This window comes from Paenibacillus sp. FSL W7-1332, assembly GCF_037969785.1.
GTDB lineage: Bacteria > Bacillota > Bacilli > Paenibacillales > Paenibacillaceae > Paenibacillus_AQ.
Genome location: NZ_CP150209.1, coordinates 4,525,962 through 5,448,707 on the forward strand (window position 1 = coordinate 4,525,962; position 922,746 = coordinate 5,448,707).

Genomic DNA, 922,746 nt, shown 5'->3' on the forward strand with positions numbered 1-922,746 from the left:
ATTCCGGGGAGTATACTGCAAAAGGCCACAGAATCGTTCGTACGGGCAGTTCTTCGGTAAACGCCAATATGGCTACCGGCGGCTTGGTTGTTGCCTGAGTCAGATTCCGTATTTCCCCGCTTGCATCCGACGGCCCTTCGATGAGCACGGCCGTGGGATTGATCTCATCCAGAAAGTCCAGTACATGCTTCGCACCGGCGGGCGACAAATGCCGAACTCCAAAAACATGTATGCCGGCAGCATTCACTGGTTGATCTCCTTGCATGCGTTATATAAGCCCCGCCACTCCGCTCCGCGTTTTTTCATAATGTTATCAAGATATTCCTTCCATACGAGCCGGTCTTTATCATCGTCCTTCACAATCGCCCCTTGAAGTCCCGCTGCCAAGTCCTCGTCCGTCAGCTCACCGCTGCCAAAGCTCGCTGCCAGCGCCATGCTGTTCGTCAGGAGCGATATCGCTTCAGCCGTCGAGATCACTCCGGCCGGGGACTTCACCTTTTCCTTTTTATCCAGCGTCATGCCGCTGCGCAGCTCACGAAAGATCGTCACGACCTTAAGCAGTGCTTCATCTGCGGGAGCAGCAGCCTGCAGATCATAAGAGGAGGCAATCTCCGACACCCGTTTCTTTACGATTTCAATTTCGGTATTCAGATCCGCTGGAGCGGGAAGAACGATAATATTGAAACGGCGCTTGAGCGCAGTGGACATCTCATTGACCCCGCGGTCTCTTGTATTTGCAGTGGCGATAATAGAGAATCCTTTCCGCGCGTTCATTTCTTTACCGAGCTCAGGCACCGATATCGTCTTTTCCGACAAAATGGAGATCAGTGCATCCTGTACCTCGGAGGCGCAGCGGGAAATCTCTTCGAAGCGGGCTATCCCTCCCGCTTCCATCGCCCGCATGATCGGACTCTGCACCAACGCTTCGGGAGTCGGGCCTTGAGCGAGCAGCATGGCATAGTTCCAGGAATAACGGACATGCTCTTCACTCGTTCCTGCCGTTCCCTGAACGACCAGACCGGAATTCCCGTAGATCGCTGCGGCCAGATTTTCGGACAGCCAGGATTTGGCTGTACCTGGTTCCCCGATCAATAATAGAGCACGGTCGGTGACCAAGGTAGCGACCGCCATCTCGATCAGCCGCTTGTTCCCGATATATTTAGGCGTGATTTCCGTTTTGCCTGCCTTGCCGCCAACAATGAATTTGAGTACGGATTGAGGCGACATCTGCCATCCGGCTGGAATGTTTCCCGAATCCTCCTTACGCAATGCTTCCAGCTCGTGACGGAACAGTAATTCCGCGGGCTGCCGCATGATATCTTGTAATTGCTCTTGTCCAGCTGCCATGGGCTATTCACTCCTTTAATTTTCTTGCTCCTTCATCATCCGGAGGATGTAACGAAGCTGATCCTCGGCGTTGTCCCGAAAGTTGCCTTGCACCGCAAGAACGCGATCATAATACATTGCCGGTAATCGGCAAAGCTGCTTGAATATAAAAGGTTCAATCATGTAGCAGTCCTGATTGCGCTTATCCTCCAGTGCGACCACGATCGCTTCAAATAACGCCTCATCCTTCATGCCGGAGCGAACAAGCCCCATAATGATCAAGTTGGCAAAACGGTTGCGGAATTCCGGCGAGTTCTTCAGTTTCGCCAGTAAATACGACTCGGCTTCGTGATGTCCCCGGCGGGCGAACGCGCTTACCAGCGCAAGCTCATCCTGCTCGATAAACAGCTCAAGCCATCTGTCATCCCAGCTTGCTTGCAGCTGCTCCTGCGGAAGCATTTCCACGTAATACGTGTAACTTTCCTTCCCCGTAAACGGCATAACTTCCTCATACGGTTTATACTGCCTATGGATAACCATATCTGACAGGGTGTCCAGAAGCCTTTTTCGTTCCTTGGCCGCGTTGCCAAGCGACGAAGAGCCGAAGCCTTGCAGCAGAACGTCCTTGTATTGTTCAAATACGCAGTCCGGCGGCAGCACGCGCGCGGCTTTTTGGAATACCTCGCGGACATATGAGCTGCTATGTCTGTATTGCTCCAAATCGTTCTCCGCGTTTTGGCGAAGCAGTTCCCTGGCTTCCTCGGAATCTACACGATTCATGTAAATGACCGCTTCATTCATAAGGTATGCCCAGCCCAAAGACTTGATATATAAGGAATACTGCTGAAGCACGTTCCGGTACAGCTCTTCGAGAGCAGAACTTTGTTTATCGTGCAGTGCCCACAAGCAGCGCTTCACCTTGCTCCAGCTCTCCTCCCGCTTTGACTTGTCATCCGGAAATTCGGAAACCGCTTGAAGCTCGGCGGACATGTCTCGTACAAGCCAATCCGTCAACAAGGCGGAGCGGCATTTGCCAAGGGCAGGGTTAACCAGCTCTTGGTCTTTTCCTTGAGCGGCTTCATACAATCGCTCCACAGCCTGCTCCGAACCGTTCTCTGCAAGCGCGTCGTATGCGGCTTCGCGGATGACTTTCTTCTTACTCTTACTCCATTCCATTAGATCAGCTTCATACTCTTCGTAGCGGGCAAGCAATTTGATCGCCATGCACCTCACCTCGTCGCTGCCGATCTCGGCTGCTTGTCGGATCAGCTCCGCTATTTCCCTGCCGCCAGTTTGGGCCATCACCTTCAGCTTGCGCGACTCCGACTTTCCGCCCGCGGGATTAAAGCTTTCCATCAGAAATGGAATGATTTCAGATCCATACGACGGCAAGATCTCATTGGCCGCTAGCTCGCCAATCTCCACATAAGGGTCATTCAACGCTTCAATCGAAAGGTATACCAGCCGGAAATCACGGAACAAGCCCTCCTTCCATGCTTCTTCTATGATCTCGTAACGGCCGCCGCCCGTTGTAGTCAGCGCTGTCTGTACAGCGGAAAGCTTGCGGAAGGATAAATTAGATGACAGTGAAACCGAATGATGGTCTACCGGATGGAGCTCTCCTTCAGGGGCTGTTGTTCCTTGTGTATGCAGCACGGAGCTCAGCAGCTGGTTCAAATCCTGAAGCAGCTGAGCCGATGAAGTCTCCTTCCCGGATTCCGGTTCGATTAAAGCGCTGATCCCTTCACCCAATCTCTTGAACACGGGAGCGCGCTCTCCCAGCTGCTGAAACTGCGGCAGCAGCCTCTTGAGGCGAAAGTCGCCGGCTGCGAGTTCGCTGCCGGCAATATATAAACGCCTAACCTCCTGGTTAAGCTCCTGCAGTAATGCCGTACTCATGGTCGTTCCTCCTTCGTTATCCCTGCTCAGTACAACAGCCGGATGATTTCGTTATTCGTAACAAGGGTCAGCGGCTGCGCCAAGAGTCGGCCCGTCGTCAGGCTGTGCTCAAACATAACCAGCATGGAGACGCCGCTCAGCTTCTCCTCCGGCAAATACCGCAGCATCGGGACCGTCGACTGTAAAAATACGTCGCCAAGGGCAATCGACTGTCCGGCTTCATCCGTGATGGCATACTGACCTTCGTCGTTCCGGCTGATCCGGGAAACATGTAACAGCATCACGGGATGGCTGTCAGCCAGCGGATTTTTCAGCTGGTTCTTCACCTTTTTAACTGCGTCAGCATAAGAGTTCGCCGCATATTCGTGAATCCAAACGAAATCCTCCGCTGTCAACGGAATTGAAGCCATCTCTTCAAAGCGGACTCGTCGGTTCATATCCCCCGGATAACGATAAAGCACTGGGACTCGGGCTTTTTCGAAAAAGCTGTCTTCCTCACGCATCAGCTTGGCGGCCTTATAGGGACGGTACTGAATCGTTCGGTGAATTTCGCCGCTGTCCTTCTGAATCCAGTATCCGATATCCACATGCTCCAGCCGTGCATCGTCGGCATAACTCAGAAAGGAAAGCTGTATCAACTCCGCCTTTTCACTTACGAGTCCGAAGCTGTGCAGCTCCGTCAGCTGCCAGGCGTGCCCCAGCCATTCCTCAATCGTCGACTCATGGTCCAGCGCCATATCCGGATCCTCAAGTTTTGAAGTCAGGTATTGTCTGCCTTTTTTAATGATTGCGTTCATAACAGCAAGCTGCCCCACCGCATATGTATAAGCTTTCTCCAGGTCTTTGTCTGACAGCACCAACGCCAGGCGGCGAAGTTCCGACTGAGCACCCGATAAATAATAGTTGCCCATCTGCTTTACATGTTCCTGGATCCGCTTTTGTTCCTTTTTATCCAATGTTCCTAATCCGTTCCGGATCAACGAGTGGATCAGCCTCTCTAATACGTCCAGGCCTTCCAGCTGCGCATTGATTTTCTTTTTTAATGCCGATTTGTTGACCTTCTTCGGTTTGGGCGATGCCCCTTCGGTTGTTTCTTTGAGCTTACGCTCTTCCCGCTTCTCCGCTTTCTCCCGTTTGGCGGCCAAATCCCCCGGCACCTCGGCGGGTGTAAACGATGCTCCGCCTGCATACGCATAGAGCAGACCAAGCACATGCTTGCACGGAAACTGCCGACTCGGGCAAGTACACCGCATAACCGGCTTCTCCGGTACCGCAAAATCGGCGGACGGCTGGTAATCGGAACTTCCGCTGCCAGCACATGTGCCAAAAAGTACGGCATGATCCACCGTATGATGGAGCTGCAGAAACCGTCCTTTTTTGACAAGACCCTGCCCATTCTTTATGGCCGCGCTATTCGGTGCTTGCGAATCGATCCATGACTCTGTAATCTCAACCAAACTCATACCCTCCTAAATCAAGTCGCTGCCGGTCATGCACAGCAAAATTATCCACTACTTTTAATCATATCGAATCTGGGCCTGACTCCCTACCCTTCTTAAGACCTATTTAAGAACACTCATTCCTATTTATTCAATCATCCTCATCCTTTATTGGATGATAAAGGAAACTGCATTAAGCGGAAGTTTTTCTTGCGAGATAAGGATGCTACGCCTTGGAAGTTTATACTTTCTTATCTCTAAAAAAAGAGCCGGCATAACCGGCTCTTCAGAAATCGATATCGTCATTAATCTTTTCTTACTTGATACCGCCCTGTTCTAACCTCGAGAATATATTCTTCAGGGAAAGGCATGCCGGATTCCAGGGCATCCTGTACGGCTTGTTCAATAGGGTAAGGCACGCGAATAAATTGAATGTTGAGAGGAGCCGGATCTTCGCTGTCATAGATTCCATCCAAAATGACATAGGAGGCCTCAGGCATTTCAAGGGGATTGCCAACGCTGCCGGTATTAAATAGCGTTCTCCCGTCCAGATGCTGGTGATATGCATTATGAATATCCCCGTAACCAGCAACGTCCGCGATTCTCGGATCCCCGCCCAGCGGGGAACTGTGAAACAAGGTTTCAAGCTTCTCCTGGCCATCCCATGGTTGTATTCGCTCGTACACGCTGCGGGGCGATGCATGAAACAACCGGATCCATTTACCGCTCATCATGAACTCAAGGATATACGGAAGATCGGCAAGATATTGAAGCCTCTCGCGTCCGAGTCTATGCTGATGCCATAGGAGGACCGGATCATCGGTTTCCTTACCTATAAAGTCGTCCCAATTCCCCTTGATGACATGCTGGCAATGGGTTCTCACCATATCAACCGCGATATCTCCGTGCGGGCCCTTGCCAATCAAGTCGCCCAGGCAGTAGATGGTTTCGATTCTGCGCTGTCTGATATCCTTCAGAACGGCTTCCAGCGCAGGGATGTTTCCGTGAATGTCGGAGATCAATGCAATTTGCGTCAATGAACCCGCCTCCAAGCTTCGTTTATTTCGAATTGCTGTGGTTATGGCTTAGTGAATCCCTTAATTCATCATATGCGTCTCGAAGCCAGGGATGGACTACCTTCAGCAATTCACGTCGATTCCATAAGTATTGAATATATTCGAATGCCGCATGATCCAGCGAGATTTGCAGCTGGTCCGTAACCTCCTCTGAATACGGGGGGATTCCCGTTTGATCCCATTCCAATTTGTCAGCGACGAACAGTACCTTGTCTAGCAAAGAAGCCTTGGATCTCAACGTCGTATGGCAACCAACAGCGTTCAATATTTCCGGTTCTGTAATCTTGAACAAATCCTCAGCCATATATGCCGATATTTTCTGATGGACGATCATGGGAAATAACTCTTCTTCGGGCAATACTTCCAAACCGATCTCACGGGATACTTGAATGCGGACATGATTCGGAAAAACGGCACTAATATCATGCAGATACCCGGCATATTCAGCAGCGTTCGGATCGGCACCATAGAGAATTGCAATTCTGCGGGCTTCCTCCCCCACTTTAAGCACATGCTCTGCTGTTTTTGGGCATTGGTGTTTCTGCAGAAAGCGGACCACGTCATTTCTAAGATTTCCGGTGAGATCGTGTCCCCCAAGCTCACGGTAGAAGCTGATCATCAAGCGATGCTTACGCGGGTCATTCACTCTTTTCACCTCACCCAATTCCTTGAATTTACCAATCTAGCACTTCATTTTCCATACAATATTAACTTATACTGAGAATAGTTTGAAGCTATTATACAAGAAAGTCAAAGAAAGGAGGTCATCCGATTCTACGCATTATCGACCAAACCCATTCGGTCAGATGATGCGGGATATCAACGTTGAGTAAGACATAACGAACCTATTGGAAGGAGGAAGCAATGATATATTAGGAAAGAATTGATCGATCCGTGATATGGCCCCCGGTTTGTCCATTTATTATTCCTTAATATGGAATGTTTCGATTTTTAGTCTAATGTTTATTAACGTAATCATATATTTTACTCACGCGAGCTTGGTAACTGAATAAGATTTAAGCATCACCGACTTCACCACGTTAGGAGGCTGACGATAGTGAATACACGCAGGATGGTTAGCTTGGGGTTACTGATTCTTGTTATGATCATCAGTGGTTGCACGGGAAATGCTTCCACTGAAAAAACGAAAACGCTTACACTCTGGTACTGGAACCGAAGCCTGGACGATGAGCTGATTAAGTCTGTTGAAAAGGAATTCCCGGGGATTCGAATCGATGCGCAAAAAATCGGTGGCGACTTCAAATCGAAGCTAAAGACAACGCTGGCGGCCGGTTCCGGTGGACCGGACATCGTCGCTTTTAACGACTGGGTGGCAGAGCTGTTTACGAGCTCGGACCGTTTCTACGATCTGTATGAGCTGGGCGCCAAGGATATTGAGCCGGATTTCCTGGATTGGAAATGGAAGCTTGGCGTTACCCCGGAAGGCACCATGATTGCCCTTCCGATCGATACGGGGCCAACGGCCCTATATTACAGGGCCGATTTGTTCGGGGAAGCCGGGCTGCCAACCGAACCGGAAGAGGTACACGCGCAGCTTGGCACGTGGGATCAATACTTCGAAGCCGGGCAGAAGCTGCAGGAGCATTTTGATCAAAAAGTGAAAATGCTCGACAACATCACCAACATTTACACGCAAATGAATGCTCAGTCTGAACGCATATATTTTGCCGAGGACAATACGTTTATCGGCGAAACTCCCGAGTCCTCCATGAAAACGGCGTGGGATACGGCGGTGAAGGCTTCCCAGATGAAGCTAAGCGCCAACGCCAATACGTCTTCCTCCGAATGGAATGCCGCCATGAACAATGGACGGGTCGCTTCCTTTGTCGGTGCGGTGTGGATGAAGGAAATATTGATGCAGGCGGCGCCGGATACCAGCGGCAAGTGGAGAGTAGCACGCGCCCCTGGCGGGGACGGCAACAATGGCGGCTCCTTCCTGGCCATTATGAAGACGAGTAAATATCCGCAAGAAGCATTTGAAGTGATGAAATATATTCAGAGTCCGGAAAATCAGGTTCAATCCTTTAAGAAGATCAACCTCTTCCCTTCCGCCAAAGACGCGCTGGATGCCCCCGTGATGAAGGAGCCCGAGGAATTTTTCGGGAATCAGGCAACTGGCGAGGTGTTCTCGGAATCTGCGCGTAACGTCAAACCTGCTTATTTCGGTGGTAAATTCGCTAATGTAAACGGCATTGTCAATCGAGAGCTGTCATCCGTTGCGCTCCAGGGCAAAAATCCTGATAAAGCCTGGGCAGACGCGCTGGCCAGAGTCAAAAAAGAACTGCTGCGCTGACCAAGGTTCTTGTTTTGCGAGGTATGGCTTTCCGATTGTTAGGAGTACTTAAATACCAACCGCTACAGGAGGTACAGTACGATGGATAATCCAATGCTGAATCGCACGCCCGTGGAACAGAAGCCTGTTCCTAAACATCCGAAATCTCAAGACCGACTGTCTGCACAGATATGGAAACACCGCAAAGAATATTTGGCGATCTCCCCATTTTACATTCTATTTGCCATATTCGGCCTTTTCCCGATTGCCTTCTCGATGTTCCTGTCCTTTCAGAAATGGGACGGCATCGGGGAGATGACCTATAACGGGCTGGGCAACTACCAATTCATGCTCACCGATCCGGAATTCTGGAGAGCCGTCGGCAACACGCTGCTCATCTGGATTTACTCCACGATACCGATGCTGTTTATCGCGCTGGTCGTTGCCTTCCTGCTTAATGCATCATTTGTCCGGTTCCGCACGTTCTTCCGGATCGGCTATTTCCTGCCGAACGTCACCTCACTCGTGGCGGTTGCCATCGTGTTCGGCACCGTATTCTCGAACAATTACGGCCTTCTCAACTATATGCTGTCCCTGCTCGGCCTGAACTCCATCGAGTGGTTGAATAAGACATGGGGCATACAGCTCGCCATTTCGGTCATGGTCATATGGAGATGGGCAGGGTATAACGCCATTATCTATCTTGCCGGGCTTCAGAGCATCCCGACCGTCCTGTACGAAGCAGCCAAGATCGACGGAGCCTCCGGCATTCAATCCTTTTTCAAAATCACCATTCCCAATCTTAGGCCCATCATTCTCTTCACGGTCATTACCTCGACCATCGGCGGCATGCAGATCTTCACCGAACCGCAGGTGCTTGTTGGCAATGATGGTGGCGTCAGCGGCGGCGGTATGACCATCGTCCTCTACCTGTACCGTGAAGCCTTCGTGAATAACTATTTCGGATATGGCGCTGCCGTCGGCTGGGGAATGTTCCTGCTCATAGCGATCTTTTCCATCGTGAACTGGAAAATGGTGCAGGGCAGTCCGTCCAATGACTGAAATGGGGGTGAATCGTATGTTCAAATGGAAATCCATATTCCTTCACATCGGGTTAATCGCCGGACTGCTGCTGTCGATTTTCCCCTTCTATTGGCTGCTTGTCATGGCAACCCGAACCACTTCGGATATTTACAGCTTTCCTCCGAAACTATGGTTCGGTCCTCACTTGCTTGATAACGTGTCGAGGGTGCTGAGCAGCATTGATTTCTTCGGCGCCTTCTGGAATACTCTGTTCGTGGCTTCCGCTTGTACGCTGTTAGTCTTATTCTTTGATTCCCTGGCCGGATTCACGTTCGCCAAATTCCATTTCCCGGGCAAAAAATGGCTGTTTGTGCTGCTGCTGGCTACCATGATGGCGCCGGCCCAGCTGTCCCTGGTACCCTCCTTTGTCATTATGGCAGAGTTCGGATGGGTAGGAACTTATAAGGCGCTGATCATTCCCGGAATGGTAAACGCCTTCGGGATCTTCTGGATCAGGCAATATGCACAGGAGTCGGTGCCCTCGGAGCTGCTGGATGCTGGCAAAATCGACGGCTGCGGATTCTTCCGCCTCTACTGGAATATATCGCTGCCGATTCTGCGTCCCGCCCTATCGTTCCTGGCTGCCTTCACGTTCATCGGCGTATGGAATGACTACCTGTGGCCGCTAATTATTCTAAATGATGAGAACAAATTCACCCTGCAGGTTGCGCTTTCCTCATTGAACGGAATATACACGACCGACTATTCGATGGTCATTGCCGGTACGCTGCTCGCCGTCATTCCGCTGATCGTTTTGTTCCTGTTCATCAGCAAGCAATTCATTTCCGACATTGCAGCAGGTGCCATTAAGAGTTAACGGCAAAAGGGTATCCCAAAAGATCTTAGATCTATTGGGATACCCTCTTATTTGTTAAAAGCAGCCTTTTATTTTACCCCAGATCATACCGCCATACCGAAACCATTACGGCACCATCGCCAGCTTCTCATGGTCCGGAGTTTCACTCTCCTCTTCTGAACCAACGACCGTCTCCCGCTTTAACTCCGCTGTTTCATCCAACTTTTTGCGCCCCATTACCGTTGCTGCCGCAAGCGCTAACGCTGCAGGAACGATAGCCCAAGCAAACGTAGCCGTAATGGAGGAAGCAAGTGAGTCCGAGATCGGCTTGAGCAGCTCGGCCGGAATCAGCGACCTCGTCTCCGGCGCCAATAAGATGTGAGGGTCCTTGAGATCGAATCCTTCAGGCAGCGACTCGGTGTTCATCACGCTCGATCCCGAGGATAAGGAACCGGCAAAGGATCGGCTCTGTATCAACCCGAACACCGTAATCCCAATCGTCATCCCAAGCGACCGCGTAAAGTTAAAGGTAGAACTCGCCATTCCACGCTGCTTATAGGATAAACCATGCATCACGGCAGTACTCAGCACGGAGAACGAGCCGCCGATGCCAAGCCCGATCAGCACCATGTACAGGGTTACGATGAACCTGCTGGATTCCGCCGTTAGTGTCGAAGCAAGCACCATCCCTCCCGTGAACAGGACAAGCGTCGGGATCATGATGTTACGATACGATATTTTACTCATCAGAAAACCGCTCACCGTAGCCGTGATGACCGAACCCACCATCATTGGCAGCAGGACGAGCCCCGAGTTCGTTGCGCTTCCGCCAAGGACGCCTTGAATGAAGATTGGAATATACACGGAAGCCACGATGAAGGATCCTCCGCTGAATAAGCCGCACAGCACACTGGAGGTATAGAGTTTATTCTTGAACAAACGAAACGAAATGATCGGTTCTTCCGCCCTTCTCTCCGCAAGCACGAAGAGGACCAGCATGACAAACGCCGCAGCAAACAACGTCAGGATAATCCAGGAATTCCACGCCAACTGCTTGCCGCCAAGCTCTAAAGCAAACATGAAACAGATCACGCCTGTCAGGAGCGTAGTGGCGCCCATCCAATCAATCGGCTGTTTGGAGCGTTCATGCGATTCTTTATAGAACAGCGTTACCATCATGAAAGCCACGATGCCGATTGGCAAATTAATATAGAATATCCACTGCCATGTAATCTGATCGGTAATATACGCACCTGCGAGCGGTCCGAATATGCTGGATAATCCGAACACGGCTCCGAATAACCCGGTAAGCTTACCCCGCTTTTCGAGGGGAACCGTATCGAACATAATCGCGAATGCAATCGGGATGAGCGCACCGCCACCAATACCTTGCACGGCACGATATAGCGCCAGTTCCGTAATGGAGTTCGCCGTACCGCACATCACGGAACCCAGCATAAATACAATCATCCCGAATACAAAAAACTTTTTGCGCCCATACATGTCGGACAGCTTGCCGAAGATCGGCATTCCCGCAAGCTCAGCGACCATATAAGCGGAGGTCACCCATACAAAATGATCAAGTCCTCCTAGCTCCCCGACGATATTCCCCATAGCGGTCGCTACGATCGTATTGTCCATGGAGGCCATTAATATGCCGAGCAGCAGGCCGGCAAGCACGATGGGTAATTTGTTGGTTGATTGTGTCTTCAAGTTCTCATACACTCCTTCTAAGTAGGTTTCCTTCTTCTTTACTGTCGTCATTGTAATTCAGAAAGTATGACAGGTGACTGTCACACTTTTATCCCCGATTCCTCTTTTTTTCAAAATACATATAAATACAGCCCAGAGACTTTATGCACTCATCCCTGGTAGCGTATAATCGGGATATCCAACTCATGAAGGAGGTTCATGTGGAATGAAGATCAGTGAATTATCGCAAATCAGTCAGGTCAGTGCACGCTCCATCCGGCATTATGAACAAAAAGGCCTGCTTGAAGCCCACAGGCTTGAGAACGATTACCGTCATTTCGACAGATCTGCCATCGAGCGGGTTAAAATGATTCAATTGTATTTGAAGCTGGGATTAACGACGGATCAAATCAGAGCTTTATTCAAAGGGGAAATCTCTTCTCCAGATGATTACGAGTACTGCGAGGAAATGCTGTCCATTTACCAAGAGAAGTTAAGTCATGTGGATGGTCAGATCGCTGCTCTCCATGAGTTGAAAAGGCTGCTTGAGCGGCAAATTTCCCTTACGATGAAGAAAAAGAACCAGGTCCCCGTCTAACGACATACGCGGCCCCGAGCGTCATGATGCTCGGGGCCGTTCTTTTCGATGATGAGATCCGTTATCTGCATACCTCCTTAACGTGTTAAAATAAAGGTGTACATCTGAAATGGAGGAAATCTACATATGGACAATTTCGAGAAAAATTTGGAGAAATACGCGGAGCTGGTCGTTAAGGTAGGCGTAAACATTCAGCCAGGCCAAGTGCTGATCGTCAATGCTCCAATCGAAACCGTAGAGTTGACACGCCGCATCGTGGCCAAGGCATACGATGCAGGTGCCAAATATGTGCAAGTCGACTGGGAAGATGAGAGAATCACCCGCATTCGCTACGAGAAAGCACCCGCTGACTCCTTCGGTTATTATCCGCAGTGGCAGGCCGACGCCATGCAGCAGCTAGCCGAAGGCGGAGGAGCCATTCTGCGCATTAAAGTCCCGGATCCGGAGCTGTTCCGCGGCATTGATTCGACCAAAGTATCTACAGCCGTAAAAGCCGCTGCCGTAGCCAACGAGAAATACCAGGTTTACGTGCGCAACAATAAAATCAGCTGGTCGCTCATTAAAGCCCCTACCCGTGCCTGGGCCGATAAGGTATTCGCGGATCTTCCCGAAGAGGATCGGATTCAAGCCATGTGGGATGCGGTATTCCAGATGAACCGGGTGGGCAGCGAAGATCCGGTTGCCGCTTGGCGGGATCATATAGCTCAGCTGAAACTGCGCCAGAACCACATGAATGCCAAACGCTATAAAGGCTTCCACTATCGTGCGCCTGGAACGGATCTGCGCGTGGACATGCCGGAAGGGTATCTCTGGCTCGGCGGCGGCGACGAGAATGAAGCCGGCGTATATTTCGTGGCGAACATGCCGACCGAAGAAATCTACACGATGCCTCACCGTACAGGCGTGAACGGAACCGTAACGAGTACGCTGCCGCTTAATCTAAACGGCCGCCTGGTGGAGGGCATGAAGCTCACGTTCAAGGACGGCAAGGTTGTCGAGTATGAAGCCGAATCCGGGCGGGAGCATCTCACAACACTGCTGGAAACGGACGAAGGCGCGTCTTATCTGGGAGAAATGGCACTCGTACCGCATGATTCGCCAATTTCCCAGCTGAACCGTGTCTTCTATAACACCGGTATCGATGAGAATGCATCGTGCCATTTTGCGCTGGGCAGCGCCTACCCTGTCAATATCGAGGGCGGTACCAAAATGAGCAAGGAAGAACTTATAGCTCGCGGAGCCAATGTCAGTCTGACGCATGTTGATTTCATGATCGGATCGGCCGAGCTGGACATTGATGGCGTGCTGGCTGACGGCACGATTGAACCTGTATTTCGCGGTGGACGATGGGTTTAACTACACTCTAGATCCGTGTTCAGATTCACAGCTGTATACTTGAAACAAAGCCCTGCGGGAATTCGCGGGGCTTTACTAATATCCGTAACTCTTTGTGCTGATTTAAAAAGAAATAAACGAAGTCGATTTTTTTTACTTTACTTATATTGGAAGCGCTTTTATAATTTAATATAACATAAAACATTTCACATAATTATGAATTAATATCGCAAGATGTTGGAGGTGATCCGGGAAAAGATAGGCGCTGCACGGATTAGCAATGCCCATTTCACAATGAAGGGAAGAGAACAATGATGAAACAAAAAGGGAAATGGCTTATCTCGCTTTTGCTTGCCATCAGTTTATGCACAGCAGGCACGCAGTCCGCTTTTGGTGCATTCTGGAACCTGAGCGGCGATATTGTTGTACATGACCCAACCATCATCAAGGAAGGAAACACATGGTACACTTTCTCTACCGGTCAGGGCATCCAACTGCTGAAATCGACCAACGGCACGAACTGGTCCAGATCGAACCAGGTATTTGCTTCCCCGCTGTCCTGGTGGAAAACCTATGTACCAAACCAAAGCACCAACGATCTATGGGCGCCCGATATTGAATATTTCAACGGCCGCTACTGGCTCTATTATTCGATCTCCTCCTTCGGCTCCAACACATCCGCTATCGGCCTGGCTTCCACGACCAGCATCTCCTCCGGCAATTGGCGAGATGACGGTCTCGTCACGCGTACGACCTCCTCCAATAATTACAATGCGATTGATCCGACGCTGACAATCGATAAGGACGGCAATCCGTGGCTGGCCTACGGCTCATTCTGGAGCGGACTCAAGCTGACCAGGCTTGATGCAAATACAATGAAACCGACCGGAAACCTGTATTCCATTGCCTCACGCCCGAACAACGGAGGTGCCGTTGAAGCGCCTACCATCGTATATAGAAACGGTTACTATTATCTGTTCGCCTCCTTCGATTCCTGCTGCCAAGGGGTCAACAGCACCTACAAAATCGCTTACGGCCGTTCCACCAGCATAACAGGTCCATACGTGGACAAGAACGGTACCAGCATGTTGAATGGCGGCGGCACGATTATGGACAGCGGGAATGCAGTGTGGAAAGGTCCCGGACATCAGGATGTCTATAATAACCTCATTATTAGACATGCGTATGACGCAACCGATAACGGCACGCCGAAGCTGCTCATCAATGATTTGAACTGGGATTCCCAGGGCTGGCCCACTTATTGACTGCTCCATACCCATAATATGAATCTTCCTTAGACATCCACCCGAAAAAGGCTGACACTAAAGCTCCAGCTCTAGTGTCAGCCTCTCTTCCGTTCTTATTTCTTACTTCTTCTCCATGATATCCAGCATACGAAGAATCATCATGACGGCTTCCGCCCGGGTCGCGGATTCCCGTGGGGCGAACCGGTTACCTAAGCGCCCATTCACGATGCCAGCCGCGGTGGCGGCAGCGATTTCCTTCTCTGCCCAAGCCGGAATGGCTTTCTGATCAAGGAATTCCGTTTCTGCTTCTGGTAAGGAAAGGCCCAAATAACGTGTGATCAGGACCGCCATTTCAGAACGGTTGACAGGTTGATTCGGTCTGAATGTGCCATCTTGATATCCCTTCACAATACCTTCGGATAAAGCCCATTGAATCGCTTTAAGCGCCCAGGTTCCGATGAGGGAACTGTCTTTGAAATTCAGCTTCCCAGCATCCCCTTGTCCATTCAATGCTTTGAACATCATCACCATAAATTCAGCGCGTGTTACTTGCCGGTCCGGCTTAAAGGTATGATCCGGATAGCCGTCAACGATACCGAGCTGAACGGCTTCCTCTATCGCCGACGAAGCCCAATGTCCCGCGATGTCGGTTAACATCACTGGCTTTGGCTCCGGCTTCGGTTCTTCGGTCCCCGGCTTCGCCTTACGATGAATGGTTAACTGGTAAGTTCGGGTCGTTCCGTTCTCAGCCCGAATCACCAGCTTCAACAGGTTATCCCCTTCCTTCAGCTCGATAACCTGATCCTTCTTCAGGGATTCTTCACCCAGAAGGACTGTTGCCTTGTTATGCGCCGCATCCACACGGAGCTGCACGGATTCGGCTTCCGTCTCAAGTCGGTACTCTGTCGTATTCTCATTAAATGCAGGGGTGAGTTCCGCTTCTTTGCCGCCGATGATCACTTCGAGTCCTTTTAAACGGTTGTCTCCAGATAATACGTGGCCTCCAGAGGATCCCGATCCCGACTCTGATCCCGATGATGGCGGGTTCTCCGTTGAAGGTACCACCGAAGCGTTATAGGTACGGATCGCGGCTTGCAGAGCGCTGATCGCAGCTTGTACTTCCTTGGCTGTTGCCTGATCCTGCTGCGCTATGGCGCTGGCTCTTTCAATGGCAGCACGGAGTGCAGACCTTGCTTCTGCCGGATACTGCCCCGGCGATGTGCCTTCCTTTGTTTCGTCAAGCCTTTGCTGTGCCGATGCGATTAATCCGATTAACTCGCTCTTGTCTACTGCTGCTGCCGGCGTTGTAACCGACTTATGAAGTCCGGCGCTCTCTCCCGCAGCGTTATAGGCTTTCACGGTAAAATGATATCGGGTGTCAGGAACCAAACCGGAAGCGGTATGCGAATACACATCATTTGTCACGGTAACAACCGGTTCACTCTGCCCTTTCAGATATACACGATATCCATCCACGCCATCATCTGCGGTCGCTTCCGGCCAGCTCATGGATACAGCGTCTGATGTGATGTTCGAAAATTCAAGCTCCCCGGCTGTCCACACTGGCGCTCCCGGAATGTCTACGGCTTGAGTGACGACCGTTAATATCTCACTCGGAGCCGATTCCGTGCCTTGCTTGTCCACGGCGGTTACTTTGAATTCATACAGCGTGTCCGGGGTCAGCCCCGTCGCTTCATATACGCTATCCGTGACCGTTGCTACGCGCTCTCCGTCCTGATATACATTATAATTCATCGCTTGTTGGTCTGGACTGCTCACGGGATCCCAACCGATTTGAACCGTTGACGATGTCACATTCAGTGCTTTCAGGTTGGTCGGAGCGCCTGGATTCCCTCCATCTGTCGTGAATGTCCACACATCCGAAAGGGTTCTCCCCCCGAATTTGTCTTGTGCGACGACATACCACGAATAAGTTCCATCGGATTGCAGTCCTGCCCATTGCTGAACAACCTCAGTGCCGCTAGCTACGTTCTGCGGCGTACCGATGGACTCTCCTCTCAGATGATTCACTTGGATCGAATCCGTTGCTACCCGCTTTAATTTCGGTTCAAGATCCAGATTCATCTTGAACTCATCCGAGCCATTCGTATAATAATTGTACTTGTCCAGATAAGGAGAGTACGTATTCACGTAAATCTGATTGCTATCCTTATCAAAATGCAGCAGTCTCAAGTAACCACTCCCGCCATCGGCATGTCCTTGATAGTCTGCCAGCATCTGATATACGGTTCTGTCCGCAGTACCGTCACCATTATCATCCAATTCATTTTTAAGCAGACTGGCTCCCGTGTAATGGCCGCTTAGAACGGCAACCACGTTGGGATTCGGTACGACAACTTCCTTGTACAATTTGTTGCCTATACCGGAACGAGTTCCGTTCGCGAGCATGTAATCGTGGAAATTCAGAAATGCGATACGGTCCGGATATTCTGCGAGAACCTCGTTCATCCACTTTATGTCCTCGTCTTCAACGCCCCATCCCATATACATCATGATAAAGTCGTTGCCTTCAACGGATACAAGGTCATAATGTCCGCGATTGTCCTTGTAGGAACCTCCGTAATATGGCTGATTCTTGTAACGGTTCTCCCCGAAATATTGACTGTAGGTCGTGTAGTCCCAATCGTAGCTTCCCACATCATGATTTCCGGCGAGCACGCCATGCGGCAGATTTGCATCCTCCAGCATCTTCATGTAATCATCGGCACGTTTCCATTGATACTCAGCTGTCGGGTCGTTCACGATATCACCGGTATGGAACAAATATTTGATGTTCATATCATCGATGGAATCGACAATCCATTTGAATTGCTCCTGCTGAATATGCGGGTACAGCTCCGTTAAGAACTGGGTATCCGATACCCATACAAAAGTGTAATCATAATCCCCACGGGATGGAATTTCATCCTGTACAATGACATCCACTTTGCTGTTTTGTACGTAGTCTGCTGCCGACAGTTCGCCTCGAAGGGTAAAATCATCTTCAGACTGGGCAATATGTTTGGTGATCTCCGTCCACTTGTTCAGGTTGTGGTTCCACGCATACATCGTGACCTTGCGGCCCGACACCGTATGTCCTTCCCAAGTAACTTCAACGCGGTCACCCGACTCCACGGCATGCTCCAGCTCTACCTCAAACCGGATATAAGGGAACTGGGACGTGGAATCCACCGTGACATATTGATCGTTGGATTCAGCTACCAGCTTCAATTCCTCTTCGGTCAGCGCGGTTTCGCCAGCCGGGAACCTATCCTTAGGAGGCTCTTCATCCGAGGCGTTCTTGGATAACTTTACCCGATCGCCACTTAATGCATGATACGGATATGCCTGGTGGAAGGAGACCTCAAGCTCGTCATCCGATGGATCGCTGACTTGAACCTTAAGCTCCGGCGATAACCCGGTTCCGCTCTCCATATCTGCTGGTGAGACCAATTCGGGTGCATTCGGATGCTCCGGTGCGGTGTTAAACGTTACCGTACGTTCCGAGATGTTGCCAATCTTGTCCACTGCCCGAATGTCCAGCTTATGGACGCCTGGTTCAAGCTCGGACGATGAAGTATCGTATGGCACCTGGATGGCTCGACCATCTAGCAGTACCTCCACCTGTTCAACGCCGGATACGCTATCCTGTGAAGTCACATCAATGGGAATGCTTCCCTTATAGCTCTTGCCCTCTTCAACAGTCACGTTAATTTCGGGTCCATTGTTATCTACCTGAATGTTGGCCATTGCTTCAGACTTACCCTTTACATGCAAATCAACCTTGTGCTGCCCGTCTGTAACCGTCGTGGTATCCCATGCGTAAGAGAGGGCTTTTACCTTATCGGCAGAAATATCAAATTGAAACGTTACAAATGGCAGAAACCGTCCATCGTCCCCTAGGTCATGAATAAGCGCAGGATCGCTAAATTGCGGATCCCGGATTTCTGTTCCGTCTCCTAACAACAGCCGTACGTTGCGGACATTAAAATCATCCATATTCCCCGTCGGCTTGTCATCCTCGAAATAGGTCTTCTCATTATCGCCGGCCCGCAGGGTAATTTCGTTTGTGCCGCTTGTCAGCCATTGCGGTTCGACGGGGACAACGATGGTTTGATAACCGTCAATATTCGGCTCGGTCTTGAACAGAACGTTCTTGCCTACGGTCACCGTGTTGATCCCATCGTCAATACCATCGCCTTCAAAAACAAAATAAGCGGAATGCTCCATAACAGCTGAACCTTGAACCGGCTGCCCGTCGATATGAAGCTCGAGATCCGCAGGCTCTGCCCCGTCTGCCGCACCCCGAATATACGTTATCCCGGTGACGGTCTGTTGATCGTCAACATTCAGGCTGGCGCTGGCCCCGTTCCCCGTGAGGTCGACTTCATATTTAGGACTCTCTACTTTCTTAAAGGTATTGGATACCGTGAAAAAGTACTCCAGCTTGTTGTGTCCCAGCAGCTCCAGATAAGAAATCGTATGACGAAGGCCTTGCTTCCCTTCCTGAAGCTGTACAACCTTGTAATCGTTCTGTCCATCGACACGATAAGATAGCGCAAGTGAAGTAACCATACGATCATCGTGCGCTTCTGCCGTAATCTCCAGATTTTCGCCCGGCTCCACATTGGTCGTTGTCGTCCGGTTGGTGACCGCCGGTTCCTTGGTCACATCAATATGTACCGGCTCCGCAGGCACCTCGGAATGCTGCAGCGAACCCGGCGTAGCCTTATGCTCCAGCTGGGAGATCCGCTGCATCTTCAGGCTGCCATCTTCGGGATACTTATAGAAAATCCCCTGATCGGCTTTGTTATGAACCTCCCCGTCATTGTAAAATGCGGACACGATCGGACGGCCGGTATTTGTTACAACCACGAGCTCCCGCATGCGTGAATTGGACATGCCGCCTGAGAATATTTTGACAACATCGGTGTTTTCAATCAGGTTGGTGCCGTAGTTTTTATTAAAATCAGCAATCGTGGATTTGCTGTTCTGAGCATTAATGATCCAGAACACCAGCGTGCCTCTGGATGGAATCTTCACCTCATCGGGTACATGAGCCCAAAGGGTATCACTCTCCAAGTAACGATAACGAATTTTGTAATGGCTGAAATCGATGTCTTGATCGGTATTGTTATATACTTCAATAAATTCATATCCGTCGGCGGTTCCTACATTCGTGGAATCAGGAACAAGCTCGGTGATCAGGAGTTCAGGCACGTTGGTAGACGCGGTGGATGACTGGGCTGAAGCCTGTCCTGCGAAACCGGTAAACGAGGCCGTCAACACGATACAGAGGATCAAGAAGCAGGATATACATCGATTCAGGACGATCTTAGACAATGGAAAACCTCCTAGAAATGATTTTTTGAACAATCAATTCAGTTTCCCAATTCTCCAGGTCTCCATGGGATCTCCAAATTTTAATTAAAGCGCTTTCAATATCAAATCCCTCACTCTATCAGATTTAGGCTATTCCCTTGAGAGATCCATTTAGCACGTCACCTCCTAAGATCAATAATTGCATATTCCCTTCGTTTTTTAAACCACTTTATGTAAAATCTGATAAATGATACGCAAGTCCCGGAAATCAGCTAGCCTTCTAGTAAAATAGGATAATATCCGAACAGACCTTCATCACTATATCTTAAGTAAGCATCCATATCTCAAGATCCACAAACGAAACCGGCATGGCGTTTAAAGATCATTACTTCCGATCTATTCATTTCTTATCCGTTTCATCTTTGAGCAAGCATTGTTCATCATCCTTTCTCATAGGATGCAGTTTGTGCTTATTCTGCACAAAAAAAAGACCCCGCGAATGATATCGCAGGATCCTTATCAGTGGGAAGCGAATTTGTTATTCATTATGCAGCAATTTTCCAATTGCTAGGGTGCCTTACCAGAAAAGAATCGAAGAAACTTCGCTCTCCTTCTCCTTTTACGAGTGTTCATGGCGAATCAACTGCCTTTCGGAATGACATGATGTTCTTCCGTCCGTCGATTGACAATACCACTTCCCACTTGTTCTATATTTACCCGGTTCTCGGGAAGTGAAACACTTTTGACCCGAACTTTCTTTGAATATGGAGATCAGCTATGTACCCCTTTATTTGTTTAAATGATTGCGGCTGCTCACACACTCTTCATCGTCTGGGACAGTTGTACCAGCTTGTTCATCGTTTTCCAATTCCGCATCGTCATCGGCACGCCGAGCTTCGACAACTGAACCGCCAGCTTGGAATTCCGAACGCTTTCCTTGAACAGCAAGTAAACCTCTTCACCGATCACCTCGAAGATTTCCATTTCGTTCACATAAAGCTTTAATTTCTCCACATCTTCAGCAGCAGGCGCTTCCGTCAGCATGGCAACATAAAGACTCTCAAACTCCGTTGCTGCCTCCGCTTGACGCAGCGTTTCTTCCGAAAATGGACAGTTCCGAACGATCCCCTCGATTTCCTCGGAGGTTCTAAGGATCACCGATATCGGGAAGCCGAACGTTTCAAATATGCCCTGCTCGATTTGAACGCGCAGCGTTTCCTTGGATTCCCCGGATTCAAAGAGCACGTTTCCGCTCTGGATGTAGGTCTGCACGCGTGTTAGTCCCCTAGATTCAAGCATCTTTCTTAAATCGGCCATCTTGATTTTATTGTGTCCGCCTACGTTGATCCCTCTAAGCAACGCAATATAGATTGTCATTAGGGCATCCTTTCCAGAATCAGACCTGCCGTCTTCTCCCCGTTCGCAATGCAATCCGGTATCCCCACTCCATAATAGGAGCATCCCGCCAGCATAACGTTAGGATACAGGTCATCCATTTTCTGTTCTAATGACTCCACGACTTGCCGGTGCTTCAAATGATAATTCGGCATATTGTCATGCCATTTGGTGACTTCACAAGAGATCGGCTCAGCCTTAATGCCAAGGCTTTGGCTGATATCCCCCATCCCGATCTGTTTCAATTCTTGATCGGATAACTGGATCAGCTCCTCATAATGCGGATTGGAGCTCTTGTAGAATAATCGCATCAATAACCGCTTGTTCTCGGAGGTATGCTCCCATTTCCGGCTCGTCCAGGTGCAAGCATCACACTTCAATCGGGTTCCCTTGGCCGTAATGAATCCCGTTCCATCATAGGGAAGCTCTTCGTCTTGAATATCATAGGCAAGATACACGCTGATGAGCGATTTGGTATACATCTGGTCAAAGTCCTCATTAAGCAGCGGATCTTGCAGCAAATCCTTCGCGGCGGATCCCAGCGTGCTTAAAACAACAAAATCAGCTTCAAGCTTTTCGCCATTTGCCAACGTCACCCCGTAGCCGCTGGCTGCTTTCTCCAGCTTCTCTGCGGCAACGCCTTTGTATATCTTCGCGCCTGCTTGGATCACGGTCCGTTCCAATGCATCAATCAATACGGAGACTCCGTCTTTGAAGGAAAGAAATTTCTTATTGCCTGAGCCAAGGAATTTCTGTTTATTCTCGGCCAAACCGCCCATGATGCTGCCGTACGTATTTTTGTACTCCAGCAAATAGGGAAACGTTGACGCAATTGTCAGGTCATGAAGCTCCCCGGAATAGACGCCCGATATGACCGGAGCGATCTGATTCTGAACGATTTCCTTGCCAAGGAAGGCTTCAAGGAACTCCCCCAAAGAATCGTCCTTGGTATACGTTTCATTCGGCGTGTAATAGTCCTTGAGCGCCTCCACTTTCCCCTCGGCAGACACAAGCTCGCTTTCGGCCAAGGATTTCAGGCTAAGCGGTATGCCGAATACGCTCTCATCCGGGATTCTTTTCAAACCTGCAGTCGTATATATGAAAGAAGTCCCCGTGGCATTATACACAACCTGGTCTGTTAACTGAAGCTCCTCCAGAAGTGGTGCCACATTCGTTTTCCGGGATACGATCGAATCCGCTCCGGTTTCCATAATAAATTCACCGTTCTGAACGGTGCGGATTTTGCCTCCGAGCGTTTCACTTGCCTCGATAAGCACCAGTTCCATATTCTGTTGAAGGTGCTTCAACTCTTTTTGCAGATAGTATAAGGTCGAAAGTCCGGTAATGCCGCCGCCGATAACTACGGTAGTTGTCACTGTACATACACCTCTATTATGTAGGTTCATAACATCTTAATCATGATTGTTACCATTGTATCCAATTTCTAAGTATATCATAGAGCCCGTGCTTCCGAGGGACGCCATTCCCTCAATATTGTGAACAGAACCGTTCACTACTACGACTTCCCGCCCGCCCCGCGAGAAAACCCACCATTAGTACAGGCGTATTGCTCCTTAGTGCACGTACGGGGTCCAAGAGCATGCTTGGAGGGTTGTTGACAGCAAAAAACCCCGCGAGATCACTCGCAGAGTTTTTTTCGTGGGAAGCGGTCTTTTCTATTCTAACGCAATCGTTCCATTGCTTAAGGTGTACTTTGGAATCATTCAGATTGTGTCGTCCTTATTCCTCGTCATGTTGTACATGGGTATCAAATCCTTTCGGTAATTCCGACTTAACGTCTTGTTATCCGTCTGGTGTTGATGTGTGTTTCCACTTCCCACTTAGGATATATATACCCGGTGCATGGATGGTGAAACAGTTTTATCATCTTTTTCGCTTCGCCAGGAACTTTATTTGTCCTCGGTCAATACTTCAAGCAAGCCCGCCGGAAGCTCATACTTGCGGTTGTTGATCTGAATGCTCTTCAGTTCCTCCAGCAGCGAATCATCGCTTTCCGAGTCCTTAATGGCCTGCACCTCGTGGTGCAATTGCTCCATCTGACGGTCCAGCGCGTTAGCCGTATCCGCAGCCTTCTTAAGCTCTTCCAGCAGATGCTGAGGAACGGACTTATTATATTTGTAGAAAATTTTATGCTCCAAACTCGCCCAGAAATCCATGGCAATGGTTCGAATTTGGACTTCAACGCATACCTTCTCCACCCGATCGGAGAAAAAAACAGGCACTTCCACTAACAGATGCAGGCTTTGGTATCCGTTCGGCTTCGGATTCTTGATATAATCCTTGACGTTTAACACCGTTAAATCGCTCTGCTTCTGCAGCATGTCGCTAATTTTGTAAATGTCGGTTATGAATGAGCAGGTGATTCTTAGACCCGCAATGTCTTTGATATTATCTTCTATGGAGCTAAGAGAGATGTTTCCGCCTTTTCGGAGCAGCTTCTTCATGATGCTCTCCGGCGATTTCAGGCGGGATTTTGTATGTTCGATCGGACTATAATCATGAAGAGCCTGGAACTCCTCTTTTAATATCTCCATTTTGGTTTCAATCTCATCTAAGGCGAATTTGTATTTCATCATGAATCGGGTAATTTCATTCCGAATGATTTTGAGCTGTTCGATTTGCAAAGAATTCATGGGATACTTCCTTTCGATTGTGTGATTCAGAGCCGTGATGACTCAAGTAGTAAATAAAAACAAAACACGCTGCTAACATTCCAGAAGTTCTGTTCCCTCTTTAAATAGTAGTTGATATTGAGGTGCAACTGCAACTTTAGTGTTGTAACGTCAAAAAGACGCTGCAACCGGAAGGTCGCAACGTCTTTTATCTTATGCCAACATCGTGCTGCTTGATATCGCTGTGCCACCTATCTTTGTACCGCTGGCACCCCGCCCCGCTTCTGAGCCGCTATCTGCGGATACGCTATGCCCAGCAGGATCACGATAACCCCGATCCATTGAAGCGCAGTCACCTGCTCGCTCAGCACCAGCACCGATGCAATAACGGCAACGGGCAGCTCTCCGGCACCAAGGATGGTTGCCAATCCCGTACTGATTTTGGGCGCACCGAGTGCGAATAGCAGTACTGGAAGAACAACGCCGAATACGCCTAAGATTAAGCCGAACAGCCATAACCCGTTGTCAAACAGGGATATCTCCGTGTACGCTTTCGGCGTGAACAGGATCGTCAGCAGAATAAGCCCACCCGTTGAGGTATAAAAGCTCCGGGTAATGGGTGACATCTGCGTCTCGACCCGGCCGCTGAAGAAGACAAACAAAGCCATCATCAATGCCGCGGTCAGTCCCAATATTGCCCCTTTCCAATTCAATTGAATCTCGCCTGCACCCAACATCCCCCCAGCCATCATCGTCCCGACGAACAGGATGATAACGGAGATGACGGTGGATTTATCCGGCCATTGCCGTTTTACAACAGCTTCGATAATGACACCGATCCAGGTGAATTGAAATAGAAGCACGACGGCGATCGATGCCGGAATGCTCTGAAGGGCAAGGTAATACGTGACGCCTGTAAGGCATGTACATAACCCAACCCCGGCTAGCCTTAGGAATTGCTTGCCCGTGACCTTATGTCGTCCAAAAAACAGCATCAGCAACAACAGAATGAGCCAGCCTGTCCCGAATTGGCTGATCATCACCTCCTGAAATAGGAACCCTTCCTGGTAAGCAAGCTTTACAACCGTTGACAGAATTCCGAAACAGCAGGCTCCCAAAAATACGAAGAATGAATTTTTCAACAAATGCAACAACGTGAAACTCCCCCTTACGCAACAAAAAACCCCACTTTCACTGTTTTGGAATCCAGAAAACAGTAAAAAGTGGGGTTGGCTCTGTTTGATATTGAATTATGGTCTTATCTTAAGACAAAACCTCAACATTGTAAATACCAACCACTAATTAAGAAGACAACTTTGCAAAGATCTCTTTCAATTTAGCAACGGCTTCGATCTCCAGAGCTTTAATTTCCTCTACCAGCGTTATTGCCGTCATAGCTTGATCCTCCGAATTAGGCTCTCCGCCTACCGGAAATGGGAACATTTGATGCAGGACACTGAATTTCTCGCACATTCCCGTATATAACACGCTGGCTTCTTTAAACTGCTGCGTGAGCTCCGGTCCTTCGGTATTCGCATCCGGCCATGCTGCTATCAGTTCCTTGAAGAACTCAGCAGCGTAATACCGGGCATCTCTTAATACCTCGATGTTGTATGCATGGCCGTTCGGTTCGATCTTCCGCCCCTGCAGCGATTCGATCCAAGCATCGTATGCCGCAATCCCCTTCACTGCCGTCGGAACCACGCTTTCTTTCCCCTCATATTGTTCGATGGCAGTTTCAAGCGCAAGTCGAAGCTGCTGCTGAAGCGTTAAATCGACCGATCCCTCAATGGCCAGAACGAACAGCTCTTCCATTACACTCCTTCCGAGATTCTCATAAGGGAGCGTATCCGCTTTTCCGCATACTTCCCCATAGAGGGTTCTGGTCTCATCGTCATAGCCATACAGCGTACCAAATTCAGGGAAGAAAATATCCCATGCCAGCACAGGGTATCCGCGGTCCAGCGAGCTATGAATCAAATCAAGTGCCCTTGGCAGCTCCTGATGAATGCTGCGCTTGCCCATGGCACTCTTCTCCAAGGCAGATGGATCCAGCAGATTGGCATTGGTACCGATGCCGCCCGACATGCCGTCGATGAATTTGGAATGGAAGCCGATATTATGAAGACCCCGGGATAATACTTCACCAAAAAAATACGCGGTCGGACCTGCAATGTGAACCTGATCCGGAATGATGTTAATTCGGAATGCATGACCTGTCAGCCCCATAACCATCGGCAGGGATAGCTTCCGATCTGTAAATTGCAGCATTTTATACGTGGCATCCGCAGCAGTTGTCCAAGTTTTGATTTCTTTCAACGATCCTTCGTACTGTAGAATCTTCTTATTCATAATTCCCAAGTCCCTTCTCGTCTTAATATAAGAGTCAACGGTTACGCGAATTTTCTCTTGGATCACTTTCTTCCGCGATCTCGAAATAATCTGATACACATTGGCTGAAGAGAGCTGAAACAAGTCAGCAATTTCTTGCGGGGACAGCTGATCGAAAAAATGAGATTCGAAAATAAGCCGTTCGCGTGGCTTCAGGCGTTGAATGATGTTCGTTAAAACACGCAGCGTCTCTTGCTGGACGATTCGTTCCTCCGGTACGTTGAATCCTGCGGCCGCTTCGGCTGAAGAATGATGGAGCCTTCCCAGAATGCTGTCCAGACTATTCCACTGATCTGCACTCCCGGCACTATCATACCTTCCCCTGCCTTCAAGCTCGGTGAATGTCTGCTCTTTCATCGCGGAGCTTCCCTTAAGCCGGGTATAGGCCTGATTCCGTACGATCCGCTGCACCCAGGGCAGGAAACGCCGGGTATCGACCAGTTTGCCCAAGTGCAAAAATGCCCGGACCAATGCATCCTGTACAACGTCCTCTGCCAGGTAGGACTCCCGGGTTATAGCTCTGGCATAGCCATAAACCTTGGACCGATGGCGCCGAACAAGCTCCCCGAAAGCTTCCCTCTCCCCTGACTGCGCATGTTTCACCAACTCCTGATCTTCCATCTCATCCCACTGGACCGTTCTGTCTGCTGTCGTATCCAATTGCTCAAACCCTCTTTCGTATCGTTGACTACTTATATGACCAGAGAAGTTCGTTATTTCTGACAACGTAATTGAAAAATATTATACCTTTTTTTGATTAAGCCTGGCGCCATGTTGTGAATAACCCCGACATCATTGCACGGCCAAGTCCTGCCTCTTTTTTTCATTCCGCGATTAAGTCATAAATGTCAGAATATAGTCCTTACAGGCAATGGACAAAAGACGCCCAATAATGCGACAATATACTCTGCATGTCATATCTTATATCGTAAGAATAACAAAATTTGTATCACTACACTAAAAGAAGCAACATTGCACTTATAGGAAGGGAACGAAAGCATGGCTCAATTATTTTTTAAGTACGGCTCCATGAACAGTGGTAAATCCATCGAAATTTTGAAAGTCGCCCATAACTACGAAGAACAGAACAAACCGGTGCTCCTTTTTACATCCGCTATCGATGACCGGGATGCCGTTGGGTATGTGTCCTCACGAATCGGCCTGCGACGCGAAGCGATACCTATAACCGATACGACCGATATCTATGGGATTGTGAAGGAGCATCAGCCTAAGCCATACTGCGTTCTCGTTGACGAATGCCAGTTCCTCTCCAAGGACAGCATCCTGCAGCTCGTTCGGATCGTAGATGAGCTTAACGTGCCTGTCATGGGCTTCGGCTTGAAGAATGATTTCCGGAACGAGCTGTTTGAAGGCAGCCGCTGGATGCTGATTTACGCCGATAAAATCGAGGAAATGAAAACGATCTGCTGGTTCTGCGAGCGTAAAGCGATCATGAACCTTCGCGTCATTGACGGTAAGCCCGTATATGCCGGCGAGCAGATCCTGATCGGAGGGAATGATACCTACTTCCCTGTTTGCCGCAAATGTCATACCAATCCCCCTTTATCATAGGATTTTTACGAACAATCCACCATTCAAAACGTAAGGAGTAGGATGACCCATGCCGATAGTCAGACCGCTATTAACCGACCAGGACTTTCAGGAAGTTATGGAAAAGCAGACCCGTATACGCATCTTCAAGGATAATCATCTGATTGACTCCGGCAGTATCGTCATCCGATTCACCGACGAAACCGTCATTACGCAATCCAGCGTCAGCTCGCTCGGCTATCATAAGCGGGATGAATGCGAATTTTTTGAAGTACGGAAATGACATATGGATGGCCTGAGCGCTTTTAGATTGACGGCTTTCATGGAGCTTCGATCAGACACTCAGGCAATCCCCTCTCTTCGATCAGTGCTTTTTCAGTATTCAGTCCGCATATAGCCGAAGTTACTTGCGAGATAAGGATGGTAAGACTTTAATGGTTTACTTGTTTTTATCTCCTAAATAAACAGGCGGCCTTCTGCAGAAGAGGATCTGCAAAAAACCGCCGTTCGTTAATCAACCTATTACATCAATAGCCTATACGTGCACCTAGTGAATATCTGACTTCGCCATACTCCCACCCAGCACATCCGCGACATTTTGAATCGAAATAAATGCGTTCTTATCTATCTCCTGCACAACCGTCTTCAGCTTCGCAATCTCCAGCCGGGTGATGACGCAATAAATCATCTGCGTATCCTCTTTCGAATATCCACCCTTGGCATAAATCATCGTTGTGCTGCGGCCCAGACGCTGCATGATGGCACTTGAGATTTCTTCATATTCATTGGATATAATCGTAACGGATTTGGACTCGTCCAAGCCCTCTACCACAATATCCATCACTTTTGCCGCTATGTAGTATGAAAAAATCGAATACATGGCCGAATCTGCACCGAATACAAACCCTGCCGTAATAAAAATAAACACGTTGATAATCATGATGATCTGCCCGACCGGCATGCGCAGCTTTTTGGACAGCAGGATAGCAACAATCTCCGTACCATCAAGAGCTCCGCCGTAACGGATAACAAGACCTACCCCCAGACCAAGGACCAAACCACCAAACAGCACCGCCAAAATTTTCTCGTTCGTAAACGGGTCTACATGATGCAGGAAGGTTGTCGCCACCGACAATACCACGATCCCGTACAGTGTGGAAAATGCGAACGTTTTGCCGATCTGCTTATAACCGATGAACAGAAACGGCAAGTTGATAATGAAGAGGAACACACCCAGTTTGATGGGCGTAATCGATGATAATACGATGGAAATACCGGTAATACCCCCGTCGATAATTTCGTTGGGCACCAGGAATATTTCTAGCGCCACGGCCATCAGAACTGCACCGATGGTAATAAAGATGAACCGTTTCAGAATTTCGCCAACTGTCAGATTTTTGTGTTTTTTGACCATGCCATTCTCCTTTTGTATCTTTTTTCACACGAAGTGCCTGTCGAAGAACCATTGTATTAAAAAAAGGAATGGCATGTCAATGTTGACACGCTAAGTGACATGGGTCTTTTAGTCCATTGCCTTGTCATCCAGACATAAGGAACGCAGATGCTGCTCGAGAATCCTTTCGATCTTTTCTTTGGCAAGTTGCTGTGGCCTCATGATATGATGAATCGCTAATCCATCCACCAATGCGTATATGCGCTCCTTCTCATAATCAAGATCCAGCTCCGGTTTAGCCAGCTTATGTGCGACCAGGGTATCCACCGCATAATGGCACGCCTTGGTTAATCCATCATACATATGATCGGTCATTATTCTTAACTCGGGATAGACAAGTGCTTTGGCAACAAACGACATCCACACCTCCATTTCCATCGTCCTATCCTCATCCATCGGCAGAAATTGCATCAATACTTGTTTTACATCCTCAAACACGGGTCCCTTCAAGGACAAAGTCAAAAAGCGTTCTTCAATCCTCTCGATCATCAGGTTCATACAAAAAGCCAACAACTCAGCTTGGCTGGTAAAATAGTGTCTCAGCGAACCTACGGATAACTCCGCCTCTTCGGCGATATTGCGTACCGTCGCTTTTTCGAGTCCACCCCTCTGAATCACCCGCAGGGCAGCCTCAGCGACCCGTTGTCTTTGTTTATCATGATCTACGATTTTCGGCATAATCCCATTATACACTTCCGGTTTTTTTTAATACAACGTACCATAAACAACATTTCAGCATCTTTATTTGCTTCTTTAATGCCTACCTTCGTAAAAATAGGTTCTTTCTATGGAACACCTTGATAGAAGCAATACTATATATATTAATGTCAAAAAGAATAGGAACACGGGCAGCGTGTTCTTAAGAGAGGGGCGAGTTCATCATTCGCACATTAACTGAATCGAAGGCTAAACACGGTGTTTCTCGGGCATTCCGTGATCGGGAGAGCCGTTTAAACCTGTTCTGGCGTGTCGTCCTTGGGTGGCTGGCTTTTGTTACAGGGCTCGGACTAGCAGTTGTGATAGCCACGGTAGCGGGTTCATACCAGATCCCTACCCTCGGGCTCCAAATCCTCCTTGCCGTCGTAACAACAAGCATATCCGTGCCGCTGATTTATCTGCTTAGGCGTTATGTCGACCAGCGGCCCTGGAGCGGACTTGGTCTTAGCTCTGTTCCTTCCGGTTTTCGTTATTTCCTTCTCGGCATCGGTTTCCTTGCCCTGGTCACGGCAGCAGCCTTGCTGATCGGCAGCGCCGCCGGATGGCTCCGGATCGTGGATTTCCACTTCCCAATCGTTACGATGCTCGTTATCCTCATCAACGTCCCGATTGCATTTTTTTATGAAGCCTTTCCAGAAGAGATCACCTTCCGCGGTTATGTGTACCGGAACTTAAACACCCGTTTTCCGCGCTGGCTTGCTTTGGTCCTTCAGGTCGTAATGTTCGTGCTTGCGCCTATCGCTGTAACGGCATTCATGGTGGCCATAGGAATAGGGACATGGGATTTGATTACGGTGGAGTATATCATCAATTTAGTTGCTTTTGGTACGGTATTGCAGCTGTCCCGCATCGTATCCCACAATCTGTGGATGAGCATCGGCTTTCACCTGGCCTGGCTGGAGATGGTCCGGTACGCCGTGGTACCCTCCCAATATGCATTCATCGAGATTGAATACCTTTCGGTTTGGGGCAATTATATGGTAACGATCGGTTCGGTCATTATTGGGATCATCCTATTGATCGTCTGGTCGCTGCGGAGCAAGAACCGAATCGATTGGAACGGGATCGAGCCGGATCTCCCGCCGGATTCAAATCCTGAAACCAAGGAAGCGCTGCCCGCCCAATCTGTATAAGAACCGATAAAGGATATAGCTCAAACTCACCATGGCTTTAGGGGAGTTTGAGCTTTTCCCGTATCCCTCCTCCCGGTTCAATACTTGCAATTTATAATATTGATTCTGGTTATGCTATAATATATTTCATCCGTGATCGACCGGAAAATACATAATTTTACCCTAGGCAGGGAGAGGATTTACTCATCATGTTGGAATGGCTTCAGAACTTGTGGACCCATATGAAAGAAATTGACATGGATCAAGTGCAGGAATGGCTTCAGCAGTACTCGCAGCTGGGTCCCATCCCGGGTATTTTGCTTCCATTTATAGAGGCGTTCCTTCCCTTTCTGCCCCTTATCGTACTCGTGATGGGGAACTCCGCGGCCTATGGATTATGGTGGGGATTCCTGCTGTCGTGGATCGGCGTTTGCCTTGGATCCGTTACGGTGTTCTGGATTGTTCGTAAGCTGGGAGGCAAGCTTGGATTGCTTATCCAAAAAAGAATGCCGGGATCCCAGCGCTTCTTCCATTGGATCGAAGAAAAGGGCTTTACGCCGATCTTCATCCTGTACTGCTTCCCCTTCACGCCTTCCTCACTGATCAATATCGCATCCGGCATCAGCACGATATCGGCAACGACGTTCACGATAGCCGTTATGGCAGGTAAATCCGTGATGATTTTTATGGTGGCATTCATTGGACATGACTGGCAAGCCTTTGTCCAGCAGCCTTGGCGCATTCTTATCGCGGCCATCGTCCTCTGGCTGCTGTGGCTTGCCGGCAAAAAGATGGAAAACCGTTACCATCATGAAGATCAGCCGGGAAGTGTCGTGATCAGCAGCAAAAAGACGAAGCGTTAGATGCATAACAAGACAACAAGACCCGCCGGTCCCGGTTGCTGGGATGGGCGGGTCTTGTTATGCATGGACGGGTCGTGATGGAAACCATTATGTTCACTCCAATACGTAAGCCGCCAGTTTATGCACCGTCTCAAAGCCCGCACGATGATACAGCTCGAGCGCCCCTGCATTGTCTTGGTCCACGCATAACGAGATTTCTTCCAGCTGCAGGACTTGGAATAAATAATGAAGAGCTTGATCAAGCAGGAGCCCGCCATAGCCTTTGCGCCGGAATTGTTCGGATACCGCGATGTATTCAATATTTCCTTCCTGGAAATCGGGGTCTCCCTCCACATAAACATACCCGACGAAACGGCCTTCTTCCGTAAATATGAAGAGCCGGTGATACTCATCCAGCTTCTGCAAAATAGACTCCGAGCTGAGATAGGTATTCGGGAAGGCGGTGCCATGCAGATTCTCGAACTCATCCCAATATTCGGGCGTGATATCCTGCAATCCAGGCGCGGTATTCGCTAACAAGGTGGATTTTTGGATTTTCAGCACATGATGCACACCTGTCTTTCTTCCCCCTTTGTCCTCCATAAACCTCGCAGCGGACGGATGAGCTACATTATAAAATCCGAAATAGCGTGTTACGCTGCCATTCAGCTTCATTGTTCCATCAACCCATAGCTCCTTCGCCAATCGATGCCAAAGCTCGCCTTCCGCATCGATAAAAGGTCCCCATATTTCAGCAGTTCCCTCTTCTTCGTCCACATCGAATCCCAATGCGCCCACCATCTGATCTTGATCATAGATCACGGTAAATCGCTGGCTGCTCAGCCGGCCATTTTCCGAAAAATCTTCCAGCAGCGTGCTGTAGACCTCCCCTTCCTGTTCGCCGCAATATCCGACATGATGATGACGATCCCCATTCATTCGGGCAAGAAAGGAAGACAGCTCTCTTAATTTCGTTTGATCTGTATCCAATACCATCTGTACACATTCTCCTTGTTCAGGATCAGCTTTCCCAGCGTGATTTCCGAGGGCTCCTCGAACCTGTTTTGGTCAATTTTACCACGAGATGATACCCGTGAGCCAAACATGAAACAAGAAATGGGCTTCCCATATGCTTGGAAAGCCCATCTCATCTTCTCGATCATTCAATCGGGACCTTGTTTACGGTTGACGGTCATCCCTTCTCGGAATGCTCCCCTTTCCGGGAAGCTCGCATCCGCTCACGTTCGCGCTTCAGCTCAGGCTTGAGGTCATCGTGAACGCTGTTCTCCCACATGGACACGCCTGATCGATACGCCGCTCTCCCGTTCAAGTGACCGGCTACCGGCCCCGTAATAAATACGAATACGATTCCCAGCAGCAGTTTGGCACTGACATGCTCCAGGTAGAAGGTGAAATACAGAAATGCGCCGGCAAGGATCAAGAGGACGCCCAGCGTGGCACTTTTCGTAGCTGCATGGGACCTCATGTAAACATCCGGCAGACGAATAAGGCCGAATGCACTCAATGCACCCAGCAAAGCGCCGAGCAGCACCATCAGCGCGATCAGAAACTCACCGATCTGACTCATCGTTTGTGCGTTCAATGACATCACCCCTCTCAATATATCTGGCAAGCGCGGTTGTTCCGATGAACGTAAGAATTCCGATCAGCAGAATGATATCAAAATACACGGATGTCCGGAACAGCATGCACAGGACAGCGATCATGGACAACAGGATAATTCCGATCGTATCCAGCGACATGATCCGGTCGTTCATGGAAGGTCCCTTGATTAATCGGTACAGGCAGCCCAGAATAGCAAGCGACAAAATCACCAATGAGGCTATCAGCATGCCATGGATCATGTGCGGGTCACCTCCTTGATCGCGCGTTCAAAGGTACCGCGGATCTGATTCGACAGCTCTTCGACATCTTCGATATCCATCGCATGGATATACAGCGTCTGACCATCGCGAGAGACTTCCAGGGTAAGCGTTCCTGGCGTCAAGCAGATCAGGCACGATAAGACCGTAATCTCCCAGTCGGACTTAAGCTCCGTATCGTAGGCGAAGATTCCGGGGCGGACATTCAGCTTCGGTCTTATAATCTGACCGATGACGGTGATACTTGATTTAAACAGCTCTCTTAGAAACAAAAGCAGCAGCATCAGAATAGACCACAGCTTACGCAAATAGAAATCGTTTGGCCAAAAGCGGCGCAACAGATAAATCAGCAACATACCGATCAGATAGCCGACTATCAAGTGCTGGGGGGACCAGTTATTGTTCAGGAACATCCAGACAACGGCAATGATGATATTTAACAGGATTTGATGGCCCATATCCACTACTCCTTTAGTACAGCGTTAATGTATAGTGATGGATCGGATAATACGGCGCCTGCTTGAGAGGTGTAGGAATAAATCCACTCCGAACCCACCCCAAGGACAATCACCATAACCGTTAGTCCAATAGCTGCCACATAAGCTGTCCGATGGATTCTGACTGGCTGCGATTCCGTATGCCCGGGTGATTCGCCCCAGAATGCCCCCATAAATACCTTGATCAGGGAATACAATACCGCCAGGCTTGATGCCAGTGCCAGTCCCGTCAACCAATAATGCCCTTCGCTCAAACCACCGCGGATGATAAGAACCTTGCCAAGGAATCCGCTAAGGGGCGGGATGCCGACCAGAGCCAATGCAACGATAAAGAACATCCATCCCACCAAGGGATGGCGCTTCATCAAGCCGCCCATATCACTCAGCTTGTTAGCACCCGCACTGGCAATGATGATTCCGCCGAGAATAAAGAGCAGCGCCTTTGCAATCATGTCATGCATCAAGTAGAATACAGCACCGTTCAAGGAATCTGAAGATGCCGACGCTATGCCGAAGGCGATAAAGCCGACGCTGATAATAATGTTATAATTCAGGATTCGTCCAAGATCCTTATACGCAACCGCGCCCAAACTTCCCAAAATCATCGTTGCCGCGGCCATCCAGCCAATGACGGCGTGGATGCCGCCGGTATCGTGATGGAAGATCAGCGTAAAGGTACGGATAATCGCATATAATCCAACCTTCGTAAGCAGCGCCCCGAACAAAGCTGAAACTGCCGCCGGAGGTGCACTGTAGGAACCGGGCAGCCAGAAGAACAGGAACAAGCCCGCCTTCAGAGCGAATACAATCAGGAACAACAGGCCGATGACCGACAAGATTCCGTCCTGCTGTACTTCTGCCACGCGCAGGGACAGGTGCGCCATATTCAGCGTGCCGACCGTGCCGTACAAATAAGCAACGGCTGCAACAAACAAGGTGGATGAAATAATATTAATCAGCATGTACTTCAGGGTTTCTCTCAGCTGCCGCTTGGTGCCCCCCAGCACAATCAGCGCATAGGAAGCGATCAGCATGACCTCAAAGCAGACAAACAGGTTAAACAGATCCCCTGTCAGGAACGATCCGATCACACCGGCCAGCAAAAATTGAAAAAAGGCATAGAAGTAATGCTTCTCTCTCTCTTCCCCGATGCTCCGAAAGGAATAGAACAGACAGGCAGCTGCCACAATCAACGTCGTGAGCACCAGCAGTGCCGCGAGCATATCGGCTACAAACACGATCCCATAAGGCGGCAGCCATCCGCCCATATGAAGCGTTTGGATGCCTTCGTTGTTTACCTGATTCACGATGAACAACGCCACAAGCAGGTTCAGTATGACACTGACCACACTGATCCAGCGCTGAACACGAACGTATTTGGAGCAAAAAATAAGAATTACGGCAGTAACTAACGGAATAAGGAGAGGCAGAACAATTACATTATTCATCATCCATCCCCCTTAGCTCCTCCATGTTGTCCGTGCCCAAGCGTTGATACGCTTTGTACGCCAATACGAAGAAGAACGATGTGACGCCAAAACTGATAACAATGGATGTCAGGATCAATGCTTGCGGAACGGGGTCAACATAGGATGAAGCCTTCTCGCCAAGCAGCGGAGCAGCACCGGTCTTCAGCCTAGACATGGTGAGCAGCAGCAGATGGACACCATGGGTTAACAGTGATGTACCGAGAATGATCCGCAGCAAGCTTTTGGATAGGATCTGGTAAATCCCAACCGCGAATATAATTCCGATGGCAAGTGACATATATAGTTCCATGGTCAGTTATCCCTCCCAATCGAATTGATGATGGTCATCGTCACGCCAACGACGGCTAAATAGACGCCGAGGTCGAAGAGAACCGCTGTAGCCAGCTCGGTTTCTCCGAGCAATGGCAGGGTGAAATAATCGAAGGAATGACTTAAGAACGGTGCGTCAAAGGCAAAGGAACCGATCCCTGTAAGCAGGGCGATGGCGAGTCCTGCAGCCGTAACCTTTCGGAATTCGAAAGGCACGATTTTGCGGGTCATGTCCATGCCAAAAGCCATTGATAACAGAACCAGTGCGGCTGAAGTCATCAGCCCCCCGATAAATCCTCCACCCGGCTCATGGTGACCCGAGTTGAACAGGAACCACGAGAACGTTACGACGATAAAGACGACCACCTTGGATATGGTTCGCAGGATAACATCATTGCTATTAGGCAAATACGCACCTTCATAACGATCCCGTTCACCGATAACCCCTTCACCCAAATCAACTTTTATCAAGGCATAGATTCCGAGGGACGCAATGCCGAGAACCATAATTTCCAGCAAGGTATCAAATCCGCGGAAGTCCACCAGTATGACATTGACGATATTTTTACCGCCAGCCGAGTTGTAGCTCTCTTTAATGAAGTAATCCGCAATGGAGTCGAAGGTTCTGCCGCTGCTTGCGGCCAGCGCGATCAAGGTTACGACAGCACCGACGCCTATAGATATCAGCAGATTTTTCCACTTCAGACTCATTGACACCTTCTCCCGCTTCAGCTTCGGCAGATGATAGAAACAGAGCAGGAACAGCATGACGGAAACGGTCTCGACAACCATCTGGGTCAACGCCAAATCCGGAGCCCGGAACAGGACGAAGAACAAGGTCACCATATAACCCGCAGCCCCGGTTAATATGATCGCCATCAATCGTGTCCGTACGAACGGAAGCACAATGACCGGAATGACCAGGCCGAGTATGGCAACGGCCTCATAGAAGGACATCGGTGCGTAGTCCGTCATATCGAATCCGATATGATCGACCAGCAGGAGACCTCCGCCAAGAACGGCTATGAAAAACACAAAGATATAAATCACATAGTGACGCAGCGAACCTGTCATGTAGGTTGAGGTCAGCGATTTGGCGCCTTTTTCGAGAACGCGCAATCCCCCGTCATACAGATTGTTCAGTGTAAATCGCTTGATAAGCGTTGTGTTCAAGATACGCGCTCTGCCATGAAGCTTGTACAGAATGGTACCGAGAACAATGATTCCGATGGTCATGTAAATTTCCATTGTCCAGCCGTGCCACATCTCGATATGCACGTGGAACCGATCCTCTGCCACGAGCAGCCCCGGATGAATGGCGGCCAGCGCCGGTTCAATCAGTGCATGAGACAGCAGGTTCGGAAACAGTCCGAACACGATGGCCAGCGATGCCAGAATAACCGGGGGTATCAGCATCCCCAGCGGTGCTTCGTGCGGCTTCTTCTCCAGCTTTTCAGGCTGGTAGCGGCCGGTGAAGGTTTTGAAAACCAGGATCATGCTGTACAGGAACGTAAATACGCTGGCGATCCAGGCAACGACCGGTATCAGCACACCCCAGGTCTCGGCATTCCAGAAGTTCATCTGAGACGCTTGAAGGACCGCCGTAAAGAACATCTCTTTACTCAGGAATCCATTAAACGGAGGCAGACCGGCCATGGAAAATGCGCCTATGACGGCCACGGTGAATGTGATCGGCATGAGCGACATTAAACCTCCGAGTTTCCGCAGGTCGCGGGTGCCCGTCTCATGATCCACGATGCCGACGACCATAAACAAAGCGCCCTTAAATATCGCATGATTCATCAGATGAAAGATGGCCGCTGTCGTTGCTTTCGTATAGAGCAGCGTATCCACGCCGCCCCCATAATAAGCTGCGGCAGAGCCAAGACCGAGCAAGCTCATAATCAGCCCCAGTTGGCTGATCGTGGAGAATGCCAGCAGCGCTTTCAGGTCCGTCTGCTTGATCGCTCGGATCGAAGCATAGATCAGCGTGGTCAAGCCCGTAATCGCAATGATCCAGAACCAGAAGGCTTGACCGGCAAACACCGGGCTAAAACGTGCCACAAGATAAATACCGGCCTTAACCATGGTAGCGGAGTGCAGATAAGCACTAACCGGAGTCGGTGCCTCCATCGCATCCGGCAGCCAAATATGGAACGGGAACTGAGCGGATTTGGTGAATGCCCCCAGCAGAATCAGAATCATGGCCGGAATGAACAGCGCGTCTCCCGCAATGCTTCCCACATTAGCTACGATCTCCCGCACGCTAAAGGAGCCTGTCATGATATATAGGAGAATAAATCCTGCAAACATGGCAAGTCCGCCGAATACGGTGATCAGCATGGATTTTAAAGCTCCGTATCTGGAGCGGTCGCGATGATGCCAGAATGCAATCAGCAGGAATGACGAGATGCTTGTCAGTTCCCAGAAACCGTACAGCACCATCAGGTTATCGGAGAGTACGACACCAAGCATGGCTCCCATGAACAGAAGCAGATAAATGTAAAATTTGTGGACTGCTTCCTTGTTCTTATCCATATAGAAGATGGAGTACAGTACAACAAGTGAACCAATACCGGATATTAAAAGTGCAAAAATCAAACTTAATCCATCCAAATAAACGGTAAAGTTTATTCCCACGCTTGGAATCCATTCCAGGACCGCTTGAAGCTGTTCACCTCCCTGAATGGTTGGGATAAGTCCTAAAAAATAGGCGAACAGGACAACCGGTACCGGCAAAATGACCCATCCGGTGTGGACACGGCCAATGAGCTTGTAGGTCAACATAACCACAAGCGCTACAATAAAAGGTGCCATGACGGCGATGTGCAGCAAAGACAAAGTCTACTCCTCCTATAGTCCGATTTTTCCTTCATTAGTAGTATTTCCCCATTATTTAGGTATAACTCCAAAAAAACACAAAAAGAGCCCGTTGATGGCAGGCTCCTCCAGGTAAAACCATATGGTATTTTTTCGAATCACACTGAAAATCAGTATATCTTGAGATCAAAGCTTTGTCAAAGGTATCTTGGAATGAAAAGAGGACCTTTGGGAAATCACTGTATGTAAAGGAGTGATTCCCATGATGATCAAAAAAGCGGCTGTTTGCGCTTTCATCTTTCTTGCAATTTTGGCAGCCGCCATCTTAACGAATATACGTACGCATCCCGGCTATCAACAAGACAACTCGTCAACCAGAGTTTATCAAATTCAAGAAACCCCATGGTTCTTACCCCGAGAATACGTAAAAATCATTCGAACGTCACCCGAGCCCCTGCCGGAAAAGCCCTAATGAAACAGGCATACGGCATTTATCCGTGAAACTGAATTTCTTTATTCCCCTTGCTTCGTTTATTTCTTCGAATTACCCATGAAATGATCAGAATGATGGCCAGCACCGCGACAATTCCCGCCGCATAATACCCGTACCGGTCAATCAGGACTCCAATATGATCGACGACCTGATCTCCGACAAACATGCCCAAAGAGAAATAACCGATGGTCCATACAAAGGACGCGGAATACGAATACACCGCAAATCTGCGATACGGCATCCCCTTCATGCCAACCGCATAAGGAGTGACGTTGCGCAGAATGGGCAAAAAAGCGCTGATGCATATGGCGTAATTGCCATATTGACGGGTCAACCGTTCGGATACATCGAGAAACTGGCGTATCTTCGACTTTTCCTGGGCGCGGTTTAACAGCTTGCTCGCGGTAAAGCGGCTAAGCATGTAACCTACCGTCGATCCCGAACACACGCCAAGAAAGGTCATGATAAAAGACGGAACCGGCGTTAAAATCTCGGATGCCGCTAACGCTCCGCCCGTCATTGCCACAACTTCATTAGGCACAGGAAGACCGACCAATCCAAGGCACAATACGAGGAATAATGCATAGTGCCCGATCTGTTCAATAAAATCTAATAGCGTATCCACTCCTGTCCCCCTAATCCGTCCCTAGAATATAGTATCAGCTTATATGACAACGTGGCTTTCGCAAACGTGCTGTAGGCGAGGAGATGAACTGGACCTGAGACCAGTTTTATTTATGGATCATGCCATTAGAGATTTTTAAATGCCGATATGAAAGAACCTGGATCATCCTTTACCGTGTACGAATACACGCCTTGCTGGGTGTGCAAATATAAGAAACCACCGCCGTCTCCCAAAGGCCGATACGACAGATCAAAGACCTGCTTGATCGGGAACTCCCGGTATTTCGTTACGATTCGATCCTCATACAGGAACATCTCCCGCCCCTGCTCTTCCGTCCGTTGTTCGATACCATCCACCACTCGGTTGATTTTGTAGTACGGCTGTACAGCTACCCAATTCACAAGCTCCCTCCTTGCTGTCTGTGCATTTTTATTTGGAAGATCGCACTTCCCCCTTCTTCTTTCTGCGGCTCTTGATTCGTTCCAGCAGCTCCAGCGCCCCTATAAATAGTACGAATACAACGAAAAGCGCTATCGCCCGGCCGGGCTCGATCAGACCGGTAACAGACGCAACGATACCGGTAATGCCTACAACAAGAATACCTAATACGGATAGTTTCCAACCTGTTAACATATGTATGCTCCTAAAGTAAACGTAATTGCCATCCTTCGAGATCATGGCTCCATGATCAAACACTCGCTTGACACACACGGAATGTATCATAAAGAAGCCCCTAAATTCAAGTTATGATCTTCTCCAATTTCAATTGCCAACACGCATCACATTTGCCATAATTTACTCAGGAGAGAAATCATAAGCCGACCTCCGAACACTATAAAGACAGGAGGAACATGTAATGAACTCAACAACCTGGATACTGATTATTTTATTTGTTGCGGTGGATGTATGGATTATTTCTTATTTCGTGAAACGCTCGTTACGCAAACACAGCAGTCAGCAGCTCGCCAAAGGGAATAAGCTCCGACGCGGGAAAATACCCGAGTTGCCGCCGATCGTCAAGGCAGGAAGCCCGGCGAGTGAGCTTGTCGGCAGACTCGAGGCTGCGCTGCCCTACACCTATCAGAACATGCTGAAGCAACGAGTGATGAGTGAGCATCCGAATCTGTCCGAACAGGAGTATGAATGGAGATGGCATGAGCTTAAACGGTTCTTTATCATGTGCGCCGTGCTGGATCGTGTCCCGATGTTCAGCAAAGATGTGGATGAAGTATGGCATGAAATGCTGATGTATACATACGAGTACCAACAATTCTCGGAACGCTTTCTTGGCAAAATGCTTCACCACGCTCCAAACACCGGAAGCGAGCATGTGCCTATTCCGGATGAACGTGCGTGGTTTGATACGGTATATGTACAATTATTCGGCTGGCATGAATACAGCGCCAAGCTATGGGGGGCTTTCTTCCGCGTCCCGCTGCCGCGCGAAGAACTGGAGGCCGTCACTTCCCGCCACTTCACCGTGAATCATGGCCAGAAGCGCTTTAATGCCTGGACCTATGAGAAGATTCCTGCAGCCCGCACGGCGATTGATGCGATCATCCAGGATCTGCAGGATCGGGTTCGAACCGCCCAAGAGAAGCCGGCGCGACAAGAGAAGTCGGTCAATTTCCAAAATAGCGATATGCTCCTGGCAGCGGCCGTCTTTTTTGCCTGGAACACACCGGAACAATTTGGTGACCACATGATCCCTGATGAGCGTGAGCTTCATAAAAATAACAGCAGCTCCTCATGCACCTACGCCTCGGCATGCGGGTCCGGCGGATCCGATTCGGGTGATGGATCCTCAGGCGACGGATCTGGATCCTCTTGCAGCAGCGGTTCATCCTGCAGCAGCGGATCCTCTTGCGGGAGTGGCTGTGGCGGCGGCTGCAGCAGCTAAGTTACAAACTTTACGAGAACGCCTGCTGATTAATGAATCAAACAACAGTATGGACCTGAGAATTCAGGCCCATGCTTTTTGTTTTATCCAGCATTCAAACAGGATCTTAACATGGGTTAAAATTTTCAGTTCCTATAGGTACAAATGCCCGGCCCCCCTTTCCTCTACAACTACAACAAAAAAGCACCTGAACCCATTCTTCAAGGTTCAGATGCTTCTATTCATAATATAATTTAGGCTAACTAGTGGTTTGATGTGAGTACCAACCCGGAACGGGTTTGCGGTCCTACCTTACGCACGGAAATCTGGTTCTGCTCGGCCCAACGCGTAAGACTCCGAATCCCTTCACAATTCTTCTCTTCAAATTTAAAGCAGCAATACATCGGATTCACGTTCTTGTTCTTAAGGTTTATCTGGAATGCGGCTTTATGGCATCCGGAAACTTTGATCTCACGAATCTGATCAGCATGAATCTCCACGCCATTGATGGTAATCGTATCCGAATTCTCCTGTATATTCACTTCCCGTTTCACCAATCGGGCATACCCTTCAATTGCTAGTGCCGCAACAACAACGACATTCACCGCCATCTGCATATAGAATAGGACAGGATAGGAATATTGGGTCAAGGTAGCTACCTGAAACAGGATAATGCTAATGACAAAGGAAAATAAAATAACGTCTTTCATTCTCGTAGAGTAGTGGATTGCGTATTTCATCATAATCAGCTCCGTTCATTCTGTAAGGGTTTTCATTTAACTCTTACCTTATTATAACACCATTGTACATAATTTTGACACATATCATTCACATTTTTGTCAAAAAAATTATTTGCTTCGTTCCTTATCCTATGCTTATCCAACAAACGCGTGTCGTTCCTGGAACGATTCGTATACGGATTGTCTCCTAATATCAAAAAAAAGAGCCTCCCGCCAGATCCAAGATCTTTTGGGACACCCTCTACTTCAACACTTATGTCTTTATTTGGTTAACGCTGTATTTCCTTCCTTCCGCCGAAACCTCTTCATCAGAACGGACACGGTATCAATAAGGGTAATGATCACGATGACGTAAATAAGACCATCTCTGGATCGATCCCAAATTGATTTTACAATGTCGTACGATTCACTTCCCGGTGTTACGAAACCCGTCTGTGCTAGTTGCTCCATGAAAGTCGGATTCCAAATCGCCATATCGGAGAACAGAATCACCGCAACGATAACGGAAGCAACGTTAAATATGACATGCATGACGGCAATCTGCGGCGTCCACTTTCTTGTGATTAATTTCCTTGCTTCATTGAATATGCTGAAGGCGGTAAGAAGCCATATCAGCGGCAAATACTTGGCAAAGGCAGCCTGTTCAAACACCGGAATGGCGATCGAGTTTTCATCAAATCGATGAACACCGATCAGATTAAGGGAAAACGTGAACAGGACGAAGAACAGCACGGAAAATAGAATGCCCAGCACCGGCTCGATCGGTTTAATCCGAACAGCTGGTTCAGGAATTACAGGCAAATCCGATGGTTTCCAAGCATCCTTAGATACTTGCCGAGCACCGCGATATTCGATATAGGCAAAAATAACGGTAACCCATGCGAACCCGTGAATAGCGACACTCAGCAAGGAGACAAAGTACTCCAGAAGCTTCTCGGCGTTAGGGTCCGAGCTTGTAAAGAAATCAACCATATACGCGATGCCAAGAGCGACGACGACCGAGTACAATACAATCCGCAGGACAGACCAATAACTGTCAATTAAACCGGGTCCAATGAGATACCGTTCTCTTCCTCTATATCTAGCTGCCATGTCCCCGGGTGGCCCGAGCTCGAGCAGCACCTGTTCCACATCTTCAGTGCTTGCAATCCCGACGCCTGCTCCCCTGTCTTCCAGCATATCTTCGATGAGTCCGTGCAGTTCCTTTTCAATATCGGCTCTTTGTGATTCGGGCAGCTTCTGCGTCACTGCATAAATATACCTGCTAATCAGATCCATTACTATACGTCCCCCTTGTCATCAACAAGCCCTTCAAGACTTGTCATCATAGACTTCCATTCATGGTAAAGCTGGCGATATATTTCTTTCCCTGTCTGACTTATGATGTAATATTTCCTCGGACGAGCTTCATTTGTATCCCACTCGCTATCCAGCAAGCCTTGTTTTTCCAACCGCCGCAGCAAGGGATACAGGGTACCCGCTTCCACGCTGACCCCCTTCTCCTGCAATATGGTCACCAATGAGTATCCATACTGAGGTTCCGACAATTGGCTGAGGACACCAAGTATGATGGTTCCTCGTCGAAGCTCCTGCACCAAACTGTTCAAAATATCTTGATCCTCTGACATATCATCAACTCCTGTAATGATTATACTGTATTACACACACTAATGTATATAGACAATTAATAATTATTCACAATTATTTTTTGATTATACTTGCTGTAAGTCTGCCAACCCAGGAAGCAAGCCGCGTGAAGACCTGCACTTCCATCTAAAAAAGGTTATCCTACGGCCGGGATTGTCCCAGGTCATAAGATAACCTTCTTAAATGCTCTCATCTCACAGCGATGTTGTTCCTTTGTTCCATCGTTAAAACTGCGCTTCTCGAAATGCACTTCAAACCGAAAACATGTCAGTCCTTATCGTCCCTCAGGAACGGAGACTGACACGCTCATGACTTTTTATCGTAAAATAACTACACGATTTCCTGCGGTTCCTTACCCAGTAGACCCAACAGACGGAGGCCGTACTGTATACCGTCTTGATCAACATCCCTGGTTATATGCCTGGCCGCCTTCTTGACGATTTCCGGCGCATTGCCCATCGCCACACCGTGGCCCACGTACGACAGCATCTCCAGATCATTCAGATAATCGCCAAAAGCAATAGTATCTTCCAGATCGATGTGCAGCAGCTGAATCAATTGTTTGATCCCTTCGGCTTTGGATCCCCCGGACGGCAACACATCGATTCCATAAGGACCCCATCGAACGAAATCGAACCGGCCTGCGAAATTGTTCACGTAAGCCGCTTCCTCATCCTCCGTGCAGAATACAATGGCCTGATAAATATCTCTGCCCAAGTAATATTCCGGATCATATTCAGGGATCGTGAGTTTCAGTTCCCCCCAGCTGGAATCGATATGAACATGCTCGGTTACGTTCATCTTCATGGCTTCACTGCCGGCATATATGATCGGATGATCAAACTCAACGGCCTGCTCCGTCAGCTTCTGCAAGGCATCTTGCGCCAATGGATAACCATAGATCGGTTTGCCTTCATGAACCACATACTGACCGTTCATACAAACATAGGAATTGATACCGAGCTCCTCCCGCAGCTCTTCAAAATGATAGGGAGCGCGCCCTGTCGCTATAGCGACGATGTGCCCGGCATCCTTTAACTCCCGAATGGACTCCTTCGTTGTAGCCGGAACTTTCTTGTCATGATTCAGCAGCGTCCCGTCAATATCAAAAAATATGATTTTCTTATTCAATGAAACTCGCCCCTCTTCCGTATATTCTAGCCAGTAACCATATTGTAAATGATGAAAAGCATTTCAGAGCAAGCCATAATTTCAGCAAGGTCGCTTCGGATACTTCCCGATCATACATAAACAACCGCGCTGGAGCACGGTTTCTACGGAAATTTATATCGATGAAATCAAGATAACCATCTACATGAACATAAGCGCAATTTGCCGTCATTTTTTTATCTAACGACAACAAAAGAGTCCGCCTTGTGCAGACGGACTTCTTCTGAAGGCTTATTTCGCTTCCGATCGAACCTCATCGAGCATTTTATCATTGAATCCGAACAGCCAAGTCAGCACAAAAGTTAGAGCCATCGCGGTCAGATTGCACAAAATGTAAAGAGGAAGCTGGCTGTTCAAGTATAACAGCGTACCTGGGATCACCGTAATCGCCATGCCCGTTGCCTCCAGTTGGAAGAGGGAAGCCATGAAACCGCCCACGCCACCGCCGATCAAGGCGATCACGAACGGTCTGACGTACCGGAGGTTGACCCCGAAGATCGCCGGCTCCGAAATTCCCAGCATGGCCGAGAATGCGGACGGCAGCGATAAAGCCTTTAGTTTTTTGTTTCTCGTCTTGAGTCCGACAGCCAGACAAGCTGCCCCTTGCGCTGCCATGGCGCTAGTCACGATCGCATTAAACGGATTGCTTCCCGTCTTCTCAAGAAGCTGAATTTCAAGGAAATTGAAAATATGATGCACGCCTGTGACCACAATAATCTGATTGAAGAAGCCGATCACAAGACCTGCAATGCCAAACGGCAGCTCCAGCAAGAAAGTCGTCGCGTTCAGAACCACCTCTTCCAGGGAGTGGAACACGGGGCCGATGGCGAACAGCCCGAGCGTAATCATTACAAGCAAGGTTAGAAACGGCGTAACGATCAAATCAATCGCTTCAGGAATGCGTTTTCGCAAAAATCTCTCGAATTTCGCGCCCAGCAGTCCAATGAAGAATGCCGGCAGAACCGAGCCCTGATACCCTACGACCGGAATGAAATCAAAAATCATGAGTGCCTCAGCCGAGCCGTTCGCCACGCTGTACGCGTTGGGAAGAGCCGGGTTCACCAGCATCAGACCAAGGACGATACCGAGCACCGGGCTGCCCCCGAACACTCTAAATGCGGACCAGGCCACCAAGGCCGGCAAGAAAGCGAAAGCCGTATCCGTCAATACCTGGGTGAAGAGCAGAAAATTAGGCGAGATATCATCCGGTGTCGCACCAAACCAGGCAAGCACGGTGTCCTGGGTCAGAAGTCCCCGTAATCCCATGAACAAGCCAGTGGCGACCAGTACCGGGATAATCGGCACAAACACATCACCGAACGTACGAATCGCCCGCTGAAACGGATTCCCCGACTTTTTAGCCTGAGATTTCAGTTCTTCCTTGCTTGTGCTCTCCATTCCCAGGGATTCGACCGCTTCAAAAATCTGATTGACGGTTCCTGTTCCGAAAATGACCTGATATTGGCCGGAGTTGAAAAAAGCGCCTTTGACCTTATCAATATTTTCGACCTTCTTCTGGTCAATCTTCTTCTGATCGTGAACCATAATTCGCAGTCTCGTAGCACAGTGAGCAAAGGAAGCGATGTTCTCCCTGCCGCCGATGGCTTCCACTACCTGCCTTGCAATTTTCCGATTATCCGCTGCCATGTTCATTCATCCCCTTCTATATCTTTTACGGCTTGGGCAAGATCCCACTTCTTGACCTTCAAGCCGGCGCTGCCGTTTGTTGCGAAAAATCGTATATGACGGCTGTCCCGTTTTGGAAATATCCGACTCGTAAATACCTCTTCGCCATCATTAACGAACACCTCTGCCGAAGAAATATCCACAAAAAGATGAAATTTGATCGAGTTTGCTTTGGCATGCAGCATGCAGGTTCGTGTCGTACCGTAATCACTTACAATCGTTGCACCCGATGATGAGCGATCCAGTGTAACCTTTTGCCTGAGAGCGTCATACCAGATGACCGTCCGCTCCGTTTCGCTTGCTCGAAATTCAATGCCAACGGCGTCCGCTTCGATCGCATGGAACTCGCATATCATCTCGAATACGGTCCCCTCAACTCCTGCATAACTCTTCACTTCGCTGTAAAGTGTATCCGCTGCTTCCATGGCCTTATCGCGGAGCACTTCCAACTCGGGGACCGGCTGCTGAATCAGCTTGCCCTCACGGAACGAGAGCGAACGCGGAAGAGTCAAACAATGCGCCCAGCCATGCGAGTCGGTTGGATAGACGACCTCCGGCATACCCATCCAGCCTACCATGATGCGCCGGTCTTGCTCGTCCAGCATGGTCTGCGGTGCGTAAAAATCAAAACCTCTGTCCAGTTCGTAAAAGGAGCCGTGTTCAAACTCCAGCGTGCCCCGATCCAGCGGCTTGCCCGAGATGTAGCCGGATTGGTAAATGTTCCGGTATTCGTCGTCTTGCGGACTCAGCCCCTGCGGCGAAAACAGCAGCACGCCCCGTCCTTCCAGTTCAAAATAATCGGGGCACTCCCACATATAGCCGAAATGTTCAAGACGGGTTTGGATTTCCCCTTTGCAGGTCCAATCCAGCAAATCCGGTGATTCATATACGACAGCCGTTCCTGTCTTATCGCCCCTTTGGGCGCCGATAACGAACCGGTACATGTCTTCGTCTTTCCATACCTTCGGATCCCGAAAATGCTCGGTATATCCGTCCGGCACATGGTCGATCAGCGGCTTATCGAGCTTCGTGACCGATCCACCGCGGTTCATCACGGCCATGCATTGATAAGATTGCCTGTTCCATTCCTCATCCCGGGCATTTCCGGTATACATCAGATACAGTTTGTCGTCTTTCACGATTCCGCTGCCCGAGTAAGCGCCATAAGCATCCTGCGGGTGGCCAGGTTCAATGGCGATGCCTTGGTTTTGCCAATGCACGAGGTCTTTCGAGGATGTATGGTACCAGTATTTCAAGCCGTGATACGTACCCAGCGGAAACCATTGATAAAATAAGTGATATTCCCCGTTATAATAAGAAAACCCGTTAGGGTCATTCAGCAAGCCCATGATGGGCTGTATGTGAAACCTCTGCCTCCATTCGCTTAATTTCACTTTCTCCTTTAAGGAGGAAAGCTCTTCGGGAGAAGCCTGATCCAGGCGTCGGTATTTCAGTTCTCTGTCCATATCTCTTCTCCTTATAAATGGGCTAACTAAAAAAACAATCTGATCATGCTATGCGTGAACATCAGCCTAACTCACCTGTAGTGGAACCGGTTCCAATCAGGAGTAAAAATAATGAACTCAGCTCCAATACCAGGCAAAAGCAGTATTGGAACCGGTTCCGTTTTTTTCAGTATAAAATACCTATTTTAGATTGTCAACGCTTTCGCGATGAATCATATCGCAGCTCATAACCGTCAGGAAATCCACAGGCTCGTCGTTGACCAGCTTCATTATATGCTGTGCGGCGAGATGGCCCGCTTGGGAATATCCATATTTAACCGTTGTCAATCCAGGATGAATCACCTCGGTTACGTCGTATCCGCCAAATCCGGTAACGGAGAGTTCGTTCGGAATTTGAATGCCCTTCATATGAGCCGCTTTCATAACGCCTAACGCGATATTGTCAGTAGCGCAAACCACGGCAGTTGGCAGCGTTCGGTTCGACTCAAAAATGGACCATGCGGTCTTTACACCATCCGACATCTTAAATCCACTCTCATAGAGATCCGCTTTTGCCTCACTATCCTCGCTTACCGCTTTCAGAAACCCTTCCTTCCGCTGAACTCCGACAGCAACGTCTTGTTCCGTCACCCCGATATAGGCAATATGGCGATGTCCCTTGGACAGCACATACCGGCCCATGTCATAACCCGCGGCATAGTCGTTATAAATCATGCTGTGAACATCCTTATGCTGCTGTCCTAACAGGATGACAGGGATGCCGATCTCTTGAATCGCGGCAAGATGGGTATCCGTCACTTGAGTCGCAAATAAAATAATGCCAGATATTTTTTGCCTGGCGAGATCATACAGCGCTTCAATCTCCCTGGTTAAGTCCTGGCTTGCATTGATAATAAGAAGCTGATAACCGTGTTTCCTTAATTCTTCGTCCATGCCGGCAACGGTCTGCGATGCTGAGAATGAATCCAGACGCGGTACAATGGTGCCGATCATGCTGGTTTTCTTCGCTTTCAAGCTCTGTGCAAACGAATTCGGAATATAACCGGTTTCCTGAATGACCAGCTCAATTTTTTGGCGTGTTGCATTGCTGACGGAACCTCCGTTCAAGAAACGGGAGACCGTGCTTTTGGCAACCCCGGCTTTTTTGGCAATATCTGCAATCGTGTTTTTCATTCGGTGCTCCCGGGAGCCGCTTGCGGCGCTGCAACGAACAGTTGTTCCTCCACAGCTCCTAGTTGGGCAGCACAATGGATCATGTTTCGTTTGTGCATGAATCTCTCCCCTTCGTTTTCGCTTTTTCCTAACTATACCATGACGTCCAGGCATCCGTGAAATGGAGACTCCAAGCCTATTATGGCAGGAGCCATATCTTTTCCAAGCTCCAGACTCTTACTAGGAATGAACCGATTCGAAGGGGATTTATTCATGGGCGCATCTTAATTCATATGCAAATTGTCTGTGGTTTTCCTTCAGGCTTGCACGGTTCGCTCGGCCGATTCGACGGTATGCTTCAGCAATGTAGCAATCGTAACGGGGCCGACACCTGCCGGTACCGGTGTAATCGCAGATGCCACCTTCGCGCAGGCTTCATAATCGCAGTCGCCGATATTCCCTTTATTGTAGCCGGCATCCAATACAACGGCACCCGGCTTAATCCAGCTCCCTTGAATGAAATTAGGTTTGCCTACGGCCGCAACCACGATATCCGCCTGGGACACAAGCTCCCCGAGGTTCCTCGTTCTCGAGTGGCAGATCGTAACGGTAGCATTGCGATTGAGCAGCATCATCGATACCGGCTTACCCAGAATCGGACTGCGTCCGACCACCACGGCATGCTTCCCTTCGATCGGCAGATCATAATAATCCATAATCGCAATAATCGCGGCAGGCGTACAAGACGGATAATCGGCAAAACCAAACGCATTTTGCGAGAAACCGAGCGTGGTTACTCCATCCACGTCTTTTTCAATGGCTATGGCATCAAAAGCCGCCCGTTCATCGATATGATGCGGTACCGGATGCTGCAGCAGAATACCGTGGACATTCGGATCCTCGTTCAGCTCTTGTATCGCGGCGATCAGCTCCTCAGTCGAGGTCGAGGTCTCCAGCACCACTTTCTTGGATATGATGCCAAGCCGCTCGCAAGCATTTCCCTTCATCCGTACATAGGTCGCCGAAGCAGGATCATCGCCAACCAGAATCGTTGCCAGACAAGGCGTTATCCCGTGCTGCTTCAATTCCTGTACCTTCACCGCCAGCTTTGCCTTAATATCATCGGATACCTTTTTTCCATCCAAAATTACGGGTTCCTTACTCATGCTAATCCGCTCCTTCGCCATTGTATTAAAAACATAAAGAGGCAAGGCGACTAATCGTCTCCTTACCTCTTGCCCAGGCGTACGGCATATGATCCTATGTGCTCCCTCTTGGTACCCCAAGCTACGCCAGTAACACACAGATAACTTTTTTTAAATATACCACGACTTTGGACTTCGCGCTACCGGTCATGAAGTTCACCTATTAAATCGTAATCTTTTTGATTAATTTGCAAGAATCGAGTATGTTGCCGATGGTACAAGCATAGAATGTCCTAAGAACAATTCGCTCCAGGAGGCCTTGAATGAAATATCCGGTAATCTTCAAAATGCTGCCCTTCATGATTCCGCTTGTCTTCGTGATACCGGTCTTGACGATATGGCTGCAGAACGATTCAAGTCTAATATCAAGCCGTGACATACAGCAGGTAAAAACGGTTTTTACGGGCATTTTCCTTGAGGCGCTTCCTTTTGTGCTGCTTGGAGTGCTGCTGTCGTCCCTTCTTCAGCTGTTCGTTAAAGAACAGTGGGTGCGTCGGATCACGCCCAAAAACCCGGTCATCGGCGTCCTGTTCGCTTCCATGCTGGGGATCGTGTTTCCCATCTGTGAATGCGGGATGATCCCGGTCGTCCGAAGGCTGATGCTTAAGGGGATGCCTGCCTACATCGCTGTAACCTTTATTCTCAGCGGACCTATCCTGAACCCCATTGTGTTCGCTGCGACGTTCATGGCCTTCCGCTCGCATCCCGAAGTGACGATCGGCCGGATGGGACTGGCTTTTGCAGTCGCGATAACGGTAGGTTTGCTTGTCTATGTTTTTTCAAGGAACAACCCGCTCAAGCGTTCCTTACAAGAGTTTTCCGAACAAGATTCCGCCGTTGGTGAACGCAAGCTGCACGAGCATCCCAAAACCTGGAGAAGCCTGTTTGTCCACGCCGGAGACGAATTGATCGAAATGGGCAAATACCTGGTTCTTGGCGCATTCCTGACAGCCTGCATCCAATCCTTCATTCCTAGAGAAGAGCTGCTGGCATTGGGGAACGGTCCCACCGCTTCTTACCTGTTCATGATGGGGTTTGCTTTCATCCTGTCCCTCTGCTCGACTTCGGATGCCTTTGTAGCATCGGCGTTCACGCACACCTTTACCGTAGGTCCGCTCGTATCCTTCCTCGTGCTCGGCCCGATGCTGGATTTCAAAAGCTTGCTCATGCTGTCGACTACCTTCAAGACTAAATTCGTGATCGGTTTAAGCCTGCTGGTAATGACACTTGTCTTTATCGGCTCTGTAGCCGTCAACGCTCTTTTGGGTGGATAGCTGCCTAAGGATGAAAGATTGACGAAAAACCAAACGAGATTACCGGGACCGTTTAGGATCATCAGGTATCCGCTTGAGATTGGAGGTGATTGGGAGGATGAAGTCCAGTTTGAGGATACGGATTCACTATACGCTCCGGTCGCTGCTTGTTGCGGCTCTCGCCGCTTATATCATGCATCTGAATGCTTCAGATGCGCTCGAATTTTACCTAGCGCCTCATATGCAGACCCTGCTGCTTCTCTGCCCGGTTCCGTTGTTGTTCATTGCATTCGGGATGATGTGGCATTCCCTTGCGGGCGATTCCGGAGAGGTATGTGATTGCGAGCATCCCCTGCCTGCCGGCCTTGTCAAAAACGTAACGGTATACGGGTTATTCACGGTGCCGCTGCTGTTTGGCCTGCTCCTGCCGGACCAAGCCCTGGGCAGCGATATGGCAGCCAAAAAAGGAATGATCTACACCTATCCGAATCCCGATGTACGGCGTAAGACCGATGACCGCAACACCGCCGCCTTTTCAGGCACGGATAAGCGATTACCCGGCATGGATCAAGAAGCAGAAGAAAATATTGCATTGAACGAACGATTCGTTGCCAAGGACATCTATAGTGTGGAGTTTGCAGAGCTTGCCAAGCGCTTATATACGCTGCCCGTCATTAAGGTGGAACCGGACATTTTCTCGGAAACCGTCGGGGCCATGGATATGTACAAAGAGCATTTTCAAGGAAAAACCATCTCGGTGCAAGGGTTCGTCTTCCGCGACGGAAAGATGAATGAGGATACCTTTGCCGTTAGCCGATTCCTCGTGATGTGCTGCACGGCAGACGCCGTACCGTTCGGGGTTCTTGTGCGCGGCACGAATGCTGCGTCGTTCGCTGATGATACGTGGGTCCAGATTGATGGCACGATCCAGGTCGCCACCTTGAATGGTAAAGAGACGCTGCAAATTCAAGCGAAGCGGATTCAGCCGATCGAGCAGCCGGCGTCCCCGTACATTTTCACGAATCCGGACTCCGTCGCGGAGTTTGACGAGCTGTATTCGAATGATAACGAGACCAAGGAGGAAATCAATTAATGAACAAGATACCCGTTGTATTGATTAGCGGATTTTTGGGAAGCGGCAAAACCACGCTGCTGCTCAGACTGCTGGAATATGCCGCCAAGCGCCAGTGGAGAACCGCCGTGCTTATGAATGAGATGGGCGAACAAGATGTGGATGGCGATACGGTCTCCGGCGAAATCCCCGATCTTCCGATTGAGAAGCTGCTCGACGGATGCATCTGCTGCACCAGACGAGACGAGCTGGGTCAAGCATTACAAACCCTGTTAGATCAGAAGCCGGATCTCATATTCATCGAAACGACCGGCGTGGCGAATCCTGAACAGATTCTTGAGGATCTGCAGGATCCGTCCCTGGCTGACCGAATCTCAATTCAGCGCAAAATTGCCTTGGCCGACTGCAGGAAATTTCTCGAGTACAACAGCTTCTTTGCATCCAGTCGTGAACTGGTGCGTACCCTGCGGGGACAAATCAGCTTCGCGGATATGATCATCCTTAACAAGGCGGGGGACTGCGACGATAAACAGATCAACAAAGTCACGACCTCCATTAGAAAAATAAACACGACGGCAAGTCTGTCCGTAACCGACTACAGCCGTTTGGATGATGAAAATGAAGTGTTTTCGACGCTTCAGCTTCAGCCTCAGCTTGAGCCCTCTAATGACCCGAGCCATTCGTTTCCAACTTCGCAATGGAAGCCAGGAGATCTTGCGGATCTTACGCAAGACCAACCGTTGACTAATGATCACAGCAAGCATGCGCACCACCAGCCAGAGAGATCCGCCAATGACCATTCTAGCCATCTGCACGGAGAAGAGTCCGGACACAGCAGCACATCCTTCACGGGCATGGATACCTTGACCTTATCTGCTCCATCCCCCTTCCCGCTTCAGTTGAGCGCGATCGAGACGTTTCTCGCTGCACTTGGCTCCAGCCTGATTCGGGCCAAAGGTTACATCCATCTCTCGACGGGGCCCTCTCTAGTTCAGTGGGCGGGTTCAGAGCTTGAATGTAAGCCAAGCACGCTGCAGCTGCAACGCGGATATCTTACGCTGATTGGCCATCGTCTGGATAAAAAACGCATGGTTCAAGAGTGGGAAGGCTTGCTCAGTGGCGTGGTGCAATGACAGCTGGATGGTTTGACAGACAGAGATATAGAAAAGGAGATCCTCGCAGGATCTCCTTGTTCGTTATCATTCTGATTAGTCCCTGGGATAATTCACTTCCATAATGTCCATAAAGGGAACCTTCGTAATGACGCCATTCTCTTTCATGTGCACCTTCCCTGTGCGGGAGTCCATTTGATCGATTTGTCCGCGGACTGCCTCTTCCCATCCCCAGACCGTCAGTACGATCACCGATTCTTCCTGGTAAGCTTCCGTAAGCTGATTTCCGAGCTCTTCCAGTACAAACTCATCTCTCGTGGGTCTCTTTGGAACTTTTGCTTTTGCCATAACCTTGTCCTCCTGATTTATGTTGTTCATGCATTAGCATTACATTCTCCATGAAAACAAATCTTTCCTCAAACCTATGAATTAGGAATCTACTTCCTATTATACATGAAATCCGATTCAGTTTTTTATGCAAAAGACTTGATTTTCAGAAAACAAAGGTATATGATTGACCCATCAAACATTGACGAGTCAATGAATTGAAGGGGGTCTTTATAATCGCTACGTGCCATACGGAAGACCTGCTGTACTTGCTGATGCATTTAAACAAGCATATTTCGACCCGGTTTGAACGCTGTGCTGGAGTTAGTCCCAATCGGCTCGAACTCCTATGCAAACTGACGGGGGGCCAAATTAGCCAATCGGATTTGCAGAAGGCCGTGTCTATTGATCCAGCTGCGGTGACCCGTCATGTTCAGCAGTTGGAAGCGGAAGGAATACTTCTCCGAACCAGATGTGAGAATGACAACCGGATTACGTTGGTTCAGCTAACTGAAGTGGGCAAAAGTAAAGTAGCAGCGTTTAAGGCGGAGAAAGATCGCTTTATGGAGGAACTGCAGGCAGACCTCACGGAATCAGAACGACTTGCGTTTGTTCAAACTCTACAGAAGCTGAACAGCCAGATTCAACTAATGAAAGAACCAAGTAAGACCAATTAACTTATAGAGATTAAAGGAGAGAATATCATGACTGTAACTTCCCTAAACAATAATTATAAAGAAATTATTACTTCCCGTCGCTCTGTGCGGGTATACGACCCATCGGTCAAAATCAGCCGTGAAGAAATGACTGAAATTTTGGAAGAAGCGACTTTGGCTCCGTCATCCGTTAACCTTCAGCCTTGGAGATTTCTTGTCGTTGATAGCCCCGAAGGTAAAGCGACGCTTGAAGAGCTTGCACCAGGGAACAAAACGCAAGTTTCAACTTCCTCCGCTGTCATTGCTGTATTTGGAGATATGAACGCATTCGACAATGCAGATGAAATTATGGGTAGCGCCGTGGAACGCGGTTATCTGCCACAAGAGATTAAAGATCAGATGATGGCAAACTATACCGATCTCTTCGCACGTATTCCGGCACAGTCTTTCCGTGAAATGATCCTTATAGATAGCGGCTTGGTTTCCATGCAGCTTATGCTTTCTGCTCGTGCCCGTGGATATGACACGAACCCCATTGGCGGATACGACAAATCCCGAATTGCAGAGGCATTTGGTATGGAGAAAGAACGTTATGTGCCGGTAATGCTCATCTCTGTAGGTAAAGCTGCCAAAGAAGCGCGTTTGACGACCCGTCTTCCTATTGATCGTATTGCAGAGTGGAAGTGAGGTCATAGCGATGATTATTATTCATGCAGAAATGAAAGTAAACCGTGAACTAGAGGCAGAATTTCTGGAATCCGTAAAAGAACTTATTGAGGCATCCCGCGCGGAACAAGGAAATGAATCGTATAAGCTGCTTAAAGATACGGAGCAGGATAACACGTATCTCATGGTTGAGCAGTGGAAAGACCAGGAAGCTGTGGGGCTCCACAATGCAAGCAGCCATTTTCAGGCATTTGTAGCTAAAGCTCCAAAATACCTGACAGCTCCGCTAAATGTCCAAGCATATGCTGGCCAACCGATAAACAAATAATGAACAGACTGCAGTCACGTTTAAAAAGCCAACTCGTTCAGACGAGTTTGGCTTTTTTTATTAAATGGATATATCCCTATTTTCCTCGGATTCAATCTTATAAACTCTCCCATAAAAAAGTCCCCTTTAAGTAAACTGTATCGTCTGTAGCGTCTTCTTCTGCACAGTCTACTCAAAGGAGAACATATCCTAAACCTTACAGCGATAGCTCTTCGATAGCCATCCATGGCAGCGGATTGTTAAAGGTCGACCAATCCAGCTGCATTTCCTGATCAGTCAACAAACATTCGTCCAGCTCCCGCTCGATTCGTGACTGCTCCATCTGTATCCCGATCATCACAAGCTCGGTCGTCCGATCTCCCCAGACGCCATCCCATTTTCGCTGCACATCCGGCTCACTCTGAAGCAGCTCCTGCTGCTCCTGCTCGGTTAAAGCAGCCACCCAATAACCTGCAGGCCCAAACTGAATGGAAGGTCCCGCCTGACTTAGACTTGCCGCAACATCCTCACGCACAGCCAGCCAAGCGATCCCTTTCGCGCGTACGACCTCTTCCGGCCAATCACTCATGAAATCAGCCAGCCGCTCCGGATGGAACGGTCTTCTTCTCCGATAAACAAAAGAGCTGATGCCGTATTCATCCGTTTCCGGCACATGCTCTTCCTTCTGAAGCTCCTGAATCCAGCCGGGGGACTGACTGGCTTTTTCAAAATCGAATAAACCGGTATTCAGAATTTCCGCAGGGGCGACTTGTCCCTTCACAGTACGTATGATTTTTGCGCTGGGCTGAAGCTTACGAAGTATGCCTTCCACCTTGGCCAATTCGTCTTCGCTTACCAAATCGCATTTGTTCAATAGGAGTACATCACACATTTCGATCTGGTCAATCAACAGATCCACGACTTCCCGTGTATCCTCTTCGCCCAGCGCTTCCTTCCGATCTAGCAGGCTTTGACCCGAAGAGAAATCTTTCCAGAAACGGTTCGCATCCACAACCGTCACCATACAATCCAGCCGGGCTAGGTCGGACAACTGGACGCCGGACACCTCATCCGGATAGACAAAGGTCTGCGCAACGGGCACGGGCTCGCTAATCCCCGTCGATTCAATGAGAATATAATCAAACCGGTTCTCCTGTACCAGCTTCTGAACTTCCTGTACCAGATCTTCCCGGAGCGTGCAGCAGATGCAGCCGTTAGACATTTCAACCAGCTTCTCATCCGTTCGGGACAGGCTTCCTTCCCCTCGAACCAAATCCGCATCAATATTCACTTCGCTCATGTCATTTACAATGACCGCAACCTTCAATCCATCACGATTATGAAGCACATGATTTAGGACCGTCGTCTTGCCTGATCCGAGGTACCCGCTGAGCACTGTGACAGGAATCCTATTGTTACTATTCATCTATTGAACTTCCTCCATTCCTTAATCGTAATCATTACGATTTATACGGTATGATATTATCTCTCCTCACTTAAATTGTCAATGCTTCCATTCAAAAATATCTGATAAACATAATAATCCCCTAGCATTCATTCACCGGAGTTTCTCTTATGATCTAAGATCACAGCGAATGCATTCTACAGGTGCAGCATGGGATTAAGCCTCAATTTACCTTGTTATACGCAGTTTCGAATGCCGCTTTCATGAAATCATCTCATAAATATCCCTTTACAGGAATATTCCCATGGTGGTATATTGTAATCAATCGTTGGTTAATCTTTACAAATAAGGAGGGATACGATATGAGCCAAGAAGTAATTTCGTTCATCGAAAACCTTAGTCTGCCTTGGCAAGTAGAAGTCAGCAAAAAGCTTCGACTTATGGTCCTTGAAGCCATTCCGGAGGTAGAAGAACGGATTCAGTACAAAAAACCGCATTTTCTAAAAAACGGACATTATGCGGCCGTGATTTCGCCATCCAAAGATGCAATTGCCTTTATGATCATGAACACAACTAATCTAGACGTCCCGAAACATTTCGAAGGTCCGCCCGAACGGAAATGGCTTAAAATTCGAAAAGATGATACTCCGGACTTTGAACTGCTAGCCGATCTATTAGTTCAAGCATCAAGTTCGTTGTAGTAACAAGATCGGGGGTAAGGTCATATGAAACAGACAACGTTGAACGCACTAGCCGAGCCTAACCGATTACAGATTGTCGAACTGTTACGAGAAGGTCCTTTAACCGTTAATCAGATTGCTGAACGTCTTCATATCCGGCAACCTCAGACTTCCAAACATTTAAAAATATTGCATGAAGCAGGACTGGTCGAAGTTCTGGCGGAGGCTAATCGACGAATCTATAGACTACGATCTGAACCGCTTCAAGAAATGGACGAATGGTTGGATACGTTCCGCGGTATTTGGGAAAAGCGCTTTGATCAGCTTGAGGATTATTTGGAAAAATTACAAAAGAAAAGGTAGCAGCCGCTACCCTTCTTTTTAGGAGGAATTCAAATGACCGAGCAAAGCAAACAAGGTTTACTTCTGTCACGTGTTTTCAATGCCCCCAGGGAACTGGTTTTTAAAGTTTGGACCGACCCTGAACACTTCGGCAAATGGTGGGGACCTCAAGGATACTCCTTAGAAGTTATCACAATGGATGTACGTCCTGGTGGCATGTTCTTAGGTTGTCAGAAGTCTCCGGATGGAAACCAAGCCATGTGGGGAAAATTTGTATATCAGGAAGTTATCGTTCCTGAGAAACTGGTATTCATTCAATCATTCTCTGATGAGGAAGGCAACACTATACGTGCACCTTTTAACGCAAACTGGCCGCTTGAAATTATGAATATCATCACACTTGAAGAAATCGATGGAAAAACCACGCTTACCATGCAGGGAGGCCCTGTCAACGCAACTGCAGAAGAACAAGCAGCATTTGATGAAATGGCTCCGATGGTGAAACAAGGATTTGGCGGAACTTTTGATCAACTCGCGCAATACCTTGAAAGCCAGCAATAATAACATGGATCAAGGAAGCGCAAACCAGCGGCGGCGAACCTATTGGCTCGCCGTTTTTTTAATGCTTCAGAACTCAGCAGCATCTTACTCGAAAAACCCCCTGCCCGATCGCCTCGCTAATGCATTCGCATGCATGTTCGAGAAATTACAGCTTCTGTGCGACTGGTTGCTCCGCTGCCTGTCCATCGTCTTTATGCTCAGGCAGCTCGCCGTCTTTCCAGACGACCTGTTCGCCGTAATCTTTTCCCCAATCGTACATCAGCTTCAAGATCGGCATTAGGCTCTCCCCGTAAGGCGTGAGCGAATATTCGACTCGAGGCGGAACCTCGGGGTAAACCACACGATGAACGAGCTGATCCTCCTCCAATTCCCGGAGCTGGTTGGTCAGCATTTTTTGCGTGATATGAGGAATCATTCGATTCAGCTCACCGAAGCGCTTTACGCCCTCTAAACCAAGATGCCATAGGATGATCAGCTTCCATTTGCCGCCGATGACCGCCAGGGTTAACTCCTTATGGCAGTTTATTTCCTTCAGATTGATTCGCTGCTTGACTTCACTTGCCATAATGCATCACCCCTTCTTCCCTACAGTATACAACGGTCGCGGTTATATCATCAAAGCGGCAACTTTACCCACACCTTGACCTCTTATTCCAAATTGGCGTGCAGCCCAAACATATTTTCCGAGTGAAGTTCCTTCATCTCCATCAATCTCAAGATAACGGCATCCAATACGATCAGCATCGTTTGCTCAAATAAAGAGGCCATCGGTTGAACGGTGACAAGAGATCCTTGATTCTGCTCCTTCGTTGTGCCCGGTAGCCGAACGATCGCATCCGAAAGCTTACCGATACGTGATTCGGGATTCACGGTGACCACCGCTACGGCAGAGCCTATACCCTTGGCCTTCTGAGCCATAGACACCAAGCTCTGCGTTTCGCCGGAGCCTGAACCGATAAGTAGCATATCCCGCGCGCCGATGGCCGGAGTTACCGTATCGCCCACGACATGAACCTTATACCCCATCTGCATTAATCGCATGGCAAAAGCTCGGATCATTAGACCGGATCTGCCGCCCCCCGCTAAGAAAATGGCATCGGATTGCACGATCCGTGCAATCAATTCCTCAATCTGATCAGCATTGATCTGCTGCACGGATGCTGATATCTCCTTGGCAATGTCCGCTGCATGTTGAAATATCTTTTGACTCATACTAACTTAGACCTGCTTAACAAGCTGGTTCATCTGGGCCGCAACCGCTTTTTTATCGGATTGACCTGTGATTCCCCCTCCGACAATCACGAGATCAGGATTCGCTTGGATCACCTCAGGGAGCGTCTCCATTTTGATTCCTCCCGCAACCGCCGTCTTGGCGTGCTTCACGACACGTTTGATCGCAGCCAATTCCTCGAATGAATTCTTGCCTTCCGCTTGGTGGTCGTAGCCGGAATGAACGCAAATGTAATCCACGCCCAAAGCGTCAATCTCCACTGCTCTACTCTCAATGTCCTTCACATTGATCATATCGACCATCACTTGCTTACCTTGCTTAAGGGCTTCCGCTACCGCGCCTTTGATCGTAGCATCGTCGGATACACCTAACACCGTAATAATGTCCGCGCCGGCTTCGGATGCCTTCGCCACTTCATAACCGCCCGCATCCATAATTTTCAGATCGGCCAGCACACGCAGCTGCGGGAAAGCCTCTTTAATTGCTTTTACGGCATGAAGTCCTTCGTTAATGACAACCGGTGTTCCGATCTCCACGATGTCGATAAACTCGGCTACCTCAGCCACCACTTGTTTTGCTTCAGGAATATTTACTAAATCCAATGCCAATTGAAGTTCCATATTGTTATTCTCTCCTTATGAACGTATTGGTTAATGACTACGCCCATTGTAGAGCAGATAGTTTACTTTCCGGAAGTACGTACTTAGAAGTGAGATACTTACGTGGAAGTAAGTAATACGGCGGGACAAGGGTTTATGGGCTCCGTTTAATTAGCAATGCATACTGCTCCAAGACGCTGGTAAAAAACAATTAAGCCCATTTATTCACTTTTCGGCTCGCATTCGGCTGTGGTTTAATATAGTTGTCAGGCCGGACAAAATGATCGGAAAGGAGGCTGAACGAATTGATTCAGAATATGGAGGTGGCATCCGCATAAGCGGGTGTCACGTTTAGGGGAGCCCGTTATAGGGCTCCCTTTCATTTACAATCCGATAGCATTGGAGAAATGATTATGTCACATACATCTGAACCAGCCGTTATTATTGTCACTGGTGTCATGGCTTCCGGTAAATCGACGGTAGCCCAGCTGCTGGCCGAGAAATTTGAACGCGGAGTCCACTTGAGGGGAGACGCGTTTCGGAGAATGATTATCAAGGGCAGGGAAGAAATGCTTCCGGATGCTTCAGACGAAGCAAAACGGCAGCTTGCCCTGCGCTACAGATTATCGGCCTCCACTGCCAGAACCTATGCTGAAGCGGGTTTTCATGTCGTCCTCCAGGACGTCATTCTCGGCCCCGCGCTGCTGCAAATAACCGAAATGCTAAACGGCCTTCCCGTTTACGTCGTTGTGCTGAACCCATCTGAGAATGCCATCAGCGCACGCGAGCAGATTCGTAACAAAAAAGGCTACGGGGTATGGACCATCCATGAGCTGAACCGGCGTTTGAACGACGAAACGCCGAGAATCGGCATGTGGCTGGATACCTCCGATTTATCTCCGGAAGAGACCGCCCAAGAGATTTGGAAGCGGATATGGAACGAGGGGCAGATCCGTTAACATAAACCCGGTATCATTCATGACAAGAATTCCTGGTAAAAAACAATTATGCCTGTTTATTCACTTTAGTCCTGCAGTCGGCCGTGGTTTAATATAGATGTCCGGCTGGACCAAATGATCGGAAAGGAGGCTGAACGAATTGATTCAGAATATGGAGGTGACATCTGCGTAAGCGGATGTCACGTTAAGGGGAGCCCTCTATAGGGCTCCCCTTCATTTCATTTTACTCATAGATCACAGCTTTGATCTCGTCGCTATCGATATTATTTTTGTCATACCAGTAAAATCCCGTATCGATCTGCGGTTCAACCTTCTCCCCTTTGATGGCCGCCACGGCGGCTTTTACCGTCTCATATCCGATGCCGACCGGATTCTGCGTGATGGCTCCCGCCATCGTTCCATTCTTGATTGCGTCAATCTGCGCTTTTCCGGAATCGAACCCGACCACGATAATCTGACCTTCCTTCTTCATCTCCGTTACCGCATTAATGACCCCGACGGCCGAACCCTCATTCGCCCCGAATATCCCTTTCAAATCCGGATGCGCCTGCATCATCGCTTTGGCCAAGTCCGTCGACTTCAAGTGATCCCCGCCTCCGTACTGGATGTCAACGATTTCGATATTCGGGTACTTCTCTTCGATCTGCTTCTTGAAGCCGTCACGGCGGCTAACCCCGGTCACGCTGGTCTGGTCATGGACCACCATGGCGATTTTGCCTTCATTCCCGATGAGCTCAGCCATTTTATCCGCCGCAAGCGCGGATGCAGCCATATTGTCCGTTGATGCCGTCGTTACCGGAATGTCGCTTTCCACGCCCGAATCGAAGGCGATGATCGGAATGTTGTTTTCCTGGGCTTTTTTCAGATAAGGAATGGAGGCCTGGCTATCCAGTGCAGCAAAACCGATCGCGCTTGGTTTCTTATCGAGTGCTGCCTGCAGCATTTCGATCTGCTTATCCACCTGGGATTCCGTCTCTGGTCCTTCAAAGGTAATCTTTACGCCAAGCTCTTCCCCTGCCTGCTCGGCACCGGTTTTTACCGCCTGCCAGAACTGATGCTGAAAGCCTTTGGAAATGATCGGAATATAGATTTCCCCTTCGGCAGCCGAACCGGAGCCTGAGCCGGATCCGCCCTCGCTTGGACTGTCGGTTCCTGAAGCGCTCTTGCCCGATGAACCGCAAGCCGCCAGCAGGCTTGCAGTCAGCATGAGAATCAGAGCCAATACGGAAAGCTTTTTCATAATCTCCATCTCCCCTTGTTTATCAAAATAGTACATCTATAGAACTTCCATCCAAGGAAGCTTCTATCCAGATTAAGCTAGCACACGGCTAACCGAGCGCGGATCGCAGTTCTAGCAGAGGACTTACGCTTTGCGTCTGCGCAAAATATCCGCATACACCGCGAGTATAATGACAAATCCTACGACAACGGTTTGCCACTCCTGCGGCACGGACAGAATACGTAATCCATTCGTCAGCACGCTCATGATCAATGCGCCGATGACCGTGCCGATGATGGTACCCTTCCCGCCGCTGAGCGAAGTCCCCCCGATTACGACCGCCGCGATGGCTTCCAGCTCATAACCGGCCCCCAGCGCCGGGTTCGCCGAGTTCAGCCTCGATGCCATCATGACACCCGCCAAACCGGTAAAGGCGCCGGTTAAGGTGTAAATGACGATTTTCCAGAATCCCACATTAACACCCGACAATCGGGTCGCCTCTTCGTTGCTGCCTAGCGCAAAGTTATACCGGCCGATGATGGTCTTCGATAAGATGAGGTAGCCCACAACCGCCGCGATGAAGAAAATAACGACCGCATTCGGAATATCGAGGCCCGGTATCAGCCAGCCCAGCACGCTGCCTTGGGACACCTCGGCAAAGCTTTCGGCGTCGTTGAAATAGACCGGCTTGGCTCCGGATATAATCAGTGCCAGTCCTTTAGCGATCATCATCATCGCCAGCGTTGCGATGAAAGGCGGGATCTTCATCTTCGCCACCGCCGTACCGGATAGAAGCCCGCATAGCGCGCCCGTCAATATCCCCCCAAGAATGCCGACCGGAACCGGCAATCCCCAGAAGGTGATGCAGACGCCGGTCATAACGCCGCTTAGTGTCATGACCGTTCCGACAGACAGATCAATGCCGCCGGTAATGATGACAAAGGTAGATCCTAAGGCAAGAACGCCGATCACCGCGGTCGAGAGAAGAATGCCCACGATATTGGAGAATTGAAAGAAATTGCTGGATGAGAATGTAAAGAATAGTATGAGAACAACCAAGCTGGCTAAGGCCAGCACTTGCTGAAGTGCGCCCGATTTGATTTGAATGTTCATCTGTTTACTCCTCCTAACGTGTATGGATTACGGCTTACATCCTTGCTGTAGCCAGATGCATAATGCTTTCTTGGGTCGCCTCTGCTTGATCCAGCTCGCCCGTAATCCGGCCTTCACACATCACGAGAACCCGATGACTCATCCGTAAAATTTCAGGCAGCTCTGAGGAGATCATGATGACCGATTTACCCTGTGCCGTAAGATCGTTCAGCAGGCGATAGATTTCGCTCTTGGCCCCTACATCGATCCCGCGCGTCGGTTCATCGAAGATCAGAATGTCGCAATCGCGGGTCAGCCATTTGCCGATAACGACTTTCTGCTGATTACCGCCGGAGAGGAATTTGACCTCTTGGTCCACATGCGGTGTTTTGACCTTCAATCGTTCGACCATATCCTCCGCTTGCTTGCGAATCCTGGTCGTATTCATCCAGCCGGCTGGGCCCAGGAAGTTACGGTATGAGGCGATAGCCACATTGCTCTTCACATCCAGATCGACGACACATCCATAGCGCTTGCGATCCTCGGATAAATAACCGATCCCTTGGCGCACCGCATCATGGGGGCCCTTGATCGTTATCTTGCGGCCATGAACATGGATCTCGCCGGATTGAATGCGGTCGGCACCGAAGATCGCTCGGGCAAGCTCGGTCCGCCCCGCACCAACCAGGCCTGCAATGCCAAGGATTTCTCCCTTTTTCAGAGTGAAGTTAATGTCCTTCAAAGTTCGGCCTTGATTCAGTCCTTTAACCTCCAATACCGTCTCACGTTCACCTGCGCTCTTCTCCGGTTTCGAGGTCTCGTAGATCTGACGGCCAACCATTTTGGAAATAATGTCCTGTGTGGTGACTTCATCCGTTGAAACCGTATCGATATACTGTCCGTCACGCATCACCGTAATGCGATCCGTAATTCGCTTGATCTCATCCATCCGATGGGAAATGTAAACGATTCCAACTCCGCCTTCTCGAAGCTGACGAATGATGCGGAACAAATCCTCAATCTCGGTTTCGCTTAAAGCTGCAGTAGGCTCATCCATGACCAGCACGTCGGCGTTATAAGACAATGCCTTGGCAATCTCCACCATCTGCTGCTTGGCAACCGTTAGTTCCGAAACCTTGAGAGATGGATCCATGTCCAGCCCCATCCGCTCGAACAGTTCCTTCACCTGCCGATTTAGCGCCTGATTGTCCAGAAACAACTTGAGCTTTCTGCGCGGCTCTCGCCCGATGAATATGTTCTGAGCAACCGTCAGATCAGGCGCCAAGTTCAGTTCCTGATGGATCATGCTGATCCCGGCGTCTTGAGCCGCTTTCGGATTCGTTAACTCTACGGGCTGCCCTTTGTACCTGATCGTACCTTCGTCCTTCTGGTATACGCCGGTCAATATTTTCATCATCGTTGACTTGCCGGCGCCGTTCTCACCCATTAGCGCATGGACTTCACCGCGCAGCAGCTCGAATCGGCAATGATTTAATGCAAGCACGCCCGGAAATTCCTTCGTGATTCCTTCCATTTGTATCAATACTTCGCTCAAAGACCCTCACCTCTCTAGCTGGCACCATTTATGAATCATTGTACAAATCGGTCTCCGATGGAGGAATGGAATATTCTCTGATCCATGTTGAATAATCTATGATCTGTTAACAGGCTCCCCCCATAAAGGAAGAAGCTACTCTTCCACAAAGGGAAAGAGCAGCTTCTGGTTCTCCTCGGTATACATATTGTCTTTGTTGATGACAACGGAATCGGTGTACACGTTGCGTAACACCTTGTCTCCTTCGATGATGGATATGGCTGTTTTGATGCCCAAATAGCCGATGTTGAAGGGCTTCTGAACAATGGTGGATTGAAGAACCCCCTCTTCGAGCAGCTTGACTTCCTTCACCGAGCTGTCGAATCCGACCAGCTTAACCTTGCCCGCCAGCCCCAGTTCTCGGATCGCTCTTCCTGCCCCGACTGTAGAAGGCTCATTCAGCCCCACGATTCCATTCAGGTCAGGCCTTTCCAACAGCAGTTTCTTCGTGATGTCATAGGCACGCTCCTCCTTGCCCTCGCTGTAGTAAGTGCCCACGATTTCCGTGCCGCTGCGCTGCTCCAGAATGCTTCGAACCCCTTGTTCCCTTTCGATCTGCGTCGAGGCCCCCCGTACGAAACTGATAATGGCGACCTCCGCATTTGCGGAGAGCAACGAAGAAAGCTCCTTGCCTGCCTTCTGTCCGGCATTCACATTGTCGGTCGCGATCAAGCTCTGCGCGTAATCGCCGTTCACCGCGGAATCAATCATGATAAGCGGAATGTCAGCCTTGCGAATGGACTCCGCTACAGGAACTAGGCGGTTATAATCACCTGCTGCCATAACAATCGCATCCGGCTTCTGCTTGATGGCTTCCTCCAGCAATTGAATCTGCAAGTCTACTTCGATTTCCTGAGTCGGTCCTACCACCGAGACATCCACACCGAATTCACGAGAAGCCGTGTTCACCCCTTCAATCAGTACACGCCAGAATTCAATCTCATCCAGCGCTTTAACACCCACGATGATCCTCTTGGGTCCGGGTTCTTCCTTGGACCACTGAAGGGCGATATAACCCAGGATGAATACCGGAATCAGCAGCAGTAAAACATATCGCAGTCTCATGTACGACTTCATGGCACATCCCCCTCCATGCTCCGCCATTCATCCGGATGAACGGCCGGAATAAGCACCGTGACGTTTGTCCCCGCTCCGGGCTCGCTCGTATAGCTAAGACCATATTCCGCTCCAAAATATAACTGAATCCGCTGATGGACATTCGCTATCCCAACGCTGTTTCTCGAATGTTGGCTCCCTGTAGAGATTAATAATGTCTCAACCTTGGACCGATCCATGCCGATGCCGTCATCCATGACTTGAAACCGAATCCGATCATCCTGAAGTCTCCCCGTAATCGTGATCGTGCCCGGCCCTTCCTTGTTCTTGATGCCATGATAAATGGCATTCTCCACCAGAGGCTGCAGCAGCACCTTCAACGTCAGATAAGGATAAAGCTCGCGGTCCATATCCAGAGTAAACCGGATTTTATCCTGGTATCGCATTTGTTGTATTTTTAAATAATTCGTTATATGTTCCACCTCGGTAGCAATCGGGATCATTTCCCTCCCTTTGCTGAGCGAAGCTCGAAACAGCCTTGCTAGAGCCGATGTCATCAGAATCACCTCATCATGCTTTTTGCTCTCGGCCATCCATATAATGGAATCCAGCGTATTGTAGAGGAAATGGGGATTGATTTGGGCTTGCAGGGCATTCAATTCGCTTTTCCTCTTAATTTCCTGTTCTATCACGATCTGGTCCATCAATTCCTTGACCTTCAGCACCATCACATTGAAGCTGCGGGCCAAGCCGGAGATTTCCCTGGAATGCCCCACAGGAACCCGGATATCGAAATTTCCCTTCTCCACTTCCATCATCTTTTCCTGGAGCTTCTTGATGGGACGCGTGAGGTTGCGGGAGATAACGACGGAGAACAGCACGCCGACGCCAAGACATAACAACCCCGCTATAGCAAAAGAAAGCTGCATCTGCTTCTTATTGTCCACCAGCTCATTCTCGTAAAAAACGCCGACGATTTTCCAGCCGAAATCCGTGTCCTTGATGCTGTAAATCCGGCTTGCTCCGCCCTCCTTCACGACAAAACCTCCTTGCTTGTCCTGAAGCACCTGCTCTAATCTCTCCGTCTTCAAATTGCTGTAGAGCAGCTGCTGCTGCGGGTGATACACAATCCGGCCTTGACGGTCAATCACGAACACGTAACCCCGGTTCCCCAGATCGAGCTTGCTGAGCATATCGTTAATCACCTTGAAGTTGAGATCGATCAACAGGATGCCGAGCCCGTTAGAAGAGTTCACGCCGCTAAGCTCGCGGCTTAGTGATACAACCCAGCGGTACTCTCCCTTGATAACCGGCTGTACATGCGACGAGGAGATCACTGTCTGTCCCTTGTTTTCCTTCGCCTGCCGATACCAGGGCTGCTCCGATAACACAATATAAGGATTCAGTTCGGCGTCCGCACGATCGGAGATAAAGGTACCGCCTGCTCCAAAAATGTTAATCGACGCAATATCTTTGCGCGAAACCCGAATCGAGTGGAAATATTCCGATATCTTCGCTTTCAACATAGCCAGTTCCGCAGGCTGCAGTTCATCTGCCGAGGCGAGGTATTCCCTCACGTTCGGGTTGTTCATCGTCGCCAGCGAGATGTCCTTCATCCCGGTGATGTAAGTTTGGATATTCGCATTCACTTGATTGATCAGCTCGGAGGTATAACTCTCCGCCGTTTCGCGAACAGCCGATTCGGACAGCCGGTAGGAGATGAAGATCAACAGCAGCGCCGTAAACAATACAAGCATCACGAATGAGCTGGCAATGCGGGACTGAATGCTTTTGATCCGCTGCGGAGGCATCATGGCCTTACCTCGCCTGACGTCATTTTATTCCGGTACTCCGTCGGGGTATCTCCGGTATGTTTTTTAAACAGCACGCTAAAATATTGAGGATCCTGATAACCGGTTTTCGCCGCTATTTCATAAGTTTTCAACAAGGAATGCTTCAGAAGTTCCTTCGCTTTCTCCATGCGGACTTCCGTTACGTATTCAACGAAGGTCTTCCCGGTATGCGACTTGAACAAGGCGCTGAAATAACTCGTGCTCATGAAGATCCGGCTGCATACGGTCTTAATCGATAACTCGGCATCCTCATAATGCTGCTGGATGAAATCGACCGCCTCCAGCATCTGGGTGCGGGTAATATCCTTTCTCGCCTTGGCAACGTCCCTTAACGCCTGCTCGCACACCTCGTTTAACCAGCGTTCGATCTCCTCCAAGGACCGAAAAGAATACAGATCGGACAGCAGCCTCTTCTCCTTGCCGATCAGCTCGTTTCCATTGCTGCCGATTTCCATCAAAGTTTGAAGCACGGCAAGCATGACCCGAAGAACCCGCACGTAACAGAGCTCGATTGAAATTGAAGCGCTTCCAAGTTCACTGATCAGCCGCCGGATGCACGCCCTTACCTCTAAGTCCGTACCGGCCCGAATTGCGGAGATTAGCGCTGACTCGGTTTCAATCCCATCCTGGAGAGGAGCGTCCCCCCGCTTTTCAAGATCCGTGATATGAACCACCTGATCGCGGCCGATCAGGAGCCGGTATTCCAGTGCAGCTTCCGAAGCCCTGCAGGAATAACGGATATCCTGAAGCTCGCGGCAAATCGTTCCGATGCCGAGCGTGACCGTGAATTTCATGAACTGCTTTGTAGATCCGCGAATGTCCTCCGCCAGCTCCTGCGCCCGAGCGTGCAGCTCCTCCTCGCCGGAGCCCGACAGGATGGTCATAACTTTGTTCTCCTTGTACCTAAAAATAGCTGTACCGGGCTCACCTGCCAAAATCTCCTGCATGATATTGTATAAAGCAAATGCATACAGCTCATTATCGACTTGCTGTTCATCCGTACGAAGCTCATCCATATCCGCTGCCATCGCGATATAAAGCGGCCCCGGAAGCCGGATATCAAAATATGCAAGCTTGCTCTCGATCTCGGATCGCTTCATCGGTGACGACGCCAGACGTTCAAGAAATCGTTCCTTAAGCAGAACCAAACTCTCATTCAACTGTTGCTTGAGCCTTTTCAGGTGCTCCGTATGTCCGCGCTCCTCATCCATTTCCAGCTTGAGTTTACCAAGCATCTCCCTTAACTCCGCTGACGTAACCGGTTTCAAAATAAAATCCGTGACTTGCAGCTTCACCGCCTGCTGGGCATATTCGAAATCGTCAAACCCGGTAAGGATGATGATCTTTGTCTTGGGAAAACGTTCCGTAATATGGCGTGACAACTCCAGGCCATCCATGTACGGCATGTTGATATCCGTTAACACCACATCGGGTTGATGGCGGGTTACAGCCTCCAGTGCATCCCTGCCGTTCTCACAATCCCCGATGCACTCAAAGCCATGATCTGCCCACTGAATCCGGTTTCGGATTCCTTCTCTTACAATCGGTTCGTCGTCCACAATAAGAATCGTATACAATCAAAGCCTCCCCCGTTCAAAAGCAATTCCCATTTGCTTAGGTTATATCGTGTTACGAGGTCAATATACAGGAAAAGCCCTTTGGCAGGCAACTGCCAAAGGGCTCCATGAGTTTATATTTAATTACGGGTGTTCATCCACGTAATGAAATTGTTCACCACGATATCAAGAAAACCGATTGTCGGCTCATGAATCAGCTTGCCGGACTCATCCAGCTTCTCATGTACCGCCCCGATGTATACCTCATTGTTAGGGAGCAGCGGCGAAGTAATACCGACAGAAAACAGAATATCCCGGAGATGCTCCTGAGCTCTCACCGTTCCAAGCTGTCCCATCGACGCCCCCATGATCCATGAAGGCTTCCCGTTCATAACCTTATCAACGCGCGATAACCAATCAAGCGCGTTCTTGAGCACGCCCGGTATAGAGTAATTATACTCCGGCGTGATCCACAACACCGCATCAGCGGCAGCAATCCGCTCCTTGAAATCCTTGACGGCCGCAGGAGGGTCCAGCTCAATGTCTTGATCGTAAAACGGAAGATCGCGCAGCCCCAAAATTTCAAACGTGATCTGATCCGAGTAGCGCTGCTTCAAATATTCCGCCAGTTTCATATTGTACGACTCTTTTCTAATGCTTCCTACTACGATTGCAACGTTCATAATACCCTCCAGTTCTATGCTTTCTGCGCACATTTCATTCCATTTTTTACAACTAATATACAGCCTAGCACCATATTTTACCAATGTCAAAATATCGTTTGTTCTACTTCATCAACGAGAGCAGTTTACACACATTGCGCTCCATGTCTTCTCTCTGTTCAGGCGGTACATATTGGAGCAGAGCCAGTGCGGCATAAGGCACTTTGATGGCATGCGGATCTTCATACCGTTTGCTCCAATAGGCTGAACCCGTAATCGACGCACCTTCGGCAGCTTCAACTCCCTGAGTCGAAAGCGCTTGTGGCTTTAAACGGTTGAGTTTCATTTGCAGCCGGTGATTGCTTTGACCAAGCTTGGCAAGTTGAGCGTATCCGAGCCGCTCCAGCTCAATAAGCGCGTGTGCGTGGGTAACGCCATGCTCAAGCTCACCGGCAAAAAAATAATATTTGCCATCAACGTGCTGATCCGGCAGCACGAGCTCCAGCTCGGAAAGTGCACGACGTGCCAAATCGGATGCATTCCGGTACGGCGGTATTTGCGAAAGTGAGATTTCCTCGAGATCCAGCTGCGTATAATCCTCAATGCCATAATACCTAGCAAGCTTGTGTTCTACTGCTGCATCTTCCATCAGCTTAAGAATGCCTCGCACGATAGACGGCGTCAGTAAGTCCGGACGGTCCCGTAATGCTTTCAGTCCCAAGACGGCCAGGGTTACCCCGTGTCCGGAGGTACTCAGATTCGTCAGGTTAGGCAGCAGTCCTTCAATGAGTTGATTCATTAATTCAGGCTGCGCAGGCTCGGGAGGGTAGGGTTCAAACCAATCTTCATGCTGACTACGCAAATGCAGGCAATTGGCGGCCAGGCCCTGCAGTACATCTTGCGGCAAATCAAACTCCTTCTGCATGTAATAAGCCGCCAAATACGCACCGCCAACATGTCCTTCAAACCAGCCAACCTCGCCGCCGCGGCTCAAGGCCGTAAGACCATCCTCCAAATACCGGTCACTAATGACCGAATTCACCTCCTTCCCTTCGATTGCACTCGGCAGATTCAGCCTGGCTGCAATGTCTTTGGGCAAGCTTGTTATTTTCATTCGGATGCTGTAACCATACATTCTAAAATGCAAACCATCCTCGTTATCCGAAACCATCATCCGCCGATCCAGAGTGGAGCGAACCCGGTCCAGAAACCGTTCGTCCGTTACTCCGTAAGTGATCTCCAAGGATGGTGCCAGCGCATTCATGGCGATCGGAATCCATTTGCGCTTTGTTGATACAACAACGGCATGAGCCGTTCCTCCAATGGCAAAAGCGAATTGCTCCGACTCCTTGGCGATCGTTAATCCGAGCGTCCGCTTCATCCATAATCTTGCGGCTACCGGATCCTCCACAGGCAATCCCACCTCCCGCAAGTACAGGATGCCATAGGTGCCGTTCGGCGCAAGCACCCCTTCCTTCAGATCTTCATGCGCGATAAACTCAAGCAAATTCCCATCGCCATCCTTGAAGTATACGTTCATGCCGGAATCAAAGCGCTCAACCACTTCACCGTCAGGCCATTTCAACAAAGGTAGCTGCTCTGCAAGCTTCTGGACCATGGATTCAAACTGCGAATAAGGCACTTCAAACGCGATATGAGCAGGAGCTATAGGTTCATACGCTTCTTCAAAAGCGAGCGTGAAATCCGGTGTAGGCTGAAATACGATCTCCACCTCGCTTTCACTGGCTACCGGGAAATGAAGTAACCCGTGGTAGAATTGTTTCACACCCTGAATGGATACCGTCTTTAATTTCAGACCGGTAAAATGAGTGATCATGAGATCTCAACCTCCTCTTTACCGCTGATCTTCTTGACCAGTTCCATAAAGATGGACAGCGCCTCTTTAGCCCGATAATCCAGTACAATCGTGCCTTTTGCCGCTTCGGATTCGTATATGGTTCGCTGAGAACCTCCAATGGATATCCATTCCGGACTATTGATCCCGTGCAAATTACGGATGGTTGCCTGCATTTGCTGTAGTGAACTCACGCCGACCGCTCCTCCCGCAGAGCTTACCGAAAGAACCGGTTTACCTGAGAAATGCATCTGTCCCAAATGATCCAATGCGTTCTTCAAGACTCCGCTCATCCCTCCGTGGTACTCTGGTGTCGTCAAAATAATGCCATCCGCCTCCATCAACAGACGCTGCAGCTCGCGCACGCCATCATGGCGGTTGAATATCTCGTCTGGTGAATAGAACGGAAGCGGTGTTTCATACAGATTAAACAGCTTCACTTCCACGAACAACGTATTCATTTGCGCTTCCAGGGCTTTGGCCAGAACGGTACTTGTGGCTTCCTTGCGATTGCTGCCAGCTATAATCACGATTTTCATAGTACTTCCTCCCTTATGGGTATCTAAGGTTTTGTTAAGTACATTGTAGAGGAGGCAAGCAATGGAAATCGTCAACATTTAGAGTGATTTTACAAGCAAAAGCTCTCATGCCTTCGGCTGAGAGCTTCTACAACTATAGTCTTAGATATGATCATTATGTACGGCAAATACAGCAATCCTTATACGATGCCATGCTTGAGCGCATAAATGGCCGCCTGAGTCCGGTCCGCAACCCCCAGCTTATCGAGCAGATGGCTGACATGGGTTTTAACTGTCTTCTCGGTAATATAAAGCGCTTCACTGATTTCCCTGTTGTTCATGCCCGATGCAATCAGCTGTAATACTTCCTGCTCCCGGCGGGTAAGTTTATCCACCTGCGCAGTCTCTTCCTGATGGCCGGACCCGCCGGTCTCATCCGTCCCCGCCGGTGAAGTAACATGCGTCATGAGCAGGCCTGCCGCATCCGGATGCAGTTCAACTTGGCCTTCATACACGCGTCTGATCGCAGCCACCAGATCCTCAGGCTCAATATCCTTAAGGAGATAGCCGCGTGCGCCCGCCCGAATGGCTGGCAGCACATGGTCATAATCGATAAACGAGGTCAGCACGATGACTTTAATATGAGGCTGTTCTTTTTTTAACCGTGCGGTCGTATCGATTCCATTGAGAATCGGCATATTCAGATCCATTAACACGACATCGGGATTCAGCTGATTGGCCTTCTCTAACGTTTCCTCGCCATTCGCGGCTTCGCCAACCATCTCGATATCCGGCTGCGTAGCCAGAAAAACCTGCAATCCCCGTCGTACCATGGCATGATCGTCAGCGATCAACAATCGGATCATCGGTGATCCCCCCATTCTCTATTGATCTCACCCTTAAGGGCAGCGAAACCTCAATAATGGTTCCCTCTCTGTACACACTGTATAGACGGAATTGTCCTCCGAGCGATTCCGCCCGTTCCCGCATGCTGGACAACCCAATCGAATGTCTTGTCAGCTCGTTCAATCGTTGCTTGGAAATCCCGCGGCCATGATCTTCGATCCTGAGTTCAACTTCATTTTCCCGCGGGGTTAATACGACCGTTACTTCCTTCGTATCCGCATGCTTGCTTACATTATTCAGCGCCTCTTGACCGATCCTCCACAATGTTTCTTCCACGATCCGGGGCAGGTCCCGTATCCCGTTGATATGTGAGCTTACATGAAGTTTCAATCGTTCGCCGTATTGTTTCAGGCCTGTCATAAGCCCTTCTTCAAGTCCGGGTGGGCGAAGCTGCATGATCAGCTCCCGCATTTCCTTAAGCGCGCTTTGCGACAGGACCTGTATATCATGGATGGTGTCCTGCAGCATACTTGTCTGCTCATGCGGCTCTGCGGCAAGCATTCCCCGCACTCCCTTGGACATCATGACCAGCGAGAACAGGGTTTGGCTTACCGAGTCGTGCAGGTCACGGGCGAGACGATTTCGTTCATCCATTCTTGCGAGCTCCCGCCGGTTTTCCTCCAGACGGATGCGTTGAAGGGTCATGCCGATATGTTCAGCCAGTGCCTCGATCACCTCGATATCTGCCCGGTACGAATCGCCGTAATGATCGAACCCTACTAAAAGCAGTCCAAATGAGGTGTCCCCGGCAGCCGCCAGCGGAACCGCAACCGCTCGGGAGATGGAGGATATCCATCCCTGTTCAACCAAAAGATCTGCAAGCCGCTGTGCGTCTTCTGCACTGACCGGGCTCGGATTGACCTCTCCCTTGCCAGAACGGGTTCGTGCGGCTTCAGCCAGCGGAAATTTGGCATGGGGCAGCGTCGTCTGCCCTCTGCTGTAGAGGGCACGCAGCGTCACTTCGCTGCCGATAGGCTCCAGCAATGCGGCAACCGGCCAGTCAAAGTAACGGCCCATTAAACTCATGACTTGCTTCGTTAATTCAGCCCGGTTAACCGCTTGGGAAGCATAAGCACCGAGTGCGCTGCTATATTCCCCAAGCCGGGCAAACAAATCCGCTCGGCGCTGCTCGGCTGCGTATAGCCGCATGCGCTCAATGGCGCTGCCGATTTGGTAGGCAACCGATTCCAGCAGCGCCAGTTCCTCTTTGGTGAAATGCAGTTTCCCGGGTGCAGCCACATTTAGTACGCCGAACCTGCGGCTGCCGGATCGCAGCGGAACGGTTGCATGGTGGGTTATGCCTTCCGTATCCCCCCACTGGTAACGAACGGCGTTATCCAGACGTTTGCAATTCAATATGTTCACGGCATTTTTCAGACGTCCGTCATCGTAACGCTCCAGGCACCAGCAGCTGCCGCATCTCATAGGTTCGTTGTCGTTCCGGCTCAGGGCAGGCGGCAAATTCCGGCTGGCTACGAATTCATGCGTTCCCCGATCTTCCACCAGGAACAGCCAACCGGTCGTAAGTCCGGTCAGCTCCAGCAGCTTGGTAATAACAACGTCCAGCATGGGGCCAAGCTCATTGGACTCGTTCAATGTTTCTGCGATCGTCTTCAGCGTAATTAACTCCTGAATATGCGGATCGTGATTGGACATACACGAAAGCTCCTTCTTTTTTTGCATTCTGAAGTAACTATATTATATAATCCTGTCACGTACCATCAAAATGCCTATGGAACCCTTCGGACGTTTCTCAATTCATTCACCCCATGAATTTTGGTAAAAAACAATTAATATTGTTTTATCTCTTGCAAATTCCCACCTACATATGGCTTAATATAGAAGTCGGGGCCGACGAAATGAGCTGAAAGGAGGCTGATTGCAATGATTCAGATCCGTGAGGTGGTATTCGCGTAAAGCGAATATCCGTTAAAATAGGAGCCCGCTGCGGGCTCCCTATATCTATTTTTAAATCCAACAACTCAAAAAATCCAAAAAAAACCAATATCACGAAAGGAGGAGGGCAAGCATGATCAATACAATTGTTTTGAAACTCAGCGATAGCTTAAATATGTATACAGAAAGAGGAGGGCGTCGATGGGCCATTACAAAAACGGAAGAGAAGTGCTTCCCCCCGAGCTGCTGCAGCAAATTCAACAGTATATAGATGGAGAATTACTCTACATACCGAAACAGAGCGAGCAAAGAGCCGGCTGGGGAGAGTTAAGCGGTTCCAAACAACGCATCGAAAGTCGAAATAAAGAAATGTATCGCGCTTATTGCAAAGGACGGTCCATTGAGGAATTGGAACGGACCTACTTCCTGTCTGGAGAAAGCGTGCGCAAGATCATAAGTAAACTTACCCGCGTAGGGACCTGAATCGATGAGATTTAACGGTCTGCTCACGGATTAACATAGGACTGTTCCCTTGGGGCGCAGTCCTTTCCATTTTATATGAACGATACTGCATAACAGAAAATGCCCGACTGCAGGCGAATCTACAGTCGGGCATTTGTTATACCCTAACGATTTTCCGGCTTCTCCCCTGCGACATCCCAACGATGTCGAAATTTCTCCAATCGCGGGTGCAGATACGGCGGCTCCGACAAGAGGATTAGCCTCAGCTTCACAATCCATTCTTCGAAGGAGGAAAAGGAGGCAAACGCATTTGCCATCTCAGGTGTCAGAACAAGAAAATGGGGACTTCCGTATTTCTCTGCCAGATGACGAAGCGCGGTATCGATCGGCGTGTATTTTTTTCGTTTCGACTCGAAGGGTTCAATCACAACCGATGCTCCTGCATGATCTTCGATCCATTCCTGAAGCTGTTTCTCCCGTTTGTAATAAGGGCTGACCGGTTCCTTGAACATCCGCTTCGCTGTCTCTTCATGCAGCGGATACAACACCAATTTTACAAATGACCGTTCTTCTAAAATGGCAGCGGCCTGCTCCAAATCCTCCTGAACCTGCTCGAAGAGGTCGTAGAATATTAAGGTTCCTTTGGTTGTCGGCTTTGGGGGCTCGTAACCGTAAGGAACATACTCCAAATTGCGCGGCATGATGGAACTTCACCTCTCTTTTACTCTGATGACGGGGATGAAAGTCTCGGTGGTACGCGATGCTGGGTAGCCTGCTCAAAGCCGTAGGCTAATTGGATCAGGACGGGCTCGCTATATGCCGTCCCGATGAACGTAATGCCCTGTGGCCCCTTCGTAATATATCCTCCCGGCGCAATGACGCCATTCTCGGCATAGCCGCCGGGAACGGTTACCGATGGATACCCTGCCCGGGCAGCCAAATCCGGTCCATATTCATTACCCAGAAACAGCAGGGCGTCCAGCTGATACGCCTGCAAAACATGGTCAATCCCTCTCGCTCCCGCCATTTCTTTATTCTTCTGCTTGCTCTTAAGATACTCTGTTTCGGTCAGCGTGCCGCTCGTTTCCTCGGCCCAGATCAATGTGCCCTGTCCATATTTCAAGGCAATCTCAGCGTGTGCCTCATTATAAGCGATAACCTCGGCCAACGAATGAACAGGCAGAGACGCATCTACGTTCGCCAAATAATCATTGACATATTTTTTGAACTCATAGCGAAGGACATTGGCGTCCCACTTGGTATCCTGGCAAGGCAGCTCCACTGGATCAATTATGGTAGCTCCTTGATTCCGCAGCACTTCAATGGCGGATTCTACAATATCTAGTCTATCCCGATCCAAGTGCTTATAGTAGTATCGGGGAATCCCGATTCGTGCTTTCTTCAAATACCTCGAATCCAGATACTCCGTGTAGTCCTCCACCCTTTTTTGAGGATCGATCTGGGTCACTTCGTCCAGATCATCAGCTCCCGCGATCGCGCTAAGCAGAATCGCTGCATCTTCCACCGTTCTGGTCATTGGACCTGCCGTATCCTGTGTGTGAGTGATAGGGATGATACCTGAACGGCTTACCAGTCCAATCGTCGGCTTAATGCCAACCAGGCTGTTCTGGCTGGAAGGACTGATAATCGAACCTGATGTTTCCGTCCCGATGGCCGCTGCGGCCAAATTCGCCGCCACCGCAGCACCGGAGCCTGAGCTTGAACCTCCAACAAACATTTCCCCTGGACCGTATGGGTTTAATGTAAGTCCGTTTCTTGATGAATATCCTGCCCACATGGTCGGGGACATAAAGTTCGCCCATTCGGTCATGTTGCTCTTGCCCAAAATAACAGCACCCGCCTTACGCAGCTTCGCAGCAACAAAGGAATCTTTGGTGGCAAACGAATCCGCAAGGGTGATGGAGCCGGCACTCGTATGCAGCCGATCCCCGGTGGCGATATTGTCCTTAAGCAGGATGGGAATCCCATGAAGCAATCCTCTTGCACCCTGGTCCTTGCGCTCCAGGTCCAGCTCCTCGGCAATTTGCAGCGCTTCAGGATTTACCTCAAGAACCGAGCGGAGAATTCCATCGTATAACCCGATCCGCTCCAAATATAATTGAACCAGGTCTACTGAAGTCATCCAACCCTCAGTCATCGCATGCTGCATATCCGAAATGGTTGCTTCCACAATCCATGCTTTTTTATCCATGATCATATATAGTCCCCCAGACTTATCTTTCTGAACTTGCGGTAGATGGTGGGGATTAATGTTTCATATTTTAGCCTCCAAACGTTTCAGGTTCCTATATGTAATTCGGGATATAGGAACAAAATCCCTCTTATTGGCATAAACCCGCTCGGCACCTGAATGGCTCATTTCGCCTGATTCTGTTTGCACTCATCTAATCGCAAACAAAAACGCAAAAGCAGATCAAGAATGACCTCTTGATCCGCTCTTTAAATGAAAAAGATTGCCCTAATCTTATTGATCAGGGCAACCCCTTTCCTTAACTGATGATCGTAATGACCGGAGCCGATATTGTCGGCTGTGTCGTGATCGCAGAAGCTGTGTTCGTAAAACTAGCGATTTCTAGTAAAACAGGTATCCCCGCCGGAACATCCGTCGTATCGAGTACCAAGCTGGCGGTTGTTAATGTCGACAAGGCAAGTTGTTGAAGCATGCCGTTTATATACACATTAAAGTATTCTGAACCTGTCAACGCGGGGAATGCTGTCACGGCTGCTTCGGCATCATCGACAAAACTCGTTGCCGGCATGGTAATGGAGTCTGCTCCGATCATAGCTTCGGTAATCAGCGCAAAGTAACGGGTTACCGTTGGCGTTACCGTTGTGGTGATCGTTCCCCCGGTTGCAACGGGGGGCGTTGCGACAGCAGTAATAATAGGTTTGATAACTGGCATGTAATCACTCCTCTCTGCAGCAAGATAACAAAAAGTATGGCTGAGCCATAATATCATTAAATGATAGATTTCTAGTTTTGACCCTGGCATCCTCCCAATTATAGTAAAAACTTAACAGAAAACTACCAGCGTACCGGTCAATATATCATTGAAGAAAGGACAAATGTCCACTCCACTCCCCTTCCGATGACATAATCTAAATACATACATTCATCCGGGGCGGTGATAAGACTGAAAACTCCCGTGATTAAACGGAAGCGGTATCCAATAATAAAATCCCCTAGGCATCACAGACGCAGAAACCTCAAGAAGCGCAAATGTAAACGTGTCGTATCACCTATCAATAGAAAAAGGATCCGACCGCGCAAGACCAGATCCGATTATCCGGCCATCATCCCATCTGAATGGTCGGAAACACAACTGATAAGGAGCTCTAAGGGATTACCTGAATTACCTGGATTGCCTGGTCAGCCAGGCAATCCAGGTCTCCAAGGTGATCAAGGCATTCAAGGGCCTCCAGGCGTGCCAGGTCTTCCGGGCTCCGACGGAGCATCCGGCATTCCGGGTCAGACGGGCGTCCAAGGGCTGCCAGGTATTCAAGGCATTCCCGGTGAGCAAGGCATCCCAGGCCCTCAAGGTCCTCCGGGCCTTCCCGGGCCCCCTGGTCCACAGGGCATCCAAGGATTACCGGGAAGCGTGATAGTGCCGGAGATCATTGTACTGCCAACCACGCTTCGTTATTTTTATGTATTGTTGTCCGAGGTTAATCTGGATGCTCCCTTCGCCATATCTGCCCAGCAATTTACGGATGATGACGGAAATCCATTTCAGAGCATCGAGGTCGGTCCGAACACCACCTCAACGGTTTATATCAACGGCATGATTCAGGAAGGCCGAATATATACCCTCACGCCGGACGCTCTAACCCTGTATTCCCCCGGCGATGTGCTCCTGGCCGGCACCCCGATCTTGCTGGAGGTTTTATATCTCACCGTTCAGGTGGTGCCTTGAACGGTGAGCAAAGAACCTTGCTATTCGCTGCGGCGGGTAGCAAGGTTCACGAAAAAGACATCTGCCGCAAGGGAGATGTCTCTTTCTCAGCATCTTAATCTTCGGACCGGCTCATGCCAAGCATCTTAATGTCTGCACTTCAACAAGCAACAGATTCTGCGGTGATTTAATGAAGTGTTTGAGTAATCAAAACCACCCGTATAACGGGTGGTTTACTCTGCGGCTGAAAGCCTTTGTTGCTGGCCAGCCCTAAAAGGGCATTGAATGGTTCGCTAACTGCACTACTTTTTCGGCTACCCCTAAGGGGTCTATTTCTTCTTTCGATTAAGCATCGGAACAGCGATACGAGCTGATCGACGGCGTCGTGTACAACTTGGCCTCCCCTTCGTACAAGCACCAGCATGCGGTACATGAACTGATTGGCACATTTTACAACTGGTTTAAGGGGAAATCCTGCATACCGCTAACTTCTCCATTCGATATTACTTTGAAGAAGGAGGAGGACAATATCTGTGTTGTGCAGCCGGATCTGGTTGTCATTTGTGATAAAGATCAAATCGATGAGAAGGGGAAATACAAGGGTACACCAGACCTGGCCATCGAGGTGCTGTCCCCGTCCTCGCGAAGCAAGGATATGATCCCAAAGCTTGATCTATACCGGCAATGCGGCGTGAAAGAGTATTGGATCGTCGATCCGATGAAAGCTCAAGTCACGGTGTATTCCTTCTTGGACGGCGAGATCGCCGATGTAAGCTATTACGCTCAAGGCCGTGACCCGTTTGCAGAATCCCCACTGTACCCGGGTTTGCAAGTTTCAACGCAAGACCTGTTCGTGTGAGAGTAGACCCTGCGAACAGCCGCCCCTCACGAGGAGCTGGCGTACTGGGCAGTTATCTGGCGCATGTGCTGGTGCGGGGCGGCAATGACGTCACCGCGCTGGCACGAGGCAGGCGGACCGAGGAGCTGGAGAGAGACGGAATCGTCATCCGTCATCATATACAGCGAAAAACAACGGTGGATCGAACGCATGTGATTGAATCGCTGGCGGAGAATGATACCTATGATCTCATTTTTGTAGTGATGAAATATACCGATTTCCCGGCAATCCTGCCGATTTTGGCAAAGAACCGCAGCCGCAATATCCTACTGGTGGGCAAAAATACGGATGCAGATCAGATGGAATAATACCTTCAAGCGCATAACGACACGCCCAAGCATATCGCCTTCGGATTCCAAGTAAGTGCCGGACAACGTTAGGAAGACCGAATGGTTGCTGTACGCTTGGCTAAAGAACCATATCATCCCGATAGTAGGGCTCAATATGGCCACCCGCATTCATGGTGGACAGATGAATAAGGTCGCTCGCGACACCAAGCGAACATTCCCACTCCCTGCTTCAGCAGTTGCTAAAGGACAAATCGGGGACGATGTAAGCACTACAAAAGGAGGCTGTTCCATAAGGACAGCCTCCCGGGCTGTTCTGCGGTGGGCAGAATGCAGCGGAGGTGGAGAGCAGCTTGTTGCCGGAAGAATGAAACCGAAGTGCAGTTGATGGACGGATGCAGCAGATCAATTCATAATCGTAAACTTCCTAAAGCTAAGCATTCGCGATTGTAGGGTTGCCTTCTTTGCGCTGCTTCGCTCGCTCTTCTGTCGCTGTAAACAGTACATCTGAGGAAGAGTTGAGCGCCGTCTCGCAAGAATCCTGCAACACACCGATGATAAAGCCCACGCCCACGACCTGCATGGCAATATCATTGGAGATGCCGAACAGGCTGCACGCCAGAGGGATAATGAGAAGCGACCCGCCGGCCACGCCTGAGGCGCCTACGGCCGACACAGCGGATACTACGCTGAGAATAAGCGCCGTTCCGAAATCCACCTGAACCCCAAGCGTATGCACAGCCGCCAGCGTCAAGACCGAGATGGTCACTGCCGCTCCCGACATATTGATGGTAGCCCCGAGCGGAATGGATACGGAGTACGTATCCGGGTTGAGCTTTAACTTTTCACATAAGCGCATATTAATCGGAATGTTGGCAGCCGAGCTGCGGGTGAAGAACGCCGTAATACCGCTTTCTCTCAAGCAGGTAAACACCAGCGGATACGGATTCTCGCGCAGCCTTGCATAGACGATGAGCGGGTTAACGACAAGCGCTACCAACAGCATGCATCCGATCAGCACGAGCAGCAGCCTTCCGTAATCCAGCAGGCTTTCAAGCCCGTTGGTTGTAATGGAATCAAACACCAGGCCCATGATCCCGAACGGCGCAAACTGGATCACCCATTTTACGATTTGGGATATAGCATCCGCACCGCTTGTGAGCAGGCTTTTGGTGCCCTCCTTGGCATTACGCAAAGCGATGCCCAGCAGGATCGCCCAAGCGAGAATACCGATATAGTTGGCGTTCATCAATGCATTGACCGGATTATCCACCACATTAAACAACAGGGTCTTGAGAACTTCAACAATGCCCTCCGGCGGAGTCAGGTCTGTTGAGCTTGTGACCAGTGACAGGCTTGCCGGGAATATGAAGCTGGCGATAACCGCCACCAACCCTGCGAGAAATGTGCTTATGGCATACAGGACAAGAATGGACTTCATATTCGTCTTGCGGCCTTTTTGATGGTTAGAGATGGCCGACATGACCAGCAATAGTACCAGTACGGGTGCAACCGCTTTTAATGCGGATACGAATAAAGAGCCGAACAGGCTGATCCCCGTCGCACCGGGAACGATCAGCGCCAGAATAACCCCCACGATAATCCCGGCTAATATCCGCTTTACCAGGCTCACTCGGTTCCACTTGAGCATCAATTCTTTCATATTATTCCTCCGAATCTATAAAATTTCACTAAGCACCGCCTCGACGCTGTAATGAACTATAGCGTTAGTTTATCACGTAAAGGGTCTGTTGTGTTAGACTGGAAATATATGTGTACCTGACAATAAATTCTACTACAACTCATCGGAATCCGTCTATCCGTGCAACCAATCTCTCCGTGTCGCGTAATAAGAGGGAACACACACCGGAAAAGGCTGAGCCGACATTCTTCCTGAAGCCATGCCCATGCTATCCCAATCATAGGGCGCCCTTCACTTAGCGGTCAATGGACTGGTACCGTCCTCCGACATGGTCGTTCCCTTAACTCGGACTTTTTTATTCGGAATGTGGTTACACTTGAATCAAGATCATAAAAATTATATGAAAGAAGGAAAATGGTATGATAATTACAACTACATCCATCATTGAAGGCTACCCGGTTAAAAGATACATCGGCGTTGTGACCGGCGAAGTGATTATGGGCGCTAACGTAGTTAGGGACTTTCTGGCTTCCATTACCGATATTGTCGGCGGACGCTCGGGTGCCTATGAGAACAAGCTGCAGGAAGCAAGGGACGCGGCGTTTGTCGAGATGGAGGATAAGGCCTCGCGTATGGGGGCCAACGCGATTATAGCGGTAGATATTGATTATGAAGTTATCCGTGAAGGAATGCTGATGGTAGCCGTCAGCGGAACAGCAGTCGTCGTATAACATAGGACCTACAGCGTATTCATAAACAAACATCGTCATGCACCAGCCAGCTCTGCCCGATCAACAAATTCCGGGTTGAGCTGGCTTTTTCATCGGTATCAAAAATGTCCATTCGAACGCGCTCGCAGGTTCCCAGCTTTTACCCGGCGCCACCGGATTGGGGAAACAGCCGTTGCCCGCTCCGTTATTGACCGGAGCGGTTTTAATTATAAATTTATTAATTCATCCGCTGGGCCTCATACCACTTCAGGAAAGCTTCAGCCACCGCTGCTCCCGCCAGACCGTTCGGATGCGGATCATCGGAATTGCTCATATACTTCGGCTGAATCCGATGCTCCTCCGGAGCCGGACAGGACAGAACCGCCGCGATATCAAATACGGCATCCACACCTTCAGGAGGACGGGTTCGAATCGCTTCATTAACGGTGCGCCATACCTCTTCTCTGTCTCCGGTAAAATTGAATGGAGGCACGGTGAAGAGAAGGATCCGCGCTCCCGTTCCGTCCTCCCTCTGCTTTAGCCGCCTTACTATGGTGGATAAATCATTGAGCAGCTCCCTGGAGCTTCTTGCCCCGATATCGATGTCGTTAACACCGAGCACAAGCGCAACAACATCCCCTTCGGCCGCCTTTGCGAGCCAAGGGCCGTCTGCCGAGGCGTCATAGGCTCTCGCCCAGCCGGAACCGATATTCCATACACTGTAGTCTGTTCCGAGGCCATCCGCTATGCGAGATACCCAGTATTCATACTCGTCTTGGGCCGTTCTTACACCTTGAGTAATCGAGTCTCCCAGGAAGACCATCCGCTGCTGAACCGTTCGGGCATACCCTATAAATGCAGGCATGACCAAGCGGCTCACTGCCGGCACGAACGCTGCTCCCAACTCGTCATCCGCCTTATTCCCTTCAGCTTCATAAGCCGTTACAAGCAGCCCCTCCGTATTGTATGGCACCGTTTTCCCTGAAGAAAGCGTCGTTATGGTCCACGTGAACGCCAGTTCATGTCCATCGGGCAGTTCGACCAGTACCGGATCGCTCCAGAACGTCTCGCCGGGAGCCACCGCCTTACCGGATTTCCCGTCAAACGTAATCTGCACGCTCGTTCCAGGTACAACCTGCCCATCCCGTCCCGTGCCCCCATCGGCAGCATAAGCCGCTTCAATACGCCACGCTCCCCCCGGCATGCTCCCTTTTGCCACCGAGCCGACATCCCAAGTAGAATCGACCGAGTTGCTATGCCAAAATCTCAGCTTTAGCTGCCCGGACTCTCTCGGTTTGATATAGGTACGATAGGTACAGGTAATTACATTGTCTTGCTCCATAACATAATTGGTTGCCGTTGATACAACCGATAGAGATACGTATTTTCCTCTCACAATGTCTCACCTTCATTTTTATGATGTTATGTACTTGCCAGAATCATCTTGGCGTCTTTCTTTCTCGCTCTGCTCCAGCGTTGCCCGTTCTCCTCCAAATTCGACTTGATCATCCAAAAGGCCGACATTCTTCCGCCAGCTACTGTTATCTGGGCTAATGCTCATTGTAGATCAATCCGGCAGAGTTGTGTTCATTTTTTACGCATGATGATGATAATCACTTGGACAATTATTTGCTTTAGCTTTTGGTTGGATTAGTAGAAAAAAAGACCGCCGCAGCGATCTCTTCTTTAACATTGCACCAGTTAGTCTAAACGACTACACCCTTTTTAAGGATAATATTTGCGTACAGCGCTTTTTCGCCGGTCGACACGACGACATAAGCATTCTTCGCCCGCTCATAGAACGAGAATCGCTCTACCTCATCAAATTGGACGGGAACGGCATGAAACTGCTTTACGATCTCACGGTATTCATTCCAGATCGGAGTTGCTACGGTATCCCCCGGCGTCACAGCCATCAGCGCTACCGGGGACTCAACATACGTATCGAGCGGAAATAACTGCAATATCGCGTTTAATAATGCAGGAATTCCGTGTCCGTCTGCCCGGACCAACCGCTGGGCATGACTGGCTGCCGGAAAATTGGCATCGCCGAGCACAATTTCATCCGCGTGCCCCATCTCCATCAGAATCTTCAACAGCTCAGGCGAGAGCACATGTGATATGCCTTTTAGCATGATATGACATCCTTCTCTATCGAATTTAGATGTAAGGCTTGGAATATTAGGAGACCGCCATTCGCTATGAATCCCTTAAACTTACTGTTGTACCTGCTGTTGTTCGACAATGGACTTATAATGCTGGAATGCTGCCTCCCAATCCTCGTTGGACTCAGGCCCGTACCAGGCAAGCGGAAAAGACCGCTTGACGAGTTCCACTCCCTCTTCCCGATTGCGCAATGTGCCATTCGCCACAAATTGAACCAGCATGTTCCCGATGGCACTTGCCTCAATCGGTCCGGCCCACACTGTTCGGCCCATGGCATTGGCCGTATAACGGCACAACAACTCGTTTTGAATGCCGCCGCCAACCATATGAAGCCCATCGTAGTGGTGCCCTGTCAGAACCTCCATTCGCTCAAGCACTTCCCGGTATCTCATAGCCAAGCTCTGCAGTATGCACTGGACATACTCTCCGGTGCTATGAGGAATGGGCTGCCCTGTCTCCCGGCAATAATCCCGGATTTCAGCCGGCATATCCGCCGGATTCATGAAGCGCAGGTCATCCGGGTTTATGAAGCTGCGGAACGATTCCGCGTCCTGAGCAAGTTCGACCAGCTCTGCAAATGAATACGTCAATCCTTGATTCTCCCATTGACGCTTGCACTCCTGAAGAATCCAAAGGCCCATGATATTCTTCAGTAATTGAAAGGTTTGATAGGCTCCACCCTCATTGGAGAAGTCTTCCTCCAGCACGTCCGTATGGACAAGCGGCTCCGGAAGCTCGGTTCCTAGAAGCGACCAGGTACCGCATACTAGATAGGCAAATCGGGAGGTGTTCGCAGGAACGGCTACCACGGCGGATTCCGTATCATGCGATGCCACGGCAATCGCTTTAATCGCCGGAACGCCCAGCTCTTGCGCCACGGCATCCTGCAGCCTTCCAATCACGGTTCCCGGCTGTACGGGTTCAATGAACAGGGATGCGGAAAGCCCCAACTCCTCCATTAATGGTTCATTCCACTTGCCTTCTGTAACATGATAGAGCTGAGTCGTGGTGGCCATAGTGAACTCGCACGCCTGGACCCCCGTCAGATAATAGTTCAGTAGATCCGGAGTGAGTAGGAACTTATCTGCAATATCAAGCATCGGAGATTTTGACTTTAGCATCGCATTTAACTGGAAAATCGTGTTAAACGGCATGAATTGCAGACCGCTTTCTTGAAACAGTCGTTCTCTCCCGACCTGCTCGCAGGTTTCCTCCACCATGCCTTCCGTCCGCAGATCCCGGTAATGATAAGGAACTCCGATGAGCTCCCCGTTACGGTCAATCAGTCCATAATCGACACCCCATGAATCGATGCCATAGCTGACCGGTTGATAGCCGGCTTGGAACGCTTTGCGGATGCCATGCTTAACCTCCTGCAGCAGCATCGGGAAATTCCAGTGCAAATGCTGTCCCATCTGGACGGGTATATTGGCAAAGCGGTGAATCTCGGTAATCTTCAGCATGCCGGGCGATTCATGATCAGAAGAGGTGATCTCGCCCAGCAGCGCCCGGCCGCTGCTGGCCCCCAAGTCAAACGCAAGCACCGCGGATGAATTGCTCATAAGCCGCATCCTTTCTCACCTTAGTACTTTACCGATCCGAGTTTGAACAACCGGATCTGACCCACAATCTTTTATTTCATCTTCTGCAGGAGCTGAATACGATAATCTTCGCTCTCCAGCGCAGCGATATCATCCACTTCCTGATCTGTCAGTGGCACCGGTGTGCCGGCAGCCTTGGCGCTCAGATAAATTTTGGCGCTCTCTTCAACTACCTGGGTTCGGTAATACGCTTCACGCAGATTCCGGCCGGTTGTAACCAGTCCATGGTTACCGAGCAGGATGGAACTGGCCGTCGTTACTTTCTCCGCGACGGCATCTGCCAGCAAATCTGTCGTAGGAATGATGTAAGGGATGTATGCCGTACGTCCAACCAATGCCGCCTGGTCCGGAAACATCACCGGCAGCTCCCTCTCAACCAACGTAAAGGCAATGCAGTGGAATGGATGTGTATGCACCATCGCCCCGATATCGGGGTTGCTCCGGTATCCATACAGGTGCATCAGCACTTCGGACGAAGGCCGTAATCCTATATCGGTAATATCGCCGGTCGGGATATCGACTTCGATCCATTGCTCCGGTTCAATCTCCTCCAGCGCAAAACCGCTCGGGGACAAATACATTTTGTCCCCGGCTCTCGCGCTGATGTTTCCTCCCGGTCCTACAACGAGTCCGCTGTCGACGATTTTTTTGGCATACTTGCAGAGCTCATTTCTCGTTTCCATGTTCAGCATGTTCTCCTACTCCTCTCGTTAACCTTATTTATATAGAGGACCGAAGTTCTGACAAGCGCGGAAGTCTGCGCTCTCCGGATCGGTCGTTCCGAACATTCCCCATGCACGTGGGCGGAACACCTCTTCGGCTGGCACATTATGCATGTTGACCGGAATACGCAGGACCGAGGCCAGGGTAATGAGATCCGCTCCGATATGTCCGTAACTGATTACGCCATGGTTAGCGCCCCACTGGTTCATGACCTCATAAACGCTTGAGAACGCACCCTGTCCCGTAAGGTTCGGCACAAACCAGGTTGTTGGCCATGTCGGGTCTGTACGCTTATCGAGCGTGTCGTGTACCTCCGCCGGCAGATCCACAGAATAGCCTTCGGCAATTTGCAGCACGGGACCAAGACCTTTTACCAGGTTAAGACGGAACATCGTCATCGGCATGCCGCCGCGCGTCAGGTAGTCGGTCGAGTAACCGCCGCCCCGGAAATACTCCAAGTTAGCCGGTCTCCACTGCGTGGCCTTCAGCGTGCGTTCAACCTCTTCCTCCGTGATCTCCCAGAACGGCTTCATAGCCGGTTTGCCGTCTATCTCCTGCTCGCCCGTTCCATCCAGTGCAGCCGAGCCGGAATTGATCAGATGCAGGATGCCATTCTCTGCTTTTCCTTCAAGCTTATAGCCGGTAACCCGTTCTACCGAAGCCGGACTCCAGTAAGTACGCACATCCGCGAAAATCTGTGCCGTATTGGTTAACAGGTATCCGAACAGCATGCCGACTCCGTTCAGGCTGTCATTCTCGGTTGCCACGATATACGGCGAACGCCTGCCGTTCCAATCGAAGGAGGAGTTGAGGATGGTCTCCAGGAAATCACCGTTAGGGGAATGATCCGTCCACTGCCGCTGACCTTGGAATCCGGAAGCGATAGCGCTGTGACCCTGAGCCTCCTCTTCAAAGCCAAGCTCCTTCAGGCGCGGATTACCGATCATCAAATCGCGGGTGATCAGCGTCATTTTGACGACGGTTTCCCACTCCAGATCCTTGCGCTCCCGACTGTTCTGGAGATGATCCGGATTGTTATCCGGTCCTTCCGTACAATTCTCCTTCACCCAAGCAAGCGCCTGTTCATATTCTTCAGGATCATAGATGCCTTCTTCCAAGCGGCGCGTAAACTCGCTCATATCTACATATTCGTTCCGCATGCCCAGATACTCCTGGAAGAAGCTGTCGTCCACGATCGAGCCGGCGATGCCCATCGACACCGAGCCCATGGACAAATACGATTGTCCGCGCATGTACGCTGCAGCCAAGCCGCTCCGTGCAAAACGCAGAAGCTTCTCTTGAACGTCGTCCGGAATACGGGTATCCCCTTCATCCTGAACGTCTTCGCCATAGATGCCGAATGCAGGAAGCCCCTTCTGGGCATGGGCCGACAGTACCGCGGCCAGGTAAACCGCGCCTGGACGTCCTGTTCCGTTAAAGCCCCATACCGCCTTCGGTCGCGAAGGATCGACATCCATCGTCTCGGTGCCGTAACACCAGCAAGGCGTAACGGTTATGGTTAGGCCGACTTCGGCATTTTTGAATTTTTTGGCGGCTGCAGTTGCTTCAGCCACTCCGCCAATGCACGTATCCGCAATGACGCATTCAACTGGCTCGCCGTTCGGATATTTGAGCTCCTTCGTCAACATCTCGGCGACGGCCTTGGCCAGATTCATGGTCTGTTCCTCGAGTGATTCGCGAACTCCTCTCCGTCTTCCATCTATCGTAGGGCGAATCCCGATTCTCGGAAAACCGTCCCGCCATCTGTAATCGTTTTCAATTGTCATGTATGTCACGCCTCCCTATAAGGATTATGACATCATTGTAAGATGATTCGGTGCAAGAGATAACCCACTATTTTGTTATATCGGCTCCTAATTTCAGCAAGACAGTGAACCATCCCGATTAGCAGATGTAAACGATTTCCGCACTGAAAGGGCGTTTTGCATTATAATAGGTAGAGGATGTTGCTTTCCAGGAGGGACAAGACCGTGCCAAAGATCGAAATCTCGCATAGCAAAAGCGATCACTTCCGCTTCATCAAAAATCCGCAGCTGCTCTTTGCCGGGCAGGTCGTGGACGAGGACTTCTTTTATGGACCGCCACAAATTCATGATTTCTGCGAGATCATCTATGTTGTAGAAGGACGCGGAGAATTCACGATTGCAGGAAAAATATACGAACTCCACAAGGGCGATGTCGCGATTTATAACCCCGGCATTCCTCACGAGGAGAGATCCATCACGGACGGACCCTTCAAGGTGATCTACTGCGGCGTGGATTCGCTTCACATTGAAGGGGTTCCCCAGGGGATGCTGCTCCCGGCCTATGTGGAGCCAGTCATATCCTGTGAGAAATACGCCTATAAAGTGGAAAGCTATCTTTCCGAGATCCTCCGTGAATGCGATTCGCAGGTGCTGGGGTATGAAACGTTGAGCACCAACTTGCTGATGTCATTGATTACCGTCATCTATCGCATTGTGGACGTTAAACACCAATTCCAGTCCTTGAAGGGCAAGAACGAAATCGCACTGCGGACCAAACACTTTATCGACACTAACTATACCCAGAGCATCAGTCTCAAGGACATTGCCGATACGATGTATGTTAGTCAGCATTATTTATCCCATCTGTTCAAAAAAGAAGTCGGCGATTCCCCCTTCAATTACTTGATATCCCGCCGAATTGAAGAGGCCAAGCGCCTGCTGGCGGATTCCGAAATGCCGGTACATGAGGTTGCTTCCCAAGTCGGTTACGGCAATGATAAGTACTTCTCGATGTTATTCAAAAAAATTACCGGTCAAACGCCGAGCTCGTTCCGGGAACAGAGCAAAATGGGGATTGAGTAAAGGATTTGCAGTATTATCTTTCCAGCAAAGCAGGCAGCCGTTGTGGTACGGCTGCCTGCTTTTTAAATATGAACGGCAATCTGCCTTCAATGTCTTCAAAAGTATGGGGCATGCTTGATTTTGATGGGACCGACCGCTTCGATCTTGCTCTGGCATCCCAGTCGATAGCCTTCTTCGATTTCTTCTGGATCGAGGCGCCGCTCTTCGGCCAAATTGGGCTCGGACAAATACTCGATTCCCTCCACCACCATGCAGCGGCAGCGCGCACAAGTTCCTCTTTTGCAAAAAGAGTTCCAGTCCACCTCATTCCGCTCGGCCAGATCAAGCACCGTCATGCCAAGAACAGGCGCCACGCTGCGGCGAACCTCGCGGCCTGCAAGCTCAATGATCGGATCCGGTACGGCTTCCATTATCTCTTCTGCTGGAGGGATCGAGGCTTTGTCTCCGCTATCCCCGCCCTTTTTCTTCTTCCAGAATTTAAACACCCGTATTATCCCCCTATGCATGTCATCATCAGGTTATGTATCAAATCCTTCATTTATTATACTGGAAAGTTTAAAAAATCAATATGCTTACTCATATCTATTCTATGACATTGACATCATGGAATTGGAACTCTATGAAAATTTTGCTATACTAGCGTATGCTAGACCCAATTCCATATTCTATGAAATCATTCTATTATTTTAATGGATCGGAGGAAATACATAAGCATGCTGCACAAACAAATAGGAAAAACAGCTGTTGCTGCCGTTCTTGCCTTATCCCTGCTCGGCACCACCCCCCATGTTAGCCAGGTACATGCAGAGCCTGCCATATCGGTAAAGCTGGATGACGTTACGCTAACCTTCGATGCGGCTCCGCGGGTTGACAAAGGGGTCACCTACGTTCCATTCCGGACGGTTGGAGAAGCACTGGGCATTCAAATCACATGGAACAGCAAGACGCAAACCGTGAGGGCCATTGGCAGCGTGAAAGGCCAATCGACTGAAGTATTACTTCAAGTGGGGAGCACGAACGCAACCGTCAATGGAAAAAAAGTGAAGCTTGCAGCTCCGCCGGTGGAGCGGGAAGGCCGTGTGATGATCCCGCTCAGCTCGTTCAGCAGCCAATTCGGCGTTGATGTCGGCTGGAACCAGGCGACTCGTACAGTCTCCCTCGTATCGCCACAGCGCGACATGCATTTGAGAGCTTTCTATGCATTACAATCTTTCCAAGAACGGGATCTTGTGGGATCCATGAATTCAGTTGCCTTTGGCTGGAGCCGCATCGATCGCGAGGGTCAGTTCACGCTTCAAGGGGATGAGTACCGCCTCCCCGCTGCGGCTGGCGACGTTACGCCGCAATCGATTGTAGCAGATGCTGCAAATCAGAATATTAAACCATATCTCATGGTTTATGCCTTGGATGGGAACGGCGAGTTAACCAAGGTCCTAAGCGATAGCAACCTGCGCCAAAAGTCTATTGAAGGCATTACATCCGCGGTAGCGGAGAACGGATTCGGCGGTGTTGTGCTTGACTTTGAAGGGCTCGGATTTAAACTGGATGCCGTGAAGCAGCAGAAGCTGCTCAATGATTACGTCAAGCAATTGAAAGCCGCATTGCCGAATGACGTTGCCCTGTCTTTAGCCGTGCCGCCATTGAACAGCGCCTATAAAGGTTATGATTACAAGACACTGGCCTCTATCGCTGATGACCTGATTGTTATGGCCTATCAGTATAATCCGGTTGGAACCAAATCTCAGGTTCCCGAACCGAACAGTCTGGTGGACCAAGCGATCCAACTGGCACTCCAAGCAGGCGTCCCGAAGCAGAAGCTCCTGCTTGGCATCAGTTTAAGCAGCGAAACCGCCACTTCCGTGGACGATAAACTCGGCTTGGCCAAACGTTATGACCTGAAGGGAGCCGCCTTCTGGCGTCTGGGCTTGTTCCGTCTCTATAATAATGGAATGGAAGCTGCCGTGAATGCCTCTGTTGTTAAGGAGTAACCGAACACCCCCTTGTGGGATGATAGACTTATAGTAACAAAAACGTCTATCGACGTACTTTCACAGATGACAGACAGTTAGTAGAAGTTTTTCTTGCGATATCAGGAAGTCACAAGCTTCGAAGTTTATACTCTCTCATATCTAAAAAAAGAAAGCCTGACAAGGTCATCCCTTTGTCAGGCTTTCTGATTATGTATCGTACTCTAAATGGCTGCGTAATCCAACTAGCTTGCGCTTCCTACCAGCTTTGCATAGTTTTCTTGACTCAAAACACGACGTGCCGTGACATAACGCGGCTCGTAATAGGAATCGCTAAGCTTGCTGATTCTGACTCCCTTGCTGCTGGAAGCATGTGCAAATTGTCCGTCACCAATGTAAACGCCTGCATGAGAAATTCCGCTACCGCTCGTATTGAAGAATACCAAATCTCCAACCCGCAGATCTTGGCGATCCACATGTTCACCGGCTTGAGCCTGGCTTTGGGAAGTGCGCGGAAGATCAATATCGAAATTTCTAAACATGTACAGTATAAATCCGGAGCAATCAAACCCGCTGGTAGTCGTTCCGCCCCATTTGTATGGAGTTCCTACCAATTGCTTCACTTGATACTGAAAATTCGGTTGTTGATCAGCAAATGCTGAAACGGCACCAGAAGAAAAAATAATTGCAGACCCTAGCAAAGTGATGACAAACTTCTTCAAAATATGTTCTCTCCTTCGATGCCTACGGAGTTAGCTAAGGGTTCGGTTGAAGGTTCCCTATACTCTCTATACAAGAGTAATTCACCCAAGACGGTTCCCCCGTTTTCACAAACGAAATTCGGCAAAATTCATTAACGTTTTGTAACCTTCTCTTAATATAGTATACAAGCAAGGATGCTGTCAATGATATCCTAAAAATCTATCGTTTTATGTTTGGAGCTGTCGTAAAGATGAAGAATTTCGGCAGGAGATTGGTTAACCGTCTCACTCAGTCATGACAATTATGTAACTCTGTTCTCCTTTCCGCGCTGCTTTTTTAATTAATCTAGCAACTATTTACAAATCTATGCGTTTACATATCAGAAATGAAATTAAAGAGGTGATCCATCACTTATGAGTCAAATAACGATGGCAGAAGCACTAGCTGTTCGGGCAGCAATTAACCGTCTCATCAATCAGTTGATGTCGGAACGCTTGAACAACAGCAGCACGATTATTGAAGAAGGGGAGACGGCGGAATACCCTACGCGCAGCGTAGATGCCATTACGGAAGAAATCGAAGCGGCCGCGGCGGATTATAGGAAGCTGGATTTGCTGATGGCAATCTCCAATACCACGCAGACTATTCCCTGGAACGGCTCCGACATTACGATCATGGAAGCGATCGAGCTGGCCAAACAAATACGCAGCGATATCGGACAGCTTGCCCATCTCGGTTCCCGCAAGAAGCTGGAGCGCCAGAGCAGCCGTGGCAGCGGAGACGGTGCCATAACGCTGTTCAACGTCGCCTTATATGATCCAGAGGCTTATCAGGCGCTAGCCCGCAAGAAGGAACGCGAGGTAACCAAGCTCTCTTCGCTGATTGAGCATGCCAATCATACGTCTTTGATTACGTTTGACGCATCCAAGTACATGGAATAGCGACAGCCGCCGGCTCCAAGCCTGCAGGTCACCCCACGTGCGGGTTTGGAGCCGGCGGTTTCCGCCGGCGGGCGGGAAAGTGCGAGCAACCGTTTATTGTTTGTCGGATACAAACAAACCTAACCAGAAACCAAAAAAATCGACTCCAGCGCAAACGGATGACGGTTTACGGTTCACGCCTATCACTTGTTACTTGTTACGGACTTATGACGCAAATAAATGATCGCTCCGTTTCCCGCTCTCTCTATGAATAATTGGAAAGCCGCCCTTCTGAGGGCGGCTTTTGTTGATTTCTCTTTAGCTAGGTAACTGGATACTACGTCGTCATTCCGAGCGCTCTTTCTGGTATCTATTTATCATTGATCCTATTCGTATCATTCTCTTCAGGCCTATGCTACTGGAACAAAGCCGCAGCTCCAACCAGACCAACATCGTCCCGAAGTCCTGCAGGAACGATCTCGTACGTCCCTAAATAGGACGGCATGACCAGCTTATCCGTCATTTCCCGCAGCTGCGGGAACAACAGCTCACCTGCTCTGCTCACACCCCCGCCAATGACGATGCGATCGGGGTTAAAGCTGTGAATGACGTTAACCAGTCCAAGCGCCATGTAATAGATGGCACGATCAATGACCTCCATTGCAACGGGGTCTTGAAGACGTTTGGCCTCGAATACATGCTTGGCGTTCACTCCCGCATCAGCTGCCGCCAGTTCTGATATGACACTTGGCTGGGTAAGCATTCGCTGGGATGCTGCGAGTCCGATGGCTGTTCCAGAAGCAAATACCTCCCAACAGCCGTGGCTGCCGCAATTGCACTGCGGACCGCTGGGATCAATGATATGGTGTCCCAGTTCCCCAGCAAAGGAACTGCTGCCCAGGAACAGCTTCCCATCCAGCACGATGCCTGAGCCGATACCGGTGCTCAGCGTCACGTACACCATGTTCGTCGCCCCTCTTCCGGCACCTCTTACATACTCTCCCCATGCGGCTGCATTAGCATCATTCAGCACCTGAACCTCCGTATGCAGCTCACGTTCCATCCATGCTTTGAGGGGAACATTCGTCCATTGCGGCAGATTCGTCCCATGGATGACAATGCCCTCCCGGCTGTTAACCGTTCCCGGCGAAGCCATGCCAACCCCTCGGAGCGATTGGCCGCCCGAGACGCTGCGAATCATATTCGTAATTCTCGTAACCACTTCTTCGGCAGTACGCGCGCCTGCCGTCTCCATTTGCTCCCGGTTCAGCAGCTGTCCTTCGGAATCAAAGAGCGCTGCCGCGATCTTCGTACCCCCAAGGTCAACGCCAACCACAAATTCTTGCTGTTTATTCAATACGGTTTGCAATTTTTGTTCACCTGTTTCCGATAGGTTTGCTACTTCTAATGATGTAAGCTGTCAGCCAATGATCGCAGCTCAACCGGATCAATGGGCTTCAGCCCTGATCGGCCATACCGGACAGCGGAGCCGAAATGCACCTCGCTCACGCCGGTCTGGTCGATAAAATCATGTATGATTTCCCACTTCAGGCCATTGCCTGCCAATATTTTAAGCTCGCTTCCTGCCGTATGTTCTACCAGCTCCCGAATTCTCGGGATGGCTTGCGGTGCAGGCTGCGGCCCGCCAGACGTTAAGACGCGGGTAACCGACCGGTATTTCTGCAATGTACGAAGCCCTTCGAACTGATCCTCCAATTCATCAAAAGCCCGGTGGAACGTGACCTGCATATCCCCTGTCCATTCCAGCATTTTGACTAAGGAGACCTCGTCAATCTTTCCTTCCGGAGTCAGCATGCCGATTACTACGCCAGCTGCGCCTGCCTTGCGGATCGCCTTCACCTCCGCAATCATGGTAGCTATATCATGTTCGTTGTACACAAAGGATCTGCTATGAGGTCTGACCATGACATGAACAGGAATCTGAACGGCTTTCACAACCTCTTCTACAAGCCCGATTCCCGGCGTAAGCCCGCCTTCGGTGATCGCCGTGATCAATTCCAGGCGGTCCGCGCCATTCTGCTCTGCTGTGATGGCATCATCCACGCATGTTGCGATTATTTCAAGCAGCATCATCATCACTCCTTATTGAAGTTGATTCTTTATGCATGGGAAAACTGCTTCTCCACATAATCCGCGAGCAATCTCGCGCCATATCCGGTAGCCCCCGCTGCAGAATGAGGGAAATCCCGTTTATACTGGACCGTGCCCGCCATATCGATGTGAACCCATTCCATGGAATCCGCCACAAAATGACGGATAAACAGCGCAGCCGTTATAGCGCCAGCCAAAGTGGACGTACCGACATTTTTCAGATCGGCATAATCGCTTCTAAGCTCTGATTCGTACTCGTCCATCAGCGGCATAGGCCATACGCGCTCACCGTTACGCTCACCGAGCTCAACCAAATCGGCAGTAATCTGTGGGTCGCCCCAGATACCCGCAATCTCCAAGCCCAATGCCGCTCCGACATTACCGGTGAGGGTTGCGATATCAATCACTTTATCTGCGCCAAGATTCGCTGCATGCAGCAGCGCATCGGCAATGATCAATCTGCCCTCCCCATCCGTATTGGCGATCTGAACGCTTAAACCATTCGGATAATGAACGACGGAAGATGGTAGCATCGCATCCGGTCCCGATAAATTATCCGCAACGGCGATCAGCGCCGTTACGCGTACCGGAGCTTTTTGCGATACCAGAATATCCATGGCACCCACGACCGCTGCAGCGCCTCCCATATCCATACGAGCATCGCTGATGTCCCGGCCGATTTTAACGTTCATGCCGCCCATATCAAAGGTTACGCCTTTGCCGATGAGTACAATATGAGGGCTCTCCTTATCGGAACCCACCCCATTATAGGCAATCTCAATCATGGCAGGCTCATATTTGCTGCCGGCTCCCACGGCGATCAGACCGTTCATCTGCCGATCATGGAGCTCTTCTCCGCGATACACATGTAGCTGAACGGGTGCCTTCTTGAAACGGTCCTTAACAACCGCTACGAACGCTTCCGGATTTAACGTTTCCGGAGACTCATTCACCAGGTCTCGGGTGAACTGCGTCCCTTCGATCCGGATTTTTGCCGTCTGTATAATGGCTTCCAGATCTTCACGGGAAAGCCCCTCCCAGTCTTCTAGTCGAAGATGAAGAGACAGGGATTGCAGATTGGCCGTGACCCCGCGATGCTTATTGAATTGATATAGTCCATACATCCAGCCTTCAACCCACGCCTGAAGTTCTTCCTCTATCGAAATCCGGGAAGATGCCCCGACGCCGCGGACTGAGGGGCGAATCAGCGCTGCGCTTGTTTTATTCTCCTTGAGCAATGCTCTCGCGGCTGATGCGCCTGTTCTGCGCACTTGCTCCAACGTCAGGTTTGAACGCTGCCCCATGCCGACAACGAGATCATCCGCTTCTTGATCGGAGCGGCCATAGAACCACGTCAGCGTCATGCGCTGCTTTCGAGATTCCGTTAAACGAAAATGAGACTCCGCCCCCTCATAAACCACATAAATCGAAGTATCTGCCAGGTGAGCTTCATCTATTGTGATGTTCATCGAGCCTTCCCTCCTCTATAAGAGAATCATCGCTGTTAAGCGTTTGTTAAGCGTTTTTCATGATTTCTTCGTCATATAAATGGCATGCCACCTGATGGCCCGGCTCAACCTCACGATATACCGGCGTAATCTGTTTGCACACTTCCATGCAGGAAGGACAGCGTGTATGGAAGCGGCAGCCTGTCGGAGGATTCACCGGACTAGGCAGATCACCCTTCAGAATGATCCGTTCCTTCTTCTGCTTCGGATCCGGAACGGGTACCGAGGATAGCAGCGCTTGAGTGTAAGGATGCAGCGGGCGATCATACAGCGTATCTTTGTTGGCGGTCTCCACGAGCGCTCCCAAATACATGACGCCGATCCGGTCGCTGATATGCTCAACCACGCTGAGATCATGGGAGATGAACAGATAAGTCAGGCCGTATTCCTCTTGAAGATCCTGAAGCAGGTTCAGCACCTGCGATTGGATGGAAACATCCAGCGCGGACACAGGCTCGTCGGCAACAATTAGATTTGGACGCACGGACAGCGCTCTGGCAATGCCGATCCGCTGCCGCTGACCGCCGCTGAACTCATGAGCAAAGCGTTCGGCATGAAAGCTGTTCAATCCGACCGTTTCCAGAAGCTCGCAGGCCAGTTTGTCCCGCTCTTTGGTGCTCAGCTTGGTATGAATCAGCAAGGGCTCCGCGACCAGCTCTTTGACCTTCATCCTTGGATTCAGAGAGGCGTATGGATCCTGAAATACCATCTGCATGTCTTTGCGCAGAGGGCGCATCTGATTCTCGTTGTATCCGCTAATATCCGTTCCGTTAAACAGCACCTCGCCGCTATTCGGCGTCAGCAGTCGGGTCACCAGGCGGCCTGTCGTCGATTTGCCGCAGCCGCTTTCGCCTACCAGACTGAAGGTCTCGCCCTTATGGATCGCGAAGGAGATTCCATCCACGGCACGAAGCTGCTTGGATGTGCCGAAGAATCCTTTTTTCACCGTGAATGATTTCTGCAAATTCTTCACTTCTAATAGAGGTGTTTCTTTCATGCGGTTTCTCCTCCCTTCGTGTGACCTTCCTGTGTCAGCCAGCAGCGGCTCTTACGATTTTCTTCATGTGCGACAGGGAGAAGCTCCGGCTCCTGGGAGAGGCACTGCTCCATTACGAACGGGCATCGCGGAGCAAACTTGCAGCCTTTCGGCATGTTCCGCAGATCCGGCACATTCCCTGGAATGGATTCCAAACGGCGTACCTTTTGTCTAAGCTTGGGCACTGAATGAATGAGCCCTTTGGTGTATGGATGCTGAGGATTCTCGAACAGTTCTTCAACCGTTGCCTCTTCCACGACTCTGCCTGCATACATGACAACCACCCGGTCGCACATTTCGGCCACGACGCCAAGGTCATGGGTAATGAGCAGCATGCCCATTTCCTGCTCGGTCTTGAGTCGGTTCATCAGATCCAGGATCTGAGCTTGAATCGTGACGTCAAGAGCCGTGGTCGGCTCATCGGCAATCAACAGCTTCGGATTGCAGGACATCGCCATCGCAATCATGACCCGCTGCCGCATGCCGCCGGACAATTGGTGTGGATAGTCATCCACGACCTCGTCCGCCCGCGGAATGCCGACAAGTTTGAGCGAGTCGATGGCATGCTGCCGCGCTTTCTTGCGGCTATAACCCAGGTGCAGCATGATGGATTCCTCCAGCTGTTTCCCGATACGAAGGACGGGATTCAGGGATGTCATTGGTTCCTGGAAGATCATGGCCAGCTCGTTACCCCGATAGCGGCGCATTTCTTTTTCCGACATTTGTACGAGATCCTTGCCCTCAAAACTTACCGAGCCCCCGGATATTCGGCCGGGCGTATCCTTAAGAAGTCTCATGATGGACAGGGAGGTCACGCTTTTGCCGCATCCGGATTCACCCACGAGTCCAAGCACTTCGCCTTTATTGATGTGAAAATCGACCCCTGCTACGGCAAGCACCGATGAGCCATCGCGTTTGAATTCGGTTTTGAGCCCCTTTACTTCAAGCAATGTTTGCGTCACGATCTATCCCCCCCTATTAGTTTTTGGTCTTCGGATCAAGGGCATCATTCAGTCCGTCACCGATCAGATTGAATGCAAGCACAGTCAGGAATATCAGAAGTCCCGGGTAGTACACGATATGCGGTGCAATGCTTAAGTAATCGCGTCCCATACTGAGCATAGCGCCCCAGTCCGGTTCTGTCGGTTTGGCCCCGAGTCCGAGGAAGCTTAACGAAGAAGCTGCCAGAATGGCGCCGCCGATTCGCATCGACACGTTGACGATGATGCTGGGAACCGTCTCGGGAAAAATATGCTTCCATATAATCCGGTTATGCTTGGCCCCCATCGATCTTGCCGCCTCTACATATAAAGACTCCTTCGCGGAGAGTGTTACACTTCGGATGATTCTGGCAAACGACGGTGTGCCAAAGACCGCCACCGCGATCACCACATTCGATAATCCCGGCCCCAAAATCGCTACGATTCCAATGGCAAGCAGCAGGTCAGGAAAGGAGAACATGACGTCACTGCCCCGCATAATGAGACGGTCGATCCAGCCGCCATAGTAGCCGCTGATCAAGCCGAGAATCGTACCGAGAACTGCGGATATAAATACCGCGCTTAAGCTGACCGCCATGGTTAACCGTGTTCCGTCAATCAAGCGGCTCAGGATATCGCGGCCATACTCATCCGTACCCGCCCAGTGGGCAGCCGACGGGCCTTGCATCATTGCATCGTAGTTGGGCTCATTCGGAGGATACGGAACGATATGCGGACCGATCACCGCGAGCACAAGGAGTAACAAGATAAATCCGCTTGATATTACGGCAAGCTTTTGCTTCATGAATTTAGATGTAAACGCTCTGAATTTGCCAGTTGCCTGGCTCTTTGCAAGCATATCCTCCGGCGCGGAGGAATGGACCGTCACTGTTGAATTGTTGCTCATGAGTTCCCCCTCCTATTTCGATGCATACCGGATTTTTGGATTCAGTACACCGTACAATAAATCGACAATCAGGTTAATCAGGATAAATTCGGCTGCAAACAGCAGTAAAAGCGCTTGAATGACGGTATAATCCCGGAATGCGATCGAGTCGACCAAGAGACGTCCCATGCCCGGAATACTGAATACGGTCTCAACCATAACCGAACCGCCCAGCAAAAATCCGAACTGCAGCCCTGCAACGGTTACGACCTGAATCAAGGAATTGCGCAGCGCATGCCTTCCGACAACGACGAATTCCCGCAGACCCTTCGCGCGTCCGGTCCGCACATAATCCTCGCGCATCGTTTCGAGCATCGACGTACGTGAGTATCTTGCCAGCATGGACATAATCCCGGCCCCTAGCGTAAAAGAAGGCAGAATATAGGATTGCCAGCTGTCGACACCGCCTGTTGGGAACCAACCAAGCTCAACAGAGAAAATTTGAATCAGTACAAGACCAAGCCAGAATCCTGGCAAGGAAATACCGGATATTGCAGTCAACATTCCGATATAGTCCGGCCATTTTCCGCGATTAACGGCAGATATGATACCAATGATCAGACCAATAACCAATGCCCAGCCAAGGCTGGTAAAGGTCAGGACAATGGTCGGGAAAAACCGGCTCTCCAACATGTCCGTTACCGGCAGATTGGAAGTAACAGATACACCCAAGTCACCCTTCAACAGATCACTCATGTAGTTCACATACTGCTGCCATAGCGGCAAGTTTAAGCCTAGCTGCTCTCGAATCCCGTTGATCTCCTCAAGGGTGGCATCCTTACCTGCAACAAGTCGTGCCGGATCTCCAGGAATAAGGTGAATGAACATAAATACAAGAATGGATACAACGAACAACAGCGGGATAACACCCAGCAGCCTCTGAATTGCATATCTTCCCAAAGGATGTGCCTCCTTTCAACATGCCTGCTTTTAAAATACGATGGGCCGCTTCCTTATTGATTCAAGAGGCGGCCCACCACAAGGTATACGTTTAGCAAGCTCTTCGCTGCCTGATTATTTGACTTCTGCGTTGATCACACTGATCGATCCGTCCGGAAGGGCTTTAACGCCTTCAAGATAAGCTCTCTTGCCGGTAATGACCTGATCGACCCCGAGGAATGCCCACGGAGCATCTTCCCAGATTTGCTTTTGGATGTTGGCATAGATTTCTTTTGCATCCTCAGCTTTGACGGATGCGTTGGCATCCTTGATCCATTGGTCTACATTGTCGTTCTTATAGTAAGCGGTATTGGAACCAGCCGGCGGGAAGAACTCGCTGCTGAACAGACCTTTGGTTGCGCCGTCAGCATCACCGGACGATGGTGACCAGCTTACATACCACATTTGAATTTTTGCGTTTTCCGGCGTAGCCGAGTTAATCTGATCGGACAGGGTTGCACCCTCCATCGATTTCACATCGACTTTGATTCCGACAAGAGCCAGCTGCTGCTGAATGAACTGCATGCCTTTCATCGTTTCGGAATCATTCTCTCCCCAGAGCTCTGCTTCGAATCCGTCCGGATAGCCTGCTTCCGCCAAAAGGGATTTTGCTTTCTCCAGATCGTAATCATATCCGGATTGCTCGGAATAGTGCTGTGTCATGGAAGACATGGAAGACTTCAACTTCGAGCCCAGTCCGGATTTAACTACTTTAATGTAAGCATCTTTATCAATGGCATAGTTGATGGCTTGACGAACCTTCAGATCGTCATAAGGCTTCTTCATGGTGTTGAGCGTAATATAACGAACGATCGTGGAATCGATCTTGTCAATGACGATATTGGAATCGCCTTCTACTTCGGACACCTGCTCAGTCGGCATAGGATAAATGAAGTCCGCTTCGCCCGTTTTCAGCATCGCGATCCGGGAACCGTTCTCCGGTACCGGTTTGAACGTAATGCTGTCGACCTTCGGAAGACCTTCTTGCCAGTAATCCTCATTCTTTACAACAACAAGGCGGTCACCTTGAATCCATTCCTTGAACTTGTATGCTGCCGTACCTACAGGATTCTTCGTGATGTCAGCACTTTCTTTGAGCGCTTTCGGGCTGATCATCAGCGCCATCGCAGTCTTGTTCAAGAAAGCATTGTACGGCTGGCTAAGGGTGATGACAACCGTGTGGTCATCCGGAGTTTGAACATCGGCGACGGCAGTGAAGCTTTTACGCATTCTAAGGTTGTTCTTTTCATCCATAATGCGATCCAGGTTGGCTTTTACGGCTTCTGCGTTGAAATCCGTTCCATCATGGAACTTCACGTTCTGGCGCAAATTGAATGTGTACGTCAGGCCGTCTTCACTGATCTTGTAGTCTTCAGCCAGTACAGGAACGAGTTCCATCTTCTCGTTGAAGCCCATCAAACCTTCGTACATCGTGCGTGCACCGGAAATGGAGTGCGTGTCTCCAGCATTGTGAGGGTCAAGCGTAATGAAGTTGGCGTTAATCGCAATGACAACATCTTTGTTATCTTTTGTCACCGGCTTGGTCTCGCCGCCGCCTTCACTTGCCCCTTTGCCGCTTCCGCTGTTTCCGCCGCAGCCTGCCGCAACAATCGTAAATGCGAGCAGCAGCATGAGCAGTGACCATGTTCTACCTTTGAATCTCATTGTTTTACTCCCCCTTTGATGTAGTGAATATCTATAGATTCACTCGCCGCTTCAGCATAGAACATCCTGCCGATCGCCTTGAGTTCCTCACAGCTTAAACATTCCATTCGTACACCGCGCGTCGTTTCCCAACCAGCGTGCCGCCATCATTGAAAATCTCATTCGGAACCAGCGCATACAAGCGGTCGATCGTAGACTGATCGCTGTAACCCAGGCGCTCCAGAATAGAAGCGATGATGCATGGCCAGACTTGCTCGGAGCCATCGGACACTTTAAGCGAGATCGCCAAGCGTTCTTTCCGAAGACCGATGCCGTACACGCCCTTGGCGCCGCCCTTGGCAGTCAGATTGTGGTCCCGGAGCAAGGCAGAGCACACAAACTTGGTGTCTGCAATGATATCCGGATACTCATTCATCCGTTTTGCCATTCTGGCAGCTGCTTCCGCCGTCTCTGCGTCCTCGATCAAATCCGGGCAAGCCAGCTTAAGGAAGCTGTATCCGATACGGTCCAGCGGAAGCGCGAAGATGGGAAGGCCACAGCCGTCAATGCCTTGCGGGATCGAGGAAACTGGAACCTCGGCAAAATAAGCCAGCGTCTCAATGATTTCTTGTTGAACCGGATGCTCCGGCTTGTAATACGTGCTCTCATCCCAGCCCATATGCTTACATAGGGCAATCAAGCCGCTGTGCTTGCCCGAGCAGTTATGGAAGATCCGACGCTTGTCCTCATGATCCCGATGGCGCTGCGCCTTGGCATCCTCGTTCAGTGGATAAGTTGCGCAGCAGTGAAGCGCTTCTTCCTGAATCCCGGTTTTCTTCAAAATAGATTCCAGTGCATCAATGTGGAAGCTTTCACCACGGTGGGAAGCGGCAAACAACGCCGTTTCTTCCCCTGTTAGTCCGTACACTTCGTCAATCCGGCGTTTCATCACAGGTATGGCTTGGAACGGCTTAGCCGCCGATCTCAGAAAAGTCATATGATGCGGATCCCCCGCTGCGTAAACCACATTACCGTTCTCGTCTACAACACTGATCGCTCCGTAGTGGATGTTCTCCAGTACATTCCCGCGATATTCCTCTACTAATGGCACAAATCCCATGATGTTGCTCCCCCGATCTCCAGATGAATTAATTCAGTTGAAAATAACGATCCTGCGCGACAAGTCCCGATCCGATGATGACCCCATGCTCGTGAAGCTCGGAGCGGACAATCGTAAAGGAATCCTGAAGCGGTTCCCAGATATACTGTGAGTAGCACAGATCGGTGATCTCTTCGTAAACTTCAGGGAACTTGTCCAGGATCTCGCCGCTCAATATGACGCTGTCCGGATTATACATGCTGACGACGTTATTAATCGTAATCGCCATATACGCAAGGGCTCTATCGATTAAATAGGTCGCCCATCGTGTTCCAGCCCGTCTTTCCGCGAACAGTTCCTCAATCGTACGAACGGGTTTAATCTTGCTGGCTTCCGACAACAAGGACGGTATATTGATATAGGTTTGGAGGCAACCGGCTTTTCCGCAGTCGCACATCATACCTTCAGGGTCCACCGTCGTGTGTCCGATTTCCCCTGCGCTGTTGGTCACCCCGCGGTAAATCTCCCCTTCCAGGATCAGTGCTGAGCCTACGCCATTACCGAACCCAAGGAGGACCGTCCGGTTGGAGCCGTATGCCGATCCCTTAAGCTGCTCCGCCAATGCCTTTACCTTCAGCTCATTGTCTACGACCGATTGAAGCCCGGTTAATTCCTTGAGCCTCTCGGCAAGCCTCACATTCTTCCAACCAAGCTGTACCGAGAAATTGACCACGCCGGCATCAACATCGATGATGCCCGGCAGTCCCACGCCAATCCCTACCACCCGTCTGCGATCGATATCGCATTCCGAGATGAGTTCTTCAATGGTGTCCGCAATTCGGGCTACCGTGGCTTCTGCCGTATCCTCCGGCGATCTCGGAAAACTGCCGCTGCACAATACACTTCCCTGAACATCGATGAATCCAATATTGGCTTGATGGCGATCAAGCTCAACGCCTATCGAGATGACCGCCGTATCCAGCAGTTTGATTAAGGAGGACTTTCTTCCGCGCCCGGCCGAGGCTTGTTCTTCTGTTTCGTGAACGTACCCTTCTTCCGTCAGCTCCGATACGATCCGGCTGACCGTTGTCGGACTCATTCCCGTCTGTTTGGCAATAGCTGCTCTTGAAATCGGCTGTTCGTTCTTGATGATTTGGAATACTGTGAGTCTGTTCTGCCGCTTCATAAAGTCTTGATCATGCTTTTTCATGAAGACATCCCCTATTTAATTTCACCAGTAGATTAATAAGATCATTTTTTTAAATAAAACGATCCGAAATCATCAAAAAACCGTGATTATTATCAAATTTATTATTTTTATTCTCCAGTGATATTAATAATAAAACGTGTTTTGTAAATGTGTCAATATATATGACACATTTAAATTATTATTTTTTTGTTTCTGGAAATGTAAGTGTTTCACTATTTTGCGAAAGAAATTCAATCTCGTGTATACATACAAATGGCCACGCTGCGCGCACAATATGACATCAACTTGACGCAGAATCTTCTAAAATGTAGATAACACCGCCCTTTCAACTCATGAATAAAGCCACCCAAGAAAAGAATGATTGGAACATTCCCCATCCCGGATAGCTTCAATAGAGGAAATGTGTCATATTTCCGGTAGGGTTCTAGGTTTCGGGTGCTTCCTTGGCATGATCCGCCCATAACGAATTAAACCACCCGAGAAATTAATTCGAGGGGGCCTCGAATATCCCGGATGGCTTATGTATGGAGAACACGTATTTTGATTAACGCATGAGCGCAGCTTAAACATCGCTCTATTTTCCAACTATTAATGGTAGCCGCTTTTAATTGATCGCATCACATATAGATTTAATTGCTCGTAAGCCTTGCTCTTCTATTTTAGTCATTTAATCTCTTATCTTTAGTCTTTTGATCTTTCTTCTTGTTCTTTCCCACCAGCGGAGGTTTGAGGATAGCCGATCCTTTGGGAGTCCGTTTCTACCTCGCCTATTTCCATTCCCGAAACGGGCGGACAACAGAGCGGATAGACTCAAACCGGAGCGTCTGGATAGACTCAAACCGGAGCGTCTGGATAGACTCAAACCGGAGCGTCTGGATAGACTCAAACCGGAGCGTCTGGATAGACTCAAACCGGAGCGTCCGATCACCCTACTTGTTCTTGTAATATTCAACCGCTTTATCGAAATAATGCTTCTGGTCTTCCGGCAGATCCTCAAAATAGAAAATGGCCGCCACCGGACAAGCCGCTTCGCAAGCCCCGCAGGAGATACAAATATCGGTATCGATGTAGAACTGGTCATCTCCTTCTTCTATACAATCCACAGGGCAAACGTCAACGCATTCTCCCGCTTTCTCTTCGATACAAGCTGACCCAATAACATACATCCGTCATTCCACCTTCCCGAGTGTAATAATTAATTCTTTCAATCTTTCGACTGGCTATCATTGCAAAGTCTCGATCTTCATCCATTCCTTGTTTTCTATACTTTTTATACTAAAATATATCGTAATTATGTGGTTAATCATGCCAATTGTCAATAAACCGCGTGATGATCGCCTCAAAAACTGCCATTCCGGTTGACTTATAGAAGGTAAAGACATAAGATGAGACATATTGCTTTTTAACCTTTTTAGTTGAAAAAGAAAGCATTCATCGAGAAACAAGGCGGTGATTATAGTGGATCAAGAAGTCGCATACAGTACCCGCGAGTATATCATGCAAATGTTAAAAATAAATGGTGAACTCAGCACAAAATCCATAACCGAGGCACTGGGAATAACAGGCATGGCCGTCCGGCGCCATCTGGAAAGCTTGAAGAGTGAGGGTTACATCACCTATCGAACCGTGAAACAGCCGATGGGAAGACCCGTCTCCTTATACAGCCTTACGGAATCCGCAGAGGATTTTTTCCCTAAGAACTATCATGCGCTTGCACTCGATCTGCTGAACGAGCTGCAGGATGAGGCCGGTGACGAAATGATTTCACGGCTGTTCGACAAGCGTAAGGATACATTGCTGAACAAGTATACGCCTACGGTGAAAGCCGATGCTCTAGAAGATCGGGTTGCTGCCCTTGCTCAGATTCAGAATGACAACGGATATATGGTGGATTACAAAAAAGTCACCGAGGAAGAATATCTCCTCGAGGAATTGAATTGCCCTATATCCCAGGTAGCCAACCGGTTCCAACACGCATGCCGCTGTGAACTTGACCTGTTTCAATCCTTGCTGGAAGCGGATGTGGAACGCACCGAGTGCCTTGCCAAGGGCGACAAAAAGTGTGTATACCGTATTCGAAAACAAACCGAAGCCAAGCAAACATAATATCTGTTATTGCCACATCAGGCTCCTTCCATACGGGAAGGGGCCTTTTTTGTTAAGAGATGAGAAAGTATAGACTTCGGAGGCTTACCCACCTTATCTCGCAAGAAAAACTTCCGCTATATGCGGTCTGTCTTCTGAGAAAGTACGTCGATAGACGTTTTTCTTAGTGTACTTGTCCTATATCTATTCTCTTAAATCGCAAGACATGTACAATTCTTTGAATTATTTCAGCACCAGCAGTCGATCATCCTGATCGGAAGGCACACCCCGGCCATCCGTATTGTTGGTAATGACATAGGTTTTGCCGTCATGGACTTTGACGTCCCTTAATCTGCCTTCACCTTCCAATACGACCTCAAGCGAGGCGTTCTCCGGCCGAAATTGGTACAACATCTGGCCGCGAAGAGTCGCCACGTACAAACGGTCCTGCTCATCAAAAGCGATGCCGGAAGGTGCGATTGCCGTTTCCCCGCTATGGTAAATCGGGAGCTTCATGCCTTCTAACCTATCATCGCCATAGATCTCGGGCCAGCCGTAATTGCTGCCAGCCGTGATCTCATTAATCTCATCGTGTCCGCCAGGCGTACCTGACGGTCCATGCTCTGAGCTGTACAATTCACCTTCCGAATTCCAGGCCAAGCCCTGCGAATTCCGATGACCTAGCGTATAGACATAAGAGCCTGCAGTCGGATTATCCGGCGGGACCTTGCCATCCAGCGTCAATCGCAAGATTTTGCCTGCTAGACTTTCCTGGTTTTGCGCAAGCTCTCCCTCTCCCGAATCTCCAGTCGTTACGTAGAGCATATCGTCGGGTCCAATTGCAATTCTGCCTCCGTTATGCACATTAGAGCCGGGAATACGCTCCAGGAAGACTTGCGACTCTGTCCATTGATTCCCGTCCTGCTTCAAAAGGACCAACCGGTTCATAACCTTTCCATCCTGATCATAGGTGTGGTAGGCATAGGCCTTGCCGGAATCCTGAAAATCCGGGGCTAACGCAAAGCCCAGGAATCCGCCTTCTCCTTGATGGGCAACCGGCTTCTCCGTTTGTACCGACTGCCTGGTTAATGTGCCATCCTTGATCTGAGCGATGTTTCCTTCCCGCTCGCTGACATATATCGTATCGCCGTCAAAATCGATCGACCAAGGTGTCCTCAACTGCTCTGCAAGCACATGGTACGAGGAATCGATTTTCTCTTCCCGGTGGTCTTCCTGCCTCCCTTCTTCCTTAGCAGGCGGAGACTGTGTACAAGCAGCGAGAAGCAGTATAATCGCGGTTAACGCAGCGCCAAGTCCCTTTCGTTTCATAATCCAGCACCTCCCGGGTAATTTTATAGCTCCGGTGTCATCATCTGGATGCCGTGCTCCATGTCCTGTAATGAACGCATCACAATATCCTCATCGCTAAACGATTCGATCTGGCTGCCTGCTACATAACGGGTCTCATGGCCTCGTCCGGTAATAATGATCCTGTCCTCGTCACCAGCCAATTCCACAGCTCGTTGAATGGCTTCTTTACGGTTCAGGATAACCTCCCAATTCCCTGCCTCATGCGAGGTTAGGCCTCCCAGCATCTCAGCCATAATCTGCTCAGGATCCTCCGAGAACGGATTGTCCGTCGTGAACAACACATAATCCGCATATGAAGCTGCAATGTCCGCCATGATCGGACGTTTTAACCGATCTCTTTCGCCCCGGCAGCCCATCACGCATATCATTTTGCCTGGCGTAATTTCCTTGGCCGATTGCAAAGTTGCCTTAAGTCCATCCGGATTATGCGCATAATCTACAACCACGCGAAATCTTCGTCCCGTTTCTATTTCTTGAAATCGTCCATGAACCCCTGCAAATTGTTGTAGACTTCTGCAGATTTCTTCAAGCGGTATCCCTTCCAGCAAGCAAGTGGTCATGGCGGCAAGCGCGTTATACACGTTGTGAACTCCATGCACCTTCAGACTGAAGTCGCCGTGTCCCCATGGCGTTTCTACATGAAACTTGCAGCCGTCCGGCATATTTTGAATATGCGTTGCCCGAACATCAGCCTCGTTACGAATGCCATAGGTTACGATCTGTGCGGATGTACGTTTTGCATAATAGGATGATGCTTCATCGTCCGCATTCAGGATCGCCTTCTTCAGCATGTCACGATTACTGTTGCCCAGCTGGGTGAACAACAGCTCCTTCGTATTGCGATAGCTCTCCATATTCTGATGAAAGTCCAGATGATCATGCGACAAATTCGTAAAAACCACGGTTTGAAAATCGCATCCGCGCACTCTCCCCATATCCAATCCGTGCGAGGACACCTCCAATACGGCATAGGTTCCGCCATGGGTGACCATCGTGTGAAAATAACGCTGCAGCTGGATCGTATCCGGCGTGGTATTCAGCGTTTTCTCCATATGATCTCCGATCTTCATATACAGTGTGCCAATGATGCCCGTTTTGCGGTGAGCGTCGTTCAGTATCTTTTCTACCATGTGGGTTGTCGTTGTCTTGCCGTTTGTCCCGGTAATTCCGATCAGTTTCAATTGCTGCGTGGGATCTCCGAAAAAGGCGTTTGCGAGAATCGGCAGAATTCTTCTGGTATCCGGTACCGTTATATGTGTAATATTTCCTGGTAGTCCCGGCAGCTCCCGTTCAGCCACAATGGCAACAGCGCCGTTACGTATCGCCTGACGGGCATAGTCATGACCGTCCACGTGAAAGCCTGGAACACAGACGAACAGGCCGCCAGGCCGAATCTCTCTTGAATCTGTATCCAGGTTCGTGATATCCACAGAAGTACTGCCCGTTATCGTCTTAAGAATCAGCCGCTCCGTCAGTGATTTCAGAATCATGTCAGGTTCCTCATCTCGTGATGTAATCAAAATCCCAGGGTCAGGTGGCAGTGTGATATATAAGATGTAGAATTGACGACTATGTATCGTTTTAACCAGCATTTCTTATTAACCTAACCAAGCAAGGGCATTCTGAAACAAGAATGTGATGACTGGAAGTGTTAACCATGTTACGCTGGAAGTAAGCGGTTGCAATTTTTAGAATGGTTGATGCAGCCTGCTGAATATAGGACGCGGGACGAGAACCCGCTCCGTTATTCCATATCTGCTTGAAAGGAGAACCATCGATGGGACCGTTCACGGACGATTTGCTTCAAAATAAAGTTGTATTGATCACGGGAGGCGCCACGGGCCTTGGTCGGGCCATGGGAGAGAAGTTCGCGCAGCTTGGCGCTAAACTGGCCATATGCGGACGCCGGGAGGAAGTTCTTCAGCAGACCGCAGAAGAATTAAAACAGCTAGGCTGCGAAGTATGGTACAAAAGCTGCGACGTTCGAGACCCTGCGCAGATATCGGCTCTTGTTGATGCGGCAGAGCAGCATTATGGAGGTATTGACGTACTTGTCAACAACGCAGCCGGGAACTTCATCAGCCCCACCGAGCGCCTCTCTCCTCGGGCTGTAGATGCCGTGCTGAACATCGTGCTGCACGGCACCTTCTACGCAACACTTGAAGTCGGTAAACGCTGGATTGAGCAGGGCAAAAGCGGAACGATGCTCAACATCGTCACAACATATGCTTCAACAGGCTCTGGCTATGTGGTCCCTTCTGCAGCCGCAAAAGCGGGCGTGCTTGCGCTGACTCGTTCACTCGCAGTGGAATGGGCCCCTTACGGGATCCGACAAGTTGCGATCGCCCCGGGTCCATTCCCGACTGAAGGCGCATGGTCAAGATTATCGCCCACGCCGGACCTGGAGCAAAAGATGATCGACCGCATCCCCCTAAAGCGCGTAGGGGATGCAGAGGAATTAGCTAATCTCGCCGCGTATCTCATTTCCGATTATGCCGGTTATATTAATGGTGACGTGATCACCATCGATGGCGGCGAATGGCTTCAAGGTGCGGGACAATTCAACGACTTGGCGGAAGTGACCCATGAGCAATGGGACCGGCTGGCCGAACTGACACGCAGGGGCAAATAACCCCATACTTAAGAAAACCATCTATCGACGTGCTTCCACAGTTGACAGATTGCATTCAGAGGAAACTTAAAGATTATCAGTTTAACTGCAAACTTATACATTCCCTCATCTTAAATTAGCCCCAAGCCAGTGAGCATGCCGTAACTGCTCTTGCTTGGGGCTAATCCTGTAACCTGTGTTATTCGTTAATTCTCATAGGAATCGACCAGCAGGGCGTACACGATGCCTGGCCCGTGAACGCCAATCGTAAGATCGTTCTCGATATCGGCGGAACGGCTCGGGCCCGAGATGAAATGGATTCCCGCTGGCAGCTGCTCGCGTCCGGCCTGATCAAACTGAACCAGAATCTCGCCTAGTCGGGTAACCATTCGCTCTATTGGAATGATGGCTATCAACACGGTCGGCAGCAGGCTGACCGAACGTCCTTTATGCGGGGCTGATTTCACCGTAATCGAACCGGTGTAAGCCGCAGCATAATCCGCCATGACGACACCAAAATCAGCTCTGGCAGCGACTGCCCTCCAGTTCGTGTCCGCTGCCTCATTCCAGGAGAGAACAAGCGCCTCCGGCAAGCTCTCTTCCAGCCCCAGACGGTCCAGCGCGTCTTCCTGCTGACGAAGAATCGTAGCCGCACTCATCTCCATCGCTTTGTCCCTAATAAACCGGCTGACCTCTTCGCGGTGGCTCAGCCTTACCACATGGCCTCCTGCCGCTTCAAAGTTGGCGGTAAACTGCGTAATCCTCTCCTCAAGCGGCCACTCAAACTCATTCCAGAAATCGGGGGCACCGCGGAAAGGATGCTCCGGAGCGGTGCGAACCCGGTTTCTGCCCAGCTTCGCGGCAATTCCATCCATGAACTGCTCCTGCTTCTTGCGAGACTGTTCTTCAAGACGGTCCAGCCAGCTGCGATCGTTTTCGTTAGTCATGGGCCTTCTCCCCCTTTCCGAACTTCTGCTGCTGAAGCCGCTCCTTCAATCGGTTGGCGATTTCAGGGTCCATTCTCCCGGAGGTTCCGCGAATATCCTGCTCCATCTCCGGCCATCGGTCACGGAAGGATTGCTTGGGGAGACTTGGGGTTACCCTGTATGAATTCCACCCCTTCAAAGGTCCGATCCGCGTTCGAATCTCCCCGCCTCGAACCACCAATTTCTGGCCCCACTTTCCGAGGGATACCACGCTGCGATAACGCTTGGCATTCCCCATAATCGCCGAGAAGCCCTTCATTCCCATCGCTTCCAGCTTGTCGCCGCGCCCGGCTTCAATCTTCCGGCGGCGCAGGGATACCAGCATATCATGCAGCGGAATCTTCACGGGACATGCTTCATAACAGGCGCCGCACAGGCTGGATGCATTCGCAATATCGTCCCATTCCGCGACGTTCTTGTTCAAGGCAGGCGTTAATACGGCACCGATTGGGCCGCTATACGTGCCCCCATAAGCGTGCCCGCCAATATGGCGATATACGGGACAAGCATTCAGGCAGGCGCCGCAGCGTATACAGTTAAGCAGCTCCTGGAATTCGGGGTCCCCGAGCTGAAGAGAACGGCCGTTATCAATGATGATAATATGCATCTCGTCCGGTCCATCGGCATCCAGTTCTCTCTTCGGACCACTGATACCGGACATGTATACTGTCAGCTTCTGACCGGTCGCTGAACGCGGCAGCAAGGTAGCCATGACTTCGAGATCCGCCCATGATGGAATAATCCGCTCCATGCCCATCAGGGTAATCTGTGTCTTTGGCACCGTCGTCACCATGCGGGCATTGCCTTCATTCTCGAACAAAACCATCGAGCCCGTCTCGGCGATCGCAAAATTACACCCCGTCATGCCAATGTCCGCTTCAAGGAATTTCTCTCGCAGCTTCATGCGGACAAAACCTGCCATAATCGCCGTATCGGGCGGCAGTGTTTCGCCTGCCTCTGCGGACAACAGCTCCGCAATTTGGTAACGGTTCTTATGAATGGCCGGAATGATGATATGAGAAGGCGTTTCATCCGCCAGCTGAATAATATACTCCCCGAGATCCGTTTCGACGGCCTCCACTCCGATCGAGTCGAGCGCCTTGTTCAGATGCAGCTCCTCGGACACCATTGATTTTGATTTCACGACGGACTTGGCCGACTTATGCTCTGCGATTTGCAGAGAGATCGCGACCGCCTCTTCCGCCGTCTCCGCAAAATGGACATGGGCTCCGTTCGCCCTGGCCTGCTCAGCAAATTCATTCAAGTAATAATCCAGGTGAGCGATAGTATGGAGCCGGATTTGGCGTCCCCGTTCCCTCCACGCATCCCAGTTGCCATGCTCCTCCGACGCAAGCTTTTTGCCGAGCCGCAGCCGCTCTGTCGTAAACTTCACCGCATTGCGCAGAAAATCATTATTGAGAGCGTAACCTGCACGTTCCTTAACCGTTTGCGTTTTCGATTCAGCTGTGCTCATGTACGCTCACCCCCTCATACAACAGTTCGGCCAAATGCTTGACCTGAACCTTCTCGCCCCGGTGTCGTAGATTACCGGCAATATTCATAAGGCAGGCCATATCGAGACCGACAAGCACGGACGCCTCGGTCTCCAGCACATGATCGCTTTTCTCTGTGACCATCGCCCCCGAAATGTCCGCCATTTTTACGGCAAACGTTCCGCCGAACCCGCAGCAATCCTCGGCGAATGGCAAGGGAACCAGTTCCAGTCCCTTGACTTGGCTAAGCAGTTTCATTGGCTGCTCCTTCACCCCGAGAAGGCGGCTTCCGTGGCAGGATGGATGATAGGTTACCTTGTGCGGATAGACGGCGCCAACATCGGACACGCCCAGCACGTCAACGAGGAATTGCGTAAACTCATAGCATTTGGATTGAAGCGCTTTCGCTTTATCCAAGTATAAGGGATCGTCCTTGAACAAATCCGGATAATGATGAATCATATACGTGCAGGAGCCGGAAGGAGACACAACAAAGTCGCTATCGTCAAAAGCGTCCAGAATCGTCTTGGCACTGATGCGAGCATCATCCCAATAACCACTATTGTAGGCCGGTTGGCCGCAGCAGGTCTGGATTTCCGGAAATTCCAGCTGCACGCCGTACCTTGCCAGCAATCTTGCCATCGATTCAGCTACCCGCGGGAACAAGGCATCGCTGAGACAAGTGACAAATAATGAAATCTTCAACATCTTCACCCCGCTAATCATCAGGATATGGACCGAAGAATCGGCCTCTAGCAAGAACCCCCCGAACGGGGGGATTCCATGTTGATATGTTATAGAAACTTGCTCTATACAGATTCGATCTTGATGCCCAATGCTCGATAAGGTGCCGCTTCCTCTTCCGTCAATCTCCGATCGGTAATGATCAGATTCACTTGGGATAGATCGGCAACCTGCGCAAAAGCCTGCGTGCCGAATTTGCTGGCATCGGCGAGCAGAATGGTCTCATCTGTCATTCCGATCATTTTATGCTTGATTCGCGCCTGAAGCTCATTGGATTCGCTAAGGCCCCGCTCGATATGCACACCCTTGCAGGATAGAAAGGCTTTATCCACGTAGTAAGCATCCAGCGAGCGTTCCGCAAGCGGACCTACAAAGGACAGGGAACGATGAGCCAGAATGCCGCCTGTGGAGATCACCTGAACCCTCTCCTTGGTGCTCAGCTCCGCAGCCACCTTAATCGAATTCGTCAGCACGGTAATCGGAATATCCGGTATGATTTTTGCCATGTACCAAGCCGTAGAGCTTGCATCCAGCAGGATGCGATCATTCGGATGGATTCGCTTGACCGCTTCCTCCGCGATCCGCTGCTTCTCCAGCGCATGCATGATTTCCCGCTCAGCATACGGTATTTCCGGCTGCGACCGCTGAATTTCCGGTTGATCCTTCACGCTAACCGCCCCGCCATGGGAACGGCGCAGGCGCCCTGCTTGCTCCAGCCTGTCAAGATCGCGGCGAATCGTTTCTTCCGTTACACCGCAGAGCTGACTCAGCTCGGAGACTCGGATGCTCCCTCTTTCGTTGACCAACTGTACTATTTTCTCATATCGTTCTGCAACCAGCATCATACCGCCCATCCTTACTGTTCGTATATTCTATCTCTTCCCGGTCCGCTGAACGAACACCCCGTAAGCCTCCTCCCATAAGGAAGTTTCCTTCGGCTCGTAGGTCTTGACCGGGAAGGACTCTCTAATGACTGCGCGTGCTTCCCATATATCGGACAGCTCGCCTTGCGCGATCCACTGCACGGCCATATTGCCGATGGCACTGCCCTCCGCAGGTCCAGCCCATACGGGTTTCCCTATCGCATTCGCAGTCCACTGGCATAATGTTTCATTATGAATGCCACCGCCCACCATATGCAAGCCCTGAAATTTTTGCCCCGACAATTCCTCGGTCAACTCCAGCACATAACGGTACTGCATGGCCAGGCTCTCCATAATGCAGCGTACAAGAGCGCCTGCATCCTGCGGAACGCTCTGGTTTGTGCGCGCCGCATATTCCACTACACGCTTCGGCATGTCTCCGGCTGGGAGGAATACGGGATCATCGGGATCAATAAAACAAGCAAATGCCGGCGCCGCATCCGCCATCTTAACCAATTCGGGATAGGAGTACGTTAACCCTTCTCGTCCCCAGGTCCGCTGACATTCCTGCAGAATCCAAAGTCCCATAATATTCTTGAGCAGTCGGTACGTGCCGTAGGCTCCTCCCTCATTCGTGAAGTTCAGCTCTCTGGCCCGTTCATGAATGACAGGCTGATCGACTTCAGTTCCCATCAGCGACCAGGTACCGCAGCTCAAATAAGCAAACGAACGCTCTATAGCCGGAACCGCGACCACGGCGGAAGCCGTATCATGCTCTGCAACCGTATAGAGCGGAATCGGCGGGATCCCCAGCTCCTCCGTGACGGATGATCTCAAAGCCCCAACATGCGTACCGGGTTGAGCCACAGGATAAAATAACTTATGAGGAATATCCAATGATTTCAAGAGATGATCATCCCAGCTTGCCGAAAGCGGGTTATACAGCTGCGTTGTAGTAGCGTTCGTAAATTCATTCGCCATCTCGCCGGTCAAGAAGTAGCGCAGCAAATCGGGAATCATAAGAAAACGCTCGGCTTCTTGAAGCAAGTAGGGCTTCTGACGCTGCAAGGAAGCCAGCTGATAGATCGTGTTGAATGAGAGGAACTGAATCCCCGTCCGATCAAATATCTCGGCAGGCGGCACATCCCGGAAGACCTGTTCCATCACGCCATCCGTGTGCGTGTCCCGATAATGATACGGATTCATGAGCAGCTCCCCGCTCCGATCCAGAAGTCCGAAATCCACCGCCCAGGAATCAATACCGATGCTCGTCGGCAGGCTATGCTGTCCCTTCAATCGGAGCAAGCCCTGTTTCATCTCGTGGTAGATCCGCAATATATCCCATTGGAAACGGTCGCCGATTCGAACCGGATCGTTCGGGAACCGGTGAATTTCCGTTACGTCGATGGTTCGGCCGTTCCATTGGCCCAGCATGGCCCTGCCACTGCTTGCGCCCAAATCAAATGCAAGAACGCTCAACGCTCCCCAGCCTCCTTGTCAGATCATAATCAACGATTCAGGCACGAGCCCGAGTGATACCCCGTCTCTTCTCATGCTTGCGTACGTTTCAGCAATACATCCCGTTCATACTGTTTCACTTCGGACAGCCACTCTTCTCTTACAGGTACGCCCATACGTTCGCAGTAATAATCCCACACCGCTCCAAACGGATAGGATTTAAACTCTTCCGTTAACGCCAGGCGGGTCGTGTAATCGCCTTCAAGTTCGGCCTGCTTCAGCCGATCGACAGGTTCCAGCTTGGCACGCAGCAGCGCCTTTATTGTATTTCGGGTACCGATAACCCACGCGGCGATGCGGTTAATGCTGGCATCAAAGAAGTCCAGTCCAATATGGGTAACATCCAGCAGGTTATTGCGCACCAGCTCGCGTCCAATCTCGGTCAGTTCATCATCCATGATGACGACATGGTCGCTGTCCCAGCGCATCGGCCGGCTGACATGAAGGAGAAGTCCATCGGCGAAAAGGGCAAGCGATGACAGTTTGCCGGCAATGCTCTCGGTTGGATGGAAGTGACCCGCATCCAGGCAGATCAGCTTGTTGTTCTGTATGCCGTATCCCATGTAGAACTCGTGCGAACCCACAACGTAAGCCTCTGAGCCCAGTCCGAACAGTTTACTCTCGACGGCATCGAGGTTCCATTGCGGATTAATATCTTCAGCAAAAATCTCATCCAGCGCTTCCTTCAGCCGCTGCCTCGGCGCCATTCGGTCTACCGGCATATCCTTATAACCGTCCGGAACCCAGATATTCGTCACGCAGGTTTGACCCAGCTGTTCGCCGAAGTAAGCCCCGATTCTTCGTGATGCCTTGCAATGCTCAATCCAGAATTGACGGATTGCCGGATCGGGATGACTCAGCGTAAACCCATCCTTCGATTTGTCATGGGAGAAGCAGGTCGGATTAAAATCGAGTCCGATTCCTTGCTCTTTGGCCCAATCCACCCAAGATTGGAAGTGCCTCGGCTCCAGCTGATCCAGATCAACGGTCTCATAGGTATCCGCGTAGATCGCGTGGAGGTTCACTTTGTGGGATCCCGGAATGAGCGACATCGCTTTTTCCAGATCGGCCCGCAGCTGTTCCGGCGTTCCTGCAGCGCCTGGATATTCCCCGGTCACGGAGATGCCCCCGGACAGCTCCTGGTCGCGGAACAGGAATCCCCGGACATCGTCTCCTTGCCAGCAGTGAATGGAGATTTTGATGCGTTCAAGTTCCGTCAAAATTTCGTCCACGTTGATGCCATGCTGCCCATAGAGCTTTTTCGCTTCTTCAAAGTTCCTTGCAACATCCTGCCTCATCCCATAACCTCCCGTATGATATGGATAGCTAGGTCATCTCTGACCCAGCTTCCCATCTTAATAAGAAATCTTGATTTCTTGCGGTAGATGCGTCATATCTTCATTCGATTAACGAGTAAACGCAGCAGGCACTCCGCCGTCAATTGTCAGCATGCAGCCCGTTGTCTTCGAAGATCTTGATGATGCAAAGTAAGCGATGCCTTCGGCAATATCCTGCGGATAGATGTTGACAAGAAGCGTCGTGCGTTTACGATAGTGCTCTTCAAGCTGATCCGGCTCAATCCCGTAAGCTGCTGCCCGCTCGTTTCTCCAGTTTGAATTCCAGATCGCGGAGCCTTGCAGAATGGCATCCGGAAGAATGGTATTGACTCGAATGCCGTATTCTCCGCCTTCCGCAGCAATGCAGCGAGCCAGGTGAGCCTCCAGTGCTTTTGCGGAGCTGTATGCAGTCACGTTCTTGCCGGCATAGACCGAATTTTTCGATCCCACAAACACCATGCTTCCGCCAACGCCCTGTGTCTTCATCAACGAGAAGGCTTCCCGCGCAACCAGGAAATAACCTGTGCCCAGCACGTTCATGTTCAGATTCCATTCCTTCAGCGATGTCTCGTCAAACGGGCTGGATGTCGCAAGGCCCGCATTGTTGACGATAATGTCAACACCGCCATAAGTGATGGAGGTTTCTCGATAGGCGCCTTTCACGGCCTCTTCGTCGGTTACATCCATTTTAACAGCAAATGCCCGATTCTCCCCGTATTTTGCATTGATCTCCTCGGCTACCTGCTGCGCGCCTTCCAGGTTCAAATCCGCCAAAACGACATGTGCGCCTTCAGCTACCAGCCTGCGGGCCGTGGCACTTCCGATACCGCCTGCTCCTCCGGTGATAAAAGCGATCTGGCGCGAAAACTCCGCTTCTGCCGGTGCGAGGCTCAATTTATACAGCTCCAGCGGCCAATACTCGACGTTGTAGGATTCATTTTCACTCAGGGATACAAAATCGCCCAAGGCCGTCGCGCCGCGCATGACCGCAATCGCCCGATGATACAGGGCGCCGCTGACTTGCGACATCGCCCAGCTCTTGCCCGTGTTGATCATGCCGATGCCCGGAATAAGAATGACGCGCGGAGCCGCCTCGAACATGATGTCGCCTTCATGATGGTTGCGTTCAAAATAAGCTTGATACTGCTCTTTGTATGCTGCAATGCCTTCGATCAGCTTTGCCTTAAGGCCTTCGACATCTTCAGCATCAGGTGTCCAGTCGATGAAGAGAGGAACTACCTTGGTATGAACCAGATGATCGGGGCAAGCTGCGCCTACTTGGGAAAGCTTCGGCGAATCGATACCGCCGACAAAGTCCAGCACATCCTCTTGATCGTCGAAGGACAGGATCATCTTCTTCACATCGCTGACGGCACCGCGGACCGCGGGCATCACTTCGGCGGCAATGCTGCGGCGCACTTCCGAGGCCAGTGGCGCGAACTTCCGGCCACCGAACAGCTTGTCGTTATTCACTCGCGCTTCGATGTAGGCTTCCGCTTCACTAATGATTCGAATCGTTTGTGCGTAACAGGCTTCCGATGTATCGCCCCAAGTGACAAGCCCGTGCTTCTCCATAAGCACAAGCTCGGCTTTCGGATTAGCCAACACCCCTTCGGCAATCATCTTAGACAGCATAAATCCAGGGCGAACGTATGGTACCCACACAAATCGGTCGCCAAAGATCTCCCGGGCTAATTCTTTGCCGTTATGGGCGCAGCATAAGCTGATAATGGCATCCGGATGTGTATGGTCCACATGCCGAAACGGCAAGAACGCGTGCAGCAGCGTTTCAATGGATGCGCGCGGGTGCTTCGAATCGACCATACAGTGACCCAGGTAAGCCACCATCTCTTCATCCGACATCGAATCCCTTTCGAACAATGGCCGGATGTCCTCCATCCGCAAGCCTGTGAAATTGCCCGCTTTCATGGTAGCCAGATCCGATCCGCTGCCTTTTACGTACATAACCTCTATGTCCTTGCCGCGAAAATCCTGAATCGTTGTTTTGCTGGATGTATTGCCGCCGCCCCAGTTGCACACACGCCGGTCGGACCCGATTAAATTTGAACGGTAGACCAGCTCATCCAATGTATTTTGTGCCTGCTGCGCCTTTGACTGTTCCCATAAGCTTTGAACCATGAAGTTTCCCCTCCGATTGACCATATGAATTTGCTTTCATTTGTTTCTCATAATATCACGCCCGTTTATCTTTGAATAGTATATTTTCAAAAATAAACACAGATTTAAATATGTTTATTTAGGATTACGCACTGTGAATCTGTTGCAAACAAAAAAGCAGCCCTGCCAGAGTTGCCTCTGAACAGAGCTGCTATGCTGCTATGCTGCTGTGCTGCTATATGATGAAACTATGATTTGTCCGAGCCTGCGGCTGCCATTTGATCCGCCTTCGCAATTCCTTCGATCAATGCATCACGAAACGCAATTTCGTCCTCATTGACGTAACCCATAAATACAATTTCCGAAATGTCTTTATGGTTGAAAAAGATATTGGAATCCGCGGTCAGATTCCCGTGAGGGTAGAAGCAGGCCACGTAATCCCAACGCTTAAACGTCTTGGAGTCGTTCTGCATCCGACCATAGATCATCAGCGTCTGGTCCCATTCCTTGAACTTGACTACGGATCCGATTGGCAGCAGTTTCTGTTCCGTTTGCTCATGCTGTTCCATGTTGATCAACCCTTCAATATTTTTTTACTGATCCAATATACAATCGACACAACGAGCGGTACTCCAATGAGAAAGGATAGGCAAATGACTGCTTTTTCCGCAGCTGCGTAACTTGTGTCAAGCAGATTGGGAATCACGGTACCCAGTACACCGACAACAGCAATGATCACCATTATGTATTTGAACCGTTTTTGTTTATCGCTCATCGGCGGTGCTCCCCCTTCTATTTTACCGTAATCGCTCCTCCGAGCCCGACAAGGCTTGCTCCAGGTCCTAACGGCACGTGGAACTTTAAACCGCTTTTCCCCACCTCAGCGGATGCGCCGAGTACGCCGAGTGAAGCGGAACCTCCAATATGCAGCTCCTTATCCGTCCATGGAAGCGGAATATTCACGCCGCCTTCATACTTGTTTAATGTAGCTTCAGCCCCGACACTGAGCGTGCCATCCTTAACGGCCGCCTCAACCTCGGCCTTAACCAGGCTAACCGAACCTTCGACATGATCATTAGCATAGCCTGCTTCTACAACTGCGCCGCTGGCATGCGCTCCTTCAGTAAGGCTGGCACCTGCGCTGCCTGTAATGGCTTTGGCAAATAACCCATTCTCTTCATGCTTGATTACGCTGCCTTCCACATTTACACCTTTAAGTGCTGCATCCAGCGGGTTACTTGAAGATTTAGCAGAAACACCGGAAGCCATAGTTGCAGAGCCTGCTGCAGCTGCCGTAGGAATTCCGGCTCCGGAGGCTGCTCCAGACAGAATACCTGCACCGGCAACTGCTCCTCCAGCGGCAACTGCTCCACCAGCGGAAGCACCGTTCACCATCTCATCCGTGGAACGGAATTTGACGGAAATTTGCTTCAGTTCGGTGGATATCGATTGTAAGCACTCTACGAATTTGATCATGGTTGCCCTGGCTTGCTGGTAATCCCCGAAAAACCGCTCACGGGTCATCCCCTGCCACTGGCCTTCCATTTCATGAATGCTTCGCTGGAGCCGCTCCACCATATCGCTGCTAAGTTGCCCTGACTGCGCAAATTGCGTGGATACCTGCTCCAACTGCTCGGGTGTAACTAAAATTCGATTGGACATAAATACGGACGCCCCTTCTGTCTTTTTTGCCTCTGCTCTTCAGGCAGTCTAAATGCAAATTTCAATTCCATAAACCTATTAACCGGTCGATCACGTGAATAACCACATTTTTCAATTTTAGTAGGTATACAGGAAAGGAGCAATCAAGCGAGAGGTTCATTTCTTAATGCCTAATCTAGTAAAAAAGAACTGGCTCCGTTTCTCTTCCGTCCTGATTAACACTCGCTTCATCCCCGGCTTTAGTCCAGCCTTGAAATCATTCCGGCGTACAGGGTCCCCTTACATCCCCAGCCCGTTAAAGTCACCCCCATTCTCCTGTAAATTATAAACAATTCATCATTACGGAGAGGGTGTCATTTCATATGAATCAACTTGCACGTGAAGCGACGAACCGGGCGATCAAGCTGTATAAGCAGGAGACTTGGCTCTTGCTGACGGGGCTGCTCGGGTTTTTGTTAGCCGGAATATGCGGGATATGGGTATTGCTGAATGGAGGACCTGTCTCGCCTGATGGAGATATCTCCAAAGCATTTTCCTTCAACGCGGCCCTGGGGATATTCATCATATCAACCGCCATCATTTTACCGGTTTCCGGTATGAGGCCTCGAAGCAAATCGATCTACCGCTGGTGTTATATTCCGCTCGTTCTGTTCTCCTACTTCGCCGAAACCGTTCAAAACTTCCGCGGTGTCGATCCGCGATTCGTCCAGAACGGCTCGACCTTTGATCATGTCATCTCGGTTATTTTTCCTGCTGTTGCGATTCTGCTTATCATATTCTACCTGATCCTTGGCGCCCAGTACTTCCGCAAGCGTGTAATGCAAGCCCATCCGGAACTCGGACTCGGCATTCGTTATGCCATGATTGCGGTGCTGCTATCTTTTGCAGCCGGCATATGGATCTCCATCAACGCGGGACGCTATACCGGGATCGACGGCAATATCATCTGGCTGCACGGACTAGGGTTCCATGCTCTGCAAGCGATCCCTTTTATGGCGTGGCTGTCCATCAGAAAATCCGTCAATCCTGCGGTTAAACCGATACTGATCCATATTAGCGGCTTGGCGTATTTGCTCGGATTAATCGCCATCGGATGGCAGACGTTTCTTGGATACTCCATCGCCGAATGGTCCTTGCTTCCGATTCTGGCGGGCAGCTGTTTTCTTGTCTCATTCACGCCGGTTATATGGCTGCTCAGTCAATCGAATACATCCGTTGAACCCATCCACAATGCCCACTCCACTCGTAATGTATGAGGCTAGCATAAGAAAAACGTCTATCGACGAACTTTCTCAGAAGACAGACCGCGCTTATAGGATGTTTTTCTTGCGATATCAGGAAGGCCCATGCTTCGAAGTTTATACTTTCTGATATCTAAAAAAAAGAGACAGTACCGGGGAATTCCCCGCCTGTCTCTTCTATAAAAACACTGCGCCCGTAATCTAAAGCCTGTGACCGCTTAGATAAACAAAAACGGAATGAGAAACAACAGCGCTATGGCTTCCCAAGCTAGCACATTGGCTCCCCAGCCGTATCCGCCGTAACCGTAAGGTCCGAATGCGGACGTGTGCGCACCGCCTTTAGTAGACTTCGAAGATTTTTTGCCCTTCTTGCCTTTTGTGGACAATATATATGCGGATGGGTTCGCAAATTCGAGTTCAAGGCCTCGATCATGTACACCGCGTATGGTCCCCACGACTTCCGTTCCATCACGCATGACAGCGCAAACGGTTTTGCCGACGTAACCTCTGCATCCTTCTGCCGAAATTGGTATTGGCTGCACTCTATCTCCCCCTCCCCAGCGTTTGTGTATTATATTCCCCCTGGGGAGAAGGCGGCAGAGATAGATGTCCACGTCACCAAAAATCCGCAATTGAACCTGACTTAATCACTAGCCTTTCGGTAGGCCCTAACCATTAAATCCTCGTCGATTGCGCCTTGAAACCGCTCTGATATCACACCATCCGGCTTAATGACGTAGGTGGTCGGATAGGCCACCACCTCATATTGTCTCGTGCTTGCTCCGCTCTGGTCGTATAGGACAGGGAAGGTTAAGCCATTTTTCTCGACGAAAGATTGCACCTCACTCATGCTATTTTCCAAATGCGTCATATTGACAGCCAGAATGATTACATTCTCATCCTGATATTTGTCGTAAAAATCCTGCATATAGGGCATTTCTACCTTGCATGGCGGGCACCAGGAGGCCCAGAAGTTCAGAAGAACGGTTTTCCCCCGATAATCGGACAGTTTGACCTCCTGCCCTTCCCGATTCATCAGCGAAAAATCCGGTGCGCGAAGTCCGGGCTTTAACCCTTCAGCAATGGTATCCGAATTGCTTTCCACATTCGGAGATACGTTCGCTTCTCGCTCGCTGCCCGCGGTCAAAGCAAAGTCATAGATTACCCACACGAAGAGAGCCCCCATGATGAGCAGCACCGCTCCATTTCTGCCTAATCCCAGGGTAAGAAAGCGGGACAGCGGAGAATGGAAGTGAAGCCAGCTCATCGTCAGCAGTATGCCGAATATTAGCATATAGAATAATGAAGAGTTTACACCGGCCCCGTCCGCCCACAACCACTGAAATACATACCCGGCCCATCCGCCTGCAAATGCCGACAACAGTGCGGACTTCAGCAGCAGACCTGAATTCTCCCTTTTTTTGTTCCAGCGCAGAGCTGCGTAGACCAGGGCTAGAACGGCCCCAAGCCATATCCCCTTCGTTCCGCCGGTCATGTAAATAAGCGAGGTGGGATGCTGAACGGTGCGGATCGGATCGAACACCAGCATCCCGAATTTCCATGAAATAAAACCGATGATAAGTACAGATAAATAAGTGTCCAGGATCCATTCCCGCTGCGGCGTCTGACGCAAACGAATTCGAAGCGCAGCAAATCCGGCTGCCGCACAGATCAGAAAAATCACGATGTCGGCCCTCATCATAAAAGGTCCTATCGGAATTATGCTCAAATGCAAACCTCCTCAGGTCGGCAGAACAATTACCCGCCGGGGTATATCATCATCATAGTAGATTCCCTCTCTAATGTAAACTCAAGCGGGGCATTTTTCAGGAGAAGGATCCAATCCGGTCAATGGAACTCCATAGCAGAGCCACTTCCGTATGCGTTTTTCCGCCGATTACAATTTCTTTTCGTCTCCGTTCCTGGCCGCCCATATGTTTATAAAAATGCTCAGCCGAATTACCTTCCAGCACCCAGACCAGTAAAGAACGATACCCTTTCTTTTGCAGAAACTCCTTCAGCCTCGCAAAAAGCTCCCGTCCCCAGCCCATCCCTTGAATCTCTTTCAGGAGATAGATCGCGTAGAGTTCTCCTTCATCAGAAATCTTCTGCTCTCGCTCCGTGCCGTAAGACATGAACCCGTATACCTTGCCATCTTCATCGGCAATGACCAGAAGTTGTTCGTCCTCCGGCATATTGGCAAGCTTACGGCGCCAGCCTTCAATCCGATCCGCAGCAGACAATTTTTCTAAAAAGCGATCATCCACGATCCCCTTATACGTCGTTTTCCAGCTGTTCACATGGACGTTAGCAATGCCTGCTGCATCCTGTTCATTTGCGTGCCTAATCTGCATGAACTTCCTCTTCCTCCTGCCCATATCTTAATCCCTATGTATTCGCGGACACGCTCCGCGATCCTCTTTTTTCTTCGTGAACGCTTCATCCCCGATGACGAAATGCCCATTCCCGGCATAAATATATCGGGATATCGCGATCTCGAAAACAACTGGCATTGGAAGGAGCCATCTTGATTGGGTAAGGCATTGATACGGCTTGAAGATATCGGTCCGGGCGGCTGGTATGAGACGGAAGAACAACAGGCGAAGCTGCTGGTAATCGCACAGTTGCTGCATCAGCTGCAGATTCCCTTTCATCTGGCCGTCATTCCGCGATATGTAGATCCGGCACAGCATGTGGATCGGTCGATAGATGATCAGCATGATGGAGCTTCCGTTCGATTTGTCCGGCTGCTACAAACGATGGTAGACCTTGGCGCCTCGATTGGTATTCATGGATATACGCATCAGTACGGGGGATCGGTAAGCGGCGACGGATTTGAATTTGCTTATTCCGAATGCAGCGCCGACTGTCCTCCAGATGATCCGCCCGAAACGGTCCATTCGCTCCGTCAGCTGCAGCAATCTTATGCTTATCAGCGGGTACAGCAGGCTCATAAGATGTTTCAAAGAGCTGGTCTTTCGGCGGTTTGGTATGAAACTCCTCATTATACCGCTTCATCTGTCCAGCGACACATTATCGAGATCTGTAACGGCATCCTCTATGAATCACCGCCTTTCAGCCCGGTTGCAAGGACAGCAGCACTACAGCACATCCCGGACGATCCGTTAACGAACGGGACGATCTACGTTCCCACTCCGCTTTATTATGTGGCAGGTGATAAGATCGAGGAAGAAGTCACTCGGATAGAACGGACATTGCAGGATTTCACAGGAGCACGGGAACTGGCTTCATTCTTTTACCACCCCTATCTCGAATTTCCCTATATCCGCTTCCTTGCTGACGGCAATGTGCATTATGACGAGCATTCACCGCTCAGAAGAATCATTCAAGCCTTCAAGAGGGAGCTTAAATCGTTTGTGTCCATAACCTCGAGCATGCCCTTTATCCCGGATTTCAGGGAAACCCGATTGCTGGACAGGATGACCATGAAACACCCTAAGTTTCTGCACGCCAAGAGACAAGCGCTGCCGGATCGATGGATCGTCCGGGACGAGACCAACAACCAATGGTACGACGCTGCTCTTGAGGTCGGGTTCCCCATGAAAATCCATAATGGCATACGATATATACGCCCCATGTTGGCAGATTGGCCACTATACCCGGGTGGGACTGCGATGGCTGGCGATTACGATGGGGATGGCAGCATCGATGCGGCTGTATGGAATGCGGAGCTTGGGATATGTGAGGTTGCCTTGGGCTCAGGCAGCCGTTTAGTACCTTCGGGTCATTGGCTCTGTGAATCTGGAGCCGTGGACTGGAAAGCTCTTACGGGAGATTTTGACGGAGACGGCAGACATGATTTATTTTTATGGGACCCTGTCACAGGGAAAGCCGCCATTGCTTTTAGCTCCGGGCGTGATTTTTATTCTCCCCTAATTCAGCATGAGGTTTCCGTACGGGGTGAAGGCATGATACCCTCCATAGGAGATGTGAATGGCGATGGGCTGGATGACCTGGTTGTGTGGAATTCCGACTCAGGCACATGCCAGGTCTGGTTAAGCACCGGGAAACAGCTCGTGGATGCGGGAGATTGGTATTCCGCCAAGAGTCCAATGGGTTCTTTCATATCCATGATGCTTGGCGACGTGGATGGCGATGGGCTGGAAGATTTGATTCTTGTTGAACATACCGCAGGGAACTGGTTCGTTCTATATGGCTCGGGGACCGCCTTCGGGCGGCAGGAAGAACGGTTTGGGCCCTGGGTTGCCGGAGAACGCATGACACCTTTCATTGCCGACCTGACGGGCAATGGCCGTGTCAGTCTGCTGGCATGGTCTCCGAATCGGCTTGGCGGCACCTTAGACGCCGCCATCAATTCCAGAGACCGGACAATCGGATAAGGACATGATATACTTCTATACAACGAAACCGGGTCATTTCAAAACTCCCGCTATACGCGGTCTGTCATCGGAGAAAGAACGTCGATAGATCTATAGGATCATCTCTATACTTATTTCTATATTTGGAGGAGAATTCATGTCATCCAATAGCAAGAGCAATTCTAACAACAATACAGCCGGTCCATCATCCCCAGTCAAAATCGTGAAACCCAAGCTCCCTAAGCAGCTTGAGCCTATGATTCTATCCGATACTGGCGTTGACGATGAATCCTCATTTATTCAATCCACTTGTCTGGACGAGACCCTGTCTTATATTTCAGCCGACAAGGTTCAATTCGATCAAATGATATTCCATAATGTTACGTTCCAGCACGTCACGCTCCACCATGCCGAACTAACGGATCTTGTGTTTAACCACTGCGATTTGTCCAACGTCGACCTCAGTGAGGCCATTATGTACCGCGTACAATTCAATCATTGCAAAATTCTGGGGCTCGACTTGACGGCAGCCACCATCCGAAATGTCGTATTCGATCATTGTACGGGCGACTACGCTACGTTCCGTTTTGCTAACATGAAGCAAGTGTCCTTCCAATCCACCTCGCTCGTAAAATCGGATTTTTATCATTCCGAATTAAGTAAGGTGGAATTTGTGGATTGCCAGATCGACCAGTCGCAGTTCTCCGGCACGAAGCTTGCGGGAATCGACTTAAGCCGAACGGACTTTCATAACATCGGCGTGACCCTGGAAGATCTTCAAGGATGCATCATATCGCCGCATCAAGCCATCCCGTTAACCAAAATATTCGGTCTTGTCGTAAAAGATTGAGCGTGAGCTTAGGCTTGGCCCATATAATCAAAATCGTTTGTTTACAGGGGAACGTATACACGTGCACAGCATAAAGCGGCTTACTCCGTGGTCCGCTTGGACCTTTCGGGTTAAGCCGCTTTCTTAAATCATCCTATTATTGATCAAGGGTGTATTTCTGCAAATCAAGCGGGAGCGGGGCCGGGATGTCACAGGTGCTGACCATCTCATAGCGCTTGCCTTCATCGGAAGCATCATGGAAGCCCCACATGGCTTCAAGCACATGATAGGCAAGCTCGCCGCTCGCACGATGAGCTCTTCCGCTGCGGATGGCGTAGGCCATATCCGCCGGGCCGATCCCTCTTGTATTCTCGTTATACCCGGGAAGCAGCGGCTCTTCCGTCCACTCGGTTTCTCCGGTCAATCGATATTGTACGGAGCCGCCAAAGCCGTTGGGATCCGGGACGAGCATCGTGCCCTTGGTGCCGTAGATTTCAATATTAGGCAGCGTGCTGCCTCCAAATACATCAAAACTCGTAATCAGCGTGCCAATCGCACCGTTATGAAACTCCATAAGTCCAGCCACATGAGTAGGAATGTCCACTTGAATTTTTTGACCCTGTTTTTTCTCACTGGTAATCGTCCGCTCCGCAAGGGCCGTCCCGGTCATGCCGCTAATACGGCGGATCGGTCCCAGCAGCTGAACCAGCGCCGTCAGGTAGTAAGGCCCCATATCGAACATCGGACCTCCGCCGGCGGCATAATAAAATTCCGGATCGGGATGCCAATGCTCATGACCGCGGCTCATCATAAATGCGGTCGCTGCTATCGGCTTGCCGATGCGCCCGTCTTCAATCAGCTTCAGTGCCGTTTGGATTCCTGCTCCAAGAAATGTCTCAGGAGCACATCCAACGAGCAGACCTTTGGACGCAGCCATATCCAGCACCGCCTTACCCTCTTCACGGGTTACGCCAAGGGGCTTTTCCACATACACGTGCTTGCCGGCTTGCAGCGCATCCAGCATAATTTGCGCGTGTAATGCAGGTATCGTCAGATTAATGACCAGCTCAATCTCCGGATCTGCAAGCAGCTCCTCGGTAGTGTATACATTCGGAATTTGATACTTGGCAGCCTGTTCCTCGGCACGGGCACGATCGATATCCGCACACGCCGTCAGCTCCAGGATATCGAACTTATGACAGTTTTCCATATAGATGCCGCTGATTTTTCCGCAGCCAATGATGCCAACCTTTACTTTCTTCATGATCCAAGTCTCCTTCTGCCTTATTGGCTGTCTCCCATGCCTGTGTAGCCTTGACCTTCCGTAAACACACTCATGTCCGAACCCGAATATAATGCTTTTCCTTCAGCAGCCCAGAGCAGTCCCCTGCGCATCATTTCCTTCACCTGCGGCATATCGACGATATCGGCATGATGGCCGAGGGAATTGTAATAGACCCGTCCATATCCCCAGCGCTTCGTCCATACTACCGGCATATCAACCGCTTGGTTCAGCAGATGCGGTCCGGCCACAACCGGAAAGCGAGTGGTTGCCAGCACTTCAACGGCCGGATCGACATGCAGATAATACTGCTCGGAGACCACCGTAAAATCCTGCATCCCTTCCACCAGCGGGCTGGAGCTCGATTTAATCTCTACCTGGTACTTCACGCCATCGTTGCCCGGATGCGCAACCCATTGACCTCCGGTCATGAACTGCCAATCCACATTGTTGCGAAACGAATCGCACATCCCGCCGTGACAGCCCGCCAAGCCGGTTCCCTTCTGCACGGCAAGCGATACGTTGCTCACCTGCTCCTTCGATATTTCTCCCATCGTCCATACCGGCACGATCAGATCCAGGGCCTGAAGTTTCTCTGCATCATTAAAAGCATCCAGCGTGTCGGACACCTCAACCTCATATTGCTCAGCCCGAAGCAATTCCGCGAAAATGCCGGCAACCTGCTCAGGTTCATGTCCGTCCCAGCCGCCCCATACGATCAAAGCCTTTTTCATGCGTAGCACTCCTTTTTTTATGTGTCCGGCCAGGATTGGCCGAAGTGACTTGATTACATTTCCGACAACCGGACCCAGCGGCGTTCTTCAATGGATTTATCCACGGCTTCCAGCACAGCCTGACATTTCACGCCATCCTCGAAATTCGGCACAGGCTGCCTTCCCTCGGAAATAGCGGTCGATAGCTCCAGGATTTCATGCGTAAAGGTGTGCTCGAAACCAATCGTATGTCCCGGCGGCCACCATGCCTCCATATAATCGTGAACGGGATCGGTTGCCAGTACGCGGCGGAAGCCCTGAACATCCTCATCGTCGGACGTAAAGTAAACCTCCAGCTCATTCATTCGTTCAAAATCGAATTTGACGCTGCCCAAGCTGCCGTTGATCTCAAAGGAATTGGTGCTGCGGTGCCCTGCGGCAAAGCGCGTTGCCTCAAAGCTGCCCAGCGCCCCGTTCTCGAAGCGGGTCATGAACAACGTGGCGTCATCTACCGTCACTTTCCCCATGGGACCGCCTGTGCTTCCTTTTGCACTTAACCCGGTCATCTCGCTGGCAATGGGACGCTCCTTGATAAAGGTCTCGCTCATTCCGATCACTTCCTGCATATCACCGACCAGATAATGCGCGAGATCGATCAGGTGGGCACCAAGATCCCCATGCGATCCGGATCCGGCCACTTCCTTCTGCAATCTCCATACCAGCGGGAATTGCGGGTCCATGATCCAATCCTGCAAAAACCAAGCGCGGAAATGATAAATCTGACCCAATCTTCCACTCTCAACCAGCTTCTTGGCCAGTCTTACAGCTGGCGAAAATCTATAATTAAACCCAACCATATGGGTAACTCCCGCTTCTTCCGCCGCCTGCAGCATCTCTCTGGCATCCGCCAAGGTCAAGGCAAGCGGCTTCTCGCAAAATATATGCTTCCCCGCCTTCGCCGCGGCAATGGCAATCTCCTTATGGGCATCGCTTGGCGCGTTGATATCGATCAGATCGATATCTTCCCGATTGACAAGCTCCTTCCAATCGGTAACGCTTTCACTCCAGCCCAATTGATCCGCAGCTGCTTGCACGGCCGACACATTGCGGCCGCAGATCGCCACCATTTCAGGCTTCAACGCCTCCGGGAAAAACATCGGCAGGCTCCGGTAAGCATTGCTGTGGGCTTTCCCCATAAATTTATAACCAATCATGCCTACACGTAATTGTTTCATCCTTCATTCCTCCTTAAATAAGAGTTATTCATTTCGATGAAGCGAAGATGCACGGATTACCAGGCGAGTTGGCAGCTGGCGATGGAGCACTGCGTTCGTTTCGCTGCCTTCTGGCAGATCGGAGGCGTCCAGCATACGAAGCACATGATCCGCTGCAAGGCATCCCAGTTCATAGAACGGAACCCTCACGCTGGTAAGCGGCGGCGTGCACAGCTCGGCGGCTTCCGAATCGTCATACCCGACAAAAGCAGGCATTCGCTCCTCTGAAATGCCTAGCGCACGCAGCCCCTGCTGAAGTCCAATCGCCATGCGGTCATTGGCTGCAAATACGGCTTCAATCCGGTCCAGCTTCCCGGCGACTTTCTCGGCAGCAGCATAACCGCTTTTACGGCTGAAGTTACCTTCGAACAGCAAAGTTTCATCCAGTACGATTCCCGCTTCATTCAGTGCCCGGCTGTACCCCTTCAACCGATCGCGACTGTTGGAATACTGAGGCGGCCCATTAAGAAAAGCAATGTTCCGAAATCCCTGCTGCGTCAAGTGATGAACGGCTTGATAGCTGCCATCCACATGATCGGCATCCATAACGTGAAAGGCCTCGCCGTCAAAGTATTGATTAATCAGGCAATAAGGGTGATCCGCTTCGCTCAGCTGTTTGATGGCCGCACGTTCGCCTTCATCATCCCGGGCACCAAGAATAATGCAAGCGTCTACCTTCTGGGTGCGGAACAGATTCAAGTAATCCATTGAACCGCCGGGCTCACGGAACAGCATCAATAGGTCATACTGGCTTTCCAGCGCCTTACTGCCAATACCGCTTAATATTTCGGAAAAATAATAAGCGGAGAAGATGCGGGCTTTCGGCAGGTAGGGCATGACAACGCCCAGGTTACCGCTTCTTCGGCGGGCAAAACTTCGGGCAAGCGCACTTGGGGTATACCCAAGCCGATCCGCCGCTTCCAGCACCCGCTGCTTGGTCTCTTCCTTGATAGGTCCGACCCCGTTCAGTACACGGGATACCGTCGCTTCCGAAACGCCGGCAAGCTGTGCTACCTCTTTACGACTAGCGATATTCATCAAGCCTCCTGCAATTTATGTACGCGCGTACATTTTCTCATGGAGCCTCGCTGTTGTCAACCGTCTTAACCTGCAAAATTGTTCTTGCACCCTTATTTCAGATGTGCAATAATCTTCTCCAGATACTTATTAAACCTGTTTAAAAAGAAAGGGGGGTGGTGATGGATACGCGCAAAGAACCTTTACCCACACCGCAATCCATGAAATACGCCGTACGGCGCGCGCTCCGCGCTTCCCTGCTGGAGCTCGGTAGCGGAACCAAAGCGGAGCTGAGTGACAGGCTCGGCATCAGCTTTCCAACGGTGAGCAAAGTGCTGGAACAGATGGCGCAGGAGGGCGAAGTTACCCTGCTCGGACTGGATGAGTCCAGCGGCGGGAGACGTGCAAACCGCTACGCTTTTAACCCGGACTATATGCTGGGTCTCGCCGTTTATTATGAGAAGGAGCGGAGCGTATACACCATTTTTAACTGGAACGGCGATCTGGTCGAACGACAAACTGAAGACGGCATACTCCAGCTTGGACCGGAAGCGCTGGCTTCCCAGCTAAGAAGCTGGATCCACAGTTATCCGAAAATCCGCTCGATTGCGGTCGGCATGCCGGCTGCGGTTCGTGATGGCGTCGTTTTTCACGTGCCGTTGTACGGGACATTCCAGGATTACGACCTCAAATCTTACCTGGAGAACCTGTTCTCCATTCCTGTCATCGTGGAGAATGACATGAATGCGGCCGTGCTTGGCTATCAGAATCTGAGCCGTACGGAGGAGGCTTCTCTTGTATACGTGTATTTCGGACACAATGGACCGGGGGCGGGGCTGCTGATCAATGGAAACGTCGTTCGGGGCAAGTCGTTCTTTACGGGTGAGATCGGTTATGTACCGATGAGCAAAGACAACAATTTTCAAGATGTATTGGAGCGTAAAAGTGCCGTCATGAGCAGTCTCATCGAGCCGGATGAGGAGCAAATCGATGCGTTAAGCCGATTAAGCGCCGCCTTCACCGCGATTCTCAATCCGGATGCCATTCTGTGGTGTGAGCATAACCTCCTGCCCTCCACCCTGCTCTCCATTAAAGACCGGGCTTCCGCCTACGTACCGGAGCGCCATCTGCCCGAAATGCTGCTTCGCGAGTGGGAGCATGACTATATAGCCGGCCTGCAGCGGCTTGCTCTGGATATGATGATATCCGATACAAGTGCAATGTAAAATTCAACGATGACGATTGGGGAATAACCGTGAATACAGACCTTCAAACGAAAGCAAAACCTAAATTCAGCAAAGACTACACCCTTCATCTGGCAACCATCTTTCTGGGCTTTATCATATTTGGAATATCGGAAAACATTAAGGGACCCGCCATTCCAAGGATTCAATTCGATTTCCACCTGGATGAAATGCAGATCGGCACCTTGCTATCCCTGAACGCGCTCGGGTACTTGATTGCCTGCTCATTCACTGCGTTGTTAACGCGGAAGATCGGGATCAAGTGGGTCAGTATGGCCGCCTTCGGTTCGATGGCTATCTCTGGTGTGTTGATCTTCCTGTCGCACAACTACCCGATGTTTACCGCATCCTATTTCTTTATGTACATTGGAAACGGTATGCTGGAGATCGGTCTTGCCATATTAGCTGCCCGGATCTTTGTGCGAAACACAGGCACGATGATGAACCTGTCCCATTTCTTCTACGGAATCAGCTCAACCGTGGCACCGATGATTGCATCCGGACTTATGACCGTAACCGTGTTTAACTACACGCTGGACTGGCGGGGCATGTATCTGGCCATGCTGATGTTATCCGTGCTGCCAATGATCCCGGCACTCATGAGCAAGTTTCCCGGGGACGATCTATCCGAAACGGAACGAACCCCGCTTAAGTTGTTAGTTAAAGATCCTGCACTGTGGCTGGTCGTCATGATTCTATCCTTCGGTGTCGTATCGGAGATGGCAGTTGGCGGTTGGCTCGTAAACTTTCTTGAAAAATCGTACAAATGGGAACCTACGGCTGCTGCCGGGATGCTGTCCGCCTTCTTCCTCTGCTTCTCGGCAGCACGCCTGCTGCTCGGCCCGATAACGGACCGGATCGGCTTCACGCTGTCCATCATCATCCTGTCCGCGTTGACCGGAGTATGCACGTTTATTGCAATCTTTGGCGGAGAATCCTATGCGTTCCTGTTCGCGGCAGCAGGCATTGGAATTGCTCCGATTTATCCGACGGTCATGGCGCTCATTGCCAAAAGATATCCGAAAGAGAGCGACACCGCGATTACGTTCATCGTCACCATGATGGGAATCGGCAGCGTTATCGGCAATTACGCGATCGGGGCGATCACAAACGGCTTCAAGCAAATGTACGGCAGCGGAACAGAGCTCGGGCTGCTGCGCGGGCTTCAGGCGGGCTATGGCTTCATCGGATTGTGTGCCATCCTATGCTCGCTCTTTGGCATCCTTCTGTACCGTTATTTAAAAGTCCGTAAGCAATTGGTCTAATCCTATGATTCCTTGAACACTAAGGGAGCCCTCTTATAAGTACAAGAGGGCTCCCTTTTATTGATGATGATCGTTTGCCTACCCACACCCTAATTAACCCAAGTCGGGTTGATCAACAAGTTCGATGCTTGCTGTTTCGGTATGGTGCAGCTCAAACACCAAAATTTCATTGCGGCCCTGCTTCAGCAGGGGTCCAGGCAGGTAAAGCGCTGCTTGCGGTCCTTGTTCCCAGTAACGCCCCAGGTTGAAGCCATTGACCCATACAACCCCTTTTCCCCATCCGTCCAAGCGGATAAACGTATCTCCAATGTCATCCACCGAGAATTCACCTCGATAAAAGGTAGGGCGGTCCTGCTGTTCAAACGGACCCGTAAGCGGTTGAAACGATGCCGCATTCGGATTCTCAAGCGGCACAGGATAGATGCTCCAGTCATACAGGAACTGGTTGTTCATCCGGACTCCCTCAGTGATTCCTTTATAGTCCTTCAGCTTCGGGCCGTAATTGATACGCCCCATATTCTCGACAACGATCTCCAGCTTGGCGCCGGCTGCCGGAACATCGAGCTGGAGGGCTTGGGTATTCCAGCGTTCAACCGTCCCCTGATACTTACCGTCCAGGAATACCTGTGCCCGGTCATGCACCTCTTGCAGATGCAACGATTCTCCCTGGCGAGGTCCGGTAATTTCCGTTGCATAAACGATGAAGCCATAGCTTTGACCCAGCAGTTCCATCGGTACAGGTGTTGTGCGTTTCACCGCCTCGGATAGCGTCGGCAGATGCTCCAGCAAGTCGGCATAATGCGTCATGCGAACCGTGCCATAGCTTTTTTTCTTGACGGGCTGAGGCAAACTTGGAAAATCAGAGAGCTCTTTTCCCTGATGCTTCGCAATCATGCTGCGAATAGCCTCGTACTTAGCTGTTACATCCCCGCACTCCGAGAGTGGGGCATCATAATCATAGCTGGTGATCGTCGGCTCATACTTCTCGTGAAAATTCGCCCCGTTATAAAATCCGAAATTTGTTCCCCCATGAAACATGTAGAAATTCACGGATGCATTCAAGTCCAGCATCTCTTTGAATACGGCGGCAGCATCTTCCGCGTCCCGGGTATGATGCGGTTTCAGCCAATGATCAAACCATCCGTTCCAGTATTCCATGCACATGAGAGGGTCTTCCGCTCGATATTCCCGCAGTTTGGCAAAAGCCTCTTCCGTTCTCGAACCAAAGTTGACGGTGGCAAGCACGCCTGGAACGGTTCCCCCTTGCAGCATTCCGTCGGTGGGACCATCCGAAGTGAACAGCAATACATCTACGCCCCGCTTGATCAAGCCATCCTTCAAGTATTCCAGATATGCCGTATCATTTCCGTAGCTCCCGTACTCGTTCTCGATTTGCATTGCAATCACCGGGCCTCCATTGGAGGTTAATAACGGAACCAGCCGCGGAATCAGTTCATCATAATAATGGTCAACCTTCTCCAGATACAACGGATCCATGCATCGCAGTTGGATATCCGGATACTGCAGCAGCCAGGACGGCAGCCCGCCAAATTCCCATTCTGCGCATATGTAAGGGCTTGGCCGAAGGATCACATGCAGCCCGAGGTCACCGGCGATTTGGACGAATCTCTCCAAGTCGGCGATGCCTTCAAACGTAAATTGTCCTTCCTTGGGTTCATGCAAATTCCAGGGAATATAGGTTTCCACGGTGTTTAATCCACAGCTTTGCAGCTTCATTAGTCTGTCTTCCCAATACTCCGGCACGATCCGAAAATAATGTACGGCACCCGACAAAATCTGGATCGGCTCATCGCCGAGCACGAACTGTTGATTAACCGCTTTCAATTGAGCTTTCATTTTCTGTTTCCTCCCTGCTCGTATCATTTTGCTTGCTATTGTCATCATCTATCAAAAGCTCGTGCTGCTCAATCTCCAAATGGAGCATTCTTTATACCTTTTGTGCCGAATATTCAGAATCGAGAAGAACCTATTATGATACAATATATGGCATAATCACTGGAATTTTCGAAGCTAAAGGAGCATGGCCATTATGCATATCGCTTTTCGCTTTCCCAATATGATTCACACGCTTCAAGTAACGGGATGCCATTTTGATTCCCAGCAGCCCGGCTGGAGTTATCCGAGGCATCATCATCACCTGTTTGAGCTGCTGTACTGTCTGGAAGGCGAGGTTCTCCAGGAAATTCATCGGGAGTCTTTTACGCTGCGGCAAGGAGAATGGCTTCTGATCAAATCCGGAGTCCCCCATCAAACCACGAATCTGGCCAATGGGCCATATGGATACTTTAATGTTCATTTTGATCTCGATGATCAGGAAATTCGAAGCTCATTATCGGCTGCCCCTTACCGTCACATTCGCCAGCAGGAAAGTGCGCACAGCAATCTGAAGGCATACGTTCAAGAGCTGGAGGGAATCGTTCGACGCAGTCAGCCGGCAGCCCATTCGCTTCAACCGGAGAACCCGAGGGCTGAATACAATCTCACTTTTGAAGACAGACTGCTGCTCCAATCCTATACATTGCTCATCATCCACGATGTGCTCTCCCTCCTGAAGGTGCAGGATGAGGTCCATCTGTCTTCGTCGACACAGGCAGTATCAGGCTCCCATAAGCCGTCTTCCTTGCTTGCAGCCGATGCGGCGCATGCCATTGAAGAGAAGCTGTCATCAGGGCTTACAGAAGAGATCTCTGTCACAGCCGTATCCAAAGAGCTGAATTTAAGCCGCAGCCAATGCAGCAAGTTGTTTCGCCAAGTTTACGGAATATCGCCAAGACAATATATCAGCCGACAAAAGCTCACCCTGGCCAAAGAGCTGCTGGTCACGACCCATCTGCCAATGACGGCGATTGCCGACAAACTCGGCTTTCGCTCAGCCAGCCATTTTTCAAGGCAATTCCGCCGCTGGACCGGGCAGTCGCCGACTGAATACCGTCCCAGACACTAAGTCGTGAAACCTGATTATTTTTAGTAAGTTACTTGACAATCAATAGCATAATTGAGTATGATACAATCTATAGTTTCAGCTATACAAAAGTTAGTTGATAACCACTTAAAAATAAGGAGCTGTTACCATTCATGCGTAGCTATTCTTCTATGGGTACTTTCATTATTCGGGTTATTCTGGGCGTTATCTTTTTGGCTCACGGTTTGGATAAATTCCAGAGCGGCATCGGCAACATCGAGGGCTTTTTCGCCAGTTTGGGAATCCCCGCATTCATGGCGACCGTTGTGGCCATTATCGAAATTGTGGGTGGTATTGCATTGATTATCGGTTTGGGAACGAGAATTGCCTCCCTTGTTCTTGGCGTTGTGCTTGTCGTAGCTATTTTTCAGGCCAAGCTCGGCATGGGCTTCCTGGGTGGCTATGAATTGGATATTGTCTTGCTGGCCATGGCCGTTCATCTTGCCCTTAGCGGCAGCAGCCTGCTCTCGGTCGATTCGTTGTTTGGCAAGAAAAACAAAGCCTAAGCGACGACCTTATGTAAGAAAAACGTCCATCGACGTACTCTCGAAGAAGACAGACCGCGTTTAATGGTAGTTTTTCTTGCGATATCAGGCAGCACATCCTCCGAAGTTTATACTTTCTGATATCTTAGAACATAGAAAGAGAGCCGCACCTGACGATCAGTCTCCCAAGATCCTGATCCAGTGGTACGGCTCTTTTTTTACATGTTATGAAAAGCTGCTGCCGCCCTTTTCGGCCGCTATAGCCGATTTCCTCTGCAGTCTCAGAAGCGCGAACGATAACCCTGCGGATATCGCAATACAGATGGAGCCTGCAATGTACACCATGCGAATGCCGAGTGTATCCGCAATCAGACCCATGACCGCAATCGATAAACTCGTTACCGTGGACAGCAAGATATCACGCGAAGCGTAGATTTTCGGCAGCAGCTCTTGATCCACGCTGGATTGGAGCGCGGTTTGCTGCGCCACATCCCGCAGCTGATAGGCCGGTCCCATTGCAATACATAGGATTAATGCCATGATCGGGATACTGTTTAGGCCATACCACAGGGTAAGCAAACTGAACACCGCTGATCCTACGGCCATGCATGGAATCAGATTTTTCTGGATAAAGGAAGACAGGAGCAGCATCAGCAGCCCACCCGCAATGGCGCCTATATAATAACTGGCATTAATGAATCCCCACCAAGCTTCGCCTTGATGCAGCACTTCCTTGACATACACCAGCGTGATCGCTCCCACCCAGATGGTTCCCGCGATCCCTTCAATCATATCCATCATCGTCACGATTCTTAATGTCGGATTTCTCCACAGGTAGAACCAGCCTTCACGAATCACTTCCCAGCCTGTTTTCGCTCCTCCCGCCGCAGCCGGTTCCTTCTCCTTCATAGAGCGTGCTGCGATCCAAAGGCACAACACGGATACCCAGATGAGTACGCAGCTCATGATTAACGTCGGCATATGTCCAAACCGTACAACGAGAAAGCCCGTGAAGGTATATCCTGCAATCTGCAAGGATTGACTAGTCACGGACAGAGAGCTGTTAGCCTTAACCAGCCGGTCAGGTGCAACTACTCTCGGAACCATGGACTGAATGAGCGGGTTTCCCCATCCTTCGGTAAAAGCAATGAACAAGATAAACATACACAGCACGGAAACCTGAGATGATATGTAGGGAAATGCGATAACCAATGCGGTTAACAACAGGGCTTTCATGACTTGAAGCCTCACCAGAAGCTTGGAGAAGCCGAATTTCTCCATCACAAGCGGAGCCGTAAGGCCGGCGACTAACCGTGCGACTGCGTTAAACAGCGGGAATAACGCGGCAATAAAGGCCGATCCGGATTCTTGATACATAAAGGTAGTCAATACCATGATGTAGACAACGCCTGCAAGCGAAATGCTTGAATGCGCGGTCCAGTAGTATAGAAAGCCTCCTCGTTTCATGTCCACACCCTGTTCTGCTGATCTTTTTTCTAATAGTCATAACATAGGTTGAAAGTTTCTGTAAAGATAACGGAAGTTCCCCCATACTAAAAAAAGCCTGCTCCCATGATCCATCCATGAGAGCAGACTTACTATAACTCGGCTATGAAGCGCTATGGGCAACCGACCAACGGTCCTGCCCCGGATAAGGACATCGCTTGTCTTTAAGCTTTGCGGTGATCTGTACGATGCAGCCGCACAGCGTGCATGTCGTGTTCCCTTGCAGCTTTGGACAAGAGAAGCACGCACGCAGACGGGCATCATACTCACCATCCGGCACGCAACGGTCAGACGTAAACATTGGAGATGATAGGACGCGCGTAATTTGTTCCTCGTTAACCCGGTAATCGTCATGACAACCTTTACACCGATTATCCGCCATCCTCTTCGTTTATCCTGCCGTGATCTCGAGAACGGTAACGGACATCGGTGCCAGCTTGGCACGCAGAACGTCGCCTTCCTGTTCAAAAGCATGGAATGCAGCCGGCTTCAGAGTCTCCGGCGATTCAAAGGTGTTGTGAGCGTCCAGCGAATCGGAGGCTAGCTGCTGGCCTACGATCTTGGACACCGCTCCGCTTAATCCCCGAAGCTGAATCGTCACGTCACTTTGCTCCGCATGACTCACATTACACAGACTCACATGGATTTTGCCGGCTTGATCCTTCGAGGCCGTTACGGATACTTGCGGAATCTTCTCGCCGTCCATCTCATAATCAGCGCCGCTGTAGTTGGTAGCCAAACGCTCTGCATCCTGATGCACTTTATACATATCAAACACATGATAAGTCGGAGTAAGAATCATCTTCTCGCCTTCGGTTAAAATGACGGACTGCAGCACATTGACAATCTGCGCAATGTTCGCCATGACCACCCGATCATTATGCTCGTGGAAGATATTCAGCGTTAAACCCGCCACCAGAGCATCACGGATCGTATTCTGCTGATACAGGAAGCCCGGATTGGTGCCAGGCTCTACGTCAAACCAGGTTCCCCACTCGTCTACAATGAGGCCGATCCGCTTGTTAGGATCATACTGGTCCATGATTGCCGAATGTCTCGTAATCAATTCATCCATATGAAGCGCCTTCTTCATCGTGGTGAACCATTCCTGTTCGCTGAATCCGGTAGCAGCGCCTTTGCCTGTCCAGAATTCGCCAGGAATCGTGTAATAGTGAAGACTGATGGCATCCATGAACGGATGCGCTTCTCTCATCACGGTTTCCATCCAGCGGTAATCATCCACGTTCGGGCCGCAGGCAATCTTGTAGATCTTGTTATCGCCATAGTTGCGAACATAAGTCTGATAGCGTCTGTACAGATCCGCATAATACTCCGGCCGCATATTGCCGCCGCAGCCCCAGTTCTCGTTCCCGACGCCAAAATATTTAACATTCCATGGCTTCTCGCGGCCATTCTCCTGGCGCCATGCGGCCATCGGCGACACGCCATCAAAGGTCATGTATTCAACCCATTCCGACATTTCCTGCACGGTGCCGCTGCCGACATTGCCCGATATGTATGGTTCACAACCCAGAAGCTCGCAAAGACGGAGGAATTCGTGGGTGCCAAAATGGTTGTTCTCCACAACGCCGCCCCAGTGCGTATTGACCATTTGCTTCCGATTCTCTCGTGGACCGACGCCGTCCTTCCAGTGGTACTCGTCGGCAAAACAACCGCCTGGCCAGCGCAGCACCGGTATGTTAAGCTGTTTCAGCGCCTCCAGTACATCATTGCGGATCCCCTCCGTATTCGGAATCGGTGAATCCTCACCCACCCATATGCCCTCATAAATGCAGCGACCCAGATGTTCGGAAAAATGACCATAAATATTGCGGTTGATCTTGCCTTTGGATAAATCCGAATGAATGGTAATAACATGACTCATGACTTATTCCGCTCCTCACCGTTGTTTTATAGATGTTTATATGAAACAGTTTAACAATCTTTAAAACAATGATATCGACCAAACCGGATTCCGTCAACCCGTAATTTAAACGCTTTCACGAAATAGCCTTATTTTTCACTAAAAAAAGACCGGCCCAAGCCGATCTTCCGATCGGGCTCTGAGCCAGTCTCTCTTCAACGCGTCGCCCGGATTAAAAATTCCCGGGTCCGCTCTGCCTTCGGTTGATTAAATATTTGATCCGGCGTGCCCGATTCGACGACCTGTCCGTTATCCATGAAGATCATTCGGTCCGCCACTTCTTTGGCAAAACTCATCTCATGCGTGACGATCACCATCGTCATATGCTCCTCGGCCAGCTGCTTGATAACCGCCAGCACCTCACCGGTCAGCTCGGGGTCCAGCGCCGATGTCGGTTCGTCAAACAGCATGATGTCCGGATTCATCATCAGTGCTCTCGCAATGGCCACACGCTGTTTCTGTCCGCCCGACAGATTCCCGGGGTATACGTCTGCTTTATCAGATAAACCGACCTTCTTCAGCAGAGCGGCGCTGTTTAACCTGACTTCTTCCTTTGATTGTTTCTTCACATGTTTAGGTGCCAGTCCCAGATTCTCCTGTACCGTGAGATGAGGAAACAGGTTGAAATGCTGGAATACCATGCCCATCCGGGATGTGATCGCTTTGATCCCCGGCGGGCTGGCATATACGCCATCCTTCACGAGATATTGATCCTGCAGCTTGATCGATCCGCCATTAATCTCCTCCAGATGCACCAGGCTCCGGAGCATGGTGCTCTTCCCCGATCCGGAAGGTCCGATGACGGCAATCACTTCATTCTTCTGAATCTCAAAGCTGACGTCCTTCAGCACGTCCAGCTGGCCGAAGGATTTTTTTACATGGGTTACTTCGATAATTGCCATTACACGACAGTCCTTCTATTCATATTTAAATCGGCGTTCCAGAAACTTAAACAACACGGTTAACACGAGCGTCATTAGCAGGTATATGACGCCTGCAATGAAAAACGGCATAATCGTAACATCGCGATTGACCGCCGTATAGGCGAAGTGCAGTAACTCCGGAACCGCTACGGCATACAGAAGCGCCGTATCTTTTACCAGTGTAATGGATTCATTGGATACCGCCGGCAGGGCTACGCGAAACATTTGGGGCAGAATCACTTTCGTGGTCGTTTGCCAGCGGTTCAGGCCCAGCACCTTGGACGCTTCATATTGACCCTTGTCAATCGCCAAGAGGCCTCCCCGAAAGATCTCCGCAAAATAAGCGGCATAGTTTAGCACAAATGCCAAACATGCGGCTACAAAACGGTCCAGAACGAGATACTCTCCGATCACGGGCAGCACTGGCAGCCCAAAACAAAAGAACAACAGCTGCAGCAGCAGCGGGGTACCACGAAACACATAAATATAGGCATTGGCCAACCAAGCCAGCGGCTTGATTGCGCTTCGAACCATTAACGTGAACACAAACCCGAGCGGGATGGAAACCAGGATAGCAATTAAAAACAACAGTATCGTTGTCTGTGCGCCCTCCAGCATCGGTTTGCCGATTTGAACAATGTAATCCATACTCATATACGCTTAACTCCTAATGGAAAAACTTCTTGAGATGCTTGAAGTTCTTCAAAAATATCGTAGACCCATGGAAGGAACACAAAACCGGAGCCTTTGGTCAAAGTCCGGTTTTTTGGAATACCTATGGAAGGATGAATAACCATCCTTGTGGAACGTCTTACTTCAACACTTTGTTTTCGCCAAACCATTTCTCGGAAATCTTGGCTGCCGTACCATCGGCATTCATTTCGTCCAGTGCTTTTTGCAGGCTTTGAAGCAGCTCCTCGTTGCCCTTTTTAACCCCGATCCCGTACTGCTCCGGTGCCAGAGATTCCTCGAGAATCTTGTATATTCCCTCTTCCTTGGACATGAAGTATTTCATCACCACTTCGTCTATGACCACAGCCTCTACGCGTCCATTCTTCAAATCGCTCAGAGCCAGCATATTGTCAGGGAATTCGTTGATCTTCTTCACTTGCGTGTGAATCTCGTTGGCGCTTAACGCGTCAGCTGCCGAGGACAGCGACTGCAAACCGATCTCTTTGCCTGCCAAATCGCTGATCGAAGTTATATCCGAATCAGCCAGCACGGCGACGACCTGACTGTTCTCCAGATAAGGCTTGGTGAACAACACTTTCTCCTTGCGCTCATCGGTGATGGTATAGCCGTTCCATATCAAGTCAATGCGGCCGCTGCTAAGTTCGGACTCCTTCGATTTCCAGTCAATCGGCTGGAACTTGACTTCCTTGCCCATCTTCTCAGCGGCTGCACGGGCATAATCGATATCAAAGCCGACAATTTCATTGCTCTCGTCGCGAAAGCCCATGGGCGCAAACTTGTCGTCGATCCCGACAACCAGCTCATTGCCGCCGCTTGCGGAGCTTGAACAGCCGACTACGGTTAATAACAGCATGAAGCCTGCTAATACTGATGCTATCTTTTTCACCAAAAAATCCCCCTCGTAGACATTAAACGCAGCTATATTCTGGATGCATAGGAATTCGCATCAGATGCAAAGACTGCTTTTTCGCTTTAGTACGTTATCAAGACTCCATGATACCATATTAGCAGAGAAGAGTCGATAGTTTCATAGAATGGTCAATTTTCACCGCCTGATATGAAATTTATGTATTTTCATCCTATTTTAAGGTTATTTTAAGGATGAATTCAGTTTAGCGGGAAAGAATGATGGACTGTAAGACCAACATCAAGAAAGGCGGTAAACAACAATGACAACCCACTTGAAGTCAATGAAGCGGCTGGTGCTTGTCGCCATCGCTGTAGTCATGGGCCTCGCTTATCTTCCCGTCTCGGTCTCGGCGGAACCGGTCGGACAGCAAACAGAATCACCGGCTGTTCCTTCTTCCCAAGACGAACGCGGGCAACATAAACCCGGTCATATGTTCAAGGCCATCTCCGAATTTCTGAAGCTGGAACCGCAAGTTCTTCGAGATAAACTCAAAACCTCGACACTCGCGGAAATAGCCAAGGAACAAGGTGTATCCAGAGAGGCCGTAAAAGCCAAGATCGTTGAGCTGTTGAAGGATAAAATCTCCTCGCATCCGAAGCAGTTGGGCAAATCCATCGATTACTCCGCTGCCGCGGACAAGCTGCTTGACGCCAAAGGCGGGTGGCAGAAGCAGCGGATGCATCAGCGCCATGGCCGGTTGATCTCGGATAGCGACGAGCTGGCCAAACTTCTGAAGACGACGCCGGAAGCACTCAAACAGTCGCTCCAATCTGGAAAATCGCTGGCACAGATCGCGAAGGAGCAAGACGTGCCCGTCCAGTCCGTCATTGATCAACAAGTCCAGGCACTCACGAAGCGCCTGGATCAGAAGTTGACCGAAGGCAAACTGACGAAGGAAGAATACGAGGAGCGCAAATCCAGAATTGCTCCGTTCGTGAGCGATGTGGTGAATGGTAAACTCAAACCGATGAAACATAGCCGGTAATGTACCCGCTTAACGCATAACCTTTTGTCATTGAATAAGAAAAACGTCTATCGACGTACTTTCCCAAATAGACAGACCGCATTTAGCGGAAGTTTTTGTTGCGAGATAAGGATGCTAAGCCTCGGATGTTTATACTTTCTTATCTCTTAACACAAGAGCCGCTCCATCGGTTAGGAATAACCCATGAAGCGGCTCTTTATCGTCCGTTTATTCTATTTAACATCCATTTAAGGCACATATTGCTGGATCATCTTCACTACGACGCCATCTTCGACGGTGATATGAAATGGAAACCATTTCATGTCTACGATATCATCCTTTTCGTAGATATTCGTGAATTTGTCCAGGCTCACCATCTGGTTCCAGGAAATCTGAGCATCCTCATACCGTCCGGTATGATCGTACAACTGAAGCAGCACTTCGGCATCATCAGCCACAGGAAGTTCAATCTGTTCTTCCGTATCATTTACGATATAATAACCATCCGGTGCTTCCGTCATCTCAGGGTCCTGCTCCCGTTCGCGGAATACCTGATTCGCTTCCTCGCCCTCGTACCATTCAATCGGATCTACTTGCAGATAGACCTTGCCGTCTCTAATCTCAAGCCCGTTAATATAGACAGCTTCCTGATTCGAAGCTTTCGGAACCGGCTCATAATTGTTGCCTGAGGCTACACCAACGGTTGTCATCATGATCAGTACCAGCAGCATCATTGCTCCCAATTTCCAAGCCGACTTCTTCATCTTCTCATCGCTCCCTCTTCATCTTCTATTAAATGGATTCAACTCGTGAACCCTACCCGACTTATCACGCATTAAATATTAGTAACCCAATTCCTGGATATTTGAAACGTATATGTATTTTATCATTCATAACTTTATTATAAGGACCCACTTGGTAAAATGGATGTCAATTTGATGTAAATTCATTACAATATTTCAATCTTCGGAAGCGCTTAAATACGGGACGATGAAGGATCGTCCGCTATGTCGAACCGGGAAACATCCCAAATAAAAAAACAAGCCTTCCCCGCTGATTCCTCAGTCGATGGTCAGGCTTGTTTAGGTTCACACAAATATTATTGATTGAATGCTTCGGTCAGGACAGGAACAATCTGCGATTTGCGGGAAACCACGCCTTTAAGAAGAGCCTTGTTCTCCGACAGGGACACATTGTAGGCTTTCTCAACGGCCTTGGACTCTTTACCGAGTGCAAGAGCGATCGAATCGTTGTTCAGAATATCTGTCACTACGAAGACGAACAGATCCAGGTTTTTGTCGGCAATAATCGCTTGAATCGCATCTTCGAGTTCGGCTTGACGGGACAATACATCATTGGTATCCACCGCGTTAACCTGTGCGATTTCCACTTTGGCTCCGCCCATTTGGAATTCCTTGGCGTCCAGGGAGATCAATTGCGCGATGGTTTTGTCGCTCAGATCGGCGCCTGCCTTGAGCATCTCCAACCCATAGCTGTCTGCATCCACGCCAGCGATCTCAGCCAGCTCGCGAGCTGCTGCGATATCTTCGTCTGTGCAGGTTGGGGATTTGAACAACAGGGAGTCCGAGATGATGGCGGACAGCATCAGGCCAGCAATTTCTTTGCGAACGGCTATACCTTTTTCCTTGTAGATCTTGTTCAGAATGGTAGCTGTGCAGCCGACAGGCTCCGCACGGTAGTATAATGGGTGGCTTGTCTCAAAATTCGCGATGCGGTGATGATCGATAACCTCAATCACGCGAACCTGATCAATGTCGCTTGCGCTTTGCTGACGCTCGTTATGGTCCACGAGGATAACGTCTTGGGCTTCGTTTGCAACCGTCTCAACGAAACGAGGAGCTTCGACCTTAAAGTAATCGAGCGCATATTGCGTTTCACCGTTAACGTCTCCAAGACGCACGGGCTCGGCAGAAAGGCCGAGCTGGTTCTTCAAATCAGCATAAGCAATAGCAGAGCAGATTGTGTCCGTATCCGGATTTTTGTGTCCAAAAATTAATGTTTTTGCCATATATAATGCCCCTCTCGCAACATAAATTTCATCGTTTATATCAATAAACAGATGATCACCTATCTGATTATATCGTTAAATTCTACTTATTCCAATTCCTTTACAGAGATTATTTTCAGACCGTGTTTATACCAATACAATTTCCGGCTCCGGAACGAATCCAAAATGGTTGTTAATCGATTCCGAGATCAGATTCATCAAGTAGAGGATATCGGTTGCCTTCGCATGCTTCTGGTTCAGAATCATGTTGCCGTGATGCGGAGAGATGATCGCGCCGCCATATTCGGTTCCCTTCATATTCAGCTGATCCACGAGCGAGCCGACGGCTACTCCATAATCATAATTATTTTTGAATACGGAACCGCAGGACGGGTAGTCGAAATGGCGTTTACTCGTCCGGTACTTGATGATGTCAAGCATCGACTGCGGCGTCTCTATTCCCTTTCCTGCCAGCGCGTGCACTTCACCCAGAAAGAATGAGAAAAACGATGGCAATGAGGATGGATGGCTGCCGCGAGTCTTCCACTCTGTGAGAACTTCAGATGTCATGCTGATCTGTTCCTCCGAGCTGACCGGAATATTAAGATCGGCCCCTACTATGATCCACGGATGCTGCTGGAAGATGGATTGCTTGTATGCAAATAAACAGTCCGCTACGGGAATGGACCGTACCTTTAAGCTCGGATCCGTCGTATCGATATAATAGACCGTGTCCAGAATATCGCAGATTTGACGAGCATTATATTTAGCGTTCATATAGATGCCGGCCCCTACGCAGCCAGGCAGCAAAAAAGTAAAATCAAGCAAATCCGTCCCACCCATTAACCCCATCAAGGACAATAACGACATCGGCGCGCCGGATGAAACGTACCATTTATCGCCCGACACCCGCAGCTCCACCAGGTTTTTGAGCGATATAAACACCAGGTCATGTTTCGGTTCATCCGGAAACAGAATGTTCGAGCCCATTCCAAAGATGTACCATGGTATCCCGCGTTTCCTGCAGTCCTGCAGGAGATCCGCCAGGTCATTTGCCGTTTCAGGCATGGCCAGATAATTGGCTGAACCGCCGATCCCATACGTCGAAAAAGCAGACAGCTCCACATTGCGCTTGCACAATCGGTCGATAGCAGATGTATGTAAAGTCATCGTAGACATGTCACTCCCTATTCTTCACATTAGGCACATTCCTTACTAAATGTGGGGATGTTACATCATTATGATCCAACTGCTTAGGTGGTGTCAATCTGGAGTGGAATCCTGGCGAAATAGCAAAAAACCCCTGGATTACAGCCCGTAGACCGTAACCAAGGATTCATTCATCATCTCTTTATTTGTCCCCCAGGATTTATTCAAGGAAATCCTTGAGTCGTTTGCTGCGGCTCGGATGACGCAATTTACGAAGCGCCTTCGCCTCGATCTGCCGAATGCGTTCACGCGTAACGCCGAATACCTGGCCTACTTCCTCCAGGGTGCGGGTCCGTCCATCCTCAAGTCCAAAGCGCAGTCGGAGCACATTCTCTTCACGCTCGGTGAGCGTATCCAGCACTTCCTCCAGCTGTTCCTTCAGCAGCTCAAACGCTGCGGCATCTGCCGGCGCCAATGCGTCCTGATCCTCAATGAAATCGCCCAGGTTGGAGTCGCTTTCCTCCCCGACCGGTGTTTCCAGAGACACAGGTTCTTGGGATACCTTCTGGATCTCACGTACTTTTTCCGGCGAGATATCCATCTCTTTACCGATTTCTTCCGGTGTCGGTTCGCGTCCCAGCTCCTGAAGGAGCTGCCTGGAGACACGTACGAGCTTATTAATCGTCTCTACCATATGCACCGGAATCCGGATAGTTCTTGCTTGGTCAGCAATCGAGCGGGTAATCGCCTGGCGAATCCACCAAGTGGCATACGTACTAAACTTAAAGCCCTTGGAGTAGTCGAACTTCTCCACCGCTTTGATCAGGCCCATGTTGCCTTCCTGTATCAGATCCAGGAACTGCATTCCCCGGCCAGCATAGCGTCTTGCTATACTTACAACGAGACGAAGATTCGCTTCAGCCAAACGGCGTTTCGCTTCTTCATCTCCCTCCTCTATTCGTTTGGACAGTTCCACTTCTTCATCGGCTGTAAGGAGGGGAACACGACCGATTTCTTTCAGGTACATGCGAACCGGATCGCTAATCTTGATGCCTGGTGGAAGTGAGAGATCGTCATGAACCGAAAAATCCTCTGTCGGAGAATTAGCCGCTTTCTCTGTTTCCGTAACCTCTCGTTCCAATGCAAAATCCGCACTTTGACGGTTCTCCATTCTATGCCCCCCTGTTGACAATCCCATATTTTCATGCTAATCTAGCATTAGGTTATTATGACATTAAACCAATAGTTATTTATCCTTCATTCTAGCATATTTTTCACACTATATCAACTTCTAATATATTCTAGTTCTGTTCACCCGATCTCAGGCTGAGATCGGGTTTTTATATGCTTCATCTTCTTACACTACATATGCTACGTTTACTTAAGCTGATCTAGTACCGCTTTCGTTTCTTGATTCAACGATTTCACATCGGGAGCCTTCACGGGCTCATCGCTCAGCTGATATTTGTGCTTTAGTTCAAGCGTTGCCCTCACCCGGTCGTTCAGCATCTCCTCCGGGATCACGCCGCTATGGGCAGCCTCGGTTAATGCCTGAATGACGGCTTCTTCCAATGCATATTCATGTCCGATCAGAATCATGTTGCTCCCTGCGACGACGGACTTCACGGAAGCCTCTCCTACGTCTGTGCTGCCGGAAATCGCCCCCATGGTCATATCATCCGTTATAACGACACCCTTAAACCCCATTTCTTCCCTTAACAAATCGTTGATAACGGGTTTCGAATAGGAGGATGGCGTATCCGGATCGATGCTCTTCATCAGTAGATGCGCAACCATGACCACATCGGCTCCTTCATCAATCGCTTGTTGAAACGGTACCAGCTCCAATTCATGCAGACGCTTCAGATCATGGTCAACAACGGGCAGCCCGAGATGGGAATCGACCGAAGTATCGCCATGCCCAGGGAAATGCTTCACTACAGGTACGACACCATTCTCCTGTATCCCCTTCATCGAGGCGATTCCCTGCGTGCTTACGGTTTCTGCCGTTGTGCCAAAGGATCGATCGCCGATGACCGGATTGTTCGGGTTGCTATCAATGTCCAGCACCGGGGCAAAAACCATATTGATTCCGACTCCCGACACCTTCTGCGCGATAAGTCCACCAACTTGCTTGGTCAGCGTAAGATCATCGCTCCTCCCAATTTTACCGCTTGACGGCAGCTTCACGTATTCATCAGGAAAACGGGTAACCCGTCCGCCCTCCTCATCAATGCTCAGCCAGAGCGGTACCGGATTCGCAGCATTTGCTTTTTTCAGCTCATTCAGCAGGTCTGCCGACTGCCTGGCGTTCTCGATATTATCCTTAAAAAGGATAATACCGCCTACATGGTAATCCTCCAGCAATCTGCGCGTCGTATCATCCATCGTAGTCCCTTCGATTCCAACCAGCACCAGCTGACCGATCTTCTCCTTGACGGTCATGCTATTCAGAAGCTCCGTTACCGCATCCTCAGTCCCGTTCTCGGGCAGATTCCCTTCCTCGCCATTGTTGTCCGAGCTGCCAGATGGACCCGGGGTCCCGTCTTCATCAGCTTGAGACGGGGTCTGCGGCTCCTGTATTTCCTCCGACGGCGAAGCTCCTTGTCCGTTGTTCCCGGGGTTGCCCGGTTCGGCTCCGCCCCGACAACCTGCCGCAGCCAATAGCAAGATGACAACCAGCATTGTTAAGCACATCCATTTTGTCTTACGCCTCAACATTGTCACCTTCCTTCAAATTCACACTACTATATTCGTCCTCTGTTCCACAGAGTCCTTCCATCATAACATGATTTCCATACAGTCCAAACCAGTTGAAGCTGCCCGCTAGAAGTAGAAAAGAGCCGCGTCAACAGCGACCCTTCTTCGCCTATTTAAGCAGGCCGAGCTTACGGGCCTGCTCCTCTGTTAATATAAACTGCTCTGTGTCCCACACTTCATCCTCATCCGTTCTTCCGAACATCAGCATAATATCATCCCATATATTCTTTTGCATCGCTTCAGCTTGCGTGATAATCACCTTCATGTTCACGTCATTCCTTTCCTTGGAATCATCTCCTACTACATATACAACCATCAAAGGTCATATAGAATCGAATCACAAGCAAAAGCCTGCAGATAGTATCTGCAGGCAGGATCTGTACTATAACTAGGAATATGCAGGATGATATTTAATCCACGACATGGCAATGGTGCCTTCGCCGGCATGGATGCCCGCAACGGGAATAAAGGTCATAATTTCGGTTTTCAACGCCGGATGGGCTCCGCTGATTTCCTTCTGGATCTCCTCGGCCTCTTCTACGTTGTTTGCGTGCATGATGCAGACCTTTTTAATTTTCTGCAAATCCATTTTCATAAGCTCCAGCATTCGTGACTTGGCCTTCTTGAACGTCCGGATCTTCTCTTCCACAATGACCTTGCCTTCATCAAAACGGAGCAGCAGATGAATGCGGAGCAGGTTGCTGAGAAGAAGCTGGGTGCCGGATACCCGGCCGCTGCTATGAAGCCGGTGCAGGCTTGCCGGAATAAGGTAGAATGACATGTTTTGCACCATGGACTGAATTTTCTCTTTAATCACCTGCACGGTATCCCCCTGGCTATGCCAGTGAATCCCGGACATGATCATTTCGCGTACCGGGAACGCTCCCGCTTGGGAATCGATGCCAACCACGGGTACCTCGGCAATCTCTGCCGCCTGCATAGATGAATTCAAGGTTCCGCTAAGCTCGGATGAACAGTGAATGGCGATGATATCATCATACTTCTCTTTCAAGGATTCATATAATTCGATGAATTCACCGATTGGAGGCTGTGAACTGCTTACTTTCGGTTCATCTTTCATTCTTTCATAAAAGACTTCAGCCGAAATATCAATTCCTTCCCTGTACTCCTCCTGTCCAAGTATCAACCTCAAAGGTACAATATAAATATGATTTTCCTTGGCGAAGTCAGGATCGATCGTACTCGTGCTGTCGGTTACCCATGCTATGGATCTCATTATCGTATTCACGTCTCGCTTTCGTGTAGTAAGAAGTAGGAAAGGAAGCGATTAAAGCCGCTAAATTCATCATATCTTACCCTTACAGCGTATTGCAAACGAAAGGAATGTGATTTCTTGGCTGCACATTGGTTCGCCACAGAAAAGCCTTATTTTCGCTCTGCGTTATACCCCTTTTCTCCAAAAGGTTCCAGCTGTTCAATCCAATATGCCTCCCGTTTGCTGACCGCGCCCTTCAGATCAAAGAACGGATCCTCCTTCGGTTCTATGGTTTCCAGAATCTCGAAGACAAAAGCATCCTCGCCATACTCATTCCATTCCCGCTGAAGCGTCTTATTGTAGCTCGTTCCCATCTGCAGCTCGAATCGTTTGCCGTTCATGGTCTTCAAGTTATTCGTTCCGGCCACAAACACTTTGCCGTTCTTTGTGTTCCGAATTTGATACACGCCTGCTTCGATCTTGATTTCCTTATACATTTGATTTAGTTCCTGTCTGCGATTCATCGCGTTAAACCCTCCTAATCTTAGCGTTTACGTCGTTAACCAGTACTCGCTTCCATCATCCTTGCGATCCAAAAAACCATATTCAATCAAATACCGGCGAATCGTCACATAATCGGGATGGTCCCTCCCGATCGTATCGTTGATTTCTTGCTCCGTATATTTGACGTCCGGTTGAAAACGAGCTGCGATTTCTCGCAACACGACGTACTTCTGCTTCTCTTTGAGCTTAAATGTCTTCAGCGGACCATCGGTCCCTTCAGGAAACACCTTGGCCAGGATCGCTTGCCGCTCTTCTTCGGTGACATTGTAGCGCTCATCCACCATCTTGGCGCGCTTGGGAATCTCCACGAATGCCGGTGCATGGTCATCCTTTTCCTTCAGCAGCTCCATTAAAGTCAGCAGTACCTTGGACTGTCTTTCCTTCTCCTTCAAGGCAAACCGGTGATTGCGAATCGTCGAAGCACTGCCTATGCCGAGCTCCTGTTGCACCTCTTTATCGTTCATGCCTTGATAGAAGAGCTGCAGCAATCGATTCTGATGCTCGGTTAATCCAGTCAGCTTCTTATCGAGCCCTGACAAATACTGAAATACGGAGCCATGCTCCCGGCGGATATGAATGGTCATGTATCGTTCTGACTCATATAACACATCCTGGTCCGGATAGATGATCCCTTTCTCGATCGTCTTGCCGCACAAGAGACATACCCATACGGGACCTTCGTCGATATAGCCTTGCTTAAGTTCATCTATAGAAGCATTCCAGAAACGCTCGTTCGGATCCAATGCAAACACCACTTTTCAAATTGTAATTTATATAGACATTTTATATTTTTGTCTATAACATGTCAATCACACTTCATTTCGATATAATATTTCTTCCTCCCTTCTGTGGAACCTGCTAGAATAGAGGTTGCTGCTGTAAAATTTAGGGGGTATCATCATGAGTTTCATCCAACAGTCGGCAAAAGAAATGCGTTCTTGGCCGCGCAACATCAAGCTGTTTTTTCTAGCCAACGTGCTGTATCAGATCGGTACAGGCATGTTTAGCGTGCTCTACAATTTGTACATACAAGGTCTTGGGTATAATGACTCCATGAATGGAACAGTGGTCAGTATTCAATCCCTGGCAACGGCATTGATGTTCATTCCGATTGGCCTGATCGGAGACCGCGGCAGCCGTAAGCGAATCCTCGTCCTGGGGGCATTGTTAAGCGGTGCGGGTCTGATCGCGCGCTCTTTTCTGGAGAGCGAGTTCAGCTTGCTTGGTCTTGCGGTATATACCGGTCTGTTCGCATCCTTTTTTCAGGTGCTGGCTATCCCCTTTCTAGCGGAAAACACGGCGAAATCGGCTCGCATGCGGATCTTTAGCATTCACGCCTCGCTTGTCCTTGCTTCTCAAGTGCTCGGCAGCATGGGAGGCGGATTCTTGGCGGATGCCCTGCAGGCCGTTGGTATGAACAAGGTCGGCAGCTTGAAAACCGCGCTATTCATAGGCGGACTGGCTACCTTGGCGGCATTCATCCCGCTCTTGTTCACAGCCGATCAGAAGGCCGAAGACATACAGGCATTGGATGCACCGCTTCCTGATCATCAACCGGCTCAGGCAGGAAGAGCAGTAAACGCCTCCGGTTTGGGGGATTACAAAGTCATCGGGCAGTTCGCGCTTGCCCAATTGTTAATCGGCCTGGGCTCGGGACTTGTCGTGCCTTATTTGAATTTGTACTTTACCAACCGCTTCTCGGTATCTTTATCGGCCGTCGGCATTCTGATATCACTTGGACAAGTCATGACCATTGTATCGATGCTGATCGGACCTACGCTGGTGAATCGGGTGGGAGCCGTTAAGGCCGTGGTGCTCTTTCAAGTTCTATCCTTGCCCTTCCTGCTGTTAACCGGATTCACGAACGTACTTCTCATTGCATCGGTCGGCTTCCTGTTCCGCCAAGCCCTGATGAATGCCGCCAATCCGATACAATCCTCGATTCTGATCGACCGTGTACCGGATCACCGAAGAGGAATCGCCAATTCGGTTACGCAAACGGCCTTCATGCTGGGCTGGGCCACCATGGGACCCGTACAATCCAAGCTCGTCACCACTTACGGCAGCTATTGGGGATATGCGATCACATTTTGCATTACCGGAACGCTATATGTCGTATCTTCGTTTCTATACTACCGAATGTTCCGTGAGCGCAAGAGCAGCAGCCTCTCCTCCTCCAATACCGCCGCTACTCTCTAGCCTCAACTCGCAGAGGTTTTACATGTTTCGGAACGGCTCCATCGGCCACAGCAATGGTCCGGGCCTGGAAGCTTCCCTTGTACCGGAAGACAGGCCCCAATATCGGATTGCGCACCTCAACGGATATCCGGTATCGTTGACTCCCGTCATCATACCATTCGTTTACATCGGCTGTTCCGGTGAACCACCGGGGAAATCGAAACTGCAAAAGCCCCTCATAAAATCTCTGCTCCCCCGATTGAATGCAAATGCCGCCGCTCTCCCCCGCGGCTATCCGGAGATCGACCGCCAAGTGCTGTTTATTCCCTAAATAATCCACGATACGGCGGCGCTGTGCGCTATAGATCATTGTGGCATCAAACCGCCTTTGGACACCCGGAAAATCAAAGCTGCGACACCACGTCACCGTTTCTCTTCCCCATTCGTCACGATAAGCATAATTCTCAATCCGAAACGGGATCCCTTTCCCTCGATTCGGAAACATAATATGCCGCATCGTGCCTATATAGAGAGGCAGTGCAGCCCAAGGCGCGTACCAGATCTCTTCCATGACGCCTTCGCCAATCGAAGCGATGTGATCCTTGCTGTCAAACCCGAAGCGCTCCCGAATTTTGGGATGGAGCATTTGAAATTGCGAGCCTAGCGCTTGTTCATAGATCGAGGTCACGACTCACCCCTCCTTTGCGGGATTTATCCCCGGGGATGGGTTTTCGTGCCGGGCGGTAGGCGCTTGGTAAATCTGCAGCGGACAGTGAAGCCATCAAGCAAAACCCCATCATGGATCCACTAAGCGTTAACGGATTGAACGGGGCCTTCATTAACTGAGGGTCTGTTATCCATGCTCCAAGCATCAAGATCGCAAGCAAGCTCATCAGCAGCCTGTACCACAACCGACTCTTGTGAAAGAGCAGCGTCAATAAGCCGACGCCGATCTCGGCAATGCCGAGTAAGGTTAACACCACCCCCTCCTGCTCTCCAGCCAAGCCCGACTGCCTCAACAGATCAAGCTCCCCGGCTTCCGGGAACAACAGCTTCGGTACCAGCCCCTCATAACACCATAGAACGACCAGCATCATCACGCTCAAGGCATGGATGAATGCCTTCCGGATCGTTGCCAAGGGCGGAATATCCTTCTCTGCCCACAATCGCAGCACATCAAAGCTCCAAGCCGTCGCCAGGCCGAATAAAGGCCGGAACAACAAACGGTCAAACCAGGCGCCCGCCAGGCCGAACCGCGTTTTGTAATCGTATTGGGTAGAGAAACGTATGCCCCCGCTCCCCTTGTCCTGATACTTCCAATAGCCGCTTCCCTCCCGAATGAGGGAGCTGCGCTGATCCGAGCCGAATCGCAGCACCGAGATTCGTTTCCCCGTCTTCGGGTGAACAGCCGTTTTCGTGGCTCCCGACCCTGTCACTTCCAGTCCAAACCCAATGCGGGTTTTATATAAAAACCGCTGGATATCCGAATCAGCCTCCGGTACATAATGAATCTCGGAAAATCGCAGATCCCACTGTTGATGCAGCTCAGGCTTTTGCGTCAACGTCCACAGCTTATCCATATCCGACTGGATATCGAGTTCAACATAGATCGGATTTCTCTTCATGCGCTTTAGCTCCCCTCGGGATGTCCTCTAGTTTCTTAAGCCGGACACCTCTCTATCTACAAGTCATTTTACAGCCGCCGGGGACTCGCCGTTAGACCTCACTTTTGTAGAACATACCAAGAAGAGGTACTACGTTTCGTAGTACCTCTTCCGATCCTTCGATATGATCCAGTCTTAATCCGCACCGATGCTAGTTGTCGTTCTCTTTTACAATCCCTTTCCGGCGGACCTTCTCCACGGCTTCCTTGCTGCTTCTTACCCCGAGCTTTTTTAATATTTTATTGATCTGGTTCTTGAGCGTGCTCTCGGTTTTGAACAGTTTCTGCTCCATCTGGGAATGGGTGTACCCTTCATCCAACAGATCAAACACCTCACGCTCCGCAGGCGTTAAGCCGCGAAGCTGCTCTTCGCGCTTGAGGCGGGCAAATTCCTTGAGCAGCACCTCCATCGATCCCGAATGAAGCACGGCGCTTCGGATCGCTGCCGGAAGCTCCTTAAACCTCGGCTTCTCAATATAATTGACGGCTCCAGCCGTAAAGGATTGCATGATCACCAGCTCGTCACCCAGCGAGGTCAGCATGATGACCTTGGCCTGCGGTTTACGCTCAAGAATTTCGGCGGCCGTGTATATCCCGTCAAGTCGACCTGCAGTGAGCTGAATATCCATAAGCACGATGTCAAAGGAGAGGATATGCGCCATCGCCATCGCTTGTTCGGGCGACTCGGCCGTGCCGACAACGATCATGTCTTCCTGCGCATTCAGAAAAACGGTCATCGATTTAACCCAATCCGGATCATCCTCTACCAAGAAGATCTGTATGCGGTTCAAGCTTCTTCCCTCCCGGATAAACGAATGATTTTACTGCGCGGAAAATATAACGAAATCTCCGTACCAACCGATTCGCGGCTCTCCAGACTAACGGAACCACCGCTTTTCTTCATCACGTTATAAACATACGACAAACCAAGCCCGAAGTTATCTTTCTTGTGGCCCTTGGTACTGTAAAAAGGTTCAAACACAAGCTCCTGCTGCGCGCTTGGAATGCCGGTCCCGTTATCTTTAACGGTAATCGCCGCTCCTTTGCGGTCAGCCGTTATCGTTATCGTAATCAGCCCACCCTCAGGCATCGCCTCCACGCTGTTTCGAATGAGATTGCTGATCGCTTCCTTCAAATGGACGGTATCCGCGAGCAGCCACGGTCGCTGCCTGCAGATTACGTTCATTTCGACCTCATGCCTGCGCAGCAGATCCTGTTCGCGGAGCTGCAGTTCAGCAAGCAGCTGATCCATGCGGACTGGCTGTTCCACCAGCTTAAACGCCTTCATCTGCTGCTGCATGCGTCCCGCCATGGCAAGCAGATGCTCCGATGAATTCGCTATGACCTCAAGCTGTTCGATGGCAACGCCGTTGTCTTGTGGCAGCAGCCGCTTTACGTTTTCCGCGCTCATCGCAATCTTCCCGATCTCGTTCTTAATGCTATGATTCAGCATCGATGTCCCCGAGCTGACGGCTTGCATCGTGCGATCCAGCGGATCGCGCTCAAACTTCAGGCGTACACCCAGGACGCCGTACACAAAGGTACAGATGACGGCAACGCCCAGCGAATACAGAATGAACAGGGACACGTACCGGAATGAATCATAACCGGGCGAGATCAGATTTCCCACATTAATCAGCAGCATCACGCCGAGCAAGGTAGGCACCATAATCCAGGTGGTGATCCACATGCCTTTGCGTTTTTGCGGATTCATCTCATGCGACAACGCGCGAATAAGCAAGGCGCATGCGGCCACATAATACGGAACCGTCCACACGAATAACCAGCCATAATGAATTCGGTAAGCTTCCGTCAAAAGCACCTGGGCCAGCATCGCGAGCACCGGCAGAAACAAGCCTATTTTGAAATCGCGCATTCTCTTATGATTCTCGGGCTTGCGGGTATACACCATGCAAAATATTAACACGCCGTACGGTGTCAACGTATGGTTGAGATATTGAATCCACGGCTCGTACCGCGCCGCGATAAAACCCGCAGGCACAAGCAAATCTGTCAAGCCGCCGATTCCTGCGCTCCACAGAAAAAAAGCCGCCCAGCGGTTCACCTCGCTCCGAGGCTGATTGAACAGCAGCACAGCCGCCGCGCTCCAAAGCGCTACAACATAATAGATCATGACGCATCGTCCATTCTCTTCGCGAATATAGTATCATCCTACCACAATTGTTACAGCAGCGGGACCTCTTAGCTAGCCTCCACGAACAATTCGGATCCATTGAATCATGAATTTTGTCCTGCTTCGATCCTTCGATTTTTACATAGCGAAAACATTCAGTTTACATTCAGCCGCAATTAAGAAAGATATCAGGAACGATTGATAGGATAAATTTCGTAAGCAATCAAGCACACGAATGCTAGAGAGAAACGAGGTGGAATCATGACAACCCAATTGAAATACCGGAACGAGCTTAAATTTTTTGTGAATGTTCACCAGTACCGAATCATCCGTCAACGATTAAAAAATCTGGTGACCTACGATCAGCATGCAGGCCCCGGCGGGGAATATCACATTCGAAGCTTGTACTTTGACGATATCAACAACAAAGCCTTATACGAGAAGCTGGCTGGGGTTCGGGACCGGGTGAAATACCGCATCCGTATCTACAACGTAACCGACAACACCATTCATTTTGAGAAAAAAATCAAATTCCGGGATTACATTGCCAAGCTGAAGGAGCCGCTCACAAGGGAGATGGCCGATCAGATCATGGCCGGTCAATACGAATGCCTCTATCAGCCGGACAAGCCATTGATGATGGAGCTGTATCACGAGATGAAGCATAAGCTGCTGCGCCCCAAGGTCATTGTCGATTATGTCCGCGAGCCGTATGTGTGCGCCAACGGAAATGTCCGAATTACGTTTGACAAGGAGCTTCGAACCGGCCTGCACTCCACGGATCTGTTCAATCGAAATCTGCTGCCCATCCGGGCGATCGATGAGAATCTGATTATACTCGAGGTCAAATATGACGAATACATCCCGGATTACATCAAAATCGCGCTGCAGCTGGAAGGACTAGGCCGTCAATCGGCCTCCAAATACGTGATGTGCCGTAAATTTCTGAAATATAACACATGGGAGGATCAATAAATTCATGAACACCACATCGACTTCAAGCAATACGAGCACCACCAATTTTTCGGATATCGTCAAAAAATCCGTGATGGAAAACTTCGTATCCGATATCAGTTTCGCTAAAATTCTGATTACGCTGGCCGTTGCCTTTGTGATCGGGTTATTCATTTATCTGCTCTATAAAAGAGTCTTCAGCGGCGTGCTGTATTCCAAAAGCTTTAACGTGTCTCTGATCGGGATGACCATGATCACGGCCGTTGTCATCATAGCCATTAACTCCAATCTCGTGCTCTCGCTCGGTATGGTCGGCGCACTCTCCATCGTCCGTTTCCGTACGCCCATCAAGGACCCAACCGATCTGATTTTCCTGTTCTGGGCCGCGGTTGCCGGGATCGTAACCGGGGCCGGGTTCTACACGCTGGCTGCCATCGGCTCCATCGTAGTCGGTCTGATCCTGTTCTTCTTCATTAAAAAAGCAACGGTGGATACGCCTTATCTGCTCGTGATTCATTGCGAGAATGAACAGAGCGAGCAAGCCGTAAAAGAACAAATGGGTCAAGCCGTGAAGCGTTATAATCTGAAGCAAAAAACCGTGACCCCAGGCAGCATTGAGCTGACACTGGAAGTAAGGCTGCGCGACGCCGAAGGCCAGTTCGTGAACAAGCTGTCCCAGCTGCCAGGTGTTCATAACGCGGTTCTGATCAGTTACAGTGGCGACTATGTATCCTAAGTCAGGCGGTGGCCAGAGATGATAAAAAAAAGAATGACGGTCCAACTGTTCCTCGTGATGGCCATAGTCCTCCTAATGTCAGGCTGCCAATGGACACCCACGGCTGCCGGGACGGTAAGCAGCACGAAGAGCGATGCTCAGCAGGAGCAAATGGATTCGACGGTTTTTCCGAAAGATAAGGTTGTTGATGTAAAAATCACGATGGACGAAGCAGATTTTCAGGATATGCTGAACAACGCCAGCGCTGAAGAATATAAAGAAGCATCCGTCAATTACAACGGCATGCAATTTGATCATGTCGGCATTCGCACCAAAGGCAATTTAAGCCTGCGCAGCGTGGTCAATTCGGACTCCGACCGCTACAGCTTCAAAATATCCTTTGACGAATACCTTAATCAAACCTTGAATGGGATCAGTAAAATTAATCTGAACAACAACTACAGCGACGCCTCGTATATGCGGGAATTCCTGACCTACGAGCTGGCAGAATCCGTAGGATTGCCGACGCCCGGCTTCTCCTATGTCAATGTATATGTAAACGATGAATTATGGGGGTTCTACCTCGCGATCGAACAGATTGGCGATTCCTATCTGGAGCGTCATTTCGATCATTCCTACGGCGCATTGTACAAGGCCGAGATGAACGGCGTGGGCAGCGATCTGACGTGGCTTGGCAATGATCCCGATTCCTACACCGGGCTTGTCATGAAATCCAAATCGTCTAATGATGATGTATTGATCGACATGCTGGATGAGCTTAATAACGGCATCGATTATGAGAAGGTGCTGGATGTCGATAATGTACTCAAGTACGTTGCTTTGAACGTGGTTGCCTCCAATATGGACAGTTATCTGGGATCGAACAAACAGAACTATTATTTGTATGAGAACAACGGCATTTTCTCCGTCCTGCCTTGGGATTATAATATGGCATTCGGGGGACTTGGGGGCTCCAGCATCCTCATTGACGAGCCAACCCAGGGAGCTTTGGCGGAAAGGCCCCTGATTGCCAAGCTGCTCGCGATTGACGAATATAAGGAACGCTATCACGCCATCCTCTCGGAGTTGCTGGAGGGCTACATGCAGCAGGAAACATTCAATGAGCGAGTTGCGCAATTGCAAGACTTAATTTCCGAGCACGTAAAGCAAGACCCAAGACCTTTCTATTCCTATGAGATGTATGAGCAATCCATCCCGACGCTCACCTCATACGTTCAAGAATCAATGGATTCCATCCAGCAACAGCTGGATGGAACGCTCCCCTCCGCTGGCGATGGAAGCGGCAGCGGAGGCGGTATGGGTCCCGGCGGTGGTCGTGGCATGCGACCTGGCGGCGAGACGAATGGAGCCGGATCGTTTCCCCCTAACGATGCCCCGGCCGGAGGCATCTCTGGCGGGAACAGGCCTGCCAACAACGACAGTGCTGCTCCTGATTCTTCTGACGATGCTTCGGGAAGCAGCGCCGACGTTAACTCCGGCAAAGCTGAGGGAGATCGTGACACCGCGCTTGAAGGGGACGAACCTTCCTTGTCCGTCGTATCGTCTGTCGGATCGAGCACAAGCAGTTCCAACGAAAAAACAACGGTTGATGCTGCTCCAGCCGTAACTACGGAACCATCACCAAATGCAGCGGAGCTCCCTGAAGATCAAACCCAATCGTCGGAGCAGCCCCCTTCCGATGACAATCAACCAACCATGCCTCAGACTCCCGGCCAGAGTGGGCAAAGCCAGATGCAGGATTTCCCTCAGGGGCAGATGGGGAACGGATTCGGCGGCGAGTTTGGCGGTCAAATGCAGGGAGGCCGGGGAATGGGCAGGCCGGGCGACGGGTCAAACGGGGCTGCCGAGGAACAAGGAAGTGCCAAGGAAGCCTTGTACGCCGGCGTATCAATCGTCCTTCTGCTTCTCTCGTGTCTCCTCGTAACATTGTATAAACGAAAAAGACTGTAATTATCAAACAAGGGCAGTTCCAAAGGTCGATACACCTTTGAAACTGCCCCTTTATATCCGAACGTTTTAACCTATGACCAATGGATTAACCTATTTCAATGAACCACGTGATCATTATGGGCGCTCCGATAAGGACCATGCCCAGCGCCATGACAATCCTTGTCGTATTTCTAGACAGCTTGTGCTGGGTCGCGGCTGAACGATACCAGCCGCTGAACTGCAGGCGATTCCGGTAGAGTACAAGAAACCACAATACATTCCCTGCGAACAGGAACAGCCAATATAGTCCATTCCAGGGTATCCAGCTCTTCAGCATTTGATGTTCTATGTTGCCCAGAACCATGACAAAGATCATCATAATGATCATCATTCGAATCATTTCCAGAATCGATGAGGCCAATTTGGTCATAACGCTTGCTCCTTTTCAATCATGCTATTCAACTGGACTCAAGCTCTGCTTGTTGATCGTGTACCGATTGTTTTCTTATAAAGTATGAATCCAGCTTCCGGCTGACCCATAAGGACAGTACGATAAAGGCAAGGACTCCGAACAATTTAAAAGGTTCCGCAATAAAATCGGACAGGTTGGCACCGATGTAAGAGACACAGAACACCATAATGCCCTTGCCCAAGGTGACAGCCATCAGATAGGACATCAGGTTCATTCTGGCCAGCCCGGCGGCCACATTGACCGCGACAAACGGCCCAACGGGAAGTATGCCAAGCAGGAAAACGTAACTGAAACCGTTGCGCTGAATCCAGCGCATACCACGCTGAACTTTAGGCTTTTTTGCCCAGCGTTCGATCAGGGGTGTACCGGATATTTTGCGCACGATGAGAAAGGTCGTTAAACATCCTGCCACCATACCGATCCAGGAGTAAAGAAACCCTGCCCAAAGCCCATACACCGCCGCATTCACACCCACGATCACGATCGTGGGCATCGGTGGAATGAAGGACTTTAGGAACGTCAGAAGGATGCCCGGCAGCGGGCCTAATGCTCTAAATTGGTCCAATAACCACTCCAGGTTGCTCTCTGTAAAGTAAGACATGATGTCCAAGTAGCCAATCAATGACTTCACCCATTTCTGCTAAGTATTGCCGACTAGCCGACTTGAAGCACCTGATTCAGCTGAGCCAGATGGTGGTTGTCGTGCCAGATGAAATCCCGCATAAATTGCGCCACCTCAAAAAGGTGCCCGTCCGCGTCCGTGTACCGCAACTCATATGCCGTTTCAGGCAAGGCTTCGATCGCCCGGATCAGTTTCTCCCTAGCGCTTATCGTCTGATCCACCAGCGTTTCCGTTGATAACGTCGTGGCATATTGCCTCGACTCTTCATTGAAAGTGTCATAATCTATATGACGGACAGTCAAAACATCCCCTGTGGAAATTTTGGAAATGGCTTCATTGTAAAAATACTCATCCCACCGCATGATATGGCACACCACATCACGTACGGTCCATTTCCCCTCTGCCATCGGGGTGTTCCAGAATCCCTCTTCCTGTACCGCGAACCCTCTCACTTTGCCGATCCACGCGGAATACTCATTCAGCAGCTGCTGTTTGTCACTCATATCCATTCTCCTTGTCCATATAAGATTTAATATAGGCGTCAAGTCGATCCTCCGGCCAATGATATATCTGGAGCAGCTCCTCATAAGGATCGCCCGTGATACGCAACAGCTTCGCAAAGGCAGGCTCCGTCTTATAACCCGACCTCTTCAGCTCGATAATCCCTTGTCTTGCAGTTTCACCGAGCCGCTTCAAAAGCTTGTATTCGACAATCATATGACGGTAACCATTCTGACTCGTTGAAGGTAATGGCTGTGCAAAAACCTCGAATTCCCATCCTTTGTACCGAAATCGCGCTACCGATCGATCCACGTTGTTGACGGTACGGGATGAGCACGTGAAATTCGCAACATCTTCGCTATAACGCGTCTTGAGCTCTCGTTCAAAGCAGGCAAAATCCGTCACATGGCATATGATATCGAGATCGCTTGATTCGATGTCAATCCCGATAGGAATCGTGCCCACCAATATCGGGTTATAGGGTTTCAGATGATCCCATAGTCTAAGCTCGTCTATAACCATGGCTGCTTGCTTCTGTTTATCGGAGCCCAGACGTAAGTATTCCAAGTTAAGAAAATCCATGTTTTCTTGCATGGCTGCTCCACCTGCCTTACTCCTCTGAACTTACAGGTCAGCGTTCGGTCCACGTCGTCCGAACATAGCCCAGCTTCATGCCGACCGATTCCATGTTGCGATGGCTCTGTGATAAGAAGGCACATTGCCCGACAACCAGACTGCAACCTTCAAGCTTCGCGTCCCGTATTCTCCTGCGAAGCAGCTCCAGCTGCAAGCCTTGTCTGCGGTACTCCGGGAGTGTCGCCGCAAATGTTAGTGACGCTGTCGATTGATTTACGTACATAACGCCAGCTGCGGCCGGCTCATCTTCTACATAAGCCATATAGAATTTCCATCCCGGCCGTGAATACAATACACGGTTATTCGAGGCTACAGATGGAATTCCTTGATCAGGCAATCCTGTTCCACGGCAATGAACTTTAGCATAATCCTCAAATTCATCTTTGTCTATTGCTCTGATCACAATTCCATTACCTTGCACCCCCTCCAGCTCCTGCGGGTTCATATACATGGAATTATGAAAAGCAGATTGATAGAATCCGCGTTCGGCAAGCGCAGCCAGGAATTCCTGATTTACCAAGCCGGGCACGATTTCGAACTGGAATTTGCGCTCCCTCGATTGATAAAAGTCGATGATTTCGTCCACGTTATTCAGATCCTCTGAACGCAGTCCTTTCACCGTGTTAAAAGAAAGCCAAGGCATCGTCTTGCTGTACAAGCACAGCGCATGGCCGAAGCGTTTCATTTCGACCCCTTCGGGATTTCCGGTCCGACCTTCGATTGCTTTCATTCGATCCAACATATAATCGTTTTCTGAATCTTGAATTCGTTGGATAAGTTCCTCAGATGGAAGATGCCGCATATTGCCTCCTATGTATTATAACTAGTGATTCTAACTGGATAAATAGAGCCCGAAGATCGCTTGTTGATGCTTCGGGCTCTTACTTGCTGTGTATGTTTTATTTCGCGCTGCCCGGCAGATCGCAAGATCCGTCGGCGCACATGCCGTCGCTGCTGTCGGAATCATTCACCATCACTAGCGGATTCGCTTCACGATAAGCCTTATCCAAAGCGTCCGTGAACACTTCCAGTGACTGCGCACCGGACACGGCGTATTTGACTCCCAGCACGAAGAACGGCACTCCCCGAATTCCCAAATTTGCTGCAGCTGCTTCGTCTGCCCTTACTTCGGACTGGAAATCGTCACTCTCGAGCGCGGCCGCAGCCAAATCGCGGTCCAGGCCGACTTGAGCCGCCAGATCGGCCAATCGATTCTTATCGCCAAGATTCTCGCCGTCTGTAAAGTGTGCACGGAACAACCGCTCCGTCATTTCTTTCATTTTACCATGCCCGGATGCAAAATGAACCAGGCGGTGAGCATCAAATGAATTGGCCGGGATGACGCGATCCATGTGATACGTAAGCCCGACGCTTGCCGCTTGCTGGGTCACGTTGGCGTTCGCAGCCTTGGCCTGTTCGATACTCATGCCGTATTTGGATGCCAATATCTCGTCCATGGAAACCCCGGCTTGATACGATGCACCGGGATCAAGCTCAAAGCTGCGGTAAACCACTTCAACTTGATCTTTATTAGGGAATTGCTCCAAAGCCGATTCGAAACGGCGTTTACCAATATAACAGAACGGACACATAAAATCCGACCATATTTCCACTTTCATTCTTTTCGCCTCCTAGCGAGCATTAATACTAACTTACTTATTGTAACCCGCTTTCAGCATGACATCAACACCTCACATGAATATGGAAAGGTCTTGCAAGAATGCTCAGGATACCGAGTACAAATACGCCGGTTATCTAAGCGGGGTTGTTCTCCTCTAATCTGGCAAGAACCCAATCCGTCACAACCTTGAAGCCTTGATTTCCCTTCAGGGAACTATTGATCACCAGATCCGCATGCCAGCGGGTAGGCTCAACATATTCATCGTGCCTGTATCTTACAAGCTGCAAATATTCCTGAAGCACACTTTCCTCGCTATGCCCCTTTTCTATAAACCACCGGTTTCTGCGAAGCATTCTTTCATCCGCGGGGCAATCTACGAACAGCTTCAAATGAAGCGAGTTCCGAAGGGATTCGAATTGATACAATAGAAATCCTTCAATGACAATTATGTCGTATTTGCCATTATGGACGGCGTGATCATAATCCGCGGTCAGACGCTCGATATCGACGGCATCCGGATGGTTAAAATCCTCAAACATTTGATTGGTGAAGGGCGCTTTGGCCAAGGGTCTAATGGACTTATAATATTTATCCATATGGAAGATCGCCACCCGGTACTCGCTTAACCTCTCCTTGAGCTTAAGACTTAGCGTTGTCTTGCCGCTCCCCGAACCTCCGCCAATCCCGATCATTAAAGTCTGCCTATGCTCCATATCCTTTCATCTTCCTCCATATGTATGTCCAAGGTATAGGTTCCATTATTATACAACCGATCCAAGTAAGTTGAAAGATCCTCGTTACAAGAAAACATCTCCCGGTCCCGGTGTACGATCACAGAAGACAGACCGTTTTTAAAGGAAGTTTTTCTTCCGATATCAGGAAGGCTCACGCTTCGACGTTTACTGTCTGATATCAAAAATAAAAAACAGACAGCATAACGCTGCCTGTCACTTATATTTTTTCCAATCCATTTCGCTATGTTCCAGTAAATATTCAAAATCATTGTCGCGCCGCTTCTGTTCTGCCTTGCGAACAGCTTCCCGTTCCTGCCTTTCCTTCTCAAGCCGCTCGGCTTCATTGGCTTTCAAGGATTCGGTTGTTGCCTTCAACTTCGCCAGAACTTGAGGGTCCAGCATATCCTTTAACGTCGCGGGTTTATCGGCAGCCTCGGTTCGCGGCAAAGGGGACTTTTGTTTCTTTTTTGCCATGTTCATTCACCTCGATTTCCACATTATTATATCATCTTATGAAGGACCTGGCATCTATATCTGCTTGGTTATAACCACGAAAAAAGAGAGCCTCTCGGCTCTCCTTCTCCTTATGTATACTTACTTTGAGGGCGATCGATGGGACTTGAACCCACGAATGCCGGAGCCACAATCCGGTGCGTTAACCCCTTCGCCACGACCGCCATGATATTGGGCATTTCATATGCCCGAGATAATAATTTATCAGATATTTAGCTATTTGGCAAATTGTAATTTCTTACATCCCATTCTTGATTTCAACGGAAAGAACATACTATACTTACTTGATTCCAACTATCAGATAATAGCGCCCTTATTCGATACAACATGATGATATAAGGCACGGGAGGAAGCACAGCGATGATCTATCATATTGACTATGTCTCGGAGGGATTGCATATCAAGGGGTATCTTGGTCTGCCGCCGCAACTGCCCCGTTCGGTCGCCCATGAGATGTCCAAAGCGTTCAACGCAATTCACGGCGTTACAATAACCGGCACGCTGGCATGCTCCTTAAACTTGGATCCTGTTTCACACGAACCACCTAAGCCAGTGACTGAGCCTAAGCTTCCTTTGGTCCTGTATTGCCGCGGCGGCATTGGACGGGTTGGCGCTGTAAGGTTGAAGTGGGTTGAAGAATTCGCTGCGCAAGGATATGCCGTGTTTGCTCCGGCCTATCGCGGAAATGAAGGCAGCGAGGGCAGGGATGAATTCGGCGGTGCCGATACGATGGATGTGATCTCCGCAATTGAATGGCTATCGAGCATTTCCTGGATAGATAACCGTCGTATTCATCTGTTGGGCTTTTCCCGCGGTGCGATCAATGCTGCCGTGGCAGCCGCTCTGTCACCACATGTATCCAAAATGATTCTCTGGAGCGGCGTCTCCGATCTGGCACAAACCTACGAAGAACGGATAGATCTGCGCAGAATGATGAAACGCGTCATTGGCGGAACGCCTGCCAAAGTACCTGAGCAGTATCTTCTTCGATCGCCGATCCATTATGCAGACCGTATCCGATGTCCCGTCCTGCTTGTCCATGGGACGCGGGACGAGCAAGTCCTGGTGGAGCATAGTTACCGGATGCTGGACAAGCTTCAAGAACAGGGGCACCAGCCGGAAGCGCATCTGTACGAAGGGCTTGGACATCATTTCCCGCCACCGCAGCATGCAGCGTCGATCAACCGAATGTTCGACTGGTTGAAGAAATAAGAAGAAGTTGAGGAGCGCTCCTCAACTTCTTCTTGTCTCTCTCCAAGCACATGATTTGTTTGGCATTTCTTCCTCCTAGTTGTGCCCAGCAGCCGTCTCAATCCAGTATTTACACGTCCCGTTCGTAATGGAACTTAACTCACCGTGATTCGATTCAATGATGCAGCGGGAAGCCAGATTGGATTCATCGCAGGTCAGAAGGACCCGGCTTATGTTCTTCTCATTGGCCTTCTTGACCAATTCCGCCAACAGCCGCTTGCCATATCCTTTCCTACGCTCCGACGGCCGGATGACATACCCGATATGTCCCCCTAGCTCTTGCAGATTGTCATTCAAGCGATGTCTCAGCTTACCATATCCTATGGGCTTGTCGTTATCGTATAACCAATATATCGTCTGGGGAACATACTGCTCCGGCAGATCGATGCCTCTCGCCATTTCGTAATTGCGCTGCACCTTGGAAGCGAACTCTTCCATGCTCCCGCTTTTTAGACCATTAACGAATCCGTTCCCGCCCTGGCCGATTTCCTGGACCATGAACAGCAGACTTTCATCCTCCAGCACCTGCAGCTCCCTTAATACGAGTCCCATGCCTATTCCTCCACTTGAAAGATCGAATCTACAATGACGGGCAGCTGATCCCGTAAGGATACGGCTCCGAATACGGATCTGGCGTGAATTCCTTGATCCCCGAACACCTCAAGCATCAAGTCCGAGAATCCATTCAACACCTTATGATGCTCCTCATAGTCGGTTGTTGCGTTAACGAAGCCTTGCACCTTGACCACGCGCTTCACTTTATCAAGTGATCCCAGCCCTTCCCTTAATACGGCCAGAACTTCAATCCCGGTCAGACGGGCATATTCATACCCCTGCTCTGTTGTGTAATGCTCTCCGAGCTTCCCTCTCGGCTGTCCTGAGGGACCCTTGCCTGAAACATACATCAACCCGTTAACGATGACATAGTTGGCATACTTGGCTGCTGGCGAGCCTGCTTTAGGCAGGCTGATACCCAGCTGCTCCAGACGTTCCTCGGCATGAACGGTCATGTGATCACTCCTACAGGAAAAATATTCTATCTAAATTTCAACTATTGTATCACGGAATGGCCCATTTACAAGTAAAAAAAGACCAACCACACGCATCGAGGCTGGTCTTGAATTCAACAACATGTCTGATGTTTAGATCCGGAACGAATAAGATGCATAACGCTCCGCGTTATGAATGGCCTGCCATACGTCCGTCGTCTCGGCGCCCGGATACCAGTAGGCATAACCGGCAATCTGATATTTGGCGGCCATGAGATGTTTCATCGATAAAGAACGGGATTCCTCGGTCCATATGCGATGCGGAATGCCGCCGCTGTTATAAGCTGCTTCATACTGCGCCACGCTCTTATTCCATGTGAATGAAGCTTTGTTCAGGCGTATGCGATGTCCCTGCTCAGCCAATGTAATGTCTTGCGAGGACACCGAGGAAGCGATCTTCCAATCCCTCGTGTACAGCGGATACGCGATGATGCTCTTCTTCGCCGGAACTTGGGTCAGCAGCTTGCTCAGTCCAGATTCGCTCCAAGGGAGCGAGGAAACGGAGCCCGCTTTGGGTGAACCGCCCCAGTGCTGGTCATAACTCATGAGTACCATATAGTCCACTTGTGTGCCAAGAGCTGCGTAATCGAATGCAGCCGTCCAATCCGTATTCAGATCAGGTGAAACATCGATGGATAGCTTGGCTCCGAGCCGCCTCATCTCTATGGATAATTGCGTGATAAAGGCCGTCAGATTCTGGCGATCCTGCGGCATGACGTTCTCAAAATCAATATTGATCCCGTCCAATCGATACCGGGATACATTCGCTGCAATACGGTCAACGACAGACTTCCGGGACTGAGCGCTGCTCAGTACTTGGTGAGTTCCTTCCGCATTCCCGCGGTTTCCCACCATAGCCCACACCTGCCGACTGTTGTTGTGAGCCCAATTCAACAGCTCCTTGTCGGTATGGTCCGTCACCTTGCCGTTTGCCTCCATGTAGTACCAGCGCGGTACCAGAACATTCAAGCCGGCCCGTTTGGCATAGGTGATGTATTGCTGGGTCGTACCATTATACAACCAGCCCATATGAACATTTGCAGGAGTTTGAAGGTTAATCTGGGTCAGCACATTTCCTGACTGCAAGACCCGGTCCAGCAGCATTGCCGTCTCTTCCCGGGTGATTGCGTCCTGGGGTCTGAACTGTCCCTTGCTTCCCTGCAGCCAGCCTGTATCCGTCGCTTTACCCACCGCATTCCAAGCCCATTCCGCGATGGAAGCAGAATCCGTATAGTAGTTGGTCGTATTTCCGTTATAGTATCCATTTTCTTTCATAGCACGAATCACCATCACGGCAGCCTCTTGCCTTGTTATGGAAGCATTCGGGTAGAACCGGTAACCATTCCCCTCAACAATGGATAAATTAAGTCCCGCGTGAACCCAGCCATAATACCATGCGGATTTGGAAACATCCCGAAACGCGGACAAATCGTTTGGAACAGGCTCCAGCTTGAGCATTCTGGCAATCATGGCAATGAATTCGGCCCGGGTAACCGGATTTCGCGGCAAAAAAGCTCCTGTGCCATCCCCGCTTACGATACCTCTCTTGGCCAGACGCTGGATCGCGTCTTTGGCAAAGCTTGCCGAGATATCGTGAAAACCGGTCGGACTAGGAGCTTGAGCCGCGGATGCCTGTAGATGGCCAAAAAGCGATGAAAATGACAGCAGCAAACAAAGTGACAGGAAATATTTTTTCAAAGGGACGCCTCGATTCTATTCTATCATCTGATACCATCAGCATATCAGATGATCATAGAATCAGGCATTATTCATTTCTTGGTAATATTCGCTGCCGGTATAGATTTAACAGGATAAGATAACCGCACCGATCCCTTCTACAACAAGGGAATCCCGGGTTAAACGCGTAATATGCTCTTCGCCAAGCAGAATCTTCCATTCGCCCAGCTCAGGCAAAGCAAGGGAGGACTCTTTCCGTCCGGCATAATAGAGCACATAGATATGTTTCTCTGGATCGCCGCCCGCATGATCACGAAGCGTGAAAGCGACAGCATGCTCAGGACATGGTTCAAACCGAAGATGCTTACGAATCGACGCGGCATCCCTCAATCTGAATGCCGGATGATTCTTCCGGAGCTGAACGAGCCGTTGAATGTATTTCACTCCATCCTGGTGCTCCGATGCCATACCCCAGTCCAGCCGATTCACTTCATCACTAGCGTTATAACTGTTCTCCACTCCGTTCTTGGAGCGGTAATACTCTTGGCCGGCGTGCAGGAAAGGGATTCCTTGACTGGTTAGGATCATGGCCGATGACAGCCGGTGCATATCGCGACGTGTCGCATCATTTTCCCCTTTGGTCGACAGCATAATTTTGTCCCATAGGGTATGGTTATCATGACATTCCACGTAATTTACGCACTGATCCGGTTCAGTAGCAAACGCCTTAATATCTTTGGAATACGGAATGCCGCCCACGATGCCTTGCTTCACTTTATGAAGTATTCCACTGCCGCCGCTCACAAAGCCCTTATATTCAAAATGAAAAATATCTCCTTTAACGGCATCGCGGAATCCGTCGTTAAAGTGAGCGATACGCGGCATCACGGCTGCTTGCTGCTGATTCGCTCGCTTCTTCTCTTCCAGCTCGGTATTCATGACCCAGCCTTCGCCGATCGTGATGATCGACGGATCAATCTCGTCCAGGCGCGTCCGGATTTCATTCATCGTCTCCACATCCAGCAATCCCATCAGGTCAAAACGGAAACCGTCAACCCGGTACTCCTCCACCCAATGCAGAACGGATTCCACAATGAATTTCCGCATCATCGGACGCTCGGATGCCGTATCGTTACCGCACCCGGATCCGTTGGAAAATTTGCCGTCCTTCGTATAACGCAGGTAATATCCGGGGACCAGCTTCGTGAAATTGATTAGATACCCGTCATATACATGGTTATACACCACATCCATGATGACCCGTAGGCCTTGATCGTGGAATGTCTGAATCAACTCCTTCAATTCACGAATCCGAACCTCCGGCACATACGGATCCGTAGAATACGAGCCCTCGGGAGCATTGTAGTTCTTCGGGTCGTATCCCCAATTGTACTGCGGCTCATGAAGCCTGGTTTCATCTACGCTTTCCGTCGCAAAATCGTAGATCGGGAGCAGCTCTACATGCGTAGCCCCAAGCTCAACAATATGATCAAGCCCTGTACGAATCCCTCCGGGACCTCGGGTACCTGTCTCCGCCAGACCTTTAAACTTGCCTTTATGTTTCACTCCGCTGCCTTGATGAATGGTGTAATCACGAACATGCAGCTCATAGATCACGGCATCTAGAGGACTATGAAGCGGCGGTTTGTCTTCTGTCCAGTGCTTAGGATCGGTCGAGGCCATGTCCAAGATGTAAGCACGATCCCCGTTGACGCCTACGGCGCCAGCATAAGGGTCGACAGCTTCGTTCCATTGATCCCCGATAAGGACCTGGTAGGTGTAGAACATGCCTTGAAGATTCTCTCCTACTTTCAGCAGCCAAGTTCCCTTCACATCACGCGTCATCGCGAAACGCCGGGCTTCTGCTGCCTGCCAATCCGGATACAGCAGGACGTATGCCTCGCTAGCCGTCGGTGCCCACAGTCGAAACGTGGACTCTTCAGGTTGGTAGGTTAAACCTAGATCCGTTCCATCATAATAAAATAGCTTGTCAAATTCCTTATCAAAGACGGAGACTCCCCCGGTGACCGCGGGATCTCCGTAGTGAATAACAGCGTTGCTTTCTTTTTGTACCGACAAGATGTTCACTCCTCATGTATGCTTCCTATCCAATTGTATCCGTTCAACTTCTTCCTCCGTAATGGTACGGGTACCATATCGGGCTTCCTCGTAAAGCTCAATCAAGGATTGTGGAATACGATCCTTCCTTCCATTCCATTCCTTAAGATCGCTTTCGGTTTCCCGCGGCGTTAGCGATGCTTTCCAATTATAGCCTTCCCTGATACTTCGGGAAAGTATCATCCGATACATTCGGCGAATTTTCTCGTTCAAATGCTCCGATCCTTCTCCCGCCCGAAACTTTCCGCCGATACGAATACCGGACAACATCCGTTTTAGTCGTTTGGATGCGGGGTCATGTTCAATATTCTCCACTTCATCCTCATAACCTAACGAGGGCTGAACGTTCTGTCTGTTCATCATCCTGTTCATCCATGCAGAGAATCTTCTATATAGTTTAGGCAGGACTTTGCCAAACCTGAACAGAACATACATCATCCCGATCCCTATAACGGTGAACACGCCATAGATCAGCACTTGCTCCAATACTTTCATCCATGGGCTCGGCGGCTTGGTTTCTTCATCAAGAAACGACATTTCGGGAGGAGGCTCCGACGACGAAGGCGGTTCCGGAGTCTGCTCCGCACCGGAGCTGAACCATCCGGAGATCCATGCAGCGATCCCTCTCGCCATATCAGAGACCCATTGCTGCAGCTGCGGCAAGAAGGCGACCACCGCAACCAGAAGCAGCAATACGAGGATAAACCAGCGATTGTAACGCAGAACCCGACGTTCCAACACGGGCTGATCATTGCCTGGCAGTGTTTCATCCAACACCAACTGCCGATTGACAAGCAACAGGGTTAATCCTAACGCCGCTGCCCCCATCCAGGTCAGAGAGGATATACCACCCTGGAATGAATCCATAAAACTTAATATAAAACTGCTGACCCCGAACAAAATCAATCCTATTAAGAAATACGTCCCCGGAAACATCAGATTCCAGCTTGCCTGCTCCATTCGGCTGCCGCGATAACTGGCAATAAATATAAGGGGGATGAAATAAGCAAGGGTGATATCTACGCCTACAAAGGCGATGGCTGCCGTAATGGAAACCAGGCACGCCCATAAGGTTGCCTTAAACTGTCGATCCAGCTTGAACCATCGCGCACCTGTGTAGCCAAGTAAGTACCCGCCTAATACTAGGGCAGGCCATACCCATCGGTGCGATTCAGGCAGCAGATAGAACGCCGGAATAAAGAGTACCGGAAAATAGAGCACGCATTCCACGAATCCCTGCAAGAACGTTTTTATAAATCCAGTGTCTCGAGAGGTCATGCAGACACCTCCTTCGCAGGAGACGGCGCTTCACCGAGAGGAAATACCTGAATCGTGTGCCCATGGTCCCGAAAACGCTGAAACATCTCTTCCAGCCTGGGACTGACGTAAGTGCTTAGAATGAGGATATCTCTAGCCTCTTCATGCCGGGACAGTTCAGAGGCCAGATAATCATGAAAAGAAGCCTTTCGGGTCAGCTCCAGTCTCGCCAGCATTTCAAATATCAGATGCTGCTGTGTCATGCCGCCTGCAACCGGGACGAATGCTTCATCGGTTGAATCCTCGCCAAGCGTTCCGTTTGTTCCCATTCCGATCTCCATGCCCTGCGGTAATAAATGAGCTGTAATGCCCGCTGCCAGTCGGATGCCATACTCGATCGGCTCGGGCCGCGTCGCTTTGCTCCACATCTGCTCATGATCCTCTATATTCAGATAGATCAAGAGTCGGCTGTCCGCTGTGGTATCCCGCCTGTGAACCTGCAAGATGCCCGTCCGTGCGGTCGCTTTCCATTGAATATCCTTCAGCGGATCGCCGTCCCGATATTCGCGTACGCCTGATATCAGGAAAGGATCCTCCAAGATCCATCTTCGCACCAGCATTTCGCCCATCCAGGTCTGGACCGGGAGGGCCATGTCCGTCACATCCATCGGCATCGGGTACACGATAATGCCACCGGACAACGTCTTGCTCTGGACAATCGACTCCATTCCGACCAGATCCCCCGTCGTCATCGATACCGTACCCAGCTTGTACAGACCTCTGCGCTTAGCGGTAATCCGATGTCTGCGAAGGATCTTGGTCCATGGCAGAAGACTGAAGAAGCTCTTGTGGTTCTGATTGAATTGCCCCTCACTGATATCCAGGTTCAATTGATTATCAAATGCCAGCCCCGAGCGGAATTGGGATTCTACTCTTAACCAGGGCACAGGCAGCGCTTTGCGGTTCTCAATGATTTCGATCAATTCCACGGAATCTCCCTCATAGCAGGTCGACACCTTGAAGGAACGGCTGTAGTTCAGCTTTTTGAGTGCCGTCCGTTTGAAAACCTTGCCCTGCACAACGATGACCACAGCGGCGATTAACAATATCCAATAGGCTCCCATCGCCATCCGCCCCCTACGACGAAATGCCTTCTTCTGTCGGTACGGGAACCTGCTGCAGCAGCCGTTCGATCACTTCTTCCGCCGCGGCCGCACCGCCGCGGCTGTGAAGCGTCCCTCGAAGCTTCAGCCGATGCGCCCATGTCGGCACAGCCAATTCCTTCACATCATCAGGGGTAACAAACTCCCTGCCCTTCAGGACGGCTTGTACTTGCACCGCCTTCAATAAGGCTTGGCAGCCCCTTGGGCTTACGCCCGAGGCAACCGCCTCATCCCGTCTTGAATGCTCGGAAAGCGCAACGATATAGGATAACATCACATCACTGACATGTACTTTGCTGACGATATGTCTGGCTTGTACGATCCGCTCAGACGTTGCAATCGCCATTAGGGACTCCAAGGGTTGATCATCTTTAAATCGCTTCAGAATATTCACGCTTTCCTCTGAGGTAGGGTATCCCATATTCAGTTTGAACAGAAAGCGGTCCAGCTGTGCCTCCGGCAGCGGAAACGTTCCTTGCTGTTCCAGCGGATTTTGCGTCGCGATCACCAAAAACGGCTCTTTCAGCTGATGGGTTACACCGTCAATGCTGATCTGGCGTTCCTCCATGCACTCCAATAAACTGGACTGCGTACGAGGTGTCGCCCGGTTGATTTCATCGGCTAGAAGGATATTCGTGAACAGAGGACCCGGACGGAATTCAAACGTCGCGGATTGTTGATTATAGAAGTAGATGCCGCTCAGATCCGACGGCAGCAAATCCGGCGTGAACTGTACTCTCTTAAACGTGCAATCAATCGATTTCGAGATGGATTTGGCCAGCAATGTCTTGCCTGTACCCGGCACATCCTCCAACAGAACATGACCAGAAGTGACCATAGCAATGAATAGTCTGTCAATCAGCTGCTCTTTACCTACCATAACTTTGGAAACGTTTGCTCGAATGTCGTCGGCAAGACGGCGAACGCCATGATAATCTATAGTAATTGTAACCACTCCTTATGTAGTTTAACTTTACAACAAAGTTCGTCATCACAACCCATAATTCCTGTTACTCGGGGCAAAATAAGAGCGATTGCCGGATATTCGGCTCCCCCGTCCTTTCAAATGCGGCAAGAAGCTGTCCAAGGACAGCTTCCGAAAGTGCACCCTATGGACGGATCATCCGATATTTAAAAATCTGATTATTCTGCCGTCCTTTCTTCCTGTGAAGAAGTCGAATCCGTCCTGCTTTCTGGAATCAATAGTTTGGTCAGCTCCGCTTCAGCCTGCTCGCGACGATCGATCCGGATATCGATATAATGCTTAACCTCAGGCGGCCGGGCATAAAACGGCTCCAGGGACGCATTCCACAGCTTATAGTCCGGATGCCCGCGGAAGCCGATCAGGTGATCCTTAATGCCGCTCCAGCGGACAAGGAATATATATTCATCCCGGTTCTCCACGCACTTGTTAAGCTCATGGCTTACATATCCCTTTTTCGTTAACAGAACGGCGGAAGCTTCCCGAAAGGCACTTTCAAACTCGCTTGCCAGCCCCGGTTTGATATAAAGTATCGCTGATTCCAGTATCATATCGTATCCCCCTCTTCGATATCCATCCGATCAACGGTAAAATGTAACGCTTGTATATAGCAGCGTCATCCTAGGAAAACAAACAAGTAGGTGCAGTCAAGTATATGCTGATATAATGAGAAGCATGAATACACTTATAAGGATGAGACAAACATGGCATTCGGCATCTCGAGACAGGAATTGCAGCAATGGAAGCAGAAGGTTGCACAAGGAGACATCGCTTTTTTGACCCATTATTGGTTCGACAAACGGTTTCCGGAGTTTAATACCGTAACCAAAGTAGGATGCTCGAACATCCAGCGCCTGGAAGACTGGTGTGTATCCAACGGACTTAATCCGGAATATATCCATTACCGTCTGCCTTACCCGCATTTTGATCTGATCGGTCCCAAGCAAACCGAATTACTGCAAAAGTATAACCTCGAAGATCATATCACCCGCTTCGGTCTGTAAACGCGGATCGGTTTATTTTCTCAGAAGACAACAAAACCCGCCTTGATCCACGGCCATTCTCACTACTTGCCGTAATTGAACAGGCGGGTTTTTTAATATTACTGCATCGACTGGTTCGTACCGAGATTTTCGGATTGTTCTGATCTATTTCTATAACATCCTCATGTAACGGCTCCGCTAGTCATCTTCTTCAGAGTCTTGTTAATCCAGATCGCAGCCATTGCGCCTTCCCCCATCGCCACGGTGGTTAATTCGGAATGGACGCCCAGGTCACCCGCGGCCCAAAGTGACTCGACACTCGTCATTTTGGACCTTGGATCGGTCTTGACATGACGGTTGTGCTCCAGCTCTGCCCCCAACTGCTCGGCCAATTCGGAATGGATCATATTCCCGCCAAAAGATAGGAACCCCCGTTCCGCAGGCACGATGCTCCCATCCTCCAACACAACGGCCGATAGGATGCCGCCTTCCTCATGAATTTCCGACACCTTTTTCTCTATATACGGAATCCCGAGCTCCGCCAATTGGGACATATGCTCGGAAGAAGCCGGCTCCCCCTCATGATTGATGTAGATGATATCCTGGGTTCGCTCCGATAGCAGCACAGCCATACTGGCACCGGGATCACCTGATCCCATTACGACGGTCTTGCGATCCTGAATTTCATAACCATCGCAATCAGGACATACAAAGACGGATGTGCCCAGCGTGGGCATCAGGCCTGGCAGCTGGGGAAAACGGTCCATCACGCCTGTTGCGAGCAGCAAGGTTTTGGCCCTGTAATGAACCCCATCTTTACCAGTTAACACAAAATACTCCGATTCATCCCGTTCCGCCTTCCGGATATCATCGGCTGCAAACGTAACGCCGACAGATTCCGCCTGCAGGCGCCCCCGCCCCCTGAGCTCTTCACCAGAGACCCCATCTGGCCATCCAAGGATATTGCGGTAACTCTTGCAGATGGTGGACCGCCCCGTTCCCCGGTCGATCACCAGGACATCATAGGCAGAATACCGCCCCAGCTGTATAGCCGCCTGCAGACCTGCAATTCCGCCGCCAATGATAATGCAATCCTTCACTTCGGTATCCAACATGTAGGTTTATCCACTCATTTCTATATCGAATTAAGCGCAAGAACTCTTTGCTTCAAGATATACTTCAAGAAGAGAGGTACACCCTAAATATTTAACCAATCTGCCGTGATTTACTCCTGAAAAATCAAATAGACCCCGGCACACAGCGCCGAGGTCCAAATCAATGAATTACAGGAGAAGCTGTCCGGCTAATGCACCGGCAATCACAACAAGCCACGGAGGGCTCTTCCAGAACATCAGCATCCCGAACAGCCCCGCGCCGATCACAAATTCAAGCGGACTGTGGATGGAGGATGTCCATATGGGATGGTATAGAGCAGCCAATAGAATCCCGACCACTGCCGCATTCATGCCCGTCAGCAAGCCTTGCAGCTTAGGGTTTCTGCGGATGCTGTTCCAGAAAGGCATGGCCCCTACGATAAGCAGAAATCCAGGCAAAAAGATAGCCAGTGTAGCAACGATACCTCCAGGAATCCCCTGAATCAAGACCCCGAGGTAAGCGGCAAAAGTAAATAACGGACCGGGTACTGCCTGTGTTGCTCCGTAACCCGTCAGGAAATCCTCTTTAGACATCCAGCCGTTCAGCACCGTCTCATTCTCCAGCAGCGGGAGAACGACGTGCCCTCCGCCGAATACTAGCGATCCGGCTCGGTAGAAGCTGTCCACCATGGCTACCCAACCGTTATCGGTCAACCCTTTAAGGAGCGGCAGACCCACTAATAACACAACAAACAGGCCCAAGCAAAAGAGTCCGGCTCTCCGTCCGATCGGCATCTTTATCTCGGGTGCTGCTTCTTCGTTCGCTTGACGCTTGAACAACCACAGTCCCGATAGGCCGGCAAGAGCGATGACCGTCACTTGAGAAATGGGACTCTGCCACAGCAGAACGACTGCCATGGCTATTAACGCTATAGCCGCCCTTACAGGGCCTGAGGCCAGCTTTCCTGCCATACCCAGAACCGCCTGCGCAACGATGGCCACTGCGACAATTTTAAGTCCTTGAATCCAGCCTGCCGAGCCGGGATCGAAGGTTTGCATCAAATAGGCGAAGATCATAAGCATGAGCACGGACGGTAATGTGAAGCCAAGCCAGGCGACGATGCCGCCCCAGATGCCCGCTCGCATCATCCCAACACCAATACCCACCTGGCTGCTGGCGGGTCCGGGAAGAAATTGGGCCAGGGCCACCAGATCCGCATAGCTTTTTTCGTCCAACCATTGCTTGCGGCGCACATAAGTCTGGTGGAAGTATCCAAGATGTGCGATCGGTCCGCCAAACGATGTGAGCCCCAGCTGCAGAGCGGTCCACCAGGTTTCGCCGAGGGCACGCCACCTGCCAGAGGGCTGCCTATTGCCAACTTGAGCTTGAACTTGTTCTTTGTCTGTCTCCGGATTCAATATTCATCGCTCCCCATATGCTTGGTGTCTTGTAATAGAAATCGTAAACCCGTTAACCGTTAAGTATACAGGTCATCTTTATCAAATTTCAGAGTATACCAAACTCTCATGATCAATCTACCCATTTATGTAAACGCTATGAAAATCTAAAGAATTTTGAGTGATATCGTGTGAAATTCCACTATATGTACTAAAAAAAGAACGACCCAGCTGAACTTATGTCCATGGATCGCTCTTCTGTTCCTATTCAATGTATGCGCCACTATTATGTGACTTGTATAACGTTAAGCCTCCGGCTTCGTTTCGTTCGGCACGGACAGATACCCTGGTTTCGCAGCGCCAAAACCAAAAATGAACAATACAACGACAATGGCGGATAATACCGCCAGAGGCACCTTCCATCCGCCTGTCGCATCATGCAGGAAACCGATGAGCAGCGGACCTACAGCAGCCAATAAATAACCTAGCGACTGGGCCATACCGGATAAAGCGGCAGCTTCTTGAGCCGATTTCGTACGAAGGGTAAAGAACATCAGGGATAAACTGAAATTGGCCCCGCCTGAAATACCTACCAGCATCACCCATAGCAGATTTAATGAAGTCAGGCCAGAAAACAAGCCTGCATATCCGGTCAGCATAGACAAGGCAGAGATCGTCACCAGCATGCGCTGATTGGGATTCCTCCCAGCCAGAACAGGAATAATAAAGGAGAATGGCAGGCTGACAAATTGGAGAATCGAGAGCATCCAGCCCGCGGCACTATAATCCATGCCTTGGCTTCTTAGAATCTCGGGCAGCCATGAGATGTTCACGTAGAACGTAAACGATTGAAGACCCATGAATAAAGTAATGTACCAAGCAAGCGGTGACCTCAGCACACTCTGATGTTTGGTAGCAGCCGAACTGACCTCAGCGGTTCTTCCGGAGCTCCGGCGCTGGATGATCCATACGATGAGAGCCAAGACGGATAACGAACCCCAAATTAATAGGGACCCTTGCCAACCAAGACCTGCTTGGGTAGCCAGCGGCACGCTGATCCCGGATGCGATCGCGGCGAGCAGGTTCATCGAAGCAGAGTACGTCCCCGTCATCAACCCGATATGCCGCGGGAAATCCCGCTTGACCAGACTTGGAAGCAGCACGTTCCCAACGGCTATAGCCATTCCGAGAAATGCGGTACCGATTAACAGCGTATAAGGGGATGATATCGAGCGGATGCCGATGCCGAATGTCAGCACCACCATACTTAGTAAAAGAGTAGTCTCCAGCCCCCATTTTTTAGCCATGGCCGGTGCCATTGGCGACAATAAAGCAAAGGCTAATAGCGGCAGTGTAGTGAGCATACCCGCCAACGTGTTCGAGATTCCCGTATCGTCGCGGATGATCCCGATCAGCGGGCCAACCGATGTAATCGCCGCTCTCAGGTTAATGGCAATCAGGATAATACCTGCAAACATCATCCATGTGCGCCCGGCGGAAGTTGTGTTTTGATCTATTGATGTTCTTGATGTCATGACATGAACTCCTTACTTTCAAGCGATATGTAAAAATAAACTTATCCGAGTTTATCACAAACCCGGATATTAGGCTATAGCCTCGGGAAGCTTCATGGCAGCTTATAGGGCCAGTCTGTCGCCTATTCAGCGTTGTACATTAACCTGTAGACGCACGTATAGAGCCCTACACAAGCGGGCTCCAAGCATACACGGATAACTTTTGGACATCACGAATGAATTCATTATACCGTTTCTGTATTTCCTCGGATGCGTACTGACGGAACTGCTCGAAGATCCCCATGCACCGCAGCATCCCGTTATCACTTTTGGTTCTGATCGAATACTCGAGGCTGTCCAGGATATAGGATAACCCCCGATCATACTGTTTAGCATTTAAATAGTATATCCCTAACTCGGCGAGGAGGCGGGTGTACCGGTTTAATGTGACCCGATTGCTAACCTTTCCAAGTTGATTTTGCTGCGATCTATAATGCAGATGCTCTTTAAAGCGTTCCAAAATTGGATCAACCTGAAGTTGATAACGATTAGCTGCGACCATGATATTGCATAGAGCTAGAAAAATCTCATCATTTCTTGATTCAACATAATCTACATACTGATTCAGAGAACCTGGCTGCCCACTCATTAAACCATACATATATCGATTAGCCTCAGCCCATTCGCTGAACTGCTCCAAAATCAGAGATTCCTCTTGGCTCGGATTTATTACCCAATCTGGTTTATCATACAATGATACATAGTGGAGAGCATGATCGTAATCACCTCGTTCTTGATACACAAATGCCTGAATTAGGTACGAATATAGTAAATAAAAAAGAAGAGGTCTCTTTGGAAATTCAAGCGATTCAAACGTATCTCTATTTTGCTGATAATGAATTCTGGCTTGATGTTCCATTCTTTTGGCTAGAGCTTCGATTTTATCCATTCGCTGCAAAGATATATTTAAATTAATAAGCTTAACTAACGCATCCAATTGATAGATTTCATCTAACCTATCAATATAAGGCTCAAAGTATACAGCAGCTTGTAAATTTTCCTCTTGGTTCTCACCTAACCTGATTAAGAATAGTCGATACTGGCAAAGAGCTAACCGTTCGGAATACTGAAATTTTTCGCACTCGGCAACGCACTCGTATAACAAAGCTGCGGCTTCACGCTTCTCCTCGTTGAATAAGGTCTCCGCCATATCAAAAAGCATCGGTGCGTAGTTAATGTTTTCCATCGTCATTCGTGCAGCTCTATGCAAACAATCCAATTTATCCAGTTCTGCACATCGCTCAAGAAAAGGTCCAAGCCTTCGCCAATCCGGAGTCGTATGAAAAATGCTTTCCGTTATGTAAAGTTCGTAGAAATGCCCCTCTTCCAGACCCATCCCTTCGGTTATCCGGTCTAACTGGTGCATGGACATAGGACGATTCCCATTCAGGATATTACTAAGTGTCCCGCTGTTAATACCCGATATCCTGGCAAATTGGTTGATTGTCATATGATGATTCTGCAAATATCTAACTATTTCTCCGCGAATCGTGGCTGTCGTCTCCAAGTAACAACACCCCCAGATGGAAAACCAAGTATTAGTATAGTAAATAATAACATGCTATTATTTTACATTCGTTTGGTCAATAGTGATAATGAATTGCTCTTTTTTTATAATTCGAAAAATACATTAATAAAAAGAAGATAGTCCCTCGTTTTTCAGGAACTATCTTCTTTAAGATATCTTTAGTACCAGTATTATCACTGTATCCTAACTTATTAGCTTCCGACACCATGATCATGTGATAATGTTGCCCGATGTGTCGGATCTAACAGATCCGCATTGTTTGAAATAACGGGTAATGTTATTAGCATTACAATACTAAATGTAGCTAGTAGACAAGCCAATTTTCTTTTCATTTAAATCCTGCACCTCACTTACTAAAGTTTTATAGCGTTTCTGACATTCATACGAAGAAAAATCGCGAAACTGTTCAAATAATCCCATACATCTTAGCATACCCCTGTTACTATTTATTGTAATAGATCTGTCTAAACTTTCCAATATAAATTGTAAACCTTTGTCGTAATTTTTTGAATTCAAATAATATATTCCTAATTCAGACAAAAGTCGGGTATATCTTTCAGTATTAACTTGTCGATTAATGGTGCCTATATTACTTGATTGATCTTTAAGTATTAAATACACCTCAAAACGTTCCAATATTTGTTCTACGTTCAAGTCAAAACGATTGGCAGCGATCATAATATTACACAGTGCAGTGAAAATTTCATTCTCTCTAGTCGAAATGTATTCTACGTAATCAGTTAAAACCTCAACTTGTCCAACCATAAGCTGGTAGAGATATTTATTAGCCTCTCCCCAGTCCTTAAACTGATTGATAACCCGAAGTTCATCTATAGAAGGCTCAGTAACCCAGTCAGGATTCATATATAATGATACATAGTATAATCCTTGCTCATAATTTCCTCTTTCTCGACAAACATTTGCTTGAATTAATTGAGCGTACAAAATATAGAATATTAAAGGTTTCACCTCTCCTGCCTCTAGATCATACATTTTCACATCATTCTGATACTGAATCTTTGCTTTACTACCCATTTTTTTAGCTAATTCTTCAACTTTATCCCATCGATTTAGCGATACATTTATATTGATCAATTGTCTTAATGCATCCAACTGATACATTTCATCTAAACGATCCACAAACGGCTCAAAATAAACGGCAGCCTGCAAGTTTGCATCCTGATCATCTGTGAGTTCTAATACAAACAACCGATACTGACAAAGGGCCAACCGCTCCGAATGCTGAAATCGTTCACTCTCCGCCACACTTTTATACAGCAGTACAGCCGCCTCATGTTTTCCCTCTTTGAAAAAAAGCTCTGCCGTTTCAAAGAGTAAGGGGGAATAAGAGATATTATCCATCGTCATCCGGACAGCCTTGTCCAAACAATTCAGCTTCCCCAGCTCCGCGCATCGGTGAAGAAACGGACCCAGCCGACGCCAATCCGGCGTAGCATGAAAGATGCATTCATCTATATACAACTCGTAAAAATAACCCTCTTCCAGACCCATACCTAACGTAATCCGGTCCAACTGCTGCATGGAAATCGGACGGTTCCCATTCAGAATGTTGCTGAGTGTGCCGCTATTGACCCCCGATATCTCAGCAAATCGATTAATCGTCATTTCGTGCTTATGTAGAAACTCTTCCATTTGTTCGCGAATCGTGGCTGTCCTTTCCAAGCTAACACCACCCTCTAGGATCGAACCCAAATATTAGTATATTTCTCTATACAGTAATCATATTGATTAATATTCCAGCGGTCAATACTTATTTACGTCATTTTTTTACAAAAAATAACCAATACAATTTAAAAATGCCAAAATCAGCACTTTTCTTTACTATTTATATATCGTCATATGGATCACTACGATGAGAAAAAGCGCTCCGAAATTTTCGGAAGCGCTTTGAAAGTTGGATTACACCTTAACGGCCCTGACTTCAATCAAGTGCCGTTACTTACTATATACTCTCCTAGCTCCTTCTTGCCTGAATTAAGGTGAACCAATCCGAATCCCCATTAAATACACCGTGTACTCTGTATACAGGCTGATAGAAGCCCTTCGTGTCATATATAAACGTAAGCTCAATTCCTGTTATATCTAGTTGGTCACCTTTTTTAATGACGAGTTGATCAGGCTTTAATATTGCATTTCTTTTGATTTGAGGAAATTCTCCATCCTTGATACGCTCATATACCTCTGCAGGAGACAGGATATCTACTTCCTTAATGAATTGATTCTCTTGGATCCCGTTATTTATCGAATAGATACTGCCATCTTGTTTAAGACCGAGTAACAATTCGCCAGTCCAGTAACTTTCGGTTAACCCCGCTTTATCCGGGAGGGTCCATTGAAATTCTCCGTCCTCCAACGCTGTAACATCAGCCTCTTGGGGGAGTATGCCAAGATCGGCCATCATGATTTTGGCTTTTGAGAGCAGCGGTTCTTGGTCAGCGAATGAAGCCCGATCTGGTACATAATTGTTCTCGGTTAACGACCAGTTCCCCTCTTGGGATTGATAGAATGTATATGATGTTCCTGATTTGTCTTCCATTAGAACCTCACGATCGCCGCCTCGCTCCTTAACCTTCAACACAGATAATCCTAACTTTTGCTGCAGCAGGGCTTCTACACTATCCCGCTGAGTGATTTTCTTGTATACGGGGGCGACCGCAGGTACCGAGCTTAGCTGAAGGGATGTTGTCACTTCAACATCTGTCATATTCCATTGTGTATATGTGTTTATGGCCAGATTGCCGAACTCCTGTTGGGAATACACAATATGCATACCGACAAAAAACAAACCCATGATCAGAGGTATCGCCAGGTTTCCCAGCAGACTTTTCATTCTGACTTTTTTGTTATGAACAATGGAAGCAGCAAGTCTGTATAACTGATATCCAAAAATACCACCAAGCGTGTTGTTCATGATATCAGCAAGCTCAAACAGCCCTGCCCCTGACAGCGTCTGGTAAGTTTCAATAAAGAGCGTAGAACCTACAACGACTAGAAGCAGCCACTTAAATGCTTTACATTTTCGACTGATAAAAGGCAGCAATATTCCCATCGGGATAAACATGATGATATTAAATATACCGTTCTGAAGATCACGTAAGGAATACTTGTTCCATGCTTCAACATAATCGCTGAATGGATGGAGATTCATCTGCAAGAAATGAGAATTGCCGCGGCCCAACATAGTTAGCTCGAGTACAAATACAACATATCCGATAAACAGTGCGCCAAGAAAAAGCTTTTTCATTTGAATCCGTGGCTTTCCCTCTGATTTTTGTTTTCTATAATAAAGATAATAATATAACCCGATTAGAACGAATTCGATCCCGATAATTAATATGACCGGCAGCATTAAAATACGTAGATTCGTATAGATTGCATCGATCCCCAAGACGAGGTCCCCCTTATGACTTTATTCTAATGATGGTTGACACTGTCTTTCCTTGCAGTTTCAAGTCAGAGCCGGTCATTTTTATATACTCTCCTGCTTTAACGCGTCGATAATGTTATCCTTTTTTACTTTCGCGCTGGAATAAAGCATGGCAGAACCGACAATGACAAATACGGCGGCAATGACAGACAGAATACTCATCCAGGGAAGGACGAATCCGTAGCTAAATTTGTTCGCAAATGCCTTATAGATCACATACATCACGATGAAGCTGATAGGAAGCCCGAACAGCAGTGATTTGGCCCCATAAACAACACTTTCGTAGTTCATCATTTTCGCAAAGCCTTTTGGCGTCATTCCAACGGATTTCAGCATCGCAAATTCCCGCTTTCGAAGGGAGATGCTCGTTGAGATCGTATTAAAAATATTCGCAATCGAAATCACGGAAATTAATACGATAAAGCCATAAGAAAAGACGGACATCAATAGTATCATCTGTTCTTCCTGTTTTCTGGATTGGTACAAATTGTACGCATACAGATTAGGCTCTTTCATATCTTCGATTTCCTGCTGCGTTTTCAGCGGGTCCGCACTTTTCAGATAGAGAAAGGTTTGAACGAACTCCCCGCTCTTATCGTCTGCCAGTTGATTCAGGACCTGTTCCGAAACGACTATATTTAGCCCGCCTGTTCCGACTAAGCTCATCCCCATCGGAGATCGATCCGTCAACGCCGCAATGTACACTTTACTTACATCCGTCTCTTGCTCCGTTTCCTCATGGATCGTTGTCAAATCGAGACTTTGCCCGACACTCGCATGAATAGCCTTCGTTTGGACGTATTTTCCCGTATCCATATCTTTATAATCGATCGTATCGATCACGATGGCGGCGGGATGATCCGGATCCGTCAGTGACTCGTAATCTGCGCCGACTGCTTTGGCATAAGCCCGCAGGTTCGAATCATTTAGTGCAGCGATTTTAATATCATAAGGATATTTTCCGTCCTTCAGCATGCTCTTATCCTTCTTGACCGCCTCCTGCAATTCATCGGCGATGGACGCTTCTTCGATCCAAGCGTTCCTGTACAACTCATGAATCACGCTGTATTCCGACACATCCGAAAGGGATGCAATGGATTGAACCAACCGATCGTCTATTCTTTTTTCATTGCCATAGGATAGCTCAATATCATAATTGACGCCTTCCTGCGACATGGCCAAGGATTGTTTCAGATTGCTGGTAAAAAATGATACCGTTAAAAACAGAACGATGCTGATCACGAGCGAGAATACGGTGGCATGGTACCTCCGCTTGTTCCTTTTTAAGTTTTTCAATCCGATCTCCGCTTCGATTCCGAAGAGCTTTCGAATCCATTTCGATGTTTTCACGGTTTTGCCCGTAAGCTTCACATCGGTTGTTTGGCGTATCGCATCCATGGCGGAAATCCGGGATGCTTTGACGGCCGGGTAATACGTCGAAATGAAAATCGTCAACATCGAAACAGCGCAGGTAATCAAAAGTGATAACGGCGTGACGATTACCGTTAGCTTTTCAGTAATTCCTAAAGCTCCTTGTATTGTAGCGTTAATAAACTGAAAAGTAATGCCGATCCCGGCAAGACCGCATAGGATTCCAACAGGAATGCTGATCAAGCCAATAATGACACCTTCAAAAAACACCGAATTTCTCTTCTGCCTTTTTGTAGCCCCCACGCTTGCCAGCATCCCTAAATGGCGGGAACGTTCCGAGACGGAAATCGCAAAAGCATTATAGATGAGCGAAACCGAGCCGATCATAATAACCGCGATCAGGATCACCGATAATGAGAACATCGTGCTGTACGAAGCTTCGCTTTTGGAGACGCCATAATAATGAAGCAAATCGTGATGATATTGGACCGTTTCGATATGGTTGTCCTTTGCCAAATTTGCCGCATGAGCGAATAAGGACTGATTGACCTTTTGCAAGACCACCGCCGCATGGACTCGATCGTTTGCCCCCATGAGGTTTTCATCGACATAGCTAATGGTCGTATACCCCGGGGCCCACGCCGGTTCCCATACGGGATGCTTGATGAAGCCTACCGCCGTGTAATCCCTTGTCGTTATATTTTGCAGCGTTTCGTTCTTTTCGTTATCTACGAAACGCAGCGATTCGGTTTGATCCAGCGGTTGATCGTTCCCTACTTCGAATCGTTTGCCGATGCGAAGGGTAAGACGATCCCCAATTTCATATTTCACCTTGGCGTTTGTCGCAACGGCTTCAGAAATCACAACTTCCTTGTCCGTTTGCGGCAGACGCCCCTTGCTCAATTCAATTGGAAATTGCGCTAAACCCTGTGCATCGTACGCCTTGATGAACAAATACGGCTTATTTGTATTTTTTCCCCCTTCTAATGGGGCATAGCCAATATCCTTGGTGATTGCAAGGGTCTTGGTTGCATCATCGTTTTTTATCGCTGCAAGCTGTTCCTTGTTGACATCTTGGTATAGGACATGCCATTCCCCTTCATCCGCGATGGTTTGCCTTTTCATTAAATCCAAGTAAGAAAAACCAAGCGTTGCAACAGCCGTCACCATGGCAACTGACAACATGACACCTAGAATGGTTACAAGCGTTCGTCTCTTGTTTTGCCTCACATGTCTGACGGTGAGTTTATTGACAATATTCAAGGGCGAATCACCTCGTCTTTGGCCATTCTTCCGTCCTCAATCGAAATGACCCTGTCCGCTTGCAAAGCGATTCGTTCGTCATGCGTGATCACGATCAATGTCTGGCGATAGGTTTTATTCAACATTTGTAATAAGTCGATGATCTCGCTGCTATTCTTGCTGTCCAAATTCCCGGTGGGTTCGTCCGCCAGCATAATGGCAGGATTACTAATGACCGCTCTTCCGATCGACACCCTTTGCTGTTGTCCGCCTGATAATTGATTGGGCAGATGGTTTAAACGATGTTGCAGATTCAGAGTCTTAACCAGACCATCCAACTGCCTCTGATCTACCTTTTGGTTATCAAGCAAGAGCGGGAGCGTAATATTCTCTTCCACCGTCAGGACGGGAATCAGATTAAAAAACTGGTAGATCAGTCCGATTTGTCTCCGCCTGAAGATGGCCAGCTGCGTTTCGTCCAAGTTATACATGTCCGTACCCTCTACGAGGACTTTGCCGCTAGTCGGCCGATCCACACCGCCCAGCATATGCAGCAGCGTGGATTTCCCCGATCCGGACGGGCCGATAATCGCGACGAATTCGCCTTTTTGAACCGAAAATGAAATATCGTCAAGCGCCTTTACCGACGATTCGCCTGTTCCGTATATTTTAGATAAATGCTCGATTTTTAAAATTTCCATTGCCATATCTCCTAAAAGTTTTGTGGGCGTTACTTCTTGAATCGACTTCGTACAAAACTCACTTCGGAAGCATGGGCGCCCCTTCATGCTCAATTCCAGCTATAAACCATCTCTTTATATCCAACATCCCACAGGGTTACATTTCCCTCAATGGTTATCGTAAGCTCATTGGCCTGAGGGAGATAAATGGAGCTCATATCCGGCTCATGGCGTCCGGCTTCTACAGATACAGTCAGGAACTCATGTCCATCGGCGGTAACCCTAATGCTGCCTCGGGAATCCTCCTGATCGGGAATCCCATAATTCAAAAAGAGGTACACCTCCTTCTTATTGCCAAACGTATACGTGTACGTTTCCTTGTTTTTGCCTTCGATGCTGTACACATTATATTGGGGTTCCACGTCTTGACCGCTTATCTTAAGAGTGTTCAGTTTGGTTCCCGTTGAAGGATTCCCCGTACTATCCCTTAAATCGTTTATCGCTACAAAGGGGCTCATCTCTTTGGTGAACACTTGGTCAACGATCCCAAAGACACCCCACACCCCGAGCATAAGGATTAAACCAGAAAAACCGGCATAAACAATATTTTTCCAGTTATTGTTCGTGCGAAAGGCAAGTTTGTATGCCCCGAAGCCTATGGCTGCCCCCAATGAGTTCTGTATGACATCGTTCATGTCAAAGCTGCCGAGGAATGTTAGCGCCTGAATCGTCTCCAGCACGAGAATGGATAGGATGAACAAGGTCATAAAGCGAACAAAGCTAGTCCGATATAACAACGGAATCAATATGCCAAAAGGAATGAACGCGGCGATGTTCCCGAAACCCACAAGATCCATCAGCGTAGGATGTAGAAGATCTAGTCTTGGCAACCTGAAGAAACTGTCAGGCAAAAATATAAAGGTGTACTCGGAGATTTGATCTACCTTACCTACTCTGCCGAAAGCGAAAAACAAAAAATAAAAAATAAACAGGGTGTAGAAAATCGTGATAGCAAAAATAATCTGGCGTTGTTGCTTCAAATGCATGGTCGTACCTCCATCGTTCATCTGTTGACTATCATTTTATCTGTCTAAAATGACTTTTCAGTGACGATGAAGGTGACAGTTCAGTCACTTACGATTAAATCACTTGTTTATAGAACTTAATTCGAAATTGCGTACCCTTGTCGCTGCTGCTTGTCACATCGATCACTCCGTTCTGGCTTGCAATGATGCTGTAAGCCATCGCAAGACCAATGCCGATGCTCCCCTCACTCGCATTTTTCCCTTTATAAAAACGCTTAAATATATAAGGTAAATCTTCTTTTGGAATTCCTTTACCGTTATCGGCAATGATAATTTCCGTAAATAGCGCATTTTCGGAAAAAGAAATGGCTATGCTTCCGCCTTCATGCGTGTGCTCGACGCCATTTTTCAATATATTAATGAGCGCTTCGGCCGTCCATTTGAAATCACCGACAAATGAGACGTTGTCATCACCCTTGATGGTTACCGTTTGGTCCTTGATTTCCAACGGAATCAACACCGGTTCTAATGCCTTTTGTATAAGCTTATTTACGAATACCTGATCTTTTTTGAACTGGATTGTCTTTTCCTCGATTTTCGATAGCTTTAACAAGGAAGAAACAAGCCAATCGATTCGTTCAAGCTGAATACGGATATTGCGAGTGAACTCTGTTCTTTTCGCTGGAGGTAGGTCGGGTTTGCTTAATAAATCCGCCATCACCGTCATGGAGGTAAGTGGCGTTTTAAGCTGATGCGAGATATCGGAAATGGCATCCGTTAGCCCCGTTTTGTCTCGCTGCAGAAGCGACCGCTGCTCTGATAGCATAAGCGTCACTTTATAAATATCATTCTTTAAAATGCTAAGCTCGCCTTCTTGATTATCGCGAGCGTCAAGTGAATAATTACCGCTGCTAATTTCACGCAAATAGACGGACAGCTTTTCAAGTTCGCGGTATCTCCATCTCGTGAATAACAGACTGCTTCCCATAAGTAAAATAGACATGATGAAAACGAGCGCCGCAGCTACAGACGAAATAAAAGCAGCTGCAACGCCCCCCGCTAAACTGATGGAACCCATGATCAACAATAAAATCCGAATCTCTCGATTACGCAGCATCTAATCACCAACCTTATATCCTAAACCGCGTACCGTTTTGATCATCGTGGGATGCTGCGGATCATCCTCCAGCTTTTCCCGCAGCCTTTTGATATATACCGTTAGCGTATTGTCGTTCACGAAGTCGCCTGCCACGTCCCAAATCTGCTCCAAAAGCTGATTTCTTGATAGAACTTGCCCAATATGGTTACCAAAAATCAACAATAAGCGATACTCCAAAGCGGTCAATGAAATTTCGGCGCCGTTTTTATACACTTTTCCTTCCAGCGTATTCATGCGAACCTGGTTCAGGTTAATGATCCCTTGGGTCTGAGGCGACTTATGGTATCTCCGCAGGACGGACTTGATCCGCGAGAGAAGCTCGCGAATACGAAAAGGCTTTGTAATATAATCATCGGCTCCCATATCAAGCCCCATCACGACATTGACCTCATCGTCGATCGCCGTTAGAAAGATGACCGGAATATCTCGTTGGTCTTTCACCATTCTGCACAATTCATAACCGCTTCCATCCGGAAGCGATAAATCAAATAAACATAGAGCGAATTGATCTATATCTTCAGTGAGCACTTTTTTTGCAGATTCGACATCATAGCAAAGAACGGTAGAAAAGCGATCTTGCTTCAGCGAATATTCCAGCCCGGACGCAATTGTTTTATCATCTTCCACTAGCAATATTTTCATCTGCAGATCATCTTTACGAACGACCATGAAGGAATAAGCCTCCTATATTCAAATGTCCGCTAGTTCAAGCTTAGCGGTCGTCAGGCATTTTCAAAGCACACTCTTGATGTTATTCCCGATTAAAGATGTGACTCACCCAACATTAACACGTTATCAGGAATCCTTGCAAAAAGCGATGGAACTGAAACCAGTCATATTATTAACCGGCCTTGATAGATAACTGGCCAGGAAAAAATTAGCGTATAAAAAAACGCTAAGCCTGTCAAGATTGAAGGCTTAGCGTTTTATTCATAGAATGATTCCCGTCTCAACGCAAGATGCTTACCCAAGAACCAAACGATCATCCGACAGCTTATGACCGCTAATCTGCTCAAATTCCCCGAGCAGCTGCTCCACCGTCAGAGATTTCTTGCGCTCTTCGTTCACATCCAGAATGATACGTCCTTTGTCCATCATAATGAGGCGATTGCCTAGACGGATGGCTTGCTCCATGTTATGTGTGACCATGAGCGTGGTCAGCTTCATGTCGCGTACGATGTCATCGGTTATTCGGGTGATCAGCTCCGCACGTGCCGGATCAAGCGCTGCCGTATGTTCATCCAGCAGCAGGATTTGCGGCTGAGTGAAGGTCGCCATCAGCAAGCTTAGCGCTTGACGTTCCCCTCCGGAAAGCATCCCTACTTTGGCTCGGAGCCGATCCTCGAGACCAATGCCGAGCCGCTCTAAATGCTTGCGGAAGCCCGCGCGCTTGGAAGCTGTAACGCCAATGCTTAGCCCGCGGGACCGGCCGCGGCGATGAGCCATCGCGAGATTCTCTTCAATGGTCATATGCGGCGCAGTGCCCGCCATCGGATCCTGAAATACCCGGCCGATCCAGCGGCTGCGACGAAATTCCGGCAGATGGCCGATCGAAGTGCCGTCAATGCGCACTTCGCCTGCATCCGGCTTCATTACCCCGGAAATAATATTCATCAGCGTGGATTTACCTGCACCATTACTTCCGATAACCGTTACGAAATCCCCCGGCTTCAAGTGAAGATTGACATCCATCAAGGCAATCTTCTCGTCCACGGTTCCCGGATTGAACAGCTTGGACACACGGTTCATTTCCAGCATCAGAGCGCACCTCCTTTGGTCTTCCCTTGCGCAGCTAACAGCTCGGTTGAGCGCCTCCGTGCCTGTGAACGCTGTTTCATCGCCCGATTGATGGTCGGAACCACGAGAGCAATAATGACAATGATCGCGGTGATCAATTTCAAGTCCGACGCTTCCAGCCATGGAATCTCATAAGCAGCGGCAACAACAATCCGATAAATAATCGAACCGCAGACTACAGCCAGCGTCGTCCGGAATACCGAACCGGTCCCCAGCACGGCTTCGCCAATAATGACGGATGCCAGACCGATCACAATCATTCCGATACCGGAACTGATGTCGGCAAAACTGGACTGCTGAGCAACTACGGCCCCGGATAAGGCCACCAGACCGTTTGAAATGCTAAGCCCCAAAATGGTTGTTGTGTCCGTGTTCGCTCCAAAGCTGCGGATCATTCGCTTGTTATCTCCTGTCGCGCGCAGCGCAAGACCAAGATCCGTGCGGAAGAATGCATCCAGCAGCAGTTTTCCGATAATTACGATCACCAACATTATATAGATCGGATCGATCGATCCGAAGATATTCGCTTCCTGGCTTAACGAAATATTAGGCTTACCCATAATCCTCATATTGATCGAATACAAGGCAATCATCATAATAATGCCGGAGAGCAAACCGTTGATCTTGCCCTTGGTATGCAGCAGGCCTGTACAGATACCGGCTAACATGCCTCCGGCAAATGCAGCCAGCGTCGCAAGCCATGGATTCACACCGTTGGTAATCAGAATCGCCGCAATCGCTGCACCTGTTGTAAAACTTCCATCTACCGTCAGATCCGGAAAATCCAGAATCCGGAACGTAATATATACGCCAAGTGCCATCAGCGCATACAACAGCCCCAATTCAATCGGACCATCCAGCCTCATCACGAAATCCAGCATGTCATTGACCTCCTTAAGGATTCAGAAGTAAGGCGCGGGCTGTTATCTCCGCGCCTTACAGTTACTCGATGATGTTGTTGTCCGGGTCCTTGACTTCCTGTTTCATGGCGTCGGTCACTTCAATACCATAGTCAGCCGCAACCTTCGTGTTCAGAATCAGATCCAGCTTATCCGGCTTCGTCACTTCCATGTCCGCCGGATTTTTGCCGTTTTTCAGGATCTCTACAGCCATTTGTCCAACTTGATAGCCGTGGTCGTAATACTTAAATCCGACGGTTGCAAAAGCCCCCTTCTCCACCGTATCGCGGTCGCTCGAGAAGAACGGAATTTTATTCTTTTGTGCCGTTTGGATAATCGCGTCAACGCCGCTGACCACGACATTATCCAACGTGATATAGTAAGCATCTACCTTGCCGACTAACGACTCCGCGGCCTGCTTCACTTCCGAAGTGTTTGTGACAGCTGCCTTAACCAGCTCGATGCCGTGCTCGGCAAGCGCCTCTTCAGCCGTCTTTGCCATCACCACTGCATTGGCTTCCCCTTCGTTAATGACAAGGCCGATTTTCTTCACGTCCGGGAAGTTAGTGCTGATGAAATCCATCAGCTGTTTAGCTGCCTCCGGATTCGTATCCGATGCCCCGGTGACGTTGCCACCCGGCTTCTGCAGGTCGCTCACCAGCTTCGCGTCAACCGGATCCGTCACCGCTGCAAACAGCACCGGCTTCTCCTTTACGTTCTCAGCCACGGCCTGTGCGGACGGGGTTGCGATAGCGACCACCAGATCCGACTTCGTATCCTTCAGCTTCTGACCGATCGACAGGTTGTTCGCTTGATCGCCTTGCGCATTGTTGTAATCGATTTTCAGCGTATTGTCATCCTCGGAAATTCCGGCATCCTTTAATGCTGCCAGAATGCCTTCACGCGTTGCATCCAAAGATGGATGTTCTACGATCTGCGAAATAGCGATGCTATAGGATTTCTTCTCCGCTTCTCCGCCGCTTCCCGTTTGAGTCGTACCGCCGCCTTCCGGCTTGTCCCCGCATCCTACCGCCGTAACCAGCAGTGCGGAGAGTGTTAGTGATAACCACATTTTTCTCTTCATCATGATTCCCCTCTCATTGGTTAACCGCTTCGTTCTTAAACCATAATTTTCTACATAAAGCGACAACGCTTCCCCGCTTTCATCGACGAAAGCATTAAAGTCAAAAAATAGGTCGTTCCAATTGAACAACGGTCTATTATGAACATTTTATATGTACCCAATTGTTTTCGTCAATCAAGATTTTATAAAGCGTATGATGGTTTACATAAAGAACATCCCCGGATGTCACATGCTTCCGGGGATGTCAGCCAAATGAAGTATTATTTATATAGTAGAAAAAAAATCAATGTCTACAAAATCGATCGGCCATGCATCGTTGCTAACCACGCTTCGGCCATGAGCGCATGACCTGCCGGTGAAGGATGAACACCGTCAGCTGCCCAATAACTCATCTCTATCTTGGAGCTGGCTGCAGCAAAAATGCCGTCGAGCGGAACGTACAACGTCTCAAATTCTCGCGACAATTCCCGAACGGCCTGAATCTTGGGATCCAGATCCTCCCGCCACTCCTTCTTCGCTTCCGTAACAGGCAGCAAGAACGGCTCCATGAGAATAAAGTTTGCACCGGTTAACTCGCGGGTTTGGATAAGAAGCTCACGATACCCTTCATAGTAGGCTTCCACCGATGTTGCTTCACCCCGGTTATACTTCCTGCCGGTCTCATTAATACCGACCAGGATGGATACCCATGTCGGATCCAGATCAATACAGTCTTCCTCCCAACGCCCCCGCAAATCGACGACCCGGTTACCGCTGATTCCGCGGTTTACAAAACGCAGCCTTTTCAAAGGCAGCTCCATGCTTAGCCGGGCAGCAGCCATCAGCGCATATCCGTTCCCCAAACTGTCCGACTCCTCGTAATTTCGACCGCAATCGGTAATACTGTCGCCCTGAAACAATACGAGTGCATTCTGTTCGATATGTACCATGCTGTTCAACGCCTCCAATAATGAAAGTGTTCTCCTGCTCACCCCTTCATCATAACCGCTTTCAGGCGTTCATGAAACCCTTTAATTTCACATATCATGCCAAACTTTCTATACATTTAAGTTGACTATGTGGAGTGAATTCACTACAATTCTATAGGTACACGTATGGCTGAATATATAAAAAGAACAGGTGATTAAATCATGTCAGAGCAACAGAACTATCAGATCCTTCTCTATTATAAATTTGTTCAAATCCCGGACCCTGAAGCGTTCAAAGACGAGCATCTGCAATACTGCAAAGATCTCGGACTCAAAGGACGGATTCTGATTGCCTCCGAAGGCATCAATGGCACGGTATCCGGCACGATTGAACAAACTGAACAATATATGCAGGATATGCACGCTAATCCGCTATTTGCGGACATGGTATTTAAGATTGACCCTTCCGAAGGGCACGCATTCAAAAAGATGTTTGTCCGTCACCGCGAAGAACTCGTTACCTTCCGGGTGGAAGATGAGCTCGACCCTAACGAGATTAGCGGAAAACGCTTGTCGCCTCAGGAATTCTTTGAACATTTGCAGCGTGATGATGTCATCGTCATCGACGGGCGGAATGACTACGAATACGATATCGGCCACTTCCGCAATGCGATACGTCCAGAGGTGCAATCGTTCCGTGAGTTTCCGGAGTGGATTCGCGAGAACCTGAGCGAGCACAAGGATAAAACCATCCTGACTTACTGCACAGGGGGCATTCGCTGTGAGAAGCTGACTGGCTTCATGCTTAAGGAAGGCTTCAAAGACGTTGCCCAGCTTGAGGGCGGCATTGTCACCTACGGTAAAGACCCTGAAGTCCAAGGCCGTCTGTTCGACGGGAAATGTTATGTATTTGATGAGCGTATTGCCGTGCCGATCAATCAAACGGACGAGGATGTCATCGTTGGTAAATGCCACCATTGCGGAAAGCCTGAAGATCGGTATATCAATTGCGATAATGACGCTTGTCACCTGCAGCATGTATGCTGCGAAGAGTGTGAGGAGCTTCATCATAGCTGCTGCTCTGCGGAGTGTGAAGAAATTGTGGCTGCAAGCCACAATGCTTCCTGAGCCAAGCCAGCCATAAATGCTATAACCAAACGAAAGGGCAAGGTGCGAATCACTCGCACCTTGCCCTTTTACTATACGATCTCGTCTACATTCAGACGTATTAAATATCATGGAAAACAGCCAGTTCAGCTTCGATAGCAGCTTTGATCTTCTCGACGCATTCTTCCGTCGTTGCCGCGAATACACGTTTACCATTCACCAGTGCATATGGCCGCAGCTTGCACAGACCGCAAAGATTCATGCAATCAGCCCGCAGGACAGCGATTTCGGGATACAATTCCTCAAGATGCTCGAGTTCCAAAGCACTCATCAAGTTGCTGTCGCATATTTCCACAACAACAATCCCCATCCCCATCTTCATCACCACTATTCAATTTGACAATACGTTCATTCATTATGAGGAAAACGTCCGGTTTTGTCAAATCGGCCTTTGTAGATGATCAATGAATGAGGGATTCCGCCCCATCAATGTAGATTTCAGTGCCGGTAATATGGGAAGCATCATCGGATGCAAGAAATGCTACAAGCTGGGCAACCTGTGAAGGCTGTCCCGGTCCATCCGCCAAGGGCTGGTCTCCTTCCGGATATTCAATCGGGATCGTCACCTCGTCCAGCTCTGGCTTCGCAATGGTGCTCTCATCAATGTTGGTGGCAATCGCGCCGGGACAAATGGCATTCACCCGGATTTTATAACGTGCAAGCTCCAGAGCCGCCATCTTCATGAAAGCCACCTGCCCGGCCTTCGTGGTGCTGTAGGCTGAGAAACCAAAGCCGGTAAATACCCGGTTACCGTTAATGGAGCTCGTAATGATGATACTTCCTCCGTGCTCCTTCAAATAGGGAATCGCGTATTTAACCGTGGCAAACGTTCCTCTTAGATTAGTGTTGATCGTAGCATCCCATTCATCCAGCTCCATGATCTCGATCGGGGCCTTGGTCCCGTTGATCCCGGCGTTGGCAAACACGATATCAATCTTTCCCCACTTCTCGGCAGCCTGGCTAAAGCAATCTTTCAGCGATTCCGCTTTGGAAATGTCGCAGTTGCCGGTTAGCGCTTCGCCCCCGCCTTGTTCAATCGTTTGTTTAACCTTCTCCACGCGTTCACGATCAATGTCGATCAACAGCAGTTTAGCTCCTTGCTCCGCCAAAAGAAGGGCTGCGGCCTGGCCGATTCCGGAACCAGCACCGGTAACGATGGCTACTTTACCATCCAAACGTTGATTAGTTGACATTGCCACAACCTCCTCGTTTAAGTTTTCCTGATTATAGATAACCCAACGAGTCCGTGTCTGAATCTTGGTGCCTCGAGCTGTTATGTTGCGTGTACGTAATCAATCTCCTCTCTGCCCAAAAACTCCAGTCAGTAAAAAAGAAATCGCTCCCCGACTCATCATGGTAAACAGCTTACCATTCGAGCGTAAGAACGATCTCTACGTTCATTCGCTATGCGATTACTTGTTCTTTCGAACCTAAAGCTGGAATACCGCTGGTTTTACGCATACCGGCTTGGACTGCGAGACCGTATATCCTGTAAAGGCAAGCTTGCCATCCTCCGGATTCACCTTAAATAATACAAGATTATTCCCGTCTCTATTGGCAACAACCAAGAACTTGCCCCCAGGCATGAGTGTAAAATGACGCGGGTGCCCGCCTTCTGTCGAAATATACTGGACCGGGCTTAAGCGACCGGTATCTTCATGCACGTTGAATACAACAAGGCTGTCATGTCCGCGGTTAGATCCATATACCGTTTTGCCATCCGCAGACACGGCGATTTCGGCGCAGTAACTCTCTCCGTCAAAATCCGCAGGCAGTGTCGATATCGTCTCCAGGACCTCAAAACGACCTTCGTCTTGGATATAGCGAAGCACCGTGACACTGGAATTCAGCTCGTTGATGACATATGCGTAAACACCGCTTGGGTGGAACGCCAGATGACGAGGGCCTACGCCCGCTTCCAGCTGGGTTTCGCCATGAAAGCTCAATTCTTGGGCATTCTCATTTACCGTGTAAGCGAGAATTTTGTCCAGTCCCAAATCCTGTACGAACACGTATTGACCATCCGGACTATAAAACGCCGAATGTGCTCTGGATTGCTGATCTTCCCGCACAGTCACGAGATCGGCATGTCTCTTCTCATCCAGCAGATCACCGACTTGTCCATCCTTCCCGATCGGATGAAGACCTACCAAGCCTCCATGATAACTCGAAACAATCAGATACTTACTCGCTTCATCACGCTGGATATGGCAAGTAGAGCTGCTCACACTGCGAACACGGCTCCGTTCGGTCAGCTTGCCGGCAACAGGGTCAATCTCAAAGCTGATGATCTCGCCAGCCTTACCGCCATCCTCTGAAATTTCGCCAATGGCATATAAACGTCTGGCTTCCGGGTCCACGTTCAGGAAGGTCGGATTCTTAATGCCGAACACCTCATCAAGCAGCTTCAATTCGCCGCTATCCTCATTAAATTCATATACGCATACTCCGCTTTGGTTGTCTTCCGCATACGCACCTGTAAACAGCAGCGTACGCTGGGATGGATTCGCCATAATGCCTATCTCTCCTCTCGTTTATCTATAATGATCATGATTTATGTAATGGACTATCAGTTACCATGTTAACTTCAACCCCAATGAAAATCAAATGACTTGATGTCCGAGGCCTGTTTGTCTTTTGCCATACCGGGTATGTATGTATTATATCGACTGAAGGAGGTATTCCCATGAAACAACCCAACAGCGAGGAAGTACGCAATCAGCAGAATGCGGAGAATGACTCTCAGGAACAAAGAGACAAGGTAAAGAAACATCAGGATGTGGAGCCTCAGGCTGAAAATTGGAACCCTCGGGATCTCCCCGATCCGAACGATAACGATAAATCAAAATCATAATCGCTAATGTAAGAAGGCCGCATGGCAATGTCCATGCGGCCTTCTTATTATGATTGTGTCGCAAAGCTTGGAGAGTTAGCCTTCCAGAAGCAGCGACTCTGGATCTTCAAGGAGCTCTTTAACCGTTACCAGGAAGCGAACCGCTTCGGAACCATCAACGATCCGATGATCATAAGACAATGCGATGTACATCATAGGACGATTCTCCATACGCTCAGCATCAATCGCTACCGGGCGAAGCTGGATTTTGTGCATGCCGAGGATACCCACCTGCGGCGTATTCAGGATCGGCGTAGACAACAGCGAGCCGAAGACGCCGCCATTCGTAATCGTAAATGTACCGCCTTGCAGTTCAGACAAGGACAGCGCATTATTACGAGCCTTCGCAGCCAGATTGCCGATTTCCTTCTCAATCTCGGCAAAGCCAAGACGATCTGCATCGCGCACGACCGGAACAACAAGTCCTTCTTTCGCGGACACCGCTATACCGATATCATAGAATTTCTTCACAACAATATCATCGCCATCGATCTCGGCATTCAGATGCGGGAATCTCTTCAACGCACCTACAACCGCCTTGGTGAAGAAGGACATGAAACCTAGGCCTACGTCATGCTTCTCTTGAAAAGCTTGCTTACGGCGCTTGCGCACATCCAGGATCGCTGTCATATCCACTTCGTTGAAGGTAGTCAGCATGGCAGCCGTATGCTGCGCTTCGACCAAACGATTCGCAATCGTTTGACGACGACGGGACATGCGAGTGCGTTCTACCGGCTTGCCATACTCAGCGGCCGGCGCTTGTGCTGCCGGTGCAGCAGTGGTAGCTGCAGGCTTGCTCGGTGCAGCAGGCTGCTTGGCTTCATTATGATTCTTCACATCATCATGGTAAATCCGACCGATTGGGTCGCGGCCCTGTACCTGGTCCAGATCAATCCCGCGTTCACGAGCCAGTTTGCGTGCGGATGGCGATGCAGTCAGACCCGCTCCTTCCTCGTTCTGAGCCGGTACCGGAGCTTGCGGCTTCGGTGCTTCTGCTGCGGGTGCCGGAGCAGCCTCCGTTTGTGCGGATGCTGGTGCTTCAGCCGCCTTCGCTGCCGGAGCGCTTGCAACGCCTTCCTGCGGAGAAATTTGACCGATAACTTCACCGATCGTTACATTCTCCCCTTCTTGACGAAGGATTTTTTCCACAACGCCTTCTGACTCTGCGCTAATTTCAAGATTAACCTTATCCGTTTCTAACTCGAGCAGCACATCACCGATGTTAACGCTATCCCCTTCTTTAACGTGCCATTTGAATATCGTTCCTTCGGTGATGGATTCGCCCATAGCTGGTACAGTAATTTCGCTCACAGCCGCTACCTCCCCAATGAGATCTCTTGATTTATAGTTTTACGATTAAGGGCAAAAGAAATGATGGTCTGTTGCTCATAAGCATGAACATCCTGATAGCCGCTAGCAGGGCTCGAACGCTCAGGACGTCCGCTGTAACGGACCTCTGTGCCTTTAGGTGCAATTTCACGAATTCTTGGTTCCATGAAGCTCCAGCTGCCCATGTTCTGAGGTTCTTCCTGAACCCACAGAATCTCTTTCAGGTTCGGATACTTCTGCAGCACACGGGAAATTTCTTCTTTAGGGAACGGATACAGCTGTTCCACACGAAGAATATGAATCCAGGACTGATCCTGATCCTTCTGCTTATCCAGCGCATCCTCCAAATCGATTGCAACTTTCCCCGAGCACAGAACAAGGCGCTCCACCTTCTTCGGTGATTGGCCAAGACCCGGCTGCTCCATCACTTTCTGGAAACCGCCCTCACTAAACGCGTTCACAGGCGATGCCACGCGCGGATTACGAATCAAGCTCTTCGGAGCCATAATCACCAGCGGTCTGGCATCTTCCGTTTCGGTCAAGGAAGCCTGTTTGCGCAGCAGATGGAAATACTGAGCAGCGGAAGTCAGATTTGCAACCGTCCAGTTGTCTTCTCCACTCAGTTGGAGGAAGCGTTCCAATCTTGCACTGGAGTGCTCAGGACCATTTCCTTCATACCCGTGAGGAAGCAGCATAACCAAGCTGGACTTCTGTCTCCACTTCGAGCGGCCGGCTGTGATGAACTGGTCAATGATAACCTGGGCACAGTTAACGAAATCACCATACTGCGCTTCCCAGATCACCAAAGTCTCAGGAGAGTACACATTGTAGCCATATTCAAATCCAACGACGGCTGCTTCGGTCAACGGGCTGTTGTGGATCGCAAACGATGCTTTAGCTTGTGGCAACCGGTGCAGCGGGCAGAAGGTCTCCCCATTAACCGCATCGTGAAGCACGAGGTTACGATGGGCAAACGTTGCACGTTCTGCATCCTGTCCCGTAATCCGGATCGGCTTGCCGTCGGCAAGAATCGTAGCGAAAGCCAGCGTTTCGGCATGGCCCCAGTCCACCTTCTCGCCCTCGTCGAGCGAATTGCTGCGGCGCTCGAGAATACGTTGAAGCTTCGGATATACCGTAAAGCCTTCCGGCCACTGCAGAAGTTCGCGATTAATCCCGCGCAGCACTTCTGCAGACACATTCGTAGCTACTTCCGTCTTGGATTTACCGTCAGTAGCGTTCAGCCCCAGCAGGATCTGATCAACAGGATCCTTCGACTTCACGCTCTCGTAAGAATTCTTCAGGACCTCCAGAACGCTATTCTTCAGACCGTCCACTTGTTCTTGGGTCAGAATGTTTCCATCCACCAGTTTCTTCATATAAATCGCGCTGACGGTTGGATGGTTCTTCACCTTCTGGTAGATCAGCGGCTGGGTTGTTTCCGGATCATCGGTTTCGTTATGGCCATATTTCCGGTAACCGACAAGATCAATCAGAATGCTCTTCTTGAACTTGTTGCGATAATCACTGGCTAGACGAGCAACCGCGATACATGCTTCCGGATCATCCGCGTTCACGTGGATAATCGGAATCTCATATCCTTTCGCCAAATCACTCGCATAATGAGTGGATCTGGAATCCTTGCCTTCTGTCGTAAATCCGATACGGTTATTCACGATAATGTGAATCGATCCGCCCGTACGAAATGCCGGCAGTTTATTAAAGTTCAAGGTTTCCGGCACGATCCCTTCGCCAGGGAACGCGGAATCACCATGAATTTGAATGCTCAGCGCTTTGTTTACATCCTGCTTCGGATAACCCGCTTCACTGCGATCCTCCTGAGCAGCACGAGCAAAGCCCTCTACTACCGGATTGACGTATTCCAGGTGACTCGGGTTGTTTGCAAGGGTAATCCGAACCTGCCGTGCTTCATCCTTCTTCAGATAACGGTCCGCGCCCAAATGATATTTCACGTCACCTGTCCAGCCATAGTTAATGCCCATGGAGCCTTCGGATGGAACGAGATGTTTATTCGGAGAGTGCATGAACTCCGAGAAAATCTTGCTGTAATCCTTGCCCAGTACATGAGCCAGGACGTTCAAGCGACCGCGGTGTGCCATCCCCACGAGGATGGAATTGACATCCACTTCGGCCATTTGGCGAACGATCTCGTCAAGCAGCGGTACGAGTGCTTCGTTGCCCTCAACCGAGAAACGTTTCGCACCTACGAACGTGCGGTGCAGGAATTCCTCGAATTGCTCGGCCTCAAGCAGCTTTTTCAAAAGCCCCTTGCGCTCTTCTACGCTCATGGCGGACAAATAACGTCCCGATTCGGCCTGCTGGTTGAGCCATTTGCGTTCTTCTTCATCGTGAACATGGCTAAATTCAAAGGCAATGGAGCCTGTATATAGTTGTAACAGCCGCTGGATTGCCTCTAAGCCATTCTTGACATCGCTAGGAGCCTCCTCCCAGACGATCTCTGCAGGCAGGGCTGCCAAATCCGCTTGGCTGAGTTGGTAGCTTTCTGGTTGAAGCAGACGCGTGTCAGCTTCGTTTCCAATTCCAATCGGATCAATGTCGGCGGCCAGATGACCGTAGGTTCTAATGTTCCATACCAGTTTGCCGGCAGCTACCCCTTTTTTCAGTAATTGCGGGTCGTAGCTAACACCTTGTCCCTGCGAATCCGCTTTCTTTTCATTGTTTTCCAAAGATGGAGGCGGTCCCCAGCTGGCGAACAGCTCACGGTATCCTGGCTCCACAGATTGCGGGTCTTGCAAAAACTTCTCATACTGATCTTGAATGTACCCCAAGTTCGGACCGTGATATTTCTGCCAAGGTCCATCTGTCATTCTGTCAAGGGTCTTCATCGCTGACTCCCTCCGTCAGATTATTTTGATTGCTCAAGGACGGAATTTCTAATTTTACATTTTACGTACTGCATTTTACATTTAATAAACGTTTTCTTACGATTACATTATAATACACTTGGCCTCAATACCGAAAATACCCTTTATATATAATAATGATCTCAGAAACAGATGAATTTGCGTCAATTTATTGACGATTTGTCCACGAACCACCCAATTCTCTGTATAGGGTTCCAATTAAAGTCATTAATCAGAAAAAATATCCACTTCCAGCCAGTCCATCTGCCGCAGAGGTTCAGGTCCGGTATCCATCCCCATCAGCTGGAGAAGCTGTTTGGCGTTATCGGAAGCATCGCCTCCCGAATTGTTATTGAATATAATCCAGCACTGCTTCGACTTCTCAAGCAATTGCTCGATCCATACCTTCCACTGCTCCAATTCCTCTAAGCTGTAACGGTATAAATATCGCACTTCGCGCCAATTGGGCTGACCGCTGGAGTGCCACCCTTCGGCATTACGTCCATGCATCCGGACCATCACAGCCTCCGTACTGGTTGTCTCAAGCACGACCGGTACGGATCCTATGCCTGCTTGCGGCTCGTCGGCTATGCTGTGAATCCAGCCCTCGCTTCGCATAAACTCAAGCGTCTTCTCCCGAAACTCCGGCGCATACCAGCTCTGATGCCGAAATTCCAGGGCTACGGGCACATCCTTCATCCACTCCCGCGTACGCTTCAGAATGTCCACGTGTTTGCGTTCGCACCCGAACCAGGGCGGGTATTGAAACAGAACGGTCCTTAATTTGTCCGCAGCCCGCAATTCCTCAACTGACGTGAGCAAATGATCAAACATCGATTTGACGCTGGGATATCTGTCCTTGCCCTGGCCGCGTGCATGACCTGTCATGCCTTGATAGGCTTTTACAATAAAACCAAAGTGGTCTGGTACGGCAGCTGCCCACTTATTCATTTGTTCCGGTGACGGTATGGCATAGAACGAATTGTCCATCTCCACGAGGGGAAAATGCCGGCTGTACATTTCCAGCCTGTCCGAAGGCCTCGCCCCTTCATCATACAGCTTGTCATGATCTCCCCATCCGGACAGGCCCACCTGAATTACACGCTCATGCTTTTCTTCCTTTAACATAACAATCCTCTCATCCACATGATTTACCATATCGGGGACTTCTATTAATTAACCTCAAGCGGGATATTTCAAAAGCAGGCAACCCCTTACTGATTTTGCCAATGCCTTCATATACGCTTACTTCTGATCGTAAAAAACATGATGCGCCTCCAGTATTCCGTTCTCGATGAGCATCCTTCCATAGGAGTACCGGGGCTGCCGCCTTTTATCCGTGGCGGAACCGGGATTGAAGAGCAGCACCCCTTGCACATGTTCTTTAAACGGGATATGGGAGTGACCGAACAAGATACAATCCACCTCCGTGTCCGCAAAAGCCCTCCTTGCGCGGGAGGGCGTTGTTCCTCCTTGTCCGTGCCCATGCACCATACCAATGCGTTTCCCTCCGATTTCGACCAGCTTCTTGTAACCTAAACGTTCGATGATCCGCTCATCGTCCACATTTCCGGCTACGCCTTCCACCGTGGCATATTGACTAAGCTGTTCATAGAGCTCCCAATTGGACCAGTCACCGGCATGAAGGATAAGATCCGAATGCCTTATATCTTCAAGTAGCGAGGCTGGGAGCTCTTTCGCTTTTCTTGGCATATGGGTGTCTGACAATACCGTAATCCGAAATGGATGACTCATCTTGATGGCCCCCTTCTTCATGATATGAAATGCTGAGAAATCTGCTTTCTAATACCAATCTATATCCTACCAAATAATCGAATCCAAACAAAACCGCGCAGAGTGAGCTGCGCGGTTTGTTAGTCGGTTACCTGACAGAAAAAAATTCCAATTCTAAGTTTTAGTTTGTCCACGTGCTGAATACAATGTATGAGCATGAGAGTACAAGCTTTCTTACTTATCCATGTTCATGACGAGAGGTGGAAGTCAATGAGTATTTTTATTAGCTACATGATTCTGGGACTTTCTCTATCAGCCCCCGTAGGCCCGGTCAATGCAGCGCAGCTCGACAAAGGGATCAAGAAAGGTTTTTGGCATGCATGGTTATTCGGCATCGGTGCGGTCCTGGCGGACATCCTTTATATGATCCTTGTGTACCTGGGCGTTGTGCACTTTCTGAATACGCCTTTCATGCAGACCTTCCTGTGGCTGTTCGGTGCCTTTGTACTTATCTATTCCGGGCTGGAAAGCATCCTAAATGCCAATAAAGTGACGATCAGCCAAGAAAGTAATGAGGATTCATTATGGAGAAGTATGCTCTCCGGGTTTCTCATGTCCGTATCCAATCCGATGACAATCCTATTCTGGCTCGGTATCTACGGCTCCATTCTCGTCAAAACTGCGGCGGACGAGGGATCCGGAAATCTGTTTCTTTACAGCGTGGCCGTGATCGCGGGAGTCGTGATATGGGATTTGTTTATGGCAGCCCTCGGCAGTGTATTCCGCCGATATCTGAGCAATAGAGCCCTCTCCCTGGTCTCCATTCTTTCCGGACTCTCGTTGATTATCTTCGGCGTTTATTTTGGAATTCGGGCTCTTGCCCTGCTATATCCGCTCATATTCTAACGGGCCGGCTTGGGACGGAACTTGGGCTTGTCCGCCTCTCTCGCGCGGCCTTGCCCGGATTTCTTCCACACGGAGCGCATGAATAGCACGACCAGGCCGATTACCAGGATAAATCCGAGACTGATCCAGAGCCCCGGGCGGCTTGTGGGATGCAGCGCGGTCCCACTGACAGCAGCCGCAATCAATAGCATCCCGATATACCTTTTGATTTTGCCCCAAACCGTAAGCTCTATAAGCCGGCCCGCCGATATGAGGATGAAGAACCAATTATACAGCAGCATAAGTCCCGCACCGGTCGTTAAATATTCATAAATCTTGCCTGGCATGAGCAAAGACAACACAATGGATACAATCAATCCGATAGCTGTAAGGGAAAGTGCATATATGGGCGTATCCCGCTTAAACTTTTTCCTGGAAAAAAGCTTGGGAGCGTCCTTATCTTCGGATAACGTAACGAGCATCGTGGTCACTGCATACAGCGAGGCAACCATGGTCGAGAAACCGGCTATAATCAATACAGCATTAAAGATATGCGGAATAAAAGGAAGCTGGTAAGAGCTTAACGCGACAACAAAGGGACTTTTCGTCGTTGAGAATTGATTCCAGGCTACCATGATCACCGCCATGCCAATAGAAAGAACGTATACGATGGATAGCAGCAGTATCATCACTCTACCCGCTATGGGTGCTTCCTTCGGATTCTTCAAGCGAATCGCCATGACCCCCATGACTTCAATTCCGCCAAAGGCATAAAACGCAAAAATCAAGGACGACCACATGCCCATGCCGCCTGCCGGAAAAACTGCGTTCAGGCTGCCAGGAACGTGCAGCTTCGATCCTCCTTTTAACCACCCCATCAAGGCGGCGGCAGCAATGACGAGAAACATGACAATCGCGGCGACCTTAATTACAGCCAAAACATTCTCCAGCCGGTCGAAGCCTTTGTTCCCGATCCATATGACAAACAATCCCAATACGGCATAACCTGACGCAAATATCCACATCGGAACGCCGGGAAACCAAAACCGCGAGAAAATCGCAAGCGCCGTCATCTGGCTCCCCATGATCAACACTTCGGAGCACCAGTACATCCATCCTGTTGAGAAGCCTGCCCACCGGCCGTAGGCTTTTTTGGCATAGGTTCGGAACGAGCCCTTCTGCGGGTCCTCGGCCGTCATCCGCGACAGCACATCGAATACGAAGAAGGTGGCTGTCGCCGCCAGTATTATCGATAGAAGAAAAGCCGGTCCTCCCAGCCGGATACCTAATGCAGATCCGAGAAAATACCCTGTGCCGATCGTTGATGCAACCCCCAGCAGCGATAGCTGCCACCATTTCAAGTTCCCTGCCTCCGTCTTCGCCCCTTTGTTCACGGCTCAATCCTCCAGAATATTGTTATGGTTCGTTCAAAACTTTCCTTATTATGAAGGGAACGTCCGTGCTTTATGTACAAGGCGGCCGACCTAAAAATACCTTTTTGGAAAAACAGAATGCTATGTCCTAACCTCTTGCTGGGTTCTCTCGCATATTTTGGTTGTTCTCCGTGAACCATAAACGGGAAGAAAGCTGAATTGGGGGATCACACATGTCAGGAGCTCGCGGTATTCCAACGAATCAGGCGTTTATGATTATGATGCTTACGGCCGGCTTGACCAATCATGTCATGATCATACCCGTGCTTCTGGAGAAATCAGGACGGGATGCCTGGATCACCATTATGGTGTCCGCCGTATTATTCTTGCCCTGGGTTCTGCTTATTTACGGGATTATCAATAAAATCGGCAATCGTTCCATCACGCAGGCGTTAGACGAAAGCAGCGGCAGAGGGTTCCGCCTGCTGGTGATGAGTATGTCAGGTTTGTATTTTTTCGCCTTTGCCTTCTATACCTTGAAGGAAGTTATCGATTGGACGAAGTCCTCCTATATGATCCAAACTCCCGTCATTGCAACGGCATTGATACTCATGGTGTTATGTCTTGTCACTATGAATCACGGCATAAAGACCATCGGCGTATCTGCCGGCATATTGCTTCCTTTTGTTGTATTGCTGGGGATCTTCGTATCCTTATCCAACGTTAAAGTAAAAAACTATAACTATCTGCTGCCCGTGCTGGAGGACGGCTTCCTGCCGGTGATTAGCGGGATCCCCGTTATGTTCGGAGGGCTATCCCAGTTTATATTGATATTATTCTTGCGTCCCCATCTTCAGAAAAAGCCTAGTTTTCTTACGATCCTACTCATCCATGTCGTCCTCATATTCCTGACGTTCGGACCCACCGTCGGAGGTCTTGCCGAATTTGGTCCGGAAGAAATGAAGCTTCAGCGGTATCCTGCCTATGAACAGTGGCGTCTCGTTAAGTTAGGCAAATTCGTGGAGCATGTCGATTTTTTATCCATTTTTCAATGGCTTAGCGGTGCTTACATCTCGATATCGGTTTCGATTTTTATGCTCTGCGAAACCCTGCTTCCCAAGTCCAAACAAAGTGTCGGCATATTAGCCGTTTCCACGCTGCTCATTATTTTGTGCGCCTCCCCGATCAGCAATCTCAAAATGTATTATGCGATGGCCGACTATTTTTTGCCCGTGTCCGCCATCTATATTACCATCTTAAGCCTGCTGCTGTTCTTCCTGATCCGCAAGCCCGAGCAACAACAGCAACAACAGAAATCCACTTCAGCGAAAGGAGAACCTCAATCGTGACCTTGACAGAGCAACAACTTCGAGACCGTTATACCGATTCCGATGACGTATACATTACGTCTTATCCGGGTGAGGAAGGCGATTTATTGCCATGGGCGATCCTAGTTTACAGTCCGTTAATGTGCGATTCACAACTGCTGTCCAAAATTCTGCTGCCTGTTATCAGTAAAGAATGGAATATGGCGGTTTCCCAAAGACAACCGTTCGATCCAAAACATCTGGAATATCATCTTACCCTTGACATATACGAGTCCAACATGGAGTCGGTCGATGACATTGTTTACTCTGGTTATGTTGCGTTGTATTTTCCAAAGGACAACATGCTCTATTCTTACAGCGCAAGTAAAAGTATTGGACGTGCACCTGAAGAAAGTACTACAGAAACCTCTGTCAAAGGACCTCGTGACGGTTTTGTCGAGGATCTGGATATCAATGTATCGCTTATTCGCAAACGGCTGAAATCTCCCGGCCTTGTCTATTCCTCCTTTAAGCTGGGCGATAAGAGTAAAACCTCTGTCGGCATCATGTACTTAAAGGACAAGGTGATACCGGAGACTGTCAAGGCAATCGTAGATAAACTCAATGATTTCTCCGGGGATCCTCCCGTGGGCATCGGCGAGCTTGCCGAGCATTTGTCGCCATATCGCTTCACGGTGCTCCCGATGTTCGATTATACGGGGAGAACGTATCTAGCTTACGACTCTTTAACTCGCGGCCGATTAATCATCATTATGCAGGGAAGCCCCGTGCTATTGATTGCGCCTGCCAGCTTCATGCAGCTCCTGTTTGCTGCAGAGGATCCGCAAATGCCGTTTTATTTCGTCATGCCCTGGAGAATTCTGAGAATGGTTGGATTCATAATCTCCATTTTCCTTCCAGGATTCTATATAACGCTGTTGTCCTTTCATCAGGATCAAATCCCCTTTCCGCTGCTGGCAACCGTGGCAAACACCAGGCTCGGGCTTCCTATTCCAACAGGGTTTGAGATGCTCATCATCCTGTTTCTGCTCAGCCTGCTGCGAGAAGCCGGCATGCAGATGCCGTCTCCCATCGCGTCAACCATTACGGTTGTATCCGGTATCATTATCGGCGACGCCGCCATTCGGGGCGGTTTCTTTTCCCCGACGATGACGGTGATTGGTGCACTATCCTTCGTTGCGGGCTCCACCCACTCCAACCAGGATTTTGTTGTCACGCAGACGATCCTTCGCTTTTTTGTCCTAACCCTTTCCTCGATGTTCGGGTTATTCGGCTTCTTCATTTCGCTCTTCTTAATCGTTCAGTATGCAGCCAACCATAATCCCTTCGGACAGCCGTACCTTGCCCCCTTCTCCCCGTTCTCCATTTCCAAAATCATTGGAAACCTCATGCGATTTCCGGGTAAGCGAAAAAAGGGTGGCGCGCTATGAAACGGGTATTGATGCTCCTGAGTATGCTGTCTTTGCTGCTCTCCGGCTGCTGGGACAACAAAGAAGTACAGGATATCAACTATATCACCGCTTTGGGTATCGATTATATGGACAATAAGTATATCATCTATGTGCAGATGCTCGACTTTGCCACGATTGCCAAGCAAGAAAGCAGCAAGCCAACTGAAAAAGCGCCCATTTGGGTCGGGCGAGGAACCGGCACTACATTGACTGAGGCCCTTATTGATTTGTATACATCGAGTCAGCAGCGGGTCTCTTGGGGCCATGTCACGGCCTTGGTTCTTACGGAATCCGTATTACAACCTAAGCAGTTGTCCCAAGTGTTCGACCTGACCAACCGTTCGCAGGAAATCCGGTATACGAAATGGCTTTACGGCACCAAGGATAAAATGGAGGATCTCTTTACGGTGTCTCCGTTCTTTCAGCTCTCCCCCCTGCATTCGCTCCTTCATGAACCCAGGGAAAGCTATGTCCAATTCTCGTTTATTCGTCCGATTCAATTCGTGAACTTTATTCGTCTCTACCGGGAAAAAGCCGCCACCGTTATACTGCCTTCCCTTCATATTTCAACGCAGAACTGGTCGGAAAATCTGAAGCAGCATCCGATTCTGGAAGTCAACGGCGGATTTCTGATCAAGAACAAGGAATTGATGGGCTGGCTCAAACGTTCCGATCTGCTGGGGACCCGCTGGTTAGCATCGGCTAATACTCACGCTGCCGTCATCGTTAAGACGGATGGCGAAGCCATCGGTAGTATAAGACTGGAGAACCCGCACTCTTCGATTGAAGTTATCCGCAGACCCAACGATGCTTTATATCGAATCAAGCTCAACGTAACCGGGACGGTACAGACAATGTACAAGACGGTTGGAATTAATGAAATGAAGCGCTTAACAGAAGAGACCCTGCGAAAAGAAATGCATAATACCTTCCATAAAGCAGCATTGATACACGCGGATCCGTACGAGTTATGTCTCCAATTGTACCGAACGGATCCGAAGCTCTGGAAGAAACTAGTGGAACAGAAAAAAGAGATTAATGATGAAACGCCTCTTGAGCTTGAAGTTGACGTCAACCTCCGATATTGGGGACAGCGCAAAAGCTTGAACCGATGAACGCGGGTGTATGAACTGCCGCATATACCTGAAGTGTGAAAACAACAAAAAGAAGCAGACCTTTATCGGCCTGCTTCTTTTTGTTGTTTCTTTATTTCTTCATAATTTCCTTGATGTCGTCCTTCAGTTGTTCGGACTGTGGTCCAAATACAACCTGAACCGCACCTTTGCCCAATCTCATGACACCGGATGCACCGAGCGTTTTAAGAGCTGCATCATTTACTGCTTTATCATCCTTAACAACCAGACGGAGACGTGTGATACAAGCATCAACGCTGACAATGTTATCTTCCCCGCCGATGTTTTGCAGCACCTTGGCCGCCTTGGACTCATTGGATGCTGCGCCGGATGGGGACGGGGCATCTGTATCAGCATCGGCATCGTCAGAAATCGTATCCACGTCGTCGTCTTCCTCGCGTCCAGGCGTTTTTAAGTTCAGCTTGACGATGAGGATTCTGAACAGCAGATAGTAAACGACTCCGAAAGCCAAACCAACCGGGAGAAGCAGCCAAGCATTGGTAGACAGCTTCAGATTCACCAGGTAGTCGATCAGGCCCGCCGAGAACGAGAAGCCCAAATGCACATCCAGCACATACATGATCAATCCGGAAAGCCCTGTTAAAATCGCATGCACCACATACAATACAGGTGCTATGAACATGAACGCGAATTCAAGCGGTTCGGTGATTCCCGTCAGGAACGATGCCACTGCCGAACCGATAAAGATGGAGCCGACGAGCTTGCGTTTGGACGGCTTGGCGGTATGCATAAAGGCCAGCGCCGCAGCCGGCATCGCAAACATCATGATCGGGAAGAAACCGGACATGAACATACCAGCCGTCGGGTCTCCAGCAAAGAAACGCCATAGGTCACCGTGCACGACTTCGCCCGCGGCATTCGTGTAATCGCCGATCTGAAACCATGCGATGGAGTTTAATACGTGGTGAAGACCCAGAGGGATCAGCAAGCGGTTGGCGGTACCGAAAATGAAGGATCCGATGCCTCCAAGGCCGACAACCCAGTTGCCGAAGACGGAAATGCCATCCTGAATTGGGCTCCAAATCATACCGATCAGAACCGCAAGCACCATGGTGGAGGCTGCTGTGATAATCGGAACGAAGCGTTTACCCGCAAAGAAGCCCAGCCAATCCGGCATTTTAATCTTGTGGAATTTATTATACAGGTATGCGGACCACATACCGACAAAGAGACCGCCAAGAACGCCCATGTTCAGCTTCACGTCATCTGGTATAAACGGCATTTGCAGCGGTACTTGTTCCAGCACTCTTGTGAGCACCATGTACCCAATAAGAGCAGATAGAGCCGCAACGGCGTCTCCGGCGAACCCGATTGCAACGCCGATCGCAAAGATAAACGGCAGATTATCCAGAATCGCAAGGGCACCAGAGGTCATGAACGGAGTTACATATTGATTTAGAAAAGCGCCTAGGGCACCCAAAGGTATATCTTTTTGATAGTCGATCATTCCAAGCCCCTGCAAGATCCCTGCAGCAGGCAAGGTGGCCACCGGCAGCATAAGGGACTTACCCAGCTTTTGCAATTTAGCCAGCATGTCAATCATCCTTTCAACTTCAATAATTTAGCTTTTTACTGAAACCGTTTACATAATGCGTCGAATGGATAACCATTTATTCCCTTCCATTCAAGGAACAAAAAGACTCAGAAAATCCTCCTCCTTGGTCGTACATATATTCATCATTTTAAGGCGGCATGGATGCCATCATGATTACAATCCAACAAAAAAAGCCAAGAAGAACGGTGACTATAAAAGTTATAGTCTGATTCTTCTTGGCTCATGCCCATGTTTATGGTAACACGCCTTAAAACGTATTCATTTGATGTTGTTATCTTAATTCACGACTTCCTGTTTTGTCAATAACCAATGTTTAAATCATTCGCCTAGCGAATTGAATTATTTCAATTCAATGGTCATGACAGGATCCTGGCCGATCACGACACTGCCGGTCTGACCGTCAACCTTGGAAGCCACCTCATCCGCATTGGTCACGATGATCGGGGTAATCGTCGGATAACCTGCGGCTTGGATTGCGGCCATGTCGAATTCGATGAGCGTCTGACCCGACTTCACCTGATCGCCTGCTTGAACATGGCTTGTGAAACCTTCGCCTTTCAAACCGACTGTATTAATCCCGATATGGAACAAATACTGCAGACCGGTCGCCGGATCCTCCAGCATCACGGCGTGCTTGGATTTGATGACATGCGCAACCGTCCCGTCAAAAGGCGCAATTAATTTGCCCTCGGAAGGCTCGATGGCTATGCCTTTGCCCATATGACCAGCAGCAAATGCCTCATCCGGCACTTGCGATAAAGGCACGGCTTTACCCGACAATGGTGCTGTGAGTTGAATAGCAGTAGCAGTTTTTTTCTTTTTCCAACGATCAAACATGTTAAGATTCCTCCCTGGGTTGATTCTTTTGTTGTAGCCGGCCTGTGAAGAGCCGATATAGATGCATCGCTAGAAAGCAGACCTCCGCTTCAGGTACTTTCTTGCCGAGTTCTTTCTCCATCATGCCTGCGAGACGTGTAGCCAGACCATATTCATTCGTGAACTTGGAGCGGATCTGGTCCGCGAACGGATTATCCACTTGGATGTCTTGATTCAGCATCCGGTCTACCGAGAACCTCAAATGCATCAGAAGACGGACATAATCCATGCTTCCCCGGTCAAAAGCGACCTGCCGATCCTCCTCAATATACCTTACCAGGTTTCCCACCACATTCGATGCCTTCACCAGATGGCCTACGGGCACATGGCTGACGGCGGAATACACATGATAGGTCAAGAAGCCGATCTCATCCTCCGGAACTTCGATATCGAAGGTCTGGCCGATCAATTCCGCTGCTTTGGCTGCGATATCATATTCTTTTGGGAAGCTGATCCGGGTCTCTTCAAGGAAAGGATTAATAATATCCATGCCTTTGCGGATTCTGTATATCGTAAACTGGATATGGCTTGGAAGCGCCAGATACACCTTATCATTTAATGTGCCCGGAAATTCTTGTCCAATGAGATTGAGTATCTGATCCGTGATCTCCATCACCAGTGGATCAAATTCTTCCAGCAGATGGTGAGCTTGACTCCACTGCTCCCGATCCTCAAGCCTGAAGAGCTTCTCAATCCGCTTATCGTCCGAAGCGATCGTTCCGCCTGCTTTGACGCCAAAGCCAATCCCTTTGCCCAGGATGACATATTCCGATTCTTTCTTACCGCCTGTGACCATCACGACATTGTTACCAATAACACGTACGACTGTAAACAACTCGATCCCGCTCATTAACTTCCCCCTTTCCTTTAAGTTTAATCAGAGAAACGGCGAAGGATTCATATACGAAGAAATGCTGCTTACCGATTCCTCCAAAACATTAAAAAAGCCAAGAAAAGACCCCATGTGAAAGCTGTCTCTTCTTGGCTCATGCCCTGTTAAGGTAACACGCCGTCATATGTTCCTGCTATGAATCCATCATAAAACAATTGGCTTGCATTCGTCAACATACGACATTACGACAATATGCTAAGCTGCCGCAACGGGTAAAAAAATCTCCTCAAGCCCCAATCCATTGTTGTAACGCATGGATCACTTCTTGGATATGAATGGGCTTGTGCAGATATCCATTCGCGCCGTCTGCTATAAACTGATCCGTATCTCTCATTGTGTTGGAGCTCATCACGATGATGGGGAGTTCCGCCCATTCCGGGTTCTCGCGAATCCGCTTCATCGTTTCGACTCCGTCCATTTCCGGCATTACCATATCCAGCAGCACCGCATCGATGCTTTGATGCTTGTATAACAGCTCCAAGCATTCGAACCCGTTCTGGGCTGTATGCACGGTCATCTGAAGTTTCTCCAGCACGTTGGTCAAACCGTATACGTTCCGGATATCATCATCCACGATCAATACGGTTTTGTGCTCCAATCGGCTGGTTACTTCCATGTCGAATGCCTCCATTGGGAGATCACTCCAACCGGCGCAGCTTGAGGTGGCAGCCACTTCAGGCAGCATAAACAAACTTTCATTGGTGCCATATTCCGTTAGCAGCGGTAAATATAAAACAAACGTGCTGCCGATTCCTTCCTCGCTCTCCACGGTAATATACCCGCCAAGCAGCTTCGCCAAATGCAGCGATATGGATAAGCCGAGACCAGTCCCCCCGAATCTTCTGGCTGTAGTCTCTTCGCCTTGCTGGAACGCTTCGAAGATCGGTTGAAGATGCTCTGCAGCAATCCCGATGCCAGTATCCTCAACGGAAAATGCAATGACGTCTCCACTGATCGCGAAATCCGAGGTTACAATGGAATTCATCTTTTTCACCCGTAGTTTAACGCTGCCGCTCTCCGTAAACTTAATTGCATTCGAGAGCAGATTACGCAGAATTTGGTGAAGCCGCATTCCATCGCTGTATATCATGTCAGGCAAGTCGTCGGCCATCTCAATTTCAAATTCCAGATTTTTGGATTCCGCGCTTTTAGAGAAATAGCCTTCCATCAGTTCTGGAAGCTCAGTCAAATTAACCAAGTCCATTTCGATCTGCATCTTACCGGCCTCAACCTTAGACAGATCGAGAATATCGTTGATTAAATTCAGCAATTCACTGCCTGAATTATGAATGACAGAAGCGTAATGCTGCTCTTCCTCCGTCAGGTTCCCTTGCTTGTTCTCAGCTAAAATCTGGGAAAGAATTAACATGCTGTTCAGCGGTGTCCGCAGTTCATGGGACATATTGGCCAGAAATTGAGACTTGTACTTCGAACTCTTCTCCAGCTCTTTCGCGTATTTTTCCAATTCGCTGGCCGCGATTAATGCGGCTTCCTTCTGGGCTCCTAATCGTTCGTTCAGCATATACATTTCCGCAGAATGGGTTTGCAGCTCCTCGGTCTGCGCCTGCAGCTCTTCGGTCTGACTCTGAAGCTCCTCATTCAGCGTTTGGGATTCATGGTACAATTGCTGGATTTCCATCTTGCTTTGAATCGAGTTCAATGTTACCCCAAGCTGAAAATTCAGTTGTTCGATCAGCTGAATTTCCAGCTCGTCAAATGGTTTGAACTTGGCCAATTCAATCACACCCAGAACTTGTCCTTCAAACATAACGGGCGCCAGAAGCAGCGTGGTAGGCTCAGCATCACCCAGCCCCGACTCAATTCGCACATAGTTAGGTGGTATATCGTCCAGAATAATCATGCGCTGTTCCAGCATGCATTGTCCCACCAAACCTTCTCCTGGCAAAAAACGATCTCTGACCTTATTCCAAGGCTCACCGTCCGGATCAGCAAAAGCAGCTGCCTTTACCAGTTCCGATCCGCCCCGGTTTATAAAAACGGCACCGTACGGCAGCTTCATGATCAAAGCCAGCTTATGAATGAAAAACTGTACGGCCGTCTCCACGCGATCGGATGATTGGAGAAGCGTCGACATAACCGAAATATGATCCTTGGCCCAGTTCTGCCTGCCGACCTGTGCAAGAAGTTCATTGGTTGTGTCCGCCAACTGGCGGACCTCATCATTGGATCGCACATGAATCCGCTGGGAGAGGTTCCCGCCTTTGACAATATCGGAGATGATATGAGTTACCTGCGTGATCGGCCTTACAATGCTCTTCGATATCACCAAAGCTGCACATATGGTAATCAGCGCTGCTCCCGCCCACAGGAGATACATCGTATACAATAAATGGGTATTGCTCTCCTTCATCTCTTCGATCCTGCTGGTTGTCAGTTCTCTCTCCTTGCTTCGAAACGAGAGGAACAGCTCATGAATCGAGTTCATGGCCTGCTGACCGGGATCGTTAATAAAGAAATGAAGAGCCTCCTCATCCTGACCAAGCTGCTTCAATTGGACAGCAGGCTGACCGGCGTTGGTAATCCACTCCTTGATATTCTCCTTAATATTTTCAAGATGATTGGCTTGCTCCGAATTATCGCTAACAAGCTTGTACAGCTTGTTATAGTTAATCTGCCAAGACGACAGCGCTTGATTGAAAGGCTCCAGATAGGTATCATCCCCTGTTATGACATACCCCCTCTGACCGGTTTCCATTTCAAGTAAATTCTTCTCGATTTCGTGCGTGAGATTATGTACTTCGATATCATGCTTCTCTATAAAATCCGCCTCTTGCTGTAGTGAAGAGATGCGGTCTGATACAATCCAGAGAAAAGCTCCAAGACATAATAATATCATTAAATATCCGACTACGATCTTGCTGCGGATGTTGAATTTCAGGTTGTTAGACAAATGGCTAACCTCCCTTGTCATCTATCAGTCTAAGTCTGCTCCTATCCTCATAGTAATTGTTATGAAAATGGTTTACAAGCAAAACCAGTTTTGAAGCCATCAATGATTCTTTAGTCGTAGGCAGTCAGATTTATAAACGTTTGGGCATATATTATAAAGGAACACGCTTGTACAACATCCTTCGTTCTTATTCTTAAAAAAAGGAGAGTACCTCATATGATGACCTTAAGAGCGCTTGCGGGGATACTGCATTGACAAGGCATGTTTATCATTCCAGGAAACAGGCAGAGCGTTTAGGCGGCCTCGGAGTTGCGAATGTGTCGTCACTGGAGCTGCCCCTTCTGCAAGGTATGATGATGTCAGAAACCCATCTTGAACGCGGGAAGGGTCTCTCTCCCCATTGCCACCCGGACACGGACGAATTGTGTTATGTCATTCACGGAGAAATCAGTTATTCCCTAATTGATCCGGACACTCATCAGAATCTTGTATATCAGGTAATACCCGGTCAGGTGGTTCACGCCCCAATTGGTTGGTGTCACTGGGTAACTGCGCTAACCCCTGGAACGATCTTGCTGTTGATCTATAACACCGAGTGCCCACACCAAATGGACATTGCGCCAATCTGGGCTAATACGCTCATGGATGCTGAAGCGCTGCAATGCAATAGCGTGAACATGAAACCTCATTCGAAGGCGCTTATAACACCTGTCCCGATACATAAAAAGACGGAGAGCGACGTTTCAAGCCGACCTCTGCCGGCCCCACCCTTACTCATAAACGGGCGTCCAAACAACAAAACCACACGCAGCCGGTGATCGGCCATGTGTGGTTATTGTTGTAGAGACGCTTTTTATGTAATGATTTCGCTCGCAACGTATAACATCAATCAATATAAAATCTTTGTTCAGGGCGGATCTGCTTCTTAAGGGTACGCAGGTCGGCTTCCAGTTTCGCCACCGTTTCTTCAATCTCTTCCGGGTTCAGCGCCGGACGTTCTGCCTCTGGCTTAACGCCAGCCCTGAGATCGCGAATGGTAATCTGCTGCTCCTGCCATTTATCCATAAGATCGGAGATGGTGGCATAAAACCGCTCATAATCTTGAATCACTTCGTCCAGAAAGGAATCCACTTCCTCCTGATCATAACCCCGCAGTTTATTCGAAAAATTCTTTTCATGGATAGACAAAGCGTCCAGTTGAATGCCTAGTTGCCGAAATAGCTTTTTCTGTTTATCCAATCGGCGTTTCATGTGTTCATCCATAATGATTTACCTCCAAATATTGGTGCAGCCCTACTTTTTAACCTTCTCTCTCTATCTTTGTTTATATCATATTAAGCACTGGGATTAAAACACTCCGGGGCTTTTTTGGAGAATGTTCCAAAAACGAGAGGCTGCCGTTCCCATGGTTCATGTGATTGTTACCAATCCATTTCGGGTATTGATTGTACATAAGGAGCTATATTACGTACTTCAACCCAGAGAGGAGCGACTTTTCTATGACAACGATGACAAAACAACAATACAACGGCCTTAAACAGCGGTTGCTCAGTGATAAAGAACGATTGGAAGAGCAATTGGAGTCCCGCGATGAAACCAACAGGGATTACTCTCTCCGGGAGTCTACAGGTGAGCTGAGTGCAGCCGATAACCATCCTGCAGATGTAGGGACTGAGGTATTCGAACGAGAGCGTGATCTGGCCATTCAGGGAACGCTAGAGCATGAATTGGAGCAGATCCATTCTGCCTTGCAGCGAATGGACCAGGGCGAATACGGAACCTGTGCCGTGTGCGGCCTGGAAATTCCGTATGAGCGGCTGGAAGCTTTGCCTTATACGGCCCATTGTCTCGAACATGCGCCACGGAGAGTTATCAACGACAACCGGCCGGTAGAAGAGGATGTCATGACACCGCCCCCTTCCGGAGCTGGCGTCAACCGCCAAGCGGCCGACGGTAAATTTGATGATGCAGGCGCGTGGGATGCCGTTGAAGATTACGGAACATCGACGTCGCCCGGCATGTCCATTAAACCCGGGCAAGACGATTATAAGAAGAATGTATGAACCGGTACAGCAAAATAGAAGGGAAAGCTGGTACCTGCACGTTAGGTACCAGCTTGTTTTCCGTGATCAGGATTCTTTACGAGTCCGAACATTGGAAGCAAAAAACTCATATTCGTCGTAACCTTCCCCGCGTTTCTTTTTATAAGGGGTCAGCATTTTATCCAGCTCAACAAAAAACTCGCGCGCTTCATCTTCGCTCATATACAAGGTGGTATTGGTCAACATGGAGGTCGTTTCGCCCTCTTGACTCATGTTTTTGAAGAAACGGTCTCTATTCTGATCAAACAACTCGGATAATAATTTGTTCGTTTCGGATCGAATTAATTCCTTGATGACCGGCTCGTCGGAATCTGCCCCTCGTTTGATCTTTACCGTACCGACAAAAGGTTCATAATATTTAGCGATAATACCGTTGATCTCTTTCGTGGATACGATCTTGACCAGTCCGATTCGCTCCAGCTTCTTCATATGATAGTGAACTTTAGCCGGCACATCCCCGATCTTGTCTGCGACTTCCTTTACCGTTGCCGGACGGTCCATCTTATTCAATACATTCAATATCTGGAGCCGATATGGATCTGAATATATTTTGATCTCTTCCAGTGTAGTCAGTTCCTTCGTTTCCACACCGTACACCTCAGCTTCATGTTATTTTTCACTTCTTTTCATTATAGGCCGAGAATGTCGAAATTACAAAACGCTGAGGATTTAAATGGCACGGAAACTCTTCTTCCGAATGAGGAATATCACGGGCAGCATCATGATGAATCCCATGATCGAATACAGAATGGGAGGGGAGTGATGCTCCGCTACAAATCCAGTAATCAAGCTTCCCACAGGAATGGCAGCCGTGCACGCTACCGTCATAAGGGCACCTATTCTGCCGAGCATATGCCTCGGCGTTACTTCCATCAGATACGTGGAAATAGGGGCATTCAACATCGAGACGGCAAAACCGGCAACGAACATGCAGACCGCTGCGGACTCCACCCGCCATGCCGGCAGATGTCCTGGAATCCCTAACGCAAAATAACCGATTCCGAGCAGGATAGATCCTGACATGATCAAGGTGCTCTTTTTGAAGCTCTTCCCGTAACGTCCAATCCATAGCCCGCTGCAAATCATGCCGATCAGGAGGGCCGTTCCCAGTACGCTCAGACCTCCGGCTCCGGCACCCAGGGTCTCTTTGACGTAGACCGGCTGCAGTACATTCAGCGGTGCCAAACAGAAATTATTAATCATGGCGAGCACCGTTGTTATGAGGAGAAGCGTATGCTGCTTCACAAAAAGAAGAGCCTCTTTAATATCGCCGAACACCGTTTTCGTCATCTCTGTCGTAGGCCGTGCGGAGGCTTCCTTGGCTTCAGCCTGTTCGGCTGCCTCCGGATTCGGCATAAACGCGATAATGGTGGCGGCAGTGAGAAACGTTACGGCATCGATCAGGATCGTCCCCGAAATTCCGACCAAAGCGATGAGAGCACCAGCGATAGATAAACCGATTAATTCAGCGCTCCGACTTACGGAAGTTGAGAAGGAATTGCCTGCGAGCAGTTTATCCTTGGGAAGCAACCGCGGAACGATGGAAGTCTCGGCGGGTCTGGAGAAACATTCCAGGGTGGAATTTAGAAACGTGAACAGGAACAAATGCCAGACTTCAAGAGACCCCACAGCATACAGAAAGGCCGTTAGCGAAACCACAATGCCGCGGCTGAGATAGGTTAAGGCAAGCACCAGTTTCTTCGGCCAGCGATCTACATAGGTCCCGGTAAACAAACTGAACAGCAATCCAGGCAGAAAGTTAAAGGCGAACAATGTACCCATTAATAGTTCAGAACCTGTGAGCATGTAGACCATCCAGCTGTAAGCGATGGAGTCCAGGGAATCCCCGAATCGGGTAATGACCTGGGCAGATAAATAAATCAGATAGGGGCGGATTTTCAAGAGCTGACCAAAGCCTTGCTTTTCCAAAACAGCGGCATTTTGCATGGTTTCCTTCTCCTCTTCGTTAAATGGATAACAACATTAAACTTCTTCAATCCATTAAAATAATATTTACGTTAAAATTATTTTATCGTTAAGTTTATTTTAAAGATTTCGAAGAGGAATGCAATAGGCAAAAAAAATAAATCGCCAACATGGCGATTTATTCGATCTCACGGATGACAACGATTCTTCTTTATTTAATGATCACTCGCGATGAGGATCTGGCTGCTTGAAGACATGCTTCAATGGCCCTGATGTTGCTGATGGCATCTTCCGGACCATAGGGCAGCGGCGTGCCGTCCATTACGGCCGCCGCCATAGCATCCGCTTGCAGTGCAAAGTGGTTGTAAATCCCTACCTTCTCCTCGCGGGAGCCCTTGGCCGTATGAACGCAGATCTGGGCCATGTCCTCCATCCTCTCCCATCCAAAAGCTGAAGGAAGCTCAATCCTGCCATCGGTACCTGCAATTTCTAAAGAGCATTTGGAATAGGTCCACATCCCGCACTCAAACGTAAGCCCCAATCCATCTTCAAATTCCACCATCCCGTGGACCATCATGTCCACGCCGTCATGCTCCTCAGAGAAAAAAGCATGGGCCGTTACTGCCTTGGGCTCCTGCCCATAAATCATTCGCGCTGCCGAGATGGGATAGCATCCCACGTCATAGATTGAGCCTCCGCCCATATCCTTGCTGTAACGGACATTGCTTTTATCCTCCGCATTGTTGAAGGTGAACGATCCGTGAATCCCGCGAAGCTGCCCGATTTCGCCGCTTTCGATGATTTCGCGTACACGCTCGTGTTTCGGATGATATCGGTACATAAAGGCTTCCGCAAAAAGCACGTTGTGTGCTTTAGCAGCCTCAGCCATTTCTCGGACATCCGCTTCGGTCAGGGCTGCCGGTTTCTCGCATAAGATATGCTTGCCGGCCTGTGCGGCTTTGATGGTCCAAGGTTTATGAAGGTGATTCGGCAAAGGAATATATACCGCATCAATGTCGGGATCCTCCAGAAGCTCGTCATAAGAACCATAGTATTTCCCGATATGATATCGCTCGGCGAGCTCACTTGCTTTTTCTGCGTTGCGGCTAGCAACCGCCCCGACCTCACAGCGTTCCGATTTCAATATGCCTGGTATCATTGAATTTCTTGCAATCCGAGCAGTACTCATAATTCCAAAGCGCAGTTTCTTGCTCACGAGGTCATTCCTCCTTTGGCTGCATTCCATTCAGATTATTTTTTTAAAAATTATCGTTTACCGCTTTATGAAGGATCCCTAAACACCGATCCAAATCTGTTTTAACCTGTTTTTTGTAGAGTTTGGCTTTCTCCGCACCGTCATCGGTAAAATGGTAAAGAACGATTTCTTGAAAATCGAACCGCGGATCATTCCCTTTCAGCTGCTTGGTACGATATAACACACCCTCCTGCACCAACTCATGCAGAGCCCGGTAAATTTCGCTTTGCGGCGGTGAGTACCCGTGGCTCTTGAATTCTTGCCGCAGTTCTTCCAGCATCTGATATCCATATCCTCGCTGCTGCTCCACCATGGTAATGAGATATACTTTGATAAAGGCACGCTGGGCGATCATAAATGCCATCTGGACGCCTCCTCCTTCACGAGCTACTTGTCCCATAATATACCTAATTATAACCCACAGTTTCCCAGTTTGCACAATAGCAAGCATCCCCCTCTTTTTAAACCAAGAAGGTGTAGATTGAAACGTGGTGGGGTGTTAGTTTAATAAATGTGATGCAATAACGCCAGCTTTTATTCCATTATGAATTTTTCATATATTGAAATTATATAGTATATTATTTTTCACCTGCTGTTTTATGGGTTGTTGGCGTGGCTCGTTCGATTGGTTTCAAACAAAAAAACCACCCTGAAGGGTGGGTTTAATTTCTTCACATTCCGGCGGACGTGCCTGTGCTTGGTCGCGATTTGCCGTATGGGCGAACCCTGCGGCTTTTTCTTGCTCCCGCGATTCCGACAAGCCACTTCCCGAACGGCAGCTTGGCTAGCATGCGAGTGACACCATAAGCCACGCCAGCGCTGATAATCCATGAAGAGAGGATCCGGACAAGAGGGTGCATGCTGATCAGCAAAGATTCATCGACTGCATAGCTTATACGCAGTGTCAATAGATGCATCAGGTAAGCGCCATACGAATAGAGCCCAATGGAGGACAAAAGCGCATTCGCACCCGCTCCGGCATGACGACATATCCAGCCGGCCACATCGTACATGACCAATATAGAGCTCATTAGGAAAAGTGCCATCATCGGGCGGAGCAGCGACAAGGAATAGAACGTAATCGCCCCATTCGCAGCAGAACGGATTTCATGGACGGCTTGCATGAGCATCCATCCGAACAAAAAAGCGAAGACCAGCCATATGACCGGCCGTGCCTTTTGAATCCATTTTTTCCAAGAGTCATGGTATAAACCGGCTGCCGCCCCCAGCGCAAAATAGAAGAAATAATAAAGTGCGTTCCGATCTGCGTAGGTTGTGAACAGCTCACTCCATACCGGGATATTCAAGCTCCCCATCCATTGGCCAATATCGTTAATCATTCCTGTCAAACCCACGTACAATAGTCCGGATAAAATCAATATCGTAAGCTGCGCCTGCCAGCCCCATCTTTCTTTGATTCCTAGTATAGCGGAGCGGAACAGCGGGTACAGCAGATAGAATTGAAACAGCATAATGATGTACCAAAAATGCGAGCTCGATTTCCCGGTTAGCCATACTTCTCCAAGATATTTCCAATCCTCAATGACTGCAGGATTAAACCGATGATTGATTAATAAAGTAATCAAGGTCCATACAGCAAACGGAACGTAGATGTCGCCAAAACGCCTCTTGATGAACCTTCCGTAAAACAGCTGACCTTTATCGTTATAAAACAGCACCATGCCTGTAATAAAAATAAAGACGGGTACAGCAAATTTCGTCGCCATCAGAAGAACTGCCATCATCAAACCATCACCTGTCGTCATTCCCGGCGCGACCGAATAATGTGCGATGGAGTGCTGTAAGACCACGGCTAGAAAAGCAATTCCCCGTAAGCGCTCGATTTCCGGTATTCTTTCTTTGGGCATACTGCTCCCCCCTTCGTCTGACTTCGTGCGCACACCTCATTGTAAGGGACACTGCCCCTGATCGGGTAATCCAATTATTTACTGATTCTGATGTTATCAGCACTATTAAGTACGTTCTATTGGGCTATGTATCAAGAAAAACTTCTATCGATCGTACCTTTACAGAAGACAGAATGCGGTTGATCTCTATAACAAAAACCCGGTTCCCATCGGAACCGGGTTTTGTTTTCCTTACAGCAGCGTAGTGCCACGCGGCGGAAGTGCGTCGTCCCGTTCCAGATCAACCGCTCCCGCACGGCCCTCGTTTCTGTAATCATAATCGCGGAATATATCGTAGATGCCTGTATTTTCTTGATCGGCGTCCACCAGCACCAGAATCCGTCCTTGCTCTATATAGGATTCGTATTCTTTTGCCTCATCTTCCGGGATCCCAAGGCCGATAAAACCACCGACCAGCCCCCCGGCTCCCGCACCGACTGCTGCGCCGGCGAGCGTCGCCGCTATAGGTCCTGCAGCAAGTATCGGGCCGATGCCGGGAATAGCCAAAGCCCCGAGTCCTGCCAGCAAACCTGCCGTACCACCAAGAATGCCGCCTGTTGCCGCGCCTGCAGCTACCCCTTCAGGCGCCATCGTCCCCGTCTGCTCGGCTATCATGTCTGCTTCGCGTTGATCCTTCGCTATAATGGAAATGGCCTCGTTCGGAATCCCATGCCGCTGAAGCTGCTCGATTGCTTGGGCTGCTTCCTGTTCCGAACGGAATACTCCAACAATTTTCTTCTCCATGATAAACCCTCCTCATCGGTGGTCGTTCATAAATAACATTACCCGACGGAGGGGGAAATTAAACGTGACGCTGCCGTGTTAAGCCTTGGGCCGAGTCCGATGGGTTGCAGTCGCCTCCATGGGATCATCAGGCCAATAATGTTTAGGATATCTTCCCTTTAAGTCTTTTTTCACCTCGTAATAGCCGCTGCGCCAGAAACTGGACAGATCCGAGGTAACCTGAACGGGCCTTTGAGCCGGTGACAGCAAATGCAAGGTCAACGCAACCCGTCCGCCAGCAATTCGCGGCGTATCCTGAAGTCCGAACATCTCCTGCAGTCGAACGGCCAGGAACGGTTGTTCAGGGTCATTGTAGTTAACTGGGATCAAGGACCCGCTTGGGACCCTAATATGAGTCGGCGCTTCCTTCTGAAGCTGCTGCTTTTGCTCCCAGCTCAGCATATGCTCCAAGAGCGTTCCCGGAGAGAGACGTCTCATATCATTGCGATTCCGCAGCCCTTCCAAATATGGGAGCAGCCACTCCTCCGCCTGATTCAGCAAGCCTTCGTCCGAAACATCAGGCCATTTCCCCTCGGGATCATGCCGGAACATGAAGGCCAGCCGTTCTCTCAGCTGCAATGCCGCCTTGCTCCACTGCAACAATCCAAGACCCTCCAGCCTGATCCCTTGCAGCATGGCTTCCGCTATTTCCTCTCCTGTCGGATTCGAATAGGCTTGTTCCTTGATAACGAGGGCTCCAAGCATCAGCTTCTGTCTCGCCCTAATGCTGCCGGATGCTGAATCCCATACAACCTCTTTATGCTGTTCCATCTCGTCATGGTAATACTTTTCGAGCCATAATTCATCTATTTCAGAAGCAAGCTGAATATTCCCGTCCGGGCCTTGATCATCAACGGCAGCGACCACAATATACGGTGCGCGGCTCATAGGCTGAACCGACACCAATTTCACGCCTCTGCCGCTGCGCATCAAAAAACCGGTTCCTCCCCTGTTCTTCGCGATCCGATCCGGATAGGCGAACGACAGCAAAAGGCCGCAGAAATTCAAGTCCCCGCTAGTCGTATATGCAATATTCAGCTGTGTATGCAGTTTTCTGATCTCTTGTTTCATCCGCTGCAGCACGGCTTCATTAGTCACGTCTTGTTCAGCCGATCGCTGACCTTGTCGTTCAAACAAGAGAAGCCGCTCCACACGTGAGCGCAAATCCTGATCCCTGATGGCTTCACCTCTGCTCAACATGTCACGCTCTTGAAGCAGTACAGCAATTCGGATAGCCAGCGATGTTTCTCCTATTTCTTGTGCTTTCAGCAGCATGTGAGCGAGCCTCGGATGAAGCCCAAGAAGCGCCATCGCTCGGCCATGCTGTGTGATACTGCCTGAATCGTCCAGAGCCGACAGCTGCTTCAATAACGCTTGTCCTTGTGCAAGAGCTAGTCGGGGCGGCGTATCAAGCCAAGCAAGCTCCTCCGGGTCACGCGTTCCCCATACCGCCAATTCCAAGGCCAGTGGCGTCAAATCGGATTCACGGATCGCCGGAATGGTGCTTTCCGACAGATGACGATGCTCTTCCTCACTCCATAAGCGATAACATACACCAGCCGATACGCGCCCAGCCCTTCCCCTTCTCTGATCCGCGGATGCCCTGGATAACCGTCTCGTAATCAATTGCGGCAGTCCCGTTCTGGGCGAGAACACCTCCGTGCGCATATAACCGCTGTCAACAACCGTCTTGATCCCCTCAATGGTAATACTGCTCTCGGCAATGCTTGTGGAGAGTACAATTTTACGCCTGCCGTTCGAATCGCGTCTGATCGCTTCGTCCTGCTTGTCTGCCGGAAGCGCGCTGTACAATTCCCGAATGACGACATTTTGGCTTAAACCTATTCTTAATAATTCATTAGCGGTTCTCCTGATTTCGCGGGCACCCGGCAAGAATACAAGGATATCGCCTTCCTGTTCGGAGAGCGCTCGCATGATGGCATTCGCCGCACCTTTATGCAACTCGTCGAGAGAGAATGAGCGCAAATAGTGAGTAGACACTGGAAAAGCACGACCTTCGCTAACGATGACCGGTGCGTCGCCAAGAAGCTTCGCGACTGGCTCAGCCACTAGGGTAGCAGACATGACGAGCAGCCTTAAATCTTCCCGCAGCACCGACTGGGATTCCATCGCAAAAGCCAGGCCGGTATCAGCCTGCAAATTTCGTTCATGAAATTCGTCGAATATAATCATACCGATGCCGGTTAATTCCGGATCATCCTGCAGCATACGCGTCATGATGCCTTCCGTCACAACTTCGATCCGAGTGTTCTGACCGATCTTGCTGTCCATTCGGACGCGATATCCGATCGTCTCACCAACTGCCTCTCCCAAAGAGGACGCCATATAACTCGCAGCCGAGCGAGCTGCAATTCTTCTAGGTTCCAGCATGATGATCCGCTTGTCTTCCAGCCACGGTTCATTCAGAAATGCCAAGGGCACCTGGGTTGTCTTGCCCGCACCCGGTTCAGCGATCAAAACCGCATGGGTTCCAGCAGATAAAGCCATTTTCAATTGTGGAAGTATTCGGTGAATCGGTAATTCAGTCATGGATACATCTCCGTTATCCTATCAAATATCAATATAATCCCTTAATTATATAAAACAGCCGATGTACGTCAAGGGGAGCTGCTTGTCGCCACGGCTGGAAAGTATCGATATAATTGCGATACAATATGAATATCATTCCCATGTCAACATCAAGATTCATGTAGTCGGAAGGTGAAATGTATGGAGCAGCATGCCACATTTCGCGGCCGCTTTGCCCCTACGCCATCAGGAAAGATGCACATCGGCAATGCGTTGACCGCTTTACTTGGATGGCTGCAAATGAGGAGTATGAACGGACAATATATACTCCGTATAGAAGATATCGATGTCCAGCGTTCCCGCCAGGAGCTTGCCGTCGAGATGATGAGAGATCTGGAATGGCTCGGCTTGGATTGGGATGAAGGTCCCGGTGTTGCCGGAGACTACGGACCCTATCATCAGGCGGCGCGCCAAGCGCTATATGAGCGGGAAATCACCAAGCTGCAGGAAACCAATAACCTGTACCCCTGCTATTGCAGTCGGGCCGATATTACGGCCGCAGCCAGCGCACCGCACGGCATTGCATCGGAAGGCCTCCGTTATCCGGGAACTTGTAGAGACTTGACTCGAGAGGAAGCGGCGCTTCGCGTGCTTCATAAGAAGCCTTCGCTGCGGATGAAGGTACCGGAAGACATCGTTTCCTTCGTCGACGGCATCGCCGGGGAGCAGTCCCATCGACTATCTGACGGAGGAGACTTTGTGGTTCGCAGGGCGGACGATATCATCTCATATCAACTCGCGGTGGTTGTGGATGATGCTTTAATGGGCATAACCCACGTACTCCGAGGAGCCGACCTACTGGACTCCACGCCACGTCAGCTGCTCTTATACCATGCGTTAGGCTATCAGCCGCCACAGTTTGCACATACCCCGCTAATGGTCGATGCGGAAGGCAGAAGGCTCGCCAAGAGGACCCGCGGGCTTAGCCTCTCATTTCTTCGCGGCCAGGGCATCATGCCCGAGCGCATCATCGGCTGGCTGGCTTGGACCGCCGGTCTCCTGGACTATCCGGAACCCGTTCGACCTGTGGATCTAATTCCTGTGTTTGACTTATCGAAAGTATCTTCTGCCCCGATCAAAATAACGGATCATGTCAAAAATCAGCTCTTTGAATCCTAGATGCAACGTATCGAAATAAGGGATTCGTAAGCGTTATTGCAATACATTCCTTCGTACCCTGATAAACAAGCAGCGCCAGCACGTTCATCCTCGCAAAGAGAAGAAAGGCTGGCGCTGTTCTGTTATTCCTCATGGGTTAATCGTTCCCTAACTTTGGACTCATACTGCGTAAACGCGCTATTGCCGCTAAGCCCGCGCTGTTCCATCAGCAATTGCAGTCTTAGACGCTTTTCATTGAGCTTGCGCTGAAGCTGCTCCTGCTCACCGTCGCTGCAGGCAGCACCGAGCAAGTCATACAGCTGAACGCATTCCTTGCGAAGCGTAACCTCTTCAGGGACATAACCCGCATTTTTCATGATGCGATAAGACATTCTCAGATCCTCCGGAATGTGCGAAAGATCGTCGATCGGAAGTTTCTTTCCGGCAAATGGCAAATGATCGAGCTCCCCATTGCGGATCGCTTCTTCGATCTTCTGCTCAGCCAATCTGGAAAAGATGCTCATGATTACACAGCCTCCTCCTTTTTTCCTTTGTCCTCTTCATCATATAGCAGCGCAGTTTATATTCCAAGTTCTGAATGCAGGGAACCCTCGAGATGTCTCCTATCTCATTTACAACAGGGATTCGGCTCCATCTATGAAGATTTGTGCCCCTGTAATATGTCTTGATTGGTCGGAAGCGAGAAACGCCACCAAATCCGCGACCTCTTCAGGCGTACCCGGTCCATCAGACAGCGGCTGGCTCCCTTCCGGATATTCAACCGGAATCACGATCTCTTCCAGATCTCCCTGCTTCTTCGTGCTTTGGTCAATGTTCGTGGATATCGCGCCGGGGCAGATGACATTCACCCTAATCTTGAATTTCGCCAGCTCCAGCGCAGCCATCTTCGCAAAAGCCACCTGTCCCGCTTTGGTTGTGCTGTATGCGCTCATCCCAAAGTTGGAGAAGGTTCGGGTACCATTGACGGAGCTGGTAATGATTATACTGCCCTGCCCCCTTTTCTTAAGGTGCGGAATCGCATATTTGACCGTCAGAAACGTCCCGTTCAAATTTACGTTCAGCGTCTTGGTCCATTCCTCCAGCTTCATTTCATCAATTGGCGTCATCACGCCGTTAATCCCTGCATTCGCGAATACAATATCAACACCGCCAAAAATCTCCACCGTTTCGAGAACCGCCTTCTCCACCCGGTCAGGATCTGTAGTATCTACGTCAAAGGCTCTGGCGGAACCTTCACGAATAGAGTTGATCTCCGATTCCGCTTTATTCGTTCGGTCATCTAACAGATCGAATAAAGCAACATTTGCGCCTTCCTTCGCCAGCTGAATGGCGGCTGCCTTCCCTATGCCTGATCCGGCTCCGGTAATGATCGCTGTTCTCCCATGAAAACGTCCGTGTCCTTCATTCATCCTCAACACGCTCCTTATTATCGTAATCCGTTATGCATTCATCTGTCACAAGATTACCCAAAAGGAGTTGTTTTATAATCATGATTTCTAATTTTTTGCACAAAAAAGCCGGACCCTTGGGTCCGACCATTGTTTATCATCATCTAACATTCTTAGAAACCTACCATACAATCTCCAAAAACGAAGCGTCATCTTCCAGACCGTCTGTATGGCGAGCATTCATTAATACTTGCACTTGCTCATCAGGAATCGGCTCCTTCAGCGGATCCAGATCGTTGAGCCCATCGCTGTATAACTGAAGCCGATATTCGGTCTCCGGGTCTAATTTGCACGAAAACACGTGAGGACTGCCTCCGATCGGACCACTACGGGAAGACCATCGTTCCGAGGTCCGGAAACGATCTCCGAATACCGAGGTGATCTCGTCTTCCTTGCGCCACAAGCGTACCCTGGAGTCACCCTGCCAGGCGAGCCACAATCTTCCTTTGCGGCGAAAACCCGAGGAGAGCTCTATGCGGCCGCAAATATACATAGCTTCGCTTCCCTTGCGCTGCTTCTCTTCCAGTACTTCGCGAAGCAGCTTGGGCGTTTCGGAACTCAGGGAATGAGTCCGCATTTCCCGATCAGCTTCCTGCGTAAGCTCCTTCAGTCTGCGTTCAAGCGATGCGGTCGTGAGTTCCTCAACCGTCTCCAGCCAATTCATTAACCCTTGGCCTAGCAGACGCGAGGCCACATCGCCCCGATAACTCAATCCGACACCATCGCACAATACAAAATGGCACACATCTTCCTTCATCTTCAAAGCAATGAAATCCTGACCCATCTCGGAGAGCATGACAGATTCTGCCGCTCTGCCATACGCATAACGACATGTGAACAAATCTTTAATCTTCGTAATCGGTTCTTCCACGGTCTGCTTGCTCTCGTAATAAAACGATGCTGCTTGAGCCTTCCGTTTACGAATTCCCAACGATTCCATGCTTCTTGCGTATGATCGCTTCATCTTTGTGACCCTCTTACCTTACCGGCGTGGCAGCTGACATCTGAAACCCGATGGACACCAGCTCAGAGCAAGTGCCTGGAAGCATCATCAAAGCTCCCGGGCTCAGTTGATAATCCGCCTCAACCAGCATTTCTCGATAACTTTCGGGAAGAACGGAAGACATCATTTTAAGTTTGCGCGCGTGTTCATCCTCAAGCGAAGTATCGGCCAAAATCCCTTTCCAGCGGCGCGGTTCGGATATCGGCTGGTTCATCAGATGATCGGATATGAATATGTTCTCCACAAGCACGTTGCCGTCCGGAACGCTCATGTTCATGATGCGGCGGGCAATCGGTTCCGGATCCTCTCCCGTAGCCACGCCATCCGTCATATGGCACACAAGCGGGGCGGGGCAATCCTGCATGTTCGGAATCTCCGACTGCAGGATTTTCTCGGCCTGCAGGAACGCTTTCGCCGAATCGGAGAAACGCTTCGGCGTTAAATCCGGAAGCGATCCGATCGCCGCAATTTCGTCAATGCCCTTAATCCCGTTTAACAAATCATAGACATCATCGCTGTATGCAAGGATGGCAATCCGGTATCTAGGCGTCAGCCGATTGCCCTTCGTGGACCGAAATACCATTTGCCGAATGGCTAGGGACAAGGCCTCGTATACGACATCGATCCGCCTCCGGTCCTCCATCAGCATGTTCATGGACGCGCTGATATCAATCAGATATATAATGAGCGCTGGCGTGCGCTGTGATGCTTGAATGGTATAGTTCATCGTGAATAACATTCACCCCTGCATTTTCGTCATGTTTACTTCCTTACAGTTTTGGTATCCAGTGGCTGTCGTCACTTATGAATTTCTGCAGATTGCTAAGGCGGCTGCTCATTTTACCAACGGTTTTATAATAGGCCTTATCCTTGTTATATAACTGTATGAATTCACGTGCGGCATTCTTAGCACGGTCTTTGTTCCCGGCCACCTGCGCATTATACGCTTTATTATATAAAGCAACCAGTTCTACAACGTTTTGGGAACGCTGTTTCTGAAGTGCTGCGGCTTGGGCTTGTTCGGCAGCTCTGGCTCGCGCCTGGCGCTCCGCTTCCGCCTTGGCAGCTTCCTTAGCTGCCGCCTCTTCCTGTGCCTGTCTTTTCTTCTTCTCTTCGAGCTGAGCTAAGTACGCCTCATACTTGGCCTGATTATCATATTTCTCTTGCAATGCCTGCTTCTTTTTCTTCTCTTCAAGTGATGCCAGATAAGCTTCATACTTCGCCTGCTTCTCATACTTGGCCTGAAGCTCAGCTTTCTCCTGTTCCTTCAGTGCCTGCTCAGCTTCTTGAGCCTTCTTGGCCTCCTCAGCCTTTTTGCGCTCCTCTTCCGCTTTCTTAGCCTCTGCCTCTTTCTGGGCAGCCTCTTCCTGGGCAGCCTCTTCCTGCTGCCTCCGTGCTTCTTCCTCTTGTTTACGCGCTGCTTCTTCCTTCTCCTGCGCTTGCTGCTCGGCTAATCGCTGAGCAGTAAGCTGACGGCTCTCTGCCTTCTCCGCCAGAATCTGATTCACCGTAATCGCAGAACCTGCCAATATGACGATAGCCGCAGCGGTTGAGAGCATGAATTTACGGGATAACAACAGTGCTTTAATGCCTTTGTTGGATGATTCTTCAGCCGGACGCAGCTGCTCTTCGAGCCCCTGTATAGCGGCGGCAAGCTCCACTTCAAGCGGACTGTCCTTCTTTACGAAATGATACGCGGAGCGGAATATTTCCAACGCGCCGGAAAGATTACCCGCATCCTCCAGATCACGGGCTTGATGAAACAAGCGTCCAACCACATTGTCGTTGACCTCTCGGGTGCCTGGCTCTATGCCAAGCGATGCCATAATTTCAGCCGGCACCTCTTGGACGGTTTCAGAACGGGCTTCATCCGCCTTGTCGTCATGAGCAGCAGCAGCGGCTACAGGAGCTTGCGCTTCCTCGACTACTTCTTCTTCACTCAAGGATGATAAAGCAATCAGCCACTCACCAAAGGTAGGGCAGCTGCTCAAATCCTGACTGTCCCAGGTTCTGCCGAACAGATCCGCAATCCGTGTACCCCAACGCTGACCCAGCGATTTTTTCAGTAAAAAATAACGCTCGCACGGGGTCTGCATTTCATGCTGATCAAAATAGCTTTCGCCCCATGCCCGATTCACGATAGCCGGATCGCTCCATCCCAGCATTTCCGCAATGATAACAGCACCTGCGAAACGATCGGCATATGAACTCCATAACCCGCTATGCACCGTACGGTGAGCCGCATATCCAGGAGAGCCAGCAAGCAAAACATCAGGTCGATCCATTTTGGGACTGTACATCTGCTCCACATCGACAAGCTCAACGGCGGCAGCGCCTTCCGGCAGCTTCACTTCCGAAAAAAACGGAAGCATGACATTAGGCGCAGACAGGTCACAGTGGGCTAAACCGCGCTGCTCCATGCTTGAGCCGATAGCTGCCAATGCCTTGGCAAGCATCAGGCTATCAGAACGTCCCAGATTACGCTGATCGCTTATAACGTCAAACCAAGTACAACCATGAATCCATGGCATGATGACCGCGTAGAGCAAATCCGGATATTCCGCTATCAAATCTCCGTTTCTTTCGGGAGTGAGCACCTCTCGACTGCTTACCTGCAAACCCGGTATCTCGCGATAATTCCCCATATGTTCGGATTGATACACCATAGCCGGAATTCTGAACTTAGGAAAAAATACCTTTAGTGCTTTGGCTTCATGCAGTTCCCCGTCCACAGGAATCAACTGGTAGACGATTCCCTGACGCCCAGCTTGGGCATAGGCTACGCCTGGCGCTGCAGGATGCTGCCCTACTGTATAAGCCGTTCCATTTACAACAATCCCATCGCCCGGGTTTGGCTGAAATGTCATGAACGTCATCCTCTCTTAACTCCGTTACCTAACTATATAACTCTATTAACCACATGGTTATATTCTAAACATCCAAAATTGCAAGAAAACCGGGTTGTCTACCACCCGGTTTATTCTGCCTATTAAACTATTATAAAGCAAAAGTCTCCGAATGGATATTAACGGGATTCGTCAGCCATACGGAATTTCTGAGCGATCGCTTTCAGCTCATTGCTGATGCTGTCAAGCGTTTGAACGAAGGAGTTCATCAAACGGCTTGCTTCCTGGAATTCCTGGAAAAAGCGCTGCTTCGTCATACCATCCCATTGACCTTCCATGCCGTTGATCGATTGAGTCAGGCTGTTAACGATTTGCTGACTTTGATCACCGCTTTGTTTAAATTGGTTTGCTACTTGTTCAACTTGTTCTGGCGTAATTAAAATACGTCCTGCCATTTATGTAACCTCCTAGAAATTCGTTTTCTGGTGACACTTGACATCTTAGCCCATGAGCCTCAGTTTATCAAAGCGTCCTCAGACCTAATTTCCAGTTACCCTATACGTCCCAATTTGAAACATTTACCATCCCGATTTTCCCGAAAGGAATAGGAGTTTAGTTGGCAATGCCAAACGAAGACGGATCGGTAAAGGTCCAGCTTTGCCCGGCTAACGCGGCTTGTTTAGCCGAATCTCCGTTGTCTCCACTGGTCATGCCCACGGCAGCTGCTACCGAACTCGGGTTCGATATAACCGTCGAGGAATTGCCATATTCCGGTAATATGGATGAGCGCCCCTCCATGCCGGAAGCGGCAAACAGAGCCGTCGGTGATACTGTACTTACGATGGCATGCTCCAAAATCGTATGGTACTGATGATCCGTTTCTTGAAATTGATCGGCTTTGCTTTGAAGATGCTTGCCCAACTGAGCAAGAAGAGCTCCCAGATGCTCTCCAAGACTCCGGGCAGACTGCCACTCATCAATAACCGCCGCTTTGAGAGACGTCTCCCAAACGAGTGATTCCATAGCTTGGTTGAGCGTTCTCGTAATCGCTAAATATTCATCGCCACTATGCTGCAGCTGACGGCTTAACGTCCGGAGAGACTCCGGCTCGACAGAAATACGCATTGGTCCTCACCTTTCATACAGGCTCTGTTACTGTTTCAGCCACATGAGTAGCATATGACGAAACTGCTCTTTGGTCGCTGGTGCTGCGGTTAACCAGTCCTGGTCTCCCTCCAGGCTCATACGCAGCAGCCAATTCATGGACTCGTTCACTATAAATGCTGCATTTTGACTTTCCCAGCTGTTTCCGTTCCAAATCGACAGCTGGAGTTCCCCCGAAGACACCTTGTTTTTCATACATTTCGCTAAAGCGATGGAACCTTCCGCATCATCGGTCAACCTGGCCAAGCGATCGCCGATATCATCGCTGTTCTGTTCGGAAACGGAGGTGTAAATATCTCCGAATTCCTTCCGGCTAAGGAGAAGTGCCGGAATATCCCCCCAGTTTTGGTCGCTTAGGGCCAGATCCTGCACCAGTTGATCGCAGGTTTGTTCGATCGTGCCAAGTTCGCTTAGCAGGTAACATCGATTGTCTTCGCCGCTTCTGCATACTTGTATTACCCGTTCATCCGTAACATGCAGATATCCTTCAAACGCCGAATCCTGATTTTCATATTTCAACCAGCACGCACGTTCCGCAAGTCCGGCAATAGCCACTCTTGAGAAGACCTCGGGTGGAATCGACAATTCCCCGCCTTCCTCTTGAATCAAATATTGCTTGCTTAGGAGCGATTGTTTGGTTTTCTCCCACTCAACCGCGATTTCTTCCGTTAAGTATCCTACAAATGGATCTTCAACACCAAGTAATCGGTCCGATCCGATAATTCCAGCCAAGAAGAAAAATTCCTTGTCATTCAGCGTGATCGTTTCTTGTTTGGAAGCATGAATTGTCAACATTATGAGCCACCTCCCCTCAAACTACAACATGCCATCGGTCGCGAATTTCTGTGACCCATCTTTGGGCGTTCCATTCGTCATCAAACGGAACTGCGCCTTTTATTCTGGAAAATTTGCGTTTTACGTAGTACCCCTGTCCTGGCGGGAGTATTTTTAGTCCTCCAGGACTATTAGCGGATTCGGAAAAAGGAATTCTGAAGAACGATAAATCGTTGGAATCCAATGTTCCGAATAAAAATCCGTTTTGTGCAGCCTTAATATCAGTAAACCAATCGACGCCATACGTCGGGAAATCGGCCGGCACACCGGCAACGATAACATGTACCCGGCGGTCCCTCCCCTGTCTGACGATGGCTGACAGCTGGTCTTTCAAAGTAAAATCGGAAAGCTGCTTGCTGAGCACGTCAGCGTCATCAATCATAAGCAGGATCGTCGGGTCTTCACTGTCTTTCGACCGGGTTTGAACCCGTTCATAAAGACCTGAAATGAGCGGAGCCAGGTCTTCCTCATTCTCCGCATGTCCACGGACATGCGGAAGATGATTCATCCGACTCAGACCGCTGCTACCATAGCGCGTATCTACCGTATAGATTTCCAGCTCATCCGGCGATGTATGATATGCAAGTGATAACATCCAGCTAAGAAGGAATGACGTTTTACCGCCTTCCATCGGACTCGCCACAATAAAATGCGGCCCATCCTCCAGATTGATAGCAAAAGGAGTCAAATCATCCGTAGCCACTCCGACAGGAACCCGGTACTTCGCCATACCTGCTGTTTCGTAAGGCTTTTGTACCTTCAGCAGTTGATGAAGCGGAATCTTGTCCGGCAGTGACTCAATCCGCGGCGCTTCCTCCCCGTGCCACGCTGCCCGGTGAGTGCGAATCATATCGCGGAGCGCTGCGGAGCGGTCCCCCTCTTCCTGGCCTGAAGCCGGCAAGGCCGTCTGAAATTCAAGCGGCGGCACCTGCCCCTTGACCAGACCTCTTCCCGGTGGAAGCTGGCTGGGGGCTCTTGTTGGACGCCCCACCGCATAATAGTAATCAGCAGGATCGGCCAGTTCGTACGACACTGCTTGCGAGATGTTGCTTCGAACCTTCTCAAACATATCCGAAATTCGGTTCGCCGTAATGACAAACGTTATTCCCAGACTGCCGCCTTCTCGCAGCAGGTATTCAAGCATATCATTCTCATCCGGATACGAGTTCCGGAAATTCAGATAACCGTCAATAACCACGACCAGCTGCGGAACGGGTCCTGTGTTGCCCCGGCGATAGGATGCAACAGTCTTCACACCCGCTTCGGCAATCATGTCCTTGCGAGTCGCCGCCGTTTTCGTCAGAAAACGGAACAGGCGCTTGATGCGATCCTCTTCCTCCGCCGTCATGACTCCTCCGATATGTGGAAGCCCTGTAAAGTCCCGCATCATTCGGCCCATATCCACGATATACCCATGCCAAAAGTCCGGGGTGTACCGACTGGCTAACGACATCAGCATCGTTTGAATAAAGGTGGTCTTTCCAAGTCCAGGCATGCCGTACACGGCCCAGTGGCCTTGCTCGAGATTGAGCATCAACGGCTTCTGGCATTGGTTTGGCAGATCATCAACCATCCCGACGTAGGACACAAGCGCCGAATCACCGAACAGCTCCTGCTTCTGCAGCTCGGTCCCGGACTGAATGCTCTCCAGATCCAAGCTCTCCGGAAGCGGTGGAAGCCAAGGCCCCTGTAGCCGTTCGATTCCTTGCTCTTCGGCAACTTCCGCTACATGGTCGATAAACACCTGGAGCTGTTTGGGTACCTCCAGATGCGCTCCCAGGGAAGGATTAGATGCAAGCAGAGGCTCACTCTTCCCGTTGATTCGCACCTCCCGAATAACCACTGCGCCAGGCGTATCCTTCTCTTCAATGTAAGGAGCACCGCTCCAGGCAAATTGCATTTCTTCAAACACTTCATCGCTGCCCACCTGAAAATAGCCTCGTCCGGGCTTGTTAATCCAGGCTGCATTCGGAATCTTCAGCATATCACGGCTATCGCCCTCGCTTTGTACCCGAAGGCAGATCCGAAAGCGCGAATTACTCCAAATTTTATCGTCCACGACGCCCGCCGGCTTCTGAGTCGCAAGAATCAGATGGACTCCGAGTGTTCGTCCAATAGCGGCGATGCTGATCAATTCATCCATGAATTCCGGTTGGTCTTTCTTCAGCTGTGCAAATTCATCAATGATAATAACGAGATGCGGAAGCGGTTCGCCATGCCGATTGCGCAGCAGCTTGTAGTACTCGTCGATATGCTGCAGATTTCCCGCATCGTTCAATATTTTCTGGCGGCGAACCAGCTCGGCTTTCAGCGACACCTTCGCGCGCTCGATTAGATTGTTATCCAGATTCGTTATGGTTCCTACAACGTGCGGCAAGTTAACAAACGTGTTCGACATGCCGCCGCCCTTGTAATCAATAAGCATAAATGCCAGGTCATGAGGGTGGAATTCGGATGCCAGGGAGGCAACAATGGATTGAATAACCTCACTTTTCCCGGAACCGGTCGTTCCCGCAATCAGACCGTGCGGTCCATGACCTTGACGCTCTATTTTATCATGAAGATTCAAATTAATCTTCTTTCCGCCCGCCCGGACTCCCATCGGAACGGGTAATGAATCCGGATATCGGTTCTGCTGCCAGCGTCTGTGTACATCCAAATCGTTGATTTTTTGAATATCCATCATCTCGAAGAGTGCCAAAACGCTTGGGATATCCGACGCAGAGGATCGTTTCAGCCGGATCGGCGCCATGTATCGGGCCAAGGCTTCGATTTGCTCCCTGCTAATATGATGGGATTGGAAAGTTTGCTTGGAGACCGTGCCATCTGCTTTCTTAATCGTATACGCCGCCTGCTCCCGGTCAACCTCTACAATAAGCTGGCAGTGCATCGGCAAGCTTTCCTTGCGGTCGGACAAGATGATGGTAACCGCATCGGTCGCTTCGGCATCTTCCATCAACAGAGGCAGCAGCGGTTCTTCCTCGATTAATTGGGTAGCGGATAAAATCACCACGTATGCCGGTGTCTCAATCGTTTTCTTCCCATGCTCGGCACGATTATTTTTACGCCGGTATAAGTGAGTAAATATTTCATCCGCAAGCTGATGGGCATTGCTCCGTCGATCCGCAAGATAGCGGCTGGATCGATCATCATCCCACGTATGTGGGAGCCAGCGCAGCCATTGCCACTCGCTCGCTTCTTTCTCTTCGTAGAACGCGGCGATCTTCACTTCATCGGGTGAGTGCCGCACAGCCGTTTGGGCCATCATCACGCGCAGCATATTTAATACGCGCTCTCTTCCGCCTACGATCCCTATGACCTTGGATTCGAATAACGGCAGCGCAATCGATGCATCGTCGACGGACTGAAATTCGGAAGACAGCAATTCAGCTGCTTCGATCAAAGGGTCCTTGTCATACCCATCCGCGCGGGGAGGCTTTACGTTAATGTAAAACGGAACCTCTCCCTTGCCCACGCAAATCTCCAGAAAGTCCTTATCTTCCGGGGAGCGTTCCCATAAGCTGCTGCTCCGGTTCTTTACGACGTTGTAACACACGTCCGGATCGCCATGGATTTCAAACAGAATGTGTACCTGATCCTCCTGCCGCTCCTTGAGCTCTTCGCGGTGCAGATCAAGCTGTGCCCGGTACTTCTGATTTCGTTCAGCCAGCTTCTTCTGATAGGTCTTCTTGTTGCTTAAATACATGAAGAACGGCAGCGTGTAGGATGTCAGCATCATAAAGATGGAGAGCATCTGGAACATCATGTAGTTGGTATTCCCCATTTTGCCGCTCACGTTCATATAAACATAGAAACCGACCGTCGCAGCCGTCATAATAATCGGGATAATGATGGCAATCATCGAAAACGACGGTTTGCTCGGCTCGGACGGCGGTCTCAGAATCTCCATGTCTTCATTCGGTAAAGCCGGTCTAATACGCGGCGAACGTTGGTACAACACGTTCATAAGTCACTTCCTCCTAATCCAGAGCATCTGAAATGTACAATTATGTATGTGGCTGTTTCATTCAAAACCAATGGGTTACTTACCCAATCTCAGCTTTCTTGAAACAACGATCTTCTGCCATAGACAGGAGCTTCCTCGGTGGTTGTTGAGAATGCCCGTTGCAAACGAATATAGGAGCCTTCCCTAAGTCCCGCTTCAACGAGGTTAGAATGGCCGCCTACCGTAAACCACAAGCCTTCCGGGAACTTTGCTTCTAATATATATTGAATCCCTTCACCCGAGGGTTCACGAAAAAGACGTAGCCCCAGCAGCTCATTCAACCGTTCAATGGAGCACTCATCGGGTACGTCGATATCAAACCAATCATCTTCATTTCGACCGCTGATCACGGTGAGTATCATCTAGCCAACCTGCCTTCCCAAACATGGTAATCCTTATGTTTATTCCATATGCAAAGTCCAATCACCTATTTCAATAGTTACAAAAAATAGTTACATTATTGTAATAATATCATCCCAGGGTCAGTTCTGTCAATTTGTGTCATATTTCCTATTTCCTATTTTTCATGCGGGTTTATTAGTCCTGAGGGACTATTTATATATTGATTATAGGGTAAACCCGGGTTTTTCGTCGGTAAAACAGCGTCGTTCACAAAAATGTCACGCTCTGAAAAATGATGCTGATTAATTCTATGAATTTAAGGTTATTTTAAGATTGGCAATTTATAATGCAAATATCATGAAAAATCTTTCGTGAGGTGATTGATATGAAAACACTTATCATGTTCCAAAATAAGCCGGTTCCCGTATACTTTACAACGGATAGCAAGCAGCCGGTACAGAAAGTATTAAAACTGCTAACCAGCGCGCTTGACCATAAAATTCAAACCGGCAAAAAGGCGCTGCAAAAATGCCTCAACTCCCTGATCAGCATTGAAATCGAGGGATCCGAGGCAATTCTTCACAGCAAAAGCGAAAACGACTCTCTTGCGCTATCTCTCTTTTAAAAAAGAGGGATAGCCCTTTTTTTGTTTAACTCCATTATAACCCGTAATGACGATCCTCGGCTATCTGCGCTCTCTGAATTCGGATTTGAAACAATTTCACGAGATTTCTCCGCGTTGTCATCTCCTGGCAACTGTCCAATTTTTTTAATATAAACCGATCGATGGACATACTGTTCATCCCTCCATTCTTATCTTGGAAAAACGACCCTATGTTCTGATAACTTCTATTAACCGTGCCTTTTCAAGATTAAACGAGACTTTCTTACGTTCAACAAAGCTTCTTATGATTCGACGATGTTTTGGTAATAACCCATTTTATAATCAGTACCTTGCATTAATCAGTACTTAGTGATATCTTATTGTAGAACCACTACTGAATATTAATCACTACCTCATGTTTACAGCATGAACATGGACTTATGAAAGGAGGTATTTGCCGTATGAATGTCAGTATTCAATTCAAAAAAGGCGTTCTTGAACTCTGCGTGCTTGTGTTAATCCATCGCAAGGACCAGTATGGCTACGAGTTGGCTCAAGCGGTATCGAGGCATATTGAGGTAGCCGAAGGGGCGTTGTACCCTCTCCTTCGCCGACTTGTTAATGAAGGCTATTGTACGACGTACCTCCAGGAATCGACCGAGGGTCCGCCCCGTAAATATTATAAGCTGACGCCCAGCGGAGTGATTTATATGAGAGCCTTGGTAAAGGAATGGCAAGCTTTTGTGGGCAATGTGACCAATCTGATAGAGGAAGGAAATTTGTATGACTAAAAAACAGTTTATTGCAATTTTGGAATCGCGTCTTGCCGCGCTTCCTCCCGACGAACGGCGGGAATTCATTCATGATGTGGCGTCCCATTTTGTCATTGGCATGCAGAATGGACGAACTGAAGAGGAAATCGCCCGTGAACTGGGAGATCCTTTTGAGATGGCTAAGGAAGCGTTAGGCGACCGGTATGTGGATATGGATATGCCTGCTCCGGCAGCGATCCGAAGACCGTCTTCTTTTGGAAAATATGCAGTAGGAGTCGGTTTGTTCTTCTGTGCATTGGTGGCAGTCCCCTTCCTTGCGGCATTATGGTCCGGAGGCGTCGCTATTGCTCTGGGAGCCCTGGCAACCTTGCTGAGCCCGGTGCTCGTTCTGCTTGACTATATCGTAAACGGAACGTTTTATCCGGCCAAATTATTCTTATCTATCTCTTTGATCGGAATCGGCATCTTCCTCGGATATGCCACACGCTCAGCCATGGTTGGGTTGTTATCGTTAACCTTGAGGTACTCCAGATGGAATACGCGTTTATTGAAGGGACGTGACGCACAGTGAACAGAAAATGGTTGTTCAGTTTAGCAATCGCACTTATATTGGTAGGAATCGTCGGCATGGCTGCGAACAAGTTTAAATTCGGAGAAGATCTTGTCAGCTATCAGAATCGATGGGATCTGCAGGATGCCGAAAATTTGAAGAAATTAACGATTGCCAGCAATATTAATATCAGCTTCGCATTTGAGGACAGCGGCGATTCGAACGGATATATCGCGTTTGACGGCAAATTAAAACCGGAGCATGTCGATATTCTTAAAAACTTTAATCCATCAGGCTTTGAGGTGAAATTGGATCTGACTACTCCTTCCACTTTTCAGTTGATGAGTGTGGACTTTCGTTCACCGAAAGGAACACTGACCATCGTGCTTCCATCAACCACGCAACTGGACGAACTCGATTTGTCGACCATCTCCGATAATATCCAGGTAAGCGGAGCTTCCTCCAAGGTGGTTGACATCTCCGTGAAGTCAGGCAGCATTAACTTGAGCGGAATACAAGCCGAGCAGTTAAGCGTTGAGAACATTTCGGGAAGCATTCGCGGTTCTGACATTCGGGCATCCACCCGGCTCGTCAATCATTCGGGAAATGTCGTGCTGAAAAATATGGAAGGTCCCTTGGACATCGAGGTCACTTCCGGTAACGTAAACGCAGGATTGCTTGGCGTTTCATCGGTTAATATCCTGTGCAGATCCGGCAACGTGAAAGTACAGCCTGACCCGTCATTCCGCGGTTTCTATGACCTTAAGACACTGTCGGGATCCGTCTCGGCGCCGGAGTCATTGAAAGAAACAACCGATACCATCCAAGTGGAAACGTACTCCGGTAATATCGATATCGTACATTGAGACGTTGTTGACAAACAATAAAAATGAAATATACTATACTTTATAAAGTAAACCTAACAACAAGGAGTGTTTTCATACATGTCTAATGTACTATTCATCAAAGCAAACAACAGAGCTATCGAACAATCGGTAAGCGTAAAAATGTACCATGCGTTTTTGGAGTCCTTCAAAGCAAGCCATCCGGAAGACCACATCACGGAGCTTGACCTTTTTGCAGAGAATCTTCCTTATTATGATAGCACTGCCATCAACGGTATGTTTAAAGCTGCCCAAGGATTGGAAGCTACACCGGAAGAGCAGGCGGCTGCATCGAATGTGAGCAAATATCTTGACCAGTTTCTTGCTGCAGACAAAATCGTGCTTGCTTTCCCATTGTGGAACATGACCGTACCTGCCGTTCTTCATACCTATATCGACTACCTGAACCAAGCAGGCAAAACGTTCAAATATACCCCTCAAGGCGTTGTAGGTCTCGTGACTGGCAAAAAAGTCGTCATCCTGAATGCGCGCGGCGGCAACTATTCCGAAGGACCTATGGCTGCGGCTGAGATGGCTGTTAACTTCGTAATGGGCAATCTTCGTCAATGGGGCGTACAGGATATCGAAACCCTGATCATCGAAGGCCACAACCAATTCCCTAATGAAGCAGAAATGATCGTTCAGAACGGTCTTGAGCTCGTTAAAAAGGCTGCTGCCGGTTTCTAATCGAACTTATACGGAATAATGACACGGATCGTTATATACAATAGCCACCTTCAACTGCTTAGGCAGTGAAAGGTGGCTTTTTGTGATAATTCCATTTAAACCTTTTCCCATTGGGTCCATAACTCGCGCGGGTTACGTATATAGATTTCATGATCACGGCTCATATATTGATGCATGATAAATTCCCGCCGAATGGTCGCATAATCGGCATAATAACGCTTGATAAACGCATTGATATCCTTTTCCGGATATTCCTTCCCCGCTTCAAGTTGCTCTACCAGGTATTCCAATATGACGAGTTTCTTCTTGTACTGGGCCGGAATGGAACGCAGCGTTCCGTCTTTCGCTATAAAATTCCGGAGAACGGTTGTTTTATAGGCTTCGCTAGCAGTCGTTTCCATCTTTTTTTTCCTCCCTCCTAATAACAAGTTTCATAACCATCTAATTTAATATTAATCTAATTAGATGGTAATCAAATTGATGGTGTTTGTCAAATCCTTTATGCTTGAAGTCAATTCAGCCAGGCTCCATACCGCCCAATCTGGATTTATCCTCTTATTTGCTGTAGGATTATAATGCTGATCTAAACGCAAGGCTAATACATAAGGAGGTTCACCATGCTCGACGTCTTAATTATCGGCGCAGGCCCATGCGGTCTCTCAGCTGCCATTGAATGCCGCAACCAGGGCCTCAGCTGCGAGATCATCGATAAACACAATGTAGTTCATTCCATTTATCTCTATCCAACACATATGCAGTTTTTCAGTACGGCTGAAATGCTTGAAATCGGAGATGTTCCGTTCGCCATATCGAATGATAAACCGTTTCGGCACGAGGCGCTGGCCTATTATCGCAGAGTTGCCAGACACTTTAATCTGAAAATCTCCCCATACGAAGAAGCGCTCACCATAACCAAGCAGCCCGACGGGAGCTTCCAGGTGAAGACCCAGCGCCGCGGTGGTGTAGAGTCCATTCGAGAAGCTAAACACGTAGTCATTGCTACGGGTTATTTTGATCATCCGAATTATATTGGCATTCCCGGAGAAGACTTGGAGAAAGTAACCCATTATTTCCGGGAAGCCCATCCATATGCAGGAATGAAAACCGCGATCATCGGCGGCAGCAATTCCGCCGTAGATGCTGCCATGGAGCTTATCCGGGTCGGAGCCGAGGTGACGATGGTATACCGGGGTGAGGAAGTTTCACAAAACATCAAACCTTGGGTACGTCCTCTGTTTGACAGCATGGTGCAAAAAGGTCATATCCAGCTTCACCTGAACTCGCGTGTCGTACAAATCGCGGAATCTTCCATTACCGTTTTATCGAATCAAGGCCAGGAAACAATCATTGAGAATGATTTTGTACTGGCCTTGACCGGATTCCGTCCTGACCGCAAGCTGCTTGCCTCCTCCGGCGTTGAACTGAATGAAGACATGGAGAAGCCGCTTTATAATCCGGATACGATGGAGACCAACGTTCCGGGACTCTATGTCGCAGGCGTCATTGCATCCGGCCGCAACGCCAATGAGGTGTTCATTGAGACAGGCAGATTACACGGTCGCCTGATTGCTGAGCATCTGGCTTCGGACGCTTAAACGATAAACGTCGTGCATTCCCTGAGGACAGGCCGGTTTTTATGATGTTTTTCTTACGATATCAGGAAGGTATACGCTTCGTAGTCTAACTTTCTGATATCTTAAACATAAGGAGTGATTCCCCATGGACGTAACTTCACTCATCCTGCTGGCTATGGCGGGACTTGGTATTATTAGCAGCAATTCTGCCGTGACCATTGCGATGCTGGCATTGCTTCTCATCCGCGTAACCGGTTTTCAGCAAGCATTCCCATGGCTGGAGAAATACGGACTGACACTCGGCATTATCATTCTCACCATAGGTGTCATGTCACCGCTGGCCAGCGGAAAGATGAGTCTGCAAACGATCGGCGAATCATTCCTGAACTGGAAATCGCTGTTGGCCATCGCCGTCGGCATGCTTGTCGCATACCTGGGCGGCCGGGGTGCCACGCTGATGGGTACCAATCCCACCGTGGTTGCGGGTCTTCTCGTTGGCACGGTGCTTGGGGTAGCCCTGTTCCGAGGCGTACCCGTCGGGCCGCTCATTGCGGCCGGTCTGCTGTCCCTGTTGATCGGCAAATCATGAGGAACCGAATGCAGCCTTCTCTTTTTGCAATTAATAAGCAGAACAATAACCTCCCTGCCAACTCGTGAACGCTTGGGGAGGTTTATTTGTTCTATATGTAAGCTTCGCAACCAACGGATCATTACCATATATAGTCTATTTTATGGTATGATAGCTATCGTGTTTTAGCGCTATTTCTCGTAAATCCTTATGAAATATGATGTATCAGGAGGTAACACCATTGTCTTCAACGAATACCGAATCGGTCGCTGCTCCGCTTAAACAGCTTCCCATGCTGCTCTTCAGGCAGCTGAGGCCTAAGCAATGGACCAAAAACCTGCTCATATTTGCAGCTCCCCTCTTCTCCTTTGAAGGGGTAAATCCCGGCGTGCTATTCGACACCCTGATCGGTTTTTTTCTGTTGTCCTTCGTTTCCGGCTGTGTCTACATTGTGAACGATTATGCCGATCGCGAAGCGGATCGCAACCATCCGGTGAAAAAATACCGTCCCATGGCCTCGGGTGCATTGCCGCCTAAGCTGGCTATTGGATTCGGCGCGCTGCTGCTGATCGCTTCGCTGGTCATATCTTATTTGCTCAATCCGCTGTTTACCGTATTATTGGTGCTCTATTTTGCCATGAACGTAGCTTATTCCTTCCGGCTGAAGCATGTTGTCATCATTGACATCATGATTATCGCGGCCGGGTTTGTGCTGCGTGCCATCGCAGGCGGACTGGTCATCCACGTCCCGTTCACGCCATGGTTTCTTCTCTGTACGATGCTGTTATCGCTCTTCCTGGCGATTGGCAAGAGACGACATGAACTTCATCTGCTGCAGCATGACAAGGGCTCTCACCGCAAGGTGCTCGATCAATATTCGTTCGATCTGCTGGATCAGATGAGCAGCATTGTCACCACAGCAACCATCATCAGTTATTCGCTGTTTACCTTTACGTCCGGCAGAACCGTTCATCTTATGTGGACCATACCACTCGTTATCTACGGGATGTTCCGCTATCTTTATCTGATTCACATCGAGAAAAAAGGCGGGGCTCCGGACCGGGTGCTCCTGGAGGACGCTCACATCCTGGTCACCGTGATCCTTTATGTCATCAGCGTCATCGGAATTTTGGTATACTTTGAATAATACAGAATCGGTAAATTGAGGGAAATGATATGAATCAGAAATTCGCAATCTTTGACATCGACAAAACGGTCATCCATTCGGACTCCATGTTTCAATTTTTAAAGTATGGCATACGAAAAAAACCGTCCACGGCCCCCGTTATACTGAAAATCCTGCTTCACTCCGTACTGTACAAGCTCCGTCTTCTGGGAGCTGAAAAAGCAAAGAGCGCTTATTTTCATGCGGTGCGCCATATGGATGATGCCGACCTGAAGCATTTTTACGAAACGGAATTGAAACCTGCGATCTTCCCGGCTGCGCTGGAGGAAATGCAGCGAAAAAAAAGCGAGGGCTATCATGTGCTCCTTGTAACGGCGTCCCCCGATGCTTACATGAGATACTTTGCAGAGCTTCCTTGTGTCGACACGGTGATCGCTACCAAGCTTTCCGTACGGGACGGACGCTTTACATCGATGATCGAAGGGAACAATTGTAAGGGGGAGGAAAAAGTGAACCGGATTCAGCAGTACTTGAACGAGCGGCAGCTGACCATTGACTATGCAGCTTCCTGCGCTTATTCCGACTCCTTGTCCGACCTCCCGATGTTCGGGCTCGTCAAACACAAGTATTTGATCAATCACAAATCCGCTCAGGGATGCGAGGGATTAAGATGGAACAGATAAAAGCGCAGAGCGCCCCGCGCCACTTGGGCAAGCTGTTCATGGTCTTATCGGCATTCTTGACGGCTACCGGCCAGCTGTTCTGGAAATGGGGACACGCCAACTTGCTGTATATGGGAATCGGCTTTATCTGTTACGGCCTCGGAGCCATACTCATGATCAAATCGTTTTCATTGGAGAAGCTGTCCGTTGCCTATCCCCTAATGTGCATCAGCTATATTGTGGCTCTGTTTTATGGTGACTTTTTTCTGGATGAACCGTTAACCCTGCAAAAACTGGCAGCCGTCGCCCTGCTCGGAATCGGGGTGACATTAACGTCCTATGAAAAATGACGGATTCCTATACTTGCTCCTGCTTCTGATGACTTTGCTTGGCTCGCTGGGGAGCGTATTCTTCAAGGGGTATACCGCAAACAAACAAATCAAGCTGCTGCTAGTCGGTTTTCTTAGTTACGGATTGGGAGCCTTGTTAAACATATACCTTCTGGGTGAGCTTCCCTATACGCTGGTTATGCCTGCCAACGCACTGACGTTCCTGTGGGCCTTGTTGTTTGCCAAATGGGTATTCAAGGAAACCATCGGGATCCGCAAGATCGCCGGCGTCGCTTTTATTATTTCCGGATTGCTTCTGCTGATCTGGTAAGCGAACGCAGCTTAAAGCCTCTTCACAGTACATATATAATGGAAAGATTGGTGGAGCGTAAAACATGACTTTTTTCAGTTATTTATTCCGACATAAAAAAGATAATTACACGGCGATCGGCCTAAGTATCTGTCTTGTCCTATGGTATGTTTTCATGAACCTTCCGTTCGTGACCTACATTAAGGATCATGCAGCCGAGTTGATGCCGCACAGCCCGTTCTATGGTGCGCCTTTCACATTGAATCTGTTCAACTTCGATCCTTCCATGGAATATGGACCGGAGAATATCTCGATCATCCATCCATTCATTAATTTCCTGACCAGTCCGTTAACGATGATGATCGGGAGTGCGAACCTCCCTTATCTTCTGATTCAATCGGTATTGAATGCCTTAAGCGCTGCGCTGGTCTACTATATCGTCCGAAGAAGCGGAGCCGGCTGGTTGTTGTCCTTCGTAACGGCGGCTTTCTTCGGTATCAGCTCGTATACGCTGTTCACGGCGTTCATACCGGATTCCTATGCTTATGCGCAGTTCATGATCATCTTATCAGCCGCCTACTTACACTATTGCCGGCTCACGAATCGATATGCCGTCATGCCGAATGCCTCCCTGGCCCTGATTAATTTCGGCATCACGTCTACGAATGTGGCAACGTTCGCAGGTGCGCTCCTGATCAGTCTGTTCGATCGACGCTGGAAGGATGCCTTTAAACGCTTCATCCTCATTATGCTGGCTTTTCTGGGGATGGTGATTATCGTAACCCTGCTTCAACACTTGCTGTTCTCAGGTAAGTCCTGGATCGCCAACGTGTTTTCAAGCGTTCAAAACGGTGCGCTCAGCTATGTTTCTCCTTTTTCATTCGAGCACCATTCCCGGGTCTTCTACATGCTGTTTGTAAGCCCGATCCTGTCGCCGGAGCTTGCCATGATTGATCCGGGGATCGCGGCATTCGTGACGAATTTGGCCAAGCCGTATCCGATTCATGTCCATATCGTCGGGATCGGAATGCTTATTCTTGCGATTCTGTCCTTCATGAAAGGCATCCGCTCCCGCGACACCTGGGCATTTGCCATCTATATCCTGTTCGCGATTCTGCTGCACATCATCGTTGGGTTCGGTTTGGCCACTTATGCTTACGATCTGTACTTGTACGCAGGACATTATCTGTTTGCCGTGTTTGTGCTTGCAGCGCTGTTTATTGCCAAAACGAAGAATTTCCGGATTCAACAAGCTCTGACCGGCATCATGATTCTGTTCCTGCTGATCACCTTAGTGAACAATATGGTATTACACGGGCAGACGCTAGAATATATTCAGATGACCTATGATACGGTATTCAAGAATATCGAGAAATAAGCCTTTACTCAAAAATAAAGACCCGTTCCCTGAAGCATGGCCCAACACCATGCCTCAGAAGGACGGGTCTTTCGTATTAACTCTCTAGATGCTGCACGTTATATAGTCTGGCATAACTTCCATCCAGGTTCATCAGCTCGCCGTGCGTTCCCTGCTCTGTAATTCTGCCATTCTCCAGCACAACGATTTGATCGGCGTGCGTAATCGTTGACAGGCGATGGGCCACGATCAATGTGGTGCGGTTGTTGGACAGGGATTGCAGCGCCTGCTGTATCAGATGCTCGGACTCCAAGTCCAGCGCCGACGTCGCTTCATCCAGCACCAGAATGTCCGGATCCTTGAGGAAGACACGAGCGATCGCTAATCTCTGCTTCTGTCCGCCAGAGAGCTTGACGCCGCGTTCACCCACTTCCGTCTCATAGCCTTGCGGCAGCTGGGTAATGAAATCATGCGCATTGGCAGCTTTGGCAGCGGCGACGATTCTCTCTTCATCCGCCTCCGGATTGCCGAACAGAATATTCTCACGGACAGTGCCGCTGAATAGGAAGTTGTCCTGCAGGACCATGCCCACCGATCCGCGCAGGCTGTCCAGCGTCAAATCCCTGACGTCGTGGCCGTTAATCTTCACCGCGCCCTGCTGTACATCGTAGAATCTCGGAATCAGTCCGATCAGAGACGATTTACCGCCGCCGCTCATGCCGACAAACGCAACCGTCTGCCCCTGCCGAATGGTTAAGTTTATATCTTGAAGCACCCACCCGGCAGCGTCGTTGTATTTGAAGGAGACACGGTCGAATTCGATCTGTCCCGCTGCTTTAAGCGTTTTGGCATCCGGACGGTCCACAATGTCATACGGCTCGTCCATGAGCTCCTTGACCCGCTCCAGCGACGCTGAAGCCTGCGTTAGCACCGTTGACGAATTGATCAGACGGCGAAGGGGCGCATACAGCCTGTCGAGATAACCAAAGAAGGCAACAAACGTACCTAATGTCAGATCTCCCTGGATCACCCGGTATCCCCCATAACCGATAACCAGAATAGGCGCAATATCGGTGAGCGTGTTGATAATGGAAAAGGTGAGCGCATTCCAGCGGGTCTGGGCCATCGCTTTTTTCAGGAAATTGCCGTTGATCCCTTCGAATTTCTTCTGGTCGTAACGCTCCAGGGTAAAACTGCGGATAACCGAGATCCCCTGAATCCGTTCATGCAGATACGCTTGGATGCCGGCGAGAGCCTGCGACCGGTCCTTAGTCAGACGTTTAAGCCGCTTATACAACAAATTCACCGCTAGTCCATATAGAGGAAGAATCGAGATGGCAACCAGCGTCAATACGGGATTCATGAAGAACATGACAATTAACACGAACAGCAGTGTAAACATATCAAGCCAGATGTTCATCATACCGACTTCCACCAGGTTCTTGGATTGTTCCACATCATTGATAAAACGCGATATCGCCTCGCCTACCTTGGTATTCTGATAGTAACGGAGGGATAACCGCTGCAGATGGGCATATAACCGGTTACGCATATCGAATAAAATACGGCTGGTAATGAATTGGGCAAAATACTGCCGCAAGTATTCCACCGGACCACGCACCACGACAAACAGCACCAGTGTCCCGGCAAGAATCCACATCAGATCCTGAATTTTCTGTTCGATCGTCATCTGCTGGTTGATCAGCAAATCATCCACGACATATTTCATGATCATGGGCAGTAATAACGGAATTGCAAATTTGATCATGCCAATAATAAGGGTCAGAATGATCCACTTCATGTATGGCTTAACAAACGGATAATAGATTTTCCATGATTTCAATGGTGATCAAAGCCCCTTTCTTTAGATTATAGAATTTACGAGTTTTCTGCGAAGCTGAATCCATTCAATAATCGCAAGAAAAGCACCTTTAACCCGCGGTCTGTCTTCTGTGAAAGTAAGTCGATGGACGTTATTGTTAAGTAGGATACACACGCTTGTTAGGCGAAGAGCAGTTGACATTTATGAACTTCAATGCTTTATTAGTTCTAAACTTATGAATTGTATCATGTCTTGCAGGAGGATTTAGTCATGACCAGAATTTTCGTGACGGAGGCCGTCATGCTGGCTATTTACGGTCAGCTGTTAGTACCACCGAAACCCGTCGAGTATATCATTCCGTACACAACCATTTTGGAATTATATGAGCTTCATACCACCGAAGAGCATCTCATGAATAGCAGTGCTGATGACCAGCACGTCAAGATAAAGATCGGCGAATTGATTTCCTATTTTGAAGAGCCGCTGAACAAAAAGAAAATTGAGCGTGCACTGCAGGTTCCCTGGTCCAAGAGCCCTACCATTCCCGTTAGTGAAACTACTCGGGTCTCGGTCATGAACACCATGGACACCGCACCTTATGGGGAATCCTTTGATCCTGTTGAAACTGAGCTGCTGCTGGCATCCCAAAGAGCCGAGGCTCCCATACTGACTGATCAATACGAATTGATTCAGCGTATCGTCGAAAGCGCTCTTCCCGTTCAGGTATATGATATCGACGATTTTGACTTTGCATTGGAGGTCCCGCTGTCCGGGCAGCCCTAATGATCATATGTGCACACCTTCGCATGGCAAAAGGAGTCCCTTCCCCCCGGTTTGAATGGGGCAGGGACTCCTCATGTTGACCGAAAAAAATTCCCCATGCGGGGAATTTAAAGCGTATAAAACTGCCACCACTAACTAAGCCTCAGCTGTTCTTTTTAATCTTGTCCAGCAAGCGGACCGTGATCGCATCCATTGCGGGCAATGCTTGAAAATCAAAATATTTAAGAGATACTTCCGTATTAGGGGACAAATGAATGGCACTGTGCAGACCAGTTGCCTCATACACACCTATCACATAATACACTTCATCTCCACCAATTTGCTTCTTCATATACTCCGGACCAGATACAAGATCCAAGAGTCGCATATCATCCGCTGTCAGGCCGCTCTCCTCCCACAGCTCTCTGGACGCTGTGTCTTCAAGAGCTTCGCCGGGCTTCAGGGTTCCGATTGGAAGTCCCCACTCGTCCTTGTTCTGCCGTTTCAGGAGCAGAATCTCTCCATTATCGTTCAGCACAAGCACCGCCGCTTTCACACGAACCACCGAACGTTTGCCGATGTATTGGCGAATATCACGGTGATATACGCTCATCTTGGGAACCTCCTTTCCCTAGATGGCGCTGCAGTCTCTCATCAGGTTAATTCACTGCGCCCTCTTCTTCATAAATATACGAAATGTCATCCAAGGATTCCTCATATTTCACGCGTAGCGTATATCCCTTCAAATACCACAGATCCTGTTCTTCCATAAAGAATGTTACCTCTTCGGAACGCTCCGTCAGTCCCGCTTCTCTTGGTTCTTCTACCGAAATACCGAGCGAAAAGCCGGGATGGAGGCCTCCGCCTGAGCTATATCGTGGAAAGAAGCGAACGAACGTGCCTGCCTGAAGGTCTAGTTCCTTCTTGTACCATCGTGCCGCCTGATCGCTGACTTGAATTTGCATGTGTCGTACACCCTCCTTAGACGTCATAATATGTTGACCCCTATCTATTAGCAGACCGGAGATCTTAGGGACGGTATCCATATATAGTTGCAATATTATCATAACGCATACGTAGGTTAGGATACAAATCATTTTGATAATAAAATAGTGACATAAGGTTCTAACCTACCTTCACTATCGAATATCTTGCGAGTGATCCTGAAAAATAAGTTTGACACATTCCAGTTCATGGTGATAAAATTCAGTCCATACGAGATCGATTTGAATAAAATGTAAATTACGAAGAAAGGGTGAGTGACATGTTGAAACTGTTTGCAATGGATCAAGATCATCTTGATCATCATTTCCTACAATTAAATATGGATCGACTCCCCAATGGTGCTGTCTCATCATCATCAAGCCTCGTTCATTCGTTGCCAGAATGATCTGAACGAAGCTGCTAACCGTTGCACGGAAGTCAGGATCACCGTGCGTATGATAAGTTCAAAATTAATGAAGCATATCGTCCGTCGTCGGATGATGTGCTTTTTTTGGTTTTTGTGGATGATATGATGTCAGAACGACCTACGAGAGGAAGGGATAATGTGTTTGCCGTACTTAAAAATTTAGGCTGGTTTTTCAAGCAAGAAAAAAAGCGTTACTTGATCGGCCTTGCGCTTCTCATCTTTTGCGGACTGGTTGAGCTACTGCCGCCGCTTCTGCTCGGAAACGCCATTGACGATATCGTCAGCAGTTCCATAACGTGGGCTTCCCTCGTTCAATATCTGCTCATGATTCTCGGCATCGTTGCTGTCGTATACTGCGCCACTTACATATGGATGCACCGTTTGTTCGGAGGAGCGAACCTCGTGGAACGCCTGCTCCGTACCCGGTACATGAACCATTTGCTGCGGATGCTTCCGCCGTTTTTCGAACGCAACCGTACCGGAGACCTCATGGCAAAAGCCACGAATGATCTTCGCTCCGTGGCAGCAACTGCCGGCTTCGGAATGCTCGTCATGACCGACTCCACCATATACTTGATTGTCGTCCTCTTCGCCATGGGCTTCATTGTCAGCTGGCAGCTGACGCTGGCCGCTATACTGCCCATGCCGATCATTGCCATTGGCATGGTCATCTACGGAAGAGCCATTCATAAGCGCTACACACTGGCGCAGGATGCCTTCGGTGACATGAACGATCAGGTTCTGGAGTCGGTAGCCGGTGTGCGCGTCGTCCGAGCATATGTACAAGAACGCGCCGATCAGCAGCGATTCCAGGACATTACGGATGATGTATATCGTAAAAATCTGGCGGTAGCCAAAGTAGACGCCTTATTCGAACCGACCATCAATTTCTCCATTGGTCTCAGTTACGTCATCGGTTTAGCCTACGGCGTGTACCTCGTGTTCCAGAATCAAATCACACTCGGAGATCTCGTATCGTTCAACATGTACCTCGGGATGATGATTTGGCCGATGTTCGCCATCGGGGAATTGATCAACATTATGCAGCGCGGAAACGCTTCACTGGATCGGGTCAACGAAACCTTAAAGACCCCGCCGGATGTTACCGACGCCGCGAGCCCTGTAGACGTGAAGGTTCCGGATACAATTCAATTCAAGGATGTCACTTTCCGTTACCCGACCTCTACGATAGATAATTTGAAAAATATTAACTTCACACTGGAAAAAGGCCAGACGCTCGGCGTCGTAGGACGCACGGGCAGCGGCAAATCAACGCTGCTGAAGCAGCTTCTCCATGAGTACCCTACCGGAACCGGCGAAATCCTCATTTCCGACATCCCCATGGAGATGCTGGCGACCGATCAGCTCCACAGCTGGATCGGATACGTTCCCCAGGAGCAGATTTTGTTCTCCAAGACGGTGCGCCAGAACATCCAATTCGGCAAAAAGGATGCCAGCGACGAACTCATTATGGATGCCATTACAACTGCCGCTTTTGACCGCGATCTGGTTACCCTGTCCGATGGCCTTGACACCATTGTCGGCGAAAAAGGGGTGGCGTTATCCGGCGGACAAAAACAAAGGGTCTCACTGGCCCGAGCTTTTATCAGCGACCCTGACATCTTAATTTTGGACGATTCCTTGTCCGCTGTGGATGCCCGGACGGAAGCCAGAATCATCGATAATATCCGGAGCAAACGCGCCGGCAAAACGACGCTGATCTCCACGCACCGACTCTCGGCCGTTCAGCATGCCGATATCATCGTGGTGCTGGAGGACGGTCGAATCACGGAGCAGGGAACCCACGATGAACTGCTGGAGCTCGGCGGCTGGTACCGTGAGCAATTCGAACGCCAGCAGGTAGAAAACAATCTGACCTCCGAGGAGGTGTCTTAATTGACTCCTAACGATACAACCATCTCGAATGAATCCGGAATTGCCAAACGGCTGTTCCGCTATGCCTTAACGGCCAAGGGCACCTTCATTACCGCCTTGATTCTGCTGGCCATCGGTGTTGCCGCAGAGCTTGCTGGGCCCTTCATCGCAAAAACGATGATCGACGAGCATATTCTGGGCATCGAGCGTCCCTATTATGAGACGACGCAAGCCCAAGGTGCTGCATCCTATAATGGAACCTATTATAAACGTGAGGATCGCTTTCAAGAAGGAGAAACGCGAGGACAGGAAGTACGCCTCGTTCAGGCTGGCCGCAGCTTCTATTTCATTGATGAGCCGGTAGCCCGAACGGAAGGAAACCGTTCCTTCCAGGATGGTGTTTTGACGATTTCCTATGCCTCGGAAGAATTGCAATATCCGGCCGTCAAATTAACCAAAGAACAGCTGTTTGAATTTTATAAACCCGAGCTGCCCAGCATTTACAAGCTCGTCGGCCTGTTCCTGATCTGTCTGCTGATCTCCATGATTACGGTATTCGGCAGAACCTACTGGCTGCAATCGGCAGCCAACCGGGTCATTCAGAAGCTGCGTACCGATGTATATGCCCATATTCAGCGGCTGCCCGTCAACTTCTTTGATAATTTACCGGCGGGCAAAGTCGTTTCCCGGGTAACCAATGATACCGAAGCGGTAAAGGACCTGTTTGTTGCGGTATTATCCAACTTCAGCTCTGGCGCCGTTTATATCACGGGTGTCTATGTTGCCTTGTTCCTTCTGGACGTTCGATTGGGCTTAATCAGTTTGTTTGTTATTCCAATGCTGATTGTATGGACCATCCTGTACCGTAAATTCGCAACCAAATACAATACGGTCATCCGCTCCCGGCTGAGCGAAATCAACGCCATCATTAATGAATCCATTCAGGGTATGGCCATCATTCGTGTATTCCGCCGCCAAAAAGCGACCCAAGAAGAGTTCGAGTCCCTGAATGCGGACTATATGGCCCATCAGAACAAAATGCTCAATCTGAACTCCTTCACCACGCACAATCTGGTAAATGTGCTGCGTAACGTATCCTTTGTGGTCGTTCTTTGGTATTTCGGTTCGGCATCATTGAACGGTGCCGGCATCGTATCGATCGGCGTCCTCTACGCCTTCGTTGATCTGCTTGGCCGCATGTTCCAGCCGATTACGGGCATGGTCAACCAGCTGGCCGCGCTCGATACCTCCATCGTCTCCGCCAAACGGGTATTCGAGCTGATGGATGAAACGGGCGAAAAAGTAACGGACGGCAGCATGCCGCGGTATTTAGGAAATGTGGAGTTTCAGAATGTCTCCTTTGCATACAAGAATGACTATGTGCTAAAAGACATTACATTTGAAGCGAAGCAGGGCCAAACCGTGGCGCTTGTCGGTCATACCGGCTCCGGCAAAAGTTCCATCATCAATCTGTTGTTCCGTTTCTATGACCCGCAGAAAGGCACGATTACCATTGATGGGCAGCCCGTTACCGATATTCCGAAGCAATGGCTCCGCAAGCATATGGGCATCGTGCTGCAAGACCCGTACCTGTTCACCGGCACGATTGCTTCGAATGTCAGCCTCGGTGATCCTGGGATCACGCGGGAACAGGTGGAGCAGGCGCTTCGCGACGTAGGGGCCGACCGGCTGCTCGCTCATCTTCCGCAAGGCTTTGATGAGCCGGTTCTGGAGAAAGGCAGCACGCTGTCCGCCGGACAGCGCCAGTTAATCTCCTTTGCCCGTGCATTGGCGTTCAACCCGGCCATACTGATTCTCGACGAAGCCACCGCTAACATCGATACGGAGACGGAAGCCTTAATCCAGGAAGCTCTGGAGGTACTGAAGCGTGGGCGCACGACCTTTATCATCGCTCACCGCTTATCCACGATTCGCAGCGCCGATCAGATTTTGGTCCTTCACCGTGGAGAAATTGTGGAGCAGGGTTCCCATGACGAGTTGATGGCCCTGGGCGGAAGGTACTTTAAAATGTACCAGCTCCAGCAGGGCAGCACGGCTTCGATTGCAGAGACTAAGGAAACGGTACTTGCCACCTCCACCAGCAAGCTGGCCGGTGGCCATGTGTAGTAGTTCCAGCTGCGTTATAACATTGTAGGATTAAACAAGAAGGCTGTCCCCTGTCGAATGTAACATTCGCTTGGGAACAGCCTTCTTTTTTAACATGGTATGCTGGCAGTATATTGCAAGAATTACTTTGTCGAATCAAGAGTTCCCTCTGTAGCTTCTGCTTTGACCGTGATTTTGGTGTACTTGGAAGGCACGAGCACATCATCGGAAGATTTCGAGATGACTTGCGGGTACATTTTGTCCGGATCGGGTTGAAGAACTTTGTAGTGGATCACGGCTTCGGTATCGCTAACATAGTCGACCGACGTAATTTTAATGCCGTACCCCGGATTCGGTAGGTCTTCCTTGGTTACCGTAACTTTGTTCTGCGATTCATCCACCTTAACAACTTTTGTACTTACATCCGGTTCAGATTGTCCCGGCTCCTGGGGTATCATGTTCTTCTGATGCTCCTCAATGAATCGGATCGAATGGTACGCAAGCTCTGCCGCTTCTATTCGCGTTAAATTCTTCGTTGGATGGAACTTGGCGTTAGCGTCGAGCTCAGCGATCTTGGTTAACAGCAGGAACTGCACCGCTCCCCGGCTCTCCTCTTTCATCAGATCCTCGTCGGCTACATGCAAATACATCATAACCACGGGATAATTCCCGGTCTTCTGAATCGCTTCCGAGAGCAATGTCGCGAACCCTTCACGCGTTATCGGCTCATTCCATTTCATGTCTGCGGATACGGACAATCCGTTCTGAGCCGCTATATTCACAGCATCAGCAAACCAGGCATCCTTCGGCACATTGTCAAACGAACGGCCCGTAAAGTTCGGTTGTACCTTCAGGTCGGCGACATTCACAATCATCTGTACCGCCTGGGCGGTCGTTATTGTTTTGGCCGGAGCGAATTTGTCGGCGCTAACCCCTTGGATTATACCTTTCGCTTGCAGCTCCTTCACCATTTGTAAAGGCTTCCCCTCTTGAACATCCTGGAAAGCAGAGGCGGCGCCGGCACCGAGCAATGACGAAGTGACAAGCATTGCAGTTAACAATTTCGTAGTTTTTTTCATAATTACACCTCCTATTCTTTCTGACGCAGAGGTGCTGGAATATGTTTCATCTCAGCCCTAATTTCTTTTACACGCTTTTTTCGCTGTCCAGGCCAAGCTTCACATACATTTCGCGGGAATAGCCCTGCAGCTTCTGCTCCAGCGCTTGGGCCTGGTCCTTAAAAGCGGTCAGCTCCCGAATCATTCGGGATCGGCCGGCCGGGCTGAATGTCTCATGAATCCGCTCTTTGAAATAATCATGAACGATATAGTTGCGCTGCTTCCAGACCTCTTTTAATTGAAGTGTTTCTTCTTCGGAGAATGGAAAGTAATGCTGGATCTCGTGTACCAATTGGCCCAGAGAGCTGCTTAATTTCCGCTGATATAATTGGGTGAAATCTTCTTCTGAAGGCACATTCCCCTGGGAAAGCTTGATCAGCATCAACAGATTCGCCAGCTGCTGCTCAAGCGCCTGTGAATAATACACCGCTAATCCGAAATAGGCAAACAGCTCTTTGGAGTGGTCGCTGTCCATCAGTCGAGATTGTTTCATGGTATCCTCCTCTAGTATTGGCTGTCTTTACCGTTTCTATTTGTGTATATCCCTATGGTAAAGGAAGATACCTCCTACTTCAACCTACTTTTCGGATCATGGTTGCCGCATCCTTGCGGCATGCCGTCCATAGATAAACAGCCAGCAAAATGAAGCTGTATATGAACGTATATGTAAGGGTCATGAATAACATGGCCCGGGAACGCTCGTCAGCATGAATGAGCATATCGATCATCACAGAGACGGGAGGCAGCACATAAGGAATCATTCTCAAATAAGCAAGATCATCCTGAACGATGGATTGTCCGGCTAAGGAAATAACGATAACGATTAACAGCAATCCAGCCGCTCTTCCCTGATTCTCCATAAAGCCAAACTGAAAAAATACCGAAATTGAAACGCCGAGCAAGGACAAAGCAGCATGTCCCAGATAACCCAAAACAAACTGGGATAATGTAATCGGCTTATCAAACATTCCAAACGCGATCGGGTAAAGAACAGCAAATAAGCTGAACAGGATAGATAGAAGCGTTACGGTTAAATACTGGGCGGCATAATATCGTATGGCCTTCCCGCTATGAACAATCAGGAGCATCGTTTGACGCCCTTGATCATGATTGAGAAAGTTCAAACCAAGCCAAGCGGAGCCGACAAACAGAAATGCAGCGGTTACGGCATAGCTGTCCATGATGGGGTTAGGCCGGTAAGAGTAGATAAACACTACCGATATCAGCATAAAGGCAATCGGCGCGAAATACCGATAGGATCTCGTATAACTGGCAAGCATGTAATGAATCAATGATCCCATTATGCTCCCTCCCCTTCCATGGATTGACCAAGGTTAGGCTTCACTTGCTCTGCCTTCTCCATGCTCCAAGGCTCCAGCCGTGTCAGCGATCCGCCTGACTGTAGAATATCCAGCAGCATTTCATCCGCGACCTTCCGCGAGACTACCATCGATGCAGGATTACCTCTCGATATCCAATAATGGAACCCTGAACGGCGTTCCAGTTCCAGCATTTTGTCTTGAGTAACATGCGTGAATTCCAGCTTCATCCGTCCCATCTCCGTATCGGTTTCCAGCATGCCGTCCCGCTCGATCCGCCCCTCGCGGAGTTGCGTCTCCCGATCGGCCAGCGAAGCAATAAGCAGCGGCTCGTGAACGGACATCACGATCGCTGTTCCTTGTCTTTTGATTTCACTTAGAATGCCGATCATCTCCATTTGAGAGGGCTCGTCCAATCCCGACAGAGGTTCATCCAGAACCAATAAATCGGGCTGACGAAGCAGGGCCTGCATGATATTGACCTTTTGCAGCATCCCCTTGGAGCATAGCGTCATCTTCATGTCCTGCAATCGAAACACATTCAGCATGGCATCGATCCGTTTCGCTGCTTCTTGTTTGTCCATGCCCTGAATGCCAGCCATGTGGCGCAAATATTCGGAAGGGCGAAACCGCAGCGCAGGAAAACGTTCCGGTACATAGCCGACACGCAGCGATGTTCCATGTTCGATCCGTGACCCTACCGACGGGTTAGCAAGCCCTGCTATCACATGCAGCATGGTGCTCTTTCCTGCGCCATTGCTTCCTGTTATCGCAACGCACTCAGCGCGGGAAATGCTCCAATGAATGTTATGTAAGACGGCGAATTTACCAAAACGCTTGTTTATTCCGATCAATTCCAACAGCTCCTGCAAATCTTTTCAACTCCTGTTCATGGATTCCGGTGCGGCCCGTTTGAGGGTGTCCTTCCCCCTCTAATCGCTTATGTCACCCAAGTATTTTTCAAACACAATCGTCCCTGCGCCTATGATGCACGCATCTTCTCCCAGCTGGGAGGGCTGCAGCACCATTTTATTATGGAGGCTGGATAGGCTTCTGTTAACGGATGTTTCTTTAACATGATTGAAGAAATCCGGGTAACGGTTAGCCAGTACTCCGCCCAGGATGATGATCTCGGGTGTAAGCAGATTCATGATGTTGGCCAGTGATACACCAACATATCGTGCCGATTCGTGCAGTACATTGGCAGCCAATGGATCTCCAGCCAGCCCGGCATGGATTACATCGACTACATCCATACCCTGATCATCGCTATTAAAATAAGATGTAAGAGAACTTGCTGCCCCGCGACCCAACTCCTCATACACTCTGCGGACGATGGCATTTCCCGATGCCATCGCTTCAAGGCAGCCGTCATTACCGCAATGGCAGCGCGGACCGTTGATATCTATCGTACAGTGCCCAATCTCACCGGCACCAAAAGGGTAACCCTGATATATTTTCTGGTTGAAGATCAGTCCGCACCCAATCCCGATATCTGCATCCATGTACACCAGATTGTTGAAATGCCGACCGTTTCCATACCATAGCTCACCGAGAGCCATTACGTTAGCGTCCTTCTCTACATGGGTCGGAAGCTCCGTGTTCTCCTCGATCAGATCCTTTAATCGTACTTGATGCAGACCGGTTAAGTTGGGCGGAGACAGAATTTTGCCTTGAACCGGATCAAGCGGTCCGGGCGCTCCTACGCCGATGCCGATAATTTCGGACTCCAGGCCTGACTCGTCCAGTACGGCTTGTATCGTGGATATAATCATATTCACTACGCTGCCGCGATTGGCGCCATCTTTAAAAGAGCAACGGTTCTCCAATAACACATTCCCCTGTAAATTAATGACTGCCGCCTGCACGGAGGATGCGCTAATATGAACGCCGACTGTATACTTATCGGCGGGATTCAACGAGATGAGCTTGGGCTTCCTGCCGCGGCTGGAATCATCATATAACCCGGCATCAATGATCACTCGCTCCTTCATCAGCTCTTCCACCAGATTGTTAACCGCCGTAAACGTCAAGTTCATCTTGGCTGCGATTTCCGCTTTCGTTAAACTGCCATAGTCGCGAAGCAGTCCGACGATGCCGATCCGATTCATATTACGGACATACCGATTGTTTTTTCCAACTGAATTGTTCATGTTACAACCTCATTCTTTACCATTCATTGTACTACCTTCCTAGCACATCTATCATAGGGGAAAATACGATGTTAGTAAAATTCCTCCGGGTGGTCTCGCGGAGTACGGTCAGCGCACCGGTCCAGAAGACATTATACTTATAACTAAAAAGCCCGATCTCCCGCTTCGGAAATCAGGCTTTGTTATATCGAAGGATGGTGCCGGTTGACTTAGATGTGGCTCAGCATTTCACGGCATGCTTCGGCACATTTCCGGCATGCATCTGCACATTGTTTGCAATGCTCGTGGTCATGCTTCTCGCACTCTTCCGCGCAAGCGAGGCATGCCTTGATGCACAGCTCGCAAATCTCCTTAACGTAAGGGCTTTTGCGTGACATGGCTTGAGCCGCAAACGCACAAATATCCGCACACTCCCTGTCGAGTGTAATACAATCGCGAAGCATGGCCAGTTCGTATTCTTTCAGGCAGGATACATAACATACATTGCAAGCGTTCATACATTGGAGACATGCTTCGATGCATTCTTTATATTTGAGTTCATTTAACATTGGATAGATCCTCCTTGTAGTTATTACGCTATGCCTTTGTATTAAACGTTCGACTGCCCTCTGAATCAAACACCGGCCAGAAGACCCAAGGTATAATTGCCCAAGTTAACTAGGCAAATCGTTGACTTATGCCCGACTTGTCTTCCCTTCCAGTGTTTCAAGCTGCTCTCGCAGCAGCGATTTCTGAAAGTGCTCCCCGATAAATACCACCACATCCGGGACTTGACCCTGGGGTGTAATTTTCATAAAATCGGATTCCCGGAACGCGTACTGGAACAAAAAACGGCTGTTCGTATCGCTGAAGGTGAGAATGCCCTTCGCCCGGTACACATCCCTTGGCAGCCCGGCTATCAATCGCTCAAATTCCACACTGTTTACTGCATGGCTGAAATAGTAGGTGTAGGACATTACATGATCATGAGAGCCATGATCATGTGTTTGGCCGTGGTTGTGTGTATGATGCTCATGGCTGTGGTCATGCTCATGGCTGTTGGCTTGCTTGTTCTTGTCTGTATCCTCATGGGCATCATCCCTGCCCTCTCGATTATGTACAATCGAATGCTCAACCCGGTCCTTGGGATCGCTCTGAAGCAGATCTTCAAGTTTTATGTCGCAGCGCACCGCAGGCATGATCGGAGCATACGGATTCCAGCGCTCGACCAGCTGCTGAACCGTCTCTTTGCCCTGATCCGTTACTTGGTCCATCTTATTGAGGACAAGCGCCGAGGCTGCACGAATCTGCTCCTGCATCAAACGATAGGTTTTCCCCTTCTGCTCTATATTCAAATGCAGCAGATGCGCGGCATCCACGACAGTGATCAGTTTTTTCACATCGATTCTCATGTATAAAGAAGCTTCCGCCGCCGCGTCCAGGATTTCCATCGGATTGGCGATCCCCGTCGCTTCAATGACGATGACATCCGGCTGCTCCCGCTGGATTAGCATTGCGATTTCAGATGATAAATCGGATCGAATGGTACAACAAATACAGCCGCTTAGCATCTCTGCCGTCGGTACTTCTTCACCTGCGACAAGTCCTTCGATGTTGACCTCGCCGATCTCATTCATGACAATGGCCGGCCGCAATCCCTGCTGCTTGAAGGAGGTAATAAGACGGCTAAGCAATGTCGTTTTTCCACTGCCAAGAAAACCTGATAAAATATAAATGGGTGTTACGTGCTCCACGTTCCATACTCCTTTGCGTGCATCATGATTATGCTAGCGAGTGTACTACATTTCATCCATCTACTGCAAGCGCGCCGCCACTAACTATAACAGGAGATGTCATTTCTATGAATTCATCGCAAGAGCATAAACAGCAATCCCCCGCTTCCGTGAACTGCAAGGTGATTACGGTCTCGGATACGCGGACCAAGGACACGGACAAGAGCGGCAAACTGATGATGAGCTTGCTTGAAGAAGCCGGGCATGCCGTTGTATCTTACAGCATTGTTCAGGACGACTACGAAACGATCCGCGAAACGATCTATACTGCGGTTAGCAATCCGGACATTGATGTCGTCCTACTAACAGGCGGAACAGGCATATCGAGCCGGGATACCACCTACGAAGCCGTATCCTCATTGCTTGATAAGGAACTCCCCGGATTCGGCGAAATCTTCCGCTTCCTAAGCTTTACGGAGGATATTGGGTCTGCGGCCATATTGAGCCGCGCGATCGGCGGCACGCTAAGCCACACGGCCGTCTTCTCCATGCCGGGTTCTAGCGGAGCCGTCAAGCTTGCGATGAACCGGATTCTGCTGCCTGAGCTGCGGCACATCAAATATGAGCTGGATAAACACAGATCATAACCAACGCCGGGCAACAAATCATGACCACCCGTCCAACGGGTGGTTTGCTCTTGGGGTATAACCCCTTGTTGCCAAACTGCGCCTAAAGACGCTAGCCTGACCATAACTCTGTTCAGGCTCATTGTTATTTGTCACTTTCACTTACCAGTTAAACTGGTTTATTTCTTTTTGCCCCTGTTGCTGTTGAATGGATCTTCGTACTCTTTTACACTCAACTTATCCATGGCTTGATCATGTGCCTCTTGTTCACGAATGTACTTCGCTACTGTTGCTTCATTCAAACCTACTGTACTCACATAATATCCTTCTGCCCAAAATTTTCGATTCCCGTATTTATATTTTAGTTGTGCATGCTTCTCGAAGATCATTAACGAACTTTTCCCCTTTAGATATCCCATGAATGATGAGACTGAAATTTTCGGCGGGATAGCCACCAACATATGGACATGATCGGGCATCATGTGGCCTTCTATAATTTCTACTCCTTTGTACTTACATAAGCGTTTGAAAATTTCTATTAAGTCTCTTCTTACTTGATTATAGATCTCTTTCCGTCTATACTTCGGGGTAAATACAATGTGGTATTTGCACATCCACTTTGTGTGAGCTAGGCTGTAGCTCTTGGTTGCCATTTGAGAACATTCCTTTCTTTGAGCCTGAACATCTCAATTTTATTGGAATGGTCTCAGTGGTCAAACCCTCAATCCCTCCACCCGCATAGCGGGTGGTTTTTTGTTTCGCGCGTTTCACGCACTCAACTGGCTAAAGCCATAAACAAAAGGCCGGATGCATATGGGCATCCGGCCTTAGCTGTATCCTAACTGCTGGCACGTCGTTGATGTTTGGCAAGCAGGGAGGGCGCTATTTTTTTGACCTGGTCATAATAGTTATCCGTTTTGTCGCCCGTTGACGTATATACGATGGACGTTTCTTTGTCGCTCACGATCAGGTTATGTCCGCCGGCCGCATTGGCATCCCCTTCTGTAACGCCGTATATCTCCTTGATCCCTTTTTCCCTGGCCGCTTGATCCTGATAGACATATACGGTGATAAACTGGCTTGCATCATAATTGATCCGGTATTGATACGTAATATTGCCGACGTTGTCCTCCGCATAGGTTTCATTGGTCAACGGCATGCCCACCTGGTTAAACGAGGCTTGGAGATCCTCAAGGAATTTTCCGTTCAAACCCCGTCCCGATATCCGGGCCTCCCTGGACCCTTCCTCGTAAGCCCTCATGTTATATAGGCGCATCTCGTCCCTGGCTATCTGCCTGGAACAACCGACCGATATGGCAAGAATGGAACAAAGCAATAAAACGGTAACGATTCTGCGATAATTCATGTTCACTCACCCTTCCTTAGGTGTCAGAGGTTGCCTTCCCTTAGAATGCCTGAGGATGAGGAACATTATGCGTATGAGAAATCAAGGTAATATTATAGAGCGATGACGCTTCTTCCAACTGCTCTGCCCTGCAGAATGGTGTTCAGCACTTCAGGCAGATCGTGTAGACCGTATTCCGTAATTCCTTCTTGTAGCACGGATGCCGGCTTCCATTCATCCGCCAGTTTCGACCATACCGATCGGCGGTAGGCCATAGGGCAGTATACCGAATCGATTCCGAGGAGATTGATGCCTCTAAGGATAAACGGAAACACCGTCGAATCAAAAGCACCGCCACCCGTCATACCGGAAACAGCGACGCTTCCGCCATATTTTACGCTTTTCAGAAGTGAACCCAGTTGGTTTCCTCCGACCGGATCTACTATCGCTGCCCAGCGCTCGGCAGAGATGGCCCCCTTGGAGGATGCCGCAGCCTCTTCTCTGGATATCACTTCATGAGCTCCCAGCTTTAAGAGCCAGTCCCTCTGACTTGATTTGCCTGTGGATGTCGTTACGCTATAGCCTAATTGACTGAGGATGGAGACCGCGAAGCTGCCCACGCCCCCAGTTGCCCCCGTAACTAGAACGGCCCCCTGTTCCTGTCGCAGTCCATTCCGTATCAAGGCCTCTATCGATAATGCAGCCGTAAAACCTGCGGTTCCGATAGCCATCGCATCACGCGGAGACAAGCCCTGCGGCAGCGGGACAAGCCATTCTCCCTTAACCCGTGCATACTGGCTGAACCCGCCTTCATGAGATACGCCTAATTCATAACCGGTACAGAGAACGTCATCGCCTTCCTTGTAATCAGCATGAGCGGAATGCACAACCGTTCCTGCCAGATCAATGCCCGGAATGAACGGGTATCGGCGGACAATTTTCCCTTCCGGTATGCTGGCCAGCCCGTCTTTATAGTTAACCCCGCTGTATAATACCCGCACAATAACGTCACCTTCGGGCAGCTGCTTCAAACACAGGTTCTCCACGCTGCCGCGAACCCCTTGTTCATCTTGACGCAGCACGTAGGCCTGAAAATTGGTTTCGTTGTCCACACATATCACTCCTTGGGTTAGTTTAGGTGCTGTAAAGCAATCCGGATTTGCACTATGAATATGTCGAAGCTTTATACATGCTCTCGGAATATGGCGACTTATGCGCTTTCCCAAGAAATGATCCAGTATCGTCATTTATAATCAGAATTGTGTTATTATGGAAAAAGAATACTTTTATAAAAGATTATCAGCAGGAGTTGAAATCCACGTTATGACTCATTTCGATCATGGATCTACACGTAGATCCTTCCGCTTCTCGTACTTGCTCACGCTGGTAACACTACTTCTGTTACCGCTCGTCCATAAGCCGATCAGCCAGGTTTTTGGATTCCTTGGTATTCATACACAATCAGGCGGCATTGCCGGCTCGTTTCTCGTTTTCTTTTTGAGTTTGGGTCTCATTCTTACGCTGTTTAGACTAGTCTTCAGGGCTTTCCCTTTAATTACCTGGCCTGGTCTCAAAGTGTACGTACTAATCGGCCTCCTCTTCATTTTAATGACAGGGATCTACGAATACACAAACACACACCGCTCGGTTGAAGCGGCGGTATTCAACGAGAAACATGCTTTTCTTGAAGCACCTTTCAGCATAGATCATGCTGAAATCATACAATCCGAATTAACCTCTGAGAATGTTTATGCTTTCGTGGGTACACCTGGACTGGGACTGCAATTATCCACCTATACCAAAGGATGGTTTGGATGGAATATGTCCGCCGTAACTACATTATACCTTTCTCCTGAGAATCCCGCTTCTCCGTCCGTATTCTCGGAGACAAACCTGGATTCATCACTCGTGTTTGGCCTGTATAGAAGCACAGAACCCATTCAGATTCATGTAAATGGTCAGCCGGCACATACCATACCCTACCAACAACTGAGGCCTGATGTCAGTGAAGATTTGTACATGTGGTATTACGAACGCCAGCCCGACACGATAGAGAACAAGGACAAGGTTCACCTCACCGCGCGTGACGTCAACGGAAGTATAGTGGATCGACTTGAGTTATAGCCGAGTACAAAAAGACGCCCCTTCTCCTGCCAAGCGGCAAGATTGGGAAAGCGTCTTTTTCATTTCTGTATTTTATAACCTAATCTTCATGCTGTTCCATGAACTCGGCCATCATCCGCTGTTTCACTTCCCAGACCTCTTCACTCAAATTCACGCGGTAAATTTCCGGATTCAGCTTCCGCAGATACTCCGGCCAGAACTGATCCAGCTGAGCATCATGATAGCTGCGAATCTCTTCGAGCTTCGGCAGCTCATACACCAGTTCGCCATTCACAAACACCGGTTCAAGCATGGACACCGCTTCAAAGTTCTTTACATTTTTGCGCATGTAAGGATGCAGCGGATTAAACAGCTTTAATTTCCCGTTTTCCGGCGGCATCTCTTCTTCCGGGAAGCAGATGTAATCGGCGATCGCTTTGCCGCTGCCCTTGGATATGATGCGATATACCTCTTTTTTGCCCGGGGTAGATACTTTTTCGGGGTTGCCCGAGATTTTGATGGTCGGTACCATCTTCCCGTCAACCTCCCGCTCCACCAGCTTATAAACGCCCCCAAGCGCAGGCTGGTCGGCTGCCGTAATCAATTGGGTACCGACGCCCCAAGTATCTACTTTGGCCCCTTGCGCCTTGAGATCCAGAATGGTGCCTTCATCCAGATCGTTTGATGCCACGATACCGACGTAATGAAGACCGGCCTCATCCAGCATCTTTCGTGCCTGAATCGACAGGTAAGCCAAATCCCCGCTATCTAAACGAATGGCATTCATCCGTTTCCCTTGGGCCTCCAGCTTCTTCGCCGTTACGATGGCATGGGGAATCCCGCTCTTTAACGTATCAAAGGTATCCACCAGCAGCGTCACTTGATCCGGCATAACCTCGGCAAATATATCAAAGGCCTCCTGCTCGCTCCGGAAGGTCTGCACCCAGGAATGCGCATGCGTGCCTTTTGTCGGGATGCCGAATTTCTCGCCAGCCAGCATATTCGACGTGGCATGGAAACCGGCCAGATACGCAGCACGCGCCCCCCAAACCGCCGCATCCGCTTCCTGTGCACGTCTTGTACCAAACTCCAGCAAGGTATCGCCGCTGGCAACCTGCCGGATACGGGACGCTTTGGTAGCGATCAAGGTTTGAAAGTTCATAAAGTTCAAGAGTGCCGTTTCGACCAGCTGTGTCTCGAAAATGGTGCCTTCCACTCGAATGAGCGGCTCGTTCGGGAATACCAGCGCCCCCTCCTTCATGGAATGAATATTCCCTTGAAAACGGAATCGGCGAAGCTCTTCCAGAAATTCAGGTTTATACTTCTCTTCCTGTTTGGCCAAATACGCGATATCCTCATCCGAGAAACGCAAGGACTCAATATAATGTACAATCCGCTCAAGACCGGCAAAAACGGCATATCCGTTACCGAATGGCAACTTACGGAAATACGCCTCAAACACCGCACGCGTACGATGAGAGCCATTAATCCAGTGAGCGTACATCATGTTAATCTGGTATTTGTCCGTGTGTAGTGCTAATCCTGCTGTCAGCATCACGATCATCCTCCACTGTTACCCGGTTCATCTAGGCTTCCGGGTGGTTCAAGCTGTCTATTGATTAAGAAGTTCCTTACTTCGCACTACCGATGCCCCGAGGCTGCCTTGAAAGTGACTTAAAGCCCACTTATGTCCTTCCGGATTAAAGCTTGCGACGGCATCTTCATAAACGGTAATACGATATCCGTAATTATAAGCATCCACTGCGGTATGCAGCACGCAGATGTCGGTACAAACTCCGATGAGATCGACTTCGGTAATCCCGCGTTCCCGCAGCTTCTGGTTCAGATCCGTACCGCAAAATGCGCTGTATCTCGTTTTGTCCATCCAATAGATGGCGTCTTCTCGTTCCTCATACACCCGCTGAAGTTCACCGTATAATTCCCGACCCCGGGTTCCCCGAATGTTATGCGGAGGGAACAGCTTCGTTTCGGGATGATAAGCGTCATTGCTCTCATGCAGGTCCACGGCCATTACAACAAAATCACCACGATCGCTGTACAACTTGGTCAGCTCCGCGATGGTGTTCTGAATGTCAATGGCGGGCTTCCCTACCGGCAGATTGCCATCCACGAAATCATTCGTGAAATCTATCACGATCAAGGCTTTCATCTGACACACTCCTCTACGACATGATTAATGTGATCGATAAAATAACAGCTTGTGAATCCCATCCTACGTATAAATTGATAGCAACGGTGCATGATCCGTAAACCGATACAATTGGGCCGGCCGCTGGGAATATTGATTGGAGTTTAGCGGCTTGCCGTTCTCATCCCGTGCTTCTTCCAGTATCCCCTGTCTGCTGCGGGTTGACGTGATTTTACGGATAAAATTGGGCTCGTTGAACTCGGGCACAACCGTCTGGATGACCTGATATAACTCGCTCAGTGTAAAATGCTCCGGTAAAAACTGCCGCGCAATCGTCGTCTGCAGCATTTGCTGCTGAATCTTGCGGTACGCATCCATTATGATATCTCTGTGGTCAAAAGCCAGCTCCAGCTCTTCCAAAGCTTCCGCGACCGTAAACAGACCTACCTCTTCCGCATCATCGGCAGCCTGGCGATGCTCCAGCATCCATTCTTCTACGAGCGCGTAGAATGCATGGCTGATAATCCAGCCCCTTGGATCCCGTCCCGGTGCGCTGTACACGCCCAAGTACTCCAAATGGCCGCCATCCACCCCGGTCTCTTCTTTCAGCTCCCGTTTGGCGGCATCGTAAATAGACTCACTCTCACGGCAAAATCCGCCGGGGAGTGCCCACATACCCGCACATGGCCATGACCTGCGCCTGATCAGCATCACCTTAAGCTCGCGTATCGGCAATGTCTTGGTGAAGGTTTTCCGTTCCCGCTTCGTTAAGGTAAACATCACGATATCAGCGGGCACACCATCCGGTGTTCTGTATTTCTTGGCACTGCTCTTTGGAGCCTGTTCGCGATCCGTCATTTCCATCACCATAACTATTATTTTGATAATTTCATTATGACATATTTAAAAATGATGTCAAGGATTTCCTGACCCCATCCTTTATAATAAGTTTACTATGCCCTATTCATTCTCATTCTGTACATGAAATAACAAGAATAGAAAAGGTGCGGAACCATTCCGCACCTCGTTTCATCTATCCGCAGCTGCTTGGCGGCGTATCTTTTCCTGTTTCCACATTCACTTTTTCCGAAACCGTATCATGAATCACGGATACGACCAGCTGAAGAAGATAATTAATGTCGCTTTGACTTTGCTGGAACTCCATCACGAGCGGAATACCGTCAATCTCCTCTTGCAGTTCTTCGATCTCCCGTTCGATTTTGGCGACCATATCCTTGTTCTGGAACGTTTCAAAAGCCACGATTTCCTTTTGCTTTTTCTTAATGGTTTTTATCAGGTTTTGAACCCGTTCGTGGTTCTGGATCTTCTCTTCGGCCTGCTTAAACATCTGAACTTCTTCACTGGTGGATATTAATTCCGCCAGCTCGCCGGCTTTTGCCAAAATATCGTCACGTATAATCAATTCACGCGTGTTGTAAGTTGACATACCGTATGTGTTCGTACGAACATGATCATGTGCCAAGGTTCATCGCTCCAATTCTTCATCATCTATATGGGAATATGCAGCACCGGCAGGTTTTTTGTTCGCGGCCCTATGCTGCATTTGAATACTGCCTGCTCCTCTATTATACCGCATCCGAGGCAGGAATCGTGTCCGGGATTCTATCCCCTTTGATATACCAGGTCTTCGTATCCGTAATCCGGACATTTACGAAGCTGCCTATGAGCTCCGTCGAGCCTTCGAAATGCACCAGCTTGTTCGTGCGCGTGCGTCCCGACAGCATGGAATCGTTGTTCTTACTGACTCCTTCTACCAGCACCTCCACCGTAGATCCAAGCAGCCTGTCGTTGCTCTTGCGGCTGTACTCATTGATGGCGGCATTCAATCGCTGAAGACGCTCGCTCTTGATCTCCATCGGTACATTATCCTCCATCACCGCCGCTGGCGTTCCTTCACGAGGAGAATAAATGAACGTGTAAGCGGAGTCGTAGCCGACCTCCCGAACCAGGGACAGCGTCTCCTCAAACTGCTCATCGGTCTCACCAGGGAATCCGACAATGATGTCGGTGGTGAATGCTACATTGGGAATCGCCTTCTTAATTTTTTGGGCCAGCTCCAAGTACGTCTCACGCGTATATTTTCGGCTCATTTTTTTGAGCACTTGCGTGCTTCCCGACTGTACCGGCAGGTGAATATGCTCGACCAGGTTACCACCCTTCGCCAGCACCTCAATCAGGTGATCATCGAAATCCCTTGGATGGGATGTAGTGAAGCGAACACGCGGGATATCGATCTTGTGAATATCATCCATCAGATCGCCGAAACGGTATTCGATATCTTCAAAGTCTTTGCCATATGCGTTCACGTTCTGACCGAGCAGCGTAATTTCCTTATACCCTTGCCGGGCTAATTCACGAACCTCAGCAATGACATCCTCCGGACGCCGGCTGCGCTCCTTGCCGCGGGTATATGGGACGATGCAGTATGTACAGAATTTATCACAGCCGTACATAATGTTGACCCAGCCGCGGAGACCTTCTCTCTTTTTCGGTAGATTCTCAACAATGTCGCCCTCTTTGGACCACACTTCAACCACCATTTCTTTGCTGAAGAGCGCTTCCTGAATAAGATGAGGCAGACGATGCACGTTATGCGTACCAAAAATCAAATCCACGAAGCCATGCTTTTGGAGAATTCGATTAACAACCGATTCTTCCTGCGACATGCAGCCGCAAACGCCAAGGAGCATATCCGGCTTTTCCGTCTTCAAATGCTTCAGATGGCCGAGTTCACCAAACACTTTGTCCTCCGCGTTTTCACGAATGGCGCACGTATTGAGCAAGATGATGTCCGCCTGCTTCCGATCCTCGGTTGCCTGGTAGCCCATCTGCTCCAGCAATCCCTTGATCGTTTCGGAATCATGCTCATTCATCTGACATCCGTACGTATACACGATATAATGCTTGCCAGCCCCGAGGGTTCGAAACGCTTCCGGCAGCTCGGTATCGTACAAAACTTCGACACTCTGCTTGCCGCGCTGTTTTTCCTGTCTATGATTAGGCTCCGAAAGGATGTTGATTTCCCGGCCATTGATGCGAATTCTCTTCCCGTGTTCATCTTCGGAGAGAACTTTGGCTCCTGAAAAATCAAAATACTTGGAGTAGTCCTTACTTTCTTTAGACATGCTAGGTCACTCCTTAGATCCGCAAAATCTCTGGTTTACATGACAATATTGCTTAAATAGGCACTGTTTTAAATTATATCATGATCTTAATGCCTAAGCTACCACCTTGGGCGTTAATGAGTCCAAACCTTATCAAACGCTTTCCTTCAAAATAGGCCACCGAAACATGGAACCCGTAGAAAATTTCAAAAAAGAGCCTGAAATCGAAATGAATCGACTCAGGCTCTTCCAGCTGTGAACGCTAAAAACGCTTAACAGCAGCAGATGCGTGACACATACAGTATGTTCATGAAGTTTACTGAAGCTATAGATTAATCAATAATTTCAGCAGTGTCTCCGTTTTTGGCGCCGGCAGCGTTAGCTTCATCGGTATCGATATGCATGTCGAGCGCAAAATTGTCGGATACGCGGGCAATGACGTTCTCCAGAACAAGACCGCGTTCGCCGCCTAAGCGTACCTTCAGCAGGTCCTTGTCTTTAATACCCCATTGATCCGCATCGGATGTATGGAAGTGGATATGACGAGCGGCTACGATGACACCTTCATCCACCGTTACTTCACCAGCCGGACCTTTAATCGTAATTCCCGGGGTTCCAGCGATGTTTCCGGATTCGCGTACAGGTGCTTTCATACCGATGGCAAAGGAATCCGTGCGGGAAATCTCCAGCTGGGTTGCAGGACGTGCAGGTCCCAAAATTCTTACTTTATCGAATTGTCCCTTCGTTCCAATAACCGCTACCGTTTCGTTGGCTGCGAATTGTCCTGGCTGGGACAATGGTTTGAACTCTGTCAGCTGATATCCAGGGCCGAACAATGCCTCAATATGCTCTTGGGTTAAATGAATATGGCGGGCGGATACACCCACAGGTACAGTTTTACTCATCTGTCTCACTCCTTGTTTTTCTCTATATGCTGTACATGCCATCACCTATTATACTCTCTATTACCCAAAAATAAAAAGGCAACCCGGGTGATTCAGGCCGCCTTCTTCCGATTCACGAGCAATCTGCTACAGGATTGTCAAAGTTATCCTCGAATCATGGTCGTTATGCGAAAGGTTGCTATGCTTGGCCTGACAATGAAGGTAAATTCTGCTCAAGAAAATGGAGGGCATACTCCGACATCCAGCCCTTTACCATCGATTCCGGGTAATGTTTAAGCAGCAGCTCCTGAAATTCAGGATACCGGCCCGGATGCTCAAGCCCGGCAACCCATTGATCAATCCCGTCGAAGTCCGAACCGAACATGATGTGCTCTTCACCGCCCAGCTCACAAATCTTCTCGATATGCGGCAATATGTCCTCCGGCTTCACACGATCTACTCCGCTGCGGATAAACCAGGGCACAAACGTGATTCCAATCATTCCGTTTAGCGCGATTAGTGCCCTTATCTGCTCATCATTCAAATTCCGGGGATGCTGGCAGACGGAGTACGCATTGGAATGCGAGGCGATGATGGGCCCTTTGGTCAGCTCCGCGAGCTCCCAGAAGCCAGCTTGGGACAGGTGAGACACATCCAGAATGATGCCCGTCGAATGGGATAGCTCTACCAGCTGCCGTCCCCGTTCCGTGAATCCCCCATTTCGCTGCTCCAGTACTCCATCCGCAGCCCAGTTCGCATAATTCCAGGTAACCCCCATCAAACGCACGCCCATCTCAAACAAGAGCTGGACGTAATACAAATTCCCCTCCAGCCCGTCAACGCCTTCCAAGGACAGAACGCCGAACCGTCCATGCTGACCTTGTCTGGTCTCTTGGAGTTGCTCCCGCCAAAGCAGGGGCTTAAGATGTCCCGGTTTAACGATGCGGCTGCGATATGTATCGAGTTGTGCCAGCACCCGTTCAAAGGATGGTCTCCCCCATTTCTCAGATAAAAAAACAGCGAACACCTGAAGGGCCAGGTCGCCCTCCTCCATGCGCTGCAGCGTTACATCCAAATGCGGGTCGTCCGCAAAGGAGGCTTGGGGAGCTTCCCACATTTTGCTCAAAACATCACAGTGAAAATCAACCGTACGCATCGCGCCGCTCATCTCCCTTCTGAACTTGTCACAGCAAAAAGCCTGTTTACACCAAGTAGAGTAAACAGGCTAATACCTCAACATTCGAAATTTATCTAGGTTCTACGATCAATTTAATTGCCGTCCGGTCTTCGCCATCAATCACAATATCCGTAAAAGCAGGGATGCAAATCAAATCCACCCCGCTCGGTGCTACAAATCCCCGGGCAATCGCTACCGCTTTAATGGCCTGGTTCAGTGCTCCCGCCCCAATCGCTTGCAGTTCCGCTCCGCCCCGCTCCCTAAGAACTCCAGCGAGCGCCCCTGCAACTGAATTAGGATTGGATTTTGCTGAAACTTTTAATACTTCCATGGTAAGTACCTCCCCTGGGAATGTTGAGTGATGGTTTGCTTCCGCTTACTAGATGTTATTCGTGAGAGGGGAAAAAATTCCTGCTTTTTACCATCCGTTCCTAATTTAATTAAACGGATTCCGTCTTTTTTAATCCATCCGCCATTCGTCTTCGTACATGCGGATTTTCTGTATCTTCCGGGCTCTTCCCGTGTCCTCATCCATATCCACGCATACGGCATGGAACTGCCATTTGCCTTCGTCGACCTGGAAGCGGGCAGGAAGCTGGGTCTTGAACTTATACATCACCGCATCGCGCTGCATGCCGAGGATGCCTTCCTTGGAGCCCACCATGCCGGTATCCGTAATATAAGCTGTTCCTCCCGGCAGTATGGTATCGTCATTGCTTTGCACGTGGGTGTGCGTTCCGACCACCATCGAGGCGCGGCCTTCCAGATGCCATCCCATCGCAATCTTCTCCGACGTCGCCTCAGCATGGAAGTCCACCAGAATGCACTTCGTCTTCTGGCGAAGCTCATCCACAATGTCATCGGCTGCGCGAAACGGGCAATCGATGGCTGGCAGGAAGGTTCGTCCTTGTAGATTCACGATCGCCAGCTGTTTGCCGTTCGCTTTGATGATTGTGTATCCACGCCCCGGTGTGCCGGGCGGAAAATTTGCCGGACGAATCATGCGCGGCTCATCATCAATAAACTCAAAAATGTCCTTGTTATCCCAGGTGTGGTTACCCAAGGTGATGCCATGAATGCCCCAATTGAAAAATTCATTGGCGATGGCCGAGGTAATGCCGCGTCCTGAAGCAGCATTCTCCCCATTGGCAATAATGATGTGCGGATTATATTTGGACTTCAGCTCCGGAAGAGAAGCCTTCAAAGCTTTACGCCCTGTACTGCCGACAATGTCTCCGATGAATAATACTTTGATGTCAATCACTCCTTCAGGGATGCTTGTCCTGATTCCCGGCAGGACCGTTCCCGATTCATAAATGTCCGAAACTGTATTTTTGGTACTTGAAAGATAAAAAGTGGCCGGATTGCGGCCACTTTTTAAGGTCCAAACTCTATTTCGCGTAATCCACCGCTCGGGTTTCCCGGATGACGGTGACTTTGATATGACCCGGATAATCCAGTTCATTCTCAATGGTTTTGGTAATGTCACGTGCCAAGCGGAATGCTTCGGCATCGTCGATTTTCTCAGGCTGTACCATGACGCGAACTTCACGTCCCGCTTGAATGGCATAGGATTTCTCAACGCCTTCAAAGGATTCGGAAATTTCTTCGAGCTTCTCAAGACGGCGGATATACGTCTCAAGCGTCTCTCTGCGTGCTCCCGGTCTTGCAGCAGACAATGCGTCAGCTGCGCCAACCAGCATGGCAATAACCGAAGTTGCTTCACAATCACCGTGATGAGAGGCAATGCTGTTGATAACCACCGGATGTTCCTTATACTTCTTCGCCAGCTCCACGCCGATTTCAACGTGCGATCCTTCCACTTCATGATCCAGCGCTTTACCGATGTCATGCAACAGTCCTGCCCGTTTCGCAAGCACGATGTCTTCGCCCAGTTCGCCGGCCATCAGGCCAGTCAAATAGGCCACTTCCATGGAGTGTTTCAACACATTTTGTCCATAGCTTGTACGGAATTTCAGTCGGCCCAGAATTTTGATCAAATCTGGGTGCAAACCGTGAACGCCAACCTCGAAAGTCGCTTGTTCTCCGTATTCGCGAATGCGTTCGTCCACTTCCTTGCGGGATTTCTCCACCATTTCTTCGATACGAGCCGGATGAATCCGTCCGTCCGCCACGAGCTTTTCCAAAGCTGTACGGGCAATTTCACGGCGAATCGGATCAAAACCGGAGAGAATAACAGCTTCCGGAGTATCATCGATAATAAGGTCAATCCCTGTAAGGGTCTCAAGCGCACGAATATTCCGGCCTTCACGTCCGATAATCCGGCCCTTCATTTCTTCATTCGGCAAAGTGACAACAGATACCGTGGTTTCCGCGACGTGATCAGCCGCACAGCGCTGAATAGCCAGCGTGATGATCTCGCGTGATTTCTTATCTGCCTCTTCCTTCGCCTGCTGCTCGATTTCTTTAATCATCTGAGCGGTTTCATGACGAACTTCCTGTTCAACATTACTGAGAATAATGCTGCGGGCATCCTCCATCGTGAGGTTGGAGATGCGCTCCAGTTCCGTCGTTTGTTTCTTGTAAATGGCATCGATTTGCTGCTGGGTCTCTTCTATTCGTTTCTCTTTGTTCGCCACTTGTTCTTCTTTACGTTCCAAAGATTCTATTTTTTTATCCAGCGACTCTTCCTTTTGCAACAATCTGCGCTCCTGCCGTTGAATTTCATTCCGGCGCTCACGAGTGTCTTTTTCAGCTTCGGCTCTAATTTTATGAACTTCGTCTTTAGCTTCGAGAACCGTTTCTTTCTTCAATGCTTCTGCTTCCTTCTTCGCACTTTCTACGATCTGCAAAGCGGCATGCTCGGCACTGGAAATTTTAGCTTCTGCAAGGGATTTGCGAATAAAATAACCGAACCCAAAGAATATAGCGGCTACAGCGAGAACGATTATGATCCACCAAATTGGATGCATCTGATCACCTCCTCGTTGTTTCCTCCAAGGCATTCCTTGGGAAATGTTCAATTGTCAGGTTACTCATTCATACATAAAATTTTCCGGCAGTGGAAGCTGCCGTCCATACTGCGCACGCCGTATCACGTACGCAAATCCCGCCTTAGCCAGCGGAATACATTTCACTATGAATTGGCGATTAAAGAATCTTTCACAAAGTAGTCACTTTTTTGGAAGGAAAAAGGATTCTAATTTATGATAAAAAGATTCATATTTATTTTAGTATTTATAAAAAGATATTGTCAAGGGAAAGCAATGGGTAAACGTCAGTTTCATCCAATGAAACCATTTCTTTCACGAAAAAGTATCCAAACTGCCCTTTATTCGAAATCTTCCAGCTCGTCGTCCCACTCGCCCTTTTCCTGATCCTCGTCAACCAGACGCTTGAGCACCTGACGCACCTGATCCCCGCCGAAGCCCCTACGCATTAAATATGCTCCCGTTTTACGTTTGCGATCCAGCAACTCTCCATGGGTTTGCTGCCATTTTTTCCGTCCCACGGCAAGCGCGCTCTCCAATTCGGCATCTGCACTGATCTCGCCCAAAGCCTCGGAGATCAGCTCCGTGCCGATTCCCTTCTGTCTCAGCTCCTGTTTGACCCACAGCCTCCCCTTCTTATGGCTTGTCATTCGCTGCTCTGTCCACATCTTGGCGTATAACGCGTCATCAATCAGCTTGTCCTTCTCCAATCGCTCCAGCGTTGTCTCTATGCAACTCGGCTCGAAACCTTTTTGCTGCAGACGCTGGGTGATCTCCTTGGCTGTTCTGGGTTTCCTGGACAGATGATTCAGCGCCTCTACATAAGCCCTCTGTCGTTCATCGGCCACGATAATTTCCTCAAGCTCTTCCTTGCGAAAAACATTCCCCTTGAACATCCGGTATTTCAGCATCACATCTTCATGAACGGTCATAAGGTACGGACCAAACGCGATTTGGTATCGGTGCTTGGGCTTTTTCAGCATTTCGACTGACGTTACAATCAAATCCTCATGGTCCGGAAAATGCCCTATACCTGATGCTTCTGCCTGCTCCGACATTTCCTTATTCTCTTCTTCCATATGTCGCTCCTCTCACTACCGCACCATTTCTGAGTAAAATAACCAAGACTGCATCTGGAAGTCTGAATAAATGCAAAGAAGACCGTCTGGCGTTACAAACACCGGACGGTCCTCAACACTGTAATCGATAACCAGCAATGAACTACTCTACTTTAAACAACTCTTGCTCTTCTAATTCCTCTTGTTCCTTATCCTTCTCGGAAGGCTCAGGAACAGCCGTGGTCAGATTGCTCGCTTCACGAATTTTGTTCTCGATAACACTAGCGATCTCCGGATTCTCTTTCAAGAATTGCTTCGCATTCTCCCGTCCTTGGCCAAGACGGTCACCTGAATAAGAATACCATGCGCCGCTCTTATCCACGATATCGAGTTCCGTTCCGATATCGATCAGGCTTCCCTCTCTAGAGATGCCTTCACCGTACATAATATCAAGCTCAGCCTGTTTGAAAGGTGGCGCTACCTTGTTCTTAACAACCTTAATCCGTGTGCGGTTACCCACCACATCGTTGCCCATCTTGATGCTCTCAATTCGACGCACGTCCAAACGAACCGTCGAGTAGAACTTCAGAGCACGTCCACCTGGAGTCGTCTCAGGGTTACCGAACATAACACCAACCTTCTCACGAAGCTGGTTGATAAAGATGGCAATTGTTTTCGATTTATTAATAGCACCCGACAATTTCCGAAGAGCCTGGGACATCAGACGAGCTTGCAGACCTACGTGGGAGTCACCCATGTCGCCTTCAATTTCAGCTTTTGGTACCAGTGCAGCAACCGAGTCAATAACGATGATATCAACTGCACCACTGCGTACCAGAGCTTCCGCAATTTCCAGCGCCTGCTCACCCGTGTCCGGTTGGGAGAGCAGCAATTCATCAATGTTAACGCCCAATTTGCTTGCATACGATGGATCCAGAGCATGCTCGGCATCGATAAATGCAGCCTGTCCACCAGCCTTCTGAACTTCCGCAATCGCATGGAGGGCTACTGTTGTTTTACCGGAGGATTCCGGTCCATATACTTCAATAATCCGGCCTCTAGGCAAGCCGCCGGTTCCTAAAGCTATATCCAATGCCAACGATCCGCTCGGCACAATCTCTACTTGCATGTGGGTGGATTCACCCAGTTTCATGATGGAACCTTTTCCGAACTGTTTCTCTATCTGACGAAGCGCCATTTCCAGCGCAGCACGACGATCTGACAATTGTTCCACAACCCTTCACTGTTGATAGTCATATCATACCTTGTTTTGACACGTTTGCCAAGCTTTTTTTCGAACATACATTCGTTTTTTTTTATTCCGCACCCCTTCCCGTATATGCTCCATGCCTTATGTATAAACAACAAGAACCGTGGCAACATCATACGATATGCCACGGTTCTTCCGTATTTCCCATTATACTTGGAACCGTTCGTAAATACAAGAAGAGCTGCCAAGCAAGGTGTAAATTATTTACTTTTTTCGAATAGCGGATATCCCTATTCTGCAACCCTAAACCTGTTTGGAGGCAACAAGACGCTGCCAAAGCCGGTAGAGCAGCGCCTTCGTAGCTCGGAGCCGGATCGTTTCACGGTTACCCTGAAGGTGCAGCTCGTGCACTTCCGTTTCTTTTCCCCGTTGAGACAATCCAATGTAAACCAGACCTATAGGCTTGCGTTCAGCATACCCTGGACCTGCCACGCCCGTTACCGATAAACCAAAGTCGCTGTCGGTTACCATCCGGACATGATCCGCAAGCGCTTCGGCAACCTCTGCACTGACGGCTCCCGGCGCATCATCCCCCTCAAGCAGCGCATGCGGGATATGCACAAGCTTCTCCTTGATCTGATTGGTATAACAGATGATCCCGCCAAGGAACATGGACGCGCTCCCGGGGATAGAGGTCAGCGTCTCCGCTACAAGGCCTCCCGTGCAGCTCTCCGCAGCGCTCAGCGTCCAGCTATGATCCGCCATCATATCGACGATGACCTTCTCAATGGGCACATCCTCGTTAGCATACATAAATTCCGGGCCTCTCTCCTGGATCCGGGCTTCCAGTTCATTCAGCCGCACCATGGCCTCAGCCTCGCTGGCTGCCTTCGTGGAGATCCGGACGGTGACCTCCCCCTCCTTGGCATACAACGCAATCGTCGGATCGGTCTGGGCCGTAATCAGGTCCTCCAGGCGCTTATCAAGCGCGGACTCCCCGATGCCTGCGAATTTGAGCATCTTTGAATAGATGGGAAGCTCTTCCGTAAGCACATGCTGCAGAAGCCAAGGCTTGGCCTCCTGCTCAAACATCGGCATCAGCTCTTTCGGCGGACCCGGCAACACAATGTAATGAGTCCCTTCATAGGATACCGCATTCCCGACGGCGAGGCCTGTTTCGTTCGGAAGCGGAGTCCCGCCCTCGATGGCCAGAGCCTGGCGCCGATTGTTCTCGGTCATTACGGATCCTCGTTCATGGAAAAAGCGTTCAATCCGATCCATGGCCATCCGATCAATATGCAATGAACGATTTAGAAAAGATGCGAGCGCATCCTTTGTCAGGTCATCCTGTGTGGGGCCCAGACCACCGGACAGAAGAACGATATCGGCTCTGCTGCTGGACAGCCGCAAGGCCTCCTTGAGCCTCTCCATGTTATCCCCGACAACGGTTTGATAGTATACATCGATTCCCATTGAAGCAAGCTGCCTGGACAAATACTGTGCATTGGTATTCACAATCTGTCCAAGAAGAAGTTCGGTTCCAACTGCAATGATTTCTGCTTTCATGATTCGTCCATCCTCCTGTGTCTGCTATCTCTTCACAAATACCCGCTTTCATAAAGTTCTTACCCTGCGGAAGAAAAAAGCAATAGGATTGCTCCTATTGCCGTTACGCCCCGGCACCTTTGAGAAGATGCCTGTTCTGGACAAAATATTCGATTCCCGAATAGATCGTAATCATCGCGGCAGCCCAGATTGCAATGACATCAAACGGAATTCCCAAGAATACAAACGGGAAATTATTGATCAGAAGCGCGACAATCGCCACAATCTGAATCACCGTCTTGATTTTCCCCGATTGACCTGCTGCAACGACGGAACCTTCCAGGAGTGCAATTTGTCTCAAGCCAGTAACCGCGAATTCTCTGCTGATGATGACTACAGCAATCCAGGATTCGCATTTGCCCATCTCCACAAGCGATATGAGGATGGCTGCCACCAGCAGTTTGTCCGCAAGCGGATCCAGAAGTTTACCCAGGTTCGTCACCATATTGTTTTTCCGGGCCAAATACCCGTCAATCCCATCCGTACTTGCTGCAAGTATGAATATCAATGCTGCAATCAATTGGTTGTAGGGAAGGACGAAATCATTCCACACAATAGGAGCCGGATAAAAATCAAAATCCACCAGCAGGAAAATCATCATGACAGGGATCAAGCAAATGCGGGCCAACGTGATACGATTGGGTAAATTCATGGGGCAACCTCCCTTGCAACGGGTTGTCTTGAAATTTTCGCAGACCCCGCGACTGTTATCCATCTGTACTTCAATAGGGTCGCTCTTCCCAAGAGCCTAAAGGGTTCGAAGCGTGAAGCGCTGTCTGTCATATTCATCCCCCAGTAATCTATGTATACGTTAATCCTTATATATCGTTTTTTAGTATAATATTTCCGCTCACGCCCTGTCAAAAGAAACAAACCTGTCCATCCCATCCTATATGAGCCTGTGGCGGCGTTTATTTAAAATTCGTGAACTGCAGGTCCAGAGAAAGATCCGCTTTGCGAAGCAGCTGCATGATCTGCTGAAGATCATCCTTGCTTTTTCCGGTTACCCGAATTTGGTCACCTTGAATCTGACTCTTGACCTTCAGCTTGGAATCACGGATCAATATGTTGATCTTTTTCGAATTTTCCTGATCGATTCCTTGCTTTAAGGTCAGGCGCTGGCGAACGGTACCCATGGAAGCCGGCTCGATCTTGCCGTACTCCACATTTTTCAGCGACAAGCCCCGTTTCACCATCTTGGTTTGCAAAATATCAATAACGGCGTTGAGTTTGTACTCGTCATCGGATGCAATGACCAGTGCGTCCTTGTCCAGCTTCAAGCTGCTCTTGCTGCCCTTGAAGTCAAAACGGTTCTCGATCTCCCGCTCCGCCTGATTAACCGCATTGTTAAGTTCCTGCATATCCATTTTGGATACGATATCAAATGAGTTTTCTGAAGCCATGGTGAATCCTTCCTTTCATTTGGCGATAATGCTTCTATTATAGGTAAAACCGTGAGCCAAGTCTAATCCTCTACGAGATCAGCGGGATAAATGTGAACGAAAAAGACTCCGCTTATCGCCAACATCCGGCGAAAACGAAGCCTGCTCCGTCAACTGCTAGCTTTCTCATCATGCACCGGACGGCGAAACATGCTCAGTATACCGAGCAAAATATGTGCCAGTCCAAAGCCTAATATGCCATATCCCCAGTCACTTGGAATCAAATAGTAGCCCAAGAGGCTGACGATAACGCCTAATCCGAATATAATCCAGTTGACCGTCACGAGAGCATCACCTCTTCCAGGAAGTGCAATAACAGCATGCAGCTGCATGCTGTTATGATGGCCTGGAGGACAGGCAATTATTCGATATCTGTCGTATCCGATGTACCTGTAGTACCTGTGGCATCCGTACCCGTGTTGTCCATCATGCCTGCGGAACCATCAGCCGGCTCCAGCAAGATACGCGACGTTGATTTTCCATCCGTTACGGGCTGGCCGCCAACCGTAATGGTGGTTGCAGCGGAGTTCCCTGATTTCACGTAAAGTCCCTGGCTATCCAGGTCAAAGCTGAGAGAATCACCATTCTCAAGCATTTGGAAAGCCAACTTCTCTCCGGAGGTATTGTAGCCACGATACACTTCTACCCAGCTCTTACCTTCGCTCGTTGCCACAATCTCAACCTTCACGGACGAGCCTGTTACCTTAAATACGGTGTTCTTGCCTTCCGTCCGGTCCTGCGTCACCGTCGTTTCTCCAGGCGTTGTATTTCCCGGTTCGTCGATGTCCGTGCCATCTGTTCCGTCCGTTGCGTCTGTTGCGTCTGTTCCTTCACCGTCTGTACCTTCGTTGTTACCATTACCGGTATCGTCCGTGGTGTTGTCGCCGCCCTGCGCTCCGTCACCTGGCGTGGCGGGATCCGTATTGCCCGTGTCTTCCGGCTTTTGCGCTTGATCCGTCTGCGTCTGATCATTATTGCTTACCGGAGGTTCTTCCTTAGGCTCATTCGAATTGATGGCCACCAAGTAAATGACAACAACGATCAAAATCGGGAATGTCCACATCAGCAGTGTAGGCAGCCATTTCATGTTCCGTTCGGCTGAAGGTCTGGCGGCACGTTTTTGAATAACCGGTTCCATCGTCGCTTCCGGTTCGGATTTAGGCACATCCTGTTTATGGCCTTCAAGCAGTTCGTCCGGGTCAATCCCCACCGCTTCCGCATAGGTTTTGATGAATGCCCGCACGTAAAAACTGCCGGGAAGTACTTTGTAATCCCCTGCCTCGATGGCTTCCAAGTATCGCTTGCGTATTTTTGTCATTTCCTGCACATCATCAAGGCTCATCCCTTTTTGTAGACGCGCCTCCCTTAATTGCTGTCCCAGTTCGGACATGCCATCACCTCCTACTTTAGAAATTCGTGGTCAAAGTCAAAACAATATTATAAATCGTCACTATAAGAGCCCGTGAACGTATCATAAACGATTTCCTCTTCCGGATTGTTTCGCAATTCGATTATAATATCGAAATCCTCATAGGAATATTCGGATTCGCGAACAAAAATATCCGGATGCTCGATCACCTTCGTGCTCTCCATCCCCATGATATCCTGCAGGAGCTGATAATGACGTTCGTTGGATCGGATCGTGCTCACAATGCCGTCAATGATGAAAACATTGTTCGAATTCATCTCGTCCTCAGAGAGTTGACTGCGAATGGTTTGACGGAGTAGCGTCGAGGAAACAAAGGTCCAGCGCTTCATCGCGCAGACGCTGCCGGCGATAATGGACTCGGTTTTGCCGACGCGTGGCATTCCGCGAAGACCGATAACCTGATTACCTTCCCTTTTGAACAATTCACCCAAAAAATCAACAAGTAAACCGAGCTCATCACGCGTAAAACGGAACGTTTTACGATCATCCGAGTCCCGGTCAATATATCGTCCATGTCGGACAGCCAAAATATCGACCAGTTTCGGGGGTCTCAAGGCTGTTACCGTAATATTTTTCATTTTGTTTAACATTTTGCCCATCAGGATAATTTTTTCTTCATCATCCGTTTCCAGCAGCATTCCGCGAGTTTGGCCTTCAACCCCGTTAATGGTCAGGATGTTTACTTCGAGCATACCTAATACGGAAGCAATATCGCCGAGCAAACCAGGCCGGTTCTTATGTATCTTGTATTCCATGTACCATTGATTCGATTCCACAAAGACACCTCTTTGCACTTCTTTTCCATCAATATTCGACAAATTCCAGCGAAAATTGCACGCAAAAACAGGTCAAATGAAAAATGGGTCACGTTAATGATATATAAAATAAAAATGAAAGGCAAGTATTAACGATGACATGAAAATTACATTCTTTTTTCTTGACAAAAAGCCCCCGTTGGCGGGGGGCTTTTTGCAAGAGGGTTATGCGTTGTTCTTGGCCAGTTTCACCATCAGACGCGCGATAACGTGGCGTTCTTCCTCGTTACCTACATCCCACAATTCTTTCAGTGCCCGGTTAGATGAGTTTTGCGGGTCAACCTTCTCATCGAGGAAATCACCGATCTCATAAGCCAGCTGAGAAATGGTGTCTTCACTCATACCCGCTTTCTCGGCTTGAACGACGCGCTCGCCCAGAAATTTCTTCCAGGAATCAAAGTTTTTGATTACGGATGACATGAATTAAATCCTCCTTTTGCGTGGTGGCAATTCAGATTTAAAGTAACAATAGTAATATGTCCCCGTAACCAATCCCTTATGAGTGGTGAATTGCACCACGAATGACGATCAGGTCACCCAACCGCCATTCGGGCTGATCACTTGCCCGGTAATGTAGCCCGACTCGGGCAGCGCCAGAAAATACACCAGTGATGAGATCTCATCCGGCTGCGCCAATCTGCCGACCGGAATTTCATCCTCCAGCATGCGGATCTCATCCGATTCCAAATGCCCCAGCATGGACGTATCCACCGCGCCGGGGGCAACGGCGTTCACCGTCACGCCTGATGGGGCAAGCTCCTTCGCAAGGGCCTTCGTAAAAGCGTTAACGCCGCCTTTGCTTGTTGAATACAATACCTCGCAGGAGGCACCCGACAATCCCCAGATCGAGGACACATTGATAATCCTGCCAAATCGCTGGGAGATCATCCGCCCCATAAACGCCTGGGAACACAGGAACATCCCTCTCAGGTTAATGGACATCAAAGTGTCCCACTCCTCTTCGGTCACGTCAGACAGAAGCCCGTAATGGGATACCCCGGCGTTGTTGACCAGGATATCCGGCTCCATATCATGACTCTGAAGCTTCTCTTGCATGCGCAATATTTGCTCTTTGTCGCGAAGATCCGCGGACACGGTTAATACCTTAGCACCATAGGCCATACAGCGGCGGGCAACTTCATTGGCCGCTTCATGCGAATTCATGTAATGGATAACGACATTCATGCGTACCGAAGCAAAACGCTCGGCAACAGCCGCTCCAATACCTCTGCTGGCACCCGTGATCAGGACCGTCATTTCCCCGATCGGTTTCAATTCTCTTCCCATGTCTTGCTTCATTACGGACTCACAACGATCGATACGGCCAATTGATCCCAATCGATATGCTCCTGCAGACGGCGGTTTACATCATCTATGGTAATGGATTCATAAACCGGTAGAACCTTAAAGAAATCCGCCCCGCGGAACTGATAGCGAGTGAATTCATGAGCAATATTTTCAGGGGAATTGAGCATGCGCAAGTATCCGCCCATTTTCTTCTTGCGGGCACGTTCAAAGTCGAATGCCTGAAATCCGGTTGCCTTTAGCTTATCCACCTCAGTGCGGATACGCTCCAGAAGTTGGTCCGGATCCTTCGTATCTCCGCCCACCGCAGAGAACGCATATTGGGGTGAACTGTTATATTCATGGCCGAAGCTGTCGGATATCAAATCCTCGTCATACAGCTGCTGATACAATTCCGTACTGGATCCAAACAGGAGGTCCATCATCAGCTTCGTTGTCAAATCTCGGCGCAGCTGCTCCTTAGCCGTTAAACCGACCTGCTTCTCCTTGAAGCCGAACAGGCATTTCGGCAGGGATACGGCCAGCCGGCTCTCTCGCCGCTTCTCTTCAACTCCCTGCGGTTCCGGATCGAATATGCGCTCGATGGAGCCTTGCTTCTCATACGATTTTCCGGCTTGATTCGAACGGATCAGGTTCATCGTTTCAACAGGATCTACGCCGCCCACCACGAACAGCAGCATGTTGCTCGGATGATAAAAGGCATTGTAGCACGTATACAGATCTTCCTTTGTAATTGTTCCGATGGATTCCACCGTACCGGCAATATCAATGTGCACCGGATGCACCTTGTACATCGCTTCGATAAGACCGAAGTATACGCGCCAGTCCGGATTGTCCTGGTACATGTTGATTTCCTGCCCGATAATCCCTTTTTCCTTCTCTACGTTCTGATCGGTAAAGTAAGGGTTCTGCACGAAATTAATCAGCGTCTCCAAATTTTCATGGATGTTCTCCGTCGCAGAAAAGAGATACACCGTTTGGTCAAAACTAGTAAAGGCATTCGCCGAGGCGCCGTTCGAGGCAAACTTGGCAAAAATATCGCCTTCCGGCTCCTCAAACATTTTGTGCTCAAGAAAATGCGCAATGCCATCAGGAACGCGAGTTTCAGATTCGCCTTCAACCTTAAAATGGTTATCCACCGAACCATATTTGGTTGCAAAGGTCGCATAGGTTTTCTGGAAGCCGGGTTTAGGCAGCACATACACGTGCAGACCGTTATCCATCACTTCGTAATACAGCGTTTCCTGCAGGTTGTCATAATGAATGCTCTCCACCGGCTATTCCTCCTTTTGACCTTTCAGGAAATAGATCGTATCCAGCGAAAATGCCGAAGCTGCTTGCTTCACATCATCCACTGTAATGCCTTCCACCTGCTGCAGCAGCTCATCCGGCGTACGTTCCCGCCCCGACAGCGTGCGGTTGAAATCATACGCAATCATCTCAAAGGCCGAATCCTGCATTTCCTTAATGACGTTGCGGATCATGGCTTTCGTTTGGGTCATTTCGATATCCGTAATAGCACCGTTGGCCATGTCATCGAGCTGCTGTTGAATAATTTGGACAGCCTTCTCGAAATTTTGAACCTCGATGCCGGACTGGATGGTTGCAATTCCTTTATGACCGTCATATCGGGACGACGCGTAATACGCCAGGCTTTCCTTCTCCCTCACGTTAACGAACAGCTTTGAATGCGGGTAACCACCTAAAATCCCGTTATACAATAGCGCGGCGGCATACTCATCATCTCCGTAAGTAATGGTGCTTCTCAGACCCATGTTGAGTTTGCCTTGATTAATGTCCAGCTTCTCCACGACCGTCTGCGTCCCGCTTGCTGCCGTTCGCGTGGAGGAAGGAACATAATCCTTGCTTGCTGTTCTGTTCAGTTTAAAATGCTCCTCTACGAGCTTCTTCACCTCATCCAAACTCGTATCGCCAACCACATACAGATCCAGAACGGATTCATTAAGCCAGTTCTGATAGGACTCATATAAGCCTTCCGGCGTGATACCGTCAAGATCCTTCCGTTCTCCTAACGGATGCAGCCGATACGGTTCGTTCTTACACATAACCTCGATGCAGCGCTCCGCAGCGTAACGAATCTTATCATTGACGATGGACTCCAGCTTCTTGCGAACCGTGTCTCTCTCGGTCTGTACATAAGATTTGCGGAATGCTCCATTCTCTAACACGGGCTGGGTGAAAGCTTCGCCCAAAAAAGCAAATGAAGAGCGCAGCAGGCTCTCCGGACTCTTAACAAAAGAGTCATTGATCGTATCCATGCGAAAGTGCACGATCTGATAATCGCCACGCTTATACACATCAAATCCAAATCCAGCGCCGTACAGCTGCTCCAGCTGTTCTCGGAAAGCTCGCGTTTCCGGATAGGAAACGGTCCCTCTGCGCAGCACAAAAGGTGTAAGCGCGGTCGAGGTCACGGTTTCTTCTGCTAACGGACTTCCGGCGTAAAGCGATATCGCAAATGTCTTGAATCGGTTGGTCGGTAATACGTGAATCCGAATTCCTCCGACTGTACCGTGTTCAAATTCCGTTTTCGTCAAGGTCCATATCCCCTTACATCATGGATTGTCGTTGCCAAAATTTACTTCATAGATAACTTTCATTCTAACCCATTGCAAAGTGAAGAAGCAACCGAAGACAGGCCCCGGTTGCTGTTGTTTACGGCTTACATACAGAAGATATGTTGACCGATGGTTTTGACTTGAGGGCGGGTCCAAATCCATGGCGAGGTGGCCGTTTTCGGATTGAAATAGTACAGGCAGCCTCCTGTCGGATCCCAGCCGCTCAGCGCCTGCTGTACTGCTTTCTTCGCCTGCTCGTTCGGCTCAAGCCATATTTGACCGTCGGCTACCGCGGTAAAGGCTCTCGGCTCAAATATAACCCCATGCGGCGTATTCGGGAAGCTTGGTGATTTTACCCGGTTGAGAATAACCGCCGCTACGGCGACCTGGCCTTCGAACGGCTCTCCTCGCGCTTCGCCATATACGGCATTTGCCATGATTCTCAAATCGTTCTCTGAAAGGCCCATTGAATCAGATGAGGCTAAGTTGTTATTGCCGCTTTCTTTGTTGGCTGAACCTCCGCCACCACCGGCCGCTGCACCGCCTCCACCTTCATGAGCCTTAGGAGCGGTCGGACGGAAATCCTTGGTTGCATTATACAGTTTAAGCTTGACCTTCGGTCCTACGATACCGTCTACCTTCATGCCAAACTCCGATTGGAACCATTTAACGGCTCCTTGGGTTTTGGAGCCAAATACGCTGTCAATTTTCCCATGATAAAAGCCCAGGTGTTTCAGACGGCCTTGCAGCTCATACACATCTTCGCCGGTAGAACCAAATTTGATGGTCTGCTGGCTAAAGGTTGGCAAAGCTTCCTGAAGATTCGAATGATCTGTTTCCAGGCCTCCCTGAGCGAAGACAACGGCAGACAACAGAATCGCAATGCTTATTAGAATCCAGATTCTTGAGTTTTTCATGCTGCGCTCTACCTTTCTCTTGTGGTTTAACAAGCCTCGCTACCGTTATTATGACAAGCCTGCCAGTTTCCTATGCACCTGTTCGGCGAGAGGACTGAACGAAGACAGCACATCATCGCAGCACAAAGAGAGCTGTTCCTCAGAGGAACAGCTCTTTAATGTTCAGAATAGATTTAACGCTCGACCAAGGATTAATCCTTATATCCTGCCAAGCTCAACGCACGCCATGACCAACGCCCCAACACCATGGAGGTCATTCTCGCATTGCTGCCTTTCCACATAATGCTTATAATCGCCGACACCTGTACCGATGCAGATCTTAGGCATGACCAGATGCCCCTGACCATCCATATATACGGATTGAGCCAGGCCGTTATATCCATGTCTTGCATGGGAGATCAAGGATGAATCCAGATAACCGAGTCGAATCCCTTTGGCCAAGGTATATATGAAGAGGCTGGAGCAAGAGGTTTCCAGCCAATTGTCCTCCCGGTCCCCTTTATCTAGAACTTGATACCACAGCCCTGTAAGTGGATCCTGATAACGCACCAGCGCCTCACTTAATTCACGGAGCACAACAGCCAGCTCTTCCCTCGCCGGATGATCCTCAGGCAGTAAATCAAGGAACTCCACGATCGACAGCGCATACCAGCCTAAGGCGCGTCCCCAAAATTCCGGAGATTGCCCGCTAACCGGATCAGCCCAAGGCATCGTCCTGCTCTCGTCCCAGGCATGATAAAATAACCCGGTTGCCTGATCCTTGGTATGAGAGCGCATCAACCTCTCCTGGAACAGCACTTCATCAAATAAATGCGGTTTATTATACTGCTGGGCATATTTCATCGTGAACACGCCACCCATATACAAGCCGTCCAACCACATCTGGTAAGGGTAGCGATCCTTATGCCAGTATCCTCCATCCGTGGTCCGATTCAAAGTAGATAACAGACGGAGCAGTTTATCCGCGGCAGCCTTGTACCGATGTTCGGGACATACAGCATCCAGTTCCATCAGGAGCAGGCCCGCTTGAACGGAATCCAGCTCCCCCCGCTCCAGCAGCAGATTCCCGTTGGAATCCACCAGATGATCGACATAACCCTTAATGTAATCCAAAAACTTTGTTTCACCGCTAAATTTCCATAATTGAGACATTCCAACCAGAAATACACCCTGGTGGTAATGCCACCGACCTGCGGGCGGCAGCTGCTCCGGCGAATACATTTCCATGATCGATTGGCAAGCCTTGGTGCCGAGTTCTAGGGGTGACAAGGTCAACTGTTCTTGCTGCTGAATAGGATTGGACATTCAGGCTCCTCCTCTTTTTTTAAATCATGTTCCAACAGCTCACGCTATAAAATGACGCCATCCTTAAAAATGGATATTTCCCGGAAGCCATTGCGTTCATTTCTCGTCTGTTCAACGCCGGAGGCTAATTGGACAATACGATGCATGAGTTCCTCATGAAGCTCATCCATGGTTTTACCTTCCAGCAAAGCACCTGCATTAAAATCAATCCAATGCTTTTTACGAGCGGCCAGTTCGGAATTTGTCGCGATTTTGACGGTGGGAACCGGACCGCCAAACGGCGTCCCTCTCCCCGTCGTGAACAGCACAAGGTGGGCCCCCGCTGCAGCCAGGGCCGTGACCGATACAAGGTCGTTGCCTGGCGCCTCGATCAGGTTTAACCCCGGCTTCGTTGATCTTACGCCGTAACGGAGTACATCGGATACGGTGGCATTTCCCCCTTTTTGAGTGCACCCCAGCGATTTCTCCTCCAGGGTTGTGATGCCGCCGTCTTTATTACCGGGAGAAGGATTTTCATAGATTTCCTGTCCGTGCGATACGAAATATTGCTTGAAATTGTTAATCAGCAACGTAATATCCTGGAACACCTGCTCGTCGGCGGCCCGGTCCATCAGGATCGTTTCGGCTCCGAACATCTCCGGCACTTCTGTCAGAAGAGCAGTACCACCGTGAGCGGTGATGGTATCCGCAATTCGGCCCGCCAGCGGATTGGCTGTAATGCCCGACAGACCGTCCGACCCGCCGCATTTCAGTCCGATCTTCAGCTTGGACAGAGGAACCGCAGACCGTTTGAAAGTCTCGGCATATTCCACGAGCTCCGAGATGAGGGACAACCCCTCCTCCAATTCATCCTCCATGTCCTGAGCACGCATATATTGGATTCGTTTCCCGTCCTGCTCGCCTATCATGGCCTGCATTTGATCGATCTGGTTGTTCTCGCAGCCGAGCCCGATAATAAGCACGCCTGCCGCATTGCCGTGCTGCGCCAGGGACGAGAGCAGACGCTGGGTATAGCTTAGATCATCTCCGAGCTGCGAGCAGCCGTAGGGATGCGGGAAGTGATAAACCCCATCAATGCCTCTCCCCTGAAACTGCTGGCCAGCCATGCGCGCTAACAGCTCGCAGGTTTTGTTAATGCAGCCGACGGTGTTGATGATCCAAATTTCGTTGCGGATCCCAACCTGACCGCTGGGTCTGATATACCCCTGAAACGTTGGGGACTCCATAACCGTCGGTGATTCCTGAGCCGCTGCTTCTGCACCAGGCTTATACTGATACTCCACTTCACCGGATAGTCCGGTTTTCAAATTGTGGGTATGGATCCATCTCCCCGGCAAAATGACTTCCTTCGCCAATCCGATCGAATAGCCGAATTTCAAAACATGGCTGTCCGGCTCTATCAATCGAAGAGCTACCTTGTGACCTTTTGGCACATTCTCAGTTACCTCGATCGCATGCTCCTTCCCGTTCAGAAGCCCGATGGCATGTTCTCCTGCCGACAAGGGACGAAGCGCGATACCGACGTCGTCCTTGTGATGAAGTATGACGATGTCGCTCATGTCTCGATCAGCTCCATTTCTTCGATATAACGGCTTACCGCTTCATGAAGATTGGGTATCCGGTTCAAATCCTCGCCCCATAAAGCCTGATCGCCAAGAATGGATGCCACATGCTGACGTATGCTCCATTCGCCGTCTTCTACCTTTTGCCACGCTTGATAGAATGTCATCAGACTGTCCGGATCATCTCTTAACAGCATCCGTTCACCATCAAGACGCGTTCCGTACCACTGCCCTTCTACTTGTTTGGCATGATACAGACGGATCAAAGAGGCCAATCCCACAGTTATGAGGCTTGGGGGCGTATTGTGCGAACTGACATATTCCTTTAAGCTTGGCAAAAGCCTTACCTTGAACTTGGAGATGCTGTTCATGGCAATATCCTGGAGCTTATGCCGAAGAAAAGGATTGCGGAATCGCTCCCACACCGTTTCTGCATAAGCCGTAACCTCTTCCGGCGGGAGAGGCACCAGGGGGACGATTTCTTGCAGCATTGCGCTGCGAATATCTTCTCCCCATTCCATACTCTCTGCGATTTCTTTCACTTCAGTGAAACCGTGAAGCAAGCCGATGGAAGCCATCAGCGTATGCGTTCCATTCAAGATTCTTACCTTTCTTACCTGGTACGGAGTCAGATCGGGCACCCACCTTACCTGTAGACCCGCTGACTGGAGGGGAAGCCTGGACTCCAATGAGGGGTCGCCCTCAATAGCCCAGAAATAATAGGGCTCCGCCGTGTTCAACAATCGGTCTTCATAACCCCATTTGTCAAAATAGCGCTCGGCCTCTTCCGGATATCCGGTTACGATCCGATCCACTAGCGAGTTAAGAAACAGGTTGCATTCCTCAACCCAGCTCCTAAAAGCCGGCGAAAGTCCCCAATCCTCCGCATGCCGCAGCACAATCGATCGCAAGATATCCCCGTTTCGTTCCAGCAGCTCGCATGGGAGGATCAACAGGCCCTTGTCCGGCGAGCCTTCATAACGCTCATAACGCCGATGTAAAAGCATGGTCAGCTTAGCGGGGAATGACATCGGCGCTTCCGACGGATTCCAGTCACTAAACTGATAAACGAGACCCGCTTCCGTTGTATTGGAGACTATGATCTCCAGGGAATCCAACTCGGCCACACTCAAGAAATGCCCCCATTCCGCATAGGGGTCAATCATCTCCGAGAACACCGGGATCCATAACTCCTCCTCGATCTTCCGGCCATCCTGCAGGCCTCGGGTCAGCAAGCCGTATATCCCGTCCTGTTCCCGAAGCTGCTCCAGCTTGCGTGCTCCACCAGGTCTTGGCTGACTGACGGCCACGCTTCCCTGGAACAGACCCTGCCGGTTGCATTCATATATCATCCAATCGAAGAACCCTCTTAGAAAATTTCCCTCGCCTATTTGCAGCACTTTAACGGGAAGGTTCAACATATCTTGGTCATGCCGCTGTTGTATTTGTAAAGAATCGCGTCCTACCAACCTCATTACCCGGCCACGATCTGTCTTCGCATCCATGTCTTATCTCCCTTCCGTCCGGCCAAATCGAAAATAGCTCTCGGCGTTGTTGTAACAAATATCCCGGACGATTCCCCCGAGCCATGGAAGATCATCCGGTGCTTCTCCCCGTGTAACCCACTCTCCGAGGAGATTGCAAAGAATCCGCCGGAAATACTCATGACGGGTATAAGACAAGAAACTTCTGGAGTCGGTCAGCATGCCGACAAATCGGCTTAATAATCCCATATTGCCGAGTTTGCTCATCTGGTCGACCATACCGTCTTTGGTATCGTTGAACCACCACGCGGAACCGAACTGGATTTTGCCCGGAATACCGTCGCCTTGAAAACTGCCGATAAGTGCTGCAAGAATATCGTTATCGCTTGGGTTAAGCGAATACAGAATCGTTCTTGGAAGTGACCGCTCTTGATCGAGCCGATCCATCAGCTTTACAAGCGGTGCGGCGATTGGACTATCGTGAATGGAATCATAACCGGTATCCGGACCCAATTGTCGGAACATCCGGGTGTTATTGTTGCGCTGGGCGTTAATATGAAATTGCATGACCCAGCCGAGTCTTGCGTAGATTTGGCCCAGAAAAAGCAGCGTATACGTTTTGAATTGTTCCTCTTCCAGACGGGAAACCCGCTCCCCATTAAGCGCTTTCAGGAAGATGTCAGCCGCTTGAGTCTCGGTAACCTCTTGATAAGGCACGTAATCCAGCGCATGATCGGATACAAGGCCGCCAACCGAATGGAAAAACTCTGCCCGCTGCTCAAGTGCCTTCAGGAATGCCGAATACTCCGTAATCTCCATCCGGCTTCGGTCCGCCAACAATTTCACCCACGGAAGGAACGTCTCCCGGTTAATCTCCAGTCCCTTGTCCGGACGGAATGATGGAAGCATCTGAAAACCGGCATCGCCTTCCTCCGCCAGCTTGATGTGATATTCCAAGCTATCCGTCGGATCATCGGTCGTGCAGACCACTTTCACGCGGCTTGATAGGATCAATCCCCGTGTGGTCAAATCATTATCCTGCAGTCGCTTGTTTGCTGCTTCCCATATCTGCGGAGCATTCTGTTCATTAATGATATCCTGAATGCCGAATAGTCTTTGCAGCTCCAGATGAGACCAATGGAATAACGGATTGCCAATCGTCATCGGAACGGTGCGCGTCCAAGCCAAGAAGCGATCATAATCACTCACACCCGGGCCGCCCGTGATGTATGCCTCTTCTACTCCAGCGGCTCGCATTGCCCGCCATTTGTAGTGATCGCCGTTAATCCACGCTTCGGTCAAGTTCTCAAACCTGTGATTGTCAACGATCATCTGCGGACTCAGATGACAGTGGTAGTCGATGATTGGCATGTCTTTTGCATAATCATGGTATAAGGTGCGTGCAGTCTCGTTATTGAGCAAAAAATGTTCATCCATAAAAGGTCTCATGATAACACCGTCCATTTCTGTAGATTTACCTACTATGCTACAGCATCATCAGTTGGATTTCTTCACTTTTATTGCGAAATTGAAGGCTCATTCAACATATCTTGCTTTGTTTTGCTTAATAGAAGTTGGTACAATATAACTGAAGTATTAGAATAAACCTGATCATGAATGAATTGAAACGAAGCGGGGGCAGATTATGATATCCAGCGATACCCATACCGTAACTTACGGGGAAGAAGAAGGGGAATTTTACTACCATCGCATTCATCGCACCAAGCCCTTTGAACGAAATAACCATTATCACGGAACCTATGAAATCTACTATTTGGTTACAGGCGAGCGTCATTATTTTATAAAAGAAAAATTGTACACCATCCAGGCGGGAGACCTCATTCTCATCAATAAATTCGACGTTCATAAAACTTCGGGACAAGGCGATCCGGAGCATGAACGTATCGTCATTAATTTTAGCGATTCTTTTCTGGGAAAAGGCCATCCCTTGCTGGCATCCGGATTGCTGGGCATGTTTAATCAGGATAGACCCCTGCTGCGTTTAACCGTTCCAGAGCAAGCAATCATCATGCAAATTTTGAATAAAATGGCCGATGAAATACGAGAAAGCTCCGCTTCGTACGAGTATATGCTGCAGGTGCTGCTTACGGAGTTACTCATTAAAACCTCTCGGTTATCCCATTCCGCCTCGCTGCCTGCTCACACGTCCATGAATCCGCTCCATCAGAAAATCACGGACGTCGTTAAATATATTCACGTCCATTATGCAGACAAAATCACGCTGCAGCAATTAGCCGAAACCTTCTACATCAGCCCGTTCTACCTGTCCCGGATATTCAAAGAAATTACAGGCTTTACGATCATTAATTATTTGAACCTCACCCGTATTCGCGAAGCGCAGCGCCTTCTAACGGATACGGACCTGAAAATCGTGGACATCGCCGAATCCATCGGCTTTGAAAGCCTGACGCATTTTGACCGAACCTTTAAGAAAATTATGAAAATGACGGCAAGCAAATACCGCAAAATGAATAGCACCACGTAAACAAAAAAAAGGAAGCGATCAACCCAACAGTCTGGTTGTTCGCTTCCTTTGTTTGAAGTTGTGGGATCGGCTCCCTTAACTGATTCGATTCTGCTGTTGTTGATATTGCTCCATGGACATTAGCACTTCCCGCGGTTTGCTTCCCTCATAAGGTCCGATAACCCCGCGTGCCTCCATCGAATCGATGAGACGTGCTGCACGGGTATAACCTACGCGCATTCTCCGCTGCAGCAGCGATACGGACGCTTGCTTAGCTTCCAGTACGATAGTCACCGCCTGCTCATACAACTCATCCAATTCTTCTTCGTCCGCGCCGGCGGATTCCTCTATCTCAGGCACCAGCGACTCGTCATACTCCGCCTGTCCTTGGTCCCGGACAAAATCCACGATATTCTCGACTTCATGATCACTCATGAAAGCACCCTGGACGCGGATCGGCTTGGAGGAGCCCATCGGCATAAACAGCATATCCCCGCGGCCGAGCAGCTTCTCCGCCCCCGCCATGTCCAGAATCGTTCGGGAATCGACCTGCGATGACACACCAAAGGCAATGCGCGACGGAATGTTCGCTTTAATGACCCCGGTAATAACGTCGACTGATGGACGCTGCGTCGCGATGATCAAGTGGATCCCCGCAGCACGGGCCATTTGGGCCAGTCGTGTGATCGCGTCTTCCACATCGTTGGCTGCAACCATCATCAAATCGGCCAACTCGTCCACGATAACGACGATATACGGCAACACTGCCGGCAAATTATCCTTCATCAGATTGTTGTAGCCCTCAATATTTCGCGTTCCCGATTTGGAGAACAGCTCATACCGCTTCTCCATCTCTACCACGATTTTCTTAAGTGCCAAGGATGCCCGCTTCGGATCGGTTACCACCGGTGCCATCAAATGCGGAATCCCGTTGTAGACATTAAGCTCGACCATCTTCGGATCGACCATCAGGAATTTAACCTCATCCGGCTTCGCTTTATACAGAATGCTGGTAATAATGCCGTTGATACATACGGATTTACCCGAACCCGTTGCACCTGCAACAAGAAGATGGGGCATCCGTGCCAAGTTACCGACAATGGTCTGGCCGGAAATATCACGGCCAAATGCAATCGAAAGCTTCGATTCCGCGTCCTGGAACGTCGGCGTCTCCATAACCTCTCTCATCGTAACTAGTGAAACTTCGTTGTTCGGCACTTCGATCCCGATGGCTGATTTGCCGGGAATCGGCGCTTCCATCCGAATATCCTTGGCCGCAAGCGCAAGTGCAATATCATCGGTCAGATTGACGATCCGACTGACTTTAACCCCGATGTCCGGCTGAATTTCATAGCGGGTTACCGATGGCCCCCGAACAACCTCCAGCACCTTGGCTCGAACGCCGAAACTTTCCAGCGTCGCTTCCAGCTTGCGCGCTGTCTGCATATAATCGTTCTGGTCTCCACCCTTACCGCCGTTATTGGGTTTGGATAGCAGCCGGAATGGAGGCAGCTTGTACGGCTTGGGTGGGGGAGCCGGCGGCGCTGCCGGTGCTGTTCCCTCCTGCCCTCCGTTATCCGTAGTAGCTGGTGTAGCTCCGCTCAACTCGCCTTTTGAAGCTTCAAGGCTGCCAACGGTGGCCTCAGGACTCGCTGCGGTATCCCCCGGAGATTCCTCTTGCACAGGAGGTATCACCGCTTCGTGATCATCGTACTCGTCATCCAGGCGTCCTTCTTGTTTCACTTGCTCGAAGAAATCGCGAATAATCGGCGATGAAGGCACGGATTCCACTGCAGGAGAAATCACGTCCGCTTCTTCCTCCGGTTGGACCTGACTGTTGAAGAGGACGACCTCCTCTTTCTCCTTAGCACCATGTCCGTTACCAACCGTAAATACCGGGGACGCTTCATCCGCAGCATCCCGGGCCTCTTCTACTGCTTCGTCCCGTTTGCCCCCTTTGGAACCGAACAGCTGGAAGAATTGCGGCGCTTTGCGGCGCGGCAGCCTCATGCCCTCCATATCATCCAGATCATCGTCCTCATCCAGATCCTCCGGCAGCTGCATGCGTTGTTCCTTCGCGCTTGATTTTGCTGCCGCTCTTGATTTGGTCTGGTGGCTGTTCACTTTTTTCTGAATCCGTTCTCCGGCCTTTACAACCCTCACGCGGAACATCCGCATTAAATCAACATAGGACAGGTTGGTGATCAGCATGAAGCTGATAACCAGCATGACAATCACAATCAACTTGGCCCCTATGCTGCCAAACAGCATTAACAGAAAGGCAAACTGCAACGCTCCAATGTAACCGCCGCTGATGTCTCTGCCCATGACGGGATGATGTCCATCATCTGCCCCGGCATGAAGGAGCTCGCCTTGCAAATCACTATGTATCTGGCTCATCGCATTTGACGCATTCAATTGTCCAATCGGGGCCAGCTTCGACTCCAAACCTGCAATACTGCTCATTAAAGTTAGCGATAACACCAAGAGAAGGACACCGGTGCGTCTGCTGTTCCAGCGTTTGGGCCATTTCCGGTGAATCATCACCATTAACCCGTAATAAATGCCGATTAGGGGGATGATAAAATAATACTTTCCCAGCAGATATCCCGACATCTTGGACAGGGAACGCCCCACCGGTGCTTCTCCGGATAATGCAATGACCGAAAGTGTCATCAATACAATCCCATAAATTTCATACTTCAAAACGGCTGCAAAGGCTGCCTTCTTCTTTCTTTTCCGTTTTGCCAAAAGTGTCACCCCCGAATCCATATTATAGCATAATATTCGGTGGCGTACCTATGTTCTGTTTTCAGCCTTTAGCCTCATTTTCTACCGTCGGAATATAGCGAATCATTGCCCCCGGAGAATAGCGTGGATTCAAGTAATCTTGAAGCCCGCAGTCGAGTAAACGGACAATTTTCGCCTGGTCCTCTGACATCGGTTCAACTTCCATCAGTATTCCTTCAACCCGAATTTCCCTGGACGTAACGGCTGCCTGCTCTCCTTGCAGCAGCCCGGCCGAATCCAAAGGGATGACGCTGTACCATATCATTGCGTGATCCCCCCAGGGCTTATCGTTTTACGTTCTGCAATCATACTGTTCAACCGGCTTAAGGCCTGCCCGATTCCCCCCACTTCGTTCATGAGGCCGTATTTGACGGCATCTGTACCCGAAACCGCGGTACCGATATCCCTGTTCAATTCACCGGTTTTAAACATCAGATCCTTAAACTGTTCCTCTGTTATCCTCGAATGGCTCGTCACAAAACGAACGACACGCTCCTGCATTTTCTCCATGTATTCAAAGGTTTGCGGCACGCCAATGACTAACCCGCTCATGCGTATCGGGTGAATGGTCATCGTCGCACTCTCCGCGATGATCGAGTGGTCTGCCGCTACAGCGATCGGGACGCCGATACTATGCCCGCCGCCAATGACTACCGTTACGGTCGGTTTGCTGAGCGATGCAATCATCTCGGCAATGGCAAGTCCGGCTTCCACGTCACCGCCAACGGTATTGAGAATGATCAAGAGGCCTTCGATCCGCGGGTTTTGTTCGGCTGCCACGAGCTGTGGAATCATATGCTCGTATTTGGTCGTTTTATTTTGCGGCGGCAGCACGATATGGCCCTCGATTTGTCCAATTATCGTCATGCAAAATACGTTCGATTCCCCGCCGGTCGGAAGGCCCGTCTGTCCCAGCTGCTGTATGGTTTCCGTCACGGCCGCTTTCTTGGCTTCCTCGGTGGGGACGACCTGAGGAGCCTCCGTCTCACCAGTCCATTCTCCTTTTCTGCTGCCGGTCATCCATTGATCGTTGTCCACTTCGCATCCCTGCCTTTATCTTAATGTCTAGCTGCTGCAACCAACACATAGCTAAACCTTAGTATGGCAAATGACGGGACTATTTTATGCTTATCCGATGTTTTCAGCATGAGGTCGTCATTGCAGAAACCACAAAAAAACTTCTGCCGAAATGACTCGGAGAAGTTTTAGGATTAACCTATAAAAAGCCCCTCTTTCGCGGGAACCGTCCAATTATTACCTGCGAAAAAGGGGCGACTGTGTGCCTGATTTATGTTGTTATCTTGTATCAGACTTCCATAATGATCGGCAAGATCATCGGTCTGCGACGTGTTTGTTCATACAAGAAGCGTCCCAAAGCGTCTTTTACGCTGGTCTTCAGTGACGCCCATTCATTCACGTTTTCACTCATCAGCTTCTGAAGCGTGCTGGAAACGATACGATTGGCTTCATCCAGAAGCCCTTCGGATTCCCGTACGTATACGAATCCACGCGAAATAATATCAGGACCGGATACGATGGAACCGTTTTGCTTGCTCAAGGTAACGACAACGACCAGAATTCCGTCCTGGGACAGAAGCTTGCGGTCGCGCAGTACGATGTTTCCTACGTCACCAACGCCAAGTCCGTCTATCAGAACATTGCCAGCGGTTACTTTGCCGGCTTTGCGGGCCGAGCCGCCCTGAATTTCCACAATTTCACCGATATCGGTAATAAAGATGTTATCGGGATCAACACCAACGGACTCTGCTAGCAGAGCGTGACGGCGCTGCATCCGGTATTCGCCATGGACAGGGATGAAAAATTGCGGTTTCATCAGATTCAGCATCAGCTTAAGTTCTTCCTGGCTGCCGTGACCCGAGACGTGGACACCCGAATTGGATCCACTATAAATCACGTCTGCTCCAAGACGGAACAACTCATCAATCGTACGGCCGACATATTTTTCATTACCTGGAACCGGTGTTGCTGCAATGATAACCGTATCCCCTGGCAGAATATCCACCTTGCGGTGAGTGGAGCGTGCCATGCGTGTGAGCGCTGACATCGGCTCTCCTTGACTGCCTGTACACAATACGACAACGCGGTCGGCCGCCATTTTGTTAACCTCTTCAGGTTCGATCAGCATGCCGTCCGGAATATACAAGTATCCAAGCTCAGCCGCAATGGACACCACGTTGACCATGCTTCTTCCGATAACCGTAATTTTACGGCCCGTGGATTCGGCTGCGTTGACAACCTGTTGGATGCGGTGCACATTGGATGCAAACGTTGCAACAACCACCCGCTGCTCGGCCTTGCGGAAAATATCTTCCAGCACGATGCCCACGTTTTTCTCGGAAGGTGTGAAGCCTGGTCTTTCTGCGTTCGTGCTGTCTGACAGAAGAGCCAATACTCCCTTGCTTCCGATCTCAGCCATACGCTGCAGATCCGCATATTGGTCATTTACCGGAGTATGGTCGAACTTAAAGTCTCCCGTATGCACTACATTGCCTTCCGGTGTTTCGATACAGATTCCGACGGAATCCGGAATACTGTGATTGGTCTTGAAGAAGGTCGCTTTCAATGTGTTTCCGAGTTGTACTTCCGAATCCGCATGGATCAGAATCCGTTTCGTCTCACCAAGCAAATTCGCTTCTCTGAGCTTGTTTTCCACGAGTCCGAGCGTCAATTTCGTTCCGTATACAGGAACATTCAAGTGTTTCAATACGTAAGGGAGGCCGCCGATATGGTCCTCGTGACCGTGAGTCAGCAAAATCCCTCTCACTTTGTCTCGATTCTCCGTTAAATAGCTAATATCAGGAATAACAATATCAATCCCAAGCATATCTTCTTCTGGGAACTTCAATCCCGCATCCACGACAACGATGTCATTGGCATATTGAATGACATACATGTTCTTCCCGATCTCACCGACGCCGCCCAAGGCAAAAATCGATAGTTTATCGTTGCTTATTTTCTTAGACAAATGTATCTAACCCTCCTATAGTTTTGGACGTCGTACCATTGTTATATTAAATTTCAAAAAAATACCGCACCCAGTCACTTGAATTCATTATACATGATGAAAAAGTGAAAACACAAGTCAACCACCTTCGTGAGCCATAGGATACCCAGAGACAGAAGGGTTTAAAACGAAGAAAGCCACGGCCTTCGTGGAAGGCAGTGGCTTGAGTATGGCGGGTGCGCAGGTTACAAGGATGACAGCATCTTACGGATAAATGCAGCCTCATTCTCGCTAGGAGAAACGAGCGGCAGGCGAACGCCGCCGACCTGATAGCCCCGCTCATTCAGAGCGAATTTAACCGCCGCCGGGTTCGGAAGCGGGTCAGGACATTCAAACAGGCCCTTGAACAGCGGAAACAAGGATTGATGCAGCTTGGCAGCTTCCTTCACGTTTCCTTCCACATAAGCTTGGATCATATCCTTCATACGGGCACCAGCGATATGGCTGGCCACGCTTACGATTCCGTAAGCACCAACGGCCAGGGCAGGCAGTGCTGCGGAATCGTCGCCGGAATATACGATGAACCCGTCCGGAGCCCCTGCGGCAATGCCCGTAACCTGGTCAATCGAAGCACATTCCTTGGTTGCAACGATGTTCGGTATTTCAGCCAGACGCAGGGTGGTGGCCGTGCTTAGGCTGATGCCCGTCCGCCCCGGTACGTTGTACAGCATGACAGGCAAGGAAGTTGCCTCAGCGATCACCTTAAAGTGCTGGTAGAGCCCTTCCTGGTTCGGCTTATTATAATACGGAGCGACAAGCAAAATACCGTCGACGCCGCAGCTTTCCGCTTTTTTCGTCAATTCTGCAGAATGTGCCGTATCGTTGCTGCCGGTACCTGCAATGATCTTGCTCCGTCCATCCGCCTGCTTCACTGCGAACTTAAACAATTCTAGCTTTTCGTCTTCGCGAAGCGTTGGCGATTCGCCCGTCGTCCCTGCAATGACCAGGGAGTCCGATTTCTGTTCCACAATCAGGTGCTCAATCAATCTCGCAGTCTCGTCCCAATTGATCTCGCCATTCTGATCAAATGGGGTTACCATAGCCGTAATCAATCTTCCGAAATCCACAATGATTCCTCCTTAAAGCTGTCCCCAGCGGGCAAGCTTCCTTCGTAAGTAATCTTATATATAGTATTTCCTATCAAACGTTTAACGAACAGATCATCCCGGGTCCTTATCGGTGAAGTTCGAATTTATGATGCAACGCGCGCAGCGCTTGAGCCATATCTTCCTTCTTCACAAGCACCCAGATCGTTGTGTTCGAATCTGCCGATTGCAGAATCGGAATATCGTGCTCGCTCAAGGATTCCACGATTTTGGCCATGATGCCCGGAACTCCGTTGATACCCCCACCAATAACGGATACCTTCGCACAGCCGGACAAGCTTTTTGGTTTCAAATCCAGGCTCTGCAGCACTTCAATCGCCTTCTCCGAATCGCTGTCAAATACCGTATAAAGGACTCCTGTAGGGGTAACATTAATAAAGTCCACGCTGATGGAATGTTCCGCCATCGATTTGAAAACCTTCAGCTGAAGACCTTCCATGCGATCGCACTCCACTGAGATTTGCGTAATATTGCTTACATAAGCAACTCCCGTCACAAAGCGGTCCACGATTCCGGATTGTATATCTCTGAAACCTTCCGGCTGGGTAACCAGTGTTCCCTCATTATCCGAGAAGGTCGACCGCACTCTGACCGGAATTTGGGATTGCATGGCAATCTCAACTGCTCTAGGGTGAATCACCTTGGCACCTTGATGAGCCATATTGCAAATCTCCGTATAACTTACATAGCTGAGCGGCTTCGCATCTTCCACGATGCGGGGATCCGCCGTAAGAATACCGTTGACGTCCGTGTAGATATCAACCATTTCGGCGCGAAGCGCGGCTCCAAGCGCGGTAGCCGACGTATCGCTTCCGCCCCTCCCCAGCGTCGTAAAGTCACCCGAATCGGTCTGTCCTTGGAAACCGGTCACGATCACGACCTGATGAGACTCCAGCTCTTTCAAAACCCGTTCAGGTTTTACGTCCTTAATGCGTGCATTTCCGAAGTGATCGTCTGTAAGAAACCCGGCTTGGGCACCCGTCAGCACCGTCGCGGTTATCCCTTCATGCTGAAGCAGACTGCACAGCGTTGTAGCTGAGATAATCTCACCGCAGCAGAGCAGCAAATCCCGCTCTCTGTCTGGAAGCGCGTTTCCATTATGATCGATCCAGTCCAGAAGAGTATCTGTTGCGTAAGGCTCCCCGCGTCGTCCCATAGCCGATACGACTACGACCAATTGGTAGTGATTAGCCAGTTCGCGCTGGATGTGCCCAATAACATGGGTTCTTGCTTGCGGTGTGGATAAAGAGGTGCCGCCGAATTTTTGAACTAAGATGCGCATAAAATATTCCTCCGTTTGTATATGCCCAGGAGACGTGAATTTCGGGCCGACCGACTGAAACGGCCGGCTACTAAGCCTGGCCGTTCCGTTTGTTGACGATGATTTCTGCGATTTGCACGGCATTCCATGCTGCACCCTTCAGAAGATTATCTGAAACGATCCACATGTTAAGTCCACGCTTATGTCCCAGATCGCGGCGAAGCCTTCCTACGAATACATCCGGTTTCCCCACGGCTTCCGTAGCAAGCGGATACGATTGTGCAGCTGGATCGTCAACCAGCGTAACACCGGGTGCATTCGACAGAAGTCGATGAACTTCTTCCAGATCATAGTCATTCTTGAATTCAACGTACACGGATTCCGAATGCCCGCTAACGACTGGAATACGAACACAGGTAGCCGTCACTTCGATGGATTCGTCGCCCATAATTTTTTTGGTCTCACGGACCATCTTCATTTCTTCCAAGGTATAACCATTCTCTGTAAATTTATCGATCTGCGGAATCGCGTTAAAGGCGATTTGATGCTTCACAGGCAGCGATCCAACAGGTAAAATATCAGGCTGCACCTTTTGGCCGTCAAGAATCTCTTTGCTCTGGCGCAGCATTTCATCAATGGCTTGATGCCCTGCGCCAGAAACGGCTTGATAGGTTGAAACGATAATGCGGGATATGCCGTATGCGTCATGAAGCGGCTTCAGCGCTGCTACCATCTGAATCGTTGAGCAATTCGGATTCGCAATAATACCGTTATGTTCATCAATCTTCTCAGGGTTAACCTCAGGCACGACCAGCACTTTATCCGGATCCATGCGGAATGCGTTGGTGTTATCGATGCATACCGCTCCATGGCGTACCGCATGTGGCGCAAGTGCCTTGCTCACATCGCCGCCCGCACTGAACAGCGCGATATCGATTCCTGCAAAACTGTCGGGGGTTGCTTCTTCCACAAGGATCGCTTGGCCTTTGAAGTTCAATGCTTTACCGGCAGATCTTGCAGAGGACAACAGCTTTAACTCAGCAATCGGAAAATGACGCGACTCCAACAGCTTGAGAATCTGTTGCCCGACTGCGCCGGTTGCTCCAACAACAGCCACATTATAAAGATGCTCGGTCATCTGTCTAAACTCCCCTTCATGAATGAAACCGCGGCTGTCGCTCTTCTATGATGCCTTGTTGTTCAACAGGCTGAATCGCGGTTAATGCGAATATTCTACGATCATCGGCTGCAGCTGTTTCCCTTCCAGAGCCGCATAACACGCTTCCGGAATCAAATCCATTTTGGCGACAAGCGAATTAGGCTTCTGCTGTGGATTATCCTGTCCGTAAGGAACAAAATAAATGTTTTTCGTTACAAGCAGCTTAGCGATATTCGCCGCATTCAGCCCAAGGCCATCATTCGTAGAAATCGCCAGAACCAGCGGTCTGCAATTTCTCATCTGCGCCTTGGCTGCCATTAAAACAGGGCTGTCAGTCATCGCATTGGCCAGCTTGCTGGTCGTGTTTCCCGTGCATGGGGCGATAACCAGAACGTCAAGGAGCTTGGATGGACCTAGCGGTTCCGCCTCCACAATTGTAGAAATAATATCATTCCCGGTTATATCTTTCAACTGTTTCTGCCAATTCTCCGATGTGCCGAATCGGGTATCGGTTGTCATGATGGTGCTGGACACAATCGGCACCACATTTGCTCCACCATCTTTGAACCGCTGGATCTGCGGCATCACTTCTTCAAGCGTGCAGTGCGATCCTGTCAGGGCATAACCCACTGTTATTCCATTCCAATTCATCTACGCATCCCCCCGAATCTTGATTTCTTCAGAAATCAGCTCCACCAGCGTGTTGGCCATAATAATGCCGGCTGTTTTTGGAGCCACGATTCCGGGTAGTCCGGGTGCGAGCATGGCTTTGATACCCCGTTTTTCAGCATAGCGAAAATCGCATCCGCCAGGTGCGGAGGCAAGGTCGATGATGACAGCCTCCCGAGGCATTTTCGAGATGATTTGTGCTGTGACTATCATAGTTGGAATCGTGTTAAAAAGCAAGTCAATATCCGACACATAAGAACCCAGATCCCTTACCAGGAAGGGCTTCCAGCCCATTTCCTCCGCTCTGGCATAGTGCTCCGATTTGCGTACGCCCATCCGGATTTTGGCACCCAGCCCTTGCAGGCTGCGAGCCATGGTGAACCCCGTCCGTCCCATGCCAAGCACCATGCTGGTTGATCCATGAATCGTAAAATCCGTGTTTTGGATCGCCATCATCAGCGCACCTTCCGCTGTCGGAATGGAATTATAGATGGCCACATCGTCCCTCTCCAAAATCTCTACCAGCTTGATCTTATATTTGTCACATAGCGAGCGTAAATAGGGTTTCGCCATGCCTGTATAGATCACTCCATGTCCGGGCATCGCTGCGATATGTTCATCCTGCAATCGCAATGGCCCTTCTGAGAACAGCGCGCTGACACGTCCCTCGTCATCACATCCCACGACAGGCAGGATCAGAGCATCGGCATTCGATAACAGCTCTGGCGTGAGCGGCTCGCGAGTCACTCCCTGAAAAGAATCCTGCAATTTCTCAAACCCGGCGATCATGACGGAGGCATCCATCTCAGCGCATTTTCGTATGACCTCAATTTGCCTTGCGTCTCCTCCAACAAAGACGGTCCGGACTCCAGTCAGCATGGAAGGCCTCGCTCCTTTCTTCTAACCAACGTATAAACCATCTTATGCCGCCGCCTATAGGGTGGTGAGCGCATTTCAATTAAACTACCGCCTTAACGCAATAAATACCGCTATGAAGGGCGAAGCCGGATCTGGATCCATTTTGCGTGAACGCTGACGAAAAAAACACCGCCCGGCTAGGCCGGAGCGGTGTGCTTTGTAAAATACGATGATGGATACCGATAACGGATCATGAATGGGTTTACTTGCCGGTATGACCGAATCCACCTGCACCCCGTACGGTGTCGGACAACTCGTCAACTTCCATGAATTCTACTGCCGGAACGGTTTTGAACACCATCTGGGCAATACGTTCATTGCGCTCAATCGCAAATGGCTCTTGTCCCAAATTCACCAGCAGCACCTTCACTTCCCCGCGATAATCGGCATCAATCGTACCTGGAGAATTCAGGCAGGTAATACCATGCTTGTAAGCCAGTCCGCTGCGCGGGCGGATTTGAGCTTCAAGCTCAGCCGGCATGGCAATCGCAAAACCGGTCGGGATTAATTGGCGTTCGCCTGGATTCAAAACCACCGGCTCCGCAACTGCTGCGTGCAGGTCAAAGCCTGCCGCCAGCTCGGACATTTTCACGGGAAGTTTGACATCTTCATTACCTGGCAATCTATTGATTTGAACGTAGTGCAACAAATTCATTCCTCCTAAGTACATTCAGTGCTTTATCTGAAGTTCCTACCATCGCTAGTGCATATGGAGTCCCAAACATACGGTCAAGAACCGCGTCGACATCCTTCATGTCCACCTGTTCAATCCGCTTAATGATTTCATCCAGACTGAAATGGCGGCCCAGCATCAATTCGTTCTTGCCCAAGCGGTTCATGCGGCTGCTCGTGCTCTCCAAGCTTAGAATGAGACTGCCCTTCAGTTGTTCCTTCCCTTTGCGCAGCTCTTCCTCCGTCATCCCGTTCTGTGCCAGATCATGCAGCATTTCCGTCGTCAGCTGAAGGACTTCCTTTGTCTGCTTGGGCGCTGTACCAGCATAAATGGTGAACATCCCGTTATCTGCGTGTGAACTATGATATGAATATACCGAGTATGCCAGTCCGCGCTTCTCCCGGATTTCCTGAAACAAGCGTGAACTCATGCCGCCGCCAATGGCGTTATTCAACAGGACCATTGCATACTGTAGCTCGTCTCCGATGGAGCAGCCGGGAAACGACATGCAGATATGATTCTGCTCTGTTTTCTTCTTGCGGAACTGAACGCCGTCCAAAAAGGCGGGCACGGCCAGCGGCTCGGAGCTGCCGTGATTGTTAAATCCGCCAAAATGACGTTCCAATATTTCAATCACATCATCATTGATGTTGCCTGCCAGAGCGATTACCGTATTCTCAATGGTATAGTGTTTATCCATGTAAGCTCTAAGCGCTTGTGAATCCATTGATTCAAGCCGTTCCTTCGTACCCAGAATCGGATAAGCCAGCGGGTGATCGCCGTACGCCGATAACGACATCAGGTCATGCACCAGATCATCCGGCGTATCCTCATACATCGCGATCTCTTCCAGAATGACGTTCTTCTCCTTGGCTAACTCGCCCGCATCCAGCTTCGAGTTGAAAAACATGTCGGACAGCACGTCAACCGCAATCGGAAAATGCTCATCCAGCACCTTGGCGTAATAACACGTATATTCCTTAGACGTAAAAGCATTGACGTTACCGCCGATGGCATCAAATTCCTCAGCAATGGCACGGGCGTCAAAACGCTCCGTCCCTTTGAACATCATGTGCTCTATAAAATGCGTAATCCCGTTGATGTCCTCCGATTCATTGCGGGATCCGGTCTTCACCCAAATACCGAATGAAACCGAACGACTTGTCGGGATTTGCTCCATAACCACTCTTAGGCCGTTAGACAATTGTATTTTTTTCACGAGGGCCCCCCTAACTGTTCCATCCAGGCTTACATAAGCTGATTACCAGCCTCATGCCATCCATTCATTCTATCAAACTTTACCATGCGGCTCAACTTCCTTTCGGCATGATTCGCTCAGGAGAAAGCGTCTGGCTAACGGTTCCTATTTCCAGCCCTTTGGCACGTATTCCGTCAATCATTCCCTTTAACGCCTGGGACGAGGAATCGGTGGGGTGCATCAAAATCAGGAAACCCGGCTCCACCTTCGTGGATATCTTCTGAACGACTGCATCCGGCGCAGGATGCTTCCAATCAACCGTATCGAGCGTCCATAGGACCGTCTTCAATCCCCTTGCTTTAGCAATGGATACGGTCTGTTGATTAAAATCGCCGGAAGGCGGAGCAAACCATTTGTTCTCTACGCCCAAACTTTCTTTGAGCAGATCCTGCGTCTTCGCAATTTCCAGCTCCGCCCGATCCCTGCTGAGACGGCTCATGTTCGGATGCGTATAGGCATGATTCTCCACCTCATGACCTCTTTTCAGAATTTCGCCGGCAAGCTCAGGGTTCTTCTTCAACCAGCTCCCATCCAGGAAAAAGGTTGTCTTCACCTTCTCCGCATCCAGCGTGTCCAGCATTGGCACCAGAAATTCATTCCCCCAGGCCACGTTAATCATCAGCGATACCATCGGCTTGTCGGGGTTGCCCCGATAGATTGGTTGATCTCCAAGATCATTCAGCGTTACTTTGGCCGGAATTTGCCGGTACACGTAAGGGATGGCTTCTCCGGCTTTTCGCTTTTTTGACGATGCAGCTTGGTATGTAGCCTCTATATCGATTTCGAGTCCATTATAACCGGGGATCGCTTTCCACACGGAGTCCACCCTGGCATCCACCGGCTCAATTCGCGACTTCGCCGCAGCGGCTTCGATTTGACTCAATAAATCCAGGTCTACCGCCCTCTCTGAACCGCTTGCGAACTGTGCCTCCGGTTTATTATTCTGCAGTCCCGAAACATATCCCCAGGCCCCGCTGAACACAGCAACAGCCGACACCATTGCGGCACCGGTTAGCAGCACGACCATCTTTTTTCCATTCATGGGCATATCCACCCTCCCCTTGAGAAGCTTTGTCCCATTTTATGTAGGTTCAGGAGGAAATATGTGCCGCAAAGTGATGCCCGAATGATTAAAAAAAAGAGCCAGAATAATAGGTTCTGCCTCTTTTCCTTCTATCTATATGCTGTTAAACAAACAAAGCGCGGATTACGATCCGCTCTTGTTTGTTTCCGCAGTCAAAACCGCTTTGCGAGACAGGTTAATCCGTCCCTGCTGGTCGATTTCGGTAACCTTCACGGTAATGACGTCACCGATTGCAACCACGTCCTCTACCTTCGCTACGCGCTCGGTCGAGAGCTGGGAGATATGAACAAGCCCGTCTTTGTTAGGCAGGATTTCAACGAATGCACCGAATTTCTCAATCCGTTTTACAGTACCTGTATAGATTTCGCCAACAGCTACCTCACGCACTATGCCTTCGATAATCGAAAGAGCTTTTTTGTTCATCTCATCGTTGGAAGATGCAATAAACACGCGGCCGTCTTGCTCGATATCGATTTTCACGCCGGTTTCTTCGATGATTTTGTTGATGATCTTGCCGCCGGCACCGATTACATCACGGATTTTGTCCGGATTGATCTGCATCGTAATAATCTTAGGCGCATATTGGGATAACGTTTCTCTTGGCTTTTGAATGGCTTCTGCCATTTTTCCAAGGATATGCATCCGTCCTTCTTTGGCCTGCTGCAGTGCTTCCTGCAAAATCGCGCGGTCGATACCGTCGATCTTGATATCCATCTGAATGGCGGTAACCCCGTCAGGTGTCCCTGCAACCTTGAAGTCCATGTCTCCGAGATGGTCTTCCATCCCTTGAATATCGGTCAAGATGGAAACATGATCTCCGTCTTTAATCAAGCCCATCGCCACGCCGGCTACAGGTGCTTTGATCGGTACCCCTGCATCCATCATAGCAAGCGTGCTCGCACAAATACTCGCTTGGGAAGTCGAACCATTCGATTCAATAACTTCAGACACGAGGCGAATCGTGTACGGGAATTCCACTTCATTCGGAATGACCTTCGACAATGCACGTTCACCGAGTGCGCCGTGACCAATTTCACGACGGCCTGGAGCGCGAAGCGGACGAGCTTCCCCTACGCTGAACGGCGGGAAGTTGTAATGGTGCATGAAACGCTTGGTCTCTTCCAGATCGATTCCATCGAGAATCTGTACATCACCTAGAGCACCTAGTGTACATACGCTTAGAGCCTGGGTTTGTCCACGTGTAAACAGACCGGAACCATGCGTTCTAGGCAGCAAGCTGGTATCGCAATCGATAGGACGGATCTCGGACAGACCACGACCATCCGGACGAACCTTGTCATGCGTGATCAAACGTCGAACTTCTTCCTTCACGATATCGTGAAGCACTTCTTTAACATCCTTCAACAACTCAGGCGTCTCGATATACTTCTCTTCAAATACGGTGTACGCTTCATCATTGATAGCGTCAATCGCATCCTGGCGAGCATGTTTCTCCTCAATGCGAACCGCTTCAACAAGACGAGCTTCGGCGAAATCGCGCACTTCACGATTCACCGTTTCATTTACCGCATGAAGTTTAACCGCCATTTTCTCTTTACCGCAAGCGGCTACGAGTTCTTCGATCTTGGCTACGATTTTCTTGATTTCCTCATGCCCGAACATGATTGCTTCCAGCATGACTTCCTCAGGAACTTCGTTCGCTTCGGCTTCAACCATCATGATCGCATCTTTGGTGCCAGCAACGACCAGATAGATATCACTCGCTTCCTGCTCGGCAATATTCGGGTTCACCACGAATTTGCCGTCAACGCGACCGACCGCTACGCCGCCGATCGGGCCGTTAAAAGGCACATCCGAGATGCTCAAGGCAGCGGAAGTACCGATCATTGCCGCGATTTCCGGCTCGCAATCCTGATCTACGCTCATCACGAGGTTCAGAACCTGTACATCATTACGGAAGCCTTCAGGGAACAACGGACGAATCGGACGGTCTGTCAGACGACTGGCAAGAATCGCTTTCTCGCTTGGTCTGCCTTCCCGTTTGATGAATCCACCCGGAATTTTACCGACGGCGTACAAACGCTCCTCATAGTTGACCGTCAATGGAAAGAAATCCAAATCCTTCGGTTCACTGGAAGCTGTCACTGTACACAGGACTGCCGTTTCGCCGTAACGAACCATCACAGCCGCATTTGCCTGCTTCGCAAGGCGCCCTGTTTCGAACACGAGGGGTCTTCCGCCAAGCTGCATTTCAACACGTGTTTCCATGTAATCCCTCCTCATGGGGATAAATTTTTTTTGAAATCTGCTTCTACCATCAGCATGTCTTTTGCAAAACACTGTCCACATTTCCTAACCAGAGCCATCCAAACGGTCGAAATCGCAAACCTATGTACAGGAACAACCCGAACCGTATAGAACATTCTCCGTATAGATTGCCCCTGGTTATACCATTAAGCGAAATTCAGCGAACAGACCACGCCTACAATCTATAAAGAATCTATATTAAGATAACCCCACAAAGTGGAGTTTAGGCTATGAAGCGTACGCAGTACTTTGTGGGGAAGCTCGAAAACGGTAAATTGTACAATACTTAGAAAAGAGCCCGGCTGTGCCGCTGTCGTTCCAAGAAGGACAGTGGACAACCAGGCTGTTTTCGGCACATCTTATGGATGATTAGCGACGCAATCCAAGCTTCTCGATCAAAGCACTGTAACGTTTAACATCCTTGTTTTTCAAGTATGCAAGCAACTTACGGCGTTGGCCGACCATTTTCAACAATCCACGACGGGAATGATGATCCTTCTTGTGAGTACGCAAGTGGTCAGTCAAGTTCGTAATGTTTTCCGTTAGGATAGCGATTTGCACCTCTGGAGATCCTGTATCGGACTCATGAGTTTTGTGCTCGTCAATCAGTTGTTGTTTACGTTCTTGAGTTAATGCCATCCTGTTCACCTCCCTCATTATAATCGCCATTGGCCCAGGTACCGACGGTGAGATCGAACATCCAAGCCAAGGTTAAATCGCCCTATCTTCAGGCGACCTCTAAGAGTATAGCATACTTTACCTGAAAAAGAAAATCCGTTTGCGAACAATTTGTCCCAAACCGTTTATTCACTGACTTTCAATATTTTGCGGGCCTCGACGGCATCTCGCTGAATCCATTCCACAAGCTCCTGAACCGATTCGAATTTATGCTCCTTGCGGATATATTGAACAATATCCACCGTCATGATCTGGTCATACAGATCCCCTTCAAAATCGAACAGATGGACCTCGAAGATCGGTTCTGTAATCCCTTCGTGGAACGTCGGCTTCACGCCGATGTTCATGACGCCCGGAATCCAGTCGTGATGCTTATCCGTGCGAGCACGGACGGCATAGACGCCTAATGCAGGTGCCACGAACGGATCGGTTAATTCCAAGTTGGCAGTAGGAAAACCGATCTTTCTTCCCCGCTTCTCCCCATGAATAACCGTGCCGCGGATATGGTAATTCCGTCCGAGCCAGCGGTTTGCATCCGACAGCTGTCCTGTTTTCAAGGCAATCCGTATGGATGAACTTCCCACCTTCTCGCCATCGACCAGGAACGGCGGAACCGTAACGACAGACATCCTGCCTTCGCCGAGTTCCTGAAGCTTGACCGCGTCACCGGCGCCCTTATGGCCGAATCGGAAATCAAATCCGACAACCGCCGTTTGCAGATTCAAGGGAAACAGCATTTCTTCAACAAACGTTTCCGGACTCACCTGGGAGAACTCCTTATTGAACTCGACAACGTACAAAATATCGATCCCCATTGCCTCAAGCAGCTGCTGCTTGTCAGGCTGAGGTGTCAGATATCCCTCATAGCTCCCTTTACCAATGACGTCTTTCGGATGAGGATAAAAGGTAATGAGTGCAGCCGGCACTCCATTCTCCCGCGCAATATTAACAGCCGTCGAAAGCACGCTGGCATGTCCCAGATGAAGACCGTCGAACTGGCCGATTGCAGCTACCTTCGGCTCGGCAGCTTCTCGTACAATATCAGAAGATACAGGATAGGATAAAGAAACAACCCTCATGCTTACTCACCTCCACTCACTAAATCCAGTCGTGCTTAGGAAAATACTTTCACAGGAACGATAGCCCCTGTCTCCTCTTGCCGCTTATAGATTCCCAGAAAGTTTTCCTTTATATCATACAAACGAATAGGCTCCGAGCTGTCAACCGGCGGCTCCACCGCTCTTGAGGACAAGCGCTGTCCTTGCAGGGCAGCATCGGTTTTCTCTTCAGAAACCGTATGCTTCGGCAGATAATCAATCGCTTGATCCACGGGAATGAGCCGGGTGTGCAGCGTATCATCCTTCATGAACTGCTCAATTTGCTCCAGGGTTAAGCACTGCTCCTCCGTGATTCCCGCTGATACTGTGCGTACCAGCTTAACCATGACAGATGGCACGCCGAGCTTCTTCCCGATATCCACGCAAAGGGTGCGGATGTATGTACCTTTGGAGCATAATACGCGGAAAGAAATTTCCGTATAATCCCCTTCAGCATCAAAATCCGTCATTTCGATTTCATGAATCGTTACCGTCCGGCTCTTGCGTTCCACCGTCTTCCCTTCTCTGGCAAGCTCGTATAATCGTTTACCATTGATTTTGACAGCGGAAAACATGGGCGGGATCTGCGAGATCTGGCCTGTAAAAGATTGCAGCGCTTCAAGCGCTTCCTCCCTTGTCACATGGACATCATCTGCCGTCTCCACTACATTCCCGGTAATATCTTCGGTATCCGTCGAATATCCGAGGCGGAGAACCGCATGATATTCTTTAGGCAGTTCCTGCAGGTATTCCACAACTCGTGTGGCTCTCCCCAAGCATAACGGAAGCACACCCGTTACTTCGGGGTCCAGCGTGCCCGTATGTCCGATTCGCTTCAAACGAACCATTCCCCGAACTTTCGCGACCACATCGTGGGATGTCCAGCCTGCCGGCTTGTGAACGGCCAAGATGCCTTCTAATTGTGTCATAGCTTTAATCTCACCTGCTCTATTACTCTAGGAATGATGTCATGAAGCGAGCCTTCAATGCTGCAACCGGCTGCCCGCACATGGCCGCCTCCGCCAAATATTTGGGCTAATGCCGCCACATCCACTTTTCCGGCTGAACGTAAACTCGCCTTGACCATTCCGGACTTCAGCGATTTGAACAGAATGCCGACTTCAACTCCCTGAATGTTGCGGGGGTAATTGACAATTCCCTCCAGATCCTCGCTAACGGCGCCGCATAATTCCATAAACTCAGGCGTTACGTATACCCAGGCTATTTTGCCGTCATCCGACAGACTTAACGTGTTTAACGCCTGAACCAGCACCTTCATCTGTGGAAGCGTCATTTCCTCCAGTAACGTTTCCGCAATCTCGGGACCGTTGACGCCATAGGACAACAGATCCGAAGCAATACTCATGACCTTGGGCGATGTATTCGAATAGCGAAAACCGCCGGTATCGGTTAACAATCCCGTATATATCGCTGTTGCAATATCGGCATCCCAGTTCACTTCAAACAAATTCAGCAAATCATAAAGGATTTCAGCGGTTGCTGCCGCGTCCGGCACGACCAGGTTGACGGCTCCATAACGATCGTTTGTTGGATGATGGTCAATATTAACGATGCTTGCATGATCGGCAAATACTTGTTTCGTATAGCCTACTCTAGCAAAATCCGCACAATCCACACAAATGACGTGTGAGAACGTTCTTCCAGGATGCTGTTCTGACAGATTGAGAATGTCTTCTGCATGCCACAACATTTTCATGCGTTTTGGAATGGGCCCCTCATTGATCATCGTGAATTTCTTGCCCAGACATGAGAGAAGCCAGCCCACCGCTAGGGTGGAACTGACTGCATCTCCATCGGGCTGAACATGCGACACAACCAAATAATCATCGTGCTCCAGCAGGAATGACTTCACCTGCTGCAGCTCTTGTTCATAGGTCTGCATTCGCCCTCTCCTTTATAAAAACGAACTACTCTATTTCTCTTCGCGATCCACGATTTCGGTCAACAGCTTCTCAATATGGCTGCCGTACGCAATGGAATCATCGAATTTGAAGATCAGCTCCGGCACATGCCGGAGTCGAATCCGCTTGCCCAGCTCGGAGCGGAGAAAGCCGCTTGCCTTCTCCAACCCTTTTAAAGAAGCTGCCTTCTGCTCGTCGTCGCCGAGCACGCTCAGGTATACCTTCGCTTGAGACAGGTCGTTTGTAACATCAACACCGGTCACTGTAATGAAACCGATTCTTGGGTCTTTCATCTCCGTTTGGATCAGTTGGCTGAGCTCTTTTTTAATCTGCTCGCCTACGCGCCCAGTTCTGATTTTTGCCATGGTCTGATCACCTCATTCGTTAGCGCTCTACCGTCTCCATGATGAAGGCTTCGATTACGTCTCCTTCTTTGACGTCGCTATAGCTTGCCAAGGTAATACCGCACTCATAACCCTGTGCCACTTCTTTAGCGTCATCTTTAAAGCGCTTGAGGGAATCGATCTTGCCTTCATGAACGACAATGCCGTCACGGATCAAGCGAACTTCTGCGTTACGCGCAATTTTACCGGATGTCACCATACATCCTGCAATCGTACCCACTTTGCTCACTTTAAAGGTGTTGCGGACTTCCGCATGACCGATCACGGTTTCTTTGTACTCCGGATCGAGCATCCCCTTCATAGCTTGCTCAATTTCCTCGATTACATTATATATTACACGGTGCAGACGAATATCAACCTTTTCCTGCTCGGCGGTTTGCTTCGCTTGAACGTCCGGACGAACGTTAAAGCCGATAACAATCGCGTTGGAAGCAGCGGCCAAAATAATATCGGATTCCGTGATTGCCCCGGCACCGCTGTGGATAATTTTGACGCGAACGCCTTCCACCTCGATTTTGTTCAAGGAACCTTTCAGCGCCTCAACAGAACCTTGTACGTCACCTTTGATAATCACGTTAAGATCTTTGATCTCACCGTCTTTAATGTGTTGGAACAGATCATCCAGCGTCACGCGGGTATTCGTGTTCAACTCGGATTGACGATGGGTAATCGCACGCTTATCAGCGATATTACGCGCTTTACGCTCATCTTCAAACACCATAAACGGATCGCCGGCGCCTGGAACTTCAGTCAAACCGGTAATTTCAACCGGCGTTGAAGGACCCGCTTCTTTTAATCGACGTCCTTTATCGTTCACCATTGCACGAATACGACCAAAGCAGTTGCCCGCTACGAAGGCGTCGCCCACTTTCAATGTACCATGCTGAACGAGAATGCGTGCTACCGGACCTCTGCCTTTATCGAGCTCAGCCTCAATAACAGTACCGCGTGCGCGTTTGTCAGGGTTTGCTTTATATTCATTCACTTCTGCTACCAGAAGAATCATTTCAAGCAAGTCTTCCAGACCCATCCGCTGTTTCGCCGAAACGTTAACGAAGATGGTGTCTCCGCCCCACTCTTCAGGCACTAACTCGTATTCCGTCAATTCTTGTTTGACTTTATCCGGGTTAGCATCAGGTTTATCGATTTTGTTTACGGCAACGATGATCGGCAAGCCTGCAGCTTTCGCATGGTTAATCGCTTCGACCGTCTGTGGCATCACGCCGTCGTCAGCCGCAACCACGATGATCGTCATATCCGTTACTTGCGCACCACGGGCACGCATAGCCGTAAACGCTTCGTGGCCTGGTGTATCCAGGAACGTAATCTTCTTGTTATTGATCTCGACTTGATAAGCACCGATATGCTGCGTAATACCGCCAGCCTCTCCACTCGATACATTCGTGGAACGGATCGCATCAAGCAGCGTCGTTTTACCGTGGTCGACGTGACCCATGATGGTAACGACCGGTGGACGCTCTTTCAGTTCTTCCGGAGCATCGTTTTCTTCAACGGTCTCAAAACGATCTTCCTCAACCGGAATTTTCACTTCGACTTCTACACCGAATTCGCCAGCGAGCAATAGAATCGTATCGATATCCAGCTCCTGGTTGATGGTGGCCATCACGCCGAGGAAAATCAGCTTCTTGATGACTTCGGAAGCGTCCTTGTGAAGCAGCTTCGCCGTTTCACCGACGGTCATGTTGCCACGGACGATAATTTTCTTCGGCGTGTTGTCGATTTTCTCACGAGGCGGCTGCTGATTATGTTGATTCCGGCCACGGTTGTTCTTTCCACCGCGATTGTTGCCACGGAATCCACCTTGACGGTTGTTGTCATCAAAACGCTTGGAGTCTGAACGATTGTTATTGTTGTTTCTGGAACCGCGGTTCTGGCTGTTACTGTTGTTGTTAGAGCTTGTGAATCCGCCTCCGGTTCCACCCGGCTTGCTCTGTGGACGTGCTCCGCCTTGGTTGTTGCTGCCCTGCGGACGCGATCCACCTTGATTACTGCCTTGCGGACGTGCGCCGCCTTGACCTCCGCCCTGAGGACGTGATCCGGTCTGCGTGCTGCCGCCTGGTCTGGATGCTTGGCTACGATTGTTCTGCTGACTTCCTTGTGCGGAGCCAGACTGATTTCTTCGGGTATCCTGTCCTCCTTGGGGACGCTGGGAACCTGAAGCATTCTGAGTGTTTTGATTCGTTCTACTATTCATACCTACCTGCTTTTCCTGTTGTTTTTTGGGCTGGCTTTGACCTTGTTGTCCTGTTGCTCTCTGTCCTGAATTACGCATACCGTCCTGCCCATTACGGTTGCCTTCTGCACTTCCGCTAGCGGAAGTGCCTTCTGTTCTTGCATTGGATACAGTTGCAGCCGCATTGGCTCCGGAAACCGTCGGTTTACGATTCTCGGTTCGGGAAGCGTCGCCACTATCCCGCTTGGCTGCTGCATTCGATTTGATATCTTTAAAGAACTGCTCGACCTTGGACACCGTATCGTTTTCCATTACGCTCATATGGTTATTGACCGGAACGTTCAAACGTTTAAGGATCGTGATGATTTCTTTACTGCTCATGTTCAACGATTTAGCATATTCGTATACTCGAAGTTTATTGTCTTTGTTTTCCTGTTTACTCAATATACTCCACCTCCGACATTGTCTCCAGTTTCTTGGAGATCATTTCTGCGAATCCTTGATCCGTAACTGCCAGCACAACCCGCTCGGGTTTACCTACACTTGTGCCCAGACTTTCCCGGTCAAATCCGATTACCAGAGGGATATTGTAAGAACCGCATTTATCGCGGATCTTCTTTGTTGTATTCACTGAGGCGTCACCCGCCAGAATAACCAATTTTGCTTCAGAAGACCGGATGGCTTTGAGCACGATCTCATCCCCGGTAACCACCTTACCTGCCCTCATGGCCAGGCCGAGCTGAGAAAGCGCCCTATTCATCATCGGCAGCACTCTCTTTTGCAGCCAGGAATTCATCTTCCACCTTGATGAAATCCTGTGCCAACTGTTCATAGATCTCTGGCTTCACATGTTGTTTCAACGCGCGATCCAGTGCTTTATTTTTGTGCGCCAGCTTGAAGCAGGAAACTTTGCCGCATAAATACGCTCCCCGTCCCGACTTTTTGCCGGTGAGATCGATCAGGACAGCATCCTCGGGAGTCCTAACAATCCGGATAAGCTCTTTCTTCGGCATCATTTCCTGACACGCTACACATTTACGCAGCGGTATCTTTCTCTGTTTCAAGACGACAACCCCCTGTCATTTGGAATTAATCGACAGAGACAGAATCCTGGTGCATTTCACCTGATTGGGACTTCGGTCTGCCAAATTCCTGCTCCGCCTGACTTTCGCTCTTAATATCAATCTTCCAGCCTGTCAGCTTCGCCGCGAGACGAGCATTCTGGCCTTTGATCCCAATCGCAAGCGAGAGTTGATAATCCGGAACAATTACACGCGCCATCTTCTCATCTTCAAACACTTGAACTTCAAGTACTTTGGATGGGCTTAGCGCATTGGCCACGTATTCTTCAACCTGTTCGGAATAACGCACGATGTCAATCTTTTCGCCGCGAAGCTCATTGACAATCGTCTGTACGCGCATACCTTTAGGTCCTACGCAAGAGCCAACCGGATCGACTTCATCGTTACGGGAAAATACCGCAATTTTGGAGCGGAATCCAGCTTCGCGCGCAACCGAGCGAATTTCAACAACGCCGTCAAAGATTTCCGGCACTTCAAGCTCGAACAGGCGCTTCAAGAGGCCCGGATGCGTACGGGACAGCATAATCTGCGGCCCTTTGGTGGTATTCTCAACCTTGGTAATGTACGCTTTGATCCGGTCGCCATGCTTGAACTTCTCGTTAGGCATAAGCTCGGTAAGCGGCAGAGCCGCTTCGATCTTGCCAAGGTCGATATAGATGTTACGTAAATCTTGACGCTGCAGCGTACCCGTTACGATATCATCTTCCTTGTCAATAAAAGCGCTGTAGATCAGGCCGCGTTCGGCTTCTCTAATGCGCTGGGTAACAACTTGCTTTGCCGTTTGAGCTGCAATCCGTCCAAAATCACGTGGCGTAACCTCGATTTCCGCTATATCTTCAATCTGAAAATGCGGATTGATTTCCCGGGCTGCATGCAGCGAAATTTCAGTCCGCGGATCCAGCACCTCTTCCACAATCAGCTTCCGCGCGAACACCTTGATAACACCCGTATTGCGATTCATGTCTACCCGTACATTTTGCGCCGTGTTGAAATTGCGCTTGTAACTCGAGATCAGTGCCGCTTCAATGGCTTCAAACAGCACATCCTTACTGATGCCCTTTTCTCTTTCCAACTCATTCATCGCTTCAATAAAATCCATACTCATTGAAAATCGGTTCCCCCTTTCAAAACTTCCGTTTAAAAAATGATGGCCAATCTGGCACTGGCTACTTTTGCATATGGAATCACGTACTGTTTCTTGACGGTTTGAATGACTAGCTCCTCGTTATCAAAGGATTCCAGCTTGCCTTCAAACTCTTTCAACCCGTTAATCGGCTCGTATACCGTTACAAACACGTCCTTGCCGACTGACTTCGCAACATCCTCTTTTTTCTTCAGGGGACGTTCCGCGCCAGGAGAAGAGACTTCAAGAAAATAAGCTGTCGGGATCGGATCGTTCTCGTCCAGCTTCTGGCTCAGGTATTCACTGATTAAACCGCAATCGTCAATGTCAATGCCGCCGTCTTTATCAACAAACACGCGCAAGAACCAGTTGCTTCCTTCCTTCACGTATTCCACATCTACCAGTTCAAAGCCGTGTTCGTCCAAATACGGCTGCACCATTTCTTCCACAGTCGTTTTAATCTTTGATGTGCTCAAAGAACATAACCTCCAAGTTGATTTCCTATATACCAAAGAGTAAAGAGTGGGTTGCCCCACTCTTTACACAACGGTTTTATCTCCATGATTACCAAAAAAATTATAACATAGTCTGGTAATAGTGACAAGTATGACTCCTTGACTGTCAAGGCGTCACGGCCATGAAAGAATGACAAGAATCAGAACAATGACAACTGGTTGCTCTCCGGCAGACCGCGGAAGCATCCCATTTGGGTTAACAGCTCCACGGCGGTTTTGCTTGCCTTCGATTTTTGCTGGAAATCCTCGATGGAGAGGAATTCTCCAAATTCACGCGCGGCAGCAATGTTGCGGGCGGCGTTATCGCCGATTCCCGCAAGCGCAGAGAACGGCGGTATGAGCGAGTTTCCATCCACCTTAAATCGGAGCGCATCCGATTCATACAGATCGATGTTCTTGAACGTGAAGCCCCTCGCTGTCATTTCCAGCGCCATCTCCAAAATCGGCAGCATACCCTTTTCTTTCGGGCTTGCTCCGAAGCCGAGCTGCTCAATCTCTTCAATCCGGCGATAAATCGCCTCATAACCCTGACAGCATAGTTCGATATCGAAATCCTCGGCACGCACCGAGAAATACGTTGCATAATATTCGATCGGATAATAAAGCTTGAAGTAAGCCGTCCGCACCGCTGAGATAACATACGCGGCGGCGTGGGCTTTCGGGAACATGTACTGGATTTTGAGACAGGAATCAATGTACCACTGCGGCACTTTGCATTTCTTCATCTCGTCAATCCATTCCTGTGACAATCCCCGGCCTTTACGTACGCTTTCCGTAATTTTAAACGCGAGGCTCGCGTCCATTCCAGCCTTATAAATCAGGAACAACATGATATCATCGCGGCAACCAATAACGGTTTTGATGTTGCATGTACCATTCTTGATAAGCTCTTGCGCGTTGCCGAGCCAAACGCCGGTTCCGTGTGACAGACCCGAGATTTGCAACAAGTCGGCAAAACTCGACGGCTGCGATTCCACCAGCATCTGACGTACGAATTTGGTACCCATCTCCGGCACGCCGAAGGTGGCCACCGGCGAGCGTATTTGCTCCGGCCTGACGCCAAGCGCTTCCGTCGAGTTAAACATGCTCATTACTTTCGGATCGTTCATCGGTATGGTCGTTGGATCCACGCCGGTCAAATCCTGGAGCATCCTCATCATCGTCGGATCATCATGTCCGAGAATATCCAGCTTGAGCAGATTCGCTTCAAAGGCGTGATAATCAAAATGCGTCGTTTTCCACTCTGCATTGACATCGTCCGCGGGGAATTGCACCGGCGTAATCTCTTCCACTTCGATGTAATCCGGCACAACGACAATACCGCCGGGATGCTGGCCTGTGCTCCGCTTGACGCCGGTACAGCCTGATGCCAGCCGGTTCAATTCCGCGCCCCGCCAGCGCTTGTTGTTGTGTTCCTCATATTTTTTGGCAAAGCCAAACGCCGTCTTCTCTGCCACGGTGCCGATGGTACCGGCACGGAATACGTTCTCCTCGCCAAACATCTCTTTGGTGAAATTATGGGCATGCGGCTGATATTCACCGGAGAAGTTCAAGTCAATATCGGGAACCTTATCCCCTTTAAAACCCAGGAAGGTTTCGAATGGTATATCCTGTCCCTCGCCTTTCATCATGTTTCCGCATTCCGGACAAGCTTTGTCCGGCAAGTCAAATCCACTCGGCACGCTGCCGTCCAGGAACCATTCGCTGTGTTTGCAGTCGCCGTTCAAGCAAATGTAATGGGCGGGAAGCGGGTTAACCTCGGATATGCCGAGGAATGTGGCAACGACGGATGAACCTACGGAACCCCGTGAACCAACCAAATAGCCGTCCCGGTTCGATTTCTTAACCAGTTTCTCGGAAATCAAATAGTTCGCTGAGAAACCGTATTTAATGATCGGCTCAAGCTCTTTCTCCAACCGGGCCACTACGACTTCCGGCAAGTTCTCGCCATAAATGGACTTGGCCGTGTCGTAGCAGGTGTTGCGGATTTCCTCATCCGCGCCATCCAGAATCGGCGTAAACAGCTTGTCCGGGAACAATTCCAACTCTTCAAAGCGGTCGGCCAGCTCGCTAGTGTTCGTTACAACAACTTCATAACATTTACTCTGTCCCAAAAACTCGAATTCTTCGAGCATTTCTTCGGTAGTCCGAAAATGCGCGTCAGGCTTGCGCATATCCTTGAGCGGGCTGAAACCGGTAATTCCATGGATGGTAATGTCCCGGAACAGCTTATCCCGCGGTTCAAGATAGTGCACGTTTCCTGTGGCGATGACCGGCTTGTTCAGTTTTTCGCCGATGCGCACGACTTTGGAAATTGCGGTTTTGATCTCTTCGGGACTGCCTACCAAGCCTTTGTCCACCAAATGCATATACATCGTCAACGGCTGAATCTCCAAAACATCGTAGAAGTCCGCAATCTCTTCGGCTTCCTCCTCCGTTTTGTTCAGCACCGTTTCGAAGAACTCCCCTTTTTCGCAGCCGGAAAGCACCAGTAACCCATCTCGCATCTCTTGAAGCTTGGATTTAGGAATACACGGCACTCGCTTGAAATATTCGGTATGCGACATGGAGATCAGCTTGTACAGGTTTTTCTTGCCCGTCATATTCAAAGCATAAATACCGCAGTGGAAAGGACGGGTATTGGACAGATCCGTACCGACATAATCATTGAGGCGGTCCAGCATCTTAACGCCTTTGGTTTTGTCCACATCGCTAAGGAGCCCGTTCAGGATTCCTGCCAGCGCAATCGTATCGTCAATCGCTCGGTGATGGCTTTCGAGCAGTACCTTATACTTGTCAGCCAACGTGTTAAGACGATGATTCTTAAGTCCTGGATGTACCAGACGTGCCAGCTCCAGCGTATCCAGGTAGGGATTGTCGAGCGTATCCATCCCGGCATTTTTGAGCGCTGCCTGAATGAATCCCATGTCAAATCGAGCGTTGTGAGCCACAAGCACGGCATCCCCGACGAATTCAACAAACTCTTTCAATACCGGCTCCAGTTCAGGAGCATCCTTAACCATATCATCATTGATATTGGTCAATTGCTGAATATGGTATGGAATACGCTCATGCGGGTTGACAAAAGTGGCGTATCGGCCAATTTCCTTGCCCTCGTTCATCTTAACTGCGGCCAGCTCGATAATCTTGTTCGCGGTGATGGACAAACCTGTGGTTTCAATATCGAACACCACGTAAGTCGCGCTGCTCAGTTCAATCGGCTGTGCCTGTTCCACGATATTGACGGCATCATTCACAACGTTGGCCTCGACGCCGTACAACATTTTAATCCCGTGTTTCTTTGCGTTCTTGGCTGCTTCAGGGTAACATTGCACCCCGCCATGATCACTAACGGCAATCGCTTTATGGCCCCAGGCAGCCGCGGTCTTGATGTATCGGTCGATCGGCGTGACTGCGTCCATCGTGCTCATCGTTGTATGCAGATGGAATTCTACCCGTTTCTCGGCTGCATTATCCTTACGAGATGGCGGTGCCGGCACTTCATTAAGATCGGACGGAATCATCACCAGCTCCGGCACCTGCATAAACCGATCATATTCCACGCGCCCGCGTGCCTTCACCCATTTGCCGTTCTCAAGCAGGCTCAGGACCTTCAAGTCCTCCTTGGTCTTACCAAACATTTTCATTTGCAAGGAATCGCTGAAATCCGTCAGATAGAACGTGAATAACGTACTTCCGTTACGAAGCTCCTTACGATCCAATCCGAAGATGGTTCCCTGAATCGTAATTTTCTTCTCTTCGTCTTGGATCTCCTGAAGCGGAACCGGCGGTTCCTTGATATCATACCCAACCTGCAGCCGAACCGCGCCCTCTTCCTCATCCTCGGCATCCAGCTCAGCTTCCATGCTGCTCATGATCTGCTCGATGACCTCGCGTTCTTCTTCCCGCTTCCTCTGCTCGAACTCCTCGTAAGCCGCCTGACCATTATCGCCGACCTGCATTTTCACGCGCAGCGTCAGATCGAAATATTGCCCGAAAAAGCGGGTAATGGCGGAATCGATCTGTTTCTTGCGGGCAAGCTCCAGCGACATGCCATCCGACATGGAGAGAAGGACTTGCCCATCTTCCACCTCGTATTTAGCCCTTGTCATCCATCCATTAACCGAAGGGATCTCACGATGTGCCCATTCTAGAAACAAACCCCAGTATTCTTGCACGATATCTGCTTCGGGAACGCTGCTTCCATATCGGAACACAAATTTGATCTTCGCGATATGCCCCATCTTCTCCTGAATTCTCAGACAAAATGTGCGATAGACCTCAGCTGGAACCAAGGTCTCCTTCAGGACGGTTATTCTCCAGTCCTTGCTGGCCTTGCTTGTCTCTACCTGCTCGATCACACCATCCAAAAAATAGGGTTCCACCAGATTGGCCGGAACTTCTCCCTGCTTGATCAGCAGTTCAAATCGCTTCCTTTTATCTTCTGTTGTGCCCATGGTTCCCTCCCCCTGCATTACATAAAGCTATAAGAAAAACTTCTATCGACGTACGTCCACAGAAATCAAACCGCGTTAAAGCGGATGTGAGAAATAGAATAAAGCTTCCGTCGGCAGCACCCATTCGTCCTGCCCCAATAAGTAAGAGCGTCCGCCATACTGCCATCCGGAAGCTTACTCCAGATGATGAATCCCGGTTCTTGACGAAGGATTCCTCCCTCACCCAAACTTGCCGGACATTCATATTATCGATTTACTAGTACGCTCTCGCGAACAGCACGGTATGTTTCGCATCTTCACCACATACGAGACACTTGGTTTTCTTCTCGGCCGGTTCGAACGGAATGTTTCTGCTCGTAGCACCGGTTTCTTGCTTGACGGTATCTTCGCAAGCTTCCGAACCGCACCATCCAGCCAAGGTAAACCCGCGTTTTTCCTCCATGCTGTCCTTCATTTCATCCAGTGTCTCCACCGAATAGAAATGATCCTCACGGAACTGCTTCGCGCGCTCGAACATTTCCTGGTGCACCTGCTCCAGCATATTCTGTACTTCCTGGGTCAGATTCGCTTGCTCTACGATTTTCTTCTCGCCTGTAATACGGGAGACAAGCACGCACACACCATTCTCCATGTCACGCGGTCCGATCTCCAGACGCACCGGTACTCCGCGCATTTCATACTCATTGAATTTCCAGCCTGGACGCACATCCGGATTGTCGTCAACGCGTACGCGGATGCCTGCGGATTTCAGTTCACGGAACAGTTCGTCCGTACGGCCCACAACCGCGTCTCTCGTCTTCGGCGGACCAATTGGAATCATGATCACTTGCGTTGGCGCGACTTTAGGAGGAAGCACCAATCCGCGGTCATCCCCATGGACCATAATCAACGAACCAATGAGACGTGTGCTGACGCCCCAGGATGTCGTGTGAGCATATTCCAGCGTATTTTCACGATTCAAATATTGGATGTCAAAAGCTTGCGAGAAGTTGGTCCCCATATAATGCGAAGTACCAGCCTGTACAGCGCGTCCGTCTTTCATCATGGCTTCGATCGAGAACGTATCCACGGCGCCAGCGAATTTCTCCGAAGGTGTCTTCTGCCCTTTGATTACCGGAATCGCGAGGTAGTCCTCTACGAATTGCTGATAGATATCCAGCATTTGCATGGTTTCCCCTCTAGCCTCAACTTCCGTTTCGTGCGCGGTATGGCCTTCTTGCCATAGAAACTCACTCGTGCGAAGGAACGGCAGCGTGCGTTTTTCCCAGCGGACCACGTTAGCCCACTGGTTAATCAGCACAGGGAGATCACGATAGGATTGAATCCATTTGGAATACATGTGCCCGAACATCGTTTCGGAAGTCGGACGGATCGCCAGACGTTCCTCCAGCTTCTCTCCAGCTGCTTCCGTGACCCATGGCAGCTCGGGATTAAATCCTTCGACATGCTCCTTCTCCTTTTGGAAAAAGCTCTCGGGAATGAACAGCGGGAAATACGCATTCCGATGGCCCGTTGCCTTAAAGCGTCGATCCAACTCTTCCTGGATATGCTCCCAAATTTCATAACCGTCCGGTTTGAAGACGATGCAGCCTCTGACTGGAGAGTAATCCATCAGGTCCGCTTTTTTGATGACATCGATATACCAGCGCGAGAAATCTTCCGCTTGCGGCGTAATCTCTGTCACGAATTGTTTATCCTTCGATTCCTTAGACATATAAATCGTGTGCCTCCCATTAATAAAACGCATGGTCTAAACCCTGTTTAACGGCTTGACTGGCGTTATTGGCGATATGTGTGAACGAGCTGCGGCTGTATAGCCCGCCCTGTATTTATAGCAACTCCATTTGCTAGATATCGTTAGACATGAACATCTGCTAACAATAGAAAAGGTACGGCTTTTTCGTTGCGGCTGGCGCACCGAGCCGTACCCTAGGTTTTTATCCGTTGATCAAACGCAAAATATCGTTATAGGTTACGGCTATCATTAACAGGAACAGCATCGCAAACCCGACAAAATGAACCATGCCTTCTCTGTTCGGGTCAACTGGCTTGCCCCTTAAAGCTTCGATCCCTAAGAATACAAGCCGGCTTCCATCGAGTGCCGGAATCGGCAGCAGATTGAATATGCCCAGATACAAGCTTAGAATGGCCGCCCAATAGGTCAGCTGTTCGATACCCTGCTTGGCGATTTGCCCCGTCACTTCGAACGTCCGTACAGGACCGCCAAGATCATCCATGGAGAACTTCTGAATCAACTGTCTGAAGCCCTGGAAGATAATATTCGTTGTATCTACCATTGCGGTTCCGGACCCGGTAATTGTCTCCCCAATCCCTGCGGATCGGGTAGGAAGCTCAGGAACAATCCCGACCTTGCCGCCTTCCTGTCCCTCCATCGTCCGCGGAGTTAAGGTCAGATCAAATGATTCCTCACCCCGGCGCACAGTCCATTCCATCGGCTTGTCCTTGGACGCCGCAATCAATTCGATCATCTTCTGATAATCGGCACCAATGGCGGTTCCGTTAATGCTCTCGATGATGTCTCCCTCTTTCAGATCGGCTTCATCTGCAGGCATGCCTTTAGTAATCTCGCCAATCTGCACATAGGTTGGATTCTCAACCGGTATGCCGGCCATTTGAATGTGAAGGGCAAACAGCACGAAGGCCAGTATGAAGTTCATGACAGGACCGGCAAAAATCGCAAGCGCTCTTTGGCCAACGGTTTTGCTGCCGAATTGACGGTCTCTCGGTGCGATCTGCGTCTCGACACCTTTGGCTACCGTCAAGGCTTGCGGATGGATTTCAAATTGCTGGAACTCACCATCCACATCAAGCCTAACCGACAAACGATCCACCATATCCATAAACTGGACTTCGCCGCGAATGACATTTTTACGGTTGTCGAGTTGATCCAGATAAATCTTTTTCACTTGATTCTCTGCATTCAATCGAACCGCAATCGTCTGACCGGGCTGAATCTCGACAAGTTCCGGATCTTCCCCGGCCATGCGGGCATATCCGCCGAATGGAAGAAGACGTAGCGTAAACTGCGTTTCATGGCGTTTATATGAGAACAGCTTTGGACCAAATCCAATCGCGAACTCGCGTACCAAGATTCCGGCACGCCGGGCAAAATAATAGTGACCCCATTCGTGCACGGTAACGATCACAAAAAACATGAGCACCGTTAAAAAAACGACCCGAACCATTTCCAATTCTTTACATCCCCCTTTTCCTCTGAGAACGCAGTATGTCCCTATAGATTATCATTATTCTCCTGTCGTCCACAAGAGAATCACAAGCTGTCCGCTTTTTTTCAAGGGAGATTTCAAAAACACTTCAAATCCTATAGTCGGGAAGCTAATTCACGTGAGATCCGATCGCTCTCTTCAATCGTTTCCAGTGCCGGTTCCGGCGCAACATGATGGCTTTGCAGCACTTCCTCAATGATCTCTTCAATTCGCAGAAAAGAGATTTCGCCGCGGAGAAACCGGGCGACCGCAATTTCATTAGCTGCGTTGAATACCGTTGGCGCTGTCCCACCCATTTTACCACATTCATAAGCAAGCCTTAAACAAGGAAAACGTTCAAGGTCCATCTCCCGGAAATGCAGCTTGCCCGCTTCCGCTAAAGATAGCCTTGGTGCAGGGGAAGTCCACCGTTCCGGATAGGTCAGCGCATATTGAATCGGAACGCGCATATCCGGGTTGCCGAGCTGGGCAATGATACTCGAATCACGGAATTCCACAAAAGAGTGAATGATGCTTTCCGGGTGAAGCAGTACAGAAATGTTGTCGTAAGGAATACCATACAACCAATGGGCCTCGATCACCTCAAGCCCTTTATTGACCATGGTGGCCGAATCAATCGTGATCTTGGCACCCATGGACCAGTTCGGATGTTTAAGCGCATCCTCCACCGTAACGTTGACCAACTGTTCCCGGGTGTAATCCCGGAATGAGCCTCCGGAAGCCGTCAGCGTGATCCGTTCAATATCTTCATGCCGCTCTCCATTCAGGCATTGGAATATGGCGGAATGCTCGCTATCGATCGGCAAGAGTTTTACCCCTTTGGCAGCCGCCCGGGCCGTAACCAGATGACCTGCCGTTACCAACGTCTCCTTATTGGCGAGCCCAATGGTCTTCCCCCCATCAATCGCTGCAAGTGTAGAGGACAGACCCAAACTTCCAACGACCGCTGTAACCACCATTTCCGCATCTGTCGCTGCCGCAATCTCGATCAAGCCTTCATGACCATGGAACACTTCGGTTCCGGCAGGAAGATCATGCCTTATGCTGTCAGCAAGCTCTCTTGTAGCAACGGACACTTTGCGAGGAGAAAACTCCTTGACCTGCTGAAGCAGCAGGTCCTTATTACTCCCTGCAGCGAGGCCCTCAATCTGAAAATGTTCCCGGTGTTTCCTTACAACATCCAAAGTCTGGGTACCTATGGAGCCAGTGGAGCCGAGTACGCTGATCTTCTTCATGCAACATCTTTCCTTTCATCAGTAAGGCAGGAGACTCAATATATGTACAAACGGAAATACGACGATCCAACTGTCACATCGATCCAGTATCCCTCCATGACCCGGCAGCAGTTTGCCCGAATCCTTGATGTCATACACCCGTTTATAGGCGGATTGCACCAAATCCCCGAGTTGACCGATAACAGCGCATGAAAGTCCGATCAGAATCGCTTGTCCAGCCGTCAGGAATCCATCTGAGAAGAATGAAAAGAGCAGAGATGTGAACACGGCGATGACCACACCGCCGAGCGCACCCTCAACCGTTTTGTTCGGACTTATGGAAGGCCACAGTTTATGGCGCCCCATGGCGCGTCCGACAAAATACGCTCCCGCATCACTTGCCCAGATCGAGGCCAGAAGCAGAAAAGTCCAGAATACGCCATGGCCGTCAGGAGCATGTCGTGATTCGGCAATAAAGGAAAATCCGATTCCGATATACGCTGATGCCATAAACAATAAGGAAACCCGTTTGATATCAATTACATTCTTCGTCGTCACGGTCGCCAGTAAAAATAAAAGCAGCAGGAGCCAAAGTACATGTTCCCACGGGATCTGAATATTCAAATCAAGCGGACCCCATGGAAATACAAGCAACAGCACCCCCGCATATCCAATCCACGCCGTTCCCCCGAACGGTGCCGTATTGGTCATGCGCACAAACTCATAATAACCGATTAGCGCCATCGCCAGAATCAGAAGATGGTACCACAGACCGCCTATGAAACATAATCCTAAAAAGACCGCTCCCGCTATAATTCCGGTAATCAATCGCTGTTTCAAAACGTTCCATCCTCCATCGGCTACGAAAGTCCACCGTAGCGCCTTGTTCTTTGTTGATAATCGGCTACGGCCTCCACCAAATGGTCTTTGGTAAATTCCGGCCAATAGGCATCCGTAAACCATAGCTCACTGTACGCGAGCTGCCACAGCATAAAATTACTTAGCCGCAGCTCGCCGCTTGTGCGGATCAGTAAATCCGGATCCGGCAATTCGCCTGTGAGGAGCCGCTGGCCAATCAGTTCCTCTGTAATATCCTCAGGACGAAGAATCCCGTCGCGAACTTCTCGTCCGAGCGCCTTGACACTTTCGGTGATCTCTTTCCGGCTACCGTAATTGAGCGCAAAGTTAAGCACAAGTCCGTCATTGCCGGCTGTCTTCGCAACTGCTTCTTCCATCGCAGACACGGTATGGGACGGAAGGTCTTCCGGATGTCCCATCATGCGGACCTGGACATTTTTTTCGATCAGCTCTTCCAGCTCAATAGCCAGGAACTCTTGCGGAAGCTTCATCAGAAAATCGACCTCATCCTTCGGACGCGTCCAATTTTCTGTCGAAAAAGCGTACATCGTCAATATTTTGATTCCCAAATCATCGGCGGCAATGGCCGCTCTTTTGACAGCCTTCATGCCATTCTGATGTCCAACGATTCGCGGCATACCGCGCCGTTTTGCCCAGCGTCCATTACCATCCATGATGATGGCGACATGATGTGGGATGTTGTCCGGAGAGAGCTGATGCGTCTGCTGACTGTCCTCCTGATTCAACCACGATCGAACCCGTTTGATCATTCCATTTCCTCCAGGCATCTTTCTGCAAAAAAAGAGACAAACCCCACCATTGACAGGAGGGGCCACAAGTCTCTTATACTTCCATGATCTCTTTTTCTTTAGCAACGAGGACTTTGTCGACTTCTGCGATAAATTTATCCGTCGCTTTTTGGATATCTTCCTGATGTCTCCGGGACTCGTCCTCGGAAATATCTGTTTTCTCCAATTTTTTGATGTCGTCGTTGGCATCACGGCGAATGTTGCGGATGGCCACTTTCGCTTCCTCGCCGAATTTCTTCGTCATTTTCACCAGTTCGGTTCTGCGTTCTTCCGTCAGTGCAGGTACGACGAGACGAATTTGATTACCATCATTCGCCGGCGTCAATCCGATATCCGATTTCATGATCGCTTTCTCGATATCGGCCAAGGACGACTTGTCCCAAGGCTGGATCATGAGCGTTCTTGAATCCGGCGTGCTGATGTTAGCCAGCTGATTCAGCGGGGTTGGTGCTCCGTAGTATTCAACCGTGATCCGGTCGAGCAGTGCTGGCGCTGCCCGTCCTGCGCGCAGCGTTGCCAGGTCACGCTTCAAAGACAAGATCGCTTTTTCCATGCGTTCTTCTGCATTCTTTTTCACCGATTGCGGCATTAATCTACACTCCCTTTGACGATCGTTCCGATTTTCTCGCCCAGAACGACGCGCTTGATATTACCTTGCTCCGTAATAGCGAAGACGATGAGCGGGATGTTGTTGTCCATACATAACGATGAAGCTGTAGAGTCCATTACCCCAAGGTTTTTGTTCAATACGTCTAGATACGTAAGCTGCTCGTACTTCTCGGCAGTTTCATCCTTAAATGGATCAGCGGAGTACACTCCGTCCACCTTGTTCTTCGCCATGAGAATCACTTCTGCTTCGATTTCCGCTGCGCGAAGCGCTGCAGTCGTATCGGTGGAGAAGTATGGGTTACCCGTTCCTGCCGCAAAAATAACGACACGACCTTTTTCCAAATGCCGAATGGCTCTGCGGCGAATATACGGCTCCGCAATTTGCTGCATTGAGATAGAGGTTTGCACCCGAGTCGGCACATCGATCTGCTCCAAAGCATCCTGAAGAGCCAAAGAGTTCATCACCGTAGCCAGCATTCCCATATAATCTGCTGTCGCACGGTCGATTCCGTTCGCGCTGCCGGCGATACCGCGCCAGATGTTTCCGCCGCCGCACACGATGGCAACCTCCACACCAAGCTCAACCACCTCGCGAACCTGCTCAGCGATCGATGAGATCGTCTCAGCATCAATACCATATCCATTCTGCCCTGAAAGGGATTCCCCACTGACTTTCAATATCACTCGTTTATATACTGGCTGTTCCAAATGATAACCCTCCACTTTAAGACGGCGCCTAAGTATACGACGCCCGTTTGAAAAACGACAGACAGACACACCGGCACTGCTTGACGGTTTATAAAAATCGGGTAAAAACATCCGTCTCAAGTAGAAACTTCTGGTCGTCTAATCCAGACTAAAGTCCATTCTTTCTTGTGAGATAAGGGTGCCTTACTCCGAATTTATAACAATCTTATCTCTCTTATGCCTTTATATCTCTTAAAAAAGAAGGAACACAGGTGTGTTCCACTCTTTTCTATAACTTATATTAGCCCATTCGGCTTATTTATTCACCTGGGACATAACTTCTTCAACGAAGTTGTCTTGTTTTTTCTCCAAGCCTTCGCCAAGTTCAAAACGGGCAAAACGACGGATGGAGATGTTCTCACCGATCGTGCTGATTTTTTCGTTAAGCAGCGTGTTGATCGTTTTGTCAGGATCTTTGATGAAGGATTGCTCAAGCAAGCAATATTCTTCATAGTATTTGTTGATGCGGCCTTCAACCATTTTCTCAACGATTTTTTCAGGCTTGCCTTCGTTCAGGGCTTGGTTTTTCAAAATTTCTTTTTCTTTCTCAAGATCTTCAGTCGGCACTTCTTCACGACGAACATATTTAGGGTTAGCAGCCGCAATATGCATAGCGATATCGCGAGCAAACTCTTTAAATTGATCTGTTTTACCTACGAAGTCGGTTTCACAGTTGATTTCAACGAGAACGCCGATTCGTCCGCCACCGTGAATATAAGACTCTACAACGCCTTCAGTTGCAATACGCCCAGCTTTGTTAGCTGCTGCAGACAAACCTTTTTCGCGAAGCACTGCGATCGCTTTGTCGATATCACCATTTGTTTCATCCAGCGCTTTTTTGCAATCCAGCATGCCCGCGCCTGTTCTTTCGCGAAGTTCTTTTACCGCACTAGCTGTTACTGCCATTAGAATTCCCTCCAAATTGGTATGATGAAGTTTTGCGTTTGGACCTCAAGAAAACGATCATTCTTTTGTTCTCTCCAAGATTCCAGATCGCATTAAGTAGTTGTTCTTCCCCTGGGATGCCAGGCTCCGGATTTCACACGTTATTCGCACGTCATCCGTTCTAACATCTTAAAAAAAGGGCAGTGAGAGGTTATACACCTACCAACCACCCTTTTCATTTAATTCATAGTTTATACGTTTAATCCCGATTAAGCAGTTGTTTCTTCGCCTTGGTGAGCTTCAACAACGGCATCGGCCATTTTACCAGTCAACAATTTGACAGCGCGGATCGCGTCATCGTTACCTGGAATTACATAGTCGATTTCATCCGGATCACAGTTCGTATCAACGATACCAACGATTGGGATACCCAATTTGCGAGCTTCCGCTACTGCGATGCGCTCTTTGCGAGGATCGATAACGAACAATGCGCTTGGAAGACCCTTCATGTTCTTGATACCGCCCAAGAATTTTTCAAGACGATCTTTCTCTTTGCGGAGAAGGATAACCTCTTTCTTAGGCAATACTTGGAACGTGCCGTCCTCTTCCCAAGTTTCGAGCTGCTTCAAGCGGTTGATACGCTTTTGGATCGTTTCGAAGTTAGTCAAAGTTCCGCCGAGCCAACGTTGGTTGATGTAGAACATACCGCAACGCTCTGCTTCTTCCTTCACGGAATCTTGAGCTTGTTTTTTCGTGCCGACGAACAGGATTGTACCGTTCTCTCCAGCTACGCTTTTTACGAAGTTGAATGCTTCTTCAACTTTCTTGACCGTTTTTTGCAGGTCGATAATGTAGATACCGTTTCTTTCAGTGAAGATAAATTTATCCATTTTCGGGTTCCAGCGACGAGTCTGGTGACCGAAGTGAACGCCAGCTTCCAAAAGCTGTTTCATGGAGATTACTGCCATCTTCACGCACCTCCTAAGTTTGGTTTTTGTGTGTCCCTCCGCCGAGATCATTTTTCATTAAGACTCCCAATCCTGGAAGCACCCTCAACGAAATCACTCTGGCGTGTGTTTTAACACCGTCAATTACTATAACATAACCATGGGCAGGTTGCAATGTCTTTTGTGTACTTCATCAGGTCCGGCCAATCAGGAGCTTGAAGAGCTCCTATAAAGAAAAAAACCTCTCTCAACCGGAGTGCTAGTTGGAGGGTTTTGTCGTGATTTTCGTGAAGATCGAATTGTAGCTCTCGCCTGCCGTAAACGAGTATGTACCGCTCAGGATCTTGGTGTTGATTTTATTCTCGGTAGCTTGAGTGATGAATGCCTGTTTATTGTCAATGACGCCGGCATTCATAAGGCTGTTTGCTACATCGCTGAGATTGTTTCCGGATGGAATGTTTACTTTAATCTGCGCTTCCGCTTTGGCCGGCGTTTTCGGCTTCGCCGGATTCGTTACCCGAGGGGATTCCTGTTTCTTCTCCTCGCCCGGCTCAGGCTTCTTCGGCTGCTCCGGTGCTTCCGGCTTTTCCGTTCCCGTCTTCTGTGCAGGATCGGCTCCTTCGGACTCGCCGCCCTCGCCAAGCTTCTTCTCTTCCCACTGCTCCGCCGTCAACAGCTCGTCTGAACCTTCGACGACCTGCATATCCAAAGCTTCCGCTGCAGCCACAAGCTGCTCCTTCGTTAATTCCTGCGTCTGTGATGCAATTGTGCCTTGACCAATCCACATCAGTTGAAGCAGCACTGCACCGATTACGAGACCGCTCCCCAGGCCCATCATAAATGTACGGTTCTTGATCACACGGATTCCTCCTGTTTGGCCAACTGAATAATAAGTTGAACTTCGCCTCGCTGAAGACCCGTGGTCTTGGCAATCATATCGATGGACTTTCCTTGTTCATATAGATCAAACAGCTCCGCGTATCTGGATTTGATGGAATGGACAGCAGGTGCAGATTCAGCTTCGGACGTCGCTGCAGCTGCTCCTGCAGACAAAGAAACGGCCGCAGCGGCTTGCGCCAGCTTCTCTTCCGCCAGTCGAAGACGCGTTTGCGAATCGGTCATCTTCTCCTCCATGGCCAGCATGCGGTGCCGCAAATCACTGACCTGCTCTTGATGTGCTTGCTGCTTGGCATCCAGTTCTTTTTTCATCTGACGAACCAGTTCCACCAGCTGTTCGTTCTCATTTTGGATTTCCGCCATGTATCCTTCAAGCGTGTTCTCCACTTCTTTTACAACCCGCTCGCTGGACACGGTCTCTTCACGGCGTTTCGGCAGCATAAAAGCGTACAGCACGGCGGCAATGCCAAGCAGCACGATATATATCCATGGTTTCAAATCCATTAACTCCTTTATGCCTATAAATTATCTAGAGCGAAACATCGAAATTTTTGCCTTTATAAGGATGCTCTGCCGGCAGCTCCACCGTCTCGCTTGATTCTGCCGCTCCCCGGCCTTGTTGCTGCCCAGAGGATTGACGGCTACCGTCATCGCGCACGGCTGTCTCCGCCGTCTCACTCACTTCCGTGCTTCGCTGGGCTTCCGCACGGCTGTTCTTCGTTAATTCACCCGCAAGCAGCGTCTGATCATTCATCGGGCGCTGCTGGGTTTCATTATGCATCTTGCCCGCTTCATTGGTTCTGGGGACCGCAATTTGCATCTCAACCGATTTCAAACTCAATGGAATCACCTCATGGTATAGGATCATGTCCACAAGCATTTAAAACGTATGTTTTGACCTACAAGAGCGGCACCATGGTGATATCCCCTTCATGATAGTAAAAAGAAACCCGCTGCGTGGGATCCTTAACAAAGCGGGTATACCGCCCTATGACAATTTTGGCTCCGCCGTAGATCGTCTTTACCACATTCACTCTTGCTTTGCCGGTATCCTCCAGCATCTTTTCGATTTCCAGCATACGGTCCTTGATATCGGATTGTTCTGCCATGTTGGATTTCTTGGTCGCATTCAGCTTAATCCGCAGCGCTAGCTTGTCTGGCGACAATTGACCCGAGGAAGCTAACTGATTCAGAAGATAAAGCGCTTTATCGGTTTTATCCATACTTTCTATAGATTGCTTCAATTGGGCTCTGAGATCCGCCAGTTCATTCCGCAGCTCAGGCAGCACGCCTACTTCAACTACGGTAGCCGTCGACATGCTGTTTCCGATCGTTCGCGCAACAACCTTTTCCCCGGCCTGCAGAATACCGCCCACCACGAGCCCTTTCATCCCGTTGCATTCGATATTCTGAACCGCGCGGATATTGGAATGCATGATGCTCTGCGAGACGAATACGCTAGCGCCGGCAATGACGTTTCCATCCTGGATGAACGAGCTTTTGACATCCTGGCCCGCCTTTACATAGCCCTTGTTGTAACCGATGATTCCGCCGGATATATCGATCGAACCTTCAGCCTCCAGCTCGGCTCCTTCCACAAAGCCGGTAACTCGAATATCCCCTGCTGCCTTGATTCTGAATCCGGTTAGCACATTGCCGCGAATGACCACCGTACCGACAAAATCGATATTGCCAATGCTGTAATCAACATCCCCGTTAATCTCATATACCGGAAACACATTGATTTTTCCTTTTTCGGTTTTGGTGAGGAGTCCGTCAAGGGCAGCGTACATTGCAGTTTTCTCGGCGTTAACAACGACGTTCTTCCCCACCTTGAAATGAGCTTCCTTACCCGCTTTGCTCGGAATCTCCTCTCCGGTCACCGCAGTTCCGGGGACTCCTGTTGTTGGCGGGATTCGGGTTGCCAGCAGCTGGCCTTTCTTTACATTATTTAAACGAATCACTTCTTTATAGTCCACTTTGCCATCTTCGATCTCCAGCGGCTTCAGGTTCGTCTCATTCCCAAAATTAACGGTAAATTCGATTCTGCCGTTCTGTCCGTGCATAGGTTCCGTTCCCATGGCAATCGGCGTTCTACTATATTGATATTCCTCCGCATGATCTGCGATTCGCCGCAACGTATCATGTTGAAGTCCATATCGTACCTGGTGACTTCTCAGAAATTGTTCAAGAGCTTCTACAGAGCAAGAGAAATCCTTCTCCCACTTGGTGAACTGTATATAGGCGACGACCTTGTCATCCGATAGCGTAACGCTAAAGTACTGATCCAATGCATAATCTACAGACAATCCAGGAACCCCCTTCATAAATGGCAAGCGTCAATCGTTTTGCATCAGCAAATCCCGATCTTTATCGAGCGCGCCCCGAAGTCTCAATATCGCTTTGGAATGAAGCTGAGATATTCGTGAAGGTGATAGCGACATCACCTCAGCAATTTCGCTGAGTGATAAATCCTCATAATATAATAAGGAAACTACGGTCCGCTCTTTCGGGGTTAATTTACCGATACCCTTCATCAGGGCTTCTCGCAGATAAAATTCATGGACCTTGTGATCCGGATTTTTCGCTTTCTCATCAACCAGGAGCGACATTCGGGTCTCAGACTCCTCCTCGCGGATCGGATCCTCCAGAGATGTCAATGTCATGACCGCTACTTCCTGCAGCATGTGCCGGAACTCCTTCTCAGTCACGTCAAGGTAATCACTCATCTCGGAATCACTGACGCTGCGTAAATACTTCTGTTCCAACTGCTGATATGCAGTTTCAATCTTCTTCGCTTTCTCGCGGACGGAACGCGGCACCCAGTCCCCTTGGCGCAGCGAGTCCAGAATAGCCCCACGCACGCGCCAAGAAGCATAGGTTTCGAACTGCAGCCCTCGTTTGTAATCAAACTTTTCGATGGCATCAATCAGACCCATTACCCCATTGCTGGCCAAATCTCCTTTAGAAACGTTCTTCGGAAGACCGATAGCCAAGCGGCTTGAAACATAGTCAACGATGTGCAAATGATATTCGATTAGTTTCTTCTTCGCTTCATGGTCTCCATCTTCCTTCCATGCGCTCCACAAATCCGCATGGTTTAGCACAGAAGCTTTACGTTCGTCCAATTGCCTTCACCCTCCTTATTTTTCCGTAAGGTGACGAACGGCCTTGGCCAGTTCTTCGGGTTCTTTCGTTGAAACCAGCTTAGGAGGATTTAGCGGTACAAAGTCTCCATTCTCTTTGCTGCTGGATTCGGAATGGATTAAATCCATCAATTCCCGATCCTCATCAGGCGTGGATAAATCAAGAACAGTCCCTCGGTCTTGCTCCCGCTGCGTGTCGACGTCCCCTTGAACAGCGGCTCGCGGACCCGTAATGGCAGCAAACATCCAATTCAGCAGGAACGCCAGAAGAAACCAAATCGCACATGCAAGGAGAGCCCGATACATGCTAGTCATCCACAGATTGTTACGTATGGAGAATATAAACGTGAACACAAAACCGGCAATTCCAGTCATCAGATAAAAACGGAGTTTTCCCATTAGCTACAATTCCTTTATGCCCTTTTGTACGCTTCGTATTGTAAACTTACCCGTTGCACAGTCCAACTCAACGGTTCTTCCATAATTTCCCCCGGTATCCTCGGCGATTAGCGTTATCCCCATCTGCTCGAGCCCAGCCTTGCAAGACTCTACATTACGCGGACCAATGCGCATGGTGTCACCCGAGCCGGCAAAAGCAAACATTTGGGCTCCCCCGGCCATTTTGGCTACCATACGTGCCGGAGCCGCACCCAAATTCCTCATCTGATTCAACAGGATCGGAAGAGCCGTATCGGCGTATTTGGCCAGGTTTAGCTGCCCTTCTCTGGCAATCGCTGAAGATGGAAGCATTACATGCGCCATTCCACCAATCTTCGTCACCGGATCATACAACGTCAGTCCGACGCACGAGCCGAGCCCCGTTGTACGCAAAATACCGTTTGGACCTGCGACGTTCAGATCCGCCATGGCTACTTTCACTATGCTTTGTTCTTCAATCATGCTCTAAAGGCACTCCTAAAGCTTCAAAAATCTGAGCAAATGATTGTGGATCAGGTATCAGGAAGAACTGGCCTTCCACCTCGTTTTGCCCTTCTAGGAACGTCGTGTTGATTAAGAGGGCATCGTCTCCCATTTCTCCGAACTGGAGCAATCCATAACTTAAGATGGCACCTGCCATATCCATCGCGAGTGCCGGCACCGTAGGTGTCATGGACAGATTGGTCAGATCAGCAAGCGACGATAGGTACGAGCCTGACAATATGTTTCCGATCTCGCATAATGCGGACTGCTCCATCTCGGAGAATTGCTCCTCATCCGACACTTCAAAGCCCGCTAAATTATGCAGCAAATTCTTCCCGGCTTCCGGACTCATAATAAAGAAGAGATTGCCCGGCGCACTGCCTTCCACCCGTAAAAATACGGCAAGAACGAGCTGTTCGCTTCCTCCTACACTTTCGGCAATCTGCTCAAAAGGCAGGAGTTGAACTTTGGGTACAGCCATATCAATAGGTTTGTTAAGCAAGCGGGAGAGGGCGGTTGCCGCATTGCCCGCTCCGATGTTTCCTACTTCCTTCAAAACATCCATTTTGATTTCCTTGCCATGCTTAAACAGCTCCACTGTCTACTCCTCAAGGCCTTCCAGCTGAATAATCTCACTCTTGTTCAGCACTTCGGACAGATTCAGCATGACGAGAAGGCGCTCCTCTCCTATCTTCGCGACACCGCGAAGATATTTCGCTTTAATTCCGCCGACCACCTCAGGCGGAGAGTCAATGCTGTCCGTATTCAGATCGATGACATCACTTGCGGAATCCACGATAAAGCCTACCTGCATGTCATTGACAGCTACGATGATTACCCGTGTTTGATCGGTTGCTTCCACCTCGTCCAATCCAAAACGGCCGCGCAGATTGATTACAGGAATGACGACGCCTCGAAGATTAATAACACCTTTTACGAAAGCATAAGTCTTCGGAACACGCGTAATGGGCATCATTCGCTCAATGGTTTGAACCTTGTCTACCTCGATGCCGTATTCTTCCTCGCCAAGTTTAAAGACAATAACCTTGATTTCTTCTCCCATGAATAAGTCCTCCTTCAAAATGTGTGGCCTGCCGTGCTTCATAGCAACGATTTATTTGATAAATGCATTTGCGTCGATGATAAGAGCGACTTGTCCATCCCCCAGGATGGTTGCTCCGGATACTCCCTGAATGGCAGGCAGATATTTACCGAGATTTTTAATGACGATTTCACTCTGACCGATAAAATCATCGATGGTGAGTGCCGCCAAACGATCCCCCTTGCGGATCACAACGATCTCCGTTTCTTCTTCCAGCTCTTCATCAAAATCTGGAACTTCAAACAAACGGCTAAGCGAGATGACCGGTATCAGCGATTCACGGAACTGGATCATGCGGCTGCCGTGAACATGTTTGATTTGCCCGCGCTTGATGATGCCCGTTTCAACAATGGAGGAAAGCGGAATCGCGTATTTTTCGGATCCCATCCGAATCAGCATAGCTGCTATGATAGACAGCGTTAATGGAAGCTGAACGGAGAAGTTCGTGCCTTTTCCCGGCGTCGAGTAGATGGTGACGTTACCGCCCAGCGCAACGATTTTGGATTTAACAACGTCGAGCCCAACGCCTCGGCCGGATACGTCTGAAATTTTCTCAGCGGTGCTGAATCCCGGTGCGAATAGCAGTTGATTGACCTCGTCATCGGTCATAGTCGCTGCTTCGGTCTCCGTCACAACGCCTTTTGCCAGCGCGTTCTTCAGAATTTTGTCACGGTAGATACCGCGTCCATCATCCTCAATCTCAATGAAGACATTGTTGCCGCTGTGGAACGCACGCAGATGAACGGTACCGGTCTCCGGTTTACCGGCAGCGATACGGTCGGCAACAGGTTCGACGCCATGGTCTGCCGAGTTTCGCAGCAAATGGACAAGCGGGTCACCGATCTCATCAATAACCGTACGATCCAGCTCCGTTTCAGCTCCGGTAATAATCAAATCAATTTTTTTGTCCAAGGTTTTGGCAAGGTCCCGCACCATCCTAGGAAAACGGTTGAACACTGTGTCCACAGGCACCATGCGCAGTTTCAAGACGATATTCTGCAAATCGCTGCTTACGCGGCTCATGTGCTCAACCGTGTCTGTCAGCTCCTGGTTCTTGGACTCGCTGGCCAGCTGCTCAAGGCGTACCCGGTCAATCAGAAGCTCGCTGAACAGATTCATTAGAACATCGAGCCGTTCAATATCAACCCGGATCGTTCTTGAAGGATTACCTCCCCCAGCATTTCGGGCGGGTGCCTTGGATTCTTTGACAGGCGCTGAAGTTCCTTTGGCTTCCGGTGAAGCTGCAGCTGCTTGGGATGCTTCTGAAACTTGCGGTTTGACAGCTTCTGCTGTAGCCGCGCTCTCCTGTACCATTTGCTGCAAAGTTTCATGATCAAGCGCCACAACCGTGGTTGTCTCGATCTCCGAAACGCCCAGAATCTGGCTTTCAATATCTTGCGTTTCTCTTTGCGTTATGTAATACAACGAAAATACGCGATCGAATTCACCTTGTTCAATCTCTTGAACGTCCGGATATGTCTTGACGATTTCCCCGGATCTTTCCAGCGTTTCGAATACCATGTAGGCACGAACCGCCTTGAGTTGGCAATCCTCTCGCAATGTCACTTGTATATATAAAACCTTATGTCCTTCCGAAATCGATTGATCAAGCACGGAGAATTGAAACTCATCCAATTCAATTCCCTGAACGGCCGCAACGGAGCTATCCCCTTCGGCAGCTTCCCCAGCAGGTGTTGCCCCTTCTCCACGCACAATCGCCTGCAAGGATGCCACGATGGAGGAAACATCCGCTTTCCCGTCTCCGCCGTTGGTGATATCCTGCACCATCGATTCAAGAGCGTCCAAGCTTTTGAAGAGCGTGTCAAAGATAAAATCCTGCATCTTTAACTTTTCGTTCCGGACAAGATCCAGCACGTTTTCCATCTGGTGGGTAAGCGAAGCCAGATCTTCGTATCCCATCGTTGCTGCCATACCCTTCAATGTATGAGCCGATCGGAAAATAATCTGTACGATCCCGATATCGTCCGGGTTGCTTTCTAATTGAAGCATGTTTTCATTTAATGATTGCAGATGATCATTTGACTCATCAATAAACATTGTCAAATATTGATTCATGTCCATTGAGAGACACCTCCTCTTCAAGTTCACTTTCCGTTATTTACAGCTTGAACCATTCTAGGTGCGATATCATGTAGTGGCAGAACGTGGCTTACACATCCGAGCTCAACAGCTGATCTCGGCATCCCGTATACGACGCAGGTTTGCTCGCTCTCCGCGTAGGTGGATGTCACTCCTGTATCGTAAAGCTTCTTCATCATTCTCGCTCCATCGCTTCCCATGCCGGTCATCAGTACCGCATGGCGCTTAATCATGGTCAATGGCAGTAAGGATTCGAACAGCACATCTACAGATGGACGGTGACCGTTGCGGGCCTCATCCTCACTGATCCTGATTTGGTAAGCGCCGCTGTCCGAGCGGCAAACCCTCATATGGCTGCCTCCCGGAGCAATGTAGGCTTTGCCCGGTTCCAATACCATCCCTTGTTCAGCTTCCATGACCTCCAGCTGACTGAATGAATTCAGGCGCTGTGCAAGCGATTTGGTAAAACTCGGCGGCATATGTTGAACGATGACAATCGGGGCACGGAAGTCACCGGGGATGGGCTCGAGAAGAGCTTTCAATGCTCTTGGCCCGCCGGTCGAACAGCCCACCGCAACCAAATCCGTCAATTCCGTTGATTGCGGTATTTTTGCTTCACGAAGCTGACGACTCTCGTTCTCTGGAAGCGCGACTGGAACAAAGTCTGTAACCGGCTTACGATCTGCTTGTTTCCGCTTTGGTCCAGCATGCTCTGCTCCTTCCGCAGCAGTAGACACCTTCTTTTCCACAGTTCGAGATGGCGGGATACGGGGCGATTCCTTTAGATTGCTCCGTTGGTCTGTCTGGCGGACCGTTGTTCTTTTCTCAATCACCTGCGGCTTCTTGATCAGCGTTTTGTCAGAAGGCTTTGGCGAAAGAGGAACCGTTATGTCCGCACTCCGTCGTCTCTGCTCTTCTTCTTCCCACAATGCCCTCCGCTGTTTAGCCTGCATCGCCGCATTCAGTTGCTTCATTAGTTCTGAACGCACCTGCTCAATATCAAGCGCATTCGAAATGGAAGGCTTTCGTATAAAATCAAATGCTCCTGCCTCAAGGGCAAGAATGGTCTCTTTCATGCCTTGCTCATTAATGCCGGACAACATAATGACCGGACGGGGACCCGATTCCATAATCAGCTTCAGAGCATCAAGGCCGTTCATTTCCGGCATTTCTACATCCAATGTAATGACATCCGGATTCAATTCCTTTACTTTCCGAACGGCATCAAGACCGTTATCAGCTGTTCCGACAACTTGAAAAGATGGGTCACGCTCGATGAAATCGGAAAAGATTTTCCTCATAAATGCTGAATCGTCAACGACAAGCACACGAAAAGGCTTCATAGATGTCCACCTCAGTTTCCATTAATCCAAACAAAGAATCATTTCGTACGTTTGAGCCACCGATGCATAAATCCTTTGATTCCCTTCGGAGCTTCAGGCTCTGTGGCAGCAGGGACGGTCATGTAGCGAAGCGCGATCCGTCTGATATCACTAGAGGCGTTACATCGCGGATAAGCTGCTGTAAATGGGACCTGCCGCTTTACCGCCTGGACAACATGCGTATCATCGGCAATCGAACCCAGCAGCTTGATATCGATATCCAGGAAACGCTGGGCCGTCAAAATAATTTTGCCCGCTGCTTCACGTGCCTCCTCTTCATCTCCCGCACGATTGACAATCAGGCTGAACGGAACCTGACATTCCGTGCCGTGCACCACCTTGATTAACGCATAGGCATCTGTGATGGACGTCGGTTCCGGCGTCGTGACGACTAGGCATTCATCAGCGGAAGTAATAAACCTCATGTTTTCCTTGGACAAGCCAGCTCCCGTGTCAAAAATGATATAGTCCATTTCCGAGGAAATAATTTCGATCTGTGAAATAAAATAATTCATTTCCTCTTCAGACAGGGACATCATGTCAGCCAAACCGGAACCTCCGGCAATGTAAGGAAGCTTGTCTGGTCCGTATTGAATTACTTCTTCAATGCTCTTCTCCCGGCGAATGAGATGATACAAGCTGTACCGGGAGCTCACGCCCATAAGAACGTCAATGTTTGCCATCCCGATGTCGGCATCAAACACCAATACCTTTTTGCCCATCGACTGTAAAGTCAGCGCAAAATTCAGTGTGAAATTGGATTTCCCAACCCCGCCTTTACCGCTGCTGACCGTAATAATCTTGGCGGTTCTTGGGGATGTTGGTTTAACGCTGTTCCCTGATTGCTGAGAAGAAACCAGCTGGCGGAGCGATTGAGCTTGATCCGTCATGTGCGAATCTCTCCCAGCAGCAGATGGCATAACCGCTCGCTATCGGCCATCAGCAGATCATCCGGCACATTTTGACCATTGGTCATATAGGACAAGCGAAGGTTATGGGCATCAATCAGATTAAACAAGGAGCCGTAGCTGCCGGTCTCATCCATCTTCGTGAAGATGACCTTATCGAGTTCGTATTTGCTGAAATGATCCGCGATTTCGATCATATCGCTGCTCTTGGAGGTCAGGCTGAGCACAAGATAGGTTTCGCTTTGATCGGAATGGGAGAACAGGCTTTGAAGCTCGGAAACGAGCAGCTCATTCCGATAGTTCCGACCTGCAGTATCCATCAACACCAAATCACAATCCTGCAGCTTCTGAAGGGCTCGCTGCATATCACCGGGCGATTGCACGACTTCCATCGGCACATTGAGAATGGAGGCATAGGTGCGCAGCTGTTCAACGGCAGATATCCGATACGTATCGGAAGTGATAAAACCTACCTTGCGTTGGTTACGGAACAGCTGCTCCGCTGCGATCTTCGCAATCGTGGTTGTCTTGCCGACCCCTGTCGGTCCGGCAATATATACAATCCGGGTCTCGGGCTGAACACCGCCGCCAATACGCCCCTCAAGGAACGCCTCGGCTTGCTTGTAAATCACGTCCTGCAGTTCGGCCTCGCTCATCTGCATTTGACTGGCTTGCCAGGCTTCTTCTGCGGCAGTGAGCCACTCTTCCGTCAGCTTGGCCGAAAGATCCTGCTTAAGCAGCTGATCCCGAATGAAATGCAGCGGCTCGGGTAGCTGCTGCGCTTCGAGATTTTGCCTGGACAATCGCGCGATCCATTCCTTCATTTCCTTAAGCTCTTCAAGGACTCTTTGTTCGGATTCACTAATTCCCAAACGGGAACTTAATGGCTCCTCCTGTCCTCCACGAGATGACTTATCAGACTTCTCAGATCCAACGGATGCAGCCGTTTCCGCTTGATCGCTTCGCATCGCGGCTTGTACAGGTGCTGCAGGCTGTTGCCCATGACCCACTTCATCCTTGTCCCTGTTAACGGCCTCCTCGGAAGCAGCAACCTGGCTAAGAATCTCTGCAAAACGACTATAGTCATCCTCCTGCTGTACGCCGGAGGCTGAATCCGTGTTATTCACGGAATTCATGGAGGCTTGTGAACCGGGCTTCGAAATTTCAGCCGTTCGTTGATAGGCCTTGGGTACGGCACCAGAAGGTACTGCAGGCGTAACTTTGGACTTCATCGGAGCAGAGCCTTTGGATTTCTCCGCTTGCTCTACTGCCGCGATTACCTCGATCTTCTTGCGGGTAAACATACCCAGGAATCCGCCCACCTTGGTTTCCTTCGTACTCAGTATGACGGCATCCGCACCTAAATCCGTACGAATGTGCTGCATCGCCTCAGGCATCGTGTCGACGATATACCTCTTCACTCTCATAAGTTCACCACTCCGACACTTTGAATTTCGACGTTCGGCTCCAGCTCACTATAAGACAACACCGGAATATCCTGCATGCTTCGTTCAATGACCTGCCTTAAATACATTCTTATGGCCGGTGAGGTAAGCAGAACAGGCTGCTGCCCCATCTGAATGATCCGGTTAACCTGTTCACTGAGCTTCTGAAACACGCTCTGTGTCGATGCCGGGTCCATGGCAAGATAACTTCCTTGGTCGCTCTGCTGGACGCTTTCGGCGATCTTCTTCTCAAGCTGCGGTCCAACCGTGATGACCCGCATAGCCTCTCCCTCTTGAGCATATTGCTGGGTAATCTGCCGCGAGAGAGCTTGTCTTACATATTCGGTAAGGACATCGGGATCTTTCGAGTAATGTCCATAATCCGCAAGGGTCTCGAGAATCGTGACCATGTCCCGGATCGAGATTTTTTCGCGGAGAAGCTTAGCTAATACCTTCTGCACCTCTCCAATGGTCAGCACGGAAGGAATGAGCTCGTCCACAAGGACCGGATAGCTTTCTCTGATGTTATCAACCAATGCCTTGGTCTCCTGGCGTCCAATCAGCTCATGGGCATGTCTCTTAATCAACTCGGTCAAATGGGTAGCCACAACGGACGGTGGATCGACTACGGTATATCCGGCAAGATCCGCCCGCTCTTTCATGGCTTCATCTATCCAAAGCGCAGGGAGCCCGAAGGCCGGTTCGGTCGTTTCGATGCCCGTTACGGAATCATCCTCGTACCCAGGGCTCATGGCGAGGTAGTGATTTAATAATAATTCACCGCCGCCGACAGCATTCCCTTTTATTTTTATGACATATTCATTCGGTTTTAGTTGAATATTGTCGCGAATTCGGATAACCGGTACGACAAGTCCCAGCTCAAGTGCGCATTGTCTCCGAATCATAATGATCCGGTCCAATAAATCTCCGCCCTGCTGCGCATCTGCGAGCGGAATCAACCCATACCCGAATTCGAATTCGATCGGGTCAACCTGAAGCAGGTTGATCACACTTTCCGGACTTCGAACCTCTTCGATTTGCTGTTCCTCCTCCATCTGCTCCACCTCGACCTGCTTGCGATCCAGATTGTTCTGCATCCTCCGTGCCGCAATAAGTAAGATGAGTGCAATCGGTGCGGTCGTAATCAGGTGAATGGGTGTGAAAATCCCTAGCAACAGAACGGTACCTGAAACAATGTACAATAGATGAGGGTATGAGAAGAGCTGCCCTGTCAGATCCTCCGCCAGGTTCCCTTCCGAAGAAGCTCTTGTAACAATCAGCCCCGCTGCAGTGGAAATCAAAAGCGCCGGAATCTGACTGACCAATCCGTCCCCGATCGTCAGGATGGAGTATGTGCTCATCGCGTCTCCGAATGACATTCCGTGAATCGAGATCCCGATGATAAATCCGCCGATCAGGTTGATCAGCATGATGACAATCGTAGCGATGGCGTCACCCTTAACGAATTTACTTGCACCATCCATAGCCCCGTAAAAGTCGGCTTCCCGCTCAATTTTTCTTCTCCGCTCCCTGGCTTGCTGCTCATTGATCAAACCTGCGTTCAGATCCGCATCAATACTCATCTGTTTACCAGGCATCGCATCGAGCGTAAATCTTGCCGCAACCTCTGCTACCCGCTCCGAGCCTTTGGTAATGACGATGAACTGTACGACAACGAGGATCAAAAAGACGATGAATCCAACCGCAATTTCGCCATTCGCTATCCACTTACCAAACGTGGCTACAACCTCGCCCGCACTAGCTTCCGACAGGATCAGCTTCGTTGTCGAAATGTTAAGCGCTACACGAAAGAGTGTCGTGATGAGCAATAAGGAAGGGAAGATGGAGAAGTCCAAGGCTTCCTTCGTATTCATGGCCACCAGCAAAATAATAAGCGCCAGCGAGACATTGATAATCAGGAGTACATCGAGCAGCCATGCCGGGATCGGAAGAATCATCATGAGTACGATGCCAATGACACCCGCAAGGACAGATAGATCTTTTATTTTCACTGCAATGACGCCTCCGGTCCCTAATTATTTCACTTTACCTTTTAGTTTATATACATAGGCCAGCACTTCCGCTACGGCCTGGAACAGGTCTCCCGGAATCGAATCCCCGATTTCCGACCGTTGGTACAAAGCGCGTGCCAGCGGCTTATTTTCCATCGTTATAATTCCGTGTTCCTTCGCTATTTCTTTAATCCGCAAGGCCATGAAATCCTGACCCTTCGCAATGATCTGCGGAGCTTCCATCATGGACCCGTCATACTTGATCGCCACTGCAAAGTGGGTCGGGTTCGTGATGATAACGTCGGCATTCGGGACTTCCTGCATCATCCTCTGCAGTGCCATCCGACGCTGGCGTTCCCTGATCTTCCCTTTGATCAGCGGATCGCCCTCCATCTTCTTGTACTCGTCTTTGATGTCCTGTTTGGACATTCGAATGTTTTTTTCATAATCATATTTCTGATACATGTAATCCAAAACGGCCAGAATGATCAGCCCGATGGCAATCTTAAAACCAAGTGACATGGTGATATCCGCCACGAAATGAAAAATGGTGTCGGGTCCCATTGTCGACAAGGACGATAATCCTTCCCTGGCAGCCCACAAGGTGGTGTACACGAGGTAGCCGATGATGGTCAGTTTGATGACCGATTTCAAAAACTCGACCAAGGAACGCATCGAGAATATGTTCTTGAACCCTTTGATGGGATCGATTTTACTGAACTTCATTTTCAAAGTCTCGCCCGTCAGCATAAACCCGACCTGCAAGTAATTGGCGATCAGCGCAACAACGAACACCGAGATAAACAACGGAGCCAGCAGAAGCAATATTTGAACACCGTACTCCCCGAATAACTGCATCACATTGTCTTTCGTTACGTCCATGGAGAGCCGATTAATATAAATGTCAGTAAACAGTCGAACGGTGCGGTCTCTCATATACCCGCCGAAAATTAACAAGCAAAAGAATGCGGCCAGCAAAACCGATGCACCCGATACCTCCATACTTTTGGCAACTTGGCCTTTCTTACGTGTATCCTGGCGTTTCTTCGGTGTGGCTTTCTCCGTCTTTTCGCCAGCGAACAGCTGTAAGTCGACCGGATACCGGTATGACATCCGCTTCACCTCCATCCTCCTTAAGTCGGCCCCTCGCCAAGAACGCCGAGTAGCTGCCGGAGTGCTTCAAACATTTTGGCAAACAGATGATCAAATAGTGACACCAGCATTGGCATGAGCAGCATCAGCAGCACGAGTCCAACGATGATTTTGACGATTATACCGATAACAAATACATTGAACTGCGGCGCCGTCCTTGCCAGAAAGCCAAGCCCGACATCGGTCAGGAACAAAGCGGCTACCAGCGGAGCGGCCATTTGAAGTGCCAATACAAAGGAGTGCGAGAATGTCCGTACGAGAAAATCCGTCACATTACCGTCATGAATCTTCCCAAACACATCCCCCGTAATCGGAATCCAATCATAGCTGTACATAATCGCATCAAACAGGTAGTGATGGCCATTCATGCTCAGAAATACCAGTAGAGCAAGATAATACTTGAAGTTACCGATTAATGGGCTGGAAGTCCCTGTAAAAGGATCGATGACATTTGCCATGCTGAACCCGATCTGAATGTCAATTAATGCACCTGCCGTTTGAACGACGGTCATAATAAGATAAGCAGTGAAACCAAGCAGCAGTCCAACCAATACTTCCTGGACAATTAATATGACGTAAGACAGATCTTGCGGAACCACTTCTCCGAGCCCGAACGAAAAATATACGATCAGGGCGATGATGGCCGAAAGGCCTATTTTGTAAGAAGGGGGTATACCGCGTGAAGTAAACACTGGCGATATTACAAAAAAAGCTGTTATTCGACAAAATATAAGCATAAAAACAGGTAAACTTTGCTGCAACCATTCCATGGACACTCAGCCTATCCGATATATTTGTAGAGATTGTCCAAAATTCCGTGGGTAAAATCCACTAACGTCGTTAATATCCAAGGACCAAACAGCAATAATGATATAAGTACGATAATAATTTTTGGTACGAAAGCCAGCGTCTGTTCCTGGATTTGTGTTGTCGCTTGAAAAATACTGATGATAAGTCCGACAACCAGTGCGAGAACCAGCATCGGTGCGCTCACCTGGAGCACAATATAAACCGCTTGTCCTGCCAGACCGATAATAAATTCAGCGCTCACGGCTAAGTCCCCCTGTATTCGAATTACTTGCCGCTTATTGCTACGTGTTAAAGCTCATCAGCATGGATTTCACTACCAAATACCAGCCGTCTACCAGAACAAAGAGCAAAATCTTGAATGGCAGCGAGATCATGACCGGCGGCAGCATCATCATACCCATCGCCATCAGCACACTGGCAACCACGATATCGATGACCAGAAACGGAATGAAGATCATAAAGCCCATTTGAAAGCCCGTCTTCAGCTCACTAATGGCAAATGCCGGTACCAAAACCGTTAATGGAATATCCTCATAAGATTCGGGTTTCTCTGCGCCTGTGTAATTCATGAACAACAATAGATCCTTTTCCCGCGTGTGCGCGAACATGAACTTCTTCATGGGATCTTGAGCCTTATCCAGCGCTTCCGCTTGGGTGATCTCACCTTTCAGATAGGGCTGCAGCGCTACATCATTCATTGATGACAACGTCGGAGCCATTACGAATAAGGTAAGAAACAGAGCCAGGCCGATCAACACTTGGTTTGGCGGTGTTTGCTGTGTGCCGAGCGAAGTACGGACAAAGCCAAGCACGATAACAATCCTTGTAAAACTAGTCATCAGCACCAGTATCGCCGGTGCAATGCTAAGAATGGTGATCAGGAGTATCAAGGACAAGGAGCTTGTCCCCGGTGTATCTCCCTCATTGCCGATTTGAATATCGATGTTTGGAATCGGATCCGCAAATGCCGTATGGGAAAACAGAAATCCAAACAATATGAAAATCGCGATAGCGTACGAGATCTTTTTATTCATGAATCTTTATGATCCTCCCGCAGCAATTCTTCGACCTTTTCTTTCCGGTTCGGTACGCTGCGCAGCTTGGACTCGAACACTTCATGGAAAGAAGATGTATCGTCCAATTCCATTTCTTCCGGTGGTTTGTCTTTACGGAGTTTTGCCGCCAGTTTCGTTATAAAAGGCGGCAGTGCCCCATTATGTATTCCAGAATCCTGTTCAAATGCAGCTTGGATAAGCGCAACTTCAGCTGGATCAGAAATTTTGTCCACCAACCGGACGTCTTCGCCAACTCCGATCACATAGATGCTGCCCCCAATTTCGACGAGCTGAAGGGATTTGTTAGGGCCCATCCCAACCGCACCCAAAGTACGAATGGAGCGGCCCTGCATCCAGCTCTGATTCTTTCTGCTGAGAAAGCGAATCAGGAACACGATCAACGCAACGATGATGGCAAGTACGATAAAGACATAAAATAACTGTAAATAATACCCGGTAGTACTACTTGAGCCTAATCCATCAGAAGCTGCCATCATCATAAGAAGAACCCTTATACGCCAAGCGTCTTATTGATGGCTTCAATGACTCTGTCCGATTGGAACGGTTTAACGATAAAGTCCTTGGCTCCAGCTTGGATCGCATCAATAACCATCGCTTGTTGGCCCATGGCAGAGCACATAATCACTTTTGCATTCGCATCGACTTTTTTAATCTCTTTCAGCGCTGCGATACCATCCATTTCCGGCATCGTAATATCCATCGTAATCAGATCTGGACGAAGTTCTTTAAATTTCTCGATTGCTTGCGCACCGTCCTGTGCTTCTCCCACAACCTCGAATCCGTTTTTGACCAATATGTCACGGATCATCATTCTCATAAATGCAGCATCGTCCACAATCAGAATTCGGTTAGCCATTGATAAAAATCCTCCCTAAAATGTTTGTGCTATTGTAATTTTTGAATCCGGTCCCATTGGCTCACGATATCCGTCACGCGTACACCAAAGTTCTCATCGATGACAACGACCTCGCCCTTGGCAATCAGTTTATGATTGACAAGGATGTCTACAGGCTCACCGGCAAGCTTGTCCAGCTCGATGATCGAACCTTGCGACATTTCCAGGATATCCTTAATTTGCTTTTGAGTCCTCCCTAATTCTACGGTGACTTTAAGGGGAATGTCCATCAGTAAGTTCAGATTGTTTTCATCCACCTGGGTGTACGGCGCAGATTGCAGATTAGCAAACTGTACGGGCTGTACATTCACATTGCGATTCGGCATGCCGCCATATTGTTGCGGCTGCGCTTGGTAAGGCATCTGCGGCTGTCCATATGGCATGGATTGCGGGATCGGCCCTCCCTGTCCCTGCATCGGCTGGCCGTAGCCTTGTCCGTAGTCGTATCCTTGGCCCATATCATTGCCATTCACAGGGTTAGCCGGTGCTTGAGCCGGTTCCTGGGTACTGACAGGTGCTTCCACCGCCGGCGCGGCTTCCTGCTTCGCAGGCTGAGGCTCTTCCGTTCCGTTGATAAGCATGTGAACCATATCCTTGGAAAAATGAACGGGAAGCAGCTGCATAATGGTTGAATCAATAAGGTCACCGATAATTAATCGGAATGAAATCTTAATCAGTGTTTCATCCGGCGGAAGGTTGTTAACCCCTTCACCTTTTGCCATGTTCAGAATGTCAATGCCAGGCGGCGATATATTGACAAACCGGTTAAAAATCGTCGACATGCTCGTTGCGGAAGAGCCCATCATCTGGTTCATCGCTTCCTGAACGGCACTGATATGAATCTCGTTCAGTTCCTCTTCCACGGGGTTGCCTTCCCCGCCTAACATCAGATCAGCAATGACCTGAGCATCGCGTGTTTTAATGACTAGAGAGTTAATTCCTTCAAATCCATCTACATAAGTAACATGTACCGCTACATGCGGCTTCGGAAATTCTTCCTCAAACTCGCTTCGCTTAATGATCGACACTTTGGGTGTCGTGATATCCACTTTTTTGCCCAGCAAGGTAGACAGGGCGGTTGCAGCACTGCCAAAGGTAATGTTACCAATTTCGCCGAGCGCGTCCTGCTCTAAAGGTGTTAATACATCATCGACAGTCGCCGCCGAAGGAATTGATGCTGGTGATGCCATTTCCGACTGTTTTAACAAAGCGTCGATTTCTTCCTGGGATAAATAGTCTTTACTCGTCAAATTCTTCAGCTCCTTCGATGACAATTTCATCGATTTGTACAGCAACCCGGTCTTTTATCGTTCCGGGACTGCCAATAAACTTTAATCTGTCCCCAACCTTAATGGAAAGTCCATCATGCATCGGCTTGTTTAATGAGATGACGTCGCCGACGCTCAGTCCTAAAAATTCGGACACGGTAAGCTGTGAAACGCCCAGCTCGGCAACAATCGGAAGCTTGGCCTTGCTTACACGCTGCTTAAGAGCATCTACTTCCTCTGGAACACTCGCTTTTTTCTCCGAGATAAACCATTGATGCGCCGATAGCTTGGACATGATCGGTTCCAGCACCACGTGCGGGATACACAGATTAATCATCCCCGTGGTATCGCCGATTTTGGTGCTAAGGGAAATTAGCGCAATGGTTTCGTTTGGAGAAACGATCTGCATAAATTGCGGATTCGTTTCCAATGCTTCAAGCCGCGGTGAGATATCCAGCACCGTTTTCCATGCTTCCTGCAGACTGTCGAATGCCCGGCTGAAAATGCGTTCCATGATGATCGTCTCGATTTCGGTCATCGAGCTGATGGAAGAAGGAGCAATGCCTGTTCCTCCCAGCAAACGGTCCAGCATCGCGTAAGCAATGTTTGGATGGACCTCGAGCACCATGCGCCCGACAAGCGGTTCCGCTTCGAATATATTGAGAACTGTCATTTTGGGTATGGAGCGAATAAATTCATCATATGGAAGCTGCTCAACCTGCACCACGTTGATTTGCACAAAAGTTCGTAATTGCGCCGAGAAGTATGTGGTCAAATATCGTGCAAAGTTCTCGTGAATGCGGGTCAAGCTCCGAATATGATCCTTGGAAAACCGGAGTGCCCTCTTAAAATCATAAGAACGAATTTTCTTTTGCGTTTCCTCTTTTTTCAGTTCTTCAGCATCCATTTCCCCTGAAGAGAGAGCGGCCAATAAGGCGTCGATCTCATTCTGCGATAAAACATCAACCATCTACTCACCCCCTTACAGGTCGTCCGACGAACAGTCTAGATTTCAGTGACGATAACATCTGTCATTTCAATTTGAATTAAACGTCCAGACGTTAACGACTTATTAACCAGATTCACCAGTTTAGCGTTAAATTGTTCGCGCCCCTTCGAATCATTCAGTAATTCGGGCTTCGTATCGGCCAACGTCTTGATAATAATCGGTTTAATCTTGATATTCTTGATTTTTTCGAATTCTTCCTTTGCTTTTTTGTCGTTAAGCTGGAAAGCAAAGGACATCTGGGCGATATAGTTTGGTTCGGCTAAATTTGTCTTGATCCCGGCGATTTCCGATGTCATCGCCACGATCTCATCGGCAGAATACTTAGGTAAAGCCGCGGCATTGGCTGAAGCCTGACTTTTACCGTTATCGCCAAGTAATTTATCCGACAATAGGAAGATCGCCAGAACAATCAGCGTAATGGATAACAGGATCGTAATTAACCAGGGGAGCATCTTTTTCATGAAGGTTCCTCCAATTGCTGCACTTTAATGGTAGCTTGATGAATGCCTACCTCGTGATGATACGCCTTAACGGAAGCGATGATTTCATTTGCACTTTCAAGCACAATCATGCGTTTTCCATTAATCAAAGTAATGTAGGTGTCAGGAGTCTCCTCAACCATTTCTATCAACAGCGCGTTAAGCCACAGCTGCGAACCGTTTAACCTCGTTACCGATATCATGGACAGCCTCCTTGTTTAATCAGGGAGGGGATTGCCCCTCCCTATCCATCCTTATCGTTTCAGATTGACAACTTCTTGAAGCACTTCGTCCGAAGTCGTGATAATCCGGGAGTTGGCTTGGAAGCCGCGCTGAGCGACGATCATTTCCGAAAATTCACCTGTCAGATCAACGTTGGACATTTCGAGCTGACCGGCAATAATCGCACCGGTTCCTTCTTCAGCATTGTTCCCTTCGAACATGACAGCATCCAGATCACCATCAGGGACTGCATTAAGCGTAACGCGATACATATTGCCGCCGATTTTCTCAAGACCTTCCGGATTCGGTACTTTCGCAATGCCGATGATGGCTCCCTCTTCCGTTGATCCGTCACTCATCTTCTGAATAATGGCGCCGTTTTGCGCAATCGTGAATGCTGTTACATCATCGCCCAACTGGATAGGATCACCATTTGCATCAAGAACGAGCATACCATCCGAAGTTACCAGGTTACGCGCTACGTCTATATGGAAGTCTCCAGCTCGGGTCAAGAAAGGCACATCTTGATCCTCGCTAAGCTTCACCATGAAAAAACCGTCTCCGTCGATTCTCAAGTCCGTTGGATTCGGAGACATCATCGCGCTGCCTGGGGTATGCATGGTATCAATCGAACCGATCGATACACCAAGACCGACCTGCTTCGCGTTTACACCACCGGATGGATCGTCGGTTCCCGGGGTAACACCGGACATCGTTTGACTTAGTACGTCTTTAAACATCACACGTCCCGCTTTAAACCCAACTGTATTTACGTTGGCAATGTTATTACCAATAACATCAAGCTTGGTTTGGAAACCTCTCATTCCGGAAATACCGGAATACATGGATCTTAACATCGATTTTCCTCCTTCAGTTATGGACCGCTTCTGTCGATCAGCGGCCGCCTGGCTTCCTCGCGGGCCAGCCAGATTTATGAAATAATTACTGCACTATCTATTTGCGTAAATACGTTATCCTTCATCGCGTTGCCATCCATTGCAGTGACTACGGTCCGATTCGGAATATTCACGATGAGAGCCATATCCTTCATCAGAATGAGTGACTCCTTGCTCCCCTTCGCCGCAGCTTTATCCACCGCGCTCTGGATCTGCGCAAGCTGATCACCCTTTAATTCAATGCCGCGCTGCTGAAGTCTCTTTGCCGCATGATTGCTGATTTTAAGCAGATTCTCATTTAAAAGTTCCTGAAACGTCCCAGCTGGCGGGTTAGCTTGAGCTTGCGTTTTACGCTCATTATGAAGTGCCGCGGGATGTATTTTTCCAGGGTATAAATGCCCTATCATCATGCGGTCACTCATGGCGCTACTCCCCCAGGCTCTTCTCCCCCTTGTCCAGGATCTACGGCCTCAGGAGCTGACGGCTCGGGATTGCCTGTTTCGGGTACGGAAGGATCGGGATTTGTTATTTCAGGTTCTGTCGGACCTGGACTGCTTGCGTCAGGTACGGAAGGACCCGGATTCGTTGTGTCAGGATCAATCGGACTTCGATTATTTGTATCAGGTACTGCAGGACCAGAAATCAACGCTTCTGGATCATTCTCGGTTACGGCGTTCTCGATTTTCACAATCTGGTCAAGCGATACTTCACTGTCGCCGACTTTGGCATAATGTACGCCTTCACGAACAATGATGGAATCTACGATACCGCTTTTCATGACGGAATCCGAACCATCCTCGGGCTTGAACATCCAGCTGATCTGTTTACCGATCAAACTTGAAGCAGCACCTAAAGACTGACTCATTGCCGTTAATTGAGTATTGATATTCATCAGCTGCTCCAGGGAAGTAAACTGGGCCATTTGGGCAATAAATTCCCGGTCCTGCATTGGCTGAAGCGGATCCTGATGCCTTAATTGCGTAATCAGGATGCTCAAGAACTGATCCTTTCCAAGCTCCTGGCCATTCCCGCTTTTACTGCTGACATTCCCTTTAGCATAATTGGGCCACATATTATTCGTAGACACCGGATTTGTTGCCATCCAAGCTCACCTCCTCACTGTTAGGCTTTAGCGGTAAATGTTCCTGCTTGTACCCGTTCATCGTCGGCTTGGTGCTCGGCAATCCAATCGTTTAGTTCTTCTGTCAGATTTGCTGCCAGCACGGCATCATCGGATGGTCTGTCCTTCTCCTTCGAGCGATGCTGTGACTGCTGCTGGCCTGATCCAGGCTGACGGCCGTCTTGATAAAGATTCGCATTGGAAGGCTGGCTGCTCTGTGTAACTTCAATTTTCTCGATCTGCAGTCCTTGTGCAATCAATGCGCTGCGAAGCTGTGCCATTTGCTGGTCAATCAGCTCTTTAGCATCTGTCGACCGCGTCATGAACTGGGCGATTAATTGGCCATTCTGCATCGTAAGTTTGATATCTACTTGACCCAGATGTTCCGGATTCAAGGAGATTCTCGCTTCCGTAAAACCGGTTTGTTTCACGATTTCAAGCTTATTAATAATGAAAGAAGTCATTTCGCTTGAGAAATTCTCAACAGGTACCGGCGGAGCTGCAGGTTTTACTGCAACTTGCGTTCCTGAACGCAGGGCTAGTTGTCCGGCCGTGACCGTTCCTTGCTCCAACAGCGAAACTCCTTCATTCATCATGAACTCAGATGCTGTACCCTCTACTTGAGTGCTCGTCGTCAGCGATGACCACTTGGCATTCGCCTGTCCCGTTGTTTGAGATGAAGCCGACTGTCCTGAAGTATTCGTGGATACAGTAGGCTGAGCGGCATCCGGCTGTTTTTGAGCAAGGATATGATCAAAGCTGCCGCTTGCTTTAGTCTCGCCAGTCCCAGTTCCTTGAACAAGCAAACCATGGAATGATTGGACAAGCTGTTTTACAGCAGCTTCGGTATTTAGATCCACCTGACCAGATTTGGAAAGCATCGATGCCAGCTGACTGATCGTATCCTGTACCGCGAATCGAATAGTCTCCGGTCTGGAAGCCAATGGAGACATCTCATTCCCACCCGCGTTCTCTTGTGCCTGGGAAGCAGCTCCGCTCAGCATAACATTCGCTTGCGTGAGCCAGTTCTGCAGCTCTTGCAATAGGGATGGATCCTCCATCAATGCCTGGTCCATGGTGTCCAGCTCCTGCAGCAAACCTTGAAGCAATTCCATCAAGCCTTCAAGCGATGCATCGGTTTCCGAAGAATACTGCGTTAGCAAGGATTCCAGCTTGGCAGCGACTTCCGTCGATGTTGTTGAAGCGCTGTTCCCGCTGCTATTCATCTGGTAAGCCAGTGTCGCATCAAAGGAAACACCCGCTGTCGACTGACCCGCCGCGCTTGCCTTTCCGCTTCCCGAGGGACTGCTTACGGATGAAGACATATTTTGTACCGTTATTGTCATCGTCTTATTTCACCTCCCTTCCTGGGGATGGAGATTCATTTCAGAGCTTATTTAGAGCCCATCAGGCGATTCAATATCTTTGCTGCCAGCTCCGCATCTTTCGAGGACATCGCATTTAAAATCCGTGAACGCGTTGCATCATCCACTGTATTTAGAATGGTCATGGTCTTAGCAGGGCTGATCTTATACGCTTGCATCAGCAGTTCGGCAGCGTTGGCGGGTGTCATTCCGGCAAAGGTCTGATTCAACTGGTTTTTATCCAGATTGTCGGATGTCTTCTTCTGGGCCGCCTCTGTATCATTCTTCTTGAGCCTGGATTGCAGTGCCGCGATGGCCATATCTTCAGAAGTCTCGGCATCTTTAAGCATCATGGTTGCATCCGCGGCCGTTTTGGGATCCATTTTTTGCAGAATGGCAACCCGATTGCTGCTCTTCATCTGACTAAGCATAAGCACCATTTCTTCCAGCGTAAGGTTTTGCATGATCGGTGCCGCTTTGCTTGGACTCATGTCGGCGTAGAGCTTGGACAGTTCGCGAATTTGCTTGGTATACGCGTCTTCCTCTTCGGTCTCACCGCTTGTCGATGTACTCTGCATCGAATCAATTTGGGTTTCCAGCTCTTTCACCTTGTTTTCCTGCGCTGTTTTTTGCTCCGTTACTTCATTTAATGTTTCTTCGCGTTCGGCAAGCTGCTTCTTAAGTTCAACAATCGTTGCTTCCGCGCTTTCTTCCTGCTGCTTCGCTTCTTTGAGTTTCTGTTCTTCCGGGGTCAGCACCGGATCCGGGACCCAGTTCTTGACGACCGGAATTTTATTGGCTACATCGATTAGTCCATCCCGCACATCGGCTCTAAAAAATACGGCAAGCGCCCCGAGCAGTACAATCGTGAATATAGCAGGTACCAAAATCAACAGTATCCGTTCAAATCCTCCGCCTGATTCTTCCTTATCAAGCGGCATGTCTTTTCGTGCCACTCTCATTCCTCCTTCGCGGTCATAACCCTTCGGTGTTTGCAAACCTTATCGGGCTTTGATCGCAAAACGTACCGTCGCCATTTCGTCCAGCTCGTTTTGTTCCCGAAGGAGACTTTCATGCCGGAACTTTTCTTGGGATTTATCTCTTGCTTTCAGCCACACTTTTTCGTCTAGCATTTTGTCGGACAATACCTTTTGTTTCTTGGTTACATTGACATGAGCGATCCGTATGTCATCCCGCTTACGCTCAATGCATTCTTCCAAGTGCTCTGCGTATACCTGAATGTTTCGGATCTCAGCGACCGGCACGCACCGTGATGCAGCCTCCTGCTGAGCGTGATACATTTGATCCCGCATCTCATACAGCTCATTCAGACATTTCTCTTCCGCCTGCAGCTTCCCGATGGCGCTTGACAGCATCCATTCGGCTTGCGTTTTCTCATTGCTTTTCAGGTCTACGATTTTCTGGAATGCATAATGAAATTTCATTCTTCAAAGTCATCTCCTTGAAAACTCGGAAATCAAACGTTCCTGAACCTCATTCAATGTTGTCTTCTCATTCACTTTTTGCTTCGTGAAATCCCATATTCGCCCGATATATTCGATCGATTCATCGATATCGGCATTCGAGCCCTGTTGATACGCCCCGATATTGATCAAATCCTCCGAGTCCTTATATATCGCCATCAGTCGCTTTACGTTCTCGGAAGCATCGATTTGTTCTTCTGGAGATATATCTTTCATCACCCGGCTTATGCTAGCCAGCACATCAATGGCCGGAAAATGCCCTTTATTTGCGATATTCCGGTTTAGAACGATGTGACCATCAAGTATGCCTCTAACCGCATCCGCGATCGGTTCGTTCATATCATCACCATCTACCAACACCGTATAAAAGGCTGTAATCGAGCCCGTTGGCCCTGTGCCTGCTCGTTCCAGAAGCTTCGGCAGACTGGCAAATACAGACGGAGTATAACCGCGCATGGCCGGCGGCTCTCCTACGGCTAGTCCTACTTCTCGCTGCGCCATCGCATAGCGGGTAACGGAATCCATCATCAGCATCACATTCAGGCCGCGATCCCTGAAATATTCGGCGATCGTTGTAGCGATCAAGGCCCCTTTAATGCGGATGAGTGCCGGTTGATCCGAGGTCGCAACAATTACGACGGACCGCTTTAACCCTTCGGGACCCAAATCCCGTTCTATGAAATCCAGCACTTCGCGTCCACGTTCCCCGATCAAAGCTATGACATTGACATCGGCAGAAGTGTTTCTCGCGATCATTCCCATCAGGGTACTCTTCCCGACGCCGGATCCGGCGAATATACCGACCCGCTGGCCTTTGCCGATGGAGAGCAATCCGTCAATCGCGCGGACGCCGATGCTGATCGGCTCCTGAACCCTCGGCCTATTAAGCGGGTTCTGTGGAACGTTATGGGTTGAATAGTGCGGCATGCGCGCCGGAATGATAGATCCGTCCAGCGGTTGTCCCAATCCGTCGAGCACTTTGCCAAGCAGTTCCGAACCCACTTGCACGCTCAGTGGTTTGCCGGTACCGACTACATCACAGCCAGGACCAATGGAGTGAAGCTCGCCGAGAGGCATCAGCAACACCTTATTATCTCTGAAACCCACGACCTCCGCCTTGAGCGGCTTGGTTTGCTTCGTGGGATAGATATAACAAACATCGCCGATGCTTGCATCCGGCCCTTCGGACTCCACCATCAGTCCGATTACCTGTGTAACTTTACCATTGATGCGAACGGGGTCCAGATGCTTCAGATGATCCATGTACCGCGCGCTATTCAGCTTCTTCATCTTGATTTCTCCGTTCCTCGTCATCAAGAGCGAACCGCACGAGCTCTTTTTTGATCTCGGATAGCTGTGTATCGATCCGGGCATCCACGCTTCCGAAAGAAGACCTGATCACGCAGCCGCGATCCTTAACCGTGGAATCCGGCAAAATTTGAAGTTCTGCCTGAGAGTCGATCGATAATCCGAGCTCTTCCCGTGCCGCGTATACAAATTCGAATTGTTCAGGAGCTACGCAGAGGGAGATGACTCCTTTTTCCCGCTTGCGTGCCAGATTCTTTCGAATCAGCTCCAGCGTGAAATCAGGTTCGATCGTCAGCTGACGATCCAGTACTTTCTCCGCGATGCTGCAGCTGAGCTCCACCAAAAAAGGCTCCGCTTCTTGAATTAGATCATCCTTGGCTTGATGGGCAAGCTGAAGCAATTCGCTCGCCTGTAATGTCGCTTGCTCCATCAATTCCTTCATCTCAAGCTCTGCCTTGGCTGAACCTTCGGCATATCCTTGATTAAAGCCTTCCATCTTCAGCGTTTCGGATAAATCCTCGTCCTGAAGCCTTCTGTCGGTCCACCACGCTTCAATCTGCTGCTGCGCTTCGGCCAACAGCCGTTCCGCCTCTTCCGAAGCTTCGCGGATTTGTCGTTCGGCAAACTCCTGAGCATCCTTCAGCATCTCATGCTTTAAACGTTCGGCTTCAGCCAGTGTTTGTACGACAGCCGGCTCGGCAGTCGGCGGAGTATATTCCTCTACCGTTTCCTCGGTTGGCGAAGCGTAACGACGAGCAAGATCCAACTCTTTCAACACATCCATCGGTTTATAGTGGGACGATTTGATCAAGTTAGACAATGATGTCATCTCCTCCGCCACGGGCAATAATGACCTCGCCCGCTTCTTCGAGTCTTCGGATCGTGCTTACAATCCGAGTCTGAGCTTCCTCCACATCACGCAGCCGCACCGGCCCCATGTATTCCATCTCTTCGCGGAAGGTTTCGGCCATACGCTTGGACATGTTGCGGAAAATGACGTCCCGTACTTCTTCGCTTGCCACCTTGAGTGCAAGCTGAAGATCGGCGTTCTCGACATCGCGGATAATACGCTGGATCGAACGGTTGTCCACGTTGACGATATCCTCGAATACGAACATCCGCTTCTTGATTTCTTCGGCGAGCTCGGGATCCTGGATTTCCAGGGAATCGAGGATCGTTCGTTCCGTACCACGATCCACACCGTTCAGAATTTGAACGATGGATTCAATGCCACCCGCACTCGTGTAATCCTGAGTAACCGTCGCCGACAGCTTCTGTTCCAGCACGCGTTCCACCTGGGCGATGACTTCTGGTGAAGTACTGTCCATGACTGCAACCCTACGCGCTACTTCGGCCTGCTTCTCTTGCGGAAGCGATGATAGGATTGCGGATGCCTGCTCGTATTGAAGATACGACAAGACGAGTGCAATGGTCTGTGCATTTTCGTTCTGGATAAAGTTCAGAATTTGGCTTGGGTCCGCTTTGCGGGCAAAGTCAAACGGTCTTACTTGAAGCGTTGCTGTCAGTCTGTTGATCACTTCCATCGCTTTTTGCTGTCCAAGCGCCTTCTCCAAAATCTCTTTAGCGTAATTAATACCGCCTTGCGAGATGTATTCCTGGGCCAGGCAAATTTGATGGAATTCCTGAATAATGCTATCTTTTTCATCACTGTCGACTTTACGAACATTCGCAATCTCCAGCGTCAATTGTTCAATTTCTTCATCTCGAAGATGCTTAAATATTTGAGCAGACACTTCCGGGCCAAGTGTAATGAGCAGTATAGCCGCTTTTTGACGTCCGCTTAACATTTGGTTATTTCCCTTAGCCAATGCTTCCACCTCTATTCCTCAGCTAGCCATGTGCGAAGTAAATTCACGAATTCATCTGGCTTCTTCTTCGCCAAGGTTTCGAGCTGTTTACGAACCTGGCTTTCATTGGTTATACTTTCGAGATTAATCGATGGGAATTCCGTAACTGGCGGAAGCTGAATATCATCTTCAAATTCTTCCTGCTGCTTTCTGCGTCTGCGGATTATGAAATAGGTTCCTCCAGCAATTAACGCCAACGCAGCGATACCAATCCCCCATAATACAGGCTGAGAAAGAACGGTTTTCGGATTTTCATCCGCATTTACATTAAATACCTGTGAAATAACCGAAACTTTTTTGGACAAATCAGCGTCTGTATAAGTAGAGCCTGTATCCGAGAGCGATGCACGCACGATATTAACCAGAATGTTCTGTATTGCCGTTCTTGTCGCGTCATCCAAAGTTTGTTGACCGGCAGGTGGTTCAACCGAGACATTAATGGTTAAATCTTTAACAGTATATGGACTTGCTATGATATCCTTCGTAATCCGGTTAACTTCATAGTTAACGGTTTTGGAGAGCTCTTCCGAGTTCGTTTCCCCGCTTCCAGAATCGCTTGGATATCCCGGAACAGCTTCTTCGCCTACGCCGGCTACTCCGCCGGTTGGACTACTGGTTCCCGAATAGTTCTTCTGGATCTCCTGAACACTGAGCTCAATCCCCTTCATTTCTTCTTCATCAACAGGGGTTACGATGTTTTCCTTGCTCTGCACCTGATCAAAGTTCAGTTTGGAAGCGACCAGAACATTGACTTTATTCGATCCCATGTACTGCGAGAGAAACTGCTGAACATTTTGCCTAACGTCGCTTTCGAATTTTTTCTGAAGCGCGAAGTTTTCTTCCACCTTACCCATCAATCCACCTTGACCGCCTTTAGCTGTTGCGAGCAGCTCGACTTCGTCATTGGTGATTGTAATGTTCTCAACCGGTAAGTTCGGAATGGCCGTCTTCACGAGGTTATAATACCCGTCTATGACTTCTTGATTAGGCCGATAGCCTGGTTTGAATTGCACAACTACGGAGGCGCTGGCTTGATCTTCGTTTCCGTTTTTTGCAAATACACTTTCTTTTGGCAAATTCAACAATACCGTTGCATCCTGGACGCCCTGCATCTTCTCAAGCAGTCGTTCCACTTCGCCATTCAGTGCATTTACATATTTCACTTCGAATTCGTTATCTGTCATCCCGATGGCTGATGCGTTCTTCTCGAAGGTTTCGAATCCGATCGTACCATTCTGTACAAGTCCTTGCGACCCTACATCAATCTGGACTTTAGCTGCGCTCGTACTCGGAACCAGGATGCTTCTGCCATCCTCGCTCAGCTTGTAGGAAATCCCTTGGGTCTCCAGGTGGCTGATGATTCCTGCAGCGTCGCTGGAATTTAAATCCCGGAATGCTACTTCGTACTTCGTCTTGGAGAACTGCATCGTTAGTACGATTAGAGCAATCAAAACAAATGCTATTGTAGCGATTAACATTATTTTTTGTTTGTTGCTGAATTGGTTCCAATACTGGGTCATTCTCTCCCGATACTGGGTAATTCTCTCGTTCACATTGTCACCCCATCCGAAACTTTGCTAGAAACATTTAGATTTGCGTGCGCATGATCTCTTGATAGGCTTCTACCACTTTGTTTCGGACCTGTGTTGTGAGCTGAATGCTCAACAGAGCCTGTTGGGCGGATATCATCGCCTGATCTACGTTTACTTGTCCAATCATTAATTTATCGCTCATAACATGTGCATTTTGTTCCTGTGATGCCACAGAGTTCAGTGCTTCATTCAGGTAAGAGCCAAAATCGCGAATCGATTCGGATGGAGTCGCTCCATTTTTCACTTGCTCCTGCAGTTGAAGCGGCTGCACGCCCTGAACACTGAACATTGCATTTTGAATCATTTCTCTCTCTCCTCCTACAATATGGGCTTATGTATTTTTCACTTGTTATCTACCGATCTCCAGCGCCTTCATAATCATCGCTTTCGAAGCATTGATCGCCGTAACATTAGCTTCGTACGAACGGGTAGCTGCTATCATATCCACCATTTCCTTCGTAATGTCCACGTTAGGCATAAAGACATAGCCTTCCGCATTCGCATCAGGATGTGTAGGGTTATATACCTGTTTCAGCGGGGTTTGATCTTCCCGTACCTGCGCAACCTTTACCCCTTGTCCCGCATTCTGACCATTCATCTGAGCTCTAAGAAGTCCTTCAAATGATTCCTGCTGCGGTTGTAAAACAACCGTTTTTCGACGATACGGAACGGCTTGGCCGTTCTCGATTCGCGCGCGAGTGGTTTCCGCATTGGCTATGTTGGAGGAGATGACATCCATTCGAAGCCGTTGTGCTGTTAGAGCTGATGCATTAATACCGAAGCTATTGCTAATATTCATGAACCCTATCTCCCTTCAATAGCTGTACGCATCATTCGAATCTGCTCATTTACAGCTTGTATGTATGAATTATAACGGAGCTGATTCTCTGCAAGCAGCGACATTTCTCTGTCTGCATCGACATTATTCTGGTTGTTATTCATGGAGCTGCTGCCATCCTTCATGACCGAAGCCTCAGGAATCCCCCCGGTTGAACCAATGACAAAATGTCTGGGATCTGTTCTTCTGCCCTGTAATGACAATTGGGCACCATCCATTTCTTTTTTCAGAAGACTCTCAAAGGATACCTCGGATCTCTTAAAATGAGGAGTATCCACGTTGGCGATGTTGTTTGCAATCACATTGTTTCTGAGATTAGCTGCATCCAAACCGCTTTGAAGCCGTTGAAAAGAACTATTATTCAACAGATTCACTAGCTCATTCCTCCTGACTGGACTTTGCAGAAAGGTATTCCACTCTTCCTAGCTAAATCCTCTTTTTTCGACAAATCATATAATCCGTATGAACTAACCTAGGTCTTAAGTAGAAAAAGACAACATGATGTCACATAAACTAAGTTTCTTAAAGTTTGGGACTTTTTACAATAAGAAAAAAGCCCTATCTTTTACCAAAAAGAAGGGCTTTGTGTTCATTTTTATCCGGTTTTTTTCTATATTATTGCAAATCGTATCACTAAATCTGTAAAATTTAAGCGATTTTTCCCGAAGGGTAGGTCCTGATGGGGACCATAAAATTCACAAAAAATTACGAAATCCGTCCCGATCCCTTCCAACATGCGAAAGCGCTTCGACAACTTGCTGCAAGGGTCGGGATGAATATCGACAATTATTTACTTTCGCATACCCGGCAAATAGACCTATATGCATGCAACTACAGAATATACTGGCTCAGGTCCCGGTCCTGGGCAATGCCGGCAAGTTTCTCCCGGACATACTGCGGCGTGATCACCATGCGGTCCAGCGTCAACTCAGGCGCTTCAAATGACAGGTCTTCAAGGAGCTTCTCCAATATCGTATGAAGTCTCCGCGCGCCTATATTCTCCGTGTTCTGGTTAACCGAAGCCGCAATTTGGGCGATCTCCCGTATCGCTTCTGGAGAAAACTCAACCTCAAGATCCTCAGTACGCAGCAGATTTACGTATTGCTTGGTTAGTGCATTTTTCGGCTCGGTCAAAATGGATACAAAATCGTCGAGTGACAAACTGCTGAGCTCCACCCGAATCGGAAAACGCCCCTGAAGCTCGGGAATCAAATCCGATGGCTTCGCAATATGAAAAGCACCTGCCGCGATGAAGAGGACAAAGTCCGTTTTTACCGGTCCGTATTTCGTCATAATCGTCGAGCCTTCCACGATAGGCAGAATGTCGCGCTGCACACCTTCTCTGGACACATCCGGACCCGATTGGCGGCCCTGGCTGGCAACCTTGTCGATCTCATCGATAAATATAATGCCGGATTGCTCCGCCCGACGAATGGATTCCTGGATGACATCATCCATATCAATGAGCTTGCCTGCTTCTTCTTGCGTCAGTACTTTCCTGGCTTCTTTCACTGACAGCTTGCGGCGCTTTGTGCGCTTTGGCATCAAGTTGCCGAACATTTCCTGCATGTTCATGCCCATCTGATCATTGCCCTGCCCCGCAAACATATCGAACATGTTTGGAGCAGCATCCTCGACATCAATCTCAATCGTTTCGTCTTCAAGCTTACCGGACAGCAGGTTAAAGCGCACCTGTCTCCGCTTCTCTTTGAGACTAACGTCCTTATCGTCCGCATCCTCATCTTCGGTCTGGGTATCGTTATTCGCACCGCCAAACAGCATCTCAAAGGGATTTCGCTGACTCTTCTGCCCTTTGGTAGAAGGCGCCAACAGCTGAACGATCCGCTCGTTCGCCATTTCCTCGGCTTTGTCCTTAACCTTCTCGGTGCGTTCCAGCTTCACCATCCGGATCGCGGTTTCCACAAGATCCCGTACCATGGATTCCACATCACGGCCGACATATCCAACCTCGGTAAACTTTGTCGCCTCGACCTTAACGAACGGTGCATGAACCAGCTTGGCAAGCCTTCTTGCAATCTCCGTTTTGCCGACGCCGGTGGGACCGATCATCAGTATGTTCTTCGGTACGATTTCATCCCGCTCGTCATCCGTAAGCAAGCTCCGGCGATAGCGGTTCCGAAGTGCTACAGCGACCGATTTTTTAGCTTCCTTTTGGCCTACAATGTATTTATCCAGCTCGGATACAATCTGTCTTGGCGTCATCGATTCTTTACTCATCGCGAATACCTCCACCCCTGATATGGCTATATGTTGCTGTATGGCATCCTTACAGCTCTTCGACAATAATATTGCTGTTGGTATAGACACACACCTCAGAAGCGATCTGAAGCGCTTCTCTGGCTATATCCTTCGCTTCCATATGTCCGGCATGACGCTTAAGCGCCCGTCCTGCCGACAAGGCAAAATTGCCGCCTGACCCAATGGCCAGCACATCATCATCAGGCTCGATGATTTCGCCGCCACCTGAAATCAGCAGCATCCCGGTTTTATCCATAACAATCATCAAAGCTTCAAGCTTGCGAAGCACACGGTCTTGACGCCAATCCTTCGCGAGTTCAACAGCGGCGCGCTGCAGATTTCCATGGTGCTCTTCCAGCTTGCCTTCGAATTTCTCAAATAACGTGATTGCATCCGCCACAGAACCGGCAAAACCGGCGACAACTTGTCCCCGGTAAAGACGGCGCACTTTCTTGGCGGTCTGCTTCATGACTACACTTTCACCAAATGTAACTTGGCCATCGCCGGCAATAGCTGCTGTGCCATTATGCCGTACTGCACAAATTGTAGTGGCGTGAAAAGTCATTTCCATGATGGCAAGACCTCCCTAAGAAAATAAGATTAGATTGTATTTAGTTCGTTAGCATTAATAAATACGCGTACTCCGTCAAGAGCTCTGCTTGCAAGCGCTTCGTTCTTTTCCTTTTTGTTGCGAATGCGCTTCTCGAGACTCGGAAGAAGGCCGAAGTTCGCATTCATCGGCTGGAAGTTATCTGGATCTGCATGGGTTATGTAATAGGCCATGCTCCCGATAGTTGATTCCTGAGGGAATACGATCCCCTCCTGCCCCTGAGCGGCTCTTGCTGCATTGATCCCGGCAATCAATCCGGATGCCGCCGATTCAACATATCCTTCTACGCCCGTCATTTGTCCCGCCAGATACAGATTTGGCCGTGTTTTCACCTGATAGGTTTGTTCCAGCAGTCTAGGCGAATTGACAAACGTATTGCGGTGCATAACACCGTAACGCACAATTTCGGCGTTCTCAAGTCCCGGAATCATGGAAATGATCCGCTTCTGTTCGCCCCACTTCAGATGAGTCTGGAAACCGACAAGATTGTAGAGGGTACCTGCGGCATTATCCTGACGGAGCTGCACCACAGCGTGCGGCAGCTTGCCTGTATGCGGGTTCACCAATCCAACAGGCTTCATCGGGCCAAACAAGGCGGTTTGTTTACCACGCTTCATCATGACCTCGATCGGCATGCAGCCCTCGAAATAAATCTCCTTCTCAAACTCTTTCAATTGAGCGACTTCGGCATTGATAAGAGCGTCATAGAAAGCGTCGAACTCTTCTTCTGTCATGGGACAATTCAGATAAGCCGCTTCGCCTTTATCATAACGGGATGCCAGATAAACCTTGCTCATATCAATTGAATCTTTTTCCACGATCGGAGCAGCCGCATCGTAAAAATAGAAATAGTCCTCACCCATCAGCTCACGAATCTGTGATGACAACGCGGGCGAGGTCAGCGGCCCAGTAGCAATAACAACGATGCCTTCTTCAGGTATATGCTGAATTTCTTCATTTACAACCTCAATTAAAGGATGCTGATGCAGAGTTTCCGTAATTTCTCCCGAAAAACCGTCACGGTCAACGGCCAATGCGCCGCCAGCCGGGACGGAATTGCGGTCTGCCGAACCGATGACAAGCGAGTTCAGCATCCGCATTTCTTCCTTCAATACCCCTACTGCGTTGGTTAAACCGTTCGCCCGAAGCGAATTACTGCATACAAGCTCAGCGAACTTGTCCGTATGATGAGCCGGCGTCTTAACGACCGGCCGCATCTCATATAATGTAACGGGTATGCCCCGGCTAGCGATCTGCCAGGCAGCTTCACTGCCGGCAAGCCCTGCACCGATAACCGTAACCCTCTGTGAATCTGTCAACGTCATTACCCCCTGTATGCCTTACAAATCTGCTGCGTCGTCTTGTTCCTCGACCATTTCGGAATAATCACAAGAAGTACATTGAAGCTTGATGCCTTGCTTGCTTTTCTTCTCTACCATTAAGCTGCTGCAATTCGGACACGGCTTCGTTGACGGTTTATCCCATGATACGAAATCACATTCGGGATAACGATCACATCCAAAGAAGACGCGCCCCTTCTTGCTTCGTCGTTCCACGACATGGCCTTCCTTGCATTTCGGGCACGCCACGCCGATATCTTTCACGATCGGCTTGGTATTCCGGCAATCCGGGAAGCCTGAGCATGCAAGAAACTTGCCAAACCTGCCCAGCTTATAGACCAACGGCTTTCCGCACTTTTCGCAGATCTCGTCGGAAACCTCATCTTCGATTTCGATTTCCTTCATTTCTTCCTCTGCTACTTCAAGGCGCTTTTCGAAGGATTCATAGAACTCTGCCAATACTTTGACCCAATCTTCGGAGCCCTCCTCCACATGGTCGAGGTCCTCTTCCATGTTAGCCGTAAACTCCACATTGAGAATTTCCGGGAAGAACTGCTCCATCTGCTCGATGACAAGTTCACCGAGCTCGGTTGGCATGAATTTCTTCTCTTCGATGGCAACGTAGCCTCTCTTCTGGATCGTCTCCAGTGTCGGTGCATACGTACTAGGTCGCCCTATGCCGAGCTCTTCCAGCGTCCGGACAAGACGTGCTTCCGTATAACGCGGAGGTGGCTGCGTGAAGTGCTGCTTCGGCTCAATGTCCTGCTTCTCCAGAATGTCGCCACTATGAAGCTCCGGCAGGTATTTATCTTCTTCTGTCGTCCCGTCGTCGTTGCCTTCGACGTAAACCTTCATGAATCCAGGGAAACGAACCTTCGAACCTGTTGCGCGGAAGACGGCCTTGCCCGCGGCAATATCAACAGAAAGCGTATCCAGCACTGCAGAAGACATCTGACTTGCCACAAAACGCTCCCAGACCAGTTTGTACAAGCGGAGCTGATCACGGCTCATAAACGGCTTCATGGATTCAGGATCCCGCAGCACCGATGTAGGACGAATCGCTTCATGCGCATCCTGAGCGTTGGCTGCTTTTTTCGAGTATTGTCTCGGGCTCTCCGGAACGAACGGATCACCATACTTCTCGGTGATGTATTCTTTTGCTTCTTCTTGAGCCGTCCCTGAGATGCGCGTGGAGTCCGTACGCATGTAGGTAATCAAACCGACGGTGCCTTCCTTGCCAAGCTCGACGCCCTCGTACAGCTGCTGGGCAACGGACATGGTCTTAGCCGCCCGGAAACCAAGTTTACGTGCAGCTTCCTGCTGCAAGGAACTCGTTGTAAACGGTGGAGACGGATGGCGCTGACGCTCTCGTTCTTTTACTTCGCTGACTTGGAAGGAAGCATCCCGAATCGCTTGAAGAATTTCATTTACTTCCTGTTCATTGGTCAGCTCTTTCTTTGCGCCATTAAGCTGCGTGAATTTGGCTTCGAATGCAGAACCTTTAATGGCCAGTTTGGCCGTAATGGTCCAATATTCTTCCGGCACGAAAGCGCTTATCTCATTCTCGCGGTCGAGAATGATTTTGACAGCTACCGATTGAACACGGCCGGCAGAGAGTCCCTTTTTCACTTTCTTCCATAGAATAGGGCTGATCTTATAACCAACCAATCGGTCCAGGATACGTCTTGCCTGCTGCGCGTTGACCAGATCCATGTTAATTTTGCGCGGCGTCTTGAAGGCATCCTTCACGGCTGTTTTCGTTATTTCATTAAATACAACCCGCAGGCTTTGAGTATCATCCAGCTCCAATGCATGCGCAAGATGCCATGCAATGGCCTCCCCTTCGCGATCGGGGTCAGCTGCGAGGTACACTTTTTTCACCTTTTTGCTAGCATCCTTAAGTTCCTTTAAGACAGAACCTTTTCCGCGGATCGTAATGTATTTCGGATTGAAGTCGTTTTCTACTTCAACCCCGATCTGGCTCTTCGGCAAATCGCGAACATGACCCATCGAAGCCTTCACGATATACTTGCTGCCGAGATATTTGCCAATCGTTTTCGCCTTAGCAGGCGACTCTACGATGACGAGTGAATCCGCCACAGGTTCATCCTCCTCTCCAACATTCAAACTTTCCCATTAAATGATCTTATATATAGCACCGGGTAATTGGGTAATCTGCTTTTTTATGATTAAAGATAACAGAACTGAATGCAAATGTCCAAAATCCCACCGGGTTAACTCGATCATTTCATCCAGCGACCCGGGACCCTGTTCGAGCATATGGTATATTTGTCGTTCGTCATTTGTCAACCCGGCTAGTTCATCGGGCTGCTCCTGACGAGGGGCCCGCCGCTCCTTATTGTATGTACCGGAGGCCACTTTTGGCAACAAGGAATCATATTCTTCTATTATATCCCTTGCTTCCGTGACCATCTTGGCTCCTTGCTTGATCAAATCCAAAGTCCCTCTGCTCTTGGGTGAAGTAACAGGACCCGGAACGGAGAACACGTCCCTTCCCGCCTCCAGGGCTAAATCCGCCGTAATCAACGATCCGCTGCGGGCATCCGCCTCCACCACCACGGTACCTAACGTGAGTCCCGCGATAATCCGTTTACGCTGAGGGAAGAACCCCGGTAGCGCCTTGGTGCCTGGCGGGTATTCGGAAATGATAAGCCCCTTAGCCGCAATCTCTTCATACAGCGATCGGTTCTCCGGTGGATATATAACGTCAACGCCGGCTCCGAGAACCGCCACTGTCGGTCCCCCGCTTCGCAAAGCCGCATCGTGGACTACGCTATCAATGCCTCTGGCCATGCCGCTGACAACCATGAACCCTGATCGTACCAACTCCTCGGATAGCATCGTTGCAATTTTGCGCCCATATGCCGTAGGCATTCTTGTACCTACCATCGCAATCCCAGGCCTCGACAGCAGATGTAGATCGCCGATGCAATACAACACCCAAGGAGCCTGTGGCGAAGATCGTAATCTGTCCGGATAGATATCATCGAGGGCTGTTATAATACGTATTTTTGAACGGTTTGTCAAATTCCATACCCCGGCTTCATGCTGCCGATACCCGGCATCATTCGCATTCGACAGATCGATCTGCTTTCTTTCGACAGCGGAAGGGAAGTCCTTGGCCAGTTTATTCGCTTTTTCGACAGACAAACCACAGGCCCTCCAATCATTCGCATCATAAGACAGCAACCCCTCATGCAGCTCACCGTTCGATATGATTCGGTTAATGGTCTTCCATCCGACACCTTCGCTTTCATGCAATGCGATCAGCAGTAAGCTGTCTAACTTCATAATGGGACCTCCTTAAAATATAAAATCAAAAACAAAAAAGCAACCCTTCATTTCCTGTTTAGGAAATAAAAGGTTGCTTACCTTAAGTTACGCCTTAGCTAGAATTACATAAAAAACTAGATCTAGTGAGTCGTGCAAGACTCCAGGAGACCCTTCTCCTCAAGCACGCTAACCAGGGTTGAGCCCATTTCAGCAGGTGTAGGAGCTACCTTGATACCGCACGCTTCAAGTACAGAGATTTTCTCCTTGGCTGTCCCTTTACCGCCAGAAATAATCGCGCCTGCGTGGCCCATGCGTTTTCCTGGAGGCGCCGTTGCGCCGCCAATGAAGCCTACCACTGGTTTAGTCATGTTCGCTTTGATCCATTCAGCCGCTTCTTCCTCCGCTGTACCGCCGATCTCACCGATCATAATAACCGCTTTGGTGTTAGGATCTTCATTAAAGAGTCTCAATACATCGATAAACTCCGTCCCTTTAACCGGGTCGCCGCCAATCCCTACGGCGGAGGATTGTCCGATGCCGCGAGCAGTCAGCTGATGAACGGCTTCATATGTCAGGGTACCGCTGCGCGATACAACTCCGACATGTCCTGGCGTGTGGATGTAACCAGGCATGATGCCGATTTTGCATTCACCCGGCGTAATAACACCCGGACAGTTAGGTCCGATCAAACGAGTCTTCTTGCCTTCCATATAGCGGGATACTTTGACCATATCCAGCACCGGAATGCCTTCTGTAATACAGATAACCAGATCCATCTCGGCATCAACAGCTTCCAGAATGGAATCGGCTGCAAAAGCCGGGGGCACATAAATTACGCTAGCGGTTGCGCCTGTTTTGGCTTTGGCTTCCTCAACGGTGTTGTAAACCGGCAATTTGACGGTTTCACCGTTCTCAAGCGTAATTTCGACTTCGGTTCCACCTTTGCCGGGTGAAGTCCCCCCGACCATCTGTGTACCGTAATCCAGGGCGCCTTTTGCATGGAAAAGGGCTGTTTTACCTGTAATCCCTTGCGTGATAACTTTTGTATTTTTATCGATCAAAATACTCACGATTGATTCACATCCCCTATTGTTATTTGAAAATGAAAGCAACCGCACGGCAGGGCTTTCGAAGCCCATCGTGCCATGCCCCTTCAGGAATGAAATATTACTGAACGAGGGAGACGATCTTCTGTGCTCCGTCGGCCATGGAATCAGCAGGTACGATGTTAAGACCGGACTCAGCCAAAATTTGCTTGCCGAGGTCTACGTTCGTTCCTTCCAAGCGTACAACCAGCGGACGAGTTAAGCCCAGCTGTTTAGCAGCTTCGACAACACCGGTAGCGATAACGTCGCAGCGCATAATACCACCGAAAATGTTGACAAAGATTCCTTTTACTTGAGGATCGGATAAAATGATCTTGAAGGCTTCCGTTACCTTCTCCGTTGTTGCACCGCCCCCAACATCAAGGAAGTTTGCAGGGTCCCCGCCATAGTACTTAATGATGTCCATCGTAGCCATGGCAAGACCGGCGCCATTAACCATACAGCCGATGTTGCCATCCAGAGCTATGTAACTCAAGTCGTATTTGGATGCTTCAATTTCCTTCTCGTCTTCTTCGTCCAGGTCGCGCAGCTCAAGGATGTCTTTATGACGGAACAACGCATTGGAGTCAAAGTTGAGTTTGGCATCTAGAGCCATGACGTTTCCGTCCCCGGTTACGACAAGCGGATTGATTTCAGCGATAGAGCAATCCTTCTCTACAAATGCCTTATACAAGGCCAGCATGAACTGAACGGCTTTTCCTACCAGTTCATTCGGAATATTAATGGAATACGCTAATTTCCGTGCTTGGAATGTTTGAAGTCCGATCGCTGGATCTACGACCTCTTTGAAAATCTTCTCGGGAGTTGCTGCGGCAACCTCTTCGATCTCGGTACCGCCTTCTTCGGACGCCATCAAAACGACACGGCCGGTAGCACGGTCAACGACCACACCGATATAATACTCTTTGCGAATATCGCAGCCCTCTTCAATGAGGAGACGCTTGACTTCCTTGCCTTCCGGACCCGTTTGGTGAGTAACCAACACCTTGCCCAGAATTTCTTCAGCATAAGCACGAACCTCGTCCAGGTTCTTCGCCACTTTAACGCCGCCGGCTTTACCCCGACCGCCTGCGTGGATCTGTGCTTTGACAACGGTTACGGGACTTCCCAAAGATTGTGCAGCTTCAACTGCCTCTTCTACCGTAAACGCTACCTTGCCGTTCGGAACAGCTACTCCATATTGCTTCAGTACTTGTTTTCCTTGATATTCATGGATATTCATTCTCGAATCCTCCTATCAACATGACTGGAACAAGGCTGGCTAACACGGAACTAATCTATGAAAGATTAACCTGTCAACCTTTATATATTAAACCCAAGCTATTGTAACATGTTTTTAAAACGCTTACCTTAAAAAGTTCACAGTTTATCCACTCGATTTGGCATGGGTATGATTCCTTCCAGATATAAATTGGAGAAATATGTAAAATTCATTTATTTTTTCGTGCAAAGCTTATCAATCCGACAATCCCCAATACGACAACGGCAATGCCTAACAATCCTGCAACTAGTGTAAGGATGATATTTTCCCATAAAATTGTCATACCGAATCCCTCTCCCCTCCCCGTAATAATTAGTGTATTGATTACTATTATACCATTAAATCCCTTTTTGTTCGCGTTAAACTGTGACGCAAAATAAAACTCTTTATCCTTTTTCTGCTATCCGGTAGAATGATTGAAAGATTAGTGAACGCAATTATAAGGAGATTCAGCATGAGTTGGTTGAAGTCATTTTTTCCGCTGCATTCATTATTTGTCAAAATGCTCGTGTATTTTCTCGTCGTGATTTTCCTGCTCTCCTCCTATAATCTATGGTCGATGACATTCTACTCCCGCAATGTTAACAATGAAATTGTCAAATATAATCTGACCCTGATTCGAAACACCGTCGATCATTTTGAGAAGCAGTACTCCACATGGAAAAATCTCCTCCTCAACCTTCAGCACGATGAATTTGTCGGCAATATCAGCAGGCAGGCCGATTCCGGGGGAAAGAAAGGCATCAATTATCTGCAGGTGGATACGGTCATGGATCAGATTCGGACCCTGGTAAGCCAGCCCTACTACCACTTAAATAATGTCATGATTTACTACCAAAATCATTCCTTCCTGCTTGAGCGGGATGGCATCGTCGATGATGACCGCATGTTTAAGCATTACTACAAAAGCGACTCCTATTCATACGAATTCTGGAAGCGTAGAGATCACGCAAACGGTTTTCTGCACATGCTTCCCAGCCGCACGTTCACCATCGGAACCGAGAAGAGTGAATTGCAGCTGATGCCTTTAATTACGAACGTACAAGGCAGCCCCTGGAAGATCATCGCTTTCGTAAATATGAAAAGCTGGTATGAATCATATAATGGAATGGCCGATTCCCGTTTTCTGCTGGTGGACTCGGAGGGAACAACCCTGTATGAATCCGCCCCGGATGCTAAATCCCTGCCACTGCCGGAATGGGACGGCCAATCGGAATGGATGATGGAGAAGGGAACCTATTACTTTTTCGAAAAAGGCGCCCGCTCCGGTCTTACCTACGTTTCTATTATTCCCCATAAGGAACTCAATCAAAGCATCAGCCGCATGAACTGGATGGCTGTACTCTTATTTGCAGCTACCCTGCTTATTGGTATTCTGGCATCATGGGTTTTCTCCCGAAAAATCAACCTGCCGCTCAAGAGAATGGTTACGGGCCTGGGCCAAGCGGAGATGGAGCTATATCAAGGGAGTATCTCCGAATTCAGCGCCATTTCCAACCATCTGAAGGGTTTGCAGCATGAACGTAAGATCATCAAGGAATGGATGGACCATACCAAACCGCTGCTGACAAGCTACCATTATTTGGCCCAGTTCAAAAACATTGCCCTTGATACCAACGCTTCCAACGAACTTTGGGTCGGCGAGGGTGAATTTATGGTTATCGTTTATCAGTTGAGATACCGGCACGTCCCTTCGCGTCAGCTTGATGCCTTAATGACAAGGGCAACCGGCAAGATCAAAGACATGATTACGCTGCAGATCCAAGAATCGTTTCCCATATCCCATACCCTTCAGATGGAGGGCAAGCAGATTTTAACCATTGTGTATACACAAGAAAAATCCGACATGCTGCAGCAGTGTCTCAATCAGCTCAAACAGATTTTTGATCAAGATCAAAGCACCTATCTCGTGAATATTGCGGTTTCGTCCGTGTTCCAGCAAACCTCTGATTTTGACCGGGCTTATGCAGAAGCCATGTCGCTCCTGCAACAAGCCATGCCGATTGAGGAAACCCAGATCATCTGGGAGAAGGAACGCCGAGAAGATGTAACAGGATTCACCGCCGAGCAGGAACACGAATTTTACGTGAACTTACAGGCTGGTAACGAGAGCAGCTGCCAATCGCTCATTGAGCGCGCCCTGGATCGATTGCAGCGGCAAGAGGCCACGGCCGATCAACTAAGCCACTTTGCCAAATCGGTCTCGGTCCGCATGAGAAGGACAGTAGAACTGCTGAAAATCAATACCGACGCCCTTCCGGATTACGCACAAAAGCTTGCATATAGCGTAACCCCCGAGCAATACCGGGAAATCCTGCTCGACGAGCTTGCCCATGCAGCCCATGCGATCCGTCTGAAACGGGAGGAACATTACGATATCATTCAATATGTCATTCATTATTTGGAGTCCCATTACGCTGAAGATATATCACTCGAGCAGCTTGCCTTTAAACTCAACATGTCGCCAACTTATCTATCCGGGTATATTAAAGAGAAGACGGGGAGCAACTTTAGCGACCAATTGAATGCGATTCGAATAACAAAAGCGAAAGAACTACTGCAGACGACAAATATGCCGATTCAGGAAGTTGGCAACCGGATCGGCTACCGTAATGTCACTTCCTTTATCCGCATGTTCAAAAAAATAACCGGCCAAACACCGGGTGATTACCGGAAAACCAACTGGATCCGATAACACACAGGTGAGCGGCCGACCGCTTTACCTTTAACGCTAACCCTTAACCGAGCCTATCAAAGCCCCTTTTACAAAATACTTCTGTATAAACGGATAGACAAGCAGGATCGGCAAGGTAGACACCATAATGGTAGCGAATTTCAAGCCATCCTCCACCACCACGATATCGCCCACAACCGGACCATCCGTCCCCGTCAATTGCCCCGACAGCACGATGTTTCTTAAAATGACCTGGAGGGGCTGCATATCGGCATCCCGCAGATACAGCAGCGGCCCCATAAAGTTATTCCACATCCCGACCGCATAATACAAGCCGATGGTGGCCAGCACCGGCTTGGATAGCGGGAGCACAATCCGGAAGAAAATCCCGATTTCGGACAGTCCATCTATTTTTCCGGATTCCTCAAGCTCTTGAGGCATGCCCATGAAGAAAGTCCGCATGATGAGCAGATTCCAGGTACCTACCGCTCCGGGCAGTACCATGCCCCATATCGTGTTGACAAAGCCCAGCTCCTTCACGACCAGAAACGTCGGAATCATCCCGCCGTTAAAAAACATCGTAAAGACGATCAGCATCAGGATCGGTTTGCCCATGACCATCTTGGTCTTGGACAGTGCATAAGCCCCTAGTGCCGTTACAATCAAAGAAATGGCGGTCCCTGAAATCACGTAAATCAGCGTGTTCTTATATCCTTTCAGCACCCGACCGTCCTCGAACACATACTGATACATATCCAGATTGAAGCCCTTCGGCCATAGCCACACTTCCCCTGAGGCGATCGATGCGGAATCGCTCAGGGACACGGCCAGCATATAAACAAACGGATATAGACACGCGAGCACGATCCCGGAAAGGATCAAGGCATTGAGCGCGTCAAACCAATTCCATTTCGGTTTCATCACGTTCCTCCTTTACCAGATGCTGCTTCCGCTAACCCGCCGGCTGAACGAATTCGCCGCGATAATGAAGATGAAGCTGATGATGCCGGTAAACAGATCAATCGCCGTGGCATAACTGTAGTTGCCTTGCGTTAAGCCGACCCTGTACACGTAGGTCGATATAATATCAGCTGTCTCATAAGTGGCGGGAGTTGCGAGCAGGTATACTTTCTCAAAGCCAATTTCCAGTATTTTTCCGATATCAAGTATCAGGATAATCACGATTGCAGGCGCAATGCCGGGAAGCGTAATGTTCAGCGCCTGCTTCCACCGGTTAGCCCCATCCATCCGTGCCGCTTCATATAACTGCGGATCGATTGCCGTCAACGCAGCCAAATAGATGATGGTCCCCCATCCGATATGCTGCCATACGTCGGTCGTTACATAGATCGACCTGAACCAGGAGGCCTCAACCAAAAAGTTGATTCGTTCGAGTCCGACGGCACTCAGCAGCTGGTTGACTACCCCGCCTGTCGGGGACAGGAACATAACCGCGATCCCCGCTACAACGACATTGGATATGAAGTGCGGGAGATAACTGACCGTTTGGACAAACCGTTTCAAAAACGACTTGCTCACTTCATTGATGAGTAAAGCAAGGATGATAGGTGCCGGAAAGCCGAAGATCAGCTTGTATAACCCCAGCAGGAATGTATTTCTGAGAACAGGCCAGAAATCAGGCGTATTAAAAAACATGCTGAAATATTTGAAACCCACCCAGTCACTCTCCGTGATCCCCTTAAATAGGTTGTAGTCCATAAAGGCGATCGAAATGCCGAATATGGGAACGTACTTAAAGATGATGTAATACAGAGCACAGGGCAGAAGCAGCAGCAACAGGTATTTGTCCCGCTTCACTTTCGTCAAGAAACCCGGATTCTTCTGTGGTTGCAAAAAAAACGCATCCTCCTTTACCCGTTAGTTCAAAACTCATCCATCAGGCCGCTTCCCCCATAAGGACCGGGACCAGCCATTACTTAGCCGAGAGCCGGTCCGGGAAAAGAAAGCAGTGCGCTCATCTTGCCGTATGCCGCGCAGATATCCATTACTTGGCTTCGTTTAAGAACTTTTGCGTCCGCTCATAAGCACTTTTATGCACATCCAGCACCTGCTGCACGCCAAGCTTGTTCACTTCATTCACGTAAGCATCCCAATCATCCATCGGTTTCTGTCCTAGAATGAACTTGGCGATCTGCTCCTCATGGAATTTTTTCACCGTTTCGCCGACCATGCTGAGCACTTCATTTTCTTCATTCGTATACGCAAGCCTTGGCTGGGGTCTCGTTTCATGGTCTGGCGCGATTTTCATCGCTTCCCGCATTTTTGGGGAATACATGGACTCGTATGCCGTCATATCCAATACCGTATGCGCTCCGATTGTTGCGATGCCCGTCTTGGTTCTCAAGTCGCCGAACTCTTTGTAATCCGGGTTGAATTTGCGAGCCCCGTTCTCGGTTGTGAACGTCTCGCCTTCCCTACCCCAGGTTGCCAGCTCAATACCTTCGGGGGAGAACAAGAAATCAAGGTACTTCAGCAGCCGATCCCGCTCCTTGGAATTTGCCGCTACCGCAAACCCGTCGGACTGCAATCCGGCAAATACATTGTGGGACTTGCCATCCGGCGTTCCAACAGGAGGAACCATATAATCAAGACTAAACTCGGCTGCTTTATCCCCAAGCATTAACGGAAGTTCATCCATGATGCCGATATAATCGCTGGCGATAAACGATTTGTTCTGAAGCAGCAGATCGTTAAATTGCTTGCGTTTATGAGCCATGAAGTCAGGCGCAACCAAGCCTTCCGTGTAAAATTTATTCATATACTCAACCATTTTCTTGTAGTTGGCCTCTGTCGGACCATAGCGCCATTTATTCTTCTCGAAATCGTAATAGTAGCTGCTGTTTGTATTAAACGCAGGTGCCATATTGACCAGCGGACTCAAACCGTTGAAAACGGCAATCGGGAAGCTGTCAGGGTACAATTCCTTTAATTTTTTCGCGACGGTGTACAGTTCGTCGTATGTCGTCGGCGGCGTCAGATTGTGTTTTTTGAATATATCGTCTCTGTATAGCCATGACCGCCTGGACTGCTGCTCAAGTCCATACAACGGCATAAAATAGTTCCTTCCCTCTGGAGACAGAATAGCTGCCTTCACTTCGGGATGGTCCTCGAGAAACTTCTTATAGTTCGGCATCTGTTCCAAATGCTCGAAATAGTCGACAAACGCTCCGCTCTCCCCGTGCGTATTGGCGGCGTTCAAGCTGTTGACCATCATAAGATCCGGTATTTCGCCCGAGGATATCGCCAGGTTCATCGTTGTGGTGTAATCGCTCATCACGGGTTGTACCTTGAAGGAGATGCCGGTTTCTTCTTTTAAGTACTGGTAAATCGGCCAGTTTTCCTTATAGGGCCAATTCGTATGAGAGAAGGTCATCATTTCTAGTGTGACTTCTTTGCCTAAGGCGGCGTTTTCAGGATTCTCCTCTTTTGCCACGTTTTCTTTTGAGCATCCGCTCAATAATGTGCCGGTTATAACGGCGGCCAATGCCACCAACCCGAGCTTTCGGTTCCAAATATTCACGCAACCCTCTCCCTTATGTATGATATGTAACTCCAGCTACTGTTTACAGCAGCATGTCGTTTATGATTTTGATTCTACTTGCCGGAACCATGGATTGACTATTCACATTCCTTCCCGTTATTGACTGTAGCTACGATTCTGAAGAAGTGACAACTTTCTGAATTATGGTACATTCACGACTCAGATCCCGCACCGCGGTCGGGTCCTTGTCTCTTGGATGGAGTATCTTGAAGAGGAGTGCGAATTGACAGCCAAGAGGTAAACTTTTACAATACGGACTAGAGTCACCCAGCGAAAATGAGGAAGCACCCATTTCGAATCTTGGATGTTCTTTTACGATTCAATCCACTGATATCAGAAATGAGGTGCTTTCATTTATGTACGGAAAACTTCATAGCGCTTGCTTGCACGGCATTGACGGCGTTGTCATCCAGGTCGAGGTAGACCTGGCGAACGGACTGCCCCAAACCTCCATCATCGGTCTGCCCGATTCCTCCATTCGCGAATCCATTGAGCGGGTTCGGGCAGCGATTAAAAACTGCGGTTTTATCTATCCCTTAAAACGGGTAACAGTCAATCTCGCACCGGCAGATCTGCGCAAAGAAGGCTCTTCCTTCGATCTGGCAATCGCCGTTGGCATATTGCTAACAAGCGAGCAATGGACCTTTTCGAATGCCGGGCAAATATTGATCCTTGGCGAACTTGCACTGGATGGTACGCTAAGACCCATCACCGGGGTGTTACCGATGGTGGAGCAAGCGAAAAAGGAAGGATATGCCGGAGTCCTTCTTCCGAGCGAAAATGCCCCGGAAGCTGCATTGATCGGGGGGATCGAAGTTTATGGGCTCAGGCACTTGAATGAGCTCGTCCAGGATGGATCAGATGGAGTTATCGATAACCGTGAAACTGGAGGAGTAACCATCGCTGCCGTTTCGCTGGCAAAGCTCAGATATGATCGGGCCACGCATCCAAGCAGAATACAAGCGGACGGCCTCCAGGACAAGCAGCTGGAAGACTATAGAGATGTAATTGGCCAGCAGCATATCAAACGCGCTCTGACCATTGCTGCCGCAGGCATGCACAATATTCTGCTCATTGGGCCCCCGGGTACGGGTAAAACGATGCTCATGAAGCGCCTCCCCACCATACTGCCGCCGCTGGCGGACCAAGAAGCGTTGACCACAACGAAAATCTTCAGTGCTGCCGGAAAGCTAAAGCCATCCGATGGGTTAATGACCAGACGTCCTTTTCGGTCCCCTCACCATACCATATCGGCCGGCGGGCTCATCGGAGGCGGTACCATTCCAAAGCCGGGAGAAGTCAGTCTGGCCCATAAAGGCATTCTCTTCCTGGATGAGCTCCCTGAGTTCTCAAGGCATGTGCTGGAGGTGCTGCGACAGCCCTTGGAGGATCGCGAAGTAACCATCAGCCGGGCACGAGCGGTATTTACCTTCCCTGCGCATTTCATGCTCGCTTGTTCGATGAATCCCTGTCCGTGCGGTTATTACGGCAGTGATCACCCTCATCAACGCTGCACGTGCAGCGTTACACGAATTGCTCAATATCGCGCTAGAATATCGGGGCCCTTGATGGATCGGATCGACCTTCAGGTGGACGTGCCTCGGCCGAAGGAATGGCCTGGAGGCGCAACACCTATATCCTCCAAGCAAATGCGGGATCAAGTTTATGCGGCACAGAGGATTCAATTGGAACGTTACAGCAAGTTACCGTTCAGTTGGAACAGCGAACTGTTCGGCAGCTTCCTGAGGAAACATGCGGTGCTGGACAAGGACTCGGCTGAGCTTCTGCAAGCGACAATCGATACGCTGGGCCTGAGCATGCGCGCTTATGACCGAATCCTGAAGCTGGCCAGAACCATCGCCGATTTGGAAGCATCCGATAGGATACAGAGCCGGCATGTCGCAGAGGCGATTCAATACCGTCAACTGGATCGCCAATATATCACCGCCGATGAAACCACTCATTTGTGAAATGGAACTGGAGAGTGATATGATCTGGATAACAAAGGTCAGGAAGTTTGCTCTTATTGAATAAATAATCTGTACTGCGCAAAGAAGGTGATGGAGCTCGGGGCTCCTATCACCTTCTTTTTGGTATCCTTATAGATGCTTTGGATCGTATCCATCTAAAATGCATTCTCGATATGATCCATCGAGACGGGCGTCAGATCTGGGCGAAGAATAATGGAGATAACATCAAACCGGACCGGCCGTTCATAATAACGCTTTTGATGAACGTACTGCTGGGCTGTGTTTCGGACCTGCATCATTTTGCGGGCGTTCACGGACTCGGAAGGCGTGCCGAAACTGGCCGTACCGCTTCGGCTTCTGACCTCAATCACCACAAGGGTCCCCCCTGTTTCGGCAACGATGTCCAGTTCTCCAAAGCGGCAGCGCCAATTCCGTTCCAAAACCCGGTATCCTTTTTCAATTAGGGCAGCGGCCGCCAGCTCTTCGGCAGCAGCTCCTTTTTGCTTGCGGCTGTCCTTTTTGCCGGAAGGCGAGTTCATTATGGCATCATTCCTCCATCTTTCGCTTGACGATCCGCACGATAAACATATGTCAGCACTTCCGCTACAAGCTGGTACAGCTCCTCGGGAATCTGCTGATCCAGATCCAGCTTGGAGAGAATCTCCACCAAAGCTGCATCTTCCTGGACAGGGACGCCATGCTCTTTAGCTTTGTCTAATATAGACTCCGCCAATTTCCCTTTCCCTTTGGCAACCACAACCGGCGCTTCGCTCTCGCCAGGCGTATATTTCAGGGCAACTGCCTTTTTCATGGCTGTTATTTGCCCTTGCTCTTTCTCTTGCTTGGTCATATGCGCATGTCCACCCCTTTATAGGTTTGCGGGGTGTATTCTGCTGCCGTTCCCTGTACGGACATGTCTGAATTAGGCGGGGCAACCAGGGGCAGCGGTTCTGTTTTTACGCTGAGCAATTGGTAGCCGATAGACGAAACAGCTTGAGCCAACTCTTCTTTTTTTCCTTCAAACAGCTCCGCGGCGTAACTTTGATCATTCCGAAAGCTGAGGCTGACGATCCGGTCAACAACCTGCACATCGATCAAGGTCGGGCCCAGAAATTTCATGTCCAAGTCAAACAAAAGCCTGCAGTTGGTCGCATCCAGCTCGCCTTTGCGGCCTCTGCGGGATTGAATATGTACGGATGCCGTCTGTTCCCCATCGACCCCATGCAGAGGGATGAACATCGTGACCTGCGCAAACGGTGCCGTGCGATCCGTGTTTAGCAAGAGCTGCTGGCCTGTTAAATGCTGAACGAGTTGCTGTGCCGCTTCCTTTAGCGCAGGCGGCGTTTCTTGGCTGGATAGCACCTGAAGCAATACTCCCTTCAGTGTGTCTTGCAGGGCAAGCGCCGATTCACCCGTTTGCGTTGAGGCCATGACAGCCTGTTGTACGCCTTGGACAGAATTCTGCTGGCCGGATGGCACAACCGGCTGCGTCAAGCCCTGTTGATTCACGGCACCAGCCTGAGCATTCGGAACAGCTTGCTGATTCGCATTCGCCGCATTCGCCGCATTCCCCGCATTCCCTGGCGTGGCGGAGGCTCCTGGCGTACTCGCTGCTGCGCCACCGCTGCCAGGGGCAGGAGTGGCGGGCAGGGATGCTTGGGCTGCCACAGCAGCGGTTGGCTGCGCTGCAGCAGGAGGCGGGGCAGCCGCGCCTGCTGCCGTTGGAGCAGCTGCCGATGCGGACACAGCCGCACTCGCTCCGGGCGCGGCGGCCGTGCTGCTGCCGGGCGCCGCCGCAGGCTGCCCGGCTGGTGCTGCGGCGCTGCCACTGCGCGCCGCTTCGCCCGCGGGGCCCGTCCCGGCCCCGCGCAGGGCCTGCTGCTCGTGCTCCGCACCGAGCAGCTTCAAGAGCCGCCCCACCCACGGCTCCGCGCCAGGGGTGGGCGGCTTTGGCGAAGGGCCTGCGGCCCCTTCGCCTGAACCCGCCGCCGGGCCCATAGGCACGGCGGCGGGTTGGCCGGCGGCAGGCGTTGCCGTGCCGCCGCTGGCCCATGGCTGCGCGAGTTCGCCGCGCAGCTGCTGCAGCAGGCCCTGCAGCTTGGTCAGCAGTGCCTGCTGACCTGCGCCGGCCTGTGCGGCACCTCCAGCAGCATTGTTCGCCGCTGCTGCTTGCTGCTGCGCGGCAGCGATCCCCTCTGCGCCAGCTGCTGCTGAAGACACAGCGGACGCTGCATTTTTTCCGGCAGCCGCAGCGCCTCCGTTACCGTTGCTTAAAGCAGACGCTAGCTGCTGCTCCAACGATTGCAGCAGTTGATGAAGCTGGGGTCCAAACACCGCCTGATGCAGTCCCTTCACGCTTTCGGGGGTAATCGGCAGGCCGCGGTGAAAAGCGATTGCAGCCGACTCCGCCCATTCCGCCGCGGGAATCTGCGGAGGCTTCACGGCCAATGCCTCACGGAACATGGCGATATTCTCCTTCGTCAGCGGGACTCCTGCATTCTGCATACCCTTGATCATTTCGCGGTTTTCCTTCGTATCCGGAAGACCGGCAAAATCCAGCACCTCAGCCATCGAAGACGGGGACAGCGGCTGTCCCGGCGTTTGACTAAGCGGCTTGAGAACGGCCGTCCCTCCCTCTCCCGGCGGCTGAACCTGCAGAAGAGCGGTTTCCCCGGCTCGAAGCGGCGTTTCCAGCTTCGCCTTCACTTGAACGCCCTGGATCTGCACCACAGCTTCCTGCCCGTCCTCCGATACGTTCATAACGACACCGCGAACGACCTGACCCGGCTTTAATTCCAACGTCTTGGCGTCTCCCGGCTTTTGCTCTCCCAGGAGTCCGCGAATCAACGATCCGATGTTCACGATAGTTCCTCCCACACCTTCTGTATACCTTATATATCGGCAGCAGCCCGCCTTTTGACGAGGGCGGGCTGCATCGAAATCTAGAATAGCGACAATTGCTCAATCTCCATATTTTTCAGAAAACTTCTTCTATGCATCGCGGTAGGTCCGTGCAGCTGCAGCTGTTCACGGTGAAACTTGGTAGCGTAGCCTTTATGTACGGCAATTCCATATTCCGGATAACGCGTCTCCCATTCCCCTTCGCACAATCTGTCGCGAGTCACCTTGGCAATAATGGAGGCCGCGGCAATGGACTGACTGTTCGCATCGCCTTTGATGATGGCACGCTGGGGAATATCACATTCCACCTTCTCAGCATCAACAAGCAGAAACTGGGGAGTAACAGCCAATTGCTCGATCGCCATCTTCATGGCAAGTCTTGCGGCTTGTTTGATGTTAATGCGGTCAATCGTTTCCGCGTCCACCAAACCAACGCCGACCGCCAGTGCCTGTTCCATAATGAGGTCATAGAGGGTCTCCCGCTTCTTGGCACTGAGTTTCTTCGAATCGTTGATCCCCTCAATCACTAACCCCTCCGGCAAAATGACTGCTGCTGCGACCACATCGCCGAACAAACAGCCTCGGCCGACCTCGTCGATGCCTGCAATATGTATATAACGGCTCCAATACTCTCGCTCATACATTAGTAAATCTGTCATAGGTTTAACCCCTTTGGTTCCGAATTACCGTTTGTTACCTATACGTGCACATGGTGTTTCCCATCTGTTCTATCAATCTAGTAACTCTTCTAGAGTATCATACTCGCCACGGAGCGTCACTCTTTTATCCGTCCCCGCATCCCGGCAGGAATTGGTTCGTCCATCGCCGAACCATCGGTTATAAACCCCGAAAAAAAAGAGCCGCCGGCAACGGCAGCCCTCCCCTTATTCGATTATCGCTCCCTTGGCTTCAGGGCCAAGCCGCCATCGCTGACGATCCGAACCGGCATCCGGCTCATTCATTTCAAGCCCCGAACCGTCAGCCCTTACGGCAATCGCCCGGCCATCGTGCACGGAACGGATGGTTACCGTATCATCTTCCTGACGTTCCACTCGCCATCGCTGATTGTTATAACCGAGATATGTGTATAACTGAATCCGGTTCTGCCCGGTATCCACATCCAAAGCCTTGCCTTCCGGTGTACGAATGGAATACGTATCGTCCTCTCCTGTTGGTACCAATACCCATAACGGGTTCCCCGTACCCGTTGATTCCTTCACGGTAACGGGTTCGCCGTTTACGGATTTCTCGGTATAGATCACCTGGTTCACGGCTTCGTTCGTGAAGCTGGTTTTCGTCAGACGAGCTTCAGACGATTGACGGACGTAGACATTTTGATAGGAAGCCTGTCCGCCGAACACATTGACCCCAAAATGCCCTTCGGCAAATGTCCCGTCCATCACATCGATGACCTTCTTCCCGTCCACTTCGACTTGAATATGCGGACCTTTCGCTTCAATTCTCAGGTGATAGGTTTTCCCCCCTTGGATAAAGCTGGGTACGCTGTCCAGGACCTGACGTTCCTCGAATCGACCTTCGACCATGTAGAAGAGCCGAATCGACTTCAAACCAGGGTCCAGATTCAGATAATATCCGCTTCTGCCGTCCCCGCTTGACCGAAACAGCATGGATCCGGCACCGCCTGCTTCCCCAAGCCGCATGTCTCCCTCGAACGTGAAGTCTCCTGCCTTCTCTTGCGCCATATAATTAGCATCGCTTGAATGGCTGCCCCGGATTCCATGCTCGGTAAGGACCCACTTCGAGGCCGTAAGATCCGGTTTCCATCCCGTCAGATTCGTTTTGAATGTTCCGCTCGTGACCAACACGCGGGTGCTCGCCGATATTTTTCCGTTTGGGGTTGAGGCCGTAATGACGGCTTCTCCCGGATTCGCCGCTTTCATTACGGCATGGGTCTCATCGGATGAAACAATCCGGACCGTATCGGGATCACTGGATGTCCAAACCAGAGGTTTCTTCCCGTTGCCCGGGACACGATCCACGGCTGCGTACAATGATTCGGTCTGTCCCTGGGACAGGTCCAGCTCGTATGAATCCAACAGGATGCGGGAAGCTGGTTCCGATGGAGCAAGAGGCACCCAGACCGAATCCAGCTCATGCACCTTCAGGCATTTCAGCTTCACTTGACCGCCTTGGGTGTAAAAGCTCATCCCCCGTCTGGCCCGATCCGGAAAAATAACGTCCGAGAACACAACCTTTCCGTCATTGCCGAACACCTCGACGGAAGATTCATCGACATAAATACGCAGCTTGACCACTCCATCTACGGGTTGAAGCATAGCTTTGTGTTCGGTCGAGAACAGGCTGGAGAAATCCGTGGTTCCCGATGCCGAGCGGTCAATGAACATATGATGCGCGGCATTATTATAACCGACCACCGTCTGTTGTCCGCCGCCTTCCCGCAGCCGGAAGCCGAATTCCAGCTCGCTGCTGTCTGTCGGAATCTCGACTTCCGCCTCGATTTCAAACGCGCCGGCCTGAATTCCCTTTAACACATTCTGCGAGGTCTCCGTCACTTCCCTGTTGTTCACATGGATGACCGTATTCCGGAGGGTCTCAAGCTCAGAGATTGGAGACTGGTGCAGACGTATCCCCTCACTCGTCGTTCTGAGCGACAGCTCTCTAGGTATGGTCAGCTGGCCCTTCCAGCCCGAAGTCGGAAAACTGAAGGGATAATCCCAGTTCGTCATCCATGCCAGCATGATCCTACGATTGTCCGGCAGGTCGGAGAAGGACATGGAGGCATAGAATTCCTTGCCCCAATCCGTTCTCAGCACGGTCCCCGCCGTATGATCATTCATAAATTTGCCGTCTGGCGTCACATCGCCGATAAAATATTCCGCATCGGAGCCTTGGGTGTTCGGATTAGCGCCGCTGCTGATCATCAACACCCATTTGCGCTGACCCGAGCCGTCCACGGCAAGCTGAAACAGATCCGGGCATTCCCACACGCCTCCACGGATATATTCCCCATACCCGAAACGGTCCGTTAAGGACCAATCGACCAGATTGTCGGAGGTATAGAAGCGGATATGATCTCCCCCTGATACCACCATGATCCAGCGGTTGTTGGCTTCATCCCGAACCACTTTGGGATCGCGAAAATCCCATCCTCCGGGATCCTCGCCCTGTTTGCCCGGGTTCTCGATGAGGATCGGCCGTTCTTTCGAATACGTCCAGGTCCGTCCGTGATCGGTGCTGTAAGCAAGTCCGATCTTCTGATTCCCGCCCGGCCGATCAGGATTAAAGGATGTATAGTAGGCAATGAGTCCTTTGCCTCCAGAATCCCCGAACAGACCTGAAGCGTTCGTTGTATCGGCTACGGCGGAACCCGACCAGACATGTCCGAGATCGTTCCAAGGCAGTGCGATCGGCAGCCGGTTCCAATGCAGCAGATCCCGGCTGACCGCATGCGCCCACTGGCCTGCGTCCTGATGGAAAAGATGATACTCCCCTTCGAAATAGACCAATCCGTTCGGATCGCTTACCGAGCCTCGGATTGGGCTATAGTGATACTGCGGGCGGTATTCCTCCGTATAATAATCTTCCATCGGAGTTACGTACACGTCCTGAAAGTAAGCCGTTCCGGACTTTACCTTCATCCCGATCGATCCGTCCGCGTAACTTCCGTCGGAAATGCGGATCGCAGCGGGTTCGTAACCATCTACAGTGACTTGAGTTCTGTCTCCGGAGACGTGGATCTCTACATGATGCGCACTTGTGGGCAGGCTTGGGTATGTACGGCTCGATGCGCCAATCACCTTTCCATCCGAGGTTTCCAGCGTTACCCGGACCTGATCATCCTCTCTCCTGAATATGGCTTCGTATCCCTCCGTTCCTTGATCGTTCCCTCTCCAATAGAACCCGGCTTCAGCCTGTCCCCCTAAGGTGATATTGCCTTCCAGCACATAATCCGCAGCCGCATTCTTATAGATTCTGTAGGCTTCGAGCCCTTCCGATGCCGATCCCTTAAGCCCTTTGATGTCAGGCTGCCAGTCCCCGCTCGTATTTACCGGTCCGAACAAGTTGCCTTTCCACTCGCTCACCTTGATATTTTGAAACAGGGCGGAACCATCCCACACATGTAGACCCAGCTGTCCTGTGGAATAAGCCGTATCATCGACTTCCATTATCGGTTCATATTGGTTTCCCCAAAACACCTTGATATTGCTGCCTACCACCTTGACCTTAAGGTGAACGATTTCCCCTTGACTCAACGAGAGCGCTTTTTCAACCTTCAATCTTCCGTTCCCTTCGCGGGCATCCTTGAGGCGAACCAAGCCTGCACTGGGTACGATTTGCAGCATATACGATGACCAGCCGTCAACGCTTGAACGAAAGACCAGCGAAGCATCTGCTTGCATATCCGTAATCATCACATCGGCTTCATAGACAAAATCATCCGCTCTGGTTGCTGAGATCGCCGCTGCATTCTCACTTGAATCGGAACTAAGCCGTAAACCTTCTGCCGTTTGTTCCATATTGCCACTGCCCTTCAACTGCCACCCTTCGAGGTTGGTCTTTACATTGGATACGCTTTCAAAAATGTCGTTTTCTCCTTTCCCTTTCAAAGCTGCATTCGCTTCTTGGATCGCTGACGCAGCCCATGCCGAATCCGGAATGACGCTTGTCGCCAGCAATAAGGTCATCGTGATCGCAGACATCGTGCGCAGCAACATCGTATGTACATCCTGCGGTAATTTCATATAACCACCTCGTTTCGATTCTTTACCACACGTTATATAGGAAGGAACAGCCCGAACACTCGGGCTGATCTCCCAATTGTTTATCGTTGCGAATCTTGCCATGCCCGGATTCCCAGAGCCAATGCGCCGCATAAACCGGACTGGGTGCCTAATACCGGAGGAACTATATAATTCTCGATATCGTGTACAATTTCGTCGGCAAGCACATATCCGTTCAAATTGCGCTTCACCTCTGCACGAATGAGGGAATACAGCTGAGCTTGCTGCATAACCCCGCCGCCCAGTATGATCTTCTCCGGGGAATTCGTCAGGATCAGTCCGGTTATGGATTGCGCTATATAATAGGCTTCGATTTCCCAAGCGGGATGGTCGGCCGGCAGCAGATGTCCTTTCAACCCCCATCGGGCTTCAAGCGCCGGCCCTGCTGCCAATCCTTCCAAGCAATCGCCATGGTAAGGACAGGTTCCTCCAAAGCCATCTTCCGGATGGCGTTTAACGGGAACATGGCCTCCTTCCGGATGAACCAATCCATGAACCAGTCGTCCTTCGGCATAAAGGCCGATCCCAAGACCTGTACCCACCGTATAATAAGCGCAACTGCTCAGCCCCCTCGCTGCTCCCCAAGTCGCTTCTCCATAAGCAGCTGCATTGACATCCGTATCCCAGCCATAGGGAATGTTCATATGCGACTTCATCTTACCAAGGACATCTGTATGCGACCATCCAGGTTTCGGTGTTGACGTTACATATCCGTATGTCGGGCTCTCCTGTTTCAGATCGATGGGGCCAAATGACCCGATGCCAATGGCTTCTACCTCATGATCCTTGAAGTAGGAAATGGCTCTGGATAATGTCCCTTCCGGCTGTCCTGTCGGAAAGCTGATGCTGTCCTTGACGATTCCGTCTTCACTTCCAATACCGCAGACAAATTTGGTGCCGCCCGCTTCCATTGCTCCAATATGCATACTGCCGGATCTCCTTATGTCTTATCGATTCATATTACTTTAACTGGCCACCAGATGAAGAAACCTCATAGATATGGAGGGATTCTATGACCTTCCGGTTATCATCAGCAAACACGGTTATGCCCGTTGATGCGGGATCAGGATAAATTAAATCCGTGATCACCGCCTGCCCGCGATCCGCGAACAGCTCCACGGACGAACGGTCCACGAAGATCCGCAGTTCCAGCATAGAGCCCGGTGTCTTTAACGGTGCCGCATGCTTGCCGGGGAAATCTTTGTGGAAATCCGCCTGCCCTGAACGGCTGCGATCCACGTATACTTCGGCTAACCTTGCATCCCAACCGACCAACGTTTCTTGTCCTAATCCTGCCCTTACCTTCAAACCAAGCGAAGATGCTGGATCAAAGCGGACAAGGATCTCGAAGTTCTCCAGCCGTACAGCCGCTAATCGGACAGCAGCTTCATCCACGGCTATATCACGCAAGGAAAGCACCTCATGACGATACTCTTCGATTTCACGAATCGGCTGCTGCGTTACCATGACTTCACCTTGCAGCGTCTCCAGCTTGAGTTCCCGCACCAAGGTCATGGCCCCCCTCCAACCATCCGTCGGTGTCAGGTTTGCGTATTTCCAATTGCTCATCCAGCCAATGAACAGCCTTCTGCCATCCGGTGCAGGAATGTCGGACCAGCTGACTCCGGCATAATTGTCCCTGCCGTAATCCAGCCACCGCACATCACACTTGGAGCGCTCATCCGGAATAAACGCTGTTCCGTCAAAATCTCCAATAAAATATTGCGTTCTGGAGCCCTCGACATAGGCCGGATCATCGCCAATGCTGACAAGCATGACCCATCGTATTCCATTGTCCTCCGTAGTAAGAGGGAACAGATCGGGGCATTCCCATACTCCGTCATGAGATCCGATGCCCTCTCCAAACTCGCTGGCAAATACCCATTCCTTTAAATTGGAAGATCGATAAAGACATACCGTCTGTCCGCACGCCACAATCATCACCCACTGCGATGACGGCTCATGCCAGAACACTTTGGGATCCCGAAAATCAACATAGCTGTCATGGCGAAGGACCGGATTTCCTTCATACTTTCTCCAGGTTCTTCCTTCGTCCTTACTGTACGCCAGACTTTGATACTGAATCATTTGCTGCGCGCTCGGCGCATCATGATGGTGAGTGAAAATCGCCACAAGCCCGGGCCCTTCGTCGAAAAATCCGCTGGAATTGTTCCAATCTACAACGGCACTCCCCGAAAAAATCGTGCCACGTTCATCCGGCGCTAATGCAATGGGAAGCTCTTCCCAGGAAACCAGATCCTTGCTGACCGCATGCCCCCAGTGCATGGGTCCCCATGTGGTGCCAAAGGGATGATGCTGATAAAACAAATGGTATTCCCCTTTAAAATAAACCATGCCATTGGGATCATTCATCCAGTACTTCTGTGGTGAAAAATGATAGGCATTTCGATAGTTTTGTTGTTTTGTCTTAGACATTCGGTGATCTCCTTCATTATCGTTATCATGGGTTTACGACCGTACTTCAACCATATGCATCAACGGCGGCCGCATTCCACACGGTTACTTCATGTTCCTGTCGTATCCCGTTTGTTTAATCGTCAGCCACTCCTGAAGTCCAAGTCGATCCAATTCCTTCAGATAAGCGTCCCATTCCTGATCTACTTTTCCATTCTGGTACCATTCGGTGCGCATTCTTTCCAGGTAAGGGAACAAGTCCGCTTCAATCGTGGATAAGCGATCCAACTCGTCGATGGAGAAGAACACTTTCGGATACGTATTCTCCGCTTTCATATGCGGTACCATGACGTCTTTCATGAGTTTGAGCCTCCACGCAGCATCATCCGGCATCGTGGTGTATTTGCCATAATACTCGTCCAGGATCGCAAGCGGCCCCGCGATGCTTGTTTTTTGTCTTAGCTCTACCGGAGCCGTGCCTTCAAGCGGAAGATGCTTCAGCATCCCTTTGGCTTCGTCCAGCTCAAAAATATTCTGCTGGGTATCGTCACCGTAGGTTCCCCAGTTGTTCTGAACCGATTGGAGCGGTTCATACATCGCATCGATCCATTTTGCCGTTTCTTCCAGCTTCTTGTTGCTGCTGGTAATGACCAATCTTCCCCGGTCAAGACCGATCCCGTTCGTTCTCGTCACATTGATCTCACCGGATGGTCCTGCAAGCGGCGACATCAGGTCATACGTATCATTCATGCCCGTGATGTTGGCTTTATCCCACGTAAAATACATGCCGTACCGGTGGTCCTTTCCCTTAGCCAGGTAGGTATTCCAATCCTGCTGGAAGGCTTCAATGTCGATTAATCCCTCTTCATATAATTCGTGAATGAATGCTATGGCTTCCTTATACCCCTCCTCTGCTGCGGTAAACACCACCTTGCCATCATCCGTAACAACGGTATGATCCCAGTTCTCGCCCAAACCGAATGAAGCAAACAGGAATGTCAGATCCTCGCCGCCCGGCTTATTAATGAAGGAAAGCGGTATTTCGTCCGCCTGTCCGTTGCCGTTCGGATCTTGGGTTTTGAACGCTTTCAATACCGTTTTTAGCTCTTCCGTGGTGGTTGGCATCTCAAGCCCCAAGGCGTCGAGCCACTCCACGTTAATCCAGGGGAAGTTATCCACCGATTGAATCCGCTCTTTCCCTGAACCCAACTCCTCGATCCATGGGAAGGAATAAATATGCCCATCCGGCGCCGTAATCATGTTGACGTATTCCGGTGCTTCCTCAAGTACCTTTTTGAGATTGGGCATATGCTGTTCGATCAAATCCTCCACGGGAATGATAACCCCGTCCTTCGCCAATTTCAGTAGATCATAGTCTCCGTATCCGGCATCGAAAATGGCATCCGGCAAATCGCCGCTCGCCACGGCCAGATTGCGTTTTTCCGCAAATACATCGCTGGTGTAGTTCTTCCACTTGATGTGAATGCCGGTTTTCTCCTCCAACCGCTTGTTGATCAGCTTCTCGTTAGGGTCGGCAGGAGCCAGCGGAGAGCTTTGCGTCAGGACGTTCAGGGTGACCTTACCGTCCGGCGACTCGCTTTGTGCCTCACCGCCACTGCCGCATCCGGCCAAGAGCAGCACGGCTGCCAGAGCTGTCAGCGTTACCGTTTTTTTACGGTTATGTTTCTTGAATCCCTTCTTATTCATATCAATGACCTCCCGAATCATATATTTGGATTACTATGTTGAGGGCGGGCCACTATTTGAGCGAGCCTACCATAACACCTTTTTCAAAGTACTTTTGGAAGAACGGATACATAATCAGCAGCGGAAGGCTGGATATCACGATCGCCGAATATTTAATCATTTCCGAGAGCCGTTTCAGCTCCGCCATCGCAAGCTGGTCGCTGATCATGCCCGGCGCAGCCTGGTTTTGTATCAGAATCGATCTAAGAACGAGCTGCAGCGGGTGCAGCTTGGGATCGTCCAGATAGATCATGGCATCGAAGAATGCGTTCCACTGGCCAACGAAGGCATACAGCGCGAGCACAAAGATAATGGGCTTGGATAGCGGCAGAACGATCCGGACAAAGATTTTCATATCGGAAGCCCCGTCCACATTAGCAGCCTCCTTCAATTCATTCGGTACCCCTTTGAAGAAGGTTCTGGACAAAATGATATTCCACACATTGACCGCACCCGGGATGATCACGGCCCATACCGTATTGAGCATGCCAAGCTCCCTCACGAGCAAGTACGTAGGAATCAGTCCGCCTCCGAAAAAAATGGTGATAATGAACAGCGTCATGAAAAAGTGTCGTCCGGCCAGCCGGTTCTCCGAAAGGGCGTATCCCGCACAGACCGAAACCGTTACCGTGAGAAGCGCAAATGCTGTTGAATAGAACACCGCATTGCCAAATCCGCGAAGCATCGCAGGATTGGACAGGATCATCTGATATCCTTCCAAGCTCCAATCGGAAATTTTAAAAGATAGTCCTTGATTCAGCAGCACGGTGGGATCCATGAACGAAGCAACGACAATGTAAACCAATGGAACGATCACGACCAGTACGGCAAGCGTTAAAAAGATTGCATTTAATGACAACAGAAAGCGGTCGAAGCGTGAATGTTTAACGGCCATGAATATGTCTCCTTTCCTAGTAGAGGCCTTCGCCTTCATTGAGTTTTCGGACAATAAAGTTCACCGTCACGAGCAAAATGACATTGATGACGGAATTGAATAAACCAACCGCTGCCGAGTACGCGTAATCGCCTGACTGTAAGCCGACCTTGTATACATAGGTAGCGATAATTTCAGAAGTGGGAAGATTCATGGAGGTCTGCATCAGATAAGCCTTTTCAAAGCCAATAGACATAATGCCCCCTGCCGCAAGTATGAAGACGATCGCCATAATCGGCCTAATCGTGGGCAGATCGATATTTCGAATGCGCTGGAGCAGGTTAGCTCCGTCCAGGCTGGCCGCGTTATGCAGCTCCGGGTCCACATTCGCAAGAGCAGCCACATAGATGATGGAGGCCCATCCGGCACTCTGCCATATATCCGATAGGATATAAATCCACCTGAAATATTCCGGCTGCGACATAAACATAAGCGGATTTCCCGTCATCCAAATGACCAATTGATTGATCGGCCCCGTTGGGGACAAGAAGATAAACAGCATCCCGACAATGACGACCACCGAAATGAAATTGGGTGCATATAGAAACAGCTGAACATTTTTCTTGACCGTCGCTCTGCGAACCTGGTTTAACATGAGCGCAAGCAGGATCGGCACCGGAAAGCTAAAGATCAGACCAAGAAAACTCAATTTAAGCGTATTCATAAAAATGACGTCAAAATTCGGCGAGGCGATAAACTTTTCAAAATGCTTGAGCCCAACCCACTCGCTGCCCAGAATCCCTTTAATGGGACTGAAATCCTTAAATGCGATTACGGCACCGTACATCGGGACGTATTTGAAAATAAGGGTCAATATAAGCGCCGGAGCTAGCAGTATGTACAGAAAATAGTTTTTCTTGATGAAAGCGAGCATTCGCCCCGCAGAACTCCGTTCTCTGATTATCCCTGCCCCCTGGTTGGCTGGTTCCATTGAATTTTCCAAACCTGTTCCCCCGTTCTTTCTAGAGAAGTTTACATATTGCTTACAGAAAAGGCTTTCATTTTTCACTTTTGTTGAATGTCGCTTTTACAATTTATCAAATGATGTAACTTCAGTCAATCGTTTTTGTAAAAATTTATTTGTGCAATTGACAATATACATTGTTCGTTTACTTCATCCATTTGTCATAAACACGGGTAACCCATGTCGTTTATTACGTAGAATTACGGATTCCCACCCTTTCCATCCTTGTTAGATGATGTTTTAACAAATGTAATGGAATAACGAAGTCAATTTCAACTAAACCCCTGTTGTTTAAATGTTAAGTTGACTGTGCATTTGTAAAGTTGAGGTTGCTATTTTAGCTAATCTATTATACATTTGATTTAAGATATTCAGGTCAATAGCGCCTGGGAGAAACAACGAGACTAGTATGAAGTTGATCATTTGAGGTGAAATCAGATACATGACGAAAGAAAAAGTCACAATTCAAGATATTGCGGATGCACTGGGGATCTCCAGAAATACGGCATCCAAAGCTTTGAACGGCAGCGAAAGTATTCCGGACGAGACGCGCAGCAGGGTCATCAAAAAAGCAATCGAATTGAAATACAAACAATTTGCCTTCATGGAGACGGACAACCTGCTGACCAAAACCCCGGGAAACATCGCTCTTCTCACGGCGAATCTTCCGAGCACCTCCCATTTTGGCTCGCGCTTAATCAGCGGGCTTGAGAAACGAATCAGCGCGGAAGGCTATAACCTGTCCATTCATATCGTCCGGGACATCGATCGAAATTCTCGGACGCTGCCTAACAATTTTGAATCCTCCAAAGTGGATGGAATCATCTGTATTGAGTTATTTGATATGGAATACAGCAAGGAGCTCACAAGCCTCGGCCTTCCTACCGTATTTATCGATTGTGCCGCTGACATGTTCTACCCGGACTTGCAAGCGGATTTACTACTGATGGAGAATGAACACAGCACCTTCCACATGACCAGGCGGCTCATAGAGCAGGGCAACATGTCTTTGGGATTTATTGGGGACATCCATCATTGCAAGAGCTTTAATGAACGCTGGGTGGGATTTAATCGGGCCTTGACCGAAATGGGGATCCGGCTGGATCTGGAACAATGTGTTCTAAACCCGGACCGTGAGTTTTTCTCCGAGTCCGACTGGATGGAGAAGCGGCTGAAACAGATGAAACAGATGCCGTCCGCTTTTGTATGCGCCAATGATTTTATTGCGGTCAATGTGATGAAAGCCTTGAAGAATAACCATATCGCCATCCCGGGCGACATTGCCGTATGCGGCTTCGATAATGCGCCTGAATCGCGCATCGTTGAACCCCATTTATCAACGGTACATATCTATAGCGATGAAATGGGAATTGCAGCGGCCAACATGCTGTTGTCCCGGGTGAAAGAACCGGCGTTACCCTATCAAGTCACGCATATCCAAACAAAACCGCTCTTCAGGGCATCGACTGAAAAAATAGACTAGGGGATTGCAGAAGGAGCTGAGACTCCACCATGGACCTCCAGTTGATCCACAAGAAAGACGCTGATCGACATACTTGGACAGAAGGTCGGAACACGAGGAAAGAAAGTTTTTCTTACGATAGTGTGTGTGGGCATGCCTCTGATGTTTATCCCTTTATTGAAAAAAAAAGAACCGTTCTCCCGGTATTCGGGCAGAACGGTTCTTTCGGGTTGAGCTGGAGTGAGAGGCAGTTCATCCTCCCATTCTCCGTTAACGATTCAATAAGGCGATTCCATGGAATATCGCCCTAGTTTACCTGCGCGAAGCTCACGCAGGAAAATGCTTGAGGCTTTTTCCAGATCGACTCTTCCGCCGCTTACGATACAGCCGCGTTTTTTTCCGATCGCTTCCATGACCGCGACAATTTCATCCGGGTTATCCAGATCCGTGGGGCGCTCCTTAAGATCAAAGCGCTCGCTCATCGATTCCCAATAATAGTTGGAGAAATATTTGATCGCAAAAAAGGCAATATCCTCTACATTCAATATTTCCTCTTTAATGGCGCCGGTGACCGCCAGGCGGTACCCTACATTCTGATCCTCGAACTTTGGCCACAGGATACCGGGTGTATCCAGTAATTCCATCTCACCGCCGGCAACCTTAATCCACTGCTGCCCTTTGGTGACACCCGGACGGTCTCCCGTCTCGGCGATGTTCCGGCCGGCAAGCCGGTTAATCAGCGTGGATTTGCCTACATTCGGAATCCCCACGATCAACACCCGCATAGCTCGCGGGTTCATGCCCTTGGCGATTTGTTTGTCAATCTTCTCTTTCAGCAGCAGCTTGATCTGATTCGGAATATCCTTAACACCTGTCCCCGTGGATGCATCTACAGGGAAGGCGGTTAAGCCGTTTTCTTTGAAATGGGCTTGCCATTCCCTTGTTACCTCAGGATCTGCCAAATCGGCTTTGTTCATAATAATGAGCCGCGGCTTGCCCTGCAAAATCTCGTCAATCATGGGATTTCGGCTTGAGAGCGGAAGCCTCGCATCGATCAGTTCAATTACAGCATCGATCAGCTTCAGCTTCTCCTGAATTTGGCGGCGCGCTTTGGTCATATGTCCGGGAAACCATTGTATTGTCAACGTCGTCACCTCTACTTTGCTCTGCAAACTTTCATCGTTTCTATAGCGCCATGGCTAATGGTTGATGAGCCCTATGTCTTTAATCGGCCAGAAGATCAAGTCTGCTCGCCCGATAATATCCCCCAAAGGAACATATCCTATCATACGGCTGTCCGTGCTGTTGGAGCGGTTATCCCCCATCACAAACACATGGCCTTCTGGCACAACGCCGTCCTGAACGAACGAGTTCGGAAAGTCCGTGTTATTGTATAATCTGTTTTCAGCATGAGCTTGATCAATTGCTTCCTGTATGTAGGTTTCATTCACAGGCTCCCCGTTGACAAGCACTTTATCGCCTTCAACTTTAACCGTATCACCAGCAACTGCAATTACGCGTTTAATGAAATCCCTGCCCTCATCAGGAACATGGAACACGATAACTTCTCCACGCTCGGGTTTGCGGATATCATATAAAATCTCATTGACGATCAGCTTCTGATTGGATACAAAGTTAGGTTCCATGGATGGACCCTGCACAATAAACGGTTTAAAGAGAAGCCAGCGAATGAGAACGACGAGAACCAGAGCAATGAGAAGAGCCTTCAGCCATTCTACAAGCTCGTTCTTAGCCTTTTTGGCCGGTTTCCCCACGTTGGTTTCAATGGCCTCCTGGTGTTGATCTTTCTCCATAACCCACCGTCCTTCCCTATAGATCGCTTTCGCATGATAACGATTTTTGGATATACAAAAGGGGCTTGTATATACGCACAAGCCCCTTTCTACCGCCTTGTAATTAACGACGAATTTCTTTAATTCTCGCTGCTTTACCGCGCAGTTCACGAAGATAATAAAGCTTCGCACGACGCACTTTACCACGGCGAGCCACTTCGATTTTATCGATTTTAGGCGAGTTGATTGGGAAAGTTCTTTCCACACCAACACCGTAAGAAATTTTACGAACGGTAAAAGTCTCACTGATTCCGCCACCGCGACGTTTAATTACTACACCTTCAAACAACTGGATACGCTCACGAGTTCCCTCGATAACCTTAACGTGTACTTTTAAAGTATCACCAGGACGAAAGCTCGGAATATCTTTACGAAGTTGTTCTTGAGTAATCGCTTGAACGATATTCATCTATGACTCCCTCCTCTCACACAGGTGTTCTTGCATCTTCCGGAAACTCTATGTATTTCCTTCATTATCCGCAGCGGACCACCGTATTCACAACAAAAGAAATAATAACATATTTCGCAGTCCGAATCAAGTGTTTTATCTTTACACCCTCATGGTTAGGCCAGTTTTTCACCGAGCTTTCGTTCATAAAAAAACCACTTCCAGCATGAAAAATCATGCGAGGAAGCGGTTAGGCTGAACTTAATTTACGCTTTCTTTCGAGTCGTGCAGTCCTTTGTGGCGCTTGCCATAGTATTCAAGAATGTCGTCTACCGTTTGAAATTGGACTTCTGTATTGTTTGTATCTTCTATTTTCGCTTCCTGTTGTTGTCGATGTTCTGTCATGACTAGATGCCTCCCCGTCTCTCAAGTGTTTCTCCAGATACATATTACCCACCAATGAAGGGGCTGTATCAGTCATTATTAAAAAAATGCCCCTGAAGTATACAATGCTGGGTTATGAGCCAATTCTAAAGATAGTAATTCTGGCACCGGTTTGAGGAGCTGTAATCGACTTGGCCACTGGCGATAAATTATAGAGCCCTACAGTGTTACCTGCGCTTAAATTGATGACGGCAGATCCTGAGACTTCGGCGTTGGTCGAAATGGAGTTCATGTTCGCCGTACTCGTGGTATTTCCATTCACAACGATCCCAAACGTGTTGGGCGCCGTCGAACCAGTTTGGAGCGAAATCTGCCAGTCAAAGTAATAGAAACCAGCTGTCACGATGGTCAGCGTTGTTGTACCATTAAAAGTTACACCTTGAAGTGTGCTTGTAGAGAAAGTAACAGGTGAATTGGTAGCCACATTTTGAGTGGCACCGTTGCTGGCATAGATGACACTACCTCCCACAAGGGTAGCGGAGCCATTTGGACCGGTCGGGCCTACCGGGCCTGTTGCACCGGTCACTCCTGTGGCTCCTGTTACCCCAGTTGCACCCGTGATTCCTGCTGTTCCGGTTGCGCCTGTTGCTCCCGTTACACCCGTCGATCCCGTTACTCCGATTGCACCCGTTGCTCCAGTTACCCCAGTTGCTCCGATTGCACCCGTGGTCCCTGCTGCTCCTGTTGCCCCAGTTGCTCCTGTCGCTCCCGTAACTCCTGCTGCTCCGGTCTCTCCAGTTGCTCCGGGTATTTCTGTTACTCCTATCGCTCCCGTGACACCAGTTTTACCAGTTGCTCCTGTCAGGCCTGTCGCCACCGTGACTCCGGTTGCTCCAGTTGCTCCTGCTGCTCCCGTTGACCCTGTTGCACCCGTTGACCCTGTTGCTCCACTTGCTCCAGTTTCTCCAGTCGCTCCCGTGACACCAGTTTCACCAGTTGCTCCCGTCACCCCAGTTGCCCCTGTAGCTCCAGTCTCTCCTGTAGCCCCTACTGCACCAGTTGCCACCGTTGCACCAGTTGCTCCCGTTAGCCCTGTAACACCCGCATCTCCGGTAGCTCCGGTAGCTCCCGTCGGTCCTGTCACACCGGTTGCACCAGCGAGACCTGCTGTCCCCGTGGCTCCCGTCACGCCTGCAGCTCCTGTAGCCCCTACTGACCCTGTTGCTCCGGCTACCCCAGTTGCTCCCGTAGCGCCAGTTTCTCCGGTAGCTCGCGTGGCGCTTGCCGGGCCTATTGCCCCCGTTGCTCCTGTTCCTCCTGTGACCCCGGTTGCCCCTGTCACTCCTGCTGCTCCTGTTGCTCCTGCTGCTCCTGTTGCCCCCGTTGCTCCAGTCACGCCCGGCCGAGCGTTACTCGGTACGCTTCCTAGGGTTTCCTGGATTGTTAGACCCTGAACGCTCACAGCGCTCGTCCTTGCTACAACTGCCAGAGATTGAACGGCAGCTTGTTGGACAGTCACTGGAATGTTTAACGTCGCTACCGCTCCTGAAAGAGCATTCGTATAATTAGTCAACTGTTCATTCAAAAATTCAGGCGAAGCTCCATTCAAAAGCGAAACTTGAATTCCATCCGCTGCTGCTTGCAGCCTACTTAACTGTGGTCCGGAACTCCCTAATCTCGCAGCCTGCCGGTTAATTCCTTGGAGTACTTCTGCAAGCTGATGGCGCGACGATGCCCCTGGATTCGTCGTTGCATTCATAATATATAAAGGCAGATTGTTCATTAAATTGACCAACGGCACAGCATCCGCACTCGGAAACGCATACTCCAGCCTAGATTGAATACCTTGTTGTGAAGCCTCGATATCCGTTCCGATCTCGCCCCCGACTCCGAGTCGTTCTCCATATAATTGAAACAACGTCATGACTTCGTTCAATCTTGTTAGGATCCCTTCCAGATTGTCCGCATTGGAAATCCTTGCAATTTGCTGCACGGCCTGGCTAAGCCCCCGCCGTTCTCGCAGCGAAAACCTCATTCCCGAGACCAGGTCGTTAAGGCTCTGCAATTGTATTTTGATAAGCGTGAAATTCTCGTTAACCGGCTGTTCCACAAATGCGCGTAACAGTGACGTTAATTGACAGATCAATGTAACGAATCGAGTGGCTTGGTTCCTTCCTACACGGATTCGTCCAGATGTAAGTCCTTGAATGACAGCCTTGCTGTCCCTACGCTTCCTTCTTTCTTGCCTCAATCGATTTCACCCCTTACGATCTCATACATCCGCAAACGCCTATTTATCACACTATTCAATTCATACGAATTTTGTTCTGGGGTGCCAGCTTGAAACCGGTTCGTTTAAGGAATAAAAAAAAGAACAGACCTGTGCTCACAGATCTGTTCTTCGATTGAGCAAAAAAGCTTATGAGGATCCCGCTTCTCGCTGTAGCTTGTCTATATACGCTCGATCCTGTTTCGACAATTCCAGCTTGTCTAACAATTCCGGGCGACGCTCCCATGTCCGCTTAAGCGCTTGTTCCCGACGCCACACGTCGATATTCGCATGATGACCGCTTAGCAGGATATCCGGCACTTTCCAGCCGCGAAACTCAGCAGGACGTGTATAGTGCGGATATTCGAGCAGCCCTGTACTGAATGAATCCGTCACCGCTGAGTTTTCATTGCCAAGTACACCCGGAAGTAATCGGACTACAGAATCGATGGCAACCATCGCCGGCAGCTCTCCACCGGTGAGCACATAATCTCCGATGGACAACTCATCGGTAACAAGAAACTCACGAATTCGTTCATCGTAACCTTCGTAATGCCCGCATATAAACACCAGATGGTCTTCCTGTGATAATTCTTCCGCCTTCTTCTGCGTAAAAGTCTCTCCTTGCGGACACATCAGAATGACTCGCGGAGGCTTGACTGTTCCGGAGACTTCCGCTGGAATCTCCTCGGCAGGATTAGCCCCATCGCCGCCATGGTTTGCAATCTCATTCCCATTGGAAGCAAGAATATCCTCCACCGCAGCAAAAATCGGGTCCGGCTTTAACACCATCCCTCCGCCTCCGCCATATGGAGTGTCATCGACCTGACCATGCTTGTTCCCGGCATACTGGCGGAAGTTGATTGCATTCAAGCTCACAATTTGTTTCTCGGCCGCTTTACCCAAAATACTCGATTGAAATACGCCATCGAACATCTCGGGGAACAGCGTCAGCACATCAATCCGCATGGACTATAACAACCCTTCCATGAGATGCACGCGGACAAGCTTCGCTTCCTTGTCTACATCAAGTACGACATCCGGTATGGCCGGAAGAAGAATTTCTTTTCCCTGAGGCGTTTTGACAACCCACACATCGTTAGCGCCCGGCGTCAGAATTTCGGAGATCGTGCCGAGCTCCTCAGCAGGGTCTTCATCGGTCATCACCTTGCAGCCAATAATCTCATGGAAGTAGTACTCGTTCTCCGGAAGTTCCTCTTGAAGATCCGCTGATATCTTCAGCAGCGAGCCTTTATATTTCTCGGCATCATTGATGCCATGCAGCTCCTTGAATTTAAGGATGTACATGTTTTTATGAAAACGGGATGTATCCACCGTTGCTTCAATCTTGCTCCCCTTCTCGGGGACAATGTACAGCTGGCTCTTTGGAGCAAATCGCTGGTCGGCAAAATCCGTATGCGGCATGACTTTAACTTCCCCACGGATGCCGTGCGTATTCACGATTTTCCCTACAGTAAACAACTTTTCAGACATGGTCTTCCTCCTGCATCACTTAATGAACGTTCACGCTAGTATGACCGGCTGATTTCTTCAGCATGTACGAAAAAGGGCTAGGACATGCATCCTAACCCCCTTTCGTATATTTTAAGAAATGATATCAACGGTCACCCGTTTATCCATTTTAACCGCCGCCGATGTTACGACTGTACGCAATGATTTGGCGATACGCCCTTGTTTGCCTATGACCTTCCCGACATCGTCAGGATGCACGTACAGCTCATATACAATCAAGTGCTCCTTCTCAACGGTCTTCACAGTCACATCTTCTGGATGATCCACTAAAGCCTTAGCAATAACGCGAACTAATTCTTCCATAGATAACCCTCGCGATCAGTCTTATTTCTGATGCTTCAGCTCATGAAACTTCTTCATTACGCCCGCTTTGCTAAGCAAGTTGCGAACCGTGTCAGATGCTTGCGCACCATTTTGAAGCCAGTTCAGTGCTTTCTCTTCATCGATCTTAACTTCAGCCGGTTGAGCAACCGGATTGTAATAACCGATTTCCTCGATAAAACGGCCATCACGCGGGGAACGGGAATCAGAAACCACCACGCGGTAGAAAGGAGCCTTGTGAGCACCCATGCGTTTCAGACGAATACGTACTGCCATTTGAAAATTCACCTCCTTCAAAAAATGTCCATTCGATATCACCGTAACTTAACGGAACGGGAATTTCATGCCTTTTCCGCCAGTCAAGCCTTTCAGTTGTTTCATGGCCTTGTTCTTGCCGCCTTTAGGACCCATCATATCCGAGAACTGTTTCATCACGCGGCGCATTTCGTCAAACTGCTTGATAAGCCGGTTCACTTCAGCCAGCGAGGTTCCACTTCCCGCCGCAATCCGTTTACGACGGTTATGATTGATAATGTCAGGCTGCTGCTTCTCCGCTGTTGTCATGGAGTGAACAATAGCCTCAATGCGTCCCATCTGCTTCTCGTCCACCTTGAGATCCTTGGCTTGCTTCATCTTGCCCATGCCGGGAATCATATCCATCAGCTGATCCAGAGGACCGAGCTTCTTGACCTGATCCATCTGCTCCAGGAAATCCTCGAACGTAAATTCGGCATTGCGCATTTTGCGTTCCATTTCCTTGGCCTTGTCTGCATCAATGTTCGATTGTGCTTTCTCGATAAGCGACAGCATATCGCCCATGCCGAGGATCCGCGATGCCATCCGTTCCGGATGGAACGGTTCGAGCGCATCAATCTTCTCGCCAAGCGCGGCGAATTTTATCGGACATCCGGTAACGGCCTTAACCGAGAGGGCGGCACCGCCTCGGGTATCGCCGTCCAGCTTCGTCAGTACGACGCCCGTGAGCGTCAATTGCTGATTGAAGCTTTCCGCGACATTCACCGCATCCTGACCCGTCATCGCGTCAACGACAAGCAGGACTTCATCAGGATTCACTACGCTGTGAATCTGCTTCAACTCTTCCATCAGCTCTTCATCGACATGAAGACGGCCGGCGGTATCGATAATGACATAATCGTGACCGTTATCTTTGGCATGCTGGAGGCCCTGTTTTGCGATTTCAACCGGGCTTGTCTTGTCTCCTAGCGAGAACACCGGTACGTTGATCTGACTGCCGAGTACTTCGAGCTGTTTGATCGCCGCTGGACGATAAATATCGCCGGCAACGAGCAGCGGTCGGCTGTTCTGCTTCTGAAGCAGCTTGGCCAGCTTACCCGAAGTCGTTGTCTTACCGGCACCTTGCAAACCGGCCATCATAATAACTGTTGGCGGCTTGTTGCTCTTCGCCAGTTTGGCTTGGCTTCCTCCCATCAACTCCGTCAGTTCTTTATTAACGATGTCAATGATCACCATGCCGGGCGTAAAGCTGTCCATCACTTCCTTGCCGATGGCCTTCTCTTTTACTTTGGATACGAAATCCTTAACCACTTTGAAGTTAACGTCGGCTTCGAGAAGCGCGAGTCTGACTTCACGCATGGCGGCTGTTACATCTTCCTCGGACACCTTGCCTTTACCACGAAGCTTGCTAAACACATTCTGTAGTCTGCTGGTCAATCCTTCAAACGCCATATCCGCCACCTCCGTTCATACTTAATCCCATACTTTTAATCGTTCGACCATATCGGTCATTACATTCTTATCATGTTCACCCAGGTCGCTACGCTCCACCATTACCCGAAACTTATCCAGCTCCCGGATGCGCGTTTCATGCTTGCTCAAGAGGCCCAACTTCTCTTCATAGGACTCGAGCACCTGTTCTGCGCGCTTAATATGCTCATAGACGGCCTGACGACTAATCTCAAATTCACCAGCGATTTCTCCAAGGGAAAAATCATCATGGAAATAATATTTCAAAAAGGTCTGCTGTTTCTCTGTCAGCAGCTGCTCATAGAAATCGAACAGCAAATTGATCCGGTTCGTCTTCTCGAGCCGATTCTCCTGACTCATTTAAGGGCACCCCCTCGTCAAGGAAAAACACTTTACAGTTCGCTTAACGAACCTTATCATACAAAAAACAAAGAAGGATGTCAAGCCATTTCCCTTGTCATCCTTCTTCATGTGCAGGAAGCCTTCTTCCTACCCGTTCAACCGATAGGAAGAAGGTATATCAGTATCGCAAAAAAGTGAAGAATCGAACCCGCCAGAACAAACAAATGCCAGATGGCATGATGGTAAGGAAACCCCCGCCATACATAGAATATGGTACCCAGCGTGTACAGTACGCCCCCAAGGGCAAGCAAATTCATGCCTTGCGACGCTACAACCGCCGTTAACGGATTCCAGGCAATGACAATCAGCCAGCCCATCGCAATATAGAATATCGTGGAGAGGAACAGAAACTTCTTGACGAAAAATGCTTTGAACACGACACCGAACAGCGCAATGCCCCATACGATCCCAAAGAGACTCCAGCCCAGCGATCCCCGGATGGCAACCAGCAGGAATGGCGTATACGTCCCTGCGATGAACAAGTAAATGGAAGAGTGATCCATAAACTCAAAGAAATCCTTGGCTTTCCCGTCTCTCAAACCGTGTACGAGCGTGGAGCTCAAATACAGCAGGAGCATCGTTGATCCGTAGATTGTGAAGCTCACCACATGCCAGGCATTTCCTTTCAAACTTGAAAATACGATCAGCAGCACCAGCGCAGCAACGCTCAGTGCCGCTCCTATGCCATGTGTTATTGCATTCGCTATCTCTTCTCTGCGTGGATAAGTGTAAGTATTGGCCATAACAGGTATCCTTTCGCTTGAAATCTTATAGAGGTTATTCAAAAAACTGACTTTTTGAACCCGACTTATACTTCATTATACGCCCTTCGGGCATGCAAAATCAAAGCCGTCCCCTATATCAACCCCTCTGCGATTGGAAGAATCGCTGGATGGCGCTGACGATTTGGCGGGACGCGGTGCCGTCGCCAAACGGATTATGGGCTCTGGCCATGCTGTGGTACGCTTCCTTATCCGTCAGCAGTCGCTCTATTTCTGCCTGAACCGCTTCACACTCCGTACCAACGCATTTTAGAGTGCCTGCTGTAACCCCTTCGGGGCGTTCGGTTTTATCCCTCAGCACCAGAACCGGCTTCCCCAGTGACGGCGCTTCCTCCTGTATGCCGCCGGAGTCCGTCAAGACCAGATAGGAACGCTGCATGATATGATGGAGATCAACGACATCGAGCGGTTCGGTCAAGTGGATTCGCTCGTGCCCCTCAAGCTCTTGCGCGACCGCCTCCTGCAGTACGGGGTTCGGATGAACCGGATATATCACTTCAATGTCAGGGTGCTTCTGGATCACCCGCTTCACAGCCTCAAATACCCCTTTCATCGGTTCTCCCCAATTCTCCCGCCGATGCATGGTCATCAGTATTAAGCGGCTATCTTGCCGTAATTTGTGCTGTATCGGATGTTTAAAGGGAGCCTTTAGCGTCCACTTCATTGCATCGATTCCCGTGTTTCCCGTTACATACACGTGAGCCGATCGATTCTCGGCTTTGAGATTTGCTGCCGACAGCGCCGTCGGAGCAAAATGCATATCCGCCACCCTGCCGATCCACTCGCGATTCATCTCCTCTGGAAACGGCGCGTATTTGTCATACGTCCGCAGCCCTGCTTCCACATGTCCCACCGGAACCTTCGCGTAATAAGCTGCCAAAGCACCAATGAATGCCGTTGTGGTATCTCCATGGACCAGCACTAGATCATATTTTCTAGCTTGGAATACCTTCTCCATCCCTTTTAGCAGGTCAGCGCTCAAATTGTATAAGGATTGCCCTTCCTTCATGATATTCAGATCCGTTTGCGTCTGGATTTCAAAAAAACGAAGCACCTGGTCCAGCATCTCCCGGTGCTGGGCGGTTACGCATACGATTGGAGTTAATCCCGGGGCTGACTCCAATTCCTTGACCAAAGGTGCCATTTTAATCGCTTCCGGACGCGTTCCGAATATAACCAGAACATTTTTATGTTTCACGAACCTTCACTCCCCCTCGTTTTATATGAAAAGATAGATCTGAAACCTCATATCTTAAGCATTATATGGAAAGTTGATAGATTCGTTCCGGTCATGAGCAAGCTTGTAGAAATCAACCATTTTTCTGCGATTCGGCTTATTCGTCCAATTCTATGAAGCTAGCAACGCATATATTATCCCGAGTACAAAGAAAGGAGGAAACCTCTTGGCTGTTATCATTTATCCGAGAACGATGAACTGGTCGTATATGAAACAGAGACCGCAGCAGCTTATGGCTCAATTGGGCGCGCTTGGTCATCAGGTTTTCTTCGAAAACCTGGCACCGCTGGATAAGGAATTCAAAGAAATTGAACCGAATGTGTTCCTGTTCACAGATACCAAAACCTTTTTGCACAAAAAGCTGCCTGCTCTTCGCAAAGAACATCCGATTGTCGTCTGGACGACCTGGTCTAAGCTCCGTACGCGCATTTCCACACTCTTCAAACCCGACGTCACCATCTACGACTGCTGTGATGAATTTCCGCATTGGGCAAAATATGAACCTAAAATGATTGATGAAGCGGACCATGTCGTATGTACCGCAGAGGTGATTCACACCCGGTTGTCCCTGGCATATCCGGATAAACCGCTTACCCTGATCCCGAATGGCGCAGACTCTTCATTTTTCCATATTCCATTCAGTGAAAGACCCACCGATCTCCCTCCGGGTCCTGTTGTCGCTTATATCGGCGCCTGGGCTTATTGGGTAGATCATGAGCTGTTCGCTAAGGCGGCCCTCCGTTTTCCAAACGTCCAATTCGTTTCCATTGGAGCTCCTTACGGCAGCTCCGGCGATTATTCGAAGCTCCCCAATGTGCATATACTCGGTGAAAAGCCGCACCAGGAGCTCAAACGTTATCTGACTCATATAGACGTTGCATTGATCCCCTTCCAATATCATCCGATTACGCTGGCAACCAATCCAGTCAAAGCATACGAGTATCTGGCATCCGGTGTCAGGGTATTGTCGACGGCTCTGCCGGAATGCATCGCCATGGAGCCGCATGTTACTACAGCGACCACCCATGATGATTTCTTGGGCAAGCTGTCCTCCATGCTCCATCACCCGGACACGGAAGAGCATAAACTGGGCCGCATTGCCTACGCCAGAGAGAATCGCTGGGTTGAACGCGGATTGAAAGCCGATCAAGTGATCCGTCAGGCCATCCTGGACAAAGGCATGAACCCCCATTGAAACCTTATGCCAGAATCCGTACCCAGCCATTCGGCTACAGGGCCATCGATACGACAGCCTATCGTGAACAAATCATTCAGGAAGTCTCACAAATAGAGCATGAGTGGATTCTATGGAGCGGTACCTTGTCTTTTTCCCATAAAAGCGCACAGCATTCCATTCCGATACCACCCCATATTCCAGATCGTGTTGTCTGTATATGCATGAACGGTGCCCCTCTATATTGGAGAAAAACCTGGCTGCTTGCTGCTCTCACCCGCTGGGATAACAGGCTTCCGGCTGCTAAATTTCTGTCTTACGATCTGCTGCCCGCCGATCCAAGCCTTACGATGCATTTGGACCCGACGCAAAATCCTCCGTATCAAAAAGATCTGGAGTATATTCTCCCTATTCTGTCGGCAACAAGGATACGAGAGAATACCGCCAGCTCGAAAGGGGCCTTATCCCCTGAAATTCCTCCGCAACCTGTCGTCTCCATTCTGATGAGCATTCATAATATGAAGGACTCTTTAGGCTGGAGCATCCGTTCCGTATTGGCTCAATCAAGCGATAGTTGGGAGCTGCTAATAGGCGATGACGGCTCGGAGGACGGCAGTCTCGAGGAAGCCTGTGCTTATCTTGACAGCAGAATTCGGGTCCTGTCCCAATCGCGTAACCGCGGAAAGGCGATCATGATGAATCGGCTGCTCTTTGAAGCAAAGGGGCGATATATTCTGGAATTGGATGGAGATGACTGGCTGGCACCGGATGCGATCGAACTCCTGTCCGACGCGCTTGACCAGAATCCGGACGGCAGAATGGCCACGGGGCGGTATGGATGCTGGGAACGAACCCGGCAGTTCGGTCCTCTATGGAGAAAAAATGTTGATTCGGGCCATCTTTATTCGTCTTGGTCTGCTTCCTTAAATCGAACGACTCGACATGGGCACCCGCTTGTCCCTCGAATGTATCGCAAGTCATCCCTAATCGCCATTGGGGGCTGGTGGAATCGGGAGGATCGTCTCGGGCGTATCTTCGAAGATATCGATGTCACCGCCAGGCTTCTTAAGCACAGCTCACCGGTTCAGGTCGATGCCGTCTTGTATCATCGCGTCCTTTATGGCAGCAGCACCAGCCAACGTAACCGCAGCCTCTTCGAAGCCTGGTGTCAGCAAACAGGCAAGAGCTAGACAACGCTTGAAAAGGAGGTGATACGTAAATGCATATTGCCGCTTCCGGGTACTATGGAATGGGAAACTTCGGTGATGATTTATTTCTTCACACCCTTCGCCAGGTATTCCACGATCATCACGTCTATCCATGGAACTCCCGATTGGATCCCCGCCAGACGGATGCCTTCATCATCGGTGGTGGCGATTTAATTACACCCTACTCATTCAATTCGTATTACTTCCCTCCGCAGCTCAAAGGACAGCCTACCTGGGTCTACGGTGTCGGCATCGTGGACGCCTACCCGGAACACACCTGGCCTGAGGAGCAGGTATCCGCCTACCGGGAGATGATCTCCAAGGCAAACCGCGCAGTGTTCAGGGATGAGCGATCGTCGGCCATCGCCAGGCGGGCAGGCTTCCACCGAAATGTTGAAACCGCCCCTGATATGGTATTCGGCTACCGTCAACCCGATATCCCGGTGAAACGATTCTCTAAGCGCCCCACCGTTGGCGTTGTTGTGTTTTCCTATGAATCGTTCCCGATGGAGAACATGACCAAACTGCTGGGGCATCTTATCGCCAAAGGTTATCATACCGTCCTTATTCCTGTTATTCATCATCCGGGCAACGCGTACTCCGATTACAACACATGTCTGCAATTGCAGCAGAAGGTAAGGGAGCTAACCCCCGGCGCTTCCATTGAAACACTGCCGTTTCTCATGGATATCGAGCTCACCTACAGCTTCATACAATCCGTGGACTATCTGATATCATTCAAGCTTCACCCGACGCTAGCCGCTTTACGCGGCGGCAAGCCTGTGCTGGCGCTTAGCACCATGAGCAAAGTGCATAGCCTGCTGAGCTCTTTTCGTCTCGGTCAGTACTTTACGGATTATCGTCAGCCGCTTGATGTGCTGGTCGATAAAACCGAAACCTTCCTTAAATACGGCCCTGGTCATGTGCAGCGAGTTATGCCCATGATCCGCGCAGCGGAGGAAGAAAGCACCGCTTCACTTCTGGATTTAAAGAACCATATCGAGGAGCACAACCGTTGGTAATACAGAAAGGAGAATGACTATGTGTTGCTTCCTGTTCTGCAGAAGACTTGCCGGCAGAGTCAAAATGTTAACACGGCAGGTCGAACTTCTAAGCCAGGAAACCAGTCAACTAACCGAACGGGTAGAGTCACTGGAGAGTCAGGTTCTCACGGGTTTAACGATTAATCCGGAGCTGATTCAATTTTTCGAAGTCCGTACCGGCCAACAAGTACGGGTCAGCACAACGTTTGTTACGCTGGAAGGAGTCGTTCTGGCTACTGCTGAAGATGGTGTTCAGCTCCGTGAAGCATCGGGTGACCTTGTGCTGATTCCATTTGCCAATATTACTTCCGTTCAGTAATACCTTCAGATGATACGGAATGTCAGCTTCAAACTTTCATTACGGCAAGGAGGTTAACCGATATGCGCTACGTGGATTGGCTGCAAGGATTTATCGGCTCGGAAACCGAAGTAACGGTGTCGGGAGATGTGATCATCGGCACGCTGACCGAAGTGGGCGAGGGAACCATCACCTTAAAAGTACCACCCATCATCTATGGTCCTCCTACAGATACTGCCATCATCCCGCTTCGTTCGATTGAGTTCGTTCGAATCGTCTCTTCATAAAAATGCATGTGCCCGTAGATTGAACCGAACATGGAAAAGGACCGAAAGTTATACTTTCGGTCCTTTTGTATACATAGCGACTAGACAAGTGCCTAGCCTTGTTGTTCTGCGGCATTCTCTTCTTCTTTAATCAAACCCGCAAAGAGGGCATGAACGAACTGCTCCGAGTCAAAGGTCTGGAGATCGCCCATTTTCTCTCCCAAGCCTACCAGCTTCACCGGAAGATTCAACTCCTGCCGAATCGCGATAACGATGCCACCCTTAGCCGTACCATCCAGCTTGGTTAATACGAGGCCGGTCACACCACTCTTCTCTCCGAACAGCTTCGCCTGGCTTAGCGCATTCTGTCCTGTCGTCGCATCAAGGACCATCAGCACCTCATGCGGAGCGCTAGGGATTTCGCGTTGAATAACGCGGAAGATTTTATTCAACTCTTCCATCAGATTCGTTTTGTTCTGAAGACGTCCCGCCGTGTCGCAGAGCAGAACATCCGCTTGCCGCTGCTTGGCTGCTTGAACCGCATCGAACATAACAGCTGCCGGGTCTGAGCCGGGCTGCTGTTTAATGACTTCAACGCCAACCCGTTCTCCCCATACCTCCAGCTGTTCAATCGCACCTGCACGGAATGTGTCGCCAGCGGCGAGCAAAACCTTCTTGCCCTCCTGCTTGTAACGATGTGCCAGCTTACCAATCGTGGTGGTTTTGCCGACTCCGTTAACGCCTACAAACAGAATGACCGTAATTCCATCCGGATTCTCCCTCAGCTCATTGCTGCTGTCATCACGAAGGAGTCCCATCAGCTTCTCGGACAAGACCGGCTGCAGATCGGCAGCGTCCTCGATCCGCCGTTTCTTCACTTCGGCACGAAGATCGTCCATCAGATCCATCACCGTATTGACGCCGACGTCAGCGCCAATCAGAATCTCTTCCAACTCCTCGTAAAATTCTTCATCGATCTTTTTCCGGCGAATGACCAGGTCCGACACTTTCTCGATAAATCCCTTCCGAGTTTTCTCGAGTCCGTCCCGGAACTGTTTTGTTACGTTTTCCGTTTTGCTGGAAATGCTCTCTTTTAACTTCTTAAAAAAGCTCATACGTACCCTCCATGTCGTTATGTTAAATTAGGCAATCTCCGCTTCCTCATTCTCAAGCTTGACGGACACCAGCTTCGACACGCCGCCTTCTTCCATCGTGACGCCGTACAGCACGTCAGCCTCTTCCATCGTTCCTTTGCGGTGGGTGACCACGATAAACTGCGTTTGCTCAGAGAACTCCCGCAGATACTGGGCAAACCGCACCACATTCGCTTCATCAAGCGCAGCTTCGACCTCATCCAGTACGCAGAACGGAACCGGCTTCACCTGCAAAATGGCAAACAACAGCGCCATAGCGGTTAATGCACGCTCACCACCGGAGAGAAGCTGCAGATTCTGCAGCTTCTTGCCAGGAGGCTGCGCAACGATATCGATCCCCGTCTCAAGCAATCGGTCCGGATCGATCAGGACCAGGTCGGCACGTCCACCTCCGAACAACTTCGTAAATACCGTGCCGAACTCGCGCCGGATCGCATCAAACGTCAGCTTGAAACGCTTGGACATTTCATCGTCCATTTCCTTAATGACCTGGTACAGGGTTGTCTTCGCTTCAACCAGATCCGCCTTTTGCTCACTTAAGAACAGGTATCTCTCATTAACGCGCTGATACTCTTCGATGGCCCCAAGATTGACATCTCCCAGGGAAGTTATCGACCTCTTCAAGTCACGCACTTCGTTCTGAGCGGCAGTGATGTCTTCCGGAATCGGATACCGCTGCTTGGCAAGCTCATAACTCAGCTCGTAGTCCTCGCTTAATTTCTTCAATATATTCTCAAGCTCAACGTCGAGCCGGTTTACCCCAATCTCGGTCTGGCGAAGCTGATCATCCACGGCCCGCAGCTGCGTGCGCTGTTCCTTGGTTTCGCTCTCTTCCAGCTCCAGCTTCCGGCTAAGCGCGGTGCGTGCAGCCCGCTTGAATTCCAGCTGCTGCGTAGCCTCTTCCTTCTTCAGCTTGTACTGGTTCAGATCCTCGATCTGCTTTACGCTTTCGCTTTCGTTCTGATTCAGGTCGGCTTGAACGGAGGCCAGCATCGTGCGGTTCTGTTTCTGCTCCTTCTCGTGGTTGTCGACATCCGACTGAAGGCGCTTGAGCTGCTCCTCCAGCGAGAAGGTTTCCTGATCCAGCTTTCCTTCGCGAACCTTGAGGTTTGTCAGCTGACTCTGAAGCTCTTCCTTCGCCGACTCATTAGCTTTACGGGCAAATTCTGCAGCTTGGATCGCCAGATGGGTTGATTTCTCTTCCTCCTCCAGCTCAGACAACAGCTTCTGCGCGCGTTCACGGCTTGCCTGAATCTCTTTGGCTTCCTTCTCTTGACTGCTCTTCTCCTCGCCTGCCAGCTCGGCTTGTTCGAGGACGTGGCGCAGCTCATGCTCAAGCTGCTTGCGGTCCCCTGCAGCCTGCTGTTCCTCGATTCGCTTGTCGTCTCCGGCTTTACGAAGCTCGTCCAGCTTATCCTGAGATTCGATCATTTGATTCCGGACGCCTTCAATGCCCTGCTGCAGCTTCTCCAGCTGCTTCTCGGTCTCCGTGATTTCCTGATCCAGCTGCTCCAACTGACGCTTGCGTCCCAGCAGGCTGTTCGTTTTCTTGTGCTGACTGCCGCCTGTCATGGATCCGCCTGCATTGACCACGTCGCCCTCGAGTGTGACGACACGGAAGCGATAGGAGAATCTTGCAGCAATTTTGTTCGCTTGCTCCAAGGTCTCGGCGATCACGACATTGCCCAGAAGGCTGCCGACGATGTTGCTGTATCTTGAATCATACTTCACCAGCTCGGAGCCAAAGCCTACAAACCCGGCTTCTCCTTCTGCCAAGTGCCGATCCGAAGCGGATACGTTCCGTGGACGAATGACGTCCAAAGGCAGGAAGGTTGCCCGTCCTAACTGGCGCTGCTTCAGGAAGGCAATCGCCTGCCTGGATACGGATTCGTTCTCCATGACGATATGCTGAACCGATGCGCCAAGGGCTGTCTCCATCGCAAGCTCCAACTTTTCCGGTACACGAATCAGCTCGGCCACCGCACCATGGACCCCGTGGAGCACGGATTTGCGGGAAGCCTTCAGTACTTCCTTAACCCCCAGCATAAATCCGTCAAAATCGTCCTGAAGCTCTTTCATGGTATCGCGGCGGGAAATCTGCGCCTCCCGCTTCTGCTCCCATTTCCGAAGCGCTCCCTGCGTCTCTTCCTGCAATTTCTGCAGGGATTGATATCGCTCACTCTCGCTGATATAACCGCTGCGGAGTTCTGCAATCTCTTTACCGAAGCGTTCAATACTTCGATCGATGCTATCTTTGCGGCGGAGCAGATCCTCTTTCAGGGCTTCCCATTTACCCGACTCCTCTTGCGCCCGATTCATCCGCCGATCCAGCGCTTCCTGCTGCTGGTCGGCGTAACGGATTTCATTCCGGGCTTGAGCCATTTGGTTCATAAGCTCCAGTAAATTCCCCTTCAAGCTCTCTTCCTGCTGTTGGCTGATTCCGCCGGTTACGCCCACCAGCTTCGCTTCTTCCGCTGACAGCTGGTCCCGCACTTGGGTTAATTCCTGCTGTAGCTCCTGCAGCTTGCTCTTCATGCTCGCAAGCTCGCCTACGCGCGCTCCTAGACGTTGATCGCCTGACTGCAAACTTTCTTCCAGCTGCTCGCGCGTACGTTCCAGGTTGCGGCGGCGTTCCTTGAGCACCTCGCCATAGCCTTCGCTCTTCTCGAACAGCTCACTGAATTGAAGCAGCTGGCTCTGCAGATCCTCAACTTCCTGCTCCAGCTGGCGCAGCGCTGATCTGTCACTTTCCAGCTTGGCATCGTGCGCGGATACAACGGTGGACAGCGCGAGCTGTTCTTCCTTCAGCTGTTCAAGCTTGGCATTGGCCTCGCTCCATGAGGTATGTATCTGTTCGATCTGATACACATACAGCGAGATTTCCTTGTGCTTCAGCTTCTCCCGAAGCTCCTTGTAGCGAATGGCCTTCTCGGACTGCTCTTTGAGTGGTCCGATCTGATCCTCAAGCTCCGTGACCAAGTCGTGGATGCGAAGCAGATTTTGCTCTGTTTCATCCAGCTTGCGTACAGACTCTTTTTTACGGGATTTATATTTAACGATCCCGGATGCTTCCTCAAAAATCCCCCGGCGATCTTCTGAACGTGTACTCAATATTTCCTCGATCCGGCCTTGTCCAATGATGGAATAGGCTTCTTTACCAATTCCGGTGTCCATGAACAGCTCCGTAATATCCTTGAGTCGGCATGATTGCCTATTAATGAAATACTCGCTGTCCCCGCTGCGGTGCACCCTCCTAGTTACGGTTACCTCATTAAAATCCAGCGGTAGTACATGATCCTCATTATCCAGAGTAAGGGAGACCTCTCCATAATTAACCGCTTTACGCGCATCGCTTCCGGCAAAGATAATGTCCTCCATCTTGCCGCCGCGAAGCGATTTGGCGCTCTGCTCGCCAAGCACCCAGCGGATCCCATCGGAAATGTTGCTCTTTCCGCTGCCATTCGGACCTACAACGGCTGTAATTCCCCGGACAAATTCCATCTCCGTCTTGTCGGCAAACGATTTAAATCCTGCTAACTCGATCCGTTTCAAAAACATATTCGAACTATCACCTCTCCTGCTATTGTAACATAAGTAGAATCGGCTTCACCGCCGTCTTTGGACGAGGTCCATCAACGTTATAAGCAGCTGTCCCTTGATCAAAAGACAGACAACGAAAAGAGCAAAAAACAGTCATCCTATCCGGGTCCGGTTATCCGCTTGACTGCTCTTTGCTCTTTGTTTGTCATCACATCAGCGAAGCTTTAGGCATCCGCACGTTTCAGCTGCTTTAAGGCTACTGCCGCTGCCTGCTGCTCGGCTTCTTTCTTGGATCTGCCGCTTCCGCGTCCAAGACATTCGCTTCCCATGTATACCTCCGAGACAAACTCCCGCTCATGTGCCGGTCCTCGCTCTTCTACGATACGATATTCCAGTGCGCCCATGCCGTGATGCTGGGTCAGTTCCTGAAGCTCAGTCTTATAATCGCTCATCTGCGGACGACCGTTGACGGTCACCGTGGGAAAGACATGGTCGCTTAAAAACCGGCGAACCGCTTCCAATCCCTGATCCAGATAAAGCGCCCCCACAAATGACTCAAATACGTCTGCCAGAAGAGCCGGGCGGGTTCGACCGCCCGTCATTTCCTCTCCTTTGCCTAGCAGAACGTAACGACCAAAGTCCAGACCTACAGCGAATTGCACCAGGGAGGGCTCACATACGATAGCGGCCCGCAGCTTGGTTAACTCGCCTTCCGGACGGTCCGGAAAAAGGTTGTATAAGAATTCGCTCACCGTCAGCTCCAGAACAGCATCCCCTAGAAATTCAAGACGCTCGTTGTCCTGGCTCTGACTGAAGCGATGTTCGTTTACATAAGATGCGTGGGTAAAGGCCTGCTTCAGCAGCATTGCATTGCGAAACTGGATTTGAAGTTTATGCTGTAACTGCTTCAGATCTCCACTCAACACACTGTCCCCTTACTCGGCGTATTTTTTCAGGATAATCGTGGCATTATGCCCGCCAAATCCGAACGAATTGGACATGACGATATCCAAATCGGCTTTACGCGGGTGATTCGGTACGTAGTCAAGATCGCACTCCGGATCTTGATCCTCCAGGTTAATCGTTGGTGCAATGGTTTGATTCTTCAAGCTCAGTCCGCAGATAACCGCTTCAACGCCGCCGGCAGCGCCTAGCAAATGCCCCGTCATCGACTTGGTTGAACTAACGGCTACTTTATAGGCATGGTCACCGAGAGCCATCTTAACGGCCTTGGTTTCCGAGCGGTCTCCCACCGGCGTTGAAGTCCCGTGAGCATTAATATAATCCACATCTTCCGGCGCAATGCCTGCGTCACGGATCGCCATCTTCATGCAGCGAGCTGCTCCATCCGGATCCGGCTCGGTAATATGATGGGCATCGGCACTAAGGCCATAGCCAACCACCTCGGCATAAATTTTGGCACCGCGTTTCAACGCATGCTCCAGGGACTCGATCACAAGCACGCCCGCGCCTTCACCCATAACAAAACCGTCGCGGCCGGTATCGAATGGCCGACTGGCTTTTTCCGGCTCGTCATTGCGGGTTGACATTGCACGCATAGCGCAGAAACCAGCCATCCCTGTTGGACGAATGGTTGCCTCCGCCCCGCCGCAGATCATGACATCGGCATCACCGCGCTGTATCAGACGGTATGAATCGCCGATCGAATGCGTTCCGGTAGCACAAGCCGTAACCTGTGTAGTGTTCGGACCCTTGGCTCCCAGATTGATCGACATCTGGCCTGAGGCCATGTTAGCGATCATCATTGGAATAAAGAAGGGGCTTACACGTTTCGGGCCTTTTTCGAGCAAGATATTATGCTGATCTTCCCAAGTTCCCAAACCGCCGATACCCGATCCGATCGAAACGCCAACCCGTTCTGCATCGGCATTCACGCCAATTTCAAGGCCACTGTCCTCCAGCGCCTTCGCACCGGCTGCAACCGCAAGCTGTACAAAACGGTCCATCTTGCGGGCTTCTTTGCGATCCATGTAATCCTCCGGATTAAAATCCTTCATGGATGCTGCAATCTGTGTTGTGTAATCACTCACATCAAATGCTTCGATGCGGGATACGCCGGACTTGCCTTCCATCAAACTGTTCCAGAATGTATCCAGGTCTTGACCAATCGAGGTCATGACGCCCATTCCTGTTACAACGACTCTATGTTTCAAACAGTTTCACCTCTATATGGACTGCCCGTCCATCTATGAAGCCGCACATGCAGACTCATGATAACGAAGGCAGTAATAATCTATCACTTGTTTGTGCTAAAAAAGCTTCGATTGAATGTGGAGAAGTCCCGTCTTGCTAAAGAACGGGACTTAACTGTAATGACTTAGGTATGAGATTGTATGTAGTTTACAACTTCACCTACGGTCGTAATTTTCTCCGCATCTTCATCAGAGATCTCCATATCAAACTCATCTTCCAACTCCATCACCAATTCAACTACATCGAGAGAATCAGCTCCAAGGTCGTCTTTGAAAGATGCTTCTAATGTTACGTCGGCTTCGTCAACACCCAGGCGGTCGATAACGATGCGTTTCACGCGTTCCAATACATCGGACATCCGGCTCACCTCCTCTTGGTAATTATACGAGATATGACTTCAAATTGCCATAGAAGGCATTTGAAAACGATTTAATGCCCAGCGGCCAGCGCCGGAACATTGGCGGCGCCTACATATACATGCCGCCATCCACATGCAGCACTTGTCCAGTCATATAGGATGCACTGGAAGATGCTAGAAAAGCAACCACGCCGGCAATTTCCTCCGGCTGCCCCAGACGGGCGAGCGGAATTCCGCCAAGCAGGCCTTCCCGCATGTCCTCAGGAAGTTCCCGGGTCATATCGGTATCGATAAAACCAGGTGCCACGGCGTTCACCGTAATTCCACGGGAAGCGAGCTCCCGAGCGGCTGATTTGGTCAGACCGATGACTCCGGCTTTGGCCGCAACATAGTTGGCCTGCCCCGGATTGCCAAGCGCTCCGACAACGGAGGATATATTGATAATGCGCCCATAACGTTGTTTCATCATAGGACGCGTCACCGCCTTAAGGCAATTGAATACCCCTTTCAGATTCGTTTCGATTACCTGATCGAACTCCTCTTCCTTCATCCGCATGATTAGATTGTCTCTAGTGATCCCTGCATTATTCACCAGGATATCAATTCGACCAAAAGTCTCCAACACCTGCTTTACCATGGCATCGGCTTCTTCGGTCCGTCCAACGTTGGATTTAACCGCGATGGCCGATACGCCTTTTGCGCGAATCGCTTCCACAACCTCGGCTGCAGCTGCTTCGCTGCCTGCATAATTGACAGCAACGTTAGCGCCCAGATCGGCAAGTCCGAGAGCAATGCTCCGGCCAATGCCGCGGGAAGCACCCGTAACAAGCGCAGTCTGTCCTTTTAGAGCTTCACTCATACCTATTCCTCCTTTCCGAAAGTGATCTGGTTTTTATCCATCGTTATTTATACGACCGTCTCCAAACTGCTGACGCTGTCCAGACTATTTACATTAATGACTTTGACGGATTTGTCAATCTTCTTGATCAAACCGCTGAGAACACTGCCGGGACCAATCTCGACGAAGGTGTCCACTCCTTGAGCGATCATCCATTCCACGCTGTCATGCCATAGCACGGGGGAGTAAACCTGCTCCACCAGCAGACCGCGGATGGCAGCGGCATCTTCCACCGGACGCGCCGTCACATTGGCAACTACCGGAACGGATGGGGTATTAAACGCAGCCTGCTCCAGTTTATCAGCCAGTCGGTTAGCCGCCTCCTTCATCAAGGTCGAATGGAAGGGTCCGCTTACCTCCAGAGGGATAGCCCGCTTGCCGCCTGCTTCCTTGACTCTTTCTGCGGCAGCTGCGACGCCCTGTGCGGAACCCGAGATGACGATTTGTCCCGGACAGTTCATGTTCGCAAGTTCTACAACATGTCCCTCTGCCGTAATGCTCTTGCACAGCTCGGACAAAGCCTCACGGTCTGCGCCAAGGACGGCTGCCATGGCGCCTTGACCTCCGGGTACGGCTGCCTCCATGTATTCTCCGCGGGCTCTAACGATCGATACCGCTTCTTCGAAAGAGAGCACGCCTGCACATACAAGTGCGCTGTATTCGCCAAGGGAATGTCCCGCAACGTAATCCGGTTCGACCCCCTTGCCGCGAATGGCTTCCAGATAAGCCATGCTGGTTGCGAGGAGAGCTGGCTGCGTATTTACCGTTTGTTTCAAATCTTCATCAGGACCATTAAAAATAATGGAGCTGAGCGGAAATCCAAGCTGTTCGTCCGCGGTAAGAAACAAATTCCTTGCGGCAGGAACCGCATCATAGGCATCCTTTCCCATTCCGACGGACTGAGCGCCCTGACCTGGAAATATAAATGCTGTTTTACCCAAAATCGTTAGCTCCCTTCTTTTATTTCACTAGGTCTAAATCCTATTCTGTTACCAGATGAGTACGGAGGAACCCCATGTTAATCCTCCGCCAAAACCAACCATCAACACCTTGTCTCCTTCTTTCAGGCGACCGGATTCCTGTGCTTCGACAAGAGCCAGCGGCACGGAAGCGGCTGAGGTATTGGCGTATTTATCAACATTGATTACGACCTTCTCTTCCGGAAGCTCCAAGCGCTCCATGGCAGACTTAATGATCCGGATGTTGGCTTGATGAGGAATGAATAAGTCGATATCCTTTTTGTCGATGCCTGCTTTGGACAATACGGCTTCCGTGGCAGATCCCATCACCCGTACCGCAAATTTGAACACTTCGCGGCCGTTCATATAAATAAAGTGTTTATTCGTATTAATCGTTTCGGCGGAAGCCGGCAATCTCGAACCGCCTGCCTCAATGTACAGATGTGCTCCGCCCGCACCTTCAGCACCCAGATCAAAGGCCTGGAACCCGCGGCCTTCCGGCACTTCACCGACAATCGCCGCGCCGGCACCGTCGCCGAACAGGACGCAGGTATTGCGGTCGGTGTAGTCCGTAATGCGGGACAGGCAGTCTACCCCGATCACCAATGCGTTGTTGTACATGCCCGTCTTCACGAAATTTGTAGCTGTTGCCAGACCGTATACAAATCCCGAGCAAGCCGCCGACAGGTCAAATGCTGCCGCTTTTTTGGCACCAAGCCGATCCTGGAGCAAACATGCGGTGGAGGGAAAGAACATATCCGGCGTAATCGTCGCCACAATAATCAATTCCAGATCCTCGGCGTTCATTCCGGCGGATTTCAACGCGTTCACAGCAGCATGATAAGCTAAATCCGACGTCGCTTCGTTCGGAGCGGCAATATGTCGTTCCCGGATTCCCGTCATCGAGACAATCCATTCATCGCTTGTATCTACCATTTTCTCCAAATCATGATTTGACAATATTTTCTCAGGTACGTATTTGCCTGTGCCAATAATACCGACCGGACGCAAATTGTTCATTTCCTCACTCACTTCCCGCTGATTTCATTCGAAATACTTTCTACCAATCGGTTCTGCAGCGCCGTCCGCGCTTGGCGAACCCCATTCTTGATGGCGTTCGCATCCGACGAACCATGGCTCTTAACGACCAGACCGCTCAGACCAAGCAAAGGTGCTCCGCCATGCTCCTTATAATCGAGCGTTGATTTCAGGCTGCGAAGCTCCGGCATCATCAAGGCGGCGGCCATCTTGGTCTTAAGCGACTTGCTGAACTGCTCCTTCAACAGCGAAAAGAGCGCACCAGCCGTTCCTTCAATCGATTTCAACAAAATATTGCCCGAGAACCCGTCACATACGAGCACATCGCAAACCCCGTTCATGACATCGCGGGACTCGACGTTTCCAACAAAATGGATAGGCAGCTCCTCCAGTAACGGATAAGCATGCTTCGTCAATTCATTCCCCTTGCCCGGCTCGGTACCGACATTTAACAGCCCGACCCGCGGTTTGGTGATTCCGTGCACCTTCTCGCGATACAGACTGCCCATTAGTGCGTACTGCTGCAGATGCTCAGGCTTCGAATCCATGTTCGCTCCGAGATCCAAGGCGAGCATCCCCTTGCCGTCGAGCGTAGGAATCATAGGCGCAAGCGCAGGACGCTCAATCCCCTTCATCCTGCCAACGACCAGCAACCCGGTCGTCATGAGGGCTCCTGTATTGCCAGCCGAGATCATGGCATCGGCTTCACCTTCGCGAATCATCCGTCCCGCCACAACCATCGAAGCATCCTTCTTCCGGCGGACCGCCTTAACCGGCTCATCCTCCGCTTCAATGACTTCACTTGCATGAACCACCTTCAGATTGGACGGCTTGTCCTTCAGCAGCGTTCCAATCTGCGCTTCATCCCCAACGAGAATGATCTCGGTATCGCTCCATTCCCGTGCCGCAATGAGAGCGCCCTCGACGTTACTCTGGGGGGCATTGTCGCCGCCCATTGCATCAATCGCAATTCTCATGCCAAACTTCCTCCTTTACTTATGTCATTCTCCTGCAGATCGGTAGATTACGAAATTCCCCTGAAACACCATTTCATCAGCGACATAAGTAAACACTTCCACCTTGGCCTTCCCCTTCTGGCCGGCAATGGACCTAACGTAGGCTTTGGCAATGCATTTCTCGCCGAGACGAACCTGTCTCAAAAACCGTATATCCGCTGAAGACGTCAATGCGATTTCTTCATTGATTACGGCGATGGCAAGTGAATTGGCTTGAGCGAACACATAATGCCCACGGGCAATCCGCGTTTTGCTGAATACATGTTCCTCACGGATTTCAAATATCGATATCCCGCTCTTGTCCAACTGCAAGTCAACGACATCCCCGATTACCTCTTCGAGCGACAAGGAACGAACCTGGTCATAGGAATGCTCCGCCATCTGCTTCATTCGCTCACGAAGCTCCGGGATGCCAAGTTCCATACGGTCAAGGCGTATCGTCTGAATGCTCACTTTAAGCTGGCGAGTCAACTCGCGGTCTGTAACAAAGGGATTCTCGTCGATCAGCTGAATCAGCCGCTGGTGACGGTCTTTCTTGGATAAACGATCGATGACGAAACAACTCCTTCTGCCGCTATGAAAGCCGCCATTCTTCAAACATATATATGTAAATTAGTCGCAAATATTAGAACCTGGTACTAATGTTAAGTATAAATCATGTCACGTCAAAAAGAAAGGGGGGCTTCAGACAAAAAAAATAGCACCTCACCAAAGATGAAGTACTACTTATTTAAAAACTATTGTTTGATGATCTCTCTTGCCTTATACGTTCCGCATACTTTACATACGCGATGAGCAAGCTTCAATTCTCCACATTGCTCGCATTTCACCATGCCTGGCACAGCCAGCTTAAAATGAGTACGACGCTTGTCACGACGTGTTTTGGACGTTCTACGTTGAGGTACTGCCATGTTCCCACCTCCTTATCAGTTCAACCCGCTGAACGGGTGCCATATCCATCATCATTTAAAGAAGTCCTTCAGACCGGCTAGCCTAGGATCGATCACTTCCGTATCGCAGTCGCACGTGCCTTCATTCAGGTCCTTGCCGCAATTCGGGCAGAGTCCCTTGCAGTCGGCTTTACATACCGGAGCTAGCGGCAGGTGGAGCAAAAATGCTTCTTCTACATAGGGAGTGAGATCCACACTCTCACCTTGCACGTATGTAGTGTCATCATTCTCATCCTGAATGGATTCAGGATCTTCCACCGGCTGGAATACTTCATGAAAAGGGATGTGCACATGTTCGCTGATCGGCTTCAGGCAGCGGGAGCAATTCATCTCCAGCTCGCCTTGCAATCGTCCACGAACATCCACCGTACCAGAAACCGATGGGATTGCTGTCAAATCCACGTCTAATGGCTGAACAGCAATGATATCCTTGCGGTCCTTAACGGCATTGCTTACATCCACGGTTTGATGGAACTGTAACGGTTGATCGCTGGTTGTCAATTTACGAAATTGAATTAGCATATCCATCACTCCAAACAAACAAAGATTATTATACCGATTCCCAAAGAGTTTTGTCAACAGGATAACCCTAACAACCTCTTTATTGTTACCCGATATTTCTCTTCATACTACCAGAATTACAACTCTCCCGGGGGATGCGCTTATTGTTGCAGGATCGTCATGTAATTATGTTATATTCTAATCAAGGAGTTGAAACGAATGAAGACGGTTGGCATTGTCGTTGAATATAATCCCTTACATAACGGTCATGTATTGCATTATCGCAAATCCAAAGAAGTCACGGGGGCAGATGCCGTCGTTGCGGTGATGAGCGGTCCGTTTCTCCAGCGCGGCGAGCCTGCCATCGCAAGCAAGCGTGCACGGGCGGAAATGGCCCTTGCCATGGGAGTTGACCTGTGTCTCGAGCTGCCGGTAACCTATGCCGTGCAGCCTGCGGAATGGTTCGCGTACGGTGCGATTGCCATTCTGGAGGCTACGGGCGTAGTGGATTGCCTTTCCTTCGGATCCGAAAGCGGTACGCTGGAGCAGATTCTGCCGTTGTCCCGTTCGCTCGCCAACGAATCCGGCGAGCTTCAATCCGAAATCGAAAAGCGCCTCCGGGAAGGCATGAACTTCCCATCCGCTTACGGCGCTGCCGCTGCTGCCCTATTCGGTGAGTCCGAACCGGCGATTGCCCATTTGCAAGAGCTGCTCACGCAGCCGAACAATTCCTTGGGCCTGCACTATCTAATCGCTCTAGAGCGCCTGGGAAGCCGCATTACACCCTACACCATACCAAGGGAAAACGCACAGTACCATGATCCCTTGCCGGGAGCGTCGTCCATTGCCAGCGCAACCGCCATCCGCAACATCATACTTTCACAGGGACTGGAAGCCGCCAGACCCTATATGCCGGAATTCACGCACAGCATCATGGAGCGGGAAATCAAGAGCGGACGAGCTCCCGTCCATTGGGAGCAGTTTCGCCAGCCGCTGTTTCAAACCCTGCTCACGCATACGCCCGCGCAGCTTGAAGGCCTTCTCGAAGTGACCGAAGGCTTGGAGCACCGTGTTCAGCGCTCGCTATTTCAGCTGGAGCAGCCGACGGTTGACGCCCTCCTGGAAGCGTTGAAGACCAAGCGCTATACGCGAACCAAGCTTCAGCGCATGCTGCTGCACATCATGCTGAATCATGACAAGGCATCGATGAATCGCGAAGAGCTGGCGAAAGGTCCGGGATATATCCGGGTCCTCGGCTTCAGCGAGACAGGGCGTTCTCTGCTGAAACGAATGAAACACAGCGCCTCCCTCCCCGTCATTCACAAGCCGGCCAAGCTGGAGCATCCTCAGCTGGAGAGGGACCTGATGGCAGCCGCCGTTTATGCCAACGGGCAACCTATGCCTGATATGCGCCACTACTACGGCGATTACCTGCTGCCGCCGCTCACCCCTTAGGCGGCAGCTCCTCCAGATACTCCACTGCGTCTTGCAGGTCCTCGACCGGGATCAGCTTCATGTCCGTTTTGATCCGGTCCGCACGCTTCTTGGCTTCATCATAATTTTTTTGCGGCACAAAAAAGATATCCGCTTCCTTCCGATCAGCAGCCACGATCTTGTGCTTCACGCCGCCGATGGGGCCTACGGCGCCTGATTTATCAATAGTACCCGTTCCGGCGACCCGGTAACCTTTGCTCAAATCACCATCGGTGAGTTGGTTATATATTTCAAGAGTAAAGATCAGTCCGGCTGACGGCCCACCGATATTGGTATCCGCAAAATGAATGGTGTGATCGGGATCGGCCGGTTCCACGCTTTGCATCGTGGCAATCATGACGCCTAATCCCGGACGCTCCGCTCCTGTCTTCTCATCCTTAATGCTCACAAGCTGAACCTGTTCCTTAACGGTTTTCCCTTTGCGTTCAAGCTCCACGGATACCACTTCCCCGATGCTTTTCCCGCCTAACAGGCTGGCAATTTTCTCATTATCCTCTGCCGGCTGCCCATCGATCTTGATCAATTTATCGCCAGGCCGGAAATGCTCGGCATTAACAGAATTCTCGGAGATCGACATCACGAATACATAAGCAGGCTCGATGCTGTAGTCAATTCCTGCTTCCTGATAGGCGGCTTCCATTGCAGACGACTGGGAAGAGTTCATGTAATACACTTGTGTGGCTGCATACTCATCCTTGCTCTGATCGCCCATTTTCTCAGCTTTTTTCACAACCTCCGCATTCGGGTTAAACGCAGACATCATCAACAACGCCATATTGGCATAGCTTGCCGACACGGTTGTCATCATAAAAGTGCCCTCTTCCGCCGGATCGCCCTTCTCGACATTGATCATGGGACGAACCTCTTCGGCACTCCCCGGCTGGTATACGAGATAAGGGGTCGGCATATAAACGACAACGTACAGCATGACCCCGACCATTAACAAATACAGCGCAATTTTTAAGCCATTCGGTTTTACAGACTTCTTCATGTGGTTCCCTTCCCTCCGCCTTATATATCCAGCCTTCCACCAAGTTTGGTCTGACGGTTGTCTCCTTTGCATAAAGTTGTACTAGCCATGTTTACGCTGAAAGGAGATTCCTTATGAATAAAGACAACGCCGTCAAGTCATCAAACGGGCTGTGGAACACCATCCTGCTGGGTGCCGCCGCTTTCCTGCTTGTACTGGCTGTCGTCAGCGCGCCCGAACCTGCCTTCCAAGCCACCCTGCAAGCACTTAAGCTATGGTGGAATATCGTATTTCCCGCTTTGCTGCCTTTTCTCGTACTGGTGGAAATACTCATCGCCTATGGCTGGGCCCATGGAGTTGGCATACTGCTGGACCCTTTGATGAAAAAAATATTCAAACTTCCCGGTGCTGGCGGCTGGGTTCTTATAACAGGAATGACGGCCGGGTTTCCGGCAGGAGCGCAGGCCGCCTCCCGAATGTATACACAAGGCGAGCTTCGCGCCATGGATGCCGGAAGGCTCGCCGCTATATCCCATTTCTGTAATCCAATGACCATTCTCGTTGTCATCGGAACCGGCCTCCTTCATAAACCGGAGGCTGGGTATCTGCTGCTGATCGTTCATTGGATTTCCGGACTGCTAGCCGCTTGGATATTCGGACTCTTCCATAAACCGGTTTCATCAGAAGACACACGACGATTTAATTCAACTCTACACACAGTACGGACAAGGGAAAGCGCCCAACGCCCCCTTCTTAAAAGGGCAGCGACTGCGGCGCTGGAGGCCCATCAACGGGATGGGCGGAGCTTTGGCAAATTACTGGGCGATTCCGTTACCCGTTCAGTTCAAACTTTAATGATGACAGGCGGCTTTATCTTGTTCTTCGCCGTCCTGACCAGAGTATTGACCGGTCACCTGCTGCCGCAGCTTCCACCCTATCTTGTATCCGGAATATTGGAGGCCCATCTGGCAGCCCAGTCCATCAGCTCCTCGGCATTCCAAGCTGGAATTTTACAGCTGGCCATACTGTCCGCCGCACTTGCGTGGAGCGGAATCAGCGCTCAGCTGCAAAGCCTGTCGCTCATGCGGGAAACCGGTCTCTCTTGGCGTTACTTTATGATGAAGCGAGCCCTGCATTCCATGCTCGCCTTTGCGATTACACTGGCAATGTGGAAGCCGGTCAGCGCCCTTTCAGCAGGCATCGTACCGGCTTTCCGAACAGAACCGCTGGATCACGCCAATACGGATCAGCACTTCAACTTTTGGAGCGGATTGCCTTCATTCTTGCAGGTTCAAGGCGCGATCTGCTTATTATTGATAGCGGCGTTCTGGCTGTGTTCCCGTCTTATTGACCGTTATCGCCGCTAAATTTACGGCGCATCGCGGCATGGACCTCGGGGCTAACCAGATCCGTGGTGTCTCCATTAAAATGAGCGATTTCCTTAACAAGACTTGAGCTAAGGAACGAATATTTCGGGTGCGTCATCATGAAGATCGTCTCGGCATCCGGATTCAGCTTGTGATTGGTGGATGCCAGCTGAAGTTCATATTCAAAGTCGGTCACCGTGCGGATCCCCCGTACGATGACCTGGGCATTCTTCTGACGGATATAATTCGCCAGAAGGTCACGAAAGCTGTCGATTTCCACATTCGGAAGATGTGCGGTTTCCTGTTTTAAGAGATCCTTGCGCTCTTCAATCGTGAACAGCGGGTTCTTGCTTAAGTTATTCAACACGGCCACAATCAGCAGATCAAACTGCTTGGAAGCGCGTGTAATGATATCCATATGTCCCATGGTGACCGGATCAAAGCTTCCCGGATATACGGCAACTCGGTATGTACTAGTATTCTCATTTGTCATCTTGTAATTCCTCCTCATCAAGCTCTGGCGCTTGATCTTGCGCTGTGTCGTAACGATATATCGATATGGCGGTTTCTCCGTATTTCGCCGTCCGGAAACAACAAAAATCACCAAACTTCTCAGGATAATTGTAACTTGATTCGTATTCCAATACCACCACAGCTGAATCCTGCAGCAAACCTCGCTCTGCCATATCCAGCATCAGCTCGTCACCATTCTTAAACCTGTATGGCGGGTCCAAAAAGACCAGATCGAACTTGTAGCCGCGCTTTTCAAGCGCTTTAAGCGCTCGTCCCGCATCGTTGCGGTACACCTCAGCGCTATCTTCAAGTCTGGCCGCCTTCAAATTATCCTTGATCGTACTGATGCTCTTCGGTTCAACATCAATAAAAACAGCACGATCCATCCCCCTGCTTAAAGCCTCAATGCCAAGGCCTCCCGTGCCTGCGAACAGGTCTAGCAGGGCGCCCCCCTCAAAGTAAGGGCCGATCATACTGAATATGGATTCTTTCACTTTATCCGTCGTCGGACGGGTGCTTGTACCAGGCACACTTTTGAGCGGCCGGCCCTTTGCACTTCCGGATACTACTCTCACTGCTTCATTCACCCGTTTCATTATCTATAAATTAATTGCCAAGACAACGCCATTGACAGTGATTATCGTAACACAATCATCCCATATATGAAAAACGAAACATAATGTCTCGCCATTTTTTTTCAAAGCCATGTATATTTCTACCACAGCCGGGCATCCTTGAAATATCGACATCAATGAATGTCGTAGACAACCGCGGAGAAGACTTACGTTTCCCCATAAGCTCTTCGTCCGGTTTCTCCTCTCCCATGAGGGAATCTCTTCGGAGGTTCCCGAACTAAATCCCTGTAACGGCAACGTTTATTACAGGGATTTAGTTCTTTTTTTATGTTGAGCCGCTAAACGAGATGAGCGGCTTTTTGTCATATCAATTGCTGCTTCTAGTCAGACGATGCACTTACCTGTGTAAAAATGCATAACCATTCCCTCTCAGCAAACGTTCTAACAATAAAGGGCATGATGGGGGGGAACAAGTGATGAACTTGTTTTTATATGCAGGATTGGCTTGCCTCTTGGTCACAGGGCTTCTATCCGGAATGTTTACTACGGGATACCAACAAAGAGGCAACTTCTATGCTGATTCCAAGGAAGACCGCGCATCTAAAAGGAAAGTAGCCAACGGTTTCTTTTTAGCCGGTTTCGTATTTCTTGCGGTCGCCGGCATTGTGTATTTGTTCCGCTAGGGTTGACACTGTGAACATTTGCTCGCGACCCGGCGCACGAATAGTGGGACAAAGACACCCATTTCAAGGGGAGGAACTGATTCATGAATCGTTTCATTAGCCATGAAGATACAGAAATAGAACGAACGAGAATGAAATATGCCTGGATCGCTTTAATCTCTTTTCTTACGTTCAGGAAATTCGCCATAATCGAAACAGTGAAGAATGATTTATACGCGGCTTTATTGCTGTTGAGAGGAACTGATATTACATAATCAAGTTTCTGCCACCTATATTCCCCTCCGTAGTTCCTTAACTAAACACCATTAGGTCGAGACAGTTCATCGAACTATCGCGAGTTCAACCGGACCAGACGTCCCCGGATATCGGAGGGCGTTTTTAATTGCAGGAATAACTCCGATTTTGTCGAATCAATATAGCTGTTTGAAAAATATTCCTAATTGTAGAGTGAAGAGAGGTCATGTAAGTGAGAAGAACGTTGTATGTTCTCGCATTGTTTACCATGCTGGCGGGACTTGGTTTTGCAGGCAGCACGACGCACGGGATCGCTTCTGCCGAAGAGTCCAGGCTCCAGATCAGCGACATTGCGGGAAGGAACACCTACCTGATGAGCGATGGCTCCATGTGGTCCCTGATCGACGGACGACATGCCATACGGACGCCGGGTAAAGTTGCAGCCATCAGCGGTTATGAATACGGAGGCATCGGTATGACGCAGGATGGACGATTAGTGGAATGGGATATCGGCAAGGGACCCGAGGTCGTTCCGGGAACAAGCGGAGTGAAGCAGATAGCGGGTTCCTACTGGCTGAAGTCGGACGGCACCGTATGGGGCGGCTCGGAAAAAGCAAAAAACCTCAGCGTCATTTTGCTTATCGCCAATGCGGATCAAGAATTTGCCGCCTTGTCCTCAAACGGGGAGCTGCTATTAGAGGATAACTACAAAAAGGGACATTTCAAGAAGCTCGGTATCGTGGAAAACCCGGTCGGGGTCAAATCCATGACGGTTCACAGCGGGCGTGTTGCCCTATTGCGTGACAACGGTGACGTGGTGGTATACGAAACGTCCAACTTTGATGATAACGGGCGCATCATCCCGGTTACCGTCGCCCAGAACGCAGCACATATCGTTTATGCATCCAATGAGCCGACGGATCTTCTGATTGTGACGCTCCAAGATGGAACCGTATGGACAACCGGAGTGTATAAAGACCGCTGGAAGCTCAAGGAGCAGGTCTCCGGACTAAGCGGGATCGTAAGAACCTCAATTTACGGAAATGCCGAGGATCTGTCGGAGGGGTTCTATGCTCAGCGTTCTGACGGAAGCTGGATACATCACACGAACGGGCAGAACAAATCGGTTGATGTGCCTGTCGTTAAGGCCTTATCAGTTTCGATATCCGATGCCAAGCCTTATGTAGGGGATACCCTTGAAGTCAGTGTCCAGGAGACTTACACGAACGGGGCCAAGATCAAAGTGCCGGTTAAAGATGCCTTGATCGATATAGAGAAGCCTTATCTGATGAACATACAGAAGAACGGAATACTGAAGTCTGCGGGCGTTGGCAAGACACAGATTACGGTAACCTCGGGCGGTTTGTCCAAATCGATAACGGTATCGTCCAGCCTGCGCAACAATTTGAAATATGCGAAACAAGTTAACGAGAATATTATGGTGCCGGCCAAATCCGTCATCCAGGCACTGGGCGGCACCTATTCGGCCAAAAACGGATCCGTGGAGGCCAAGTTTGGAGAGACCGTGCTCTTGCTCACGGCAGGCAGCAACCAGGCCAAGCTGAATGGCAGCCCGCTGCGCTTGAAGGCAGCTCCGATGACCGACAAAGGCGAACTGCTAATTCCAGCTTCCGTGTTATCCGATGTTCTGGGCGCGAAAATCGGCTGGGAAGCCAAGTGGAAACAAGCGAATATCTCCTTCGGGAGCGATGCAGTCATGACCGTTGTTTCCAATGAGACGGCTGGCTTGATTAAAAAAGCGATGCAGGGCAGCTTGGTTAAATTTATTGGTCGAACGTATTGGGTGAATGATTTCGAAGACTTGGAACGCTTCTCGAAATTGACGGTAACCGACATTTTGCCGGATGACAAAGGCGAATTCAATGTGATTTTCAAAACGGCTTCTGGAAAAACAGTGAAAAGCTATCCTATGCGGTCTTCGGAAGTAATGCAGCTGTTTGCGGACCGATCTTCCCTATTAAATTACGACCCTTACCAAAAATACAAATGGTCCGCATCGGTCTGGAAACAGATTAAAGCAGGCCAGGTTTCCCTCGGGATGACCAAAGAACAGGTGCAGCTGTCATGGGGAAATCCGGCGGCCAAGGACATTACCACCGGCGGCGGGAAAACCATTGAAACCTGGGGGTACTCGAATTTTGATATCGTATCTTTCGTTAACGGTAAGGTTATATTGATTATGATGTAGCATGAGTAGCACACCGGGGACAGAGGATGGACCCGGGTCCATATTCGTTCTCCCAAAAACAGACCACTCTTCTCGAGCGGTCTGTTTTTTTGGAGATTATTCTCATATGAGGTTAAACGTTAAACGATATTCATGACAAATCATTCACGCCGATACTCCCTTCATCATGAACAAGACCGCCCTAAGAAGAGGCCATGCCTCTTTTGGACGGTCTGTCGTTGTGACTGCTCAAGGTGCTCGGTAATTACTTATTGATTCAATTGGTTTGTTCGCTCAAAAGACGGATTAGATAAATGCGCGAGTAATGATCACCAACAAGATGAATAATACCAAAATAGCACCTACAGAAGAGCCATATCCATAGCCGCCGTAACCTTCTCCTACTCCGCTCACATGAATCCCTCCTTTTTTGAACATACCACATGTTATGTCGGTTCCGCTCAAATGAACTGGGCTGCCGCCTGTTCGGGATAAGATTAATGAATTGGCCCATGCATTCGAAAATCCCGGATACGACTATAGAGCATCACCCTTGATTCCCATATGAAAGAGGCATGGTGTAACGGTCGTTTACCACACCTCATGCGATCACTTATTGTCTATACCTGCGAAAGCTGTTCTTTTTCATCCCGCTCGGTGTCAGGATCTGAATATACAATTCTCCTGCGGCGATCGACCAAACCTTCTTCGCCCAACTCACGGTATTTGCGCATCCACACTTTCAGCCGTCCGATATCAGATATTTGTAAGGCCGATGCCACTTCTTTCTTAGTCATGCCCTCCAGCCGCATGGCGACTGCCTTTTTCTTCGTTTCAAAACTGTAATGATGGAATATTTGTCCCTTTTTCGCCATGATTATCACCTCTTTACTACCTTTATCGGCTATCATCGACCTTCTTTCAATACCTATGGCCTATTCCGACATGCGCATGTATTCAAGGTCTATGGAACCGATCGTATTTCCACCTAAATAAATCCATGTTATGGTATAATTTGTGTTACAACTTCACATAGAAATTGAGGGATCCCTTTTGTTTAAACTCATCATTTTTGGATTTCTGTTCTACATCTTCGGTAATCCGATTACGGCGATCCTGGTGCTGCTGCTCATCGTGTATGTGCTGGACCGCCGCTTCGTCGGGGTATTTCCCAGCGTGACAAAGCCAATTAAGCGCGCACGTAATATTTCCAAGCTGCGCAGACAGATTGCAGTTAGCCCCAGCGACGTTTCATCAAGGCACGAGCTTGCCAGATTGCTTCTGGAGCGACGTAAGTATGGGGAAGCCTTGAAGCTCCTTGAATCCATTGAATCCAGCTTGGAGGACTCCGCCGAGTTCTGGGACGATATCGGAAACGCACGGCTGCATACCGGCAGCATACCGCAAGGGGAGTCGGATATTATCCGGGCCCTGGAGATCAACCCGAGGGTCAAATACGGCCGGCCTTATCTTAGGCTTGCCGATGCATTTCGGGATTCGGATCGGGAGAAGGCGCTCCATTATTTAGAGCAGTTCCATTCCATTCACTCTTCTTCAAGCGAAGCCTTTTATTTGCTGGGATATATGTATCAATCGCTGGGAAGGACCGAGGATGCCAAGAAGTCTTATCAGGAATCTATGGATGTATACCGGTCACTGCCGAAATACAAAAAACGGCAAGAACGCAAATGGGCCGTACGAAGCTTTTTCAGGAAATTATTATAATTAATAAGGATTACATAAATCAAAGGGCGTCCCATGGTCGAGAGACCAGGGGACACCCTTTTTTTCTTAATCATTCGATTGGTTATGCAAGCGGCTTGTACCCAAGCCGGTTTAATTGTTCCGCGATCACCCGGTACCCTCGGCCATTCGGGTGTAAACCGTCCACCGACATCAGTTCTTTCTCTCGGCCTGAAAATTGTGCGTAAATATCAGCTACTCGAAAATAACCGTCACTTAGCCCCATCAAGTGCCGATTGAACCGAATCACGTATTCCGTTGCCTCCGTCCAGGCCGGGTATGGATTATACAGACCGATAGCGCGAATAAAATAAGGTTTGCTGACCGGAGTCTTTATTTTACGGATATGTCTAATGGTATTAGCCACATGATTCTGACATCGATACAAGGCAGCATCCAGCACCTCCCGATTCGGTCGGCCTCCCGTGGACTTTACCGCACGTATCAAGTCATTCCCTCCGATCGATATCGTGATGATCTGAGCCTGCTGCAGGTGAAAGCGATACGTAGGAAGCTGAACGACCCGATCGTATAACTCATCCGAGGTTAATCCATTGACCCCGAGATTCTCATGGGCCACGAACTGGCGAAGCTTCTCCTCCGCCATCCGGCGGTATAACGGAACAAAACCGCTGCCAGGCATCGCCCCAAACCCGAAGGTCAAGGAATCGCCGACAGCGGTATAATGGTACACCAACATGTTCACCCCCTGCCCGCTCGTTACGACATTATATGAGGAGTACCCCCATTGCGAAACGGGTCTATTGTCTTGAATGGCAATTTTAATTCCACTCGAAGACGGCAAACATGCTTTGGATAAGAATAGCCTATTCTTCGGATTCCTCCACCTCGTAAATACAGCGGAATCTTTCAACACCCGGATACTTTTCTCCCAGGCTGTACACCTCAAAGCCGATACTGCGGTAGAAGTTTACGGCATCTTCGTCCGTTTCGGCAATAACTCGGGCCGGCTTAGGCTGGACCTCAAGGAGCAACTCCAAAATCAATCCTCGTCCATATCCCTTTCCCCGATTCTCCGGAAGAACGGCAAGATGCCGAATGGTAAGCTCGTCCTGGTCGACATCAAAACCGATGACTCCTAAGAGAAGACCGTCCTCTTCAAATCCAAACAACCGGCTTGGGCCCGTCTCATAAGCAGCAGCCGCCTGATCCACGGCTTCCGGATCCGGAAATACCGAGTAACTGAGCAGTTCCTTTACTTCGGGTTGCATCGCTTGCATCGTTATATCTTTAAGCATACATATCTCCAATCTAAAACTTCTATAGGTCTATAACATCTTCTCCGCACTGATCCCAAGCTTACGCAGCAGCATCGCCGCCTGCGCTCTCTCGTCTTCCGACAAGCCGCTAAGCACCTTAACCATCAATTCCTGATGCTGAGGAAAGATGGCTTCAAAGAATTCCTTTCCCTCTGCGGTAAGCTCAGCATAAATGACGCGGCGATCCTCAGCGGAAGCCCGGCGAACCAGCAGGTTTTTCTTTTGAAGCTTGTCCACCACGTATGTAATGTTACCACTGGAAATGAGCACCTTTTCGCCTATTTTTTGCAGCGGCTGCGGTCCTTTGTGATAGAGCACATCCAATACGCCGAATTCGGTGGAGTTCAATCCGTGACTATTGATGCTGCGATGCGAATGTGTCATCACTGCGTTATAAGCTCTGGCAAGGACAACCAGCAAATGTAACGGGGTATCCTCGTGTTCTTGAATATCCGACATATTTCACCCTCCGAAAGATATCATGTTATTAAGGTTAATGAACGCCGGATCAACTGTCAAATGTATTCTTTGCTTCTATGCTCCCGGAATGTAATATCCGTACCGTTCCATCCTGGCAGCCGATGATCGCTTGGTCAGCTATACCGATAAACAGCCCATGTTCAACCACGCCAGGAATGGCGTCTAGCCGAGAGCTCAATTCCTCAGGACGGGCAATATGCTGAAACCGGCAATCAGCTATATAATTCCCGTTATCCGTAACATAAAATCCCTCATCTTGCTTACGGCGGATCTCCACCGAACAACCAAGCTGGGCTAGTGACCGAACCGTCCACTCAAAAGCAAAAGGGACAATCTCAACCGGCAGCGGGAAAGTGCCGAGTTGAGCTACGGTTTTCGCTTCATCCGCTACAATCACGAGCCGTTCACTGTGAAAAGCCGTGATCTTCTCGCGGAGAAGCGCTCCGCCCCCTCCCTTGATTAAACGGAGCTGGTCATCCAACTCATCCGCCCCGTCAATCGTCAGATCCAAGCGAGCGATCTGATGGATAGGCGTCAAGGATATCCCTTGTTCCATCGCCAGCTTCTCCGAAGCTTCAGAGGTAGCCACGGCCTGAATCGAGAGTCCGGATCGGACCATCTCACCGATTTTGAGAATCGCGTAATAAGCGGTTGAGCCTGTGCCCAGCCCAATCTTCATCCCATCCTGAACATACTTGGCGGCATGCTCCGCCGCGATTTTCTTCATATTATATTCACTTTCCATGTGAATCCGCTCCTTCGTCTTAAGCTGAATCAAATGCTATAATATGGGGTAAACAGATGGATTTCATACAAACGAAAGGATTATACTTATGCGAACCGAGAACCAAATCAAATCCAAGATCAATGAACTTACGATGCAGAAGAAAAAGCTGCACACTCGCTTGACTGCTCTTGAGGAGAACAGTCCGGAGCGAGCCTCCCTTCTCAATCAGGAAACCCGCCTCGACGATATGATCACGATGCTGGAATGGGTGCTGTTTGAGCCAAGCGGTTCATATCATATGTAAAGTCGACTGACAAAACGTCAGGGGCGCTAACTGCGCCCCTGATTTTTATTAATGAATCGCGGTCTGTCTTCTGAGAATGTGCGTCGATAAGGTTTTTCTTATACTTGCGCCTCCTTCTCCTGTGTGTACTGCTCAAGCCAATGGATATAAAGCTCTTCATTATCAGGAGAAAAACAAACGAAGTCAATCCGATCCAGGCGGTTATCCGGCAGATCCTCCTCAAGCAGCTCCGTAACCGCCTTTAACGCAACGTCACATGCCGGAGCCTTAGGATACTCATAGATACCCGTGCTTATATTAGGAAAGGCGATGCTTCTGGCACCCACCTCGATTGCAAGCAGGAGACTGTTGCGGTAGCATTCCGCCAGCGTATGCTCCTCACGCCGTCCGCCGCCCTCCCAGATCGGGCCGACCGTATGAATGATATGCTGGGCAGGCAGCCGGCCTGCACCGGTAATCACAGCATTGCCTGGCGGGCAGCCGCCTTGCTGCTTGCGAATTTCCATGCACTGCTCCATGATTTCCGGCCCGCCGGCGCTATGAATTGCGCCGTCCACGCCTTTTCCACCCAGCAGTCCCGAATTTGCAGCATTGACGATAATGTCGCCCGTCCATGTCGTAATATCGCCTATAAAGACGGAGACCGATGTCCTTCCGATTTTAAATGTTTTCATTTCGGAAAATCTCCTTTCGGTCTTTTATTTCTTTATTACCCCGCTAGTGGGTGGATTGACCCTGTTTGCCTATTCTGTTCTCGGCTTTTTTTTGGCAGCTGCAGACAGTCGGTCGGTCAAACTCTTCTCTTCCGGTCCTTGCAGCGCCTCCTCCAACGTGCGGTAAAACATCAGCGTGCCAGTGTCCCTGGACTTCGTCAAATGATGAAGAAACACATTGCCGGCTTGCTCCAGCTTCAGATCCTCGGATGCATTCCTGACCCGGCAAAGATATACCTTCATCATCCCTTGCGGGTCGCGAAATTCCATGACGCCGATCGGACTCATCGATCTTTTGTCCTCCTCCGTGAACTGAGGCGTCATATAAACGGTATATTCCGAAGCAGGCGGAGGAATGTATGCTTCCCGTTTTTTATCCGCAATTAATTTGGAATTCATGAATGCGATGTAACCCGCCGCTGCGAACAATAGGATGCAGGCAGCCATTGCGATATTCAACATGTATGTCTCTCCTTGTATATAATCAATCCATCAACCGGTAACCTAAAGAGTGCATCTCTATACAATCACCCGTAATAACGCAATAATCATTAAATGCAGAGGATAAAATGAACGCCATACCCAGCGACTCACCCGGATAGACTCCAGTTTCCTCCATGCATGCGGGCCATAAGCTATCACAGCCGTCGGGATGACGCTCCACATCTGCAGCTCCCAGTTATTAAGGAACCAGAATACCAGGTTCAGCACCATATGAAGCGGAACAAGCCAGCTGGCCTGAGCATAGCGGAAAATCAAAATCAACAGCAGTCCGTAAGCTCCGTAATCAAACGGAAATTCACTCATTAGGGCACAGGCGGCAACAACAACCATCCACGATAACAGCTGGGATTCCGAACGTTCCAGCACATATAAAACGATAGCTCCAGCAACCAGGGTAATGACCACATTCAACCCTTCAGGATCCAGCGCAAGCTGATAAGGAATTTGGGAGATCACCGCAATAACGGCCAGCCGAATGATATACTTGGTTCTCGAAGAAGTGTAGCGGTGCCCCTGAACGAGAGCATAGACGTAGATTGGGAAAGCAATGCGGCCGATGATTCTCCAAATCTCCTGATGCGGAAAAAACACAAGCCCTACATGATCGATCAGCATCGTCAGCATGGCGATCCACTGCATGACAACCCCCTCCTCGCACTCGAAGATGTTGAATTCATATGTATTTCAAATCGATATATCTATTATGGGTTGCAACACTGGGACTTGCAAGCGAAGAAAACATGAAGCAGCGGATATCCGGCATCCACGTCCAATATCCTCTATAATAAAAACAATAGCAGATAGAGGTGACGGTCGTATGGAAAAGAAAAAGAACAACATGGCCCTTGGGATAAGCATGGGGGTCGGCGTTGGGGTAGCCATTGGTGTTGCCATGGATAATATCGCTATCGGCATAGCGATCGGTGCCGCCATTGGCATTACGTTTGGCTCGGCCATGTCAAGCAATAACAAAAAGCCCCCTAATGAATAAACAGAACTTCAAATAACAGTGAATAGACCACCCGATTCATCTCGGGTGGCCTGTTTGCTTGCGTTTTCCTCTATTTCATTACAGCGTGAATGGACCGGATGTTCCCGTTACGGACTTCATGAGCCAACTCACCTGTAATATGAGGCCCATCGACCTCGATCGAATCTCCTCCCACCGTAGTGAGAGTTAAACGCTGAATCGTAACGCCGTCCTGACCGTACGTATTGGCTGCGCGCTCGCTGCGATACGTCACCTTGACGGTCCCAAGGAAGGTGAACGACACTTCTTGATTCTCGTCAAACAGCCACGCTGGGAGAACGGGGTTCAGATGAAGCTGCAGCTGGCTGCCTTCGTATCGGAATACCTTTTTTCCTGCCATCATCGTAATCCACATGCTTAGGAATTCGGCCGTCGATCCGCTCAGCCTTGCCACAAAACCTCGTCCATGCACGTGGGGATCCGGATTCACGCTGCTGGCAATAAACGAGGAGTTCTCCAGCGTGCTGCGTCCATAAACAGCCGGCTCCAGAAAAGGGATGAGGGACGTTTTGATCTCCGAGAAAAACTCGTCATACAATCCGGCTTTTAATAATGAAAGCAAGTATTTATAGGTCATATGCAAAAATACGGATTCCCGCTCCAGCCAGCCGGCTGTAAATGCACGGATGCGTCCGATCTCATCGGTTTCTCCCTCCAGGCTGACGGACGTTTTATACATTCCGAGCGCGGAATCATACAGATCGGATGCCTTGATCCGGTCATACATCGTTCTCGCCCGGCCTTCATCGGCGAGCTTCATGCCGCGAGCCGGTGCCTCCAGAAAATGCGGGAGCGCATAAGCCTTGAATTCAAGCACTTTTGCGGCAGGCAAACCATAGCGGGTAATCACCGGGTTTCCCGCTGCATCCCGAACCTTTTCAAATCGCTCGGCTTCAAAACGGAAATACGTTGGCACGATTCCGCCACCCATCTGCTCGGCACGCTGGATTCCTTCTTCGATTTTATTCAGGAAGGCTTCGTACATGCTCTTCACGTTCTTCACCGAAATTTCAACCTCCCGGCCGCTAATCCCGTACCGAACCGATGCACGATAGGATTCACGCTGCCCCGCTACCAAGTCCCAATAACCGAATGAGTCCAGTGAGCCGGACTGGTATAGCTGTACGGCTTCGTATACGCTCTCTAAATAAGACGCAATCTCCTCCGGTAGCAGAATCACTCGATGGCCGAACCGCTCGGCCGCATCCACGATAAATGCGACCATTCGCTTCAATTCCATTGTTTCGCTCATGCCCGACCCAAAAAGGCCCGGCAAACCATTCATCGCGTCATTCCAGCCCGGCTTGTTCGCCTCCATCTCTACCCCCATCCCGTAAGGGTCGAGTGCTGCCATTTTATTGAGGGATAATGAGATCATTTTGACAAACAGATTCGTGCGGTAAATGTCGCCTAGTCCGCCATCTACACGCAGCCATTCCGCAGCGTTCCTTTTTCTGCCGAGCTTGTTCAGTTTCTCCTCGTCCTCCAACAGCGCACCATATTGCCGTACCTTGCCCCGGCTGATCACTACCTTCTCACTCCGCGGAAGGACGAACACCGGGCTGTCAAAGAACGTATACGCATTCTCGCCAAACAACAGTTCCTCATAACGGTCGGGATATATATCCAAGTAGGTATCAACCAGATCCATATTATAAGTCCAATGATCCGACCAGAACCCTTCGCCGAACGAAGCGGCAAAATGTTGATCGGATATCGTCAACAGCCCGGACAGGAACCGTTCCTCACTGATCTCCAGCCTGATGCCTTGATCCGAAATCGCGTTGATGATTTTACCCGGCGTATAATCCCCGTCGCATGCTTTGGCCAGCTTCTCATAATCTTCCTGAGCCGCGGAGGCCCGCAGCAGCTTCTCCAGTTCCTGTTTCTTCCCTTCACTCACGCGGAATTTCGTTCCTTCTACGCTAAGCGGGTTATATCCGTCGGCTTGAATGAGACTGAAGAACATCCGGATGTTGAATGTACCTACCTTCGGGTGGAAAAACACGTCATTTCGGCGGTTCTGATTCATATCCCGGAAATTTCCATTCCCCTGTGAATAGTACTCCGGCGCAAGAGAAAAGAAGTTATAATCCCGCTCCAGATCCCCATGCTTGCGGGAGTATAGATGGACAACAGCCCCTTCCTTCCCATTATCGAATAGGAACGGATATCCGCCCCGCAGAAAATTGTCCAAATAGGACTGACGGCTATATTCATCAAATAGCGGTAATCCCGTTTTGGTTGCAGCATCCTCGGTTAATTCCCGTGTCAACGCCGAGGCCTCCTCGCGTTTACGGAGGATATAGGCAGGCGAACACAAATCTTTGGAGCGCTTATTGATTTTGCCGATATCGTTCACATGGCCTACCAGCGTATAAACCGTCACCGTCTCCCCAGGTTCAAGCGTAGCCGACACCCCGCTGAATCCGCAGGGCACTTTGTTGACGGCATACGGCTTGGCGTTCATCAAAGCTTCCACCGAGCTCACGGCAAATCGATCTGGGTGGATTAATGAAGTGTTTTCGCCAAAGATCAGCTCAAAGTCTACAAAGGGTTGGATCAACTTCCCGTGCTGATCAAACGACAGATAGAAGTGACCGCTCGTAACTTCGCTGACTTCCGCCTCATCGTGCGTACTGGAGCGAACTTTATAGAACGGGATCCCCAGTTCAAGGTTCTCTACTTCCATCCAGCTACGCAGGAGATTGCCGACCTCCTTGTACCCGCTATTCTCGACACCGTAAGGCAGAATCTCCGGCATGCCGTCCAGCAGTTCAAGCGATACAGGCTGAGTTCCGATATTCGTTACGCTGACTTCGCGGACAAGGGCGGCAAAATCTTCACCGGGCAGCTGAAAATACGACACCGACGTGCGAAATCCGTTACCAGCATGTTCCTCCTCAATGAACAGCTCATTCTGACGGATCAACATCGTTCTCTTTGCTTTGGAATCCGGCTGAAAGGATTGGAACGGCTCATAGACTACCGGTGCCCCCGCCATCTTGATAAACGTACGGAAACCGGTTGTCGACACATTCTTATACGAGATATTTGCCGGGGAAAATTCCATGATCGGCGAGTTCTTATCCCGTATGCCGAAGCTGCAAATCCCCTGACCCCGATTCACATAAAAGGTCCACATCGGGATCCCCTTCAATCCAGCGATCCCCGGCAGGAAGCTGGAAAACGGTTTGGCGTGATCATACTGCTCGATCACAAAGGTATCCTTCTCAAAACGATAATTTGACATGCTCAGATCCTCCTTAAATGGGTTCATACTTTGATTCAAAATTCAGAGTTCGCCACTTTTCGAAACCGGTTTCGAAAAGTGGCGAAAATGAGTCCTGCCTTTATATTTCACCTAAGTGACCGGGCGGCAGGATTCCCGGATAATCAATTGAACCGGCAGCATAACCGACTGTACTGGTGCGTCTTGTTCTTCGATCGAAGTAAGAAGGATCTCTGCCGCAACGGTGCCCAGCTGCTCCGTATCCTGGCGTATGGTCGTTAACGCAGGGGTAATATAACGGGACATTTCTATATCATCAAAACCGATGATGGACACATCTCCCGGTACATTCAAGCCATAATCCTGCACGGCACGGATAGCTCCAAGCGCAAGCAGATCTCCAGCGGCATAAACAGCTGTCGGCCGATCCTCCAGCCCCAGCAGCCTCTTCATGGCTTCATATCCGCTCTCGATGGAGAAAAAATCGCTGCCTGTTATGTACTCTTCCCTTCGTTCCAGATCAAGCTCCCGTAGGGCTTGCTCATAGCCCTGCTGACGCTGCTCGCCTGCAAACGTATTCAATCCGCCCGATATATGGGCAATGCTGCGATGTCCAAGCGAATGCAAATACCGAAGTGCCAGCATGCTCCCCCCAATATTGTCGGAGTAAACCGAATGCACATGCTCCGGTGACGAGTCCAGAATGACGCACGGTATGCCGCTATCCAGCAGCTCCTGGAAATCGGGGTCCTCGCTGCTCGACAGAATGACGACCACGCCGTCGACGCCCCGGATTTTGCAATGCTCCACATAACTGCTTCTTCGGCCGCCGACATCCTTGGAGATGAACATCAGATCATACCCTTTGGATACGGCAATTTTCTTAAAACTTTCGATGACGGCTCCAAAATAAGGGTGACGAATGCCTGCTCCCGTAGCTTCCACAAAGAGAATGCCAATGGTCCAGGATCTCTTCGTCGTAAGCGATCTGGCGTTTGCGTTAGGAAGATAGCCCATTTCCTTCGCGGTTGCCAGAATCTTGGCTCTCGTCTTCTCCCGGACATCCGGATAATTGTTGAAGACTTTCGACACCGTCGTAGGCGAATAGCCTGTTTTCTTGGCAATATCATAAATCGTTGTCAACCTTGGAATCAGCTCCTGCACCTTTGCCGGCATATTCTAATTCAAATCTATCTGATATTAGATTCTACCTGTGCCGGCAAGCTCTCGTCAATGTTATTCCGTACACACTGACCAGCAGGAGCCGAACCTTCGGATATCAAAAAATCAAATCGGCTAGGACAAGCTGGCGGAAGCGGTCTGCGAGTTTGCAGGGCTTTCCGTTTCCTGATGCCGGATCATCAGCACGCAGATCAGCGCGAGCAGCATGCTGCCTGCGGCGCAATAAAACAGAATCGAATACCCCATGCCATCAATGAGCTTGCCCAGAAGAGGCGGTGACGAGATCGCCGCAAGTGAGGATACCAAATAGTACATTCCCGTCCGTGTCCCAATGCTGTCCTCCGATCCTGTAGATACGATAAATGGATAGGAGTTGATATTGATGCAAGCCCAGAATAATCCGCCTACGGTCAGCAATATGCGAAGCAATAGCAGTGACTCAACCCATGGTACGAGCGCAAAGACAATCAACAGCCCGCTGACGCCGATCAGAATCATCGGTTTCTTGCCGAATTTACCGCCAAGCCATCCGCTTGGAATGGCAAACACAACAAAGGCGAGCGAAAAAAACGTCAGGGAGAAGGAAGCCTGCGATTCCGTTAGCCCCATCTCGTTTTTCCCGTACAAAGTAAACAGCGTCTCAACCCCTTGATATGCGACAAACCAGAAAAATATCGCCGCCAAGAGCAGCACCGTCGTCCGATTGATCTGACTCTTAAAGGAAACTTTAGATTTGGCGGCCGTCTGAGCCTGATAACCTGGAGCGTCGCGCTTCTCCTGGATAAACGTTCTCAAAATGAACAACGACACCAGCGTTATGCCCGCTGCGGCAATAAAAGGCAGGGACTGATGTGCGCTATACAGTACCGAGCCCACGCCAAAAGCCAATATGGACCCTATGCCGCCCATAAAGTTAATGATGCCGTTGGCTCTCGTGCGGCGTTTCTCCTCCGTAATATCCGGCATTAATGAAACGGTAGGCGAACGATACAGACTCATGGCCAGGTTCATGAGGACCATGAACAGTATCAAAGTCGCCATCCCGTTGTGAAACGGAATGATTGCGGTAAACAGAGCACCAAGCGGCATACCGATGAGCAGGTAAGGCATTCTTCTGCCGTACCGGGTGTGGGTCCTGTCGCTGCGACTTCCGATCCATGGCTGCAAGAACAAGGCAAAGTAATTGTCGATCGTCATAAAGAAACCGATCAGGGCAACACTGGATATGTAATCCTCCAGAAAATAGGGCACAAACGCATTGTACAGCGCCCAGGTAATGCTAATGCTGAAAAAGCCAAAGCCCAGCAGCCATGTTTTCTTCACAAAGTCACGCTCCCTTAATTTGTAGCAATCCCCCGAGTATATCCGGATAATCCGTAATAATGCCCGCCACGCCGGCATCGATCAAGGTTTTCATCTGCTCCTCGTCATTGACGGTCCAAGGGTGATAGACTACGCCCTGCTGTTTCGCTTCCTCTACCCATTCCGGCAGAACTGCGCGATGGTATGCATGAAGAGCATCCGCTTTAGCCAATTTGGCATACTCCCACGGTTTGTATAACCCTTCGCCATACAACAGGCCAGTTCGTATTTCAGGATCAATATGTTTGCACTCCACCAGGGAATAATGATTAAAGCTTGAGATGACGATTTGCTCTGACATATTGTAATGTCTTACGGTCTCGATCACGCGCTTTTCCAGCTCAGGATATTGAATCGATCCGTTCTTCAGCTCGATATTAACAATCGTGCCGTGATTTTTCGTTAATTCCAGCAGTTCTTCCAGCAGCGGTATCCGTTCCCCTTGAAAATCCGCTCCAAACCATGAGCCTGCATCCAGCTTGGCCAGCTCATCGTATGTATAATCCTTGACTAGCCCCTCGGCCCCCGTGGTACGGGCGACACTCTCATCATGGATCAGAACCAGCCTTCCATCCTTCGTCATCTGAACATCGGTTTCAATCCCGGTAGCTCCCTGTTCCAAGCCTTTGGTAAAAGCAGCCATCGTATTCTCGGGACATATGGCCGATGACCCGCGGTGTGCAAAATTAATCAATTGTGACATTTGTACTTCCTCCTGAGTGGTTAGATATTGGTTTGTACTATAAATATAGCTCGCAATTGTTAGAGCTATGTTATCATTCCATTTTTCATATTCCACATCGTTGAACGAAACCCTGTCATGCAGATAATTAATTTTTTGAATGGTTTGACTGATTTGCATGTCAGGCATATAATTGTTTAGACAACTATTTTTGAAAACTTGAAATGAAAGGTGTGACTTGTTTCTTGAAAGTGCCTAAACGCAACCCCTCCATCGGTTTTCATCTGGGTTACACCTATCGCCGCGCATCGCATTTGTTTGCCAATGCCCTGAAGCCCTATGATATCACCCCCGAGCAATGGCTGGTTCTATACCACATCGGAGAGCACGAAGGGTTAAATCAAAAGGAAGTTGCCGCCAAAGCGGATAAGGACCAACCAACCACTACCCGTATTTTGGATCTGCTCGAGAAAAAAGGGTATACTCGCAAATCCGTTTCGGTTAACGACCGGAGAGCTTTCCAGCTCTTTTTGACGGATACAGGCAAAGAATTGATCGAGGCAACCACAACCATCGAAAGTCAATGCGGAAGCCAGTTAATCGAAGGCATTGACGATCATCAATTAGAGATGTTCTGGGACACACTCTCGCGCATCAATGCCAACATACACAACTTAGACAAACAGGAGTGATGTTTCACATGAATGAAATGAATACAAAACAACGATTATGGACCAAAGAATTCATCACCTTGATGGTCAGCAACCTTTTTCTGTTTCTGACCCTGCAGATGATGCTGACCACGCTGCCCGCATATGCCAAGGAGGCGTTTATGGCAAGCCCGCTGCAGGTCAGCCTGATAACCAGCGTGTTCGCCCTCAGTGCGATCGCTTCCCGCTTCGTGTCAAGTAAAGCGCTGGAAAAAGGGAAGCTGCGCCTGCTCCTGTACGTCGGGCTGTTCATTTCACTGGCAGCCACGCTCGGTTATTACTGGGCATCCGGCATTGCCTTTCTGCTGTTGATGCGCGTTTTGTTTGGCATCGGCTTTGGCATGACCAGCACCTCGTTTCCTACGATGGCATCGGACGTCATTCCGATCAAACGGCTGGGCGAGGGCATGGGGTACTTCGGTTTATCCACTACGCTCGCCATGTCGATCGGACCGATGATCGGCTTGACGCTTCTGCAAGACGGGGGGTTCACACCGCTTGTGATCATCACCGTCATAATCAATGTACTTATCTTCCCGCTTGCCTACGTTTTGACGTCAAGATCAGCAAAACGAAATATGGAGCGCCCCGCAGCGGTTCAACCTCGAGTTGAGGAGCAACCTAAAGGTTCATTCAATAAAAAGCTGATTCTGCCCAGCGTCCTTAACTTTTTGATGTCCATTACGTACGGCGGACTGTTGAGCTTCATGGCGTTGTTCGGCGCCGAGGCTCACCTCCGGAATCCCCAGTATTTCTTCTTGTTCAATGCCATTGCCATTATTTTGGTGCGGCCGTTCTCTGGCAGAATCTATGACCGGTATGGACACAAGGCACTGGTTATACCCGCTGCTATTCTAATGGTCGCCGGTTTGTTGTTACTGACCTTCGCCACATCGACGGGAACTTTGCTGTTATCGGCATTATGTTATGGCCTTGGCTTCGGTGCAATGCAGCCATCCATCCAGACCTGGATGATTCAGGAGGTTCATCCGCTGCAGCGCGGCATGGCCAACGGCATGTTCTTTAACTCTCTGGATTTCGGTGTCGCTATCGGCTCGATCGCGCTCGGTTCCATCGCCAAATCCACTTCCTACGCGATCATGTACCGTTATTCAGCCATTGCGCTTGTGATGTTAATCCTGATTTATATCATCATGCAGGTAACCTGTCAATCACGCATCAAAGGAACGTCACAGCTTGAGGATACCGAACCCACTGCTGCTGGTTAACAGAGTTAGCAATGGGTGCAAATCCAAGAAAATATCCAGATATGAGAAAGGTCTTGTCCATTATTTATGGACAAGACCTTTCTTTTTCAAGCCCTGGGGTTTCTTGAAGTCGACTCGGTATGAATTCCCTCCGGTATCGTCTTCCTTTGCCTCCGGCTTCACGGCGAATAAGGTGAGCAGACTGCCTACAGCCGCGACGGCTGCCAAAGTGCCGAACAGCACCCAATGATTCGCCCCGAGGAGCAGCGAGACAACTGGAGGTCCGAGCGATACGCCGATAAAACGCATACTGCTGTAAAGAGAGGTAATGGTACCTCGCTGCTCCTTCTCTATGCCTTCCGTCAGCAGCGTGTCCATGCATGGCAGTACCATCCCGATCCCGATGCCGCCAAGTGTCATCATACCGACGACAAAATAAATCTGCGAACTAAATCCGGTGACAATAAGGGAAGCCGTCAAAATGGCCATACCCGCGAAACCGGTCCACTTTTTAGCCGCTTTATTTTTGCCCGTGAATTTACCGGCTAAATAGGAAGACAGACATAACAAAGCCAGCGGAATCGCAAGCACCAGCCCTTTTACCACACCGTGTAAATTGTAAGTGCTCTCGAGCGTCTCCGACAAATAGAAAAGCACGCCGAACACGCCAAACATCGCAATGCCGCCGATGGCGAATATCGCATACAGCCATCTTCCCTTCTCGTGCAAAACCTGCCTGGTTGTTTTCAAAAACTCGCGTATGGATTGTTTATCGTCGTTGTTCGACTTGGGTGTCTTCACAAGAAAAATGACAAGCACGATAGAGATCAGGCAAAGAACCGGAATCGCTATAAAAGGCAAAAACCAGATAAAACTTCCGAGCAGGGCGCCAAGTATTGGACTGACTACCTTGCCAAACGTATTGGAGGTTTCGATAATGCCCAAACTCTTACTGACCTTTTCTTCCTCTTTAAACATGTCGCCGACAAGCGGAATGACAATGGGGAATGCCCCGGCAGCACCAATTCCCTGTAGAAACCGTCCTGCCAAAATAACGTAATATGCCGCCGTCCCACTCAGCATCCAGGCAGCCACAGCCGAGACAGCTCCGCCTAATGCCGCAATAATCAAGCTAGGGATGATAATCTTCTTTCGTCCATACCGATCCGATAAATAACCGGCAATCGGGATCAGTAAGATGGCTACAACAGCATACACCGTTATAAGCATACTGACCTTGAAGGAACTGATCCCCAGAGCTTTGGAGATCTGCGGCAAAATGGGAATCAGCATGGAATTGCCTAACGTCATGATGAGTGGTATGGATGCAAGGGCAACCAGATCCCATTTCTTGTTTTCCATGAGAGAAGACCACCTTTGCGTTATCTGTCATCCATATTGTAGGTTCTTTTCCCCGGAATATGCATGATTGCAAGGTGGCCGTTTTTTCCCATATACATTTTTTCCTTATTTATACTTTAAAGCCGGACATCAACTGCCGAAGCTTGCTGGACATGACATTCAAATCTTCAACGGAATTGGTAATTTCCTCCATTGAGGCCAGCTGCTCTTCCGTGGCGGCACTGACGCTTTGAGTTCCCCCTGCCGTCGTCTCGGTGACCTCCTGGATTCGGCGGATGGCGTGAACAAGCTCTCCCGCTCCGGAGTTCATCTGCTCTGTTGCAGCGGTGACACTCTGAATTTGTTCATTCAATTCACCGACGGATTGCTCAATGTCCTTAAAGGCCCTCTCGGCTCCTTGTGCCACATTCATGCCCTCGGTCACTTCGCGGGTCCCCTGCTCCATAACACCGGCCAGATCAACAATATCCTGCTGAAGTTCATGGACGAATTGTCTGATTTCGACGGAGGAGTTCGATGCCTGATCAGCCAATTTCCGGACCTCAGCCGCTACAACCGCAAAACCTCTGCCATGCTCGCCCGCCCGAGCGGCCTCAATTGAGGCATTTAAGGCAAGCAATGATGTTTGCTCCGCAATTTCGATAATGATCTGACCCATCGCTCCGATGTTGGAGGCCTTTTCGCCGAGCGCACGCACCGATTGCGCGGATTGATCCACACTGGTGCGTATGCCTTCCATTTGTGACAGTGTATGGATAAGTGCCTGTTCCCCTTCAGCCGCAAGCTGGTTCGTCGTTGCTGCCAAGCCGGAGACGTCTTGGGCGGCATGCGCGATGTGTTTCATTCCTTCCGCCATGTCCGTTACCGTAGCCGTCGTTTCCTCCGTATCCTGAAGCTGGTTCTCTACCCCGGCCGCCAGCTCTTCCATAATACCTGAGGTTTGCTGGGAAGCTTGACGAATCTCCTCGGTTGTGGAATGCAGCGTCGAAGCTGCGATACCGACTTTGCCGGCCGTATCCTGCACCTGTACGACGAGTTCCCTGAAGCCATCGACCAATTTATTATATGCGTCAGCTACATCCCTGATTTCGTCTTTCGTATTGATCTGTAATCGGGTAACCAGATCCCCTCCGCCTTCGGCAATCTTCAATAGCTGATCGCTCATCTGATTCAAAGGACGAATCGAACGGGTAAGAAGATATCCTTGTATGGCAAAATAAACAACGGCTGCAACTCCGATCAACATAATGATCAAATTCTGAAATCGGCTGCTGGCCGCAATCTGATCAGCCTGCTTAGCCAAGGCTTCATTTTTATGTACTGTAAATTGTGCGATAAGCGTACTGAAGGACTTGCGCACTTCGCGTTCCTGGTTAAAAGCAGCTTCATATACCCGGAACGGCACAGCCTTGTAAAAACCGGTGTCATACCCTAATTTGTTTAACACCTCATTCACGGCTTCGGTGTATATGACATATCCGGTTTCGATCTCGTTAAAAACGTTGCGGTCTTCCTCAGCCGTCATCAAGCCTTTGGTTTCGGCCATGAGTTTGGCGACGGACTCCTGCTTCGCTTTCAATGACTCTGCAAAGGTCGAATCACCGGTCAATAGGTACCCCCGTTCATCATTAGAGACGCCCGTCAATAGAGTCTCCAATTGCGTCAGGTTATAAATGACCTTCTGATCCACTTCAATAATCTTGCTGAACCTCTTCTCCGTCATATTCGAAGTGATAAACGCGATAATTACGATTACCGACGTTACCACTGCAAGAATCGTAGACGAAAGAATTAATTTTGTTTTTATCTTCATCCGCAAGCACCCGACCTTTGATAAGTAGTATACCCCCAAACCTTTTTTCGTCAAATTTATGTCAAAAATGAATAGACACGGCGATCGAGAAAGCGCTTTTCCCGAAAATAATTGAAAAATATTATTAATCACCGGTCAAATCATGATAAATAATGGATAACTCCCTCCTTATGGTATAAAGCTTGCTCATTACCGCTTCCTAATTTCGCTTCCGTTTTTTTCCTCTTGTATGAAACATGCTTGGTTTTCATATATCATTCATGAAAAAAAAGGCCTGCCTGAGATGTTGCGTAGACAGACCTTAAATTATTTAGTTTTGATCCGGTATAAAGTGGCTTTTTTCCCCGATATGATATACATGAAGTTTGTGCATGGCACGCGTACACGCGGTGTAGAACAACTTGCGGTCGCTTTCGCGATGGTACACATCCTCGGAGCCGTTGTATATGATCACCGCGTCGAATTCCACGCCTTTGGCCAGATAGGCAGGAACGACAAGCGTTCCCTTCTCAAATGCAGGAGTGGTTTTGGTAATTAATCGCGCAGGGATATCTGCCGACAACTGCTCGTGTACGCGTCTGCTCTCCTCTTCTGTCCGGCAGATCACCGCCACGTACTGGAATCCCTGTTCATGAAGCTCACGGATATCAGAGACTATCGCTTCATGCAGACGTTCTCTATCGTTCACTGCAACCACCTGTGGAGCTTCGCCGCTCCGGTTAAATGGTACAATCCGTTCCCCGCCCGGTATCATCTGCCGCGTGAAATCAACGATTTCATACGTAGACCGGTAGCTTTGCGTCAGATTGATGACCTCCGTATCCTCCTCGCCGTACAGACTCACCAGATTTTCCAGATTGCCAAGTGCCTCTCCATGTGCGTAAATGGCTTGATTGAGATCCCCCAGCACCGTCATTTTCGCTCGCGGGAACAATCGCTTCAGGAATTCCAGCTGAAATCCCGAATAGTCCTGTACTTCATCGACAATCACATGACGAATCGACGTGTTCGTGCGGAAACCTTGAAGCAGCTCCTTTAGATAGAGGAACGGAGTCGCATCCTCATACAGCAGCGATTTGTTGTCCAGTGACGCAGCGGTGAGACTGCAGATTTCCTCCCAATAGTCCGGGAGCGTCTCCAAATGTCCGGCCGCCCGGCGAAATAGCGATTCATCGGTATATAATTTTCGGTACATGCCCTTTACATCCACATATCGAAACCGCTTGATCCAGCGTCTAACCGGCTTGAGCCGATTGCTGATGACCATTTTGGCAAGGACATCCCTTTCTTTATCGAAATCGTCAAAGGTGTCCGACTTCCGGTTCTGCTTACGTCTCATCGTTTGAAAGGCCCGCTGGTAATCTTCCGTATCCAGGAGCTGGATCTGCTCCTCCACCCACGGGGCGTCTTTTTCGCTCTGGGCGAACTCCGACAGACGTTTCAGCATCCACTCTTTCATCAGGTCGATCCGGCCAGCGAGTTTAACCGCCGAATCATAACTATAGAACTGCGCGGACATTTCGTCGGCGCTGACGATCACCTTACCTTGGAATACGACAGGCTTAAAGAGCATCCCGCCCTTCTCCAGCAATTCCTTGTATCGTCTGATGGTATCCAGATAGGCTCCCGAGGATTTAAAGGATATGCTCTCAAGTCGCGCACGGTAATGCGGCGAATCGTCCGCATTCAGCAAGGATTCTGTCTGCGTAAACACATCTTCAAGCTCAAACTCCTTGCCCAGCCGGTGTTCCAGATAGGACTGGAAGGTCGTCTGCTGCATATTGTCCTCGCCAAGCTCCGGAAGCACCGTGGATACATAACTATTGAACAGGGGGTTCGGAGAGAACAGAATCATCTGGTCGGCCCGAAGCGTCTCCCGATACTTATACAACAGATAAGCTACCCGCTGCAGTGCCGCTGAGGTTTTGCCGCTGCCGGCAGCCCCCTGAACGATCAGCATGCGGGTTTTGTCGTTTCGGATGACGGCATTCTGTTCCTTCTGAATCGTAGCTACGATGCTCTTCATCCGATCATCCGCGCTATGGCTGAGCACCTGCTGCAGCAGCTCATCTCCAATGGTTACGCCGGTATCAAACAACACCTTGATCTCGCCGTTATGGATGACGAATTGGCGCTTAAGCAGCATTTCGCCTTTAACCGTGCCCGAGGGCGTTTCGTATTGGGCCGGGCCGGGCGCCCCATCATAATACAAGCTCGAGATTGGAGCCCGCCAATCGTAAACCAGAAACGTCTCCATATGTTCATCCAAAAAAGATCCTGTTCCCAAATAAATAGTGTCCGTCTCCGCGGTTCCTTCCTCCTGAAAATCAATGCGTCCGAAGTAAGGGGACTCCACAAGTTTTCTATATTTCTTAAGCAGCTTGCTGGATTGCAGATGAGCATGCTCACGTTCCGCCAGCACCTGCGACTGCTGCCTCAGGTTGGTGGACGTTTCACCCAAATCGTCCGGGTTGCTGAAGTTGACCGTTACTTCGTCCCAGAAGTCTTTCCGCATATCAATAACGACTTCACGGATATCCCCGACGCTCGCTTCCAGCTGAGATATTTTATTACCGATTTTCGTTGTCACTTCCGTTACCCGTGCCTGTTCTTCTTGCCAATCCTGTTCGCTGATAGCCATTTGTTCATCCCCCTAATATACTGGTTGACAGCGTAATATGTCTGTGATATAATACAATTGTGATATTCTAACCAAATCATCGTGATTTAATGACAAACCATTGCTAATTATAGCAATGTAACCCGCATAATTCAACATCGAATTTCAGACAGCCGACCCACCGGGGCGGTTTTTTTGCGTTTATATACAATACCATTCCCAAGGCTCACTGCCAAGAGGAGTCCTATAATCCCGGTGCAAAAAACAGCCGATCAAATATGGCATCTTGATCGGCTCCCTCATGATGACTTCTCTTATTTACGCAGCCACGAGAACAAGGCTTCCTCCTGCTCTTTATCATCCACGACACGGCTGATTTGATCCGCGACCCGGTTCAGCCGGTCAAGCTGATACCCGTAATCATACATGGAGGCGGCCACCACCGACAGTCGAAGCCCCCCTGGATTTGCGCCTGGTCCGCACATCACCTGCTCCATGAACGTTTCATTGTTCTCCGCCATGGTCTCGGCCTCGTCTTCATTCGGTTTCAATTTATCTTCGAATTTCCACAAAATATGCTCATGGTACTTCATTAACCGCTCCAGATTGTGATCAAACTGCTCGTCGATTTCTTCGGATCGTTCCGCCTGGAAATAGTGGTTCTCGACCGCATCCAGCACTTCATACCCTTTACGAAGGGATTGAAGCAGTTGTTTATACACCACCAGCTGTCTTGCTTGACTGTACTTCGCCCGCTTCAGCTTCTTCTGCTCTTCCTCAAACAAATTGTATTTATCGGACAATGATTTGATCGCCGATTCCAGTTCCTTCTTCTCCGCGCGGTATACCGAATCCTTCATTTCGTGGGAGATGGCCGTGCGCAGCAGCAGCGACATTTTGCCAAATACAATATGAATCCGCGTGATGTACTGTTCCTTGGGTTTCGGGGGAAACACAAGAATATTGATAAGAAATGCAGATATGATACCGATAATCGTCAGAATAAAGCGATTGAGTGCAAAATCCCATTGACCGGAAGCTTCCATCACGGAGATAACCGTAACTAGCGTAAGTCCGATGGTCTCGCCCATTTTCAGCTTCATGCAAATCATAATTACTAGAATACATACCAAACCGACGGAAATCGGCTGATTCGATAAAAAGTATCCTCCTAGCATCGCCAGAATCGCACCGAGCGTACTGGTCTGCAGCTGGTCCAGGAAATATCTCCACGACCTGTATATGGATGGCTGCATCGCAAAAATCGCTGCTATGGCGGCAACGACAGGGGATTTAAAATCAAACAGCATGGCTAAATAAAGAGCCAGCGTTACGGCTAAGCCGGTTTTGAACATTCTTGCTCCAAACGCCACAGACAGCCCTCCTTACCTAACCCATTTTCACATCTATGGATACACACCATGATACATACTCCTCCGTTTGAACCGCTATTACATGAATTACCCTTACGCTTCCAATGTTATGCAGTTTCTGATTCATTCACATCTTCCGAATTGGCCCGCTTTCCCATCCTCTTCTCGTAAGATCGGACCAGAAATGCAAGCCAAGCACAAGCAGCTAGATATCCCCCAACAATATCGCTTGGATAGTGGACCCCGAGATAGACCCTGCTTAATCCGATGCCGAGAATCATGGTGACGGAGATGGATATTAATATTCCTCTCCCCGCCCTGCTGTCAATATGTCTCCACAACAAGTAAGCGAGCACGCTGTAGAATGAGAAGGCGGCCATGGAATGTCCGCTGGGATAGCTGTATCCCGTAATTTCAATTAAGCGGTGGATGTCGGGCCTTGCCCGTTGAAAGACCCATTTTAATAATAAATTCAGAATAGATGAACCGAAGACGACTACAATAAGGAGAAGAATCTCCATGCGGTGCCCCAGTACCCAATATAGCACGGCGATTACAATCAGACATAACACAATCACCGGTCCGATGGAGCCTATAAACGACAGCCCGATGGCAATATCCGTGATAAGCGGATGCTCCCAGGCTTGTACCGTTGTTAGGATCGCCCAATCAAACGTTGCCAGGCTTTGCCGCTTTACCAAAGCAGCCAGCGTGGCAAATCCGATCAAGCTGATTATCGATATGAGGAAAATCCAGCGTTGTCTTCCTGAAGTCGTGTGTAGCTTCTGTCCGCTCAACTCTCTTTTCTCCTTTGCCTTTTGTTTCGAATCCGTGCGAGTTGGTGAAAACAAGATAATATCATTTTCCTGAGATAAAGAAAAGTCCATATGGGATATGCATGAAATATCCCGTAGTCTATGTCAAAATCGCAATGATTACTCTTTCAAGAGAATTTTTACCATAAGGAGTTGTCCACATGAAGGTTCTCGTTGTCGGTGCCAACGGCCAAATAGGCAAACAGCTTACCCATCTGTTGCAAGAGCATGAAGGTTATACCGTAAGAGCAATGGTACGAAAGGAGAAGCAAGCAGCCCCATATCAAGCTGCCGGAATAGAGTGTGTTCTTGCGAACCTGGAAGGGTCGGTCGAGGAGCTTGCGGATGCAGCGAAGAATTGCCAGGCGGTGGTATTCGCTGCCGGCTCGGGCGGAGCTACCGGATACGACAAGACTCTGTTAATCGATCTAGACGGAGCCGTCAAAATGATGGAAGCCGCCGAGCAGGCGTCTGTTAGGCGCTTTGTGATGGTGAGTGCAATTGGGGCCCATCATCGGGAATATTGGAGTGAGGAGATCAAACCGTATTATGCCGCCAAACATTACGCGGATCGCATGCTTCGTCAGAGCAGCCTCACGTACACCATCATTCGTCCTGGAGGACTTACGAATAACCCTGGTACCGGACACATCGCCGCTGTGGAGAATATCCGGGGCGGTTCGATTCCGCGCGAGGATGTAGCGCGAACGATTCTGTTATCACTGGATGAAGAAAATACCTTCCGTCGTTCCTTCGACTTAATTTCAGGGGATACTCCCATATCCAAAGCTTTAGCCTCCATTTGAAAAGAGTCCTTTATCAAAAAAGATCGCCCCGAAGTATAAGCGGTACGCTATTATCCGCTCTACTTCAGGGGCGATCTTTTCGTACTATTAACCAGCTCAAAATAAAAGCGGTCCCGCTTTGTCAATTAGCGTTTGTAATGCATTCTTACGTTTGTAATGCATTCTTACGCGCCGGTCTTCTGCTGCATTTGAGTCCGCAATATGTCTTTAACCGCATCCACTGCTTCTTCCACCCGGTCTACCGCCACAACGATGGGCGTGCTGCCCTCGTATTGACTGAAGGAGTGATTGTACTTGGGATCGTAATAATGCTCAAGGAGCAGCTGTATTCCTTGGGCAAACAGCCCCTCTTCCAAAGACTTGCCAATTTCCGCGGCGATAGGCGTATGGATCCTGTTTTTGATTAATTGAAAGGCCGCCAAATATTGCTCTTTATAAGCCGCAGGGTTGTAATCCTCCAGGATCTGGCGAACACGCTCCCCCATCGGCAGTTCCAACACGATGGCTACCCCCGACTCCTTCTTTTGCATAAGGAAATCGGGAACGGCGATTTTGCCGATCCGTTTGCTCTCCGCTTCAAATAACAAATACGGCGAGGATTCCAGTTGCTTCAGCCGCTCAAACAATTCCGAATCGAATGTCTTCTGATTATTCGCCTGTAGACCGATATGGCCAAAGATCGAGCCGCGATGTCCTGCCAGCCCTTCCAGGTCCACGACAGGGTAGCCTTCCTGCTGAAGCTGTCTAAGCACTGCCGTCTTGCCTGTGCCTGTCAAGCCGTGAAGGACGAATGCTTCCGCGTCCAGACTCTTATGCTCCAGCGTATCCAGCACATACTTCCGGTAAGCCTTAATCCCGCCCGTAATCCGGTTAACATGGATATCCATCAATGAGAGAACGGTTGCGGCCGTCCTGCTGCGCATGCCGCCACGCCAGCAATAGACCGCCTTATCTCCCTTGATCTCCTTGAATTGCTTCACAAAGCTCGGGAGCTTGGCCGACATAATGGCAAGTCCACGCTCTTTAGCCGCATCCACGCTCACCTGCTTATAAATCGTCCCGATCTCCGCCCGTTCTTCATCATTGAAGACCGGAATGTTCAGACTTCCCGGAATCGTGGAATCCCTGTACTCTGAAGGGGAACGGACATCAATCAAAGTAATCTTCTTCCTGCTTTGCAGTTCCATTAATTCTTTTACGGTGATGTCTTGAAACATGTCTGCTCGCTCCTTTATTGATACAAAACCCGATTCACTTTATAACTCAACGACAATGCGATTCGGATGGTCATGCACGACCTGGCCGATTCTCCCGGCTTCCAGCCCGGCTTCGCGAAGCTCTGCCAGAAGCTGATCGGCCTGCGAGCCATCAACCGCAATGAGGAGTCCTCCTGAAGTAACGGCATCGCACAGAATCCACTTATCGATCTGATCCATGTCATTCGGGAAATCCACATCGTCCTTCACGTGATCATAATTGTTTTTCGTACCGCCTGGTATAACACCGCCATCAGCCATCTCTCGAACCCGCTCCAAAATGGGAATGGAAGGTTTGGAAATACGGATCCCCGTGCCGCTTCCCTTGGCCATTTCGAGCGCATGTCCAAGGAGACCGAAACCAGTTACATCGGTGCAAGCATGCACCTCATACGGTTCCATGAGCTCGGCAGCCGTTTTGTTCAATGCGGCCATGACCGCGGTAACTCGGCGAATCTCCTCATCGCTTAACAGATCTTTCTTGATGGAACTCGTAAGGATACCCACGCCGATCGGCTTCGTCAGAATCAAGGCATCGCCTGGCTTAGCGCCGGCATTGGTTCTTATTCTGTCCGGATGGACAGTACCTGTAACGGCAAGGCCGAACTTCGGTTCTTTATCATCGATGGAGTGCCCGCCAACCAGGGTAACCCCCGCTTCCTTCAATTTATCTCCTGCACCTCTCAAAATATCCGTCAATACCTGCTTGTCCAGCGTTGAGATCGGGAATGCCACGATATTCAAAGCAGTCAGCGGCTTGCCTCCCATGGCGTAAATATCGCTGATAGCATTCGCAGCAGCCACTTGTCCGAAATCATAGGGATCATCCACAATCGGCGTAAAGAAATCGACGGTCTGAACCATAGCCAAATCATCCGTGAGACGGTATACGCCTGCATCATCACTTGTATCTAAACCGACCAATAAATTAGGATTCGGCTCGGCTTGCGGGAGCTTGCGAATGACCTGCGCCAGGTCCGCAGGTCCGATCTTGCAGCCGCATCCTCCTTTAGAAGAATACGAGGTTAATTTTATTTTTTCCGATTGACTCATCACGGGTCTTCCCTTCGCTTAAGAGTTGAATTTATAGAACACATGCAACAAACCCGGCGTGGATGCATAAAAACGTCTCATCTACCCCGGGGATAATCTGATATTCGTCCGTTTACTAACACTTGTGATCACACACAATATCTATATTATAAGAAATTGGCTGCTCCAAGTCTAATGGTCTTCCTATATCTTGCAATTACCGGGAATATCTTTCTTCTTTCTGCTCACAATGTGATATACTAATTGATTGGATATGTAAATCATTTCACACCGCATCGGGGGAATATAGATCATGAATCACTCAAGCGACGGCAGAATGGCCTTCGATCATTCGGATCGCAGAAGAACCATCTGGTTTATCACCGTCTTCATCATCATTGCAGCAACAGGGCTAACCTACGTAAAGTGGTGGCCTTATTATGATAAAGCGCTCAAAGCTATTATGGAGCACAGCATCGGCTCCTCCATATTAGGCATGGAGCCCGGCAATGTCGTGCCTTCTTGGCAAGCGGCTTGGGACTATGCGGTCACGTATTTTAAAGCAGTATGGAAAGCGGCGGTGCTCGGTATTCTGCTCGGGACCTTGATCCAGTCGCTGCTGCCCTCCCAATGGCTGCTCCGCGTTCTCGGCAAAACCACCTTCGGCAGCACGGCGATTGGAGGAATTGCCTCCATTCCGGGGATGATGTGCTCCTGCTGCGCGGCACCGATCGCGATCGGTCTGCGTAAGAAAAAGGTGTCCGTGGGCTCCGCCCTCGCGTTCTGGATCGGCAATCCGACCATCAATCCGGCAACCCTCGTCTTTATGACGTTTGTTTTATCCTGGAAATTTACCGCGCTGCGTTTAGTCTTCGGCCTCATTCTGACCTTTGGCGTCAGTTACCTGGCTAACCGCTTCGCCAAAGAGGTGGATCCGGTAGAGATTGACGCGCCGGAGAGCACCGATCAAACCGATGAACGTCCGCTGTGGAAACGCTGGCTCGCCAGCATCGGTCATATGCTGATTCGCGTGGTTCCGGCGTATTTGATAGCCGTGCTTCTCCTTGGCGCACTGCAAGTGTGGATGTTTCCGCATCTGGGAGCTGCTGCAGGAAACACGCTGCTGGCCGTCATCTTCTTCTCCGTGATGGGAATGCTGTTTGTCATTCCAACCGCAGCGGAAATCCCGATCATTCAGGCCTTTATGGCAGCGGGTCTCGGAGCGGGCCCGGCCGCAGCGCTGCTTCTGACGCTGCCGGCCATCAGTCTTCCGTCCCTGCTCATGGTACGACGCTCATTCCCGAGGAATGTCATGTGGTTTGTTGTTGCTTCTGTAGTGCTGCTCGGAATCGTATGCGGTATAGCGGGCATGCTGATCCTGTAGACCCAGCTCCAACTTTTTCGCTTATCTTTTCAATTTTTATTTTTTCTTAAGGTAAACCCTTGGCTTATCTGGTAAAGTGATTAAAGAATGAACCAACTCATTATTACATGCAGTCGAAGGGAGTCAATCATTAAATGAAAGATAACGATTTGCAGCCAAACCATCCGGGGCAACCCGAGGATGAACAAGGACAAGCCCAAGAGAAAGAGAATAACCAACAAGATCCGGGCAGCTTGTCTCATGAAGAAGAAAGAATAGATTCAACCTATCCGGAGCCTATCGAGCTTCACAAGGATGAGAACGAACAGCCTGCACTCATGCATCCGGCAGGGGATCAACCGCATTTCGATGAACAGTCTCCTGCAGGTGGCGGCGGTAACGGAAGCAAAGGTTGGATGATCGCTTCGCTCGTATTGGCGGCAGCGTTAATCGTCGTCCTGATTGTCCCTCCGTTTGCCAAAGGATCCGGCAATGAAGCTATAGCTAAAGTCAATGACGTTAACATTACCAAGGATAATCTGTATGATGAGCTTGTCAGCGCAGGCGGTAAACAAACACTCAATTCCATGATCACAGAGGAATTGATCCAGCAGGAGCTGAAGAAGAAATCCATTACGGTGACCGACGCTGATGTAAGTAAAGAAGTGGATGCCTTGAAGGCGACCTTCCCATCCGAGGACCAATTCAATATGCAGCTCCAGCAAGCCGGCATGACGCTCGACGATCTTAAAGAACAGACCAAAACCCAGGTCGAGCTCAAAAAGCTGATGGCCGACAAAATCAAAGTAACCGATGATGAGATTAAACAAATCTACGACCAATACAAAGACAGTTTCGCTACGCCTGAGCAAGTTCGCGCATCCCACATCCTGGTCGAGACCAAGGAAGAAGCCGAAGCCATCGTGAAGCAGCTGAAGGAAGGCGCTGACTTTGCAGCGATTGCAAAAGAGAAGAACCAAGATGCTACGAAGGAGACCGGCGGCGACCTGGACTTCTTCGGACGCGGCCAGATGGACCCTGCATTTGAAGAAGCAGCGTTCAAATTGAAGAAGGGCGAAATCAGCGACCCGGTGAAGAGTTCTTTCGGTTACCACATCATCAAGGTTACCGATCATAAAGAAGCTACGAACCCTACCCTTGAAGATAAGAAGGAAGAAATCCGCAGTCAGCTTGAGAACCAGAAGGTTTATTCCGAATCCACAGCCTATATTCAGGAGCTGAAGGATAAAGCAACCATCACCAATACGCTGGACGAAACTGCGGCTGAAACGCCAGCAGATCCTGCAACAGAAACGCCAGCAGATCCTGCAACAGAAGCACCTGAAGCACCTGCTGCACCTTAAATGTTAGTCCAAGCCCCTACCCTTGCGGTATGGGCTTTTTTTAATGCGAAATAAAAAGTTCTTTCAACACCAGGGAAAACATGTTAGAATGTAAGCGTTATCAAATGTTGATCTTGGAAAAGGGGGAAGCAGAATGATGAAGCACGTATCGGAATCCCGCAACATGTATGAGGACTTCGTGGTGGAGACAGACATTCTGTTCTTTAAAACCGGATCGCACGGTTTGGTCAGCTTTCACGGCAGAAACTACAATATTAAAAAGAGAATGACTGCCGAAAAAATCGCATCCCTGCTCTCCGGTAAACAGTTCTATCATGTCGGCGGCAACTGCTACGTCAACGTTGACAAAATCACGACGGTAGAACAAGGCATCGTTTACTTTGGGGAGAAGGCACCTTCTGCTAAACATCTTCGGATTCCGAGATGGAAGCAAGAATCGCTCAAGCGCCTTGTCGCAGAAGTAAAACAGCCTGTTTAAGAGCAGCGCTCTTCTTATGAATCAGGCGCACAAAACAGAAGATCCCGTATCCGGTCAAACGGAGGCGGGATCTTTTAATTTACAGGCTATAACTTCAGTTTCCTAGCATTAACGATGTATAGATGCTTCAGCGGCAATGCACCGTTTCTGTACTTGCGGGCACCGGATTCAAACAGAACGTACAGGTCATGGCCCCGCATCGCAATATTCTCGGACATCGGAGGCATCGTCAACGGCGTGGCCGCAGCCTTTCCCTTTGTTCCACGAGTATATATGAGCAATTTGCTTGCATTGTTGCGTCCGCAGGATTGACTGTATACAACGCGAGTTTTCGTCACGACCGCCCCTTGGATACGGTCAGGTGTGCTCCAGGTATAGGCGGCTTTCCGATTCGGCGGCAAAGCGTCGCTGGACGTTAATGGATAGCCTCGCAGCTTGCCCTTAGGTCCCGGCGCACACTGCTTGCCCCCTTGATCCTCGCCATCCATATATTCGCCGATCCATAGAATGCCGTCGGAATACGTGGCATAGGATGCTTTATGACCGAGCGCATAAGGTGTCATGACAATATTGCCATAATCTTTCTTGCTGCTAATTGTACTCAGCGGAATTTTATACACCTTTTTGCCGGACGCCACCCACAGATGTTTTTTGCTGACCGCAAGCCCTCCGACATGCCCGGTATGTTTTTTGCTCCCGCTCTCATACAAATACAAGGTTTTGATACGTTTGTTGGTTTTGCTGCTTGTAATCGAAATGCTGCTGGCTTGATTGCTGTCCTTATTTCCCCAATAATGCGATATAATGATCCAATTCTTGCTCGGAACAAGAGCCAGCCCTTGTGGAATCCACTCTTTGGTTCCGGAGTAACCGGGAATGGCGGCTCCCTTTTTGCTGATATCGAAAAACTTTTTGTACTTGGAGCTGGCTGCTTCGGCTTCCCCTGGAGGAGCAAGTCCGCTTAAGCTGAGGATCAGAGCTAAGCTAAGCAGGAGACTTGCATAACGTTTGATTCCCTGTCGTTTGCTCGCCATAAATGTACCTCTCTTCCATCGTCATAATTTATAACGGCAGGTTATTGGGGCCTTGCACACCCACATAAATGTAATGTATTCTGGTCTGGTTGTACCTGATGATACATAAGGATGCGAGATATGATCCTATTCCTAACCCATTCCACACTATGGTAATATCAAATCTAAGGCTTATGAACATAGAGAGGATGATCACGAATCGATCCCTATTTTGATCCGAGATATCCGGAAGTTTTTACTGCTTTCTCCATCGAACATTGGATGGCCATTATGGTGTTTATCGCTCTTGGCTTACTATTGTACTTGTTTAGAACCGTAATCGCCTCCAATGCTTCTCTGCAAAAGACCGTGAGATGGGGACTGCTTGCTGCGCTTTCGTTACCGGAAGCCTCCCTTCATATCTGGTATGCGTCAACGGGAATATGGGACCCTGCCACTTCGCTTCCATTGGAATTGTGCAGTCTGACCCTGTTTCTCTCCATCGCCATCCTGCTTACGGATGAACGCCGCCTATATCCGTTGGTTTACTTTGCCGGAATCGGAGGGGCCTTACAGGCTATATTAACACCGAATCTGGGCTATCCTTTCCCACACTTCCGGTTCTTTCATTTCTTCGTCGTCCATATCGCGATCATATTGACGGCTTTGTACATGACATGGGTTCGAGGATACCGTCCAACCTGGAAATCCATCGGCTGGACGATGGTCTTCCTAAACGTATCCGCATTCGTTGTCGGGCTGGTCAACCTCGCTGTCGGCTCGAATTATATGTTCCTGATGCGCAAGCCGGACACGGCTTCGCTGCTGGACCTGCTTGGACCGCATCCCGTATACATTTTCGTTGAGGAACTCATCGCACTCACGCTGTTTATCCTTATGTATATCGTCTTTTTTGTCATGCCGGATCGCATTAAACGCAGTCGCCGCCGTAAACAGGAACAAACTTTTTCTTCGTCCGGCAGTTGAAGAAGGAATCAAATAAACATAAAGCGTATGGATGGTAAACGCCCTGTGTAGCCGGGTGCCAGAATCCATACGCTTTTTTTTGGGGGAAAGGGTCTGACTACTAATCCTTAAGATACAGCCTTGAGGTTGCTTCCCAAATTTCTCCCGGAGCCAAACCGAACAGACCGATATCGTCAGCAGGCAAGTCTACGTTCGGTGCGTTGACCAGGTTGATCTGCGGCTCCGGACAGAAGAACTTCCGGGAGGCCTTGTTGTTCCATACCATCCACTGCTTATACGAATTGCCGACATCGTAAACGAATGTTTTGTCAAGCTTGGTATCTGTCAATTCCATACGGTTTCTGCCGTTCTGCGGGACGGCCGTGTAATGGTTGTCCATCGAATCAAAATAGGGAGTTACACCGCTTGTCCGAAGCAGCTCCTCTTCTGTCGTCAGAGTCTGGAACTTGCCGGTCGGCAGCATCCGGTCACTCATTTCCCACCGTTCGCCGATCGTTATTCTTACGACACAATCATCCGCCGTGCTCTCCGGGGCAAACGGAGCATTGATCGCCGTATGAAAGGCTAGCAGGCACGGCATGCTGCGGGTACCCTGATTACGTATAAACACATGCTGGGCCAAGCCATCCTGATTCAGCGTGTAGCGAAGCCGGAAAGTGAACTGGTGCGGGAGCATCGCATACACCGGATGATTCTCATCAATGGTGACCGAAACCACCACGTAACTTTCAGACTCGCTGCTGCCAAAATCCTCGACGCTCCAAGGAATCGTATGTAAAAAACCATGGAGGTGATTGCCCGTCGCTTCCTCATTGATCGGGAACTGATAGGTTTGTTCATTCCATGGAAACCGCCCGTCCTCATAACGATTAGGCGGAAAGAGAACAGGAATGCCGTGTACGCCCGGATTGGATTTGAATGCTTCCATTTCGTCTGCTTCCGGTTCGCGAAGGAACCGGTAACCGCTTTCGTTATCCCTAAAAGCAATGAGATTGCCTCCGATTTCGGGCAATATCGCCGCCTCGTAAGGGCCGTGCTGGAGCCAAACCGCGCGCTCTCCGTGATATGATCCTTCATACGCTTTATGGTTCATCGGGTGATCTCTCCTCTCAAGTGTGAACGTATATAGATTATCATATCAGTGCCCTTACTTCTATATTTGAGAGGGGATCGTCAACCCTTGTCATCCCCTCCGCCCTCCGTCCGTTTAAAATTGCATGCCGGTTAAGATGAAAGTTTCGTTGTAGAAGGGTTTTGCGGAATTGAAGCCGGGGCCGATTGATCGCTTACTGCCGGCTGTGTGGCCGAAACCAGCTCCTCATCCAGTTCCTTCGTGTATTCGCGGGTCTGCTGCTCGCTCCAACCCAGTACCCTAGCCATATAATCAATCACGGGCATCTTCCATTTTCTCGTCCAATCGATATGAAATAACAGGGAACCCGTGCGACGGATGAAAAAGTCGGCCGGCTTCGCTGCCATCTCATGCTGAATCGCATACATCAGCGGAACCAGCACCGATACCGGAAGCGCCGCTGCCTCCGCTTGGTCGGAGCCCTCTTTGGCCAGGCGGAACAATTCCGACACGTTAGATCCGTACATTCGCGCCCACTGTTCAGCGAGCTTACGGTCAATTCCTTGCGCGGCGCCAATCTCCGCCTGCTTGCGGACAAAATCAGGGAAATGGCCGGATCCGCCAACCTGACCGCCGGAAATCGGCAGATTCTTCGTTACGCAGGCACCATATGCTTTCCTGCCGTTCTCTTGGATCCGTTTTGCAACCAGATCGACAACGGTGTCGGCCATTTTGCGATAGCCCGTAAGCTTGCCACCGGCAATGGTGATCAGACCGGACGGGGACTCCCATATTTCATCCTTGCGTGAAATTTCAGACGGGCTTTTGCCTTCCTCCAGTATAAGGGGCCGGACTCCCGCCCATCCCGATTCCACGTCTGCCGGACTTAGCTTCACACCAGGGAACATGTAATGTATAGCTTTCAATATATAATCCCGGTCCTCCACCGTAATCAAGGGACGTACAGGATCGGCCTTATAGACCGTATCGGTGGTTCCGACATAGGTCTTCCCGTCACGGGGAATGGCAAAGACCATTCTGCCGTCAGGTGTATCGAAGTACACCGCTTGACGAAGCGGGAATTTGGATTGATCGATGACCAGATGAACCCCTTTGGTCAGCTGAAGCATTTTCCCCTTCTTGGACTTATCCATTTCGCGCACCTGATCCACCCACGGCCCTGCTGCGTTTACAATCTTGGTTCCGGATACGGACTTGACCCCGCCACCCAGCATATCCCGTACGGTGATACCGGTAATTTGTCCATTTGCATCATAATTCAACGATTCGGCCTTTGCGTAATTAAACAGGACCGCCCCTCTGGCGGCGGCCTCCTTCATGACCTCCAGCGTCAGCCTGGCATCGTCCGTCCGGTATTCCACATAATAGCCGCCGCCTTTAAGGCCCTCCTGCTTCAGTAGCGGCTCCCGCTTCAGCGTCTCGGATGCGGACAGCATGGAACGCCGTTCTCCCCGCTTTACGCCAGCCAGAAAGTCATACACCATCAACCCGATGGAGGTGCTGAATTTCCCAAAGGTGCCACCCTGGTGTATCGGCAGGAGCATCCATTCCGGCGTGGTTACATGCGGTCCGTTCTCATACACAACGGCCCGTTCTTTGCCAACCTCGGCCACCATGCCGACTTCAAACTGCTTCAGGTACCTCAGTCCGCCATGCACCAGCTTGGTCGAACGACTGCTCGTTCCTGCGGCAAAGTCCTGCATCTCAACCAACAAAACCGACATCCCGCGCGTGACCGCATCCAGCGCAATTCCTGCACCCGTTATGCCGCCGCCGATGACAATCAGATCGAAGGTTCCCTCTGCCATTTCTTGAAATCGACGCCTGCGGTCCAAACTTGAAAACGTCTGTGCCTGCTTCACAATGAATCCCTCCCAGTATGATTTACCCTGTTTTTATCTCTCGTTACCCTTCCAATGAAAAAAGACAGCAAAAAAGAGACCACGAAACACGCAGTAACAAACCCCATAACATGAGGTATTCCGCGCCTAGTGGTCTCTCCAAGTCTCCAGACAAATATTCACTTATTGATCATTATACCACAGAAAATGCTAATGAAAAGCCATTGCCGCATAAACGGCTTTTTTCCAGCCGCTGTATAATTGCTCCCTTACGTCTTCCTCCATGGTTGGCTTAAAGCTTTGTCCCATGCTCCATTTGCTGCAGATTTCCTCCTGATCCTTCCAGAAGCCGACAGCGAGCCCCGCCAGATAGGCGGCACCGAGTGCCGTTGTCTCCGTAATGTTCGGCCGCTCGACCGGCACATTCAGGATGTCGCTTTGGAATTCCATGAGAAACATGTTGGATACGGCCCCTCCATCCACACGCAGGGATGTGATATTATAGCCGGAATCCTCTTCCATCACGGATAGAACATCCCGCGTCTGGTATGCAAGTGACTCCAGGGTTGCACGGATGAAATGCTCTTTCGACGTGCCTCGTGTCAGGCCGAAGACTGCCCCTCGGACATCGCTGTTCCAGTATGGGCTGCCAAGTCCAACAAAAGCCGGCACCACGTACACGCCCTCCGTGGAATTGACCCGGCGCGCATAAGGCTCGCTGTCCTTCGCTTCGCGGAACATCCGCAGCCCGTCGCGCAGCCACTGGATCGCCGAGCCGGCCACGAACACGCTGCCCTCGAGTGCATACTGTACGCCATCTTCCAGTCCCCAGGCGATCGTAGTGATCAGCCCATGCTCGGATTTTACGGGCTTGTCGCCGGTGTTCATCAGCATAAAGCTGCCGGTTCCGTAAGTTGTCTTCACCATGCCTTTCGAGAAGCAGGTCTGCCCGAACAGCGCCGCCTGCTGATCGCCGGCTGCTCCGGCAATGGGAACCTCGCGCCCAAAGAAATGATAGGAAACGGTATTGGAATAAATCTCGGAAGAAGGCCTGACTTCAGGCAGCATCGCCATCGGAATATCTAGGAGCTGCAGGAGCTCCTCATCCCATTTTAATTCATGAATGTTATAGAGCATCGTACGCGATGCGTTGGAATAATCGGTCACGTGCGCCTGGCCTCCGGACAGCTTCCAGATCAGCCAGGTATCGATGGTCCCGAATATAACGTCTCCGCGCTCGGCCCGCTCACGGGCACCATCTACATGATCAAGGATCCATTTGATCTTCGTTCCCGAGAAATAAGGATCAATCAACAGTCCGGTCTTCTCCCGAACCGTCCCGTCATGTCCGGCGGCAATCAGCTCCTCGCAGATGCCCGCCGTCTGGCGGGACTGCCAGACAATGGCGTGGTAAATCGGTTCGCCGCTCTTGCGATCCCATACCACGGCTGTTTCCCGCTGATTCGTAATTCCGATTCCGGCAATCTGATCCGCCTTTACGCCCGCTTCGGATAAGCAGGTTGCAATGACCGCAAGAATGGAACCCCATATTTCATTGGCATTCTGCTCCACCCAGCCCGGCTTGGGAAAATATTGCGGAAACTCCTTATGAGCTGAGTGTACGATTTCTCCTTCCTTGTTAAACAGGATCGCGCGCGAGCTTGTCGTTCCTTGGTCAAGTGCCAGAATGTACTGCTCCAATCAACTTCTCCCCTTCCGCATATGCATTTAACCAAAGATAACGTGCAGGTGGAAACGTTGTCAAATCCATTATTCCGTCAGGGAGAAACCTAGCAAGTCCTGCAGCAGGACCGAAGCCGCACCCATTAGCTTGTCTTCCTCGCCAAGGGAGGCCAGGCCAAATACCATGTCCTCCTTCAGAATCGGCAGCGCATGCCGGTCAATATAGCTGCGAACCATGTCCAGCAATTCCGGGTTTCCATGTGCCATGTCCCCGCCCAGGATCAGAGCTTCGGGATTAAACATGTTGATCAGATTGACGATGGCCGCTCCCAGAAGCTCCGCCACTTCCTCATTCAGATCCTTTGCCAGCTTGTCCCCTCTGCGAAGAGCTTCCTTGAATACGGACGGAACAATTTTACTGTAATCTCCCCCGCTCAGCTCCTGGATCAGCGTCGGTCTCCCTGTCGCGATCGCCGTAATGATTCGCGAATACACGGCAATCCAGCTGATGTAACTGTCCAAGCAGCCTACATTGCCGCATTCACAGCGGATGCCGCTGCGGTTTACGCTCGTATGACCGAATTCGCCGGCACCGCCATGCTTGCCCCTTAGGAGATGATCGTTAATCAAAATACCGGAACCAAGCCCGTCGCCAATGGAAATATAAATCAGGTTCGCATATGCGTAATCGCCAAATCGGCGTTCAGCCAGCACAACGGAATTCATATCGTTCTCTACCCACGTCCGCAGCCCGTAGCGTTCTTCCATAATCCGTTTCAACGGAACATCGGTCATGCGAAGTTTCGTGTTATAACGCACCATGCCCTGACTATCACTCACAATGCCCGGCACGTTAATGGAAATCCCGACACACCGCTCCAGGTCCACTTGTCCTGACATGAAATCGTCCATCAGGCTCAGCAGCCGCTCGATAACGGCTTCTCCTTGGAGCCCGGCTAGAGGATGCGTTTCCTTCCGGAGCACCTTCGCCTCCAGATTCATGCGGGCAAGCATCATGACCGAATTCGTAATCGCTACGGCAAACAAATAATGATTATCCGGATTGAATTTGAGCAGAATGGGCTTTCTTCCACCGCTGGAGGAGCCTGTTCCAATCTCGGAAACGTAGCCTTCCTTGATAAGCTCCTGTACGGCTGAGGCGACCGTGGAGGGACTCAGCTTGTTTTTTTTGGCCAGATCGATTCTGGATATGGGTCCCTCTGTACGGATCTTGTTCAGCACCTTGGACCGGTTTAATGCCTGAATCAGCTTGTGATCACCTTTTTTCATATTGTTCAAGCGAGCTCAACCTTTCTTTAATTTCTTCATATAGTAGGACTTTCTGTATCGGAAAAATGAGGATAGAACCACTATAACATGTTCCAGAACGGAACAAAAACTTATTCCATCAATCGAAATAAGAAGTCTCGTTAGGTCTCATATTGATTCGCTCATATTGTGAAAAAAAGAATTTAAATCGATTTGTAATCGCTATCTTGAAAAATAATAAAGGGAATTATATAATCTTTCGCAATAGAAGCTGGTTGTTCTGTCAAGAAAGATAGCATCTTGATGTTAACTTTTTTCGACTTATGGAATAACTATCGCTTTTTACATCACTTACATAAAGGGGGCGCTTAAGGGGTCCGATTCACTTCGAACAAGCCGTACGACCAACCACGCTTGATCAAAAATCATTTGAATTCAAGGAGGGTTATCTGATGAAAAAAAGAATTGCTGTCCTGATTTCGATATTATTTGTGTTCACCGCGTTACTGTCCGCTTGCGGAGGCGGCAATGCTTCTGGCGGAAATAACGGCAAGAAGGTCATCAACGTCGCTCTATGGGACGAAAATGTGCGGGACACGCTGGACAAGTCCATTAAAATTTTCAATGAGAAGCACCCGAATGTTGATGTGAAAGTGACTTACACCCCATGGGCCGATTATTGGACCAAGCTGAAAACCAGCCTCGCCGGCAACAGCGGCCCTGACGTCTACTGGATGAACGGCCCTAACTTTCATTCCTATGCCTCCTCCGGTCTAATTAAAGACCTGTCTCCCCTAATTGAGCAAAGCGGTCTGGATACCTCGGTTTATACCGAAGCGCTCGTCGATATGTACACCTATCAGGGTAAACTTCACGGACTTCCTTATTTCCAGGATTCCGTCGGACTTTTTTACAATAAAGAATTGTTTGACAAAGCAGGTCTGCCTTATCCCGACAAAACCTGGACCTGGCAAACCGTCGAGGAGAACGCAGCCAAGCTGACGGATAAATCAAACGGCATTTACGGCTTCATAGCCCCGATCGACAGCCAAATCGGATATTACAACTTCATTGCCCAAGCGGGCGGATACGTCATCTCGGACGATAAGAAATCATCCGGATTTGATACACCCGAAGCACTATCGGCGTTCCAGTGGGAACAGAGCTTGATTGAAAAAGGCTATTCCCCAAGCGCGCAGCAGCAGCTTGAAACGAAGTCCCGCCAATTGTTCGGCTCCGGCAAGGCGGCCATGTTCCCGGGGATATCGGTGAACTCGCCTGAGTTGTATAAGCTTCTCGGCGACAAACTCGGTGTCGCTGAACTTCCTGCCGGCAAGGAAAAGGCATCGATCGTTCATGGACTCAGCTGGGCCATCAACGGCAAAACGAAAGTCGAGCAGGAATCCTGGGAGCTGATTCAAGTTCTTTCCGGTAAGGAAGGGCAGGAATTACTCGCGGAATCGGGATTCTCGATGCCTGCGTACAAAGGCACGGAGGGCGGCTGGCTGAAGTCCATTCCTTCTCTTGATCTGCAGGTGTTCGTGGACAGCTTGGAGTTCGCCGTACCTTATCCGGTATCCCAGAAAACCGCAGAATGGCAGGACGCTGAAGTGAAGGAAATTCAGGCGGCTTTCCTCGGAAAGAAATCGTTTGAAGAAGCATTAAAAAATGCCGGCGAACAGATGAATGCCATCCTTGCGACAGAAACGAAATGACGAACCGCTCCCAATACGGAAATTAAGAAAGGACGGTGCAGCCTGTGAGCTCTCCCATTACCGTGACCACAGAACCTCCTAAAACGACAACCAAGCGAAAAGCAGGGAAACTCGCCGTACACGAAGCTGTCTGGGGGTACATCTTCATTCTGCCTGTCGTGCTGGGCCTCGGTCTGTTCTATATGGCACCTTCCGCAGCATCCCTGTTCCTGTCGTTTACGTCGTGGGATGGACTAACCTCCCCCCAATTCATCGGATTCGATAACTTCGCAAATTTGATGAAGGACGACAAATTCACCGGTTCCATGCTGAACACGATGCTGTACACCGTCGGTACGGTGCCGTTATCCGTCGCACTCGCAACGGTGCTGGCCGTGCTCCTGAACCAGAAGATCAAAGGCATGGTCTTTTACCGCACCTTCTATTTCATTCCCGTGATCACCATGCCGATTGCGGTCGGCATGGTGTGGAAATGGTTATACAATTCCGAATTCGGATTGATCAACCACGTGCTGGGTGTCATGAACCTGCCGCAGCCCAACTGGCTGTTTGATGAGAAATTCGCCTTGTTCTCCATCGTGCTCGTCAGTGTCTGGAGCAGCATCGGATACAATGCCGTCATTCTGCTGTCCGGTCTGCAGGGCATCTCCGGCAGCTATTATGAGGCCGCTTCGCTTGACGGAGCGGGAACGCTGTACAAGTTCTTCCGGATTACGCTGCCTCTGCTGACACCCAGCCTGTTCTTTGTCTTGGTCATGTCCTTCATCAATTCGTTCCAGGTGTTTGACCTGATCTTCATCATGATGGATCAACAGACCACGATGCTGGAATCCACCCGAACGGTTGTGTACAGCATCTGGGAAGACGGCTTCAAATACTTCAATATGGGTTACGCTTCAGCGCAGGCCTTCATTCTGTTTATCGTTATTCTGATCATCACCATGGTTCAGATGTATATTCAGAAGCGCTGGGTCCACTACCAATAACAGGAGGTGCGTAGACGTGAATACTTCAACCGATGCGGGAAAAGCAAGCCGTCTGGCGGTCCACATCCTCTTAGCTGTCGGGGCGCTGCTCATGATTATGCCGTTTCTGTGGATGATATCCACATCCTTCAAGTCCTTTGCGGATTCCATGTCCGTTCCGCCCAAATGGCTCCCTGTGGAATGGCACCCGGACAACTACCTGCGGGTCATCCAAACCATTGATTTCGGAACCTATTATTTGAACACCGTTATCGTAACGGTGGGACGGACGGCTGGACAGCTCATTCTGTGCTCCCTTGCAGCCTATGCATTTGCCAGTCTGAGATTCCCTTTCAAGAACGCCATCTTTCTCGCGCTCCTGGCCGTATTGATGGTCCCATCCCAGGTTGTTATGATTCCGAGCTTTGTCATCATGCGCGAGTTCAATTGGCTGGACACGTTCTACGTATTGATCGTACCCGGCATATTCAGCGCCTTCGGTACATTCTTATTGAGACAGTTCTTTATGACGCTGCCGAAGGACCTGGAGGAAGCGGCCAAAATCGATGGCTGCAGTTATTTCCGGATTTACTGGAATATTTACTTGCCTTTATCCAAGGCAGCTCTCGTCTCCCTGGCGATCTTCACCATATTAGCCTCATGGAACGATCTGCTGTGGCCGCTCATCATGACGAGCTCCGAGGAGATGCGAGTCCTTTCCATCGGGATATCCAGCTTCCAGGGACAGCATTCCACCGATTACCCGCTGCTGATGGCAGGGGCCTTAATGGCTACCCTCCCCATCATCATCCTGTTTATCTTCCTTCAGCGTTACTTTATTGAAGGGATCGCCATGAACGGGATTAAAGGATAGCGCACGGATCGCTCGAACCATGCAGAAAAAAAGGAGTGTACGGAAATGTTACAGGTGTTAGTGATTGGTGCAGGCGCCATGGGTAGGACCCATGCCGCCGCTTATGCTTCGATGCCGGGCGTTAAGCTTGCGGGGATTGCCGATATCCAGACGGAAAAAGCACATCAGCTGGCGGATAGATACGGCGCACAGGCCTACGCTTCATTCGAAGCAGCCGTTGCAGGTTTGGGCGCGGCTCGCATGGATGTGATTGACGTCTGCCTGCCAACCCCGCTTCATAAGGACTATATTGTCAAAGCCGCGGACATCGGCAAGCATGTCATATGCGAGAAACCGCTCGCCAGAAGCGAAGCGGATGCACGCTTCATGATCAACTACTGCCAGGATAAAGGCGTGCGTTTATTCGTGGGTCACGTCCTCCGCTTCTTTCCGGAATATGTGAAGGCCAAGTCGCTTCTGGATCAGGGCAGCATCGGCAAACCCGCTGTCATCCGGGCAGGCAGGGGCGGCGGTTATCCTGTGGGCTGGAACCATTGGTACAGTGACTTTGGGGCGAGCGGCGGAATTACGCTGGACGCAATGATTCATGATTTTGATTACCTCCGCTGGTGCTTTGGCGAGGTTGAGCGCGTATATGCCAAAGGGCTTCATGGCCGTCATCAGGCCCAGCTGGATTATTCGCTGGTAACCCTACGTTTCCGTAGTGGTGTCATCGCGCATGTGGAAGGCACCTGGGCTCACGAGGGTTTCTCCATGAATTTAGAGATGGCGGGCACAAGCGGCGTTATCGATTATGACAGCGCGAAGGACAGCCCTCTCCTCTTCAAAACGCGGAGCAGTGCCGCTACCGTCCCCGGCGTCGTCGTGCCGGAAAGCCCGCTTGAACGGAGTCCCTATTACCGGGAACTGGAGCACTTCATGTCGTGTATCCGTGATGGCAGCGAGCCGCTCGTCTCGGCAGAAGACGCATACGAAGCGCTTCGTATCGCGCTTGCCGCCCTTGCCTCCATGGCCTCCGGCGAGCCGGTGGTTATCGAGAATGATGCGCTCACACTCGCCTCAACATGAGAAAAAGGCGATCGACGTATTTACAAAAGTCAGACCGCATGCAGCGGATCATTTTCTTAGGGGATAAGGAGGATACACCTCTGGTGGTTATCCTTTCTCATCTTTTGTAGAAGGAGAGAAAGCTATGAAATTGGGAGTAATCAGCTTTGCGCATATGCATGCGTACAGTTATGCCAAAGCGCTGCAGGGGATCGAAGGCGTAGAGATTGTCGGCATCGCCGATCCTGTAGAGGAGCGCGGACGGAAATACGCCGAGTATTTCAGGACAGCCTATTATCAGGATTATCACGTGCTTCTTAGTCAAGGCCTGGATGGCGTCATTGTCACCTCCGAGAATGTCCATCATAAGGAGCACGTGCTTGCCGCGGCTGCAGCCGGGGTGCATGTGCTCTGCGAAAAACCGCTTTCGACCAATATACAGGATGCACAGGATATGATTGATGCGTGCAAAGCAAGCGGGGTGCTGCTGCAAACGGCATTCCCCGTGCGTTACAATGCCACGGTCGTTCGAGCCAAACAGATGGTCGATGAGGGAAAATTAGGCCGTATTCTGGCCATGAAGGGGACCAACCGCGGGCGAAATCCCGGCGGTTGGTTCATCGATCCCAAGCTGTCCGGCGGAGGTGCCGTCATGGATCATACGGTGCATGTCGCCGATATCATGCGCTGGATTACAGGTGCCGAGGTGAAAGACGTGTATGCCGAAGTCGACCATCTCATCTCGGAATCCCCTATCGATGATTGCGGCATTCTGACTATGGAGTTCCATAATGGTGTGTTTGCCACGCTGGATTGCAGCTGGTCCCGCAACAAGGAGTTTCCGACATGGGGCGACGTGACCTTAGAGATTGTAGGCTCTGCCGGGACCCTTAGCGTTAATGCCACCAGCCAGAAACTTCACGTATACACCGATGATTCCGGATACCGCCATCATGCATGGGGGGATAGCATGGATGCCAGCCTGATCAGGGATTTCGTATCTTCGATTTCCTCCGGCGCAGCGGAAGCATCCGTCACTGGTGAAGATGGGCTCAAGGCACTTGCCGTGGCCGTAGCCGCCTACCGGTCATCCGCGAGCCATCGGACAATCGCGTTGTCGGAGCTGTAATCATTAACCGGCACAGAAGTCGTACTCGTGGTATTCGAGAAGGTCTTCTGTGCTTTTTTTCATAGCGGATCCGTTAATCTAAGTTCAAATGAAGCTTGAATAATATGGATAGCGGGGCTATAATCACGTGTGAGTAATCGAGTTACCGGAACATGAAACCAACATCCTATACGATCAGGAGTGAGGCAACCTATGATAAAAGCAGGCGTGCTTGGAGCGGGAGGCATGGGCGCGGTCCATATCAAAAACCTGCACGGGAACGAACACGTTCAGCTGGCTGCAATATGCGACACCAATGAAGCGTTAGCGCAGCAGCAGGCCGAACTGTACGGCACAGCTTATTATACGGACGGCAGCACGATGCTGGAGCAAGAGCAGCTGGATGTGCTGTATGTATGCATTCCGCCATTTTGCCATGGTGATATCGAAGAACAGGCAGCCGCAAAGGGCATTCACCTGATGGTGGAGAAGCCGCTGGGGCTGGACGCCCAGTCTGTCCGACACAAAGCCAAAGTCATAACTGAAAGCGGAATCATAGCAGCTTCCGGCTACTGTCTGCGCTATCTGGACACCGTTGCGATCGCCAAAGATTTTCTAAAGGACAAAAAAATCGGTATGGTTCGCGCCCACTACATAACAACACCTGTACCGACTCCTTGGTGGCGCAAGAAGGCATTATCCGGCGGGCAGCTGGTTGAGCAGTCCACGCATACCATGGACTTGGTTCGCTATCTGTGCGGCGATATCACCCGCCTGTATGCCGATATGAAGCTGCTGCTGGTGAATGACATTCCGGACCTCGACATTCCGGATGTAGGCGCCATCCAGTTCGTGTTAGATTCTGGAGCCGTCGGCCATATGCAAACTGGATTTATCCAGTTCGATCACCGCAGCGGAATCGAGATCATGGGGCGCGACTTCCGGGTAGTGCTGGACGGAACCACGCTCTCCATTGTAGACAAGGAGAAAGAAATCGTGTACCGCAGCAAATCGGACTTTTACAAAAACTTAACCAACGCCTTGATTGACGCCATTCGTAACAACGATCCGAGCCTCGTGCTGGCATCTTATGAAGACGGCTTCAAGACGCTGGAAGTGACGCTGGCCGCCAATGAATCCGCGGAAACCGGCCAACCGGTCATCCTGCAATCATAATAAAAAAGGGGCATGCTCGTGGTCTGTAGACCTTGAGCATGCCCCTTGATTTTGGGTTCGTATGGTGTGACGTAGTCTGATAACTGCTCAACAGCTCACCCGTTTCGCACTATAGCGTAATGATGTACTCGCCCCGCTCTTATAAACCAAGCGAAATGTACTTCACCTCCAGGAACTCATCCATTCCGTAGTGCCCGCCTTCCCGGCCTAGTCCACTCTCTTTGAATCCGCCGAACGGCGCTTGCGCCGTCGAAGGAACGGGATCATTCACACCCACAATCCCGTAGTCCAGCGATTCCGCAATGTTCACCGCTTCGCCCAGATTCTGCGTAAACACATAGGCAGCTAATCCATAGGGACTGTTGTTGGCACGCTGCACCGCTTCGTCTATCGTTTTGAACGTGGTAATCGGGGCAAGGGGGCCGAAGGTTTCCTCGTTCATGCATTCCATGTCGTCGGTTGCGTTCATAATGACCGTCGGCTCAATATAATTGCGGCCCAGCTCCGGTAATGCTTGACCTCCTGCTAATATGAGGCCGCCCTTCCCTTCCGCGTCCTTGATCTGCCTCACGACTTTATCCACAGCGTCCCGGTTAATCAAAGGGCCGATATCGACGCCGTTATCCAGTCCATTTCCTACCTTCAATTGCTTCACTAGCTCAGCAAACTTCGCGGCAAACTCCTGCGCAATCCCTTCCTGCACATAAACCCGGTTAGCGCATACGCAGGTCTGTCCCCCATTGCGGAATTTGGAGGAGATTAATCCGGCAGCCGCTTGATCCAGATGAGCCTGGTCCGTTACGATAAACGGCGCATGGCCGCCAAGCTCCAGCGATATTTTCTTGACGTTAGCCGCAGCTCCGGCCATCAGCTGTTTCCCCACTTCGGTTGATCCTGTAAAAGACAGCTTTCTTACGCGGCTGTCTGCCTGCCACACACCGGAAATGTCGCTTGAAGCTCCGGTTACGATGTTAATGACCCCGGCTGGAATACCGGCCTGATCGGCAAGCTCCACCAGCTTGATGGCCGTGAACGGCGTCTCGCTGGATGGCTTGATCACCACGGTGCAGCCGGCGGCTAGAGCAGGCGCCACTTTGCGGGTAATCATGGATGCGGGGAAGTTCCACGGCGTAATCGCTGCTACGACGCCTACGGGTTGCTTCGTTACAATGATGCGCTGCCGGCTGGATGATCCGGGTATAGTCTCGCCGTAGATTCGTTTGCCTTCCTCCGCATACCAGGACACAAAGCTGTTGGCATATTGTATCTCGCCCGCTGCTTCCTTAAGCGGTTTCCCCTGCTCTGTGGTCATAATCCGCGCCAAATCATCCGTGTGTTCCGCTATGAGCTGATGCCAGCGGCGCAGCAGTTCTCCCCGCTCATTCGCCGTTCTGCGGGACCATGCGCAAAACGCATCGGCTGCCGCATCAACGGCAAGCCCGGCTTCCTTCTTGCCGGCCCTGGACACGGTACCTATTACCTTCCCATCCGCCGGATTATATACGTCCATCTGTTCTTCGGTCTGAATCCATTGTCCAGCAATATAGATTTGATTACGAAACATAGTAGGACCTCCTCATCGTCTCATCATGGCTGTGAATGCTTGTTGATCATCAACTGCTGCGGTCATGATCCGTCCTTCTTATTATCCGTTACCCACTTACCCTAATGCAAAAAAATAAAACACTGGAGCTTTATACGAAAGCTCCAGTGTTTCCTATATTCATAACAATTCGCTAAACTTATTTAATAGCTGCGTCTACTTCCGTGATCATTTCGGATACCGACGTCAGACCGCCGCCGGAAAGATACCAGAAATCCGGGTTCAAGTAAACGATGTTACCCTCTTTTGCCGCGTTCGTTGTATTCACAAGCTCGTTCTCAACAACCGCTTTAGCACCTGAAGCTCCTTCGCCCGTGGCAACCGCTGCACCGCGGTCGACAACAAAGAGATAATCCGGGTTCATCTCAACGATGTACTCATTCGAAATGTCTTTACCATGTGTGCTGACTTCGATGTTAGGATCTACAGCTCCGAAACCGAACACGTCATGCAGAATGCCGAAGCGGGAACCCGGTCCGTATGCACTGATTTTGCCTTCGTTAGCCAAGATGATCAATGCTTTCTTACCGGTAGCTGTAGCTTTCTCATTCAATGCTTTGATGTTCTCGTCAATCGTAGCAAGCTCTTTTTCAACTTCTGCTTCTTTACCAAAGATTTGACCCAGCGTGTTCATGTTTGCTTTAAAGGATTCCATGTATTTGCTTGTATCAACACCCAGGAAGATGGTTGGAGCAATTTTGCTGAGCTCCTCATACGCATCTTGCTGTCTGCCGGAAATGATGATCAGATCCGGGTTAATGCTGTTGATTTTCTCAAAGTCAGGCTCCTTCAGACTGCCCACATTCTCGTATTTCTTGTCTTCGAATTTGGACAGGTAGGCCGGGATGTTCGCTTGTGGAACGCCCAGAACCTCAATACCTAATTTATCGACAGAGTCCAGGATACCAAAATCGAAAACAACAACGCGGGAAGGATTCTTCTTAACAGGCGTTTCACCCAGTTGATGGGTAATCGTGATTTCTTCAGTGGCAGCCGGTGGATCTCCAGCTGCATCTCCGCCACCCGTGCCGCTTGTTTTATCGTCTTGACCACAAGCCGCGAGTACGAGCGTGAACATTGCTACCATAAATAAAGCCAACCATTTTTTCATTATTTACACCCCATTTTTTATATTTAAAAGCTTCTATAATTCAACATATATTTGAATCTATGGTTGAATATGTAATTCAATAAGAACAGATTAAATCATGCCGTCCTATATCCAAGGCAGCCCTGTCCTTGTATTGGATAAGGATTCCGTGCTGTTATCTTCCAGAATCCTTATCCTCCACTCTCTCATATCATGTCACTTAGCCGTAGTATACGCACACCCGATTGTCATTAATCTCTTCGATCTCAATGTCCATGTCATAGATTCCGCGAAGCACATTGCTCTGAATGATATTCTCGGTCTTCCCTTCGCTTTCAATGGCTCCATCCTTCAATGCCACGATGTAATCCGAATAGAACGAAGCGAAATTGATGTCATGAATAACGATGACAATCGTCTTGTTCAGATCAGCGACAAGCTTTCTGAGAATCTTCATAATCTGTACGGAGTGTTTCATGTCCAGATTGTTCAGGGGCTCATCCAACAGGATATACTCAGTATTCTGGGCGATGACCATCGCAATGTAAGCACGCTGGGTCTGGCCGCCGCTGAGCTGATGAAGATATTTATGCTGCATATCCCCAAGCTCCATATAAGAGATAGCCTCATCTACGTATTTCTCGTCTTCCGCGTTCAATCTGCCCTGAGAGTAAGGAAAACGACCAAAGGATACAAGCTCACGCACCGTCAGACGGAGGCTGATATGGTTGGATTGTTTCAGAATCGAAACCTTCTTCGCCAGATCGCCGCTCTTCCATTGGCTAACCTCTTTACCGTCCACCGTAATTTGTCCGCTGTCCTTGCCTGTTAATCTGCTAATCATGGACAGCAACGTACTCTTGCCGGCACCGTTCGGACCGATAAAGGAAGTGATTTGACCTTTCGGGATCGTAACGGACACGTTATCAACGACTTTTTTGCCGCCATAGACTTTCGATACGTTCGTAACCTGGATCATGCTTTACTCTCCTTTAGTAGCAGGTATATGAAGTAGACACCGCCGATGAAGTTGATAATGACGCTGAGCGTTGTAGAGAACGTGAACACCCGCTCTACAACCAATTGACCGCCGACCAGCGCAATAATGCTAATCAGTATGGATGCTGCTATTAAATATGAATGCCTGTATGTCTTCATCACTTCGTAGGCAACATTGACCACCAGGAGCCCGAGGAATGTAATCGGACCTACCAAAGCGGTAGCCACCGAGATCAGAACGGCAACCACAATCAGAAGCCGCTTCACTACATAATCATAATTGACGCCGAGGTTGATCGCCTGCTCACGACCTAGTGCCAGCACGTTCAGGTACTTGGCAAATCGGGCAAAGTACAGCAAGGTCAGCGCTACGACAATGACGGAAAGGACCAGAAGCTCGGTCTTCACATTGTTAAAGCTGGCAAACATTTTGTCGGCTACAAACTGGAACTCGTTCGGGTCAATCAGCACTTCCATAAAGGAAGACATGCTGGAGAACAGGGTTCCGAAGATCATGCCAATCAGCAGCAGGAAGTAAATGTTATTCCCTTCCCTTTTGAACAGAATCTTATATAACACTCCGGCAAACAGGATCATCGCGCCGACGTTGATCAGAAAGTTAACGTTGCTGCCCAGTTTGTACAGCGTGAAGGATCCGAAGACAAAGATGACGGTGGTCTGGATCAGTATATATAAGGAATCTAATCCCATAACGCTAGGCGTCAGTATCCGGTTATTCGTGACCGTTTGAAACACCGTGGTAGACAGAGCAATCGCTCCGCCGGTCAGAATAATGGCAAGCACCTTCTTGATTCTCCTCGGAAGCGCGTAATCCCAATTGCCGCCAAGATCAATGAACAGAAAGACTGCCACCAGGATGATTGCCGCTGCGGCCAACAGGCCGAGTTTGGCTTTATAAGTCATAAGCCTTTCTCCTCATCAGTAAGAAAATGAATATACCGCTTCCGAGTACGCCCACGGTTAGACTAATCGGAATTTCATAGGGATAAATAATGATCCGGCCCAGGATGTCACAGAACAGTACGAAACCGGCCCCCAGCAGCGCGGTATGCGAAAGGCTTTTTTTCAAATGGTCTCCTAAGTACAAACTAACAATATTAGGTATGATCAGACCAAGAAACGGAATCACGCCGACCGTCAGCACGACGGAAGCCGTAACCAGCGCCACGATGACCAGTCCCAGATTCACAACTCTCCGGTAGTGAAGGCCCAGGTTGGTGGCAAACTCCTCTCCCATTCCGGCCACCGTAAACTTGTTGGCGAACAGATACGCCAGAATCACAAGCGGGATACTAAGATAGAGCATTTCATACTGGCCCTTCATGATCATGGAAAAATCACCCTGGAGCCATGCGGACATATTCTGAATAAGATCATATTTGTATGCAAAGAAGGTGGCGATCGAACTGACGATATTACCGAACATCAGCCCTACGAGCGGGATGAAGATCGCATCCTTGAACTTAATCCGATCCAGTATCTTCATGAAGATAAAGGTTCCTGCCAGAGCGAATACAAATGCCACAAGCATTTTGATAAGCGGTCCGCTTGTCGTGAAGACGAGCATGGCTACCAATATCCCCAGTCTGGCAGAGTCCATCGTACCTGCCGTGGTGGGCGATACGAACTTATTGCGGCTGAGCTGCTGCATGATCAATCCGCAGATGCTCATGCTGACACCCGCCAATATGAGACTGACAAGCCTAGGAATCCGGCTGACAAGCATAATATGCTGTTGTTGTTCTGTCATCGAGAACAATTGCAGTGGCGAGATATCCTTAACTCCAATAAATAATGAGATTATCGAGAGTACCACAACGGCTGCAAATAAGTATCTAATCTTCATGGCTCTTCCTTCTATGCGTATGTCTCTAAATACCCGGGATCATGCAATTTTCGTCACCATTCTCATTGAGATTGATTATCAATCGCGTTCTGATATGCATTATATCATCCTCATTCTGGCTCGACAAGTATAATTGAGAATCAAAATCAATTAAATTGTTCATACAAGTATATTTTGTTCATGAATTGTTCATAATATGAAGTTAGGTGGAGACATAGCTTTTATCCTCAGGACAGAATCACACTTTGGTTAAGTCTCCCTTTAATGCAGCTTCTGCAATAATGAGACTTCTCTAAAAACGACTGTTTCAATTCTTATTAAATGGATAAGAAAAATTATATAAATTCGTTGACAATTCCTCTAAGTTATATTAATATCCTAACAGAATTATTATTTCTAACTAAACGTAAGTTAATGTGGAATAATAATTGGTTTTATGGCTAATAACGAAAAATGCATATTTGCTTGTAGTAAGGGACATCTTCTAATCAGGCGTATGCAAATTCGATTACACCAGGAGGTTTTTTTCAATGTCTAAAGATTTTTCAGCTGCACTCAAAAATCGCCGTTCTTATTACGGGATTAGCAAAGAATCCGTTATCTCGGACGAGCGTATTCAGGAAATCGTAAACGAAGCGGTTAAATATACTCCGTCTTCTTTCAACTCCCAAAGTGCACGCGTCGTTGTATTGCTTGGCGAACAGCACGATAAACTGTGGAACATCACGGAAGGCATCCTGAAGGAAGTTGTTGGCGATGAAGAAGCATTCAAATCCACTGCCGACAAAATGGCTTCATTCCGCGCTGGTTACGGTACGGTACTGTTCTTCGAGGACAATAACGTCATTGCCGGGCTGCAACAAAGCTTTGCCGCTTATGCCGACAATTTCCCGGTTTGGTCCAACCAATCCAACGGCATGCTGCAATTTGTAGTATGGACATCCCTTGAAGCAGAAGGTCTGGGCGCATCCCTGCAGCACTACAACCCGCTGATCGACGAAAAAGTAAAAGCCGAATGGAACGTCCCGGAAAGCTGGAAGCTAATTGCTCAAATGCCTTTCGGTAAGCCGGTTGCTGAACCAGGCGAAAAAGAATTTGCACCGCTTGAAGATCGCGTGAAAGTATATAACTAATCAAACAGATGAAAAAAGCCGCCTCCCTAAGTTCCTGCAAATGGGACAGGCGGTTTTTTTTATAATGGGCAAAGATTGAAAAACCGATGGCAAAACGATACAATTACACAGGTAAGAACCCTCGAACTTCTACGGTAACATGAAGCTCCGGGGCAAATCTTGCGGTAACCAACTACATAAGATGTTGGCTGTACTAGGGGTGCCATGTGCTGAGAGACGGCGGGCTGCCGTTAACCCTTATCACCCGATCTAGGTCATACTAGCGTGGGGAAGTGTAGCATTTATGTTTATTTCTTTTCGTAGGCATAACTGCACCTTCTTCATGGGGTGCGGTTTTTTTGCGTGGACTTATATAATGGGGAGGAAATGAAATGAATGAGCTTATTTGCGGAACCAGCCGGATCGTCGGATGCCGGTTCTCGGTATTTCCCATGACAGACCGGTTTGTGGAGGTCATCCTGGGCGCGCTGCAATCTGTGGATGCGGGAAAGGTGTGGATTCAGACAGACGATGTGAGCACTTGTATTCGTGGACGTGCAGAGCATGTCTTTGATGTTACAAGAGCGATATTCGCCCATGCTGCGGCGAGTGGCGTGCACACTGTTTTTAATGGCACTTATTCCATTGGCTGCCCCGGAGATACGGACGCCGATGTATATATGACTGAGGATTCAACCCGCTTGAACAACGACATCGGAGAACATGCCGATATGGAGACTGCCTGCCAATTCGCTCTTTACCCCATGGGTACGGACAACTACATGGATGTCATCTACGGTGAAGTAAATCGTGCGAAGGCAGCCGGTACGTTCGCCGGAAGCGTTCATTACGCCAGCCGGTTGGACGGTTCCTTATCCCGGGTGTTCGGGTCTCTTGAAGAGGCGTTTTTGCATGCGATCCAATCCGACAGCAGCCATCTGGTCATGACTGCAGTGGTGTCCGCTCACAGCCCCTCGGTTAAAGCCGCATCGAATTGAGTTCGATTGAGGCAGACAAAAGCCCGGCATGCGCCGGGCTTTTCTGTCACTACTGCCAAGAATCTTGACGGTTTAAACCCAAGCACTCAAGATGATTACGAGCAGGATAAAGAGAACCAAAATAATTCCTACTGAATTGCCATATTCACCGCCGCCATATACTCCGCTCATGAAGATCCCCTCCTGGATTTAAAGTATGCCGTGATGTAATCACACTATTATAGTATTTCCTGCGCCTTGCTAGCGTCACGGCTAATGTACCTCTCTTTATCTATTGGCATCGATATTTTATTCCTCATAACCGATGAGAAGTTTCCCTCCGTACGGACGGAGCATTTCCTCGGTAAATGCCATTAGAACAGAAGGATCATCTTGGCGATACATCGCCGCGAGCGCTGTTTCCAATCGCTCTCCTAAAATTGTGTCAAAGCGGTTAAACAGGCGGAACAGCGTTTTCCCTTCACCCGTCCACTCCCGGTTCACCCTAAGTACAAAATCACAGAGAATCGCGGCTATTTTGTGCACCGTAAACCATTTTTCACCATCGCTTCGGGGACTCTTCAAGTCCAGCATGTACTCGGTTAGCACATAACGGTAGTCGTTAATATCGGTTATCGTCAAGGGCAGAGGTCCGTAATCCAAATCGCTTTGGGCTTCCGTCCGCACCTCTTCCCCCTCGGGCATAAGGCGCAGCACCGTCCCTTCTGCGATCATCCGCTGAAATGACGGATTCGCCGCGATCACTCCCTCGTCAAAATATTCGCGATAGGAGGATAAAGACAATATAAAGATTTCCGCGATCCATCCATGCGCCTCTATCGTCCTCCTGCTGAAATCATGACCCTCTCGTTCAAGGACCATAATGTCCAAATCGGATTGTTCATTATATTCGCCTCTGCTCGCGCTGCCGCCAAGCACGGCAAGCAAACAGTCGGGATAATCGTGTTGAATGACGCGTTCCGCTGCCTCTACCGGTTCCATCCTCATGACGTTTCCTCCATTATGACTCTGATCCTCCCGAAAAAAGGGCTCAAAATATCTAATTCAGCTAAAACCCTAAACGTACCTGAATCATATGGTAAATAAACGATTACCCTCATGTTGATGACAAGGGAAGAAGGGATAGATGAGATGAACTACATTCATATGCTCTCTAAATTAGGCATGGGCAGTGCCCACCCGGGAGGATTCGAGGCAACCCTCAGAATGCTGAAGAATTATCCCATTCAACCGGGCAGCCGCATTCTGGAGGTGGGGTGCGGAACTGGCAGAACCGCATGCCATCTTTCAGAGATGGGGTATCAAGTGACAGCTATTGATCTGAACGAAAATATGATCAAAAAAGCACGAGCACGAGCCGAAGCGATGGAAATCGACGTGCAGTTCCATCAAGCCGATGTATGCGCATTGCCTTTCGAGGACAATCAATTTGATCTGATCATGGCCGAGTCTGTTACCGTATTTACGGATACTTCGAAGTCGCTGCCCGAATATTACCGCGTTCTGGATCGCGGAGGCGTCCTGCTGGACAGAGAATTACTGCTAGATAAGCCCATGCCGGAAGCAAAGCTTCAGGAACTGCTCGAATTCTTCGGAATACCTAATCTGATGATGAGAGAAGAATGGGAGGAATCCCTCTTGGCTTGCGGGTTTAAACAGGAAGAAATTCTGGAGTACAATCACTTCAATGAGCAGTTAAAGGAAGAGCAGACACGTCATCTGGATACATTTGAACAGCGCGATAAAGGACTCCTGTTCGATGTTGCGCTCTGGGAAACGCTGTTCAAGCATGATCGCATGATTCTGGATAATACCGATTATCTCGCTTCCGCCTTATTCCGGGCAGTAAAATAGAACCTTTTCACATCTATGCATCAAGTGGGGATTCGCATATTTGCTACGTATCCCCTCTCTTTCCTCATTTTCAGTTCTTTCGACCTAATCCAACACTTTTTGTCAATTCGTTCTATCTAGTTTTGCCCGTCGATGCTATAATCATGGTAAATATATCCTATGTTGTTGAGGAGGACTCATTCTTATGGCATGGTTCAACAGACTCCCTATTTCACGAAAAATTACTGCAGCCTGTTTTCTCATTGCCACTTTGTTTGCGGTTCCAATGCTGCTTGCGTTTATTCTAATGGGTAAAGCAATCATTGGCGTGGTCATCGTGGTGGTACTAACAGGTCTTACTTTTCCTCTTTCTCGTCTTATTGAGAAAACGCTTACTAACTCCTTTGCGGAAATCTCCAGCGTTTCTGCCAAAATCGCTAAAGGCGACTTCACCTTCCAGGTAGAAGAGGTTGGGGGCATGAACGATCTAAGCAGAACATTCAACAGCATGGTGGACAAGCTTCGTAAAATACTGCAGGAAACCTCGGATATTACGCGTCAGGTCATGACCTCAAGCTCCAATATCTCGATTAAAAACCAGGAGCTCATTCAAGTGATGAATCAAGTCTCCTTATCTTCCAATGAGCTGGCCATCGGGGCTAACGAAATTTCGGAAGACGTAGCCGAAATGACACATTCCATTGGCGAGATCGAGGAGAAGGTCAGCAACTATACGCATTCAACCCAGGAAATGAATACCCGTTCGATCGAAACGCTGGGACTGGTAGAGCAAGGAAGGGACTCCGTCGCCAAGCAGTCCGCAGGAATGCAGCGTAATATTGACGCAACGGCCAAAGTCGCGGAGTCCATTGATGCACTGGCCCGGAGTGCCAGAGGAATTACCCAGATCACGGAGACGATCTCGGAACTTGCCGATCAGACCAACTTGTTATCCTTGAACGCATCCATTGAAGCGGCAAGAGCAGGCGAGCACGGCGCCGGCTTTGCCGTTGTCGCCCAAGAGGTGCGTAAATTGGCCGAAGAATCCACGTCATCAACACGGGAAGTATTCAATCTCGTACGGAGCATCGAATCGGACGTGAAACATGCCACCCAGAACATTAAAATTAATGAAGAGGTCGTCAGGCAGCAAACCGAAATGATCCGTGAAGCTGAGCTGGTGTTCATGGAGATTGTAAACAGTGTGCAGTATATTTCGGAACAGATCGCCGCTTTCTCCAAGGAGAGCGAATCCATGCTCGAAAGTGCGAAGAGCATTTCTTCCGCGATTCAGAATATATCGGCGATCACGCAGCAATCCGCCGCAGGAACGGAGCAGGTGTCGGCATCCATGAATGAAGGCATCTCATCGATCCAGAAGATGGCCGAGGAAGCGGAAGCAATGAATAATGCCGTTTTCCGGCTGCAAAAAACGATCAACATTTTCAAATTTTAAGTAAGGTACACGCTACATAATGTATACGCGCTTTCGAAGCGGCAACGAGCCGAAATGCAAAAAATGGCTGTGCTAGGATAACATCCTGAGCACAGCCATTCTTCATTGGACACATTTTCGAGTATGACGAACCGTCCGTCAAGTGAGCAAACCGTCGTAGGGAGCAGCCCCCTTTTATATCATGCAGAGTACTCCAGCCCTATGGCTCGTTCCATAACCGCGCGATATTCACGAGCCGCCCTTCCTCAAACTCGGCTCGGTAAATATCCGGCAGCGTCGTACCTAGCCAGAAATGATAATCGAATCGTTGATCATAATGCTGCAGCATGAGTGTCATAATGTCGCCGTGGGTGCCAATCACGACAGACTTTCCGATATGTTTATTCAGGATTTCCTTTAGCACCTGGACTGCTCGGCTTTGCACGCTTTTGCTGGATTCCCCTCCGGGGAAGGAGATAGTTGGATCCTGAAAAAGGATCTTCTTGGCATCGAGGAAGGAATGCCCCTGAAAATCCCCGACCTTCCGTTCCCTTAAGTCCTCTTGCTCCGTAATCGGCAATCCCAAAGCGTCCGCCAATGGTTGAACCGTATCCTTGGCTCGCTTGTAAGGGCTTGATATGATAGCGTCAATCCCTTCTCCCAGGAGCACATCCTTGACTCGAACCGCAGCGATGGAACCCTCGGCGGACAATCCCCGCGACCTTTCCTTCCCCTCGAGAAATGGAGAGTCCGCATGCCGCACAAAATAGAATGTCGTCATCCTTCAACCTCTGCTTCTTTCGAAGTCTCACCCTTTAATACAGGCTCCATCATCATCTCTACAAACGGTGTTAACGGTAACAAGCCCAATGACTCCAGGGGAATCCATTTTGCTCCTAATGAGTCCTGACCGTCTCCCTCCGTTTTGATTACGGCTTCCTCATTCAGCAGCTCGACATCATACATAATACCGATGTGATGCAGCTCTTCCATCCGATTCGCTTCATACTGGTATACGATCGTGTAGGATACAGCCGTCCGGATACTGCCCTTTATTGGAGAAAGCCCGGTTTCCTCTATAAATTCGCGCTGCAGCGTATGCTCCGGCTCTTCTCCGAACTCAATGGAGCCGCCCGGTAAATCCCACTTCCCCTTGTGCGGCCCTCTCGCTTTCTGGATCAACAGGATATGATCATGCTGAATTAATACTCCATAAACGCCGAGATGCGTATGTTTCACCACAGTTAACACACTCCTTTTCTTGCAGTGAAGGTAATCCATTGACTTCGAAAGAGTATGTCTCTCCCATCCTTCACTTCTTGAATATCCTGCTGCACCTGACGCCTCGTTAAGATCTCCCATTCCGAATACAGGTCATCGAGCATGGAAAAGGCTCTGTCTGCGGACAGATTCAACTCGATTAAACCTTCCTCCTCCAGGCCCGTTTCCTGATCGATTTCCTTCACCTCTGTGCTCATCATGATGCAGTGTATGCCCTGGTGCACGGTTCCTGCCTTCATCTGTTCGATCTTGGATACGAAGGCATCCTCGGAGCTCATATGCTCCAGGCATGAGCATGCGATGACGTAATGATAAGTATCCACGGCAATGTCATAGTGCTCTACGTCTGCCACAATGGCCTCAAGGTTGGAGCTTACGCCATGTAGTACCGCATACTGCCGCAGCTTCTCGACTGCCGATGGCAGCAGATCTACGCAGACGACCTGCCCGTTCGCCGCTAGGATCCGCTGCGCAACCGGGATACTGTTACGCCCGACGCCACAGGCCAGATCCAATACCCGCGTCTCATGAAACGACAATAATTCCAGATGATCCAGGACCGTCTGCACGGGCTTGGCTAACCAGCTCCCAGGCTGAAACAATACGGTTTCTTCGTACAGAGTCTCGTGATACAATATTTCCTTTTGACGTGCGCGGTTGAATATGTCCATTCGATAGCCCCTTGTTCCGGCCGTTATAAGGCCTACCTATAATTTCAACACGGACAGCCGATTTCCTTGCTCACCGCAACTCCTGCTAGGATATAGGGTATCCTTATCTAATCATCGCTTATCGTTAGCTGCGGCCACTGATCCTTCCATTGCTTCTTCGCCACCCGATCCAAATAATAGCTCCGCTTATGAAAGTTAGGACTTCTGCGAACCCGAAGCGCAAATAAATCATCCAATCCGTAAGGACAGCAGAGCTCAAGCGCTCCTTCGATGTTCAACCTTGCTCCGACCGCGGTCGCCGTCTCCGGCCAATAGGTTAACGCTGCATGGGTCGAGTTATAAGGCTCATCTCCATTCTTCACATGCATTCTGGCTTGATTCTTGACTGACCATTTCGGGTTCGCCGTTGTTGTTCTAAGAAGCTCTTCCAATCGAATATCCCGCGCTTCAGACACATCTTCCGGATCGAAATACACCACATCAATATCCGTATGTCGATCCGTCCCTTCTAACCCATGAAGCAGGTCCCACACATAATTTCGAATGTAGCCCGCAGCAATATAGCATTGCGGCAGTCCTAAGTCGCGAACGCTGCCCAAATCCGTCATCAATTGCTTATGCCGGCTTATGTATTCCTTTAACCGCTCCTCTAACATCCATCCACCTCCAGTAACCTGATGTTATTCGCCGCCCACTTGTCATTCATTTTCCATAGGTTGTTACATTGGCTAGCCGCAACTTGAATATGAGCGTAACCCTATAATCCTGTATCCGTGAAAAAAAGCATAGACCGCTTCACGAGGAATACGGTCTATGCACGCTTTTTGGTAAAACTATTATATTCCACATAATCCCTGAACGGCAAGACAGGCAGGGATTATAGCCGCAGCGGGTGCCACCCGAGCTGCATGCCGGACAGAAACCTGAGCATGCACACTAACAGCTGCTGAGCCGGTTTGATTGCGGTATGTTCCTGTAAGGGAGCTTAAGAAACCGTATTTCGAGTTATGCGCGAGATTTACAAGATTATCCCATCGTTCGTGCAATCAAGGCCGCTGTTGTGACAACTACACAGCCGCGTCAACCCGCTCCTGCGAAGCGCCGTCACAGCGCTTGCACACTTTCAGGGCAGTCCCGTCCGATTTGGTCCGGGGATACAACAGTTTAGTCCGGGTACTCTTGCACACCGGGCATGTACCGCGGGCGCGAGTTGGTAGGTTCCACAAGGATTTGCCTCTTTTTTGTTTTGCCATGAAGATACCCCATTTCATAGATTCATTATCATCACTCTTACATATATGAAAGGGTTCGGCAGAACATGTCGGGCAGCTCCATTTAGATCTCACATGACATGGTTCACAATCACTGCAGCCTCATCAGGTCCGGAATGAATGGCGGATCGTCGTCATCGTACGCCTATCGCGCATATTTGAAATGCGAGGGGGAATATAACAAAAGCGAGAAGGCAACAAAGACGCCTTCTCGCTTTTTGCAACGAATTATTTATTTATAAAAGCCATAATCTCTTCCTTGGACGGTATAGAGGCTTGTGCGCCTGGCCGGGTTACCGTCAGTGCAGCCGCTGCAGTTGCAAACTGAAGGGCCTCTTCCATCTCCTGTCCCTCCGTGCAAGCCGCCGCATAAGCACCGATGAAGGTATCTCCTGCCGCCGTGGTATCCACGGGTGTGACACGGAAAGCCGGAACGGTGAAACGCTCACCTTTGGCATTCCCATAGAAGCAGCCCTGCTCACCAAGGGTGATAATCACGTTGGAGGTGCCTCTGCCGATGATCGACGCTGCCGCTGCATCCGCTGTAGCAGCGTCCTCCACCTTCAGGCCGCTCACCACTTCCGCTTCGTTCTCGTTCACAATTAATGTATCGATCAGCGGCAGCACGTCATGAGGGACCTCTCGCGCAGGCGCCGGATTCAGCCAGACTCGAATGCCTGCCTTGTTGGCCGATTGGATAACGTACTGCGTCGTCTGCCACGGAATTTCATTCTGCAGCAGCACGGCATATACTCCATCCCATTTCACCACTGCCGCTACGTCTTCTTCAGTCAACTGCCCATTGGCTCCTTCCGACAGCACAATATAATTCTCGCCTTCCTCGTTGACCGTGATGATCGCCATCCCCGAGGTGCCTGTCTTGGAGAGGACGGAAGTAACGCCAACGCCTCGTTCCTCCAAAGAAGCAACCAGGGTCTTCCCAAATGGATCAAGACCAACCGCGCCGACCATGGCACAATCAACACCTGCCGAGGCTGCCGCCACCGCCTGATTCGCCCCTTTCCCCCCAGGAAAAAAAGAGGTTCCTCTGCTATGAATCGTTTCCCCGGGCCGGGGGAACTGCCCTACAGTACTCACAACATCCATATTAATGCTGCCAATGACAACCAGCTTGCGCAAAGATAATCCGCTCCCTTCTCTCTTATACCGACTTCGGCTCTGATGTACGAACACGAACATCCTTGATCTCATTCTCGCCGTCATCCAAGCAGCCAAAGCCGAACATGCCATGTCCATAAGCGGTTTCCTTGCATTCCAGCACATTCTCTCCATTAATATACAAGATGAACCGATCCTTCTCGGACACCAGCTTCAGGCGGTATTCTTGACCCAATGCCCAATCGTATCTTGCAGTAATCAGACGCTTGATCCCGAAATCCTGTTTGATAAACGATACGGAATTGGGCCCGTCGAACCCGGCCAGATAATGACGCATGACGCCCTGCGCTCTTGTAATCAGACAATGGCTGGTGCCGGATATCGGTTTGATGGTCGCTTCAATCTCCATATCTTCAGCATAGTAATTGCCGGAATAGGACGAGGTATCTCCTTGTGATGTACAATGCATCGTTCCATCACGCAGCTCCCATGTTCCTCGATGATGCGAGAATGGCGTGATCGAAGCGAATTCTTTGGCTTGCTTGGCAAAATCGATCGTATAATCCGCAGCTCCCGTGATGCGGAATTGCCCGACGAACAAACTTCCGATGGCACGATTCAATAGCGGCGACGGGCTCTCGAGTATCCAGCCGATCTCATCAATCATGGCACCTTCCGTATCCGGAATGACGAATTGAACAGCGTTCCACTCTCCGCACACGGGAGTAAACGCAGCCATACGCACGTCCTCCTGCGTATAGGTATTGCGTACATACGGAGTCAAGGTAATTGGTTCGCCTTCCCACTGATCCACATAAATGTGGGCGGATACGGTCTGCCCGCTGTAGGCCAGAGGGGCAAAGGTCGGCTTATATTTCTCATCGTTAAACTCCGCCCGGCGATAGAACGGTTTATAGTAGATCTTGCTGCTGTCCCCTTCCACCAGTCTGTCAAAAACCACTTCCAGCGATCCTCTGCTATCATACGTATTTTTGGTTGAATGGCGCAAGACAGGCGTCTTGAACGAGTTGCTTGTCCGGAATCCATGCGTAGACCCCGGCAGGTCGAAATCGAAATACACCTCGCCCTGCCTCACCCGACGTGCCAGCTCTTCAGGTGCTTTCTCTCCGTTGAGGCGATAGCCAAGCAGTGCAAGCTCTTTGGCGAATGTCGGAAAATCCACCAAATTCAAATAGCCAGACACGCTGGAAGCCACGATGAAGTCATTGATCGGCTTGCGGTAATGTTCGGGAATACCCGCCAGACCTCTGTAAACACCGAGGATCGTTCCCACATTGCCTGCATTGCAATCGGTGTCCCAGCCGCACATCGACGCGATCTCAACCGTGCGCGCATAATCTCCCTCGCCATACAGAAGGGCAAGCACGCACACACCCGCATTCGGGATAATATGGCATACGCCCGTATATTTATCGTATCCCCAATGGTCCTCCAAGTACTGGCGACAAGCGCGGAAATCCGAGGGCTGCTCCAGGTGGAAGTCCATGACGGCGTGGACCACGCGCGCATAGGTGGAATCATCCGGAATCATGCGCAGGCCTTCCGCAATAATCTCATCCATGGACGAAGCATCAAAGGCTTTGGCGATGCAAGCAGCCATGAAGCGGGCACCATACAGCCCGTTGCCGTCGTGGGAGACGCTGGCCGCTTTTTCCGCGTAATCCGCCGCTTTCTCCGGTTGCCCCGGGAACAATAGTCCCCAGGAATCGATGAAGATCTGGCCGCCGATCTGCTCCGCCATCTCCGTGCCGTTGACCTCGATCGAGCCCGAACGAGGGGCCGGAATGCCTTTGCGCAGATTCACATAGGCGCGGTGCTCGGTGCTGATATCCTCACCGCCCCACCAGAACATGCCGATCCCTTCCCTTGCGTAATTAAGCCATGCTTTGCCCACATCCTCCGGCTCAAGCTCACGGTCTGTCGCATCGTCATACAGCGCACGGATAAAGAAAACCGGACCGTTTGCGTCATCGTCGGCGGCAAAAGTTGTATATGGCTTCACGTAATCCCGTATATCGCCGTAGACGTCCCGAATGCGTTCATACGTCCAAGCCACCGGTTCGATGGGAGCACCGAGCCTTATGCCAATGTTCATACCGATGAATCCCGCATATACCGTCTCTACATAATGTCTAGGTATCATTTGCTCTCCCTCCTATTCAAAGCATTTTCTCTATCCGTTGTGGTTCTTATTGCTGTTAAAGCTAACGACTCACTATGGCCTTCCGAGACTCATTGATGCGAATATCCTCCTCAATGATCTTAGCGGCAATGCCGCTGAACCGATCAGCGATAGCGCACAGGTCCAAGCGGTTCACCTTATTCAGCTGCTTAATATCTTCCTTGCGGATAACCTCGCTGCCATACATGGCGCCCAGGATCACCCCAGCCATGACGCCGATCGAGTCGGTGTCACGTCCGGAGTTAACCCCGTCCAGAATCGAACGATAGTAATCACCGTCATTGAGAACGATAAACGCCAGTGCCATCGGCAGCTCTTCAATTGACCATAGGCGGCTGGGCGTATAATGGTTGCTCGGGATGCCAACCTTGTCGATGTGGCGGCTCACGTCATCGCCCATCGGCGAATATTTAAGCATGATCGCTTGAAACACTTCGATCACTTTGTCCATGTCATCCCGCTGATGCCGCATTTCGCGGGCAGCTTGCGTCATTTCCACAATGGCGGCTTTCGTGCCGTCTTTCGCCAGGCTGATGGCAGTGCGGACAATATCGTCCACACTCACCCCCGGCTCAAACGCCTTCGCCACGCAAGCGGCCAGAACGCCCGCGGCTTCCAGGCCGTAACTGCTCTGGTGACCCATCGCAAACAGGATGGCTTCATCATAAGCCGCCTTTGGATTGCCCGCATTGACGATCCCGATCGGGGCGATGTACATCGCCGCCCCGCAGTTCACCATATTCCCGATGCCGCCTTCTCTCGGATCGCAGTTGGCCAGCACATGGCGCATGAAGATATATTTTTCCGGATAGAACAACCGGTCAATGATCAACGTTTCCTCATTCAGCTCAGGGACAAACGTCTTGCGGAACGCGATCTCCTTCACGAATTCATTGCCCATATCATAGGCATCCAGATGCCTGCCCTCGGTAAGATACACGTTCATGAGCGCAATGGTCATCAGCGTATCGTCCGTGACAATGCCATCGCCTCTTACACGGCCAAGCCGAGCGTCGGGGGGCAGATCCATCTTATGCCATCTTGTCATGAGGGATTCCACGCGTCCGTACTTGGACTTGATCTCCCCGTACGTCAATTTCTCGATTGGAGCTCCCATTGCGTCTCCGAGCGCGGTGGATATCACCACGCCCCTCACCCGGTCACGAAATGAAGTCATAGTTATAGGCTCCTTACTTGATGTTTTCGTTGGCGTATTTCGTTATCTCTGCCCCGCCTGCAGCATTCCAGGCTTCAACGAATTGGTCGAATTGGGACAAGTCCTTCTTGCCTGTAATAAAATCCGTCGAATATTCCTTGTACAGATTGTTCATCGCGTCCCAGTTCGAAATGAATTGCTCAGGGATGATGAAATTATTGTCTTCCGTGTAGAATTCGCCAGCCATTTTCAACGATTCGGTTCCAGGCTCACCCAATAGCGGCGTTTTCAAAGGCGTTTCGGATTGGATCTCGGTCGGTTCCCAGAAACGCGCATACCATTCGCTGTAGTATTTCTCGTTCAGCTCGATTTCGCCGTCAACCACCTTGTAATGCTCCTCTTCGAAACCGAGGCGGTCCAGCATTTGCCCCTTCGGACTTGCAAGGTAATCGAATACCTTGAACGCTACGTCTTTATGCGGAGATTGCGAGGAGATCGCAAGTCCTCTGGATTCCTTCGTAACATCGGTGGCCCCGAAGCCTTGAGCCTCGCCTTTAGCAGGCGGGAGCACGATCAGATTGGCGTCATCTCCGCCGAGTTCCTGCATTCTTCCGTCATACAAATCGATGATTTTGCCGGCTGTGCCCGTAATAATGGCAGCCTCACCTTTATAGAAGGCGTCTTCCTTCGTATCCCACTGCTTCGTAATGAATTGCGGGTCCAGCAGCCCTTCCTTGTAGAGCTTGTTGTAGAACGTCAGCTTTTCTTTCTCCTTCTGGGAAACCTTGGAGTACTCATACGTTCCGTCTTCCTTCTTAAGCCAAGTCGTATCTAAACCGAAAGCCGTATTGAAAATAAAGTTAATCTCAGCAATATCGCCTGCTGCCGTCAGCGCATAACTCGGCTTGCCTTCACCCGGCTTCTTCTCCACCAGTTCCTTGAAGAAGGCATAATAATTGTCGACGGTCGGGTTCTCCATCAGGGCCTTGGAGCTATCCATGGCATTAAACCAGTCGGCCCGGATGACCGGGGTCTTCGGGGCGAGCGGTTTGATCCACAGCAGATACGGATAGCTTGCCATCCGCGTTTGGTTATGCGGCTCGATGATATCTTTAATGTAAGTGGATTTTTCAATGTAAGGCGTCAGATCCTCCAGCAGGCCTTGTTCGGCAATTTGCTGGTCGCCGCCCTGGAAGTAGATGATATCCGGAATGGTTCCGCCTAACAACAGCAGATTCAGGTTCTCGGCATAACTGCCCTGTGCCAGATCAACAAGTTCGAATTTCACGTTCAATCCTTCGTCTTCGGCCAGGGATTTCTCCAAGGTCTCGAAGAATTTAACCGAAACAGGGTTCGCCGTTCCTTCATCCTTATACACGATCTTCAATGTAACGGGATCACCGCTCCCATCCGGCTGGGTAGTCCCGGGTTCAGTTTGGCTCGCTCCCGGCGTGTTTGATTTTGATGTGCATGCCGACATGACCATAACCAGCATGGCAACGACGAGTAAAAGGCTTAATTTTTTCATGTTCATCTTTCTCCCCTTTTTATGAATTTGAACATTTATGCCTTATAAATAAGCTGACTTCGCCTTCCCGCTTAATCCTTCACTCCGCCCTCCAGTTCGCCTTTGGCGTAATATTTCAAAATGAACGGATATAGGAATAACAGCGGCACAATCGCAATCATGATCGTACCTGCCTGCAGGGAAGCAAAATCAAAGTTGATCGAGCTGTCGAACATGTTCTGGTTGCCGATCAGGGACGTATTGTCCTTGCGGACAACGAATTGTCTAAGCACGACCTGCAGCGGCCATTTGGTCGGGTCCGAAATGTAGAGCGTCGCTCTGAAATATTCATTCCAATGGTACACTCCGTAAAACAAGCCCAAGGTCGCCAGCCCCGGTTTGGACAGCGGCAGTATGATTCGGCTGTATAAGCGGAAATGACCTGCGCCATCGATTCGGGATGCCTCCAGAATCTCCTCCGGTATGTCCTGGATGAACCGCATGAGAATAAAGAGATAGTACACGTTGATCGCTTTGTACAGGATCAGTGATGTTAGCGTATTCATCAGTCCGAGGTCCTTTACCAGCAGGTATTCTGGGATCATGCCCGGCTCAAACACCATAATGACGATCAGAAAAAACAACACGACCTTTTTACCGATAAATTCGGTTCTGGCCAGCACGTACGCCGCCATGGAGGTTAGCAGCAGATTCAGGAATGTGCCTGCTACGGTAATCCATACGGAATTCAGAATACTGCCTGTAATCAAGGGATTGGACATTAACAGTTGGTAATTGATTGTTGAGAATCCCTTCGGAAAGATGTCCAGTCCACCCATTAGATGGGCTTTGCCGGGATCGGTTAAGGACAGCGCCAGCAGATTCAGGAGAGGAACCAATACCATGAGCGTAAACACGAACAACATGAGATAAATGACGATTTTGGATATTTCCAGCCGTCTCACCCTTAAATCCCTCCTTTACCAGACGCCCTTGCCCGAGAAGCGCTTCGATATGAAATGCGTGCCCAGGATGAGGATGATACCGATCACGCCCTTGAACAGACTCGCTGCAGTTGCGTAGGCAAACTGTCCGTTCCCGATACCGATTCGGTACACATATGTGTCCAGAATATCCACCACACTGATGATGGAATCGTTCATAAAGTTAAACACCTGATCAAAACCAGCATTCATGAAGAAGCCCAGATTCAGAATGAAGACGGTTACAACTGTACTGTATAAATGAGGAAGCGTAATGAACCTCATCTGCTGCAGCCGGGTCGCCCCGTCCATCTTGGCTGCTTCATACAATCCTGGGCTGATCTTCATGATGGCTGCCAGATAAATGATCGAATCCCAGCCGGCGCTTCTCCAAATTTCGGAGAATACGAGCACCCAACGGATATGCTCCTTGCTGGTCATATAATCCACGGATGGCAGTTGAAAGAAATTCGCTATCAGATTGACTCCGCCTTCGGCAGGGTTCAAGAGACTGATCCAGATTCCGGCAATGACGACCCAGGACAGGAAATGTGGCAGATAGACCACGGATTGCACATATTTGCGGTATTTCGTGCTCCGAACTTCATTAATCAGAAGCGACAGCATGATCGGAATCGGGAACACGAATACGATTTTCATCAAGCTGATGATAATGGTATTCTGCAGCACGCTTGTGAAGGCGGGCGAGCTGAACAGCGTTTTGAAGTGCTTCCACCCGACCCAGACATGATCCCCGAGAATCCGGTAATCCTGAAAGGCGAGTTTCATGCCGTACAGCGGAATGATGTGAAAGATAAAAAAGTAGAGCAGAGGCAGCGACAGCATCGCGTACAGTACCCAATCCTGCCTTAATCGCCTTAATACCTTCATGGCTTACCCCTCCTCCAGATGTTCAATGGATAGTTTCATGAGGGGAGCATGCTGCTGGGCACCGTACACGTCGCGATCGCCGACACTGCCCGACGATATGTCCCGCGACATCGTGATTTTGAAACCCAGCGCCTGGTCGAAAAATACCAAATGATGAATCTGCTCCTCCCGTATCTGATACAGCTCGCATATCGTCCGTTTCGTAATGACGCCGGACTGTTTCACTCTGTCATACTGCTCCTTGGAATCAAACAACACGTCTAATGTAATTTCGAAGGGTCCCGAGTTTTTGCTTCGCAGCACTTTCGCTAAATCGCCGAGTTCTGTCATGGTTTGATCCTCCTTATCGATGCTCTATACGAAAAGCATTATTTTTCATTTCCATCAGGTGATAGACGGAGAACTCATACACAGGACCGAACTCGATATCGCTTGGCGCGAATGGAAATGCCAGATTGCCTGCTGTTGATTTCCGGCCTTCATAGCCATAATGCAGGAAGGTGGAGCGCACCGTCGCGCAGATGCTGTTCGCCAATTCCTGCGTCTTGGCCACCACTTCGAACATGACGCCGACCTCATGTCCGGCAAAAGACTCAGGCTCCTTGCTTCCGAGAACACCATTCTTGCCGTAGTTGTAAAATTGGATCCGATAATCCGATTCCGGAATTTCCCGGTAATATTCGCGCGCCTGGTTGCGCACATATTCCTCAACCTCTTCCAGCTTCCCGATCAAGAGCGGATCCCGGATCCCGGCCACCACGAAGGTCCGATACGCTACGCGTCTTGCTCCTTCCAGCTTGATGAAATATTTCTCCGCCGGAAGGAAACGGCTGCCCGTCACGCGAACGATGCCTTTCTCCACTTCCTCGAAGCGGCAGTTCTCCAAATCGAGGGTAAAGCCGGGGCCGTGCAGAATAAACGGATGTTCCTTCTCATAAAAGGTATGGGCCGCAACACTGGTCGGGCTGCACGTCCGGCTCGGGTTAAGCGATTGAACAGTAAACGAATGGTCGCTGATCGTGCCAAGAATGCTGTCTTTGGTGGTTCCCGGTTCCGCGCACAATGCGCCGCATTCCAATATTTTGCCCAGATGATAGGACAGCCCCGGGTCCTTGCCGTGATAGATCCCGATCGCCGCGAAAGGCGAAGGATCATACGCCCGGCCGCAGACGATGATGTCCACACCTTGTTGAAGCGCTTCCACAATAGGCTCGTGTCCCATCTGGGCAACGATGCTGTTGGTGGAGTCAATCAACTCACTGGTGAGCGGCGGAATATTCGGACTTAGTGCCTTAATCCGCCCTTCTTCCTTCGCCTGATGGATTTCCTCCCGGGTGAAGTCGGCCCATATGACGGACACCTTGGCCTGAAGCCCCCGCTCATCCAAAATCTCATCAATGATATCCAGCGTCCAGTTCACATGGGTCCGTGCCCCCGAGCCCCCGGCCGAGCCGATGATGATCGGAATTTTCCGGGGCAAACCGTTTGTGAGCATAATGTCCAGATCCTTCTTGACCGCCCGCTTGCTGACGATCGATACGCCGGCGCCCAGCTTGTGCGGTCCCCCATCCGTGGAGCCCGCATCAACGACGATGCCGTGCAGCTCGAACTCCAGTCCGTTCCGAAAGGATTGTTCAGGAAATCCATATCCCAGCATGCCGCAGGGTGATAGAATTCGAATGTCTGTATTCATCTGCAGTCCCTCTCTACCAACATATTCACCCATGACCATTGGATAATTGGATTATCCAATTTGTGCTAAAAGGGGTGCCTTTCTCCCCTCTTAAACATGAATGTAGTTTTTCTGTATGTTTTCTTTAACCCTTCTGAGATGGTTCAGCAAAGCCAGCTTCGCTTTTACCGGGTCACGTTCCTTAATGGCTTGCAAAATAAGTAAATGTTCTTCGTAGACCTCGCTCTTGCGACCCGGAATCTGAGCGGTTTTGCTCAGTGTCCGCTGCAGCAAATCCATATGCAATTCAATCATATTGACGAGGACAACGTTATGCGTGGCTTTCGCAATCGACAAGTGGAATGCTTGATCCGGCTTCGATCGATCCTCCGCGTTCTGATCGATCTCCCCCCAAGTCGCGAAGGCTGCCTCAATCTCGGCGATATCCTCATCGGTTGCGCGCTTTGCCGCCAGCTCCACAATTCCGGTCTCAAACAATTCGCGCGCCTCTAACAACTCAATGATGGTTGCGCGTTCGATATTATCCAGAATACGGCTGCGATCCTCGGCAACATCCAGTGCCTTGCTCAGGAAACGCCCGCCTCCGGGTCTGGCTTCTATCAGTCCTTCGCGCTCCAGAATGCGGAAAGCTTCCCGCAACGTCCCGCGGCTAATGCCAAACGATTGGGCCAGCTCCCGCTCTGTCGGAAGAACGTCACCCGGGGTCAGATTTCCTTCCAGAATCAAATTCTTGATCTGTTCGATGACATCCTCGTACACCCGATGATATTTAATCTTCTTAATGGTCATTTGACTACCCTCTCTATCCCTACTTGCGCAAACGATAATTGGGTGACCCAATTAACCGCATGTTTAGCATAAACGCATCCGAAAAGGCTGTCAAGCATAAAAACAGCGCTTACATAGCCGTTTTAAGGGTCTGTCAGCATCTAATATACAGATACACCGGATAATTGGGTGACCCAATCAACTTCTTCTTGTTCTCTTTCTCCACACCTTTTATTATGGATTACTTCCGATATGCGTAAGGTCTATAATCCAACATCGACTATATAGTTCAAAACAAATAACCCTGGCTTGGATAGGAATCCATGACAGGGTTTATGCTCACCTAGAAAATCCAACGTTAGGATTGCGGTCTTCGTTTTGCCAACATCCATCTAACACTTCCATATAAGCAACCTAATCCAATAAAGCCTCCAATTGCGGATATGATAAACCATTCGCTAGTCCGCTCGATTACTCCAAAAGCTACCTGAGTCTGGAGGGATTCCGATTGTTCATATTGCCTGGTCAAATCCAGATCCCGCACATATCTCTGTGTTAGCACCATGCCTTGCAGCACCATAAATACAAAATAGCCGATATATATCGCTGCAGCAAACATCACGGATTCCATCACTACACGTTTACGCGTCATAACGATTCTTCCTCTCTCCTTCTGGTGTTCATGCAACAATCACAGTCCTTATATCCACTTCACAATCTCGCTGATTACATAAGCGGCTGGAATGATCACGAGCTGTGCCAGCATGGTCCCAAAAAACCTTGAAACCATCAGCATCGTATATACTTTGCCAAGCTGATCCCTCGCTTCCTCGTTCCGAGTCGCCTTATCGGTAATCAAACCAAGCTGGGGATCAATAAATATCGTTAAAATAATGGTCGCGATTCCGTTGATTAACCCGGATGCCTGAGATGCTGTAGTGCTGTACTGAGGAATGAGGTGAGCTGCATACAGGGATGACAGGACACCTACGGTGTAAAAAGCCGTAACCACAATATTCAGGATAATAAACCGTTTAGGTACTCCTAAGTAACGAAACTGACTCCATTTCAAGTTGGGTTTTCTTATGTAATGCCTTGTGTTCTTAAGCTGTCCAATGGTCACACTGGATACCAGCTTCGGAATCGATCCGGCGACCTCCAGCTTGCTGATGACTCTGCTGAACAGATTGACAAAGGTGGGAAACAATGCGATTGCAACAATGGTTCCGATCGAGGCGGCTAACAGAATCGCCCTGAAATAGGAGAGCACATCAAATGAAGGATCCAACTTGGCATAATCAACAAACTTGGCTGTCAGCGGAGCTTGAACTAAGTTGGACGTTCGGGAAACCAGCACAATAATCCCCGTCAACGATAATGCAACAGCGATCTTGTTTAGCTTCACTCCGGCATACCTTGCGGAGTACGACAAGGTTTCGGCCGTATGAATAATCATCGTCAGCACAAACACAACGATCAAGCTCTGTAGCATAGAGGGTTCCTCCCCACCTGATGTTCAGGTCAAACACCGTACCCAATATTGTGGCAATGGGTCTGCAAGCTCTCTGCCCACTCTTTATATCTATCCGATTTACTACCGGATTAGTACGTGCCCTCCCTGCTCTTCCAGCATCAAAGCCGTCCGGCTATAAATCTGGTGCAGCTGCTGGCGGGTTATGAGACTGGCTTTATGTTCAAACGTTACATGAAACTGTGAATTGCGATCTGCAAGATACCGCATATAAGCGTGGGCATCTCCGTAATTCACATCATGATCATGCTCCGGCAGGACAGGCAGGTGATGCGTGAACTTGTCCTTATCATAAAATACGTTGCTGTAATGTACCAAATATACCCGGGATGCCATCCGATCCAGAAAATGATACGGGTCAAACCCGCGAAAGGCCCTGCGGGTAATATCAAGTCTGGCCGTATCCAGCACAAACCCGATGTCAGGGTAATCGTGAAAGCTATCTACAAACACATCCTCGTAATCACCAAAAAAATCATGCTCCAGTACAATGCGCTGCCCGTAGCGGAGCTGCAGCTCACAAAGAAACTCAAATAACCGCTTGGAAATGTCCCGGAATTTTGTTTTGCTCAATTGGTTGTAACTATAACGATGTGCGGAATCGGGAAGTCTCGGATACGGAGTAAAGGGCTCCTGAAATACCGGATAGAATGGATAATGGAACAGCATATAATCTGCGCCCACACTGGAGGCTAACTGAACCTCAGTCGAGATTTGTTCAAGTGCTTCCTGGAAAATCCCGGCCTCCGGTGCATTAACTTGAGGCAATCGATATCCAGCGTCGCCCAGTATCGGAGCATGCACACCGAAAGCGATCCGCTGGCTGCAGCAAAAATCGCTGACCTGCAATAATTCCTCCCGATTCGAAAAACTGCAAATTTCCATCCCGCTGATAAACTTGTCTGCAAGCTCCTCCCATCGATCTTCGGTAAAATGATCCCACATTCCGATCTGTAAGCGCCTCGGAGTCATGACCCCCCCTCCTTTACCTTTCCTATTACCCATTTCGAATCATGGATCCATAATCAACGCTGACTCGGCTGTTCGTACCTGCCTGATGCTATTTTAACATTATTTCCCTCTCGCGTATCCAGTGTCTTTGGTCAAGCCAATCTTTCCAATAATCCTTAGTTCGACTCCTGCGTAGTCGTCGATGTATTAAGTTTAAACGGTTGTCGCTTAGATAATAATGGCATTATAGAGACTTACGCTTAAATAGCGCTAATGCTGTCATAACAGGGGGATTAACATGTGGAGAATGGTGCTTTCCTACCTTCCGGATTGGAAGGTCTTTATGCAGGGTTTTATCGCATTTATGGTTCCATATATAATCTCAAGGTTTTTTAAATGGGTTCATAACTCAAAGGAAGACTGAGGAAATGGCGGGGTTCAACCATGAAACAACATGACCATGAAAACAACAACACATTGGATCCTGCTGAAACCTCAATAAACCGTTTTTCGGGGAACTTCGCCTTGGATCTTGAACTGATGAGAACAAGGATCGGCCACAACTCGGATGTGCAATTTAGGGAGTTTTACATTGGAGGCACTGGCATTGGTGCGGCCATCATTTACGTAGACGGACTGTCGGATAAAGAGCTCATCGACCAACACATTATGAAATCGCTTATGGTGGACTTCTCCGAAAAAAATACTCAGGATCCATCTCTTGTGCAAGGGGTCCTTTCTAAAGAGTTGATTAAAAATCAAGTTCTTACCATTAGTGAAGTAACAGAAACTCAACATGTTAATGACTTAACATCCAAGATATTGACAGGTTCGACTGCACTGTTAGTGGATGGATTGCAGCATGTGCTCATTCTTGGTACGACCAAAGGGAAATCGCGCAGTATTGAAGAACCGTCTTCGGAACCATTGGTTAGAGGCCCACGGGTAGGTTTCACAGAATCGTTACGTGATAATACCGCTCTTTTACGACAGCATGGTGACAACAACAACTTATCCATCATTAAGTTTCAAGTAGGGCAAAGTTCAAAAAAAGAACTTGTCATCGCTTATATCAAAGATATGGCTGATCCTGCTTTGGTGGAAGAGGTCCAGAAAAGAATCCAAAAAATAAATATAGATGATGTACCGGAATCAGGCTATGTAGAACAGCTGATCGAGGATAATTACCTTAGTCCTTTTACCCAAGTACAGAATACGGAGCGTCCTGACCGCGTTTACAGTGCCTTGATGGAAGGACGAGTAGCGATCTTGTTAGATGGGACGCCTTTCGCTTTGATCGTTCCGATTTCGTTTAGTATGATGCTGCACTCACCTGAGGACTATTATGATCGTTGGTTACCTACTTTTCTCATCCGCCTGTTGCGTTATTTTGCGGCTTTTATATCGCTATTTGGACCCTCATTGTATATTTCGTTTGTATCGTTTCACCAGGGATTGATCCCAACCAAACTGGCCTTGTCGATCATGGGCACGAGGGAAGGCGTACCGTTTCCCGCACTCATCGAAGCACTGATCATGGAAGTAGCGATCGAGATTTTGCGGGAAGGTGGGCTGCGATTACCTAAACCCATTGGTCCGGCCATGGGGATCGTCGGTGGTCTGGTCATAGGAGAAGCTGCCGTACAAGCAGGGATTGTGAGTCCAATTATGGTGATCGTGGTGGCGTTAACCGCCATTTCTTCCTTTGCCATCCCTCAATACAGCGCTGGAATTACGTTTCGTATGCTTCGTTTTATAGCCATGTTTTTCGCTGCAGTGTTTGGATTATACGGGGTCGTTCTGTTTTTCCTTTTCTTTTGCAGCCATTTAGTAAGGTTGGAGAGTTTTGGTGTTCCCTTTGTCACCCCGATCGTTCCATATCGAGTAAGCGATTGGAAAGACTTTATGATTCGTATGCCACTCGTGAAGATGAAACGCCGTCGGAAGGCGATACACAAGAAAGACTCCATCCGTAAAGGATAGCTCTCTATGAAAGGAAACAACCCAACATGATAGGTAGTTCAAAAGAACAGATTACGAATTCGCAAGCAGCGGTGATCCTCGTCAACTATATTCTTGCTGCCGGGATCCTAACCCTACCGCGAACATCTGTGGAGAAAGTGAAAACACCGGATGTTTGGATCACCGTGATTTTGGGCGGGATGATCGCCATGCTCGTAGGGTTGATTATCGTGAAATTAAACCAGCGATTCCCCGGAAAAACCTTTTATCAATATAACCAGGAGATTGTAGGTAAATGGATGGGCGGGTTCCTCAGTTTACTTGTTATCGGCTACTTTTTTACCATTTCTGCCTATGAAGTCAGAACAATGGCAGAAGTAACCGGCCTTTTTTTACTGGAAGGCACCCCCACCTGGGCCATCATTCTGCCTTTCATGTGGATAGGTCTCTATCTGATCATTGGCGGAATCAACACGCTCGCCCGTCTGTTCGAAATCATATTCCCTATTACGATCGTCATTTTTCTACTGGTTGCCTTTTTGAGCTTAGGCATATTTGAGATCGATAATCTCCGTCCTGTATTAGGATTGGGAATTGGCCCCATGCTAAAAGGAATAAAGACAACCGTTCTCGCATTTTTAGGTTCTGAAGTTATGCTGCTTCTTGTTGCGTTTATGCAAAAGCCGGACAAAGCCGTAAAAGTTGTTCTAATCGGTGTTTCCATCCCTCTGCTCTTTTACGTCATCACCGTTGTCATGGTTATCGGAGCCCTGTCGATCGATGGAGTGGTCACGAGTACATGGCCTACCCTTGAGCTTATGCGAAGTTTTGAAATCCCCGGATTGATCTTTGAACGATTTGAATCTTTGCTGCTTGTGATATGGATTATGCAAATATTCACCACATTCACCATTACCTACTATGCAGCTGCTTTAGGAATGGCGCAGCTCTTCAAAAAGAAGATTCATCCCTTTATTTATGGCTTGATTCCGATTATTTACATCATTGCGATGGTTCCAAAAAATATCAATGACCTCTTTAAACTTGGGGATATCATCGGCAATATCGCATTAATATTATTTGCTGTACTGCCATTAATCTTACTTGTAGTATCAAGACTGAGAGGTGGAAAAGCTTGAAGCACATCACGATACGGATCCTCTTGAGTGCACTGTTGGTTTTTATACTCCTGCCCCTTACAGGATGTTGGAGCAATAAAGAAATTGAAGATTTAGCCCTCATTGTAGGCACTTCAATGGATTTGGAAAAACAGGAAGGTGCTCATGAAGAGTCAGCGGGACAACCAGGCGGTCAGCCTCACCGGAATCGAATTACGATAACCAATCAATTTGTTACCTCAGAGACTACAGGAAAAGGAACAAAAACAGGATCATCACCACAAAAAGCTTACAATAACGTTTCTGAAACAGGAGATGCGATCCTGCCGACTTTGCGTAATATGGTATTAAGAATCGACAAGCGCGCCTTTGCTGAGCATTCAAAAGTGATTATCATTGGAGAGGATCTTGCACGTACCCTGGATATGCAAAAGATTTTGGATTTTTATATTAGGGAACAGGAAATGAGACCAAGCGGACTCCTTCTTATCGCTCGAAACCGTGCGAGTCAAACGCTAGAATCGAACAAACCAATGGATATTCCAGCGTTTCAACTCGTTGAAATGACACACGGTCACGGAAGAACAACCAAAATTCTGCCTCCTACTACAATTACCAAGATAGAGGGGAAGCTGCATGCGGGGGCCAGCTTTCTTTTGCAAAATATCGTGTCGACGAAAGGAGAAATAAAATTCGCCGGAGCTGCCGTCATTGAAGGGAAAACTAAAAAACTGCGCGGCTTTTTGAATGAAAAGGACTTGGAAGGCTTAACGTGGATATTCGGAAATGGGAAAGGCGGTTTGGTAAAAAGCGTTGATAGGAAGACGGGACAGCCAATTATATACGAAGTGTTATCCTTGAAAAGTAAAATTAAACCTCATGTTAATGGGAATAACATCTCGTTTGATATAAAAATCGAGTCTGAAGGAAGAATCGCCGAGCATTGGGTGGTTTCAGAGAATTCCATTGAAACTGAATTTTTGAAAAGAACGGAAAAAGCTATTGAAGAAGAGGTGGAGCGTTTAGTTGAGAACGTACTCAATAAACTTCAACATGAATACAAAACGGACGTTGCCGGCTTCGGAAACCAATTGAGAATTAAATATCCTCGTATATGGAAAACAACCAAAAAAGATTGGGATCAAATATTTAGTGAGGTTCCGATTAAGTCTGAGGTGAAAATAACGATCAAAGATTACGGAACGTCCGATGAATGAGTTCGCTGTATATCCTTCTTCATCCCAATGGTAAATCGCTGAAAACCCAGCTTCTCATAATATGGTTCCAGCCCTTCTTCACACATCAGTTGCGGGAAGACCCGGGTCTTCTCGCAATGTTCAACCAATCGATGGAGGATCTGTCGGCCTATCCCCTTGGACTGATAATCCGGATGTACGCCTAGTCCGCATATAACGCCGGTGATCACCCCATCGGAAATCACCCGCCCCATACCCACCAGTGTTTGTCCTTCATATGCATAGATGGCATACCAGCTCTGCAAACACATGGTTTTCAATTCGGTGACGGATAGACGAATAGAGTTCCAGTCAAGCGAAGCATACAATGCTTCCAGTTGACGAAAATCCTCAGGCGGCTCTGAGGTATATATGATATCCCCTACCATTCAATCACCTTCCTTAGGATCGGGTTACCGGATACGCCATGACACTCATCAACGCATTCTCGGGCTGAGTCGAATCGAGACGGCTGTATTGAACAAATACGGGTGCACTGCTCGTAACTTCCATGGCATAAGGAATACCTGAAGGAATACCTTCCCCGCCGTCCGTTTGAAGCGTGCTCGTTCGTATATGTTTGGTTCTTCTAGCTGGTACGATGGTTTCCATTCCCAGCAACGGATCACGATCCTCGAAGTAAGCATGAATCGTAACCACAACGTCCTGCTCGGACAAGTTCAAGACACAGACGGATTCATGACTGGTTAGTTCTCCGCTGCTTTCAGGAGGGATATACCCATCCGGAATAATCCAATGTTTTTCACCTTTTGACATGTGTTTCACTCCTCACAACTCATAATTTAAGAAATTCGAATATATACTAGATTCGCGATCAACGCAGAAAGTTCCTTTAATCCACGTTCCGACCCATCATGCTAGCGTAGAAACAGTGACAACGGCTGGAGTCCAAGTGCCTTCAAGCCGTCAACCACCATACCGGCCAATCGGGCCGCACCGCGCTCTTGAAAATGAGTGTTGTCCATAACGCCCTGTGGAAACAGAAGAAATTCCCCTGGCCTCCCCCACATAAACACGGATTTGGTCCCTTCGGGACCCAGCTGGTTAAAATACTCCAAACTCAGCGACGCCAAATCGACCAAGGGAATATGCTCCTCCTGCGCCAGTTCGCGCACCGCCGTGATATAATCGCCATGCGTGTCCTCCAATAGCCCCTTACTATCAAAATAGCGACGATGAACTGGCGTTACCAGGATCGGCGTCGCCAGTTTCTCCCGGCAAACATCCACGTATTTCTTTAAAAATTCCTTGTATGTCGAAAAAGGCTCCGTATGCCTCTCCTCATCCCGCTTTTGGTCGTTATGGCCAAACTGAATCAGCATATAATCATGAGGCTTCATCTTCTCACGTATTTGCTCCAATAATCCCTCCGTAATAAAGCTCTTGGAGCTTCGGCCGGAACGAGCATAATTGCTCACAACCGCATCCGCTTTAATATAAGCGGGCAGCATTTGCCCCCACCCAGCATAGGGATAACCGTCCGCAGGCTGGTTCGTTACGGTTGAATCCCCTGCCAAAAACAAGTTGCAAGCATGTGGCGCAGGTGCCACTTCCATTGCATTAATCCGGGGAGCCCGGCCCGAGAAGGTCAGTACGATTTTACCTTGGACGGCCGGCACCGTGATGCTAAATCGTTCAAAGTGGCCTGCCGGTATACGTTTCCCGTCCAGCAGCATCTGACCTTCCGTTCCATGAATCGAGGTTTCGGTATCAAACCAGGCATCACCGATCAGCAGATGCAGGGTGTACAGACCATCGATCACATCGACTTGAAACGCAGCATTCAGCGGTATGATAAAATCTCCCGTTAATGCCTCTTCCCCCGCCCGCTTCAAGGCAGAGACGTTGGATAAGGAAAGGAATCCGTAGCCAATGTCAGGATTATATAAGGTTTCAGCGTTTATTTTGATATGTTCTTGGCCCGGCGTTCCCGTGCCAAAATCGAATTTATACATCCATTGCAACGTACTTCACCTCTTCCGGTTGAATTTCATCTAAATCCATTATGAATTGCGAGCCTCCGAACAGAAATTCAAATAACCGTTCTCCTTGTTCAAATAACCGACTACATAAGCAAAGCCTCTTTAATTATTCCAGGTGCTGGAATAACAGCGCTTGTATTGACAGCGTTTACAGCCCGGTACATAATGTGTACACAACATTTTGGGACCAGCGCAAGGAGACGTTGCCGTGCAAAAATGGATAACGATTTATAAAAATATGAAAATCAAAAATAAGCTTTCCCTTCTTATCAGCTTAATTGTTGCAATGGCATTCACGTTCGCCGTCATCGTCCAGCAGTATGCCTTCTCCATCTACGACGAGCAGTTGTACCTCAAATCATCCCAGGTCCTTCACCTGTCTTCCTCCGCGATTGAGGCAGAGCTCGAGCGGATCGAACAGTTATCTTTTAATATCATTACCGATACCCAGATCCAGAATATATTACGTTCCATCGCCGGAAGCGAATCCGACTATGACAGGCTCATCCTCCGGCAGCATTTGGTGGACCGCCTCCTGAATTACGTAGGCTCCGAGCCCATGCTCTACTCCATTCACCTGATCGATTCGTATGATCAGCAGCAGGACGTCGGCAGCGTTGTCCCGATTGATCCTGCCAAGAAGGAGTTGATTCTTCAGCTTGCCGGGGACGCGGATGGGGGAGAGCGCTGGATATACCCTGACGATACGGATTCTGCCCTTCTACTTTCCCGGGAAATAAGATCCTATACCGGCACTTTGTTCGATCTTAACTATTTGGGTACCATCATCATTCGCATCAATATGGACAAAATCGTCCGGAAGTCCGCCGGCGGGGAAAGCGACCTGATCGTAACTTCCGGTACCGATGTCATATATCCCGCAACGCCGCACTTCGATCCGGTCGTCATTCAATCCTCCCTGTCGTCCGGAAACGGGTACCTAACTCGGGAAATCGATGGGCACACCTACTTTATCGCACATAATCGATCTGGCAACACGGGCTGGACGTATATGAATGTTACACCCTTTAACCAAACCTTCAAGCAAATCATTTTCATTAAAGAGCTTGTCATCATCGTGTTCACCGTTATTTTCGCGGTTGCGATTCTGCTCGGCATCCGGTTCAGCCGGGGTCTGACACGTCCTATCGAAAGTCTCATCACCCGGATGAAGCTCGCGGAAAAAGGAAACTTTGCGGAAGCCAACGTGCTCCCGCAGGACGCCGCCCCTGTCGCCATGAACGAGCTGGGCCTGCTGCATCGCACATTCCGTCTCATGATCGAAAGAATCAATGCCCTCATCACCGAGAATTATTCAAACCGGTTGTTGATCAAAGAGACCGAGTTCAAAGCGCTGCAAGCGCAAATCAACCCCCACTTTTTGTATAACACGCTGGAATCCGTGAACTGGCTGGCAAAGATGAACAAGCAAACCCAAATCTCGGACATGGTGCAAGCGTTAGCCTTCCTTCTCCGTAACTCCGTCAGTCTGAAGGAGCCTATTCTGACACTGGGTGAAGAACTGGAGATTGTCCGAAACTATGTCCTCATACAGAAGTTCCGATTTGAAGACCGACTAGAGTTTACGCTGGATGTTAAAGAGCAGGATCTGCACCGCAAAATCCCCAAGCTGTCTCTCCAGCCTCTGCTCGAAAATGCAATTCATTATGCGCTGGAGCCGTCCGTTGACCCTTGCCGAATTTCGTTGTTCTGCAAGGAGACACCTTCCGCGTTCTGCGTCATCGTGGAGGATGACGGTCCCGGCATGGCGCCAGATACCTTGACGCAATTGCGAAATGGCGATTTGGCCACCAGCGGTAACGGGATCGGGCTGTTAAATATCGATGAACGAATCAAGCTGGCTTTTGGCGACCACTACGGTTTGTCGATTGACAGCGGATCGGGTCTAGGGACCCGTGTAATTCTGTATTTACCCAAATAACGGAGGGATTCGGATGTACAAAGTTCTGCTTGTGGACGATGAACGAATTATTCTGGATGGCATATCTCAGATGGTGGACTGGCGATCATACCGAACCGAGCTGGCGGGTACGGCCCAGAACGGAATTCAAGCATATGAAAAAATCGTCAGGGAGAGCCCGGATATCGTCGTTTGCGACATTCGCATGCCCGGGCTCGACGGTCTGGAGCTCGTTGCCAAGACCCACGCCTCCCATCCTCATATCAAATTCGTGCTGCTGTCCGGCTTCGGCGAATTCGAGTATGCCAATCGCGCCATGCAATACGGCGTGAAGCATTATCTGCTGAAGCCGACCGACGAGGTCAAGATCGGAGGAGCGCTGAAAGAGGTCATCAACGAGTTGACCCAGGACCGGAACAAGGAAACGTTTGTCCAGGAGATGAAGAACCGGCTCCGGAAGGTACTGCCCCATGTCAAAGAACAGGTGCTCAAAGAGTTTGTCACCAACAAGACCTATGGGCGCCATGATCTGGAGGAGTACCGAAGCCTGTTCGAATACGATTTCGATCAGCCCGTACGGCTGCTATTGTTCCAGCTGGAGGGCACCGTCGAATACGAGCATCAATTTGCCGTGAAGAACATTGCGGAGGATCTGTTGGACACAACGCTGCTGAGTACGACGATCGGACAGCATGTACTGGTGCTAATCGAGAACCAACATGATCAGCAGCGGCTCCATGAGCAGCTGCAGGATATCCGGTGTACTTTTAAACAGTATTACAAGATGGACGTCACAATCGCGATCAGCGATCCCGGACCTGTTATCCTGGCGCGGAAGCTGTACCGGGATACGCTGCAATGCTTGAACTACCGTTTCTATCTGGATGAGAGCGGGATGATCACGACGGAAGATACGCTGCACGCCGGCGGCCTGGAAGGAACGTTTGTCCTCGACGAGGAACGCCTGTGCATGCCGGTCCGATCCGGCCACCGCAACGAAGCGGAGCTTGCCTTGGCCGAATTTATTCAGGAGCTGAAGCATGCGCAGCTTAGTATCGACATGACCAAATCCTATGTCATTCAGCAATATGTATCCCTCATCCGTCTAACCGACCCGGATCGGATGCAAGAACACTATGCACGGATTCCGGAAATCGCCGAGATGAGTACGCTTCAAGCCATTCAATCTTTCTTGGAGAATACGGTACGGGAAATCACGCTGCGAAACTTCGAGCAGAACAAAGTCAAATATAATGCCATCGTCCGCAAGGTGGTTGAGATTATCGAGGAGCAGCTGGGGAACTCGGAGCTTACCCTAAATCTGGTGGCAAACGACATGCTGTATATGAACGCCGACTATCTCGGCAAGCTGTTCAAGAAGGAGACCGGCGAGAAGTTCTCCAATTACGTGATGAAGCTTCGGATGAAGCGCGCAACCGAAATGATGGCAAGCGATCCCGATATCAAAATTTTTGAAATGGCGGAACGGCTCGGTTTCGGCGATAATCCTCAATATTTCAGCCAAGTGTTCAAGAAACAGATTGGCTGTACACCCTCTGAATATATGAAAAAGAGTGATTAACTTGTACGTACATCTCTGCTTTTTAAACAAATTGCACGGTTTTTTTCCTTACTCTTTCCCCGCAAACACTAGATAATTGGGAATGTAAGCACTAACATTTGGAGCGTCATGAAATGGTTGATTAACAAAGGGGAGGAAATGGAATGAAAAAAGTGTTAAACGCAGTTCTGATGTTTTCCCTGATCGGAAGTTTGATCGGCTGTTCGGGCGGCGGCGCCGCAGAACCACCGGCAAACGGCGGAACCGGAACGGAAACGCCGCCGCCGGCTGCAAGCGATAGCAAGGATCCGGTCAAGCTCCGCATTGCCTGGTGGGGTGGTCAGTCCCGGCATGATTATACCTTGAAGGTCATCGAGATGTATGAGTCCCAGAATCCGCATGTCACCATTGAGCCGGAGTATGCTCCATTCGATGACTATTGGAAGAAGCTTGCTCCCCAAGCGGTGGCCGGCGGACTTCCGGACATTATCCAGATGGACATCTCCTACCTGAATCAATATGCAGGCCGGAATCAACTGGCGGATTTGAAGCCGTTTACCGAGAGCGGCGAGCTCGATGTCGCCGATGTCAGCGAGAATGCGCTGAGCGGCGGTGAGGTCAGCGGCAAGCTGGTTGCCATGAACCTCGGCGTGAACGCACTCCAGACTACATTCGACGTGGAGACGATGAAGAAGAACGGCATCGATATTCCGTCCAAGGAATGGACCTGGGACGACATGGACAAGATGGGGGCACAAGCCAAAGAAAAAGGCCTGCAAATCGGAGGCTTTGCTTACCGGCATGACGTCTTCTTCCCTTACTACCTAAGAACCATCGGGCAGAAAATGTACAGCGCTGACGGCAAAACCATCGGATACAGCGACGACCAGCCTTTTATCGATTACTTCACCCGCTACCAGAAATGGTACGACAACGGATATATCCTGTCCCTGGACAAGGAAGCCCAGAAGAAAGGCGTAGCCGAAGAGGATGAAATTGTCCTGGGCAACTCTATATCAGGCACCGGCTGGTCCAACCAATTCCTCGCCGTGGCCAATCTGGTAACCGATCGTCCATTGGAGCTGAATCCGATGCCGGGACCCGGAACAAAAGAAGGACTCTTCCTGAAACCATCGATGTATTTCTCGGTCACCGAAACCTCCAAGCATAAAGAAGAAGCCGCCAAATTCATCAGCTTCTTCATCAACGACATTGAGGCCAACAAGCTGATCAAGGGCGAACGCGGCGTTCCCGTATCCGCCAAGGTGAAGGAAGCGCTCAAGCCGCTCCTCTCCGAGAACGAAGCCAAGATTTTCGACTATGTTACTTGGGCTGAGGCCAACAGCACGCCAGGCGATCCGCCTAACCCGATCGGCGCGGTGGAAATCGAGAAGCTGCTGCGAGATCTCAGCGAACGCATCCTGTTCAAGAAAATCTCGATCGAAGATGCCGCGGCCGAGTTCCGCAAGGAAGCGAATGCCATCTTGGCCAGATCTCAGCAATAACCAGGACACGGCTAGACAAGGCATCTCCGGCACGTCTTTCCCGTGCAAGAGATGCCTTTTTACATCAGTGACCCCTGCACGGGGCGCAACCAAATCTGAATCGTAGGGGTTGAAATCTATGAAGAGGCTCCGTGAGAACGAGCACATCACCGGTTACGTGTTTTCAGCGCCGTTCGTTCTTGGTTTTCTCATCTTTACCTTATATCCAATTCTGTCGTCCCTGTATTATTCGTTCACCAATTACAATCTGATGGAAGCGCCAAGATGGCTGGGCTTGGGGAATTATGAACGGTTGTTCCTGGAGGACGACAAGATCGGCAAATCGTTCCAGGTCACGTTCACCTATGTATTTGCCAGTGTCCCCCTCCGCCTTATCTTCGCCCTCTTTGTTGCCATGATCCTGAATACCGCAACCAAGGCGGTGGGGCTGTACCGCTCTGCCTTCTACCTGCCATCTCTCATTGGCGGAAGCGTGGCCGTGGCTATCATGTGGCAGCAGATCTTTGGCGACAAGGGACTCGTGAACTCTGCCCTTTCCCTCTTCGGGATCCATTCCACGACCTCTTGGATCGGAAATCCGAGCACGGCGCTATGGACACTAATCGCCTTGTCTATCTGGCAGTTCGGCTCCTCGATGATCATTTTTCTGGCTGGTTTGAAAAATATCCCGAAGGATTACTATGAGGCTGCCAGCGTGGACGGTGCCAATGCGGTCCATCGCTTTTTCAAGATTACGCTGCCTATGCTCAGCCCCATTATTTTGTTTAATTTGACGCTCCAGACAATTTCGGCGTTCCTGACCTTCACTCCGGCCTACATTATTTCGCGCGGAGAAGGCGGGCCCCTGGACCAAACGCTGCTCTATTCGCTCTATTTGTACCGCAAGGCGTTCTCGCATTTTGAGATGGGATACGCGTCGGCGCTTGCCTGGATCATGCTCATTATCGTTGGTGTCCTGACCCTGCTCATCTTCAGATCATCCACCCGCTGGGTTCATTACGAGTCGAAAGGAGATTGACGGTTATGACCAAATCCAGACGTGTTCTCTACCATACCCTGGTCGGATTGTTCGCCCTCTGCATGACTTATCCGATTCTGTGGCTGGTCGCCAGCTCGCTGAAGCCCAATCATGAAATATTCACGACGGCTTACAGCCTGATTCCGAGTCGGCTGGAATTCTCGAATTATGCTACAGGCTGGAAGGGTTTTGCCGGGACTACCTTCGGTACCTTCTTTAAAAATTCTTTTATCATTGTCATCATATCCACCATCGGTGCCGTCGCTTCCTCTGCGCTTGTCGCCTTCGGCCTGGCTCGGACCAAGTTCTTCGGTCAGCAATTCTGGTTCGCCTGCATGATGATTACGATGATGCTGCCTCATGATGTCGTGATCGTTCCGCAGTATGTGATGTTCGCCAAATTCGGCTGGCTGTCTTCCTTCAAACCATTAATTGTTCCCCAATTCTTCGGCATTCCGTTCTTCATCTTCCTGATCATGCAATTTATCCGCACCATTCCGAAGGAACTGGATGAAGCCGCCAAGATTGACGGATGCAGCAAATACGGGATATTTTTCCGGATCGTTGTGCCATTGATCGTACCCGCTCTCATTACGTGTTCCATATTCTCCTTCTACTGGAGATGGGATGATTTCATCAATCCGCTCATTTACTTGAACAATCCGGAGAAATACCCGGTGTCACTTGCCTTGAAGCTCTTCCTTGACGGGGAGTCGCTTAATAACTGGGGCGGCATGTTTGCTATGGCTACCTTATCGCTGCTGCCGGTCGTCATCGTCTTCTTTATCTTCCAGAAATATATCGTGGAAGGAATCAGCACGACGGGATTGAAAGGGTAATTCATACAGATAGAAGCAAATAGAATATGAAGGGAGTTTCTCATCATGCCTGTACTTGTATTTGATGATCAACAGATTGAGTTTGTCATAGACCGCGTGGTCGACCGGACCTTTCGCATGGATTTCAGCTGGGACTGGCCGGGCGGGGTCGCCTTTTACGGAGTATGCGAAGCCTATAAGGCCACCGGCAAACAGGAGTATCTGGAACAGCTGAAAGCCTGGGTCGATGAAAATATGGAGGATGGGCTGCCCAAGCTGTCCGTCAACGGCGTCTCCATCGGTCATTCCCTGCTGACCTTATACGAGGTTTATGAAGATGAGCGGTATATTGAAACGGCCAAGGAAATGGCCGAGTTTCTCACGCATGATGCGCTGCGTTTCGGCAACGGCATCTTTCAGCATACGGTGAACTCCGAAACGTATAACTTTCCGGAGCAGGCGTGGGTTGATACGATGTTCATGGCAGGCTACTTCCTGCTTCGGATCGGCGTGATGCTGGACCGGGAGGATTACTTCGAGGATGGCCTGAAGCAGTATCATGGCCATGAAGATTGCCTGCAGGACCCTGTTACGAATCTCTATTACCACGGCTGGGACAATATCGCCGGCAACCATATGTCGGGCGTGTTCTGGTGCCGGGGCAATGCCTGGGCCGCCATCACGATGGCTCGTGCACTGGAGCTCGTGCCGGTTACGCATCCTTCCTTCATGATCATCGAAGGATCGCTGCGCGACCAGCTCAGCGCCCTGGTCCGGCTGCAGCATGAATCCGGCCTGTGGCATACGATCACGACCGATCCGCAGTCTCCGCTTGAAACGTCCGGCTCGGCCGGCATCGCCGCCGCCCTGCTGACCAAAGGACGCATCTATAATAAATACACACAGAAATCGATTGACGGCATCTTGGCCAAGATCACCGAAGATGGTACCGTAACCAGCGTTTCCGCAGGAACGGCCGTCATGAAAGACGCCGCAGGTTACAGAGGCGTGCCCGATAAGCGAATCCAGGGCTGGGGTCAAGGCTTGGCTCTGACCTTTCTCGCGGAAGTGCTGAAGAACAAGGACAATCCTTATTGATGAAATGAGTTACAAAAAAAGGCAGGATTGGAGAGGATCAAGTGCGCCTCTACAACCTGCCTTTTGTTATATGCGTTTCCACAAGCGATATTTTATTGAAAAATAACCGGTTAACAGGACAGTTATAACAAGGAGAATTACATTCAAAATCATTGCTTTATCGCCCCTTTTCCCATCACTAATCTTCACGATTCTGCGTCTTCGCTGTTTATTCATTGTCCCCTGTCTCGTCTTGAGTGCTGTCCTTCTGCTCATCTGTCTTCTTCGGATGCGGTGTTCCATCAAGTCCATAGACTTCGTCATAAGCATCGAATATTTTCCTCGCAATCGGCGCAGCGCTTTGCGAGCCGAAGCCGCCCTCCGGCACAACCACGGCAACTGCCAGCTTCGGATTATCTCGCGGAGCAAAGGCGATGAAGACGCCGTTATCAAGGTTAACACCTTTATATGATTGCTCGGATGTACCTGTTTTGCGGGCAAAATCATATTTAAAATCCTCGAAGGCTGCCAGCCCCTGCGTATTCATCCCCCGCTTGACGGTCTGCCAATACGCTTTGGGGAACTCGACCTCATTCAGAACCTCGCGCCCGAATTTCTTGATTATCTTGCCATCCTGGTCCGTGATTTTGCTGACCAGCTGCGGCTTGACCCGCTTGCCTTCATTTGCCAGCATGACGGTGTATTGAGCAAGCTGTAGAGGGGTGTATTTACCCTGCTGACCGAAGGAAGCGTAGGCTAACGCCGCCAGATTACTTCCCGCTGCTTTGGTATCGGTATAATTTTTCAATCCTTTATGCTCGTTGGGCAAACCGCTCCCCGTTACGACGCCAAGACCAAACTTCTCCATATACTCATCCCAGACCGTAACGCCCTTCTCCCCGCCATACTTATTGACAAGCCTTTTGCCGATCATATCAATCATAAAAGCATTCGAGGATTGCTGAATCGCTAACTGCGGCTTGATGGGACCGTTTCGATGACCGCCCGAGTTGGATATCCTCGTTTCGCTTCCTTCCCGACCTATGGTGGCGTACCCTTGATCAGGATAAGTGTCATTAATGCCAAATAACCCCTCATTAAGCCCGATCAGCACCGTCAGCGGTTTAATGACGGAACCGAGAAAGATCATGGATTCAAAGCCGTTTCCCGAGCGACCTGATCCATAGATTGTAATCGTCCCGTTTCCCGACGAGTCTACGACATCCTGCGTAATCTTGCCACCATTTACCCGCACATTCGAGTCGTAATCCGGCATGCTCGCCATCGCGACCACATGACCGGTATCCACCTCCATGGCAACCGCATATCCGGTTAAGGCATCCTTATGAAGCTTTCCCGATACCGGATGGGTATGAAGATATTGGAGCTGATCCATAATGGCCTGCTCCGTGGCAAGCTGAATGTCTTTATGAATCGTGGTGTGAATATCAAGGCCTTTTTCGGGAGCGACCATCGTCGGTACGCCGTCCACCATATTCTGCGGATTGATCGGAATGCTGAGATACCCGCTCTTGCCGCGCAGTTCTTCCTGGTACATCCGTTCCAATCCGTCATAGCCAATCCACTCTTCTTCCGTGTAGATCAAGCCGGGATTCTTCTGATCCTTGTTGCTCTGATCAATAGCCTCATAATCCTTAAGGTCTTTGGAGCCTCTGAACTTCTTTAGATATCCGATCGTCTGAACGGCCACCGTATCCGGATCGTAGTGTCTAACATTCTCCTCCACAATCTGGATGCCGGGAAACTTGGCTCGGTTCTCCATGAAATAAGCGATCTCTTCCTTCGTCAAATCCGTCTTGATGCGTCTGGGTTCATAACCATGCTGCTTGTTATATTCCAAATCCAGGTCGTCCATCACTTTCTTCACTGTGATCGGTTCTGCCTCGGGGTCCCCATACTTGTTAAACGCTTGGACAATTCGTTTTGCCATTTCCTCCGCTTCCGGCCTGTTCGCTTTGCCCTTGTCCGTCTTTTTGCTGTAATCCTTCATGAGCGTAATATATAAAGAGTTTGAAGCCGTGGAATAAGCAAGCTTGGTGCCGGATGCATCGATGATGGATCCCCGGATCGGCTGCAGCGGGAAGTGCTTCTGCTCTCCTCCGGTTTCCTGACTCGCAAGCTCAGGTCCCTCAACGAACTGCAAAATGGCCATTCGAACGATAATGACGCAAAAGATTAAAAAGGCGCTGAAAAAGAAAATGTTGATCCGCCCATGAAATCTACGCCTGATTTCTGATTCATCCGGTACGTCTTTATAAGGTTTAAAGCCTATCACATTGTCTACGCTCCTTTGTTATATGTTTTAATCCAGCCAAGTCGGCAAATGCGGGTTGTTCTCGAATTCGAATATTCTCTTCAGCTGTTCCTTGGTATTCCGTTCTTCGGACAACGGCGGCAGTTCGTCCTGAGGGAAAAAACCGACCGCGGACGTTTCGGTCCCCAGACCTGCGGCTCCGCCCGTAATGTCGCACTGAATAAACATTTTGTACACGTGGAAGGCCGAAGGCGGATGGTTATGAAATTTCTTGTCCAATACGGCCAGCAGCCTCCCTGCACGCACGTCGTAACCGGCCTCTTCCTTCACTTCCTTCACCACGACCTCCGCGGGGGATAAGCCGATGTCCGCCCATCCTCCCGGCAGCGCCCAGGCCCCGTCGGCCTTTTCCTTCACCAGCAGCAGCTTTCCGTCTTGAAAAATAACGCCGCGGACATCCACCTTCGGCGTTTGGTATCCGGTTTCACTCGCAAACAGCGTACGGATCTTCTCTTCGCCCGCCTCGGTATACTCCTGCATGATCTGGATGCTGAGCCCCCTCAGCTGCTCAAACCGTTCCTTGTCATAAACGTCCCTCGTATACTCCAGTCCGGCCTGGCTGATGGCCTGCATCTCCTTGGCCCACGCTAACCATTTTATTGTCATAGGTTTCATCCTCTTCAAAGAATCTCATAATATATAACGCCTGCTATCCGTGATTGGTTTATAATGGAAGTGCTGATTTCAAAATTATAACATATTTTCTAGCAAGTTATGAGACAAAGGATATAAAAGGGGGGACAGCTGGACATGAAAAAAATGCGGCCGGTGTTATACAGTGTTCTTCTAATCATGGTGTTCGGTACCGGGTACTACATCGGATCCAGGTCTGAGAACGTAACGCCGATCTCGAAGGAAAATGCCCGCAAAGCCGTTCAGACCCTGTGGGTGAAAGCCGCCGAACCTCCGCTGCCCAAGGTAAGCATTGACGGCACCGAGATCAAGCTGCAACGCGGCGGTTATTCGTGGTGCAACGGGGATAACTGCGCGACGACGGATGCGGCCCGTCCCAGGCTTGAGGATATGACGCCGGTCGCGGTCCAAGCCGGTGCCGACATTCAATCGAAGCCACCCGAAGGAATACAAGGCTTCACCATTCTCAACCTGACGGATTCAGGTAACGATGGATATACCGTACCAGCGAAAGCCGGCTCGTACCTGTACGAAATTCACTGCACATGGCCCCTGGATCAAGGAGAAGCCAGCTTTTATTTCGCGGTGACGGTTGAATAGACCTGCTGTGGATTGATTTACCAAGCATCTCGCATCCGTCTTTCCATAAGAAAAGAAACAGCCCCGGCGCCAGGGCTGTTTCTTCGTTTTCATTATGAATTCGTTGTTTACTTCTCATCCCTTTGATTCGTTCGGATTAAGGCATACGCCAATTGTCCGGCCATCCCCAGGAATAAACCCGTTCCGACGACAATATAGACCATCGTGAATGTTTTACCAAGCGGCGTCTGCGGCACGAATTCCGGATGCCCTACCGTGCTCAAGGTAACCACGCAGAAATAAAGTGCATCCAGCACCGACAAGCCTTCTTGTCTGGTATAAAACATCGTGCCCGATAACAGCATGATGACGATAAGCACAAACAGCGCTACAAAATACCGCTGCTTAAACGCTCGAAACAGACCGCTGAAAAGACGTTTTAACGTTAGTAAAAAAGATATCATCCCGGAAACCGTCCTATTCTATAACTGGAGTATACGTTACATCAATCTTATACAGCTATTATATCAGCGTTTATGTTCTGCGCCCATCAGCTAAGGATGAACGGAGAGAATATTCCCTTCGGAATCGATACTTCGAAATATAAAACCTCCGATTTGATCGGAAGGCAGCTGTTCATAATGAACGGCATATCCTTGTTCGACATCCATTTCAATGTAGACCCCGGACAAGGCTTTGATCTGATCCAGATCATCGATCGGCTCATCATCCCATGGCTCATTAGTCACGATGATCTTCCTGCTCTCGTTCTCTGAAGTCTCGACCGCCAGTAAGGTATCATACATATCCTCCCCGCGACGGCTAGCAGACCAGATCCGAGTAAAGGGTTCATCTTCGGATCCCCGTTCCAGAACGACCGAGTTCGAAGCACGGTGCAGCAGTCCCCATTTACTTTCCATAAGGGTGACCATCTTCACGTTGCCATCATGCCAGACGATCAGCTTGTGATGATCCCCTATTCTCTCGTATAACTTATCCCCGGTATACGCAGGATGCAAGCGCCGCAAGGCCTGCTCTTCATTGTATACATATCCACCCAGGAAAAGCGGCATGTAACTGATGACGACCAACACGGCTGCCAGTATGAGAAACATTGTTTTTTTCAAAACAACAACTCCTTGTCATCTTTTGCAATCGAGCGCCATCCATACCCATGAGTTTAGCTCTGAAGGGACAACAGCTCCCGGATCTCCGCCTCGGTCCAGCTTGGAAGCGACTCTTCTCCCGGCTGAACCAGTTCCTCGATCAGATCCTTCTTCTTCTGCTGCAGAGCAGCCATTTTATCCTCGATGGTATCCTGAGCCACCAGCCGTATCACCTGCACAACCTTCTTCTGTCCGATGCGATGGGCCCGGTCCATCGCCTGCTGCTCCACAGCCGGATTCCACCACAGGTCATACAAGATCACCGTATCGGCCCCGGTCAGGTTCAGCCCCGTTCCGCCTGCCTTCAGCGAGATGAGGAACACTTCCCGTTCTCCCTCGTTGAAGCGTTCGCACAGCTCCACCCGCTTCGATGCCGGAGTCTGTCCATCCAGATAGAAAAACGGGATCCCCCGATATCCGAGCTCCCCGGCAATCAGATTCAGCATCCCCGTAAACTGGGAGAATACCAGCATCCTTCTGCCTGCAAGACGACATTCCTCAATGGTTTCCAGGAGCTGCTCAAACTTGGCCGAACTGCCCTCATAGCCTTCCACGAATAGGGCCGGGTGACAGCAGATCTGGCGCAGACGGGTAATGCCCGCCAGGATGCGAATCCGGCTTTTCTGAAATCCATCCTGCGCCAAATGCTTGAGCGTCTCCTGTCTTAACTTCGCAAGATAGGCTGTATAGAGCTTCTTCTGTTCGATCAGCAGGCTTGATGCCTGAACCGTCTCGATCTTCTCCGGCAGCTCCTTGAGCACATCCGATTTCAGCCTGCGAAGCAGGAAGGGACGCACCCGCCTCAACACGGTTTCTTTCGGCAATTCCTGAAACGCTTTTCGATCTCCAAAGAGTGCCGGGAAAACGGCGTCATATATGGACCACAGCTCCTCCAGCCGGTTCTCGACCGGGGTGCCTGTCAGTGCAAACCGATAACGGGCATGAAGCGTTTTGACAACCTGAGCCGTTTGCGTTGTATAATTTTTGAAGAATTGGGATTCATCCAGAATTAACGTTAAGAACGGCAGCTTCGCATACCGCTCAACGTCCCTGCGGAGCAGCGGGTACGAAGTAATGATGACATCTGCGTTCCCCGCATTCTGTATAATCTTAGTCCGCTCGGTCTGCGTGCCATCGGCAATGACGGCCTTGATCTCGGGCGCAAACTTCTGGAGCTCGTTAAACCAGTTATAGAGCAGTGAGGCAGGCGCCACGATAAGTGCAGGTTCGCTGCGCTCTCTGATCTCCGGGAGCACCGACAGAATGAAAGCAATGCTCTGAATGGTTTTACCGAGGCCCATGTCATCGGCCAAGATGCCGCCGAAGCGATAATGGGCCATCGTCTTCATCCATTGGAAGCCAAACTTCTGATAATCCCGGAGGACCGTTTCGAGGCTCGGCGGCACGGCAAAATCCAAATGATCCGGATTCTTCACGTGCTGCAGCATTCGGCGCAAGGATCGGCCAAGCTGGACCGTGGATCCCGCTTCTTCCCAATCCAGCAGCTGAAGTCCTTGGACTGCCGGCATTTTGAAAGGTTTGCCCTCCCCTTCGTATAACCAAGGCCCTACCCGGTTCATTAAGGCAACCATAGCCTGGAACTCGGCGCTCTCCAGCGGAAGCAGCGCTCCGTTTCGCAACCGGTGATATTTGCGTTTTTCTTCAAGCGATTTGACGATTTCCCGGATTTCGGCTTCCCGAATCCCCTCCATGTCAAACTTCAATTCAAGCCAATCCGTCCGTTCGTCGACCTCCACCCGCACCTTGGCTCCCATCGGTTCAGTCAGCACCCGTTCCTTCACGGCTGTCGTTGCATAAACAACCAGCAGCTTCTCCAGCTGCGGGATCGTATGATACAGGAAATCGTATTCGGCATCCTCATCGTTCATGAAGAAACCGCCATCCGTTTTGGCAAAGGAGGCGTTTTCCATAAGCTCTAGAATCCGCTGCTCCTGCTCTCCGTCGCGAACGAGGATTGAGCTGCTGCTGCGTGTTGCACGATGTCCCTCCAACGGATTAATGGTGATTTCTCCGTATTGAAATTCGAGTCCGGCCAAAAGCCGGCCACGCACCCTGTCCAGATAGAGCTTCGCTTTCAAAGGCGTTTTGACAATGCGGTCCGATACGGTCTGTGCCACGTGGACACTTCCAAGCTTCATCAGTCCCGGAACCACCCGTTCCATAATGGACTCCATCATCTCAGGTTGAATCCGGATATGCGGTTTATTCGAATTCTCAAGCAGCTCCTTCATCTCGGAGAGTCTTCTGCAAGCATCCAATTCAAGCTGAATGAGCTTACCGTCCACAATGACGAGGCCGTATCCCTCCAGAACGATCATTCGCTCCAGTCCCTCGATCTTCATCAGGTAGTGATCATCCCCTGCTTCATCAAACTCGAATTGAAGGGGGATCGGATCTTGAACGAATTCCAGCTTATCCGTGAGGATCCCGTCCAAAGACAGCAGGGAATGGTTCGAATGGGATATTCGTTCCCTAACCTCAGGCCAAAAAGTGGGAGGAATAATCAGCATTCGGTCGCCGCCTCCCTTTTTGCCATGCGGAGCATACATGTCCAGTGACTGTTTAAACATGCTTTCATGCTCGTATATACGAATCAGCTCATGGAGAATATCATCATCCTCCTTTTTAAAGCTGTGTTGCTCCGGATCGTACGTGAAATTCTTCGTGAACATGCAGGTCTCTCCGAGTTTTACACACGCCAGAAACTCTCGGATCCGCTGCACAATGTACAAGCGTTTCTTACCGATTCGCAGTTCAACGCCAAACAGATATTTCCGATTTCCGTAAGGATATAACTTGAAAATGAACTCCATCTCCAGAACTTCCCGGGTGTCAAACCTGGATGCTGCCGTAGCCCTCCGGCCTGCAGAATAAGAGAACAATCCGAGCAGCTGGCTGCTGAGCCGCGCATCCTGCTCCCCTTCGTCCGAGCTTCTCTCATGCTCCGTAGAGTACCGAGGTGTTAATTGCCCGTCTCCATTATTTCCGCCGTCAGAAGGATGTAATAACGATGGATAGGGGCGCATGGGTGCTTCCACCGTTTGCTCAATATCACGGATATTCAAGAGCAGAGCCGCAATATGTCTGCATCGCTTCCGGGAGAATCCATAATCGATGCAGCTGCATTCCGTGAATACATCCCCATTCGAGTCAATCTCGGCATAGGCGATACCCGGCTCCTGATCCGTCACTTCAGCCTCGTATTTCCGAGTGTCCGTATCTTGTTTCAACATCGTAACATGTCCATCTCTATATAAAACCCCGCCGCGATCGTAGGAGGTCTTTCCGCATAATAACTTGATCACCCGTTCGGTCAGCTGGTAACCCATAACCACAATCCCTTCTCTAATTGCTGCTAAAAAACAGTATACCATGTTGGGCGAAAAGGCTAGTAATGCCGACGGCCGATAGTAGAAAACGTCTATCGACGTCCATTCCAGAAGCAAAAAAGAACTCGCCGCTACGGCAAGTTCTTCTTCCGCTGTTTCTCATAAGACCGGGTCAATTTGTCATAACGGGTGTTTTTACCTCTCCATGCTCCGCTAGAAATAAGGAAGCCGACAATCATATAGATCAAAAAATAATAATAATACCGTGTTATAAAAAAATCAGGATCAAACCGGTCCTTGTCAAAAAACCAGGTAGCTGCAGCCCACACAACATATAGAAATAAGCCGTGAGCCAGTCCTCGGGATAGTACGAATTTGCCTCTCCCCTTCGCCCGGATCTGAGTCCATTTTCGATAGAATCGCTCATCTCGATCCATCCAACCCCTCCGTTTCGTGGCTTAGATACGTTTGTAATACAGCACCGTCCCGTCCAGTTCGCCGTTAGAGGATATGGCATAATCGGGTATAATCCCAGCTTGGATGTAACCCAGAGACTGATACAGCTTGTTGGAGGGGTCCCCCTCCCGGGTATCTAATACCAACAACGTTCTACCCTCTGCCTTGGCTTTCGGCTCCAGATGAAGCATCAACGTTCTGCCGATACCTCCGCGGCGAGATACAGGATCCACCATCAGTTTTGCTACCTCGGCCCGGTGTCTGCCATTTGCCTTCATGGCGCATTGCAGCTGAACCGTGCCAATCGCCTGCCCATCCTGTACGGCAACCCACAGGGTAACCCCTGGGCCAAGCACATCCTCCCAGTAAGCGAAAGCTTCATCGTAAGACAGCGGCGGTAAGAATCCTACCGATGCCCCATCTTCTACTACCCGAATCAATAGTTCCGTTAATTGATGATGCGTCTCGCTTTCTAATTGGTCGACCTCCATAATCGTAAACGCAGAATTCATTACAGTACACTCCCTCTCTCATCTAATAAATTCATTCTATCCGTTCCGTTTCCATATGCAATCATTTTTACAATGCGTAATCCACCAAGGCGTTAAAATCCACTTATCGCTTCAAGATGTCAGCCAGTGCTTTATTCAGCGTATCATATGTACAATGAAATCCTGCCTTGCAGAGTCTGTCAGGAATGACCCATCGGCTCTTCAGCACGAGTTCCGTTTCGGTTTGAATCAGCCGGGCTCCCAGTTCAAGCAGCCATTTGGGTGATGGCAATCCCATTCTGCGATTCAATGCAAGCCGAAGCTGCTCCATTAGTTCCTTGTTCGTAACCGGATGAGGGGAGGCACAATTGAATATCCCGCTCAGCTCTGCTCTTTCTTGTAAAAACAGGATCATACGATACAAATCCTCTATATGAATCCAGCTGAACTTTTGCTTGCCTGTACCTTGAACGCCACCGAGTCCGTATTTTACCAAGTTAACATAAGGTGTCATGACGCCGCCCCCCGGTCCCAGCACGATGGCAATGCGTAAAGCGATTTGTCTTGTTTGAGGCAGTGAGAACGAGAAAAAAGCGCGCTCCCATGCCTTGGCAACCTCAACCGAGAAACCTGTCCCGATTTCACCCTGTTCCTCCGTCATCGGCTTATCTTCAGCGTGGCGATAAATCGTGGCCGTACTGGAATTAAACCATGTACGAGGAGGAGTACGGCATGCCTCGATAGCCGTGCCGAGTATATTCGTTGTATCTATTCTTGATTTCAGAATCAGCTTCTTATTTTCCTCATCGTAACGGCAATTGACCGATTTACCTGCAAGATTAATCAGCATATCCGCCCCCTCCAGAGCAGCGACGATCGCTTCTTGATCGTTCCATGGGATATGACCCTTCCGTCGGGATATCATAAGTACTTGTGCTTGCTGCTCATTCGTGAATTTTTTCGCAAGATAAGTTCCGATAAAACCTGTTCCACCAGCCAGAACGATCTTTTTCATAGAATAGAATCAGCTCATTTCTCTATGTTTTATCCCCATTATAAATTCCCATTTTATCTATTTGTTTCTTACAATATATCATTTTTCAGTAAAGAATAAAAAGAAAACACCTTCCTTATAGAAGATGTTCCATTCATATAGCGCTGCCGGATTTGTATGATGATTTCAGAAAAACACCAAATTCTCTTTTCTTCCCGGTCCCTTCGGTATCCCCCAATTTCTTATATCTGTCAAAATGCGTTCCATTAATCAAAATAGCCTTCTCCTTCTCCGGCTCGGCTCCGGATTCCCAAAATAGAACCCCTGTAACACTCTGGTCTAATTTCCTCAGAAATGCTTCCCGCGCCGGCAGATCGTCCATCACATGATAGAATACGGTTAGAAGCAACCCGATATCATATGTTTCCGTAAGACTTGAGCGTTCAAACCGCCCCTCCTTGAGATCAAAATGAACCCGTTCGAGAACGTTCAGCTGCCTTGCCAGTTCGTAATGCTCAGCCATTGGCTCATAACCTGTGACGATAGCCCCCTGACGCGTAAAGTGTCTGGCATAAAATCCGATGTTGCAGCCGATATCGATTACCCTTTTTCCTCGTACGGATGAGGAACCCAGATACTCCATAATCAGATCCATACGGGTAGGATAAGCATCATCCCGTTCACTCTTCAAATGCATGAAGTGAGGATTCAAAATCGGCGTATAAATCAGGGTTCGAAGATGTCGGGAAAAGACCTCGGTTACCTTGTTCACAGCAACCGTATGCTTCCACTCCTCATAGTCGCGAACGGTCATTCGGGCGGGGACGTGCCTTACTCCGCTGAGATATTGAAAGATGGCTCGATGGTGGCCGTCTTTCAAACGAAAATAACCGCCTTTCCTGTTATATTGGACCAGAATCGGATCTTCGTTGAAATGCTCCTTATCATTGGCGAACAAGGCAGCCATCGTGACATATTGTATGCGCCGCTGCTCCAATAAATCGTTATCCGAAATAGGCACCTTCATATCACGGGTGATATATATGGAGGAATGCCAATCCAGATACAACTTCGGATCCCCCCCTTGATTCATAAGGTGACGGTACAATTGTAAATGGGGTGACAACCGAATAATTGGAAGATCGGCATATCTTGTATGAACTTCATACCAGGCTTCCGTGTAGTTTGGAATTTCGGCTTTATGTTCCTCTTCTATGAAATCCGTAAATAACAATTCCAGCGGTACTTTCGTGACCATGGTCTGCAAATGTGATTCAGATGACATTGCGCAAGCCTCCCTTCTCTTTTACTTGCCTGGCATCGAAAACAAATACGTGGAGAAATCACGGTTAATGTAATCCCTAAAATGCCTTTTGTCGACTACGGGAAGCAGATCCAGCTCCTCCGTTGTCCATGTGCTCAAATGGGTTTCGAAATCATTACCGTACACTGCTCCCTGCGGCCAGTCTGTTCCAATCGGGATATTTAGCAGGACAAAGCGGGATTTTTCAATACAGGTCTGCAGCAGCACAAGCGCCCGCTCTTTTGTAAAGTGCTCCAGAACGTCACCCAGAATGATCAGATCGAATTGTCCTGGCTGAACCTCCGTTTGTATATGATCGAATGCATCCGCAACATGGATGATATTGTAGAAACAGGAATGATATGAATCAATATTGACCGGATAAATTTCAATCCCTTCGATTCGCGTATCCCAATATGTGCGGAATACGCGCCCTTCCCAAACATCTAAATATTCGCGGCAGATCATTCCCCAACGGCCAAATCCAACGCCGACATCCAGTACGGACTTCGGAGATACATACCGGATCAGATCCACACAAAAAGATAAATTCTGCCAGTTAGATGTTCCCATTCCCATACCTCCATTCGATCATTCTATTTCATATTCATCATCATATTAATAATCCGGTAATCCGGTATGAAATAATCCTTAGGAAGCCGGCTTACTGTTTGCTCCCACACCATTTGATTCACCATGAATGACGAAGGGAATTGATTGACCAGAAACAAATGACTGTACTGGTCTCCGGGTACCTCTATCAAATGCATGGTCCTTCCTCCCTTTCCTAGGTTACTGGGCCTTGCTTATCTCTTTTTGATAAATCTCCAATATTCGCTTCACCATGGAATCCAGACCACGATGAGCCAATGCCCATTTCCGCGCTTGTTTACCTAGAAGCCTACGGTACGCTTCATCTTCCAGCAACATATTCAGACGTGCAGTAAGCATATCGTCATTCCCGGTCTGAAAGAGAAGGCCGTTCACCTCATGCTGTACCGCTTCCTTAAGACCGCCCGCATCCGAAGAAACGATCGGCAATTCGGCAATCTGCGCCTCCATCACAGAATAGGAGAGGGTCTCCATCAGACTTGGCATAACAAAAATATCTGCCAGCCCTAACAACGCAGGAACATCGTCACGCGAGCCCCAAAAACGGACTGCCCCCGTCATACCCAACTGACCAACGCGATATTCGTACAATGCACGCTGATCTCCGTCTCCAACAAGCCAGCACTCCCAGTCCTGACGAAAAGCATGGAGTTTGCCCAAGGCTTCCAACAACACGTGAATGCCCTTTTCATGACTGAGTCTGGAGGTGCAGATGATCACTTTCTTGTCCACGGGTCGAGTCAGTTCGTGCTCTTTCTTCAACCTGTCTTCGAAGCTTGGAATATCCATCGCATAGGGAATCAATGAGATCCGGGATACCGGCAGACCAAAGTACGATACCACGACATCCCTCAGCCATTCGGAAGCCAGAAGCACCTGATCGCTGGATGAGCCCCCGATATTCTCAATCGATTTATAATAATTCCAGACAAGTAATGGGCTGGAAGGTTTAATCCCTTGATCATTTTGGACCATATTCAAAATAGTAAGTGCCACGGAAGCATGAATGCTGGTTACCAATGGTATGCCCGCAGGTTTCACCCGACTGACGGCTGCCGCAGCCAGCACATCCTGTGCATGGATGACATCGTATTGCTCCAAGTCCAAATAAGAAAGCGTTAGCTCCAAACATAACCGCTCAGATTCAGCATGCCTGACCCAATTATCCGAGAATATAGGGGATGCTGCTGGGAGATTCGCCTCCAACATCGGTTTATAATGACTCTTGAACACCTTCCGGTTATCATCTCCATACACATAAAAGCAATCAATTCTGTCACCGACCATGTCGACCTCATGCCCCAATGCCTCAAGCCCCTGCTTGATCTGCAGCATATACTTCCATAGTCCACCGACATGAGGAATCAGGAATATCGTCACGAGCAATATCTTCAAGCACCCCACCCTTTCCGAAAAAACCTCGTCATAAACAGCTTCTAATACTGCGAAATTATTTACAGGATCGGCTCCCCTATTCGGCACTTGTGGAACTCCTCACTAGTTAAATGAACAATCTCTTCAACTCTCCACCGATAGAAAGCAAAGATGGCGGGTCCTCCGATTTTCCGCAGCATATGCCGCTCCCCATAGTAGATCGACCCATTCGGAGCGCTGTATACTCTGCCGTTAATAAGAAAAGACGTGAGCAAGGATGCATCATGAATCATATCCCCTTGAGGGAGTATAGCGATTAGTTCGTCCGGCAAGATGACAACGCTGGAATAATTAAAATGGAGCCTATGATACATTTCGTGGGAAATAATCGGATGAAGACGCCGATCGCTCCACAGATAGATTTCCGATCCGCTGTTTTTTACTAGAAGGGTTGAAGGACTGTTCATGATGAAATCCCCGGATATATTCACGGGTGACCCGGTCTCCATTTCTTCGAGTACCGACTCATTCAATTCCACCATGCTTTTCGCGGTAAATCCGTACGAATGGAAAGTCGCCATATCGCTAATGGGCCGTTTCTTGCCATGCTCAACCAAATAAACAGCAGAATACAAGCCCCTAATTAGAGTGCCATCCGGTACACGGCTCCTTACCCGATCGGTATGCTGCATGACGTTCCCACCCTTCAACTAAACCTAGTCCATTATATTCTTGGCCAATGATTCTGGACTCGTCAGTTATCTATTCCGTTTCACACATTTCTCTCATAAAAAAAGATCCCCGTAGGGATCTATCGATTTAATAGAGATATAATTTTGTCTTTCATATACTGATAGCTGTGGGGATCATCCTTCTTCGCATAAAAACGGAGTCCGTCCAGCGCTTTGAACAGTTGATAGCCTAACAGTCTCTCCTCAAAATATGGAATACTTACGCCTTGCTGCTCCAGGGCTTGCTGCAGCCTACTTGGAAACTCCAGCATCGGGTACCACATATGAAGAACGGAAACATCCAGCATGAAGTCGCCGAACATGGCCATCTCCCAATCCACGATCCCCGTAACGTTCTCGTTCTCTCCCAGCATATTACCCAAATGGAAATCTCCATGTACAAGATATCGCTCCGGAGGCGAATAGCGAACCCGTTCGATCATCGTTAGGTAGATTTCTTCAAAAAACTCTTTTTCCAGAAAGCTGTTCTCATACAGATTGTGCCATCCATGGTAGAAGCCTTCTTGCTCCTCATCGAAAACAGACGTGATGTAATCCAGCCATGAACGATGGACAGCCTTGCCTTCCGGAGTAATCCAGCCGTAACCCTCATGGGAATCCGCGACATGTACCTGACGGATCCGCATGAATTGATGGACAATGTCGGGGATGAGCGCTCGAATTTGCGTCGGTTCAAGAGCACTTATCGGCGTTCCGGATACTCTGTCCGAGATGGAGAAATGAATATTCTCCATTCTCCCTACCTTGTGGATACGGGGAATGGGCAAGGATTGTTCACCGTACATATCGTAGATTTTGAACACTTTATGAAGGCTATCCTCATTATCCTTAAAATGAATGACATAATCGGCATCGCCCTTGCGGTAACTGAACACCTTGCTCAGTTCGCCCATCTCGATGGGGGTGACATTCATTACCGATTCCCCTTCAATATGCTTCAGATGGCTTACCGCCATATCCAAAGTCATTTCCGGCTTAAATGTTCTCATAACATGTTCTCCTCCTTCAGCATCTGATCCGGGTTCGATTTGGACGCATTCCATCTTCGATACAACAAAGGGAACAGTTCGTATATATTAGCGGAGATACTCGATGCAGAAATATGAATCGTAGAGCCCGTCATGCCTTTATTCATACGCATGAGCTTCCGCTTCCAGGCAGGGTGCCGGGACATCAGATGGTCAGGATCATAAACTTCAATTCCTATGAATTTCTCATTCTTGATCTGATAGATATGAATATTTTTAATTTCGTCCCACGCGACGGCTCCTGCGCTCACATAAGAGGATTTATCGACGAACCCCTCCCTATGGATCAAGAGTGCCGGAGCCGATTGGAACAGCTTGGTAACGGCAAACACCAGCCCCGCGCCAAAAAACAACGCACAGATGATTCCGACAATGGCGATAACCATGTTGTCCGACGTCACCCCGCCGTATACCAATCCACTACCTAGCAGCACAAACGCCAAAGAGCCCACTAGCATTTTGGTTACCTTAGGATAAATCTTTATTTCTTCTTGTTCCTGCATGAGTCGCACTCCTTGTATGAATTAACTTATGTCGATGGCTCTATCATTCGATGGTCATCCATCAATAGCTAACCTGGAATTCTTTTACAAACACCGCCGTACCGGAAATATAGACATCCATGGTCTCTTTACGACGGTTCACATGAACATGCACTCTACCGTCTTTCCCCATTTCCTGGCCTTGTTCAATACTAAATCGAGCGGAGGATAACTCAGGGTTCAGGTAAGTCAAATAATAAGCCCCCATTACCCCCGATGCAGTTCCAGTTACCGGGTCTTCAATGGTACCCGAATACGGCGATGAGAAATGTCTCGCGTGCATGAACGAAGACGCATCCATCGTTTCCAGGCAAAAAGGATGCAGTGAGGCCTTGGGGTTTTCGGTTAAAATGTACGGGAACACTGCATTATCTGGCACCATCCGGTCAAAATGATGCAACCCTTTTATCGGGACCAACAATGTCCAGATCCCCGTGCTTCCATAAACGATAGGCATACTTAAGTCCAAATCGTCACGTTTCAGACCTATGGATGATGCTAGACGGTCTACATCACCCTCGTAGGATATGAATTGAGGGTGATCCTGCTTCATCTTCATGGTTAACAGGCCCTCGGCATTTTGATATTCTATAGGCAAACTGCCCACCTTGGTCTCAATCCACACGGTTTCTTTTTCCGGCAGCAGTCCCCTGGTTTTTAAAGCATACATGGATGCCATGGTGGCATGGCCGCATAAATTCATTTCATGGCCCGGAGTAAAATACCTCAATCTGATATCTGCTTGCTCTGATTGTAAGATAAAGGTGGTTTCATTGAATCCAACGCTGCGAGCGATGGATTGCATCTCCTCCTCCGTCAGATCATCTGCATTCAGAACCACCCCAGCAGGATTCCCCTTGTTAGGCTGCACGGAGAATGCATCGTAATGAAGCACGTTTATAGATTTCATGTTCCTCTACCCCTTCTTTCTGCACCGTCTATGATTTGCTATCCAAATTAGTGAAGATTTTACCATTAGGGGATATGTTAAATCCAGACCAAATTTCAAACAGCTTCCTGTATAAGGTTCATTTCGTAAGCTGACTTGAATATATATCTGGCATATTGTTATGAATCAAAACCATACATGGGGGTAATTTCATTGAACACTATCAGCCTGTGCATGATCGTAAAAAACGAGGAACTCGTGTTAAACCGCTGTTTATCCTGTGTTGCCGACATCGTGGATGAGATCATCATTGTCGATACAGGATCTACCGATCGTACAAAAGAAATCGCTCAATCCTTTACAGAGCTCATCTTTGATTTTGAGTGGATTGACGATTTCTCGGCTGCGCGTAATTTCGCTTTTAGTAAGGCTACCCAGGACTATATCCTGTGGCTCGATGCTGACGACATACTGCTGGAAGAAGACCAGCTCAAGTTAAAAACGCTTAAAGAAAACCTTACATCCGGCATCGATTCCGTAACCATGCTCTACCATTTAAGTTCGGACGAATTTGGCAATGTCACCTTCAGTCTCCGGCGCAACCGTCTTGTGAAGCGAAACAGAGGCTTCCGATGGATCGGACCCGTCCATGAGTATCTAGAGGTCTACGGCAATATTATCAATAGCGATATCGCGGTTACCCATCTCAGCTCGAAGCATGACCCCGATACCGGCCGGAATCTTAGAATCTACGAGAAGCGTGAGACGGCTGGCGAATCGTTCACGCCACGAGATTTATTCTATTATGCGAATGAATTGAAGGATCACGGCCAATTCGAGAAAGCTATTGATTATTACGAACAATTTTTACATACGGAACAGGGCTGGATTGAGGATATACTCACGGCCTGCAGCAGGCTATCCGATTGCCATCACGAGCTCGGAAATGGGCAAGCCTCTTTTGAATCCTCTATCAGATCCTTGCATTATGCGCCACCGCGGTCCGAATTCTGCTGCCGCATTGGTTACCATTTTTTCGTGAAAAACAACTACGATACGGCCATTTACTGGTATAAACTGGCGACCGAGCTTGAGCTGCCTCCGGGTTATATGGGATTTCACAACCCCTCCTTCTCCACCTGGCTGCCTCACCTGCAATTGGCCGTTTGTTACGACCGGATCGGAGCCCATGTTCTTGCCAATCAGCATAATGAGCAGGCGCTTGTCTATCGCCCAGGCGATGAAACGATACTGGCGAACCAGGAATATTTTCAAAACAAGCTGCAGGAGCTTCAAAATGACCAAGAACGGCCCAGTCCATAGAAAAGACAGCAGCCCGGCTTCTAAAAAGCCGGGCTGCTGCTAATCTGTTGTCCTATTTGACAGAGACGGTAATGGATACAGTCTTTGAATTGTACTGCCCTTTAATACGGGCGGTTCCCTTCGCGATCGCTTCAATACGTCCGTTCGTTACTTTGGCAACGTTGGAGTTGCTGGTTGTCCAAACGGCGGTGTCTCCTACATTTATTTTCGCGCCGGTATCGAATTCGGCCGTAACCGTAACGGTTTTGACGTCACCGGGCTTCAAGTTCAGTTTCTTCTCGCTGACAATCAATTTCTTCATTTTCGGAACCACGTTTACCTTAACGGTAACTTCTTTGCCTTGGTATGAACCCGTAATCGTTGCCTTACCCTCGGCAACCGCCTTAACGGAGGTTCTGGATACCGTCACAATCGCAGTGTCCGAAGAACTCCAATTCATCTTGGATGAGAGCGAAACCGTTTTGCCGTTGCTGTAATAGCCTGTAACTTTAATCGATTTGGATTTCTTGATGTTGAGATCGATATTCTCCGGCTCTACAACGATCTTCACAACTTCCTGTTCAACCACGACCGGAATCTTGACTTCTTTATTCAGGTAAGTGCCTTTCAGTGTCGTCGAGCCTTTCGTTAAGCCCTTGATCGTACCGTCTTTAATGACAGCCGCAGAGCCCGTCAGTGACCATTCAACGGAAGAGGTCACATCGCTCTCCGTGCCATCTTCAAATACAGCATTTACTTTCGGCAGCGCAATGCTTCTTCCCATTACCAGCTGATACTCTTCTACATCCGGCAGAAGTACCAGCACTTTTTCATTGACGGTAACCGGCACCGTCGCTACTACTCTGGAGCCGATCTTACCGGTGATCGTTGCTGTACCGGCGTCGATGGCTTTGATTTTGCCGTCTTCGGTCGTTACCACTTTCTCATCGCTGGAAGTCCAGTTAACCGCGCTGCTGAAGTCCTCTTTCTCGTCGTCCAGAAGCGTTCCCGTCACTTTAGGGAAGGACTTGGATTCGCCTTTCAGCACATCCACTTCCGTATCAGCTGCCTCAAACTTGGTCACGGTCGGATATACTTTAACCGAGAATTCTTTACTGATTCCCAAGTAACTAACTTTAATGGTAGAGGTTCCCGAAGCTCTCGCTGTAATCACGCCACCATTAACGGAAACAGCCAGCGGGTTGGATGAGGTCCATTCCCCGGGCACGTCGATGGATTGCGAAGCCGCGTTGCGAACCTTGGCTTGTACCGTAATCGAATCATTCATGAACAGAACCGGATTCTTGATAAAATCCGTCTGATCCAGAATCAAAGCTTCATAAGGATTGCGCACATACACATCCAATTTGGCCGTTGAACCCAGATAGCTCACGCTGATCGTAGATTTACCCAACGCAAGCGGCTTTAGCTTGCCATCCTCAATTGTAGCTACGGAAGAATTGGACGATTTCAACTCTATTTTATCCGTCACGTCCATACCTGTATCGGTCTCCGACTGCTTAGCGAATACTTTCAGCTCAACAGGCGCATCGCCAACCAAGAGCTCCAGATCTTCACCCGGAACGATCGCAAGCTTTTGGTAAGGTGCAATGACTTTCACCGTGAAGGAAGCTTTGAGTCCTTTGTATTCCGCAGTCACGGTTGCGCTTCCTAGACCCACAAGGGTCAGTTCGCCTTTGCTTACTTTTACAACGCTGTCATCGGAAGTGGTCCACTTCGCTTCCGTGGTTACGTCGTTTGTTCCGTCAGCCAAGGCTTTAACGGTTAGACCTTCCGTTCCAAGCTTATGCTCCACTTTATTGGGCTGATCCAGTTTAAACTCGTCAATGGCAAATTTAACGTCGACGTCAATCGTCTTGATCGCGCCTTTGTATTTTGCCGTAACTCGGGCTGTACCTTTCTCCAGTGGAATGATGAGTCCACCGTCAACCTTTACAATTCTCGTGTTGGACGAAGTCCACGTCGACTCATTGGTTACATCCTTCTTCGTAGAAGAGCCTTCAATGTTAGCCAATACTCGAAGTTGTTCCGAGGTTTCATTAACGGTTAAGTAAATTTTGCTCTCGTTCGTATCAAATTCAATCGACGTTACGTCCCCGGAGGCGGCGAATACGCTGGTTGGAAAAACCATCGCCAACATCATCACAACGACAAGAAACATCTTCGTTGTCTTTCTGTTTAAGCTCATTTATTTCTCTCCTTTGTACCTTCTGTCTCTCAGGCTTTTTTTCAGTCTATCTCTATATCGACAGTCCCGGATGAAATCGTTACCTTCTGACGCCAAAATAGGCACAAAGTAGGATATTTTCCCAGCCCCGGATCTCGAAAAAAATCCGGCGTGATAAAATGGACAGCTGTCCCTATCAGTCAAGCCGGGGTAACGCTCATCCTGCTTACATCAGCTCAATTTTATGAGTTTATAATTGTTCAACAGATAATGGATGCCCGAATATATCGTCAAGGCGACTGCTGCAAGCATGAGAAATTCATCCACTTGAATCATAGTGACGAGCTGAAACGGATAATTATCCAGCAATACCGCTGCAATGGCTATCACCTGAAGCACCATTTTCAATTTGCCGAGACTGTCAGCGGACAATGCGATTCCCTGCTCGGATGCAACCATCCTAAGCCCTGTGATCACAAATTCCCGCGCAATGATGGCAACGGCTATCCACGTCGCAACCATCCCTGATTGAACCATCATGATTAAGGCAACCGATATAAGCAGTTTATCCGCGAGCGGATCCAGTAGTTTTCCGAGATTCGTGATTTGATTGTATTTCCTCGCGATGTAACCGTCCAGCTTGTCCGTAGCCGAAGCAAGAATGAACACGCCCAGCGCGATGTAGGTTCCATAAACATGAATAAATCCGAAGAAGCGGCTGTTCTCGGTCAGCCATAGCGGATACTCAGCAAAAAAAAGAATGAATAATGGAATCAGCATTATTCTGGCTATCGTTATTTTGTTGGCAAGGTTCATCGGTTCATCTCCTCGATCTGCAATTGGAATCGTTCGTTCCCCTAACTATTCGGCATCGTAAAAGGTCATATGCTCTTTATCCGCGCGGTAATAGTCCAGCCTGTCCTTCATGGAGCCCGTATGAAACTCGAACATATGCCCATCCGGGTCCAGGAAGTAGATCGACTTCTTGTCCTTCTCCTCCCTTGCCCTTCCCGGCAAAATCTCCACCTGGAGCGCTTGCAGACGAAGCAGCGTTGTTTCATACTCCTCCTCTTCCATAGTAAAGGCAATATGCGTATATGTTCTATTCGAGGTGCTCCTGTCGACATCTTCTTCATTTAAAGCAATCCACAGTCCGTTCAGATCAAAATATGCCAGCTTTCTCCCTTTAACCAGAAGTTTGGCTTCAAATACGTCCCTATAAAAAGCGATGGACCGTTCCAATTCCGAAACAGAAAAACAGAGATGGTTAATGGCCTGCAGTTTCATTGTTGGGCGACTCCTTTTTAATAGAAGATTCGATAAGATCCAGCACTTGCAGCGGTTGATGGATCTTCTCATGCTCGCTCTCAATAAACGTGTTGTACCAATAGGCGTGATATGGCCTAAGACCGGCATTGCTGGCGCCTCTCAGCTCATCTGAACCGCCATCCCCGATAAACAGAGATTCCTGTGGTGTTACGCACAAGCGGTCACAAGCCAATCGATAGATTTCCGGGTTCGGTTTGGCTACCCCAACTTCATATGAGAAGATAACGTCATCGAAGTAAGGCGCCAATCCGCTCTGGCCAAAAGAAATTACCTCTTCTTCCGAGCAATTGCTGATCAAGCCCACCTTCAGACCCCTTTCACGCAAAAGATCCAGCATCCTGCAGATCTCATTCGATATCGTATTGAAAGGGATTATCTTCTCGCTGACTCTCGACTGGTAGAGAAACTCTACGTGTTCCTGATGATAAGGTAAACTCCGGGAATCAAGGATATCCCGGATCACCGCGTGATAGTTGGGAAAATGACCATTCATTCTTTGCTCAAACCGGATGCTCCACTCCCGTTTAAACTCCGCTTCGGATAGCCCGAGTCTATTCATATAATCATAGGACCTCTTGGACACCCGCTTGCCGTTTGCGAATTCCGTAATTAACGTCTCGAATAAATCGAAGAACACCGCCCTGACCATCATGAAACACCGCTCCCTTCGTTAATCAACGATCCCTGCCGCCTGAGGTGATTTCGCCGGATACCGCTTGATGGTTTCATCCAGAACAATCCCGGTCTTCTCGTCCCAAATCTCGCTTAATTCAAACGTACCTTCTTCAAAAAACAACGGAAACCGGCGTTTAAACCAATCCTGCATAGGCAGCTTTAATGCCTCATCCCGGTCCACCCATAACAGCTCTCCTTCAGGGGGATGCTCCAGCAATTCCCCTTCAAAGGAGGTGGCCAAATAATTAAACACCATGTACCGTAGACCTGTGTTCGGCTCACACGATTCCTCCAGGCCTTTATAGACGATGTCCTTTACAATCAAGCCGGTTTCTTCCCGCACCTCCCGAATGGCTCCGTTTACAATGCTTTCCGGAAAATCCACTTTGCCGCCGGGCGCAATATATCCGGGGAATCCTTTGGCATCCGGTCTGTTCATCAGCAGAACGCTGCTTCCGTCTTGTATCATGCACATGGTGTACAACTTCACTTCGGTCTGCAACCTAACCCCTCATTCCTAACGGTTCTACTTGGTTTATATTATACATCCGCCAAGCGCTGAATGACGATATGATGAACGGAGATTCGTGTCGTCTTTTTCATTGTTATGTTGCATCAAAAAAAAGGCCCGAGCAACCTCTGCTCCGGCCTTCCCGATAAATGTATGATCAACCTGCTCGAATCTTCGCTTTACGCGGCCATTCTCATGTCAGACGAATATCCGCCGTACATCATATAACTTGCGCTCGGTGTTTCAACCTGCATCGGAACCATGCAGCCGATGGCTGATGCTTCACTGCTATTCCATTGAATAAGTCTCACGACCGCTTCAACGTCCCCGGATTGGTATGCCTCTGCCAATGCCTGAAGATTCAGGGTCATCTCCTCGTCTTCCGGCATAGCCAATTCAAGTTCCTCTTCCTCCGGATCCAGTGATTGCAGCACTTTGTGAGCTCGATGAAGGGCCGCTTTCACCGCTCCCTCCGTCGTTTTCAGTTTCACCGCAGTTTCCGAAACAGAATATTCGTACACTTCACGGAGCACCAGCACCGTTCTCTGCAGGGGCGACAAGTGTTCCAGCAGCCATTTAAAAGCGAACTCGATGTTCAGTTTGCTGTCCTCGTTCGACGCTTCTTCCCTAGGCAAAACATGTTCCAGCTTCTCATCCAGAATTCGTCTATAGGTCTGATCCCGGCGAACCCGGTCAATCCATGTATTCTTGGCAATCCGCAGCAGCAGCGCTTCGGGGTTGACATGGCTCCGCTGCTTCAGATGCTCCAGTGCCTTGATCCAAGTGTCCTGCACCAGATCATCGGAATCCCATGAGGAGTTTGTGAGGGACAGACAATATCTGTGCAGGGTAGCATTCATTTCCTCAAAGCTTAGATCAGCCGGAGGGGTAACGCTCGGGCGAAATATCGTCATCGGAAGCCAACTCCTTTCCTAATCTCGATACAGATATCTTATATGTAAACGAATGAAGTTATCTTTTCGTTACTTTGATTTTCGAACAATTTATTTCGTGGTTTCTCCGTATCTTTTGCGGCTGCCTCTTCGTTTACTTGCTGAAACCTGAAAACCTAACGAATATGGAGGATGAAACCATGAATGTTGTTCCTTATGTTGTAGAACAAACCAACCGGGGCGAACGATCTTACGATATTTATTCCCGATTGCTGAAGGATCGGATCGTGTTTGTGGGTGCAGCCATCGATGACGCCATCGCTAACAGCATTATCGCACAGCTGTTGTTTCTGGCGGCTGAGGATCCTGAGAAGGATATCCACATGTATATCAATAGTCCGGGCGGCTCGGTATCCGCGGGCTTTGGCATTTACGATACCATGCAGATCATCAAACCTCAAGTCAACACCATCTGCACCGGTTTTGCCGCTTCTTACGGCGCGATCCTGCTGCTGGCCGGGGCCAAAGGCAAACGACTTGCGCTGCCGAACAGCGAGATCATGATCCATCAGCCGCTGGGTGGTGTGCAAGGGCAGGCTACCGATATTGCCATTACGGCAAAACGCATCCTGAGAACCCGTGAGAAGCTGGCACAGATTATATCCGAGCGGACAGGTCAATCCGTCGAACGCGTCGAAAAGGATATGGAGCGGGATTATTTTATGTCGGCGGAAGAAGCGAAGGAATACGGCATCATTGACGATATCGTCACGAAACTGTGACGCTAATCGTATATAATGGCCTGATCCGTTAGACCCGATACTCTATTTTATTCACAAGGAGTGGAACGTATATGCTGAAAAGTTTGCTCAATCAGGAAGTGAGCATTTATTTTACGGATGGAAGCTATGTGCGAAACGGCACGCTGGAGGAAGTAGGCGATCAATTTATCCGGTACCAGGACGAATATGAGATGCTGTATGTACCGTTAACCGCAATCCGCTACGTTTCCGTGAATACCAAGGAACGAGACAAACCTCGAGTGGGATTTGCACCAACCTCCCGATAAGTTAACAAGAACCGCATGGACTCCTTAAGCTCATGCGGTTCTGTTTGTATCGCGGTTGATTTTTTCTAATAGGAATGAGAGCATTCGCTGCTTGCAGACTTCGTTCTGCTCCTTTTTATGAAAGCCGATAAACTGCAGGGCATGAATAACAGAATAGAAATCAATTAGCGCCCGCTGTTCTTGCTCCATTCCCCAATGCCTGCATAACGCCTCCACGTATGGCATCCCCTGCTCTCCAATATCGGAGACCACCGCCGTCTTGGTGAGGGCAATCATGTACAGCGGATCCCCGTAGCATACCCAATCAAAATCAACGATACCCTGAAGCTTGCCTTGGGCCACAATTACATTCTTGATCGTAAGATCATCAAGGAAACAGATGGGCTCCACTTGGTCAAAATAAGGCGTGTAACGCTGCTTCATGTGTTGCAATTGGACGATAGTCTCCGGAGTAACATCATCGATTATGTGATCGATATGCTGGCGGATATCACGATCGATGATCTGAGTCCAGGATGAGAAGGGCCCCTGCTCTCCAATTGGAACCCATCCGAATCCGGTGCCTCGGGGAAGCTCTGACACGCTGCGTTGGTATGAAATGATCTGCTGGGCAAGTTCAGTCATTTGTTCATGCGTCATTCCCTCAAGCTCATATCGGAGGTCCCGTCCGGGGAAGTGCTCCAGTATCATATAAGCAAAGGGGACCAATTCCATGGACACATCCGTTCGGATCACACTCGGTACCGGCAAGCCTAATGAAGAAAGAATCGCAATATTGTCCGCTGTATGCTCCAGGACGCCGGGCTTGTCATTGGTTCTGAGAATGATTTGCTCATCGGATAATGTCACACTATATACCTGATTGGTATGGCCAAATGACATGGGTTCGATCTTCAGCGGCGGGCTGCCGTAAACCTCTTTTATAAGATCCTCCAGGCTCATCTCCAACACCTGCCTTAACGGTCACTTTATGTACACATCTTCAAAATGTTCAACGACGGGGAATGGATCATAAAAGTGATGCAGCAATTCTTTCCATTCCTGATATTCGGCGGATCCCCTAAAACCTATCGTGTGATCCTCCAGCGTCTCCCATTTCACCAATAGAACATATTTGTGCGAATCCTCCAGGCACCGCTTCAACTCATGGTGGATATACCCCTCCATCTTGGATATGATCCCTGAGGCGATTTGGAAATTGCGTTCAAAATCTGACGTAAGTCCTGGTTTCACTTGCAGCATGGCCACTTCGAGTATCATTGCGTTTCCTCCTTGGTTTCAAGTTAAAATTCATATCACGGTCTATCCACTATATTCAAGCTCGGCAGAAGGCTGAAACGCAAATACCCCCTCTTCATCCGGCTCAAAACGATACATCTTCTGGACGGCGTTCAGATTCAGCCCTCCATATATATGCGGGTACAACTGGTTCATCTCATATAAGTCCTCATACACAATCTCCACATCCACCTGATCTTCCTGGATACCCAGAACAAATAGATCCGTCCTTCCCGTGTAGAACGTATTGGCGACTCCGCTGACTTGCTCCTCTGTGGAGTAGTGGATGAATCCGTCCGTTTGTAAGCTCGGCGGCTCGTACAATCTATTCTCTCGTGCTATCATCCAGGCTTCCTTAGAAATTATATGATAGATCATGCCGTCCGTTCCCCCAGTCGCTTATTTTTTCGTACTATCTTGACACACTTGAGCTAAAAAAACCATGCTTTTCTTATTGTTGTCAGATGGCATTCTTCCTATTGGCATAAAAAAGAAAGAAAACACCCTTAGGATGTCCTCTTTATCATCGTATATTGATCCAGGTCATCATCCTCGAAGATGACTTCATGGACGGCTTCTCCCAAACTATAAGCCAGCTGCCCATTGATAAATACGGCACAGGCCTGCTCATCGATGCCGATCCCGCGCTTCACCTTCTTCGTTCTCATACCTTCCAGCAGATTGGACTGGTCGCTCCACTCCGTATAATGAACGCTGATCAAGACATTCGAAAGCAACCCTACCCCTTGCTTAAACAGCATTACGCTTTGTTCATTATCCAGTGGCGATATGAGGCAGGTTTCCGGAAGAATCAAGGCGCCTGCCGAATTTCCTGCAATGGGAACGCCGTTCTCGTAACCGTTGATCAGCAGCTCTTTAAAACGACCAGTCGCGTAATAGTGATGGTATTTCTCCGTGTTGCCCCCGCCAATAAATATCCCCGTGGCCTGTGTCAACACCTGTTCAGCCTGTTCCATGTCCAGCTTTCCGTCATCATCGGGAACGATCACCTTCACATCCTGAGCACCCGATTCTGCCCACATCTGCTGAAACAGGGGAACATACTCCTCCCAGCCCGGTCTGTTCATAATGCATAAAACAATTCTGGCGTTAGAACCGCCCGCTTGCTCTATAAATTGTCTATTTGCCTCTCTTTGAAAGGAATTTCCTCCAAGCAAAAATAAATATCGATCCCTCAAGGTAACGCCCCCTTATTTCTTCTTTTTCGGACCTCGTTTATAGACATAGAACAACAGCACGGATATAAAATATATCGGAAGCAGGATAATGCCAATCACAGCGCTCAGCAGGACGATGGAGAGCTGGCCGCGGTCTGCCATCGCATCGTAATTCACATACCCGAAGACAATCCATACCAGCCATACCAATGTAACCGCATATCCTATTTTATAAGGTAATCTCACAGCATGGTTCACATCCTAGAAGTTATGTACGTGACACATTCATAAACATTTCGAATACAACAATTCAACAAACTCGTGCTGCTTTCGTTCCATCCATTCTCTTCTGATCTGAAGTTGCTTCAACATCAGGTGAAAATAGGAGGCGATGTTCCTTCCGGCCAAATGCTGCCCGATATAGATGCTTAATAAAGAAACATAATATAACTGCATGATATAGGGAATCCACTGGATCTCTGCACGAGTTAACCTCATATATTTTCGATATTCATCTAAAAACAGCTCGACCTTTGTCAAGGTCTGGTCCTCATGCTGAAGAAGATGGTTCAGACAAATGGATAGTTCCCATATCCGTATGTCCATAGCAGCAAAATCAAAATCCAATACACCGCTCATCTCCCTGGACTGGGGATTGATCAAGAGATTAAAAACCAAAATATCATGATGGACCATTTGCTTAGGCAGTGCATTCAGCTCAGCTGCATGGTTAATCACAGATTCATAGTATCCTTGCAATACAGCTATCTGTTCAGCATCAATATCAAAAGGAGGGCATGCCAAAAACTCATTAATTTTCGTCTGATTCGATAGAGAATGGAGGTTGTAAACATCATGGAACGCAATCGCAGGACAAACCACATCGACGGAATCCGATTCGAATTGCTGAAGAGCATATGATATTTCCCCAACTGTCCGCCCGTAACTTAGCACATCGGTCATGCTGGATAGATCAGGGGCCTCCCCTTCGATAAACCGTGACAGAGAGCCCAGGGAGCCGTCCGACAGAACCACGTACTTCGCATCATCCTTAGTGGAGACGAAACCTGGAATATCAAACGATAAGGAACAACGCTCCAAGTAAGCTGTTAGTTCAACCTCAAACCGCAGCCTCTCTTCATTCTTCGTATGACGATTGTATATTCTTGCGACGTATTTCTTTTGGTTCATTGCTACAATTCGGGATTCATTCGTCATGCCGAAAGGAACGGTCTCGATCGATTGCACAGGTCCATGAAAATAATGCTGCAACAGCTCCTGAAATACGTGTTCCACTGACTACACCTCTTTTCGGTTCAGCGCGTTCCCTCATGCAACTCATGGTTCATCGTTAGTTAGTTGAATCGAACGGTCTTCTTGTCGTATGGCAAAAGCCAGCTTGTACAGATCTGCAATATCTTGCCTGCCCGTCTCCTCCAATCGCTTCACGGCTTCCTCCAAATCAACGGCCTCTACCGCGATGACCTGCTCCCCATCCTCTGGATTCAGCGGCTCCCCAACGATGCGTACATCCCCGTATCCAACCAATCTGACAAAATGAGGATGGGGAATATGCGGCCGATAAGGTGTCTTGCTGCTGGATTCGCAACGGAACTGGCCGAAGACCCGGAACGACTCGAGTTCTGCGCCAAGCTCCTCCCTAACCTCCCGTCTAAGTCCTTCCATATAGGACTCGCCGGGCTCCAGGGTTCCTCCGGGAAGCTCCCAGCTTCCGTCCGCTACCTGAAAAATAATGCAGCGATCCCCGGCAAACGGAAGAATCGCGACATTGCTGACCTTCGATTCTTCGATTTCATCTCCGATGGCAAACCTGGCTCGGACTACGCCCCATTGAATATCTTTCGCGAGAGCCGGGTACAGGCTCATATCCGTGTTTTTTCTCATGCACGCATTTCCTTTCGAACTATACGAATTCATTCAACCTATGTACCGCTGTACTCATGTACCATAAGCACCTGCTCCATCGAGCTCGTATATCCAAGCTCCTGCAGCACGTTCACCAGTTCCTTATGCGAAGCCCGGATGTTGAATGCGGACCGCTTGCAGGCATAACCGGGTTGTATCATCTCCAGTACCGCCGTCTTCATCACGGCTTCTGCATCCGGATGTCCTGGAGCAGCCTCACAACGAAACAGCGTGATTGCTGCCAAACTGCCTGAGGCATCAAACACCCGCTTAAACAAACCAAAGCCCACCTGTTCTTCTCCTTCAAACACAATGACGCATTCACCGTCCTTGATACTGGAAGCGTCTGTCTGCCAGACTTCACCGGATCGATAGAAGGCTACAGATGCAGCCTCCGCTGCCAGGCCTCTGACCAGCGTATACGGTGAACGGGTATTCTTCGCATCTTGCTGCTCCGGGAGCTGTTCATTCGTCATGATGAGCAGCCGGTCGATGATATGATATCCAACGCTTTCGTAGAGACGAATCGCTGGCGCATTTGTGCTGATCGCCTCTAAATAGGCACGACGGACGCCTTGTTCTTCGTACAGCTCTTCGTTTTTCTCCATCATGTTTTTGCCGATTCCCTTCCCCCGGAAATCGGGAGCTAGCGCTGTCCCGCCGTTACGTGCAATCTTAACGCCATCTTCTTCCCGAAAGCTGTTCATGACGATGCCGGCCGGTACGCCATCCATGTAACAAGCGAGTGATCTCTCCATGCACAAACCATCGCTTCCGATACGGGCAATGAAGCGGTCCAGCGGCATCGAGGCGTTCACCATGTATCCTTCAAATGAGTGATTCCACAACTCCGATACTTCCCGAATCGGAAGCTCGCTTAGCGGTTTATACGTAATCATAGTTATAATCCTCCTAATTTATGGGCAATAAGTGGGTTCTATGAAAGATGCTTTCTATTAAAAACATGCAGGAAGAACACCTGAGTCTTTACTCACTCATGTTCTCCTGCATGTCTTAGCCATGCTTATTTACGATTTAAAGAGCTGCATCGTCTACGCTGTCCAGCCAAGCTTCGATGCTGCCAATGACGGAAGTGACACAGCCATCCTCGAATGGAGAGATCAAACCTGCCACCTTCACCAGTTCGGTGAAGGACTTGCTTCCACCTTGACGGCACAGGTTCAGATAATCTGCCCATGCAGCGGATTTGTCCTCGTGCATCTTCTTCCAGAATTGGAATGCACAGATTTGAGCCAACGTATAGTCGATATAATAGAACGGCGTGCTAAAAATATGACCCTGTTTATGCCAGAAGCCGCCTTGCTCCAGATACGCATTGTCATCATAGTTCCGGTGCGGCAGATATTTGCGCTCAATTTCGCGCCATGCCTGTTTCCGTTCAGCCGGCGTAGCATCCGGATTCTCATAAACAAAGTGCTGGAATTCGTCAACCGTTACGCCGTAAGGGATGAAGATAAGTCCGCTTGCGAGATGGTCGAAGCGGTATTTATCGGCCTCATCCTCGAAGAAGCGGTCCATCCACGGCCATGTGAAGAATTCCATGCTCATGGAATGGATTTCGCACGCCTCATAGGTTGGGAACCCATACTCCGGTACCTCGAAACCTCTGCTCTCATATACTTGGAACGCATGACCGGCTTCGTGCGTCAGCACATCAATATCACCGGAAGTCCCGTTAAAGTTGGAGAAAATAAACGGTGCGCCATACTCGCTGATATAGGTACAGTATCCGCCGCTCTGCTTGCCTTTTTTGGCAACCAGATCCATAAGGCCGTTCTCCTGCATGAAGGTAAAGAACTCATGGGTTTCCGGAGATAATTCTTCATACATCTTCGCGCCATGGGTGACGATCCAATCCGGGTCGCCCTTCGGTGTTGCGTTCCCCGATTTGAATGAGAAGTTCTCATCGTAGTACAGCAGTTGGTCCACATCGATTCGTTTCTGCTGACGTTCTTTCAGCTTGCTTGCAACCGGAACGATATGCTCCAGCACCTGGTTACGGAAGTTAGCCACCATCTCCGCGTTATAGTCCGTGCGGGCCATGCGGGCATAACCAAGCTCTACGTAATTGTTAAATCCTAGTTTCTTGGCAATCTTGGTTCTCACTTTAACCAGATCGTCATAGATACGGTCGAAGTTTGCTTCGTTCTCAGCCATGAAGCCGCTGGACGCCTCCATTGCACGTTTACGCATATTGCGGTCCGTCGATTGCTGGAAGGGAATCAATTGCGACAGGGTACGCTCTTCGCCTTCGAACTGAATTTTGGCAGAAGCGATCAGCTTCGAATATTCCGTCGTCAATTTATTTTCCTGCTGCAGGTCCTCGATGATCTCAGGACTGAAGGTTTTGAGGGAAAGCTCTGCCAATTGGAACAGCTGACGCCCCCATTTGTCTTCCAGCTGAGCTCTGAATTTCGAATCCACGAGAGCCCGATAATAATCCGTTATGTATTCCTGGATGACCGGTCCGTTCTCGTCAAAGAAATCCTGCTCTGCCTTATAGAACTCGTCGTTCGTATCAATCGAGTGCCGGATATACACCAGTTGACTCAGGGTATCCATCTCACTGCGTAGTTTGTTAATGCGGGTCATCGCCTCATCCTGTTCCTCATACGTGCTGGCGGAGGTGAAGGCGTTAAGCTGCTCTTTAAACTTTTGCTCAAAAGCTTTTACGTCGGGGCGTTCATAGCGATACTCGCTGAATTTCATAAGATACACCTGTCCTTTCCCATATAAAAAATGCATCCTGGCGTCTGATCGGATGGATTCAAAACACCAAACTATATCTAAATTCTATATGCGAATCAGAATATCCTTCACAGGTCTATGAAATTCTACACGCCCCTATGGGTTACGTTATAATCTTAAGGCCGATCGCTGAAGCCAGAATTAAAGCAATGAAAAATATCCGACGCGCTTCCTTCGGTTCTCCAAAAGCAAACATCCCCAGCAAGGTACTGCCGGCCGTCCCCATTCCTGTCCAAATCGCATAAGCGGTTCCCATGGAAATAAAGGCCATCGCGTACGTCAGCAGCAGGAAACTCGAACCGAGCGAACAGGCCAAAAAGATGTAGGATCCCACGCTGCGGGTCAGGCTCACCCTTCTTAACGCAATCACACCCAACACTTCACATAACCCTGCGCCGATCAGAGCGATCCATTCCATTACGCACCACTCTCCTTCGCCTGGTTATCCGTATCCTTCGTGACCAGTTTGAGTCCGAGCACCCCTGCAGCCAACATACCAATCAGCAGCAGCTTGACGGGATTCGCCTGCTCGCCAAACAGGAGGATCTCAACTAGCACCGTACCGGCTGTCCCCAGTCCGGTGAAGATCACATAGACCGTACCGATGGGAAGTTTAGCAGCAGAGTCCAAAAAAACTTTGAAGCTGAATATAATCGAAGCGATGGTAATGATCCACTGCCACCAGGTATCGGAATGCTTCAAACCGGATACCCATACAACCTCCAGTGCCCCCGCTATTAGTAAGAGCCACCATGCCTTTTTCATCTCCAACATCCTTCCACTCTGTATTTGTATGAACATATTCATGGTGTAGTTGTGATTGTAATCTAAAAATGGCATACCGTATAATGATAAATAATAATGATGTCATCATTTTTAGTGATGACTGAAGGAGAGAAAGGAGGGTTTAGATGGAGCTTACCGATCTGAAGGTTTTTCTAAAGATTGCAGAGGAAGGGAATATCACCCGCGCTGCGGAGCAGCTTGGATATGTGCAGTCCAATGTTACGGCCCGTGTCAAAAAGCTTGAGAATGAACTGGGAGTCCCCTTATTGAACCGACACTCCAGTGGAGTGACCTTAACAGAAAAAGGGCGCACGTTCCGGGACTATGCGTGTACCATTCTCAATCTGTCTGAAGAAGCGGTGCGTGCTGTACAAGAAACGCCTTATCCAAGCGGTTCTTTAACCATTGGCGTCGTGGATACGGTGCATTGCGGACATTTCATTAAATCCTTGTCGGACTATCAAACCATGTACCCGGACGTCACGCTATCGCTCTTGACCGGCAGCTCTTCGGAGCTGATTACCCAAGTATTAAACTATCAGCTGGACGGGGCATTTGTGACGGGAAACATTCCGCCAAAGCTGGTTGCCGATTATATCGAAGAGGATGAGGTCAAACTGCTGACCAAGTCGAAGGAGCAGCCCTTTCCCGATCTGGCGGTGACCAAATGGGCCGTTGCTCCGGCGGGATGCCCGTTTCGAAGCATCCTCGAAAGATGGCTGTTAAGCGAAGGGATTCCGATGACCAATATGATCGAAGTCTCATCATTAGAGACCCAATTAGGCATCGTACAATCTGGTCTTGCCGCTACACTGCTACCCACTTCCGTCTTGAGTGGAGAATTTGCGAATATGGGCAGCTTCTCGATCCCGGAAGCCTTCCGGCATACCTCGACAAGCCTGATCCGGCGCAACGACCGGTTCAGGAACAAGGCATTTTCCGCTTTTACCGAGCTGGTTAAAGTTAATTTCGATAAAAGTGCGAACTCTAAGTAATAGGTGTAACGTGATGTATCGTCATCATTGTCCTCCCAGAGTGGATATAAAGGTATTCACTCCTGACTGTTCCATCTGTTGCCGGATATAATGGGCGACGCCATCAAGTTCATTCGAGTCAATAATATGGTCAGCCAGCTGCCGTATCCTTTCATGCGCGTTACGTACCGCGATCCGAGTGCCTCCGGCTTCAAACAGCCCCACATCATTGATGTGGTCGCCGAAAACTACCGTGTTCTCAAGATCAATCCCCATATGGGAAGACCATAATTGGAGCCCGTCACGTTTGTTTGCTTTGGCATGACTGAATTCCAGGAAAAAATGGTTATGGATGTAGTAATCCGGCATCATATGAGCATGAATCACATCCCCGTATAATTCCATAACCTCGCACCGTATCGGCTCCAATTCCTCATAAAGTCCAATGTATGTAAGAGCCAGCGTCCGGTAATCCGGTGGGCAGTTCAGTCTCCGCACTTCCATAAATCGCGGATCATGGGGCCGGCTATGATAAAAAGCCTTCTCTCCCTCTCGCCGCAGCGACTCATGCAAAACACGCTCACGATGATCCGCATCCAATGAAAAATAGTAAGGAATAATACCAAACTTCCTTCCCACGCCGATAATCTCATTCGAGATGTCCCGTTCAAGCCAGTAACCATCGATTACCGTTCGATTTACCCCGTCATATATCAAAGCGCCGTTATATAGAATCAAAGGGTACTTCCAGGGGATATCCGAGACAACGTTCTGAGCACTAATATAGCCGCGGGCAGTGGCATACGTGATAATCACGTCCTGCTCCAGCGCATTCGCGATAACATCCCTAGTATAGGATGTAAGTGTCTGATCTGATCGTAGAAGCGTTCCATCCAGGTCGGTAATATACGCTTTTTTCTTCATCAAGAAGCCATGCCTCCTTCGCCGTCCAGTATGTGACAAAACCCAGCCGTAGAGTATCTCTATCTAAGACTGGGTCCTTATTATGAATTTGGCGTCTTCCATGATTATACAACGTCTAAGATGGAGATGGTAAAGGTAAATTGCTTATTTCGCTTCAATCCACATTTATTTTAGATCCTTTGCCTGATCGGATCATGTCAACGCTGCCCCAAAACATCATCATCGCAATGACGGGATGGAATGCAGATAGAAAACCGATCCGGGATGCAAATACCGCTGTTAAGAACATCCCGATTACCATTCCGAATAAACCTATGCTCTTCCAAAGCACCTGCCTTGAAAGTCCTGCCATCCATGCCATGATTGCCATGATGAGAGGAATAAAAGCAAAATATCTTGCGAAGCTAACATGGGCAGTCCAACTTCCTGAATTCACAAACAGTGCAATTCCGGCGATAAGAACTTGAAGCGTAACGCTAACACTGAAAATCAAAGCGAGCACGAAAAACAAAACACGGGAAAATTGAGCCAAGTTTAACTTACGCATACCTCTCATCCTCCCAACTTATAGATCCCCATTCTTCCGGCTGCATATGAGAAATCACCTCTTTAATTGCTGCCAGCTCGGTTTGAGGAATGACATATACTCTAGGCACAGTAGGAATACGAAAGGCAGTATGGTCGTGAAAGAAACGTGTGATTAAGGTACCTAATGCTCTTCCATTATCATAGTGAATCACGCTCCAAAATCGCCTCTCCCTCTCTTCCCATGGTCCCCAAAGCTCCTCGGATTGTGGAAAGGCACCCGGCATTACGGGTTTGGGGGTTAAGCCCGCACCATAGACCTCTGCTTCCAATGGACGAAAAAGCTTGGAACAAAAGAGACCATAAGCGTAGTCTCCTTTATTTTGAAAAATGCCCTCAAGCTCGTTCAGATTCTGTTCCCATACATTCAGCCACTGATCATTCATATATCCCTGGCAGTAATGAGCCAAAGCCGTCATCATGGACTCGTTTAAACACGCTGTTAAGACCATTGCCAATCCCCCTTTTACTTTTGCTTTAGTGAGCTATACTCGGTGATGATCCGCTCTCCATTTCTGGATGGCGAGCTTGATATCTTTAGATGATAGGTCCTCCTTAAGAGCCTTCTCACACAGCGTCAGAAACTCATCGTCCGATGCAAAACGAAGCGCAATGATTTGATTCATCGTTAAACTTGGATTAAGAAGCCTGCCTGTCATAACAAAATGTCTCAGATTCTCTTCTGCCCGAACTACCCGATCTTGCACCTTACATACGAACTGCCGGATAAGGAATAATGTCATGACCACCGAGAATGACATGAGTATGAAAAGTAATGATGTAAATAACGATATTCCACGCATACTCGACGCAAACAGATAAACGAATGCTGCGACGACCAAAACAAAGCTAAGCGGTACAAGGAAAAAATGAAACGCGGGTACATGTCTTTCATGGTTGCTGTAAGATTGATTCTTCATTGGAATACCTCCTTTCCCGGTTATGAGTGAGTGCACACTCATTATTGAGCGTCATGTCTCCCACCTCATTCAAGCTGTGAAGTCTTGACAATGAGTGAGTGCACACTCATAATAAAGTGGAACCATAACAAAGTCAACAGAGTGAGGGATGATTTTGGATTTAAAAAGTAAAATAGCCGATGCAGCGGAACTCGTCATTCGTACACATGGACTGGCCAAAGCAACAACCAAAGAAATCGCCAAAACCGCCGGGTGCTCAGAAGGCTCACTATATAATCATTTTAAGAGCAAAGACGATCTGTACCTTCACATTCTACGCGGACAATTAAAAAATGTTATGCAGGCGCTCACGTCCCTGAGGGAACTGATCGGCAAAGAAACCGTGCGAAGTAATCTGGAAAAAGTGGCTCGAGCGGGCGTATCGGATTACTATCAATCCATGCCTCTGATCAGCTCCATCTTCTCAGAACCAGGACTGTTAGCGCAGCACCGGGAAGGCTTCACAGCTCGGAATGAAGGACCCCACCGGGCAAATGAAGCAGTTGAGTCCTATTTGCTTGAAGAACAGAAACTTGGGAGATTATCGGAACATGTTAATCCGAGATCCGCTGCGGACATGCTGCTAGGAAGCTGCTTTCAATATGCATTTCAATTGAACTTCTTAGGCCGGCCCTTGTCCGATGAAGAACAGAATGCGTTTGTGCATCGGGTGTTGGATACTTTGTTTCTAGGCATTGGGAACGAATAATAGGAGGGCAGGCATGACTTGTCCTCTGGTACCTCAGACACCGAGGATCAGGTATCCCAGTGTCATGTACAGAAAAAGGAATAGCAGCAGCACGGAATGGCCTACAATGGCTGTGATATGGATTCGCGTGAGTTTGCCTCGATTTCTGCTGACGAGCGCTAACAGGATACCCACTGGCGACAACAGGAGAATCGCAGCAAACCACAATCCCTGAAAAGGACTTCCTGCCTCTGGCCGAAACATGAAACTGTATAGTGTGAACAGAGTGACGCAGACAAACAGATTTAGTGACAAGTGGGACAAATACCACTTCATTCCGCTTCCTCGGCCAACCTGCCCGACAAAATGCCGGCTCTGCGAATGACCTCAATCCGTTCCTCGCGGCCTTCAATCGCCTTTATCTTTTCGATGGCCGTATCAAAATTCATCCTAACATATCCGGTTGTTTCATACCCCTCTGGTCTTTCTACGAATCGTCTCACGCCTACTAGATAAAATAGGCGATATGCGTCGAATTCCTTCCAATGCCATGCAGCAAACAGGGTCCGCTCATCACTGATTTGGATACCTGCTTTCTCCAAGGCTTCACGGATCAAGCCTTCCATAATTGACTCACCGGGTTCCAGCCGCCCTCCTATTGTTGTAAGTACCTTCTCGTCACGATCCCATACCATGACAACATCTCCATTATCAAGCACGGGAACACAGTGTACACTGCCAATCTTTATACCCTCCGGAATCTCCGTAATAAAACTTAGCATCGAGGTGGCACCTCCGAGATTTATTTAGTGGTACGCGGCTGAAGATAACCTATGACATCTGGTATATGCTGAATCTCTGCAAATGGAAAAACATCCATGCTGTTCATTCTCGCGATGTCCCCGCGATAGGCGATAAATGGAATTCCGGCGCTCTCGGAGGCCTTGCCATCCACCCACGCATCTCCGACAGACAACCATTCCTTCGGGGATGTATGAGGGAAATGCTTCAGCACCTCCAAATATCCATCGGGTGCCGGCTTTAACAAACCCATGGCCTCTCTGCCTATAATGAGATCAAAATAATGCACAATCTTATTCTCTTCCAGAGCAGCCATTGCTGCTTCCACCGAATTATTTGTCACAATGGCCAGATGCAGCTGCCCGTGCAATCGCTGAACAAGCTCTCTTGCACCCGCTTCAAGATCTGCACCAATCATCCCTCTCATCTCATGTTCCTTGGCAATATCCCACATCTCGTGACGAAGATCTTCCGACAGCAGCCCTGTATTCATGGCTTCAGCAATGATGGTTGAGGTAGTGTGGGTGTCCATGGACAGACCTTGGGGCAAGATTCTGTGATGGCACAGAAAGGCGTAGATGTCCCTCTTCATTGCTCCAAAATCAATACTGGAACGCAGCAGCGTATTATCCATATCAAAGACAATTCCTTTTATCGTAAACGCGATATCTAATCAACTCCAATCATGGAAATGCCTTGAATTGCCGCTCCGACAGCAATCCAGATTTGGGTAACCCATTCATCTCCTAATCATACACAACTTCCGTACCCGCGATAAAATCGTGCAGGGAACGCTTATCCTCGCGCATCGCTACCATAAAGATGCTCACGATAAGTCCAATTCCAAACGTCAGTGCATACACGATTCCCGCTACAAGGTTGCGGAGTAGCATCGTTCCAATGCCCGGCGGCTCAAGAAAATCGAATTTGCGAATGCGAATGCCGCATATGCGCTTGCCGATGGTATAACCATTCCAATACACGGGGACCAACAATGCATACAGACTGTAAATCAAATTAGAAATCGGCTCATTCTCAAAATCTCCCGTGATAATCCCTGCAATGATCCATAACGGAAGGCTCACGATGATTCCATCCAAAAGATTGGCGCCTAGCCGGATCCAAAAGCCTGCAACTTGGTTTTCGCCCATGAGGATTCCTCCTTAAAATTCTAGATAACATTCTGTTATGGATTCTTATCGGCGTTGTCTGGCTGGTCCAGCTCTTCCCAGTTATCCTTGATCTGGTTCAGGTCTTCCGCTAGCCATTTACGGATGATCGGGACGATGATGCATAAGATACCGAGAATCAAACTGATGATGCTGAATATCAACGGCCCTTTTCCAATTTCTGATAACAAATCCGCAAACGTCCAGGGGGTATTTATCCCCGCAATCGCGGCCGTTAAGTACCGGATGCCGTACAAAAAAGCTGAGATACAGATAAAAATAATGCCCATCGTTTTATTGTTCATAGGGTGTGTAATCCTTCCTCTTATCGGTGGCTGCATCCGGGTGCGCAATGATTATACACTTTGGTTAATTAGCTCACTTCTAGCTGCAATTAACCACGGATGCACCAATTTCATTTTGTCACGTTGATTCCATACATGGTCCAAATACACAAGCACCGCTCCGTCTAAATCCATTTCGCTCAGTTTATTGCGCATCTCCGCTTGATAGGCGTGATCGCCTTCAAGTTCCCAAGAGATCTTATCCGCAACAAATAAAACCTTATCCAATGGGCTTGCCCCGGCTTTTAACGTTGTATGGCATTCAATCGCGTTCAATATGTCAGGTGAGGTGCAGCCGAAGAACCGCTGAGCCATTTCCATGGAAAGCTTCTAATGAATGATCCTGATATATCGATGCTCCTCTTCCATAATGGGAAGGGACCATTCTTCTGCGGCATCCTTCATTTCGCTCACCGGAATCGCATTGCTGATATCGTGCAGCAGAGCCGCCTGCCGAGCTGCATCAGGACTGACATCAAATAACGGTGCGATGGCTAGCGCCTCTCGAACTACATTCATGATATGCTCGAACGTTTCCTGCTCTCCATGCTTGATGAGAAAAGCCTTCACATCATCCCTTAGGTTATGTGTAAACTCTATGCCATGAGTCAGCTTACTAATCACGGAATTCTTCATCGTAGATCCCACCTTTCCACACAACATTTTCCAGTACCTCATATCATTGTAAGCTTCGGTTCCTGATCGAACAATAGTTTTTTTCCACAATTCCCCATATCGCTGTTATCCAGCCCAAGTAGAGAATGTAACGTTAACACAACAAAATCAGCCACACATAAAAAAACAGAATGACTTCCCTACATCGTAGTTAAGCCATTCTGCTGCCTGTTATAAACTATTTTAGGTATGATCGAATTATGCAGCTACGGTTGTCTGCCCCTTGATTTCATGATGACCCCAATCAAACCATAGCCTAGGGTAACACCTACCGAGTTTAATATAAAATCATCCACATCCAGGCTTCCTCGCCGCGTGATCAGTTGCGTCATTTCGAGCACGAATAACCCGGTCAAAAAGTAGGCTAGCATCTTACGAAATCGAATTTGAAATGCAAGCGGAATGAGCACTCCAAAGGGTACAAATACAGCGATATTTCCAACGATATTGATCAATGAGCTCAAACTGCGAATGGGAAAATAGCTTGCCATCGTCGTGAATGGAACCAGATTATAACTGATTTCCGGCTGTGTGGTCCTCCCGAATCCCCAAATCATCCAGTAAGTTAACAACATGGTATAACCGATGAGGAGGATCAAGGCGATTATTTTGACATGCGATTTCATGAAAGTCTCCTGTTACGTTTAATTCACACATATTTGTCCAATACGTAATCCTCGATCATGTCTATATTTCGTCGTTCCTGCGCGTACTGTTTAATGTGCTTCTTAATGTTCGGATACAAAATAATGTCGTCCAGCTGCTCGAGCGGAATCCACTTCACGTCGGTTTGATTCGGATCTGGAACAGCCGGAAGTTTGGGGGACGATCCTTCATGTGGATAACATTCAAATACTACGTATAACGTATGGATGCCCGATATGTTATCTCTGGACTGTTTATGCGGAGCATTCTCGTACACAAATGCAACAGGCCCAGTCTGCGCTTCCAGCGTGGTTTCCTCATACAATTCTCTCAAGGCTCCCTCTGCGATAGACTCTCCGGGCTCGGCCCCGCCCCCCGGCAAATTGTAATGCAATCCGTTCTCATCTACATACTCAACCAACAAAACATGCTCATTCTGAAAAACCAACGCTGTCGGTCTCACCCGAATATGATATGTCATCATAACCACCTCTCCACACGGCTAACGAATAGCTGCCGAACTTTCTTGATCTGTCTATCATACAATTAACGAGGCTAATATGGAAATATTATGTATAATTGCAGGTCAAAAAGGTTATCAGGTAAGGCGAGTCACATCGACCTCCCCGACAACCTCCGCCTTTCAGGGAATAACGCGCGTCTATTCCGTTATCATCCTGTTCGATCGATATCAGTCAGTCTCACGGTTTCACCCGTTTCGCGGGAGACATTCGCCGCCTCCAGAAAACGAATGATCTCCAGCGTCTCAGGTAAAGGAACGTCTGAGACATCTGTCGTGAACATCTTCATGATCTGCTCCAGCAAACTCGCATAATAGGGTTTCGGATGCGCCATGATGTCCACAAAGCTGCTGGCGTCCGTGCGATGGATGGTCATCCCAAAGCGATCATTGCCTGCACGGTTGCCTCGAATCGTCCCGATCCTCCCGTCATTCCAAACCGCTGTTAATACCTCATGCCATTCGGTCGCGGCGACATGTACGCTTACGCATCCGGGTCCCAGAACGCGGTAAAGCATCTCCGCTGCGTGGATTCCATACCAGAAAAATCCTGGCTGTGTCGGTTGAAGAGGGAGCGGTCCGGCGCAGTCCACGCCAATGATATCACCCACACCGCCACGAGCCAATTCATCCTGAAGTCCTTGCGCATATCGAAGAGACGAGCTGCTCATAACGGTAACCTGAAACTGCTCCGCCAGTTCGGCAATTTCCCTCGCGTCTTTGCTGCTCACAGCAAACGGCTTATCGATAAATACCATTTGGCAGTGAGGAGCAATCGCGCGAAACAAGAACAGATGCGATCTTCCGTCAACCGCTTCGAGCATGACGGCATCAACCTGTTTGGCGACGTCTTCCGGAGAATCCAATATTTCAGTTCCCCATGCTGCGAGTTCCTTCGTATACCCCTCCACCCGGCTTATGCTAAGCTCGAAGTCCGGAGATCCTCCGGGAAATGCCGCCGTAACCCGTCCGCCGGGAACATGATAGGGATGCGTCTTGTCATGCAGCATGTTCGAGAAAATGGAGACATGCGATGTATCCAACCCAATCATACCGATCTTCAAAGTCATAGGTTCATTCTCCTTTAACTTCAGCATTTTAGATGATTACGCTGGCTTTTCCATTCCACTGCGTTACTAAGGATATCCAGCAGCGGACATAGGCTGTTCTTTCAAATCATCATACCATCCTGAACGAGTAAAGGACGTGACTTTAATTCGTCTTTTAACCTGAACGTGGATCCAATACAAAAAGACCGCCTCCATCTGATTACCCGACGTTGGCAGTCTTTCTAACGGTCTTATAAATGCTTCGTGCAGTTGAATAAGGGGCAATTCCATTCACCGTTGGATTTGGTTAGAAGAGTTAAGGAGGCATTATCCATATAGGTAGCTGCAAAACGCTGAGGCAGCAGCTTTTGCAACGATAATCCAATGACGGCGCCATGACTCACAACGAGAACATTCTTGTTCTCATATGCGTGCATGATTTCCTCCAAAAACTGAGTTCCCCGCTCGGCGACATCCTCATAACGCTCCATTCCTAGGTCCATTTCTCGCCAGGAGTGTCCCCATGTCAGCAATCGATCTTCCTCTGTTGTTCCTTCAATATGTCCGCAATCGATCTCGCAGATCCGTTCATCTTCCATGATATCAAGAACAGAGATCCCTTCAGCAATGATCTGCGCAGTAGCACGAGCACGGATCAGGGGACTTGAGATGATAATCTCCCAAGACTCTCTCTTTAAGCGTTCAGCTACTCGTTGGGCCTGCTGCCTCCCCTCAGCATTAAGAGGAATATCGCTTCGTCCCTGGGCCCTATTCTGAACATTCCAATCCGTTATCCCATGTCTAATAAGGCCGATGGTAGCCGTTTCATCCACCTCCCGCAGGGTGCATCTCCATCTATTTCTGCAATAAGCTACGGCTGCATTCTCCATTTTATCACGATGAAGCGGTTGACCAGAGCCACAAGGGCAAAAACGATGGCAAACGTAATAAAGCCCGAGTAAATCTGGCATGCCACCGCGATTGCAAACATAAGAAATTCGATAAGCAGTACCACGGCCAGCGGCAGCTTGATCCTTGCCTTCGGAGAGATGGTCATTCCCCAGACGACGGCTGCAAGCAGCGGAAGCCCAATACCGAGTCCGACCTGTGCCATGAGCCCTGAACCGTAGTGGAAGCCCCAGTAACCTATCGAAAATAATAGGATCAATTCCAGAATAAATCGAATAGCAAGATTCCATAATTTGAACATATTGGAGCACCTTTCGTTTCCTGTTGTACACCCATTTCCAATGCAGTAATCACAGCTCGATTTGCTCCAGATGATGGATCATATGATCCACATAGTCGTTAAACAACCACTCCAGTGTGACCTCCGTTTTATCGGGCAGCACGCATTTTTTCTGAAAATCTGATGAATCGGCTTTGTGCATGACTCGCAGAATCATCCGGTTCAAATGCTGCCACAGTGACAACACTTCCGATTGATCATATTGATCCTGGTAATCGTTCACCCGGACCCAATCGTTCTGCGTGTACCCCGAAATGGCAATCGGATAATCGGATAGCAAGATTTTCACAAACCGGATATGGTTATTGACCGCCGAATCGCAAAGGTGACCCAGGATCTCCTTCTTGGACCATTTATCAGGCGCAAGCTTCAGATTGAACTCCACCTCATCAGTCGACGTTACAATCTCTGTCATTTCGGTAATCAATGATTCCAGCTTCATGATGGACTCCATACGCTATTCCTCCTTCAAACTCATGATTCTACTCGTCCAATCGGCATTTCCATGAAATCACTGTAATGCTTAGTAGCCTCCCGAAACGCCTCTGCTCGATCGCCCAACGGCGAGAACGGACATAACGTGATTTCGATGCCGCTGCGCTTGATTTCCCTCTTCCAGGTACCAACCACTTCCCCTCCTGCCACCATCATCGGTTGAAAAACCCCGTTGCGATGGGGAGCGATCTTCGCATCGTGCTCTGTCTCTATGATCGCGCTGCGGTCCTTGTAACCCAAGTAATATTCATCAAAACCTGGAAGCAGAACCACCGAATCCGTATCAGCGGACACGGCCGGCGCAGTAACAGAGCTCCAGTATTCCGTGCCGTTGACAAAATCTAAACGAAGATTTGATTTGACCGCCTCAAAGCCTCGTTTAGCTTCCGTCAGCGTTAACCCGACCCACCACGCAAAATCCTGAATCGTTGCGGGTCCGTGACCGGTAAAATAACGAAGCGCCAGCTCCGCCAGCGATTCTTCGAGCGTCAGCTCCCTTGAATTCGGGACCCACTCATCGAGCAGCACAAAACTCTGCTGTTTGCCTTCATGCGGACCAAAACAGATCATGCCTGTCCGTCCCAAATATCCAAGAATATAATAACCGCGGCCGTTCTTGGTGCTGATCCCCGCTTCCTCCAGCAGTTCCATCAGTCTGGGACGGGATACGGGTGTGCAACCACTCAGCGCGTTGCCAATTATGGTTCGGCATCGATGGAGCGTACCTTCATCAAGCTCAAGTTCGGCCTGCTTCTTCTTGTCATTCGTTTGAAAGCGCGATTCCGTCAGCTTCACCATCCACTTCGCGTCCTCGGACGGTACGAAGAATATCGTCCCTCGCATCGGCCAGGTCAACACGATTTTGCGATCGTTCAGGGCCTGCTCCACATCGGATACCTTGGCGGACTGCGTACGGAGACCGATTCCCCAGACCGCTTGGTGATAATCCTGGGCTTGCACAGCACCGAGATTTCTGACGGCTTCCTCCGGAGTTTCATGCTTCATGCCTGTTATCCCTTGATTGAACAGCCTTCGATTCGCTATGATTCGATTTGGCACAATGGTCACTCTCCTAGGTCATGAATATCCCGCGAGCTTTTAAAGCGTTCATGATAAGTCCGGAATGGACATCCAGGCCCGATCATTCTGCCAGCTAACCTCGACCGGCGTCTCAAAAAACAAGGTCAAATTGTCGCTGGTCAGCATGTCCCGGGAACGCCCCTTCCCGAACACGGTGCCCCGGCGGATGAGCAAGGAGTGCGAGAAGATCGGCAGTATTTCTTCGATATGATGCGTAACGAACAGCAGGGTCGGCGCATCGGGCTTTGAAGCCAGTGCCGTAATGCTGGACAGCAGCGCTTCCCTCGACAGAAAATCGAGTCCATTACAGGCCTCGTCCAGTATCAACAGCCTCGGCGAAGCCATAAGTGCCCGAGCGATCAGCAGCTTCTGCTTCTCCCCTTGCGAACAAGTTTCATATGTACGCCCCAGCAGATGAATACAATTAAAATCCTTCATCAGCTGCTCGGCCTGTTCCCGGTCTGCTTCATCCACCTTCTGATACAGTCCGATCGAGGCGTGTTTGCCGCTAATCACGACGTCCAGCGTGGATTCGCTCGGGCGGATTCTTTCCTGTAGCGAGGAGCTGACCCAGCCTATCGATTTACGCAGTTCTCTTAAATCCACCCTGCCAAAACGATGCCCGAGCACCGAAACCGTGCCGCTGGTCGGCCAGATGTAACCGTTAATCATATTCAAAATGGTTGTCTTTCCGGAGCCGTTCAGCCCAAGAACCGCCCAATGCTCTCCTTGCTGTACGGTCCAATCCACGCCTGTAAGAACGGTCTTCTGCTCCCGTTGCCAGGTTACGTTATTCAGTTCAATCGTCGTATTCATCACTGCTCCCTCTCCTTCTTCAATCTGCTGCGTCACTTCGTTTCTCTTTTCAAGGATTATACCAGCAATTACATATTCCTCAATAGCGAGATGAAATCCAGTCGTATGAGCAGACTACGACTTGGAATCACGTTTTGTATCCGGGCCGGACATTTCATATATTAACGAGGATTCTGGCCTAGGAATTATATATTGACAACTAATTATTTTTGTGTTATGATATAATATTTTTCTATTTACATTGTTTTTCTGATTTGATACTCTACTTCTGCTCAGTCTTCTCTGGAAGTTGAAATCGGGAGAAGAAATCCCCATATAGTGGAGGTATGTAACCATGTTAATCGATCAAGGCATTCATATGCTGAACATATCAGCGGCCATGATGGGACGAATCGAAACGATCCATCCGACATTCCTATGGGATCATCAGAATCAGGTGCTTATCGATACCGGCTATCCCGGCCAGTTCCCGCTCATTCAAGAGCAGTTATCGCACATCGGGATTTCCGTTCAGGATGTAAGCAAAATTATTATAACACACCAGGATTTGGATCATATCGGCAGCTTGCCGGCCATGATCCAGCACAGCAACTACGCCCCTGAAGTGTTCGCCAGCGAAATAGAAAAGCCTTATATCGAAGGCGATACAAGGCTTGTCAAACTATCGCCCGAGGCCATTACACAAGCGCTGGCTTCGATGCCGGATAACGTGCCGCCGGAGTGGAGGAACGCGTTTAAACACACGCTGGAGAACCCTCCAACAGCACCAGTGAACCGCATGTTGCGCGACGGCGAGGAGCTGCCGTTTGGCGGCGGTATCATCGTGATCCATACGCCTGGCCACACCCCCGGCCATACCAGCTTATATCATATACCGAGCAAAACCCTGATTGCAGCGGATGCGCTGAACGTCAGAGAGGGACAACTAATCGGGCCGGATCCGGCAACCAGTTTTGATTTGGCTTTAGCCCAGCTCTCCTTGCAGAAGCTCACTCACTATGACGTCCGTAACGTGATCTGTTACCACGGCGGATTATTTACGGACAATCCCAACCAGCGCATTCGTGAATTGGCTTATGCTTAAGCGTTTGTCGGTCCACGGTCGATCAAGAAGACTTCGCTTCTTCTTTGATCATCAATCCAGCTAATCTCAAGGTACCACGTATACGTACCACCGGCCGGCACTTCGGCTGCTGCCTGACGATGCATGGCATACGAGAGATTATCAAGCAGCCCCGTCGCAGGCTCAAGCGCAAGATGGTACTGTCCCTGATAACCGCCATAGTTCGCCCATATCGCTAGATAAGGCACCTGCTCTTTAGGAAACATCATGCGGAGTCCTTCTCCCGCAACCGGATCGTAAATGGAGGCTGTCCCCTCCGGCAGCTCGCCAGCAAAATAAAACTTCTCCGCCGATGCTTCATGCCTGCTGGCCGTTCGATTCAATCGGATATGGGAGTTATCCACCCATGGCTGCGGCCATTTCCGAATATCACCGAATTCTCCCAATCGACCGTTCGCCGAGTACGATATGATGATCTCCCTCAGCTCGTTGGGAACGATAATCTCTGCGCCTTCATCGATTTGAAACAACGGATGCGCGGCCCACAGGAAAGAGAATGGGAACGGGCTCGGATTATGAACGGCATAATCGATCCGCAGGGTATCTTCACGGGGGAAGAAGTAGGTTTTGCGCAGCTGATAAGGAATTCGGATTCCCTGCACGCTGCAGTGAAGCTGTTCTTCCTCGCTGTGCGCGTCCCATGGAATGGACCATACCTCGCCATGATCCGGAAGCTCCGTTCCTTCCCATGGATACGCGGGATACCGGCAGACATTGATTGTAGGAAACATTTCGTCCCAGCCGCTGCCGTCCCGCTTTCCGAAGGAGCTAGCATACTCGTTCGTTTCCAGACCTCCAACAGGCTGCACCAGCCACTCCCGGCCTGTTCTGCGATTGCGAAGCGAGATGACCCTGCTTCCGAGTTCAGGCACCACGGCCATCTCCATCACCACCGTGCGCCCTGTCCAAACCTCATATCCATCCAGCATTCCTTTGCTCCAGATCATCATCGTCATCCTCCTCCGTTATATCAACGCATCACCCGGAATGCACAAATGCTCAAAGACCGTTCATAACGGCCCTTGAGCATGAAGTGTCAAACTCTTACATCAACGTCTTGCAAAGCTCCAAATGCAGCGCAGCTCCTTGATGGTGAGACTCCAGCTGCAGCACCTCGCGGAACAGGGTTTCCGCGGACTGCCGGTCACCAAGTCCTAGATGCCCAAGCCCCATCATGTAGCGGCAATGAATTTCGTTTCTTCGGTCCAGATCTTCATCAAACACCAGGAAGTCCGGCAGCGATACGGCAAAATAATCAATGCTCTGAGTCTCGAATATATGCTTCTCCCCGTAATCGATCAGCTTGTTAAACCGGCTGCGGGCTTCATTCTCCCGGCCCAGCCTCCGCAGCGCGGCCCCTTGATAAAATATCATGTGCGGCGGCTGATCGTTGTAATACATCGCGCTGGTCGGCTCATCCAGCCCCTCCGAAGCTTTCAGGAAGCACGCCTCCGCCTCTTCGGACAAGCTCAGTCCCTCGTATGCGCAGCCCATGTAATAATCGATGTTATTCTCCTGCGTTCCCGTGAGCTTCCCTTCATTGATGTTGAGCGGATATTGCTTGGCGGCAAGGAGCTGCTCTACGGCTTCCTCGTAGCGACGATCCTGAAGCAGCTGCTTCGCTAGCTCCACACGGGCCAATACATACTGGGCCGGCACCTTTCCCTCGCCACCTTCCCAAGGGTGAAAGTTGCGTTTCAGAATCAATGCCAGCGCCTCCTCATACAGATTCAGCGTATTGTTCAGCGTCAAATATTCCAGAAATAAATCGTCCCGCTGCTCAACCAGCTCCATGCGCTCTTCCATTGCTTTCAAGCGATCAGCCGGAGCATGACCGAGCTTTTTATACAATTGGTCCAGCTCGTAGAAGACCCTGGCGTCCGCCGGATTCAGCGAGAAGGCGGTTTGCAGGGATGCCAATGCCTTATCGTGGTCCTGTCTCTTGTTATAGTAAGCGAGGGCCAAATTCCGATGCGGCGTAGCGAAGCTGTCATCCAAAGCGACCGAAGCTTCCCAGCTGCTTATGGCTTCCTCGTAGCGCTTCTTGTCGTACAGCAAATTCCCTAAGTAGTACAACGCCTTCGCATCCTGCGGCTGTACGCCGAGCGCCTGCTTTAGCGTCACGTAGTCATGCAGGGAATTCGGGAAACAGTACGACGGATCGGCCTCCGAGGCCAATCGGTAGCAAGCGTATGCCTCTTCCGCCCGGTTCATCTTCATTAGAGCACTGCCCTGGTAGTAATAAACCATCGGATAGACGGCAGATGCCGTAAGGCGTTCGATGCGCTGCAGCACATCCAAAGCGTCGCCATATTGGCCTGCATCCGCATAGTCCTGAGCTACGGCGATATAATTATGCGGATTATGGTGCAGAAGCTGGACAAGCGATTCGTAAGCATGCCGACTCTTGTCCTCTTGCTTCAGTTCTTGATATACGGCTGCCAGCTCGTTCATCGCGCCCGCATCCATGGGATCCAGCTTAAGCGTTTCCTCAAGCCATGATGCCGCTTCTGTCAAGCGCCCCTGCCTTCTTAAAATGATGCTCTTGAGATGCCGCGCTTTATAATTACGGTACTGGGCTGCCAGGGACCGTTCGATCAGCTCGAACGCTTCCTCATATTCCTGCTTCTCGCAGGCAATCTGGGCTAAAGCCAGATATCCCGCCCCTTGCCAAGCCCCCGACCAGACCGATTTGTACAGATAAGCGTACGCTTCATCCAAACGGCCCTGCCACTTCAAGGCTTTGCCCAAATGATAGAACGGTTCGCTGTCAAAGGGCCGGGCGTTGTGGCGGGTCAAGGTTTCGATGGCTTTATTAAAATAAACCTCACTCTGCGTAAAGCACCCTCTGCGCAGCAGGAGCAAACCATAGGCATTGTTCAGCCTTGCGTCTCCCGCATCGCGCCGAAGACCTTCCACATAATAGGCTTCCGGTTCATAGGTTGCGTGACGGTACTGCTCCAGATGCTGCCCTGCCAAGAACAGCGCTTCGGTATTCTTCAGGTCCTCCGGCTTGCCAATCGCCGTGGCCGGGTCCGGCGTTCGCTCCAAGGTACGCGGCTTGGGCTGGTAAGCGACCAGCTCTTTGCCGTCCGCAGCGAATACCGCGACCCGCACATCCTCCTCCCTCATACCTGGGGAGAGTTCGATTTCGGCCTGGAAGGTATCGGCCGGCGACAGCTTGACCTTTCGATCCAAATAGGTACGTCCCGCTCCGGTCAACAGGATGCGAGCCTCTTCGATAACCGAGGTTGCATAAGCATGTACAACGGCCTTGCGACCGTGGACTTCGAGATTCACGGCGGCGTCAATGGACGCATTCTTCACGAGCCCAATGTCTTTATAGGGCATGAAGTACTGCTTGAAGCTTTTCTCCTCATACGGCGCCAACCAGGTGAAATCGGGCTGGTTATCGGTATACACGCCGGTCATGAGCTCGATGTACGGGCCGTCTTCGTCGGTCAGATTGCGATCCCAGGCCTGGCCGAATTCGCCGTGCCCCCACGTCCACTGTTTTTTGCCGGGAGATATATATTTATTGGCGACATGCAGAATCCCCGCTTTCAAGCCATGGTCATATCCGCCAACGAAATCGTAGTCCGAATGATAGGCCATATAGGAGGTCGGAACGGGAATGTTGCGATACATGGAAATATCGACGCCCGCCGAATAGTCCTGCTTATAATACGTGCCGGTTGCGATCGGGAATTTGGACACGTCCCGCTTCCCATGGTCGAACACCGCATGAACGTCCGGCGGAAATACGGACTGGGTATGATCGTTGACCGCTACAGCCGGATTCGCCCACCACAGAAAGGTCTGCGGCTCCGAGGTCCGATTGTACATTTGCGCGTGAATTTCAAGATACGCCTTGCCCGGATACAGCGTGAAGCCGGTAGACACTTTCGTGCCGTACATCCGGTCGATCTCGCCGACCCATACCGTCTTGCTGCCATCCGGCTGATCCGTTAAGCTCCACTCCACCTCGCCATAGGTGTTCGGACGGTGGTGCTGCGGCCAGTTGAACTCGATTCCCCCGGATATCCATGGACCCGCAAGGCCAACCAAAGCCGGCTTGATCACTTGATTGTGGTATACAAAATCATAGTTGTTGGTTTTATCGATGGCCCGGTAGATGCGGCCTCCAATCTGCGGCATGATCTGAATCTGCACGTACTCATTTTCAAGGAAAATGATCCGGTAGGGCTTTAATACTTTTTCATCGTAAATTTTATCGATGACCGGCAGCGGGTAGACACGCCCCGAGCTCCCCTGATACACCCGTTTCTCCAAAAACATCGGGTTCAGGTCCGGCTTCCCCACTTCATACGTGGGAATCTCCACGGTCTCTTCCCGTACGCTCACTTGCCGTTGTTTTGTCATGAGTCGTCATCCCTCCGTTAGCATCCGCGTAGGCTGCGTTATGTCTCTATCTTATAAGCCCGCCTCCCGAAGAGCCATTGACGATATCATGTTGATGATGGATTATATTCTGATTTTCTAATGCTCAATCCGGTTGACAACAATTCCGCTCCGATTCATAGTAAAGCTATGGATACCATACGAAAACCAGACGGATTCGAATCCCAGAAAATCATGGTCCTCCCGGATCATATTATGAAAGAGGCTGCACGGCATCCGCTTGTGGAACCTCTGTACGTGACCGACATCGGGTACTTTCCGCGTGCGCTGCATCACTACCGGGAACGCCCGGAGGGCAGCGGCGCGTACATCTTGATCTACTGCGTGGAGGGGGAAGGCTGGTATCGATTGAACGGCGGCAAAACCCATTCTCTGCTCAAGGGGCAGGCGGTTGTCATCCCGCCGGAAACGGCGCATGAATATGGATCCTCGGAGTTTCATCCCTGGAGCATTTACTGGTGGCATATGAAGGGGACGCATGCAGGTTTATTGTTCGAGGGTTTTACCGACGCAGCCGAACCCGCCGTCGTTCCGGTCGAACAGTCTAGGAGTATCGTGGAGCTGTTTCAGGAAAGTTACGAGCTGCTGCAAAAAGGGTATACGCTGAACCATATCATCCATGTCTCGCAGCTCGCCAGCCACTTGGCAGCCATCATCCGCCTTGCCCGGCTTCAACCGCAGCGGGGGCAACACCAGCACAACAAGCATGACATGGAGCGGACGCTTCGGTTCATGAACGAGCATCTGGAGGGGCATGTGAGCCTGAAGGAGCTGGCGGCCTACGCCAACCTGTCCATACCTCACTTCACCTTCCGGTTCAAGGAAGCGACGGGCTACTCCCCCATCGATTACTATCTGCGGCTCAAAATCCAGCGGGCCTGCCAGCATCTGGACCTGACCGGCCAGAGCGTCAAGGAGATCAGCCACCGTCTCGGCTTCCAGGATCCTTACTACTTCTCGCGGCTGTTCAAAAAAATCATGGGAAAATCCCCTTCCGAATACCGAGATACCCGGAAGGGGTAGGATTTCCTGGTTATTTCCTTATACTGAACCCAAGCTTTGGTTCGATTGACCACACACTTTTTTAGACTGGGAGGAAATCATGATTAACAAATTCATACCCTGTCTAGTCATGTTTGCCATTATTATTTGTGGATGCAGCAATAACAGCAAAGAAAAAGATGAGCCTGTGAATAAATATGTAGGGTACGTCGTTCAAAAAGAAGATGGTAGGATTTGGTAACCCGTTATGATGAAAAATCAGATTTGAACGACGCAATATGGACCCATTTCCTAAACTCCAATATGGGTCATACTTATACGTTGTATAGTCAACCGGAAAAAGCGTCGTATCGCGAAAGGCAATACGACGCTTTTCTATTTCAATCTCATTCCTATCTCTGAATCCGATACACCAAGCTGTCAAAATCCCCGCGCAGCGGCAGCTCGATCCCGATGTTCATGAGTGCCCTGCCGCTCCACGTTCCATCAAGTCCCTCAATGGCATACGACTGATCGGCTTGCAGTCCGGTCAGCCGCAGTCGCGGCAGCGGCTCGCCCAGCTTCTGGCTGTGCAGGAACGCAAACAGCACGTTGTCGCTGCCGTCTTCGCTGCCGTACTGCACGGCCGTTACGCCTTTATGCCGAAGCGAGTCGAGGCGATACTGGCTGCCGAACTGAACCAGATGGCGAATGGATTTATACTGTGCGACATATTCGGCCGATTCCGCAATCAGCTCATCGCTCCACTCATTCAGGTTGGAGCCGATGCCGAGCGTTCCCATCATGGCGCTGTGGAAGCGGTATTTCAGGGATACCTGTCTGCGATTCATCCCTGTCGGCGATTCCGTCACCCAGCAGGTCATCATCCGCGGAGCATACGTGTACGAGAAGCCCTCCTGAATGCTGAGGCGGTCAAAGGCATCGGTGTTATCGCTCGGCCAGGATTGGTCGGCATACCGGAAGATGCCAAGATCGATGCGCGCTCCGCCGCCTGCGCAGGTTTCAAACGCCACATGCGGGAATTTGCGCCGAAGCTCTGCCCAGATCTCGTACAGGCTCTGAACGTGGCGAATCCAGATCTCCTTCTGGCGGTGAAGCGGATGGTCCTTCATGCCGGGTTCGGTTACGGTCCGGTTCATGTCCCATTTAATGAACTTGATGTCATGCTTCTCCAGCAGGTCCGTCATAAACTGCAGAATGTAGGCCTTAACCTCCGGCTTTGAAATGTTCAGCAGCAGCTGATTGCGAAGCTCCGAGCGCTCCCGCGTCTCGAAATGGTACACCCAATCCGGGTGCTCCCGGTACAGGTCGCTGTCCGGATTGACGGCCTCCGGCTCCACCCAGATGCCGAAATCCATGCCGAGCTCATGCACCTTGTCAATCAGCTCGCCGAGACCGTTCGGGAACTTCTCCCGGTTCACGAACCAATCGCCTAGCCCGGCGCGATCATGGTTGCGCCCGCCGAACCACCCGTCGTCCACGACGAACAATTCCACGCCCAAACGCGCGGCTCTTTCGGCCAAAGCCATTTGATCCTTGGCATTGACATCGAAGTACGTCGCTTCCCAGGAGTTATACAAGACCGGTCTCGTTTCACGGCCCGGCAGGACATCCGAATACTGAAAACGGTGCAGCCGCCGACTCATCCCGCCAAAGCCCCCGCTGCTGTATCCCCCGACGAAGCCGGGCGTATCGAAGGCTTCTCCCGCTCCCAGCACCCACTCGCTGTCGAAATCATTGATGCCTCCGGTCACCCGGACATGATCGAACACCGTCCGCTCGGCCGTAATCCTCCAGTTCCCGCTCCAGGCCAGCGCCCCGAACCAGACCTGACCCGCCGACTCCGTGGCGTGTCCGTCATCCATTGCAAACCAGGGGTTGGCATGACTGTCCGTAAAACCCCTGCGGGATTCCAGCACCTTCTTGCCTTCGGTGAGGAAGGTGCTGCGCAGTTGAAATTCGCCGGACCATTTTCCCGTCACGTGCGTGAGGCGGTAATCCGCCAGATAGGGGATGACCCAGGCCGCGGATTGCGCGTTCTCCAGCACGATATCCGCCTCGCCGCGGTTGACGATCCGGGCCGAACGTTCGATCAGGTCGCACTCGGGAATCGTCCGGTAGGACAGTTCTACTTCGAGTGGGTACGCTTCGTCCTTCATAACAATGATCAGCGTCTCTCTGCCTTCCGTCTGCAGCGTGCGATGCCCGGCATAACGAACCGCCAAGTCGCGCACACCATCCGGCATGCGGACCTTCAGGCTGGGCTCGCTGTATTTGACTCCGCCCCAGAAGCTGTATTCCTCCACCTCCGAATGGACTTCCGCATCAAACGAGCTGTGCGATCTCGGCCGCAGCAGCGGCGCTGCATCTTCGATCGCGACCGGCTCTCCCCAGTATAGATGCTGCAGGTTGCCGCTGTCGTTGATGCCGAACAGATAGGAGCTGTTATCGGTTTGTATCGCAAACACGCGAAACTGTTCTTGGTATTGAATGGTCACAGAATATCATCCTTCCGATTCATGTTGATATCGTTTTTGCCTGTTCAAGAAAAAAAGGAGAGCCAAAAGACGAAGCATCTTTTGACTCCCCTTGGCCAGATTATTTGCCCCACAGCTCTTGACGTTTGTTGAAGTTGTCCGTATAAATCTTCTCCAGCTTGGCCAGGCCAGCCGCCTCGATCTCGGCCATCATCTGGGTATAGGATTCCACCACTTGGTCCTCGGACGGCGACAGGGCCATCTTCAGGAAATATTTATTGATGGTGTCGTTCACCTTCGTTTCCATAATGGCTTCCGGCGTTCCGCCAGCAGGACCCAGGTTATCGTACGGTGCCGTATCAAACGACGTATCGGCCAGGTTCTTGATCGCCAGATCCGTGACCGGATCGGTCTGGTAACGGCCCATCAGGTCATACGGGGTTCCGTCCTCGCCGGGACCGTTCTTGATCATCCAGGTCCACTTGCGGATGCCCGTCGTACGGGAAGCTTCGTCCCAATTCTTCTTGAAAGCGTCCAGCACTTCTTGTCTTGGCACATGCTTGCCGTCCTTCATGTCCCAATGCTCGCCCTCTACTCCCCACATCAGCAGATACTGGCCTTCCTCGCTGGCCAGGAAATCCAGCAGTTTCATCGTCCGGACCGGATCCTTGTTGGAGCGGCTGATGGCGACGCCGTCCCAGCCCAGGGAGCTCTTCGGTCCGTAAGTGGCCTCTTCCGGCTTCACGCCCGGAGCCAGCACTTTATATTGGTAGAACTGACGCTCTTCCTCGGTGGCCTTATCGGCTGCTTCGGTTTTGAGCAGCGCATTCGCATTGCCTACATTCCAGAGCGCTTCCGCCGTGGCAAATACGTTGCCGTTGCCGAGCTTCTGCTCGAACTGCTTGGTCTTCATCGTTGCCCATTCTTTATCGAGCAGGCCTTTGCGGTAAAGGGAATTCAGATATTTGACCATTTCGAGATAGCGCGGATCGCGGACGTCCTTCTTCAGCTCTCCGTTCGTTTCATAATACGGCATCATGCCGTACATGCCCTTAAAGCTGCCGGTCACCGCTCCGACATTCTCGCCGTTGAGCGTCATCGGAATGCTTTCTTTTCCATCGATGGTTGGATATTTCTCCTTAAACTTAACCAGCAGCTCCTCGAATTCCTCCGCGGTAAACGGCTCGCCGTTGTTCACCTTATCGCCGACGCCCAGCTCCTTCATGATGTCCATGCGCATCATGAATCCGAATACCGGGTACTGCTCCAAGCCGTACCAGTTGGAGAAATAATAATTGTTGCCGTCCTCGCTTCGCGTTTTGGCGAGCGTGTCGCCGTACATTTTTTGGATATTCGGTCCGTGCTCTTCAATCAGGTCATTCAGCGGGATCACCGCGCCCGAGGTAATATACTTGTTCATGATATCGCTTCCACGACTCATCAAAATAACGTCCGGAAGATCGCCGCTGGCGAGCATCAGATTCAGCTTCTCAACCGGATTGCCCGTAGGCTGCTGGATCTCGACGGTGACGCCTGTTTTTTCCGTAATCACTTTAGCGACCGGATTCGTAAAGGCATCCCCCGTGTTTTGGTCAAACCAGGTTAACGTGATCGGTGCATTGCTGTCCGTCTCCGTACCGCTGTCTCCGCCCGATGCCTCCTTCTGGTTGCCGCCGCAAGCCGACAGCGTTGTCATAACGAGCGCTGCCGCCAGCATCAATTTTAGTTTCTTCATTCCCTGAACCCCTTTCTAAGGTCGTCATATCCAAAAGCTCGAATATATCTATCATTGTAAAAACCGGGAGTTCATTGATCTATAACGCAATCTTACAATCCATGATGCAAAATGTCTTTCATTCAGGGTAACGCCTGCTGCGGGTCCCGTTCGTTTGCAGGATGCCTATCGGAGATTACAGGTATCCGAATGGTCACCGCGGTCCCGATGCCGAGCCGGCTGAAGATGCTGACGCCATATTCCTCCCCGTAGGTCAGTTTGATCCGGTCATCCACGTTTTTCACGCCGTATCCTGACAGAGCATCCGATTTGTTGAGCGCGCGGTCGAGCTGTTCGGGGGTCATGCCAATGCCGTCGTCAATGACCTGGAGCAAGATGTCGTTCCCCTCCCGCCCCAGCTTCACGTTAATGTTGATTCCCGATTCGTCCCCAATGGCATGATTGATGCAGTTCTCGATGAAGGGCTGCAGAATCAGCTTGATCGTCGTGTTCCCGAACAGCTGCTCATCCAGGTCGTAATGCATATGAAGCTTGTCCCGGAACCGGATCTTCTGAATCGCGACATAATTCTTCACCAGGTTGATTTCCTGCTCCAGCAGAATGATGCGCTTCCCTTTATTCAGCGACACCCGGTAATACTTGGCCAAATAATTGACCATCTGGTACACCTGCATAGCCCCTTCTTTGATCGCCAGCGAAGAGATCGAGGACAAGGTGTTGTACAGAAAATGGGGGTTGATCTGGGCCTGAAGCGTATTCAGCTCCGACTCCTTCCTTGCGATCTCCTTCACGTACACGTCATGGATCAGGGATTGTATGGTCGCGGCCATCTTATTGAACGCAAAGGACACCTGGCCGATCTCGTCATGCCCCATCGGCTTAATCGACAGCCGGAAATCCCCGCGCTCCACCTTCCGGATCTGCTGCAGCAGCACCTCGATGCGCTTGGTCATGACCTTCGTCGTAAAATAGAGCAGCAGGATGGCAATGCCAATCGCCAGCATGGAGAACCAGATGACATTCTTGGTCGCCTGATTCGCATTGGCCAGCAGCTCGTCGTAGGGCACGGTGATGACCGTGGACCAACCGTTGCTGAGCTTTTTATACGTGAAAAAACGTTCCTGGCCGTTAATCTTCATATCGAATGAGCCCGCATCCTGGGTCATCCGCTCCTGAATCGGAAACACGTCGAACAGCTGGTTCGATTGGAGGTTCTGATCCCCCGTGCTGATCACGCCGCCAAACTCGTCGACAATATAGACGCTTTTGTTGTCGTTCTCCATTTTGATCAGGGAGTAGAATTCGTTCGCGTTAATATCCATGGTCAATATCCCGTACGGATGCTGCAGGCTGAAATAACTTAACGAACGGGCAATGGTGATATGTGCATCATCGGCCTTGAAATTCCCGGAATGGAAGTACACCGTATTGCCGGCGGCATCCAGCACCTGCTCCTCCATCGCCCGGGGCAGCTCTTCCGTATATTTGACGTATTGACCGTCGGAATAGAGGGTATGGTTCCCCGTATAAATCGTGATGCCCAAAATGTTGGCATTCAGGGTCATCAGGGACGGCAGCGTCCGGTTGATATATTGGAAGGCGTCCAGATAATAGTACGCCTGCTCATAATCGGTAGACAGATAATTGCGTAGCTGCGCATCCATGTAGAGGATGTTCGACAGCTGATTGTAATACTCCAGCCGCTTCTCCACGTTGGTGTTAATCTGTGCCAGCGATCCGCCCAAGGCCGTATAGGTATGCTCCGTAATCGTGCTGCGTGTAGAAGAATACGAATAATAGATCAGCAGCGAGAACGGAAGGATGATCACGATCAGAAAGATGAAAAAGAATTTGTGCCGGAGCCGCCAATTGGTGTATGCGCGTAAGTGCGCGAACGGGAAAGCCCCTGCCAGACGGCTCCACGGGCCGGACGGGCTAGATGTTTTTGCGGTATTCATTCGGCGTAACTCCTTGGCTTTTTAAGAATAAGGAAATGAAGTAGGATGTGCTCTCATAACCGACCCTTTGGGCGATGTCCTGCACCTTGAGCGAATCGTCGGCCAGCAGCTCCTTGGCTTTGTTCAGCCGGATTCTCGTTAGGTAATCATGGATCGTCATGCCGGTTTTCTCCTTAAAGATGGAACGCAGGTAGTTAGGAGACAGATACACCTGATCGGACAAGCTGTTGATTGTAATGGCCTGGTGATAGGTCTGGTCGATCGTCGTGCGCACCTGGTGCACCAGCCTTGCATTTTTGTCCATGAACCGGTGTTCCAGCGTCCGAATCGCATGCCCGGCAAAATCCATGATGATCGCTTCGATTTCAATAATGGTTCGGCACTGATAGATGGAATGGTATAGCTCCGCCCGCTTGTGGCTCTCCGTGATCGGTTCATGAATCCCCTCCAGCAGACGCTCCACCAGTCCGATGGCAAAGTCGCACACTTCGTTTTTGCGGATTCGCAGCATGACCAGCCGGTTGAAGTAATCCCGCACCTTCTGCGCGGCCTGCTCGGACGCCAGCTGATGAATATCCTCGAAATAGGCCGCTTCTTGGAAAGGGGGAATTTGCCGGCTCCCCAGCTGCCGCAGCACGTCCTTGGCATAGATGACTCTCCCGTTCCCGACGTAAAACATCTCCTCCAGCATCTGCCGCGTCTCCCGGTATACATCCTGGATGCGGGACAGCTCTTCCGGCTCCTCGTTCACGGCCGCGGTCATCGTAAAGCCCAGCGTATGCTGCATCTGCTTCAGCAGATCCTCCCACGTAAAGCGGCTCAGATGACTGGCGGCATCCATGAAGATGCCCAGCTCGCCTTCCCGGCAGATGACCAGATCCGCTTCGAGTTTCTTGTCCGCAAGCCACTCCTCCATAAACGTCTGCAGACGCGCCATGCCATCCTCGAGGGACAGTCCCGGCTGTGCAGCGTGCGGAGCATCGATGCCGAGCAGCGTAAGGGTATACGTTCTCGGCTCCGTATGGCGGGACAGTTTATGGTAGCTGGCAGCGAGGTTTCGGAATCGCTCCTCGTTCTGCTCGAATATCATCTCTCGTACAATATTGGACTTGGTTACGCGAATGGAGCGGTTCTTCATCCGCACTTCCTCGCAGCGCCGTTTGACTTTATCGATAACGCTTACAATTTCGCTCAGATCCAGCGGCTTCAATAAATAGCCGACGGCTCCCACGTTTAAGGCCGACTTCACATAATTGAATTCATCGTGTCCGGTCAGGAAGACGAACTGAATCCAGTCGAATAACTCACTCACCCGTTTCGCCATATCAAGCCCGTTCATAACGGGCATCTGGACGTCCGTCAGTACGATATCGGGCTGAATCACCTCGATCTTCTCCAGGGCATCCCTGCCGTTCAGGGCTGTTCCGGCTACATATATTCCCATCTCTTCCCAACGAATATAATCTCGGATCATCTCAAGCTCCAGCTCTTCGTCATCTACGAGAAAAATGCTATACATGCTCATACCCCCTGTTCGGCTTTATCCCTTCATATTATAGCGATTTCGTTTTTTTAACTATGGGAATTCGCGATGTAAGTTATTTTCAAGCATCTTTCGTTACATTGTCATATCGACACTCGTTTTTTCCGAGTCTTATAATTTGAGTTAACTTGAGATGCGAGGTGCCCCATATGAAACCTGCTACAACCTTACAGACGCGGAGTGACTTGAACTTGAGTCCTCATCGAAAAAGCCGCTGGGCCATGCTGAAGCAGCAGAAGTATCTATTCCTGATGATGCTGCCCGGACTGATCTGGGCCATTGTGTTTGCGTATACGCCCATGGTTGGCCTATACATGTCCTTCGTCAATTACCAGCCGACGCTCGGCGGCTTCTGGTCGACCCTGTTCACGAGCGAGTTCATCGGCCTGGAATGGTTCCGTTACTTCTTCAACAACGGCGACTTCTGGATCGTCATGCGAAATACGCTGGCTTCCACGCTGATCACGCTGCTCTTCTCCTTCCCGATGCCGATCCTGATCGCCATCGCGATTAATGAGATCAAGAACGTGAAATTCAAAAAGACCGTGCAAACCGCCTCCTATCTTCCCTATTTCATATCCTGGGTTATCGCGGCCAACATCATCGTGACCCTGCTCTCCTCGGACGGCGCGATTAACGGCATATTGAAATTCCTACACATCACCGATGAAAGCGTTTTATTCCTGCAGAACGGCAAGTATTTCTGGTGGATCGTTGCACTCGGCAATACGTGGAAGGATATGGGCTACAGCTCGATCATGTATTTGGCGGCCATCTCGTCCATCAACCAGGAGCTCTATGAAGCGGCCAAGGTCGACGGCGCCAACCGTTTTAAGCAGATCCGGTACATCACCCTGCCCCACCTGAAGCCAACGATTGTCATTTTGCTGATTCTGGCGCTTGGCGGCATCCTGAACGCGGGCTTCGACCAGCACTTCCTGCTCGGCAATGACCTGACGCGGGATTACTCCGACGTCCTGTCCACCTATTCGTTCCGCTACGGTATTCAGAACGGCATGTTCTCCTATGCGGCAGCCGTCGGCATGTTCAGCTCCGTGGTGGCATTCATCATCGTGGTCATCGTCAACTATACGGCGAAGAAGCTGAACGGGCAGTCCCTATTCTAAACCATAAGGAGGTACATCCATGTTAAGCAAAAAAACCATGCCCGAGCGTATCTTCGATTCCTCTTTATACCTGTTCCTGACCGGCATCTTCCTCGTGACCTTCTATCCGTTCTGGAACATCCTGGTCATCTCCTTGAATGATGCAACCGATACGATGCGGGGCAACCTGTACTTCTGGCCGCGCGTGCCAACGATCGAGAGCTACCTGACCATCTTCCGGAATCCGGAGATCTGGAGCGCCATCAAGATCACCGTGCTGCGGACCGTCGTCGGGACGGCGGCATCCATCTTCTTCATCACGCTGCTCGCCTATCCGCTCAGCAAGCGCAATCTGCTCGGGTGGAAATACTTCTCCTTCTTCTTTGTGTTCACGATGTATTTCGGCGGCGGGCTGATCCCGACGTATATGATCATCAAATCCCTGGGGCTGATCGACTCCTTCTGGGTCTATATCTTCCCTGGCTTAATCGGCGTGTTCCTGATGATTCTGGTGCGCACCTTCATGGAGCAAATCCCCGGCGAGATCGAGGAATCCTCCAAAATCGACGGCGCTAACGACCTGCAGACGTTCTTCCGCATCATCATGCCGCTGTGCGTGCCGGTGCTCGCCACGATCGGCCTGTTCCTGGCCATCGGCCATTGGAACTCCTGGTATGACTCCTATGTGTATACCTACAAGCCGGAGCTCAAGACCCTGCAGGCCGTCCTGGTCAAAATCCTCAACCAGTTCCAGACCGCCGGCATGATGTCCGATGCCCAGCAGTTGGCGCAGGGCTCCAAGCGGATCCCGGTCTCCAGCGAAAGCATCCGGATGGCGGTGACCATGGTCGCCACGCTGCCGATCATTATGGTGTATCCTTTTGTGCAAAGGTATTTTGTGAAGGGGATTATGATGGGGGCTATAAAGAGTTAGATTGTTGGGGAATTGAAGAGAGCCCTTACCCGGGAGGGGTAAGGGCTTGTATTTTACGAAATCTTTCTCGATGTAAGTATGTTAATATGAAACATTCCCAGACTTTTGTTGAGTTATCTCGTGAACGGCTTCATCAATCTGCTCTTTAGTAACAATTAAAAGATTAGAAGTATCAAAAGTGTTTTTTTTCAGCAAATCTTAAATAATGAAGATATCTAACCAATTTTAATAAATGCTCTTAACTTCTCTTCTGACCAAGGAATAACGACTCCAAATCTTCCAAGTGCAGAAGCATTGATTGCCCCTCCCATTAAGTGTTTTCTACTAACTAAATGCTCTATTTCAATAGCCATAAAGCATCTTGCATTATGATTTTTTTTCAGTTTTAATTGTCTTTGTTATTTACAATAACTTTTCTGAAACACCATTTGAAATCAATTTCTCGATTTAAATAAACGCTATATATTTAAATATCGATAAATCAAGTAACGAAACTTTCATCTGAAATATTAAAAGAGAATTATCTGTAGATTATATTTTTAACATTGACCCACAATTTTTTCACGACTTTATTTTTTCTCCGGTTTTTTTTCATTATCATCTCTTTAAAGATCATCATTACACCAAATACTGTTAATGTCATAGCTAATAATAATAACGACGAATAGATATTCCACCACTCTGGAACCCACTCAAGAGGAATAATCATGTGAGAGATTGTAAAATAGAGAATCGCAACGCTTATCCAAAATAAAAATACGGATAGATGATATATGATTCTAAAGATGTTTGCGAGAATAACGAAAAAAGGGTTACTAAAGGAATCACTTACAAACTGCTTATAATCCTCATAGATAATGTCATGAGCATTCCAGAATTCTTCCTCGACCATAAGATAAAGTCCTTGTAACATTTTTAACAACTCTCGTTCATTAATCCGGTTATTTTCTTGTTTATATTTAGAGTGAGCCTCTTTAAAATCATAAAAATAACCCAGTATAAACGATGACCCTATATATCTGATTTTTGATTCCTTCCCCGAATACTCCTGCACAAAAGAATCAATTAAATCAAATTTCCTTGTTTTCTCTTCCGTTTTCACTATAACTGATAACATCTCAAACATAGGAAAATAGACTTCACTATAACTGATACTTAGTTCTTTTAAAAAAACTTCTCTTTTCTTAATTCGATAGTTAAACTGGTAACCTATATAAGCTGTTATCAGAGCGACAATAATGACCGAAATTTCAATACCAAAAACATTGGTCATAATATACTTCCCCCTAATAATCTAATCTTCTAATGAATGAAGAGAACGATCCAATAGAAGACCTATTCCTTCATAATTATTTTATTCAATACTATACTTGTTGGTACTAGTATTTAAACTTGAGATCAAGTAGTTCAAAATGAGATAACAACTCTTCATATAAAGGCTTTGGTGCACCTATTGGCTGGGAATGTCGTGAACCTTTTCTGCTTGTTTGCTCATAAAGTTCACACAGTTCATCAATTAATTCACTCTCAATACCCTTCAGCGAATCAACACTATTCATTCTGATATTAGGGCGATATCTCGAAATTATGCCACTTAAAAGTTTTTGTTCTACATAATCTTCAAGATATCCACTCATTAGATCGTATACATTTCGCAGCTCATACTCTGTTATATCCAATATGCTTCTTTGTTTAAAAGATTGAATTCTTTTATTTATCTCTCTATGTCGCTCTTTCATGGCACCTATATTATCTATTGCTTTATTAGCTTCTATATGAACTTGGCTTGATAATCGTGTGACTTTGTTAATTTTGTCCTTTCCAGGATCGCTTACCAACATGTTAAGAAAAACAAGATTATGAGTGAAAACAAAAACTTGATTCCCCTGATCAACTAATTTCATGATCCGTTTTGAGACATACTGCATCTTATCTTCATCTAAACTATTTACAGGATCATCAAAAATATAAACTCCTTGGTAGTTGTTAAGTTCAGATTGGGCAAAGAAATCTGCAAGAGAATGTATCTTTCTTTCTCCTTCACTGAATATTTGGGATAACTTTTTGTCATTTAAACTGTATACACGTTTGTTTACATCTCCTCTAGTACTGGTTTTGAGTCTCCATACATCAGGAGGAGAGAACTCTAAGTTTTCATATTCCTTTTTTAGCAAGTTCTCAAACTGCTTCATGATTTCTTCATTCATAAATTTAGTTTTCTGCTGTGCAAGCGAACGCTTAAATCTCGACAATTCACTTTTCCTTTTATCAATTACAGATATAATTTCATTAAGTTCAAAAAATTCAATAACCTTATGTTTATACAGCATAAGATCACGACCTATTACTAAGGGCTCAATTTGTTTTTGTAGTTCTAGTATTTTTTGTTTTTTCTGATCAAGTGAGCTCTTTAGCTCTACTGATTTAGTTTTCAATTGAATATGGAGTTCTAAGTAAAATTCGCAAAACTGTTTTATAGTTTCATAAATAGACTCCACATTAAGCGTACCTTTACTAACAAGTACTTCATGAATCTCTTCAAATGATTTTTTAACATCATTAGAATCAATACACTTTTGCCCAATTTTATTTATCTTATCAAATTCAGCTTCAATTCTAGGTTCAGTAGAAATCAGACTATCTAATAAGACCAGTACATTGTTTAGTCTAGAAATTGCTGCTTTTATTTTGTCCTCTAATCCTCTTAATTTGCTAGAGTGTTCAACCTGCAGTTCTCTATAAAGAGAAATTAATTTTTTTGACAGATCGGATTCTAGAGGCTGATGGCAATATACACATGTTTCTTCATTAAACTTTCTTTGCTCATTAGCTTCAAGAGAATTAACAAATTCAATACTAGTTGAAATGAAATTACTCCATGTTGTATTACTTATCCAGCTTTCAGGAACTATCCCTGAGTGAGCTGTCTGCCCATCTAATGCTAATTTAGCTAAATTGTAATCCGAAATTAATTTATTCACTCTGGTAAGGCTTTCCACTGTATATGATAATGTATACTCTTCATCATGAAAGCTACCAAATGTTCCAAGAATTTTACCAGTTTCAATTACAGCATTATCAATATTTCTTATGCTTTCTGTTAATTCTTCTCTGTTTAACAAGTCCAAAGATCTCTGTAAATGCTCTAATTCTTTGCTTTGTCCATCATTAAATACATGTTGATGAACCTTTTCTTTCGTAAAATTTCCAGTTAAAATGAATGGAACTTTTTCACTCAAAAATTCCTTTATCTGTTGAGCATCTTCTTTTCTCCGTCCTAATAAAAACAACATTTTCTCTTCTAGTGTTTCTAATACTTCTCTGATGTACACAAAATACTCACTTTTTAAATGTGCTAAATCAAACTCATTGATTTGGTCTTGTTCAACAATCACATTCGAAATTTGATTATCAAACAACATAATCCCAGTATCAGGATTACTTTCTTTTGAAGTCCATATTATATTCTGCTCCGACCCATTACAAATACAGGTGATTTCGACAACTGAGTTATTGTTACTCCCATATATACTTGGGATAACTTGTTTTGAATCTTTACCTAATACCTTACACAAACCGGTATATATCGTACTTTTTCCAGCACCATTCTTACCATAGAACACATTTAAACCAGGATTTAAAGTCATTTTTTCACTTAGATTCAAAAGACCAACATTTTCAATTTTTTCGATAGTTGCAATTCTATGTATATGTCTTTTTGGGTTCTGAACGGGATCATGATCTGCAGGATCGACCTCAGCTTTTTCAATAGTGCTAGAGATTTCTAGATTAAATAATTTAATAAGAAGCTCATCTATTATCTGTGACGTAAAACTATCATCTAGAACACCTGAGATCACTGGTTTTAGCCACGATGAACTTCTATACAGTGTCGAACTTTTCAGAAACTCAATTGCGTTCAATTGAGGCACCTCCAAATATGATAAATACTCTCATACAGTTATTCGACATAGTTCTAGAATCATCCTCCAAAAGAACCAATAGATTTGAAAAATTAACCTCTGGTAGTTCCGCCAGAGGTTAATTTTATGGTAATACCCTCTATCATCAGACTCAAAAAGCTTAACCCCATCATAAGAACTACAAATATATGACTAAAGACCCATCCCCATCTCCCTCCCCCCATAAAACACCCGCACACTCCCATCCTCATTCCCCTTCACCCTCGCCTCAACCAGCTTCCCTTGCTCCCAGCTCATATCCACCTCAATATTCCCTTTCGCCTTCAGCCCTTTCACACTGCCCGTCGGCCACATCGCCGGCAGTGCAGGCAGAAGATGAATCTCGTCTTCGTAGCTCTGCAGCAGCATCTCCGCAATGGCGGCGGTGCCGCCGAAGTTGCCGTCGATGACAAAGATGTTGGCCTCGGCTCCGGCTACGCCGGGCTTGGAGTAGGTGAGCATGTTGTCGAAGCACAGCTCCCCGATCAGATGGGCGATATGCTGCACGGCTTGATCCCCGTCATGCAATCGGGCGTAGGAGAGTCCGAACAGCGCCGCGGTAAATTCGATATCCTCCAGGTCGGGCCGGCTGTTACGGTTCTCCAGTGTCACTCGGGCTGCCGCAGCGAGTTCCGGCGTACGATGCGGCGTGATTTGGCTGCCGGGATACAGGGCATATAGATGCGACAGATGGCGATGCTCCGGCTGCGCCTCCTCATAGTCCTCCAGCCATTCCTGCAGCTGCCCCTTTTTACCGATCATCAGCGGAGGCAGTTGATCCAGCGCCGTCTGCCACTGCTGCCGAAGCGCCTCATCCACGCCCAGCGTCTGTGCTGCCTTCACGCAGAACGCCAGCAGATCCCGAACCTGGACCTGATCCATGGTCGGGCCCATGGACAGCTGCTGATGCCCATCCTCCGGATGGCCGGTATAAAAGCTGTTCTCCGGCGAATTCGACGGACCTGTGACCAGCCAGCCATACTTCGGATGCACGGTCATGTAATCCATGAAAAAGGCTGCGGCCTCCTTCAGGACGGGATAAGCCAGCTCCTCCAGAAAAGCCTGATCGCGGTTGTACGCGTAGTGCTCCATCATATGCGTCGCGATCCACAATCCGCCCGTCACGTTCAGCCCCCAGGAGGTTCCCCACCCCGGTGATGCAAATCCCCAAGCATTGGAGAATACATGGGCCACCCAGCCTTCGGCATCGTAATAATGGCGCGCCGCCGAGCGTCCGGCCACCGATAGCTGCTGGATATACCGCATGAGCGGCTCATGGCTCTCGCTCAGGTTCGCGGCCTCCGTCGGAAAATAGTTCATCTGGGTGTTCACATCCAGGTGATAGTCACAGCTCCAGGCCATTTTGTTGGCTTCGCCGTCATTCCATATGCCTTGCAAATGCATGGGCAGGATGGAGTCTTGTCGTGACCCGCTAATGGTCAAGTACCGGCCATATTGATAAAACAACGCAAACAATGCCGGATCATCCCGCTTGCCCTGCTTAAACCTGCCGATCCGCTCGTCCGTAGGCAGACTGGAATGCTGACTGCTTCCCAGATCTAAGCTTACACGGGCATACAGCGGCTGATAATCCGCCAGATGCTTGGCTCTCAGCGCGTCATATCCCAGCAGCACAGCCTGATCCAGCTGCAACGCGCTTTTCTCACGCCAGCCCTCACCTTCTTGACGGTAATCCGTATTCACCGCAAAATAAATCGCCGCCTCATCCACCCCGGCTACGCTTATGGTGTCATCCGTGCAGCTCACCTGCCCGCCTTCCGTTACGACGCGCAGCTGGCCTTGGCAGGACACCCCGCACTCCCCGTTGCTATGTACGCTTTCCAGCGCCTGTCCCTGGAATTCGATCGTATCCTTACTAGTAACGACAGCATGAAAAGGACCATTCTCGCCTCGAATCGAAATGCGGAATGACACGCCTGACGAACCCTGGCTGCTGCGGATCCGCGCAACAATGACCTGATCGGCATGGGAAGCAAAGACCTCTCGCGTCATCTCCGCTCCATCGATCTCGCAAAAAGAACGTGCCACCGCCTCCTCCAGATCCAGTTCCCGATGGATTAGCGGCTCAACTGCTGCATCTTGTCTCCCGCCTTCGGATGGCTTCACGTTATGATCAAACTCCAGAACGACTTGGCATAGTCCCAGATTGGTGCCAAAATTCAATTTTTCCGGCTCCAGGAGCTTCTTGGCCAGTCGATCGCCTTCGCGATAATTGCCCTGGAAGAAGTGCTTCCGCATCTGCTCCAAATCCGCTTTGCTGTTGCTTCGCCCTTGAGCCGGCTCCGGCTGGCCAGACCAATAGGTGGTTTCGGAGATATTCCATATTTCTCTGTCAGGAGTGGATACCACCACATTCCCCATTCGGCCATTGCCGATCGGCAGCCCTTGCGACCAGCCCTGAGCCGGTTTCGTATACCAAAGCTTCATTTCTGACATGTTCATTCTCCTCTTCATCTGATTTTCCAATATCGAGACAAGCACTACCCTTACAGCAAAAGCAAGAAATCGCGATCCCCGGATGGAGCCGAGAACCGCGATGAATTTGCAGTTGTTCATGATTAATCTATGTTTACTTGTTATGGATTAGGGACGATTTTATAAAGCTTGGATTCGGCCGCTTTTAGCGTCACATCCAGCGAAGAGCCAGACGACGTCTGAGATTGGCCGCTCCATACATCCGTCACCGTATAGGACGCCGCCCCTTCCGAAGCGATACCGGCCCGAACGAGATCCACGGTGTGCTGTGCCGCATTTTGTGTGTAGTTATACACGGCAACGTAGTGGGTTCCCTGATCGTTTAGCACGAATACGTTTGCTGCCTGCGTGCCCGTGTTGCCTTCTACCGGCCGGAACGCCTTGCCCTTCATCGCCAGCCCGTTCACTTCCGGGTTGGTCAGCAGCGTTTCCATGTACTGCCGTGCCGTCGCATCCGTTACGTCATCCGAATTCAGGAAGACCGTGCCGGAGATCGCGGCCGCATGGACGCGAGACTGCGCGCCTTCCATCGATCCGCCTTTGGTTAAGTGCATATAGTCCGGATCGGTATAATGGTAGATCGTTCCGTTCTGCCACCAGCCGTACGTGAGATTGTTCAGCTGGTATTCCGTGCTGCCGATGCTGCCGTCGATATCGCAGGAGATGCGGCGGCTGTGCGCATATTGGCTTGGGAACAACGGCGCGATGGAAGCGCTGATGAACATGGAGCCGTCCAGCACTTCATTCACGTAAGCCATCCCTTGGTTATAGGCCTGGATGCCGGTTTGAACGCTAGGGTCATCATGCTTGCCTTCCATTGCCCCATGGCTCAGAAAATCGATTTTGATATATTCAAAGCCCTTGCTCTTGAACTTATTCATGTAATAATCGATCCGCTGCTTCACGCCCGGATGCGTCGGATCCACGGCATAAGCGCCGTCCAGCGTCGGCAGCACGTTGCCGTCCAAATCGCGCAGCACGATATCGCCGTATTTATATTTACCGTTCGTCCCTTCGACTTCCTGCTCCATATTGTTGCCCCAGTACACGAACGGCGAATAATAGATGCCGGCCTTCTGTCCATTGCTATGAATGAGCTGTACCAGATCCGTCAGCTGCTGATCCGTCATGTTATCCCAATAGGAATCGAGATTGATGTAGATATTGCCTTCATTGTTGAAGGAATGGTTCTGAATATGGTCTTTAAAATAATTTGAGACCGAAACTGCCTTGTCAAAGCTTAAATCGCTGGCATACGCTCCCCAGCTGTTCCAGCCGACCGGAACGCCTTCAGGAATGTCTTCGCCAAAGGCCAACGGAGGCTGGATCGCTGCATTCACCTGGCCAAACGCCTCCATCCCGGTCCGGTAGTCCTCGAAAAAGCCGATCATGATTTTCGGCGAAACAATTTGCTTGCCCGTTACCTTTCCATGCGGGATCGTGTCCCATGTGGAGGTGGATGACGTAAATCCGCCATATACGCGCAGTTTGTTCAATTTGTCATTCGAGCCGCTCCAATAGATGCCGGTCTTCCACGTGTCATGCGTCACCGATCCGATGACGAGGCCGTTCCGGCTCGTATTGTCATAGATCGCCGTCAGCTCCGAGCTGATATACAGATCGTTGTTGAGCCCGGTATTCACCGTCTTCGCTTGGTATCTGGACCAAGCATCATTGTCGAACGGAACGACGAGGACCCGGTTATCGTCATAGCTGCCGATGTCGATGCCGCCTCTCGCTTCCATCGCGATGGGTGCGATGTTCCCCGTAGATATTGCGGAATGATGGGAAGCGACTGTTTCCGTAAGCAGATACGGCCCGTCTTCATAGACGTAATAGATTTGGCTGAGCGATGGCATTCCCCCATCCTCATTCACGACCGTCACCTTGATCCCCTTGCCGGTAGCATCCTGGAATGGGACCACTTGATTTTTATAGAATTTATGATGTTTATAATCTGTACTTGCAACCATCCGGTCGAGCTGGATCTCGCTGTATAACCCTTTGGCAACCGGTTTGCCGTTCCAATTGTATTGCGATAATCCGGTCGAGGTGTTGTACAGCAGCTCATACGTCGGATTGGATACCTTAAAGCCGTTGGCATATTCGGTTAAGGTAATGGAGCCATAGCTCATGGCTTTCTTTTGCTTGCCCAAATCGCCAATGCTGCCATCCGGGCCTGATCCGTTTTCGCCGGCTGAATCAAAGGTCAGCTCAATCTTGTCAAAGTCGGGCGAGTATCCGCCTGCGTCATCGAACAGAATCGTGTTGCTGCCCTGATTCAAGTAAATTTGAATCTGATAGGAGCCGATCGTGTTCCAATCCGCTGTTTTCGGAAAACTGAAATTCTCCTTCTCCGCTCCGTTCACGGAGATCGAAGCCGCGCGGGAATCCCCGGAGATGTAGAACATGTTCATATTGTAGATACCGGCCTTATCGGCCTGAATCCCGTTGAACGTCAGCGTGGAGCCGCCGTATAGATTGCCGGCTTTTTGCCCGCCTGAACAGAAGCCGCAATCGACCGCTCCTGCATTGCCGGTAAACGTGTTCTGAGATGCCTCGGCCTCGTAGGAAAGGATGCCTCCGGCCGTTTGACTCGGCTGCTGCGGTTCTGCCGAAGCCAAGGAGCTGCCTAGCACAGACCCCGCTAACAGAATCGATAAGAAGAGCATGAATGGCTTTTGGAAGAATGTGAACGGATGAATACGCACTGAACCTCTCCTCCTTCTATTGATTTCGGATTAATTTCAGGATTTTCGACTCGGCTGGCGCCAGCTCGACCACAAGCGTGCCTTCCGATTGACCTGCCGTTCCTTCCCACACATCCAGAACCGTGTAAGAAACGTGCGCCTCGAGGCCGCAGCGTTCCAAGGTAACCGTCTTCTGCACGGACTCGGCCCCGTCAAAGTTAAATACGGCAATATACGTGGTTTCCGCTTCGCTCGGATGGGTCAGCACAAACATATCCGCAGCCTGTTTCCCGAGATTCCCTTCTACGGGCACAAAGGTTCTGCCCAGTCTCGCAATCTCGATGATCGCCTCATTTCCCAGCCAGTTCTTGGCGCGCCATGCCGCTTCCTCATGCCGGAAGTCATCGCCCAGCAGCAGCACCGTTCCCGAGATCACGGACGCGGTCAGACGGCTTCGCCCTTCATGGCGGGTCGTCGAATCTTGGTTGAAGCTTTTATAGATCACGGCATGGTCCGGATCGTTAAATCGGTACAGCGTATCGTTCATCCACCACCCGTGCGTCAGCGAGTTAAGCAAATATTCCGTATCCTGGATCGTTCCGAACACATCGCAGGAAATTCTGCGGCTGTGCGCATAGGAATAAGGGAACAGCGGGGCAATCGACAGGTTGATGAAGAACGGTCTACCGATCCGCTCCGGGGAGAGTTTATCCGTCAGATACGACAATCCGTAATTGTATGCAGCGATCCCCGTCGTAATATCCGGGTTATAATGCTTGCCTTCCAGGGCCCCGTGAGCCATGAAGTCCAGCTTGATATACTCAAATCCCTCGGAAACGAATTTATCCATGAACCAATCGATTCGCGCCAGGTTCCCGGGATGCGTAGGATCAATCGCAAGTCCGCCGTCAACATCCGGCAAAATCTCGCCATCCTGGTCGCGAAGCAGGATATCGCCGTAGGTGTACTTCCCATCGGTGCCCTCCACGGGGCTGCCGAACCCAGCCGGACTTCCCCAGAAAGCAAACGGCGTCCAGTATATACCGGGTTTGTGCCCGTTCTCGCGGACCCTTTTCAAGGCATCCTCCATCTCGGCAGGCGTCAGGCGATCCCAGAACGCATCGAAATTCATGTACAGGGTATCCTCGTTGTGAAAGCCCTGCGGCTGAACCTCCCGCTTCAGAAAATCGCTCGTCGCCACATAGAGATCGTAATCCAGCGTGCTCATGGCGGCCGACCAGCTGTTCCAGCCGATCGGGACGCCGCCTTCCCAGCTCAGAGGAGGCGCTATCTTAGCATTCGCTTCCCCATACGCTTCGAGTCCTGTCCGGTAATCGTCGTAATCTCCTACCATAACCAGCGGAGATTCAACGCGCGTTCCTCTTACGTAGCCATGCGGCTGGGAATCTCGGGTCATAGTGTCGGCCGCGCCTGCGTACAGTTCCAGTTCATCCAGCTTGCCTGCGGTTTCCCCTTTGACGCGAATGCCGGTCTTCCACACGTCATGACTGATCGATCCCAGAATCAATCCATTGCGGCTATCCGGCTGGAACAAGGCCGTCACTTCGTAGCTTTCCGTCTCCAGCGGGGCCGTCTCCGTGAGATAGCGCACCCATTTGTCATTGTCATACGGCACGCGCAGCACATGCAGTGCTTCTCCCGGAACCGTCTCGTTCCCGCTTGATACGCTATCGGTTTTCACCACTGCGATGCGGTTTACCTTTAAGTCTCCCTGACCGACTATGACGACCTGCGTGATAAAAGATGAAGCCCCCTCATAGACGTAAAAATGCTGTACCAGGCCTGGGAGCAGATCGGATTCATGCTTCATCACGACATGGATGCCTGTTCCGAACGGATCTTGGATCTTCTCCGGCTGGCCTATCATATAGTGGCGGTCGTAATGTCCCGTATGGTATTCCCGGCCCTGCCATCGTAAGCCGCTTCGTACATCTTGCAGAGCGAATCCCCTGCTGCCTGCGTAGTTGTAACTGCCTTTTTCCAAATCCACCTCAATGGCCACCAGACCATTCGCCAAGCGAATGTGAGATGTTTCCGCATTCACCCCCACGTTCACCGCCGTATCGCTGCTTCCTAACATCTGTGGATTGCCTCCTTCTGCGTGCATCTGTGCTGCATTCAGGACGTTTAGTTTCAAGCGCCTATTGCAGCTTGCTATCATTATAGAAGCGGGGGTAAAGCGCTTACTATACAACGATCTTCCGATCCATATCGGGATATAACGCATCTAGAGCGAATCATTTGTTAAAATGCAATATGGGCTGGACCGTGATCAAATGGAGTTGAAATATGTCATTGACACGACACCAAATGGTGGCCTAAAATCAAAGTATCACTAAATGGTGTCCAATTAGAAGTTTGGTTGAAGATATAGCGATTGCCATACCGATAACGTTATAAGAGGGAGATGGGAAAATGAGTTTTTTTCAGGATATGTTCTCCATATTCAAGAAGAGAGAACTATCATTTATAGAAAGCCGCAAAGAATCAGAGGATGTCTATTCTTTTCTATTTGAAAGAGAGAAAGATTTAACCTGGAAGGCTGGGCAATACGGTTTGTTTAGCATTACTCATAAGACCATAAAAAAACCTACAAAACCATTCAGCTTGGCAGCTGCTCCTACAGAGAATATGGTTAAAATAACAACGCGCATCGGTGATGATCCTAGTGATTTTAAAAAAGCTCTATTAGAATTAAAACAGGGAATGAAAGTTAAAATGAGCGGCCCTGTCGGTTCTTTTTATATGCAAGATAACAGTCCTTCGCTTCTGATCGCAGGCGGAATTGGAATCACACCATTTCGGTCGATCCTTAAACAATTAGAGGCAGAAGGGAATCATGACGGGAAGCAAAGAAAGCTGCTCTATTTGGATGGCAAAAAGTCTTATATCTTCAAGAATGAGCTAGATGAAATGGCTAACCATCCTTCATTAACTGTGACTTATCTTGATTCAAGAGATGACTTGCATCAGGAAATCGATACGTTTAACACCTTATATAAAAACAATGGAAAATACTTTATTGCGGGCCCGAAGTCATTGGTCGATTCTATTTCCAGCCATTTGCAGAGTAATCAGATTTCGAAGCGAAATATCAAAAAGGATGCCTTTTTTGGGTATTAGTTTAGAATGAACATTAGAGATTAACACTAACTCTCTAATCGAGTGATCGTCATTTCCAGGTATATCTGAAAATTTCACTTATAAAATCATGAAGCAGAGGTGGTGAAATTAACGGCGGTCCCTTCATCCATCATTAGATGACTAACAACAAAATTAGACTTTTAGGAGGGTTGTCGTGATTGAGAATCATCCGTCCCGCGATGTATTTGACGCGATTGCAGATCCCACTAGGCGTCAACTGATTCATCTGTTATCACAGGCAGAGGAGAAACCGCTTCACGAACTAAAGGCACAATTTTCAATGGGCCGTACAGCGGTATCCAAGCATTTGACCATCCTTAAAGAGGCCGGGCTGGTGCTCGACCGGAAAGTAGGCAGAGAAACGCGATTTAAGCTAAACCCCGATCCGCTTAGAGAAGTTCAAGATTGGGTGGCTTTCTACAGCAAATACTGGACTACAAATATGCTGCGCTTGAACCAGCTGTTCGAGGAGGAAGAAGAATGAGTTTAATCTTATCCATGGATTTTCAGTACACGACATCGATCGAGAAGGCTTGGGCTGCCTTAACCGATTCAAGTAAGTTGGCAAAGTGGATCACGGAAAATAATTTTAAGCCTATCGTTGGACATCGTTTTCAGTTTCGCCATGAGCCGTCCGAATATTGGGATGGAATCGTTGACGGCGAAGTACTTATCGTAGAACCGCCCAATCGGTTGTCCTATTCTTGGGCTACCGGAGACGAGCGGCATACCGTCACCTGGACGCTGCAAGATTTAGGCGACGGCAAGGTTAACCTTCATCTCGAACAAACGGGCTTCTCCCATGTTCATGGACTCGAAGGGGCCAGATATGGCTGGAGTGAGTGGTTCGGCAGGTTTGAAAACGCGTTGGATCAATAACAGGCGTCCAACTCTTCTTGACTCGAATCAAGATAACCGGCTGCAAATTTGCAGCCGGTTATCTTGATGTCTACTTTGGATCAACTGACGCTTATCGTTTCGGGTCAAGAACGCAATGAACTTCCCTCGTATAATTTTGATGCTGCACAATACCTTAATTAAAAGTCATCCATGCCGTACTTCCTAAAATCTCGAAATTCTGCTTGAACCAGAAATTCCGTGATTTTTCCAGCGTATAGACATACATTTTTTTGTTCGGATACTTTGCTTTGAGCCAGTTCACGAAGGAAGCCGCGTATCCTTTGTTTTCGAATTCTTTGAGTACATCCAAGGCTTGGATAAAGATAAAATCCTTCTTATTCTTGACATCAATATAGAAATCCTTCTCCAAATACCGCTCATCGGCGCTAAAATAATCTTGTTCGGCCTTCTGCATGAGCTGCTTCCCGTTATCGTATTCCCACACGACTCCGTACCCCACCATCTCATCTTCCGCCTCAATGATATAGATTTCTTCCGGTAATTCCGCTAGGTCCATCGTGCTCAGTTCCCCTGCATGATAAGCCGATTTAATTTCACTTAAACATCGCTGCATTTCTTGATCAAATGACTTTGTAATCATCGTTGGCATTCTCTATTCTCCTTATGATCCATTAGCAAACATCTTCAAATCAAAAAGGCAGGGCTAACATACGTTCCCTGCTTCTCCAGTAGAATGTGTATGGGTTATTGTCCTTCGCAAGTCTACCACAGATTCAGCGGTACGTAACCGTTCAACCCATAATAGCTAATTCATTGAAAGATCACGTCAACCACCTTGGTCAATACCACGCACTCTCTGACAAAGATCCCTAAACAACAAAAATAGAATACGGACAGCTTCAGCTCTCCAAATTGATCCTTCCAAAAACGTCTGCGGAACAAGGAGATGATATCCGGCGTCAACGAATACTTTACCGACTGTTTCAGGTCATCCGCATCATCGAAAATCCTTCTGAAAATCCACTTATATATCGGAATATTAAGAATAAACAAGACCACATACATTAGAAGTTCCACGAGGCCACATCACCGTCCTAGCCTAAACATGCTTCCACCAGATCCCCGCGCATTCCGGCACGGTTGACCATTGGTTCGCCTGAATTTTGTCCGTCAGCTCTTCTCCGAAAAAGAATCCCGTGTGATGCAGCGCCTCTTCCACTGTTTCAAAAACATAATCCGTTCGAATCCACTGATGGTTAAATCCATATCGATGCTCCAACTGTTCGTAATAACCCGTTAAGAAATCGGGAGGATTCGGTGTCTCCGTTCCGGTACCCATCGTTTCCAGAATCACAATCGTCCCGCCTGGTCTCAATACTCGCTGCAGCTCTGTCATGACAAGTTCAAGATTCTTACGCCAATCGTCATGACTCGAATCCGCCAGATAACTAATGCTCCAGCCCGATACGATCAGATCCACGCTCGATGAATCAATCGGCAGGCTGCGATGATCAGCGACTACGGTCGTCCAATTACGAGAATTATAGGCTTCAGACAATTTATCATCCAAAATATCCAGCATCGGCTGCGCTATGTCAGTACATATCAAAGATCTGGCGTCTCCAGCTAGCAGCATAGATAATCGCCCTGATCCTGCCCCCAAATCAAGTACATCCAGCCCCTCGAATGGCTTTTTTTCATAAATAACCCCCGCTAAATCAGGCTGCTTGCTAATCATGGCCTCATAAGCTTCGGCCTGCTTATCGTATATCCCGTTCGTTGACATACCATGCTCCTCCTATCCACCTAGATTACTGATTTAATTCTCCGCAGAGGTTCCTTGACTTGTGTTTATGAGTCCTTCAATCAACTTGTACAAAAAGCACAGTAGAAGCGAAAAGGCCATCATCATGAAGTACGAGTTTACATTAAAGAATTGATTATTCATATGTATCGATAAAATACCGGACTCACCAGAACTAGAAAAAGTATGCTCAGAGGGATGAACAGCAGGATGGCAGGGTTGCCATTACCCGAACCCGTGCCGAGTTTAGGTGTCATCGCATTCCAGAATAGAACCACGAGCAGACAGAGAAGCGCACTTATAAACAGCCAGGTGAATCGTTTCATCTTCAATGATCCTCCCTCCCCTCAAGCTTCCCTGCAAAAGCCTATTATCTCTTCATGAACGAGCTCAGGCATCTCATGATTGATCGCATGGCCCGCGCCCGGAACGAGGTGGAACCGCATCCCATTCGCCTCCAGTCTGGCAACCGCCTTCGGATAGCAACTAAGCAGATCCTGCTCACCTATAACGAACAAGGTCTTGCTGCGTATAGTCTGAATGTCGGCAGACGAATGGATTGTAATGGCGTGTTTCATCATGGAGCGATTGTTAAAGTACTTCAGCAAGTAGACCCAGTGCTGCATAAGCTCCGGATGGTTCTCGAATGCATCTGCATTCGTACCGCACAGCTTGCGAAGCAGTTTACGCACACTCCGTTCTGAAGGAAACAGTGCTTCAGGCAGAAAAGCCCGCATCATTTTGCTCATCAGCTCAGATTGACTTCCGGCAATGCCGCCAGCCAAGCATACAATTTTTCTTACCCGATCCGGTCTGACAATGGCGTAATGATAAGCCAGATAAGCTCCATAGGATACGCCGGCAATATAGGTTGCGTCAACATTCATCGCCTCAAGGATCTCGTCCAACCATTTTGCCTGATTGAAGTCATGCGCATACCGGTCATTCGGCTCGCTTTTTCCCGAACCTCCGATATTATCCACGGCGATGATAAGAAAGTTCCGGGATAACTCCGTCACATTATATATCCACATCATGGCGACGTTATCTCCCGTTCCATGCAATAACAGCAGCGGGGGAAGATCCGATGAACCTGCCGTTATTACGTGAGTCATCCCGTACGAGGTGGATATATTGTGCTGCTCGTAAGGTACCGTCCATCCTGCCATCAGGCGGTCATAGGATTCATAGACGAGCTTTTGTCCATTATCGCTTTTAAATCGCTTCAATTACTGCACCTCCAAGACACTGGACTTTACCCTTATTGCTAATTCTCATGGTATTCGGTATAAATATGAATCAATTCTTCCAGCTTATGTATCGTCCGATATGGCTTTATTTCTTCAGAGTAGTTCCAATTTCCATCTCGCGTAAACCATATGGGTTTGATTCCGCATTGCGCTGCTCCGATGATATCGTTATGCGGGTGGTCGCCGACGAACCACGTCTCTGTTGGCCGTACGTTTAGCAAATCTAAAGCCTTCCTATAGATCCTGGGATCCGGTTTTTTGACGCCAGCCTCTTCGGAAATCACGATGGAATCGAAGTACTCGCGTATACCCAATTGACGGATCTTCCCCTCTTGAACTTGGACGGTTCCATTCGAAATGATGCCAAGCCTCAGCCTCTTAAACTTCAAATGACGCAGTACGGGTAACAGCTGATCCATCGGCTGGATACAAAGCGGGATGGCTTCCCTGAAAAATGTCAGGTATTCATCGGCCGTAGGCGGATTCTCCCACGGAAGATGCTCGACCAGCATCTTATACACTTCACGCTTATCCCGGTAGCCGTTCTGATCCGCTTCCTTAAATCGCTTGGCTATCCTAAACTGAGCATCTTCATCGGAGTCTGGGAAATACCTGGCAATCAATCGCTCAATAAACGAGTCAATCGCCGACCTTCTGTCCGTTAATGTCTCATCCAAATCAAAGATTATCGCTTTTAACGTCATAGGGGACCTGCTTTCTATCAGAAATGTGCCCGCTCTCCATTCGCTTTGATGAAAATATGTTCCGGATATTTTAAAGCCGTGGGTGGCAGCTGATCCTCCGGAAAGAATACGAGTTCAGCAAACTCGTCATTCTCAAGATCCAACTCTCCCGAAATGATGCGGCACTCAAACACAATCGTGAGGTACTCCACTTGATGTCCGTTGCTGTACGTATATCGGCGTTCTTTTCCACCATATACTCCAATGATTCGTTCAGGTACGATATCCAGCCCAGTTTCTTCCTTCGCTTCACGAACCATCGCCTCTGCCGGGGATTCTCCCAGCTCGATGGCACCGGCTACAAGTCCCCATACATCTTCGCGATGCTTTCTTCCAAATAAAACAAAATCCTGATCATTACGGATAATGCCCGCAACGGACGGCATGAATATTAACTGGTCTCCGATCTTTTCTCTTAGATCCTTATAGTAATCTGACATTCCCATGGTTTGATAGCTCCTTTGGATTCCTAATAAAATGATAGCCGCCCCAATGGCCGCGCGGACTTCTCATGAGAACCTCTTGATTCTGATTGAACACAATGCCTCCATAAGCATACTTGGACCTCCAGCTCAATTGGGCTCACTCCTTATGTAACTTCGCGTTTTCACGGTTCAATATGGATGTAATCTGCGCGATATGATGCTGGTTGTGCCACACAAATCGCTGCAGTGCGATATCCAGGGTAATGCTGCCGAGTACTTGAGTTCTCATGGTTCTTTTGAAATCCTCGGGCCGTAAGTCCTTAAGCAGTATAAGAAAACGAAAATGAAGTGTTTCCAGAAGCGTAAGCGAGTTCTCAATGGGAACCTCCGTGTAATCACTCAGTTCAGCCCATAAATCCTCTCGGTACGAGTTTGCCACCGGCTCCTCCTCGGTCAATGCACGTTTAAATCGCAGATATGCGTTCATGTCGTTATCAGCCAGATGGTGCACGATTTGCTGAATGCTCCACCCCTCTTCACGATAAGGCATATGCAGCTGGGAAAGGGGACATTTCATTATGATTTGCCGGAGCGTCGGTACGATTGAAGGTATCTGTTGTATAAACCTCTGCCTCTCCTCCAATGTCGGCTCCACCTTTGGCTCAAAGGAACCCAGGGGAAAACGGATGCTGGCCACTTCCTTACCTCCTCGATACATCATCGTATCCTTCACATACGAAAGAACTGTGTTCCACAGCAAAAAATAATACGAAATTATCCGCTAAGCATTATGAATATGCGATGACCCCGAAGTTAGAAGCAAAGAAGGATGAAACAATTCAAGCGAGTGCTGCACGCCATTATTGAGATTCTCAACGATCTGTCTCATGACTTCGACATCCCTGATCTTCATGCTGTGATCAGCTAAGATGTCAGGCAGTGTGACCCACCGGGCATCCTTAATCTCGCCTGCTCCCAAATGAAGCGAGCCTCCCACCACTTTTCCGGTAAAATGAAACATGATCACAGGGTGATTCAAGCTGATTATGAATGGATACACGCCTGTAGTGCCTGTCAAATGCACATCATATCCTGTCTCTTCCTTCACTTCTCTTATAGCCGCCTCGAACATAACTTCCCCAGGCTCGATGCGCCCTCCCGGGAAGTTCCAGGTATCCCGTACCGAAGGTTTATTTTCTTGGATGATAAGCACTTGATCCCCTTGAACAAGGGTCACGCTGACCACGAGCACAATTCCCTTTTCCGTCATATCCACATTCCTTTGCGTATGGTCTTAAATAAACAAAACCCACCTTTGGCGTTAACCATGAGGAGGGTTCTTGGATGAAATATCAACTGCTTAACATCATTCTACCGTTAACGGACATAACGCGCAATCGCGCGACGTTGTTACAACTTCAACTCAAATGACTCCCCTTTTCGCGCATAATGATCCAAGCTTGTCCATAAGGATCCATAAAATCCAGAAACCATGCAAAGCCTTCGTCCCGAATTTGCTCAATTCTCGCACCAGCGGCAGATAAAGTAGAGCTCAGTTCTACGATATCCCGATTGGTTTTGAATATAAATGATGCCTCTTGTCCAGACTCCAGCTCCCTTGCTTTCACGCATTCCAATATCAAATTCGGGCTGTTGTACAACGTTAACATATAGAAGCCTTCTTCCTGCATCAATATGTTGAATCCTAAATTTCGGGTATACCAGTCAGCCGCTGCATCAATGGTATCTTTTGTAAAGACCATACGGATGTCGTCCAATCCCTCAAGAACCGGAATGGGCTCCTCCGCAGGCTCCACATGCGGCATTGGGGCTGGCTTATAACCACCTTCAAGATAGAGGGCTTCGATCTCACGGTCCTGCATGGCACGATTATAGATTCGCAGGTCGTCGATACGCCCTTGGAAAAAGAAATACGGTTCATCGGTTGATTTTCTACCTACAATACATCGGTTCTTTATTATAGGGTGTAAAACTGCCTGTACGCTCAGCAACGAGACGGCCATTGACAACCATTCGGTAACGGGATTTCTCATAGGTTATAACCACATGATACCAGTGCTCCTTCACGATCTTGGTGTTCATCGATAGATCCGGTTCTCTAAGGAAACCATGGAACGTAATATACTCATCCTTCGTGCTAAGCTGCATCGCCCGGTTCTGGTGATGGCCATCTTGCGAGACAATCGCGCTATGCCATCCACGGAGGATCTTGTGTGCATCATAATAACACCATACGGATACTGAAAAAGCATCATTCACAAGAATGGGCGGTTGATCGATCCGGACATAATGACTTCCGCCATCCAACACTAAAGCCCCGCCCTTCCGGCCAAAGCGGTCTTCGCCATAATTCCCGCCTTCTAGTCGCCCATGATGTCCCTCCCCGCTGGTATCTCTCACATTGCCGTCGAACAAATACTCAAGCACGAGTCCTTTTCGTAAATCGATGTTATGGACTGTCCTGCCAAAAAGCTCATCGATCGTGACCCCGAATACATCTGCCAGTATCGGAATCAGTATAATATCCGGGCAAGATTGTCCATTCTCCCATTTACTTACGGCTTGATAGCTGACACCGAGTCTGTTAGCCTATAGCTCCTGTGTGATGCCGAGCTGTTTTCGAAGCCTGCCAATATTGTTACCAATCACGCCGTTTGCCTGATTCATCAATCCAGACACCACGCTTTCCATGAGATGCCTCTACTATACACAACAACCTCACGAAAAAACATAACGCGGAAGTAGAGTAAGCTAACATGCACTCAACCTCTGGTTGAGTGCATGCTTTGTCCATCTTCACGTGAGATTAAGGGTCTTAGATCGTAACAATCGCATGATCAATATATCCTTCTTTCCCGCGTAGCCCCCTCAAGCCACGAGATAAGCCCTATTTGGCTAACGTAGATTTCGTTTTGCACCACAATATAAGGAAACGGCACCCCCTCGGAATCACCCTGCGCTCTTAGCGCATTCTCGGATGAGATGATCCTCTTCACCTGAGACTCGGTGAGGTTCAAGAATTCGGCCGTTTGTTCAAGAGTCATTAATGGGCTTTCCGTTTGCATCGAATAGGCTTCATCCGTTACAGCTGGCACAGACTTTACACCCTCAGTCCTCTGAAGTATAAAACTTGCCGTTCGATGGATATCCCGATAATCAAAGAGCAGATCAATGCGCTCTAATTCAATGGCTTCAAACCATATCACTTCGATTCCTAAATGGTATATTCCGGATACACTCATCCATTTCCTCCACGATTACCCAAAAGGAAAGCAAAAACCTAAAATATTGTAAATACGCAGCCAACTAAAAATAAGATATGATATGGGCAAATCAGGAAGGGAGGACAGAATACATCTACTTAACGTCCACTTTAGAAGGAATCAATTCTTGCACATGACAAAGGAGGAACTTTAATGAGAATCCCCAAAATCACCAGCCTGTTCATGATGCTAACATTTCTGACGACGGCGTCGCTCTCCCCTTCCGGCGAGTTGGGGAGTACCGCGGAAGCAGCGCCTGGGCCTTTGCGTGTTATGAGCTTCAACCTGCGTTATGCCGCCAATGACAGTCAACCTTGGGAGAAACGCCGCCCCGTCACCAAGAATCTCATCCTGGAGCATAAACCGGACGTCATCGGAACGCAGGAAGGGCTTCACCGGCAAATCCTCGATCTGGAGAATGATCTGCCGGGATATGGTCGGATTGGAGTCGGACGTGAAGGCGGGAGCTTAGGGGAGTATATGGCGATCTTTTATAATACGGAACGACTGAAGCCATTGGAACAGTCTCACTTCTGGCTGTCCGATACGCCCCAGACGATCAGCTCCGCCAGCTGGGGGAACCAGATTCCGCGGATGGCAACCTGGGTTCGCTTCCAGGATCTTCAGAACGGCAAAACCTTTTATATGGTCAACACGCATCTGGATCACCAATCCGAGGTTTCCCGGCAGAAGAGCGCCGAACTCATTGTCGACAAAATGAAGGCTTTTGCCTCGGATATCCCCGTTGTCGTAACCGGCGATTTCAATACCCGGCCGGGAAGCGATACGTATTCGATTTTTACAAGCTACGGGATGTCGGATGGACATGTCACCGCCAAGAAACGCACCAACGATGACCTGGGAACCTTTCATAATTACAAGGACCCTACGGGCGGCGGCAGCGGAAACCGGATCGACTGGATTCTGCACAGCCAGGGCTGGAATGTCCTGCACAGCGAGATTATTAATTACAATGAAGTCGGCCAATACCCTAGCGATCATTATCCCGTCATGATGGAAGGTACCCTGCAAAGATCCAATAAAACCACCGAAGAAACGGTACCTAATCTGCCCTTAACCACCGCCCTGCACATCACCGAGGTGGTCGCTAACTCGAACGAGCAAGGAAATTACAATTATGTGGAGATTTACAACCCCACGGATCGGGAAATCGACCTGGAAGGATATCAAATCTACTACTATTACGACCCTGCTCTTCCATTCGACAAATCCAAGTCCAACCGCTGGACCATTACGAAGGATCGCTACAGCACGGACACCATCATCCGTCCTAATGAAACCAAGGTGATCTGGATCAAGAAGCAGCCTTGCTGTTACGACCTGAGCATGGAGCAGTTCCTTGCCAACTATAATGCTGATGGCGAAGATTTCTCACCGTCTCAACTGCTGGCCGTCTTCACGCCGGGCAACAATCAGGGCCTGAACGGAACCTCCACCAGCGGACGCTCTTTGGGCATTTCAGCGCCATCCGGCACGCATCTTATCGGCGTACAGTTCAATAACGGGCAACTGGATGCCGGGGTTAATGAATCGATCACGTATCGAGAGCCCGAGCCGCTGACGAGCATGATGCAGAAAAAAGAAACCCACCAGGTCCCTTCTCCAGGTCAACCGTAAAATAAAAGTCCCCCTTGATCGCTGGATACCCCAGCTAAGGGGGACTTGCTTATTAGATCGATGTAGCTTTATATTGAACCGCCAAACACTGCTTCGCGATATAAAAAATTTGACCCATATGCTCCGAATAATGCGTGGCGCATTGATGCAGTATGTCGAGATTGCTTCGTTCTTTACCGCGTACCTGTTGAACCTGTTCAAAGTCCGCACTCGACATGGATTTTACCGTATCGATCAGGAACTGAAACCGATTCTTTACAATCTGAATCAGATCATCCCGGCTGACAAAAACCTGCGTCAGCTCTTCCTCCCGGTTTCGCGTGATGTCTTTGTGCAGAATCCCTTTCATGACCCGCTCTTGAATGTTGCCTTCGATGTGCCTGATCAACGTCGAAATGCTCAGACTGGAATGGTTGGGCCGCCAATTGACTTGCTCATCGTTTAACTGCACCAGCACTTTTAAGGTACGGCTGCGGATGTTTTCAAATTTGTCCTCCAGCCACTTCCGGTTGAACTCATGATCCATAACGCAACACTCCTTTTTCGGTATGATAAACGACTTGACGTCACCTCTTCATGGCTTTCCAGATGTATTTGTGTTCATAGACTCCAAGCTGCCCGTCGATCTGATTCTCCCTCATCTTGGCCTCGAGTTCACCCTTCATTTCCGGCAAGGTGAAATCGGGATTACCCGGCACATCCGACAGAAACAATGCAAATTCGCGGGCATTCGGGAAGTAAGTAATCGCTTCATTATACTCCTCAATCACGACATTCATGTAGCCATTCTCCGACAACCGCCTTCGAACGGCAGTCACATCATTATGTATGCCGATGATAGTGCCGCCTGAAGCTAATATCCTGGGATGTTCGAGAATCGAGGTGGGCCCTCTGCGGTCATAGATGAGATCAAACTGAGCGTCTTGAAAGGGCAACTCGGTCTTCGTTGTGGCAAACACAAATTCCACATTACCGATTCCACTGCTTTCGAGTAAGGATTGGGAGATTCGGATCATCTCCGCGGAGTTGTCAAAACCAATGATGTTCTTAGCATGTCTGGACATCCGGAGCGTGAACTCGCCATGCCCGCAGCCTGCATCCAGCACCGATTGAAACTGCGGCAGCATCTCCACTAACCGCTCCTCAAACACCTCTTCCGCCGACCGGCCGACGACGGTACACACCGCTCTTCCTTTGTAGCCGCCATTTCTTCGTGCGATCATGTCATACCAGTCTATTCCCATACATACCTCCTCCGTCATAGGCTGCATTGCATCCACTATCCAAGATAGCCGAAATCTGTTATTACATGGTCATGAAAGAAGCCAATAGGCACCAATTTAACCGCTATATATCTAATGACTTAAAATATTACCATTTTGTTCCGTAATGTCAACGGTTACATTGAAAAAAATCCGTCAAAATCATACCTTTCATGGTCGATATTCCGATATTCTTCTCCTCATCCGATACGTTCAAACAGAAGTGTGCGCAGGCCAACTCCTTATTGCTATGTATATACTCATAAAAACATTGCTCCTGTCATAATTTGTCGTCTACAATGGAGGAATATTAATCCAATACATAGATACATACAGGAGGATTTCATGATTCTAAAAAGGTGGCGTCGATTATTATCTTTTACCCTCATTCTATCGTTGTGCATGACATCCATGGCAAGCGCGGCGGAAACCAGTCAAGCCAAATATGGCTGGGCCAATGAATCCGTAGATTTCCTTAGATCTCATGGAGTCTTTGAGAATATGGAGTATAAGACAAAAACTTTAGGCAGGATGGTAACCAAGTCCGATCTCACGCTCATGGTTCATCGGCTGTTTACCGATTTACGGGTCGAAAGCGATAAGAACCTCAAGATACCCGGGGTCCCAAATGGACATCCCTCCTACCAGATGTTTAAAGATGTATACGGCAGCATACCGTCGGCGCCGAGCGGATTAATTGCCGCCGCCGACAAAATCAATTATCATGACGAAACCTTCAAGTTTATACCGGAGAAGGTGTTAACACGCTGGGACTTATTGATTACGCTGAATGCGCTGTTCGATGATATTGGATATTCTGTGGAGGTGTTGGAAAGTGAGGAGATTGCCAGGCTGCGGGAGATCAAAGATCTTCCCAAAAGGTATTTCAATTCCTACAACCAATACGAAAAATGGAAGTACGCCTATCAACCATTGGCACCCGAAATCGGATTGATGCAAGACAAAAAATGGGGGCCTTCCTTAGCCTCCGATCTCGATTACGTTAAAGCTTATGCGCTGCTCGGCTTTGCCGAGGCCGGCATCATGAAACCTGACGCGAAAGGGCATTTTCGTCCGAATCAAAAGGTAACGTTAGCCGAAACCGCGGTCATCCTGCATCGCATATACGATTATTATGATGGCAGCGACTATGTCCGGGAACCATCGGCAGATGATCTCATCCCGAATGGCACTAGAAACTTTATCTATGCGGGATCTCCGTCTGGACACGGAGAAAGTCCGGTTGCTGACTTTGCTTTAGTAAATCCTGATTCCGTACCGGAATTCTATCTGGCCGTGAAGGCTTCAGAGAAAATCGACTTGCAGATCAACATGAACGGGGAGCCATCCTTTTATACTTACGAACAATTAAGCAACCCTAAGCAGCCTGTTCGAATTGCTTTGAATGGCGCATCCTATGCGGAGTTCATTCCCATTATCCGAAGCAAGGGTCAGAAAGCCACCGGTGACAATAATAACATTAAGGTTATGTATTATTATTCTGATACATTCCAGGACTTTACCCAATTATTGGGGTATGAAGCCGATCTCTAGATAGGCTACTAAAAGGGAGTGCACAACTGTCACAAACAGTAGGCACTCCCTTTTTATCGTATGCAAGACAGATTCATGTTCTTAAAATGTTTGCCTTCCCGCTTTGCAGATCCTCAAATACCGGTCTTTGCACAGAGCTGATATCCTCTAGATCAATCTCAGGCATTGCCTTGAATTCCAACTGCAACGACTCGTTGTTGACATCATGATGATTAAGTATTCTGCCCTGCTCCTCCGTCTTCCCTTCCAAATCCACCGTCGCGTTAAAAATAAACATGACAAACACGACCTCGTTTCCGTCCGGGTATCGATACTGCATTCTGGGTCCGCTATAAACACCATAGAGTTCATGATCGCGGACGACCAGCCCCGTTTCTTCGAGCACTTCCCGTCTCATCGTCTCTTCCACGGATTCTCCGGCTTCCATACCGCCACCGGGAAGTCCCCAATTGCCGTAATCCGAGCGTCTCTGAAGCAATATTCGCCCATGATGATCCCGGATGATGGCGCCGCCAGTCACTACGATTTTCATATCAGCATCATCCTCTCCGCACACTTGTAGGCTGAGGGTTTACAGCATCAGCTTTGCTACCGATTCACCCTCCGACCACAGCATGACGCCGATTTCCTCAAAACCCGCTTTGACATAAAGCTGCCTGGCCTGTTCGTTCTTCGGATCAAAGCTTATCATAAGGACATCCGTCCGGTCAGGTTTGTTTCGGATTTCTTCAATTATGTCTCGCAAAGCCGCTTTACCGTAACCCTTCCCTTGAAAATTACCGTCGATCATCAAACGGTAAATCCAGTAGTTGCCGTCATCGGAATCCAAGCCATACAACGCGAATCCGACCATCGTCTCTTCCTTATAAATGGCCATTGCTTCAAAATGTTCAAGAAATTGAGACTGGGCAATCGAATACAGATTGGAGGCGATAAAGCCTTCTTGCTCCGGCTTCGCTTTCAGTTTAATGCATTCGGTCCAATTATCCTTATCAATGGGCTGCAATCTAATCATATCAAGCTCCTTTGGATGGTTGTTGGTTTTAATACATGCCTACACCAAATGCTTTATCAAATTATAATGCTGATGCCCTCTTGGGGCATCGTCGATACGTGCAATCTCTTGAAATCCATGCTTTTGATAGAACAGTGGCGCTTGAAAGCTGAACGTATTGAGCTTGATGAAGGTGCATTTCTTTTCCCTGGCTATCTTCTCGATCTCCTGTAACAATCTTGAACCGTAGCCCCGCCCCCGGGATCGATCCTCCACCCATAGAATATCGACCTCAATCCAATTCCAGCAAAACACGCTATTGATCCCGCCTGCGATATCACCATTCTCATTCTTTATATGTAAGTTGATCTCCTCGTAATTCTGCTGCAAATCTTCTGCAATACGCTGTGCATTATATTGAATCAGGTTCGTCCGTACCGCAAGCGCTTCTTCCGGACTGCTTCGTTTGATGTTGATTTCTGACACTCGCTCACTCCCTTTTCTCAGTACACTAAACCAAATAATACCATGTGGAGGAACCCTATTTCCGGGATTAAACAACTATAGATAAACTCTTCCTGCCTTCCGACCAATACAAGAGGTGGTGCTAATACAGTTTGGAATGATCAACTCAGGTGCACCTGAGTTCCATCTGCTCAATCAACTATGATCCTCTATCACTGCTACCTTATCGTCTCTAAACGCAAATACGGACTTTCCCTTCAGATGAATCTTCTCGCCGGCCTTCATACCGTTGGGGAGATCTTTAGCAAGAATACCCTCGTAGTCGATCGCAACCTGAGTCTTGTCATCTTCGAACGAATAACCAATGATCGTCTGACAACGATAGGAGAATAACGACTTGGACTGTTCGGCGATCTCTCGAAATTCCTCGATTCCTTTGGTCTCCACGTCGATCGATCCGCTTGATATGTTTCTGAACTCGATCTTCTCATGCAGAAGAGCAATCATCCCCTCGATATCAAAAGAATTATAGGCTCTCACATACTCATTAATCATGTCCTTCATTTTCATAGAATTCACACCACATCTCCCCTTCCGTCAGTTTGGGTTGCAACCACGATCTTAAAAAACTCCGCCTTTACTGTGCACACTTCATAGCAGATTATCATTTAATATACTGACTCTACTATAGTAAAAGAGGTGATTCAAATGGGTCGTGTCCGTGCTGTTCCAGAGCCGGATTTAGTATTAATCAGCTGGGCAAGAAACCCTCTCGTTGCGGGTTCCCCGCGCAGAATCGTTGCTGCTCGTGTCATTGGCAATGCTTCTCCTTGCCGAGCTGATTTGACGCCGAATGCATTGCTAAGAACTGCCTTAGCCTGTTTGCTTGATCATGATGTAGGTTTCAAAATCGTATTCCGCCAAAGAACATCCAGCATTAGCGGTTACCTGTTATTACAGCGTAATTAATGGATTTTAGAAGGAGCGGCGATCATGCTGCTTCTTTTTTTTAGCTCTTTTCATAAATATTGTTAGAAGCTTGCAAGCAAGCCAATTTCGCTACAACGTAAAGCTGTGAGCATAAGAAAACCAGTTGCTATAGCGCAACTGGTTCAACATAAATTTTTAACTTGGATAGTTGTTTAACCAATGGAGTGCTTGTTCATAATCATCAAAAAATTTAACGGATTCTTTGGTGTTGGATTGCTGCAGGTAATTCATGATCTCCCCTTCTTCAAGAAGAAACGCAATGGCCTTGCTTTGATTCAGGATAGTGTCATTAAAGAACTTTTCTTTCCATACTTTTTGAACGGAGAAGTGGTTTGGAGTATATCCTTTTCTATCCACCAACAATTTGTATTTCAGTCCCTTACCAATAAACTGCTGACATGAATTTTCAAAACCATTAAACCATTCAATAACATCATCCGTGTTTATCTTCCCTATCAGATGAGTAACAATTAAATCCCCATTAACAACCGTACTGATATTCTTATCATTCAAAGTGGAATCATCTCCCTTAGTTTCTATTATGCGTAAAATTCCTATAAAATCAAAGTAAAACCAAAACTCGTTCTTACATATACTGGAAGTTTGGATTGCCCAGGAAATATCAATGCGCGTGATAGCTTTTCGAAATAAAAAAAGCTCACAGGGCATTCCTTTCACCCTGCAAGCTTCCTGGTACTAACCTCTATTCGCCTTTTTCATATCTAAGCCATATCTTTATCTCTTTTATCTCTATATTTATTTCAATTGGGCAACACTTACAGCAACCTTCTCCAGCTGTGCTCTACTTAAGGAATGCTCCGGTGAGCTGATTGTCACAAAACGATCATCGATCTGAAAGCCCAGCATGTCCGTATCATCCGGTGTATACCATTTCGCTTTAACCCCATTGGACAATGTAACCGATTTGCTGTCATATCCATGAGAATAGTCTCTTGGGGAGATATATACCGTCATGTGTTTGAATAACATGTTAACGCCATCTTCCGATGCGCCTGTCTTTTGGTACACATCGCCTTTTACCATCTGAGTTGGAGCATACGGCGTTTGAAAACCATCAAATTTGGCGAATGCGCTTTTGATTTCTTTTCGCTCGGCATCACTGTATTTCACGTTGGTCAGCTCGGTCGTCTGACCGTTTCCAGGATTACTTCCGATCAGCACAAGGTTATTCTTCGAATCGTACTGCACGGGTACATCCAGCACATCGGCCATCGCGCGAACCGGCAGGTATGTCGTATCCTGATACGTGATCGGAGTCAATGTTTTGCCTGTGTTATATACGACTCCATCCACTTTGATACCGATGCTGTGATTGAGGTAAGCCGAGATTTTCTCCAGGTTGGCTCCCGCATAGACACCTGCTGCTCCCGTTAACGTCATTCCCAGCACGGCAACCGCCACGATTGATTTTTTCAACGGTTTCATTTCATCCATTCCCCTCGTTGTCTCACCAACCTTCCAAGTCGATGAGTCATAGTATGAAGCTCGATATCTTTATTTAAAATCGATGACATACGTCGCTATCAACGCTTCTTTATCGTCAATCGTAATTCCCAGTCTTTTTCCAGATGGACTCCAAGTCAACGGGTAGACCGGATGGGCCGCAGGATGCACCGCCGAATAATAGGGCGCCATCCAGCTTACTTTTCCTGAAGCCGTATCAAATACATACACCCCGTTCATCCCGCTTTCATTCTCCGAATATACATCAAAAGCTAGTCTGGCAGAATCCGGCGACCAAGACGGGTAAGAAATCAGATTTCCTTTTCCGATAAGGGATCCTTGCAGGCTGCCGACTGCGTCATAGATCAGTAAATTGCTGCCTGAGTTCCCTTCCGTGTTGGTCGCTGTGGAGACGGCAATGTACTCTCCATCCGGCGAGATGGTGAAGCTCCATACATTTTCAATAAGCTGTACGGGTTTCGATTGCCCCGGTTCAACGACCTTCAGCACCTGGTTTACATCGATATAATAGATCCGGCCTTTACTCGCCCCGAACTGGTTGTAGATTTCAACATCCTCATCCTCAATAGCTATGGTTGTATAAGTGCCGTCCGTCGAAATGAGACGAATATCGCCTTTGCCACTCATGGAGCCTGCTGCAAGAACATAGGTGTCTGTATCCAGCCACCCTCCGATCTCCATGTAATTGTCGCCCTTAACCGGTATGCTCTTACCTGTATTAAGATCCTTCAGGAAATTATCAGCCTTATACTTATCCCTCCATTTCTGAATAAAGCTATATTTACCGTCCGGCGAGATTTCTTCTTTGACAAGATGTTCGCCTGGATGCGACTCTTCATGATTCGTGAGCTCACGCCGCTCACCTGTACTTACGTTCACTGCTTCGGAGGAATAAGCATATTGCGGTTCTTCCGTTTCGGTCGCTTCCTTGATCAGCTTGGTTGTAAGCACCTTGACCTCATTCTCCGACAGCCATGTCTCAATGTTCGACGAGGCGATCCGGTGCGTCTGATTCACAACCACTTCCTGACTGGATGGACCACTCGCTCCTTCTACAACCGTAAGTTTGCGCTCTCCTGATGCCGTCTCTCCAGCATTCGATACAGGGGGCTGGCCGGTTTGATTGTTGCCTGGCTCCACGATCGTCAGCCGATCCTGGGATTGGCAAGCCGTCAGGGCTGCAGCAATAACAACAGCAGACATCAACTTGAACCCATACTTCCCTACTCTGTTTCTCATAACAGGTTCCTCCCAATGGCATATCCCCCAAGGCGCTTCGGCAGCAGCACAGAATGTATCTTGGCATGCCGCCTCTTTCCCTGTTGAACTCAGTATAGAATGTGAATATCTCGATACGATATCGAGCTTGTAACAAATTTGTAAACAAACAGGTACCCTCGAAAAAAGAAAGTCCAGACCTTATTCCAAGTCTGAACTTTCTTCTGTCGAAATAACCTCTGAGGATTGTGGCCGATTCATCGGCAGGGCAATCACAAACGTAGAACCGCCGGGACCCGATTCCGCAAGCTGAACGGAGCCATGCTGTTTCTCTGCCAGATTGCGTACCAGGGATAACCCTAGGCCCGTTCCTCCGTGAACCCTGGAACGGTCGCTGCTCACCGTATAAAACGGATCAAAGATCCGTTCTCTGGCATCATCCGGAATTCCGATACCGGTATCGCTTACCTTAATGATCATACGATCTTGGCCATTAGGATCCTGCTTCACTTCATTCGAGAGCGTAACCGTCCCTCCGGGCTTATTGTATTTAATTCCGTTATCCAGCAGATTCAGAACCATATGCATCAGATTCTCCGGATCAGCCCACACCTTACCATCCGTTAAAGATGATCGAATCGTAATGTCCGATTGCTCTGCCTTGACCTCTAACCGGGCTGCCGCCTCTTCCAGAATCGGCATGAGATCTACGTGTTCCGCATGGGTTTCGAATTCATAAATATCCATGGACGAGAACTGAAGCGCCTTTTCTACCAGGCGGTATAGACGCTGTGCTTCCTTGCCGATCTGTCCTCTGGCTTCCTCCAGCAGGGCGGGATCATCGCGATACATTTCAAGCAGATCCGCATAAGCCAATATGGAGGTCAGCGGCGTTTTCAACTCATGGCTGATATTCCCGATAAACTGCTTCTGCTGCTGTTCCAGCTCTTGCAGTCTTTCGATGGCATCCAGCAGCTTCTGCTTCTCCTCCGTGAGCTGGCTCACCGATGAGGAAATTCGCCCGCTCATTTCATATATGCCTTGCGCTAGCTCGCCGAGCTCATCGTTTCGCTTCACCGTCGGCTCGCTAAGGTAGACGCCTTCACCGATCCTCTGCGCAGCGTGGTTCAGCCTGCTGATGACATGCACCTGCCGCCAGACATACAGAAAACCGATCAGGAAGCCGGCGGCTAGCACCGCAAGGCCCGTCACGATAAACAGGTTCTGGATCCTGTCATAAAAAGCGTGCTGCTCAGCCAGGGAGGCGTGGAATTGAATCGTTCCGATCGGCTCCTCCATATGCCGAAGCGGAGCAAGATAGAGCAGCTGGTCATCCTCGGTTATATAGGCGGAACGTCCTTGCGCCGTATGTGCAAGCGCGTCTTGTACATCCATCTTCGGCTGGAACGGCAGGGAAGTCCCCGTGAATGTACCATCCAGCTTATACAGCGTCACCGGCATGCCGCTCTGGGTTCCAAGATCGACGGCCAGCCGTTGACCGACATTTTCCATAAATTCATCCGGCTTCATCTCAGGATTCGTCAGTAATTCCTGATGAATTCTAAGATTGGCTGCTTCGGCCTCCTGTGCGAAGGATTGCTCCAGGCGCACCCGCTGATCCTCCCGTATCCCGGCAAGAACCAACGTGCTTAGAACAACCACAACGGCGATCAGCAGCAAAGCGAGAAGCAGCGCGACTTTCCACTTTAAGCCGAAACGCACCTTTCCCTTGTTCATGAGGGAATCTCCGTGCTTTTATATCCGATCCCATAAACGGTCTGGATCACTTCATGCTGGTTTCCCAGCTTCTTGCGCAATCGCTGGACGTGAATATCTACCGTACGCGTGCCGCCGGCAAAATCCATATCCCATACCTGTTCTAGCAAAGCCACTCGCGAATATACCCGCTCCGGATTCCGTGCCAGGAGAGCCATCAGGTCAAACTCCTTCGGCGTGAGCTCAAGGGGCTTGCCTTCGGCGTGAATGGTGCGATTTAACAGATTAATGGTAAGCCCGGAGATCCGGATGACATGCTGTTCGGGGGCTTGGTTCCCGGCAGCCTCGGGAGTACGGCTTCTTCGGGACAATGCCTTTACCCTGGCGATGATCTCCCGCATGTCAAAGGGCTTTGTCATATAATCATCGGCACCAAGCTCCAGCCCGAGCACCTTATCCACAATATCGTCCTTCACCGTCAACAGCAGAATGGCCGGGCGCTGCCGGTCCCCGAGTTTGCGACAGACATCGTACCCGCTAAGCTTCGGCATCATGACGTCCAGCACCATCACGTCGGGATCAAACGATTCCACACGCTCCAGCGCTTCCTGCCCATCCCCTGCCGTCTCCACCGTATGTCCTTCCCTCCGCAGCGCATAGGCAACTGCACTTGAGATACTGATCTCATCATCTACTACAAGTACCTTGGTCATCGCAGATACGACTCCTTTATTGGCCGATTCAACATGTACTAATTCCATGATGGTAACGTATCCGGCATCATATTTCAACATGCGGTTCCCTGCCGATTTCATTACAATTGTAACTATGAACGCTTTCTCCCGGTTGCCATAATAAAGCTAAACACTCAAGCTAAGGAGGATTCGGATGACAATCGCTACCATGAACCATATCATTAAACGCTATGGGCATCAGCTTGTCCTGGACCATGTCCATTTAGAAATCAGGCAGGGCGAAATACTCGGTCTTCTTGGTCCGAATGGTGCAGGTAAAACCACATTGATCCATGCGTTATCCGGCTTAATCGGCATCGATTCCGGTAGCATCGAGCTGTTTGGTGAACGGCTGAGCGGCCCTATGCTGGAGGTTAAACGGAAAATTGGACTGGTCACGCAGGATATCACCGTTTTTGAGGATTTAACCGCCCAAGAGAATCTCGCCTTTTTTGGCGGAATATATGGGTTAAGAGGCGCAGAATTGAGAAGGCAAATCACGGAAACGCTCCAATTCGTCGGATTAACGGATCAAGCCCATAAACGTCCTTCCAAATTCTCCGGGGGAATGAAGCGGAGACTGAATATCGCCTGCTCTATTATTCACAGGCCCAGGCTCCTGATCATGGACGAACCTACGGTTGGAATCGACCCCCAATCCAGAAATCACATCCTGGAATCGGTACGCGAACTGCAAAAAAGGGGGACGACCATTCTCTATACCACCCATTACATGGAAGAGGTGCAGTCCCTCGCATCCCGCGTCGTGATTATGGATCAAGGCCACGTCATCGCGCAGGGGACGATTGATGAGTTGGTAAAGAACATCCACCATGAAGAGAAGATCAAGCTGGAAGTCGTGGAGCTGACGGAGGATCTGATCGATAACATCAAACAGCTGGATGGAGTCAAGCACGTGGTTTTGAATGGAACGCAAATTCAGATCATATCACGGGCAGGCGCAGGAAATCTGGATCGTATCCTGTCGTTGGCCAAAAGCGCGGGCGGCGTCCTATCCATCCATGCGGAGAAACCTACGCTTGAAGACGTATTCCTTACGCTTACCGGTAAGCAACTACGTGACACGGAGGGAACTTAACATGCTTGTGTTCAGAATGACGTACTTCTCCTTGCTTCGCCTGATACGCGAACCCATCGGGCAGCTGCTTCTTGTGGGCCTGCCGCTGGTCGTCATTACCGTGCTGGGTATCGTTATTGGACCCTATGAAGGCATGAAGGGTGTTCCTCCGCTGGACTTGACGGTCGTTACGACCATTATGGGCGTTCAGTTTTTTGGCGGCACGTATTTGATGAGTTATTTGGATATCGATTTACTTAAAACCCGCAAATGGAGAATCTATTCGCTCCCTATTAACGTAGCGGTTTATTCAAGCTCTCTTATTCTTGCCTGCACACTCTTCAGTACTTTGCAAGGATTGGTCTTGGTGCTATTCACAACTTGGGTGTTCGGGATCGCGTGGGGATCGCTCGGCTGGGTATTGCTGGTATTTATTATTTATTCCTTATTTGCACAGTCCGTACATCTGCTGCTGACATTATCCATCCATAACGTAAAATTGGCTGAAAGAGTATCTGAAGTCCTCGGAATCGGCTTCATCATCTTGACCGGACTCATGTTTCCTCTTCCAGATCATCGTTTCTTTGAGTTCATGTCGTCCTATGGGAATCCGGTAACCCTCGGAAAGATGGCCATCCTGGAGATGCTTGTCGATGGCGGGCAAGGGAAAGCGTACCTTAGCATCTTATTGCTGTTAGCCTTAACCGTGATATGCATGATGATCAGCGCATGGCTTGGGAGGAGGAAGCTCGCTTGACGATATTTAACTTCGCGCTCATTCGGAGCGTCCGCAGCTTGCCCAATCTTATCTTGCTGTTAGGCCTTCCCGCAGCCGTCGTTGTCCTCCCGGTGGGCGGTTGGCATGGCTTACCGCTAGGGTATCACTTCTACGGAATCCTGCTGTTATTCTCTGCCTCCAAACTCGTTCATATGATCATGGAGGATCGGAAGAATAAAATTCTGACCCGAATCGGCGTTGCACCTGTGACCCACTTCAAGTATTTATCGCAGAATCTGCTTGCTTTTGCTCTGCTGCTCGGAGGACAAAGTGCCGTGGTCACGTGCAGCGCCTGGTTGCTGCATGCCGATGTTTTTGGCAGTCTGATTCAACTCTTCAGCATTTTGAGTATGTTCTCGGTCACCGCGATTAGCTTCTCTCTCGCTTGGTCTTCCATGTTCCGCCAGCCTGAATCTTCTACAGCCGTTATGCTGGGAATCATCTTGATCATGGCGGTGCTCGGAGGAACCTTATTTCCCATTCAGGCTATGCCTGCATCCCTGCAGAAAATCGCCATGGTATCCCCCACCTATTGGTTCCATGAGGGAATCATGCTTGCTAAGAACGGAGGCTTGTTCGCGGAACAGCTCACTCCGCTCGGGATCCTGCTGTTGTTTGCGATCGCTTTTATGCTGATTGGCAGCCGAAGGAAACTGGCTTGAAAAATATGTTACGATATGGGGAAAAGAGAACGTATGCCATGGGAGGTTTTCATGAGAAGCTATACCGATTCGTGGTCCCCGAGCATAGCCGTCGTGATTTGGAGAATACTTGCCCTGCTGCTTCTGGCCGCTCTTTGGTTTATGGGAGATGCCGGGACCGAAGGATTCATCCTGGTCTTCGCCTTAGCGATCCTGGCGTTAGCCCGATGGCGGTTTCCCCTTCCTTCATGGACAACACTGGTCGACCAGCTTCTATGCATATCCATTATTCCATTCTGGCCGGAGGCCGGCTTCGGACTGGCTCTGCCGCTATTTGAAACCATGCTTGCCGGTACACCGCTATTTTCCCTGCCCATCCTGGCAGTGCTTGTCATCGGCTATGTCGATCCGGACCTCCCTCTTCTGCTCATGCTCGTTCAAGCTTCATTTGCGGGATGGATCGTTTTATGTTGGTCCAAACAAACCCATCAGTATCGATTAGAGGCAGATCAGGAGCGTCGCGATCGCTACGAACTGGAAATATTGAAGGGTGAGCTGCTTATGGCCAATGTGCAAACGGCTCAGCTTGCAGAGCTCAGAGAGCGTCATCGAATCTCCCAGAAGCTGCACGATGAGGTTGGCCATGAATTAACAGCTGCATTGTTAGCTTTCCAAGCTTTTGAAACATTATGGAGGGAGAATGACCCGCAAGCGGAAGACCTGTTTGCCCAAGCCCAGATGCGTTTGTCGAGCAGTGCCCTGGAGCTGAGGGAAACGGTCCATAATATGCAACCTGTCCAAGCGATCGGCATTCGGAGCCTGGAGGAGATCTGCCGTAATTTCAAAGCGATGCCTGTCCAGCTGCAAATTTATGGAGATACATCTCGTATAGCCGCCCATCTGTGGGTCATCCTGAATGCTTGTCTCAAGGAAGCCTTGACCAATGCGGTGCGTCATTCCAAAGCCAAACACGTTGAAGTATCGTTGGACGTCAATGAACATATCGTGCGGTTAAGCGTCCAAAATGACGGCGTTTTGGATTCCTCCTCGCTGCCTGGAACCGGACTCCGCAACCTAAGGCAAAGAGCCCAGGCGGCAGGCGGGAGCATCTCCATCAATACATCCGGCGGCTTTCAATTGGTCTGCGTATTACCTATGGGAAAGGGGGGCATTCGATGAACATTCTCATTGTGGATGACGATCCATTGGTATGTCAGAGTCTCCGGCTGCTTCTATCCAGAGAACCGGATATGGAAGTAACGGCCACTGCGAATGACGGCGCTGCAGCCATTCAATGCTGTGAAGAGGTCCTGCCGGACATCGTCCTCATGGATATTCGGATGCCTGGTATGGACGGAATCCAAGCGGCGAGGCAAATCAAGCAAAAATGGCCCCAGGTGCAGATTATGATGCTGACCACATTTCAAGATGAGCATAGTATCCGCCTGGCGCTGCTAGCCGGAGCTGAGGGGTACATGCTGAAATCGACGCAGGTCTCCAGTATGGCACAACAGCTGCGTGCTTTGGCTTCCGGTACTTCCGTTGTGGATGCCAATGTGCTGAAGACCTTGATGCTGCCCGAAAAAGAGAATCGTGCCGACCTTACCCCGCGGGAAAACGATATTCTCGAGCTGGTTGCCTTAGGCTGCTCGAATCGAGAAATTGCCGAGCAATTGTTTATCAGCGAAGGAACCGTGCGCAATACCCTCTCGATCATACTGGATAAATTGGAGCTCCGAGACAGAACCCAGTTGGCTATCTATTATTGGAGAAGATCGTTGTAGTCCTATTCTTTTTCGTAAATGAAGCTTTAGATTTCCCAAAGAATGAATCGATTGAACCTCAATCTCTCTTAACCGATTCGTTGCGATGATAGGGCCTGGATATATCGTTTCTGCCGTCTGAATGGCCCTTGGCAAATCACTGGATATGCAGACATTCCACTCCGAATAATCATAATCCAGGTCGGATTGTTCAATTTCAGCGTTGTTGTAAGCTTCCACCCAAGCATTGAACTGATCGGACGTCATTCATTTCCTATCCAATATATGTATAACTTTAAAATGTCTTACCAATCCAATTTTCATAAGGCTCCTTAAGCAAGTTTATTCTCGACCAACCGTTCCATAAGAGATCTTCATATTCGGTGCATAAGTCAACCACGAGTCGCTATTAAACACCTGGAACAACTTGAGTTCAGCGGCATATTGGGCTTGGGCTTCTTCCACTGATAAACCTCTCTGTACCATCTGCTCCACTACCTTAACCGGATCTTCCAGTTCCTGCCCAATGCCTTCTTCCTTCAAGGACTGAAAAAGCCGAACCTTCTCAGCAGCATCCATATTCTGATCTAAAAAATTCACTTTATCACTGACTCGGCATTCCACATTCCGTAATCCCAGCTGACTTAGAAGAATAGGGAGCCTCATGCCGATATTTCCGTCTTTCCCGCTATCTTTGGCACTCGCTTCATACAATTTCTGTAATATGCCTAGACGGACGACTTCAGACTGCTGGATTCCATCGAAGCCATAATTAGCCGTATTAGCAATCCAATGAGGCTCAAAACAAATGACTCGTCCGCCGTCCAGTACACTATTCATCATTTTCTGAAGAATCTCCCGAGGGCTTGCCATATGTAATAAAAATGCATGGCAGATCGCAACGTCATACTGACGTTCCACAAACATATCCTCAATATCTCCTTGAATGAATTCAGTAGAATAGGGCAGCTTATCAAACACTTCTCTTGCTTCCTTAATCAAATCCTTGCCTTTATCTATCCCTGTATAGGTTGAACCTTCGGGTAATAACGGGAGAAGCTTTAATCCTAGATACCCATAACCACAACCGTAATCCACAATGTTAATGGGAGTATTCATTTTCCAGACATTCTTAACAAGAAACTCCAGATAATCATCGTTATAGTATAGCCCTCTCGTATTCCTCAGGTATTCGATTGTGGAATCCCAGTAATATTCGGACATCATCTTTAATTCCTTTCCGCATCAAGTTCCTCGACCAAATCTGTATCCTGCCTTGCCTTCCGGATCACTTCACGAATGAAATCAGCCTTGCCGCTGGTATAGGCCACGCGGTCATGTTTAAACTGGCTTTCCAGAACTTTTTTTAAGGAATAATACTGATCCCGTGTGTCCGGATGGTTCTTTAAATACTCTCTGAACAAAATCTGGTCGTTCCACTGTTGGCCTTGATACTTGTAAACATGAAGATGATGTGTCCCCGCCCGCCATTGGCCTCTTCGAAAGAACAGCCGCTCCGGGAACTCCGGTTTAAACACATATTCATACCCGATTCTGGCCAGATTCTCTATATATTGTTCATTTTCATTTACTAACGTTAAACTCAAAACACCAGCCATCATATCAATGGTCGGTTTCGATCCTAAACCCTTAATTGCCGTACTCCCGATATGTTCGATGTGTACGTCAAGTCCCTTCAGAGCCAACCTAATTTTATTTTGTTCCCGTTCAAACTCATTCTTCCAGTCCGGATTGTACGGGGTGACAATGACTTCTTCCATGCGCATATTCCTTTCGATCCATTATCAGACCATTTCGTGGTTCTTAGATATTCCGTCTCAACTTAATTTCAAACTCCGGCTTCGTCATATATTCCATATAGACGACCTCTCGATTAAAATCCAAATAAGCCTGAAATCGCGTACGAATGGCCGGGGCCGTAATCAATTGAAGCACTTCATCCTTAGGGATCCAACGACTGTCCGTCGTTTCGTCCGAGATCCCCAGCTCGCCGCCCGTAGGCTTACACGCAAAATCCATCATCACTTTCGTTGGAACCACGGCAACTCCGCTGTGTCCCGGATAGGTTGATGTATTGGAATAGACTCCGATCAGGTGGGAAACGATGGTATCCATGCCGCTCTCCTCTTTGATTTCTCTAATCAACGCCTCCATCAAATTCTCTCCGGCTTCCACCTGCCCACCTGGAAAAACCCAGCCGCTGCGCCCCTTCACCAATAGAATCTCATCGCGTTCATTCTCAACTATGCCGCCGACAGCGACGATATGTGTTGGCATCAACATGATAACAGCCTCCGATAGATAAGATATACTTCAGCTTTCACAGGTCGCTTAGATTTCGTCATAATTCACAACACTTCCGGTTGCAAAATCCTTGTCGATGATACGTAACAGATGCGCCCCGATTTCCTCTGTAGATAGAAGCTGCCCTGACTCATGGGCATGGGCGAAGGCTTTGGCCATTTCAAACTCCTGCTCATTTTTCCCTCTGGCCATTCTTTGCATATCCGTATCTACCATACCTGGATTAACCGCAATGATCTCTACCGGGTTTGGCCTGTTCCTTTGCTCGCTCCCTACACTTTGCGTAAACATATTGATTCCGGCCTTGACCGAACAATAGACACACATCGTAGGTGCTGGGTATATGCCAGAGCCTGAAGAGATGTTGATGATTTTCTTCCGAATGGACAACCCCTCCGTTTTCTTGATGAAGCCGGATGTCAGAATCATGGGGGCAACCAGACTGATCTGCACATTCATATGTATATCTCTTGCATCACATTGTTCAATGGCTTTCAGTGGTTCAAGCATGGACGCATTATTGATAAGGCAGATCCTATCCGCGTGAACGGGATCCATCTCGTCAAACACCCTATCCACAAGCTCCTCCAGCCCCAACGTATCGCTCAGATTATATACATGGTGTCTGTATTTTGGATAGCTGCTCAATCTCTCGGACGTTCCTCTCGCGATTCCATGCACTTCATGGCCCTTCTCTAGGAGCATATAAGCCAGTTGCTCGCCGATTCCCCTTGAGGTTCCCGTAATGATGAATTGACTTCCACTCATTGTTTTAACCCTCCGTTATCCTAAAAAGTTATCTTCGTACTATAATTCCAGGAATATATCGCAATTGGAAAGAAATCGTGTTAAGAAGGATATGGTACGATTGCATTACATTCTATTACCTGTGATGAAGGAGTTGGGATTATGAAGAATAGAGTCCAAAAGATTTCGCCAAACCTGTGGTTTGACCACCAAGCCGAGGAAGCCGCCCAGCATTACGTCTCTATTTTTAAAAATTCACAGATCGAGCGTATCACGCGCTACGGTGCAGAAAAAAATGACAACCATACATTTGCCGAAGGTGCGATAATGACTGTGGAATTCCTGCTGGAAGGCCAACATTTTGTTGCCCTAAATGGCGGTCCGCATTTTACCTTCAATGAAGCCATTTCATTTATTGTGCATTGCGAAACCCAAGAAGAATTGGACTATTATTGGGAGAAGCTGTCTGAGGGCGGGGACGAGAAAGCCCAAGTATGCGGTTGGCTGAAGGACAAGTTCGGTGTATCGTGGCAGATCGTCCCCGCTAACTTAAGCGAAATGATAACTGACTCCGATCCGGCAAAATCCGAACGCGTCATGAAGGCTTTACTCCAGACGAAATCAAAAATCAATATGCAGACATTACAGCAAGCCTACGAGGGGTAGGAAGGCTGCCTTCACGGCGGTCTTTTTTTTACTCTATAGGATCGATGCATGGCAGCCGTGATTACATCCAAACCCAAGTTCATGCGTGATCCGTACATCACCCTTCACTTCTTTAAAACCCAGCTTCTTATAAAAATCAGCCGCTTTGGGGTTGTCCGTTCTTAACACGAGTTTACTGTAATGACTGCTCGCCTTCTGAATTACCGCTTCGACCAGCCTTCTCCCGGCACCATAATGCCGAAATTCCTTTAACACATACAATCTGCGAATCCTGCCTATGCTTCCGTCAGAATACGGATCACGATTCAACCCGCAAATGCCGATGACCCTATGACCTACTCGACATTCAAACAAGGCTTCATCTTCATGCTGAAACCTATTGCTGCCCTCATTATAATCATTCACAAGCCTATGGATATTCCTGAACCCTTCTCTCTTGCTTTCAGTCAAGAGCTCGGCTATGTCTATTGCACCAAGGTCATCAACTTCTTGAACGATCATCTCTATCCCCCTGAATCATTCGACTATTACTCAAAAAAAGTATAAAGTACCCCAACCACTCGTATTTATAATCTCTTATCGTTTCTGCCCAATATACAATAAATGAGATGAGACTCCCAAAATGCTGAGGTTCTCCGCTTCCTGGTAGATCAATTTCATTACTTCCTGGAATTCCTCTTCCCCACGGGACCGCCAATAATCGAACTGATCTGCCTTGAAGGAGCCTGCTATACTTGACGAGCCTATCAATTTAATCGTCTTGAAGCCATGTGATTCCATGAACGGCTTGATATCCTCCAAGTTGAAATAATACGCACCGGTAAATCGTCCTTCATCACTATGATTGAATATCCCGGTCCTAACAAATTCCTTAATGCTGCTGATCGTATCATTCGGTTTCCAATGTTCCGGAAATGATAAGGATGTCATCAGATGCCGAATTCGGGTCATGAATGCCACAAAGACGCAGCCACCCGCTTGTGTAACGCGATACAATTCCCGGACGGCCGTAGACCGATCTTGTTCTGTCTGTAAATGGTATAGCGGTCCCATCATCAGTGCGGCGTCAAACAGCTCATCTTGAAATAGGCTAAGATCGTTGGCATTGGCACGGTGAAATCCTTTGAACTGGCCGGTTAACTTGAGTTCCTCAGCATTAGCAGCCGCAATCTCGACTAATCTTGGCGTAAGATCTGTTAAGGTCACATCGTAACCGTTCTTCGCTAATTCCATCGAATACTTCCCAGGTCCCGCTCCGTTATCCAGCACGTGACCTTTCTCAGGCAGCATACTCAAGATATGATGCAGATTGACGATAAATTCAATGGGCTCCCTATCCAAACGCCCCCATTCATCGAAGGCATTATAATAATCGATCACTTTGTTCAACTAAGTCACTCTCCATTTACAAGCATCTTATAGCGCTAAAACGACAACCATGTTACTCCCCGTCTACTCCTTACTCGTTGCTTCAATCCATCGAACGATAACTTCTCTTAATTGTCCTTTCTTCTCCTCCAGATCGTTTAAATTCAATATTTTCACGATTGCCCGATCATTAGAGGCCCATTCCAGTAGATTATCCTCAGGCAGGGCTCCCTTGATGTCATGCGTTTGAACTTTTGCCCCACAATGAAAAATGATGCGAAAGAAGCCCTTCCCTTGTAAATTCAATGTGATCCGGTCTTCCCCCTGAACGCAGAAGCTGGGTGCATTCCATTTGATCTGCTCGGTTATTTGATCATCGACGCTTAATATGAAGCTTCTTACTTCCTCAATTTCAGCCTTTAGTGGATGCTCAAGTTGTTGAAGATACTCCACGACTTGCCCGTGACCTGATAATTTGGCCATCCATAGCTCCTCCTCATGTGAGTCTTCCATGACCCGTCAATCTCTTGCACGCCCAAACAAGAATATCGCCTCAATTCCAAATAGAAGAATTTTCCTTCTCCCTATAATAGATGATTTGTACTCGGGAAGGAACCAAAAAGAACCTCCCATTGGTGAGGTTCTTTTTGGTTCCATTTACTCACGATTGACCCAGGATCCACCCTTGGTCCTGTACTTCTCAATTTCCACACTTCTACTAATTCTGATTATTCCGGAACCACTCCTCGAAATCTTCCCCGTCCGATTCAACGGATCGATCATTTGAGGAAGTAGAGCCCGCCTGCTGCCGTGCGAAGGTAACATGGCTTGGTTGACCCGTAGCATTCTTCTGCAGCATCCAACCGAGAGTCCCCAGGATGACGGCAAACAACACATACTGTGCACTGTTCGCCATATAAAAGTTGACAATATCATACTCGCTTCCGCTTACACTGATCTGATTCTGTTCCATCATGCTGGAAATGTAACCGTGCGACTCCACCGCTGCCCAAGCCGCATACAGCGTTAACAATCCGGCAAGAACGTACAGAACGATGCTGAGGACATGTATTTTCTTTTTGTTCATGATATGTTCAGCCTTTCTATATAAACTTAATTAAGATTTGATATAGAGTAGTTTCCCTTCCGAGAGCCCCCACACCTCGTCTGCTACCGATGTGACTTTTTTGGAATGGGTAACGATAATGACGCATTTACCATGATCATGTGCAAGGGACATTAGAATATTCAACACTTCGACTTCCGTATCCCGATCCAAATTCCCGGTCGGCTCATCGGCAATGAGAACATCCGGATTGTGCGACAAGGCTCGTGCAATCCCAACGCGCTGCTGCTCTCCCCCCGACAGCTTCAATATTCGACGATCTGCCGTATCCCGGTTGATCCCCACTTTTTCCAGAAGCGAATAGGCAAACGCCTTTTTGTCCTTTTCCTTACTGCCGCTTATATTCATGGACAGCACAATGTTCTCGACGGCCGTCGCCGTAGTGAGCAGATTAAAGCTTTGAAAAATAACGCCGATGCTCTTCGCTCGATAATAGTCGCGGTCGAGCGACTTCAGACTATCTCCTTTATACAAAATCTCCCCGTTCGCACATACGTCCAGGCCAGACAGGAGAGACAGCAAGGTAGATTTGCCAGAACCGGATTTTCCTACAATGGTATATACTTTACTGCTCTCAAATGCCACATTGACGTTTTTCAGTACAAGCTGCTTTGCACCTTCATAGCGATACGATACATTTTGCAAGGCCAATACACTCATATTTCATGCGCCCCCTAGTTCCGTTCCATCAAAATTTTGATGGGTTCGTATTTCGTAATTCGGCTGATGCTCATCATGCTGGAGACCCCTGCTAACAGCAGCGCTATAAGTGCAATTTGTAAAAGGGTATCCATCCCCAGCCCGACATCGATTTGGCTGATCGGCGGGGTTGTTACGTTACTCATATTGCTCTGTCCACCGACCATCAGAAATTTACCGGGTCCGCTTGCGGCTTTTGCCTGTTCCGCTGCTTCGATCTGATTCTGCAGAATGGTGTTGGCCGTAGGCTGCGACAGCGCACTTCCAATGACCAGCCCGACAACAAGGCAGACGGCCGTGATCATAAGTGCCTCGCTTATGAGTCCTGCAGCGACTTTGCCTTTTTTCATCCCCATCGCCCGTAGAACCCCGATCTCATATTTCCGCTCCCTGATCGTGATGGAAGACAACAGCGCAAGTATAATCGAACCCAGAATAATCACAACAATCATAAATGTTAAGAAGATTCCCTTCATTGCTTCGACCGGGCCAACAACCTTGGCATAACTCTCCTCATCGGTGCTTACCGTATAGGAACCAGGAAGCCCTTTGTCACGCAGCTCCTTTTCGAAATCAGGCAATAGATCCGGACTTTTCATGTAATAAGTAGCCTGAATGTTGACTGCACTTGCTGACGATGGATCATCCCCCATCACCGTATCAAAACTCGTCAAAATTTCGTTGCGGCGATTCATAAAACTCATCTCCATGGGCATGTCCCCGTATTCTGAAGTAGAGTCCAGATAGATTCCGGTAACGGTCAATGTATATGGATTGCCTTCGCCCATCACGCTGATCACCTCAATCGTATCCCCGACCGAGATATCGTTCAGCTCTGCAAACTCCTTGCTTACGATACTTTCATTGAGCTCCTTATAGATTTCGCCTTCCGTGATGGATCTCTGTCCGTCCGCGAATTCGGCAAGGGTCTCCAGGTTAGAGTGTCCCACAAGTTTCATCGTAGGATTGCCTTTGGACGCTCCCCCCGGCCCTTGAAGCTTGATATTTCCACCCTTTAGATCCTTATCCTGGTCCACCGCTTTGACGGTATTACTGACACTCGGCACAATGGCAGAGAAGGTGCTCTGGCGCAAATATGCTGAATTGGCAAACTCCAAATATTGCTCCGACGTGACTTTTTCATAATCCGCTCCTTTGCTGTACATTTGTTCCAGATCGGGAGCCAAGCTGACTTTGGAGCCAAACTGCGTTTTATAGTCGTCAATGATCCTGCCTGACGTGTTGTTGATAATCAGCGAAATGACGGTCGCAACGATGATGACCAGGACGATGATTCCCATCAGCAGGTTTCGTCCCTTGTTTCGGCCGATGTTTTTCATGGCATGTTGAAAGATGTACATGGTTATCCTCCCTTTTGTTATTGGCCTAAGATGCAGCGAAGGGTTCACTGCCACCCTGGACAATCCCATTCTAATGAATGCCATGTTAATCTAATGTTAAGGCCTCCGGGAAAATCATATAGAATGTAGTGCCCTTAGCGCCTCTATTCTCTACCCAGCACAATCCGTCGCAGAGCTCGCACACATGGCGTACCAGACTCAGTCCGATGCCGTAGCCGTCTTTCTTGAGTTTGCCGACCCGATACTGGTAATCGAACAGCTTCTCCTGCTCCGCTTCGTCAATGCCTTCTCCTCCATCGGAGACCGATATAATCACGCTTCCCTTCCTGTTGCATACCGACACATGGATTTCACTGTTCCCGCCATACTTCACCGCATTGGACACCAGATTGGTGACAGCCCGGCTTATCCAGAGCTCCCGCCCGATTATGGTGTTGTTGGCATCGTCATCAAAATCAAAATGGATGTTCGGGTGCAGCCTCCGATATTCGTCACATACATTAGCGCACAGAAGTGCTGTATCGACTAATTCCATGGTCGTATTTTCTTTGGAGGCACTCAATGTCAAAATATCGTCTAGACTATCCGTAACCTTATCCACCTCTTCCGTCAGCTCCCCATGGTCTGAAAGCTGCAATTTGGCTCGGAGCAAGGAAAGAATATTCTTCTGCTCATGCGTCACGTAAGCGCTAAGCCGGACGTAATCCAGGGTGTACGCTTCGAATTTACTCTTAATCTCCTGATATGCTTTAACAATGGCAGGATGCTGCTCCATGATGATATGTTCCTCGTCCATGCTGCTTAGTTGCTTGGCTAATAGGAGGGCCTGTTTCTCATGCTGGACCTTCAGAATTTTGGACAATACCCAGGTCCCTGTTACGAGTATGCCTACAAGACATAGAATCAAGATAGGAATATGCTGAAGCAGCGCTCCCACATAATAATCCTCCAGGTTTCTCTTGTTGATGATGGACGGCTTCAGATCGAGGAAGGACATGCCGCCAAAACTCCCGTTTTGAATGAGCATTGTCACTTTGTTCATGTTCATCATAAATAAATATGTGGGCAGATTGGACTCGGGGACCGTAATGGAGCTAATGAATAAAATGAATGCAAGAATCAAGCAGGTCGTCACCGTAAGGGAATAATACAGAAGAACTCGGCTGACTTTCATCGAGGTTGTCCGCATAACTGATACCCGTTCCCTTTCATAGTGACCAGCAGCCCCTGTCCACCTTGCAGCGTTAATTTCTTGCGCAAATTCGCAATATGCACCCTTAGCACCGACGAGAACGGGTCAAAAAACTCATCGTACACATGCTCTGCAATATCCTCGCTGGATACGATATCCGGGCTTCGGCTAGCCAAATACTCCAATATATCAAATTCCTTGGCGGACAATGCGATCTCCATTCCATCTATGTAGGCCTTCCGTGTACGGGGACAGATTCGAATGCGGCCGATATCAATCTCATTCTTCGTTCGCCCATAATAGCGGCGGATGACGGCTTGAATGCGGGCTTCAAGCTCGACAAAATCAAAAGGCTTGATGATATAATCATCGGCCCCCGTGTTTAATCCCAGTGCCCTCTGAACGACTTCATCCCGTGCCGTAACTATAACGATTGGCGTGTCGATATGCTGTTCACGTAGAAAGGAAAGGATCTCCATCCCGTCTTTGTCAGGCAAATTCAAATCAAGCAAAATAGCATCATACCGGTTGGCAAACCCTTTATCTTCACCTTCAAGCCCTTGGTTGGCAACATCAACATGAAACCCGCTTTTTTCAAGCCCGGCTTTCATGACATAGGATAATTCCCGATCATCTTCGATTATTAACAGACGCATCTCTTCTACCACCTCCCCACCATTATACGGTTGCCAATGTTAAATCTACGTTAAGAGGACCTTAAGATAAACTTACTGCTGTCATAAAAAAAGACCCTGGAGCATCGGCGCTCCAGGGTCTATGAGATGGCTTGGTATTATTCGAAAATAATAGGAATAAGTACCGTAATCAACAGGGTCAGAACCAAAAATGAAACAGAGTATTTTTTCTAACGTGATTAAATTGCAATTTCCTCTCCCCGATACTGATTTAACCACGCCCCCCTCATCGCTTCATCCGTTTCAATCGAGGAACTGATCGGAAGCGGCGTTTGTTCGACCAGTTTACCATCCTCATATGTACATCGATGATCATAGCAATTCGAATCATGTAGGATGAGTTCGAGCGAACCCGGTATATTAGCTGCAATTCCAGCATTTGCATCGTCGGTTATCCAGCTCACTGGTTTCCAATCCAATATTCCTTCAGCTGTCGCGATCGGTGTAGGATAACTGTAATCCTCAGGCACCTCTGCTAGGTATAAATACATACCACCCGTAATCGAGCCGTTGATGGACCAGGTCACTACGCCTTTAAAGGTTAGACTGTAATCTTGTATATGTGTCTCTTCCTCCAGCTCACGTACCATCGAGTCTCGCGGGTTTTCGTTCGCCTCCAGCTTGCCCCCCACGCCATTCCAGCACCCCATCCAGGGCGGGGAGTTACGATTCAACAATAAAACCTCATTACCGCGCCGAACAAAACAAATATTGTATTTGATCATCTGATAATGGTCCCTCCTCTGGATCGTTGCCCTTGTCTTAAGCTTCTAATTTTCTCTTCAATCGGCTTCTGTCCATCCTCATCCCAGACAATAGAGATTTCAAAAGTCCCTTCTTCAAAGAATAGGGGAAATCTTCGTTTAAACCAGGGCTGCATTGGTAGATCCATTGCTTCATCAATCGGTACCCACACGAGCTCACCTTCCGGCGGATCCGCTAACAGCTTGCCTTCAAAAGAGTCCGCCAAATAATTAAACACCATGTAACGATAGTTTGTCTGAGGAACCACATACTCATCTAATCCTTTGTACACCAGATTTTTTACGATCAGTCCTGTCTCCTCAAAAACCTCACGCACAGCACCTTCTGAAATGCTCTCAGGAAACTCCACTTTCCCCCCAGGACCAAGATATCCGGGAAAACCCAGCTTGTCTGGGCGATTGATTAATAACACTTTATCATCTTTTTGGATCAGGCACATAGTATACATGCCATAGGTTATTTGGGGCCTAGACATTCTATCTCTCCTCCGTCCTGGCACATGTCAGCTTGCTTAAATATAACGAACTCACTTATGTAGGTAGATATCTACTGCTCCCTCGAATACAAGATTGCTCCACCAGACCCCAGAATGACGAAATGTCGACCAGACGGCGAAAACCCGCACTTTATTCTTCCATCCAGCCGGTTCAAATCGATCACCGCGGCTTGTTTAAGATATTCATAGTTAGGGACAAATATCTGATCCAATATAACGGAAGCCCTTGGCCACCAAGGGTGAATGACTTCAAGCATCCAACCATCGTGCGTGATGTGAATCCCATCGCCAGACTCAAACCCAAAAATAGAAATGTCCTGTCCGCTCTTAGGAATATGAAAACTCAAGTAATTCTCGCTAATATGATCTTCGGTTACATCAGAATCCCGCTCTCTGTGAATCAAGGTTCCTGACTTAGCTTGTGTAATACTGTATCCATTGCTGCTGATCAGAACAAGGTTCTCATCGGCATCCCACCCGCACGCAATACACCCCGCAGCTGGAATGATAACCTCATGAATCCAAGGATGTGGTGGTTTCGTAGGTTCTTTGGCTTGTGCCTGGTGCAGCAAATCGATCTCAAACTTCGTTCTGATTTCTTTATTTGAATGTCTAAAAGGGTTCATATCATACTCCCACATTAATTGTATTAAGGCGAATACGCTCCCAGATTCCTTGTCTGCTCGTTAAGGAAGACTAACCTCGCTCCACTAATAAACAATTTCACGGTTTAGGATGATGGTTCATCTCTTGCATTCTTGTGTTAAGTTCATCCAGTGAACGCTGCATGCGTTCCATTCTTCTCAGAGCAGAATACTGATTGCTGATGATCCCGGCCAAGCCAACTATCATAACGATAATAATCAAACCGATCATATTTAGAATGCATCCTTTCGTTCTTAGATTGATCTCCAATAATATTAGTTATCAGGCAGCATTGAATCGCGAACCCACTCATCAAAACCACTAAACATCAAAGTCTTCGGCCATTCCGCCGACTCCTCATGTTTCCAGGTTAAATGCACCTGCGCATAGATCCTGCAATACATCTCAACATTTACGAAGACGGACTACTACCTAACTCCTTGCGATGAAGAATAGGATTCATAACATTATGATCGATGTGCAATGTTCCATCAGCTTGTTCTGCCTCATAATTAAATACCAAATACCCTCCAATAATTTCATTGCCTGACTCCAGTATAAATCTTACAATCTGATTGTACGTCGCTGTTTTCTCTTGCAGGAAGTACCCTGTTTCTGTAACTTCTTGATCCAAAAATCGGGTCAAATCCACATGACCCCATTCTTTAATATCTTCAACATGCGACTTAAAGGATTGTAACGTATGGGCAGCGTATTTTGTTTCGGACGCAAATCTATCAATGCTCCATCCGTAATTCTCCAAGTAGTTAACATGCTGTTCTTTATGGATTTCTATGACGATCTCATCATTCTCTTTATTACAACCAACAAGGATAGCTAACATAAGAATGAAAAATAATTTTAATTTCAATTCCCCAGTCCTCTCCTACACCAGGATTATAAGTAACCGAATGAGAACCCTTTATCATGCTTGGGCCGGACAAACACCCATTTTTCATCCTTTTCTTAATTCCTCCTAAATAAAACGACTACGAGTATCCCATATGTGTGGGTCCAATTTTACCGCTGGCGTAAAGGTTGTCGTCAATGCGTACCGCCCACCGGTTTCCGCAGATTGATAGGCGCCGAACAGAATCTCATGCACATGCAGCTGCTGTTGCGCAGACTGGACGGGCTGTTCACCTGTGCGAAGGCAGCGAACAAAATGGGCAATAACAGTCTCATCACGTTGTTCCGTAATTCGACGAAACGGCACATAACAGTTGTCATTTCCCCGCCAATGGACTGGCTCCGCATCTGTAATGGCATCTCCCAATGTGTGAATAACCAAAGGAAATCCACCGTCATTCAGAGCTACTGTGCCTTTTCGTCCGTAGATTAACGTATTGTTCTGCTTGAAGGACATCCCCCATAACGAGCGAACAACGGCATGTTGCCCACCTGCAAATTGAAGGATGAGAGTCGCATTATCATCCACATCGCTATTCACTTTCTTACCACCGCCAACGATGCGATTAGGAATCAGCGTGTTGACTTCGGCCATCACACTTGTAGCGGGACCTAACAAACCGATAATACGGCTAACAGGATAAACCAGACAATCCAGTACCGCACCCCCATGCGCTACAGATTTATCATAATACCAGTTATTGCGCCATGGGCCGGGAAGGGAGAGTTGTGCTTCCGCGCCTGTGATTTTTCCAATGTATCGCTCGTCAATGAAATCGGCAGCAGCTAGAAAGACGGGATTCAAATCGAAAGGCAGGCTCATGAAAATGAGCCCCTTCTCCTCCGCCAGAGTAACCATACGTTTACAATCTTCGAATGTGGTCGCCATCGGTTTCTCGTTCAGAACAGGCAATCCCCGCTCCAACGCAGCCAACACGGGCTCAGCATGCATGGAATGAGGAGTCGTAACCACTACACCATCCAATTCTTCTCGGTCCAGCATGAGTCGATAATCGTCATACCATCCGGGAATTCCATATGCCGATGCCTTCTTCTCCGCATTCTCCAAATGTCTGGAGTATGTTGCTACAATCTGCACGCCTTCAAGGATTGCCGCCTGTTCAAAATAACGATTGCTGACATGACCGCTGCCGATCATGCCAAGCTTAATCTTTTTCATGGACATCACCTGCATCTATGATTTGGACGATCGGGAGCAGCAAGTGCAACTTCGCTAGTTTCTGTCATTGAGATATGACCGGTTTGTAGTTTCATTCACTATCAGCTCTACCTTTTATAACCCCAAACACTCGTATAATGTTTCATTAAACATGGTCTGATCTTCACTATAATTCTCCGTATATTTGTTCAACATCCGAACCCCTACCGCATTGAACTCAGGGATAACTGCGCAATGACAGCCGGCGGCTCCGGAAGCATAAAACCATTTTTCTTGATAATACCATCCAAAAACCCGGTGTTGATCTTGAGTTTCAGCTCTTAATTGGTTAATTAAGCGAAATACTTCACTGGATAGGAGTTGTCGGTTATGAACGCTTCCCTGATGTAGATGGAGATATCCCCACATCGCCAAGTCCTTAGCGCTGGCATACAAATTCCGGTCGCAGCCTTCATCGGATTCTATTCGAATGGATGCATACCCATCCGCAGCTTGAAAATCACATACCAATCGAGCTTCCGGCACAGACACCCACTCCGAATGGTTCAAATCCAGTGGTTTAAATACCCGGTCTCTTATTATTTGAGCGATTGTCTTGCCTGTGATCGCTTTTATTAGTTTTCCTGCGACTTCTTCGCGTTCGATTCGCTGGGGACCAAAGTACTTCGCATTGGTTTTGGTAGCTAATTCTCGGATCGTCACGCCCTTTAAATCGCTAATTGCCATATCCTTAACGATATCAGATACAACCGTATCGATGGAGATGTTCCCTTCTGTAACCGCTATGGCTGTTGCCATGCCAACGTATGACTTTCTGATTGAATATAGATTAAACATCGAATCCCTGGTTACCGGCAATGCACCACGCTTAAAATGATGCTGACCAGAATACCATTCCGTTACGACTTGACCATCTTGAATGATGAACAAAGCGGAGGCAGAAGCACCATACTTCTCCTGAGAAGTTTGTGTATATAATATTAGTTTCTCGAAAGGATTGCTCATTAAAGTCCCCTTCTAACATCATAACCCGGCCTTTAGAACGTAGGTCGGGTCATATGTTGTCTGTTATTCTGTTATATTATTTCGTTGCATAGATCGATAACCATTGAGGAAGCGCTGCAAGCGGGTTAAATTGCCAGTTACGGAAATCTTCCAGATCTTGATCAGACAAACGGCTAGCCTCGCCTTTGGATTCATCCACCCAGAACCTACCGTCTACTGCGAACATTTCTTCCATATGTTTAACGGTAAAACCGGATGACATCATGGCGTTCAACATATCTTGAATACGCCACTTATACGTTGGTATTTCTCCAAAAGGCCCTGTGGAGTCATATGGATTCACCACATGGATCTTATCTGTAGAGCTGGTTCCAAATGGGCGCATAAAAGGATGAATATCATACATGATGAAAGCCCCATTAGGTTTAAGAACTCGATGGATCTGGGTATACATCGAATTCAAATCATGAATCCATACATGGACCCCATTCGATGTGTAGACAAAATCATAGTCATTGCTCTTGATGCTGCTCAGCTTCATGGTATCGTCACAGATAAACTCAATATCCCATCCATATCTCTGTGCTATAGCTGAGCTGTTCTCGAGCTGCCGTTCCGAAATGTCACATGAAGTGACGTGAGCCCCCATGAGATGAAAAGCAAACACGGCATGATTATCTCCGCTTGAAGGAACACATATCCGTTTGCCCCGCAGGTCTGGGAATGCCTTCATGATCATCGAGAATGTAGCAGGGTGAAACACGGAAGCAGGTAGTTTTATGATGTTGGAAATGACCTCTTCGGTTCGATATCCTACGTACCACGAGTCTGACCATTCGTCCCAGGATCTTTTAACGATATCCGTTTGTCCCTCCATCTTGCCCCCCCCCTGCCTGCCAAACGCAAGCGTATTCATAATTAAACATTTATATCGGCTATTATGCTACAACCTACGCCTGACAGGATATGGATAATTTATATGTAATTGAACTCTACCACACATTATAAATACGCTTAGACTATGCTGCTCCTTACCTCAATAATCCCTCAAACCAAGGGCGTTATCTGGAACCTTTTGACCACAACCTCTTCTTTGAAATGAATGTCATGTAAATTCCTCGCTTGAAACTCCTCTAATATGCTTAAAAAGATTCGCCCGATCAAAATACTGTCACCTAGCGCATCATGTCGCTTTAGGTCCCGATCACTCACCTTATAGTACTTTGATAAATTCGATAAAACGGCTGTAAACCTCGTTGAATCTCGGGGCACGCTCTACATTTGTATTAGATATGCCGGTAAAACGCTCAACGGCTTCAGGAATGGGCTTTAGGGGCTGAACATACGAGTTGAAGGTTTGGGATTTCTGAACGATACCGTTCTCAATGATAACGGCACCCACCTGCGTAATATGTTCCGTTTCATGGTGGATGCCCGTTGATTCCAAATCAAATACACAGTACCTTTGTTTCAAAATTTCGTTGACTGCCAAGCCTGAAACGGCATATTCTACATCGGATAAAAAGCGAATTTCCACCCCTTATCCCCTCCAATTTATTGTGAAGTAATCTGATATGCCGCACAAAGCCATACAGACTCCTGTTACCCTATCCCTCTATTTCCCTATAAATACTCAGTGCTTTCTTCATCCTCTCTGTATACTCCATGGATTGCCTCGAATTGAATAGCGTAACATCCCGATTACCGCTGGAGCTGAGCAGATCATTGTCACTTAAAACCTGAATGAGTCTGTTCACGGTTCCTTTACTGCCATCTATCATGCGAATGTGATCCGGCAGCAGATCCGATAAGATGCTTTTGTAAAATGGATAGTGGGTACAGCCCAAGACAATAGTTCCGTACTCATTCATATCGAAGGATTCGAACTGCTTGGTAAAGTAATCCTTCATGACCTTTCGATCAAAATTCAAAGCCTCACAGTGCTCTACCAGCTCCGGAAGGGGCAGGGAGTCCACGATATGCATGCTGTCGACTCGTCGAACCAGATCCCTGTACTTCGATTCCTTTATGGTCAGCGGTGTGGCAAGCACCAGGATTCGCTTCCCGCTGGAACGATTAATTTCGACGGCCGGCTTTACGGCCGGTTCCATCCCGATAACCGGGATCGGATAAGCCTTCCTCAGATCGGAAATCGCCATGCTTGTAGCCGTGTTGCATGCAACGACGATGGCTTTGACTTCTTCCTTCATGATCGATTCCATCGCATGATGGATGTAAGATTTCACGTCTTCCTTGGCTTTGGTACCATAAGGCACATGGAGAGTGTCCGCATAAAACAAAAAATCTTCCTGCGGCAGCTCCTTCATTGCCTCCGATAACACGGTTAAACCGCCTAAACCTGAATCAAAAAAAGCTATTCTCATGTTTTTCACCTATCGTTGTATGTTTTTCTGTCAGCATCATTACGTAAATGTCCTTATACATTATACTCCACTCCAACAATCCTCGCAGGGCCATCTGTATGAATGGAATCGTAAATGGGATCTAGTTCAAAATACAGAACGACCCAGCCTTATTGTAATCTCAGAGGCCGGGTCGCGTGCGTCGTTCTATGCAATTCCGAGAAAAATACGCAATTTCCTTCGCGAAGATTAAGTAATCCGCGTATTACTCAAAACATTTCAACAGTGCCAAAGCCTCTTCATGATCGGGTTCCAGAACGAGCGCCTCACGCGTGTATTCCAGAGCCTCTTCGTCGAGACCAAGCTCATAGCAGCAGATCGCCAAGCAATATATAACCGTTGGCACCGGCTCGTCTTCGTCCGTTTCCACGGATTCCTTCAGGAAGAACCTTGCATCCTCGTACATATCCATCTCGAACAGCACCAGCCCCGCGTCCAATGCCAGATCATAACGCTGCTCCATCACATAGTACGACGACCACATTTTATAGATGCCTGTTCGAATATCCAGCATTTCTTCGTCATTGGCATCCGGCAGCAGATTCGAGATGCGCTTCGCGCTCTGAATGAAGAACTCGGCGTCATACCCACCCAATCGCCAAAAAGACAATATTTGCTGCATGCCCATGCTTTCAATATTCAGGTCGATCCATTCCTTCATACTGAAAAATTCATCAGGCCCGAAGCGTTCGATAAATTGGCGGTAAGCGATCCGAGTATTCGCATAACTCATCGGTGCTTCCAGCATGAGGATACAGCCGACGTTAATATTTTTATAATGCTGCGTGGGGAAAATCGCATGTGCGCCCCTTTGCTCAAACACATGCTGAAGCGCATGATAATTAGCCGTTAATGAGAAGCTGCCATGGTAAATTAATTGCGGCGGTTCGGCGAACTTCCAATTATCGATATGATGATCTCCTTTATCCGCCGTGAGAAGCATGAAACCCGACGTTGATAACTGATTCAGACGCTCCATGCAGGTCAGTCCTACCTCCGGAAACAGGATATGCGAATCCTCCAGCTCTTGCTGGTAGTAGGCAATGACATCACGGTACGGATAGTTGTCCTCCTCGTATCTGGGCGCACGGCGGTGCTCATAGGCCAGTTTCATTCGTTCCAGTGCTTCAGCCGGCTTGAGCTTGTCGTGCTGCTCCGGAAACTCGATGACAACATCGCTCTCGTAAATCTTTCCTTCCCCCACATAGATCAGTTCTTGCGGAATACCGTCAAAGAAATAGTTCGCGACAACCAGCAGCGGCTGCTTCAAATCTCCAGGACGTATCGTTGTCTTCGATACCACCAGGTTCACTTCCGTGTCATGCACGGCATCGAACCTCGCGAAGTCCAGGAGCCCCTGTTCAATATAGGATTGCATGGCGGGGTGGTGACGCCATGCCGTAACATTTTTAATCGGCAAATCGGTCATAACATAGCGGAAAGGGGGCAGCGCTATACCCGCAAAATCTCTCAGCTCGCACAGCTTGTGCAGCACGTGATAACCGAGGCGCCCGGCTCCGGCTCCCAGTTCCAGAATCGTCACCGTTTCGGTTAGCTCGCCTTGATCGGCACGGTCCCGAAGGAATCCGAATATAATTTCGGCGTAAGCCGTAGCAATCATGGGATTGCTTGTAATATACTGCGGAACCTGATCATTATTCCAGGCTTTCATCCCCAGTTCTTCGTAATAATTCCGCTGTAGTTCCCAGATGGGTGCCTCACTGTAACGGAAGCGTTGTTGAATATTGTCCGTCATTCTAGATAACCCTGCTCTCTATGTATCATTAAAGTACAATCTGATGATGTGCATGCTTATGCACCGATCGACCAAGAACGTCTATTGAATCGTACCATATTTCTTAATTCTACCCAAACCTTCTCATGATAAAATCCCGTGTATGCGCCTGGGCAAGATGGCGAATTCGCCATTCTTAGGCGTATAGGCACCTTTCCTTCCACACCCTAATATAGTGTAGGAGAACAGAAGGGCGGGATGTGCATGGGTACGAGCATGGAACGAGAACAATGGGCCATTTTCTTGGCAGCGATCTGCGGACAGACCTATACACAATTCAGCAACACGGACGGCTCATTTGTCCTTCCGCTAAATTATTCGCTCTATGACACCATTGAGGCCAACTCCTTAATCAGCGTGTCCGAGCGCTTTGGGTTTATTCTGGAATCACCGGATGAAATCATTATCGCCTTTCGGGGCACCAGTTCAACAACAAACTGGATCTCTGATGCCATCGCCTCCCAAAAAAACTTCAAATATATTAAGGACTCTTCTCTCACACACCGCGGTTTCACGAACATCTACGCCTCTGCTCGGGGCCAGGTCATGTCGGCACTTAACCGACTTCCTGCACACAAAACACTGTTCATTACCGGCCACAGCCTTGGAGGAGCGCTCGCAACCTTATGTGCAGTCGATGCGGCCGCCAACACGGACCACCCATCCCCTTATGTTTTTACCTACGGGTCCCCTCGTGTGGGAGATCTCGATTTTACCAAGGCCTTCGCCAAGTATGTTCGAAACAGCTGCCGCATCGCCAACCTGTTCGACGTCGTAACGCATGCCCCGCCTCACATCTACAAGATGCCTAAACGGGAGAAGAAGTACTATTACAGCCATGTCCATACCCAATGGCCGTTGACCTTCCAGAATGGATCGGTGAGCGGCAATCATGTAATCGGAAGTTATTATGCGGAGCTTGCCAAGCTTCAGCCGGAATTTGCCGAACGCTTAAGTACAACGAATCCCGAATTCTGTCCAGTTGGTGAATCCCCCTTAGAGAAGGTATAAGCTTATTTTTCGGATCATAAAAGAAAGCGGATTTCCCTGAGAAGGGAATCCGCTCTTTTATTTCTGATCTAACCAAAAATTGATTACACATGAGTACCCGTTAACATCGGGAACAAAATCTCCATTTCAGCTTCATTCGGTCTTCTGCCATAATCCGCGATTTCGAAAGGCTCTGCATATTGTAAGCTGGCTGCAAGGTCTTGGCCATATTGCTTCGCAAGCGAAGGCAGCATTTCGTCCGAGACGCTAAGAAACCGATCCCAATGCTTTAGAATAAATTCCCGCTTCTCTTCCCAGGTATCCGGTACGGCATCCAAGAAACCGCCCTGCCAAGGCGCAAACTCATAGAATTGGGAAGCATGGGCATCGCAGGCCAGCAATTTCTTCTCGATCACGCCCCCAGCATCGATAACAATATCCGGTTGGTACGTCGCCCGTGCCGCATAATCCGGCATCAGCAGGAATATCGGGGATTTCTTCAATGACGGCACTTCAGGGACGGCATTCGGTACGTTCGCAACAAAATCTGCCGCATCCCGCACGACCTTCCCGACATTGCGGTTATCCACATGACCGGGACCGTCCGGATGGAACGTAATGACGATTTCCGCCTCCCAGCCGCGAATCAGACGGATCACTTCCTTGCGTACTTCGAGCGTTGGCATCAATTCGCCATCGGGAATGGGCAGAACGACGTATTCCAGCACCCCAAGACGCTTTGCAGCCTCATGAGCTTCCTGAATCCGACGTTCGACCAGCTGCTGCCCGCTCATTTCATGATGACCGCAGCATCCATCGGTTAGCGTTACGAACTTCACCCGATGACCCATCTCTGCGTAAGCTGCCGAGATCGCGCCTGCATAGATTTCGGGTTCATCCGGGTGCGCTGCAATGACAATCACATTGAGGATTTTAGACATCTGTCGCTTCCTCCTTATATGTTCTTGGATACACGATCGATATACCGATTACTTCGTGCGTTTCATCAGTGGATGATCTTCCTTCAACTCCAGCAAATCCCACTGATTGCCGTATAAATCCTTAAATACCGCCACCATGCCGTAATCCGCTTCTTTGGGCTCTCTTACAAACTCAATCCCCCGCGATACCATTTCACGATAATCCCTCCAGAAATCATCTGTATTCAAGAACAGGAACACTCTGCCCCCGGACTGATTGCCTATAAATGGCTCTTGCTCCGGCTTGGACGCCTTGGCAAGCAATATCGTCGTGCCGACCGATCCGGGAGGTGCTACGACCACCCAACGTTTATCTTGCTCAGGCTGGTATGTATCTTCAATCAAGGTGAAATTCAGCTTCTCGGTATAAAATGCGATGGCCTCATCATAGTCCTTCACGACTAATGCAATATGGACAATGGATTGTATCATGTCTTCTCCCCCACCCATGTGATTTTTCAATTCAGTTTCTTATAAATCTTCTTGTACGATTGGTACGCCCAGGAACCTTGTATACCATTACTGCTTTTTCCATATCGTTGACATGAAAAAAACATAAAACGAAAAGACACCAAGTATAAATTAACTGGTTCCATTAGGTTTCAGCTGTTCAGCGGAGTTGGCGGACTGAATGATTTTTCTTATTCATACGATATGTTCTACTCTACCTTCCATTGTGGTTACGCACAAGCGTTCCTATTCATTATCGTTCTTAAATATTTCGCGCTAGATGATCCCTTCTAATTCCGTCAGCTTCTTTATGATGTAATCGGGCTGTATATGATCTGGTCTTATTTTGTTCAAGCGATTGATCCAAACGGCTCGGATTCCCAATGCTTGAGCCCCCTCAACATCACTTGTTAATGAATCCCCGACATGCAGGACCTCCGCATTCTTTAACTCATACCTTCTAAGTGCTTCTGCAAATATTTCCGACCTAGGTTTATATGATCTAACATCTTCGCTAGTGATCACGCCAGTGACCTTTAAATCGTGAAACCTTATCGCTGCCATCACATCCGATGTATCAATATTAGAAATGATATATATGGGCAATTTACACGATTTCAGAAAAGAGAGCGCATCTTCATAAATACCTGGCTTTTGCCAATGCTCAAATTGCTCCTGAATGATCTCCTCTGCAATGCAATCCGATTTGAAGTAGTCTATCGTCGCGCGTAAAGATGTTCTTCCCAGATTTCTTTGATTATCGAAGCTTTTCCCATAGCTTTCATGAAACATGTTTGAAAAGGACTTCCACCAGTATTGACCTATTTCCTGAATGGTACAGTCCTCAGAGGAAGTCGCCTTGATTTTTTGGCATATTAACGGAATGATCTCATCATCTTCATGAACCACAGTCCCATAAAAGTCGAGGAAAATCGCTTTGGTTGTCACTGTTATTCCTCCCTCACGTTCTAATTCCATCACTTCATATGACTGTACTAACACCTCACTGAATCTAATTAATCCCTGCACAGGCTTTTCACGCCACGTATGGATAAACACCCGAGGGCACTAGTTCTACTAGCGCCCTATCGGAGCTTTCCTAGCCTCGAACGTAATCATCTGATCCGCTTTAACAGGTTTATTCAACCATGTATAGTCAGCCGACTTCGTGATCTCTTCATATCCCTGCTTCTCTAGCATGAGTTCAAATTCGTGGTATCCATACCAACTTAGAGGAAACCGCTGCAGCTCGGTCTGAACCAAATGGCCTTCCTTCCACTTTTCATATTTCAGAATCGAGACGATGCGCTGGTCAAGCAGATTGCATTCCGTACGTCTGTCCTCCAGAACGATGACTTCGTTATCGGAAGTTTCCCAGCTTCTAGTCGAGGTGTGATTCGAGTCAAAATTAGTAGGAATAAACAAATCCACAATTAATCTGCCGCCCGGTCTCAAATGAGAATAAAAATGACGCAGTGCCGAGACAGCCTGCTCCCGACCCTCTATTAATTGGAAAGATCCGGCGGGAATGATAATGGCTTCATATGAACCCGTCAACGCAAAGTTATGCATTTCATCCTCATACAGTTTAGTTGTTAGGCCCAATTCCTCGACTCGTCTTCTGCAAGAATCCAGCATAGCCGTTGAATTATCCACGCCTTCCATATCGATCCCCGCTTGAAGCAGCGGAATTAACACCCTCCCTGATCCACAGCCGACTTCCAGCACCTTTCCTTGTACGTCCTTCAGACGTTCTAAATAATACTCCACGTCACCAAACGAGAAACCTAATGGTTTACTCAGATCATACACTTCCGTACACAGCTCTCCGTACAAACTATACATAGAATAAAACTCCCCATTCTATATGTATTTTTCCCGTTATTGCCTTCTACGCAATTAGACTTCTCTTTTCTCATCCGGTCGATAGAGGATTCTTTGATAATCCCAATCTTTAGTATCCATATCGCCTACATCATATAAGAGAGTCGCAGGAAGAACTATACCCATTATATTTATAAATATTCTCTACTTAAAACGATTCCCAAGGCATATATTCTATTTTACATCCTAATTTCTATTTGGTGAAAAACAGAAAAAAGACTTCCCGGCTCATGAGATATCATGACAGCAGGAAGTCACCTATGTGTGGTGCGTTTAAGCTACGCTCTTAAAAAGGCAATGTAATCCGTTATTAACCCTTTGTGTCCCAAATGCCGAAGCATGGTCGTGATATTGCCTCTATGATAGGTTCCATGATTTACGACCTGCTGGAGAATCTCCGAAATCGAATTCTGAAATGCCTCACCCGCAGTGTTGTGATAAGTCACAACCTTCCCCATATCGCCTACCGATGCTAAATATTCGTGATGCTTGGTTTGAAGCTCGCTCAGGTATTGACGAGCTGCTTCCAAATTCGCGAACGGTCTCGCGGCAAGCGACGGAGGGCTTTCCTCCTTGATCCGGGCAAACCAAACTTCCTCCGCAGCCGCAAGGTGACCGAAGACTTCGGCGATGGATTTGAAGCCCAGATTCACTTCCTGGAGAAACACGCCTTCCGGCAAGGATTGCAGATGGTTCCATAGTCTTTCGTTCGCCCAAATGTGATAATCGTACAATTGAAGATACGCTTCGTTCATTCTGCTCTCTCCTCTCTTGATCGCTTTATCGGAAAGTCTGAGTTTACGATGCTGGCCCTAGCACCTATCCCCTAGCACCTCGATAGAAAATTATACCATATATAACGAAAAAGCAGGCACGGAGATCAAACGAACATAACGCATATTCGAGATTACTCTTTAACGCTGCCAAGCACGATGCCTTTGACGAAAAAACGCTGGAGAAAGGGATACAGCAGCAGAATCGGCAGTGAGCCGATAAATATTTGCGCGGCTTTAAACGTTCGGTTGGATACTTCGGAAAGGGCCGCGGCATCGTCTGCATTGATCGACGTCAGGTTGGTCTGTACGATAACGGTCTGAAGATAACTCGACAACGGGTATTTTTCCGGAGAATTCATCAGTAACAGTCCGTCAAACCATTCGTTCCATTGGCCGACGATCGTAAACAGCGTAACGGTAGCCATGGCCGGCAGCGACAGCGGCGCGTATATTTTCCACAGGCTGGTGATGTAGCTCCCGCCGTCAATGAAGCAGGATTCCTCCAGTTCCTTGGGCAGGCCGCGAAAAAAATTGAGCAGCAAAATCACGTTGAACACTGCTACAGCACCCGGGACGACCAATGCCCATATCGTGTCGATCAGACCCGTATCCCTGATTGTCATATACCTCGGTATCAACCCTCCGGAGAACAGGGTGGTGAACACGAAGAACCAGGCATATTGCGTGCGAAATTTAAAATCCCGTGGTTCCTTCGACAGCGGATAGGCGATGAGCAGGGTCAGCAGCATGCTGATCCCGGTCCCGAGAACGACGCGCTGCACGGTGACCCACATCGCTACCATAAATTGCGGCTTGTTCAATACGTACTGATAGGAGCTGAGCGTAAAATCGACTGGCCACAGCTTCACGATCCCTGCCGTCGCCGCGCCTTTGGAGCTGAGGGAAACCGCCAAAATATGAACGATGGGAAGAAAGCAGAGCAGCCCCAGACCGATCAGAAAAGCGTAGTTGAAGCCAAGAAAAAATTTGCGGCTGAGTGACGGTTTATGCATACGGGACACCTTCCTTCCTAAAATATTCTGTAATTGGCGAACTTGGATGCCAGGGCGTAGGACGTCACGATAAAGACGAACGAGATCAAGGATTTGAACAGGCCGATCGCCGTGGCTACCCCATACTGGGCACCCTGCATGCCGATCCGGTATATAAACGTATCCAGAATGTCCCCGCTCTCATACACCTGCGGGCTGTACAAGTTGAACACCTGGTCAAAACCGGCATTCAGCACATTCCCAAGCGAGAGGGTCGCCAGCAAAATGATGATCGGCATCATGCCGGGAAGCGTGATGTGCCAGGTCTGTTTCCAGCGGTTGGCGCCATCCACCGTAGCCGCCTCATACAGGGAAGGATTGATGGAGGTTAACGCAGCCAAATAGACGATGGTGCTAAAGCCGAATTCCTTCCAGATGTCCGTTATGACGAGGGTATAAGGAAACCATTGGTTGCTGCCAAGAAAAAAAATCGGCTCGACGCCGAACCAGCCCAAAATCTGGTTCACGATCCCGTTCGTCGGCGACAAGATGTCGATAAAGATTCCCCCAAGGATGACCCATGATAAAAAATGTGGCAAATATACAAGCGTCTGCACGCCGCGTTTGATCAGCTCGTTCCTCAGCTCATTCAGCAGCAGGGCTACCAGGATCGGCACGACCAATCCTCCGATGATTTTCATGAAGGCGATAAACACCGTATTCCAAATGATTTGGCCGGTTTCCGGCAGATCGAACACATAGCGGAAATTGTCCAGCCCGATCCAATCGGAGCCGAAAAGGCCTTTGAACGGAACGAATTTCTGAAAGGCCATGGCGATGCCGATCATCGGCCAATAGCTGTAAATCAGCACGATGACGATGCCGGGCAAGATCATCAAATGAAGCGGCCACTGCCGTCGAAATTTTTTGCTTAACATGGCGATCCTCCTGTCTGTCAATGTGTATCCCATTCGCCTTCAGCAGGTGGTGAATGAGAACAGGGGCGGGTGTCAGAAACCTCCCTCCCCTGTTCCCGTTAGCCGGACCCCTTTTATCTGGCGGCCTTCCATGCATTAACTTCTTCCGTAATCTTGTCGCCGCCGAGCTTCTTCCAATTGGCCACGAACTCATCAAAGGCGTCGATGCTTGCCTCGCCCAAAATGATTTTGATGAACGTTTCCTGCTCCAGCCGGTCGAGCGTCGCTTTTTTGTCCGCCATGGTCTCGGTCGGAGCGCCGACATAACCGTTCGAAATGACTTTGCCCGCATCGTTCAAATCGCGAAGCTGCTTCATGGAGCCTTCCGGCCCATTGGCGGCATAGCCGGACCAGCCCATCGGGTTGTTGCCCGCGAGATATTCCTGAAACTCCTTGAACATGATTTTCGTTTCGGCGCTGGTGATGTCCGCGTCGCTTTCGGATTCCAGCGCTTGGGCCAGCTCCTCCTGCCGTATCAGGTCTTTGTTCGGATTGACGACCTCAACCAGTGAATATTTGTTGACCCCGATGGATACGCCGTCTTCGATGATTTGACCGTACTTGTCAAATTCCGCATGGTCGCTGTACAGCTTCTCATAGTACTGGTTAGCCAACTTGACGATAACCTCGGGATGCTCGTACCCCTTTTTGACCACGTAATATTGGGATACGGCAAAAGGCATCTGCACCGTTGCCGGACCGCCCTCCAAAGACGGAATCGGATAGGACTTCCAGTTCACCGAATCATCTTCTTTCACCATGTCCCAGAAAGGCCATGCCGGATACCAGCTGGGTCCGATCAGCATGCCGATTTTGTGGGTGGTCACGGATTCAAAGACCTTGACGGTGTCCTTTACGCCGAACTCCGGGTCGATCAGTTTGTTCTTGAACATGTCCTGCAGCTTGGCCAGCGCTTCCTTCATCTCCGGCTGAATGCTGCCGAACTGCAATTGCCCCTCTGCGTCTTCGATCCAAATTTGCGGGAAACCGCCGAAGCCGTTAAAGAAACCTACCGAAGAGCTGTTTAATCCGATATCCTTGGTCAGCGCAAGTCCGTAGGTATCGGCCTTGCCGTTCCCGTCCGGATCCTGCTTGGCAAACGCCTCCGCAATGGCCACAAGGTCATCCATCGTGTTCGGTTCAGGCAGATTCAGCTTCTCCATCCAATCCTCCCGGACCCACAGCAGCGGAGCCGAGCCGCCGATGACCGGCTGGGTGGACGGGATCGCCAACAGCTTGCCGTCAAACGTCGCGGAAGGGAGCGCGTTTTTCTCGATCTCCATGACCTGCTTCAGGTCATCGCTGGCGTAATTCTCGAAAGCGGGCGTCAAGTCCGCCAATTGCCCGGCGTCCGCAAGCTGGCGCAGCTGCTCCGGCGTCACCTGCATGATATCCGGGAGGTCGTTCGAAGCAATCGCGATATTCATTTTGGATTCATACTGCTCCTGGCCCGTCACCACCCATTTATAATTGAGGTTGATGCCCATTTCCTTATATAGGTCGGTCCACACGTTGTTTTTAATATCCTGTCCGGACGGGAACTTCACTTCTTCTCCCACGAACCGGACGGCATCCAGCTGAATGGGGGGATCATACTTGCCGAACGGGTCGCCCGGCTCCAAGGCCGTGGCTTCGCTATCGGTGGATGAACCAGCCGCGCTGCCTCCGCCTCCTTCCCCTTTGCTGCTGCAAGCGCTTAAAATAAACACGAAAGCCAGCATACTGATCCACAATACGGACAAGATCTTATTTCTCTTCATGTTTGCGACCTCCTTGAATTCGATGTTTGTTTAGAGTATAAGGGAACAAAAAAAGAGCTATCTACTTTAAGCTCTTTACTTTGATATCTTCTCTTTACATGTTGTGCAGTTCTCTGTATTCCTGCGGCGTCAAATGGGTCGTTTTTTTGAAAAAGCGGTAAAAATACGGCGGAGAACTGAAACCCACCGCAGCGGCGATGACATGGATTTTGTCCGTTGTCTCCTTCAGCAGCTGCTTCGCTTTGGCCAGCCGTGCCGCATTAATCGACTCGGACAGGCCCTCACCGGTCACTTGTTTGTACAATCTGGACAAATACGAAGGGTTGTGTCCCACGGCCTCCCCGATTTGCGTCAAAGACAGGTCGCCGCTTAAGTGATCCTCGATATACCGTTGAACTTTGGCAATCACCTCATGCTGCTGATCCTGCTTCCCCTGCTCTTTCCGGTTGAAGATAATGTCCGCCAGCCTTTCGAAATATTCGACCGCCTCCGTCCAGGAATCATGCTCCTCCAGATGAGTCAATGTGATATAATCCACCGCCCCTTCTCCTTCCACGTTCTGGCAGAGAGCTTCCATATCCACCAGAGACGGCATCATCACGGACACCAGGCCGTAATACACTTCCATCTTCAGCAAATATTCAACCTCCGGCGGGAAGGAAGAGGGATCGGTCACCTCATGCAACAGCTGCATGAACTCCTCCCGGTCCCCATTGTCTAGACAGCCGCGCAGCAGCTCCATCCGCTTCAGATGCGAGCGAGAGCGCCCCAGAAAATTCCCCATGCGATCCGGGCGGTTACGCTCACCGGCTTCGGTCAACAGAGATTCGTGGCCGATCCCGAGGCCGCTGTCCAGCAGCTGCTTCAGTGATTCGAATTTGTCAGGCAGCCGTTCCCAATCAACCCACTCGCCAGCCATGGCAAACGAAGTCTTCAATTTCAAAAGCGTTTTGCAAACGTCCTGAATTTGTTCCAGCATCCCGTGGACAAAACGCTGGACCCGTTCCGCCGCCGGTCCTCCAACCTCCTCCGGATTCTCCTCCCCCTCCTCTTTGTGCTGCAAAATCCAGATCATCTTGGCCCTGCCGAACTCCACGGCCATGCCGTCGGTCATCGGGCCGAGCAGCTCGCCGATGATGTTCTGGACCGCGTACAGCATCAGCGATTGGGCCGATGGACCGTCTTGCCTTTGCCAGCCGTCCAGCCTGCATAACAGCAGCAGGCAAGGCTTGCCGGGATCCAGCTTCATCTCAAGCTCCGCAAAGCGCTGCTCCAACTCCTCCCGCCGAATAGGACAAGGTGCTTTTTGCATCAGCTCCAGCACGTACTGCTGCTGTAAAAACGGCAGCGCCATGCGCATATTCTCCCTCGCTTTGGCAATCAGACTGCCCTCTTTCATCTCCTGGTCAAGCAGCTCCACGGTCTTCTCGATCGCGCTCAGCACAGCATCGTTTCCCTCTGCCTTAAGAACGTAATCGACGCTTCCTTGCCGTGTGGCCTCCTGGATATAAGAAAAGTCGTCGTATCCGGTCAAAAAAATCACTTTGCAACGGGGCCACTGTCTGGATATTTCCTTTTGCAGGGCAAGACCGTTTAACCCCGGCATTTTGATATCCGACAAAACGATGTCCATTTTCGCCCGTTTTAGCCAGCTCAAGGCCTCCGATGAGGAATAAGCCTTATACACCTCAAGCTCTAGAAATTCCGCGCCAAGGCACAATTCCGCAAGCCCGTTTACGATAAAAGGTTCGTCATCCACGATCAGTATTCTGTACCTGCTCTTCATCCATCCCGCTCCTTTCTTGCTTTGGCAGTGCCATATCGATTCTCAAACCGCCTAACCGGCTTCTCGAAAAGGCCAATCCACCCGCAGGGCCGAATTTTAAACGAAGGCGTCGATGCACGTTGGATAAACCGGTGATCTCTCCTTTCACGTCCGAATTCGCGATCATGGATTGCAGGTTCCGCAGCTTTTCGTCCGTCAACGTCTCCCCGTTATCCTCCACGATGATATGCAGGACATGCCGTTCAGCGGCCATGGTCACTTGGATTTGCCCATCCGCTTCCTTCTCCTCAAGTCCGTGCTCGTATGCATTTTCGATTAAGGGCTGCAGAATGAGCAGCGGAACGTCCAATTGCTCCCAATCACCGGGGATGTCATCCCAATAAGCGGATATCCGGTTATGGAAACGGATGGACTGAATGTCCACATAAGCCTTGGCATGCCCCACTTCCGCCTTCAACGAAACTTCGTCGGCTGCGTTGCGGGTGATGAACCTGAAATATTCCCCCAAATGCCTCGTAAAACGAACGATATTCTCATAATCCTGCATCTCTCCCATCTGATGAAGCGTAAAGAAGCTGTTATATAAAAAATGAGGGTTGATCTGGGATTGGAGCTGCTTCAGCTCGGAACGCTGCGAGCGGATTTTCTGCTCAAACACTTCGTGGATCAGCACCTGCAGGCGCTTCACCATATGGTTAAACTGCTCGTACAGATAGTGGAACTCGTCATGATGCTTATGGCGCAGCTCCACCCGGGGACTGTCGAAATCGATGTTGCGGAATGCCCTCACCATCCGCTGAAGCGGCTGATGAATGCGGCTGTAGATCCAGCCCGAGAACAGAATAACCACCAGCAGGGAGAAGCCCGACAGCCCGAAAAAGATCATGCGGTATTTCCCGAGCGGACCCAAGAATTCGGCTTCGGGTACATACACCACCAGGTCGGCATTCAAAAAGGCGGAGCGCTCCACGCTAACCCAATAGTTGGCCCCATCCGCCTTTACCTTCGTGTTGTAGGGAAGCTTCGAAAATTCGGTGTTTGTTAGCGCTTCCAAGTCAATGCGTTCGGCTAACCGCGGACCGATGCCCCCTCCGTCCTCCTGAGTCAGGACCCAGCTGTTGTCCACGCCGATGAGAACGGCGCCCCCGTCCCCCGTGGCCAGCTGCAGGAGCGCTGTTTGCATTTTCGGAACGGAGAGCTCCGCCGCAATCGCAAAATTGGGCGGAGGGCCGTTTCGCAATCGTTCCGGGTATACCATCCCCAACAGAAGCTTGTTCTTCCATTCGAAAATGACCCGATCGGGATGCTCCTCAAGCGCCTTCATCTGCTCTGGCGGCATGGCTCCTTCGTACGACACCTGCTCAATCGTTTTCTCAATCAACGGAATATACGTTTTGGCCTCCTGAACGTATTGATTGGAGCTTTGCAGCAGCCGCATTTTGCCCTGGAGGCGGTTGATCGCCTGAAAATATTCGGAACGGCTCATGGCGGGCGCAATGGTGCTTAGCTTTTGCAGGTCGGAGTCCTGCGACAAATCGTTCATCAGCAGCACCGTCGATTGCAGCTCCTGTTCCAGCGTACGCATGAAAAAATTAGTCCTCGCATTCAAGGATTGGGTAATTTCCTGCTCCACGCTCGCAAGCCCGGACTCGTTCATGTACAGGGCAGCGGCGTAAACCGGCATAATGGCCAACAAAAAGCCGGCCACGATTTTGGGATAAATCGATTTGAACCACAGCAGCTTCATCGTTTGCCTCCACTTCGTTACCATGATCGCTTCGCCTAACCGATGAACAGAATAAAAACGGACCATAACGGTTACACGATTGTTCACGACCGGTTAGCCCGGCTAAAGCGAGGACGTCCGACAACTTCGGGATATCCGCTTTCGCCGGGTTGAACCTGTATCGTTAAGATTCTTTATGTTTGGGTGGGACGGACCGGTTAGCCTTCCACCATCAAGCTTGCGATCTCCCCTCTCGTCGAGTCGGGACCGACCTGAATGCGGAACTCGCCGGGCTCCACCACCGGCTTCAGGTCAAGACCGATCATTTCCAACTGCTCGCTGCCGATGGTGAACGTTACTTCCTGCGTCTCCCCGGCCTTCAGGAACACCTTTCGGAACCCTTTCAAGGCCTTCTCGGGGCGGGTAACGGAGGCGGCAAGATCCGATACGTACAGCTGAACGACTTCCGCGCCGTCCCGTACTCCCGCGTTGGTCACGTCGATCCGGACCCTGGCTTCGCCGCCTATGGGAACGACGGCCGGCTCAACCGTCAGACGGCCGTAACGGAATTCCGTATAGCTTAAGCCGAAGCCGAATGGATACCGCGGCGCAAGATCCGTCTCCAGGTAACGCTTGCCCCGAGTCCGTCTGGCATTGTAATTGACCGGCAGCTGGCCAACCTCCTTCGGAATGGACAGCGGCAGACGGCCGGACGGGTTGATATCGCCAAACAGCATGTCCGCAATGGCGCTGCCTCCCTCTTGGCCGGGATACCAGGCTTCCACGATGGAAGGGATGTGCTCGTCGATCCACGGCTCTGTAATCGGCCGTCCGTTGATATAGACAACAATCACGGGCTTTCCGAGCTTATGGAGTTCCTGCAGCAGCTCCAGTTGCACGCCCATCAGCGTCAGGGTCGAGCGGTCAATGCCTTCCCCGCATTCCATATCGCTCTTTGCATGCCCGGTCACGACCGAGGCACCAGTTCTCAGATCGATGGTACCCTCCCCGAAATCCCGTGCGCTGGAGCCGCCAAGCACCATTACGATGACATCGGCTTGTTCCGCGCACGCCAGCGCGTGAGGGAACCCTTCCCTTGAATCGCCTTGAATACGGCAGCCCGGGGCATATAGAACGCGGCTGTCTCCCAGCCGTCGGCGGATGCCGTCCAGCACCGTTACGATCTGCCCCGGCTGCTGGGGGGAGGTGTAATCGCCAAGCTGATGGTACGGCGCATGGGCGTTGGGGCCAATGACGGCAATGGTTCCGCTGCTCGAATCCAGAGGCAGCAGGCCCCCCTTGTTCTTCAGGAGCACGATGCCTTCAGCCGCTGCATGGTAGGCTAGTGCGGTATGCTCGTTGCAGCCTATGACCTGCTCTGCCCAGGCTGGATCTACATAAGGCCGATCAAAGAGCCCCAGACGAAACTTCAGCTCCAACACGCGTCCGGCTGCCATATTCAGATCGTCTTCAGTGATCAGCCCTTGCTCCAGCGCTTGGTGAAGATGTGCCCGGAACATGGTCCCTGACATCTCCATGTCGACACCGGCCTTCAGCGCCTGGGCCGCCGCCTCCACGCCCGATCCGGCCGTATTGTGACCGCATGCTAACATATGGATCGCGCCGCAATCGGTAATGACGAAGCCGTCAAAGCCCCACGCCTCGCGAAGTACATCTTGCAGCAGGTACCGGCTGGACGTGCAGGGGACTCCGTCGATTTCATTATAGGCCGTCATTACCGACAAGGCACCCGCTTCAACGGCTTTGCGGAACGGCAGCAGATCGACTTCGTGAAGCTCCCGTTGGCCTATGTGGACGGGGGCCCCGTTGCGTCCCCCTTCGGAAGCGCCGTAGCCTGCGAAATGCTTCAGCGTAGCCAGCAGGCTGATATGTGAATCCAGGCGCTCGCCTTGCAGTCCCTGCACGGCGGCAACCGCGAATTCGGCCACCAAATGGGGGTCCTCGCCGAAGGTTTCTTCGGTACGCCCCCACCGGGGATCCCGTACCACGTCCAGCACCGGCGAATAGGTGGCCGCTCCCCCCTGAGCTCTTGTCTCGGCGGCAACGGCGCGGCTTATGCTGCGGAACAGCTCCGTGTTCCAGGTGCTTCCGATCGTGAGCGGTACGGGGAACACCGTCGCCCCGATTGCCATATGTCCGTGGGAGCATTCTTCCCCGAACAAAATCGGAATCCCAAGCCGCGAGTGCTCCATCGCATAACGCTGAATCGCATTAACCGCTTCCGCACCTTCCCGCGGGGACAGTCCGTTCGTCAGCGTCACTCCGGTCCAGGGATCGGCCCGCAGCGTACCATACAAGGAACCGATTCCTCCCTCCGCAAGCTGCGACTTGAACTCCTCGGTTAGTTTGATCGTACCGTCGTCGTTCCTTATGTAAGCTTTCCAGCCGAACGGCTGAATCAGCTGTCCGATTTTTTCCTCGACCGTCATCCGCTCCAGCAAGTCCTCGACCCGCCGCGAAACCGGCCATGCAGCGTCCTTATAGTCCATGGCGCACACCCTTTCTTTTCCTGTTTAATTCGTTCTTACTGATTACATGCAACCGTTCGATGAATGTTCCCGCATCCTATTAGGGTTCGGATTTAGGGCGCTTTCCTATCGTCTTCAACGCCAATATCATCAAAGCAGCAGCCCTGCCGAAATTTCCGATTGAAGAAAAAGGCTCTCCGACACGATCCGATCGGCCGGAGAACCTCCCTCTATCTGTATCATGCAGAGGCTTCTCCGCGCGGGACGATCCAGGTCAACAGCAAGAACCCTCGTCCCACCTTTTCATGAGCGAGCACGCTTCAACTTGGTTGACTCTGCCGGATGCGAACCTCCTCCGGCCGGTAAACCGTCTGCACTTGTCCCCCGGCATCGGTCGTAAACATCACGGTCCGCTCCCGTTCCAACTCGAAAGCGTAGACCATTCCGGTTGCCGGGTCCTTTACCTCGACCCCTGCGCTTGCCCCCTGCTCAGAGACGAAGACGTACAAACTTCCTTGTCCGAACGCCAGCTTGCGGCCGTAGATGCCCGGAAGCTCGCCTCCCTTCAGCCATTCCAGCTCAGCCGAAACGGCTGCGGAGAGGATAGCTTCCGCATACAGCGCCTGGATCGGCTCCCAGCGCTCGTTCATCTCGACCGGGAGCGGGCACCAGATGAACCGTCCCGATTCCAAGCTCACCGTGACGGGTGCTAGCGTCCCATCCAACCGGCCCGCCGGACGATCTACCGCCAGCGCGTTAATCTTCCGCTCGCCGAACGAAACGGCGAAATGCTCTCCCGCCAGCTCCAGCGTTTCTTCTCGAAGAACGTTGGCATGGACGGTTTCACCGATCTCCTGCTGCAGGCGATGCGGCGCCGGCCCCCAATATGCATCGGTGCGAAGCGGACCTGTCCACAAGACCGTGCTCCCTTCCCTTGCCAAGTCGAGGAGCTGGGCAAACGCGGCATCGTCGAAATTATGCGCGCTCGGCACGATGATCAGCTTGGCCGGATAGCGCTTCAGGTCCTCCAGCTGATATTCGCCGATGCCCCGCGGATGGACGTTCATGCCGAATGTCAATGCGCGCATGGCCCTCGTCGTCGCTTCGTAAGCCAGCTTGCGGCTGGAAAAATCATTCGAATATGGGTAAACGACGGCGATATCCTCCAGCTGACGTTCATCGTCGAACAGGCCGGCTGCTTCCTTCATGAAGCGCCCGAAGTCATAGGACACATCGGCTTCGGGCTTCTGCGTTCCGTCCGCTCGAAGCGCCCCGATGTTGGATTCGTTGGCATTATCCATGAAGTAGTTAATATTCCATATCCACTGTACGGCACCCGCGCCCCCGGTCGAAAACGAATACGCGTACTTCCGCTCCAGGATGCTGCGAAGCTCTTCCTCCGTCCGCTTGGCGATGCCGTCCGGACGCTGCACGTGCATGATGCCGGTCTCCTGGATCAGATTCGGCTTGTCCGGCGTTTTCGTAAATATGCCGTCCCAAGCCAGGTGATCGTTCTGCCACCAGGAGTGGACCGTCGTGTAATCGACGGCGGGACCGTAGAACGAAGGCGACGGGCGCTGGGAGCAGATGCCCTCATCCTGCCCGACCGTCACCAGCTGGCGGGGATCGGAGCGGCGAATGTTGCCGATGAGCTCGGACGCCCACCGATTATGCATGTCCATGGTGAACAGCGTGAAGTCGATCCACGGTCCCCACTTCTTCGGCTGCAGCACGCTGTTGAACAGCTTGTCGTCCGGACTCGGCGCAGGCGCCGACTCGAATGAAGGCAGCTCGCCCGGCGTCATGTTCCAGCACTCCTGAAGCAGCACCAGATCATCCCCGTGGCGCTGCCGCAGCCACTTGGACCAGGCCTTGCGCTCGAACCGATCTCCGATCGATACAGGCCCCTCGAAGATTCGCTTCGGATCGAACAGCGAAGGCTCGTTGATCAGGTCCCAATGCACGTTGGTCGTGCCCCTATGACGTCCGACGATGGAGGCGACGAAGCGCTTTTGCGCCTCCACCGATCTCGGATCCAGATAGGGGTTCACGCCTTCCCAGGCTTCGGGCGCAAACGAGAAGAACGTAAACGTCACTTCCAGCTCATGCCGCTTGGCTGTCAGGATAAAGGCATCGATCGCCCGCATGACGTCCTCGGCCGCATGGCCATCGGCAAACATGATCATCCGGTATCCCGTCCATATGCCCGTCCGGATCAGGTTGATTCCTGCCCGCTTCATCTCCGCCATATCCGCATCCCAACGCTGCACGTTCGGCAGATGAAGGAATTTGCGCGCGACGTCGGAGGTCATGTACGTCATGCCAACGATCGGAACCGTCCGCCCGCCACGGCGGAAGTAATCACGCCCGCATTCCAGCCGTTCTCCCGCCTGCAGCAGCGGACGATCGACGCCCCATACCGCCTGGGTCAGGGTGCGGCGCTCCCCGGAATCGGACTCGGCTTCGCAAACGATCCGGTACAAGCCCGCCTCGAGCCGTACGGGTACGGACAAACGAAGCTGCTGCAGATCCCGCTGCTGCATGCCGGCTTCCGACTTCTCGTGTCCGGTCCAGACGGTCTCGCCGTTGTCTTCCTTGATAACACTCACTGCAAATTGCCAGGTCTGCGCCGGAGCGGACGTCCGGGACAGCGTCTGGAGCTGGATCGTCAACCGCATCTGCTCGCCCGGCTCGTAGGAGGCATAGTTCGGCTTCAACCAAAGCTCCGTCACGCCTGTTCCCGCGTATTCGGCCAGATCCTTCAGAACGTCCATCCCTTTAGACTCCCAGAACGATGCCCTCAGCTGCTGGTTGATCAGAATCCAGCGCCCCCCGGCATAATCGCCCTTATGCTGCTCCAGCATGACGACCGGTGCGGACCGCTCGCGTCGATCACGGTCCACGCCGATCAGGAGCGGTGAGATGACGGCGTCCATCGGACCGCATGCCCCCATCTCGGCCGGAATGTCGCTCGCTTTGGTCGGGTGCAGCGTCAAGCCCCAGGTCGGCTCCATGCCGAACAGCTCCTCGCGCCCCTGCAGGATCGGAAATTCGGCGGAGGCCTTCAGCTCCCGGACGCGCGATACGTCAACCGCCAGCGCATCATGGATATCCATTCGCTGATGATAAGCCAGCTGCTCGCGTTCGGCATGCCAGCTTCCGTTCAGCTCTCGAACCGGCCTGCGGAAAGGCACGCCCCCGGCATGAACCAGACCGCCGCCTGCCTTCAGGTGGCCTTCGATGGCTGCCCAAGCCGCTTTCGGGAAGTACGACCCGTGCAGATGAATCAGTGTGTCCCAGCCGCCTTCCGTCAGCCGCTCAGCCACATCCGCGGCACCGGCGACCACCGCCCATTCCCGCAATCGCTCCAGTGCCTCTGCGGACGGACGTTCGCCTTCGTAAGGAAAATGCTCGTCGTAAAATACCAGCGTTCTCATCGCTTACTCCTTTCTCGTCCGCGGCTTGCCGTCGACGTATACGGATGTTCCGCGCGTTCGAGCCCAGTCGGCAATCCGGGAAGGGTCGCCGGTCCAGAGGCGGTTCACTCCCCATTCATTGGTCTGCGGCCGCTCCTCGCATTCGATGCGGATGACCGGGAACAGCTCGGTCGGACGTTCCCGCGGCAGCCCTTCGATCCACAGCACGTCGCCCTCCTGTCGGAACGACAGCTCCTGTCCCGTTGTCAGCAGCGTCACCCGTAATACAGGCGTCACCAGATCCGCCAGCCTCAGCACCGGCCTCCCATCCCAGAAGCGGATGATGAGATACAGCTTGTTGTCTTTCATTGTCTGCCGCCCATAGGTGATGAACTCGGTGAGGTTCCCTCCGTCGGAGCCGTAGATGGCCTCGCCGTGAACGTCCAGCCACTCCCCGATCTTCAGCGCCCGCTCTACGAAGGCCGGCGGAAGCTGTCCGTCGGGCTGCGGTCCGACGTTAAGCAGCAGATTGCCGCCCACGGTACCCCCTTTTTCCGCGCACTCGCACAGCATGTCGAGCAGAACGTCGGCCGGACGCCAACGTTCGCCATTCGTGTATCCCCACAGCCTCCACGTGGTAACCTGGCTGGATTCCCACAGCCGCTTCTGATCCGGGACGATGACATGCTCCGGCGAGCCGAAGTCGCCCAGCACCTCAGAATCGCCCGAACCGCCGCCGCCGTCCGCATGCAGCTTCTCCTCCTCGGACAGTCCAAGACGGTTGTTGACCAGGATGTCCGGCTGAATCGACTTCATCCGCTCCACCAGCTTGATGCTGTCCAGGTCCTCCGCGGTTCGCGGCCAGACCCCGTCAAAAAAGAAATGATCGATGCGCCCGTATTTCGTCACCAGCTCTTCCACCTGATCATGCAAATACTGCTTCATTGTCTCCCAGCCCTCGGGATCCTTCTCCGGTCCGTCGAAGTAAGCCGGGATCCGCCAATCGATCCAGGAATAATATAAGCCGACCCGAAGTCCCTGGGCCCGGAACGCATCGGTAAATTCGCGCACCAGATCCCGGCCGGGCGCCTGCTTCGCGCTGGAATAATCCGTCGTGGCCGTATCCCACAGGCAATACCCGTCATGATGCCGCGTCGTTAAGCAGGCATATCTCATCCCCGCCTTGCGCGCGGTGTATGCCCATAGCTCGGCGTCAAAAAACACCGGATTCCACTCGCAGGCCTTCCGCGCGTATTCGGCCTGGTCCAAATGCTCCCGGAACAGTACCTGCTCGCCGCGCCCGTATTGGGCATATGGCCCGAAATGAATAAACATGCCATACCGGCTTTCCGTAAACCACTGCCAGCCTTCCCGGATGGCTTGAGCTTGCTTGATCATGAACAACGTCCTCCTTATTCTGCACGGCTCTTGCCGTGAGGTCAGCCTTGATGGATATTACGCTTCTGGCTCTTTGAGCAGTCTCAAGGCTTCTTATGACCTATACTCTAGCCCGAGAATCCCTGTCTTGAACACTTTACTTTTGAGAGAAAACTTTGATTTTGGCCAATATCGGAGAATTGAAGTCCTAAACGATAACGTTGTGCACATCGAATCCACTTGGAGTCTTCTCAGGAAACCCTATGGAATCCCTTCGCTACCCTTCTTAGAACGCCCCATGGCAGCGCACGAAAAAAGCAATCCCTTCCCGGTTATAAAACCGGGTAAAGGATTGCCCTGTTCCATTATTTCTTAGTGTTCGTATGCCTGAACTTACGACTGACCGGCTCTCCACTCATCGAATTGCCGTTTGTATTCATCAACGACCTCATCAATTCCAGCGGACTTCATGGCGGCCAGCATTTTATCGTAGGCGTCCTCGTATTTCACGACCCCGTGCATGACCGGATATACGCTGGTCTTCAGCTCGGCGATGCAGTTGGCGTACTGCGAAGCAACGTTGGTCGGATCGAAGGTGAAGCCGATCGTGATGCTGTTCACGGCGTCGTCCGATACCGTTGTGCGGCGCTCCAGACGCGCTGGGTCCGTATTCGTTGGATAACGGTTCATCTCGACGTGACCAAGCAGCCAGTACGGAAGCTCATAAGCCGGGGAACCGTTCTCGTTCTTGGCCAGATAGTCCTTGGTATTCTTGCCGGTATCCTTCCAATGCACATCCTTCACGCCGCTTTGAACGAGATCCATGTTCTCTTGGCTGCTGTATACCCAGTTCAAAAATTGAATGCCGGCCTCCGGGTGCGGAGACGTGGCCGAGATCCCGTTGGAATTGCGGATCGCGTAGGATCTGAATTTCGGCTGGTCGGCCAAATAATAAATATCCAGCTTCGCATCCGGGAACGTCTGAAGAATGGCGTCGCTCAAGCCGACGTCGCCCGGACGGTAGAGATAACGTCCTGCCAACTCCTCCTGGTTGATAACCTCCGTCGGCGTCGTAAGCAGATCGCTCATGATCAACCCGCGCTTGTAAGCCTCGTTCATGAACAACACGTCTTTTTTGAACTCCTCGGTTTCGAACCAGGACTTCACATTCCCCTGCTGGTCGATGTAAATCATGTTGTCGGCCACGGTAAACGGATAGGTGTCGTAGGTCGTATGCAGGAAGTAGGCTGGCTCCTCCAGCATCTTAATATATACGTTCTTGTTGTCCTGCGGCCAGTTCTTCTGCAGCGTCTCGGCTGCATCGAGCAGCTCCTCCGGCGATGTCGGCGGCTTCAGGCCGTTTTTCTCTAGCAGATCGGTGCGGATCGTGAACATGCCATCGTTATAAGCGGTATCCGCCCAGAAGTTCGGCACGTACGTGGTCTTGCCGTTGATTTTCGACGACTCCCAGATCCAGTCCGGCATGGAAGCTTTCAGCTCGGTGCCATACTGGTCCAGCAGATCGTCGATCGGAATGATACCGCCGCTGCCCGCAAGCACCGTCGGTCCTTTGGTATCGTGCATGATGGCAATCAGCTCGAATTCCTCGCCCGTCGACATCATGAGGTTGGTCTTCTGATCCCATACGTCCCACGCGATGTACGTCGGTTCGTACGTAAGGTTCAGTCCGTCGGCCTCCAGCTTCTCGTTGATCGCTTTGACCGCCGCATCCAAATCCTGCGGCGCGGAGCCCGGAAGCAGATACCGGACCGGCAGCTTGTTCCCGCCGTCATTCTCGCCGCTCGCCGATCCGTTCTCGCCGCCGGCATCGCCCCCGCCGGAGCAGCCTGCGATCACGGATACCATGAATATCGCAGCCAACCATAGTGCTAGCGCTTTCCTTTTTTTCATGCATGTGTCCCCCTGTCTTCATTTGGTTTAATCATGCGGTACGATTCCTATCTTAAGGAGACATTAGGGATGACGTATACTTCAAAATGATGGTTTTCGCCATTTTAAAACACATTAAAAGGTTGTTCAGAAAGTCATCTTTTGATCACGAGGCAGGTAAGGAAGCAGTCTAAGGCGTCGAATCTTGAATTCAGCCGGGCCTTCCGTTGCTCACGTAGGATTGCAAGCTTATGCTTCCGAAGCCGTTTTCTCATGAAAACGTTCAGCTCCGCTACTCAGTCCCTAGCTTCATCCAACCTAAAGCGTTTTGCAAAAACGCACATCGGAAGCAAAGACTTCGGTGCTGAAAAGTCGACCTTTTGAACCCGCAATTAATCTGCCCGTCACTGCGCCTTTTTCGTCTCGATCGCATGCTGGCTGCGGAACTGGGCCGGCGAGATCTGGTAGTGCTTTTTAAACAACGTGTAGAAATAGGTCGTATTCAGAATGCCCACCTGCTCGCTGATCGATTGAACCGACTCCTCGGTGCTGGCGAGAAGCTCCCGCGCCTTCTCCAGACGAACGGCATTCAGGTAATCGTTGAACGACAGCTCGCAGTGCGCCTTGAACAGCTTGCCGACATAGCTGCGGGACAGCTTCACCTCGCCCGCCACCTGCTCGAGCGACATATCCGGCCTTGCATAATGCTTGCGTACGTACATCTGGATAAAATCCACCACCTCCGCATGCCGGACCGCTCCCGATTCCTCGGACAGGCTGCAGAGCCTGAGGGCAAGATCCTTCAGGGCATCCGCGGTTTCCTGCAGCGTCTGAAAGCGGGTAATCCGCCGCGTAAAGTCGAGGAAGAGATCCGCGCTTTCCCGATTTTTTACCGTATGGACATTGAGCTGCTTGTACAGGCCGCCGATGAATTGATTAATGAAAAACATGACTTCATGGTAGTTGTAATCGCGAATTTCCTTGATCCACTGATCGATTTCCTTCTCCAATTTATCCCGCTGCTGCAGCTTGATGGCCTCGATGATGCGCTTCTCCCGCTTGTCCGGATACTGAGCCTCGGAATGCTCCGACTCCGCGGCGTTGACCGGATCGCCATGGAACATCCTGCCCTTTCCCGCGAAAAAGCGCTGCTGGAAGCAGGACTGCGCGCAATCGAACGATTCGCGCAGCTCCTCGTAGGTCTGTGCGGCCGTTCCGATGCCGACGGTGACGGACACGCGGAGCGTGCTTAGCATCTCGCCCTGCAGCTCCTCCAGCATGCCCACGACATGGAGGGGAAGCCGGCTCTGTTTCATGGGGAGAATGATCGCAATGGTCCCGTCCCCTACCGTTGCCACGCTCGCTCCCTCCGGCTCCAGCATCTGCTGGGCCGCCTGAGCGACGGCCGCGGAGGAATAGGACTGCAGGTCCTCGTCCTCTCCCCCGGGCGAGCCGTCTAAGCTGTCGAGCAGAAGGACGACCGCCAGGAAATAGGGCCCCTTGCCTTCGCGGGCCAAACGGCGGAATGCCGTCTCGTCGCCGCCTTTCAGCAGCTGCAGCACATGCGCCTGCCGAGCGACGGAAGCCTCGGACTCCATCGACTTCATTTTCTCCGTCATTTCGGCGTAAGTGGTATCCAATATGGCAAATTCGTTGATTTGCCGCCGGTTTTCCTTCATTTTCGGTATGGTGCTCATTTTCTCCAGCAGGTGACGAATCGGGTTGTACGCATGATGCGTCAGCCAGATCGACAAGAACATGCTGACGACGAAACAAGCCAAAGCGAGAACCAGCGCCGACGTTCGGAGGGCCTGCATGTTGAACAGCAGATTTTGATATTGGCTTACGCTGATATACGTCCAATTCATATCCTTGGATTTGACGTAGGTAACGAGGCTCTTGCGGCCGTCGATGGAGCGAGTGAAGTAACCGCTTTCCGCGTCCGATTCCAGAATGGACTGGACATAGGACTCCTGCGATACATTCTCCATGAACCGGGAACGATCCGAATGGGTGATGATGGTTCCCTTGTCGTCAATGACGTGCAGCGAATCCACCGCTTCGTTGCGGTAGCCTCCGATCAGATCCTGGATGGTGTCGGTGCTCATGTTGATTACGATTGCGCCTTTGGAGCTTAGCGGCGAATAATAGCTCGGAAGGAGAACGAAAGTAAGGACGTCTTCGCTCCGGTTGGCCGAAGCGGAAGTGGCGGTAGATATCTTGCGAGGGAACAGGTGAAAATAAGATGTATTCTTGCTGTTGATCTCCTCCAACAGCGCCTTCTCCTGCTCCTTGGTAATCCCCTTCGTATTCAGATACGTATTATTCGAGCCGTTATAGATACCGATCGAATGGATGAACGGATAGGTGGACTGTACTCGGTTAAGAGTGCCGAATACCCCATACTGTTTCACCGGATCGGCCTCTTTGTCCAAAAGGGCGTTCACGATCTCCTTGTCGCTGAGCAGCAGGTTGCCCACGTTATATACCTGGTCGCGGATGACGCTGGATACGGCGCTGTTCTGCTTCAGCATCGATTCGGATATTTTCCCTACCTCCTTCGCGGTGCTCCAGGAGAACATCATGTACAGGACGACGGTTACGAGGGCAATCATGGCTGCCGTAAGCAAAATAAAGCTGAGAAACATATTTCGGTACACCGCATAACGGAATAATCGCTGCCGGATCATATTCTCCCTCCCTGCCATTGGATCTGTATAGTTAAGTGAAATCTTCATAATTCATGAAAATTACTAACATAATATGTAATCTATATGTTAATTTAATGATGTTTCCCTAACGATCCGATCACTCGGAACGCTTTCATATTTCACTCTCATCTTACATTTGCTCAGGGCATTCATCAATATGAAAACGCATTCTTTATTTTCCTCCCCAAACTTTCCTTCATAGACTCCATCAGCTAAACCCCTTATAAAACAAGGATTTTCCGGTCATTATTCAATCCTGTCGACACTGTCCGAAATACTCAAATTCGAAGTTTTTGCCGTTTTTTAAAGCAGACGCTCCCCCCTTCAATCCGCTCAAACTCCATTTTCATAGTTTACTGCACGCGGCAACTCTCTTTACACTCGAATCAGAACTGCCAGGCTTGCAGCCCCCATCATTTACGAAAGGACGTGCCTACTCATGAAAAAAAGCCGCTTCGGCTTCCTGCGCGAAATCCGCTCGAACGGATCCGCCTACCTGCTCGTTGTACCGGCTGCCATCTATACGCTGGTCTTCGGTTATTTCACGCTTCCGTACATGCTCATTGCGTTTCAGAAATTCAACTTCAAGACGGGACTCTTCAATTCCGCCTGGGTCGGCTTTGACAATTTCAAGTTCTTCTTCTCTTCGCCTCGGGCTTGGGAGGTCACCTTCAACACCTTAAAGCTCAATTTTCTATTTATCATCGTCGGCACGCTCGCAGCCATGGCGCTGGCCATATTGTTCAACGAGCTCCGCAGCCGCTGGTTCTCGAGGGTGACCCAATCCACGATTTTGTTCCCGCATTTCTTGTCCTGGGTTATCGTGAGTTACATCATCTACAGCTTGCTGTCGACCGACTACGGTATCCTGAACCGGATCCTGGCGTTCTTCCATGTCGACCCCGTCAACTGGTACGCCTCCCCGCAATACTGGACGTGGATTCTAACGACCGCGGCCGTCTGGAAGGATCTCGGGATGAATCTCGTCATCTATTTGGCGGCCATTACCGGGATTGATGACAGTTATTACGAAGCCGGGCGGATCGACGGCGCTACCCGGTGGCAGCTCATCCGCCATATCACCATTCCGCTCATGCTGCCGACCATATCCATCCTGACTCTGCTTGCCTTGGGCAAAATCATGTACGGCAGCTTCGACATGATCTATGCCATCGTGAAGGACAACGGTCTGCTGTATCCGACGGTTGACGTCATCGATACGTATGTGTTCCGTTCCCTCCGCACCATCGGGAATCCGGCACAAGCCATGGCCGTCGGACTGTATCAATCCGTGGTCGGCTTTATTCTCGTATGGGGCAGCAACAAAATCGTGAAGAAGGTGAATCCGGACCATGCCTTGTTCTAAAGCAAGCCCGGAATCATTCGGAAGGGAGCGAAACCTAGATGACGTCCAGACCTAAATTTTTCGACGCCGTGAATGCCGCGCTGATCGGCATCATCTCCATTCTCTGCATCCTGCCGATGCTGCTTGTGCTCATGGTGTCCTTTACCGACGAAGCCAGCATTAAACAATTCGGCTACCAGCTGTTTCCGAGCGAGCTGTCGCTGGATGCCTACAAGCTGCTCCTGTTCGGCAGCACGCCGCTGTACCGGAGTTACATGATCTCGATCATCGTGACGGTCGTCGGCACGATCCTTGCGGTCACCATCACGTCCATGGCCGGATATACGCTTGCCGCCAAGCATATCCGTTACCGCAACGGGCTCGGATTGTTCTTTTTCATTACAATGGTGTTTAACACAGGCCTGGTGCCATGGTATCTGATCAACCTGAATCTCGGCATGAACAACACCATCTGGGCCCTGATCATTCCGTCCCTGGTGTTCAACCCGTTCAACCTGTTTCTTGTGCGCAACTACATGTCCCAAATTCCGCCTTCCCTGACGGAGGCGGCCAAGATCGACGGCGCGAGCGACTTCTATATCGCGTTCCGGATCTACTTCCCGCTGTGCATGCCCGTTCTGGCCACGATTACGCTGTTTTACGGCATTGCCTACTGGAACAACTGGTTCAACGCTATCATGCTGGTTGACAACGAGAAGTTGTATCCCCTGCAATATCTGCTGTTTAAGCTCAACTCCGAAATCAGCATGATCCAGCAGATGCAGAGCAGCGGAGCCATCCTCGGCAGCCAGACGCTCCCTCAGGAATCGGTGAAGATGGCCACCGCCATTCTGACGATCGGGCCGGTGGTGCTGTTCTATCCGTTCCTGCAGCGGTATTTTATAAAAGGGCTGTTGATTGGCTCCTTGAAAGAGTAAGAGGTTTCTCCACATGCCATGGTCTCAAGACATGAGACGGGTATCAGAATCTACTAAATTCAAAGAGGCTAACCGCTCTCACGGTTAGCCTCTTTTTTATATGATGGATGTCTTTTTGGATGTAACGTCTGCCGCTTCGGATGGAACATCGTAAATGAGGGACGTTAGCGTATCCCTGATGCATGGGGCAAATAACGGTAATCCGGTCTTTGAAGAACAGGGTAAATTTAAAACGCCCGGCTTTTGACTTCTCCTTGATAAGCCAATGCATCCTCGGCCCTTAACCGCTGAACGTCGCTCAGCTCCGACAACTCGGCCCATTTATACTCCGAATGCTCCGAACTAAGGATAATTTCCTCATGAAGAGGGATCGAACAGCGGAATATGCCGACCTGCACGTTGATATGACTGTGATAATAAAATCCGGTCAAGACCGCATCCTGCAGGGTGAGGCCCAGTTCTTCGCGGCATTCGCGAAATATCGCTTCATGGATCGTTTCGCCGGGGTCGACCCCGCCTCCGGGCAAACTCCATCCTTTGTTCCCGTAGGTCCGTTTTAATAAGAGCAGCTTGCCGTCGGCGTTCGATATGATGGCATGCACACCGAATCTGTACGTGTCATGAAAGCCCATTATTCATCCTCCAATCTCGGCATTAAAATGCATTATCAAGCAAAATTACTGCCTCTCCCCAATGTCATTACCGCACTTCGGACAATATTGGTACGTTTCATGTTTGATGGCTCTCCCGCAATACGGGCAGAAATTGAAATCGCCATCCTGTTTAAAACCTTCGTTGACGCTTTGCCTTGCATTCGCTTGAAGGTGAGGATCTAATGGATCCGGTTCGTCGTCGGTAATATCATAGACGGACATGCGGTTAGCTCCCGTAGCATTTTTAAGATGAAAAATCCCCTGCACAACCGCGACACCAACAAAGACGACCCCGAACAGGACAAAAAAGACGGGTGCTCCCATATTTGCTGCCGAAATCGTCCAGAATACCCCAAATACGCCAATTGCAGCACTGCCAACCGCGCCCATAGCCGAGGGTCCCCGACCTGGTTTGATGCTTCTCATGTAAGGCTCCTCTCGAAAATGATAATGACCAAAATAATACATGCTTGCATGGTTCCCGATTGTTCTTGTAGTCGTTCCCTTCGTTTTACGTATGAAACAATAGAGGTTTAATCATTCGGAACAGTTGGTGCGAATCTACTTTCTCATAATTCCATAGCATGACAATCCGTAGATCTTGAACTGGATAGTGCCAAATTTCGGATCGAAATCCCGGAGTTCCTCCGGCAATTAATCGAAAGTCAGCCCCCAGGAACCATCCATATCCATAGTTTAAGTTCGGGTCAAATGTTGTCATATAGTACGGTGCAAACATTTTATCCATCGTTTCCGGATGAAGGATTTCACCTTTGAAAAGGGCTTCACACCACGTATTCAGATCTTGCACCGTAGAGTACAGCTCGCCTGGAGCTTGAACCGTGCTAAGCCTGTCATTGTCAGCGTTGATCAGCTGATTATTTTCCCATGCGTGTCCGTATGCTCTGCCTGAATTGATCTGACGAGGACAATCAACCCCTGTCGATCCCATGTGCAAAGGCGAGAAGAACCAGTAATCCAAAATTTCCTCATACTTCATCTCCGTCACGGCCTCTAGTATATACCCCAGCATGATAAACCCGGTGCTGCTGTATTCCCAACGCTCACCCGGAATGAAATTCTGTTTCAGTCCGACGAGGTAGGGTATAAACGCTTTCTTCTCCATACTTAATTTGCTCATCTCATATGTAAGATCAGGTACGGCATAAATATCATGCAGCCCTGATGAATGGCTCAATAAATGATGGATCGTGATCTTCGGATGGAGAGCCTTAAATGCGTCAACATAAGTACCCGGATGATCATCAAGACTAATCAGCCCTTGTTCATAGAGTTTGAGGGTGGCAGCTGCGATGAACATCTTGGTGACTGAGGCAATATGAAATTTCGTATCCTTGTTATTGGAGACGCCAAGCTGAATGCTGGCTTGCCCGTAGGATTTACTGAATAAGGTTTTGCCTTCTTTGGAAATATGAATGTTCCCGGATAAATAATGATCTTGTTGATAACGATCAATGAGTTCCTCTAATTGCTGCTCCATTCTAACCCTCCCCTTAAAACCGGTACGCATTCTGTAACCTGTCATGATGCAGCGCGGTCTAGAGATATTCGCCGAAAAAAAACTGCAGCGCTTCAGTGGAATATCCGTCGCTTCCCTGCCACTCCGACATCGAGAAGAAATCGTCGTCCCTTCTCGGACGCGTGCGGGGCGTATCCTTCGGAACCAGCACGCCGGCATATCCCAGTACTTCCATGAGCACGTCCCGTTCATGCTTGCTTGAAGGCAGAACATCCTTCAAACGCTTCTCAAGATGACGCGGGCTTTCTGTTTCGGCACATCCGTCGACGGCTGCAATCAGCTTCCTCAGAATGGCGATATCCTCCTCGTCCACCGTCAGGCCCTCCGCATGGCTCAACAGCTCCAGATCAAGCCAGCAGTAGAGCAGCTGATTCAAGCGGACGCCTCCCCATTTGACCCGTTCGAAATTCAGCACGTTCAGGTCGGCATTCACGTAATCCCGGTCGGACTGCAGCCCGGCATGGTTACAATCTCCGCAGCTGCTGTAATTCGGCATGGCCGAGCGTCGTTCTTCGTACTGATGAAGAGGCAGGCGCGAGGTCAGCACCCAACTGGAAAGCGCGCTTCGCAGATGCACTTGTCTCGTGGACAGGCTGTGCAGAAATGCTGCGGCAACCCTTTCTTTAGTAACCGTCTTATGTAAGCGATGAAGCCGCTGGATCAGCTCATCATGTCCGATCGTGATGGGGTCGAACATCAGCCTCATGCTCTTCGCGTAATCAAAATCCTCCCCAACGAACGGCAAAGGACTGCTTTTCCAACCGCTGGATGACCAGAACGTTTGAAGTAAAACCTTTTTTGCCTTTTTGTCCACAGCTTCTCTCACTTCCCATTATTTTCTTGTCCCTATCATAACAAAATCCCCCTCTAATGCGAAGACGAGCGTAACTAACTGAAGCCATTGAAACGATGAAAACTACGAGTTATGTCATGTAATGAATCATGATGATGAATTTATTCTTAAATATTTTTCTGAATAATCATTATAATGATATAATGTTTCAGATAACCCTATCGTTTTTGATCAAGTCGGATGTACGCATGACATGAAAAGAATGCAATGGAGGATGCACCCAAATGACCATTCACAAGCTCAAATCATTCATCGTATCCACCTTCACTTTCCGAATAAATTGGAATCACTTTAAGTCGAAGCTGCTCCTAAGATACGTTCTGTCTTATATTCTGATCTTCCTGATTCCCCTGACGGGAGTAACGATATTTGTTTATGATAGCGCTGTCAGCGGGCTTCGTACCGAGATTGAACAATCCAACATCAATCAATTGAACCAGGTGAAAATGACCATCGACTCCCGTATCGCGGAGCTTCGGGAGCTTTCCGGCCGAATCGCTTACGACAGGCGCTTAACCCCTTATATGGTCCGTGATGATTATTACAGAGTGGAAGCCATACAAGCTTTGGCCAACTATAAGGCAAACAGCAGCATCATTGAAGACATCTTCATATACTATCATAACGACCCGGTTATCTATTCTTACCGCGGCCTAACGAATGTTAACGTTACGTTCGATTCCTTTTATCGTTATGAGAACTGGAGTCTGAAGGATATCATCGTTGCTCTGAACGAAACGAATCAGATGGTAATACGGCCTGCCGAGAATGTTACGATCAACGGCTCCAGGCAGGAGGCAATGCTGACCGTAATCGTACCTATTAAGCCTAATGCCCCGTATCCGTACGGAAGCGTCGTATATATGGTGAAAGAGTCCAATCTTACCGGGGTCATGGATTCCATTCTTAGCGATTTCACTGGGAGCAGCTACATTTTCAATCAACATGACGAAGTGCTTACAGCGAGCAATCATGGCGTAACCCTGTCTCAAGAGAACCTCGGGTCATTGGCTGCGCTTGATGCCGGCATACACAATCTTTCCCTGAATAATGACAAGTACTCCGTCGTATCCGTCAAATCCGGGGAGAATGGCTGGAACTACATGACCATCATGCCAAGCTACCAGTTCTTCAGCCGGGTCGCTCATGTACAGACGCTCATTCTGCTGGTGTTTGGCATCGCCGTAATTACCGGAGTGCTCGCCGCTTTTGTACTGGCTAGACGCCAATATCACCCGATTAAGGACTTGATGGAATTCGCCAAGCTCAGAGTCAACGATACCCCAGAGCCCAAAACGCGCAGTGAATGGGATTGGATTCGTCAGACCCTTCACGATTACAGTGCCCGAATCGATATGCAGGAGCCCTTCGTGCGCAATCAATGCATGCTGCTTCTACTAAAACACGGCAAGCCGGATGATCCCGAAATCGAGCGAATGATCGCCGGGGCGGGACTGGAGCTTCCTCAAGATCAAGTCATGTATTTCTGTGTAATTCTGTCCTGGGAAGAAACCGATGAGACCGAGGATGTCCAAAATGATCGTCAACAGATGCAAGCTTTGCTCAGCCATGTTGAACTAACAGAGCTTCATGCGAATATCCACGGCGTCGAATTCTCAGCCGATAATCAGTTCGCGCTGATCGTATCGCTTCCTGACCCAGGTCAAGATTCGCTGAAGATCCGGATGGAGCAGATCATTCGTGCGCTCCAGGGATTGATCGCCGAGAACACTCGGCTCGATCCGAGCATGGGCATAGGTACGCCTTACCGGGATTTGGGGCAGCTGAACCAATCCTTCATCGAAGCCGCAACCGCTCTTGAGCATCGAATGGTTGGCAGCAGCCGGATCACCTATTTCGCCCAGCTGGCAGAGCAGAATCATCCTGTTGCCAAAGGCGTGTGGCTTCCAAGAAAGTCGCTGCTCAAGCTGGAGCAAAGCCTAAAGCAAGGCAACGAGTCGGTGGCCGTGCAGATGATCGCCGAGATGATGGAGACCATTCGGGGCGAACCGCTGCAGATTCACCTGCTGCGCTGCATTTGCTTCGATCTGCTGAACGCGCTGCTTCGGTCCGCCTCCGAGGTCGGAATGAACGAAGCATTCAGCAGCATCTCGGACTATACGTCGTTTGAGACGCTGGAGGAATTTGAGGACAAGCTGTTGTCGCTGACAACCGAGATTTGCGAGAAGGTTGAGCGTAACCATGAGCAAGCAGCGCCTAAACTGATCGATGATATCGTACATTATGTAAATCAGCAGTTTGCCGACTACACGCTCAGCCTGGAGCATGTGGCCCTTAAATTTTCCGTCTCTACCTCTTACTTAAGCCGCAGCTTTAAAGATAAGACCGGGATCAGCTTCTCGCAGTATATTTGGAAGAGGCGTATGGAAGAAGTCATTCGGCTGCTTGTGACGACAAGCGCTCCTCTGAAGGAAATCATCGAACAGGTGGGCTATCTGGATGCACCCAATTTCATCCGCAAATTCAAGAAGGAAACCGGACTGACGCCCGGTCAGTACCGCAAACAACATTGCTCGAGCAGTCTGGATATATAAAAAAGAGGGCCCTTTTACGAGACATTGTCTCGAAAGGGCCCGGATGCTTCTATTTCACTTACTGCGGTTCGTTCAGGATATGCTCTACCAGCTCATCGACCGGCACGGTAGCCAGTGCAATGGCAGTGTCGGTCACACCATAATAGATATAGAGCAGGCCGTCTTTGACCACGTTTCCTGTCGGGAACACCACATTCGGAATTTGATAACCGAATTTCTCATAATAGGCCTCCGGTTCCATAATGAAATTCTTCGTTCTTGCTATGACCTTCTCAGGGTTGTTCAGGTCAAGAAGCATCGCCCCGACTCGGTAAACGACCTGATCATCAACGCCGTGGTAAAGGACCAGCCAGCCTTTATCGGTTCGCACAGGCGGGGTTGCTCCGCCGATTTTCCTGGATTCCCAGGCCGGGTTCTCAGCCTTGGCCAGAAGCTTCGGCTCTTCCCAATGAACCAGATCCTCGGAGTACGTAATCCATATCGCCGCGCTGTCCGTTCCGTGAGCTGCACCCACGTATTCCTCCGGACGGCGCAGCAATACATACCTTCCGCTAATCTTCTCAGGGAACAAAATGTTGTCACGGTCATTGATGTCGAGCGGTGTCGTATCGGCAACGAATTCCCAGTCGATCAGATTGTCCGACTTCACAATCGAAGAGCGGGTGAGCCAGTGGCCTTCCTCCTCCCCCCAGCCGTCCGGATATTTCGGAATTGAACGCTCCGGTATGCCCGCTCCTGTCGGATAGTAACTCATGGCGCACGGCCTAAGGGCATAGTTTAAATAGTACGTGCCGTCTATTTTGACAATCCGCGGGTCCTGGACGCTTCCATATGGGAAGCCCAGCATGTCTGGCGTCACGATCGGCTCGTCTGTCACGTGCGTAAAATTCACTCCGTCCTCACTCTCCAGCAGTCCCAAAACATTCTTGCAAGGCGTTAGGGAGCCTGCGGTACGTTCGATCATGTAAAACTTGCCGTTGTCTATAATAACCGCAGGATTGAATACAGTAACTTTACGCCATTCGTATTTTCCCGGAACGACGATCGGATTGTTTGGATGTCTCGTTATTTTCATAGGCTAGGCCTCCACACTTGTATGGTATTCAGAATCTATCAAGGCCCTCTTGAATTCATAGGTGGGCCTGAAAGAGAAATCGACTTCTCCCAGGCCACCTTTTCTTTGAAAACCTCTGTCATCTCGTATATCTTATCTTGATGGCTAATTTCTGCTAGACGCAATCTGCGTTTAGTTCGACTTCCAACGGTCATATGCACCTTGGTAGATTTCAACGACCCGGTCGGCACCCATTTTCTTCATCGTGTTCAGGTAGTTATCCCAATTGGACAATGGTTCTGCTCCCGTAACGAATTTCGCCTCCATCTGTTGTACATACGTGCTCAGATCCGAGTTCAGGCTGTTGATCTCGGTTTGCTCTTCAACGGTCAGGAACAAGGCAGGGAACGGCGGTCTTGCTCCGCGGTCAAGCAGCTTTTCCTTCGTTTCCTTTTCAACCCACTGATCAAAGTCGGTCTTCAATCCTTTATTAATATCGTCCGTATTGATGGTAGGAGCCGGAATGCCGTAGTTTGGCGTCAAAGTCGCACGGTAATCCTCCATCTCCATGCCGTCCGGCACAGGCAAATAGCGCTTCACCCGGTTGGCTTCATCCGTGTACTCCCACAGCTTGCCTTCTGGTCCTTTGTTGAAAAAGAGCGATCCTTCATAAGAATAAAGGTAGTCCACCCAACGCATCGAGGCTTCAGGGGCAGGATTGGTCACCGTGATGGCAAAAGCCCCTGTCGTGATCCCTCTGTTCTTGGCGATAGCCGGCTTGTCTACCAGATCGCTTTTTACCGGAGCGAACATCGGATCCTTGGTGGACGGTTCTCCCCCTTTGGTCATGTAGGCATGCCAGTCGGAGAACAGGGCCACCTGATTGTTCTGTGCCTTGGCCTTTTTCTGTTCTGCGGTTTGCGAATAGCTTTCGTGGTCAAGCAGATCCTCTTTCCATAGACGATTCATATAAACCAGATACTCTCGGAAGCCCTCTTCTATCGGGGTATAATGAACAACATCCTCATCGTCCACATAAATTTCGTCTTCATAGATGCCGAAAGCGCCAAGCAGCCAAGTACGAATATCCCGAGCATTAGTTGTAGCTGTCGAAACGGAAGAGATCGGGATTTCATCGGCGACTCCATTGCCGTTCGGATCCTCTTCTTTTACACGCTTCAGGAAGGCATAGAGCTCCTCGGTCGTCTCCGGAAGCTTGTCGATATTCAGGGCCTCCAAAAAATCACCGTTGTACCACAGCGGGTTGCGATACCAGTGCTGGCTTAAATCGATCGCTGGCAAGGAGTAGATATGTCCATCCGGAGCTGTAATGGATTTACGGATCTCCGGAATTTCGTCCATCAGCGCCTTGAAGTTCGGAGCATATTCCTCGATGAGCTCCTCAAGCGGAATCAGAATTCCCTGCTCGCCATAGTTCATCTGTTCAGCCGCCGTCAGGCCTGCAGCGTAGAAGACATCCGGGTAATCGCCGCTGGCAAATACGAGGTTCTTCTTCGTATCAAAACTATCCTTCGGAGCGTTCAAGTATCGGAATGAAATGCCCGTCTTTTCCTCCATCTGCTGCAGCACGATCATATCCTTCCAGTTCTGAACGCCGACATCAGGTGCCATCATGGTCAGCGTAATCGGTTCATTCATAATCGGGAAGCCTTCCTTATTTACGGCGGCTGCTTCTGTTGACTTTGTTCCGGCAGATTTCGTATCGCTGCCCGAACCGCATCCGGCGAGCAGAGACAGGGCTGTTATCCCCGTCAGCACCAGCTTCCAAGTTTTGCTTGTCATCTTCATCCATGTTTCCTCCCTTTGCATACTCAAGCTTTTATTTTATAAAACGCTTTCATCATCCTTTTACAGAACCAATCATGACCCCTTGGACAAAGTATCGTTGTAAAAAAGGATAGAGCGCGACAATCGGCAGCGTCGATACGACGATAACCCCGTATTTGATCAGCGATGCGGTTTCGGCTTTGGAACTCATTGCCCTGGCGGCATCCCCGCTGATTGCGGCGCCGGTCGTCTCCGCCGTCATTTCCTGAAGAACCAGAATCTGCCGCAGCACCATCTGCAGGGGATACTTGCTCTCATCGTTGAGATAGATCAGAGCCGGAAAATAGCTGTTCCAGTGACTGACCCCGTAAAACAAAGCCATAACAGCAATAATCGGCGCTGACAACGGCAGAATAATGCGGACGAACAGCTTCAGGTTGGTACAGCCGTCCATATAGGCCGCTTCCTGCAGTTCCTTCGGGATCGTCGTCTGGAAGAACGTCCGGGCAACGATGATATTCCATACCGATGCAGCTACGGGAAGAATGAGCGCCCCCATCGTGTTGATCAGCCCCAAATTCCGGACTACGAGATACGTTGGCACAAGCCCTCCGGTAAAGAACATCGTGAACAGGATAAATCCCAAGAACAGTTGACGACCGACCAAATCCGACCTGCTGAGCGCATAGGCTGCAGGCAGTGTCACGGCCAGGTTCAACAGCGTTCCTATCCCAGTATAGACGATCGTGTTCAGATATCCGTTCCAAATCTTCGGGTTTTCGAAGACCAGCTGGTATCCGGCCCAGGTAATTTCCTTGGGAAACAGCCACATCGCACCCGAATTCACCTGCTGCGGGCTGCTGATCGATGCGCTGAGAATATAAATGAGCGGATAAAGAACAACAATCAGAGCGATGGATAAATAGATATAGACGCTGCCCAGAAAAATTTTGTCCCACTTCGATTCCTTCATTGCGGTAACCAATGTACTTTCCCCCTTTCTACCATAGGCTGTTCTCGCTGGTGCGTCTGGCAATCCGGTTGACGGTTACCAGTAAAATGACGTTGATCACGGAGTTGAACAGGCCAACAGCTGTCGAGAAGCTGTACTGCGCGTCTACCAGACCGGTCCGGTAAACATAAGTTGAAATGACATCCGAAGACTCCATATTCAGGGAGTTCTGCAGCAGCAGTATTTTTTCGAAGCCAATCGTAAGAATGTTGCCCATGTTCAGAATCAGCAAAATGGTGATCGTTGGGAGTATGGCCGGCAGGTTGATGTGCAACAATCGTTTGAAACGACTGGCTCCGTCCACAATCGCGGCTTCATGCTGCTGGGGATCGACACCGGACAGCGCTGCCAGATAGATAATGGTCCCCCATCCGGTGCTTTGCCAGACTCCGGACAGAACGTATACGGTCTTGAACCAGGCCGGATCCGACAAAAAGTTCGGCGCATCGAAACCCATCCATTTGATGAATTGGACCAGTATGCCGGTGGACGGCGATAAGAAGGTAATAATCATACCGGCCATGACCACAACGGATATAAAATGAGGCGCATACGTAACGGTCTGAACCATTTTCTTGAAGGGACCCGTACGGATTTCGTTGAAAGCAAGCGCCAGGATGATCGGCAGCGGAAACCCGATGATCAGCTCGTAGAAGCTGAGGCTGAACGTATTCCAGAGCAGATCCCAGAAATAGTAGGAATTGAAGAAACGCTCGAAATGATCGAAGCCCACCCATGGGCTGTCCATGATTCCTTTGCTAGGGATAAAGTTCTTAAAGGCAATCTGGATACCGTACATCGGCGCATAGTGAAATACAAGGAAATACAGTGTGGCCGGCACCAAGAACAGATAAAGCTCCCAGTTCACCCTGATTCTTTTACCGAGAGACGTTGGGTTTACACCTGGATTAGGCGGCTTCGTTTCGCGATGGATGAAACGTCTTCCGGATATCACAGCAAGTAGTCTTTTTCCCCTCATGCTTCCCCTCCTTTCTTACATATCGATTCATGTCAGGTTATCTGGCTCACTCACGTACATCACGTTTCAGTGGTTAACAGGTAACGCTTACATTCCAAAGTGTAGAGAAGACGGCATGACATCGTAAATGTGTAAGATGTGCATTGTCATCCGTCTGTCCGTCGCGATCCCGCTGCTATCATCATTTTCTCATCCGGATCTCCGCGATCCCTGTTGAAGTACGATGCTGAGAATGTGTAACATATGAACCTGTTATCAGGTTTCATATGTTACATATTGTGCTCCTTCAAGCTGTCCAAGCCAAGATGAGAAATCCTCATGGACCTGCTAGCTAAACTATTAGACAAGAGGAAAAAGTCATCCGCCAATACGACACGCCGAGAACGATTTCAGAAAAAATGAAACAACCGTTCCCCGGTGGAATACCGAGAAACGGTTGCTGCTTAAAGCTCTTTTTCGTTCTGTCTACTTGACAGGGGTATGACCAAGAATGCGGCCTTTAAGTTTAAAATCTTGTCATATGGCAACTTTCATTCCTTACCCTTCTACGATATCTGCCCGTAAATCAGCTGCAATTCCGATCATAAGGGGTACGATTTCTTGATGGGAGACGGCTATGTACAACTCCCCCATATAGTGTCTAAATGGAATAAGGGCCTCTCCATGTTTCCACATAAAGAAATCCCCTTCGACAGACATGGTGCTCTCCTCCCCTTTCACAGTCAGCACCGTCTGATAAGTGAAGTCCGCCTTGGATGAAAAATAAGCTTGGCATTCCTCCAATGAAATCTCTTGATCACTAGTGTTTGCATTCATGGATCTTGTAATCCGAAAACGTTGATTCATAAATATCCTCCAAAAATAAAATGATGGGCTGGATCATTGAAAAATACCATGCAGGGAGCGATGGTAAGTCAATACCTATATCGATTGCCGTACAATGATGTGATAAGGAATCTCTACCTTATCCTTTGATTTCTTAATTGTAAGATCAAAGGCTTGTTCACCAACTTTCACCAATTGATGATCAACCGTAGATAGGCGTAACCCAATTCCAACAGGCTGATTCTCCTGGCCAATGATTGCCAGATCCTCTGGCACCCCCAGCTGTATGCTCCTTGCATACTGATAAATACCTGTCGCAACCTCATCGCCGTTCGCATAAACAGCGGTTGGTCTAAGATCCATATTAAGTAGTTGTTGTGCCGCTCTTACCCCGTCATCCATGCTGTAGCAATCCCTGATATGGTATGCTGGCGGCAGATCGCCAAATATATACTGATACGCCTTTATCGTCAGCTGTGTACTATTGCTCTCTTCTCCTCTTGCTGTCGTAAAAGCGACTCGTGAATGCCCTTTATCCTTTAACAATTGAAACGTGTCTACGTAAGATGCATATCGATCCATGTAGGCACAGCCAATCTCAGGATGATCCGTAAACTCGCATGCGACGATCGTCCCGTACTTGGTATATGGCACAATGGCATCCCAAGTGTTTGAGCGAGAGGTAATGATGATGCCATCCAGTTGTTTATTTTTCAGCATATTTAAGCAGCTGAGCTCTTTATCCGGATCGTACTTTGTAGGCAGAACCATCACGGAATAATCATGCTCGACCGATCGATTAAGCACGCCATGAAGCAGTTGATCAAAGGCTTGATTGTTGTTGTACGGCATGATCACACCGATACTTCTTGTTTCCTTACGAATTAAATCGACAGCTGAGCGATTTGGCGTATAGTCCATTTCATCAATCACACGCTGCACAGCTGCCCGCTTCGATTCAGATACATAAGGATGTTGATTCAGCACCCTTGATACTGTTGATACGGATACTCCTGCCCGCTTTGCAATATCATTAATATTTGCCATTGTCACCTTCTCCTATATCTCACACTTCATACTCTAGTCTTACACCAAATCAACGCGTAAAACAACAATAAGCTTCCCACAAGTGTAATCACAGTAATGAGGAGCTTATTTATTTCGACTCTGCAGCTGAAAGCAACCTACTATTAATTTCATTTATATTTCTCGTATACAATTGCCGATATGGATAGTATGCTAACGATCCATTTCTTAGGCTATAATCTCTTGAACATTTATGCTATCCACTATCGAAATAAGTTAATAAAGAAAAGTCCCCGTAGATTTAGGGGACTTCCGTTTCACAATTACATATGAGTAGTACTGTAGTACGGTACCTGACAGGAACATAACCACATTCCAGATTACTTCATCGCTTTGGCAAGCTCCGTGAAAATAACCCCGAGCGCATGCGCCCCCGCATCCGGGTATCCGATGCTGCGTTCGCCGACGGTGCCTGCTCTTCCCATTCGGGCAACGATATCTGCCGTCTTCTGAGCGCCGAGAACCGCCGCTTCGGCCGCCTTCATCGCTGCCGGCCTCATCTCCACGCCTTGCTCCGCACTCTGCGTCCAGGCATCCGCGAACGGCACGAGCGCATCGATCAATGTCTTGTCGCCGACAACGGCTCCTCTTCCGAACGATCGTTCGCCCGTATCCTGAATACCCTTGACAACGGCCTGCATCAAATCGGCAACCTCTTGAACGGACAATTCCTGCTTCTGACCGGCAGATTTACTCGCGGCCCGGAATCCGGATCCCCAGATCGGTCCGGAAGCCCCGCCGCAATGCTCCATGATGATCATCGAGCAGGCGTCGAGGAAATCGCCGATATCGCGAAGATGGTGGGTCAGAATATCGTCCCACTCCGCTTTTAGCTGCTTGAAGCCCTTGGCAACGCTCATGCCGAAATCGCCGTCTCCGGCATGGGCGTCGAGCTCGCAGAACGGTACTTCGTTCTCGATAATGACCTCACTCATTTGATCGATCAGATATACGATATTTTGCAAGGTCAGCCGGTTGTTCTTTACCATCGCTGCGGCAGGATCCGTATTGTTTTTATACGATACCGCGTTCTCTGACTTCTGTTCGTGAACAACCTCGGTATAGCTCACAGGTTCAAAAGGTCCCTTGACAGACAGTGCCGGCGTATCGCATGGAGCAGACAGCCACTTCTTGAGCGTTTCGTCCAGCTTCATCATTGTCACCGATGCGCCTGCCATATCGATGCTGGTCATATAGTTGCCGACGAATACTTTGAATACCCGCTTGCTCCGGGACGCCAATTCGCGCATTACGGAATTGTTCAGCAGATACAGCTCCTGCAGCGGCGTGCCGCCAAATCCGTTGATTAATACGGCCACTTCTTGCTCCGTAGCATCATTCATCTGCAAGTTGTCCAGCAATGACGTGACCATCCGCTGCGCCAGCTCATCTGCAGAAACAGCCTTCTCCCTGCGGATTCCCGGTTCGCCGTGAATGCCGACGCCATACTCCATCTCGCCATCCACGATATGAAACGTGGGAGTTCCCTTGGCGGGCACAGTGCAGGAGGTATACGCGAAGCCAATGCTGCGAACATGGTTAATCGCATGCTGCGCCGCTTCTTTCACTTCCGGCAGGGCCAGCCCGGCTTCTGCAGCCGCTCCGGCTACCTTATGAACGAGCACCGTTCCGGCAACCCCTCTTCGCCCTACCGTATAGAGACTATCTTCAACCGCAATGTCATCGTCGACCTTCACATAATCCACTTGGATACCGTCCTCGCTCGCGAGGTGGGCCGCATTTTTGAAGTTCATGATGTCACCGCTGTAATTTTTGATAATAAGCAGCGTTCCTTTATTGCTCGCGGAGCTGCGGATCGCTTGATACACCTGAATTTGGGATGGGGAAGCAAACACATCGCCGCACACGGCCGCATCCAGCATGCCTTGTCCAACGAATCCGGCATGCGCCGGTTCGTGGCCGCTGCCGCCGCCGCTGATCAGCGTAACTTTATCTTGGTCGATCTCCTTTTTGGAAATCACCTTGAATTTAGGGTTGAACGCCAGCTCAGGATGCGCGAGCACAAGCCCATTGCACATTTCCCGAACCAAGGTTTCCGGTTTGTTCATGATTTTCTTCATCTTATATCTCCTTGCTCCATTTGTATTGACGGCCCAATTGGTCAGCGGCCATAATCGCGGATGCTACCGCTTCCTCCGAAATCGGGAATGGCATCGAGTGGATGGATTCCTCGGCAATACATGCCTTCTTGGCCACTTCAAGCAGTTCCTCGTAGGTCACATGCTCGACGCCGATATCTTCCAGGCATACAGGAAGACCGATCGACAGACAGAAGTCCAGCACTTCCTTCATTTCGTTCCTATCGGCATTCTCAAGCACCAATTGAGCAATCGTACTGAAGGCTACCTTCTCGCCGTGATAATAATGATGCGTTCCTTCCAGAGCCGTCAAGCCATTATGAATCGCGTGAATCGCTGCCAAACCGCCGCTCTCGAAGCCTAGTCCCGATAACAGAATATTCGTCTCGATGATATTCTCAAGCGCAGGCGTCACGATGTTTTGATCGCAGGCCAGTTTCGCTCTGTACCCGTTCTCAAGCAGCGTTTCATAGCATAGCTTGGCAAGTCCCAGCGCGGTAATCGTCCCTTTGGCTTCACCGCATACGCCTTCGCGAACGCCGCATGGCAAACCGGCATTGACATTGGAATACGATTGCGCCGTTGCTCTTGCTTCGAAATAGGTAGAGAGCGCATCCCCCATACCAGCAACGAGGAATCTAGTCGGCGCTTTGGCAATAACCGTCGTATCAATCATGACAACGCTAGGACTTTGTTTGAAATAAGCATAATCATCGAATTCGCCTTCCGGGGTATAGAGGACCGCTGAATGGCTTGTTGGCGCATCGGTTGCCGCAATCGTCGGAACAATGATCAGGGCCTCACCTTCGGCCACGCATTTTGCCGTATCAATCGCTTTGCCTCCGCCGAGGCCAATCGTGCAAGCACATTGATGCTCCTTCGCCAATGCTTGCAATCTGGCAACCTCCTGCCGGGAGCATTCCCCACGGAAGCCGCTTTCAACTAGCGTTATATTAAATTTCTGTTTGGTTGACTCCAATTTGTCTTTCACCCGTGCAACATCATCGGGATGGGCAATCAGCAGGGCGGAATCTCCGAATGTCTTTACAAAATAGCCCAAATTCAACAGTTCGTTCTCACCCTGCACATATTTTGTCGGACTGATAAACGCTCTTCTCATGATCATTCCTCCTACTTAAACTATATTAATTATTATAGGTTGTACTTATTCGGGAAGCATGAAACAATGAGGTCGGAATAAAGCGTTTTCTTATCGTATTTTTTTGTCATCCCCATGGAAAATTGTATTATCTTGTTCTTCAGTGGAACCATTCGCTATAATATTCAATAGAGTTTCTATAACTTTTCATAGGAGAATGTTGTCATGTCCAAATCCCGATATGATTTAGAAGAAATCATTGATTTGGAGAAATGGGAGAAGCTGCAGGATTCCTTATCGCTCGTGACCAAAATGGCGATCCTTACGGTTGATTACAAGGGCGTTCCCGTCACCAAGCACAGCCACTGTCAGCCTTTCTGCCAAGGCGTTCGCCAGGATTCCCATCTCTCTTCATATTGTCAAAAATGCGACGCGCGAGCCGGCATTGAAGCGGTTCGCCAAAACAAACCATATATCTATTTATGCCATTTCAACATTATCGATATCGCCATCCCGATCATTATCGATAACCAATATCTTGGTGCGATTATGGCCGGACAGCTCAAGCTCCGAGAACCTGATGCTCCGATGCTGGAGCAGATCGTATCTCGGCCGCCCAATGTGGAGTCAAACCGGAAGTTCAAGGAACTCGAAGAGGATTACGATGCACTGCCCGTCTTATCCTATGATGAGGTGACGAAGTGCGTGGATCTGCTGCTGCAATTAAGCACCTATATCGTGGAGGAAGCGATTCAGAAGCATACCACGATTGATTTGTACAAAAAAGTGCTCTCGTCCCACATGGATGCGCCAGCTTCCGTGGAAGCTTTTAAGGAGTCGGATCGTGCGGTCCGCAGCATCCAATCCATGCAGCAGGAGCTGTCAGGAGCGCTGATCGATACCAAATTGAAGAATGGCGCGGGACGGTTCGTCTCGTCGAATGCCGTACTTCAGCCCGCATTTGACTATATTTTTGCGCATAAGCATGAGAACTTCAGCCTGAAGGAGATGGCCAGGCTTTGCCATATCAGTCCCAGCTATTTCAGCCGCATATTTACGAAGGAAACAGGAGAGAATTTCTCCGTCTTCATTGCCAGGCTTAAGATTGAATGGGCCAAGCAGCTGCTGGAATCCACCGATTCGCCGATCCATCAAGTGAGCGATGATTTAGGATTTTGCGATACGGGCTATTTCATTAAAACGTTCAAAAAGTTCGAGCACCTCACCCCGGCCGTGTACCGGAACTTGTATGCCGGGCTATCAGCTAAGTGACCGTTCTGCCTACCGATCATTCCAAGTAACCCCCTTCGCTCATAAACGAAGGGGGTGCCTACGATGGCCGTTATTCAATCAGCCGGTTAACGGGAGTTGCTCTGATTCCGGTAGTCATCCACAACAATAGAGTATAATTTCAGATCTTCATGGTTCCCTTTTACGAATATCGTCTGTCTTAATAAACCTTCATAGGACATGCCGGCCTTTTCCATCACTCTGGCTGATCCTAGGTTTGACGGCAGACAGCTTGCCTCGATTCTAACCAGCTTCATTCTTTCAAATCCAAAAGAGATGATGGTCCTGATCACTTCGGTCATGTAACCACGATTCCAATAATCCTTGGACAGGGCATACCCCAATTCGGCTTTAGCATGTCGGACATCCCAAGCCATAAATCCTGAGGTTCCAATGACCTTTCCGGTTTCTTTGTCCACGATTCCCCAAGGGGCCACAGCATGCTGGCTGTATTTATGCAGGACCCTCATTAAATAGAGACGGGTATCTTCCATCGTTTGATGCGTCGGCCATGCCGTATATCTCGATACCTCCTCATCAGAGCCGTAATGAAATATATCCTGTTCGTCTTCGCTCCTCAGTTTTCTTAATATCGTTCTGTCTGTTTCTAACGTAGGGAGATCCGAAAAGACATCTTCGATCTGCATATCATTCACCCTCCACAGCTTTCATCATATCCTTTAACAAAGTTTCGGATATCGTGTCACGATTGGATGCGTTCATACTTAGAATCCTGACTTCCTTCCGATATTTGATGATGTCTATTTCAGGATGGCTCTCCAGAGGAATGGTCCCCAGAACAATTCGGGAACCTGAAATAATCGCTTGTACTATTTTTTGAAAAGAAGAAGATAACATCTGCATAAAACCAATTTCGTCGATAACGATGATTTTCTTGGAGGACAAGGCATCCTCTAATATTTTCACGGCAAAATCCTCGAATGCTTCTACATCCATTCCGTATCTTCCAATACGAGTGCTGCTAGGGTTTTCTACATGTGCAATCTCGATGCTTACCCCACACACGGATACGCACTTAAAACCGATTCGACCACTCGAATTCGTGATTTCCTCCGTATAGAATCCACCGCAAAGATCCGGACCGATGGCATTGATAAGTTGTTTGATCATCGTCGTTTTACCGATCCGAGGTTCCCCTGTCAGTAAAAATGCGTGCTTGGCCTCCAGGCGTTCCCCGTCACGACTCGCCAGCATCAACGAAACCTCCGGGCATTTCCCACGTATCCGAACGAACATGAGTACGAACCATTAAAACATGTCCATCCTCATTCTTAACAAGTGCTGAAACCGCAACGAAATGTTTGGACTGATCATGCATCGTATAATACCATCCGTTTCATGATTAATGTTTCGCTCAATTGACTGCTCAAGCGTAAATTATGGTGCGAATCAAGTGATTCCATAATTCTACATTCGCTAACCAAGGGCGATAGTCCTGCGGCTTAAATGGATATCGATTTATATTCCGATTTCCTGCATTTTTAGCATAACTTTCTTGACCCTGCCATCCATATCCGTTCCCACAAGCTTTGGAAGCTTGAGTTCGCCGACCACTTTCCCATCGCGCATAAACATAATGCGCTCCGTCCGCGCCGCAACTTGTGCATCGTGAGTGACAAGCATCACCGCCGTACCGTCTGCATTGATCTCCGAGAATAGGTCCATGATTTCCTGAGCGGATATGGAGTTGAGCGCTCCCGTTGGCTCGTCGCCGAAGATAATTCTCGGGTTGTTCATCAGTGCCCGGCATATTCCCGCACGCTGAAGCTGACCACCCGAAACCTGGGTGATGTTCCGTTTTTCAAGCTCTGCGATGCCTACCCTTTTCATAAGCTCCCTCGCCTTCATCGAAATGGTCGCGGCGTTTTTACGGTTATCCCGCATGGAAGGAAGAATGATATTGTCGAGGATATTCAAATTTTTCAGCATCGTAGGCTGTTGGAACACAAAACCCATTTGGGTTCTGCGTAAATCTGCAAGCTCATTCTCCCCAAGCGTCGATAAATCCTTGCCCTCAAAAACGACTTTTCCGCCATTCACGCCATCCGTCCCGCTCAGTGCAAACATTAGCGTGGATTTGCCCGAGCCTGATGGTCCCATAACAGCTACGAACTCGCCCTCGTGTATACTGGCGGACACCCCGTCCAGAACATTGCGCTGTTCGCCACCCTCGCCGAAAGACTTGACGATATCCTCACCGATAATCATCTTTTTCATCTGCCTACTCCTTTATATTTTCGGATATTTTGATACGTCCTGCGCCCGAAGTGCCGATCATGGTTGCGATAAGTACCGCGGTTATCATCATAAGCGGGCTGTACAGATACGCCGAAAGCGGATTGACCACAAAATGAAACGCTGACGCTCCAAACGAAGAGATAACCGCACTCGCAAGCCTTTCTCCGAGCGTGTTCGCCAGAAGCGTTCCAAGAACAATGCCGACCATCAGAACAAATACCGAACGCGAAGCATATTGCACCTTTATGTCCGAGTTCGTGAAACCGAGGGCTTTCATAACGGCAATGGAATATCTGTCCTTCGCAACAAGCATTTTTATAAACATCAGGGTAATCAGTACCGATATCATCAGCGCAACAGCAATTGCAGCGTCCGAGGCCTTCTTAACAGCATTTATCGTTGAGCCGAATGTCTGCGTAATAAATTCATCAATATCTGAAATCTTGGCAAAATCAAACCTGTCCGCGTAGTCTGAAATCTTAGCGCCGATAAGAGATATATCCGAAAGTTCAACACAGATGATGCTCCACATCATATCCGCCGAATTGTCGGTAAATACCGCCTTTGCGGTTTTGCCGCCGTTGGTAATGTCGGAATATATCCCGCTCACCGTCAGTTCCTTCTCCTGTCCCTCTATTACCAGTGTAATGACATCGCCGACCTTCTTGCTTAGTTCATCGGCATTTATAGCCGATAGTGCAATTTCATCCTCTGCAGCGGGTGCTCTGCCAATGGAATAAGCAATCGGGAATATGGAATGGTCGCCGAGTTCGATTTTTATGTTTTCCTCAGAACCGTCTTCTGTTTTGATGTTAAAGACTTTTGTTGTAAGGACGGCAACCTTGGATATGGCGGGGTCGCTGCTCATCTCATTTCGTAGTTCAGCCGTTTTTTCTGAAATGTTATCGGTCTGCTGTATGTCAGCACGTAAATCATAGTTTCCGATCCCCATATATTGCGTGAAACTTGTAGAGGAGATGGTGTTGTACAAATTCTGTGGAACCATCATGATAAATGCTGAAATCACCAGTACCGTTAGGCTTGTAGCATAAAGCTTTTTCCTTGCGAGAACGTCTTTGATACCAAGGAAAACATTCGTATTCAACAGCCTGTTTCCACTTAGATTAAAACGGCTGGCGCCTGAGCTTTTGTCCTGCGAAGTGCCAAAGCGTATAGCTTCTGCAGCGGATATGTTCCGAAAACGTTTCAACACTGTGTTTACATAGGTGATGATGGCAAGGAATACAAGCAGTATGCCGCTAATTCCGAACAACAAAGCATAAGCGGAATTTTCACTTTCTCCCATATACAGCCGTATATTTTCAAGAAGCATGCCTTTGAACATAAACGACAGTGCAAAACCGAGCATACAACCCACCGCCGCAATCGCTGCGTATTTCGCAAGATACATCTTCTTTATGTCGGAAACACGCAGCCCAATTGCCTTCATCACGCCAATCTCGCGGTAGTCGTCTTCGATTTTCGCCAGGAGCGTAAATCGTATGCACATCAATGCGATGGCCACGACAAGCGCGCTCACAAGAAGTATAACCGCGATCATCAATCCATCGGAAAGTGCGTTCATCATTTTGAAAAGCTTGTATGTAACGGTTGGTCCGTTTGCTTCAAGGCCTGCGGAGGCGTAAGCCGTTTCAAATGAACCGAGCTCGGATAGATCCTTTAATCTAAACTCAATCAGATACTCCGTGCTGCCAAGGCTCTTAATTTCCGCATAATCATGTTTATGTACTAGAAATCTTTTGGAGGAGGAGAGCGTAGAGTTCATCTGTGAATCCCGGAGGAATCCTGCAACGATAAACTCCTTCCCGCTAATAACCGCCAGATCACCGACCTTGGTTGTTCCATCCCTCATATAGCTTACCGGAACATACAACTCGCCGATGGCAGGTTTGATGATGTTTCCGTCGAGATCAAGCAGATAATCGAATTTTTGGCTCTGCATGCTAAATCCGTTATCCTGGACACTATTTGCAAGCGAATGCTCGCCTAATCGTATCCGCGCACCATCCATATTGAGAAATTCCATCACTTGAACGTCATCCACATTGTGATGCTGCTCCGCAAAAGCTGAAAGCCGCGCAGAATCTATTTCACCGGAATGCATCTGCATAAAATGCGGGGTTTTGGCTTGTATCATCAATGTGTTCAGCGCACCCGTGAGATTGACGACGAGGATCGCCGCAAGCGAAACAAGCATAGCCGCCGCAGCGACAAATATCATGGTCGTTAGCGTAATGGCCTTGCTTTTTAAAAGATCATTGCGGATTATTCTGGAGTACATAAAACACCTCTGCTTTCACGCATTTTAACCGCCTTAACTTATACAGAATGACCGAAGTCACACATAACAGCATCCCGGCGATAATCACGAGAAATGCCATCCCTCTGCCGAGGCCCGCCGATGATATTCCCCACACTATCCGTTTATTCATGACTCCCTTTCGTCTCCTCCACCAAACATCTGCATGACGTCCATAAGACTCCCGCTTGCCGCACCGAGCAGCCTTTCTACGTTGCAAACAAAGGCCAGCATTCGTGTGCCGCGCTCTTCATTCGTCAAGGTAATCATATCGTCATCAAAAACGGTATTCGCATAGATCACAACCATTTCCATGCATTCATACGGAAACGGCGTGCTGAACATCCCCTGCTCAATGCCTTCGCGGATGATTCCCGTCAGGATCGGCGGAACTCGGTTGATGATGACCTTTTGTATTTTTTGGTGCATAAGCGCGTTCTGCGGCTTGTGAATATGCTCCATAATCTCCTTGCTGCTTCCTCCGCTTAAGTTCAGAGCCATAACAACGCGAATCACGCGCTCGACTACGGGTATCGTCTTGTCTGCGGCAATGACCTGCGCTGCATCTAGAAGGCCGTCACTATACCGATCAATCAGCGCATCCATAATATCCTCCTTCGACTTGAAGTGATGATACAAGGTTCCCCGCGCAATGCCGACCTTTTCAAGAATATCGTTTGTACTTGTGCCGTCAAAGCCCTTCTGAGCAAACAGCTCATCCGCTGCATCAAGGATCTCATTCCTGCGTTCCTCCGCTTTTTTTACAACTCTCATGGTTACACCCCCCCTCACTACAGACCGACTGCCTGTCGGTAATAGAATAACAGATTTCCTGTTATTGTCAAGATGTTTTTAAGTGAATCTAGGCGGGGGGCCCCTCAACTATTCTCTGAAACATATTCATCCCTTAAAAGGCCATAATACACAAGGTCTTCGTATTGATCCCATTTTCGAACATGCTGCCTTAATCGCCCTTCGTATTTCATTCCCAGCTTCTCCATGACTTTACCTGAAGCAGGGTTCTTCCCCAGATAACGGGCAAATATTCGGTTTAATTTCAGTTCGTCAAACGCGTACCTAACGATACCTCTTGCCGCTTCCGTACAATATCCATTGTTCTTATACGGTCTCCCAATCCAATATGCAAGTTCACCATGATCAAACTTACGAGTACATCCAATACAGATTGCGCCTATTACATATTGTTCTTCTTTATGTACAATGGCCAGTTCCAGTGATCGGTCTTCATGAAAGTTATGAGCATGTGTTTCGATCCATTGTTCTGCCATCCCATCCTCATACGGATGCGGGATATACAATGTTGTTTCCGCAATATAGGGATCCCCTGCTAATTGTTGAACGACTTTGGCATCTTCTATACGGAAAGGCCGCAATATCAATCTTTCCAATGGAATGGTCGGCAGTTTCTTCATATAGGTCTCCCTCCTTGTTTTGGCAATCGAATCGTGAACGTAGTGCCTTGTGAAGGCTCACTTTCTACATTGATTGCACCGTCATGGGCCTGAACCAGCTTGTAGACAATCGCCATTCCGAGTCCCGTGCCATCTGATGAAGATTCCGTGGTGGTGCCCCGGTAATATTGCTGGAATAGATGTTCCAACATATGAGCCGGCATACCTACGCCGTTGTCCATGATGCGGATCGCAGCATGCTCTCCTTCGTCCGTAATCTGTACATAAATATCCGTATGTTCAGGATTGTGGAGGATGGAGTTCATCATGATATTTTGCAGGATGCGCTGCATGAATTTCGAATCAAAATCAACCTGGATGGCAGGCGAATCCGCTTGAAAATGCAAATGATAGCTGCTCGCTTGCGGATTGTTGCTAATATCGGCAACCACCCGTTTTGTAAATTCGACGATATCTTGATTCGTCTTCTGTAACGGCAAAGCGCCGTCGGCGCGATTGAGCTGTGTGACGAGGCTTAAATCTTGAATCAACTCTTCCATATGCTTTCCCTTGTCGTCCATTTCCCGGATGAAAGAAATCGCCTCTTCCTTCGACCATTCGTACTGGTCATTCAATAAGAGGGCCGAGTAGCCTTTGATATAGGTTAAAGGTGTTTTCAAATCATGAGAGATCCCCGCAATCCATTCCTGCTTGGCTTCTTCGATTTGGGTTCGCTCGACTTCGTTCGCTTGCAAAATACTGCCCAAGGAATGAAGATGCTCAAGCACCTCCTGATACAGGCGGAACCGCATGCGAAGCTTCCCTTTTCGGGTATATATTTTGGACAAATTGGCTGGCTGCTTGTAATTGTCCTGCGAGAGTCGATGAATCCACGCCATGATGAAGCCGATCGGGCCGCCAAAATACCATCCAAACAAGACGATGCACAGCAACGTGCTGATACCAAAGACCCATCCTACAACGAGCCCTTCCTCATCCATACTGACATGGATATCGAGTAAGGGGAGAAAGCCTTCAATCATAATAACGACGAGCAAGCCCGTCCCAAGCATCCATAAGATAAGCCCTAATGCTAAATGCATCGTAAATCGAGTCTTTATTCGCATGATAGTGCCTCATTCGGGGGAATGAATTTATAACCGATTCCGCGCAAATTCACGATGATTTTTGGTTTTCGGGTATCATCGCCGAGTTTTTTTCGCAGCTTGGAGATATGGATCGTGACCGTTTTTTCTTCCCCGTACACATCATTTCCCCATACCAATTCGTAGAGCTGCGCCGTCGTGAAGATATGATTCGGATGTTTACAAAAGAAATGCAGCAGCTCCAGCTCCTTCGCCGTGCATTCTACAGATTGACTCTGCACGGTTAACGTTGCCGATTCAGGATGAAAAGAGAAGTACCCGTAATCGTACGCCGTGTTTTGTTGATGTGCATTCTCCGTAAGCCTTTGCCGGCGAAGGATCGCCTTGATTCGGGCAATGACCTCCATCGGATTAAACGGCTTAGTAATATAATCGTCTCCGCCGATCCCTAAACCTGTTAATTTGTCGAAGTCGGTGGAACGCGCGCTAATAAAAATAATCGGTGCATTCGTATGTCTACGGATCTCCGTACAGAGCTCAAAACCGCTTAGATCCGGGAGCATAATATCGAGCAATATCATATCATATGCCTTTTCTTTGATGCGCTGCAGCGCGCCTTTGCCCGATGATACGGTATCGATATTCGTGAAGTTCTCTTTCCGAAGCGTGATCTCCAATAACTTCAAAATACCGATTTCATCATCAACAGCTAGTATGGTTGCAGATTCCATTGCGATTTTCTCCTCACTTTAAGCTTATCCTGCGAATTCATTTTCTATCTTACTCTATTTAAAAGGTTACGAGATTACTCTATGTAAAATGTTACGAGTTTTTTCCACAGTGTTTACTTTATTTTTACTTTCATTCCCTAAGCTTAGTGTAGCACATCATTAAGGGAGGAAATCACAAGTGAACGCCGCCATTCAAATCAATGAAGTAAACAAGGCATTCAAGGGCACAGAAACCATTACCAACGTCAATATGAGTATCAGCAGAGGAGAAATTTACGGGTTTTTAGGTCCGAATGGGGCCGGTAAAACAACCATTATGAAAATGATCTTAAATCTGGTAAAACCGTCTTCCGGTAATATCCAAGTATTCGATCAGCTGGTTCTGCCAACATCGGTTGAATACTTAAAAAGAATTGGCAGCATCATTGAATATCCCGTGTTTTACGACAGGCTGACAGCAGAGGCTAATTTGGCGCTTCATTGTAGATACATGGACTATCGCGATAAGACTGCGATCAAGGAAGCGCTTGAGATCGTAGGTCTTCAGGGTGTGGGGAAGAAAAAAATCCATGAATTCTCTTTAGGCATGAAGCAGCGGTTAGGGATTGCGCGCGCGATTGTTACGAAACCCGACATTCTCATTCTGGATGAACCCATCAATGGGCTTGACCCAATCGGGATTAAGGAAATGCGGGAGCTTTTCTTGCATTTAAAGGAAAGATACGGAACGACCATTTTAATTTCGAGTCATATCGTATCCGAAATCGAATCGGTCGCCGATACGATTGGCATTATTCATCAGGGGAAACTATTAAAGGAAGTCAAGATGGAGGACATCCGAAGACAATATGCCGGATCGTTAGAAGAGTACTTCATCCATCTCATTCATGGAGGCAAACGATATGCTTAAACTCATACAGCTTGAATGGCAAAAAAGTAACATAACCCGTTATTTTAGAGGATTAGCCGTTTGTATTGTGGTAATTTTCGCCGCCGTTACATTGATGGCGCTGGGCTCTCAGAGTGAGAACGAACCCATGAATTATGCGGATTTCATGTCTTTATCGGATATTTTGATTAGAATTACGTATATCATTTTCTCAAGTGTGATTATGTCACGTTTGGTTATTGAAGAATACAAGAGCAGCATGATCCAAGTGTTATTCACCTACCCCCTGCAGCGAAAAAAAATCATGCAAGCCAAGCTATCGATTGTGTTTGGATTTTGTTTGTTCAGCATCATCCTCACTACGATTATGATCAATCTATCAACGTACTTCTTGAACCCGATAATAGGGTTGTTTGACGCACCGATTCGTATCGATGACATGGTGGATGCTATTCCATCAACGTTGATCAACGCATTCATGATCGCTGGAATCAGCCTGATTCCTTTAACTATTGGTATGAGAAAAAAATCAACGGCTTCCACGATAACCTCGGCTGTCATTATCGGCTTTGTGATTAACGCCACGGTGTCTGACGGGGGAAGCTCGACCAGTCTGTTTCAATTTATCGCCATCCCGATAGCACTCTGTCTGCTTGGCCTGATCCTTGGCTATCTTTCTTTTCATAAAGTGGATCGAACCGATGTAGCTTAAAAATTTCACTATATGATTGGAGGACTTGAGCATGAGAAAAATCCTAACCACTTCGCTTGTTTTGCTTACCGTTGGCGGGTTCGTTATAGGCTGCCAAGGTGTAGGGAAATCAGGTTATCACCATGAAGCATACTTTGAGGCAAAACTCATTGAAGAAATTGAAATCAACAATGAATCCTGGGACATTGAATTCAATCGTTCGGATTCCTCGAACATCACCATCGCTTGCGATGGCAAGCGTCAGGGCAACAAGAGCGACCCTGTAACGATTGACCAGGAAGGGAATAAAATTGTTGTTACCCAGAAAGACCAGGGTGGTGCTATGGCAGGGTTCACTTTTGGCAAAAAAGGGACGATCTATATCTCAATTCCCGACCAAGAAGTCGATACGATTACATTGAATAATGATGCGGGTGACATCAAGATGAAGGATGTATCGGCTCTAAACATCGTCTTCAACAACCATTCGGGCTCTGAAACCATCGAAGGACTTTCAGCTGACAAGGGGGAATTTACATCCAAAGACGGAGAGCTCAAATTGAAAGACAGCTCGCTAAACGAATTAACCGTAACTTCTGGCAGCGGTGACAGCTATATTACAGGCGTGACCAGTCCCTTTATGAATATCGCTTCAACAGCTGGGGAAGTATCCGTCAAAGAGATCGAAGAAGCAAAGAGGCTGCGCGTAGAAACCGGGTCCGGAGATATCTCCGTATCTTATAAAACGCCTCCTGCTACCTTAAAGCTTAACGCAACCAGCGATTCATCGGATATAAGCATTGGTCTAGATGGCTTCAAAGAAACACAGAGCACGGAACAATCAGTGGCAGGCACGATTGGGGATGCAGCCCATGCATTGGAGCTTGTCAGCCGTTCCGGAACGATCGCTGTAAAATAAAGGAATGCGAAAAAAACGAAACGGACTATTGCCGGCAAGCCCGAGCACGAGAGATATCTCCTAAGAGCCGCACGGCAATAGCTGTTCATTCCTTTTGGTTGCCACACGTTCTTCCTAGACTAAAGTGATGAACGTCCGGCGCTAAGGATGCAAAGACTTTTTCGAGTAGACTTCCAATGCACGTATGACGACTTCTTCATGGATCCCGCTCATCGTATGTATTCGTTCTGCCCATTCCTCGATATCCTTCAGCTGAAGCTCCACTTTTCTGCCTTCCTTGGAACTTAGGTAGCTTTCATAATTATCGAATTCCCAATGGAGAACCTGCTGATCCGTAAAAATCCGCTTTTCCACAAGCGGATCGCTGAACAGGCGCTGCGTTTTTTGCCCGGCGATGATCAATGCCTCATCGGATACGGGCGTCAAGTCGAATGCTTGGCTGCTTTCCTTTCCGTTTGGTCTTCTGTAGGTTACCAAGAGTCGATTCGAGCGAGTGTTTAGTCTGATAAGGGAACCTGGAAAAAAATCTTCCAAAAACTCTTCCGTATACGCTTCATGATTTGGTTCTAACAAAATAGGCTCAATCCATTGATCTCCTAAATCGCAGAAATATTTGTTGCCTTCTTCATTAATTACGACCACAGCTACATGCAAATGTGCCGTTAGTACTCCATAACAGGGTCGTTTGTTCCGTCTGAATTCATCGATTAACCAAATCGCCAAATCAAAACAATTACCCGACGTTCCATATAATGCGCGATGCTCTTTCATGACATCCGTTGTTCGTTGTTTGCATTCCGGGTCGATTAAGCTGTGCCAGGCTTTAGTTAAGGTCTCCATTGGAACATCGTTGAACTTCCTCCATACCTGCATGATATCTTCTGTTGCTCGCATATTCTTTCCTCCATTCACAACCTTCTATCATGTGTCACATTTCTGGCATCCCTTGCTACTTTTTCGAAAACAAATATGCTTTTTCTTCAAACCAATTAGGTTTATTCATCAAAGCTTTTTAAGATGCTAACGCCAGATATAACGCATACTAAAAACAGTAACCCTAATCTTAACCAATCCATCAAAAGCCAGAAGTCTCCGCCACTCACAATGTCTGGGCTCAAGCCGTATTCATCCACAAAAATACCCATATTCCAAAATAACTTTAACGAAATAAGCAGCGATAGCAAACTCAAGGAAAACACGAGGATGGATCGTATTCTTTTATTCATGATCCATGCCTCTCCTTTGCTCAGCGTACCACTTTCTAAGCTGATTAATATGGGCTTGGTGGTAACGGTTATGGTCGGCCATATGCCATAATCCCCACCGTATGGTGGCTTGCTTTTCATTTTCGTGATCGAATGCGACAATGTTGTCCAGATCAGCATCCGTTAATTGCGTGCATGTTTCTTTCAGCATATTCAATACAACTTCATATTTAGATATAAGCGTGTCCAGAGGCATCCCTGAAACCATTGGCAGCCTGTTATGTTCATCGATCATCGGGCCGTATTCGTCTGTTAATGACTGGGGAGCGTCTCCCCTTTAATCCTATAAACCCAATTCAGGTCGACGTACATGATGTGTTTTATTAATTGTGCGGCACTATTGAATTTGTTATCAGGGCCTTTGTAGTCTATTTCCTCTTGCGACATGCCCCCTGATATGGATTTTAACCTTTGGCTGTTCTCTTTGACAGCGCCATATAACATTCCCACGATCGTTGACATATTCTCTTCGCCTTGCAAATCGTATAACATCCTAGCACAACCTCTCTTGTAAAAATAAATAGCATCAAGCATCACTATTTGGACTTTTGAATTTTTTGTTTTAGTCGTATCGATTTATTCAAGTGAAGAAAAATATGCCTTGTTGCCGGCATGAGCACTAATCCCGCAATCGTTTTGTTTCCCCAGTATTCAAGCAACCACGATGCCTCTTCCTTAACCGCATGCTGCACTTTAAGTTGATGGATTCTTGCCGCTTCAACTTTTTGCTTAAAGTCGCCTGGCAATAAACGGGATATGACTTCACGAGTGTTCCGCCCAACTTCAATCCGATAAGCGAATAATGAATCAATATCAAGAGTCGCACTCAAGTTAGCGATTTCCGCTTCCGTCATTTCATTTCCGGAATGAACATCATCAATGTGGAGTTTCTTATTCCACTGGCCTGAATGCAATACTTGGACATCGTTATTTACGAGTACGCTCATCGTCATGTCTTCAATACGCGTCATATGCCACATATGCCATATTATCGAATTCTTTGTATCAGGAGCCGTAACTGGATATTGACGGAATGTTTCCTCTTGCAGATCTTTAACTAATTCATCCTCAAGGGTCGCACTGGGTGAATGGCTCATTCTTGAAGAATGTAACAAGCGATGCTGCTGCAAGAATAAGTCAACTGCACTCTGATGCTTAGCCGGATCCAAAATGATCCGGGTTAGCTTTTTGTGATTTTCATTCCACTGTTTTCTTTGACTCAAATCCATAGAGAACCATCCTTTTTTAGCCGCCCTCTAATATCCATCTCACGGCTTCGTTAAAGTCTGTCGGGATAAAATCGGGATACGCTTCTTTCCATTTGCCGAAGTACTCGTTGTTATTGAATTTTTCCAGTTCCTTGGCACCAGCTCCCGTCTTCACTAACACTTTCTTGCAACCGGCTTCTTTGGCAGCAACCATATCCGTCCATCGATCTCCTATGACAAAACACTTCCTTAAATCCAGATTATTTTCTTCTGCGGCTTTCAACAGCATTCCAGGGGACGGCTTTCTACACGGACAACCCGCTCCATGCTCATGAGCACAAAGATAGATTTTGTCAAAACCAAAGCCTAATAATTCCGCTTCGAATTCATCCTTTGTTGCCTCGCCCCGAGTTATTCCAGGTTGATTCGTAAATGAACAAATCAGCATGCCTGCAGCTCTGAGTGAATCAATCGAATTCTGTACTTGCGGAAAAAGCTCAAATTCACCGGGCAAAACAACCCGATCGGTTCCTCCAAGCGTTCCGTCCCTGTCAATGAAAACCGCCTGTCTTGGGGGCTCTAGCAATTGGTCAGGCTCCTTTCTTCATTCATTTTTTTGCGGGAATAGGATTATCTCCTACCATTGGCTTTCAAATCCTGTTTAACTACTACTTTAGGCTGGCATGTGTTATCTGCCTCGCCTTCATCACATCGAATTTGATAGGCAACCTAAGGGCGCATTCCGGAGCGTAGATACCTTGTTATAGGATGTCTGCGACTTCTTGATGTGCAATTCGCCAACCCTCGCTTCTGAACAAATTGACATCAGATTCTAAACACTTTTGCGTATAACAATATAACTTTTTTTACAAAAAGGGGCCCATGTATTCCATAGTGCCTCAAAGTCACGCTTTCGTATTTTTCGATTATAGCTAGAATCCTCGCAATTTATGGTGTGTTCCAAAGAATCTGCCAAGTACATGTATTCTTGGTCAAATCCAATCACGGGTACAAAGTGTAAATACCTCTGTTTAGGAAAAACCCTTATAAACGCAATGACCGGGACCCCTTGGCTTACTTGCTTCTTTAACGTTTGCAGATTACCGCGGTAAAAAGACGCATCGTAACCACGCCTTTTAAAAAATATAAGGATACCCTTAGGAGTGACCGTTCCATCGGCTAGCTTTCTGGGATATTGTTTATAAAGCTCGTTACCGTTCGCCTCGATTCCTAAATGTCTCAGGACATATGCGCTTGAATAAGCCGCACATTCATAATGAGGCTGGATATCCATCCGATTTGAAGTTCTAATCAAATAGGATTCTGGAAGTACGCTTGTGTCGATCACATCTTTTCTTGGAATGGAAAAATAATATGACATTAGAATGGCTATAATTATGACGATGATTAGATTCAAAATAAAAATAATAATCACCCACCTACTCCCTACTAAACGCATATCTGCGTGTTACTTTGTGTTTATTCACTGACGCATCCTCATGACCTAACGGCCTAATAGCAGGTCTATATCTCATTTTTTATAGTTCAGGGAGGTTTATTATCGAGTTTTTCAGAGGTGATACCATCCGCGTCTAGTTCGGTGCCCTCGCTACTTCGCAATGGATCACATTAGCCTATCACGTATTATTAATCCAATATCTTTTAATTACGTTTCCATCCTCCTCTATGTAGTCTGTATCCGGCCTCCCGCCGTTCTTAATAATGGTTCTTTCCGATCCCACATTACCGGCATCACATACAACTAAGACATCGTTTATCCCCAGTTTCTTGGCCTCAATCAAGGACAATTCCAATAGTTTAGTCGCATAGCCTTTCCATCTTTCTGACGGGCGGATTCCATAGCCAATATGGCCGCCAGCATTATATAAATGTTCGGTTAATTGATGTCTAATATTAGCCGCACCTAATACTCTATGTTGTTTATCGATCAACCAAAAGGTTGAATCTGAGACCCAGCCTTCCTTTACACCAATGCCCTTCTCTTGATTAGAGAGTTCCTTCAGCATCCCCTGAAAATCACTTGGATCCTTACTTATAACCCAAGGAACCATATTCTCACCGGATTCTTTCCATTCTTGATAAAATGACAAATATTCTTCTTCAAGCTCTAGCTGAGGCTTAACTAATCTTACATCGTTCATAGGTTTCAACGTCCTTTCAATGACCATTGTGTCTTTAAACGGGAACATAGTACAAAATAGGCTGCCCTTAGAGGCAGCCTATTTCTAGTTCCTGTGTTACTTGCTGGCGGAGAGAATGAACTTCTCAAGTGCCCCTGTATCGGTAATGCTGTGATTACATGCTTGGCTATCCAGACATACGTATTGGCCAATGAACGAAAGATTATCCGGTGAAGCAACGGCCGGCTTGGTCTTGACCGAGAACAAGGCAAGCTCTTGATGCCGGTTGCAGAACAGACAGTAGCCTTTCTTGTTGGTCGGCGTAATTCTTCCCTCGATCCCGATGAATCTTCCTTCGAACGGATATACGATATATAACTTGTTTGTGGCAATATCCACCCAGCCCAAATACGTTACATATCGAAAGTCGATCGATTGCAGATCCGGAACTTTCAGTTTCTTATTTTTAGGAAATAACTTCTGAATCTGTTTCAGCGTAATCGTCGGATAAGGCTCCAGATAGGGTTCTAACGCGTTAAGATATCTCTGGAAATCCTCGGCCTTCTCAATGGTCGACATTTCTCCAAGCATCCGCTTCTGATCCTCTGTTAGAGACGGAAAAGCTTCCAAAGTGCTTGTTACGGCACGATACCTGACCGTTTCCAGGACTTTTCTATCCGCGATCGTTCGCAATGTTTTCAGAAGGAAATCCGATTGTTTTTTAATCACGTTAAACTGGTGGTTTCTAATAAATGGTGTACTCATAGCTTTCAGCCCCTTATTTTTATTAAAAATGAAGGTGCAAAGCCTGTTATTAGAAACGATAAAGTTAAGGTTGGGCGATCGAATTCATCTATCGCACCCCACGCAAAGTATCGCCCCAGATCAGGCTTTGCATGAGGACTTCCTAGCTAATGAGCAATTCAGCATTGCCATCGGTATAACCCCCAATCACATTTCATACGCAAAATTATAACAGCAAGTGCCAGTTGGCGCAATTTATTCCGTTGGAAGGGAACACCGTCTTTATCAAACTTAAAATCTATTGAATGGTGTCATACAAGTCTGCTTCAATATGATTTACTTCCCCATGTCCCCATTCATCCGAAATCTCCAGATGCCAGGATCTCGGCAATCGTTCATGGTTATTTTCTAGTATCCAGCGATGGAGCTTTTCATATGTATTTCTAATTTCATCATTTGGCCCCTGGTGTCGTTGAACTGCGTATTTTTGTTTTGGAATGACTAATGAGACCATCCCTTCAGGAACTTGTTTCATGTCAAGTACCTCAACACAAACCCAATAACCATCTTCCCCTCCCGATACATCCTCAGCAATGAATGCACCAACAAGTCTAACCGGTTCTACAACGTCACGAATCTCTTGCAATCTATTTTTAAGTTCAACCGAAGCCTTGGGGATCTCTTTGACATACTGGTCACCGGGACATACTACTCTTATTCCGACTAATTTCATTTCATGAAGTTCGACTACCTTCACAGAGCTCACTCTCTTTCGTTGAAAATATATTTGATAATGGCTAGATGCATTAAAATGTTGTTAAATGCAGCATGTGCATTTCTTGAATTACCTTCACGCTTGTTCCTTCTAGAACTCAATATATACCGGCTCATCAGCTGGTCTTAAGCAAACTTCGATTCTCTCCCTAAAATTCATATAGGTCACCATATTCAATGCTTCATCCAGTGGGAAGAATCCTGATTCAAGACTTTCTGTTGTAGCTACGGGTGTACCTCCAATGTATTTCGCAAGAAATAATGTATTACAAATACTCGCCTTCACGTTTTGGAAAATCCCGCAAAACCTTATAATCTCAATATCCACTCCAGCCTCTTCTTTGGTTTCCCTGATTGCTGCTTGTGCCAAAGACTCTCCAATTTCAACGACTCCGCCCGGCATTTCCCAGCCCCTTTGCGGCCCCCGGATAAGTAATATTTCATTATTTTCATTCAGTACAACTGCAGCAGCAGAGACAATATGTTTAGGTAGATTCATCTTACTTCTCCTTTATATATAAATTCCCTCCGTATAAACTGCTTTACTCACATAACATATTTTCCATTGGCTCTTTGCAGTGCTGATATCCATTTTTCTTGTAAAAATCAACCCCTTCATCACTAGGCCATACGATAATAAATTCATATTTATTTTCTTTTGCCCATTCGTTAATCTTTGATATTAATTTACTTCCTATCCCCTTACCTCGATAATTAGGTTTTGTATATACATTCGTCATATATGCAAATGGATGTGTGATTCTCCCTGGTCTCGGTACCTTGTGAATAAGTTCTATGTATATGTTGGACACGACCATGCCGTCTTCTTCAGCAACCCAAATACTCCAAATATCACTTTGAAATGCCTTACATAAAAAATCATAACACTCCTCGTAGAAGTCACTATAAGCTTCGTTTTTTAATGTTCCATCTAGATCGTCTTCCAGCGTAAAACCCCATCTCATCCGAATAAGTTGATCGATATCTTCCTCTTTCGCAATTCTAATTATCATGGAATCACCTCCGAATCCATTAACATCACTTCACCTTTCAAACATGATAAGTAAAATATATTTTTTCAACATGATCCGTAGAGCTGATGATTTGCTGAATTCTGATTGGACTAGAGAAATAAACAACTACACATATCAAGATGATTGATATTAGGATTACAAAATGACGAAGGCGTAACTTTCTCAATAAAAATCCTCCATTCTATGCGATCCTGCATCACACCTCCAGCCGCTGAGGTTACTACTTTGTACTGAACTCTTGTATGTATTTCTTTGAATCTTCCCTGTATCTCTCTGTGTAATTATTCTTGGAATATTCACTGATTACGTTTCTCCAAAAAGATATGGCAGTTGTATTACTCTCCATTTGAGCTACTTTCCAATTTGCATTGAATAACCCAAATGCCTGTTTAGCTGCGGTGCGACCGATCCCGTTTCTTCTATATTTCTTCAAAATCATAAAATCATAAATTACATGCGTTGGGTCTGGATCTGTGTCTAGATTCTCAAACAGCACAACCAAGAACCCTAGAATTGCTCCTGACGATACTATGAAATATGGGTTCCATCTAGGGTCACCTTCCCAATAGAAATCAATGTTCACCCCGTATCTTCCATCATCATTTAAGTTCTGATTAGTGTATTGACTAAAATCATAAAAATAAAATTGATACATGTTCGATAATGTTTCTTTCTCTTGAACTGAAACAGGAATAAGTTCGATTTCCATAACGTCTCCTTTTGTATCATCCTCTCCTTTTTGAAGTTTCATTGATTCGCCTACAGATCCGGTTTATCTGGTTTCCAACCTATTTCTTGTGACCAAACATGTGCCTTTTGTATTAACTCCCATACAATCGGGCCTTTGCCTTCAACATATTTATGTCTTTCATGATGGTACAATCCCATTAACCGGTGCTTCTCTGCCGAATATCTTAAGCAATCCTCTTTATGTTCTCTCAAATAATCTCTAAATAATAATGTCAATTGTTCTGAGTAACTCCCCGTTTGTCTTACATGAATATGTGTTCTCCGATGTCCCGGAATTTCTCGAAAATACCTTTTAGTCTTATCAGGATTTTCTTTACGAAATACAAACGCTATAGACTCTAATTTATTCTTATATTGATTCACATCTTCAAAATTACTAATTGAGATTTGAATATCAATAATTGGTTTGGCATCTAGTCCAACAATCGACGTAGATCCAACGTGGTCAATTCGATCTGCTATATCCCCTAAAACTTCTCGTATGTTCCCTCCTATCTCCAAGAACAAGTTTCGCCACTCTGGATCATACTCAGCTATTCGCCATTGATCATCCATGTAATTTGTCTCCTTTGGTTTAACTCTTTTAATAGCGGATTCGTGGTTCGTTCGGTATTCACCTTTCCTCAAGGTTCTTCTGCATACTTTGAGGGATCCGTTAATAATCATTGTTCATGTTTCCTTCCAACCTATGTAACAACATATAATTCGGGTTTGCTTCCCAAGCTTCAAAGGGCACAAAACATGCTGCATTCATCGCATCCAATAATCTAGATCTTTGCTGCGGTCTCGTTATGTATTCCTCGATATTAGATTGATCAATTTTTATGTATCTAGCTTCGAGTATCTCGTCTTCTTGTATTTTAATTTCTCCACTTATGTATTGAGCTCTAAAACATATAGACAATACTTGTTTTGTTGTATTCATATAAACACCGGTTATACCAGTTGGTTTAATGATACCCGTCTCCTCAAGAAACTCTCTGCAAATTGCTTTATCAAGGGGTTCCCCTAACTCAACATTCCACCTGGCATTTCCCATGTATCTGATCGCCAATGTGTTCCAAGCAACAATACCTCACCACGATCATTAGTGACTAAAGCTGAAACCGAAATACATTGTTTAGGTGCCTGGTATTCCAAACCAATCACTTCCTCTATATTACTTTATATCCTTTCATCATCTGAGATGTTTCTCTAAAGTGCCCCTAAGATAAACCATACCATGATATTTGGTAGTCAAAATCAGGGGACATTCCTACTTTCTCTGCAAGTCGAGTAGACCCTGTATTCTCCGGAGTACAGTCCCAGTATGGACGAATTCCTTTTTGAAGACATTCCTGTACAAATGCCTGAGCTACTGCAGCACCATAATTTCTTCTTTTATGCTCTTCAAGCGTTTCGATATCAATTGCATGCGTTTTATCTACAACAAATGCTGAAAAACATAAACTCACCACATTGTGATTATCCTCAACAAAGTATCCGAATCCTTGCTCTAAGAAAGAGTCTATAGAATCCCAAAATCGTAATATCTTCTTTTCTAAAAACGAATGGTTATCCAATCGTCTTGACTTCAATAACTCACGAGTTATCCGTTGAATATTTACAACGCTATCTTGAAATTCAATGTGTTGTGGCTTCCCTCTTAATGTGAACACATGTTGAGTATCACTCGAAATGCGGCGCTCCTGAAAAATGTTTTGTATCGTTTTATCCCAAGGATCAGGATCCAGACCAATCTCGACCCAATTTATATCTTGCTCCTGTAGTTTGGGTTCTATATGATTTCTCATGTATTCTGCTAGTGCTGTTATAAATGTTGTACTCTGAGCATCTCCAACAATCTGAAAACCCTTTTGTCCTTCAATCCAAATTAATGCTGCTGTGGGTTCTGTTGGATGATCGACATAGACCCCGCCCGGGTTATTCCCGCTAACCACAGCCCTAACCTCGATATTTTTACACTTATCCGTAATATGTCTTATCTTATAAAACTCTGATTTATTAAGTTCTGTTATCACTTTTATATCCCCCATGCCTTACCAAATATCTGATTAATAATTTCAATTTTTCTTTCTTCTTATTACAAAAGCTTTATCTGCCTTTTCGAATCCGATCCTCTCATAAAATCCTACGGCTTTCGGTGCTGAGGTGAGCACATATTGAATTTCGTCAGATTCCGTTTATTCCCGTATAAAAGGCTCTTCTACTTTTTCAGTTAGTAAATCTTTATAAGCTTTCACTTTCCTAAACGTATTGCCCATCATTTCTTTATTACGATACTTACGAATTTCATCCAGATCAAATTCAGCAATAAATATGCCCTCTGACATATGATCCGCCAGCATAATGGTGTTATCGACCGATTTCCCATCAGAATCCCACATAATCGGACTATAAGCACAAGAGCATCCAGCATGTTCACCAGGAGGGTTCGCCATCGCAATGCCAACCATATTTTCATAAGCCCTAGTAGAAAGAGCCTGTAATCTTGGCTCCATGGTCCCGCAATCATTGGGAACCAGAATGATTTCTGCTCCTTTTAACATCAATACTCTTGCGCTTTCTGGGTATTCTCTGTCGTAACAAATCATGACCCCAATCTTCACCCCATCAAAATCACATACTTTAAATTCAGTACCAGGCTCCAGCATACGTTCAGTATCAAAATCGCATGTATGGACTTTGCTGTACTTTAATAAAATTTCACCATTTCGATCAATTACAAATGCTGAATTTTGAGGACGCTTTACCCCTTTTGTAAAACCCGTGATGACAATACCAATAGATAATTCTTCCGCAATTGCTTGAAAAGATTTTAAGGCTGTATTATTTTCGTCTATTGCCGCCTCATACCAAGCTTTGAAATCAGGATGATTCTCTATCTCTTCTGCGGGAAGCTTGGTTTCAACAATGTCGGGAAAAGCATATGCAGTTATCCAACATTCAGGAAATAGTACAATATCTGCTCCAAGATCTTTGGCTTTTCTTACGTATCTTAATCCAATTTCCGTATTTAGTTTTTGATCAGGCTCACTGCAATTATATTGTACGGTTGCGACTGTAAAGGTTTTCATATTTCTGCACCTCACATTAACTCTCTAGATTCTTAACTAAATAAATTAATAGATCATCATCAACGATAACTGATTCTCCTGGTATTACTTGAACATTTTTATAGGTCATCCCCCTGCCATCCATCACATATCCACGAGATGTATACATTCTTTGGGCATTTCCATAATCTCTGTACAGCCCTACTCCTAGTCCAACGTATGTAGAGGTCTTTGAGGCAATCAGCTCTAATTCATCAAATAATCTATCTGCTATATGCTTTCTTCTATGCTCAGGAAATACGTTCAAATCATTAATCTCAGGGATGTTGTTATCAAGAAAATAAGGATACTGAGACTCATAGATTAAATGACAGCATCCTGCTAACGAATCATTGTAATAAGCAATCAGTGTTACTCGTTCATTGGTATTGTTCTCACTTAGGCACTTATAATAATAATCTCCTTGTCGATACCATTCATAACGCTTAGCAAATTCTTGATCCAGCAATTCAGCTTCTTCTAATGTAGTTAGTCTCTTTATGTTTATGATATCCTTCATGTTTGATCTCCTTCTCTGGACCTCATTGGGCAAAACGCAGCATGATTTTCTTAGAAATACCGCCATCAACGTTAATACTTCAAATCATTCAACTCTGAAGACGATTTCAGTACCTGTCTCATTATTTTTAAAAGGTTTGCTAAATTCCTTGAACACGAACTCCATTCCTGAAATATCATCAGGTAATGGCGGAGATATTACATAGTTATAGGATGCATGCCCTGAAGAACCCCCGCCATTGGTCATTCGACAATCATATTGTTCTCCAACATACAATTCAAAATGGCTAAGGTTGTATGAACTTGAAGTTTGCTCAGTTGTCATGTCCCAATCCATGCTGAATGTTACTACACTTGCATTAGCGTATTGTCGTATTGAGATCAGCGTATAAAAGAACATTCCTTTTACAACTGATTTTAAAACCGGAATATGTTTTCTGAACCCTGTTGGGTCAACCATGGGTTTATAATGTTCTTCGCTCATAAACGTTCCAAAAATAGCTTTTAGATAATCCTCGTAGAGTTCAAACGTTGTCGCCCACTGTGAAATATACTCAAATGGCGGAAACCCTGGATTGTTACCTGAAAGTTCCTTCCTTTGTTTCAACAATGCACAAATTTGCTCATCAACATGAATCAATTGTTCATCATAATGTTCGGTTGGACGCTCAAATGGCATACGTTTCATCTTTTTTCTCCTTGTTCGATATAAATGTTAGAAATCCAATGCAGAAATACTATGTTAGCTGATGTCTTTGCTCCAGATATCTTGAACTGGAACTCATAATTGCACTTTCCGCTTACCGGTCTGTGTATTAATGAAACGCCCCAGCTTAGATAGTACTTATCTTAGGCTGAGGCGTAATTCCGAGAGTGTTTGTTTTACACTCTTTGGTATAAAAACAAGCTGCTAAACCCGCTTAAATGCTTTTAAGTTATAGACCATTACACCTCTTCAAGCTAACTTAATGACTGTGCCGCAAAATGGTAAAACGCCATGGCATCATCCCCGGTGGAAAAACCAGCCTGTGCCAGCTTGTCGCTGCCTCCGCCTTTACCGCGATAATCAGCCAGATACTGCTTAAAGAACGCGCCGCAGGCGAGACCACTCTTCCCTCCCTGAGCGAGGACAATCTTATGGTCTGCGTTGGACACGAAGAGCACGATAACGTCAGCTTCTTCGGTGAGCTTTACCGCCAGGTTCTGCATGTCCTTCAGCGGCTTGTCCGCAAAAACGTGTTTGATCAGGCTGCCCTGACGGTCTGCCAATAGCTTTCCTGCCAGGTAAACATCATTCTCAGCCTTCACGGCGTTCAATTCAGCCTGGAGCAACTTCTGTTCATGATCCCATTTTGCAATCCGGTCCAGAATCTCTTCCTTTGAGGTATTGAACCTGGTTGATAGGCTGCTTAAAATCTCCATTCCCGCATTGAATTCATTCAATGCACGATAACCGCATTTAAAATAGATACGCAAATGCCCTTTCTGTTTCTCGGCTCTGAGCAGTTTGATCATTCCGATCTCACCCGTTGCGGAGACATGTGTACCCCCACAAGCGTTATATTCGATACCTTCGATTTCTACGATCCGGATATCGTCGGTTACCTTCGGCTGCTTCACCAGCGGCAAGGCGGCGGCCTGCTCCCGGCTCACAAAATAATTCGTTACTTTACGATTAAGGTAAACCTGGTCGTTAACCTCCAGTTCCAGCATCATCAGTTGGTCCTGAGACAGGTCAGATTGAGCGATATCAATCGTAGCGTAATCTTGACCCAAATGGAAACTGAGTGTTTCCGCCTGGCATACTTCCAGACACATGGCAGACAGGAGATGCTGGCCGCTATGATGCTGCATATGATCGAATCTTCTATCCCAATCCAAACGGCAGCTAACATCTTCCTTCTCAGGCAAACGCTCGACTTTATGAAGAATTTCCCCTTCCTCCTGAACAACATCAAGAACAGGAATTTTATCGATCCACCCCAGGTCACAAGGCTGCCCTCCACCGTGCGGATAAAAGGCCGTCTCCTCCATGATCAGGTAGGTTCCGTCCTCCCGATCCAGTTTCCGTGTGATTCGTGTCTCCCACTCCCGGATATATGCGGATTCGTAATACAGCTTCTTTGTCATCTTCATTTCCTCTCAGTTCCCTAAAATTCACTTAGTATCATGCTCACTACCTTAATAATAGAATAACAAAAATACATATAGAAGAAGATGGGGTCTCCACCAGATTCAATTTCTTTCATTACTTTTTACCGATTCCTTGATGCTGATCGTTGGGATCAACAAAAATCCCTCCTAGATTATGTACTTGATTGTTTTCTATAAATATCATAGCGCCCCCAACGGAATCGTATCCTAGTGGGCCACAGATTTCATTATTATTAAAATGTTTCGATTCATCATCAGTCACTCCCCATTAGAACCAACCATAGTACGATGCCCTCCAATCATACTGAATTGATTTTTTTCGGTTACTTCATTAAAGAAACCTTTAATCTCGATATGGGGATCTTCTAAGTCAATATTATGGTTTCCTTCATACATTTCCTTCGGAGCAAATACGGTAAGAAGTAATTCTTCTCCCGGACCAATATTGAGCTTATTATTTCTAGCTTCGATCTTAAAATCATTCCCTTTAACACCGTTTTCAAGTTTTATGGGAAAACTTAAATATACATTATTTTGTACTATAATATGACTGGATTTGTTATGCAGTTTTAGTGTGAACATGGTTCCATTTGATTCTTCTTTTTGTTCTTGTAGTTCTATACTTATTTTGCCAATGTCGTCAGAAGTAACTTCATGGTTATTACTACAACCTACGCTAATTAGTAAGCATACGATGACGGAAATCATGATAAATGATTTTCTATTCACTTCCTGAATCCCTCCCAAATCTATATTCGCACGGTTCATGGATCACGACGAAATTACTTCACTTTATAAAAATAGGGCCCACACATGTCTTCATGTGTATTGACATACGTCCAAGTAAAATTTTTATTAAATACATAGATATCTTGTTGAGAATCTAAATCCTCTGCGACTAATGCATTTGCATTACTGTATAGAAGTACACGGGGAGAGTTTTGGTACATAACATATACTTCATCTTTAATTTCAGCATTAAAAGCATTTCTTGCTTCATGTTGTTTCAGACAATCTTGTATTTCATAACTGAAAATATGCCACTTATATTGATCGTAATAAATACTTTCTTTTATATCGTCGCTAATGTTTAGTGCAAACGTCTTGTCCCATTTATTAATAATTTCTGTTGCTCCATCAAATAGATTTGAGATGATTACGCCTATTTCAATTAATTTTTCTTTATATAAATATTCCTTATGAATAAATTGAATAGACCAATATATTTTTTGCAATTCTTCTTCCGGTAAGCTATCTAGAATTAATTGAATCTCTTTTCTAATCAAATGTTCTCCTCCTCATTCCTATCATGGGTTCAACTTGTTCTATCCATTTATGCTCTTTATCCGCTAACAGGGTATTCCATCCAAGTTCGATAACCGGTTTCAGGTTCTTTTCTTGATCATCAATATAAACAACCGTTTGGCCTGCTTCAAATTGTTTGCCGACATGTTGATATATCTGTATATCAGGTTTTCTTAAACCTACTTGATTTGAAATCGTTATGCTCTTTGTATAAGGTTCTACTCTTTCTAAAATCGATTCCAACCATTCCTTACAATGGTTACTTAAGATATGGATATCTGCAATTTCACTCCACTCCGCCAAATAATTTAATCCAGGAAGAGGTTCCAATGATTGAATTAATAACGCTCTGGCTTGCTCTTTGTTATTTTGCTTCATTCGCAGACTCATCCATTCCCAAAAATCATCTTCTTTGATCTTTCCAGTCCATAGATCTTTTCGAATCTCATCAAATTGTTCTCGGATGTCCTGAAACGAGATTTCGCTACCCTTAGATAATTGGAGCCAAAACGTAGATGAGAAGTTACTGACTAATACACCAGCTAAATCTAGTACCAGTTGTGGCTTTGCAGTCATTGAATCGTCTCTTTTCTATACTCTATGACAATTGAATTTCTTTTCTTAAATCCGTAATGTATGCGTATGCATCATTAATTTCAGTAATTCCTTCAACAACATTCTCCCTTAATTCCTCAATAAAAAACTCAAGCTCATTCCCTCGTAAATCGATATCCTTCAAATAATTCTCGTTATAATCCTTGATAAAATCCGATTGGCTCTTATAAAATTCAAAACGTTCTAGAACATAAATTTCCTTAAGAGTGATGAATAAAGCTAGAAAATCCCTAAGGTTTCTCGCAACCAATTTTATTGCATTCTCAAACATAGGTTGTATAAAAATAATCGGGGCCTCTTCTAAATCTTTTAGAGTTTGATTAAACGTGTAAAAAGCGAAGTGGTCCCCACCTACTCCTGTTCTGCCAAAAACTACAGCGTCCTCTGGTGTGCATTCATACCTGTCATCATCATTATTAAAGCTTATATAAAAGCCTATGTAATCATGGACACTTTGCCCATGTAATTGATGAAGTTCCTGGTCTAATTTAACAAGTTTTCCCAATGTTTCTGACCTTTTGTAATTTAATGGCATCTAAGGCTCTCCTGCTATATCAGATTTGTACAATCGCTTATTGTTACTATTTTCAGACGTTTCATATAAAGTTCAGGCAATCCCTTCCATTATTATACATCTGACTACCAAGCGGCGGTAGTCAATCGTTTGAGTTTCGCTTAAATCCCCTTGGAGTTCAATAATAGGTCATAACTTTTTTGGCTAAAATCCTTGTTATGATTCATATGGTAACAACCGATAATAACATCAAGGAAATATTCACCATTTTGTTATAAGGGACGTGTTTAAATGCCTCAAATTTCAAGCTTATCAAGCAGACCACAGTCCACACAGCCAGTAAAATCTAGAACAAATATTATGTCTCCCATTGACCGGGAGATTGAGCAGCTAATCAATCAAAAAGGAATTATTCATGAAAAAATCGCGAGTATTAAATCAGATGAAAAGCTGGAATCTAAACAAAAAGATGAAAGAATTAAACTTTTAACCATGGATTTGCAATTACTTGAATCTCAAATCATGCAGAAGAGAATGGAGAAGACTGAGGAGAATAAAAATGACAACAGTGCTTCTTCTAAAAAGGAGAATTTGAGTAAAAGAATCGAAATAGATGCAGGTAAGCAAGATGTATCCGGCATATCGATGGAAAAGTTTTTACAAGCTAGCAATCTACATGACCAATTGACCAAAATGGCAAGCGTGCGTAGATCACTGAAAGTGGAAACCGACACTCTTAGGCATGAAGTAAGAAAGGGAAGAGAACTTCTTGGAGGTGAGAACGAACCTGGCGACCCAGGCAAATCGGAAATGAGAAAGAATCTGGAATTGACAGTGAATAAATCGAAAACTGAAGAAGCACTAAACATTGAGAAGAAAATTACTGAATTGGATCGTAAAATAAGTGAAAAGATCGAAGCCACTAAAGAGAGTATTCAGAACGACGAAAACAAAGTCATCACGGGAGAGGTTGATAATCAAGAGGATGTGTCCGTATCTGATCAACCTGAAAGCGTTAGGGATACGATAAAGCAGAATCAGGATACTGACAAGAATATGAATACTAACCTTCAAGCACAACAGAATATTAGTATTGACATTCGCGTTTAGAAGAGACATCTGCTCAAAAAATACATATATTTATCCTGACAAAAGAACCCGTTGGGTCAAGGATTGACCATGAATAGCACCGTGTGAACAGTGATTGACTGTTTGTAACGGTGCTTTCCATCTATCGCTGAACTTCTTGCCACTTCATGTTTTATCCCTCTCCAGGAATCCCATCCATGATTATACATCTGACTATTTTTCTACTCATGTGTTGCTGCCATTTTAAAAATCTCATTAACAGCTTGATGGTACCCACCCGATTGTCCAATCGTTGGATTGATATGTCCCTCTCCCACCCATGTTCGAATCAAACATGGAATCAAGTTTATCATAGTACAATACTCAAAAATCTCAAAACTTGGGTCGCCATATTTTCCGGTTGAGCAAGTCTTTACAGAGCTTGTTTTGCTCTCGCGGACGACTTGGGTTGATTCTGGACCCGAGGTACCACATATTCAATATCGTTCCATATACATGTTTCAATCCAATGCTAACTGGGTAATAGAATTAAACATATTATTGCATGAGCAGTTACACGGTCCTACTCAAAAGGGAATCGTTGCTTGCTTACGTATTTTGCATATATCCATTTGGGCCGAGGGAAGCAGTGACACAATGACATTGCTGCTTGATTCGCGCAGGTATAACAGGGATTCATGTATGAGAACGCATATTTTCCCGATACGAACAGGGGCATACAGGCTTGGAATACTTCTTCGGATGGATGTAACAAGGGATTGCATAGTTTGGAAAGCTACATTGCATATAAAGGTGGAATTTTGGGTATGTAAGTCAATGCCATAACGAAGATTTTTAACTTAAATTGTTAGTACCCTCAGGGCTTCCCTCTTAGATCTTTCTCCACCCCTTAATCATGCGCTTAATCCTATTCCATTTTGATTTCTTTTAATGCTAACTTGCTTAGGTATTTTCCATTTCTACATAACAAGGCTGAAGCCTTCTCATATCTCTGGCACCGCGCTTTTCCCCTCAACAGTTTTTGGGTCCCCGATGGATGATATGCCAAATGCTCCGCATAATATGGATACTGCTTGCAAAGGGGCGATTGAATGATAGTACTGGAGCATGTGAACAAGGTTTACGATAATGGCTTTCACGCGCTGAAAGACATTAATCTGGAATTCAAAAAAGGGGAAATTACCGTCCTCATCGGACCGAGCGGCTGTGGCAAATCGACTACCATGAAGCTGATCAACGCGCTCAATACGCCATCCTCGGGCAAAGTTCTGATTGACGGTAAGGATATCTCGAGATTGAATCCGGTTGAACTTCGACGCAATATCGGCTATGTCATTCAAAGCGTTGGTTTATTTCCGCATATGAATATCTCCAAGAACGCGGGCGTGGTTCCGCGTCTGAAGAAATGGGATAAAGACAAAACAGATCAAAAAGTAAATGAATTGTTGGACATGGTCGGACTGGACCACACCATATATGGTACGCGCTATCCATCTGAGCTTAGCGGCGGACAACAGCAGCGTGTAGGCGTAGTGCGAGCGCTGGCAGCTGAACCCGATATTATCCTGATGGACGAGCCATTCTCCGCACTGGATCCCATCAGCCGCGAGCAGCTTCAGGATGAGCTGATCCGTCTTCAGCAGGAGCTCAATAAAACCATTATTTTTGTGACGCATGATATGGATGAAGCTATTAAAATCGCGGATACCATCGTTCTGATGAAAGATGGCGAAGTAATCCAAACAGGTAGACCGGACACCATTTTACGGCATCCCGCAAACGAATTTGTACGTGACTTTATCGGTTCGAAACGTCTTCAAAATGAAAATGAAAGCGCCTATGAAATTCCGCTTGTGGATGAAGTGATGATTACGAATCCGGTCACGGCATTCCCGAGCCGGGGATTGGCTGAAGCCATCAAGATGATGGAAATGAAGCGAGTCGATTCGCTGCTGATTGTGGACCGTAACCGTCAGCTACAAGGCGCGGTTTCGATCTACCGCGTGCTCGACCAATACGGCGAGGAAGGCAAAACCGTGGCAGACGTTATGCATCCGGTCCGTTTTTCCGTGGCTTCGGGAAGCACCCTTCCACAGGCTATTGAGATTATGGACAGTCATCAGCTCAGCAACCTCCCTGTCGTAGACAGCAATAACCGTTTCCTCGGATTAATCACAAGAGGCAGTGTGGTTAAACATTTGGCCGAAGTCTATCCTACGATGGTTCCTCCGGTGCTGATCGGAGAGGATGAGTGATATGAACGCATTCTGGAGTTTTATTACGGATCGTTATCCAGATATTCTAAGGGCATTGCAGGAGCATCTGGTCCTCTCATTCTCTGCCGTTCTTTTGGGGACTGTTATTGCCGTACCGATCGGTATCCTGCTCGTATACAACCGGGTAGGCTGGATGAACAGCATCGTATTTTTCATTACGAACCTGTTTCAGACGGTTCCGAGCCTGGCGCTTCTGGCTATTCTGATTCCGCTGCTCGGCATCGGCATGAAACCGGCCATCCTTGCGCTGTTTCTGTACTCCCTTATGCCCATCCTGCGGAATACCTATGACGGTTTTCACTCCGTGGATAAAGGCGTGCTCAATTCGGCCAGGGGGATGGGATACAGCACCGCCCAAACGATTTTGCGGATTCAGCTTCCCTTATCGCTTCCTTACATCATGTCCGGTGTCCGCATTACGACCGTGTATATCATCAGTTGGGCAACACTGGCTTCGCTGATTGGTGCTGGCGGTTTAGGCCAGCTTATTGTATCTGGACTTGGTGTCAACAAGCCCGAGATGATCTTCATCGGTGGCATTGGTGCTATTCTCTTGGCACTTGTAGCTGACGGATTGCTTGGGCTGCTTGAGGGCTGGCTAAGCAAACACTACCACCAGACTCAGACCCGGGACGCTGCGATATGAGTCACATCAACCGTAGACAGCGAGCCGGACGGAACAAGGAAGGCGTGATGAATCTGAAAAAACTTAAATGGGCTCCATTGTTCATCTGCATGATAGCTTTTGCTGCTTTTACCTCCGCATGCGGAATTCAAAGCGAGATTACAATCGGGACGCAAACCTATACCGAAACCAAGATTATTGCTGAAATGTATAAAGCGCTCATTGAAGACCAAACCGATCTGAAGGTCGATATTATCCCGGATCTGGCATCAAGTTCATTGGTCATCAATGCGATGAAACGAAACGACGTTCAGATGGCGACACTATATACCGGTGAGATTTTCAACAACCATTTCCCGATCAGCGGCACCAAAGACCGCGATAAAGTCTTGAAGGAAGCGCAGGATGGATTCCAGGAACACTTCGGGTTCACCTGGATGAACCCTTTGGGTTTTGAGAACACCTACGCGTTCACGGTAAGAAAGGATCTTGCCGAAGCCAACGGATACACCAAAATCTCCGATGTCAAAAAAGACATGGGCACCATGAAGCTTGGGGTAGATACGACATGGCTGGAGAGAAGCACGGATGGATATCCTGCATTCTCTAAAGCGTATGACATCAAATTCGGTCAGGTCTTCCCCATGGAAATTAGCCTGGTATACAGCGCGGTAGCCAATGAGCAGGTGGATATCGTGCTGGCCTACTCAACGGATTCCCGGCTGAAAGCCTACCAATTGCAGACGCTTCAGGATGACCAGCAATTCTTCCCTCCATATGATGCAAGTCCGGTATTGCGTTCGGACCTTTTGAAGAAGCATCCTGAAATTCAGGATACGATAGCGCCTTTAATCGGTCATCTGGATGCAGATACGATGATATCGCTTAATTATCAGGTGGACATTGAGAAGAAAAGCGAGCGAGAGGTCGCAATCGCGTATTTGAAAGAGCAGGGCCTCTTGAAAAGCTAAAGGAGGGTAAGCATGGAAAGTGAACATTTAACATTTGCCGACTTTTTGTCGTATATATCACGAAATCAGGGGTTGCTCTGGGAGTATTTCATCCAGCATATTACGATGGTCGTTATCGGTCTGGGCCTGGCATTCATCGTCGGAGTGCCGCTTGGCATCCTCTGCTCTAAGAGCAAATGGGCAGCCAAAATCATTTTGTTTATCACCAATATCCTACAGGTGGTACCGAGCTTGGCCATGCTCGTGGTGCTCATGTTATGGATGGGACTCGGGACGACAACGGTCATGGTGGGACTCTTCCTGTATTCCCTGAATCCAATCGCGCGGAATACGTATGTTGGGTTAAAACAGGTGGATCCCAGCTATCTTGAATCCGGAAAAGGAATCGGAATGAGCCCCTTCCAAATGCTCGTGAACGTGCGTTTCCCGCTTGCGCTGACGTATATCATGTCAGGCCTGCGTATTGCGGCCGTCATCGCCATCGGTGTGGTAACAATTGCCCCTCTCGTAGGAGGAGGCGGGCTGGGACGGGAAATCTACGCTGGACTGAACAGCAATAACTCCCTCCGTATCTTTGCAGGTGCCATTCCAGCCGCAGTGCTGGCAATCGTTGCGGATCTTGTGCTTGGCATGCTCCAGCGTAAGATGGATCTAGCCAAACGAAAGTCAGGTGCGGCTCCATCGCCTGCAAAAATGCAAAATATCAACTGAGCTTGCAATACGTACATTTTAAAGGGCATCCCAAAAGATCCAAGATCTTACGGGATGCCCTGTTTACTTATTTAGGAATTCCATATATATCCTTACAAGCTTACTTAATATCTCAATACTTTCCTCAACATTATGGGTCTCTAAAGCATGATTTGCATTAGGAATTTCAATGACCTCTCTGACATTGTCTATGTTGATTTGGTTTGCATGTTCCTTACTAAACACTTCATCCTTTGTTCCATAAACCACAAGTCCATTGAATTTGTTGATATAGTAAATGGTGTCTTTAATTGGTGTCAAAAATAAATGTTGGATTGGAATTTCGAGTTTCCCATGAACTTCTCCAGCAACGATCGTTCCTATGCTCTTACTAATAAAAACAACTTGTTTATACTTGCTAATGATTCGTTGAACCGATTCGTGGCTATCTTCTATTACTCTTTGCAGTTCATTAACATCCAAATCCGTTCTCGCAGCTTGATAGCCGTATTCCAATATCATTAAGTCAAAACCACTTTGAAGTGCGGAGGTTCCAGCAAAATGTAGAATTGGTTTATCACAAGGAAAGTTTTTTCCGGGAAACAGAACAACCAACTTGCTGTTTTCCTCATAAAGTTGAAAATATTTTTGCTTCATTTCAGTTTTCCAATACGAGGGCACCGTTAAAATCTCTAATTTCATCGTTCCCATCCTTTCCTGTTTTAAATGATTTCGTCTAATGCTTAAATAATATTCACAAAGAACCTTCAAGCGTCGATCTTACCCGATGATAATTTCCCCTTCACCAGTAGGCACTTCAAAACCCTTGAGGAAAGAAGATAATATTTCTTCTGTTATTGTAAATGCAGCATTAGCATCGAATCTCTGGCTCCGAATGCGAAGTCGTTCACGCAAATCATTAGGATGAACTTTCAAATAAATAAGCCTCCACTCTCCTCCTCCATCTTCAATTAGCTTCTTATAATCATTTCGTTTCTTACGTTGCCAGAAACTGAAATCAATGACCACATTGCGCTTTTCCTTTAACAGATTTACTAGTTCCTTATACAGCTTTAACTCGGCTTGAACTTTAAGTTGCTCATACATTTCAACTGGATAATCAATTCCGTATCGACCATTTGTAGACCATATCTCTTCATCTATGGAGAGACGTACAAAGCCCCTCTGCTCTAGCCGTTGAGCAAATGTTGTTTTTCCTGACCCAGCCACACCACACATCATGACTACTAATGGAATTGAAACATCTGCTTGATGGATCAGATTTTCTAATTCTAGTTTTTCAAGCACCCACATTCTCCTTTCAGCCTTGAGTCCGGTTAATACTGATGTATCCATTGCGGATTTGCGAATATAGTAAAGAGAATACCATGAGAATTTCCATCTTGGATACAGCTATTTCTTTAGAAAAGCTTTATATTCCACTTCTCCTATGGCTGCTCGCTGTAGTAGACTAGTGCTCGATGCCCTGTGGATCTCAAGGTTTATAAAGTGCTGGAGATTTTGATTTAATTAGAAAACGGAGCCCGTAAAACCACGTGGCTCCGTCTCTGATTCGGATCATAAGATGGCCATAGGATGGAAACGTCAGGATTGCCGGTTCGTATGAACTCTATCCAAGCCCTGCTGACAGCATTCCTGCATCATGCTGCCGTCTCCACAGCCGGGCATACAGGCCATTCGACGAAAGCAATTCGTCATGGCGGCCTTGCTCCACAATCCGCCCTTGATCTAATACAACAATCTGGTCGGCATGCTGCACGGTCTTAAGCCGGTGAGCGACGACGATGACGGTTCGGCCTCGAACAAGCCGATCAATCGCTTTCTGAATCTCCGCTTCGTTCTCGGGATCGAGAGAAGCGGTTGCTTCATCAAGGAGAATGATTGGCGCATTTTTCAGCATCGCCCTTGCAATGGAAATTCGCTGTTTTTCACCGCCCGACAGTGTGCTTCCGCCTTCACCGACCATCGTGTCGTAACCCTGCGGCAACTTCAGGATAAAATCGTGACAACAAGCAAGCCGGGCCGCTTCCTCGATTTCCTCGTGCGTTGCGTCGCTTCGTCCGAACCGGATATTGCCTTCAATCGTATCCTGAAAGAGGTACACATCCTGAAACACCATAGATACTTTACGCAACAACGCTTCCGGGTCCATTGCGCGAATATCCTCCCCGCCCATCGTCACCATCCCCTTATCCGGGTCGTAAAAACGGGCAATGAGCCGAAGAATGGTACTTTTACCGCTGCCCGAAAGGCCGACCAATGCGGTGAAGGAACCTGCCGGCATGCTTACGCTCACGTCTCGCAATACGGGTTGATCCAGATAGCCGAACGTAACCTGCTTCAATTCGATATCATGATCTGCAGGGGGCTGCCGTTCTCCTTGCATGATCGGCTCCCGCAGGAGCTGCACGATGCGTTCGCCCGCCTGCTCGAGATAGCGAAACTGTGCATACCCGGCGAGCGCTGTCGTCAGCGGATCGAAGATTCGGGTTCCGATGATCAGGAACGCTGCAAATGTGATAACATCCAGGCTCCCGCCGAGCAGCAGATGTACCCCAGCCGTGACCATCAGGGTAAGGCCGGCACGAAAACAGGCAATCGCGCTCAGCACAATCGGCCCCAACAACCCTTCGAGGCGGATGCTCTGCCGCATCAATTCCCTGAATGACCGATCAAGCCGGACAAAACGTTCTCCGGTCAAGTTATAAGCTTTAATTACCCGAATACCGTTCAAGTATTCTTGCAGTCGATTGGAGGCATCGATCTTGGCCTGTATATGCTGCGAGCCGAGTTTGCGCTGGATGCCGGCTGTCAAAAGCACCAGCAGGATTGCCACCGGCATCGCAGCGAATAGGGAAAGCGCTAGGCGCCAATCGAGGAAAAACAGGCCAATCAAGGCCAGAACCGGCATGACGGCGGCTCCGATCATCTGCGAAACCACATGGGAGATGCCATGTTCCAGCATCGCAAAATCGCCCATCATCATATTGGCAAGATCGCCCGGATCGCGTTTGTTCAGGTACCCTAATGACAGCTTGCGCAAATGCTCCGCCAGCCGCGTCCGTCCGTCCGCCGCCGCGCTGTATGCGTCGCGGAATTGAGAACGACTGGCGAGAGTTTCGCAGGCGAACAAGAGAACAAGCGAAACCGCCAGCCCGCCGCACACCCACCAGAGCCGTGCCGTATCAAGCGGGATAGCGGGATGGACAAACGGGGTAAAGAACAATCTTACTGCTTCCACCAACAGCACAAAAGGGATCACGCCCGCCAAATTGGCAACGGTCGTGTAAAATACAGGTTTAACCAACGAGCGCGGATTATCCGCTGTAAGGTTGCGCAGGATGTTCATATTCTGCATCCACCTCCCTTTTGCCCATATGCCATTGCGTTGCTTGGCGGTACGAACGCCACATGCGTGCGTACAAGCCGTCAGCAGTTAGGAGGGCTTCATGCCTTCCCCGCTCGACGATTCTCCCGCTTTCCATCACGAGAATTTGCTGTGCATCCTGAATGGTGGACAGGCGATGGGCAAGGACGATGACCGTCTTGTTTGCCATCAACGCTTTCAACGCCAGCTGCATCTCGTATTCATTCTCCGGATCGGCAAACGCCGTCGCTTCATCCAGCACAAGAATGGGGGCGTTCTTCAGAATCGCTCTGGCCACGGTGATCCGCTGTTCCTCTCCGCCTGACAAATAGACGCCTCCTTCCCCAATCCGCGTGTCATATCCAAGCGGAAGGTTCTCGATGAACGGATGACACTGCGCCGCCTGCGCCGCAGCGTACACTTCTTCCGGTGACGCGTCCGGCCGTCCGACCGCAATGTTGTTGTATACCGTATCGGAAAACAAAAACGATTCCTGAAACACGAATGCGACGGTGTTCATCAGATCGGATGTCGCTATTTCGCGAATATCTATATCGCCGATGCGGATCGCTCCCATGTTCGCATCCCAGAATCGAGGCACCAGATGGGCAATGGTCGATTTGCCCGCTCCCGACGGACCTACGAGCGCTGTCACTCCCCCTTGGCGGGCGGTAAAGGATATGTCCGTAAGTACGGCGCCATCTGCCGATTCCGTTTCATATGAAAAAGAAACATGATCAAATGAAACATCAAATGTAGCCGGCCGTCTCGGACTCTCGGGCTCCGGTACAAGCCCTTCCGCCAGTATGCGGTCCATGCGCTGAACGCCCTCGTTGATATCCTCGAGCGTATGAATCAGGAACATGATTTTAAGCATAGGAGCGGATATTCCCGGTGCCATGACCAGGAAAAACAACAAAACGGAGGCGAATGAGACGCTGCCCGGATCGCGGCTCAATAAAAACACGCCGACAGGCAGAACAAATACGACAAACGAGCTGATTATCACTTTAAACAGCACAAACCCGTTTTGAAACAGATCCGCCAATTTCACGCCATAGTCACGGTAGCGGGTCATGTCCTGGTAAAATTGGCGAAACGATTTCACGGTTTGCCCGAACACCTTGACGGCCGGCATCCCCCGCACGTACTGGATGGCGGAAGCGTTCATCCGTTCCAGCGAATCATGATACTGTTTGAGGTATTCTTTCGTCTTTGGTGCATTAAACAGCGCGATCTGAACCGCAATTGCGAGGACAATCGGCACGACGCACGCAATGGCCAACCAAACATTCAGAGTAAACATCACGGTGATCATTAAAACCGTGGTCACAACAACATGAACGAGGTCGGGCAATTGATGAGCGATGAACGTTTCCACTTTCTCCACGTTTTGTTCCAGCGTATTCTTCAGGGCTCCCGTCGAATGACGGTTCAGCCATCCAAGCGGGAGCTTGCCGATATGGCTGGCAAGCTTGACCCTGAGTCCGTAAAGAATGCGAAACGCGGCAACATGCGCTGCCATTGCCCCCGCGTACGTCGTGATCAAGCCGGCTGCGAAGCCGATCAAAGCGATCACGCCCCAACGAACCATCATCGCTTCGTTCGCCGAAGCCGGGGACGCTGCGTGTTCCAACAACTCTTCCAGAATGAAATAGACGGAAGCATAGGGCACCAGCATGCAAACGGCGCTAAGCGACGATAAAAGGCCGGAGACGATCAACAGTCCGCGCTTCTCTCCGGCGATTTCCAGAAGTCTGGCCACTCCTGTTTTATTTGTCATGGCTCTCCCTCCTCATTGAAGTAATGGCAACCTTTTTCTTGCTGAGTATAATGAGAAGAGAAAGCCCGAATAAAAGCGTGCAAAACGAATACGGAACTGCCATATGAGCCGTGTAAAGCGCAGTCCCTGTAATCGGCCCCAGGAAGGCTCCTCCTCCCAGCAAAGTCGCGATATAGGAAGCAACGCTCCGTTGTTCATGATCTTGTACCGCATCGGCAGCTCCCGCACTATATCCAAGCCAGGTAAGGCCGAAGCCGATGCCAAGTATGGCAAAATCCAGATAGGCATAACGAATGAATGATAACAGCCCTAACAATCCCAACACGACAATCCAAATTCCGAGTCGTAACATTCGCTCGGGTCGCCACTTCAGATATTTGCTAATGACAATTTGCGTGACCACAACCATGGATCCACAAATGGCCAAGCCAAGTCCGATCAGTTGCGTCGCTTCCCGTGCTTCATACCCAAACGAATCTTGAACGTAAAAACCGATGGTCACCTGAAGTATATTGATAGTGAGCGAAAGTAGAAGACCGGTCCACAAGAAAAATCGAATTCTTACATCAAACGGCGAAAGCGATGGAGCAAATTGATCTTTCTTTTGTACCGCATCGTTGGGAATCGATATCCATAATAAGATAATCATCATGAAAAGCAGGGCGGCAGCCGCGTACATCGGCGATGTAAGCCCGATTGCCGCCATACCGCCGCTCATGGCAGAGCCCAATATGAAACCGAGTCCATTGGCGGCACCAAATATGGCCATCCCCTGCGTTCGCGTCTCCTGTGTCGTCCAACTCATCACATAGGCTTGCGCTTTGGAAAGAAAGCCTCCGAAGAAAAATCCCGAGATCGCACGCAACAGCAAGAAGATCCAAAAAAAGCCCGACGAACCGTTGCGATGGGTCCCCGCATAATCGGCGAGAAGGGCAAACAGGAGCAGTGTCGCCAAATATACAAACATGATAAAAGCCAGCATTCGTTTTCTGCTCATAAAGGTCGTTTTTTCCCAGAAGAATCCGCCGAGCAACCAGCACAGCCCCGTCACCGACACCAAACATCCCGATTGAATCTCACTGAGCCCCAGTTCGCGCGAGAGCAGGCCAATAATCGGATTGAACACCGCGACCGAGATTGTGCCGCATAGGATAATCATAAACATTATGACAAACTTGTATTTCAAAACCAGTTCACCTCTATCGTAAATCATATTCGCTCACTCCGGCAGGTTGACCGTCGCGCTGCCGATTTCAAACGGTGACAAGAAGCCTTCATACGCGATGTGAGAATGATCGGCGTCGCTTTGACGAAAAAGGCCAGTCCACTTATTCCCGTCCAAATGAGCGACGACCGCTTACGGGAATATAACTTGTCTTTTGTAGGTGCCCGATAGGCTCGGCTCGCATTCCAAGCGGCAATTCCGCCAAAAATGGGCAGCGAAACGGTCATCGCAAAATTGACCATCAACCACAGCATGAACGATTTCCTCCTCGTAGATTGATCTATTCTGATTCGATTACGCAACCGATACTAAGCGCCCTGTATGAACGTAATATGAACTAGATGGAAGAAAATGCAAAAAAGGTGAACGGATCGTTCACCTTTTCGTTCGCTCGTATTTTCGATTGTGTGACGGAGTTACATGGCTGGCAGAAAGACGGTTATCGCCGTGCCTTTTCCTACAGCGCTGTCGATTTCGATCGAGCCGCTGTGCAATTCGACAACGCGCTTGACGATCGCAAGACCAAGTCCGCTTCCCCCCGCTTCGCGGTTGTGCGACTTATCGGCCATATAAAAGCGTTCGAAGACGCGTTTACGGTCTTCTTCGGTAATGCCGATTCCCGTATCGCGAATGACGACTCCGATTTTTTCATTTCCTGACACAAGCTCGATGGAGATGTCGCCGCCCTCGGGCGTAAATTTGATGCTGTTGCTGAAAATATTAAGCCAAACCTGGTTCAGCAGGTCTTCATCCGCATGAATCGCCGTTTTTGGAAGCTTGAAGTGAATATTTAAGTGTTTGTCCGCCCATTGCGGTTCAGCCGCTATGACAATGCGACGCAGCTGCCTGTCAAGCCGAAAGAGCGTCGGATGGAAGGGATAATGGTTCGAATCGATCGTGGCCAATCGAAGCATGTTCTCGCTCAGTCGGGACAACCGCATGCTTTCCTCCCGGATAATGTTCAGACAGCGCAGCTGTTCGGCTTCATCAAGACCGTCTTTCTGCAGGATGGAAACAAAGCCCGAAATGGACGCCAGCGGGGTTTGAATCTCGTGGGATACATTGGAAACGAACTCCTGCCGCATCCTTTCAACCTGACCGACCTCGTAGGCCATTTGCTGAAATTGCTTCGACAAGACGCCTAATTCATCCTTGCTCTTCGTCTGAAGAACGATATTATAGTCTCCCTTGGCCACTTTTTGGGTTGCGGCCGTCAAAGCCTTTAAGGGTTTCACCACTACTCTAGTAAAGAGTATGAATTTGAAGCTGCCGATCGCGAGCGCAATCAGAATGAACGAACCTATAATGGTGAATAGGAGATACATGTTGGAGCTTTCCGGATGGATGACGAGCGCCAGCGGCTCATCAGCGGTTCGCAAAGGAAAACCCATTTGAAGGCTCGTCGGCAAGGGCAGGACGGACGTGCTCCTCATGATTTCGGCGCCGCCCTGGACGAGTCGTATTTCGTCATCGCTAAGGTTGGGTTTGCTTGTGTGGCTGTACGCGTAAAGCAATCCGTTCCGATCGTAGATCCATAGGGATACCTTCATTTCTTCGGACAACTGATTCAGATAATGACCGCGTTCAGTTGGCGCCAATCGGGAATAGACATCCGCAATCAACCCGCTTCGCATCGCATATTCGTCCCGGATGGATTGCGTGACTTGGTTTTGAAACAAAGATACGGTGATCGGAATGGAGAGTCCGAAACCTACCACTAATGCAACAATAAAGATCAATAAAATTTTGAAGTTGATGCTCTTAATCATGGATTTCCGTCTCCAACCGATATCCGAGACCGCGAACCGTTACGATGCGAAACAGATGGGGATAGGCGGCGAACCGCTCCCGCAGCCGCTTGATATGAACGTCGACCGTCCGCTCATCCCCGTCGTGGTCGAATCCCCATACCGATTCGATTAACTGCTCTCTCATAAAGATTTGGCCGGGATAGCTTGCAAGCTGATATAACAGTTCAAATTCCTTGGGCGGCAAATTCCAATTCACGTTGCCGTCCGAAACGGTTCCCCGAAGCCGATCCAGCTTGAAGCTGCCCAATATAACTCTCTTATCGGCCGCAATACGGTACCGGCGCAGCACCGCTTTGATTCGGATCACCAGCTCCTGCGGATCGAAAGGCTTGACCAGGTAATCGTCGGCGCCCAGGCCGAATCCTTTCACCTTCTGACTCGTCTCGTGCTTGACCGTTATCATGATTATGGGTAGTTCGGGGTACAAAAGCCGCAGTTCGCTGCACAAATCCCACCCGTCCATGACAGGCATCATGACATCAAGCACAACCATATCCGCAGGCGAGCTTTCCATTTCTGCAAGCGCCTCTTTGCCGTTAACCGAGCCCCGGACATGATAGCCTTCGCATCTTAAAACAAGTGATATCATTTCCAACATATGAGCATCATCTTCTACTATAAGAATACTTGTCATTCCTTATCCCCCTTACTTCATTTTGCTGTTTGAACGCTCAAATGGGAACGATAAGTAACCAACCGATTCTTTAATTTCATTCCGATAGTTATTACGAAAGGTTATCTTCTTGCCATTATAATCGCTTTGTTAGATATTTTCATGGCAATGTAGTTCTCTCTCTTTCGTAATCTCAAAATTGTTGAATACCAAAGATTGCTTGTCGTTAGGTACTAAACGACAAATAAGGGTAGGCAATGTTCATCATCGCCTACCCTATATTACATTTTATTTAGTTGATTCCATACTTTTCATTCCAACAAATGGTTGGAATGGAACCGTCTAACGAATTATGAAACTGGAATTTCACTCACATGATATCTACGTCGATATCAGACAGAACAGCTTCCTCACGAACACTTACTATATCCGCAGTTCCCGCACGTCTTGCATCCCTCGATATTAATCAAGGATGCCCCGCCGCAGGATGGACACAGATCCAGCGACATGGTGCTACCGCCTGTGTGGGAGCCGTGTCCGCCATACCCCGCGGCTGCTGGCGCCACAGCTTCGCCTGCATCAACAGGCGCCATCGTGGCTGCGACCGGTGCCGGATCATGGTCATGATCCGCCCCAGCGTTGTTCGCCACGTGCGTCTCAAGCGCCTTCGCCACGGCGTCGGCGATGGATTCTACGCGGTTTGCGCCGAAGCCGATCGCGCCGGTGCCGCCGATGCCCTTGAGGTGCTTGATCAGCAGCTCCACCTTATTGCCGTGGTCCCCGTAACGCAGGAACAAGGAGCAGACGCGGCCCAAGGCTTCCGCCATTGCGAACACATCCGAACCGGCCTTGCCGACGTTCAGGAAGATTTCGCTTGGGATACCGTCCAGATCATTGATGGTAATATACGCCATGCCGAACGGTGTGTTCATTTTATAGGTTGCGCCGCGCAGCACTTGCGGACGCTTCTTGTATTGCTTATCCAACCCGCTCTTGCTCGGTGAGGCTGTCACGGCCACGCTTGCAGCCGCCGGCTCCACGTTCGTCGCATCCTCTGCGGCTTGGCCTGCCGCGCTTTGCTCAAGCGCTGTTTCCGCAGTAGAAGCTGTGGTCGCTTCCGCGGCCTTATCTTCTTTTTTCTCCGTCTGCAGCACCTGCACGTCGCGGCTGCCGTCGCGGTAGATCGTTACGCCTTTGCAGCCCAGATCGAATGCCAGCTCATATAGGCGCTTCGTATCTTCAACCGTAAAGTCCGACGGACAGTTGGCCGTCTTCGAGATCGAGCTGTCCACCCAGCGCTGAATTGCCGCCTGCACCCGGATGTGATCCTCGGCGGAGAGACTCATCGCCGTGACGTAATAATCCGGAAGCTCTTCGCCCGGATGGCTATCCAGCCAATCCTGAGCAATCGGCACGAACTGCTCGTCGAAGCCGAGTCGGCTCTGACGGAAGTATTTGAATGCAAAATACGGCTCGATGCCTGTCGACGTTCCGACCATCGTACCCGTGCTGCCCGTTGGCGCTTGGGTAATGACGGTGACGTTACGTGCGCCTTTTTCACGCACCGCCTCGGCAACTTCAGGATACACCTCGGCCATATTTTTCATGAAGCCGCTTTGCAGGTACAGCTCGGCATCGAATGCCTGGAACGATCCCTTCTCTTCGGCAATGTCGGCAGAAGCGAGATACGCTTCGCGCGCGATGAAGCCGTACAGCTTATCCAGGAACTCCAACGATTCCGGGCTGCCGTAACGGATGTTCAGCTTGATCATCAGCTCCGCCAGACCCATCGTTCCAAGGCCCACGCGGCGCTCTTTTTTCTGGTTCAATTCGTTTTCTTCAAAATGGTACGGCGTCCGGTCAATGACATTATCCAAGAAACGCACGGAGTACCGTGTCGTTGTAGCCAGCTCATCCCAGGCAACGTCATGGTTCGCCTCATCATAGAACTTCGACAGATTCATCGCGGACAGGTTGCATACGCCCCAGCCCGGAAGTCCCTGCTCGCCGCAAGGGTTCGTACAAATAATCGGGTTGAAATACCAGCTGTTGGACATCTGGTTATAGTATTCCATGAATACGACGCCCGGTTCTGCGGATTTCCATGCGGATTCGATAATGGTGTGCCAGACCTCGCGTGCTTTTACTGTTTTATATGGAATGATACGGTGTCCGGCTTTCTTCCATTTATCCAGATCGCCGTCCCACAGCTCATCATAGTCAGGATCCGTAGTATCCGGGAACACCAGCTCCCAGTCCAGATCTTCCTTCACGGCCTTCATGAAATCATTGCTGACGCATACCGACAGGTTCGCATTCGTAACTTGTCCCATCGTCTGCTTCACGGTAATGAAATCCTCCACGTCCGGGTGCCAATCATTAATCATCAGCATGAGCGCGCCCCGGCGGCTTCCGCCCTGCTCGATCAATCCCGTCGTATAACTGAACAATCCGCCCCACGATACCGCACCGCTGGAGGAACCGTTCACGCCTCTTACGATCGCGCGCCGAGGACGCAGGGAAGACAAATTAATGCCGACTCCGCCGCCGCGCGCCATGATCTCGGTCATCTCGCTCAGAGTTTCCATGATGCCGCCCCGGCTGTCCTTCGGTGAAGGAATCACGTAGCAGTTGAACAGCGTCAATTCATCGCTTGCACCAGCTCCAGCCGCAATCCGTCCGCCCGGCACCAGCTTCCAATCATCCAGAATCTCGCGGAACTTCCCGCGCCACTCTTCCTGCAGTTCAGGCGTTGCCTCAACCGATGACATGGCAGCCGCGAGTCGATCCCACATTTCTTCCGGCGTTTTCTCGATGGTTAACGTCAGCTTCTCCACATCCGATTCCACAAGCTCGCCCTTCCGTGTCTTCACCGTGACCTTGCGGCCTTCGCGTTTCACGATTTCGCCAACTTCCTTGGTCGGAAATTTAGGATCATCCTTCGTCAAAACGAGCACCACATCGCCTACCTTAGCGTTGTTGGAGTCCGCATCCTTCCAGGCATACCGGTCCAAAAAGATCTTCTCGCTCAAACCTTCCAGCCGCTGATTCTGCATCGTACTCAAGAGCAACTACCTCCTATATAAAATATAAAATTAAAAAGTTCCGCAGTTATGCGCTCACCAACAACATAACCTGTTATGTAGCCGGTCAAACATTCAAAACCACTATATACACCATATATAGTGCTACCAATTCATTATACTACACTATATATAGGTTAACTATGCCGATAATGTGAAAATTAAGCCAACAGATCCAAGCTCCCGCTCGCAAGCTTCCGCTTTCTTCCTCTCGCTCTCTTTTTCGGCCTTCCCTATGAAAAAAAAGGATGAAAATATCCAATTCCAGCAGCCGTGCGCCCTTTGGGTTATTCCACGCCTTCCGAATCCGTGCAAGGTTATGAAGACTTCTTTTTTCGTCCATACTACATATACACCGCTGGCCCGGAATCTTTCACAACAGGAGGAGATCGACATGAACCATCAGCCATCTGCCGACTCAGGCATGATTTTCGACGCGCGTCTTCCCGTTCCATTGCAGATCGACCGTTCCTGGTTTGACGATCTCGCCGGTCGACTTGACAAGGGCGGACCTTGGGGTGACTATCGTCTGGCCCAGCTTGCCGTGGAGGGCGAGAAATCGCGTCTCGTTACAAGCTTTGAAGAATTGCAATGCCTCAAGCACCTAGGCGGCTTATCCCCGCTCCCCCATCAGACCGATACCGCCAGACGCGTATTGTTCGAGATGTCGGGTCGAGCCATTCTCGCTGATGAGGTGGGGCTTGGTAAAACGATTGAAGCCGGCCTTATTTTAAAAGAATACATCGTGCGCGGCCTGGTATCCAAAGTGTTGATTCTCGTTCCCGCTTCCCTTGTGCTGCAATGGGTTCGCGAGCTGAACTCCAAGTTCGGCATTCCTGCGATTGCGCAGAAAAAAGCGTACTCCTGGGGCAATGATATCGTTGTCGCCTCCATGGACACGGCGAAGCGCGATCCGCATCAGGAGATTCTGCTGAACGAGGAGTACGACATGCTCATCATCGATGAGGCGCACAAGCTCAAGAACAAAAAAACCTCCAATTATCAATTCATTCAAAAGCTGCGCAAAAAATACTGCCTCTTGCTGACGGCCACGCCGGTGCAGAACGATCTCAGCGAGCTCTTCAATCTGATCACCCTGCTGAAGCCGGGCCAACTTGGAGGCCAAGGGCAGTTTGCCGCTAATTTTGTTGTCGATAAACGAAGACCCAAGAATCAGGAGCAGCTCAAGGATGAGCTGTCCAAGGTCATGATCCGTAACCGCCGCGGCGAAGGCGAAGTGAAATTCACCAAGCGATCCGTCCGCAATGTAGGGCTTAGCCTCTCGCCCGAAGAACAGTCATTATACGACGGCGTCACGTCCTTCGTCAAAGATCAGTATCAGGCAGCAGGGGGAAATTTAAGCAGTATGCTGTCCCTTGTTACACTCCAGCGTGAAGTGTGCAGCAGCCGCGATGCCGTTTTCGTGACTCTTGTTAATCTGTCCAAGAAGCTGCCCGAGGACTCTCCGCTGCGCGATAAAATCTGGGAGCTCGTCTATCTCATCAAGGCCATCAAAGCCAACACCAAGGCGGAAAAAACCATCGAGCTGATCCAGCAAATGAACGAGAAGGTCATCGTATTCACGGAATACCGCGCCACCCAGGAATACTTGCTCAATTATTTCCGCGATCACGGGCTCATCTCCGTACCGTACCGGGGCGGAATGAACCGCGGCAAGAAGGACTGGATGATGGATCTGTTCCGCGGCAAGGCACAGGTCATGATCGCGACGGAAGCCGGGGGCGAAGGCATCAATCTGCAATTCTGCCACCATATGATCAACTTTGATCTGCCCTGGAATCCCATGCGGGTCGAGCAGCGGATCGGACGCGTCCATCGTCTCGGCCAGACCAATGACGTGAAGATTTACAACCTGTCCACTTCAGGAACCATTGAAGAGCACATTCTGAACCTGCTGCACGAGAAGATCAACATGTTCGAGATGGTCATCGGAGGTCTGGATGTCATTCTCGAACGGTTCGAGAAGAAGGAATCCATCGAGAAGAGCCTGTACAAAATCATGCTGGAGTCCGGCAACGATGATGAAATCCGGCAGCGCATCAGCACATTGGGCGACTCGATTCACCATATCAAGCAGGATATCGAGCAGGGAAGCACCGTCGAAGATAATCTAAGAGAGGAAGAAGCCTAATATGACCATGACGCCGCAGGAGGTGCAGCAGCACTTCATGGCCTATTTGGAAGCCACCGAATGCACCGTCATTGAAAAATCGCCTGAGCATGTAACTGTGAAACTGTCGCCGCAAGCCGACAAAATGCTTACCAACCGCCCGTATTACTGGGGTTTCGTGGAGCGTACCGGCGCTCCCGCCGAAACGTTGTCGTTCAATTTCGTGTTTGATCCGGAAAAATACGACGAACGGCTTGCAAAAACCAAGGAAGCCGAAGCCAAAGCACAGCTTGCCTCGCCTACGCAGGACCCTCTCCTGGCCCGCTTTTACGGGAATGCTCCGGTTCTGCCTATCCTTGGTCCCGGACGCATTCAGCGGGAGAACATTGGCTACGGCAGCAGCCGGCTAGCCCAAATCTGGAATGCTTCCCGGGAGGAAGGCAAATGCGTCTATCTGTTCCAGCAGCGCGATACCGAGCCGCGTCCGAGAGCCCGTTCCACGCCGTATGAGCAGTGGCTGGGCGTCTGCTTCAAGGTGGAGTTCAGCTGTGATCTGAAGCGGGAGGAATTGTTTTTTCTCGGAATCTCACTTTCTAGTCGTGCGATTGCCCAAGACTTCCCGGCAATCCTGAATGGACGCGAACTGACGCCCCGCCTGCCCGAGAGCGTTCACGTCCGACCGGCGGCTCTTACGCTCGAACAGGCCGTAGATGCGCTAGAGAACCATCTTATCGACAAGATAAGCAAGCTGGACTACGACTGGGCCACCAAAGCAAGAGAACGTCTTGAAGAAGAACTGCTGGTGATCGACAGCTATTACGAGGACCTGCTCAAGGAGCAGGATGAAGAGAAAAAAGCGCTTATCGAGGAGCAATATAAGAACCGCCGGTCCGAAATGCAGTGGCAGTACGAGCCGAAAGTGAGCTTGTCCGTCATAACCTGCGGTCTATTTCATCTGTGTTCGCCTGTGGGTGCGTCATCATGACGCTCCTCTACAAAAGCAGGCAAAAAAAGAACCATTCTCCCTTCTCCTACCGCGACAGCTTGCAACAGCCTTTGCAAAGCTTGTCCGATATGATGATTCCAACACATCCACGGCGCGTAGGGCCAAGGAAAGGCGGTTAATGATTTGAAGCGTTGGAACATGGAACTTCATAACCATGATGTCAAGGATTACAAGAACTTTAAGCCCCAATCAGCCGATAACAAGCAGAACAGCCGATATCGAATGTTGTCTGTTTCCATCATTGTAACGACTATCCTCTGGTTCAGCACGGTCCAGCCGCAGGCAAGCTTGGCTGAAGCAAGCCAGGCCGACGTTTCCAATTATGCGAACAGCCTTAGTCTGACTGGCACTCCATTTACTACGGATCATCACACATCAGGCGTTTCAGGGGGGAGTCAGAACAAAGCTGTAGCTCAGGTTCCTGGGAATTTGATGGACTTTGCCGAGGAGACTGTCGCTCAATTATCGGCCCATGCGCCATTTACGACATGGGACGAAGCAACACTCGAGTTTACACCGCTCGGTCCGGGCACGCACGGCTGGTTAGTCACGATTTCCGATGAAGGACTGCCGCAAGGATACATGATTATCAGTGCAGGAGAAGACGGCGGATATATTCTGAGTGAATACGGGATCGGCTCGACCCTTCCCTACAGCCAAGCGCCGCTGAAAGAGCGGCTCGCTGCGGAAGGCCTTGTGAAGGCTGGAGGGTCATTGCCTCAAGGCAGCACCGTGCGCAAGCTGTATGACGTGTCCCCTGTCTGGCAGGTCCAGCTGCCCGGCAAGAAGCCGGTTTATTTTAATGCACTAAATAGTGAAGCCCTACCGGATGAGCCCCAGCAGACGCATTCAACAACGAAGCTGGTATCCGTATCGCTGCCTGCAACAGCCAAAGGACTCGTGACTTCATCCAAATCAAATCATTGGTTTGCCGGAACGCCCTCCATCGCAACCGGCGACTCCGTGGACCCTTACGATAATCTGCTGTGGCTGACCACTGGAAATCTCACAGCCCGAAGCAGCGCCGATTTGCGGAATTTACTTAAGGAGCACTCCACCCTGATATTTAAGTCCGCAAAAGGCAATGCCGCCTACGGCGCGCCCTTTAACTTAACGGGCTGGCATCGATGGTCCTCGGAGAATCAGGAGAACCCGGCTGCGCTTTATGTTTCGGTTCCCTTGCGGAACACAGACACCCTCCGTTTCCTTCCGGCATCCCGTTTAGTCGGACAAGGGCAATTTTATGCCCAGCCGGAATAATACGGGTTTTTCCAGCCAATACCATGACTGACAAAAGGACGCTGCCCTTTAAAGGGCAGCGTCCTTTATTTCAAAACGGTATAAGTGTGCACTCAGCACACACAAGAGACTATAGCCATCAAGTAGCCATGTTTCTTCGACCCTGACATCGTGCGCACAGGAGGCAGTTCACACAATCTGTAAAAAGCGATTTCATGATTGAACATGCATCAGCTGTTACTTCGTCCCTTTTTTTTTCGCTTCGTGGTTACGTCCTCTTTCCATAGCGACATCGAGAACGGAATCATGCCGAACCACCTTGTGGTCCAGGATTCCTTCACCTTCGCCTGACGCCGAACGTCCTTTGGCGTATCTATAAAATGAACCACGCGCTCGGTAATGTACTTGATCAATTCGTCGCCGCTAGCCATACGAATCAACTCCTTTTGGTTTATCCACATCCCAGTATCAGTTTGCTCCATTTCAATCATTTCTAGACGCTCGCACTTGAACAGCATGATTTTTCCGCCATATGCACATTCTAAAAAAGCCGAAATTTTTACGTGAAAGAAGGAAACCATCATGATTAAGACAGCCGTTGTATGGATGCTTCTCTTGACACTGACACTCCCGGGTTCTGTTATGGAAGCATATCCAGTGAAGGAGCAAGCCATGACGCGTCCAGCGCATGCCGTCCATAAAAGTCCAATATCGACAACCCGGCTTCTGACCGAAACGCCCGAATCCACCCACTCTTCAGGGCAGGAAATCGACCAGTCCGAACTAAGGCAGCTGCACCCTTTTGCCCATGATGTCATTCTGATCGATGTGGGTCATGGCGGAATCGACGGAGGAACGTCGTATGGTGAAATTCTCGAAAAAGATATTAACCTGGCCATTTCACGGAGACTGTTCATGCTGCTTCGCAAGGAAGGCTATCATGCCGTCCTGAACCGCGATGCCGATTACGCGCTTAGCGATGACAATCGCTGGCATCGAAGCTCCTCGAGGCATCGCCGCGATCTGTCGCAGCGCAAGCAGCTCAGCAGCGAGATCCCGACCAAGCTGGTAGTCAGCATTCATGTGAATTGGGGGAAGAACTCGTCCAAGCGGGGAGGCATCGTGCTGCATCAATCCGAGGGACGCAGCACCCTGCTTGCGGACACCATCCAGGAGCAGCTGAATCTGGTTTACCGCAGCAGCAATCACATCATGGTAGGTAAACCATACTATCTGCTGAATCAAACCCAAGTACCCGCCGTCATCGTCGAAACCGGCTTTCTCAGCAATATGGAGGACCGGAAATTATTAACCGGCCGCAACGGTCAAATGCAGATCGCTGAAGCCATTGCCGACGGGATTATCAGTTATTTAACGGCCCTGTAATTTGGGGCTTTTTTTTGCTTTTATAGGGTTCTCAGCCATATCTATTAAGACGCCTAGCATCGATCTCCGCAGCCGATAAATAAATGCAGCCTCCACATATGTACAGCCTTCCATACAGGGATTGGAATCACCGGATCCCTGTATGGGAGGCTATTAATTTTTTTTGGCTCTTCAAGATAGGGGCGGACCTTTGTCGGATAATCTTTTTAACGCCGGTTGCTTCACGGCATGCCGAAACCGACTCCGGTTCTGCTGCTGACACTAATACGCTGACAGCGGATTAGGTTCTGCTAACCAACCTAATTCGCAGGCAGCGGATTCGGCCGCCAGCTTGATCGTTCCCTAACCAGATCGCTGATACCCACAAACTCCACCTTGGCTTGCAGTTTCGGAATGGTTCCTTTCAGCGCTTCTGCCGTCCGGGTTCCATATTTGCCGACATGGCCAATTGCAATGCAGGATGTTCTCTCTTCCGCATGCTGTACCGCGGTCAGGAGCTGTTTGCTCACGTGCTGAACGGTATGAACATCATCCAGGAATATATCGTTGGCGATGGACGGCATCCCCTTCTCCGCTGCCAGTTTGCCAATCACGCTATGGTAGTTTGTCTTGCTGTCGATGAAGAACAACCCTCTCTCCCTGCATACATCAAGCACAATGGACATTACCCGCTCATCCCCGGTAACCTTGGAGCCCATATGATTATTAATCCCGACGGCATAAGGAACCGAATCGATTGCCTCCTCCATCCGTTCACGAATCTCCTCATCGGTTAGTGAACTTAGAATGGCACCCGGTCCGAGCCAGGAAGATCGTCCTTGCTTCGGCTCCATGGGCATATGGATGATGACGTCATGCCCTTGCCGATGCGCAGCTTCGGCATCCTTCACGCTTGTTGGCAAGAAAGGCATTACCGCCACCGTGATCTTAACAGGAAGACTCAGCATTTCCTGAGTCCCTTTCTGATCATTGCCAAAATCATCAATGATGACGGCCAGCTTATTAACTTTCGCTTCCTGATCAGGCCTGCCGCGTCCGGATTTTTCGTGCATTTCTTCCGTTTCCTGATTGGGAGGATCAGCAGTAGGGGTAGAGGCCACCCCTGCGCCATATCCGATCTGTGCTCCGTACACGATCATCCATATCGTACATAGCAAGATAACCAATTTTTTGAATGCCTTCCGCATGGTTACTCCCCTTCCATTCATGTTCATGCTAATCACACCTAACCGTATTGTTTGAGAAAAGGTATGTAAATATGTAAGAGTGATTGTATTAGCACAGCACAGCCCAGGCACAGAAACTTGCCGCCACCGTTGGATCGTCGGCTTTCTTACTCACAGCTGCTTTCTCCGCAGCTCCGCGGTAATTTTGAACTTGTCGGGTTGGCTGTCAACGGCATCGCATTATTTTGGTTAAAGTCTTTCATCCCGCCATCTAAAATCTCAACACAAAAAAAGCTCCTAAACTGCTAAAAAGCAAGTTTACGAGCTTCTTTATAAGGATGCGGTCGAGAGGACTCGAACCTCCACGGGGGTTAGCCCACACGGACCTGAACCGTGCGCGTCTGCCAATTCCGCCACGACCGCATATCATGTTCATCGCTATTAGGAGACAAGTCCTTATCAGCGGCGACAAGATATATAATATCACGCTGCACGAATTGAGTCAACACTTTTTTTGAACTTGATTAAAAACCTGTTTTTCGGTTAAAATAAGAACATAAGTTCTCATTCAATAACCATTTTCTATATAAAGGCGGTGATGTTGATGGCCATACCGGCTGTTACGACGGAAGAACGTGCATTGATCAAGAGTTACCTGCTGCTGATGTTCATTCATAAGGTGTTTGAAAGGGATTGCCGAATCATTCAAGAGAGCGGTGTCTTCAAGAGCCCTCAATTGTATGTAGAGGTTGTGGGGAATGGCGCCAAGCGTGCTGCTGTGCTTCTTCGTGAGGTGAAGCAGGAATTCACCAAGCGGGCGATCAAGGTGTATGATATTGGACAAAACCAGGAAGGAATCCAGGCACGATATGCTTGTCGGGGTTACATTGGTTCGATGAATATTCTATGGCCATCCTTCCGTGAGGAGATGATGGACCGCATGCGAGCCTACCTTGGGCTGGTTTCGCCCGAGACCGAGTCCTCTGAGCAAGCCCATCCTCCTGCCGCTGTTTACGCCCGCTAAATCGCTGCCCTTAAACAGAGAATAACCGTCTCCCCACTGAACATGAATGTTCCGGTTGAGACGGTTATCGCTGACACGTGAATCAATGAAGATTATGCTGCACGCGGGTCAATCCCTGCGCGAGGGCATGTCCCGCACTGGCGGCAGACGCCACGGCTACAGCCTCCATAATCTGAGCATCCGAGGCTCCCTTCGCACGGGCTTCTTCCATATGATAGAAGGTACACAGCTCATTATTGGCAAACAGTCCGATTCCGAGCGCGATCAGCTGCTTTGTTCGCTCATCCAGTTCGCCATCCTGAAAGCAAACGCCGGTGAACTGATGATACGCTTCTGCCATTTCCGGCATGCTCTGCTTCAAATTCAGAATTTCATTCTTGTAAGCCGAGACCTTGTCATTGGACATTTCCATAACCTAAAGCACCTCTTCCACAAAAATTTGATGCGAGGTTAAGTTGTCCGACGAGTTCGAGATCTATGCCTACTCTTCGATCGGGCTTACTCTTGGTTCCTTTTTAAGCTGGTAGCTGTAACGCCGATCCAGTTTAACGACCCGCCGGTTTCTGCGGCGTATAATGACCTGCTCCGGGTCCCAGGCTACAACAAAGCCTATAATATCATTGGTCTCCAAGCCGTCCCGGACAACCCGGACCAATTCGCCGGAGAGCCGAAGCTCATCGAGTCTTTCATCGCTAATCATCACCATACCCCCTTCATAAACTTTGTGCAAAAAAAGACCTAAATGAGATCATTTAGGTCTTTTGAATGCGTTGCGATATCGACAAACATCCCGACTAAGAGATGTTCTATATACCCATTAACGCTGTGCCGGCTCGATACTGTCATTCTTCTCGTACCAAAAATCCAGAACGGTTGAAGACATGACACGCTTCTCGATATATTCTACCTGCTGAGGCGTAAACTGTTCCTTCCATTCGAAGGAAACCTCCTCACACAATCCGGCAATCGTCAGCAGTTCTGACCAGGCAACATAGCGTTTGTACCAGAAAAACTGAGGATGTTCAATCATATAGGGATATAGATCATCAAACTCCGTATGTTTACAATCCAAAGCACGTTCAAAATGTACCTTTGCTTCATTCAGCTTCTCAATCAAAAACGGCTCGGTTACAGGTTGTTTCCCCATGGTGCTGCCTCCTCTCTCTTGCCTACCTCTTTATTATAAGCGAAAATCATGGAGGCGAAAAGATTTTGTTGTGATTTTAGGCTGAAATCCACTTAAAATTGACTACGAATTTACACTATTACGCACGGCAAAGGCTAGGGTACAAACGTTCATGACGGAAGTCCTGCCTTTCGGCTCTACTCCTGACATGCCATGAAGCGGTTGGTATATTCCTAAACCTAGCTGAACGTAATCTTGCCGTCCTCAAGCGACGATATGGTGACCAGCGATTCCACATGAACATTCTGTTCGCGCAGCGTTCTCGCTCCAGCCTGGAAGCTCTTTTCAATCACAACGCCAAGCCCGATTAATTCTGCCCCTGCCCGTTCAATAATCTTGATCAGGCCTCTTGCAGCGTCACCGTTCGCGATAATGTCATCAATGAAGAGCAGTTTATCCTCTTCGCCGATAAACTGGCGCGATACCATAATGTCCGTGACAATGCCCTTGGTGAAAGACGGAACCCGCTCACACAAGGCGTCTGGATCGGCGAGCAGCGTTTTTTTGCGCCGGGCGAATACCATCGGAACTCCCAATTCAAGCGCCGCGGCAAATGCAACAGAAATGCCGGAGGATTCCAGCGTAACGACCTTGGTCACGCCGCTCTCTTTAAATCTAGCCGCAAATTCCCGGCCCATATCCATAATTAATGCCGGGTCTACTTGATGCGTCAGCAGGGCATCCAGCTTCAGCACTTGATCCGACAACACGACACCTTCTTTGATGATCCGCTCTTTCAACCAATCCATCCAAAAGACCTCCCACGATTCCTTTGTCGTAAAAGTAACATATTCCTCCCTGTACGGCAAGTACAAACGCTGACTCCGTCATTTAACTGTACGGTTCCCGTCAGAATTCCTGACATTGATCTCCTTGCCTGGCCATCATCATGTACATGCCTCCGGTAAGGACCTGGACAGGTAGGAGTCATGTCCCAGCTGAGCCAAGCATACCTTGTACTAAGCAGAACGTATTAACTTTCAAGGGGGATGCGGGGCTTGCGTAATTCTGTTCGTGTTTTACAGATCGCGTTTACATATATCGGAACCATCGTTGGCGCTGGCTTTGCAACCGGACGTGAAATCCTTCAATTTTTTACCCAATATGGACACTGGGCCACACTTACCATTCTGCTTGCGACAGGAATATTCATTTGGCTCGGCACAAAAATCATGACGATATCCAGGCGGATCGGGGCCAAATCCTTTGAGGACTTAAACAAATTCCTGTTTGGAGAGAAAGCCGGCGTCTGGATCAGCCTCTTTATGTTTGTCATTCTGCTCGGGGTGAACAGCATCATGCTTGCCGGCGCGGGCTCTGTTTTTGTGGAGCATCTGAATTTGAGCTATCAAACCGGATTGTTTGTCACGATGATCGGAACCTATTTCATTCTCAGAAAAGGCATCCAGTCCATCATGACAATGAACAGTCTTGTTGTGCCCATGATGCTGACCTTATCGCTTGCGATTATTTCTCAGACGATTCAAACACCGGGTGCCACCCGATTCTTAACCTTGACTACGGACCATACCCTGCCTTCGGTTTGGCTGGCGCCCCTTCTCTACACCTCTTTTAACCTGGTAATGGCAATGCCGGTGCTGGTCCCGCTCGGCAGCCAGACCAAAAGCGCGCGTGCCGTAACCTGGGGAGGCATCATTGGAGGTACGGGCGTAGGATTTATGCTGATGGCGGCGCATTTTGCGATGTCTGCGCATATGCCCGGCATTAGTCAATACGAGATCCCGATGGGCAGCATCGCCAACCAGCTGGGCTGGCTCGTCCAGATCATCTATCTCATTCTGATCTTCCTAGAAATTTTCAGCACCTTCGTGGCCAATATCTACGGGATTACCCTGCAGGTTCAGCAGCGAACCTCACTGTCGCCCAGAGTGATTACCCTTGGCATCATGGTGTTCTGTTATTTCTTCAGCCAGTTCGGCTTCAGTTCCTTGCTCTCTCTCCTCTACCCCATGTTCGGGGGACTGTGTCTGCTCTGGGTGCTCCGACTGACTTTGTTCGGAACACCCGAAATCAGGGGAAAATAAAGGGGCTATCCCAAAGGTATGGTAAAACTGCCTTTGGGAAGCCCCGTTTTATGGCTGCATCGTGATGAATCGTGCACCCGGTATGAGTTTCATGGTTTGCTCCGCTACATGCCGATGACACGTCATCATTACGACTTGCCGGTCCTGCGATAATTCCGAGAGCAGTTCGAGCGCATGTCCGAGCCGTTCGCCGTCAAAATTTACAAACAGATCATCAAGCAATAACGGCAACCCCGATGCATGCGGCATCGATTGGATCAAACCGAGCCGCATCGCCAGATATAACTGCTCCGCCGTACCGCGGCTTAACCGGCTGCTCTCCACCAATTCACCAGTCGGGCGCTCTGCCAGCAGGCTCTGATCTCCCATCCGCATGACAATCCGGCTGTACATGCCGCCGGTCAGCATGGTGAAGTAACGGGAAGCCAACTGCAGCACCTGCGGCTGTTTCTCTTCCTCGTACATGCGGCGCGTACGTTTGATAAATTCGGAAGCCATCGAACGTACCGCATATTGCGAGACTAATTCCCGCAGGGCGGTGCGCTGCTCCTCCAGCTGCTGCAGGGCGGAATCCTCGTTCCCCGCTGCTTCCAGCGACTCTCTCTCCTGAAGCAGCCGCCCCCGCCGTTCCTGGAGCTCGTCCCGCAGGTGGAGCGCAGCGGATACGGCTTCCTCCTTCTTCATGCATTGAGCATCAAGTTCCGAAGCATCCATCAGCTCCAGCAGCTGTTCAAGCTGCCGGCGGCCCCCTTCATCCCATCCGCTGAACATGGTAATTTCGTGATGGCGGATCGTGCGAACAAGCTCCTCACGACGCTTCGCAGCAGCTCCCATACGAAGAAAGGTTTCTTCGTCTGCCGATTGGGATGATGCAATCAGAGCTGCTTTGCGCATCTGCAGCCCTTCCCGCTCCTCTGCAATCGCAATCCCCTCCTTGCGCAGCTCTTGAATACGCTCGGCAAGGACCTTCCTCTGTCTCGATTCCTCTTGATAGGACTTCCATCTGGAATAGCCGTTACCGAGCTCGGCAACGGCTGGGATTCGGTTGCCGTTAACGTCACCTTGGGGATCCGCCGCAAAGATCTCATGGCATTGGATGATATACTCCTCCGCCTCTTTTAACAGCACGTCCATTTTCAGTCCAAGCGATTTCTGCTGCCGGATCAGCTCCTGCCCCTGCTCCACTTTGACGAACACGTCCAGCATGACGTCAGGCGATAGACTCTGCGGGAGTGATCGGGACATAAGCCAATCCTCCCACTGCCTCTCCAGCTCCAAATATCGCTTCTCTTCCTGATCAATAGCGCCCTGAACCGTTTGTAATTCAGCCGCTTGCAGCGCAGCTTTCTCCTCAGCCGCCGCACAATCGGACGTCAGTCGATCCAGCCGCTGCCGCCATGCTTGCCAGCCCTCCATCACGGATCGAAGCTCGCGCATTTGAGCCTCCACCATGAAGGGGTCGCGAGCCAATACGGCGTTTTTGTCCCTTCGACTGCCCGGAACCGTGCTCGCTGCTGCCGCCGCATAAGGATCAGAGACGAGCCTGGAATAGAGATGATCAATATGTTCCGTTCCCTGCACGTCTTGAATAGGGGTCTCATTCGAAGCTGCACCATGAACCTCCCGACCTCGTTGACCGCTCCAGAATACATAACCCATACCGAGCAGCATCACGATGCCTGAGACCACGGCAGCTTCCGTGGTTGACGTCCATAACAATACGGCCACCAGCAGGAATGTCATAACAGCCATTCCCGCCAGCAGACCCGCGTGCATCCCAGGTAATCTGCCTCTACCCGATGGACGCGTGGAAGCAGGCTCAGGCTGAGTCCGGGTCAATCTCCGTTCACGCCAGCGCTCAATCTCCAGCTGCAGCTGATTCCACAGCACAGCGGTCTCCTGAGGCGCTGCCGACTTAATCATGGCAAATGCTTCTTGTCCCCGCTCCATCTCCTCGCGCAGCTGCCGCCTGGCTTCCCGCAGCGCCGATTCGGCTGCCGCCGCAGAACGCTGGGCCCCGCGCTGTTCAATGAACAGCGACTCCATCCGGCGATCATACCCGGCAAAGGCCGCACTGATTCGCCGCACCTCCTCGCGCTCCGAAGCGGATAAAGACAGAGCCAGCAGCTCCTGCCGGGTCCATGCCGGGTCGATATCCCGAAGCAGCTGTTCCAGCCGGATCTCCTGAGATTTGTATTCGGTCGTAAGCTCGGCAAGCTCCCGGTTAGCGGCTTCGTGTAGGCTGCGTTTCGCCCAAAGCTCCTCAATCTGTTCGCCATACTGTTCCATGAACGAATTCAAAGGGAGTGCTCTCAGCTTATCTTCCGCATCCTCGATCGCCCGCTCGACGCGAATCGACTGGGTGTGGAGAAGGCGCTCTTCCTCCTGCATCTTTTCGTATCGGGGGAGTCCATCAGGAGGAAAGTTGTCACTGTCCATCAGATCCTTTAATTCCAAACTGGCCTCACGCCATTCCAGCCAAGCCGGACGAATGTCCTGCGCTTTTCGAAGCAGCGACAGATCCTCGGCGTCCATAATGCGATCCTGTTCCAAAAGATTCAACCGTTCCTGTATTTCCAGAATGGATGTAACGGTCTCGTTATAGCGGGAAACGTACGTCTTGCTCTCCGAAACCCGGGTTCTTAAATGCTCGATGGCTTGGAGCAGCTTGGCGGTATGCTGAACCTTTCCGCGCGGCTTATACAGCTTGTCCATCTCCTGGGATAACTTGCGCTCGGCTTCCAGTATATTGGCCCCGCCGCCGATTCCGGCATGGAACAAGTAACCGCTCATCTCGGCAGATTGCAAACTGCGGATTTCCTGAAGCTCGCTTAACGAGATGGCAAACAGCTGACGAAACATATCCTTGGACACACCGCCCAAAGCATATTGCTCCAGTTCTTGTTGTCCAAGCTCAATGACAATTCCATTATCCGCTTGTTTATGAATATGTACGCGCTCGCCTCTGCCGGTGGCTGGACTTCCTTCTCTGGACCGGTTGTAGCGCCGAACCACCCAAGGCACTCCCTCCTTATCCAGAAACCGCAGCTCGCCGCCGTGAATGCCTTCCTCCGAAGGCTCGCCGCGTTCTGCAGGCGAGCCCTTGCCAGGGAATCCGTACAGCATGGCTCGGATAAAATACAGGACGCTGCTCTTTCCCGCTTCATTCGGCCCATACAGCACGGTCACAGGCGCATCTATCTCAAGACTCTTGTCCCGAACAGCTCCAAAGCCTTGAATGTTCATCCGCTCTAGTCTCATGTTCCGACACCTTCCCCTTGCGAACGTTCGCGCAGCAGTAACCCTAAGGTCAGTTCCTCCGCTCTGCGAACCCATTCCAGCAGTTCTTCCGGACTGATCTCGTCCAGCAAGGAGCGGATTTCCGCATGCTCAAGCAGAGGCTCCAAGCTTTTGGCAACAGCCCCGCCAGGATCTTGAAGCCGTTCCTGTTCCCCTCGAACAAGACGAAGCAAGTCCCCTGCAAAGCTGTCTTCCGCAAGCAGCCTCTGCCTATCGATCGCATCTCCGGAATGAAGCGAGAAGCTCTCGATCCAGACGCATCCCCGATAGCCGCATGTCTGTCCCTTCGCGGCCTCTCGTCTCCGCAGATCGGTCAGCAGCTCATCGAGCACATATCCGCCTTCAAGCTGACGATGAACCGGCCCCCGTCCCGTAATCCGAACGCGGATCATGCTCAGCCCATCTGCGTTCTCTCTGCTTATTTCGGTAAGAATGGATTCCAGTGAGCGTCTCCATTCATCGACGTCCTGACAAGAATCCAGAGGTGCTTCAACGATGTGCCAGCGCATGGAATCGAGCTCATGGAAGCTCAGCTTCGTGTTGGAGCTCTCATCCACATCGACGATATAACATCCCTTGGGTCCCGTCTCCCGGACATGACGTCCCTGAATATTCCCCGGATACACAATATAAGGAGATTCCTGCAAGGTTCGACGTGAGTGAATATGCCCGAGCGCCCAGTAATGAAATCCGGACTGGATTAAATCCCTTTTCGTACAGGGTGCATAGGTTTCGTGTTGGGGATCCCCATCCACGTTTGCGTGCAGAAGTCCGATATGGTATAGCCTGGATGACGGAGCGGGATAAGTTATTGCAATATTATCGGTTACCTTCGAGGTCGGATACGACATGCCGGTAATGACCGCCACTTCTTGATGATCCGAGCGGCGAACGGCCGTTACGCTTGCAGGCTCCGCCCCAAACACATGGACATGGGGAGGCAGCGCCATGCTAAGCTTGGTGCTGTCGAGCGGATCATGATTGCCATGGATGACATATACCGCAATCCCTTCCATTCCCAGACGGTTAAGGGAATCCAGAAAGCGAAGCTGCGCGCGCAGCGAGATGTTGGAGCTGTCGTATATATCTCCGCTGATGACAATAAAATCAACCTGCTGGTCGATGGCCAGCTGAACGAGCCGTTCCAGCGCACGGAAGGTCGATTCCTGAACGTACGACCGCAGAGTGTCATCGAGTCCGCTTATCCCGATAAACGGACTGTCCAGATGTAAATCCGCAGCATGCATAAATCGAAAAGAAGCCATAACCGATCCCTAACTCTCTATCTTAGGTTGAAATTTCAAATACATTTTTTTCAGTTCATTCACGGATCGGGACAAGGAATATTGATTTTTCGCCTTATCCGAAGCGGTCCGGGCAAGCTCGTATCGATAGAGCGGATCACTGATAACCTTCTCGAGCGCAACGCTGAGTGCTATCGGATCCTCCGGCGGTACAAGCAAGCCGTTTACTCCATCCTCGATCTGCTCCGCGATGCCGCCGACGTTGGTGCCTACCAGCGCAAGACTGCTAAGCGCAGCTTCCGCGAACACGGAGCCGAATGCCTCCGCTCTCGAGGGCAGGACAAAGATATCAAAGAACGGCATGAACTCCTCGGGATGCAGCGTATATCCGTAAAAAATCGTCTCCTGGTAGATGCCGAGTGTTTTGGCCATCTCCTCGAGCTCCTGACGGGAAGGGCCGTCGCCGATAATGTGAAGGACGTAATCATATCCTTTGCGTTTCAGTTCCGCGCAGGCTTGGAGCAGAATGTCCAATCCTTTTGCAGGGACCAGACGGCATACCGTAATCAACTGCGGCACTGCATTTTCATGAGGCACCGGCTTAAATCTTTTATCGTCGAATCCGTTATGGATAACCCCGATCGATTCGGGTTCATTCACGTACGGAGCCATGTAAGCCTTAAAGGAGTTCGACACCGTCAACAGACGGTCGCTGATATATTCAAGCTCCTTATATAAAGAGACCAGGAATCTGTGCTCCAGCCCACCTTCTTTGATTCTTCCGTTGAGGATGAGCTCACGCTCGTAACTGGAATGCACGGTTTGGATGAGCGGAACCTCTGGGAATGCCGCTTTCATCGACATGCCTGCAATCGGATGATGGCTATGGATAAGATCATAAGGCTTTTGAAGACGCAGACGTGTCCACCACAGGTAATCCCGGTAGGTTTGAAGGTATTTGGCCACTACGGCACTCCCTTCAAACTCTTTCCAATCAAAAGTGTGGAATATCGGATCCTCCTGGCCTTTGTTGCGGATCCGCTTGGGCAGCCAGAACATCTCCATCTCCCAACGGGATGAATGAAAACGCTCCTGCAAATAAGGAATCATGGACGAGACGCCGCCTGGCTGTTCAGGAGGGAAGAATAATGCTTGAAGAAGTTTCATGGGGATCCCCCTTTCTCTAAATCTCTTTTCAGATTCTTTTTCGATATGATATATTAGAACATATGTTTCATGCAACGAAAAACCTATCCCTACTCAGGAGTGAATCGATTTGTCCTATGAATTGAGCTACTGGTCCACTTCTCCTCTACCCACCATATTTGCTGTGTGCGGAGCCTATATCGCGCTCATGATGCTTATCATGTGTCTCTTTATGTACAGCAAACAACGCAAGAATGCTTACATATATATGGCGGCAGCCTTCTTCTTCATTATGACATACGAGAGTTTGAACATCCATTCGGCTTGGACGGGAAAATCTGTTTTTCCACCGGAATCGGACATCCTCCGTTTCATTCAGCTTTTTTCGTTTGTCCTGCTGAACGTCTCGGTTGTCATGCTGTACCGTAAGATCAAAACCATGCATTATTGGCTTCCCATGTTGTCAGCCGCACTGCTTATGCTTCCGCTCATTCTCCCCTCATTTCTTCCTTACACCCTGGACCCGATATGGCAAAGCATATATTTTGATGGTTTTCAGCTCGCTGCGCTCTACCTGGCTTATACCCAAGTCACTCCGCGGATCGGACAACCGATCAAATATGCGATTGGACTTGCCGTCTACGCCATCTCGGCAGTTCTGCAATCCATCCATACCTATTCCGGCGGCCTGTCGCCTGCGTTTCAGGGACTCGCTCTCGCTCTGCCGGTGCTCTTCTACAGCATCGTGTTCTTCATCCTGTTCAGACGCATTGTGGAGCTGATGCAGTCCATCTACCGGTCTGCCATTACGGACGGATTAACAGGACTCTACAACCGCAGGCATTTTATGAAGTATCTGGACCATTACGCCTCGCAGGAATTGAAAATATCCGCTATCTTCTGCGACATCGACAATTTCAAGAAGCTGAATGATACCCAAGGCCATGCCCGAGCCGATGAAGTGCTGAAGCAGGTCGCGGCCATTATGGAGGAAGAGCTTGACGGTATCGGGATTACCGGCCGGTATGGCGGCGAAGAATTGGTGGCCCTGGTGGTTGACCGCAAAGTCAAACCCGCACAGGTCGCCGAGAGCATCCGGGCCAGAGTGGCAAGCGAGAGTATCGTCACGATCAGTATCGGCTACAGCGTACTGCGCAAAGGCGTTCGCGGCGATGAACTCATGAAACAGGCCGACAAAGCGATGTATCATTCCAAAACGACCGGCAAAAACAAGGTATCCGATTACCGGTCCTTAACAACCTCATTAACCGAACCAACGGAATCCGCCGGATAACTCTGGCGCAGGCTGCCCACGATATAAAGTGGGCGGTCTTTTTTTGCTTGACATTTCTTTACTACGCCTGCGGCATCGTGATAAACTAATGACCGATTCCTTTAAAGCCAGAGAAGAATGACGCTGAACCAGTATTCTTTTGCCTTTACACTGCAGCATGTACCTTATTCTAAAGAAGGAGCAATCTAACGAATGCGAAAGGAACTATTGCCTGTTGGCTTTGTTGCCAGCATGAATGATATTCTCGGGGATGCCTCGTGCGATTTTTGGGACAGCTACGATTTGCCCCGCACACACGGGCTGCGCCTTAACCGGCTGAAAGCGGTTCATGCCGCAGACAGCGTAAAAAACCTCATCCGGCAATTCGAGCTGACGCCCGTGCCCTGGTGTGATACCGGATACTATTATGATGAAAGCCTGCGTCCAGGCAAACACCCCTATCATGCCGCTGGACTATATTATATTCAGGAGCCCTCGGCAATGTCCGCAGTCGAGCTGTTGAATCCTCAGCCCGGAGAGACCATCCTGGATCTTGCGGCAGCTCCCGGCGGCAAGACAAGCCATATTGCCTCCAAGATGATGGGCCTAGGACTGCTTGTCTCCAATGAGATCCATCCCGAACGGGCACGGATTCTGGCCGAGAACGTGGAACGTATGGGAATAACGAATACCGTCGTTACGAGTGCGGCACCGGATCAGCTATCCCGCCGTTTCGTTGCCTGCTTTGACCGGATCATGCTTGATGCGCCATGCTCCGGTGAAGGCATGTTTCGAAAGGATCCCGCAGCGATTGAAGAATGGTCTCCTGAACATGTGGATCTGTGCGTTGCCCGGCAGTGGGACATTGTTCAGGAGGCGTACCGGATGCTCAAACCGGGAGGAACCTTGGCTTACTCCACCTGTACGTTCAACACGGCTGAGAACGAAGAGATGATTGAGCGCATTCTTTCGCAGTATCCCGATATGGAGCTGCGTGAAATGAAGCGCTTGTGGCCGCACTTGGAACGGGGTGAGGGGCATTTTGTTGCCATCTTGGTCAAATCGGCGGCTGCCGAAGTTTTAAATGAAGACCTCGCATACTCTGCGGTCAGCAGCAAATCCCCGGCCAAATTCAACCGGGGCGGCAAACAAGGGCCTGCGCTTTCGGCCCTGGCCGACTTTCAAGACTGGGCGAAGCAGGAACTACCCGGCTTTGAGCTTGACTGCGGCACTCCGATATTGTTCGGTGAGGAACTGTACTGGCTTTCGGTCAGCGAGAGCTTGGCATGGAATGACAAGCAGCTGAAAGGCTTGAAGATGCCGCGGGCAGGTCTGCATCTGGCTCATCTGAAGAAGAATCGAATCGAACCGGCCCATGCGCTTGCCATGTCCTTGCATCCTGGCCAAGCAGCCCGCAGCTGGGATCTGCCTTCAGATTCAGCCGAGACGGCTGCTTATTTGCGGGGAGAGGTGCTCTCCATTCCTTCCGAACACCGGGGCTGGACGTTGGTAACCACGGATGGATTACCTCTGGGGTGGGGCAAGGCCAGCGGCGGACAGCTCAAGAATCATCTGCCCAAAGGCTTGCGTAATCCCAAGTAACGCTTCTATTCGCAGTTCTATAATGAATGATAAGCCGATCCGAACCGAATACTGTATAACATACGTTCAAACGCGTCATTAAAAGGGGCGTCTCTCTGCATTACAAACAGAGAGACGCCCCTTACTTTATCCACCTAATCAAAACCGGATGCTTTTTTCCTCCTCTTAGGCTGCATCCTTATCTTTAACGCGGCGACAGTTACTTCCTACAGTTCCGAAGCCGCAGGGGCACTCCAAATTCGAGGCTGATCGTCTGAAGCGCAACCTTCAGCACGGTAGCGTCCATAGCGACAACAAACATCGCTGCCACATACACGATGCACAATACCTTATTCGGGTTCAGCCAGGTGCTCATGGCCTATGCTCTGCTGACGGCCCGGTGTTGACATACAAGCTTCGCGGCCGCAGATCAACCCAGTTCTCGTTGATAAAGGCTGCGCATTCCTCCCGCGTGCTAAGTCCAAAAGCCTCTGTCCAGCCGTTCGGAACAGCCGCGAAACCCGGCCAGAGCGAGTATTGCCCCTCATGATTTACCAGCACAAGAAACTTGCCGTCGACTTGCTCAAAAGGATTGGTCATGGATAAGTTTCCTCCTTCCCGATGTGGTCAGTCCTCGGGTTATAGCTGCCTCCAGCTTGCTTAAAATGCACTTGCCGATATAATCCAGTGGGCCCGGCTGGCATAAATCCTTATGCCGGCATTCGATATCGTGCCGCTCGATCTTACCGTCCACGTAAGGCCCCCACATCTCCGGTTCAATGGGATCGAACCAATCGGGGATGATGGTCGAATGGAAGAATAACATGTCTCCTTCAAACCGTTTCGGAACGTAAGCCTTCAACAGCTGCACCGAATTCTCATAGGTCGCCTTCAGATTCATGATCGTCCCTTCCTCAAGGGAGGAGAGCGCGCTGCTCTCATTCCGCAGCAATTCAAGGGCGGCCGCTATGGTCAACGGCGCGTCTCCAAGACCCGCTTCAATGCTCTCTCTGTCGAAGCCTCCCAACGCCAGCAGCGCGGTTAAAGCCTCGTCTTCATCGGGGGTTTCCTTGATCGGCAAATAATGACTTGGGTAAGCATCCAGTATGGCTAGCAATTCAATGTCCTCACCCGCCTCCTGCAGCTGTACCGCAATCGACTGAGCGACATTGCCGCCCAGAGACCATCCGAGCAGCCGGTATGGCCCTTGTGGTTGAAGAGAACGAATATGGTCGATATAGTCTTTTGTCATCTCTTCCAGTGATTTCGGCAGCTCCTCTGCTTGCGCAATCCCCCTCGCCTGTAAACCGTAAATCGGATAATCCATGCCGAGATGCTTCATTAAACCGGCGTAACACCAGCTTAATCCTCCTGCCGGATGCACGCAGAACAGCGGTATTTGTTCTCCATGCGCCCGAAGCGGAAGCACGACCTGCAGCGCGCTGTGTCCGCCACCCATCTCAAGCTTGTCGATAAGCCCCGCTACCGTAGGCGCTTCGAATAAAGCTGCTATGCTTAATTCTTTGCCGAGCGCTTCGCGAACCCGGCTGATAAGCCGGACAGCCAGTAGCGAATGGCCGCCGAGCTCGAAGAAGCTGTCATCAATACCCACCCGTTTGACTCCCAATATCTCCGCAAATAACTCGCATAACACTTCTTCCTGCGGAGTTCGTGGATGGCGTCCATCGGCATCGGGCCCCATATCTGGAGCCGGCAGCGCTTTGCGATCGAGCTTCCCGTTAGGCGTAAGCGGCAGCATGTCCATAAATACGAACGCCCCGGGAACCATGTAATCAGGAAGCATTGAGGCCGCATAACGGCGCAGCTCAGCACCTGCAGACAACTCGCCGCCGGGCTTGCTCACAACATAAGCCGCAAGCCGGCGATCCCCGGGCTGATCCTCGCGCACGATGACTGCCGCCTGAGCGACATCGGCATGACGTGTGAGGACCGATTCGATCTCGCCGAGTTCGATCCGGAAGCCGCGTATTTTCACCTGATGGTCGGACCGCCCCAAATAATCCAGTGTACCGTCGGCCAGCCGCTTCGCCAGATCTCCGGTTCGGTACATTCTCGTCCCCGGCGGACCATACGGATCGGCCACAAAGCGGTCGGCGGTCAGATCTGGACGACCCCAATACCCCCGCGCAAGTCCTGCACCCGCGACATACATCTCTCCAATTACGCCATACGGAACCGGCCGAAGCTTGGAATCCAGGACATATACCCTAAGGTCCGGAATCGCTTCTCCGATCGGACTGCCGGCTCCCGGCAGCGCAAGGTTCCGGTTTAATTCCATATAACTGACGTGCACAGTCGTCTCTGTAATGCCATACATGTTGATCAGACGCGGGGCATCGTCGGCATGACGCTCATACCAATCCGTGAGCCGTCCGAGCTCCAAGGCTTCACCGCCGAACACAACATACCTCAGCGATAGTTTCTGCCCCAGTTCGGCCTGCTCTCGATCCGCCTGAATCAACGGATAAAACGCCGAGGGAGTCTGATTCAGCACGGTTACGCCTTCCCGGACCAGCAAGCTCAACATGTCGTTCGGCGATCTGCTGGTCGTATGCGGAACAACCACGAGTCGACCGCCGTGCAAGAGAGGCCCCCATAATTCCCATACCGAGAAATCAAAGGCATACGAGTGGAATAAGGTCCATACATCAGTCTCATCAAATTGAAACCAATGTGCGGTAGAGTCAAACAACCGGATCACATTCTGATGCGGTACAAGCACGCCCTTCGGTTTGCCGGTAGACCCGGAAGTATAGATGATGTACGCGGCACTCAGCGGCGTAAGGGGCCTGTGACGTTCATGGTCGATTGGATTCTCATGAGAGTAGCTCTGCACCCGTAAAGCTTGTTCAGGTTCATCCATGACAACATGCTTTATGCATGCGAAGCTCGGCAGCTGATCCATCACCTGAACGCTCGTAATGACGCATACCGGACAAGCATTCTCGATCATGTAAGCCAGCCGATCCTCCGGATACTCCGGATCCAGCGGCAGGTAAGCAGCCCCTGCCTTAAGTACAGCCAATATGCCGATGACCATGTCCAACGAACGCGGCAAGGCGAGCGCTACGATCTGATCCGTCCCGATGCCGGAGGCAATTAACAAGTGAGCAAGCCGATTGGCTCGCTCGTTCAGCTCACCATAGGTAAGCGATAAACCATCATGGACAATCGCGTTCCTTAGAGGCGTGCGGATGACCTGCTCCTCAAACCGCTGAGGCAAGGTTGCCTGCTTGGTAAGAGGCAGTGGAGCGCTCCACTGTCGACGGGTTTCCTCACGCTCATGAACGGTTAATATATCGAGTTGACTGATGGCTTTACTTGGTTCATTGGCAGCACTCTCCAATACGCGCACATATCGTTCCGCCATCGCTTCCGCCGTTCTGTGCTCGAACAAATCCGTACTAAATTCGATCATACCGTGAACTCCGTCAGGTTCGCCGTGCATATCCCGCCGCTCCGTCAGCTCGAAGGTTAAGTCAAACTTCGCGGTACCTACGCTTTGCAGCTGCAGTTTCGAGCTGACTCCCGGCAGTTCAAGCGAAGTTTCCGGCGTATTTTGCAGTACGAGCATCACTTGGAAGAGCGGATGTCTAGACCTGGAACGCGGCGGATTCAATGTCTCGACAAGCCGCTCGAACGGCACATCCTGATGCTCGAAAGCCGCCAGGCTCCTCTCCCGCACCCGCTGCAACAGCTCGTCGAACGATGGGTCATCTGACGTGTCGACACGAAACACAAGCGTATTGATGAAGAAACCAATCAATTGATCCAGACTGTCGTCATTCCGGCCCGAGACCGGACTGCCGATCGGAATGTCCGTACCTGCACCCAGCTTCGTAAACAGCGCAGCCATCGCTGACTGAAACACCATGAATAAAGACGCCCGATTGCTCTGCGCGAGTGTATTCAGCCGCCGATGCAGTTCACGCGAAATCGGAAACGACACGCTCCCGCCCTGATAGCTGGCAACAGCCGGCCTCGGATAATCGGTGGGCAGCTCCAATTGCTCCGGTAAATCGCAAAGTGCCTCAGTCCAATAGTCCAGCTGGCGGGCAATCAGACTGCCCTTATCGCCTGTGCTGCCAAGAAGCTTCTCCTGCCAAACGGCATAGTCTGCATATTGGACCGGTAACGGAGACCATTCCGGCTCACTCCCCAGGCGCCGTGCCATATAGGCATCCGATAGGTCGCGTGTCAGGGGGGTAAGCGACCAGCCGTCGCCAGCTATATGATGCAGCAGCAACAACAGGACAAACTCTCCATTCCCCAGTTTGAACAACTCTGCCCGCAGTGAAGTTTCGGTGGCAAGCTCGAATGGGTGCCTGACGGCTTCCGCCAATCGATCGGGCAGCGCCGAGTCGCTGATTTCGGTCACGATCAGTTCCGGTCGTGCCTCCTCGGCATCCAGGATGTGCTGATAGGAAGTCCCGTCATGATCCGGGTAAACCGTGCGCAGCGTTTCATGACGAGCGGCCACATCACCCAGCGCCATCCGCAGCGCTGCCAGATCAAGCTCACCTGACAAGCGAGCCACGAGCGGAATATTATAGGTCGGGCTCGGACCCTCCAGGCGATATAAAAACCATAACCGCTGCTGGGCAAAAGACAACGGTGGATACTCAGTCCTTATCACGGGACGTACAGCCACTCTGGCCTCTTGCGCATGATCAAGCCGTTTGACAAGACTCGCGGCCGTCGCTGTTTCAAATAGGCTTCCTATGCTAAGCTCCACGCCGAAGGCCTCCCTGACTCGTACCATCACCCTTCCGGCAAGCAGGGAATGGCCGCCGAGGGCAAAGAAATCATCATCAATGGTAACCCGCGATAAACCAAGCACCTCGGCAAAAATCGTGCAGAGCATTTCCTCCTGCGGTGTCCGCGGCATGCGGCCGCCCGTTAACGGATGATCCGGCGCAGGCAGCGCCTTGCGATCCACCTTCTTGTTCGGCGTTAACGGCAGCGCGTCGAGTGCCACGATGACAGACGGGACCATGTACTCGGCCAGCTTCTCTGCGGCATAATCCCGTATTTCTGCTGCATTGATGATATTTGAAGCAGATGGCGATGCTACGATATAAGCAACAAGACGGCGATCACCGGCCCGATCCTCGCGGATGATGACGCAGGCCTGCTCCACCTCCGGATGATCCACAAGCACGGACTCAATCTCTCCCGTCTCGATCCGGAAGCCGCGCAGCTTGATCTGATGATCGGCACGCCCCAAATAATCAATCCAGCCGTTCTCCAGCCAGCGGGCAAGATCGCCTGTACGATACATCCGGGATCCGGGAGGACCGAAGGGATCCGCTACAAACCGTTCCGCTGTCAAATCGGGGCTTCCCAGATACCCCCGGCCAAGACCCGAGCCTGTAATGTACAGCTCGCCCGTTACGCCTGGCGGAACCGGGGACAGTGACGAATCAAGCACATATAACCTCGTATTCCAGACGGGCCCCCCAATGGACGGCTTGTCCCGTTCATAATCGAGCTTGGCCGCTGTCGAATAAATCGTTGTCTCCGTCGGTCCATATTGGTTATTCACTTCGCAGTTCAGATCTTGAAGCGCAAGCTTAAGTCCCACCGGGAGCGCCTCACCCCCGGTTATGACTTTGAGACGCTCAAACTTTCCTGGACGGCAAGCGACAATGGACTGCCACAACGTCGGGGTCGCCTGCATGATGGTCGCCCCCGTTTCCCGAATTCGGCCTATGAGAGCCGCTGCGTCGAGAATGGTATCCCGCATCACGATGTCGAGCGTCGAGCCGCATGAAAGCGGCAGCAGCACTTCCATGACCGAGATGTCGAATGACATCGTGGTAACCGACAGCCAGCGATCCCGCTCCCCTATCTCCAATCGCTCACGCATATCCGACAGCAGATTGGCAAGTCCTTCGAACGTAAGCAGGACGCCCTTGGGCCGGCCCGTTGATCCGGAGGTATAGATAACGTAGGACGGGTGAAGCGGCAGCAGCGGACTTATGCGATCAGCATCAACAGGGTTATGAAACGCCTGCTGCTCCAATCGCTGAAGGGTAGCCGGAGCATCCAGCATAACCACGTCCTCGTCTTTCATGATAGCTGCGAAGCTTCCGGCCAGATCTTGTGTCGTTATCAAACACGCAGGCTTTGCATCCTCAAGCATATAGGCGATCCGTTCGTCCGGATAATCCGGATCTAACGGCAAGTAAGCCGCACCAGTCTTATGCACGGCAAGGATCGCAACGATCATGTCCGCCGAACGGGGCAGGGAAAGGGCAACGATTCGTTCAGGACCTATGTGGGAGTCAATAAGCAGGCGGGCCAGGCGGTTCGCTCGCCTGTTCAGCTCTTCGTAACGTAAGGTTAATCCCTCGCATACCACCGCCTCCGCCTGCGGGGTACGTGCCACCTGCTCCTCGAATAATTCCGGTATGCTTAACTGCGGTAAGGGTCGCGCCGTATCATTCCACTGAAAAAGCACCTTGTCGCGTTCTTCCGGCAAGATGAAAGCCACGCTTCCAACAGGATGGTCCAGCTCCGTTTCGGCAAGACTGTCCAGCAAATACAAATAGCGATGTAAATGGGAAGCTAACTCCTCCAGGCTATAGATCAACGGATTGGCATCCATATCGACTCTCAGCCCGTTTCCATCCAAACTTCCATATACGTTCAAGGTCAGGTCATCCACCGGACCGGAAGCCAGGTTACGGACGATGCCGCCACAGCCTCCAAAGTTCAATTCCGAAGCAAAGGGCATCACATTAACGAGCGGTCCAAATAACCTGCGGTTATCAGCAAGCAGCTTGAGATCGCGCCGGATATCCTGATGTCTGTAGCGCTGATGCCGCTTGATCTCGCGAATCTCCCGTGCGACCTGCTGCAGCAGGTTGATTAGACTCATATCGGGCCTAACGCGCACTCGAAGCGGCAGCACATTCATGACCATCCCTGGAATACGGATGGAGGCCGAACCTAAGCGGCACATCACCGGCAATCCAAGCACAACATCCTCTGCGCCTGTTATTCGATGTATATACAGAGCCGTTGCAGCCGCTATCACGTCCGGCCAGCTTGTCCTTGATGCTTGCGCGGCCGCCTGTATGCGATGGATCGAAGATCCAGGAAGCTGCACCGAACGGCGCAGGAAGCTTCGCGCCGAACGCTGTGCCTGCCCCCCTAAGCTGACGATCTCCGGTTCATCGGCAAAGTGCCGCAGCCAGAATTCGCGATCCGAGTCGAGCTGCTGCGACATGCGGTATGACGTATCTTCTTCCAAGATCATGCGAAACCTGCCGAACGCGCCTGTGCCGGAAGATACGCCCCCCGCCAATTCCGTGTAGACTTGAGAGACTTTCTGCAGCAGAAGCGATACGCCGAACCCATCGATTACGATATGATGAATGCGTTGATACCAATAGTAGCGGTCGGCGGAAATCTTGAACAGCGCCTCCGTAAACAACGGCCCTTGGCTTAGATCCACCGCTTGATCAAGGTCATGCATCATCCAGCTTTGGGCGGCATGAACCGGATCCTCATTTCCGCTGACATCCACCACATGAAGCTGCCAATCCGGAGATGGATCAATCGACTGCCAAGGACCGTCCGTATCTTCGCCGAAGCGAACATGCAATGCTTCAGCCTCCCCGACCACCTGACGTAAAGCCCTCTCGAACAGAATCGGATCTACAGGTCCTTGTATTTCAATGCATTCCGCCGTGTTGAATATCGGGTTGACCGGGTCAAGCTGCTGGGCGTACCATATCCCCAGCTGCGCTCCGGACAGAGACCAGCGCTCCTTCTCCCGCTCAAGCATATCCATCCCTCCTTACACCGTATAATAATCATAATTAGGCCGCGACAAGCTTAGCCTATTTGACAGCAATCCCCACCAGCCCGCCAATGTAGGCAGCTCTGCCATTTCCACAAAGCTGATGTCGATGCCCTCGCGCCGTAACCGCTCGGCCAAACTCATGATCCGAATGGAATCCAGCCCCCAGTACTCAATCAGATGGTCGTCTTCACCAATATTTGACGGCTGCTCCTGCAGCAAATCCGCTACGTTCTCTCGCAGCGTTTGCAGCGTCAGCAGCGGTTGGACCTTCGCAGAATTCCCCGTATTCCCCTCTCCGCCCGGAGCTTTAGAATGCTCCGAGATAGAACGCTGCTCTTGAGTTAACGAAGCAACCAAACGTTCCGTGGTCAGCGTAACAGCGCAGCGTTCGGCAGCATAAGTCAGCGCCAGGCGATGCTTCTCTTCCGAGAAATCGGCAAGGGCATCTGCAATGAAGAATGGCTGAATGTCTTTCATAAAAGCTTCGGTTGCGGTCAGCAAACAGCCAATATGGGCGTATATCCCGCAGATCATCAGTTGGTCGCGGCCTAACTCGCGCATCATTTCATGCAAATTGGTTTTCTGGAAGGCGCTGTATCTCCATTTGGTTAACAGCAGATCCCGTTCGTCCGGCGCCACCGCATCCACGAACTTTTTCTGATAAGGACCGTCATTGATGCCGGATCCCCAGAAATCCTGCAGCAGACCGCGCTGCTCCGGTGCTTGTCCGCCAGGCTGTGCCGAATAGATAACGGGAATGCCAAGCTCGGCACAACAGGACCGAAGTTTCTGAATATGGGCGATCAGCTCCACGACAGGCGATTGATCTAGAGTGAACGCATCGATGAAATATTGCTGCATATCGTGGATGAGCAGCACGGCCCGGTTCGGATCTGCCGTCCATGCCACCTTATTCTTGGGCAGATCCGCCTCCCCTGGCATGGGATAAGGTAAAATTTTTGGAAGTGCCATCATATCTCCTCATTTCTAGGTTAATTGGACATATTCACCCGAACGTCATGATTCTGTAACGCTAGTTCACGCAGACTCTTTTTGCTTACCTTACCGACACCCGTGTGCGGGAAGGAATCCATAAACTCCACCCGATCCGGGATTTTGTACGCAGCTAGCCCTCTATTTCTAAGAAAAGCCTTCAGCTCATTGCCGCTAACCGCAGCATCATGGACAATAACGAAGGCACAGGTCCGCTCGCCCAGATACTCGTCCGGCATGGCGACTACAGCTGCGTCGTGAACGCTCGGATGGGCAAGCAGGTGATTCTCGACCTCCTCGGCCGCAATCTTGTCGCCCCCGCGGTTTATCTGATCCTTGGAACGGCCTTCGATCACCAGATATCCTGAAGGCGTCAAACTCGCCAGATCCCCCGTTCGATAGAAACCGTCTGTGGTAAAGGCTTTTTCGTTAAACTTGTCTGCTTTATAGTAGCCGCGAAACGTATAGGGTCCCCGCGTCAGCAATTCACCGACTTCACCGGGAGCCACCTCCACGTCATCCTCATCGACCAGCCGCACTTCGTCATACGGAGACATCGGACGCCCTTGCGTATGCACCGTTATATCCTCCGGATCATCCAGTCGGGTATAATTCACCAAGCCTTCCGCCATCCCGTATACTTGCTGCAACGTACATCCCAGCACCGTTTTTACCCGCTTGGCTGCCTCTGCGCTGAATTTGGCCCCGCCTACCTGCAGCACCTGCAGATTCGACAGGTCATCCGAACGGGACTGTGCAGCCTCAAGCCAGATTAAGGCCAGGGGCGGAACGACCGCCGTCATGGTTACGCCCTCGGAGGCGATCAGCGGGAACGCCACCTCCGGACTCGCGGACCGGGCAAGGACGACTTTCCCTCCCGCATACAGCGTCCCCAGCACGCCCGGCGAGCTAAGCGGAAAGTTATGGGCAGCGGGCAGTACCGCCAAATAAACGCTATCCTTATCCAGCGAGCAGATTTCGGCGCTCATGCGCAAGCTGTAAATATAGTCGTCATGCGTGCGCGGAATGAGCTTCGGCAGTCCGGTCGTCCCGCCGGACAGCTGCAGGAACGCGACCTCTCCGGGATCGGGGCCATCCTCGTCTAAACGGCGAGAAGGACTGCCCGCATCATCGAGATACAGGTCATCCAGGGACAGAAATGCCCCCGAGGCCGGGCCGCCCGCAACGATGACATGGCGCAGCGAAGGAACCGATGCCTGGACTTGAGCTGCTAAGTTGCGATAATCATATCCCGAATCCTGATCCGGAATAATATAAGCGGCCGCTTCGCTGAAGCCGCATAGATATACGATTTCGCTCCGGCGGTGAACAGGCAGGGCGAAGACGGGAATGGCCCCGATGCGGAACAGCGCAAATATCGTATCGAAAAATGGCGCGATATTCGGAAACTGAACGATAACCCGTTCCCGCGCCTTGATTCCGAGCTTAAGAAATCCCGCTGCCAAGCGGTCCACCCGGTTGTCCAGCTCGGCATAGCTTGTATGCTGATCGCCGCTCACGATCGCAATCCGATCCCCGTGTTCCGCCGCACGCTTCCGCAGGAGCGCTCCAAACGTTTCGCCCTGCCAGCATCCTTCTTCCCGATAACGGGTTGCAAACTCCTCCGGCCAAGCCTTACAACCTGCCAACATTCCTTATTCCTCCCCTAAAATCGTTGTCTGTTGTTCGTTCAAGCCCATGGCTGCCAGAATCGTACGGAATTTGGCCGACGTCTCGGCCAGTTCGGCTTCCGCATTGGAGCCTGACACGATTCCGGCTCCCGCAAACACCCGCAATAAGGTTCCTTCTGTTTCCGCGCAGCGAATCGTTACGGCCCACTCGCCGTCTCCGTTAGCATCCGACCAACCGACGGCCCCCGAATAGAAGCCGCGATCAAACGGCTCGATCGCTTGTATGGCATCCCTGGCCGCATCGGTCGGTGTGCCGCAGATCGCCGGTGTCGGATGCATCGCCAGGGCAAGATCCAACGACGTTACCGAATCATCCTTCAGAATGCCGTTGATTTCGGTAGACAGATGCCACATGGCATTCGTGTGAATGAGGGAAGGTTCGGCAGGAACCTCCAGCTTGCTGCAATATGGCTGCAAAGCCGACGCCACTGCATCAATCACGATGGCATGCTCATTTCGGTCTTTGGCGGATGACAGCAGCGCTGCAGCCCGCCGCTGGTCTTCAACGGGATCGGCGCTTCGCGCCGCAGAGCCTGCCAACGGATTTCCTTTGATTCGCTGCCCCTTCTTCGTAATTAGCAGCTCGGGGCTAGCGCCAAACAGCGTCCTTGTGGATGCAACGGCGTCCGGACTTGAAGTGTGGGACAATTCGGGTGCCAATGGAACGGCAAATGTATATCCATGGGAGTGATGGTAAGCTAAGTGATTCAATATATGAGGAATGGACAAGGCATGAGGAAGCGTGATATCCAGAGTTCGGGAAAGCACCGCTTTATGGAGTTTCTTTTGAGAAATGAGCTCCAGCAGCCGGTTCACGCCTTCCTGGAACGCCGCCGGTTCGGGAACGGACAGTACGTGATAGCTGGAAATTCGAGGCCTTTCCGGGGCTTGTCCTGTAGAGAATAGAAGGGAATCATGCCACTGAACCGAGAGCGGAATAAACAGGCTCGCCGGTTTCAATATGTCAAAAGGGATGGCGCCTACAACAACGGCGTTCGGCCGTCCCGATTGCTTGGCGCGATCCAGCAGTTCCGTAACGCGTTCCGACAATGATCTATGGTCGTTCCCTGAAGGAACCGAAAGTCTCGAATACTCTCCATGCGTTAACAACGTCTTGCGCGGGGATGAGAAGAAGAAGGACGAACCGACCCGGTATTGTTCCATAAGTTGCGCAGCCTCGGCTGCGGTTGGAGTTTCATAGTGCAACATTTCAGTCTCCTCTCTGCTTATGAGCCTACCATTTATCGAATTAGTAAAAAAAATAAAACGCGCGAAGCCTCAGCAGCCCAACGTCGCACCGCCATCCACGCATACATCCTGCATGGTCATGTGCCGGGCACGATCGGATACGAGAAATACGACGGCATCCGCAATATCGGAAGGAAGCGCGATTCGACCCAGCGGTATGCCGACACGGTAATCATCCAGCGACCCTGCGATGATGGGCTCTGCGCCCTGATCATCCTTCCATAGCAAGCGCTGCATCCCGGTGTCCGTAGAACCCGGGGAAACCACATTGCAGCGGATGTGATGACGGGCATATTCCAGCCCCAAACACTTCGTGAACATCGTAGACGCTGCCTTGGATGCCGCATAAGCCGACATCTGGGCCCGCGGAACTTTGGAGGCATTCGAGCTCACGGTCACGATAGCTCCGGAATTACGGCTCGCCATCCGCCTTACGACGGAGCGTGACGTATAGAATACGCCGTTGGTGTTGACGTTGAAATGCTCCTGCCAATCCTCGTCACGAAGCGACTCAACTCCACCGATTCGCAGCACTCCGGCAACGTTAACGAGAATGTCGATCGGTCCGAGCTCCTCCTCAATCCGCTCGATCATCTCTTCAACCTCGGCACTGCAGCTGACATTTGCCCTGTAAGCCGCAGCCTGTACACCTGAGCTGCATAGATCGGCCGTAAGGCGGATCAACTCGGCTTCCTTCTGATCGCATGCCGCAACGACAGCTCCTTGACGGGCGAGGGCTCGTGCCACCGCTTCGCCAATCCCTTGGGCGGCACCGGTCACGAGGGCTACTTTCCCGCTAATACCTGTTAACTTCAAGGTGATCACCTCCTTCATCTTGAGGAAAAAGTGCAAATCGTAACCCTCGGCTAATGAGGACAGGCAGCACGGAAAGATGTCCCTCATCCTCAAACTGATTGAATTCGGCTTGGATGCCATACGCAGACACAGCAGCCAGACGCTCGGCGAGCTCGGATGCGCTGATGCAATTGCCGGTGACATGGGACCTCTCGTGCTCTCCTGCGCCAAGCAGCAGTCGAACATGGCAAGGCTCTTCCTTGACGCGTTCGACAAAGCGCTGCTCCAGCTCTTGTAAATATTCCTGATTCCAATGAATAGAAGGACTGCCCGCGATATAACACGAGAATGCCTGCGGTTTGCTGAACATGGCATAGAGCGTGAACAGCCCGCCAAGGGAATGGCCGAATATCGTCTGACGACGGCAATCGATGTTAAACTCGCTCTCGATCTGCGGTTTCAGTTCCTCCTCGATGAATTGCAGGAATTCAGCCGCTCCGCCCTGTTCCGGGACGGAGGCGCTGCCCCACTTGTGCTTAAAGTTCGTGTTGGGGTAGGGCGTGTAATCATAGAACCGGTCCGGAGCATACTGCCCCTCCGTCTCGTAACCGATGCCGACTACGACCGCCGGCAGTATCCCTGTTTTGTCCGGTCTGTGGCACTGCAGGCGCAGCGTTTCGACCATCGTGTGAAACACGCTGTTGCCGTCTAACAGATAGATGACCGGATATCCTGACGGCGGAGCCTGCCCCATCGGCTGTGCGGCAATGATTCGATAGCGGCGCTTCCTTGCCCTCGAGCGCATCACCCAATGCTCCGCATGGGGCAGCTCTACGCTGCGTCGCAGCATATCAACGGAAGGCGTATGATTGCTCATGTCGTGCCTCCCACTATAGACCCGTAATGGAGCGAACGACATCATCCACGATTTTCTCGTAGGCGATCAGGCCGCTTCCCAGCCAGTATTCGTTATTCGCTTCATAGACCTGCCCGTTCTTGACGGCCGGCATGCCCTTCCAAATCGGGCTTTCCGTCATTTCCTTTAAACGCTCCGTTCCCTGATCATAGGCGTTAATGACAAAAATATAGTCCGCATCCAGCTGCGGTAGTATCTCCAGCGAGATGTTAGCTGCATTCTCGTTCTCGACCAGCTTGGATTTGCCCAGTCCCAGGTCCTGATGGATCACAAAGCCGCAGAGATAATTTCCGCCCATCAAACTGACGCCTCTAGGTGCAAAACGAATGATGGCAACGTTCTTGTCCCCCACCACGGAACTCAGCTTAGCCTTCGCTTCACTTGCTTTTTGCTGGTAATCCTTTAGGGCGGTCTCCGCCTCGGGCGCTTTCCCAAGCAGATCCCCCAAGGTGGTCAGCGATTTCTCGACATTCCCGGATGCATTTTTGAACACGTACGTTGGCGCGATTTTGGCGTACTTCTCATATGTACCGTCCGCTGCATAAGTTTCGGTATGGAGCACGATAAGGTCCGGCTCGTAGGACATCAGAGCTTCCGGTGAAGGTAAGCCTCCTGAAAAATCAATCAGGGGAACGCCGTCCAGCTCCTGCTGCAAATAGGTGTGTCCCATCTTGCCGTTCGCCCATTGTGCAACAGGCTTCACGCCGAGTTTCAGCAAAGAGTCCTCCATGTTCGGTGCGAACACGTTTCTCACGTCTGCCGGAATCTTCACTTCATGCCCAAGCTCATCCGTTACCGTCCGCTCATTCTCCGCGGGCGTCTCCTCCCGGTTCGTCCCTGGTTCCTCCGTCGACGCTTGACTGCTCCCTGCCTGGCCGGACGTTTCCACCGCCGCGGTCTTCGCTGCCGGCTGATCGCCATCCACCTTCTCTCCACAGCCTGACAACAAGCCTATGACGATGACACAGCACGCAAGTGCTGATATTTTGATTCTCCAACTTCTTTTTCGGCGATTAAAACGTTCTGCCACAATGTATCTCCTCCTGTGATAATGATTCTCAATTAAGTAGAGTATATATTACGTGGCAAACGATTCACCATGGCTTTTATCCAGAACTCCGTTTGGACTATCTCCTGTAAACAACAGCAATGCCTCATCCAGCATTCTCGTCACGGCAAGCGCGGAATATTCGAACCACGGATCGGACGAGATCATGTAGACGCTGCCTCGAGTGACAGCTCGGAGTGTCTGCCATTTCGCAGAATGCTGCAGTGCAAGCCAATAACGGCGTGATGTGGCTTCAGGGCATACCGCGATCAGGATGCGGTCCGGATTGAGCTGTTGCAAATCTTCCAGCGTGATCTGTTGATTACGCGTGGTATCCAGACCGGAGGCTTCCTTGAGCTGCAGATCCTGATACAGCACCTCCTCGAGTCCCCGGTTACCATATGCATACAAGCTTTGTCCATATATTCGCAGCGCTATAACACGCTCGCTCCCCACGACTTGCCGCATTCGGGAGCGTGCGAACTGCACCCTTCGTTCATACTGTTCTATCCAGGATTGTGCCTGTTCTTCTTTATTCAGAAACGTTGCGATACGCTCCAGCTGCTTCCTCCACCCTGCATGAGACGGAACAATCAAGGTAGGGGCAATATGCCCCAGCTTGGTGATTTCCTCCGGACCGAGATGGTCCATGCCAATAATAACGTCAGGCTTTGCACGGAACAGCTGCTCGATATTCTCCTCGAAGCGGCTGTCCGGATAAGGAGACGTCAGCTTCAAGCGGGACTTGATCTCCGAATGATACGCATTGTAATAAAACGGGGTCCACTTCGCATCAAGAGGCGCAGCCGCAGGAATAACATTCAGTGCTACCAACTGCCCGATGATAGAGGAGGAACAGGCCGCGATTAGCTGCCTCGAATTTCGGGCATATTCGGACGGCGACATGCCCACCTTCTTTTTAAAAATACGGCTGAAATAGAACTCATCTTTGTAACCGACTCGCTGTGCGATGTCACGAAGCCGTTCGTCGGATTCGGCCAAATAACGCTTGGCATGATTCATACGAACATGGGTCAGGTAATCGATTGTGGTTTGGCCGAATGTCTTTTTAAATAAATCCACAAAGTACTTAGGACAAATATTAGCCATACTGGCTAATTGGCCAATGGTAATCGCCTCTTTATAATGGCAATCTATATACTCCTTAATCTCAACCAGGCTGGTTCTCCCGTTACGATCCGAATCCGATAGGCTATCTATTTTCAGCTCTTCTTCCACACTCATGAATTGCCTCCTTTTTTACGATAAAACGAGTTGCAGGCTATGCAGGCATGTTGACCAGTCTTAATTAATTGATAATGATTATCATTTTCATTGATAAAAATAGCATGCCATTTCCATCGTGTCAATCCAAATTTGGAAGGAAATGCTTAACCCCATGCCCCGCGCGATACCTGTTAACAGGCTCCAATCCACGCAAAAAACCCGTCATCAGGCACTTTTGCCAAGTGTCCTGTGGCGGGTTCTCATGTATAAAAAAATCGATTTACGACAAGCAGTATTTCACCAATGCCTCGTGTACGCCGTCCTCGTTATTCGAGGTTGTCACCGCATTGGCTGCAGCCTTGACCTCGACCGGAGAGTTATCCATCGCAATCCCCATTCCGGCGTAGGACAGCATCGTAATATCGTTGAAATAATTGCCGATGGCAAGCACCTCGTCCGGCTCATAACCTCTTCTTGCAGCCAGCTGCTGAAGCGCACTCCCCTTGGATGCTTGGCTATGCATGAGATCGATGAAGTATTCTCCGCTTCGCAGCATGTTGAAGGGAAGAGTCCACTGACTCCAATCCGCATAGACACGGTCGATATCGGCGGATTCGCCAAAGACCGTAAATTTGACGACCGGGTCTGACAGCTCCTCCCATGACGGCAGGTTGCTTGGCAGCATCAAATAGTTCTCGTACATCGAACGAACCGGACCAGCAAGCTCCTCCACCTGGTCCACATACATCTCAAAGGCGGTGTTCACATCAAAATGCACCCCGTGCTCACGGCAGTATTGCATGAAAGGCTCAAGCTGAATCGGGTCCATGCCGAACTGATGCACGATGTTATGGGTCTCCACTTCTACCGTTGCCGCACCATTATGACTGATGACATAACCGCCTAAACCCATGCTTTTCATAAAAGGAATCGAATTCAGCGGTCCTCTGCCTGTGCACAGTACAATTTCCACGCCTTGTTTTGCGGCTTCCATCACGGTGTTCCTCGTTTTCTCCGTGATTTCATGATCATCATTCAGCAGCGTTCCATCCACATCAAGTGCTACCAATTTATATGCCATTCTCCATCCATCCTTTAGTCTCTATTTCTCTATCGTAATCATGCCCTTCCGATCAAAGACAGTTCATGCTCGGTCAGCTCCCGGTACGCTCCGATCTCGAGATTTTCATCCAAACGAAGTTCGCCCATGCTGACTCTTTTGAGATACACGACTTTTTTGCCAACTGCCTCAAACATCCGCTTGACCTGATGAAATTTCCCTTCATGGATCGTCAGCGAGATGCGGGACAGCTGGACTCCATCGCCTCGTTCCTCATGGGAATGGATCACCAGCTCTCCGGGCAAGGTCACGTACCCGTCATCTAAGGTAACTCCCGCAGCAAACATTCGCACGTCCTCATCGTCCGCCCTGCCCTCTACCATCGCTTCATAGGTTTTCGGGATATGCTTCCGCGGCGACAGCAGCTCGTGGGCCAATTTACCGTCATTCGTAAGCAGCAGCAATCCCTCCGTATCCTTATCCAATCGGCCCACCGGAAACGGCTCGAAGATCAGATATTCCTCATCCAGGAGATCCAGCACCGTTCGGTCACGAAGATCCTCTGTCGCCGAAATGACGCCAGGCGGTTTGTGCAGCATGAGATATATGAATTCCCGGTACTGCACGGTCTCCCCCTCAAACTCGATGATATCCGTATAAGGATCAACATGTTTACCGGGGTCCTTCATCACCGTTCCGTTGACCACGATGCTCCCTTGTTTGGCCTTTTTCTTCAATTCGGCCCGTGAGCCGAATCCAAGATTGGATAGCACCTTGTCCAATCTTAGCGTTGTTCTGCTTTTAGCACTCATATCGATGTCCACCTCCACCCTGCCGGATACTCATTCTTCAATATTCCTGTCTGCCATTTGGCCCAACCGGCTGAATATCCGTCTATACACACTAACACATAACCCTTCGCTTCAGCACCCGATCGACGAATCACGCGCTCTTCCGGAATCGACAAGGTTTCCCCTTTCAAATACCGGACCGCTTCTCCGTCCTCGGAGGACAGGCTGACATATCGAACAGCCTCATCCGCTTGCAGCGCTGTAGCCAAGGGATGTCCAGGTACAAACCGTTCATTCTTCAACTGTCCCATGTACCACCCGGGTCGAATCACTTTGAGCTGCTTCAGACGCTCTTCCGGCAGGGGTGATACATACACATGGTTCCCGTAGGTTACAGGATATCCGGTCAGCTTCAAATCCAGCTGCTCGCGGATAAACGCTTGGAACCGATTAATCGAAATTAAACCCGATTGAGAATCTATTACGCTTCGGCGGGATGCCTGTTGGCGCGCTGCATCTTTACCGTATTTCCCGGGTTTACCCGGGCGCTCCTCCTTGAAAGCCGCTTTTCCTTTACGCTCACGGGGATGCTCCGCTAGGGAGGAAATAGCAAGCGATTCATTGGCCAAGGTGCCCGAATTGAATATTGGAGCTTGTTCCTGTTCAACTTCACGTTTATCCAGCTCGCCGTCCCGCTGAAGCACGGCCATGAAATGCCCTTCGCCTCTAACCTTATGCGGCCATAATCGAGCAGTACCGGCAAGCTGCTTAAGCACATCGTCCTTCACATTCCCTTGACCCGCCATCCAGTCCGTTTCTCCCGGGGAAAAGATTTCCGAATGCTCCACCGGGACCACGCGAAAATCCGGATGTTCGCTCAGAAACTCGGCAATCATCCCTTCATTCTCCTCCGGCGAGAAGGTACAGGTGGAATACACCAGCCGGCCTCCCGAGCGGAGCATGGCTGCCGCCGATTTCAGGATGTCCCGCTGCATATCCGCAAACTTGAGTGGAGAGGATTCGTCCCAGTACTTCAGCATGGACTCGTCTTTGCGAAACATCCCTTCGCCGGAACAGGGAGCATCAATCAATATTTTCGTGAAAAATTCGGGAAAAGCCCCGGCAATCCGATCCGGGTCCTCATTCAGCACCACCGCATTCCGAACGCCGTACATCTCCAGATTCTTGGCCAGTGCTTTGGTGCGATCCGGATGCAGATCATTGCTGACGAGCACTCCCTGCCCATTCAACTTCGCCGCAATCTGCGTAGATTTGCCGCCTGGAGCCGCGCACAGGTCCAGCACCAAATCCCCCGGCGTTACGCCAAGCAGTTCGACCGGAGCCATCGCGCTAGGCTCCTGGATGTAATATAATCCCGCATGATAGTAAGGATGCCGTCCCGGACGCTCCCCGGCCTGAGTATAGTAACCGGTTGAGCACCAGGGGATGGGCGCAAGGTCAAAGGGGGACAACTTCATGAATTCCTCTCTGCTGATCTTCAGCGTATTCACCCGAATGCCGGCATTCGGAGCTAGTTCGTAAGACTTCATAAAATTGTCATAGTTTTCGCCAAGCAGCGATTTCATCTTCGCCAGAAACGGCGAGGGCAGTCGTAATGCCATACAAGGTACCTACCTGTTCTGTATCGTATCGTTTGAAGTATATTTTCACTGTGCTGAAGCAGACATTCGCATGTTCCGCTTCGACTTTTAATATTGTATAATAAACTACATTAAAAAGGACAAGTCCTTATTTATTATTAATCATTAGGGGGTGGATCCATGAACCGCAAAAAAAAGAATAAATACACCGCATTATACGCCTTCGGCGGAGTCTTCGTCTTATTGATTGCTGCACTCGTTTTCTTGAACGGTCAAGGAGCAGCAAGCGAATTGTACGGCGGTAAGAAGGTCTCCAGCCTGAACCCGGCTACGCAGGAGCTCCTTAATGATCCGAACTACCAGCAAATCATTTTGCCGGATCAGCTGAAGAGCAAGGTCGACAACAAAGAGAATTTCTTTGTGTACTTCTTTGCATCCGACTGTCCGCACTGTCGTGCGACGACCCCGGAACTGATGCCTTTGGCGGATGATGCCGGCATTACGATGCACCAGTACAACCTTCGCGAATATCAGGAAGGCTGGAGAGAATACAACATTGAGTTCACCCCGACGCTGGTCTACTTCGAGAACGGCGCAGAGAAAGAACGCATGGTCGGCGGATTGAAACCGGAAGGTTCCAGTGAAGGCTACTCCATCGATGACTTCAAGCAATTCCTGGATAAATACAAGGGGAGCGTGACGAAATGAACCGCACTCGCGCCATCCTCTTTACCTTTGTCATTTCGGGCATGCTGCTGACTGCATGCGGCGGTAAAGAATCCGCTGCCGGGCATCAGCACGGCGCCGATTCCGAACGATACGAGACAACGGCCAGCCTGACGGTGATGCCGGAGTTTCTGTCCAATTATACCGACAATACGCAAGCAACCTATGCTACGGTCGGCGAACTTGAGGACATTATCAAGGAAATCAAATGTTATTGCGGCTGCATGGACGAGGAGACCGGCTATCATGATTCCCTCCATCGCTGCTTCATCGCCGAGAATAAGGACGGCGAAGTCAAATGGACGGACCATGGCGCCCAGTGCGGCATCTGCCTGACCGAGCTGCAGGATGCCAAACGGCTTCATGACGAAGGAAAATCCGTCGAGGAAATCAAGGAGTTCATCGATAACAAATATAAAGGTACCGAATCCTGATCCTATAATGATCCTAAAAAAAGAGCTGCCCAAAAGTAGATTACTCTACAGACAGGCAGCTCTTTTTTCACTTGTTCCCACAATTACTTGGAATGTGCCCGCTCCGGCTTTCGCCGCTGCGGAATGTTCGGCTGGATGCGCTCCGATGCCAACTGAACTGCCTGCATAAGCTCAGTATCCCCAATTTCGATCGTCAAATCCCTGTAGGGAAACGGACGAACGTCATACGAAGATAACTGCTCGGCGTATTCCCGAACTTCGCTCACTAGCTTCCCCATCGAGATTCCCAGTTCATCGCCAGGATAACGCTCGAGGCGCGATACAGCGCTTATGAACATTTTATATGCTCCTCTAACGTTATTGTTCCGGAAATGGAAAAGCCCGACGGCTACTTGCAGAAGCCCCTTATACCTTGGATCGCGGTCCCGCGCGAGCCACAGTTCCTCTAGCACCTCATGGCATTCGAAGTAGTCTTGATCCCGGTTAAAGTAAACGAGGTAAGCGACATACAGCGGTTCATAACTCATGCTCGTTTACTTTCTTCTTGGCTTCGGCCAGCATCTCCTTCACCTCGTCCAGAAGCACCTTCATCGCATCCAGGTCATGATCCTGAAATAGCGTGTTAAACCGGCTCTGAAAAGCAATCGCCTCATTGACCAGATGAAAGAAATACAGCTTGTGAATCGCGTTCAGCACCTGTGTCGTAATATTGGAATCATCCTCGAACTGGCGCTGCGCCTCCAATATATCCTCCCGGATGCTCGACATTTCCGTATCCAGCGTATTCGCCGCTTCTCCGGCTTTCTTCAGCCGCGCCCGAATGTCATCCGGCAGACTTTCCCGGTACTTGTAGCTAAGCGAATGCTCAATCGTAGCCCAGAAATTCATGGCCAGTGTGCGGATCTGAATTTCGGCAAGCACTTTCTTTTGCCCCAGAGCCGTTTGCACCGGATACTCAATAATCATATGAAAGCTCCGATAGCCACTCTCTTTGAAATTGGTAATGTAATCTTTCTCATATAATACGGTCAGGTCTTTCCGTGCCCGGATGTATTCGGCTACCCGCCGGATATCCTCCACGAACTGACACATAATCCGAATGCCTGCGATATCCTCAATCCCGGTTTCCAACTCGTCCATCGGCACATCGAGGCGTTTCGCCTTGTCCAGTATGCTCGAGATCCGTTTGACGCGACCCGTTACGAATTCGATCGGTGCGTATTCCTCTCTTTTTTTCAGTTCGGAACGCATCGTCTTGAATTTAACCTTCAATTCCTCAACGGTCTGCTCATACGGAAGCAAAAATGTTCCCCAGTCTCTAACGTCCATCGCCTTGCCTCCTGTCTTTACCCCATTACCGATGATTAGCGCCGACGGCTTCGGAAATATGGCTGAAGCCATCCCGTGCAAGCAGTTCCCGGAGACCGGAATGAAGCTTGCGGTTCACCTCAGGCCCTTCATAGATAAGTGCTGTATAAATCTCCACCAGGCTTGCGCCTGCGCGTATTTTGTCATAAGCATCACTTGCCGTGAAAATCCCGCCAGACCCGATAATCGGAAGGGCACCGCCGGTCTGCCTGTATATCCGGGATACAATCTCCGTCGAACGGTTACGCAGCGGTTTACCGCTAAGGCCGCCGGTTTCTTTGGCGTTACCGTGCGTCAATCCATCCCGCGATAGTGTCGTATTCGTGGCGATAATGCCGGAAACGCCGCTTGCGCTGATCGTATCCACCATGAATTCCAGTTCCTCATCGCTCACATCCGGCGCAATCTTCACCAGAACGGCCTTCTCGCCTCCATGAATCTTCGCTTGGCGGGACATTTCGTTCTTCACGGCTTCCAGCAGGGATGACAATTCGCTCCCATGCTGAAGGCTGCGCAAGTCCGGCGTGTTCGGGGAACTGATGTTGACAACAAAAAAGTCGCCATACGGAAATAAAGCTTGAATGCAAGCTTCGTAATCACCGTTGGCTTTCTCGTTCGGAGTCGCCTTGTTCTTCCCGATGTTGACGGCAACCGGGATGCGGCGTTCCTTGAGTGCGGACAGCCTCTTTGCCATCGCCTCGGCCCCTTCGTTGTTGAAGCCCATCCGATTGATGAGTGCCTCGTCAGGAGGAAGCCGGAACAATCGCGGCTGTTCATTGCCCGGTTGTCCCTTCGGGGTCACCGTGCCTACTTCCATAAATCCGAAGCCGATGGAGGAGAATCCTTTGACGGCCTGAGCGTTTTTATCCAATCCGGCGGCAAGTCCGACCGGTGTCGGGAAATGAAGCCCGAACAGGTCTACTGCCAAATCCGGTGTTTCGCTAACACCGTACATCCCTCGCATGACAGCGTCTGCGCCAACCACGCCGGAGGCACGTCCAAGGCCGCCAACCACAAGGTGGTGAGCTTTCTCGGGATCGAGTTTGAAAAATATAGGTTTGCCTATGTTGCGGTACAGCACATCCACTCTTCCTCTCATCCAGTTATTTCTCTATCCTTCAGTTTATCCGTTTCTGCCTCAAAAAGAAAGTTCTTCAGCATAAACCGGGCGATCATCCCGGCGAGAAAGCGATATGGCAATTTCGGGACAAACGCCTTACAATAAAGGAAGATTGTACAAATCATTATCACGATCATGAGAGAAAGAGGGGAAGCACATGTCAGCCAAACGTAAACCTCCGACCTTGCAGCAGAAAAAAGAAGAGGTTAATAAGAAGGCCATACTATGGATCAGCTCCGGCATCGCTCTTCTTATTATCCTGATTATTGTTCTGATTGTGATCGCCCAGCCTTAATCCAGCCAGTGATACACCTTGCCCGGGTTGGTCTGCCCCTGGGCAAGCTTGAGCTTGAAGCGATCTTTCGGCGTCCACAGGCCCTCGGGCAGAACCCCTTCCCGAATTTTCACAACGGTTCCCATCGGAACCAGATCAAACAGCTCCTCCACATCCTCCTTAAGCATACGGATACAGCCCTCGGATTCATTCGCTTCGATACTGTCCACGTCCAGCGTACCGTGTATGGCGTACAACGTATCGGAAAGCTGCATTCCCCGCGTTCCATAGGGGCCCTTCGTGGTCCCGTTCGGATTCACAACCTTGTCATTGATATGAAAATCACCCAGCGGCGTTTTCGCTCCCCCGAGCCCGACCGCATAGTTGCGCAGCATGACGGTCCCGCTGACAACGGCTAGCCGATGATGTTTCCGGTCGATGATGACCTGAAGCGGCTGCTCAAAAAAAGGACCCCCATTCGGCGATGTCCCCCAGTATCCCGTCTCTTTCGGATCGTTCCAAGGCGGCTGCTGCCCCGGCTGGTCCTCATGACCGCCTGCTCCTTGGGCCTTATGCTTCATTAAAGCTCCGAACATCTCCTCCATGGCTTTCGATCGGCCGGACAGCCAATTGTTCGGATACGGCTGCGTCAATTCATTCAAGCTTTTAGGCAGGCGCCCATGCCGAGCCTTATACTGGTTGGCCGCTTCCTGCAGCACGGCCGTTTCGACTTGCAGATCCGCCCATTGCCCCGCGCTTCGCTTAAGCTTCGAACTATCCGCAGGCTCGCATTCACACTCCAATGCCGCTCCTTCATATGGCTGGATCGCAATGGCGCCTTTTGCGTCCCGATGCAATCCGTATAAACGCTCCATGTCCTTGCTCCATAACTGCCACTTGCCGGATGGCTTCATCCCCAGTGCAACCGACCAATTCGGCAATTCCTGAGGATGCCGAAGCAATGAGGACAGTGCGCCGGCGGAATCCTTTCCCTGGCCGGAAGCAACGGCGATGTACAGCGGTTCTTTACGCGAATCCCGCTTCTCGTTGTTAGCGGCCGAGGCGGATACGGGTTCATTCGGCGGGAACACATCGGATGCAAAATTCCCCGGAACGGAGCCCGGCGCCTGGGCCGAAGGAAGAAATACGAGCAGCAACAATACCAGCGCAGCAAGCAACCGTCGGGTTCTTTTTCGCCTGCGGTCCTTATCCTTCTCCATCTCCAATAAGCGCTGTTCGTAATTTTTCCATATATCGGACGGAACCTGGCTAAGCTCGAAGGCTTCATAGACCCCCTCCGCCTTGTTATAGCAGTAATTTGCCTTACCCTGTTCGCCGGCCTGCTCATATTCCTTGCCGAGCAGATACCAGGCCATTTTATTATCAGGATGCGTCTCCACATATCTTTTGAGGTACAGCGAATTGTTCATTCGGGAGCCTCCTTTTATGACATTTTTACCTCTATTATCCTGTATATCGGAATATACGCTCCAATTATGTATGAATCGTGGATACGAAAAAACGCCCCCTGCCTTTGTCGGGCAGAGGGCGTCGGTATAAGTTCAAGATGGAATATCAGGGCTCGAGCGGTATTGGTTATTCTGCGTTAAACGGCTCGTCTGCAATCCGAATTGAATCTGTCGGACAGCCGTCGCAGGCATCCAGCATATCGTCATGCATATCTTCCGGAATTTCGGTTACCCCGCGGTTGTTGTCTCCGTCAAAAATGACTTCTGCCAGGCCTTCGTCGTCGTAATCGTAAATGTCGGGTGCCGTTGCGCCGCATGCTCCGCAAGCGATGCAGGTATCTTTATCTACCCAAGTAAACTTCGCCATAGTCTCTCTTCCTCCTGTATATCTATAAACATCTCTATAAACATAGTATAAGCTGACGGTCTCCCGCCACCATCTACATATATTAATACAATTTTTTTAGGAATACAAATAAATTTCCTCACATTTTCCGACAAAATTCAGGTGTGCTCAAAGGATATGGAGTATCTTCAACCAGCAAATAAAGCGATTAATCCCGGTCCGGATCCTGCGAGATCGGCTGATCGGCATTTTTATTATCGTTCCCCAGATCCCTTACAAAATCCATCTGTAAAGATGTTCCTCTCCGCTTATGATTACGGATTAAAGACGACGGATCATCGCCCAGCATGCCAGCGGTCAGCACCGCACTTTCCCCGAATTTATTGCGCAGCTCGTCCATAACCCGGGTCAGCGATTCTTTCTTCGGCTGTTTCTCGTAATCGAACAAATCCAGCTGAATGGCGGACTCCTCCTTAGGGGCAAGCTGCTGGAGCGTAACGCCAAGCAGACGGAGCGGCTTGTCCTGCTTCCAGTGCCGATGATACAGCTCGCACGCTTCCCGGTAAATATCCTCGGTATTTTCCGTCGGAATGGCAAGATGCCTCGACCTGGTGATCGTCTTCATGTCCGGTGTACGCAGCGTGATCTGTATGCCGCCGGTCACAAGACCCTGTCTGCGGAGCCTGCGCGCTACCTGATCGCTCAAATTCAGAAGCACCCTTCTCGCCTCCTCCGCCGATGTAACATCCTGCGGAAGCGTGGTCGTGTGTCCGATCGATTTGCTCTGTTCCCGCTCTGCAACGACAGGAGCATGGTCGATGCCGCTGGCTGCCCGTTTCATCCATGACCCCATCACGCCAAAAGTCGAGGTCAGCAGGCCTTCATCGGCGGCGGCCAGCTGTCCGATCGTCTGGATATTCAGCTTGCGCAGCTTATCGGCTGTCTTGCTCCCGATGCCGAACAGCTCTGCACAAGGTCTGTTCCAGAGCACCTGCGGGACATCCCGTATCCGCAACACGGACAGCCCGTTAGGCTTCTTCATGTCAGATGCCATCTTGGCCAGCAACTTATTGGGAGCAATGCCGACGGAGCAAGGCAGCGACAGCTCCTCGCGAATACGCGCCTGAATTTCGCGGGCGATATCCAAGGGGGTGCCGAACTGCTTCGATCCCGTGATATCCAGGTAACATTCGTCAATCGAAGTCGCTTCCAGCAGCGGCGTATAAGCATAAGCTATATTCATAAATGCATTGGAATACTTGCGGTACAGATGAAAATCCGGCTGGATGATCATCAGGTCCGGGTAAATCCGCAGCGCCTGTCTCACGTTCATTCCTGTGCGTATCCCGAGGGATCGTGCCGCATAGGAGCAAGTAACAATGACGCCTTTTCGCAGCTCGATGCTGCCTGCGACAGCCGTGGGCTTCCCCCGGTAAAGCTCCGGCTCCTCCGCTTCGTGTACCGAACAGTAAAAAGCATTCATATCCACATGTAGTATAACGCGGCCGCTGGCCGGATAATAATTGTCGATATGTCCCACGCAGAATTCCTTCTTTCTTATGATACGGTTCTTCCTAATATCATGCCCCCGTCTTTTCGCAGTCGGGTTGATGATTCTATCATTTCTATGTGTTCCATTATAACTTGTTTAGGACCTTGTGTGCCCTAACGTCTTGTTCGTAGGATCATGATCGCATAACTGCCAGCCTAACGCCTCAAGCATACTGCTCCCCTTAACACGGGTCAAGAATAAGCCCCGCGGGGTAAAGTTTGTTTTTTTACTCTGTTACTTTCCCGCAAAGAAATGTTATAATACAAAATTATAAACAATGCGGTCCAATCCCGGACACCCAAAGGAGGACATCATGTCTAAGTCCATTTCCATCTTTGATACGACACTTCGCGACGGAACCCAAGGCGAAGGAATCAGCTTATCGGCGGACGACAAGGTCAAAATCGCCAAGAAACTCGATGCTCTTGGTGTTCATTATATTGAAGGCGGTATCCCGGGAAGCAACAGCAAGGACATCGAATTTTTCAAAAGAGTCCAGGATCTCGGCTTAACCTCAAAAGTAACCGCCTTTGGCAGCACTCGCCGCAAAGGCTCCATCGCCGATCAGGATGCCAATCTGCTTCGAATTCTGGAATCCGGCGTTTCTGCGGCCACTTTGGTCGGGAAGTCATGGGATTTCCACGTCCACACCGCGCTTCAGACGACACTGGAAGAGAATCTGGCCATGATCTATGATTCCATCGCTTTCCTGAAGCAAAAGGGCCTCGAAGTGATTTTTGATGCCGAGCACTTTTTTGACGGATATAAGAACAATCCCGAATACGCTGTTGCCGTATTGTCCAAGGCTCGGGAGGCAGGTGCTGATTGGCTTGTCATGTGCGATACGAACGGCGGCAGTCTTCCGCACGAGATCTCGAACATCGTGGCATCTTTAGCGGGTCCATTATCTGGCGCTCCGCTCGGCATTCACACCCATAACGATTGCGAGCTTGCTGTTGCCAACACGCTAAGTGCCGTACAGGCAGGTGTCCAGCATGTGCAAGGAACGATGAACGGTTACGGGGAACGCTGCGGGAATGCCAACCTGTGCTCCATCATTCCAAATCTGCAGTTGAAGCTGGGATACGAGTGCATCGGAGACGATAACCTCCGCACGCTGACGAACACCGCACGATATATCAGTGAAATCGCCAACGTCAATATGCCTGTCAACCAGCCGTATGTCGGTAACGCTGCCTTTGCCCATAAGGGAGGCATCCATGTTTCGGCGATCCTGCGCGATTCCAGAACGTACGAGCATATCGAACCGGAGAAAGTCGGAAACAAGCAGCGCGTGCTGGTGTCCGAGCTTGCAGGACAGAGCAACATCGTATCGAAGGCACAAGACATGGGTCTTAACTTTGATCCGGCTAGTGAACAATCCAAGCTTATTATCGGAAAGATCAAGGATCTTGAGCATGAAGGATATCAATTCGAGGGGGCAGACGCTTCCCTGGAGCTGCTGCTTCGAGAAGCGAACGGAGAGTTTAAGGAACTGTTTACCTTCGAATCCTTCAAAATGCTCGTAGAGAAGTCAGCCGGCCAGCCGGTTGTTTCCGAAGCCTTTGTCAAAGTCAACGTTGCCGGTGAGAGCATCTACACCGCAGCGGAAGGCAACGGCCCGGTCAATGCGCTAGACAACGCGCTGCGTAAAGCGCTGGTCCAATACTTCCCGACACTCAAGGAAATGCATCTTGCTGACTATAAGGTACGGGTGCTGGATGACAAGGATGCGACGGCAGCCAAAGTACGGGTGCTCATCGAGTCCAAGAACTTTGAGAACTCCTGGAACACCGTCGGGGTTTCCAGCAACGTCATTGAGGCGAGCTGGGAAGCGCTGGTTGACAGTATGCGTTATGCGCTGCTCGGTCAAATCTCACCGGAGCAGGTACATGAGTCCGCGGCAAGGCAAGGGTTGGTTAATCACTAAGGATGTATCCAATATAAAAAGCGCGTATCCGCCATGTATGCACATGGAGGCCGCGCTTTTTTGGTGTTTCAGCCGCTCTTCGCTTCACAATTAATTCAACAACTTAGCTATCTTTTTGCGAAGATCCTTGGGATCCGGAGCGCCAAGAATGATTTCCTGGATCACGCCGTTTCGATCAATCAGCACATTCGTCGGGAAGACCTGACCTTTATACAGCTCCTCGAACACTTCTCCTTTGGGATCAAGAAGTATTGGATACCGGAGTTCAAAATCCTTAACGAATTGACGCGCTTTCTTCTCATTATCATACTTGGACACGTTCACGCCGTAGATTTCCAGCTCATCTGCATATTCCTCCGCCAGCTTATCGAGCTCCGGGGCTTCTTGTTTGCACGGCTCACACCAAGATGCCCAGAAATTGACAACCATCGCTTTATCGCGCGCTCCGCCGCCGGCATATGTCTTGTCGTCCATCCCCTTCAGGGTGAAGGTAGGGGCAAGCAGTCCGGCTTTGGCGCCTGTCTCCGTCGGGAGCGGCTTCTCCTGCGTGAAGACAGCCTGGATATTGTCGCCGGCTTGGTTATAGATTACAGCGCCTGCCGCTACAACCAGCAGAACGAGGATGATGATGTTTCGTTTCATAGATATAGGTTCCTTTGCTAAACTTAGTTATAGAGGTTGTTCAAAAAGTCCGCTTTTGATAAGAAAACCTCTATCGAGGCCACTTCAAGGATGAGCGACCGCGATGCATAGGTAGGTTTTCTTGCGATATAGAATTTCATCAGTTCCACTGATAACTCATAAATTCTATATCTAACACGAAGCGAATCAGGAAGCAGCTCGGCATCGAATCTTGAATTCAGCCGGGCCTAAGCAGTTGCTTCCGAAGTATGTTTCCTGCGGAAACATTTCAGGTGCTCACGTACCCAAACGTACGCTCCGCTCCTGACGTCCCTAGCTTCATCCAACTGAAGCGTTTTGAAAAAACGCACATCGAAAGCATAAGCTTCGGTGCTGAAAATCGACCTTTTTGAACACGCACTTATAGTCCCTATTGTACCCTGAAACCCTGATCTTTCAAACACGTGATCAACTCTAAAATATAGCCCGGGAGGGAAAAAGATGAACCCGTCTGACATGGCCCTGGAGCAGCTTCTACTGCACGCGGCCGTACAACAGCATATATCGGACTATACGTATGATTGTCTGCCACAGGAGGCTTGTGGTGTCTTTATCGGGCACTCCAGCGCAGCAAGGCGATCAGTAACCGTTACGCAATTTATCCCCATAAAAAATACAGCGGAGTTTCCGCTGCATTCTTTTCATCTGGACCCTGTTCAATGGACCCGCTTGGTGTTAACTGAAAAAGGAATTGTCGGATTGTTTCACAGTCACCCGGATACATTCCCTGAGCCGTCCGGCCAGGATCTGCTGCAGCTTCAGTCCTTCGGCGGATTGCTCCAGGTGTATGCCATCGGATCTCCTGCAGCTCCAAACGCTCCCGATTCAAAACCATTACAGCTTCAAACTTACAAAATTATTCGAGGACAAGAGACCTCAGAATTATTCAGCAATCTGCCGACACATTCCTGGGTGCGGCAGGAATCGGAATTCTATTCCCTCGCCCCGATTCCTTGCAAGATCATAACAGAATAATAAGCTATCGCGGCAACCATCTTATTCGCGGTTACGCCTCGCTTAGATAGACATACAAATCTCCAAGCGTGGTTGCATGGCCGCGCGCCTGAATTTCTTTCATATAATCCGCCCACAGACGGGCAGTCATTCGCGCGTCGGACAGAGCATGATGCCGGCCCTCCACCGGAATGCCGCTGCTCCGCAGCAGCTCATCCAGACTGTAGTCCTTCTGCTCAGGATATAATCTCTGCGCGAGCATCATCGTATCAAGGAGCCGATGGGTTAATCGAACCTTTGACGTCTTCCACAAGGCTGCGTTCAGGAATCCGCGGTCATGCGCAGCGGCATGGGCAACAAGCACCCTGCCTCCTATAAAAGCCATAAAATCATGCAGCCCCTCCATTAAGGGCGGGGCTGCATCAACCATATGCTGCGTAATTCCTGTCAGCTCAGCAATGAATGGGGGAACAGGAGCACCGCTGTTAACAATCATATGAAAGGTTTCGTTCTCGATCACTTGCTCGCCGATGACCTTGATAGCACCGAATGACAAAATTTCATCGCCGTGCTGGTGATTGAACCCCGTCGACTCCAGATCAAACACAACAACCTCCAGCTCGTCCAGCGGGGTACCCAGAACCTCCGGCCTCCGGTTATCCTTCATCTGGGATCGGATGAACGCCAGCTGCTGCGCCGTCTGCGCCCCGCGCATAGAGGCGATGGCAGAATTAAAGTTACCCGAACGGAGGGATCTCCAGAAGCCCCCGTTCGATTGTCCCGGTTCAGTCATGGGTTCCTCCTCTCCGCAAAACGGTGCTCTCGCTGCAATGACCGGTGTATCCGTCTGACCACACCAAGCGTATCGCGAAGCTCGTACTGCATGGTTTTGTTCTTGAGCTGCTCCTGCGGGATATACCCGCTGCTCGTGATCAGCCCGTTCTCCAGCCGATGGGGCGTGTTATTTCTCAGCCGAAGCGCCGTCAAAAAAGCACGCTGCACGCTTTCCAGCAGCAAGTTGCCGCCCTCAAGCAGCATCACCTTCTCCATCCGCTTTTGCGTCGAGGTTTCGATGATGCCTCTTTGGAGCGCCATCGTGCGAATACTGTTTACAAGTGGAATATAAACGCCATACTTTACGTCAAATTCACCGGCATGCTCACCAAACCGCTCCGTTACAATTCGCCCCATGACATTCAGCGTTGCCTTGTGCTTGACCGTATTGCGCAGCACGGCATTGCCGATATTCGGGTTCAACTCGACGGAGCTCCGGAAATGGTCGGCCCATGCCTCCGTTAGCTCGCCATCTCCCGCTATATGACGGAGATCCGAAGCAATGATAAAATTGCGAATCGGCTCCCACTGCTGGTCTCCACACCACTCGCTAATCTGATTTTTCCAATCGCCAAGCTTTTTACTCCATAAAGGTTCGGAACACATCACATTTCCCGAACATTTGGGATAGCCTGCATACTCCAGCAGGTTCGCCAGTCGAAGGCCATATTCCCGAAAGAAGGGAAGCTGTTCCTCCTCCAGCTCATCGCCAATGATCAAACCGTTGTCCTGATCGCTCCACAGCGTAGCTTCCTGCCTTCCGCTGCTGCCAAAAGCAACAAACGCATAACGCGCAGGAGGCCGGCCCAAGCCAGCCTCCCACATGTCCTGCTCACAGATTGCCGCGGCACGCTGTCCAATCAGATCGTGCATCGTATTGACGGATGCGATCCACTCTCTCAGCTCCATGTCATGACGCATCTCGATCAGATGGTTCTGACAAACGATCCGTTCATCTCGTAATTGCTGGGCTGTTGCTGCTGTTTGAATTTCCGAGAATACCGGAAACAGATTTACGGATTTCAGAGGTTTCATGCCGCGGCCTCCTCATTACATAATCAATAACCATTTAGAGTTTTATATTTATAACGCCGTATCGCTTCCAGGTACCCCTTTGCCTCCGGAACGAAACTCTGGTAATTTCCCTTCCGAGTCCGCCAGAAGTTTCATTTGCTCCGGATATCCGTAAGTTCCATGTTCGCTCATATCTAGACCCACTAATTCTTCTTCCTCCGTTACACGGATACCCATCGTAATTTTCATGAGGTACAGAATAATGAATGAGATCACGAGAACGAATGCAAACGTACCGATGAGGCCCAATAACTGAACGCCAAGCTGACCGAAGCCCCCGCCGTAGAACAAACCTTCTTTGCCTACGCCTGTAATTTCAACAAGTCTCGGTGCTGCGAACAAACCGGTGGATACAGCCCCCCACATACCGGCAATACCATGTACGGAGAATGCATATACAGGATCATCAATGCCTTTGCGGTCAAACCACTGTGCCGTAAAGAAGGTAATCGTACCGGCTACTGCACCGATAACAACAGCCGCCCAAGGTTCCACGAATGCACAGGCCCCCGTGATGGCCACAAAAGCAGCAAGAATACCGTTCAGCATGCTAGGAATATCTGCTTTGCCAAGAACCGCCCAAGAGATCAGCAATGCCGCTAGCGCACCTGCCGCAGCCGCGATATTCGTATTTAAAGCCACAAAACCGAAGAAGCCGTCCGTGAGTGCGGAGATGGTGCTGCCTGGATTAAATCCGAACCAACCGATCCAGATGATGAATACGCCGAGCACCGATAATACCTGGTTGTGGCCCGGAATGCTGTTAGGCTTCCCGTCCTTATTATATTTGCCAAGCCGTGGCTTCAGAAGAACGGTAGCCACCAGCGCCGCTGTAGCACCTGTCAAGTGAACGACCGTCGATCCGGCAAAGTCCTGCATACCCAGAGCTCCGAGCCAGCCTCCGCCCCATACCCAGTGAGCAACAATCGGATAAATCACGATGGTGAACAGCAATCCAAACACGATATAGACGCTGAGCTTTGCCCGTTCTGCCATACCACCGCAAGCGATGGCCAAGGATACGGCCGCAAAGGATAAGTGGAACAAAAACATAATGGTTGTCGGCACATCGTAAGCGGACAAGGAATCAAAAGAGCCAGCCGCATTGTCGCCACTTAAGAAAAAACCTTCAAATCCGAAAAAACTGTTCCCGTTGCCGAATGCCAGGCCAAACCCTAGTGCCCAGAAGGCAACGATCGAAATGCCGAAGGTCAGGAATGTTTTGCCTGCAACGTGGCCTGCATTCTTCATACGGACAGATCCGGCTTCCAGCAGTGCGAACCCTGCTTGCATGAAGAATACGAGCAATGCTGCCAAGAATACGAACACGGAGTTCAAACCAGCCGTTAATTCAACGTTCGTGGCTCCCCCATCAGCGGCGAACGCGCTCGCCGGGAATGCAAGCAATGCGATTACTCCCACCATTAAACCTAGCCATCTTTTTCCCATGTTTTACACTCCCCTTAATGTGAACTATTATAACATGACCTTGAATTCATATTGTCATTATAGGGGGGTTAACCAAAATCCGCAACGGTTATTTTCATAAAAAACGAAGTTTGTGTAATATAATCTAACATTAAGTGCATACAGTGCAAATCCTCAAACATCATGTATCGATTAAAAAAACCAGGCTTCAAGATTTTTTGTCACAACTATGACGTTTGACTGTATGGTTCAAGATCATGTATCATATTTCTATTAAAATGAAAATATAAATGCATTCATTAATTTCCAATTCAATGAAAGCTTGTGAGGTGATGAATGATGGGGATCACGAGCGGAAACCTTTTCCGAATCGGTGAGCTGGCCAAAGTTGCCGGAATCAGCGAAAGAACCATTGACTATTATACGAAGCTGGGTTTGATCTCCCCTGAAAAACGGACGTTAAAAAACTACCGGTTGTACAGTTCTGAAACCTTAAGCACTCTCGAACGTATTAATCAGTTAAAGCAAGAGAAATATACTCTCGATGAGATTAAGGAGAGACTTGATCGCTGGAAGTCGGTTCCCGATGATTCCGAAATGACGGAGAAGCTAACCAAGCTCGAAATACAGATGAAACAGCTGGAACGGGATGTGAAGGAACTCAACCCGCTTCTGAGTGAATTAAAGCCAAGTCAAGCCCGGGAAGTACTCGCTAACATTCTTCCTAAAGGGGCTGCTTGCATCGAGTCGCTACAAATCTTGCTGAACCAGTTCACTTCGATGTAATGGTGAAGAACCAAATAACAACTTTGTATGGGGGTATGATACATGTATTCTGACTGGATGTTTATTCTCATTATTATCGCTTTTATATTCTCGCTATGGGCCCAGTTCCGGGTCAAAGGCACGTTTAACAAATGGGCTAAGGTCGAGAACAGCACCGGCATGACAGGATACGATGCTGCCCGGCATATGCTGGATGCCAACGGCCTCCATGATGTGCCGATTGAACCGGTGCCAGGCACACTCTCCGACCACTATGATCCAACCAAACGCGTTGTGCGTTTATCGGAGCCCGTTTATTATGAACGCACGATCTCGGCTGTCTCTGTTGCTTGTCACGAGGTTGGCCATGCGATCCAGCATGCCGAGCACTATCCGATGCTAGTAGCCCGTCACAAAATGTTCCCGGTCGTAAACTTCGCATCGGGTATCGCTCCGTTTCTCTTGATTGCCGGATTCCTGTTCCAAGCCATGAACCTGGTCGGTCTCGGCATCATCTTCTTCTCTTGCGCCGTTGCCTTCCAACTCGTCACCCTGCCAGTCGAGTTTAACGCAAGTAACCGTGCTCGTCAGCTGATGGTTCAAGAAGGCTATATCGCCAATGACGAAGAACGCGGAGTTGCTAAAGTATTGAACGCCGCGGCCTTGACCTATGTCGCTGCAGCTTTGATCTCTCTGCTCGAGTTGATCCGTTATATCATGATCTTTACGAGCAACCGGGAATAACTCAATAAAAACACAACAACAAAGGGCTTTCCTCTCTACCTGGATCGGTGGAGAAGGAAAGCCCTCTTTTTTATATATGTTATTTTTGATTAATGAAGCCAGGTTAGGGAGTTGATGCGTCAGTCCGCATTCCCTTCCTTTTTCGGCGACGGATCAATACCAAAATATTGAAGCAGAAACGCACGGAATGCCTGAGCAACCGGTGGCAGCTTCTCGTCCGCGCGGTGGATCAGACCGATGGAACGCGTTACCTTCGGCTCCGAGATCCGGACGCGTGCCGGCTGCAGAGGATTCGTCTGGAATAGGGCCATTTCAGGAAGCAGGCTGACCCCCATACCGGCCGCAACCAGCCCGCGGATCGTATCCGTTTCCTCGCCTTCAAAAGCAATCTTCGGCGTGAACCCTGCTTCAAGACAGGCATGCCACACAATTGGACGCAAGGAGTAGCCTTTGCTGAACAGCACAAAGCGCTCCTCTTTCAACTGCTCCAGCTTGATGGACTGCTCCCCCGCAAGCGGGTGATTCGGCGGCAGGATCGCAAACAGCTCCTCTGTCAAAACGATATCCCCATCCACTTGATCATGACGATCCGGAAACGGCGACACAAATGCCAGATCCACTTCAGCTCCAACCACGTCCCGGATCAGTGTCGGGAACATCCCCTGCTTGAACCGGAACTTCACGTTCGGATATTTCTTCCGGAATTCAGCCACAATGGACGGAATCAAATGGATGCCCAGGCTGTGTGGGAATCCGATGCGGATCTCTCCCTGTTCCGGGTCCAAAAATTCATGTATCTCGACGACCGCACGGTCCAAGTCCTTCATAATGCTCTCCACCCGTTTGCAAAAAAGCTGGCCTACCGGGGTTAACTGCAGATTCCGGCCTTTTTGCATGAACAAATTAACACCAAGCTCTTCTTCCAACTGATGTATTTGACGGCTGACGGCTGACTGAGCCACATGAAGCTCTTCTGCCGCTTGGGTAACGTGTTCCTTTTGCGCAACCTTTACAAAGTATTGCAACTGTCGTAATTCCACGCCTTTTATCGCTCCATTCTTATTCCCTAGAAGACTTGAAGACTTTATCAAATCATCCAATTCTATTATAACAGACCCTCTAAGGTCCGATTATGTTCGACGTTTAAATAATCGAATCATGAGACCGTAGAGGAAAAATCCGCCTACCAATCCGCCGACATGCGCTACAAGGCTGACCCCTGGGGTAAACGAGAACAGTATCCCCAAAATAAGCAGGGTGAACAGCGTCTTGCGAGACGACTCATCAATGACATGCCGCTGGAACAGGGCGATGTACAGATAAGCGCCATAAGCTCCGTAAATGGCTCCTGAGGCGCCTACAAGGAAGGTATAGTCCTCCATGCGCTCATAATAAGCCAATCCGATTACATTACCGAGAACACCGCTGAGCAGATACAGAATGGCAAACTTCCAGCTCCCCATGATTCTCTCCAGCGGGGGAACAAATACCAGCAGTGCGAAGCCGTTGAACAATACATGATCAAACCCGTTATGCAGAAACATCGCCGTAAAGTATCTCCATGCCTGGTCAACGAATTGCGGCAAATCCGATAAAGCCCCATATTTCAGCAGCGTAACCGGATTTCTGGAACCGCCGTCTAAGGATGTGATCACAAACATCACCAGGTTAATGACAAGCAGCAGCGATGTAACGGGATAATAACGCAAATAACTTTTCCAATTTTCATAACGTACGAATATCATAGCATCCTCCTCATCCTAAACCAGGGCAGGGATGCTCCTAGTGGACATACCCTTTTTAAAAAGATTATAATGTACCATGAACCTGATCACCAAACTTTGATATCCAAGGAGGAGATTTCTCATGGCTCAAGAACGTTCAGGAGCTGCCACTTTCAAAGGCAATCCTATTACACTCATCGGTCCACAGCTCAAGGCTGGTGATGCCGCGCCGGATTTTACAGTGAGCAAAAACCTGCTCGAAGACGTATCTCTTAAGGATTATGCCGGTAAAATCAAGCTGATCAGCGTCGTTCCTTCCCTCGACACCGGGGTATGCGATGCACAGACGCGCCGTTTCAATGAAGAAGCTGCTGGTCTGGGCGATGATGTGGTGATCCTTACGATCAGTGCCGACCTTCCGTTCGCTCAAGCCCGTTGGTGCGGAGCTGCAGGCGTTGACCGGGTCATTACGCTCTCCGACTATAAATCGCGTTCTTTCGGTGAAGCGTATGGCGTGCTCATCAAGGAATTCCAACTCGACATGCGTTCGATCTTCGTCGTGGATACTAACGATACCATCACCTATGTTGAATACCTTGGTGAGATGACGGAGCACCCGAATTACGAAGCCGCGATCGATGCAGTAAAATCTTTGCGGTAACACGCCAAAAGCTACATACACTGCACACTTTTAAAAAGCGGGAGAGCAGCTCTCCCGCTTTTTCTTATTCTACTAAGCATCCACTTTATACTTGCTCAGTTTTTTATCCAGAACAGCGTACAGGTTCAAGATAACCCGGTAGTTCGCTCCCAGATCCCCTAGGGAACCGCGGGAAGCCGAATACATATCAACTGCGCTGCGAACCGGACTGATGCCGAGCACGGATACGGTAATGTCCAGTGTACGTCCAAACGAGGTTCTTTTCTCGAGCGTGATCTCTCCCACGGATTTAACCTCATGCAGAACTTTGTAACCCGGAATTTTTTTCAGTGTCGAGGAAACCTCTTCAAAACACTTTTCTTTTGAAAGATTGTAATAACGCGTCTTCAGCTTGGGATCTTTAGCACGGTCGCTTGTGCCGTCATAGCTGCGCACGATACCAATTAGAACTCGTTTTAATGACAAAGACCGTTCCTCCTTTATAAATGACCGTTCCTTTCCATACTCTAGTTTAACATTGTTTATGCTTTCAGCAAACCTTTATATATAGCAAAAAGGCACCTCTTTCACTTCGAATTCGAAATGAAAGAGGTGCCCATTCATTGACTTAACGAAACCCGCCTATGCCGTCCGGTAAACATTGTCTTCGAACCTGCATTAGCAGGTGGGTGACCGCAGAACCGCTTATGAATTCCCCTTGTCATATAGACAGGGCATTTCAGCCACGATTACGTATAGATCTCCCTAGACATCGTCATTGGTTCAAAACAACGGAAAACCGAAACGAACATCGCAGGATGTAGTCTTATTATAGGGGGTTTTGCCGGAAAAGTAAACCTCGCGTACTAAGGTTTCGATCCGTTCTCTCCCTTTTTGGCAGATTCCATGCTTTCCAGAAGAGCTTGTTCGGTTTCGGACTCCTCTTCCTCCGCTTTCTTCATCTTCTCCTGCTGTTCCTGCATTTTGGTGAAGGTGGCATAGAAATTAAAGAATGCGAACAATGCCATCAGGCAGAACAGGAAGAACACGAACAGCACCGGCATCTGCGTGCCGATATACGCCAAGACAGCGCTTCCGATCAAAGTCGAAAATACGCGAAACGGACGAATCAATGTCAGCAGCACCGCATTTTTTAACAGCTGCGTCGTTTTCATCTCATAATGAACGGTCATGGAGAAGAAATTAAACAGGGAGACAAACAGCACGATAAGCAGCACGAGCATCACAATGCCGACAAGCTGGAAACCATCTAGCTGCGTCATATAAACCGTGTAATCCACGTACATAATCACGAACAGCAGCGTATAAAAAATACCGCCGATCATGCTCTGCTTGTAATTTTCCTTATAACCCTTGAAGAACGTTTTAAATACGGACACGTCCGGATTGCCCATTACCCATTTGCGTACAACGGTAAATAAAGCCGCCGTAGCCGGAAACAAAACAAACGGTGATAATATTCCCAGAACCCAGTTCGACAGCAACTGCTCATTATGCGCATCCGGTGTCTGAACGGCCATTAGGAATTTGGTTAGAACAATAAACAGGAAAGGCGATGTACAAATAACCCACAAGATGTTCGAAAAAGCAATACGGGTAATCCACTCGGTGAGCTTATATAAGCCACCCATGGCTCCTTTCATTTCCAAATCCGTTTCCTCCTCACTCAAATCATGCATGTATCTATTAATATACCTTATTTGGTACATGCATTGCCAGAGCCTAATTTATACGAACCTGGGTGTTTATCCAATCCAGTGCCCCTGTTTCTCCATACGATATCACGTAATCCGTTCAACAAGCTTGAATTTCCAAATTTAAAGAGGAGGGATTATGTATGTCTTGTGAAGGCGGCGGTTACGGCTACGGAAGTAATGTTGGTATTGTCCTGGTTCTGTTCATTCTCCTTGTCATTATTCTCAGCACATTCTACATCTAATGTCTCTTTGAATCATGAAGTGAAACAGATCAGCTTGGTATTGCTCTAAAACTGCGAGTTTAAAGGGGATGCACCCTGGGTGCATCTTCTTTAAACATGAAAAAAGACGAAGCGCGGCTCCACCTGGCGTGGGCAGCTGCTTCGTCTTTTCTGTTTGGTTTCTTCAATCAGAAGAAATTACACGTATATATTATTCGTCTCCGCCCCGGTTAGGACGACGCTCGCCGCCGCTGTAGGAACGAGGTTTACGGTCACCGCTATTGTTGCGGTCACGGTTGTAGCCACCGCCCTCGCGGTTGCCATAACTGCTGCCGCCGCCATCACGGTTGTATCCGCCTTTGGAGTAGCCGCCACGGTTACCACCGCTGCCGCTGCCGCCATCACGGCGATATCCGCCGCCGCTGCTGCGGCCGCCATAGCCACCGCTTGGCTTGCGACCATTGCGGATGTCCGGCTTCCGGCGTTTTGCACGGATCGGATCTTCAGGCGTCAGATGAATATCGGATGCTTCCTTCTTGTCGCCTGTCAGGATTTTCATTGCAGCTGCCAGCAGCTGTACGGAATCGTACTGCTCCAGCAATTGAATCGCAAGACCTTTGTATTCGGTCAATTCACCCTGCTCAATGATTTCAAGCACTCGCTCAGCGATGATACGTTGTTTGCCTTCAATCGCTTCGGCAATCGTTGGCAACGGCTTGCGTGGAATACGATGACGAGTCACACGCTCGATGAAATACAGATGATCCATTTCACGCGGTGTCACGAAAGACCAAGCCGTACCTTCCTTACCCGCACGGCCTGTACGTCCAATACGGTGTACATAACTTTCAGGATCTTGCGGCAAGTCAAAGTTTACAACATGGGTAACGCCGGATACGTCGAGACCGCGTGCTGCCACATCGGTTGCCACGAGGACATCGATGCTTCCGTCACGGAATTTACGCATAACGGTATCGCGTTGGTGCTGGGACAGATCGCCATGAAGACCATCCGCCGAGTACCCGCGTTTTTGCAATGCTTCTGCCAATTCGTCAACACGGCGCTTGGTACGTCCAAAGACGATCGCAAGCTCAGGTGACTCCATATCCAGAAGGCGGCTCAATGCTTCGAATTTTTGACGTTCAGGAACTTCGATATATGCTTGATCGATCAGAGGTGCACTAACGTGCTTAGGAATAACGGATACATGCTCAGGTTCCTTAAGGAACTGGGATGCCAGCTTCTGAATGTTAGCCGGCATAGTTGCGGAGAACAGCAAGGTTTGACGTTCTTCAGGAACAAGCTTCAGGATCGACTGGATGTCTTCCATGAAGCCCATGTCCAGCATTTCATCCGCTTCATCCAATACAACGGTTTGGACATCGTCAAGTCGGATGGTTTTTCTGTTGATGTGGTCAAGTAGACGACCTGGTGTGCCGATAATAATTTGAGGCTTCTTTTTCAAAGCGCGGATCTGACGCCCGATATCCTGTCCGCCATAAATAGCCAAGGAACGGATTCCTTTAAAACGGGACAGTTTACCGATTTCTTCAGCAACCTGGATGGCAAGTTCACGGGTCGGTGTCATAATCAGAGCGACGATACGCTCCTCTTCCTTGGCGATTTTGTGGATAAGAGGAAGGCCGAATGCTGCTGTCTTACCAGTACCCGTCTGTGCTTGTCCAATCATATCCTTGCCGGTCAGAGCAATCGGAATGGATTGGGATTGGATCGGTGTGGCTTCCTCAAAGCCAAGTTCAGTAATTGCTTGCAGCACGCGAGGCTCCAAGCCAAAATCTGCGAAATTTTTCAATAGGTTCATACTCCTTCTATCTGTGGACTTCCACTTTCTTCTCTGTATTCTTAAGTAGTGGTAACGTTTATAGGCTTTCCCGGCCAGCAGGATTTTCTGCACGAGGTGAACCGGTATATTTCTCTTATCACCAGTATGATGACTGGTTAATGTATAATCATCCTGATAAGCTTGCAAAGTTATCAATGTAACGGACTACTCAAGAATATCCAATACATTATATCACAAAACATTTCTGGAATACCAGCAAGCTTAAAGAAGTCATAATAACCGGGAGGTGATTCCTATGTTGAAGCGTCTATGGACCTATTTCTCGATCGTGTTCGGCGGCATCATTATCGCCGGCGGATTTAATTTGTTCCTGATTCCCCATCATCTGCTCAGCGGAGGCGTTTCCGGCGTGGCCCTAATTATCGGCTACTTCACGCCGCTTAATATCAGCGTCATGTATTTTGTGCTCAATATCCCGATTCTTATCACAGGTTGGTTCAAGCTCGGCAAAAGGTTCGTTGGTCTCAGCGTTCTCTCGGTTATTGTGACTACCTTGTTCCTAGAGCTCATTCCGGTCACCCCGGTTGCAACCGACATGCTGCTGTCCTCGGTGTTCGGCGGCGTGCTTGTCGGATTCGGTACCGGCCTCTCCTTTCGGGTTGGCGGTTCCACCGGGGGCTTTGATATTATCGGCTCCCTCGTTACGAAATATCGGGACTTCCCCGTAGGAAGCGTACTCGTGACGCTGAACGCCATCGTCATTATGGCGGTTGCTTATTTGGAAAACGATTGGAACTTGGCCCTTGCCTCCATGGCCTCCATCTATATTGCCGGAAAAATGGTCGATATGCTCCACGTCAGTCATATCAAGGTTACCGTCTTTATTGTAACGAACCAGACGGAAGCCCTGCTGGAGAAGCTGCTTAAGCGCCCACGCGGCATAACCAAGATCAAAACCGAGGGGGCCTTCAGTCATAAAGAAAAGGATATGCTTATGACCGTCACGACGCGATATGAGCTGGCTGAGCTAAAACAGATTATTACAGAGACGGATCCACTGGCCTTTGTTAATATCGTGGAAACCACGGCTGTCATGGGTCAATTCCGCAAGAACTAAATATTTACCACCTGTCAGGGCAAGGTAAATTTGTGGTATAATATTTGTGCGCGGTTCCTACAATATTCATGAGATCTGTTTCCCGGGCATCGCTTTGGCCCAATTTTAATTGTTTTTCCGTTTTACAAAAGAACGTCCTGCCTAACCAATTTGGAAGGAAAGGGTGATTTTTATGGAAATGGAAACGGTAAAATTGTCACAAATCGTCATGAAGTGGTTCCCGGAAATGTTATCGTTCTTTAGACAGAACGAACTAAACTCCATGATCGTTCTTAGGGACGGGCTGAGTATTCTGGAGCAGGAGGACGCTCTTGAAATTATTCAGTTCAGCATTTGCGAGCATCAGAACCAAACGCCGCTTCATTAATTTTTATGCAACACGTGAATATCGCACGACAAGTGCCGTTATTCTCCGGTAAAATTCACCGGTGAGTAACGGCATTTTTTTATGGATAAATGTAAATTCTATAAGCACGTCATTTCCCGCCAGCAGATAAAGCTGCATGTAAACGCTGTCCGCCTTCTTACGGGTAATATATTCCGATGCTAGTCACTCCCCAAGTTCACACGTTGTTCACGACCACCTGCCACAAATGTCGATATTTAGCGTTTAAAACGCCCTTGACCCGTTTAATGAACTAAGTACGCTCACCCGCCGTTTCCAATTTATTGTCGATTGTAACAATCCTGTTCTTTTTGAAGGCATCCGTTCCTTTATAATCATGATGTGAATGTACACAAGGGAGAGAGTAATTATGAATATCATCTTGGCTTTATTCATCTTGGCGTCCGCGGGCTTCGGCGGTTCCAGTCCGCAAGATAACAATCTTACCGCCAAACTTCAGGCATCGTTAAATACCGCCGTGATTCAAAACATGCACCAAAAGAACAATCAAGGTCAGGGCCAATCCGGCATCAAGCCAAACACGACGGAAATCGATCCGCAGATTGACGCTCCCAAAGTCAAAGGCATTTATGTAACGGCTTATAGCGCAGGCGGCTCCAGAATGAATCAGCTCGTGGATCTTATGGACAAGACCGAACTCAATGCCATGGTCATTGACATCAAGGACGATGAAGGATACATAACGTACAAAACCGATAATCCGAAGCTGAAGGAACTCGGTAAATCCCAGCCTTTTATCAAAGACATCAAACAGCTGATGAAGCGGCTGGAGAAACACGATATTTATCCGATCGCCCGAGTTGTCGTGTTCAAGGATACCATTCTTGCCAAGAAAAACCCGGAGCTTTCCTTCCGTAAAGGAGACGGCAGCGTGTGGACCAATGGCGGGGGCGACAGCTTCGTTAACCCGTACAGCAAAGAGGTATGGGATTACAACATCGAGATCGCCAAGGAAGCCGCCAAACTCGGGTTCAAGGAAATCCAGTTTGATTATGTCCGTTTTCCGGAGGGCTTTGAGAAACGCGCCGATTCCCTGAAGTATACCAAAACGGATCAATCGCGCGTGGACGTGGTATCCGATTTTGTGCAGTATGCCCGGGAAGAACTCGCGCCGCTTGGCATCCGCGTATCCGTTGACATCTTCGGCTATGCGGCCTCGGTGCCTGCGGCAGAAGGCATCGGGCAGGACTTCGTCAAAATTTCCAAAAACGTCGATATCATCAGTCCGATGGTATACCCAAGCCATTACACGGCAGGCTGGTTCGGCTCCCCCGTACCGGACAAGGCTCCTTACCAGACCATCAAGGGGTCTATGGAAGATACTCACAAGAAGCTCGAAGAGCTGGGAGAGCAGAAGCCGATCATCCGGCCATGGATTCAGGACTTTACCGCGAGCTGGCTCGGAAGCGGTAATTATGCCAAGTACGGCAAAAAGGAAATCGAAGAGCAGATTCGCGCCCTCAAAGATACAAACGTCGATGAATATTTACTCTGGAATGCTTCCAACCGGTATACGGAAGGCGTCACTCATAAATAATTCAATTATCCATTCGCAAAGGGTCGGCCATCAACATGGCCGGCCCTTTCTGCCTTCAAGCAGTTCAGTGAACTCTCTTGACAGCAGATGCTATGATGATGGGTAGGGCTGGATTGCCCCTTAATCTGTCAAATTGACGCACTCCAATTCAACGATTGGTTGAGTTTTGGGTCGCCGCTCAATAAGCCAGTTATTGTCCCCAACCATAGCAGAACCCTACAATATGGTGGCACCGTCCGAAAACTACAATAAGAAAGGCACATCGCACATGCAACCGACTACGACAACACGGGGAAAGCTGAAGCAATTTGCAATCATTCTTATCCCCATCTTAATTACGCAGCTAGCCTTATCGGCCATTAGCTTTTTCGACACCAACATGTCCGGAAAATTCAGCTCAGTCGACCTTGCAGGCGTAGCAATCGCGACAAGCATCTGGATCCCGGTCCAAACCGGCCTTAGCGGAATTCTGATGGGGATCACCCCCATCGTTTCGCAGCTCATTGGCGGGCGACAAGAAAATAATGTCGCTTACCAAGTGAACCAGGCGCTCTGGCTGTCCATCTTACTTGCCATCGTCGTCCTTGCGATCGGGTATGCCGTTGTACCGAGCATTCTCGGAGCTATGAGCCTGGAGCCGGAAGTTCGGCGGATTGCCTCCCAGTTTCTCGCGGCCATCTCGATCGGCATCATTCCGCTGTTCGCTTATACCGTACTCCGCAGTTTTATTGATGCGCTCGGGCAAACTAAAATTTCCATGGTGATCACGCTGATTACACTGCCGGTGAACGTAGGCCTGAATGCGCTGTTCATTTATGGATTCTGGGGCTTTCCAAGAATGGGGGGCGTGGGCGCCGGCATCGCTTCCGCGATTACATACTGGACCGTGCTCATCATCGCCATCGTGATCATCCATAACAGCCACCCGTTCTCTTCCTTCGGCATCTTCAGGCAGCTTCAGGGAGTTTCATTGAGCGCATGGAAAAGCCTATTAAAAATCGGCGTGCCGATCGGGTTCTCCATCTTTCTGGAGACCGCCGTCTTCGCTGCGGTGACGCTGCTTATGAGCAGCTTTGATACGGCAACGATTGCCGCTCACCAAGCGGCCCTGAATTTCGCTACAACACTGTATATGCTGCCATTAAGCATATGCATGAGTCTCACCATCCTTGTAGGCTTCGAGGCCGGCTCGGGACGAATGAAGGATGCCTGGAAGTACGCGAAACTCGGCATCAGCACAGCCGTTATCCTGTCGCTGATCACGGCTGTCATCCTGTTTATGGCCGGCCGCCAGGTTGCCGGATTATATTCCAACGAGCCTGCCGTCGTGGCGCTGATCCAGCAGTTTCTCCTGTTCGCGATCTTCTTTCAGATCTCGGACGCGATCGCCACGCCGACCCAAGGAGCGCTGCGGGGTTATAAAGACGTGAATGTCGCCTTCATGCTCGCTTTTCTGTCGTTTTGGGTGATTGGTCTGCCCGTAGGTTATATTCTCGCCAACTACACCGATTGGCAAGCCTTCGGCTACTGGATCGGGTTAATCACGGGCCTTGCCGTCGGCGCTGCCCTGATGCTTATGCGTCTGGTCAAAGTTCAGCGCAAGTTCGCACGCCAGGTACATGCTCCATCCCGATCCGCATCCTAACGTCAGCCGAAGAACCTCTAAGAGACAGACCGTATTCTGCGGGAGTTTTTCTTGCGGAATATCGCTGACAGGCCTCTGAAGTTTCTGCTTTCTTACCGCTACAAAAAGACCGTCTACATGCAGAATGCGTTCTGCAATGAGAGACGGTCTTTTTACTGACGTGTGCTGATTTTATTGGGACAACCGCAATGCCAAGTCGTAAAGCTCACGGTTAAATTCTTTCTTCGTGTTAACGACCTTGTCAATATCCGTGAGGACCAGCTCGCCCTTGATGATACCGCATCCTTTATCGGATTGGCCGTCAATCAGACTGCGAACCGCAAAATCGCCAAGACGGCTTGCCAGGTTCCGGTCAAACGGAGTTGGAGCTCCACCGCGCTGGATATGTCCGAGCACCGTTACCCGTGCATCGATCGAGGCATGGCACTCTTTAAGATCACATACGATGTCCTCGCCGCGTCCGACGCCTTCCGCTACGATGATGATACTGTGACGCTTGCCTTTTGCGAAATTCTCGCGCAAACGGGTTGCCACTTCATCAAGGTTGTACTCCACTTCCGGCACCAGAATGGTCTCTGCGCCTGAAGCAAGGCCCGCATGGAGCGCAATGTCGCCGCAGTGGCGTCCCATAACCTCTACAACGGAGGAGCGCGCATGGGAAGACATCGTGTCACGCAATTTATTAACGGCGTCTACAACGACGCTCACAGCTGTATCAAAGCCGATTGTATAGTCCGTATAGGAAATATCGTTATCAATCGTGCCCGGAAGGCCCATGGTTTTGATTCCGAGTTTGCTGAGCTTGTTCGCCCCGTGGTAAGAGCCGTCCCCTCCGATAACGACCAAGCCGTCGATGCCGTGCTGATTCAGAATGTCGGCACCCTTCTGCTGTCCTTCCGCCGTCTTGAACTCTTCACAGCGGGCGGAACGAAGGATCGTGCCTCCGCGCTGGATAATATCCCCTACGCTGCGAAGATCCATTTTGACGATGTCGTTCTCCAGAAGTCCTTGGTAACCACGCTGAATTCCATATACTTCAAGACCATAATACAGACCGCTGCGCACAACGGCGCGAAGCGCCGCGTTCATCCCTTGGGAATCGCCACCACTTGTAAGAACTGCAATTTTTTTAACCTCTGCCATGTTTCTTTTCCTCCTTCAATGTCACTCATGCTTATGCTTGCGAATCCATCGGCTGTTGACGTAGAAAAAAATCCGGGTCATCGGACTCTTCTTCATCAAACGCTTGGATACAGAGCGAACCAGTTGCTGCTCGCTGACTTTTGGATCGGATAAATATAACGCCAGTAACCCCTCAATGATCATACGATGAAAAGGGGTCGAGGGAATTGTTCTGACATCTTTCCGGGCCCACTCAACAATGGAAGCTATCCGGTTCAGCATCGTATCGGCATCTTCGTAATAATTACAAAAGTTCAGATCGCCGCCCAGCCTGTCTTCGTCTTGATCAATAAGATAATCCAGCATAATGTGGAGACTGCATACATTCGGAAAATAAGACGCATGAATGGACGAAGCATCCTCGTCATCCAGAAACGGATCGGTTGCAGCCAAGAATAGCATGAACACGCCCAAGGTTGATCCCGTTGCTGCCGCAAACTCGTTCCACCGCAGATGCGGTGTCCGGTGGGCATGCTGGGACCACCATTCAAGCAATGCCGCTTCCCTCTTATCCGGATGGATGTGCTTGTATACCTGCAAATCGGTATACAGCCCAGCCAAATCCCTTATATAGGGCTTTGCCGCTTCATATCCTGATAATTGACCGATACAATCCCGGCATTTCTGCACAAGACGGAGAAGGTAACCTCCATCCTCCCTTTCGGTCCGGAGGGCGTAATAATCGGCCGGCTCAGTCTCAGGCGAAACGGCATCCAGCATCGACTGATGGAGCTGTCTGAAATCCGCTGGGTCCAGCGAAGTACTACGGTCACATAAATTATCGAGATAATCGCTAATTGTCTGGTAAGCTACAATCAATGGAATGAGAATATGCTTCTCCGGCAGATTGGCTGCGGCATACACCGCGCCGCCCTGGCAGTGAAATCTTTTGGTATCTATACTGGCCAGTGCCTGCTTTTGTAGCTCCTCATCCGGAATTTGCTCAGCCTCCCGGCGCCACTTCTCCAATTCGATTCGCACTTCCGGGAGTATGAATTTGTACACCCGGCTCATCAGCCCGACCGGACTGCGCGGAACCTTACGGCTTAGCTCTTGATTATTCAATGAACTCTGCCTCCACATGGTTGTCTTTTTATACCTATCCAAATCAAACCTATTATAATATGATCGTTCATTTTGCACAAATAACACAAATCATTGACGACCTATGGCAGTAAACGCATCTTATAATCCATCTATCTCCATTCTGCGATATGTTATATACTAGTCGGAGCTGAATAACAGACCATGAACCTCACGAATAACGTTAGCTACGCCGGGTTCGTGAAAAGAACGGAGATCCCCAGCATGAAACTTCCCGCTACGCCCAGACCGGATCAGAACTGGCTGCGCGCCTTTATGTTTACGATATTTGGCACGACAGCCCTTGTCATTTCCTATTTTCCGCTATATTTCAAAGAAATCGGCTTCAGCAGCGCGCAGATCGGTTATCTGTATGCCATCGGCCCGCTTATATCCATGTTCTCCAATATGATTTGGAGTTACACCAGTGACAAATACCGGACCATCAAACGCATCATGAACATTCTCATTATCGGACAGCTTGTCACGATGCTTGTTTTATGGCAGGTTGCAAGCTTCGGCGTAGTATTAATCACAATCAGTTTATTTTATTTTTTCTACTACCCGGTCTATCCCCTGGCGGATACGATGGCCATCCAAACGGCACAGAGGTACGGACGCAGCTTTACCGTTATTCGCGTATTCGGCTCACTCGGCTACGCGTTCTTCGCGCTTGCCATCGGATATGCCATCAGTGCCGCGGGTGCGTCGGCCACATTGGCTATCGGCATCGGCATCGGCGTGTTCACGCTGCTCTGCTCGTTTCTTCTCCGCGACGGAGTTGCTGCCAAGTCAGAGCCTGTCGAGCTGGCAGCCCTACTCAAAATATTGCGTTCCAAAGAAATATTGTGGTTCTTCGGCTGCACCTTCTGTCTTGCCATCGCCCACCGGATGAATGAAGCCTTTCTTACGCTTACCTTATCCGAGCTGGGAGCGGGTGAAGGACTCATCGGCTGGTCCTTGATGGTCTCGGCTGCCAGCGAGATCCCGATTTTCTTCCTCCTGAGCAAGTATGGCGACAAGATGAAGGAGCTGCCTCTGCTGACTTTTGCAAGCCTGATGTTCGCGCTCCGTTTTCTGCTCATGGCCCTTGCGGCTGACCCGTTGTCCGTGCTTGCGGTTCAATCGCTTCACAGCATTACCTTCGGCGTGTTCTATGTAACCGCGGTCCGCTATATTACAAGGATCATTCCTTGGCAGTACCGCGCGACCGGCATGGCTCTATTCATTATCTTCTGGTCAAGCGTTTCAGGACTTCTCAGCGGAGCCTTCGGCGGTCTGCTGTTCGAAGCGGCGGGAAGACCGGCCTTTTACCAGCTCGCAGCCCTCCTGGCCTTTATCGCCGGTCTCGGTTTTCTTTACCGGCACCTTTTTGCCAAGCCGGAGGATATGAATGTCGGCGGAATCAGCGCTTGACCCATTGAAATACAAAAAAGCACAGTTCTCTTAACCGAGAACTGTGCTTCATGCCTTGGTAATTCTATAAGATCTCCGTATTGGGAGCTAACTTACAGTTTTGTTACGTTGGCTGCTTGAGGACCACGGTTACCTTCAGTGATGTCGAACTCAACCGCTTGACCTTCTTCCAAACTCTTGAAGCCTTCTTCTTGAATTGCGGAGAAGTGTACGAATACATCCTCGCCACCTTCAACGGAAATGAAGCCGTAACCTTTTTCTGCGTTAAACCATTTAACTGTACCTTTCAAATGAACAACCTCCTAAAAATACCGCCATCTATGGCGAATATCCATATTATATCCCATGTTTTCTGACAATGCAATCCGTCAATTCGCCCTAAGGGGCTTTTTTTGAGCCACTATTTAACAGAAGATTATTTGCTTTTACGCCCGCCTGTGCGTTATCATTTACCCAAAAGCCTAAGTAGCAAACGGAGAATGCATATGATCAAAAAACATGAAATATACAAAAAAGACAAGTGGAACATGATGACGGTTGAAGTTCAGGGCCGGTACATCGTTCTCCGCGAAATTTCTGACCAGTGGGGTGAAGAGACCCATACCTTTCTGAGTCGTCCAGCCTTGATGCACTGGGCTCAAAACCGTTTTCCCAAAGCAGATTTTGAAGGCCGGGAAGATGAGTGGAGAGAAATGATGGCTGCTTTTAAGCAGGTGTAACGAATGGATTATACGAATATTGTCATCTTCATTATTCTCGCGTTCAGTCTCGGTGCCATCATGATCATGTACCGGGATAAGATACCGCCGGGACTGAGGAAGGGGATGGCCCTGATTGCCGTCGCCTTCATCTTGTTTGCCTTTTACCTTATTGTATACAGTTTCTTGAATCTGGGTTCCTCGTAAATTTATAGGATGAAAGTGGCGGGTACGCGGCATACTATCGCTCGGATGCTTCAATTCGAGGAGGTATGATGCCATGAGAGGCGCCAAGGTGCTCTGCATTACGATTGCAATCAGCCTGATCGCTCTATCGACTGCCCGCAACGAAGTCTTATCTGAAGGAACCCGGACTCCAACTAATACCTATCATTCAAGGAGGATTTCCATGGAACAATTGTTAAAACGCGCTGATGTCCCTAAAGAGCATCAATGGAAGCTTGAAGATTTATTCGCTGACCAGAAGGCATGGGATGCGAGCTATGCGGAGCTGAAGAATCTTCTGAAACGCACAGCCGATTATCAAGGCAAGTTAACCAACGCGGCTTCCATTAAGGAATGCTTCGAGCTTGAGGACGAAATCTCATATCATGCCGAACGTTTATACGTATATGCGCACATGCATCATGATGAGGATACAGCAAACCCTACATATCAGGCGTTATCTGCCAAAGCCAAAAAATTGAATGTCGAAGCCGGAGAAGCCCTCTCCTTCATCACGCCGGAAATTCTGTCCTTGTCCGAAACGGAGCTTGACAAACTGATTGAAGACCCTACCCTCAAGGAATTCAAGTTTACGCTGTCCGAAATGAAACGGGAGAAGGCTCATGTTCTGTCCAAGACCGAAGAAGCGCTGCTGGCTCAGGTCGGCAACCTCTCCTCTGCGCCGCAGACCATTTTCGGCATGCTGAACAATGCGGATATGAAATTCCCGAAAATCAAAAACGAGGACGGCAAGGAAGTCGAGCTCACGCACGGCAACTATATTCAATTCCTGGAAAGTCCGAACCGCGAAGTTCGCGAGCGTGCTTTCAAAGCCGTGTACGAAACCTATGGCAAGCAGAAGAACACGATTGCGGCTACGCTGAATGCCAATGTAAACAAAAATATTTTCTATTCCCGCGTGCGCAAGTACCCTTCCGTTCTGGAAATGGCGCTCTATGGCGATAACATTCCGAAGGAAGTCTACACCAACCTGATCGATACCATTCACGAGAGCCTGCCGCTCCTCCACCGCTACATGGAGCTCCGCAAGAAGCTGCTGGGCGTGGATGAGCTTCACATGTACGATTTGTTCGCACCGCTCGTAGAAGAGTATAAGTGGGATATCACTTACGAAGAAGCGAAGCAAATGACCAAAGAAGGCCTGACGCCGCTTGGTGAAGATTATCTGAGCAGCTTGCAGGCGGGATATGACAACGGCTGGATCGATGTATATGAGAATGAGAACAAACGGACTGGCGCATACAGCTGGGGCGCTTACGGCACCCACCCATATGTGCTGCTGAACCATAAAGATAACCTGAACAGCATGTTTACCCTTGCACATGAGATGGGTCATGCGCTTCACTCTTACTATTCCGACAACGCTCTGAAATACCGTGACGCCCAGTACACCATCTTCCTGGCTGAAGTGGCATCTACAACGAACGAAGCGTTGCTGATGGATTACCTGCTGAAAAACGCCAAGGATCCGAAGCAGAAAATGTACCTGCTCACCTACTATGCCGATCAATTCCGGACCACGGTATTCCGTCAAACGATGTTTGCCGAGTTCGAGAAGATTGTGCACGAACGCGCGGAAGGCGGCGAATCCCTTACTCCTCAGGATCTATCCGACATCTATTATGAGCTGAACGTGAAATATCACGGTAAAGGCATGCAGGTAGACAAGGAGATCGGAATGGAATGGGCGCGAATTCCCCATTTCTACAACAGCTTCTATGTTTACAAATATGCGACCGGCTTCTCGGCCGCGACCAGCTTCTCCAAGCAAATCCTTGAGGAAGGCCAGCCTGCCGTTGACCGTTACCTCGGCTTCCTGAAGAGCGGCGGCAGCGATTACTCCATTAACATCCTCAAGAAGGCCGGCGTTGATATGTCCTCACCGGAGCCGATTCGTGAAGCGATGAGCGTGTTTGAAGACATCATCAGCCAAATGGAGCAATTGACGAAATAAACAGCCGCTATGGCAGTATGAGCGTATCTCAATTGACCAGTGGAATAAAATCCCTTGCCCTTTACAGGCAAGGGATTTTATACTGTTTGGAGGAAGGAGGTGTTCCCCATGAAAATTCAATGGTCGCTAATCGCAGCCTTATTGTTTGCCCTGATTACGGCTGTATTCGCCGTCATTAATGTCAATCCGGTCGCAGTGAATCTATTATTCGGCACAGTCAATGTACCGCTGATTCTGCTGATTATCGGGTGCTCGCTGATCGGGGGACTCATTGTCGGCACGTTCGGCATTTACCGTCAATATCAAATGCAGAAGGAGATCCGTTCGTTAGCCGAGCAACTTATACATATCCGTGAAGTAACGGGATACACCCCTGAAGTACAAGCTGCGGAAGAGGAAAGCAAGAAAGAACAGAAGGACGCCCCCGCTGAATAGGGAAGGCTGTTCGATTGAACCAAGGAGGCTGAACAATTAGTGGCGATACAACCGAATGAAACTTATGTGCTGAACCTGCTAAAAGAACTGCTCGATACACCGAGCCCAACCGGATATACCCATGACATCATGAAGCGGATCGAACAGGAAGCCGCAACGCTTGATGTTTCGCTCGAATGGAATGAAAAAGGCGGCGCCATTCTGTCCGTTCCCGGACAAGACGGCAGCCGTACGGTTGGTCTGAGCGCCCATGTGGACACGCTTGGCGCGATGGTTCGTGCCGTGAAATCAGAGGGCACGCTCCGTCTTACCTCCGTTGGCGGATACATGATGAACAGCATTGAGAATGAATACTGCATCATCCATACCCGCAGCGGCAAGAAATATACGGGCACGATCCTGTCCACGCATCCTTCCGTCCACGTATACAGCGATGCACGCGATTTCAAGCGCCAGGAAGCCCATATGGAGGTCCGGATCGACGAAATGGTGGAGTCGGCCGATGATGTGAAGAAACTCGGCATCGGGGTTGGAGATTTTGTTTCCTTTGATGCCCGTGCGGTCATTACGCCAAGCGGTTACATCAAATCGCGCCATCTGGATGACAAAGCCAGCGTCGCTGCCCTCTTCGGCTTGCTCGAAAGCATGAAGCGGGATAACTGGAAACCTAAACATAATGTAAAGCTTCTCATTTCGAACTATGAAGAAGTGGGACATGGCGCGGCTTACATTCCTGCCGACATCAATGAGATGATTGCGGTCGATATGGGCTGCATCGGCGATGACCTAAGCTGCAAGGAAACCGATGTATCCATCTGCGCGAAGGATTCATCCGGTCCCTATGACTATGACATGACCAGCCGTTTGATCCAGCTGGCCGAAAGCGAAGGCATTGCGTATGCGGTGGATATCTACCCTCATTACGGCTCTGACGCTTCTGCAGCACTTTCCGCGGGCAGCAACATCAAGGCCGCGCTGATCGGTCCGGGCGTCCATGCATCCCATGCCATGGAAAGAACGCATAAACAAGCCGTTCTTAACACCGTAAAGCTGCTGGCGGCCTACGTCAGTTGATCATTTTATAAACAACGTCTGTTCGCGTACTTTCACAAAAAAACATCCTCTCTTTAGAAGATGTTGTTGCTGTATGATCAAAATGGTTCAGCCACGCTGGCCTTATACTAACAAAGGGGCGTCCCGCCAAGGCATTATGCCTGGGGACGCCCCTTTATTTATGGATCGTGTGAATCCTTACGATTTCTTGCTCTGTTCAATCTTCTCCGCGAGCTCGTTCAGATAGGTCCAGCGCTCCATCAGATGCTCCAGCTCACGCTCCGTTTCCTCCTGAGCCTTCATCAGCTCCTGAAGCCTGGCTGCGTCGCTGCCGGCGGTCTCCATCTCGGATTGAATCGAAGCGAGCTTGCTCTCGGTATCCTCGATGAGCCCATCAATCTGCTCAAACTCCCGTTGTTCTTTGTAACTGAATTTCAAGCGCTCACGCGGCGCTTCTTTAGCTGAATCGCTGTCCCTGCCATCACTGCTCCCCGAAGCAGATTTGGCTATGGATGCTTCCGCCTTGCTCCCGGAAGCTTCACCGCCGTGACGCTGCATCCATTCCGCATATTCGCTGTAAGAGCCGACATGGACACGAATCTGACCGTCGCCCTCAAAGGCCATAATCTTGTCCACCGTTCGATCCAGGAAAAAGCGATCATGGGATACCACGATACAGACGCCCGGGAACTCATCTAAATACTGCTCCAGAACGGACAATGTCTGGATATCCAAATCATTGGTTGGTTCATCGAGCAGCAGCACATTCGGTGCGCTCATCAGCACCCGCAGCAGATACAAGCGGCGCTTCTCGCCTCCGGACAGCTTCGCAATCGGCGTCCACTGCAGCGCGGGCGGAAACAGGAAGCGTTCCAGCATCTGGGCTGCGGTAATCGCCGAACCGTCCGCCGTACGGACAACCTCGGCCTCATCCTTGATATACTCAATCACGCGCTGACTGCCGTCCATCTCCTGATGCTCCTGCGTGAAATAACCGAGCTTGACCGTCGGTCCGAGCACGACTTCCCCGCCACTCGGCTGAATCCGCCCGGCAATCAGATTGAGCAGCGTGGATTTGCCGCTGCCGTTCGGGCCTACGATACCTATCCGATCCTCGGGAACAGCGATATAAGAAAGGTCCTGAATTAACGTTTTGTCGTCGATCTTCATCCAGAGACCTTCAATCTCCAGAATTTTGCGTCCCAAGCGGGTGGAAGCGACCGAAACGTCCAGTTCACCGGAGCTGTGTACCATCTCCTGATCCTTGAGTTTCTCGAAGCGTTCTATCCTCGCCTTCTGCTTGGTCGTGCGGGCCTTGGCCCCTCTTCGGATCCAGGCAAGCTCGCTCCGCAGCAAATTTTGGCGCTTTTGCTCGGAAGCGGCTTCACGCTCCTCGCGTTCTGCCTTCAGCTCCAGAAAACGGCTGTAATTCGCCTCATATCGAAACAGCCGTCCGTGATCCAGCTCCAGCATAACATTGGCTACCCGGTCCAGAAAATACCGGTCATGCGTAATCATGAGCAGTGCGCCGCGGCGCTTCTGCAAATACTGCTCCAGCCAGGCAACGGATTCATTGTCTATGTGGTTGGTCGGCTCGTCCAAAATGAGCAAATCGGAAGGTTGAATCAAAGCGGCGGCTAATGCCACCCGCTTACGCTGGCCGCCTGACAGCGTCCCCATCTTCGCTTCATAATTCCGAATCCCCAGCTTGGACAGGATGGTTTTCGCATCGCTTTCAAGCTGCCATGCCTGCAGCGTATCCAGCGTCTGATTGAGCTTCAGCAGTTTCTGCTGCAGCTCCTCATGACTTGGATGCAGCTCCAGCAGCTCCATCGTTTCAGTATATTCCCGCACTGCCTTCATCTCCGGAAGATCGCCCTCAAACACCTGCTGCAGGACGGTTTTGTCCGGATCAAACTCCGGATTCTGCGCCAGGTAACGAACCCGGATGCGATTGCCCATCGATATTTTACCGGAGTCGGGCGGTTCGAGCCCCGCGATGACCCGCAGAAATGTGGATTTCCCCGTGCCATTCACGCCGATAATGCCGATTTTATCCTGATCCTCCATTCCGAAGGATGCATCTTGAAACAGAATTTTGTCTCCATAGCTTTTTGTTACCTGTTCGACGGTCAAAATATTCATTGTTATGATCCCTACTTACATCTATAGATTTCGTTGAACGTTTGTTTCATCGGTAAGATGGATACATTATAACGCAATCAGCACGGCAATCCCATAAGCTGCCGCTCCGCCGAGAAGCGAACTGACCAGATTGACTGCATCGTTGGACATCCACGAAGCGCCGCGCGTACGCACGGTATCTTCACCACAATGATGCGACACTTCCACCGATTTGCCGCACACACGGCAGCGATACATCACTTGTAATGTCGCTCCGAGGTACGAATCGGCGAAAGCTCCAACCAATCCGCCGGCGAGGGCTGCCAGGACATACGGCAATAGCTCTGCATCCATGCCGCTCCATCCGGCAAGCAGCCATCCGCCTGCCCCAATCAGTAAACTCCCTGCCGCTGCAGCCGTGGAGCCGACCCAGGACACGCCGCCGGATTCCCCGGCGGTCAGCACCTTGCCATTCAGCACGGAACGCGGGGGCTTCCGGCTAAGGCTGCCTAACTCCGTGGCCCAGGTATCCGCCGTTACCGTAGCCATTACGCCTATAAACAGGAATACCCACAGATCGGATTGAATCCATACGTTTAACAGACACAGCACCATGCCGATGCCGCCATTGGCGAAGACCTGACCCGCATCCCGCCGGCCTGTCTTGGCATAGGATTTCTCCAGGTCTGCCTTCCGCTGTTTCCCGTACCGGGATAGCAGTGTGGATGTAATGAAAAAAAGAAGCAGGGTTCCGAACCAAAACACGTTCCCTGCTCCGTAATATATGGTACCCATCAGAATAGCGGCTGCGGCTCCGGATTCCGATAGTGATCGTTTCCTGTAAGCGGCTCCTGCCACGATAAAAGCGCCTGCCGCTCCGATCAGCCAATCCATCTGTGACCCCTCCCATGTGTTAAAGCATATATCCGTTTACCCGATTTCGCAGCGGCCCAGACGGTCATCTCCCCAGAACAATTCGAACACGTCGCCAGATTCCGTCGGTCCTACACCAGCCGGTGTACCCGTGAAGATTAAATCACCTTGGCCAAGGCCATAATGCTCGCCGATGTAATCGATGATGTGCTGAAGGGAGAAGATCATATCCTTCGCATTCCCGCGCTGCACCTCTTCGCCGTTCTTCCTTACGGTAAAATCGATATCGCCCAGCTTCGCGGTCCCGGGAAACGCAATGGATGGCGTAAGCGGTGCGGAAGATTTAAACGCTTTTGCCGCCGTCCAAGGATGTCCCTTCTCTTTAATGACCGACTGTACGTCACGCAGCGTGAAGTCGATGCCAAGGGCCATCGTTTTTACAAGCTCGTCAACGGTCTTGCCTGGCGCGTAATCCTCCGCAAGCTGGATAACAAGCTCGCCTTCAAAATGAAGACTGCCGCGGTCCATCGGCAGCTTCAGCACGCTGCCATCCAATGGAACGACGGCATGCGAGGGTTTAAGGAAAATCATCGGCTCTTCCGGCACCGCATTGCCGAGCTCCGCCGCATGCAATTGATAATTACGACCTACACAATAAACGTTATTCACTAGGGCACACATAACATTAAAACCTCCATTTTCTTCGCCAGAATGGAACTTTGGGTGCAATTTTATGGATAAAAATCTGCCCCCATGTATCGGGGCGGTTCGTACAGATCATGATGGCGGGATTCATTCGGGCGAGCGATCTCATGCTCTTCGCATCATCCACCGTCCAGGCCATGGGCGTAATGCCGTTCTTCACCAGATCGGACGCAAAGGCCGCATCCAGGTGGGAATAGCCGATCGATAAAAAGGAACATTTCATTTGCTTCAAGCGCGCCAACAAATTGCGGGGATGCGCATCGATAATAAGTCCGGTTTTTACGTTAGGTTCCAATTCCTTGGCCTTCATCAAGGCTTTTGGCTCAAAAGAAGTAAGCACCACGTCCGGCAGCATCCGGTGGGCATGAATCCGCTCCAGAACGGCTTTCTCCAGGCCGGGATACATGTCGCCGCTCGTTTTAAGTTCGATATTAAGTTTCAATCGTCCTTTGACAAGCTGCAAAACCTCATCCAGCGAAGGAACCTGCTCTCCCCTGAATTGGCGTCCCTTCCATTCTCCGGCGTCCATCCTCCGAATTTGCTGCCAGGTCAGATCCTTCACCTTGCCTTTCCCGGTCGTGGTACGGTCCACACTATAGTCATGTATCACGACAGGGACCCCGTCCTGAGTCAATTGCACATCAATTTCCATCCAATGCACGAAGGGCTCATCCATCGCCATCTGAATGGCTGCGCGCGTATTTTCAGGTGCTTTACCGGAGAACCCCCGGTGAGCCACACATAAATTGTTCATGGTGGGACCTCCTTGATGTAAGGATTTAAAGAATTATTCCACTGCCTTGCCAGCGATAACTTTACCATCGAGCGCTATTTTTACGCCGCCGACAGATCGCTTCTCCACCTCTTTCAGCAAGGCCTCAGCTTCTTTGCCTTCGAGCGGGATGACCTGTCCGATCTCCGTACGGTAAGGCGTCAGCTTCAAGTCACATTCTCCTTGCTTACTGCATGATGCCTGGAATACGGCAGTTTTCCACGTATCTTCATTCGAGGATTTGGTAAATATGAAATTACCGGTACTGTAAGCAATCCACTTGCCTTTGTACTGCTCCAATCCCTGCAGCACATGGGGATGCCCGCCGATAATCAGGTCGGCTCCACCGTCAATAAACGCACGTGACAGATTAATCTGGTGAACATTTGGCGTTTTATGAAGCTCCTCTCCCCAATGGGCAACCACGACCACCAGATCGGCCTTGGAACGCGCCGCGTTGATCGCTTCAACCGCCTTGGGCAGCACATGGTCATATGCCCCGGCCACCCCCGGCCTGTTCTCCAGCGCGTACCACGTCGTCTCCGGAAGCACACGGCTGAATCCAAGCAAGGCAACCGTCATGCCCTGAAGCTCGAAATACTGGGCCGCGAAGGCCTCCTTCTCATTCCGTCCTGCGCCTACATAACGGATATCATGATCCTTTAAATGCTTCAAGGTATCCAGAAGTCCTTCTTGTCCTTGATCTAGGATATGATTGTTAGCCAGATTAACGGCCTCTACCCCGGCATCTCGCAGAGCCGGCAATATGTCCGGTGAGGATTTGAATACAAATTTCTTATTGGCAGCGCCAACACCTCCGGTCGTAACCGGCGTTTCCAGATTAAGTACGGTCAGATCATCCTCATGGAATGCAGTACCCAGATGCTTGTACGGATAATCGTACCCGTGATTCTTCAGCGCATCCTCCACTTTGCCCGAGAACAAGGTATCCCCGGCAAAATGCATGACCACCCGCTTGGCGAGAGCGGAATCGCCAGGATCATCTGCTGCGCTGCCTTCAGGCTCGGTCATATCGGAATCTGGGGGCTCGCCGGTCTCCGTCGTCTCTGTCGTCTTCGGAGGCATCGAATCCGTCCCCTCGCCGTCAGCTGGTTGTCTGGAACCCGGGTTACCCTCCTGCTCCCCTTCCATGCCAAACTCCGGCATACCGGGCGGATAAGCCGTTTGCTGAACAGGATCTTCCTTAAATTTAAAATGATAGACAAGCAAAGCAGCGATCATAATGATCAGACATAAGTTAAGTATGATCCAAACCTGACCGGTTCGCTGCTTACGGGCCTTCTTCTCGGCCTTGCTCTTCTCTGATCGTGACAGATGCATAGGTCACTCCTTTATTCACTTATAAGCTCGCGTAATAAGTCGCTCAACCCATTATACCAGCTTCCCTATAAAGAATAGAACCCCCCGTCACCGGGGAGTTCCATATCTAAGCATTCTATTCGAATTTCCGGTAATAACGGATTTACAGACCGATCAAGGTGATCACGGAATCGCTGAGCGCTTCCATGTATAGCGGATCGCTGTTCAAGGAGTCGATGCGCTCAAGCCGCATATCCATTTCCTTGGCAATGCTTTTGGCTTCAATATCCAGATCGTACAGAACCTCAAGATGATCCGAGACAAAACCGACCGGCGCAACCAGCACATCCTCGACCTGCTCTTCTTTATTCAGCGTTTGCAGCGTATCCAGTATGTCCGGACCGAGCCAAGGCTCCGCCGTCCGGCCAGCACTTTGCCATGTGAACTGCCACTGCTTGACGCCTGCCTGTTCGGCTACGGCTTTGGATGTCTCAAGGAGCTGATCCTGATAAGGATCTCCGATGGACAAGATGCGTTCCGGGAGGCTGTGAGCACTAAACAGCACTCTCACGCTGTCACGGTCAGCCCCTGCTTCCTCGAACTGGTTCAGCTTGGCGGACACCCGGTCCGCAAAGGCCTCGATCAGTTTCGGATGCATGTGATAGCTTTCAACAAACGAGATCTGAAGTCCCAACTCATCCGCTTTGGCTTGAGCGCGCTTCACGTAGGATCCGATGCTCATCGTGGAGTAATGAGGAGCCAGCACAATGCCGACCGCTTCCTTAATGCCGTCCCGCACCATTTGCTCAACGCCATCTTCGATGTATGGGGCAGCGTGCTTCAGTCCCTGATAGCATACAAACTCAAGATCGATCGCGCGAGGATCCGCATTCAATGTATCCTGCAGCGTGCGTACCTGTCGGTCCGTATTCTCCCGGAGTGGAAACACACCTCCCACAATCGCCTCATAGCGGTCAGTAAGCTCCTTAAGTTGCTCCTCCGACGGCTTATTCCCGCGACGGATATGGGTATAATAACTCTCGATTCCTTCCATGCTCTCCGGTGTGCCGTAGGACATAACCAACACGCCAATCTTGTTCTTCATACCATCTCACCTCTGACTAATAAAATATTCAACATTTAAGAGCGTTGTGCACCTGCCTGCAGTGCCTGAGCGGAGTATTCGTGAATATACGATGTCAACTCACGAAGTTTCTCCAGCGAAGCCTCCGGGAATAAACCGTGCCCTAGATTAAACACAAAGCCGGGCTCCTGAATCCCCTGATCGATAATCTCTTTCGCATACTGCTGGATGACCGGCATCGGTCCGGTCAGTACGGTCGGGTCCAGATTGCCCTGAACAGCATACTTATGCTCTAAACGGCGGCGTCCTTCTGCAATGGACACTCTCCAATCGAGACCGATGACATCCGTTCTCAGATCGGTAAGCGTAGGCAGCAGCTCACCTGAGCTCACGCCTGGAAAATAAATTTTCGGAACACTCAGGTCCTGAAGCTCTGCAAAAATACGCTTAATGGTTGGAAGGACATACGTTTGGAAATCCTGTGGAGACAAAGCCCCCACCCAGCTGTCAAACAATTGAAACGCTTTCCCGCCGTTAGCGACGTGGGCGCGCAGATAAGCGATCACCATATCCCCGAGCTTGTCCATCAGCGAGAACCATACCTTCGGCTCACTGTACATGAGTTCTTTCGTGCGAAGATAATTTTTGGATGGTCTACCTTCGATGAGATAGCTGGCAATCGTGAACGGAGCGCCCGCAAATGTGATTAGCGGCACTTCCAGCTCCTTATCCAGGATCCGGATGGTCTCCAGGACATGTCCAAGATCCCCCTCGACATCGATCGGGCGCAGTTTCTCTACATCCGCCGCAGATCGGATCGGATTATCAATCACCGGGCCGATATTTTTCACAATATCGAAGTCTACCCCGATCGAGGCAACGGGATTCATAATATCGGAATATAAAATAGCCGCGTCCACACCAAGCTTCCGTACGGGCATCAAGGTTACCTCTGCCGCCAGCTCCGGTTGACTGCATATTTCCAGTAAGGAGTACTTTTCTTTAATCTTTCGGTACTCCGGGTCGTAGCGTCCCGCTTGACGCATATACCATACAGGAACGTGGTTCACTTCCTGCTTGCGGCAAGCGCGAATGAATTGATCGTTATAGGTCATGATTAGGCCCCCATCAATGTGTATAAAGTTTCCTAAATTTCATTATGCCCTTTTTAAAAGTAAGTAACAACCGTCTTACATGGACATCCTATGAAAATCGCATGACAATCTTATGACATTGTTAGCATTTGGCACTTTTTAAATATGTTATACTGGAAGAACGGCATTTTTAGGGTAGTTCCACAATTCGCCCGGTTATTTCGGGCTCGACAGCTTAGAAAGGAAGTGAAGGGCACATTGACCAATTGGAAAATCAATCTCATTGTGCTTTGGTTCGGACAGTTTTTGGTCAACTCCGGGATGACCATGATCACCCCGTTCCTGACGTTATATCTGGCGCAAGACCTGAATGTCGTGGGAGATCGGGAAATAGGACTATGGGCAGGATTAATATTCGCTGCCAACTTCCTGACATCATTCATTTTTCAACCGATCTGGGGAAAGGTCGCAGACAAATACGGACGCAAAATCATGCTGCTGCGCTCCGGCTTCGGCATGGCGCTGGTCATTGCGTGCATGGGCTTTGCTACCCATCCATGGCATCTGCTGGTTCTGCGTCTGCTGAACGGTACCATATCGGGATTTAACCCTGCGGCAATATCGCTCGTATCGGGTACAACGCCCAAGAATCGAATGGGATTTGCGATGGGCATCATGCAGTCCGGACAAGTTGCAGGCACGATTCTTGGTCCGTTGATCGGCGGACTCATGGCAAGCTGGGTCGGATTCCGGCCAATCTTCTATATCACGGGCGGATTGATTTTTGCCGCTTCGATGCTTGCCTTGTTCCTCGTCAAGGAAAATTTCAACCGCGAGCAGGCGGCCAAGGCGCCGCAGCCTTCGGTTATAGCCGGGCTCAAGGAGCTGAGCCATATTCCGCAGCTGCCGGCGTTATTCGCCGTCACGTTCCTGCTGCAATTCGCCATGATCAGTCCCATGGCGCTGCTTCCGCTGTACGTTCAGAAGCTTCATGGAACAGCGGTGGATATTGCGATATGGGCCGGGTTCGTTGTGGCGGTAACGGGGCTGTCGAACATGATCGCTTCCCCGATTCTCGGCAAGCTCAGCGACAAGGTCGGCGCGCACCGCATCTTGACCTACGCCTTGATCGGTACGGGACTTACGCTGATCCCGCAAGCTTTTGTTCAATCGGTATGGCAGTTGATTATCGTACGGTTCATGATGGGCGTCTTCATGGGCGGGCTGCTGCCAAGCGTCAACGCGCTGATTCGCTCATACACGCCGGACGGCATGGAAAGCCGCTCCTTCGGCTTCAATACAAGCTCGCTAGCGCTTGGCAACATGCTGGGGGCGGTGATCGGCGGATTCTTATCCGGCTTCATCGGCATCGAAGGATTGTTTATTACTTCCGGCTGTCTGTTGATCATCAATATGATGTGGGTGAGAAGAAAGCTGTTCTCGCAAAGGCCTTCGCCCAAATATCGTTGATCCCCCGGAGTCTGTCATCTATAGCTTGAGCTTGTCTCCAAACAACAAGGGGCTGTCCCGTGGTCTGCATCGACCCAAGGACAGCCCCTTGTTCTGTTATTCATACCACTCGCCCAAATCTGACTTCCAGTCGACAGCCCAATGGCTGCACTCCTTCCAATGGTTATCTTATCGTCCAGCACAGCTCGCTATTGGTTGATTCATCCTTTAACGCGTGCAAGGATCAGCCCGTCATAAGCAGGCAGCAGTGTGCTGACCAGCCTCTTGTCCGTCGCAATGACTTCATTAAACCGGCGTACCGCTTGAACCGAAGGACCGTTCTTGTCCGAGTTCAGCGTTCTGCCGCGCAAGAAACAGTTATCCCCGGCAATAAGGGCACCCGGATTCGCTAGCTCCAAAGCATAATCCAAGTAAAGGGGATAGTTCTCCTTATCCGCATCAATAAAGAAAAAATCGAAGGTTCGTCCTTCCTGCTTCAACGCTGCCAAACTGTCCGCAGCCGGACCGATCCGGTACTCCACCCGATCCTTGAATCCGGCCTTCTCCAGATGCCTGCCTGCAAGCTGCGCGTATTCTTCCTTAAGCTCAAGGGAGGTGAGCTTGCCGTCCGCAGGAAGCCCTCGGCATAGACAGATCCCGCTATAGCCGCCAAGGGCGCCGATTTCGAGAATATTCCTGGCGCCGGCAGTCTGTACCAGCATGGTCAGCAATCGGCCATATGCCGGTGCCACCGACACCTCTGGCATCCCATGCTCGCGGATGGCCTCTATCACGAACTGAAGCTCTTCATCTTCAGGGTATAATTGGTTAACATAATCATCAGGGGTCGTAAGCAATGAAGCCGCCTCCTTTGTCTTAATTAAGAAACGTTGTTTCCCGTTAAACCTAACGAGAACTATCATATGATAATTGTCTTAGTCAATGCAATCGCCTATACTATATAGATTGAACCGGCGGCGACTATCGCCGTACACATGTTAAATGGAGTTGACATCGTTAATGCCTCGATTACAATTGATCGCGACGGCCCCGATGGGGCTGGAAGCCGTCGTTGCCCGCGAGTTGAAAGAGCTCGGGTACACCGACATGGAAGTAGAGAATGGTAGAGTGACCTTTACAGGTGACCTGATTGATATTTGCCGCTGCAATCTGTGGCTCCGGACGTCCGACCGTATTCTCGTCAAGATGGGTGAGTTTAAAGCCTTTACCTTCGATGAGCTCTTTGAAGGAACCAAAGCTCTTCCATGGGAAGAGTGGATTCCTGCTGATGGCGAATTCCCTGTGGAAGGGCGTTCCCATAAATCGCAGCTTAGCAGCGTTCCCGCCTGTCAGGGCATCGTAAAAAAAGCAATCGTGGAGAAGCTGAAGCTCTCGCACCGTACGGAATGGTTCCCCGAGGACGGCCCCCGTTATGTAGTCGAGGTTTCTCTATTGAAGGATCGAGCCATACTGACCCTTGATACCACAGGACCAGCCCTTCATAAACGCGGCTATCGCAAGCTGGTTACGGAAGCTCCGCTGAAGGAAACCATGGCTTCCGCTCTGCTGCAATTAAGCCGCTGGGGCCCGCATCGTCCGCTCTATGACCCGTGCTGCGGTTCGGGCACCATTCTGATCGAAGCCGCGATGATGGCCTGGAATATTGCGCCCGGCCTGCGCCGCTCGTTCCCGTCCGAGCATTGGGATATTATTGGGGACAACCTCTGGGAGGATGCGCGCGAGGAAGCTTTTGACGCTGTGAAGGACGATATTCCGCTGCATATCGCCGGAAGCGATATCGACCCGAAAGCGATCGAAGTAGCCAAGGCCGCCGCTAAAAGTGCGGGACTTGCCGGCGAAATCGACTTTAGGGTTCTCCCTGCAGCCAAAGCCATCCCTGAGGGCGAATTCGGCTGTATCATCACCAACCCGCCATATGGCGAGCGGTTAAGCGAGAAAGAGGAGGTTGAGCGCCTCATTCGCCAGCTCGGATCCGTAACGCACTCACTTCCGACCTGGTCCTTCTTCGCGCTCAGCCCGACCAAGCAATTTGAACATTACTTCGGACGCAAGGCGGACAAGCGTCGCAAGCTGTTCAATGGCCGGATCGAATGTCAGTATTATCAATACCTGGGCCCCTTGCCGCCGCGTAACAAATCGGCGGAATAACGAAATGACGCTTCTTGCAAACGCCGCCCTTGGGCGGCGTTTTTTGCTCGGTCATCCGGGCCAAGCTATAATAAGAAGACTGTGATTAAAGGATGTTTTTCAAAAAAAGGAGGATACCCACGTGCTCTCATCCCCATCATGGAGCGATATCCGAAGCCGGGTCTCCAAAGGGCTGCATTACCGGTACACCGCATATTTATTATTCCTTATCCTCATGATGTACAAGCTGATCATGCTTGATCATCATCTCCATATTACCAACATGAAGCTGGATCAGGCAGACTATGTGATCGCTGTCGGCTCGCTCCTGCTGATCTCCTTCTGGACCTTGTGGCTTCCGCCAAGAGGCCGACTTGCAGCTTTAACTTTATTAAATCTCTTATGGACGGGGATCCTGTACGCCGATTTGATCTATTACCGCTACTTCGATGATTTCATAACCGTGCCGGTGCTTATGCAGGCCGGACAAGTCGGTTCCCTCGGGGATAGCATACGTTCCCTGATTCATGCGTACGATCTGTTCTTTTTTATCGATTGGCTTATTATTGTCCCGTTTACCGCCGTGATGGTATTCCGCAAACGGAGAACCGCCTTGGAAACCTATGCACTCCCGGGTGAATATCGCCAGCATCGGCGGAACCGGATCATTCGCCGGTTGGTTACAGGCACGCTTGTGTTCATCCTGGGCATGATCATGACTTTCGTTCCGATCAAGAAAGCGTCCAATACATGGGCCGTTGGCCTCTTTGAAGGCAATTGGTGGAATATTACGCTGTATAATGTGACGGGACTGATCGGCTTTCACGGATATGATATCTACCGTTATGGACGAGATCATCTCGTGGGGCAGCCCAAGCTGGCAGAGGAAGAGGTCAACCAGGTCAAGGCATGGTTTGATACCAAGCGTATGGAGCCGTCCGATACGGGCGCCTTGTTCGGCAAGTATAAAGGCAGCAATGTCATCATGATTCAGACGGAGGCCTTTATGAATTTTGTCATCGGCCAGTCGATCGAGGGTCAGGAAATCACCCCTAACTTCAACCGATTGATGAAGGACAGTATGTATTTCAGCAATTTCTATCATCAAACCGGTCAAGGGCGAACGTCCGATGCGGACTTTGTCACGCACAGCTCCTTGCTTCCGCTCCCCACAGGTTCCGTATTCACGCGATATGCTGACCGCGAGTACGATACCCTTCCGGAGATTCTGAAAGAACAGGGGTATGGAACAAACGTATTCCATGCCTATGACAGCAGCTTCTGGAACCGTACCACAATGTACCGGGAAATGAATTACGACCGATTTTACAGCAAGAAGGATTTTGAAATGAACGATGTGCAGGGATGGTCATTAAGTGACAAAGCGTTCTTCGCGCAATCGCTGGATGAGATGAAAGGCATCAAACAGCCCTTCTATTCCTTCCTCATTACGTTAACGAGTCATCATCCGTACTATGTACCCAAGGATGCTGCGAAGCTGGATACGGGGGCTTTCGAAGGCTCGATATTCGGGAACTATCTGCAGTCGATCCACTATGTCGACGAAGCATTTGGCCAGTTCGTCGAGCAGATGAAACAGCAAGGGTTGTGGGATAACACCATATTGCTTATCTATGGGGATCACGACAATTCGATCAAGGAAAAAGCGGACTATGAGAAATTCCTGGGACGAGACCTGAATGCACTCGACATGGAGCAAATCATGAACCAGGTTCCCCTCCTCATCCGCCTGCCTGACGGAGGGCATGCCGGAGTTTACCCGGAGGCCGCCGGCATGATGAACGTGACGCCGAGCATCCTTCATCTGCTCGGTGTATCGGATGAGCCGTATTACTGGATCGGCAGCCATCTGTTTGATGATAAACCTCGCCTGATTCCGCTGCGCAGCGGCGCTTTTTCCGATGAGAAGGTATTCTACCTGCCCACCGAGACGGCCGGGCTTGAAGGTGGAACCTGTTACGATCTGACGACGCGTCAGCCAACTGACATCCAGGCATGCCGTGACGGATATGATGAGACACAGAAGCAGCTGCGGATATCCGATCAAGTGATCACGTATGACCTGCTGAAGTTATATAAAGCAGAAGGTGAAGCGAATACTCGATAACCGCGCCTAACGTTAGTAAATTTCAATATTTTAGCCTCTCACTGCTGTTGAATGAGGCTGCTAAACGAAACAAACCAGGCTGATCTCACTCATCGGCCTGGTTTGTTTTTTGGGGCTAGGCAATGTCCGAACACACACCCAAGCTGGATTTATGGGGGGGCATCTTTTTACTGATTGCATTTCATATCAAGCGCGCCGGGTAATCGAATCAAGATGTTTCCTACGGCTGACAAGCGTTCCGTACATCAGCACAAGCCCCATCAATGCCAGGCTAGCTGCAATCCCCAGCGTCATATAGGCAATGTCCGGTGCAAAAAGTCGTATGGAATTCCAAGGGGAGCTTGTCAGCCGCGTGAAGAGCGGAATGATGCCGGCTGAAACCGCAAAGAGAAACAAACTCAGCGGAAGCGTGAGATATAACTTCAAGCTGCGTTTCTGCATTCTTAGCAGCATCCATATCACGATAGCGAGCAGAATGATCAAAGTTAGCGCCAATCCCCAAATCACCGGATGGATTCCAGCGGAAGGCGGTTTCGGGTCTTGTCCGTCTAATATCCCTCTCAAATCCTTGGAGACCTGAATCAATCTGGCTTCCTCCAGAATGTGGTCCTTGTTGGTTAAAATAACGGCCCCTACGCCCCGTTCCGGGACGAAGAAGATTTCCGCCCGTGCTTCCGGTGTTGATCCGGAGTGCCATACCATTCTCTCGCCTTGTTCCGTCTCGCTTATTCTCCAGCCAAAACCATAGGCACGATCCGGTCGATGCTGAACTAAAGGCGACAGGAGCAGCTCCTTGTATTCCCGACTAAGCAACATGTCATTATCTTGGAGCAAAAATTGGAGATACCGCGCCATATCGTCGATACTCGCCGAGATATAACCATAAGAAGCACCGCTGTTGTCATAGGGGACGCTGCTCACTCGCGGATAGCCGAACCATGATTGATACCCATGTTCAAATCCGGTTTGAACCGCCCGCTCCTGATCGGCTGCAGCCGTACTCATGCCCAGCGGGCCAAACACATGCTGCTCCATATAATCGGCATAGGATTGACCCGACACCTCCTCCAGAACAGCTCCCAGAATCATGTAATTGGCGTTGCTGTATTGATGTTGTTCCCCTGGTGGACTGTTAAGCTTCGTGTTGGAGAGATGGCGCACATTCTCTTTCAGGGCTGAAGCATCCTTCGCACCCACATCGGAATACGCCAAGCCCGTATATGTACTATATCCGCTCGTCTGAGCCAGCAATTGCCTTATCGTTATTGACGATACCTCAGAAGACGCTTCGGCTGCAAACCACGGCAAATAGGTCCCAACGGATTCATCCAATTCGACCTGGCCCGACTCGACAAGCTGGACAATCCCTAACGCCGTCATGGATTTGGAGAGAGATCCGAGTAAAAATGGAGTTTTGGAGCTGACCGTACTGCCCTCTGCTGTAACACCATAACTGTTCGTAAACACGATGTCCCCATCCTGCACGATGGCAGCGGAAAGACCCGGAATTTGATATTCCTCCATCGCCGCTTTCATGTAGAGGTCAACCTTATCAGCCATGACTTCTTCTGCTTCAACAATATTCCCCCATGTCGGAAGCACGAAAGCCAGTACGGTTAATACGACATACGTCCACTTCTTTCTCACAATACGTTTCCTCCTTCTGTAAACGGGAGGAGATCTCTATGTTTTCTTCTTTTACCGAAGACATGGGTCAGAATTGTAACGAGCGCCGAAATCGAAAGGCTAAATACGATCAACATCATATTCCACCACGTCTGATCGGATATTCGGTACAGCAGATTGAAGCCGATTATCTCATACCCCTTCACCCATGCCGTCGTTAATGCGAAGGAAAATAACAGCTGACATATGATATAGACGGCCGCAAAAACCAGCGAATATTTCAGAAAGCCCCATACGCCCAGCCGCCCGCTGCGCTGTCCCGGAGGTTCTTCAGGAACAGACTCGAGATCCATGGCGTCTTGCACTCTAACCAAACCTTGCACCTCTGCATAATCCCTGACATACATATCGGGAGAGCCCAGATCTTCAAGACCATACTCCCCGTGCTCCCGGCTTGCCTCCAAATGTTCCCGGATCTGTTCGACAACGGCTTCCACCTGGTTTGACGTCATTTCGTACCGCATCAACTCGCGGCGAACGTCCGCGACAAATTGTTCTTCTTCATAGGATAATGTCATCATCTCTGGCTCTCCTGTTCCACGCCATCTGCCATTCGCTGTACATTCGATGAAAGCAATGATCGAATATCCTGCTGCAGCTCCTGCCACTCCTGGATTTTCTTATCCAGAAACAAATCTCCGCTTGGCGTTATTTCGTAATACACTCTGGCTTTGCCGCTCTCGCTAAGCTCCCTCGTATCCGTCACCCATCCCTGATCTTTCAGCTTGGACAGGATGGGATAGATGCTTCCTACTCCCTTCAATTTCAGTCGGTGTTTCTCCAGCTCCTTCATGATCTCGTAACCATAACTCTTGCCATGACTCAGAATGGCCAATACGCACATCTCCAAATGCCCTTTTATTAAACTTGTTCTATCCATGACAACAATTTAACAGAATTATATATCGGAATCAAGTATATAATTCAAATGCGTATATAAATTAAAAAAAGCCCGTTCATTAGCTCGAAAGCTATTGAACGGACTACACAGGATCATAAACTACTTTTTAGCTGAACGAAGCTTGGACAGACGTTCCTTCTCTTCGCCTAACAACTCTTCCGCCAATTCCACGGCGTTTGCGTTCCCCTGCTCAATCACTTGGGCGACTGCTTGCTCCGTATGGGATAACGAATTCTCCGCTTGCTGAATCAGCTGTTCCGTCGGGTGGGACATTGCCGAGGATACGGCACGGTGCAGCTTCTCCACGGAATCTAGCGCACTGTTGCTTGGGCTGTTGGAATGAAGACTGGAATCGTGACTGTTCATGACGGATGCTCCCTTCTAAAGTTGTTGTTCCTGCTGCCCCCTTAGCATGGATGGCTGAGCCAGGAACTATACCCGAAGCATGGGAATTTTCCGCGAAACTTCGATTCTGAAGTAACACACAGCCAGTTGTTTGTTATTTCACAAACGGCAGCGCCTTTGCCAGCACTTCATCCTCTGTAGGCGCGCTGACATAACGGCCATTGATATACATGAAGGCGCGTTTGCCGCAAGGACCGCAATAGGATTTGCAGCCGATCTTAATGTCGGCATCCGGTACCATTTTCTTAATTTTCGGGATCATTGTCTTTAACTTCGTATGTCTGCACTTCTCGCAGACGCGAATATCATTAGCCATTGTACATTACCTTCTTTATTCTGAAGTAACCTAGTGGTCGCCGTGATTGCCCTGGGACGGATTCGTAATGACAAAGCCTTCCTGAGGGAAATAAAGATAGTCGATTTTGACGCCGTCCAGGAAAGGTTGTCCCGCTTCCAATATGACGTCGATCTCTTTATCTGTGGATACGATGACATCATTTTCCTTCGGCGTATCCAGATCCAGACCGTAGTGGGCATGATCACCATGCGCATGGGTTACCAGTACGCGAATTTTCTTGTCCTTGTTCTCTTCCTTGTCCAGCTCTCTCTTTAACACCTTGGCGGCATTACGGGTAATTTTACATTTCACGTATATTCATCTCCTCACGGATGTTTCATTCAATATGTTATTGTAGACCCCTGCCGGTTTTTTCGCAAGGGTCCTGTCCGTATTGTTACATCCGAAAAGCTCGTTTACCGTACGCGCTTGGCGGGGCCTTGATTTTCACCGAGCACACCTGGATATTTCCGCTCGACGCGGGATACGAACCAATTCATCAGCAGCATCGTGAATCCGATATCGTCGATCGGCAGCAAAGGCATAAAGTCCGGCAGCACCCAGTACAGCACAACCGGAACCAGAAATAACAGCTTGTCCCCGAGTGTAACCCGGGAAGAGGTTAAATAACCGAATATCCGCTGGAATACGTGCGACCAGCGCCGAAGCGACCACAATCTTCTCCACTTCATATTGTTCCCTCCATTCCAGGCAGCATGTCTATATCATTACCCAATTAACAGGGTTGCAGCAATTAAAGCACGAAAATAGGCCACTGCCTTGTAATCCGTAAAAGCAGCGGCCGTATTCTTCTATTTTTACGTTGAATAGAACTTATCGTTTCATAATATATATCCTATTTCAAAGACATAAACGCAGCTAGAATGGATCCCGCCTCGACGCACAAATCCTCGAAATCCTCAAGCGGCAGCGGATTCATCCCATAACCAATCTCCACGGTAAAGCCCGGCCTCCGGTAATGCTGAATATACCAATCTTTATATCCCGCATCACTACCCTGCAGCTTCACCGGCCTGTAACCGCTGGCCTGACCTAATCTTCTGGCCATGTCCTCACTCTCCGGAGGTTCGTAGTCCCTGTAATTCCAGTAGATTTCCCGCCCTTGACTGTGAAGGGAAATGGCCCGTTCCGGAGATGTCGATAATGTATGCTGATAGACAGCTTCGGCTTCCGGCTCGCTTAACGGCTTAGTCCCCGCATAATCCTGCGGAGACGGACGGATTTTACCCCTTCGTGCGACTTCCTCATGCCAATGTGCAGGGAACTGGTCACCCAAATCCACGCCGTTTATATTAGCCTTCCAGCGCCGAAAATCCTCGCGTCCGCCATTCCACTCGAGCAGACGTTCATAATAGGGATGCGAAGGAGTGACTCCTTCTTGTACAAGCTCTACCCCGTCCGGGTTAGCCATCGGCACAACCCATAACGTATAGTTCCGGTACCAGTCATCCGGCTCCTGAAAATAAACCGGTGACTCTTGCGATAATGCCCTGCCGTACTCCTCCATGAATCGCATCAGACACGGGGTTGTGATCCATTCATTGGCATGAAGTGCTGCATTGATATGCAGGTTCTTGGGGCCTTTACCGATTTTGGCCGCATATAGCGGTTTGCCGAGCACGCTTCGGCCGATGACACTCCACTCGATAACAGGGTAACGCAGCTGCATCTCTTGTATATCGCGTTCCAGATCCCCCGGTCCGTATTCGCCGGTTAATCGTATCATGCGTCTAGGCGTGGTGCCCGGCAGAACGATCGTTTTCCCCTGCGGCAGATGATGAGCCGATAACCCGGGATTCAGTTCTTCCAAGGCTTCCTTCCGAAACCGGAACGTATTGGCAATACTATCAAAGGTATCATGTTCCTGGATGACATACCTTCGGCGCAGCGATGCAGGAAGATAGAGCATTTGCCCCTGCTGGAGATACGGCTGCTGTGCCGCCCATGGATTCGCCGTAATCAGCTGTTCATACGCCAGACTATATCTGGCAGCCACGCGTCTTAGCGTATCGCCTTTCTGTACGACATATTGCTGCATATTGGATTCCTTTCCGCGGCAAAGCCGCTTCAATTAGCGTCCATTCCATGTATATGAGCAGCCGCTTGTCCAACATGTATGATGCAAAAGATCGAAAAATGCGCCATATCCCGCTCATTTTCTAAACTGAGCACTGAAAATAATAAAGGCAGGACAAGGTCTTATTCCTTGTCCTGCCTGCGTTTTCTGCTCTTATTCATTCTGGATTAGCTCTTAGTATGAAGGTGAATTATAGCCTTGTAATTTGCCAGACAACAGGTGTCCGCTTGATATGATCTCCGAGCCATTCGGTCGCGATGCTCTGAAAAATAACCGGATCTCCTGTACAGAAGAATTGATGCACCGGGCTCTCCATGCTGCTCGCAAGCTGGCCTTTATCGTACAGGATCGTGCTGACCTCGCGAGCTGTTTCATCGGCGGAGCTGATCAGTTTCACCGACGGCCCCATGACCGTTTGGATCGTATTCATCAGAAACGGATAGTGAGTACACCCCAGGATCAGACAATCAATGGAGGTATCCTTGATGCCTCTCAAGGATTCTTGTACCACCTGTAAAGCATCCTTGGATCGGAACAATCCGTGTTCGACGAGCGGCACCAGTTCGGGACAGGCTTGGCTTTCTACCTCGACGTAAGGCGAGAGCTGTTTCAGAGCCGCTGTGTATGCTCCGCTGCCAATGGTTCCGACTGTACCGATCACGCCGACGTTACCGGTCTTCGTTGCGCTTATGGCGGCACGCGCCCCTGGGTGAATGACACCGATGACGGGTACAGGAACTTTGGACGAAATATAATCAAGCGCCGCCGCCGTAGCCGTATTACAGGCGATCACAATCATTTTAGGATCATACTGAATTAAATAATCTACAATTTGCTCCGTAAATAAACGGACTTCTTCCGGCGTACGGGGTCCGTAGGGTGCGCGGGCTGTATCTCCGAAGTAAATAATTTTCTCTCTCGGGAGCTGTCTCATCACTTCTTTAGCGACAGTCAGCCCGCCGACACCCGAGTCTAGTATTGCGATTGCTTGCTGCACGAACCCACCGCTTCCTTCTTGTCAAATTCATGGTTTACAGTGATACCATATGTCATTTCGGATCGAAATGTACCTTAAATCTTACCCCAATTCCCCCCTATCTTCAACAAGATCGCTGCTGCAATAGACGGCTGGTAATTTGTTCAAGAAATTGTAGGACTCTCGCGCCAGTCGCTGACCGTAGGTAGTTTATACTATAGTAAGCGCGCGTATAGCAAAGGAGAATTTCACGTGAAGGACAACATACATCATACCGACCTTATGGAAGCTGCGAAGCAGTTTATCGAGCTTTGTTATGCAGAATTAAACCGTACCCCGGAAGAAGCCGAGGCCCGGCTCCTGGACATCCGCTCACAGATCAAGCTGACAGGTACATATGAGCATACGCTTGAGGAACTAACGCATGGGGCCAAAATGGCTTGGAGAAACAGCAACCGCTGTATCGGCAGACTGTTTTGGGATCGCCTTAAGGTAGTCGATGCCAGACACTTAACCGAGACCTCTGACATTTTCTCAGCACTCCTTCATCATATCGAGATTGCCACCAATGGCGGAAAAATCATGCCTACGATTACGATATTCAGGGCTGCACGTCCAGGGGAGGCCCCATTGATGATCAAAAACCACCAATTGATTCGGTATGCGGGTTACGAAACGCCAGACGGGACGGTTGGCGACCCGGCTTCCCTCTCCTTCACGAAGGAATGCATGGATCTGGGATGGCGGGGAGACTTGACCGACTATGATGTGCTGCCACTGGTTGTGCAGCAGGGGAATGAGCCTCCGGAATGGCTTCCGATACCGAAATCCCACGTGCTGGAGGTCCCCTTGGAGCATCCCGAACTTCCTGCTCTGAAAGCGGAAGGAGTAAAATGGTATGGGGTGCCTCTCATCTCGGACATGCTGCTTGAAATCGGCGGCATTATGTATACGGCCGCGCCGTTCAACGGCTGGTATATGGGAACCGAGATCGGAGCCCGTAACCTTGCAGACGAAGGGCGCTACAACAAGCTTCCGCTTATTGCCAAGCTGATGGGACAGGATACTTCCAGCGAAACGACCTTATGGAGAGATCGCGCGTTGGTCGAGCTCAATGCTGCCGTACTCTATTCCTATAAAAAAGCTGGCGTCAGCATCGTGGACCATCATTCGGCAGCATCCCAGTTCGGTTTGTTTGAACAGCGGGAACAGCAGGCCGGGCGGGAGCTCACAGGGGATTGGAGTTGGCTGATTCCTCCGGTCTCGCCGGCTACAACACATATTTTCCACAACTCTTATCATAACGACATCCGTTCGCCGAATTTTCATTACAGGGACAAGAAAAAGTAGTTTGGTCTTTATCTTTCGAGTAGTTTATACACAGCAAAGCCGGGGCTGTTTGCCGCCCCGGCTTTCATGTATTTTGGCGTAATCCTTATCCTCGTAAATGAGTGCTGAAACGGTCATCTGATCCTGAATTAATCGTTGACCTTCACTTCCGCAGCAGCGGGAACATAGGCATCTTCTTCAAAATCCTCGTCAAACGAGGAAACCTGCGCAATTTCCTCTTCCGCCAGCCAGCTTTCTTGCCGGTTGCGCCAGGACTGAATATCGGAGATCACGTTCTCCGCCCGGTCCGTCATGATGCCGATCAGGTTGACGCCCTGCTCTCCTACCTTCTCTGCTGCCTCCTGCACCTTGGTGCCGATGCCGCGGGCGCCGTCGGCAATGTCATTCCGAAGCTCTTTGCCGGATTTTGGAGCCAGAAGAAGTGCGGTAACAGAACCTGCAACACTGCCGATCAATACTCCCCAGAGGAGTCCTTTGCTCTTCTCTTTCATATTCCATCTCTCCTTCTATTTGGCTTGCCCTTCGCCGGACTTGGAGGTGTACTTGTTCCATGAATGCCAAAGCGTCATTCCGGCATCAACCCACCGGAACATCTCCCCGATCTGCCGTTCATTATCGAGGCGAGCACGTTCCAGATGCTCAATGGCGGTTATGGAAGCTTTTTTCCCTACAGCATGAACCGCATCGGCCGTCTTGGCTACCGCTGACGCAGCATCGGACATGGAAGCGGCAAAAGCTTCGCCTGCCGCCAGCTGACGCTGTATCATCTCTAACGAGACGGATGCCTGCACCAGCACTTGCGAGGCTTCCTGTGTCAATCGAGCACTGTCTTCCTCAAGCCGGCCCAGCATGGTCTCGGCCCGCCCGATCAGCTTTTTAACCGACACCATCATGACCACCGCCGCAACCGCGATCAGAACGATACCGATGGCAGCAGCCAGTGCACTCCATTCTGTCATGGGGAACTCCTCCTTTCGTCCGACCGGGCGAATGCCTAGTCGCTTGATGCATTATAAGCAGCATGGGCTTGTCTTGACACAACATTGGCGATTTTTTTATTCCAGCACAGCAGGACCACGAGTTTCCCGCAATTTCGGAACATGCAAGCGCTTGAGATAACACCAACAAAAAAACAGACCGTTCAGGGATTCCCTGAAGGCCTGTTAAGGATCGTGTGTATGGAAGAGCCCATGGCATCATGGGATATTTCTTTGTGAAACTATATAACCATTAGTACATCTCGTTCTTTAAATACTCACGGACATTTCCCGCAAATTGCTCCAGCACATCAGGCAGAATCGGGGTTAAAGAATGAAGCGTATGCCTCTCCCAATCATAGTAGTCCTGCACGAGCGGTTTGCGTAATCGGACCAGCTCCAGCAGCACCTTATGAACCTCTTCGGGGAATACCTTTTCCTCATGATTAATATCCATGATATCTTCATAACTGCTGGCATCCCGCATAATAAATCCGTCAATCAAGTAGCTGCCGACATCCGTCACGACTTCGATCGCCAGATGAAGCGCACGCTCCTGAACCAACCCCAGCACCAGGCCTCCGTCCCATGATTGTGCCGCAGCACGCAACCCTTCCGCAATTTCAGGAATCGCGCTCAGCCGCCGTTCAATTTGTTCTTGATTTACATAATACACCGCAAATCTCCTCCAACCCGTTGTTGTAAGTCTATATCAATGCCTACACTTCAAAATCAACGCTAAGCGTATGATCTTTCACCGTATTGATGTATTGGATCACTTCCTGGTGAACAGGATGAACCGCATATGCTTGCAAATCTTCAAGATTGTCCACTTCAACGATCAATGCCAAGTCATATGAACGCTCCGAGCGAATTACATCTGCGCCCGCCTCAAGGGATCTAAGCATCGGAATCTTGCCATCCATATCGCGCAGCACCTGCACCGTCTTCTCAATATTCTCTGCGGATGAGTCCTTCAATTTGAAAAAAACAATATGTTTAATCATCGTCCGTTCCTCCATCTCTAGCATGTATGTAAATCTTTCGTATCTATCATACCCCGTTCGTCCGGAAAAAGAAATCGCTCCCACCAACATATCGGAAGATCGGCTGCGCCAGATCTAACCAAATAGGAGCGCCGTCTGGCTTACACCAGAGCGTGCTCCTGAAATCAACACTCTATTTAAGGGAATAACGCTGAATCACGAACTTAATTGATTCAGCATGTTCTGGGCAATCCAGACGCCGGCGGCTCCTGCCTGAGCAAGCCCCCTGGTAATGCCCGCACCATCACCGCCACAATAAAGTCCCTTGATTTCCGTCTCGAAGGACTCCGTCAGCTTCGGTCTTGCGGAGTAGAACTTGGCCTCCACCCCGTAGAACAATGTGTGCTCCGACGCGATTCCCGGCGTGACTTTATCAAGCGCTTCGACCATCTCGATCAGGCTTTTCATGGTGTTGTACGGCAGCACCAAGCCAAGATCACCTGGAACGGCTTCCTTCAGCGTCGGCTCCAGAAACCCTTCGCGAATTCGGCCCTCGGTGGATCTCCGGCCGCGGAGCACGTCGCCGTATTTCTGTACAATAACCCCGCCGCTGGATAGGTCGTTAGCCCGCTTGCATATTTCACGCGCATATTCGTTCGGCTTGTCAAACGGCTCCGTAAACTTATGGGATACGAGCAGCGCAAAGTTCGTATTGGCTGATCCCAATGCCGGATCTTTATAAGAATGGCCATTGGCTGCCATAACCCCGCTATGGTTCTCAACCACAACATGACCGGAAGGATTGCTGCAGAACGTACGCACCCGGGTTCCCACCGAGGTGTTAAAGATGAATTTGCCTTCATACAAATGCTCATTGATCTCGCGCATGACCACATCCGAGGTTTCAACCCGAACGCCCACGTCCACCTGGTTATTATGCATTTTCAATCTGCGTTTTTTCAATACACTGGTCAACCAGGCAGAGCCGTCACGGCCAGGGGCGACCATCACCAAATTCGCCTCATGGACCTCCCCGCCTTTCATTGCGATGCCGGTAACGCGATGGGCTCCGTCTTCTTTGACGGTGACAATGTCCTCGACCTCCGCCCGAAAAGCCATATCAATTCTTGTCTTCAAATATTCATATATCGACTTCAGTATCTCCAAATTCTGCTCGGTTCCAAGATGTCTTACCTGAGCGCGAAGCAGCTTCAGGCCCGCTGCGTATCCACGCTGTTCAATATCCCGGATCGCATTTGTTGTCGGATCCGTGATGGCAGGTGTTGCTCCGTGCTCCAGATTGATGGCGTCCACATATTCGATGAGCTCCATGACTTTGGAGCCTGGCAAATAATCGGTCATCCAGCCGCCAAACTCCGTGGTTATGTTGAATTTGCCGTCGCTGTATGCTCCTGCCCCGCCAAATCCGGCTGTAATCGAGCAAGCCGGCAAACAACCGGCAAATTCCTTACGTCCTACTGCCGGTGGACAGAGCTTAATCTTCTCCTCCAGGATCGGGCAGCTTCTCCGGTAAATATCATGTCCCTTGTCAACTAATAGCACCTTGCTGCCTGGTGACTTTAACGTCAGTTCATAACAAGCGAAAATACCGGCCGGACCGGCACCAACAACGATAACATCATATTTGCTCATCATATCCCCCTGTGTGTTTGACTGTCGCTTTGCGCACACCGCTTTTCGGGCACAAAAAAATCCTGCTCCGAATAGGTATGCTTGCGCATCCTATTCGTAGTCAGGAATTTAAGGTCCCTTGTAGAAACCCCTGAACCTTATTTTCAGGGATATACGAATAAGCATCTTTTTTTCTTCATCAACCATTGTTAATATAAAACGAATTCACGAATGAGTCAAGCGGTATTTCATGAATCGTTCGTATTTAACTCCAATAAATCTCGTTTTAAACGCCAATCGCCCCTTTATTATCCACCAAAAAGCGAACAATGCTTTATAATAATCAATCAAATGAGTAGGTCTATCGGACCAATACGTCCGACTTATAAATCAGGTAACAACGAAATGGAAACAATTGTTTTATGATTGGCTATTGAAAAGTGAGTGTCGAATATTGTAGTATTGTGTTAAAAAAATCGGAGGAATTATGCCTACACAACTGCAGCAAGAAAAACACTCCATTGAGGCGTGGTCCCTGATCAATCGTAAATATTTGGGGAAAGGTGTGCGAGTCAAGCGCTTTCGCCGGCCGACCCGCTGCCAAATTCGCAACCGCGTCCTACTAGCCGTACTTATGGCCAACGATATCAAATTGTCGCAATTGGCCGAGGAACTGGGAGTATCCTCCCGTAGTGTCAGCGCCTGGGTATATGAGGGACGCGTTCCCGGAAAAAACAACCTGGAGAGGGCCTGCGACTATTTGGGTTATCCCCGTCACATTCTCTTCAGGGAGGAACTGCTGGACAAGTCACCTTTAATCTGCCAGCCGGCACCTTCCCGCTTCATGAAACGCACCCTGACACGCTCACCCGTTAGCAATCGGATTCTGACAGGCCTGTGCATGGTTCATGACTTGTCGGTAAGCGATGTTAGCCGCTGGATCGGCGTACATCCTGGCACATTCCGCAAATGGCTGCACCAGGGCACCGTACCATCCGCAGCGTTCCAGGAAAAAGCGGAACAGTTCTTCCGGATCCCTAAATCTGTTCTATTTGCAGATTGCGCACTAAAGCAAAATTCATAATTAAAACTGCTGTTATACGTAACCATACTTATGATTCCAACCAATGCTCAGCTTGCCGGGTCGATCCGGCTAAGCCGGGCTTGTTTTCTGTAATGGCATATTTCCAGACGATCAGGGAATACAAGTAACATTCCGTTCGCATCATCCAACAATTGAGGTGAGTGAGTATGAGGTTACGTCATAAGCAGATTGGCGCTGCACTGGGATTGCTCACCGGAACAACCATGGGAAGCGGTATTGGATTCCTGCTTGGTTGGCACTCCTTTAATCTGATCGTCCTGGTGGCCCTCTTCGGCTTATTCGGAGTTGCCGCTGGTCTATGGCTGGGCTCACGAATGATATTCAAAGAGCTGCCTTAATGAACGATATGATGTTTATCGTTCTGCCTCTTTCTTGCTGAGATTGGAGGCATAACCACAAAAAGAAGACCGGAGAGCTCCGGTCTTCTTTGTTATCAATCAGTTATGGGGTTTCGTGTTAACAACATACAACGATCCTGAAACAGCCTCTTCGTTCTTGGGAGCTCTGGCAGCTTCATCGGTGATAGCTCCCGTGGCAGGACTGCTGGCGGTCGTATCCGGTATATCCAGGTTGCTCCAGGTTTGGCCCCCGTCCTCGGTTTTGGCTTGCCCGCTGAATCCTGTTTCAGGCGAAATGAAATGAAGAAATCCGGCATTCGGCGTGCTTCCAATCCGAATCCACGTCTCACCGCCATCCGTTGTGCGGTACAGATCGTTATTCTCCATCACAGTCCAGGCCTGCTTGCCATTCAGTGCAAAGATTTGGCGTACGGTGCCTTTTGGCTGAGCCTGAACCTCCCATTCCGTGCCACCGTTATCACTAAAAGCAATCCAGCCTTCTCCACCAATCCAGCCCGAGTTATGATTAATGTGCCGGACCGCCGTCACATCTGCTAAATCCACATCGGGTTCAGCGGCCTGATTATCTGGAGTTACGTCCGTATCATTCTGTTCTGCGACCGCACCGCTTCCTGCGGCGTCGCTCCCTCCACCTAAAGGATCTTCTGATCCGGAAGAGAGCTCTGTCTTCTGAGTATCTCCATTCGAAGATTCCAACGATCGCTCAGGCACAGGATGCTCAGCCACATTCCCCACATCTGTTCGTTGACATCCAACAGACAAACTCACAGCTACGAGCATCAACAAAATAAAGCCAAGCCCTTTTCGAGGTTTTATCACAGGATCACACCCCTTGTATTCAAAATAACCCGCCAGTGACTTCTGCTAACAGGCCAAATATTATAAATCCACTCCATTCACCCTAAAGCTGAACGGTTCCTCCAGTTTAGTATAACGCGATTTCCACATGAAGAGGAACGAAAAAAGCTGTTCTTCAAGTTTAATTTCACTTGAAAAACAGCTTTGCTTCATAGATGCGGTCGAGAGGACTCGAACCTCCACGGGGGTTAGCCCACACGGACCTGAACCGTGCGCGTCTGCCAATTCCGCCACGACCGCGTTTTTTATTGTGCATTGTTTTGCAGCAACGAAATTCATAATATCATGCATCGCCAAGTGAGTCAACAAGCAAAAGAAAACAATTTGCAAACCTCGATTCCATTCAAAACATGACGATTCCCGCGACGGCCGACAACAAAATCACGGCAAATGGATGGACTTTGTATTTCGTTACCAGGACAAGACATACTGCGCAAATCAGCAGCATTCCGGTCATCGACCAGCTCAGCAGCGGCTCGCTTCGCCCGCTTAGTCCGAAGTGGATTGCGGCGTAAATGATTAAGCCTGTTACGATGGGACGCAAACCGTAAAACGACGACTTGACCCATTCACTGCTGTGCAGCTTCATAAAGAAAGCCGTAATTAAGATAACGATAACCAATGAAGGCAGAATGATGCCTACCGTAGCTGCTATAGCGCCTAAAAATCCCGCTTCTGAATAGCCAATCAGCGTCGCGGCATTCGTAGCAATGGAGCCGGGGGCCATTCCCGCCAATGCCACAATCTCCTGAAATTCATCGGCATTCATCCATCCCTTTACGGCCACCTCCCGCTGAATCAGCGTCATCACCGCGTACCCGCCGCCAAATGAAATGAGCCCTACTTTGATAAAGACAAGAAACAACTGCCACAGCATTAGATGATCACCCTTCAGATGTAATATTCGGGGAAATGCAGCTCCCGATTTTCCTCGGTCCACGCCTTTTCCATACGTACGGTCATCCCGCATTTTCGCTTAATCCGGACGATCGTTATCCCTGCAATCGGTCCGCCTAAGATTAACAAAAACGAGTGAATACCGGTGAACAAAAGCAACATAACCGCTATCGCAGTAATGATCAGCGTCGCAGCATCCAGGATGGAGGATTTCCACATTTTCAAAGCGGCTACGATAATCAAGGCGACCACCGCGGCATGGATGCCTTTTAAAGCAGCTTCCACTTTCAAATTATCTTTGAATATCACGCTGAGCAGGCTGAGAAGAAAAACGATGATAAAAGTAGGCAGCGTGATTGCGGTTACGGCCACGACGGCTCCCGGCACTCCGCCGAGGCGATAACCGATAAACGCCGCGGAGTTGACGGCCACTCCGCCGGGGGCGGAACCGGAAATAGATACCATATCCCCCATTTCATCCTGTTTCATCCATCCCTTTTTATGCACAATTTCCTGTTCGATCGTCGCGATCATCGCATATCCTCCCCCGAACGTGGAGGGACCGATCTTAAAAAAAACGCCAAATATTTGACCTAAAAATTTCATACGCCGGGTTAGCTCATGGTTCATCCCGTCTCACCCTTTACTGTCTATATACTCTTGTAGAATAAGTTACTTCATTATAGCATAGTTAATTTCATTTTGATATAAAGTTTTGATTTAATCATTAAAAACCAATGGAATCGTCTTGATTCCGAGCAAGTCCGATCTCGTTTTCAAACAAGTAAATTCATTTTTGGAGTTATGTTGGTGATTCTTATGAAATTAACTAGAAATAAGGCGAAGTTGCCGCTATACTTGTGATATCCCGACTAATTAACTTGGAAATGGAGAACCGTACCTATGCTTACTCATTCCAATCCATCGATAAAAAAACAGGTTTATGATCGAATTTCTTACCTCGGGACCGTCTCCAAGGCCGATTTGTTAAATTATTTTCCGCTCACCAGCAGCAGCATGACGCGCTTGCTTGAAGAGATGACCTCCCAAGGGCACATCGTCGTCTCTGGTCTCGGCAGCTCCACAGGCGGAAGGAAGCCGATATTGTTTCAGACCAATCGGACCTACCGCTACCTGTTCGGACTGGAGATTTCCCGCATTTATTCCAAGCTGGGACTGTACGATATGCACTTGGGCACGTTGTCCCTGACCCGCTGGAAAATGGACGAACAGATGACGCCCGATCTGTTTGTCGACCATGTTGTGAACAACGCCCGGGAGTTTCTGGCCAAGCACGGCATCTCGCCCGGCGACGTCTTGGGTATGGGGATTGGAGCGGTCGGTCCGCTGGATCAACGAAATGGGATCATTCTTGAACCGGAATTTTTCCCCTCTTGCTCCTGGAAGAACGTGCCGATTTGCGAAATGCTGACAGAGCGGCTGGGATTTCCGGCGAAACTCGACAACGGGGCAAATACCGCGTTAATCGGCGAGCATTGGGCGCTGCGGACCGAAAATATACAGCATGCCCTTTACGTTCACGCCGGCGTTAACATCCGGTCGGCTGCGATGTCCGGTGGCCAGATTCTCCGCGGAGCCGTGGATACCGAAGGAGCGATCGGCCAAATGATCATCCAGGCCAATGGACCAAGGCTGCGGGAAAAAGGCAATTACGGGGCATTGGAGGCGTTCGTATCAGTGCCGGCGCTCGAGGAACGCGTGCGAACCCAACTGAAAATCGGGCGCAGCAGCCTGCTGTCCGGGATTTCGCCGGATCAGGTTAACTTTGCTACGCTGGTTGACGCCCTGAAGCAAGACGATCCGCTGGTTAAAGAGCAATTCTCGGAAACGGCTGCTTATCTGGGGATCGGGCTCGCCAACCTGATCAATGCACTTCATCCCGAATACGTCATTCTGGGCGGCCCGCTCGTCGGTGCGCATCCGCTGGTCTTCGATACCGCGCTGGAGATCGCCAAGAAGAACACCTACCATTATCCCGAATACAGTCCGCTCTTCACGCAGGGGGTCCTTCTCGAAGAGGCCGTTGCCACCGGAGCGGCCGTCATGATGCTGCAGGAGTGGGGGGGAGACTAATGAAGATGGGCCTGGAAATTTATTTCTGGCCTAACGGACTCCAGTGACGTTGTTTCGGCAAAATCCCGTGCTCTCTGAATGTAAGAGTGTACAATTCGTTAGAATTCGAAACTCTGCCTTTGGGGCAATAAGGTCGTTCAGGTCCGTTGCCAGTTTACAGCAAAGTCTAACCAGCCGTTGACCAACTGTCTTATGGTTGTTACCGGTACCAGCCCAAGTACAAAGAAGAGGCGCCGTTTCAACGGCGCCTCCGGCAATTCATGGCAAGTTGATCTCGTATCTCCAAATTCCTCTATCTTGTTCACACATAAAGCAACAAGTCCGCTATCGACCCCAGAGAGTAATCCGCTTCCTTGCAGTTCCTCGCCTCGCCGATGGCCGCAGCCGCCATGCCGCCGCGTTTGGCCGCGACCACTCCGGCCTCCGCATCTTCAACGACAAGACATTGTTCGGGAGGAATACCAAGCCTGCCGGCCGCCAGCAGAAACACCTCTGGGTCCGGTTTGCTGTGCTTGATCCCGTTCCCGTCCGCCACCGCGTCGAAATAACCGGACAAGCCGATCCGCTCCAAAATCACCGGCGTATTTTTGCTGGACGAACCGATGGCGATTTTGTGTCCCCGCTCGCGTAGGGCGGACAAAGTATCCACCACCCCCGGCAGCATATCGCCAGCGGTCAGATCGCCCAGCAGACCGCGGTAAACCTCGTTTTTCCGCTCAGCCAGTTCCAGCTTCTCTACTGGCGTATAACGTTTGCTGGCTTTTTCCAGTATAATCTCCAGACTTTCCATGCGGCTAACGCCGCGCAGCCGGTGATTGATTTCTTCATTAAATTCAATTCTCTCCTGCCAGGCCAGTTGGGACCACGCCAGGAAATGATAACGATCCGTTGAAACAATGACACCGTCCAGATCGAAAATAATCGCCTCATACCGCCGATCCATACTTCTCCTACCTCCTGATCCGCTTTCTCCATTTGCTTTCACTCTTAATTCCTGCAATCTCTTCATCTCCGCGGGCAATTTGCGGCCACTTGTCGCGCCCGCGGCGACTTTATCCTGCTTACAATCCGGCGTCCCACAGACCACAGAATGGGTCGACTGGGCTCGTTCCTTTGAATTCCGACCGCCCCATCAGCTTGTCGATCAGCGCCTGCAGCACGTTGTCGTTCGAATTGTAGGCGTTAATAAAGGTCTTCACCCGCGGCACATCCAGCAGATGGTACGGGTTCTCAATAGAGATGAACACCGTCGGAATGGAGGTCATATAGGTTGGCACATTGGCTCCCATCGGCTGCTTCCATTCGATGCGTACCACCGTTTGGTTGCTTTTGGTGACCAGGTTGGCCAGATAGATCATCAGATCATACTTGCCGAGCACCTCGCTTTGCGACGACATCATGCCTTCAAACCCGGGATTCACTTCAAAGGTACTCACCTCGAAGCCCTCGTCCTTCAGCCTTTCTTTGAACAGCTCAGCGGCTCCAGTCCGAGCGCTATAGGCTACCCCTTGCTGGGATTCAATGTCGTAGAACAGCACACGCTTGTGCTTGTCCGGATGGATCGGCAGCACCCCTTCTTCTTCTTTGACCAGGCTCACTGCCTTGTCCGCGCACTCGACTGACCATTGCTGGTGTTCTTCTGCTCCCAGCGCCTTCATAGCTTCTTCCAGACGAGGCGCAAGCGTCCCTTCCGCCTGCTTGCGGTGCAGGTTCAGCGCCGCTTTCAGTCCCAAAATCCGAGTCAATGCTTCGTTCAGGCGCTCCTCGGTGATGATGCCGTCCTCAATCCCTTGCTTCATGTAACCAGAATCCTCTTCCAGGCTGCGGCAGAACAGGAACATATCGCAGCCTGCGGCGATCGCCCGCGGAACGGCCTGCGACCGTGGCATCGAAATCATCATGCCGGCCATGGTCGAAGCATCAGTCACGACCAGGCCGTTAAAGCCAAGCTGTTCCTTCAGCAGCCTCGTTACCAATTCATAAGATAAGGAGGCCGGTAATATCTCCTCATCCTTCAGCGCCGGATTGAGCCTCCGGCTGTAAGCCGGCTGCAGGATATGACCGACCATCACCGTCATCGCGCCTTCCTCAATGCAGGCTTTGTAGACCTCACCGTAAGTCCTATCCCATTCTTCGCACGACAAGGAATTAACGCTTTCCACCAGATGCTGGTCCCGCTCGTCCACCCCGTCGCCCGGGAAGTGCTTGATGGAGGCCGCGACGCCGTTTTGCTGCACGCCATTGACATATCGAACGCCCATGCGGCGCACCCGCTCTGGATCCGAGCCGAACGTACGCGTGTTGGTAATCGGGTTGCGGAAGTTGTAATCGATGTCGATGATTGGCGCAAACGCCCAGTTGCAGCCGACAGCCGCGCCCTCGCGCCCGCAGACGACGCCCAACTTGTAGGCCATCTCATCGTCATCGGTAGCAGCAACCTGCATCACGGACCCAATGGTGGTTCCTTCCTCGGCAACCCCCGTACCGCCTTTCTCCAGATTGGCCGCGATCAGCATCGGAATTTTGGCGTTCTCCTGCAGCGTTTGCACCGTATTTACGACGCTGCTAGCGGCCATGGGCCGACACATCAAGCCTCCGGCCTTGTAGTCTCTCGCCAGCTTCTTCAAGTATTCCTCTTCCGCGGAATAGCCCACCAGACAGAACAGCTGCCCAACCTTCTCGTCCAATGTCATCTCCGCCAGTGTCTTCTGCACCCAAGTGACGTCTTCATTGGATAAATAAAACGGTTTGGCTTTTAAATCGACCATGTTTCTCATCTCCTAACTATATATTTTTGAAGAAAAGCGGCTATATAAGTTGAACCTATGTTCGTCCTCAACTTATATAGCCATGTTCATGTTAATTAATGAGGGCCCATCTGTTCCGAGAGCCTCTTTCTTACCAGCTTCTCAATTTCGCTGGCCGGCTTCGGCGGAAGCTCCTGCGGATGCCGGTGCGCCAGTTCGGCAGCCTGCTTGGCTCTGCCGGTTTCCTCCAGCCGCTTCAGGTAACCCGGCAGGTAACCTTTGGCGTGGAAAGGACCTCCTTCTTTCATGACCGTCCACAGCGGATCTTTATCATCACCCGTGCGTGCCATCATTTCGTCATGCCACTCGTTCAGCAAATAGACAGCTTCCATGCACACATCGCGGTTCTCGGCGGCAACATTATGCTGCTCGTTCGGATCCTCCCGCAAATTGAACAGCATCTCCTTGTCAAATAGGTGATAACCGTCATGATAGCTGCGGATGTAGAGCCAATCACGGAAGCGGACACTGCGCTGTACGACGTGAGCGCATTGCGACACGACCAGGTAATCCCGCCCGCAGTCGGCTCCCTCCCGGAGAACCGGAGCATAGCTGACTCCATCCCAATCCGGCATCGGATCAAAGCCGAGCATTTCGGCCACCGTCGGCAGCAAGTCCAGATGATAGTGCAGGCTGTCATTTACGAGGCCCTGCTTCATGCCCGGCCAGCGGATGATCATCGGAATCCGGCCGGTTCCCTGATCCGCAGTGGCATGCTCGCCGTAGATCCCGAGCTGCCCCATATTTTCGCCATGGTCAGCGGTTATCACAATGAGCAGATCGTCCATAACGCCTTGTTGTTCCAGAGCAGCAAACAATCTTCCCAAGTGATCGTCCATATAACGGATGCCGCAATCGTAACCGTCAATCATCGTTCTCAGGCCGTCCATATCAAGGATTTCACCTGGGTGACGCGGAAAATCGGGAGTAGTGGCATTGTCGTAGCTCTTGGTTCTGAAATCAATGTTGAGTTCCCGTGCGCTGTGAGAACCGACCATTTCCTTATGCCGCTCCAGCACATCTTCCGTTATCCACTGCGGCAGCGGATCGTCCTCAAAAGGATTTCCGTATTCTAGCGGCGTCCGGTAAGGGGTATGCGGATCCCAATAATTCACATAAAGGAACCAGTCGTCCTTCTTCGCATTGCGTTCAATCCAATCCAGCGCGACAGGTGTTACGTCGTCAGCAGACTCGTTACCGAGATGACCCGTATTGATGATTTCATTAAAACCGGCATAGAAAGCAAACGTGGAGTGGCGCTGCGGGAAAGGACTGATCAAGGTGGTATTTAGCCCGCCGACCAATTGCAGATACGACGGAAAGGCGACACCTCGGGTAAGTCTGCCCATCAGTTCACGCTTCTCGCCCTCCAGCTTCATATCTCCCGCCGTGCCGCCGTGACCGACGAGACCGTTGCGAATCCCGAACTGCCCGCTCATGAGCGCGGTGCGGGAAGGAGCACAGGGCGCATCCGAAGTATAGTAATTGGTAAAACGAACGCCCTCGGCCGCAATTTTATCAATATTGGGCGATGTATTGCGGTGATAGCCGTAGCAGCCCAAATGTTCCGGGTTGGTCGAATCCAGATCCAAAAACAAGATTCTCATAAAAAACCCTCCTGTTTGTTATCATTTTCACAGCATGGTGGATCTCATGGCCTGCAAAACTCATACACACTTAAATTTACATGCAATCCGAAGCATATTCCTTATACAATCTTTTTGTTTGTTACTCTATCTTTCTGGAATGCGGCAAGCCAATAGATAGAAGGAGAGAACATCCTGTAACGTGATGTCCGCTCCTTCCATATCGCCGACTTCGCTTTGAAGCTTAAACGGTAACGGCCCGATTGTGCTCAAGCTCTTGCTTCATGGTTTCCTCTTGTTTATCCAGTCGATAGAACATCATGAGAACGATAGAAAGTACGAAACAGATCATCGGCACCCACAAGAAATTAAACTGAAGCGCGAGCAAGGCAGAAGGTGTCTGCGTCTGGTTGGGAACATATCCGCCTATCGACATAATCCATGCGGCAATCGCTCCCCCGAGCCCCATGCCGAATTTGACGCCGAAGGTGGAGGCAGCCATCAGCAGCCCTTGCGCGCGCACGCCTGTCTTCCATTCGCCGAAATCCACCGTGTCGGCGATCATGGCAAATTTGATGCCGGCTACCACGCCAAGTCCCACCTTGGACAGCACTCTTCCGGTCACCAGGAGCGGAATCGAGATGAACTCCGAACCAAAATAGATGATCAACTGCCCCGCTACAGCCAGAACAAATCCTAAGATAACCGTGTTTCGCTTGCCCATTACTTTCGCCAAAAACGGCACCAGGATAATTCCGACCAGCATTAGACTCGATAATCCGTTGATGACCGGCACCAGATCAGCACGACCCAGATTGTATCTTAGGAAGTAGATCGTTGATTGATTCATCACGATGGTGGAAATAAACAACAGAACGTTAACAACCAGCAAAATCCACCACGGCCAGTTCCCTTTTAGCGCTTTCACGCCTTCTTTAAAAGGAACGGGTTTATTCCCATTGGACTGCACGCGCTCTCTCGTATTGGCAAACGTGATAAAGAAAAAAGAGACGCCGACCACCGCAAACAATATCATGGTGTAGAGAAAGCCTTGCTGTTGGTTCCCACCGCCAAAAAAGGCGACCAGCGGCAGTACCGCAGCGTTGACGATGAATGCGCCTGCTTGCCCGCCGACCATTCGATAGGTATTGACAACGGTTCTTTCCTGGGAATTGCTCGTTAAGCTCGGCAGCATGGACGATAACGGAATGTTGACCCCCGCATACAAAATACCGAGTGTAATATAGGTTGCGTAGGCGTAAATCAATTTACCGGTGGGGCTTAAATCCGGCGTCATAAACGTTAAAATGGCCACGATTCCAAACGGAACGGAGAGCCAGAGGAAATACGGTCTCGATTTCCCCCATTTGGTACTGGTACGGTCAATCAACACCCCGAAAATCGGGCCGTCCAAAGCGTCGATCATCCTGGCGACCAGGAACAAAGTACCGACCGCAGCCACATTCAATCCGTAAACATCGGTGTAAAAGAACATCAGGTAGGTAGTAATGACGGTAAAGATTAGATTGGACGCGGTATCTCCCAGTCCATAACTGACCTTTTCCTTAAAAGAAACTTGATTTGGCTCTTTCATTTATTATTGCCTCCCATGGTTTCAGCGTTTTCCTTCCTTTCGGGTCAATCGATCCTGTCATTGCCGATCCTGTCATTGCCGCTGGAGTCCTCGTTTTCGCTAATGAAGCGCTTTCTCTCTTATGCGGCGGCCCACTAGCTGTTTATGTCGAATCACCCCTTCTACTCTTGGCCCACTCTTACTCTACAACCATTCCCAAGCGAAATCCTTAACCGATCTTTTTGTTTGTTGCCGGATTTTCGCGTGTGACCAGCCCTTCATGTTAAATAAAGAGAAAAAGCGGCCATTCACCGATGGATGATCGGGAATGGCCGCCAGGCAGCAGGCATGCTATTCTTTTGTTTTCTGAAATTCTTCGTTCATTTCCTGGATGATCCGATCTCCGCCTTCCTGCCTCCATACCTCCGCCGCCTCGTCCACGGCACTTACGGGAAGCTGCCCCATGGCAACCTTGGTGATCGTATTCATCCATTTCTCCTGAAGCCGCAGCCCCTTTTGATCAAACGTTTCGCTGGACAGACCTTCCGCTGGATTCTTCCAACGATATTTGGCATTATTCTCGTAAAATTTAAGAACGTTTTCAACATACACCGGATCATCCCATTTTCGAATCTGAACCTCCGGGTCATAGCGGCGAAAAAACCACACGGAGAGAAGCTGCGGTCGGTCTATGTCAAACGCCTCCAGCTTCTTGAACGTGCCAGCGGCGGTCCTTTCGTAATGCAGCCCTTCAATGCCGTTTTTAATTAAATCATAGCCTTCGTCGGACAATAAATAATTCAATAGCTCCAGCGCTTTTTGCTGCTTGGCCGGTTCGATGTTGGCGTTAACCACGATTTTGCTTGTATTTACGATCGTGTGTGTCGCCTGAAGCCCGGTTGGCCCTTTGGGCGGAATTAATTGGACGAGCTCCGCCTGCGGGTCACTTCGTTTGATTGCCGGCAGGGTCGAAGTATAAAACTCGTTGGGGACAACGGTGGCGATGCCCACTTTCCCCGCCTCCAATTTGGCAAGCGGATCCTTGACCTTGTTCGTGGTAAATTCCGGGTCAAGCGCTCCGGATGCATAAGCCTCCTGAAGAAAAGCCAGCAATTGCTTCAGCTCCTCCGTTTGCACCTGCTGGGGAATCAGCTCCCCATTCTGTTCGATCCACTCGTTACCGAGCCCGAAAGCGCCGATCATCGCATCGAGATTCGTAAATTTCCCATTGACGATACTAAAGGAAAAACCGAATGTATCGGCTTCTCCGTTCCCGTCGGGGTCCTGCTGCGCAAACGCCTTGGCCACTTCAAGAAATTCATCCACGGTGGCAGGCATCCGAAGCCCCAGCTTGTCCAGCCAATCCTTGCGGATAATCAAGGAATCCCGTGTATCTGTGATATAAAATGGCAATCCGTATATTTTCCCCTTCGGATTCATGAGCTCCAGATATTCTTGACTCAAATATTTTGTGAAATTGGGATATTGTGCTAACTGTGGCTGTATATCCATAAAGACGCCTTTATCTTTCCACTTATTGAACTCCGGTCCTTCAATGAGGAATACGTCCGGAAAATCATTGGAAGCGGCCATTACATTCATTTTCTTCCCATAAACCTCCATGGGAATCCACTCGATACTCAGCTTGATGTTTAAGCGCTTATTCAATTCCCTGACGATCACATGATCCTGCGGCCAGCCGCCTCCTGCGAAACTGAAGGTCATCATATTCAGTTCTACGGGAGCCTCCGCGTCCCTGCCCCCCGGAGCCCCTTCCCCGGCCGGTCCGTTCCCACGGTTGACGGAACAACCGAGAAGCCCCGATAGCCATAACACGGCCAGCAGCACAGCGGTCCATTTCTTCATACCTATCCCCCACTTGTTCTATTTAGAGGTAGTTCAAAAAGTCACCTTTTGATCACGAAGCAGTTCAGGAAGTGATCACGACTTCGAATCATGAATTCAGCCGGGCCTAAGCGGATGCTGAAAACCTGACTTTTTGAACTCGCACTTTTAACCTGTTTGGAACGCATCGCCATGCCCGTTCCTTAAAGGAATTCGAATGCTGACCACGCTGCCGCGGCCCGGGAAAGAGTGTATGGAAATGCCGTATCGGTCGCCGTACTTCAAACGAATCCGGGCGTGAACATTCGCGAGTCCGATGGACTCGCCTCCAAACGTGTTTTCACCAGGCGAACTTTCACGGAATTGATCCTCCAGCTCCCTAAGCAGCTCTTCCGGAATTCCCGGGCCGTTGTCGGCAATTTCGATGATCAGATCGCTCCGCTCATCGTAAGCGTTTACCATAATCGCGGCATTGCCTCCCTTCGCTTCCACGGCGTACTTGACGGCGTTCTCTACGATTGGCTGGACGGTCAGTTTGATGATCGGACAATCCATGAACTTCTCATTCACGCGAACGCTGCTCTCGAATTTTCTCGGATAACGGATGTGGACGATATCCAAATATTTAATCAGGATGCCCAGTTCTTCGCGGAGCGACACTTCCTGATCGGCCGCTTTCGATGCATACCGGTATACATCGGCCAAGTTATGAGCGATTTTCTCGATCAATGGAACTTCCTCCAGATAAGCAATGCTCTTGATAATATCCAGCGTGTTGTAGAGCAAATGCGGATTAATCTGGTTCTGCAGCGCTCTTACCGTAGCCACGCTCTGCCTTAACTGCAGTTCGACCTCTTTCACCTTATATTCAGCCAGCTCCTGCATCAGTTCGTTCAACTGCTCAACCATATAGTTAAAGCTGAGGGTCAATACCTGGTATTCATATATCCCGGAGGCTTGCTCTGCCCTCACCTCCAAATTGCCCTTGGCGACTCGCTCCATTCTCGTCTTAATATGCTTGAGCGGACCCACAAACTGGGAAACCAGAATGGGAATGATCAGAAAGATGCAAACCGCCAGAATCATCAAGGCGATCATCGTGGATAACACCGCCGAATTCAATCCTTTCGCCATCTCGGCATAGGGAACGACGGATACGATATTCCAGCCTGTGTAACCTGATTCATTGACAGAGACCAGATAAGGCTCGCCGTTCCATGTTTGCGAGTTGGTCCCATTATCCACCTTCAAGTCCAGACCCTTAAGCGGCGTGTCGCTCCGATTCTTGCCCACCCATACCTTATCGGGATGGTTCACCACGATATCTTCCTTCGACAACAGGAAGAAATAGCCGCTTTTTCCGAGCCGGGATTTATCGAATGCGGCATCAATTTCGGTCAGCGAAAATTGCAGCACTAACTTGCCGATGATTCTCGTCGTTTGTGTGCTGTGGATCGGGATGATCATATCCATGACCAAAGGGCCGTTTTCACTCAGCCGATGCGTAGGCGAGACCGTAACTTCCTTGATATCGCTGAGCCAGGCATCCATCATTTTTTGGTCTTGCGGAATATAGCTTTTGTTTAGCGGAAGAATCCTTAAATCGTTGGAAACGAGAAACATATTGTTGATTTCCCGAAAATTGAAAGAAACGTAAGTGTTCATTTCCTTTTCGATGCCGGCGATATCTTCTACAATAGGGGTATAACCTTCACTCAGCCACTTTTGAACCAAATCGGTATTCAGTAACGTATTTGTCGATTTTTTCATTTGCCTGAAGTAAAACTCCAAATGATGGTTCAGCCGGCCTGTCGCCTCTTCCGCAATCATCACAAACTCTTCTTTGACCGCTTTGCTGTAAAAATAGTGGGAAAAACCGGCTGTCAGACACACCGACAAAATACTGAGACCAACAAACAGCGCAATCATTCTTTGCTTGATGGATCGTAAGGGAGAAAATTTATCGTTCATAAGCCCAGGCTCCTGCGATATTCACCCGGTGACCTGTCCGTTAGGCTTTTGAACAAACGGTTAAAGTACGGCATGGAGGAAAAACCGACCATATCAGCTACCTCATAAACTTTCAGATCCGGCTCCAGCAGCAGCTGTTTGGCTTTTTCAATCCTGTATTTATTCAAATGATTGATAAAGGAGTCCCCGTACTGCTGCTTGAACAGCACACAGAATCTGGAAACACTTAAATCAGTGTATTCCGCAATCTGCGCCAGCGTAATTTCCTTGGCGTAGTTTTGCTCCACATATTCGGTCACCCGCTTGCTCAAAAATCGTTTTCTATGGCCTGAAGAAGCGGCATTCAATTGACGCGACCATTGCTCAAGCAAATGGGTAAAATGAGCTTGTACGGCAAGTTTGTCGGACGGATCCCCGAGCTGCAGATGCTGATGAAACGGATCGATCCCCCTAAGCTGCTCGTTCAGCTTATCAGAGAATATACGGAGCAATCCGTTTCGAATTCCCGGATGCGGAACTTTTGCCTTATAAATGGAGCTCAGGATCCGGTTTGCTTCACCAGCCAGTCTTTGGTGATCCCACACTTCCATGACGCCAAGAAATTCCTGAATTTTATAAAGAGGGTCATAAAGATGGACCGAGCTTTGCAGCCGTTCCACGGAACGCAGCAGCGCCTGCTTCAAATCTTCTGCCACAACCGGCTTAAGCAAATATTCCGTCGCTCCGTACCGAATGGCCTGTTGAGCATAGGCGAAATTCTCATAACCGCTAATTACGATCGGGACGATGCCCAGCTTGTATTCATCGCATTTACCAAGCAAAGACAACCCGTCAAGCTCCGGCATGACGATATCGGTGATAACCACGTTCGGCCACACCTCATTAATCTGATTCCACGCCTCAATTCCATCGCTGGCCTGGGCCACCACTTTAAAATCAAGCCCAAACCGCTCGATCATCTCCACGATGCCGTTGCGAATCCATATTTCATCCTCTGCAACCAATACATGAAACATCTGTATCCCCCGGATTGTAATTTATGATTGGTTCTGATTATTTATTGATCCTAAAATCATCTTGAATACCTTGACTATAACAAAGATAATGTCATATTGGAACAAAGAAAAGGATTTTTTCTGCTTCATAATCTTATTAAAAGCGCTTTACCTCCAAACTTTTTATTATTTTGACATTATTAAAGACCGATGATATCTTGAAGGTAGATTAGACAGGGAGGGATCGCTTTGTCGGGAAGCTGCGTAACCACACGTCATTCCAACATCGGCATCATGTGGAAAACCGTGTCCGAAGACTGCAATTTGGCCTGTGATTACTGTTATTACAGCACATGCGGAGGCAAGCCGGGTCCGAAGATTAATCGGATTGATTCTGCCATTTTGGATAAATTCATCAAAGATTACATGCAGCGCTCCCAAGGCGCCTCCAACTTCGCTTGGCAAGGCGGAGAACCGCTGCTGGCCGGACTTGAATTTTTCGAGGAAGTGGTCTACCGACAAGCCCTGCACGCCCCGCCGCACACGGGCATCAGCAATTCACTGCAAACCAACGCTACACTGATCAATGACCGCTGGGCAGCATTCTTTAAAACCTATAACTTTCTGATTGGCGTCAGCCTGGACGGTCCGAAGGAGCTCCATGATTCACGACGCGTGAATGCCGCCGGCAAAGGGAGCTTTGACCGCGTCATGGCCGGGATTGAGCACCTGCGGCGTCACCAGGTTGATTTTAATATTTTGACGGTCATCCATAAGGACAATGTGGGGAAAGCCAAGGAATTGATGGCCTTCTACCGTGAGAACAACTTCAACTATGTACAGTTTATCCCGTGCATGGATTTTCGCTCCCAGCAAGTGGACGAGCCCGGCGTCTTTGAAATTACGCCGCGCGAATACGGCGACTTCCTCTGCGCCGTGTTCGACGATTGGTACAACGACGGTGATCCGCAAGTTTCCGTTCGCTTCTTCGACAATATGCTCAGCGTATACGTGAACCGGGAAGCGGAATTGTGCATTCACCATGCGGCATGTCCGACAAGCCTTGTACTGGAGCAAAACGGAGATGCTTTTCCTTGCGATTTCTTCATCAATGAGAAATGGAAGGTCGGGAATGTGGCCAGCGATTCCATAGATGATATGTTGAGTCACCCGAACTATGAGCGATTTCACCGGATGAAGCCGGCTCTACCGGATAAGTGCCGTTCTTGCGAGTGGCAGCGCTTATGTTACGGCGGATGCCCACGGAACCGCAAATGGAATCAGGAGTCGGAGCAGGCCGATCCGGACTACTTCTGTGCGAGCTACATGCAGATTTACGGCTATGCTCACGACAGAATGCAAGAGCTAGGTAACAAGGTGCGCAAGGAGCTTTATACGCACCATTTGCAGCGCTATTTTGACGGTAAGACGCCTGGCCGCAATGAACCCTGCCCGTGCGGCAGCGGCAAGAAGTATAAAGTGTGCTGCGCTTCCGCCAGTTAATCTTGAATTCACAATAGCATGTTTTTAGCAACCTATAAACAGGATGCCTAAAAACACCGAGCCGCAAGCGAGATCAACCTCGCTTGTGGCTCTTCCCGTTTAAGCCCTATCCCGCAGCAACAAAATTCACGCATGGGGATTCGGGAGCACCCGGTCGATTAACCGCCAGCGCCTGCTCTGTGGCCCGCGCATCCTTGCCTGCCCGTTAGTGTCCCCGCCTTTCAGCAGATACCCGCTACCGCGCAGTAGCTCGATTTCTGCGGACAAATTCCGAATAAGCAAAAAGCTCCTGAATCTCCACATAAGGGAAACTCAAGAGCTGGTTCATGGTTAAGTTGGTGCGGTCGAGAGGACTCGAACCTCCACGGGGGTTAGCCCACACGGACCTGAACCGTGCGCGTCTGCCAATTCCGCCACGACCGCATATTATGTAGTTGTGATCGATTCGATTACCGTAATTAAGAGTATATAATGCCCAGAGTTAAAAAGCAAGCATTTTCTGAGAAAATTGTCGAAACCCATCAGCTTCAGATGGTTTCAACAGCACAAGATCGTCCATTGATTATGTATGACGCCAGATATAAACACGCCCCTCTTTGAGTAGAGCGGGACTCCAGCAGTAGAAGTCGACCTCCATTCACCCGGACCCCGATAGGTCCACTTCTTCATCACAAGCTCTCCCTCCCCAAGCTAAAGTTCACTATCCATTTCCATTATAGAAGATCTATAACCCTTAGGCCCATCCATAAACGGCATATTCTTCTGTTCCTGTCGGTTCATATACGCCCCTTTTCATCGCTTGGTTCAATTGGATACAACTCGCCATTGTATGTTTATTCAATAAACCCTTCATACTAATATAACGTTGTCATGGATTGGCAAGTCATAAACCATAGGAAATGCGAGGAAGTAACGATGTATATCAAAAAATATGCGATCACCCTGCTATTAGGTACTCTCTGCCTGTCTTATACCGTGCTTACAGATTGTCTGTTCGGGTTCCCATGGTACAACTTTATGATCAATTGGCAGTTTACTCTATTCTCCATCGTAGAGAAGCTGACGGTTACGGTGCTGCTATGCCTCCTGATCCTTCCTGATTGTTACCGAGCATTCAAAAATAAAAAGCCCCGTGATTCAAGCCAAAGTCCTGGAAACGCGGGACATGGTTCATGAACCGGAGCTAGAGTCGGACTTTGTCTTTCCCTTGGAGCTTGCTCTGCGAATCAAACCGATCACGACAAGCACCAAGGGTACAGCGATTGAAAATATAGGGAGAACCATATATAGATGCTGGCTTCCTTTCATGAGATGCTCGCTATACGAACGGGCAAGAATCATCGAGTTCCCGAGCATGATTAAAGCGAAAGGATAGATCAATTTTTGATAGGGAATGTTGAACAGCTCGGATGCAGAGATCAATGCGGCATAATAATACAGACTTATTTTAAAAAACACACCAATAATCAGAACCATCACGATCAAAATTTCCGTCCGCTCAATGAACTCCGAAATATTGGCTTTTCCGACCATCGTCAGCAAAGGAAAAACCGAACGCTCCACAATGTTCTCGCCAAGGACGGAAATGGTAACGGCAGAGGTTAGCGCCAGCATCGTTCCGCTGAATAAAATAGCCCAATACCCCGCCTTGATCCCGCTCTTCCGCCGGCTCAGATGTGGAAGGAGAACTGTAGCAACAATCAGCTCCCCAAATGGGAAGTGCATATTTTTTTTCACTACGGATTGAATGATGGGTTGTACGCCGTTACCCAGAACAGGAAGCAAGCGATGGACTTCCACGATTGCGGAAAATACGATAACCAGGGCGCTGAATACGCTGATCAGCAGAACAATCGCCAAGAAAATCAAAGCGGTGCGTCCAAGCACCTCCATTCCTTGATGCAGCACAAAGGCGACGGTCATCACCATGATCAAATTGACAACGAGGAGCGGGGTCTCCTTAAGGGCTGCCGATGCCATTACCAACAGCCCTCCATCTACGATATCTCTGGAGCCTGTATACAGGTAAAACACGCAGTATGATACTCCCACCAATCCCCCTAAATATTTCCCAAGCAATATTCGATAATAAACCGTCGGCAGATGATCAGGAAACATGGTGTACAAATAAACATTCAGCGAATACATCATCGTCCCGATCACCATGCCAATCAGCAGCCCAATCCAGGAATCCTTACCGGCCTGCAGTCCCATGTTCACGACAAGCGTCGTTCCGAACTGAAATAAAACCAGCAGCGAGAAGAACTGCAGCGGACTGATTTTCACCTTCACCTTTAAGCTCCCCTTTACTGGTTGTTCATGTTGTATTTAAAGGAGCGATCTCTCATCTGAGAGTTACGCACAACGGATTTCACATGATATTCCACTTCCAACTGCGGAAAGATCACATCCCATCGACCCTTCATTTTGTGCCAGGCTTCTGGTCTGGCGCGTTCTACCGTTTGACCGAATCCGAGGATATCACTATTCGCTTTCTGACACTTCTTCACGGCTGATTTCAGAATACGGCTCACCTCTTTGTTAGCAGCTGCTTCAAGCGTTCTCATCGAATTCGGATTCCGCAGATCGATGTCGCTTATCACTTCCCGGATCGAGAAATTAGGCTCGACGAATATGTGGATAACGGGTTGAAGCGGTCCTTTAAATTTCACTTCCAGCCGGGTCTTCGATCGCATGACATCCAATGCAATTTCGCCTTGTCCATGTTCAAGACTTATATTTAATGGCGTTGTATGCATTTTATCCTTGATCCACACGGTTCCCTTGCTCTCTTCCCTGGTCATCCAATCTTTAAGTTTGTCTCCTTTAAAAATAGCCAGATTGGAAATAACACCCAGGCCTGCACTCTTCGAGCTTTCGAGATTGGATTTCTTTACGGCTTGCTGCTCATCTCCTTCGATCATGACGCCGTTAATGACAGGCCCGCCGCCGGGAACGAGCAGATCCCGAATGACATCGTCTACCTCAACACGGAAGTTCTCGCTTAACTGTCTTGAGGTTAACTCAATCTTCTGTACAAGCGCAAAAGCCGTAATCTTTCCGATAGGCGTCAGTACGGCAACCACGTCTTCTGCCTTTTGTCCTTCCGCGGCAACCAAAATTTCGGTTGTCAATCGAATATCGGAATCACGATCCAAATAATCGAATAGATCGATAATTCCGTTTCTGGCCACTTCGTCGGATATGACGATCAACCCCGTATGGGCTAGCGACAGGATACGCGGCAATTTGCGGGACGTATTACGCATCGCTTCAACGATCGTTTTTCCGGATGACTTGTATATGGATGTAGGTGTCGCTCCCCTGCCTGTTTTGCCGGATATTTCATCCGCGATGATGGTCTGGAAGGAAATCATATATTGCTGCTCTTCTTCCTTCCAGTCAATGCCGATACCGGCGACAATGGCCCGCTTATTCAATTCAGTCGCATCCCAGCAGCCCGTTATCGTGCTCAGGCAGCAGCACAGGAGAATGCTAACCAACCATCTGAGTCTGAACATGTTCCGGCTACACCCCTAACGTTAATTACGATTGGACTCAACGGCCGGAACAGCCGTTTTCTGGTCCCCCGTATCACTGTTATCCCTTCCGGCACTCCGATTGTATAAACCGGATGATAGATTCCCGGCTTCCTGTGATGCGGCTTCCCCCGATGTACCTCGATTACTGCCCGAATGAGATGCGGACAAGGCTTCCGCTTGGAGCGATTTGAAAGGCATTCGGATGACAGCGTCTTTTTGATTCCGCAATCGAAAAGGACTGATCGGCGATAAATAGGGAACTCCGAACGAACGGAGACTATTCATATGGGCAACAAGGATGATTAATCCCAGTGTCAACCCGTAAAATCCGAACAAGCCGGCCAGTACCATAAAAGCGAACCGAATCAAGCGTCCGGCGATGGATAGGTTATAGGCCGGTATGGCAAAACTTGCAATACCGGTTAAAGCCACGACAATGACCATCGCTGGCGTAATCAGGCCGGCTTCAACGACTGCCTGCCCCAGGATCAAAGCACCTACAACCGAGACGGTCTGTCCGATGGCTCTGGGCATCCTCACCCCGGCCTCACGCAGAATTTCAAATACGATTTCCATCAGCATCGCTTCGACAAAGGCGGGAAACGGCACCCCTTCCCGTTGAGCAACCAAACTGATCAGCAATAAGGTCGGCACCATTTCGTAATGAAAGGTGGTGAGGGCTATATAAACCGATGGGCCCAGGATCAGAATAATAAAACTGAGATAGCGGACAATCCGCATCACAATCGCAATATCAAATCGCTGTGCATAATCTTCGGGGGATTGGAAAAAGTGAACAAATACCGTTGGAAGGACCAGGACGAAGGGGGTACCATCAACCAGGACGATGATCCTGCCTTCCAGCAATTTACTGGCGGCATCGTCAGGACGCTCCGTATTATAGATCGTGGGAAAAGGGGTTACCGTTTTATCCTGAATAAATTCTTCGATATAAGCCGATTCCAGTATCCCTTCAATCTCGATATCATTCAGCCGTTCTTTAATCTCCTTTACAATCCCGGGATCTGCTTTTCCCTTCACATACATAAGAGCCACGTGGGTATGGGTTACGGATCCGATTTTCATGGTCTCCAGCCAGAGATCGGGGGATTTCAGCCTCCGCCGGATAAGGGATATATTGGTAGCGATGGACTCCACGAAGCTATCCTTGGGTCCGCGAACTACAAGCTGGGAGGTCGGCTCGGTAACGGATCTCCATTCTCCGCCCTGCGTACCCGCTACGATGGCTTTCTCGGCACCTTCCAGCAGGATGGCCGTGTCCCCTGACAGAATGGCCAACATCATGTCGTTCCATTCGGTCATTATTTTGGATTCGCCCATCGACAGCCCATCCTTCATGATGTTGTCCAGGTAGGCATCGGGCCCTTCACCCTTATATAAATCAGGGGTTAAACGCAGGAGAGAATCCATTACGAAATTGTTGACCATCTCAGGATCGCTGAGTCCGTTCAAATATACAATGGCACAGTTCTCCTCTGGCTCACCGCCCAGCTTCAAGCGGCGGGTAACAATATCCGGGCTGTCTCCGGACTCGGCCCGAATACGATCGAGCAGCTCTTCTATATGGCCAGAAATCACGGATGACCCTGACTTCGAAGAAACCACCTGCTCCTCTGATTTCTTTGCGGGAATCGGGCGGCGGTTTCGAGATCGGTAGCGCATCATGGTGTCGGTACCCCCATCCTTCAAAGCTCAAGTTAACTCCATTATTTGCTTTACATTCCTTTTTCATGCGAAAGATTAGAAAGAGGGATTGGGACGCTGTAAGAAGAATTGTCTAAACATGAAGATTACATTGTGTGGGGAGGTTTATAGTTGAAACGATACGTGCTGCCATTTATCATCCTGATCATGAGTCTGCTTTATATTTTCTTCATTCCGTCCGAGCCGTTGCTCGTGAAACTCCTGTTCAAGCTCATTCCGATGTGGCTCATCATCCTGTTTGCCTATCGGCAATTCCCGCCCCATACCTCTAAAGTTCACTATCTTCTGTTATCGGGACTGTTCTTCTGCATGATCGGTGACGGCACGCTCATCTGGTTTGTCGTGGGCCTTACCGCTTTTCTGATCGGTCATCTGTTCTATACAGCTGGCTTTCTGGGGCACTGGCGATATTCACTTCCCCGCCTCATCAGCATCGTACCGATTGCGGCCTATTCGGTATGGATGGGCATTCCATTGGTGTCCTCTCTCAAGTCAAACGGGGAGCAAGCTTTGATGATTCCCGTCATCGCTTATATCGCAGTCATTTCGTTCATGCTCTGGACAGCCATCATGACCGGGAATCGGTATGCGATGGTTGGAAGCCTGCTCTTTGTCATCTCGGACTCGATCTTGTCTTGGAACATGTTTGTTGCCGATATCCGCTATTCGAACGTCTGGATTATGACCACTTATTACGCGGCCCAATTCCTGATTGCCAGAAGCATCTCGGCTTTTGACAGTCCTCGAGTACAGGCCTTGGGAAGCTCGTCCTTGAATGCATCTGCCGCCCCATAGAAAACATAAGAAAAACGTCTATCGACGTACTTTTCAGTAGACAGACCGCCCTTAGCGGAAGTTTTTCTTGCGAGATAAGGATGCTAAGCCTCGGATGTTTATACTTCCTTCTCTCGTAAAAAAGCCGAGCCCGGGTCCACCCGGGCTCAGCCCTGTACAACATCATGGTCCAATCATGGGGAGCTGATCATGTAACATTTTTGCTCATCAAACCATACAAGAAGTTCTTAATCCCGCCAGTTCATACGAACCTGCTTAATGCCCTCTACCTGCCACAACTGCTCGAATAATCCGTTAATTCCCTTGCTGTTAAAAGAATACACCCGGAATTCCATCGTCACCTTGGTCGAATCGTCTTCCGTCGTGTCATTATTCACGATCATGCCTTCCACCGTCATATTGGCCTTTTGCAGCAATTCGGTAATAGTACTCACATGAACCGGACGGTCTCCGGCCTCAATGATGATCTTCAAGCTGCCTGACTTTTTGATAAACAGAAATTTCGATTCCAATTTATTTAACACCAGCGTGCTGACCAGAACGATCGCCGTCGTTATGATCGCCGGCCAGTAAAAACCGGAGCCGACACTTAAACCGATAGCAGCCGCCACCCAAAGAGTTGCCGCCGTGGTAAGACCTGAAATGATATGATTGGAACGCCGCAATATAGCCCCGGCACCAAGGAAACCGATACCGCTTACAACTTGTGCCGCCAGCCGGGCAGGATCAAACCTCGCATTGGGATGATTAATCAGCGCAGAATCAAAACCGTAAATGGAAGTCAGCATAATCAGCGTTGATCCGACAGCCACCAAGAGATGGGTTTTTAAACCGGCCTGCTTATTTCTGCGTTCCCGCTCCCAACCGATTAAACCGCCAAGCAATGCAGCGAACAGCAGCCGCATCAGCATGGTTTGCGTATCCAGTTGAAACACATCCATTCCCTAATCTCCACCCATCTTTGTCATGTAAGGCGGCTCTTCGCTATACCATATGTTCATCCTGCCAGCGCCATAGCTCTTTGCTGGAGGTGGATATGCCAATTACACCGCTCTTCAAAGCCGTATCAAAATCCTCCAAATCGATCATGAGTCCTCCAGCGATGACGGGCACGTCCACTTCTGCACGAATCCGTTCCATGATCCGCTGACACACCATGCCCGGCAGCACTTCAATGGCATCCGGATTGGAGGCCTTAATCATCTTGATCCCGTTGTCCAGAGAAACGGAATCGAATACAAACAGACGCTGGACCGTCAACAAGCCCAGTTTCTTCGCTTCTACAATCGCCGTGTTTTTTGTCGTGACAATACCGTCGATGCCCACCTTTTCAGCTAAATACTTAACCCCCGTTTTGTCTTTACCGATCCCTTCAATCAGATCAAAATGCACAAACGAGAGTTTGCCCGCCTCCCGAATCTGTTCAACGATCGATTCGATGATAAAAATATCGGTTTTGAGAATAAACACGATATTCGATTCGGTCGCCAGTACAGCAGGGAGTTCATCGGCATTCATTAATGAAGTAATAATGGGCTTACGCTTCAAGCAATACGAAATTCGTTGTGCACCTTCAACACTGGTTTTCATGTCTTCACCTCGTTGCCGCCGCAACATCTCCAATTCTCCCGTTGCCCCGGCATATTTTTGTTCATGCTCATGACTTTGCTTCATCTGCCTGCTTCACGGCAGTACCGCTGAGATAAATATCGTAGACCGAATTCAATACATAGGTGGGCTTCACGCTGCTGTCCATCAGATCGTCCCTGCTCGATACGCCGGTCAGCACCATCGCCGTACTCATCCCTGCCTGATTTCCCATCTTGATATCCGTCTCCAGCCGATCCCCTGACATCAGACAATCTTCGGCCTTCACTCCCAAAATATCAAGAGCGGTCAATGCCGTCAAGACGGAGGGCTTGCCCATGATGGTTGTGATTGTAATGCCGGCGGTGCCTTCGATGGCACCGATCATGCCGCCGCAATCCGGGACATCGCCGCCAGGCATCGGACATGTTCGATCCGGGTGGGTGGCAATCACATCAGCGCCCCGTTTAATCGCCTGATATGCAAAATCCAGATGGCGGTAGTGAAAATCCCGGTCCCATGATACAACCACAACGTCGGTTTCCTCCGGCGATGAGGCGAATCGTATGCCATTGTCCAGCAGCTCATTCTTCAATATATCCTCGCCAATGACATACACGTTTGCGTCCGGATGATGCTTCTGAAGATAATGAATCGTAACGAGCGCAGGGTTCAATATGTTGTTCAGCTCAACTTGAATGCCAAGCTTCCTTAATTTCTTCAAATAGTTTTCCCTGGAATCTATCGTTTTGTTGGTCAAAAACAATAGTTTCTTACCCAGTCCCTGCAAATAATGAATGGTCTCCACCGCACCATCAATGGCCTCAGCCCCAAGATAAATCGTACCGTCCAAATCAAAAATATACCCTGAATAATGATCCATGTTTCGTTCTCCTCTGCATGTTCAATCTGTAATTTCGCCCGATTGTAAACATAAATTGGACATGTTCTGGCCAGATCAGTTCTGTTATGGACCCACAGTCCCCATCCGTAAAGTATACATATGACGGTGCCATGCCCTTTAGTCCTTGGACAAGCGGTTCCATGCGGATACAAAAAAATGAGAAGCACTTTGCATTGAAAAAGCCTTCATTCATCACAAATGAAAGTTCTCGTTATGCAAAGGGCTTCTCATCATCTCTGCCCAGCTCTATAACTTTATATGGTTATACTACATCCACATTTTACATTTGACAAGACGATCCTGATAAATAAGATCCCTATCGATTCATCGCCGACACGGCGGAGGAATGCTCGGCTTCCTGGTCGGAACGCGATCCGGTGACGTCTACCCGATCCGGCGGATCCGTATACCGTTCCATCCTGCTGCCTTCCGCCACTCCCCATGCCAATTGCAATTGATCCTGCAGCAGCTCCCATTGCCTGTCGACTTCCTCTTGATTCCACTCTAAATATTCACGCATCAGCCTCATGACGGGAGCAATGGTTCGCTCGGTTTTTTGCCGGTCGAATAATAACCAGCCCGTTCTTCTTAACAGAAAATCGACTGCGGTCATCGTCATCTCATATTCGATGGAATACTCGATTTCCGCACGTAACAATCGAAGCTCGGTCGTTTCCGCTTCCTGCGAAGAAGCAGCGACCCGGTTCATCAGCTCCATCGTATTGGAGCCGTACCTGTTCATGAGGCTCAGAATGTCTTCGGACCTGATACTAAGGGAGTCACCCTGCTTAATCAACTTCTTCTGAAGCTCCTTATAGGTAAGGCCGTTCAGGTCGCCCCCGCTGATGGGAACCCGATCCGTCGTACAGGGAGGATAGATGGTGCCATCGGCGTCTTGAAGCTGTCTGGCTGCAAGGTTCACTACCTTTTCGGCCATTTTCCGAAATCCGGTCAGCTTTCCTCCTGCAATGGTGATCAACCCGGAATCGGATATAAACATCTCATCTTTTCTCGATATTTCAGAAGGTCCCTTTCCTTCCTCACGGACGAGCGGCCGTAAGCCCGACCATCCGGATTCGATATCGTCCGGCCGCAGCCTTGACTCCGGGAAAGCATGATTCACCGCATCGATCAGATATCGCCGATCCTCCTCGGTAATACCAGGCGTCTCAATCGCCCCCTCGTAAACGGTATCAGTCGTTCCGATGTAGGTCTTGCCCTCTCTTGGAATGACAAAAATCATTCGGCCACCCGGCACATCGAAATAAGCAGCTTGCCGAATGGGAAGCTTGGCATGATCCACCACCAGGTGAACGCCTTTTGTTAAAAGCAGGCGCTTTCTCTTGAGCGAATTATCCTTGAGCCTGACCTGATCCACCCATGGCCCGGCGGCATTGATGATCTTTTTGGCGTTTATCGTATAGGTCTTGCCACTCACTTGGTCTTCTACATGAGCTCCTACTACTTTTCCTCCTCGATACATGAATTCCTGGACTTTGGCATAATTCGCGATGAGCGCTCCCTTGGCCCTTGCAGACTTCATCACTTCCACCGTTAATCGAGCATCGTCGGTTCGGTATTCATAATAATAACCGGAACCTTTCAATCCCTCCTTTCGAAAGAGCGGTTCAAGGGTCAGGGTACTCTCGCGCCGGAACATCTTGCGCCGTTCGCTGCGTTTGACCCCTGCCAGCCAGTCGTACAGATACAATCCGATCGCGCTGGCAAGATAACCATAAGTGCCTTTTTTATAAATTGGGAGCAGCATCGGAATAGGCTCCACCAGATGTGGAGCGTTCTGGTGAAGCAATGCCCGTTCAGAACCCACCTCACGTACCAAGCCGATCTCTCCTTGCTTCAGATACCGAAGACCGCCATGAATCAGCTTCGTTGATCTACTGCTCGTTCCCGAAGCAAAATCATTCATTTCCACCAAGCCGACGCTCATCCCTCTGCAGCTGGCGTCCCAAGCAATTCCCGCACCCGTGATACCGCCGCCAATCACCAGTACATCCAGCTTTTTCGCCGACATGTCCTGCAAATATTGGGTCCGCATCTTGGCGGATAAGCTTGTGTCCACCTGACATTCTCCTCTCCGAATTTATAATAAAGAACCTATTCCATCATAAGAAGAACGTCTATCGACGTACTTTACCTGAAGACTGACCGCATTTAGCGGAAGTTTTTTTGCGAGATAAGGATGCTAAGCCTCGTATGATACTTTCTTATCTCTTCAAAAAAAGAACCGCTTCTGCTTGGAATGCATACCAAATACAGTACGCATTTAAGCAAAAGGGTTCTCCGTTATCTCCGCCACTTTATGCAATAAATATGATTATTCATTATAGGTTGCTTTTATACTTATGTCTATATGGAGCCTATTCAGAACCGTTAAAGCCGATTCTCACTTTTTCCGTAAAGCCGATGGAGCCATGCTTTTATATTTCTTGAAGGTTCGACTGAAATAATAAATATCATTAAACCCGGTCGCAGCCGCGATTTCGGATACGGTAAGCGGACTCTCGCGAAGGAGATAATCCGCCCGGTTGAGCCTCGTCTCATTCACATACTCCGTCACGGTCCGGCCGCTGATTTCCTTGAACAGCCGGCTGAAATGAAAGCGGCTGAGACCCGCCATGCCGGATAGGAGCTCCACTGATAAATCCTCCCGGTAATGCTCTTCGATATACTTGAATATCGGGGCAAAGCGCTCCACATTCTTCATCCGCTCGATGTACTCATCCAGGGTAAGAACCGTCGCTACATAACCTCGAACAAGCAGCGTAAGCAGCCGATACAGTTCTGATTTGACGGCCAGCTCATAACCGAATTCCCGCTGTTCCAGCTCATGAATGATAGACAGCATGGAGGCTAGCGCATCATCCCCGCTAATTCGGTTCTCGAAGATCAGCCGATTCTGGGTGATCGGCGTGATGAATTTCATCTCGGTTGCATCCAGCGAATGGCTCTGAAGCAGCGAGAAGTCCGCGATTAACGCATAATAAAACAAATGATCCGACAGGCTGAGGCCGTAATGCAGCTCATTCCGGTTAATGACGATCATATCGCCTTCCTTGACCGTGAAGGTGGACGAGCCGCACTCCAAACTCGCTTCTCCTGATACAATGTATAGAATTTCAAGATGTTCATGCCAATGGTGGTTAAACAAAACCTGTCCACGTCCATCAAACTCGCAACGATGAACCTTAATCGGAAACTGAGGATCCGGCATGGTCATCGGTTCTCGCAGTGTTTTGTCCAATGTTCTGATCTCCTTCCAGTAAGACAGCACAATTGTACAAACAAACAGCACGGTTTATCATGGTGTCTTCCTCTAAAAGCATTATAATACGAAAGTGTAATGCAGTAAATTCAGAGGAGTGAACTCATGAAATCTATTAATGTTGGCGTCATTGGCACGGGATCGATCTCTGCTATGCATTTGCAATCCTATGAGAAACATGCGAACGCGAATTTGCTCGCCGTGTGCGATTTAAATGAAGAAAGAGCACAGCGTGCAGCTGAAAAATACGGTGCTACCAAAGTCTACACCGATTATAACGAACTTCTGGCTGATCCGGAAATCGATGCAGTAAGCATCTGTACCTGGAACAATACGCATGCCGAAATCAGCATTGCGGCACTGAATGCAGGCAAACACGTCCTGGTTGAGAAACCTCTCTGCCGTACCGTTGAGGAAGCGCTTCAAGTGCAGGAAGCCGTTAAATCCTCCGGCAAACTGCTTCAGGTCGGCTTCGTAAGACGTTACGACCCTAACGCTCAGATGCTCCGCGAGTTTGCAGACAAGGGTGAATTTGGGGACATCTACTTCGCGAAGGCTTCCTCTGTTCGTCGTCTCGGCAATCCAGGCGGCTGGTTCTCTGACATCGAGCGTTCCGGCGGCGGACCTCTCATCGATATCGGGGTGCATGTCATTGATCTGTGTTGGTACATGATGGGTCGGCCAAAACCGGTTTCCGTCAGCGCCAATACATATCGAAAGCTGGGCAATCGCTCTAATGTTCGCAACCTCTCCTTCTACAAAGCGGCTGACTATGACGCGGAGAAGAACACGGTTGAGGATATGGCGAATGCGATGATCCGTTTTGAAAACGGCGCCTCTTTGCTGGTAGACGTCAGCTTCACGCTGCACTCGAAGGAGAATCTGCAATCCGTTAAATTGTATGGAGACAAGGGCGGATTCGAGATTGATCCGGAAGTGGTCATCGTAACGGAAAAGCACGATACCATCATCAACATCCAGCCTCAAACGGACAACAAAGGATTCGATTTCAACGCGGCTTTCCAAAGCGAAGTCGATCATTTCATTTCCAGCATCGAGAACGGCACGGCACCTCTCAGCCCGGTTGAAGACGGCGTTGAGATCATGAAGATTCTGTGCGGGATCTATGAATCCGCCGAAAAAGGGGTTGAGGTTCTCTTATGAAACTTGGAATAAGCTCATACAGCCTGTACCAGGCCATGAATAAAGGCGAAATGACCATTACTGATGTCATCGACTACGTTGCAGAAATCGGCGGAGAGCATATCGAAATCGTTCCACTCGGCTTTAACCTGAAGGAAACGCCGGAGTTGATCGATACCATTAAATCCCATGCCGCTTCCAAAGGGCTTGAGATCTCCAACTATGCCATCGGTGCCAATTTTGCGGAATTGGATGATGCTGCATATGAAGCGGAGATTGAAAGAGTTAAAGGCGAAGTGGACATTGCGGCCGCGCTTGGCGTTAAGCTGATGCGCCATGACGTAGGCTCTTCCAAGGACTTGTCCATCACGCATTTCCTGGAGGAACTTCCCCGCCTGGCCAATGCATGCCGAATCATAGCCGATTACGCGGCAGAACGCGGCATTACAACAAGCGTGGAGAACCACGGCTATTTCATTCAACATAGCGACCGTGTAAAAGCGCTGGTTCAAACCGTTAATCACCCTAACTTCAAAACAACCCTGGACATTGGAAACTTCCTCTGTGCAGATGAGGTGTCAACTGTGGCAGTCAAGAACAACATCGGCTTGGCTTCGATGGTTCACTTCAAGGACTTCTATTATCGCCCGGCTCACCGCGCACCTGGATCCGGTTGGTTTAACACCTCCAGCGGCAACTGGCTGCGTGGCGCGATTGTCGGCCAAGGCGATATCGATATGCCGGAAGTCGTTCGCATCGTGAAGGAATCCGGTTACGACGGCTATATCTCGATCGAATTCGAAGGGATGGAAGATTGCCGTACGGGAGCTAAGTTTGGATTGGAATATCTCCGTAAAACCTGGAATGAGGTTTAAGTTATACGGACGATGGATGACACAAGGATGATATAAGGGGGATATTAGCATGTCGAAACCTATCATGCCTAACAAAATTGGCGTTATTGTTGACAGCTTTCGCGTTGGAGTAAGAGATGGCCTTCTTAAAGCCCGAGAAGTCGGTGCAGACGGCGTACAGATCTATGCCGTTCATGGCGAAATGGATCCGGCCAACCTCTCTGCTTCGGCGCGAAAAGAATTGAAGGATTACATCGATTCACTGGGACTTGAAATCTCCGCCCTCGTGGGTGACCTTGGCGGACACGGCTTCCAGGACCCTGCTGAGAATGCGGCTAAAATCGAGAAATCCAAACGAATCATGGAGCTCGGCTTGGAGCTGGGAACCAATATCATCACCACGCATATCGGTATCGTGCCGCAAGATCATAACAGCCGCGTATATGAAACGATGCACAAAGCTTGCCTGGAGCTTAGCACATTCGCGAAGTCCATGGACGCATTCTTTGCCATCGAGACAGGTCCGGAGCCTTCGGCTCATTTGAAATCATTCCTTGACGGCCTGGGTTCCAACGGAGTATCGGTAAACTTTGACCCGGCCAATATGGTCATGGTTACCGGTGATGATCCTGTACAGGGCGTGTACAACCTGAAGGATTATATCGTTCATACACACGCGAAGGACGGAATCAAGCTGGCTGACTATATCGATCCTCGTGATGTATACGGCGATTTCGGATACGAGGCACCTGCCCTTGACCATGACAAAATTGCCGATATGGCGGAATCGGGTGAGAAGTTCCGTGAAGTGCCGCTTGGCGAAGGCGGCGTGAACTGGAATGCTTACCTGCAAGCTCTCAAGGATATTGGCTATACGGGGTATCTGACCATCGAACGTGAAGTGAAAGCCAATCCGGAAGCGGATATCAAGCTTGCCGTGGACTTCTTGAAGACGTTCAGAGCTTAACACGTACACGATTCATTCAGAGTTCTTGCTGCAGGATGTCAATGCTACTGCTTGAATAGGAAGCAGTGAACTCATTAACTAAACAAGGCCAATCAGGGAATAACCTGATTGGCCTTGTTTTATATTGTCCTACCTAGTAAATAAAATTAAGATACCACCTGTTTCCCTGATACCGTCTCCAAGGCGCCGTTCGCTCTTGCGGAACGAATCTCGGCTTCAATAATTTCCAGCGACCCGGCAGCGCTCTCAGGCGTACATACCGTTACCGGCTCTCCTTGCGCAACATGCTCAATGAAATACCGGAGCTCACGATAATAACCGGAATCATCGGACAGCTCAGCCGTAAAGCCTGGGGCGTCTTCAGGGTACACCTTCAGTTCGTTATTCTCGAACACCAGCGTTGCCTCTTCCAAATTCACACGGTAACCCATATAAAAACCGTGTTCGCCGTGCAGCGTCCAATCCGCATGCGCGTTAATCACTTTACCATCCGGGAAACTGTAGTGGGTGGATACGATATCGTACGAGCTTCCTTTAATCATCGTTTTGGCGAAAGTCGATACGCGCTCCGGTTTGCCCATAAGCCAATGAATCATATCCACGTCATGCACATGCATGTCCGTGATACAGCCACCGCTCTTGTCTCCTTCCAGGAACCAGCCTTGAGGCGGCTCCGATCCCCGGAAGAATTCGCCTGCAACGATGCTTCCATAACGACCGTCCTCTACGCATTCTTTTAAATATTCATAAGCTGGCCAGAAACGGAGGCATTGTCCGATCATGAGCGTTTTTCCTGTGCGCTCCGCTGTTTTTACCATGCGCCAGGCTTCCTCGGAGCTGCCTGCGACAGGTTTCTCACACATGACGTGAATCCCCCGCTCCAACAACATGCAGGTCATGTCCGCATGCAAATAAGTCGGCAGGCATACATCCACAATATCCAGCTCTTCATGCTCCAGCATTTTGTCCACATGGTCATACAGATGATAAGGCTCCAGGTCGTATACATCACGCTCGGTTGCCATATTGCCGTTGGCTTTGCTGTCCTTAAGCTCATCGATGCGCAAATCGCAAATCGCCACCAGCTGGATGTCCGCGCCCTCCTCGGCTAGTCGAACATAATTGTCGAAATGCATGCGCCCCATAAAACCAAATCCCAATATTCCGATTTTCAGCATCCTTATTCCCTCCGTTATCCCTTGTTATGATTGGCCTTGATGCTGGCGGGCATCCGGCTTGCGCAAAGTTGGCGTGCGTCCAAGAATCGCATCCATTGCATTGGATGTATTAAATATGATCTGCTCCGAGTAGTGGGTATACGCCGGGATCATCTCTGCCGTAACATAGTTGTCATAGCCGATCAAGCGCAGTGCTTCAACAACGGCCGGATAATTAACGTCCCCTGCCAACAGGTCGACAAATCCGTGCAATCCGCCTGCCTGTCTGCGGTAATCTTTGAAATGGACTTTTTTGATCCGCTCACCCAAAATCCGAATCCAGTGCTCCGGATAACCGTTATGCACAACATTGCCTACGTCGAAATAGGAGCCGACATATTCGGAACCGATCTCGTCGATGAAGGTCCGCAATTCCAGCGGCGACAGCAGGAATTTATTCCATACATTCTCGATCGCGATGGCAACGCCGGCGCTTTCCGCGTAAGGAACCAGCTTACGAATGGATTCTTGGGCCCGCTCGTAGGCATATTCGTAATCGATGACTGCAGAACCAGGAACAAAATCGACACCGACCGCCCCCGGGATCACAAGGATGGCATCCACTCCGAAAGCGGACGCGAGCTCCAGCTGCTTCTTGCAAATATCCATGGCCTTCTCACGGACAGCCGGGTCATCACTGGTCATCGGATATTCCCAATACAAACCTGTCGCCAAACCCGCGATGTCCAGGTCGGCTTCTTTCAGCTGTTCTGTTATGGCCTGTACCTCTTTATCGCCAGCCTGAAGGCCGAGCTCTCCTGTTTGGTTTAATGACAATTCGATTCCTTCAAACCCGGCTTCCTTTGCCAATCGGATGCAGTCGGAGATGGAAGCATCTCCCGAGAACGACCAGATATTAATCCCTTTCTTCATCGTGAATCCCTCCTAGAATCAATAGGTTAATGTTGTAACACTCGTTTTCTGAAACACATCATTTGACTTTTTCCGTCAAGTTGTAAATAAACCATTTGGATGTAATAATACTTATATAATAAATAAATATTCCGCCAAATGATTTAGATAGAAAAGTGATTATTTGGACTATTCCGTTCTATTTATCATCTCTTAATAACATTTTGGAGTGAGTTTACGATGAGCGAGATGGACCTCAATTTTCCGATAAAACGCGAAGCGCCTTTTCGCGAATGGTCACCCTGCATTCACTATGCGCAATTTCAACGCATGGCGTCGGGATCACTCCCGCAGCGCAGGTTATACGATTTTGAACTGCTCTATGTATACCAAGGGGAAGCCGCTACAACGATGTACGGGAACCGCTATCGCATCGAAGCCGGTCAACTGATCTTCCTGCCGTCCGGTGTTTACCACCAGAATGAGGTGGTCTCCCATCCTGACGCGCGATTTTTGGGGATTCATTTTGATTTCTTTGATGAGCTGGACATACAGACCGAAGCGGATATGATCGTGAATGAAGCCGTGCTGGATCCGAATAAATTCGCGCATGAAGCGGTGTCCTCCGCTTTTCCCCCGCTCTCTTCCCGTGTCATCTACACGCCCCCGCTGCCTTGCGTTCAGATGATGGAACGAATCGTGGAGGAGTTCACCCTCCGTCCCGGCGGCTATGAGCTTGCCTGCAAAGGGCTGATGCTGGATGTGCTGGTTCAACTGCTTCGGACGCATCCTTCCCAGGCCTTGACGGAGACGTCACCGCACGATGCCAAACTGATTGAACTGATGTCTCAAATCGAAAAAACTCCAGCCAAAGACTGGAGCAACAAAGTGATTGCGGAGCATTTAATGTTAAGCCCGGATCATACCGCCAAATTGTTTAAACGCTTTGCGGGGATGCCGCCAAGTGAATTCGTGCAATCCGTTCGCCACCGCGAAGCGCGCAGGCTACTCCGGGAATCCGATATCTCGATCGAGGCGGTTGGCGAAGGGGTCGGATACCCGGATATTCATTATTTTAGCCGAATCTTCCGCAGACTGGAGGGGATTACCGCTACCGATTACCGCAAACTCTCAAGAATTCTGTAAGGTGTGCAGGCCATGGTCAGCACCTGCATGCGTCCTAAGCCAGCGATCCATTCGATCGAGCGCTTCGCTCAATCGATCGGGCGAAGCGGCATACGAGCAGCGAATGAAGCCTTCGCCCCCGGCGCCAAACACATGACCGGGTACAACGGCCACCTTTGCCTCTCGAAGCAATCGCTCCGCAAACTGCTGGGAGCCTAGACCCGTTCCGGTTATGCTGGGGAATGCGTAGAAAGCACCCTGAGGATCGCGGCAGCTTAGGCCGATATCGTTCAGACCCTGCACAAACATTCTTCTGCGTTCATCATAAGCCTGCTTCATTACGTCCCGATCCCCGAGTCCATTTCTTAAACATTCAAGAGCCGCAATCTGCCCCATGATGGGCGCGCAGAGCGCGGTATACTGATGAATCTTGACCATGGCGCTCACCAGGCGGGAGTCGCCGCAGAGGTAACCGACCCGCCAGCCCGTCATGGCAAAGGCTTTGGAGAAGCCGCCGATGACGATGGTGCGCTCCCGCATCCGAGGCAGCGAAGCAATGCTGGTATGCGTGCGGCCGTAGGTAAGCTCGGCATACATCTCGTCTGAAATCACCACCAAATTGTGCGTAACCGCAAGGCGCGCAATCGGCAGCCAATCCTCGTAGGTCATCACGGCGCCTGTCGGATTGCTTGGAAAGTTAACAACGATCGCTTTCGTCCGGGGGGTAATCAACTTCTGCAGTGCAGCCGCAGTCAATTTGAACTTATGCTCTGCGGAAAGCTCCAGCTCAACGACAGTTCCCCCGTTCAATTGCACAAGAGGAGCATAAGCGACATATCCCGGCACGGGAATAATAATTTCATCCCCCGGCGAAATGAGCGCCCGCAGCGTAAGATCAATCGCTTCGCTGCCGCCAACCGTGACCAGTATCTCCCTCGACGGTTCATATTGCAGCTGGAATCCGGTATCCAGATAGTTCGCAATCTCTTCCCTTAGCTCCATCAGCCCTTCATTCGGCGTGTACATCGTGCGGCCATGGTCCAGAGCTCGTTTACAGGCCTCAATCGCACATGCAGGCGTCACAAAATCCGGTTCCCCTACACCGAGAGAAATGACGTCATCGTCCGCTTCGGCCGCATTAAAAAATTGCCGGATGCCGGAAGGCGGCAAAACTTGCACCGTTGATGTTAGAAAGCTGCTCGTTGGATTCATATGCTTCTACTCCTTGCCTTCGCTTTTTCGTTCCGATAATGAAGTTTCAATGATGGCATCCAAAAGTCCGCTGAACGAATAGCCCGCCGCTTCCGCGCTTCTTGGAAGTAAACTGTTCTTCGTTAAACCCGGGAGCGTGTTGACCTCCAAAATATACGGAATCTCTTCCTTCAGGATGATATCGATCCGGGCATACACACTGCACTTCAGCGCCTTATAGCATTGAAGCGCAGCCGTACGCACCCGCTCCTGAAGTTTGGCGGGAAGCTCAATCACTTGCTCATCCGCTTCGCCTTCTTCGTATTTGGATGTATAATCGAAAAATTCGGAGTTCGGCTTGATGGACACAATCGGGAGCATCTCACCGTTCAAAACCGGGCAAGTGATCTCTTCACCCTCGATCATTTGCTCGATCATCACGGAGCGGTCCCATCGCAATGCCTCTTCTACGGCGGAGGCAAGGGCAGCCGCATCACGCACGATCCGAGTACCAACACTGGACCCGCCTGCGTTCGGCTTCACTACGACAGGATAACCGAGTACCTTCACGTCAGCGGCGGCCAACTCCTCCATACTGCTGACCATGATCCAATCGGCTGTAGTCAATCCCTCGTACCGCAGCAGCTTCTTGCTCAAATCTTTATCCATGCAGACGCTGCTGGAAAGAACGCCGCTGCCAGTATACGGAATGCCCAGGGAGTCGAGTGTGCCCTGCACCGTCCCGTCTTCCCCGTATTGCCCGTGCAGGGCAAGTAAAGCCATATCGATGCCTTCGGTTTTGCTGATCAGCTCGCGTTTATCGTGAATTTCGATCGGATAAACCTCGTAGCGGTTTTTATCCAGATGCGCGATCATCTCTTTGCCGGTCATGAGCGAAACTTCCCGCTCGGATGATACGCCTCCCATGATGACGCCAACTTTCATGATGTAGACCTCCTAAAAAATTTCTTCAAGCTGATTGCCTATGCATTACTCCGCATGCGGATGATTCTTCCGATCTCTGTTGCAGCCCGTTTACACCAGCTTCCTTGCCGCCTCGCCGATGATGCGGATCCCCTTCTCGATGTTCTCATCGGAGACGCGGGAGAATCCGAGACGCATGGTGTGCTGGCCGCCGCCATCGGTAAAGAAAATGTCGCCCGGCGTGAATACCACGCCCTGGGCTGAGCAGGCTTCCAGCAGCTCCCGGGTCCGGATGTCGGGACCGAATTCAACGAACAGGTGAAGCCCGCCGTCACCGGACAACCGCTCCATCGGGAGCCATTCCTCGCAGCAGCGGATCGCAAGCTCATATTTTCGCTTGTACTCGGCCTTCGCTCTCTTTAAATATTTCTCGAAGTTGCCGTTGTACAAATATTGAAAGAGCAGGGACTGATCCAGGGTCGACGTATGAATGCTGCGGGCGCGCTTCACGCTTTCCAGATAATGAATCAGGGTCTTGTCGGCCAGCACCCATCCGACTCGCAGGCCGGGAAACAGAATCTTGGAGAAACTGCCTAAATAGATCACGCTGTTGTTCTCGCCGCCTGCACATGCAACGAGAGGCGCGATGTGTGAGCCCGAATAGCGCAGCTCTTCGTTGAAACCATCTTCAATAACGGGAATTTCGAACTCATTCAGCAGTCGGAGCGCTTCCAGCCTCTTCTGGTGAGACATGACGATTCCTGTAGGATTATGATAGGAAGGCACAAGGTAGGCCATGTCGTACGTCCGCTCCGACAGCTCGCGTGCGAGCCCTGTCAGGCTGATGCCGTCTGGCTCCATCTCGACGCCGGTAATGGCATACCCGTGCATTTTAAAATTTTTAATGGCTGTATGATGAGTTGGATTCTCGCACAGAATGCGGCCATGCCCTTTGTTCAGGGCGGATAGCACCAGACTTAAACCTTCCGTAAAACCATTAGTGATCAGCATATCCTTACCTTGAATATTCACGCCCTTGTTCTCCATATAACGGAGGAGGTAATCGATAAGGGGTTTATAACCCTTGGCGTAACCGTAGTTAAGAAGTACATCACCTTCAAGCGACATTCGGTCCAGAAATGCGCGCTTGACATTTGGCAGATCGAACAGCTTCTCATCGGGGGCGATGCTGGTAAAAGATATAGAGCCCTTCTCGGCGCGGATGCCGTGTTTCATCAAATCATTGGCTTCCGCAAGCCTGGCGTATTCGTTCAGGCGAGGCCCCCAATCCAGCCGTTTGCCTTCGGGCTGCATGGGTGCTCCGCTGATCGAAGGGACAACAAAGTGCCCTTGCCCTTTAACCGCATAGATATAGCCTTCGTCCTCCAAATCCGAGTATGCGCTCAGCACCGTATTACGGCCCACTCGAAACAGCGCGCTTAGCTCACGCGTGGAGGGGAGCTTCTGATCGGCTTGCAGCGCCCCGGTTGTCATCAAGCGCTTCATGTAATCCTTGACTTGAATATACGCCGGGCGGTCATTCGCCAACTTGAAATCCAAATACATCGTTCATTTCCCCCTTGCTCTAATGATGGCATAATTTCGGCGGCACCACTAGAACCACAGCAGGCCTCTTTCGCCTCGGGCGTGGTTTGCCGAGAATCTTGGCAGAACCCAGGCTATGTCATCTCTAGGATCGGACTGCCCTTTGCGCCGATATACCTGAATACATGCACTTTCTCTTTATCATGGAACCATACGAGGTCATGCACAAGCAAGAAAGAACATGCTTTGGTATTCATCTGGCGAGAAAAACAAATCGTGATGCAAATCAAAACGGCCCCACCTTCTCAAAGGAAGATGGGGCCGTTTTTGCATAGAATTTATGCGGTCTGATTGACCATGATGAATAGGCTTTATATGTCGTAAGCGCAGGTGCGGTTACTTCACAACCAAACTTTCCTTGATCTTCTCGTTGATCCACTGCCGCTTCGACAGCAGCCACTCCTGCTCCCTCGGATACGCCTTAAAGGTGATCGGCTCGTCAAGCCCTTCCTCCAGCGCCTGGAGCACAGCCTCCCTGCCGATCTGCGTCTCCAGCAGCTGAAGCGCTCTCAAATCCTGAAGCGCTTCCTGAAATACCTTCAGCCGAATGGATTCGATCGGTCCTTCCTCGCCTGGGTATACCACGAAAGCATCCCCGGAAGGAAAACCGCAATCCGCATCCGTCACCTTGAACGGGTCAATGGCGCGCTTCGAGTATTGCGAATTCCAAAAGTTATATCCCCAGTGGAGAAATCCCTCGATGTTAAACTTATACAGTTGAATCCCGATGATCCGGTTTCTTGCCGAGGGCAGATTGAAGAAGCGGTTGGACACTTCCTTGTACTGGGAACAGCAATAATAGGTCCACAGCGGCGTTACCTCCTGATCCAGGAAAGGCTCGATGTGGTTGCTTGCAGGAATCGGGTGCTTCACAAGGCCTTCCTCATAAAACGAAATATCGGAGAGCGCGTCGATGATCGGGTAATCCGGCAGCAGCTCGTTCATCAGCCGGCTTGCATGACCGTAAGCCTCCAGATGGGACACGGACGGCTCATCGGAAACATGGAAATAGCAGCGCTGCTTAAGTCCCCGGCCTTCAATCCAGCCGGTCAGGGCCGGTATGAATTGTCTGATGAAGGCATGATACTGTTCTCCTGTCGCATCCGTCTCCCATCCGAACAGCTTCTCGGGCTTTCCGTTCACATTAGCGATAATCTTCGGCGCATGCCCGGCTCCCCACTGGGTGAAAAGATGCGAGAATTCCAGGTACTGAATCCCATTAGAATCACACAGGTCTGCCCACCGGTCCAGCTTATCAAACCCAAATGCATACGCTCCATCCGGTGTTACGGCGACATCAACCAGCTGCACCGTTGGCCGTTCTCCCCCCACTTCCGTATCCAGCGGAGGCGTAAACAATGGGGTCAGGATCATATTGATGCCATTCTGAGCGGCGGTCTGCATAAACTGACCGATCAACGCCCAGTGCCGTTCACTAAATATCTCCGCCTCGTAGTAGTTCGCCAAACAATCGGCATGGAACCATTCCGTATGAATCAGCGTCTGGTCCGGCAAGGTTGCCGGTATCACTTCGAGCGTGAACACCTCTTCTCCTAGCGACTCCCCTGACTCCGCTTCAAAACGGATCCGGATTTCATATGTACCGCCCTTGATCTCACCCTCAGGCTGTACCGTAAACCACAGACTTCTCCACTGGTTCGGGCATCCGGTTACTACAGGCTCTGATGCCAGAGGCAGCAACGGGTCCGGATACAGCCCGGGGGCAGCTCTTAAGATAAACTCGTCATGATCATGATACGTAGGCAGCTCCGATGGAACCAGGCCTACAGAACGGATCGTAATCCGTTCACTCAATGATGATTGCAGATGAACCCGGATGTTTTTTAACAAACGATTGGAACGGTATGCAACTTGAAACGAGTACGTCTCATTGCCAAACGAAGACCCTCTGTCATACGAGGCCTGGGACAGTTCTTCATCGGCAAATACTTTGGACAAAGAGCTTAACAGCCGGGTCTCAAATGATACGGAATGGCTCATGCAGGTTACATCCTCTCTACAATGAAATGGGATACTTTCACGTACATCTTACACTAATCTGGATGGAACGGAAGGTAAATTTTGCGTTTTCGAAAAAAAGGAGCCACCGCCTTTTTGCGATGGCCGCCTTATTAGGGCACCATACCGAAATTCCGCCGAATGTTAGAATTCTTTCACCAATCCGTCGAACTCCGATATATTTCAAAGCCGGACAGACGCGGACACCATCTCGATTCCAAAATGGTAAGCCGGATATATTGAGCCCGTACAGCGGGAAAGCGGCAGATGCGTTTGCGCCCGATTACCGTCCCGGATTGAATCGTGTGCCAGTTCCCGTTTTCCATATATTCAAGCTCGAAGCGCTCGATCCGCTGCCCATACCGGTATTCAGCCAATACGATATGATCAAAATCGATCGCCCGCCCGAGGTCCAGCTCAATCACGGCGTATTCCGTGCCCTCCTCAGGGCTCCAATACGTATCCTTGCTGCCATCGACAACAAATCGAGCCTCCAGCCCCGCCTTCGTCTCGGATGCCGTAACATCCGCATCAGCAGCCAGATTGGTTTCAAATGTATTTCGAATGGCGTCACCCAGTTCCTGCAGACGCTGCAGATCGTTCTCATGAACAAGTCCGCGGGTATCGGGCGGAATATTGAGCAGAAAGGTGGCATTGCCGCCAACCGAGCCGTAATAGATATGCAGCAATTCTTCCAGCGATCGGACTTTATCGTCTTCGGACGCATGGTAGAACCAGCCGGGACGGATCGAGGTATTGACTTCGGCCGGATACCATACCAGCTCCTTCTCGCCCTGAATGACGCTCCGGCTGCCGAGATCCTCTTCGCTCGATTCATAGCGGCGCGCAAACTCCCGGTCATCGGTTTGCTGCGACTTTTCCTGGATCGCTTCATTCTGACGCAGCGACGCCGGAACGACGCTCCACTCCGACTCCCTGCAATCCCCCGCTTCATTCCCGCACCAGCGAATGTCCGGTCCGCATACCGAGATGGCGGCATTTGGCTGCAGTTCCCGAATCAGGGCGTAATACGACTCCCAATCGTATTCCTGACGCTTGCCATTCGGACCTTCGCCGCAGGCTCCGTCAAACCAGACGCTGAATATCTCCCCGTAGCCGGTCAGGAGCTCTCTTAGCTGATTCAGAAAAAATTGATTGTACCGCGGCGAATCCCCATATGACGGTTCATGCCGGTCCCAGGGGGACAAGTAGATGCCGAACTTGATTTCCCCTCTCCTGCAGGCATCGGCAACCTCCTTCACCACATCCCCGCGTCCGTTTCGCCACGGGCTGCTCTTCACGGAATGCTCCGTATACTGACTCGGCCATAAACAGAAGCCGTCGTGATGCTTGCAAGTCAGGATCAAGCCGCGCATGCCGGCACTGACACAAGCGCTTACCCACTGATCCGCATCCAGCTGCTCCGGATTGAACAGGGCAGGATCTTCTTTTCCCGAGCCCCATTCCATATCCGTGAACGTATTGATGGTAAAATGAAAGAAGGCATAGAACTCCATCTCCTGGACGGCTAATTGACGTTCCGAGGGCTTAATATTGGCCGCGTATTCAATAAAATTGTGCAAGCGATAAACCTCCTATACCTCTATCCTTGGTTGTCTAATGCTTTCTGATGGATCTCCAGATACTTATCCAGCTGCAATCCTTTAAATCCGCTGACATAGGCATCCCAGTCCTTCTCGATGTCCTTGCTGCCGGTTACGAATTGGGCCAGATTCGATTTCACGTAATCCTGAATCGTCTTCTGAATCTGCGCGATGAAGGTTGCGTCTTTCGGATCGATGAACACGTCCGTCGGGTACACAAGCTCCGGTTTGGCAAAAGGCTCGTATTTCTTCGCAGCCAGCCACAAGCGATATTCGTAGGCTCCGTTGCCGAGCGGATCTTCCGGAGCGACAAAGGATTCACGGAGGGAATTCACCATCAGCATCGTACCGAGCTGCCACCAGGTTACGTCAAGCGATCCCTCGGGCACATCCCGCTTCAGCGCTTCATATGCAGCCGGCTCGCCGTTGTAATCACGCGCGCCGGACTCCGCCTTCCGCCATCCTTCTCCTTCAAAGCCCCAGGAGGTCATCACGGTGCCTTCTTCGGAGAACAGGTAATCCGCCAGCTTAATGGCCGTGATCCGCTGCTCCTCCGTCGCTTTGTTCGTGATGACAAACGATCCGTCCCCTGCTCCGACGCTATAACCTGCAAGCTGCACGCCGTTCGGTCCTTTCAGCGGCGGAACAACATCGTATTCCTTATGACGGGGCTTCGCGTCGGTCGGCTCCAACACGCTGCTGATCAGCGCATAACCAACGGCGCCGACCACATTGTCCGCTTTGTTCCCGAGCTGCTTGACGGCATCGCCGTTTTGCGTAAACGCTCCTTTGTCAATCAGTCCTTCACTGTACAGCTTGCTGAGATATTTCAAGCCTTCCTTCCATTCGGACTCAGCCGCGGACAGAATCACCTTGCCATCCTTCACGCTTAGATAGGTCGTGCCATTGTTATATATAAAAGCATTCATCAAAAAGGCATCAACTCCTCCTCCCCACACATCAAGAGAAGTGGTCATCGGAATTTCATCGGCCTTGCCGTTCCCGTTCGGGTCCTGCTCTTTAAAGGCTTTCAGCACTTGATAGAATTCATCGGTCGTGGTTGGCATCTCTAGACCTAACTTCTCAAGCCAGGTCGTATTGATCCACATCCGCTGGCCATACGTGCAGTGCAGGCACTCGTTCACCTTCGGAAGCGCGTATATATTGCCGTCCGGCGCGGTCATCGCCGATTTTAAATAGGAGACTTCCTCCAGCGCTTTTTTAATGTTAGGTGCATGCTGGTCGATTAAATCATTCAAGGGAATAAAGGCCCCCTGCATACCGTACTTGATCTGATCCGCCTTGGATATGCCGGCATTCATAATGAGCGCCGGATAGTCACCGCTTGCCAGCATCAGTAGTTTCTTATCGTTAAATACCGCGTCAGGTGTCGTATTCCACTTAAATGTAAGCCCCAGCTTCTCTTCGATATGCTTGGAGAATGGATTGACATCAAGACTCTCGATGCCGGCGGACTGAGGAGCAAATACCGACAGTTCAACGGGTCCCTCTGACCCCGGAGGGCTTGCCGATCCATCAGTTCCTGTTTCACTCGTCTTGCCGCAAGCGGATAGAGCCAGCACTGCCACGAGAACCAGACTTAAACCTAATCCAGTGAACCTTTTCAAATGAATTCCTCCCTAGTATGAAATACCTGCCCGTACTTCGTAAGTGAAACCGTGTTTGCATATACCCCCTATATGTCCGAACATCGGAATTACCTATTCTATAGTGCCGGCATCACCTCCTTCACGGAATAGAAATCACCCTTTTAAGGAACCGATCATTACGCCTTTGACAAAATACTTCTGCACAAACGGGTAAATGATCAATACCGGGGCGCTTGCCACCACGATCAGCGAATACTTCAGCAAATCCTTCAGCCCTTCACGGACCAGCAGTTCGTTGACGTTTGTCACCATCTCGGCGCTGACGGAATTCAGGATCAGAATATCCCTCAGGAAGATCTGAAGCGGAAACAGGCTGCTGTCCTTCAAATAAATCAAGGCATTAAAATAGGAGTTCCAATGGCCAACGGCATACATGAGCGCGAGCACGGCCAGAATCGGCTTGGATAGCGGAAGAACGATTTTAAGGAAAAAGGTAATGTCGCTGCTCCCGTCCATCTCGGCCGCTTCGGCCAATTCATCCGGAATCGTCGTCTGAAAAAAGGTTCTGGCGATGATGACCTGAAACACGGCTAGCGCCCCCGGTATAATCATGGCCCAGCGCGTATCGAGCATGCCGAGCGACTTCACGAGAAGATAGTTCGGAATGAGCCCGCCGTCAAAAAACATCGTAAACACCAGCAGCATCATGATGATGTTGCGAACGTAAAACGTTTTGCGGGCGAGCGGATAGGCAAGCATCACGGTGAATGCGACATTTACGATCGTGCCGACAACGGCATAGAACAGCGAATTGCCAAACCCGATCAGAATGTTGGAATTTTGGAATACCGCTTTGTAGCCGATCAGGGTCACATCCACCGGCCACAGCCACACTTTGCCGGAGGACACTGCGCCCGGAGAGCTAAAGGATGCGCTTACAATATGCAGCAGCGGAAACAGGATGACGATCAGTACGACAGACAGAAACAAATACACGATACCAAGGAAAATCCGGTCTGCAGCGGACTCCCGTACGGTTGATCTGCTCATGCGCTACCTCCTACCATAGACTTGTTGATGAAACTTTTCGGGATACGTAATTGACAATGACCAACAGAATGAAATTGATAATGGAATTGAACAGGCCGATGGCGGCGGAGAAGCTGAAGTTGGCTCCGAGCAGGCCGACCTTGTACACATAGGTAGAGATGACTTCGGACGTGTTCTGATTGAGCGGGTTTTGCATAAGATAAATTTTCTCAAAGCCTAGACTCATCAGATTGCCCAGGTTCAATATAAGCAAAATAACGATGACCGGAAACAAGCTGGGAATATCGATATTGATGATTTTTTGAAGCCGGGTTGCCCCGTCCACTCTTGCCGCCTCGTACAGATCCGGGTTGACTCCCGCCAAGGCCGCAATATAGATGATGGCACCGTAACCGGTGAACTGCCACACATCGGACCAGACATAGATTGACTTAAACAGTTCCGGCACGCCAAGGAAATCAACGGTCTCAAGCCCCAGTGCCCGGAATAGATTGCTCATCAGCCCCGTGTTGGGCGAGAGGTTCACGATCAGAATCGAGACGATGACCACCGTTGATATGAAGTACGGTGCGTATGTCACCATCTGGACGGTTTTCTTGAAGCGGCCGTTTCGGATTTCATTCAGTGCCAGCGCTAACAGAATGGGGGCCGGGAAACCGACCAGCAGGCCGTACAGGGAAATCTCGAGCGTGTTGCGGACATACTGCCAGAAGAACGGAGCGTCGAACAATTGCTTGAAATAATCGAACCCTACCCAGGGACTGCCGAATATCCCCTGTACGACGTTGTATTCCTTGAATGCAATCAAGACGCCGAACATCGGAACGTATTTGAAGAGGATGATGTAGACTAACGGGAAGAACACGAGCAGATAGAATTGCCAGTGCTTCATCAGCTTCTTCCTCGTTCGGTTCATGGGCTTGTTTGGTGGTAAATTCGTTGGCGCCTGTGCATCTGCAGGTACTGGGATTGCGCTGCTCATACGAGCCACTTGGGTCACCCTCCTTCGCTTTGTGTTGATCCCAAGTCTAGGGCCGACAACGCCATCCGATCAATAAACAAGATTCTCCGAATCAACGTATTTCCGCGAACAGTGGGAACTTAAGATCCGACAGGCCGTAAGGGCGAATAAACCTTTTTCCGTGGCTAAACCTATCTCCGTTTACAGCAAAAAGCCCGCGGGACGGTTCATCCGCAGGACTCTCTGCTTGGTTATATATGCATGACCTAGTCAGAAGGATCGTTAGTTCCCGTAATTCTGCTGCTTATAAGCAGCCTGCTCACGGTAATCCCCCGGTGACATCCCCATCAGCTTTTTAAACATCCGGCCAAACGAGATGGCATTGGAATACCCAACTTCGGTCGCGATATCTTGTACAGGCAGCAAGGTCTCCTCGAGCAGCTTCCGTGCATGGTTCATCCGCAGCTCAATTAAATAATCCACGAACTTCTGACCGGTCTCCTCCCGGAACAGCTTGCTCAGCGTCTTCCAGTTCATATTGAAGCGTTCGCTTAAATAATTGAGAGACAGATCCGGATTGCTCGAGTTCTGCTCCATAAACAAGCGCACCTTCTGAATCGTGTCCGCATGATTTCGGCCCTCCATGAGAGCGAGCATACTGTCGTACAGAGTGGATAAAGCCTCCCCGAATTCCTGTTCCAGCTGCTCCAGTGTATCGGATGATTGGAGCGCGTTCCGTAAGGCAGGCTGCCCCTCTGTCAGCCACAAATCCTGAAATTCTTTTGCCATGCACGACATTTCACGTCCGAGCGAGTACACCATGTAATCCACCAGATTCACCACGCCGTCCCGGTCCAGCATGTTTTGTCCGATGTTATGGATGAGGGCATTGTATTTCTCCTGCCAATCCCTGTTGCCGAGCCGGAAGGATTGAGCCATCGAACGGATCAGGTTCAAGAAATCAAATGCATGGCCCCGCTCCTCCCCGGATACTTGGGTGTAATGAATGATTCGGTTCTCGCCGAGGATCATTTTGTATTTCAATGCGGTGCGTGCCTGCTCATAGGAGTCCGGGATATCCGTATATCGCTCCGTTTTCTCCCCGATACCAACGGTTATGGTCAGCTTCAGATGCTGCTCCACCCACTGGCGGGTCTGCTCAAGCAGCGTGACTACATGCTGTACTGCGTCCTGGTCCGCCATCGCCATCACGCCCAGTTTCGAAGCGGATATCCATTCTGTCCAAACACTCGTTTCCTGCCCGGCTGCAATTTCTTGAACGACACTTTTGAGGGCAAATTTGATCAAATACTGGTCCTGCTGCGGGTACTGCTCGCAGAACAATGGATATTTATCGATTTCGATGACATTGACGATCTGTGATTCGGACAAGTCCGGCAGTCCCATGACATCCCGCTGCTCGTTCCACTGCTCCATATGGGACGGGTACTGTCCCTCCATCAGCTGCTGGAACAGATACGCTCTGCGCAGCAGCAAATCCTCCCGATGCTGCTGTTGAAAACTGCTCGCCTGTTCCAGCATACTTTCGAGTGCCGATTCGATAAATGCGAACTCATCCTGTTTACTGTTATGGATCAGCGCGCTCGTTTTAGACTGCGAATAATGATGAATCCGGGACACGATGGCTTCAATCGGCTTATAGTTTCGGCGCGTAACCAATACGATCCAGACCACCCCGGCAAGGCACATGAGCAAGCCAACGATAAACCAGATATTGTACAGCTGGCTGACGATACCGACCACTCTGCCTTGAGTAAGACCTCCCTCATATACCCATCCGGTATAAGGCGAAATCGTCTTAGAGACAAGCTCACCACTCTCTGCCATGGAGGTACCGGAGAGCATGGACTGCCCCTGCGTATCCTTCATATGAATAAAACTAACATCGGGATTTACCATGCCCTGAATCATGTTATGTATGGCGTCCACCTTGATATTAACGGCAATAACGCCTTTCCCATGGGTAACGAAGGGTGCATCTCGCACCAAGGTTACTACATGCTGCATGCTGTTGAAGCTGAACTCCCGGAAATTCCGCATAGAACTCCACTCTGCTTCACTATTGACCTGGCCCAAATAAGGCTTGAGAAAGTCATAATCCGCATAATCCGGCAAGTTGAACGAGGACGAAGTACTCAACACGAACTCATCCTGGGTCCGCACGAGCACCATGGAATCCACAAGCGGATTGGACACCTTGAACTGCTTCATGGCCTTCACCGCCTGCATGTTCAAATAGACGTTGTCCTGATCCTCATGATTGAAAAATCCCGACATATCGGGGTTGAACAGCAATTCCTGCACGAGCATCTGATCGATGGCCTTCAGCGAGTTGTCCACCGAACGCATCGCCTGATGAATCATCGTCTCATTGGCCTGAATCGCACCTTGCCGAGACTGTTCCCCGAGCATTTGGAAAAAGACAAAAAACACAAAGGAAATCACGATAAAGAAGACCGGCATATACGATAAAAGCTGACGGTAAAACCATGCTTTTCTTCCCATAGGCATCCCCCCGAGCGAATAATTCCTTATCACATCGTCGATTTGAAGTAATTTCATCATAGAAGAATGAGCGGAGTTTACCAACACTTTTTTAAAGCGCGGAACAAAAACAAGTCTAAAGCATCACGACTTCCATAGCATGGACGGGGTCATTAAACATAGGTTATTTGGTTTTATGCATGTAGACAGAAATATTAACCAATCTGCTAAAAAACAAGATTATCTCCAAACAATTGTAGAAACTAATACAAAACCCTGGCATACATCGCCAAGGTTTTTTTCCTTAGTCCTCTTGGAGAGAATTATGTCCTGTAAAATCATCCTGGATCTTTTTCATTCTTTTAAGGTGTGGTTTCAACTGCCGTAGTATCTCCGCTTTGTGTGACTCTATTTGATCTTGGAAAAACATGTGATGTGCGTCACCCTTAATCGACGTAATCGTTTCGTTTAACGCACGGAGCTCAGTCGCCAATGAGCGCAAGGTTTCTCTAGTCTTGGCGTCTATTGTTTTAGGATTAGACTTCCAATACAAATAGCTTATATGGTATAACGGTGGCCATGTCCTTGCCTGAGTTGCAAGATAAAACATATCCTGATGCATATCCGTTGTCATTGCCGCATTATTAACTGAAAGCTGTGGAACAGCATTGTTTCTGAAGGTATCGCTAAATTCGATGATTGTTAACAGTAACTCATCGATTTCTTCCGCTTGGATCTTCGCCCTATCGATCAATTGCCGAATCTTAGCAGGATCTTCATTTTCCTTCGACTCACTGATCGCCATCAAAGTATCGGCAAACGGATTCGTTTCAGAAGCGTGCTTTACTGAATAGACAAATGCCGAGTCATTCTTCTGCTGATACAGTGAATAGAGGTCATTGTATTTTACAGATGATTGGTTTTCCAAATGTCTGTACATCGCAGCGTTTATTAATATGAAAATAATAAGCATTAGTGCGTAGATCTTCATGTGCTTGGGCAAAGGGGACTTCCTTTCTGAAACATTTAATTGTCCTGCTATCGTAAAACATTCAAAAAAAATAGTTTAGCATGGAATTCACCACCCATAAATGGATAATATATTCCACTAAACTGCCCGTTTGCTTTAATAGGCTGCCAAGATGGATTGACCTTAGGCAACCTTGTAATCGGGTATGCTTTCTCCTGAACTTACTCCGTAATCATTCAATAATGAAAGAATTTGTACATCTTTCGCCTACAGGCCTTATTTTCATCAGGATACAATGAGAGCTATCAATAGGCGAGAGGTGATTAATCATGAATGCACAAACGGTACAGCCGGCGGGCAAGGCCAGGCTGGACAAGAATATGAAAGCGGTTGCCAAGACGTTCAAAGGGCGCTGGAACGCTCCGTTAGCCGGCTACCTGTTCATCGCGCCCTGGCTGCTGGGCTTTCTCATTTTGCAGCTGTGGCCCATCATCCAGTCCTTCTATTTATCCTTCACCGAGTATTCGCTGCTGGAGCCGGCCCGCTGGATCGGACTCAAGAACTACCAGGATATCGCTCACGACCGGCTCTTCTTCAATTCGCTGAAGGTGACATTTCTGTACGTGATCGCTTCCGTGCCGCTGAAACTGCTGGTGGCGCTGGCTGTAGCCCTGCTGCTGAACCGGAACATCCGGGGCATATCCTTCTACCGGACGATCATTTACCTGCCCTCTCTGATCGGCGGAAGCTTGGCGGTGGCCGTGCTGTGGCGCAATATTTTCGGTCTGAACGGCTTCATTAATCAGCTCGTGATTTTGGTCGGGATCGCCCCCAAAAACTGGATCGGCACCCCCTCCACCGCCCTCGGCACCCTGGTGCTGTTGACGGCCTGGCAGTTCGGTTCATCGATGATTATTTTCCTTGCCGGTCTCAAACAAATCCCTAGTGAATTATATGAGGCCGCCTCCGTGGACGGGGCCTCGCCGCTCCGCAAGTTCATCCGGATTACCCTGCCTATGTTGTCCCCGGTCATCCTGTTTAATCTGATCATGGGCATCATCAACGCATTCCAGATGTTCACATCGGCTTTTGTTGTCACGAATGGAGGACCGGTTAATTCAACCGAAATGTTTGCCCTGTTCCTGTACAATAAAGCCTTTGGATCCCTGCAGATGGGCTACGCCTCGGCCCTGGCCTGGATCTTGCTCGTTATCATCGGCATCGTCACGGCGCTTAATTTTATCGCGTCCAAATACTGGGTCTTCTACGAAACCGAAACGGAGGGTCGCAAATGACAGGTGCTCATAATAAACAAAACTGGCTGGTCCATGTGCTGATGATTGCATTCTGTTTTGTGATGTTTTATCCCGTTCTGTGGTGGATCGGCGCCTCCTTCAAATCAACACCGGAAATCAGTCTACCCACTCTGTTCCCCAAAGTATGGTTGTGGCAAAATTATACGGAAGGCTGGATGGCATTGCCCAAGTATACATTTACACGCTTCTTTATGAACAGCCTTAAGCTCAATGTGGCGACCACGATCATTCATGTCATTTCAGCCAGCCTGGTGGCTTTTGGCTTCGCTAGGCTGACCTTCCCGCTGAAGGGGTTATGGTTCTCCATCCTGCTGATGACCCTGATGCTTCCGGGACAGGTCACCCTCATCCCGCAGTATACGATGTTCCATTCCTTCGACTGGATCAATACCTATCTGCCGCTGATCGTCCCGTCAGCCATGGGCGGAGCCTTCTTTATTTTCCTGATTGTCCAATTCATCCGCGGCATTCCGCGGGAGCTCGATGAGTCAGCAAAAATCGACGGCTGCACCTGGTTTGGCATTTATCTGCGCATCATCATGCCGCTGACGCTGCCGGCGCTCATCACGGTTACGATTTTCTCGTTTATTTGGGGCTGGGACGAATACTTTGGGCCGCTGATTTATCTGAATACCGTGGACAAGTATACTGTCCCGCTCGCGCTCAGAATGTTCATCGACTCCCAGTCGGCCGTTCCGTGGGGGCAGCTGCTTGCCGTATCCCTGCTCTCCGTGCTGCCGCCGGTGATCATTTTCTTTCTGGCGCAAAAGCATTTCGTGGAAGGGATCGCCACATCCGGGCTGAAAGGTTAGGTTTCAGAGCGGTAAACGGATACTGTGCCGTGTTCTTCCAGCTCTTCTTCAGGCAGCGGCCAAGCCGGACGATTTCAAGCATCCGGCTTCCGCCAACAAGGACATTGAGGCAGCAGCGCGAATGCAGAGTCCTCATGGCTTCTTAAGGGGAGGGGAAAACGCATGAATCCGTTTCGTACGTTCCGTATCGATTACGTTTTTTTCTTCAGCTTTGCCGGTTTTATCGCGGTTCTCATCACGATTATGATGATTGTCAGCTATCGGTTTACGGCCGATGAGCAGGCGGACAGCGCCTCCATGTACCAGCAAGCGGTGCTGCAGCAGCTCAACAAGCAGCTTACCGACCAGATGAGCGCTGTAGAGCAAACCTCGCTAGCCGTGTCCATCAACTCGCCTCTGGTCAACTATGTAACGATGAAAGGAGATTATTATGCACGCAAGAAAGCCAGGGACGAGCTGAACCGGGATTATTTGGCGCCGATGCTGAACAGCTCGCGCTCCATGTTTTCCTTTCAGATTTATATGAAAGATCCGCTTCAGGTCGATCCCAACGCCAACATTCAATACCTCCCGCTCGCCTCGGCCAGCGGGGAGAGCTGGTATCCGGCCGTCGACAAATCCGATTTTCTCTGGATCGGCCAGCGCGAGGTCGGTTCGCCGCAGGGAAAGCAGCAGGTGATCAGCTTCGTCCGTAAAATCACCACGCTGGATGGCGTAAACCGGGGAATTTTGATCATCAATGTTCGGGTTAAATTTTTGCAGGAAATTCTGACGGAAGACAACTCCTCGGCCAGTCGGCTGCTGCTCGACTCCGGCGGCCGGATGATCATGCACACCCGGATTGCTCCGCCCCCCGGGGAAATCAACGCCATCCTGGAGCGGGTCAGCGGGGACACCGGCCATGCGCATCAGCTGCTGGCCGCCGCCGGCTCGCTCCCGGAGAAGGACATGCTCACCGTGTGGTCACGAACGTCCCCGGGCAGCTGGATGCTGGTGGAGCTTACGCCCTGGAAGGTAATCACCAGCGGGAGTGTCCGCCTCGCGTGGACGATGGCCGTGGTTGGAGCCGCCGCCATACTGCTGTCCCTGTTCTTCACGTTGTTCCTTTCCCGAAATTTCACACGGCCGATTCGGAAGCTGGTTCAGCTAATGCAGGCGTTCAATCCCGGGAAACGCGGGCAGACGCTGCCGACGGAATACCGCAACGAATTCGGCAGCCTGTTCAGCGGCTACCGCAAGCTCACAGAGCGGATCGAAAGGCTGTATGAGTCGCTGGAGCAGCACTATAAAGCGCAGCGCGAAGCGGAGATCAAGGCGCTTCAAGCGATGATTAACCCCCATTTTCTCTACAATACCCTGGACCAGCTGAACTGGATGGCGCTTGAAGCCGGCCAGGAGAAGATCAGCCACGTACTCGAGCTGATGGGGCAGATGTTCCGCATCGGGCTGTCGGGCGGCGAATCCATGATTTCGATTCAGGAAGAGCTTCTGCACGTTGATTGCTATCTGAAAATCCAACAGTTCAAGTGGGGTGAAGGATTGGAATGGCACTTCGATTGCCCGGAAGATTTGCGGCAGCTGATGATTCCGAAACTGACCCTGCAGCCCTTTGTGGAAAATGCCGTTATGCACGGTTTTCATGGCAAACGCCAGGGCCGGATCCATCTGACTTGCGCGGAAGAGGACCGAGGCATCCGGATTAGGATTCGGGACGACGGCATCGGACTGCTTGAAGACTGGAAAACGCGCAAACGCCATCCGACGGGCGGATATGGCATTCGCAACGTGACGGAGCGCATCCAGGTTTATTTCGGTCCGCCCTTTGGCGTTTCGCTTCGAAACCGTACCGATGCGCCGGGCACCGAAGCGGAGATCTATTGGCCGAGGCTAAATCAGCAGTGGGGTCAGGATCAGGAAGGGGGAGGAAACCATGTGGACCATCGCTATCGTGGATGACGACCGCCAAGTGCTCGGCGGCATGTCCCGGCTGATTCCCTGGGAGCAGCTCGGAGTTCGGCTCGTAGGGGAGGCCATGGATGGTGAAGAAGGACTGCGGCTGATTGAAGCAAGCCAACCCGACATCGTCATCACGGATATTTATATGCCGGTGATGAACGGTCTCGACATGATCGAACAGCTCCGTAAGCAGCAGTACGCCGGCAAAATCATCATTTTGAGCGGGTACTCGGATTTTGATTACGCTCGTAAGGCGCTGCGGCTTCAGGTCGACGATTATTTGCCCAAGCCGGCCTCACCGACCACGATCCGCGAGGTGCTGCAGCGCGTCACCCGCGAGCTAACGGAGCGCCGTGCGCTGGAAAACAGAGAGCGGGAGCTTCAAAGCCAACTCATGGAGTATGAGCCGTATCTGGAAAGGGAATGGGTCAAATCCATCCTCATCGGAGGGACCTCCTCCCCGCTGACGGATCCCTCTCGAATGCTGGAGCGGCTCGGTTGGAAGAATGCCCAATTCATGATGCTGGCCTTAGAAATCAAGCGCCAGGGACGCATGGAAGGCATCTCCGTCCGGGACTGGCACCTATTCCGCTTCGCCGTAGGCAATACGGTGGAAGAGCTGGCCTGTCAGGACGGGCTGCGCAGCTATTTCCTGGAGCTGCACAGTCACCATATGGCACTGCTGCTGTATAAGCCCCTCTCCTGGCCGACGGAGGCGTTCCGCTCGGAAGTTCTGGCGCTGGCTGGGCGAATCATTTCGTCCGTGCATCGATTCCTCAAGGTCAAGCTGCATATCGGTGCCGGTCTTCGCAAGGACGACTGGCTTGCCATCTCCGACTCCACCGAAGAAGCGTTTCAAGCACTCGCCGAGCGGCACGAACCGGATGTCGCCCATCCTTGTGTTTACGTATATAGCGAAGGAGGCTTCCGGCTTACAGCCCCCCGGAACGTGCGCCCTGTGCGTTTTTTTCAGGAAATGACCGACGCCGTGCGGACCTTTGACGAGCCCAGGGCGCTGCTGGCGCTGGACGACTTCTTCCTCAAGGACGACGGCGCGGCTCAGCTCCAGCCCGATGAGCTTACTGCCATCGGTACGCAGCTGTTCGCCATCCTCTCCTTTACCCTGTACGAGTCCGGCATCCGGCTCGACGATGAGCTGCCTGTGACGGACTTGACCAAGGAGCTCGGACAAATAGAAGATGCCCAGCAGTGGAAAGCCTGGGTAGCGGAAAAAGTGAAACGAATCTGTTCGCGTTACACACCAAATGAAAACCTCAAGCATAAGGAGACGGTCGATTATATCATTCAATACATTCATGAGCATTACGCCGAGAACATCCATCTTCAGGATGTGGCCGACCAGGTGTATATCTCCAAAAACTATCTCAGCACCTTATTCCGCCAGTTTACAGGTGAAACCTTTGGCGATTATCTGACTAGGGTGCGCATGGAAAGAGCCAAGAGCATGGTTCTCGAGAAAAAGCTGCTGATCGCCGAAATCGCCGAGCGGGTCGGTTACCGGAATGTCCCGTACTTCACCACCCTGTTCAAAAAGCATACCGGGCGCAGTCCAACCGAGTTCCACAAAGCCTAAACCGCCGGTCCGCTTTATTCTTGGCGCCTGTGCATCTCGCCCCTTTTTCGATAATCGTAAAATACTGAAACGATTTGTTGTTTTGTCCCCTACGAGAAGGACCCTGGACTTGGTACGTTAAAGGAAGAAGAAGATCAGTTACTTAAGGAGGTTCATCCAATGAGAAATTCATGGCACCGTCTCGCCGCCGGCGCTGCGGCCGTGCTGTCACTGTCCCTGGTTCTCTCCGCTTGCAGCGGGATCAAGAAGGAAGAAGCCGGATCCGCGGAGTCGGGAGACGGCAAATCCATCACGCTCCGAATCATGTGGTGGGGCTCGCAGGCACGGCATGACGCAACTTTGAAAGCGCTTGATTTGTACTCTGAAAAGAACCCGGGCATCACGTTCGAACCGGAGTATCAGTCTTTCGACGGGTATCAAGACAAGCTGTCGACCCAGTCTGCCGGAAAAAACACGCCGGATATTTTCCAAATGGATGCCGCCTGGTTCAACGATTGGGCGTCCAGCGGACGGCTGGAGGATCTCTCCTCCATTCCGGCGGACCATATCGATAAGGCGCTGCTCGAGACAGGTACCTACCAAGGCAAACTGTACGCGATGCCGCTCGGCAACAACGCCTGGGGCATGGTGTACAACAAGACGATGATGGACAGCCTCGGCGTTCAGCCGCCGAAGACATGGGACGAATTTTTCGCCATGGCGCGTGACCTGAAGCCGAAGCTGGCCAAGGACCAGTACCTCACGCGGGATCTCACCGCGGACGGCGCGTTCTACATGTCGTATCAGCTGAGCATGGGCAAAGGATTCTCCATGAGCAAGGACGGAAAATTCCATTATGACGAGGCTACCTGGAAGGATTGGATGAACAAGTGGGCGGAGCTGCGCAAGGACAACCTCGTGACACCTCCTGACGTAACCGTATCGGATAAAGCACAGGACGCACAAATGGACCTGCTTATCCAGGAAAAGATTCTGCTGCGGGGTGCGCATGCTGCGGAATTCGGCGGAACGGATGCGTTAAAGCCCGGCGTGATGGCGTTAACGACCCAGCCAAGGGGAACGCAGGCGGGCGGCTGGCTGAAAGCGTCCATGTACTGGAGCGTCAGCCCCAACAGCCAATATAAAGAGGAAGCAAAGAAGTTCATCGACTGGTTTGTCAACAGCGAGGAAGCCGGAGAAATTTTGGGCACTTCGCGGGGGATTCCTGTCAACAAAACCGTAGCCGATGCCCTCCAGCCCAAATTTACGGACGTCGATAAAAGCTCCCTGGGACTAATCAACGAGGTGTCCAAGGACGGCGTCGCGTTTGACCCCGGCCCCGGGAATAAGGGCGGCTGGGCCAACTTCACGAAGGAATACGACAACATCACGCAGTCGATCATGTTCGGTAAAATCAGCATCGACGAGGGCTGGGACCAGATTGTCAAATTGAGCAAAAGCCTGGAATAATCCATGCCGAAAAGCTGCTGTTATAAGTTTGGATAGAAACCGTCATCGAAGCGGTGGCACGCCAAAAAGCACCTGAAGGAATCGGGTGCTTTTTTCTCGTTTTTATTTTTACAAATCTGAGCAGCATCTCGCAAAAAATCGTCTGCAATTCGTTCTGCCTGTGTAACTGTCTTTTGAATATGGCCTCACGTCATTCACCAGTACATATCCCAATCTTTAAAGACCCTCACCAACGCCTCGAAATAGAAATAGTCCCCCCAAATGCAGCATTCGTCGATGCCGTTGCCAAGCGGCTTTCCGTAGACCGCATGCTGCAGAATGCCGTTGGATTCAGGGAGCGTTGCCGTCGTATATCCATCGCTTAAAGACGCCAGGATGCGCAGTGCCGCGTTCTCGTATGTACGGCGCTGCGGGTGCGAGAGCGGTACATGCTTGGCCAGCTCCAGCATTCCGCATACCGATATGGCGGCTGCCGAGCTGTCCCTCTCTTCCCGCCCTTCGGTGAATATCAAATCCCAATAGCACACATCATCCTCTGGCAGCCGATTCAAATAGTAATTCGTGACTCGCTCGGCATCATGCAGCCGTGTTTCTTCCTTCGTGTAGGCATAGCTGAGCGGCATACCGTAAATAGCCCAGGCCTGACCGCGGGACCAGCACGAATCATCCGCATATCCTTGGGACGTTTGCCCAAACCTTGGTTCTCCGCTCTCAACATCCATATAATACGTGTGGTATGTTGAGGAATCCTCGCGAATCAAATAGCGAGCGGATTGCTGTGCATGGCTTATGGCGGCGCGCCGATACTCCGGTTTGCGGGTTTCCTCCGTCGCCCAATAGAGCAAAGGCAAATTCATGCAGCAGTCGATGATCATTCGGCCGCGCTGTGACGGCCTGTCTAGCTTGCCCCAAGCCTGAATGATCCCGGCTTTCTCGAAATACCGCTCCATCAGCAGGTCTGCTGCGGCCAAGGCAATCCGTCTCGCTTTTTCATTCCCGGTCAGCTTATAAGCGGCAACGCAGGACAGGGAATACAAAAATCCCAGATCATGCGTCTCGGTGGCGATGCGCTGCTCCACGCGCTCCTTATAGCTGTGGAGCTGAAGCTCCGCTATCGACCGGTACTTCGTTTTCCCCGTGACCTCATAAGCAAGCCACAGCATTCCGGTCCAGAAGGACGAGGTCCATTCCGTATTGCTGATTGGCTCATAAATATGATTGCGGCTTGCAGGAGATGGAAAATGGTCCGAAAATGTGTCTAATTTCTCATCGATCTTATCCAGCACGAATTCGATGGCGGCTTCGGTCCTTTGCCGCGTCCATATCGTTGCCTCGCCGTATTTTAAAGGTCCCCGGATCGCTTCCATGGCTAATTGGCCACTCCTCTCCTCGTTTAAGCGTTACTGCCCGCTTGCGCTCACCCGATATTTGCCAGGGGTGACCCCCTCCAATTTCTTGAATGCCCGGATGAACACAACATCATTGGTATAGCCGACCAGTTGGGCCAGCTGCGCATTGGTCAGTTCCGATTGCTCCATCAATGTCTTCGCCTTCTCAATCCTCGCGCGTGTAATATAGTCGGTGATATTGCATCGATTCATCTTTTTGAAGAAACTCGAGATATACTGCGGCGTCATGCCGAAATGATCGGCAATCATGCCAAGTCCTAAATTATAATCGGTTAAATTCCTGTCGATGAATGCCATCATATCCTGCTGCAGCTGGATGCTGTGATCGCTATGCTCCGTATGAAAGAGACAGGTCAGTTTGTCATATAACCGCTTGGTCTCGGCTTGCATTTCATCACTTGTGGAACAACCGAATATGTGCTTTACGGGATCAAAGCTCGGGCCCAGCAGGCTTTCATGATCCGTGTTCGTCAAGTTCAGTATTTTCAGAAAGGTGCTGATGATATTAAAGAACAAGCATCTTCCCAGTTCCGGGGTCATCCCCGCCGATTTAAAATTCATCGTATAAATATTGTCCAGCAGCTTAGCGACATTTTCCGTATCGCCGCCTCTCACATGGTTGACAAGCTGCGTCTCGAATTCGATCGGATAGTAATAATGATGCTTGATGTCGCGCACATGCCCGAAGTGAATGATCGAATTTCTTCCGCTGAACATACGGTAATCCAGGGCGGCCATGGCTTCGAGATAAGCGCTGCCGATCGTTCCGTTTCCTGTGTGTACGCTGCTGACGGCAATCGTCACGGAAATATGGAAACGGTCCTCCAGTACCCGGAGCAATCGCTCTGCAATCTCATGAAGGAAGAGCTCGGCTTCCGCCTCCTCAACCGGATGAAAATTAACCAGGATCGCTACCCGGTCGCGTTCCATATCGACGGCGAATCCCTGGTGACCCGAATTTGCGATTTCCGTGCCGATATTCGAGATAATAAACCGAATTTGCGTCCAACCTTGCTCGGATGGCTCCGGCGACAGCCTTGTAATATCCACGGCTTGAACAATGATTACGGCAAACTTGTCGGACTCGAAGCGGATGCCCATGGTCGCTAATGTCGGACCCCCTTGATCCCCCGCATGATCCGGATCGATGTATCCCCGAATGAGCCTTGACAGAAAATCAGCGCGGATGACGGGCGTCTGCCTGAACAGGCGCTCCCTCAGATGCCGCTGCTCAACGAGCGAGCCTTCGATCGTTTGCAATATGAAGTCATATTCGTTCGCGGCCGGCTTATCCTGAATCGGCTTTCCTTGAAGAATGGCATCCACCACCCGTTTGACGGGACTGTATTGTCGGTATGCAAACCAACAAGCAACGGCCGCTCCTGCGACAAGCGATGCAACAAACACCGTCAGCGCCATTCTCTTCAGTTGTGCTACTCGTTCCATGACACTGCCCATCGGCATGACGGATACATATTGCCAGCCGGCCTCCTTGGATTCCGTAAAGGTTACCATGCTGTCCGTGCCATTCAATGCTGTCTTGAACAATCCCGATGGACCGGCCAGTCTTTCCGTCACCTGCGTGGACAGCTCCGAGTCCGATGAGCTTGCAATCACGCCCCGGTCCTTATCGAGGATATAAATCTCGCTGTCGTTGGCGGACTCGATTTGGCGGAACATCTCTTGAAGCTGCTGTCCATCGATCATAATGACCAGCGTTCCGCGGATATTGGACACGTCATGAAGCGGAAGGGATTGCGCATAGGTAATCACATCCGCCGGGTTGCCATTTCCTTGGTTCGGGTTCTGCAGCAGCACATCGGAGGGCAGGAATGCCTTGTTGTGGTAGCTGTCAAGCATCGTCCGCTTCCATGTTTCAAAGTCCATATGCTCAAACCGGTAATACTTCTCGTAAAAGGTTCTGGCATCCGTCCGCAATCCAGGCTTCAGGATGACGTCTCCGGCCTGCAGATGAACATAGTAGTCTCTCACGAATCCGCTTACAAAAGATTGATAGCGATTTAAGTAATCGCGAACGAATTCTACCTGGCGGTACGCCCCTCCTTGATCATGCCGATCAAGATTCAGCAAATAAGTTAGTTTAGAGTTAAACATGATTTGCTTAGCCAAAATATCCACTTCTTTAAGCTTGCTGTCCACGGAAAGCCGCAGCTGCTCCAGCATCGCCGAATTTGATCGTTCCGCATTGTTTTCCATCACGTTTTCCACCCGTCCATATAGAAAAAGCCCCACGGTCATAGGCAACAAAAGGATGAACATATACGAAACGATCATGGTTTTCAAGACGCGTCCCCGGCTGCTCTTTCGCTTGCCGGGAAGAAGGCCGGGTATCGAGATCATGTCGCATTCCTCCAAGAAAATGTATGGAAACCTATTTCTTGAATCCTTCGCCGAACGGACTAGCAAACCCTTTAATCAATTCGGTCACCCAAGAGAGAAGCGCACCGTTATAAGGAATGTTTACATTTTGGGTACAGCGAGCGGGGTATTTAAAGCACCTGAACTAATCGCACGGAACGAAGCTTCACGGCAGCCGCCTGCCAAATTTCCGGTCCAAAAGGTTTCGGCTTCGCAAGCTTGCTCGATAAGGTCAACGCATACGTGCCCGGATTCTCTATTACGATCCGCCCGATCGATGAATGAATCTCGGTGTACGGATGCTGACAAGAAATGGAGTCGCTGACGACCTTATCCTCTCGGGGAATACACGCAATCGTCTGTCCAGCTGCCCGTACGGTGACTTCATGATCATATTCCTGTTCCCAAACGGCATCGGATTTTTTGAAATTGACGAGGTTGACTTCATATATGCCGGACGACGCTGCCTTGAAGGTCCACCGGGCCTCGTTCAACCCGTTGCCTGTCGTTATTTCCGACAGTACAAGATCCAACTTAACAGCGCCGTTCGCCTGTTGGATAAACCCCTGATCTACATCGATCCTGCCCTTGAGTTCCAAAACAATAACCGACACATGGTCTTCTGGCGGAAGTTCAGGCAAGCGGATCCGCATCTCGTGATGGTCCGTTTCCGGCCGATAGCTCTGGTCCACAGGAAGACATGTGCTGGAGTCCGTGAGCAGATAAGCTTTTTCAACCGTATTTCTTACACCGTTCAATACCAATTCTTCCGCAGGCCAATAGCGATCGTACACATGTAGGAAGAGCGTATTCCCTTTTACCGTAACCGCTCCCCATTCCAGCTCATAAGGGAACGGGCTTGCGCTTGTGCCGTAGACCGCCTCTCCATTTCGCGCAAGCCATTCGCCGACTTCCTCCAGGCGTAGAGCGGATTTTTCCGGAATGATGCCTGTTTCCGTAGGGCCGACATTGAGCAGCAGGTTCCCTCCCTTGCTTACGATATGCACCAACTTTCGGATCAGAGCATCCGTGGATTTCCACACTTGATCCTTGGTGCTGTACCCCCACGATTGATTTAAGGTCATCGGCGTCTCCCATTCCCGCGTTTCCTCGCCTTGCATCGGGATTTCGTTGTCACCCTTGGATTGGTAGTCACCGAAATCAGGCCAATGGCTTACCCTGCTGTTAATCAGGCAATCGGGCTGAAGCTCGCGGATCATGTTTACCATCGCTTCGCTCTCCTTCTTCGACAATCCCCCGGATGTGTCGAACCAGAGCAGCCCGACCGGACCATATTCCGTCAGCAGCTCACGTACTTGTCCCTTCGCTTTATGGTTCCAGTAACGAAAGAACGCCTTCTTCTCCAGCTCATAGTCCCATAGATTGTTAAACGTATCGTGAAGCGCATGCGGGTGATGCCAATCTATGACATGGGAATAGTAGAAGCAGAGCCGGATTCCTTCCTCCCTACAAGCCTCGGATAATTCCTTCAACGGATCCCGGCCGAATGGAGAAGCATCCACGATATTGAACGGGTCCGTCCGTGAATGATACATGGCGAAGCCATCGTGATGTTTGGCTGTGATGACGATATATTTCATGCCTGCCCTTTTGGCGCAATTGACCCAAGCCTTGGCATCAAACTGCGTCGGATTAAATTCCTTGGCGAGTTTTTCATATTTCTTTACCGGAATTTTGTTGGCATACATGACCCACTCCCCTTTGCCGAGCAGCGAATATACCCCCCAGTGGATGAACATGCCGAATTTGGCATCCTTCCACCACTGCATCCGGCTCTTGCTTTGCGTTACGATATCTAATGAGTCAGCCATCGTTCTCCTCCTATTCCTTAATGGCGCCGATCAAAACGCCTTTGACGAAATATTTTTGCAAAAACGGATACAGAAGCAGTATCGGCAATGTGGAAACGATAATCGTTGCATATTTAATGGTGTCCGCGATCGCCATCCGGTCTCCCGAGGCCTCCGTCATCATGTTGTCGGTCGTATTGGTTATGAGAATTTCCCGGAGCACGAGCTGGAGCGGAAATAGCTCCCGATCCCTCAGATAGATGAGCGCCCCGAAATATGAATTCCAGTGTCCCACGGCATACCACAGAATCATGACGGCGATAACGGGCATGGACAGCGGAATAATGATCCGGAACAGAATGATCAGGTCGTTCGCCCCGTCGATTTTCGCCGATTCCTCAAGACTTATCGGAACGGACTGAAAGGCGGTCCGCATAATGATCATATTGAACGTCCCGATCATCCCGGGGATCAGCATCGCCCAGATCGTGTTCAGCATTCCCAGGTTATTGATCAGCAGATAAGTCGGAATCAGCCCGCCGCCGAAAAACATGGTGATGACGATCAGCATCATCAGGACATTTTTGAAGTACAAATTTCTGCGGGACAGCACATATGCGCCGATCGCCGTGGCCACCAGATTGATGGCCGTTCCTGCCACGACGTAGATCAGCGTGTTCCGATATCCCGTCGTAATCATCGGGTTGTTAAACACCGCCTTATAGGCTTCGAAGTTAATATCAAGCGGCGCGAACAGCAGCCCCCGGTGCTGGGCCAATGAAGCGGGATCGCTGAACGAAGCGAAGGCAACATACACGAACGGATATAAGGTGACGAAGCAGAGGCCCGTCAGGATCAATGCATTCAGACAGACGAAGGTTATCTCGCCTGCGGATCGTTTGTTAGCCATGGACGACCTCCCTCTCTACCACAGTTTATGTTCGCTGACCCGCTTGCTGATGGAGTTCGCGAGTACAAGCAGGATAAAGCTGACTACCGCATTGAATAATCCAACGGCGGTCGTGAAGCCGTAATCCGTCTCCAGAACCCCTCTCCTGTAGACAAAGGTCGAGATCACGTCTGCCGTTTCATAAGTAAGCGGGCTGTACATCAGCAATACTTTTTCGCTGCCAACGCTAAGCATGGAGCCCATATTGAGAATAAAAATGATGATGATTGTCGGCAGCATGCCCGGCAGCGTGATGTGCAGCATCTGTTTCCAGCGGCCTGCGCCGTCCATCTTGGCCGCCTCGTACAGGGTCGGGTCAATGGTGGCGATGGCGGCAAGATAAATGATCGAACCCCAGCCTACGCCTTGCCAAATGCCGGAGCCGACATATATCGTACGGAACCAGCTGGCCTCGCTCATGAACGGAATCGATTCGATGCCGAAAAAGCCCAGAATCTGATTCACCAAGCCATCTCTTGCGAGAAAATCGAACATGATCCCGGTTACCACGACGATGGATACGAAATGCGGCAAATACGATATCGTCTGAACCGTACGCTTAAACAGCCGGCTGCGGATTTCGTTCAGCAGCAGGGCAAGGATAATCGGTGCCGGAAACGCGAAGATGAGCTCATAGATATTGATCAGAACGGTATTGCGCAGAAGGCGTTCGAAATAATAGCTGTTAAAAAAATTACGGAAATGCTCAAATCCGATCCACTCGCTTCCCCAAATACCATCGGCAATGCTGAAATCTTTGAAAGCCATCAACAGACCGTACATCGGTCCATAGTGGAAGACGGCATAGTATAGAATGACGGGAAGCGCCAGTATGTAGACGTATTTGTTCCGTTTCAAATCGTTCGCAATCGTTGTCCATTTCCCTTTGCGATGCTCGAAGGGATACTCCTGGGTTGCTGACAATCGAATCCCTCCCTCCAAATCAATTTATATGGCGCCAAGAGCGGCGGAGTCTGCATGTTTCCGCCGCTTCAGGACGTTTCCGTTTACCGTCTACCGTTTACCGCTTACCGTAACGCTCCAAGGCTTTCTGCTGTATTTCCAGAGCTTCGGCAAGACCCATGGATTCAATGGTTTTCACATACTTGTCAAACTGATCCAACGGCTCGGCGCCCATGACGAACTTCAAGTACATCTCGTCCTTGTACGTGTTGATATCCGTCATGATGGAAGCGTAGCGGCTGCTCTCGGATTGGGTCGGCGTTGTGCGCGGCATTTTCTTTTCCATGGTCGGCTCTGCCCAGATGACCTTGGACTCCAGCTGATCCGGCTCGGTCGTATATTGTTGATCAAACCGAATATCAAGCATGAACGGCCCGCTGAAGGTTGCGCGGTTATGCTTGGACATGGACTGGATCACCGGCAGTCCCGAAGGGTCCTTCAATACATCGGGCTTAAACATCGGCTTGCCGTCCTCCATCGAGTAGCTGACGCCCTCTTTTCCGAAGTTAAACAACAGGGTGCCTTCCTCGGAATAGCCGTAATCCAGCCACTTCACCGTTTCAATCGGATTTTTGTTGCTGGTGGTAACTGCTGCCCCTATTCCGTTAAACGCATAGTCTTTATATCCCCAAATCTGCTTGTCGCCTTGGTTCATGACAGGGTAGGGGGCTGCCACAAGTCTGAAGTTCGGATCTTTATCCTTCATGAGCGTTCCATACTTGCCGATCCCGCTGCCGGTGTATAGAATCGCTGATCCGATCTGCCCGCCCGTAATTTTGGCCTCCAGCATTTTCTCATCGGTCGTCGCAAAGTCTTGATCAAGCAAGCCTTCCTTGTACCACTGGTTCATGAGCGTCAAGAACTCTTTGAACCTCGGATCCGTCGGGCCGTATTTAACCTGACCCTCCTCTTGATAAAATCCGGCATTAATGCCCCATGCCCCGAGAAAAGCGGTCGTTGTATCGACATCTCCTTTCGTCAGATACAGGGGAATCTCATCCGCCTTGCCATTGCCGTTCGGATCTTGCTCCTTAAAAGCCTTCAATACGTTGTACCATTCATCAACCGTGGTCGGCATCGAAAGCCCCAGCTTATCGAGCCAATCCTGCCGGATCGTCGGTCCGAGAAATACCTTAAGCTTGTCGTCGGTGCGGAGGAACGGGAACACATAGATGCTGCCGTCATCGGTCATAATTTCCTTCTTCCACTCCGGATGCTCCTCGAGCACCTTTTTAAAGTTCGGAGCATATTGGTCGATCAAATCATTGAGTTTGATGATTTTGCCGTCCTTGATCGCCTTCTCCGGTCCTCCCGGATAGCCGGCCCATGAATATTCGATCACGTCCGGGAGTTTATCCGAGGTCATCATCAGATTGAACTGCTCCGTCGCCTGCTGGCCCTGCGGAGGATGCTGAAAATCCACTTTCACCCCGGTGATCCTCTCCAGCTCCTTATAAGCCTCGATTTCGTTGTAACTCTTCATCGTAGCGGACACCTGGCTAACGATTTGCACCCAATACGTCAGTTCCGATAGAACCGGAGGGGCTTCCGGGTCCGACGCTACCTCCGGTTGTTCCTTGGCAGGGCCGCCGCACCCTGACGCCGTAATGGCCATGGTGACAGCGAGCAAAACAATCCAGAATACTTTAAACCTGTTGACCTTCATTATCATTTGCCTCCCTTTTCCTTTGTTTGTTGTGTGAATTTCTGGTTTGTTAAGCACCACCTTACTGAACATATTGGCGATTGAACACCGCCGTGTTTTCTAATTGTGCAATATATTTTTAAGGCAGTACATTGTCTATATTTAATCTTGGACTGATTTATTTCATGATGGATGGCCATTACAGAAATGAAGGGCGGCCGAAACGGCCGCCCTTTTCATTAAGTAAGCTGCTAGGAAGCCGAGCTGCGGCTTCGAATGTAGTCTATGTCTCCAAGAAGCAGCTCCGCGAAGCCGAAATCGAGATGCTTGCCCTGCTGCGCCTTAATGGCATTCTCCAGCGAAGTGATTGCATCCTCAGCTGCTTCGCTTCCAGGCGAATGCTGCTGGAGATTCGCAATTTTGGCCAATAAGCTTTGCGTGATGCCGTGATTATCGATCCAGCCTTTCTCTTCCCCTGCTCTTACGATATCGTCGAGCTGTTCCAGATCGACAGCAACCTCGAATGGGTATTCGCGAACCGTGATATTCCCGGCTGCATCTTCTGCCGTTATGCAAAGGATGTGCGGACCGGCAGTCAGCGTTAACGGCTCTATAACCAGCGTTTCCGCAGCTTCCTTGTCATCCAGTTCCACGATGACGGCGGATACGCCGCTTAATGCGTCCGTGATGTGAGGTGACATGGCGAAACGCTCGGTTTGGTATACGGACTGGGTCACGTTTGTCGTGATTTCCGGTCCGCTCCAGTCGATCTTCACCGTCTTAATCGCTTCATTACTTGTCACTCCGGACAGGGCAGCTGCCCGAGCGTATATCGTTGTCTGACCTTCCGTTTCTACAATTATGGGAGCCGTGTAATCGGTCCATTTGCCATTGGAGTCCATTTTGTACTGGTTCCGCATGCCTGCCGCTTCAGCTTCCGGTGTCATCGTGATGGTGACCTTCACTGATTCGCGGCTCCACTCGGAATCCTGATCGACCTTGATCTCGGGAGGAGCATTTAACGCGTGGGTCTCCCTTAAGCGCCAAAGCTCCTGCTTAGGTAAGGGTAAGTTCAAGGCGGCGATACGGGATTGAACCTCAGCCTTAGAATACGGAAGCGCCCATTTATCGAAGAACTCCGTCAGGTTTTCGCCTGCGGTTTTCGAGGCCATGATAACAAACGTGTCGATCTCTTCTTGGTTTGTCGCTGGCAGCTGGGATGCCGGCAGCTCCCGGTACGCCTGATGAAGCTCAGCATAAAAGTCCCATCCGTAAGCCAGGGAAAGCTGGCGGAACATTACGAGATAGCCGAAAAGATCGAGCTGGCCCGAGGTGCCGAACGACTTGCCCGGAAGATCGCTTTCGATATATTCAAACGCTAAGTCATAGAAATCTTTCCCATCGGCATTGCGAATCAATAAGTTGCTGCTGTTGCCGAATTTCTCTTGGACATATAAGGAGTAAATATTTACCGTAATTTCACCCGTTACGTTCCAGTTCCAAGCTCCTTGCTGATATTCGTGACCGGTCTCGTGCCAGAAGCCCCATCCTCCCTGAGTAACTCGGGATATGTCCACGGCGTGGCCCGCCGAAGGATCGATGTGGAACATGATCGGATAGCCGGCATGCATATAACCCGCACTAATTTGGCGATCCGCAACGTAACGGAACGGAAGGTCTATACTTTTGTGCGGCAGCGGTTGATCCGGGGAAAGCCCCGCGACTTCCTCTGTGTAGTCCACGATTGCATCCCACTTCTCCACTAATTGCTGCGGATCTTCAAGCTGCCTGATATACTCGGACGGAAGCGTCAAGATCACTCTGCGTCCCTGAAGCTCTGCCCATGGAGCGGGATGATGCCGAATCGTGTCTTCCCATTCAGCCGAAGAGGTCTCGCCAAGGATATAATACGGAGTGCGAACTCCGCCGCTGATTTCAATATCCTTCGCAACGCCCGGCTGCGGCTTGGTCGGAATCAGGTAAATCAGGCCGCCATAAGGGCTGCGGATCCGGTTCTCGCCCGGAAGGAGCGGCTTCCGCTGTGTGATGACCGGAGGTCGTTCCCATTCCGTTTTACTTGTCAAATTATCCGTGTGAGCCCCTACCTGCACATCTAAATTCTGGGTACCTTCAGGAACATGAATCGTTACCCATTCTCCGGCCGGTGCGTATAACCCCGTGCTGATCCAATTCTTCGGAACCGTCCCTTGGCGTAAATAGTCAAAGGTTGAATAATCAAAATTCACGTGAACGGATTGTCCCGACACTCGCGGCGCGTCCCCCGGTACGGTCCCGGGAAATTGATCGGCATAAGGGGATTTGGGGGCCGTCAGGTCATTGCCGATCCGTCCCAATTGAAAAGCTAACAATGCGCTGGTATAGGGCGCTTTGGAACGGTCGAGCGGAAACGTAAGCTGGGACTCCAAATCGCTGGCATCCTGCTCGATCACAGCATATAGCGGACTTTGCGGGGAGATGCTGCTGACGGTTCCGCCGGTCACCGAAGCGATGACTTGCAGCTTCTTGTCAGCGCCGGGGCCAGGCCGTCCGACGTTCACCTGATCCGGTGACAGCGTTCCAGCCTCAATCGCCTCGGCCTGCTCCAGCAGCTTTAGCGAATGGTAATTGGCCGATTGCTCCGGTGTCAATGTGGGCAAGGTTTCCGTTCGAGTCGACGCCGTATTGTTCATCAGACCAAGACCCATCCGGTTCAATAGGCGCTGCACCGGAAAATCTTCACTGAGCCTGCCCGAACGGCCCTGATATTCATTCCCGAGGAAGACATGCGGATATTGCTCCATCACCCATCCTTTTAAGGGGACAACGATATGACCTCCTTGCGCGACGTAATGCTCGACGGCATCGACCTCGCTATCCTTCAGCGTCCCGTCAATATAAGCTACGGGGTAACGGGACGGATCCAGATGCTCCTCCGTGAATTGGTCCAGCCGAACCAGATCGATCGGCACATCGGTTTCAATGATATAATTCTTCCACGTTGCCGACAACATGGGCAACCGCCCCTTGCCTTCCAATGCCTCCCGATAGGTCAACGTCTCGGAATCCTCCGTTAACCACAGAAGGATGTTGCGTGCCACCGTCTTCCGCTCATCGGTAATATCGGAGGTGAATTTGAAATAGGAGTCATCGCCTGCAACAACGACTTTGCCTTTTCCGTAGCGAGCCGCTGCAAGTATCGGCGTCGTGTCCGGGTTGACCGCCAGAACGAAGGCTTGATCTCCTATAGCCGCGACACCGCCGTTATAGGTCGCCGATACCGTCGGATAACCGGACAAATCTTTATAAATTACATCAAGATCATGCTGGGTTGCCAGGCTCGCTGCGGTATTCGTGCCTAATGCATGAACGTCGGCCTGCTCCGTCATTCCATCCGCCGCCATCAGTGTCTTCCCTGACGGCGGAACGGCTGCAAGCGTGCAAGCAACCGCCAATAACAGCTTCAACCACTTTTTGGTGTGGAAACCCATCAACCGCTCAACTCCTTTGCCGATGATTTCGTAATAGCAACGAGAAACGAACTGCTTCCGTTTCACCTCCCCCTCCATCCAGTTTCCTTTTTCCCTGCGTCCTAAATATAAAACAAGCCGCCCGGAACACCATACAGTCGATATTTAAGATCGGACTGTATTTTTTCCGGGCGGCACTAACTTTTTTTAATATTGGGTTGTCGGTAATCAATAAGTGCAGCTGTTTATCAAGATCATCCTCTGGCTGCGGCATCCGCATAGAATATAATCGTGTAAAATTTCGTGGTTTCATTCCCAGGGTTAACGTACCGATGAGGCCGATTAGCCGAGAAATGCACAGAGCTTCCGGCAGGGACGGTGTAGCTTTCGTCTTCGCGCCACAGCTCCAGCTCTCCCTGATGCACAAAAATATATTCCTCCACGCCATCATTATGCGCTTCTGAACCATGGTCACAGCCGGGATCCATGATGACCATATAGGACTCGAATTTGGTGCGCAGGTTGTAGGAGAACAAAGGGTATACCCGGTAAGCGCCTTCGGCCTCGTGAAAAGGCTCCACGTCCTCCGGGGATACCACGGTCACTTCGGTTTCCGCCTCTTCGATGAGCGTGGTGAATGAAATGCCGAGGCCGCTGACGATACGCCACAATACCGAAATCGTCGGGTTGGAATCCCCCCGCTCGATCTGTCCCAACATGGCTTTGCTAACACCGGTCAACTCGGCTACGTTATCGAGGCTGAGGCCCCGTGATTTGCGGATAGCTTGCAGATTTCTCCCTACTTTTTTATGAATGGGTTCCAAGTGTAACCATATCCTCCTTCTGAAACGAAGCCGTTAACTGATCTTGCTCTGATCCGCTTGCGGCTTCTCCATAAGCTTTGACACCATATCATCGGTCATATGGTTCAAATCATATTGTACATCAAATCCCCATTCTTCGCGTGCCGCAGTTGCATCGATAGAATCCGGCCATTCGTTCGCAATCGCTTGACGGACAGGATCCACGTGATAGTCGAGGCTGAAATCCGGTATATGGCGGCGGATGCTGGCCGCAATCCCCTCAGGGTCGACGCTCATCGCCGTAACATTAAAGGCATTGCGGTGCTTCAGCTTAGCCGGATCCGCTTCCATCAATGCAATGATAGCGGAGATCGCATCCGGCATGTACATCATGTCAAGGTAGGTCCCTTTATCAATGTAGGAAGTATAGCTGCCGCTGCGAATAGCATCTACATACATCTCAACCGCATAATCCGTCGTTCCCCCGCCCGGAGGGGCGGAGTGGGAGATCAGGCCTGGAAAGCGCAATCCGCGGGTATCCACTCCGAATTTATGGTAATAGTAGTCACACAACAGCTCGCCGGAGACCTTGCTGACACCATACATCGTTAACGGGCGCTGCAGCGTATCTTGCGGTGTTGCTCTTTTCGGGGTGTCCGCCCCGAATGCTGCGATAGAGCTCGGCGTAAAGAACTGGCAGGATAATGCCCGTGCCGTCTCGAGCCCGCTTAACAAACCGCCCATGTTCAGGTTCCACGCCAGTGCGGGATTGGATTCCGCCTTGGCGGACAACAGGGCTGCAAGATGGATAATCGTATCCGCGCGGTGTTCTTTAGCTGCTTCATGGAAAGCTTGGGGGTCGGTTACATCCAGTATTCGGAACGGTCCTGATTGCACCGTCTCATGATGGATTTGGCGAATGTCCGTTGCGAGAACAGCTTCTTCGCCGTAAACTTGCCGCAATTTCGCCACCAGGTCCGAACCAATCTGCCCGAGCGCACCGGTTACCATAATTCGTTTCATCACTTGTGCCCCCTTATTTAGATCAGACCCAGTTCGCGTCCGATGGTTTCATATGCGGAAAGTGCGCGATCCAGCATCTCCTTCGTATGCATGGCGGTAGGCATGTTCCGAACTCTACCCGTGCCTTTTGGCACCGTAGGGAATACGATCGATTTGGCATACACGCCTTCTTCATACAATCTGGTGCTGAATTTCTGGGTGGTTGCTTCATCTCCAATAATGCAAGGCGTAATCGGCGTTTCCGTACAGCCGACGGAATAGCCAAGATGCTTAAGGCCTTCCTGCAGATAACGGGTGTTCTCCCACAGCTTCATTTGCAGGTCTTTGCTGTTCTGCAGGATGTCGATAGCGATAATGCAAGCGGCTACGGTACCTGGAGGCAGCGCCGTGGAGAACAGGAACGGCCGGCTGCGGACCTTGAGCCAATCGACCAGATCCCGTGATCCGGCAACATACCCGCCGACAACGCCAACCGCTTTGGACAGCGTGCCGATCTGGATATCCACTCGCTCCGACAATCCGAAATGCTTCACGGTACCTGCTCCGCCGCCAAGAACACCTGAGCCATGCGCATCGTCCACATAAGTGATCAGATCATAGGTCTCGGCGATCTCCACGATTTCGGGGAGTTTCGCAATATCGCCGTCCATCGAGAACACGCCGTCGGTAATGACCATAATTTTGTTATATAAACCGGATTCTCTCGCTTCTTGCGCTTTCGAACGCAAATCGTCCATGTCCGAATGGTTAAAACGGATAACCTTCGCCTTGGTCAATCGGCAGCCGTCAATAATGGACGCATGGTTCAGCTCATCCGACAAAATCGCATCCCCGGCACCCATCACCGCCGAGATCGCCGCCATATTGCAATTGAAACCGGACTGATACGTCAGCACCGCTTCGGTTCCCTTGAACTGCGCAAGCTTTTCCTCAAGCTCAACATGAAGCATGAGCGTTCCGTTAATGGAGCGAACGGCGCCGCTTCCGGTTCCGAAATCGGTCGTAGCCCGGATGGCCGCTTCTTTCAATCGCTCATCATTCGCCAGTCCCAGATAGTTGTTGGAAGATAAATTCACGAATTCACGACCCTGAATGGTAATAAGCGGACCATTCGGACTTTCAAGAGGCTGGATCGTATTATAGAGTCCTTGCTGCTTGAGTTCTGTTAGATTATCCTGTAAGAAAGCGCTTAACGATTGACTGGACATATGAAATTCCTCCCGTGGATCCGAAGTATCTTAACGTACATATCATTTACTCATTTCATTGTATGCAAAAAGTCACTTGTATGCAATATCATGTACAAAAATATGCTATATTGCATAACAGATATAAAGAAGCCAGCCTTCCTCAACCGGAGGAAACCTGGCTTTTTCATGTTTACTCTCTTAACGTCCATATTTCGGTTTGCGGCTCAGGTAAATTCAATGAGGCAATCCTTCCATTTCCGTCTTCCGTCAGACCTATTGCCCATTTGTCGAAAAATTCAGTCAGGTCCTCCCCCGCTGTTTGAGAAGCTATGACGGCAAAAGTATCCACCGTGCCTTGAATTTCGTCGCGAGATAATTCGCGGTATTTCTCGAATATCCGGGTATAGAATTCCCAGCCGTAAGCAAGCTGAAGCTGCTTGAACATCACCAGTCTTTCATAATTGCCGATTTGGCCGTATTTTTTGGCCGGGTCATTGTTCTCTACGAATGCGATCCCCCGATCATAGTAATCCTTGCCGTCATTTCCGACTTTCAGCAGTTCGGAGGTATTGCCGTACTTCTCTTGGGTGTATAGAGAGAACAGGTTTACGGTGACTTCCCCGACATCGCCCCACGTCCATGTCCGCTGCTGGTATTCGTGCCCAAGTTCATGCCAGAAGCCCCAAGCACTTGTTTTAATATAATCGACATCCAGCAGGTTGGCCGCATAACTGAACGGCATCATGATGGGATATCCCGCATGCATCGCCCCGGAAGAGATCTGTCCGTCAGCGACGTAACGGCGGTTCAATTGATGGGCAGTATGAGGCATCGCCCTGTCCGGATCAAGTCCGACCAGTTTATCATAACTGTCGTAGATTTCATCCCAGGTCCGCATCAATTCTTCCGGGTCGGTCACTTGGCGGATCAAATCCGAGGGAACCGTCAGGATAATGCGTTCTCCCTGAAACTCGGCAAAAGGAACGGCAACCGGTCCCGTGCGAATCCTCTCCCACTCCTCGAGTGTAGTCTTGCCGAGTACATAATACGGGGCTTCCGCCGCACCGCTGATTTTGACGGTTGCCCGGAAATTCTCCTTCGCCTTTAGCGGAATGAGATAGATGAAACCGCCATACGGGCTGTTCACTTGATGGATGCCCGGTGTCAGCTTCAGGTGGTTTACGATAAGCGGAACTCGTCCCCACTTGCCGGATCCCCTCAAATCGTCGTCATGCGAACCAATTTGAACCGTTAAATGCTCAACGCCTTCCGGCACTTCAAGCGTAATGACTTTACCTGGGGGTGCATACAATCCGGTGCTTATCCAGTTTTTTGATGGAAGAGCATGCGTGTACATCGTATTCGGAAAATCAAAGTCGACCTCGATTTCCCGGTCGTTGACGATGGTCGCTTCCTCTCCGACCATTCCCGGAAATGCGTCGGCGTAAGGAGATTTCTCGTTGGCGGGATCCAAGGTAAAATGACTAAAGCGGAAGTTAAACAGCGCATTCGTATAGGGCTGCTGGAATTTTTGAATCGGGAACACGGCAGGCGGCAGACTTTCGGCCTCCGATTCTGCCCAAGCATACAACGGGGATTCGCTGGTTAACGTTTCGATTGTCTCGTTTAGTATATTGTAGAGCCGCTCCTGCTTTTTGTTCGCTGGTGTACCCGGCGGACCAATCTCGATTTGATCATAAGTGAGCGTCCCTTTTTCCACTTCCTTACCTTGCGTGAGCCGTGCCCTGATATGATGATCGTCGGCTTGATCATAGGTTAATGCGGATTCGCCGACACTTGACTCAGAGCCTCTGTTCATCAACGTCAGCCCTGCCCGATTAAGCAGCTTTTGAATCGCAAAATCGCGGCTGAGTCTAGCTCCCCTCAAATTGCCGACCTGAAGCACGGTTTCCTCGGGAGTATCGCGCGTTATTCCCTCAATACCGCTCAGGTTATCCGCCACGATGATGGCGCCCCCTAACCGTAAATATTGATCCAGCGCTTCGAGATCCTTATCCTTCATCGTCTGGTCTACATGGGCTACCGCATATTTTTGCGGATTCAGGTTTACGGAATCCCAGCTGTCGATTTTCACAAGCTCAATAGGCAAATCCGGATTAACCGTGAGCTCGTCGGAGGTCGTTATCAGTCTAATCTTCTTTCCCGGCTGCTCTAATGCATCTTCATAGCGATTCGTACGGTCATTGCCTTGGCCTTGATTTGTGGAGGCATCGTCCGTTAGCCACCATAAAATATTCCGGGCCAGCTTACCCGCAGCATCACCCGCTGACTCGGACAGATTGAAATACTCCTTGCTCCCGGCGACAACGATGCGCCCTTTGCCATAACGGGCTGCTGAGATGGCTGGAATATAATAATCGGGCACATTGATATTGAATGCAGCATCCCCTACTGCAGCAACGCCGCCGCCAGCGAAATATGGAATCGCTTGCAAATCCTTATAAAATATGCTGAAATCGTTCTTAAGCACGTCCAACGGCGTTCCGGCCGACCAGGGAGCATCAGCCAATGCGGATGATTGAAGTTCGGTCGGTCCGGTGGCATTTGCCATTGCAGGATCTTTTACCGTCCGTTTACTGATCTCCGCAGGTTCGGCAGCTGCAATGGATGCGGTCATTAATAATACCGCGGACCCGATTACTGCGAAATTCTTAATCCGTTTCATCATCTTCATTCCTTAACGATTCCTCCTCGATTTCCTTTGATATCCTGATGGAATGGCAGATCAGTCCTAAGCTTTGATGTCATTACCTCCCCCTTGATATGTCATTGAATGGGATTTCTCATTTAGCTTAATGAATACCACTCGGATTTGAAATGCATAAAAAACACATCAATGTATCCAAAATACACACCGGTAGGGGGCAGCCAATGGATATAAACCACCTGAAGTTGATTCAAAATTACCTGGCTAACGCGAATCTTCGCTTATCCATTGCCAAGGTTGATAAAGTGTCCCAGAACTGGCGCTTTTTTAATATGAGACCATCCTATAACGCCCTATATTTTATACGGGAAGGGGAGGGCTGGATTAAGATCGACGAACAAGAATATCATCCCTCCCCCGGGCAAATCGTTCTCATGCCAGCCGGATCGCTTCATTCCATCTCTGTCGTGGGCGATAACACCTACAGGAAGTTCTGGTGCCATTTTACCGCCAAGGTGGACACGCTGAATTTGTTTCAGCTAATTCATATTCCCCACGTGCTGAATGTGCCGGACGAGTCATATATGGAGCAGTTATTCAAGGAATTGATCGATGCATATGGGAGCAGCGCTTGGACAGCCCCGCTGCAAAGGAACGAAATATTGATGAAGCTTGTCCGACATTATCTTGACATCGTTCCCGATCGTCAACTCTCGCTGTCCATGCTGCCCGATATGCAGAAGCTGAACACGGTATTCCAGTATATTGAGGAGCATATCAACGATAACGTCAGCGTAGAGCAACTGGCGGGACTTATCCATTATAATCCCAACTATTTCATCCGCTTCTTCAAATCCAAAATGAAGATGACACCTGTGCAGTATATTATTAAGGTCAGGATCGAGAAAACAAAGGGTCTATTGATGACCACCGATTTGACCCTGGAGGAAATCGGGAGAAAGGTCGGAATGGAAGTCCATTATTTATGCCGGGTATTCAGGCAATTCACCAACATGTCTCCGGGAGAATTTCGAAACCAGATCATGTCCAACCGCTAATAAAAATCCCCTGAGAGGGTTATCGGAATCCTTTTCCGATACCTCCCAGGGGATATATGAAGAGCGATTATTTGATTACGAATTCCAAATCGCCCGCATCCGCCGGATGATGCCCATGTCGAATGATAATTGCAAGTAATAATGAGATCCTCCGGGAATCCCTTCACCGTTTTCCCATCAAAATCAAGTGGATATCGCCTCATGCAGCGCCTCGACATAAGCTGCCGCAAGCTTGGACAGAGTCGCATTTTTATGACTGATCCATCCGACGTTAATCGTCTCATCGCATGCGAGTGGAACCGGAATAATCTCATTCCCGTTCAGGTCAGCGCTCAGCACCCCGGTCGAAATGGTATAGCCATTCAAGCCGATGAGCAGATTGAACAGGGTCGCGCGATCATTGACCCGGATGCTTTTTTTATGGGATAACGTGCTGAGGATTTCCTCCGAGAAGTGGAATGAATTGTATTCCCCTTGCTCGAATGACAAATACGGATAATTCTGAAGCTCGTCAATGGTCACGATCGACTGCTTGGCCAGCGGATTTTTGATGCTGATAAAAATATGCGGCCTCGCCGTAAACAAGCTGGTAAACTGAAGCCCTGCATCCTTCAGCAGCTTGTTGATCACCTTGGCATTGAATTCGTTCAGGTATAGAATGCCGATCTCGCTGCGCAAGGTTTTGACGTCCTGGATGATTTCGTAGGTTTTCGTCTCTCTCAGCGCCAATTCGTATTCATCCTGCCCGTATTCCTGAACCAGCTTCACGAAGGCATTGACCGCAAAGGCGTAGTGCTGCGTGGATACCGAAAAATGCTGCGGGGAAGGCTTTGCGTTCAGATAACGCCCCTCCAGAAGCTCAGCCTGCTCGACCACCTGCCGTGCATATCCTAGAAACTCCGCGCCTTCTTTGGACAAGGAAATTCCTTTGTTGGTTCGTTCGAATATCGTAATGCGAAGCTCTTCCTCCAGATCCTTGATCGCATTGGACAGACTGGGCTGGGAAATAAATAACCGTTTGGCCGCCTCATTCATGGAACCACGGTTGGCTACTTCGATGGCGTACTTTAATTGTTGTAAGGTCAAAGTGATTCCCCCTTTTTATATCTACAAGGATAACATTCGCACGTTAATTTTTACCGCTATCATGGCTCCAGGGAAGGATTACCGTAAATTCCGTCCCCTTGCCAAGCTCGCTTTGTACTTGGATGTAGCCACCGTGAGCCGCTGCAATCTGCTTCGCAATCGAAAGCCCCAGACCGGTGCCTCCTGTCGACCTGCCTCTTCCGCTATCCACCCGGTAGAAACGGTCGAATACATGAGGAAGCGCATCAGCAGGTATGCCTGTGCCCGTGTCCGTTATGCTAATCGCAACCTGTCCGGACAGGTCCCTAGCATCGATTCGAACCGAAATGCTGCCCCCTTCCGGCGTATGCCGCAGCGCATTGGTTAACAAGTTAAGTAATACTTGCTTCAGCCGTTTCGGATCGACCCGGGCCCATGCTGAATCCCGATATTCAGGCCCCTTTAACGTAACCCCGCAAGCATCCGCCTCCGGCTCTATGAGCTCCATGAGATTGCCCAATAGCAAGTTCAGATCGGTCTTCTCTTTATGTAAGACTAACTGCCCCGCTTCCGCCGTATTCAGAAGATGAAGCTCATCCACCAAATGCACCAGACGCAGCACCTCGTCGTGAAGGGGAAGCAAAACTTCCGGCTTCACATTGGTTGGGGACTGCTGAATCAACTCCAGCTTGGATTGAACGATGGATAACGGCGTCCTTAATTCATGCGCTATATCTTCGACAAGTCTTTTTCGGAGGTCCATAGCCTCTCGTAATTGGTGCGTCATGGAATTGAACGCCTCCCCAACCTGACCATATTCGTCCTTTCGCTTGATCGGCACTTCCGTTGTCAAATCTCCATCGGCTACTTTTCGCATGACCGCGATCAGTTTATGGAGCGGATGAATGATTAGACCTGAAAGCCAATAACCCAAAATGACCACAGCGCATGCAACAAACAACGTCACCATAAGAGCTTTCATCTTCATTTCGCCAAGCACATAGTTGCTTAACTCCTCGAGACGGTCCCCTCCCAGGCCACCCCCGCTTCCCTCGGGAACATACCGGGCAAACAGGCTTCCCAAGTAGCCTTGTGTTGTGCCGATATACGCGGCCGTTACAAGCATGACCAGGACGCCCATCGCCATGAATATTTTGCCGCGTACCGTCATCTCGGCTCACCGAATCGATATCCAAACCCATACACAGTTTGAATGTATTTCATATGGTTAGGATCAGGCTCAAGCTTCTTACGCAGTTTACTGACATGAGAGTCCAAGGTACGTTCATAATTCATGAAATCATCGTCCATAGCTGCCTTCATAAGCTGCAATCGACTGAACACAACCCCCGGCCTGTTGGCCAGTGTCAGCAAGATCTTGAACTCGGTCGGGGTCAGCGGGATGAGCTCCCCGTTTCGCGTAACCTGGCATTTGGTTTCCGATATCAACAGATCCCCACGCTGCAAGGGCGACGCCTCAAGCTGGATTGGAGCCGTTCGTCTGAGAACCGAGCGAATGCGGGAAGTCAGTTCCCGCAAACTGAACGGTTTGGTTATGTAGTCATCCGCACCAAGCTCCAGGCCAATAATTTTGTCCGTTTCCTCTGATTTCGCCGTTACCATGATGATTCCACAAGCACTGGATTGCCTCAGCTCCTTGCACACTTCGATTCCGCTCTTTCCAGGCAGCATCCAATCCAGCACCACAAGCGAAGGTTGCTCTCTTCGGGCGCACTCAAGCGCATCTTGACCATTGGTCACAGCAAGAACCCGGAACCCTTCGCCCTCTAAATAAAGCTTCATCGTTTCCAGCATCGCCACTTCGTCTTCCACAAGCAACAGCGTCATCTCCATTGCGAATAACCCTCTCACTTTTTAGAACCATTATAACCCGTTTCCAGCATAAGAAGTGATCCTACACAGAATGAAAAGATCATCTCCAACAGTTCTACACATTTGATCTGTACACTGAATGCAAAACCAATGTAAAGGGGCGTACACAATGGTGAGAAGCTGGCTCATGTTTGAATACGTATTAACGTTTCTAATTTTTTTAATATGGTGGATCGTCGATTACAGAGCAAAAAAAACATGCCTTCCGCAACCGAAGGAAGTCCTGCTTAAGCATCTAAACAAACTTCGCTTCTGGTTGTGGCCCGCCATGATCATGACAGGGCTTAAATTCGCTGCGGGTGCGGTGCTGTGGAGTGCCGATTGGGCGTTTGTCGAAGACAAGGTGTTCATCCAGTGGCCGCTCTCCGTGCTCTCGATTTCCGCCATCTTTATCTTCTCACTGCCCGTATTAACGAGTCGCAAATTATCGGAGCTTCATGTAAAGATAAACGACGGTTCAAGCGGATACCTGAACAACCGCATCCTTACGGCGCCTTTTTCGGCAGCGTTCTTCGCAGCAGCATGCTCCTGCTTATACATGTTGTTTTTATCCCAATCTCCACTCCGATTCAGCAGTTTTATAACCATCTGGATTGCATTCGGTATTCTGATGGGCATGGCGTGGGTTACCCGCAGAAGACAACTCAAGGAATTGCAGCATTCATTGAACATGGATCACCATGTAACCTACAAGCAGAGACTTATCCGATTCTCATGGAAGAGCCTGCTCGTCATTGCCATCACCTCCGTAATGGTTTCCGCCGGCTTGATCTCGTCCCGGCTGCCGGACCGAATGAGCATGATGGAGCATGGCCGTCATGACAGCAGCGGAAGCCCCGGGAACCATAGCCATCATGGAAGTCACGCGGAAGCATCACGCATATCTGCAGAGAATATAGAATCGATCAGTGTAGCCAGCTTGCGCGGACCGCAGACCTCAACGCCTGACCGCACATTCGAATTAAGCGCACAGAAAAAGCTGCTCACCATGCCCTCAGGCGAAACCGAAGAGGTGTGGGCTTTTAACGGCCTCGTTCCCGGTCCGGAACTCCGTATTCAGGAAGGCGAACTGGTCGAAGTTACCCTGGTCAATATTGATGTAGAGGATGGCGTTACGATCCATTGGCATGGACTAAATGTTCCGAACGGAGAAGATGGCGTGGCAGGATTAACGCAGAATGCCGTCATGCCTGGAGAACAGTTTATCTACCGGTTCATCGCGGAACAGACGGGCACATACTGGTATCATTCCCATCAGCAATCCTCGGTCCAGGTTGCCAAAGGGCTGTATGGCACGCTTGTCATCGAACCGGATGACGCTACCGTTTTGGAAGACGTCGATATAACCGTGATGGCTCATCCGAAAGGAACGAGCAATGGAACAACGATCACCTTAGGGGCCACGGGAAAGCTCCAGCGACAGACCGTAAAGCCGGGCAAAACCGTGAGGTTAAGATTAATCAATGCACATAACATGCCTAAAATGTTCTATTTGTCAGGAGCATCCTTTAAAGTAACATCCATTGACGGCATGGATCTCAACGGTCCCGAGTGGATACAAAATCAAAAGATGCTGCTGGCTGCCGGCGGACGCTACGATATTTCCTTTGCCATGCCGGATCATGCGGTATCCCTGGCGCACACTGCCGATGCGATCAACGAACGGAGCGAGGCGATTGTTATTGCCGGCAATGATCGGGATCAGCCGCTTTCTGGCCAGGAGGGCCCGGTATTCAATCCGGCCAAATACGGCACGCCGTCCTCGGTTCCTTTTGACGCTCATACCGTCTATGACCGTAACTTTACGCTTGTTCTCGACAACCGCGTGGGCTTCTATAACGGCATGATGACCAATGTGCAGACCATCAACGGTTATGTCTTTCCGAATACGCCGTCTCTCATGGTACGTGAAGGGGATATCGTAAAAATGAAGTTTGTGAATCGGGGCTTCATGGATCATCCGATGCATCTGCATGGTCACCATATTCTCGTCTTGAAACGTAATGGAAAACCTGTCGAAGGAAGTCCCTGGTGGACGGATTCGCTAAATGTAGCGCCCGGCGAGACGTATGAAGCTGCGTTTGAAGCCGTCAACCCGGGGCTTTGGATGGATCACTGCCACAATTTGGACCATGCCGCGGCCGGGATGTCGATGCATCTCATGTATGAGGGGGTTTACACGCCTTACGAAATCGGGAGTGCCACCGTAAATAAACACGAATGAACAAAAAACAAGCGCCGATCACCAGGCTTCCCGAGCCAGCGGTAATCGAGCGCTTGTTTGCAATTGTTAACACTAGCTAAGCCTCTAAATATTCACCTTATACCCTAAAGCCAGTTCATCGCCGGGAAGCCCCCGGATTCCCCAATTGTGCTGCGGCGTTTCGAATATCGTAATCTCCACATCCTGGGAAGAGATATGCAGCGAGTGCTCGAGCCGTTCGAACAACAATCGAATCAGCTGTTTCTTGGCCTCCACGGTCCGGCCTTCAAATATGCTGATCTCGATCACCGTGTAACGGTCCGTTCTCCCGTCAGGAAAGAAGAAATCCTCGCGACTCATGGGGAAAAAACGATGGAATTTCTTATCCGCCGGAAGCTGAAAAACGTCTACCACGCATGAATGTATCACTTCCGACAGCTGTTCCTTCACCGGGTTCAGCCGCTCCCGGACGCCATAAATTTTGATTTGCGCCATGCTCTGCTCATCTCCTCTACTCTCCACCCTACTCATCTATGCCAAGGTTTACGCTACCAATTATTTCTATTCGACCTTGGTCGAAACAAAACCTCTTGCCCTAATAACACATGTTGAACAAGGTATGCGAAACGTTGTGCCGATCACTGTTGTTCCCCGGTTCAATCCCCCCATGTGCCCCTATTCCCCGATCTGGAACTGCTTCTTCGCCCACTCCACGTAGGACGGATGGCTTCGAATCAATTCTTCATGCGTCCCGCTTCCCGTAATGTGCCCCTTCTCCAGGACAATAATCTGATCCGCCTCGACCACGGTGGATAACCGGTGGGCGATGACCACGGTCGTTCGTTCCACCATCAGATTGTTCAGCGCTTTCTGCACTTCATGCTCAGAGTCGCTGTCAAGGCTTGCCGTCGCTTCATCCAGAAGCAGGATGTCCGGCTTCCGCAGCAAAGCCCTAGCAATCGCCACGCGTTGACGCTGTCCTCCCGATAACTGGATGCCTCGCTCCCCAACCTCCGTGTCATATCCTCGCGGCAGTGCCTCGATAAATCCCTCCGCATAGGCCAGTCTCGCCGCTTCTGCAATTTCCTCGTCGGACACCGGCTCCTCCCGTCCATAGACGATATTGTCCCGGATCGTTCCGGTCATGAGCGGGCTGTCCTGGGACACATACCCGAGCTTACGCCGCCACGACTCCAAAGTATAATCGCGGATCGCTTCGGAGCCAAAGTAAATCTCCCCGCCGGATGGCGCGTAGAACCGCTCAATCAAGGAGAACACCGTGGTTTTGCCGCTGCCGCTGGGTCCTACCAAAGCGGTGACCTTCTTGGCAGGGATCGAAAAGGATACCTCGGACAGAATGGTCTCGCCTTCATGATAAGCAAACGTCACCTCTTTAAATTCAACATCCCGATGCCCATCCGGTGCAGTACGCACCGCACGATTGTCGCTCTCCGGCTCATATTCGAGAATCAGCCGCAATCTCTCGGTGGCCGCCATCACCTTCTGGAGTTGGGAATAGAATGTAGCAAACTGGCTGAAAGGAAACATGATCTGGAACAGCAGCAGGATAAACGATACCAGCTCGCCTGCGCTAAGAGCGCCGGAAGAGACGCGAACGCCGCCGTATCCGATAATGACCACCAACAGGACGACCATGACCATCGACATCAACGGAATCAGGACCGAGTTGATTTTGGCTTCCTTCATGCCGAATCGGTACAGGCTGTCCATATCGTCATACCCGCTTTTCTCCTCCCTCCGCTCTGCATTGGAGGCTTTCACCAGCCGAATCTCGCCGATCACCTGGGTCAGCATGGCGGACAGCTGGGCCAGCTGTCCATACATGCTGATGGAGATTTTATACATCTTTCCGCCGATGGGCATTAATATGCCGAACCCGACCGGAACGGCAATCAGGATGATGAGCGTCATCCGCCAATCCAAGTAAAACAAGATTGCAACGGCCCCCAAAACGGTCAATAGATTCGAGCAAAAAGCAATCAAATGATCCGTGATCAGGGTTTTCACTTCATTCGTATCGTTGGTCACCCGGCTCATCGTTTCTGCCGAGCGGTGCTTGTCAAAGAACGGAACCGGCAATGCCAGCACCTTGGTCCAGAGCCGTTTACGAATTTTGTTCACCGTCTGGTTCCCGACATAGGCAAGCATATAGTAGGAAAGTCCGCTCGCCACGGCTTCCAGCAGGAACAGAACGGCCAGAAAACCGACCATACGAATATTAAATGAATCTGCAGCAAAATTATCGATTAATTGGCCGGTGATGAGCGGGACGACCAGTCCCGTCACCGCACCAACCAAACTGAGCACGATGGCCAGAAACAGCACTAGCTTCGGAATACCCGAAGAGCGCAGCAGCTTAATAAAATACCGAATCGTGGTTTTTGTAACCTTACCCTTCTCTTCTACGGTTTGCTCCATATGGAATTCCTCCCTTTTTGCATCCAGCCGTCACATATAGATTTCTTTGATAAAACGGCCGGTGAACGAGGATTCCACAGCCGCTACTTCCTCAGGCGTTCCTGTCGCCACGACAGACCCGCCGGCAGCTCCTCCGCCAGGCCCGATATCGATGAGCCAATCCGAATGCCAGATCAGGTCCAAATTGTGTTCAACCAAAATCACGGTGTTCCCCGCGTCCACCAAGCGGTTCAACAGAACGAGCAGCTGCTGGACATCTCCGGGGTGAAGCCCGGTTGAAGGCTCATCCAGCAAATACAGCGTGTGGCTTTTGGTCTTTTTGCTCAGCTCCTTAGCCAATTTAATGCGCTGTCCCTCACCGCCGGATAAGGTGCTCACCGATTGCCCCCACTTCAAATACCCAAGCCCGACATCGCAGAGCAGCCGGGTCAATTCCATGATTTTCGGCCGATCCTCCAGAATCGACAGACTTTCCTCAATCGTCATATCCAAAATGTCGGAGATGGTGTAGCCGTTATAGGTCACGCGCAGAACCTCTTCCTTAAACCGCTTGCCCTTGCAATCCGGACAACGTACCTCCAGCTCCGGAAGGAAGTGCATATGCACCGACACAACGCCAAGTCCTTGGCATGTCTCGCAGCGCCCGCCTTGTGTATTAAAGGAAAAGTGCTTGGCCGTCAATTGACTCTCCTTCGCTTCCGGCAAGCTGGCGTACCAGTTTCTGATATGGGTGTAAACATCGGTATACGTAGCAATGTTGGAGCGCTGCATTCGGGATACCGGTGATTGGTCAACCGTAATCAGCTGCCCTACCGATTCCCAACCCGTGATGGCCTTGCAGCCGATTGGAGTTGATTGATCGCTTCCGGATTCCGCCAGAAGATCAAATAAAAGCGTGGATTTCCCAGATCCCGATACGCCTGTCACCGATATGAGACAGCCGAGCGGAAAAGAGGTCGTGATATGTTTCAAATTTCTTAAATGTGCATCCTCGATCGTCAGCAGGCTTCCGTTCCCAGCCCTGCGCCGATTCGGTGCCGTAAGCATCGTGTTCTCCCGGAAGTAGGATCCGGTCACGGATGCGGGATGATGAATAAGCTCCTCCAGCGTTCCTTGACCGACAACCGTACCGCCCATCGTTCCCGCGCCCGGTCCGATATCAATGATATGGTCAGCGGCCCGCATCACTTCTTCGTCATGCTCGATGACGAGCACCGTGTTGCCCAGATCCCTCAGTTGTTTCAAAACCTGGATCAGTCCCCTGGTATCTTTGGGATGCAGTCCCGTTGTCGGTTCGTCCAAAATGTACAGTACCCCTGTCAGGCCTGATCCCAGAATCGATGCGAGTCGAAGCCTCTGGGCTTCTCCGCCTGACATCGTGACGACCTGCCTCTCCATGGACATGTAACCCAGCCCGACATCCATAATGCGTTTTAGTCTGACGACGGAATCATGAATGAGCGGTTCCACAATCGTTAATTGGTCCTCCGTCAGCTTCCTCAGCAGCGCCTCCATCCAATTTAAGGCTTCCCCGATCGACCAGGCGTTGACTTCGTTAATGGAGACTCCATCCACCCGGACGCGGCGGCTGTCCTCCTTCAGCTTCGTTCCGTGACAATCCGGACAAAGGTGCTCATGAAACAGGGACGCTTCACCGGACTCGCTTCCCTTCTCCCGGTACCTTCTCCATATCCCGGTGACTACACCCTCGTACTTGCCTTGTCCTACGGACTTCGGCGGTTTGACGTCAGGAAAATGCCGGCTGAACTGCTCGCTCTCTACGCCGTAATACAGGAGATCACGCTGAACCTCGTCATAGTCCCGAAGCGGCATGAACTCATCGAATGCGAACCCGTAATACTTGGCTGCCGCTTTCAGAATGGTGATGTTATAATCGGTAAGAGCGCTGTACCACGTTGCCACCCCGCCGTCCCTTAAACTTAATTCCGGACGAAACACAGCCTCCATGTTCAGACTGACCGTTTGACCGAGTCCGCTGCATGTTTCGCATGCGCCTTCCGGCTTGTTAAAGGAAAAATGCGACATCGTCAATTTTTCGAGACCATGGCCGCATCGCCTACAACGAACCGTCTCGTGAGAATCGCTGATCTCTTCCTCCTCAGCCAGACCGTGATAGGCTTCTCCCTCCACATGAGGTATCACCGTATCGCCACAGGACGGACAAGTACGTTCACCAAGCTTAGAAAACAGAATTCGAAGCAGCGTGTAGATATCCGTCACCGTTCCGATGGTGGATCTTGGGTTCCGGTTCGTAATGTGCTGTCCCACGCTGATTGACGGGGATAGTCCTTCAATCGAATCCACCTTCGGCTTGCTGACCGAGTCCGACACCATGCCCATGGATTCCATGTACTGCCGCTGGCACTCCCGCTGCAGCGTATCCATCGCGAGCGTGGACTTGCCCGAGCCGGACGGACCTGTCATGACAACCAGTTTGTACTTCGGGATTTCAAGCGAGACATTCTTCAGGTTGTTCTCCCGGGCACCGCGAATCTTAATCGTTCCTTCCATATATCCGAACCTCCTAAAAGTTTTGTGGAGCTTAGCTTCATTAAGAAACTTCGCAATAAAACTCGCTTCGCAAGCATACTGTTTCGTTTTGGAAGCCTGGCTCCAATCCTTCAATTTACAAACCCATCTTACAACATTGATGCAAGTACAAAATTCCAAACGGAAAAAGGTTGATCTATCGCCGTTTTCGAGATCAAAAGCCGTCACGGAGCTTTAAGGTTTATGTATAACGTTTGATGCCGTTCCATTTGTATAAACACAGCATTGACTATATAATGGGCTACAAATAATACTTATCGTATGTTTTGAGGAGAACGGAAACCATGCCGAAAAAAATCGCACCCGAATTTTATTTTATTGGCAACCATCCCATGCTGGATTTCGTGAATACCAAGATTGCGGTTGATGGACAACCTCTGGATTTGCTTGATACATTCGATTCTTTATTGGATTGGATGGTGAAGGCGAACCTGCTGTCCGAGGTCGAGCGCAACCTGCGCAAGGCGGTATATAACGGCTCCGAGGAAGAAGCCGGAATCGTGGAAGCCGCCCGGTTGCTCCGCGGCCACCTCTTTAATCTGATTCAGCCGGGCAGCGTGAACGAGACCTCAACGGAAGCTAGCCTGCAATATGTGAATGGGCTGCTGAAGGAGCAAATCCTTCGCACAACGCTGGTGGCAGAAGGGAACGCGTACAGCCGCAAAAGCCGGATGCTTTTTCGCAAGCCGCTGGATCTGTTGACCCCGGTCGCCGCATCTGCCGTTGATTTTTTAACTACCCATGACCTGAAATTGGTGAAAAAATGCGAAAATCCGGCGTGCGTGCTTCGCTTTTACGACAATAGCAAAAATAGCACAAGGCGCTGGTGCAGCCCAAAAACATGCGGGAACCGCATGAAGGTCGCTGCCTATCTGGAGCGTCAGAAACAGCAGCAAACGAAGGAATCTTAGATAAATCATCTAAGATTCCTTTTTTAATACCCAAAATAACTCTTTACAGGTTAATAATCAAGGTATATAATCCCCTTAATCATATTTAGATGGTTAATAAATTAAATGAGGTGGTGTTTTTCTTCTTATCATTACGACCATTCAAAAAGCTCTACATAACAATTGCATCATAAAAATTCGTAGATAATTCAAGGAGGCATTTTATCAGATGAATCATCAAATCCAGTATCGCACGGCTCAAATCGAAGGTTTGGATATTTTTTACCGTGAAGCGGGGGCTCCCGGCTCGCCTGTTGTCCTGCTGCTGCATGGTTTCCCGACTTCCAGTCAAATGTATCGTCAATTGATCCCGGCTCTTGCCGATCAGTACCACGTGATTGCACCGGATTATCCTGGTTTTGGTTACAGCAGTGCGCCTGACCATGATCAATTCCAGTACAGCTTTGACCATTTCAGTCAGCTCATCGAGAAATTGCTCGACCAATTAAATATCCAGAGCTTCTACGTCTACCTTATGGATTACGGCGCACCCGTTGGTTTCCGAATTGCAGCACGCCATCCCGAGCGGGTTCGGGGGCTGATCATACAGAATGGGAATGCCTATGAGGAGGGGCTCGAGGAATTCTGGAATCCCATTAAAGCGTACTGGGAAGATCCCGCGAATCCGGATAAACGCGAGGCCCTGCGCTGGTTAACCAGCATCGAGGCAACCAAATGGCAATATACCCATGGCGTCCGTGATACGTCCCTCATCAGCCCCGACACCTACACGCTGGATCAAGCGCTGCTGGATCGGCCCGGGAACCAGGAAATACAACTGGATTTGTTCCTGGATTACGGATCAAATCCTCCCTTATATCCGGCTTGGCAGCAGTATTTCCGCGATGCGCAGCCGCCGAACCTTATCGTGTGGGGGCAAGGCGACCATATCTTCCCTGAGAACGGGGCCCATCCGTATCTGCGCGATCTGCCCGATGCCGAGCTTCACATCCTGAAGGATGCCGGGCATTTTGCGTTGGAGTCACATGGACCGGAAATCATGGATTACATCCGGGCATTCCTGGAACGTCAATCTTCATAATATGAGCATGACAATGATATAAGCTATTCCCCGGCAGGCTTTTCATTGGGCCGTTCTTCATGATACAATCCCCCAGAAAAAAAGTATTCAAACAGATCCTTGCATGAGGTAAGGGGGACCGTCATGGGTATCAGACCGATTGATATAGCCAAGAAACTGGGGATTACCACAAGTGCGCTCAAGCATTATGAAAAATGGGGCATTGTCCCTCCTGCAAAGCGTGCCCCGAACGGATACCGGGTGTATACGGAGGAGCATGCCGCATACTTCGAATGCATAAGAGCCATGTTTCCCGGCTTCGGCGTAGACGTTACGAAGCAAGTAATGATCAAGCTGCAGGAGAACGAGCTGGATGAAGCGCTCTGGATTGTAAACGAGGTGCAGGCCAATCTGCAGCAGGATAAAGTCCTCGCGGAGCGGACCATCCGCATTCTGGATACCGAGCAGCTTGACGTTGTCGATGCCCGTGGGCGGAAAAGAAAGCTGACCATCGGGGAGGTTGCGGCCGAAACCGGCGTTCCGACCTCGGCTATCCGCCACTGGGAGAAGGAAGGCGTCCTGATTCTGCCTCGGGATCGGGAAAACGGCTATCGGAAGTTCGAAGGCGCCCAGATCCGGCAGATCATGATCATTCGGATTCTCCGCTCGGCCAATTACCCGCTGGAAGTCATCAAAGACGTACTGCATGAACTTGAGCATCATCAAGTCGATAATGCCAGACGGGTGCTCAAGGACACGCTTGTATACCTCAACTACCGCAACCATAACCAGATACGCGGCGTGCACTATCTATATCAGCTGTGCCAAGTGCTGAAATTAATGTAAAGCCCACTCCCTATGTACATTGATGTTTAACATAAAAAAACAATCAAGGACGAACTACATCCATGATTGTTTTTTTGTGTTTATCGATCCTTGATACCCCTCATCATGTGCCGATTATGGATTAACTTTAATGGAACCGACGGAGGTCGTCAGGGATATTTTCGCTCCCCCGCCGTTTACGTCGCTCTGCCCCCGGCTTGCTCCAGTAATCTGTCCAAGCTCGGTTTCGGTATCCAGCGTGTATTTCATGGACGGCGCAAACGTGGCCGTGATGCTGCCTGCCGATGTGTTGGCCGTCAGCGTGCTGTCCTGATCGATCTGCTCAAGATCCAGCTTCACGCTGCCCGCCTCGGATACGATCTTGGAATTGCCCGTGATTTCCGTTTTGGCCAGCTGAATTTCCCCGGCTCCCAACTGGAGTTCAAAAGCGCCCTTCAATTCGTTCACTCGAATCTTCCCTACATCATTCTTAATGCGGATATGCCGCATGTCTTCCGGCACTTCGATTACATAATCTATCATGAATCCGGAGTCGCCAAATTGCTTCTGCGACCAATCCCATAAACTCTTGCTGGCGTCCTCCCTAGGGTGCGTTCTTAATTCCAGGATGTCGTCCTTGAGCGTAAAGGAAGTAGCAGCCTGCTCCGTAATCTGGGTACGAATGTTGTCATTCTTGAAGAAGCTTTCATTAAACCACACGGTGGTTTTTACTTTAATCCCATGACCGGGTACAGCGATGAGTTCAATATTCCCTACCGCATGATCGATGGCCAATCCCTCGGCTGCTCCGGCTTCCTGAGCCGTCGTCAACTCGAACTCTTTCCCTTCACGCTTTACTTGATCACTGATAGCCAGCGCTGAATCGCCGGCCAAATTCCCGACTTGTGCCAATTGATCAAGCTCCCGCTTTACTGTTTCCTCCGCATTATTGGCGGCATCGCATCCTACCAGGACAGCAAATATCAACAGCGATGAGATTTTCACTGCCATCGTACTCTGTTTCTTCATAAAATCCTCCACGTCCATTCCTCTTTATGTATATGTTCATTATATCGTGAAGGAAAAAGTTGACACGCTGCCACGGACCAGTTTCTTCCTGGACCTTAGTCTGGGACGCCCCCTCCGTCTTTTGTATGACGCCGCGCATTCGAATCACGCCTCCCATCGCTGCTGCCCCCAAATGTCTATCGTTGTTTTGTAACGGCTGAAATTCGGGGACAAAGGCGATGACTTTCATCTCATGGCTGGTCTATCCGCAGAACGACCTTCCCCCGAACGTGGCCGGACTCCACAGTGCGATGCGCTTCTGCTGCTTCGCTCAGCGAAAACGTCCGGGACACATGGATCAGCAGTTTGCCTTGTTCATATAACTGAACCAGGTCGGCCAATCGATCCTTGGATCGCTGACTGCGGATCGCGAGAACCCCCAGCTCTTCTACCCGATCGAAGGCTACAATCGTGCCGATGCGGCTCCGGTCTCCGACAAGCTCCAACGAGGCCAGCAGCGCTTCTTCGCCAGCGGCATCCAGCGCGGCACTGACGCCCTCTGGGGCGGCGGCATTGACCCGGCCTACAAGGCCTGGGCCATAGACAACAGGGACAGCACCCAGTGAACGAAGATAATCATGATTTCGCTCGCTTGCCGTTCCGATGACCCGGGCTCCCCAGGCACGAGCGATCTGGACGGCAAAAGAACCGACGCCACCTGCTGCCGCATGGATCAGAACGGTATCGCCTTCACCGATTCCTAACGCCTGAAGAGCCGTATGGGCCGTTTGCCCGGATGCAGTTAGCACGCCCGCTTCTTCCCACGGCATCGAATCCGGTTTACGAACCACTTGATCGGCGCTAACCACGACATACTCCGCGTAACAGGCGAGTAAAGACCAGCCAATGACGTCCTCACCAACCTCAAAGCCTATGACCCCCTCACCTACCTGATCTATCGTTCCGGCGAACTCATTGCCCAGGATTTGCGGCATCCGCAATGTCACATTAGGGGGCGCCCAGCCGCTTCCCCTTATCCCGCAGTCGGCTGGCTGTACGCCAGCTGCCTTGATTTTAACTCTGATCTGACCATTACCGGCCTGAGGATCTTCAAATTCCATGACATGCAGGACATCCGGCGGTCCAATCGTACTAAACGCCACGGCTTTCATATCGATCATCCTTTCATGAATCTCTTGATCTTGTTTCTGAGATCATTTTATAATCATCGATAGATAATAAAAAATACAAAAATGTCTATGTATACATATACTGGAGTATATAAGCAAGGACGGTGAACCGGAATGGAAATGTTACAGCTGAAGTATTTTGTAACCGTAGCAAGACTTGAACATATGACCAAAGCCGCAGAGGAGCTCCATATTGCTCAGCCGGCGCTCAG

874 protein-coding genes, 4 tRNA genes, 1 other RNA gene, 3 pseudogenes and 4 riboswitches (2 of these 886 running past the window's edge) are annotated in these 922,746 nt (G+C 49.6%); of the genes and pseudogenes, 203 read left to right on the forward strand and 679 right to left on the reverse strand.

What is annotated here, in order from left to right; all coding sequences use genetic code 11:
- From MKX98_RS20220 to yqeK, 6 genes are all read right to left on the reverse strand, one after another.
- On the reverse strand, positions 1-265 hold the 5' portion of the coding sequence (locus MKX98_RS20220) for a DUF5682 family protein (protein ID WP_339218070.1). It extends 2,108 nt beyond the left edge of the window; 265 of the gene's 2,373 nt are visible here — the first part of the coding sequence; it begins with the start codon at positions 263-265; the stop codon falls past the left edge of the window.
- The gene (locus MKX98_RS20225) at positions 244-1,347 is read right to left on the reverse strand and encodes an AAA family ATPase (protein ID WP_339218071.1); all 1,104 of its coding nucleotides are present in this window, start codon (positions 1,345-1,347) and stop codon (positions 244-246) included. The genes MKX98_RS20220 and MKX98_RS20225 overlap by 22 nt, the downstream gene beginning before the upstream one ends.
- Positions 1,348-1,362: 15 nt before the next feature.
- Positions 1,363-3,225: a HEAT repeat domain-containing protein gene (locus MKX98_RS20230; protein ID WP_339218072.1), complete on the reverse strand. Its 1,863-nt coding sequence runs from the start codon at positions 3,223-3,225 to the stop codon at positions 1,363-1,365.
- A gap of 26 nt (positions 3,226-3,251) precedes the next feature.
- Positions 3,252-4,682: an SWIM zinc finger family protein gene (locus MKX98_RS20235; RefSeq protein ID WP_339218073.1), complete on the reverse strand. Its 1,431-nt coding sequence runs from the start codon at positions 4,680-4,682 to the stop codon at positions 3,252-3,254.
- 287 nt (positions 4,683-4,969) lie between these two features.
- The gene (locus MKX98_RS20240; RefSeq protein WP_339218074.1) at positions 4,970-5,701 is read right to left on the reverse strand and encodes a metallophosphoesterase family protein; all 732 of its coding nucleotides are present in this window, start codon (positions 5,699-5,701) and stop codon (positions 4,970-4,972) included.
- 22 nt (positions 5,702-5,723) lie between these two features.
- Positions 5,724-6,359, reverse strand: a complete 636-nt coding sequence (gene yqeK / locus MKX98_RS20245; RefSeq protein ID WP_339224533.1) for a bis(5'-nucleosyl)-tetraphosphatase (symmetrical) YqeK — start codon at positions 6,357-6,359, stop codon at positions 5,724-5,726.
- A 438-nt stretch (positions 6,360-6,797) separates the two neighbouring features.
- Here yqeK and MKX98_RS20250 point away from each other — a divergent pair, with 438 nt between their 5' ends.
- The 3 genes from MKX98_RS20250 (at position 6,798) to MKX98_RS20260 (ending at position 9,933) form a co-directional block, all read left to right on the forward strand.
- Positions 6,798-8,054: an extracellular solute-binding protein gene (locus MKX98_RS20250; protein WP_339218075.1), complete on the forward strand. Its 1,257-nt coding sequence runs from the start codon at positions 6,798-6,800 to the stop codon at positions 8,052-8,054.
- An 81-nt stretch (positions 8,055-8,135) separates the two neighbouring features.
- Positions 8,136-9,095: a sugar ABC transporter permease gene (locus MKX98_RS20255; RefSeq protein ID WP_071220399.1), complete on the forward strand. Its 960-nt coding sequence runs from the start codon at positions 8,136-8,138 to the stop codon at positions 9,093-9,095.
- Between the two features lie 16 nt (positions 9,096-9,111).
- On the forward strand, positions 9,112-9,933 hold the full coding sequence (locus MKX98_RS20260; protein WP_113061135.1) for a carbohydrate ABC transporter permease: 822 nt from the start codon (positions 9,112-9,114) through the stop codon (positions 9,931-9,933).
- Between the two features lie 105 nt (positions 9,934-10,038).
- On the opposite strand, the gene MKX98_RS20265 is transcribed toward MKX98_RS20260, so the two are convergent.
- Positions 10,039-11,625, reverse strand: a complete 1,587-nt coding sequence (locus tag MKX98_RS20265; protein ID WP_339218076.1) for an MDR family MFS transporter — start codon at positions 11,623-11,625, stop codon at positions 10,039-10,041.
- 205 nt (positions 11,626-11,830) lie between these two features.
- On the opposite strand from MKX98_RS20265, the gene MKX98_RS20270 reads away from it, so the two are divergent.
- The 3 genes from MKX98_RS20270 to MKX98_RS20280 all read left to right on the forward strand — a co-directional run bounded on the left by MKX98_RS20270 (position 11,831) and on the right by MKX98_RS20280 (position 14,802).
- Positions 11,831-12,202, forward strand: a complete 372-nt coding sequence (locus MKX98_RS20270; RefSeq protein ID WP_194543336.1) for a MerR family transcriptional regulator — start codon at positions 11,831-11,833, stop codon at positions 12,200-12,202.
- 126 nt (positions 12,203-12,328) lie between these two features.
- Positions 12,329-13,558 (forward strand): aminopeptidase, encoded by a 1,230-nt coding sequence (locus tag MKX98_RS20275; RefSeq protein ID WP_339218077.1) that lies wholly within the window; start codon positions 12,329-12,331, stop codon positions 13,556-13,558.
- Between the two features lie 290 nt (positions 13,559-13,848).
- Positions 13,849-14,802, forward strand: a complete 954-nt coding sequence (locus MKX98_RS20280) for a glycoside hydrolase family 43 protein (protein ID WP_339218078.1) — start codon at positions 13,849-13,851, stop codon at positions 14,800-14,802.
- A gap of 102 nt (positions 14,803-14,904) precedes the next feature.
- Here the strand turns inward: MKX98_RS20280 and MKX98_RS20285 are convergent, their stop codons facing one another.
- The 6 genes from MKX98_RS20285 to MKX98_RS20310 form a co-directional block, all read right to left on the reverse strand.
- Positions 14,905-20,127 (reverse strand): S-layer homology domain-containing protein, encoded by a 5,223-nt coding sequence (locus MKX98_RS20285; protein ID WP_339218079.1) that lies wholly within the window; start codon positions 20,125-20,127, stop codon positions 14,905-14,907.
- 792 nt (positions 20,128-20,919) lie between these two features.
- The gene (locus MKX98_RS20290; RefSeq protein WP_339218080.1) at positions 20,920-21,483 is read right to left on the reverse strand and encodes a DUF1697 domain-containing protein; all 564 of its coding nucleotides are present in this window, start codon (positions 21,481-21,483) and stop codon (positions 20,920-20,922) included.
- Positions 21,483-22,877 (reverse strand): protoporphyrinogen oxidase, encoded by a 1,395-nt coding sequence (locus MKX98_RS20295; protein WP_339218081.1) that lies wholly within the window; start codon positions 22,875-22,877, stop codon positions 21,483-21,485. Before MKX98_RS20295 ends, MKX98_RS20290 begins: the two co-directional genes overlap by 1 nt.
- Before the next feature lie 534 nt (positions 22,878-23,411).
- Complete coding sequence (locus MKX98_RS20300) at positions 23,412-24,155, reverse strand: GTP pyrophosphokinase family protein (protein ID WP_100537787.1); 744 nt, start codon at positions 24,153-24,155, stop codon at positions 23,412-23,414.
- 230 nt (positions 24,156-24,385) lie between these two features.
- The gene (locus MKX98_RS20305) at positions 24,386-25,288 is read right to left on the reverse strand and encodes a DMT family transporter (RefSeq protein ID WP_194543342.1); all 903 of its coding nucleotides are present in this window, start codon (positions 25,286-25,288) and stop codon (positions 24,386-24,388) included.
- A 148-nt stretch (positions 25,289-25,436) separates the two neighbouring features.
- Positions 25,437-27,185: a sigma-70 family RNA polymerase sigma factor gene (locus tag MKX98_RS20310; protein WP_339218082.1), complete on the reverse strand. Its 1,749-nt coding sequence runs from the start codon at positions 27,183-27,185 to the stop codon at positions 25,437-25,439.
- A 339-nt stretch (positions 27,186-27,524) separates the two neighbouring features.
- Between MKX98_RS20310 and MKX98_RS20315 the strand changes: the two genes are divergently transcribed.
- Positions 27,525-28,097, forward strand: a complete 573-nt coding sequence (locus MKX98_RS20315; protein ID WP_194543344.1) for a thymidine kinase — start codon at positions 27,525-27,527, stop codon at positions 28,095-28,097.
- A 49-nt stretch (positions 28,098-28,146) separates the two neighbouring features.
- Positions 28,147-28,359 carry a hypothetical protein gene (locus tag MKX98_RS20320; protein WP_339218083.1) on the forward strand — a complete coding sequence of 71 codons (213 nt, stop codon included), beginning with the start codon at positions 28,147-28,149 and terminating at the stop codon, positions 28,357-28,359.
- 264 nt (positions 28,360-28,623) lie between these two features.
- Here MKX98_RS20320 and MKX98_RS20325 read toward each other — a convergent pair whose 3' ends face one another.
- Both MKX98_RS20325 and MKX98_RS20330 read right to left on the reverse strand, forming a co-directional pair.
- Complete coding sequence (locus MKX98_RS20325; RefSeq protein WP_100537804.1) at positions 28,624-29,490, reverse strand: YitT family protein; 867 nt, start codon at positions 29,488-29,490, stop codon at positions 28,624-28,626.
- Between the two features lie 108 nt (positions 29,491-29,598).
- A complete protein-coding gene (locus MKX98_RS20330) occupies positions 29,599-30,207 on the reverse strand; it encodes a TetR family transcriptional regulator C-terminal domain-containing protein (protein ID WP_194543346.1) in 609 nt (202 codons plus the stop codon).
- 338 nt (positions 30,208-30,545) lie between these two features.
- On the opposite strand from MKX98_RS20330, the gene MKX98_RS20335 reads away from it, so the two are divergent.
- Positions 30,546-31,379, forward strand: coding sequence for a CPBP family intramembrane glutamic endopeptidase (locus tag MKX98_RS20335; protein WP_308116294.1), 834 nt, complete (start codon positions 30,546-30,548; stop codon positions 31,377-31,379).
- Positions 31,380-31,567: 188 nt separating this feature from the next.
- The gene (locus tag MKX98_RS20340) at positions 31,568-32,221 is read left to right on the forward strand and encodes a TVP38/TMEM64 family protein (protein ID WP_194543347.1); all 654 of its coding nucleotides are present in this window, start codon (positions 31,568-31,570) and stop codon (positions 32,219-32,221) included.
- Positions 32,222-32,314: 93 nt separating this feature from the next.
- Here the strand turns inward: MKX98_RS20340 and MKX98_RS20345 are convergent, their stop codons facing one another.
- The 7 genes from MKX98_RS20345 to MKX98_RS20375 form a co-directional block, all read right to left on the reverse strand.
- Complete coding sequence (locus MKX98_RS20345) at positions 32,315-33,196, reverse strand: GNAT family N-acetyltransferase (protein ID WP_339218084.1); 882 nt, start codon at positions 33,194-33,196, stop codon at positions 32,315-32,317.
- Positions 33,197-33,392: 196 nt separating this feature from the next.
- Complete coding sequence (mnhG, locus tag MKX98_RS20350) at positions 33,393-33,788, reverse strand: monovalent cation/H(+) antiporter subunit G (RefSeq protein WP_071220373.1); 396 nt, start codon at positions 33,786-33,788, stop codon at positions 33,393-33,395.
- Positions 33,772-34,065 carry a Na(+)/H(+) antiporter subunit F1 gene (locus tag MKX98_RS20355; RefSeq protein ID WP_071220372.1) on the reverse strand — a complete coding sequence of 98 codons (294 nt, stop codon included), beginning with the start codon at positions 34,063-34,065 and terminating at the stop codon, positions 33,772-33,774. Before MKX98_RS20355 ends, mnhG begins: the two co-directional genes overlap by 17 nt.
- Positions 34,062-34,541, reverse strand: a complete 480-nt coding sequence (locus tag MKX98_RS20360) for a Na+/H+ antiporter subunit E (protein WP_071220371.1) — start codon at positions 34,539-34,541, stop codon at positions 34,062-34,064. The genes MKX98_RS20355 and MKX98_RS20360 overlap by 4 nt, the downstream gene beginning before the upstream one ends.
- A 5-nt stretch (positions 34,542-34,546) precedes the next feature.
- Positions 34,547-36,028, reverse strand: a complete 1,482-nt coding sequence (locus MKX98_RS20365) for a Na+/H+ antiporter subunit D (protein WP_194544859.1) — start codon at positions 36,026-36,028, stop codon at positions 34,547-34,549.
- On the reverse strand, positions 36,021-36,359 hold the full coding sequence (locus MKX98_RS20370) for a Na(+)/H(+) antiporter subunit C (RefSeq protein WP_071220369.1): 339 nt from the start codon (positions 36,357-36,359) through the stop codon (positions 36,021-36,023). The genes MKX98_RS20365 and MKX98_RS20370 overlap by 8 nt, the downstream gene beginning before the upstream one ends.
- 2 nt (positions 36,360-36,361) lie before the next feature.
- Positions 36,362-39,220 (reverse strand): Na+/H+ antiporter subunit A, encoded by a 2,859-nt coding sequence (locus tag MKX98_RS20375; protein ID WP_339218085.1) that lies wholly within the window; start codon positions 39,218-39,220, stop codon positions 36,362-36,364.
- Positions 39,221-39,461: 241 nt separating this feature from the next.
- On the opposite strand from MKX98_RS20375, the gene MKX98_RS20380 reads away from it, so the two are divergent.
- The gene (locus tag MKX98_RS20380) at positions 39,462-39,671 is read left to right on the forward strand and encodes a hypothetical protein (RefSeq protein WP_339218086.1); all 210 of its coding nucleotides are present in this window, start codon (positions 39,462-39,464) and stop codon (positions 39,669-39,671) included.
- 19 nt (positions 39,672-39,690) lie between these two features.
- Here MKX98_RS20380 and MKX98_RS20385 read toward each other — a convergent pair whose 3' ends face one another.
- The 3 genes from MKX98_RS20385 to MKX98_RS20395 all read right to left on the reverse strand — a co-directional run bounded on the left by MKX98_RS20385 (position 39,691) and on the right by MKX98_RS20395 (position 40,950).
- Positions 39,691-40,317: a DedA family protein gene (locus MKX98_RS20385; protein ID WP_194543351.1), complete on the reverse strand. Its 627-nt coding sequence runs from the start codon at positions 40,315-40,317 to the stop codon at positions 39,691-39,693.
- 125 nt (positions 40,318-40,442) lie between these two features.
- The gene (locus MKX98_RS20390) at positions 40,443-40,718 is read right to left on the reverse strand and encodes a hypothetical protein (protein ID WP_194543352.1); all 276 of its coding nucleotides are present in this window, start codon (positions 40,716-40,718) and stop codon (positions 40,443-40,445) included.
- Positions 40,719-40,746: 28 nt separating this feature from the next.
- Positions 40,747-40,950 (reverse strand): hypothetical protein, encoded by a 204-nt coding sequence (locus MKX98_RS20395; protein WP_194543353.1) that lies wholly within the window; start codon positions 40,948-40,950, stop codon positions 40,747-40,749.
- A gap of 223 nt (positions 40,951-41,173) precedes the next feature.
- Between MKX98_RS20395 and MKX98_RS20400 the strand changes: the two genes are divergently transcribed.
- Positions 41,174-42,217 (forward strand): hypothetical protein, encoded by a 1,044-nt coding sequence (locus tag MKX98_RS20400; RefSeq protein ID WP_339218087.1) that lies wholly within the window; start codon positions 41,174-41,176, stop codon positions 42,215-42,217.
- 242 nt (positions 42,218-42,459) lie between these two features.
- Here the strand turns inward: MKX98_RS20400 and MKX98_RS20405 are convergent, their stop codons facing one another.
- The 8 genes from MKX98_RS20405 to MKX98_RS20440 all read right to left on the reverse strand — a co-directional run bounded on the left by MKX98_RS20405 (position 42,460) and on the right by MKX98_RS20440 (position 51,223).
- On the reverse strand, positions 42,460-42,939 hold the full coding sequence (locus MKX98_RS20405) for a hypothetical protein (protein WP_233354996.1): 480 nt from the start codon (positions 42,937-42,939) through the stop codon (positions 42,460-42,462).
- Positions 42,940-43,197: 258 nt separating this feature from the next.
- Positions 43,198-44,214: a hypothetical protein gene (locus tag MKX98_RS20410; protein WP_194543355.1), complete on the reverse strand. Its 1,017-nt coding sequence runs from the start codon at positions 44,212-44,214 to the stop codon at positions 43,198-43,200.
- Between the two features lie 2 nt (positions 44,215-44,216).
- The gene (locus tag MKX98_RS20415) at positions 44,217-44,564 is read right to left on the reverse strand and encodes a PadR family transcriptional regulator (protein WP_194543356.1); all 348 of its coding nucleotides are present in this window, start codon (positions 44,562-44,564) and stop codon (positions 44,217-44,219) included.
- Between the two features lie 349 nt (positions 44,565-44,913).
- Positions 44,914-45,714: a Cof-type HAD-IIB family hydrolase gene (locus tag MKX98_RS20420; RefSeq protein ID WP_339218088.1), complete on the reverse strand. Its 801-nt coding sequence runs from the start codon at positions 45,712-45,714 to the stop codon at positions 44,914-44,916.
- Positions 45,715-45,984: 270 nt separating this feature from the next.
- Positions 45,985-47,406: a sucrose-specific PTS transporter subunit IIBC gene (locus MKX98_RS20425; protein WP_194543358.1), complete on the reverse strand. Its 1,422-nt coding sequence runs from the start codon at positions 47,404-47,406 to the stop codon at positions 45,985-45,987.
- The gene (locus MKX98_RS20430; RefSeq protein ID WP_339218089.1) at positions 47,403-48,905 is read right to left on the reverse strand and encodes a sucrose-6-phosphate hydrolase; all 1,503 of its coding nucleotides are present in this window, start codon (positions 48,903-48,905) and stop codon (positions 47,403-47,405) included. The genes MKX98_RS20425 and MKX98_RS20430 overlap by 4 nt, the downstream gene beginning before the upstream one ends.
- Before the next feature lie 180 nt (positions 48,906-49,085).
- Positions 49,086-50,078 (reverse strand): LacI family DNA-binding transcriptional regulator, encoded by a 993-nt coding sequence (locus tag MKX98_RS20435; RefSeq protein WP_339218090.1) that lies wholly within the window; start codon positions 50,076-50,078, stop codon positions 49,086-49,088.
- 296 nt (positions 50,079-50,374) lie between these two features.
- Complete coding sequence (locus MKX98_RS20440) at positions 50,375-51,223, reverse strand: tetrahydrofolate dehydrogenase/cyclohydrolase catalytic domain-containing protein (RefSeq protein WP_339218091.1); 849 nt, start codon at positions 51,221-51,223, stop codon at positions 50,375-50,377.
- A gap of 64 nt (positions 51,224-51,287) precedes the next feature.
- Positions 51,288-51,367: riboswitch (ZMP/ZTP riboswitch) on the reverse strand.
- Between the two features lie 158 nt (positions 51,368-51,525).
- Between MKX98_RS20440 and MKX98_RS20445 the strand changes: the two genes are divergently transcribed.
- The 3 genes from MKX98_RS20445 (at position 51,526) to MKX98_RS20455 (ending at position 54,720) form a co-directional block, all read left to right on the forward strand.
- Complete coding sequence (locus tag MKX98_RS20445) at positions 51,526-52,536, forward strand: permease (RefSeq protein ID WP_220684747.1); 1,011 nt, start codon at positions 51,526-51,528, stop codon at positions 52,534-52,536.
- A 97-nt stretch (positions 52,537-52,633) separates the two neighbouring features.
- Positions 52,634-53,608, forward strand: a complete 975-nt coding sequence (locus MKX98_RS20450; protein WP_339218092.1) for a TIGR03943 family protein — start codon at positions 52,634-52,636, stop codon at positions 53,606-53,608.
- The gene (locus MKX98_RS20455) at positions 53,608-54,720 is read left to right on the forward strand and encodes a GTP-binding protein (RefSeq protein ID WP_339218093.1); all 1,113 of its coding nucleotides are present in this window, start codon (positions 53,608-53,610) and stop codon (positions 54,718-54,720) included. The genes MKX98_RS20450 and MKX98_RS20455 overlap by 1 nt, the downstream gene beginning before the upstream one ends.
- 75 nt (positions 54,721-54,795) lie before the next feature.
- On the opposite strand, the gene MKX98_RS20460 is transcribed toward MKX98_RS20455, so the two are convergent.
- Positions 54,796-55,047, reverse strand: coding sequence for a YolD-like family protein (locus MKX98_RS20460; protein ID WP_113061102.1), 252 nt, complete (start codon positions 55,045-55,047; stop codon positions 54,796-54,798).
- A 197-nt stretch (positions 55,048-55,244) separates the two neighbouring features.
- Here MKX98_RS20460 and MKX98_RS20465 point away from each other — a divergent pair, with 197 nt between their 5' ends.
- The 3 genes from MKX98_RS20465 to MKX98_RS20475 are packed head-to-tail and all read left to right on the forward strand — an operon-like array spanning position 55,245 to position 56,676.
- On the forward strand, positions 55,245-55,703 hold the full coding sequence (locus MKX98_RS20465) for a MarR family transcriptional regulator (RefSeq protein ID WP_194543365.1): 459 nt from the start codon (positions 55,245-55,247) through the stop codon (positions 55,701-55,703).
- Between the two features lie 27 nt (positions 55,704-55,730).
- Positions 55,731-56,369: a nitroreductase family protein gene (locus tag MKX98_RS20470; RefSeq protein WP_071220352.1), complete on the forward strand. Its 639-nt coding sequence runs from the start codon at positions 55,731-55,733 to the stop codon at positions 56,367-56,369.
- Between the two features lie 10 nt (positions 56,370-56,379).
- Entirely contained in the window at positions 56,380-56,676 is a 297-nt protein-coding gene (locus tag MKX98_RS20475; RefSeq protein ID WP_339218094.1) for a putative quinol monooxygenase, read from the forward strand.
- A 196-nt stretch (positions 56,677-56,872) separates the two neighbouring features.
- On the opposite strand, the gene MKX98_RS20480 is transcribed toward MKX98_RS20475, so the two are convergent.
- Entirely contained in the window at positions 56,873-58,081 is a 1,209-nt protein-coding gene (locus MKX98_RS20480) for a GTP-binding protein (protein ID WP_339218095.1), read from the reverse strand.
- A 341-nt stretch (positions 58,082-58,422) separates the two neighbouring features.
- Here MKX98_RS20480 and MKX98_RS20485 point away from each other — a divergent pair, with 341 nt between their 5' ends.
- The 3 genes from MKX98_RS20485 to MKX98_RS20495 are packed head-to-tail and all read left to right on the forward strand — an operon-like array spanning position 58,423 to position 59,643.
- Positions 58,423-58,761 carry a DUF1801 domain-containing protein gene (locus MKX98_RS20485; protein WP_194543368.1) on the forward strand — a complete coding sequence of 113 codons (339 nt, stop codon included), beginning with the start codon at positions 58,423-58,425 and terminating at the stop codon, positions 58,759-58,761.
- Positions 58,762-58,785: 24 nt separating this feature from the next.
- A complete protein-coding gene (locus MKX98_RS20490) occupies positions 58,786-59,103 on the forward strand; it encodes a metalloregulator ArsR/SmtB family transcription factor (protein ID WP_220684743.1) in 318 nt (105 codons plus the stop codon).
- Between the two features lie 33 nt (positions 59,104-59,136).
- Positions 59,137-59,643: an SRPBCC domain-containing protein gene (locus tag MKX98_RS20495; RefSeq protein WP_339218096.1), complete on the forward strand. Its 507-nt coding sequence runs from the start codon at positions 59,137-59,139 to the stop codon at positions 59,641-59,643.
- Positions 59,644-59,788: 145 nt separating this feature from the next.
- Here the strand turns inward: MKX98_RS20495 and MKX98_RS20500 are convergent, their stop codons facing one another.
- From MKX98_RS20500 to hxlA, 3 genes are all read right to left on the reverse strand, one after another.
- Complete coding sequence (locus MKX98_RS20500) at positions 59,789-60,208, reverse strand: helix-turn-helix domain-containing protein (RefSeq protein ID WP_194543371.1); 420 nt, start codon at positions 60,206-60,208, stop codon at positions 59,789-59,791.
- Between the two features lie 83 nt (positions 60,209-60,291).
- The gene (gene hxlB, locus MKX98_RS20505) at positions 60,292-60,855 is read right to left on the reverse strand and encodes a 6-phospho-3-hexuloisomerase (RefSeq protein WP_339218097.1); all 564 of its coding nucleotides are present in this window, start codon (positions 60,853-60,855) and stop codon (positions 60,292-60,294) included.
- Between the two features lie 6 nt (positions 60,856-60,861).
- A complete protein-coding gene (hxlA, locus tag MKX98_RS20510; RefSeq protein WP_071220348.1) occupies positions 60,862-61,494 on the reverse strand; it encodes a 3-hexulose-6-phosphate synthase in 633 nt (210 codons plus the stop codon).
- A 392-nt stretch (positions 61,495-61,886) separates the two neighbouring features.
- Between hxlA and MKX98_RS20515 the strand changes: the two genes are divergently transcribed.
- On the forward strand, positions 61,887-62,432 hold the full coding sequence (locus tag MKX98_RS20515; RefSeq protein WP_194543374.1) for an AAA family ATPase: 546 nt from the start codon (positions 61,887-61,889) through the stop codon (positions 62,430-62,432).
- 223 nt (positions 62,433-62,655) lie between these two features.
- On the opposite strand, the gene MKX98_RS20520 is transcribed toward MKX98_RS20515, so the two are convergent.
- From MKX98_RS20520 to MKX98_RS20570, 11 genes are all read right to left on the reverse strand, one after another.
- Positions 62,656-63,681 carry an ABC transporter substrate-binding protein gene (locus tag MKX98_RS20520; RefSeq protein ID WP_071220498.1) on the reverse strand — a complete coding sequence of 342 codons (1,026 nt, stop codon included), beginning with the start codon at positions 63,679-63,681 and terminating at the stop codon, positions 62,656-62,658.
- A 114-nt stretch (positions 63,682-63,795) separates the two neighbouring features.
- On the reverse strand, positions 63,796-64,764 hold the full coding sequence (locus MKX98_RS20525) for an ABC transporter permease (protein ID WP_071220346.1): 969 nt from the start codon (positions 64,762-64,764) through the stop codon (positions 63,796-63,798).
- Positions 64,765-64,798: 34 nt separating this feature from the next.
- On the reverse strand, positions 64,799-66,298 hold the full coding sequence (locus MKX98_RS20530; RefSeq protein WP_339218098.1) for a sugar ABC transporter ATP-binding protein: 1,500 nt from the start codon (positions 66,296-66,298) through the stop codon (positions 64,799-64,801).
- A 135-nt stretch (positions 66,299-66,433) separates the two neighbouring features.
- Complete coding sequence (locus MKX98_RS20535; RefSeq protein WP_194543376.1) at positions 66,434-67,414, reverse strand: substrate-binding domain-containing protein; 981 nt, start codon at positions 67,412-67,414, stop codon at positions 66,434-66,436.
- A complete protein-coding gene (locus MKX98_RS20540; protein WP_339218099.1) occupies positions 67,411-69,207 on the reverse strand; it encodes a sensor histidine kinase in 1,797 nt (598 codons plus the stop codon). The genes MKX98_RS20535 and MKX98_RS20540 overlap by 4 nt, the downstream gene beginning before the upstream one ends.
- On the reverse strand, positions 69,204-70,823 hold the full coding sequence (locus MKX98_RS20545; RefSeq protein ID WP_339218101.1) for a response regulator: 1,620 nt from the start codon (positions 70,821-70,823) through the stop codon (positions 69,204-69,206). The genes MKX98_RS20540 and MKX98_RS20545 overlap by 4 nt, the downstream gene beginning before the upstream one ends.
- Before the next feature lie 119 nt (positions 70,824-70,942).
- Positions 70,943-71,485 carry an NAD(P)H-dependent oxidoreductase gene (locus MKX98_RS20550; RefSeq protein ID WP_194543379.1) on the reverse strand — a complete coding sequence of 181 codons (543 nt, stop codon included), beginning with the start codon at positions 71,483-71,485 and terminating at the stop codon, positions 70,943-70,945.
- Positions 71,486-71,588: 103 nt separating this feature from the next.
- Positions 71,589-73,301: a VOC family protein gene (locus tag MKX98_RS20555; RefSeq protein ID WP_339218103.1), complete on the reverse strand. Its 1,713-nt coding sequence runs from the start codon at positions 73,299-73,301 to the stop codon at positions 71,589-71,591.
- A complete protein-coding gene (locus MKX98_RS20560; protein ID WP_220684734.1) occupies positions 73,298-73,858 on the reverse strand; it encodes an NAD(P)H-dependent oxidoreductase in 561 nt (186 codons plus the stop codon). The genes MKX98_RS20555 and MKX98_RS20560 overlap by 4 nt, the downstream gene beginning before the upstream one ends.
- A 179-nt stretch (positions 73,859-74,037) precedes the next feature.
- Positions 74,038-74,703 carry a response regulator transcription factor gene (locus tag MKX98_RS20565; protein ID WP_071220338.1) on the reverse strand — a complete coding sequence of 222 codons (666 nt, stop codon included), beginning with the start codon at positions 74,701-74,703 and terminating at the stop codon, positions 74,038-74,040.
- Positions 74,681-76,399, reverse strand: coding sequence for a GAF domain-containing sensor histidine kinase (locus MKX98_RS20570; RefSeq protein WP_339218107.1), 1,719 nt, complete (start codon positions 76,397-76,399; stop codon positions 74,681-74,683). The genes MKX98_RS20565 and MKX98_RS20570 overlap by 23 nt, the downstream gene beginning before the upstream one ends.
- Before the next feature lie 441 nt (positions 76,400-76,840).
- Here MKX98_RS20570 and MKX98_RS20575 point away from each other — a divergent pair, with 441 nt between their 5' ends.
- The gene (locus MKX98_RS20575; protein ID WP_006211013.1) at positions 76,841-77,122 is read left to right on the forward strand and encodes a CD3324 family protein; all 282 of its coding nucleotides are present in this window, start codon (positions 76,841-76,843) and stop codon (positions 77,120-77,122) included.
- A 143-nt stretch (positions 77,123-77,265) separates the two neighbouring features.
- Here MKX98_RS20575 and MKX98_RS20580 read toward each other — a convergent pair whose 3' ends face one another.
- From MKX98_RS20580 to MKX98_RS20590, 3 genes are all read right to left on the reverse strand, one after another.
- The gene (locus tag MKX98_RS20580) at positions 77,266-77,802 is read right to left on the reverse strand and encodes a hypothetical protein (protein ID WP_194543383.1); all 537 of its coding nucleotides are present in this window, start codon (positions 77,800-77,802) and stop codon (positions 77,266-77,268) included.
- Between the two features lie 20 nt (positions 77,803-77,822).
- A complete protein-coding gene (locus MKX98_RS20585; protein WP_339218111.1) occupies positions 77,823-79,319 on the reverse strand; it encodes an amidase family protein in 1,497 nt (498 codons plus the stop codon).
- A gap of 292 nt (positions 79,320-79,611) precedes the next feature.
- Positions 79,612-80,025 carry a DUF4183 domain-containing protein gene (locus MKX98_RS20590; protein ID WP_194543385.1) on the reverse strand — a complete coding sequence of 138 codons (414 nt, stop codon included), beginning with the start codon at positions 80,023-80,025 and terminating at the stop codon, positions 79,612-79,614.
- 459 nt (positions 80,026-80,484) lie between these two features.
- On the opposite strand from MKX98_RS20590, the gene MKX98_RS20595 reads away from it, so the two are divergent.
- The 3 genes from MKX98_RS20595 to MKX98_RS20605 all read left to right on the forward strand — a co-directional run bounded on the left by MKX98_RS20595 (position 80,485) and on the right by MKX98_RS20605 (position 82,221).
- Positions 80,485-81,036, forward strand: coding sequence for a DUF4183 domain-containing protein (locus tag MKX98_RS20595; protein ID WP_339218113.1), 552 nt, complete (start codon positions 80,485-80,487; stop codon positions 81,034-81,036).
- Between the two features lie 364 nt (positions 81,037-81,400).
- Positions 81,401-81,874, forward strand: a complete 474-nt coding sequence (locus MKX98_RS20600) for a Uma2 family endonuclease (protein WP_233354997.1) — start codon at positions 81,401-81,403, stop codon at positions 81,872-81,874.
- Positions 81,871-82,221 carry a 2-dehydropantoate 2-reductase N-terminal domain-containing protein gene (locus tag MKX98_RS20605; protein WP_339218116.1) on the forward strand — a complete coding sequence of 117 codons (351 nt, stop codon included), beginning with the start codon at positions 81,871-81,873 and terminating at the stop codon, positions 82,219-82,221. The genes MKX98_RS20600 and MKX98_RS20605 overlap by 4 nt, the downstream gene beginning before the upstream one ends.
- A 412-nt stretch (positions 82,222-82,633) precedes the next feature.
- Here the strand turns inward: MKX98_RS20605 and sstT are convergent, their stop codons facing one another.
- Positions 82,634-83,863, reverse strand: a complete 1,230-nt coding sequence (gene sstT / locus MKX98_RS20610; protein WP_220684720.1) for a serine/threonine transporter SstT — start codon at positions 83,861-83,863, stop codon at positions 82,634-82,636.
- Positions 83,864-84,261: 398 nt separating this feature from the next.
- Here sstT and MKX98_RS20615 point away from each other — a divergent pair, with 398 nt between their 5' ends.
- Entirely contained in the window at positions 84,262-84,573 is a 312-nt protein-coding gene (locus MKX98_RS20615) for a YbjQ family protein (protein ID WP_194543389.1), read from the forward strand.
- A 217-nt stretch (positions 84,574-84,790) separates the two neighbouring features.
- Here MKX98_RS20615 and MKX98_RS20620 read toward each other — a convergent pair whose 3' ends face one another.
- From MKX98_RS20620 to MKX98_RS20640, 5 genes are all read right to left on the reverse strand, one after another.
- Complete coding sequence (locus MKX98_RS20620; protein WP_194543390.1) at positions 84,791-85,948, reverse strand: SGNH/GDSL hydrolase family protein; 1,158 nt, start codon at positions 85,946-85,948, stop codon at positions 84,791-84,793.
- Positions 85,949-86,258: 310 nt separating this feature from the next.
- Positions 86,259-86,687, reverse strand: a complete 429-nt coding sequence (fucU, locus tag MKX98_RS20625; RefSeq protein WP_339218119.1) for an L-fucose mutarotase — start codon at positions 86,685-86,687, stop codon at positions 86,259-86,261.
- A gap of 81 nt (positions 86,688-86,768) precedes the next feature.
- The gene (locus MKX98_RS20630) at positions 86,769-88,280 is read right to left on the reverse strand and encodes a rhamnulokinase family protein (protein ID WP_194543392.1); all 1,512 of its coding nucleotides are present in this window, start codon (positions 88,278-88,280) and stop codon (positions 86,769-86,771) included.
- A 71-nt stretch (positions 88,281-88,351) separates the two neighbouring features.
- The gene (locus MKX98_RS20635) at positions 88,352-89,011 is read right to left on the reverse strand and encodes a class II aldolase/adducin family protein (RefSeq protein ID WP_339218122.1); all 660 of its coding nucleotides are present in this window, start codon (positions 89,009-89,011) and stop codon (positions 88,352-88,354) included.
- A 24-nt stretch (positions 89,012-89,035) separates the two neighbouring features.
- Positions 89,036-90,829, reverse strand: coding sequence for an L-fucose isomerase (locus tag MKX98_RS20640; protein WP_194543393.1), 1,794 nt, complete (start codon positions 90,827-90,829; stop codon positions 89,036-89,038).
- Positions 90,830-91,033: 204 nt separating this feature from the next.
- Between MKX98_RS20640 and MKX98_RS20645 the strand changes: the two genes are divergently transcribed.
- Positions 91,034-91,891 carry an AraC family transcriptional regulator gene (locus tag MKX98_RS20645; RefSeq protein ID WP_194543394.1) on the forward strand — a complete coding sequence of 286 codons (858 nt, stop codon included), beginning with the start codon at positions 91,034-91,036 and terminating at the stop codon, positions 91,889-91,891.
- Positions 91,892-91,986: 95 nt separating this feature from the next.
- Here the strand turns inward: MKX98_RS20645 and MKX98_RS20650 are convergent, their stop codons facing one another.
- The gene (locus tag MKX98_RS20650) at positions 91,987-92,376 is read right to left on the reverse strand and encodes a 2Fe-2S iron-sulfur cluster-binding protein (RefSeq protein ID WP_220684717.1); all 390 of its coding nucleotides are present in this window, start codon (positions 92,374-92,376) and stop codon (positions 91,987-91,989) included.
- A gap of 228 nt (positions 92,377-92,604) precedes the next feature.
- Between MKX98_RS20650 and MKX98_RS20655 the strand changes: the two genes are divergently transcribed.
- The gene (locus MKX98_RS20655) at positions 92,605-93,879 is read left to right on the forward strand and encodes a stalk domain-containing protein (protein ID WP_339218124.1); all 1,275 of its coding nucleotides are present in this window, start codon (positions 92,605-92,607) and stop codon (positions 93,877-93,879) included.
- 224 nt (positions 93,880-94,103) lie between these two features.
- On the opposite strand, the gene MKX98_RS20660 is transcribed toward MKX98_RS20655, so the two are convergent.
- Complete coding sequence (locus MKX98_RS20660; protein ID WP_113058838.1) at positions 94,104-94,580, reverse strand: C40 family peptidase; 477 nt, start codon at positions 94,578-94,580, stop codon at positions 94,104-94,106.
- A 3-nt stretch (positions 94,581-94,583) separates the two neighbouring features.
- Positions 94,584-94,714: riboswitch (cyclic di-AMP (ydaO/yuaA leader) on the reverse strand.
- A gap of 259 nt (positions 94,715-94,973) precedes the next feature.
- Here MKX98_RS20660 and MKX98_RS20665 point away from each other — a divergent pair.
- Positions 94,974-95,501 (forward strand): hypothetical protein, encoded by a 528-nt coding sequence (locus tag MKX98_RS20665; RefSeq protein WP_339218128.1) that lies wholly within the window; start codon positions 94,974-94,976, stop codon positions 95,499-95,501.
- Between the two features lie 394 nt (positions 95,502-95,895).
- Here the strand turns inward: MKX98_RS20665 and MKX98_RS20670 are convergent, their stop codons facing one another.
- From MKX98_RS20670 to MKX98_RS20720, 11 genes are all read right to left on the reverse strand, one after another.
- On the reverse strand, positions 95,896-96,849 hold the full coding sequence (locus MKX98_RS20670) for an ROK family protein (protein WP_194543397.1): 954 nt from the start codon (positions 96,847-96,849) through the stop codon (positions 95,896-95,898).
- Between the two features lie 35 nt (positions 96,850-96,884).
- The gene (locus MKX98_RS20675) at positions 96,885-97,571 is read right to left on the reverse strand and encodes a copper homeostasis protein CutC (RefSeq protein WP_113058835.1); all 687 of its coding nucleotides are present in this window, start codon (positions 97,569-97,571) and stop codon (positions 96,885-96,887) included.
- 29 nt (positions 97,572-97,600) lie between these two features.
- Positions 97,601-99,061 carry a leucyl aminopeptidase family protein gene (locus MKX98_RS20680; RefSeq protein ID WP_339218130.1) on the reverse strand — a complete coding sequence of 487 codons (1,461 nt, stop codon included), beginning with the start codon at positions 99,059-99,061 and terminating at the stop codon, positions 97,601-97,603.
- A gap of 46 nt (positions 99,062-99,107) precedes the next feature.
- A complete protein-coding gene (locus MKX98_RS20685; protein ID WP_339218132.1) occupies positions 99,108-100,097 on the reverse strand; it encodes a dipeptide ABC transporter ATP-binding protein in 990 nt (329 codons plus the stop codon).
- Entirely contained in the window at positions 100,094-101,098 is a 1,005-nt protein-coding gene (locus MKX98_RS20690; RefSeq protein ID WP_194543400.1) for an ABC transporter ATP-binding protein, read from the reverse strand. Before MKX98_RS20690 ends, MKX98_RS20685 begins: the two co-directional genes overlap by 4 nt.
- A 16-nt stretch (positions 101,099-101,114) precedes the next feature.
- A complete protein-coding gene (locus tag MKX98_RS20695; RefSeq protein ID WP_233355118.1) occupies positions 101,115-101,975 on the reverse strand; it encodes an ABC transporter permease subunit in 861 nt (286 codons plus the stop codon).
- Between the two features lie 60 nt (positions 101,976-102,035).
- Positions 102,036-102,962, reverse strand: a complete 927-nt coding sequence (locus tag MKX98_RS20700; RefSeq protein ID WP_071220315.1) for an ABC transporter permease subunit — start codon at positions 102,960-102,962, stop codon at positions 102,036-102,038.
- A gap of 114 nt (positions 102,963-103,076) precedes the next feature.
- On the reverse strand, positions 103,077-104,666 hold the full coding sequence (locus MKX98_RS20705; protein ID WP_339218135.1) for a glutathione ABC transporter substrate-binding protein: 1,590 nt from the start codon (positions 104,664-104,666) through the stop codon (positions 103,077-103,079).
- 94 nt (positions 104,667-104,760) lie between these two features.
- The gene (locus MKX98_RS20710; RefSeq protein WP_194543403.1) at positions 104,761-105,765 is read right to left on the reverse strand and encodes an asparaginase; all 1,005 of its coding nucleotides are present in this window, start codon (positions 105,763-105,765) and stop codon (positions 104,761-104,763) included.
- A gap of 28 nt (positions 105,766-105,793) precedes the next feature.
- Positions 105,794-106,954: an ROK family transcriptional regulator gene (locus MKX98_RS20715; RefSeq protein ID WP_194543404.1), complete on the reverse strand. Its 1,161-nt coding sequence runs from the start codon at positions 106,952-106,954 to the stop codon at positions 105,794-105,796.
- A 929-nt stretch (positions 106,955-107,883) separates the two neighbouring features.
- The gene (locus MKX98_RS20720; protein WP_015736133.1) at positions 107,884-108,120 is read right to left on the reverse strand and encodes a 4Fe-4S binding protein; all 237 of its coding nucleotides are present in this window, start codon (positions 108,118-108,120) and stop codon (positions 107,884-107,886) included.
- 292 nt (positions 108,121-108,412) lie between these two features.
- On the opposite strand from MKX98_RS20720, the gene MKX98_RS20725 reads away from it, so the two are divergent.
- Positions 108,413-109,060, forward strand: a complete 648-nt coding sequence (locus tag MKX98_RS20725) for a metalloregulator ArsR/SmtB family transcription factor (RefSeq protein WP_071220311.1) — start codon at positions 108,413-108,415, stop codon at positions 109,058-109,060.
- 222 nt (positions 109,061-109,282) lie between these two features.
- On the opposite strand, the gene MKX98_RS20730 is transcribed toward MKX98_RS20725, so the two are convergent.
- Entirely contained in the window at positions 109,283-110,368 is a 1,086-nt protein-coding gene (locus MKX98_RS20730; protein ID WP_194543405.1) for a PQQ-dependent sugar dehydrogenase, read from the reverse strand.
- 23 nt (positions 110,369-110,391) lie between these two features.
- Positions 110,392-111,900, reverse strand: coding sequence for a UDP-N-acetylmuramoyl-L-alanyl-D-glutamate--2,6-diaminopimelate ligase (locus MKX98_RS20735; RefSeq protein WP_339218138.1), 1,509 nt, complete (start codon positions 111,898-111,900; stop codon positions 110,392-110,394).
- A gap of 287 nt (positions 111,901-112,187) precedes the next feature.
- Between MKX98_RS20735 and MKX98_RS20740 the strand changes: the two genes are divergently transcribed.
- The gene (locus tag MKX98_RS20740) at positions 112,188-113,042 is read left to right on the forward strand and encodes an SDR family oxidoreductase (protein WP_194543407.1); all 855 of its coding nucleotides are present in this window, start codon (positions 112,188-112,190) and stop codon (positions 113,040-113,042) included.
- Between the two features lie 185 nt (positions 113,043-113,227).
- Here the strand turns inward: MKX98_RS20740 and MKX98_RS20745 are convergent, their stop codons facing one another.
- From MKX98_RS20745 to MKX98_RS20790, 10 genes are all read right to left on the reverse strand, one after another.
- Positions 113,228-113,968 (reverse strand): LUD domain-containing protein, encoded by a 741-nt coding sequence (locus MKX98_RS20745; protein WP_194543408.1) that lies wholly within the window; start codon positions 113,966-113,968, stop codon positions 113,228-113,230.
- Positions 113,961-115,481 carry a LutB/LldF family L-lactate oxidation iron-sulfur protein gene (locus MKX98_RS20750; protein ID WP_339218140.1) on the reverse strand — a complete coding sequence of 507 codons (1,521 nt, stop codon included), beginning with the start codon at positions 115,479-115,481 and terminating at the stop codon, positions 113,961-113,963. Before MKX98_RS20750 ends, MKX98_RS20745 begins: the two co-directional genes overlap by 8 nt.
- Complete coding sequence (locus MKX98_RS20755; RefSeq protein ID WP_194544862.1) at positions 115,468-116,205, reverse strand: (Fe-S)-binding protein; 738 nt, start codon at positions 116,203-116,205, stop codon at positions 115,468-115,470. The genes MKX98_RS20750 and MKX98_RS20755 overlap by 14 nt, the downstream gene beginning before the upstream one ends.
- 104 nt (positions 116,206-116,309) lie before the next feature.
- Positions 116,310-117,086 carry a DeoR/GlpR family DNA-binding transcription regulator gene (locus MKX98_RS20760; protein ID WP_071220495.1) on the reverse strand — a complete coding sequence of 259 codons (777 nt, stop codon included), beginning with the start codon at positions 117,084-117,086 and terminating at the stop codon, positions 116,310-116,312.
- A 30-nt stretch (positions 117,087-117,116) separates the two neighbouring features.
- A complete protein-coding gene (locus tag MKX98_RS20765) occupies positions 117,117-118,586 on the reverse strand; it encodes a rhamnulokinase family protein (protein ID WP_339218141.1) in 1,470 nt (489 codons plus the stop codon).
- Positions 118,587-118,657: 71 nt separating this feature from the next.
- Positions 118,658-119,923 (reverse strand): L-rhamnose isomerase, encoded by a 1,266-nt coding sequence (gene rhaA / locus MKX98_RS20770; protein WP_339218143.1) that lies wholly within the window; start codon positions 119,921-119,923, stop codon positions 118,658-118,660.
- Between the two features lie 108 nt (positions 119,924-120,031).
- A complete protein-coding gene (locus MKX98_RS20775) occupies positions 120,032-122,101 on the reverse strand; it encodes a bifunctional aldolase/short-chain dehydrogenase (protein WP_339218144.1) in 2,070 nt (689 codons plus the stop codon).
- A gap of 227 nt (positions 122,102-122,328) precedes the next feature.
- On the reverse strand, positions 122,329-122,649 hold the full coding sequence (locus MKX98_RS20780) for a DUF4176 domain-containing protein (RefSeq protein WP_339218146.1): 321 nt from the start codon (positions 122,647-122,649) through the stop codon (positions 122,329-122,331).
- Between the two features lie 5 nt (positions 122,650-122,654).
- Positions 122,655-122,855 (reverse strand): hypothetical protein, encoded by a 201-nt coding sequence (locus MKX98_RS20785; RefSeq protein ID WP_339218148.1) that lies wholly within the window; start codon positions 122,853-122,855, stop codon positions 122,655-122,657.
- Positions 122,856-122,872: 17 nt separating this feature from the next.
- Positions 122,873-123,742 carry a WXG100 family type VII secretion target gene (locus tag MKX98_RS20790; protein WP_220684701.1) on the reverse strand — a complete coding sequence of 290 codons (870 nt, stop codon included), beginning with the start codon at positions 123,740-123,742 and terminating at the stop codon, positions 122,873-122,875.
- 362 nt (positions 123,743-124,104) lie between these two features.
- On the opposite strand from MKX98_RS20790, the gene MKX98_RS20795 reads away from it, so the two are divergent.
- Positions 124,105-124,998, forward strand: a complete 894-nt coding sequence (locus MKX98_RS20795; RefSeq protein WP_339218150.1) for a hypothetical protein — start codon at positions 124,105-124,107, stop codon at positions 124,996-124,998.
- A gap of 203 nt (positions 124,999-125,201) precedes the next feature.
- Here MKX98_RS20795 and MKX98_RS20800 read toward each other — a convergent pair whose 3' ends face one another.
- The 3 genes from MKX98_RS20800 to MKX98_RS20810 all read right to left on the reverse strand — a co-directional run bounded on the left by MKX98_RS20800 (position 125,202) and on the right by MKX98_RS20810 (position 127,337).
- Complete coding sequence (locus tag MKX98_RS20800; RefSeq protein WP_194543416.1) at positions 125,202-125,525, reverse strand: hypothetical protein; 324 nt, start codon at positions 125,523-125,525, stop codon at positions 125,202-125,204.
- A 101-nt stretch (positions 125,526-125,626) separates the two neighbouring features.
- Positions 125,627-126,712, reverse strand: coding sequence for a redoxin domain-containing protein (locus MKX98_RS20805; protein WP_339218152.1), 1,086 nt, complete (start codon positions 126,710-126,712; stop codon positions 125,627-125,629).
- Between the two features lie 97 nt (positions 126,713-126,809).
- A complete protein-coding gene (locus MKX98_RS20810) occupies positions 126,810-127,337 on the reverse strand; it encodes a GNAT family N-acetyltransferase (protein WP_194543418.1) in 528 nt (175 codons plus the stop codon).
- Between the two features lie 177 nt (positions 127,338-127,514).
- Between MKX98_RS20810 and MKX98_RS20815 the strand changes: the two genes are divergently transcribed.
- Positions 127,515-129,344 (forward strand): DUF2334 domain-containing protein, encoded by a 1,830-nt coding sequence (locus tag MKX98_RS20815; protein WP_339218154.1) that lies wholly within the window; start codon positions 127,515-127,517, stop codon positions 129,342-129,344.
- Between the two features lie 136 nt (positions 129,345-129,480).
- A complete protein-coding gene (locus MKX98_RS20820) occupies positions 129,481-130,173 on the forward strand; it encodes a pentapeptide repeat-containing protein (RefSeq protein ID WP_339218156.1) in 693 nt (230 codons plus the stop codon).
- Positions 130,174-130,309: 136 nt separating this feature from the next.
- On the opposite strand, the gene MKX98_RS20825 is transcribed toward MKX98_RS20820, so the two are convergent.
- Genes MKX98_RS20825 through MKX98_RS20840 form a run of 4 tightly spaced genes read right to left on the reverse strand, consistent with a single transcriptional unit; the run spans position 130,310 to position 134,459 of the window.
- On the reverse strand, positions 130,310-131,416 hold the full coding sequence (locus MKX98_RS20825) for a Gfo/Idh/MocA family oxidoreductase (protein WP_339218157.1): 1,107 nt from the start codon (positions 131,414-131,416) through the stop codon (positions 130,310-130,312).
- A gap of 20 nt (positions 131,417-131,436) precedes the next feature.
- Positions 131,437-132,168, reverse strand: a complete 732-nt coding sequence (locus MKX98_RS20830) for a ThuA domain-containing protein (RefSeq protein ID WP_194543422.1) — start codon at positions 132,166-132,168, stop codon at positions 131,437-131,439.
- A 53-nt stretch (positions 132,169-132,221) separates the two neighbouring features.
- The gene (locus MKX98_RS20835; protein WP_071220291.1) at positions 132,222-133,382 is read right to left on the reverse strand and encodes a Gfo/Idh/MocA family oxidoreductase; all 1,161 of its coding nucleotides are present in this window, start codon (positions 133,380-133,382) and stop codon (positions 132,222-132,224) included.
- A 24-nt stretch (positions 133,383-133,406) separates the two neighbouring features.
- Positions 133,407-134,459: a LacI family DNA-binding transcriptional regulator gene (locus MKX98_RS20840; RefSeq protein WP_194543423.1), complete on the reverse strand. Its 1,053-nt coding sequence runs from the start codon at positions 134,457-134,459 to the stop codon at positions 133,407-133,409.
- 161 nt (positions 134,460-134,620) lie between these two features.
- On the opposite strand from MKX98_RS20840, the gene MKX98_RS20845 reads away from it, so the two are divergent.
- Positions 134,621-135,664: an ROK family protein gene (locus tag MKX98_RS20845; RefSeq protein ID WP_339218160.1), complete on the forward strand. Its 1,044-nt coding sequence runs from the start codon at positions 134,621-134,623 to the stop codon at positions 135,662-135,664.
- A 29-nt stretch (positions 135,665-135,693) separates the two neighbouring features.
- The gene (locus tag MKX98_RS20850; protein ID WP_339218162.1) at positions 135,694-136,947 is read left to right on the forward strand and encodes an MFS transporter; all 1,254 of its coding nucleotides are present in this window, start codon (positions 135,694-135,696) and stop codon (positions 136,945-136,947) included.
- Positions 136,948-137,040: 93 nt separating this feature from the next.
- Here MKX98_RS20850 and MKX98_RS20855 read toward each other — a convergent pair whose 3' ends face one another.
- On the reverse strand, positions 137,041-138,804 hold the full coding sequence (locus tag MKX98_RS20855; protein WP_339218164.1) for a beta-galactosidase family protein: 1,764 nt from the start codon (positions 138,802-138,804) through the stop codon (positions 137,041-137,043).
- 193 nt (positions 138,805-138,997) lie between these two features.
- Here MKX98_RS20855 and MKX98_RS20860 point away from each other — a divergent pair, with 193 nt between their 5' ends.
- Both MKX98_RS20860 and MKX98_RS20865 read left to right on the forward strand, forming a co-directional pair.
- On the forward strand, positions 138,998-139,912 hold the full coding sequence (locus tag MKX98_RS20860; RefSeq protein ID WP_339218166.1) for an AraC family transcriptional regulator: 915 nt from the start codon (positions 138,998-139,000) through the stop codon (positions 139,910-139,912).
- A gap of 131 nt (positions 139,913-140,043) precedes the next feature.
- Complete coding sequence (locus tag MKX98_RS20865; protein ID WP_339218167.1) at positions 140,044-140,436, forward strand: DoxX family protein; 393 nt, start codon at positions 140,044-140,046, stop codon at positions 140,434-140,436.
- 204 nt (positions 140,437-140,640) lie between these two features.
- Here MKX98_RS20865 and MKX98_RS20870 read toward each other — a convergent pair whose 3' ends face one another.
- The 6 genes from MKX98_RS20870 to MKX98_RS20895 form a co-directional block, all read right to left on the reverse strand.
- On the reverse strand, positions 140,641-141,882 hold the full coding sequence (locus MKX98_RS20870) for an MFS transporter (RefSeq protein WP_220684694.1): 1,242 nt from the start codon (positions 141,880-141,882) through the stop codon (positions 140,641-140,643).
- Between the two features lie 142 nt (positions 141,883-142,024).
- A complete protein-coding gene (locus MKX98_RS20875) occupies positions 142,025-142,303 on the reverse strand; it encodes a hypothetical protein (protein ID WP_194543429.1) in 279 nt (92 codons plus the stop codon).
- Positions 142,304-142,312: 9 nt separating this feature from the next.
- On the reverse strand, positions 142,313-143,806 hold the full coding sequence (locus MKX98_RS20880) for an alpha-N-arabinofuranosidase (RefSeq protein ID WP_339218170.1): 1,494 nt from the start codon (positions 143,804-143,806) through the stop codon (positions 142,313-142,315).
- A gap of 194 nt (positions 143,807-144,000) precedes the next feature.
- Positions 144,001-144,747 (reverse strand): amino acid ABC transporter ATP-binding protein, encoded by a 747-nt coding sequence (locus tag MKX98_RS20885; protein ID WP_339218172.1) that lies wholly within the window; start codon positions 144,745-144,747, stop codon positions 144,001-144,003.
- Positions 144,748-144,762: 15 nt separating this feature from the next.
- Positions 144,763-145,422 carry an amino acid ABC transporter permease gene (locus MKX98_RS20890; RefSeq protein WP_339218174.1) on the reverse strand — a complete coding sequence of 220 codons (660 nt, stop codon included), beginning with the start codon at positions 145,420-145,422 and terminating at the stop codon, positions 144,763-144,765.
- A gap of 157 nt (positions 145,423-145,579) precedes the next feature.
- Positions 145,580-146,347: an amino acid ABC transporter substrate-binding protein gene (locus MKX98_RS20895; RefSeq protein ID WP_127592358.1), complete on the reverse strand. Its 768-nt coding sequence runs from the start codon at positions 146,345-146,347 to the stop codon at positions 145,580-145,582.
- Positions 146,348-146,630: 283 nt separating this feature from the next.
- Here MKX98_RS20895 and MKX98_RS20900 point away from each other — a divergent pair, with 283 nt between their 5' ends.
- A complete protein-coding gene (locus MKX98_RS20900) occupies positions 146,631-147,356 on the forward strand; it encodes a hypothetical protein (protein WP_194543432.1) in 726 nt (241 codons plus the stop codon).
- A gap of 227 nt (positions 147,357-147,583) precedes the next feature.
- Here MKX98_RS20900 and MKX98_RS20905 read toward each other — a convergent pair whose 3' ends face one another.
- The 9 genes and pseudogenes from MKX98_RS20905 to MKX98_RS20945 all read right to left on the reverse strand — a co-directional run bounded on the left by MKX98_RS20905 (position 147,584) and on the right by MKX98_RS20945 (position 155,775).
- Complete coding sequence (locus MKX98_RS20905; protein WP_113058790.1) at positions 147,584-148,099, reverse strand: hypothetical protein; 516 nt, start codon at positions 148,097-148,099, stop codon at positions 147,584-147,586.
- Positions 148,100-148,434: 335 nt separating this feature from the next.
- Positions 148,435-149,364 carry a manganese-dependent inorganic pyrophosphatase gene (locus tag MKX98_RS20910; protein ID WP_339218179.1) on the reverse strand — a complete coding sequence of 310 codons (930 nt, stop codon included), beginning with the start codon at positions 149,362-149,364 and terminating at the stop codon, positions 148,435-148,437.
- 126 nt (positions 149,365-149,490) lie between these two features.
- Positions 149,491-150,513, reverse strand: a complete 1,023-nt coding sequence (locus MKX98_RS20915) for an FAD-binding protein (RefSeq protein WP_339218181.1) — start codon at positions 150,511-150,513, stop codon at positions 149,491-149,493.
- Between the two features lie 199 nt (positions 150,514-150,712).
- Positions 150,713-151,585, reverse strand: a pseudogene (rpoD, locus tag MKX98_RS20920) (RNA polymerase sigma factor RpoD); the annotation flags it as partial.
- 284 nt (positions 151,586-151,869) lie between these two features.
- Entirely contained in the window at positions 151,870-153,189 is a 1,320-nt protein-coding gene (gene nagZ, locus MKX98_RS20925) for a beta-N-acetylhexosaminidase (protein WP_259445208.1), read from the reverse strand.
- Positions 153,190-153,361: 172 nt separating this feature from the next.
- Positions 153,362-153,568: a hypothetical protein gene (locus tag MKX98_RS20930; RefSeq protein ID WP_220687572.1), complete on the reverse strand. Its 207-nt coding sequence runs from the start codon at positions 153,566-153,568 to the stop codon at positions 153,362-153,364.
- Positions 153,569-153,640: 72 nt separating this feature from the next.
- Positions 153,641-154,489: a DegV family protein gene (locus tag MKX98_RS20935; protein ID WP_220684690.1), complete on the reverse strand. Its 849-nt coding sequence runs from the start codon at positions 154,487-154,489 to the stop codon at positions 153,641-153,643.
- Positions 154,490-154,638: 149 nt separating this feature from the next.
- Positions 154,639-154,992: a GIY-YIG nuclease family protein gene (locus MKX98_RS20940; RefSeq protein WP_220684689.1), complete on the reverse strand. Its 354-nt coding sequence runs from the start codon at positions 154,990-154,992 to the stop codon at positions 154,639-154,641.
- Between the two features lie 27 nt (positions 154,993-155,019).
- The gene (locus MKX98_RS20945; RefSeq protein ID WP_071220271.1) at positions 155,020-155,775 is read right to left on the reverse strand and encodes a DUF2087 domain-containing protein; all 756 of its coding nucleotides are present in this window, start codon (positions 155,773-155,775) and stop codon (positions 155,020-155,022) included.
- Between the two features lie 157 nt (positions 155,776-155,932).
- On the opposite strand from MKX98_RS20945, the gene MKX98_RS20950 reads away from it, so the two are divergent.
- Positions 155,933-157,231: an MFS transporter gene (locus MKX98_RS20950; protein ID WP_339218184.1), complete on the forward strand. Its 1,299-nt coding sequence runs from the start codon at positions 155,933-155,935 to the stop codon at positions 157,229-157,231.
- Here the strand turns inward: MKX98_RS20950 and MKX98_RS20955 are convergent.
- The 4 genes from MKX98_RS20955 to MKX98_RS20970 all read right to left on the reverse strand — a co-directional run bounded on the left by MKX98_RS20955 (position 157,221) and on the right by MKX98_RS20970 (position 161,007).
- On the reverse strand, positions 157,221-157,898 hold the full coding sequence (locus MKX98_RS20955) for a DUF4166 domain-containing protein (RefSeq protein ID WP_339218185.1): 678 nt from the start codon (positions 157,896-157,898) through the stop codon (positions 157,221-157,223). The genes MKX98_RS20950 and MKX98_RS20955 overlap by 11 nt on opposite strands.
- Entirely contained in the window at positions 157,882-158,835 is a 954-nt protein-coding gene (locus tag MKX98_RS20960; protein ID WP_339218187.1) for a DoxX-like family protein, read from the reverse strand. The genes MKX98_RS20955 and MKX98_RS20960 overlap by 17 nt, the downstream gene beginning before the upstream one ends.
- Before the next feature lie 190 nt (positions 158,836-159,025).
- Entirely contained in the window at positions 159,026-159,664 is a 639-nt protein-coding gene (locus MKX98_RS20965; protein ID WP_194543442.1) for a response regulator transcription factor, read from the reverse strand.
- The gene (locus MKX98_RS20970) at positions 159,661-161,007 is read right to left on the reverse strand and encodes an ATP-binding protein (protein ID WP_339218189.1); all 1,347 of its coding nucleotides are present in this window, start codon (positions 161,005-161,007) and stop codon (positions 159,661-159,663) included. Before MKX98_RS20970 ends, MKX98_RS20965 begins: the two co-directional genes overlap by 4 nt.
- A 261-nt stretch (positions 161,008-161,268) precedes the next feature.
- Between MKX98_RS20970 and MKX98_RS20975 the strand changes: the two genes are divergently transcribed.
- From MKX98_RS20975 to MKX98_RS20985, 3 genes are read left to right on the forward strand one after another with little or no spacing between them, the layout of a single operon-like run.
- On the forward strand, positions 161,269-161,982 hold the full coding sequence (locus MKX98_RS20975; protein ID WP_339218191.1) for a polyphosphate polymerase domain-containing protein: 714 nt from the start codon (positions 161,269-161,271) through the stop codon (positions 161,980-161,982).
- 4 nt (positions 161,983-161,986) lie between these two features.
- On the forward strand, positions 161,987-162,697 hold the full coding sequence (locus tag MKX98_RS20980) for a DUF4956 domain-containing protein (RefSeq protein ID WP_339218193.1): 711 nt from the start codon (positions 161,987-161,989) through the stop codon (positions 162,695-162,697).
- 18 nt (positions 162,698-162,715) lie between these two features.
- A complete protein-coding gene (locus tag MKX98_RS20985; RefSeq protein ID WP_339218195.1) occupies positions 162,716-164,647 on the forward strand; it encodes a CotH kinase family protein in 1,932 nt (643 codons plus the stop codon).
- An 85-nt stretch (positions 164,648-164,732) separates the two neighbouring features.
- Here the strand turns inward: MKX98_RS20985 and MKX98_RS20990 are convergent, their stop codons facing one another.
- From MKX98_RS20990 to MKX98_RS21030, 9 genes are all read right to left on the reverse strand, one after another.
- Positions 164,733-165,056, reverse strand: a complete 324-nt coding sequence (locus tag MKX98_RS20990) for a hypothetical protein (protein WP_339218197.1) — start codon at positions 165,054-165,056, stop codon at positions 164,733-164,735.
- Positions 165,057-165,084: 28 nt separating this feature from the next.
- Entirely contained in the window at positions 165,085-165,699 is a 615-nt protein-coding gene (locus MKX98_RS20995) for a TVP38/TMEM64 family protein (protein WP_194543447.1), read from the reverse strand.
- Positions 165,700-165,752: 53 nt separating this feature from the next.
- Positions 165,753-166,223, reverse strand: coding sequence for a DinB family protein (locus MKX98_RS21000; RefSeq protein ID WP_339218199.1), 471 nt, complete (start codon positions 166,221-166,223; stop codon positions 165,753-165,755).
- Positions 166,216-166,815: a DUF4269 domain-containing protein gene (locus tag MKX98_RS21005; RefSeq protein ID WP_194543449.1), complete on the reverse strand. Its 600-nt coding sequence runs from the start codon at positions 166,813-166,815 to the stop codon at positions 166,216-166,218. The genes MKX98_RS21000 and MKX98_RS21005 overlap by 8 nt, the downstream gene beginning before the upstream one ends.
- 37 nt (positions 166,816-166,852) lie before the next feature.
- Entirely contained in the window at positions 166,853-167,659 is an 807-nt protein-coding gene (locus tag MKX98_RS21010) for a GNAT family N-acetyltransferase (protein ID WP_339218202.1), read from the reverse strand.
- A gap of 97 nt (positions 167,660-167,756) precedes the next feature.
- On the reverse strand, positions 167,757-168,476 hold the full coding sequence (locus tag MKX98_RS21015) for a DsbA family oxidoreductase (protein WP_339218204.1): 720 nt from the start codon (positions 168,474-168,476) through the stop codon (positions 167,757-167,759).
- A 136-nt stretch (positions 168,477-168,612) separates the two neighbouring features.
- The gene (locus tag MKX98_RS21020) at positions 168,613-169,191 is read right to left on the reverse strand and encodes an AAA family ATPase (RefSeq protein ID WP_194543452.1); all 579 of its coding nucleotides are present in this window, start codon (positions 169,189-169,191) and stop codon (positions 168,613-168,615) included.
- Between the two features lie 234 nt (positions 169,192-169,425).
- Positions 169,426-169,686 carry a YqkE family protein gene (locus MKX98_RS21025; RefSeq protein ID WP_071220257.1) on the reverse strand — a complete coding sequence of 87 codons (261 nt, stop codon included), beginning with the start codon at positions 169,684-169,686 and terminating at the stop codon, positions 169,426-169,428.
- Between the two features lie 130 nt (positions 169,687-169,816).
- Positions 169,817-169,889 (reverse strand) — tRNA-His (locus MKX98_RS21030).
- A gap of 196 nt (positions 169,890-170,085) precedes the next feature.
- On the opposite strand from MKX98_RS21030, the gene MKX98_RS21035 reads away from it, so the two are divergent.
- Positions 170,086-170,937 carry an alpha/beta fold hydrolase gene (locus MKX98_RS21035; protein WP_194543453.1) on the forward strand — a complete coding sequence of 284 codons (852 nt, stop codon included), beginning with the start codon at positions 170,086-170,088 and terminating at the stop codon, positions 170,935-170,937.
- 75 nt (positions 170,938-171,012) lie between these two features.
- Here MKX98_RS21035 and MKX98_RS21040 read toward each other — a convergent pair whose 3' ends face one another.
- From MKX98_RS21040 to MKX98_RS21075, 8 genes are all read right to left on the reverse strand, one after another.
- Positions 171,013-171,528: a GNAT family N-acetyltransferase gene (locus tag MKX98_RS21040; RefSeq protein WP_339218208.1), complete on the reverse strand. Its 516-nt coding sequence runs from the start codon at positions 171,526-171,528 to the stop codon at positions 171,013-171,015.
- 2 nt (positions 171,529-171,530) lie between these two features.
- The gene (locus tag MKX98_RS21045) at positions 171,531-171,986 is read right to left on the reverse strand and encodes a RidA family protein (RefSeq protein WP_127592381.1); all 456 of its coding nucleotides are present in this window, start codon (positions 171,984-171,986) and stop codon (positions 171,531-171,533) included.
- A gap of 132 nt (positions 171,987-172,118) precedes the next feature.
- Complete coding sequence (locus MKX98_RS21050; RefSeq protein ID WP_339218210.1) at positions 172,119-173,723, reverse strand: S-layer homology domain-containing protein; 1,605 nt, start codon at positions 173,721-173,723, stop codon at positions 172,119-172,121.
- A gap of 105 nt (positions 173,724-173,828) precedes the next feature.
- A complete protein-coding gene (gene pulA / locus MKX98_RS21055; RefSeq protein ID WP_339218212.1) occupies positions 173,829-175,781 on the reverse strand; it encodes a type I pullulanase in 1,953 nt (650 codons plus the stop codon).
- 12 nt (positions 175,782-175,793) lie between these two features.
- Complete coding sequence (locus MKX98_RS21060) at positions 175,794-177,098, reverse strand: DUF4129 domain-containing protein (RefSeq protein WP_194543457.1); 1,305 nt, start codon at positions 177,096-177,098, stop codon at positions 175,794-175,796.
- A complete protein-coding gene (locus MKX98_RS21065; protein ID WP_339218213.1) occupies positions 177,095-178,201 on the reverse strand; it encodes a DUF58 domain-containing protein in 1,107 nt (368 codons plus the stop codon). Before MKX98_RS21065 ends, MKX98_RS21060 begins: the two co-directional genes overlap by 4 nt.
- A 13-nt stretch (positions 178,202-178,214) precedes the next feature.
- Complete coding sequence (locus tag MKX98_RS21070; RefSeq protein ID WP_194543459.1) at positions 178,215-179,195, reverse strand: MoxR family ATPase; 981 nt, start codon at positions 179,193-179,195, stop codon at positions 178,215-178,217.
- A gap of 188 nt (positions 179,196-179,383) precedes the next feature.
- Complete coding sequence (locus MKX98_RS21075; RefSeq protein WP_194543460.1) at positions 179,384-179,773, reverse strand: antibiotic biosynthesis monooxygenase; 390 nt, start codon at positions 179,771-179,773, stop codon at positions 179,384-179,386.
- A gap of 153 nt (positions 179,774-179,926) precedes the next feature.
- On the opposite strand from MKX98_RS21075, the gene MKX98_RS21080 reads away from it, so the two are divergent.
- Positions 179,927-180,226 carry a hypothetical protein gene (locus MKX98_RS21080; protein WP_194543461.1) on the forward strand — a complete coding sequence of 100 codons (300 nt, stop codon included), beginning with the start codon at positions 179,927-179,929 and terminating at the stop codon, positions 180,224-180,226.
- A gap of 161 nt (positions 180,227-180,387) precedes the next feature.
- On the opposite strand, the gene MKX98_RS21085 is transcribed toward MKX98_RS21080, so the two are convergent.
- The 15 genes from MKX98_RS21085 to MKX98_RS21155 form a co-directional block, all read right to left on the reverse strand.
- Positions 180,388-181,320: an NAD(P)/FAD-dependent oxidoreductase gene (locus tag MKX98_RS21085; RefSeq protein ID WP_339218216.1), complete on the reverse strand. Its 933-nt coding sequence runs from the start codon at positions 181,318-181,320 to the stop codon at positions 180,388-180,390.
- Between the two features lie 168 nt (positions 181,321-181,488).
- On the reverse strand, positions 181,489-182,718 hold the full coding sequence (locus MKX98_RS21090) for a chromate transporter (RefSeq protein WP_220684665.1): 1,230 nt from the start codon (positions 182,716-182,718) through the stop codon (positions 181,489-181,491).
- Between the two features lie 284 nt (positions 182,719-183,002).
- Positions 183,003-184,232: an MFS transporter gene (locus MKX98_RS21095; protein WP_194543464.1), complete on the reverse strand. Its 1,230-nt coding sequence runs from the start codon at positions 184,230-184,232 to the stop codon at positions 183,003-183,005.
- Positions 184,233-184,398: 166 nt separating this feature from the next.
- Positions 184,399-185,778, reverse strand: a complete 1,380-nt coding sequence (locus MKX98_RS21100; RefSeq protein WP_339218217.1) for a helix-turn-helix transcriptional regulator — start codon at positions 185,776-185,778, stop codon at positions 184,399-184,401.
- Positions 185,779-186,093: 315 nt separating this feature from the next.
- Positions 186,094-187,482 carry a helix-turn-helix transcriptional regulator gene (locus MKX98_RS21105; RefSeq protein ID WP_194543466.1) on the reverse strand — a complete coding sequence of 463 codons (1,389 nt, stop codon included), beginning with the start codon at positions 187,480-187,482 and terminating at the stop codon, positions 186,094-186,096.
- Positions 187,483-187,774: 292 nt separating this feature from the next.
- A complete protein-coding gene (locus tag MKX98_RS21110; RefSeq protein ID WP_339218220.1) occupies positions 187,775-189,208 on the reverse strand; it encodes a VanZ family protein in 1,434 nt (477 codons plus the stop codon).
- Positions 189,209-189,289: 81 nt separating this feature from the next.
- Positions 189,290-191,881, reverse strand: a complete 2,592-nt coding sequence (locus MKX98_RS21115; RefSeq protein ID WP_339218222.1) for an FtsX-like permease family protein — start codon at positions 191,879-191,881, stop codon at positions 189,290-189,292.
- The gene (locus MKX98_RS21120; RefSeq protein ID WP_220684661.1) at positions 191,878-192,561 is read right to left on the reverse strand and encodes an ABC transporter ATP-binding protein; all 684 of its coding nucleotides are present in this window, start codon (positions 192,559-192,561) and stop codon (positions 191,878-191,880) included. The genes MKX98_RS21115 and MKX98_RS21120 overlap by 4 nt, the downstream gene beginning before the upstream one ends.
- Before the next feature lie 89 nt (positions 192,562-192,650).
- Entirely contained in the window at positions 192,651-193,586 is a 936-nt protein-coding gene (locus tag MKX98_RS21125) for a VanZ family protein (RefSeq protein WP_220684660.1), read from the reverse strand.
- Between the two features lie 94 nt (positions 193,587-193,680).
- The gene (locus MKX98_RS21130) at positions 193,681-194,682 is read right to left on the reverse strand and encodes a HAMP domain-containing sensor histidine kinase (RefSeq protein ID WP_339218224.1); all 1,002 of its coding nucleotides are present in this window, start codon (positions 194,680-194,682) and stop codon (positions 193,681-193,683) included.
- Positions 194,683-195,366, reverse strand: coding sequence for a response regulator transcription factor (locus MKX98_RS21135; RefSeq protein WP_339224536.1), 684 nt, complete (start codon positions 195,364-195,366; stop codon positions 194,683-194,685).
- A 321-nt stretch (positions 195,367-195,687) separates the two neighbouring features.
- The gene (locus MKX98_RS21140; protein WP_194543471.1) at positions 195,688-196,482 is read right to left on the reverse strand and encodes an ABC transporter ATP-binding protein; all 795 of its coding nucleotides are present in this window, start codon (positions 196,480-196,482) and stop codon (positions 195,688-195,690) included.
- On the reverse strand, positions 196,482-197,402 hold the full coding sequence (locus MKX98_RS21145) for an ABC transporter permease (RefSeq protein ID WP_194543472.1): 921 nt from the start codon (positions 197,400-197,402) through the stop codon (positions 196,482-196,484). The genes MKX98_RS21140 and MKX98_RS21145 overlap by 1 nt, the downstream gene beginning before the upstream one ends.
- Before the next feature lie 61 nt (positions 197,403-197,463).
- Positions 197,464-198,504, reverse strand: a complete 1,041-nt coding sequence (locus MKX98_RS21150) for an ABC transporter substrate-binding protein (RefSeq protein WP_220687367.1) — start codon at positions 198,502-198,504, stop codon at positions 197,464-197,466.
- A 290-nt stretch (positions 198,505-198,794) separates the two neighbouring features.
- Positions 198,795-199,433 carry an SGNH/GDSL hydrolase family protein gene (locus MKX98_RS21155; RefSeq protein WP_113058746.1) on the reverse strand — a complete coding sequence of 213 codons (639 nt, stop codon included), beginning with the start codon at positions 199,431-199,433 and terminating at the stop codon, positions 198,795-198,797.
- A gap of 201 nt (positions 199,434-199,634) precedes the next feature.
- Here MKX98_RS21155 and MKX98_RS21160 point away from each other — a divergent pair, with 201 nt between their 5' ends.
- Entirely contained in the window at positions 199,635-200,540 is a 906-nt protein-coding gene (locus MKX98_RS21160; protein WP_194543473.1) for a rhodanese-related sulfurtransferase, read from the forward strand.
- A 100-nt stretch (positions 200,541-200,640) separates the two neighbouring features.
- On the opposite strand, the gene MKX98_RS21165 is transcribed toward MKX98_RS21160, so the two are convergent.
- The 3 genes from MKX98_RS21165 to MKX98_RS21175 form a co-directional block, all read right to left on the reverse strand.
- Positions 200,641-200,889, reverse strand: coding sequence for a DUF1450 domain-containing protein (locus tag MKX98_RS21165; RefSeq protein WP_015736210.1), 249 nt, complete (start codon positions 200,887-200,889; stop codon positions 200,641-200,643).
- A gap of 91 nt (positions 200,890-200,980) precedes the next feature.
- Positions 200,981-201,772 carry an SDR family NAD(P)-dependent oxidoreductase gene (locus MKX98_RS21170; protein ID WP_194543474.1) on the reverse strand — a complete coding sequence of 264 codons (792 nt, stop codon included), beginning with the start codon at positions 201,770-201,772 and terminating at the stop codon, positions 200,981-200,983.
- A gap of 237 nt (positions 201,773-202,009) precedes the next feature.
- On the reverse strand, positions 202,010-203,092 hold the full coding sequence (locus MKX98_RS21175) for a lactonase family protein (RefSeq protein ID WP_339218228.1): 1,083 nt from the start codon (positions 203,090-203,092) through the stop codon (positions 202,010-202,012).
- A gap of 173 nt (positions 203,093-203,265) precedes the next feature.
- Between MKX98_RS21175 and MKX98_RS21180 the strand changes: the two genes are divergently transcribed.
- Positions 203,266-203,433, forward strand: coding sequence for a hypothetical protein (locus MKX98_RS21180; RefSeq protein WP_181469796.1), 168 nt, complete (start codon positions 203,266-203,268; stop codon positions 203,431-203,433).
- Positions 203,434-203,508: 75 nt separating this feature from the next.
- On the opposite strand, the gene odhB is transcribed toward MKX98_RS21180, so the two are convergent.
- The 4 genes from odhB to MKX98_RS21200 all read right to left on the reverse strand — a co-directional run bounded on the left by odhB (position 203,509) and on the right by MKX98_RS21200 (position 209,438).
- Entirely contained in the window at positions 203,509-204,783 is a 1,275-nt protein-coding gene (gene odhB, locus MKX98_RS21185) for a 2-oxoglutarate dehydrogenase complex dihydrolipoyllysine-residue succinyltransferase (protein ID WP_339218231.1), read from the reverse strand.
- A 5-nt stretch (positions 204,784-204,788) separates the two neighbouring features.
- On the reverse strand, positions 204,789-207,665 hold the full coding sequence (locus tag MKX98_RS21190; protein ID WP_339218233.1) for a 2-oxoglutarate dehydrogenase E1 component: 2,877 nt from the start codon (positions 207,663-207,665) through the stop codon (positions 204,789-204,791).
- 246 nt (positions 207,666-207,911) lie between these two features.
- Positions 207,912-208,811, reverse strand: a complete 900-nt coding sequence (locus tag MKX98_RS21195; protein WP_233355001.1) for a DUF72 domain-containing protein — start codon at positions 208,809-208,811, stop codon at positions 207,912-207,914.
- Positions 208,812-208,928: 117 nt separating this feature from the next.
- On the reverse strand, positions 208,929-209,438 hold the full coding sequence (locus tag MKX98_RS21200) for a metallophosphoesterase family protein (RefSeq protein WP_220684658.1): 510 nt from the start codon (positions 209,436-209,438) through the stop codon (positions 208,929-208,931).
- Between the two features lie 249 nt (positions 209,439-209,687).
- Here MKX98_RS21200 and MKX98_RS21205 point away from each other — a divergent pair, with 249 nt between their 5' ends.
- On the forward strand, positions 209,688-210,323 hold the full coding sequence (locus MKX98_RS21205) for a LysE family transporter (RefSeq protein WP_216531952.1): 636 nt from the start codon (positions 209,688-209,690) through the stop codon (positions 210,321-210,323).
- On the opposite strand, the gene MKX98_RS21210 is transcribed toward MKX98_RS21205, so the two are convergent.
- A complete protein-coding gene (locus MKX98_RS21210; RefSeq protein WP_339218236.1) occupies positions 210,320-211,696 on the reverse strand; it encodes an amino acid permease in 1,377 nt (458 codons plus the stop codon). The genes MKX98_RS21205 and MKX98_RS21210 overlap by 4 nt on opposite strands.
- A 212-nt stretch (positions 211,697-211,908) precedes the next feature.
- Between MKX98_RS21210 and MKX98_RS21215 the strand changes: the two genes are divergently transcribed.
- Genes MKX98_RS21215 through MKX98_RS21225 form a run of 3 tightly spaced genes read left to right on the forward strand, consistent with a single transcriptional unit; the run spans position 211,909 to position 215,569 of the window.
- On the forward strand, positions 211,909-213,024 hold the full coding sequence (locus MKX98_RS21215) for an endospore germination permease (protein ID WP_339218238.1): 1,116 nt from the start codon (positions 211,909-211,911) through the stop codon (positions 213,022-213,024).
- Positions 213,021-214,433, forward strand: coding sequence for a spore germination protein (locus tag MKX98_RS21220; protein ID WP_339218240.1), 1,413 nt, complete (start codon positions 213,021-213,023; stop codon positions 214,431-214,433). The genes MKX98_RS21215 and MKX98_RS21220 overlap by 4 nt, the downstream gene beginning before the upstream one ends.
- Positions 214,430-215,569, forward strand: coding sequence for a Ger(x)C family spore germination protein (locus MKX98_RS21225; RefSeq protein WP_339218242.1), 1,140 nt, complete (start codon positions 214,430-214,432; stop codon positions 215,567-215,569). Before MKX98_RS21220 ends, MKX98_RS21225 begins: the two co-directional genes overlap by 4 nt.
- Before the next feature lie 91 nt (positions 215,570-215,660).
- Here the strand turns inward: MKX98_RS21225 and nagE are convergent, their stop codons facing one another.
- The 4 genes from nagE to MKX98_RS21245 all read right to left on the reverse strand — a co-directional run bounded on the left by nagE (position 215,661) and on the right by MKX98_RS21245 (position 221,842).
- Complete coding sequence (gene nagE, locus MKX98_RS21230; RefSeq protein ID WP_339218244.1) at positions 215,661-217,142, reverse strand: N-acetylglucosamine-specific PTS transporter subunit IIBC; 1,482 nt, start codon at positions 217,140-217,142, stop codon at positions 215,661-215,663.
- Positions 217,143-217,502: 360 nt separating this feature from the next.
- Entirely contained in the window at positions 217,503-218,000 is a 498-nt protein-coding gene (locus tag MKX98_RS21235) for a PTS glucose transporter subunit IIA (RefSeq protein WP_071220222.1), read from the reverse strand.
- Between the two features lies 1 nt (position 218,001).
- On the reverse strand, positions 218,002-218,889 hold the full coding sequence (locus tag MKX98_RS21240) for a transcription antiterminator (RefSeq protein WP_220684651.1): 888 nt from the start codon (positions 218,887-218,889) through the stop codon (positions 218,002-218,004).
- 268 nt (positions 218,890-219,157) lie between these two features.
- Positions 219,158-221,842 carry a CHASE3 domain-containing protein gene (locus tag MKX98_RS21245; protein WP_339218246.1) on the reverse strand — a complete coding sequence of 895 codons (2,685 nt, stop codon included), beginning with the start codon at positions 221,840-221,842 and terminating at the stop codon, positions 219,158-219,160.
- Positions 221,843-222,198: 356 nt separating this feature from the next.
- On the opposite strand from MKX98_RS21245, the gene MKX98_RS21250 reads away from it, so the two are divergent.
- Positions 222,199-222,660: a cupin domain-containing protein gene (locus MKX98_RS21250; RefSeq protein WP_339224537.1), complete on the forward strand. Its 462-nt coding sequence runs from the start codon at positions 222,199-222,201 to the stop codon at positions 222,658-222,660.
- Between the two features lie 67 nt (positions 222,661-222,727).
- Here MKX98_RS21250 and MKX98_RS21255 read toward each other — a convergent pair whose 3' ends face one another.
- The gene (locus MKX98_RS21255; protein ID WP_071220219.1) at positions 222,728-223,105 is read right to left on the reverse strand and encodes a DivIVA domain-containing protein; all 378 of its coding nucleotides are present in this window, start codon (positions 223,103-223,105) and stop codon (positions 222,728-222,730) included.
- Between the two features lie 236 nt (positions 223,106-223,341).
- Between MKX98_RS21255 and MKX98_RS21260 the strand changes: the two genes are divergently transcribed.
- A complete protein-coding gene (locus MKX98_RS21260) occupies positions 223,342-223,905 on the forward strand; it encodes a TraR/DksA C4-type zinc finger protein (RefSeq protein WP_339218249.1) in 564 nt (187 codons plus the stop codon).
- A 66-nt stretch (positions 223,906-223,971) separates the two neighbouring features.
- Here MKX98_RS21260 and MKX98_RS21265 read toward each other — a convergent pair whose 3' ends face one another.
- From MKX98_RS21265 to hrpB, 7 genes are all read right to left on the reverse strand, one after another.
- Positions 223,972-224,532: a helix-turn-helix domain-containing protein gene (locus MKX98_RS21265; protein ID WP_071220217.1), complete on the reverse strand. Its 561-nt coding sequence runs from the start codon at positions 224,530-224,532 to the stop codon at positions 223,972-223,974.
- 81 nt (positions 224,533-224,613) lie between these two features.
- The gene (locus MKX98_RS21270) at positions 224,614-225,873 is read right to left on the reverse strand and encodes an MFS transporter (RefSeq protein WP_339218251.1); all 1,260 of its coding nucleotides are present in this window, start codon (positions 225,871-225,873) and stop codon (positions 224,614-224,616) included.
- A gap of 208 nt (positions 225,874-226,081) precedes the next feature.
- Positions 226,082-227,086, reverse strand: a complete 1,005-nt coding sequence (locus MKX98_RS21275) for a Gfo/Idh/MocA family oxidoreductase (RefSeq protein ID WP_339218253.1) — start codon at positions 227,084-227,086, stop codon at positions 226,082-226,084.
- A 43-nt stretch (positions 227,087-227,129) separates the two neighbouring features.
- A complete protein-coding gene (locus MKX98_RS21280; protein WP_339218255.1) occupies positions 227,130-227,489 on the reverse strand; it encodes a helix-turn-helix transcriptional regulator in 360 nt (119 codons plus the stop codon).
- 307 nt (positions 227,490-227,796) lie between these two features.
- A complete protein-coding gene (locus tag MKX98_RS21285) occupies positions 227,797-228,993 on the reverse strand; it encodes an acyltransferase (protein ID WP_339218256.1) in 1,197 nt (398 codons plus the stop codon).
- Positions 228,994-229,224: 231 nt separating this feature from the next.
- Positions 229,225-229,776, reverse strand: coding sequence for a general stress protein (locus MKX98_RS21290; RefSeq protein ID WP_194543492.1), 552 nt, complete (start codon positions 229,774-229,776; stop codon positions 229,225-229,227).
- A gap of 78 nt (positions 229,777-229,854) precedes the next feature.
- Positions 229,855-232,365 carry an ATP-dependent helicase HrpB gene (gene hrpB / locus MKX98_RS21295; protein ID WP_339218257.1) on the reverse strand — a complete coding sequence of 837 codons (2,511 nt, stop codon included), beginning with the start codon at positions 232,363-232,365 and terminating at the stop codon, positions 229,855-229,857.
- A 180-nt stretch (positions 232,366-232,545) separates the two neighbouring features.
- Between hrpB and gluQRS the strand changes: the two genes are divergently transcribed.
- Positions 232,546-233,523 carry a tRNA glutamyl-Q(34) synthetase GluQRS gene (gene gluQRS, locus MKX98_RS21300; RefSeq protein WP_194543494.1) on the forward strand — a complete coding sequence of 326 codons (978 nt, stop codon included), beginning with the start codon at positions 232,546-232,548 and terminating at the stop codon, positions 233,521-233,523.
- A 122-nt stretch (positions 233,524-233,645) separates the two neighbouring features.
- Here the strand turns inward: gluQRS and MKX98_RS21305 are convergent, their stop codons facing one another.
- The 10 genes from MKX98_RS21305 to MKX98_RS21350 form a co-directional block, all read right to left on the reverse strand.
- Complete coding sequence (locus MKX98_RS21305) at positions 233,646-234,026, reverse strand: DnaJ family domain-containing protein (protein ID WP_220684643.1); 381 nt, start codon at positions 234,024-234,026, stop codon at positions 233,646-233,648.
- Between the two features lie 108 nt (positions 234,027-234,134).
- Complete coding sequence (locus tag MKX98_RS21310; RefSeq protein WP_113058720.1) at positions 234,135-234,932, reverse strand: SDR family NAD(P)-dependent oxidoreductase; 798 nt, start codon at positions 234,930-234,932, stop codon at positions 234,135-234,137.
- Between the two features lie 160 nt (positions 234,933-235,092).
- Complete coding sequence (locus MKX98_RS21315) at positions 235,093-235,935, reverse strand: hypothetical protein (protein ID WP_220684641.1); 843 nt, start codon at positions 235,933-235,935, stop codon at positions 235,093-235,095.
- A gap of 13 nt (positions 235,936-235,948) precedes the next feature.
- Complete coding sequence (locus MKX98_RS21320; protein ID WP_071220489.1) at positions 235,949-236,701, reverse strand: vWA domain-containing protein; 753 nt, start codon at positions 236,699-236,701, stop codon at positions 235,949-235,951.
- Positions 236,702-236,744: 43 nt separating this feature from the next.
- Complete coding sequence (locus tag MKX98_RS21325) at positions 236,745-238,841, reverse strand: serine/threonine-protein kinase (protein ID WP_220684640.1); 2,097 nt, start codon at positions 238,839-238,841, stop codon at positions 236,745-236,747.
- 158 nt (positions 238,842-238,999) lie between these two features.
- Entirely contained in the window at positions 239,000-239,275 is a 276-nt protein-coding gene (locus tag MKX98_RS21330; RefSeq protein ID WP_006211202.1) for a WXG100 family type VII secretion target, read from the reverse strand.
- Positions 239,276-239,432: 157 nt separating this feature from the next.
- On the reverse strand, positions 239,433-239,945 hold the full coding sequence (locus tag MKX98_RS21335) for a hypothetical protein (protein ID WP_071220206.1): 513 nt from the start codon (positions 239,943-239,945) through the stop codon (positions 239,433-239,435).
- Positions 239,946-239,972: 27 nt separating this feature from the next.
- Positions 239,973-240,779, reverse strand: coding sequence for a hypothetical protein (locus tag MKX98_RS21340; protein WP_071220205.1), 807 nt, complete (start codon positions 240,777-240,779; stop codon positions 239,973-239,975).
- A 16-nt stretch (positions 240,780-240,795) separates the two neighbouring features.
- The gene (essC, locus tag MKX98_RS21345; RefSeq protein ID WP_339218264.1) at positions 240,796-244,785 is read right to left on the reverse strand and encodes a type VII secretion protein EssC; all 3,990 of its coding nucleotides are present in this window, start codon (positions 244,783-244,785) and stop codon (positions 240,796-240,798) included.
- A gap of 89 nt (positions 244,786-244,874) precedes the next feature.
- Positions 244,875-245,186: a hypothetical protein gene (locus MKX98_RS21350; protein ID WP_071220203.1), complete on the reverse strand. Its 312-nt coding sequence runs from the start codon at positions 245,184-245,186 to the stop codon at positions 244,875-244,877.
- A gap of 365 nt (positions 245,187-245,551) precedes the next feature.
- Between MKX98_RS21350 and MKX98_RS21355 the strand changes: the two genes are divergently transcribed.
- The 5 genes from MKX98_RS21355 (at position 245,552) to MKX98_RS21375 (ending at position 248,664) form a co-directional block, all read left to right on the forward strand.
- Positions 245,552-245,791 (forward strand): hypothetical protein, encoded by a 240-nt coding sequence (locus MKX98_RS21355; protein WP_006211206.1) that lies wholly within the window; start codon positions 245,552-245,554, stop codon positions 245,789-245,791.
- 440 nt (positions 245,792-246,231) lie between these two features.
- The gene (locus MKX98_RS21360) at positions 246,232-246,561 is read left to right on the forward strand and encodes a PadR family transcriptional regulator (protein WP_071220202.1); all 330 of its coding nucleotides are present in this window, start codon (positions 246,232-246,234) and stop codon (positions 246,559-246,561) included.
- Positions 246,554-247,114 carry a DUF1700 domain-containing protein gene (locus MKX98_RS21365; protein ID WP_071220201.1) on the forward strand — a complete coding sequence of 187 codons (561 nt, stop codon included), beginning with the start codon at positions 246,554-246,556 and terminating at the stop codon, positions 247,112-247,114. Before MKX98_RS21360 ends, MKX98_RS21365 begins: the two co-directional genes overlap by 8 nt.
- On the forward strand, positions 247,111-247,959 hold the full coding sequence (locus MKX98_RS21370) for a DUF4097 family beta strand repeat-containing protein (protein WP_339218266.1): 849 nt from the start codon (positions 247,111-247,113) through the stop codon (positions 247,957-247,959). The genes MKX98_RS21365 and MKX98_RS21370 overlap by 4 nt, the downstream gene beginning before the upstream one ends.
- A 78-nt stretch (positions 247,960-248,037) precedes the next feature.
- On the forward strand, positions 248,038-248,664 hold the full coding sequence (locus tag MKX98_RS21375; protein ID WP_194543501.1) for an FMN-dependent NADH-azoreductase: 627 nt from the start codon (positions 248,038-248,040) through the stop codon (positions 248,662-248,664).
- Positions 248,665-248,759: 95 nt separating this feature from the next.
- Here the strand turns inward: MKX98_RS21375 and MKX98_RS21380 are convergent, their stop codons facing one another.
- Complete coding sequence (locus tag MKX98_RS21380) at positions 248,760-249,065, reverse strand: DUF2087 domain-containing protein (protein ID WP_339218267.1); 306 nt, start codon at positions 249,063-249,065, stop codon at positions 248,760-248,762.
- 216 nt (positions 249,066-249,281) lie between these two features.
- Between MKX98_RS21380 and MKX98_RS21385 the strand changes: the two genes are divergently transcribed.
- The 7 genes from MKX98_RS21385 (at position 249,282) to MKX98_RS21415 (ending at position 254,611) form a co-directional block, all read left to right on the forward strand.
- Positions 249,282-250,259, forward strand: a complete 978-nt coding sequence (locus MKX98_RS21385; RefSeq protein WP_194543502.1) for a YpdA family putative bacillithiol disulfide reductase — start codon at positions 249,282-249,284, stop codon at positions 250,257-250,259.
- A 124-nt stretch (positions 250,260-250,383) separates the two neighbouring features.
- Positions 250,384-250,827 (forward strand): DUF441 domain-containing protein, encoded by a 444-nt coding sequence (locus MKX98_RS21390; protein ID WP_071220196.1) that lies wholly within the window; start codon positions 250,384-250,386, stop codon positions 250,825-250,827.
- Between the two features lie 271 nt (positions 250,828-251,098).
- On the forward strand, positions 251,099-251,953 hold the full coding sequence (locus tag MKX98_RS21395; protein ID WP_233355120.1) for a decaprenyl-phosphate phosphoribosyltransferase: 855 nt from the start codon (positions 251,099-251,101) through the stop codon (positions 251,951-251,953).
- A 29-nt stretch (positions 251,954-251,982) separates the two neighbouring features.
- Positions 251,983-252,615 (forward strand): HAD family hydrolase, encoded by a 633-nt coding sequence (locus MKX98_RS21400; protein WP_339218269.1) that lies wholly within the window; start codon positions 251,983-251,985, stop codon positions 252,613-252,615.
- Entirely contained in the window at positions 252,603-252,944 is a 342-nt protein-coding gene (locus MKX98_RS21405; protein ID WP_127592435.1) for an EamA family transporter, read from the forward strand. Before MKX98_RS21400 ends, MKX98_RS21405 begins: the two co-directional genes overlap by 13 nt.
- Complete coding sequence (locus MKX98_RS21410) at positions 252,934-253,254, forward strand: EamA family transporter (RefSeq protein ID WP_194543505.1); 321 nt, start codon at positions 252,934-252,936, stop codon at positions 253,252-253,254. Before MKX98_RS21405 ends, MKX98_RS21410 begins: the two co-directional genes overlap by 11 nt.
- A gap of 64 nt (positions 253,255-253,318) precedes the next feature.
- Complete coding sequence (locus MKX98_RS21415) at positions 253,319-254,611, forward strand: DUF6080 domain-containing protein (protein ID WP_339218270.1); 1,293 nt, start codon at positions 253,319-253,321, stop codon at positions 254,609-254,611.
- A 76-nt stretch (positions 254,612-254,687) separates the two neighbouring features.
- On the opposite strand, the gene MKX98_RS21420 is transcribed toward MKX98_RS21415, so the two are convergent.
- A complete protein-coding gene (locus MKX98_RS21420) occupies positions 254,688-256,433 on the reverse strand; it encodes an ABC transporter ATP-binding protein (RefSeq protein ID WP_339218271.1) in 1,746 nt (581 codons plus the stop codon).
- A gap of 249 nt (positions 256,434-256,682) precedes the next feature.
- Here MKX98_RS21420 and MKX98_RS21425 point away from each other — a divergent pair, with 249 nt between their 5' ends.
- Entirely contained in the window at positions 256,683-257,195 is a 513-nt protein-coding gene (locus MKX98_RS21425) for an ADP-heptose synthase (RefSeq protein WP_113058704.1), read from the forward strand.
- 142 nt (positions 257,196-257,337) lie between these two features.
- On the opposite strand, the gene MKX98_RS21430 is transcribed toward MKX98_RS21425, so the two are convergent.
- Complete coding sequence (locus MKX98_RS21430) at positions 257,338-257,787, reverse strand: NUDIX domain-containing protein (protein ID WP_113058703.1); 450 nt, start codon at positions 257,785-257,787, stop codon at positions 257,338-257,340.
- 46 nt (positions 257,788-257,833) lie between these two features.
- A complete protein-coding gene (locus MKX98_RS21435; protein ID WP_100537990.1) occupies positions 257,834-258,139 on the reverse strand; it encodes a HesB/YadR/YfhF family protein in 306 nt (101 codons plus the stop codon).
- A gap of 584 nt (positions 258,140-258,723) precedes the next feature.
- Between MKX98_RS21435 and MKX98_RS21440 the strand changes: the two genes are divergently transcribed.
- Both MKX98_RS21440 and MKX98_RS21445 read left to right on the forward strand, forming a co-directional pair.
- A complete protein-coding gene (locus tag MKX98_RS21440) occupies positions 258,724-260,481 on the forward strand; it encodes an ABC transporter transmembrane domain-containing protein (protein ID WP_194544869.1) in 1,758 nt (585 codons plus the stop codon).
- Positions 260,482-262,587: an ABC transporter ATP-binding protein gene (locus MKX98_RS21445; protein WP_339218275.1), complete on the forward strand. Its 2,106-nt coding sequence runs from the start codon at positions 260,482-260,484 to the stop codon at positions 262,585-262,587.
- Between the two features lie 122 nt (positions 262,588-262,709).
- Here MKX98_RS21445 and MKX98_RS21450 read toward each other — a convergent pair whose 3' ends face one another.
- The 7 genes from MKX98_RS21450 to MKX98_RS21480 form a co-directional block, all read right to left on the reverse strand.
- Complete coding sequence (locus MKX98_RS21450) at positions 262,710-263,645, reverse strand: S-layer homology domain-containing protein (protein ID WP_339218277.1); 936 nt, start codon at positions 263,643-263,645, stop codon at positions 262,710-262,712.
- Between the two features lie 67 nt (positions 263,646-263,712).
- Positions 263,713-264,177 carry a hypothetical protein gene (locus MKX98_RS21455; protein WP_071220184.1) on the reverse strand — a complete coding sequence of 155 codons (465 nt, stop codon included), beginning with the start codon at positions 264,175-264,177 and terminating at the stop codon, positions 263,713-263,715.
- Positions 264,178-264,256: 79 nt separating this feature from the next.
- On the reverse strand, positions 264,257-264,985 hold the full coding sequence (locus tag MKX98_RS21460) for a hypothetical protein (protein ID WP_259445205.1): 729 nt from the start codon (positions 264,983-264,985) through the stop codon (positions 264,257-264,259).
- On the reverse strand, positions 264,985-265,875 hold the full coding sequence (locus MKX98_RS21465; protein ID WP_194543510.1) for an ABC transporter ATP-binding protein: 891 nt from the start codon (positions 265,873-265,875) through the stop codon (positions 264,985-264,987). Before MKX98_RS21465 ends, MKX98_RS21460 begins: the two co-directional genes overlap by 1 nt.
- Before the next feature lie 60 nt (positions 265,876-265,935).
- The gene (locus MKX98_RS21470; protein ID WP_339218279.1) at positions 265,936-267,156 is read right to left on the reverse strand and encodes an ROK family protein; all 1,221 of its coding nucleotides are present in this window, start codon (positions 267,154-267,156) and stop codon (positions 265,936-265,938) included.
- Positions 267,157-267,365: 209 nt separating this feature from the next.
- On the reverse strand, positions 267,366-267,704 hold the full coding sequence (locus tag MKX98_RS21475; protein ID WP_339218280.1) for a four-helix bundle copper-binding protein: 339 nt from the start codon (positions 267,702-267,704) through the stop codon (positions 267,366-267,368).
- Positions 267,705-267,830: 126 nt separating this feature from the next.
- Complete coding sequence (locus MKX98_RS21480) at positions 267,831-268,889, reverse strand: GTP-binding protein (RefSeq protein ID WP_339218282.1); 1,059 nt, start codon at positions 268,887-268,889, stop codon at positions 267,831-267,833.
- 107 nt (positions 268,890-268,996) lie between these two features.
- Between MKX98_RS21480 and MKX98_RS21485 the strand changes: the two genes are divergently transcribed.
- Positions 268,997-269,515, forward strand: a complete 519-nt coding sequence (locus MKX98_RS21485) for a MogA/MoaB family molybdenum cofactor biosynthesis protein (protein ID WP_194543514.1) — start codon at positions 268,997-268,999, stop codon at positions 269,513-269,515.
- A gap of 158 nt (positions 269,516-269,673) precedes the next feature.
- Here the strand turns inward: MKX98_RS21485 and tnpA are convergent, their stop codons facing one another.
- The 3 genes from tnpA to MKX98_RS21500 all read right to left on the reverse strand — a co-directional run bounded on the left by tnpA (position 269,674) and on the right by MKX98_RS21500 (position 271,951).
- Positions 269,674-270,147 (reverse strand): IS200/IS605 family transposase, encoded by a 474-nt coding sequence (tnpA, locus tag MKX98_RS21490; RefSeq protein WP_339217207.1) that lies wholly within the window; start codon positions 270,145-270,147, stop codon positions 269,674-269,676.
- Positions 270,148-270,332: 185 nt separating this feature from the next.
- Positions 270,333-270,860, reverse strand: a complete 528-nt coding sequence (locus MKX98_RS21495) for a hypothetical protein (RefSeq protein WP_194543515.1) — start codon at positions 270,858-270,860, stop codon at positions 270,333-270,335.
- A gap of 92 nt (positions 270,861-270,952) precedes the next feature.
- Positions 270,953-271,951, reverse strand: a complete 999-nt coding sequence (locus tag MKX98_RS21500) for an acryloyl-CoA reductase (RefSeq protein WP_339218283.1) — start codon at positions 271,949-271,951, stop codon at positions 270,953-270,955.
- 211 nt (positions 271,952-272,162) lie between these two features.
- Between MKX98_RS21500 and MKX98_RS21505 the strand changes: the two genes are divergently transcribed.
- Complete coding sequence (locus MKX98_RS21505) at positions 272,163-272,963, forward strand: hypothetical protein (RefSeq protein WP_194543517.1); 801 nt, start codon at positions 272,163-272,165, stop codon at positions 272,961-272,963.
- A gap of 79 nt (positions 272,964-273,042) precedes the next feature.
- Here the strand turns inward: MKX98_RS21505 and MKX98_RS21510 are convergent, their stop codons facing one another.
- The 27 genes from MKX98_RS21510 to uxaC form a co-directional block, all read right to left on the reverse strand.
- Positions 273,043-274,497: a nicotinate phosphoribosyltransferase gene (locus tag MKX98_RS21510; RefSeq protein WP_194544871.1), complete on the reverse strand. Its 1,455-nt coding sequence runs from the start codon at positions 274,495-274,497 to the stop codon at positions 273,043-273,045.
- A gap of 57 nt (positions 274,498-274,554) precedes the next feature.
- A complete protein-coding gene (locus MKX98_RS21515) occupies positions 274,555-275,112 on the reverse strand; it encodes an isochorismatase family cysteine hydrolase (protein WP_194543518.1) in 558 nt (185 codons plus the stop codon).
- A 63-nt stretch (positions 275,113-275,175) separates the two neighbouring features.
- A complete protein-coding gene (locus MKX98_RS21520; protein ID WP_071220157.1) occupies positions 275,176-275,961 on the reverse strand; it encodes an NUDIX domain-containing protein in 786 nt (261 codons plus the stop codon).
- A 163-nt stretch (positions 275,962-276,124) separates the two neighbouring features.
- On the reverse strand, positions 276,125-276,574 hold the full coding sequence (locus tag MKX98_RS21525; RefSeq protein WP_071220156.1) for a YlbF family regulator: 450 nt from the start codon (positions 276,572-276,574) through the stop codon (positions 276,125-276,127).
- Positions 276,575-276,677: 103 nt separating this feature from the next.
- A complete protein-coding gene (miaB, locus tag MKX98_RS21530) occupies positions 276,678-278,237 on the reverse strand; it encodes a tRNA (N6-isopentenyl adenosine(37)-C2)-methylthiotransferase MiaB (RefSeq protein WP_339218287.1) in 1,560 nt (519 codons plus the stop codon).
- A gap of 311 nt (positions 278,238-278,548) precedes the next feature.
- Positions 278,549-279,121, reverse strand: a complete 573-nt coding sequence (locus MKX98_RS21535) for a phosphate propanoyltransferase (protein ID WP_339218288.1) — start codon at positions 279,119-279,121, stop codon at positions 278,549-278,551.
- A gap of 178 nt (positions 279,122-279,299) precedes the next feature.
- Entirely contained in the window at positions 279,300-280,256 is a 957-nt protein-coding gene (locus tag MKX98_RS21540) for a membrane dipeptidase (RefSeq protein ID WP_339218289.1), read from the reverse strand.
- A gap of 91 nt (positions 280,257-280,347) precedes the next feature.
- Positions 280,348-280,608, reverse strand: a complete 261-nt coding sequence (locus tag MKX98_RS21545; protein WP_006211249.1) for a stage V sporulation protein S — start codon at positions 280,606-280,608, stop codon at positions 280,348-280,350.
- 129 nt (positions 280,609-280,737) lie between these two features.
- Complete coding sequence (locus MKX98_RS21550) at positions 280,738-281,541, reverse strand: TIGR00282 family metallophosphoesterase (protein ID WP_113058861.1); 804 nt, start codon at positions 281,539-281,541, stop codon at positions 280,738-280,740.
- A gap of 127 nt (positions 281,542-281,668) precedes the next feature.
- Entirely contained in the window at positions 281,669-283,210 is a 1,542-nt protein-coding gene (gene rny, locus MKX98_RS21555; protein ID WP_194543521.1) for a ribonuclease Y, read from the reverse strand.
- A gap of 359 nt (positions 283,211-283,569) precedes the next feature.
- On the reverse strand, positions 283,570-284,307 hold the full coding sequence (locus MKX98_RS21560) for a RecX family transcriptional regulator (protein WP_220684621.1): 738 nt from the start codon (positions 284,305-284,307) through the stop codon (positions 283,570-283,572).
- Positions 284,308-284,449: 142 nt separating this feature from the next.
- The gene (gene recA / locus MKX98_RS21565; RefSeq protein WP_194544872.1) at positions 284,450-285,511 is read right to left on the reverse strand and encodes a recombinase RecA; all 1,062 of its coding nucleotides are present in this window, start codon (positions 285,509-285,511) and stop codon (positions 284,450-284,452) included.
- Between the two features lie 288 nt (positions 285,512-285,799).
- A complete protein-coding gene (locus tag MKX98_RS21570; protein WP_339218291.1) occupies positions 285,800-287,062 on the reverse strand; it encodes a competence/damage-inducible protein A in 1,263 nt (420 codons plus the stop codon).
- Between the two features lie 103 nt (positions 287,063-287,165).
- The gene (pgsA, locus tag MKX98_RS21575) at positions 287,166-287,753 is read right to left on the reverse strand and encodes a CDP-diacylglycerol--glycerol-3-phosphate 3-phosphatidyltransferase (RefSeq protein ID WP_194543524.1); all 588 of its coding nucleotides are present in this window, start codon (positions 287,751-287,753) and stop codon (positions 287,166-287,168) included.
- Between the two features lie 259 nt (positions 287,754-288,012).
- Positions 288,013-288,504, reverse strand: a complete 492-nt coding sequence (locus tag MKX98_RS21580) for a YajQ family cyclic di-GMP-binding protein (protein ID WP_194543525.1) — start codon at positions 288,502-288,504, stop codon at positions 288,013-288,015.
- Positions 288,505-288,653: 149 nt separating this feature from the next.
- On the reverse strand, positions 288,654-288,827 hold the full coding sequence (locus tag MKX98_RS21585; RefSeq protein ID WP_146746999.1) for a DUF4175 domain-containing protein: 174 nt from the start codon (positions 288,825-288,827) through the stop codon (positions 288,654-288,656).
- A gap of 77 nt (positions 288,828-288,904) precedes the next feature.
- Positions 288,905-289,933 carry a helix-turn-helix domain-containing protein gene (locus tag MKX98_RS21590; protein WP_339218293.1) on the reverse strand — a complete coding sequence of 343 codons (1,029 nt, stop codon included), beginning with the start codon at positions 289,931-289,933 and terminating at the stop codon, positions 288,905-288,907.
- A gap of 47 nt (positions 289,934-289,980) precedes the next feature.
- Positions 289,981-290,748 carry a DUF3388 domain-containing protein gene (locus MKX98_RS21595; protein ID WP_113058682.1) on the reverse strand — a complete coding sequence of 256 codons (768 nt, stop codon included), beginning with the start codon at positions 290,746-290,748 and terminating at the stop codon, positions 289,981-289,983.
- A gap of 204 nt (positions 290,749-290,952) precedes the next feature.
- Positions 290,953-291,207: a DUF3243 domain-containing protein gene (locus MKX98_RS21600; RefSeq protein WP_009589302.1), complete on the reverse strand. Its 255-nt coding sequence runs from the start codon at positions 291,205-291,207 to the stop codon at positions 290,953-290,955.
- A gap of 108 nt (positions 291,208-291,315) precedes the next feature.
- Entirely contained in the window at positions 291,316-292,086 is a 771-nt protein-coding gene (gene fabG / locus MKX98_RS21605; RefSeq protein ID WP_194543527.1) for a 3-oxoacyl-ACP reductase FabG, read from the reverse strand.
- A complete protein-coding gene (locus MKX98_RS21610) occupies positions 292,086-293,366 on the reverse strand; it encodes a pitrilysin family protein (RefSeq protein ID WP_339218295.1) in 1,281 nt (426 codons plus the stop codon). Before MKX98_RS21610 ends, fabG (MKX98_RS21605) begins: the two co-directional genes overlap by 1 nt.
- 3 nt (positions 293,367-293,369) lie before the next feature.
- Entirely contained in the window at positions 293,370-294,650 is a 1,281-nt protein-coding gene (locus MKX98_RS21615) for a pitrilysin family protein (RefSeq protein ID WP_194543529.1), read from the reverse strand.
- 125 nt (positions 294,651-294,775) lie between these two features.
- Positions 294,776-295,588, reverse strand: coding sequence for a spore cortex-lytic enzyme (sleB, locus tag MKX98_RS21620; RefSeq protein ID WP_194543530.1), 813 nt, complete (start codon positions 295,586-295,588; stop codon positions 294,776-294,778).
- Positions 295,589-295,786: 198 nt separating this feature from the next.
- On the reverse strand, positions 295,787-296,893 hold the full coding sequence (locus MKX98_RS21625; protein WP_339218297.1) for a glycoside hydrolase family 88 protein: 1,107 nt from the start codon (positions 296,891-296,893) through the stop codon (positions 295,787-295,789).
- 44 nt (positions 296,894-296,937) lie between these two features.
- Entirely contained in the window at positions 296,938-298,452 is a 1,515-nt protein-coding gene (locus MKX98_RS21630) for an altronate dehydratase family protein (RefSeq protein ID WP_339218298.1), read from the reverse strand.
- Positions 298,449-299,960, reverse strand: a complete 1,512-nt coding sequence (locus MKX98_RS21635) for a tagaturonate reductase (protein ID WP_194543533.1) — start codon at positions 299,958-299,960, stop codon at positions 298,449-298,451. Before MKX98_RS21635 ends, MKX98_RS21630 begins: the two co-directional genes overlap by 4 nt.
- Before the next feature lie 3 nt (positions 299,961-299,963).
- Positions 299,964-301,388, reverse strand: coding sequence for a glucuronate isomerase (gene uxaC / locus MKX98_RS21640; RefSeq protein ID WP_339218300.1), 1,425 nt, complete (start codon positions 301,386-301,388; stop codon positions 299,964-299,966).
- 196 nt (positions 301,389-301,584) lie between these two features.
- On the opposite strand from uxaC, the gene MKX98_RS21645 reads away from it, so the two are divergent.
- A complete protein-coding gene (locus MKX98_RS21645; RefSeq protein WP_194543535.1) occupies positions 301,585-302,445 on the forward strand; it encodes an AraC family transcriptional regulator in 861 nt (286 codons plus the stop codon).
- Positions 302,446-302,520: 75 nt separating this feature from the next.
- Here MKX98_RS21645 and MKX98_RS21650 read toward each other — a convergent pair whose 3' ends face one another.
- From MKX98_RS21650 to sucC, 77 genes are all read right to left on the reverse strand, one after another.
- On the reverse strand, positions 302,521-305,196 hold the full coding sequence (locus MKX98_RS21650) for a DNA translocase FtsK 4TM domain-containing protein (protein WP_339218301.1): 2,676 nt from the start codon (positions 305,194-305,196) through the stop codon (positions 302,521-302,523).
- 40 nt (positions 305,197-305,236) lie between these two features.
- Positions 305,237-305,479, reverse strand: coding sequence for a YlzJ-like family protein (locus tag MKX98_RS21655; RefSeq protein WP_194543537.1), 243 nt, complete (start codon positions 305,477-305,479; stop codon positions 305,237-305,239).
- Positions 305,476-306,252 carry an ATP-dependent Clp protease proteolytic subunit gene (locus MKX98_RS21660; RefSeq protein ID WP_194543538.1) on the reverse strand — a complete coding sequence of 259 codons (777 nt, stop codon included), beginning with the start codon at positions 306,250-306,252 and terminating at the stop codon, positions 305,476-305,478. The genes MKX98_RS21655 and MKX98_RS21660 overlap by 4 nt, the downstream gene beginning before the upstream one ends.
- A gap of 268 nt (positions 306,253-306,520) precedes the next feature.
- Positions 306,521-308,200 carry a ribonuclease J gene (locus MKX98_RS21665; RefSeq protein ID WP_071220133.1) on the reverse strand — a complete coding sequence of 560 codons (1,680 nt, stop codon included), beginning with the start codon at positions 308,198-308,200 and terminating at the stop codon, positions 306,521-306,523.
- 224 nt (positions 308,201-308,424) lie between these two features.
- Positions 308,425-309,306 (reverse strand): 4-hydroxy-tetrahydrodipicolinate synthase, encoded by an 882-nt coding sequence (gene dapA / locus MKX98_RS21670; RefSeq protein WP_194543539.1) that lies wholly within the window; start codon positions 309,304-309,306, stop codon positions 308,425-308,427.
- Positions 309,307-309,412: 106 nt separating this feature from the next.
- Positions 309,413-310,627 carry an aspartate kinase gene (gene dapG, locus MKX98_RS21675; protein WP_194543540.1) on the reverse strand — a complete coding sequence of 405 codons (1,215 nt, stop codon included), beginning with the start codon at positions 310,625-310,627 and terminating at the stop codon, positions 309,413-309,415.
- 70 nt (positions 310,628-310,697) lie between these two features.
- The gene (locus MKX98_RS21680; RefSeq protein ID WP_260065172.1) at positions 310,698-311,744 is read right to left on the reverse strand and encodes an aspartate-semialdehyde dehydrogenase; all 1,047 of its coding nucleotides are present in this window, start codon (positions 311,742-311,744) and stop codon (positions 310,698-310,700) included.
- A gap of 81 nt (positions 311,745-311,825) precedes the next feature.
- Complete coding sequence (locus MKX98_RS21685; protein ID WP_071220129.1) at positions 311,826-312,416, reverse strand: dipicolinate synthase subunit B; 591 nt, start codon at positions 312,414-312,416, stop codon at positions 311,826-311,828.
- A complete protein-coding gene (dpsA, locus tag MKX98_RS21690) occupies positions 312,417-313,313 on the reverse strand; it encodes a dipicolinate synthase subunit DpsA (RefSeq protein ID WP_194543543.1) in 897 nt (298 codons plus the stop codon). It abuts the gene before it with no gap.
- A gap of 241 nt (positions 313,314-313,554) precedes the next feature.
- The gene (dut, locus tag MKX98_RS21695) at positions 313,555-314,001 is read right to left on the reverse strand and encodes a dUTP diphosphatase (RefSeq protein WP_181469793.1); all 447 of its coding nucleotides are present in this window, start codon (positions 313,999-314,001) and stop codon (positions 313,555-313,557) included.
- Positions 313,976-315,244: a pitrilysin family protein gene (locus MKX98_RS21700; RefSeq protein ID WP_339218308.1), complete on the reverse strand. Its 1,269-nt coding sequence runs from the start codon at positions 315,242-315,244 to the stop codon at positions 313,976-313,978. Before MKX98_RS21700 ends, dut begins: the two co-directional genes overlap by 26 nt.
- 91 nt (positions 315,245-315,335) lie before the next feature.
- Positions 315,336-316,331, reverse strand: coding sequence for a polysaccharide deacetylase family protein (locus MKX98_RS21705; RefSeq protein ID WP_339218309.1), 996 nt, complete (start codon positions 316,329-316,331; stop codon positions 315,336-315,338).
- Between the two features lie 159 nt (positions 316,332-316,490).
- Entirely contained in the window at positions 316,491-318,596 is a 2,106-nt protein-coding gene (pnp, locus tag MKX98_RS21710; RefSeq protein WP_113058664.1) for a polyribonucleotide nucleotidyltransferase, read from the reverse strand.
- A 408-nt stretch (positions 318,597-319,004) separates the two neighbouring features.
- Positions 319,005-319,274, reverse strand: a complete 270-nt coding sequence (gene rpsO / locus MKX98_RS21715; RefSeq protein WP_006211281.1) for a 30S ribosomal protein S15 — start codon at positions 319,272-319,274, stop codon at positions 319,005-319,007.
- Between the two features lie 164 nt (positions 319,275-319,438).
- Complete coding sequence (locus MKX98_RS21720; protein WP_071220124.1) at positions 319,439-320,392, reverse strand: bifunctional riboflavin kinase/FAD synthetase; 954 nt, start codon at positions 320,390-320,392, stop codon at positions 319,439-319,441.
- A gap of 35 nt (positions 320,393-320,427) precedes the next feature.
- Positions 320,428-321,339, reverse strand: a complete 912-nt coding sequence (truB, locus tag MKX98_RS21725) for a tRNA pseudouridine(55) synthase TruB (protein ID WP_220684616.1) — start codon at positions 321,337-321,339, stop codon at positions 320,428-320,430.
- Positions 321,336-322,313 carry a bifunctional oligoribonuclease/PAP phosphatase NrnA gene (locus MKX98_RS21730; RefSeq protein WP_194543548.1) on the reverse strand — a complete coding sequence of 326 codons (978 nt, stop codon included), beginning with the start codon at positions 322,311-322,313 and terminating at the stop codon, positions 321,336-321,338. The genes truB and MKX98_RS21730 overlap by 4 nt, the downstream gene beginning before the upstream one ends.
- Before the next feature lie 30 nt (positions 322,314-322,343).
- Positions 322,344-322,697 carry a 30S ribosome-binding factor RbfA gene (rbfA, locus tag MKX98_RS21735; protein ID WP_071220121.1) on the reverse strand — a complete coding sequence of 118 codons (354 nt, stop codon included), beginning with the start codon at positions 322,695-322,697 and terminating at the stop codon, positions 322,344-322,346.
- A gap of 19 nt (positions 322,698-322,716) precedes the next feature.
- A complete protein-coding gene (gene infB, locus MKX98_RS21740) occupies positions 322,717-325,374 on the reverse strand; it encodes a translation initiation factor IF-2 (protein WP_339218311.1) in 2,658 nt (885 codons plus the stop codon).
- Positions 325,367-325,690, reverse strand: a complete 324-nt coding sequence (locus MKX98_RS21745; protein ID WP_181469797.1) for a YlxQ family RNA-binding protein — start codon at positions 325,688-325,690, stop codon at positions 325,367-325,369. Before MKX98_RS21745 ends, infB begins: the two co-directional genes overlap by 8 nt.
- On the reverse strand, positions 325,683-325,994 hold the full coding sequence (locus tag MKX98_RS21750) for a YlxR family protein (protein ID WP_053492673.1): 312 nt from the start codon (positions 325,992-325,994) through the stop codon (positions 325,683-325,685). The genes MKX98_RS21745 and MKX98_RS21750 overlap by 8 nt, the downstream gene beginning before the upstream one ends.
- Positions 325,995-326,019: 25 nt before the next feature.
- Positions 326,020-327,117 carry a transcription termination factor NusA gene (gene nusA / locus MKX98_RS21755; protein ID WP_194543550.1) on the reverse strand — a complete coding sequence of 366 codons (1,098 nt, stop codon included), beginning with the start codon at positions 327,115-327,117 and terminating at the stop codon, positions 326,020-326,022.
- A gap of 32 nt (positions 327,118-327,149) precedes the next feature.
- The gene (gene rimP / locus MKX98_RS21760) at positions 327,150-327,611 is read right to left on the reverse strand and encodes a ribosome maturation factor RimP (protein ID WP_194543551.1); all 462 of its coding nucleotides are present in this window, start codon (positions 327,609-327,611) and stop codon (positions 327,150-327,152) included.
- 179 nt (positions 327,612-327,790) lie between these two features.
- Positions 327,791-332,107 carry a PolC-type DNA polymerase III gene (locus MKX98_RS21765; RefSeq protein WP_339218312.1) on the reverse strand — a complete coding sequence of 1,439 codons (4,317 nt, stop codon included), beginning with the start codon at positions 332,105-332,107 and terminating at the stop codon, positions 327,791-327,793.
- A gap of 256 nt (positions 332,108-332,363) precedes the next feature.
- Positions 332,364-333,821 carry a proline--tRNA ligase gene (gene proS / locus MKX98_RS21770; protein WP_071220115.1) on the reverse strand — a complete coding sequence of 486 codons (1,458 nt, stop codon included), beginning with the start codon at positions 333,819-333,821 and terminating at the stop codon, positions 332,364-332,366.
- A 223-nt stretch (positions 333,822-334,044) separates the two neighbouring features.
- On the reverse strand, positions 334,045-335,319 hold the full coding sequence (gene rseP / locus MKX98_RS21775; protein ID WP_194543553.1) for an RIP metalloprotease RseP: 1,275 nt from the start codon (positions 335,317-335,319) through the stop codon (positions 334,045-334,047).
- A 131-nt stretch (positions 335,320-335,450) separates the two neighbouring features.
- Positions 335,451-336,590: a 1-deoxy-D-xylulose-5-phosphate reductoisomerase gene (locus MKX98_RS21780; RefSeq protein WP_339218315.1), complete on the reverse strand. Its 1,140-nt coding sequence runs from the start codon at positions 336,588-336,590 to the stop codon at positions 335,451-335,453.
- Between the two features lie 18 nt (positions 336,591-336,608).
- The gene (locus MKX98_RS21785; protein ID WP_071220112.1) at positions 336,609-337,409 is read right to left on the reverse strand and encodes a phosphatidate cytidylyltransferase; all 801 of its coding nucleotides are present in this window, start codon (positions 337,407-337,409) and stop codon (positions 336,609-336,611) included.
- A gap of 20 nt (positions 337,410-337,429) precedes the next feature.
- On the reverse strand, positions 337,430-338,197 hold the full coding sequence (locus MKX98_RS21790) for an isoprenyl transferase (protein ID WP_071220111.1): 768 nt from the start codon (positions 338,195-338,197) through the stop codon (positions 337,430-337,432).
- Between the two features lie 73 nt (positions 338,198-338,270).
- Positions 338,271-338,825 carry a ribosome recycling factor gene (gene frr, locus MKX98_RS21795; protein WP_006211296.1) on the reverse strand — a complete coding sequence of 185 codons (555 nt, stop codon included), beginning with the start codon at positions 338,823-338,825 and terminating at the stop codon, positions 338,271-338,273.
- Positions 338,825-339,553, reverse strand: a complete 729-nt coding sequence (pyrH, locus tag MKX98_RS21800; RefSeq protein ID WP_006211297.1) for a UMP kinase — start codon at positions 339,551-339,553, stop codon at positions 338,825-338,827. Before pyrH ends, frr begins: the two co-directional genes overlap by 1 nt.
- A 294-nt stretch (positions 339,554-339,847) precedes the next feature.
- Positions 339,848-340,498 carry a translation elongation factor Ts gene (gene tsf, locus MKX98_RS21805; RefSeq protein ID WP_127592501.1) on the reverse strand — a complete coding sequence of 217 codons (651 nt, stop codon included), beginning with the start codon at positions 340,496-340,498 and terminating at the stop codon, positions 339,848-339,850.
- A gap of 248 nt (positions 340,499-340,746) precedes the next feature.
- Positions 340,747-341,445, reverse strand: coding sequence for a 30S ribosomal protein S2 (gene rpsB / locus MKX98_RS21810; protein WP_009594753.1), 699 nt, complete (start codon positions 341,443-341,445; stop codon positions 340,747-340,749).
- A 238-nt stretch (positions 341,446-341,683) separates the two neighbouring features.
- Positions 341,684-342,283 (reverse strand): hypothetical protein, encoded by a 600-nt coding sequence (locus MKX98_RS21815; protein WP_220684609.1) that lies wholly within the window; start codon positions 342,281-342,283, stop codon positions 341,684-341,686.
- Positions 342,280-342,825, reverse strand: a complete 546-nt coding sequence (locus MKX98_RS21820; protein WP_339218318.1) for a hypothetical protein — start codon at positions 342,823-342,825, stop codon at positions 342,280-342,282. The genes MKX98_RS21815 and MKX98_RS21820 overlap by 4 nt, the downstream gene beginning before the upstream one ends.
- Before the next feature lie 25 nt (positions 342,826-342,850).
- Positions 342,851-343,162 (reverse strand): hypothetical protein, encoded by a 312-nt coding sequence (locus MKX98_RS21825; protein ID WP_194543557.1) that lies wholly within the window; start codon positions 343,160-343,162, stop codon positions 342,851-342,853.
- 58 nt (positions 343,163-343,220) lie between these two features.
- Positions 343,221-344,630 carry a FapA family protein gene (locus tag MKX98_RS21830; protein ID WP_220684608.1) on the reverse strand — a complete coding sequence of 470 codons (1,410 nt, stop codon included), beginning with the start codon at positions 344,628-344,630 and terminating at the stop codon, positions 343,221-343,223.
- Between the two features lie 30 nt (positions 344,631-344,660).
- Positions 344,661-345,449 (reverse strand): FliA/WhiG family RNA polymerase sigma factor, encoded by a 789-nt coding sequence (locus MKX98_RS21835; protein ID WP_071220103.1) that lies wholly within the window; start codon positions 345,447-345,449, stop codon positions 344,661-344,663.
- A gap of 15 nt (positions 345,450-345,464) precedes the next feature.
- Complete coding sequence (locus MKX98_RS21840; RefSeq protein ID WP_194543559.1) at positions 345,465-345,866, reverse strand: hypothetical protein; 402 nt, start codon at positions 345,864-345,866, stop codon at positions 345,465-345,467.
- Positions 345,867-345,869: 3 nt separating this feature from the next.
- Positions 345,870-346,367, reverse strand: a complete 498-nt coding sequence (locus MKX98_RS21845) for a chemotaxis protein CheD (protein WP_194543560.1) — start codon at positions 346,365-346,367, stop codon at positions 345,870-345,872.
- Positions 346,360-346,986: a chemotaxis protein CheC gene (locus MKX98_RS21850; RefSeq protein ID WP_113058647.1), complete on the reverse strand. Its 627-nt coding sequence runs from the start codon at positions 346,984-346,986 to the stop codon at positions 346,360-346,362. Before MKX98_RS21850 ends, MKX98_RS21845 begins: the two co-directional genes overlap by 8 nt.
- Positions 346,987-346,989: 3 nt before the next feature.
- Positions 346,990-347,451 (reverse strand): chemotaxis protein CheW, encoded by a 462-nt coding sequence (locus MKX98_RS21855; protein ID WP_194543561.1) that lies wholly within the window; start codon positions 347,449-347,451, stop codon positions 346,990-346,992.
- A gap of 51 nt (positions 347,452-347,502) precedes the next feature.
- A complete protein-coding gene (locus tag MKX98_RS21860; protein WP_194543562.1) occupies positions 347,503-349,572 on the reverse strand; it encodes a chemotaxis protein CheA in 2,070 nt (689 codons plus the stop codon).
- A gap of 23 nt (positions 349,573-349,595) precedes the next feature.
- On the reverse strand, positions 349,596-350,933 hold the full coding sequence (locus MKX98_RS21865) for a chemotaxis response regulator protein-glutamate methylesterase (protein ID WP_339218322.1): 1,338 nt from the start codon (positions 350,931-350,933) through the stop codon (positions 349,596-349,598).
- 38 nt (positions 350,934-350,971) lie between these two features.
- The gene (locus MKX98_RS21870) at positions 350,972-351,862 is read right to left on the reverse strand and encodes a MinD/ParA family protein (RefSeq protein WP_071220096.1); all 891 of its coding nucleotides are present in this window, start codon (positions 351,860-351,862) and stop codon (positions 350,972-350,974) included.
- Positions 351,859-353,307 carry a flagellar biosynthesis protein FlhF gene (gene flhF, locus MKX98_RS21875; protein WP_339218324.1) on the reverse strand — a complete coding sequence of 483 codons (1,449 nt, stop codon included), beginning with the start codon at positions 353,305-353,307 and terminating at the stop codon, positions 351,859-351,861. Before flhF ends, MKX98_RS21870 begins: the two co-directional genes overlap by 4 nt.
- Positions 353,304-355,337, reverse strand: coding sequence for a flagellar biosynthesis protein FlhA (flhA, locus tag MKX98_RS21880; RefSeq protein ID WP_194543566.1), 2,034 nt, complete (start codon positions 355,335-355,337; stop codon positions 353,304-353,306). The genes flhF and flhA overlap by 4 nt, the downstream gene beginning before the upstream one ends.
- Before the next feature lie 24 nt (positions 355,338-355,361).
- The gene (gene flhB, locus MKX98_RS21885) at positions 355,362-356,450 is read right to left on the reverse strand and encodes a flagellar biosynthesis protein FlhB (protein ID WP_194544873.1); all 1,089 of its coding nucleotides are present in this window, start codon (positions 356,448-356,450) and stop codon (positions 355,362-355,364) included.
- A gap of 20 nt (positions 356,451-356,470) precedes the next feature.
- The gene (gene fliR, locus MKX98_RS21890; protein WP_339218326.1) at positions 356,471-357,259 is read right to left on the reverse strand and encodes a flagellar biosynthetic protein FliR; all 789 of its coding nucleotides are present in this window, start codon (positions 357,257-357,259) and stop codon (positions 356,471-356,473) included.
- Positions 357,260-357,270: 11 nt separating this feature from the next.
- On the reverse strand, positions 357,271-357,540 hold the full coding sequence (gene fliQ, locus MKX98_RS21895) for a flagellar biosynthesis protein FliQ (RefSeq protein WP_071220092.1): 270 nt from the start codon (positions 357,538-357,540) through the stop codon (positions 357,271-357,273).
- Between the two features lie 40 nt (positions 357,541-357,580).
- Positions 357,581-358,333, reverse strand: coding sequence for a flagellar type III secretion system pore protein FliP (gene fliP, locus MKX98_RS21900; RefSeq protein ID WP_076324981.1), 753 nt, complete (start codon positions 358,331-358,333; stop codon positions 357,581-357,583).
- Positions 358,330-358,854 (reverse strand): flagellar biosynthetic protein FliO, encoded by a 525-nt coding sequence (locus MKX98_RS21905; RefSeq protein WP_071220090.1) that lies wholly within the window; start codon positions 358,852-358,854, stop codon positions 358,330-358,332. The genes fliP and MKX98_RS21905 overlap by 4 nt, the downstream gene beginning before the upstream one ends.
- A gap of 11 nt (positions 358,855-358,865) precedes the next feature.
- Entirely contained in the window at positions 358,866-359,231 is a 366-nt protein-coding gene (locus MKX98_RS21910) for a response regulator (RefSeq protein WP_006211317.1), read from the reverse strand.
- 29 nt (positions 359,232-359,260) lie between these two features.
- Positions 359,261-360,520, reverse strand: a complete 1,260-nt coding sequence (gene fliY, locus MKX98_RS21915) for a flagellar motor switch phosphatase FliY (protein WP_194543568.1) — start codon at positions 360,518-360,520, stop codon at positions 359,261-359,263.
- Entirely contained in the window at positions 360,510-361,508 is a 999-nt protein-coding gene (fliM, locus tag MKX98_RS21920; protein ID WP_100538068.1) for a flagellar motor switch protein FliM, read from the reverse strand. The genes fliY and fliM overlap by 11 nt, the downstream gene beginning before the upstream one ends.
- Positions 361,509-361,543: 35 nt before the next feature.
- Positions 361,544-362,008 carry a flagellar basal body-associated FliL family protein gene (locus tag MKX98_RS21925; RefSeq protein ID WP_339218329.1) on the reverse strand — a complete coding sequence of 155 codons (465 nt, stop codon included), beginning with the start codon at positions 362,006-362,008 and terminating at the stop codon, positions 361,544-361,546.
- On the reverse strand, positions 362,005-362,229 hold the full coding sequence (locus tag MKX98_RS21930; protein ID WP_009594749.1) for a flagellar FlbD family protein: 225 nt from the start codon (positions 362,227-362,229) through the stop codon (positions 362,005-362,007). Before MKX98_RS21930 ends, MKX98_RS21925 begins: the two co-directional genes overlap by 4 nt.
- Before the next feature lie 51 nt (positions 362,230-362,280).
- The gene (locus tag MKX98_RS21935) at positions 362,281-363,105 is read right to left on the reverse strand and encodes a flagellar hook-basal body complex protein (protein WP_339218331.1); all 825 of its coding nucleotides are present in this window, start codon (positions 363,103-363,105) and stop codon (positions 362,281-362,283) included.
- Positions 363,106-363,179: 74 nt separating this feature from the next.
- Positions 363,180-363,566, reverse strand: coding sequence for a TIGR02530 family flagellar biosynthesis protein (locus tag MKX98_RS21940; protein WP_339218332.1), 387 nt, complete (start codon positions 363,564-363,566; stop codon positions 363,180-363,182).
- A complete protein-coding gene (locus MKX98_RS21945) occupies positions 363,563-364,246 on the reverse strand; it encodes a flagellar hook capping FlgD N-terminal domain-containing protein (protein WP_339218333.1) in 684 nt (227 codons plus the stop codon). Before MKX98_RS21945 ends, MKX98_RS21940 begins: the two co-directional genes overlap by 4 nt.
- Positions 364,247-364,266: 20 nt before the next feature.
- On the reverse strand, positions 364,267-365,610 hold the full coding sequence (locus MKX98_RS21950) for a flagellar hook-length control protein FliK (RefSeq protein ID WP_339218334.1): 1,344 nt from the start codon (positions 365,608-365,610) through the stop codon (positions 364,267-364,269).
- A gap of 47 nt (positions 365,611-365,657) precedes the next feature.
- Entirely contained in the window at positions 365,658-366,590 is a 933-nt protein-coding gene (locus MKX98_RS21955) for a kinesin (protein ID WP_339218336.1), read from the reverse strand.
- A 39-nt stretch (positions 366,591-366,629) separates the two neighbouring features.
- Complete coding sequence (fliJ, locus tag MKX98_RS21960; RefSeq protein ID WP_339218338.1) at positions 366,630-367,073, reverse strand: flagellar export protein FliJ; 444 nt, start codon at positions 367,071-367,073, stop codon at positions 366,630-366,632.
- A gap of 9 nt (positions 367,074-367,082) precedes the next feature.
- Positions 367,083-368,402, reverse strand: a complete 1,320-nt coding sequence (fliI, locus tag MKX98_RS21965; RefSeq protein ID WP_194543574.1) for a flagellar protein export ATPase FliI — start codon at positions 368,400-368,402, stop codon at positions 367,083-367,085.
- On the reverse strand, positions 368,386-369,240 hold the full coding sequence (locus tag MKX98_RS21970) for a FliH/SctL family protein (RefSeq protein ID WP_339218341.1): 855 nt from the start codon (positions 369,238-369,240) through the stop codon (positions 368,386-368,388). The genes fliI and MKX98_RS21970 overlap by 17 nt, the downstream gene beginning before the upstream one ends.
- Positions 369,233-370,249 carry a flagellar motor switch protein FliG gene (fliG, locus tag MKX98_RS21975; RefSeq protein ID WP_071220479.1) on the reverse strand — a complete coding sequence of 339 codons (1,017 nt, stop codon included), beginning with the start codon at positions 370,247-370,249 and terminating at the stop codon, positions 369,233-369,235. The genes MKX98_RS21970 and fliG overlap by 8 nt, the downstream gene beginning before the upstream one ends.
- 11 nt (positions 370,250-370,260) lie before the next feature.
- Positions 370,261-371,841 carry a flagellar basal-body MS-ring/collar protein FliF gene (fliF, locus tag MKX98_RS21980; RefSeq protein WP_194543576.1) on the reverse strand — a complete coding sequence of 527 codons (1,581 nt, stop codon included), beginning with the start codon at positions 371,839-371,841 and terminating at the stop codon, positions 370,261-370,263.
- Between the two features lie 34 nt (positions 371,842-371,875).
- On the reverse strand, positions 371,876-372,184 hold the full coding sequence (fliE, locus tag MKX98_RS21985; protein WP_071220077.1) for a flagellar hook-basal body complex protein FliE: 309 nt from the start codon (positions 372,182-372,184) through the stop codon (positions 371,876-371,878).
- 45 nt (positions 372,185-372,229) lie between these two features.
- Positions 372,230-372,679: a flagellar basal body rod protein FlgC gene (gene flgC / locus MKX98_RS21990; protein WP_194543577.1), complete on the reverse strand. Its 450-nt coding sequence runs from the start codon at positions 372,677-372,679 to the stop codon at positions 372,230-372,232.
- A 5-nt stretch (positions 372,680-372,684) separates the two neighbouring features.
- Positions 372,685-373,092, reverse strand: a complete 408-nt coding sequence (gene flgB, locus MKX98_RS21995; protein ID WP_071220075.1) for a flagellar basal body rod protein FlgB — start codon at positions 373,090-373,092, stop codon at positions 372,685-372,687.
- A 457-nt stretch (positions 373,093-373,549) separates the two neighbouring features.
- Positions 373,550-374,956, reverse strand: a complete 1,407-nt coding sequence (gene hslU / locus MKX98_RS22000; RefSeq protein ID WP_194543578.1) for an ATP-dependent protease ATPase subunit HslU — start codon at positions 374,954-374,956, stop codon at positions 373,550-373,552.
- Positions 374,957-375,005: 49 nt separating this feature from the next.
- Positions 375,006-375,548, reverse strand: a complete 543-nt coding sequence (gene hslV / locus MKX98_RS22005) for an ATP-dependent protease subunit HslV (protein WP_006211334.1) — start codon at positions 375,546-375,548, stop codon at positions 375,006-375,008.
- A 29-nt stretch (positions 375,549-375,577) separates the two neighbouring features.
- Positions 375,578-376,906, reverse strand: a complete 1,329-nt coding sequence (gene trmFO / locus MKX98_RS22010) for an FADH(2)-oxidizing methylenetetrahydrofolate--tRNA-(uracil(54)-C(5))-methyltransferase TrmFO (RefSeq protein WP_194543579.1) — start codon at positions 376,904-376,906, stop codon at positions 375,578-375,580.
- 21 nt (positions 376,907-376,927) lie between these two features.
- Positions 376,928-379,027: a type I DNA topoisomerase gene (topA, locus tag MKX98_RS22015; protein ID WP_220684602.1), complete on the reverse strand. Its 2,100-nt coding sequence runs from the start codon at positions 379,025-379,027 to the stop codon at positions 376,928-376,930.
- A 36-nt stretch (positions 379,028-379,063) separates the two neighbouring features.
- The gene (dprA, locus tag MKX98_RS22020; RefSeq protein ID WP_339218347.1) at positions 379,064-380,239 is read right to left on the reverse strand and encodes a DNA-processing protein DprA; all 1,176 of its coding nucleotides are present in this window, start codon (positions 380,237-380,239) and stop codon (positions 379,064-379,066) included.
- Between the two features lie 122 nt (positions 380,240-380,361).
- Positions 380,362-381,291, reverse strand: a complete 930-nt coding sequence (gene sucD / locus MKX98_RS22025; RefSeq protein WP_071220478.1) for a succinate--CoA ligase subunit alpha — start codon at positions 381,289-381,291, stop codon at positions 380,362-380,364.
- Between the two features lie 97 nt (positions 381,292-381,388).
- On the reverse strand, positions 381,389-382,549 hold the full coding sequence (sucC, locus tag MKX98_RS22030; RefSeq protein WP_006211339.1) for an ADP-forming succinate--CoA ligase subunit beta: 1,161 nt from the start codon (positions 382,547-382,549) through the stop codon (positions 381,389-381,391).
- Positions 382,550-383,042: 493 nt separating this feature from the next.
- Between sucC and MKX98_RS22035 the strand changes: the two genes are divergently transcribed.
- Positions 383,043-385,283, forward strand: a complete 2,241-nt coding sequence (locus MKX98_RS22035; RefSeq protein WP_339218350.1) for an AraC family transcriptional regulator — start codon at positions 383,043-383,045, stop codon at positions 385,281-385,283.
- Positions 385,284-385,319: 36 nt separating this feature from the next.
- Here the strand turns inward: MKX98_RS22035 and MKX98_RS22040 are convergent, their stop codons facing one another.
- From MKX98_RS22040 to MKX98_RS22050, 3 genes are all read right to left on the reverse strand, one after another.
- Positions 385,320-386,183: a carbohydrate ABC transporter permease gene (locus MKX98_RS22040; RefSeq protein WP_071220069.1), complete on the reverse strand. Its 864-nt coding sequence runs from the start codon at positions 386,181-386,183 to the stop codon at positions 385,320-385,322.
- Between the two features lie 12 nt (positions 386,184-386,195).
- Positions 386,196-387,116 (reverse strand): ABC transporter permease subunit, encoded by a 921-nt coding sequence (locus tag MKX98_RS22045; RefSeq protein WP_162487568.1) that lies wholly within the window; start codon positions 387,114-387,116, stop codon positions 386,196-386,198.
- Between the two features lie 151 nt (positions 387,117-387,267).
- Entirely contained in the window at positions 387,268-388,803 is a 1,536-nt protein-coding gene (locus MKX98_RS22050) for an extracellular solute-binding protein (protein ID WP_339218352.1), read from the reverse strand.
- Between the two features lie 377 nt (positions 388,804-389,180).
- On the opposite strand from MKX98_RS22050, the gene MKX98_RS22055 reads away from it, so the two are divergent.
- Positions 389,181-390,794, forward strand: coding sequence for a YifB family Mg chelatase-like AAA ATPase (locus tag MKX98_RS22055; protein ID WP_339218354.1), 1,614 nt, complete (start codon positions 389,181-389,183; stop codon positions 390,792-390,794).
- Positions 390,795-390,949: 155 nt separating this feature from the next.
- Here MKX98_RS22055 and MKX98_RS22060 read toward each other — a convergent pair whose 3' ends face one another.
- From MKX98_RS22060 to MKX98_RS22105, 10 genes are all read right to left on the reverse strand, one after another.
- Complete coding sequence (locus tag MKX98_RS22060; RefSeq protein WP_339218356.1) at positions 390,950-391,333, reverse strand: YraN family protein; 384 nt, start codon at positions 391,331-391,333, stop codon at positions 390,950-390,952.
- Positions 391,333-391,644 (reverse strand): EscU/YscU/HrcU family type III secretion system export apparatus switch protein, encoded by a 312-nt coding sequence (locus tag MKX98_RS22065; RefSeq protein ID WP_339218358.1) that lies wholly within the window; start codon positions 391,642-391,644, stop codon positions 391,333-391,335. The genes MKX98_RS22060 and MKX98_RS22065 overlap by 1 nt, the downstream gene beginning before the upstream one ends.
- A complete protein-coding gene (locus MKX98_RS22070) occupies positions 391,641-393,656 on the reverse strand; it encodes a hypothetical protein (protein WP_339218360.1) in 2,016 nt (671 codons plus the stop codon). Before MKX98_RS22070 ends, MKX98_RS22065 begins: the two co-directional genes overlap by 4 nt.
- Before the next feature lie 80 nt (positions 393,657-393,736).
- Positions 393,737-394,354, reverse strand: coding sequence for a ribonuclease HII (locus MKX98_RS22075; RefSeq protein ID WP_194543587.1), 618 nt, complete (start codon positions 394,352-394,354; stop codon positions 393,737-393,739).
- Between the two features lie 225 nt (positions 394,355-394,579).
- Positions 394,580-398,419 (reverse strand): GH32 C-terminal domain-containing protein, encoded by a 3,840-nt coding sequence (locus MKX98_RS22080; RefSeq protein ID WP_339218362.1) that lies wholly within the window; start codon positions 398,417-398,419, stop codon positions 394,580-394,582.
- Between the two features lie 80 nt (positions 398,420-398,499).
- Positions 398,500-399,384 (reverse strand): ROK family protein, encoded by an 885-nt coding sequence (locus MKX98_RS22085; protein WP_194543589.1) that lies wholly within the window; start codon positions 399,382-399,384, stop codon positions 398,500-398,502.
- Between the two features lie 34 nt (positions 399,385-399,418).
- Positions 399,419-400,894 carry a glycoside hydrolase family 32 protein gene (locus MKX98_RS22090; RefSeq protein WP_194543590.1) on the reverse strand — a complete coding sequence of 492 codons (1,476 nt, stop codon included), beginning with the start codon at positions 400,892-400,894 and terminating at the stop codon, positions 399,419-399,421.
- 84 nt (positions 400,895-400,978) lie between these two features.
- A complete protein-coding gene (locus tag MKX98_RS22095) occupies positions 400,979-402,580 on the reverse strand; it encodes an ABC transporter substrate-binding protein (protein WP_339218365.1) in 1,602 nt (533 codons plus the stop codon).
- A 52-nt stretch (positions 402,581-402,632) separates the two neighbouring features.
- A complete protein-coding gene (locus MKX98_RS22100) occupies positions 402,633-403,514 on the reverse strand; it encodes a carbohydrate ABC transporter permease (protein WP_220684582.1) in 882 nt (293 codons plus the stop codon).
- Between the two features lie 16 nt (positions 403,515-403,530).
- Positions 403,531-404,427, reverse strand: a complete 897-nt coding sequence (locus tag MKX98_RS22105; protein ID WP_259445693.1) for an ABC transporter permease subunit — start codon at positions 404,425-404,427, stop codon at positions 403,531-403,533.
- Between the two features lie 532 nt (positions 404,428-404,959).
- On the opposite strand from MKX98_RS22105, the gene MKX98_RS22110 reads away from it, so the two are divergent.
- The gene (locus MKX98_RS22110) at positions 404,960-406,000 is read left to right on the forward strand and encodes a LacI family DNA-binding transcriptional regulator (RefSeq protein ID WP_194543594.1); all 1,041 of its coding nucleotides are present in this window, start codon (positions 404,960-404,962) and stop codon (positions 405,998-406,000) included.
- A 257-nt stretch (positions 406,001-406,257) separates the two neighbouring features.
- On the opposite strand, the gene ylqF is transcribed toward MKX98_RS22110, so the two are convergent.
- The 13 genes from ylqF to wecB form a co-directional block, all read right to left on the reverse strand.
- On the reverse strand, positions 406,258-407,124 hold the full coding sequence (gene ylqF / locus MKX98_RS22115) for a ribosome biogenesis GTPase YlqF (protein WP_339218367.1): 867 nt from the start codon (positions 407,122-407,124) through the stop codon (positions 406,258-406,260).
- 54 nt (positions 407,125-407,178) lie between these two features.
- A complete protein-coding gene (gene lepB, locus MKX98_RS22120) occupies positions 407,179-407,793 on the reverse strand; it encodes a signal peptidase I (protein WP_036663956.1) in 615 nt (204 codons plus the stop codon).
- A 103-nt stretch (positions 407,794-407,896) separates the two neighbouring features.
- Complete coding sequence (gene rplS / locus MKX98_RS22125; RefSeq protein ID WP_015736355.1) at positions 407,897-408,241, reverse strand: 50S ribosomal protein L19; 345 nt, start codon at positions 408,239-408,241, stop codon at positions 407,897-407,899.
- A gap of 240 nt (positions 408,242-408,481) precedes the next feature.
- Complete coding sequence (locus MKX98_RS22130) at positions 408,482-408,625, reverse strand: hypothetical protein (RefSeq protein WP_181469736.1); 144 nt, start codon at positions 408,623-408,625, stop codon at positions 408,482-408,484.
- A gap of 112 nt (positions 408,626-408,737) precedes the next feature.
- Complete coding sequence (locus tag MKX98_RS22135; protein ID WP_339218376.1) at positions 408,738-410,855, reverse strand: collagen-like repeat preface domain-containing protein; 2,118 nt, start codon at positions 410,853-410,855, stop codon at positions 408,738-408,740.
- Positions 410,856-411,023: 168 nt separating this feature from the next.
- On the reverse strand, positions 411,024-411,842 hold the full coding sequence (gene trmD, locus MKX98_RS22140) for a tRNA (guanosine(37)-N1)-methyltransferase TrmD (protein WP_339218378.1): 819 nt from the start codon (positions 411,840-411,842) through the stop codon (positions 411,024-411,026).
- A gap of 3 nt (positions 411,843-411,845) precedes the next feature.
- Positions 411,846-412,367: a ribosome maturation factor RimM gene (gene rimM / locus MKX98_RS22145; RefSeq protein ID WP_194543597.1), complete on the reverse strand. Its 522-nt coding sequence runs from the start codon at positions 412,365-412,367 to the stop codon at positions 411,846-411,848.
- Positions 412,368-412,478: 111 nt separating this feature from the next.
- Positions 412,479-412,709: a KH domain-containing protein gene (locus MKX98_RS22150; RefSeq protein WP_006211360.1), complete on the reverse strand. Its 231-nt coding sequence runs from the start codon at positions 412,707-412,709 to the stop codon at positions 412,479-412,481.
- A 21-nt stretch (positions 412,710-412,730) separates the two neighbouring features.
- The gene (gene rpsP, locus MKX98_RS22155; RefSeq protein WP_006211361.1) at positions 412,731-413,003 is read right to left on the reverse strand and encodes a 30S ribosomal protein S16; all 273 of its coding nucleotides are present in this window, start codon (positions 413,001-413,003) and stop codon (positions 412,731-412,733) included.
- Between the two features lie 48 nt (positions 413,004-413,051).
- The gene (gene ffh, locus MKX98_RS22160; RefSeq protein ID WP_071220054.1) at positions 413,052-414,434 is read right to left on the reverse strand and encodes a signal recognition particle protein; all 1,383 of its coding nucleotides are present in this window, start codon (positions 414,432-414,434) and stop codon (positions 413,052-413,054) included.
- A gap of 21 nt (positions 414,435-414,455) precedes the next feature.
- A complete protein-coding gene (locus MKX98_RS22165) occupies positions 414,456-414,812 on the reverse strand; it encodes a putative DNA-binding protein (RefSeq protein WP_071220053.1) in 357 nt (118 codons plus the stop codon).
- A gap of 137 nt (positions 414,813-414,949) precedes the next feature.
- Positions 414,950-415,597, reverse strand: a complete 648-nt coding sequence (locus MKX98_RS22170; protein WP_194543598.1) for a hemolysin III family protein — start codon at positions 415,595-415,597, stop codon at positions 414,950-414,952.
- Positions 415,598-415,715: 118 nt separating this feature from the next.
- Positions 415,716-416,780, reverse strand: a complete 1,065-nt coding sequence (gene wecB, locus MKX98_RS22175) for a UDP-N-acetylglucosamine 2-epimerase (non-hydrolyzing) (protein ID WP_194544875.1) — start codon at positions 416,778-416,780, stop codon at positions 415,716-415,718.
- A gap of 259 nt (positions 416,781-417,039) precedes the next feature.
- On the opposite strand from wecB, the gene MKX98_RS22180 reads away from it, so the two are divergent.
- The 5 genes from MKX98_RS22180 to MKX98_RS22200 all read left to right on the forward strand — a co-directional run bounded on the left by MKX98_RS22180 (position 417,040) and on the right by MKX98_RS22200 (position 420,883).
- Positions 417,040-418,068 (forward strand): glycosyl transferase family 1, encoded by a 1,029-nt coding sequence (locus MKX98_RS22180; RefSeq protein WP_194543599.1) that lies wholly within the window; start codon positions 417,040-417,042, stop codon positions 418,066-418,068.
- A complete protein-coding gene (locus MKX98_RS22185) occupies positions 418,065-419,237 on the forward strand; it encodes a glycosyltransferase family 2 protein (protein ID WP_339218381.1) in 1,173 nt (390 codons plus the stop codon). The genes MKX98_RS22180 and MKX98_RS22185 overlap by 4 nt, the downstream gene beginning before the upstream one ends.
- A gap of 29 nt (positions 419,238-419,266) precedes the next feature.
- Positions 419,267-420,277 carry a polysaccharide pyruvyl transferase family protein gene (locus MKX98_RS22190; protein WP_220684576.1) on the forward strand — a complete coding sequence of 337 codons (1,011 nt, stop codon included), beginning with the start codon at positions 419,267-419,269 and terminating at the stop codon, positions 420,275-420,277.
- Between the two features lie 64 nt (positions 420,278-420,341).
- On the forward strand, positions 420,342-420,617 hold the full coding sequence (locus tag MKX98_RS22195; protein ID WP_233355007.1) for a hypothetical protein: 276 nt from the start codon (positions 420,342-420,344) through the stop codon (positions 420,615-420,617).
- A gap of 62 nt (positions 420,618-420,679) precedes the next feature.
- Positions 420,680-420,883 (forward strand): hypothetical protein, encoded by a 204-nt coding sequence (locus MKX98_RS22200; protein WP_071220047.1) that lies wholly within the window; start codon positions 420,680-420,682, stop codon positions 420,881-420,883.
- Positions 420,884-420,975: 92 nt separating this feature from the next.
- Here MKX98_RS22200 and ftsY read toward each other — a convergent pair whose 3' ends face one another.
- The 12 genes from ftsY to MKX98_RS22260 all read right to left on the reverse strand — a co-directional run bounded on the left by ftsY (position 420,976) and on the right by MKX98_RS22260 (position 433,511).
- A complete protein-coding gene (gene ftsY / locus MKX98_RS22205) occupies positions 420,976-421,977 on the reverse strand; it encodes a signal recognition particle-docking protein FtsY (RefSeq protein WP_071220046.1) in 1,002 nt (333 codons plus the stop codon).
- 27 nt (positions 421,978-422,004) lie between these two features.
- Entirely contained in the window at positions 422,005-425,574 is a 3,570-nt protein-coding gene (gene smc / locus MKX98_RS22210) for a chromosome segregation protein SMC (RefSeq protein WP_194543602.1), read from the reverse strand.
- Positions 425,575-425,780: 206 nt separating this feature from the next.
- Positions 425,781-426,479 carry a ribonuclease III gene (gene rnc, locus MKX98_RS22215; RefSeq protein ID WP_071220044.1) on the reverse strand — a complete coding sequence of 233 codons (699 nt, stop codon included), beginning with the start codon at positions 426,477-426,479 and terminating at the stop codon, positions 425,781-425,783.
- A 12-nt stretch (positions 426,480-426,491) separates the two neighbouring features.
- On the reverse strand, positions 426,492-427,730 hold the full coding sequence (fabF, locus tag MKX98_RS22220; RefSeq protein WP_194543603.1) for a beta-ketoacyl-ACP synthase II: 1,239 nt from the start codon (positions 427,728-427,730) through the stop codon (positions 426,492-426,494).
- Between the two features lie 164 nt (positions 427,731-427,894).
- A complete protein-coding gene (gene acpP, locus MKX98_RS22225; RefSeq protein WP_006211375.1) occupies positions 427,895-428,128 on the reverse strand; it encodes an acyl carrier protein in 234 nt (77 codons plus the stop codon).
- Between the two features lie 109 nt (positions 428,129-428,237).
- On the reverse strand, positions 428,238-428,987 hold the full coding sequence (fabG, locus tag MKX98_RS22230) for a 3-oxoacyl-[acyl-carrier-protein] reductase (RefSeq protein WP_071220042.1): 750 nt from the start codon (positions 428,985-428,987) through the stop codon (positions 428,238-428,240).
- A 47-nt stretch (positions 428,988-429,034) separates the two neighbouring features.
- Positions 429,035-429,967 carry an ACP S-malonyltransferase gene (fabD, locus tag MKX98_RS22235; protein ID WP_339218386.1) on the reverse strand — a complete coding sequence of 311 codons (933 nt, stop codon included), beginning with the start codon at positions 429,965-429,967 and terminating at the stop codon, positions 429,035-429,037.
- A gap of 48 nt (positions 429,968-430,015) precedes the next feature.
- Positions 430,016-431,005 carry a beta-ketoacyl-ACP synthase III gene (locus tag MKX98_RS22240; protein ID WP_071220040.1) on the reverse strand — a complete coding sequence of 330 codons (990 nt, stop codon included), beginning with the start codon at positions 431,003-431,005 and terminating at the stop codon, positions 430,016-430,018.
- A gap of 8 nt (positions 431,006-431,013) precedes the next feature.
- Positions 431,014-432,000: a phosphate acyltransferase PlsX gene (gene plsX, locus MKX98_RS22245; protein ID WP_339218388.1), complete on the reverse strand. Its 987-nt coding sequence runs from the start codon at positions 431,998-432,000 to the stop codon at positions 431,014-431,016.
- Positions 432,001-432,024: 24 nt separating this feature from the next.
- Positions 432,025-432,636 carry a transcription factor FapR gene (fapR, locus tag MKX98_RS22250; RefSeq protein ID WP_179090709.1) on the reverse strand — a complete coding sequence of 204 codons (612 nt, stop codon included), beginning with the start codon at positions 432,634-432,636 and terminating at the stop codon, positions 432,025-432,027.
- A 140-nt stretch (positions 432,637-432,776) separates the two neighbouring features.
- A complete protein-coding gene (rpmF, locus tag MKX98_RS22255; protein ID WP_006211382.1) occupies positions 432,777-432,950 on the reverse strand; it encodes a 50S ribosomal protein L32 in 174 nt (57 codons plus the stop codon).
- 51 nt (positions 432,951-433,001) lie between these two features.
- The gene (locus MKX98_RS22260) at positions 433,002-433,511 is read right to left on the reverse strand and encodes a DUF177 domain-containing protein (protein ID WP_071220038.1); all 510 of its coding nucleotides are present in this window, start codon (positions 433,509-433,511) and stop codon (positions 433,002-433,004) included.
- A gap of 198 nt (positions 433,512-433,709) precedes the next feature.
- Here MKX98_RS22260 and MKX98_RS22265 point away from each other — a divergent pair, with 198 nt between their 5' ends.
- A complete protein-coding gene (locus MKX98_RS22265; protein ID WP_339218392.1) occupies positions 433,710-434,945 on the forward strand; it encodes a nucleotidyltransferase in 1,236 nt (411 codons plus the stop codon).
- Here the strand turns inward: MKX98_RS22265 and MKX98_RS22270 are convergent.
- Complete coding sequence (locus tag MKX98_RS22270; RefSeq protein WP_194543607.1) at positions 434,935-435,975, reverse strand: SepM family pheromone-processing serine protease; 1,041 nt, start codon at positions 435,973-435,975, stop codon at positions 434,935-434,937. The two genes, MKX98_RS22265 and MKX98_RS22270, sit on opposite strands and share 11 nt — an antisense overlap.
- A 113-nt stretch (positions 435,976-436,088) precedes the next feature.
- On the opposite strand from MKX98_RS22270, the gene MKX98_RS22275 reads away from it, so the two are divergent.
- On the forward strand, positions 436,089-437,321 hold the full coding sequence (locus MKX98_RS22275; protein WP_339218395.1) for a nucleoside recognition domain-containing protein: 1,233 nt from the start codon (positions 436,089-436,091) through the stop codon (positions 437,319-437,321).
- On the opposite strand, the gene coaD is transcribed toward MKX98_RS22275, so the two are convergent.
- Positions 437,299-437,814: a pantetheine-phosphate adenylyltransferase gene (coaD, locus tag MKX98_RS22280; RefSeq protein WP_071220034.1), complete on the reverse strand. Its 516-nt coding sequence runs from the start codon at positions 437,812-437,814 to the stop codon at positions 437,299-437,301. The two genes, MKX98_RS22275 and coaD, sit on opposite strands and share 23 nt — an antisense overlap.
- Complete coding sequence (gene rsmD / locus MKX98_RS22285) at positions 437,804-438,409, reverse strand: 16S rRNA (guanine(966)-N(2))-methyltransferase RsmD (protein WP_194544876.1); 606 nt, start codon at positions 438,407-438,409, stop codon at positions 437,804-437,806. Before rsmD ends, coaD begins: the two co-directional genes overlap by 11 nt.
- A 476-nt stretch (positions 438,410-438,885) precedes the next feature.
- Here rsmD and MKX98_RS22290 point away from each other — a divergent pair, with 476 nt between their 5' ends.
- The 3 genes from MKX98_RS22290 to MKX98_RS22300 all read left to right on the forward strand — a co-directional run bounded on the left by MKX98_RS22290 (position 438,886) and on the right by MKX98_RS22300 (position 441,535).
- Positions 438,886-439,092, forward strand: a complete 207-nt coding sequence (locus tag MKX98_RS22290; RefSeq protein ID WP_339218398.1) for a DUF5316 family protein — start codon at positions 438,886-438,888, stop codon at positions 439,090-439,092.
- 83 nt (positions 439,093-439,175) lie between these two features.
- Positions 439,176-439,346 carry a hypothetical protein gene (locus MKX98_RS22295; RefSeq protein ID WP_194543610.1) on the forward strand — a complete coding sequence of 57 codons (171 nt, stop codon included), beginning with the start codon at positions 439,176-439,178 and terminating at the stop codon, positions 439,344-439,346.
- A gap of 212 nt (positions 439,347-439,558) precedes the next feature.
- On the forward strand, positions 439,559-441,535 hold the full coding sequence (locus tag MKX98_RS22300; RefSeq protein WP_339218400.1) for a stalk domain-containing protein: 1,977 nt from the start codon (positions 439,559-439,561) through the stop codon (positions 441,533-441,535).
- Between the two features lie 285 nt (positions 441,536-441,820).
- On the opposite strand, the gene MKX98_RS22305 is transcribed toward MKX98_RS22300, so the two are convergent.
- Positions 441,821-441,928 carry a YjcZ family sporulation protein gene (locus MKX98_RS22305; RefSeq protein ID WP_233355008.1) on the reverse strand — a complete coding sequence of 36 codons (108 nt, stop codon included), beginning with the start codon at positions 441,926-441,928 and terminating at the stop codon, positions 441,821-441,823.
- A 206-nt stretch (positions 441,929-442,134) separates the two neighbouring features.
- The gene (locus MKX98_RS22310) at positions 442,135-442,389 is read right to left on the reverse strand and encodes a helix-turn-helix domain-containing protein (RefSeq protein WP_071220029.1); all 255 of its coding nucleotides are present in this window, start codon (positions 442,387-442,389) and stop codon (positions 442,135-442,137) included.
- 178 nt (positions 442,390-442,567) lie between these two features.
- Between MKX98_RS22310 and MKX98_RS22315 the strand changes: the two genes are divergently transcribed.
- Positions 442,568-443,239, forward strand: a complete 672-nt coding sequence (locus MKX98_RS22315; protein WP_071220028.1) for a tetratricopeptide repeat protein — start codon at positions 442,568-442,570, stop codon at positions 443,237-443,239.
- An 82-nt stretch (positions 443,240-443,321) separates the two neighbouring features.
- Here the strand turns inward: MKX98_RS22315 and MKX98_RS22320 are convergent, their stop codons facing one another.
- From MKX98_RS22320 to rpiA, 4 genes are all read right to left on the reverse strand, one after another.
- The gene (locus MKX98_RS22320) at positions 443,322-443,957 is read right to left on the reverse strand and encodes a GDSL-type esterase/lipase family protein (RefSeq protein ID WP_071220027.1); all 636 of its coding nucleotides are present in this window, start codon (positions 443,955-443,957) and stop codon (positions 443,322-443,324) included.
- Positions 443,958-444,084: 127 nt separating this feature from the next.
- A complete protein-coding gene (locus tag MKX98_RS22325) occupies positions 444,085-444,516 on the reverse strand; it encodes a GNAT family N-acetyltransferase (RefSeq protein WP_071220026.1) in 432 nt (143 codons plus the stop codon).
- Between the two features lie 30 nt (positions 444,517-444,546).
- The gene (locus tag MKX98_RS22330) at positions 444,547-444,996 is read right to left on the reverse strand and encodes a MarR family transcriptional regulator (RefSeq protein ID WP_071220025.1); all 450 of its coding nucleotides are present in this window, start codon (positions 444,994-444,996) and stop codon (positions 444,547-444,549) included.
- Between the two features lie 49 nt (positions 444,997-445,045).
- Positions 445,046-445,762, reverse strand: coding sequence for a ribose-5-phosphate isomerase RpiA (gene rpiA, locus MKX98_RS22335; protein WP_339218407.1), 717 nt, complete (start codon positions 445,760-445,762; stop codon positions 445,046-445,048).
- An 88-nt stretch (positions 445,763-445,850) separates the two neighbouring features.
- Between rpiA and MKX98_RS22340 the strand changes: the two genes are divergently transcribed.
- Positions 445,851-446,048 (forward strand): hypothetical protein, encoded by a 198-nt coding sequence (locus tag MKX98_RS22340; RefSeq protein ID WP_220684566.1) that lies wholly within the window; start codon positions 445,851-445,853, stop codon positions 446,046-446,048.
- A 98-nt stretch (positions 446,049-446,146) separates the two neighbouring features.
- Here the strand turns inward: MKX98_RS22340 and MKX98_RS22345 are convergent, their stop codons facing one another.
- From MKX98_RS22345 to MKX98_RS22355, 3 genes are all read right to left on the reverse strand, one after another.
- On the reverse strand, positions 446,147-446,722 hold the full coding sequence (locus MKX98_RS22345) for a macro domain-containing protein (protein WP_071220022.1): 576 nt from the start codon (positions 446,720-446,722) through the stop codon (positions 446,147-446,149).
- Between the two features lie 69 nt (positions 446,723-446,791).
- Positions 446,792-447,223 carry a hypothetical protein gene (locus tag MKX98_RS22350; protein ID WP_339218410.1) on the reverse strand — a complete coding sequence of 144 codons (432 nt, stop codon included), beginning with the start codon at positions 447,221-447,223 and terminating at the stop codon, positions 446,792-446,794.
- A 57-nt stretch (positions 447,224-447,280) separates the two neighbouring features.
- Positions 447,281-447,904 (reverse strand): TraX family protein, encoded by a 624-nt coding sequence (locus MKX98_RS22355; RefSeq protein WP_339218412.1) that lies wholly within the window; start codon positions 447,902-447,904, stop codon positions 447,281-447,283.
- A 178-nt stretch (positions 447,905-448,082) separates the two neighbouring features.
- Here MKX98_RS22355 and MKX98_RS22360 point away from each other — a divergent pair, with 178 nt between their 5' ends.
- Positions 448,083-448,256, forward strand: coding sequence for a hypothetical protein (locus tag MKX98_RS22360; protein WP_194543616.1), 174 nt, complete (start codon positions 448,083-448,085; stop codon positions 448,254-448,256).
- A 70-nt stretch (positions 448,257-448,326) separates the two neighbouring features.
- On the opposite strand, the gene MKX98_RS22365 is transcribed toward MKX98_RS22360, so the two are convergent.
- From MKX98_RS22365 to MKX98_RS22380, 4 genes are all read right to left on the reverse strand, one after another.
- Positions 448,327-451,548, reverse strand: coding sequence for a cellobiose phosphorylase (locus MKX98_RS22365; protein WP_339218414.1), 3,222 nt, complete (start codon positions 451,546-451,548; stop codon positions 448,327-448,329).
- Positions 451,549-451,659: 111 nt separating this feature from the next.
- Complete coding sequence (locus MKX98_RS22370; protein ID WP_339224544.1) at positions 451,660-452,670, reverse strand: LacI family DNA-binding transcriptional regulator; 1,011 nt, start codon at positions 452,668-452,670, stop codon at positions 451,660-451,662.
- A gap of 153 nt (positions 452,671-452,823) precedes the next feature.
- Positions 452,824-454,032 (reverse strand): SLC45 family MFS transporter, encoded by a 1,209-nt coding sequence (locus MKX98_RS22375; RefSeq protein ID WP_339218416.1) that lies wholly within the window; start codon positions 454,030-454,032, stop codon positions 452,824-452,826.
- A gap of 4 nt (positions 454,033-454,036) precedes the next feature.
- Positions 454,037-454,774 carry a glycerophosphodiester phosphodiesterase gene (locus MKX98_RS22380; protein ID WP_339218418.1) on the reverse strand — a complete coding sequence of 246 codons (738 nt, stop codon included), beginning with the start codon at positions 454,772-454,774 and terminating at the stop codon, positions 454,037-454,039.
- A gap of 230 nt (positions 454,775-455,004) precedes the next feature.
- On the opposite strand from MKX98_RS22380, the gene MKX98_RS22385 reads away from it, so the two are divergent.
- Together MKX98_RS22385 and MKX98_RS22390 are read left to right on the forward strand one after the other, a co-directional pair.
- Positions 455,005-455,445, forward strand: coding sequence for a MarR family transcriptional regulator (locus MKX98_RS22385; RefSeq protein ID WP_308116327.1), 441 nt, complete (start codon positions 455,005-455,007; stop codon positions 455,443-455,445).
- Between the two features lie 8 nt (positions 455,446-455,453).
- Positions 455,454-456,692, forward strand: coding sequence for an MFS transporter (locus MKX98_RS22390; RefSeq protein WP_339218419.1), 1,239 nt, complete (start codon positions 455,454-455,456; stop codon positions 456,690-456,692).
- Positions 456,693-456,752: 60 nt separating this feature from the next.
- Here the strand turns inward: MKX98_RS22390 and MKX98_RS22395 are convergent, their stop codons facing one another.
- The 5 genes from MKX98_RS22395 to MKX98_RS22415 all read right to left on the reverse strand — a co-directional run bounded on the left by MKX98_RS22395 (position 456,753) and on the right by MKX98_RS22415 (position 464,636).
- Entirely contained in the window at positions 456,753-458,033 is a 1,281-nt protein-coding gene (locus MKX98_RS22395) for an MFS transporter (protein ID WP_071220014.1), read from the reverse strand.
- A gap of 109 nt (positions 458,034-458,142) precedes the next feature.
- Positions 458,143-459,846: a methyl-accepting chemotaxis protein gene (locus tag MKX98_RS22400; protein ID WP_339218422.1), complete on the reverse strand. Its 1,704-nt coding sequence runs from the start codon at positions 459,844-459,846 to the stop codon at positions 458,143-458,145.
- A 310-nt stretch (positions 459,847-460,156) separates the two neighbouring features.
- On the reverse strand, positions 460,157-462,487 hold the full coding sequence (gene helD, locus MKX98_RS22405) for an RNA polymerase recycling motor HelD (protein ID WP_339218424.1): 2,331 nt from the start codon (positions 462,485-462,487) through the stop codon (positions 460,157-460,159).
- 293 nt (positions 462,488-462,780) lie between these two features.
- Positions 462,781-463,839, reverse strand: a complete 1,059-nt coding sequence (locus MKX98_RS22410) for an aromatic acid exporter family protein (RefSeq protein ID WP_071220011.1) — start codon at positions 463,837-463,839, stop codon at positions 462,781-462,783.
- A 107-nt stretch (positions 463,840-463,946) separates the two neighbouring features.
- Positions 463,947-464,636 (reverse strand): phosphatase PAP2 family protein, encoded by a 690-nt coding sequence (locus MKX98_RS22415; RefSeq protein WP_220684556.1) that lies wholly within the window; start codon positions 464,634-464,636, stop codon positions 463,947-463,949.
- Positions 464,637-464,815: 179 nt separating this feature from the next.
- Between MKX98_RS22415 and MKX98_RS22420 the strand changes: the two genes are divergently transcribed.
- Positions 464,816-465,460 (forward strand): SDR family oxidoreductase, encoded by a 645-nt coding sequence (locus MKX98_RS22420; protein ID WP_339218427.1) that lies wholly within the window; start codon positions 464,816-464,818, stop codon positions 465,458-465,460.
- 164 nt (positions 465,461-465,624) lie between these two features.
- Here the strand turns inward: MKX98_RS22420 and mnmH are convergent, their stop codons facing one another.
- On the reverse strand, positions 465,625-466,677 hold the full coding sequence (gene mnmH / locus MKX98_RS22425) for a tRNA 2-selenouridine(34) synthase MnmH (RefSeq protein WP_339218429.1): 1,053 nt from the start codon (positions 466,675-466,677) through the stop codon (positions 465,625-465,627).
- Between the two features lie 39 nt (positions 466,678-466,716).
- Positions 466,717-467,769, reverse strand: a complete 1,053-nt coding sequence (gene selD, locus MKX98_RS22430) for a selenide, water dikinase SelD (protein ID WP_339218430.1) — start codon at positions 467,767-467,769, stop codon at positions 466,717-466,719.
- A gap of 292 nt (positions 467,770-468,061) precedes the next feature.
- Between selD and MKX98_RS22435 the strand changes: the two genes are divergently transcribed.
- The 3 genes from MKX98_RS22435 to MKX98_RS22445 all read left to right on the forward strand — a co-directional run bounded on the left by MKX98_RS22435 (position 468,062) and on the right by MKX98_RS22445 (position 470,953).
- The gene (locus MKX98_RS22435) at positions 468,062-469,132 is read left to right on the forward strand and encodes a permease (protein WP_194543631.1); all 1,071 of its coding nucleotides are present in this window, start codon (positions 468,062-468,064) and stop codon (positions 469,130-469,132) included.
- A gap of 134 nt (positions 469,133-469,266) precedes the next feature.
- A complete protein-coding gene (locus tag MKX98_RS22440) occupies positions 469,267-470,475 on the forward strand; it encodes a peptidylprolyl isomerase (protein WP_339218432.1) in 1,209 nt (402 codons plus the stop codon).
- A gap of 133 nt (positions 470,476-470,608) precedes the next feature.
- Complete coding sequence (locus tag MKX98_RS22445; protein WP_009590070.1) at positions 470,609-470,953, forward strand: LytTR family transcriptional regulator DNA-binding domain-containing protein; 345 nt, start codon at positions 470,609-470,611, stop codon at positions 470,951-470,953.
- 86 nt (positions 470,954-471,039) lie between these two features.
- Here the strand turns inward: MKX98_RS22445 and MKX98_RS22450 are convergent, their stop codons facing one another.
- Positions 471,040-471,987 (reverse strand): hypothetical protein, encoded by a 948-nt coding sequence (locus MKX98_RS22450; RefSeq protein WP_339218435.1) that lies wholly within the window; start codon positions 471,985-471,987, stop codon positions 471,040-471,042.
- 261 nt (positions 471,988-472,248) lie between these two features.
- Between MKX98_RS22450 and MKX98_RS22455 the strand changes: the two genes are divergently transcribed.
- Positions 472,249-472,953, forward strand: a complete 705-nt coding sequence (locus MKX98_RS22455) for a TIGR02206 family membrane protein (protein WP_194543634.1) — start codon at positions 472,249-472,251, stop codon at positions 472,951-472,953.
- 100 nt (positions 472,954-473,053) lie between these two features.
- Here the strand turns inward: MKX98_RS22455 and MKX98_RS22460 are convergent, their stop codons facing one another.
- The 4 genes from MKX98_RS22460 to MKX98_RS22475 all read right to left on the reverse strand — a co-directional run bounded on the left by MKX98_RS22460 (position 473,054) and on the right by MKX98_RS22475 (position 478,860).
- The gene (locus MKX98_RS22460; RefSeq protein ID WP_339218437.1) at positions 473,054-474,046 is read right to left on the reverse strand and encodes an aldose 1-epimerase; all 993 of its coding nucleotides are present in this window, start codon (positions 474,044-474,046) and stop codon (positions 473,054-473,056) included.
- Between the two features lie 131 nt (positions 474,047-474,177).
- Positions 474,178-475,908 (reverse strand): glycerol-3-phosphate dehydrogenase/oxidase, encoded by a 1,731-nt coding sequence (locus MKX98_RS22465; protein WP_339218439.1) that lies wholly within the window; start codon positions 475,906-475,908, stop codon positions 474,178-474,180.
- A 189-nt stretch (positions 475,909-476,097) separates the two neighbouring features.
- Positions 476,098-477,588, reverse strand: coding sequence for a glycerol kinase GlpK (gene glpK / locus MKX98_RS22470; RefSeq protein ID WP_220684548.1), 1,491 nt, complete (start codon positions 477,586-477,588; stop codon positions 476,098-476,100).
- Positions 477,589-477,657: 69 nt separating this feature from the next.
- The gene (locus MKX98_RS22475) at positions 477,658-478,860 is read right to left on the reverse strand and encodes an ROK family transcriptional regulator (RefSeq protein ID WP_339218442.1); all 1,203 of its coding nucleotides are present in this window, start codon (positions 478,858-478,860) and stop codon (positions 477,658-477,660) included.
- A gap of 431 nt (positions 478,861-479,291) precedes the next feature.
- On the opposite strand from MKX98_RS22475, the gene MKX98_RS22480 reads away from it, so the two are divergent.
- From MKX98_RS22480 to MKX98_RS22505, 6 genes are all read left to right on the forward strand, one after another.
- Positions 479,292-480,554, forward strand: coding sequence for a sugar ABC transporter substrate-binding protein (locus MKX98_RS22480; RefSeq protein ID WP_339218444.1), 1,263 nt, complete (start codon positions 479,292-479,294; stop codon positions 480,552-480,554).
- 44 nt (positions 480,555-480,598) lie between these two features.
- Positions 480,599-481,540, forward strand: a complete 942-nt coding sequence (locus MKX98_RS22485; RefSeq protein WP_194543639.1) for a sugar ABC transporter permease — start codon at positions 480,599-480,601, stop codon at positions 481,538-481,540.
- Between the two features lie 16 nt (positions 481,541-481,556).
- On the forward strand, positions 481,557-482,393 hold the full coding sequence (locus tag MKX98_RS22490) for a carbohydrate ABC transporter permease (RefSeq protein ID WP_113057310.1): 837 nt from the start codon (positions 481,557-481,559) through the stop codon (positions 482,391-482,393).
- Between the two features lie 45 nt (positions 482,394-482,438).
- Positions 482,439-483,461 (forward strand): Gfo/Idh/MocA family oxidoreductase, encoded by a 1,023-nt coding sequence (locus MKX98_RS22495; protein WP_220684545.1) that lies wholly within the window; start codon positions 482,439-482,441, stop codon positions 483,459-483,461.
- Between the two features lie 124 nt (positions 483,462-483,585).
- Positions 483,586-484,569 carry a Gfo/Idh/MocA family oxidoreductase gene (locus tag MKX98_RS22500; RefSeq protein ID WP_339218447.1) on the forward strand — a complete coding sequence of 328 codons (984 nt, stop codon included), beginning with the start codon at positions 483,586-483,588 and terminating at the stop codon, positions 484,567-484,569.
- Positions 484,570-484,761: 192 nt separating this feature from the next.
- Positions 484,762-485,724 (forward strand): Gfo/Idh/MocA family oxidoreductase, encoded by a 963-nt coding sequence (locus MKX98_RS22505; protein WP_339218448.1) that lies wholly within the window; start codon positions 484,762-484,764, stop codon positions 485,722-485,724.
- Positions 485,725-485,863: 139 nt separating this feature from the next.
- On the opposite strand, the gene MKX98_RS22510 is transcribed toward MKX98_RS22505, so the two are convergent.
- The 5 genes from MKX98_RS22510 to MKX98_RS22530 form a co-directional block, all read right to left on the reverse strand.
- Positions 485,864-487,288 carry an NAD-dependent succinate-semialdehyde dehydrogenase gene (locus tag MKX98_RS22510; protein WP_339218449.1) on the reverse strand — a complete coding sequence of 475 codons (1,425 nt, stop codon included), beginning with the start codon at positions 487,286-487,288 and terminating at the stop codon, positions 485,864-485,866.
- Positions 487,289-487,466: 178 nt separating this feature from the next.
- On the reverse strand, positions 487,467-488,438 hold the full coding sequence (locus MKX98_RS22515) for a siderophore ABC transporter substrate-binding protein (protein WP_216531794.1): 972 nt from the start codon (positions 488,436-488,438) through the stop codon (positions 487,467-487,469).
- A 199-nt stretch (positions 488,439-488,637) separates the two neighbouring features.
- Positions 488,638-489,396 (reverse strand): ABC transporter ATP-binding protein, encoded by a 759-nt coding sequence (locus MKX98_RS22520; RefSeq protein WP_076325073.1) that lies wholly within the window; start codon positions 489,394-489,396, stop codon positions 488,638-488,640.
- Entirely contained in the window at positions 489,393-490,340 is a 948-nt protein-coding gene (locus MKX98_RS22525; protein ID WP_071219986.1) for an iron chelate uptake ABC transporter family permease subunit, read from the reverse strand. Before MKX98_RS22525 ends, MKX98_RS22520 begins: the two co-directional genes overlap by 4 nt.
- Positions 490,330-491,283, reverse strand: coding sequence for an ABC transporter permease (locus tag MKX98_RS22530; RefSeq protein ID WP_071219984.1), 954 nt, complete (start codon positions 491,281-491,283; stop codon positions 490,330-490,332). The genes MKX98_RS22525 and MKX98_RS22530 overlap by 11 nt, the downstream gene beginning before the upstream one ends.
- 530 nt (positions 491,284-491,813) lie before the next feature.
- On the opposite strand from MKX98_RS22530, the gene MKX98_RS22535 reads away from it, so the two are divergent.
- Positions 491,814-492,416, forward strand: coding sequence for a nitroreductase family protein (locus MKX98_RS22535; RefSeq protein ID WP_194543645.1), 603 nt, complete (start codon positions 491,814-491,816; stop codon positions 492,414-492,416).
- Between the two features lie 185 nt (positions 492,417-492,601).
- A riboswitch (TPP riboswitch) is annotated at positions 492,602-492,704 on the forward strand.
- 83 nt (positions 492,705-492,787) lie between these two features.
- Positions 492,788-493,393 (forward strand): Ykof family thiamine-binding protein, encoded by a 606-nt coding sequence (locus MKX98_RS22540; protein WP_220684540.1) that lies wholly within the window; start codon positions 492,788-492,790, stop codon positions 493,391-493,393.
- Positions 493,394-493,465: 72 nt separating this feature from the next.
- On the opposite strand, the gene MKX98_RS22545 is transcribed toward MKX98_RS22540, so the two are convergent.
- Together MKX98_RS22545 and MKX98_RS22550 are read right to left on the reverse strand one after the other, a co-directional pair.
- A complete protein-coding gene (locus MKX98_RS22545) occupies positions 493,466-493,564 on the reverse strand; it encodes a YjcZ family sporulation protein (RefSeq protein ID WP_194543647.1) in 99 nt (32 codons plus the stop codon).
- A gap of 117 nt (positions 493,565-493,681) precedes the next feature.
- A complete protein-coding gene (locus tag MKX98_RS22550) occupies positions 493,682-494,380 on the reverse strand; it encodes a nucleotidyltransferase domain-containing protein (RefSeq protein ID WP_194543648.1) in 699 nt (232 codons plus the stop codon).
- A gap of 159 nt (positions 494,381-494,539) precedes the next feature.
- Here MKX98_RS22550 and MKX98_RS22555 point away from each other — a divergent pair, with 159 nt between their 5' ends.
- Both MKX98_RS22555 and MKX98_RS22560 read left to right on the forward strand, forming a co-directional pair.
- Positions 494,540-495,247 (forward strand): class I SAM-dependent methyltransferase, encoded by a 708-nt coding sequence (locus MKX98_RS22555; RefSeq protein ID WP_233355013.1) that lies wholly within the window; start codon positions 494,540-494,542, stop codon positions 495,245-495,247.
- 184 nt (positions 495,248-495,431) lie between these two features.
- On the forward strand, positions 495,432-496,682 hold the full coding sequence (locus MKX98_RS22560) for a methyl-accepting chemotaxis protein (RefSeq protein WP_339218455.1): 1,251 nt from the start codon (positions 495,432-495,434) through the stop codon (positions 496,680-496,682).
- Positions 496,683-496,881: 199 nt separating this feature from the next.
- Here MKX98_RS22560 and MKX98_RS22565 read toward each other — a convergent pair whose 3' ends face one another.
- The 17 genes from MKX98_RS22565 to MKX98_RS22645 form a co-directional block, all read right to left on the reverse strand.
- Entirely contained in the window at positions 496,882-497,442 is a 561-nt protein-coding gene (locus MKX98_RS22565) for a histidine phosphatase family protein (RefSeq protein WP_339218457.1), read from the reverse strand.
- A complete protein-coding gene (locus MKX98_RS22570) occupies positions 497,439-497,903 on the reverse strand; it encodes an NUDIX domain-containing protein (protein WP_339218459.1) in 465 nt (154 codons plus the stop codon). The genes MKX98_RS22565 and MKX98_RS22570 overlap by 4 nt, the downstream gene beginning before the upstream one ends.
- Before the next feature lie 2 nt (positions 497,904-497,905).
- Entirely contained in the window at positions 497,906-498,613 is a 708-nt protein-coding gene (locus MKX98_RS22575) for a class I SAM-dependent methyltransferase (RefSeq protein WP_339218461.1), read from the reverse strand.
- 107 nt (positions 498,614-498,720) lie between these two features.
- Positions 498,721-499,269, reverse strand: a complete 549-nt coding sequence (locus MKX98_RS22580; RefSeq protein ID WP_339218463.1) for a nucleotidyltransferase family protein — start codon at positions 499,267-499,269, stop codon at positions 498,721-498,723.
- 411 nt (positions 499,270-499,680) lie between these two features.
- On the reverse strand, positions 499,681-499,866 hold the full coding sequence (locus MKX98_RS22585; RefSeq protein ID WP_074961828.1) for a hypothetical protein: 186 nt from the start codon (positions 499,864-499,866) through the stop codon (positions 499,681-499,683).
- Between the two features lie 246 nt (positions 499,867-500,112).
- A complete protein-coding gene (gene rbsK / locus MKX98_RS22590; RefSeq protein WP_339224545.1) occupies positions 500,113-501,024 on the reverse strand; it encodes a ribokinase in 912 nt (303 codons plus the stop codon).
- 22 nt (positions 501,025-501,046) lie between these two features.
- A complete protein-coding gene (locus MKX98_RS22595; protein WP_339218466.1) occupies positions 501,047-503,167 on the reverse strand; it encodes an ADP-ribosylglycohydrolase family protein in 2,121 nt (706 codons plus the stop codon).
- Between the two features lie 61 nt (positions 503,168-503,228).
- Positions 503,229-504,383 carry an ADP-ribosylglycohydrolase family protein gene (locus MKX98_RS22600; RefSeq protein ID WP_339218468.1) on the reverse strand — a complete coding sequence of 385 codons (1,155 nt, stop codon included), beginning with the start codon at positions 504,381-504,383 and terminating at the stop codon, positions 503,229-503,231.
- A 13-nt stretch (positions 504,384-504,396) separates the two neighbouring features.
- Positions 504,397-505,890, reverse strand: a complete 1,494-nt coding sequence (locus tag MKX98_RS22605) for an extracellular solute-binding protein (RefSeq protein ID WP_339218470.1) — start codon at positions 505,888-505,890, stop codon at positions 504,397-504,399.
- Positions 505,891-505,961: 71 nt separating this feature from the next.
- Positions 505,962-506,834, reverse strand: a complete 873-nt coding sequence (locus MKX98_RS22610; RefSeq protein WP_339218472.1) for a carbohydrate ABC transporter permease — start codon at positions 506,832-506,834, stop codon at positions 505,962-505,964.
- Positions 506,835-506,849: 15 nt separating this feature from the next.
- The gene (locus MKX98_RS22615) at positions 506,850-507,743 is read right to left on the reverse strand and encodes an ABC transporter permease subunit (protein ID WP_071219970.1); all 894 of its coding nucleotides are present in this window, start codon (positions 507,741-507,743) and stop codon (positions 506,850-506,852) included.
- A 3-nt stretch (positions 507,744-507,746) separates the two neighbouring features.
- Positions 507,747-508,073 (reverse strand): DUF4387 domain-containing protein, encoded by a 327-nt coding sequence (locus MKX98_RS22620; RefSeq protein WP_194543659.1) that lies wholly within the window; start codon positions 508,071-508,073, stop codon positions 507,747-507,749.
- Positions 508,074-508,086: 13 nt separating this feature from the next.
- Positions 508,087-509,436 carry an acyclic terpene utilization AtuA family protein gene (locus MKX98_RS22625; protein ID WP_339218475.1) on the reverse strand — a complete coding sequence of 450 codons (1,350 nt, stop codon included), beginning with the start codon at positions 509,434-509,436 and terminating at the stop codon, positions 508,087-508,089.
- A gap of 90 nt (positions 509,437-509,526) precedes the next feature.
- Positions 509,527-510,225 carry a FadR/GntR family transcriptional regulator gene (locus MKX98_RS22630; RefSeq protein ID WP_113057336.1) on the reverse strand — a complete coding sequence of 233 codons (699 nt, stop codon included), beginning with the start codon at positions 510,223-510,225 and terminating at the stop codon, positions 509,527-509,529.
- A gap of 337 nt (positions 510,226-510,562) precedes the next feature.
- Positions 510,563-510,856 (reverse strand): hypothetical protein, encoded by a 294-nt coding sequence (locus MKX98_RS22635; protein ID WP_339218477.1) that lies wholly within the window; start codon positions 510,854-510,856, stop codon positions 510,563-510,565.
- Between the two features lie 48 nt (positions 510,857-510,904).
- Positions 510,905-511,696 (reverse strand): lipid II flippase Amj family protein, encoded by a 792-nt coding sequence (locus tag MKX98_RS22640; RefSeq protein ID WP_071219965.1) that lies wholly within the window; start codon positions 511,694-511,696, stop codon positions 510,905-510,907.
- Positions 511,697-511,798: 102 nt separating this feature from the next.
- Positions 511,799-512,707 (reverse strand): sugar phosphate isomerase/epimerase, encoded by a 909-nt coding sequence (locus MKX98_RS22645; RefSeq protein ID WP_339218478.1) that lies wholly within the window; start codon positions 512,705-512,707, stop codon positions 511,799-511,801.
- A 423-nt stretch (positions 512,708-513,130) separates the two neighbouring features.
- Between MKX98_RS22645 and MKX98_RS22650 the strand changes: the two genes are divergently transcribed.
- Genes MKX98_RS22650 through MKX98_RS22660 form a run of 3 tightly spaced genes read left to right on the forward strand, consistent with a single transcriptional unit; the run spans position 513,131 to position 516,983 of the window.
- Positions 513,131-514,669, forward strand: coding sequence for a spore germination protein (locus MKX98_RS22650; protein WP_339218480.1), 1,539 nt, complete (start codon positions 513,131-513,133; stop codon positions 514,667-514,669).
- Positions 514,670-514,695: 26 nt separating this feature from the next.
- On the forward strand, positions 514,696-515,787 hold the full coding sequence (locus tag MKX98_RS22655; protein ID WP_339218482.1) for a spore germination protein: 1,092 nt from the start codon (positions 514,696-514,698) through the stop codon (positions 515,785-515,787).
- Between the two features lie 23 nt (positions 515,788-515,810).
- A complete protein-coding gene (locus MKX98_RS22660) occupies positions 515,811-516,983 on the forward strand; it encodes a Ger(x)C family spore germination protein (protein WP_339218484.1) in 1,173 nt (390 codons plus the stop codon).
- On the opposite strand, the gene MKX98_RS22665 is transcribed toward MKX98_RS22660, so the two are convergent.
- The 3 genes from MKX98_RS22665 to MKX98_RS22675 form a co-directional block, all read right to left on the reverse strand.
- Positions 516,962-517,390, reverse strand: coding sequence for a GNAT family N-acetyltransferase (locus MKX98_RS22665; protein WP_339218485.1), 429 nt, complete (start codon positions 517,388-517,390; stop codon positions 516,962-516,964). The genes MKX98_RS22660 and MKX98_RS22665 overlap by 22 nt on opposite strands.
- Positions 517,391-517,403: 13 nt before the next feature.
- The gene (locus MKX98_RS22670) at positions 517,404-517,778 is read right to left on the reverse strand and encodes a sensory rhodopsin transducer (RefSeq protein WP_194543668.1); all 375 of its coding nucleotides are present in this window, start codon (positions 517,776-517,778) and stop codon (positions 517,404-517,406) included.
- 101 nt (positions 517,779-517,879) lie between these two features.
- On the reverse strand, positions 517,880-518,986 hold the full coding sequence (locus MKX98_RS22675) for a rhamnogalacturonan acetylesterase (RefSeq protein WP_339218488.1): 1,107 nt from the start codon (positions 518,984-518,986) through the stop codon (positions 517,880-517,882).
- A 226-nt stretch (positions 518,987-519,212) separates the two neighbouring features.
- On the opposite strand from MKX98_RS22675, the gene MKX98_RS22680 reads away from it, so the two are divergent.
- The 6 genes from MKX98_RS22680 (at position 519,213) to MKX98_RS22705 (ending at position 526,925) form a co-directional block, all read left to right on the forward strand.
- Positions 519,213-520,946: a sensor histidine kinase gene (locus tag MKX98_RS22680; RefSeq protein ID WP_339218489.1), complete on the forward strand. Its 1,734-nt coding sequence runs from the start codon at positions 519,213-519,215 to the stop codon at positions 520,944-520,946.
- 13 nt (positions 520,947-520,959) lie between these two features.
- The gene (locus MKX98_RS22685) at positions 520,960-522,507 is read left to right on the forward strand and encodes a response regulator (RefSeq protein ID WP_339218492.1); all 1,548 of its coding nucleotides are present in this window, start codon (positions 520,960-520,962) and stop codon (positions 522,505-522,507) included.
- 143 nt (positions 522,508-522,650) lie between these two features.
- On the forward strand, positions 522,651-523,991 hold the full coding sequence (locus MKX98_RS22690; protein WP_339218494.1) for an ABC transporter substrate-binding protein: 1,341 nt from the start codon (positions 522,651-522,653) through the stop codon (positions 523,989-523,991).
- Between the two features lie 118 nt (positions 523,992-524,109).
- Positions 524,110-525,009, forward strand: coding sequence for a sugar ABC transporter permease (locus MKX98_RS22695; RefSeq protein WP_009589786.1), 900 nt, complete (start codon positions 524,110-524,112; stop codon positions 525,007-525,009).
- A gap of 5 nt (positions 525,010-525,014) precedes the next feature.
- Positions 525,015-525,848, forward strand: coding sequence for a carbohydrate ABC transporter permease (locus MKX98_RS22700; protein WP_113057348.1), 834 nt, complete (start codon positions 525,015-525,017; stop codon positions 525,846-525,848).
- A gap of 45 nt (positions 525,849-525,893) precedes the next feature.
- Positions 525,894-526,925 carry a glycoside hydrolase family 88 protein gene (locus MKX98_RS22705; RefSeq protein WP_220684518.1) on the forward strand — a complete coding sequence of 344 codons (1,032 nt, stop codon included), beginning with the start codon at positions 525,894-525,896 and terminating at the stop codon, positions 526,923-526,925.
- 208 nt (positions 526,926-527,133) lie between these two features.
- Here MKX98_RS22705 and MKX98_RS22710 read toward each other — a convergent pair whose 3' ends face one another.
- Positions 527,134-529,200 carry a penicillin-binding transpeptidase domain-containing protein gene (locus MKX98_RS22710; RefSeq protein WP_194543673.1) on the reverse strand — a complete coding sequence of 689 codons (2,067 nt, stop codon included), beginning with the start codon at positions 529,198-529,200 and terminating at the stop codon, positions 527,134-527,136.
- Between the two features lie 27 nt (positions 529,201-529,227).
- Positions 529,228-529,845 (reverse strand): NUDIX hydrolase, encoded by a 618-nt coding sequence (locus MKX98_RS22715; protein WP_339218499.1) that lies wholly within the window; start codon positions 529,843-529,845, stop codon positions 529,228-529,230.
- 144 nt (positions 529,846-529,989) lie between these two features.
- Here MKX98_RS22715 and MKX98_RS22720 point away from each other — a divergent pair, with 144 nt between their 5' ends.
- Positions 529,990-530,472, forward strand: coding sequence for a hypothetical protein (locus MKX98_RS22720; RefSeq protein ID WP_339218501.1), 483 nt, complete (start codon positions 529,990-529,992; stop codon positions 530,470-530,472).
- Positions 530,473-530,579: 107 nt separating this feature from the next.
- Here MKX98_RS22720 and MKX98_RS22725 read toward each other — a convergent pair whose 3' ends face one another.
- From MKX98_RS22725 to MKX98_RS22790, 14 genes are all read right to left on the reverse strand, one after another.
- Positions 530,580-530,915, reverse strand: a complete 336-nt coding sequence (locus MKX98_RS22725; protein WP_194543676.1) for a potassium channel family protein — start codon at positions 530,913-530,915, stop codon at positions 530,580-530,582.
- A 90-nt stretch (positions 530,916-531,005) separates the two neighbouring features.
- Positions 531,006-531,578, reverse strand: coding sequence for a hypothetical protein (locus MKX98_RS22730; protein WP_339218504.1), 573 nt, complete (start codon positions 531,576-531,578; stop codon positions 531,006-531,008).
- Between the two features lie 53 nt (positions 531,579-531,631).
- Positions 531,632-534,967 (reverse strand): SNF2 helicase associated domain-containing protein, encoded by a 3,336-nt coding sequence (locus MKX98_RS22735; protein WP_339218506.1) that lies wholly within the window; start codon positions 534,965-534,967, stop codon positions 531,632-531,634.
- A gap of 131 nt (positions 534,968-535,098) precedes the next feature.
- Positions 535,099-535,404 carry a hypothetical protein gene (locus MKX98_RS22740; protein WP_339218508.1) on the reverse strand — a complete coding sequence of 102 codons (306 nt, stop codon included), beginning with the start codon at positions 535,402-535,404 and terminating at the stop codon, positions 535,099-535,101.
- 21 nt (positions 535,405-535,425) lie between these two features.
- Positions 535,426-535,935 carry a GNAT family N-acetyltransferase gene (locus MKX98_RS22745; protein WP_220684513.1) on the reverse strand — a complete coding sequence of 170 codons (510 nt, stop codon included), beginning with the start codon at positions 535,933-535,935 and terminating at the stop codon, positions 535,426-535,428.
- A 103-nt stretch (positions 535,936-536,038) separates the two neighbouring features.
- On the reverse strand, positions 536,039-536,929 hold the full coding sequence (locus tag MKX98_RS22750) for a TIGR01777 family oxidoreductase (RefSeq protein WP_339218510.1): 891 nt from the start codon (positions 536,927-536,929) through the stop codon (positions 536,039-536,041).
- Between the two features lie 133 nt (positions 536,930-537,062).
- On the reverse strand, positions 537,063-538,193 hold the full coding sequence (locus MKX98_RS22755) for a methyltransferase domain-containing protein (protein ID WP_339218512.1): 1,131 nt from the start codon (positions 538,191-538,193) through the stop codon (positions 537,063-537,065).
- A gap of 21 nt (positions 538,194-538,214) precedes the next feature.
- Complete coding sequence (locus MKX98_RS22760; protein ID WP_194543682.1) at positions 538,215-538,784, reverse strand: methyltransferase domain-containing protein; 570 nt, start codon at positions 538,782-538,784, stop codon at positions 538,215-538,217.
- Positions 538,785-538,807: 23 nt separating this feature from the next.
- Positions 538,808-538,981, reverse strand: a complete 174-nt coding sequence (locus MKX98_RS22765; RefSeq protein WP_194543683.1) for a hypothetical protein — start codon at positions 538,979-538,981, stop codon at positions 538,808-538,810.
- A 22-nt stretch (positions 538,982-539,003) separates the two neighbouring features.
- Positions 539,004-540,218: a glycosyltransferase family 4 protein gene (locus MKX98_RS22770; RefSeq protein WP_339218514.1), complete on the reverse strand. Its 1,215-nt coding sequence runs from the start codon at positions 540,216-540,218 to the stop codon at positions 539,004-539,006.
- 59 nt (positions 540,219-540,277) lie between these two features.
- A complete protein-coding gene (locus tag MKX98_RS22775; RefSeq protein ID WP_339218515.1) occupies positions 540,278-540,889 on the reverse strand; it encodes a hypothetical protein in 612 nt (203 codons plus the stop codon).
- Positions 540,890-541,008: 119 nt separating this feature from the next.
- On the reverse strand, positions 541,009-541,938 hold the full coding sequence (locus tag MKX98_RS22780; RefSeq protein WP_339218517.1) for an aminoglycoside phosphotransferase family protein: 930 nt from the start codon (positions 541,936-541,938) through the stop codon (positions 541,009-541,011).
- On the reverse strand, positions 541,935-542,480 hold the full coding sequence (locus MKX98_RS22785) for an STM3941 family protein (RefSeq protein WP_339218519.1): 546 nt from the start codon (positions 542,478-542,480) through the stop codon (positions 541,935-541,937). Before MKX98_RS22785 ends, MKX98_RS22780 begins: the two co-directional genes overlap by 4 nt.
- Positions 542,481-542,541: 61 nt before the next feature.
- The gene (locus tag MKX98_RS22790) at positions 542,542-543,429 is read right to left on the reverse strand and encodes a PhzF family phenazine biosynthesis isomerase (RefSeq protein WP_339218521.1); all 888 of its coding nucleotides are present in this window, start codon (positions 543,427-543,429) and stop codon (positions 542,542-542,544) included.
- Between the two features lie 192 nt (positions 543,430-543,621).
- Here MKX98_RS22790 and MKX98_RS22795 point away from each other — a divergent pair, with 192 nt between their 5' ends.
- Entirely contained in the window at positions 543,622-544,731 is a 1,110-nt protein-coding gene (locus tag MKX98_RS22795) for a glycosyltransferase family 2 protein (protein WP_339218522.1), read from the forward strand.
- Between the two features lie 52 nt (positions 544,732-544,783).
- On the opposite strand, the gene MKX98_RS22800 is transcribed toward MKX98_RS22795, so the two are convergent.
- The 6 genes from MKX98_RS22800 to MKX98_RS22825 all read right to left on the reverse strand — a co-directional run bounded on the left by MKX98_RS22800 (position 544,784) and on the right by MKX98_RS22825 (position 550,327).
- A complete protein-coding gene (locus MKX98_RS22800; protein ID WP_220684508.1) occupies positions 544,784-546,919 on the reverse strand; it encodes an Ig-like domain-containing protein in 2,136 nt (711 codons plus the stop codon).
- Between the two features lie 210 nt (positions 546,920-547,129).
- On the reverse strand, positions 547,130-547,714 hold the full coding sequence (gene pgsA / locus MKX98_RS22805; RefSeq protein WP_194543691.1) for a CDP-diacylglycerol--glycerol-3-phosphate 3-phosphatidyltransferase: 585 nt from the start codon (positions 547,712-547,714) through the stop codon (positions 547,130-547,132).
- A gap of 45 nt (positions 547,715-547,759) precedes the next feature.
- Positions 547,760-548,185: a metallothiol transferase FosB gene (fosB, locus tag MKX98_RS22810; RefSeq protein WP_194543692.1), complete on the reverse strand. Its 426-nt coding sequence runs from the start codon at positions 548,183-548,185 to the stop codon at positions 547,760-547,762.
- The gene (locus tag MKX98_RS22815) at positions 548,166-548,879 is read right to left on the reverse strand and encodes an HAD family hydrolase (protein ID WP_220684505.1); all 714 of its coding nucleotides are present in this window, start codon (positions 548,877-548,879) and stop codon (positions 548,166-548,168) included. Before MKX98_RS22815 ends, fosB begins: the two co-directional genes overlap by 20 nt.
- An 18-nt stretch (positions 548,880-548,897) precedes the next feature.
- The gene (locus tag MKX98_RS22820; protein ID WP_194544882.1) at positions 548,898-549,377 is read right to left on the reverse strand and encodes an 8-oxo-dGTP diphosphatase; all 480 of its coding nucleotides are present in this window, start codon (positions 549,375-549,377) and stop codon (positions 548,898-548,900) included.
- A gap of 215 nt (positions 549,378-549,592) precedes the next feature.
- The gene (locus tag MKX98_RS22825) at positions 549,593-550,327 is read right to left on the reverse strand and encodes a sigma-70 family RNA polymerase sigma factor (protein WP_339218525.1); all 735 of its coding nucleotides are present in this window, start codon (positions 550,325-550,327) and stop codon (positions 549,593-549,595) included.
- A gap of 179 nt (positions 550,328-550,506) precedes the next feature.
- Between MKX98_RS22825 and clpP the strand changes: the two genes are divergently transcribed.
- Together clpP and MKX98_RS22835 are read left to right on the forward strand one after the other, a co-directional pair.
- The gene (gene clpP, locus MKX98_RS22830; protein WP_339218528.1) at positions 550,507-551,088 is read left to right on the forward strand and encodes an ATP-dependent Clp endopeptidase proteolytic subunit ClpP; all 582 of its coding nucleotides are present in this window, start codon (positions 550,507-550,509) and stop codon (positions 551,086-551,088) included.
- Between the two features lie 71 nt (positions 551,089-551,159).
- A complete protein-coding gene (locus MKX98_RS22835) occupies positions 551,160-551,375 on the forward strand; it encodes a hypothetical protein (RefSeq protein WP_071219928.1) in 216 nt (71 codons plus the stop codon).
- A 30-nt stretch (positions 551,376-551,405) separates the two neighbouring features.
- Here MKX98_RS22835 and MKX98_RS22840 read toward each other — a convergent pair whose 3' ends face one another.
- From MKX98_RS22840 to MKX98_RS22890, 11 genes are all read right to left on the reverse strand, one after another.
- Entirely contained in the window at positions 551,406-552,317 is a 912-nt protein-coding gene (locus tag MKX98_RS22840) for an aminoglycoside phosphotransferase family protein (RefSeq protein WP_339224547.1), read from the reverse strand.
- A 21-nt stretch (positions 552,318-552,338) separates the two neighbouring features.
- Entirely contained in the window at positions 552,339-552,635 is a 297-nt protein-coding gene (locus MKX98_RS22845) for an antibiotic biosynthesis monooxygenase (protein WP_071219926.1), read from the reverse strand.
- Between the two features lie 42 nt (positions 552,636-552,677).
- Positions 552,678-553,031, reverse strand: coding sequence for a DUF952 domain-containing protein (locus tag MKX98_RS22850; RefSeq protein ID WP_339218532.1), 354 nt, complete (start codon positions 553,029-553,031; stop codon positions 552,678-552,680).
- A gap of 128 nt (positions 553,032-553,159) precedes the next feature.
- Positions 553,160-553,852 carry a cyanophycinase gene (locus MKX98_RS22855; protein ID WP_339218534.1) on the reverse strand — a complete coding sequence of 231 codons (693 nt, stop codon included), beginning with the start codon at positions 553,850-553,852 and terminating at the stop codon, positions 553,160-553,162.
- Between the two features lie 12 nt (positions 553,853-553,864).
- Positions 553,865-554,077, reverse strand: a complete 213-nt coding sequence (locus MKX98_RS22860; protein WP_194545159.1) for a hypothetical protein — start codon at positions 554,075-554,077, stop codon at positions 553,865-553,867.
- Between the two features lie 39 nt (positions 554,078-554,116).
- Positions 554,117-555,127, reverse strand: coding sequence for a phosphotransferase (locus tag MKX98_RS22865; protein WP_339218536.1), 1,011 nt, complete (start codon positions 555,125-555,127; stop codon positions 554,117-554,119).
- A gap of 42 nt (positions 555,128-555,169) precedes the next feature.
- Positions 555,170-555,736 (reverse strand): NUDIX hydrolase, encoded by a 567-nt coding sequence (locus MKX98_RS22870; protein WP_339218537.1) that lies wholly within the window; start codon positions 555,734-555,736, stop codon positions 555,170-555,172.
- Positions 555,737-555,774: 38 nt separating this feature from the next.
- Positions 555,775-556,656: a GNAT family N-acetyltransferase gene (locus MKX98_RS22875; protein WP_220684497.1), complete on the reverse strand. Its 882-nt coding sequence runs from the start codon at positions 556,654-556,656 to the stop codon at positions 555,775-555,777.
- Positions 556,657-556,792: 136 nt separating this feature from the next.
- A complete protein-coding gene (locus MKX98_RS22880; RefSeq protein ID WP_220684496.1) occupies positions 556,793-558,487 on the reverse strand; it encodes a M3 family oligoendopeptidase in 1,695 nt (564 codons plus the stop codon).
- A 142-nt stretch (positions 558,488-558,629) separates the two neighbouring features.
- Entirely contained in the window at positions 558,630-558,944 is a 315-nt protein-coding gene (locus tag MKX98_RS22885; RefSeq protein WP_194543702.1) for a multidrug efflux SMR transporter, read from the reverse strand.
- A complete protein-coding gene (locus MKX98_RS22890; protein WP_194543703.1) occupies positions 558,944-559,291 on the reverse strand; it encodes an SMR family transporter in 348 nt (115 codons plus the stop codon). The genes MKX98_RS22885 and MKX98_RS22890 overlap by 1 nt, the downstream gene beginning before the upstream one ends.
- Before the next feature lie 146 nt (positions 559,292-559,437).
- On the opposite strand from MKX98_RS22890, the gene MKX98_RS22895 reads away from it, so the two are divergent.
- A complete protein-coding gene (locus tag MKX98_RS22895) occupies positions 559,438-560,307 on the forward strand; it encodes a LysR family transcriptional regulator (protein WP_339218539.1) in 870 nt (289 codons plus the stop codon).
- A 24-nt stretch (positions 560,308-560,331) separates the two neighbouring features.
- Here MKX98_RS22895 and MKX98_RS22900 read toward each other — a convergent pair whose 3' ends face one another.
- From MKX98_RS22900 to MKX98_RS22915, 4 genes are all read right to left on the reverse strand, one after another.
- Positions 560,332-561,210, reverse strand: coding sequence for an HAD family hydrolase (locus MKX98_RS22900; protein ID WP_220687358.1), 879 nt, complete (start codon positions 561,208-561,210; stop codon positions 560,332-560,334).
- A 154-nt stretch (positions 561,211-561,364) separates the two neighbouring features.
- Entirely contained in the window at positions 561,365-561,757 is a 393-nt protein-coding gene (locus MKX98_RS22905) for a DUF6220 domain-containing protein (RefSeq protein ID WP_194543705.1), read from the reverse strand.
- On the reverse strand, positions 561,750-562,217 hold the full coding sequence (locus tag MKX98_RS22910; RefSeq protein ID WP_339218541.1) for a DUF6022 family protein: 468 nt from the start codon (positions 562,215-562,217) through the stop codon (positions 561,750-561,752). The genes MKX98_RS22905 and MKX98_RS22910 overlap by 8 nt, the downstream gene beginning before the upstream one ends.
- Before the next feature lie 63 nt (positions 562,218-562,280).
- Entirely contained in the window at positions 562,281-562,715 is a 435-nt protein-coding gene (locus tag MKX98_RS22915) for a DUF6526 family protein (protein WP_194543707.1), read from the reverse strand.
- A 154-nt stretch (positions 562,716-562,869) separates the two neighbouring features.
- Between MKX98_RS22915 and MKX98_RS22920 the strand changes: the two genes are divergently transcribed.
- Positions 562,870-563,463, forward strand: coding sequence for a TetR/AcrR family transcriptional regulator (locus MKX98_RS22920; RefSeq protein ID WP_339218544.1), 594 nt, complete (start codon positions 562,870-562,872; stop codon positions 563,461-563,463).
- A gap of 33 nt (positions 563,464-563,496) precedes the next feature.
- Here the strand turns inward: MKX98_RS22920 and MKX98_RS22925 are convergent, their stop codons facing one another.
- From MKX98_RS22925 to MKX98_RS22995, 15 genes are all read right to left on the reverse strand, one after another.
- On the reverse strand, positions 563,497-563,778 hold the full coding sequence (locus tag MKX98_RS22925) for a hypothetical protein (protein WP_194543708.1): 282 nt from the start codon (positions 563,776-563,778) through the stop codon (positions 563,497-563,499).
- On the reverse strand, positions 563,775-564,224 hold the full coding sequence (locus MKX98_RS22930; RefSeq protein WP_339218546.1) for an NUDIX hydrolase: 450 nt from the start codon (positions 564,222-564,224) through the stop codon (positions 563,775-563,777). The genes MKX98_RS22925 and MKX98_RS22930 overlap by 4 nt, the downstream gene beginning before the upstream one ends.
- 20 nt (positions 564,225-564,244) lie before the next feature.
- Complete coding sequence (locus tag MKX98_RS22935) at positions 564,245-564,877, reverse strand: HAD-IA family hydrolase (RefSeq protein ID WP_220684492.1); 633 nt, start codon at positions 564,875-564,877, stop codon at positions 564,245-564,247.
- A gap of 112 nt (positions 564,878-564,989) precedes the next feature.
- Positions 564,990-565,394, reverse strand: coding sequence for an RDD family protein (locus MKX98_RS22940; protein ID WP_071219906.1), 405 nt, complete (start codon positions 565,392-565,394; stop codon positions 564,990-564,992).
- A gap of 35 nt (positions 565,395-565,429) precedes the next feature.
- Positions 565,430-565,717 carry a hypothetical protein gene (locus MKX98_RS22945; protein ID WP_339218550.1) on the reverse strand — a complete coding sequence of 96 codons (288 nt, stop codon included), beginning with the start codon at positions 565,715-565,717 and terminating at the stop codon, positions 565,430-565,432.
- Between the two features lie 51 nt (positions 565,718-565,768).
- Complete coding sequence (locus MKX98_RS22950; RefSeq protein WP_339218552.1) at positions 565,769-566,077, reverse strand: hypothetical protein; 309 nt, start codon at positions 566,075-566,077, stop codon at positions 565,769-565,771.
- A gap of 9 nt (positions 566,078-566,086) precedes the next feature.
- Positions 566,087-566,392 (reverse strand): HD domain-containing protein, encoded by a 306-nt coding sequence (locus tag MKX98_RS22955; protein WP_339218554.1) that lies wholly within the window; start codon positions 566,390-566,392, stop codon positions 566,087-566,089.
- Between the two features lie 245 nt (positions 566,393-566,637).
- Positions 566,638-567,057, reverse strand: coding sequence for a VanZ family protein (locus tag MKX98_RS22960; RefSeq protein WP_220684490.1), 420 nt, complete (start codon positions 567,055-567,057; stop codon positions 566,638-566,640).
- Positions 567,058-567,080: 23 nt separating this feature from the next.
- Positions 567,081-567,557: an NUDIX domain-containing protein gene (locus MKX98_RS22965; protein WP_194544886.1), complete on the reverse strand. Its 477-nt coding sequence runs from the start codon at positions 567,555-567,557 to the stop codon at positions 567,081-567,083.
- Positions 567,558-567,748: 191 nt separating this feature from the next.
- A complete protein-coding gene (locus tag MKX98_RS22970) occupies positions 567,749-568,666 on the reverse strand; it encodes a gfo/Idh/MocA family oxidoreductase (RefSeq protein ID WP_339218556.1) in 918 nt (305 codons plus the stop codon).
- A 230-nt stretch (positions 568,667-568,896) separates the two neighbouring features.
- On the reverse strand, positions 568,897-569,478 hold the full coding sequence (locus tag MKX98_RS22975; RefSeq protein ID WP_233355018.1) for a histidine phosphatase family protein: 582 nt from the start codon (positions 569,476-569,478) through the stop codon (positions 568,897-568,899).
- A gap of 38 nt (positions 569,479-569,516) precedes the next feature.
- The gene (locus MKX98_RS22980; protein WP_194543714.1) at positions 569,517-569,855 is read right to left on the reverse strand and encodes a YrdB family protein; all 339 of its coding nucleotides are present in this window, start codon (positions 569,853-569,855) and stop codon (positions 569,517-569,519) included.
- Positions 569,856-569,904: 49 nt separating this feature from the next.
- Positions 569,905-570,348, reverse strand: coding sequence for a DinB family protein (locus tag MKX98_RS22985; RefSeq protein WP_194543715.1), 444 nt, complete (start codon positions 570,346-570,348; stop codon positions 569,905-569,907).
- A gap of 20 nt (positions 570,349-570,368) precedes the next feature.
- Positions 570,369-571,448, reverse strand: a complete 1,080-nt coding sequence (locus MKX98_RS22990) for a winged helix DNA-binding domain-containing protein (RefSeq protein WP_339218560.1) — start codon at positions 571,446-571,448, stop codon at positions 570,369-570,371.
- 48 nt (positions 571,449-571,496) lie between these two features.
- Positions 571,497-572,285 (reverse strand): ABC transporter ATP-binding protein, encoded by a 789-nt coding sequence (locus tag MKX98_RS22995; protein ID WP_339218562.1) that lies wholly within the window; start codon positions 572,283-572,285, stop codon positions 571,497-571,499.
- Positions 572,286-572,619: 334 nt separating this feature from the next.
- Between MKX98_RS22995 and MKX98_RS23000 the strand changes: the two genes are divergently transcribed.
- Positions 572,620-573,369, forward strand: a complete 750-nt coding sequence (locus tag MKX98_RS23000; RefSeq protein ID WP_339218564.1) for an MBL fold metallo-hydrolase — start codon at positions 572,620-572,622, stop codon at positions 573,367-573,369.
- Here MKX98_RS23000 and MKX98_RS23005 read toward each other — a convergent pair.
- Positions 573,366-574,355: a hypothetical protein gene (locus tag MKX98_RS23005; RefSeq protein ID WP_339224550.1), complete on the reverse strand. Its 990-nt coding sequence runs from the start codon at positions 574,353-574,355 to the stop codon at positions 573,366-573,368. The genes MKX98_RS23000 and MKX98_RS23005 overlap by 4 nt on opposite strands.
- Before the next feature lie 97 nt (positions 574,356-574,452).
- Positions 574,453-577,791: a DUF5107 domain-containing protein gene (locus tag MKX98_RS23010; RefSeq protein ID WP_339218566.1), complete on the reverse strand. Its 3,339-nt coding sequence runs from the start codon at positions 577,789-577,791 to the stop codon at positions 574,453-574,455.
- A 168-nt stretch (positions 577,792-577,959) separates the two neighbouring features.
- Here MKX98_RS23010 and MKX98_RS23015 point away from each other — a divergent pair, with 168 nt between their 5' ends.
- Positions 577,960-578,853 (forward strand): AraC family transcriptional regulator, encoded by an 894-nt coding sequence (locus MKX98_RS23015; RefSeq protein WP_339218568.1) that lies wholly within the window; start codon positions 577,960-577,962, stop codon positions 578,851-578,853.
- 371 nt (positions 578,854-579,224) lie between these two features.
- Here MKX98_RS23015 and MKX98_RS23020 read toward each other — a convergent pair whose 3' ends face one another.
- The 4 genes from MKX98_RS23020 to MKX98_RS23035 all read right to left on the reverse strand — a co-directional run bounded on the left by MKX98_RS23020 (position 579,225) and on the right by MKX98_RS23035 (position 586,521).
- Positions 579,225-581,330 (reverse strand): alpha-galactosidase, encoded by a 2,106-nt coding sequence (locus MKX98_RS23020; protein WP_339218571.1) that lies wholly within the window; start codon positions 581,328-581,330, stop codon positions 579,225-579,227.
- Positions 581,331-581,430: 100 nt separating this feature from the next.
- Positions 581,431-583,044, reverse strand: a complete 1,614-nt coding sequence (locus MKX98_RS23025; RefSeq protein WP_339218573.1) for an ABC transporter substrate-binding protein — start codon at positions 583,042-583,044, stop codon at positions 581,431-581,433.
- Between the two features lie 122 nt (positions 583,045-583,166).
- Entirely contained in the window at positions 583,167-585,002 is a 1,836-nt protein-coding gene (locus MKX98_RS23030; protein WP_339218575.1) for a sensor histidine kinase, read from the reverse strand.
- Positions 584,980-586,521, reverse strand: a complete 1,542-nt coding sequence (locus MKX98_RS23035) for a response regulator (protein ID WP_339218577.1) — start codon at positions 586,519-586,521, stop codon at positions 584,980-584,982. Before MKX98_RS23035 ends, MKX98_RS23030 begins: the two co-directional genes overlap by 23 nt.
- Before the next feature lie 173 nt (positions 586,522-586,694).
- On the opposite strand from MKX98_RS23035, the gene MKX98_RS23040 reads away from it, so the two are divergent.
- Both MKX98_RS23040 and MKX98_RS23045 read left to right on the forward strand, forming a co-directional pair.
- A complete protein-coding gene (locus tag MKX98_RS23040; RefSeq protein ID WP_339218579.1) occupies positions 586,695-587,672 on the forward strand; it encodes an ABC transporter permease subunit in 978 nt (325 codons plus the stop codon).
- Positions 587,673-587,691: 19 nt separating this feature from the next.
- Positions 587,692-588,585 (forward strand): carbohydrate ABC transporter permease, encoded by an 894-nt coding sequence (locus MKX98_RS23045; protein WP_339218581.1) that lies wholly within the window; start codon positions 587,692-587,694, stop codon positions 588,583-588,585.
- Between the two features lie 215 nt (positions 588,586-588,800).
- Here the strand turns inward: MKX98_RS23045 and MKX98_RS23050 are convergent, their stop codons facing one another.
- The 6 genes from MKX98_RS23050 to MKX98_RS23075 all read right to left on the reverse strand — a co-directional run bounded on the left by MKX98_RS23050 (position 588,801) and on the right by MKX98_RS23075 (position 599,834).
- On the reverse strand, positions 588,801-588,938 hold the full coding sequence (locus tag MKX98_RS23050) for a hypothetical protein (protein ID WP_339218583.1): 138 nt from the start codon (positions 588,936-588,938) through the stop codon (positions 588,801-588,803).
- Positions 588,939-589,105: 167 nt separating this feature from the next.
- Positions 589,106-589,858: a hypothetical protein gene (locus MKX98_RS23055; RefSeq protein ID WP_339218585.1), complete on the reverse strand. Its 753-nt coding sequence runs from the start codon at positions 589,856-589,858 to the stop codon at positions 589,106-589,108.
- Between the two features lie 106 nt (positions 589,859-589,964).
- On the reverse strand, positions 589,965-592,508 hold the full coding sequence (locus tag MKX98_RS23060) for an AAA family ATPase (protein ID WP_339218587.1): 2,544 nt from the start codon (positions 592,506-592,508) through the stop codon (positions 589,965-589,967).
- A 192-nt stretch (positions 592,509-592,700) separates the two neighbouring features.
- Entirely contained in the window at positions 592,701-595,004 is a 2,304-nt protein-coding gene (locus MKX98_RS23065; protein WP_339218589.1) for a glycoside hydrolase family 95 protein, read from the reverse strand.
- A 140-nt stretch (positions 595,005-595,144) separates the two neighbouring features.
- Positions 595,145-597,754, reverse strand: coding sequence for a carbohydrate-binding protein (locus tag MKX98_RS23070; RefSeq protein WP_339218591.1), 2,610 nt, complete (start codon positions 597,752-597,754; stop codon positions 595,145-595,147).
- Positions 597,755-597,770: 16 nt separating this feature from the next.
- The gene (locus MKX98_RS23075) at positions 597,771-599,834 is read right to left on the reverse strand and encodes an alpha-galactosidase (protein WP_339218592.1); all 2,064 of its coding nucleotides are present in this window, start codon (positions 599,832-599,834) and stop codon (positions 597,771-597,773) included.
- Between the two features lie 335 nt (positions 599,835-600,169).
- On the opposite strand from MKX98_RS23075, the gene MKX98_RS23080 reads away from it, so the two are divergent.
- The 3 genes from MKX98_RS23080 (at position 600,170) to MKX98_RS23090 (ending at position 601,777) form a co-directional block, all read left to right on the forward strand.
- Positions 600,170-600,877 (forward strand): FAD-dependent oxidoreductase, encoded by a 708-nt coding sequence (locus MKX98_RS23080; RefSeq protein ID WP_339218594.1) that lies wholly within the window; start codon positions 600,170-600,172, stop codon positions 600,875-600,877.
- A gap of 175 nt (positions 600,878-601,052) precedes the next feature.
- Positions 601,053-601,382: a metalloregulator ArsR/SmtB family transcription factor gene (locus tag MKX98_RS23085; RefSeq protein WP_071219892.1), complete on the forward strand. Its 330-nt coding sequence runs from the start codon at positions 601,053-601,055 to the stop codon at positions 601,380-601,382.
- Complete coding sequence (locus tag MKX98_RS23090; protein WP_339218595.1) at positions 601,379-601,777, forward strand: SRPBCC domain-containing protein; 399 nt, start codon at positions 601,379-601,381, stop codon at positions 601,775-601,777. Before MKX98_RS23085 ends, MKX98_RS23090 begins: the two co-directional genes overlap by 4 nt.
- Before the next feature lie 154 nt (positions 601,778-601,931).
- Here MKX98_RS23090 and MKX98_RS23095 read toward each other — a convergent pair whose 3' ends face one another.
- The 12 genes from MKX98_RS23095 to MKX98_RS23150 all read right to left on the reverse strand — a co-directional run bounded on the left by MKX98_RS23095 (position 601,932) and on the right by MKX98_RS23150 (position 609,244).
- Positions 601,932-602,408: a GNAT family N-acetyltransferase gene (locus MKX98_RS23095; protein ID WP_339218596.1), complete on the reverse strand. Its 477-nt coding sequence runs from the start codon at positions 602,406-602,408 to the stop codon at positions 601,932-601,934.
- A 161-nt stretch (positions 602,409-602,569) separates the two neighbouring features.
- The gene (locus MKX98_RS23100) at positions 602,570-602,836 is read right to left on the reverse strand and encodes a hypothetical protein (RefSeq protein WP_339218598.1); all 267 of its coding nucleotides are present in this window, start codon (positions 602,834-602,836) and stop codon (positions 602,570-602,572) included.
- A 22-nt stretch (positions 602,837-602,858) separates the two neighbouring features.
- Positions 602,859-603,545 (reverse strand): class I SAM-dependent methyltransferase, encoded by a 687-nt coding sequence (locus MKX98_RS23105; protein ID WP_339218600.1) that lies wholly within the window; start codon positions 603,543-603,545, stop codon positions 602,859-602,861.
- A gap of 158 nt (positions 603,546-603,703) precedes the next feature.
- Positions 603,704-603,889, reverse strand: coding sequence for a hypothetical protein (locus MKX98_RS23110; RefSeq protein WP_339218602.1), 186 nt, complete (start codon positions 603,887-603,889; stop codon positions 603,704-603,706).
- 21 nt (positions 603,890-603,910) lie between these two features.
- Positions 603,911-604,792 (reverse strand): alpha/beta hydrolase, encoded by an 882-nt coding sequence (locus MKX98_RS23115; RefSeq protein WP_339218604.1) that lies wholly within the window; start codon positions 604,790-604,792, stop codon positions 603,911-603,913.
- Between the two features lie 38 nt (positions 604,793-604,830).
- Positions 604,831-605,517, reverse strand: coding sequence for an HAD family hydrolase (locus MKX98_RS23120; RefSeq protein ID WP_339218606.1), 687 nt, complete (start codon positions 605,515-605,517; stop codon positions 604,831-604,833).
- Between the two features lie 17 nt (positions 605,518-605,534).
- A complete protein-coding gene (locus MKX98_RS23125) occupies positions 605,535-606,002 on the reverse strand; it encodes an NUDIX domain-containing protein (protein WP_216530049.1) in 468 nt (155 codons plus the stop codon).
- A gap of 136 nt (positions 606,003-606,138) precedes the next feature.
- On the reverse strand, positions 606,139-606,678 hold the full coding sequence (locus MKX98_RS23130) for a YfiT family bacillithiol transferase (RefSeq protein WP_339218610.1): 540 nt from the start codon (positions 606,676-606,678) through the stop codon (positions 606,139-606,141).
- Between the two features lie 84 nt (positions 606,679-606,762).
- A complete protein-coding gene (locus tag MKX98_RS23135; protein WP_339224552.1) occupies positions 606,763-607,251 on the reverse strand; it encodes an NUDIX hydrolase in 489 nt (162 codons plus the stop codon).
- Between the two features lie 148 nt (positions 607,252-607,399).
- Positions 607,400-607,864 (reverse strand): VOC family protein, encoded by a 465-nt coding sequence (locus tag MKX98_RS23140; protein ID WP_339218612.1) that lies wholly within the window; start codon positions 607,862-607,864, stop codon positions 607,400-607,402.
- A 70-nt stretch (positions 607,865-607,934) separates the two neighbouring features.
- A complete protein-coding gene (locus tag MKX98_RS23145) occupies positions 607,935-608,429 on the reverse strand; it encodes a LamG-like jellyroll fold domain-containing protein (RefSeq protein ID WP_339218614.1) in 495 nt (164 codons plus the stop codon).
- Between the two features lie 410 nt (positions 608,430-608,839).
- Entirely contained in the window at positions 608,840-609,244 is a 405-nt protein-coding gene (locus MKX98_RS23150) for a hypothetical protein (RefSeq protein ID WP_339218616.1), read from the reverse strand.
- A gap of 174 nt (positions 609,245-609,418) precedes the next feature.
- Between MKX98_RS23150 and MKX98_RS23155 the strand changes: the two genes are divergently transcribed.
- Positions 609,419-610,903 (forward strand): endonuclease/exonuclease/phosphatase family protein, encoded by a 1,485-nt coding sequence (locus tag MKX98_RS23155; RefSeq protein ID WP_339218617.1) that lies wholly within the window; start codon positions 609,419-609,421, stop codon positions 610,901-610,903.
- A gap of 52 nt (positions 610,904-610,955) precedes the next feature.
- On the opposite strand, the gene MKX98_RS23160 is transcribed toward MKX98_RS23155, so the two are convergent.
- Both MKX98_RS23160 and MKX98_RS23165 read right to left on the reverse strand, forming a co-directional pair.
- Positions 610,956-611,429: a DinB family protein gene (locus MKX98_RS23160; protein ID WP_194543744.1), complete on the reverse strand. Its 474-nt coding sequence runs from the start codon at positions 611,427-611,429 to the stop codon at positions 610,956-610,958.
- Positions 611,430-611,469: 40 nt separating this feature from the next.
- Positions 611,470-612,147, reverse strand: a complete 678-nt coding sequence (locus tag MKX98_RS23165) for a methyltransferase domain-containing protein (RefSeq protein WP_339218620.1) — start codon at positions 612,145-612,147, stop codon at positions 611,470-611,472.
- A gap of 363 nt (positions 612,148-612,510) precedes the next feature.
- Here MKX98_RS23165 and MKX98_RS23170 point away from each other — a divergent pair, with 363 nt between their 5' ends.
- Positions 612,511-613,719, forward strand: coding sequence for an S-layer homology domain-containing protein (locus tag MKX98_RS23170; RefSeq protein ID WP_339218622.1), 1,209 nt, complete (start codon positions 612,511-612,513; stop codon positions 613,717-613,719).
- A 73-nt stretch (positions 613,720-613,792) separates the two neighbouring features.
- Here the strand turns inward: MKX98_RS23170 and MKX98_RS23175 are convergent, their stop codons facing one another.
- From MKX98_RS23175 to MKX98_RS23190, 4 genes are all read right to left on the reverse strand, one after another.
- Entirely contained in the window at positions 613,793-614,251 is a 459-nt protein-coding gene (locus MKX98_RS23175; protein WP_339218624.1) for an NUDIX domain-containing protein, read from the reverse strand.
- Between the two features lie 39 nt (positions 614,252-614,290).
- The gene (locus tag MKX98_RS23180; RefSeq protein ID WP_339218626.1) at positions 614,291-614,734 is read right to left on the reverse strand and encodes a GNAT family N-acetyltransferase; all 444 of its coding nucleotides are present in this window, start codon (positions 614,732-614,734) and stop codon (positions 614,291-614,293) included.
- A 39-nt stretch (positions 614,735-614,773) separates the two neighbouring features.
- Complete coding sequence (locus tag MKX98_RS23185; RefSeq protein WP_339218628.1) at positions 614,774-615,199, reverse strand: GNAT family N-acetyltransferase; 426 nt, start codon at positions 615,197-615,199, stop codon at positions 614,774-614,776.
- A 174-nt stretch (positions 615,200-615,373) separates the two neighbouring features.
- Complete coding sequence (locus MKX98_RS23190) at positions 615,374-615,757, reverse strand: nuclear transport factor 2 family protein (protein ID WP_194543750.1); 384 nt, start codon at positions 615,755-615,757, stop codon at positions 615,374-615,376.
- A 129-nt stretch (positions 615,758-615,886) separates the two neighbouring features.
- Here MKX98_RS23190 and MKX98_RS23195 point away from each other — a divergent pair, with 129 nt between their 5' ends.
- A complete protein-coding gene (locus tag MKX98_RS23195) occupies positions 615,887-616,147 on the forward strand; it encodes a hypothetical protein (protein ID WP_194543751.1) in 261 nt (86 codons plus the stop codon).
- Between the two features lie 156 nt (positions 616,148-616,303).
- Here MKX98_RS23195 and MKX98_RS23200 read toward each other — a convergent pair whose 3' ends face one another.
- The 5 genes from MKX98_RS23200 to MKX98_RS23220 form a co-directional block, all read right to left on the reverse strand.
- A complete protein-coding gene (locus MKX98_RS23200) occupies positions 616,304-616,777 on the reverse strand; it encodes an STAS/SEC14 domain-containing protein (RefSeq protein ID WP_339224554.1) in 474 nt (157 codons plus the stop codon).
- 147 nt (positions 616,778-616,924) lie between these two features.
- The gene (locus tag MKX98_RS23205) at positions 616,925-617,614 is read right to left on the reverse strand and encodes a hypothetical protein (protein WP_339218631.1); all 690 of its coding nucleotides are present in this window, start codon (positions 617,612-617,614) and stop codon (positions 616,925-616,927) included.
- Between the two features lie 69 nt (positions 617,615-617,683).
- Complete coding sequence (locus tag MKX98_RS23210) at positions 617,684-618,892, reverse strand: WD40 repeat domain-containing protein (protein WP_339218633.1); 1,209 nt, start codon at positions 618,890-618,892, stop codon at positions 617,684-617,686.
- A gap of 180 nt (positions 618,893-619,072) precedes the next feature.
- Entirely contained in the window at positions 619,073-620,608 is a 1,536-nt protein-coding gene (locus tag MKX98_RS23215) for a HAMP domain-containing sensor histidine kinase (protein ID WP_339218635.1), read from the reverse strand.
- Positions 620,605-621,300: a response regulator transcription factor gene (locus MKX98_RS23220; protein ID WP_339224557.1), complete on the reverse strand. Its 696-nt coding sequence runs from the start codon at positions 621,298-621,300 to the stop codon at positions 620,605-620,607. Before MKX98_RS23220 ends, MKX98_RS23215 begins: the two co-directional genes overlap by 4 nt.
- Positions 621,301-621,475: 175 nt before the next feature.
- On the opposite strand from MKX98_RS23220, the gene MKX98_RS23225 reads away from it, so the two are divergent.
- The 5 genes from MKX98_RS23225 to MKX98_RS23245 are packed head-to-tail and all read left to right on the forward strand — an operon-like array spanning position 621,476 to position 625,602.
- Positions 621,476-622,420, forward strand: a complete 945-nt coding sequence (locus MKX98_RS23225) for an ABC transporter ATP-binding protein (protein WP_194543755.1) — start codon at positions 621,476-621,478, stop codon at positions 622,418-622,420.
- A 1-nt stretch (position 622,421) separates the two neighbouring features.
- Positions 622,422-623,156: an ABC transporter permease gene (locus tag MKX98_RS23230; protein WP_339218637.1), complete on the forward strand. Its 735-nt coding sequence runs from the start codon at positions 622,422-622,424 to the stop codon at positions 623,154-623,156.
- Positions 623,153-623,839 carry an ABC transporter permease gene (locus tag MKX98_RS23235; protein ID WP_339218640.1) on the forward strand — a complete coding sequence of 229 codons (687 nt, stop codon included), beginning with the start codon at positions 623,153-623,155 and terminating at the stop codon, positions 623,837-623,839. The genes MKX98_RS23230 and MKX98_RS23235 overlap by 4 nt, the downstream gene beginning before the upstream one ends.
- A gap of 51 nt (positions 623,840-623,890) precedes the next feature.
- Complete coding sequence (locus MKX98_RS23240) at positions 623,891-624,997, forward strand: histidine kinase (RefSeq protein WP_339218642.1); 1,107 nt, start codon at positions 623,891-623,893, stop codon at positions 624,995-624,997.
- The gene (locus tag MKX98_RS23245; RefSeq protein WP_071219863.1) at positions 624,994-625,602 is read left to right on the forward strand and encodes a response regulator transcription factor; all 609 of its coding nucleotides are present in this window, start codon (positions 624,994-624,996) and stop codon (positions 625,600-625,602) included. Before MKX98_RS23240 ends, MKX98_RS23245 begins: the two co-directional genes overlap by 4 nt.
- Before the next feature lie 321 nt (positions 625,603-625,923).
- On the opposite strand, the gene MKX98_RS23250 is transcribed toward MKX98_RS23245, so the two are convergent.
- The 4 genes from MKX98_RS23250 to MKX98_RS23265 are packed head-to-tail and all read right to left on the reverse strand — an operon-like array spanning position 625,924 to position 628,674.
- Positions 625,924-626,805, reverse strand: a complete 882-nt coding sequence (locus MKX98_RS23250) for a class I SAM-dependent methyltransferase (protein ID WP_339224560.1) — start codon at positions 626,803-626,805, stop codon at positions 625,924-625,926.
- Between the two features lie 5 nt (positions 626,806-626,810).
- Positions 626,811-627,362 carry a GrpB family protein gene (locus MKX98_RS23255; RefSeq protein WP_194543760.1) on the reverse strand — a complete coding sequence of 184 codons (552 nt, stop codon included), beginning with the start codon at positions 627,360-627,362 and terminating at the stop codon, positions 626,811-626,813.
- A gap of 43 nt (positions 627,363-627,405) precedes the next feature.
- A complete protein-coding gene (locus MKX98_RS23260) occupies positions 627,406-627,885 on the reverse strand; it encodes an NUDIX hydrolase (protein WP_194543761.1) in 480 nt (159 codons plus the stop codon).
- 48 nt (positions 627,886-627,933) lie between these two features.
- A complete protein-coding gene (locus MKX98_RS23265; protein WP_339218645.1) occupies positions 627,934-628,674 on the reverse strand; it encodes an SDR family NAD(P)-dependent oxidoreductase in 741 nt (246 codons plus the stop codon).
- Positions 628,675-628,815: 141 nt separating this feature from the next.
- On the opposite strand from MKX98_RS23265, the gene MKX98_RS23270 reads away from it, so the two are divergent.
- Positions 628,816-629,319, forward strand: coding sequence for a VOC family protein (locus MKX98_RS23270; RefSeq protein WP_220684435.1), 504 nt, complete (start codon positions 628,816-628,818; stop codon positions 629,317-629,319).
- A 33-nt stretch (positions 629,320-629,352) separates the two neighbouring features.
- On the opposite strand, the gene MKX98_RS23275 is transcribed toward MKX98_RS23270, so the two are convergent.
- The 19 genes from MKX98_RS23275 to MKX98_RS23365 form a co-directional block, all read right to left on the reverse strand.
- Positions 629,353-629,820, reverse strand: coding sequence for a GNAT family N-acetyltransferase (locus MKX98_RS23275; protein WP_339218648.1), 468 nt, complete (start codon positions 629,818-629,820; stop codon positions 629,353-629,355).
- A gap of 75 nt (positions 629,821-629,895) precedes the next feature.
- Positions 629,896-630,708, reverse strand: a complete 813-nt coding sequence (locus MKX98_RS23280) for a class I SAM-dependent methyltransferase (protein ID WP_339218649.1) — start codon at positions 630,706-630,708, stop codon at positions 629,896-629,898.
- 63 nt (positions 630,709-630,771) lie between these two features.
- The gene (locus tag MKX98_RS23285) at positions 630,772-631,170 is read right to left on the reverse strand and encodes a DUF1801 domain-containing protein (RefSeq protein ID WP_339218651.1); all 399 of its coding nucleotides are present in this window, start codon (positions 631,168-631,170) and stop codon (positions 630,772-630,774) included.
- Positions 631,171-631,405: 235 nt separating this feature from the next.
- Positions 631,406-631,774, reverse strand: coding sequence for a hypothetical protein (locus tag MKX98_RS23290; RefSeq protein ID WP_339218652.1), 369 nt, complete (start codon positions 631,772-631,774; stop codon positions 631,406-631,408).
- Positions 631,775-631,804: 30 nt separating this feature from the next.
- Positions 631,805-632,473 (reverse strand): ATP-binding cassette domain-containing protein, encoded by a 669-nt coding sequence (locus MKX98_RS23295; RefSeq protein ID WP_339218654.1) that lies wholly within the window; start codon positions 632,471-632,473, stop codon positions 631,805-631,807.
- 14 nt (positions 632,474-632,487) lie between these two features.
- The gene (locus MKX98_RS23300) at positions 632,488-633,873 is read right to left on the reverse strand and encodes an FtsX-like permease family protein (protein WP_339218656.1); all 1,386 of its coding nucleotides are present in this window, start codon (positions 633,871-633,873) and stop codon (positions 632,488-632,490) included.
- Between the two features lie 85 nt (positions 633,874-633,958).
- Complete coding sequence (locus MKX98_RS23305) at positions 633,959-635,047, reverse strand: HAMP domain-containing sensor histidine kinase (RefSeq protein WP_339218658.1); 1,089 nt, start codon at positions 635,045-635,047, stop codon at positions 633,959-633,961.
- Positions 635,044-635,721, reverse strand: a complete 678-nt coding sequence (locus tag MKX98_RS23310) for a response regulator transcription factor (RefSeq protein WP_339218659.1) — start codon at positions 635,719-635,721, stop codon at positions 635,044-635,046. Before MKX98_RS23310 ends, MKX98_RS23305 begins: the two co-directional genes overlap by 4 nt.
- 218 nt (positions 635,722-635,939) lie before the next feature.
- Positions 635,940-636,485 carry an 8-oxo-dGTP diphosphatase gene (locus MKX98_RS23315; RefSeq protein ID WP_220684427.1) on the reverse strand — a complete coding sequence of 182 codons (546 nt, stop codon included), beginning with the start codon at positions 636,483-636,485 and terminating at the stop codon, positions 635,940-635,942.
- On the reverse strand, positions 636,482-637,000 hold the full coding sequence (locus tag MKX98_RS23320; RefSeq protein ID WP_220684426.1) for an 8-oxo-dGTP diphosphatase: 519 nt from the start codon (positions 636,998-637,000) through the stop codon (positions 636,482-636,484). The genes MKX98_RS23315 and MKX98_RS23320 overlap by 4 nt, the downstream gene beginning before the upstream one ends.
- 71 nt (positions 637,001-637,071) lie before the next feature.
- Positions 637,072-637,647, reverse strand: coding sequence for a hypothetical protein (locus tag MKX98_RS23325; RefSeq protein WP_220684425.1), 576 nt, complete (start codon positions 637,645-637,647; stop codon positions 637,072-637,074).
- A 97-nt stretch (positions 637,648-637,744) separates the two neighbouring features.
- Positions 637,745-637,897, reverse strand: a complete 153-nt coding sequence (locus MKX98_RS23330; protein ID WP_194543774.1) for a hypothetical protein — start codon at positions 637,895-637,897, stop codon at positions 637,745-637,747.
- A gap of 181 nt (positions 637,898-638,078) precedes the next feature.
- On the reverse strand, positions 638,079-638,537 hold the full coding sequence (locus MKX98_RS23335) for a DUF4830 domain-containing protein (protein ID WP_339218662.1): 459 nt from the start codon (positions 638,535-638,537) through the stop codon (positions 638,079-638,081).
- 105 nt (positions 638,538-638,642) lie between these two features.
- Positions 638,643-639,755: a Gfo/Idh/MocA family oxidoreductase gene (locus MKX98_RS23340; RefSeq protein ID WP_339218664.1), complete on the reverse strand. Its 1,113-nt coding sequence runs from the start codon at positions 639,753-639,755 to the stop codon at positions 638,643-638,645.
- A gap of 114 nt (positions 639,756-639,869) precedes the next feature.
- Positions 639,870-640,760, reverse strand: a complete 891-nt coding sequence (locus tag MKX98_RS23345) for a serine hydrolase domain-containing protein (protein ID WP_339218666.1) — start codon at positions 640,758-640,760, stop codon at positions 639,870-639,872.
- Between the two features lie 76 nt (positions 640,761-640,836).
- On the reverse strand, positions 640,837-641,637 hold the full coding sequence (locus MKX98_RS23350; protein ID WP_339218668.1) for a class I SAM-dependent methyltransferase: 801 nt from the start codon (positions 641,635-641,637) through the stop codon (positions 640,837-640,839).
- 336 nt (positions 641,638-641,973) lie between these two features.
- Positions 641,974-642,297, reverse strand: coding sequence for a 3'-5' exonuclease (locus MKX98_RS23355; RefSeq protein WP_339218669.1), 324 nt, complete (start codon positions 642,295-642,297; stop codon positions 641,974-641,976).
- Between the two features lie 70 nt (positions 642,298-642,367).
- Positions 642,368-643,144, reverse strand: a complete 777-nt coding sequence (gene murI, locus MKX98_RS23360; protein ID WP_339218671.1) for a glutamate racemase — start codon at positions 643,142-643,144, stop codon at positions 642,368-642,370.
- 244 nt (positions 643,145-643,388) lie between these two features.
- Entirely contained in the window at positions 643,389-644,939 is a 1,551-nt protein-coding gene (locus tag MKX98_RS23365; RefSeq protein ID WP_339218672.1) for a tetratricopeptide repeat protein, read from the reverse strand.
- Between the two features lie 255 nt (positions 644,940-645,194).
- On the opposite strand from MKX98_RS23365, the gene MKX98_RS23370 reads away from it, so the two are divergent.
- Entirely contained in the window at positions 645,195-645,989 is a 795-nt protein-coding gene (locus tag MKX98_RS23370) for a lipase family protein (protein ID WP_233355026.1), read from the forward strand.
- An 83-nt stretch (positions 645,990-646,072) separates the two neighbouring features.
- On the opposite strand, the gene MKX98_RS23375 is transcribed toward MKX98_RS23370, so the two are convergent.
- From MKX98_RS23375 to MKX98_RS23445, 15 genes are all read right to left on the reverse strand, one after another.
- Positions 646,073-646,909, reverse strand: a complete 837-nt coding sequence (locus MKX98_RS23375) for a PIG-L family deacetylase (protein ID WP_339218674.1) — start codon at positions 646,907-646,909, stop codon at positions 646,073-646,075.
- Positions 646,910-646,957: 48 nt separating this feature from the next.
- Positions 646,958-647,380 (reverse strand): VOC family protein, encoded by a 423-nt coding sequence (locus tag MKX98_RS23380; protein ID WP_339218675.1) that lies wholly within the window; start codon positions 647,378-647,380, stop codon positions 646,958-646,960.
- 294 nt (positions 647,381-647,674) lie between these two features.
- On the reverse strand, positions 647,675-648,346 hold the full coding sequence (locus MKX98_RS23385) for an HAD family hydrolase (protein WP_339218677.1): 672 nt from the start codon (positions 648,344-648,346) through the stop codon (positions 647,675-647,677).
- Between the two features lie 129 nt (positions 648,347-648,475).
- Positions 648,476-649,243 carry a methyltransferase domain-containing protein gene (locus MKX98_RS23390; RefSeq protein ID WP_339218679.1) on the reverse strand — a complete coding sequence of 256 codons (768 nt, stop codon included), beginning with the start codon at positions 649,241-649,243 and terminating at the stop codon, positions 648,476-648,478.
- A 317-nt stretch (positions 649,244-649,560) separates the two neighbouring features.
- Entirely contained in the window at positions 649,561-650,037 is a 477-nt protein-coding gene (locus tag MKX98_RS23395) for a DinB family protein (RefSeq protein ID WP_194543785.1), read from the reverse strand.
- 152 nt (positions 650,038-650,189) lie between these two features.
- Entirely contained in the window at positions 650,190-651,071 is an 882-nt protein-coding gene (locus MKX98_RS23400; protein WP_194543786.1) for a carbohydrate ABC transporter permease, read from the reverse strand.
- A 17-nt stretch (positions 651,072-651,088) separates the two neighbouring features.
- Positions 651,089-651,988, reverse strand: coding sequence for an ABC transporter permease subunit (locus MKX98_RS23405; protein ID WP_194543787.1), 900 nt, complete (start codon positions 651,986-651,988; stop codon positions 651,089-651,091).
- A gap of 113 nt (positions 651,989-652,101) precedes the next feature.
- Positions 652,102-653,787, reverse strand: coding sequence for an extracellular solute-binding protein (locus MKX98_RS23410; RefSeq protein ID WP_339218682.1), 1,686 nt, complete (start codon positions 653,785-653,787; stop codon positions 652,102-652,104).
- Positions 653,788-653,881: 94 nt separating this feature from the next.
- A complete protein-coding gene (locus MKX98_RS23415; RefSeq protein ID WP_339218684.1) occupies positions 653,882-655,573 on the reverse strand; it encodes a response regulator in 1,692 nt (563 codons plus the stop codon).
- A complete protein-coding gene (locus MKX98_RS23420) occupies positions 655,539-657,407 on the reverse strand; it encodes a sensor histidine kinase (RefSeq protein ID WP_339218686.1) in 1,869 nt (622 codons plus the stop codon). Before MKX98_RS23420 ends, MKX98_RS23415 begins: the two co-directional genes overlap by 35 nt.
- A 110-nt stretch (positions 657,408-657,517) precedes the next feature.
- The gene (locus MKX98_RS23425; RefSeq protein WP_339218688.1) at positions 657,518-659,809 is read right to left on the reverse strand and encodes a glycoside hydrolase family 3 N-terminal domain-containing protein; all 2,292 of its coding nucleotides are present in this window, start codon (positions 659,807-659,809) and stop codon (positions 657,518-657,520) included.
- A gap of 299 nt (positions 659,810-660,108) precedes the next feature.
- A complete protein-coding gene (locus MKX98_RS23430; protein WP_339218690.1) occupies positions 660,109-663,225 on the reverse strand; it encodes a glycoside hydrolase in 3,117 nt (1,038 codons plus the stop codon).
- Between the two features lie 3 nt (positions 663,226-663,228).
- Positions 663,229-664,602, reverse strand: a complete 1,374-nt coding sequence (locus MKX98_RS23435) for an alpha-L-fucosidase (RefSeq protein ID WP_339218692.1) — start codon at positions 664,600-664,602, stop codon at positions 663,229-663,231.
- A 372-nt stretch (positions 664,603-664,974) separates the two neighbouring features.
- Positions 664,975-666,492: a DUF3502 domain-containing protein gene (locus MKX98_RS23440; RefSeq protein ID WP_339218693.1), complete on the reverse strand. Its 1,518-nt coding sequence runs from the start codon at positions 666,490-666,492 to the stop codon at positions 664,975-664,977.
- A gap of 383 nt (positions 666,493-666,875) precedes the next feature.
- On the reverse strand, positions 666,876-669,161 hold the full coding sequence (locus MKX98_RS23445; protein WP_194543794.1) for a helix-turn-helix domain-containing protein: 2,286 nt from the start codon (positions 669,159-669,161) through the stop codon (positions 666,876-666,878).
- A 460-nt stretch (positions 669,162-669,621) separates the two neighbouring features.
- Between MKX98_RS23445 and MKX98_RS23450 the strand changes: the two genes are divergently transcribed.
- Both MKX98_RS23450 and MKX98_RS23455 read left to right on the forward strand, forming a co-directional pair.
- Positions 669,622-670,548 (forward strand): ABC transporter permease subunit, encoded by a 927-nt coding sequence (locus MKX98_RS23450; protein WP_194543795.1) that lies wholly within the window; start codon positions 669,622-669,624, stop codon positions 670,546-670,548.
- A 38-nt stretch (positions 670,549-670,586) separates the two neighbouring features.
- The gene (locus tag MKX98_RS23455; RefSeq protein ID WP_009590031.1) at positions 670,587-671,465 is read left to right on the forward strand and encodes a carbohydrate ABC transporter permease; all 879 of its coding nucleotides are present in this window, start codon (positions 670,587-670,589) and stop codon (positions 671,463-671,465) included.
- A gap of 227 nt (positions 671,466-671,692) precedes the next feature.
- Here MKX98_RS23455 and MKX98_RS23460 read toward each other — a convergent pair whose 3' ends face one another.
- The 4 genes from MKX98_RS23460 to MKX98_RS23475 all read right to left on the reverse strand — a co-directional run bounded on the left by MKX98_RS23460 (position 671,693) and on the right by MKX98_RS23475 (position 674,472).
- Entirely contained in the window at positions 671,693-672,097 is a 405-nt protein-coding gene (locus tag MKX98_RS23460; RefSeq protein WP_113057716.1) for an NUDIX domain-containing protein, read from the reverse strand.
- Between the two features lie 45 nt (positions 672,098-672,142).
- The gene (locus MKX98_RS23465; RefSeq protein WP_339218698.1) at positions 672,143-672,544 is read right to left on the reverse strand and encodes a zinc ribbon domain-containing protein; all 402 of its coding nucleotides are present in this window, start codon (positions 672,542-672,544) and stop codon (positions 672,143-672,145) included.
- Positions 672,545-672,629: 85 nt separating this feature from the next.
- Entirely contained in the window at positions 672,630-673,619 is a 990-nt protein-coding gene (locus MKX98_RS23470; protein WP_339218700.1) for a serine hydrolase domain-containing protein, read from the reverse strand.
- Positions 673,620-673,677: 58 nt separating this feature from the next.
- A complete protein-coding gene (locus MKX98_RS23475; protein ID WP_339224563.1) occupies positions 673,678-674,472 on the reverse strand; it encodes a hypothetical protein in 795 nt (264 codons plus the stop codon).
- A gap of 263 nt (positions 674,473-674,735) precedes the next feature.
- Here MKX98_RS23475 and MKX98_RS23480 point away from each other — a divergent pair, with 263 nt between their 5' ends.
- Positions 674,736-677,066, forward strand: a complete 2,331-nt coding sequence (locus MKX98_RS23480) for a helix-turn-helix domain-containing protein (RefSeq protein ID WP_339218702.1) — start codon at positions 674,736-674,738, stop codon at positions 677,064-677,066.
- A 58-nt stretch (positions 677,067-677,124) separates the two neighbouring features.
- Here MKX98_RS23480 and MKX98_RS23485 read toward each other — a convergent pair whose 3' ends face one another.
- The 8 genes from MKX98_RS23485 to MKX98_RS23520 all read right to left on the reverse strand — a co-directional run bounded on the left by MKX98_RS23485 (position 677,125) and on the right by MKX98_RS23520 (position 687,029).
- Positions 677,125-678,141, reverse strand: coding sequence for a glycosidase (locus MKX98_RS23485; protein WP_339218703.1), 1,017 nt, complete (start codon positions 678,139-678,141; stop codon positions 677,125-677,127).
- 171 nt (positions 678,142-678,312) lie between these two features.
- Positions 678,313-679,929, reverse strand: coding sequence for an extracellular solute-binding protein (locus MKX98_RS23490; protein WP_194543802.1), 1,617 nt, complete (start codon positions 679,927-679,929; stop codon positions 678,313-678,315).
- A gap of 52 nt (positions 679,930-679,981) precedes the next feature.
- Positions 679,982-680,893 carry a carbohydrate ABC transporter permease gene (locus MKX98_RS23495; RefSeq protein WP_194543803.1) on the reverse strand — a complete coding sequence of 304 codons (912 nt, stop codon included), beginning with the start codon at positions 680,891-680,893 and terminating at the stop codon, positions 679,982-679,984.
- 16 nt (positions 680,894-680,909) lie between these two features.
- Positions 680,910-681,899, reverse strand: coding sequence for an ABC transporter permease subunit (locus tag MKX98_RS23500; protein WP_194543804.1), 990 nt, complete (start codon positions 681,897-681,899; stop codon positions 680,910-680,912).
- A gap of 537 nt (positions 681,900-682,436) precedes the next feature.
- The gene (locus tag MKX98_RS23505; RefSeq protein WP_216530116.1) at positions 682,437-682,745 is read right to left on the reverse strand and encodes a hypothetical protein; all 309 of its coding nucleotides are present in this window, start codon (positions 682,743-682,745) and stop codon (positions 682,437-682,439) included.
- A gap of 75 nt (positions 682,746-682,820) precedes the next feature.
- Complete coding sequence (locus tag MKX98_RS23510; protein ID WP_220684403.1) at positions 682,821-683,771, reverse strand: LacI family DNA-binding transcriptional regulator; 951 nt, start codon at positions 683,769-683,771, stop codon at positions 682,821-682,823.
- 359 nt (positions 683,772-684,130) lie between these two features.
- Positions 684,131-685,891, reverse strand: coding sequence for a dihydroxyacetone kinase subunit DhaK (gene dhaK, locus MKX98_RS23515; protein ID WP_339218707.1), 1,761 nt, complete (start codon positions 685,889-685,891; stop codon positions 684,131-684,133).
- A gap of 1 nt (position 685,892) precedes the next feature.
- The gene (locus MKX98_RS23520) at positions 685,893-687,029 is read right to left on the reverse strand and encodes a glycerol dehydrogenase (protein ID WP_071221806.1); all 1,137 of its coding nucleotides are present in this window, start codon (positions 687,027-687,029) and stop codon (positions 685,893-685,895) included.
- Positions 687,030-687,233: 204 nt separating this feature from the next.
- Here MKX98_RS23520 and MKX98_RS23525 point away from each other — a divergent pair, with 204 nt between their 5' ends.
- Positions 687,234-688,280 (forward strand): PocR ligand-binding domain-containing protein, encoded by a 1,047-nt coding sequence (locus MKX98_RS23525; protein WP_339218710.1) that lies wholly within the window; start codon positions 687,234-687,236, stop codon positions 688,278-688,280.
- An 86-nt stretch (positions 688,281-688,366) separates the two neighbouring features.
- Here MKX98_RS23525 and MKX98_RS23530 read toward each other — a convergent pair whose 3' ends face one another.
- From MKX98_RS23530 to MKX98_RS23575, 10 genes are all read right to left on the reverse strand, one after another.
- On the reverse strand, positions 688,367-688,945 hold the full coding sequence (locus MKX98_RS23530) for a GNAT family N-acetyltransferase (protein WP_071221808.1): 579 nt from the start codon (positions 688,943-688,945) through the stop codon (positions 688,367-688,369).
- 1 nt (position 688,946) lies between these two features.
- Entirely contained in the window at positions 688,947-689,555 is a 609-nt protein-coding gene (locus tag MKX98_RS23535; RefSeq protein ID WP_339218712.1) for a nucleoside-triphosphatase, read from the reverse strand.
- Positions 689,497-689,637: an NUDIX hydrolase gene (locus MKX98_RS23540; protein WP_194543810.1), complete on the reverse strand. Its 141-nt coding sequence runs from the start codon at positions 689,635-689,637 to the stop codon at positions 689,497-689,499. The genes MKX98_RS23535 and MKX98_RS23540 overlap by 59 nt, the downstream gene beginning before the upstream one ends.
- A 140-nt stretch (positions 689,638-689,777) precedes the next feature.
- Positions 689,778-690,536: an ABC transporter ATP-binding protein gene (locus tag MKX98_RS23545; protein WP_220684398.1), complete on the reverse strand. Its 759-nt coding sequence runs from the start codon at positions 690,534-690,536 to the stop codon at positions 689,778-689,780.
- A 4-nt stretch (positions 690,537-690,540) separates the two neighbouring features.
- Positions 690,541-692,859: an ABC transporter permease gene (locus tag MKX98_RS23550; protein ID WP_339218715.1), complete on the reverse strand. Its 2,319-nt coding sequence runs from the start codon at positions 692,857-692,859 to the stop codon at positions 690,541-690,543.
- Positions 692,834-693,010, reverse strand: coding sequence for a hypothetical protein (locus MKX98_RS23555; protein ID WP_339218716.1), 177 nt, complete (start codon positions 693,008-693,010; stop codon positions 692,834-692,836). The genes MKX98_RS23550 and MKX98_RS23555 overlap by 26 nt, the downstream gene beginning before the upstream one ends.
- Positions 693,007-693,651 (reverse strand): TetR/AcrR family transcriptional regulator, encoded by a 645-nt coding sequence (locus MKX98_RS23560; protein WP_339218718.1) that lies wholly within the window; start codon positions 693,649-693,651, stop codon positions 693,007-693,009. Before MKX98_RS23560 ends, MKX98_RS23555 begins: the two co-directional genes overlap by 4 nt.
- 104 nt (positions 693,652-693,755) lie before the next feature.
- Positions 693,756-694,310 carry a GNAT family N-acetyltransferase gene (locus MKX98_RS23565; protein WP_339218720.1) on the reverse strand — a complete coding sequence of 185 codons (555 nt, stop codon included), beginning with the start codon at positions 694,308-694,310 and terminating at the stop codon, positions 693,756-693,758.
- Positions 694,307-695,416, reverse strand: coding sequence for a HAMP domain-containing sensor histidine kinase (locus MKX98_RS23570; RefSeq protein WP_339218721.1), 1,110 nt, complete (start codon positions 695,414-695,416; stop codon positions 694,307-694,309). The genes MKX98_RS23565 and MKX98_RS23570 overlap by 4 nt, the downstream gene beginning before the upstream one ends.
- Positions 695,407-696,126 (reverse strand): response regulator transcription factor, encoded by a 720-nt coding sequence (locus tag MKX98_RS23575; protein WP_339218723.1) that lies wholly within the window; start codon positions 696,124-696,126, stop codon positions 695,407-695,409. Before MKX98_RS23575 ends, MKX98_RS23570 begins: the two co-directional genes overlap by 10 nt.
- A 178-nt stretch (positions 696,127-696,304) precedes the next feature.
- Here MKX98_RS23575 and MKX98_RS23580 point away from each other — a divergent pair, with 178 nt between their 5' ends.
- The 3 genes from MKX98_RS23580 to MKX98_RS23590 are packed head-to-tail and all read left to right on the forward strand — an operon-like array spanning position 696,305 to position 698,625.
- Positions 696,305-697,036: an ABC transporter ATP-binding protein gene (locus MKX98_RS23580; RefSeq protein ID WP_339218725.1), complete on the forward strand. Its 732-nt coding sequence runs from the start codon at positions 696,305-696,307 to the stop codon at positions 697,034-697,036.
- A complete protein-coding gene (locus tag MKX98_RS23585) occupies positions 697,029-697,727 on the forward strand; it encodes an ABC transporter permease (RefSeq protein ID WP_339218727.1) in 699 nt (232 codons plus the stop codon). Before MKX98_RS23580 ends, MKX98_RS23585 begins: the two co-directional genes overlap by 8 nt.
- 31 nt (positions 697,728-697,758) lie before the next feature.
- Positions 697,759-698,625 carry a DUF4097 family beta strand repeat-containing protein gene (locus MKX98_RS23590; protein WP_339218729.1) on the forward strand — a complete coding sequence of 289 codons (867 nt, stop codon included), beginning with the start codon at positions 697,759-697,761 and terminating at the stop codon, positions 698,623-698,625.
- Positions 698,626-698,766: 141 nt separating this feature from the next.
- Here the strand turns inward: MKX98_RS23590 and MKX98_RS23595 are convergent, their stop codons facing one another.
- The 6 genes and pseudogenes from MKX98_RS23595 to MKX98_RS23620 all read right to left on the reverse strand — a co-directional run bounded on the left by MKX98_RS23595 (position 698,767) and on the right by MKX98_RS23620 (position 702,557).
- Positions 698,767-699,519, reverse strand: a complete 753-nt coding sequence (locus MKX98_RS23595; protein ID WP_339218730.1) for a hypothetical protein — start codon at positions 699,517-699,519, stop codon at positions 698,767-698,769.
- A 101-nt stretch (positions 699,520-699,620) separates the two neighbouring features.
- Positions 699,621-699,851, reverse strand: a complete 231-nt coding sequence (locus MKX98_RS23600; RefSeq protein WP_194543822.1) for a hypothetical protein — start codon at positions 699,849-699,851, stop codon at positions 699,621-699,623.
- Positions 699,844-700,382 (reverse strand): annotated as a pseudogene (locus MKX98_RS23605) (DinB family protein). The gene MKX98_RS23600 and the pseudogene MKX98_RS23605 overlap by 8 nt, the downstream one beginning before the upstream one ends.
- A 44-nt stretch (positions 700,383-700,426) precedes the next feature.
- The gene (locus tag MKX98_RS23610) at positions 700,427-701,119 is read right to left on the reverse strand and encodes a DinB family protein (protein WP_339218732.1); all 693 of its coding nucleotides are present in this window, start codon (positions 701,117-701,119) and stop codon (positions 700,427-700,429) included.
- Positions 701,120-701,135: 16 nt separating this feature from the next.
- Entirely contained in the window at positions 701,136-701,684 is a 549-nt protein-coding gene (locus tag MKX98_RS23615; protein ID WP_339218733.1) for an HAD-IIIA family hydrolase, read from the reverse strand.
- A 246-nt stretch (positions 701,685-701,930) separates the two neighbouring features.
- The gene (locus MKX98_RS23620) at positions 701,931-702,557 is read right to left on the reverse strand and encodes a C39 family peptidase (protein WP_339218734.1); all 627 of its coding nucleotides are present in this window, start codon (positions 702,555-702,557) and stop codon (positions 701,931-701,933) included.
- Between the two features lie 74 nt (positions 702,558-702,631).
- Here MKX98_RS23620 and MKX98_RS23625 point away from each other — a divergent pair, with 74 nt between their 5' ends.
- Complete coding sequence (locus MKX98_RS23625; protein WP_339224565.1) at positions 702,632-702,694, forward strand: hypothetical protein; 63 nt, start codon at positions 702,632-702,634, stop codon at positions 702,692-702,694.
- 41 nt (positions 702,695-702,735) lie between these two features.
- On the opposite strand, the gene MKX98_RS23630 is transcribed toward MKX98_RS23625, so the two are convergent.
- The 18 genes and pseudogenes from MKX98_RS23630 to MKX98_RS23715 all read right to left on the reverse strand — a co-directional run bounded on the left by MKX98_RS23630 (position 702,736) and on the right by MKX98_RS23715 (position 714,764).
- Positions 702,736-703,260: a GNAT family N-acetyltransferase gene (locus MKX98_RS23630; protein WP_339218736.1), complete on the reverse strand. Its 525-nt coding sequence runs from the start codon at positions 703,258-703,260 to the stop codon at positions 702,736-702,738.
- Between the two features lie 96 nt (positions 703,261-703,356).
- Positions 703,357-704,004, reverse strand: a complete 648-nt coding sequence (locus MKX98_RS23635; RefSeq protein WP_194543827.1) for a FusB/FusC family EF-G-binding protein — start codon at positions 704,002-704,004, stop codon at positions 703,357-703,359.
- Positions 704,005-704,281: 277 nt separating this feature from the next.
- A complete protein-coding gene (locus MKX98_RS23640; RefSeq protein ID WP_339218738.1) occupies positions 704,282-704,740 on the reverse strand; it encodes a GyrI-like domain-containing protein in 459 nt (152 codons plus the stop codon).
- 108 nt (positions 704,741-704,848) lie between these two features.
- On the reverse strand, positions 704,849-705,256 hold the full coding sequence (locus MKX98_RS23645; protein WP_339218740.1) for an NUDIX domain-containing protein: 408 nt from the start codon (positions 705,254-705,256) through the stop codon (positions 704,849-704,851).
- Between the two features lie 43 nt (positions 705,257-705,299).
- Entirely contained in the window at positions 705,300-705,770 is a 471-nt protein-coding gene (locus MKX98_RS23650; protein WP_339218742.1) for a GNAT family N-acetyltransferase, read from the reverse strand.
- A gap of 241 nt (positions 705,771-706,011) precedes the next feature.
- Complete coding sequence (locus MKX98_RS23655; RefSeq protein ID WP_339218744.1) at positions 706,012-706,542, reverse strand: GNAT family N-acetyltransferase; 531 nt, start codon at positions 706,540-706,542, stop codon at positions 706,012-706,014.
- Positions 706,543-706,550: 8 nt separating this feature from the next.
- The gene (locus MKX98_RS23660; RefSeq protein WP_194543833.1) at positions 706,551-707,096 is read right to left on the reverse strand and encodes a GrpB family protein; all 546 of its coding nucleotides are present in this window, start codon (positions 707,094-707,096) and stop codon (positions 706,551-706,553) included.
- A 100-nt stretch (positions 707,097-707,196) separates the two neighbouring features.
- Positions 707,197-707,681: pseudogene (locus MKX98_RS23665) on the reverse strand (NUDIX domain-containing protein).
- Between the two features lie 65 nt (positions 707,682-707,746).
- Entirely contained in the window at positions 707,747-708,562 is an 816-nt protein-coding gene (locus MKX98_RS23670; protein WP_339218747.1) for a GNAT family N-acetyltransferase, read from the reverse strand.
- A gap of 162 nt (positions 708,563-708,724) precedes the next feature.
- Positions 708,725-709,618 carry a carbon-nitrogen hydrolase family protein gene (locus tag MKX98_RS23675; protein ID WP_339218749.1) on the reverse strand — a complete coding sequence of 298 codons (894 nt, stop codon included), beginning with the start codon at positions 709,616-709,618 and terminating at the stop codon, positions 708,725-708,727.
- Between the two features lie 16 nt (positions 709,619-709,634).
- Positions 709,635-710,156 carry a GNAT family N-acetyltransferase gene (locus MKX98_RS23680; protein WP_194543835.1) on the reverse strand — a complete coding sequence of 174 codons (522 nt, stop codon included), beginning with the start codon at positions 710,154-710,156 and terminating at the stop codon, positions 709,635-709,637.
- A gap of 84 nt (positions 710,157-710,240) precedes the next feature.
- Positions 710,241-710,843: a hypothetical protein gene (locus MKX98_RS23685; RefSeq protein WP_339218751.1), complete on the reverse strand. Its 603-nt coding sequence runs from the start codon at positions 710,841-710,843 to the stop codon at positions 710,241-710,243.
- 272 nt (positions 710,844-711,115) lie between these two features.
- Positions 711,116-712,285: an alanyl-tRNA editing protein gene (locus tag MKX98_RS23690; RefSeq protein ID WP_339218753.1), complete on the reverse strand. Its 1,170-nt coding sequence runs from the start codon at positions 712,283-712,285 to the stop codon at positions 711,116-711,118.
- Between the two features lie 118 nt (positions 712,286-712,403).
- The gene (locus tag MKX98_RS23695; RefSeq protein WP_339218755.1) at positions 712,404-712,571 is read right to left on the reverse strand and encodes a GNAT family N-acetyltransferase; all 168 of its coding nucleotides are present in this window, start codon (positions 712,569-712,571) and stop codon (positions 712,404-712,406) included.
- Positions 712,568-713,038, reverse strand: coding sequence for a hypothetical protein (locus MKX98_RS23700; RefSeq protein WP_339218757.1), 471 nt, complete (start codon positions 713,036-713,038; stop codon positions 712,568-712,570). The genes MKX98_RS23695 and MKX98_RS23700 overlap by 4 nt, the downstream gene beginning before the upstream one ends.
- A 53-nt stretch (positions 713,039-713,091) precedes the next feature.
- The gene (locus MKX98_RS23705) at positions 713,092-713,595 is read right to left on the reverse strand and encodes a DUF4275 family protein (protein ID WP_339218759.1); all 504 of its coding nucleotides are present in this window, start codon (positions 713,593-713,595) and stop codon (positions 713,092-713,094) included.
- On the reverse strand, positions 713,588-714,190 hold the full coding sequence (locus tag MKX98_RS23710; protein WP_339218760.1) for an HAD-IA family hydrolase: 603 nt from the start codon (positions 714,188-714,190) through the stop codon (positions 713,588-713,590). Before MKX98_RS23710 ends, MKX98_RS23705 begins: the two co-directional genes overlap by 8 nt.
- A gap of 22 nt (positions 714,191-714,212) precedes the next feature.
- On the reverse strand, positions 714,213-714,764 hold the full coding sequence (locus MKX98_RS23715; protein ID WP_339218761.1) for a hypothetical protein: 552 nt from the start codon (positions 714,762-714,764) through the stop codon (positions 714,213-714,215).
- A gap of 270 nt (positions 714,765-715,034) precedes the next feature.
- On the opposite strand from MKX98_RS23715, the gene MKX98_RS23720 reads away from it, so the two are divergent.
- The 5 genes from MKX98_RS23720 (at position 715,035) to MKX98_RS23740 (ending at position 720,415) form a co-directional block, all read left to right on the forward strand.
- On the forward strand, positions 715,035-715,853 hold the full coding sequence (locus tag MKX98_RS23720) for a hypothetical protein (protein WP_220684372.1): 819 nt from the start codon (positions 715,035-715,037) through the stop codon (positions 715,851-715,853).
- A gap of 1,070 nt (positions 715,854-716,923) precedes the next feature.
- Positions 716,924-718,087 (forward strand): betaine/proline/choline family ABC transporter ATP-binding protein, encoded by a 1,164-nt coding sequence (locus MKX98_RS23725; RefSeq protein WP_339218762.1) that lies wholly within the window; start codon positions 716,924-716,926, stop codon positions 718,085-718,087.
- Between the two features lies 1 nt (position 718,088).
- The gene (locus MKX98_RS23730) at positions 718,089-718,754 is read left to right on the forward strand and encodes an ABC transporter permease (RefSeq protein WP_194543842.1); all 666 of its coding nucleotides are present in this window, start codon (positions 718,089-718,091) and stop codon (positions 718,752-718,754) included.
- On the forward strand, positions 718,751-719,704 hold the full coding sequence (locus MKX98_RS23735; protein ID WP_339218763.1) for a glycine betaine ABC transporter substrate-binding protein: 954 nt from the start codon (positions 718,751-718,753) through the stop codon (positions 719,702-719,704). The genes MKX98_RS23730 and MKX98_RS23735 overlap by 4 nt, the downstream gene beginning before the upstream one ends.
- Before the next feature lie 12 nt (positions 719,705-719,716).
- On the forward strand, positions 719,717-720,415 hold the full coding sequence (locus tag MKX98_RS23740; protein WP_339218765.1) for an ABC transporter permease: 699 nt from the start codon (positions 719,717-719,719) through the stop codon (positions 720,413-720,415).
- A 63-nt stretch (positions 720,416-720,478) separates the two neighbouring features.
- Here the strand turns inward: MKX98_RS23740 and MKX98_RS23745 are convergent, their stop codons facing one another.
- The 9 genes from MKX98_RS23745 to MKX98_RS23785 all read right to left on the reverse strand — a co-directional run bounded on the left by MKX98_RS23745 (position 720,479) and on the right by MKX98_RS23785 (position 732,279).
- Positions 720,479-721,096 carry an alpha/beta hydrolase gene (locus MKX98_RS23745; protein WP_339218767.1) on the reverse strand — a complete coding sequence of 206 codons (618 nt, stop codon included), beginning with the start codon at positions 721,094-721,096 and terminating at the stop codon, positions 720,479-720,481.
- A 78-nt stretch (positions 721,097-721,174) separates the two neighbouring features.
- Positions 721,175-721,702: an ATP-binding protein gene (locus tag MKX98_RS23750; protein WP_339218768.1), complete on the reverse strand. Its 528-nt coding sequence runs from the start codon at positions 721,700-721,702 to the stop codon at positions 721,175-721,177.
- 322 nt (positions 721,703-722,024) lie between these two features.
- Positions 722,025-723,764: an ABC transporter ATP-binding protein gene (locus MKX98_RS23755; protein ID WP_339218770.1), complete on the reverse strand. Its 1,740-nt coding sequence runs from the start codon at positions 723,762-723,764 to the stop codon at positions 722,025-722,027.
- On the reverse strand, positions 723,733-725,565 hold the full coding sequence (locus MKX98_RS23760; RefSeq protein WP_339218771.1) for an ABC transporter ATP-binding protein: 1,833 nt from the start codon (positions 725,563-725,565) through the stop codon (positions 723,733-723,735). Before MKX98_RS23760 ends, MKX98_RS23755 begins: the two co-directional genes overlap by 32 nt.
- Positions 725,555-726,778 carry an MFS transporter gene (locus MKX98_RS23765; RefSeq protein ID WP_339218772.1) on the reverse strand — a complete coding sequence of 408 codons (1,224 nt, stop codon included), beginning with the start codon at positions 726,776-726,778 and terminating at the stop codon, positions 725,555-725,557. The genes MKX98_RS23760 and MKX98_RS23765 overlap by 11 nt, the downstream gene beginning before the upstream one ends.
- Entirely contained in the window at positions 726,775-727,044 is a 270-nt protein-coding gene (locus MKX98_RS23770) for a hypothetical protein (protein ID WP_339218774.1), read from the reverse strand. The genes MKX98_RS23765 and MKX98_RS23770 overlap by 4 nt, the downstream gene beginning before the upstream one ends.
- Positions 727,045-727,206: 162 nt before the next feature.
- Complete coding sequence (locus MKX98_RS23775) at positions 727,207-728,559, reverse strand: HAMP domain-containing sensor histidine kinase (RefSeq protein ID WP_339218776.1); 1,353 nt, start codon at positions 728,557-728,559, stop codon at positions 727,207-727,209.
- Positions 728,552-729,235 carry a response regulator transcription factor gene (locus tag MKX98_RS23780; RefSeq protein ID WP_339218778.1) on the reverse strand — a complete coding sequence of 228 codons (684 nt, stop codon included), beginning with the start codon at positions 729,233-729,235 and terminating at the stop codon, positions 728,552-728,554. The genes MKX98_RS23775 and MKX98_RS23780 overlap by 8 nt, the downstream gene beginning before the upstream one ends.
- 389 nt (positions 729,236-729,624) lie before the next feature.
- Positions 729,625-732,279, reverse strand: coding sequence for an adenosylcobalamin-dependent ribonucleoside-diphosphate reductase (locus MKX98_RS23785; RefSeq protein WP_194543853.1), 2,655 nt, complete (start codon positions 732,277-732,279; stop codon positions 729,625-729,627).
- 412 nt (positions 732,280-732,691) lie between these two features.
- Between MKX98_RS23785 and MKX98_RS23790 the strand changes: the two genes are divergently transcribed.
- From MKX98_RS23790 to MKX98_RS23800, 3 genes are all read left to right on the forward strand, one after another.
- Positions 732,692-734,449 carry an SNF2-related protein gene (locus MKX98_RS23790; RefSeq protein ID WP_194543854.1) on the forward strand — a complete coding sequence of 586 codons (1,758 nt, stop codon included), beginning with the start codon at positions 732,692-732,694 and terminating at the stop codon, positions 734,447-734,449.
- A gap of 1 nt (position 734,450) precedes the next feature.
- Positions 734,451-735,413, forward strand: a complete 963-nt coding sequence (locus MKX98_RS23795; protein WP_339218781.1) for a YqhG family protein — start codon at positions 734,451-734,453, stop codon at positions 735,411-735,413.
- A gap of 144 nt (positions 735,414-735,557) precedes the next feature.
- On the forward strand, positions 735,558-736,694 hold the full coding sequence (locus tag MKX98_RS23800; RefSeq protein ID WP_339218783.1) for a hypothetical protein: 1,137 nt from the start codon (positions 735,558-735,560) through the stop codon (positions 736,692-736,694).
- A gap of 209 nt (positions 736,695-736,903) precedes the next feature.
- On the opposite strand, the gene MKX98_RS23805 is transcribed toward MKX98_RS23800, so the two are convergent.
- Entirely contained in the window at positions 736,904-737,104 is a 201-nt protein-coding gene (locus MKX98_RS23805; protein WP_071221747.1) for a YqzE family protein, read from the reverse strand.
- Between the two features lie 151 nt (positions 737,105-737,255).
- Between MKX98_RS23805 and MKX98_RS23810 the strand changes: the two genes are divergently transcribed.
- Positions 737,256-738,059 (forward strand): N-acetylmuramoyl-L-alanine amidase, encoded by an 804-nt coding sequence (locus MKX98_RS23810; RefSeq protein WP_339218785.1) that lies wholly within the window; start codon positions 737,256-737,258, stop codon positions 738,057-738,059.
- A 299-nt stretch (positions 738,060-738,358) separates the two neighbouring features.
- Here the strand turns inward: MKX98_RS23810 and MKX98_RS23815 are convergent, their stop codons facing one another.
- A complete protein-coding gene (locus tag MKX98_RS23815) occupies positions 738,359-739,246 on the reverse strand; it encodes a divergent polysaccharide deacetylase family protein (RefSeq protein WP_194544900.1) in 888 nt (295 codons plus the stop codon).
- A 318-nt stretch (positions 739,247-739,564) separates the two neighbouring features.
- Positions 739,565-739,648: transfer RNA gene (locus MKX98_RS23820), tRNA-Leu, on the reverse strand.
- A gap of 181 nt (positions 739,649-739,829) precedes the next feature.
- On the opposite strand from MKX98_RS23820, the gene MKX98_RS23825 reads away from it, so the two are divergent.
- Entirely contained in the window at positions 739,830-740,249 is a 420-nt protein-coding gene (locus MKX98_RS23825) for a hypothetical protein (RefSeq protein ID WP_194543857.1), read from the forward strand.
- An 82-nt stretch (positions 740,250-740,331) separates the two neighbouring features.
- On the opposite strand, the gene MKX98_RS23830 is transcribed toward MKX98_RS23825, so the two are convergent.
- The 4 genes from MKX98_RS23830 to MKX98_RS23845 all read right to left on the reverse strand — a co-directional run bounded on the left by MKX98_RS23830 (position 740,332) and on the right by MKX98_RS23845 (position 742,184).
- Positions 740,332-740,661, reverse strand: a complete 330-nt coding sequence (locus MKX98_RS23830; RefSeq protein ID WP_339218788.1) for a carboxymuconolactone decarboxylase family protein — start codon at positions 740,659-740,661, stop codon at positions 740,332-740,334.
- A gap of 69 nt (positions 740,662-740,730) precedes the next feature.
- Complete coding sequence (locus tag MKX98_RS23835) at positions 740,731-740,949, reverse strand: hypothetical protein (RefSeq protein WP_071221735.1); 219 nt, start codon at positions 740,947-740,949, stop codon at positions 740,731-740,733.
- Between the two features lie 117 nt (positions 740,950-741,066).
- Positions 741,067-741,396: a hypothetical protein gene (locus MKX98_RS23840; protein ID WP_071221736.1), complete on the reverse strand. Its 330-nt coding sequence runs from the start codon at positions 741,394-741,396 to the stop codon at positions 741,067-741,069.
- Between the two features lie 218 nt (positions 741,397-741,614).
- Positions 741,615-742,184 (reverse strand): xanthine phosphoribosyltransferase, encoded by a 570-nt coding sequence (locus tag MKX98_RS23845; protein ID WP_071221737.1) that lies wholly within the window; start codon positions 742,182-742,184, stop codon positions 741,615-741,617.
- A gap of 249 nt (positions 742,185-742,433) precedes the next feature.
- Between MKX98_RS23845 and MKX98_RS23850 the strand changes: the two genes are divergently transcribed.
- The gene (locus MKX98_RS23850; RefSeq protein ID WP_339218792.1) at positions 742,434-743,480 is read left to right on the forward strand and encodes a hypothetical protein; all 1,047 of its coding nucleotides are present in this window, start codon (positions 742,434-742,436) and stop codon (positions 743,478-743,480) included.
- 48 nt (positions 743,481-743,528) lie between these two features.
- On the opposite strand, the gene MKX98_RS23855 is transcribed toward MKX98_RS23850, so the two are convergent.
- Genes MKX98_RS23855 through MKX98_RS23865 form a run of 3 tightly spaced genes read right to left on the reverse strand, consistent with a single transcriptional unit; the run spans position 743,529 to position 749,191 of the window.
- Positions 743,529-746,741 carry an AAA family ATPase gene (locus MKX98_RS23855; protein WP_339218794.1) on the reverse strand — a complete coding sequence of 1,071 codons (3,213 nt, stop codon included), beginning with the start codon at positions 746,739-746,741 and terminating at the stop codon, positions 743,529-743,531.
- The gene (locus MKX98_RS23860; RefSeq protein ID WP_194543860.1) at positions 746,738-748,045 is read right to left on the reverse strand and encodes a DNA repair exonuclease; all 1,308 of its coding nucleotides are present in this window, start codon (positions 748,043-748,045) and stop codon (positions 746,738-746,740) included. Before MKX98_RS23860 ends, MKX98_RS23855 begins: the two co-directional genes overlap by 4 nt.
- 9 nt (positions 748,046-748,054) lie before the next feature.
- Positions 748,055-749,191 carry a glycosyltransferase family 4 protein gene (locus MKX98_RS23865; RefSeq protein WP_194543861.1) on the reverse strand — a complete coding sequence of 379 codons (1,137 nt, stop codon included), beginning with the start codon at positions 749,189-749,191 and terminating at the stop codon, positions 748,055-748,057.
- Between the two features lie 109 nt (positions 749,192-749,300).
- On the opposite strand from MKX98_RS23865, the gene MKX98_RS23870 reads away from it, so the two are divergent.
- Together MKX98_RS23870 and MKX98_RS23875 are read left to right on the forward strand one after the other, a co-directional pair.
- Positions 749,301-750,464 (forward strand): GGDEF domain-containing protein, encoded by a 1,164-nt coding sequence (locus tag MKX98_RS23870; protein ID WP_339218796.1) that lies wholly within the window; start codon positions 749,301-749,303, stop codon positions 750,462-750,464.
- A 192-nt stretch (positions 750,465-750,656) separates the two neighbouring features.
- On the forward strand, positions 750,657-752,045 hold the full coding sequence (locus tag MKX98_RS23875) for an RsmB/NOP family class I SAM-dependent RNA methyltransferase (RefSeq protein ID WP_339218798.1): 1,389 nt from the start codon (positions 750,657-750,659) through the stop codon (positions 752,043-752,045).
- 199 nt (positions 752,046-752,244) lie between these two features.
- On the opposite strand, the gene MKX98_RS23880 is transcribed toward MKX98_RS23875, so the two are convergent.
- The 13 genes from MKX98_RS23880 to MKX98_RS23940 all read right to left on the reverse strand — a co-directional run bounded on the left by MKX98_RS23880 (position 752,245) and on the right by MKX98_RS23940 (position 771,249).
- Entirely contained in the window at positions 752,245-752,400 is a 156-nt protein-coding gene (locus tag MKX98_RS23880) for a hypothetical protein (protein WP_339224661.1), read from the reverse strand.
- Positions 752,397-752,624 (reverse strand): MbtH family protein, encoded by a 228-nt coding sequence (locus tag MKX98_RS23885; RefSeq protein WP_339218800.1) that lies wholly within the window; start codon positions 752,622-752,624, stop codon positions 752,397-752,399. The genes MKX98_RS23880 and MKX98_RS23885 overlap by 4 nt, the downstream gene beginning before the upstream one ends.
- Positions 752,608-759,840, reverse strand: coding sequence for an amino acid adenylation domain-containing protein (locus MKX98_RS23890; RefSeq protein WP_339218801.1), 7,233 nt, complete (start codon positions 759,838-759,840; stop codon positions 752,608-752,610). The genes MKX98_RS23885 and MKX98_RS23890 overlap by 17 nt, the downstream gene beginning before the upstream one ends.
- Before the next feature lie 12 nt (positions 759,841-759,852).
- The gene (locus MKX98_RS23895; RefSeq protein WP_339224567.1) at positions 759,853-760,830 is read right to left on the reverse strand and encodes an isochorismatase family protein; all 978 of its coding nucleotides are present in this window, start codon (positions 760,828-760,830) and stop codon (positions 759,853-759,855) included.
- A 20-nt stretch (positions 760,831-760,850) separates the two neighbouring features.
- Entirely contained in the window at positions 760,851-762,503 is a 1,653-nt protein-coding gene (locus MKX98_RS23900) for a (2,3-dihydroxybenzoyl)adenylate synthase (protein ID WP_339218803.1), read from the reverse strand.
- A gap of 3 nt (positions 762,504-762,506) precedes the next feature.
- Positions 762,507-763,751 (reverse strand): isochorismate synthase DhbC, encoded by a 1,245-nt coding sequence (dhbC, locus tag MKX98_RS23905; protein WP_339218804.1) that lies wholly within the window; start codon positions 763,749-763,751, stop codon positions 762,507-762,509.
- A 69-nt stretch (positions 763,752-763,820) separates the two neighbouring features.
- On the reverse strand, positions 763,821-764,606 hold the full coding sequence (locus tag MKX98_RS23910) for a 2,3-dihydro-2,3-dihydroxybenzoate dehydrogenase (RefSeq protein WP_220684347.1): 786 nt from the start codon (positions 764,604-764,606) through the stop codon (positions 763,821-763,823).
- Positions 764,587-765,462, reverse strand: coding sequence for an alpha/beta hydrolase-fold protein (locus tag MKX98_RS23915; RefSeq protein WP_339218807.1), 876 nt, complete (start codon positions 765,460-765,462; stop codon positions 764,587-764,589). Before MKX98_RS23915 ends, MKX98_RS23910 begins: the two co-directional genes overlap by 20 nt.
- A gap of 13 nt (positions 765,463-765,475) precedes the next feature.
- The gene (locus MKX98_RS23920) at positions 765,476-766,531 is read right to left on the reverse strand and encodes an ABC transporter substrate-binding protein (RefSeq protein WP_339218808.1); all 1,056 of its coding nucleotides are present in this window, start codon (positions 766,529-766,531) and stop codon (positions 765,476-765,478) included.
- A gap of 48 nt (positions 766,532-766,579) precedes the next feature.
- On the reverse strand, positions 766,580-767,794 hold the full coding sequence (locus MKX98_RS23925; protein ID WP_220684344.1) for a helix-turn-helix domain-containing protein: 1,215 nt from the start codon (positions 767,792-767,794) through the stop codon (positions 766,580-766,582).
- A 262-nt stretch (positions 767,795-768,056) separates the two neighbouring features.
- A complete protein-coding gene (locus tag MKX98_RS23930) occupies positions 768,057-768,857 on the reverse strand; it encodes a Cof-type HAD-IIB family hydrolase (RefSeq protein WP_194543872.1) in 801 nt (266 codons plus the stop codon).
- Between the two features lie 38 nt (positions 768,858-768,895).
- Positions 768,896-769,648 (reverse strand): pseudouridine synthase, encoded by a 753-nt coding sequence (locus MKX98_RS23935; RefSeq protein WP_339218810.1) that lies wholly within the window; start codon positions 769,646-769,648, stop codon positions 768,896-768,898.
- A complete protein-coding gene (locus MKX98_RS23940; protein ID WP_339218812.1) occupies positions 769,645-771,249 on the reverse strand; it encodes an RsmB/NOP family class I SAM-dependent RNA methyltransferase in 1,605 nt (534 codons plus the stop codon). Before MKX98_RS23940 ends, MKX98_RS23935 begins: the two co-directional genes overlap by 4 nt.
- A 159-nt stretch (positions 771,250-771,408) precedes the next feature.
- On the opposite strand from MKX98_RS23940, the gene MKX98_RS23945 reads away from it, so the two are divergent.
- On the forward strand, positions 771,409-771,936 hold the full coding sequence (locus MKX98_RS23945) for a thioredoxin family protein (RefSeq protein WP_194543875.1): 528 nt from the start codon (positions 771,409-771,411) through the stop codon (positions 771,934-771,936).
- Positions 771,933-772,388, forward strand: coding sequence for a PCYCGC motif-containing (lipo)protein (locus MKX98_RS23950; protein WP_071223092.1), 456 nt, complete (start codon positions 771,933-771,935; stop codon positions 772,386-772,388). The genes MKX98_RS23945 and MKX98_RS23950 overlap by 4 nt, the downstream gene beginning before the upstream one ends.
- 83 nt (positions 772,389-772,471) lie before the next feature.
- Here the strand turns inward: MKX98_RS23950 and MKX98_RS23955 are convergent, their stop codons facing one another.
- The 3 genes from MKX98_RS23955 to MKX98_RS23965 are packed head-to-tail and all read right to left on the reverse strand — an operon-like array spanning position 772,472 to position 774,837.
- Positions 772,472-772,915: a DUF309 domain-containing protein gene (locus MKX98_RS23955; protein WP_194543876.1), complete on the reverse strand. Its 444-nt coding sequence runs from the start codon at positions 772,913-772,915 to the stop codon at positions 772,472-772,474.
- On the reverse strand, positions 772,905-773,717 hold the full coding sequence (locus MKX98_RS23960) for a GTP pyrophosphokinase family protein (RefSeq protein WP_194543877.1): 813 nt from the start codon (positions 773,715-773,717) through the stop codon (positions 772,905-772,907). Before MKX98_RS23960 ends, MKX98_RS23955 begins: the two co-directional genes overlap by 11 nt.
- Before the next feature lie 25 nt (positions 773,718-773,742).
- On the reverse strand, positions 773,743-774,837 hold the full coding sequence (locus tag MKX98_RS23965; protein ID WP_194544902.1) for a quinone-dependent dihydroorotate dehydrogenase: 1,095 nt from the start codon (positions 774,835-774,837) through the stop codon (positions 773,743-773,745).
- A 196-nt stretch (positions 774,838-775,033) separates the two neighbouring features.
- On the opposite strand from MKX98_RS23965, the gene MKX98_RS23970 reads away from it, so the two are divergent.
- Positions 775,034-775,171 (forward strand): hypothetical protein, encoded by a 138-nt coding sequence (locus MKX98_RS23970; protein WP_015736685.1) that lies wholly within the window; start codon positions 775,034-775,036, stop codon positions 775,169-775,171.
- On the opposite strand, the gene MKX98_RS23975 is transcribed toward MKX98_RS23970, so the two are convergent.
- The 3 genes from MKX98_RS23975 to MKX98_RS23985 all read right to left on the reverse strand — a co-directional run bounded on the left by MKX98_RS23975 (position 775,168) and on the right by MKX98_RS23985 (position 778,505).
- On the reverse strand, positions 775,168-776,580 hold the full coding sequence (locus MKX98_RS23975; RefSeq protein WP_339218817.1) for a L,D-transpeptidase family protein: 1,413 nt from the start codon (positions 776,578-776,580) through the stop codon (positions 775,168-775,170). The genes MKX98_RS23970 and MKX98_RS23975 overlap by 4 nt on opposite strands.
- Before the next feature lie 166 nt (positions 776,581-776,746).
- Positions 776,747-776,986, reverse strand: a complete 240-nt coding sequence (locus MKX98_RS23980; RefSeq protein ID WP_009594795.1) for a ferredoxin — start codon at positions 776,984-776,986, stop codon at positions 776,747-776,749.
- Between the two features lie 187 nt (positions 776,987-777,173).
- Positions 777,174-778,505, reverse strand: coding sequence for a DNA polymerase IV (locus MKX98_RS23985; protein WP_194543879.1), 1,332 nt, complete (start codon positions 778,503-778,505; stop codon positions 777,174-777,176).
- Positions 778,506-778,830: 325 nt separating this feature from the next.
- On the opposite strand from MKX98_RS23985, the gene cimA reads away from it, so the two are divergent.
- Positions 778,831-780,447 carry a citramalate synthase gene (gene cimA, locus MKX98_RS23990; protein WP_194543880.1) on the forward strand — a complete coding sequence of 539 codons (1,617 nt, stop codon included), beginning with the start codon at positions 778,831-778,833 and terminating at the stop codon, positions 780,445-780,447.
- 90 nt (positions 780,448-780,537) lie between these two features.
- Here cimA and MKX98_RS23995 read toward each other — a convergent pair whose 3' ends face one another.
- Entirely contained in the window at positions 780,538-781,089 is a 552-nt protein-coding gene (locus MKX98_RS23995; RefSeq protein ID WP_194543881.1) for a TlpA disulfide reductase family protein, read from the reverse strand.
- Positions 781,090-781,569: 480 nt separating this feature from the next.
- Between MKX98_RS23995 and MKX98_RS24000 the strand changes: the two genes are divergently transcribed.
- Positions 781,570-782,103 (forward strand): Mov34/MPN/PAD-1 family protein, encoded by a 534-nt coding sequence (locus tag MKX98_RS24000; RefSeq protein ID WP_339218821.1) that lies wholly within the window; start codon positions 781,570-781,572, stop codon positions 782,101-782,103.
- A 31-nt stretch (positions 782,104-782,134) separates the two neighbouring features.
- Here the strand turns inward: MKX98_RS24000 and MKX98_RS24005 are convergent, their stop codons facing one another.
- From MKX98_RS24005 to MKX98_RS24015, 3 genes are read right to left on the reverse strand one after another with little or no spacing between them, the layout of a single operon-like run.
- Complete coding sequence (locus tag MKX98_RS24005) at positions 782,135-782,875, reverse strand: 3'-5' exonuclease (protein WP_113060337.1); 741 nt, start codon at positions 782,873-782,875, stop codon at positions 782,135-782,137.
- Positions 782,872-783,951 carry a DUF294 nucleotidyltransferase-like domain-containing protein gene (locus MKX98_RS24010; protein WP_339218824.1) on the reverse strand — a complete coding sequence of 360 codons (1,080 nt, stop codon included), beginning with the start codon at positions 783,949-783,951 and terminating at the stop codon, positions 782,872-782,874. The genes MKX98_RS24005 and MKX98_RS24010 overlap by 4 nt, the downstream gene beginning before the upstream one ends.
- Before the next feature lie 48 nt (positions 783,952-783,999).
- Positions 784,000-785,439: an ammonium transporter gene (locus MKX98_RS24015; protein WP_339218825.1), complete on the reverse strand. Its 1,440-nt coding sequence runs from the start codon at positions 785,437-785,439 to the stop codon at positions 784,000-784,002.
- A 315-nt stretch (positions 785,440-785,754) separates the two neighbouring features.
- Between MKX98_RS24015 and MKX98_RS24020 the strand changes: the two genes are divergently transcribed.
- Both MKX98_RS24020 and MKX98_RS24025 read left to right on the forward strand, forming a co-directional pair.
- The gene (locus tag MKX98_RS24020) at positions 785,755-786,204 is read left to right on the forward strand and encodes a MerR family transcriptional regulator (protein WP_071223103.1); all 450 of its coding nucleotides are present in this window, start codon (positions 785,755-785,757) and stop codon (positions 786,202-786,204) included.
- 42 nt (positions 786,205-786,246) lie between these two features.
- Positions 786,247-786,927, forward strand: coding sequence for a zinc metallopeptidase (locus tag MKX98_RS24025; protein WP_009594846.1), 681 nt, complete (start codon positions 786,247-786,249; stop codon positions 786,925-786,927).
- 119 nt (positions 786,928-787,046) lie between these two features.
- Here the strand turns inward: MKX98_RS24025 and MKX98_RS24030 are convergent, their stop codons facing one another.
- The gene (locus tag MKX98_RS24030) at positions 787,047-787,967 is read right to left on the reverse strand and encodes a LysR family transcriptional regulator (protein WP_339218827.1); all 921 of its coding nucleotides are present in this window, start codon (positions 787,965-787,967) and stop codon (positions 787,047-787,049) included.
- Positions 787,968-788,057: 90 nt separating this feature from the next.
- Positions 788,058-788,672 carry a rhomboid family intramembrane serine protease gene (locus MKX98_RS24035; protein ID WP_194543885.1) on the reverse strand — a complete coding sequence of 205 codons (615 nt, stop codon included), beginning with the start codon at positions 788,670-788,672 and terminating at the stop codon, positions 788,058-788,060.
- A 121-nt stretch (positions 788,673-788,793) separates the two neighbouring features.
- Here MKX98_RS24035 and tpx point away from each other — a divergent pair, with 121 nt between their 5' ends.
- A complete protein-coding gene (gene tpx, locus MKX98_RS24040) occupies positions 788,794-789,312 on the forward strand; it encodes a thiol peroxidase (RefSeq protein WP_071223106.1) in 519 nt (172 codons plus the stop codon).
- Positions 789,313-789,384: 72 nt separating this feature from the next.
- Here the strand turns inward: tpx and MKX98_RS24045 are convergent, their stop codons facing one another.
- The 3 genes from MKX98_RS24045 to MKX98_RS24055 all read right to left on the reverse strand — a co-directional run bounded on the left by MKX98_RS24045 (position 789,385) and on the right by MKX98_RS24055 (position 790,961).
- Entirely contained in the window at positions 789,385-789,777 is a 393-nt protein-coding gene (locus tag MKX98_RS24045) for a DUF1499 domain-containing protein (RefSeq protein ID WP_006211699.1), read from the reverse strand.
- 145 nt (positions 789,778-789,922) lie between these two features.
- Positions 789,923-790,114, reverse strand: a non-coding RNA gene (gene ssrS, locus MKX98_RS24050) — 6S RNA.
- A gap of 43 nt (positions 790,115-790,157) precedes the next feature.
- Entirely contained in the window at positions 790,158-790,961 is an 804-nt protein-coding gene (locus MKX98_RS24055) for a DUF624 domain-containing protein (RefSeq protein ID WP_113060342.1), read from the reverse strand.
- A gap of 188 nt (positions 790,962-791,149) precedes the next feature.
- Between MKX98_RS24055 and MKX98_RS24060 the strand changes: the two genes are divergently transcribed.
- Entirely contained in the window at positions 791,150-791,251 is a 102-nt protein-coding gene (locus tag MKX98_RS24060) for a sporulation protein YjcZ (protein ID WP_194543886.1), read from the forward strand.
- A 190-nt stretch (positions 791,252-791,441) separates the two neighbouring features.
- On the opposite strand, the gene MKX98_RS24065 is transcribed toward MKX98_RS24060, so the two are convergent.
- Positions 791,442-793,043, reverse strand: a complete 1,602-nt coding sequence (locus MKX98_RS24065; RefSeq protein WP_194543887.1) for a DEAD/DEAH box helicase — start codon at positions 793,041-793,043, stop codon at positions 791,442-791,444.
- A 286-nt stretch (positions 793,044-793,329) separates the two neighbouring features.
- Between MKX98_RS24065 and MKX98_RS24070 the strand changes: the two genes are divergently transcribed.
- The 4 genes from MKX98_RS24070 (at position 793,330) to MKX98_RS24085 (ending at position 797,739) form a co-directional block, all read left to right on the forward strand.
- On the forward strand, positions 793,330-794,151 hold the full coding sequence (locus MKX98_RS24070) for a YitT family protein (protein ID WP_071223109.1): 822 nt from the start codon (positions 793,330-793,332) through the stop codon (positions 794,149-794,151).
- Between the two features lie 172 nt (positions 794,152-794,323).
- Positions 794,324-794,518, forward strand: a complete 195-nt coding sequence (locus MKX98_RS24075) for a hypothetical protein (RefSeq protein ID WP_071223110.1) — start codon at positions 794,324-794,326, stop codon at positions 794,516-794,518.
- 388 nt (positions 794,519-794,906) lie between these two features.
- Complete coding sequence (locus MKX98_RS24080; RefSeq protein ID WP_339218833.1) at positions 794,907-796,094, forward strand: putative glycoside hydrolase; 1,188 nt, start codon at positions 794,907-794,909, stop codon at positions 796,092-796,094.
- Between the two features lie 268 nt (positions 796,095-796,362).
- Positions 796,363-797,739, forward strand: coding sequence for an MATE family efflux transporter (locus tag MKX98_RS24085; RefSeq protein ID WP_339218834.1), 1,377 nt, complete (start codon positions 796,363-796,365; stop codon positions 797,737-797,739).
- A gap of 171 nt (positions 797,740-797,910) precedes the next feature.
- Here the strand turns inward: MKX98_RS24085 and pfkA are convergent, their stop codons facing one another.
- Both pfkA and MKX98_RS24095 read right to left on the reverse strand, forming a co-directional pair.
- Positions 797,911-798,882 carry a 6-phosphofructokinase gene (pfkA, locus tag MKX98_RS24090; RefSeq protein WP_113060346.1) on the reverse strand — a complete coding sequence of 324 codons (972 nt, stop codon included), beginning with the start codon at positions 798,880-798,882 and terminating at the stop codon, positions 797,911-797,913.
- Between the two features lie 21 nt (positions 798,883-798,903).
- Positions 798,904-799,986 carry a tetraprenyl-beta-curcumene synthase family protein gene (locus tag MKX98_RS24095; RefSeq protein WP_233355033.1) on the reverse strand — a complete coding sequence of 361 codons (1,083 nt, stop codon included), beginning with the start codon at positions 799,984-799,986 and terminating at the stop codon, positions 798,904-798,906.
- A gap of 243 nt (positions 799,987-800,229) precedes the next feature.
- Here MKX98_RS24095 and MKX98_RS24100 point away from each other — a divergent pair, with 243 nt between their 5' ends.
- Positions 800,230-801,420, forward strand: a complete 1,191-nt coding sequence (locus MKX98_RS24100) for an MFS transporter (RefSeq protein ID WP_260066218.1) — start codon at positions 800,230-800,232, stop codon at positions 801,418-801,420.
- 92 nt (positions 801,421-801,512) lie between these two features.
- Here the strand turns inward: MKX98_RS24100 and MKX98_RS24105 are convergent, their stop codons facing one another.
- Positions 801,513-801,710, reverse strand: coding sequence for a cold shock domain-containing protein (locus MKX98_RS24105; RefSeq protein WP_006211711.1), 198 nt, complete (start codon positions 801,708-801,710; stop codon positions 801,513-801,515).
- Positions 801,711-801,905: 195 nt separating this feature from the next.
- On the opposite strand from MKX98_RS24105, the gene MKX98_RS24110 reads away from it, so the two are divergent.
- From MKX98_RS24110 to MKX98_RS24130, 5 genes are all read left to right on the forward strand, one after another.
- The gene (locus MKX98_RS24110; protein ID WP_071223114.1) at positions 801,906-802,139 is read left to right on the forward strand and encodes a hypothetical protein; all 234 of its coding nucleotides are present in this window, start codon (positions 801,906-801,908) and stop codon (positions 802,137-802,139) included.
- A gap of 3 nt (positions 802,140-802,142) precedes the next feature.
- Entirely contained in the window at positions 802,143-802,325 is a 183-nt protein-coding gene (locus tag MKX98_RS24115) for a hypothetical protein (protein ID WP_071223115.1), read from the forward strand.
- 202 nt (positions 802,326-802,527) lie between these two features.
- Positions 802,528-804,318, forward strand: a complete 1,791-nt coding sequence (gene pepF, locus MKX98_RS24120; protein ID WP_071223371.1) for an oligoendopeptidase F — start codon at positions 802,528-802,530, stop codon at positions 804,316-804,318.
- Positions 804,319-804,426: 108 nt separating this feature from the next.
- Entirely contained in the window at positions 804,427-804,753 is a 327-nt protein-coding gene (locus tag MKX98_RS24125; protein ID WP_100538498.1) for a lipopolysaccharide assembly protein LapA domain-containing protein, read from the forward strand.
- Between the two features lie 39 nt (positions 804,754-804,792).
- The gene (locus MKX98_RS24130; protein ID WP_194543892.1) at positions 804,793-805,827 is read left to right on the forward strand and encodes a M42 family metallopeptidase; all 1,035 of its coding nucleotides are present in this window, start codon (positions 804,793-804,795) and stop codon (positions 805,825-805,827) included.
- A 177-nt stretch (positions 805,828-806,004) separates the two neighbouring features.
- Here MKX98_RS24130 and taeA read toward each other — a convergent pair whose 3' ends face one another.
- From taeA to hemE, 7 genes are all read right to left on the reverse strand, one after another.
- Complete coding sequence (taeA, locus tag MKX98_RS24135) at positions 806,005-807,951, reverse strand: ABC-F type ribosomal protection protein TaeA (RefSeq protein WP_339218839.1); 1,947 nt, start codon at positions 807,949-807,951, stop codon at positions 806,005-806,007.
- Between the two features lie 66 nt (positions 807,952-808,017).
- On the reverse strand, positions 808,018-808,824 hold the full coding sequence (locus MKX98_RS24140) for a DUF92 domain-containing protein (RefSeq protein ID WP_194543894.1): 807 nt from the start codon (positions 808,822-808,824) through the stop codon (positions 808,018-808,020).
- Positions 808,825-808,860: 36 nt separating this feature from the next.
- A complete protein-coding gene (locus tag MKX98_RS24145) occupies positions 808,861-809,484 on the reverse strand; it encodes a fumarylacetoacetate hydrolase family protein (protein WP_339218842.1) in 624 nt (207 codons plus the stop codon).
- 4 nt (positions 809,485-809,488) lie between these two features.
- A complete protein-coding gene (locus tag MKX98_RS24150) occupies positions 809,489-810,262 on the reverse strand; it encodes a glycerophosphodiester phosphodiesterase family protein (RefSeq protein WP_194543896.1) in 774 nt (257 codons plus the stop codon).
- 33 nt (positions 810,263-810,295) lie between these two features.
- Positions 810,296-811,621 (reverse strand): CapA family protein, encoded by a 1,326-nt coding sequence (locus tag MKX98_RS24155; protein ID WP_339218843.1) that lies wholly within the window; start codon positions 811,619-811,621, stop codon positions 810,296-810,298.
- A 142-nt stretch (positions 811,622-811,763) separates the two neighbouring features.
- Positions 811,764-812,705, reverse strand: a complete 942-nt coding sequence (gene hemH / locus MKX98_RS24160; protein WP_194543898.1) for a ferrochelatase — start codon at positions 812,703-812,705, stop codon at positions 811,764-811,766.
- A gap of 35 nt (positions 812,706-812,740) precedes the next feature.
- Complete coding sequence (gene hemE / locus MKX98_RS24165) at positions 812,741-813,799, reverse strand: uroporphyrinogen decarboxylase (RefSeq protein WP_194543899.1); 1,059 nt, start codon at positions 813,797-813,799, stop codon at positions 812,741-812,743.
- A 237-nt stretch (positions 813,800-814,036) separates the two neighbouring features.
- On the opposite strand from hemE, the gene MKX98_RS24170 reads away from it, so the two are divergent.
- On the forward strand, positions 814,037-815,248 hold the full coding sequence (locus MKX98_RS24170; RefSeq protein ID WP_339218846.1) for an MFS transporter: 1,212 nt from the start codon (positions 814,037-814,039) through the stop codon (positions 815,246-815,248).
- 200 nt (positions 815,249-815,448) lie between these two features.
- Here MKX98_RS24170 and MKX98_RS24175 read toward each other — a convergent pair whose 3' ends face one another.
- A complete protein-coding gene (locus MKX98_RS24175) occupies positions 815,449-816,084 on the reverse strand; it encodes an O-methyltransferase (protein WP_113060359.1) in 636 nt (211 codons plus the stop codon).
- A 163-nt stretch (positions 816,085-816,247) separates the two neighbouring features.
- Here MKX98_RS24175 and MKX98_RS24180 point away from each other — a divergent pair, with 163 nt between their 5' ends.
- Complete coding sequence (locus tag MKX98_RS24180; RefSeq protein ID WP_339218849.1) at positions 816,248-817,396, forward strand: class I SAM-dependent RNA methyltransferase; 1,149 nt, start codon at positions 816,248-816,250, stop codon at positions 817,394-817,396.
- Positions 817,397-817,517: 121 nt separating this feature from the next.
- Complete coding sequence (locus MKX98_RS24185) at positions 817,518-819,503, forward strand: LTA synthase family protein (protein WP_339218851.1); 1,986 nt, start codon at positions 817,518-817,520, stop codon at positions 819,501-819,503.
- A 186-nt stretch (positions 819,504-819,689) separates the two neighbouring features.
- On the opposite strand, the gene MKX98_RS24190 is transcribed toward MKX98_RS24185, so the two are convergent.
- The 9 genes from MKX98_RS24190 to racE all read right to left on the reverse strand — a co-directional run bounded on the left by MKX98_RS24190 (position 819,690) and on the right by racE (position 825,927).
- Positions 819,690-821,150 carry a serine hydrolase domain-containing protein gene (locus MKX98_RS24190; protein WP_339218853.1) on the reverse strand — a complete coding sequence of 487 codons (1,461 nt, stop codon included), beginning with the start codon at positions 821,148-821,150 and terminating at the stop codon, positions 819,690-819,692.
- Entirely contained in the window at positions 821,147-821,710 is a 564-nt protein-coding gene (locus MKX98_RS24195) for a hypothetical protein (RefSeq protein ID WP_339218855.1), read from the reverse strand. Before MKX98_RS24195 ends, MKX98_RS24190 begins: the two co-directional genes overlap by 4 nt.
- Positions 821,707-822,069, reverse strand: coding sequence for a PadR family transcriptional regulator (locus MKX98_RS24200; protein ID WP_194543905.1), 363 nt, complete (start codon positions 822,067-822,069; stop codon positions 821,707-821,709). The genes MKX98_RS24195 and MKX98_RS24200 overlap by 4 nt, the downstream gene beginning before the upstream one ends.
- Positions 822,070-822,189: 120 nt before the next feature.
- Positions 822,190-822,456, reverse strand: coding sequence for a hypothetical protein (locus MKX98_RS24205; protein ID WP_194543906.1), 267 nt, complete (start codon positions 822,454-822,456; stop codon positions 822,190-822,192).
- A gap of 133 nt (positions 822,457-822,589) precedes the next feature.
- The gene (locus MKX98_RS24210) at positions 822,590-822,811 is read right to left on the reverse strand and encodes a DUF1450 domain-containing protein (protein ID WP_076325704.1); all 222 of its coding nucleotides are present in this window, start codon (positions 822,809-822,811) and stop codon (positions 822,590-822,592) included.
- A gap of 30 nt (positions 822,812-822,841) precedes the next feature.
- Positions 822,842-823,144, reverse strand: coding sequence for an iron-sulfur cluster assembly accessory protein (locus tag MKX98_RS24215; protein ID WP_194543907.1), 303 nt, complete (start codon positions 823,142-823,144; stop codon positions 822,842-822,844).
- A 104-nt stretch (positions 823,145-823,248) separates the two neighbouring features.
- Positions 823,249-823,524, reverse strand: coding sequence for a hypothetical protein (locus MKX98_RS24220; protein WP_220684327.1), 276 nt, complete (start codon positions 823,522-823,524; stop codon positions 823,249-823,251).
- A 164-nt stretch (positions 823,525-823,688) separates the two neighbouring features.
- On the reverse strand, positions 823,689-824,891 hold the full coding sequence (locus MKX98_RS24225) for a M14 family metallopeptidase (RefSeq protein ID WP_339218860.1): 1,203 nt from the start codon (positions 824,889-824,891) through the stop codon (positions 823,689-823,691).
- Between the two features lie 229 nt (positions 824,892-825,120).
- Positions 825,121-825,927: a glutamate racemase gene (racE, locus tag MKX98_RS24230; protein ID WP_194543909.1), complete on the reverse strand. Its 807-nt coding sequence runs from the start codon at positions 825,925-825,927 to the stop codon at positions 825,121-825,123.
- Positions 825,928-826,188: 261 nt separating this feature from the next.
- Between racE and MKX98_RS24235 the strand changes: the two genes are divergently transcribed.
- Positions 826,189-827,256, forward strand: coding sequence for a nitric oxide synthase oxygenase (locus MKX98_RS24235; RefSeq protein ID WP_339224569.1), 1,068 nt, complete (start codon positions 826,189-826,191; stop codon positions 827,254-827,256).
- A gap of 128 nt (positions 827,257-827,384) precedes the next feature.
- Here MKX98_RS24235 and MKX98_RS24240 read toward each other — a convergent pair whose 3' ends face one another.
- From MKX98_RS24240 to MKX98_RS24260, 5 genes are all read right to left on the reverse strand, one after another.
- The gene (locus MKX98_RS24240; RefSeq protein ID WP_194543910.1) at positions 827,385-827,747 is read right to left on the reverse strand and encodes a YtxH domain-containing protein; all 363 of its coding nucleotides are present in this window, start codon (positions 827,745-827,747) and stop codon (positions 827,385-827,387) included.
- Between the two features lie 15 nt (positions 827,748-827,762).
- Positions 827,763-828,215: a DUF948 domain-containing protein gene (locus MKX98_RS24245; protein ID WP_194543911.1), complete on the reverse strand. Its 453-nt coding sequence runs from the start codon at positions 828,213-828,215 to the stop codon at positions 827,763-827,765.
- A 271-nt stretch (positions 828,216-828,486) separates the two neighbouring features.
- Positions 828,487-828,909: a HepT-like ribonuclease domain-containing protein gene (locus tag MKX98_RS24250; RefSeq protein ID WP_194543912.1), complete on the reverse strand. Its 423-nt coding sequence runs from the start codon at positions 828,907-828,909 to the stop codon at positions 828,487-828,489.
- Between the two features lie 43 nt (positions 828,910-828,952).
- Positions 828,953-829,240: a Dabb family protein gene (locus MKX98_RS24255; RefSeq protein ID WP_076325696.1), complete on the reverse strand. Its 288-nt coding sequence runs from the start codon at positions 829,238-829,240 to the stop codon at positions 828,953-828,955.
- A gap of 195 nt (positions 829,241-829,435) precedes the next feature.
- Positions 829,436-830,872, reverse strand: a complete 1,437-nt coding sequence (locus MKX98_RS24260) for an NAD(P)/FAD-dependent oxidoreductase (protein ID WP_194544905.1) — start codon at positions 830,870-830,872, stop codon at positions 829,436-829,438.
- Between the two features lie 77 nt (positions 830,873-830,949).
- A riboswitch (purine riboswitch) is annotated at positions 830,950-831,049 on the reverse strand.
- A gap of 289 nt (positions 831,050-831,338) precedes the next feature.
- Between MKX98_RS24260 and MKX98_RS24265 the strand changes: the two genes are divergently transcribed.
- Complete coding sequence (locus tag MKX98_RS24265) at positions 831,339-831,935, forward strand: helix-turn-helix transcriptional regulator (protein ID WP_194543914.1); 597 nt, start codon at positions 831,339-831,341, stop codon at positions 831,933-831,935.
- A gap of 167 nt (positions 831,936-832,102) precedes the next feature.
- Complete coding sequence (locus MKX98_RS24270) at positions 832,103-832,294, forward strand: hypothetical protein (protein ID WP_194543915.1); 192 nt, start codon at positions 832,103-832,105, stop codon at positions 832,292-832,294.
- 99 nt (positions 832,295-832,393) lie between these two features.
- Here the strand turns inward: MKX98_RS24270 and MKX98_RS24275 are convergent, their stop codons facing one another.
- From MKX98_RS24275 to MKX98_RS24290, 4 genes are all read right to left on the reverse strand, one after another.
- Complete coding sequence (locus MKX98_RS24275) at positions 832,394-833,134, reverse strand: hypothetical protein (protein ID WP_339218867.1); 741 nt, start codon at positions 833,132-833,134, stop codon at positions 832,394-832,396.
- Positions 833,135-833,329: 195 nt separating this feature from the next.
- A tRNA-Leu gene (locus MKX98_RS24280) sits at positions 833,330-833,413 on the reverse strand.
- Positions 833,414-833,516: 103 nt separating this feature from the next.
- Positions 833,517-834,050 carry a chromate transporter gene (locus MKX98_RS24285; RefSeq protein WP_339218868.1) on the reverse strand — a complete coding sequence of 178 codons (534 nt, stop codon included), beginning with the start codon at positions 834,048-834,050 and terminating at the stop codon, positions 833,517-833,519.
- A gap of 14 nt (positions 834,051-834,064) precedes the next feature.
- Positions 834,065-834,604 carry a chromate transporter gene (locus MKX98_RS24290; protein ID WP_339218869.1) on the reverse strand — a complete coding sequence of 180 codons (540 nt, stop codon included), beginning with the start codon at positions 834,602-834,604 and terminating at the stop codon, positions 834,065-834,067.
- A gap of 369 nt (positions 834,605-834,973) precedes the next feature.
- On the opposite strand from MKX98_RS24290, the gene MKX98_RS24295 reads away from it, so the two are divergent.
- A complete protein-coding gene (locus MKX98_RS24295; RefSeq protein ID WP_339218871.1) occupies positions 834,974-836,164 on the forward strand; it encodes an ROK family protein in 1,191 nt (396 codons plus the stop codon).
- A gap of 301 nt (positions 836,165-836,465) precedes the next feature.
- Here the strand turns inward: MKX98_RS24295 and pgmB are convergent, their stop codons facing one another.
- The 7 genes from pgmB to MKX98_RS24330 all read right to left on the reverse strand — a co-directional run bounded on the left by pgmB (position 836,466) and on the right by MKX98_RS24330 (position 846,962).
- Positions 836,466-837,107 (reverse strand): beta-phosphoglucomutase, encoded by a 642-nt coding sequence (gene pgmB, locus MKX98_RS24300; protein WP_339218872.1) that lies wholly within the window; start codon positions 837,105-837,107, stop codon positions 836,466-836,468.
- Between the two features lie 118 nt (positions 837,108-837,225).
- The gene (locus tag MKX98_RS24305; protein ID WP_339218873.1) at positions 837,226-838,932 is read right to left on the reverse strand and encodes a glycoside hydrolase family 3 N-terminal domain-containing protein; all 1,707 of its coding nucleotides are present in this window, start codon (positions 838,930-838,932) and stop codon (positions 837,226-837,228) included.
- A gap of 95 nt (positions 838,933-839,027) precedes the next feature.
- A complete protein-coding gene (locus tag MKX98_RS24310) occupies positions 839,028-840,578 on the reverse strand; it encodes a sulfatase (RefSeq protein WP_339218874.1) in 1,551 nt (516 codons plus the stop codon).
- A gap of 223 nt (positions 840,579-840,801) precedes the next feature.
- The gene (locus MKX98_RS24315; protein ID WP_339218876.1) at positions 840,802-842,151 is read right to left on the reverse strand and encodes an MFS transporter; all 1,350 of its coding nucleotides are present in this window, start codon (positions 842,149-842,151) and stop codon (positions 840,802-840,804) included.
- Between the two features lie 330 nt (positions 842,152-842,481).
- Positions 842,482-843,996, reverse strand: coding sequence for an extracellular solute-binding protein (locus MKX98_RS24320; protein WP_339218878.1), 1,515 nt, complete (start codon positions 843,994-843,996; stop codon positions 842,482-842,484).
- A gap of 147 nt (positions 843,997-844,143) precedes the next feature.
- On the reverse strand, positions 844,144-845,946 hold the full coding sequence (locus tag MKX98_RS24325) for a histidine kinase (protein ID WP_339218880.1): 1,803 nt from the start codon (positions 845,944-845,946) through the stop codon (positions 844,144-844,146).
- Positions 845,943-846,962: a helix-turn-helix domain-containing protein gene (locus MKX98_RS24330; RefSeq protein WP_339218882.1), complete on the reverse strand. Its 1,020-nt coding sequence runs from the start codon at positions 846,960-846,962 to the stop codon at positions 845,943-845,945. Before MKX98_RS24330 ends, MKX98_RS24325 begins: the two co-directional genes overlap by 4 nt.
- A 228-nt stretch (positions 846,963-847,190) precedes the next feature.
- Between MKX98_RS24330 and MKX98_RS24335 the strand changes: the two genes are divergently transcribed.
- On the forward strand, positions 847,191-848,444 hold the full coding sequence (locus tag MKX98_RS24335) for an anaerobic sulfatase maturase (protein WP_339218883.1): 1,254 nt from the start codon (positions 847,191-847,193) through the stop codon (positions 848,442-848,444).
- Between the two features lie 126 nt (positions 848,445-848,570).
- Here MKX98_RS24335 and MKX98_RS24340 read toward each other — a convergent pair whose 3' ends face one another.
- Together MKX98_RS24340 and MKX98_RS24345 are read right to left on the reverse strand one after the other, a co-directional pair.
- A complete protein-coding gene (locus MKX98_RS24340; RefSeq protein ID WP_339218885.1) occupies positions 848,571-848,726 on the reverse strand; it encodes a hypothetical protein in 156 nt (51 codons plus the stop codon).
- A 54-nt stretch (positions 848,727-848,780) separates the two neighbouring features.
- Positions 848,781-848,867, reverse strand: a tRNA-Leu gene (locus MKX98_RS24345).
- 492 nt (positions 848,868-849,359) lie between these two features.
- Here MKX98_RS24345 and MKX98_RS24350 point away from each other — a divergent pair.
- Complete coding sequence (locus tag MKX98_RS24350; RefSeq protein ID WP_194543917.1) at positions 849,360-849,620, forward strand: hypothetical protein; 261 nt, start codon at positions 849,360-849,362, stop codon at positions 849,618-849,620.
- Here MKX98_RS24350 and MKX98_RS24355 read toward each other — a convergent pair.
- Genes MKX98_RS24355 through MKX98_RS24365 form a run of 3 tightly spaced genes read right to left on the reverse strand, consistent with a single transcriptional unit; the run spans position 849,615 to position 853,672 of the window.
- Positions 849,615-850,736, reverse strand: coding sequence for a GerAB/ArcD/ProY family transporter (locus MKX98_RS24355; RefSeq protein ID WP_194543918.1), 1,122 nt, complete (start codon positions 850,734-850,736; stop codon positions 849,615-849,617). The genes MKX98_RS24350 and MKX98_RS24355 overlap by 6 nt on opposite strands.
- Before the next feature lie 14 nt (positions 850,737-850,750).
- A complete protein-coding gene (locus tag MKX98_RS24360; protein WP_194543919.1) occupies positions 850,751-851,965 on the reverse strand; it encodes a Ger(x)C family spore germination protein in 1,215 nt (404 codons plus the stop codon).
- A gap of 21 nt (positions 851,966-851,986) precedes the next feature.
- Positions 851,987-853,672 carry a spore germination protein gene (locus tag MKX98_RS24365; protein ID WP_339218888.1) on the reverse strand — a complete coding sequence of 562 codons (1,686 nt, stop codon included), beginning with the start codon at positions 853,670-853,672 and terminating at the stop codon, positions 851,987-851,989.
- Positions 853,673-853,822: 150 nt separating this feature from the next.
- On the opposite strand from MKX98_RS24365, the gene MKX98_RS24370 reads away from it, so the two are divergent.
- Positions 853,823-854,506 (forward strand): lysoplasmalogenase, encoded by a 684-nt coding sequence (locus MKX98_RS24370; protein ID WP_194543921.1) that lies wholly within the window; start codon positions 853,823-853,825, stop codon positions 854,504-854,506.
- 227 nt (positions 854,507-854,733) lie between these two features.
- Here the strand turns inward: MKX98_RS24370 and MKX98_RS24375 are convergent, their stop codons facing one another.
- The 5 genes from MKX98_RS24375 to MKX98_RS24395 all read right to left on the reverse strand — a co-directional run bounded on the left by MKX98_RS24375 (position 854,734) and on the right by MKX98_RS24395 (position 860,259).
- On the reverse strand, positions 854,734-855,447 hold the full coding sequence (locus tag MKX98_RS24375) for an MgtC/SapB family protein (RefSeq protein WP_071223150.1): 714 nt from the start codon (positions 855,445-855,447) through the stop codon (positions 854,734-854,736).
- 43 nt (positions 855,448-855,490) lie between these two features.
- Positions 855,491-856,096, reverse strand: a complete 606-nt coding sequence (locus MKX98_RS24380; RefSeq protein WP_071223375.1) for a glycerol-3-phosphate responsive antiterminator — start codon at positions 856,094-856,096, stop codon at positions 855,491-855,493.
- A 67-nt stretch (positions 856,097-856,163) separates the two neighbouring features.
- Positions 856,164-856,976: an HAD-IIA family hydrolase gene (locus MKX98_RS24385; RefSeq protein ID WP_339218895.1), complete on the reverse strand. Its 813-nt coding sequence runs from the start codon at positions 856,974-856,976 to the stop codon at positions 856,164-856,166.
- Positions 856,977-857,313: 337 nt separating this feature from the next.
- Complete coding sequence (locus tag MKX98_RS24390; protein WP_339218897.1) at positions 857,314-859,077, reverse strand: glycerol-3-phosphate dehydrogenase/oxidase; 1,764 nt, start codon at positions 859,075-859,077, stop codon at positions 857,314-857,316.
- A 324-nt stretch (positions 859,078-859,401) separates the two neighbouring features.
- Positions 859,402-860,259, reverse strand: a complete 858-nt coding sequence (locus MKX98_RS24395; protein WP_194543925.1) for an AraC family transcriptional regulator — start codon at positions 860,257-860,259, stop codon at positions 859,402-859,404.
- A gap of 126 nt (positions 860,260-860,385) precedes the next feature.
- Here MKX98_RS24395 and MKX98_RS24400 point away from each other — a divergent pair, with 126 nt between their 5' ends.
- The 3 genes from MKX98_RS24400 to MKX98_RS24410 are packed head-to-tail and all read left to right on the forward strand — an operon-like array spanning position 860,386 to position 863,244.
- Entirely contained in the window at positions 860,386-861,444 is a 1,059-nt protein-coding gene (locus MKX98_RS24400; protein ID WP_339218900.1) for a Gfo/Idh/MocA family oxidoreductase, read from the forward strand.
- On the forward strand, positions 861,441-862,298 hold the full coding sequence (locus MKX98_RS24405) for a sugar phosphate isomerase/epimerase family protein (protein ID WP_113060682.1): 858 nt from the start codon (positions 861,441-861,443) through the stop codon (positions 862,296-862,298). The genes MKX98_RS24400 and MKX98_RS24405 overlap by 4 nt, the downstream gene beginning before the upstream one ends.
- A gap of 49 nt (positions 862,299-862,347) precedes the next feature.
- On the forward strand, positions 862,348-863,244 hold the full coding sequence (locus MKX98_RS24410; RefSeq protein WP_194543927.1) for a sugar phosphate isomerase/epimerase family protein: 897 nt from the start codon (positions 862,348-862,350) through the stop codon (positions 863,242-863,244).
- 146 nt (positions 863,245-863,390) lie between these two features.
- Here MKX98_RS24410 and MKX98_RS24415 read toward each other — a convergent pair whose 3' ends face one another.
- Both MKX98_RS24415 and MKX98_RS24420 read right to left on the reverse strand, forming a co-directional pair.
- Positions 863,391-864,422 (reverse strand): Gfo/Idh/MocA family oxidoreductase, encoded by a 1,032-nt coding sequence (locus MKX98_RS24415; protein WP_220684319.1) that lies wholly within the window; start codon positions 864,420-864,422, stop codon positions 863,391-863,393.
- Between the two features lie 24 nt (positions 864,423-864,446).
- The gene (locus MKX98_RS24420) at positions 864,447-865,334 is read right to left on the reverse strand and encodes a sugar phosphate isomerase/epimerase family protein (protein WP_194543929.1); all 888 of its coding nucleotides are present in this window, start codon (positions 865,332-865,334) and stop codon (positions 864,447-864,449) included.
- Between the two features lie 219 nt (positions 865,335-865,553).
- Here MKX98_RS24420 and MKX98_RS24425 point away from each other — a divergent pair, with 219 nt between their 5' ends.
- Positions 865,554-866,459 (forward strand): AraC family transcriptional regulator, encoded by a 906-nt coding sequence (locus tag MKX98_RS24425; protein ID WP_339218902.1) that lies wholly within the window; start codon positions 865,554-865,556, stop codon positions 866,457-866,459.
- Here the strand turns inward: MKX98_RS24425 and MKX98_RS24430 are convergent.
- From MKX98_RS24430 to MKX98_RS24475, 10 genes are all read right to left on the reverse strand, one after another.
- A complete protein-coding gene (locus tag MKX98_RS24430) occupies positions 866,445-867,650 on the reverse strand; it encodes an aminotransferase class I/II-fold pyridoxal phosphate-dependent enzyme (protein WP_339218904.1) in 1,206 nt (401 codons plus the stop codon). The genes MKX98_RS24425 and MKX98_RS24430 overlap by 15 nt on opposite strands.
- Before the next feature lie 6 nt (positions 867,651-867,656).
- Positions 867,657-868,574: a D-alanine--D-alanine ligase gene (locus tag MKX98_RS24435; protein WP_194543932.1), complete on the reverse strand. Its 918-nt coding sequence runs from the start codon at positions 868,572-868,574 to the stop codon at positions 867,657-867,659.
- A gap of 90 nt (positions 868,575-868,664) precedes the next feature.
- On the reverse strand, positions 868,665-870,119 hold the full coding sequence (locus MKX98_RS24440; protein ID WP_194543933.1) for a PLP-dependent aminotransferase family protein: 1,455 nt from the start codon (positions 870,117-870,119) through the stop codon (positions 868,665-868,667).
- 375 nt (positions 870,120-870,494) lie between these two features.
- On the reverse strand, positions 870,495-872,159 hold the full coding sequence (locus tag MKX98_RS24445) for a DUF4091 domain-containing protein (RefSeq protein WP_194543934.1): 1,665 nt from the start codon (positions 872,157-872,159) through the stop codon (positions 870,495-870,497).
- Between the two features lie 173 nt (positions 872,160-872,332).
- Positions 872,333-873,760, reverse strand: coding sequence for an alpha-L-fucosidase (locus MKX98_RS24450; protein ID WP_339218908.1), 1,428 nt, complete (start codon positions 873,758-873,760; stop codon positions 872,333-872,335).
- A 20-nt stretch (positions 873,761-873,780) separates the two neighbouring features.
- Complete coding sequence (locus MKX98_RS24455; protein WP_339218910.1) at positions 873,781-875,409, reverse strand: ABC transporter substrate-binding protein; 1,629 nt, start codon at positions 875,407-875,409, stop codon at positions 873,781-873,783.
- Positions 875,410-875,544: 135 nt separating this feature from the next.
- Complete coding sequence (locus tag MKX98_RS24460) at positions 875,545-876,441, reverse strand: carbohydrate ABC transporter permease (protein ID WP_071223167.1); 897 nt, start codon at positions 876,439-876,441, stop codon at positions 875,545-875,547.
- Positions 876,442-876,451: 10 nt separating this feature from the next.
- Entirely contained in the window at positions 876,452-877,432 is a 981-nt protein-coding gene (locus MKX98_RS24465) for an ABC transporter permease subunit (protein ID WP_071223168.1), read from the reverse strand.
- A 252-nt stretch (positions 877,433-877,684) separates the two neighbouring features.
- Positions 877,685-879,928 (reverse strand): helix-turn-helix domain-containing protein, encoded by a 2,244-nt coding sequence (locus tag MKX98_RS24470; protein WP_339218915.1) that lies wholly within the window; start codon positions 879,926-879,928, stop codon positions 877,685-877,687.
- Positions 879,929-880,211: 283 nt separating this feature from the next.
- Complete coding sequence (locus MKX98_RS24475; RefSeq protein WP_339218917.1) at positions 880,212-880,898, reverse strand: hypothetical protein; 687 nt, start codon at positions 880,896-880,898, stop codon at positions 880,212-880,214.
- Between the two features lie 308 nt (positions 880,899-881,206).
- Between MKX98_RS24475 and MKX98_RS24480 the strand changes: the two genes are divergently transcribed.
- The 5 genes from MKX98_RS24480 to MKX98_RS24500 all read left to right on the forward strand — a co-directional run bounded on the left by MKX98_RS24480 (position 881,207) and on the right by MKX98_RS24500 (position 888,004).
- Positions 881,207-882,172 (forward strand): sugar ABC transporter permease, encoded by a 966-nt coding sequence (locus MKX98_RS24480; protein ID WP_220684310.1) that lies wholly within the window; start codon positions 881,207-881,209, stop codon positions 882,170-882,172.
- Positions 882,169-883,005, forward strand: coding sequence for a carbohydrate ABC transporter permease (locus MKX98_RS24485; RefSeq protein WP_194543942.1), 837 nt, complete (start codon positions 882,169-882,171; stop codon positions 883,003-883,005). The genes MKX98_RS24480 and MKX98_RS24485 overlap by 4 nt, the downstream gene beginning before the upstream one ends.
- 162 nt (positions 883,006-883,167) lie before the next feature.
- On the forward strand, positions 883,168-884,961 hold the full coding sequence (locus MKX98_RS24490; RefSeq protein WP_339218921.1) for a sensor histidine kinase: 1,794 nt from the start codon (positions 883,168-883,170) through the stop codon (positions 884,959-884,961).
- Positions 884,936-886,555: a response regulator transcription factor gene (locus MKX98_RS24495; RefSeq protein ID WP_339218923.1), complete on the forward strand. Its 1,620-nt coding sequence runs from the start codon at positions 884,936-884,938 to the stop codon at positions 886,553-886,555. Before MKX98_RS24490 ends, MKX98_RS24495 begins: the two co-directional genes overlap by 26 nt.
- A gap of 159 nt (positions 886,556-886,714) precedes the next feature.
- Positions 886,715-888,004 carry a sugar ABC transporter substrate-binding protein gene (locus tag MKX98_RS24500; RefSeq protein ID WP_339218925.1) on the forward strand — a complete coding sequence of 430 codons (1,290 nt, stop codon included), beginning with the start codon at positions 886,715-886,717 and terminating at the stop codon, positions 888,002-888,004.
- Between the two features lie 194 nt (positions 888,005-888,198).
- On the opposite strand, the gene MKX98_RS24505 is transcribed toward MKX98_RS24500, so the two are convergent.
- The 11 genes from MKX98_RS24505 to MKX98_RS24555 form a co-directional block, all read right to left on the reverse strand.
- Entirely contained in the window at positions 888,199-889,371 is a 1,173-nt protein-coding gene (locus MKX98_RS24505) for a glycoside hydrolase family 88 protein (RefSeq protein WP_339218927.1), read from the reverse strand.
- A 33-nt stretch (positions 889,372-889,404) separates the two neighbouring features.
- A complete protein-coding gene (locus MKX98_RS24510; RefSeq protein WP_339218929.1) occupies positions 889,405-891,774 on the reverse strand; it encodes a helix-turn-helix domain-containing protein in 2,370 nt (789 codons plus the stop codon).
- Positions 891,775-891,923: 149 nt separating this feature from the next.
- Positions 891,924-893,624, reverse strand: coding sequence for an alpha-L-fucosidase (locus MKX98_RS24515; protein WP_339218931.1), 1,701 nt, complete (start codon positions 893,622-893,624; stop codon positions 891,924-891,926).
- 10 nt (positions 893,625-893,634) lie between these two features.
- Entirely contained in the window at positions 893,635-894,513 is an 879-nt protein-coding gene (locus MKX98_RS24520) for a carbohydrate ABC transporter permease (RefSeq protein WP_194543948.1), read from the reverse strand.
- A gap of 15 nt (positions 894,514-894,528) precedes the next feature.
- Positions 894,529-895,476, reverse strand: coding sequence for an ABC transporter permease subunit (locus MKX98_RS24525; RefSeq protein WP_194543949.1), 948 nt, complete (start codon positions 895,474-895,476; stop codon positions 894,529-894,531).
- 97 nt (positions 895,477-895,573) lie between these two features.
- Positions 895,574-897,181 carry an ABC transporter substrate-binding protein gene (locus MKX98_RS24530; protein WP_339218934.1) on the reverse strand — a complete coding sequence of 536 codons (1,608 nt, stop codon included), beginning with the start codon at positions 897,179-897,181 and terminating at the stop codon, positions 895,574-895,576.
- Between the two features lie 230 nt (positions 897,182-897,411).
- On the reverse strand, positions 897,412-900,714 hold the full coding sequence (locus MKX98_RS24535; RefSeq protein WP_339218936.1) for a M60 family metallopeptidase: 3,303 nt from the start codon (positions 900,712-900,714) through the stop codon (positions 897,412-897,414).
- A gap of 167 nt (positions 900,715-900,881) precedes the next feature.
- Positions 900,882-901,451: an XRE family transcriptional regulator gene (locus MKX98_RS24540; RefSeq protein WP_036660138.1), complete on the reverse strand. Its 570-nt coding sequence runs from the start codon at positions 901,449-901,451 to the stop codon at positions 900,882-900,884.
- 33 nt (positions 901,452-901,484) lie between these two features.
- Positions 901,485-902,453, reverse strand: a complete 969-nt coding sequence (locus MKX98_RS24545; protein ID WP_194543951.1) for an NAD-dependent epimerase/dehydratase family protein — start codon at positions 902,451-902,453, stop codon at positions 901,485-901,487.
- Between the two features lie 17 nt (positions 902,454-902,470).
- Entirely contained in the window at positions 902,471-903,661 is a 1,191-nt protein-coding gene (locus tag MKX98_RS24550; protein ID WP_339218940.1) for a glycine C-acetyltransferase, read from the reverse strand.
- Between the two features lie 172 nt (positions 903,662-903,833).
- The gene (locus MKX98_RS24555) at positions 903,834-906,338 is read right to left on the reverse strand and encodes a M60 family metallopeptidase (RefSeq protein ID WP_339218942.1); all 2,505 of its coding nucleotides are present in this window, start codon (positions 906,336-906,338) and stop codon (positions 903,834-903,836) included.
- 197 nt (positions 906,339-906,535) lie between these two features.
- On the opposite strand from MKX98_RS24555, the gene MKX98_RS24560 reads away from it, so the two are divergent.
- A complete protein-coding gene (locus MKX98_RS24560; RefSeq protein ID WP_220684300.1) occupies positions 906,536-907,369 on the forward strand; it encodes an AraC family transcriptional regulator in 834 nt (277 codons plus the stop codon).
- A gap of 183 nt (positions 907,370-907,552) precedes the next feature.
- On the opposite strand, the gene MKX98_RS24565 is transcribed toward MKX98_RS24560, so the two are convergent.
- From MKX98_RS24565 to MKX98_RS24575, 3 genes are read right to left on the reverse strand one after another with little or no spacing between them, the layout of a single operon-like run.
- The gene (locus MKX98_RS24565; RefSeq protein WP_119847051.1) at positions 907,553-908,455 is read right to left on the reverse strand and encodes a LysR family transcriptional regulator; all 903 of its coding nucleotides are present in this window, start codon (positions 908,453-908,455) and stop codon (positions 907,553-907,555) included.
- Positions 908,456-908,498: 43 nt separating this feature from the next.
- Positions 908,499-909,605, reverse strand: a complete 1,107-nt coding sequence (locus tag MKX98_RS24570; RefSeq protein ID WP_339218950.1) for a HAMP domain-containing sensor histidine kinase — start codon at positions 909,603-909,605, stop codon at positions 908,499-908,501.
- Complete coding sequence (locus tag MKX98_RS24575; protein ID WP_220684298.1) at positions 909,602-910,288, reverse strand: response regulator transcription factor; 687 nt, start codon at positions 910,286-910,288, stop codon at positions 909,602-909,604. Before MKX98_RS24575 ends, MKX98_RS24570 begins: the two co-directional genes overlap by 4 nt.
- Before the next feature lie 148 nt (positions 910,289-910,436).
- Between MKX98_RS24575 and MKX98_RS24580 the strand changes: the two genes are divergently transcribed.
- Positions 910,437-912,551 carry a multicopper oxidase family protein gene (locus MKX98_RS24580; protein WP_339218952.1) on the forward strand — a complete coding sequence of 705 codons (2,115 nt, stop codon included), beginning with the start codon at positions 910,437-910,439 and terminating at the stop codon, positions 912,549-912,551.
- An 84-nt stretch (positions 912,552-912,635) separates the two neighbouring features.
- Here MKX98_RS24580 and MKX98_RS24585 read toward each other — a convergent pair whose 3' ends face one another.
- The 3 genes from MKX98_RS24585 to uvrA all read right to left on the reverse strand — a co-directional run bounded on the left by MKX98_RS24585 (position 912,636) and on the right by uvrA (position 917,501).
- Entirely contained in the window at positions 912,636-913,025 is a 390-nt protein-coding gene (locus tag MKX98_RS24585; RefSeq protein WP_220684297.1) for a tautomerase family protein, read from the reverse strand.
- A 180-nt stretch (positions 913,026-913,205) separates the two neighbouring features.
- Positions 913,206-914,969, reverse strand: a complete 1,764-nt coding sequence (locus MKX98_RS24590) for an ABC transporter ATP-binding protein (RefSeq protein ID WP_339218953.1) — start codon at positions 914,967-914,969, stop codon at positions 913,206-913,208.
- Positions 914,970-914,999: 30 nt separating this feature from the next.
- A complete protein-coding gene (gene uvrA / locus MKX98_RS24595; protein WP_339218954.1) occupies positions 915,000-917,501 on the reverse strand; it encodes an excinuclease ABC subunit UvrA in 2,502 nt (833 codons plus the stop codon).
- 323 nt (positions 917,502-917,824) lie between these two features.
- On the opposite strand from uvrA, the gene MKX98_RS24600 reads away from it, so the two are divergent.
- From MKX98_RS24600 to MKX98_RS24610, 3 genes are all read left to right on the forward strand, one after another.
- Positions 917,825-918,451: an ABATE domain-containing protein gene (locus MKX98_RS24600; RefSeq protein WP_339218955.1), complete on the forward strand. Its 627-nt coding sequence runs from the start codon at positions 917,825-917,827 to the stop codon at positions 918,449-918,451.
- Positions 918,452-918,659: 208 nt separating this feature from the next.
- On the forward strand, positions 918,660-919,532 hold the full coding sequence (locus MKX98_RS24605; RefSeq protein ID WP_339218957.1) for an alpha/beta hydrolase: 873 nt from the start codon (positions 918,660-918,662) through the stop codon (positions 919,530-919,532).
- A 123-nt stretch (positions 919,533-919,655) separates the two neighbouring features.
- Positions 919,656-920,357 carry a MerR family transcriptional regulator gene (locus MKX98_RS24610; protein ID WP_220684292.1) on the forward strand — a complete coding sequence of 234 codons (702 nt, stop codon included), beginning with the start codon at positions 919,656-919,658 and terminating at the stop codon, positions 920,355-920,357.
- A gap of 114 nt (positions 920,358-920,471) precedes the next feature.
- On the opposite strand, the gene MKX98_RS24615 is transcribed toward MKX98_RS24610, so the two are convergent.
- Positions 920,472-921,365: a DUF4097 family beta strand repeat-containing protein gene (locus tag MKX98_RS24615; protein WP_339218960.1), complete on the reverse strand. Its 894-nt coding sequence runs from the start codon at positions 921,363-921,365 to the stop codon at positions 920,472-920,474.
- Between the two features lie 230 nt (positions 921,366-921,595).
- On the reverse strand, positions 921,596-922,516 hold the full coding sequence (locus MKX98_RS24620) for an NADP-dependent oxidoreductase (RefSeq protein WP_339224571.1): 921 nt from the start codon (positions 922,514-922,516) through the stop codon (positions 921,596-921,598).
- Positions 922,517-922,648: 132 nt separating this feature from the next.
- On the opposite strand from MKX98_RS24620, the gene MKX98_RS24625 reads away from it, so the two are divergent.
- Positions 922,649-922,746, forward strand: partial view of a LysR family transcriptional regulator gene (locus MKX98_RS24625; protein ID WP_339218961.1) — the 5' end (the start) only. 778 nt of this gene lie beyond the right edge of the window; the window shows 98 of its 876 coding nt (coding positions 1-98); the start codon lies at positions 922,649-922,651; the stop codon falls past the right edge of the window.

What these genes read in the sequence shown, in the direction of transcription:
- MKX98_RS23570 (WP_339218721.1), bottom strand. Translation starts at nt 695,416, where the DNA reads ATGCGAATAAAGACTCGATTTACGATGCATTTAGCATTAGGGCTTATC.
- MKX98_RS23780 (WP_339218778.1), bottom strand. Translation starts at nt 729,235, where the DNA reads ATGACAAGTATTCTTATAGTAGAAGATGATGCTCATATGTTGGAAATG.
- MKX98_RS21025 (WP_071220257.1), bottom strand. Translation starts at nt 169,686, where the DNA reads ATGGCAAAAAAGAAACAAAAGTCCCCTTTGCCGCGAACCGAGGCTGCC.
- MKX98_RS23835 (WP_071221735.1), bottom strand. Translation starts at nt 740,949, where the DNA reads ATGATTAGCGATGAAAGACTCGATGAGCTTCGGCTCTCCGGCGAATTG.
- MKX98_RS23770 (WP_339218774.1), bottom strand. Translation starts at nt 727,044, where the DNA reads ATGCTGTGGTTGATGGTCAATTTTGCGATGACCGTTTCGCTGCCCATT.
- MKX98_RS20300 (WP_100537787.1), bottom strand. Translation starts at nt 24,155, where the DNA reads ATGAATTCTTTGCAAATCGAACAGCTCAAAATCATTCGGAATGAAATT.
- MKX98_RS23755 (WP_339218770.1), bottom strand. Translation starts at nt 723,764, where the DNA reads ATGAACATCCTGCGCAACCTTACAGCGGATAATCCGCGCTCGTTGGTT.
- MKX98_RS23650 (WP_339218742.1), bottom strand. Translation starts at nt 705,770, where the DNA reads ATGATAATTAGAATTGCGAAAGAGGAAGATATCGATCAACTTATTCGG.
- hxlA (WP_071220348.1), bottom strand. Translation starts at nt 61,494, where the DNA reads ATGGAACTTCAATTGGCATTGGATTTAGTAAATATTCCTGAAGCAAAA.
- MKX98_RS20915 (WP_339218181.1), bottom strand. Translation starts at nt 150,513, where the DNA reads ATGACTTTACATACATCTGCTATCGACCGATTGTGCAAGCGCAATGTG.
- MKX98_RS24360 (WP_194543919.1), bottom strand. Translation starts at nt 851,965, where the DNA reads ATGTTCAGACTCAGATGGTTGGTTAGCATTCTCCTGTGCTGCTGCCTG.
- MKX98_RS24200 (WP_194543905.1), bottom strand. Translation starts at nt 822,069, where the DNA reads ATGGATAGAACAAGTTTAATAAAAGGGCATTTGGAGATGTGCGTATTG.
- MKX98_RS20395 (WP_194543353.1), bottom strand. Translation starts at nt 40,950, where the DNA reads ATGTTAACAGGTTGGAAACTATCCGTATTAGGTATTCTTGTTGTAGGC.
- hslU (WP_194543578.1), bottom strand. Translation starts at nt 374,956, where the DNA reads ATGAGTAAAGAATCGATGACGCCAAGACAGATTGTATCCGAGCTGGAT.
- MKX98_RS24205 (WP_194543906.1), bottom strand. Translation starts at nt 822,456, where the DNA reads ATGAACAGTCACGATTCCAGTCTTCATTCCAACAGCCCAAGCAACAGT.
- murI (WP_339218671.1), bottom strand. Translation starts at nt 643,144, where the DNA reads ATGAGAATAGCTTTTTTTGATTCAGGTTTAGGCGGTTTAACCGTGTTA.
- MKX98_RS22785 (WP_339218519.1), bottom strand. Translation starts at nt 542,480, where the DNA reads ATGCAGGAACAAGAAGAAATAAAGATTTATCCTAAGGTAACCAAAATG.
- MKX98_RS21155 (WP_113058746.1), bottom strand. Translation starts at nt 199,433, where the DNA reads ATGGTACATATCGAACAGAATGCACTCGTATTGTTTCAGGGCGACAGT.
- MKX98_RS21535 (WP_339218288.1), bottom strand. Translation starts at nt 279,121, where the DNA reads ATGAGTAAAACTGTACCTGTGGGTGTATCCGCCCGCCATATTCATTTA.
- MKX98_RS22720 (WP_339218501.1), top strand. Translation starts at nt 529,990, where the DNA reads ATGAAAAAAATGCGGCCGGTGTTATACAGTGTTCTTCTAATCATGGTG.
- fliP (WP_076324981.1), bottom strand. Translation starts at nt 358,333, where the DNA reads ATGAATAAAAAGATCTCGTACGCTATCGCGATTTTCATATTGTTTGGA.
- MKX98_RS23730 (WP_194543842.1), top strand. Translation starts at nt 718,089, where the DNA reads ATGAACGCATTCTGGAGTTTTATTACGGATCGTTATCCAGATATTCTA.
- MKX98_RS23555 (WP_339218716.1), bottom strand. Translation starts at nt 693,010, where the DNA reads ATGAATAAACGGATAGTGTGGGGAATATCATCGGCGGGCCTCGGCAGA.
- MKX98_RS21175 (WP_339218228.1), bottom strand. Translation starts at nt 203,092, where the DNA reads ATGGCGAATCCATCCCAGCGTACGCTGCTGTTTACAGGTGCGTATGCG.
- MKX98_RS21590 (WP_339218293.1), bottom strand. Translation starts at nt 289,933, where the DNA reads ATGTCCGAACTGGGACAGCAATTAAGGGAGGCGCGTCTACAAAAAGGG.
- MKX98_RS23320 (WP_220684426.1), bottom strand. Translation starts at nt 637,000, where the DNA reads ATGTCTAGGCCCCAAATAACCTATGGCATGTATACTATGTGCCTGATC.
- MKX98_RS21160 (WP_194543473.1), top strand. Translation starts at nt 199,635, where the DNA reads ATGTCAGAGCAACAGAACTATCAGATCCTTCTCTATTATAAATTTGTT.
- MKX98_RS23425 (WP_339218688.1), bottom strand. Translation starts at nt 659,809, where the DNA reads ATGGACTATAAGGACGCTGCATGGCCGGTTTCGCGGCGGGTCGAGGAC.
- MKX98_RS21905 (WP_071220090.1), bottom strand. Translation starts at nt 358,854, where the DNA reads ATGATGATGGCAGCTTCTGATGGATTAGGCTCAAGTAGTACTACCGGG.
- MKX98_RS21195 (WP_233355001.1), bottom strand. Translation starts at nt 208,811, where the DNA reads ATGTTAAAGGAAGAAAAGCATGAGCGTGTAATTCAGGTGGGCCTGTCC.
- MKX98_RS24520 (WP_194543948.1), bottom strand. Translation starts at nt 894,513, where the DNA reads ATGGCTAACAAACGATCCGCAGGCGAGATAACCTTCGTCTGTCTGAAT.
- MKX98_RS23395 (WP_194543785.1), bottom strand. Translation starts at nt 650,037, where the DNA reads ATGAACGAAGCGTATCTTCAATTGTACGATTATCACATTTGGGCGAAC.
- MKX98_RS22055 (WP_339218354.1), top strand. Translation starts at nt 389,181, where the DNA reads ATGTACGGAAAACTTCATAGCGCTTGCTTGCACGGCATTGACGGCGTT.
- MKX98_RS22550 (WP_194543648.1), bottom strand. Translation starts at nt 494,380, where the DNA reads ATGAGGATGGAACCGGTAGAGGCAGCGGAACGCGTCATTCAACACGAT.
- MKX98_RS21305 (WP_220684643.1), bottom strand. Translation starts at nt 234,026, where the DNA reads ATGAGCATCTTTTCCAGATTGGCTGAGCAGAAGATCGAAGAAGCGATC.
- MKX98_RS21235 (WP_071220222.1), bottom strand. Translation starts at nt 218,000, where the DNA reads ATGTTTGATCGTTGGAAAAAGAAAAAAACTGCTACTGCTATTCAACTC.
- MKX98_RS22735 (WP_339218506.1), bottom strand. Translation starts at nt 534,967, where the DNA reads ATGGGTTACCAGCTGACCGAACGGGTGATCAAGTTATTATGCGGAAAG.
- MKX98_RS24220 (WP_220684327.1), bottom strand. Translation starts at nt 823,524, where the DNA reads ATGAAGTGGAGAAGATTGTGGTCGCTTCGGCGCTGGTCGCACGTATTC.
- MKX98_RS24350 (WP_194543917.1), top strand. Translation starts at nt 849,360, where the DNA reads ATGTATATCAAAAAATATGCGATCACCCTGCTATTAGGTACTCTCTGC.
- pgsA (WP_194543691.1), bottom strand. Translation starts at nt 547,714, where the DNA reads ATGAACCTTGCCAACAAAATAACGATAGCCAGAATAATGCTGATTCCA.
- fliJ (WP_339218338.1), bottom strand. Translation starts at nt 367,073, where the DNA reads ATGAAATTTCATTATGCATTCCAGAAAATCGTAGACCTGAAAAGCAAT.
- proS (WP_071220115.1), bottom strand. Translation starts at nt 333,821, where the DNA reads ATGTCTAAGGAATCGAAGGATAAACAATTCGTGACAGAGATTACGCCG.
- MKX98_RS20635 (WP_339218122.1), bottom strand. Translation starts at nt 89,011, where the DNA reads ATGCTGAACATGGAAACGAGAAATGAGCTCTGCAAGTATGCCAAAAAA.
- mnhG (WP_071220373.1), bottom strand. Translation starts at nt 33,788, where the DNA reads ATGAGTCAGATCGGTGAGTTTCTGATCGCGCTGATGGTGCTGCTCGGC.
- MKX98_RS21375 (WP_194543501.1), top strand. Translation starts at nt 248,038, where the DNA reads ATGTCTAATGTACTATTCATCAAAGCAAACAACAGAGCTATCGAACAA.
- MKX98_RS23005 (WP_339224550.1), bottom strand. Translation starts at nt 574,355, where the DNA reads ATGATCTGGAGCAAAGGAATGCTGGATGGATATGAGGTTTGGACAGGG.
- MKX98_RS21520 (WP_071220157.1), bottom strand. Translation starts at nt 275,961, where the DNA reads ATGGTGATGGAAATGACGGATCGCGAACAGGCTCCAAAGAGCAGTGCC.
- MKX98_RS24145 (WP_339218842.1), bottom strand. Translation starts at nt 809,484, where the DNA reads ATGTGTGCCCTAGTGAATAACGTTTATTGTGTAGGTCGTAATTATCAA.
- MKX98_RS21935 (WP_339218331.1), bottom strand. Translation starts at nt 363,105, where the DNA reads ATGTTAAGATCCATGTATTCCGGTATTTCCGGAATGAGAGGTTTCCAA.
- smc (WP_194543602.1), bottom strand. Translation starts at nt 425,574, where the DNA reads ATGTTTTTGAAACGGATCGAGTTAGCAGGATTTAAATCGTTTGCCGAC.
- MKX98_RS23030 (WP_339218575.1), bottom strand. Translation starts at nt 585,002, where the DNA reads ATGAATACCGCAAAAACATCTAGCCCGTCCGGCCCGTGGAGCCGTCTG.
- MKX98_RS23560 (WP_339218718.1), bottom strand. Translation starts at nt 693,651, where the DNA reads ATGAGAGTTGTAAAAAAAGCGGAGGAACGCAGGAATGAGATCCTTGAT.
- MKX98_RS23930 (WP_194543872.1), bottom strand. Translation starts at nt 768,857, where the DNA reads ATGGCATATAAATTGGTAGCACTTGATGTGGATGGAACGCTGCTGAAT.
- MKX98_RS24315 (WP_339218876.1), bottom strand. Translation starts at nt 842,151, where the DNA reads ATGAAAGAGCCAAATCAAGTTTCTTTTAAGGAAAAGGTCAGTTATGGA.
- MKX98_RS22725 (WP_194543676.1), bottom strand. Translation starts at nt 530,915, where the DNA reads ATGATATCTTTTTTACTAACGTTAAAACGTCTTTTCAGCGGTCTGTTT.
- pgmB (WP_339218872.1), bottom strand. Translation starts at nt 837,107, where the DNA reads ATGGATCGGCGGTATGAGGCGATTATTTTCGATCTGGACGGTGTCATT.
- MKX98_RS24010 (WP_339218824.1), bottom strand. Translation starts at nt 783,951, where the DNA reads ATGAAACCTCTGAAATCCGTAAATCTGTTTCCGGTATTCTCGGAAATT.
- MKX98_RS23710 (WP_339218760.1), bottom strand. Translation starts at nt 714,190, where the DNA reads ATGACTGCAAAGCCACAACTGGTACTAGATTTAGCTGGTGTATTAGTC.
- MKX98_RS23885 (WP_339218800.1), bottom strand. Translation starts at nt 752,624, where the DNA reads ATGACCAATCCTTTTGAGCAAGTCGACGGCAAGTTTCTTGTGCTGGTA.
- MKX98_RS20940 (WP_220684689.1), bottom strand. Translation starts at nt 154,992, where the DNA reads ATGAATCGCAGACAGGAACTAAATCAAATGTATAAGGAAATCAAGATC.
- MKX98_RS23955 (WP_194543876.1), bottom strand. Translation starts at nt 772,915, where the DNA reads ATGAGTTATGAACCGCTGTATGTCGCTTACCTCGTTTACTTTAACCGG.
- MKX98_RS24420 (WP_194543929.1), bottom strand. Translation starts at nt 865,334, where the DNA reads ATGAAGAAAGGGATTAATATCTGGTCGTTCTCGGGAGATGCTTCCATC.
- MKX98_RS24610 (WP_220684292.1), top strand. Translation starts at nt 919,656, where the DNA reads ATGGGTATCAGACCGATTGATATAGCCAAGAAACTGGGGATTACCACA.
- MKX98_RS21950 (WP_339218334.1), bottom strand. Translation starts at nt 365,610, where the DNA reads ATGACAATAACGGTACAAAATATGTCTTCATCCGTAAGCAGTCCCTCG.
- MKX98_RS21285 (WP_339218256.1), bottom strand. Translation starts at nt 228,993, where the DNA reads ATGCCCAAAGAAAGAATACCGGAAATCGAGCGCTTACGGGGAATTGCT.
- MKX98_RS21080 (WP_194543461.1), top strand. Translation starts at nt 179,927, where the DNA reads ATGGCATTCGGCATCTCGAGACAGGAATTGCAGCAATGGAAGCAGAAG.
- MKX98_RS22750 (WP_339218510.1), bottom strand. Translation starts at nt 536,929, where the DNA reads ATGAAAAAGATCGTTCTGGCTGGTGGAACAGGTTTTATCGGAACTTAT.
- MKX98_RS20820 (WP_339218156.1), top strand. Translation starts at nt 129,481, where the DNA reads ATGTCATCCAATAGCAAGAGCAATTCTAACAACAATACAGCCGGTCCA.
- MKX98_RS21415 (WP_339218270.1), top strand. Translation starts at nt 253,319, where the DNA reads ATGACTTTTTTCAGTTATTTATTCCGACATAAAAAAGATAATTACACG.
- MKX98_RS23500 (WP_194543804.1), bottom strand. Translation starts at nt 681,899, where the DNA reads ATGAGGGGAAAAAGACTACTTGCTGTGATATCCGGAAGACGTTTCATC.
- tpx (WP_071223106.1), top strand. Translation starts at nt 788,794, where the DNA reads ATGGCTCAAGAACGTTCAGGAGCTGCCACTTTCAAAGGCAATCCTATT.
- MKX98_RS20415 (WP_194543356.1), bottom strand. Translation starts at nt 44,564, where the DNA reads ATGTCAGAGGATCAAGATATTTTGAACAGTTTGGTGCAGGAGCTTCGA.
- MKX98_RS21120 (WP_220684661.1), bottom strand. Translation starts at nt 192,561, where the DNA reads ATGGAAATTTTAAAAATCGAGCATTTATCTAAAATATACGGAACAGGC.
- MKX98_RS22640 (WP_071219965.1), bottom strand. Translation starts at nt 511,696, where the DNA reads ATGCTACAGAGCTTGATCGTTGTGTTTGTGCTGACGATGATTATTCAT.
- MKX98_RS22515 (WP_216531794.1), bottom strand. Translation starts at nt 488,438, where the DNA reads ATGAAAAAATGGTTGGCTTTATTTATGGTAGCAATGTTCACGCTCGTA.
- MKX98_RS20470 (WP_071220352.1), top strand. Translation starts at nt 55,731, where the DNA reads ATGACTGTAACTTCCCTAAACAATAATTATAAAGAAATTATTACTTCC.
- MKX98_RS24325 (WP_339218880.1), bottom strand. Translation starts at nt 845,946, where the DNA reads ATGAACGATAAATTTTCTCCCTTACGATCCATCAAGCAAAGAATGATT.
- MKX98_RS23135 (WP_339224552.1), bottom strand. Translation starts at nt 607,251, where the DNA reads ATGACGGAAAAGGGAATTGTGCTCGTGGTCAGCGTGACCCTTGTTCAA.
- MKX98_RS20985 (WP_339218195.1), top strand. Translation starts at nt 162,716, where the DNA reads ATGATAAAAAAAAGAATGACGGTCCAACTGTTCCTCGTGATGGCCATA.
- MKX98_RS23610 (WP_339218732.1), bottom strand. Translation starts at nt 701,119, where the DNA reads ATGGATTTGAGTCAAAGAAAACAGTGGAATGAAAATCACAAAAAGCTA.
- MKX98_RS24295 (WP_339218871.1), top strand. Translation starts at nt 834,974, where the DNA reads ATGCTTACTCATTCCAATCCATCGATAAAAAAACAGGTTTATGATCGA.
- MKX98_RS20525 (WP_071220346.1), bottom strand. Translation starts at nt 64,764, where the DNA reads ATGAACATTCAAATCAAATCGGGCGCACTTCAGCAAGTGCTGGCCTTA.
- ffh (WP_071220054.1), bottom strand. Translation starts at nt 414,434, where the DNA reads ATGGCGTTTGAAGGATTGACCAGCAGACTACAGAATGTGTTTAGCAAG.
- MKX98_RS20795 (WP_339218150.1), top strand. Translation starts at nt 124,105, where the DNA reads ATGAATCAACTTGCACGTGAAGCGACGAACCGGGCGATCAAGCTGTAT.
- MKX98_RS22940 (WP_071219906.1), bottom strand. Translation starts at nt 565,394, where the DNA reads ATGGGCGAAAACCAAGTTGCAGGCTTTTGGATCCGGCTAGGCGCCAAT.
- MKX98_RS22945 (WP_339218550.1), bottom strand. Translation starts at nt 565,717, where the DNA reads ATGAACAATAAAACGATGGGCATTATTTTTATCTGTATCTCAGCTTTT.
- MKX98_RS21955 (WP_339218336.1), bottom strand. Translation starts at nt 366,590, where the DNA reads ATGAGAGTGGCACGAAAAGACATGCCGCTTGATAAGGAAGAATCAGGC.
- MKX98_RS22340 (WP_220684566.1), top strand. Translation starts at nt 445,851, where the DNA reads ATGCGAACCGAGAACCAAATCAAATCCAAGATCAATGAACTTACGATG.
- MKX98_RS23095 (WP_339218596.1), bottom strand. Translation starts at nt 602,408, where the DNA reads ATGCCAACGATGATTACAAAGTCATTTGATCAAGAAATGCAGCGATGT.
- MKX98_RS22445 (WP_009590070.1), top strand. Translation starts at nt 470,609, where the DNA reads ATGATGAAGCACGTATCGGAATCCCGCAACATGTATGAGGACTTCGTG.
- MKX98_RS22665 (WP_339218485.1), bottom strand. Translation starts at nt 517,390, where the DNA reads ATGGTAGGGGATATCATATATACCTCAGAGCCGCCTGAGGATTTTCGT.
- MKX98_RS21430 (WP_113058703.1), bottom strand. Translation starts at nt 257,787, where the DNA reads ATGAGCGTATATCACCGTGATATTCGCCAATACATCGGCAAACGTTCG.
- MKX98_RS23310 (WP_339218659.1), bottom strand. Translation starts at nt 635,721, where the DNA reads ATGCGTCTGTTAATAATCGAAGATGATCGGGAATTATCCTATGTCATG.
- MKX98_RS24600 (WP_339218955.1), top strand. Translation starts at nt 917,825, where the DNA reads ATGCCGAAAAAAATCGCACCCGAATTTTATTTTATTGGCAACCATCCC.
- MKX98_RS23375 (WP_339218674.1), bottom strand. Translation starts at nt 646,909, where the DNA reads ATGTCTAAAATCCTCAATGTGATTGTCATTGCAGCGCACCCGGATGAA.
- MKX98_RS22705 (WP_220684518.1), top strand. Translation starts at nt 525,894, where the DNA reads ATGCCTGTACTTGTATTTGATGATCAACAGATTGAGTTTGTCATAGAC.
- MKX98_RS24195 (WP_339218855.1), bottom strand. Translation starts at nt 821,710, where the DNA reads ATGATGACATTATCCTATGAAGAAGAACAATTTGTCGCGGACGTTCGC.
- MKX98_RS21455 (WP_071220184.1), bottom strand. Translation starts at nt 264,177, where the DNA reads ATGAAACAATCTCGACTGATGGACAGCGACCACTCCAAAGAGCTGTTT.
- cimA (WP_194543880.1), top strand. Translation starts at nt 778,831, where the DNA reads ATGTCTAAGTCCATTTCCATCTTTGATACGACACTTCGCGACGGAACC.
- MKX98_RS24365 (WP_339218888.1), bottom strand. Translation starts at nt 853,672, where the DNA reads ATGATGCGCTACCGATCTCGAAACCGCCGCCCGATTCCCGCAAAGAAA.
- MKX98_RS23000 (WP_339218564.1), top strand. Translation starts at nt 572,620, where the DNA reads ATGTTAATCGATCAAGGCATTCATATGCTGAACATATCAGCGGCCATG.
- MKX98_RS21940 (WP_339218332.1), bottom strand. Translation starts at nt 363,566, where the DNA reads ATGAGTGACCGCATGATGATAGGGCATTTATACCCTGGAAAAATACAT.
- MKX98_RS22740 (WP_339218508.1), bottom strand. Translation starts at nt 535,404, where the DNA reads ATGGATCGAGATGAGCGATTCTATCGAAAATGGACTCAGATCCGGGCG.
- MKX98_RS20615 (WP_194543389.1), top strand. Translation starts at nt 84,262, where the DNA reads ATGATAATTACAACTACATCCATCATTGAAGGCTACCCGGTTAAAAGA.
- MKX98_RS23590 (WP_339218729.1), top strand. Translation starts at nt 697,759, where the DNA reads ATGAGAAAAATCCTAACCACTTCGCTTGTTTTGCTTACCGTTGGCGGG.
- MKX98_RS20330 (WP_194543346.1), bottom strand. Translation starts at nt 30,207, where the DNA reads ATGCCGAAAATCGTAGATCATGATAAACAAAGACAACGGGTCGCTGAG.
- MKX98_RS21225 (WP_339218242.1), top strand. Translation starts at nt 214,430, where the DNA reads ATGAAACGGGTATTGATGCTCCTGAGTATGCTGTCTTTGCTGCTCTCC.
- rimM (WP_194543597.1), bottom strand. Translation starts at nt 412,367, where the DNA reads ATGTCTGAAAAGTTGTTTACTGTAGGGAAAATCGTGAATACGCACGGC.
- MKX98_RS20845 (WP_339218160.1), top strand. Translation starts at nt 134,621, where the DNA reads ATGGATACGCGCAAAGAACCTTTACCCACACCGCAATCCATGAAATAC.
- MKX98_RS20975 (WP_339218191.1), top strand. Translation starts at nt 161,269, where the DNA reads ATGACAACCCAATTGAAATACCGGAACGAGCTTAAATTTTTTGTGAAT.
- taeA (WP_339218839.1), bottom strand. Translation starts at nt 807,951, where the DNA reads ATGAATATTTTGACCGTCGAACAGGTAACAAAAAGCTATGGAGACAAA.
- MKX98_RS22330 (WP_071220025.1), bottom strand. Translation starts at nt 444,996, where the DNA reads ATGTCGGATATTCAAGAACACGAGGATACCCCGTTACATTTGCTGGTT.
- MKX98_RS23840 (WP_071221736.1), bottom strand. Translation starts at nt 741,396, where the DNA reads ATGGGGAAACAACCTGTAACCGAGCCGTTTTTGATTGAGAAGCTGAAT.
- MKX98_RS23325 (WP_220684425.1), bottom strand. Translation starts at nt 637,647, where the DNA reads ATGAACCCTTTTAGACATTCAAATAAAGAAATCAGAACGAAGTTTGAG.
- MKX98_RS21470 (WP_339218279.1), bottom strand. Translation starts at nt 267,156, where the DNA reads ATGAACAATTCAGTTGGAAAAAACAATCGGTATGTCCGTAATATGAAT.
- MKX98_RS21085 (WP_339218216.1), bottom strand. Translation starts at nt 181,320, where the DNA reads ATGTTGGATACCGAAGTGAAGGATTGCATTATCATTGGCGGCGGAATT.
- helD (WP_339218424.1), bottom strand. Translation starts at nt 462,487, where the DNA reads ATGGCTATCAGCGAACAGGATTGGCAAGAAGAACAGGCACGGGTAACG.
- MKX98_RS24140 (WP_194543894.1), bottom strand. Translation starts at nt 808,824, where the DNA reads ATGGATTGGCTGATCGGAGCGGCAGGCGCTTTTATCGTGGCAGGAGCC.
- sleB (WP_194543530.1), bottom strand. Translation starts at nt 295,588, where the DNA reads ATGAAAAACTCAAGAATCTGGATTCTAATAAGCATTGCGATTCTGTTG.
- MKX98_RS23940 (WP_339218812.1), bottom strand. Translation starts at nt 771,249, where the DNA reads ATGGCATTACGACTGCCCTCGCCGTTTCTGGCGAAGATGAAATCGCTG.
- MKX98_RS23080 (WP_339218594.1), top strand. Translation starts at nt 600,170, where the DNA reads ATGAGTTTTTTTCAGGATATGTTCTCCATATTCAAGAAGAGAGAACTA.
- MKX98_RS22745 (WP_220684513.1), bottom strand. Translation starts at nt 535,935, where the DNA reads ATGAATTCTGCGTTTACGATTATGGAGGTCGACCAATTAGAAAGCGAG.
- MKX98_RS20345 (WP_339218084.1), bottom strand. Translation starts at nt 33,196, where the DNA reads ATGGTATTGGATACAGATCAAACGAAATTAAGAGAGCTGTCTTCCTTT.
- MKX98_RS23455 (WP_009590031.1), top strand. Translation starts at nt 670,587, where the DNA reads ATGACGTCCAGACCTAAATTTTTCGACGCCGTGAATGCCGCGCTGATC.
- MKX98_RS23255 (WP_194543760.1), bottom strand. Translation starts at nt 627,362, where the DNA reads ATGGAAGAAGTCATTGTCACCCCGTACAATCCGGACTGGAAGAATGAG.
- MKX98_RS22390 (WP_339218419.1), top strand. Translation starts at nt 455,454, where the DNA reads ATGAATGAAATGAATACAAAACAACGATTATGGACCAAAGAATTCATC.
- dprA (WP_339218347.1), bottom strand. Translation starts at nt 380,239, where the DNA reads ATGAAGTTAGACAGCTTACTGCTGATCGCATTGCATGAAAGCGAAGGT.
- fliI (WP_194543574.1), bottom strand. Translation starts at nt 368,402, where the DNA reads ATGAAGAAGCTGAATAGCGCGCGGTACATGGATCATCTGAAGCATCTG.
- MKX98_RS21945 (WP_339218333.1), bottom strand. Translation starts at nt 364,246, where the DNA reads ATGGCAACAAATCCGGTGTCTACGAATAATATGTGGCCCAATTATGCT.
- MKX98_RS23995 (WP_194543881.1), bottom strand. Translation starts at nt 781,089, where the DNA reads ATGAAACGAAACATCATCATCCTCGTTCTGCTGGTTGTAGCGGCAGGC.
- essC (WP_339218264.1), bottom strand. Translation starts at nt 244,785, where the DNA reads ATGAACGTGTTGTACCAACGTTCGCCGCGTATTAGACCGGCTTTACCG.
- MKX98_RS21865 (WP_339218322.1), bottom strand. Translation starts at nt 350,933, where the DNA reads ATGAAGCCTTTTCGTGTGCTTGTCGTTGACGATTCAGCATTTATGAGG.
- MKX98_RS22970 (WP_339218556.1), bottom strand. Translation starts at nt 568,666, where the DNA reads ATGACTTTGAAGATCGGTATGATTGGGTTGGATACATCGCATGTCTCC.
- MKX98_RS23925 (WP_220684344.1), bottom strand. Translation starts at nt 767,794, where the DNA reads ATGAGTGTGGAAGAAGAGCTGAAAATAGATAGCCTATCGGATTCGGAT.
- MKX98_RS23155 (WP_339218617.1), top strand. Translation starts at nt 609,419, where the DNA reads ATGAGAATCCCCAAAATCACCAGCCTGTTCATGATGCTAACATTTCTG.
- MKX98_RS23655 (WP_339218744.1), bottom strand. Translation starts at nt 706,542, where the DNA reads ATGAAACTTCAAAAAGGAGAGGATGATACAAAAGGAGACGTTATGGAA.
- MKX98_RS20655 (WP_339218124.1), top strand. Translation starts at nt 92,605, where the DNA reads ATGCTGCACAAACAAATAGGAAAAACAGCTGTTGCTGCCGTTCTTGCC.
- MKX98_RS22910 (WP_339218541.1), bottom strand. Translation starts at nt 562,217, where the DNA reads ATGATGACGGCTTTGGCTCATTACTGCCAGGGATATATGAATGATCAG.
- MKX98_RS23975 (WP_339218817.1), bottom strand. Translation starts at nt 776,580, where the DNA reads ATGAACAATTCGCTGTACCTCAAAAGATATGTGGAGACGCATCCTGAT.
- MKX98_RS22150 (WP_006211360.1), bottom strand. Translation starts at nt 412,709, where the DNA reads ATGGAAGAATTAGTTCGCGTTATTGCTAAGGCTTTAGTGGATCATCCA.
- MKX98_RS23635 (WP_194543827.1), bottom strand. Translation starts at nt 704,004, where the DNA reads ATGAGTACACCATTTATTAGAAACCACCAGTTTAACGTGATTAAAAAA.
- hemH (WP_194543898.1), bottom strand. Translation starts at nt 812,705, where the DNA reads ATGAAGAACAAGATTGGCGTGTTGGTTATGTCCTACGGCACACCGGAG.
- MKX98_RS24005 (WP_113060337.1), bottom strand. Translation starts at nt 782,875, where the DNA reads ATGACTGAACCGGGACAATCGAACGGGGGCTTCTGGAGATCCCTCCGT.
- MKX98_RS21010 (WP_339218202.1), bottom strand. Translation starts at nt 167,659, where the DNA reads ATGCGGCATCTTCCATCTGAGGAACTTATCCAACGAATTCAAGATTCA.
- MKX98_RS20460 (WP_113061102.1), bottom strand. Translation starts at nt 55,047, where the DNA reads ATGGCAAAAGCAAAAGTTCCAAAGAGACCCACGAGAGATGAGTTTGTA.
- MKX98_RS21290 (WP_194543492.1), bottom strand. Translation starts at nt 229,776, where the DNA reads ATGGAGAAGAAAATTGTTGGAGTATTCCGTTCGGAACAGGAAGCAGCC.
- MKX98_RS21325 (WP_220684640.1), bottom strand. Translation starts at nt 238,841, where the DNA reads ATGACATTTCAGCCAAACCCGGGCGATGGGATTGTTGTAAATGGAACG.
- pfkA (WP_113060346.1), bottom strand. Translation starts at nt 798,882, where the DNA reads ATGGCAGAGGTTAAAAAAATTGCAGTTCTTACAAGTGGTGGCGATTCC.
- MKX98_RS20255 (WP_071220399.1), top strand. Translation starts at nt 8,136, where the DNA reads ATGGATAATCCAATGCTGAATCGCACGCCCGTGGAACAGAAGCCTGTT.
- MKX98_RS23245 (WP_071219863.1), top strand. Translation starts at nt 624,994, where the DNA reads ATGAACATTCTCATTGTGGATGACGATCCATTGGTATGTCAGAGTCTC.
- MKX98_RS20675 (WP_113058835.1), bottom strand. Translation starts at nt 97,571, where the DNA reads ATGCTGCTTGAAATAATCGCAACATGCGTGGATGATGCCATCACAGCA.
- MKX98_RS23150 (WP_339218616.1), bottom strand. Translation starts at nt 609,244, where the DNA reads ATGAGTGTATCCGGAATATACCATTTAGGAATCGAAGTGATATGGTTT.
- MKX98_RS20865 (WP_339218167.1), top strand. Translation starts at nt 140,044, where the DNA reads ATGCGTAGCTATTCTTCTATGGGTACTTTCATTATTCGGGTTATTCTG.
- MKX98_RS20705 (WP_339218135.1), bottom strand. Translation starts at nt 104,666, where the DNA reads ATGAGATTCAAAGGTAGAACATGGTCACTGCTCATGCTGCTGCTCGCA.
- MKX98_RS24585 (WP_220684297.1), bottom strand. Translation starts at nt 913,025, where the DNA reads ATGGCGCAAATCAAAATTTATGGCGTCCGGGAGCGGCTGAACCCGGTG.
- MKX98_RS21255 (WP_071220219.1), bottom strand. Translation starts at nt 223,105, where the DNA reads ATGGATGAACACATGAAACGCCGATTGGATAAACAGAAAAAGCTATTT.
- MKX98_RS20580 (WP_194543383.1), bottom strand. Translation starts at nt 77,802, where the DNA reads ATGCCGCGCAATTTGGAGTATGTTCCTTACGGTTACGAGCCCCCAAAG.
- MKX98_RS21450 (WP_339218277.1), bottom strand. Translation starts at nt 263,645, where the DNA reads ATGAAAAAAACTACGAAATTGTTAACTGCAATGCTTGTCACTTCGTCA.
- MKX98_RS24125 (WP_100538498.1), top strand. Translation starts at nt 804,427, where the DNA reads ATGAAAATTCAATGGTCGCTAATCGCAGCCTTATTGTTTGCCCTGATT.
- MKX98_RS23290 (WP_339218652.1), bottom strand. Translation starts at nt 631,774, where the DNA reads ATGAACAAAAAGAAAATACATGTCCTCAGCATCGTTCTGTACGTTCTT.
- MKX98_RS24020 (WP_071223103.1), top strand. Translation starts at nt 785,755, where the DNA reads ATGATGGGGATCACGAGCGGAAACCTTTTCCGAATCGGTGAGCTGGCC.
- MKX98_RS23660 (WP_194543833.1), bottom strand. Translation starts at nt 707,096, where the DNA reads ATGGATGATCAATGGCGAATAGCTGAGTATGATCCAGAGTGGCGAAAC.
- nusA (WP_194543550.1), bottom strand. Translation starts at nt 327,117, where the DNA reads ATGAGTATGGATTTTATTGAAGCGATGAATGAGTTGGAAAGAGAAAAG.
- MKX98_RS21400 (WP_339218269.1), top strand. Translation starts at nt 251,983, where the DNA reads ATGAATCAGAAATTCGCAATCTTTGACATCGACAAAACGGTCATCCAT.
- MKX98_RS23110 (WP_339218602.1), bottom strand. Translation starts at nt 603,889, where the DNA reads ATGAAACGATTCACCTGGCTGTTTATAAGTGCGCTTCTCTGTCTGCTC.
- MKX98_RS23210 (WP_339218633.1), bottom strand. Translation starts at nt 618,892, where the DNA reads ATGAGAAACAGAGTAGGGAAGTATGGGTTCAAGTTGATGTCTGCTGTT.
- MKX98_RS20490 (WP_220684743.1), top strand. Translation starts at nt 58,786, where the DNA reads ATGAAACAGACAACGTTGAACGCACTAGCCGAGCCTAACCGATTACAG.
- MKX98_RS20355 (WP_071220372.1), bottom strand. Translation starts at nt 34,065, where the DNA reads ATGATCCATGGCATGCTGATAGCCTCATTGGTGATTTTGTCGCTTGCT.
- MKX98_RS22690 (WP_339218494.1), top strand. Translation starts at nt 522,651, where the DNA reads ATGAAAAAAGTGTTAAACGCAGTTCTGATGTTTTCCCTGATCGGAAGT.
- MKX98_RS22130 (WP_181469736.1), bottom strand. Translation starts at nt 408,625, where the DNA reads ATGACAGAACATCGACAACAACAGGAAGCGAAAATAGAAGATACAAAC.
- yqeK (WP_339224533.1), bottom strand. Translation starts at nt 6,359, where the DNA reads ATGATCAGCTTCTACCGTGAGCTTGGGGGACACGATCTCACCGGAAAT.
- MKX98_RS22930 (WP_339218546.1), bottom strand. Translation starts at nt 564,224, where the DNA reads ATGCTAAGTTTTATTACGGAGATTCCGGAGGGTATAAAGATTGGCAGT.
- MKX98_RS23465 (WP_339218698.1), bottom strand. Translation starts at nt 672,544, where the DNA reads ATGAGAAGCATCAAACCAGGTCGGGGACCCTCGGCTATGGGCGCGGTT.
- MKX98_RS21860 (WP_194543562.1), bottom strand. Translation starts at nt 349,572, where the DNA reads ATGGACATGAATCAATATTTGACAATGTTTATTGATGAGTCAAATGAT.
- MKX98_RS21060 (WP_194543457.1), bottom strand. Translation starts at nt 177,098, where the DNA reads ATGACCTCTCGAGACACTGGATTTATAAAAACGTTCTTGCAGGGATTC.
- MKX98_RS23860 (WP_194543860.1), bottom strand. Translation starts at nt 748,045, where the DNA reads ATGGCTTCTTTTCGATTTATGCATGCTGCGGATTTACATCTGGACAGT.
- MKX98_RS23350 (WP_339218668.1), bottom strand. Translation starts at nt 641,637, where the DNA reads ATGGAGGGACAAACGGATATCGTTAAAAGATCCTGGGACGAATGGTCA.
- MKX98_RS21015 (WP_339218204.1), bottom strand. Translation starts at nt 168,476, where the DNA reads ATGAAAGTGGAAATATGGTCGGATTTTATGTGTCCGTTCTGTTATATT.
- MKX98_RS23795 (WP_339218781.1), top strand. Translation starts at nt 734,451, where the DNA reads ATGACCATGACGCCGCAGGAGGTGCAGCAGCACTTCATGGCCTATTTG.
- MKX98_RS21705 (WP_339218309.1), bottom strand. Translation starts at nt 316,331, where the DNA reads ATGCCCATGAATGGAAAAAAGATGGTCGTGCTGCTAACCGGTGCCGCA.
- MKX98_RS24410 (WP_194543927.1), top strand. Translation starts at nt 862,348, where the DNA reads ATGTCGAAACCTATCATGCCTAACAAAATTGGCGTTATTGTTGACAGC.
- MKX98_RS20630 (WP_194543392.1), bottom strand. Translation starts at nt 88,280, where the DNA reads ATGAGCAATTCATCCGCGGTGCTTGCGTTTGACTTGGGGGCCAGCAGC.
- MKX98_RS23330 (WP_194543774.1), bottom strand. Translation starts at nt 637,897, where the DNA reads ATGATCGGTTTGATTATTATCGTTATGATAGTTGGCTTGGCCGGGATC.
- MKX98_RS21600 (WP_009589302.1), bottom strand. Translation starts at nt 291,207, where the DNA reads ATGTCATCCGTAATCAAAAACTTTGATTCCTGGAAGAAATTTCTGGGC.
- MKX98_RS23445 (WP_194543794.1), bottom strand. Translation starts at nt 669,161, where the DNA reads ATGATCCGGCAGCGATTATTCCGTTATGCGGTGTACCGAAATATGTTT.
- MKX98_RS23470 (WP_339218700.1), bottom strand. Translation starts at nt 673,619, where the DNA reads ATGGAGCAGCAATTAGAGGAACTCATTGATCGTTATCAACAAGATCAT.
- MKX98_RS23880 (WP_339224661.1), bottom strand. Translation starts at nt 752,400, where the DNA reads ATGAGCACCTGGCTGAACCCGAATAAGGTATTGTGCATCGTGTATGTG.
- MKX98_RS21745 (WP_181469797.1), bottom strand. Translation starts at nt 325,690, where the DNA reads ATGAATAGGGCGCTTTCTCAGCTCGGCCTGGCCATGAGGGCAGGTAAG.
- MKX98_RS23270 (WP_220684435.1), top strand. Translation starts at nt 628,816, where the DNA reads ATGAAGAATAGAGTCCAAAAGATTTCGCCAAACCTGTGGTTTGACCAC.
- clpP (WP_339218528.1), top strand. Translation starts at nt 550,507, where the DNA reads ATGAATGTTGTTCCTTATGTTGTAGAACAAACCAACCGGGGCGAACGA.
- MKX98_RS20480 (WP_339218095.1), bottom strand. Translation starts at nt 58,081, where the DNA reads ATGAATAGTAACAATAGGATTCCTGTCACAGTGCTCAGCGGGTACCTC.
- MKX98_RS23165 (WP_339218620.1), bottom strand. Translation starts at nt 612,147, where the DNA reads ATGGGAATAGACTGGTATGACATGATCGCACGAAGAAATGGCGGCTAC.
- MKX98_RS23105 (WP_339218600.1), bottom strand. Translation starts at nt 603,545, where the DNA reads ATGTCAACGAACGGGATATACGATAAGCAGGCCGAAGCTTATGAGGCC.
- MKX98_RS24550 (WP_339218940.1), bottom strand. Translation starts at nt 903,661, where the DNA reads ATGTCCAGTCAATCGTTAAGCGCTTTCTTACAGGATAATCTAACAGAA.
- rhaA (WP_339218143.1), bottom strand. Translation starts at nt 119,923, where the DNA reads ATGAGGCAGGATGTTGCAAGGAACTTTGAAGAAGCGAAAAAGCTCTAT.
- MKX98_RS23205 (WP_339218631.1), bottom strand. Translation starts at nt 617,614, where the DNA reads ATGAAACCGTTGAAAAAATCAATCGTGGCGGTTGCCGTGCTGGGAATG.
- MKX98_RS21385 (WP_194543502.1), top strand. Translation starts at nt 249,282, where the DNA reads ATGCTCGACGTCTTAATTATCGGCGCAGGCCCATGCGGTCTCTCAGCT.
- MKX98_RS23825 (WP_194543857.1), top strand. Translation starts at nt 739,830, where the DNA reads ATGGCCATACCGGCTGTTACGACGGAAGAACGTGCATTGATCAAGAGT.
- MKX98_RS22895 (WP_339218539.1), top strand. Translation starts at nt 559,438, where the DNA reads ATGGAGCTTACCGATCTGAAGGTTTTTCTAAAGATTGCAGAGGAAGGG.
- wecB (WP_194544875.1), bottom strand. Translation starts at nt 416,780, where the DNA reads ATGGCACCTTTGGTCAAGGAATTGGAGTCAGCCCCGGGATTAACTCCA.
- MKX98_RS20825 (WP_339218157.1), bottom strand. Translation starts at nt 131,416, where the DNA reads ATGAAGAAAGTAAAGGTTGGCATCATTGGCTGCGGAAAAATCAGCGGC.
- MKX98_RS24110 (WP_071223114.1), top strand. Translation starts at nt 801,906, where the DNA reads ATGATCAAAAAACATGAAATATACAAAAAAGACAAGTGGAACATGATG.
- MKX98_RS22480 (WP_339218444.1), top strand. Translation starts at nt 479,292, where the DNA reads ATGAAAAAAAGAATTGCTGTCCTGATTTCGATATTATTTGTGTTCACC.
- dpsA (WP_194543543.1), bottom strand. Translation starts at nt 313,313, where the DNA reads ATGCTGACTGGAGTCCGGACCGTCTTTGTTGGAGGAGACGCAAGGCAA.
- MKX98_RS22275 (WP_339218395.1), top strand. Translation starts at nt 436,089, where the DNA reads ATGAATAAAGACAACGCCGTCAAGTCATCAAACGGGCTGTGGAACACC.
- MKX98_RS23090 (WP_339218595.1), top strand. Translation starts at nt 601,379, where the DNA reads ATGAGTTTAATCTTATCCATGGATTTTCAGTACACGACATCGATCGAG.
- flgC (WP_194543577.1), bottom strand. Translation starts at nt 372,679, where the DNA reads ATGAATATTAGCAATAGCTTCGGTATTAATGCATCAGCTCTAACAGCA.
- MKX98_RS22435 (WP_194543631.1), top strand. Translation starts at nt 468,062, where the DNA reads ATGAATCACTCAAGCGACGGCAGAATGGCCTTCGATCATTCGGATCGC.
- lepB (WP_036663956.1), bottom strand. Translation starts at nt 407,793, where the DNA reads ATGGAGAAAGATCAACACCAGGAGGCCATTGAAACCAACGTGGGGAAA.
- uvrA (WP_339218954.1), bottom strand. Translation starts at nt 917,501, where the DNA reads ATGGAAGGAACGATTAAGATTCGCGGTGCCCGGGAGAACAACCTGAAG.
- MKX98_RS23225 (WP_194543755.1), top strand. Translation starts at nt 621,476, where the DNA reads ATGACAATCGCTACCATGAACCATATCATTAAACGCTATGGGCATCAG.
- MKX98_RS24505 (WP_339218927.1), bottom strand. Translation starts at nt 889,371, where the DNA reads ATGGAAGCGATCCGGGGACCTTTAAAATACGGCGAGGCAACGATATGG.
- MKX98_RS23295 (WP_339218654.1), bottom strand. Translation starts at nt 632,473, where the DNA reads ATGAGTGTATTGGCCTTGCAAAATGTATCGTATCGCTATGAAGGTGCA.
- MKX98_RS21075 (WP_194543460.1), bottom strand. Translation starts at nt 179,773, where the DNA reads ATGATACTGGAATCAGCGATACTTTATATCAAACCGGGGCTGGCAAGC.
- MKX98_RS21000 (WP_339218199.1), bottom strand. Translation starts at nt 166,223, where the DNA reads ATGAGTGACAAACAGCAGCTGCTGAATGAGTATTCCGCGTGGATCGGC.
- MKX98_RS22510 (WP_339218449.1), bottom strand. Translation starts at nt 487,288, where the DNA reads ATGTTTCGTAATCAAATCTATATTGCTGGACAATGGATTCAGACCGAA.
- MKX98_RS23535 (WP_339218712.1), bottom strand. Translation starts at nt 689,555, where the DNA reads ATGTTCGTTCGGATACGTGGGAAATGCCCGGAGGTTTCGTTGATGCTG.
- MKX98_RS21180 (WP_181469796.1), top strand. Translation starts at nt 203,266, where the DNA reads ATGAAACAACCCAACAGCGAGGAAGTACGCAATCAGCAGAATGCGGAG.
- MKX98_RS22560 (WP_339218455.1), top strand. Translation starts at nt 495,432, where the DNA reads ATGGCATGGTTCAACAGACTCCCTATTTCACGAAAAATTACTGCAGCC.
- MKX98_RS22345 (WP_071220022.1), bottom strand. Translation starts at nt 446,722, where the DNA reads ATGAAAACATTTAAAATCGGAAGGACATCGGTCTCCGTCTTTATAGGC.
- MKX98_RS21645 (WP_194543535.1), top strand. Translation starts at nt 301,585, where the DNA reads ATGATATCCAGCGATACCCATACCGTAACTTACGGGGAAGAAGAAGGG.
- MKX98_RS20735 (WP_339218138.1), bottom strand. Translation starts at nt 111,900, where the DNA reads ATGATTCTGAAATCACTGACGGAGCGGCTGATTCTTAAGACGATAACG.
- MKX98_RS23565 (WP_339218720.1), bottom strand. Translation starts at nt 694,310, where the DNA reads ATGAAGAAACTGCCGACCATTCCATTGGAAAGATTGATATTGCGGCCT.
- MKX98_RS23120 (WP_339218606.1), bottom strand. Translation starts at nt 605,517, where the DNA reads ATGACGTTAAAAGCGATAATCTTTGATTTGGATGAGACATTAACGGAC.
- MKX98_RS23460 (WP_113057716.1), bottom strand. Translation starts at nt 672,097, where the DNA reads ATGGGCTTTCATGACACGTACAGATTCGGTGTGCATGCCATCATATCG.
- MKX98_RS21045 (WP_127592381.1), bottom strand. Translation starts at nt 171,986, where the DNA reads ATGACCGTTCATGCCGAGGAACGTCTGGAGCAGCTGGGTATCAGCCTG.
- MKX98_RS22595 (WP_339218466.1), bottom strand. Translation starts at nt 503,167, where the DNA reads ATGATACCTAGACATTATGTAGAGACGGTATATGCGGGATTCATCGGT.
- MKX98_RS20745 (WP_194543408.1), bottom strand. Translation starts at nt 113,968, where the DNA reads ATGACTAACGAAAACGATCGCAGCTGGCTGGACCGTCTTGAAGAACAG.
- MKX98_RS24515 (WP_339218931.1), bottom strand. Translation starts at nt 893,624, where the DNA reads ATGGCTGACTCATTAGATATCGTAACGCAAAGCAAGAGCCGGATGCAG.
- MKX98_RS20960 (WP_339218187.1), bottom strand. Translation starts at nt 158,835, where the DNA reads ATGAAGAGAAATCCGATCTATGTTGAACTCGATATCCAGTCGGATATG.
- MKX98_RS22365 (WP_339218414.1), bottom strand. Translation starts at nt 451,548, where the DNA reads ATGTCAAATTATCGTTTTGAGAAGGATACCTTTGTGATCGAGCAGTAT.
- MKX98_RS23855 (WP_339218794.1), bottom strand. Translation starts at nt 746,741, where the DNA reads ATGAGACTAGAGCGGATGAACATTCAAGGCTTTGGAGCTGTTCGGGAC.
- MKX98_RS22090 (WP_194543590.1), bottom strand. Translation starts at nt 400,894, where the DNA reads ATGTCTAAGACAAAACAACAAAACTATCGAAATGCCTATCATTTTTCA.
- MKX98_RS22670 (WP_194543668.1), bottom strand. Translation starts at nt 517,778, where the DNA reads ATGTCAAAAGGTGAAAAACATTGGATTATTCCGGATGGGTATATCCCT.
- MKX98_RS22985 (WP_194543715.1), bottom strand. Translation starts at nt 570,348, where the DNA reads ATGGAGTCCATCATGAAGCTGGAATCATTGATTACCGAAATGACAGAG.
- MKX98_RS22980 (WP_194543714.1), bottom strand. Translation starts at nt 569,855, where the DNA reads ATGTTCAAATTATGGAATCTTGCTATTCGATTTATTCTGGAATTGATC.
- MKX98_RS21435 (WP_100537990.1), bottom strand. Translation starts at nt 258,139, where the DNA reads ATGCAAATTCAAGTCAGCGATCAGGCGGCACGATGGTACAAGAAGGAA.
- MKX98_RS20905 (WP_113058790.1), bottom strand. Translation starts at nt 148,099, where the DNA reads ATGAAGAAGTCGGCTTGGAAATTGGGAGCAATGATGCTGCTGGTACTG.
- MKX98_RS20890 (WP_339218174.1), bottom strand. Translation starts at nt 145,422, where the DNA reads ATGAGTATGGATTACATTGTTCAAATCGGCAAACCGATGCTGGAGGGC.
- MKX98_RS22965 (WP_194544886.1), bottom strand. Translation starts at nt 567,557, where the DNA reads ATGACATATCATATTCGGGTGAGACCGACAGCGTTGGTTTTTCAGAAT.
- MKX98_RS22165 (WP_071220053.1), bottom strand. Translation starts at nt 414,812, where the DNA reads ATGAGTCAGGAGAATCGGCTCGAGAAGACGAACCGGATCAATTTGCTG.
- frr (WP_006211296.1), bottom strand. Translation starts at nt 338,825, where the DNA reads ATGCCGCAATCGGTGAAAAAGAATGCAGAAGAACGCATGGAAAAAGCG.
- MKX98_RS23195 (WP_194543751.1), top strand. Translation starts at nt 615,887, where the DNA reads ATGGGTCGTGTCCGTGCTGTTCCAGAGCCGGATTTAGTATTAATCAGC.
- MKX98_RS22825 (WP_339218525.1), bottom strand. Translation starts at nt 550,327, where the DNA reads ATGACGATATTTCGCCCGAGCGTTACCCCTCCGGCTGATCTAAGCTTT.
- MKX98_RS20900 (WP_194543432.1), top strand. Translation starts at nt 146,631, where the DNA reads ATGACAACCCACTTGAAGTCAATGAAGCGGCTGGTGCTTGTCGCCATC.
- MKX98_RS22195 (WP_233355007.1), top strand. Translation starts at nt 420,342, where the DNA reads ATGTTAACACGGCAGGTCGAACTTCTAAGCCAGGAAACCAGTCAACTA.
- MKX98_RS23075 (WP_339218592.1), bottom strand. Translation starts at nt 599,834, where the DNA reads ATGTTAGGAAGCAGCGATACGGCGGTGAACGTGGGGGTGAATGCGGAA.
- MKX98_RS20515 (WP_194543374.1), top strand. Translation starts at nt 61,887, where the DNA reads ATGTCACATACATCTGAACCAGCCGTTATTATTGTCACTGGTGTCATG.
- MKX98_RS23865 (WP_194543861.1), bottom strand. Translation starts at nt 749,191, where the DNA reads ATGAAACTTCTTCAAGCATTATTCTTCCCTCCTGAACAGCCAGGCGGC.
- fliR (WP_339218326.1), bottom strand. Translation starts at nt 357,259, where the DNA reads ATGGAATGGTTGCAGCAAAGTTTACCTGTTTTTATGCTTATATTTTGT.
- MKX98_RS20280 (WP_339218078.1), top strand. Translation starts at nt 13,849, where the DNA reads ATGATGAAACAAAAAGGGAAATGGCTTATCTCGCTTTTGCTTGCCATC.
- MKX98_RS24500 (WP_339218925.1), top strand. Translation starts at nt 886,715, where the DNA reads ATGAGAAATTCATGGCACCGTCTCGCCGCCGGCGCTGCGGCCGTGCTG.
- MKX98_RS21005 (WP_194543449.1), bottom strand. Translation starts at nt 166,815, where the DNA reads ATGCAAGAAAACATGGATTTTCTTAACTTGGAATACTTACGTCTGGGC.
- MKX98_RS21320 (WP_071220489.1), bottom strand. Translation starts at nt 236,701, where the DNA reads ATGAACTATACCATTCAAGCATCACAGCGCACGCCAGCGCTCATTATA.
- MKX98_RS22645 (WP_339218478.1), bottom strand. Translation starts at nt 512,707, where the DNA reads ATGACTCCGAGGCGCTTACAGATCGGAATGTGGGATCATTTTACCGAA.
- MKX98_RS21140 (WP_194543471.1), bottom strand. Translation starts at nt 196,482, where the DNA reads ATGCTGGAAATGAACCGTGTGTCCAAGCTGTTCAATCCGGGAACCGTG.
- MKX98_RS21150 (WP_220687367.1), bottom strand. Translation starts at nt 198,504, where the DNA reads ATGAAGAGAAAAATGTGGTTATCACTAACACTCTCCGCACTGCTGGTT.
- MKX98_RS23520 (WP_071221806.1), bottom strand. Translation starts at nt 687,029, where the DNA reads ATGAGAAGAGCGTTTATCAGTCCGACAAAATATGTGCAGGGTGAGAAC.
- MKX98_RS22065 (WP_339218358.1), bottom strand. Translation starts at nt 391,644, where the DNA reads ATGACCAAGCAAGAGAAAGAGCAAGGGCAAATAACAGCCATGAAAAAG.
- MKX98_RS24435 (WP_194543932.1), bottom strand. Translation starts at nt 868,574, where the DNA reads ATGAAAGTTGGCGTCATCATGGGAGGCGTATCATCCGAGCGGGAAGTT.
- MKX98_RS21475 (WP_339218280.1), bottom strand. Translation starts at nt 267,704, where the DNA reads ATGTTAAATGAACTCAAATATAAAGAATGCATCGAAGCATGTCTCCAA.
- MKX98_RS24405 (WP_113060682.1), top strand. Translation starts at nt 861,441, where the DNA reads ATGAAACTTGGAATAAGCTCATACAGCCTGTACCAGGCCATGAATAAA.
- MKX98_RS23340 (WP_339218664.1), bottom strand. Translation starts at nt 639,755, where the DNA reads ATGAAAAAGATTAAGCTTGGCATGATCGGCAGCGGTCATGTCAGCAAT.
- MKX98_RS22475 (WP_339218442.1), bottom strand. Translation starts at nt 478,860, where the DNA reads ATGAAAAAAGGTGATCACAAGCTGATTCAGGCATTAAACCGGTCCAAG.
- rbfA (WP_071220121.1), bottom strand. Translation starts at nt 322,697, where the DNA reads ATGGCAAAAATCAGAACTGGGCGCGTAGGCGAGCAGATTAAAAAAGAG.
- fliM (WP_100538068.1), bottom strand. Translation starts at nt 361,508, where the DNA reads ATGGTTGATGTTTTATCGCAGAATGAGATCGACGCCTTATTGGCCGCT.
- MKX98_RS21870 (WP_071220096.1), bottom strand. Translation starts at nt 351,862, where the DNA reads ATGACGGATCAAGCTCAATCGCTCCGCCAGCTGGTTTCTTCTCAGCAA.
- MKX98_RS24245 (WP_194543911.1), bottom strand. Translation starts at nt 828,215, where the DNA reads ATGACAGAATGGAGTGCACTGGCTGCTGCCATCGGTATCGTTCTGATC.
- MKX98_RS22295 (WP_194543610.1), top strand. Translation starts at nt 439,176, where the DNA reads ATGAATCGTTTCATTAGCCATGAAGATACAGAAATAGAACGAACGAGA.
- MKX98_RS22450 (WP_339218435.1), bottom strand. Translation starts at nt 471,987, where the DNA reads ATGGCGAGCAAACGACAGGGAATCAAACGTTATGCAAGTCTCCTGCTT.
- MKX98_RS22085 (WP_194543589.1), bottom strand. Translation starts at nt 399,384, where the DNA reads ATGCATATTGGAGCAATGGAAGCGGGCGGCACCAAATTTGTCTGCGGT.
- MKX98_RS23690 (WP_339218753.1), bottom strand. Translation starts at nt 712,285, where the DNA reads ATGACAAAGAAGCTGTATTACGAATCCGCATATATCCGGGAGTGGGAG.
- MKX98_RS21635 (WP_194543533.1), bottom strand. Translation starts at nt 299,960, where the DNA reads ATGGATGCGAAGACAGATCGTGGCCGGGTAATGAGGTTGGTAGGACGC.
- MKX98_RS23015 (WP_339218568.1), top strand. Translation starts at nt 577,960, where the DNA reads ATGGATACCATACGAAAACCAGACGGATTCGAATCCCAGAAAATCATG.
- MKX98_RS23305 (WP_339218658.1), bottom strand. Translation starts at nt 635,047, where the DNA reads ATGAAAGTCAGCCGAGTTCTTCTGTATTATTCCCTTACGGTGACGACC.
- MKX98_RS24555 (WP_339218942.1), bottom strand. Translation starts at nt 906,338, where the DNA reads ATGAAGATGATGAAACGGATTAAGAATTTCGCAGTAATCGGGTCCGCG.
- MKX98_RS22455 (WP_194543634.1), top strand. Translation starts at nt 472,249, where the DNA reads ATGGCCATTATGGTGTTTATCGCTCTTGGCTTACTATTGTACTTGTTT.
- MKX98_RS23900 (WP_339218803.1), bottom strand. Translation starts at nt 762,503, where the DNA reads ATGTTGGCAGGTTGTAAGGCTTGGCCGGAGGAGTTTGCAACCCGTTAT.
- MKX98_RS23510 (WP_220684403.1), bottom strand. Translation starts at nt 683,771, where the DNA reads ATGGCAAATATTAATGATATTGCAAAGCGGGCAGGAGTATCCGTATCA.
- acpP (WP_006211375.1), bottom strand. Translation starts at nt 428,128, where the DNA reads ATGTCCGATGTATTGGAACGCGTGAAACGCATCGTTATCGACCGCCTG.
- MKX98_RS23875 (WP_339218798.1), top strand. Translation starts at nt 750,657, where the DNA reads ATGCGAAAGGAACTATTGCCTGTTGGCTTTGTTGCCAGCATGAATGAT.
- MKX98_RS23715 (WP_339218761.1), bottom strand. Translation starts at nt 714,764, where the DNA reads ATGCCATTAAATTACAAAAGGTCAGAAACATTGGGAAAACTTGTTAAA.
- MKX98_RS20275 (WP_339218077.1), top strand. Translation starts at nt 12,329, where the DNA reads ATGGACAATTTCGAGAAAAATTTGGAGAAATACGCGGAGCTGGTCGTT.
- MKX98_RS23585 (WP_339218727.1), top strand. Translation starts at nt 697,029, where the DNA reads ATGCTTAAACTCATACAGCTTGAATGGCAAAAAAGTAACATAACCCGT.
- tsf (WP_127592501.1), bottom strand. Translation starts at nt 340,498, where the DNA reads ATGGCAGTAACAGCTAGTGCGGTAAAAGAACTTCGCGAAAGAACAGGC.
- MKX98_RS23480 (WP_339218702.1), top strand. Translation starts at nt 674,736, where the DNA reads ATGACCATTCACAAGCTCAAATCATTCATCGTATCCACCTTCACTTTC.
- rpmF (WP_006211382.1), bottom strand. Translation starts at nt 432,950, where the DNA reads ATGGCAGTACCTCAACGTAGAACGTCCAAAACACGTCGTGACAAGCGT.
- MKX98_RS21925 (WP_339218329.1), bottom strand. Translation starts at nt 362,008, where the DNA reads ATGAAAAAGATGCTCCCCTGGTTAATTACGATCCTGTTATCCATTACG.
- MKX98_RS20910 (WP_339218179.1), bottom strand. Translation starts at nt 149,364, where the DNA reads ATGGCAAAAACATTAATTTTTGGACACAAAAATCCGGATACGGACACA.
- MKX98_RS21145 (WP_194543472.1), bottom strand. Translation starts at nt 197,402, where the DNA reads ATGCTGGATTTCGTGATGAGGCTGGATGGTCCGATTGAATTGGGGCTG.
- MKX98_RS24480 (WP_220684310.1), top strand. Translation starts at nt 881,207, where the DNA reads ATGAATGCACAAACGGTACAGCCGGCGGGCAAGGCCAGGCTGGACAAG.
- MKX98_RS23180 (WP_339218626.1), bottom strand. Translation starts at nt 614,734, where the DNA reads ATGATTAGATTGCAGCCCATTGATAAGGATAATTGGACCGAATGCATT.
- flhB (WP_194544873.1), bottom strand. Translation starts at nt 356,450, where the DNA reads ATGTCATACCGGTATCCGGTCGACTTACAGCTGTTCGCTGGCGAAAAG.
- MKX98_RS23895 (WP_339224567.1), bottom strand. Translation starts at nt 760,830, where the DNA reads ATGGCACTTCCAAAAATTTTACCTTATCCCATGCCAGGGGAGGCGGAT.
- MKX98_RS20555 (WP_339218103.1), bottom strand. Translation starts at nt 73,301, where the DNA reads ATGATCACTCATTTTACCGGTCTGAAATTAAAGACGGTATCCATTCAG.
- MKX98_RS24490 (WP_339218921.1), top strand. Translation starts at nt 883,168, where the DNA reads ATGAATCCGTTTCGTACGTTCCGTATCGATTACGTTTTTTTCTTCAGC.
- MKX98_RS20575 (WP_006211013.1), top strand. Translation starts at nt 76,841, where the DNA reads ATGGGCCATTACAAAAACGGAAGAGAAGTGCTTCCCCCCGAGCTGCTG.
- MKX98_RS22605 (WP_339218470.1), bottom strand. Translation starts at nt 505,890, where the DNA reads ATGAAAAAATTAAGCCTTTTACTCGTCGTTGCCATGCTGGTTATGGTC.
- MKX98_RS22095 (WP_339218365.1), bottom strand. Translation starts at nt 402,580, where the DNA reads ATGAATAAGAAGGGATTCAAGAAACATAACCGTAAAAAAACGGTAACG.
- MKX98_RS21625 (WP_339218297.1), bottom strand. Translation starts at nt 296,893, where the DNA reads ATGTCCAATCCTATTCAGCAGCAAGAACAGTTGACCTTGTCACCCCTA.
- MKX98_RS24485 (WP_194543942.1), top strand. Translation starts at nt 882,169, where the DNA reads ATGACAGGTGCTCATAATAAACAAAACTGGCTGGTCCATGTGCTGATG.
- MKX98_RS22320 (WP_071220027.1), bottom strand. Translation starts at nt 443,957, where the DNA reads ATGTTGGTGTACCATTATACCGCTGTCGGCGATTCCTTGACCTTCGGG.
- MKX98_RS23435 (WP_339218692.1), bottom strand. Translation starts at nt 664,602, where the DNA reads ATGATCAAGCAAGCTCAAGCCATCCGGGAAGGCTGGCAGTGGTTTACG.
- MKX98_RS22800 (WP_220684508.1), bottom strand. Translation starts at nt 546,919, where the DNA reads ATGAGCTTAAACAGAAAGACAACGAAGATGTTTCTTGTCGTTGTGATG.
- MKX98_RS20775 (WP_339218144.1), bottom strand. Translation starts at nt 122,101, where the DNA reads ATGGTTCAAAGCTTATGGGAACAGTCAAAGGCGCAGCAGGCACAAAAT.
- MKX98_RS22700 (WP_113057348.1), top strand. Translation starts at nt 525,015, where the DNA reads ATGACCAAATCCAGACGTGTTCTCTACCATACCCTGGTCGGATTGTTC.
- MKX98_RS24560 (WP_220684300.1), top strand. Translation starts at nt 906,536, where the DNA reads ATGGATATAAACCACCTGAAGTTGATTCAAAATTACCTGGCTAACGCG.
- MKX98_RS20225 (WP_339218071.1), bottom strand. Translation starts at nt 1,347, where the DNA reads ATGGCAGCTGGACAAGAGCAATTACAAGATATCATGCGGCAGCCCGCG.
- MKX98_RS22325 (WP_071220026.1), bottom strand. Translation starts at nt 444,516, where the DNA reads ATGCTTAAAGATATAACGATGCAAGCGATGCAACCCGAAGTAAAGGAA.
- MKX98_RS20380 (WP_339218086.1), top strand. Translation starts at nt 39,462, where the DNA reads ATGATGATCAAAAAAGCGGCTGTTTGCGCTTTCATCTTTCTTGCAATT.
- MKX98_RS21280 (WP_339218255.1), bottom strand. Translation starts at nt 227,489, where the DNA reads ATGGCATTTATGATCGCCCAGCGTGCCTTTATCAAAGTATATCTCATT.
- MKX98_RS24000 (WP_339218821.1), top strand. Translation starts at nt 781,570, where the DNA reads ATGAACCCGTCTGACATGGCCCTGGAGCAGCTTCTACTGCACGCGGCC.
- hxlB (WP_339218097.1), bottom strand. Translation starts at nt 60,855, where the DNA reads ATGAGTCAAAAGATATTTCAACATGCAGCGGACATTGCCAAGGAGATA.
- rpiA (WP_339218407.1), bottom strand. Translation starts at nt 445,762, where the DNA reads ATGGAAAGTGAATATAATATGAAGAAAATCGCGGCGGAGCATGCCGCC.
- MKX98_RS20750 (WP_339218140.1), bottom strand. Translation starts at nt 115,481, where the DNA reads ATGAGCACAGCTGAATCGAAAACGCAAACGGTTAAGGAACGTGCAGGT.
- MKX98_RS20780 (WP_339218146.1), bottom strand. Translation starts at nt 122,649, where the DNA reads ATGGAACAGCATGAGCAAACGGAACAGAAACTGCTGCCAATCGGATCC.
- MKX98_RS24265 (WP_194543914.1), top strand. Translation starts at nt 831,339, where the DNA reads ATGCCTACACAACTGCAGCAAGAAAAACACTCCATTGAGGCGTGGTCC.
- MKX98_RS24580 (WP_339218952.1), top strand. Translation starts at nt 910,437, where the DNA reads ATGGTGAGAAGCTGGCTCATGTTTGAATACGTATTAACGTTTCTAATT.
- MKX98_RS24210 (WP_076325704.1), bottom strand. Translation starts at nt 822,811, where the DNA reads ATGGCTAATGATATTCGCGTCTGCGAGAAGTGCAGACATACGAAGTTA.
- MKX98_RS22535 (WP_194543645.1), top strand. Translation starts at nt 491,814, where the DNA reads ATGTCTAAAGATTTTTCAGCTGCACTCAAAAATCGCCGTTCTTATTAC.
- gluQRS (WP_194543494.1), top strand. Translation starts at nt 232,546, where the DNA reads ATGGAGCAGCATGCCACATTTCGCGGCCGCTTTGCCCCTACGCCATCA.
- MKX98_RS24225 (WP_339218860.1), bottom strand. Translation starts at nt 824,891, where the DNA reads ATGCAGCAATATGTCGTACAGAAAGGCGATACGCTAAGACGCGTGGCT.
- hrpB (WP_339218257.1), bottom strand. Translation starts at nt 232,365, where the DNA reads ATGACTGAATTACCGATTCACCGAATACTTCCACAATTGAAAATGGCT.
- MKX98_RS21630 (WP_339218298.1), bottom strand. Translation starts at nt 298,452, where the DNA reads ATGAGCGACATCGTCATACTTCATCACAAGGACGACGTCGGTATCGCG.
- rplS (WP_015736355.1), bottom strand. Translation starts at nt 408,241, where the DNA reads ATGAATATCGTTCAAGCGATTACTCAAGAACAACTTCGTAAAGATATT.
- MKX98_RS23970 (WP_015736685.1), top strand. Translation starts at nt 775,034, where the DNA reads ATGTCAGCCAAACGTAAACCTCCGACCTTGCAGCAGAAAAAAGAAGAG.
- MKX98_RS23410 (WP_339218682.1), bottom strand. Translation starts at nt 653,787, where the DNA reads ATGAAGAGAAATAAGATCTTGTCCGTATTGTGGATCAGTATGCTGGCT.
- MKX98_RS22650 (WP_339218480.1), top strand. Translation starts at nt 513,131, where the DNA reads ATGAAACAACATGACCATGAAAACAACAACACATTGGATCCTGCTGAA.
- MKX98_RS22525 (WP_071219986.1), bottom strand. Translation starts at nt 490,340, where the DNA reads ATGACTTATAAAGCCAAACTCGGCCTGTTGGCCGCAGCGGCAATCATC.
- MKX98_RS20360 (WP_071220371.1), bottom strand. Translation starts at nt 34,541, where the DNA reads ATGGGCCATCAAATCCTGTTAAATATCATCATTGCCGTTGTCTGGATG.
- MKX98_RS22080 (WP_339218362.1), bottom strand. Translation starts at nt 398,419, where the DNA reads ATGAAATTACCGCAGGATGTACATACGATGTTGCTGCGCACGATGTCT.
- MKX98_RS23575 (WP_339218723.1), bottom strand. Translation starts at nt 696,126, where the DNA reads ATGGAATCTGCAACCATACTAGCTGTTGATGATGAAATCGGTATTTTG.
- MKX98_RS20695 (WP_233355118.1), bottom strand. Translation starts at nt 101,975, where the DNA reads ATGCTTGCAAAGAGCCAGGCAACTGGCAAATTCAGAGCGTTTACATCT.
- MKX98_RS23890 (WP_339218801.1), bottom strand. Translation starts at nt 759,840, where the DNA reads ATGCTTGAGCGGGAGAAGGAGCGCTGGTCTCTGTCCGGAGCGCAGCTG.
- rpsP (WP_006211361.1), bottom strand. Translation starts at nt 413,003, where the DNA reads ATGGCAGTACGTATTCGTCTGAAACGCATGGGTGCTCACAAGGCTCCT.
- MKX98_RS21680 (WP_260065172.1), bottom strand. Translation starts at nt 311,744, where the DNA reads ATGACCGAGCATCTTTATAATGTGGCTGTTGTTGGAGCAACCGGCGCA.
- MKX98_RS24070 (WP_071223109.1), top strand. Translation starts at nt 793,330, where the DNA reads ATGTTGAAGCGTCTATGGACCTATTTCTCGATCGTGTTCGGCGGCATC.
- MKX98_RS22935 (WP_220684492.1), bottom strand. Translation starts at nt 564,877, where the DNA reads ATGGATAATACGCTGCTGCGTTCCAGTATTGATTTTGGAGCAATGAAG.
- MKX98_RS22110 (WP_194543594.1), top strand. Translation starts at nt 404,960, where the DNA reads ATGACGAAAGAAAAAGTCACAATTCAAGATATTGCGGATGCACTGGGG.
- MKX98_RS23285 (WP_339218651.1), bottom strand. Translation starts at nt 631,170, where the DNA reads ATGGCCAAATTATCAGGTCACGGGCAAGTCGTGGAGTATCTTCAACAA.
- MKX98_RS23505 (WP_216530116.1), bottom strand. Translation starts at nt 682,745, where the DNA reads ATGAATCAACGTTTTCGGATTACAAGATCCATGAATGCAAACACTAGT.
- MKX98_RS22265 (WP_339218392.1), top strand. Translation starts at nt 433,710, where the DNA reads ATGAAGACGGTTGGCATTGTCGTTGAATATAATCCCTTACATAACGGT.
- MKX98_RS24100 (WP_260066218.1), top strand. Translation starts at nt 800,230, where the DNA reads ATGAAACTTCCCGCTACGCCCAGACCGGATCAGAACTGGCTGCGCGCC.
- MKX98_RS22200 (WP_071220047.1), top strand. Translation starts at nt 420,680, where the DNA reads ATGCGCTACGTGGATTGGCTGCAAGGATTTATCGGCTCGGAAACCGAA.
- MKX98_RS21390 (WP_071220196.1), top strand. Translation starts at nt 250,384, where the DNA reads ATGGACGTAACTTCACTCATCCTGCTGGCTATGGCGGGACTTGGTATT.
- MKX98_RS24060 (WP_194543886.1), top strand. Translation starts at nt 791,150, where the DNA reads ATGTCTTGTGAAGGCGGCGGTTACGGCTACGGAAGTAATGTTGGTATT.
- MKX98_RS23010 (WP_339218566.1), bottom strand. Translation starts at nt 577,791, where the DNA reads ATGACAAAACAACGGCAAGTGAGCGTACGGGAAGAGACCGTGGAGATT.
- MKX98_RS21580 (WP_194543525.1), bottom strand. Translation starts at nt 288,504, where the DNA reads ATGGCTTCAGAAAACTCATTTGATATCGTATCCAAAATGGATATGCAG.
- MKX98_RS23045 (WP_339218581.1), top strand. Translation starts at nt 587,692, where the DNA reads ATGTTAAGCAAAAAAACCATGCCCGAGCGTATCTTCGATTCCTCTTTA.
- MKX98_RS23265 (WP_339218645.1), bottom strand. Translation starts at nt 628,674, where the DNA reads ATGAGTGGAAGTCAATTCATCATTACGGGAACCTCAAGGGGAATCGGC.
- MKX98_RS23550 (WP_339218715.1), bottom strand. Translation starts at nt 692,859, where the DNA reads ATGTACTCCAGAATAATCCGCAATGATCTTTTAAAAAGCAAGGCCATT.
- MKX98_RS23215 (WP_339218635.1), bottom strand. Translation starts at nt 620,608, where the DNA reads ATGAACAAGGGAAAGGTGCGTTTCGGCTTAAAGTGGAAAGTCGCGCTG.
- MKX98_RS24620 (WP_339224571.1), bottom strand. Translation starts at nt 922,516, where the DNA reads ATGAAAGCCGTGGCGTTTAGTACGATTGGACCGCCGGATGTCCTGCAT.
- MKX98_RS24510 (WP_339218929.1), bottom strand. Translation starts at nt 891,774, where the DNA reads ATGATCTCGATACCCGGCCTTCTTCCCGGCAAGCGAAAGAGCAGCCGG.
- MKX98_RS22955 (WP_339218554.1), bottom strand. Translation starts at nt 566,392, where the DNA reads ATGAAGAATTCCGTGATTAGTAAGCTGACTCATGGCATAGAGTTTACA.
- MKX98_RS21170 (WP_194543474.1), bottom strand. Translation starts at nt 201,772, where the DNA reads ATGTCAACTAATCAACGTTTGGATGGTAAAGTAGCCATCGTTACCGGT.
- MKX98_RS21855 (WP_194543561.1), bottom strand. Translation starts at nt 347,451, where the DNA reads ATGGGAGAAGAAATCAAGGTTATTGTCTTTAAACTTGGCGAGGAAGAA.
- fucU (WP_339218119.1), bottom strand. Translation starts at nt 86,687, where the DNA reads ATGCTAAAAGGCATATCACATGTGCTCTCGCCTGAGCTGTTGAAGATT.
- dapG (WP_194543540.1), bottom strand. Translation starts at nt 310,627, where the DNA reads ATGCGCATCTTAGTTCAAAAATTCGGCGGCACCTCTTTATCCACACCG.
- MKX98_RS20790 (WP_220684701.1), bottom strand. Translation starts at nt 123,742, where the DNA reads ATGTCCAATCGAATTTTAGTTACACCCGAGCAGTTGGAGCAGGTATCC.
- MKX98_RS24320 (WP_339218878.1), bottom strand. Translation starts at nt 843,996, where the DNA reads ATGAAGAAATGGACCGCTGTGCTGCTGGCCGTGTTATGGCTATCGGGG.
- MKX98_RS20640 (WP_194543393.1), bottom strand. Translation starts at nt 90,829, where the DNA reads ATGACAATTGAAAACGATTACAGATGGCGGGACGGTTTTCCGAGAATC.
- MKX98_RS24430 (WP_339218904.1), bottom strand. Translation starts at nt 867,650, where the DNA reads ATGAATCCAACGAGCAGCTTTCTAACATCAACGGTGCAAGTTTTGCCG.
- MKX98_RS24470 (WP_339218915.1), bottom strand. Translation starts at nt 879,928, where the DNA reads ATGGGAAGAAAAGCATGGTTTTACCGTCAGCTTTTATCGTATATGCCG.
- MKX98_RS22635 (WP_339218477.1), bottom strand. Translation starts at nt 510,856, where the DNA reads ATGACGCGTAAACGTGTAGTGATGGAATCCGTGATGTTTGCTGCAGCG.
- MKX98_RS23630 (WP_339218736.1), bottom strand. Translation starts at nt 703,260, where the DNA reads ATGAACGATGTAAGATTAGTTAAGCCTCAGCTAGAGCTTGAAGAAGAA.
- MKX98_RS23490 (WP_194543802.1), bottom strand. Translation starts at nt 679,929, where the DNA reads ATGAAGATGACAAGCAAAACTTGGAAGCTGGTGCTGACGGGGATAACA.
- MKX98_RS20930 (WP_220687572.1), bottom strand. Translation starts at nt 153,568, where the DNA reads ATGGTTGTATATGTAGTAGGAGATGATTCCAAGGAAAGGAATGACGTG.
- MKX98_RS21130 (WP_339218224.1), bottom strand. Translation starts at nt 194,682, where the DNA reads ATGCTGCGTAATCGAGAGATTCGGATTTTATTGTTGATCATGGGTTCC.
- MKX98_RS22820 (WP_194544882.1), bottom strand. Translation starts at nt 549,377, where the DNA reads ATGTGCATGATACAAGACGGAAGCAGCGTTCTGCTGATGAACAGACCG.
- MKX98_RS20270 (WP_194543336.1), top strand. Translation starts at nt 11,831, where the DNA reads ATGAAGATCAGTGAATTATCGCAAATCAGTCAGGTCAGTGCACGCTCC.
- MKX98_RS23300 (WP_339218656.1), bottom strand. Translation starts at nt 633,873, where the DNA reads ATGTACATCTTTCAACATGCCATGAAAAACATCGGCCGAAACAAGGGA.
- MKX98_RS22380 (WP_339218418.1), bottom strand. Translation starts at nt 454,774, where the DNA reads ATGTCACAATTGATTAATTTTGCACACCGCGGGTCATCGGCCATATGT.
- MKX98_RS24035 (WP_194543885.1), bottom strand. Translation starts at nt 788,672, where the DNA reads ATGATATTCGTACGTTATGAAAATTGGAAAAGTTATTTGCGTTATTAT.
- MKX98_RS20325 (WP_100537804.1), bottom strand. Translation starts at nt 29,490, where the DNA reads ATGGTCAAAAAACACAAAAATCTGACAGTTGGCGAAATTCTGAAACGG.
- MKX98_RS21495 (WP_194543515.1), bottom strand. Translation starts at nt 270,860, where the DNA reads ATGAATTATCGCAGAATCGTTACCGTTTTATTGCTTTGTTCCATTCTT.
- selD (WP_339218430.1), bottom strand. Translation starts at nt 467,769, where the DNA reads ATGAGTCAATCGGAAAAAATAAAATTAACCTCGTATTCTTCTAAAGGA.
- MKX98_RS22915 (WP_194543707.1), bottom strand. Translation starts at nt 562,715, where the DNA reads ATGAAGAATCAATCTTACAGCAACCATGAAAGACATGTACCCGCGTTT.
- MKX98_RS23680 (WP_194543835.1), bottom strand. Translation starts at nt 710,156, where the DNA reads ATGAAGGATATCATAAACATAAAGAGACTAACTACATTAGAAGAAGCT.
- MKX98_RS23685 (WP_339218751.1), bottom strand. Translation starts at nt 710,843, where the DNA reads ATGAAACGTATGCCATTTGAGCGTCCAACCGAACATTATGATGAACAA.
- MKX98_RS22840 (WP_339224547.1), bottom strand. Translation starts at nt 552,317, where the DNA reads ATGAGCCTGGAGGATCTTATAAAAGAGGTTTACGGCAGCCCGCCGCTG.
- MKX98_RS22400 (WP_339218422.1), bottom strand. Translation starts at nt 459,846, where the DNA reads ATGAAGATAAAAACAAAATTAATTCTTTCGTCTACGATTCTTGCAGTG.
- MKX98_RS21340 (WP_071220205.1), bottom strand. Translation starts at nt 240,779, where the DNA reads ATGTTGACAATTCATGCTTCCAAACAAGAAACGATCACGCTGAATGAC.
- MKX98_RS22850 (WP_339218532.1), bottom strand. Translation starts at nt 553,031, where the DNA reads ATGATCTATCATATAATTTCTAAGGAAGCCTGGATGATAGCACGAGAG.
- MKX98_RS21765 (WP_339218312.1), bottom strand. Translation starts at nt 332,107, where the DNA reads ATGGGCACAACAGAAGATAAAAGGAAGCGATTTGAACTGCTGATCAAG.
- MKX98_RS23380 (WP_339218675.1), bottom strand. Translation starts at nt 647,380, where the DNA reads ATGATACAATCCATTGTCCATATTGCATTAGTCGTGAAGGACTATGAT.
- MKX98_RS22995 (WP_339218562.1), bottom strand. Translation starts at nt 572,285, where the DNA reads ATGAATACGACGATTGAACTGAATAACGTAACCTGGCAACGGGAGCAG.
- MKX98_RS23170 (WP_339218622.1), top strand. Translation starts at nt 612,511, where the DNA reads ATGATTCTAAAAAGGTGGCGTCGATTATTATCTTTTACCCTCATTCTA.
- dhaK (WP_339218707.1), bottom strand. Translation starts at nt 685,891, where the DNA reads ATGAAGAAAATCATGAACAAACCGGAAACCTTGGTTCGGGAAATGTGC.
- MKX98_RS20710 (WP_194543403.1), bottom strand. Translation starts at nt 105,765, where the DNA reads ATGGGATTTGTGCCATTAGTAGAGGAATATCGCGGGAATGTACTGGAG.
- MKX98_RS20835 (WP_071220291.1), bottom strand. Translation starts at nt 133,382, where the DNA reads ATGAAACAATTACGTGTAGGCATGATTGGTTATAAATTTATGGGGAAA.
- MKX98_RS21365 (WP_071220201.1), top strand. Translation starts at nt 246,554, where the DNA reads ATGACTAAAAAACAGTTTATTGCAATTTTGGAATCGCGTCTTGCCGCG.
- MKX98_RS20860 (WP_339218166.1), top strand. Translation starts at nt 138,998, where the DNA reads ATGCATATCGCTTTTCGCTTTCCCAATATGATTCACACGCTTCAAGTA.
- fosB (WP_194543692.1), bottom strand. Translation starts at nt 548,185, where the DNA reads ATGAAACTGCAGGCCATTAACCATCTCTGTTTTTCTGTTTCGGAATTG.
- MKX98_RS22630 (WP_113057336.1), bottom strand. Translation starts at nt 510,225, where the DNA reads ATGACCATTAAGAAGATTAAATATCATCGGGTGTACGAGGATGTCATC.
- MKX98_RS20485 (WP_194543368.1), top strand. Translation starts at nt 58,423, where the DNA reads ATGAGCCAAGAAGTAATTTCGTTCATCGAAAACCTTAGTCTGCCTTGG.
- ftsY (WP_071220046.1), bottom strand. Translation starts at nt 421,977, where the DNA reads ATGAGCTTTTTTAAGAAGTTAAAAGAGAGCATTTCCAGCAAAACGGAA.
- hemE (WP_194543899.1), bottom strand. Translation starts at nt 813,799, where the DNA reads ATGACCTATAACGATCAATTCATTCGCGCTTGCCGCAAGCAGGAAGTG.
- MKX98_RS23740 (WP_339218765.1), top strand. Translation starts at nt 719,717, where the DNA reads ATGGAAAGTGAACATTTAACATTTGCCGACTTTTTGTCGTATATATCA.
- MKX98_RS22035 (WP_339218350.1), top strand. Translation starts at nt 383,043, where the DNA reads ATGAGTTGGTTGAAGTCATTTTTTCCGCTGCATTCATTATTTGTCAAA.
- MKX98_RS20785 (WP_339218148.1), bottom strand. Translation starts at nt 122,855, where the DNA reads ATGAGCGATAAACAAAAACGGTTCAAATACATAATGGTGATCATTGCT.
- MKX98_RS21570 (WP_339218291.1), bottom strand. Translation starts at nt 287,062, where the DNA reads ATGAAAGCAGAAATCATTGCAGTTGGAACCGAACTTCTTCTTGGACAG.
- MKX98_RS21845 (WP_194543560.1), bottom strand. Translation starts at nt 346,367, where the DNA reads ATGATTGAAGAACAAAGCATAGTGAAAGTAGCCATGGCGGATCTGAAC.
- MKX98_RS20810 (WP_194543418.1), bottom strand. Translation starts at nt 127,337, where the DNA reads ATGCAGATTAGGCACGCAAATGAACAGGATGCAGCAGGCATTGCTAAC.
- MKX98_RS20980 (WP_339218193.1), top strand. Translation starts at nt 161,987, where the DNA reads ATGAACACCACATCGACTTCAAGCAATACGAGCACCACCAATTTTTCG.
- pgsA (WP_194543524.1), bottom strand. Translation starts at nt 287,753, where the DNA reads ATGAATTTACCCAATCGTATCACGTTGGCCCGCATTTGCTTGATCCCT.
- MKX98_RS20540 (WP_339218099.1), bottom strand. Translation starts at nt 69,207, where the DNA reads ATGATGCCTCCGCAGCGGATCAAAAGCATTCAGTCCCGCATTGCCAGC.
- MKX98_RS21355 (WP_006211206.1), top strand. Translation starts at nt 245,552, where the DNA reads ATGAAAACACTTATCATGTTCCAAAATAAGCCGGTTCCCGTATACTTT.
- MKX98_RS22875 (WP_220684497.1), bottom strand. Translation starts at nt 556,656, where the DNA reads ATGATTACGTATAAACCGCTAAGCGAGCTTCCGATTCGGGAAGTATCG.
- MKX98_RS24475 (WP_339218917.1), bottom strand. Translation starts at nt 880,898, where the DNA reads ATGAAGATCTACGCACTAATGCTTATTATTTTCATATTAATAAACGCT.
- rpsO (WP_006211281.1), bottom strand. Translation starts at nt 319,274, where the DNA reads ATGGCATTAACTCAAGAACGTAAACAACAACTGATTGACGAGCACAAA.
- MKX98_RS20400 (WP_339218087.1), top strand. Translation starts at nt 41,174, where the DNA reads ATGAACTCAACAACCTGGATACTGATTATTTTATTTGTTGCGGTGGAT.
- MKX98_RS22420 (WP_339218427.1), top strand. Translation starts at nt 464,816, where the DNA reads ATGAAGGTTCTCGTTGTCGGTGCCAACGGCCAAATAGGCAAACAGCTT.
- MKX98_RS22880 (WP_220684496.1), bottom strand. Translation starts at nt 558,487, where the DNA reads ATGAAATTCAGCGAGTATCGCTATGAACGCCCCGACGTAAAAGCTTTT.
- MKX98_RS24075 (WP_071223110.1), top strand. Translation starts at nt 794,324, where the DNA reads ATGGAAATGGAAACGGTAAAATTGTCACAAATCGTCATGAAGTGGTTC.
- MKX98_RS20320 (WP_339218083.1), top strand. Translation starts at nt 28,147, where the DNA reads ATGCCGATAGTCAGACCGCTATTAACCGACCAGGACTTTCAGGAAGTT.
- MKX98_RS23915 (WP_339218807.1), bottom strand. Translation starts at nt 765,462, where the DNA reads ATGAGCAATCATACGCCTTCCGTTGATATGCTGCGACGCAGCGTAGAG.
- MKX98_RS23370 (WP_233355026.1), top strand. Translation starts at nt 645,195, where the DNA reads ATGGAACGAGAACAATGGGCCATTTTCTTGGCAGCGATCTGCGGACAG.
- MKX98_RS20570 (WP_339218107.1), bottom strand. Translation starts at nt 76,399, where the DNA reads ATGTCCAATCACGATCCGCATATTCAGGAGTTAATTACGCTGAAGACG.
- MKX98_RS21135 (WP_339224536.1), bottom strand. Translation starts at nt 195,366, where the DNA reads ATGAAAATATTGCTAGTGGAAGATGATAAAACAATTGCGTCCGGGCTG.
- MKX98_RS22620 (WP_194543659.1), bottom strand. Translation starts at nt 508,073, where the DNA reads ATGACAGAACTCGGCGATTTAGCGAAAGTGCTGCGAAGCAAAAACTCG.
- MKX98_RS22885 (WP_194543702.1), bottom strand. Translation starts at nt 558,944, where the DNA reads ATGGAATGGATCGCTCTGATCGGCGCAGGGTTATGTGAAGTGTTGGGT.
- MKX98_RS21780 (WP_339218315.1), bottom strand. Translation starts at nt 336,590, where the DNA reads ATGAAGAAGATCAGCGTACTCGGCTCCACTGGCTCCATAGGTACCCAG.
- MKX98_RS23980 (WP_009594795.1), bottom strand. Translation starts at nt 776,986, where the DNA reads ATGGCGAAGTTTACTTGGGTAGATAAAGATACCTGCATCGCTTGCGGA.
- MKX98_RS22790 (WP_339218521.1), bottom strand. Translation starts at nt 543,429, where the DNA reads ATGAAATCTATAAACGTGCTTCATTACGATGCATTCTCCGTGCAGCCT.
- MKX98_RS24305 (WP_339218873.1), bottom strand. Translation starts at nt 838,932, where the DNA reads ATGGTCGATTTAAAAGCCAAACCGTTTTATTTATCCAATGAAGACGTC.
- MKX98_RS23025 (WP_339218573.1), bottom strand. Translation starts at nt 583,044, where the DNA reads ATGAAGAAACTAAAATTGATGCTGGCGGCAGCGCTCGTTATGACAACG.
- hslV (WP_006211334.1), bottom strand. Translation starts at nt 375,548, where the DNA reads ATGGAAATGACTTTTCACGCCACTACAATTTGTGCAGTACGGCATAAT.
- MKX98_RS22460 (WP_339218437.1), bottom strand. Translation starts at nt 474,046, where the DNA reads ATGAACCATAAAGCGTATGAAGGATCATATCACGGAGAGCGCGCGGTT.
- MKX98_RS24375 (WP_071223150.1), bottom strand. Translation starts at nt 855,447, where the DNA reads ATGGATGTGTTTCAACTGGATACGCAAACCATGCTGATGCGGCTGCTG.
- uxaC (WP_339218300.1), bottom strand. Translation starts at nt 301,388, where the DNA reads ATGAGACCTTTTATGGATGAACATTTTTTGCTCAATAACGAGACTGCA.
- MKX98_RS21410 (WP_194543505.1), top strand. Translation starts at nt 252,934, where the DNA reads ATGAAAAATGACGGATTCCTATACTTGCTCCTGCTTCTGATGACTTTG.
- MKX98_RS20685 (WP_339218132.1), bottom strand. Translation starts at nt 100,097, where the DNA reads ATGAAAGAAACACCTCTATTAGAAGTGAAGAATTTGCAGAAATCATTC.
- MKX98_RS20535 (WP_194543376.1), bottom strand. Translation starts at nt 67,414, where the DNA reads ATGAAGTCGTACATGAGACTGCGATATGTTTTACTGCTGCTGATTCCG.
- MKX98_RS23175 (WP_339218624.1), bottom strand. Translation starts at nt 614,251, where the DNA reads ATGAAAATCGTAGTGACTGGCGGCGCCATCATCCGGGATCATCATGGG.
- plsX (WP_339218388.1), bottom strand. Translation starts at nt 432,000, where the DNA reads ATGAGAATTGCGATTGATGCAATGGGCGGCGACAATGCCCCCCAGAGT.
- MKX98_RS22765 (WP_194543683.1), bottom strand. Translation starts at nt 538,981, where the DNA reads ATGCATTTGATAGAGGTACCCGGAGACCAGTACAGTCATTTGTTTCTG.
- MKX98_RS21040 (WP_339218208.1), bottom strand. Translation starts at nt 171,528, where the DNA reads ATGGGACTCGTATTAAGGGAGCTGCAGGTGCTGGAGGATGAAAGTCTG.
- MKX98_RS20410 (WP_194543355.1), bottom strand. Translation starts at nt 44,214, where the DNA reads ATGGATCTGATTAGCAGGTATATTTATGCAGTGACGCAGAAGCTGCCC.
- MKX98_RS22615 (WP_071219970.1), bottom strand. Translation starts at nt 507,743, where the DNA reads ATGAAGGTATTAAGGCGATTAAGGCAGGATTGGGTACTGTACGCGATG.
- MKX98_RS23275 (WP_339218648.1), bottom strand. Translation starts at nt 629,820, where the DNA reads ATGATCGTTCAAGAAGTTGATGACCTTGGTGCAATAGACATAGCCGAG.
- MKX98_RS21205 (WP_216531952.1), top strand. Translation starts at nt 209,688, where the DNA reads ATGAGTATTTTTATTAGCTACATGATTCTGGGACTTTCTCTATCAGCC.
- tnpA (WP_339217207.1), bottom strand. Translation starts at nt 270,147, where the DNA reads ATGGCAACCAAGAGCTACAGCCTAGCTCACACAAAGTGGATGTGCAAA.
- MKX98_RS23260 (WP_194543761.1), bottom strand. Translation starts at nt 627,885, where the DNA reads ATGTTGATGCCAACACATATCGTCGCTGTCGGCGGCATAGTTGAGAAT.
- MKX98_RS23545 (WP_220684398.1), bottom strand. Translation starts at nt 690,536, where the DNA reads ATGAAAAAGATGATTATCGGTGAGGATATCGTCAAGTCTTTCGGCGAG.
- MKX98_RS20550 (WP_194543379.1), bottom strand. Translation starts at nt 71,485, where the DNA reads ATGAACGTTGCAATCGTAGTAGGAAGCATTAGAAAAGAGTCGTACAAT.
- MKX98_RS23140 (WP_339218612.1), bottom strand. Translation starts at nt 607,864, where the DNA reads ATGCAGGACCGTGAGATCGAAGCCCTCTATCTTGAAGGTGGTTATAAG.
- MKX98_RS21315 (WP_220684641.1), bottom strand. Translation starts at nt 235,935, where the DNA reads ATGAAGCGATCATACGCAAGAAGCATGGAATCGTTGGGAATTCGTAAA.
- MKX98_RS24440 (WP_194543933.1), bottom strand. Translation starts at nt 870,119, where the DNA reads ATGTATTTGGATTTCAAGTTGGCGAATGACCGCCCGGCGTATATTCAA.
- MKX98_RS23055 (WP_339218585.1), bottom strand. Translation starts at nt 589,858, where the DNA reads ATGACCAATGTTTTTGGTATTGAAATTTCGGTCATTATTGTCGCTCTG.
- MKX98_RS21240 (WP_220684651.1), bottom strand. Translation starts at nt 218,889, where the DNA reads ATGAGCGGGATCGAGTTGTTTACAGTCGTACGTGTTATTGGTAACAAT.
- MKX98_RS22240 (WP_071220040.1), bottom strand. Translation starts at nt 431,005, where the DNA reads ATGAACAATTTGCGTCCGGTCGGTATTATTGGCACAGGCAAATACGTA.
- MKX98_RS21510 (WP_194544871.1), bottom strand. Translation starts at nt 274,497, where the DNA reads ATGCTGACAGCAGGATTAGCACTACACACGGACAAATACCAGATTAAC.
- MKX98_RS20585 (WP_339218111.1), bottom strand. Translation starts at nt 79,319, where the DNA reads ATGATCATGGATAAAAAAGCATGGATTGTGGAAGCAACCATTTCGGAT.
- MKX98_RS22600 (WP_339218468.1), bottom strand. Translation starts at nt 504,383, where the DNA reads ATGACTTCATTTCGTGACCGGGTGAGGGGCGTGGTGATATCCACCGCG.
- MKX98_RS22040 (WP_071220069.1), bottom strand. Translation starts at nt 386,183, where the DNA reads ATGAAACCGAAATGGAATTGGTTTGACGCGCTCAATGCCTTGATCCTT.
- MKX98_RS22715 (WP_339218499.1), bottom strand. Translation starts at nt 529,845, where the DNA reads ATGACAATAAAATGGTTAGCGTGGGCCAAGGAGATGCAGGCCATCAGC.
- MKX98_RS21515 (WP_194543518.1), bottom strand. Translation starts at nt 275,112, where the DNA reads ATGAAAGCCTTGATCGTGATAGATTTCACGAATGATTTCGTGGATGGC.
- MKX98_RS22565 (WP_339218457.1), bottom strand. Translation starts at nt 497,442, where the DNA reads ATGACGACATTCTATTTTGTGCGGCATGCGGACTCTCCATTTCTCGAG.
- MKX98_RS22655 (WP_339218482.1), top strand. Translation starts at nt 514,696, where the DNA reads ATGATAGGTAGTTCAAAAGAACAGATTACGAATTCGCAAGCAGCGGTG.
- MKX98_RS23430 (WP_339218690.1), bottom strand. Translation starts at nt 663,225, where the DNA reads ATGAGAACGCTGGTATTTTACGACGAGCATTTTCCTTACGAAGGCGAA.
- MKX98_RS24570 (WP_339218950.1), bottom strand. Translation starts at nt 909,605, where the DNA reads ATGACGGTACGCGGCAAAATATTCATGGCGATGGGCGTCCTGGTCATG.
- MKX98_RS20855 (WP_339218164.1), bottom strand. Translation starts at nt 138,804, where the DNA reads ATGAAAGCTCAATTGAAAGCGGTTAATCAACAGTTCGTGCTCGGCGAT.
- MKX98_RS24025 (WP_009594846.1), top strand. Translation starts at nt 786,247, where the DNA reads ATGTATTCTGACTGGATGTTTATTCTCATTATTATCGCTTTTATATTC.
- MKX98_RS22625 (WP_339218475.1), bottom strand. Translation starts at nt 509,436, where the DNA reads ATGAATACAGACATTCGAATTCTATCACCCTGCGGCATGCTGGGATAT.
- MKX98_RS23645 (WP_339218740.1), bottom strand. Translation starts at nt 705,256, where the DNA reads ATGAATCTACCTAAACATATTGTCTCTGCTGCTGCAGTTGTACTGAAT.
- MKX98_RS20665 (WP_339218128.1), top strand. Translation starts at nt 94,974, where the DNA reads ATGAGTCAAATAACGATGGCAGAAGCACTAGCTGTTCGGGCAGCAATT.
- MKX98_RS22520 (WP_076325073.1), bottom strand. Translation starts at nt 489,396, where the DNA reads ATGATCCAGGTTACGAACGTATCGAAAGTCTATGGCGGCAAAAAAGTC.
- MKX98_RS21380 (WP_339218267.1), bottom strand. Translation starts at nt 249,065, where the DNA reads ATGGAAACGACTGCTAGCGAAGCCTATAAAACAACCGTTCTCCGGAAT.
- MKX98_RS20315 (WP_194543344.1), top strand. Translation starts at nt 27,525, where the DNA reads ATGGCTCAATTATTTTTTAAGTACGGCTCCATGAACAGTGGTAAATCC.
- MKX98_RS24575 (WP_220684298.1), bottom strand. Translation starts at nt 910,288, where the DNA reads ATGGAGATGACGCTGTTGCTTGTGGAAGACGAAGTGGCGATGCTGGAA.
- MKX98_RS22755 (WP_339218512.1), bottom strand. Translation starts at nt 538,193, where the DNA reads ATGTCATCTGAATCACATTTGCAGACCATGGTCACGAAAGTACCGCTG.
- MKX98_RS21505 (WP_194543517.1), top strand. Translation starts at nt 272,163, where the DNA reads ATGACTCATTTCGATCATGGATCTACACGTAGATCCTTCCGCTTCTCG.
- MKX98_RS22500 (WP_339218447.1), top strand. Translation starts at nt 483,586, where the DNA reads ATGAAATTGGGAGTAATCAGCTTTGCGCATATGCATGCGTACAGTTAT.
- MKX98_RS22270 (WP_194543607.1), bottom strand. Translation starts at nt 435,975, where the DNA reads ATGAAGAAGTCTGTAAAACCGAATGGCTTAAAAATTGCGCTGTATTTG.
- pnp (WP_113058664.1), bottom strand. Translation starts at nt 318,596, where the DNA reads ATGGAAACACGTGTTGAAATGCAGCTTGGCGGAAGACCCCTCGTGTTC.
- MKX98_RS21820 (WP_339218318.1), bottom strand. Translation starts at nt 342,825, where the DNA reads ATGGATTTGAAACCATGGATATATATCGTGCTGCTTGGCATTGCCGCC.
- MKX98_RS21335 (WP_071220206.1), bottom strand. Translation starts at nt 239,945, where the DNA reads ATGCGTATTTCTGTCGAGCCGGAGTCTCTCCGGACGTTAAGCCGTCAG.
- MKX98_RS23950 (WP_071223092.1), top strand. Translation starts at nt 771,933, where the DNA reads ATGAACCGCACTCGCGCCATCCTCTTTACCTTTGTCATTTCGGGCATG.
- MKX98_RS21560 (WP_220684621.1), bottom strand. Translation starts at nt 284,307, where the DNA reads ATGGAAGAAGAGAATAAGGAAATGTCGGAGCAGGCAGAAGCATCAGGT.
- MKX98_RS24460 (WP_071223167.1), bottom strand. Translation starts at nt 876,441, where the DNA reads ATGAGCAGATCAACCGTACGGGAGTCCGCTGCAGACCGGATTTTCCTT.
- MKX98_RS22900 (WP_220687358.1), bottom strand. Translation starts at nt 561,210, where the DNA reads ATGAAGAAAAAAGCGTATATTACCGACCTGGATGGAACGCTTCTACGA.
- MKX98_RS23945 (WP_194543875.1), top strand. Translation starts at nt 771,409, where the DNA reads ATGAACCGCAAAAAAAAGAATAAATACACCGCATTATACGCCTTCGGC.
- MKX98_RS24400 (WP_339218900.1), top strand. Translation starts at nt 860,386, where the DNA reads ATGAAATCTATTAATGTTGGCGTCATTGGCACGGGATCGATCTCTGCT.
- MKX98_RS23620 (WP_339218734.1), bottom strand. Translation starts at nt 702,557, where the DNA reads ATGCGTTTAGTAGGGAGTAGGTGGGTGATTATTATTTTTATTTTGAAT.
- MKX98_RS21730 (WP_194543548.1), bottom strand. Translation starts at nt 322,313, where the DNA reads ATGCAGACCTATGAACAAGAGCTGCAGCAGGTGAAGTCATTCCTGCTG.
- MKX98_RS21720 (WP_071220124.1), bottom strand. Translation starts at nt 320,392, where the DNA reads ATGAGGGTTGTTTCTTTATCCTATCCTGTATCTTCTGATATTGTACGA.
- MKX98_RS22580 (WP_339218463.1), bottom strand. Translation starts at nt 499,269, where the DNA reads ATGTTAGAGGAGCGGTTAAAGGAATACATAAGCCGGCATAAGCAATTG.
- MKX98_RS24590 (WP_339218953.1), bottom strand. Translation starts at nt 914,969, where the DNA reads ATGGAGCAAACCGTAGAAGAGAAGGGTAAGGTTACAAAAACCACGATT.
- MKX98_RS21790 (WP_071220111.1), bottom strand. Translation starts at nt 338,197, where the DNA reads ATGATCAAACGGGTTCGATCGTGGTTGAATCAGGAGGACAGTCAGCAG.
- MKX98_RS23230 (WP_339218637.1), top strand. Translation starts at nt 622,422, where the DNA reads ATGCTTGTGTTCAGAATGACGTACTTCTCCTTGCTTCGCCTGATACGC.
- MKX98_RS20565 (WP_071220338.1), bottom strand. Translation starts at nt 74,703, where the DNA reads ATGATCCGATTGTTGATCGCTGACGATCATGCCATGGTACGACGGGGA.
- MKX98_RS23810 (WP_339218785.1), top strand. Translation starts at nt 737,256, where the DNA reads ATGATTAAGACAGCCGTTGTATGGATGCTTCTCTTGACACTGACACTC.
- MKX98_RS24385 (WP_339218895.1), bottom strand. Translation starts at nt 856,976, where the DNA reads ATGGATCATTATTCAGGGTATATTTTTGATTTGGACGGTACGATTTAT.
- MKX98_RS22545 (WP_194543647.1), bottom strand. Translation starts at nt 493,564, where the DNA reads ATGAGCGGAGTATATGGCGGCGGTGAATATGGCAATTCAGTAGGAATT.
- MKX98_RS24260 (WP_194544905.1), bottom strand. Translation starts at nt 830,872, where the DNA reads ATGAGCAAATATGATGTTATCGTTGTTGGTGCCGGTCCGGCCGGTATT.
- MKX98_RS24380 (WP_071223375.1), bottom strand. Translation starts at nt 856,096, where the DNA reads ATGAAAACCAGTGTTGAAGGTGCACAACGAATTTCGTATTGCTTGAAG.
- MKX98_RS24270 (WP_194543915.1), top strand. Translation starts at nt 832,103, where the DNA reads ATGAGGTTACGTCATAAGCAGATTGGCGCTGCACTGGGATTGCTCACC.
- MKX98_RS21930 (WP_009594749.1), bottom strand. Translation starts at nt 362,229, where the DNA reads ATGATATCGGTAACGAGGTTAAACGGTTCGCAGCTGTGGCTTAACGCG.
- MKX98_RS23675 (WP_339218749.1), bottom strand. Translation starts at nt 709,618, where the DNA reads ATGAAAACCTTTACAGTCGCAACCGTACAATATAATTGCAGTGAGCCT.
- MKX98_RS23220 (WP_339224557.1), bottom strand. Translation starts at nt 621,300, where the DNA reads ATGACCAAGGTACTTGTAGTAGATGATGAGATCAGTATCTCAAGTGCA.
- MKX98_RS23250 (WP_339224560.1), bottom strand. Translation starts at nt 626,805, where the DNA reads ATGTCCGAATATTACTGGGATTCCACAATCGAATACCTGAGGAATACG.
- MKX98_RS21540 (WP_339218289.1), bottom strand. Translation starts at nt 280,256, where the DNA reads ATGCGTACGGTTGATTTTCACTGTGATGTTTTGAGCAAAATGTGGGAA.
- MKX98_RS24155 (WP_339218843.1), bottom strand. Translation starts at nt 811,621, where the DNA reads ATGCATCTGTCACGATCAGAGAAGAGCAAGGCCGAGAAGAAGGCCCGT.
- MKX98_RS21260 (WP_339218249.1), top strand. Translation starts at nt 223,342, where the DNA reads ATGACAACGATGACAAAACAACAATACAACGGCCTTAAACAGCGGTTG.
- flhF (WP_339218324.1), bottom strand. Translation starts at nt 353,307, where the DNA reads ATGAGAGTGAAGAGGTATATCGTCGACACGATGCCTGAGGCGATGCAG.
- MKX98_RS23390 (WP_339218679.1), bottom strand. Translation starts at nt 649,243, where the DNA reads ATGTATAGTTTGTACGGAGAGCTGTGTACGGAAGTGTATGATCTGAGT.
- MKX98_RS20740 (WP_194543407.1), top strand. Translation starts at nt 112,188, where the DNA reads ATGGGACCGTTCACGGACGATTTGCTTCAAAATAAAGTTGTATTGATC.
- MKX98_RS24545 (WP_194543951.1), bottom strand. Translation starts at nt 902,453, where the DNA reads ATGAAACGAATTATGGTAACCGGTGCGCTCGGGCAGATTGGTTCGGAC.
- MKX98_RS20290 (WP_339218080.1), bottom strand. Translation starts at nt 21,483, where the DNA reads ATGACAATCTATATTGCGTTGCTTAGAGGGATCAACGTAGGCGGACAC.
- MKX98_RS21200 (WP_220684658.1), bottom strand. Translation starts at nt 209,438, where the DNA reads ATGAGTCATCCATTTCGGATTACGGTATTGTCAGACACCCATATGCCA.
- rpsB (WP_009594753.1), bottom strand. Translation starts at nt 341,445, where the DNA reads ATGGCAGTAATCTCCATGAAACAGCTTTTGGAAGCTGGCGTTCACTTC.
- MKX98_RS20995 (WP_194543447.1), bottom strand. Translation starts at nt 165,699, where the DNA reads ATGTCTTACTTTACAGAGAGCAACCTGGAGTGGTTATTGGACCAATTT.
- MKX98_RS23845 (WP_071221737.1), bottom strand. Translation starts at nt 742,184, where the DNA reads ATGGATTGGTTGAAAGAGCGGATCATCAAAGAAGGTGTCGTGTTGTCG.
- MKX98_RS21310 (WP_113058720.1), bottom strand. Translation starts at nt 234,932, where the DNA reads ATGAATGAAGGACACGGACGTTTTCATGGGAGAACAGCGATCATTACC.
- MKX98_RS20730 (WP_194543405.1), bottom strand. Translation starts at nt 110,368, where the DNA reads ATGAAACGAAAGGGACTTGGCGCTGCGTTAACCGCGATTATACTGCTT.
- MKX98_RS21910 (WP_006211317.1), bottom strand. Translation starts at nt 359,231, where the DNA reads ATGGCTAACCGAATTCTGATTGTGGACGATGCTGCATTTATGAGAATG.
- MKX98_RS24310 (WP_339218874.1), bottom strand. Translation starts at nt 840,578, where the DNA reads ATGAGAATCTTGTTTTTGGATCTGGATTCGACCAACCCGGAACATTTG.
- MKX98_RS20495 (WP_339218096.1), top strand. Translation starts at nt 59,137, where the DNA reads ATGACCGAGCAAAGCAAACAAGGTTTACTTCTGTCACGTGTTTTCAAT.
- MKX98_RS24615 (WP_339218960.1), bottom strand. Translation starts at nt 921,365, where the DNA reads ATGAAGAAACAGAGTACGATGGCAGTGAAAATCTCATCGCTGTTGATA.
- MKX98_RS23960 (WP_194543877.1), bottom strand. Translation starts at nt 773,717, where the DNA reads ATGGACGTTAGAGACTGGGGAACATTTTTGCTTCCGTATGAGCAGACC.
- MKX98_RS22890 (WP_194543703.1), bottom strand. Translation starts at nt 559,291, where the DNA reads ATGAAAAAGGCATGGTGGCTCTTACTAATAGCGGGGGCACTGGAGGTT.
- MKX98_RS21190 (WP_339218233.1), bottom strand. Translation starts at nt 207,665, where the DNA reads ATGAAGACCCTTGACAGAATGACAGATGGACCTTGGCAGAAATATCAC.
- MKX98_RS20715 (WP_194543404.1), bottom strand. Translation starts at nt 106,954, where the DNA reads ATGAAAAAGCATGATCAAGACTTTATGAAGCGGCAGAACAGACTCACA.
- MKX98_RS21485 (WP_194543514.1), top strand. Translation starts at nt 268,997, where the DNA reads ATGAATTCATCGCAAGAGCATAAACAGCAATCCCCCGCTTCCGTGAAC.
- MKX98_RS20455 (WP_339218093.1), top strand. Translation starts at nt 53,608, where the DNA reads ATGAACAAGATACCCGTTGTATTGATTAGCGGATTTTTGGGAAGCGGC.
- MKX98_RS22835 (WP_071219928.1), top strand. Translation starts at nt 551,160, where the DNA reads ATGCTGAAAAGTTTGCTCAATCAGGAAGTGAGCATTTATTTTACGGAT.
- MKX98_RS23790 (WP_194543854.1), top strand. Translation starts at nt 732,692, where the DNA reads ATGAACCATCAGCCATCTGCCGACTCAGGCATGATTTTCGACGCGCGT.
- MKX98_RS22575 (WP_339218461.1), bottom strand. Translation starts at nt 498,613, where the DNA reads ATGGACATATTCAACCGCGCACGTCAAAAGGAAATATTGTATCACGAG.
- MKX98_RS24285 (WP_339218868.1), bottom strand. Translation starts at nt 834,050, where the DNA reads ATGCTGTGGCAGTTGTTTCTTGTCTTTATCAAAGTAGGGCTCATTTCA.
- MKX98_RS21250 (WP_339224537.1), top strand. Translation starts at nt 222,199, where the DNA reads ATGTCAGAAACCCATCTTGAACGCGGGAAGGGTCTCTCTCCCCATTGC.
- MKX98_RS20440 (WP_339218091.1), bottom strand. Translation starts at nt 51,223, where the DNA reads ATGAGTAAGGAACCCGTAATTTTGGATGGAAAAAAGGTATCCGATGAT.
- MKX98_RS23405 (WP_194543787.1), bottom strand. Translation starts at nt 651,988, where the DNA reads ATGTTAAGCAAAAAATTTCGACGGCAGTGGCCGCTTCATTTGATGATC.
- MKX98_RS22075 (WP_194543587.1), bottom strand. Translation starts at nt 394,354, where the DNA reads ATGACAGATTTACTAATGTATGAGCGAGAGTATTGGAGCCGTTATATA.
- MKX98_RS24425 (WP_339218902.1), top strand. Translation starts at nt 865,554, where the DNA reads ATGAGCGAGATGGACCTCAATTTTCCGATAAAACGCGAAGCGCCTTTT.
- MKX98_RS20870 (WP_220684694.1), bottom strand. Translation starts at nt 141,882, where the DNA reads ATGAAACGAGGAGGCTTTCTATACTACTGGACCGCGCATTCAAGCATT.
- MKX98_RS23240 (WP_339218642.1), top strand. Translation starts at nt 623,891, where the DNA reads ATGAGAAGCTATACCGATTCGTGGTCCCCGAGCATAGCCGTCGTGATT.
- MKX98_RS20445 (WP_220684747.1), top strand. Translation starts at nt 51,526, where the DNA reads ATGAAATATCCGGTAATCTTCAAAATGCTGCCCTTCATGATTCCGCTT.
- MKX98_RS21460 (WP_259445205.1), bottom strand. Translation starts at nt 264,985, where the DNA reads ATGGGATCATTGATTCATTACATGCTTGCCAGTTATACGAGATCCTAT.
- MKX98_RS20935 (WP_220684690.1), bottom strand. Translation starts at nt 154,489, where the DNA reads ATGAGATCCATAGCATGGGTAACCGACAGCACGAGTACGATCGATCCT.
- MKX98_RS24180 (WP_339218849.1), top strand. Translation starts at nt 816,248, where the DNA reads ATGCCTCGATTACAATTGATCGCGACGGCCCCGATGGGGCTGGAAGCC.
- MKX98_RS22555 (WP_233355013.1), top strand. Translation starts at nt 494,540, where the DNA reads ATGCTCTCTAAATTAGGCATGGGCAGTGCCCACCCGGGAGGATTCGAG.
- MKX98_RS22310 (WP_071220029.1), bottom strand. Translation starts at nt 442,389, where the DNA reads ATGGCGAAAAAGGGACAAATATTCCATCATTACAGTTTTGAAACGAAG.
- MKX98_RS21545 (WP_006211249.1), bottom strand. Translation starts at nt 280,608, where the DNA reads ATGGAAGTATTAAAAGTTTCAGCAAAATCCAATCCTAATTCAGTTGCA.
- MKX98_RS22530 (WP_071219984.1), bottom strand. Translation starts at nt 491,283, where the DNA reads ATGAAGATTAGATACTTATTTGCAGCCGTTGTGGTACTCTCGATAATC.
- MKX98_RS22845 (WP_071219926.1), bottom strand. Translation starts at nt 552,635, where the DNA reads ATGATACTCGAAGTGGCCATGCTGCAAGTGAAACCAGGACTTACGTCA.
- MKX98_RS21350 (WP_071220203.1), bottom strand. Translation starts at nt 245,186, where the DNA reads ATGATACTCACCGTGATCAGCGGTCGAAATGAAGATGATTGGTTTGAT.
- MKX98_RS21035 (WP_194543453.1), top strand. Translation starts at nt 170,086, where the DNA reads ATGATCTATCATATTGACTATGTCTCGGAGGGATTGCATATCAAGGGG.
- MKX98_RS23400 (WP_194543786.1), bottom strand. Translation starts at nt 651,071, where the DNA reads ATGCATAAACCGTCACTCAGCCGCAAATTTTTTCTTGGCTTCAACTAC.
- MKX98_RS23530 (WP_071221808.1), bottom strand. Translation starts at nt 688,945, where the DNA reads ATGCAGATCGAAGATGTCTTTTCGGATCTCCCTACGTTAGAAACAGAC.
- MKX98_RS23315 (WP_220684427.1), bottom strand. Translation starts at nt 636,485, where the DNA reads ATGATCAAATACAATATTTGTTTTGTTCGGCGCGGTAATGAGGTTTTA.
- MKX98_RS22815 (WP_220684505.1), bottom strand. Translation starts at nt 548,879, where the DNA reads ATGATGGTCAGGGCGGTGTTCTTCGATTTATTCGAGACGTTAATTACG.
- rny (WP_194543521.1), bottom strand. Translation starts at nt 283,210, where the DNA reads ATGCATCCAATTTGGTGGATCATAATCGTTCTCGCTGTAGCCGCTATA.
- fliE (WP_071220077.1), bottom strand. Translation starts at nt 372,184, where the DNA reads ATGATTCAAAATGCAATGTTCAGTGTTCAGGGCGTGCAGCCGCTTCAA.
- MKX98_RS22870 (WP_339218537.1), bottom strand. Translation starts at nt 555,736, where the DNA reads ATGAGAAAAAACACGGATATGAGCCTGTACCCGGCTCTCGCGAAAGAT.
- MKX98_RS20970 (WP_339218189.1), bottom strand. Translation starts at nt 161,007, where the DNA reads ATGATCTATTATGTTGTAGCGCTTTGGAGCGCGGCGGCTGTGCTGCTG.
- MKX98_RS23050 (WP_339218583.1), bottom strand. Translation starts at nt 588,938, where the DNA reads ATGGCTATTGAAATAGAGCATTTAGTTAGTAGAAAACACTTAATGGGA.
- MKX98_RS21165 (WP_015736210.1), bottom strand. Translation starts at nt 200,889, where the DNA reads ATGGGGATTGTTGTTGTGGAAATATGCGACAGCAACTTGATGAGTGCT.
- nagZ (WP_259445208.1), bottom strand. Translation starts at nt 153,189, where the DNA reads ATGTGCTTAACAATGCTGGTTGTCATCTTGCTATTGGCTGCGGCAGGT.
- MKX98_RS23415 (WP_339218684.1), bottom strand. Translation starts at nt 655,573, where the DNA reads ATGAAGAGCAGGTACAGAATACTGATCGTGGATGACGAACCTTTTATC.
- MKX98_RS24085 (WP_339218834.1), top strand. Translation starts at nt 796,363, where the DNA reads ATGCAACCGACTACGACAACACGGGGAAAGCTGAAGCAATTTGCAATC.
- MKX98_RS22775 (WP_339218515.1), bottom strand. Translation starts at nt 540,889, where the DNA reads ATGCAGCATACCGATCGGGTAAGGAGCCGTGTACCGGATGGCACTCTA.
- MKX98_RS21655 (WP_194543537.1), bottom strand. Translation starts at nt 305,479, where the DNA reads ATGATATGGTACAGCGTCATCCCTTTGGATTCGGCCGGGCTGCTGCAA.
- MKX98_RS22685 (WP_339218492.1), top strand. Translation starts at nt 520,960, where the DNA reads ATGTACAAAGTTCTGCTTGTGGACGATGAACGAATTATTCTGGATGGC.
- MKX98_RS22925 (WP_194543708.1), bottom strand. Translation starts at nt 563,778, where the DNA reads ATGAAGTGGTATTTGTCCCACTTGTCACTAAATCTGTTTGTCTGCGTC.
- MKX98_RS23775 (WP_339218776.1), bottom strand. Translation starts at nt 728,559, where the DNA reads ATGATTAAGAGCATCAACTTCAAAATTTTATTGATCTTTATTGTTGCA.
- MKX98_RS21215 (WP_339218238.1), top strand. Translation starts at nt 211,909, where the DNA reads ATGTCAGGAGCTCGCGGTATTCCAACGAATCAGGCGTTTATGATTATG.
- MKX98_RS21650 (WP_339218301.1), bottom strand. Translation starts at nt 305,196, where the DNA reads ATGGATTCGGGGGTGACACTTTTGGCAAAACGGAAAAGAAAGAAGAAG.
- MKX98_RS22505 (WP_339218448.1), top strand. Translation starts at nt 484,762, where the DNA reads ATGATAAAAGCAGGCGTGCTTGGAGCGGGAGGCATGGGCGCGGTCCAT.
- MKX98_RS23065 (WP_339218589.1), bottom strand. Translation starts at nt 595,004, where the DNA reads ATGTCAGAAATGAAGCTTTGGTATACGAAACCGGCTCAGGGCTGGTCG.
- MKX98_RS20880 (WP_339218170.1), bottom strand. Translation starts at nt 143,806, where the DNA reads ATGAGTCATGTTATTACCATTCATTCGGATTTATCCAAAGGCAAGATC.
- MKX98_RS22495 (WP_220684545.1), top strand. Translation starts at nt 482,439, where the DNA reads ATGTTACAGGTGTTAGTGATTGGTGCAGGCGCCATGGGTAGGACCCAT.
- MKX98_RS24605 (WP_339218957.1), top strand. Translation starts at nt 918,660, where the DNA reads ATGAATCATCAAATCCAGTATCGCACGGCTCAAATCGAAGGTTTGGAT.
- MKX98_RS20450 (WP_339218092.1), top strand. Translation starts at nt 52,634, where the DNA reads ATGAAGTCCAGTTTGAGGATACGGATTCACTATACGCTCCGGTCGCTG.
- MKX98_RS20950 (WP_339218184.1), top strand. Translation starts at nt 155,933, where the DNA reads ATGAGTTTCATCCAACAGTCGGCAAAAGAAATGCGTTCTTGGCCGCGC.
- MKX98_RS23160 (WP_194543744.1), bottom strand. Translation starts at nt 611,429, where the DNA reads ATGGATCATGAGTTCAACCGGAAGTGGCTGGAGGACAAATTTGAAAAC.
- MKX98_RS20680 (WP_339218130.1), bottom strand. Translation starts at nt 99,061, where the DNA reads ATGAACATCACAATAGATGAAGCTCACCTGGCAGATACTTCGATTTAT.
- MKX98_RS21840 (WP_194543559.1), bottom strand. Translation starts at nt 345,866, where the DNA reads ATGGGAAAACTCCGTTTTTATCTGATGACTGGAATTGCCGGTTTTGTG.
- MKX98_RS20885 (WP_339218172.1), bottom strand. Translation starts at nt 144,747, where the DNA reads ATGGCAATTATCGAAGTAACCCATGTAAAAAAATCCTTCGGCCAGCTG.
- MKX98_RS20340 (WP_194543347.1), top strand. Translation starts at nt 31,568, where the DNA reads ATGTTGGAATGGCTTCAGAACTTGTGGACCCATATGAAAGAAATTGAC.
- trmD (WP_339218378.1), bottom strand. Translation starts at nt 411,842, where the DNA reads ATGCGGATTGATGTGCTGACGCTGTTCCCCGAGATGTTCGATGGCGTA.
- MKX98_RS22585 (WP_074961828.1), bottom strand. Translation starts at nt 499,866, where the DNA reads ATGGCAAAACAAAAAAGAGGCAAATCCTTGTGGAACCTACCAACTCGC.
- MKX98_RS24290 (WP_339218869.1), bottom strand. Translation starts at nt 834,604, where the DNA reads ATGATCGCGACGATCGAACAGGAAATTGTGCATAAAAAGGGATGGATG.
- MKX98_RS24150 (WP_194543896.1), bottom strand. Translation starts at nt 810,262, where the DNA reads ATGAACAATTTATGTGTGGCTCACCGGGGGTTCTCCGGTAAAGCACCT.
- MKX98_RS20830 (WP_194543422.1), bottom strand. Translation starts at nt 132,168, where the DNA reads ATGAAAAAGGCTTTGATCGTATGGGGCGGCTGGGACGGACATGAACCT.
- MKX98_RS24240 (WP_194543910.1), bottom strand. Translation starts at nt 827,747, where the DNA reads ATGAAAGAGAAGAGCAAAGGACTCCTCTGGGGAGTATTGATCGGCAGT.
- MKX98_RS22190 (WP_220684576.1), top strand. Translation starts at nt 419,267, where the DNA reads ATGCATATTGCCGCTTCCGGGTACTATGGAATGGGAAACTTCGGTGAT.
- pepF (WP_071223371.1), top strand. Translation starts at nt 802,528, where the DNA reads ATGGAACAATTGTTAAAACGCGCTGATGTCCCTAAAGAGCATCAATGG.
- MKX98_RS20520 (WP_071220498.1), bottom strand. Translation starts at nt 63,681, where the DNA reads ATGGAGATTATGAAAAAGCTTTCCGTATTGGCTCTGATTCTCATGCTG.
- MKX98_RS23745 (WP_339218767.1), bottom strand. Translation starts at nt 721,096, where the DNA reads ATGAAATTAGAGATTTTAACGGTGCCCTCGTATTGGAAAACTGAAATG.
- MKX98_RS24015 (WP_339218825.1), bottom strand. Translation starts at nt 785,439, where the DNA reads ATGGGAAAAAGATGGCTAGGTTTAATGGTGGGAGTAATCGCATTGCTT.
- MKX98_RS23125 (WP_216530049.1), bottom strand. Translation starts at nt 606,002, where the DNA reads ATGGGAATGTCAGATTACTATAAGGATCTAAGAGAAAAGATCGGAGAC.
- MKX98_RS23525 (WP_339218710.1), top strand. Translation starts at nt 687,234, where the DNA reads ATGTCCAAATCCCGATATGATTTAGAAGAAATCATTGATTTGGAGAAA.
- MKX98_RS23345 (WP_339218666.1), bottom strand. Translation starts at nt 640,760, where the DNA reads ATGAGCAATCCTTTCGAGAAACTAATATTATATACACAAACTTCTCAG.
- MKX98_RS23735 (WP_339218763.1), top strand. Translation starts at nt 718,751, where the DNA reads ATGAGTCACATCAACCGTAGACAGCGAGCCGGACGGAACAAGGAAGGC.
- MKX98_RS20365 (WP_194544859.1), bottom strand. Translation starts at nt 36,028, where the DNA reads ATGAATAATGTAATTGTTCTGCCTCTCCTTATTCCGTTAGTTACTGCC.
- MKX98_RS20475 (WP_339218094.1), top strand. Translation starts at nt 56,380, where the DNA reads ATGATTATTATTCATGCAGAAATGAAAGTAAACCGTGAACTAGAGGCA.
- MKX98_RS24330 (WP_339218882.1), bottom strand. Translation starts at nt 846,962, where the DNA reads ATGTTTCATGTATTGGTTGCAGAGGATGAAATATGGATTCGCAACGGC.
- MKX98_RS24080 (WP_339218833.1), top strand. Translation starts at nt 794,907, where the DNA reads ATGAATATCATCTTGGCTTTATTCATCTTGGCGTCCGCGGGCTTCGGC.
- MKX98_RS23365 (WP_339218672.1), bottom strand. Translation starts at nt 644,939, where the DNA reads ATGACGGACAATATTCAACAACGCTTCCGTTACAGTGAGGCACCCATC.
- MKX98_RS24255 (WP_076325696.1), bottom strand. Translation starts at nt 829,240, where the DNA reads ATGATTAAACATATTGTTTTTTTCAAATTGAAGGACTCATCCGCAGAG.
- mnmH (WP_339218429.1), bottom strand. Translation starts at nt 466,677, where the DNA reads ATGTTTCAAGACATCACCGTAAAAGAATTAATGGAACTGCAAAGCAGG.
- MKX98_RS23040 (WP_339218579.1), top strand. Translation starts at nt 586,695, where the DNA reads ATGAAACCTGCTACAACCTTACAGACGCGGAGTGACTTGAACTTGAGT.
- MKX98_RS20760 (WP_071220495.1), bottom strand. Translation starts at nt 117,086, where the DNA reads ATGCTGGTTGCAGAACGATATGAGAAAATAGTACAGTTGGTCAACGAA.
- MKX98_RS23600 (WP_194543822.1), bottom strand. Translation starts at nt 699,851, where the DNA reads ATGAATAAAAGAATACGATCCATCCTCGTGTTTTCCTTGAGTTTGCTA.
- MKX98_RS20260 (WP_113061135.1), top strand. Translation starts at nt 9,112, where the DNA reads ATGTTCAAATGGAAATCCATATTCCTTCACATCGGGTTAATCGCCGGA.
- MKX98_RS23485 (WP_339218703.1), bottom strand. Translation starts at nt 678,141, where the DNA reads ATGAAAATAACGAGACATCCAAACAATCCGATCGTCGTTCCGGGAAAA.
- MKX98_RS20560 (WP_220684734.1), bottom strand. Translation starts at nt 73,858, where the DNA reads ATGAAAATCGTGATTATAGCTGGCAGCAATCGCAAGGAAGCCACAAGT.
- MKX98_RS23935 (WP_339218810.1), bottom strand. Translation starts at nt 769,648, where the DNA reads ATGAGTGCTAAAAGCAGAACAACGCTAAGATTGGACAAGGTGCTATCC.
- MKX98_RS21065 (WP_339218213.1), bottom strand. Translation starts at nt 178,201, where the DNA reads ATGGGAGCCTATTGGATATTGTTAATCGCCGCTGTGGTCATCGTTGTG.
- MKX98_RS22100 (WP_220684582.1), bottom strand. Translation starts at nt 403,514, where the DNA reads ATGGCCGTTAAACATTCACGCTTCGACCGCTTTCTGTTGTCATTAAAT.
- MKX98_RS20720 (WP_015736133.1), bottom strand. Translation starts at nt 108,120, where the DNA reads ATGTATGTTATTGGGTCAGCTTGTATCGAAGAGAAAGCGGGAGAATGC.
- MKX98_RS22060 (WP_339218356.1), bottom strand. Translation starts at nt 391,333, where the DNA reads ATGAACTCGCCTTCCGGCAAAAAGGACAGCCGCAAGCAAAAAGGAGCT.
- MKX98_RS21360 (WP_071220202.1), top strand. Translation starts at nt 246,232, where the DNA reads ATGAATGTCAGTATTCAATTCAAAAAAGGCGTTCTTGAACTCTGCGTG.
- MKX98_RS21020 (WP_194543452.1), bottom strand. Translation starts at nt 169,191, where the DNA reads ATGGAGCATAGGCAGACTTTAATGATCGGGATTGGCGGAGGTTCGGGG.
- MKX98_RS22105 (WP_259445693.1), bottom strand. Translation starts at nt 404,427, where the DNA reads ATGCTCGCTTTCATCAAGAAAAACTATTTTCTGTACATACTGCTAGCT.
- MKX98_RS21330 (WP_006211202.1), bottom strand. Translation starts at nt 239,275, where the DNA reads ATGGCAGGACGTATTTTAATTACGCCAGAACAAGTTGAACAAGTAGCA.
- MKX98_RS22440 (WP_339218432.1), top strand. Translation starts at nt 469,267, where the DNA reads ATGAAAGATAACGATTTGCAGCCAAACCATCCGGGGCAACCCGAGGAT.
- sucC (WP_006211339.1), bottom strand. Translation starts at nt 382,549, where the DNA reads ATGAATATCCATGAATATCAAGGAAAACAAGTACTGAAGCAATATGGA.
- MKX98_RS20370 (WP_071220369.1), bottom strand. Translation starts at nt 36,359, where the DNA reads ATGGAACTATATATGTCACTTGCCATCGGAATTATATTCGCGGTTGGG.
- MKX98_RS22905 (WP_194543705.1), bottom strand. Translation starts at nt 561,757, where the DNA reads ATGCGTAAGTTAAACTTGGCTCAATTTTCCCGTGTTTTGTTTTTCGTG.
- MKX98_RS22290 (WP_339218398.1), top strand. Translation starts at nt 438,886, where the DNA reads ATGAACTTGTTTTTATATGCAGGATTGGCTTGCCTCTTGGTCACAGGG.
- MKX98_RS23760 (WP_339218771.1), bottom strand. Translation starts at nt 725,565, where the DNA reads ATGACAAATAAAACAGGAGTGGCCAGACTTCTGGAAATCGCCGGAGAG.
- MKX98_RS23805 (WP_071221747.1), bottom strand. Translation starts at nt 737,104, where the DNA reads ATGGCTAGCGGCGACGAATTGATCAAGTACATTACCGAGCGCGTGGTT.
- miaB (WP_339218287.1), bottom strand. Translation starts at nt 278,237, where the DNA reads ATGTCTAAAGAAAGTAAGGACTACTCCAAGTATTTTGATTTTTCAGGA.
- MKX98_RS20590 (WP_194543385.1), bottom strand. Translation starts at nt 80,025, where the DNA reads ATGCCAGTTATCAAACCTATTATTACTGCTGTCGCAACGCCCCCCGTT.
- MKX98_RS23450 (WP_194543795.1), top strand. Translation starts at nt 669,622, where the DNA reads ATGAAAAAAAGCCGCTTCGGCTTCCTGCGCGAAATCCGCTCGAACGGA.
- MKX98_RS20840 (WP_194543423.1), bottom strand. Translation starts at nt 134,459, where the DNA reads ATGAATATCGCTAGTCGTAAAGAGGTAGCACAGCTTGCCGGCGTTTCG.
- MKX98_RS22260 (WP_071220038.1), bottom strand. Translation starts at nt 433,511, where the DNA reads ATGCTAATTCAATTTCGTAAATTGACAACCAGCGATCAACCGTTACAG.
- MKX98_RS21425 (WP_113058704.1), top strand. Translation starts at nt 256,683, where the DNA reads ATGACCAGAATTTTCGTGACGGAGGCCGTCATGCTGGCTATTTACGGT.
- MKX98_RS22395 (WP_071220014.1), bottom strand. Translation starts at nt 458,033, where the DNA reads ATGGAAAACAAGAAATGGGATCTGGTTGCCCTTGCATCCATACCACTC.
- MKX98_RS24530 (WP_339218934.1), bottom strand. Translation starts at nt 897,181, where the DNA reads ATGAAGGTCAACAGGTTTAAAGTATTCTGGATTGTTTTGCTCGCTGTC.
- MKX98_RS20425 (WP_194543358.1), bottom strand. Translation starts at nt 47,406, where the DNA reads ATGAACATGGCAGCGGATAATCGGAAAATTGCAAGGCAGGTAGTGGAA.
- MKX98_RS22540 (WP_220684540.1), top strand. Translation starts at nt 492,788, where the DNA reads ATGAATGAGCTTATTTGCGGAACCAGCCGGATCGTCGGATGCCGGTTC.
- MKX98_RS21395 (WP_233355120.1), top strand. Translation starts at nt 251,099, where the DNA reads ATGCTGCTCTTCAGGCAGCTGAGGCCTAAGCAATGGACCAAAAACCTG.
- MKX98_RS20430 (WP_339218089.1), bottom strand. Translation starts at nt 48,905, where the DNA reads ATGGACAGAGAACTGAAATACCGACGCCTGGATCAGGCTTCTCCCGAA.
- MKX98_RS23440 (WP_339218693.1), bottom strand. Translation starts at nt 666,492, where the DNA reads ATGAAAAAAAGGAAAGCGCTAGCACTATGGTTGGCTGCGATATTCATG.
- MKX98_RS24415 (WP_220684319.1), bottom strand. Translation starts at nt 864,422, where the DNA reads ATGCTGAAAATCGGAATATTGGGATTTGGTTTTATGGGGCGCATGCAT.
- MKX98_RS21685 (WP_071220129.1), bottom strand. Translation starts at nt 312,416, where the DNA reads ATGAATTGGAATGGAATAACAGTGGGTTATGCCCTGACAGGATCGCAC.
- dhbC (WP_339218804.1), bottom strand. Translation starts at nt 763,751, where the DNA reads ATGTTGCACTATGAAACTCCAACCGCAGCCGAGGCTGCGCAACTTATG.
- sstT (WP_220684720.1), bottom strand. Translation starts at nt 83,863, where the DNA reads ATGAAAGAATTGATGCTCAAGTGGAACCGAGTGAGCCTGGTAAAGCGG.
- MKX98_RS23725 (WP_339218762.1), top strand. Translation starts at nt 716,924, where the DNA reads ATGATAGTACTGGAGCATGTGAACAAGGTTTACGATAATGGCTTTCAC.
- MKX98_RS22780 (WP_339218517.1), bottom strand. Translation starts at nt 541,938, where the DNA reads ATGAGAACATTTAAGCCGGAAATGACTTTGGATATGGCGGTAAGCCAT.
- MKX98_RS20500 (WP_194543371.1), bottom strand. Translation starts at nt 60,208, where the DNA reads ATGGCAAGTGAAGTCAAGCAGCGAATCAATCTGAAGGAAATAAACTGC.
- MKX98_RS24235 (WP_339224569.1), top strand. Translation starts at nt 826,189, where the DNA reads ATGGAAGCTGCGAAGCAGTTTATCGAGCTTTGTTATGCAGAATTAAAC.
- MKX98_RS21095 (WP_194543464.1), bottom strand. Translation starts at nt 184,232, where the DNA reads ATGACATCAAGAACATCAATAGATCAAAACACAACTTCCGCCGGGCGC.
- truB (WP_220684616.1), bottom strand. Translation starts at nt 321,339, where the DNA reads ATGACACAATTAGAAGGCATCTTGGCCGTTCACAAGCCGGCAGGCTGG.
- MKX98_RS23540 (WP_194543810.1), bottom strand. Translation starts at nt 689,637, where the DNA reads ATGCATGATCAGTCCAAACATTTCGTTGCGGTTTCAGCACTTGTTAAG.
- MKX98_RS22760 (WP_194543682.1), bottom strand. Translation starts at nt 538,784, where the DNA reads ATGGGAACATCTAACTGGCAGAATTTATCTTTTTGTGTGGATCTGATC.
- MKX98_RS20435 (WP_339218090.1), bottom strand. Translation starts at nt 50,078, where the DNA reads ATGAAAAACACGATTGCAGATATTGCCAAAAAAGCCGGGGTTGCCAAA.
- fabG (WP_194543527.1), bottom strand. Translation starts at nt 292,086, where the DNA reads ATGAAGCAAGACATGGGAAGAGAATTGAAACCGATCGGGGAAATGACG.
- MKX98_RS23765 (WP_339218772.1), bottom strand. Translation starts at nt 726,778, where the DNA reads ATGATTTACGATAGAGGTGAACTGGTTTTGAAATACAAGTTTGTCATA.
- MKX98_RS23035 (WP_339218577.1), bottom strand. Translation starts at nt 586,521, where the DNA reads ATGTATAGCATTTTTCTCGTAGATGACGAAGAGCTGGAGCTTGAGATG.
- MKX98_RS20230 (WP_339218072.1), bottom strand. Translation starts at nt 3,225, where the DNA reads ATGAGTACGGCATTACTGCAGGAGCTTAACCAGGAGGTTAGGCGTTTA.
- MKX98_RS20990 (WP_339218197.1), bottom strand. Translation starts at nt 165,056, where the DNA reads ATGACCAAATTGGCCTCATCGATTCTGGAAATGATTCGAATGATGATC.
- MKX98_RS22350 (WP_339218410.1), bottom strand. Translation starts at nt 447,223, where the DNA reads ATGTTGAATATCGCAATGGCTGCCTGCATCCTATTGTTCGCAGCGGCG.
- MKX98_RS24115 (WP_071223115.1), top strand. Translation starts at nt 802,143, where the DNA reads ATGGATTATACGAATATTGTCATCTTCATTATTCTCGCGTTCAGTCTC.
- MKX98_RS22950 (WP_339218552.1), bottom strand. Translation starts at nt 566,077, where the DNA reads ATGGAAATGGCTCAGCGGTTCTTCGGCTGCACCTCACCTGACATATTG.
- MKX98_RS24495 (WP_339218923.1), top strand. Translation starts at nt 884,936, where the DNA reads ATGTGGACCATCGCTATCGTGGATGACGACCGCCAAGTGCTCGGCGGC.
- MKX98_RS23815 (WP_194544900.1), bottom strand. Translation starts at nt 739,246, where the DNA reads ATGCGGAAGGCATTCAAAAAATTGGTTATCTTGCTATGTACGATATGG.
- coaD (WP_071220034.1), bottom strand. Translation starts at nt 437,814, where the DNA reads ATGACAAATGAGAATACTAGTACATACCGAGTTGCCGTATATCCGGGA.
- MKX98_RS22355 (WP_339218412.1), bottom strand. Translation starts at nt 447,904, where the DNA reads ATGCAGTGGATCGCCATGCTGACGATGCTGATCGATCATGTAGGGCTT.
- MKX98_RS23720 (WP_220684372.1), top strand. Translation starts at nt 715,035, where the DNA reads ATGCCTCAAATTTCAAGCTTATCAAGCAGACCACAGTCCACACAGCCA.
- MKX98_RS24445 (WP_194543934.1), bottom strand. Translation starts at nt 872,159, where the DNA reads ATGAGCCATTCCGTATCATTTGAGACCCGGCTGTTAAGCTCTTTGTCC.
- MKX98_RS20875 (WP_194543429.1), bottom strand. Translation starts at nt 142,303, where the DNA reads ATGGCGGATAATCGGTGTAAAGGTTGTCATGACGATTACCGGGTTAAC.
- MKX98_RS23595 (WP_339218730.1), bottom strand. Translation starts at nt 699,519, where the DNA reads ATGCGAGCAACAGAAGATATCATGCAGGTATGGAGGAAGTTCAACGAT.
- MKX98_RS22695 (WP_009589786.1), top strand. Translation starts at nt 524,110, where the DNA reads ATGAAGAGGCTCCGTGAGAACGAGCACATCACCGGTTACGTGTTTTCA.
- fabG (WP_071220042.1), bottom strand. Translation starts at nt 428,987, where the DNA reads ATGAGTGAAGCTCTAAAAGGACAGACTGCGCTTGTTACGGGTGCTTCC.
- MKX98_RS22360 (WP_194543616.1), top strand. Translation starts at nt 448,083, where the DNA reads ATGGAAAAGAAAAAGAACAACATGGCCCTTGGGATAAGCATGGGGGTC.
- MKX98_RS21405 (WP_127592435.1), top strand. Translation starts at nt 252,603, where the DNA reads ATGGAACAGATAAAAGCGCAGAGCGCCCCGCGCCACTTGGGCAAGCTG.
- MKX98_RS22960 (WP_220684490.1), bottom strand. Translation starts at nt 567,057, where the DNA reads ATGAAATCGCATGTCAAAATAATCGCCTTGATCCTCCTCATCGGTTAT.
- MKX98_RS22170 (WP_194543598.1), bottom strand. Translation starts at nt 415,597, where the DNA reads ATGGCCAATACTTACACTTATCCACGCAGAGAAGAGATAGCGAATGCA.
- MKX98_RS23830 (WP_339218788.1), bottom strand. Translation starts at nt 740,661, where the DNA reads ATGGAAATGTCCAATGACAAGGTCTCGGCTTACAAGAATGAAATTCTG.
- MKX98_RS20405 (WP_233354996.1), bottom strand. Translation starts at nt 42,939, where the DNA reads ATGATGAAATACGCAATCCACTACTCTACGAGAATGAAAGACGTTATT.
- nagE (WP_339218244.1), bottom strand. Translation starts at nt 217,142, where the DNA reads ATGCTGGCTAAATTGCAAAAGCTGGGTAAGTCCCTTATGCTGCCGGTG.
- MKX98_RS21125 (WP_220684660.1), bottom strand. Translation starts at nt 193,586, where the DNA reads ATGCATTTGAAGCAACAACGCCAGATTATTTTTGCTATCACGATTTTC.